A 922746-nucleotide genomic window follows, 5' to 3' on the forward strand; every position below is an offset into this window, starting at 1 on the left:
GGTGAGCGCGGCGGTCCGCATCCACGGTGGCCAGGTGCTGATGGCCCAGGCGAATCAGGAACTGCCCGAGGGCGTGCGTGAGGCGCTGGGAGACAGTCCCGAGGTGCGCGGCATGCGGGTGACGGACAGAGCGGGCGCGGGCATGGCCGAGCCGCCGAAGCACCATGTCCTACCGAGAGAGCACCGCAAGTGGTTCGAGCAGCGCGGCTTCAAGGGGGACATGGACATCGACCAGTTCTGCGTCCGGTTGGAACAGGCCCACCATGAGGCGATTCATGGTGGTGGTAACTGGAAGCTGGGACGCACGTGGCCCGACGAGTGGAATCGGATGATCATGCGGACTCTGCACCAAACCGAGGCCCTCACAGGCCGAGTGTTGACGCGGAATCAGGTCCTGGACATCGTCGCGGAGCGCATGAAGGCTTTCTACATCCCCATCCAGTTCACCAAGGGAGCAAGCCGATGACCGACGGGCATCCCTGGCAAGGAAACTGGAAGGCCCGTCTGTACGAGCGCGTTCGTGACCGAGGTTACGACTCGCTCACTGCCTTCGCCGAGGCCCGCCCCACGGCATCGTTGGTGGCGCTCGCTCAGGAATTGGGTGCGGACGATATTGCTGGGATACAGGTGTACAACGGATTGGTCGCCGAAGCGGAGCGAAGCCACCAGGTCACGCGCTTGATACGGGGACAGCTCGTGCGCGAGTTATGGGGTTCTCTTCCCGACGGATGGCCCGCGGTGATGAATGACGACAACCGATTCAAGGTCGCCAAGGCACTCGGGTTGTGGTTCGGCATCACTCCTGAAACGCACGAGCAGCGTGTACGCGAGGTGAGCGACGCTCTCTTCGCCAACCCGCCCCCCACGGGTTGGCGCCCACTCGGTCCCGACGACGAGCTTCTCCGTACGCTCCTGCCCGACGAAGAAGCCTGAGCTTCCTCAGTCGCGCAGCAGCCGCTGTCCCGACAGCACGTGCTCGACCCAGGACTGTGACGAGCTCAGCGTGGGAACCCGCTTCTCCTTGAGCGCATCCCCCTCGATGGGGTCCGGCATCGACTCCGGGAGATAGACGGCGCCACGCTGACTCGGGCGCAGCCACGCGCCGACCTGCACCTCGCCGTGGACGACCAGGTGCGCCGCATCCGTCACGTTCGTGACGAGGTTGCCCGTCAACTTGAGGTCCCCCTCGATGAACACCTGGGACTCGTCGCTCATCAACAGGTCTCTCGCAATCAGCGAGCCCTTGATCCACAGCGGCACGTAGACGCCCACGTCGCGAATCACCAGTGGACCGTCGACGATGAGATCTCCCTCGACGACACACACCAGCGGGTACTCATTGCCCACGTACGTCGGACCCCTCAGCGAGAGCGTGCCCTCGTGCACCACGAAGTTGACGTCCCCTCCGCCGAAGAGGTCCTCGTAGTTCACCGAATCATCGCTGACCTCGAGCAGGTCGTAGCGCTCGAGGCCCTCCTCCGTGGCCAGGGGTTCGAACCGCGCACCGGGGAGCGTCGTGTAGGGCTGGGGCTTTGTAGCCATGCGAAACCGAGGCTACAGCACCCGCCGCACGAGCTGGGGAAACACCTTCGACACCTTCCCCAACAGATAGTCCCCATACGTCCCGCTGAAGGCGTGGACACTCGCGCCGTCCCAGCGCTGCGCGCGGTCCTCATCCACCGCCACGTTCGGAAGCGGTGGCACCTCCGCGGCGAAGTCCGGGTCGAAGAACAACGGGAACGAGAGCCGGTCCCTCCCACTCACGTTCTTCACCCGGTGCGGCGTGGAGCGATACCAACCTCCCGTGAGCCGATCGAGCATGTCCCCGATGTTGCACACCAACGTCCCGGGAATCGGCGGAGCCTCGACCCAACCCCGTCGCGACTTCACCTGCAGCCCACCGTTCGCGTCCTGCGCGAGCAGCGTCAGCAACCCATAGTCCGTGTGCTCACCCACGCCCCAGCGCTCCTCACCGTCCACGGGCTCCGGCTCCGCCGGATAGTGGAAGATGCGGAACAGCACCGTCGGGTCCGCCGTGTACGCACGGTGGAAGTAGTCCCGCTCCAACCCCAGGCTCTCCGCCACACCCTCCATCAGCGCATGCGCCGCGCGCGTGACGCGGTCCATGTACTCGAGCACCACGCCGCGCAGCTCCGGCAAATCCACGGGCCACAGGTTCGCGCCGTGCAACGGCCAGCCCGCCTTCACGCGCGGATGCTCGGGCCCCAGCTCCGTGCCCAGGTAGAGCCCCTCCTTGCGGTCAGGCTTGCCCGACGTGAGCTCTCCACCCAACGGAAACCACCCTCGCCACGCGGCGCCACCCCGCGCCATGTCCATCGCCTCCTTCGCCTCACGCGGCAGCGCGAAGAAGCGGTGACTCAGCTCCTCCATGCGCGCGAGGAGCACGTCGGGCACACCGTGCCCCGAGACGTAGAAGAAGCCCGTGTCACGACACGCCTGCTCGATGTCACGCGCCACCTGCTTCCGAGCCTCGGAGCGGGACGCGTCGAACAGCGGGGACATCTCGATGACAGGCAGACTTCCAGACGAGGGGACTCCAGCCATTGGTAGATGGGTGGCGCGGTACCGGTCAGCGGCCCGTTTCCACCCGCCTCCTTTCAAACCGTACGTGCGGTTTTCCCGCATACGGCTTAACGAGAGTGTTGTCGTGCAGCATGCACGGTTTCGGGTAACGAATCGTCCCACGCAATCGGTGGAGCCCCTGTCCCCAGAACCATTCCCGATTCCACTCGTGAGCCTGTCCGGCTCGCAGGTTCCTTCCCCTGCGCTTCACCATGAACTGGTGCAGCCGCCTGCACACGTAGGAGTCGAGCTGATTGAACTTCCGGGCTGCATTCCCGCTGCGGAAGTAGTTGCCCCACCCTCGCAGCACCGGATTCAGGTCGGCGATGATGACTCGCACGTCCTTCACCCCGTACCGCTGACGACTCGTCAGCTCCTTCACCCGGGCCCTCACCCGCTTCATGCTCCGCGCTGACGGCCATCTGTGCAGGTAGTAGCGCTTGAGGCCACGCTCCTCCAGCAGCTTGCCCGACATGCGTTGATGCAGGTGACAGCCCAGGAAGTCGAAGCCTTCCTTGCCCTCGGTGAGTTCCACTCGCCGCGTCTTCTCCGGATGCAGTCGTAGCTTCAGCCTCTCGAAGATGATTCGCACTCTTCGTTCAGCCTCCTCGACAGCTTCGCGGCTTTTGCACAGCACCACGAAGTCATCCGCGTAGCGCACCAGCTCGCCTACCCGCGCGCACTGCCGCTGCCACACGCTGTCGAAGAAGTGCAGGTAGATGTTGGAGAGCAACGGAGAAACCACTCCGCCCTGCGGCGTCCCCGAGACCGTCTCGGAGTACCGGCCCTCTTCTACCACTCCCGCACTCAGCCACTGCCTCAGCAGCTTGAGCACCCTGCGGTCCGACACCCGTCGCTCCACCCGCTCCATCAGCAGCTCATGCTCGATGCTGCCGAAGTAATCGCGGATATCCGCGTCGAGCACGTGGCGACATCCGGCATTGACTACCTCCCGGATGCGCTCCAGGGCCTGCAACGCGCTTCGGCGAGGCCGGAAGCCATACGAGGACGGCAGGAAGTCCGCCTCGAATACCGGCTCCAGCACCAACTTCACCGCCATCTGCACGATGCGGTCCTTCACCGCCGGAATGCCCAGCGGCCTTCGCTTCCCGTCCGCCTTGGGGATGTACCGCCTCAGTACCGCGGGCGGCCTGTACGCTCCTGCTCGCAGCACCTCGCCCAGCTCCTCTACCAGCCGCTGCGCGCCGTACCGCTCCACCGCCGCCAGCGTGACTCCATCCACGCCAGCCGCGCCCTTGTTGCGTCGAACCCGCTCCCACGCTTCCCACAGGACGTCACTCCGGTGGACTCGGTCATACAGCGCATGGAAACGGCGCTCCTTGCACCGCTTGGCTGCCACGAAGAGCTTGCGCTGGAGTCGTCGAACTTTGTCGGTGGACTCTGGTCCACCGGGGAGATTGGAGCCGCCGTGGCGGCTCATGCCCTCGCGCTTACCTCCCACCCAAGCACCACTCAAGCAGGGGCCCTTCCCTCCGGGCGCGTTGTCCTGCACGCCCCTCATCGGTACTACGGCCCCCTCGGACTCCCGCTGCACTCCCCTCGCTTTCGCCTTCGGCTTATACGCGGGGCCCTGCCGCGACGACGGCTGCGCAGTCGGGTCTCTCCTGTTCCCCACCACTCCTTGAACACGTGCCGCGCCCCATACCCCGGGGAGTTCCGCTGCTTCACACCCGGACTCGTCCGCAGCGGACCTGGCCTTCACCGTGACATGCTCGGCTCGGCTCTCCCATTGTGTCTCTGTCGAGGCGGCAGGCTTCACTTCATGTTGCGGCCCGTGCTCTTGCTCCCTCCCTGTCGGAGGCTTTTGACGCCCCGCTGTGGCCTGCCGCCTCTCGGCGACCGGCTGGGGCCTGCTACCGGGCACTCCGGTGTCTACCCGGACGGGACTCTCACCCGCAGGTCTGGTGGAGCATGGACGTGCTCCTCTTTCTCGTCCTTCAGGACGCACCACGCGCGGGAGCCTATACCGGCCCGCACTCGGACCGTGTGTGGCACCTCCAGAGCAAGCGAGCATGACGTCACGCACGCGGCGCTGGACCCGACCTGCCCCCGGGTGGAGAGTGCGCCGCGTCCGCCATGTCCACGTCAGCACCTTCCGAATCGCCGCACGCCACGCTCAGCCCCGGACTCGTGTGGCTCATGGCCGCCGCCTCCGGCGCGACCGCCGCCAACCTCTATTACAACCAGCCCCTGCTCGGAGACATCGGCCGGGGCCTCGGGGCCTCGGGCGGGATGCTCGGCCTCGTGCCCACGCTCACCCAGGTCGGTTACGCGGCGGGCATGCTGCTCATCGTCCCGCTCGGCGACAGCCTGGAGCGACGCCGCGTCATCGTCACCATGTCCGCGCTCGTGAGCCTCGCGCTCGTCGGCGCCGCGCTCGCCCCCACCCTGCCCTGGCTCGTCATCGCCAGCTTCCTCGTGGGCGCCACCACCGTCGTCCCACAGCTCCTCGTCCCCTTCGCCGCGCACCTCGCCCCCGCGGCGCAGCGCGGCCGCGTGGTGGGCACCGTGATGAGCGGCCTGCTCATCGGCATCCTCCTGTCGCGCACCGCCGCCGGCTTCGTGGGCACCCACCTGGGCTGGCGCGCCATGTTCTGGCTCGCCGCGGGCTTCATGCTCCTGCTCGCCCTCGTGCTGCGCTTCACCCTGCCCTCGCAGCCGCCCGTGGCCGCCATGCCGTACCCGGAGCTGATGCGCTCGCTCGTGCACCTGGCGCGCACCGAGCCCGTGCTGCGCATCCACGCCGTGCTCGGCGCCCTCACCTTCGGCGCCTTCAGCGTCTTCTGGTCCACGCTCGCCCTGTATCTGGAGAGTCTCCCCGAGCACTACGGTCCCCAGGTCGCCGGGCTCTTCGGCGTCGTTGGCGTGGTGGGCGCGTTGATTGCCCCCGTCGTCGGCCGCTACGCGGACTCGCACGGAGGCCGGCGCATCAACATGTTCGCCATCGGCGTGCTGCTGCTGTCCTTCGTCGTGATGTGGCCGCTGGGGCGCTGGCTGTGGGGCATCGCCCTGGGCGTGGTGCTGCTCGACCTGGGCGCCCAGGGCAACCACATCTCCAACCAGACCCGCGTCTACGCCCTGCGCCCCGAGGCTCGCAGCCGCCTCAACACGCTCTACATGGTGACCTACTTCGCCGGCGGCGCTGCCGGCTCCTGGCTCGGCACCACCGCGTGGACCCACGCCGGCTGGACGGGCGTCTGCGCCGCGGGCGCCGCGCTCTGTGTCATCGGCCTCGCCATCCTCGCGCTGAGCCACCGGCGCGAGGCCTGAGCTTCCACCCAGGCCCCTCGTGACAGGCGACTACTTGCTCGCCACCGTCAGCACCACCTTGCCCCGCCCGTGCCCCGAGTCGAGCCGGCGGTGCGCGTCCCCCACCTTCTCCAACGGCAGCACCTGGTCCACCACGGGACGCAATTGCTTCCGCTCGATGAGCGCCGTCATCTCCTCCAGCCGACGTCGCTCGCGCGTGAGGAACACCCCGTGCAACGTCTGGTTGCGCGGGTACATCCCCGACACATCCCCCTTCACATCCAGGATGGTCGCAAGCCTCCCGAAGGCCCGCGTCGCGGGGATGCTCGGGACGATGTTGCTGCCCACCGTGTCGAACACCGCGTCCACGCCCTTCCCACCCGTCTCCCGCAGCGCCACCTGCGCCACATCCTCCTTGCGGTAGTCGATGGCCAGGTCCGCGCCGAGCTCGCGCAGCAGCTCCAGGTTCCCCGGGCCCGACGTCGCCAGCACCCGCGCGCCCGCCGCCTTCGCAATCTGCACCGCGAACGTGCCCACGCCCCCCGCGCCGCCGTGGATGAGCACCGTCTCACCCACCTGCACCTGGAGCCTTCGCACCAGCGCGTCCCACGCGGTGCCTCCCGCCAGCGGAATCGCCGCGGCCTCCTCATGCGAGATGCTCGCCGGCTTGCGCGCCACGATGCTCGCGCTCACCAGGTTCAGCTCCGCGTAGGAGCCATGCGGGTTGCCGAAAATCTCGGGCGTGTAGAAGACCTCGTCCCCCGACTTGAAGTCGGTGACGCCCGGGCCCACCTGCTCGACGACGCCCGACACGTCGTAGCCCAGGACCACGGGCGGCTTCAGCCCCGCCCAGGAGCCGTCGTGCCGCAGCTTCGCGTCCACGGGGTTGGTGCCCGACACCAGGACACGGACGACGAGCTGCCCGGGGCCCGGCGTCGGAGCGGGGACATCACGAACCTCGAACAGCTCAGGACCGCCGAAGCGGGGAAGCACCATTGCGCGCATGGACGGGCGGAGTAGCCGCCCACCCCACGCCCTCGCAACACGGACGCCCGGCGAGCGTCCATGTCTCGACGATGCGAGCCTCCGTTGCTCGCGACCTCACGCTTCCTTCGGCTTCGCCTCCGGGGTCAGCACCACCAACAACGCCTTGGCGCTCACCTGACCACCCACCGAGGCGTTCACCGCCTCGACCGTGCCCGGGATGTCCGCGACGAGTTGGAACTCCATCTTCATCGCCTCCAGGACGACGAGCACGTCCCCCGGCTTCACCGTGGCCCCGGGCTTCGTCTCCACGCGCAGGATGCGGCCGTCCATCGGCGCGAGCAGCCGTCCCGTCCCCGCGCCCTCCGCCGACTTCGGCGGACGGAACGTCACGTCCGTGAGGCACCGCGCCCCCGAGCCCAGGTCCAGCCACAGCGAGTCCCCGGCGCGCAGATACCGCCCACGCCCCCGAGCCCCCGCGACGGCGTAATCGAACACACCCTCCGCGAGGCCCAGCACGGAGACCTCCAGCCTCTCCTCACCCGCGACGACCTCGTACTGCTCCGACGTCACCGGGCGCACGGAGACCTTCGCCTCGCCGCTCCGGTCCTCGAGCGTCATCGTCACCGCGTGCGAATACGCCGTGTTCCAGTTCACCAGCGAGGCATCCACTCCGCTCGTCCTGGAGAGCCGCAGCGCCTCGTCATGGAACAGCGCCACCGCCGCCAGCGCCCGCTCGCGAGTGCTCGTGCGGTACAGCCGCTCCAGCGTCGCGCCGTCCGCGTGCTTGCCGATGAAGCCCGTATCGTATGCCCCCGAGCGGAACGCGCCATCCTCCAGCACATGCAGCAGCAGGTCCTTGTTCGTCGTGACACCGAACACGGTGAGTTCGTGCAGCGCCTCCACGAGCCGCCGCCGCGCCATCTCTCGGTCCGCGCCGTACGCAATCACCTTCGCCTGCATGGAGTCGTAGAAGGGCGGGATGTCCTGCCCCTCGCGCACGCCGTGGTCGATGCGCACGCCTTCACGAGAAGGCAGCCGCCACGTGAGCAGCCTCCCCGCCTGCGGCGCGTACTGGTTCGCCGGGTCCTCGGCGCACAGCCGCACCTCGATGGCGTGGCCCGTCCAGGTGATGTCCTCCTGCGCGCGCGGCAGCTTCTCACCGGAGGCGACCCGCAGCTGCCACTCCACCAAATCCAGCCCGGTAATCTGCTCGGTGACGGGGTGCTCCACCTGGAGACGCGTGTTCATCTCCATGAAGTAGAACTCGCCGTTCGGCGCCAGCAGGAACTCGATGGTGCCCGCGCCCTTGTAGGCAATCGCCCTGGCCGCCGTCACGGCCACCTGCCCCATCTTCTCGCGCAGCAGCGGGTGCACCGCGGGTGACGGGCTCTCCTCGACGACCTTCTGGTGACGCCGCTGCACCGAGCAGTCGCGCTCGCCCAGGTGCACCGCGTTGCCGTGCTCGTCCGCGAAGACTTGAATCTCCACGTGCCTCGCGTTGATGACCGCGCGCTCCAGGATGAGCTCACCGCTGCCGAACGCGTTCGTCGCCTCGGAGCGGGCGCCCTTCAGCGCGGCCTTCAGCTGCGACGCCTCGTGCACCAGTCGCATGCCGCGACCACCGCCGCCCGCGGCCGCCTTCACCATCAGCGGGAAGCCGATGCGCTCGCCCTCCTTCGCCAGTGCCTCGTCGTCCGCGTCCGAGGCCTCGTAGCCCGGGATGCACGGCACGCCCGCCGCAATCATCCGCAGCTTGGCCTGACGCTTGTTGCCCATCAGCGTGATGGCCTCCGCGTCCGGACCGATGAACACCAGCCCCGCGTCCTTGCACGCGCGCGCGAAGGCCGCGTTCTCGGAGAGGAAGCCGTAGCCCGGGTGGATGGCCTGTGCCCCCGACGCCTTCGCCGCGCCGATGAGCTTCTCGATGACCAGGTACGACTCCTTCGCGGGCGACGGGCCGATGGGCACCGCCTCGTCCGCGGCGAGCACGTGCGGCGCGCCCCGGTCCGCCTCCGAGAACACCGCCACCGTCCGGAAGCCGAGCCGCTTGCAGGTGCGAATCACCCGCACCGCGATTTCACCCCGGTTCGCGATGAGGACCTTGTTGAAACGCTCCATCCCGTCCGCTCCTCTCACAGGCGTGCGACGCCGAAGCTGTTGGGGTTCACCTGCCGCGCCTCCGCCTCACGGCAGATGGACAGCACGAACCCGAGCACCCGCCGCGTGTCGCGCGGGTCGATGATGCCGTCGTCGAACAGCCGCGCCGAGGCGTTGAAGGGATGCGACTCCTTGTCGAACTGGTCGACGATGGGCTGCGTGAAGGCGCGGATGGCCTCCTCGTCCACCACCTGGCCCTCGCGCGCCAGCTTCTCTCCGAAGACGATGGACATCACCTTCGCCGCCTGCTCGCCGCCCATCACCGCCGTGCGCGCGTTGGGCCACGCGAAGATGAAGCGCGGATGGAACGGACGTCCGCACATGCCATAGTTGCCCGCGCCGAACGAGCCGCCCACCAGCAGCGTCACCTGCGGCACCGTGGCGTTCGCCACCGCCTGAATCATCTTCGAGCCGTGCTTGACGATGCCGCCCTGCTCCGGCTGCGTCCCCACCAGGTACCCCGTGGTGTTCTGCAGGTACACGATGGGCGTGTTCGACTGGCAGCACAGCTGGATGAACTGCGCCGCCTTCGTCGCGCCCTTCGGGCTGATGGGCCCGTTGTTGCCGATGATGCCGATGGGCCCGCCGAACAGGCTCGCCCAGCCGCAGACGGTGTGCGCGTCGTACGCGTCCTTGAAGCCCGTGAACTCCGAGCCGTCCACGATGCGCGCGATGATTTCGCGGCAGTCATACGGCTTGCGGTAGTCCGCCGGAATCGCGCCGGCCAGCTCGTCCGGCGAGTACAGCGGCTCCGCGTAGGGCGCCTTCGCCTGCGCCGCCAGCCGCTCGTTCCAGCCGAGCTTGGACACGATTTCACGCGCCATGCGGATGGCGTCGGCGTCGTCCTCGGCCAGGTAGTCCGCGGTGCCCGCGACGGTGGCGTGCATCTCCGCGCCGCCCAGGTCCTCGTCCGTGGCCACCTCGCCCGTGGCCGCCTTGAGCAAGGGCGGGCCCGCGAGGAACACCTTCGCCTTCTTCTTCACCATCACCACGTAGTCGGACAGGCCCGGCAGGTACGCGCCGCCCGCCGTGCTGGAGCCGTGGACCACGGTGACCTGCGGGATGCCCGCCGCGGACATCCTCGCCTGGTTGTAGAAGGTCTCTCCGCCCGGGATGAAGATCTCCTGCTGGTACATCAGATTCGCGCCGCCGCTCTCCACCAGCGACACCATGGGCAGCTTGTTCTGCAGCGCGATGGCCTGCCCGCGCAGCGCCTTCTGCACACCCCACGGCGACGCGGTGCCGCCCTTGATGGCGGAGTTGTTCACGAAGACGAAGCACCGCACCCCGGACACGTAGCCGATGCCCGCGATGCTGTTGCCGCCCGCAAGCGAGCCGTCACTGTCGTCGTGGTAGCCGTAGCCACACAGCGTGGACAGCTCCAGGAACGGCGAGCCCCGGTCCAGCAGCATCATCAGCCGCTCTCGGGGCAGCAGCTGGCCGCGCTTGTGGAACTTCTCGCGCGCCTTCTCCTCGGTGGCGCGCACCTTGGCCTCGACGCCGCGCAGCTCGCCCAGCCTCGCGAGCATGTCCGCGCGCTGCGCCTGGAACGTCTCCGAGCCCGGGTTGACCTTGGAAGTGATTCTCGGCATCGGCCTCACCCCTCTCCTTCGCGCAGCAGCGACTCGGGAATGTCCACGTGACGCGAGCGCAGCCACTCGCCCAGCGCCTTGCCCTGCGGGTCGAAGCGCGTCGACGACGACACGCCCTCGCCCAGGATTCCATCGACCACGAAGTTCAACCCGCGCAGCTTCGGGAACACGTGCCGCTCCACCGGGAAGGCCGCGGCCTCCGGGAGCAGCTCCTTCAGCTTCTCCGCCGTGAGGAAGCGCGACAGCCAGCGCCACGCCTCATCCGAGCGCGCCCACACGCCGATGTTCGCCATGCCGCCCTTGTCACCGCTGCGAGTCGCCACCAGCCGACCCAGCGGCACCCGGCGCGTGGGCCCCGAGGACAGCGGCTCCGTCAACGGGAGCGGCTCCACCGGCGCCAGCGCCTGAGATTGCGCGGGCGGCGTGATGGCGGTGCGCGTGCCGTCGGGCAGCACCGCCACGTGCTCCACCTTGCTCGCGTCGACATAGGCCGGCGTGTAGACACCATACGGCGCGCCATCCGAGGGCGGCGCCGTCATGGTGAAGCCCGGGTAGGTGCCCAGCGCCAGCTCCACCGCGGCGCCGCTGAACGCTCGGCCCACCAGTCTCTGGTCCTGGTCCTTCACCACCACGCGCAGGAACGCGGCGGCCTGCTCCTCCGTGGCCGCGTCCTCGCGGTCCGTGCGCACCAGCGTCCAGTGCACCTCGCTCGGCTTGCGCGTGAGCGCCGCCTCCATCTGCTCGCGGATGAGCCGCGCCTTGTCCTCGATGTCCAGGCCCACGAGGACGAACGTCGCCTCGTTCTTGTAGCCCCCCAGGTGGTTGAGGCACACCTTCACCGTGGGCGGAGGCGGCTCGCCGCGCACGCCGCTGATGCGCACCCGGTCCTTGCCGTCCGCCGTCAGGGCAATCGAGTCGAAGCGGGCCGTGGCGTCCGGCCCCGCGTAGCGCGCACCCGTGACTTCATAGAGCAGCTGCGCGAGCACCGTGTCCACCGTCACCGCGCCGCCCGTGCCCGCGTGCTTGGAGATGACGGACGAGCCGTCCGCGAACACCTCCGCCAGCGGGAATCCCGGACGGCGCACGTCGATCTCCTTGAAGAAGGAGTAGTTGCCGCCCGTGGCCTGCGTGCCGCACTCCAGCACGTGGCCCGCGACCATCGCGCCCGCGAGCTTGTCCCAGTCATCCTTCTTCCAGCCGAAGTGCGCGGCCGCCGGCCCCACCACCAGGGACGCGTCCGTCACGCGGCCGGTGACGACGATGTCCGCGCCCGCGCGCAGGCACTCGGCGATGCCCCAGCCGCCCAGGTACGCGTTCGCGGTGATGGGCGAGCCCAGACCCAGCGCGTCCGCGCTGCCGGAGAGGTCGTCCCCCTCCACGTGCGCGATGCGGGCCTTGAGTCCCAGCTTGTCATTGAGCGCTCGCAGCGCCTCGGCGAGCCCGGCCGGATTCAGGCCTCCCGCGTTGGCGACGATGCGCACCTTCTTCTCCAGCGCCAATCCCAGACACTGCTCCATCTGCCGCAGGAAGGTCTTGGCGTAGCCGGTGGCCGGGTCCTTCATCCGGTCCCGACCGAGAATCAACATCGTCAGCTCCGCCAGGTAGTCGCCCGTGAGGACGTCCAGCTGGCCGCCCTCGAGCATCTCCCGGACGGCCGAGAACCGGTCACCGTAGAAACCCGACGCGTTGCCGATACGGAGGGGGGACTCGCTCATGCGCTCTCCACGTCCTGCCTGAATGCGGAGCAGTGTGGGAGGCCATGTCTAAAAAAGCAAGCGCGCTTGCTTTTTTCCAGGGCGGCTTCCAAGCTGACCTCGTGAGCGAGGCACCGGCCGCGACAGGAAGACAGGAGCAGGAGCGCAGCCGCGTCACCCGGCAGCGACTGATGGAGGCGGCCATCAGCGCCCTGTCGGAGCTGGGGTGGGCGGGCGCGACGATGACGGTCATCGCCGAGCGGGCCGGCGTGTCCCGCGGCGCCTGTCAGCACCACTTCCCCACGCGCGGTGATTTGGTGGCGGCCGCGGTCGAGTACGTGGGCCATCAGCAGATGGAGGAGCTCGGTCGGCGGGCGGCCCGGCTGCCAGCGGACCAGCGTCGCACGGAGAGCATCCTCCACATGCTGGCGGGCTTCTACACGCACCCGCTGTTCGTCGCGGCCGTGCAGCTGTGGGTGGCGGCGAGCACGGACGAGGAGCTGCGCTCGCAGCTGGTGCCGGTGGAGACGAAGGTGGGGCGGGAGGTGCACCGGCTGACGGTGTCGCTGCTCGGCGTGGACGAGCGCGAGCCGGGCGTGCGCGAGCTGGTGCAGGCGACGCTGGACCTGGTGCGCGGCCTGGGGCTGGCGAACCTGCTGCGCGACGACAGCGCGCGGCGAAAGAAGATTCTCCACCGCTGGGCGCTCACGCTGGAGGACGCGCTGCGTCCCCGGTCCGGGCGCAAGGCGGAGGACTGACGGGCCGCGACGTTCGCGACAACACGCCCCGACGACACTCGGGCGGGGCCACATCGGGAGAGCACATGGGCTACCGCTCCGTATTCGCGCCGGGGTTGTTCAAGGGACAGAACATCATCGTCACCGGAGGCGGCAGCGGCATCGGCCGCTGTACGGCGCACGAGCTGGCGGCGCTCGGCGCGCACGTCATCCTGGTGGGCCGCAAGCCGGACAAGCTGGAGAAGGTGGCGGCGGAGCTGCGCGAGGACGGCGGCGAGTGCTCGCTGGAGACGGTGGACATCCGCGACGAGGAGGGCGTGAAGGCCACGGTGGCGCGCATCGTCGCGGCGCGCGGGCGCATCCACGGGCTGGTGAACAACGCGGGCGGGCAGTTCCCCTCGCCGCTGTCGGCCATCTCGAAGAAGGGCTTCGAGGCGGTGGTGGCCACCAACCTCACGGGGGGCTTCCTGGTGGCGCGCGAGGTGTTCAACCAGTCGATGAGCCAGACGGGAGGCTCCATCGTCAACATGCTCGCGGATGCGTGGGGCGGAATGCCGGGCATGGGGCACTCGGGCGCGGCGCGCATGGGCATGCTCAACCTGACGCAGACGGCGGCGGTGGAGTGGGCCTTCGCCGGGGTGCGCGTCAACGCGGTGGCGCCCGGGTGGGTGGCCTCCAGCGGCATGGACAGCTACCAGGACGAGGGCGTCAAGGCGCTCATCCCCATGCTCAAGCAGGAGGTGCCCCTGCACCGGCTCGCCACCGAGGCCGAGGTGAGCGGCGCGATTGTGTTCCTGCTGTCGGACGTGGCCGCGTTCATCACCGGCGAGGTCATCAAGATTGACGGTGGCGCGTCCTGCAACACCAAGATTTTTCCGCTGGAGGAGACCAGCGCCTCCAAGCCCTACGAGGGCTTCCACCGCGCCGCCGCGCCGCGCATCCTGGGTGGCGACAAGCAAGGATAGCCTTACGAAACAGGCGTTGTTCCGTCCCTGGAGTGGAGGGAGAGAGAGAGCGTCGGGTCCTGAGCGGATTCGCTCCACCTGGCCGAGGTGAGGGTGGATGGCCCATGATAGAAGCGCGTCACAGGAGGTTTCGTGGGCACGCAGGTCACTCCATTCTCGGTCCGACAGGCTGTCACCCAGGTTCGACAGGCCTTGGATGACGGCGCGAACACGGTGGTGCTGTCGGGGCAGACCGGCGCGGGGAAATCATCGGCGCTGAGAGAACTCGCGTCGAGCCCACTCGGCGCATTCAAGGATGTCGTCTTGATTGCGCCGCCGAAGGGTGAGCAGAGCCTTGACTCCGGGCTCGTGGCGCTCGTGGAGCTCGCGGCCCAGCTCGACGACAACAAGCTCCTCCAGAAGGTGAAGCGCAACGACGTCCGCTGGAAGGGGAAGCTCGAGGACGTCACACATCAGCTCATCAGCCGCGCTCCCCGGACGCTGGTCCTCTTCGACGAGCCCCTCCTCGACACGAGCCCAGGCCCACTCTCCTCGGTCTTCGCGGACCGCGCCGCGGACCTCTCCCGGACCCTGCTCAACATCAAGGGACTCAGGAAGGTCGTCGCGACCTCCAGCACGCTTCCAGAAGCACATGTCGTCGAGGTCGCCCGGCGCTCAGCTCCCTCGGAGATTCTCTCTCCCGACAACTGGGACCCTGTCCTCGCGTCCGCCGCGGCGCAGTTGCTGGCAGCCGGAGGAGACCTCCTCACGGACCAGTCTCCGCTGGAACTGCGGTTGCGCGTGGGGCTCGTCGCCACCGGTACCAGCCCCATCAAGGCCGCCGGTCCGCGCCATGCCCTGCACAAGCTCATCGGCCAGCTGCTCGAACAGGTGGGAGCGGAAAGCACGGACCTCAAGCAGGTCCTCGGGCGTCTGGCGCTCCTCAGGGTGCCCTTCGACCTGGAAGCACTCGATGACATGGGCGCTGGTGAGCTCTCCTCACGCTGTCAGAGTCTCTTGCGTCAGACCTTCCTCTTCGGTCCTCCGGAAGGCCTGCTCCTGCATGAGTCCATCGCCCAGGAGGCTACCCGCTGGCAGTGGCTGACCTCCCACGGGCGCATCCAGGCGCATCGAAAAGCGGCCCGATACCACGACGCGCGCTACCGCCACTCCAACGAGAAGTTCAAGGTCCGGGCCGCGGTACGCCATGAGCTCGAGGTCATCCATCACCTGACCCACGCAGGTGACGCCACGAAGCTCCTGGAGCGCTCCCTCTTCTTCGTCGAGCAGTATGACGCCTTGGGGAAGGTCCTCAGCCAGCAGGGTCGTCATGACGAGGCGGTTCATGCCTACAAGCGTGCCCTCGCCCATGACTCGGACGATGCCTACGCCCACCATTATCTCGGCTACAACCTCGACATCCTCGCGCAGAGCCCTCAACAGGTCGAGGCGCACTTCAAGAGCGCCATCCGGGCAAACCCCTCGCATGTCTGGTACCACGGCCGGCACATCAATTTCCTCGTCACGCGAGGCAGGGTGCGAGAGGCGAGGAGCGCCTGGGAGGCTGCCCTCGATGCGCTGCTCCCCTCCGGCTCCTCGCTGAACGAACCTCTCTATCGGGAGCTTCACGGAGCGCTCTCACGACTCCTTCTTCATCGGGGCCAGCTCGAATTCGCCCGCGATGTACTGAATGACGTCCCCCTGCAGCTACGCCCAGGGCTCCCCTGGTATCGAGCGTTGAGACGATTGCATGACGCCCTCTGGGTCGCGGCCTCGGGTGACGAGGTGTTCCCCCCGCACATCTCGCCTGAGGAGCAGTGGAAGGGTCCGCATCTGCTGCACAGGGCCGCGGACAGCGCGCGGGTCGAGCACTGGGCTCCGGGGCGTATCGCGGAAGCCAGCTCGACCGAGGTCCATCTCCGGATGGCGCTCCCACCGTCCCCTCGCGAGGAGCCTTCGTTCGTCTGGAGGGACCTGAGCATCGAGGAGTACCAGGCGCTCGCGCTGGATACGAAGGACCGTGAGGAACTCCCCTCCGCTGGAACCTTCGTGGAGGTCATCAAGTTCCATGGGGAGACCGAGTTCCTCCGGTGCCATCCCGTCATCCCCTTCGAGGATGTAGACCTGCCATACCTCTTCCCTCCTCCTGACAGGTATCTGCGGCGTGGACCTCCCGGCGCTTGATACCGACGCCCTGCAACTCTTCGTCTTCGGACCAGGGATGGGGGAACTGGTGGCCATCCGGGCGCCCCCCAACCATTGGCTGGTGATGGACGGGTGCTCCGTGGGCGGGAGGCATTATGGGCAGCAGTTGATGGACCACTACGGCGCGGTCCCATCGCTCATCATCTTGACGCATCCGCATCTCGACCACGCCAAGGGCGTGTCCGAGGTCATTGACGCGGCGACAAGTGACACGGAGCCAAAGGATTGGCCACGGATTGGGCTCGTGTGGTCCACGCACGAGACACGCGACGACCTCACCTGCCTGACCCGGTACTACGACGGTGCGGTCTCGGAACAGGCCATCAGCGCTATCTTCGACCGCTGGGAACGCTTCCCCGCCTGTCGACTGGAGCTCCGGCAAGGGGAGGTCATTGCCCTGGGAGAAGCCCGGGTCAAGGTGCTGGCGCCTGCGCCCGGGGCACGGACTCAAGCCTTCCAACGATGGTCGGCGGGGAAGGCTTTCGATGCCAACTGCATCTCCACCGTGCTCCAGGTTGAATGGGAGGGGGTACGACTCGTGTTGGGTTCCGACATGGTGGAGAACCCGGGACAGGGATGGAGCAACGTTCTTGCGTTCGACAGCAATGTGCCAAGGCATGCAGCCCTCAAGGTCGCCCACCATGGCTCCACAGATGCGCAGCACCCTGAGCTGCTGAAGCGCTCCTCACCCACGGATGAGCCCTTCTGGCTCATCACCCCCTTCGCGAATCAAAAGCTCCCTCGCTTCCAACCAGGAGAAGGCGTGGCACTCCTGCTGGACCATGTTTCCAAGGTCCACCTCACGGGAATCCCCAGGTCGTTCGGGAAGCAGGGGCTCATGCCTCGCGGCTACCGCCTCGCGGAGCTGCAATCACCTGCTCACAGCATGGACCGCTCCCCCTCCCTCACCGGATTCCCGGACTGCATGGTTGCACTGAGCTGGAGTCGAAGCGGTGGCCCACCCACCGTTCACTCGGGTCGAGGGAGTATCACCGTCGAGCGCTGAGAAAGATGACGGGGCCTCACTCCGCGCCGCGCATCCTGGGTGGCCCCGCGAAGGAATGATTCGCGTCCCACCTCGCGGCCGTGACAAGAATCCGGGATGGCATTCCGGGTTCTCTGGGTGGGGTGGATGCTGGCGATGGTGTCGGGCTGCGCGAGCACGCGCGCGCCGTCTCCTCGCGAGGATGACGCGGTCTGGACCGAGGTCCGCAGCCGACACTTCCGCGTCCTGACGAACGTGGAGCCCCACGAGGCCACGCGAGCCGCGCTCGAGCTGGAGACGCTCCGCGGCGCCGTGTCGCGGCTGTGGGGCGGGGACGAGGACATCCCCGGCTCGATGGACGTCGTGCTCCTGCGCGACGCCGCCGAGCTGGAGGCGCTCGTCCCTGGGACTTCCGGTGGCTTCTCCGCGAGGTCCGCCGAAGGGGCGCTGCTCGTCATCACCCAGGAGGACTCGGAGCGAGGAGCAAGGACGCGGGCCCGCGCGCTGGGCTACGAGCTGAGCCGTCGCGTGTTGCAGAGCCGCCCCCGGTGGCTCGCGGAGGGGCTCGCCCGCTACTTGGAGACCGTGCGCGTCGAGCACGGCACCCGCGAGGCCGTGCTGGGGCGGGAGGATGCGCCCAGCCTGGAGCGGGTCCGCGAGAAGGGGTGGCTCGACATCGACGCGCTCTGGGAACAGGAGCATGTGCTGAAGCCGAGCCCCGAGGAGCAGCAGTGGCGCGATGCCTCCGCGTGGCTCTGGGTGCACTTCCTCGCGCAGGAGCAGCCGGCGCGCTTCGGCAAGTGGCTCGCGTTGCTGGCCCAGGGCGAGGACTCACGCGCCACGTGGGAGACGACCTTCGGAGACCTGGACGCGCTGCGGAGCGGTGTGCGCCAGCACGCCTCTCGCGAGCGGTATGTCCCTCGCGCGTCACCGCTCCCCGCCATCCCGGAGGAGGTCACCGCGCGCGCACTCGGCTCCGCCGATGTCCACGTCCTGCGCGCGCGGGTCCTGATGCATGCGCCTGGGAAGGACGCACGGACGGAGGCGCTCGCCGAGGTCCAGCGAGCCCTGGGCGAAGCACCGACCCATGTCGACGCGGCGACGCTCGCCGTGCGCTTGTCGGAGGACACGCCGGAGCAGCTCCAGCGAGCCCATGCGTTGGTGCGGGACCATCCCGACGATGCGCGCGCCTGGATGCTGCTGGCGGAGCTGCTGGACCCGTCCCTCGAGCCGGGCGCACAGGCGGATGCGCGACGACGCGCGACCAGCCTGGCCCGCGATGACGTCGCCACCCTCGTCCGCGTCGCCGACAGCTACAACGAGACGGGCAACCTGGAGGAAGGCCTGCCCACGGCCCGCCGCGCCCTGGAGCTGGACCCTCGCAGCCCCGCCGCGCTGACGTCCCTGGCCTTCCTGTCCTTCCGCTCCGATGGCTGCTCCAAGGCGAAGCGCCTGCAGTACCGGGTCCGGGACCTGCTCGATGGGTCCACCACCGCCGACTTCCGCGAGGCGATGGAAGAGCGGCTGCGCACCTTCGAGCGCAAGTGCAACGCCAACCGGCCTCCTCGCTGAGCCCGAAGCCTCCCATCCCCTGATGTCTCTGTATGGGCTCCAAGGACTCATCATGAGAGAGGGATGAACCCTCCCCGGGGTCCGTGGGAATCGTGGAGAGGATGTGCCAGAAGCCCCACATGCCAATGTCAAAGGTGTGGGTGGGATTGCTGGGGCTCCTGGTGTTCTCGGGCTGCGCGGGCTCGCGGGCGCTGTGTCCGCGCGAGGGGGGTCGGGCCTGGTCGGAGGTGAGGAGCGAGCACTTCCGCATGCACACGGACCTGTCGCCGGAGGTCGCGGCGAAGTCGGCCATCGAGTTGGAGAAGCTGCGCCGGGCGCTGCTGCTGGCGTGGGGCACGGACTTCAATCCCCCGGGCTCGCTCGACGTCATCCTGCTGCGCAACACGAGTGAGCTGGCGGAGTTCACCCAGGGCCGCTACGTCGGCTTCGTGTCCACCACGGAGCGTGGCCCGCTGCTCGTCATGTCGGGCGAGGGCTACCTGCTGGACAACGGCCCCGAGCTGCAACTGCAGACACATGAGCTGGCGCACTACCTGAGCCAGCATGTCCTGCTGCGGCAGCCGCGCTGGCTGGCCGAGGGACTGGCGCAGTACCTGGAGACCACGCACATCAAGCCCAGCACGGGCGAGGCGGTGCTCGGCCGGGTGAACGCGAACAGCCGCAACTATGTGACGCGCAACGGCTGGCTCGGCATCGACGAGCTGTGGGAGTGGGACCAGAAGGAGCTGCTCAGCGACGCGGAGAGCCAGCAGCACTACGCCTCCGCGTGGCTCTGGGTGCACTACCTCATCAACATGCACCCGGAGCGCTTCGACGCGTTCCAGACGCGGCTGGCCCGCGCGGAGGACCCGCAGCGCGCCTTCGCGCAGTCCTTCCAGGGCGTGAGTGATTTGGGCGGTGACTTGCGCACGTACCTGATGAGCGGGCGCTCGGCGTACCTCACGCTGCCGCTGCCGGCGGTGTCCACCCAGGTGGCGGTGCGGGAGCTGGGCAGCGCCGAGGTGCACGCCAACCGCGGGCTCATGTTCCTGCGCGCCCCGGGCGAGCTGACCCAGGCGCAGCGCAAGGAGAAGGCCGGCGCCGAGCTGGCACAGGCCCTGACGGAGGACCCGACCAACGTGAGCGCCGCAGTGCTCGCCACGCAGCTGTCCTCGAACCGCCAGGAGCACCTGGCGCGGGCTCGGGAGCTGGTGAAGGCGCACCCGGAGGACGGACGCGGGTGGGACCTGTTGGCGGAGATGCTGAGCGACCAGGACGAGCCCCAGGCGCTGGAGCAGGCGCGCGAGTCGGCCGCGCGGCTGCTGCCGCACGACGTGCGCATGCTCACGAGCCTCGCCCAGCACTACATGATGACGCTCCAGCCGCAGAAGGGGCTGCCCTCGGCGAAGCGCGCGGTGGAGCTCTCCCCGGGCAATCCGTTCGGGCTCGCGGTCCAGGCCGCGCTGTTCTTCCAGCTGGACCGGTGCGCGGAGGCCGTCGGCTTCCAGCGCCGCGCGGTGGACATGCTGCACGAGGCGTATTCGGCCGAGTTCCGCAAGGACTTGCGCGAGCGGCTCCAGCGCTACGAGGCGAAGTGCGGGGCGGCGGTGTCCAAGCCAGTGCCGTGATGGAGTGAGTGCGGGCCCGCACGACAAGCCCGCACCGGAGCGGGGCGCGCATCGCCCGTTGGACCTGGGTACACGTCCATTGCTCGACAGCCATCACGGTCGACGCACGGGGCGGCGGCGCGGCACCGGCCGTCACTACCGTGGTTCCACCTTCAACCCCGAGGTGGACATGCACACGCACATTCGTTGGCTGTGGTTCATGGCATTCATCGTGGTCTCCGGCGCGCTCTCCGCTTGCGGCACGGAGGGCAGCCCGGTGCTCGAAGAGGAGTCCGCGCTGGAGTCGAGTGAGGCGCCGCTGCTCGGCACCGTCACCTGTCTGCTCGGGACGACGACCATCTCCTTCTCGCCGCCCATCACCAACGAGCCCCGGGACACGACGGTGTCCGGCAGCGGGACGCTCACCAACTGCGTCGCGGTGCTGGCGGACCCGGTGATTTCGGGCACCACCGGCTTCGCTCCGGCGCTGCGCAGGAACTACACCTGCGACTCGCTGCTCGGCATCAGTGGAGGCTCGGTGACGGTGACGTGGAACACGGGCGAGACGTCGCAGCTCTCGCTCACCCAGGTCGTCGTTCAAGGTGGCACCACGACGCGGACCACGCAGCAGATTGGCACCGTGGTGTCCGGCAAGTACGCGGGGGCCACGGCGGTGCGGACGCTGGTGTTCGTGGTCGCGGACCTGGAGAACGCCTGCGCCTCTCCGGAGGGGCTCGCCCAGTACACCAGCACGCAGACGCTGGTGCTGACGCTCATCCCCTGACGTGAGGGACGGGCTCCGGAGGTTCGTTCCGGAGCCCGTCGTGGGTCATGCGCGCGAGAAGCCGTGCGCTAGAGGGCCAGCGCGGGCAGACACGTCGTGATGGCGGTGAGCTGCAGCCCACAGCTCCCCAGACAGGGGACGAGGCTCAACACGGGCGAGAACTCCACGCAGGTCACGATGCACGCGCGAGCCTGCTCCGTCGCCGGATTGAGACACGCGAGGAACTCAGGGAGACCGGCGGCCTCGACAGTCGGAGCGTCGGCGGAAGGTGAAGGCTCGGGAGCCGCCGTCTCCTCGGCAGGGTCCATGGGTCCGCAGCCCACGGCCATCATCAGCACGAACGTTCCCGCCAACCGCTTCATCAGATTCAGCATGGTGACGCCTCCTGTGTTGCAACCCGGAGCGTCCCAGTTCACGGCAGTGCATCCCAGTGAGCCCCGGTCCCGAGTCATGTCCACCGGGCTCCAGTCGTTCACCCTCGAGGAGGAATCCGGTGCGGGTCCACGCAGCTCCCGCACCGAGGCTCACCGTGACGCCACGCTTCACTCAGTCACACGAGTGCGTGTGCGTATGCGCGCTGGCCTTGGGACTCCAGCCCTCGTTGCCGTCCTTCTCGAAGAAGAACTTCGCGCGCTGGCGCTGCCGCGTGCCCACTTCGTTCAGCGTGGCCGCGTCGTACAGCCGCCCGTTCACCATCGTGTAGCGCACGGAGCGGCTGTTCATCAGGTCCTCCAGCGGGTTCCTGTCCAACACGATGAGGTCCGCCAGCTTCCCCTCCTCCAGCGAGCCAATCTCCCCATCCATGCCCAGATAACGCGCCCCACCGAGCGTCCCCGCGCGCAGCGCCTGCAACGGCTTCATCCCGCCCTGGCCGAACATCGACAGCTCCCAGTGCGCCGCCAGCCCCTCGCGCTGTCCATGCGCGCCGAGCTGCACGTTCACCCCCGCCTCATTCAGCTCCCTCGCCGTCCGCGCCGCGTCGAAATGATTCATCTCGTCGTCCGGCACCATCGTCCGCCGGCGGCTGCGTGAATCCACCACCCGCCGCGGCACGAAGGACAACAGCCGCTCGTCCTCCCAGACGTTCGTCTTCTGGTACCAGTAGTTCTCACCCCAGTTGCCGCCATACGCCACCCCCAACGTCGGCGTGTAGCCCGTCCCACTCTTCCCCCACAGCTGCTTCACGTCCGCGTAGATGCGCGCCACCGGAATCGCGTGCTCCACGCCCGTGTGCCCATCCACCACCATCGTCAGGTTGTGCTGCAGCAACGAGCCACCCTCGGGCACCACCAGCATCTCCAGCTCCCGCGCCGCCTGGAGCACCTTCTGCCGCTGGTCCCTCCTCGGCTGGTTGTAGCTCTTCACGCTGAAGGCCCCCATCGCCTTCATCCGCCGCAGGTGCGAGCGCGCATCGTCCAGCGTCTCAATCGGCGCGCGATACCCCACCCCCGCCGCGCCATACAGGATGGTCCCCGTCGAGAAGATGCGCGGCGACACCAACGCCCCCGCCCTCCCCAGCTCACTCGCCGCGAACACCTCCTCCGACGAGTTCGACGGGTCATGCAACGTCGTCACCCCATACGCCAGCGACGCCGCCTGCACCCAGCTCTGCTCCGGCATCAGCCCATCCACCCCCATGGCCCCATGCCAGTGCACGTCCACCAGGCCCGGCATCAACGTCTTGCCCTTCACATCCACGACCTTCGCCCCAGCCGGCACCTGCACCTTGCCCACCGGCCCCACCGCGACGATGCGGTTGCCCTTCACCACCACCACGCCCTGCTCGAACACCTCGTCACCCTTCATCGTGATGACGCGCCCACCCACCAGCGCCAGCGTCCCCTCCGGCACGTCCGCCTTCACCAGGAACGACAGGTCCACGCCCTTCTCCGGCACCGGCGGCAGCTTCTCCGGCGCCCCCTCCACGAAGGTGAACGCCTGCTTCAGCTCCCGCGTGAACAGCTCCGGCCCCAGCGCCCAGTGCAGCCCCTGGCTGTTGCCCGCCCAGTGCAGGTACTCGCCCGCGTCGCGGCTCACCTTCGCCACCGGCAACGCCTTCGCGTCCGGCCCCACCACCGCCGCCTTCGCCCCCTTGGGGAACGGCGTGATGAACGCGTTGAAGTTCTCCCGGAACGCCACCCACCGCTCGTCCGGAGACACCTTCAGCTCCGTCGCCTCCGCGCTCGTCACGTGCGTGCGCTCCTGGCTCCCGTCCAGACCCACGCTCTTCAGCGAGCGCACGTCCTCCTTCTCCTTCGACTCCACATGCAGGAAGTACACGCGGTCCGAGCGCACACCGAAGTGCGGCTGCTCGCCATCCCGAGCCAGCCTGCGCGGCGTGCCTCCCGCCACCGGCTGCACGAACAGCCCCGTCTCCCGGCTCCACTGCCCCGGCATCAGGTAGCCATCCCCCGACGCGCGATACACCAGCGACTTGCCATCCGGGCTCAGCGCCGGCTCCACGTAGTAGCCCGGCCGCGTCGACACCACCTTGCCCTCACCGCCCGTGGCCGACACCACGCGGATGGCGCCCAGCTTCTCGTCGTCCCACGTCGTGTAGACGATGGAGCGCCCGTCCCGTGAGAACGACGGGTAGAACTCCAGGTGGTCGTCCTGCTTCGTCAGCCGCTTCGGCGTGCCACCCGGCAGCTCCTTCACGTAGAGCTTGCCCAGCGTCTGGAACACCACCCGGTCCCCCTTCGGAGACACCTGCACCCAGCGCAGCATCTTCGTGTTGAAGCGCTCCGGCGCCACCGCCCGCGGCGAGCGCACCGCCTCGAAAATCGTGCGCGTGCCCTTCACCCGGAACGGGATGGGCGTCACCTGCTTCGTCGCCACGTCGATGCGCTGCAGCTTGCCGCCCGCCCAGAAGACAATCGCCTTGTTGTCACGCGTCCACGCCAGCGTCGGGTACACGCCGTGGATGGCCCACGTCTCCTGCATGTCCCGGTCGAGCCCGTCGTACAGCGGGCGCTCCGCCCCCGACGCCACGTCCGTGACGTAGAGCACCGTCTTCGTCCGCACCCGACGGATGAACGCCAGCTGCTTGCCGTCGCGCGACGGCGTCGGACGGATGGAGCCTCCCGGCCCGGTGACGAAGGGGTCGATCTCCTTCGTCTCCACGTCCAACCGCTGGATGGCGTAGATCTCGCCGTTGGGGTCCTTGTTGTATTCGAACGTCCGGCCCGGCGTGACGTCCTGGCTGAAATAGACGTAGCGGCCATCCGGGGAGAACGCCGGCTCGCCCAAATCCTTCTGCTCGTTGGCGCGCTCGGTGAGCTGCACGCCCTCGCCGCCGGAGCGGTGATACATCCACACCTCGCCCGCGCCCAGCGAGCGGCGCGCCGTGAAGTGCTTGCGCGCGACGATGAACTGTCCATCCGGGCTCCACGCGGGGCTGTTGAGCAGGCGGAACTTCTCCTGCGTCACCGCCTTCACGTCCGAGCCATCCCGCTTCATCACCCAGATGTTGTCGCCCCCGCCCCTGTCACTCGTGAAGGCGATGGACTTCCCATCCGGGCTGAAGCGCGGCTGCATGTCCCAGGACACGCCCGAGGTCAGCGCCCGCGCCTCGCCGCCCGCCAGCGGCAGCACGTAGATGTCCCCCAGCAAATCGAAGACGAGCTCGTCCCCGCTGGGGCTCACGTCCACGTTCATCCACGTCCCCTCGGAGACGTCGATGGACACCTGCTTCGCCGGGAACCCGGGAGCGTCCACCTTCCACGCGTCCTTGTCCTTGTCGGCCTTGGCGGACTCGGTGTCGGACGGGGCGTTGGGGTCCACCTCCACGGCGCGGCCGGCCTCACGGGCGGCGTCATCCTTCTTCACCGGGATGGGGGGCGTGGGGTCCTGCCGGGCGGCGGGAGGCGTCTGCGCGGGCTGCGCGGCGACGAGCGCGCCCGGGACGAGCAGCAGGGCGCAGAGAGCGGAGGTCAGTCGTTTCACCAGAGGTCCTCGTGTGGGGGGACTGTGCGAGACACGGCCTTGCGGGGCGCCACACTATCCGGCTCCCCGGGGACACGCCCGGCGCGACGTGAACAGGGGGACAGCCAGGCCTCTTCCTGAGCGGCCGCGGAGGGCTCGACGCGATTCGTCACGCGCCATCCCGGGACGTTTCTGTTATCCGCATCCCCATGTCGGACGACTTCAAGCTTCCCGAAGACAAGGCCGGGCGGATGGAGCGCTGCTCCCTGTTCTACTCGGACATCGTTCCCCACAACCACGCGCTGGGTCTGAAGCTCGTGGACGTGGCCCCCACCGAGGCCACCGTCGAGCTGCCCTACGCGGACTTCCTCGTCGGCAACCCGGAGACGGGCGTCATCGCCGGCGGCCCGGTGACGACGCTCATCGACGCGACGTGCGGCACCTCCGTCATGCTCCGGCTGGGACGCATGACCCCCATGGTGACGCTGGATTTGCGCATCGACTACCTGCGCCCCGCGCGCCCCGGGGTCACCCTCACCGCCGTGGCCGAGTGCTACCGCACCACGCGCCAGGTCGCCTTCGTCCGAGCGCTGGTGCATCAGGGCGACAAGAACCACCCGGTGGCCTCCGCGCAGGGCACCTTCATGCTGACGGAGGAATGACTTCCATGAATGACACCAAGCCCTCCTCCGCCATCGCCGAGTTGGTCCTCGAGGTGCGCAAGACGCGCGAGTACAGCCGCCTCACCGACGCCATCCCCTACACGCGATTCATGGGCATCGGCGTGGAGAACCTGGCCGGCGAGATGATGTGCCGCATGCGCTACCAGCCCATGCTCATCGGCAACAGCTTCCTGCCCGCGCTGCACGGCGGCACCCTGGGCGCGCTGCTGGAGTCCGCCTCCATCTTCGAGCTGCTCTTGAAGACGGAGACGCCGCGCGTGCCCAAGGTCATCTCGCTCACGGTGGACTTCCTGCGCTCGGGCAAGCCGCAGGACACCTTCGCGCGCGCCATCATCACCCGCCAGGGCCGCCGCGTGGCCAACGTGCGCGTCGACGCCTGGCAGGACGACCGCACCCGCCCCATCGCCAGCGCGCACGCCCTGTTCCTGCTCGCCGAGCCCTGACCCCAGCCTTCGTCCGTCCGGCCGTCGTGCCCTGGCCGCGCCTGCTTCGCCGTCGCCACCTTCGAGAGGTTCGGATTCACACTTCTCGGAGGCAGGCGATGAAGCGATGGAGCGGTTGGATGCTGGTCGGCTCGCTGGTGCTGGGCGGCGCCGCGGGCGCACAGGATGACGATGTCGCCACCCAGAATGGCACCGGTGACAGTCAGGGAATGATTCGCATGGGCGAATCGGAGGCCATCGACCACGGTGAGGACCTCCAGAAGCTGGGGGATGAACAGCCCGGCACGGGCGGCTCGGGGCAGGGCGACGCCCAGGCGGCGAAGTGGATGCAGCGGGGCCTGTTGCCCGTGCCCACCGAGGAGAAGGCGTTCCTGGCGGAGCTGCACCACGCGAACCAGATGGAGGTCCAGATGGGACGGCTCGCCCAGAAGAACGGCGCGTCCCAGGCGGTGAAGGACTTCGGCGCGCGCATGGAGCGCGAGCACGGCCAGGCGGACGAGAACCTGCTGGCGTATGCGAAGTCGAAGAACCTCACGCTCGAGGAGCCCAAGGCGGACTCCACGCTCGCCCAGGCGATGCAGGAGGCCGAGCACGCGACGATGAAGAAGCTGGAGGCGCTCCAGGGCACCCCGTTCGACCGCGCGTACCTGGCCGACATGGTCGGGGACCACGACATGGACATCGCCAAGGTGATGGCCGCGCAGCAGCAGTTCGCGAGCAACACGTCGCTGAAGGCGCTGCTCGACAACCTGCTGCCCCAGCTCCAGCAACATCGTCAGGCCGCGTACCGGCTGCTCGGACAGGAGACACCGCGTCAGGCGAGGCAGGCCCCTCGCGGCGCGCGCTGAGTGACACCGTGCTTCAGTCGCGGGTGACGGACACGGTGTAGAGCTTTCGCTCTCCGTCGCGGGTCCACACCAGCAGTTGGCCCGCGCCGACATCGAGCGGTGTGAGCAGCAACACGCCGGGCTCCGACTTGATGTCGACCAGGTCCGTGCGACCGATGGCGATGCGTGAGAGTCCCTCGATTCTCAGCTCGCGCGGCGTGCCCATCACCATGGGGAAGAACGTGTTGCCGCCCGTCCTCCTCGCCTCCTCGACCTGCGCCATGAAGGTCGCGTCCTGCACCGATGGTGGCGGCTTTGTACCCGGCTTCCACCAGAGGGCCCCGGCCCCGCCCAGCACCCCCACGCCCAGCACCGCGACCCAGCCCAACCACACCCTCTCGCGAGGTGTCTGTTTCGAGAGCGCCTGGAGCAGCGCCTCCATCGAGGGATGACGGGCCTCGGGCTCACTCGCGAGCCCCTTCGCCACGGCCGCGCGCACGTGGCCTGGCAGTCGGGGCGGCTTCTTCACCGATGCGCCGTGCTTCGTCGGTTGTCCGGGCCGCTCGCCATACAGCGCTTCGTGCAGCGCGACGCAGAAGCTGTACTGGTCGCTCCTCGCGTCCACGGGCTGCCCGCGCCGCTGCTCGGGTGACATGTACGCGGGGGTTCCCAGCGCGGTGCCCTCGCGGGTGAGCGCGGTCTCCTCCGCGTCCACGCCGAGCGGCGCGGTGGTGAGGTCGCCCGTCGTGGGGTTCGACGCCGCTGGCTCCCGCCACCTCCTCGCGAGCCCGAAGTCCGTGACGCGTGGACGTCCGTCCCGGCCCACCAGCACGTTGGCGGGCTTGAAGTCCCGGTGCACCAGCCCTCGCTGATGCGCGGCCGCGAGCCCCAGGCCCGCCGCGTGGAACATCTCCAGCACCTCGCGCCAGGGACGCTCCTGCTCGCGCAGCCAGCCCGCGAGCGTCGGGCCCTCCACCCACTCCATCGCAAGGAAGTCCCGCCCCTCCGCGGAGCCGAGCTCGAAGATGGGCAACACATTGGGATGGGACAGGCGCGCCATCGCCTGCGCCTCGCGCAGCAGTCGGGCGCGGCTCTCCGTCTCGACACCCTCGCGCATGGGACGCAAGAGCTTCACCGCCACCTTGCGCCCCAGCCTCGGGTCCTCCGCCGCGTACACCACGCCCATGCCGCCCTCGCCCAGCAGCTCGCGCAGCACGTAGCTCCCCAGCTTCGTGCCCTCCGGCAATCGCTCTGCTGGGGACGGGCGTGCTCCCCGGGTCGACATCCCCTCCGAGTCTGGACGCGTGAGCGAGCCCGCGCCCGGTGAGGAGGCCTCGGCCGCGACCACCGCGACCAGGGCCCGACAGTCCTCACACGAGTCCAGGTGCGCCGCCACCTCCGGCACCCGCGCGCCCGACAGCACACCGCTCACGAAGCCGGCGAGCACGTTCTCGTCCGGGCACACCTCGGGCATGGGAGAGGCCGGTGGGTTCATGGGCGCGTGTCACATCATCCCCGCTGCCCTCATTGGTGGGAAGGCAGCGGGTCCCTCGGGCTACTTCGCGGCCGCCTGCTCGGGGTCCGTCACCACCACGGCGTAGTCCCCCTGCTGCCCACCGCGCGTCCAGGTCAGCAGCCGCGTGGTGCCCGCCTCCAGCCCCGTGATTTCGAGCTTCCCGCCCCCCAGCGTCTTCACCTCCGCCGTCTCCCTGTTCCCCAGCGCCACGCGGGTCAGGTCCTTCACGGTGATGACGTGCTTGTCCCCCACCTTCAGCTCGATGCGCTCCTCCGCCAGCGCCGTCGTGCCCACCACCGTCAGCGCCACCAGGGCCAGCTTCTTCAGTGCGTTCCGCATGATTCGGGTCCTTTCAGGATGAGAGCGAGGCGTCCTCGCCTGCCTTCATCGGGGTGACACCGGCCACCAGGACGTGTTGCACGCGGGCCGCGAAAAAGTTCGCGGGGGGCTAACCGGGTTCCTTCAACAGCCCCAGGAGGCTCACGTCGAGCTGACTGTGCACCACCCGCATCAGGCTTCGCAGCTCGTCCGCGGACAGCTGGAGGCGCTCGGCCAGCCGCTCGCGCGCGCCCTCCAGCACCGTCCTCCGCGTCTGTGAAATCCAGCGCGACACCGTGGACTTGTGCGTCTGGTACATCGCGCCGATGCGCTCCAGGCTCACGCCCTCCACCACGTGCAGCCGCAGCACGGTGCGCTCGCGCGGGGACAGGCTCCCCAGCGCTCCCGCCAGGGCCTCGCGGAAGTCCTGCTGGTGGCGGCGGCGCAGGTAGTCGAGCTCGACGTCACCGCCCGCTCCGCCTCGCTCCACCCACGCGGAGCCCTCCGCCTCCGCGTCCTCCTCGGCCCTGGCGCGTCGGCCCTCCGCGCGCTGGAGGTTGAAGGCCGTGCGCACCACCGCCGCGCGCAGCCACGCGGCCAGCGGGCCCGTGCCCTGGTACTCGGCGATTCTCGGCTCGGCGTCACCCTGGGGGACGAGGAGCCGCTGACGCAATTGCTGGAGGACCTCCGCGGTGTCCAGGCCGCCACCTCGCACCCGCGTCAGCGCGCTGGCCGCACGAGGGAGCAGATGTCGCTCCAGCGCGGCGTGCGCGGTGGGCAGTCCTCGTGCACACGCGCAGGCCAGATAGAGGTCCGCCACGGGCAGCGCGGCGAGTGTCGCGGCGGGCTCGTCGCTGGGGCCCAGCCGGGTCGCGACGTGGCGCAGGAAGTCCTCTTCCGGAAGCATGACGTCCGGCCACGCCTGTCTCGCGATGGACAGCCAGGAGTCCAACAGCGCGTCGAGCCCGGGCACCTCCGCGTAGCACCGCGCCTGGGGCGGCAGGTGCTGGAGGAAGAGGTGGGAGCGACTCGGCTGCTTCGACATGCACGCCTCGGGATGAACACCCACCGGTGCGGTGGCTTTCCTTGTTACAGCGCGGGGCGCCTTTTCTACAGGCTCGCTCGGAGTCCTCGCGCGTCTCCAGGCCTGACGGGCCTGCCTGGAGTCCGGGGGTGATGCTCGCCCGAAGACGGGCTTTCGCGCCATGGGCCAGTGTCTCCGATGAGCAGTGGATTCAACGCGGCCGTGCGCGCGCCTCGGCATGGGCCCTGCTTTCCCCCGCAGGGCATCCGTTCCGGAGGACAGGACGATGAGCGAGCACGCGCGGGCCCAGTTGAGAGCGTTGAAGGAATCCGCGCGGTCGTTGTTCCTCCAGGAACGGTATGGCGAGTGTGCACAGGAGCTGGAGCGCATCCTCCGCCTGGTGCCCAAGGACCCGAATGCGCGCGTGCAACACGCGGAGACGTGTCGTCGCGCGGGGAACCTGCGCGCGGCCATCGCCTCCTATCGGACAGCGGCGTCGCTGCTGCTCGCGCAGGGATGTGAGGCCCGGGCCCGCGCGGCCCTGCGCGCCGCGCTGGAGCTAGACCCTCGGGATGCGGAGCTGACCTCGGACTTCGCGCGGTTGGGACAGGCGCCGGTGCCTCCCTCGACGGCGCTGGAGGATGAGCGGCTCTATCGGGATGTGGCCGGGCTCGCCGTGGAGAAGGAGGCGCCTCGGGTGGAGTCGAGGACGCGCACGCCGCCGCCTCCTCCTCCCGCGTTCGTGTTGCGCGCGGCGGAGGAGGCTCGGGTCCGGGGACCGCTGCCTTCGGTTCCTTCCATCGCTCCGGTGAGCGTGCGCGCCCTGGTGGCGCCCAGCGCTCCGCCGGTGCCCGATGACGATGAGTCGTCTGTTCTCGACCTGGTCGACGAGGTGTCCATCGACATCGACGTGGAGCCCGTGGCGACGCCCGCGCCCACCACCGTGATGGGGATTCTGCTCGATGAGGTGCCTACCGCGGACTTCCTCGCGGAGCTGCTGGCGTCGACGCCCATCCAGCTACCCGCGTCACGGTCGCCGAAGTCGTCTCCTCCTGTTCCGGAGACACGGGCTCCCGAGGTCTCCTCGCCGCGTGGATATGAGCTCGCCCTCGTGGGGGAGCGGTTGCCCGTGCCCGCGGCTCCCGCGCGGACGCTGACGTCGTTTCCTCCTCGGGGTGCCGTGGCGCCTCGGCAGGTGGAGGCTCCGCGGACTGTTCCCGCGCCTGTGACGCCTTCGCGCGGCGCGGCGCAGAACACGGGCGGCGCTGTTCGTGCTCCGTCCACGGAACGCAATCAGGCGCGGCCGATGGGCGCGGGTACCGCTTCACGGCAGGCCGGTGCGCCTTCGGCTCCCCAGGCTGCGTCTGCTCCGCGTCAGCCCGACGGTCACGAAAGCACGACGAAGGCCCCGCTCACGCTCGAGCCTCGGTGGACGCAGACGGGCACCGCGCCTCACACGGCCGGGGCTCCCGACCCTTCATGCGCTCGGGCGAAGTCGCCCCCGACCGCGTCACCCGCGCAGGCGCTTCAGGCCACGGCACGGGTCTCGCCTCCGGCGCAGGCGCTGAGCGCGCGGGATTCTCGCGAGCCACAGCGGGTCGAGGTGAGCGCGAGCCTGTGGACCACGGGGGGACCGGTGACGGTGAATCCCGTGACGGCGTATCGACCCGAGCTGCGCTGGCTCAGTCCCAACGCGGTGGCGCTGAGGGTCTCGCCTCAGTCCCGCTGGGTCATCATCCGCTCCGAGGGTCCGTTGTCCTTGAGCCGCGCGGAGACCCTCGCGACCGAGTCACTCGAAGACTCCCGTCTGACCGCGTCGGACCTGGCCGTGGCCTCCGTAGCGCCCACGCGCTGACGCGGCCCCACGCCTGGTCGGACCTGGCCGCGACCTCCGTGAACTCCGTGGCGCCCATGCGCCGACGCAGCCTCACGCATGCTCGGACCTGGCCTTGACCTCCGTGGCGCCCATGCGCTGACGCGGCCTCACGCCTGTCGTGGACGCGTGCATGCACAGCCTCGCGCGGGCTCTCGCATCACGCATGCGGATGCGCACGCTCGCGACATCGTGGCTTCAGGTCCGCTCGCGCTCCACAAGTTCTCCACATCGGGCGGACCTGGACCTCGGCGCACTCCGGAGCCCCTTCACGAGTCGGACTCACTGGAGCACTCCACCGCCCGAGCTCCCGTCCCACCCCGAGTACGCGCACAGCCGCGCCGGACCGCTCGAGCCCCACGGGCCCGAGCCTCCTGGCTCACCGTCACTGGACGCGGGGGAGGGCCTCACGTCCGGAGGCCCTGCCCGTCCCGCCTCACATCGGCACGGACTTCTTCGGGTCGAAGCGCTTCTTCTCGGGAGCCGGCTGCACCTGGGCAGGCGGGACCTGCTCCGTCGGCGTGGCTTCCGGCTCGCGGCTCTCCACCACCGCCTGCGCCTCCGCCTTCTCCTCCGACACCTGCGCCTTCACCGGCGCCTCGCAGTGCTCACCCTTCCGGTTCGGGTGGCAGTGCCGAATCCCATACACGTGGTGACAACCACACGCGTCCACCCGCTTCTTGGCGCAAATCGACGGATTGAACACCGGACCCGCCACCGTATCCGCCGGCACCGCCTGCAACGCCATCGCCAGGAAAACCCCGCCGAGGAAACCCATCACCCACCCCCTACCTGGATGGGAAATGGATGGGACTGGCGAGGGAATGCGGCAAGCCCCGAGCCGATCCAATCGCCACGCTTCGCACGCGAGCCGACTTTCGCTCGGACGTCCGCGTGTGCGCGCACCCGCCGCACCACCCCACCAGGATGCGTCCAGGGCGTCCGCACGGCAACAACACCACCCCCCTCACCTCGTCCCCAGGTCCGGGGCAGGCCCCTCCCACGCGCCGCGTCGCGTCCCGCTCCTCCCGAGGGAAACCCCCGGATTTCGCTCGCCTTCCCGCCCGCTCCACCCGCATCCTCGGTGGTCCCTGGCGTACCCGGTCCGGACAGTCAGCTTGTTCCGGACGTTTGCGTCGCTCGCGCGTGTTCACCCCTGTCCGGGGAGGAAAGCCATGAGTTGGAAGCAACGTCTGGAGAAGGCCGCAGAGGGCCATTACGTCCTGCCCAAGACCAAGAGCATGCGGGTCGACGCGGACCTGTTCCTCTCGGACAAGCTGCTGTGGGGCGAGGGCCCCGAGGTCCCCGGGCTGGAGGACACCGTCTTCGACCAGGTGGTCAACGCCGCGTCGTTCCCCGGCGTCACCCGCGTCGCCGTCACCCCCGACTGTCACGTGGGCTACGGCGTGCCCATCGGCACCGTCGTGGAGACCGACGGCGTCCTGCTCCCCACCGCCGCCGGCTATGACATCGGCTGCGGCATGGTGCAGCTGCAGACCTCCCTCATGGCCGAGGACGTCGCCGACCCCGTCAAGCGCCGTCAGTGGATCGACCAGGTCACCCGCCGCATCGCCGTGGGCGTGGGCGCCAGCCGCGCGCAGCACCAGCGCCGGGTGTCGGACCGCTCGTTCGCGGAGGTGGTGCGCCACGGCGCCAAGGCCCTGGGCCGAGGCTCCGCCGTCACCGAGCGCGACTTCATCCCCGTGGAAGACGACCGGGTGGACATCCCGGACCGGGCCTACGAGAAGCGCGGCCAGCTGGGCAGCCTGGGCGGCGGCAACCACTTCACCGAGATGCAGGTGGATGAGAGCGGCCGCGTCTGGGTGATGCTCCACACCGGCAGCCGCGGCTTCGGCTGGAACATCGCCAAGCACTTCTTCGTGCAGGGCGCCGCGCACCTGGGCCTCAAGAGCCGCAGCGAGGACTTCGTGTGGCTGGACGCCGACAGCGCGCTGGGCCGCGAGTACTGGAACCTGCACAACATGGCGGCCAACTTCGCCGTGGCCAACCGGCTCATCATCGGCGAGGCCGTGTGCGCCGCGCTCGAGGACGTGTTCGGCGGGACGGCGAGCGTCTACTACGAGATTTCGCACAACCTCATCCAGAAGGAGGCTGGCAGGTTCGTGGCCCGCAAGGGCGCCACGCGCGCGTTCCCCGCCGGCCACCCCGCGCTCAAGCGCACGGCCTGGGAGGGCACCGGCCACCCCATCCTGATTCCCGGCTCCATGGAGACCGGCAGCGCCATCCTCTTCGCCGAGGAGGGCGCGTCCAAGTCCATCTACTCGGTGAACCACGGCTCGGGGCGGCGGCTGTCCCGAGGCGAGGCGCGGCGGGTGCTGAAGCAGGACGCCACCGACGCGCGCATGGCCGAGGCCGGCATCATCCTCAACACCCGGCAGACACCGCTGGACGAGTCCGGCCCCTGCTACAAGAACCTGGATGACGTGCTGGAGACGGTGGAGATGGCGGGGCTCGCCCGGGTGGCGCACCGACTCAAGCCGGTCGCCTGCATCAAGGGCGCGGATTGACCCACACGCCGTGGCACGTGGACTTTCCGGGGGGCCTGCTACAGTGGCCCCCCTCCGGAGTCCCACGACATGACCTCGTCGTCCCCTGCCTCCCGCGCGCCCGCCTCGGGCCTCCGTGAGGCCGAGCTGGCTCGCGCCGAGAGCGAGCTGTCCACCCAGGAGTCCCGACTCGCCGAGCAGGTGACGCGCGCCCTGGCCGACGCGGCCCTGCTCTCCAGCCGTCTGGACGCCGTGCGCGCCGCGCTGGCCCGCGCCCACCAGGAGCCCGACGCCGACCCCCAGCTGGGCGAGCAGGCGTCCAGGCTCCAGGCATCCTCCGTGCCCTCACTCGACGTGGAGGCCGCGCGGGAGAAGGCGCTGGAGGCGCGGGAGAAGGCGCTGGAGGCGCGCAGGCGGATGGGCGTGGAGGTGCAGGCGGCGCTGCGCATCCAGCAGGAGCAGACGGCCCGGGTGGCGCGCGCGGTGACGGACGCGGAGGCCGCGCTGAAGCAGCAGGAGGCCACCCAGGCGCGGGAGAAGGCACGTCAGCAGGAGGCCGCGAAGGCCCGGCAGGCGGAGCTGGCGAAGGCGGCCCAGGCCGCGCGCGAGAAGGGACAGCCGCTGCCCTCGGCGCCCTCGCGGACCTCCGGCTCGGAGGGCGCGGACGCGCGGCGCAACGGTCGGGTGCGCATGCACACGTCCATCGACATGCGCAGCGACTCCAACTTCTTCACCGGCTTCTCGATGGACATCAGCGAGGGCGGCGTCTTCATCGCCACGGTGGACGCGGTGCCGCGCGGCACGCAGGTGGAGCTGGACTTCACGCTGCCTGGTGGACGCCCCATGAAGGTGACGGGCGTGGTGCGCTGGGTGCGCGAGGCCAACCCGAAGATGCCGGAGCTGATGCCGGGCGTGGGCGTGCAGTTCACCGGCCTGCCCGAGGAGGTCGCGTCCGTCATCTCCTCGTTCGTCACCACGCGCGACCCGATGTTCTATCCCGACTGAAGCGGGGGCCTCGCTTCGTCGGATACCCAACCCCAGCGGGCGCGGGGTGTCCGTGAGAGGCAATGCCCGGGGATGAAGACAGACATCCCATGGGGAGGATGCAAAGGTTTCGTCCTCATGAGCGCGCCCACCCGAAGCCCCACCGTCCCCGTTGCCCGCCCGCCCCGGTGGGACTCGCGCCGCCGCGTGGAGCCCACCAACGTGGCGGACGGTGAGCAGGTGGGCGACGCGCCCTCGATGCCGTCCGTCGGCAAGGTGAACCTGGCGCAGCAGCTGGCGCTGTTCTCCGAGCACGGGCCCATCGGTGAGCTCAACGGGCGGCACGTTCGGCTGGCGAAGCTGTCGGGCCCGTGTGCGTGGCGCCACCATGAGCACGAGGACGTGTTGTTCCTCGTGCTGCAGGGCCAGCTGCGCATGGAGCTGCGCGAGCGCACGGTGGAGGTGGCACCCGGCGAGCTCATCATCATCCCGCGCGGCGTGGAGCATCGGCCCGTGGCGGAGGAGGAGGTCCACGTGCTGCTCTTCGAGCCCGCCTCCACGCTCCACACGGGCAACGTGCGCGAGGAGCGCACGGCGGACCCACTGGAGCACCTGTAGGGGCCGGTCGCCCGTGAGGTGCGCCGGGCTCATGGCCGCAGGTCTCCCGGACGAGCGAGCGCTCCAGGCGGCGAGCAGCCCGGGCTCCTCGTCCGTGAAGCACGTCCCACCTTAGACACGGACTCGAGCGGCCTTGCGGCCTGGGACGTGTCGGCATGCGCATCCATCACCTGAACTGCACCACCCTGTGTCCACCCGGGGGCCGCCTCATGGACGGGCGCCGGGGCTTCCGAGGTCCCGCGGCGCTGACCTGCCATTGCCTGCTGGTGGAGGGAGCGAACGGGCTCATCCTCGTGGACACCGGCTTCGGCCTGCAGGACGTGCTCCATCCCCAGGTCCGTCAGAGCCCGCTCTTCCTGGACATGCTGTGTCGGCCCCAGCTGCACGAGGGCGCCACGGCCATCCGGCAAATCGAGCGGATGGGCTTCAAGGCGCAGGACGTGCGCGACATCGTCCTCACCCACCTCGACTTCGACCATGCGGGTGGGCTCGATGACTTCCCGCATGCGCGCGTGCACCTGCTCGCGGACGAGTACCTGGCGGCCACCGCGCGGACGTCACCGCTGGACCGGCAGCGCTACCGCCCCGAGCAGTGGATGCACGAGTCGCACTGGGTGACGTACCCCACGGGACAGGTGGGTGAGCGGTGGTTCGGGTTCGACTGCGTGCGCGACCTGAAGGGGCTGCCGCCCGAAATCCTGCTGGTGCCGCTGGTGGGGCACACGCTGGGGCACGCGGGTGTGGCGGTGCGCTCGGGGAGCGGGTGGCTGTTGCACGCGGGCGACGCGTACTTCTTCCACGGGGAGATGGACTCGGGGCGCTATCGCTGCACGCCGGGGCTGCGCGCGTATCAACGGCTCATGGAGAAGGACCGGCCCATGCGGCTGCACAACCAGCGACGGCTGCGTCAGCTCAAGCGCCTGCACGGGGACGAGGTGACGGTGTTCTGCGCGCACGACTCGCTGGAGTTCGAGCGGCTGGAGTCGCGCGAGAAGCACACGGAGACCTCCGCCTTCCGGTCATTCGTCACGCCGCCCGAGGAGCACGTGCACCCGTTCTGAAGGGGCTCAGGCGGGGCTGACTCCAACAATCGGTGGGGGATATTCCGGTTCACAGACTCATAGATGGAAGCCACGTAGTAGCAAGAGACAGGGGAGGGTCATACCTACCTCGCCCCCAAAACTCTGGACCCTCCCTAATGAACGGGACATAATCAGTAGGTTAAATTTCTTCTGTTTTCAGCTACTTACAGGGTCCTTGTGGTGAACTCGACAGGGAGGCACATTTTTAGCTAGGACACTGGGCGTCTGATGGCCACTGCAATTGACGAGCAAGCACCACGCTTTAACGTGGGGGTCTACTCCCTCAAGGAAGCGGCGCGCCTTGTCCGCATGAAATCAGACAGGGTGAAGCGCCTCGTCAAAGGCTACGAGTTCAGGGGTAGGCGTGGACAACGTAGCTCATCGCCTCCTCTTTTCCGGGGACAGTTTGAAGAGATCGACGGCACGATCAATCTCTCTTTCCCCGATCTTATTGAACTACTTTTTGTGCGCGACTTTCGCGAGCATGGCGTCAGCATGCCCGTCATCCGACGTGCTGCAGAAGTAGCCGCTGAGATGTACGGGGGAGTAGACCATCCTTTCTGCTTCAGAAAGTTCTCCACCGACGGAAAGCGGATCTTTACGACAGCCGCAGATGCAGAAGGTGATGAGCACATGGTTGATCTTGTGCGTCGTCAGCACGTCTTCGCTCAAGTGATGGATCCATTTCTTAAGCAGCTTGAGTATTCTGAAGCAGGGCAGTTGCTCAGGTGGTTTCCCCTAGGCAAAGACAAGCGAGTCGTGTTGGACCCTCGTCTGTCCTTCGGAGCACCCATAGTCGCAAAGTTCGGCGTACCAACCTCGGTACTTTATGCCGCACACAGAGCCGGAGAATCAGAGGAGAACATTGCCGCGTGGTACGATGTACCTGTCGCTGCCATTCAGGATGCAATCTCCTTCGAGTGCTCGCTTGAGCAACGAACTGCGTGACCTTCTTCTTTGACCACTGCATATCCCACCGACTGGTGGAGATACTGCGCGTCCTCAAAGAGGACGTACGGGCCCTAAAGGAAGAATTCCCAGTCGAGACTCCGGATCAAACATGGATTCCGACGGTCGGAAAGCAAGGTTGGATCCTAGTAACAGCCGATAGAAACATTAAATCCAAGCCGCACGAACGACTGGCATTGCAGCAGTCGAAGCTTACTGCCTTCTTTCTAGTGAAGGGCTTCGGCGACCAAAAGTTATGGGACTACGCAATCGCTCTTCTCAAAGTATGGCCTCAGATTAAAAAAGTGGCAGAAACAGCACAGCCAGGTGATTCCTACCGAGTGACTCTCACTGGCAACGTAGAGCCATTTCTATAATGGAGATGATTTCAACACTCTAGCCACTGAGAACCCTTCGAGTTGAACCGCGCATGGAAGCGCCTGCACGGGGATGAGGTGACGGTGTTCTGCGCGCACGACTCGCTGGAGTTCGAGCGGCTGGAGTCGCGCGAGAAGCACACGGAGACCTCCGCCTTCCGGTCATTCGTCACGCCGCCCGAGGAGCACGTCCACCCGTTCTGAAGGGACTCAGGCGGGGGCTGATTCCAGGGGCTGCTCGAGCAGCGGCAGCTCCACCGTGCAGGTGGCTCCGTCCCCGGAGGTGCCCTCCATGCGCAGGGTGCCTCCGTGGGAGTCCACCCACTGTTGGACCAGGTGGCGACCCAGCCCGGCGCCACCGTCGGGCAGGGGCATGCCCTCGACCACGATTCGCGCGCGGGTGCGTCCCACGCGCTCGACGCGAAGCCGCACGGGGTGCCCCGCTCCGAGTTCCAGCGCGTGGGCGATGAGGTGGGTCAGCACCTGCTCCAAGCCCAGTCGGTCCCAGCGACCCACGAGCCCCGGCTCCGCGTCGAAGAGGAGCGGGCTGCCTGCCTGCGCCGCGGACTCGGTGAAGCGCTCCATCACCTCGTGAGCCAGGTGTGACAGGTCCACCGGCTCCGCGACCTGGCGACCCGTGAGCTGGCTCGACACGTCCCACAGGTCCAGGAGCAACTGACCCAGGCGGCGTGACTGTTCGAGCGCGCGCCCCACTCCGTCCCTCACGCGGTCCGGCTCCGAGGAGGGGTCCACCCGCTCCAAGCCGCGCAGGAGCCACTGCAAGGTGTCGAACGGGATGCCCAGATCGTGCGCCCTCACGCCGATGCGCGCCATCATCTCGTGCGCGTCGGCTTCGTCCACCTTCAGCGCGGACCGGGGGTCCACCTCTGTGCTTTCGCGCGGTGTGGTCTTGGAGACATCGCCGGGTCTCGTGGCGTCACCGCGCGATGGACTGTCTTCGTCGAGCAATGAGTCGATGAGCGCCTCCGCGAAGAAGAAGGTGCCGGCCCTGGTGCGGGGACGCGCGGTCTCGTCGCCTCTCTCCGAGACGCCACTCGCGCCCTGCACGCTCTCGACGCGTGGCTCGATTCGCGGGGGGCTGGCCTCGACACGTGGCGGTGGCAGCCGGGACAGCAACAGTCCTCCCGAGGTCGCGACCAGCGTGAGGACCAGGCCCATCGTCACCAGGGAGAGCAGCAGGACCTGCTCCTCCGTCTCCACCACGGACTGGAGGCTCGTGCCCAGCCGCGACTCCATCCGGGTCGTGAGCTGATGGAGCGTCGCGTAGGTGCGCAGCCTCGTGTCCCTGGCCCGTTCCTCGAAGAGGGCCTCGCGTCGTGAGTGCAGCGCGCGTGTGGCGTGGATGGCGACCCACTCCCGCACGGCCTGCTCGTGCTCCTGCTCCGCTCGCAGCGCCGACGAGAGCAGCGTCGCCGCGGGCGGTGTCACCAGCCGAGACACGAGCCGCTCGTGCGTGACGATGAAGCGCTCGCGAGCGCGCACCCGGTCCTCGGCGAAGAACGCGTCGTCGGACAGGACGACGCTCCGCTCACTGGAGACCTTGTCGGTGAAGGCCCTGCGCAGGCGCTCCACCTCCAGCCGGTCCATCGACAGCTCCAGGAGGTTCGCCCTGCGACTGGAGCGCGCGGACACGAGCTCCACGGCCAACGTGCACGTCAGCACCAGCGCGACGAGCAGGGCCGCGATGAAACCAGCGCCCACGCGCTGGAAGAACGTCCACGGCCGCCCCACACCCGCCCCCCTCCGGGCAGGACACAGGCTCGCCCACGCCCCGCGCGCACAAGGTGAGGTCACGCGGGTCGCGCCTGCACCCCCACCCGAGGAGCGTCGACGCGCTCACGTGTGAACAGTCAGCGGCCCGCGGCTCAGGCCTCGCGCTCCAGCACGCGCCCCACCATCCCGAACGCGCGGAACAGCTCCGCCTTCACCTTCAGCCCCGCGCCCGAGAGCAACACGTCGAGCCGCTCCCGCGTGAGCAGATGGAATCCTCCCATCAGCCGTCCCCGCAGCGTCTCCGCGCGCTCCCTGGGCAGCCCCGCCTCCAGCGCGCAGCGCACGTGCGCCTCCCCGAGCATCGCCCCCAGCACCGCCGCCGGCATCGCGTGCAGCACGTCGTAGCCCGGCAACAGCTGGCGTATCTCCCGCTCGTACTGCCCCGCGTCGTCGAACCGCTTCACCGCCGCCGTCACGGCGCCACCGTCTTCACATGCACGATGGCCGGAGGCAGGTTCCGCAGCACCGGCACCTGGGAGAACCCTCGCAACACCGCGCCCCCGACGCCCCGCGCATACAGGCCATAGGACACCGACCTCACCTCCGTGACGTGCGGACTCCAGCCGCGCAGCAGCGGCTCCACCTCATCGCGATTCACCCCCCACGGCATCGGCGGCGCCCGGTAGTGCTTCGTCTTGTGGAACCCCTGGAGTGTCTTCCTCGAGAACCACCGCGGGATGACGTCGAACATCACCTCCACCCCGGGGAAGCGCTCGACGATGGCCAGCAGCAGCCGGCGAACCTCCGCCTCCTCGAAGTACATGAGCAGCCCCTGCGCGCTCACGAACACGCCCTGAGACGCGTCCACCGCGTCCAGCCACGCCAGGTCCAGCGCGCTCCTCGGCACGTGCCGACACCGCTCCGACGCCGGCAGGAACCGCTCCCGCACCGCCAGCGCCTCCGGCACGTCGACGCACACCCAGCGCACCCGCCCGTCGTCGCACCGCTGCAGCTGCGTCTCCAGCCCCACCCCCAGCTCCACCACCGTGCCGCCCGGATGCGCCGCCATCCACGGCCGCACCACGTCGTCGAACACCCGCGAGCGCATCGGATGCGAGCCGTCCGCCTTCCCGAAGCTGCGCTCGAAGTCGTAGGTGATGGACTCGTAGATGCGCACACACGCCGGGTCGTGAAGGAACGTGTCCGCGCGCCGGGCCTCCGTCGCGCGGTTGTGCAGCGTCCAGAGCATGGTCTCCGGGACACCCGTGAGATTGACGGTCGCGGTCATGGAACCCTCCGGCGGACGAGCGCATCGGCTGCGCTCGCACCGGCCTCATGGGGGCGTCACGGTGAACGGAGCGTCAGCATCGATGCTGGGGGCAATCTTGCGATTCAGTCGCATAGAAGCCCGGGGCCGTCCATCCGGGAGGCGCCGGCTCACGTCCTGGCGAGGGGCTCGCAAGCCGAGCACACCCCGAACAGCTCGTGGATGTGCCCGGTGAGCCGGAAGCCGAGGCTCTTCGCCACGTCGTTCTGGAGCAGCTCGATGGCCTCGAAGTGGAACTCCACCACCTTGCCGCACGAGGAGCAGATGATGTGGTCGTGGTGCTCGCGCTCGAAGGCGCGCTCGTAGCGCTGGCCCTCGCCGCCGGAGACCAGCGTCTGGTGGATGAGCTCCGCCTCCACCAGCAGCGGCAGCACCCGGTAGACGGTGGCCGGGTGCACGTCCTCCGCGCCCCGCTCCCGCACGGAGCGCACCAGCTCCTCCGCCGTGAAGTGCCCCACGTGCTCCAGCGCCGCGCGCGCCACCGACTCGCGCACCAGCGAGCTCTTGAGCCCCTTGCGCCGCACGAAGGCGCGAAGATGCTCCAGCGCACGGTTCAGCCCCTCGGGGCCCAGCATGGATGGATGAGACGCCCGACGCATGGCCGCATCATGCGACTGGGTCGCACTTCACGTCCAGTCAGGCGACACCCCGGGCGTGGGCGCTCAGCCCTGGGTCGTCCCCGGGGCGGCGGGCGCCTGCGCGGGGGAGGACGGGGCCTCGCCACCGGAGGGCGCCTCGAAGCTGCCCGTCTCCGGGTCCACGGACCAGGCGGAGAACTTCTGCTGCTTCACGTCCTTCAGCTTCCCGTCCTGGTAGCAGACGGAATAGACGAGGAAGAACTCCTTCTCCATCGACGGCGTGCCGTGGCGGTAGCAGTCCGCGCCCGTGGCGTCCTGCTCGCGCGTCATGGGCCGGCCCAGGAGCGCCACCACCTGGTCCGACGTCATGCCCCCATGCATGGACTTGAAGCCATGGGGCGTGACGACGCGGAAGGTGTTCTCCTGCTCGCGGGCCAGCCCCCAGAAGCCCACCGCCAGCGTGACGGGGATGAGGGCCGCGACGAGCGCCACGGCCCAGCGGCCCTTGGAGGCCTTGCCTTCCTTCTGGAAGGCCGTGAAGAGGTTGCTCGAATCCGTTGGCTCGGCAACCAGGGCGGCGTTCGGCGGGTTCTCTGTCGGGCTCACGTCGACTGACATGCCGTTCCAACAGCCCGGATGCAAGAAACTCCACGCGTCCTGTCCGGTAACGCCTGCCCGGCGCCTTCCCAGGCCTTACATCGGGGGCGGAGGGGCTGCCCTTCGTGACACGGAAGTTCACAATCCGGGGGTTGCCGTCCTGCTACATCCCCCGCCGAGGTAGGAACCCAGGAGCCGTGAGAGATGGCGAAGCGAGGGGCCGCCGGACGCAGCACCCAGAAGCCGTTGGAGCGAGACGTCCTGCCCGCGGGGACCGACCCGGAGGAGGGGCTCTTCTTCAACCGCGAGCTGTCCTGGTTGGCCTTCAACGACCGGGTGCTCCAGCTGGCCGAGTCGGCGGACGAGCCGCTGCTCGAGCGGCTGAAGTTCGTGGCCATCTACGCGCGCAACCTGGATGAGTTCTTCATGATTCGCGTCGCCCGCCTGCACGAGCAGGTGCGCGGCAACGTGGCCCGGCTGGTCCCCGACGGCGCGTCCCCGGGCCAGACGCTGGACAAGCTGCACGAGGGCATCTTCGAGCAGAGCAAGCGCCACAGCGCCATCTTCGAGAAGCTCCTGCGGCCCGCGCTCGCGGAGAAGGGCCTGCGCATCCTCTCCGCCAAGGACCTGGACGCCGAGCAGCGCGCGCAGGTGGACCAGCGCTTCAAGGAACAGATTTTTCCCGTGCTCACGCCGCTGGCCATCGGCCTGGGCCGACACTTCCCGTACATCTCCAACCTGTCGCTCAGCCTCGCGGTGCTCCTGAGGGACCCGGACGCGGGCGAGGAGAGCGTGGCGCGGGTGAAGGTGCCCAAGGAGCTGCTGCCGCGCTTCCTGCCCCTGAAGAACAACGTCTTCGTGCCGCTGGAGGAGGTCATCGCCCAGCACCTGGGAGATTTGTTCCCGGGCATGGAGGTGCTCAGCTGGAGCCTGTTCCGCGTCACCCGCGACGCGGACTTCACCGTGTCCGAGGACGCGGAGGACCTGCTCAAGGCGGTGGAGACGGAGCTGCGGCAGCGGCGCTTCGGGGACGTCATCCGGCTGGAGGTGCAGGCGGGGATGAGCCCCAAGCTGCTGGAGCCGCTGGTGGAGGCGCTGGGGCTGGAGTCGCGGCAGGTGTACGAGGAGCAGGGGCTGTTGGGCCTGGGGGACCTGCAGGCCATCGCCTTCGCGCCCGGCTTCCCGGAGCTGAAGGACCCGCCGTGGACGCCCGTCACCCAGCCCCGGCTGCGCCCGGACTCGGACGCGCCCGAGGGGACGACGGTGATGGCGGCGATGCGGCGGGGGGATTTGCTGGTGCACCACCCCTACGACTCGTTCGGCTCGTCGGTGGAGCGCTTCGTCACGGAGGCGGTGGCGGACCCGGACGTGCTCGCCATCAAGCAGACGGTGTACCGCACGTCGGACAGCTCCCCGCTGGTGCCCGCGCTGATTACCGCGACGGAGAACGGCAAGCAGGCCGTGTGCATGGTGGAGCTCAAGGCGCGCTTCGACGAGCGCACCAACATCAAGTGGGCCAACGCGCTGGAAGAGGCGGGCGTGCACGTGGTGTATGGGATTCCGTCGCTCAAGACGCACGCGAAGGCCATCCTCATCGTGCGGCGCGAGGGCGAGCGGGTGCGGCACTACGTGCACGTGGGCACGGGCAACTACAACCCGAAGACGGCCCGGCTCTACACGGACATGGGCCTGTTCACCACGGACCCGGACATCGGCGCGGACGTGGCGGACCTGTTCAACTACCTCACCGGCTTCGGCCGGCCCAAGAGCTTCCGCAAGCTCCTGGTGGCGCCGCTCACCATGCGCGAGGGGCTGCTCGAGCACATCAAGGCCACCGTCGTCGCGCACACGCTGGAGCGCCCCGCGCGCATCCAGATGAAGATGAACGCGCTGGTGGACCCCATCATCATCCGCGCGCTCTACGACGCGTCCCGCGCGGGCGTGAAGGTGGACCTCAACGTGCGCGGCATCTGCTGCCTGCGCCCGGGCGTGCCCGGCGTCTCCGAGAACATCCGCGTGGTGTCCACGCTGGGCCGCTTCCTGGAGCACGCGCGCCTGTACCTCTTCGAGCGGGGACAGGAATTGCGCTGCTACATCGGCTCCGCAGACCTGATGCCTCGAAACCTGGACCACCGGGTGGAGATTCTCGCGCCGGTGGAGGACCCCACGCTGGCCGCGCAGGTGCGCGACTCGCTGGAGCGCAGCCTCGCGGACAACACCCACGCGTGGGAGCTGCAAGCCGATGGCACCTGGAAGCGCCTGGTGCCACCGGCCGGCGGCGAGAAGCGCTGGGCCCAGGGCGAAATCATGGAGCGCGCCACGCGGGCCGCCCAGTTCCCCGGGGCCCGTCCCCTGCCCTGAGGCCCCGACTCAGCGCGCCGAGGTGGACCTCGCCGTCCACCAGGAGCACCGGGCCTTGCCGCGCGGAGGGCGCGCCGGAGGGCGTGGGCGCGCGCGCGGGGCGCAGGAGAGGAGCCTGGGGGGCTTCGGACTCCGGGCGATGGCGCGCACCCGGTACCAACGCGGGGAGCGTCCGGCGAAACGAATGGACCTGCTGGCCACGGGGGCCTCGCTTCCTTCAGGGGTGTGGAAACAGAGGAAAGACCGGAGAATCAGGCGCGCCTCTGCCACAGTTGCAGGTCCGAATTCAAGCCTTAACGATAATTTGCCGTCAGAGCTGAAATTGACTCACCCCGGGCCCCGCTCGGAGTCCTCGCGGCGGTGGGCCTCCACCTCGAGGACCTCCTTCCACTGAATCCACCCGGAGCGGGCGGCGTGACGCGCCGCGCTGGTGGTGTCGTCCACGGCGAGCAGCTGGCTGCCCGCGTCGCGGATGTCGGCGGCGATGGCCTCCAGCTCCCGGGCGCGGCGGGGGTGGCCGGGCACGTTGCGGATGTAGACGCCGAGGATGCGGCCGGGGAACTCGCGGACGATGGTGCGGTAGTGCTCGGCGTCCTCCTGGCCGCTGTCGCCGATGAGGATGAAGGGCAGGTGGTCCAGGTCCGTGAGCAGCCCGCGAATCTTCTCCAGCTTGTGGCCGTGGCCGCCGCCGGGGGCGAAGCCCGTGCTGGACAGGCCCCAGTCGCGCAGGAGCAGCGGCCCGGTGGGGATGTGGTGCAGGGCGAGGAACTCGTCCAGGTGCTCGTACAGGTTCCAGGGGCTGCTGGAGACGTAGAAGATGGGGTTGTCGCCCTGGCCGTCCGCGCCCGCCTGGAGCGCCGCGTAGAAGGCGTCCACGCCCGGGAAGGGCAGGCGCACGCGGTGCTCGGTGAGGAACAGGGCCCAGGCGCGCTTGAGCAGGTCCGTCACGCCGGTGACGATGACGGTGTCGTCGATGTCGCTGATGACGCCGTAGCGCGCGCTCGTCCCGGCCACGCGCACGGGGGCGGCCACGCGCGGCACGCCCTCCGGCTCGGGCGAGAGCAGCTCCAGCTCCACCATGTGCCAGCCCGAGCGCACGCCCTCGGGCGGGGGCACCCACAGCTCCAGGAAGCCCTCCTCGTCGGTGGTGCCCTCCCAGCGCTTGTCGCCCCAGCGCACCGCCACCTTCGCGCCGGCGATTTCGCGCGTCATGTAGCGCTTGTAGGAGGCCACCGCGCTGCTCCACACCGTGTGGCGTCGCTGCTGCGGCTGGATGTGGCGGTCCTCCAGCACGCGCGCCTTGATGACCGCGCGCTCGGGGGTGCCGTGGCCCCGGTACGGGAGGATGCGCAGCGGCGGGGCGATGCCCAGCGAGCGGCGGAGGCTCCGGCTCATTGCGTCATAGCGGGCGTCGACGCGGACGGCGAGTCGGTAGAAGGCGGGTCTGAAGTCGGCCATGGCGCGGAGCGTAAGGAGTGGGAGGGGGGACTGTAGAAGACTCCGGGGCCCGAGGCGGAGCAAAGCCGCGCGCCAGGTCGCGGGCGCGCTCCGTATCCCAGGTGCCGTCCCCCACTCGACAAGGAGTCACGCCTTGCTGCGTCGTCATGTCCGCTGGTTGCTGGCCGCCGCTTCCCTGCTCGTCGCCTCGGTGGCCTGGTCGCAGTCCACGCCGAGCATCACCTTCCAGTCACCCTCGCAGGGCTGGAACGTGTTCGCGTCATCCAACCCCCTGCCCTTCGGCGCCACGGCGAGCATCGTCTTCGACGTGTCGCGCCTGACGCAGTGCCGGGGCAACATCAACGCCACCACGCCGGGGTGGACCATTACGGGCCACTACCAGTTCAACAACGGGCCGGTGCAGAGCTTCTGGGTGGCGGGGTTCTCCTCCACGCCCAACCCGCCCGCGCCGTCCATCCCGCTCAACACGCGCGGAGACCTGGCCATCTGGTTCGAGAACACCAGCCGCTGGGGCTGCCAGGCGTGGGACTCCAACTTCGGCAACAACTACCACTTCAACGTGCAGTGATTCGGCAGGAGGCCCGGAGGCCGCGCGAGCTCCGGGCCCGCCTTGCCTGGCGGCTCACATGCCCGCGATGCCGCCGATGCCGGGCTTGAAGCGGTAGATGAAGTACGGCGCGTTCGCGGCGATGTGTGCCTTGGACTGGAGCATGTGGTGGGGGATGGCGCTGTCGGCCACGTAGAGCCAGCCGTCCGGCCCGTGGTTGAGCGCGTCCGCCCAGCGCAGGCGCGGGGACTTCACCAGCGTCTCCAGGCGTCCCTCCGGGCTCATGCGCAGCACCGCGCCGTGCTCCACGTCCGTCACCAGCGCGTTGCCCTCGGTGTCCGCGCTGAGCCCGTCGTTGAGCGGCTTTCTGCCCACGGCTTGGAGGCGCGTGCCGAGGGCCTCGTCATCGAGCGAGCGGTCCTTCAGGTCCGCGGTGCGCACGCGGTACATCGTGTCGTGGTTCATCGCGGCGAACCACAGCCACTCGTCGCTGGGGTCCAGCGCGATGCCGTCCACGCCGCACTTGAGCGCGGCGAGCCCCCCGAAGAACACCATGTCCTTGATGGGGTTTCGGATGATGAAGTCCTGGGGGAACACGGCGTCGTGCTTCTCCAGCACGCGGCGCGACTCCTTCGTCGCCACGTCGTGGACGATGAGCGCCGGGGAGCGCCGCCAGAAGCCCACGTCCGCGATGAACACCGTCTGGCCGCGCGCGTCCACGCGCAGGTCCTGGAGGAACGAGCCCGGCGGGGCGATTTGCGGCGGGACGTCGTACTCGTGCGCCAGGTGGCCGGTGGCCAGCTCGAAGGCGAGCAGCCGGGGGACACCGAGCCCGTGGTTGCCGTGGTCGATGGTCCACAGCCAGCCGCGCCGGTCGATGGTGATGCCGAGCACCGTGTCGAACAGCCGCGCCTGCACCGCCTCCGAGGGGAAAGGCACCGCCTTGCCGTCCACCCACTCGAACAGCTTCGCGCCCTGGGGCCGGCTCTCCGGATGCAGCGTGTAGAAGACGCGGCCCGTGGAGGAGACCGCCACGTTGCCGATGGGCTCGGGGCTGCGCACCACCTCTTCCAGCGCGCTGTCCGGGAGCAGGGGCATGCCCGTCACGTCCGGGTACGGCTCGCCTCCCCCGTAGCGCAGCCGCACCCCGACCAGCGCGAGCGCCACCAGGCCCACCACGGCGATGACGGCCTTGAGCCCCCGGGCGACGAGCGCGCGCGGTGCGGGGGACGACGAGGGAGCGGAGACGGTCGGTTCGGCCATGAGCGGGATTGGGGAGAGGGACACCCACCAGACGCGGTGGGGGGTCACTCTCCCTCAATACGGAGGCCGACGACGAGTGGTTCTCTTCGCCGTCCTCGAAGGCGAGCAAGCCCTCTCGTGGCGAACAGGGGTTCCGGGTCGATGCACATGGCCCGAGCGCGACCTCGTGCGTAGCATCGCTCCATGACGACCTGGACCGCCCAGACCTTCAACCGTGTCCTGGCCGACCTGAAGGCCGCGGCGCGAGCCGAGCCCAAGGAAGAGCAACGGGCGCGCGCGGACTTCCCCGCGGACTGGGACCCTGTGCGCTTCGCGTGGCTGGACGCGGCGCTGCTCGCCTGGCGGCTCCATGGGCTGGAGGATGACCAAGGGCAGACGCTCGCCGACCGACAGCTCGCCCGCGCGGGCTTGGGACTGTCTCGCGCCGAGCGCGTCATCCTGAAGGGACTGGCGTCCTCCTGGTGCTCGGTCTTCGAGGTCGTCGAGGTCTGGCGGGACCAGGGGCTGCGCCTGCGTGACCTGCTCCTCGATGAGACGCTCGACGTCCGGGAGAAGCTCCTCACCCACGCCGTGGCGCCCGGGGACCTCCTGGCGACCTGGGCCATGCCGGCGGACGACCACCTGGAGCTCACCGGTGGCGTGATGTCCGTCACCGAGGAGCAGCGCGCCCCGCTCTTGAAGAAGCTCCGCCCGGCGCTGAAGTCCTTGCCGCCCGAGGCGGACGCCGCCGTGCGTCGTCGGCAACTGCGACGACTCGCGCCACGGCTCTATGGTCAGTTGTTCGAGCTGTCACGCCCGGCCTTCGACCCCGAGGAGGCCCTGGACTTCTCGGAGGAGCTCTTCGGCGCCACCCACCACCGCGCGTTCCTGGACTTCGTGGGACGGAACAAGCGACGGGGCTCGGCGCGACAGAAGGAGCTGGAGCCAGGGTCCGCCTATGTCTTCAAGCTCGGCCCCATCGAGACGACCCAGGATGGCGCGGCGTCGTTCTATGTCGCGGTGCGCGCTGACGGCGAGGTGCTGCCCCCCATGATGGCGGTGCGAGACGCGGAGGGACTCGCGCAGCTCGCGCCTGTCTTGAAGGGCACGCGGTGCTACTGCGAGAGCCGACTGACCCGGAGCGCCAAGGGACTGGGGTTCACTTCGCGACCGACTCCTCCCTCCATCAGCAGGCTTCGCGCGCTGCTCGCGCTCCAACTCCTCCAGGGGCCTGCCCGTCGCGAGGAGAGGATTCCTCTCGGCAGCATGGCGGCCCTGGTGGAGTCCTCCGCGGACTTCATCCGGGCCGCGCCTTGGGAGTCCTGGAGCAACGAGGAGCTCTTCCTCGTCTCGCTCGGGGGCAGCCTCCAGGGGACCCACGAGGTGTCCGTCATGGGCAACGGCGGCTCCGAGTACGGCCTCTCCCTCTTCGACAAGCCGGGCTCCGCGGAGCGCATGGCGCGGACCGAGTTCAACCGGCCCGGTGTCCAGGCGCTCCTCCCGGAGGCGTTGGGACTGACGCTCGAGGACACTCCGGACTGGGCCTCGAAGGCCGTGCAGCACCACACGGGCATCCCCTTCATTCCGGAGCTGCTGCGCGTCGCGCGCAACAAGCCGCGGCTGGCCGACGCCAGGGAGGTGCTCCTCGCGGCGGCGGTGGCGCGCGCGGTGGCGCGGGCGAGGCCTGGGGACACGCGTGTGGAGGAGGAGCTGAGCGTGGGGGACTTCCACGTGAAGGTCCGGTTGGAAGTCCCGCTGCCCTTGTTCACGGGACACTACGTGGGCGAGCGCGACCTCGGTGAGTTCCTGGAACTGCCGGGTGCGCGGGTGAAGAAGGTCCGTGAGCCCGCGCGCGAGGTGCCTCGGCGCAAGGTGTCCGAGTCGCTGCTCGACTTCGCCCAGCCGCTGTTGGAGCGCACGAGCGGTGGGTTCCTGGACGAGTCCGCGGCGTTCACGCGCCTAGCGCTGGCGCTCACCACGTGGAACGCCGTGGTGCAGGACCGATGGGAGCCTCGCAAGGGCTGGGTGGAGCATGCCCGGGCCACGCTGCGGCGGCTGGCGCACCCGGACCGGAAGGAGTTCCTCGAGGGCTTCGAGGCGCTGGTGGAGCGCAAGCAGCGTCACTTCGCCGACGACCCGAGGTTGCTCACCGGGCTGGACCTGGCGGTGGGCCGCGCGGGGCAGCCCAGCATCAAGGTCATCGGCGTGCTGGCGCCCGGGGCCTGGCCGGAGTTCCTGGGGACGTAACCTCAGGCACTCACGGCCAGGGCCGCGCGACCATGCCAGCGACCCTGCACAGTCCCCTTCGAATCGAAAGCGATACACCAGAGAGGGTCCAACGGCTCCAGCGCACTCCCGGGATGGATGACCGTGCCTCCGTCCAGGAAGGAGCGGCCCTGCTTGAGCTTGGCCACGCGAGCGACCAAGTCCACCAGTCGAACCTGGTTCCCCGGCCCGGGAGCTGCCTGCAGTCGCTTGCTGACGGGAGGAGCCGTCAACAGCATCTCGGGCTGGTGTTCGAGCAAGGTCGGCAGCCCATCCATCCTCGCGAGGTGAGGCAGCCCCGCGCTGTTGTAGGGCGTCACCAGCCAGGAGCGGGCAGACGCCGTGCCCGGTTTCATCCAGCCGGGATGCATCGCCTCGGGAGAGCCGTGGTGCGGCACCTTGAATCCATGATGATCCCCGAGCTGGGGATGTCGCTGCATCACGGAGTCCCAGCCCGTGGGCACGGCTCTGCCCCCTTTCGACTCCAGATAAGGGAGGTCCCCCGTCAACACCAGCCGGAGCGAACCGAAGCACACCTCCAACACGATGCTGAGATGGTTGGCGGCGGACCGCAGCCTTCTCGCGAGGTTGGGGCTCTGGAAGAACTGGCCAACCCCGCCCGCGTCTGGAGAACGTGCATGAACCTGGACCTGCGTGCTCACTTGAAGACCCTGGCCATCCGACAGCCCCAGCAAGCCTCCAGGTCGGGTGCTCTCCCATCGCTCGATGGCCTCGAACGCGGCTATCACCTTCGCGGCCAGGAGTTGGTTGCGTGTGGTTCCTCCCGCGGCACCTCGGCGCAGGGCCTGCGTGGACGCCACCAACGTCGCTCCCGGCGTGCTCCCTGTCGCGACGGCGACCTGCTTGATGGACAGCGTCTCGAGAAGCTCCGCGATTCCCTCGACGTGGTCCTCATGGGGATGCGTGAGCACCAGGGCCTCGACCTCATCCCCGGCCCCCAGTGTCCATCGCTTCAGGACCTCTTCCAGGGGGAAGCGCCCCTCGGCCGTGGAACACCCATCCACCAGCAGCCACCCCTGCCCGGGAAGCGCCACCGCGATGCCTTCACCTTGGCCAGGCCCCACGACGAACACGTGGAGCCAATCCCGGTTCAACCGGGTCAGTGCCTCCACAGGAGCCGTCGAGCTCATCCCCACCGCCGGAGGTATCGGAGCGAGTCCTTGTCCATCCACGGGCGCTGCCGCAGGAGCGCTTCCTCCGCGGGGACCAACACGATACGCAGCGCCTCATCCTCGTAGGTGCCCACCTCGATGAAGGTGTCCTCCTTGGGGAGAGCCTGGGTCCGGGCCGCATGGGCCCACTGCTCCCGGGAGAGCGTCTTGCTCACCACCTGTCTTTCCAGAGGGTCGACCTCGGGAGTCGCCACCACCAGTTGGACCTCGTGTCGACTGGCATGGACGACCCTCCCAGGGAACCACTCTCGCAAGGTCGAGCCATTCTCGTTGCGGACATCCAGGAACAAGGGCTTCTTCCAACGCAGGGTCACCGGGACGCTCGCCGGATAGACGGACTCCCCCAGTTGAACCGCCTCCTCCGCGTCCGCGAGGCGCTGTCGCAGCCGCTTGAGTACCTCCTGACGCTCCACGACCTCCAGCGGGATGGTGTCGAAGGCCTTGCGAGCACGCGCGACCTCTCCACGCTGAAGCCAGCTGGTCACCACCCAGCGATGCATGTTCAAGGCGAGCGCGGCGCCTTCACGCACCACCGTGCCCGCCGGGTCCACGCGCTCCAGCGCTTGTTCCCACTCACCGTCAGCGGCCCGGAAGCGTGACTGTTCGATGAGGAAGGTCACGAGCCGTCCATTCCACCAGGGGTTGGTCGGGTCCAGTTCCACCGCTTTGCGAAAGGCCTCCTCCGCTCTCTCTCGCTTCTGCGCGGCCCGGTCCAGGTTGAAGCCCAGGTAGTGCCAGGAATAGGCATCCTCGGAATCGACCTGTTCGAGGCACCGCTCGTAGACGTCCGCGGCCCCCATGAAGTCACGCTGCTCGATGCTCAGCGCCCGCGCGCGGTCCCAGAAGAACTCACGGCTCGTGAGCTTCAACTTCGCCCATCGCTCGGCCCCGAGTCTCCCCGAGTGCCCCAGGTGGTGGACCTTCTCCAGCCAGTGGAGCACCTGCTGCCCCTGGGCCAGTTCGACGCTCAGGGCACCATCCCTTCGTTCGTGGAACTCGGCCAGGGCCAGATGCGCATCGGGCGGAGACCCGTGTTGCTCGGGTTCCGCCGTCACCGCCAACAACCACTCGCGGACACCATCATCCACCTGGAGTTCATCAGCGCTCGTCCCGAGACAAGAGCGCATCGATGACAGACGTTCTTCCGTGAACCCTGTCAGTCGTCGGGCTTCCTCCAGGGGAATCGGAAACCGGGCCTGGAGCACTCGGTGCCAACCTCGACGCAGGGCCTGGTTCTCGGGGCGATGCAAGACCTCTTCGAACCGGGGCCTCAGCACCTCCACCGCGGAATGAGGGCCTGCCTTCAACGAAGGCTCCACCTGTCGGAGGAGCGTTCTGGGGTCCTCGCCCATCTGGACCAGGCAGACCATCATGCGCAGTTGCGGCTCGGTGAGCTCGACCTGCGCGCCCATCACGCGCCCCAATCTGGAAGCCGCCGGCGCCGCGTCTCCCCACCGCGAATCATCGTCGAGCACGGAGCGCGAGACGTTTCGCGGAGACAGTCGAATCCGGCTGGAAGGGGACAGGGCCGAAAGGAAGAGTGGAATCCGGGGTGAGGGCAGCGAGGGTGTCATCACCACCCATCTCAAGTCCTTCGCGGAGGCGAGCCCTTCCAGCAACTCCAGCGCCCGCTGCACGAGCAGCAGCCCTGTCGCGTCCTTCACCCGAGCATGGAACGTCCAGGAGTCCGGCAGGTAGACCACCAAGGTCTTCTGCCGTTGGGCGAGCTGCTCGGCGACTCGCCTGGCACGCGCCTGGAGGGGCTCGTTGTCATGAGCCGCTTCGCTCAGGGCTTCCTGTCCCAACACCGCCGCCGCCTGGAGCAGCCCATGGACCGCGCCATCCGTCTCCATCATCGGAGGGAGCCGCAGGAGATGGGTGCGCTCCGGAAGCTGCTGCAGCGTCTGGGCGAGTTCCCAGCGCCCAGACCCGGGAGCGCCCATCACCCAGGCACGACCGCCGCGGTCGAGCGCTCCAAGAACGCGGTCGATGTGGTTCATCATGCGCTCGTCATGCTCGCACAGGACAAGCCGCCTCCCAACCCTCCTGGAGCCCCACCGTCAGTCCTTGCGCCCCAGCGTCCGGTCCAGGTTGTAGGCGGCGCTGATGAGCGACAGGTGGGTGAGCGCCTGGGGGAAGTTGCCGAGCGACTCGCCCCCCATGCCCGTCTGCTCCGCGTACAGCCCCACGTGGTTGGCGTAGCCGAGCATCCGCTCGAACATCAGCCGCGCCTCCTCCAGCAGGTCCGGCCGCGCCGAGTTCGCCCGCGTCATCGCCTCCACCAACCAGAAGCTGCACAGGTTGAACGTCCCCTCGCTGCCGGGGATGCCGTCCAGCGTCGCCTCCACGTCGTAGCGGTACACCAGCCCGTCCGACGCGAGGCCCCCCTGCGACGGCGGCTGACGCAGGTGGTCCAGCATGGACAACATCCGGGGGTCCACCGGCGACAGGAAGAAGACCAGCGGCATCAAGAGGTTCGCCGCGTCCAGCGTGTCCTTCCCATAGGCCTGGATGAAGGAGCCGCGCTTCTCGCTCCAGCCCTGGACCATGATCTCCTCGAAGATGGCGTCACGCGTCGCGAGCCACCGCGCCCGGTCCGCCGGGAAGCTGCGCTTGTCCGCCAGCCGGATGGCCCGGTCCAGCGCCACCCAGCACATCAGCTTCGAGTACACGAAGTGCCGCCGGCCTCCGCGTATCTCCCAGATGCCCTCGTCCGGCTGGTTCCAGTGCTCGCACACCCAATCCACCAACCGGCGCAGGTGCATCCAGAAGTCGTAGGAGATGGGCGCCGCGTACTTGTTGGACAGGTACACCGAGTCCATCAGCTCGCCGTAGATGTCCAGCTGGAGCTGGTCCGCCGCCGCGTTGCCGATGCGCACCGGCCTGGCGCCGCCGTAGCCCTCCAGGTGCGACAGCTCCTCTTCCTGGGGCACCGGGCTGCCGTCCAGCGAGAACATCAGCGGCAGGGGCCCGTCCCCGTGCTCCGCGCACCGCGCCTCCACCCACCGCATGAAGGCCGCCGCCTCCTTCTTGAAGCCGATGCGCAGGAACGCGTAGACGGTAAAGGCCGCGTCGCGCAGCCAGCAGAAACGGTAGTCCCAGTTGCGACTGCCACCGGGTGACTCGGGCAGGCTGCACGTGGGCGCCGCGACGATGGCCCCCGTCGGCTCGAAGGTCATCAGCTTGAGCGCCAGCGCCGAGCGCTGCACCGTCTCCCGCCAGCGGCCCGTGTACTGACAGCTCGACAGCCAGTGGCGCCAGTAGTCCACCGTGTCGCGGAACAGCGACTCCGAGGACGCGTGGTCGTGCACCAGGTCCTCGCACGACTTGCGCAGGCCCTCGCGCAACGAGAAGACCGCGGACTGGTTCTCCTTGAGCTTGAAGCGCGCGGTGACGCCCCGCTCCGCCCGCTCGAGCTTCACCGAGGACGACAGCGTCATCTGCAGCGAGCTCGACTCGAAGGCCGCCCCTCCGCCGATGAGGTGCGTCTGGTGCGAGTCCCGGGCGTAGTTGAAGGCCGGAAAGCACTCCATCTCGAACGACAGCTCACCGCGCACCACGCGCACGCGGCGGATGACCTCGCGCACCTGCTTGATGCCCTTGTGCTCCATGGGCATGAAGTCGACCAGCTCCCCCACGCCCTCCGCCGTGTAGAAGCGCGTCACCAGCACGTTGGTGTCCGGCCAGTAGAACTGCTTGCGCAGCACGCCGTCCCGCTCGGGGCGGATGCTCCAGTGGCCGCCCTTCTTCGGGTCCAGCAGCGACGCGAAGATGCTGGGACTGTCGAAGTGCGGGTAGCACAGCCAGTCGAGGGTGCCCTCGTTCCCAATCAACGCCACCGTGCGCAGGTCGCCGATGACGCCGTGGTCCTCGATGGGAACCGAATCCCCCGCCACCGCCTTTCTTCCCACCCCCATGCGCACCTCGCTTCAACGGAAGGAAATGACGTTCTTGATGCCACCCGACACCTTGCCGTTCACCACGTCGACGAAGGCCTCGGGAGGATGCCGTCCGGTGAGCAGCCGCTCCACCGCCCCGGGCCACGTCGCCCGGAAGTGGCTCAGGTCCTCGAGCGCCATGTCGAAGTCCAGCGCCGCCGCGTTCACCGTGCCGGACACCACCTGGTTGTGGAGCACCAGCTGCTTGAGCAGCGCGGCCCCATCCACCGTCAGCTCCTCGCCGTGCGACGGCACGCCCGTGAGGATGAGGACGCCGTTGGGCGCCAGCGCCCCGAGCACGTCCACGGTGGCCTTCGCCACGCCCGTCGCCTCGTAGATGACGTCCGCGGCGCCGACGCGGCGGACCAGCTCCTGGGCGGACACGTCCTGCGTGGACAGGTAGGGCGCGCCCACCTCGCCCGCGATGGCCTCCTTCGGGTTGGGCGGCCGCTTGTGCGAGTACACCGTGGTGGCGAAGCCCCGCCGTATCAGGGCCAGCATGCCCAAGAGGCCCACCGGTCCGCCGCCGAGCACCACCGCGCGCCCCGGCGCGGGCCTCCAGGGCAGGCGCTCCTGGATGTGGCCCAGCTGGCGCAGGCCCTTCTGGGCGATGGTGAGGGGCTCGGTGAGGACCGCGATTTGACGCAGCTCCGAGGGGACCCGGTGCACGTAGGCCACGTCCTCGACGAAGAACTCCGAGCAGAAGCCGTGCGCCTCCTTGATGCCGCGCTCGGTGAAGTCGCCGGTGATGCAGTAGTCGGGGTGGCCGCCACGGCAGGCGGTGCAGATGGCGTGGGGACAGGGCCTGCGCACGCGGGGCACCACCAGGTCGCCCTTCTGCACGCCCTTCACGGCGGAGCCGACCTCGATGACCTCGCCCAGGCACTCGTGGCCGAGGATGAGGTAGTCCAGGCCGGGCGGCGGCGAGCCGTAGGTGAAGGAGACGATGTCCTTGTCCGTGCCGCACACGCCCACCTCGTGGGTGCGCACCTTCACCTGTGTCGGCGATTGGAGCTGGGGCTCGGGCGCGTCGTTGATGACGCGCACCGCTCGCTTCCCGGGAAAGACGGCGACGGCCTTCATGCGCGGCTCCTGCGACAGGCGGGTGCGGAATCCTGTCTGAGGTGTTCACCCGGAGGCCGTGACACCAGGGGGCTCGGGGTGGAAGGCGCGGTGCGCCCGCTCGCTCGCCGCCTGGGGGCTTCTTTCCGACGCGAGGGGTGCACGAAACCGCTGCGGGCCGGGGCCCGCGGGTCTATGAGTGGAGCTTGTGAGCGAGCCCACCCCCGCCATCCCCATCGACGACGACAAGCCCCTGGCCAGCCGCTCCACGGCGATTGGGACGGTGGCGTTCCTCATCCTCGCGCTGCCGTTCCTGGTGCTCGGCCTGTGGCTGCTGGATGGGAAGTCGCGGATGGATTTGCACTGCGCGCCGGGCGGCCCCTGCACGCTCACGAAGTCAGGCTGGCTCACGCGCGAGCCGGTGGCCACGCTGCCGCTGGACGCGATTCAGTCCGTGAAGGTGGAGCGCACCAAGAGCGCCCGTCGCAAGTCCGTGCCCATCTACCGGCCGGAGCTGATGACGACGCAGGGCAAGCTGCCCCTGTTCGCCCAGTGGGCCACCGTCGAGAGCGAGGCCACCGCGGTGAAGGAGCAGGTGGAGCGCTACCTCGCCTCGCCCGCCACGCAGTCGCTGGAGGTGACGCGGGATGACCGGCGCTCCTCGCTGCGCGTGGGCGGCGCCTTCACCGGCGTGGGCGTGGGGTTGCTCGTGTTCAGCCTGTGGCTCGCGTGGCGCACGCGGATGCACCGGCGCCTGGAAGCGGCCCGCGTCTCGGAATGACGTGAGCACGGGTGGACATCGCCCCGGGGGCGGGCCGGTTCCTGTCCGGGGACTCCGTGTTAGCGTTGCCAGACATGGAAGCGTCTAGAAACCTGAGAAGCTGGGGGGCATGGGTGATGGTGCTGTGGGCCTGGTTCGCGCCAGGGCTGGCCCTGGCGGAGGACGTGAGCCCGTTCCGCCGCCGCATGGAGCGCGCGGGCGCGCAGTACGAGGCGCTGGAGTACGAGAAGGCCCTCCACTGGCTGACCCAGGCGAGGCAGGTGGCCTCCACCCCCGACGAGCAGGTCGAGGTGGCGCTCTACCGGGGTCTGGTCCTGTCGGACCTGGGACGCAGGAAGCAGGCGCTGGAGGAGTTCCGCGCGGGCCTGTCCCTGAAGCCCGATGCCGTGCTGCCCGCCGCCACGGGTCCCAAGGTGGAGCGGGACTTCGAGTCGGTGCGCAAGCAGGTGCGGCAACAGCGGGGCACGGCCTCCGCGGCCGCGCCTCCCGCGAAGGTGGAGGAGCCCGAGGCCCCTGCGAAAACCGAGGTGCCCCCAGCCGTCGCGGTCCAGGAGACGCCAGCCCCCGCCCCCGTCGCGCCCGAGCCGGAGCCGGAGGCGCCGCAGAAGAAGGACCTGCGCTCGAAGCTGGGCGCCGCCGGGTCCACGCTGGGGAAGAACGTCGGCAACGCGCTGGGCTCGGCGCTCGACTCGGTGATGGGCTCGAAGAAGAAGCCCGAGGAGCCTCCTCCCGCGTCCCCGGATGTGGCGAAGAAGGACGAGCCGTAGCGCGGGGTGGCGTGCGCTGGCGGGAGGGCGATGCGCGACTCCGGCGCGCGTCGAGACCTTCCACGGCGGGTCCGCGAGTGGGGACTTCGCCCGAGCACTCGACAGGCCTCGAAGTCGCTCACTCCTGCGTCAGGTTCAGCTTGAAGACGTTCGCGGTCCCCGCCTTCACCTCGAAGCTGCGCGTCACGCGCTTGCCCAGCCGTGAGTTCACGGCGGTGATGGTGTGGTTGCCCTCGGCCACGTCGATGATGCCGAGTGGCGTCTCGCCCAGCTTCTTGCCATCGAGATACACGACGGCATAGGGGCGGATGCGGAACTCCACCGTCCCTGTCACCGCTCGCGCGGAGCCGCCCTTGCGCTCCGTGCCCTCGGTGTTGCCTGTCACGGGTGCGAGGAGGCCATCGTCCGCCTCGGGCGCGGAGGGCTCTGTCGGCCGTGGCGCGGCCTCCTCGGCTTGGGAGAGCTCCACGCCGGAGGGCGCGGGCTGTTCTCCTTGCGTGGGCTTCACCTCGGAAGGCACGGGTCGCACTCCCTCCGTGGGCGTCGTCTCGGCGAGCCTCGCGTCGGAGGGAACGGGCAGTGCCTCCGTCGTGACACCCCTGTTCACCGACACCTCGGGCACCACGGGCCCGGACGGCGCTCTCCCGAGCAGCGCATAGCCACCACCGGCGACGAGCAGCACCGCGCCCGCGACAGCCGCCGGCACGCGCTTCTTCCCGCGCGTCGCACCCACGTCCTTGTGAGGCCGCCGCTGGGTCGTCTGCTCGAACACGGCCGCGTCTCTCGCCTCGGCCCGCTTCTCGCGCGCGGGGCCCGAGGGCGCGGTGCGCTCGGCCTCGCGGTTCGTGATGGGCGCGGGCGTCGCGGTGGCGCGCTCCTCCACCACCTGCTCCACGGACCGCGCAATCTGATACGCGCCCACGGGCTCGCCCGTCGACAACACGAAGCGCTCGAGGTCCGCCTGGAGCGCGCGACAGTCGGGATAGCGCTTCTCCCGGTCCTTCTCGAGCGCGGTGGAGATGATGGCCTGCAAGGCGCTCGGGACATCGGCGCGGTGGCGACTCACCGGCACCGGCGGACGCGAGACGATGGCCTGCATCATCGCCAGCTCCGTGGCCCCCTCGAAGGGCAGCCGCCCCGTGAGCAGCTCATACAGGACGACCCCCAGCGCATACACATCCACGCGCCGGTCCAGCGGGTCCGCCTGACATTGCTCGGGTGGCATGTACGCCACCTTGCCCTTCACGATGCCCGTCTGCGTGCGGTGCTTCTGCCCCGCCACCTTCGCGATGCCGAAGTCCACCACCTTCACCGCGCCCTGCCGCGACACCAGGATGTTGTCCGGGCTCACATCCCGGTGAATCAACCCGAGCGGCTGCCCCGTGCCCGGGTCCGCGAAGTCATGTGCGTACGCGAGCCCCTCCGCCGCGAGCGCCACCACCTTCGCGCAGATGTTGGGCGCCAGCGGGCGTCCTCTCGACGCGGCCTGTCGCTGCCAGCGGCGCAGGTTCGGCCCGTCGATGAGCTCCATCGCCAGGAAGTAGCTGCCCTCGGCCTCACCGAAGTCGAAGATCTGGACGATGTGGGGATGGTTGAGCTGCGCGACCAGCCGCGCCTCCTCCAGGAACATCTCCACGAAGGACGGGTCCTCCACCAGGTGCGGGAGGATGCGCTTGAGCACCAGCGTCTTCTCGAAGCCCCCGGGCCCGGCCACCTTCGCCAGGAACACCTCCGCCATGCCGCCCGTCGCCAGCTTGCGGACGAGCTGATATCTCCCCACGTGCATTGCGCGCAGGTTCCCCCAGCTTCCCCCGGGAAAGGAACCCCCCTCGTTCCGGACGCTAGGACACCAGCAACCCGATGACGCGCCCCAGCCCCACGCCCAGCGTCACGCCGAAGCCCAGGCCGAACCGCGCCCGGTCGAACGCATAGCGCCAATCCCAGACGCTCACGCCCCCAAAGCCCGCCACCAGCGCGCCCGCCAGGATGGGTGACGCCAACCCCAGCAGCAGCGCGCCCTCGAAGTCGTCGACGAGCGGCTCCGGCCAGAACATCGCGCTGAGGCCCCCCAGCCCCAACCCCAGGAGCAGGTAGAGCACCAGGGCCCATGCGCCGCCGCGCTTGTCCTTCGCGAAGACCGACAGCACCCCGACCACCAGGTCCCCCAGCACATCGGTCACGACACTCAGCATGCCCCCGGGTCTAAGGCGGTCGAGCAGGCGCGGAAAGCAAGCGGCGGAGGCATCCCTAGTTTTCGGACGTCCGGCGAAGAGGTCCGGAGGCCGATGACGGAGTGTGGAGGAGACGACACTCCCCTCCCGGCGAGCGAGGAAGCAGGGTGACGGGTGCCCCCGAGGCAGCCCACACCCCCTTCCGTCTTGCGTACATGTGCCTAGCTTGTGGCCGATGCTGCGTGCCCTCCTCGGCCGATGGCGAAGCTCGCTGCGCTTCTTGCGTCCGGCCGACGTCAGCGCCGCGCGCGCGAAGATTTCCGTCACCCAGCTGGGGCATCGCTACGGCAACAAGGTCGTGGCCTTGAAGAACGTGGACCTGAACGTCCGCTCGGGTGAGTTCGTCTGCCTCCTGGGCCCGTCCGGCTGCGGCAAGTCCACGCTGCTCTACGCGCTCGCGGGCCACGTGCGCCCCACTGGCGGCACGGTGTCCATTGATGGACAGAGCATCGGCGGGCCAGGGCCGGACCGGCTCCTGATGTTCCAGGAGGCGGCGCTGTTCCCGTGGCTCACGGTGCGGGGGAACATCACCTTCGCCCTGGCGGCCCGGGGGGTGCCTCGCGCCGAGCGCAAGGAGCGCGCGGACCAGTACATCCGCCGCGTGCAGCTCCAGGGGTTCGAGGACACGCTGCCCCACCAGCTCTCCGGCGGCATGAAGATGCGCGCGAGCCTGGCGCGGGCGCTCGCGGTGGACCCGACGGTGCTGCTGATGGACGAGCCGTTCGGCTCGCTGGACGCGCAGACGCGCATCCACATGCAGGAGCTGTTGCAGTCCATCTGGATGCGCACGCACAAGACGGTGGTGTTCGTGACGCACGACGTACACGAGGCCCTGATGCTGGGCTCGCGCGTGGTGCTCATGGCTCCGCGGCCCGGGCGCATCGTGAGGGATTTGGAGGTCCACCTGCCCATGCCGCGTCATCCGGACGACGCGGCCCTCACGGAGATGGTGCGCCACATCCAGGGGCTCTTGCGCGAGGTGGAGCGCGAGAGCGAGCCCGAGCCCGAGCCCCCGCGCGCCCAGGAGCCTTCCGCCGCGCTGCCCGTGGCGGGACTGCCTCGTCCGGTGAGGTGAGCCATGAAGCGTGATTCGGCGCTCAAGAACTACTCCCAGAAGCTGGGGCTGGTGTTGTTGCTGCTCGGCGTGTGGGAGGGCGTGGCCCGGATGGGCATCTGGTCCTCGTACCTGTTCCCCGGGCCGATGACGGTGGCCGAGAGCCTCTGGCGGCTGGCGTCCGGCGGGCAGCTGTGGGGCGCGACGCTGCGCTCATTGGGACGGTTGGGGCGCGCGTACGTGATGTCGGTGGGCATCGGCGTGCCGCTGGGCCTGCTGATGGCCAGGCTGGCGTTCTTCCGCAACGCGGTGAAGCCGGTGGTGATGGGGCTGCAGGCGCTGCCGTCCATCTGCTGGTTGCCCTTGGCGCTCCTGTGGTTCGGGCTGACGGACGGGGCCATCCTGTTCGTGGTGGTGATGGGCAGCGTGCTGGGCATCGCCATCGCGACGGAGGACAGCATCCAGGGAGTGGACCCGCAGCTGTTGCGTGTGGCGAGCACGTTGGGGGTGCGCGGGCTGCGCTTCCAGTTCGGGGTGCTGCTGCCGGCGGCGCTGCCGGGCATCGTGACGGGGTTGAAGCTGGGGTGGAGCTTCGCGTGGCGCGCGCTGCTCGCGGGGGAGCTGCTGTTCGTGTCCGGGGGATTGGGGCAGCTGCTCACGGTGGGGCGCGAGCTGATGGACGTGCCGCAGGTGATGGCGGTGATGGTGGCCATCGTGCTCATCGGCGTGACGGTGGACCGTGTCTTCTTCCAGACGGTGGAGGGGCGGCTGCGCCGGCGCTGGGGTTTGCAGCCGGCGATGTGAAGCGCCCGACGCTCGTGTCGTGACACGTGTTGCCAGTGCTGGCTTCGCGTCCTTCTGCTGGGTGCCTATGCGTCTTCTTCGTTTCCTGGCGGTCGTGGTGTTGATGGGCGTCGGGTGCAAGCGCGAGTCGGCGCGAGGGCCTGACGATGCGCTGCGGCTGGGGTTCTTCCCGAACATCACGCATGCGCAGGCGCTGGTGGGGAACGCGGAGGGGACGTTCGCGTCGGAGCCTGGGGTGGGGAAGCTGGAGGTGAAGCAGTTCAACGCGGGGCCCGCGGCGATGGAGGCGTTGGTGGCGGGCTCGTTGGATGTGTCCTACGTGGGCACGGGGCCGTCCATCAACACGTTCCTCAAGGCGGGGCGCGAGCTGCGGGTCATCGCGGGCGCGGTGAACGGGGGCGCGGTGTTGGTGACGCGCACGGCGAAGAGCGCGGCGGAGCTGAAGGGGAAGAAGCTGGCCACGCCGCAGTTGGGGAACACGCAGGACATCGCGCTGCGCTACTGGTTGAAGCAGCAGGGCATCGAGACGAACCTGGACGGCACGGGGGATTTGCAGATTGTGCCGCTGAGCAACTCGGACATCCTGGTGCAGTACCTGCGCGGGGGAATCGAGGGCGCGTGGGTGCCCGAACCGTGGGGCACGCGCATGCTGCTGGAGCCGGGGGGCGGCGGGCAGGTTCTGGTGGATGAGAAGTCGCTGTGGCCGGGTGGGCGGTATCCGACGACGGTGGTGGTGACGACGCGGAAGGCCATCGAGACGCAGCGGCCGCGCATCGTCGCGCTGTTGCGCGCGCACGTGAAGCTGACGGAGCGGTGGGAGCAGGAGCCGGAGGCGTTCGCCACGGCGGTGAACGCGGCGTTCGGGCAGTTGACGAAGAAGCCGTTGAAGCCGCCGATTCTGCAGGGGGCGTTCTCACGGCTGGAGCCGAGCCTGGACCCGGTGGGCTCCGCGCTGGCGGCGGCCGCGCGGCATGCGCAGGAGCTGCACTTCATCCCCGCGTCGGACATCAGCGGGCTGGTGGACTTGAGCCTGCTCGAGGAGGCTCGCAGGGCGAGGGATTGAGGCAGCGCGCTATGCGCTTCCATCCGGGTCGGAGTCGAGCAAGCGCAGATAGTCGCGCACGTCCTGAACAAAACCCGGGAGCGGCTTCGACAGCGCATTGAGGTGCTGCTCGAAGGTCTGCGGAGGTTTTTTCTTCTCCTCGGCGTGCTGTCGGAGAATCTGGAGCAGCGTCTCACTATCAAGGTCGAAGAGATTCCGCAGGAAGCCGTCAGCGGACTGCGCCTCCATGAAGTCGGGCAGGTCTTCCTTCTGGAAGTGCTTCAGATTGTTGGTCACCAGGACCTGCGCCTGCGCCTTGAAGGCCGCGGCGGCGACATGCCTGTCCCCCGGATGATTTCTCATGCTGGGCTCCAGGTGCTCGTAGCCTGTCACCCTCGAGTCGGGGAAATGCAGCTCCAACAGGGCGAGCGTCCTGTCGATCGACTCCGGGGTGCGGTTCCTCTTCGCTATCAGGCTCCGTCGGAACTCTTCGAGGACGCGGTCACTCCAATACGGTTGGATGAGACCGGCCGAAGCGACGCGCAACAGGGTGTCGCGCGTCACTCCCGAGAAGAACACGTTCGCGTCGATGAACACCCGAAAGACCGCTGGGAACACGCCCCCACCCCGCAGCGGGCCGGCGTGCTTCGACCGGCCCTAGCTGTAGTAATCCTCGTCGTCTTCACTGAGCTGCGTGAGCTCTCGAAGACCACTCGCCCTTGCCTCGTCCCGCTGCTGCTTATAGCGCAGGAGGTCCTCGAAAAGGATGCGTCGATGCTTGACGCTTCGGGTGTATTTGATTTTCCCGGACTCACACAGATTGACGAGTCCCTGGCGTGAGATGTTGAGAAAGTCCGCTGCTTGCTGCGTGGTCAGCGCTTTCCTCGAAGGCACGATGCTCACCGGCTCTCCCTTGGCAAGCGCGGCGAAGAGCGTGCGCAGCAACTCCGCGGCCTCTGGCGGCAGTTCGACCTGAGCGCCGTTCGGGAAGAGCAGGACCGGCGACTTCGGGCGAGCCCCTGACGCGGCCTTTCCCTGGGTGAGCTGCCGATGGATCTGCTCGGCGATAGGGCGCTTCTCGGGAGGAAGCGCGACGGGGTGGTCGAGGTTGGTCAGCATGCGGGCACTCCGCTACAGCAGCAAAGGAATCCCTGTTTATTCAGGGGTTTGAATCACTCGACTCGATTCAAAATCGCTAAATTCGCCAACCTGATTTAAACAGCCGTATAACATCTGTCAAACCCGTCAGTGCCCCAGGCTGTCCACGCCCCGCAGCGGGCGCATCAACGCGGAGACGAGTCGCTCGCGGCGCACCACGAACTCGGCTGTGCCCGTCATCCCTGGACGCAGCTTCACGGGCACTCCCGCCGTGGAACGCGGCGCCTCCGGCACCCTCACGTCCACTCGATAGGGCGAGGCCCCCAGCGTGTCGTCCTGCCTCCGCGTCGTGTCCCCCGCGACGCGTGACAGCTCCCCCAACAACACACCGAAATCCTGGAACGGATAGCCGTCCAGCTTGATGCGCACCGCCTGCCCCTCTCGCAGGAAGGTGATTCCCTCCGACGCCACCGCCGCGCGCACCACCAACGCATCCTCCGACGGCACCACCAACCCCAACACACTCCCCGCCTGCACCACGTCTCCCCGGTCGAACACCGTCAGCCCCTGCACCGTCCCCGCTCGCGGCGCCACCACCTCCCACCTCGCCACCTCCAGCCGCGTCTCTTCCAGCTCTCCCTCGTACCGCTCCAACTCCACCTTCGCCGCCGCCAACGCGGCCCCGTCCGCCAACGACGCCACCCTCGCGTCCCCCTCCAACCCCCGCTGCTCCAACTCCAGCCGCCCCAGGCTCGCCTCCAGCTCGCGCGCCGCCGCTCTCGCCGCTTCCACCTGGGAGCGCGCGACCTCCGCCTCCGTCGCCGCGTTCTCCGCCTCCACCGGCGCCACGAACTCCTTCGCTTTCAGCTGCTCGGCCTGCCGCGCATCCCTCGCTCGCGCCTCCGCCTCTCGCTCCTTCGCGCTCACCTGCGCTCGCGCCGCCTCCAGCCTCGCCACCGTCTCCACAGCCGTCGCCTTCCGCACGCGAACCTGCACCCCGTACGCGTCCGCTCGCGAGGCCACCAGCGCCTCCAACATCGACACCCGTCCTCGCGCCTCCGCCACCTGCTGCTCCAGCAGCTTCAAGCGCGTCCGCACCTGCGCGTCATCCAGGCGCAGCAGCACCGCTCCCTGCTCCACCGGCTGCCCCTCGCGCACCGAGATGTCCGCCACCACCCCCGAGCGCTGTGCCTGCACTCGCGCTGTCTCCCCCACCGGCGCCACCACCGCCTGCGCTCGCACCACCACGTCCAGCTCGATGAAGCACAACGCGCCGAAGCCCAGCAACGCCAGCCCCGCGCACACCAGGTACAGCGTCCGCAACACCTGCCGCGTCCTCGGGAAGTCGAGCACCGGCAGCAGCTCGCGATACGCGTCCTCACTCACCGCCATGCCCCACCTCCGTGCCATGGCGCTTCCAGTTCGGCGTCGCCTGCGCGAGCGCGCTGTACAGCTTGCCCTGCGCCGACATCAGCGACTCGTGCGTCCCCATCTGTGAGATGCGCCCCTCGTTCATCACCACGATGCGGTCCGCGTGCTGCAACGTCTGGAGCCGATGGCTGATGATGAGCGTCGTCCGCCCTCGCACGATGTCTCGCAGCCGGTCGTGAATCGCCTGCTCGGCCAGCGGGTCCAGCGCCGCCGTCGCCTCGTCGAAGATGAGGATGCGCGGGTCCGTCACCAACGCCCTCGCGATGATGACCCGTTGCCGCTGCCCTCCCGACAACGTCAACCCGCGCTCCCCCACCAACGTCTGGAACCCGTACGGCAGCTCCGTGACGAAGTCGTACGCCCCCGCGAGCTGCGCCGCCCTCACCACCGCCTGCTCCGTCACCGGACGTCCACAGGCGATGTTGTCGAACACCGTGCCGGAGAACAGCTGCGTCTCCTGCGTCACCATCCCTATCTGCCCACGCACCGACTCGGGCGTCACGTCCCGCAGGTTGTAGCCGTCAATCGAGACCGTCCCCTCGCTCGGGTCATGCAACCGCAACAGCAGCCGCACCAGCGTGCTCTTCCCACACCCCGACGGCCCCACCAACGCCACCACCTCGCCCGGCGCGAACTCCAAGTCCAACCGCTCCAACGTGTTGGACTCCCTGCCACTCCCATAGCGGAAGCTCACCCCGCGAAACCGCAGGTGCCCCTTCACCCTCGGCAGCTCCAACACCGCCGAGGCCCGCTTGTCCCCCTCCCCCGCCACGTCCTGCACCGCCCCCACCCGCTCCAGGTGCGCTCGCACCCGCTGGTAGTCCCGCCACTGCGTCGCCAGTCGCACCAACGGCCCGCTCATCTGCCGCGCGAACAGCGTCGCCGCGATGAGCGCTCCCACCGTCAGCTCTCCTCGCAGCACCGCCTTCGAGCCCACCCACAGCACCAGCGCGCTGCCCATCAGGTCCAACGTCTGCGACACACTCGCGCCAATCGCCCCGTGCATCGCCGCCTTGAAGCCGTGCTGCAGCGACGGCGCCAACAGGCGCTGCATCGTGCGCAGGAAGGGCAGCTCCAGCGCATGTGCCTTGAGCGACTCGAAGCCCTTGAACGAGTCCATCAGGTGCGTCTGGTACAGGTCATGCTGTGACAGATACGCCACCGTGTGGTTGCGCACCTGCCGCCCCACCACCGCCGACACCAACAGGTGCAACGGCATGAGCGCCAACGCCAGCACCGCCAGCACCGGCGAGTACAGCGTCAGCACCGCCGCCGTGCTCAACACCAACGCCACGTCAATGGTGATGGCGATGGCGTTGTCGACGATGAACCCGCGCACCAACCCCACCTCGAGGAACCGGTTGAGGATGTCGCTCGTCGTGAAGCGCTGGAACAGGCCCGAGGCCCCATCCAGGATGCGCCGGTACAGCGTCTCCACCACGTCGCGCTCGATGCGCGTGGACGCCTCCAGCACCAGGTAGCTGCGCGCATAGGACAACACCCCGGACACCACCGCCGTCCCCAGCAACCCCACGAGCAGCACGTCGAGCAACGCCGTGTCCGCGCGCATCAACACCCGGTCGATGACGACCTGACTCCCCAGCGGGAACGCCAGCGCCAGCACCTGCAACAGCAGCGACAGCCCCACCAGCTCCGCGATGGCCCAGCGATAGGGACGCAGCAGCACCGAGAAGCGCCCGAGCGCGGACTGCTCGCGCTGCTTCGGGGCCAGCGGCGCCACCGCCGTCGTCATCCGGTCCGACGGCTTGAGCAGCAGCAACATCCCCTTCCACGAACGCTCGAACGCCTCTCGCGGAATCGTGCGCGTCGCGAACGACGGGTCCCCCACCACGACACCCTTGCGCGTCACCCGCCACACCACGACGAAGTGGTGCCGGTCCTGCAGGTGCGCGATGGCCGGCAGGTCCACCGAGCGCAACAGCTCCCAATCCGCCTGGATGCCCGTGGTGATGAACCCGAGCTGCTCCCCCGTGCGCGACAGGTCCAACAGGCTGGTGCCGTAGCGGCTCACGCCCGCCAGCTTCATCAGCGAGGGGTAGTCCAGCTCGTGGCCGTGGTACCGCGCCACCATGCGCAGGCACGCGGCCCCACAGTCCATGTGCTCCTGCTGTCGGTAGAACGGCACGGGCTTCCAGCTCGGCGCGGAATTCGGTCGCTCGGGGAGTTCCAGGGAGGACTCCTCCTCCGCGGGCACCTCGGGTGGCGCGCTCACATCCGTGAGCACCACGTGCGGCCAGCGGTTGAACTGCGCGCTGCTGCGAGCCACCCGTCGCCCCAGCGCCCGGCGGACTCCCGGGAAGCGCAGCAGCACCTCGGCCGTGGCCCCTCGGGGCGCCGACAAGAGCGTGCTCGGCTCCAGCGCCGTCGCCGCGGCAAAGACGGGCGCATCCAGGAGCAGCGCATCCAGCGCGAAGTCCTCGCCCGGCCCGAGGGCCCGCTCGCCGTAGCGCACCGAGCCCTGGCGCAGCACCCACCACTCCGCCGCCGTGGCCCCCGCGGGCATGAGCACCGTGCCCTCCGCCACCGTGCTCTCCCTGAAGCACGCCGCGAGCCGCAGCGCGCCCTCCGGCTCCACGTCCTCCACGAACAGGTCCAGCAACGCCCGGCGCAGCGCGGGGCACAGCAGCGCCTTCAGTCCGCCCGTCTCGTCGAGGGCCAGCGCCTCCGTGAAGGCTGCGCCAGGGACCTCCAGCACCCTCGCACCACCGCTCGCCACCACATCGAACCCGTGCGTCGCCCCCGCGTCACGCGCGTGCGTGCCGTACAGCTCGCCCGCCGCCACGTGGGTCACCCGGAGGAACGCACCGTGGCTCGCGCCCAGGTGCCCCATCACGAGCATCCCCTCGAGCACCAGGTGCACCGAGTCACACGGCTGCCCTCGCGCCGCCACCAGCTCCTGCGGCGCGAAGACACGGATGCGCCCCGCGCGCTCCAGATGTCGACGGACCTCTTCCGGCAGGATGCGCAGCACCCCGGACACACGTCGTGCATCCAGGGAGAACGTCTCGACGCTGTCCGCGAGCACGCTCATGGCGCCGCCACTCAGTCCTCCACGGTGAAGACGAGCGGCCCCTCGTCCGGACCGTAGAAGTCGAGCAGCTCGCGGTGGTACGCCATCGTCAATCTGCAGAACGTGATGAGCCTGCGACGGATGCGCGCCTGGTCCGCCGCGGTCAACGGCCCCGAGTCCGCGAACGGCTCCCGCCCGAACTGGTCGTGGTCATCACTGCAGTCCCCCACGTCATGGTCCCGGAAGGGCCCGTACGCCTCCACCGGCAACACCCCGTGCTCGGTGAAGCGCTCCCAGAACTTCCCCACCGTGGCCAGCGCCGTCGGGTCTCCCTCCCCCACGCCGATACAGGCCGAGTACGACAGCGGATCCGCCATGCCCAACCACCGCAGGTGGTTGATGAGCGCCTGCATCGAGATGAGCGGAGACGCCCGCTCCAAATCCACCTCCGTCAACCCCGCCGCGAGCAACCCGCGCTTCAACCACGCGTGGTGCCAGTACTCGAACGACAGGTGCTCGCTCAGGATGGTCTTCAGCCGCTCCGTCGGCTGCGACGCCACCGCCGCGCTCTGGTGCGACGAGGCCGCCAGCGCGAAGTGGTAGTTCTCCAGCAGGTACCCCACCGCCAGGCGCCGCGACACCGGCCCCGTCCAGAACCGGTGCAACATCGCCGACGGCCCCCAGCGCTGCTGCGCGATGCCCGCCAGCGAGCGCAGGTGCTCGTAGTACGCCAGCGCGTCCACCTCGAACGCGCTCGTCTGCACCAGCACCGCGCGGTGATACAGGTCCTGCGCCACCGACGACACCAGCTCCAGCCCCAGCTTCGTCTCCCGCGCCAGCTCCGAGAGCGTGCGCTGCCCGTCGAACAGCGGAATCACGCGCCAGGCCTTCTCCGCGCTCTCGCTGTCGATGGTCATCACCTCCCAGGGCTCGCCCTGCGCCCCACCGAGCACCAGCTCGCGCCGCGCGAGCCCGTCGGGACGGACCCAGCTCGCCAGGGACAGCCGCATCGCGGGATGCAGCGGCCCGGGCTCACGCGTCGAGGGATGCCAGGCACGTCCGATGATGGGAAGGTGGCCGTTGCTGTCACTCATGGTTCTCACCGCCTGCTGAAGGGTTGGAAGAAGAAGGAGGAGCCACGAGCGAGACGAGCTCCTGCTGAACGAAGGCGCCCAACGTGTGGCGCGTGACGGCGAGCGCGAGCTCCAGGTCCCAGCCCCGCTCGCGATGCAGCACCTCGGCCACCTGGACCACCGTCCTCACGCCGTCACAGGCGCGCCAGACGGCATCGGTGCCCTCGTCCAGGTCGAAGTAGTAGTTGTCCAGGATGAGGTGCACCTGGCCCTCCGCGCGGCGCCGCCGCACGCGCAGATGGGTGACGGGAACGAGCAGGTCCATGGCGCTCATCCCTCGATGACATCCGTGAGCTGGTTGCACAGCCGGATGCACGTCTCCAGATAGGCCTTGAGCGCCTCCGGTTGCGCCCTCAGCCGCGCGCCGTCGGGGAACTGGAGCTCCCAGAAGCGCTGCTCGAACGTGCGTGCCTCCGCGTCACCGCTCGCGGCGAGCTGCCCCAGGATTCTGGTGCGCCACTTGCGACGGATGTTCGTGCTGCCCCGCGCGTGACAGAAGGCGTCGCAGGTGGAGTTGAGCAGCTCCCGCGCGCGCATCAGCGCCACGTCCGGCTGCTCCATCATCCCGTAGAGGTCCTCGAGCGCGTCGTCGACCTCGCGAATCTTCACCTCCTGCAACCACCGCGACAGCCGAGGGAAGTCGAAGCGGGCGCGGAGCCGCTCCAGGCGGCTGTCGTGCATCAGCGCGACGCCCGTGCGCACGCGGTGGAGGAAGACGATTTCGTCCTCCGTCATCCGCCGCTCCATCATCACGTTGTCCGGCCCCCCCTCCTTCAGGTCGAGCGAGGCCAGCTTCGCGGCGAGCCGCTCCACGGCCGCGTCACTCCAGTACTCGAAGTCCACGCGCCGCTTGCCGAGCATGTGCACGGAGAAGAGCGCCTCCCCCGCCTTGTGCAGGCTGGTGCCCTTCGGCTCCCCCCCGCCGACGATGAACACGTCGATGTCGGAGAAGGCGTTGCCCATGCCCTCCACCAGGGAGCCGGACAGGAACACCGCGGCCTCCAGCGCGGGCGTCAGGGACTCGAGCGCCAACAGCTGGCCCAGGTCCACACCCAGGAGGTCCACCAGGTCGTCACGCGAAGGCTGCGTCATGAGGGCCGCCACATCGGAAAAAAGAAGAGGAAGGACGACGCGGGCCCGTTTCCAGGCGGCCCGCGCCCCCCTGCATGAGCCTCAACGGCCCACGCGGTCAGCCTTCACCGGCGAAATCACAGCACCGGGAAGACGCGGCCCGGCCCCTCGAGGATGGGACCCGTCACCACCGGGCCCGTGACGATGGGACCCGGCAGGGTGACGACGGGGATGTTCGTGGTGGTGATGGCGCCACCGACGACGCACTTCATGGTGTCGGCGGACAGCTTGATGGCAACGCTGCGGGGCTTGTTCATGGTGATGCTCCTTGATGTGTCGGTTGTGACTGCGTGCTACGTGCTGCGTGCTGCACCTGTGGCGGCCACACCCCACCGCCTGAATCGAACGAGTCCCCGCGCGACGCCCGTGCGAGGATGGGTCCCCTGGAATCCGGAGGACCGTGGATGCGTGCCGCTGCCTCGACACCCGTGCTTCGCGTGGGACTCAACAAGGTCGCGCTGCTGCGCTCGTCGCGTGGGAGCGCCGTCCCCGACCTCGGCGAGGCCGCGCGGGCGCTCGTCGACGGCGGCTGCCGCGCGCTGCTCGTGCACCAGTGGCCGGACCATCGGCACGTGAAGCCCGAGGACGTCTCCGCGCTCGCGCGACTGGAGGTCATCCGCGACGAGCGCGCCTCGCTGCACGTGGGCGGAGACCTGCGCGAGGACCTGGGCGCGCTGCTCGAGCGGACGCCCGGCGTCGGCTGCTGGGTGGTGACACCGTTCGAGGCCCAGCACCTCACCACGCAGCGCGGCTGGCGCGCGGAGGATGACCAGGCACGGCTGGCGCACTGGGTGCGCTCGCTCCAGGGACGCACGCGCATCTCCGTGTTCGTGGACCCGGAGCCAGCGGCCGTGGACCTCGTCGCACGCGCGGGCGCCGCCGCGGTGGAGCTCAACTGCCGTGCGTATGTCGAGGGCTTCGAGACCCCCACGCGGGAGCGTGCGCTGGAGGCCCTCGCGCTCGCGGCGGACCGCGCGCGTCAGCTCGGGCTGGAGGTCAACGCCGCGCATGACCTGGACCGGCGTCACCTGCCGCCGCTCATCCGCGCGGTGCGCCCCACGCTCGTGTCCGTGGGACATGCCTTCGTGGCCGCGGCGGTCATCGCGGGGCTGCGTGAAGTGCTGCCCGGCTTCCTCCAGGCGGCCTCGGAGGAGTGATTCGCTCGCCGTCATGGCGACACCCCCAGGTCCCGGGTGCCGTGCAACTCCAGCGCCTCCGCGAGCAACCGCACGCCCGTGGCGTGCAGCACCAGCGCGATGTCCTCGGTCCGTGGATTCACGGGCGCGAGTTGGAACGGGGCGTTCGCCAGGAGCAGCAGCGGCATGAGCACGTCCAGGCGCACGCGCCAGTCCGCGTCCCCGCGCGTGCGGGCCTTCACGGACAGCTCGTCGACCAGCCATGCGTCCAGCGCGGCGAAGCGCTGCAACGCGGGCCCGGCCCACGCGGCCCACTCCCAGGAGATGCGTCCCTCGTCCTCGCTCACCCGCGCCGCGCCCGCGCGCACCAGGTCGTAGAGCCCCCGCGTGCACGTGCGCAGCTTGGCCAGGTCCTCCATGTAGTCGCTGTCGGAGTCCCCGGTGACGGTGGAGCCGCGCGGGTCCAGCAACAGGAAGCGTCCCGTGGCCGGCTCGAACAGCACGTTGTCGTACTTGAAGTCCCCGTGGAACCGACCGAGGCACGGTGGACGCAGTCGCGCGAGCAACACGGTGTCGCGTTGCAGCTCGCGCATCAGGGACGCCGCGCTCGGGTATACCCGGCCGTGGATGTCCAGTTGCTCCGCTGAGCACAGCCGGTCGAAGCGCTCGGACATGCCACGACCCGCGCTCGCCCTGCGCCAGAACTTGTCCACGTAGCTGACGTGGAAGAAGTCCTCCGGCGCCGGCCGGTGATGGTCCGCGTAGAGCACGTCGAAGACGAAGCCGAGGAGACTCCGCGTCCCCGAGATGGCCTCGTCCACCGTCAGCGTGCCGTCCACCAGCACGCGCGACATGTCCGGCCACGGGCAGAAGTCCATGTCGTACTCGGCCCAGCCCTCCCCCGTGCGCACCTCCAGCACCCGCGGGAAGTACCCGACGGCCCTGGGCGGCAGTGCCTTCAGCCACGCCACCTCGCGCAGGAGCTTGTCCCGGCCGTGCGTGGCGCGCTTGGTGACGCGGTGGCCGTTCACCCGCACGTCGCGCACGACGCCGCGCCAGTCTCCTTCCGACACGGGCCCCCTCATCGCGCCGCCTCCCGCTGGTGACGGAGGACGTCCAGTCCCTCCGTGAGCGTGAGCGGTGGCTCGAACCCGAGCGCGGACAGCCGCGTGGAGCCCAACCGGTTGTCGCGAGGACGCGCCGCGAGCGACGACTCCTTGCGCGCGTGCACCAGCGTCACGTCCAGGTTGAAGGCATGCGCCAGTCGGCGCGCCCACGAGTACTTCGTGGTGGCCTCGGCGCCGCTGAAGTGCAGCACGCCGTGCACGCCTCCCCCCGCGAGGCGCGCGAGAATCGCCGCCACCTCGTCCACCAGCACCGGGTAACGGACCTGTTCGCCGTCCGCGTACACGGGCTGGCCCGCCGCGAGTCGCTCCAGCGTGGACGTGACGAAGGTGGCCTTCTCGTCCGGCCCCGCGAGGCCGTAGAGCAGGGGCACGCGCAGCACCAGCGCGTCCTCGAGTGTCAGCGCGAGCAGTTCTCCTTCCCGCTTGGTGACGCCGTAGTGCTGCAAGGGTCGGGGTGCGTCCGTCTCCACGTACGCGCTCGTGGGTGCGCCGTCGAAGACGTGGTCCGTGGACACGTAGAGCAGACGGGTGCGCGTGCGTCGGCAGGCCTCCACCACGTGGCCCGTGCCGACCACGTTGGTGGTCGACGCGAGCGTCCGGTGCCGCTCGCAGTCATCGAGATTGCATCGCGCCGCCGCGTGGATGCACACGTCGAAGCGTCCCGCCGCGAAGGCCTCGTCCACGGCGCGTGCGTCGGTGATGTCCAGGCGCTCCAGGCCCTCGCGCGGCGTCGTGCTCCAGGTCCCCACGGCCTGGGCTCCGCTCGTGCGCAGAGCGCGCATCAGGCGACGGCCCAGGAATCCGCTCGCTCCCGTGACAATGACTTTCATGACCCTGCCTCGTGTCCGCCTCGCCGCTACAGCAGCGAAGAGGACGCGCCCCCGCTCGCGCCCAGTGCCGTGCCCAGCAGCGCCAGCCGGTCCGCTCCCGCGCGGGGTCCCGGCACACCGCACTTCACCGCCGCCACCTTCGTCGCGAAGCGCAGCGCCTCACCGAAGCCCTGCCCCGCGAGCGCCGCCGCGATGTAGCCCGCGTGGAACGCATCCCCCGCACCCGTCGTGTCCACCACCTCGCAGGACTCCGCCGACACGCGGTGGTGCTCTCCATCCGACGTCCACCCCTCGCACCCCTCCGCGCCCAGCGTGCCCACCACCACGCGCAGCCCTCCAGCCAGCAGCGCCCGCGCGGCCGAGGCCAGCTCCCGCTCCCCCGTCAGTTCGCGCAGCACCTTCCCAGGCGCCACCAGGCTCGTGAGGTGCGGCAACAGCGGCCGGGCCTCGTCGGCCACCTCCGCGTCCGCCAACACCGGCAGCCCCCGCGCCCGCGCATGCTTCGCCAGCGCCAGCGAGAAGGCGGGCTCGTGCCCGTCCAGGTACACCAGGCCACACGCATCCATCGGCGCGGCCTCCACCGGGACACCGTCCATCCGCAGCCGCGCGTCCTTATGCATCACCAGCGAGCGCGTGCCGTGCGTCGTGTCCACCACGATGGCCGCCGTGTGCTGCGGACAGTCCGCCACCGTGAGGCTGCCCTCCACCCGCACGCCCGCCTCCACCAGCGAGCCGCGCGCGAGCCTCCCGAAGTCCCCCCCACCGAAGACACCGAAGTAGCGCGTGGTGACCCCCAGCGCGCCCAGCATCGCCGCCACGTTGGCGCCCTGCCCGCCGCCGAAGAAGCGCAGGCCGTCCGCCTGCACCTTCCCGTCCGTCACCAGCGCCTCGCGCGTGGAGAAGACGATGTCCACCGTGTTGTTGCCGATGACGAGCACTTCCATGTCACCACCCCGTGTCCGCATTGCCTGCCCGCCCCTCGGGCCTCGTCGCTCCCCCGCCGTCGCCACCTAGCGCGCCACCACCGGACGCACCGGTGCCTCCGCATGCAGCCGCCGCAGCACGTCCGTCGCGATGCGCTCGGCCACCTGCTCCGGCCGCAGCTCGCTCGTGTCCACCACCACCCAGCGCTCCTCGGGCGGCAGCAGCGACACGAGGAACTCGTCGTAGGCCTGGTGACGCTCGGGGTTGTCGCGCAGGTACGTGTCCCGCACCGACTTGGAGGGACGCAGCAGCGAGCGCTCACGCTTCGCCTTCGGCGTGGACGTCAGGTAGTAGTTGAACGCGAACGGGAGGTGCTCATCCCAGATGAGCTGACTCGGCAGCCCCGCCGCCTCCGGATGGAAGAAGCGGTTGCGCCCCACCTGGCTGAGCCAGTGCCGGTCCTGCACCAGGAACCCCGACGGCAGCCCGCGATGACACCGCGCCAGGTCCAGCAGGATGTTCGCCGAGTAGAGCCAATCAATCCGCAGCAGGTCCGGCGTGAGCTTCGCCTCGGCCAGGAAGTGGTCGAGGATGGGCAGGTCGTGCACGTAGCAGTGCCCCAGCCGCGCGGGCAGCCCCGCCGCCGACAGGCTCGCGCCCAACAGCTTGCACACCGTCGTCTTGCCCGCGTAGTCCGTGCCTTCAATCAGCAGTCCGTGAATCATGTGCGTGGGCCTCGCTCGCATCAGGGTTGGAGGACGACCTTCAGCGCGCCCGCGGGAGCGCCCTGGCGCCGCGCGTCCACGTCGCAGCCCACCAGCGCCAATCCCTCCCGGAAGCGCGTCAGCGGAAGCTGGTGCGACACCAATCGGCGCGCGGGGATGACGCCCGAGCCGATGAGGTGCAGCGCGGTGGCGAAGCTGCCGTCCAACGAATCGATGGAGCCCTGCACGGACAGGCTCCGGTCCGCGATGGCGCCCACGTCCAGCGGCACCTCGTGACGCTTGAGCCCCACCAGCAACAGCTGTCCGCCGCGCGAGAGCCTGGGCAGCACGTCCCCCGCCATGCGGCCCGTGGTGTCCACCACCAGGTCGAGCGGCGCCGCGTCCCTCGCGTAGCGCGCGCACACCTCGTCCAGTGACTCGGCCACCGCCCAGCGTCGGTCCACCACCTCGCGGCACAGCTCCCGCCGCCCCGGCGCGCGCTCCACCAACGTGCCCGTCAGCCCCAGGCTCGACAGCACCCACGCGTACAGCACGCCCATGGGTCCGCCCCCCAGCACCACCGCGCGCAGTGAGGGCCGCAGGCGCAGCTGGTTCGCGCCCGTGACGGCGCAGCTCAAGGGCTCGGTGAGGCTCGCCTCCTCGAAGCCCACGTGCGCGGGCAGCGTGTAGAGGAAGCGCTCCGTAGTCCTGTGCAGGGGCGCCATCGTCCCGTCCGCGCTGACGCCCGTCTCCGTCTCGCCCTTGCGCTCGCAGTGGTTCTGCCGACCCGAGCGACACAGCCGACACTGGCCGCAGAAGAAGGTCGGGTCGATGACGACGCGGTCCCCCACCCGCACGTCGCGCACGGCGGGGCCCACGGCGACGACCTCACCCGAGGACTCGTGGCCCAGCACCACCCCGGGCTTCGCCGCGTACTCGCCGCCGATGATGCCCAGGTCCGTGCCGCAGATGCCGGTGGCGCGCACGCGCACCAGCACCTCGTCCCGCACCGGCGCCGCCGGCTCCGCGCGCTCCTGGAGCGACAGCTCCCAGGCCGCTGAATACACCAATGCCCGCATGTGACACGCCCCCTCGAGTCAGCCCACGTCCGCGAGCGCGCGGCCCAACCGCGCGACGATTTCTTCCAGGTCGTCCTGCGTCGCGATGAGCGGCGGACGCACCTTCACCACGTTGCCGAAGCTGTAGCGCGAGCCGCGCAGCACCAGCTGGTGGCGCTCCTGCGCCACGCGGATGAGCGCCAGCGTCTTCTCCACGTCCGGCGAGCCATCCTCGCGGATGAGCTCCAGCCCCCACATGTACCCGAGCCCCCGCACGTCCCCGACGCACGGATGACGCGTGGCCAGGGTGTGCAAGAGCTCGCCCAGGATGATTCCGTTGCGACGCACGTTCGCCAGCAGGTGACCGGACGTCATCGCCTTCAGCGTGGCGGACGCCGCGGTGAGCGCCACCGGATTGCACCCCGAGGTGAAGGAGTGCTCGTGGCTCTCCAGCACGTCCAGCGCGCCCTCGAAGAGCACCGCCGCCACCGGCACGCCGATGCCGCCCAGCCCCTTGGCCAGCGTGACGATGTTCGGCTTGAAGCCCAGCGCCTCCGAGGCGAACAGGTGCCCGGTGCGCCCCATGCCCGTCTGCACCTCGTCCGCGATGAGGAGGATGCCCTTCTCCTCACACAGCTTGTTGAGTGCCTGGAAGTAGCCCGGCGGCGGCACCACGTTGCCGCCGTTGCCCAGCACCGGCTCCACCAGCATGCACGCCACCGAGCCGCTGCTCGCGTACTCCACGAAGTCGCTGATGCGCTCCACGCACAGCATCCCGCAGCCGGGGTACTTCGCCTTGTAGAAGCACCGGTAGCAGTACGGCGCCGGCACCTTCACCGAGTGCGGTGACACCGCCTCCGGGAAGCCCTTGCGCCGGAAGGCGTTGCCCGAAATCGCCGTGGTGAACTGTGTCTGCCCATGATGCGACAGGAACAGACTCAGCACGTCTGTCTTTCCCGTGGCCTTCTGGGCCACCTGCACCGCGCACTCGTTGGCGGTGGAGCCGGTGATGTCGCGCATCCATCCGGCCGTGAGGTGACTCGGGGCATGCGCGAGGAGCTCCGAGAGCACCTGCTTCGCCTGCGCCGCCATCAGCGAGGAGCTGGCGTGCGCCATGCGGCGCAGCTGCTCGACGACGGCCTCCACCACCTCCGGGTGGTCATAGCCGAGCGGCACGTTGAAGGTGCCCGACGCCGCGTCGAGGAACGCCGTGCCGTCCTCGCGCACCAACCGGATGCCGCGTCCCCGGACGAAGTCCTCCGCCCTCGAGACGCCCTCCGTCGCGACTTCGGACGCACCCTCTCGTACATCCGGGCCTTCCCCTGGAAGGACCTTCAGATTGAGACCGGACATGCGCGCTCCCCCGAACGGCATGAAACGTCCCCCCTTGGACGTTTCGAATCCCCGCTGCTGGTGTCTCAACGGGGGTCCTGAAAATCCGTCGGTGAGTCATCATTTCCCCGGCGCTTTTCGCGCGGCGTCACGCAGGACGCGTCACCTCCGCGTGAAAACAAAGACAGGGGTTGGCCGCGCGCGCATGGGCGGCCAGGATGTCCGCCATGAAGACGGAGCACGTGGAGCAGACGCTGGAGCGCATCGCCCGCGAGCGGGAGGCCACGCCGGGCGGAGTGCTGGCCTTCGACGGAGACGGCACGCTGTGGAGCGGCGACGTCGGCGATGACCTGTTCATGAGCATGACGGGGCACGACGCCGTGCGAGAGGACGTGCGGCCCCGCCTCACGGCCGTCGCCACCCACTACGGCCTGGAGACCGAGGGCAGCCCCAGCACGCTGGCCCGCCGCATGTTCTCCGCCTTCCAGGCCGGCCGCATTCCGGAGAAGGACATCTGCGAGATGGCCACCTGGGTGGCCGCGGGCTGGACGCTCGAGGCGCTGTCCGCCTTCGCTCGCGGCGTGGTGGAGTCACACGGCGTGGCCGAGCGCGTCCACCCCGAGGTTCACCGTGTCCTGGAGTGGGCACGAGCGCACGACGTGCCCTGTTACGTGGTGAGCGCCTCGCCGCTGGCCGTGGTGCAGGCCGCCGCGCGCGTCGTCGGCATCCCCCCCGAGCAGGTGGTGGCGAGCACGCCCCAGTCCCGCGACGGCGTGGTGTGGACGGACGTGGTGTCGCCCATCCCTTATGGCCCCGGCAAGGTGACGTGCCTCAGGGCCCGCACCCAGCGCCCCCTGTACGCGGCCTTCGGCGACAACGTGTTCGACCTGGAAATGCTCGGTGCGTCCCGGGTGCCGGTGGCGGTGCGTCCCAAGCCCCGGCTGATGGAGCGCGCGGCGAGCCTCCCCTTGCTGGTCCAATTGCACCCGGTGGCCAGTCGCTGACAGCGTCCGCTGGGGAACGCGGCCGGCGAGCTTTTGGGGGCGTCCGCCGCCGCGTCCGTGCTAACTCAGGCGCCCTCACTCACTTCTTCCAATCCGCCACGGAGAGACACAGTCATGCCGCTCATCGCCCTGCGTCCCCTGCTCGACTACGCCGCCGCCAACAACTTCGGGGTCGCCGCGCTCAACGTCAACAACATGGAGCAGATCCAGGCCATCATGGAGGCCGCGCGCGCCACCCAGAGCCCGGCCATCATCCAGGCGTCGCGCGGTGCGCGGAAGTACACCAACGACTTGTTCCTGCGGAACCTGATGCAGGCCGCGGTGGAGCTGTATCCGGAGATTCCGGTGGTCATGCACCAGGACCACGGCAACTCGCCGGAGACGTGTATCAGCGCCATCCGCATGGGCTTCACCAGCGTGATGATGGACGGCTCGCTCGAGGACGACGGCAAGACGCCGTCCAGCTACGAGTACAACGTGGCCGTCACGCGCGAGGTGGTGAACGTGGCGCACCGCTTCGGCGTGTCCGTGGAGGGTGAGCTGGGCGTGCTGGGCTCGCTGGAGCACGGCATGGGCGAGAAGGAGGACGGCCACGGCGCCGAGGGCAAGCTGACGCTGGACCAGCTGCTCACCGACCCGGACCAGGCGGTGGACTTCGTCAACCGCACGGGCATCGACGCGCTCGCCGTCGCGATGGGGACCAGCCACGGCGCCTACAAGTTCTCGCGCAAGCCCAGCGGTGACGTGCTCGCGATGAGCCGCATCGAGGAGATCCACAAGAAGATCCCCAACTGCCACCTGGTGATGCACGGCTCCAGCTCCGTGCCCAAGGAGCTGTGCGACATCATCAACGCCAACGGCGGGCGCATCAAGGAGACCTACGGCGTGCCGGTGGAGGAGATCCAGCGCGGCATCCGCGCGGGCGTGCGGAAGATCAACGTCGACACGGACAACCGCCTGGCCATCACCGGCGCCATCCGCAAGGCGTTCACCGCGAAGCCGGAGGAGTTCGACCCGCGCTACTACCTGACGCCCGCGCGCGCGGCGATGCAGGCCGTGTGCGAGGAGCGCATGAAGCAGTTCGGTCAGGCGGGCCACGCGAAGAAGGTGCCGCACGTCACGCTGGAGCAGATGGCGCGCGACTACGCGGCGGGCAAGTACGGCGACAACGCGCGCCCGGACACCGTCGTCGGCAAGAAGGCGAAGTAGTCACACCGTTCCTTCCGGGGGAGGAGCGCGCTGGATGGCGGCTCCCCCGGAGTGGTGCCTGAAGCAGGCGGCGCTCACTTCTCTCCCTGGAGCGCCGTCGCCAGGTTCTGCGTCTCGTTCTCCACCTGGTAGTCGGCCACCACCTTCTGGCCCTCCCGGGGCGTCTGCGTCAGGCGCAGCGCCTGCAGGTCCAGCGGGATGACGGCGCCCTGCTGGTCCTCCTGGATGTAGAGGACGTCGTTGCCCAGCTCCACCACCTCGCCCGAGATCTGCTTCGTGCGCTTGGGGTCCGGCAGCGTGTCCACCTTGGGCCCCTGGACGATGGGCACCTGGCCCTGCGTGGGCGTGACGTCCACGCCAATCATGCCGCCCAGGTTGAGGGGCGGCAGGACGGAGGCCCGCGTGGTGGTGTTGTCCGTCTCAATCTGGCTCTGCTGGAACTCTCGCGAGTCATGGTTGGGTATCTCCGCGGCGCCCACGGCGGGCACCAGCAGCGCGCCCATGGCGGGTACCGCCAGGGCCCAACTCTTCCAGCGACTCCACCTCGTTCGTGTCATGACGCATGCTCCGGCTGGGGGGTCCTCGACCCGTTTGCCCGAAGCTAGGTCACGCCCCGGCGCTCACGCCTGGAGGGCGCCCCGGCCACCTCCCGGAAGGACAGGCCGACGCTGTGGCCCGAGTGTTCAGCCGGCGAACACCCGCGCCCCATGCCGGTGGGAACAGGCTAGGGTGCACCCGCAAGGCCCGGCGGGCGCCCTTCCGGACGGAAGACGCGCCGGGGCGCCATACCGCAGAGGCCTCACGTGAACGGTCGGACCAACGAGCACCGCATCGCCCTCTTTCTCGACTTCGAGAACCTCGTCACCAATACAGGCATCAGCGCCTCCAACTTCGACCTCCAGCCCTCGCTCGACCGACTGCTGGAGAAGGGCAAGGTGGTCTTCCGCCGCGCCTACTGTGACTGGTCGCGCTTCAGCGACGCGAAGATTGGGCTGCACCGGTTCGGCGTGGAGCTCATCGACGTGCCGCCCTCCACGCGCGCGGGGAAGAACGGCGCGGACATGCGCCTGGTCATCGACGCGCTGGAGCTGTGCTACGCGCGCGAGAGCATCGACACGTTCGTCATCGCCTCCGGCGACAGTGATTTCTGCCCGCTGGCGTACAAGCTGCGCGAGAACGGCCGCACCGTCATCGGGCTGGCGGTGAAGGAGTCCACCTCCCCCCTGTTCGTCAACGCGTGTGACGAGTTCATCTACCTGCGCACCCGTCAGCGCTCGGAGAAGGGTGAGAAGGGTCGTCACGGTGGAGCGTCCGAGGAGGCGGGGCACGGCAAGCGCGGCCGGCACGGGCGTGATGCCGGGGGCAAGGGTGGCAAGGCGGAGGCCGACAAGCAGGCGCCGTCGGGCAACAAGGGCCACGCCAAGTCGGACGTGCCGCAGATTGCCCGCGACGTGGTGCAGAACCTGCTGGCCCGCGCGACGGGCCCGGTGAACCCCTCGCTCATCAAGGAGACCATCGTCCGCAAGGAGCCGGACTTCGACGAGAGCGAGTACGGCTTCGCCACCTTCGCCAAGCTGCTCGCCGCGCTGGAGCAGGAGGGCGTGCTGCGCCGCATCCAGCAGGGCCGCCAGTGGTACGTGGTCGGCGCCGACGCGGACCTGGGCCACGGCGGCGACGCCAAGGAGTCCAAGGGCAAGAAGCACGGCAAGGGCCGCGTCGAGGAGGTCGAGGAGGAGCTGGAGTCCTACCCCGACCCGGACGAGGACGACGGGCTGTAACACCGTGGCGCAGTGGGGCCGCTCAGCGGCTCCACGCCCCCAGGTCGTCGCATGAATCGGGGGAGGGGGTTCGACCTGGACCCCAGGAATCTCCAGAAGTTACGGCGAAGTCACCGCCGTCATCCGTGACGCCTTCCGCTACGAATCCGCCGTTTTTGTGACGGCCCACGCTACAGCGCTTCCGGTGTTGGCCCGGAAGGCGTCGTTGGCACGTCCACTGCTCTGTGCGGGCTCGCCGGGTTTTCAAATCCCCCACCGGCCCTCACCGCGGAGCATTCCAACATGTCACAGGGTCATTTCCGCCGACGCCTCACCCAGGCGTTGGTGCTGCTGGGCGTCTGCAGCGCGCCCTCGGCGTTCGCCGTCGTCCAAGGCTCGGAGGGCGTGCGCAGCCACGACGCCCGCGTCGCCCACAACCAGGGCCTGCGCCAGGGCCTCAGCGCGAAGCAGCAGGACAAGGCGGCCCAGCTCCGCAAGAGCGTGCCCGAGCTGCGCGTGGAGCACGACGCCACCACGGGCCTGGTGCGCTCGCTGGTCAACCCCGTGGGCGCGCTCACCTCCCCCCTCAAGGGTGACGCGCTCGCCGTCGGCCTCACCTTCGTCCAGAACCAGTACGAGCTGCTCGGCCTGGAGCTCAAGGACCTGGCCAGCCTGGAGGTCACCGACCGCGTCTACTCGCGGCAGACGGGTATCACCCACCTCTACCTGCGCCAGACGCACGAGGGCCTGCCCCTCTACAACGGCCAGCTGCAGATCAACGTCGACAGCCAGGGCCGCGTGCTCAGCGTGCACAGCGACTTCCTGCCGTCGCTCGCCCGGAGCGTCGCCAGCATCCAGCCGCGCCTGGGCGCCGCCGCCGCCGTCACCGGCGCCGCGCGTCACCTCGGCCTGAAGCTGGCCACCGCGCCCCGCGCGCTGGAGAAGCAGGACGGCCCCCGTCAGCGCACCCGCGTGGAGCAGTCCGGCCTGTCCACCGAGCCCATCGACGCCGAGCTCGCGCTGCTGCCCATCCGCCCTGGTGACGCCCGCCTGGTGTGGAACTTCCAGGTCCACACGCCCGACAGCAAGCACGTCTACGACCTGACCGTGGACGCCAACACCGGCGAGGTGTGGACGCGCTTCGACTGGACGGCGTCGGACGCGTACTCCGTCTACCGGCGCCCGGTGGAGAGCCCCATCCACAACACGCCGCTGCCGCCCATGGACGGCCGGCTGAGCCTGCTCAACCCCGCCAACCTCATCGCGTCACCCTACGGCTGGCACGACACCAACGGCATCCCCGGGGCCGAGTACACCCTCCACCGCGGCAACAACGTCCACGCCTACGACGACTCGGCCAACGCCGACGTGCCGCCCCTCTTGCAGCCCGACTGCGGCACCGGCCTCACCTGCAGCTTCCTGCTGGACCTGACGCAGGACCCGTCGACGTACAAGCCGGCGGCCATCACCAACCTGTTCTACTGGAACAACATCATCCACGACATCCAGTACCAGTACGGGTTCGACGAGGCGGCCGGCAACTTCCAGCACAACACCTACGGCAACGGGGGCCTGGGCAACGACTCCGTGCGCGCCGAGGCGCAGGACGGCTACGGCCTCAACAACGCCTACTTCACGTCTCCGCCGGACGGGCAGCGCCCGCGCATGGAGATGTTCGTCTGGAACCAGACCTTCCCCCGCCGCGACGGTGATTTGGACAGCGGCATCATCGTGCACGAGTACGGGCACGGCATCTCCAACCGGCAGGTGGGTGGCCCCAGCAACGCCAACTGCCTGCAGAACAACCAGCAGCCGGGCGAGGGCATCAGCGACTTCCTGGCGCTGATGTACACCGCGCGCCCCACGGACACCGGGCCGCAGGGCCGCGGCATGGGCACCTACGCCATGGGCCAGCCCACCACGGGCCTGGGCATCCGCACCAAGCGCTACAGCACCAACCAGACGGTGAACAACTGGACCTACGCCAGCATCAACGGCATGGCCGTGCCGCATGGCGTGGGCTCCGTCTTCGCGCAGGCGATGTGGGAGGCCTACTGGTCGCTGGTGGACCGCTGGGGCTTCAGCACCAACCTGTACAACGCCGCGGGCGGCGCCGGTAACCAGCGCATGATGCTGTACTTCAACGAGGGCCTGAAGAACACGCCCTGCGGCCCCACCTTCACCCAGGTGCGCGACGGCATCATCACGGCCGCGACGGCGCTGAACAACGGCGAGGACGTGTGCCGGCTGTGGACGGCCTTCGCCGACTTCGGCCTGGGCGTGGACGCCAACTCGGTGGGCCCCGCCAGCACCGCGCCCGTCAACGGCTTCAACGTGCCGGCCGCGTGCAAGACGGACGTGTGGGGCAAGGACAAGCCGTGGGACACGGGCGCCGAGCCGGACGCCGCCACCGCGGCCAACGGCATGTGGGAGAGCGAGGACATCTGGGTGCGCACCACGGCGACGCCCGGTCCGCACGAGAACCCGGAGGCCGGCCAGCCGAACTTCGTGCACGTGAAGGTGCGCAACCGCAGCACGGTGGACGCGCACAACGTGATGGTGAAGGTGTACGGCACCGCCGCGGCCACCAGCACCTCGTGGCCCAACCTCTGGGTGGAGATTGGCGAGGCCAAGGTGGTGCACCTGCCGGCCGGCGCGGATGACGAGGTGGTGGTGCAGTGGAACCCGGCCGCCGCGGGCCACTACTGCCTGCTGGCGCGCCTGGTGACGCGGCAGGACCCGATGACGCACCCGGAGCTGGGCAACCCCGACCACAACACCCGCCAGAACAACAACATCATCTGGCGCAACACCAACGTGGTGAACCTCATCCCGTTCGGCTTCTCCGAGGCCACGTTCATCCTGCGCAACACGCTGACGGAAGGCCGCCTGTTCAACCTGCGCTTCCAGGACCGCACCGTACAGGCCAAGCGCCCGCTGCTCGAGCGCGGCGGAATCGTGGTGGACCTGGGCCGCGAGCTGATGGAGCACCTGAAGGCGCAGGGCGGCGAAATCGAGGGCCTGGAGCAGGTGGGCGAGACGCGCTTCGAAGTCACGGACCCGACCAAGGCCCGCATCGCCATCCGGCTGGAGCCCGAGCAGGAGTTCCCCGTGGGCCTCCAGTTCCGGGACCGCGAGTGGAAGGAAGGAAAGGAGACCGACGACTTCGTCCAGTACGAGTTCGCGGCCGTGCTCGAGGACCCGAAGCACGAGGAGGCCAAGACGCAGGACATCGGCGGCGTGACGTACTACGTGCGCATGTCCGTGCAGTAGGCCCTTGTCGGCCTCGTGTGAGGCCGACCTGAAGCACACACAGGGCCGGGTGGAGCCATCTCGGGCCACCCGGCCTTCGTCGTCTCAGGCGACGCGGGGCGTGGTGGCCTCGCACAGGTGCTCGAGGAACTCGGGCAGGAGCGCGGAGGAGATGATCCACAGCTTGCCCTCGCCCAAATCCGCCAGGGCGGCGCGCTCGACGTACTCCACGCACGCCGACTCCACGTAGTGCACGAAGACGCGGCGGCCGCGCGGGCGGTACCACTCCGCGGCGTGCGCCAGCAGCGCGAGCAGGGCCCGCTGCGTCTCCGGCTGCGCGTCGTCGGTGAGCGTCACCAGCCGCACGCCGTCCAGCACGTTGAAGAGGTTGAGGCCCGGCTGCGCGGACTCCATCACCGCGAAGGCCACGGCCTTGCCGTCCACGCGGGCCACGCGCAGCTCGCGCTCGCGGCCCAGGCCCGCCTCGCCCCACTTGGTGCGCGCGCGCGACAGCTCGAATCGCTCGGGCACCAGGTCCAGCGCCTCGCGGTACGCCACGGGGCGGGTGCGCTCGACCTCCTGGAAGAACCGGGCCTGCTCGGCCTCGGTGGGCACGGCGACGTCCACGTCCTCGGGGTGGTCCCAGTCGCGCTCCACCTCCGCCTCCATCAGGCGGAAGGGCGTGAGGCTGGCCTGCCCGGTGTGCTCGTACCAGCTGGCGAAGTCGAACTTGGTGAAGCGCACCCAGCGCACGTTCGCCTCGCAGTAGGCGATGAACCACTTCACGTCGGGGTCCACCTGGGTGGGCTCGTAGCCGCGCAGGTAGATGTCGCGCAGCGCCTCGCGCGCGGAGCTGCGCTGACCGGGCACCGCCTGACGCGCCAGCTGGTGCGCCATCCACGTGCCCTCGTACGGCTTCACCACGGACAGCGTGGCCTCCAGCGACTCACCCGCCGGACGCACCACGCGGTAGCCCAGGCGCGTGCGGCCCTCCAGCCGCTCCTGCGTGGCGTCGAACCAGGGGCGCTCCTCGGTGAAGTCCTCGGGCGACTTGCCCGGCAGCCCGAAGTAGCCCGAGCCCTGGAAGAGCTTCCACGTGGCGTCGCCCCAGTCACCCTCCACGCGGGTGGACGGATGCATCTGCGCCTCCACCAGCGCGCGCCACGCGCGGGCGCCCTCGGCGTCCAGCGGCCGCACGGACATGCCGCACCGACGGCCCGCCGCGGTGCCGGAGATGTTGCGCACCTCCGCGCGAAGCCGCACCGGCGCCATGCCCTCCATGGCCACCTCCAGCACCGGCTGGCGCAGCCCGGGATAGAGCAGGTCCTCGCCCGGCTCCGTCATGAAGGCCAGGCCCTCGTAGGACAAATCCAACACCGGCCGGCGCACGTGCACCTGGGGCCACAGCGGGTGGTCGAAGGACAGCGTGCACGGGCTGCTCGGCGGGGCGCGGCGCAGCCAGCGGTGGCGGTAGCGCACCACCTCCGTGGGCACGGACATCATCACCCAGCCGGCCTCCTCGCGCGCGTCGTGGATCTCCAGGTGGACGACGCTGCTGTAGCCGAAGGCCTCCAGCACGAAGGGCCCCTGCGGCAGCGGCCCCTCGAAGCGCCAGCCCATGCGGCCGTTGTGCGCGTCGAAGTGGACGGCGGTGACGGGGACCTTCTGGCCCTGCGGCGTGCGGGCGACTCCGCGCGCCTGGCGTCCCACCAGCGCCTCGCAGATGCGCAGCACGCGCTCCTTGCGGTCGATGCGCTCCTTCCACACGGGCCGCGTCTCGGGCGGCAACAGCAGGCCGTTGTCGCGCAGCGCCTCCAGCACCGTGACGATGCGCCGGCCCGCGTCGAGCGGCGGCGACACGAAGCGCAGGCTCACCTCCGGCTTGCCGCCGCGCACCTCCGTCACCTCCGCGGCCAGCGACGTGGCCCAGCGCTCACCCTGGCCCAGCACCACCGACGCGGCCTGTCCGGGGCTCGGCAAGGACCTGGAGTCCAGGTGCAAGGTCAGGTGCTCGAGCGAGAGCTGCACCAGGCGGCCCGGCGCGTCACCATCGCCGAACGAGGCGACCGCGGTCAGCTCCGTCCCCACCCGGTAGCCGAGCACCGACTCCCGGCCGCGCGTCCCGTCCCGTGTGTCCGCCTGCATGCCAGCTCCGTTGTGAGAAGGGAGTCGATTGTACGACTTCGCGCGAAAGGAAGCAGTCCCCCGGTACGGATACCACCTGGGTGAACCGGGGTTCATATAGCCTGCCCACTCCTGCGGGGCGGGGAACTTGTTCGACAGTACAGGCGTGGCGGAACCACATCCGGCGCGCCAACCCCCTGGGATTCAGGGACAAGTCGCCTCGCGGAAGCCAGACACACCCACCGCTTCGCCGTCGGGTCCGCTTTCACCCATCCCGGCACGTATCGAGTCTTGTCCGCCCACGAGGGCAGGCTCCCCGTCACCTCCTCGACATCGGCGCCGGGGTCGCGGATGCCCGAGGGGCTCGGATGAACCGTGCGGCACAGGGCGCTTCCCGGGCTCGATGGACACTGTTTCGTTGCCCGCCTGAACAGGTTCTCGACCCGGTCCGGTGTGGGCCCGGGTCCGCGCACGGCTCCCTCGGAGGAGGGGGACGTACCTGGCCACCCTGGAGGTAGCACCCCGACCCACGGGCAGGCGTGCGGGGGCACCTTCCGCGCCTCGTCGAGATGGAACGACGTGCCCGGACGCGTTAGGGGGAGACGATGCCCCTGTCCACCCTCTGCCTCCGTTGCGGCATGTGCTGTGACGGGAGCCTCTTCACCCACGTCTCGCTCCAGCCCGACGAGGCCACCGCGCTTGAGCGGCGCGGGGTCCCGCTCGCGCGCCGTGAGGACGGCACCCAGGCGCTCGCCCAGCACTGCGGCGCCCTGGAGGGCCGGACCTGCGCCGTGTACGCGGACCGGCCCTCCAGCTGCCGCCGGTACCACTGCCAGCTCTTCGCCGCGCTCGCCGAGAAGGAGGTCTCCCTGGAGGAGGCGCTCGGCGTGGTCGACCAGGCCCATGCGCTGAGGGCGACCCTGGAGCGCGAGCTGCCGGAGGGCACGACGCCGGACGCGCCCCGCTCGGTGATGCAGCGGGCGCGGCGCGCGGCCCAGGCCCACCCGGCGCGGCCCCTGTCCCAGCGAGCGCAGGATGCCTACGCGAGCACGGAGGCCTTCCTCGACAAGCACTTCCGGGGACGCTTCGGCCGGCGCGGGTGAGTCCGCTCCAGCGCGCGTGGGCGTGAGCTGGAATCCCTTCAACGCGGCCCGCTTCAACAAGCGCGGGTGAATCCGCTTTGGCGCGCGTGGGCGTGACACCGGCGCATGGAGCCCTTCGGGAAGGACGGGCGAGGCTACGATGCGCGCCGCGCGGCACCTTCACCCGACGCCCAGGTCCTCACGAGGTCATCTCCATCATGAAGACGTCGCTCCTCCCCACCATCGCCCTGTCGTCCTTCGCGCTGCTGCACGCCCCGCTCGCACTCGCGGGGGACGAGCCACTGGTGAAGGCCGCGTCCATCGACCTGAACGGCGACGGGAAGCCGGAGGACATCTCGCTGGAGACCCAGGAGGGCCCCAAGGGGTTCGGCTACCTGCTCAAGGTCGGCGCCGCCACCGTCAACGTCCGCTCGGACGCGGAGGTGCACGGCTTCGTCATCGTCGACATCGACAGCGGGGACAAGCACAAGGAGGTCGCCGTGCACACCGGCATGACGGACCACGACAGCGCCAGCACGCTCTACGCGTTCGATGGCAAGGCGCTCAAGTCGCTGGGCTCGGTGCGCTCGCCCATCGAGGCGAAGGGCAACAACATCATCCTCTCCAGCACGTGGCAGTCGTTCTGGACGCGCGTCGACAAGTACGTGCTCGACGCGAAGGCCGGCAAGCTCGACCACGTGCCCCAGGAGTTCTACTTCGTGGGGCAGGAGGCCAAGGTGCGCGAGTCCTTCCCCATCTTCCAGCAGCGCACGACGTCGAAGCCCGTCGCCCAGCTGGCCACGGGCTCCGCCATCCAGGTGCTGCTCGCCGTGCCCGTCACCGTGCCCAGCGGAGTGAAGGGCAACCAGAAGGTCAAGGCCCACGCCTTCCTGGTGAAGTCCTCCACGGGCCTCGTCGGCTGGGTGAGCGAGAGCGTCCTCTCGTCCAAGACAGAGGGGCTCCCGTTCGCCGGCTGAGGCGCCCCCCGTGTCTAACCGACGAGCGCCAGCTCCACGCGTCCGAGCTGCTCGTCGGTGGAGGCCACCTTCACCGTCACCGGCATGCCCACGGTGAAGGCGCGCTCCTTGCCCACCAGCGACAGCTCGCGCGCGTCCGGACGGAACGGGCCGCCGGGCAGTCCCTCCGCGGGGAGCGTCCCCTCCGCGAGCATGCCGTCGAGCTGCGCCACCAGGCCGAAGGGCTTCACGCGGACGATGCGCGCGGAGAACTCCTTGCCCACGTGGCCCGCCAGCCACCGCGCCTCCAGCACATGGTGCCGGTCCGTCTCCGCGCGGTTGGCCGAGCGCGCCCGCATGTTGATGTGCGCGGCGAGCGACTCCACCGTCGGGTCCTCGTCCAGGTAGTCGCGGCGCCCGTGCAGGTAGCCCTTCAGCGTGCGGTGCACCGCCAGGTCCGCGTACCGACGGATGGGCGAGGTGAAGTGCAGGTACAGGGGCGCCGCGAGGCCGAAGTGCGGCCCCGGCTTCACGGTGTAGCGCGACGGGCCCAGCGAGCGGCGCAGCACCGAGCGCAGCGCCGGCTCCGCGGCGGCGCCCACAATCTGCCGGTCGAACGCGGCCAGCGCGAGCGGCGTCAGCTCCCGTCCGAAGCCCGCGGCGAAGCCCGAGTGCTCCGCGAACGCGTTGAGGTCCGCGACCCGCTCCGGGTCCGGCTGCTCGTGCACGCGGAAGACACCGGGCAGGCCGCGCGCCAGCATCCACGTGGCGATGGCCTCGTTCGCCGCGACCATGAAGCGCTCAATCATCCCGTGCGCGGACGTGGGGCGCTCGGAGACGAGGCCGGAGACCGCGCCGGTGGACGCGTCGAAGGTGAACCGCGCCTCATCTCGCGCGAACTCCATGCCGCCGCGCGCGCCACGGGCCACGGCCAGTCGCGCCGAGGCCAGGCGGAACCACGGCATGACCTCGCGCACCGGCTCCATGGGCGGAGACACCTCGCCCCGGTCGAGGAAGGCGCCCACCTCGTCGTAGTTGAGCCGCGCCCAGGAGCGGATGACGCTCTCGTACACGTCCGCCGCCGTCACCCGGCCCTGCGGGTCGATGCGCAGCTCCACCGTGAGGCAGTGCCGCTCCTGTCCCGGCACCAGGCTCAGCCAGTCCGAAGACAGTGACTCGGGCAGCATCGGCAGCACGCGGCCCGCCATGTACACGCTGGTGGCGCGCTCGCGGGCCTCCGCGTCGAGCACGGTGCCCTCCTTCACGCGCTCGGCCACGTCGGCGATGGAGACCAGCAGGCGCAGCGCGCCGTCGGGTCCCGCGGGCAGCACGGAGATGGCGTCGTCGATGTCCCGCGTGGACGGCGCGTCCACCGTGACGGTGGGCACGTCGCGCAAGTCGCGTCGGGAGCCCACGGCGTGGGGCACCTCGCGCGCGAGCCGCGCGTCCTCCAGGGCCTGCGCGGAGAAGTCCTTGCTCAGGCCATGGCGCGCGATGATGCGCTCGAGCGAGCGGTCCTCGCCGGCCTCGACCTTGTAGAGCAGCACGACCTTGCCGTCGGCGATGGAGGCGACCACCGCGTCGCCGTGCTGCACGCGGGTGGCGCCGGCGTCGAGCACCCAGTCCGCGTTGCCCACCTCGCGGTCGATGCGCAGGAACAGGGCGCCCTTGCGCGAGACGACCTCGCCATAGACGCGGGTGCGGGGGCGCTCCACCAGCGACAGGTGGCTCGCCGTCCAGCGGCCGTCCGCGGCGGCCGTCACGGTGCCGGTGACGATATCGCCGGCGAAGAGCGGGTTGAGGTCCGGGGGCGGGATGAAGGCGGACAGCACCTCGTGCGAGCCCGGGGTCTGCACGGTGAGGAAGCCGAAGCCTCTCGGGTGGACATCGATGCGGCCGGTGACGGTGCGGGGAGAAACAGGAGTATCCATGGAACCTTGGAGCGCGTCTTAGCCCAGGTCCCAGCGGGGACGGGCGACACGGACGCGCGGAATGTGAAGTGGGAAGGGGGCGCTGTCCGGAGGCCGGCTCACGAGAGGAGCCTGGGCTCGCTGGGAACAGCGCGCGAAACACGATGAGAACGGTGGCCCGGACGCGGGGCGGCCCGTTCTCCTGACGCCCTAGTCCTCGGGCTCGTCGCGCATCGCCCGGCGCTGCTCGACCGAACCGAACAGCGTCTCCACGAACTGCTTCGTGGAGAGCCCCGGTGGCAGGCCGGGCACGGGAAGGTCGTTGGCGTCGACCTCCTTGCCTCCCTCCAGGACCCGGTACGTGGCCCCCGCCCAGGCGAACAGGGTGACGTGACCCTCCGCCTGACGCTTCACCTGGAGCTCTCCCTCCTCCGGCCCCTCACAGGCGATGTCGAGCCGGCCGCCAGGCTGCACGGTGTACGGCATCCCCCATGGCTCCATGACGAGCTCCACGGGTGTGTCCCGCGTGTTCTCGAAGTCGAACCACACCGTCTTCATCGCCATGCCCCACCCTCCTCAGCCAGCGCGAATCGCCCCTCGGTTTTCACACAGCCGCTCGCGCCAACACCACCCGCGCCGCATGGACACACATCACGGCACACCCTGGAAGTCTTCACGGTGGGTGCGTCCCGCGAGCGGCGCGGAGTAGGGTCGCCCCTTCGCGGTGGCGAGGGGGCCTCCGCGTCCTTCCTGACGACGGACGAAGAATGAAGACCGAGCTTGGAATCCATCTGGGCATGTCCGCGCGCACGGCCCGGAGGAACATGGGACTGACGCAGGCAGTGGTGGCCGAGCGGCTCGGCGTGGCCCGCGAGGTGTACGCGCGCCTGGAGCGCGGCCACATGCTCCCCAGCCTCCACACCCTCAAGGGCCTGTGCACCGTGCTGCGTGTGCCGCCCCATCAGCTGCTCGCCCTGGACGCGAGCATCGAGACACCCCCGGGTCGCAAGCGCCCTCCACCCACCCCGCGCGTCGAGTCCACCGCCCTGGTGGACCTCCGCAAGACGCTGCGCGGCCTGTCCCGCTCGGACCTGCGCCTGCTCAACGCCCTCGCCGCCACCCTTCCCGCAGCCGCTCCCCGCAGGCACGCCGCACCTGAACCCGACATCAAGAATTCGTTGAAGTCGGCGTGATGTCGATATTCGTGGACTTTTCTTCGACCGCGACTTTCGCGTCCGTCCGGGTGCCGGTGTAGATTCGGCGCCTTCCGATGAGTGGGACGACGCTGCCGCTCGCGCCGGATGCCTCCAGGGGCCGGTCGCTGGGCAAGTACGAGGTGCTCAGCCGCCTGTCCACGGGCGGGATGGCGGAGATCTTCCTCGCGTCGCAGCGTGGGCTCGCGGGCTTCCGCAAGCTGGTGGTGCTCAAGCAGATCCTGCCGGACATCCGGGGTGAGGAAGAGTTCATCCGGATGTTCCTGGACGAGGCCAAGGTCACGGCCGCGTTCAACCATCCGCACATCGCCCAGGTCTTCGACCTGGACATCGCCGAGGGCGAGCTGTTCCTGGCGATGGAGTTCGTGCCCGGGGCCACGCTGGTGGAGGTGGCGCGCGCGTGCCGGCAGGCCAACCACCCCATCCCCATGGGCTTCAGCCTGATGGCGGTGCGCGACACGGCCGTCGCGCTGCACTACGCGCACACCTTCACGGACCCGCTCGGCCACCCCTCGCCCGTCATCCACCGGGACGTGGCCGAGAAGAACATCATGGTGACGTACGAGGGCGTCACCAAGCTGTTGGACTTCGGCATCGCCAAGAGCCTGGCGCGCGCCAGCCGCACCGCGGTGGGCATGGTGAAGGGCACCAGCGGCTACATGTCGCCCGAGCAGATCATGGGCGACCCGCTGGACGCGCGCAGCGACCTGTTCAGCCTGGGCGTGGTGCTGCACGAGCTGCTCACCGGCATGCGGCTGTTCTACGCCAAGCAGGCCGAGGCGATGATGAACGCGGTGTTGAAGTGCGAGGTGACGCCGCCCTCTCGCGCCAACAAGCAGATACCGCCGGAGCTGGACGCCATCGTCCTGCGCGCGCTGTCGAGGCGGCGCGAGGACCGCTACGCCTCCACGCTGGAGTTCGCCCGCGCCCTGGAGCGCGCGGTGGGCCCGCTCATCTGGCACCCCGAGCAGAGCAGCGAGGTGATGCGCCGCCTCTTCGCCGACCGGCGCGAGCAGACCCGTCAGCTCCTCATCGCCGGCCCCGCCTCGGGCGACGTCACCGGCGAGACGAACGTCGCGCAGATGCTGGCCATGGGCGGCAGTCCCCCCACCGCGCCCGACGTCCCCGAGCCTCCCACCGTCAACACCACCTCCGGCCCCCCGGACTCGGCGCCGATGCCGCGTCGGGCCTCGGGGACGATTCCCACGGTGAAGTCGTCCGGCCCGCAGTCCAGCGCCCAGCCCACGCCGCGCCGGGCCACCACGACGGCGCTCCCCACGACGCCTCCACCGCCGCCGCCCCCGGACCCGGAGCCTCCTCGCAAGGCCGTGCTCCGGGCGCCGCCCCAGAAGAAGCTGGGCAGCCGGGGCGCCGGTCACGAGCCCTCGCGTCCGCCGCCTCCCTCGGAGACGCTGCCCTCGCGGCCTCCCGACGATGAGACGCACACGGCCCGCACCCAGCCGGGGCGCCCCGCGCTGACGTCTCCCGGGCCCGCGCGCACGCCGCCTCCGCCGGCCGCGCTGACGACCTCGGGCTCCACGCGCTCCGCCGCGCCGTCCCCCGGGCCCGCGCGCACGCCGCCTCCTCCGCCCTCGCGCCCCTCGGCAGGGGACGACACCACGCTGCGCAACGACTCGCGTCCCCGCTCGGGCCGGACGATGGAGGCCCCGCGCGCCCAGGTGCCCGCTCCGATGCCGCCCGCCCGGAACGAGGAGACCGCCATGGTCCGCGTGGCCTCGCTCTCCTCCTCCGACTCGGGCCCGTCCCGCCGCGCCCCGGCTCCTCGTCGCAGGACCCAGGCCCAGCTGCCCGCGTCCTTCCAGACGCCGGACCCGAACCTGGAGGCCACCACCAAGCCCGCGCGCTCCTTCCAGGAGAACCGGCGGCCCCCCCCACTCGCGGAGGCCGAGGACAACGACTCCCATGTCCACACGCTGAACGGCGTCTCCGCGGCGCGCTCCCGGGTCGGCCTCAAGGTCCTGGCCACCGTGCTGGTGCTGCTCGCGATGGGGACCGCCGTGGTGGGACTGGGGCTCGACGGTGGAGTCGTCTCCAACCGGGTACGGCCCCTCCTGGGGCTCGCGCCCCGCGTGACGCCGCTGCCTCCAGCGCAGGTGAAGACGCCCGGGCCCCTACCCCCACCCAAGGTGGAGAGCGCTCCCACCCAGGGTGCCCTCGCCGGCAGGCCCGTGGAGCCACCGCCCGAACCGGTGGGGCCCCCCGCTTCCGCGCCGGAAGAGGCCGCGCCGGAGGCTCCCGCCGAGACGGAGGTCGCGGACACCGCCACCCCTGTGAGTGAGGAGAAGTCCTCGCCGCGCGCCAAGGCGCCGCGCACCCCCAACAAGCGCACCCAGCCCCGGGACTCCGCTCCCCCGGCCACCAGCGAGCCGGGCTTCCTCACGCTGAGCACCGAGCCCCAGGCCCAGGTGTTCCTGGGCGGGCAGTTGCTGGGGGAGACGCCGCTGTTCAAGGTGAACGTGCCCTCGGGCAAGCACACCCTGAAGCTGGTGGACGAGGAAGGCAGGGCACTCAAGCTGACGGTCGAAATCAAGCCCGGCGACACCACCTCCATGAGGGTGCCGCTCGAGATGTTGTCCCGTCAGTAGCAATCGTTCCCGGCATGGTGCGTAGCCCGGCATGACGGAGCCCCTGCCGGGCTCCACGGCCCTTTGGGAGCACGCCATGAAGACCGCCCGGATGTCCCTGCTCGTCCCCCTGATGATGTTCGCCGGAGCCGCCTGGGCCGGGGACGCGCAGACGCGGGACGTCCCCGACTTCCACAGCATCGAGGTGGGCCACGGCATCAAGGCCGAGCTCAAGGTGGGCCCCAAGTCCGTGCGCGTCGAGGGCCCCGCGGACCTGCTGTCCCGCCTGGAGCTCGAGGTGGAGGACGGCGAGCTCGCCACGAAGGTGGAGCGCAAGGGCCTCCGCGACGCGTTCAACGGCGGCAAGGTTCGCCTCTTCATCACCGTGCCGCGGCTGGAGGAGGTCTCCGTCAGCGGCGGCGGCTCGGCGCAGGGTGAGGTGGCCACCTCGGAGGACTTCTCCATCGAGGCCAGCGGCGGCGCCACCATCGACCTGCGGGGCATCGACACGCGCAAGCTGGACCTGGAGGCCAGCGGCGGGGGCACCGTCCAGCTGGAGGGGCGCGCGAAGCAGCTGGACATCGAGGCCAGCGGCGGGGCGGTGGTCAAGGCGATGAAGCTCGCGGGCCTGAAGGATTTGGAGGTGGAGGCCAGCGGCGGCGCGCAGGTGGAGGCGGACCCGTCAGAGAGCCTTGAGGTCCAGGCCAGCGGCGGCACCACCGTGAAGTGCGTCTCCCGTCCCGACCGCACCCAGGTCCAGGCCAGCGGCGGCAGCCGCGTCCTCTACGCGAAGGACTGAGGCACGGCGGGCCTTGCGCCCGCGCGAAGCGCGGCGTCTTCCACCTGGGTAGGGAAGGACACTCCCACCTGGGAAGAGGGCCACCTTGCTCCGACGGGGCGGGGCCGATTGGAATGCGGCCTCCCCCACCCCCGGAGAAGCCGCGCCATGACGGACCCGATTCCTCCACCTTCCTCGCAGGGCACCTCGGGACGCAGAGCCGCGGTGTGGAGTGGCGTGGGGCTGGCGGTGGCGCTGGCCGCGGGAGGCGCGCTCTATGTCCGGAGCGCCCGCGCGCCGAGCCCCGCGCATGACGAGCACGGGCCGCATGACGGGCATGCGCACCCGGAGCTCCCCGCGCCCAAGGGCCCGCGCGCCGTGAAGTACACCGCGTCGCCGGAGGTCCTCCGCCACACGGACCGGGCCGCGCGCTTCGCCGCCAGTGGTGACTCGAAGAAGGCCCGCGAGTCGCTCGGCGAGGCGACGATGCTCGCCCCGAGCTTCGCGCCCGCGCTGCTGGTGCACGTGTGCCTGGCGCTGCAGGAGGGCAATGACCCGGAAGCCGCCGAGGTCCTGGAGCGCCTGAAGGCCGAGGCCCCTGGGAGCCCCGAGGTGGCGCTGCTGGAGGCGCTGCGTGAGCGACGGCGCGCGCCCGACGCCGGCACCTGGCAGCAGGCCTTCCGCGACGCGTGGGACAAGCTGGGCCGTCCCGACTTCCGGCAGAGCGAGCTGTTGCCGGGAGCCACGCCCCTGCCGCCGGACCCGGCCCTGGCGGACTGGGAGAAGGCCGCGTGGGCGCGCGCCACGTCCGACGACACCCGGCTGAGGCTGGCGCTGGCCATGCGCAAGCTGGAGCCGGAGCAGGCCCTGTTCCTCTTGAACCAGGTGCCCCGACTGGAGGACCCGGACCTCTACGTGGCGGTGCGGGACGCGCTGCGCGGCGAGGCGCTGCCGGAGTCCGAGTACGAGCGGGCGCGGACCGTCTTCCGCGAGAAGCTGGAGGCGCTGGTCCGGGCGCACCCGCGCTCGATGCAGCTCCAGCTGCTGCTGCTGCTGGGTGACACGGAGTCCGGCAGCGAGCTGACGGCGGCGGAGATCGACGCGCTGGAGAAGCTGTCCACGCTGCCGGCCTGGCGGGAGACGTCCTTCCACGACGGCTACGTGCGCTCGCGCGAGCTGCTGCGCGAGGTGGGGGTGCCGGACGCCAGCGCGGCGGCGATGGCGGTGTCCAAGCGCGTGCTGGGCGAGCGGGGCACGTGGATCCTACGCACGCGCAACGTGGGCACGCGGGGCTCGCTGTCACCCGAGGGACTCAAGCGCCTGGGTCGCATCACCCGGGACATCGGCGCCAGCCTGGTGCGGCAGCCCACGTTGGTGGAGCGGATGGCGGGCTTCCAACTGGTGCGCGGCGGGGCGCAGGACATGGGGGACGAGGCGGGCCGGGCGCTGACGCTGAAGCAAATCGAGGCGCTGGAGCAGACCCTGAAGACGTTCAACCAGACGGCGCTGGAGCGCTGGCCGGTGGCGGCGTTGACGGAGGAGCTGCTGATGGAAATCACCCGCGACGAGGTGACCTGGCTGGAGGCCTTCGTGGCGAAGGCGCCCGCGGGCACGGCGAAGGCGCGGCCGTAGGCAGGGACGAGGTGACTCGGGCCCCAGGGAAATCTCTTCCCCCCGGGGCCCGAGCAGACCCCCCACACTGCAACGGAGCCGCCGCACGCCGGACCTCCAAGGTCGTCCGGGCAACCGCACTCCTTCCACACCAGCGCCGGAACCCAGGGGGGCATTTCCGGTCAGGCCTCGCGTGGGCAAGGTGGAACACGTCCACGTCTTTCAACGCAACGATGGGGCGAAGAATATCGGGTACGCGCGGCATGTCCACCCGCAGGGTCGGTGACGCGGGGGGTGTCGTGTCAGGACGGGCGCTGAACGGGCCCTCGTTCACCATCCGTCCGGGAAAATCGCGCGGAGACCCCAGGTCGGTGATTGACAGCGGGCCCGGACCCTCTCTGGCGACGCGGGTCGCGGACCGCCGACACCTGAAGCGCCGTTCATGACGCGCCGGCACGGAGCCCGGGTGAAGGCCGCCCACACCCGGAAGCGTTGTGGAGAAGTTGGGGATGACAACGCCCGTTGTCGGCGCTGTCCACGCTGTTGACGGACCTTCGCTTTGAATCCTCTGAATCCCTGACGTTTCCGAGGTTTGCGAGGGCGGGTGGCCCTGGCCACGGCGTTGCACCGGGGCGTGGGCATGCACGTCGCCTTCTACCTGCTGCTCGTCATCGGATGGTTGGGAGCCTTCGACGTCGTCTACTTCCACCACTGGCGCGGCCGGCTGCACGAGCGCGCCGAGTGCCAGCGGGAGGTCTTCTGGCACACGGCGCGGCACCTCATCTACGCGCTGCAGTTCCTCTGGGTGCCGCACGTGCGCTTCCAGGGGTGGGCGCTGGGGGCGCTGGTCGTGCTGTACGCGGCGGACGTCGGGGTCGCCTTCGCGGACGTCTGGGAGGAGAAGGACAGCCGCGCGCCGCAGGGGGGCCTGCCCCGGGGGGAGTACTTCGCGCACGTGGTGTTGAGCGTGCTGGTGGGGCTGTACCTCATGGCCACGTTCCAGGCGGTGTGGGGGGACCGGCTGCTGCCCACGGGGGTGCGGTGGGAGCCTGCCGACGTGCCGGTGGCGCTGCGCGCGCTGATGACGGTGATGGGGGTGACGGCGCTCATCACCTTCACCCGGGACGCGGGCCGGTGGTGGGCGATGCGTCGAGCCACGGGGGTGCCAACGCGTCGACCCGCGCTCCAAAGGATTGTCGCGGAGGTGCTCATCCCCGCGCCGGTGGAGGTGGTGTGGGAGCGGACGCAGGAGCCGGCGCTGCATGTGGCCTGGGACGTGCGCTTCACCTCCATCCGGTATCTGCCGGAGCAGGACGCTCGGGGGTTCCACTGGATGGACTACGGGACGCACCTGGGCTTCGGGCTCGAAATCGTGGGGTGGGGGCGCTACCTGGCGAACACGCCGAACGTGCGCTCGACGTTCGAGTTCGGCTCGGAGGACTGGCGCAGCCCCATCCTGCGGGGGCGCGGGGTGTGGCTGTACGAGCGCCGTCCCGAGGGGACGTTCTTCAAGACGGTGTTCGACTACCAGACGCGGCATGGGGTGCTGGGCGAGGTGCTCGATGCGGTGCTCTTCCGTCCCATCATGCGGCTGGGGACGGAGTGGGGATTCGAGACGCTGCGGCGGTGGTGCGCGGGAGATGAACAGGCCACGAAGCGAGGGCGTTCGCGGTGGCGGTTCGCGCTGTTCGTGCTCGCGCGGACGCTGGGCAGGCAGCCTGCGCCGGACGCGGCGCGGAGCTGGCTGGGTGGGGGGGCGCGTGGCACGGCGCCGGCTCCGGGGGCGCGCCTGGTGGAGGTGTCGCCGTGAGCGTGGGAGCCAGGACGTTCGAGGCGCGGGTGGCGAGTCTGGCGCGTCACGCCGACGCCCATGAGCCGATGAGAGAGGGGGCGCTCCGGGCAGCGGCGGCTCTCGCGGAGGCACGCGAAGCCATGCCTCATGCCACGGAGGCCACGTCGCGAGAAGGCGCGCTCCAAGCGGCGGCGATTGCCGAGGCACGCGAAGCGCTGCCTCATGACCTGGGAGCAGCCTCGTGGAAGGACACGTTCCACGAGGAGGAGCTCGTCGAGGCGCGGGACGCCCTCCCCCACTCGTCGCTTGAGGCACTGCACGGCTTCGTCCTGCGTCAGCGCGCCTGTCGACTGTCGCTCGGGCTGCTCGCGGACTTCTACCGGGTGAATCCATGCCGCATGGCCCAGGTGCACCTGCTCGCGGCCAGCGCCGTGACGCTGGGCCGCTTCTGGGGCGTGTCCGAGCCCTTCGCCCGTCTGGGCGCCGCGGTCATGCCGGTGGATGAGACCGGGCTGCCTCGCACGCCGGAGTGGAGCGCCTATGCGAGCGCATGCGCCGAGGGCCTGCCGATGGAGGTGCGCGACGAGCGATGGATTGAAGCCCACATGGTCGATGTCGCGCGCGGACGCGAGCTCGGTCATGAGGCGGCGTTCCTCGAGGAGGCTCGAGCCCATGAGCGCGAGCCGCTGTGGCGCCTGCTCGTCCAGCACGTGGAGATGACGCTGGGCGCGCGCTTCTTCGACCAGCACGCGCTGGCGGGCGCGGTGCCCGGGGAGAGCGCCATCGCGCACGGGCTCGCGCTCTCGGTGGTGCGGCTGACGAGCGCGGGCTGGGTGCTCCTGCGTCACTACGCCTGGGCCACGCTGCGCGCGCTGTGCCTGCCGCGCTGGCATCGGGCCCCGGGCCTCGTCGGCGAGCGCCGCGCGGCGTGGCTGCTGCTCTCGAGCTTCCTCACCGCGTGGACGGCGGCGGGAGTGTACCGGCGGGGCGTGAAGGCGCTGCATCGGGGACAGCGCACGAGACCCTCGGATGCCTGGTCCCTGCTCGCGAGCGCGATGGGCCCGGAGGTGTCCCGCGTGGACGAGCGGGTCATCCGCTTCTACGCCAACCCGGGCGCCTGGAACGTGCGCGCCTCGGTGACGTTCTCCTCGCGCACCGCGCGGGTGTTGGCCTGGGTCGCGACGCGACTGTCGGGCCAGGGCCTCTTCGAGCACGGGGCACGCACGTTCCCCGGACGCTTCCGGACCTTCCGCCGCGCCGATGGCTCGATGCACTTCGTCCGCGAGCTGTACTGCGACGGAGCCCTGCGCAGCTTCGACTCGGACTTCGTCCTGCGTGGCAACCAGCTCCACGAGGTCTTCGTCGAGCACGGCCTCGACCTGGCGCTGGACGTGTCGGTGCTCGACGACGGCGGCATCCGGCTGCGAGGCGGCACGCTGAGGTGGCACGGGCTGGTGCTGCCCCCCGTGGGACGCGGCGTGGAGTTCCGCATCCTCCCCTCACGCGTGGACCCCACCCGCGTGGACATCATCGGCACCTTCCGCTGGAGCTCGTCGTCCCGCGCGCCCCTGGGCTGCATCCACTACGAGGCTCAGTGGGCCGCGCCCTCGTGATGGTCGTGTCCCGGCCCACCAAAGGTCCCGGGCCAGGGCTCGTTCGCGGGCAGCAATCCCGGCATCGGGAAGCGCTGGAAGCGCGCCTGGCTGGAGGCGAACGGCGGGTCGCACTCGCCGCACGTCTCGGCCCCATCCATCATCAGCAGCGCGCCCGGCGCCAGCTCCAGCAACTGGGGCATGGTGCGCGCCTGGTAGTCCAACCGGCACTGGAACGCTTCGCTGCCGTCGGAGACCCGCACGCCCACGAGCAGCTGCGCGTCGTCCGCATCCGTCGCCGTGGTGAGCACCAGCGTCCTCGGTGGCAGCCCCGGCGTCTCCGGCCACGTCGCCAGCCGCAGCTCCTTCGTGGTGAGCGACTGTCCCGAGCGAAGCGAGTACGTCCACACGGGGCTCAGTGACGGCAGCGCGAAGCCCCGCAGCTGCGTGGCCGCGGGCGCGTTGCCCTCGTCGCCGACATTCACCGTCGTGCCCGGCGCGCTCGGCACCAGTCGCTCGCGCGTGGCCACCCCGCGGCCGAAGACCTGCGGAATCGTCCCCGCCACCGAGCCATCCGCCGTGCGCAGCGCCTGCCCGCCCCGCTCCGCGAAGAGCAGCCCGTCGACCACCGCCAGCTCTCCGGCGCGCTGCCCCTGGGACTTGCGCCAGCGCGGCACCCCGTCCGACGAGAACGCCATCAACAACGAAGGCGCGCCCGCATGCAGCGGCGCCCCCACGTTCAGCGTCTGCGAGAAGGACACATACAAATCCCCCGCCGCGTCGGACACGACGCCGAAAGGGTGCGGGTGGTTGCACTCGGACAACAGCGGGTCCGTCAGCTCCTGCGCGGACACCATCTGTCCGAACGCGTCCAACACCACCAGGAAGTACATGCGGCACAACGTCTCGCGCCGCTCCCCCGCGGGATACGCCTCGAAGAGCGCCGCCAGCCGGTCCGGCGCCATCACCGCCAGCCGCGCCAGGAAGAGCGTCTCCGTGCGCTGACGGATGTCCGGCCGCGCGTCCCCCAGCGTGAAGGTCCACCGAGGCACCCCCGTGTACCGCTCCATCAGCGACACCGTGCCGTCCTCGGGCAAATCCATGCACAACAGCCGGTCATTCCACAGCATGCACCGCCGGGCCGCGTCCCGGCTCAGCATGGGCGTCGGCGCCGCCGCGTCGAGCAGCGCCGACTCGTAGAAGCCCGACAGCGTCACGTCCCCCTCGGGCCCCACCAGCAAATCATGCAGGTTGCGCGGGTACGCCGCCGCGTCGAGGCTCCAGTCCGGCGCCAGCGTCACCGCGGCGGGGCGCTCGCACACGGGCCCGCGACACCGGCCCTCCGCCTGACACGGACTGGCCGACGCGCAGACGAAGCCGTCCGGCAAGTCCCTCCGCGCGCACGCGCCCTCGATGCACACGTCCGCCGCGTCGCAGCCGCGCTCCGTCCCGCAGAAGGTGCCATCGAGCGCATCCGCCAGGCCGCACCCGAGCTTCGGGTCGCACGTGCCCACCTGGCACGGCCCACCCCCGGGACACGGCGGCGCCGGGACCGAGCGGCACCCATCCAGCGCATGGCACGCATCCGTGGTGCACGCGTTGCCGTCGTCACACGGCCGCTCCTGCCCTCGACACCGCCCCTGCTGACAGGTGGCCATGGTGAGACACGCGCTGCCCGGGTTGCACGCGGTGCCGTCCGGCGACACCGTCTCCACGCAGCGCTCGGTGACGGGGTCGAACGTCGAGGTCGCGCAGACCACCGGGACACAGTCGGGCGTCGGCCGCGCCTCGCCCGCGAGCACCAGCTCCACGCGTCCTCCATCCGACGCGGTGCCCACCAGCCGCGACTCGAACGTGCCGATGGCCCGGGGACCGAAGCGCACCCGCACGGGCACCTCCTCCATCCCCACGCGCGAGGGCAGCCCCTCCACCAGCGAGAACGGGGCCTCCACCGCGGTCCACGTCACGTCCAGCGGCGCGCGCCCCGCGTTGAGCACGCGCACCTCCGCCTCACGCGTGCCACCCGGATACGCGAAGGGAAAGTCGAGCCGGTCGACGGACAACCGCAGCCGACCCTGCGCGCCCACCAGCGACGGGTCCTCGCGGCACGCGACAAGCCCCGTGCCCAACACCACCGCCATCACGATGACGGCCCACCCCGCCCCGCCTGTGCTCGTCGCGCGCGCCATGGGTGCCTCCCGGACTCCAGCCCTCCGCGTATAGCCCCGGGCTCCCCGTGATGCGAGGGGTGAGCACCTCGCGCCTGTCCGCCATCGCCTCCCACGCGGCCCGCGCGTTTCGGCTGCTGAACGCTCGCGTCACGGCGCGCTCACGCCAGCACGTGGCGACACACGTTCCCTGCGTGACGACTTCCAGGACCTCCCCAGGGCCCTCACCGGACACCGCGGCGGACGCCGCGCCACCAGCACCCTGAAGTCGCAAGCTCGCCGCAGAGATGAACGTCGGACGGAATCCTCATCCACTCGGGTAATGGAAGCCGGTGGAGGCCCGGAAGGCGCGCCTTCCCGAAGACACTTCAGACCGCGGCCACGAACACCCTGTGATTTTTTCAGACGGTCGCGGCCGACCCACTCCAACCGCGCGGAATGGTTGGATCCAGGAAAGGTACGGTTCTCGCAATCGGCGCGGGCATGACCTCCGTCGCCGACACGGGCTCTACGTCCTCCCAGGCCTTCACCGTGCTCATCCCACGCAGCCTGCAAGGCACCGTGGACGGACTGACGCCCAAGACGCGGCAGGCGCTGCTGTCGGAGCTCTTCCGCATGGCCGCGCTGGCGCACCAGGAGCGCGGCCTTTTGCCCGCGTCGGAGCCGTATGCGCTGAACCTGGACTTCGACGAGTGCCACGTCACCGTGGAGATGGACCCGTCCCGTGCCCGGCTGACCCTGGCCGGGCTCTCCCGGGCTCGAGCGCTGGGCTGAGCCCGGCGATGCGTGGAAGCAATGTCTCGACGGGCCGGCTACGAAGAATCCTGGGACCTGACCTATCTGGTCGAGCAGCTGCGCGAGCTCATCAGCCGCGACCTGCAGCTGGATGACGCGCTCGGCGAGGAGCTGGAGGACACCCTCGCGCGCCTCGTGCTGCGCAACCAGCGGCTGCGCATGCTCCAGCGGATGGTGAACGCGGAGCGCTCGGCCGAGGACCTCGAAATCCTCCGCAATGCCCTGGAGCACACGGACCGTGAACTGCTCATGGCCCTGCCCGGCCTCCTCGAGCGTCTGCGCGCCGCGCTGACCTGAGCGTCCAAGGCCCAAGGCCCCCAGCGCCTGCTGGCGCCCTGTTCCGACCTGGGAAGCTCCCGGTGTGCCCGCGAAGGCCCGGCGCGCGCCCCAGGGCCCTCCACGGCCGCCTGGCGAGGCCTGCCGGCGTGGGCTCCTGATGGCTTCGCGCCTGGAGGCCCGCGTGCCGCCGTGGGCGCCGCCCGCGTGCCCGGATGCCAGGGTGTTACAGCCGTGTGGCGCTCATCCACAGGCGCAAGTCACAGGCACCGTCTGCTTCTTCAAAAGGGAGATGGGGTATTGATCAAGTGGTGGAAGAAGTAGAGGGCACGGAGTTGGGGACAAGTCAGCAAGCTCGCGGGATGACTGACGAATTCGCGCGATGCTACATGTGGGTAAATTGGCGGTTTCCCCCGGCCACCCACAGGGGTTGATCCACGCCGGGGTTTCTCCACAGCCATCCCCCCGCTGTCCACAGGCCATCCACAGGCTCGTGGTGGATGACGGGAAGACGGTGGGTGACGGCGTGTTCTCACCGCAGGTCCGCGCCATACAAGCCTGTTATCCTCGGCGGCGTTGCGGCTCCGGTGGCGGGGCGCTGGCGAGGAGGGTTGACCCATCGATTTCTATCGGGGCGAGCGCATCGGGAAGTACGAGGTCGTCACGCAGCTGTCCGTGGGCGGCATGGCCGAGCTGTTCCTCGGCTTCACCTCGGGTCCGGGTGGCTTCCGCAAGTACGTGGTGGTGAAGCGCATCCTGCCGGACGCTCGGGACAACGAGCAGTTCGAGCGGATGTTCCTGGACGAGGCGCGCATCACCGCGGCCTTCAACCACCCGAACATCGCGCAGGTGTTCGACCTGGGGCAGGAGGAGGACGGCCTCTTCCTGGCGATGGAGTTCATCGCCGGGCAGAACCTGAACCAGATTACGAGCGCGTGCCTGCGCCACCATCGCCCGGTGCCGCTGGGCTTCACGCTGTCGGTGGCGCGCGACGTCTGCATGGCGCTGCACTACGCGCACACCTTCACCGCGCCCTCGGGCGAGCCCAGCCCCGTCATCCACCGCGACGTCGCCCAGAAGAACATCATGGTGACGTACGACGGCATGGTGAAGCTGCTCGACTTCGGCATCGCCAAGGCGAAGAACAGCCTGGAGCGCACGCACGCGGGCACGGTGAAGGGCACCACCGGCTACATGTCCCCGGAGCAGGTGCGCGGCGAGAAGCTGGATGGGCGCAGCGACCTGTTCTCCGTGGGGGTGATGCTGCACGAGATGCTCACCGGCGCGCGCCTGTTCGCGGGCAGGACGGAGCGCGACGAGATGATGAAGATCCTCGAGGCGCCCATCCCCTGGCCCTCACACGTCACGCCGCACGTGTCGGAGCAGATCTCCAAGGTGGTGATGCAGGCGCTGGAGCGCAGCCGTGAGAAGCGCTTCGCCAACGGGCGGGACATGGCGCGGGCGCTGGAGGCGGCGGCGGGGACGCTGATGCAGGACGCGGAGCACCGCGCCACCCTGATGAAGGAGATGTTCGCGGAGCGGATGGCGGCCACGCGCGCGCTGCTGGAGAGCGTGGACGGCACGGCCAGCTCGCTCATGGTGGACTCCGCGAAGCGCGCCCTGCGCGGGGATGACGGGCCGTACCTGCCGGTGCGCGAGGAGATGGCCACGCCCCGGTCGGGCAACACGCCGATGAAGGGCGGCAAGAAGCCCTCGCGCAAGGTGTCGACGGTGAAGACCGAGGCGCCGCCGCCGCTGGACGGTGACGAGCTCACGCCCGCGCAGAAGCTCCGGTCCAATGTGCTCTGGGGGCTGGTGCTGCTGAGCATCCTCGGCGGAGGCATCTATGGCGCGGTGAAGCTGAGCCGCGCGCTGGATGACTCGGCGACGATGGTGCCCGTGCGGGAGGAGGAGCCGCAGGACGCCAGGCTGCGTCCCATCCAGCCCGGGGCCATGCTGGGGAACCTGGGGCCGGGCCCCGATGAACCTGTTCCAGGAGCGAAGCCGGAGCCCGCGCCGAGGAACGTCGGCGCGCAGGGGGAGCCGCCGGACGAGGGCTCGAAGCCGGAGCGCACCAGGCCCTCGCGAGCCACGGGCAAGCTGACCTTCAACATCACGGGGCAGTCGGCGCCCGTGTATCTGGGAGGCAAGAAGCTCGGCGTGACGCCGCTCTTGGGGGTCTCCGTGCCGGTGGGCAAGCACACGCTGAGAATCGTCGACCCCCAGGGCAAGTCGCGCTCCCTGCCCGTGGTCATCAGCGCCGGGGAGACGACGGTGAGCAAATTCGAGAGCTGGCAGGACCTGCCCTGAGGGGTGTGAATCCGCTGCGATGACGAGGGGGCCTGTTATCTTCGCGCCCCCTCATCCTTCCTTTCGAGACCCATGGCCCCGCTCACCCTTGGCTTCCTGATGGACCCCCTCGAGACGGTGAGGGTGGACCACGACTCCACCTTCGCGCTGATGCTGGAGGCGCAGAAGCGGGGCCACCGGGTGGTCTACTTCGAGCAAGGGTGGCTGCGCTTCAACGGTCGGGTGGCGGAGGCGCGCATGCGCCACGTCACGGTGCGCCGGGAGCTGGGACGGCACTTCGACGTGCTGGACGAGGCGCCGCGCGAGCTGTCGACGGTGGACGTGTTGTTCCTGCGCAAGGACCCGCCGGTGGACGCGGAGTTCCTGCACGCCACGCAGCTGGTGGAGCTGTGTGGGGACCGCCCGCCCGTCTACATCAACGACCCGGCGGGCATCCGCGACGCGAACGAGAAGCTCTTCAGTCTGCGCTACCCGGACCTGATGCCGGACACGCGAATCACGAGGGAGCTGCCGGTGCTCCTGGACTTCATCGCGAGGAACGCGCAGGGCACCATCCTCAAGCCGGTGGATGGCTTCGGCGGCAAGGGCATCCTCTTCCTCGCGCCGGGGGACCGCAACGCGCGCTCCGCCGTGGAGCTGCTCACCAGCGGAGGCCGCGAGGCCGTCGTCGCGCAGGCGTACATCCCGGAGAGCCGACAGGGCGACAAGCGCATCATCCTGGTGGACGGTGAGCCCGTGGGCGGCGTGCTGCGCGTGCCGTCCGGGGACGACCACCGCGGGAACATGGCCGCCGGGGGGACGCCCCACAAGGCGGTGCTGTCGGCGCGCGATTTGGAGATCTGCGAGCGGCTCAAGCCGGAGCTGCGCAAGCGCGGGCTCCTGCTCGTGGGCATCGACGTGCTTGGCGACTACCTCACCGAGGTGAACGTGACGAGCCCCACGGGCCTGGTGGAGGCGAACCACCTGGATGACGTGTGCATCGAGGCCCGCGTCCTCGACGTGGCCGAGCGACTGGCGGCACGGCGCCCGAAGGCCTGAGGTCCGGGCGCGGTGTGCTGGGCCGGGGCTCGTGGTGGATGCCCCGGCCCTGTCCGCGCCATCGTTCGGGAGGGCGGGGCGCGTGCCTCCGTGGGACGTGCGGAGAGCCTCATGCCGGGCGCGGGTTACGGGTGTGACGGGATGACAGCAGCCCACCGGGGCGGACTCCTGCGACCCCGCCCTGTCCATCGCGGATGGCCCCGGCCCTGAATCGATGTTGGCGAGGTCGTCTTCTTCGCGGGTGACCGCTGACGTCGGGAGAACAATCCGTCGACGGGCCTGTCCGGACCGGTTCTCCGAGTGAAGGTGAGCTGAAGGACGGTTCAGGTTCCAGGGCGCCCGACGCGGTGCGCTGAAATGAACCCTGGTTCAGGTTTCAGGGACCGGGCGACGCGGCGCGCCTTGAATCAGGGTTGTGCGGGGGAGTCACGTTGCCGCTCGCGGCCGTCATCCCCCTTCCCCTCGACGGCCCGGGAGGCACCATGTCGTCGTGGCGTTCTCGACTCTCCTCGACGTGCTTCACCTTCACCGTGGCGCTCGGCCTGGGCGCGCTCGGCTGTGGCGGAACCGAGGTCGGCCTCTCGGGTGACTCGGTGCTCGAAAGTTCCGAGCAGGCCCTCACCCAGGTGACGGGCTTCGGTAGCAACCCGGGCAACCTGCTGATGTTCCGGCACGTGCCCTCGGACATGCCGGCCAACGCGCCGCTGGTGGTGGTGCTCCACGGCTGTACGCAGAACGCGACGGGCATGGAGCTGGGCGGCTGGACGGCGGCGGCCAACGTCTACAAGTTCTACGCGGTGTATCCGCAGCAGCAGAGCGCCAACAGCGGGACCAGCTGCTTCAACTGGTACGAAATCGGAGACACCACGCGCGACGCGGGCGAGGCGCTGTCCATCAAGCAGATGGTGGACGCGATGAAGGCCACCTACTCCATCGACGCGTCGCGGGTGTACGTGACGGGCTTCTCCGCGGGCGGCTACATGGCGTCCTCGCTGCTCGCCGTCTACCCGGATGTCTTCAGCGCCGGCGCCATCAACGCGGGCGGACCCCACCGCTGCTCCACGTCGGTGAACGCGGCCTTCACGTGCATGAGCGGCCTGGACAAGACGCCCGCGGCCTGGGGGGACCTGGCGCGCGGTGGCTACCCGAGCTACGCGGGCCCGCGTCCTCCGGTGTCCATCTGGTACGGCACCAGTGACTTCACGGTGCGCCCGATGAACGGCACCGAGGCGATGGAGCAGTGGACGAACGTGCACGGCATCGACCAGACGCCGGACACCACGGAGACGGTGGGCGGCTTTCCGCACAAGGTCTATCGCGATGGCGCGGGTCGGGCGCTGGTGGAGACGTGGGAGCTCACCGGCATGGGACACGCGGTGGCGTTCGACGCGCAGTTCAACTTCCCGGGCAGCACCACGGCCTGCGGCTCGGTGGGCGCGTACGTGACGGATGTGAACCTGTGCTCCGTGTACCACCAGGCGAAGTTCTTCGGCCTCACGGGGGGCGGCGGCGAGCCGGGCGGTGACACCACGCCTCCCACGGTGGATGTGACGTCTCCGGCGAGCGGGGCCACGGTGAGCGGCACGGTGACGGTGACGGTGAGTGCCACGGACGCGGTGGGCGTGGCCCGCGTGGAGCTGCTGGTGGACGGCGCTCCGGTGGCGACGGACACGGTGGCGCCGTACGAGCTTGCGTGGGACAGCCGGACGGTGGCGAACGGCGCGCACACGCTGGGGGCCCGGGCCTATGACGCCGCGGGGAATGCGGCGACGGACAACGACACGAGCGTCACGGTGGACAATGCCGGCGTGCCTCCCACGCCCGTCACCGTGAGCTTCACGAGCATCGCGGCGGAGGACGGCTACCTGAAGGCGAACGCGGATGGCAGCGGCGCGGTGCTCGGGACGCTGACGAACCTGGCGCTCGGGCGTGGGACGGATGGGAAGTACAACCGCTCCTTCCTCTCGTTCGACACGTCGGCGCTTCCGGACGGGGCCACGGTGACGCGGGCGTTCCTCACGGTGAGCTACTCGTCGGGCTCGGGGGACCCCTGGTCCACGCCGGCGGGGAACACGTTGGTCATCGACGTGAAGTCCGGCACGTTCAACGCAGCGTCCACGGAAGGCGCGGACTGGGCGGCGGCGGCGGACGCGAGCGCGGTGGCGAGCATCGAGCGTTTCACCAGTGGAGCGCGGGCCTCGGCGGACTTCAGCGGGGCGGGCCTGGGGGCCATCAACGTGGCGGGCAGGACGCAGCTGCGGCTGCGCTTCAGCCAGGAGCAGACGGCGACGCAGTACCTGTTCGTGCGGGACTCGGCGAACGCGGTGCTGACCGTCGTGTACACACCGTGACGTGAGGCGGTCCCCGGGGTGGACGCCTGTTCGACGAGGATGCGAGCATGGCGTCCCCCCCGTGACTGACTCCGCCTCACAGCCCGGCCCGGACGAGACGCTCGACTCCATCGGCACCTCGGGCGTGCGCGTCTTCCAGCGACGGGATGGGTATCGGTTCACGCTGGACGCGGTGCTGCTCGCGGCCTTCGCGGCCACGGAGTCCCCGCAGGGCTCGGGGCGGATATTGGAGCTGGGTGCGGGCAGCGGCGTGGTGTCGCTGCTGCTCGTGAAGCAGTTCGGGCTGGGGCCCGTGGATGCGCTGGAGGTGCAGCCCGCGGTGCATGCGCGGCTGACGCGGGCCGTGGCGCTCAATGACTGTGAGTCCCGGGTGCGGCCTGTGCTCGGGGATTTGCGGCGCATCCGTGAGCAGGTGACGGGTGGAGGGTATGTGCAGGTCGTGTCGAACCCGCCGTTCCGGGTGGCGGATGCGGGGGTGCGCAGTCCGGATGACGAGCGCGCCATCTCCAAGTCGGAGGTGGCGTGTGATGCCCGGGACGTGGTCGCGGCGGCGCGGTATGCGTTGGCTCCTGGGGGACTGGTGAGCCTGGTGTATCCGGCGGCGCGAGCGGCGGAGGTGCTCGGGTTGCTGGCGCAGTCGAAGCTGCATCCGCGCGTGCTGCGCTTCGTGCACTCGAGGGTGGAGGCGCCGGCGACGCGCTTCCTGGTGCAGGCCGTGCGAGACAGGGACCGAGGCCTCACCGTGCGTCCGCCACTCGTGGTCCACGGAGAGGGACCTGGGGGTTACTCGGCGGAGGTGGCCGCGCTCATGGATCCGCCGCTCTCGGAGCAGGCGTAGCTCCACCTGGTGGCCGAGGCTGTGATTCCGAGACCGACGGTGCGATGGCACGTCGGACCGCCCTGCTATTGCGTCGCGAGTCTCGCGAGGTCATGTGCACGGGGGCTGGATGAGCGCGCATCGCTTCATCGTGTGGCTGTTGGCACTGACCCTGGTGGGTTGTTCGAGCACGCGGGTCGTCCGACTGGACTCAGGCGAGGGCGCGCCAGAGGTCCACGTGCCCTTCGAGGACGAGGACGCGGGGCCGGTGGAGTTGGACGACGATGAGTTCGAAGAGGCCCTGGTGGTGCTCGCTCGGGACGTGAGGCCCTTCGAGCATCCGTTGAGAGAGGCCCGCGAGCGCTTCGGCGTGCCGGAGCGAAGTGGCGTGTACGAGTACCAGCCGCAGAGCCTCAAGCTCATCCCGCGCGGGGACGGGGACGTCGGAGGACTCCGATTGCTGGAGACGTACGCCGATGACGCGCTGACACGGGACTACGGGCGCTGGTGCGAGCGCAAGTCGCAGCCTGGAGACTGTCTGCGCCTGCTGGAAGAGGGACCGTTGCTGGGGAGTGACGGCCGGTACTCGTTGGCGCTGGCCATCGCGATGGACGCGGTGTGGGAGGAGACCGCGGAGGCGCTGGAGGATGCGACGGACCCCCAGGCGTTGCTGGCGACAGTGACGGCGTCCGTGAGCATGTACTTGCTCTTGTGGGCGCTGCCCGAGCCCGTGTCCAAGGGTCTGGCGGCGCTGCTGACGGCGACAGCGATTGCGTACCTGGGCGTGGACACGGTGTGGCGGGTGCTGGATGGCTGGGTGGTGCTGGTGCGCGAGGCGGACCGGGCGCGGAGCTTCGAGGAGCTCAGCGCGGCGGGAGAGGCGTACGGCGAGGTGCTCGGAGAGAACTCGGCGCGAGTCTTCATGATGCTCGCGACGGCGGCGATTGGGAGCACGGCGGGGTTGGCGGCGAAGGCGTCAGGGCTGCCGGGCTCGGCGCAGGCGGCGGTCGCGGTGGAGTCGCAGGCGGGCTATCGGTACATGGCGGTGGGCAGCGTGCGCTCGGTGGCGATGTCGGCCGAGGGCTTCACGGTGGTGCTGGCGCCTCACGCGGTCGCCATGGCGTCCTCGGAGTCGAGGAGCGGGCGCACCGAGAAGCATCACCTCGCGACGAACAAGAACAGCAAGTCCGCTGCTCGTGGAGGCCCATGGACCCCGAGGTTCAGGGACATCTTCAAGAAGGCGGGGATGGAGTTGAAGGACCCCGAGAACATCGTGCGTGTCGAGGGGTACAAAGGGCCTCACCCGGAGGAGTACCACATGGCCGTCCACGAAAGACTTCGGGATGCGACGCGCAGGTGCCGCACCGTGGTGGCCTGTCGTGAGTCACTCACCGCTACACTCAAGGAACTGGCGAGCGAGGTCTCGACCCAGGGAACGAAACTCCACAGGCTCGTGACGGAGGGGAAGTGAGGTAGACAGCCTTCACCATGCCACGGGTGCGCTACTTCAGGCTGAACGAGGACGTCCGAGCTGGGTACTGGTACCTGGGAGATCCCCAGGACGCGCAGGGTCATGAGATCGAGGACCCTTATGTCTTCACGGCGGGACAGCCTGTCCGAGTCGAGGGTCGTCTCTCGATGCCAATCAACGAGCCAGGCAAGGCGTTGGATTTCTGCATCGCGGGCACAGGTGCGGTGCCCGTCGTCCATATCAAGATGGCTTCGCTCTTCGCGGAGTTGGCTCCGGACGACGTGCAACTCATCCCAGTCGACATCCAGGGGAAGCCGGACCAGTACCTCATCCTGGTTGTCACGAAGCGCTTTCGCTGTATCGACGACGAAGCGTCCGAAGAGGTGCGTTACTGGCTGCCCGAACATGGCCAGCCAGACCGTGTGGGTGACTACAAATCCGTGATGGGGCTTCGCATCGACCCCTCCAAGGTGGGCAATGCCAAGATCTTCCGCACGGAAGGTTGGGACATCGCCCTCATCGTCTCAGAGGACATCAAGGAGTCCCTGGAGCGGCTGAAGCCCACGGGCGCGAAGTTCATCCCTGTGTGACGGAGCGGTCGAAGGCCCGGTCGTCCACCGAGGGAGGTGCGCCGGCGCACGGGTGCCGGGGGCATGGAGCGTTCCCAACGTACTCAGGTTTCCCGGACGGGCCCGTGGCCCCCGAGCAAGGAGAACAGGGAATGAACTCCGTGACGCTGACCGAGCAACCGGACCTCCTCAAGGCGGCGGCCTTGCTGCCTCCTCGACTGTCATTGGGCTCGACCATGGTGGTGCATGGCATCGCCAAGCTGCGCAAGGAGGGCACCGAGCAGCACGCGGGCTTCTTCGAACAGCTCGGCCTCAAGCCGGCCAGGCCCCTGGTGCTGGCCACGGGCGTGACCGAAGTCCTCGCGGGCGTGGGCGCCATCCTGGGCATCGCGACCCGACCCGCGGCGGTGGCCGTACTCGTCACCCAGGCGTTCGCCATCGCGAAGGTCCATGGCTCCAAGGGCTTCGACAACACCAAGGGCGGCTTCGAGTTCAACCTCGCCCTGTGCGCCATCGCCCTCGGGTTGCTCCTGCGGGGCCCGGGTCGCTTGTCGGTGCACAGCGCCGTGGAGTCGAAGGTGAAGCGAAAGGAGCTCCGGCGATTCAAGCTGCTGCCACGTCAGCGCCGGGGCTCCAGGCTCCTGGACCTGCTGGGCTAGGCGTGGGCGGGGTGGGTCGGCGGGGCTGCCCGCCTGCCCGCTGAAGTCACAGGCACACGGGGGCTGTCCCTGGAGGGCCCCAAGGCTCGTAAGATGCCCGAGCCATGCTCCCGTCCGCTTTCGTCCTGCTCGCGCTCGCCACCTCATCGGGCCCCTCCTCGGAGCTCGTGCCCGACGCCGCCCACAAGTTCTCCACAACGCCCATGGGCCGGAGCGCCGAGCTGTTGTCCTCGGCCGGCTCCCGGTCCGTGCGCAGCGCGTGGGAGGTGGAGGCGCTCGCCAACGCCGCTCAGCGCGCCGGTGAGGAGTCAGCGCGCGCGGTGGTGAGGGGCATGGCCGTGGGCGCCAGGATGGCGAGCCCGGGACCGAGCGCGTCCTCCGCCGTGATGAGCGTGGGAGCGCATGCGGTGCGCTCCGGACTGAGCGCGTCGAGCGTGGCCGACGTGATGAGCGCGGGAGCACGCTCGGTCATGGTCTCGACGACCTCGCGAGCTCCGGTGGCCCTGGCTTCCTCGACCCCCTCGTCGACCGATTCCACGGTGCAGCCCGCTGCGGCGGGAGGTCTCTCGGACATCGGGAACGCGGCCGCGCGAGCCGGTGCCGGTGCGCTCCAGGCCGCGGTCCTGGCCTTGAGCTCGGGTGACTCGTTCGCCCCGAACCCCGAGGCCGCCGAGCTGCACTATGCCCGTGGCCTCGAGGCCCTCCAGCAGAAGAACACCCCCGTCGCCATCCAGGAGCTGTCCTCGTGCGTGAAGGCCCTGCCCACGCGCGTGGACTGTCGCTGGGAGCTGGGCTGGGCGTACTCGGTGGAAGGCCGCTGGGCGGACTCGCTCACGCAGTGGACCGAGGTCCAGAAGCTCGCGCCCGAGCACCCGGACCTCGAGACCGCGCTGGCCCAGGCCCGAGGGCAGGCCGCGCTCCAGGCGAAGCTCAACCAGTCACCCGTCGCCAGCAACCGCCCTCCCCCGCCGCTCGATGCCAAGGTCCGCATCCGCGCCGTGGGCGACATGATGCTCGGCACCACCGTCCCCGAGGGAAACCTGCCACCGGATGGCGCCAGCAGCGTGATTGCCGGTGTGCGCTCGCTGATGGAGGACGCGGACGTCACCTTCGCGAACGTCGAGGGCCCGCTGTGCGACAACGGCTCGACGAAGAAGTGCCGCTCGTCCAGGAACTGCTACGCGTTCCGTTCGCCCACGGCCTACGGCCAGGTGTTCAAGGACGCGGGCGTGGACCTCGCGTCCACGGCGAACAACCACTCGGGTGACTTCGGCGAGCTGTGCCGTCGTGAGACCGAGGCCACGCTCGATGCGCTCGGCATCGCGTGGAGCGGGCCGCCGGGCTCGGTGGCGACGGTGGAGCGCAACGGGCTGCGCATCGGCATGGTGGCGTTCCACACGTCGCCCTCGTGCAACCACCTCAACAACACGGAGACCGCCACGGCGCTGGTGCGCGCGGCGGCCGTCGAGCACGACATCGTCATCGTCTCCTTCCACGGTGGCGCGGAGGGTGGCAAGGCGCTGCATGTCCCGCAGGGCCGTGAGATGTTCTTCGGCGAGGACCGAGGTGACTTGAGGCTCTTCACGCACGCGATGGTGGACGCGGGTGCGCACGTGGTCATCGGCCACGGTCCCCACGTCGTGCGCGGCATGGAGTTCTACAAGGGCCGCCTCATCGCGTACTCGCTGGGGAACTTCGCGACCTATGGGCGGTTCAACCTGAAGGGTCCGCAGGGGCTCGGCATGGTGCTCGAGGTGGAGCTGGACCGCGAGGGTGCCTTCACCGGCGGCCGCGTGCTGGCCACGAAGCAGGTGGACAAGGGCATCGCGGTCCCCGACGAGAAGGGCGCCGTCATCAAGCTGCTGAGGGATTTGTCCGCCGAGGACTTCCCCGGCTCGGCGGCGCGCATCTCCGAGGACGGCACCATCCTCCCGAGCGGGAAGGGTCCCGTCTCCGCGCGCTCCGCTCCCGTGCGTCGCTGAGCGCGTTCCAGGTCGTGTCGCGAGGCCGAGCCCTTCGGAGGCTCGGCGCCGTCCTCCGCCGCGACGAGTCGCGCGTTGCTCCGCGTGCCGACCGCGGGTGGTGGAGGCACGGCACCGTGTCACGACGAACGTCCCGCTTTGCTCGATGAATGGAGCGCATGGGCGGTACGAGGCCTCGTCATCCTCGCAACGTGCAATCCGTGTGACTCGTTGCTCCTCATCGAAGCCACGGTGTCACTGCGCGCCCGTCTCCGCACGCGAGCCCCGCTGTCCCGACAGGCGCGCACTCTCGCGCACGCGGAAACTCACGGAGCTTCCTCGAAAAACACTGAGTGAACCCGTACACAGGCACTGTGCCGCCCGCGCCGCGCGCGAACTGTGTGTCACGAAGACGCGGCGAGCGTCGTCGGTGGTTTCGTCATCCACCGCACGCTGAAGCCTGGCTGCTGGCCCCTCTGCCACCCGCGTGATTGCGGCCCCAATGATGACGCGGCTCGCGAGCGCGCGTCGTCGGCGTGTGCGGTACAAGGAACTCGCCGTGCGCGCACTTCGACTGCCCCATCTCTCTTCGCTTCGCGCCTTCGAACACCCCGGCTATCTCGCGGTCTGGCTGGGCGCCCTCATCTCCAACATCGGCACCTGGATGGAGACGGTGGCGATGGGCGTGTACGTCACGCAGGAGACGGGCCGCGCCGAGTGGACCGGCGGCATCGTCGCCCTCGCCTTCCTGCCCTCCGTCATCCTGTCGCCGCTCGGCGGCGCGCTCGCGGACCGCTTCGACCGCCGCGTCTACGTGGCGCTGGGCATCGCCGTGCAGCTGGTGCTGGCCGCGGTGCTCACCGTGCTCGCCTTCATCGGCGAGCTCACCGTGCCCATCGTCGGTGTCGTCACGCTGCTCAACGGCTGCGCGAGCACGCTGACGAACCCGGCCTTCTCCGCGATGCTCGCGGAGCTCGTCCCGCCCCGTGATTTGCACAGCGCCATGAGCCTCAACTCGGCGCAGTACAACCTGGGGCGCATCGTGGGCCCGCTGCTCGCGGCGCTGGTGCTCCAGATGGGCGGCGCGTCGTGGGCGCTGCTCATCAACACGCTGTCCTTCGTCGCGAGCCTCATCGCCCTGTCCCGCGTGACGCTGCCCTCGCGCGACACGCCGCACACGAAGGAGAGCCTGTGGGCCGGCATCACCCGAGGCGTCTCCGTCGCCCGCGCGGACGAGGACATCTCCCGCGTGCTCTGGGGCACGCTGTTCGTGGCCGCGCTCGTGGCGCCGTTCATCGGCCTGGTGCCCGTCTTCGCCATCAACGTCTTCGGCCAGGGCGCCGCCGCGACGTCGCTGCTCGTCGCCTGCCAGGGCGCGGGCGCGGTGGTGGCCGCCGTCGTCGTGGGCACCCTCGCGGATGCGCTGGGCCACCGCAAGCTCCTGGGCTTCGCCGCCATGTCCATCGGCGTGGTGTCCGCGGTGTACTGGATGTCGCCCACGCTCACCGTGGCCGCGGCCGTCATCTTCCTGCTCGGCGCCAACTACCTCACGCTGATGAGCGGCCTGCACGCCTTCGCCACCTCGCGAGTGCCCCGCGACATGCAGGCGCGCGTCAGCAGCCTCTACAGCATGGTGCTCGGCGGAGGGTACGCCGCGGGCGTCTGGGCCCTGGGCGCGCTCGCGGACCGCGTGGGCGTGCGCTTCGTCACCGTCACCGCCAGCGTCATCTTCCTGGCCCTGGTGCTGACGCTGCGCCTGCTCAGCCCGCGCAGCTTCGACGACTCGCGCGCCTGAGCCCCCGCACCCCGGGTGCCCGCCCGCTCCACGATGAGGCCGTGCCCGGGGTCCACCTCCGGACATGAATGGCGGTTCAGGTGCCGAAGGGCCTGCGTCCCGGCGACGCGCGCGCTACACACGGACGCTGACGACCCCCTCCCGAGGAGCGCATGTCCATCCGTCCATCCGTCCTGGCCCTGTCCGCCCTTCTCCTGGCGGCTCCTCCCGCCCTCGCCCAGTCCAAGGCCCCCGTCGAGCCGCTCGGCACCGCGCTGGAGGGCCTGCCCTCCGCGTTCCCCGTGCAGTACCTGTCCACGAAGGTCGAGGGCCAGGACGTGCGCCTCGCCTACCTGGACGTGAAGCCCACCGCGCGCGCCAATGGCCGCACCGTGGTGCTCCTGCACGGCAAGAACTTCTTCGGCGCCTACTGGGAGCCGACGATTCGCGCGCTCACCGCCGCGGGCTTCCGCGTCGTCGCCCCGGACCAGCTCGGCTTCGGCCGCTCGTCCAAGCCCGACGTCCACTACAGCTTCCACACGCTCGCGTCGCTCACGAAGCAGGTGCTCGACTCGCTCGGCATCAAGCAGGCCGTCATCCTCGGCCACTCCATGGGCGGCATGCTCGCCACCCGCTTCGCCCTCATGTACCCGCAGGCCACCGAGCGCCTCATCCTCGAGAACCCCATCGGCCTCGAGGACTACCGTGAGAAGGCCCCCTGGCAGCCCACCGAGGCCTATTACAAGGAGCAGCTCGCGGTGACGGAGGAGTCCACCCGCAAGTACCACCACACGTACTACGTGAAGTGGAAGCCCGAGTACGACGTCTGGGTCCAGGTCCTCTACCGCCAGACGCTCGGCGGTGACTACCCGCGCCTGGCCCAGGTCGCCGCCCGGACGTCGCAGATGATCTACGAGCAGCCCGTCGTCCACGAGTTCCCGTGGGTCAAGCCGCGCGCCCTCGTCGTCATCGGCCAGGAGGACCGCACCTTCATCGGCCGAGGCAAGGTGCCCGCCGACGTCGCCGCGACGATGGGCCAGTACCCCCAGCTCGGGAAGAAGACCGCCCAGGCCATCCCCCAGGCCACCCTCGTGGAGCTGCCCGGCGTGGGCCACATCCCCCACCTCGAGGCCCCCGAGAAGTTCCACGCCGCCGTGCTCGACTTCCTCGCGAAGTAGCCCCTGTGGGCAACTTGGGGACGCGGGACACACTCCCGGCATGAGCGCACCCTCCTCGGGTTCACGGGTTAAAGTCCGTGAATCCGGGGCTCACGGCCCTGACGCATCTCGAGGGGGCGTGGATGAAGAAGCTGCTCGGGCCGATGCTGTACACGACCACCCAGCCGTCGCAGGACCGGTGGTCGTTCTTCGTGAACCTGTACCTGTCGGCGGACGCGGTGGACGCGGCAAAGCTCCCCAAGCTGCGCCTGCGCGCCTCGGACGGCACGGTGCTGCCGGACACCGTCGTGGCCCCTCCCCGGCGGGTGGCGGACTTCTCCGCGCTGGAGGGCCGGGCGGCGGGCCTGCTGTGGCGCTGGGAGGTGACGCTCGCGCGCGAGGACAAGGCCCGGCGGGTGACGTACCGCTTCGAGCCGGTGGACGCGGGCGAAGTGCTGGAGGAGGTGGACTTCTCCGCGCCGCACCAGCCGCCCCGGCCGTGGAACCAGGACTCGCTGGGGACGGTGGTGGTGCCCGCGAGGGGCGCGCTGCCCAAGGCGGCCTTCTTCTCCTGCAACGGCGCGAGCGACGCGAAGACGTGGAGCTCGGTGATGCGGATGAAGCGGCCCTTCGGCTGCTGGATGGACATGCTCGCCCAGCACGAGGAGCCCACGGAGGGCGGCTTCGAGCTGCTGCTGGGTGGCGGCGACCAGGTGTACGCGGACTCGCTGCTGGACCACGAGCCGCTGGTGGAGTTCCGCAAGCGCGAGCTGGAGCAGAAGCTCAACCGCGACTTCGGTCCGCCCAAGGGCTTCCACGAGCAGATGCTGGCGCGCTACGTGGAGCTGTACTGCGAGCGGTGGGGCGGCTCGGCGGGCATCGCCCCCATGCTGGCGCGGGTGCCGGGCCTCTTCACGTGGGATGACCACGACATCTTCGACGGCTGGGGCTCGCACGAGTCCTTGCAGGCCTGCGAGTGGTTCGAGTCCATCTACAGCGCCGCCGCGCTCGCGTTCGAGGCGTTCCAGCTGGGCGCGCTGCGAGGCTCCGAGAAGCCGACGCGTCGCAGGCCCTGCGAGGGGCACTATCTGCAGTCCGTGCGCTTCGCGGGCGCCGAGTGCGACGTGGACGTGCTCGCGTTGGACCTGCGCAGCGGGCGCACGTACCGGCGGCAGACGAACGGGAAGATGGCGCACGAGGTGATGAGCCCGGAGCAGTGGCACACGCTGGATGCGTGGCGCCAGGAGCACGCGAGGCGGGGCGCGAACAAGCCCCGGCACGTGCTGGTGTTGTCGTCGGTGCCGCTGGTGCACCTGCGCTTCGGGCCCTCGGTGGAGACGATGGGCGGGGACACCGAGATGCACGACGACATGCTGGACCAGTGGGAGTCGGTGGCGCACCGGGGCGAGCGCATCCGGTTGATGGTGGACCTGCTCCAGCTGGCGAAGGCGTCGTGCTGCGCGGTGACGGTGGTGTCCGGGGACGTGCACGTGGGGGCGCGAGGGCTCATCCGCTCGCGCAACCCGGAGCACGTGCCGGCGGGGCTCGCGGAGGCGGCCATCGAGCAGGTGACGTCGTCGGGCATCGTCCACCCGCCGCCGAGCATGCTCCAGTTCATGGGCATGCGGATGCTGGCCGAGGAGTCCGTGGATGATTTGCCCTCGTACATGCAGACGGAGATGCTGCCGGTGGGCAAGAGCCGCTACCTGCGCGAGCGCAACTGGCTGTCGTTGAGGGTGGAGCCCGCGCGCTCGAAGACGTCGCGGCCCAAGCTGTGGCTGCGCTGGGAGGCCGAGCACACCGCGCTGTCCATGCAGGTGGTGGTGGAGCCTCCGCCGCTCGCGCCGATGACGGGGGCGTGAGCCGGCCCGTCCACCGGGCATGCGGCCGGGCCCCGCTGTTGTCGCCCGGAGCTTGGTGTGCGCCCGCGTCGCTCCGACATTGAGCCCATGGGGAGTGGGCGCGGGGATGCACCTCGCGCCCTTCGCGCGAGGAGCGCCACATGGGCACCGACAACAAGAAGAACGACCCCTCGAAGGGTGGCAAGGCCTCGGGACATCGGCCCACCTTCGCGAAGGACCGCGTGGAGCGCGGTCTGGAGGCGGATGACACCCGGCCGCTCTACGCGGCGGACTCCATCCACAGCACCCAGGAGGCGAAGTTCGCGCTCGACAGTGACGCGCCCGTGGGCGGCGACGTGCCCGACATCCGCAGCCCCATCGACGAGGCGGATGAGCTGGAGCGCGAGCGGCGCGGTCGTGAGCGCTCGCTGGAGCGACAAATCGAGGAGGGCGACTGACGCGGCGTCAGCGCCTCTTCACCCGAGGTTCGCGGAGGCGTCGCGCGGCGCTGACGAGACAGGCTCGACCGTGAAGCGCGCCATGCGGGACGGTCGCTCACGCGAGCGAGGCTGCATCGCGTGGGCCGTGCTCCGCCCGGAGGACACGCGGGGTGGAGCGAAGCGGCTCTCGAGGACTACGTCCCCGCGAGCTTCACGCCGTGCGGGACGACCGCTCATGCGAGCGAGGCCGCGTCGGGTGAGCCGTGCTCCGCCCGCAAGACACACCGGGCGGAGCGAAGCGACTCTGGGAGACTACGGCCCCGCGCGCGTCACGCCGGGCTGGGTGTCCGGCTCCACGGGCACGAGCTTGCCCAGGTTGAGCGGCGACACCTGCTCCTGGATGAGGAGCGGGTCACCCACGAGCACGATTTGCAGCGTGGCCGGGTCCAGGTACTTCTCGGCCGCGCGCTGCACGTCCGCGGCGGTGGCGGTGCGCAGCCCCTCCACGGTGCGGTTGAACTCGTCCATGGGCCGGCGCTTGCGGAACAGCTGCGACGCGCTGGAGCCCAGGCCCTCCACCGACTCGAAGGCGCCGGGGAAGGCGCGGATGAGGCCCTCGCGCGCGGCCTCCAGCTCCTTCTCGGTGATGGGCCGCGACTTCAGCCCCGTCACCTCACCCATCGCCTCCTTCACCGCGGGCCCCGTCACGTCCGAGCGCACCGACGCATACGACGTGAGAGGCCCCACGCCCAGCCGCGGATCCAGGCTGGCACCCGCGCCGTAGCTGTAGCCCTTGTCCTCGCGCAGGTTCATGTTGAGCCGGCTGCCGAAGAAGCCACCGAACACGGTGGTGGCCAGCTCCAGCGAGAACTCGTCCGGGTTGCCCGCGGCGATGGCCGGCCGACCCATGATGACCACCGTCTGGTCCAGGCCCGGCTTGGGCACCACGTGCACCTGCTCGCGGTTCACGAGCTTCGGCGTGGGCGGCGCGGCCGGCAGCGTGGCCTGCGACTTCCAGGTGCCGAAGTGCTTCTTGGCGTAGGCCACCGCCTCGTCCAGCGTGACGTCGCCCGTCATCACCAGCGCCGCGGCGGCCGGGCCGACGTGCTTCTTGTAGAAGCCCTGCACGTCCTCCAGCGACAGCGCCTGCACGGTGTCCGGCATGCCCGCCGCGGAGTGCCCGTACGGGTGCGCGCTGCCGAAGGCGGACGACAGGAAGACAATCTGCCCCAGCGCGGTGGGCTGTCCCAGCCGGCGCACCAGGTCCGCCAGCTGCTGCTTCTTCCTGCGCTCGAAGGCCTTGGGCGCGAAGGTGGGCCGCAGCGTCACGTCCGACAAGAGCCCCAGCGCCGCGTCCACGTTGCGCGTCAGCACGCGCACGCCCACCTGGGCGCCGTCCGCGGCGACATCCTGGAAGGGGGACACGCCCAAATCACCAAAGGCGTTGTCCAGCGCCACGGTGTCGCGGGTGCCCGCGCCCTCCAGCAGCATGCGGTACGTCAGGTCCGCCAGGCCCTGCTTGCCCGCGGGGTCCTGCGCGCTGCCCGCCGCGAAGGTGATGCCCGCGAACACCAGCGGCAGCTCGCGCCGGGTGCTCACCAGCACGGTGAGCCCGTTGTCGAGCGTGGCCTTCTGGAAGCTGGGCAGCACCAGCTCCGGCGGCTTGCCCGGCTCGGGCTTCGTCGCGCGGAAGGCCTCGGCGTCCGCCGGTGCCGCGGGCTGCGTGGCCTGGGGAGGGGTGGCCGGGTTCTCGCTTGCGGCGGGCTTCTGCTGGCTGGCGCAGCCGGCGAGGGAGACGGTGACGAGGGTGGTGATGAGGCGGCGCATCAGCGGCGCTCCTTCGGTTCGACGGGTGCCTGCTTCCGGGCGGGCGGCACGGCGTGGAGGATGACGCGTGAATCAGGGCTCAGGGTCTCTTTGGCGAACTGCTTCACCGCCTCCGGCGTCACCGTCTCGTAGCGCGACAAATCCTGCGCCACGTAGCTGGGCTCGCCGACGAAGTGGTTGTAGCTCTGGAGCACGTCCGCCTTGCCGCCGAAGCCGCCGATGGACTGCAGCCCCGCGAGCGTGCGCGTGTCGAAGCGGGTGCGCGCGCGCTGAATCTCCTCGGCGGAGATGCCGTTCTTGCGCACGTCCTCCAGCACCGCGTCCACTTCCTTCTGGAGCGTGTCCGTGGACACGCCGGGCCGGGCCACCACGTTGAGCGTGAAGACCGACTGCGCGCCCTGGCTCTGCTGCGTCACGTCCACGCTCTGCGCCAGCTGCTTGTCCAGCACGAGGCGGCGGTACAGCCGGCTGGCCTTGCCCGTGCCCAGGGCCGTGGCGAGCACGTCCGCGGTGGCGTCGCCCTGCTCGAAGTACGCGGGCGTCAGCCACTGCATGGAGAGCAGCGGCAGCTGCGCGATGCGCTCCTCGTGGCGGATGACCACGGGCTTGGTGAGCTTCACCGGCGCGACGGTGGGCCGCGTGGGCTTGGGGTGGCTGGGCAGCGAGCCGAAGTACTTCTCGATGAGGGCCTTCGTCTTCGCCACGTCGAAGTCACCCACGACGGCGAGCGTGGCGTTGGAGGGCGCGTACCACTTGCGGAAGAAGTCCTTCACGTCGTCCAGCGTGGCGGCGTCCAGGTCCTTCATCGAGCCGATGACGTCCCCGTGGTACGGGTGCGGCAGCGGGAACAGCGCGTGCCACGCGGCCTCGCGGGCCAGACCGTACGGCGCGGCCTCGGTGCCCTGGCGGCGCTCGTTCTTCACGACCTCCTTCTGGGTGGCCAGCTTCTCGGGCGTCATCGCATCGAGCAGGAAGCCCATGCGGTCGCTCTCCAGCCAGAGGGCGGTCTCCAGGTGGTGGGTGGGCACCGTCTCGAAGTAGTTGGTGCGGTCGAAGCTGGTGGTGCCGTTGAGGTCGGTGGCGCCCAGCTGCTCCAGCATGGAGATGTGCACGTCGTCGGCCACGTTGCGCGAGCCCTGGAACATCATGTGCTCGAACAGGTGGGCGAAGCCGGTGCGGCCGGGCTGCTCGTGGTAGGCGCCCACGTGGTACCAGACGTTGACGGAGACGACGGGCAGCTTGCGGTCCACGGACAGGATGACCTCCAGTCCGTTGGGCAGGGTGTATTTCTCGTAGGGGATGGCGAGCGCTTCGCGCCCGGGCTCCAACGGCTTCGCCTCTTGAGGGGATTGGGCGAGCGCCGGGAGCCCGAACAGGACGAGGGCTGCGGCGACGAGGGCCTTCATTCGGGACAAGGTTCCTCCGGGGGCTTTTCGTGCCAGGAAATCACCTCTCGCGCTTAGCACGCGTGCCTCGGGGCGTGGGCAAGGAATGACCGGGGGAATGGGGGGAGGGCCGCAACTGTTGAGGGCCGCGCTCGGGCGGGGCGAGGTGCGGCGTGACTCGTGGCCGCGCTGTCCGGCCCGTCGTGTCACACTGGGGCCATGGTCTCCTCCGTCGGTGTCGTGCCCCGCTGCGCGGTCCATCCCGAGGAGGAAGCGGGGGCGACCTGTCAGCGCTGTGGCGCGTTCACCTGTGACACGTGCGCGACGTGGGTGATGGGCGTGCTGTATTGCGCCACCTGCGCGGCCCGGCCGGAGGTGAACTACCTGGAGGTCTTCCGCCAGGAGCGCTGGGGCCAGCGTGACGCGAATGCGTGGACGGTGGCGGGCGGCACGCTGCTGCTCGTCGGCCTGGCGGCGCTGGCCATGTACCTGGAGGAGTGGAGGCTGGTGCCGTTGCTGCTCGGCGCCGTGGGCGTGGGCGTGGCGTTCTTCCTGGGACAGTCGTGGGCGAGGCCGGGCCTGGTGCTCACGCCCGTCGTCGGAGGGCTCTGGGCCACGTCGCTGTATGGCCCGGGAGCGCTGGTGGCCGCGTTCCTGATGTTCATCTCCTCGCTGCAGATCTTCCTCGACACGCGCACCCGGCTCTTCTTCCGCGTGGAGGTGTCCGAGAAGGACCTGCGGCGGCTGTGGAACCTCCAGGTGAACAACCCGCTGGCGAGGCATGCCTTGTCCGCGGGGATTTCGTCGGTGTTCTTCCCGTTGATGGTGCCCATGGCGTTGGTGCTCGGCGTCCTCGGCCTGCGGGCGGTGGATGCCAATGCGAGGCCGCCCATCGGGCGCAGGGGGCAGGCGCTGGCGGGCATCGCGCTGGGGCTGGGCGCGATTGCGCTGTGGGGGCTGGTGCTGTGGCGGCCGGTGTTGCAGGTCGTGTTCGACCGGGTGTTCGTCGACTGGCCCTGAGGGAGCGGGCGCGCCATGCGTCCGGGCCCTGGCATGTCGCCCCGGCGAAGGGCGGAGGTCCCGTGTCGTCCTCTCCGCCGGTGGTCACGGTGAGGGAGAAGGGAGGGCCACGACATGGCGAATGAAACCGAGGGGCAACAGCAGCCGGCGGACGGGCGTGCGAGCGAGGAGCTGCGCGCGAAGCGGCACGAGTCGAGGACGTCGCGCACGTATGCGTTCTTCCTCCGCGACCTGGAGGCGAGGGCGGGCGTCGACCGGGCGCTCGCGGAGCGGGCAGCGGAGTCGGTGCTCTGTACGCTGGAGCAGCGGCTGATGGGCGGAGAGGTGAAGCACCTGGAGGCGCAGCTTCCCCAGAAGGTCCGGGACATGCTGCAGCGGTGCCCGCGTCACGAGGGCCTGCCTCCTCGCAAGTTCAAGATGCTGGAGTTCGTGCAGATGGTCGCGGACGACCTGGACACCACGCCGAACGAGGCGGAGCGGCTGTGCCGTGCCGTGTTCGTCACGGTGCGCGAGCACATCTCCGAGGGCGAGGCCGACGACGTGATGGGCCAGCTCCCCGCGGACCTGCGAGCGCTGTGGATTCCGGACGTCTGAGGGGCCAAGGGCTACGGCTTCGCGAGCAGTGACGAGGCCAGTCGACGGAGGTCCTCGGAGTCGTCGCGCGCGGCCACGTCGCGAAGCAGCTCGGGGGCCAGGGGCTCCACGGTGAGCACCTGGCCCAGCATCCGCACCAGCTCGGCGCGGACGCGGGGCTCGGGCTCCGTGCGCAGGCACTGCGCCACCGTGCGCAGATGCGGGCCCAAGACGCGCTGGGAAATCACGGCGGCGGCCTGCTCGCGGACAGCGGCGTCCTTGTCCGTCAGGAGGACCTCGTCCAGCAGGGCTTCCACGCTCGCGCCCTTCATGGCGCCCAGGGCCCGAGCCGCCGCGGCGCGCACCTCGGGCGAGGTGTTCGCGAGCGACTTGCGAGCGTAGCCTTCTCCTCGGGACGAGCCTGTCTGGGCCAGCACGTGCAGACACTCTCGTGCGTCCAGTCGACTGGCTTCACAGCGACGAAGCAATCCATCGACGAGCTCGGCGGCGCGGGCAGGCTCGGTGCGCTCGAGGCCTCGCGCCACGGCGCCGAACGCCTGTCCCACCGCGTCCTTCAACGCGGGCTCCGTCGTCATCCCCACGGCCTGGGCGAGTGCCCGAGCGAGCTCGCGGGAAGGCCGCTCCACCCTTCCCGCCGTCGCGGTCACGTCCCGCGCCAACGCGTGGGTCAGCTCCGGTGAGAGGGGCTCCCGCTTCGCCAGGGCGCGTGCCAGCATCTGAATCAGCTTCGACGAGGGTGGCTCCACGCCTCCACCATCTGGTGGAACAGGCCGGGAGGTCTCCGGCGCGGAGAGCACCTCGGCGCTCCACCGCGCGGCATGGAAGTCCTTCAGCGTGCTCGCCGCGCGCTGCTCCGAGCCCAGGCGTGTCATCGCCACCCGCGTCTCCAGGCGCACCAGCGGCAGCCCCGTCGCGCCACCTCCGGACTCCACCACGTCCGAGCCCGTCACCTCGCGCACGAGCCCGTCCGCGTCGAGCGTGAAGTCCCAGTGCCCTCGTGGCCTCGGAACGACGAGCCCCGGCCCACGAGGTCCCGAGGGCGCCCACACGGGCACCGTCGTGCGCAGGTAGCGCCGCTTCGTCTTCACGTACGTGTGGGCGCTGCCTCCCGCGCGGTACTCCGCCTCGAAGTCGCCCGTGGTGTCCTCCTCCTCCGCGGTCCACGCGCGCCCCTCCTCCGCCACGAACTGGGTCGCCGCCACCAGCCGCCGCATGAAGCCTCGGGCCCGCGCACCCACCGACGGGTCGAAGTGCACGGCCACCACCCGTCCGCGCGCGTCCTGCGTCACGTACACGGGTCGCTCGAAGCTGGCGCGGAAGTCGCGCAGCGCTCCCTCCACGAGCGGCTCCGCGTCCACCACCCACGTGGGCTTCACCCGCGCCACGAAGAAGTGCTGCCCACCCTCCGTGCCCGCGTAGGCCACGGCGACCTCTCCGCTCCAACCGGAGTGGCGCCAGGTGCGCCCCGCCTCCGCGCCGGGGAGCTGCTCCGCCGTCCGCGTGTCCAGGTCGAAGCGGTAGCGGTGCGTCAGCCCCGCCTTCAGCAACCGCCGCGCCCCCTTCACCCCGAACGGGATGACGGGCGGCGTCAGCACGGGCGGCGGTGGAAAGCGCGGTGCGGGCGGGACGGGCGCGAGCGAGGGCCGCGCACGGGGCGCGTCCCTGGCGGACTCGAGACTCCACAGCCCCACCACCGCCAGCACGGCGAGCAGGGTCAGCAGGCCTTTGAGTCGAGGGGTCACGGCACCTGGGATACGGGCGCGCGGCCCGTTCCTGGTCGTACCGTGTGTGGGACGCGGTGGCCGACGGTGGGTGGGCGCTCAGTGCCCGCCGAGCCGCAGCTCCAGCTCCGCCAGCTCGCGCTTCACGGTGGGGTCCGACTCACGCAGGCCCTCCACCTTGCGCACCGCGGAGATGACCGTCGAGTGGTCCTTGCTGAAGCGCGACGCGATTTCAGGGAAGGAGCTCTTGGTCAGCTTGCGGCTCAGGTACATGGCCACCTGCCGCGCGTGCGCCAGGGCCTTGTGACGGCGGTCCTCCTTCAGCGACTCCACGGTGACCTTGTAGAAGCGGGCCACCTCGCGCTGGATGGCCTCCACGTCCACCACGTGCTGGGCGGGGAGGATGTCGCGGAGGACCTCGGCGGCGAACTCCTCCGTCACCGGCTGGCGCGTCAGGCTGTGCACCGCGGACAGCTTCACCAGCGCGCCCTCGAGCTCGCGCACGTTCTTCTGGATGTGCTTGGCGATGAAGTGCGCCACGGAGTCCGGCAGGTCCAGGTTCTCCGCCACCGCCTTCTTCTGGAGGATGGCCACGCGCGTCTCGTACGTGGGCTCGCGGATGTCCGTCATCAGGCCCATGGTGAAGCGGCTGCGCAGCCGCTCCTCCAGGCCCGGAATCTCCGCGGGCACCGTGTCACTCGTGAGGACGATGGCCTTGCCCAGCTCGTAGAGCGTGTTGAAGGTGTAGAAGAACTCCTTCTGCGTCTCCTCGCGCTTGCCCAGGAACTGGATGTCGTCGATGAGCAGCACGTCGCACTCCTCCCGGAACTTGCGCCGGAAGTCGGTCATGCGGTGCTCGCGCACGCTCTCCACGTACTCGTTGGTGAACTGCTCGCTGGAGAGGAACACCACGCGCTGCGAGGGGTCCTTCTCCCAGATGTGGTTGCCCACCGCCTGCAGCAGGTGTGTCTTCCCCAGGCCCGTGCCGCCGTAGATGTAGAGCGGGTTGTAGTGGTGACCCGGCTTGTCCGACACCGCCTGCGCCGCGGCCGCCGGCAGCTGGTTGCTGTCCGCCACCACGAAGGTGCTGAACGTGAACCGGCCGTTGAGGCGCGAGGGCCGGCCCACATTGACCTTCACGGTGGGTATGGGCGGGAACTGGGGGTCGGGGACGAGTCCCTCGACGACTTCATAGGTCACGGAGGACAGGCCGTCGCCCATCCGGGCCAGGTGTCCCTCGAGCAATCCGCGGTAGTGGTCGTCCACCCAGTCGCGGAAGAAGCGGTCGGGGACACCCAGCACGAGGGCGTTGTCTCGGACCTCCAGCGCGCGCACCCGGTCCAACCACTGGAGCGCGTACTGACGGCCCTCCTGACGGATGGCCTCCAGCAACTTGTTCCAGAGAATTCCAGCGCTTGGAAGGGGGGCGGAGGCCTGGGCGAGGGCGTTCAAGTGTGTCTCAACCGTGCAAAGCGGGCGGGACTGCGAGCGTCCGGCGGTGCTAACAGAGGGGTCCAGGTGGATCAAGCTATCGACCCAAAGTGGCGCCGCTGAAGGATCTTTTCCGGACCTCACGAATCGGCAACGGACGTGCCGGGTCAGGGTCGTTGTGGGGATCCGCTTCCCTCCCCCCAACCGCTGGGGCTCCGCCCGCGGGGATTGACTGGGAGTACGGAACGCAAAACGCCCGGAGCCCTGTCACGGCTCCTTCAAGTGGTGCGCGCGGATCCGCTCCCGGGTTGATCGAACGGAGGCGTGCTCGGCCGCTCCAGATGGATCCACCCGGGCGGGCGGTCGCTCCCGGGAGGATTCGGAGGCCTGGAATCCGTTCCCTGGATCTGGAAAATGGGGGCGGTCCTGGTGGTCCTCCGTTGACTTACCCCGGAAATGGGGTTACGGACCCGGCCCTTTCCCTAGTTCAGGTCGCGCCGAAGCCGTAGGAGGCGCCACCCCTCATCAAGGAGTTCGAGCCGTGTCCAAGCGCACGTATCAGCCGTCGAAGCTGCGCCGCAACCGCACCCACGGGTTCCGCAAGCGCAATGGAACCAAGTCCGGCCGCGATGTCCTCAAGCGCCGCCGCGCGAAGGGCCGCAAGCGGCTGGTCGTGTCGGCCGCGAAGAAGTAAGCGAGTCCGCGTGTGAGGGCCGAGGGTGCGACGCCGGGCCGAGAGGGCCCGGCAGACCAGCGCTTCCCCAAGGCCCTTCGCCTGCTCAGCAGGCGTGAGTTCCTCGAGGTGCAGGACGGCGGGCAGAAGCTCCCTTCCGACTGCCTCCTCGCCCTCTACAAGCGCAATGGCCGGGCGTACTCCCGTGTTGGCCTCACCGTGTCGAGCAAGGTGGGAAACGCGGTGGTGCGAGCGCGCCTGAGGCGTGTGCTGCGGGAGCTGTTCCGCAAGCGGCGCACGCAATGGCCCCAGGGCCTGGACGTAGTGTTGGTGGCGCGCTCATCCGCGAAGGAAGCCTCTTTCGTGGCGCTGTCGCGCGCCTTCGACGGTGTCACCCGTAAGCTGCAGCGGCTCCCGCCGGCCGCCGAGCCGAAGCCGAAGGAGCCTCCCCGATGAGCCCGCTCGCCTTCGTCATCTCGCTGCCCATTCGGTTCTACCGGAGGTTCCTGGGGCCGCTGCTCCCGAAGGTGTGCCGCTTCCATCCCTCGTGCTCCACCTACGCCATGGAGGCGCTGGAAAAGCATGGAGGGTTCAAGGGTTCCTGGCTCACCGTGTGGCGCCTGATGCGCTGCCAGCCCTTCCACCCCGGTGGCATCGACCCGGTGCCCTGACGGGGTCTTCACCCCTTGCCGCACCCTCCCCCGCGGGGAGGGACACTTATGAACGATCCGCTCTCGCCCCAGTCGAACGACTCCCAGAAGCGGCTGCTGGTCGCCCTGCTGCTCTCCTTCGCGGTCACCGCCGGATGGATGTTCCTGTTCCCGCCCCCGCCGGCCGCCCCTGGCGCCGATGACGCGGGTGTGGCGGCCGCAGGCACGCAGGACGCTGGCACCCCCGCACAGGCCGCGCAGCCCTCCCCGGGTGATGGCACCCCGCCTTCCCCGGGCGGCACCGTCGCCGAGGCCACCCCGCCTCCGCCCGCCAAGCAGGTGGACTCGCACCGCAAGGAGTCCGTGTACCGGTTCTCCTCCGTGGGCGCGGGCCTGACGTCCGCCGAGCTGCAGGGCGTGAAGATGCGCGAGCAGCACTCGCTGACCCTGGCCCAGGGCTACCAGCAGTTGCTCGGCAAGGAGGTGCCTCCCGCGCCGCAGATGAACCTGGCGCAGCCGGTGCCCAACCAGCCCTTGCCCCTGTCCGTCACCATCGAGGGCCAGAGCCCCCTGGGCGCCGGCGTCCCCTACGCCGTCGACGAGAAGACGGGCGGCGACGTGGAGTCCCTCACCTTCACCGGCCGCCAGGGTCCGTGGGAGGTGGTGAAGGTGCTGCAGTGGCCGAAGGAGGGCTTCGAGCTCACGTACACCATCCAGGTGAAGAACACGTCGGGCCAGGCGCAGAACGGCGAGCTCTTGGTGCACTACGGCCGCGCCATCGACCCGAACTTCGAGCACGCGCCGTCGTTCTTCGGCGGCGTGGGCAACCTGAGCCGCTCCGCGTGCTGGGTGGATGACAAGCTCCACAACATGAACCCGGGCGACGACGCGCTCGACGCGGAGAAGAGCAAGGGTCAGATTCACTACTTCGGCATCAACCAGCAGTACTTCCTGTCGGCGCTCTATCCGCTGGAGGGCCCCCGCCCCGGCCGCTGCATCCTCGCCGCCACGCCCACCGCGCGTCAGGTCTCCGTGGCCTTCCCGCTGAGCGCGGCCGCGGGTGAGACGGTGACGCTGAAGCTCGGCGGCTACCTGGGCCCCAAGGACCCGGACCTGATGGCCGTGGTGCCCGGGCCGGAGCTGCGCAAGGCCGTGGGCCTGGGTGAGGCGACCTTCCACCCGAAGCTCGAGGACACCGTCGACTTCGGCATCTGGGCCGTCATCTGCAAGATCCTCCTGGGCATCATGAAGTTCTTCCACGGCCTCACCGGCAACTGGGGCGTGGCCATCATCCTGCTGACCGTGGTGGTGAAGCTGGTGCTGCTGCCGCTCACCTACCGCTCCATGGTCAGCATGGAAGAGGTGAAGAAGCTCCAGCCGCGCATGGACGAGATTCGCAAGAAGTTCGCGGACAACCGCGAGCAGCAGAACCTCGAAATCATGAAGCTGTACCAGGAGGCGAAGGTGAACCCGCTCGGCGGCTGCCTCCCGCTGCTCATCCAGATGCCAGTCTGGATCGCCCTCTTCACGGCGCTGCGCAACAGCTTCGACCTGTACGGCGAGCCCTTCTTCGGCCCCATCTGGCGGGACCTGACCTACAAGGACCCCACGTACCTGCTGCCCCTGGCGCTGGGCGTGTCGATGATCATCACCCAGAAGATGCAGCCGCAGATGATGGATGCGACCCAGGCGAAGATCATGACCTGGTTCGTGCCCGGCATCTTCACGCTGACGCTGCTGCAGTACCCGGCGGGTCTGTCGCTCTACATCTTCACCAACAACATCTTCTCCATCGCGCAGCAGTACGGGTTGAGGAAGTGGTTGGACCGCAACAAGCCGCAGGCGGGTGGCGGTACGCCGGCGGTGGCGACAGCGGGAGGAAAGCGCAAGTGAGCGAGCAGCCGGTTTCCCAGCAGGCTCCCGTTGCCGGGGGCGCGGATTTACGCCCCCGCGTGGAGAAGCTCCTCGGTGACATCCTGGGCCTGATGGGCTTCCCGGCCCGCCTGGACATGCAGGACGCGGCGGACGGCAGCCTGTCCGTCGCCCTGCACTTCGAAGCGGGGCCTCCGCCCGGCGTCGAGCAGGGCCGCCGCAGCCAGGTGCTGGATTCGCTCCAGTTCCTGCTCAACAAGATGCTGCACCGCCCGGGCGTCGACCGGCGCTGGGTGGTGCTGGGCTGTGGCGCGCACCCGGAGCCCCGGCAGCGTCGCGAGCCGCAGCAGGCTCAGGCCGCGGTGGAGAAGGCCCCCGCGCAGCAGGCGGCGGCTCCGGCGCCCAAGGCGCAGGCGGCGCAGCCTCCCCCTCCCGCCAAGCAGCAGGCGCAGCGTGGGGCGGACAAGCAGGCTCCGGCGCAGCGTGGGGCGGCGCCCAAGGCGCAGGCGGACGGGGACGAGCGGACGCTGGCGGTGGAGGAGGATGCCGCGCTGCGAGAGGCGGTCCGCAAGCTCGCGGAGAAGTCCGCCAGCCTGGGGCGCTTCTACGCGCTCGTCGCGATGAAGCAGGACGACCGCGCGCGGGTGCTGAAGGCGGTAGAAGGAGTGGTGGGGTTGAAGGTCGCGGCCGAGGGTGAGGGCCGCAACCGCCGAGTGGTGTTCACGCCGGAGAAGCCCGCGCCGCTGCCCAAGCGGAGCCTGCTGCCGGACGATGACGAGGACGACTTCGACGAGTGAGGGCGTGCATGGGCAAGGCGAAGGGTCTCAAGGACAAGCTGTACGGCGCGGCGGTGCTGAAGATGAGCTTCCGCCTGCGCGGCGATGAGGAGTCCCCCGCCTTCCGCTTCGTCTACCCGGGCGTGCTCCGGGACCTGGACATCGAGGACGCGGCCGTGGAGAAGTACATCGAGGAGAACCGCGAGGCCGTCGAGAAGGCCGCCCGTGGCTCCACGCCCCCGATGGGGCCTCGGTAGGTCTGGCTCGAGCGCTGCCGGGGATGCGAGTCCCCGTCAGCGTGCCGAACGGCCGCCGGTTTTCCGCTGACATGACGTCCGTCTCCCCCACCATCGTCGCCCTGGCCACCGCGCCCACCGCGGGGGCCGTGGGCATCCTCCGGCTGTCGGGTCCCGCCGCGCTGGAAGTGGGCCGTCGGCTGGCGCCGGGCATCCCCGCGGAGCCGACGCCGCGCCACGCGTACCTCGCGGCCTTCGTGGACGCGGCAGGGCGGGCGCTGGACGAGGGGCTCTTCCTGTACTTCCGGGCGCCGGCGTCGTTCACGGGCGAGGACGTGGTGGAGCTGCAGGCGCATGGGAGTCCGCGTCTGTTGCAGCTCCTGCTGGCGCGCGCGCTGGAGGACGGGCTCGCGCGGCTGGCGACGCCGGGGGAGTTCACGCGGCGGGCGTTCCTCAACGGGCGCATCGACCTGACGCGCGCGGAGGCGGTGGCGGACCTGGTGGCCGCGGACTCGGAGTCCGCCGTGCGCGCGGCCGCGGCCGGATTGTCCGGGGCGCTGAGTGAGCGGGTTCGTGCTTTGGAGGAGCCGCTGCGCGCGCTGCACGCGGACCTGGAGGGCGTGCTCAACTTCCCGGACGAGGCCGAGGGCGCGGACGAGGACGCGGGTTCGCGCGTCCAGGCGCTGCGCGCGCAGGCGGACGCGCTGATGGCCGAGGCGGGCCATGGCCGACTGGTGCGACGTGGCGCGCGCGTGGCGCTGTTCGGGCCGGTGAACGCGGGCAAGTCCACGCTGTTCAACCGGCTGGTGGGCGAGGCGCGTGCGCTCGTGGACGACGAGCCCGGGACGACGCGCGATGCGCTGGAGGCCCGTGTCGAGTGGAGCGGCCTGGGCGTGACGCTGTTCGACACTGCGGGCCTGCGCGAGACGCCGGGGCGCGTGGAAGCGCTCGGCATCGCGCGCACGCGGGAGCTGCTCTCGGGCGTGGACCTGGCCGTGCTCGTGCTGCCGCCGGGGACGGCCGAGGTGGACGCGGAGCGCTGGCTCGCCGAGGCTGGTGCCACGCCCGTGCTGCGCGTCGACGGCAAGTGCGATGTCGAGGCGCGGTCCTCGGTGATGCCCGAGGTGCGCGTCGCGGATGTGCACTCGGACGCTTCGAGGGCCAAGGCCCCACGTACCCGTGCCAGCACTGTCCTGGAGTCAGCGGGCACCGCGTCGTCCGAGTCGAGTTCGACTCCGGGAGCTCCTGCCACGAGCGCATCGATTGTCACGTCCGAAGCGGATGCGCCCTGGGGCACCCCACCCCGCCTCCGCGTCAGCGGACTCACGGGCGAGGGCGTGGACACCCTGCGTGAAGCGCTCCTCTCACGACTGTGGGGCGGCGGCACGCCCTCGGCGGTCGCCCTCGTGTCCGAGCGTCACGCCGATGCCCTGCGTCGCGCCTCCGAGGCGCTGTCCCGCGCGGAAGCCGCGTCGCGCCTGTCCACCCTGGAGGTCGTCTCCGGCGAGGTGGCCCTGTCCCTGGAAGCCCTCGGCGAGGTGTCCGGAACCTCCGCTTCCGAGGCGCTCATCGACGCAATCTTCCAGCGGTTCTGCATCGGAAAGTGACGCGCCGCCGCACGGCCCAGGCCGTGTCAGACCCCTCCCTAGAATGCCGCCCTCAACCGCCGCACTTTCGGAGGCGCTGTGACGGAAGGCATCATCCACCTGGCGAACCACTCCATGCTCCAGGCCCTGCCCGCGGGCTGGGTCGGAGAGATACTGGACGAGGAGCTCGTGGCTTCTCCCAGGCTGACGCCCGCTCAAACCCGCGCCGCCTTCATGCTGGGCGTGGAGCTGGGTGAGCAACTCGACCGGCGCCGAGGTGGCAGCGGACGCTGGTGCTTCCTGCGCGCCCCCGAGCTGCGCCTGGGGCCCGACGTGCTCGTGCCCGACGTGGCGGGTTGGCGTCGCGACCGGGTGTCGTCCCCCCTCGACCCGGACGTGCCCTTCCTCACCCTGGCGCCGGACTGGGTCTGCGAGGTGCTCGCCCCGTCCACCGTCGCCCTGGACCGCACGCGCAAGCTGCCCCTCTACGCGCGCCAGGGCGTCTCCCACGTCTGGCTGGTGGACCCGGCCGCGCGCACGCTGGAGACCTACCAGCGCGTCAAGCGAGGCTGGCTCCTCACCGGCTGCTACGACTCGGACGCGCTCGTGCGCGCCGAGCCCTTCACCTCCGCCCCCGTGGAGCTCGAGTCGCTGTGGCTCCCCGAGTCCTCCCTGGGCAACGTCTCCGCGATGCTCTCCGCGGTGCCGTGAGGTCCACGCGCCTCAGCTGGCGCGCCTGAGAAACGTGGCGTCGACGGGCGCACTGGCCAGTCGACGCACCGTCCTGAGCAGCAGCTCCGCGTCCACGGGCGCGGCCACGAAGCCCCGCGCTCCCACCGCCTGCGCCCGGGGCAGGTCCACCTCGGGCGTCTTGCCCGCGGCCACCACCTGCGCGCCCACCCTCCGGCCCAGCGCCTCCAGCGACGGCAGCGGCGCCACCACCACCTGCGCCTCGCTCGACGCCAGGAGCTCCTCGGTGCTCGCCACCCGCGCGGTGAAGCCCGCCCCCGTCAGCACCCGCACCAGCCCCGACGCCGCCTGAGCGCCCCAGCCGTACACCAGCACCTGCGCCAGCGCCTCGGCGGGCGCCGCCGTCACCGTGGGCAGCTTCGTCTGGGACGGCGTGCGAGGCCGGGGCACCGCCGCCACCACGGGCCGGGGCCGCGCCGTCTCCTCCTCCAGCGAGGACAACAAGGGCAGCTCACCCTCGGAGGGCACCACCGGCGGCGCCATGGTCGTCAGCTCCGCCATGCTGCCGCTGAGCACCATGGGCATCTGCTCGTCCGCCTCCGGCAGGGAGAAGCCCTCCATGCCAGGACGACGGGGCGCGTTCTCCGTCTCACCCCGGTACATCCGGCCGATGGCGCGGCGGATGGATGCGTCCGTGGCCAGCCTCGCCACCACCCGCGTCCGCCCCGTCACGCTCTTCACCGCGTCCACCGACGCCAGGCTCGCCGGCGCGGCGATGGCCACCACCAGCGTGTCCCGGGGAGCGTGTCCCTCCAGCCGCAGCGGCACCACGCGGTGTGTCTCCGCCACGCGCTCCGGAATCAGGCGCGCCAGGGCCGCCTCGGGAGGCTGCGCGTCCAGGTCCACCGTCTGCATCCCCACCTGCTCCGCCAGCGCCTCCAACACCTGCCGCGCCGTGCAGAAGCGCTGGTCCACCACCACCTGCCCGAGCGGAACCCCCCACTTGCGCTGGTACGCCAACGCGGAGTGGAGCTGCAGCGCATCCATCATCCCGCGCTCGAGCAGGATGTCCCCCAGTCGCTTCTTCATGATGCCTTGCTCCTCAGGCCCCCCACGGCGGCCCCCTGCCCCTGGGAACGCATGCGTCCCGGAAACTTGAGTGTTCTCTACGCCCGCACCACCCGCGCGGCTTGCTCCGCCGCGACAGATGGTTCCACGTCCGCGACACCTGCAAGGAAGGGGCCCGATGCCCCACCCGTCATGACGCGCCGTCACGTCTCGAATTGAAACGGAGCACGTCCACGAAAGGTCTGTCGCGGTGAGAGGCGAAGGCGCCGAGGCGGGAAGGACTCACGCACCTCGGGGCCAGGCGTCCAGGCATCACGCCCGCGCGTCCATGAGGCACGCGCGGACATGTCCTGACGTGTCGCGGACGACTACCAGCGCGTCTGGGGCATCGGCGCGTGGAGCGAGCCACGCTCGGGTGCGAAGACACCCATGCGCACGCCCACCTCGTGCACCACGCGCGTGGCCTCCACCAGCGGCGCCCACGGCGTCGAGAGTGACGTGGTGGCGGAGGCGTCGTCGTCGCTGTTGTCGCCCGTCTCCCCCAGCATGGAGGACAGCACCTCCGCGGGGCTCTTCTTGCGCGGGTACTCCTCGACCCGGACCTTGGCGTCCGCGGGGAGCTTCGCGGCCTCGCGCGCCAGCTCCAGCGCCTTGGGGTAGCCGCCGAGCGCGTCCACCAGCCCGTTCTCCAGCGCGTCCTCGCCCGTCCACACGCGGCCCTTGGCCAGGCCCTGCAGCTTCTCCACCGGCATCTTCCGGGCGCTCGCCGCGCGCGTGGTGAAGTCCGTGTAGATGCGGTCCAGCTCCGCGTCCACGCGCGCCTGCTGCTCCGGCGTGTAGTCGGCGTCCGAGCTGGCCAGCGTGGCGTTCTTGCCGAAGGCCACCGTGTCGAAGTTGACGCCCAGCTTCTCCCAGAAGCCGTCGGTGACGAACTTGCCCGTGTACACGCCGATGCTGCCCGTGAGCGTGCCGGGCTGGGCGACAATCTTGTCCGCGTCCATGGCGAAGTAGTAGCCGCCGCTGGCCGCGTACGTGCCCATGGTGGCGATGACGGGCTTGCCCGCCTCGCGAGCGCGCTGCACCTCGCGGCGCACCGTGTCGCTGGCCACGTAGCTGCCGCCCGGGCTGTCCACGCGGAAGATGATGGCCTTCACCTGCGAGTCCTGCGCCGCCTTGCGCAGCGCCGCCGCCACGCTGTCGCCGCCGAGCGCCTGCTCCCCGAACGGGCTGGAGTCGCTCCGGCCGCGCGAGATGGTGCCCACGCCGTAGACGAGCGCGATGGTGTCGCCCGTGGTGTTCGGCCGGCCCGCGCGCTCCAGGTACTTCTTCACGTACAGCAGCTCCGCGCCCTCGCCCGCGGCGGCCTTCTGCGCGGCGTAGACCTCGTCGCGGTAGAGCAGCCCGTTGAGCAGCTTGCCGTCCACCGCCTCCGGCGCGAGCAGCGGCGCCCGGTCGATGAGCGCGCGCACCTCCTCCTCCTTCAGCCCGCGCCCCTCGGCGATGCCGCGCACCATCTGCCCGTAGAGGCTGCCCGCGAAGCGCTCCGTGGCCAGCAGGTGCTCGGGCGTGTAGCCCTGCTCCGTGTAGCTGTTGACCGCGTTCTTGAACTCGTAGCGCTTGTCGAAGCGCGGCTTGACGCCCAGCTTCGCCAGCGCGTCGCGCGCAAAGGGCGTCTCGAACGCGAGGCCGATGACATTCACGCTGCCGGACGGCTGCATGTAGATTTCATCGAAGGCCGACGCGAAGTAGTACGCGCCCGTCGCGTTGCCCTCCTCGCCGAACGAGTCCGTGTAGGCGATGGCCTTCTTGCCCTTGGCGCGGAACGCCTTCACCGCGTCGCGCACCTCCTGCGTCGTCGCGGGGCTGCCGGGGCTGGTGCCCACGCGCACCACCAGCGACTTCACCCGCGAGTCCTCGCCCGCCTTCTCCAGCGCGTCCACCACGTCGCGCACGGTGAGCGGGTCCTCGCCGAAGGCCCCGGCCAGCGAGTCGGCGGAGACGTTCTCCGCGAGCGGCTGCGACAGGTCCAGCTCCAACACGAGGTTGGACGGCACGCTGGGGCGGCTCGAGGACGCGAGCACCACCAGGGCCACCAGGCCCACCACGAAGAGGACGGACATCGCGCCGATGAAGGCCAGCGCGCCGATGAGAAAGCGTTTCATCCGAGGAAGCTCCTGGTCCGCGCAAGGGACTCGAATCCTGCAGCGGTCCTTACTACTTAACGGGCCAGCGCGCCGATGCTTGCACGCCGCTTCGTGTCACCCCGCCGTCCGAGCGACATTCCAGGGGCCGGGCGACGGGGCGCTCGTCCCGGGCCCGCGTCCCGGACCTCGCATCCCCATTCTTCCAGGGGCCTCGAGGTGACAGGCTGCCCGAGCCCCGGGTGCGGGCCCGTACGAGACTTGGAGGAGCGCATGCGGACGCGGAAGCTGGGGTCATCCGACCTGGACATCACCCCCCTGGGCTTCGGGGCCTGGGCCATTGGGGGGGGCGGTTGGCAGTTCGGCTGGGGCTCGCAGGACGACGCGAAGTCCATCGAGGCCATCCGGCGCGCGCTGGACTCGGGCATCAACTGGATAGACACCGCCGCGGTGTATGGACTGGGGCACTCGGAAGAGGTGGTCGCGCGCGCCCTCGAGGGCCGGAGTCAGCGGCCGTATGTCTTCACCAAGTGCGGCATGGTCTGGGACGCGCAGGGGCGCATCTCCAAGGTGCTCAAGGCGGACTCGGTGCGCCGCGAGTGCGAGGCTTCGCTGCGCCGGCTGAAGGTGGACGCCATCGACCTGTACCAGTTCCACTGGCCGGTGGAGTCGCTGGAGGAGATTGAAGAGGGCTGGAAGGCGATGGAGGCCCTGAAGCGCGAGGGGAAGATTCGCTGGGCGGGCGTGAGCAACTTCGACCCGAAGCAGCTCGAGCGCATCCGGGGCATCGCGCCGCCGACGTCGCTCCAGCCGCCCTACTCCCTCATCCACCGCGACATCGAGAAGGACACCCTGCCCTTCTGTGAGCAGCACGGCATTGGCGTCATTGCCTATTCGCCCATGGCCTCCGGCCTGCTGACGGGCGCGATGACCCGCGAGCGCGTGGCGGCCTTCCCCCAGGACGACTGGCGCCGCAAGAGCTCCGACTTCCAGGAGCCGAAGCTGACGCGCAACCTGGAGCTGGTGGAGCTGCTCCGGAAGGTGGGCCAGCGACATGGACGCTCGCCCGCGGAGGTGGCCATCGCGTGGACGCTGCGAAACCCCGTCGTCACCGGCGCCATCGTCGGCGCGCGCAGCGCCGAGCAGGTGGATGGCTTCATCCAGGCCGGGGACTTCCGCCTCACGGCCGACGAGGTGCGCGAGGTGGAGGACTTCCTCCGGGGACAGCGCGCGTCCTAGGGCAGCGCGTCCAGCTCTACCTCGACCGGCGGACGGATGCCGAAGGGGTGCAGGTGGCAGTTGGACACGTTGAGGAAGCGTGTCGGCACGTCGGGCAGGGACTGCTCGCCCGGGGACTCGTGGATGTGTCCGTAGACGTGGAGGCGCGGACGGACCTGCTTCACGCGGGCGAGCAGGTCCTCGCAGCCCACGTGCGCGCCGAGGAACGTGCGGTCCCCCAGGCACTTGGGAGGACCGTGCGTGACGAGCACGTCGAGCCCCTCGGGGATGAGGTCCCAGTGCGTGCGGATGTCGGCGCCGCGCTCGCGGTTGAAGGCCATGCCGCCGAAGCGGGGCGTCACCGGTGAGCCCCAGACGCGCAGGCCTCGGACGAGCACCTCCTCGTCGTCGAGGTAGTGCACCCCTGCCTCGTGCGCGAGCCTCCGCGTCAGCTGCGGGTCGCGCTCGCAGATGAAGTCATGGTTGCCGGCGACGAACACCTTCTCTCGTGCCGGACAGCGGGAGAACCAGCCGAGGAAGGACTCCAGCTCCTCCTGCTTGCCTCGGCGGGAGAAGTCACCCGCGTGGATGAGCACGTCGCACACGGGGACCTCGAGCTCCTCGTGTCGTCGATGCGTATCGGAGATGAGCACCAGCTTCATGCGTCGCCCCTTGCGGACCTGAGGGGCGACGCTACACCGACGTGAGGGGAACCGCGTGGAGTTCCCCTCACGGTGTCATCGCGGGGTCAGTTCTTGAGCAGCTTCGTCAGGATGCTCTCGTGCGCCTGGAGGCGCTTGTTGGTGGTGTCCTGCTCCACCGAGAGCCGGGACACCTTCTCGTTGACGTGGAACAACCCCCGGCGCATCTCCGAGGCGTTGATGCCCATGGTCGCGGCGAGCTTCGCGAGCGTCTCCACGGACTCCTCGAAGCCCGCGCGCACGACGCGGAGGTCCCGGGAGAAGAGGTCCATGCGCTCGTTCATCTCCTCGAAGAGGCGGTCCGAGCGCTGGAGCTTGACCTCCATGGCCTGACACCCGGTCTCCAGGATGCCGAGTCGGGAGTCGATGGCATCGAGCCTTCTGTCGATGCCCTCCAGTCGTGCATGCACGACCTCCATCTTCCGCTCGAGGGCGTGGACCTTCACCTCCAAGGCCTCCACCCTCTGCTTGAGCAGAGCCACGTCTTGTTTCAGTTCATGGACGTCGACCCGGATCTCCTTGACGTCCTGCTGCAGCCCGCCGACGTCGCCCTTCAGTCCGCTGACTTCCTGTCGCGTCTCCCCGATGACCACGTGATGCTCGTGGACCATCTCCCTCAGCTCGCCGTACTCCCGTTGCACCGCCTGGAATGACTGCCTGAAGTCCGCGTGGCTCCGGTCCAGCGCGTCCAGGTTCACCCGCGTCCTGTCCATGTGCTGCGACAGCTTCGCGATGGCCGCGAGCGAGTCCTCGTGCGCCTTGCGCAGGCGCTCCTTCAACTCCTCCATCTCCCGTTGGTACATCGGCCCCAGTCCCCCACCGTCATTGCGCGCCATCTCGACGTCCTCCTTCGAGCGACCCCATGTCGCTTTCCAGGTGGAAGGCACCCTACCAAGCCAACCTGACATGGAGGAAAAGCGGTAGACAACCTCAAGGGTAGTCACCGGAAATCGCGACGAACCCGCCGCGAACCCCCGGAGCGCGCCCCCTCGCCTGTCACACCGAGGACGCCTTCCTGGAGGAAGTGCTGGCTTCCGGGATGGCGGAGGGGGTGTGCCGGGTTAGAAGCGCCGTGCACTTCCTGAAGACCCGCGAGGACCGCATGAAGCGTCGTACCCCGCTTTCCCTGTTGGCGCCCCTGATGCTGGTGGCCAGCCAGCCCGTCTGGGCCCAAGCCCCTGCCCCCTCCCCTTCCGCCGCCAAGGCCCCCGCCCCCGCCGCGAAGGCCGCTGCCCCCGCCCCCAAGGCCGGCTCGCTCTCTCCCGTGACGAGCGTGGAGGGCATCACCGAGTACCGCCTGCCCAACGGCCTGCGCGTGCTGCTCTTCCCCGACCCGACCAAGCCCAACGTCACCGTGAACGTGACGTACTTCGTGGGCAGCAAGCACGAGGGCTACGGCGAGACGGGCATGGCGCACCTGCTCGAGCACCTGCTGTTCAAGGGCACGCCCACCACGAAGAACGTGCCCCAGGCGCTCACCGAGCGCGGCGCCCGGCCCAACGGCACCACGTGGCTGGACCGCACCAACTACTTCGAGACCCTGCCCGCCACCGACGAGAACCTCCAGTGGGCGCTCTCGTTCGAAGCCGACCGCATGGTCAACAGCTTCATCGCGAAGAAGGACCTCGACAGCGAGATGACGGTCGTCCGCAACGAGTTCGAGTCCGGTGAGAACGACCCGGGCAGCATCCTCCAGGAGCGCGTGCTCAGCGCCGCGTACATCTGGCACAGCTACGGCAAGTCGACCATCGGCGCGCGCTCGGATTTGGAGAACGTCCCCATCGACCGGCTCCAGGCCTTCTACCGGAAGTACTACCGCCCGGATAACGCGCTGCTCGTCGTCGCCGGCCGCTTCGACGAGGCCAAGGCGCTGGGCTACATCCAGGACACCTTCGGCAAGCTGAAGAAGCCCGCCGAGCCCGTGCCCGCCACGTACACCGCCGAGCCCACCCAGGACGGCGAGCGCGAGGTGACGCTGCGCCGCGTGGGCGACAACCCCATGCTCGCCAGCGTGTACCACGTACCCGAGGGCGCCCACCCGGACTTCGCGGCCATCGACGTGCTGACGCTCGCCATGGGGCACAACCCCTCGGGCCGGCTCTACAAGTCGCTGGTGGAGGGCAAGAAGGTCGCGAAGGTGTCCGCGTACAACCTCCAGTTCCGCGACCCGGGCGTCATCGGCTTCAGCGCGGAGCTGCGCGAAGGCCAGCCGTTGGGCCCCGCGCGCGAGGCGCTCATCAAGAACGTGGAGGAGGCCGCTCGCAAGCCCTTCACCGAGGAGGAGGTCACCCGCGCGAAGACGACGCTCCTCAAAATCATGGAGCTGACGCTCAACAACTCCGAGCGCGCCGCCATCGGCCTGTCCGAGTGGGCCGCCACCGGCGACTGGCGCCTGATGTTCCTGCACCGCGACCGCATCGAGGCGGTGAAGCCCGAGGACGTCACCCGCGTCGCCACCACGTACCTCAAGTCCTCCAACCGGACGATGGGCTCGTTCGTGCCGACGGCGAAGCCGGATCGCTCGGAGATGCCGGCGCCGGTGGACCTGGCGAAGGTGCTGGAGGGCTACAAGGGCCGCGCCGCCGTGACGCAGGGCGAGGCGTTCGACCCCTCCCCCGCCAACGTGGAGGCGCGCGTGCAGCGCGGTGAATTGCCCGGCGGCATGAAGTACGCGCTGCTCTCCAAGAAGACGCGCGGCGAGATGGTGAACGCGTCGCTGTCCTTCCACTGGGGCACCGAGGCCAGCTTGCGCGGCAAGGCGGACGCGGCGGCGTACACGGGCCGCATGCTGATGCGCGGCACCCAGAAGCGCACGCGCTCGCAGCTGCAGGACGAACTCGACAAGCTCAAGGCCCGCGTGAGCGTGGACGGTGGCCTGTCCGGAGCCACGGCCAACATCGAGTGCCCGCGCGCCAGCCTCCCCAAGGTGCTGGAGCTGGTGGCGGAGGTGCTGCGCCAGCCCGCGTTCGACGCGAAGGAGTTCGCGCTGCTCAAGCAGGAGCGCCTGGCGGACCTGGAGGCCCAGCGCAGCGAGCCGGAGACCCAGGGCAGCATCGCCTTCTGGCGCACGCTGTCGGGCCATTACCCGAAGGGCCACCCGTACTACGTGCCCACGCTCGACGAGCGCATCGCGGGCGCGAAGAACACCACGCTCGAGCAGGCGCGCGCCTTCCACAAGCAGTTCTACGGCGGCTCCAACGCGGAGCTGGCCGTGGTGGGTGACTTCGACCCGAAGGAGCTGACGGGCGTCGCGAGCAAGCTCTTCGGCGGCTGGAAGAGCCCCACGCAGTACCAGCGCGTGCCGGAGGTGTTCAACGACGTGGGCGCCAAGGCCCTGGTCCTGGAGACGCCGGACAAGGCGAACGCGTACTACTACGCGGGACAGACGCTGCAACTGCGTGACCAGGACGAGGACTGGCCCGCGCTCATGCTCGGCAACTTCGTGCTGGGTGGCGGCTTCCTCAACTCGCGGCTGGCCACGCGCATCCGTCAGAAGGATGGCCTGTCCTACGGCGTCGCCAGCAGCCTGAACCCCGGTGACATCGACGCGGTGGGCACGTTCATCACGTATGCCATCTACGCGCCGGAGAACGCGTCGCGGCTGGAGCTGGCCATGCGTGAAGAGGTGACCAGCGCGCTGCAGAAGGGCTACTCCGCCGAGGAACTCGAGAAGGCCCGCGCGGGTCTGCTCGAGTACCGTCAGGCGGGACGCGCGCAGGACGGGGGCCTGGCACGCAGGCTCGCCAGCTACCTGTACCTGGGCCGCACGCTCGCGTTCGACGCGGAGCTGGAGCAGAAGCTCGCGAAGCTCAAGCCGGAGGACGTGCGCCAGGCCATGGCGCGACACGTGGACTGGACCAAGGTCACCCAGGTGAAGTCCGGTGACTTCGTCGGCGCGGAGAAGAAGGCCAAGGTCCCGGTAGCGCAGTGATGACCTGACGACTCGCTCTCTCGCGTCACCCGCCCCGAGGTGCCAGCACGGCGCCTCGGGGTTTTTCATGTCCGCGTGGCGTGAATCAGGAGCGGCGTGGAGGCGGACCTCGACACCGTCCTATTTCGAGGCGTCTTGCTTCTCCTTCTGGATGATGTCGTTGCACAGGCCCACGCACTCGTCGCAGATCTTCACGTTGATGCCCGCGATGAGATGCCTCACCTCGCGGAAGTACTTCTCGCAGAACGAGCATTGGAGGTTGATGCCGGGACGCGGTCCCTGCATTTCGCTGGCGATGGTGCGGAGCCACGGAACACCCCAGGCCGCCAGTGACTTCTCCTCGTCATAGGGAAGGCCCGGAGCGGAGCGGTCCCATTCGTGGACCGTGTTCCTCTCCACGCGGGCCCAGCTCCCATCCGGTGCCACATCCAGGGCCCAGGTCCCGGGCTTGCGTTGCCCGTCCTCGTAGATTCCCAGATGCACCACCCGGTCCTCCGGACCGAGCACCGCATAGAGCCCCTCCTTGCGGTCGAATGAGACGCCCTCCGGCAGACACGAGCGGTCGAGCCTGTCCTTCTTGTCCATGAACTGGCACCTCTTCCCGCGAGGCGGATGGAGGAGCGGACCCACGTCGGTGCGGGAACCCGGCGGTCCACACGCGACGTTAGCCTTTTCAGGTGAAGCTTTCTTGCGACGGGCCCGTGTCCCGTGCGGGCTACGGGCTCACGCCGCCACGGTGGGCTCCGGCTTCGCCGCGCCCGAGCGATGCCGCAGGAACGCGCACAGCCACGCGAGCGTCGCCGCCGCCGCCAGCACCCCGCCCATGGGACGCGCGGTGCCGTCATCGAGCGCGCTCACCGCCCACGACGCCGTGGCCGCCGCGGCGAACTGAAGCGCGCCCAGGAGCGCGGACGCGAGCCCCGCGTGCGCGGCATGCCGCTCCAGCGCGATGGCCACCGAGTTGGGTCCCACCAGGCCAATCGTCGGGACGAACAGGAACAGCGCGGCCGCCAGTCCCCACAGGCCTCCTGCCCCGCTCCACGTCACGGCGAGGACGACCAGCGCCGTGAGCCAGCACCACGTCAATGCCAGACGCAGCATCCGGTGCAACGGGATGACGCCGAGCAGCTTGCGATTGAGCTGCGCCATGGCCACCAGCCCCACCGCGTTGGCGCCGAAGAACCAACCAAAGTCCTGCTCCGGAACACCATGCAGCGTGATGAACACGAAGGGCGACCCGGCGATGTACGCGAACATCCCCGCGTACGCGAAGCCGCCCGCGAGCGCCGGGCCGACGAAGTCCGCGTCCTTCAAGAGTGCCCCCAACTGCGAGCGCACGCTGCGCGGCCCCGAGTGCGCGGGCGCCGTCTCAGGCAACACGCGTACCGTGGCCACCAGCGCCACCACGCCGATGCCCGCCAGCAACACGAAGATGGCGCGCCAGCTCGTGTACTGAAGCACCAGCCCTCCCAACAGCGGCGCGAGCACCGGCGCCACGCCCACCACCAACATCAACCGCGACATCGTCCGCGCCGCGTCCGCGCCGGACCACAGGTCGCGCACCACCGCGCGCGGCGCCACCAGCGCCACCGCCCCACCCAACGCCTGGAAGAAGCGCATCGCCACCAACGCCGTCGCCGAGGGCGCGAGCGCACAGCCCAGCGAGCCCAGCACGTACACCGCCAGTCCCACGTACAAGGGCCGCGTGCGTCCGAAGCGGTCGATGAGCGGCCCCGTGAAGAGCTGCCCCAGCGCCAGCCCCGCGAAGCACGAGGCGAGCGTGAGCTGGATGACCGAGGCCGACGAGTGCAGGTCCTCCGCGATGCGCGGCAGCGCCGGCAGGTACATGTCGATGGACAGCGGCGCGAACGCGGTGAGCGTCCCCAGCAGCAGCTCCATCGACAGCGTGCCCGAAGGGGGCGACTTCTTGGTGAGCGGGTTCATGCCAACTCGAGCGTGAGGCGCGCCCTCGTGGGGCGTGCGCGTCCATCGGGGCTCCGGGCCTCGCACGGTCGCTCGCGCGCGGCGCGGGGGACGACGTGTCGGGGAGGACTTCGGAGCGGCTTCATCGTGAGCGGTGTGGATAGCGGCGTGGACGTCGGCTGACCAGCACTCCCCACCGTCAACGGTGTGTTCCCCGCCGCGAACAATCCCAGCCTCCCAAGGGCCGGCTTCCGGGGAAGCGCCCGCCTCCCACCTCCATCCCCAGGAGCCCCGCCCGGCGGAAGCCGGCATGTCAGACCCTCCGGTTATTCATATCCCCGTCGCGCACACGGGGGAGCAGGGCCTCCCAAGAGACTCGAGCTCTCCGTAGCGCCCTCACCGCACGGCCAAGGCCCGCCCTCCGTGTGTGCGACGCCAGTAGGGGCGACGAACCACCGAGGGGGCATGGGCCCTCCTCGTGAAGAGGGGGACTTGGAGCGACCGCGCGGGGACGCGAGGCGCTTTGGCAGCAGGACCGGCGAGCCCGAGGAGGCCCGCCCGACATTCTTGGATTCGCCATCCAGGCCGAGGGGGGAAGCCCGTCGTACGGGACTGAACCTCACGGAGGATGGCCGGTGCGCGCGAGGCAGGCAGCTCCTCAACCCCTCCCACTGCCCGCCTCGCGCGCTCCCGTAAACCTTCCCTTTGCTTGCCAAGGGCGTCCGCCGGAGACATACGGACACGCACGGTCGCGGCGCGCCCGGAGCCAGGGTGCTCGGGGCGCCATGACGGAATGCTCGGGCCCGGTCAGGCCCGGTGGCCCTCCGGCGACCCTCGTGAGCGATGGGACTCCGGTACGACGTCATCGTGGTGGGCCTGGGCCATGCCGGCAGCGAGGCGGCGCTCGCGTGCGCGCGGCTGGGACTCTCGACGCTGGCCGTGACGCTGAAGCGCGAGCGCTCCGCGGTGATGAGCTGCAACCCCGCCGTGGGCGGCACCGCCAAGGGCCACCTGGTGCGCGAGCTGGACGCGCTCGGCGGACAGATGGGCCGCGTGGCGGACCTGGCCGGCACGCACTTCAAGATACTCAACGCCTCCAAGGGCCCCGCGGTCCAGGCCACGCGCATCCTCTGCGACCGCGAGCAGTACGCCGCGCTGATGCAGGACGTCCTCTTCCACACCCCGAACCTGACCGTGCGCGAGGGCGAAGTCTCCGCGCTGGTGACGGAGGGTGGCCGGGTGACGGGCGTGCGGATGGGCGACGGCACCGACGTGGCCGCGTCCGCGGTGGTGCTCACCACGGGCACGTTCCTCCAGGCGCTGATGCACGTGGGCGAGAAGAAGGAGGTCGGCGGACGGCTCGGGGATGACGCGGCCAAGGGCCTGTCGGATTCGCTGCGCGGCCTGGGCTTCACGCTGGGCCGCTTCAAGACGGGGACGCCGGCCAGGCTCGCTCGCGCGAGCATCGACTGGGACCGCGTGGAGCCGCAGCCCGGTGACTTCCCGCCGCGCCCGTTCTCCTGGCGCACGCGCGTGGAGCAGGCCTCCGGAGTGCCGTTCCCACGTCAGCGCGAGGTGACGTGCGGCATGACGCAGACGACGCTCGAGACGCATCGGGTGCTGCGCGACAACCTGCACCGCTCGCCGCTGTACCAGGGGGAGATTGTCGGCCGGGGCCCGCGCTACTGCCCGTCGCTGGAGGACAAGGTGGTGCGCTTCGCGGACCGCCAGCGGCACCAGGTGTTCCTCGAGCCCGAGGGGCCGGACTCCCCGCTCGTGTACCCGGCGGGGCTGTCCACCAGCCTGCCCGCGGACGTGCAGCTCGACTTCCTGCGCACCATCCCCGGGCTGGAGAAGGTGGAGGTCGTGCGCTTCGGCTACGCGGTGGAGTACGACTACTCGCCGCCCACGCAGCTGCACCCCACGCTGGAGACCAAGTCCGTCGCGGGCCTGTACTTCGCGGGGCAGCTCAACGGTACCTCCGGCTACGAGGAGGCCGCCTTCCAGGGCCTGTGGGCGGGGCTCAACGCGGCGCTGCGGGTGAAGGGCGAGCCGGCGCTCGTGCTCGGGCGCGACGAGGCGCACGGCGCGGTGCTGGTGGATGACCTGGTGACCAAGGGCGTGGACGAGCCGTTCCGCATGTTCACCAGCCGCTCCGAGCACCGGCTCAAGCTGCGCGAGGGCAACGCGGACCTGCGGCTGGCGCGTCACGGGCACCGCGTGGGGTTGTTGCCGCGCGAGGCGCTGGAGCGGGCCGAGGCACGGCAGCGCGCGGTGACGGAGGAGGTCACCCGGCTCAAGCGCACGGGCCTGGCGGCGAGGCTGAAGCGGCCCGAGGTGACGTACCTGGCGCTGGGGGAGGGGAGGGCGGACTGGCCCTCGGTGGGGGAGGACGTGGCCGAGGAGGTGGAGGTGGAGGTGAAGTACGAGGGCTACATCGCCCAGGCCGCGCGGGCGGCGGCGCGCGAGTCGGAGGCCACGGACCGGTGGCGGATTCCGGAGGGCTTCCGCTTCGGCGAGGTGCGGGGGCTGAGCAAGGAGGCGGCGGAGAAGCTGGCCTCGCACCGGCCCTCGACGGTAGGGCAGGCCCGGAGGATTCCAGGGCTGACACCCACCGCGGTGTCCCTGCTGCTGGTGGCGCTCAAGCGCGTCTCGGGGCCCTCGGGCGGCGGGGACGGACACCCCCTGGAGTGATCAGGACTGGGGGTGTGGATAACGTGTGGGAAACTTTGGGGATGAAAATCCCCTGAATGATTCCGGGGGGTTGAGACTCCGCCGGCTGTGGAGGGGCTGTGGATAACACGCGGTTCGACGATCTGCTGGCATCCGGTTGCCAGGCGCTGGGCGTGTCGGTGGGGCAGGACGTGGGGCCCCGGTTGCAGCAGCTGATGGCGGAGCTGCTCAAGTGGAACGCCAAGGTGAACCTGACGGCGATTACCGCGCCGGAGGAGGTGCTGGAGAAGCACTTCCTGGACTCGCTGGCGGTGCTGCCGGAGGTGACGGGCGCGGCGTCGCTGTTGGATTTGGGCGCGGGTGCGGGCTTCCCGGGACTGCCGTTGAAGATTGCGCTGCCGTCGCTCGGCGTGACGCTGGTGGACACGGTGGGCAAGAAGGTCGCGTTCATCAAGGCGGCGGCGGCGAGCCTGCGGTTGCAGGGCGTGCGCGGGCTGCATGCGCGCGCGGAGGGACAGCCGGAGACGGAGGGCATCCCCCGCGCGGAGCTGCTGATTGCGCGCGCGTTCATGGACCTGCCGGATTGGTTGGGATTGGCGCCCGCGTACGTGGCGGAGGGCGGGCGCGTGGTGGCGATGCTCGGCAAGGCGCAGACGGACGTGGAGCTGGCGGCGCGCGCCGAGGAGCGCGAGCTGCGCGTGGTGTCCGCCCGTGCGTACCGGCTGCCGTTCTCCGGCGCCGAGCGTCAGGTCGCGGTGTTCGCGCGGCGGTAGGGCAGGGGAGGGGAGAAGGCTCCCTCTTGAGTGAGCCGCTTCCCGCTCGTCCTCGACACGGTAGGGGGGCTCACGACGAACGTCACGTTGGCCGGTTGCATCGCGTGCCACGGAGATGTCGTCGACTCCGTCTGAGCGACGGTACTGATGGTTTTCCCATCCACCCGCGGAGCTCGGAATCGTTTCGGTGACGCAGGGTTGTCACCATGCGTCCCGGAAGATGCGGGCCGCGCTCCTCGACCCGCGACGTCCTGGAAGATGGATATCTCCCGGCGGATGAAGGTCTTCGAGCGCGCCATTCAACGGGCGCTCGAGGGCCCCGCGCTCGACACCGAGTCCGGGCCTCGTTGCTCGTGGAACCCACCAGGAAGTGGAAGGCGCTGAACCCCTGAGCACGGTGGGGGAGGGGAGGGGTTGTGAGGCCCTTCTCCTGAGTCGTGTGTGTGAGTGGGCGCCTCGGACAACGGTCATCGGGTTGCGATGGATTGGGGTGGACCGAGCGCTCATTCGAGCAACTGTTGTGAGGTTTCAGCGGTCGTCGCCGGAGTGAGGGGCCCCTACTGAAGACCGTGGATGTCGACGTTAGGTTCGAGGTGGAGGTGTCCTGGATGAAGCCGCTTCCGACGGACCGCCCCGTGGTGTGGGGCGATGACGAGCCCTCGAATCGTTTCATTGTCGCCGCCGCGGAAGTCCCGCTCGCGGACTTCGAGCGACGCTGGGGGCCCGCGCATCAGCGGGATGCGGATGGCGACGGATGGGGACCCACTCGTTATTGGGGTTGGCGCGCGGACTGTGGCTTCAAGTTCGTCGTCGCATACCTGGAAGTGAAGAGCTTCTTCCAAGTCATCGCGCGAGAGGACGAACTGGACCATGCGCTCGCGCACCTCGACTGGTGGCGGGGTGAGGTGGTGTGGCGATGGGATGCCGACGAGCCTCGCGCGAAGGACGGCTGGGCGGTGTACCGGCAGGACGACACGGGCAATCGCCATGATGTCTCTGTGATGGGCCAGCGAAGTCATGCCGAGTGCCTGGCGCGCAGGTTGGAAGCGCGGGCGCACAAGCAGTGGTACGCGGTGGAGGTGCGTGGAACACCGCCGGTTCCTCCGCCGCGTCCGCGTGAGGGTTGGGCCGTGGTCCGACAGGATGAGCACGGCAATCGCGCGGAGGTGGCCGTGTTCTCCAGTGAGACGCGCGCCCGGGAGCTCGCCACCGCGTACGACGCGGAGCCTCGACACAAGCAGGCCTACTTCGTGGAGCACGTGCCTCCGAAGTTCTGAGTCGTGGGTAGGACCTTCAGGGTCGAGTGCACGGCGAGCGTCTGGCGTCAGGCTCGCTCGCCGTTCTTCCGGGTGATGCGCTGACGATGGGGTGGATTCCTGCCATCGCATTGCCGTTCGGGAACCTGGAGATGCCGGACAGCGCCATGCTGACCGCACCTCGTCGAGCGCGTGGTGCGCGCATCACCGCTGTCACTCGGGTGGATGCCGTCCTCGACGAGAGGATGGAGCTGGCATGGACATGGGCAAGATGAGGGTGGCGCGCCCGACGCGGAGTCTCGCGCCCGTGGTGAGGTTCTATCGGGAGGGACTCGGCTTCGAGCTGCGAGGAGGCTTCGAGGACCACGCGGGCTTCGACGGCGTGATGCTCGGTTGTCCCGGCCTGCCCTACCATCTGGAGTTCACGGTGGAGCGAGGCCACGAGGCTCCGCGTGCGCCGTCGAAGGAACACCTGTTTGTCTTCTACGTGCCGCAGCGGGACGAGTGGAAGGCGAGGGTGAAGCGCATGGTGCAAGCGGGCTTCGAACCGGTGCGCTCACACAATCCCTATTGGGACGTGAATGGGATGACCTTCGAGGACCCGGATGGGTACCGCGTGGTGCTCTATCAAGGTGAGTGGACGCGGTAGTGCGGTGCATGCGTCGGCTCGGTGATGCGTCACTGCTCGCGTGGATGCGGCTCCAGCGCAGGTGTTCGCGAGCGTGCGTGAGTCGATGCCGCGTGAGGTGTTCGTGCGCTCCACGCACCCGGGTGAGCGCGGCTTGGACGCGCATCGTCTCCGTGAGGATGAGAACGCGTGTTGAAGCCGGGCAGCCGAGGTGACGAGCGCTCTCCGAAGTGAATCGGTGCACATGCGAGGAGCCCACGGTTCGCTGCATCGACGCACACGCCAGCCTGTGCTCCGAAGCGCCGGGCAGTGCCTTGCTCGGAGTCCAACACGGGATGCGTGCGTGCATCCGCTCCGTTGGATTCGGTGGGGTGCGGTGCGCCGGGTGCGACGTCGAACGGCACGCGTCGAGAGCATGCGAGCGTTGCCTGACTTCGCGTTGCCGAGAGGTCGACAGGGCCGCAAGAGCCTTATCGATGAGGTGGTCTGGGATGAAGCCTCGAAGGTGGCGGTGAAGACTTCGTCAGCCAGTGCTTGCTGTGCAGCCGCGGTGAGGTCCCGCCAATCCGCGCCCTTCGAGACAGTGGCTGGAACACCGCCGCGCGAGGTACTCGATGAGGTCCCCCAGAGGTGAGCGCGCTGGCCACTGACTCATGCATGAGTCGATGCTCCCCGACGGGGTGGAGCAGTCAGCAGCGGAGGGATGGAGGAACTGCGCGCAGCGAGCACGACGACTCGGTGGAGACGGCCCAGGGCTCGATTGCACCACTGCATCCGGAGCAGGGTTGAAGCCGACGGGTTGTGTGGCCAGGTGCAACGCGTGTGAGCGAGCTTCGGCTGCGCGGGATGCCTCAACCCTTCGAGCTGATGCGGCCGTGCCTTCAGCCAACCGATGAGGGATTCGGTCTGTCGCATGGGGGCCATGTCGCAGCGGAGAGTCGACGAGCAGCCGTGCGAGCCGGGCCCTGCTCCAACTGGCAGTACTGCGGGCCCGAACGACGGCACCCTTGCTTGCTCGCAGCGGTTCGAAGCGCCGTCTGATGACGGGTCGCCGAACATGAGGACCGAGTCGTTTCCGGACAGTGCCACCCACGCTTTCGTGCAGCGATTCGAAGAGCGGGTTGCCACGTGTGAGGAACGCGGATGCGGACCGAGTCGCTGACCTGGTGTGGAGACCGCCGGGTCCCATGCGTCGGGTCCGGGACTGCGGTCGGTGGATGCGAGGCCTCTCTGCACGTGGAGCGGGACCACGGTCCATGAAGCGGAGGCGCGCCGTCAGTGCCTTCGGTGACGATTCGAGAAGTGGGCCGATGCCAGTTCGCGTTCGACTCGGTCCGCGACCGCGGAACGGGCAGCAGCGACCTGTGGCCGGTGGTTGTCCCCACCATCACGATGCGCTCAACCGGAAGAGGGTGCGGCGAGTGGATGGCCGTCTTCGCGGGAGGCGTAGACACCGCAACGAAGACTCAGGCCTCCACCGGATGGATACGAAGCAGGTCGAGCAGTCCGCCGATGACCACAAGGCGTTCCACGTGGAACGCGATGCGGCCATGCAGGTGGGCCTCGGTTGAGGGAGGTCGACACCTTCGCGATGCCCACCGATTCGATGGGCGACAAGGTCGACGAACTTCCTCGTGAAAGGGGCCGGGCAGCAGAAGTCAGTCCTCGTGCCTTCACCACGCTGGAAGTGACGCAGGCCGATGGGCATCCGGGGACCGCGTGGCGTTCCACATGGAACGCGCATCCGCATGCGGCGTGTGCCGGCGCATCGCTGACCCCGAAGCCGCGAAGGGGAAGAGGTCCGCGCCGAGGCCGTGGTCCATGCGGAACGGCGCATCGCCTGTGGCGTGTGCCAGCGACCTCACCGCCACGAAGGTGGAGACGTCCGCACCGAGCCCATGTCCTGTTCCACGTGGAACCGTGCATCCACATGTGGCGTGTGCCGGCGCCTCGCGGGTCTCACCGCCACGAAGTTGAAGAACTCCGCCGCGGGGCTACGTCCTGTTCCACGTGGAACCGTGCATCCACATGTGGCGTGTGCCGGCGGCGTCACCGCCACGAAGGTGAAGAGCTCAGCCCCGAGGCCACGTCCTGTTCCACGTGGAATCGTGCATCCGCATGTGGCGTGTGACGGCGCCTCGTGGGCCTCACTGTCACGGAGGTGAAGAGTTCCGCCCAGGGCCATGGCCTGCTCCACGTGGAACCGTGCAGTTGCATGCGGCGTGTGCCGGCGCTTCGCGGGTCTCACCGCCACGAAGGTGGAGACGTCCGCATCGAGGCCACGCCGTGTTCCAGTTCGAACCGCACATCCACATGCGGCGCGTGCCGTCGTCGCGCTGGTCGCGCAGCCATGAGGTGAAGCGGTCCACACCAAGGCCATGCCGTGTTCCACGTGGAACGCACACCCGCATGCGGCGCGTGCCGTCGTCGCGCTGGTCGCGCAGCCATGAGGTGAAGCGGTCCGCACGAGGCGATGCCGTGTTCCACGTGGAACGCGCACCCGCATGCGGCGCGCGCGCGCACTCCTCTCGCCTTGTCGCCATGAGGTGGAGCTGTCCCGCGCCAGGCCATGTCGTGTTCCACGTGGAACGTGGATGAGCACCGCGAAGAAGCCCGATGAAGGAAGCCGACGAGTCGGTCGTTCCACGTGGAACGTGGAGGCAGGCCATGAAGGTGCGAGTCACTGCCGAGGCTCCAGCACGAACCAGGAAGAAGGGCAGGGGTTTCGTCCGGGCTCACGGTTGAGCGAGGCGCGGCCACGCGAGGAACGGCGAAAGGTGCACGTGGATGGAGACCTGTGAAGGCGATGGCAGTTCCACGTGGAACGTGGATGCGCCGGAGAAGGTGGCATCGCGTCCGAGGTCGCATCGCCACGAAGCTCGAAGACGGATGCGGCGACCCCACGTGTTCCACGTGGAACGTGGAGAGGCTCCGCAGGTGCTGCCCGTACCGATGTGAAGAGGTACTGGGAAGCAGGCCGATGCTGGTTCGTGTTCCACGTGGAACGAGGATGGGCTCAGCCAGCGGGACGCGCGGTCATCACGAGAAGCAGGCGGAGGCCTTGTTCGTGTTCCACGTGGAACGTGGAGAGGCTCCGCAGGTGCTGCCCGTATCGATGTGAAGAGGCGCGGGAAGCAGGTGGACGCTGGCTCGTGTTCCACGTGGAACGAGGGTGAGCTTCAGCCAGCGGGTGCGTGCACGCTCATCATGTGGAGCATCACGAGAGGCAGGTGGATGCCTGTTCGTGTTCCACGTGGAACGTGGATGAGTTCCCGCGAGCGGGTACGTGCGCGCTCATCACGAGAAGCAGGTGGGCGCCTGTTCATGTTCCACGTGGAACGAGGATGGGCTCAAGCCGGCGGGTGCGCGCCCATCACGAGAAGCAGGTGGACGCCTGTTCGTGTTCCACGTGGAACGTGGATGGCCAGTATGGGCGCGCTCAGGCACCCATCGATGTGGCGCGATGGGGACGGCAGGTGGGGACCTGTTCGTGTTCCACGTGGAACGTGGATGCGCATCGCGAGCGGGTGCTCGCTCAGGTGCCACCTGGGTTCGAGCCATGAAGGGTCGAACCACGTTCCACGTGGAACGCGGGATGGATGCCGTCCGGTCGGACCGAGCAAGCCACCCCGTTGATGAAGGCTTCGATGACGACTCCACCGTTCGACCTGGAACACGCATGGGCATCGAAAAGGCGTGCTCAGGCATGCGCCAGTTGGGCTCGCGCGTGGAGGGTCGTGCCGTGTTCCGCGTGGATGAGCGTCACACGGTGGTGCTCGCGCAGGTCGTCACCTGGGTTGAGCGTGGCGGACCATGTCGTGTTCCACGTGGAACGAGGCCCGGATGCCATCTCGTCGAACACTGTCCCTCACCACATCCATGAAGGCATCGATGGCGACTCCATCGTTCCACGTGGAACGCGGATGAGCGTCACGCGGTGGTGCTCGCGCAGGCCGTCACCTGGGTTGACCGTGGAGGACCGTGTCGTGGTCCACGCGGAGCGCGGAGCGGAGACCCCCAGGCATGTCCTGCTCGAACGCGGCGAAGAGGCTGACGAGAAGGCGCCGATGCGACTCCACCGTTCCACGTGGAACACGCAGGGACGTCGCGAAGCTGTCGCGGGCGTGGTGTGGCATCGGCGCGGAGTGGTTCGCGAAGCAGCGGAAGTCCGAACCACGTTCCACGTGGAACGCCACGGGATGAGTCCGCGCACGCCCCGACCAGCAGCACGCCAGAAGCTGGCGATGCTGGGACGTGTGCCTCGTGGAACCCGGATGCGCACCGCGAGGTGAGCGGATGACGACGTCGCAGCGGTGATGCGCGGCACGACACGCCAACAGGTGGTCTGGCCGTTCCACGTGGAACGTGGAGGCGGGACATGAAGGCGCGCGGTGACCGAACGGCATCGGCGCGAAGTGGTGATGGGGGCCGATGGATGGCCAGCCCGGTTCCAGGTGAAGCGTGGATGCGCGCGGCACAGGCCCAGATGTCTGGACGTTCAGATGTCTGGGCGCTCAGGGGCGCATCACCGCGAAGCAGTGAAAAGTCAGCGGAGGCCAGTCCCTGTTCCAGGTGGAGCACGGATGCTCGCGATGCAGGGCTCGGGTTCGGATGCCGCGTCCCCGCGAAGTCGTGAGACGTCGATAGAGGTCAGTCCCTGCTTCCCGTGGATGGGGCGCATGACGGTCCACGCCAGCGGTGACACGGCGTCGATGCGTGGCGGCGAGGAGGAGTCGATAGATGCGGGTCCCCGTTCCGCGTGAACGTGGATGAGGTGATGCAGGCCGGTGTTTCGGATGCGGCATCAGCGCGAACCAGGGGGAGGGCGATGGGCGGTCGGTCCTCGTAGAACCTGGATGAGGGACAGGAAGGTCCAGCCACACGCGACCGGGCCTCGGTGGGGTGCCGCGAGAAGTCGATACCCGTCGGCCTCGGGTCCAGGTGGAGCTCGGATGCGACACTGAGGTCCAGTCCAGGCGGGACGCGACCGCAACTCCAAGCCGCACGAAGTCGATGGAACCCAGCTCCTGCTCCATGTGGAACCCGGATGCGGAGCATCAAGGCTCAGCCGTCCATCGCGCGGCCTCGGTCCGAAGTGGCGTGAGCTCACGTCGACGCGCCGAACCGAGCTTCGCGGGGACGGGCCTCACCGAGGTCTGCGCGACCTGTCACGACATCGGTCTGAAACGCGGGTGGACGTCGCGAAGGCGGGTCCTCGTGGCGCCGCGTCGGTGAGACGCAGCTCGAGAAGCCGGCCGCGGGCTTCGTCGAACCTCACATGAACTCCCCTCAAGAGCCACGCTGCGCTGTTCACGTGATGAGGCCAGGCCCTCGTTCAGGAGGTGCTCGAGGTGCGCGCCGAAAGGTCATCGTGTTCCGCGTGGAACGCCCGCCCGGTTCGCGTGACGGAAACACCCACCCACGCTCCACGCGGAACCTCGTGTCCGGACTCCTCCCGTCCCCGCGTCCACGCGCGGCCACCCGCTCCGGAAGGAAGGAAGACCCCATGCCGCCCCACGACGACGCGACGCTGTCCGACATCTCCAAGCGATGGAAGTCCGCGCTGCTCATCGAGAGCTGGCGGTCACTCCCCGCCGCGTCGCGCGAAGAAGTCCTCGCCGACATGGAGGACTCAGCTCGCACGCTCCGCGACCACGACCCCAAGCTGTCCGAGTCCTACGTCGCCGCGATGGACGCACTCGATGTCGTCGGCCTCGATGGAACCCTGCACCTCTGGACCCAGGCCACGGACGACGTACGGCACCTGCTCGACGAAATCACGCGCCTGCGCGCCGAGCTCCAACGCGAACGCACCCGCCTCAGGTAGCCGCACGCGCCTCCTTATAAGGAGGGCATCCGAGCGAGCCCGTTGCGGCACCGTGGACCCAGGATGCCAGGGCACCGCTCGCCGGGTTCTCCAGCATGAAGACGGCTCTTCCAAGTCTTCGGAATCAGGCCGTTTGGAAGGCTGGCAGGCCCTCGGATGAAGCGTTCGCGCAACGTGCGCCGCGAATTTGATCCGACACCGAGGCGCATGTTAGCAGCGGGATCAGCGTGCAACCGTGCACCGCATCACGCACGGCGCCTGGCTCTCGCCAGGCATGAGAGAGGATGGGGCTCGTGGGTCGAATCATCTGCATCTCCAATCAGAAGGGCGGCGTGGGCAAGACGACCACCGCCATCAACCTGGCCGCGAGCCTGGCCTCCGCCGAGCGCCGCACGCTCCTGGTGGACATGGACCCGCAGGGCAACGCCGGCAGCGGCCTGGGCCTCAAGCAGGACAAGCTCCACGGCACCATCTACGACGCGCTCCTCAACGGTCGTCCCATGAAGGAGCTGTTCCACCCCACCGAGCTGCGCTACCTCCAGGTCGTCCCCGCCACGCCCGACCTCACCGGCGCCGAGGTGGAGCTCGTCGGCCAGGAGAACCGCGAGTTCCGCCTGCGCGACGCCCTGCGTCCGCTCGCCGCCGAGTTCGACTACATCATCATCGACTGCCCGCCCTCGCTCGGGCTGCTCACCCTCAACGCGCTGTCCGCCGCGGACTCCGTCCTCATCCCGCTGCAGTGCGAGTACTACGCGCTCGAGGGCCTCTCCCAGCTGACGCACACCATCGACCTGGTGAAGCAGGGCCTCAACCCGGACCTGAAGATGGAGGGCATCCTGCTCACCATGTTCGACGCGCGCGCCAACATCGCCCACCAGGTGGTGGAAGAGGTGCGCGGCTACTTCAAGGACCAGGTCTTCCAGGTCGTCGTCCCGCGCAACGTGCGCCTGTCCGAGTGCCCGTCCTTCGGCAAGCCCATCATTCTCTATGACATCAAGTCGAAGGGCTGCGAGAGCTACCTGGCGCTCGGCCGCGAGTTGATGAAGCGCGACACCCCCAAGTCCCCCCGTCAGGCGCCTCGTCGTCGGGTGGCCTGAAATCTTGCCGCGCGTCGTGCGCCACCGTCACGCCCGGTCCGCTCGCGCCGCCCATGCCCGCCGTGAGTCGACTCACGGCGCCGGAGTCATGTCTTGGTGAAAGCAGACACTCAGAAACGCGCTCTCGGTCGCGGCCTCTCCGCGCTCATCCCCCAGGCCGCTCCCGGTGGCGGCAAGGCCGCCGAGCAGGCCGCGCTCAAGGCCGGCGTCCTCAAGCTCCCGATTGAGTCCATCCACCGGGACAAGGACCAGCCCCGCCATCACTTCGACGAGGAGAAGCTCAAGGAGCTCACCGAGTCCATCCGCGTGCAGGGCGTCATCCAGCCCATCCTCGTGCGCAAGGACCAGGACGGCTACCGCATCATCGCGGGTGAGCGCCGCTGGCGCGCGTCCCAGGCCGCGGGCCTCAAGGAGGTCCCCGCCATCGTCAAGGAGGTGACGGAGGTCCAGGCCTTCGAGCTGGCCCTGGTCGAGAACCTCCAGCGCGCGGACCTCAACCCGATTGAAGAGGCGGAGGGCTACAAGCGCCTCACCGACGAGTTCAAGCTGACGCAGGAGCAGATCAGCCAGCGCGTGGGCAAGGAGCGCTCCACGGTGGCCAACGCCCTGCGCCTGTTGGCCCTGCCCGCGGACGTCAAGGGCATGGTGGCCGACGGCTCGCTGAGCATGGGACACGCGCGCGCGCTGCTGGGCGTGCCCCGGCTGCCGGAGCTGCAGAACCTGGCCAGGCAGGTGGCCGAGAAGAAGCTGTCCGTGCGTGACACGGAGCGGCTGGTCCAGCAGAGTCGCTCCAACGGCAAGAAGGATGCGGGCAAGACGCCGCCGAAGCAGAGCCCGCAGGTGAAGTCCCTGGTGGAGGAGCTCCAACGTCGATTGGGGACGAAGGTCCGGTTGACCGAACGAAGCCCGGGAAAGGGCACCATCGAGGTGGACTTCTTCTCCTACGATGACCTGGACCGGCTGTTGAAGCTGCTCAGGAAGGAGTAGCGCGTGGCGCTCCTTGGCGGGAAGAAAGACGAAGCACCCAGCAGGCCCTTGTTCAAGCGGGAGGAGGAATCCGTGTCGCAGCGCTCTGGTGAGGTCCATACGCTTCTGGGCAAGGGAAGCGAGTTCGAGGGGAAGCTCACCTTCGAGGGGCAGGTCCGTATCGACGGGAAGTTCCAGGGGCAGATCATCACCAAGGACGTGCTCGTCATCGGTGATGGCGCCAAGGTCCAGGCCGAAATCCAGGCCGGCACCGTCATCATCAACGGACAGGTCGAAGGCAACGTGAAGGCGACGCAGATCATCGAGCTCAAGACGCCCGGCCGCGTGAAGGGCAACCTGGAGACGCCGTCCCTGTCGATGGACCGGGGCGTCATCTTCGAGGGCTCGCTGAAGATGGAGAACCTGGGCGGCAACACCCGTCCTCCTCCTCCTGGCGGCGAGAAGAAGTAGCCGGTGCGGCGCGCCAGGCACATCGCGTCCGGCGTGGTGCTGGCGCTGCTGTCCGGGTGCAAGGGCTGCGACGGGGGGAAGGACTCCCCCGACGCGTCCTCCCCGGAGCAGACCTCGCGCTCGGGCGTGAAGGTGCCGCTGCCGGAGGGCTGGTCCGCGCAGGTCGCTCCCGATGACAGCTTCCAGGCGGGCCCTCCTGGCCGCCCGGTGCTCCGGGTGGACCTGCGACGCGGCAAGGGCGAGGAGATGCCCTCCGTGGAGGACCTGGCCGACCGGGTGCGCGCGGAGTCGAAGAACTTCGAGGTGTCCCTCGACCAGGAAGAGGAGAAGGACACCTACGCGCTGCTCCGCGTGACGCTGGCGCCCAAGCAGGGTGACGGTGGCGTCGGCGCCGCGGCGCCCGCGCTGTTCGGCGCGCGCCGCGTGGGCAATGACCTGTTCCTCTGCGCGACGCTGCCGGGGGCCACGCCGGAGGATGTGCGGCTGGCCACCGAGGCGTGCCGCGAAATCGAGGTCCAGGCGGCGCAGCCGCGCTGAGCCTCACGGCGCACCGGGCCCCCCGGGCGCGATGTCCCGCTCATCACCGCGAGTCTTCCGCCCACGCGGCGTCATGCCTCGGTGGGTGGGCGCGAGACGCTGGCTCCTCGGGACGCGCCCTTCGACGCACTGCCACTGCTCCTCGTGGAACATCTCCCTCGGTGCGAGCCGCACGACGCGGGCGGAGACTGCGCTCGCCCCTTCGAGCAAGCGGGCAGGAAGGCCCCGTTCCACTCGCACCCCCCACGAGCGCAACGCGGCGCGCGTGCGCGCGTCTGTCGCTGGCACTGGGACCTCGCGGGTGGGCTGTTGCCACCCGGAAGCGGCTCCGATGCACGGCGGCTCGTGGTGGAGGTGGTCATGGACTGGAGAGCGAATCTCATCGAGGACGACGCGGGCGTCCGGGACGTGCTCACGCGCTCCCGGCGGGTGGCGGTGCTGGGCATCCGCCCGGAGAGCCACGCGCACAAGCCCGCGCACTCGGTGCCCGCGTACCTGCAGAAGCACGGCTACGACATCGTGCCCGTGCCCGTGCACGGCGAGACGGAGCCCATCCTCGGGCGGCCCGTGTACCGCGCGGTCGCGGACATCCCCGGACAGGTGGACCTGGTGCAGGTGTTCCGTCGCCCGGAGGACATCGACGCGCACGTGGCGGACCTGCTCGCCAAGAAGCCGCACGCGGTGTGGTTCCAGCTGGGCATCCGCAATGACGCCGCGGCCGAAAAGCTCGCGCGCGCGGGCATCCGCGTGGTGCAGGACCGGTGCATGAAGGTGGAGCTGGCGCGGCTGTCCCAGGAGCGGGAGCTGTCCGGGGCGAGTCCGGCGTGACGCCCGGAAGCAAGCAGGCGTGGCGCGGTCCTGAACATTCCGCGAGCGCCAAGCGTCCCACGCATTATGGAAGGATGGAGTGGGGACTTCCCCATTCCGTCGCGAGTCCTTAACCTTGTCGTTACCCCGGCCCGTGGTGGGTGAACACCCCGACCCATCCCAGGACCTCCACGCAGCGCCCAGCAAGGAGTCCCCGCATGTCGTTCACCGGAATGCTCCCCCTCCACCTTGCCACCGTGGACCTCAGCCCCGTGGGTGAGCGGCTGTTCGCCGCGAGCGGGCTGGCCGTCACCGTGCTGGCCGCGCTCTGGTACGCGTGGACGCGCCCCGTGGCGCAGCCCGTGCCCGTGCGCGTCTCCTCGCGTCGCAACCCGCGCCGCTAGTCGCTCCGGTGTTTGAAGCCCTCGGGCCCGAGGGCCGGGTGACACCCGACCCCAGGCCCGAGTCCGAGTCCGGACGTCTCAGCCGCGCTTGAGCGCGAGCGACAGGGCGAAGTCGCCCGCCTCGTCCGTCCACCACGCGGCAAGCCCCAGCCCGGCCGCGTCCAGCTCCGCCTCCACGCGGTGCTGTTCGAACTTGCAGCTGACCTCCGTGCGCAGCACCTCGCCCGCGGCGAAGTCCACGCGGCGCTTGAGCGACTGCATCCACACGGTCTGCTCGCGCCGCGACACCAGGCGCATCTCCACCCAGCGGTTGTGCTCGTCGAAGGGCGCGAAGTGCTCGAACCCGTTCGGGTCGAAGTCCGCGCCCAGCTCGCGGTTGAGCACGCGCAGCACGTTGCGGTTGAACTCCGCCGTCACGCCCGCGCTGTCGTTGTACGCGGCGTACAGCCGCTCGCGGTCCTTGATGAGGTCGGTGCCCAGCAAGAGGCCGTCACCGGGGCGCAGGCCCGAGGACAGCTCCGCGAGGAAGCGCGCGCGCTGCGCGGGCTTCAGGTTGCCGATGGTGCCTCCGAGGAAGGCCACCAGCCGCCGTCCGCCCTGGGGCAGCCGGTTGAGGTGGTGCTCGAAGTCGCCCACCACCGCGTGCACGCTGATGCCCGGGTACTCGCGCGCCAGCGTCCCCGCCGCGCGGCGCAGGAAGGACTCGCTCACGTCGAAGGGCACGAAGCGCGACAGCTGCCCCGCCTCCTCCATCGCGTCCAGCAAGAGGCGCGTCTTCTCGCTGGTGCCGCTGCCCAGCTCGATGAGCGTCGTCGCGCCGCTCAGCCGCGCCACGTCCCCGGCGTGGGCGAGCAGGATTTCGCGCTCGCGCCGCGTGGGGTAGTACTCCGGCAGGCGGGTGATGTCGTCGAAGAGCTGGCTGCCGCGCTCGTCATAGAGCCACTTCGGCGACAGCTCCTTGGGCGTGTTGCACAGCCCCTCGAGCACCTCCTGCTTGAGCGCGCGCCGGGCGTCCCCCGGCCTCACGTAGACCTCCACCTTCACCCCGGGAAAGCCGTTCGGCTTCTCCTCGAGCGTCGTCGTCTCCACCGCCTCCACCATCGAGCTCATCGCCTCTCCTCACGCCTCTGACGCACAACGAAAGCCGGCGAAAATCTGCCGGCGGATGGGGTAGTCCCAGTTGCGGAATCCGTTGCGGACCGCCACCGGTGCGCTCGCCCACGCTCCTCCTCGCAGCACCTTGTAGTCCTCGCCGAAGAACACCTCCGAGTACTCGCGATACGGGAACGCGCCGAAGCCCGCGTAGGGCTGGAAGTCGCTCGCCGTCCATTCCCACACGTCGCCCAGCAGGCCCCAGACCCCCTCGGCGCTCACGCCCTGGGGGTGGCTGCCCACCGGCAACGGGCCCCACGTGTCTCCGCCCAGGTTGGCGTGCGCGGCCGTGGGAGGTGCGTCACCCCACGGGTGCTCGCGTGCCACGTCGCAGGCGCCGTGCGCGGCGCGCTCCCACTCGGACTCGGTGGGCAGGCGCTTGCCGGCCCAGCGCGCGTACGCATCCGCTTCGTACCAGCACACGTGCTGCACGGGCTCGTCCGAGGGCAGCGGCTCCACCTGACCGAAGCGCCTGCGCAGCCAGCGTCCCGCCTGTTGTGGCAGCCAGAACTGCGGATGGGCGAGCGCCTCCGCGCGCACGAAGTCCCAGCCCTTCGGGTGCCACCAGCGCGGCTCGGCGTAGCCACCGTCCTCGATGAAGGCCTGGTACTCGCCGTTGGTGACGGGGTGCGCGTCCAGCAAGAAGGGGCGCACCTCGCGGGTGTGCACGGGGCGCTCGTTGTCGAAGGCCCACGGGTGGGTGCTGCCCAGCCGCGCGACGCCGCCGGAGATGAGCACGGGGTGTCGCGAGACAGGCGCGGGCGCGGGGCGCGCGGGCACCGGCGGCAGGCGGTACTCCACCTCCGTCATCAACTGGAGCGTGGCCGCGAGCGTCTCCGCGTGCTGCTGTTCGTGCTGCGCCACCATGCCGAAGACGTAGCCCCCGGCGAGCAGCGGCGTGTCGCCGTCCTCGGGGACGTGCTCGGACAGGTGCTCGCGCACGGCCTCGCGCACGCGCGCGGCGTAGGCGAAGGCGGACTCGGGAGGGAGCAGCGGGAGCGTGGAGCGCGTGCTCCTGGGATGTCGGAAGGCGTCGTAGATGGTGTCGAAGGCCGGGTCCGTCAGGGCCGGGGCCCCGAGCGCGCGCAAGAGCCACTGCTCCTCGTAGTTGGCCACGTGCGCGACGTCCCAGATGAGCGGCGACATCAGCGGCGAGTGCTGGTTCATCAACACCCGCTCGGGCAGCCCGGCGAGCATGCGCAGCACCCGCGCGCGCGCGGCCTCCAGCTGTGCCCACGCGCGCGCCTTCCACGCCGGCCTCGTTCCATCCCCTGTCGGTGCTGTCGTCGAGCGGCCCATCGTGCGGGACATGGCGGACTCAACCTAGGGAGTGCCTGGGCGAGGAGGTAAGTCCCAGGCCCCCAGGGCCCGAGTCCCCCGTGCTGGAATGTACGTTTCTGGAGCACGCGGGGCGTCTGGCCTCCCCGCGGGCCGCGCGCAGTTCTGTCCACTATCCCCGCGTCGTACAGGACCCCCGGTCGCCGCGAGGGGGAGGGGGCCCCTATGCTGCGTGCCATGTCCAGTGCTGCGAAGCACCGCACCGTGCTCGTCGTGGAGGACGAGGACGACATCCGGGCCGCCATCGCGGAAATCCTCGAGGGCGAGGGCTACGACGTCACCGTGGCCTGCAACGGCCGCGAGGCGATGGAGGAGCTGACGGACGTGCGCTACGTGCCGAGCCTCATCCTGCTCGACCTGATGATGCCGGAGATGAACGGACACGAGTTCCTCGAGCGGCGCAAGGCCATCGCCAGGCTGCGCAACGTGCCGGTGATGGTGCTCACCGCGGTGACGACGGACATCCCCCCGGGGGCCAACAGCCTGTTGCGAAAGCCCTTCTCCGTGGAGGAGCTGCTGGACGCGGTGCGGAGCATGCTGCCCATCGCCGCGTGAGCCCGGCCGCGCTCACGGCTCACGCTCCAGCGACAAGAGCGTCAGCGTGCGCGAGCGGTCCTCCCACGCGTAGCCCAGCACCAGCCCGTGGCGTGAGAGCCGGTGGCGCCCCGCTCCGCCGCCCTCCGGCAACGGCCCCCTGACGGACGCGTCCCCCAGCCGCTCCAGCGCGCCCTGGAGCTCGCCGAAGGCCTCCGCGCTCATACGGCCCACCTCTCGCCACGCTTGGGGCGAGTAGTGGATCCGATGAGGTCCTTGCGGACGCTGGCGAAGCTGCGCGGGCATCGACCAGGGCCCTATGCCAATGCCGTGCCCACGCGATGTCGCCTGGGACTCGGAGCATGGGTGCGGGGGAGGTGGTTTGAGCCTGAAGGAGTTACCGAACAACGCCCTGGGAGACGGAAGAAACGACAGGTGGCGAGCGGGCGTGGGCTCGCGAGTCCAGGCGGGGGCGGGGCGAGCGCCAGGGCCGCCCTGGAGCGCCGTCCGCGTGCCCGAGGGGGAGGCGACATCCCGAGCCGTCGCCGTGCGCTGGCTGCCCGTGGATGGCGAACGTGCTCAGGTTGACACAAGGGGCGGACAGCGGCCCCGGACAAGGAGAAGCCAAATGGCGGCACGGAGGCGGTACACCCCCTGGTCTGCCACGAACGGGCTGCTGTTCGGAGTGGCCGCGGGCGTGGTGCTGGCGCTCGCGGAAGTGGTGATGGCCCTGGCCTCGGGTGACAGCCCATGGCGGCCGGTGCGCATGTCCGCGAGCGTGGTGTTGGGGCCACGGGCCTTCGGCGAGGACTACCCGCTGGGGACGTTGGTGATGCTGGGCGTGGGGATGCACCTGACGGTGTCCGCCATCGTCGGGCTGTTCTACTCGTTCCTGGACGCGATGCTGCCGCCGGATGGACGCGGGCGTTGGGAGTTCCAGGCCGCGGTGGGGATGCTGTTCGGCATCGGCGTGTGGCTGGTGGACTTCCAGTTCGTCGCGCGTGGCTACTACCCGTGGTTCCTCGACGTGCCGCAGTTCGCCCAAATCGTGTTGCACGCCGTCTTCCTGGGGCTGCCGTTGGCGATGCTCTTCACGGCGGCGGAGCGGCGTCGCGCGTTGATGGACATCGCGGAGAGCACACCGTCGTCGGCGCCGTGAGGCGGGTGCTCACCAGAGCGCGTGGCATGGGTGCCACCAGAGGCGCGGGCGGGTGCGACGCGAGGCGTCGCGCGTGTTTGAAAAAACGCTGAAGGTATGGTGAAAGTACCCGACCTTCAGGGTTATCCAGGGGCCTTCGGGGTGCCTGGAGCACGGCCCCTCCTTTCGTGGACGACTGACACAGGCATGGACACAGAACTGGCGAGCATGCTGGGCGCGGCGGCGAGGGCCGCCCGGGTGCGGATGGGACTGACGCAGGCGGATGTGGCGGAGCGCATCGGCATGGCGTCGGAGGTGTACGGGCGCCTGGAGCGGGGCCACATGCTCCCCAGCGTGCAGAACCTGCGGCGACTGTGCGTGGTGCTCAACGTGCCGCCGCACCAGCTGCTGGGGTTGGGGGATGACCTGGCGGCGCCGCCTCCCGCGAAGGACAAGTCGGGCGCGAAGGCCCGCGAGGACGACACGCCGGAGATGCGGCGGCTGATGCGCAACCTGCGCAAGCTGTCCCCGGTGCAGCTGAAGCTGATGAACCTGGTCGCCTCGGCGATGCAGCAGAAGAAGAAGTGACGCCTCGCGGCCCCGGTGCACGGGGCCGTGGGTGACGGCGCCCTCCTCGCGAGCCTCGTGGGTTCGCTGGAGGAGGGGCCGGGGGGGGATGCTCCCGACCTGGATCGCCGAGGAGGCCGTCACGGGCGCCGGTCGCGGATCCGCTCGGGGCGGGGTGACTGGAGGGTGGCGCCGGGGTGCGCGGCGCTCTCCAGGGTGGACTCCAGGGTGCAGCGCAGGGCGGCGAAGGTGCCCCCGAACAGGAACAACAGGCCCAGCCACGTGCCCGCCACCCAGAGCTTCCGCGCGCGGCTCCAGTGGGCCGGGTCCACCCGACGCAGCCACGCGAGGGCGAGCGCCTCTTCGGTCGGAGTGATGCGACGGAGGGGCGCGCGACTCCCTCGGGGCGGGGTGGAGCGCGGGTGGGCGCGCCTCCCCTCGGAGGAGGGGGACGGGTGCGAGTGAGCGCCCTCGGACGGCGTCCTCGCGCGACGACGCGCCGCCTCATGTGGATCCGCGGTGTGCCCGAGGGTCCCCTCGGAAGGGGGCCTCGCACGACGACGTGCCGCCCCATGGGGCTCCTCGCCGCGCTCGTGCGGGCGGGCGTTCTCCGAAGGGGGCCTCATGTGGGGCTGCACCGCCTCGTGGGAGTCCACGGAGTGCTCGTGCGGGTGGGCCACCGCGGAAGAGGCCCCCGCCTGGAGATGCGCACCCTCACGTGGATCCACGCTGTGCTCGTGCGGGTGGGCGTCCTCGGATCCGAGGCCCACACGGGAGCCTCCCGACGAGGTCGCATGTCGCAGGTGCCGTCGCGCCAGTCGCACGGGCCACGGACTCTCGGAGGCGTCGTCCGGTGACAGCTTCCTCCGTGTCGCCTCGGAGTCCGAGGGTGACGGAGTCCGTGGGAACAGCGGCCGGTCCCACTCGGGCGTCGCCGAGCGCAGCGCCGCCTCCAGCGCCGCGTGCAGCGAGCCTCCCTCCTGGAAGCGCTCCTCGGGCTTCTTGCGCAGCAGCCGCTGGGTGATGGCGTCCAGCTCCATCGGGACGCGCTCGTTCAGCGAGGACGCGGGCGCGGGCATGCGCGTCTCGATGTGCTCGGAGAGGACCTCGCGCGGCAGCGTGAGCGAGAACGCCGGCGCGCCCGTGAGCATCTCGTGCAGCGAGACGCCCAGCGCATAGAGGTCATCCGTGGCGCGGAAGGCATAGCGCGCGGCGCGCTGGGCGTGGTGCTCGCGGTGGAAGCGCAGGGCCTCCGGGCTCCGGTACTGGGGCGTGCCCGGAGGCAGCGGGCCTTCGGTGAGGGGCTGCGACTCCGCGTGGTTGGCGCTGCCGAAGTCCACCAGCACGGGCGACTCGTCCGAGGCGCGCACGAGGATGTTGGAGGGCTTGAGGTCCCGGTGGAAGACGTGGCGCGAGTGCAGCTCCCCCAGCGTCCACGCGAGCTGGGAGAACAGCCGGGCCACCCGCCGCGCGGAGGGGGCCTCGCGCTTCACCCACGTGGCCAGGGTGGCGCCCTCCACGTAGTCGAGCACCACGTAGTGGTACCCCGTCCTCACATCCGGCCAGCGCCCGTGCGCCCAGACGCGCACGACATGCGGATGCACCGCGTGCAGCAGACACGCGAGCTCCCGGACGGCGCGCGCGTCCGTGCGGTCCAGGTCCTCGCTGCCCGGTCCTCGCAGCGCGAACTTGAGCGCGTGCAGGCGCCCGCCCTGCTCCACCTGGAACACCGCGCCGAAGGCGCCCTGGCCCAGCCGGGCCCGGACGCGCCACGGGCCCACCTTCATCCCGGGACGCAGCGCGAGGGGATGGCCCGTCGTCATGGGGCGCCTCGGGGGCTGTGGGCCATGCGGGTGATGGGGGATGCAACGGGCCACGGAGCAAAGGGGGCAATCATCGACATGACCCGGGGGTAGGGTTGGAACACTGGCTGACGACCTCCTGGGTAACGAACCTAACAGGGAGGGACCACATTCAGTGATGGAACAGGTCGTGTCCTGTCACGCCGTGGATGAAACCCCCGGAAATCCCCGGGCTGTAACCCGCGGGCACGTCCCGGCGTAGCGAGGGTGTCCCCGCGCGGGCCGGCTCCGGTCCGCGCCTCTCCTCACGAGGCCCCACGTGCGTCCCTCCTCCCTGCCGTGCACCGTGCTCCTGGCGCTGGTCGCCTGTGGACCCTCGTCCTCCGTCGACGAGGGCCTGGGGGAGGTGGGAGGCCTGGACACGTCCGAGGCGGGCATCACCGCCTTCGTGCGGGAGGGGCGCTATCGGGAGTGGCTCGCGGAGCCGGCGCCCCGTCGCTCGGTGCGCTCCCATGGCGACCGGGTGCGGGTGTTCTTCAACGACGTGCTGGCCCGCTCCATGGCGGAGGGCAACCGCGTCCACCCCGTGGGCAGCATCACCGTGAAGGAGCTGTTCGAGTCGGATGGCCGCACGACGCGAGGCCACGCCCTCGACATCAAGGTGGCCGAGGGCACCGGCAAGGACACCTGGATTTTCTACGAGGGCTTCGGCCCGAACTACGACGACAACTACTACGGCCGGGGCCACGACACGTGCCACGGCTGCCACGCGGACCAGGGGACGGACTACGTGGCCACGCCCCTGCCGCGCTGACGTCGCGCTACGGCTGGTTGCGGGTGACGAAGGGGAAGGTCTGGATGATGAAGTTCCCCGCGGAGTCCTCCATCCACACCTCCACGGTGTGAGGGCCGTCCAGCAGCTCGCGCGTGTCCAGCTCCGCCGTCCACACGCCATCACCCTGGTCCGTCCCCGCGCGGATGCCCGAGCCGTCCCGCGTGAAGGCCACGCTCCTCACGCCGCTCACGTCGTCCGTCACCCGGGCCTCCAGCACCACGATGCCGGAGACGGCCTCGTCCGGTCCGGGTGAGAGCAGCTGGGCGCGCGGGGGCGTGTCGTCGTAGCGCACCGCGCGGGTGAGGGTGGTGCTCAGGCCCGTCTCGCTCGTCGCGACCATCGTGAAGACGTTGTCCCCAGGCACCAGGGGCAGCCGGGCCACGAAGACGCCTCCGCCGCGCGGCACCTCGTACGTGCCCCCGCCGGGCGTCACCTCCACCCGCGTGGCGGACTCCGAGTACACGGCCAGCTCGTAGTCCATCATGTCCCCGGGCTGCGGCCCCACGAGCCACCCGTCCGGAAGGCCCGCCACGAGCCACGGCGCCTCGGCGTCCACCCAGAAGGTGAGCACGTGCTCCGTGACGTGGCCCGCAGCGTCCGTGGCGCGAATCAGCACCTCGTTGGCCCCGGGGGTGAGCGCCAGCTCGTGCGCCACCAGTCCTCCGCCCGCGGGCACCTCCGTGACGTGCACCCAGTTGGTCTCCACGCGCACGGGGGAGGCATCGTCCACCCACACGCGGACCTCCGTCAGCAGCGAGCCCACCATCGAGCCCTCCGCGGGGTACAGCACGGTGATGCCAGGCGCCACCGCGTCCACGCGCACCGTGGCCTGCTGGCTGGAGCGTCCGCCGAACGTGTCGGTGGCCACCAGCTGGATGACGTTGAGGCCGTCGCGCAGCGGGAGCTCCGTCCACACGAAGCCGCCGCTTTCCTCGGGCACCACCGGGTACTGCTCACCGTGGAGGATGAACGCGGCGGACTCGATGGTGGCCCCGGGCGCCAGCGCCGTCACGAAGCCGCACACGCCCAGGCTCGTCTCGCCCATGAAGTCGGGCAGTCCGCACAGCGTCACCGAGGGCAGCGGGTCCGGCGATGGCAGAATCTCCACCGCGCGTGTCCCGCTGCTGCCCAGGCGGTTCGCCTCGCGAGGCTGGAGCGTCACGCCCGAGTACACCGCGCGCACCTCCGAGGCGCCCAGCACCTCCCAGCCCCCTCGCGGCCGCCACACCACCGAGTACACCCCATCCCCATCCGCGTCGTGGTCCGTCCCCACGGTGACGCCGGCCACCTGGAATGTGACCTGTCCCTGTCCCGGGCCCCGCGCGCGCCAGCCATCGGCGCTCGTCACGCGGGCCGACAGCGGGTTGTCCCGGCCCACCGTGAGCTGCGCACCCGCGAGCACCGTGGTGGTGGTCTCCAGGCCCTCGGTGGGAGGCGGAGGATTCGTGTACGCGGTGACCCACGTCGCGCCCGAAACGCCCGGCCTGCTCATCGACGTGGCCGTCACCTGGACCTCCGAGGTGAGGGACGGGGCGAGCTCGACGGGCGTTCCCACCGAGAGCGTCACGGAGGTCCGCTCACCCGGAGCGAGCGTCACGGTGGTGCGGTCCAGCGTCGCCGTCCAGCCCGGCAGCCCGCCCGAGGCCTCGAGCGTGAACGTGTCCGCGCGAGCGCCCTCGTGGAGGACCCAGAGCGTGTACGTGACGCGCTGGGGATGGGGCAGGGCCTGGGCCACGGGTTTGCTCGCGGCGTCGTCCACGGTGACGCTGACGCTGTCACCCTTGTCGGGGAAGCAGGACAGCGCGAGCGTGGCGAAGGTGGTGGGGATGTCCGGGTGGCGCGAGGTGCCCACGCCCCAGCCTCCGTCCTCGGCCTGCCGTGAGATGAGCCACTCGAGCGCCCGCGCGACGCGAGGCTCCTGCTCCGGCGTGCGGCCCGCGAGGCACAGCGCGTACAGGGCGAAGCTGGTGGAGGTCTCGTCCGGGGCCTCCTGGTCGAGGCTGCCCCAGCCCGGCGCATCGTCGAGCGTGCGCGTGGCGAGCAGCCGCGTGGCCACGGACTCCAGCGCGGCCGTGTTCTCACCCTGCTCACCGGGGCCCGCGGCCTTCAGGCCCACGGCCGTCCACGCCACCTGGTACGTGTAGCGCTGGGCGTCGTCGAAGGGCCCTTCCGACAGGTCGTTCAGGTGCTCGCGCAGGTACGCGGCGGCGCGGCGGAGCGCGTCCTGGTACCGGGCGGCGCGAGCGGGGTCGGCGTGCACGCGGGCCTGGGCGAGCGCCGTCATCAGCCGCGCGGTGACGCCCATGTTGGAGGCGCCCACGGGCCGGAGCGGATAGTCCTCCACCCAGCGCCCGCTCAGCTCCTGCGTGCTCACGGCCCAGTCCGCCGCGCGCGCGAGCGCCTCCGAGTGCCGGGTGCCCACCTTCGCGTCGTAGCCCGCGAGCCCGAAGGCCGCGTAGCTGGTGTACGCGTTGCGGTAGTGCACGCCCTCCAGCGACCACGAGCCGCTCGCGTCCTGGCCCACGAGCAAATCGCGCGCGAGCCGCTCCATGTTCTCGCGGTTGGTGCGCCCGTTGGTCGTGGCGGTGTCCAGGTCGAAGCCGTTGGCGCCGGCCTGGGTGAGGCCGAAGAGCGTGGCGCCGTGGCGGTGGCATGAGGTGCAGCCCTGGTCCTTCGTCCACGTGACGGCGTCCGCGCTGACGAAGTCGAGCGCGCGCTGGGCCGCCGCCACGCGCTCGTTCGCGCGAGAGGCCGTGGCCGACAGCAGCGTGACGAGCACGAGCCCCCAGAGCGAGGACGAGACGGAACGAAGCGAGCGCGCGCGGATGGACATCGGACGTGTTCCCATGGAGCCGGGCCCGCGCGCGGTGCACGCCCAGAGACTCGGCGCCCGGGACGAATCATGACCGGCACGCGCTCAATCACAAACAAAGGAGCCCGCACTTTCGCGCCTGCCCGCAGGGCAGGTGTAGAAGGTGTCATCAGACCCAGCACCGGGTCATGAGGAGGGTGTCCGCGAGAGCGGCATACTGGGTGAGCACGGGGGATTTGCTCGGGAATCCGCGAGTCGATTCCTCCTGTCCATGGAATCCCGAATGACAGTCATTGTGTAACGCGCCCGAGCCCCGCCTCGGTGGGCGAGCGAGGCGCCGGGCCCTGTGGCTCTCGCGGCTCGCGAGACGGGGCTCTCACAATGTCAGACTCCAGGGTGTGTCCGGACTCGTGAGGTCCGTGTGCACTGCTCGCGGTGATGGATGCGTCGTGTCATCGCGGTTGGCTGCTGACCGGGCGCGCTGAAACATGCGAGGAAGACAGCCTGTCTCGCGCCCCATCTCGTGGCCCATCCCGGTGCTCGTCGCTCTCGCGCGTGGGGACAGGAAGGACGACCCTCGAATGTCTCAAGCGCTGCTCGAAGCCATCTCCCAGGACGATGTCGCCGCCGTGAAGACGCAGGTCGCGACGGTGGATTGGAGTGTCCGCGACGGGTTCGGTCGGGCCCCGCTCGGCATGGCGGCCTCGCGCGCGGGCACGAAGGCGCGGGACATCCTGACGGTGCTGCTGGACGCGGGCGCGGACGTGAACGCGGCGCAGGGCGCGGGCAGTGACGAGGAGGAGGGGTGGACGGCGCTGCACCAGGCCTGTGTGCGCGGCACGTCGCCGGAGGCGCTGGGCGCGGTGGAGGTGCTGCTCGCGCGGGGGGCGAAGGCGGACGGGGTGAGCGCCAAGGCGTCGGTGACGCCGCTGGAGCTGGCGCTGCGCACGCACCACCTGGGCATCGCGGAGGCGCTGCTGAAGGCGGGGGCCAACCCGGACGCGGTGGGCCCGTCCGGCATGGCGCCGCTGCACCTGCTGGTGCAGCTGTACCGCGAGCGCGAGGGGGACCGGTACAAGAAGGGCGAGCGCGAGCACATGGCGGGGGCGGCGGTGAAGCTGCTGCTCGCGCACGGCGCGAAGCCGGGCACGAAGGACCAGAAGGGTGAGACGGCGCTGGCGAAGGCGCTCCTGCACCGGCTGCCCGAGGAGTTCGTCCTGGCGCTCGTCGCCGCGGGCGCGCCGCTGGACGAGTGGGTGGACCTGGGCACGCCGCCGGAGCAGGTGCTCGTCACGCCCGCGTCCATGGCGGTGGGGTTGGGGCAGCCGCCCTCGGTCATCAAGGCGATGCTGGAGACGGGGCTCGACACCACGAAGCCCGTGGCGCCGGACCAGCAGAACCTGCTGCACTACGCGGCGATGAAGCGCTTCGCGGCGCTGGCGCTGGTGCTCGAGCACCGGCCCACGCAGGACGTCGACGCGCGCGACGCGTCCGGCGCGACGCCCCTGTTCCTCGCGTCGTGGATGGGGCTCGTGAGCAGCGTGCAGGCGCTGCTGGCGCGCAAGGCCAACCCGGACATCCCGGACCTGGATGGGAACACGCCCCTGCACACGGCGGCGCGCAACGGGCTGCAGGACGTGGTGGAGGTGCTGCTCGCCGCGGGCGCGAACAAGTCGCTGCGCAACCTGGAGGGAGAGACGGCGGCCGACCGCGCCCGGCAGAAGGGCCACGAGAAGCTGGCCCTTCTGCTGGGCTGAGCGGTCCGGCGAGGGGCCACGAGGACTCGGGCCCACACGAAGCAACGGGGTGGCCTCCAGCGAAGAGGCCACCCCGGACCTACGGGTGCATCAGTTGTCGACGAAGAAGTTGAAGCGCTGGACCGTGGAGTTGCCCACGCCGTCGCTCATCCACACGTCGACGGTGTGCGAGCCGTCCAGCAGCTCGGTGGTGTCGAGCGTCGCCGTCCAGTCCCCATTGGACTGCTGCGTGCCCGGGCGGATGCCGGACATGTCGCGGCTGAAGCCCACGTTGGTGATGGGGCCGAAGTTGTCGGTGACGCGCGCGCGCAGGGTGATGGTGCCGCCCACCGTGGCGCCCGAGGCGGGCGACAGCAGCGTGGCGGTGGGGGCCTGCACGTCGTAGTTCACCCGACGCGTGGTGGTGGTGGACACGCCCGTCTCGCTCAGCGTGACGATGGAGAGGTTGTTGACGCCCGGGCTGAGCGTCAGCGTGCTCTGCACCGCGCCGCCGCCGCGCGCCACCGACAGCGCCGCGCCGCCGTTGATGCGCACCGTCGTGGCGGACAGCGACTGCACGTTGACCGTGTACGTCAGCTGGTGGTTGGGCTGCGCGCCGAAGAGCTGGTTGTCACCGGGGTTGGTGGAGACGACGGGCGTGCCCGGGTCCACCCAGATGAACACGAGCTTCTCCGTCACGTTGAAGGCGCTGTCCGTGGCGCGCACCAGGATGACCTGGTCGCCGTAGTTCATGGGCACCGTGTGCTCCACCGTGCCGTTGCCGAACTCCAGGATGGACGACGCCACCCACTGCGTCTCCACGCGCACCGGCGTCTGGTCCTGCACCGACGACGTCACCGTCACGTTGAGCTGGCCCAGCGCCGCGCCGTTCACCGGCGACTGCACCGTCAGGATGGGCGGCACGCGGTCCACCGTGAGGTTGACCTGCTTCGTCGTCACCCCGCCGAAGCTGTCGCGCGCGGTGAGCTGGATGATGTTGGGGCCTTCCTGCAGGGTGATGGTCGTGTAGATGAGGCCGCCGTTGCCCGGCGTGAGCGGGATGACGGTGGCGCCGTTGATGATGAAGGCCGCGTAGGTGACGACCGCGCCGGGCGCGCGCGGTGTGGCGTAGCCCCAGATGTCCAGCGTCGTCTCGCGGGTGAAGGCGGGCGGGTTGCCGATGGTGACCGACGGCGTCAGGTGCGGGAACGGGTCGATGATGACGGTGCGCGCGTCGGTGCTGCCCAGCAGGTTGGACAGCGGCGCCTGGCGCTCGATGCCCGAGTACACCGCGCGGAAGTCCTGCGCGCCCGTCACCGTCCACGCGTCCGAGGGCGGCACCCAGTCGAAGGTGAACAGGCCGTCCGCGTTGACGTCCGCGTCCGCGCCCACCGGGACGCCGGCCACGTAGAACGTGACGACGCCGTGGGTGGGGCCCACGACGGGGTTGTTGTTGGCGTCACGCACGCGCGCCGACAGCACGTTGCCCGTGCCGATGGTGATGTGCGCGTTGACCGCGGGCGCCTGGATGGTGGTCGTGGTGGCCAGGCCCGTGACGGGCGGCAGGGGCGGCGTGTACGCGTTGACGCGCGCGGAGCCGGACACCCCCGGGGCGCCGCCGGACGTGGCGGTGAGCGTGAACTCGCTCGTGAGCGCGGGCAGCAGGTTCGCCGGCGCGTTGACGGTGACGGTGACGGTGCCCTCGCCGCCCGCGGGCAGGAAGAGGCTGACGGGGTTGGGGAAGGAGGCCCAGCCGGGGAGCCCGCCCGACGTGCTCAGCGTGTACGTGTCCGCCTGGTAGCCGTGGTTCTTCACGTTGAAGGTGAACGTCGTCTGCTGGCCCTGCTGCGAGCCGATGACCAGCTCCTTGCGCGCCTCGCCCACCACCGTGACGTGCACGCTGAAGTCGCCGTAGCAGGACAGGCCCAGCGCCGCGAACGTCGTGGGGATGTCGAACGTGGCCGAGCCCGTGCGCCAGCTGCCGTCCGCGGACTGGCGCGTCTTGAGCCACTCGATGCTGCTGCGCACGCGCGGGTCCGTGGCGGGCTCGCGGCCGGCCAGGCACAGGGCGTAGATGGCGCTGCCGGTGGACATGTCGTTGGCGGCCGTGTTGGGCAGGTCACCCCAGCCCGGGTTGCCGGGCGAGGCGCGGGTGAGCAGCCGGTTGGCCAGCGTGTCGATGGCGGTGGTGTTCACGTTGGAGGGGCCAGGGCCCGCGGCCTTCAGGCCCACCACGGCCCAGGCCACCTGGAAGGTGTACGGCATGCCGTTGCCCGTGGCGGACTGGTCCGCGTTGTCCAGGTTGGCGCGCAGGTAGGCGGCGGCGCGGTCCAGGGCGGTCTGGTACTGCGCGGCCCGGGCCGGGTCCACGCGCTGCTTCGCCTGGGCGATGCCCACCATGATGCGCGCGGTGGTGGGCACGCTGCCGTGGTCCACCGGGAAGTTGGCGTGGTCCGACGGCCACCGGCCGCTGGCCTCCTGCGTGAGCAGCGCCCAGTTGGCCGCCGCCACCAGCCCCGCGCTGTACTGCGTGGACACGTACTGGTCGTACCCGGCCAGGCCGAACGTGGAGTAGGACGTCTTCTCGTTGCGGAACGACGTGCCCTCGTGAATCCACGAGCCGTTCGCCAGCTGCTCCGTCTTGATGCGCTGGCCGAGGAACTCCAGGTTGTACTGGTTGGTCCGCCCGTTCGAGACGACGACGCTCATGTCGTAGCCGTTGGCCCGCGCCGCGGCCAGGCCGAACGTCGATGCGCCCACGCGGTGGCATGCCGCGCAGCCGTTGGCCGACACCCACGTGGCCACATCCGAGCTGAGGAAGTTGATGGCCCGTTGGGTGGCCTGGGCGTTGGTCTGCGTCTGCGCGGAGGCAGGCGTGGACAGGAAGGCGAGCAGCAGCGTCACGAGGCCGACGAGGGCCGACGGACGCGCGACACGCCGCGACGAGGCGGGGTGGAACATGGGTCTCCGGACAGGCGAAGGGCCGGTGCCAGGCATTGGCACTGGGCGCGTCACCTCCGGGGCGCCTGGACGCAATCCGGCCTCTCCGGGCGGATGACTCGAGGTCATCCTCCCAGGTCAGCTCCTCCAGGATGTCGTTTGGCCCCCCCCACAGGCAGCGCGTATTCGTGGAATACTCCACAGTGGTTGAAATTGTCCAGTCGCCGAAAATCGGACAGTTTCAGTGATAACGGGGTTTTAAGTGACACCCACCGTTCGTGGGAGGGCGGCGTGCCCGGAGTGGTCTGAAAGGACCCGCAAGTGGGACTTCCGTGACGCCCCCGTCACGGGGCCGCGAGCACAGGGCGCGCTCGAGCGGAGACAGCGGCCTCGCGCGAGAGGGTCTGCTCGCGCGAGGGGGGACCGGAAGTGCCGGACCTCAGCCGCCGACGATGTCGAGCGTCTGGCCGACGCCCTGGGCCCGGGCGACGTCGTAGAGCGCGCGGGCGAGGGCCACGTCCTGCAGCGCGAGGCCGGTGGAGTCGAAGATGCTGAGCTCCTCCCCGGCGCGGCCGGGCTTCTTGCCGGCGACGACCTCGCCGAGGGTGCCGGCAATCTGCTCGGCGCGCAGGAGGCCGTCGTGCAGGGGGACGTTGACCTCGCCGGAGTGCAGGGCCTGCTCGGTGTCGTCGATGAAGACGCGGCCCTCGGTGAGGATGCGCGGGTCCAGCTCCTGCTTGCCGGGGGCGTCCGCGCCCATCGCGTTGATGTGGGCGCCGGGCTTGACCCACTCGCGCTTCACCACCGGGGTGCGCGAGGGCGTGGAGGTGCAGACGATGTCCGCGCCGGAGGCCTCCTGGAGGCTGACCACGCGGCCGCCCTTCTCGGCCTGGAGCGCCTTCGCGGCGGCGTCGGACGCATCGGCGAGCAGCAGCTCCAGCTCCCCGAAGAGGGCGCGGTGCGCGTCGATGAGGACGCGGGCCTGCACGCCGCAGCCGACGAGCCCGAGCGTGCGGGGCTGGGGCTTGGCCAGGTACTTGGACGCGACGCCGCCGGCGCAGCCGGTGCGCCACGCGGTGAGCCACGTGCCGTCGAGGATGGCGAGCGGGGACGCGGTGTCCGGGTCGCTGAGGATGTAGAGGGCGCGCACGGTGGGCAGGCCGTGCTTCTTGGGGTTCTGGGGATGGGCGTTGACCCACTTCACGCCGGCCGCGCCGTCGAGGAACGCGGGCATGGCGCGGAAGTCGCCGTCGTACTGCGGCAGGGAGAGGTACACCTTGGGCGGCATGAGCGACTCGCCACGGCCGTGGGCCCGGAAGGCCTTCTCGACGGCCTGGAGGCCGAGCTCGACGGTGTAGAGACCGCGCAGCTCTTTCGCGCTGAGGATGAGGGTGGACATGGCGGCGCTATATACCGGAGGTGTCGGTACGCCGCCCTGTGGGTGATGCTCCAGGGCCCGGTGAAGGGAGCTCCCGTCGTGGACTTGTGCACTTCTCCGCTGTTCGAGCGACTCGCCTCCGCCCGCCACGTGCTCATCGCCGGGGGCGGTGGAGGCTTCGACGTGTTCAGCGGGCTGCCGCTGTACTTCCGCCTGCGCGCGCAGGGGAAGACGGTGTCGCTGGCGAACATGAGCTTCACGCGGCTGGAGGCCGTCCAGGGGGAGTGGACGGCGCCAGGGGTGGTCCGCGTGGACGCCACCACGGCGGGGCCGGAGCACTACTTCCCGGAGGGGTGGCTGACGCGCTGGTTCGCGCGTCAGGGGGAGGAGGTGTCCATCCACTGCCTGGACCGGGGCGGCGTGGCGCCGGTGCGGGAGGCGTACGCGTCCCTGCACGCGCGGCTCGGGTTCGACGCGGTGGTGCTGGTGGATGGGGGCACGGACATCCTGATGCGCGGGGATGAGGTCGGACTGGGCACGCCGGTGGAGGACATCTCCAGCCTGGGCGCGGTGCAGGCGCTGCCGGAGATGACGAAGCTGGTGGTGTGTCTGGGCTTCGGCGTGGACCGGCACCACGGGGTCTGTCACGCGCACTTCCTGGAGTCGGTGGCCGCGCTCAGCAAGGACGGGGGCTACCTGGGCGTCACCGCGCTGCTGGAGTCGATGCCGGAGGTGGCGCGGTACAAGGACGCGGTGTCGTTCGTGTGTGAGCGGATGCCGAGGGCCCCGAGCATCGTCTCGCTCTCCGTGGTGTCCGCGCTGGAGGGGGAGTACGGCGACGTGCACCGCACGGTGCGGACGCAGGGCAGCACGCTGTGGATCAACCCGCTGATGAGCATGTACTGGGCGTTCGACTTGTCGGCGGTGGCGCGCAGGTGCCTGTACCTGGAGGCGCTCGCGGACACGCGGACGCCGTGGGAGATGAGCGAGGTCATCGAGAAGTTCCGCGAGGAGCGTCCCATCCGGCCGTGGATGGACATCCCGGTGTGACGCGCGAGGCGTGCGCGCATTTCGGTAGGCTCGCGGGGAGGGCCTCGGGCCCGAGGAGCGCGCGAGCGTGAGCGAGCAGGACGAAGCGCAGCTGCGGCAGGCGGTCGCCGAGGGACTCCTCGCTCGCGACGAGGTGGAGGTGCTGCGCGCCGAGGCCGCGCGGCTGGGACAGCGCCCCCTGGAGCTGCTCCGGGCGCGAGGCCGGCTCTCCGAGGACACGTATGCGTCGCTGGTGCGGCTGTGCGAGCCGGTGGAGTCGCGGGCGGGCGCGCTCGCGGCGCCGGGCGGGCGGGCCACGTCCGGGCTCGGGCGCGCCGGAGCGGACGGTGTGCCCTCGGCGATGAACGGGCGCGAGGCGGCGGTGACCCCAGGGGCCTCCCCGGTTGCGTCCGTGACTCCCGCGCTCGAGCGTCGCGAGCCGTTGACGCCAGGGGCTCCCGTGGCGGGCGCTGTCGCTGTCGCGGCGGAGGTCGTCCACGTACGCCCTGGAGGCGCGCCGGCCGCTGACGACACGCTCAGCCTCCCAGGCGGGAGCCCGCCGGGTGCCTCGGACAGGCTCGGCGCGGAGGTGCCACCCGGGCGGGTGCCCGCCGACGCCGACGCCGACGTCGACGTGCCCGCGTTCCCGGTGCCGGGCTGGGAGCGCTACTCCCCCGTGCGCTTCCTCGGCCAGGGCGGCATGGGCCGCGTGTTCCTCGCGTGGGACGCGCGGCTGCATCGTCACGTGGCGCTGAAGTTCGTGCGCGGGGACGAGCCGGAGCTCGCGCGTCGGTTCGTCGCGGAGGCCCGTGCGCAGGCGCGCGTCTCCCATCCCCGGGTCTGCGAGGTGTACGAGGTCGGCGAGGTCCAGGGGCGCGTCTACATCGCGATGCGCTACGTGGACGGGCTGCCGCTCCAGTCGCTGGTGGAGTCGCTCGGCGTCGAGCAGAAGGCCCGCGTCCTGCGCGACGCCGCCGAGGGGGTGCACGCCGCGCATCGCGCCGGGCTCATCCATCGCGACCTCAAGCCCTCCAACCTCCTGGTCGAGCGCTCCGCCGACGGCGAGCTGTCCGTGTACGTCATGGACTTCGGGCTCGCGCGCGACTGGAAGGAGAGCGCCACCGCGACGGGCACCGTGCTCGGCACGCCGCACTTCATGTCGCCCGAGCAGGCCCGAGGGGAGGTCACCCGACTGGACCGCCGCGCGGACGTGTACGGCCTGGGCGCCACGCTCTACGCGCTGTTGACGGGGCGCGCGCCCATCCCGGGTGAGAACGGGCTGGAGGTGCTCGGCAACATCGCCACCGTGGAGCCGCGTCCTCCGCGGGCCCTGGACGCGGACATCCCCGTGGACCTGGAGGCCATCACCCTCAAGTGCCTGGAGAAGGACCGCTCCGCGCGGTACGGCTCGGCGCGTGAGCTGGCGGAGGACCTGTCCCGCTTCCTCGATGGCGCGCCCGTGCTCGCGCGCACCGGTCCGGGCTACCGCGCGCGCAAGTGGCTGCGCAGGCACCGTCGCTCCGTGGCATTGGGGATGGGGGCGCTCGTCGTGGTGTCGCTCGCGCTGGGGCAGGGGGTGCTCGCCCGTCGCGAGGTCTCCCAGCGCGAGGCCCTGGCCCGCCGGTTCACGGAGCAGGTGGAGCGCATCGAGGCCCAGGTCCGTTACACGGGCATCGCTCCCGCGCACGACACGCGCGCGGACCGCGAGGCCCTGCGCCAGCGCATGCGTGAGCTGGAGGCCGCGATGCGCGAGGCGGGGCCCATGGCGGATGGCCCCGGACACTATGCGCTGGGGCGCGCACACCTCGCGCTCGGGGACGACCTGCTCGCGCACCATCACCTGGATGCGGCGTGGCGGGCGGGCAACACCGAGCCGCGCGTGGCGTACTCGCTGGCCCTGGTCCTGAGCCACCTGTACCAGCGCGCGCGACTGGACGCCGAGCGGACCCGGGACGAGACGACCCGCGCGAAGCGGCTCCACGACGCCACCCGTCGCTTCGGTGAGACGGCGCGCGACTTCCTGCGCCGGAGCGAAGGGGCCCAGGTCCCCTCTCCGGAGTACGTGGCCGCGCTGCTCGCGTTCCTGGAGAACCGCCTCGACGAGGCGCTGGCGAAGCTGGAGGCGCCGGGCTCGCGACCGCCCTGGTTCCACGAGGCCCCGTTGCTGCGCGGGGACATCCTGGTGACGCGGGCCGCGAGTCGCTGGAACACGGGACAGCGGGACGGCGCGCTCGCGGACCTGGAGGAGGCACGGCGCGCCTATGCGCACGCGGCGGACATCGGTCGCAGCGTGCCCGCCGTGGCGCTCGCGCGGGCGCGCCTGGAGGGCTGGGCGCTGTTGCTCGCGCTGTATGGCCAGGGCGAGGTGGCGCCTCACTACGAGCGGGGCATGGCGGCGGTGTCCCAGGCGCTGTTGCTCGCGCCGGACGATGCGGAGGCCCATGAGCTGGAGGCGGGCTTCCACCGGCGCCTCGCCGAGCATCACGCCCGGCGGGGCGGTGAGGTGGAGCCGCTGCTGGACAAGGCCCTGACCTCGGCGCGTCGGGCGATGGCGCTGTCGCCGCTGCGACTCCAGGGCTTGCATGAGCTGGCCCTGGTGCACTGGCAGCGGGCCCGGCTGCGGCAGGAGAGGGGGCTGGACCCTCGGGACTCCCTGCGCGAGGCCGTCGCCGCCTTCGACCGCGCGAGCCCCGAGACGTGGGACTACGACTTCCACGCCGACCACGGGCAGGTGTTCCGCGTGTGGGCGGACCACGAGGACGGCGTGGGGGGCGACTCGCTGCCCTATCGGCAGCGGGCCATCGACTCGCACGAGCGCGCGGTCGCGTTGGACGCGAAGCGGCCCGAGGCGTGGATCAACCTGGGGACCGAGTACCTCGCGCGCGCCACGAATCCCCGGGCGCCGAGCCCCGTGGAGGACCTGGACAGGGCCGCCTCCGCCCTGGAGCGCGCGCGCACCCTCAACCCCGCGCACGTGGTGCCCTGGTTCTACGAGGGCGAGGTGCACCTGGCGCGGGCCACGAGGCAGCGCGACTCGGGCGCGGACGTGAGGCCGACGTTGCTGCGGGCCCGTGAGGCGTATCTGCGCGGCGTGGCCATCAACCCGAGGCTGCCTCCGCTGCACAACGGCCTGGGCACGGTGGGGTTCGAGCAGGCCAAGGACACGTGGGAGCGCGGGGGAGACCCGGAGCCGTCGCTGCGCGAGGCCCTGAAGTCGTTCGAGCAGGCCATCGCGCTGGCGCCGGCCCAGGGCTACGGACAGAACAACGTGGGCGAGGTCCACGCGTGGCGCGCGCGGATGCGAGTGCTGGAGGGGCGCTCTCCCGAGGCCGAGGTGAAGGCGGCGCGCGTCGCGCTGAAGGACGCGCTGGAGAAGGTGCCGGACCTGGCCCCGCCGTGGATGAACCTGGGCACGGCGCTCCTGGCGGAGGCCGAGTGGAGGCGCGCGCGGCGACAGCCGGTGGAGCCGGTGCTGACGGAGGCCGTCCAGGCCCTGCGTCGCGCGCTGACGCTGAATCCGAAGCAGGCCCAGGCGTGGCGGGAGCTGGGCGAGGCGCTGGCCCTCGAGGCGCTCGCGAAGGGAGACGCGGAGTCGCTCACGCAGGTCGAGCATGCGTTCGAACAGGCCCTCGCGTTGGAGCCCACCCAGCCCGAGCACCGCCTGGCCTTCGCGCGCTTCTGTCTGTCATGGGGACAGCGGCCCGGTGCGAGTGACGCCAGGCGGCTGGAGCGTGGGCGGGTGCTCACGCAGGAGGTCCTCGCGGCGAGGCCCACGTGGCCACGAGCGCGGGCCTTGCGCGCCGGGTTGCTCCTGGCCTCGACGGAGACGGGGAGCACCCATTCCGAGGCGCGCGAGCTGTTGTCCCGCGCGCTCGGCGACAATCCGCACCTCACGCGCGCGTGGAGTCCGCTGCTCTCCGTGGCGGAGTCGCGGTGAGGGGGCGCTTCAGTCGGATTCCTCGGTGGGCTGGGGCACCTTGGTGACGACATCGAGGTTGCCGCGGATGGTCTGGTCATCCGTGACGCAGTCGGAGTCCTTGCAGCCCTGCGCGCAGTGGTCGTCCTTGTCGTCACAGATGCTCAGGCAGTACTCGCCCGAGGGCAGGTTGGGGTCGGACCATGCGCTCTTGCTCCGCAGCTTCGTCAGGGCGACGACGCCCCCATCCGCGGTCGAGCGCACGTCGCGCAGGTCGATGCACAGGTCCTTGTCCAGGTCGGAGGTGATTTCGAGTCCCTGACCGGAGCACAGCGTCCAGCCCTTCGCGCCGGGCCTCGGGTCGAACCGCTTCCCCACGCTCCCGGTCTCCACGGCGATGCCCAGACAGCCCGAGTCTCCCGCCAGACACGGGTCCACCGCGCAGCCTCCATCGGTCTGCTGCAAGCGGGGCAGGCCGTCCTCCTGTGCTTGCCGTGGGTTCGACTCCGGCGCGCCGACTGTCTCACGCGTCCGTGACGCGCACGCCGCCCAGCCCGCAACGAGCAACACTCCCAGGACCCAGCTTCCGTTCCTCACGTTCCCTCCCATCGACACATGTCGCGATGCACGCGGAGACAGCATGCACCGTGCCACGCGGGAGCGTGTGTCACTCCCCGCGCGGTGTCAGGCCCAGCTCCTTCATGCGCCGGCCCAGCGCCTTGCGAGACACCTCCAGCGCTCGGGCCATCGCGTCCAAATCACCGCCGTGTGCCTCGTGGGCCTGGGCAATCTCGTCCGAGCGCAGGTCGCCCGCGGTGCGCAGGTTCGGGCTCTTGTCGATGAGGTCGTAGAGCGACGGCCTGGGGATGCCCAGCGCCTCGGCGGTGGCCTTCAGGTCCCACGCATGCTCGCGCAGCGCGGCCAGCAGCTCCTGCTCCGTCACCTGTGAAGCCTTGCGACGTGGTGTCGCCGGGGCCCGAAGCTCCGCGACGGGCTCGGGCGAAGACACCGAGGCCCCAGGGGTCGAGGCCGCGGCCACCTCCAGCTCATGCTCCAGTCGAGGCTCGGCGTGGAGCGTCGGCTCACCCCGGCTGCCGATGACGAGCTGCCGCGCGAGGTTGCGCAGCTGCCGGATGTTGCCCGGCCACGGGAAGCGCACCAGCCGGGTCGCCAGCGGCGCGGGCAACCACGGCGCCGCATACGCGTCCTCGTTGTCCAGCCGGTGCGCCTCGCCCAGCGATGCCAGCTCCTCACGGGCGAAGTGGAAGAACAGCCGGCCCAAATCTTCACGCCGCTCGCGCAGCGGAGGCACATGCACCTCGTAGCCCGCGAGCCGGTGCAGCAACGGCGCCTTGAAGCGCCCATCACGGATGCGCTCGTCCAGGTCCGCATCCGTGGCGGCGAGCAGCCGCACGTCCACGGCCACCGGCGTGGTGCCGCCGACGGGATACAGCTCGCCCGTCTCCAGCACGCGCAGCAGCATCACCTGGACCTCGGGCGGCGCCTCGCCCACCTCGTCGAGGAAGAGGGTGCCCCCATGCGCCGCGCGGAAGAAGCCCTCACGGCTCTGCGCCGCGCCCGTGTACGCGCCCTTCTGCGTACCGAACAGCTCCGCCGCGGCCAGCTCCTTCGGGATGGCGCCCAGGTTGACGCTGAGGAAGCGGCCGTCGCGTCGACGGCTGCGCTGATGGATGGCCTGGGCCACGCGCTCCTTGCCCGTCCCCGTCTCGCCGCGGATGAGCACGGGCACATCCAGGTCCGCCACGCGCTCGATGTGTCGACGCAGCCGGCGCACCCCGGTGCTCTCGCCCACCATGCCGAGCGTGTCCACCGTGGCCGAGCCCTCCGCCGCGTCCATGAGGTGCAGCAGCACCACCACGCGCCCGCCCAGCTCGAGCGGCACACCCTGGAGGAGCTCCGCCTCCGACAGCTCCCAGGTGCCCTCCAGCGCCGAGCCGGCGATGACCACGCGCTCGCCACCGGCCGTGCACGTCAGCCGCACGCTCCCCGGCTTCGAGCCCGGGGCGAACGTCAACGGCTTGCGACTGATGAACGGGTCGTTCAGCGGCTGTCCCAGCGCGGACCCGGGACGCGTGAAGTCCGGCGCGTTGCGAGACAGCGCCACCTCGCGTCCCGCCACGAGCGCATCCAGTCGGAGCCGCTCTCCGACGCGCGCGGGCACGGGATGGGAGACGAGCGTCAGCGCGGGCACGAGGCGAGGCCCCTGCGGACCTCCACCGCGTTGGGGCATGGCGGCGGTGGACACATCGGCGAGCGTCGGAGACATGGTGGCCGGGGCCTCATGCTAGCCGAGTCGGGAGCATGAGGCCCTCGGGCCCGCCCGCGCGCCTCAGCCCGCGCTGACGAACCAGGACGCGGAGATGTTCCAGCCGCTCAGCGAGCCGCTCTCGTTCGCGACCAGCCCGGGCGTCGTCGGCCAGCTGAAGCTGTTGGGACCCACCGAGGGGATGTCCCAGTTGAGCGTGAAGGTGGCGTTGTTCACCGCGGACGCCTGGTACACCACATAGCCGGTGGAGGGGTTGCTGAAGTCACCGGGGCTGATGAAGCGGCCGGACTGTCCGGACGGGATGACGCTCGGGGGCGGCTGCGTCCACTGCTGGTTCGTGATGGACTTCACCAGCACCAGGTCGCCCGAGGTCTGGTTGACGATGGTGGCGGTGAGGCTCTCGGTGGACTCGGGGCCGGGCTTCGTCTGGGTCGGCTTCTCGACGCTCACTTCGGGCATGGCGCACTCCAATGGGAAGGGATGGGCCAGGGGCCTCGTGTGCCCCCGGTGCCTGCCCTCACTGCAGCGCGTGTGCCGCGCGCCCCGAGCCCGGTCCTCCGAGGGAGAACCCCGTCGACACGGCCTCCGACACATGGGTCGACACGGCTTCCGACACGTCGGAGCGCGAGCCCGACATGTCGACACCGGCGCGAGGGGCCTCAGCGCTTCGCGCGCGAGTCCAGCCAGGACACCAGCACGTCGGCGTGACAGGGGCCGGGCTTGCACCAGCACCCCAGGCGCTTGCCGCGCAGGGCGAGCACGTCCTCGCGCCAGGCGGCGTCATGGCGGGAGCGCAGCTCCAGGTACCAGCGGAAGGACTCGAAGGCATCCACGTTGGGCCCCATGCGGCGGAGGGCCTCCTCGTGGATGCGCTGTGGCTCCGCGCCCGGCAGCCCGGCGACCCAGGGGGCGAAGTACTTCTTCCACAGGGCGCCCGGGGTGCCGACGCCACCGGGCTTGAAGGGGTTGCCGAAGCGACCGGGCACGGGGTTGGTGGGGCCAGGCTTCGCCCACGCGCGGAAGGCCCGGCCCACGTACACGTCGCAGCCGTCGTGGACATGGACCGCCTGGGTGCGCGCCCCGGTCATCGGCGGGTCCCCCGACTACTTCTTGCGCTTCTTGCCGGCGGACTGGGCAGCGGCGGCGGCCTCGGCGGCGGCCTGCTCGACGGCGGCCTTCAGGTCATCGCGCTCCTTGGTGACGCTGGCCACCTCGCCCTCCAGCTCCGTCACCTTGGTCTTCAGCGCCTCGTTCTCCGAGCGCAGCTCCTCCGTGGTCTTCTTCAGCACGTTCGTCTCGGCGCGCGCGCGGTTCAGCTCACGCGAGCCACCGCATCCGACGAGGGGAACCACCGCCAGCATCGCCACGGCCATCCAAGCCTTCATCTGAGTCTGCTCCTGTGGGGCCCCGGAAGGGGGAGGTCCGGGGCCCGGGTCATCCGGCACGGAAAGAGGGACGCACCGCGCCCGGGTCCTGCCGGCCGGTATCGGACCGGCGAGACTAGACAGTAAGGCCCACGAGAGGAAGCCACTGGAGGGTCGGGTGCGCCCACTCCCTCGGACGGGCGGGGATTCTCAAGCGGTGGAAGTCGGGACCTGGGCGGTGGAGTCCGGGACTTCGTGAATCCACACGGGCTCGAGGCCCCAGGTGAAGAGGGCGCGGTGTCGGGAGCGCACGGTGAAGCCCGGGGCCTCGATGGGGCGCGTCATCGTGAGGACGCGGGTGCCGGGGCGGCAGGTGCGCAGGCGGGCGACGAGTCGGGTGCGCGTCTGGGGGGACAGGGCCGTCCAGTTGACGAGGACATGGGTGGCCTCGCCCAGGTCGGCCAGGGCCGCGTCGCCCTGGCGCAGCACGGCGCCGGCCCGGGACAGGGGGCCGGAGGCGAGGGTGACGTGCTCCTCGAGCAGCTCGATGCCCGTGGCCCTGGCGCCCAGCCAGCGCGCGGCGAGCAGGGCCCGGCCGCGTCCGGCGCCCAGGTCCACCAGGTGGCCGTGGGCGGTGAGCCCGGCCCGCTGGAAGAGCGACAGGGCGGTGTGCACGGGCGTCTCGCCGTACATCAGCTCGTCGAAGCCCTGGCCGCTGGACTGGAGGAGGCGGACCACCTCGAAGGAGCGACGCGGCCGGTAGGGCGACACGAGCAGCTCGCGCAGCCACAGGGACAGCGCGGGGCCGAGCAGTCGTGGGCGCCACACGAGGACGGCCAGGTCCGCCGCCCGGTTCACCGCGTCCAGCCACAGGCTCCAGAGGCGCACGAGCAGGAGCCGGGGGAAGGACAGCCGGGGAGATGTCGTCGGGGTGGAGGCGTCCTCGGCCATGGCGCGTGAGGCGGAGGTTAGCCGAATCCGCGCGAGGGGCCGTGGGCGTCGCGCGTCGAAGGCTCAGGGCGCGGGAGCCGGCGGCAGGTGCTCCGCACCGGGTTTAGAAATCGTTAGAGAAAGGGCTTTTGCCCAGGAAATCGTTAGAAACGGCGCCTCGGCTTCAAAAATCGTTACGCGGCCGCGAGGGCACCCCATGACGAAGGACACGAACGCAGCCCTGGTGCGGGAGCTCACGGCCGTGCTCCCCGCTGATGCCCTCGTCACCGACGCGGACGTGCTGGAGGCGCACCGGCGTGATCAAGCCGAGTGGGCCCCCGCGGGCACCCCTGGCGTCCTCGTGCGCGCCACCTGCACGGAGGACGTGCGCGCGGTGCTCAAGGTCGCCTCGGCGCACAAGGTCCCGGTGGTGCCTCGGGGCGCGGGCTCCGGACTGTCCGGCGGCGCCAACGCGCTGGAGGGCTGCATCGTGCTGTCGCTGATGCGGATGAACCGGGTGCTGGAGGTCGACGCGAAGGGGATGCTCGCCGTCGTGCAGCCGGGCGTGCTGAACGCGGAGGTGAAGGCGGCCGCGACGGCGCACGGGCTCTGGTACGCGCCGGACCCGGCGAGCTGGGAGTTCTCCAGCCTGGGTGGCAACCTGGCCACCAACGCCGGCGGCCTGTGCTGCGTGAAGTACGGCGTCACCGGGGATGCGGTGCTGGGGCTGGAGGTCGTGCTCGCGGACGGCTCGGTGGTGCGCACCGGCGGGCGCACCGTGAAGAACGTCGCGGGCTACGATTTGACGCGGCTGTTCGTCGGCTCGGAGGGCACGCTCGGCGTCATCACCGAGGCGACGCTGCGCCTTCGCCCCAAGCCCCCCAGGGCGACGACGCTGGTCGCCACCTTCCCCACGCTCGCGGGCGCGGGCTCGGCCGTCACGGACATCATGGCGCGCACGCGCCCGTCCATGCTGGAGCTGATGGACCAGGCCACCTGCCGCGCCGTGGAGGCGTACAAACCCCTGGGCCTGGACGTGGACGCGGCCGCGTTCCTGCTGGCGCGCTCGGACGCGGGCGGCGACCAGGGCGTGGCGGAAATCGAGACCATGGCGGCCGTCTGCGAGGCCGCGGGCGCGACCTTCGTCACCCACTCCACCGATGAAGCGGAGGGCGAGCTGCTGCTCACCGCGCGCCGCCTCGCCTATCCCGCGCTCGAGCGACAAGGCGCCACGCTGCTCGACGACGTGGGAGTGCCCCTGTCCCGAATCCCCGAGCTGCTCGCCGCCGTGGAGCGCATCGCCGCCGAGCGCGGGGTGCTCGTGGGGACCTTCGGCCACGCGGGCGATGGGAACATGCACCCCACCGTCGTCTTCGACCGCCAGGACCCCGCGGCGCTCATCCGGGCACGCGGCGCGTTCGATGACATCCTCGCGGCCGCGCTGGACCTGGGCGGCACCATCACCGGTGAGCACGGCGTGGGGGCGCTGAAGCAGCCCTTCCTGGGGCGGCAGCTCGGCGAGGAGGGCCTGCGCCTGCACCACCGCCTCAAGGCCGCGATGGACCCCCTCGGCATCCTCAATCCGGGCAAGGTGCTCTGAGCCTCATCCCTTCCAGGGGCACGGACTCCCCTGGAATGACGAGGGCTTGCGGAAATCGCCGGGTATTTTCGGAGGCATGTCGAGAAGTTCTCCGCAGCTTCGACATAGGGGTGAACGCACCCCGATTCCGGGGCGCGGCCGACACGGAAAGAGGGAGCCACCCATGAAGTACATGCTGATGATGAACCACGCCGGTCAGGGCCCGTACGCGATGATGAACTGGCCGAAGGAGGACATCCGGGCGCACATCGCGTTCATGGTGTCGTTCGCGAAGAAGCTCTCCTCCGCGGGAGAGCTGCTGGCGGCCGAGGGGCTGGCCGGGCCGGACCAGGCGAAGCGCGTGAAGGCGGGGGCGGACGGCAAGCCCATCACCGACGGCGTCTTCCCCGAGTCGAAGGAGTTCCTGGTGGGCTACTGGCTGGTGGAGGTGGACAGCCCCGAGCGCGCCTATGCCATCGCCGCCGAGGCGTCCGCCGCGCCGGGCCTCGCAGGCAAGCCGATGAACATGGACATCGAGGTCCGGCAGGTGATGAGCGGTCCTCCTCCCGAGTTCCTCTGACGTGAAGTCCCCAGCAGGCCACCCCATCGAGTCCCTGCTGCGCGAGCACGCGCCCAGGGTGCTGGGCGCCATCCTCCGACGGTTCCGTGACTTCGGAGCCTCGGAGGACGCGGTCCAGGAGGCGCTGCTCGCGGCCGCGATGCAATGGCCTCTCGATGGCGTGCCGGAGGACCCGCGCGCCTGGCTGATCCAGGTGGCCTCCCGGCGCATCACCGACCAGGTGCGCGCCGAGGCGGCCCGACGCCACCGGGAGGAGCTGGTGGTGAGCATGGTGCCGCCGGAGCTCCAACTCGTCCTGCCCGTGATGGGGGACGAGTCCATGGGGCGCGACGACACGCTGGCGCTGCTCTTCATGTGCTGTCACCCGGCGCTGACGACGACCTCGGCGATTGCCCTCACGCTGCGCGCGGTGGGCGGCCTGACGACGGCGGAGATCGCCAGGGCGTTCCTCGTCCCCGAGGCGACGATGGCGCAGCGAATCAGCCGCGCCAAGCAGGGCATCCACACCTCCGGGGTGCCGTTCCAGAAGCCCACGCCGGAGGAGACCGCGCAGCGGCTGGGCGCGGTGTTGCAAGTGCTCTACCTCATCTTCAACGAGGGGTATGCGGCGACCTCCGGGGCCCAGGTGCTGCGCACGGACCTGTCGGGCGAGGCCATCCGGCTGACACGGATGCTGCACACGCTGTTGCCGGAGGACGGCGAGGTGGCGGGGCTGCTCGCGCTGATGTTGCTGACGGACGCGCGGAGGGCCGCGAGGACGGGGACGTCGGGAGAGCTGATTCCGCTCGACGCACAGGACCGGAGTCTCTGGGACGCGGCGATGGTTGCCGAGGGCGTGGCGCTCATCTCGGCCACGCTGTCGAAGGGCTCGCTGGGGCTGTACCAGGTGCAGGCGGCCATCGCGGCGGTGCACGACGAGGCGACGCGCGCCGAGGACACGGACTGGCCGCAGATTCTCGCGCTCTACGGCGTGTTGATGGGACTGACGGACAACCCGATGGTGGCGCTCAACCACGCCATCGCGACGGCGATGGTGCACGGGCCTCGCACGGGGCTGACATTGCTGGACGTGCTGGACAAGGGCGGGCGGCTCGCCGGGAACCACCGGCTGGACGCGGTCCGCGCGCACCTGCTGGAGCGCGCCGGTGAGCCCGCGAAGGCGGTGGTGCATTACCGCAAGGCCGCCGAGCGCACCACGAGCCTGCCGGAGCGCGACTATCTGCTGCTGCAGGCCGCGCGGTTGAGCGAGTCCGCGGGCCTGTAGTCGGATATGGAGCGCATCGCTGGAGTGCGCGGTCGACGCGCTCCCGGGTCAGGCCTCGCGCCAACCCGTCGCATGGAGCGCAGGGTCGATGATGGAGGGCGACTCAGTGCGCGGGCGGTCCGGAGCGAGGTACCGCGAGTGCTTCATGGGTGACGAAGCTCGCCACTGACGAACGGGCCCTCCTCGGGGGCGAGTCGGCTCGGAGCGCGGCACCGCGAGAGCCTCGTTGGTGACGAAGCCGAACGTGCCCTCCACCCTCCGCGGCGCGTCGACTCCGAAGGTGACGCGCCTGAGGGGCCCTCGACGGGGTTCCTTCAGGACAGGAGCCTCCGTCTCTCGACGGCCTGCTCCGCGAGGGTCTCCCAGCGGCACGGTATTGCGCTCGTCGGCCGCCGCGCGACCTCACGTGCTCGCGCTGGATGCTGGCCGAGGAGGCCGCCGTCACCGTGTGCATCGTTGACGAGGGGAACAATACCGATGCATGCCAGGGCGAAGGACGGGCTCCAGGAAAGAGAGCACCGTCTTCGCCCCGGTAACACCCCGGGCGGACTACTTCGTCGTCGCGGCGCCGAGGGTCTCCAACACCTTGCGCGCGTTGTCGTTCTTCGGGTTGAGCTCCAGCGACTTGCGGTAGCTCGCGGCGCCCTCGGCCTTGCGACCCGCGGCGACGTAGCCCTCACCCAGGCTGTCGTGCGCGTTGGCGTCCTGGGGGAAGAGCGCGACATTGGCCTCGAACAGCTTCAGCGCGTCGGCCTGCTGCCCCTCTCGCAAGAGCGAGTACCCCAGCTCGTTGAGCACGTCCGCGGACAGCTTCTCGTCCTGGGGCGCTTCCGCCTTGCGCGCCTTGAACCACGCGATGGCGTCCTCGACGCTCTTCGTGCGCACCAGCAGGTCCACCGTCATCGAGGGGTGCTCGGGCTCGACGGTGTAGCCCTTCCAGCCGTACACGGAGATGGCGCTGGCCATGAGGCGCTCGAACAGTCGCGAGCCGTTGTCGGAGTTGGTCATGATGACGATGCCGCTGCCGGACTCGGCGAACGCCGCGAGCAGGGCGCGGTAGCCCTCGTTCGCGCCGCCGTGGCCGAACCAGTCCTGCCCCGGGTTCCGCAAGAAGCCGATGCCGAAGGACTGCGACTCGGGCTGACGGGTCAGCATCTGCTTCGCCATGGCCTGCGACACCACGCGCTTCGATTGGCCCTGGGTGGCCTTGGACATCTCCAGCGCGGCGCGCGCCAGGTCGGACGGCGTCGTCCACAGGCCCGCGGGCGCCATTTCCGGGTACACGTGCCAACCTCCCTGGACGCGCTTGCCGTCGGGGGTGGTGCCGGTGGCGGCGCGCGAGGCGAGCGACGCGGGCAGGGGCTGCTCGTAGGTGCTGTCCTTCATGCCCAGCGGCGCGAGCACCGTCTCCTTCATGATTTGGGGGAACGGCTTCTTCAGCTGGTCGACCAGCAACTGCTGGACGATGGTGGTGCCGCCGCCGCTGTAGCGGGTGAGCGTGCCGGGCACCACATTCACGCGCACGGCCGACGTGTTGGCCGGCTTCTCCCCGTCGAGGATCTGCCGCGTCGTGGGCAGGGGCGCGTCGACCGCGTAGCCCCCGAAGCCGTGCACGGTGGTACCCGCGGTGTGCGAGAGCAGGCGGCGCAGGGTGACCTTCTGTTCCTTCGTGAAGTCGTTGTCGGGCAGCTTCCACGACACCAGCTTGTCGTTCACGTTCTCATCGAGCGACCACTTGCGCTTCTCGGCGTGGTGCATGGCGGCCATCGCCGTGATGGGCTTGCTGATGGACGCGGCCTGGAAGAGCGTGTCGATGGTGACAGGCTCGGTGCCGCCAGCGTGCTTGACGCCGTAGGCCTTGGCCCAGACGAGCTTGCCCTGGTCGAACACGGCGATGCTCATGCCGGGGACCTTGTACAGCTCCATCCACTGCGGCAGCGACAGGTGCCGCGGTGTCTCACCGGACAGCGCGATGGCGGGCAGGCTCTCCTCCACGCGGGCCACGCGAGCGGCCTCCGCGGGACGCGACAGCCACTGCGTCTGGGGCTTGGAGGGAGCCGCGCCGGTGAGCAGACCGAGCGCGAGCGTGCCCGAGAGGGACACGGCGGCGAGGCGGAGAGACGGAAGTCGGGACATGGATGGGGATTCCTGGGGGACTCGCGCGATGACCGGGTGGGTACGCACGGGGCTCCACATGATTGCCTCGACGAGCGCCGTGAGGAACTCCCGAATCCTCCGGGGAGCGTCGACCCTGGGTCGATGGGTGACGCGCGTGGGGACACTCCCCGGGTTTTCTTCAAGACAGGGAACTTCAGTTGCGGGCGGCGGCGTGCTCGACGGCCCAGCTCAAGGCCTGGTCCGCGATGGCCTCCCAGCCGGGCTGGGCCACGGTGTAGTGCGAGCGGCCGGGCACCTCCACGTATTCCGTGACGGCGCTCGACTTCGCGTAGCGCTTCGCGTTCTCGCGCTGGATGCTGGCCGGGAGGATGACGTCCAGGTCACCCGAGAGGAACAGCAGCGGGGCGCGCGCGTCGTTGCGCAGATTCACCGTGACTTCCGAGCGCGGCGTCAGGTTCGCCAGCGCGCCCTGGAACAGCGCCCGGCCCGAGCCGGGGATGTACTGGGTGCGGTAGATTTCGTCCGACTCCTCCTGCGTCAGCGTGTTGGTGAAGGCGTAGTGGAACTGCTCGGGCGTCATGGGCGCGTGGCGCTTGACGTTGGCGGGGTTGAGGAGCGTCGACGCGGTCGACTTGATGGTGGTGAAGGGCAGTGTGTAGACGCCCTTCACGGGCGCCGAGTGGATGGCCACGCCCGCCGCGCCCACGCCCCGGTCCAACAGCAGCTGCACGAAGGCGCCGCCGAACGAGTGGCCCATGAGGATGGGCGGGGTGGGCAGCGCGCGGATGATGCGCTCGTAGTGGTCGACGATGTCCTTCACGCCCAGGTTGTTGAGCGGCGTCGGGTCCTTCTGCAGCGCCTCGACTCCGCCCTCCAGCCCCGGCCACGTCGGGGCGATGACGCGGTAGCCGGCCTTCTCGTAGCGCTGAATCCAGCCCTGCCAGCTGCGCGGCGTCATCCACATGCCGTGGATGAGGACGATGGTATCCGGCTGGCCCTGGGTCTGCTGAACGGTGGCGCTCATGACGTGTTCCCTCTCGGTTCACCGCGTCGGCGCGGTGTGCGGCGTTGACGAGGGGAACAGTACGGATTCGGGTCGGGGCGAAAAACGGGCTCCTGGGAAGAGCACTGTTTCCGTTCTGGAAACAATCCGGAGGGGCTGCTTCGTGGCGGTGCCGAGCGTCTTCAGCATCGCGCGCGGGGTCGTTCTTCGGTCTCGAGGCCCGCACGATGGCTGCGCGGGCTGCTGCGCCTCGTGGAAAGCCACGATACGCAACGACCGTTCGACGCGAGGTCCTGTCTCGCGGGCAACTAAATCGGGCTCGGCGAGCGTCCCTAGGAACTCCGGAATTCGTAGGAACGAGAATCGGTAGACGGTCTCGATTTCCGAAAAGGGGTGACTGATGGGCGGCACGACGTCGATTCGGGGTGGCTCTTCGACAGGTTCGTCCTCGGGGGCATCTGGAGCGGACGCGGCACGACGCGCCGAGGAAGCCCGGCAGCGGGCCGAGGCTGCGCGCAAGGCGGCGGAAGCTGCGCGCAAGGCGGCGGAGGCAGCCCGCAGGGCCGCGGAGGCGGCGCGGCTCGCGCAGGAGAAGGCTCGCGCGGAAGCGGCGAAGGCGAAGCAGCAGGCCCAGCAGCCTGGGCAGACGCCCGAGGAGCAGAAGGCTTCTCGCAAGGAGGCCGAGGCGGCGGCCAAGGCCCAGAAGGTGGCCGAGCAGCGCGCATCCAAGGCGGACGAGGCGCTGCGGGCCGCGGAGGAGAAGGCGGCGCGGACGGCCCGGCAGGCGCAGGGCGCCATGGGTCAGGCGAACGTGCTGGCGACGCAGCAGGGGCTGGCGCAGCCGTTCGACGACAAGAGCGTCAACGGCGTGAAGCCGAGGGCCGCCACGTCGGACGTGTCGTCGTTCGACGCCGCGCCGCGCAGAGAGGGCATGGACAAGCTGTTGGGCAACGTGCCCTCGCCGACGGGGAGCGCGGAGGGCTCCACGCTGCTGACGGAGGACGCGAAGGACGGGAAGGTCAACTGCCTGGATGTGGCGGCGGACTGGGTGGACAAGGCATCGCCGGAGCTGCGTGCGCGCTCGGAGATGGTGTTCCTGCAGGACCAGCGGCCGGGGGCCGAGGGGCAGACGGGACACGTGGTGGTGCGCCAGGGCGAGCAGGTGTTGGACCCGACGACGAACCAGTCGTACGAGTCCATGGAGGCGTACAAGAAGGCGCAGCCGCAGTACCAGGAGGTGGGCAGCGTGCCGGCGACGGACGCCCAGCGCATCTTCGACACGCCGCCCGGCTCGCCCGAGCGCGCCGCGGAGCTGGAGAAGGCGAAGCTGTCGCCCGAGCTGCGGAACATGATGGTGGCGGACGCGAGCCCGGCCGAGCAGCAGGCGTGGGACCGCTACGACGCGCACGTGAAGGCGGGGCCGCCCAAGGATTTGCCGCAGAACATGGGGCTGCGGCAGGAGATCCTCGAGGCCCATGCCGCCAAGACGAAGGAGCTGGCGGACGCGGCGAACAAGGCGTCCGTGGAGCGGCTGCGCACGGAGCTGGGCTCGACGCCCGAGGGCAAGAAGGCGCTGGAGGACCTGGACGCGCGCGGCGTCGGCATCCACGTGGTGGACGACGCGTCGTACGCGCGGCTGCCGGGCGCGGGGACGGACGGGCACGCGTTGCCGGGCAACGGCGACATCACGTTGAGCCGCAAGGGCGCGACGGTGGACGTGCTCCAGCGCGAGGCGCGGCGCTCGGCCGACACGCAGCAGCTGAAGCTGCCGACGACGCCCGAGGAGGGCGAGCGGTTGGCGGTGTCGGTGTCGGAGACGTTGAAGGCGAACCCGCGTCAGCCGGTGGAGTTCGAGGACGGGGGCCTCCACGTCGTCGCGATGAGGAACCCGAAGGCGTCGCTGGTGGAGAACGGGGGCAGTGTGGCGGACGTGCTCGGGCTCTCGCCGTCGTTCACCGAGGAGGCGCAGGCGGCGGGGAAGCAGCCGGGCAGTGACACCATCGTCAACACGAGCTTCTACGACTTCGCCGCGTGGGGGACGAACCCGGTGGGGCAGGTGGTGAAGAACGGCGAGGTGATTGCGGGAAATTCGGATCCGGACCGCTTCTACGCGGCGTGGACGGACTCGGGCATGAAGTTCGGGCAGGGGGATCCGCCGAAGGACGCGAACCTGGCGTTTGGTGGCGCGGTGCCGGTCATCATCGACGGCACGCCGTACGGCGTGGGCAATCAGTACAAGCCGGGCACGGACGCGGCGGCGCCGGACAAGGGAGACCCCGGGGCGTTCGCGGGGGACCTGACGCAGCGGAACAACGAGAGCTTCCGTGCGCAGGAGGAGCGGGGCAAGGAGGTTGGCAAGGTCATCGTCGGCTACGACCGGGACACGGGCACGACGTACGTGGTGGCGCAGGAGGACGGCTCCAAGCCGGGCAAGACGCTCTCGGAGATTCGCGACGCGCTGGTGAAGCTCGGCGTGGATGACGCGGTGTCGTTCGACGGCTCGGACTCGGCGACGCTCGTGCGCGACGACCAGGTGAAGGTGGAGCCGGGCTGGGCGAAGAACCAGACCATCCCCTACGGCCTGCGGCTCAGCCTGGGGGAGTGACGTGACGTGCTCGAGGCGGCGCGTGGGTGGCGCGCCGCTTCGGACAGGCGTCCATCGCCTACTCCGGCTTCCCGCCCGTGCGCTTCCACAGCTCGCGCGCCAGAATCGTGGCGAAGCGCGAGTCATTCAGGATGTACCGGCGCCACAGGCGCTTGGGCTCATTGGCCAGGCGGTACAGCCACTCGAAGCCCGCCTTGGCAATCCACTGAGGGGCGCGCTTCGCCGTGCCCGCGATGAAGTCGAACCCCGCCCCCACGCCAATCGCCACCGTGGGGCCCAGCTTCTGCGACACCTGCGAAATCCACACCTCCTGCTTCGGGCTGCCCAGCGCCACGAAGAGCAGGTGCGGGTCCTTCTCCCGGATGCTCGCGACAATCGGGTCGTTCTGCGCGTCCCCCGCGTCCGTGCGCACCATCGGCGAATCCCACCCCACCACCTCCACCCCGAACTTCTCCCCCACGATTCGCGCCACCTTCTCCGCCACCCCGGGGCCCGCGCCCAACAGGTACACCCGCCACTTGCGCTCCGCCCCCAGCTTCATCAGCGGCAGAATCAGGTCCGAGCCCGCGATGCGCTCGGGCAACGCCACGTCCAGCGCCTTCGACGCCCAGACGATGGGCATCCCATCCACCACCGAAATCGCCGCGCGCGAGTACGCCTCGCGGAACTGCGCGTTGTCCTCCGCCAGCACCACGTGGTCCACGTTGGCCGTGAACACGTAGCCACCCTGGCGTGAGTCCACCAGCCGTCCAATCTCCAGCACCGCCTCCTCGAAGGTGAGCTGGTCGATGGTCAGCTGGCCGATGCTCAGCCGAGGGTGGCCCGTGGTGAACGGCGTCGTCTGCTTCGTGTCCGGAGTCGCGGTACTCATGGCTTCTTCACCGTCAAATCAAGCACTGTCATCGAGTAGGGCGGCAGCCGCTGCGTCAGCCCCGCCGCCGTATGGTTTCCCGCCGGCTGCTGCAGGAACCCGCCCGGCGCGCCCGAGTACCCCAGCACGCGCACGTTCTCGAGCGTCCCACAGCCGTTCAGCTTCACCCGCGCCTGCGCCGCCTGGTCCGGGTCGAAGTTCAGCACCACCGCCACCACCTTGGTGCCGTCCTTGTTGCGCGAGGCGAACACGCTCGTGCCCTCCTCCGCCTTCGCCGGCACCCAGACGTCCTGGAAGCGGCCACCCCGCCCGTCGAAGTCCCTGAACGCGCGGAACGCCCAGAACACCGGGCTGCCGTTCGTCGGGTACTGCCAGAAGTAGGCGGAGTAGATGTTCTCCTGCGCGAAGCGGCCCAGCGCCTCGGCCTGCGCCAGGCCTCCGCTCATGTGGCCGAACGCGCCGAAGTTGTACTCACCAATCGAGATGCGCCGGCCCGGGTAGTTCTGCGCAATCCACTCCTTCATGCGCGGGAGCAGCCGCACCGGCTCGCCAATCCACGACTCGTCCTTGTACGTCGGGTCCCACAAGGCGCGCGTGGAGCGGATGCGCCGCGCGTTCGTCTCCGGGTCCGTGTTCCCCTCCAACCCCACGCCCACGTTCGTCTGCGGGTAGAAGTGCAGGTCCACCACGTCCAGGATGCGCACGCCCGTCTTCTTCTCGTGCTCGCGCAGCTGCCGCAGGTACCAGGGGAGCAGCGGCACGTCCCCATGCGCGCGGCGGTCCGAGTGCGGCGCCTTGCCCGGCGCGAAGTCCGCGGCGGACCAGAGGTAGTTCGTCCAGCCCCACTCGGCGGGGCCCGCGATGAGCGCGTCCGGGTCCGCCTTCCGCACCGCGGTGCCGTACGCAATCGTGCGCGACAACAGCCCGTCGTACGTCAACGGCTCCGGGAACACATCCCGGTGCGTCGAGTTCCAGAGCATGGGCTCGTTGTCGAGGATGTACATGTGCACGCTGCGCTCGCCGCGAGCCGCATCTCGCTCGCGGATGGCGCGCACCCACTCGGCGACGAACTCGGGCGAGGCCTCGGTGCTCGTCTGGGACGGAGGCCCGGGCTTGAGCGGCGTGCCGTCGCGCGTGACGCCGTTGCCGGAGCCGTTGTCCTCGCCGCGCTGCGGGCCGAAGGTCGCCACCGGGAAGCCCACCGAGCGCGTGTCCTTGGCCACCCACCCGAGCAGCGGCACGGTGAGCGCGGAGCTCATCCCGTTCTTCCGGTTGGACTCGAGGAAGTCCGTGTAGCTCAGGCCGATGTCCACGTTCTGGAAGAACCAGTCGTTGGCCGTGTTCCACGCGCCGCCCAGCTTCCAGTTGTAGCGGGAGGTGGGGTTGCCGCCCCAGCGGCGCGTCGTCGCGCCCAGCTTGTACTGGTGCTGGTCCTTCTTCTCGCGAAGGCCGTCCAGCGCGATGCCGTAGATGAGCGGGCTGATGTCATGCCCGGGCGCCGTGCAGTCGATGGTCATCGACGTGTCGCGCCCGCTGCCCTTGCCCGTGCGGCCTCCACCGGCGGCCAGCGCGGCGGCCACGTCCGGCGGCAGCGGCACCAGCGCCACCTTGTCGAGCAGCACCCAGTCCCGCCCCACGTCCTTCGACGCGCGCAGCACCACGCGGTCGAACGCCTCCCCCTTGGGGTTGAGCAGCTCCATGGGGATGACGATGTCGGCCCACTCGCCGTCCTTGCGCACCTGCAGGTCCGCCGTGATGGGCACGCGCGGGAAGGACACCGCGCCCGGCGTGTCCAGCCGCACCTCCAGGAACTCGCCGTAGGACTCCGGCGCGCTCAGGCGCAGGGACAGCGCCCCGAAGCTGCCCGACAGCTTGGGCTGATAGAGAATCCAGCCGCCGTAGTTGAACAGGCGCATGCGCGCCGGAGCGCCCTTGGGCAATTCGCGCGGCGCCCAGCCGATGTCCTTCCAGCCCTGGCCCAGGCCGCCGTCGTAGAGGACCACCGGGGCGGTGCTCGCCGCCTCGACGGCCGCGGGCTTCGTCTCGCCCGGCTTCGCGGCGTCACCCACCGCGGGCTTCACCTCACCCGCGGGCTCACTGCCGCGCGCCAGCGCCACCGAGCCACCGGCGACCGCCAGCGTGCAGACCACCACGGCGGCGCCCGCCTTGCTCCGCGCACCCTTCACACCTGCCTCCATGGATTCGACTCCCCCGGGCCTGGGGGCCCTCACAGCACCACGTCGTCCGTGTCCTTGCGCGGGAAGACGCGCGCGGGAATCCCCACGGCCACGCTGTCCGGCGGCACGTCCTGCAGCACCACGGCGTTGGCGCCGATGCGCGAGCGCGCGCCGATGCGCACCGGCCCGAGGATGCGAGCGCCAGCGCCAATCCACACGTCATCCTCGATGACGGGGTAGCCGTTGTCCTTCGCGGTGCCCACGGTGTTGTTGCCGTAGAAGCGCACGCGGTCGCCGATGCGCGCGTCCCCGCCGATGACGATGCCCAGGCTGTGCACGAAGTACACGCCCTTGCCCAGCGTCACGTCCTTGCCGATTTCGATGCCCAGCACCGCCGTCTGCGCCACGCGCAGCACGTGGTTGACCAGGGGGATGTGGTAGTCGAGCGCGGCCTCGCGGGCGCGGTTGAGCGCGGTGATGCGGTACGAGTCGCTGGTGAGCACCACCTTGGCGACGGACTTCGCGTCGGTGTGGCCATTAGCGGCGCGGGCCAGCTCCATCGCATCGGAGACCAGCGCGCCAATCATCGAGCGCTTCGACTTCAGGAAGTTCATCGGTTCCCCCCGCCCTGGAGGTAGCGGACCACCTCACGGGCGATACCCGTCCAGCCGCCGGCCTCGTTGCGAGCGCCGCGCAGATACTCCATGCCGTACACCACCGACGTGCCCGCGAACGCGGCCTTCTCCAGGCCCAGCCTGTCCGCGGCCTTCGCGGCGCTCATCACCGCGCCCGTCAGCACGCGCGTGGCCTCGGGCGCGACGACGGTGGCCGCGAGCAGCGGGCGCGCCAGCGGGTTCGTCTCGAAGAGCAGCCGCCACGGGTTGACGCCGCGCACGTCCGGGTGCTTGCGCGCCACGTGCGTGTCGAACATGCCGTAGCGGTTCGCGCGCTTGAGCCAGCGCTCGAAGGACACGTGGTCGCTGCCATGCAGCACGTGCGCGTCGCTGGCGAACACGAACGCGCAGCCCGCCTTCTCCAGCCGCACGCCCAATTCCACGTCCTCGGACTGGCCCAGCGACTTGTCGAAGCCGCCCACGCCCACGTAGTCCTCGCGGTGGAAGGACACGTTGCCCGTGTACAGGTGGTTGCCGTGCGCGCGCGCGCCGGGGGTGGACAGCTCCTCCGCCATGCGGTGGTTGAGGTACGCGTACCAGCGCTCGAACAGCGGCATGTCGCCGATGGACGGGTCCGGACGGATGCGGCCCAGCACCACGTGCCGCGAGCCCTCCGGGTGGTGCGCCAGGTGCCGCTCCAGGAAGTCCCGCTCCACCTGCATGTCGTCGTCGGTGACGAGGACGATGTCCCCCCGCGCCGCGAGCACGCCCCGGTGCCGCGCCGCCGCCGCGCCCGCGTTGGCCTGAACCTCCACGCGCAGGGCGTAGGGGAGGCTCTCGCCGAGCGCGTCGAGCGGAGCCTTCACCGGCTCCTTGGAGCCGTCATCGACGACGACGACCTCGTAGCGCTCGGGCGGGAGCGTCTGCTGGGCGAGCTGCCCGAGCAGCCGGGTGATGAGGGGCAGTCGGTTGTAGGTGGCGACGACGACGCTGAGGCGGGGCGTGGAGGCGTCCGAGGGCGTCATGGCTTCTTCTTCTGGCGGGAGAAAAGACCCCGGCCCTTCTTCTGCCGGGGGAAGGTGACGCTGCCCACGAAGCGCTCCGGGCCGATGAACTCCATCGTCTTGCGCGCCGAGCCGAAGTCCGTCTCCCCCAGGGTGACGCACAAGAGGACGCCGTCGGCGGCGAGCGCCACGGGGAGGCTGGCGGGGCGGGTGAGGACGGAGTCGATGACGGCGACCACGCGCTCGCCCCGGGCCACGCGCTCGCGCAGCTCCAGCACCCGGCGGGGGGCCTCGGCGGGGGACAGGCCGATGGCGTCATCCAGGTGGATCTTCTGCGTGGCCGCGTAGGGCGCGCCGGCCTCCAGGATGGCGGTGGCGGCCTCCAGCGCGGGGGCGCCCGGGTGCGCGGGGACCACGGTGAGGAAGCTCCAGCCGGTGCGCTCCAGGGCGAACCACAGCCGCTGCAGTGCCGGTGAGGGCACGGTGCTGTCGGGAACCTCGGCGTCCGAGGTGGAGGGCGGTGCGCTGGAATCGGCCATGGAGCGCCGCCCGGTATAGCCCAACGCACGGTGTCGACCCAATGACCTGGCGGGCGGGCGGGGGAGCGGGTGCCCTGCGACCTGCCCCAATGAGTCCGGGGGCTTCCGGGCCCTCCCCGTGGGGCCGTGGGAGCGGGCGTGTTATGGAAAGCAGGTGCCGAAGATTGGTTATCTCATCCCCGAGTTTCCCGGACAGACACACATCTTCTTCTGGCGAGAGTTGCAGGCCCTTCCCGGGAAGGGCGTGACGCCGGAGCTGGTCTCCACCCAGCCGCCGCCCGCGCGCATCATCTCCCACAGCTGGGCGCGCGAGGCCATGGCCCGCACCGAGTACCTGGCCCCGCCCGGGCCGCTCGGCGTGGTGAAGGCCGTGGCGGAGATTGCCCGCGCCATGCCCACGGGCTGGGCGCGGTGCCTGGCCTCCATCGCCCGCGCGGAGGGGCTGGACGCGAAGGGCCGCGCGCGGCTGCTGGCCTTCGCGGTGATGGGCGGACGGCTGGCGTCGCTGGCGCGTGAGCGCGGGTGGACGCACGTGCACGTGCACTCGTGCGCCAACGCCGCGCACGTGGCGCTGTTCGCGAACCTGCTGTCGGGGCTGCCGTACAGCATGACGCTGCACGGGCCGCTGGACGACTACGGGCCGAACCAGCGGGAGAAGTGGCGGCACGCCAGGTTCGCGTTCGTCATCACCAAGAAGCTGCTGGGCGAGGTGAACCAGGAGCTGGCGGGGAGCCTGCCCAAGGACATCGAGCTGGCGCCGATGGGCGTGGAGCTGGGCAAGTTCAACCGCTCGACGCCGTACGCGGCGTGGACGGGCGAGGGGCCGCTGCGCCTCTTCTCGTGCGGACGCCTCAACCCGTGCAAGGGGCACGCGGACCTCATCGACGCGGTGGGGATGCTGCGGGCCAAGGGCATCGACGCGCGGCTGTCCATCGCGGGTGAGGACGAGGCGGGTGGCACCACGTACCGCAAGGTGCTGGAGGCGAAGCTCGCGGAGTCCAAGCTGGGCGACGCGGTGACGCTGCTGGGCGCGGTGGGCGAGGACGTGGTGCGCGACGGCATCGAGCGCGCGCACATCTTCGCGCTGGCGAGCCTCCAGGAGCCCTTGGGCGTGGCCATCATGGAGGCCATGGCCATGCGCGCGCCGGTGGTGGTGACGGGCGCGGGCGGGGTGAAGGAGCTGGTGGACGACGGCGTGGACGGGATGCTCGTGCCGCCGCAGGCGCCCTCTGTCCTGGCCGAGAAGCTGGAGGCCGTGGCGCGAAATCCGCGCGAGGCCGAGCGGCTGGGTGAGGCGGGCCGGCGCAAGGTGGAGACGCAGTTCAGCAGCGAGCGCAGCGCGGACATGCTCGCGCTGATGCTCCAGCGCGCGGCGGGGTAGTCGAAAGCAGGGGGGCGGGCGGGCCCCTGTCCGCCGCTCCCTGTCCCTCATGGGCGGCCTGCGCCTGCGTCACGGAGGGACGGCGGAGCGTGCCACCGCGTCGTCGGCTCCATACCCTGGGAGGAGAAGCGGGCGGGCGCCTTCGGGGCAGGGCGTCCAGGCGTCCGAGCGCGGGGTTCCCCGGTGAGGGGCCGGACCGGGGAGTTACATGGGGGCTGACCGTTGGAGCCGCGCTGATTAAGCGATGGGGTCTGACGGAGGGAGGGAAGGGAGGAATGGCCTTGGAAGGCACCGAGCAACTCACCCCCCATGCTCCTGCCCGGGTGGAGCCACGGACGACGAGCATCCTCCTGGTGGATGACCACGCGTCGAACCTGCTGGCGCTGGAAGCCATCCTGGAGCCCATGGGCCAGAAGCTGGTGAAGGCGGCCTCGGGGCCGGAGGCGCTGCGGTGGCTCTTGCGCGAGGACTTCGCGCTCATCCTCCTGGATGTGCAGATGCCGGGGATGGACGGCTTCGAGACGGCGCGCATCATCCGGCAGCGTGAGCGCTCGCGGTACACGCCCATCATCTTCCTCACCGCGCACGGGCGCGATGAGGCGAACCTGGTGAGCGGCTATGCGTCCGGCGCGGCCGACTACGTGGTGAAGCCGTTCCACCCGGAGGTGCTGCGCTGGAAGGCGGAGGCGTTCGTCGCGCTGTATGTCCAGCAGCGGGCCCTGCAGCGACAGGAGGCGGCGCTGTGGGAGCGCGAGCGGCGGATGCTCGAGCGACAGGGCGAGCTGCGCTTCCGCCGGCTGGTGGACTCGATGCCGCAGTTCGTCTGGGCGCTCCTGGCGGACGGCACCATCAGCTACGCGAACCGGGGCTGGCTGGACTACGCGGGGCTGACGGCGGAGCAGGGGCGCCAGCGCGAGGAGAACCTGCGCTGCTTCCATCCCGATGACCTGGGGAAGGTCCAGGCGACGTGGGAGGTGCTGCGCCGCTCGGGGATGCCGGAGGAGCAGGAGTACCGGCTTCGGCGCGCGACGGATGGCGAGTTCCGCTGGTTCTTGTGCCGCACGCTGCCGGAGCGCGATGGCGCGGGGCGGCTGGTCGGGTGGATATCGACGGCGACGGACATCGACGACGCGCGACGCGCGGTGGAGACGCTGCGCGCGACGAACGAGGCGAAGGACATGTTCCTCACCCTGGCGGCGCACGAGCTGCGCACGCCCCTGCAGGCGGCGCGCAGCTACGCGGACCTGGCGAGGAAGAAGGCGGGGGAGGAGCAGACCCCGAACGTGGCGCGGGCCCTGGAGGGCATCCAGCGCAGCGTGGGTCGCATGGCGCGGCTGGTGGAGAACCTGCTCGACATGGGGCGGCTGCAGCGCGGGGAGCTGTTGTTGGAGGAGGGAGACGTGGACGTGCGCGCGCTCCTTCACGAGGTGGCGGAGCACTTCGAGCCCTTGCCGGAGGGGCGGGACATCCACGTGGAGGCCCCCGAGGGGCTGGTGCTGCGCGCCGATGGCGAGCGGCTGGACCAGGTGCTCTCCAACCTGGTGTCCAATGCGCTGCGCTACTCGCCGGACGGAGGGGACATCCGCCTGCGGGCGCGCGAGGAGGGCCGGTGGGTGCACGTGGAGGTGCTGGACCACGGGCTGGGCATTCCGGCGGACCGGCTGGAGAACATCTTCGAGCGCTTCGGACGCGCGCATGGCGTGTCGTACGGAGGTCTGGGATTGGGGCTGGCCATCGCGCGAGGCATCGTCGAGCGCCACGGCGGGCGCGTCTGGGCGGAGTCCTCGGGGCGGCCCGGCGGCGGCAGCACGTTCCATGTCGTGTTGCCCCGGCCCGTGAGCTGAGGCGCCCGGGCCGGGCGTGACGCGGGCGATGCGTGAGACACGTGTCGCATCGGCGTGGGATGTCGGAGTCGGTTGGTATGTGAAACCCATCAGGTGATTTCGGCGCCCATGCCGGAGGGCTGAGATGGGTCGTGGTCGGGCTGTGTCCTTGTGTCTGTGCTTGTTCATCGTGACGGGGTGCTCGACGACGCGGAGCGTTCGTCTGGAGCTGGGCTCGGGAGCGTCCGTCCGTCACCTCCCCGTCGAGGAGGACTCCGGGCCGGTGGAGCTGGGGGAGGACACGTTCCAGGAGGCGATGACGAAGCTCGCCCGGGACGTGAGGCCCTTCGCGCATCCGCTGCGGGAGGCGCGGCTGCGCTTCGGTGTCCCGGAGCGGGGCGGCGTGTATCTGTATGAAGGGCGCAGGCTCCACGCGGTGCAAGAGGGCGCGGATGAGACCTCACCGCACCTGCTGGAGTCGTATGCGGACGAGACGCTGACGCGCGGGTACGGCCGCTGGTGTGCCAGCGAGCTGCGCGCGGGGGACTGTCTGCGGTTGCTCGAGGAGGGGCCGCTGCTCGGCAGTGATGGCAAGTACGCGCTGGCGCTGGCCATCGCGATGGAGGACGTCTGGGAGGAGACGGCGGAGTCCCTGCGGGGGGTGGGGGACCCGGTGGCGCTCCGCGCGACGCTGACGTCCTCGGTGGCGATGTACCTGATGCTGTGGTCGCTGCCCGAGCCGGTGTCGAAGGGACTGGCGGCGCTGCTCACCGCGACGGCGATGGCCTACCTGGGCGTGGACACGCTGTGGCGCGTGCTGGATGCGTGGGTGGTGCTGGTGCGGCGCGTGGACCTGGCGCGCTCGTTCGAGGAGCTGGAGGCCGCGGGTGAGGCCTACGGCGAGGTGCTGGGCGACGACGCGGCGCGGGTCTTCGTGATGCTGGCGACGGCGGCGGTGGGGCGCTCTGGAGGGCTCGCGACGAAGGGGCCGGGGCTGCCCGGCGCGGCGCGAGCGGCGGTGTTCCTGAAGGCCCAGGCGGGCTTCTCGTATCCCGCGCTGGAGCGCGTGGAGTCGGTGGCGCTGACGGCGGAGGGCTTCACCGTGGGCCTGTCGGGCGGAGACTGAAGTGCCGTGCGCTCAGCCGTGCTTCGCGAGCGCGGGGGCCTGGGTGTCCTCGGGGTTGGTGTGGATGATGGCGCCCGGAGGCGGCACGGGCGCGGAGGGCGCGGGGGGGACCAGGGCGGTGTGCGGCATGGGCCATGCGCCGGTGGCGACGGCCAGCTTGCCGGACGTCACCACGCACAGCGACACGACGAACGTGCAGATGTACGAGATGATGCCCATGTCTCCGAACACCTGGTTGATGTAGCAGATGACGGAGCCCACGATGATGAGCCCGGCGGCGCGGTGCTCGGCGATGTGCGAGCGATGGTACGCGCGCACGGCCAGGAAGATGGTCACCACCAGGTACATCCACACGCCCGTGTAGCCGACCATCCCTCCGAAGGCGAACAAGCCGAGCAGCGAGTTGTGCGGGTGGTAGCGGTACTGGGGGAAGACGAAGGCGATGTTGGGCAGCGGGATGGGCTCGAGGAACTCGTGGCCATAGCCGGTGCCGAGCAGCGGGAACTGGGTCCACGTCGCGATGACGTCCAGGTTCTCGATGTCACGATAGTCCAGGTTGCCCTCGCCGCCCTCGCCGTCGATGAGGGAGCGCACCTTGTGCACGGGCGCGAAGGCGCCGCCGCGCGCGTTCCAGCCCACCGCGAAGTAGACGAGCATCAGCGGCGCCAGCAGCACGAGCCCTCGGGTGAAGGTGCGCTTGATGGCGGGCCAGGGCGTGATGAGGTAGCCGGCCAGCAGGCACCCCACGAAGCTGACGTAGGCGAGCCGGCGGTCGTTGTAGACCATGCCCATGAAGATGCAGAACATGAGCAAGAGCCCGCGCAGCGCGTGCGCCCCCTTGGGCTTCTCCAGGAAGCGCATGGTGGCGACGAGCAGGCAGAAGTTGAACGTCATCGAGTCCGAGTGACACGTGGTGTACTCGACGAAGACGCCCATGGACGGCACGACGATGGCGCCGAAGTAGACGCTGATGGCGGCCTTGGTGAGCCCCGCGGCGATGACGGTGCGCGCGAAGATGGGCCAGTCCTCCGGGCCGCGCATGGCGTAGTGAAACATGGCGACGATGAACGGCATCATCGCGGCCTGGTGCCACTGCCACAGCGAGTTCTTGAAGTCCCCGCCGCGCATCACCCCGCGCACCTCCATGAAGAGGATGGCGATGAGTGACAGCGCCACCACGGCGATGAGCGGCCGGGGCATGGGCAGCGCGGGCGGGTCGATCTTCGACTTCGTCACCCGCCGGTACATCGCCAGGCCCAACAGGCCGACGATGAGCACGTCCACCAGCGGGAAGCGCAGCGCTCCAATCTTGGTGATGTAGCTGAGCTGGGCGAAGAGCAGCTCCCCCAGGGGGTGCAGGGGGGACGGCCAGAACCCGGACTGGGGCCGCTCCGGGACGTAGTCCACCGCGAGCACCAGGTAGGTGACGATCATCACCGGGTAGCGGATGGGGACCTTGACCACCAGCCACAGCACGGCCACGAGCAGCACTGGGGCCAAAGCGACCACAGGGTGCAGGAGGGCCCCTCCCACGGTGGCGAGCACCAGGAAGCCAAGCAGCGCCACGAAGCGCAGGTAGGAGGGCCGGTCCGGGGCGTACGTCACGACGGAGGGGAGGCTACATCTGGCGGGCCGGTTGGGATAGATGAAGCCTCACGTATGCCTGCTCCCAGACCACGCGTCCTCCTGATTGCCGAGCTGTGCAACCCCGACTGGGTGAGTGTCCCGCTGGAAGGCTGGTCGCTCTACCGCGCGCTGACCGAGGTCGCCGACGTGCACCTGGTCACGCAGGTGCGCAACCGGGAGAACATCCTGAAGCAGGGGGTGCAGGAGGGCTCGCAGTTCACGGCGTTGGATTCGACGCCGGTGGAGAAGCCGCTCGACAAGGTGGGCGAGCTGCTGCGGGGCAAGGCGGGCGTGGGCTGGACGACGGCGACGGCGTTGAGCGTGCTGCCGTACTACTACTTCGAGGAGGTGCTGTGGCAGCGCTTCGGCGCGCGCATCAAGGCCCGGGAGTTCGACCTGGTGCATCGCTACACGCCCATCAGCCCGACGACGCCGAGCACGCTGGCGCGGCGCTGCAAGGCGGCGGGGGTGCCGTTCGTGATGGGGCCGCTCAACGGCGGGTTGCCGTGGCCCAAGGGGTTTGGTGGCGCGCGGCGGCGGGAGAAGGAGTGGCTGAGCTACGTGCGGGACGCGTACAAGCTGATGCCCTTCTACAAGTCCACGCGGGAGAACGCGTCGGCCATCATCACGGGCTCGCGGGCGACGCGGGGCCAGGTGGCGCCGGAGTGGCAGGGGAAGACGGTGTACGTGCCGGAGAACGCCATCGACACGCGGCGCTTCGGGACGGCGAAGTCGGAGGGGCCGGTGGAGCTGCCCTTGAGGGTGGCCTTCGTGGGGCGCTTCGTGCCGTACAAGGGCATGGCGATGTTGATGGAGGCGGCGGCGCCGCTCATCCGTGAGGGCAAGGTGGTGCTGGAGTACATCGGCGACGGGCAGGAGATGCCGAACCTCAAGGCGCAGGCGGCCAGGGAGGGCATCGAGTCCGGGGTGACGTTCGCCGGGTGGGTGAAGCACCAGGAGCTGCAGGGGCGGCTGGCGAAGAACCACGTGTTCGGGTTCCCGAGCGTGCGCGAGTTCGGCGGGGCGGTGGTGTGCGAGGCGATGGCGTTGGGGCTGGTGCCCATCGTCATGGACTACGGCGGTCCGGGGGAGATTGTCAGCCCGGCGACGGGGTTCGCGGTGCCCATCGGGACGCCGGAGGAGATTGTGGCGCGGGTGCGCGGGGTGCTGACGAAGCTGGTCGAGGACCCGTCGGTGATTCGACCCATGGGGGAGCGGGCGCGGGAGCGCATCTTCAAGCACTTCACGTGGAAGGCGAAGGCGGAGCAGGTGCTGGAGGTGTACCGATGGGTGCTGGGCGAGCGCGGGCAGCCCGACTGGGGCATGCCCCTGGCGGACTGAGCCGTGTTCCTCAGGGCCTGGACGTCCACGTCCAGGCCGTGGGGCTCCAGGCTGCATCGAGGTCCTCGTCGAGGAGGACAGGGTCCAGGAAGGCGCGGACTGCTTCCGTGAGCACGTCGAGCGTCTTCCACGGCAGGCCGTCCTGGGTGGCCATGGCCTGATAGGGCCGGTGCCACTCGGGGGGTGGCGAGGGCAGGAAGAACGGGAGGCCGTGCGTCCTCCGGAAGGAGAAGGTCCTCATGAGGGCCTGACGCAGGCGCCTCGATTCGAGCGGGCGGATGCTTCCCAGGAGCGCGAGGTCCGGGAGGTCCTTCACCCGGGTGTTGGGCCGCGTGCGAGGCAGCGTATAGGCGTGGAGCTTCTCCGCCAGATGCGTCTCGAGCGGATAGACGTGGAGCCTGGGCGGAGGGATGCCGGCGAAGCCGAGGGTGTCTTCCACCTCGATGAGTTCGGGTGCTCCGTGCATCGGGTCTCCGATGGCCACGTCGACACCAAAGGGTTGGCCGAAGAGGTCTCGCTCGATTCGGCACTCCGCGCGGAACCGACGTCCGTCGTAGCGCACTCCCTCGTTCTGGATGTCGGGGTGGTGGGGGTCGAGCCGGAGCTCGAAGCGCATGAAGTCTCCGAGGTCCAACTGGCCTGCCTGCTGGATGCGCGCGAGCAGGTCGCGTGGGTCCCCCGTCAGACGCAGGTCGACGTCCCGGGTCGTGCGTGCTCGCTGAAGCCTCAGCTCGAGCACCAGTCCTCCCTTGAGGGTGATGGCGTCCGCGAAGACCTGGGACGCACGCGCGAGGAAGCGGTGGAAGACGAGGAGCTGACGCCGTCGGTTGAAGTCGTCCCCGTGAGAGGCGTTCCTCCTCAACCGTTGCTCGAGAGCATTTCTGAAGGCGTCGCCGGTCAGGTAGCGGCGAACGCTCATCGTGTCCGCGGCGCCTTCGCCACGCTCGCCTTCTGGATGCGAGCGAGGTCGGACTTGCGGATGAGTCCGCGCTCGAGGGCCTGCGCGATGGCTTGTTGGAGCAGGTCTGGAGCGAGCTGGGCGGCCGCGCAGTCCGTCAGGGTGCGCAGGGGCGAAGTGACGGGCACCGCGGCGGGCCAGGTGCGCTCGGCATCGTCGAGCGCGGCGTGATGGATGACGACGCCGGGAGGAACGCGAAGCCTGCGTTGCTTCCACGTCGTGGGAAGGGTCAGGTGGAGTCGAGAGGGCAGCACGTCCGAGAGCTGATGCAGGGCGAGTGCCGTCTCGTGTGAGAAGACGCCCTGCTGCTCCGACCAGAGCCACACGGTGACGAGTGCTTCGTCCTGGCCCTGGGGGTAGTGCACCAATCGGTACACCCCTCTCCGGATCCGGACCACCTTGCCGATGTGCAGGTAGTGGACGAGGAGCTGAGGCGAATAACCCGCCTCCGCCGCCTGCTTCGTCGTGAACAGGCCCGCCTGTCCCAAGGCGAACTCGAAGAGCCGATTCCAGTCCGGCGCCTGCTCGCGCTTGCCCGTCATGCACGAAACTTAAGTTGGATTTTAGTTTCGTGCCAAATCGGGCCCGTCACCGCACGAAACTTAAACAGAATTTTAGTTTCATGCAGGGCTTCGGGCCTGGGAACCGCTGCTCGGGCGCAGTGCCACCCGTGAGCGGATGGCGCCGTTGGCTCGCAGCAGGATGTCCGTGCGGGACGAGGGTGCGTAGTCCGGGTGCTCGAACCGCAGCGTGTACGTCCCCGCGGGGAGCAAGGGCAGCCGATAGCGCCCCGCCGGGTCCGTCCAGGTCACATGGGCCCCCGTGTGGCCCGATGCGCTGGCGCTGACCTTCACCCTCACGAGCGGCTCGCCACTGTCTCCGTCGATGACGATGCCCAGCAGCACTCCCGGCGGTGGCGCGTACTCGCGGCTCTCCGCTCGGGTCAGGACAGGCACCGTGACGATGAGCACCAACATGCAGAGCAGATAGGGCACGTAGTGCGTCAGCACGGAGGCGGCCTCGGTGTGGCTCGGGGAGAGGAGCCATTCTCCCGGCTCGGGCTGACGCGAACCGCATGCTCGGCTCCGCGCTCCATCACCGTTCCGGCATGGGGCTCCCCATCGTGGTGACGTGGGCCGCCGACTCAGCTCCGGGGGCCTTCGGGTCGGGGGCCGCGGATCAGCGACTCACGACGCGTGCCTCGGGCTCCTGGGCGTGGCGTCCTTCCGAGGCTTCGAGGACGACCTGCTCGGGAGTCCCCGGGGCCAGCTCCGCGAGGGACCGGAAGCGCCGCAAGCGGAGCTCGGGCTCCGCGGTGTCACGCCGTGCAGAAGCTCCGCTCAGCGCGTCTTCCAGGGCCGACGTCTCCCGCGTGGCTCCGGACGCCTCGTGCGACTCCGTGACCGCGGGACGCACGGCGATGCGCTGGAGGAACTCCTGGTCCACCCGCACGCCCGTGGTCATCGAGCCCACGTCCACCGTCGGGCCGCCCGTCTCGAGGCGCAACGTCTCGACAGGCCAGGCGCTTCGCCCCGCGTCGAGCGTGACGACCGGCCGGCTGGGCTTGCGAATCACCTGCGACCGGGGCGGAGCCTCCTCCTCGACCGTGGCACACGGTGCCTCCGTTGCCTGGGTCGAAGCCGGGGCCTGTGCCTCGACGCTCGGGCCGGCCTCCTGTGCCCCGGCGGCCGGAGAGAGCATCCACACGAGTCCACACAGCACACCGCGAAGGAAGGGCGTCACGTGCTCGACTCCAAGGCCTCGGGAGAACGAACACCATCATCCGGGACCACGAGGGGAGAATCTCCCGCGCGGGTCCCCGGGTTCATCATGGCTCGGTCATGATGCGAGGCCCTGGACATGATGGAGATACGACCCAAGGCGTCATTTCGGGTCGACAGGGCGGGAAGCCCCACTCACCAGCCCGAGGGCGGACGGTCGAAGTCCATGGTCCGCAAGGGGGCGAAGGCCTCGAACGGGTCCACCCTCCGGTCCAGGCCCCCGGCCCGGCGGATGAGGTCACCCAGCTCTTGCACGTCCTCGCGCTCCTTCAGCTCCGGACCCACCCCGCTCCACAGCTCCAGGAGGGAGTCGTAGGTCAGCGGCCGCGTCCAGTACGAGCCTCGGAGCTTCTCGGCGAAGGCGGAGGCCACGTAGGCCAGTCGGGTGGACTCGCTGGCCTGGGCATAGCTCGGGCGCAGGGTGGCTCGGGGCAACGGGGTCGCCAGCTCCTTCGAGCTGCCGCCCTCGGACGACTTGTAGCGGATGCGCAGCGTGCCCAGCGTCCGGGCGTTCTCGCGCGGCTTCACCTCGTAGAGGGCGGTGACCGAGTGGCCCGCGCCCACCTCGCCCGCATCGACGCGGTCTTCGCGGAACTGCTCGGCCGTCAACGCGCGGTTCTCGTACCCGAGCAGCCGATAGAGGGAGACCTCCTTCGGGTCGAACTCCACCTGGAGCTTCACGTCCTTGGCCACCACCTGGAGCGTGCCCGTGAGGTTCTCCACGAAGACGCGGTGGGCCTCCTTCAGCTCGTCGACGTAGGCGTAGTTCCCCTCGCCGACATGGGACAGCCGCTCCATCAGCACGTCGTTGTAGTTGCCCATGCCAAAGCCCACGGTGGACAGGGTGATGCCCCGCGCCGCGAGCGACTTCACCTTCTCCCAGATGCCATCCGCGTCGGAGATGCCCACGTTGGCCACGCCGTCCGAGCAGAGGATGACGCGGTTGATGCCGCCCTCGCGCAGGTGTTCCACGGCGATGCGGTAGCCCAGCTCGAGTCCCGCCTGGGCGTTGGTGGAGCCTTCGGTGTGGAGCCCGTTGATGGTGTTGAACAGTCGCGACGTGTAAAGCGCGCTCGTGGGCGGGAGCACCTGCCGGGCCCGTGAGCCGTACACGACGAGCGACACGAGGTCGCGCTCGTCCAGCTCCGACACCAGCATGCGCAGGGACTGCTTTACCAGCTCCAGCCGGTTCTCCATGGCCATGGACCCGGACACGTCGACGACGAAGACGAGGTGGCTGGGCTTGCGCTCGGCGCGGGAGACCTCGCGAGCCTTCACGCCGATGCGCAGCACCTGGTAGCCCTTGCGCACGGGGGAGGGGAAGCCCTGCACGTGGACGGCGAAGGGCGCGCTCTTCGCGCTCGCGTAGCCGTAGTCGAAGCTGTTGACGAACTCCTCCACGCGCACGGCGCGCGCATCCGGCATGGCGCCGCGCTTCAGGTAGCTGCGCGTGAGTGCGTACGAGGCCGTGTCCGTGTCGACGGAGAACGTGGAGAAGCGCTCCTCCTCCGTGTTGACGGTGGGGTTCACCCCATACCCCTTGAAGTACATGTCGGAGTAGCGCGAGCGGGTCATCGGCTCGTCGCGGTGGGGCTGGGTGGGCGCCTGGCGCGAGGGAACTGGGTGGAGTCGCAGCGTCATCGACATGCCGGGCAGGGCGGGGGCGACGTCGTGCTGGGGTGGAGGGCTCGCGACGGCAACCTGCCCGTTGAGGGGGACGCCGTATGCGTCGTGCGCGGGGCCCGGGGCCAGTTCCGCCAGTGCTTCGAAGGAGCGCGACGGTTCAGGAGGCCGAGCCTTGTCGATGCGCTTGATGAACTCCTGGTCGACGTTGACGCCCGTGGTGGTGAAGCCCGGGCCGAGGGTCGGCGGAGTACTGATGATGGGCACGATGAGCGCGTCATCGGCGAGCATCTCGACCTTGATGCGGAGGGTGCTGTCGAGCCTCAGTTGCACGTCCCCGCGCTCGTAGCGCTTGTAGTGCTGCCGCTCGTACCGGACGGTGTAGACGCCCGGAGGGAGCTGAGGGATGCGGTACTCGCCCTTGGCGTCGGTGACGGCGCTACGTTCACCCACGAGGCTGGGCGACGTCGCGGTGATGACGACATCGGGAAGAGGCTGACGGCTCTTCACATCGATGACGGTGCCGATGATGTTGCTGTTCTGGGCGAGCGCCAGCGGGGCCAGCAGCACCAGCAGCCCGCATAGCAGTCGTGGAATGACAGCGTTCATGAGGTCCACCTCGGTGCATCGAGAGGTGGCCATCATCCAGACGGAGCGGGCCTCGCATCGCACGCGAGGCTCCAGGCCCCATCATGGTTTCAGCACGGGCAGGAGGTCATGGGCTCGCACGACGAGGTTGCGTGCCGCGCGCCATCTTTTGGAGCGGCGCTTCAGAGACACACCAGGCACTCGTAAGGTGGTCGCGTCGGCGCTTCAGGGCTTCGCCAGGTCATGACGAGCCCACCTCGAGTGATGCCGTAGTGTGTATCGGGGATGTTGGGGGAGAGGGGGCCGGCTTGAGTCGAGAGCTCGTTCGTGGCTCCTGGAGCCACCTCAGCCAGATACTCGATAGCGCGAGTCGCATCGACGCGTCCTCGCGGACGTGCAACGGCGATGCGCTTCAGGAACTCCAGGTTCTCGTCGACGCTCGCGGTCGTGTCGACGATGCGCGCATCACGAGCACTCTGGGAACACGCCGGAGCGGCGAGCAGCAACAACAGCACCCACGGCACTCCACCGATGAAAGCTTTCATGACGTCCACCTCGAAGCAGCGAGAGAGGCGGGCAGCGTCCAGAACCGACGGCTCCCGAGCCGCATGAGAGGCTCAAGGCTTCATCATCGTTTCCTCACGAACGTGGGAGTGACGCGCGTCACTCCCAGGAACACCACTTCATCGCCGCTCGGCCTCGCGCTCGGTGCGCACCCACTCGCCGCGCTTCTCCGCGCCAGGGCCGCGCAACATCAACCCCACCTTCCACACCACGTACACAGGCGCCCAAGCCAGGTCCAGCAGCCCTCGCGGTCCAACGCCGGACACCCACCACCCGCGCAGCACGTACGCCCCCAGGCTCATCAGCCCGAAGCCCGCCACCGCCGAGGCCCACACCGCCGTCCCACCCGACAGCCACACCAGCACCGACGCCGCCACCGCGCTGCCCACCGCGGCCAGCACCAACTGACTCAACGGCGGCACCAGCACGTCCATCGACAAGTCCAACAGCAATCCACTGCGCTGCTTCAACGCATCACTCAGCAGCGGCCACCCGTGCAGCTTGCGCATCTGCGCGCGCCCACCCTCCCAGCGCTGACGCTGCGAGCGGCTCTGCTTCTCCGCCGACACCATCTCGCCCTGCACCTCCGCCTCCCAGGCGTAGTGCACGCGGTGCCCCTTGCGGCCCAGCCGGATGCCGTACTCCAGGTCCTCCACCACGCTGAACGCGTCGTGAGGCACCTCGCGCAGCACCGCGTGCGTGAAGCACATCCCGTTGCCACGCAGGCCGCAGGACACCCCCAGCGCCTCGCGCCCCAGCGAGCGCACCTTGTGGAACATGCCCAGCGCAATCGTCATCAGCCGAGTGCGCCACGACGCCGTCGGGTTCATCACCCCGTAGTGCGCCTGCACCGCGTGCGCCCCGTCCTCCAACCTGCGCCCGTACGCGTGCAGCAGGTTCGGCGACACCACCGTGTCCGCGTCCACCACCACCACCGCGTCCGCGAAGCCGTCCTGCTGGCTGAACTCGAACGCGTGCGCCAGCGCGTACCCCTTGCCGCGCTTCTGCGTGTCCTGCCGCTCCAGCACCGTCGCGCCCGCCTCGCGCGCCTTCTGCGCCGTCGCATCCGAGCAGTTGTCCGCGATGACCAGGATGCGCCGCAGCGACGCCGGGTAGTCCACCGCGGACAGGTTCGCCACCGTCCGGGCGATGCCCAGCTCTTCATTGTGCGACGGAATCACCACGTCGAACTTGCGCGTGGGCGCGGGCGGCACCGGGGCGGCACGCCGCCACGACAGCACCGTCAGGAGCAGCAGATAGCCGCACGCCACCGCCACCGGCAGCAGCGCCACGCACAGCGCCAGGTCCACCCAGGTCCACACCGTCACGACTGTCTCCCCCGAGCACGCGCCCTAGCGCCGCTCCAGCTCCGCCAGCACCGGGAGCTTCAGGATTCGCTCCACCTGCCACTTCTCCAGGATGCGCCGACGGATGATGTCCAGCGCCACCGCCGCGAAGATGCCCATCGCGATGCCACCCACCACACCCGCCGCCAGGATGAGCTGCACCTTCGGCTTCGACGGCTTCTCCGGGAACGTCGGCGGCGACAGCACGCTGAAGCGGTGCTTCATCGACGCGCGCGAAATCTCCAGCTCCGTCTTCGCCTGGTCCAGCCGCCGCATCTTCTCCTGGTGCCGCATCACCAGCATCCGCACCCGGTCCGCCGCCACCGACACCTCCGGGTTGTCCGCCGTCGCGGGCCCACCAAACGCCGCCGCGCCCAACAGCGGCCCGCCCGTGGTCCCCTGCTCCAGCTCCCCCGGGTCCCCGCCGTTGCGGATGTACTCGTTGATGAGCTCGTTCAGCTCCGAGCGCAGCGCCACCAGCTGCGGCGAGTCCTCCTGGAGCGCGACGATGCGCTGCTCCAGGTCCGTGATGAGCGGGTGCTGCGGCGAGTAGATGACGCGCTGCTCGGCCAGCTGGTTGCGCAGCTCCGTCAGCCGCCGCGCGCGGAACTCCTCCACGTCCGAGATGGCCCGACGCTTGGTCTGCACCATGAACCGCATCTGCGCGAGCAGGTGGTTCGTGTTGATGCCCAAGGCGCCCGCCGCCTGCGCCGCCGCGCCGCCCCGGCCCTTGTTCTGCTTGGCCTCCTCGCGCTTGCGCTTGGCCTCCACGCGCTTCACCGTGGCGTCCAGCGACGCGATGGCCTGCTTGATGCCCTCGGCCTCGTCCACCACCTGCTTGTCCAGGATGGTGATGGCCTCCGCCACCGCGCCCATCTCCGCCTGCTGCCGCATCTCCAGGAAGTTCTTCTGCGCCGCCTCGACGATGTTGAGCGCCAGCTGCGGGTCGCTCCAGTCCACGCCGATGGTCACCGTGCCCGTGCCACCCTCCACCATCACCAGCATGGACTGCTCCAGCATGGCGCTGAGCGCGTCCGCCTTGTCCTCGTCGGACATGGGCGGCGGCGGCTTGCGCAAGAGCTTCTCCTTCAGCTTGCTCATGGGCGAGCGCTGCAGCTCCCAGTACTCCACCAGCTTCGCGTCCCGGACCACGGCCTTCAGGTTGTCGGCCTTCATCACCATCTCCCACGCCGCGCGCGTGGGCTGGTCCGCGTCCACCGGAATGGAGCGGCCCGGGTTCGCCAGCGAGGCGATGATGAAGTTGCGCTGCGTGAGCATCCGCGTCTCGACGTGGTACTTGCGCGGCATGATCTTGGTGACGCCCGCCGCCAGGCCGGACACCGCGGCCATCACCACCAACGCCAGGAACCAATGCCTGAGCACCGCGTTCTTCAAATAGAAGACCGCGTCGATGGCGAAGCCCCAGTCGATGAGGTCCGACGGTGCGTTCGTCTCCACGCGCTCGGGCGTGTACGCCGGAGCGGCGGGGGCGGCCCGGGGGCCCCGAGGCCCGAGGGCCGGCGCCGTCACGAGGTCCTCCTCACGGGCGCGTTCTTGAGCAGGTGCTTCACCCGCTTGGAGAACTCCTCCTGCGTGAAGGGCTTGCCCAGGTAGCTGTTGGCGCCCGCCTCCTCGGCGTGGGCCTTGTCCTCGGGCAAATCCCGCGCGCTCACCACCAGCACCGGCACGTCCGTCATGCCCGGGTTCTTGCGGATGTGCTCACACAAGTCGTAGCCGGAGATGTCCGGCAGCGTCAGGTCCAGGCACACCAGGTCCGGACGCTCCGCGCTCGCCAGGTGCTTGAGCGCCGCCTGCCCGTTGGGCAGCTCCACCACCTGCTTGAATCCCATGGCACGCAGGTAGTCGCCCAGCATCTTCCGGAAGAAGGGCGCGTCCTCCACCAGGAGGACCGTGTGCATTTGGGGCTCCATTGCGTCGTCAGCCTTTCTTCTCAGTCGCGCTCAGTGGAAGCCGAGCCGTGGCACCCAGACGATGACGCCGTAGGTGTATGCCGCGTTGAAGAGGATCACCCACAGGATGGCCTTCTTCAGTCCTCGCGACGGATTCGGGTCCCTCGCCGCCTTCGCGGGAAGGGCAATCGTGAGGATGAGGACGGACATCAGGATGAGCTTCGCCATGGCCTTCGCTTTGGCTCAGAGGATACCAGTTTGCCGCAGCGACAGGCCCAGCACCGCCGCCCATTGGAACCGGGCCGCCGGCAACTCGGGCGAGCGGCTCCACGTCCCCCGGGTATCCGCGTCCACCGACATCCAGGTGTTGAGAATCCAGGACGCCGTCACCCCGCCGGACACCAACCTGTCACCCGTGGCCCCGCCCACCGCGAAGGCCGTCCCCGCCGTGGTGCCCACGCGAACCCGGGGCCCCAGCGCCCACGTCCCCGTCGCGGTGAGGTCCGCGCGCGGATAGACGCGCGCCGTCAGTCGGTCCGTGAAGGGGGAGACGCGCACGCCCAGCCGCCCGTCGAAGTCCGCCGTGCGCGAGGGGATGCGGTGCCCCACCGCGAGCGTGAGGTTGGGCAGCACTTCCGTGCGAGGTGCCGGGTCCGGCTCGACTCCGCCGGCCGCTGTCACGGTGTGGACAATGCTCGCGCCCACGCCGGCCTCCAGGCCCGTGCGGCGAGTCATGCGGCCCGTCCAGCTCTCCGTCAGCGTCACCACGGTGTTGTTGGCCCCGGTGGAGAAGCGCGCGTAGGTGGCGGCGGCCGAGGTGGTGATGGCGCTGAGCGGGGACAGCGCGTGGCTCAGGGACACGTCCAGGCGCGGGCCGTACTGCAGGGGTACGGCTTCACGCGCGGGACCGTCCAGGCCGCCGCTCACGGTGAAGCCCGTGGTGCCGGACAGCTGCCAGCGCCGCCCCAGCCAGCCCGTCTCGCCGGTGAGCGACGTGGCGGAGGAGAGGAAGTGGACGGTGTCCGCCTCGGGCAGGGGCTGCAGCGGACCTCCGCCCTGCGGCGGCCGGATGGGGCCGTCCGGGTCGATGGGGTCCGGGTCCAGCGAGGGCAGCGCGTCGAGCGTGAGCAGGTTCACGCTGCCCAGCACCAGCTCCTCGCTCAGCCGGAACGACAGGCCCCGCTCGGGGCGCCAGAGCGCGGCGAAGCGGCCGATGTGCTGAATCTCGGTGCGCGCCCTGGCCGTCACCTCGCGCAGGCTGATGCGCGGCGCGTAGTCCAGCTGGAGCGACGTGTTCCCCTCGCGCCGCTCCAGGCCCAGAATCGGCGTGAAGTCCGTGTCAGCGGCGAGGGTGGGCGCGTCCTCGGCGGGGTCCTCGTTGGAGCGCACGCGCGAGTCCACCCGCACCGACGCGGTGTAGGAGACGGAGGCCCCACAGACCTCCAGCCACATCGCGGTGAGCGCCGCCCCCAGCACCGCTCACTCCACCACCACCACGTCACCGGGGCGCAGGCGGAACGACGGCGCGCGCCCCTCGGCGTGGATGAGGTCCTGGTAGCGGAAGCGGATGCGCACGGGCGCCTGCCCGTCGTCCTGGCGCATGACGAAGATGCGGTCCTTGTGCGCGTACTCGGTGAAGCCGCCCGCGCCGGCCAGGGCCTGCAGCAGGCTGGCCCCCACATCGATTTCCAGCGGACCGATGCGGTTGACCTCGCCCACCATGGTCACCTTGATGGGGCGCGGCATCTCCAGCGCCACCGTGACGACGGGGTGGTTGATGTAGTCCTTCAGCCGCGTCTGGATCTGCTGCGACAGCATGGCGGGGCTGTGGCCCGCGGCCTCCACGTCGTCCAGGAACAGCAGGCTGATGCGCCCGTCGTCGCGCACGCGCGCCTGCGTGGTGAGCGACTCCTGGTTCCACACGCGGATGTTGAGCAGATCGCCGGCGGCGATGCGGTAGCTGGCGTCCAGCGGGGGCGGCTTCTCCTGGTACTCGTCCACCCAGGTGTACTTGCCGAGCCCCGTGCAGCCGGAGGCCACGAGCACCAGCCCCGCGGTGGCGAGCACGCGCGAGGCCGGGCGGAGCAGGGAGCGGAGCGGGGAGGTCATGGGGCTCCTTCAGGGCGCGGGGGCGACGGCCACGACGGCCGGCTCCGGTTCGGGGTTGCCTCGGCGGCGCGCCAGCTTCACCACCGCGAGCACCTCGCCCGGCTTCACCGCGCCGAGCGCCAGCACCCCCACGACGTACAGCGAGGCCTCGACGATGAGCCGCGGCCAGTCGGACAGCGGCGCGAGCACCGTGCGGTCCAGCGCGACGATGGCCACGCACACCACCGCCGTCTTCGCCACGCGCACCAGCAGCCGCCGGTCCACCGCGGAGCGGCCCATGCGGCCGAGCATGATGATGGTGATGACCACCTCCATCAGCAGCAGCGAAATCGCCGTGCCCGCCGCGCCGCCGCCGTCGCCGTACTTCGCGTACAGCCAGGGCACGAGCAGCAGGTTGAGCAGCGGGTTGAGCAGCAGGCTGCCGAAGATGCTGGTGCCCGTCACCCACCACTCGCGGTTCGTCATGGTGAGCCACGCGCCGCACGTCATCGTCACGAACGCGAGCACGAACAGCGGCGACTGCAGGCGCAGCAGGTTGACCGCCAGCGAGTAGTCGCGGCCGAGCAGGCCAATCCACAAGGGCGCGCCCATCACGATGAGCATCATCATGGGCACCGTCACGGCGAGCGTCCCCTCGAGCGCGCGGCGGGCGATGATGCTGACCTCCTCCTCCGAGCGCGCGGCGGCGCGCGACATGAGCGGCAGGAGCACCCAGCCCATGACGGGGTTCAGCGCGAAGGTGACGTTGGAGATGCTCCACGCGGCGGAGTACCAGCCCACCTCCTCGTGGCTGCCGAGCATCCCCAGAATCATGATGTCCAGCCGTCCGTTGGTGGCGAGCGCCGCGGCGGTGAGGAAGTAGGGCAGGCCCGCCTTGCACACCTTCCACGTGGCGGGGAAGTCCACGCGGAACACCAGGCCCATGTGCACGCGCGCCAGGTACCAGCCGATGCCCAGCTTGATGGCCTCCGATGCGACGACGGGCACAGCGAGCCAGGGCAAGGGCAGCCCCAGCACGCCCACCGCCAGCAGGCCGCCGCCCCACACCACCTTGGTGACGACGTTGGAGATGGACAGGCCCGCGACCTTGCCCTTGGCGTGCAGCAGCGCCGCCATGGACGCGTTGCACATGACGAGCAACTGCGCGACGCCGAACACGTACACCAGCGCGCGCATCTCCGGCGGGTCCTCGCGCCACGCCATCACGAGCGACAGCGCGCCCATCAGCACGACGGTGAGGATGAGCCGCAGCAGCATGGAGGCGCCGAAGAAGTCGCTGGCGTGCTCCGGCCTGCGCGACACCTCCTTGCGGATGTACATCTCCAGGCCCAGGTTCGTGGCGATGAAGAAGATGGCGGAGAAGCTGTCCGCCCAGTTGAAGCGCCCGAAGGCCTCCGGCGACAGGTAGTGCGTCAGCAGCGGACGGATGCCGAAGGCGATGGCGTACGTCACCAGCAGCGAGCCGCCGAGCTGCAGGCCGTTGCGCACCGCGCCCATCGCCTCGTGGGAGCGCTCATGCTCCTGGGCGTTCTGCTGAGAGGATTCGCTGTGGGTAGTCACGGTGGGGAGTCGGGCGCTCCCGGCGTCGGCCGGACGGCCCGGGTGCATAGAAGACGAGCGGGGGCGGCACGTCAATGCCACCCCCGCGGGAAGTCAGGTCGCCTGGAGGCCTAGCTGGCCCCGCGACCCGTGATGACCACCGGCACCGTCTGCAGCAGCAGGCGCAGGTCGCTCGTCAGCGTCCAGTGGTCGATGTACTGCATGTCCAGGTACATCCACTCCTCGAAGGAAATCTGGTTGCGGCCGGAGACCTGCCAGATGCACGTCAGGCCCGGGCGCACCGACAGCCGGCGGCGCTGCCACGTCTCGTACTTGGCCACCTCGCTGGGCACCGGCGGCCGAGGGCCGACGATGCTCATCTCCCCGCGCAGCACGTTGATGAACTGGGGCAGCTCGTCGATGGAGAACTTGCGGATGAAGCGGCCGATGCCCGTGATTCGCGGGTCGTTCTTCATCTTGAAGACCGGCCCCGACTGCTCGTTGAGCGCGGCCAGCTTCTCCTTGAGCTCCTCCGCGTTCACCACCATGGAGCGGAACTTGAGCATGTAGAACGGCTTGCCGTTCTGCCCGACGCGGTACTGCTTGAAGAAGATGGGCCCCTTCGACGTGAGCTTCACCATCAGCGCCACGAAGCCCAGGAGCGGCAGCAGCATCCACAGCGCCACCGCGGACACGCAGATGTCGAACAGGCGCTTCATCGCCATCTGGTGCGGCTTGGGGCTCACCGCCGCGAAGTGCAGGAAGCCGTCCGCCACCGCGCGGCTGTCGACGGGGCGCGCGCGGTCCAGGCGGAAGGTGTGCGCCGGCAGCGCGAAGGGCACGCCGAAGCGCTCGGCCAGCTTGATGGCGGCCTGCATCGCCTCGCCCTGCTTGAGCGTGTTGCCCGCGATGTAGACCTCGTCCACCGCCGTGTTGCGCAGGATGTGCTCCAGGTCATCCACCGTGCCGAGCACCTTCGAGGGCAGCTCGCCGATGGAGCCCGTGTCGTCGTGGAAGCGCACGTAGCCCAGAATCTGCCGACGGCCGCGGCGCGTCAGGTCCTCGCCGGAGTAGCGGCCCATGGCCCCCGTGCCGACGATGAGCACCGCGTCCATGGGGCGCTCCTGCGCCGCCACCGGACGGAAGACGAACAGGCGCAGCAAGAGCGCCACGGGCCAGAACAGGATGAGCAGGGGCGCCAGGCCCGGGACCTTCAGCGTCTCCGGCAGGGCCAGGTTCGCCACCGCGAGCACCGTCACCACGGCGAGCGTCGTCACCGACACCAGCGCGACGTGGTCCAGCCGGCTGCGCTCGGCGAAGCGCGAGTCGTACAGGCACAGGGCCGTGCCGGTGATGATCCACACCACCAGCGACGCCAGCACGACGGCGGGCAAGAGCCACCCGGGCTCCGCCCGCAGCTGGCCGTCCATCCACGCGGAGGCCGTCAGGACCACCGTCATCAGGACCAGGTCCACCGTCAGGTTCAACTTCGCCGCGAAGCCAGGCGCCAGCTTCGGCCCCGGAACCTGCTCTTCCGCCGCGACGACCCCCACGTTGCCCTGAGCGGATGCCGACCCAGGAGCACCGACCGCCGCACCAGTACTTGCGCTGCTCATCGTGTCCACCCCCCTCTACCTGCTCGACCGAGTGTTCAGTCCAGATAGAGGCTGCCGTTGAGGCTGAAAATCTTCAAGTCGGAAAGAACTGCTTTTTGCCATGCTTGTGCGGTGCGTTGCAACCCCCCGCACCGTGAGTAAGACGTGACATGGTGTGAAATCTTTGGATCATCCGACTCTCGTCGCATCTCACGGGGTCCCAGCGAACACCGGGAGTGCTCCCTTCGCTTCCCCGCTGCGAAGGAGCCCGTGCGGGATACTGCATCTACGGTGCCGGTCTGACGTGAAGGGGTACGGGCGTGGAGGGGGGGCTGGATGCATGCGAGACGTGCGCCGGGATTTCATGGGTTTATGCGCCCGCCAGGCGTTCCGCGTGGGAGTGGACGTTGAAGCGGCCGTCCCGCACGAACGTGGCCAGCGTCACGCCGGAACGCAGGGCCAGGTCCACGGCCAGGGTGGTGGCCGCGGAAACGCCCGCGACGACGGGGATTCGGGCGCGGACGGCCTTCTGGATGATTTCGAAGCTGACGCGTCCGCTCACGGCGAGGAGCGCGGGCTGACGCGTCAAATCGGCGGGGCGCGCGAGATTTGCGCGGAGTGTGCCCGCCAGGACGAGCGCGCCGACGACCTTGTCCACGGCGTTGTGTCGGCCCACGTCCTCGAAGGCGGCGAGCAGGCGCCCCTCGGTGTCGAGCGCGGCGGCGGCGTGGACGCCTCCGGTGCGGGCGAAGTTGCGTTGCACGTCGCGCAGGCGCTCGGTGGCGCGGGCCACGGCGAAGGGGGAGAGCACGGGGCCTGGCGGCAGGGGCGTGCAGCCGGTGAGCAGGTCCTCGACGCTGCGCCTCCCGCACACTCCACATGCTGAGGTGGTGAGAGTTCCGCGACGGGTGGCGCGCAGGGGCTCCGGGTCGAGGAAGACGCCTGGGGCGGGCGTGACTTCGAGCACGTTTCCCCAGCCTTCCTCTCCGGGCCGTCCGCAGTGGGCGAGGGTGCCCAGGTCCTCGGCGCCCCGGATGAGGCCCTCGGCGAGGAGGAAGCCCACGGCGAGCTCCCGGTCGTGTCCGGGGGTGCGCATGGTGGTGACGAGTGATTCGCCATTCACGCGAAGCTCGAGCGGCTCTTCGACGGCGAGGGCGTCGTTCTCGGTGGGCTGGAAGGTGGCGCCGTTCCAGCGACGCACGGGCTTGGAGGCGACGCCGCGCGCGTCGGCGGGGGAGAGGGGCTCGGGGCGGGGCGGGCGCAGGTGCTCGAGCACCGCGTCCGCGATGGCGCCGAGGTCCTCGGGGGAGAGGACTCGTGGGCTGGTGGGACTCGGGGGGGGCGAGTCGGTGATGAGCGCGAAGACCTCGGGCCGTGACGGAGCCAGGGGTGGGCCGAGTCCCTCGCGCCAGACCTCGAGCTTGGGCAGGGGGCCGTCCTTCCAGCCCTCGACGAGGGCGAGGTCCAGGCGTCCGACGAGGCGGGAGAGGAGCGTGGGCAGGCTGTCCGCGGGGGCCGGGTCGTGGGTGAGCTGGACGCCCTCGGGGGTGGCGAAGCCGGTGAGCACGGCGCCAGCCCGCTGGAAGCGCGCGGTGTCACTGCCGGGGCGGTGGAGCGGGTGCGCGTCGGAGGAGTGCTTCACGGCGGCGACGCGCAGGCCGCGCGAGGCGAGCTCCGGGAGCAGGCGCGCGAGGAGCGTCGTCTTCCCGGCGCCGGACCAGCCGATGATGCTCACCGCGGGGACGCGGCTCATGGGTGGAGCCCCGCAGCCGTGGCGTCGACCTGGGTGGGGCGGATGCGGCGCGCGAGGTCGTCCTCGGCGACGTGGATGCGCATGGTGGGGACGCGGCTCATGTGGGCTGTCCCCCGGTGGGGGCGTCGACGGCGACATGTGTCGGACGGTCGAACAGCTCCACCTCGACCACGTCTCCCTCGGCGAAGTCGGCCTGGCCTGGAGGCAGGACGGCCCAACCATCCGCCTGGACGTTCTGGAGAATCTGTCCGGCGCCCTGGGGGCGCAGCACCGCGCGGGCGCCCGTGTCGTCGTGTTCGAGCAGGGCGGTGATGAGGTACGTGAGGCCCGCCTGCTTGTGGCGCGGCTCGGACAGGCGCGCGCGGACACGGCGGCGCAGCTCGAGGACTCCCTGGTGCCGGAGCAGCAGGGGCCGCGCGAGCTGGTCGAACGCGACGCTCGCCGCGCCCGGGTTGCCCGGCAGCACGACGACGGCGGTGGTGCCCAACCTCGCCACGGCCACGGGCTTGCCCGGCTTGAGCGCCACGCCGTCCACGAGAAAGCGCGCGCCCAGGCGCGTGAGCACCCGCTTGACGTGGTCCTTGTCTCCCACCGAGGCCCCACCGGTGGTGATGAGCACATCGACCTGTGGCGCGAGGTGCTCGATGGACTCGCGCAGCGCCTGCTCGTCATCACGGGCGCGGGAGAGGTGGCGCACGTCCGCGCCGGCCTCGCGAGCGAGCGCCGCTATCAGAATCAAGTTGCTCTCGTATACCTGATGCGAGAGCGCGGGCTGGCCCGGGCGGATGAGCTCGTCCCCCGTCGCGAGCACCGCCACACGAGGCGCGGACCTCACGCGCACGTGGGTCTCCCCCTGGGATGCGAGGACCCCGAGCACCGATGCGCTCAAGCGCTGACCCGCGCTGAACAGGAGCGAGCCCGCGAGCACCTCTTCGCCCGTGCGGCGGATGTCATGGCCCGGAGGGACGGTGATGAAGAGGTCCACGTGGCGATGGTCCTCCGTCGCGCGCGCGGCTTCTTGTCGGATGACGGCATCCGCGCCGGAGGGAACGGGCGCGCCGGTGAAGACGCGGGCCGCCTCTCCGGGCTGGAGTGCGCGTGAGGGCAGGGCGCCCGCGTAGACGGTGTCGACGACCCGGAGCCGAGCGGGGCGGTCCCGGTTGGCGCCGCGGGTCTCCTCGGCGCGCACGGCCCAGCCATCCATCGCGGAGTTGTCGCAGCCGGGGAGCGAGCGCACCGCGCGGACGTCCTCGGCGAGGAAGCGGCCGTGGGCGTCGAGCAGCAGCACGGACTCGGGAGCCGTCGGTGAGAGGGCTTCGAGCGCGGCCTGCCGGGCGGTGTGAAGGGACGTGAGCGGCATCGACGCGGCGCAGACTACGTCGAGGGAGCGGCGCCTTGTCCATCGTACCCCGTGACGGTTGCCCGCCTGCCGGACACGACGTGGGCCGGTGCGTCATCCGGAGGGCGTTGGCTGGCGGGTGACCGCCAGGGGACTGGCCGTGGCGTCCGGAGGGTGGTTCGGGCGATGCCTCGACGCGAGGCCAGGCGTGGAAGACCACGACACCGGCGGATGCGAAGTTCATCGGACGGAGTGCTGGGCAGGATGAGACTCACCAGGCACCTGACTCAAAAGAAGTAGCGAGGGTCGCCCGGTGCGCTTGTCGGGAGGCCCTGCGGACCACGATGGATGGACACCTCGCCGGGCGCGGGGGCCCGCGGTCGGGTTGCGGATCCTGTCTGGCGGGTGGCTCCACGGGGTGTTGGGTGAGGGATTTCCGAGGGACGCGCCCGGTGCGCTTGTCGGGAGGCCTTGCAGGCCACGATGGTCGGCCTCCCGACGGCACGATGAGCAGCGCAGACGTGCCCCGGAGATGGCCTGCGCCATGAGCCGAAGGTGGAAGCGCGGGACCTGTCCGCGACAGGCCCCCGGCGTATGTCATGCTCCAGCCGCGCGGGCCCCACGGTCCTCCGCCGGACACGCGCCCTTCTTCATGGCCCCCCGCCCTGGCACCGAGTTCCCGGACGTGACGCTCGCCATCATCGCGGGCGGTCAGGGGCGTCGCTTGTCGGGCGTGCCCAAGGGACTGCTGGAGGTCGAGGGGCGCACCGTGCTGTCACGGCAGCTCGCGCTGTCCCCCCACTTCGGCGACGTGCTCCTGGTGGCGAACGCCCCCGCTCCCTACGCGGCATATGCCCTGCGCACGGTGGCGGACCCGGTCCCGGACAAGGGCGCTCCAGGGGGTGTGCACGCGGCGCTGACGGCGTCGCGCACGCGCTGGGTCGTCACCGTGGCGTGCGACATGCCCTTCGTGTCGCTGGAGGCGCTGCGGGTGCTGCTCGCCGCGCGCGGCGAGGACGTGGACGCGGTGTGCTTCGAGGCCGAGGGACGGATGGAGCCGCTCCTCGCCGTGTATCGCGCCGAGCTGGCGCCCCACTGGAGGACCCTGCTCCCGGAGGACCCGTCCTTGCGACGGTTGCTCTCGCGCTTCCGCTCCCGGGTCCTGCCCGAGAGCGCACTGCGCGCGGTGGACCCCACGCTGCGCTCCCTGGTGAACGTCAACACCCCCGAGGACCTCGCGCGGCACGGTGTCTCGCTGCCGCCACGGTGAGCCACGGTTCACCTCGGCGTCGGCACGGACTGGAGCAGCGTGGGCAGCTCCGCCAGGTCGAGCACGAGGCTGGGGCGAATCTGTCCGAGCGCATCGGACATGTCCTCGCCTTGTCCCTGCACGCCCAGGCCCACCGTGAAGTTGTCGCCCAGGCGCACCCGCGTGCTCGCCACCACGCTGGCCCGCCTCGACTCCGTGCCCCCCAGCTTCAGCAGGGACTGGGTCGCCTCCAGCTTGAGCTGGAAGCGCGGCGACGCGACGCCGAACGACAGGCCGACGTCCACCCACTTCTCCATCGAGAGCTCCGGCCGCGCGCGCTCCTGCAGCACGCGGACCTGCAGGGCCACCTCCAGGTTCGCGTCCGCGTGGCTCAACAACTCCAACGTGGCCGCGCCGAACCCGCGCTGGATGGCGACGCCATCACCGTCCCGCGACTCGAGCCCCGGCGTCACCCAGCGTCCCCCCGCCGAGAGGAACAGCGCGCTGGACGACGCGCGCGACTCCTTCGTGCACGCGGGGAGCCCCTGTCGGATTCGCGCGATGCCCGCCTGCCGCGTGGCCTCCATCGCGACCCGGTACTCGGCGTCCGCCTTCTTGAAGTCGTCCTCGCTGTCGTAGTCCCCGGGCAGGGGCTTGTCGGGGAACTCGTACAGGGTCGGGTCCGCCAGCACGTTGGCGATGCACTGGCTGTAGCGCGCGCCGTAGATGCTGCGCTCTCCGAGCACGTCCATGGACACACCCGCCATCACCGTGGCGAAGCGGCCCTTCTGGGGCGCCGCGTCCGGAAACGGCGTGTCCTGTCCGATGCCCAGCGTGATGGCCGTGTCCTGGAGCAGCCGCGTGACGAGCGACGAATTGCGGGAGGCGACGGCCTCCGAGTAGAGCCGCTCGAAGCCCTCGGTGAGCAGGTAGGGATTGAACTGCAGCGCGAACGAGGCCTGGGTTCCATTCAGCACCGCGCCCACGCCGCGCAGGCTCGCCACCAGGGCCGTGGGGTTCGCCGGGTGCACCAGCTCTCCCGCCGTGGCGACATCCAACCCCGCGGCCGCCTCCGAGCCGCCGCGCAGGATGCTCGGGAAGTCCAGCTCCACCGTGTTCGGCTTCGGCGGTGTGGCCTGGGCACTCGCGACCCCCGCGCAGAGCGCCGTGAGCAGCGCGAGCGCCGCCCTCATTCCACCACCGTCCAGGTCAGCGTGATGAAGTCCGCCACCGAGCCCTTCTCCAGGGAGAAGTCATCCCAGAGGGCCTCCTTGCCGCCCTTCTCGAAGACGAGCGAGGCGCGCTGGAGGAACCGCGCCCCCACGCCCGCGGGGTCGGCCACGGAGAACACCACGCGCACGAAGCCCTGCGCCGCGCTGGTCAGGAAGTCATCCGGCAGGGGCAGCGTGGTCTCTCCCGCGAAGGTCGCCGAGTGCAGCTGCCGCCGCTCCTGGCCCTGCATCTTCCCGCTCACCACCAGCCGCATGGCCACGGTGTTGAGCGTGCCGGAGGGGCGCTCCAGCACCAGCTTCGCCCCCTTCCGGTCCGCGCGAGGCACCTGGATGGTGGACTCCAGCTTGTCGTTTCCCGACATGATGTTCCCCCCTCGTGGGTCTGGGTGGACGCCGACGTCCTGCCCGCCGTCCATTCTAGCGCCCGGCATGACACGGCTCGAAGGCGGCGGGGTATGCGCCGGGCACACCTGGCGGGCGAGCGTGCCACCGGGTGCGTCACACTGACGCATGGACGGACAGGCCTGGGGGTGGGAGAGAGGACGAGGAGACCCTCATGCTGAAGACCCCTCTTGGACGATTCCGCGCCGTGGCCCTGCTGGAGGGCCTGTCCTTCATCGCGCTGCTGTTCATCGCGATGCCCCTGAAGTACGCGGCGGGGATGCCCCTGGCGGTGCGCTTCGCGGGCATGGCCCACGGGCTGTTGTTCGTGCTGTACCTCTTCGCGCTGATGGAGGTGGCCATCGCCCTGCGCTGGTCCTTCTCGCGCGTGGTGTTCGCGTTCGGCGCGTCGCTGGTGCCGTTCGGCAACTTCCTGCTCGACGCGAAGCTCCGGAAAGAGGAAGCCTCCACCACCCCCCGTGCCGCCGGCCCCCTTGGTTCCTGAACCCAGAGCGCTGGAGGCTCCGCCGAGGGCGTCACCCGACCTCACACGTCGGCTCGTGCTCCACGCGGAGCGGGTGCGAGCCCTCCAAGGAGTTCGCGCGCGCGAGCAAGCTGTGCGAGCATTCCGCGCGGATTTTTTCACGGTGGAGGTCGGCTCTCATGGAACGCGGCATCTGGAACACGCCCGAGGACGTCCAGCGCGAGCTGGAGGCGCGGCTCGCGCTCGTGCAGCCCTCCGAGCACATCCGGGGCATGCACTTCGCCGCCGTGCTCGACACCGTGCGCTTCCTGGGCGGTGAGCAGGCGGTGAAGCGCATCGTCGACGCGGGCGACATGCCCGCGGACCTGGACCCCACCGAGCTGTACCCGGTGCCGCCCTTCATGCGGCTGTTCTTCGCCGCGGCCCACCTGCTCGCGCCCCAGCTGGGCGGCTTCGAGGAGGCCATGCGCCAGATTGGCGTCCAGGGCACGCTCGCCTTCGTGCACTCCATGTTCGGCTCGGAGGTGCGTCAGCAGGTGGGCGGCGACCCGAAGCAGTTGGTCAACATGCTGCCGGAGGCCTACCGCATGGCCATCGACTTCGGTGAGCTGGTGGTGGAGTGGACCAGCGCCCGCGCGGGCCGCATCCACATGCGCCGCATCTTCACCCCCGTCGCCTACAACGAGGGCATGCTCGAGGGCGCGCTCCAGGCCGTGGGCGCCCAGGACATCCAGGTGCGGGGCCGCCAGACGTCGCTGCTCGACAGCGAGTACACCCTCTCCTGGGACGACTGACTCACGGCGCGTCGAACACGAAGGCCCCGTAGCCCACCACGCCTTCGTGCGCGCCGAACGCATCCCCGGAGCTGCGCAGCGCCACCATCCGGGGCCGCAGCGCCCGCCGCTTCGCCACGCGCAAGAGCCCGTTGATGGCCTCCGCGCCACACGCGCTCCCCGCGTCCAGCGGCTCCTCCAACGACAGCACCCGCGCCGCCGTCACCCGGTCCGCCCGCGCGGCCTGCTCGTAGGGCAGGTGATGCGACAGGTCCGACGTGATGACGGGCAGCACGTCCTCGTCCCACAGCGCCTCCAGCACCTGCGCCGCCTGGTCCGACGCGCCCCGGCCCACCACCAGCGGCAGCACCGTGAAGTGCTCCAGCACCCGCTGCAGGAACGGGAGCTGTACCTCCAAGCCGTGCTCCGCCTCGTGCGCTCCCGTCGACGCCGTCACCTGGGGCAGCCGCATGGCCCGCTCGCGCAGCCCTTCGTCCAGCCGCACGTCCCCCAGGGGCGTGCACAGCAGGTCCACCTCCGGATACGCCACGCCCCGCAGGGGGACGAAGTGGCTGGGGCCCAGCAGCAACACCCGCGTGCGCGCGGCGCGGCGCGGCCACAGCGTGGCGTAGGCCGCCGCCGCCACCCCGCCGGAATAGACATACGCGGCATGGGGGACGATGAGCGCCGCGGGCGACGCGTCCCCCGGCACACGCGCCTGCTCCAGCCACGTGTCCAGCTGGGTGGACAGCGTGGAGGGCTGGGCCGGATAGAAGGAGCCCGCGACCGCGGGCGTGCGCACTCGAGGCATGGTCCCCTCCCACCGCGAACGGGGCACCTGCTGGAATCCTAAAGAAGCACGGCAACGTCAGTCATGCCAATCATTGCAAGACTGTTCGCTTCTGGGATGAGCGGGTCCCACCTCCGCGCGTCCGCCGAGGGCCCCGGGGTGACAAGGGATTGATTTCGCCCGGGCGCGCGGGTGGCTCGGTGATTGCTATCCAACGCTTCGTGCCGCGCACTCCTCCCGGGCGGTCAGGGCCGCCTGGTGCGCGGGACTTCGCGAATGGGGAGGCCGGCCGGGAACCATGACTCCTCCGCCCGGCCGTGCCTTCTCGTCCGCGGGCTCGCGGCGTGACGCGTGTGCTCCGCGCCGTGTCTCAGCGATGTCTCACGCCGGGCCCCACCGCGCGCGCCCACCGCGGGAGGCCTCCGCCAACTCCCCGTTCTCCGGGGCCACGGGACCCTGGTCGTACGCTCCTGCGCGAATTCTCAAGGAGTGGTGATGCGATAGCCGACACATGAAGAACGAAAAAAGGATGCACGCTTTCGCCCATTGACTAGAAGGGGCCGCCGAGCGCCCGGGAATGACCGCGGGCTAACGCAACGGAGGGACGCTTCATGAAGGCAAATCAGTGGCAGGCGATGGCCGTGGCGGCAGGGTTGATGGTGGCGTCGACGGCGAGCGCGCAGGAGACGGGTGGCGGTTCGGGCAGCTTCGGGAACGCCGGGCAGATTGTCGTCAGCTCGGATGCGTTCGGTAACCTGGGCTACACGACGGAGGGTGCGGGGTACGGCTACTTCCACATCGCGCCGAGCGCCGATTACTTCCTCAAGGAGAACCTCTCCGTCGGAGCCAACGTGCAGCTGCGCGTGCTCTTCGGTGAGGGAGACACGGTGGCCGCCTTCGGTATCGGCGGGCGCGTGGGTTACAACATCGCGCTGGCGGAGAAGATCTCCGTGTGGCCGAAGGCCGGCGTGACGCTGTTCGTCGGTGACGACATCATCGCCACGCAGGACGGGACGGGGGCTGCGTCCACCGTCATCCTGGATGGCTACGCGCCGTTCCTGTACCACGTCACCAGCCACTTCTTCATCGGCGCCGGCCCCCGTCTGGCCATCGGCCTGGGTGACGACGTGGACGTGACGTTCGGCGTGGCGACCACGCTCGGCGGCTACTTCTAGTCGGCAGTCGTCGGCAGGACCCACGAGCCCCGCGCACGGTTGGAAGTCTCCTCCGCGCGTCGGGGCTCGTGTCGTTTCATGGGGACGCCACCTCCACCCAGCCGCCCGCGGCCGCCGCGCCCGGCTCGTGCACCAGACGCAGCCCCAGCTGCAGCGAGCGCTCCCCCGTCGCCGGCGCATGGAGCAGCAGCACGGAGGCCGTCTCCTCCAGCACCCTTCGGGACACCGGTCGCGTCGCGTCGTCCCGGCCACCCCGCAGCTCGCGCCAGTCCTTCAGCCCCCAGCCCACCACGCGGCCGTCCCGCAGGCGCACCGTCACGTCCGCCCACGCGCTGCCTCCCGCCGGCACTCGCACCGGCGCGAGCAGCTTCTTCAGGCCCTCCACCACGGCGCCGGGCTCGGGCGTTCCGGCCTCGCGTCGGCCCGGGGCGCGGCGGGCTCCCAGGGGACGCTCGGCCGGGAGCAGGAGGGGCGGCTCCACCCGCCACGAGGAGGCCCCGCGCTCCAGCGTCAGCACCACCTCTCCCGGCGGCTGTCGCGTGGTGGACAGGAGCCGCGTGGCCACCTGCCGCTGGAGCTCCGCGGCGTCCACGGGACGGCCCGCGCGTCCGCCGCGCTCCTGGGCCTGGTAGCCCACCAGCGTCAGCGCGCCCTGCTCCGACCAGAACGTGAGCTCCAGCCTGGCGCCGACCTCGCGCACGGTGCCGGCCAGCGCCGCCACGCGCACGGCGACCTGCCGCGCCTCGTGGAGTCGGGCCGCGTCCTGCTCGACGAACACGTCGGGTCGACCCGAGCCGCCCGTGCCGCCTCCCGCGCACGCGAGCCCGAGGGCGAAGAGGAGCGCGCCGCACGCGCGAGCACGGCTCCGGAATCGGAGATGGATGATGGCCATGTGCTTCCCCCTGCCGGGTGCGGCGCACCCGGGTGTCCTGGCACGGCGTCGTGGTGGCGGGACGACAGGAATTCCCGTGGGAGGAGGACGCACGCGGCCCGCGAATCCTGAGCGCTCACGACTCGCGGACGGGACGTCTGTTCAATCGGCCACGAGGGGGGCGGTGTCCGCTTCAACCTCGCGCGAGGTTCTTCAGCACGAAGGCCAGGTTCGCCGGGCGCTCGGCCATGCGGCGCATGAGATAGGGATACCAGTGGCGGCCGTACGGGACATACACGCGCACCGGATGCCCCTGGTCCGCGAGCTGTCGTTGCAGGTCCGCGCGGATGCCGTGGAGCATCTGGAATTCGAACGCACCGCGAGGCAGCCCGCGCCGCGCGGCGTGCTCCAGCGTCGCGTCAATCATCCGCTCATCGTGCGTGGCGATGCCGTGATACACGCCGCTGTCGAGCAGCACCCTCATGCACCGCACGAAGCTCGCGTCCACGTCCGCCTTGTCTGGATAGGCGATGGCCTCGCTCTCCAGATAGGCGCCCTTGCACAGACGGATGCGCACCCGCTCATCGCACAGCGCGCGGGTGTCCGCCTCCGTGCGCCGCAGGCAGCTCTGCAGCACCGCGCCCACGTGTGGCTCTCCGAACTCCGCGTGGAGCTTTCGCACGATGTCCAGCGTGACCTGCGTCACCGCGCCGTGCTCCATGTCGATGCGCACGAACGAGCCGCGTGACGTGGCGTCCGCCACCACCTGTCGCGCGTTCTCCAGCGCCAGCGCTTCATCGAGCAGCAGCCCGCACTGCGTCAGCTTCAGCGACACGTTGGCCCGCACCCCCGTCTGGTCGATGCGCGCGAGCAGCCGGCGGTACTCGCGCACCTCCTCGCGGGTCTCCGCCGCGTCCTTCACCGCCTCGTTGAGGTGGTCGAAGGACGCCGACAGCCCTTGCGCGGTGAGCGCCTTCACCGCGTCCATCGCCTCGTCGAGCGTCTCGCCCGCGACGAAGCGCCGCGACAGCTTCTTGAGCGGAGGCAGCCGCGTGGCCCAGTCCTTCAGGCCCGTCCGCCGCGACAGGAACATCAGCGCTCCGCGAGACCACTGTTCGGCGATGGCGCTCATCCACGCAGCTCCCGGGGGGCGACCCCATACTCCTCGAGGAAGGCCCCCACGAGGGCGTTGAACGCCTCCGGGTGGCTCATGTACGGCAGGTGGCTCGCGTCGCGCAGCAGCTCCAGCCGCGCTCCGGGGATGTGCCGGGCCACGTCCACCGCGGCCTCGGGCGGCACCAGCAAATCCCGGCCGCCCTGGATGACGAGCGTGGGCACGCGCAGCTCGTGCAGCCGGGGATGGAAGTCCGCGGCCAGCACGTCCCTCAGTCGACGCAAGAGCTCCAGGGGCGTCAGCCTCCGCGCCTCGCGCACGATTTCCGCGCGCCCCTCGGGCGGCAGCCGCGCGCCCCCCAGCACCCGCGCCACCATGGGCGCCACCAGGTACGCCAGCGGCCGAGGCGCGCGCACCAGCGTCGACAGCGACACCGCCAGCCGCCTCACCCGACGCACGCTGGCCACGGGAGACACGAGCACCAGCGCCCGCACCCGCTCCGGATGCGCCAGCGCGAAGGCGATGGACAGCAGGCTCCCGTAGGACGAGCCCACCAACGCGAAGCGCTCCGGCAGCCGCGCCTCGACATGGTCCAGCACGGCCAGGTTCCACGCGAGCGGGGAGTGCGTGGCCGGGGTGTGCAGGGGCGGCGTCCACAACAGCAGACGGAACAGGCGGGACAAGGGCTCCATCGGCGCGAAGGAGCGGCCACTGGCGCCCAGGCCCGGCAGACACACCACGGTGCGCGATGGGGCCGTGTCGCCGTCGGGAAAGGTGAACAGCCGCACCGACGTCCCCTTCACCGGGCGCTCCTCGCACACCAGTCGCTCGTAGCCGGAGGGGATGTCCTCCACGTCCGGGACGAGCGGTGCCGCGCGACGGCGCTGCAGGGAAGAGGAGGGCGGCTCAAGCATGGCGGGCCTTCACCATCAATCGGTGCACGCTCGTGGCCACCCGGTCGCGAAACGCACGCAGGCGGGACTCGGACGCACCGGCCGGCGGCGGCATGTGCGGGCTTCCCAACGCGAAGGTCAGCCGCACCGGAAAGGGCAGCGGCCCCAACCCCACGAGCAGGGGCACGCGGTACTTCTCCTCGTCGGTGAGCCGCACGCCCAGCTTCGCCTCGCCCGGGGGGAACAGGAACGTGTCATCCACCCCGAAGCCCGCGAAGGGCACCACCGGCACCCCCGCGCGCGCCGCCACGTGCGCGAAGCCCAGGGCCTGCTCCCACCGGAGCTGATAGCGGCCCGGAGGACGCTTGAAGACCTCGCGCGCGCCGCCGGGGTAGCACACCACCAGCGCCCCCTCCTTCAGCGCCGCCAGCGCGTTGTCCTTCGTCCCCTCCACCCCGCCCAGCCACGGCAACACCGTGCGGATGACGGGGATGCGGAAGAAGCCGCGCTCGGCCAGCCCCAGCGCCCGGCGTCCCGTCGCCCGGTGCAGCAGGTGGAAGAAGGCCGGTGTCTCGTAACCCCAGACGCCATGGTTTCCCACCAACAGCACGGGGCCCCGGGTCGGCACGTGCTCGGCCCCCACCAGTCGCGCGCGATGGTAGAGCGCCGACAGCGCCGCCCCCCGCTCGGCGAGGCGGAACACGGCCCTGCGCACGGTGGCGAGCGAGGCTTCCACGGAGACTCATCATGGAGACGCCCGGGCGCCACGTCAGCCGGACCGGCCGGGCAGTCGTGCCCCTGGACTCCATGTCCCCAGACGCCCCAAACCCACGCACCGTCCCCGGGGGGATGCTCCCGGCCCACCCCCCAGGTTGCTTTGAGTAGGCAACGCTTGGCGTCGACCCCCATGGGCTTTCAGCCCCCGGATACGGCACGATTCCATGTGGTTGTTTCACCCCTGTCGAACGTTCGATCCACCCATCGTTTGAGTTTCGATAATGTGAGGATGAAGCCCGCCTTTGGTTGTCTGCCTGCCCCGTCGTGCAGATGGTTCAGGGATGGGAGGCCCTTTCGACATCCTCGTCGAGCAGCACCGGGAGCTCGAGGAGCGCTTCGAGGCCCTGGGCGCGGGTGACGATGAGTCTGGGTCATCCGGTGTCGTGCGGGAGCTGGTGGCGCTGTTGCGACACCACCTCTGGCTGGAGGAGCGCTGTCTTCAGCCCTGGGTGACCCGGGTGGAGGGGCGTGCCCGGGGTCGGCAGCAGGCCGGGGATCGGCAGGCCATGCATGAGCTGTTGGATGAGCTGGAGGAGCATCCCCTCCAGAGCGCGGAATGGCAGGCCCGCTTCCTCACGCTCGAGGACCTGTGGGTCGCGCATCTCCAAGAAGTGGAGTCCTCATTGCTGCCCCGGCTCACCGCGGTGATGGCTCCACGCGAGCAACAGGCGCTCGCCCAGGAGCTGTCCCGGTGCCGGCGGGACACGTGCTCCTCGGGCTCCGAGGCCGGTTTCTCGGGCTCCGGACCCTTCCTGGATGACCTGCGCTGGGAGGGTTGAGCGCCGTTCCCGCCTCACTGGAATGGGACCCGACCTGGGACGGCGGGGGGGGTGATACGTCCTTCAGTCACACCTTTTATCGCTTCCTTTAGACAAATCCTAAATTGGAAGGTATGGGTATGGACGGCTTCACAAATCAACTCCCCCTTCCAGACCTTCAACACCCAGACTAGCCAAGACGAGGATTGAACGAATGTCCGTGGATAAAGCGTTTCGGGACATGATCCGTAACGAAATCGAGGTCCAGCTCAAGCCGCTGCGCGACGTGGTCTCCCGCCTGGAGTCCGGGACGGCGGACCTGGATGCGCTGCGCAACGTGGCGGAGCGGCTGGCCCCCCTGGCCGAGGTGGTGGGTCCCCTGTTCGGCGCCCAGCTGCCCGCGGCGAAGCCCGGTCGCAAGGCCGTGGGTCGCCCGGCGGCGGCGGCGCGTGGCGCGGTGAGCGCGGCGGCCCCCGTGGGTGGCAAGCGCCGGGGTCGCAAGCCCGCGGCGGCGGCGGCGGATGGCTCGCGCGCGTGCGCCATCGTCGGCTGCGGCAAGCCCAGCCGGACCAAGGGCTACTGCGCGGCGCACTACCAGAAGCTGCGCATGCTGGAGAAGACCAACCGCCGGCCCTCCGCGTGGGTGGATTACGCCCCCGCTGACAGCGTCGAGGACATCAAGCTTCCGCGTGGCCGCGCCGCGTCGAAGGCCCTGGCAGCAGCAGCGCAAGCCGCGAACGGTTAAACAGCGGCACGCTGCCCCGGCCCGGGCAGAGAGTGACCGCGCACCTTCGTCAACCCAGGCTCCGTCGTCGGGAGAGGGTTCGAGGGACGCCCGTACGGGAAGTCTTGCCCGCGGGGGCTCGCAGGGGCATGAATGCCCGGGCCCATGAACAAACGAGATCTGGAGCCTGGCATCATCACCGACCTGGCCGGACGGACCACGTACGGTGAATACCTACAGCTCGACCGGGTGTTGTCGGCGCAGGTTCCGCGCTCGCAGCCACCGCACCACGACGAGCTGCTCTTCATCATCCAGCACCAGACGAGCGAGCTGTGGATGAAGTTGCTCATCCACGAGCTGAGCGCGTGTATCCGCTATGTCCAGGCGGACCGGCTGGAGCCTTCCTTCAAGATCTTCGCGCGGGTGGGGAACATCCAGCGGATGCTCTTCGAGCAGTGGAGCGTGCTGGAGACGCTCACGCCGAATGAGTACCTGGAGTTCCGTGACGCGCTGGGGCCCGCGTCGGGCTTCCAGAGCTGGCAGTACCGCGCGGTGGAGTTCCTGCTGGGCAACAAGGACGCCAACGCGCTGGGACCCTTCCGCCACCAGCCGGACGTGCACGGGGAGCTGGAGCGGCTGCTCGAGTCCCCCAGCCTCTACGACGAGTTCCTGCGCTACCTGGCTCGCAAGGGCCACGCGATTCCCGAGGACCACGCGAAGCGCGACTGGAAGAAGCCGTACGAGAAGAGCCCCGCGGTGGTGGAGGTGTTCCGTCGCATCTACGAGGACACCGAAGCGCACTGGGACGCGTACGAGATGTGCGAGAAGCTGGTGGACACCGAGGAGCGCTTCCAGCTCTGGCGCTACCGTCACATGATGACGGTGATGCGAATCATCGGGTTCAAGCAGGGCACCGGTGGCTCGACGGGCGTGTCCTTCCTACGCAAGGCGTTGGACCTGCGCTTCTTCCCGGAGCTGTGGGATGTGCGCACGGAGCTGCTCCCGCCCGGCGCCCGGCCCCCGTCTCCCGCGCGGTGAGTCTTCCCCCGGCCCCGGTCATGGCAGGCGTTGCGCGCCTGTCCTGACATCCAAGAGGGTGAGAGGAATGAGGCGAAGCCGGGGGTGACAGGCTTCGGCCGCTGAAACATCGACAATGTGACGTGGGAGGACGGGTGGGGTGGTCCCCCGGGGGCCCCGCGTGAAGTGGCCGTGGGTGGAATGACGCCTCCCGGACATGCGGGCGAGGAAGGGCACCTGGCGCGCGGAAGGGTGGGAGGCAGCGGCTAGGCTTCAGCGCACCATGGCCGCCGAGTCTCCCCTGCTCTTCGAGAAGGCGCACATCCTGTGCTACCGGACCTTCGATATCGCCGAGGAGATCAACCTCGAGCGGGCGCGCAGGGCCGTCTCGGAGGACACCCGCCGGCTGAAGCTGTCGCGCGAGAATGGCCAGTACCTGCAGCTGCCCAATCCGCCGCTGGCGTATGAGTTGGGGCGCCGGGCGCTGGCGCTTCGTGACGGTCCTGTCACGGTGGATGCCACCGCGCGGCTGTTCGACCATGGCGCGGCGTCCATCATCCTGCGGGTGCCGGTGGTGCCGGGCACGTCGCTGGAGCAGCTGACGCGGGTGGCGGACGAGCTCTACGACAGCCAGGCGCTGGAGGACCTGGCGCTGGATTGGGTGGAGGGCGTGCGGCGCACGATTGCGCCGGCGGTGCAGGGCGCGCACCTGTGGGACCAGAACGAGAGCTACACGGTCATCTTCGCGGAGAGCATCCGGGGCAACCCCACGGCGGAGGAGCTCCTGGAGAAGGCGGACCTGGCGCGGCTGTTGTTGGGGGAGAACGGGGAGACGCCGCTGTCGCGCCGGGAGAGCGAGGCCGTCACCCAGGTGCGCTTCAGCTACACGGTGAAGGACCTGGTCGTCATCGACTGGAACAGCGCGTTCGTCTACGAGCCGTCGGGCTCCGGGGACATCCCGGACCTGCTCGAAATCGCCAACGCGCAGCTGTTGGAGTTCCGCTACTTCGACGAGAAGCTGGACGAGCACATCGCGCGCATCCACGACGAGGTGCAGGCCAAGCGCCACGGGTGGACGCGGCTGTTCCGCAGTCCGTACCGCACGCTGACGCGGCAGACCTTGGGCACGCTGGTGGACCTGAACGAGTTCATCGAGCGGGTGGACAACAGCCTGAAAATCATCGGCGACTTCTACCTGGCCAAGGTCTACGAGGCCGCGGTGCGCCGCATGCGCATCCCCGCGTGGCAGGGCTCGGTGACGCGCAAGCAGCAACTGCTCGCCCAGACGTACGGCCTGCTCAAGGGCGACGTGGACATCGACCGCTCGCACACCCTGGAGGCGGTCATCGTGCTGCTCATCGTCCTGGAGATCTTCTTCGCCTTCTTCAACGTGTTCGCCCACTGAGGGCCGAGTGTTCGTCCACTGAACGCCCGGACGACTTGTTCCCGGGTACAAGGCGCGCGCGGGTTTCGCGAGCACAGCGGACATGGGACACTGGGGATTCGCGGTGGGGCCCGCCGGTGGGCCTTGGCTGGGGGGACGTGTGGGCATGAAGGTGCCCGAGAGCAACCGGGGAGCCGCCGAGGACCGCGTGACGCGGACGTTGGAGCGGCTGTCCCTCGCGCCGTCCGTGGAGGCGGTGCTGGAGGCGCTGCTGCGTGAGGCCGCGTCCGCCCTCGCCGTGTCCGACGTCTTCATGTGTTGGCGAGAGGACGGAAGCGAAGCGCACGTGCTCGTCACGCCGGGGCTGTCCGTCGACGCCGCGCGCGCGCGGGGCGAGCGGCTGCTGGATGGGCTGCGGGACATCGACGGGGGCCTGTTGCCGTACGTGGCGCTGGACGCGGAGCGGGAGGTGCTGGTGGCGCTGCCGCTGCTCGCGGGGGTGGAGCCGGGCAGCGGCGTGGGGGTGCTGTGCGCGGTGCTGCCCGAGGGCCGGGTGCCGACGGACGAGGAGCTGGCGCGGCTGGGATTGCAGGCGCGACTGGCGGGGCTGGCGCTGGAGCGCGAGTGGGCGGTGGTCGGCACGCGCGAGGCAGTGGCGCGGGCGCGCGCGGAGGTGGAGCAGGCGGAGGTGCTGCGGCTCAGCCGTCTCCAGGCGGTGACGGAGGCGTTCGGTCAGACGCTCACGCGCGAGGAGGTGGCCCATGTCGTGCTGGATTTGGGGCTGCCCGCGGTGGAGGCGACGGCGGGCATCGTGCACCTGACGGCGGAGGGGCGCGCGGCCTCGGAGCTCGTCGCGGCGGTGGGCGTCCCGGATGCGCTGGTGGAGCCCCTGCGCGAGCTGCCCCGAGGGGGCGAGGAGCTGCTGGCGCAGACGGCGAAGCGCGCGGAGGCGCCGGTGTGGTTGGAGACGGTGGCGGCGATACGCGAGCGCTACCCGACGCTGGCGGGGCCGTTGGGGGAGGGGCCGCCCCGCGCGCTGGCGCTGCTGCCGTTGTTCGTGGAGGGGCGGGTGTTCGGGACGCTGGCCTTCGGCTTCGAGCGGGAGAAGGCGTTCTCCGCGCTGGAGCGCGCGTCGCTCGTGGGGTTGTCGCGGCAGTGCGGGCAGGCGCTGGAGCGCGCGCGGCTGTACGAGCGCGAGCACACCGCGCGCCTGGAGGCGGAGGCGCTGGGGGCTCGGCTGAGCCTGCTGGCGGACGCGAGCGCGTTGGTGTCCGGCTCGTTGAGCTGGGAGGAGACGGTGGCGGGGGTGGCGCGGCTGGCGTTGGGGCACTTCGCGGACGGGTGCGCGGTGGACTCGTACGAGGACGGCGTGGTGCGCCGGCTGGCGGTGCTGCACGCGGACCCGGAGAAGGCGGAGCGGGTGTTGGAGCTGACCAGCTTCCCGCTGGACGCGGGGCAGCCGTCGCTCCTGTCGCGGGTGCTGACGAGCGGGCAGTCCCGGCTGGAGACCCGCGGGACGCGAGCGCCCGGGGACGCGAAGCCCGGCGCGTCCTGGCGCGCGAGCACGGTCATCCTCACGCCGCTGGTGGCGCGGCAGCGCACGCTGGGGGCGCTGACCTTCGTGCGGGACTCGGAGCGGGCGCCCTTCGACGTGACGGACGTGTCGCTGGCGGAGGAGCTGGCGCGGCGCGCGGCGCTGGCGATGGACAACGCGCGGCTGTTCCGGGACGCGCGCGCGGCGGAGGAGGAGAGCCGCCGGGGCGCGGCGCGGCTGCACGTGCTGGTGCAGGTCAGCCAGCTCATCGCCGAGGCGGGGTTGGACCTGCCCACGGTGCTGGACGTGCTGGCGAGCAAGGTGTCGGAGGCGCTGGGGGGTGGGTGCGTGCTGCAGCTGCTCGGGGAGGACCGGGAGCAGCTGGAGGTGGTGGCGGCGCACCATCCGGATCCGCGGGCGCGTGGCGTGCTGGAGGAGGCGTTGCGGAGGGACCCGGCGCGGGTGGGGGAGGGGCTGTCGGGCCGGGTGGTGGCGACGGGCAAGACGCTCTTCGTGCCGCGGCTGAGCGCGGAGGAGCTGCGGGGGGACCGCTCGCCGGAGGGGGTGGGATTCCTGGAGCGGTATGGGCCGCAGAGCCTCATCGTGGTGCCGCTGGGGGCGCGGGGGCGGGTGTTGGGGACGCTGGGGGTCATCCGCGAGGCGCGGGGGCGCGAGTACACGGCGGAGGAGCGGGCGTTGTTGGAGAGCCTGGCGGCGCGGGCGGCGTTGGCCATCGAGGACGCGCGGCTGTACGGCGCGGCGACGCAGGCGGTGAAGGCGCGCGACGAGCTGCTGTCGGTGGCGGGGCACGAGCTGAAGTCGCCGCTCAACGCCCTGCAGCTGCAGATCCACCTGCTGGCGCGGATGGCGAAGGACGCGATGGCGGCGAGCGGGCTGGCGGAGCGGGCGGAGAAGGCGGCGCGGGCGGGGCAGCGGCTGGGGTTGCTCATCGACGACCTGTTGGATGTGTCGCGCATCAGCGCGGGGCGGCTGAGCCTCAATCGCGAGGAGCTGGACCTGGCGGCGCTGACGCGCGAGCTGGTGTCGCGGATGTCCGAGGAGCTGGCGCGCGCGGGCAGCGAGGTGCGGCTGGTGGCGGACGTGGAGGTGCTGGGGCACTGGGACAAGCTGCGGTTGGAGCAGGTGTTGGTGAACCTGCTGTCGAACGCGGCGAAGTACGGCGCGGGGCGGCCGGTGACGGTGCAGGTGGAGGCGCGGGGGCTGGTGGCGGCGCTCGCGGTGCGCGACGAGGGCATCGGCGTGGCGCAGGAGGACCAGGAGCGCATCTTCGAGCGCTTCGAGCGCACCGAGTCCGCGCAGCACTTCAAGGGTCTGGGGCTGGGGCTCTGGATTACCAAGCGCATCGTCGAGGCCCACGGCGGCGGCATCCGCGTGGAGAGCCAGCCCGGCCGGGGCTCCACCTTCACCGTGGAGCTGCCGTTACCGGACGTGGCCCCGCGCTGAGCGTCGACGCGGGCGGGTCCTGGATGCCTCGCCCGCTCCGGACGTGAGGGGCCTGGTCACGGTGGTGGGAGTCCTCCCGGACCGGGGGCAGGTCGGATACGCTGCGGTCCTTGCGTCCCTGGCTTCCTGGACGCGGAAGGCCGCCCCCACATGAGCGCATCCAGCCCCCTTTTCGGTGACCTGTTGCTCAAGCTGGGCATCGTCACGCCCGTGCAGGTGCAGGAGGCCCTGGCCCTCCAGGCCCTCACCGGTCAGCGCGTGGGCGAGGCCCTCATCTCCCTCGGCTACGTCACCCGGGAGCAGATTCAGGACGCGCTCGGCGAGGCCCTGGGCCTGCACCACGACAAGGGCCCCTCCCAGCCCGCGCTGGGCGAGCTGCTCGTGGGCCTCAAGTACGTGACGCTCGCTCAACTCGAGGAGGCGCTCGCCCGCCAGCGCCGCGACGGCCGCAAGCTGGGCGAAATCCTCGTGGAGCTGGGCCACTGCACCTACAAGCAGATCTACGAGGCCCTGGGCCTGCAGAACCGCATCGCCGGCCGCCAGGAGAACCCCCGCCCCTTCATCGACGGGCGCCGCCGCGTCGTCGTCGTCGATGACAGCCCGCTCGCCTGCGCCTTCGTGCAGGAGGGCCTCGTCGCCCTGGGCTACGAGGTGCTCTGCTTCCAGGACCCGTTCGAGGCCCTCGAAGGCATGAGCCGCCTTCAGCCCGCCATCGTCCTGAGTGATTTGGAGATGCCCGGCCTGGACGGCGTGGAGCTGTGCCGCCGCCTCAAGGAGGGCCCCACCCGCGGGCTGCCCGTCATCATCCTCACCGCGAACGACCGCGAGGCGGAGAAGGTGCGCGGCCTGCGCGCCGGCGCGGACGACTACGTCAACAAGTCCGCGTCCATGGACGAGCTCGCCGCGCGCATCGAGAGCGTCGTGCGCCGCACCGGCGAGACGGAGCGCATGCGCAAGCTGTTCGCGCGCTACACGTCCGCGGCCGTGGTGGATGAAATCCTCAAGAGCGCCGACGGCGTGGTGCTCACCGGCGAGAAGCGCGAAGTCACGCTGCTGTTCGCGGACATCCGCAACTTCACGGGCCTGGCGGAGAGCCTGCCTCCCGAGCAGGTCGTCGGGGTCCTCAACCAGGTCCTGGGCCGGCTGTCCGACGCGGTGCTGACGTGCGGCGGCACGCTGGACAAGTTCCTCGGCGACGGGCTGATGGCCGTGTTCGGCGCCCCGGTGGCGCGCACGGACGACGCGCTGCGTGCCCTCCAGTGCTCGAAGATGATGATGGACGCGATGACGGACCTGCGCGTGGAGGCGGAGGCCGAGTGGGCCGCCAACGGGCGCGAGGGCCATCCGCTGGTGCTCGAGCTGGGCGTGGGCATCAACTCCGGCGTCGTCGTCGCGGGCAACATCGGCAGCACCGTGCGCTCGGAGTACACCTGCATCGGCGACGCGGTGAATGTCGCCGCGCGCCTGTGTGCCCTGGCCGGCCCCGGGGAAATCCTGGTGGGCGAGCGCACCCGGGACCTGGTGGACGCCCGGGAGACGGCCTTCGAGGACCTGCCTCCCGTGCGCCTGAAGGGCAAGCAGCAGCCCGTGCCGCTCTACCGCGCCCTCTAGCCGCCGGGCCCCACGCGAAGTCTTTCGCGCCCCAGGGCGTCTCAACGGGTAGGGTGGGGGCATGACAGCACCCGCCTCCGATGCCCACCCTCCGCCCTCTCGCCGCTCCCCCGTCCTCTGGGTGGGGCTGGTGTTCGCCGTCGCGCTCGTCGGGGCGGTGCTGGTGGGGGCGCTGACGCGCTCGAAGGCGGTGCACGCGGAGCGCATCCATCAGGACCTGGCGGTGCTGGAGGACGCCCTGAACCGCTACCACGCGGACGGCAACGTGCTGCCGGAGGAGGCGGACCTGGAGCCGCTGCTCGTCCCCAAGTACCTGCCCGCGCTGCCCCTGGACCCGTGGGGCCGGCACTACCGCTACACCAGCAACGGCAAGCAGGTGTTCCTCGCCACGTTCGGCAAGAGCGATGACCGGGGCGGCAACGGCGAGGAGCAGGACCACACCAACCACGACGGCCACCCTCGGCCGGAGGTGAAGTAGCCGTCCGGACAGGCGTCCGCGCGGTGTGAGGGGAGCAGGCGTGCGGTGGTCCCCGCGCTCCTCCCCGTCCGCCGAGGGGGCCCCGTCCGCGCGCGGCGTGCGCATCTGTCCTCCAGGGGTGGAGTCTCGGCCATCCCTTCCGAGGAGGGCGGCCATGGCCATCGTCTGTGCGAGCCCGCTGATGGCGCGGGAGTCCCGCGAAGTGGAGGTCGCCGCGGCGCTGGCGGCGCGGCTGGGGGAGCCGCTGTTGCTCGTGGGCGTGATGGACGGCGAGCCCCTCACCGACGCCGTGCGCCGGGAGGCCCAGCGTGACCTGGAGGCCCAGGCGGAGCGGCTGCACCTGCCTCCGGGCCGGGTGAGCTGCCGGGTGCGCTCGGATACCGAGGCGGTGCTCGCCGACGAGGAGTGCAGGCACTCGCGCTGGGTGGTGGCCGCGGCGGAGGGCTGGCGCACGTCGGCGTGGCGGCGCGCCTCGCTGCCCGAGCGGCTGGCCCGACACGGCTGCGGACCGGTGCTGTCGGTGCGCCGCGCGGACGCGCTGGTGGACTGGATGCGCGGACGCAGGCGGCTGCTCGTCGTGGTGGGCGTGGATCCGCTGTCCCCCACGGCCGACGCGGCGGTGGGCTTCCTGCGCGAGCTGCGCCGGGTGGGGCCGTGCGACGTGCTGGCCACGTACGTGTGCTCGCCCCTGGAGGCGCGCGAGCGGCTGGGCATCCACACGCCGGTGCACGTGGAGGTGCTGGAGCCCGGCCTGCGGGACATGGAGGCGCTGGACCCCGCCGTGCAGACGGTGCTGCTGCGCGAGGTGCGCGAGCAGGTGGGCGACCTGCTCGGCGAGGGGAGCGTGGAGGTGGTGCTGGAGCCGGGCTTCGGGCGGTCGGCGGACCACCTGCTGCATGTGGCGCTCTCGCGCGGCGCGGACCTGGTCGTCGTGGGCATGCGCGCGCAGGGGCCGGTGAAGCGCTGGTGGCACGGCTCGGTGTCCGCGGGCGTGCTGCGCAACGCGGAGCAGGCGGTGGTGTGCGTGCCGGACACGCTGCGCGAGCCCCGTCGCGCGCAGCCTCCCAGGAGCGTGCTGGTGCCGGTGGACTTCTCCGACGCGTGTCTGCGCGCCATCACCCAGGCGCGCTCGATGGTGGGGCCGGGAGGCCGGGTGCACCTGCTGCACGTGCACCGTCGACGCTTCGGCGAGACGGGCTTCATGGACCACTCCGGCGTGCTGCCCGAGCCCCCGCGCGAGCACGAGGCGACGCTCCAGCGGCTGTGGGACCTGGTGCCCCGGGACGAGGGCGCGCGGGCGCTGCGCTGGAGCGTGGAGGGCGTGTCCGGGGAGGACATCGCGCTGGCCATCTGCCAGGCCACGGAGCGCGAGGGCGTGGACCTGGTGTGCCTGGGCACGTCGGGCGTGCCCTCCCAGGCCCCGGACGCGCTGCCCGTGGTGGTGGCCCGGGAGCTGGTGGCGCGCTGCCGTCGCCCCGTCATGGTGGTCCCTGCTTCGTGACAGCCCCGAGACAGCTGTCACCCAGGTACACATGAAAGGGCTTTCAGGTGGGTCGCTCCGAGCCCCACCTGCCAGGATACCCGGGGCGTTGAATGGAGGACCCGGGGGGGCGTTAGAATCCGGCCTCCACGCTTCAGGCAGCAGGGGGTTTGCCGGTGACGCTCAGCGGTTACCGAGAAGAAGAGCTCGTCTGCAATCGTGCCTCGCTCATCATCCACGGAGGCACGGAGGAGGAGCGACGCAGCTGGGCCCAGGAGGCCGCGCGCAGCTTCGACGTGGAGCTGGTGGAGGTGCGGCAGGCCGCGGACCTGGCCAACGCGCTCCGCCAGCGCAACGGCGTGGTGTTCATCCCGGACGCGGTGAAGCTGGGGCGCGAGGCGCAGGGGCTCATCCTGCGCTGCCTGCAGATGCAGGAGGAGCGGCCCAAGGTGGTGGTGGGCGTGTCGGGCGCGGCGGACGCGGCGCTCGCGCGCGGCACCCTGCGCGAGGACCTGCACTACCGGCTGCATCAGGCGCAGGTGGACCTCCAGAAGGAGGGCCTGCGGGATTTGCTGCGTCGGCGCTGGGCGCTCCAGGCCGAGCAGCTCGCGGTGAAGGCCGCCGCCGCCCGCGCCGCCGAGGAGAAGGCCCGCGCCGCCGCCGAGGCCCGCCGCCCCGGCACGGTGACGCGCACCTTCCCCAAGGCGCGCAAGCCCGTGTCGAGCACGCGCAAGTCGGCGCCTCGCAACGCCTCGCCGCGCTGAGGACCCGTGCTCCCGGCCCGCCGCGCCTCGAGTCAGGCGCGGTCGCCGGAGGCGTCGTCCGTGGCCCACCCGTGGCAAGAGGAGAGGCCATGACCCTGGAGCTCATCCGAGGTGACATCACCCGCGTCGACGCGGACGCCATCGTCAACGCGGCGAACAGCGCGCTCTTGGGCGGAGGCGGCGTGGACGGCGCCATCCACCGCGCGGCCGGGCCGGAGCTGTTGGCCGAGTGCCGCCTGCTGCATGGCTGCCCCACGGGCCAGGCGAAGCTGACGAAGGGCTACCGGTTGCCCGCCCGCCACGTCATCCACACGGTGGGGCCCGTCTGGGGCGGGGGGGCTCGGGGCGAGGAGGCCACGCTCGCGCGGTGCTACAAGAGCGTCTTCGCCCTGGTGGAGCAGCACGGCCTGCGCTCGGTGGCGTTCCCGTCCATCTCCACGGGCGTGTATCGCTTCCCCATCGAGCGGGCGTCGCTCATCGCGCTCCGGGAAATCCGGGCGGCGCTCGGGCGGCTGCCCCAGCTGGAGAAGGTGACGGTGGTGCTCTTCTCCCAGGCGGACCTGGAGACCTACCAGCGAGCCCTCACGGCGCTGTCGTCAGGGGGAGGCGGGGGCGAGAATGTGTGAACGAGAAAAACTGGGCTAGAGTTTCGCCCACGTCCTTTCTTCGTCGGAGCATCACATGTCTCAGGATAACGCCCCCGCCAAGCCCAAGCGCGGGCTCAAGCGGCCCATCGAGGTCGTTCGCGCCGAGCTGCTGAACGACGCGGACACCAAGAAGATCGCCAAGGCTGTCGGCATGAAGCTGGAGGACTACGTCGAGCTGGTCCTCAAGTACGCGCAGGACAAGGACCTGGAGCCGGAGCTCAACATCGTCCCCGACGAGGAGCTCAAGAAGAACGGCATCACCCCGGTGACCTCCGATGAGGCCGCGGATCTGCTCATCCGGGGCATGAAGGGCGAGCTGCCCGGGTCGGCGCCGGACTTCGACAACTCCAAGTTCGAGAAGTCCACCCCGGGCACCGCGGGCAAGCCCTCCCTGAACGCGGACGCGCCTCCGTCGACGACGACCCAGGCTCCCTCCACGGGGGGGAACCAGGACGCCGCGGCCCGGCAGGCGATGTTGGATCAGATCAAGCGGGGCGGTGGTGGCAGGGCCTGAGGTCCTGCCCCGGGGGGCGGAAGTCCGGAGAAATTCTCACGGAAATTCTGGCGGAAACTATTCAGCCGCCCTGTCGAGAATCACTTCGAGTCTTCCTTCTCCCAAAAAACTTCCGCGTCCCCCGCGAACTTTGAGGTGTCACCATGGGCCTGTTCGACAAGCTGAACCCCGCGAAGCTGTTCCAGAACGTCATCAAGACCGTTGGCACCGCGGCGGAGAAGGTCGGCGGCATCGCCGGTGGCATCGCGAAGTTCGGTGAGAAGCTCCTGGGCTTCCTGAAGAAGCCGGCCTCGGAGATCATCGAGCCCATCACCAACAAGATCAGCGAGCAGATCAACAAGATCCCCTACGTGGGCAAGTTCCTGGCCCCGGTGGTGGACGGCCTGCTGAAGCAGGGCGTGACGTCGCTGGTCGGCGAGGGCCCCATCGGCGGCATCGGCGCGCTGGCGAAGGCCACCTCGAAGATCGAGGACGTGACCAAGGTCGCCGAGCAGGTTCGCGCTGGCGCCGAGAAGGTGGGCGCGTGGACGGACAACGTCCTCGGCCAGCAGAACGTGCAGAACATCATCGCGCAGCGCCACGCCGCCTTCATCGAGTAAGGCACCTCGCGCCCCTGGCGCGATGAGGTGGCAAGCCAGAGGGCCGGTCCTCCGCCAACGCGGGGCCGGCCCTTCGGCTTTGCGGGGCATGTGACGAGGGCCGGTCCTCCGAGAGAGGACTGGCCCTTCGGTTTGTGGGCATGCGACGAGGGCCGGTCCTCCGAGAGAGGTGACGGCCCTTCGGTTTGTGGACAGGTGACGAGGGTGGGTCCTCCGCCAACGCGGGGCCGGCCCGTCGGCTTTGTGGGCATGCGACGAGGGCCGCACCTCCGAGAGGGAGGCGCTGGCCCTTCGGCTTTGCTGTGCTTGCGAGAGGCTGGTCCTCCGAGCGAGAGGCGCCGCCCTTCGGTTCGTGGGCATGCGACGAGGGCCGCACCTCCGAGAGGGAGGCGCTGGCCCTTCGGCTTTGCTGTGCCTGCGAGAGGCTGGTCCTCCGAGCGAGAGGAGCCGGCCCTTCGGTTTGTGGGCATGCGACGAGGGCCGGTCCTCCGCCACGCGGGGCCGGCCCTTCGGCTTCACGGGGTGGAGACGGGAGCGGGTCCCGCGCAGGAGGCGGGGCCCGTCCTGGGTCCATGCGGAGCGCGGCCTGCGCTTCGGACGGGCCGATACCCGCGAGGGTCGAGCTGTCGCTCGGGCTCGGCTCACGCGGCAGGGCGGGCCGGATGATCCTCATTCCTCGAGAATCGGGAGCCCGAAGTCATACTGTGAGTGATTGAGTCCACCCGGCTCGCGAGGCCAGGTGATTCGTGGCGTGGCCGGAGGGGAGCGGCGAACTGGCGGCCTCACACGCGCGATGGGAGCGCCGCTCCGCGGATCAATCATCCCGGATCCACGGGCCCCGCTCGCCTCACGCCTCTTCGCGCATCAGCCGCTTCACGTCGACGAGGAGCCGGTCCGTCGAGTCGCTGTCGGCGCTGTCGTAGTACCCGCGAATCTCCCCCTTCGAGTCCACGAGGACGAAGTGGGAGCCGTGGAAGATGGAGGTCAGGTCATCCTCGGGGGCGCCGGCCTCGCGGCCCATGCTGACCTTGAAGCCCTGGACGATGACGTCCTGGAGGACGGCGTAGTCGCCAGTGAGGAAGCTCCAGCGGGCGAAGTTGGCGCCGTGCGTCTGGCCGTACTCGGCGAGGCGCTCGGGGGTGTCGTACTTCGGGTCGACGGAGAAGGAGACGAGCTGGAGGCCCGTGCCGTGGGCGTCGGTGCTCTTCTGCACGTGCGCCATCTTCCGGGTGAACGCGGGGCAGATGGTGGGGCAGCGGGTGAAGATGAAGTTGGCGATGTAGGGGTGCCCGCGGAGCTGGGCATTGCCGAAGGGCTGTCCGTCCTGCCGGGTGAACGAGAAGTCGGGGAGGGTGCCGAGCCGGGGCAGCGGCTCGCTGCTTCCGCGCACCAGGGACAGGCCCAGGGCGGCGGTGAGTCCCAGGGCGATGACGGCCAGGCCGGCCCAGAAGGCGGGGCGCTGGGTGAGACGGGCCTGGGGGAGCGCGAGGGGCGATTCGGCGGACATGGGCCTGGGACTAACGAAAGGCCTGGGAGCGCACAAGCGCCGAGGTGTCGCAGGGGCCAACCCGCCTACTCGCGAGGTGTAGCCGGTGGCAGGTCACCCCGGTGGGCAGCCGAGCCCAGGGGGCCTCGGCTTGAGACGGTCACTCCCGCGTGCTAGCCGGGAGGGCGGTGATGAACGGTGAGCGCTCCAACCAGGGTCGACGAGCCGCATCCCGCCTCCCGGGAGCGGGCAGAGGCATCTTCGTCCGGTCCGAGGCTCGACCGGCGTGCTGCCCCGAGGACGGCTGGGTCGACGAGTTCCCCCGAACAAACGCAACCGCGCCACGCTCAATCCCCAGAGGAGGCCGAGGCCACGAGCCTCCTCGAGGCGCCTCTGCGCGCCCGTCGCTCGCCCCAACCTGGGAGGACTGCCGGGACGATGAGTCCTTCCGAGATGCCACCGCGCCTCTGGCTTTCCACCCGACGCCCGAGGAAGGCCGAGGCGGCGAGTCCCCTCGAGGCGGCTGGCGCCGGTGGACCGCCCGGTCTTCGATGTCGGGCATGAAGCCCTCACGGAGCACCACGTCTCGTCGATGTGTCGCGAGCCAGGCGCACGCCGCCGCGGCCCTCGCGCTGGCACTCCTGGCCCTGCTGCCCGTGGAGGCCTGGGCCTGCGCGACGTGCTCGCTCAGGGAGCCGGAGTCCGCGGTGCGCTCGGTGCTGCTCGTGGTGGGCTTGATGCTCACGCCCTTCGTGGTCCTGGGCGTGGGCGTGTGGGCCGTGCGTCGCGCCAGCCGTGAGGACACCCGGAAGGACCCGACATGAGCACCCCCGTCGAAGGGTCCGCCCCTGTCTCGACGGACACGGAAGCGCCCTCCGGGCTGAAGACCCTCGCGTTGCCCGAGAACGCGAGCACCCACGGCCCTCGCATCGACGCGCTGCTCGGGTGGAGTCACCGCTTCGAGGCGGGCCTCGCGGCGATTGCGCTCGGATGGATGCTCATCGCGGTGTGGCGCTTCCGGGGCGCGAAGCGCGCGGCCTCGGACGGAGGCACCAAGCGCTCCATCGCCTTCGTCCTCGGCCTGGCGCTGACCACGTTCCTCATCGTGGACGGGACGCTGCTGGTGGGCTCGGAGGGCTACCTGCGGGACGTGCTGTGGAACCTCCAGGTCCCCGCCGAGGACCCGCGCACGGTGCGCATCGAAATCAACGCGCACCAGTGGTCCTGGGAGGCGCGCTACGCGGGCGAGGACGGCCGCTTCAACACGCCCGATGACGTGGTGACGTGGAACGACCTGCGGGTCCCCGCCGGCGTCCCCGTCTGGGTGCAGCTCGTCTCCACGGACGTGGTGCACGGCTTCTCGTTGCCGCACTTCCGCGTGAAGGTGGACGCGATTCCAGGCCGCGTGAACCAGACCTGGTTCCAGGCCGAGCGCGAGGGCACGTGGGAGGTGGCCTGCTACCAGCACTGCGGCACCAGCCACTACCGGATGCGCGGTGAGCTGCGCGCCCTGTCCTCGGAGGCGTACGCCGCGTGGCTGCGCGAAGCGGGGCGACAGGCGCTCCAGGCGTACGACGCGGACGACGTCGCGGCCCACTGGGGCTGGGACTGGAGGACGCCGTGAGCGTCGACCACAAGCAGGTGGCCCGGCGCTACCTGTGGAGCGGGCTGGGCTTCCTCCTCCTGGGCGGACTGCTGGCGCTGCTCATCCGCTGGCAGTGGGCGTGGCCGGGGCAGCCCGTGCCTGGGCTCGCGTGGGCGCTGCCCGAGTCCCGAGGCGCGCTGACGCCGCCCACGTACACCTCCGTCTTCACCATGCACGGCCTGGTGATGATCTTCTTCGCGGTGACGCCGCTGCTCTTCGGCGCGCTGGGGCACTTCGTGTTGCCCCTGGCCATCGGCGCGCGGAGGCTCGCGTTCCCCCGGCTGTCGACGCTGGGCTTCTGGGTCTACGCGCTGGGCGGAGCCCTCGTGCTCCTCTCGTTCGCGGTGCGGCTGGGGCCCGCGAGCGCGGGGTGGACGGCCTACCCTCCGCTGTCGACCACCGCGTTCACCCCGGGCCTGGGCCAGACGTTGGTGACGGTGGCGGTGTTGTGCGCGGGTGTCTCGGCCTTCACGTACGGGCTGAACTTCGTCGTCACGGTGGCGCGATGCCGAGCGCCCGGGATGACCTGGGGCCGACTGCCGCTCACCGTGTGGGGCCTGTTCTTCGCGTCGGTGTTGAACGTGCTCTTCGTGCCGGTGCTGGCGGCCGCCACCGTGTTGCTGTTGATGGACCGGTTGCTGGGGACACAGTTCTTCATCGCGGGCGCGGCGGCGGTGGGCGGCGGCGGGGACCCGGTGGTGTACCAGCACCTGTTCTGGCTGTTCGGCCACCCGGAGGTCTACATCCTCATCCTGCCCGCGTGGGGCATGGTGGGGGACCTGGTGTCCTTCTTCAGCCGCAAGCCCGCTCACGGCTATCGCCTGACGGCGGGGGCCATGGGCGTGGTGTCCGCGCTGAGCGGGCTGGTCTACGCGCACCACCTCTTCACCAGCGGGATGTCGCCCTTGTTGGGGCGCACGTTCATGGTGTTGACGCTGCTCATCTCGCTGCCGGCGGAGGTGATGTTCCTCAACTGGCTGATGACGCTGTGGCGCGGCAGCGTGCGGCTGACCTCGCCGATGCTCGCGGCGCTCTCGACGATGGGGGTGTTCGGACTGGGCGGAATCACCGGGCTCGCGCTGGGAGCGGTGGCCACGGACGTGCCCCTGCACGGGACGCTGTGGGTGGTGGGGCACTTCCACCTGACCATGGGCGCGGCCAGCTTCCTGGGGGTCTTCGCGGGGCTGTACTTCTGGTTCCCCAAGATGTTCGGGCGACAGCTTCACGAAGGGCTCGCGAAGGCGCACGTGGTGTCGAGCGCGGTGCTGTTCCTCGGGGTCTTCGGCGGACAGCTCGCGGCGGGCTACGCGGGACAGCTGCGCCGGCTCTATGACCCGTACCAGTACACGTACCTGAAGCACCTGCTGCCGCTGAACCAGTGGACCACGGCGTGCGCGTTCCTGCTCGGGGCCGCGCAGGTGTTGTTCGTCGTGAACCTGGTGTGGACGCTCTGGCGCGGGCGCGTGGCGGACGCGAACCCGTGGCAGGTGGGCACGCTCGAGTGGACGTGCGCGGCCAGCCCTCCGAGCGACGAGAACTTCGAGCAGCTCCCCGTCGTGCTGCGCGGGCCACATGCCCTGTCCCAGCCGGAGGTGCTGGAGCAGCTGGGCCGCGACTGGGTGGGACAGGCGGAGGCGCTGCCCGCGGAGTCTCCAGCCATCAGCAGCCCGCTGCCCCTCCTGGAGCGCACGTCATGAGCCCGCGGCCCGAAGCGGACACCCGGGCCGAGGCCACACAGTGGCTCGGCACGGTGCTGGGCCTGTCCGCGTGGGCGATGTTCTTCGCGGCGCTCGTGTTCGCGGTGGGCTGGTACCGGATGCGCGAGGCGTGGCCGTCGCCGCGGGTGCCCACGTGGGGTCTGGGCCTCACGGGGCTCCTGCTCGTCGCGGGGAGCGCGGCCCTGCACCTGGGCTCACGCCGCGAGGGCCCTCGTCCCCTGTGGGCAACTTGGGGAGTGTGGGCCGCGGGGCTCGGGTTCCTCGTGCTCCAGGCGATGTGGATGCACCGGGCCTGGTGGACCGAGCACCTGCGCATCCCCGAGAGCGGCGTGTCCGCGTCGGCCTTCCATGGCCTCACCGCGCTGCACGCGCTGCACGTGCTCGCGGTGGAGGTCGGGCTCTTCGCCTGCTGCTGGCGTCATCTGCGCGGAGCGGACGTGCGAGCCTCGTGGCGGACCTGGGCCCTGGGCTGGCACTTCGTGACGGTGACGTGGGTGTTCCTCTTCATCGCGGTGTACCTCCCATGACCTCTCGTGTGCTGTCGGCCCTGCTGCTCCTGGTGTCGCTCGCGGGGTGTCGCTCGAAGAGCTCGCCCACGTTCGAGCCCCTGAAGCTCGCCGACGGCCGCGTCCTCTCCGCGGAGACGCTGGTGCGTGGGCACTCGGTGTACGCGTACTACTGCGCCTCCTGTCACGGAGCGCAGGGCGACGGACAGGGCCCGGCGGGACGGGGCATGCGGCCCGTGCCTCGCAGCTTCCGTCAGGGACTGTTCAAGTTCGGCGGCGTCTCCGTCGGAGAGCTGCCCACGGACGAGGCGCTGAAGCGCACGCTGCGACGAGGGCTCCATGGCACGCCGATGTTCGCGTGGGACGTGCCCGACGCGGACCTCGACGCGGTGGTGCAATACCTCAAGACCTTCAGCCCTCGCTGGAAGGAAGAGGCTCCGGGCAAGCCGCTGGAGATGTCACCCGACCCATGGCGAGGCCGTGAAGCGGAGGCCATCGAGCGGGGCCGCGTCGCCTACCACGTGTCGGGCGCGGGCAACGCGGGCTGCGCCAGCTGTCACGTCGCGTACCTTCCGCGCGCGGAGCTCGCCGCGTTGATGAAGAAGGCCTCGGGTCGCGCCGTGGACCTGTCCAAGGTGGACCCCTACACCGCGCAGGTCCGTGAGTCCGACCACCCCGTGGAGGTGGACGCGAACGGCGAGCCCACGCGCACGCAGAAAGTGCTCCCGCCAGACTTCCTCTTCCAGCCCCTGCGCACTATCTGGCCCGTGGGAGAAACCATCGAAGGCGCGCCGTACACTCCCGAGCGTCAGCGCGAGGACCTCTACCGGGTCATCGCGGCGGGCGTGGGCGGCGCGGCCATGCCGACGTGGAAGGGAGCCATTCCCGAGGAGAACCTGTGGGCGCTCGCGTACTACGTGCAGACGCTGGTGGTGCTGCGCGACACGGACGAGGCCGCTGTGCTGAGGGCGCGGCTGCGCGGCTCCACGATGAACTGAAGAGGAGGCCACGCCCGCTCGGGCCCACGCGCGTGCTCCGCGCGCGGGAGGCTTCAGGTCCCCGCCACGTCGTCACCCCGCGCCAGGGCATGGCTGCCGCCGCCCTCGTTGGTCCAGACATCCTGGTCCAGCAGGTGGTTCCTCCAGGTGGAGGGCGCGGGGGCGGAGACACCCCGCGTCGTGCCCCCGAAATCCAGCAACCGCAAGAGGTTCTCCTGAGGGGTGATGCGATAGGAGAACCAGAGCCCGCCGAGCTCCACGAGGTGCTCGCCCGCGTCCAGGCCGGCGATGTCACTGCGGCTCGGCCCCCCGTCCACGGCGGAGTATCTCCGGGGCGCCAGCTCCGCCATCGCCAGCAGATGCAGCGCGACGGCCATGCGCATCTCATTGGGCAGTTGCCAGTATGCGTGGTGGAGATGGAGCGGGATGTCGACCGTGTACGAAGGCATGGCGGACCTCGGGCGGCCCGCCGCGCGACTCGCGAGAAGGACAGCTTGAAAGGGGAAGGTTGAGCTTCTTGAGGATGGACACGGAGGCGGCCGCGGACATGGAGCGGCGGGCCACTCGCCCGCCGAGGGGGCTCGGGGATGGGTCCTCGGTCCTCGGGGCGGGATGCCCTCCCCCACTCGGGCACCCGTCGCGACCTCCCCGGGGCGTGTATGCCAGCGAACGGTGGTCCGCGGGCCCGGCGCTCTCCCCGCTCACCTCCGGGAGGCCCAGGCCTTATCCCCTCTCCAGGAATGCACGGGATGGCGTCTCCGTGCGGCAGAACGATGGGGCCACACGATGAACCGCATCGCTGACATCATCCACCGGCACTACGACGCCATCGTCCGGCTGTGGACCGAGGAGGCGACCCGGGCCGCCTCCGCCCGAGACCTGGACGCCCCCGAGCTCAAGAACATCATGCCGACCTATCTGGCCTCGCTCGCGGAGGACGCGAAGGCGCCGGCCACCACCTTCGCTGAGCGGCGCAAGTACGTGGAGGGCCATGTGGCCGCGCGACTCCGCCAGGGGTTCCACGTCGCGGAGGTCGTCGAGGAGTTCGCGCTCCTGGGCAGGTGCATCTCCAGGATGTGGGCCGAGGCCCCGCCCCAGGCGCGGCCCGACGTCGAGGACGTCGAGCGGCTGCTCGGTGAGCTGCATGCGGCCTCGGCGAGCGTCATCGCGCTGTTCAGCGAGCACATGCGGGAGGATGAGCAGGCGGAGAAGCGCTACCTGCGGCTCATCCAGAAGGTGGCCAACGAGGCCCTGGAGGTGGACGCCGCCTCCCTCCAGGAGCGATTGAGGGAGGTCCTCGAGCTCATCATGGAGGCGCTGGGGGGACAGGGCGCGGCCCTGCTCTTGAAGGAGACCCCGCTCCCCGGTCTTGGCACGGTGGTCTCCACGGGCGTGGCGATGGAGGCCCTCGCGCGATACGCGACCACTCGAGGCGTCGTGGACGAGGACCCCGGCTCGGGCGAGGAGGCGGAGGCCACGCCGATGGCGGTGAGCGAGGACCTGCGGCGCGAGGGGCTCTCCTCGTTGCTGGGAATCCGGCTGGCCACGCACTACGCCCTGAGGGGCGTGCTGTACGTCGGCGCCGCCGCGTCGCGCGACTTCACGGCCCGGGAGCGGAGGCGGCTCGAGTCCCTGGGCGAGCGGCTCACCATCCACCTGGACAACGCGAAGCTGTACGCGGACCTGCAGACGAAGGTCGACACCCTGCAGGAGGAGCGGGTGCTCCGGGAGCGCTTCGTCTCCGTCCTGGCCCATGACCTGCGGGGGCCGCTGTCGGCGGCGAAGGTGGCGGCGCAGTTGCTCCTGCGCCGGCCGGAGATGATGGAGGAGCGGCGGGACCTGGCCCGGCGCATCGACCAGAACATCGAGCGCACGGACCGCATGGTGCGGGACCTGCTCGACGCCAACCGCCTGCGCGCCGGGGAGCAGCTCTCGCTCCAGTTCGCGCCGTGCGACCTGCGGGCCATCGCCCGGGAGGTCATCGAGGAGCTGAGCACCATCCACGGCGAGCGCTTCCTCCTCGTGGCCGAGGCGCCCGTCGAGGGCTTCTGGAGCGAGGACGAGCTGCGCCGGGCACTCTGGAACCTGACCAGCAACGCGGTGAAGTACGGCGCGAGCGACTCCCCCGTCACCCTCACCGTCGCGCGGACGGCTTCAGGCGCGAGGGTCTCCGTCCACAACGAGGGCCGGGTCCTCTCCCAGTCCGACCAGGACCTGCTCTTCAAGCCGTTCTCGAGGACGCGCTCCGCGCGCGAGGGGCCCTCGAAGGGCTGGGGCCTGGGGCTGACCCTGGTCTGGGGCTGTGCCCAGGCCCATGGTGGACGGGTGAGCATCGAGAGCGGGGATCGCACCGGGACGACCTTCACGCTGGAGCTGCCGCTCGACTCCCGGGCCGTCGCCGCCGTGGTCGCCTGACTCGCGCCGACCTCGCGCGCGAGGACGTCCGTGCCGGGAGATTTCACGTCCGGAACTGGCGATGGCGTGAGGCGCCGAGGGCCCGCGCGCCGCTCGGAGTGGACCCTGGTGTGCCCGGTGCAGTGCGGCCGGAGGTCCCCTTTGCGGAAGCGAGCGCATGTCCCGAATCGACACAGCAGGCAGCAACGCCCTGGCCCTCGACCTGGTCCCTGACGAGGTGCCCACGCCGGCGCGGCCCCCTCCTCATCCCCCCACCCCGGCCGCCCGTGAGCGCAACGCGGTGCAGCCGTTCAAGGAACCCACCTCGAAGTCCCCGTCCCCTCCGCAGCCAGGGAGCACGTCCCGGGACACCGGCCCCACCGTGTCGGCCGGAGAGCTGACGGCGCTGGGCGGCAGGCTCCGGGCCCGGAGCGCGGAGGTCCCCGCGGACGTCTACCCGGACCTCCAGGCGAGGCTGACGCGCAGCCTCGGCGACTGGACGGTCAGCGACGCGGACGTGCGCACGGTGCACACGCTCTTGGGACAGCTCCCGCCGGAGGGCTACCGCGCCACCCTGGAGCGGATGGAGCGCGAGGGCCTCTTGAAGACCCTCCTGGCCGAGCAGACCCCCGAGGCGCGTGCGTCCTTCCTGGAGCAGGCCCACGCCAAGGGCATGCTCCAGCGGCTCGCGGGGGAGCCCGCGTCGGGGCCGCTGGGCTACCCGGGCAGACCCGCCTTCTTCCGTCACGACGTGGCCCTGCCAGACTCGCTGCGGCAGGCCGTGAGCGAGCACGCCGTCACCGCGGGCAGGACGTACCTGGCCGACCACGCCGCCTACCTCGGCCGCTACGTCCAGGCCGTCGAGCAGGCCCAGGGCCTCCCCGAGCTGCGCAAGCTGGGCCCGCCCCGGGAGGCGCGGCTGTCGGACTCGATGCTGGGGCTGTCGCGCGAGGACCCCCGGCGGGAGGCGCTCGCGAAGGAGTGGCGCCTGGCGGTGGGCACCGCGGGGTCCACGGGCTGGGTCTACCAGGCCATCAATGCCCGTCAGCGCGAGCTGCTCGGCGAGCGCCCCGGCGGCACCTTCTCCCTGAATGGCAAGGCGGAGCTGCAGCACGACCACCTCCTCGTGGGCGGCGAGGCACGGCTCGACTCGCGGGGCCGCGTGGACCTGAAGTCCTCGGGCGGCGTGGCGCTCAAGGGCGGACCCGTGGGGCTGGAGGTGACACGCGACTCGAAGGGCCAGCTCCAGTCGGAGGTGAAGGTGGACCTGGGCCTGTTCTCGGTGAGCCACTCCTCGGACGGCGACCTCAAGCTGTCCGTCGGCGTGGGCAAGCACGCGGGCAGCTACAGCAAGCTGAACCTGAGGGAGGCGGAGTTCGGCGGGGGCGTCTTCGTCGACGTGAAGGGACAGGGCAACAAGGCCGAGCTGCGGCTGGGCTACGAGATGAAGGGCCTCACGGCGAAGCGCGCGACGCAGGCCGTGGACCGCCAGCACGTGGGCCTCTTCGACACGCCGCCGGAGCTGGCGCGGGGAGTGGCCTGGGAGGCGCTCCCCGAGTCGAGGCGTGAACGCTACCTGCGCAACGGCTGGAACCGCGAGGAGTGGTCCCGGGCCCGGGGCACCTGAGTGCCTGGACAGCGTGCTGACCGGAGCTCCCCCGTCGCACCGGAGGGCAGGCGGGAGGGGGAGGCACCCGGGATGGCGCATGCGCAGTCTCCTTCCATGGGCCCCCTTCCACCCAGGGGCGAGCGAGGACACGCGCATGGCGACGGAGCGAGCGCAGCGGTTCGTGGAGGCACTGTCGAGCCTGGAGGAGGACGGCGACCTGGAGGCGCTCGTCGCGCTCTTCAGCGACGATGCCCATGTGAGCAACCTGGCCTCTTCCCGGGTGTTCAAGGGGAAGCAGGGCGCGCGTCAGTTCTGGCGCGAGTACAAGGCCACGCTGCGCCAGGTGAAGTCGTCCTTCCGGAACATGATTGAGGCGGGGGACCGGGTGGCGCTCGAGTGGGAGTCCCATGGCACCGCGCAGAACGGCGCGGCCGTGGCCTACGAGGGCGTCTCCATCCTGGAGTGGGATGGCGAGCACATCCGCCGCTTCTACGCGTACTTCGACCCGCACGCGCTGGGGGAGGAGCTGGCGCACGGCACCGCGCAGCGCTCCCAGGTGCCCTCCACCGCTCCGGCGTGAGCGGGCCTGGGGCTCATGCCGTCTCCGGCGTCCTGGGCAGCTCCACGGTGACGGTGGTGCCCAGCCCCGGTGAGCTCTCCAGGTGGATGTGCCCGCCGTGGGCCTCCACCACCTGACGGGAGAACCACAGCCCCAGGCCGAAGCCGCCGTAGTGCCTCAGCGGCACCGCGCGGCCGAAGCGCTGGAACAGGTGGGCGAGCTGCTCGGCGGGGATGCCGATGCCGCGGTCCCTCACCACCAGTCGCGCCAGGTCTCCGGGGATGCAGGCCACCTCCACCTCCACCGGGCGGCCCAGGCCGTACTTGAGCGCGTTGGACAGCAGGTGCGTCACCATGCCGTCCACGCGCGAGGCGTCCCAGCGCCCGGACACGGCGCCGTCGGCGCGCAGGAAGATGGTGGCGCCCGCGCGCTCCTTCTCCTCGGTGAAGCGCGTGAGCACCTCCCGGCACACGTCCACCAGGTCCACGGGCTCGGGCGTCAGGTGCAGCCGGCCCTCGGACAGGTGGGCCACCTCCAGCAGCTCGTGCACCAGCCGGCCCAGCCGGTCCACCTGCTGCACGGCGGACGTGGTGCGCGCCCGCACCTCCCCGTCCGAGGACATGCGCCGCAGCCGGGACAGCTGGAGCTTCAGCGCCGTCAGCGGCGTGTTCAGCTCGTGGCTCGCGATGGCGAGGAACTCGTCGCGCAGCTGGAGCGCCTGCTGCGTCTGGTGGAACAGGTGGGCGTTCTGCACGGCGGCGCTGGCGCGGCGGGCCAGCTCCATCGCCAGCTCCAGGTCCTCGGCCGTGTGGTGCCGGCCGGAAAGGCAGTGGCCCAGCGTGAGCGCGCCGAGCACGCCCTCGGGCGTGTCCAGCGGGACGGACAGCCAGGACGTGGGGGCCAGGGTGCGCAGCAGGGCGAGCGTCTCCGGCCCGCACGCGGTGGACTCCACCCAGGCCGCGTCGACCTGGGGGGCGAAGACGGGCTGGCCGCTGGCGAGCGCGCAGATGGGCGTGCCGGGGCGCTCCGGGGGGCGCCAGTGGCTGGCGGCGAGCAGGCCGGCGCACTCGGGGGTGGCGGCGTGGAAGGTGCGGCGCACCTCGTGGTCCGGCCCCATCACGTCGATGATGCAGAAGTCGCCCAGGGTGGGGACCAGGCCCAGCGCGACGCCGCGCAGGGTGTGGCCCAGGTCCAGCGACGTGGCGAGCATGGCGGTGGCGTGCTGGAGCAGGCCCACGCGCTCCACCTGGCTGCGCTCGGCGGCGAGCAGCCGGGCCCGCTCCAGGGCCATGGTGGCCTGCTGGGCCAGCATGTCGATGAAGGCCCGCTCCTCCTCGTCGAAGTCGTGCGCGCGGCCCCAGATGAAGGCCAGGCAGCCCACCGTCCTGTCGCGGGCGATGAGGGGCAGGCACGCGATGGACAGGTCTCCGTGCTCGGGGCGGGCGGGGTCGGCCGCGATGGGGAAGCGCTCGGCCAGGGTGGCGAAGTCGGACAGCCACAGGGGCGCGCGGGTGCGCACGGCCTCGGCCACGGGGACGTTGGCGCCCAGGGGGACGTGGGTGAAGGCGGCCTCGATGGCCGGGGGGCAGCGCACGGTGTGGACCAGCTCCAGGGTGGAGCCCCGGGCCTCCAGCAGGTAGAGGCCGCCGGTCTGGGCCTCCAGGGTGCGCACGGCCTCCACGACGACGGCGCGGGCGACGTCCTCGGAGGTGAGGGCGCCGGAGAGGGCGAGCGTGAGCGACTGCAGACTTCGCATGCGCGCGCTGGCGAGCTCGGCGCTGGCGCGAGCGCGGCGGCTCTCCGCCAGCAGCTCCACGCTGGGACCCGGGCCCTCGTCGGGAGGAGGCAAGCGGAGGCTGACGGACGAATGCTTCTCCATGCGCGGCTGCCCGATGGCGCAGGTGACACCCCGGGCTGCCTCCACTGAAACGCATCCGGAGCCGGATTTCCGGCCCCGGGCGGATGATTGTCGGGCGCCCGTCAGTCCCCTGCGCGGGCAGTGAACACACCGGCCGGGGTCTTCCGACCCCGAGCCCGGAGGAAGGTGGCTGTCGGACAGAGTCCGCCGCCCGTCATGCGGCTTCCGCAACGCGGAGTGTGGCGCTACCGTCGCCCCTGGGCCTCGGAGTCATGCTTCCGGGGTCACCACCTGGTTGGGAGGTTTCGTTCGGGTCCCCTCATGCAGGCCGTCTCCGGCCGCCTCTCGTCTTCCACATCGCGTCCACGAAACCCCTGGCCGGTCCCCGTTGCGGCGACTTTGCAATCGGTTCCGGGTTCTTCGTGAGTCACGTCGGCATGATGGAAGCAGGCCCCCGGCACCCCTGCCGCACCTGTCCGCCCCTCCGCCACGAGCCCCTCACGGATACCCACTGATGAACCGCCTCGCCGCCGTCCTCGTCATCCTGTCGCTGCTGTCCACCACCACCGCCCAGGCCCAACAGAAGAAGTCCCCGCCCGCGAAGGACGCGCCCACGAAGCAGGCCCCCGCCGAGGAGCAGGCCGCTCCGGCGGAGGACCCCTCGCTGGACTTCGACCTGCTGGAGCCCGCCGAGGACGTCGCCGCCGCCCAGGTGGACCCGGAGCTGCAGAAGCGCCTGGACCGGCGCCGCACCATGCTCAAGCTGCACCAGGGCCTGGGCTTCGCGCTGGCCGCGGGCCTGGTCACCACCACGGTGATTGGCCAGCTCCAGTTCAACGACTCGTTCCGCGGCGGCGGCGATGACCGCAACCTGCTGGGGCTCCACCGCGGCTTCGCCGTGGGGACCTCGGTGGTCTTCGCCTCGGTGGGCCTCTTGGGCCTGCTCGCCCCGGAGCCCTTCGAGAAGCAGAACGCCGAGTGGGACACCATCTCCTTCCACAAGCTCTTCATGTCCCTGGCCACCGCGGGGATGATCGCGCAGATCATCCTCGGCATCATGGCCACGGACCGCTTCGGCCGGCTGTCGGAGACGGACCTGGCCACCGCGCACCAGGTGGTCGGCTACACCACGCTCGGGGCCGTCACGGCCGGCATCTTCACCCTCTTCTTCTGAATCTTTCCCCCCGGGCGCCGTTGGCCTCGGAGGGACGACCTCTGCATCTCCTGGAGACGGACATGACCGTTCGACGACTCGCGCTGCTCACCACCCTGCTGCTCTCCGTGCCCGCCCTGGCCCAGGGGGGGGCCAAGACGTACGCGCTCAAGAAGGACGCCAGCACGCTCACCTACAAGCTGCACCACCCCGCGCACGAGGTGGTCGGCACCGCGAAGCCCAGCGACGGCAAGGCCCTGCTGAAGGCGGACGGCACGCTGCAGGTGGCCGTGCGCGCCAACATCAAGGACTTCGACTCCGGCAACGCCAACCGCGACCAGCACATGTGGGAGGTGACGGAGGTGGCCAAGCACCCCATCGTCGACTTCAAGGGCGTGGCGACGGGGGTGAAGCTGCCCGCGACCTTCCCCTCGAAGGTGCAGGTGACGCTCAAGGGCCAGCTGCTCTTCCACGGGGAGAAGCAGGGCGTGGAGGTGCCGGTGACGGTGCTGTTCAAGTCCGCCACGGAGGTGACGACGGAGGGCTCGTTCACCGTCAGCCTGGAGCAGTTCAAGATCGAGCGCCCGTCGCTGCTCATGGTGAAGGTGGACGACAAGCTGGTGCTGGAGCCCAAGCTGGTCTTCGTGGTGGAGGGGACGTGAGCACGTCGCGACGTGGCTTCCTGAAGGGCATCCTCGGAACGAGCGCGGCGGGCGCGGCCGCGACGGCGCTGCCGGGCTGCGCGCCGGACATCGACCCGGCGCCGGTGACGGACGTGACGGCCAGCGACGCGGGCGTGGTGACGCTGCAGGTCTCGCGCTATCCGGACCTGGAGCGCGTGGGCGGCGCGATCACGCTGCGCGTGGCGGGCGAGGAGACGGACCTGCTGGTGACGCACTCCGGGCAGGACACCTTCTCCGTGCTGTCCAACCTGTGCACCCATGCCGCGTGCCCGCTCGGCTTCGACGGGCGTGAGGTGGTGTGCCCGTGCCACCTGTCCAAGTTCAACCCCATCGACGGCGCGGTGACGCAGCGGCCGGCCACGGTGGGCCTGCGCAAGTTCGCCTCCACGTACAACCCGGGCAACCGCGAGCTGACCATCGAGCTGCGCGCGGGTCAGGGCGGCTTCCCCTCGGCGGTGAACGGCGAGGTGCGGCTGCCCTTCTCGCAGTTCCCCACGCTCAAGGACAACGGCAGCTTCGTGGAGGGCGTCCCTGGCGGCTACGGGAAGAAGATCTTCATCGCCCGCGCCTCGGATGGCTCGCTGTCCGCGGTGGACGCGCTGTGCACGCACCAGGCCTGCGAGGTGTCCGCGCGTCAGGCCGAGCAGGACTACATCTGCTTCTGCCACAACTCGACCTTCACGCTGCAGGGTGCGGTGACGAGAGGGCCCGCGACGTTGCCCCTGAAGAAGTTCACCGTGACGGAGACGACGGACGCGGTGGTGGTGACGGGCGTGCGGTGACGTCCGGCGCGCGGTGACGCGCGCGCGAGTGACGGCTTCGGCTCGAGGGCCTCGCGGGTCTCCACTCGGTGGAGACTCTCGGGGCCCTTGACGTTTTCCCGGGGCGTGAGAGCCCATGGGGCCTCTTGTACCCCTCGGGGAAATCGAGCATGGATGTCCTGGAAATGGAATCCATCTCAATGAGCAGGATTTGCGTGGGTTGGGCTCGCAGGGTGGGGGTCGGGGTCCTGTTGCTGGGGTTGTGTCTGCTGCCGTTCGGGTCGAGGGCGGAGGTGTCCCCGGACGTGAAGCGCTACCTGCTGTCCATCCATCGGCTGGTGGAGGACCTGGAGCACGAGCGGGCGCTGGAGCAGATCTCCCGGGCGAAGAAGGTGTCGAAGGGGCCCGAGGACGACGTGGCGGTGTCGCTCTACGAGGGCGTGGTGCTGGCGGAGCTGAGCCGCGGGAAGGAGGAGGCGGACGCGGCGTTCCAGGCGGCGCTCTTCCTGGACCCGGAGGCGAAGCTGCCGCTGGCGGTGTCGCCGAAGCTGAGGACGCGCTTCGAGGCGGTGCGCCAGAAGGTGCTCGCGGAGCTGGCGGCGCGGGGTGAGCGGCCCGAGCCGTTGAGGAAGGAGGACGGGGAGGGCGTGGGTGCGCGCATGGACGACGAGTCCGCGACGGGGAACTCGGACCGGGTGCTGCCTGGCGGTGACGGCGCGCTGTCCGGGCGGGCCGTCTCCCTGCGCGAGCGGGCGTGGATTCCGGCGGCCGTGGGCGGGGCGCTGGCGGCGGGGGGCGGGGTGATGTGGTGGTTGGCGTCGCGGGAGGAGTCGAAGCTGGATGAGCCCTCACCGGACCTCCGCTCCCGGGACGATGCGCGGAAGGTGGCGTCGCGTGCGCGGTCGCTCCAGTCGGTGAGCGTGGGGATGCTGGTGGGTGGCGTGGTGGGGCTGGGGGTGGGGACGGGGATGTACCTGTTGGGGGCGCCGCGGGCACCGCTGGCGCTGACGGTGGGGACGGATGGGACGTCCGCCTTCGTGTCCGGGAGGTGGCCGTGAGGACGGGGATGCGGTTCGTGGTGGCGGTGGCGTGTGTGCTCGGCCTCCAGGCCGTCGTCTCGTGCGTCGACGTGGAGGAGCGGACCTCGCGCTTCTGCCGGGAGCACCCGGAGATTTGTGACGCGGACGCGGGCGCCCACGATGCAGGAGACGCCGGGGACGCGGGGCCCGACGGAGGTGTCGACGCGGGTGATGCGGGCCCTGACGGAGGCCCCGACGCGGGTGACGCGGGCCCTGACGGAGGTCCCGACGCGGGGCGTCCCCGATGGGACGCGGCGGGGACGCCGAACACGGCGCGGACGGGGCACACCGCGACGTTGCTGGCGGATGGGCGCGTGCTGGTGGTGGGCGGGTTCTCGAACGCGAGTGGGACGGGAGCGCTCACCTCGGTGGAGCTCTACGACCCCCGGAATGGCGGCTCGTGGACGAGCCTGCCGCCCCTGCAGGTGGCTCGGGGTGAGCACACCGCCACGTTGATCTCCGGAGGGAAGGTGCTGGTGGTGGGCGGCCGCGCGGGGGCCACTCCGACGAAGAGCGTGGAACTCTATGACCCGGCCTCGGGCACCTCACCCCGACCGGACCTGCCGATATCGGCTCGCGCGAGCCACGGGGCGGTGCTCCTGCCGGACGGGGACGAGGTCCTGGTGATGGGAGGCGGGGCGAACGGGGAGACGGGCCTCGGCGACTCGGCGCGCTACGCGGTGTTCGGAGGGACCTGGTCGACCGGGAGCGGCTCCATGCGCGCGGAGCGCAACGTCCTGTCCGTCACGATGGTGCTCAACCGGGTCTTCGCGGTCGGTGGCTACAACGCGAGTCGGACCGAGGGCAGCTACGACGTGTACACGCCAGGGGAGGGGTGGAGCGTCGCCGGTGGTCCCTTGCTGGAGCCTCGGCACGCTCATGCCGCGGCGGTGATAGGGCAGGGCGAGGCGGCCGCGCAGCTGCTCATCACGGGCGGCAAGCGAGGGGATGGCGCGGGCTCCGTCATCGCCCTCTCCTCGACCGAGTTGATTCCGACCGAGGAGGGCAGCGGCAACACCCCGATTCCCATGGACGCGATGTTCGACGCGCGCTTCGCGCACACGGCGACGACCCTGAAGTCGGGGGACGTGCTGGTGGTGGGGGGCTCGGAGGCGGACTATGACTCGCTGTCGACGGTGGAGCTCTTCGACTCGAACCAGCTCGAGTGGGTGCTCCGGCCCGCCCTGCCGACGGCGCGCGCGGGACACACGGCGACCCTGCTCGATGATGGCTCGGTGCTGGTGATTGGCGGGCACGGCTCCAATGGCGCCGCGCTGAAGTCCGCCGAGCGCTACTGGCCCTGACGCACGGAGGAGGCGCGCATGGTGACAGGATTCAAGCGGCGGCTGGCGGAGACCATCGCGTGGTGTCTGCCACGCGCCGAGGCCGCCAGGGCCGGGGTGACGACGCGCTCGGTGGAGCTGATGCCGCCGGTCTGCGGGCATGACGGCGACACGCTGGTGTTCCAGTTGTTGAGCGCGCCCGCCGTGCCCGCGGAGGCGGTGGACTTCATCGTCGAGCGACGTCGCCGGGCGCTCGAGCGGCTGAAGCTGCCGCTGCCGCCGCTCGGAGACTTGATGGGCGGGCGGGTGTTCGCGACACACTTCGACTCGGACCTGTGTGGCGCGGCGACGCAGCCGTCAAACGGCTATCTGGATGATTACGACATCCCCGGCTGGGACACCTGGTTCGCGCACGACAGCGAGTGGAAGGGCGACTACACAGAGGTCCACGGCGGCCTCGTCTACGGCTGGGTTCCGCCCGTCCTCCTCGAGCTCGCGGACCAGGGGTTCTATGTGATTCCCGTGTCCAGCGTGTGGTGGGTCGAGGACGCGGAGCTCCGCCGACTGATGGCGACGTGAGCTCCGCTTCCTCGAGGTGACTTCAGCGCAGCCGCGTCCAGAACGAGCGGCGCGCGGAGATTCGCTCCAGGGCGTGTTGCAGCTCCTCGTCCGCGTCGGCGCGCTGGGCGATGTCTCCCAGCGAGATGATGCCGACGAGCCGGTCATCGCGCTCGATGACGGGGAGCCGGCGAATCTGCCGGCGGGCCATGATGTCGATGAGACCATGCAGGCTCTCGTCGAGCGTCACCGCCTCCACGTCCTCGGTCATCACGTCCGCGGCACGCAGTTGCTCCGGTGAATTGCCACCGGCGAAGGCGCGCAGCGCGAGGTCCCGGTCCGTGACGAGCCCTACCAGGCGGTCCTGCTCGTCGACGATGGGGACGACGCCGCAGTCCTCGTCCTTCATGATGCGAGCCACCTCGCGCAGCGGGCTGTCACGCCGCACCGAGCGCACGTTGCGCGTCATCACGTCGCGAGCCGTCAGCGGCTCCCGCTGCCATCGCTTGGACATGCCGAGCGGCGGTGCGCGGTAGTCCTGGCTCCGGTCCTCGCGGATGTGGTCCGCGACGAAGGCGCGCTCCGAGCGCTCGACGCCAGACGTGCCACGCGAAGACGAGGACGTGCGCTCCGAACGAGAACCTCCTCGCGAGGACGAAGACACCTCACGGCCCTCGCGTGAGCCTTCCTCCGGACGCACCACACCGGAGCGCTCACGCGACCGCGCGGACATCTCTCGCTCCTCGCGCCAGCCCTCATCGGAGTGCTGCCGCGAAGGCGCGGAGAGGTCGCGACCGCCGCGCACGCCACCCTCCGAATCGGAGTGCTGACGTGAGGGCGAAGCGCCGCGCCATCCACCCTCTGCGCGCTCCGGGTCGGAGTGCCGACGCGACGGCGCGGCCAGGTCGCGACTGTCACGCCATCCGCTCCCAGCGCGCTCACCCGGGCGGCTCACGTGCGAGCGCGCCTCGAACTCGAGCGTCTCCTGCGCGAGCCCCAGCTCCGTGTCGACATCGCCCGTGTGGAACGCGCGTCCCTCGCTCCGGCGCGGCGGCTCATGGAGCGTGCTCGTCTCCAGCGGCAGCGGCGCCTCCTCGCGAGCCCGCCAACCCGAGACCGAGCGCGGCGCGTCCCCACGCATCCGCGACTCCTCGCCGCCGTACCCCTCCCGGTTCCACGACCGATAGTCCGCGGGCTGGGGCGAAAGCTCCTGGTCCTGCGTCCCCATGCGCGCCCGAGGCCCCACGCCCGTGGCGTAGCGGTCATCCCGGTCATCGCGTCCATAGGGTCCGCCCTGGACACCTCCGCTCGCCCACGCCTCGTCGGAGCGGTCCTCCACCGCCGTCCGGGGCTGCGCCATGCGCAGCGAAGCGGCGCGGTGATAGCGTCCCTCCCGCGACGAAGGCGCCTCATCCCGAGCGGGGTTCCAGCCCGACACATCGGACTCACTCCGCTCACGAGACCCAGGCGGCGCCGCATCCGCCGGCCGAGCCGTCTCCATCCCGGGCCGAGCGGCGGCCCCCCGCGCCTCATCCTTGCCGTTGTCCATGCCTCGATGCGCCATGCGGCGCACGCTGGTGACGGCCCCGCGCTCCACCAACCCGCCACACCCACGCGGACCCACCCGAGTGTCCGCTTCCCATCGGCCCCGCGCACCGACTTCCCACGAGCCAACACCCGCGCCGCCCTGCACCGGACACGCCCCCCGACCGGAGGGCCCGACACGGGCCCCCGCGAAACGAAACGCGCGTGCCCCCAAGCAAGGGAGACACGCGCGAGCTTCAGCGAACCGAAGGACGACCGCGCTCTAGCAGCAGGGGTCGTTCTTCTCCTCGCAACAGGCCTGCGTGGTGGAGACCTGGGGCGAGGTGCTCTGCGTCTCGGTGGAGGAGGTGGACGTGGCGCTGCCATCGCCTCCGTGGATGCGGGCGAGGTCCTTCACGAACAGCTCCTTCAAAGTCTTCACCTTGTGGCTCTTCATGATGCGTCTCCCGTAGGGGTGAGGCCGGTCGCCGAATCGACCGGCACGCCAGAGCGTAGGCCCCGCCCGGAAACCCGGGAAGCGTCATGTTTCACATGACTCACCGTGTCTCACGACTCACGCGAGCCCACTGAAATCCTCCACCACGCTCCCGAGCGCGGACGCCGTGCAGCGAATGCTCGTTCAGTGGACGGCCCAGCGCTCCGCGATTTCCTCACACGCGAGCACCACGTCACTGAGTCGGCGGATATGCGCGCGGGGCGCGGTGAAGAGGGTGCCCGCGAACACGTCCACCACCTGCACCATCCGGTGGTCCGACGGACCCAGCTGACACAGGTGCTGCTCGGCGAAGCGCTGCAGCATCGTCCCGATGTACTGCCCGGAGCGCTCATCCAGCGGATGGTGCTTGGAGAAGTAGAGCTTCATCAGGCCCACGCGTGGATTGCCATGTCGGTCCATGCGCTGCAGGACGACCTCCGGCCGCACGCTGATGGTGACCCCCGCCATCTCGAGCACGGGAGGCTCGGCGCCCACGGGGCTGATGATGGTGTCCTCCAGCCCCAGCCACGGCACCAGGTCCGCGAAGCGCTCCAGCGCCTCCGAGCACAGATGCAGCCGCTGCGCCTCGAACTCCGACTGAGGCACGCTGCACGCGAAGCGGCGCTGGTGCTCGCGGAGGATGGCCGGGTCCAGGTCACGACACAGGAAGTCCGTGATGGCGAGCGACGCCTCCGGGTAGCGCAGATACTGCTGCTCGGGCGGGTGCTTCTGGTCGTAGATGATGCGCTTGCGACGAGCCGGGGTGGCGGTGAGGTACTCACCCAGCTTGTTCACGGATACACGAGGCAGCTCACGGACTTCCGCCATGGAGTTTCCTCCCCCTGGATGTGCTGGCGAATGAGCACACAGTACAGGGAGGGGCTGACATTCCAGACGGGGCGTGAGGGATTGCGCGCGGGGTCGCCAGACACTCAATCGAGAAGAGGCCGTGGCCCGAGGGGACCTGGAGGGTTCGGGAAAGCCCCCTCGGGCCGGCCGTGAAGTCAGTCCTTCTCCTCCTCCAGGCTGCCCGGGAAGGCGGTCCAGTAGAGGTCGGGAAGAGGATTGGTGCCCGCGTCGCTGCGGGGACCGTCGCCGTCCGGGATGTCGTCCAGGATGGCCTCCGGCGTGCGCTCGGCGGGGTCGATGGGGTGGGCGCGTCCGTGACGCTCGGGCGCGTCGTCGTCGGGCGTGGAGGGCGGGACGCGGGGCGGCTCACGCTCCTCGCGGGGCGCGGGCTCGCCCCGGGGACCGGTGGGGCGCCCGTAGAAGTCCTCGGCGGGCTGGGTGGCGGGCTGTCGTCGCGGGTCCTTCGCCATGATGGAATCCTCCGTCTGGATACAGTCATGACGCGGAATGCCTCCGGCAACCCGGCTATCGTCGTGGCGCAGAAGTCCGCACGGCGAGCGGGCGGGCGAGCGCCTGTCCGCTTCGCCTCGACAAGGAGTGGGGTGATGGCATTGGGGCACGAGGAGCCGGCCGCGGCGCTGACGGAGCCGAGGCTCCGGCTGGGGTGTCAGTCGTGTGGCGCGATGCTGGTGTTGGAGCCCTCGCTGCGCACCACGCGCTGCCCGTATTGCGCCGCGCCCTCCGTGGTGGAGCGCCCGTCGACGCCCGGGGTGCCCGAGCCGCGCTTCGCGCTGGGCTTCTCGCTGAACCACGCGGCGGCGCGGGAGAAGGTGTCGCACTGGCTGCGCTCGCGCAGCCGCTTCTGTCGCTCGGGGATTCGCGACGCGAAGCCGGGGGACGTGCACGGCGTCTATGTGCCCGCCTACCTCTACAGCGCGCTGGCGACCTCCCGGTTCCAGGCCTCCATCGGTGAGAACTACCAGGAGCAGGAGCGCTACACGACGACGGAGAACGGCAAGACGGTGACGCGCACGCGCATGGTGACGCGCACCGAGTGGCGCCCGTTGAGCGGCCAGGTCTCCGGCTATGTGGCGGACGTGCTCGTCACCGCGTCCAATGGCTTGCACAACGACGAGCTGGAGGCGCTGGAGCCGTTCGATTTGCGAGGGCTCGCGCGCTACACGCCGGCGCTGGTGTCCGGCTGGGTGGCGGAGGAGCCGTCGTTGACGTTCGAGGCGTGCCTGGAGAAGGCGCGCGAGGAGGTGTCGGCGCGGCTGTTGGACAGGCTCGCGGCGCTGATGCCCGGGGACTCGCATCGCGAGTTGAGCCACGACAGCCACCTGGATTGGGAGTCGTTGGACGTGTGCCTGTTGCCGGTCTGGGTGCTGGCGGTGCGCTACGCGGACGACGCGGAGCCCCTGCGCGTGCTGGTGAATGGACAGACGGGCGAGGTGCACGGGAAGGCGCCCCTGTCCGTGTGGAAGGTGATGGCGGCGGTGGTGGTGGGCCTGCTGGGGGTGCTGGGCCTGTGGCTCTTCTTCCAGGGAGGTGGCCGATGAGCGCGGCCGTCAGCGTGTCGCCGTGCGAGCGGTGCGCGTGTGAGCTGGAGGTGGATGACCTGCGCTGTCCGGTGTGTGGCCTCGCGACGCCGGAGCCACCGAGGCAGGAGGCCGTCGTCGAGCGCGCGCGGGTGGTGCGCTGTGACAGCTGTGGCGCGTCGGTGGAGTACTCGGTGGAGGCGCGGGCGCCACGGTGTGACTACTGCGGCGCGGTGACGCATGTGGAGATGACGGTGGACCCGGTGGAGCAGGCGCAGGGGTGGCTGCCCTTCTCGGTGGAGCCGTCGGTGGCGGGCGAGGCGCTGTCGCGCTTCCTGGGGCGCAAGGCCTTCTTCCGGCCGTCGGGGCTGGCCGAGGAGGCGGCGCTGGAGTCCATGCGGCCCATGTGGTGGCCCGCGTGGGTGTTCAAGGCGGGCGTCGAGGTGAGCTGGACGGCGGACTCGGACGCGGGCTCGCGGCGCTCGGACTGGGCGCCCCACGCGGGGCAGACGCACCTGGACTTCTCCAACATCCTGGTCGCCGCGTCGCGCGGCTTGACGATGGACGAGTGCGACAAGCTCACGCCGCACTACCGCTTCGACGAGGCGGTGGGTGAGGCGCGAGGGCCGGAGGACGCCAGCGTCGAGCGCTTCGAGGCGACGCGCTCGGGGGCGAGGCGCCGGGTGTTCCAGTCGGTGGAGCGGCTCGCGAGCGATCACGTGCAGTCGAGCGGAGACATCCCCGGCCGTCGCTACCGGAACGTGCGCGTGGCCGTGGTCCTGTCGAGCCTGCGCACCACGCGGTGGGCCCTGCCGGTGTATGTGCTGGCGTATCGCTATCGCGGCAAGCCGTACCGCGTCCTGGTGCATGGCCAGGACGCGGAGGTGGTGTTCGGCGAGTCACCCATCTCCGCGTGGCGCGTGCTGGGCGTGGTGCTGGCGGTGCTCGCGGCGCTGGTGCTGACGATGCTCATCGCGGGGAGGATGTAGCCCCACGCGCTCAGGACGCGTCGGGCTCGTCGTCCGACTCGAGCGGCTTGCTCCCGCCCGGAGGCGTGACGTCCTCCTCCGGCCACGGCGCGTCCACGGCCCCGCTCCGAATGGACGTGGCCACCGACTCCGCTTCGACCCTGGACGTCCACCACGCCTCCTCTCCGTCGCGAGGCGCGGGCTCCTCCACCCGGGCGCGCGTCACCCCGCGCTTGCCCGGCACCCCGAACACCCGCGCGGCCTCCTCCGCCAGCGAGCCCTCGGCATCCACCTCCGCGCGCCCACCCGGCTCCAGCGGCACCGACGCCTCCTCCGCCGTCAGGTCCTCCGGATGCAGCCCGCCCTCCAGCAGCTCCGCCTGGTTGCGCCGGCTGGTCGCCTCCATCGCCACCCGCGAAATCTCCTCCGCCGTCGCGTGGCGCCCATACCCGGGTGCGTGCACGCTCAGCCATCCCCGCAGCACGCAGCCCATCTCCTCCGCCGTCTGGAACCGCTCCTCCGGCGCCCTGCGCAGCGCGCGCAGCACCACCGCCGCCAGCCCCTCCGGCACGTCCGCGACCAGCCGCGCCACCATCTCCGGCTCCAGGCTCGTCATCCGCGCGGCCACCTCGTCCACCGGCATCCAGGTGGGCCCCTGCGCCTCCAGCGTCAGCCCCTCCGGCAATGGCGGCGGCGGCGTGTCCTCCACCGCGAGCGGGTGGCGCCCCGTGAGCAGCTCCAGCAACACCAACCCCAGCGAGAACAGGTCCGAGCGCGCATCCACCCCCGGCGCGCGCAGGAGCAGCTCCGGTGACGCATAGGCCACGTCGCCCTTCACCAGCGGCCGGCTGGTCTCCTCCCGCCCCACCAGCCGCGACGAGGCCACGGTGAAGTTCGTCAGCTTCACGTCCCCATGCGTCCCCACCCGGATGTTCCGGGGGCTCACGTCCCGGTGCACGATGCCCAGCGGTCGGTTCCAGTCATCCACCGCCAGGTGCGCGTGGTGCAGCGCGTCCGCCACCTCCGCCACCACGAACGCCGCCAGCGCGGGGGACACGGGCCGCCGCCGCATCGCCGTCAGATTCAAGAGCGTGTCCAGCGACCGCCCCTCCACGTACTCCATCACCACGTGGGGCGCGCCCCGGTACACCTTCATCTGGTGCACCTGCGCGATGTTGGGGTGCTTGAAGCGGAACGTCAGGCTGACCTCCTCCACCAGCCTGCGCCGCTCCACGAAGGTGGCCGGGCTGCGCAGCCGCTTCACCACCACCAGGCCGCTCTGCCCGTCCCGGTAGCGTCGCCGCACCAGCATCAGCAGCTCTCCGGTGGAGCGCACCTCCAGCTTGCGCACGAACTCGAACACCGTGCCGCCCACGTTGAACAGCACCCGCGGCCGGCGCGGTCCTCCGGGAGAATCCTCCGTCGTCGTGTCGGGCGTCGTCATGGCCTGCCTCTCAACCTGGGAAGTGAGTTGGGCGCTACAGGATGCTCCAGGTAACACGAAGCCGGCCGTGATGGAATATCCGAGGTTGGACGACAACCATTGGACGTCAGGTGTTGAATGCCTAGTCCTGCCCGCGCCAGGGCTTGAGCGCGCCCTTGAGCACGTGCAGCCGCCGGCGCAGCCAGGAGCGCCAGGGAGCGACCGGCGGGGCCACCGGCTCGGTGGAGGGCGTGCGCGCGGACCCCGACGCGGAGCTGGCGCCCGGCCAGTCCGGCCAGCGCATCCACTGCCGCACCTCCCGGCCCTCCTCGTCCCCGTCGAACAGGGCCTCGTCCTCCTCCGTGACGGCCTCGTGCGGCGGCCGGGGCGGGAACAGCGGCGAATCCCACGTGTCGTCCGCCAGCTCCAGCGCCGCGCTCAGCGCGCCGAACAGCTCCGCGCCGCTCTGGAACCGTCCGCCCGCGTGCTTGTCGAGCAGCCGCAGCACGATGCCGTCCAGCACCCGGGGCACGCGCGGGTTGAGCACGGACGGCAGCTGCAGCCGCGCCGACTCGATGCTGGCCAGCAGCGCGGACGGCGGCAGGTGGGCCGGATAGGGGAAGGTGCCCGTGAGCACCTCGTGCAGCACCAGCCCCAGCGAGTACAGGTCATCGGTGGGCGCGAACCGGTAGCGCGCCCCCGGGATGCGCGGCCCCATCCAGAAGCGCAGCGACTCCGGGCTGCGGTAGCTGGGCGTGCCCGGGGGCAGCCGGTCCTCCGTCAGCGACGGGGCGCACGGATGGTCCCCCGAGCCGAAGTCCACCAGCACCGGCTCCCCGTCCGACGCGCGCACGATGATGTTGCTGCCCTTGAGGTCGCGGTGCACCACCCCCGCGCCGTGGATGGCGTCCAGCGTGAGCGCCAGCGACGCGAACACCTGCGCGGCCCGGCGCGGCGTGGCCTTCTCCGTGGTGGCCCACCTGGCCAGGGTGGGCCCCTCCACGTAGTCCATGATGAGGTACAGGTAGCCGCGGTGCGCGTCCGGCCAGCGCCGGTAGCCCAGGAGCTCCACCACGTTGGGGTGCGCCAGGTGCATCAGCAGCCGGGCCTCCCGCTTCGTGCGCGCGTCCACCCGCGCCTCGTCGTTCTCCGAGGGGCCCTCCAGCGCGAACTTCAGCGCCACCGTGCCCTTCGTCTCGCTCTCCGCCAGGAAGATGGCGCCGTAACCCCCGGTCGCCAGCCTCCGGATGATGCGCAGGGCCCCCAGCTGCTCCGACGGTTGGAGCAGCAGCGGGTGCATCGCCTCCAGGTCGCTCATCGTCCCATCCTCTCCGTCTGTCCCCACCCATGAGGGCATCACCAGACCCGAGACCTTCGAGGTCGAATCCCACTCGGGAATCCGAAACCCCGACAGCGAATCTGGATGACCTTGGTCAACCCCTGACGTCATTAGCATGGCGGCCTCCTTTTTGGGTAGTCTGTCCCTCTCATGAGGTAGGGTGTGACGCGGACGATGTGGTAGGGAAACTGCCCGAGAGGCGCGGGGACCATGAACGAGGAACTGGCCATCACCGTGGGGACGGCGGCGAAGGCGGCGCGGGCCCGGTTGGGATTGACCCAGGCGGACGTCGCGGAGCGCGTGGGAATCGCCATGGAGGTCTACAGCCGCATGGAGCGCGGCCGCGTGCTGCCCAGCGTGACCACGCTGCGCAGGCTGTGCCTGGTGCTGTGCATGGACGCGAACGCGCTGCTGGGGTTGTCGGAGGGCGCGCCCGTGGCGGTCCGTGGACCGGTGGGCCCGCGCGTGGAGGACCCGCCCGTGCTGCGGCGGCTGCTGCGCTCCTTGCGCGCGCTGGAGCCGGAGGCGCTCAGGGCCGTGGTGCAGGTGGTCCAGGGCGCGCTCGCGCTCCGGCGGCGCTGAGGGGACGGGAAACTTGCCTCCCCCGCGCGCCGTGCGACGCTGCCCCCATCATGCGTGAGCCCGTCGACCACAAGCTCGCGGCCATCCTGGGAGGGGCGGCGCGGACCGCTCGCCTGCGGCTGGGCCTCACCCAGAGCGACGTGGCCGAGCGCGTCGGCATGGCCATGGAGGTCTACAGCCGGCTGGAGCGTGGCCGGATGTTGCCTCGCACGCAGACGCTCAAGCGGCTGTGTGACGTGCTCCAGGTCTCCTCGGATACGCTGCTGGGGGTCGGCCGGGGTGGTGCTCCGCTGACGCCCGTGACGCGCAAGCCGGAGCGCGAGGACCCGCTGGAGCTGCGCCGCATGACGCGCAAGCTCCGGGAGCTGGAGCCCTCGCAGCTGCGCGCGGTGTCGCGCGTCGTCAACGCCGTCGTGTCGGTGATGCCGCCCCGGGCCGCCCCGGTGAAGCAGGCCCGTCCGGCGCGGCGGCGCAAGGCGACCGGCTAGGCGTCCGGCGCCGGGAGGCTGGGAATGCGCGGGCGTCGGGTGTTGAATCCCCGACGCGGAACCCTGGACAGACGTCCACTCCCCAGGTTCCCCGCACGTGGGTTAGCACACCCTTACCCCCCCAGAGGAGGTCCGCCCCCATGACGACCCTTCGCAAGGTGATGCTGGTGGATGACGAAGAGGACATCCGCGCCATCGGGAGGCTGAGCCTGAGCCGGGTGGGGAAGTGGGACACGGTGCTCGCCGCGTCGGGCGCCGAGGCCCTCGCCAAGGCCGCCGAGGAGCTGCCGGACCTCATCCTCCTGGACGTGATGATGCCGGGCATGGACGGGCCCACCACCTTCGGTGAGCTGCGCAAGCAGGCGGCCACGTCGAGCACGCCCATCATCTTCATGACCGCCAAGGTCCAGAAGCAGGAGGTGGAGCGCTACCTGGGGCTCGGCGCGGTGGGCGTCATCAGCAAGCCCTTCGACCCCATGACGCTGCCCAAGGAGATTCGCAAGCTGGTGCCGGAGTGAGCGGCACGCGCCTGTCGAAGCGCTCCGTCGCCCTCGCGGTGGGGGCCCTGCTGGTGCTGTGCGCCCTGTTCGTGGTGGGCCGCCCCTGGGGCACCGCCCGCATCGACGCGTACCGCACGGGCCTGCAGCAGCTGCGTCTGGCGAGCGCGGAGCTGGAGCAGGACGTGCTCCGTGAGCGGCTGGGGCTGCCCGAGCGCCATGGCTCCCACGCCCAGGCCTTCGCGGCGCTGAAGGCCCGCGCGGAGTCGCTGCGCGACGTGCCGCCCTTCCTGTCGGAGGAGGAGGCGCGGGTGATGGCCTCGTCGCTGGACGCGTACCTGGGCGCGCTGGAGGACAACCGGCTGCTCCTGGAGCGCTCGCGGGCGGCCCAGGCCCGGGGTGAGCAGCCAGGGGCGGACGCCGCGATGCAGGCCCTGTTGGAGCGCTCGGCCAGCGCGCAGGCGGAGCGGCTGGTAGGCACCTTCATCCAGTTGCACGAGCGGGCGCAGGTGGCCAACGAGCGCACGCGCGTCGTCTTCTTCGCGGCGTCGCTGCTCCTGGGAGCGTACGTGGTGGTGGTGCTGGTGCGGCTGTCGCGCGCGTCCGGGGAGCTGGCCACGCTCAACGCGGCGCTGGAGGAGCGCGTGGAGCAGCGCGGCCGGGAGCTCGTCGCCGCGAGCGAGGCGCAGCGCACCACCCAGGCGCGCAAGGCGGCCATCCTGGAGGCGGCGCCGGACGGCATCCTGCTCATCGACGAGGCGGGGCGGCTGCTGGAGCTCAACCCCACGGCGGAGAAGGTCTTCCGGCTCACGGCGGCCCAGGCGGTGGGGCGCGAGTTCCTGGGGCTCGCGCTGCCGGCCTCGCTGCCCGCGGGCAAGCGCGAGGAGGTCTCCGCCGCGCTGGGCGAGACGTCCGGCGTGGCCACGCGGCTGGAGTCGCCGTGCCTGCGCGCGGACGGGAGCATGTTCCCCGCGGAGCTGACGCTGGTGCGGGTGCCGGGCGAGGGGCCCGCGCGCTTCACCGCCTTCGTGCGCGACATCACCGAGCGCAAGGAGGTGGAGCGGATGAAGAACGAGTTCGTCTCCACGGTGAGCCACGAGCTGCGCACGCCGCTGACGTCCATCCGCGGCTCGCTGGGGTTGCTCGAGGGCGGCATCGTCGGCGAGGTGCCGGAGCCGGCGCTGGAGATGGTGCGCATCGCCCGCTCGAACACGGAGCGGCTCATCCGCCTCATCAACGACATCCTCGACCTGGAGAAGATGGAGGCGGGCATGCTGGAGCTGAAGCTCGCCTCGCTGGATGCGCGAGAGCTGGTGGAGGCGACGCTCAGCGGCCTGAGGGGCGTGGCGGACGCGGCGGGCGTGGTGCTGCGCGCGGACGTGGAGGAGTCGCCCCGCGTGCGCGGAGACCGGGACAGGCTCATCCAGGTGCTCACGAACCTGGTCTCCAACGCGGTGAAGTTCTCCACCGGCGGCGCGGAGGTGGTGGTGCGCGTGCTGCCGGAGGTGCCGGGGCGCGTGCGCTTCAGCGTGGTGGACTCCGGGCCCGGCATCCCCGAGGAGCAGAAGGACCGGCTGTTCGCGCGCTTCCAGCAGCTGGACGGCTCGGACACCCGCTCCAAGGGCGGCACGGGCCTGGGGCTGGCCATCTCGCAGGCCATCATGAACCAGCACGGCGGCGGCATCGAGGTGCTGAGCGCGCTGGGCAAGGGCTCCACCTTCACCTTCACGCTGGAGGCCGCCAGGCCCCTGTCGGGCTCGCACCCGGCGGTGGTGGCGGCGGCGACGGCGCGCGACACCAGCCGGCACGACGTGCTGGTGGCCACGGCGGATGGGGAGCTGTCCGCGTTGCTGCGCGGGTTGCTGTCGCAAGAGGGTTACCGCGTGGTGCGGGCGGTGAGCCTGGCGGAGGCGCAGAAGGTGCTGGAGGCGGATCTGCCGGACGCGGTGGTGCTGGACACGCGGATTCCGGATGGGCCGGCGCTGGACTGGGTGCGCTCGCTGCGGGAGCAGCCGCGCACGCGGGCGCTGCCGGTGGTGGCGCTGTCGGGGCGCTCGTCGGAGGGCGAGGGCGTGGGCACGCCGCTGGTGGTGGACTGGATGTCGCAGCCCTTGGAGGAGTCGGGGCTGCTCGGCGCGCTGCGCCACGCGATGCGGCGACCGGGGCAGGCGCGGGTGCTGGTGGTGGACGACGACGTGGCCACGCGGCGGGTCATCTGCGCCAGGCTGGAGCGGCTGGGGCGGGTGCAGGTGTTCGAGGCGGCGGATGGGGAGAGCGCGGTGGAGCTGGCGCGGCGCACGCCGCCGGACCTCATCGTGCTGGACGTGGGGCTGCCGGGGCTGGACGGGTTCGAGGTGGTGGACATCCTGCGCCGGGGACGGGGACGCACGACGCCGCTCATCGTCTTCACGGGGCGGGACCTGTCGCGCGCGGACCAGCGGCAGCTGACGTTGGGGATGACGCGGCACCTGAGCAAGGCGCGCTCGTCGGAGGAGGAGCTGGTGGCCTCGGTGCGCGAGCTGCTGCACGAGTTGCTGTCCGGCAAGGACGGCGAGCTGGAGACAAGGGCCGTTTCATGACCGACGCGAAGACGCTGCTGTTCCTCGAGGACGACAAGGACTTGCAGAGCCTGGTGTGCGCCTTCCTCCGGGAGAAGGGCTTCCGGGTGGAGACGGCGCGCACGGCGGCGGAGGCGCGCGCGGTGCTGGCGAAGGTGCCGGTGGACGCGGCCATCGTGGACGGCTTGCTGCCGGGGGTGACGGGGGCGGACTTCATCCGCGAGCTGCGCGGCCAGCAGCCGGACCTGCCGGTGTTGTTCGCGTCGGCGTTCTGGAAGGACCTGAAGAGCCACGAGCTGCTCACGCGTCAGCTCAAGGTGGCGCGCATCATCCACAAGCCCTACCGGCCGGACGAGCTGTACCTCTGGGTGAATCAGCTCTTCACCAAGGCGTTGCCGCCGGCGCCGGCGGGGCCTCGGGCCCTGGCGGACGTGGACCTGGTGCGCGACGAGCTGGCGGCGAGCCTGGTGGCGCTCAACCAGGAGTACGGCGCGCGGCTGAAGGACAAGGTGAGCGGGCTGGAGGCGCTCTTGTCGGCGGCGCGCGCGGGGGACGGGGCGGCGTTGGAGGAGGCGGGCGTCGTCGCGCACAAGCTGCATGGCACGGCGGGCAGCTATGGCTTCACGGAGGTGAGCCTGGCGGCGGGGCGGCTGGAGGATGCGCTCCGGGCGGGGAGGGACTGGGGCCTGGTGGACGTGACGTTCCGGGAGCTGGCGGCGACGGCGTCCGTGCAGGTGACGCCGCCGGCGCGCAAGGAGGGGCCCTCGGCGGTGTTGCCGACGGAGGGGGTGTTGTTGGTGGTGGACGAGGACCCGGCGGTCCTCGAGGAGGCGCAGCGGCTGGGGCGCGCGCACGTGGTGCGGGTGTTGTCGGCGCGCACGGCGGGCGAGGCGGTGGTGTTGGCGCGCAGGCAGTGGGTGGACGGCGTGCTCATCCACATGCACCTGGGTGGGGAGATGGGCGGCATCCAGGCGGCGCACGAGCTGCGCTCGACGGAGGGGCTGGGCTCGTTGCCGTTGGGGTTCACGGGGGTGTCGGGCGGGTTGGAGGACCGGGTGGCGGCGGCGCACGCGGGGGGCTCGTTGTTCCTGCCCAGGCCCTTCACGGCGACGGACTTCGCGGCGGCGGCGGAGCGGATGGTGGCGGCGCGGCGGCCGGAGCGCTCGCGGGTGCTGGTGGTGGACGACGACCCGGAGGCCATCGCCGCGCTGGTGCACGCGCTGGCGAGCGAACAGATTGAGGTGGTGGGGTTGGGGGACGCGCACCGGTTGATGGAGGCGCTGGCGGAGCATCGGCCGGACCTGTTGCTGTTGGACGTGCAGATGCCGGGGCCGAGCGGCTTCGACCTGTGTCGGATTTTGAGGTCGATGCCGGCGTGGCAGGAGCTGCCGGTGTTGCTGATTACCGCGCACCTGGGGTTGGAGTTCCGGCTGGCGGCGTTCCAGGCGGGGGCGGACGACTACATCTCCAAGCCGGTGTTGAAGGAGGAGCTGCGGGCGCGGGTGCAGGCGCGGCTGGAGCGGGCGCGGCTGTCGCGCGAGCGGGCGGAGCGGGACGCGCTGACGGGGCTGATGTTGCGGCGGCCGTTCATCGAGGGGGTGAGGAGCAGGCTGTCGGAGGCGCAGCGTCAGCAGCGGCCGTTGTCGTTGTGCTTCCTGGACGTGGACCACTTCAAGCGGGTGAACGACAAGTACGGGCACCTGGCGGGGGACCGGGTGCTGACGCGGCTGGGGCGCCTGTTGGGAGCGCGGTTCCGGCGCGAGGACGTGCGCGGGCGCTGGGGAGGGGAGGAGTTCGTGGTGGGGCTGCTCGGGGAGACGGCGGCGAGCGCGAAGGCGATTCTGTCGCGGACGATGGCGGAGGTGGCGGAGATGACCTTCGACGGCGACGGCGGCGAGTCGTTCCGCGTGACGATGAGCGCGGGCATCGCGGAGTCGCCAGGAGACGGCGCGACGATGGAGGCGCTGCTGCGCGTCGCGGACGCACGGCTCAATCGCGCGAAGACGAACGGGCGCAACCGCATCGAGGTGTGAGCGGCGTCACTCCCCCGGAGGCTCCGTCAGCACCAGCAGTCCGCGTGACGTATCCACGACATAGACATGGCCATCCCCGGGCACCTGGAGCCCGGTGGCGCCTTCCTCCATCGAGTCCCCGCGTCCCGGGTCCGTCTCGCGGAAGCTGTTGAAGTACGCCACCTCGCGCGGCTTCGTGGGGTTGCTCACGTCCAGCACGCGCAGCCCCTCCTGGTGGTACGTCACGTACAGCCGCGAGCCCCTCAGCTCCATCGCTCGCGGGGACACCACGGCGCGCAGGCCGTACTCCCCTATCTTCACGATGTGCCGCGGCTCGCTGACATCCAGCGCGCGCAGCCGCGCCCCCATGCCCAGGCTGCTCTCGAAGGCCACGATGCGCCCGCCGAACGTGCCCACCGCGCTCGCTCGGCTGTTGGCGTACGGATACGTGTAGTGCCCCAGCACCCGGACCCCCGAGGACGCGCGCGCGTCGACGACCTGCAGCCCCGCGCCCCGGTGATTCACATACAGCCGGCCCTGGTAGCTCACCGGGCCCCGGGAGGACGGCTGGTCCGGCATGCGCATGCCGGAGACGATGCGCTCCAGCAAGCGCGGCTCCGCGGGCTCGCTGATGTCGAACATCAAGGTGCCCACCGCCGCGTCCGTGGACACGGCATACAGCCGGTCCCGGTCCACGCTCACCATCGACACTCCCGGCGAGGCCCTCGCGGACACGCGGCGCACCAGCACCGGCGCCGAGGGCACGGAGACGTCGAGCACCACCACCCCCGAGCTGGCGCTCGCGACGTAGAGCATCCCGCCCTTGAACGTCGCGCCCCGCCAGTCCGTGTCCCCTGGCGTGCTCAGCTCCGCCACGCGCAGCGGCACCGCCGGGTCGCTCACGTCGAACACCGTGAGCCCCCCCGGCCGCCCACGCCGGTCCTGCGAGATGACATACGCATGGCGGTCGATGAGCTGCACGTCCACGGCCGGACCCAGGCCCACCGCGCGCTCGGACACCAGCCGCATCCCGCCGGAGATTTCATGCTCGCCCTGGAAGCGCGTGACGCGCTCGGCGCGGAACGTCCCCGACTCCACCAGCACCCCGTCCCGGCACCGCGTGAAGCACCCCGTGACGACGCGAGGGTTCACCGCGTTGCAGCCCGCGAAGGTGAACAGACCCCCATCCGGCGTCTGGCTGGCGATGAACAGCGTCCGCGCGTCCCAGACGCCCGCCACGGCGTTGGCGCCCTGCACCTGCTCGGGCGTCCCCGCCGCGTTCAGCTTGAAGCCCCCGCCCACGGGCACGAAGCGCGCGGGAGCCCCGTTGCGCGCATCGATGCGCAGCAGGCTGCGATACACCCCCATGCGCTCCAGCTGCTCCAGCGTGTGGCGTCGACAGCCGGACAGGTCGAAGGACTCCAGGCTGCCGCACGCGGCCCCGCTCTCGACGACGCCGCAGACGGACAGCGGCCCGTAGTCACTCCAGTCGCCGAGCTCCTCCAGCGGCGTGTAGCGCCCATCCCAAGGGGGCTCATCCGACGACGCGCAGCCCGTCGCCAGACAGGCGAGCAGTGCCATCGACGCTAGCAGCGCGGGCCGCATCGCGTACCTCCCGGGTGGAGAGCCACGCGCCGGCCAGCGAGCTCCCGCTCCAGGATTGTAGGAATGAGGTCGTCCGCTCGGGAAGCGCACGCCGCCGCGGAGTGGTGAACGCCATACGTCTTGGGGGATGTGCCCTGTGTTCGCCCCCACCCACCACGGCGGATGCGGGACGCCCGGTGTCCACGGGGACACATCCCGAACGCCCCCGACGCCAGCAGGCGCTGACCCGCACGCCTGGCCGGGGAGCCGGGCCGACCCGACGATGCGCCGATTCGCCCTGAATCGGCGCTCTCCCGCGAGCGAGGGCTCCCGTTTAGTTCTTCACCATGAACGACACACAGGTGAAGGACGTGGTGATTGTGGGGGGTGGCCCGGCGGGCCTGAGTGCCGCGCTGATCCTGGGACGGGGCCGCAAGCGGGTGCTGCTGTGCGACGCGGGCGCTCCTCGCAACGAGCGGGCGGAGCACATGCACGGCTTCGTCACCCGGGACGGCATCCCCCCCGCGGAGTTCCGCGCCATCGGCCGCGAGCAGCTGCGCCCCTACGACGTCGACGTGCGCGACGTGCGCGTCGAGCGCATCGAGCCCAAGGGGACACGCTTCCAGGTGACGCTGGGCGACGGCCAGGTCGTCGAGGCCCGCAAGGTGCTCCTGACGACGGGCCTGGTGGACCAGGTGCCGGACCAGCCCGGCTTCCGCGAGCTGTGGGCGCACAGCGTCTTCCAGTGTCCGTACTGCCACGGCTGGGAGATTCGGGACCGGGGCTGGGGCGTGCTCGTCCCCCAGGAGAACACCCATCACCCGTACGTCGACTTCGCCCTCTTCCTGAAGGGCTGGACCTCCAACCTCACGCTCTACACCCAGGGCCATCTGGCGCTGACCGCCGAGCAGCGTGAGTCCCTGCGCCGCGCCGAGGTGCGCGTCGTCGAGGGCAAGGTGCGCGGCCTCATCCCCACCCAGGATGGCCAGCGCCTGGAGGCGGTGGAGCTGGAGGACGGCACCCGCGTGCCGCAGGAGTACCTCTTCGCGCACCCGCCCCAGAAGCAGACGGCGCTGGTCCAGGGCCTGGGGCTCGCGCTCGACGAGCTGGGCTTCGTCAAGGTGGGCCCGACGCTGGAGACCTCCGTGCCCGGCATCTACGCGGCCGGAGACCTCACCACGCGCCTTCAAGGGGCCCTGGTGGCCGCGTCGGCGGGCGCGATGGCGGCCTACACGCTGAACCACCTGCTCAACATGGACGCCCTGGGCCTGGCGCACCCGGCCTGACGCCGGCTTGAGCCCGGCCCCGCCAACCGCTACGAGAACGACCCCATGGCGTCCACCGAGCAGTCCTGTGTGCATCCCCCCTCCACGCTGCGCCAGGACTTCGAGGAGAAGCGGCGGCTCACGTGGGTCGGCACGCTGGGGCCCGTGGCGCCCCTGCGAGTCACCCCCCGCGCCAGGGTCCACGCGTACGCCGCCATCGTCCTGGTGTTGAAGGGCGAGTCACACGTGCGGCACGCGGGGGACCTGGTGCTGCGCGCGGGCGACGTGCACCTCATCCCACCGGGAGATGCGCATGGCCATGAGCACTCGGACGCGCAGGGCCTGGGGCTGGGCTTCTATCCCGAGGCCCTCTCCGCGAACGCCGAGGAGCGCGAGGCGCGCCTGGGGCCGCTGCTGCGCGTGCGCGCGGGCTGCCACCCCGTCTTGCGTCCCACCAGCGTGCAGCGCCGCCGCCTGCTGCGCTGGATGCGGCTGATGGAGGAGGAGCAGACCCGGAACGAGCGCGGCAACGAAGAGGCGAGCCTGTCCCTGCTGCGCCTGGTGCTCATCGAGCTGGAGCGGATGGCCTCCCCCGAGGCCCTCACCGAGCCCGCCTCCGTGGGCCTCAGCCGCCGGGCGCTCACGTACATCGAGACCCACTGCCTGGAGCCCCTGTCCCTGGCGAAGGTGGCGAAGGAGCTGGGCCGCTCGGCGCCACACGTCGCGGGCGTGGTGCGCCAGGAGACGGGCCGCACCGTGGGCGAGTGGATTCTCGAGTGTCGGATGGCCGAGGCCCGCAGCCGGCTGCGCCACACCGACGAGCGCGTGGACATCGTCGCGGACCGGGTGGGTTACGCGGATGTGACGCACTTCATCCGACTCTTCCGTCGCGTGCATGGTGTGACACCCGCCGCATGGAGGCGACGCATGGCGCCAGGGGTGCGCTGAACGCACGTTCTCTATTTCGTGGGGCGAATGGATTGACAGGAAACTGTCATCTGGGTAGTTCCGGGGCATGCCGACGCCGATGAGGGACTCATCGGGAGCAAGCCTTTCGAGGGCTGCTCCCCGAGGGGCGGTTGCGTGCCCATGCTTCAGCGCAGCAGCGGGACAGCACGGGCGGTGTCGCTGATGGCGACGCGTGCGAGTCGAGGAGGCAGGGTCGCCGCGCGGCCCGTGTGTCTCAACCCCGAGGAGGGGTCTTCCGCTCCGGAGGGAGGCGGCGCGCCGCCGCTGTTGTGCCCGTTCTGGTTCAACCTGGGCCCGCAGGTGGCGGCCAACGACACGGAGTCCCCGTCCCGTAGGAAGGGTCGCCGCAAGGGTGGGCCCACCGCGTCCTGAGCCTTCAGTCCGACGTGTCGCGCCCCGAGCGGGCCACCGTCTCGTGGGCGAGGGCGCGGAAGTGCTGCGCGGCGGGTGACGGCCGCCGTCCAGGGAAGGCCACCACCAGCTCCGCGTGGCCGGGCGCGCCGCTCAGGGGGCGGAACACGACGCCCTTGGGGCACAGGGCCTGGGAGGACGCGGGCGCGATGGTCAGCCCCAGCCCCGCCTCCACCATGCCGACGACGGAGGGCCACGAGCGCGCCTCCTGTCGGATGTTGGGGGAGAAGCCCGCCGCCAGGCACATGCTCGTCACCAGGTCATGCAGGCCGGGCGCGGAGTGGCGGGGGAACAGGACGAAGGGCTCGTGCGCCAGCGAGGACAGCGCCACGACGCGCTGCCTCGCGCGAGGGTGACGGGCGGGCAGGGCGAGCACGAAGCGCTCGCGCAGGAGCCGCTCCACGGTGAGGCCCTCGTGGCGGAAGGGCGCGCGCAGGATGGCCAGGTCCAGCTCCCCCGAGGCCAGCGCCGCGCCGACGTTGAGCGTCTCGCTGTCATCCAGCTCCAGCTTCACCTTGGGGAAGCGCGTGCGGAAGCGCAGCACGATGTCCGGCAGCACGCCGAAGGCCGAGGACGCCGCGAAGCCGACGCGCAGCGTGCCCGACTCGCCGCTCGCGGCCTCGCGCACGGCGTGGGTGGCGTCCACGCGTCGGGCGAGCAGCGCGCGAGCCTCCTCCAACAGCCGCGCCCCGGCGGCGGTGAGGGCCACGTGGCGGCTGGTGCGCGTGAGCAGCTCCACGCCCAGCTCGGACTCCAGCCGGCGGATCTGCTGGCTGAACGGCGGCTGCGCCATGCCGATGCGCGCGGCGGCGCGTCCGAAGTGCAGCTCCTCCGCCACGGCGATGAAGAGCTGGAGCTGGCGGAATTCCATATCGAGACGATATCCGTCTGGATGGGTGCTGAAAGAGATATTGGTCGTGAAGGATGCGGCTCCCTAGCATCGGTGCATGCGACTCTCCTTCCTCGCCCTGATGCTCACGACGCTGACGGGTACGCCCGTCCTCGCGGACCCGCCCGGTCCGGTCTTCGCGCCCGTCCCGGACACGAGCACCCAGGCCAGGCTGGACCTGGCGGACCGGTACCTCCGGCGCGTGGAGCTCGTGCGGGACAGCCTGGTGCCGCCCCGGTGGCTGCGCGAGGGAGACCGCGTGGTCTTCTGGGCCCGCGAGGGCAAGGACGGCGGGACGTGGGTGCTGGCGCACGCGAGGACGGGCGAGCTCGAGCCGCTCGTGTCCGGGGAAGCGCTGCGCCGCCAGCTCTCCGCGCTCCTGGGCAAGCCCGTCACGGCGCCGCGCTTCCACGACGTCGCGCTGGCGCCGGATGAGCAGGGCATCGTGTTCCAGCTCGACGGGAAGACCTTCGGACTGGGCCTGTCGGGAGGCAAGGTCACGCGGCTGTCGCCCCAGGACCGGGCCGCGCTGACGCTGTCTCGCGAGCATGTCCTCGCGCCGCGGGGAGGGGCGCTCGCGGTGCGGAAGGAGGGCGGCTTCGCGGTGCTGGGCGCGGACGGGGCCACCGTGGTGGAGCGCAAGGGCGAGGAGCGGCTCGACTGGCGGATTCCCGAGCGAGCCTGGTCGCCGGATGGTCGCTACCTCGTGGTGTGGCGCGAGGACACGCGCGCGGTGCACCAGGTCCCCGTCGTGGACTACGCCACCGCGCTGGAGAAGGTGACGACGGTGCCGTACGCGAAGGTGGGGACGCCGCTGCCGCGCTCGGAGCTGCACCTGGTTGACGTGACGACGGGGAGCGTGACGCGCGTCGCCCCCGTCGAGGGTGAGACGTATGACTTCTTCGCCGGCTGGAACCCCGAGGGCACGGAGGCGCTGTGCCTCCACCTCTCGCGGGACGCGAAGCGGCTGGACCTCACCGCGGTGACGCCGGGGAGCGCCCAGCGTCGGCACGTGCTGCGCGAGGAGCGTCCGGAGACGTTCGTCGCGGGTCTCGACTTCGCGGTGGGCGGCTTCGAGCAGCAGGTGACGGCGCTGCCCTCGGGGCGCGGCTACCTGTGGATGTCCGAGCGCGACGGCTGGCGTCACGTGTACGCGTATGACCGCGCGGGGAAGCTCGTGCGGCAGGTGACGCGGGGCGCCTTCCCCGTGCATCAGGTCGTGTCCGTGGCGCCCACCGGTGACGCGCTCTACGTGCTGGCGTCCGCGGACAGCGGCGCGCCCTACGAGCAGCTCATCTACAGGGGCAGCCTGAAGGGCGGCGCGCTGACGCGGCTGTCCTCGGGCTCGGGGATGCACCGGATGACGCCGTCCCCCTCGGGCCAGTACTACGTCGACACCTGGTCCTCGCGCACGCAGCCCCGCGTCCGGGAGCTGGTCTCCGTGAAGGGAGGCCAGCGCGTGCGCCTCACCACGTCGGACGCGAGCGAGCTGGAGGCGCTCGGCGGCACGAAGCCGGAGCCGCTGCTCGTCAAGGCGGCCGACGGCGTCACGCCCCTGCACGGCGTGCTCTACAAGCCGCGCGACTTCGACCCGAAGAAGCGCTACCCCGTCATCGCGCACATCTACGCGGGGCCCTTCCTCTCGGTGGTGCCATGGAGCTACATCGGCAACTACGAGTCATTGACGGCCAGCGCACTCGCGCAGCTCGGCTTCGTGGTGGTGCTGCTGGACCCGCGCGGAGGGCCCGGACGGAGCAAGGCCTTCCAGGACGCGAACCACGGCCGCGTGGGGCAGACGGAGATTCCCGACTACGTCACGGGCCTGGAGCAGGCCGCGTCCACGCGTCCGTGGATGGACCTGGAGCGCGTGGGGCTCCATGGGGCTTCGTGGGGTGGCTACTTCACGCTGCGAGGCATGCTGACGGCGCCGGACTTCTTCAAGGCGGGCTATGCCGTGGCGCCGGGCGCGCTGGAGGAGGAGGCCATCATCAACGAGCCCTACCTCGGCCTGCGCGACCAGAATCCCCAGGGCTACGCGGCGGGCGACAACCTCGCGCTCGCGCACCAGCTGAAGGGACAGCTGAAGCTGATGCACGGCACCAGCGACGTGAACGCCACGCTCTCGGTGACGATGCGGATGGCGGACGCGCTCATCAAGGCGGGCAAGCGCTTCGAGCTGCTGCTCATGCCTGGCGAGCCCCACTCCCCGCGGGGCGCGGCCAGTCGCTACTCCCGGGACGACGTGGGCCTGTTCTTCCTGCGCACGCTGGGCGAGCCCCGGTGAACGGCGCCTGGGGCACGAACGCACCCTGGGGTAGACTTCGGCCGTGGCCAGAGTCCGTCTTCGGTGTGTGAACTGCGGTGCCCCCTTCCTCAAGTCCGTGGAGCGTGAGTCGACGTGCGGCCATTGCGGCGCGGACCGGCCCCGGCCCTCGAACAACCCCCTCCCCCTCGGGTGGAAGGAGGTCCCGGCGCCCAGGTCGTCGAACGACACGAAGGTCATCGTCGCCTGGGGGCTGCTGGGCATCGGCCTCACGGGCGGCCTGCTCGCCGCCACCCTGATGCTGGCGCTGTCGCCTCACGACGAGCCCCCTCCCCGGGTCGTCACGCCCAGGCCGGTCTCGCCGCCCCCGCCCCCCATCGTCACGCCTCCGCCGCCGCCTCCTCCCATTGTGGAGGCACCGCCGCCCGTGCCTGAAATCATCGTGGAGAAGCCCGTCAAGCGGCCGCCTCCGCCGATGCCCAGGACGAACGAGGCCTGGGGCGCCCTCCAACTCGCGAAGAAGCTGCGCCAGTACGACTACTGCGGCAAGGAGGCCATCCTCCGGGACGGCACCATCCCTCGCCGCTTCACGCTCCACGCGCGGTTCGACGCGAACGGCGAGGGCATGCGGGGCCACGTCCTCCCCAAGACGTCCGTGCGGATGCTCGATGCCTGCATCAAGAACAGGACGAAGTACGTCTACCTGGGCACGCCTCCCGAGAAGCGCGAGTTCGAGGTGGAGGTGACCCTGTCCTTCGCGCACCTGCGCCCCAAGGGCAAACCCGAGACGTACGATGACCAGTGGAGTGTCCTCTATGACGACTGAGTCCGCGCGTCGCCGGGGGCTTCCGCCAGGAAGTCGATAAGTCACGCGGGGGCGCATTGGAGGCCTCCGGGTGACGCGTGTCTCCTCCCGGTGCGCGACCGCCCCATGTCGGGGCTGTTCCGTCGCGACCCAGGAACACGACATGTCCTCACGTGATGTCCGACAGTCCCTCGTCTGCGCGGTGCTGGTCTCGGGAGTGCTCTGGCTTCCCTCCGCCCGCGCGATCACCCCGCGGGACCCGACGGAGCGGCACCACGACGCGCGCCTGTCGCATAACGCGGGCCCGCGCCGGCGCGTCTCCGCGGTCCAAGGTGAAGCGGAGGCCCGCCTGCGTCGCGCGGTGCCGGAGCTCCGCGTGGAGGTGGACCCCTCGACGGGGCGGGTGCGCTCGCTGGTGAACCTGGTGGGCGCGCTCTCCGAACCCGCGCCGGGAGACGCTCTGGCCGTGGGGCTGGCGTTCGTCCAGCGCAACCTGGACGTCCTGGGCCTGGAGCTCGCGGACCTGGCGGACCTGGAGGTGGCTGACCGGGTCTACTCCAGGCCCAGCGGCGCCACGCACCTGTATCTGCGACAAAGGTACAACGGTGTCGAGGTCTACAATGCGCGGCTGCAGCTCAACGTGGACCGCGAGGGGCGCGTGCTCGCGGTGCACAGCGACCTGCAGCCCTCGGTGGAGTCGACGCTCGTGGGCGCCACGCCTCGCCTGGGCGCCGCCGAGGCGGTCCGGAGCGCGGCGAAGCACCTGGGGGTGCCGCTGGCCCGAGCGCCGCGAGCGCTCGAGGCGGAGCCGGGCCCGGCGCGGCGCACCCGGGTCGAGGTGGCGGGCCTGTCGAGCGAGCCCATCGACGCGTCGCTCGCGGTGCTGCCCCTGCGTCGGGGGGAGTCCCGCTGGGTGTGGCGCTTCCTGGTGCACACGCTGGATGCACGGCACGCCTACGAGCTGACGGTGGACGCGGAGACGGGCGAGGTCTGGACGCGCTTCGACCAGGTCGCGAGCGATTCGTACAAGGTCTACCCGATGCCGGTGGAGGGCCCCCACCACACGGCCCCGCTGCCGCCCGCGGATGGACGCGCGACGGAGGCGTCACCCCACGGCTGGCACGACACGGACGGCGTCGCGGGCGCGGAGTACACCACGCCGCGCGGCAACAACGTCCATGCGTACGAGGACCGCGACGCGAACAACCTGCCGCCCACGTCGGGAGAGCCGGACTGTGGCGTGAGGCTCGACTGCGTCTTCCCGCTCGACCTCACGGGCGCGCCGTCCACGTACGTCTCGGCGTCCGTCGTGAACCTGTTCTATTGGAACAACCGCCTGCACGACGTGCTGTACCCGTACGGCTTCGACGAGGTGGCCGGCAACTTCCAGGTCAACAACCTGGGGCGGGGCGGCCTGGGCAACGACGACGTGCGCGCCGAGGCGCAGGACGGTGGTGGCATCAACAACGCCAACTTCCTCACGCCGCCGGACGGGGTGCGTCCGCGCATGCAGCTCTACCTGTGGACCGCGCCGGACCCGGACCGGGACGGCTCGCTCGACAGCGGCATCATCGCCCACGAGTACGGCCACGGCGTCTCCAACCGGCTCGTCGGTGGGCCCTCCATCGTCTCGTGCCTCACCAACCGCCAGCAGCCCGGCGAGGGGCTCAGCGACTTCCTGGCGCTCGTGTTCACCGCGCGCCCGGGCGACACCGCGAACACGCCGCGCGGCGTGGGCACCTATCTCCTGAACCAGGCCATCACGGGCGCGGGGCTCCGTCCGCAGCCCTACACGCTGGACCCCCTGCGCAACACCTGGACCTACGAGAGCAGCAACACGCTGCCCGTGCCCCACGGCGTGGGAGCGGTGTTCGCGCAGGCCCTGTGGGAGGTGTACTGGGCGCTCGTCACGCAGTGGGGCTTCGACGCGAACCTCCACGACGCCCAGGGCCGCGCGGGCAACCAGCGCATGCTGCTGTACTTCGTCGAGGGCCTGAAGCGCGCCCCCTGCAACCCCTCCTTCCTCCAGACGCGCGACGCCATCATCAGCGCGGCGCACACGCTGCACGGAGGCGAGGACGTCTGCCGCATGTGGCGCGCCTTCGCGGGCTTCGGCCTGGGCTCCAACGCCACCGCCTTCAACGCCGTCGCCGTCAACGGTTACGCGTTGCCGCCGTCGTGCGACTTCGTCAGGGGCCGCGACGACGCTCCCGCGCGCGTCCCTCGCTGAGCACCACCCGCCACGTTCTGGACGGTGGCCCTCTCGATTCGAGAGTTTGAGGCACCCCTGTGAGGGTTTCCATCGAGAGGAGCGAGACATGTTGGCACGGAGGCATCGGCTTCGGGGCGTGGTGGGCGCGCTGGTGGTGTCGTTGTTGGGAGCGTGTGGTGACGCGGGGCCCGCGGGCGCGCCCGAGGACGAGGGGCAGGCGGGGCGCGCCATCGACGACGACATCCGCGCGCGGCTGGAGGCGCTGCCGGGGGTGACGATTCTGGGGGATGAGCAGTTCGAGGACTTCCGCTTCTTCACGCTCGACTTCGAGCAGCCGGCGGACCATCGCCGTCCGCACGGAGAGAAGTTCCTGCAGCGCATGACGTTGTTCCACCGGTCGACGACGGCGCCGATGGTCATCGACACGGAGGGCGCGGAGCTCTTCACGGAGCCCATCGCCGCGGAGCCGGTGGACCTGCTCAAGGGCAACCAGGTGACGGTGGAGCACCGCTTCTACGGCACCTCGACGCCGGCCTCGCGGGACTGGCGCCTGTTGGACGTGTGGCAGTCCGCGGCGGACGCGCACCGGGTGGTGGAGGTGTTCAAGACGCTCTACACGGGGCGGTGGCTGTCCACGGGCGTGTTCCGGGGCGGCACGGCGGCGCTGCTGCACCGCTACTACTTCCCGAACGACGTGCAGGGGACGCTGGCGTACGCGGAGCGGCACAGCCTGGGCTTGCAGGACGCGCGGGCCGCGCACTTCCTGCGCAACGTGGGGGATGCGACGTGCCGCACGAAGCTGACGGCGGTGCAGCGCGCGGCGTTGGCGCGGCGTGAGGAGCTGGCGCCGTTGCTGGCGGCGCAGGTGGAGTGGGGCTTCACCTTCGACACGCTGGGCGTGGACAAGTCGCTGGAGTTCAGCGTGGTGCGGCTGTCGTTCAACTTCTGGGAGTACCTGGGGCTGGCGCCGTACGACTGCGACAGCATCCCGGAGCCCACGGTGTCGGCGGAGGAGCTGTTCGGCTTCGTGGACCTGGTGGCGGGCCCGGCGTACATCTTCTCCGACCAGGCGCTGGCGACGTTCGGTGAGCCGGAGAGCTACCAGAGCGCCACGGAGCTGGGCGCGCCGCTGTATCCGGAGGCGGAGCTGCGCGACCTGCTGCGCTACCCGGGCGGACAGGTGCCCACGTTCCTGCCGCCCCTGGGCGTGACGAAGTTCTACAACCCGGTGCCGCTGTTGTCGCTGGAGGTATGGGCGCGGCTGCACGCGAAGCAGGTGCTCATCCTGGATGGCGCGCTCAGCCCGTGGAGCGCCTCCGCGTTCCACGTGAGCCCGTGGAACGACGCGTACCGCATCGTGGACCCGGAGGGCATCGGCTTCTACGGGACGCTGACGGCGCTGCCCGAGCCGCAGCGCGCGTTCTTCTTCGAGCGGCTGTCCGACTGGGCCGGCGCGCCCGTGCAGGTGCCGGAGGTCTCCGAGCAGAAGCAGGGCGCGCGGTACCAGAAGCTGCTGCGTCACGTCCGCGGGCGCTGAGTCCGGAGGGGGCTCAGGGCTCGTCGAAGATGAGCAACCCGCGCGAGGAGTCGACCACGTAGACGTGCCCGTCCCCGGGCACGCGCACGCCGTAGGCGCCGGTGAAGGGGCTGTCGGTGCGCTCGGGGTCGGTCTCCCGATAGGTGTTGTGGTGCGCCACCTGTCGGGGGCTCGTGGGGGTGCTCACGTCGAACACGCGCAGGCCCTCCTGGTACCAGGCGACGTAGAGCGTCTGGCCGCGGAGGATGAGGTTGTGGATGGAGGTGACGTTGCGCTTGCGCACCTCGCCAATCTTCACGATGTGCGCCGGGTCGGTGACGTCGAGCACGCGCAGGTGGGCGCCGGGACCCTCACCGCCCTCGAAGGCGATGGTGCGGCCGGCGAAGGTGCCCACCGCGCTGTGGTGCGCGAAGGCCTTGTTGCCGTGGACGAACTGGCCCAGGTGCCGCACGTCCTCGAGGTCCGTGACGTCCATGATGGAGTAACCGCCATTGGCGTTGCTGATGTACAGGCGCCCCTGGTGGGCGAAGGCGTCGTGGGGCCCGGCGAGGGAGAGCGGCTCGGGCAGGGAGATGAGGGTGCGCAGCACCGGGTCGAGCGGGTTCGTCACGTCGTAGACGAAGGTGCCGCTCTCCGGAGCCATCGCGTACAGCCGCTGGCCATCGACGAGCAGGGTGTGCACGCCGTAGGTGCCGGAGGGCAGGTTGCGCACGAAGCCGGGCGCGGCGGGGTTGGAGATGTCGTAGACGACGGTGCCCGAGTCGGCGCTGGCGATGTAGAGCGCGTCCCCGTGGGCCCAGGCGGCGTTCCACAGGTTGTCCTGCGGGAGGCTGATGGAGGTCTTGAAGATGGGGTGCCGAGGGTCGCTGACGTCGTAGACGGACAGACCGCCGTTGCGGCTGTGGCGTCGCATGGAGACGACGTAGGCGTGGGATTTGGCGACGTACACGTCCACGGGCTCACCGGTGGCGACGTGGGTTTCGGAGAGGAGCGTCAATCCGCCGGAGGACTCGGGTTCACCGGACCACTTCGCGACGCGGTGGGCGGTGAAGGTCCCTTTCTGGATGGCGCCGGCGCCGAAGCAGCGGGCGAAGCAGCCGGTGATGCGGTCCGGCGCGAGCGTGTCGCAGCCCCTCAGCGTGGTGGTGGTGTTCGTCACGGTGCGCGAGACGAGGGAGAACCCGCCGTCCCGCGTGTCGCGGGTGAGGAGGGGCTGACCCATCATCGTGTCCTGGGTGCCGTCCTCGCTGAGTCGGAACGAGGTGAAGGCGCCCGTGGCCAGGGTACCGCCATCGCCGAGGGTGCGCTCGGTGCGCAGGTCGACCATGTAGATGCCGTGTTGCTCCAGGGCGGCGAGCGCGGTGGGGTCGCACGAGGACACGTCGAAGCGGGACGGCTCCTGGCACGGGGAGGTGGAGGCGTCGGCGGTGTCGAAGTCGCAGGCGGAGGAGCGGCCCGGGTCCACCCAGTTGCCGCGCTCCTCGAGTGGGGTGGCGGTGCCGTGCCAGGGCGTGCCCGCGTCGGGAGTCCCCGCGTCGTCCTGGGACGACTCGCTCGCGTCGGGAGGAGCCGCGCGGCGGGGCTTGTCGTCGTCGTCGCAGCCGGAGCACAGGGCGAGGGTGAGGACACAGAGGGACGTCAGGAGTCGGTGTGAGCGGGGAGGGTGAGTCATCCGTGGACCTCGGCCGGGGAGAGGTCGCGCGTGGCGACCTCCGCGGATACGTCGCGGTGCGAGGGGCATGGCGCATGGATGGGAAAGTGATTGCCGCGTGATGTGGACTCGGCGCCACGAGTGGCTCGTGGTGGTGGGTGGCGCGAGGATGTGCGCGGTGTGTCGCGACTTCGAAGTGCGAGCCGCCCCTGCGGACTGTTCGGGTTGCGGCGTGAGGCGGGCGCGGTAGGGTGGGCGCTCGATGCCCATCACGCGTTTGCAGATATCGGGTTACCGCTCGGTGCGCCGGCTCTCGATGGAACTCGGGCCGATGAATGTCATTGTCGGCGCCAATGGGAGCGGCAAGACGAACCTGTACCGCGCGCTGTATCTGCTGTCGGTGGCCGCGGAGGGAAGGCTGGCGCGGACGCTCGCGGAGGAGGGTGGGACGCCGAGCGTGCTGTGGGCCGGGCCGCGCATGGCGAAGAAGCCCGTGCGATTGTCGGTGCAGGTGGAACTGGGCGAGCTTGCGTACGAGCTGACCTGCGGAATCGTTCCTCCTGTCCCGAAGATGCCGGACCCCTTCCGCCTGGACCCTGAGGTGAAGACGGAGCACCTGTGGGCTCTCTCCGGAGGGCGCAAGGTGGTGCTGATGGAGCGCAAGGACCGCACGGCCTTCATGCGGGACGCCGATGGGAAGCGGGTGGTGTTTCCCACCCACCTCTGGAGCGCGGAGTCGGTGCTGGACCAACTGGGTGAGCCGCACCGCTTCCCTCGGTTGTCGGAGGTTCAGCGCACCTTCGCCTCGTGGCGCTTCTACCATCACTTCCGCACGGACCCGGACGCGCCCATGCGTCATCCTCGCGTGGGTGTGAGGACGCCGGTGCTGGCGCATGACGGCGCGGACCTGGCGGCGGCGCTGATGACCATCCTCGACATCGGGGACGACCGAGCCCTGGACCAAGGCATCGACGATGCGTTCCCGGGCGCCAGGCTCGATGTCCGCTCGGAGGAGGGCCGCTTCAGCCTGTTCCTGCACATGCCCGGACTGAGTCGCCCCATGGCGGCGGCCGAGCTGTCCGACGGCACGCTGCGCTACCTCTGCCTGCTGGCCGCGTTGCTCAGCCCGCGTCCTCCCGCGTTCCTCGCGCTCAACGAGCCCGAGACGAGCCTGCACCCGGACCTGCTGGAGCCACTGGGCCGACTGCTCGCGAAGGCGTCGAAGACCTCCCAGGTCTGGGTGACGACGCACGCGGAACTGCTGGCGCGCACCGTGGCGAGCGCCACTCGCTGCGAGCCCGTGTACCTGGTGAAGAAAGACGGCGCCACGCAGGTGGAGGGACGCTCGGAGGATGATGAGGACGAGCCCGACGATGATGCGTGAGCCCATCCTCATTCCACCCGCCGCGCTCGTGGACACTCCATCAGTCCGTGCGTGCGCCCGAGGCCATGACCAGCCGCGAGTCCCGCGCGGACATCCCACATCCGTGAGTGACACCGTCAATCAGCGCGCCTGATGTCCTGGCCAGCCACAAGTCCACGTGGGCGATAGAGTCGAGCCGCTTCGGAACCGTTCCTGAGAAGGAGGCATGTCGCTCGTGCCAGCGCGTGAAGTCATCATCGTGGGTGGCGGCGTGGGTGGGCTGTGCGCGGCCCTCGCGCTCCGTCGAGCAGGGCTCCGGGTGAAGGTGTACGAGCGCGCCGAGGACTGCCAGGCGCTCGGTGCGGGGCTCTCCCTCTGGCCGAACGCGATGTGGGCCTTCTCTCTCTTGGGGCTGTCCGACGAGGTGGCTCGGAGGGGAGCCCGGTGGCGACAGACGGTGATGCACCGGTGGGACGGCAAGGTGCTCTCGCGACTCGACGTGAACGCGCTCTGCGAGGAGTTGGGGCAGCCGACGGTGACGCTGCTCCGCGCGGACCTCCAGCAGGTGCTGTTGCGAGCGCTCGGACCGGAGAACGTCCGGATGGCGGCGGCATGCACGGGCTTCCACGTGGAGGGCGACGAGGTCCGTGTCGAGTTCGCGGACGGTCAGCAGGCGCGGGGTGACTGCCTCGTCGGAGCGGATGGCCTGCGCTCCGTCATCCGCCAACAACTGCGCCCGGAGTCGCGAGTCCGCTACAGCGGTCGGACCTCATGGCGCGGCATCGTGACTGTCCCGACGGAGATGATTCCCGAGGGCAGTCAGTTCGAGCTCTACGGCCAGGGGACCCGCTTCGGCATCTGTCATCTCGGCCGGGGTCCGGAGGGGACGTGGCGGATGTGCTGGTTCCTCATGGCCCGAGCCCCCGAGGGTGGACGTGACGAGGAGGGCGGTCATCGCGAAGCGGTGCTGCGCCACGTGCGTGGCTGGATGGCGCCCGTCGAGTCCCTGGTCCAGGCCACGCGCGAGTCGGACATCCTCCGCACGGACATCCATGACCTGGAGACGCTGTCGCGCTGGGGAGAAGGGCCCGTCACGCTGCTGGGAGACTCCGCGCACGCGATGGTGACCGACCTGGCGCAGGGGGCCTGTCAGGCCATCGAGGATGCGCTGGTCCTGGCGAAGCACCTGCGCGAAGGCGGCGACTTGCGCGGAGCCCTGCGGGCCTATGAGGCCACGCGCCGGCCCCGCACGAAGCACGTCGCCGACATGAGCCGGCGAGCCGGGTCACTCCGTTACCTCCGCAACCCCGTGGCACGATGGTCGAGAGACGTGTTGATGCAGGCCCTCCCGCACGCGGTGGCGCTCCAGCACCTGCGCTCCGTGGTCGCCCACGACTTCCTCGCATAGCCCCAGTCCACGGCGGCGCCGTTCTCCGGTGACACCCCCCACCGGCAGGCGCGATGCTGCCCACCTCCCCGGGTCTCCGAGCGTGTCAGCCCTCACTCCGCGCAAGCGCAATCCTCCGTGCAGGGTGGCTTCATGACGCCGGGCCTCTATCGCGTGCACAAGCCGGTGGGTCCCACGAGCTTCTCGGTGGTGCAGTCGTTCCTCGAGGAGACCCGGGCCGTCCCCGGCAAGCGCGTGCCCGTGTGTCACGGCGGCACGCTGGACCCGTTCGCGGCAGGGCTGCTGCTCATCCTCGTGGGACAGTCCACGCGCCTGTTCGAGCTGCTGCACGCCGTGCCCAAGACCTACGAAGCGGACGTCATCTGGGGCACGGAGATGGACACGGGGGACCTGCATGGCCGCCCCGTCTCCCAGGGGGACACATCATCCCTGACGCCCGAGAAGCTCGACGCCGCGCTCGCCCCGTTCCTCGGCTGGAGAGCGCAGGTCCCGCCCGCCACGAGCGCCAAGAAGGTCGGCGGCGAGCCCGCGTATCGCAAGGCACACCGGGGGGAAGTGGTCGAGCTGCCTCCATCGCGCGTGTACCTCCACTCCGCGAGCTGGCTCTCGCACGACCTGCCGCGCACCAGCCGCCTCACGCTGACCTGCCGGGGCGGCTACTACGTGCGCTCTCTCGCGAGAGACCTCGGTCGAGCACTCGGCTGTGGCGCGCACCTGTCCACGCTGCGCCGCACCCGAATCGGCCCCTGGTCCGACCCCGAGCCCGGAACGCGAGTGCTGAGCACGGGCCGCGAGCTGCTCCCCTGGGCGCGAGTGCGTCCGCTCACGGACCACGAGGTCGGCGAGCTGCGTCGCGAGCGCTCCATTCCGCTCATCGGCACGAACCCACCGGACTGGCGTCTCCCCACGGGGTTCCCGGACCCGGAGGCGCCGGTGCGGGGCTTCCACCAGGGCCGGCTCGTGTTCCTGCTGCGTGAGCGGGACGGCGCGCTGTGGAGCGAGTCGGAGCTGCGCGGCGGCCTGTGAGCAGGGCTCGCTGTCCGGCACATGAAACTGCTTTCGAGGGTCGTCCGTATGTCCTGTGCGTCCCGGGACACGGGGGCGGGGGCGGCTCTTTGACAGGCAGGGCGAGGATCCGGTGACTCCAGTCACCACCCAACGGGCCTCCAGCTGGTGACTGTTGTCACCGGTGGTGACAGGTGTCACCACCCCCCACCTCCACCGAGGTGCGCCGTAACTCCCTGAAAATAAAGAAGAAGTGAAGGTAGGCGTCTGTGGCACGGGACGCGCAATAGGGGTGCTCACCACGGCACACGACGGAGACCCCAAATGGCCATCGCTACCACGTTCAAGCCCGCGCTGCAGAAGCTCAACCGCACCGAGGCGAAGCTGGAGAAGCTCGAAGGCAAGCTCGAGCGCGTCCTCGAGCGCGAGCACAAGCTCCTCAAGGAGCTGCGCAACGCGATGAAGCAGCAGGGCCAGAACGGCCGCGCCGGTGGCGACAGCTTCGACGCGGGCTCCTCACGCGGTGGGGTCGCCAACCGCCCGCTGCCGAACGAGTGGAGCCCGCTGGACACGGGGGCGCTGCGCGAGACGAACAAGCTGGACAAGACCAAGGGCCCCATCACCGCGGACCAGCTCACCGAGGCCATCCGTCGCGGCACGGGAGACCGTGACGGCAACGCGGCGCGAGGCGAGTACCGCGCGTTCTCGGAGTGGGCGGAGAAGAACCAGGCCCGCCTCACGCCCGAGGCGAAGCAGGTGATGGACCGCTTCTCCAAGTTCGCCGCCGAGCGCCAGGCCAACGGCCACAAGGACGGCGACTGGCGCGACATGATGAAGGACATGAAGGGCATCGGCGACAAGGGCGCCGAGAAGCAGCTGGCGAAGCTGGACTCGCTGCCCAAGCCCATCTCCGGTGAGCAGATGTCGAGCGCCATCGAGCGCGGCGTGAAGGACCGCGACAACAACACCGGCGACGAGCTCAAGGCCTTCCAGGACTGGGCGAAGAAGAACCAGGACAAGCTGTCGCCCGAGGCCAAGGAGGTGCTGGGCAAGTTCGAGAAGCACGCCAAGAAGGCGATGGCCTCCGGGGACAAGGACCTGTCGCGCGGCGAGCTGGACAAGATGCTCAAGGACTTCAAGAGCGTCGGTGACGTGAGCGCGAAGAAGGCGATGGGGGAGCTGGACAAGGAGAGCGGCCCCATCTCCGGCGAGGACATGCTGGGCGCCATCCAGAAGGGTGTGTCCGACGGTGGCCGCGCCACGCCCAAGGAGCTGGCCGAGGTCCAGAAGTGGGCGGAGAAGAACAAGGACCGCATGACGCCCGAGGCGCAGAAGGTGCTGGAGACGTTCCAGCAGCACGCCATGAAGTCGGGCACCGGTGGCCTCGACAAGGCCGAGCTGGACGCGGCGGTGAAGGAGGCGTCCCAGCACAAGACCTTCCGCGACGACACCATGCGCACCGCGCTCGAGGGCCTGGACGGCAAGAGCGGGAAGATCTCCGGCAAGGACCTGACCGACGCCATCAACCAGGGCGCGGGTGACTTCGACGGGCAGGGCGCGGGCGTGGAGCACGCGGACTTCCAGAAGTGGGCGATGCAGAACTACGACCGCCTCTCGCCCGAGGCGAAGAAGGTCGTGGACCTCTACGGGAAGTACGCCTCGGACGCGCTGGCCAAGGGCGAGACGGGCATCGCGAACACGGAGTTCCAGAAGATGCTCAAGGAGATGGAGCGCGCCAGCACGCCCGTCCTCCCGCCGCGCATCATCGCCGCCTGATTCACGAACACCGCGCGGCCTGGCGCGGCGGAGGGAGCGCCGCCGCGCCACGGACGCGCGCGGCACCACGAGCCGGCACGCACGATGCAGTGAAGACCTCGCGTCGGCGGGACTGTGGCGCGAGGGCCGCACAGGGGGACGGGGGAGGCACTTGAGCTGGGACGCGGGAGCAACCGGAGCCGGGGGGCCCCCGCGGACTGGCGATGACTTTGAAACGGGCGGCTCCGACATAGGGGGAGCCAGCCCTCGGGCTCCCCGAATCGTTGGGGGATGGTTCGGGAGCCTTTTCTTGTGGGAGCGCCCCTCTTTAAGGGGGGCAGCGGGAGCTCGGACTGTTGGGGGATGGCCCGAGCCCCATTCTTGATGCGGTACCGAGGGACAGAAGCATGAAGGGCCCGGACCGTTGGGGGATGGTCCGGGCCCTTCGTTTCTTCAGAGGCGCGCGCGGGACGCGCGGTGGCTCACGCCTTGTTCTTGGCGAGCGTGTCCTTGGCCACCTTCACCACGTTGTCCACGGTGAAGCCGAACTTCTGCTGGAGCGCCTTGATGGGCGCGGACGCGCCGAAGCTGCGCATGGCGACGATACCGCCCTGGAAGCCCACCCAGCGCTCCCACCCGAAGGCGGCGCCCTTCTCCACGGCGACGCGGGCGCGCACGTTCGGCGGCAGCACGCTGTCGCGGTACTCCTGCGACTGCTGCTCGAACAGCTCCCACGAAGGCAGGCTCACCACGCGCGAGGCGACGCCCTCGGCGGTGAGCTTGTCGTGCGCGTCCAGGCACAGCTGCACCTCGCTGCCCGTGCCGATGAGCACCACCTCCGGCTTGCCGCCCGCCGCGTCCGCCAGCACGTAGCCGCCCTTGGCCACGCCCGACGCCGCGCCGTACTTGGTGCGGTCCAGCGTGGGCACCGGCTGGCGGGTGAGCACCAGCACCACGGGGTGGCTCTTCTGCTGGCCGATGACCCGCCACGCCTCGGTGACCTCGTTGGCGTCGCCGGGGCGCAGGACGATGAGGCCGGGAATCGCGCGCAGGCTGGCCAGCTGCTCCACGGGCTGGTGGGTGGGGCCATCCTCGCCCAGGCCGATGGAGTCATGGGTGAAGATGTGGAGCGCGGGCAGCTCCATCAGCGAGGACAGGCGGATGGCGGGGCGCTCGTACTCACTGAAGATGAGGAACGTGGCGCCGTAGCCGCGCACCTTGCTGAGGCACAGGCCGTTGACGATGGAGCCCATCGCGTGTTCGCGCACGCCGAAGTGGATGTTGCGGCCCTTGAACTCGCCGGGCTTCATGGACTCGGAGGTGGTGATGTACGTCTTCGTGGACGGGTTCAGGTCGGCCGAGCCGCCCACGAGCCACGGATGGTTCTTGGCCACGGCGTTGAGCACCTTGCCGCTGGACTCGCGGGTGGCCATGCCCTTGGCGTCGGCGGGGAAGGTGGGCAGCTCGGAGTCCCAGCCCTTGGGGGCCTCGCGGCGCTGCATGCGCGTCAGCTCATCGGCGAGCTCGGGGAACTGCTTCTGGTACTCGACGAAGCGCGCGTCCCACGCCTCGCGCAGCTGCTTGCCGCGGGCGCCCACGCGCTCCTGGAAGCGCTCGCGCACGCCGTCGGGGACCAGGAACTTCGCGTCCTCGGGCCAGCCGTAGTTGCGCTTGGTGCCCTTGATCTCCTCGTCGCCGAGCGGCTCGCCGTGGGCCTTGGAGGAGCCCTGGAGCTTGGGGGCGCCGAAGGCAATCTGGGTGGTGACGATGATGAGGGTGGGCTGGTTGTTGCGCAGCGTCTTGAAGGTGTGGAGCGCCTCGCCCAGCACCGTCAAATCGTTGGCGTCGGGGACGTGGAGGACGCGCCAGCCGTAGCCCTCGAAGCGCTTGCCGACGTCCTCGGTGAAGGCCAGGTCGGTGCTGCCGTCGATGGAGATGTGGTTGGAGTCGTAGAGCCAGCAGAGGTTGCCGAGCTTGAGGTGGCCGGCGATCGACGCGGCCTCGGAGGCGACACCTTCCATGAGGTCTCCGTCGCCGCAGATGGCGTAGACGTCATGGGTGAACATGTCGAAGCCGGGCTTGTTGAAGTGCTCGCCCATCCAACGGCTGGCGATGGCCATGCCCACGCTGTTGGCGACGCCCTGGCCCAGGGGGCCCGTCGTCGTCTCCACGCCGCTGGTCCACCGGTACTCGGGGTGGCCGGGGGTGGACGAGTCGAGCTGGCGGAACTTCTGGATGTCCTCGAGCGAGACGCTGAGGGCGTCCTCGACCTTGTAGTCGCGGGTGACGCGCTTGACGCCTGCCAGGTGGAGCAGGGCGTACAGGAGCATGGACGCGTGGCCGTTGGAGAGGATGAAGCGGTCGCGGTCCGGCCAGATGGGGTGGGACGGGTCGTACCGGAGCTCCTGTTGCCAGAGCTGGTAGGCGACGGGGGCCAGGGACATGGGGGCCCCCGGGTGACCCGAGTGGGCTTGCTGGACCGCATCCATGGCGAGGGTGCGGATGGTGTTGATGCTCAGCAGGTCCTGCGTATCGGTGGTCATAAGGTCCTCGAGCTTCCGGCGAATCGTGGGGCGCACCATGCCGGAACTCGCGCCGGTGCGCCGCACGAAAGGACCAGGCCCGCCCGCTCGCCGTCCGGCAGTCCACGAGCCCCTGGATTTTCTGGCCCTTGAGAGGGAGGCCCGACGGTTTGAGCCCCGCCCGTGTCACACGGAATGTGGCAGCGGGCGGGGGCTGGCTCCGAGGAGGTCGCGCACGAGGTTGTGTCGCGGTGCCGTGGCTCAGGGCTTGGGTGGGACTGGTGTGGGGGGCTCGAAGTCGACGCGCAGGGGAAGGAAGTACGCGGGATTCGAGCAGATGCCGTGGAGGCAGAGGTGCGCGTCCTGGTCCATCCCCTTGGCGTCAGGAGCGGCCTTGAAGACCAGCACGTCGTTGGACTGGACGTCGTTGGGCTCCGTCGCGAGTCGGAGCGCACCGGAGACGGTGAGTGGCCCCTTGTCCAACGAGACGAGAATGGGGCTGCAGTCGAGCTTCGTGGGGTCCACGGGTGAAGGCCTGCAGGTGATGTCGAGCGGGAGGTGAGCGGGGAGCGGCGCGGAGATGCGTCCGTACTTCTCGTAGAGGGCGAAGCGTGTCGCCGGGCAACTGATGCGCACATCGATGCGGCCCTTCCCCCGGACGCAGTCAGGGGAGCACTCGTACTTCTGGCGGATGCAGAGCATGCCCCATTCATGTGTGGCGCTCTCCAGCTTGCCGACACTCAACTCGAGGACGGAGTTCTCTTGAACCGGGAGCTGGCAGGGCACGGGCGGAACGCACTCGAGATAGGTAGGCAGGGATTTCTGTTCTTCTTTCGGGGATTTTCTTTCCGTCAGGATGACGCGTGCCTTGATGGGCCCGAACCACCGCACGCTGCCCTCCGCCGGGAGGAGGAGTCTCAGCGGAGGTGCATCACAAGCGAGCGTGAGTGTCGTCTCGGCAGGTTCCGCGGGCTGAGGAGGCGCAACACCTGGCGCGATGAAATAGGGCTTGGTGCAGGATGCACCCAGGACGACGAACAAGAGCAGGCATCGCGGTCCTGGACCTGGGCGAGGACGTGCTCGCATCACAGCGCCTTCTTGAAGAGAGGGAGGAGTTCGGGGACGGAAATCCCGACGAGCACATAACGTCCGCCGTCCGAGGGGGCCCATGTGTAGCCAAAGTAGAATGCGCGGAAGAGGTTGACGCCCACGCCGATGCCCACGCGTGAGTTGGGACCCTGGTCTTTCTCTTCGTCCTTCGTCGTGGGAGGTGGCTCGTTGGCCTCGTCCAACGGGGTGGTGCCTCCACCGATGACAGAGACAGAAGGGGCGAGAGCGACGTAGTCCGCGAGTTTCGGGTAGTCGCGCGTGTTGACGCTCAGTGTGAACGGGAAGGTGACCGCGACCGCGACGTTGCGGAGCTTCTTGTCGTTCACAGGAAAGGCGAAGGAGACGGGGATGCTGGAAGTCGCCTCGACGTCGGCGGCCGAGGCCTTCTGGGCGGCGGCGACGATTTCGGTGACGACCGGGAGCGTGGTGATGAGCCCCAGGTTGTAGACCCAGAAAGAGTCCTTGAAGACGACGAGGTCCTCGTTTCCGAGCACGCGATAGATGACGCGAAAGGTGACGCGCTGGTTGAGGAAGTCCTTCCAGGGGACCATGATCATCCGGTTGCAGCCATGGTGGAAGTCCAGGTCGGTCTTTGCCCTGCGCGTCTTGCCGTCCTTGCCATCGGGAACTTCCAGCTCGAACACCCAGGGGTTGTTCATGAGCGCGGCGGGCGGGAGTTGGAGGCAGGTTGGACGGTCGAGAGAGAGCGAGACATCGGAGTCTTGGTCGATGAGGTTCGCGAGACGCTCGACCGTTCCTCCGGACTCCTCGATGAGCATCAGGGAACCGGCGCTCTTGATGACCGAGAACTTGAAGGTGCTCGCAACCTGCACGAGCACGTTGTCATAGGAGGGCTCGTCAGTGTCCGTGACGACGGTCCGGCCGAAGCTGGAGAAGCGGTCGTTGAGTTGCTCGACGATGCGGTCGGACAGCGCGCGCTTGTGCGCCTCGCGCAGTCGGTCGGCGTTTTTCACCTTGTCGGGGTCGCCCATCAGGAAGGTGAGGGGCTCCGAAGAGGTCGCCGATGGCTCTTGATTGGAGGATGTGGTGGCTTTGGCTTCCTGCTTCGACATCTCGTAGGCCTTCCTCCAATCAATCAAGGTGTTCGTGTTGGTTCCCTTGGAGGTCTTGCAGTAGGAGAAGAGGATGGGAACACCTCCCTGTGTGAGGATCCACCGGCGGTTCTTCAGCTCATTCTTGTCGGGGTCTTCGTCGTTGGCCGTGTCGTCGCCTTCGGCTGTATCGTTGTTCTTGTCCGTGCCTGGGGTCTTGGCCGTGTCGTTGTTCTTGTCCGTGCCTGGGGTCTTGGCTGTGTCGTTGTTCTTGTCCGTGCCTGGGGGCTTGGCCGTGTTGCGCCGGACCGTGCTCGGGCGTGGGGGCGTCATGGGCCACCCGGAGCCCATCTCGGCTTGCCCAGGCTTGGCGTGATGGAAGAGCTCCATCTCCTGCATGCAGAGGAAGTCGCTCGAGTAGATGGCCTGCAGTGAAATCTTGACGGCGACGACCGCGTCCGGCTGGTCATCTCCGCGCCAGCGCACCAGGGTGTGCTCACGCTCGGGCAGCTTCGCGATGTCTTCGGTGCGGACGACCGTGGTCGTCTGCTGAGAGCCGAGGTCCACGGTGAATCGAAGCCGGTTGAAGATCGAGGTCGCGCTCATCGAGACGCCATCCGGTTCGAACTGGACGATGAGCCGGTCGAGCGCATAGCCCTCGCCGCCATCGGGAAGCAGGGCGTTCTCGTTCAGTTTGAGGCGGATGACCTTGGCCGAGCTGGAGCCCGCAGTCGGCTCATAGATGGCGAAGAAGTCAAAGGGGCGTGCGAACGCACCCGAGGAAAAGATGACGCACAACAGGAACAGCAATCGATTCGCGGTTCTCGCGTGGTGCTCCATGGTGTCCCCCTCTTCGACTCGATGACGAAGTCAGCGTGGAGGGCCGTGGAAAGCCCTCTCATTGCAAGTGTGACTGTCATTGGGAGTGTCGCGCAAGAGGCAGACACTACGACCGCGGTACGATGGACTGGCATTGCTGGAACGCCAGCCCGAGGCGAAAATGACCTGACCCGAATGGGTCTGTATCCACCTACCGCCGCGCCATCGCGCCCTTCACCGTGCGTCCCCGTGTCAGGTGGGCCACGGCCTCACCCAGGCCCTCCACGGTGAGGGAGAACATGGGGAACACGCGGGCGATGGTGGCGATGGAGCCCGTGCGCCACGCGCCCATGGGCTCGGGGTTGAGCCAGACATTTCGCTCGAAGTGCTGGGCCAGCTGCATCAGCCATGTCAGCCCCTCCAGCCCGTCCGCCTTGTAGCGCCCCTCCGCGTCGGTGCGGATGCCCAGCTCGTACGGGGCCATGGAGGCATCACCCACCATGATGAGCTTGTGATGTCTTCCCACCTGCGCCACCAGCTCCGGCACCGTCATGCCGCCGGTGAGCTGCGGCGTGGCGTAGAGCTTTCCGTAGACGCAGTTGTGGAAGTAATACGTTCGCAGTTCCTTGAAGTGCGTCGCCTGGCTCGCCACGGAGAACAGCCGGCTCATCGTGGCTGCGTACGGGTCCATGGAGCCGCCCACGTCCATCGCCAGCACCACGCGCGTGTTGGGCCTGCGCGGGGGACGCGTCACCACCTCCAGCTCGCCCGCGTTGCGCGCGGTGGCGGAGATGCTCTCGTCCACGTCCAGCTCCTCGGCTGCGCCCTCGCGAGCGAACGCGCGCAGCTTGCGCAGCGCCACGGCCAGCTGCCGCGTGTCGAGCACCAGGTCATCGCGGTAGCCCGCGTACTTGCGCGCCCCCGCCTGCATCAGCGCCATGCCCTGCTTGCCACCGGCCTTGCCACCCACGCGCATGCCGCCGCGCGAGAAGCCATTGTTCCCGAACGGTGAAGTCCCGCCGGTGCCGATCCACCGGTTGCCGCCGTCGTGGCGCTCCTTCTGTTCGCGCAAGCGCTCCTCGAACAGGCGGCGAATCTCCTCCGGGTCCAGCGCCTCCAGCAGCGCCTGCTCCTCGGGCGTGAGCTGGGGTCGCTCGCGCGCGTCCTCCAGCCACTGCATCAGCTCCAGGCCCGCGGTCTCCACGCCCTGGAAGTGCGCGAGGAACGCCTGGTCGAACGCATCCAGCTGCGTCTCCGAGTGGACGAGGAGCGCGCGGCCCACGTGGTAGAAGCCGTCGAGGCTGCTGTCGTGCAGCCCCGCCTTCAGCGCGCCGGCCAGGGCGAGCGCCTCCTGCGCGCCCACCTTCACGCCTCGTCGCCGCAGCTCGTAGAAGAATGGCAGGAACATGCCGTCTCCTGGCTCAGGCGCGCGTGCGCCGGCCGCGCCCGAAGGCCTCCGCCACGGAGACCAGGTCCTGCTCCTTCTTCAGGAGCGCCCCGAGGAACGGAAGCTGCTCGTCCAGCTTCAGGTCCGTCACGCCCTGCGCCTTGAGCACGGTGATCCAGTCGATGAGCTCGCTGGTGGAGGGCCGCTTGCGCAGGCGGGAGAGGGCGCGCAGCTCGTAGAACACCTTGAGGGCCTGCTCCGCGAGCGCGGCGTCGAGCCCCGGGTGGTGCACGTCGACGATGCGGCGCATGAGGTCCGCGTCCGGGAAGTCGATGAAGTGGAACACGCACCGGCGCAGGAACGCGTCGGGCAGCTCCTTCTCGTTGTTGGACGTAATCACCACGATGGGGCGGTGCTTCGCGGCCACCTCGTCGTTGGTTTCAGTGACGCGGAAACGCATCCGGTCCAGCTCGTGGAGCAAGTCATTGGGGAACTCCAGGTCCGCCTTGTCCACCTCGTCGATGAGCAGCACCACGCGCTCGGGGGACGCGAAGGCCTCGCCCAAAGGGCCCATGCGGATGTATCGCCGGATGTCCTTCACGTCCCCGTCGCCGAAGCGCGAGTCATACAGGCGCTGCACGGTGTCGTAGATGTACAGGCCGTCCTGGGCGCGCGTGGTGCTCTTGACGTGCCAGGTGAGCAGCTTCAGTCCCAGGGCCTCGGCGATGGCCTCCGCCAGGAGGGTCTTGCCGGTGCCCGGCTCGCCCTTGACCAACAGGGGGCGCTGGAGCGTGAGGGCACAATTGACGGCGGCCTGGAGGCCCTCGTGGGTGAGGTAGGAGTCGGTGCCTCGGAAGCGGACGGGAGGAGGGGCCAAGGTCATGTTGGGCCTCCTTTAACACCCGGAGTGGCCGCGCGGGGGACCCGGGCCGCTCGCTCCCCCTCCCTCCAGGGCGGGTCAGACCCTTGGGCTAGGCTCGTTCGTATCCCCAGGAGGCCAAGGAATACGGTCCGCCGCGTTCTGGGTGGGTATCCGAGCCTGAGGAGGCACGTGTCGTGGGTCACCCGGTGGTGCTGACGGTGTTGTTGGTGTGGGCGCTCGCGTCGTTGGCGGGGGGCTGCCCCAGGGCGGGGGCCTCGCTGTTCGAGCTCCCGACGTCGGTGCGCAAGGTGGACCCGGTGACGCCGCGGCCCGAGCCGTTGACCTGCGCCCAGGGTTGAAACTGTTTCAGGGAGACGTTTCACCAGGCCCTGGAGTCGGAGGGTTTCGCTCGGAGCAGGACCTCCTGGAGGGGCCGGAGGCGGAAATCCGCTCGGAGGCGACGCTTGGCGCGTGCCGTGCAGCGGATTTCCCGCCGGGAACCCAGGACGGCGTATATCCTCCCGTCACATGTCCATTGCGAATGAGCTTGGAGAGATGTTCCGGCGCGAGTTGCAGACGCAGCTCGTGCCCTTGCAGCAGGCGGTGAGCCGGTTGGAAGAGGGCCTCGAGGCCCTGGACATGCTGCGCTCGGTGACCTTCCGGTTGGCGCCGCTGACGAGCCGCCTGGGTGCGGTCGCCGGTGTGCGGCCGGTGGCGGCGCGGCAGTCGTCGGTGTTGCCGGCGCCCGCGGCGAAGCGGGGCCGCAAGCCGGGTCGTAAGCCGGCGGCGCAGGTGGAGCTGCCGCTGGTGGCGACGAAGGGCGCGGCGACGCGGGCCCGGGTGGCGGAGGGTTCCCGCTCGTGCGCCATCATCGGGTGCAAGCGCCCCAGCCGTTCCAAGGGCTACTGCTCGGCGCACTACCAGAAGCTGCGGCTCCTGATGCGCACGGACCGTCGGCCCACCGCGTGGGTGGATGACGCGAAGCCGCAGTCGGTGCAGGACGTGAAGCTGCCGCGCGGCCGTGCGGCGAGCAAGGCGCTGCGTGAGGCCCAGCCGGCGAAGGGCAAGCGCGGTCGCAAGAAGGGCGGCAGGGGCGCGCAGGCGTCGCTGGTCTGAAGTCCCGCCGCGGACGTCTCGCGGCTCCCACACAAGTTCCCGGTGACCGGGCTCCTCGAGAGGGGAGCCTTGTTTCACGGCATCGAGCGGCTCTTCGGATGAGCCGCCATGCGAGCCGTGTGTCCCGAGCGTGCCAGCGGCAGCGAGGGCGATGAGCCCGAGCCGGGCGCCCCATATCCCGAGCGCGGAATGCGCACACGCGCCGCGGCGGGACGAGCGTGGACCGCCCCGACCTCGTCACGGCCAAGGAGGCCGGGGCAGAAGGCCGAGCCCGGGTGCCCTGAATCCCGTGCGCGGAATGCTCGCACGCGCCGCGACGGGACGAGCGTGGCGCGCCCCGACATCGTCACGGCCCGGGACGCCAGGGTGAGAAGCCCGAGCCTCGAGAGCAGGGTGAAAGGCGCGCGTCGCCCTCGCCCCAGTGGCCCCAGGTCGGCGCGAGCACGGCTGCTTCCGGGCGCACGATGTGTCGAGGTTCTCGAATCCCGCGGAGGCGCTGACTCCGGGGGGACTCCCCTCCACGTGGGCACCCCCCCGAGCCTGTCTCCACGAAACCTGAGCAGGGGCGCGCTCGCGACGGCCGCGGGGACGGTGGCGACGTGAGACCGAGGTCCTCCGGAACGGCTGCGGTCCCCGGTCCGAGCATGGAGTCCGAGGTGCGCGCTGAGGGGGGTTCAGCCGGCGAGCAGGTGCCTGGGACGCGGAGGTGGGAGGGCGTTCACCAGGCGGGCATGTGGCTGGCGGACAGGGCGATTTCGCCGCCGTTGACAGGTTGGGGGGAGGGATGGGATTCGGGCGCCATGAGTGAGCAAGGCTATCCAGTCACGGTGGCGGTGCGGCGCCCCGATGGTCGCGTGGAGCAGGTGCGCGTGGGCACGGCGTTCAGGAGCGAGGAAGGCTTCACGCTGCGGATGGGAGAGTTGTCCATCGGCTCGACGCCGGACGCGGCCTCCGCGGCGCCCCGTCGGTCTGCGCCGAGCGCGGGTGGTGGCGGCGGTGGCGGGGACGGAATGGTGTTCCCGAACTACGGCCGCAGCAAGGGCGCGCCCGTCGCGGGAGCGAGCATGCAGGACCTGGAGTTCTACGCGAATGGCGCGCGTCGTTCGCTGAACGACCCGAGCAAGTCGCGCTGGCACGACAAGGAGCGCCAGCTGCTCTCCGCCATCGAGGCGGAGATGGCGCGTCAGCAGGGCGGCGGCGGTGGCAACGAGGGCGGCGGCTATGGTGGCGGTCGCGGTGGTGGCGACAGCTACGGCGGCCGCGGTGGTGGTGGCTACCAGGACGACGTCCCGCCGCCCAACGACGACGACAACATCCCGTTCTGAGCGTCGAGCGGTCCGCACGGGTACCGTCGAGCGCGGTGCCCGTGTGAAGCAACCCAGGAGGCGTGAGGTCGACCGCCCCGAGAGCCGCACCCTCAAGCCACGGCGCGAGTCTCCCCGGCATAGGGCAACCACACGGTGAAGGTGGTGCCCTGTCCGACGGTGCTGTGGACGATGACCTCGCCGTGGTGTCCGTCGACGATGCGTCGGACGATGGCGAGCCCCAGCCCGGTGCCGCTGGCGCGCGTGGTGAAGAACGGCTCGAAGATGCGCTGTTGCAGCTCGTCCGTCATCCCATGGCCGGTGTCGGAGATGGTGAGCCGGGCGTGCGGCGTGCCCGAGCGCACATCCGTCTCGATGCGGGTGACCAGGCTGCCACCGGCGGGCATGGCCTGCACGGCGTTGGTGAACAGGTTGGTGAGCGCCACGTGGAGCAGGTGCGCGTCGAGCGCGATGGGCGGCAGGGACTCGTCCAGCTCTCGCGACACGTTGATGCCCGAGGCCCCCGAGCGCAGCGACGCCACGAGCGCGCCCTCCACCACGGGGCCGAGTGACTGGCTGCGCAGCCGGGGCTCGACGGGGCGGGTGAAGTCGAGCAGGTCATTGACGAGCAGGGCCAGCCGTTCGACCTCCTCGTCCATGATGTCCATCAGGGAGCCGGTGGGGCCGGTGGCCATCTGGGGCGTCAGGCGTCGGATGGCGGCGAGCGCGTTGGAGATGGCGCCCAGCGGATTGCGGACCTCGTGGGCCACGGTGGCGCTCAGCTCGCCGAGCGCGGCCATGCGCTCGCGTTGCACCAGGGTGGCCTGGGTGGCGGCGAGCGTCTGCAGCGACTGACGCAGCTCCTGGTTGAGGTGGCTGACCTCCTCCTGGGCGCGGCGCCGCTCGCTGAGGGCGCTGGCGAGCAGCAGTCCGGACACGCTGGCCACGGCGAGGAAGGACTGGAGGAAGGTGAGGCTGTCGTTGTGCCACGCGAACTGGGCGAACGGGCCGTTGCCCAGGGCGGTGTGCAGCAGGGACACCGAGGACATCACCGCGGCGGCCATGGTGATGCCCCGGGCCTCGAAGCGCAGCGCGGCCCACAGCAGGAAGGGGAACGTCAGGTACGTCACTGGATGGAAGGTGGCCGGAGGCGCGGCTGACGGCGGCATGCGGAACACCCAGTGGGTGGCCACGCCGAGCAGCAGCAGGAGCGCCACCAGCTCCAGTCGTCGCTGCCGGTTCCAGCCGCTGGTCCCTCGCGCGGTCCAGGTGAGCAGCAGGGGCGCGACGAGCAGCACGCCCATGGCGTTGCCCACCCAGAACACGCGCCACGCGGGCCAGAAGTCCGCGGGGGCCAGGCGCTGCGCGGACAGCAGCATGCTCATGCCCAGGCTCGCGCTGAGCAGGGTGGCGCCCAGGGCGCCCAGCCCCACCAGCCCCAGCACGTCGCGCACGCGGTCCATCGACGGGTGGAAGCGGACCACCCGGCGCAGCAGCAGCGCCCCCACCATGGCCTCCAGCAGGTTGCCCGCGGCGATGACGAAGCCGGTGGAGGTGACGGGCCCGTGTGAGGCGCCCACGGCGAAGGGCTCGACCAGGATGGCGGCCAGCACGAGCGCGGGCCACTCGCGGTGCCGGGTGAGCAGCAGCCCCGCGAGCGCCACGCCGCTGGGGGGCCACATGGCGGAGACGTGCTCGGGAGGAAACGCCAGCACCGCGCCCAGCCGTGCCCCCAGTGCATACGCGGCCGTGAAGAGCACCAGCCGGAGGACGGGCTGCCAGCGGCGGGGGAGGGACTCGAGCGAGGGCACGACCCATTCGTCGACCGGGCCTCCGCTCTGGGAGTGCGCGGTCCCGCGACGCCTTTCGGAGGCGCACACTGGCATGCTCCCACGCGCCCCGGGAAGTATCCGGGAAATCCCCGGGCCTCCGCCGGGAACCCCAGGAGGCCCTGGCGTGTCCAGTGCCATGGGTCCAAGATGTCTCGGCACTCGGAGTGCGCAATCACTCGCAACCCTGGCGTTGCTGGTCTCCGGGATGCCGCGTCGAGTGGAGTGGCGCCGCACCTGAAGTCAATGTATCGCCGGCGCTGCTTCAATTCCGCAGCAAGACGCTTCATTTCTGAAGCATCACGGTCCTCCCTATAAATCCGGTGGGTTGAGCGCGCGTGGCTCCATGAAGCTCTTCAAGAGTGAAGCGGCTTCCGGGTTGAGAGGCCGTCATTTCAAGGGCTTCGTATCTGGCGTGAATCCTGCTCGATGCAGTGGGCCAGGGAATCCCTCCCATCCGGCGTGGCTGTGAAAAAACGAGGCCATGGAATGACACCCAATGTCTGTGTCGTCGGTGCCGGAGCATTTGTTCCTTCGCGGCGGGTGAGCAACGCGCGCATCGCGAAGGCCATCCCCGGGTGGCCGGCGGAGCGCATCGAGGAGAAGCTGGGCATCCGTGAGCGGCGGTTCTTGTGGGACTTCGACGAGGCGACGGGGCGCGCGGTGCCTCCGCCGGAGGACGACGGCCACTTCTACCCCGCGACGAACACGGACATGTGCGAGGTGGCGCTGCGCAAGGCGCTCGAGAGCTCGGGCGTGGACGCGAAGCAGCTCGACGCGTTGTTCGTGGTGACGTGCACGCCGGACGCGCCGCACTTCAACCACGACGCCATGGCGGTGCACCAGCGGCTGGGGCTGCGCGAGGACGCGTTCGCGCTGCTGGTGGACGATGGCTGCGGCGGCACGACGTACGTGTTGGACCTGGTGAAGAAGATGATGGACGGGGGCCGCTTCCGCACGGTGGCGGTGGTGGCGTCGGCCTTCACCTCGCCGCTGGTGAACCGGGAAGTGTACCAGGACGAGCTGCCACCGGGCCCCGGGCGGGCGAAGACGCTGCAGGGCTATCTGTCCATGTACGTGTTCGGAGACGGGGCGGGCGCGGTGGTGCTCCAGACGAAGGAGGACGCGCCGGGAGGTGCGGGCATCCTCGCCTCGTTCTCCGGCAACGCGCATGGGGACCTGGTCATCCGCAAGGGCGGCGGGACGCTGAAGCTGCCCTACCAGCCGGGGCGCTCGCGTCCGGCGGACATGGCCTTCGTGGTGGATGGCTTCCGCGTGGCGCGCAGCTATCCGGAGTACATGCAGAAGTGCCTGGACGCGGTGTTGAGTCCCCGACCCGACCTGAAGGGTGAGGTGAAGCGGTACTACTTTCATCAACCGAACAAGCGGGTGATGGACGCGTTCGTGGCGCGCGCGGGGCTACCCGCGGGGGCGGTGGCCTGCAATGTCGACTTGTATGGCAATACGTCGGCCGCGGGGATGCTCATCCTGTTGGCGGAGGACCTGGCGTGCGGGCGGGTTCGCCTCGGAGGAGGGGACATCGTTTTGGTGGCGGCCGTTGGCGCGAACATCCACTACGGCGCGCAGCTCATTCGGCTGTAGACTTCGGGTGCCTCCTTCCCCCCCATGGAGACACCGTTTGATGGCAGACATGGCTTTGAAGTTGGACGTGCTCGAACCCCAACTCGCACGAGAGCTGGAGGAGCGCGTCTCGTTGGCGACGCGCGACGACACCGCGCGAGGACTGTTTTTCAATGGCGTACTTGGCGCGGTCAGGGTGCTCGATGGCGAGGCCGCGGTGCAGCGTTGCCTCGCCGCTGCGGGAGAAAAGAAGTACGTCGATTTCTTCAACTACCCGGTGGAGGCGTACCTGAGGCTGGCCTTCACGGCGGCGCAGGTGATGGGGCCCAAGCTGGGTGGCTTCGACGCGGCGCTGCGGCGGATGGGCGTGCAGGCGACGACGGACTTCCTGTCCTCCGCGGCGGGCAAGACGTTGCTCCTGCTGGCGTCGAACAGCCCGAAGCGCATGTTGGGCAACCTGCACTCGGGCTACAAGGCGGCGGTGAGCTACGGTGAGCGTGGCGTGACGTGGACGGGAGACACCAGTGGTGTCTTCTCCATGAAGCGCGACTTCATGACGCCGGCCTATCACGAGGGCGTGCTCCAGGCGGTCATCGAGGCCGTCGGTGGCAAGCAGGTGCGGGTGAGCGGCAAGAAGACGGGGCCGCTCGACGCTGAGTACACGCTGTCCTGGCAGTAGCCGTCCTGGCGCGCCCGGACGGGAGGGCCGGGCGCCGTTAGGAGGGTGGACTCTCGACGGAGGTGCCGATGGCGCGGTGGCACGACGCAGTGGTGGCGTTGATGTTCGCGGGTGCGTTCGAGGCGCGGGCGGAGTCGGAGGTCTTCCAGTTCCGCACGCAGGAGGACGCGACGAAGCCCGCGGATGCGGCGGCCTGCGCGGCGGCGCCGTTCGAGGCGACGGTGAAGCTGGGGGCGGGCATCTACGTGCCGCGCGCTCGCGAGCAGGATGGCAAGTGGGTGGACCTGGGGCAGAAGAGCGTGGGCACGGCCACGGCCTGTCTGCGAATCACGCCGGGCACGCCGCTGGCGCCGGGCAACCAGGTGCCGGCCCACATGCGCTTCGTCCTCCCGGAGGGGACCTTCGCGGCCACGGGCACCTGCAACGTGGTGTCGAACGACGTCCCCGTCGCGGGCCTGGTGCTCGCCGGGTGTGCGCTGAAGCTGGTGGAGATGCCCGCGGGCTACGTGGGCGGCACGGTGTCGAGCACCAGCTCGTTCAACCCGAAGAAGCTGCCGGGGTATGCGACGGGCTCGTACTACACGCTCCTCGCCTACCGGGGCCCACCGCCCAAGGCGGCGGGAGCCAAGGCCCCCACGCCCTGAGTCCTGGAGCACGGAGGATCCTCCCGCGGTGATGGCTCCCCGCGCCCGGGAGCGCCGTCCCGGCTCGAGTGCCCCGTGTACCCTCTGCGGGCCCCGGCATGGACCGGGAGGCACATTCGTTCCGATTTCGGAAATTCCGAAACCGGAATGATTGTTGCGCGAGTATCATGAAGCGGCTCAGATTCGTTCTCGAGGTGCACCGGGCCACGCATCGCATCGGCCTGTTCCTGGAGGGGGCGGCGCCGCCGCTGGGGCTCTCGCAGGGGGAGGCCCACCTGCTGGCGTACCTGTTGGAGGCGGGGGACACGTCGTTGAGCGAGCTGCACGCGGCCTTCGGCCACAAGCGCTCCACGCTGACCAGCTACATGGACCGGTTGGAGGCGAAGCGGCTGGTGAAGCGGGAGGCGCGGCCGGAGGACCGGCGCTCGTTCCAGGTCTCCCTGACGGGGCCGGGGCGGACATTGGCGACGCGGGTGCACCGGCGCCTGGAGGCCCTGGAGGCGGTGGTGCTGGGGCAGCTGGGAGAAGAGGACGTGGAGAGCTTGCGAGCGGGGCTCGAGGCCATCGCCGAGGTCGACCGGGAGGAGCACCCGTCCGAGAGCCCGAGGCGAATGCGGACGAGGACCCGGTCGACATGAGCGAGGATTGGAATCAGCTGGAGGACGCGGCCTTCGTGGCGGCGGTGGCCTCGGCCACGTATCCGGGCGAGCGGTTCGGGCACCGCGAGCACCTGAGGTTGGCCTGGAGCTGCCTGCGCGAGGAGCAGGGGTTCGACCGTGGACTCCAACAGGTGCGAGCGCTCATCCAGCGCTATGCGGCCGCGCTTGGAGCCGCGGGCAAGTACCATGAGACGCTCACCCGGGCGTGGATGGAGCTGGTCCAGGTGGCGATGGAGCTCACCCCCGAGGCCCGGTCGCTCGAGCAGCTGCTGGAGGAGAATCCGCACCTGCTGGACGCGACGCTCCTGGCGAGGCACTACCGGAAGCAGACGCTCGACTCCGCCGAGGCGAGGACGGCGTGGGTGGCGCCCGACGTCACGCCCCTGAGGCCACCGGCGGTGTGAGGCGCGCCCTGGGTCGAGCGGCGCGCCGGAGCGGGGCCGGTGAGGTGGGCTGCTCAGGGAGCGGCGGTGCCCCGCTCGCGCATGTACTTGTCGAGCGTCTTCCGGGCCTGGGCGCGGACCTGGTTTCGCAGGAGGGGCGTCCATCCGAGCACCAGTCCCGCGGGGCCGAGCGCCTGTCGTGACCAGGCCCAGAAGTCGAAGCGGTCACGGTGGCGGACAATCTTGCCGTCGCGGAACTCGAACTCCGCGTCGATGCGGTTGAGGACCTTCCGGCCGGTGGTGGAGAAGGTGTAGTTCGCATCCCAGTGGGCGCGGCCGGAGCGGTCATCGGCCTGGATGTCGCGGAAGGTGAGCTCCAGGTCCTTGCCCCGCTCGCAGAGCATGCTCCACATGGAGGTGGTGCCCGCGTGGCGCAGTCCGACGAAGACCTCATCGGTGAACTCCACATCCGGGTGGTAGCAGGCGTTCATGGCCTGGGCGTCGCGGCGCTGGAACGCCGAGTAGAAGTCGTTGAGGAGCTGAGCGTGCGGGTGCATGGCGCCGAGGTCTAGCAGACCTGGGGACCTCCGCGCTGGGAGGCGGGCCTCCGACGGGGCGGGGGCCCCGACGGATGGGGCGCTGGGGTCTGGCCAGGGTCCATCATTCCAGGGACATGCGGAATGGCGCGGCGAAGGTGGGGCGCACATGGCAGATTGCGCCCATGGCTCGCGAAATCGTTATCTGGCCCAACAAGGTCCTGACCACTCCCACGAAGCCCGTGACGGACTTCGGCCCCGCCCTCCAGACGCTCCTGGAGCAGATGGCCGAGTCCATGAAGGAAGCCGAGGGCATCGGCATCGCCGCCAACCAGGTGGGCGAGCCTCTTCGGGTGGCGCTGGTGGGGCGGGAGGACGGGACGTCCTTCGAAATCGTCAATCCCCAGGTGCTGGAGAAGAAGGAGCCCGTGAAGCTGGAGGAGGGGTGCCTCTCGGTTCCCCGGGAGTGGGAGAAGTGCCCGCGCTTCCACAAGGTCAAGGTCCGCTACCAGGACCGGACGGGGGAGTGGCACGAGCTGGAGGCGGAGGGCCGCATCGCCCACATCCTCCAGCACGAAATCGACCACCTGGATGGCCACGTCTTCGTGGACCACCTGTCCTCGCTCAAGCGCACCCTCATCCTGGACAAGATGAAGAAGCTCCAAAAGTCGAAGGCCCGTCAGAAGGAGAGCTGACCCGTCGAGGGGCAGCCGGAGCGACGAGCCGGACGATTCGGGGATGGGGCGCAAGGGCCTCCCGGGTTCCCCCAATAGACCGGGCCGGAAAATCCGCCGGGTGGATCATCCGGTATTTGACGGACGGGATGTGACGAGGTAGTAACTGGACCCCTGCTCGTCGCCCTGGCGCTCCGGCCCCGGGGAAACGAACAACGGGGGAAGAAAAAGGTCGACGAAGGTTGTTGACCTGGAACGCGGTGGTGATAGAAGCCGCGCCCCTCGACGAACCGGTGAACGCAGCAGCCCACCGGGACGGACGAAAAGAATCAAACGGATCTGACCAAATAGGTTGATCCGGGACGCGGCGAAGAGGTAGAAGCCGCGCCCCTCCGGAAGAAAGCAGCGGAAGCCACTGGGCGGCGCTGAGGACTTCGGGAGAGCAGCAAAGAAGAAAGCTGAAACTGGGTGGTTGACAGCGGATGCGAAGATGAAATAGAAGGGGCGCCCCGCTGACGCCGGAAAGAAGTCGAAGGCGGACGCAGGGTAGCAAGAAGTCGCGGTGGAAACAAGCGACTCGGTCTTTGAAAACCAAATAGCAAGCCCAAGAAGAAGAGAAGGATTGCGGAAACCGCAGTCAATCTTTGAGAAGGCCCCAGTCAGGGAGTGCTGAGAAGCGCATACCGGCAGGGCCTCGTAGTGAATCAGCGAGTTGAGGTTCCTTAGCCGGGCCTCAGCTGACGCCGGTTCAACCTTCAAAATAAAATTGGAGAGTTTGATCCTGGCTCAGAACGAACGCTGGCGGCGTGCCTAACACATGCAAGTCGAGCGCGAATAGGGGCAACCCTTAGTAGAGCGGCGCACGGGTGCGTAACACGTGGATAATCTGCCTGGATGCTCGGGATAACCAGTCGAAAGATTGGCTAATACCGGATAAGCCCACGGTTTCTTCGGAGACTGAGGGAAAAGGTGGCCTCTGTATACAAGCTATCACAACCAGATGAGTCCGCGGCCCATCAGCTAGTTGGCGGGGTAATGGCCCACCAAGGCGACGACGGGTAGCTGGTCTGAGAGGACGATCAGCCACACTGGAACTGAGACACGGTCCAGACTCCTACGGGAGGCAGCAGTGGGGAATTTTGCGCAATGGGCGAAAGCCTGACGCAGCAACGCCGCGTGTGTGATGAAGGTCTTCGGATTGTAAAGCACTTTCGACCGGGACGAAAACCCGTAGCCCAACACGCTACGGCTTGACGGTACCGGGAGAAGAAGCACCGGCTAACTCTGTGCCAGCAGCCGCGGTAATACAGAGGGTGCAAGCGTTGTTCGGAATTATTGGGCGTAAAGCGCGTGTAGGCGGCGTGACAAGTCGGGTGTGAAAGCCCTCAGCTCAACTGAGGAAGTGCGCCCGAAACTGTCGTGCTTGAGTGCCGGAGAGGGTGGCGGAATTCCCCAAGTAGAGGTGAAATTCGTAGATATGGGGAGGAACACCGGTGGCGAAGGCGGCCACCTGGACGGTAACTGACGCTGAGACGCGAAAGCGTGGGGAGCAAACAGGATTAGATACCCTGGTAGTCCACGCCGTAAACGATGAGAACTAGGTGTCGTGGGAGTTGACCCCCGCGGTGCCGTAGCTAACGCATTAAGTTCTCCGCCTGGGAAGTACGGTCGCAAGACTAAAACTCAAAGGAATTGACGGGGGCCCGCACAAGCGGTGGAGCATGTGGTTTAATTCGACGCAACGCGCAGAACCTTACCTGGTCTTGACATCCTCGGAATCTCTCAGAGATGAGGGAGTGCCCGCAAGGGAACCGAGAGACAGGTGCTGCATGGCTGTCGTCAGCTCGTGTCGTGAGATGTTGGGTTAAGTCCCGCAACGAGCGCAACCCTCGCCTTTAGTTGCCACGCAAGTGGATCTCTAGAGGGACTGCCGGTGTTAAACCGGAGGAAGGTGGGGATGACGTCAAGTCCTCATGGCCTTTATGACCAGGGCTACACACGTGCTACAATGGCCGGTACAGAGCGTTGCCAACCCGCGAGGGGGAGCTAATCGCATAAAACCGGTCTCAGTTCAGATTGGAGTCTGCAACTCGACTCCATGAAGGCGGAATCGCTAGTAATCGCAGATCAGCACGCTGCGGTGAATACGTTCCCGGGCCTTGTACACACCGCCCGTCACACCATGGGAGTCGATTGCTCCAGAAGTCATCTCACCAAGAGATGCCCAAGGAGTGGTCGGTAACTGGGGTGAAGTCGTAACAAGGTAGCCGTAGGGGAACCTGCGGCTGGATCACCTCCTTTCTAAGGAGACCGGGCATCGGACACGCACTTCGGTGCGAGTAGGCGATGCCAGCAGCCTTCGGGCTGCGTCAGGTCGACCAGGTCAACGTTTCCGAGTCCAATCCGACTCGACTTCTTCGGGCTTGCTGTTTGGTTTTGAAGGACTGAGTGCGCGGGAAACCGCGGCACCAGCTCTTTGAGAATGAAGGACGCTGTAGGAAGAATCGACGCGGTAGCTCCCTGGGCCTATAGCTCAGCTGGCTAGAGCGCGCGCCTGATAAGCGCGAGGTCGGTGGTTCAAGTCCACCTAGGCCCACCACTTCCTCGAGACGTAAGTCGAGAGGGGCAAGTGGTGACGCACCCAGCATGGTAGGATGGCCTGGTTTAAGGGGCTGTAGCTCAGTTGGGAGAGCGCCAGCTTTGCAAGCTGGATGTCGTCGGTTCGATTCCGATCAGCTCCACTACGATTTTCCCTGCAGTTCGAGTGGGAAGCGTTCTTTGACAAGTGCATACGAAGGGTAAGTTGCAATTTCTGCTGAGTAACAAGTTCTCGCAGAAAGCACTGCCGAAGCCGTCGCCGGGAGGCGAGGTGAGAGGCGGTGTTTCTACAAGCGAATTAGAAGTGAATCTTCCGGGCCTGCTGCGAAGAGCAGGGGTCTGGGCCTTGGTTTCGAGTTTCGACAATCCGCCGGGAGGCGGGCGTTGGACAAGAGATTAGGGCAAGTAAGCTACTAAGGGCGTGCGGTGGATGCCTAGGTGCCAAGAGGCGATGAAGGACGCGGGTGGCTGCGAAAAGCTTCGGGGAGCTGTCAACCAAGCGTTGATCCGGAGATGTCCGAATGGGGAAACCCAGCACTGCGAATAGCGGTGTTACCTCCTACTGAATACATAGGTAGGAAGGAGCTAACCAGGGGAAGTGAAACATCTCAGTACCCTGAGGAAGAGAAAACAATGAGTGATTCCCAAAGTAGTGGCGAGCGAAATGGGAGAAGCCCAAACCGAAGTCACGAAAGTGGCGTCGGGGTAGCGGGTCCACGGTAGGACTTTGACTGGCTAGCGGAAGCCTCTGGAAAGGGGCACCAAAGAGCGTGATAGTCGCGTACGCGAAAGCTGGTTGGAGCTGAGTGGGTTACCCAAGTAAGGCGGGACACGTGCAATCCTGCCTGAATCAGCCGGGACCATCCGGTAAGGCTAAATACTCCTTGGCGACCGATAGTGAACAAGTACCGCGAGGGAAAGGTGAAAAGAACCCCGGCAAGGGGAGTCAAAAGAACCTGAAACCGCATGTCTACAAGCAGTTCGAGCTCTACGGCGCAAGCCAGAGCGAGAGCGTACCTTTTGCATCATGATTCGGCGACTTAATATACGTAGCGAGGCTAAGCCGATAGGTGGAGCCGGAGCGAAAGCGAGTCCTAAAAGGGCGAATTAGTTGCGTGTATTATAACCCGAAGCGGGGTGATCTACACATGGCCAGGTTGAAGTGCGGGTAACACCGCATGGAGGACCGAACTCATGAAAGTTGAAAATTTCTGGGATGAGCTGTGTGTAGGGGTGAAAGGCCAATCAAACTCCGTGATAGCTGGTTCTCCCCGAAAGATATTTAGGTATCGGCTCGGGCAATTCAATACTGGAGGTAGAGCACTGGAACGGCTAGGGGTCTCACCAGATTACCAAACCGTACCAAACTCCGAATGCCAGTAATTGTTAGCCCGGGACGCAGTCAGTGGGTGATAACGTCCATTGGCAAGAGGGGAATAACCCAGACCGACAGCTAAGGCCCCCAAATCTAGTCTAAGTGAACACTAGAAAGGATGTGGCAGGTCATTGACAACCAGGAGGTTGGCTTAGAAGCAGCCATCCTTTAAAGAAAGCGTAATAGCTCACTGGTCAAGACAGGCCGCGCCGAAAATGTAACGGGGCTCAAGACTAGTGCCGAAGCTTCGGGTCATACGTAAAGCGTATGGCGGTAGGGGAGCGTTCCAACTGCAGCGAAGGCCGACCGAAAGGGCGACTGGAGCGGTTGGGAGTGCTGATGCCGAAATGAGTAGCGATAAAGGGGGTGAGAAACCCCCTCGCCGTAAACCCAAGGTTTCCTGGGTCAAGTTAATCTTCCCAGGGTTAGCCGGAACCTAAGTCGAGGCCGAAAGGCGTAGATGATGGAAAGCGGGTTAATATTCCCGCGCCATCTTGCAAGCGTTGAACTAAGGGAGGACGGAGAAAGCTAGACGAGCTGACCGGCGGTTGTGTCAGTCTAAAGGCGTAGGGGTGTCGCGTACGAATAAAGGCGCGGCAGCTATCCTCGAGACCTTATGGCGCCCCGTAAGGGGTAAGTCGTCGATGCTCTGCTTCCAAGAAAAGTCCCGTAGGGAGCTTGCAGGGTGTCCGTACCGTAAACCGACACAGGTGGGTGAGGAGAAAATCCTAAGGCGCTTGAGAGAACTCTCCTCCAAGGAACTAGGCAAATTTCCACCGTAACTTCGGAAGAAGGTGGGCCTCTGGTAGGTGAAGGCGTACAGCTGGAGCCGAGAGAGGTTGCAGAGAAATGGCGGTAGCGACTGTTTACCAAAAACACAGGACTCTGCGAAGGCGACAAGCCGACGTATAGGGTCTGACTCCTGCCCGGTGCTGGAAGGTTAAGGGGATTCGTCAGCCGCAAGGCGAAGCGATGATCCGAAGCCCCAGTAAACGGCGGCCGTAACTATAACGGTCCTAAGGTAGCGAAATTCCTTGTCGGGTAAGTTCCGACCTGCACGAATGGAGTAACGACTTCCGCGCTGTCTCGGAGAGGGACTCAGCGAAATTGAAATAGCTGTGCCGATGCAGTTTACCCGCAGCAAGACGGAAAGACCCCGTGAACCTTTACTATAACTTGACAGTGACACTAGGGATTGACTGTGTAGGATAGGTGGGAGCCTTTGAAGCCGGGCCGCTAGGTTCGGTGGAGGCAACGGTGAAATACCACCCTGTTGATTTCTGGTGTCTAACCATGTCCCGTTAGCCGGGATTGGGACACTGTCTGGTGGGTAGTTTGACTGGGGCGGTCGCCTCCCAAAGAGTAACGGAGGCGCGCGATGGTTCCCTCAGCCCGATTGGAAACCGGGCGGCGAGTGCAATGGCATAAGGGAGCTTGACTGCGAGACGGACACGTCGAGCAGGTGCGAAAGCAGGTCATAGTGATCCGGTGGTCCTGAATGGAAGGGCCATCGCTCAACGGATAAAAGGTACTCCGGGGATAACAGGCTTATCTCCCCCAAGAGTTCACATCGACGGGGAGGTTTGGCACCTCGATGTCGGCTCATCGCATCCTGGGGCTGGAGCAGGTCCCAAGGGTTTGGCTGTTCGCCAATTAAAGCGGTACGCGAGCTGGGTTCAAAACGTCGTGAGACAGTTTGGTCCCTATCTGCTGTGGGCGTAGGATACTTGAGAGGCTCTGACCTTAGTACGAGAGGACCGGGTTGGAGGCACCGCTGGTGTACCAGTTGTCTCGCCAGAGGCATCGCTGGGTAGCCATGTGCCGATTGGATAACCGCTGAAAGCATCTAAGCGGGAAACCGACCTCAAGACCAGGTATCCCGGGCGCAAGCCCCTGAAGACCCGTCGAAGACTACGACGTTGATAGGCTGGGTGTGTAAGCGCGGTAACGCGTTGAGCTAACCAGTACTAATTGGTCGAGCGGCTTACTTCCCCCTATCTCTTGCGCGCCCCCTCGAGGGGAGTAAGGGACTCGGGGCCAAGGCCGAGGCTTGAATGCATTCGCATTCACCCGGAAGAAACTTCTTTAAAGCACAGCGAGGCTTGATACTCGCAGAATGCTGCAACTTACCCTTCGTATGCACTGTCTCTTGTTTTCCGGTGGCAATGTCGGAGGGGTCACACCCGTTCCCATCCCGAACACGGAAGTTAAGCCCTCCAGAGCCGATGGTACTCCGCGGGAAACCGCGTGGGAGAGTAGGTCGCTGCCGGATTCTTTTTGAGAAGCCCTCGTCGCCTCGTGCGACGGGGGCTTTTCTTTTTTCCAGCTCCCATCGCTGAACACATATCAAACCCCCAGCGAAGTTCGCGCTGAGGGTCCGAGGTATGGCTCAGGCAACTCGGAGCACGACCTTGCCCACGGTAGCGCGGGACTCCAGTTGCCGGTGGGCTTGGGTGGCGTCTTCCAGCCCGACCACCAACCCCAGCTTCACCCGAAGCCGTCGGGCCGCGAGGGCCTGACCCAATGCCTCTCGCGCCTGGCGCTGCAGGGCGGCCGGGTGCGGGGTGCGCAACCAGTACGCGCTGACCTTCAGCGACTTCGCGTAGAGCGCCTCCACCTCGAATGCCGGCGGAGGACCACTGGCGTTCCCGTACGCCACCAGGTGGCCGAAGGGCGCGAGCGACTCGAGGCTGCTCGCCCAGGTGCTGGCGCCCACCGAGTCCAGCACCAGCTCCACTCCGCTGCCTCCCGTCACCTGCTTCACCCAATCCGAGACTGACGCCGAGCCTCCGTACACGAAGACCTCGTCGGCGCCTGCCTCTCGCGCCAGTGCGGCTTTGTCCGTGTTCGACACGGTCCCCAGCACCACGGCTCCCAAGGTCTTGGCGAGCTGGATGGCGAGAAGACCCACGCCTCCCGCCGCGGCGTGGATGAGGACCCGGTGACCTTGCTGCACCTGCGCTGACGTGAAGAGGAGATGCCAGGCCGTGAGGCCCTGCACGAGGAGCCCCGCTGCCTCCTCGAAGGAGACGTGCTCGGGAAGCTCCAGGAGCTCATCCACCGAAGTCGTCGCCAACTCCGCATAGCTCTGCTGCGCGAGGGCCACCACTCGCTTGCCGACCCATCGTGAGTCGACACCCTCGCCGACCTGGTCCACGACCCCCGCGGCCTCGCTTCCGAGGATTCGTGGGAGCGGGGCCGTGGCGTCGTAGAGGCCTCGACGGCGTTCCGTGTCCGCGAAGTTCACGCCCGCAGCCCTCACCCGGATTCGCGCCTGGCCAGGACCCGCGGTCGGGTCTGATACCTCTTCCAGCCGCAACACGTCCGGACCGCCTATCTCGTGGTAGCGAATCGCTCTCATCCCCGCGTCGTAACGACGAGGTGACTTCGTCGCCGCTGCTCGCTCGCGAGGATTCGCGCGACGCCGAGGTGCTCCTGCTCTCGCACTGGTCCCTGACAGAGGGCCGACTGGGTCCGCTCCGGCTGTCGCTGTTCCGCTGTTGTTGACCCATGGACGTGAAAAAGTGGGGGAACGAAGCGGGAACGCCTCGTGTGACTGGCCTCGGTCCACCGGGCTTGCTTGAGTGGCGCTCCCCCCACGCAAGAGGAGCCTCCTGAATGAAGCTGCTTCGTCCCTCGCTTGGTGTCCTGCTCGCGGCCGGTTTCTTCGTCGCGCCCATGCGCTCCGATGCCGCCACGGTCCGCGTCGGGCTCGGGGCAGACTATTGGATTGATCAAAGCGCGGCCTTCAGCTTCCTGCTGGGCGTGGAAGGCCGGCTCGCGGGGCCTCTCTCGGTGGGCGCTCGCTTCGGCGCCTCGCTCATCACCGATGGCAACGACGTGGGAATCCCCCTGGATGTCGTCCTCCGCGCGAACATCGCCAGCGCGGGGGTCTACGTCGAAGGACTCGTGGGGCCCTGGATTGTCATGGGCCGTGGCGATGCGCTTCGCGCGCATGCCGCCTTCGGCTTCGGCCTGCAGGGCAAGGCCGCGAGCATCGGCGTGGAGGTGGGCTACCTGGACCCCGACCCCGTCATCGGTCTGCGCCTGGGCTACAAGTTCTGAGGCTCAGTAGTGCGGTGGACGCTCTTGCTGACGGGCGTCCACCAGCCCGGGCTCGGCCTCCAGCTTCTTCTTCAGGAGGTCCAGCTCCACGCGCAGCGCCTCGATGACCCGCTGCTGCTGATAGAGCACGTCGCTCAGCTCCTGCAGCGTCTCCTGCTGCTGCATGTAGCGAAGCTCCAGCTCGGTGATGCGCGACTCGTCCATGGGGCCTACCCTTACCTCGGAGTGGCCCCCGTCGTCCCTCCCTCGCAGCTCCCCGGCGTCCTGCCATGAACGTCCAGGAACACCTCCAACGTGCGCGCGAGCTCCTCGCCCGGGGCCAGCCCGAGCTGGCCGAGTCCGCGCTCAGTGACGCCATCGACGCCTCCGTCGCCCAGGAGGACCTGGTGCTCCTCACCCGGGCCCGCTTCGCCCTAGGAGAGCTGCTCTTCCAGCAGGAGCGCGATGACGAGGCCCTGCCCTACCTCCTCGCCGTCGTGCGGACCGAGCGTGTCGATGGCTCGGTGGACCACGAGGTCAAGGCCTCCGCGCGCATGCTCCGGCAGATTCGAGGCATCGAGCCTCGCTGAGCCCCGCGCCCTGTCAGGGGACGCTGCAGGACTGGCGGATGAGCTCCATCCGTCCGGAGAAGCGACGCTCGAGGTCCATCCGCGTCAGTCTCGCGTCGTCGATGCGCCGCGCCTCGAGTTGCATCGCGCACAGGGCCGCCAAGGCCTTGGGGCTTCCCAAGTCGAGTCGGTCCGCCTGTCTCAAAGCCTCCTGGGCACCGTCCACATCTCCCAGGCGGAACAAGGCCAGCCCCAGCTCGAAGTGAGCGAGCGAGAGCCTGGGGTCCTCCAGCGTCGCCTTGCGCAACACCGCCACGGCCTCCGCTCCCTGGCCGGCCGCGCGCAGTACCAGCGCCTGCTCCACCAGCAGCCGCGCGAGGGGGACCTTTCCCCGCAGCGCCATGAGCACCGCGAACGCTTCCGACGGCCGCTGGGCCGCGCTCAGCAGTCGCGCGTAACGAAGCCCGATGAGCGGCTCTCCCGGGGCCTTCTCGAACGCGGCCTTCATCGCCTCGGATGCGCCCACCGTGTCGCCACCCCGCTCCCGGAGCTCCGCTCGGAACACGTCGGGCCGGGCGTCCATGGGCGCCAGCTGGTTCGCCCGCTCCAACGCCGTGCGGACACAGCGCTCCATCCGCTCCACTTCACAGACGCGCGCGAGCAGCAGCTGCGTCTCCATTGCCTCGGGCTCCCGGCGCTCCGCCGCCAGGGCCAGCTCGTGTGCCTCGGCCGGGGCGCCGTCGAGCAGCAGCTCCGCGGCTTCACGCAGCTCCGCGGCCGTCGCCTTCGGATGCTCTCGCAAGGGGAGCAGCAGCCTGACGCGCTGCTCGGGCAGCGGGGTGGCTCGAGCGATGCTCAGCTCCTGCTCCGGCATGTTCCTGGGCAGGAACAGCGGGATGAGGTGAATCAGGAACGCCACGCCACACACCACCAGCATGCCGCGCAGGCCCTGATCGACCCGCCAGCGCCGTCGCTTCCCGGCTGGCACCTCCTCGGTGAGGGGTTGCTGTCGCTCTGCTTCCATCCGCCGCACGTCCCGTTCTCGCCCAGCCGCTGGCGCGGCTCACACTGCCCGAAGTCGCGGCCGGAGGCCTCGAGGCAATTCGACCCCGCAGCTCCAGCACAGCTCGAAGTTGCCCGGGTTCTCCTCCCGACAGCCCGGACACTCCACCGTGCGCGAGGCCTCCTCCTGGTTCTCCTTCAGCTCCGCGACCACGGCTCGCGCCTGCTCCACGTCCTCGGGATGAAGCCAGAGCTCCACCCACGTCTCGCCGCTCGGAATCTCTCCGGTCAGCGGGGCCAGCGACTCGCCGCGCACCTGGACGGACATTCCCTCGGCTTCCAGCGTCCCCGCCAGCAGCCGCGCCTCTCCCACCGTGCGGTGCACGGAGAACTGCACACGCTTCATGTCTCTCTCTTCACAGATGACGGGGCGGTCGGCAACCACACCCACCGCTGCCGTGCCGCCTTCTCTCACCGAAGCCTGCTCGTCTGCTTATTGTTCATGCTTTGTCACAACCCACATGGGGCGACTGTCGCCTGTCCCCCGGTGTTTGCCTTTCACCGCGCGTCCAGGTGAAGATCAACATCGGCGGGGCGCCGCCCGAGCGTCTCCCGGTGCGCCCTCCACCCACTGTGTGAAGCCTTTGTCCAGGATGCGAGACGCCGTCCCATGCGTGCGCAGGCTCTCCAATTCCGTTCGGCTCTTCCCACACACCTCGCGTGGGTTCGCTACGGCTTCGCCGTCCTCTGCGTGAGCCTCGCGGGGCTCGCCGCGTGGTGGTTCGTCTTGCCTGGGGCCACGGCGCTCCTGCTGTCGCTCGCGGCCGTGCTGCTCGCGGCGCTCACCGGAGGCGTGGGACCCGCCGGGTTGGCGACCCTGGTGGGGACGCTCCTCCTCATGCTCGGTCCCGCATCGCCAGCGAGCCCCTCGGCGCCGAGCACCGTCGCCCTCTTCCTCATCGTGGGGGCGCTTGCCTCCCTCCTGGCGGGACGACGTGTACAGGTACCAGAGCGCGTCACGGCGCCCTCGCTCGTGACACCCGCGCCGTCCTCCGGCCTGGAAGCCCACTTGCTGCGAAGCCTCAACGACGCGGTCCTGGCCACCGACAACCGAGGCGTCGTGCGCTACCTCAATCCCGCGGCCGCGCACCTGCTGCAGTGCTCGGAGGCGGAGGCCCTGGGTGTTCCCCTCTCACACGTGCTGCGCTCCCGCCCCGAGTCGGGCTCCTTCCCGCTGCGCCAGGCGGCGCCTCCCAAGACGTGGTCCCAGTGGCCCCGCGCGCTGAAGCGACGCGACGGCGGAGAGCTGCCCATCGAGGAGTGCACCGTGTCCCTTCGCGGGGCCGATGACGAAGAGCTCGGCGCCGTGTGGGTGTTCCGCGACGCGACGGCGCGTCGACAGCTGGAGCTCGAGCGGACGCGGTTGCTCGAACGCGAGCACGCGGCGCTCGCCGAGGCCCAGGTCCAGCGCGAGCGGATGGAGTCACTCTTCCTCCAGGCCCCCGTCGCCATCGCCGTCTTCCGTGGGCCGGACCATGTCTGTGAGCTGCTCAATCCCCAGGCGTGCGCGCTGCTGGAGGTGGATGCCCACGCCATCGGCAAGCCGCTGCGCGACCTGCAGCCCGCCATGGACCCCGGCATGTTGCGGCTCCTCGATGACGTCTACCGCGACGGCAAGCCCTTCTCCGGGCGCGAGGTGCCCCTGGCCTCCGCGTCTCCCTACGTCACCCCGGCGCTCTCCCGACAGCAGCGCTTCCACGACTTCAGCTGGCAGCCCTGGCGTGATGCCCGAGGCGTCGTCCAGGGCGTGATGGCCGTCGCCGTGGAGGTGACGGGACTGGTGGTGGCCCGGCGCGCCGCGGAGGACCTGGCGAGGGACTTGCGCGAGGTGGTCCAGTCCCGCGACGAGTTCCTCTCCATCGCGAGCCATGAGCTGCGCACCCCCATCACCTCCGTCCAGCTCCAGCTCCAGTTCCTGCTGCGCGGCGCGCCGGCGATGGGCTCCGAGGCCACGGCCTCGCTCGTGCGTCGCCGCGTCGAGTCCACGCTGCGCTCCGTCGCCCAGCTGCACCAGCTCGTCGCCACGTTGTTGGACGTGTCCCGCATCCGCGCGGGTCGACTCGACCTGCATCGTGAGCGGGTGGACCTGTCGTCACTCACTCAAGAGATGGTGTCCCGCGTCCAGGAGGACGCGGCGGGCGCGCGATGCCCCGTGCGGCTCGTGGTGTCCGAGCCCCTCGTCGGCCACTGGGACCGCGTGCGGCTGGAGCAGGTCATCACCAACCTGCTGTCCAATGCCTTCAAGTACGGCGCGCAGCAGCCCGTGGACGTCCTCGTCACGCGCGAGGACGGCTACGCGCGCTTGAGCGTGAAGGACCAAGGCATCGGCATCGCTCCCGAGGACCACGCCCGCATCTTCCAACGCTTCGAGCGCGCCGTGTCCCAACGCCACTACGGCGGCTTCGGGCTGGGTCTCTGGATCGTCCGGCAGATTGTCGAGGCGCTCCAGGGCGACATCCGCGTGGAGAGCGCGCCCCACGCGGGTTCCACCTTCATCGTCCGGTTGCCCTTGCAGGACTCGACCACCGCGGCCGACGCGGCCCTCTGACTACTCCTCCTGGCGGAGCTCGTGGGGCAACACCACGTGCGCATGGCGCGGCGCGCGGGTGTGCAGCTCCCGCGTCAGCAGGGCGTCCAGCTCCCAGAGCAGGAGGTCGTAGAGCGGGCCCGCGCCTTTCGCGGGAAGGCGCTCCGTGGCCAGTCGGACCCGAGGAGACTCCTCGTCCTCGAACGCGAGCGTCACGGCGAGCCCGTCGGGACCGCCCGCCTGGGGTACGAGCACCACGGGTGCCGGCTGGTGTTCCACCTGCTCGAGCAGGGGCATGAACGTGCGGACCTCATGGGCCGTCAGTTCCCGCTCGGATACCACCTCGCCCTGCTCCAGGACCGACAGGTGCTCGAGTCCCGTCAACCGCAAGGCCTGGGCCGCCGTGTTCGTCCGGCCGCTGCGCTCATAGGTCATCGTCCTCACGCCCATCACCTCCGTGCCAAGGAGGTAGGCACTCAGGCGCGTCCCGACATCCCCGCACGGACGAGGGACGGCCCGCAGCGCCGCCACACCGACACCCGGACGTACGCTTCAGGACAGCGTGGCGAGCCCTCCGCCCGAGTGTCCACCGCCGGGTCACTCTCTACGGTGCGGCCCTCTCGAGCACTCCCGCTCGGGAACGCCGGAGGTTCGCCCATGGGCAACAAGGGTAGCGGAAAGATGCCGAGCGCCAATGACCAGCGCTCCGACTCCAAGAATCCCAACAACCCCGCGCACAAGTCGTCGCAAGACAACCGCGCCAATCAGATGAACAAGGAGCACGCGCCGAGCAAGGGCCCGGGCAACACCATCCCGGGCGGCGCTCCGGGGAGCGGGCAGCCAGGCTCGAACACGCCGAAGCACTGAGGTCCCTTCTGGCGCGAGGCCCCCGCTCCCGGTGGACCAGCACCGGTGGAGGGGGAGCCGTAAGCCATCACGGCCGGCGCGGTGTGTCGCTTCCGCGACGGGTGCTCACCGCGCCGCCGTGTCGTGGGACGAAGTGCTTCAGCGCGCGCGGGGCTCGCACTCACCCTCGCCCCGGAAGTGGCCCGCGGTGCGGACCAGCGCCGTGACGAAGTCGCGCAGGTTGCGCACGTTGGCCGCGCCGCCCGTGCCGTACTGGTCGATGGGCAGCTCCGTGAGGTCCACCGCGGCCAGCTCCTCCAGCGTCACCTCGCCATCCGGTCCGGCGATGCCCAGCCTGTCCGCCTGGGCGATGGCGTCGAAGCGCATCTTCGCGTCCGGTGACTGGAGGTCGTCGAAGAAGAGGTGGTCCCCGTGGATGGTGAGCTGCACCGTCTCCTCGCCGTCCTTGGGCACCGTCACGCCCGCGCCCAGCTCGGGGCTCTCGCAGTGCTCGTAGACGGTGTTCGTGGTGAAGCCCCAGTTGAAGCGCTTCGTCTCGCGGTCCTTCGTCGCCTGGCCGGCGACGTACACGCTGTAGCCCTCCGTCTTCATCAGCGTCACGTCCGCCGCGTCCGCGTTGCCCGCCACCGCGTCCGCCACCGGCGCCATCGCGAAGCTGATGTGGTCCCACTTCTGCGCGGGGAGGTCCTTGAAGCTCTCCACCACGACGGGGCCGGGCTTGTGCACGTCGAACACGCGCGCCTGCGTCTGCTTCGCGGCCACCTCGTCGTGCGTCTCCACCGTCACTTCACTGAGCACCACGAGGAACTTGTCGAAGCGCACCGTCCACCCGTCGGTGAAGCCCGCCTCATCGCCCACCGCGGGAGGAATCTGCTTCTCGATGAAGTCCTCTCCGTACGTGGTGAACATCACGTTGCCCGTCCCATCACTGCAGGCGACGAGTCCCAGGCACGACAACCCCAGCATCCAGTTCTTCATTGCGCGGCTCCCTCTTCCCACGTCACCACGTAGGCGGTTGTGTCCTCCACGCCGCGCATCAGCGCATTGCGCGCCTGGCTGTCGGCGGGGAAGGTGTAGAGGCCATCCGCGTCCGTGTCGGTCGCGGTGGCGAAGTCGATGCGGTCAACCCACTTCCTCAGGTCCACGGTGATGCGTACCCGGCCCGCTTCCAGCCCGAGGGACTTCTCGAAGCGCACTCCGGCCACGGGCTTGGGCAGGTCCGCCTCCACGTCGAAGCGCACCTGACCTCCGTCCGCGTTCGTCGCCGTGCCCACCAGCCGCACGGCGTGGCCTCTCAGGACGCCTTGCGCGTCGGTGGTCGCCGTCGGGGTGGCGAGTGTCAGCTCCAGCGAGCCGTACTCTCCCGTCACCGCGCTCGCGGTGCCCAGTGGGGTGATTCCGCTCAGGAGGTCCACCGTGTGCGTCTCAAGCAACTCGCCCAGGGCGTCTCCCGGCGCGTAGTGGCCCGGGTGCGCGTGCGCCGTGCCTCCGAGGAGCGCGTACCAGTCGAAGGTGCGGGAGAGGAGCACTCGGCCTTCGAAGAAGCGCACCGGACCCAGGGAAACGTGCGCGGCGTCGAGGGTGATTCGCCAGCCTCGCTCGTTGGGTGTGTCGGACAGCGGGGCCGCGGTGGACTCCACGGTGAAGACGCGGCGCTCGGCCTCGCTGCCACAGCCGAGCAGCAGGGCCGCGACGGCCACCGTGCCCCTCAGGATGTGTCTGCGATTCATAGATGGACCTCCAGGGTGAGCGAGGCCATTCGAGGCGACCCCGCGGTGAAATGTCGGGCCGGGATGAGGCTCGCCGGGGCGCTCGGGTCGAAGCGGGAGCTGTAGACGAACTCGCCGTCACGCCAGCGCGCGTCCAGGAGGTTGCGCACCTCCAGCTTCAGTCCCAGTTCTCCTCGGCGCAGGCCCAGGTCCAGGTCCGTGAGGAAGACGGAGCGGCTCTTCTCGTCGAAGGGCAGCGGGCGCGGGCCGAGGAACGTCAGCCCCGTGCCCACCGTGAAGAGGGTGGGCTCGGCGCCCAACCAGGCCCACTCGAGGGGATGCTCCCAGCCCACGTCCGCCCTGGCGACGAAGGGCGCGAAGTAGGGGAGCAGCGTGTCGGTCCTCGTCACGTAGGCGTGCGCCACGGTGCCGCTCAGCGCCGCGACGAGGCCTCGCACGGGGCGCGCCTGGAGCGACGCCGTCACTCCCGAGCGGAGGGTCTCGCCCGTGTACACGGTGGTGCCCACGGTGTGGTCGAAGAAGAAGTCGTTCTCCACCTGCGAGCCGAAGACGCTGAGCTGCACGGCCCACGTCTCCCCGTCCTTGCGCGCGCCGACCTCCGCGCCGTGCACGGACACGAAGGGGGCTCGCTCTCCCTCGGAGAGGCTGCGTGCCTGGGGCGAGCGGAAGCCGTCGCCGTAGCTGGCGAACAGTCGCCACGGGGTCGCGTCGTCCGACAGCGCGTACTCGAGGCCCGCCTTCGCGCCCAGGTGCACGCCGAAGGCGCTGCGGGAGTAGCCCTGGCCGTCGTAGAAGCGCGGGTCGCGGAAGGCGAGCGCGTCGAAGACCTCGACACCGAGCGCGTCCGCGCGGCCACCGATTCGGAGCGCCCAGCGGCCGAGGACCATGCGCCCCTCGGCCCAACCCCAGACATCCGTCTGGGTGAAGTGGGCGTCGATTTCGTCGGAGAAGAAGGTGCCGTCCGATTCGCGGTAGCGCCGCTGTGTCTGTTCCACGCCGTCACGCCTGGCGCCCAGGCCGAGCTCCAGGGTTACGGGACGGCCGAACATCGTCACCGTGCGGCGGTGCTCGGCGCGGGCTCCGAGGATGATGGAGTCGTTCGTCTGCTCGAGTCCGTCACCTCGCTCGTCCACCCGGAAGCCGGTGAAGTTGTTGCGCAGCCGCAGGTCCGAGAGGATTCCGAAGAACTCCAGCTTCGTGCGGCCCTGACCCGAGCGGGGGAGGTCCACTCCGAGCAGGAGCTGGTGCCGGGAGACGGTGCCTCCCTGCCGTGGCGTGGAGGCGGAGAAGAAGTCTTGCTGACCTGTGAGGAGCGCGTCCTCGCGTACGACGCCGGGCGAGTCGAAGCGGGTGATGTAGCTGCCCGCGAGGGCTCGTAACGTGAGTCCGTCGGTGAGTCTCGTCGTTGCCTGCGCGAGCAGGGAGGCTCGGCCATAGCCGCGCTGCGCGCCGTAGTTCCTGGCCTCGCCGAGCTCCACCGCGGCGAACGTCTCCGGGTCCTCGCCCGGACGCACGGTGGCCACCAGTCGCCGCTGGCGGTACTGGCCCAGCGTGCCCGCGAGGTGCACGCCCTGCTCCTTGACGCCCAGGTCCATGCGCACCGTGCCGGCGACGGCGAAGTCACCTTGTGCCGCGCGATACGAGCCCTCCGTCACTTCGAGCGCCTGGACGACCTCGGGGATGACGAAGTTGAGGTCCGCGTAGCCAAGCGCGTGGATGTGGCTGACCTCGTTCACCGGGAGGCCCGCGACGGTCAGCTCCACGTCCTGTCCGTGCAGGGCGTCGAAGCCGCGCAGGAAGAGCTGGTGCGCCTTGCCCTCTCCGCTGTGCTGCGAGGCCACGAGACCCGGCACGGCGCGGAGCAGGTCCACGGCTCCGCTGCGCGGCGCCGCGTCCAGGATGTCCCGGCCGAGGGTGAGCTCCGAGGCGCTTTGTGGAGGCCGTGTGCCTCGGACCACCGTGTGGGTCTTCGGCTCCGTGCGTGGGGGCTTGTTTGCGTCCTGCTCGGACTGTGGGACCTGATGGGCTTGAGGCTCCGTGGGCGGTGTTGTTGCTTCGGCGCTCGGCGCTGCTTGCGCGGGCGTGCTGGAGACATGGGGCTGCGCGGACGGTGTGGTCGCTTCGGCGCTCGGTGCTGCTTGCGCGGGAGTGCTGGAGATATGGGGCTGCGCGGACGGTGTGGTCGCTTCGGCGCTCGGTTCTGCTTGTGGAGGAGGGCTGGCGATTGGGGGCTGCGAAGACGGTGTCGTGGCTGCAATGCCCGGTGCTGCTTGCGAGGCCTGGGTGGCGATGCGGAGCTGCTCGGACGATGTCGTCGCTTGAGTTGCGCCCGGTGCTGCTTGCAAGGCCTGGGGGGCGATGCGGAGCTGCTCGGACGATGTCATCGCTTGAGTCGTGCCTGGTGCTGCCCGCGGGGCTCGGGGGGCGGTGCGGAGCTGCTCGGACGATGTCGTTGCTTGAGTCGCGCCCGGTGCTGCTTGCGAGGGCTGGGGGGCGGTGCGGAGCTGCTCGGACGATGTCGTCGCTTGAGTCGTGCCCGGTGCTGCTTGCGAGGGCTGGGGGGCGGTGCGGAGCTGCTCGGACGATGTCGTCGCTTGAGTCGTGCCCGGTGTTGCTTGCGAGGCTCGGGTGGCGATGCGGAGCTGCTCGGACGATGTCGTCGCTTGAGTCATGCCCGGTGCTGCTTGCAAGGCCTGGGTGGCGATGCGGAGCTGCTCGGACGATGTCATCGCTTGCGTCGCGCCTGGTGCTGCTTGCGAGGGCTGGGTGGCGGTGCGGAGCCGCGCGGCCGGGGTTGCCGCTTCGGTGTTCAGCCCCGCGTGAAGAACTGGGGGCGTGGAGAGGGGCACTGTGGTGGGGGGAGCGGTCTTCGCTGTGTTCAGTGCGTGCGGCGTCGCCGTCGGAACAGGTGCTCCGGTGACGGCACGGCTCGCGTGTTGCTCCGTCGACGACTTGTCTGCTCCCGGTGCAAGCGCTTCGCGAGCAAAGCGACTCGCGGCAGACTCCGCAGACGGCGTCGTTGCCGCGACGGTCCGCCTGGCGAGTGCTGCGTGGCTCGTGGCCCTGGATGGTGCGCCGGAGGTTGGCGCGCCGCGTGTGACCACGGACAGGTTCGTGCTCGCTCGTGCGCTCGTCGCCGAGGGCATGGTTGCCTCGCCGAGCGTCAAACGTGGCTTCGCCACCGCGAGCAGCGGTGCACAGAGGACCCACAAACCTGTCGATAGCGCGACGGTCACGACACTCGTGGACATGAAGGACACTCACGGCAGGTCGCCTCGGTCCTCGTGCCCTCGTGCACGCGGCTCTCGCGTGACACTCCTGGCTCGAAGATGGAGACCCTCCACCGTCATGAATGGGGGGCGATGACACGCAAGACTCCGCCACCTCATCGCGCACACCCGGCGCGCGGAGGTCCGAAGCTCACGTTCGATGGATTCGCTTCAGCGCGAGCGCCGTGGACCTATGGCCCTTGCGGCATCGCCGTCGGCCGGAGTGCCACACCCGGCAACCGCGTCGGCGCATGCACGGACTCGTGCTTCCACGACACCCACCGCACCACCGGCACCAGGGCCACGACCCACGTCGCCGCCACCACGCTCAGGTGCTCCACCGAGCCGGTCAGGTGCTTGTGGCCATCCGGACCATGTCCCGTCTCAGGCGACTGACGCGTGGGCTTCGGCGCAAGGCCACTCTCGTCCGGAGCGTCATGGCTGTGCGCCTGACCCCCGTGACTGTGCACATGCGCCGCGCCACCATGGCCCACCACCGCGTGCAGCACCGGCGCCACCGCGAGCCCGTACACCAGGACCATCAGGCCCAGGCTCGCGAGGTCTCGTCGGTCGTGGGGATTCAGCAAGGCGCTGGTCGACAGGGCAGGGGGGTGGTCGCCTCCTACCCGGCTTCCCGGGCCCACGCAAGGCAGCACACCCGTGCCGCTCGCCCCAGTCCTCGTGCCCGCTCATGCGCCGACTCCATGCTCACGCAGCGCGACCTCGCGAACCGCGGGCCTCGTGCCGCGCGGTCACCTCGCGGGTGTCGGCGCGCCGAGCGAACACAAAGCCAATCGCAAACATCGGGCCCTCCACGCGCCTCCTTCGCCGCATGAGCAGGTGTTCCCAGCCCGTCGGGACGTGCCTCGTGCGCGGCCGCCCCGGCGCTTCGTGTCCCAGCGCATGTGGGTGACCCGGCTGCGCGCGAGACCCCCGCCGCACACCCGCGCCGAGTCCCCGATGCAGGCGTCGGACACCGCGCTCAACCGGTCCGCCGCCGAGGTCCCCCGGGAACGGGCCCTCTGCCTCCCACCTGTCACTCCCCCAGGGAGACTGTCCACCGCACCCGCCCCCGGGATGTGGGTGCTGTGTCCCTCTTGACGCGGCGCATTGATTCCCGTGTCACCCAGGGCGGACCGTCATTACAATATGCGTGTGCGTTCTGAATCCGTAGCGCTCCGCCAGTTGTCCGCAGAGGGGGACATTCCGCCGACGAAGCCTCGCTCCGAGCGGCTGAAGGCCCTCGCCACCGAGGAGTTCGACCTGCTCATCATCGGGGGCGGTGTCACCGGCGCGGGCTCCGCGCGCGACGCCGTCCTGCGCGGACTCAAGGTCGCCCTCGTGGAGCGAGAGGACTTCGCCAGCGGCACGTCCAGCCGCTCGTCCCGCCTCATCCACGGCGGCCTGCGCTACCTCGAACACGGTCACCTGGGCCTCGTCTTCGAGTCCAGCATCGAGCGCCGCCGCCTCCTCAAGCTCGCACCCCACCTGGTGCGCCCGCTCGCCTTCGTGTGGCCCGTCTACGCCGGCGCCCGCGTGCCCCGCTGGAAGCTCAACGCGGGCCTCATGCTCTACGACGCCCTCTCCCTCTTCCGGAACGTGAAGGGCTATCAGCGCCTCAACCGCGACCAGCTCCACCAGTCCGAGCCCGGCCTGCGCACCGACGGCCTCAAGGGCGGCGCCCGCTACTACGACGCCGCCACCGATGACGCCCGCCTCACCCTGGCCAACGCGCTCGGCGCCTCCGAGGCCGGCGCCGTCGTCCTCAACCACGCCTCCGTCCAACGCCTCGACGTCGTCGACGGCAAGGCCCGCGGCGCCATCGTCGTCGACCACCTCACCGGGCAGCAGCTCACCGTGCGCGCGCGCGCCATCGTCAACGCCACCGGGCCGTGGAGCGATGAGATCCGCAAGCTCGATGCCCCCGACGGCAACGCCCACGCCGTGCGCGGCAGCAAGGGCGTGCACGTCGCCGTGCCTCGCAAGCGCCTGGGCAACCACGACGCCCTCACGCTCCTGTCCCCCAAGGACGGCCGCGTGATGTTCGTCCTCCCCGCCGACGACTTCACCATCATCGGCACCACGGAGACCTCCACGCGCGCGCACCCCGCCGAGGTCCGCGCGAGCGAGACGGACGTCGCCTACCTCCTCGAGTCCGCCAACGCCTTCTTCCCCGAGGCGCACCTCACCCGCGAGGACGTGGTGAGCGCCTGGGCCGGCATCCGCCCCCTGTCCGCCAGCGGCTACCACGGCACCACCGACGCGGGCAGCGCCAGCCGCGAGCATCACATCGACCTCAGCCCCACCGGCGTGCTCGCCATCAGCGGCGGCAAGCTCACCACCTATCGCGTCATGGCGCGCGACGTGGTGGACGCCGTGGAGAAGCACCTGGGCCAGCCCCGCCGCAAGGCCCCCACCGAGTCCCTGCCCCTGCCCGGCGGCGACATCCCCGACCTGAACGCCGAGCTCGCCGCCGCGCGCGACGTCGTCGGGGACGCGGCCACCGCCACGCACCTGGTGCGCGCCTACGGCAGCCGCTGGCGCCGCGTCTGGGCGCTCACCCGCGAGGACGCCTCCCTCGCTCGCCCGCTCGCTCCCGGCCTGCCCTACCGCGCCGCGGAGGCCGTGTGGGGCGTCACCCACGAGCTGGTGCACACGCTCTCCGACCTGCTCATCCGTCGACTCAAGGTCGCCTTCGAGACCCGGGACCTCGGCCGCGGCGCCGCCCAGGTGGCCGCCGAGGTCATGGCCCCCCGACTCGGTTGGGACGAGGCCGAGACCCGCCGTCAACTCGACACGTACGCCTCCGACGCGCTGCGTATCTTCGGCATCGACAGCGCTGAATCCTGAGAAGGCGGGCGAAACAACGAGCGTCCGTCCAGCGCCGTACGCCCGCGTGTCTCATGCCCCGAGACAGTCGTCCTCCGCCTGACAGGCCCGCGAGCAGCCGGACGGCTGGCGTGCTTAACTTGCGCGTGGGGAACGGGAAGCGGTGTCCTCTCGTTCACCCCGGCCGTCGAATCCGGACCGGGGTGCCCTCCGTACCTACCCGTTCGCCGGGGCGTTCAAGGAGAATGACGATGAAGCGTTGGGTCTGGCTCGGGTTGCTCGGTGGGGCGGTGGCGTGCACCAAGGTCCCCGACAGGGATCCCCCGGTCTCCGAGGAGGTCTGCCCCGGGACGGAGGCGCTGTCGCTGCCGGGCACCGCGCGTCAGTCGCTCAACCCGCTCGCCGGCGAGGATGGCGCGGAGCCGGTGCTCATCACCTTCCGCCCCCGCGTGTCCGCCAGCGCCGTGTCCAACCTGGACACGCTCACCGAGTCGGCCCGGCGCGTGGGCGCCCAGGTCCACCGCCGCTTCCCCCACCTGAACACCATCGCCGCGAAGGTGTCTCCCGAGGCCCGCCGGGCGCTCGAGCAGGACCCCGACGTGCTGCGCGTGGAGCCCGACCGCGTGGTGCGCGCGTTCGGGATGCCGAGCCCGCTGTCCCCGTCCCTCTTGCAGGGCGTGCTGCCCAACACGAGCGGCTCCACGGGCGAGTACACCGCGGGGCTGCACCGCGTGCAGGCGCCCCAGGTCTGGGACGCGAACAACGACGGCGTGCTGGATGACGGCGCGCCCTCGGGCACGGGCATCAAGGTGTGCATCATCGACAGCGGCTGGGACAACCGGCACCCGGAGCTGGCGGCGGCGTACCTGGAGGGCAAGGACTTCCTCGACGGGGACGACGAGCCGCTGGACCAGGGGCGCGTGAGCGGCGTGCTGAAGTGGGGCGGCGGTCACGGCACGCACACGGCGGCGACCATCGCGGCGCAGCTGGGCGCGGGCGCGCACGTGCGGCCCGGTGAGGAGCCCAACGGCGTGGCGGGCGTGGCGCCCACCGTGTCGCTGCTGGTGGCGCGCGTGCTCGACGTCAACGGCGACGGCAACACGTCCAACGTCATCGCGGCCATGGACTGGTGCATCGAGCGCGGCGCGCACATCGCGTCGCTGTCGCTGGGCTCCATCGCGCCCTCGCAGACGGAGGAGGCGGCCTTCCAGCGCGCGTTCGACGCGGGCATGGTGGCCATCGCCGCGACGGGCAACCGGGGCACGGAGGAGAAGTCCTACCCCGCGGGCTACGAGAACGTCATCGCCGTGGGCGCCATCGACGCGAACAACGCGTGGGCGCCCTTCTCCCAGTACGGAAGGGACTTCGTGTCGCTGGTGGCGCCGGGCGTGGGCATCCTGAGCGCGACCATCGTCGGCGGCGCGCCGTACGGTGACGTGGACGTGGGCGGCACGCGCTTCGCCTCCGAGCCGCTGGAGTACACCGGCGTGGGCAAGTACGCGGGGCGGATGGTGTACTGCGGCCTGGGTGAGCGCGTCTCGTCGTGCGGCGAGGGCGCCACCTGTGACGGCTTCGTCGCGCTGGTGGACCGAGGCGGCGGCATCCTGTTCAAGGAGAAGGCGCTCAACGCCATCCGCGCCGGCGCGAAGGCCATCGTCGTCGGCAACAACACCAGCGAGGACGGGGCGGGCAACTTCACGCTCACCGACCCGGAGGACTTCTGGGTGCCGACGACGTCCGTCACCCTGGTCAACGCCAACACGCTCAAGGGCCTGGTGGGCCAGGACGTGACGGTGGACGTGTCGGGCCTGGACTACCTGCGCCAGTCGGGCACGTCCATGGCCACGCCGCACGTGGCGGGCGTCGCCGCGCTGGTGCTGGGCGCGTGCCCCAGGCTCACCCATGTCCAGGTGCGCGAGGTGCTGGAGAAGACGGCGCTGGACCTGGGCGAAGCGGGCAAGGACATCAAGTTCGGTCACGGCCTGGTGCAGGCCAAGGCCGCGGTGGACGAGGCCCGGCGCATCTGCCCGCCTCCCGCGCCGTGAAGCGGACCTAGTCCCGACGCAGGGCCAGCACGGGTGAGGCGATGAGGCACGCGCCCACCCGGGCCTCCAGCGCGGCGGCGGCGTCCTCGCATGCCTCCACGCCTCCGGTGACGAGCACCTCGCGGCTCCAGGGCTCGTCCACGCCAGCGCCGCTCACGCCGCCCCGGGGCAGCACCAGCCCCACGAAGGCCACGGCGGCCGTGGCGGCCATCAGCATCATCCCCCAGTGTCGCCACGCGCCCTCGCGCGGAGGCTCACGCACGACGGGCGCCGTCGCGCGGGCGTGGAGGCGCGCCTCGAGCGCCTCGAAGCTCAGGGCGGGGCGGCGCGGCTCGCGGCGCGCGCGCTGGGCCATCCACCCGCGCTCGGCGCGCTGCCACGCCAGCGCGTGCTTGCAGGCAGCGCAGGCGTCCGCGTGCGCGCGCACCCTCGCGGCGTCCTCGGGTGAAAGCTCTCCGGCCAGCAGCGCGTCCAGCTCGCTCTCGCGGCACGTGCTCATGGGTGTCCTCCTCCGAGGTGGGCGGCCAGCTGCTCGCGCAGGCGCAGGCGCGCGCGGTGGATTTCGTTCTTCACCTTCTGCAGCGACCAGCCCATCACCGAAGCAATCTCCTCGTAGGGAAGCCCATGGTCGATGCGCAAGAGCAGCGCCGCGCGCCGCTCCTCGTTGAGCGTTCCGAGCGCCTGGGCCAGGAGCCCCTCCAGCTCCCGGTCCAACAACAAGTCCTCCGGTGACGGCGTGGGCAGCACCGCCTCCAGGTGCGCGGCGTGCTCCTCGTCCTCCACGTCCACGTGGACCCCCCGGGTGCGGCGGGACTCCAGATAGACATGCCGGGCGATGCCGAGCAGCCACGCGCCCACCCTGTCCTCGTCGCGCAGCGCCCCGAGCCTCGCGTGCGCGCGGACGAAGGTCTCCTGGGTGGCCTCGTCGGCGGCGGCCTCGTCGCGGAGCACGTCGCGCAGGAAGCGCCAGACGGCGGGGGCGTGCCGCTCGAAGAGCGTGCGGAAGGCGGCGGGGTCCCCGGTGCGGGCCCGGCGCAACAGGCGGCGCTCACCCTCCGTGTCGGATGGGGGCGCACCCACCAGGACCATCTTCACCGCGGAAAGAAGAGCCACGCCACCACCGTGTCACGAGACGCGCGGGAGTTTCAGCCGACCCGTCGAATCCGGCGCGCGCGGGTGCCCGCCTGCCCCGCTCACGAGGGCCGGGAGCCAACCTTGTTGGGGAACTGACGTTGTTGGTATGAGAATCCCATGTCTTCCCATCTCGCCCGTCCTGACGCCGCGGCGTCGGCGGCGCCTGCTCCGCGCCTGCATGGGCACCTGCCCGTGCTCGACGGCGTGCGAGGGCTCGCGGTCCTCCTGGTCGTCTTCTTCCACACCACGCACCTGAGCGACCAGAGCGTCGCGGGCAAGGCGACGTGGTGGTTGGCCGGTGCGGGGTGGACGGGCGTGGACCTGTTCTTCGTCCTGTCCGGCTTCCTCATCACCGGCATCCTGTGGGAGGCGAAGGGGCAGACGTACTACTTCCGCAACTTCTACGCGCGGCGCGTGCTGCGCATCTTCCCGCTGTACTACGCGGCGCTGGCGGTGTCGTTCCTGGTGCTGCCGTCGCTGGCGGGGCGGCTGAACCTGGACGAGCGCATCACCACGGACGGCGCTGTCTGGTACCTGCTCTACCTGTCCAACTTCTACCAGCTGTGGGTGGACACGACGCACCCCATCCTCGGCGTGGTGTGGTCGCTGGCGATTGAAGAGCAGTTCTACATCGTCTGGCCGTTCCTCATCGCCGCCGTCTCGTACAAGGGGGCCATCCGCCTGTGCCTGGGCACCATCGCCCTGGCGGTGGCGGTGCGGGTGGGGCTCACGCTGGCGGGCGCCAGCGAGGAGAGCACGTACGTGGTGACGTTCTGCCGCGTGGACTCGCTCGCGCTGGGCGCGCTGTTGTCCCTGGCGTTGCGTCACCCGGAGGGCAAGGGGCTGGCGGCCTTCCCGTGGATGCGCTGGGCGCCGTGGCTGGCCCTGCCCGTGGTGGCGGCGATGATTGCCCTGCCGATGGGCCCGGCGTTCAAGACGGTGGTGCGCACGGGCGGCTACACGGCGGTGGGCATCCTCTACACGCTGCTGGTGTATCGGGTGGTGGCGGCGAAGCCGGGCAGCGTGCTCCACCGCGTCTTCTCCAACCGGGTGCTGCTGACGTACGGCAAGTACAGCTACGCCATCTACCTGGTGCACTCGCCGCTGGACGCCATCCTGCGGCGCACCGTGCTCAAGACGCCGCTGCAGCAGGTGGCGGGCTCCGACTTCCCGATGCAGCTGGTGTTCTACGTCGTGGCCGCGGTGCTGTCGTGGGGCATCGCGCTGGTGAGTTGGAACCTGTTCGAGAAGCACTTCCTGAAGCTCAAGGACTACTTCCCGTACAGCGAGCGTCCGGCCCCCGCGCCCGTCCCGGTGTCCACCGGCTCACCGGGCGCCGCGAGCTGAAGCGGCGCGCGCGGAAGAGGACTCCCCGCGCGCGCCGGCGTGGCTCACCCGGCCTGCAGCAGGGCCTTGGCCACCATCAGCGCGTAGGCCTCCGCGGAGTCGAGCTCCGCGCGGGCGCTGCAGTAGCGCTCCAGGCTCTCGTCGGAGCCGTCGCGCAGGAAGATGGCGTCGTGCAGCTCGCGCTGCGCGCGGCTCAGCCACAGGCTCGCCTGCAGCCGCAGCTTGGCGGCCGAGTGAGGATCTCTCAGCGACTGCGTGGGCGTCTGGAGCTCGTGTTCCTCGGGGTACAGCATCGTCATCTTGTTGTAACCGGCGTGCTCAAGTGTCGTAGTCATGAATTGAGAATGTGAACCCGAGACCAAGCAGGCACCTGTCCGCTCGGGCAGCCCAGTGTCTGCTTCCAGGCAGCGGAGCCCGCGCGAACGCCCGCAGCGGAGAATTCCGAACCCATCGCGCACCGCTGCGGCGCGTCAGGCTTTACTTCAGGCTCTTCATGTCGATGACGAACCGGTATTTCACGTCACCCCGGAGAATCCGGGTGTAGGCGTCATTCACCTGCTGGATGGGAATCACCTCCACGTCGGACACGACTTCGTGCTGGGCGCAGAAGTCGAGCATTTCCTGTGTTTCACGGATGCCGCCAATCATGGAGCCGGCGAGGTTGCGGCGGGCGCCGATGAGGGTGAAGGCGCCCAGCTCCAGGGGCTTCTCCGGGACGCCGACGAGCACCATCTGCCCGTCGCGACGCAGCAGGCGCAGGTATGCGTTGAGGTCGTGCTGGGCGGAGACGGTGTCGAGGATGAAGTCGAAGGAGTTCTCGCGGGCCTTCATCTGCGCGGCGTCGGAGGAGACGACGAACTCGTGGGCGCCCAGGCGCAAGGCGTCCTGACGCTTGTTCTCCGAGTGGCTGAGGACGACGACGTGGGCGCCGAGGGCGCGGGCGAACTTCACGCCCATGTGGCCCAGGCCGCCCAGGCCGACGACGCCCACGCGCTGGCCGGCGCGCACGTTCCAGTGGTGCAGCGGGGACCAGGTGGTGATGCCCGCGCAGAGCAGGGGCGCGGCGCGCGCGAGGTCCAGGGTGTCCGGCACGCGCAGCACGAAGGACTGGTCCACGACCATGGCGCTGGAGTAGCCGCCGAAGGTGGGCTGCTGGCTCCTCCGCTCGCGCCCGTTGTACGTGACGGTGGGGCCGCCCTGCTCGCAGTACTGCTCCAGGCCGTCCTTGCAGGACGTGCAGGCGCGGCACGAGTCCACCATGCAGCCGACGCCCACGGCGTCACCGGCCTTGAAGCGGGTGACGTTGGCGCCGACGCGGGTGACGCGGCCGATGATTTCGTGGCCGGGGACCATGGGGAAGATGGAGCCGCCCCACTCGTCGCGGGCCTGGTGGATGTCGGAGTGGCAGACGCCGCAGTAGAGGATGTCCAGCTCGACGTCGTCGACGCCGGGCTCACGGCGCTCGAACTGGAAGGGGGCGAGGGGGGAGCGGGCGTCCTGGGCCGCGTAGCCGCGTACGGTGGTCATGGGCTTTCGTTCCTTGGGAGAAGGGGAGACCTCTTGCTCCAGGACTATGCGCATGCGCGTGCCGGGGGGAAATCTGTGGAATCCACAGGGGCTGTGTAGGAAAACTTCCGAATGGCCTTCACCCCACTCAATGCCCTGAATGCCTTCCTCGCGGTGGCCCGCAAGCGCAGCTTCGCCGTGGCGGCGCGGGAGCTGGGCGTGTCCGCCTCCTCGCTCAGCCAGAGCGTGCGGCAGTTGGAGGCGCGGCTGGGCGTGGCGTTGCTCACGCGGACCACGCGCAGCGTGGCGCTCACCGAGGCGGGCCGGAGGCTGCTGGAGGGGGCGGGCCCGTCGGTGGACCAGGCGCTCGCCGCGCTGAAGGTCGCGGCGGCCGAGCCCGGCGAGGTGACGGGCTCGGTGAAGCTCACCGTGCCGAGCATCGCGGTGTCCCACGTGCTCACGCCCATGCTCGAGCGCTTCCTGAAGCGCCACCCCCGCATCGAGGTGGAGCTGCGGGTGGAGGACGCGATGGTGGACATCGTCGCGGAGGGGCTGGATGCGGGCATCCGCATGTCCGAGTCGCTGGAGCGCGACATGGTGCAGGTGCGGCTGTCGGAGGGTTACCGCTTCGTCGTGGTCGCCGCGCCCGCGTACCTGGAGCGCCGGGGCGTCCCGGAGAAGCCCAAGGACCTGCTGGCCCATGACTGTCTTGGCATCCGCTCCAACACCACGGGGGCGCTCTACCAGTGGGAGCTGGAGCGCGGCGCGAAGAGCTGGCGGGTGCCGGTGCGCGGGCCGCTCATCTCCACGAGCTTCCAGGGCCTGCTGCCGTTGGTCGAGCAGGGCCTGGGCTTGATGTATGCCTTCGAGCCGGACGTGGCGGAGCGGGTGCGGCGGGGCACGCTGCGGCTCGTCCTGGAGCCCTACTCGGCCCACGTGGACGGCTTCTATCTCTACTTCCCCAGCCGGGCGCGGGTGTCACCGGCGCTGCGCGCCTTCGTGGACGTGGCGCGCGAGGTGGCGGCCGAGCGGCGCACGGGCTTTCGGGAGGTGCCCCGCTCCCCGAAGCGCCGCGCGTGAGCGGGGCTTCAGGCGCTGGGGATGCCCCGGGCGCGGGCCCTGACGCGGGCGGCCTCGTCGAGCGCGCCCGCCTCCTCCAGCGCGGTGGCGGCGCGGTAGTAGAGCAGCGCGGCCTCCATGTGGCGGAAGGCGGAGGCCTCCGCGTTGGCGGCGGCGACGAGGAAGGGCGCGGCGCGCTGGGGCTCCTTGCCCTCCAGCCAGTGCTGCGCGACGACGACGGGCGCCGCCTTGCGCTGCTCCAGGGCGCTGGCCAGCCGGCGGTGCAGCAGCGGCACCAGCGAGGGGGGAATCGCCTCGCGCACCACGTCGAAGAGCAAATCGTGCGTGAAGCGCTCGCCGCGCAGCACGTGCGCGGCCTCCAGCTCGGAGAGGTGCGTGGCGAGCGACATGGGCGTCATCTCCAGCACCTCGCTGGCCAGCTCCACCGCGAAGGACGTCTTGGCGAGGGCGGCCAGCCGGGCCACCTGCAGCGCGGGCGCGGACAGCCGCTCCAGCCGCCGCTGAATCAGGTCCCTTCCCCGGCCGGAGGGGTGCACCTGCTCGGGCCAGCCGCGCTCCAGGCCCCCGGACTCCAGCAGGTGCCGCAGCGCCTCCATGATGAACAGGGGGTTGCCGCCCGTGTAGCGCATCACGTTGTCCGTGAGCCCCTCCGCGCCCGCCAGCTCCAGGCTGCCCAGGAGCGTGCCCACGGCTTCCGAGTGCAGGGGCTCCAGCTCGATGACCACCGCGAGCCCCGCCTCCACGAGCTGCTGGATGCAGGCGGCGGCGATGGGCGTCAGTTCGCCGCGGCGGTAGGTGTCGACGAAGCGGGGGAAGACGCCGTCCGACGGGATGTCGTGCCGGCGCGAGAGCATGAGCAGCGCGAACTCCGCGGTGGCCGCGTCCATGTACTGCAGGTCGTCGGCGACGATGGCGTCCATCCCCGCGCACAGCTGGTAGATGGCCAGGCAGTTGGCCTCCAGGAAGCGGCTGCGCTCGGCCTCGTCCACCATGGGCGGCGGCGGCCCCTCCGTGCCGACCATGTCCGGCATCAGCCGCGACAGCTCCCGGCGCACCCACGGCGCCAGCGTCGTGTCCGGACACCGGGCCATGATCTGCCGCAGCAGGCGCACGTGCGTGGAGTAGGCCACGTGCGTCTCGCCGGGCCGCGACTCCAGCACCATGTGCACGCCGCGCGAGGCGGCGAAGTCGTGCGCCAGCCGCGTCTTGCCCACCCCGGGCTCGCCGCTCAGGAAGATGGTCTTCCCCTCGGCCCAGGCCTCCTCCATCCGCGCCCACTCCCGCTCGCGCCCCACCAGGACGGGCGGGCGCAGCACGGACAGGGGCAGCTTCGCCGGGGCGCCGCGCGGGGGCTGGGGCGTGGCGGGGCCGCGCTCAATCTCCCGCGCCAGGGCCACCGTCTGGGGCAGGGGCTGGGTGTCCAGCTCCTCGCGCAGGAGGCGACGGCAGCGCTCGAAGGCGTTGAGCGCGGCCATCCGGTCGCCCGCGATGTAGTGCAGCCGCATCAGCCGGCGCCACGCCTCCTCCGAGTACGGGTCCATGGCGAGCAGCTTCTCCGCCAGCACCAGCGCGCCGGACAAGTCCCCCGCGCGCTCCTTGGCCTCGGACTCCGCGGAGGCGGCGCGGCGGCGCAGCTTGTCCAGCCGCTCCCGCGCGCTCTCCAGCCATGCCTGGAACTCCGGGCAGTCGTCGAACTCCAGCGCGCCCAGCAGCACGCCCTCCAGCGCGAGCGCCTGGGCGTGACGTCCGGCCAGCACGTGCGCCTGCAGCTCCGCGGCGTCGATGGTGACGCCCTCGACGAGCGACAGCACGTCCGAGCCCTGCACCAGCTCCGCGCCCACCGACAGCCGCAGCCGGCGCAGCAGCTGACGCATGTTGTTGCGGGCCGTGGCCTCGCTCGACTCGGCCCACAACAGGCCCGCGAGGCGGTACTTCGGATGGGGCCCTTCCAATGCCAGCCATGTCAGCACGGCCGCGGTGCGCCGCTCCAACGGCAGATGGGCGCCGCCATGCCGCAGGCGGGCCTCGCCGAGCAGCGCGAGATGAAAGACTTGCGTCTCTGCCGCGTCGTCGCCTGCCATGGCCTCCGAGGTTCCAAGAAGGGAAGGAGCGTCTGGTGTCTGGCCTAACGTAACACGTCGCACAGAAGGCTCCCTCGCGGGTAGGGATTAACCCAGGCGGGTGGCTTCCATCACGCGGTGCGGCTCGAATTCCCAATACACGGCAGCTCGCCGTCACGAGCGGACGGCATTGCGAATCGACCTGTGCGGTCACACCCTGGTCACACCTCGTTCGTTATGAATCAAGCCAGACTGGTGAACCACGGGGGTCGCAATGGTTTGTGACAAGCAGCAGGCCGACATGGAGGTCGATGTCATCATCAGCGGCTGCGGTCCCGTGGGAGCACTGACAAGCAATCTGCTGGGCTCCCTGGGGGTGCGCACGCTGGTGCTGGAGCAGGACCTGGCGCCGCATGGACAACCGCGGGCGTTCTCGTGTGACGACGAGGGGCTGCGCATCTACCAGTCCACGGGGCTGGGCGCCGAGCTGCAGAAGGACATGCGGCAGAACCATTTCGCTGAGTATGTGGGCGAGACGGGCAAGCGCTTCGCGGAGGTGCACACCAGCTCGGCGGACTTCGGCTTCGGGTACACGCCGCTGTGGTTCTTCCACCAGCCGCTGGTGGAGGGGGTGCTGCGCGGCGGGCTGGAGCGCTTCCCGCATGTGACGCTGCAGCTGGGCGCGAGCGTGGAGTCCCTGGAGCAGGACGGCGCCGGGGTGACGGTGCGCTACCGCCTGGTGGAGAAGGGTGAGACGCGCACGGTGCGGGGCCGCTTCCTGCTGGCGTGCGACGGGGCGCGCAGCCCGGTGCGCAAGGCGCTGAACATCAAGATGGCGGGCCGGGCGTACGGCGAGCCGTGGCTGGCGGTGTCCGGGCAGGTGGAGGGCGACGCGCCGGAGCTGTGCCGCTTCGTGTGCGACCCGAAGCGTCCGGCCTTCGTCGCCACGGGCGCGGTGGGGCAGTTCCGGTGGGAGTTCATGCTGATGCCGGGCGAGACGCGCGAGGAGATGGAGCGCCCGGAGACCATCAAGAAGCTGCTGGAGCCCTACATCGACCCGGCGCGGGTGCGCGTGGAGCGGGCGCAGGTGTACACGTTCCACTGCCTCAACGCGGCGCGCTGGCGCGACGGCAACGTGTTCCTGCTGGGGGACGCGGCGCACACCATGCCGCCCTTCATGGGCCAGGGCCTGGTGTCGGGCATGCGCGACGCGTCCAACCTGGCGTGGAAGATCCAGCGCGTGGTGCAGGGGCTGGCGCCGGCGTCGCTGCTGGACACCTACGAGGAGGAGCGTCGTCCGCACGTGGAGGCGGTGCAGAAGCTGTGCGTGCGCGTGGGGCACCTGTTCCTCGCGCGCAACCGCTGGGTGGCCAGCGCCCGGGACATGGTGATGCGCGCGCTGCAGCGCATCCCCCGGGTGCGGCGCTTCATCCAGGGCTTCGAGTTCAAGCAGCCGCCGATGCACGAGCAGGGCTACTACCTGGGCGGCAAGCGCGAGGGCGCGCAGTCCGCGGAGGGCACGTACTTCATCCAGCCCAAGGTGCGGCTGCCGTCCGGCCAGGAGGTGTTGCTGGATGACGCCATCGGCAACGACTTCGCGGTGCTGTGCCGCGCCAACGCTCCGTCGGCGCAGCTGGCCGCGGCGCGCGGGCTGGCGGAGGCCCTGGGTGGGCGGCTGCTCGCCGTCCAGTCGGCGGGCGAGCACGGCGGCGAGGTGCCCGCGGTGGAGGACATCACCGGCAAGCTGGGCGACTGGTTCTCGCGCCATGGCTCGGACGTGGTGGTGCTGCGGCCGGACCGCTTCGTGTTCGGCGCGGTGAAGGCGGAGCGGCTGCCGGAGCTGCGCGACGCGCTGGGCGTGTGACGCTGGAGTCGGGTGCACCCCGTGGGAGGCCGAGGGGTGCGCCAGACTCCCTCCTGACGGGCACGCGGCGTGGCGCCCCGTGTGTCCCCGGCCCCTCGTGCGAGCCCGTGTAACCCGGGCTCCGGAGCCCGGGCGGTGTCCCTACCTTGACGGCTGGAAAGCCCACGAGGGGGGACACCGATGAGGACGCGCGGAGCACGACGACACGTTCATTCCATCCACTGCATCCTGCCGCCGTATCTGCTGCGCTCCATCGCGGAGAACGGCACGCCCCAGCAGCGCGTGAAGGCGCTGCGCACGGTGGCGACGGACAGCACGTTCCGGGCGCTGCGCTTCGCCGGGGGACGGCTGGCCGCCGCGACGCCGTCGCTCCGACGGGTGCCGGCGATGATGGTGGAGTCCCAGCGGCAGCGGAGCATCCACGACCTGAAGGGCGAGGAGGCCTTCCCCGGGACGCTGGTGCGCTCGGAGGGGCAGGCGCCATGCGGGGACCTCGCGGCGGACGAGGCCTATGACGGCCTGGGCGCCACGTATGACTTCTTCTGGGAGGTGCTGGCGCGCAACTCCATCGACGGGGATGGGATGCCGTTGCAGGCGTATGTCCATTACGGGCGCGACTACGACAACGCCTTCTGGGACGGCCGGCGCATGGTGTTCGGCGACGGTGACGGCGAGCTGTTCAACCGGTTCACCGTCTGCCTGGACATCATCGCGCACGAGCTGTCGCACGGCGTGACGGAGGACGAGGGGCCGCTGTGGTACTTCCGGCAGGCGGGCGCGCTCAACGAGTCCATGTCGGATGTCTTCGGCTCGCTGGTGAAGCAGTGGAAGCTCGGCCAGACGGCGGACCAGGCCGACTGGCTCATCGGCGACGGGCTGCTCGGCGAGGCCGTGGAGGGCAGGGCGCTGCGCTCGATGAAGGAGCCGGGCACCGCCTTCGACGATGACGTGCTGGGCAAGGACCCGCAGCCCGGACACATGCGCGACTACGTCAACACGTGGGAGGACAACGGCGGGGTGCACATCAACTCCGGCATCCCCAACCGCGCCTTCGTGCTGGCGGCGCTGCGGCTGGGAGGCCAGGCGTGGGAGCGGGCGGGCCGCGTCTGGTACGAGGCGATGCGAGACCCTCGTATCCTGCCGGACACGAACTTCTCCGACTTCGCGCGCATCACCGTCATCGCCGCCACGCGGCTGTACGGCCCGGGCGAGGTGGAGGAGGCGGTGAAGGAAGCCTGGGAGGAGGTGGGCCTGCGCGTCACCCGCGACAGGGTGTCGGTGTCGCAGTGGAGCCAGGGCTCGCAGCCCGCTGGAGCCTGAGCCATGTCGACACGCATCACACTCTCGCAGGAGGGCGGGCTTGGGGCCTTCCCCGGGCTCGCCCGTCCGAGGAGCGTGGAGCTGGACGCGCTCCCCGCCGAGGAGGCCCGGGCGCTGGAGGAGGGGCTGCGCGACACGCGCTTCCAGGCGCTGCCCCGCGTGGTGGGCGGCGCGGGCGCACAAGGCGCGGACCGGCGTCGCTACACCCTCACCGTCGAGGAGGGGACACGGCGACACACCGTGGACCTGGTGGAGCCCGTGGAGGACCCGCGCCTGCGGGAGCTCCTGTCCCTGGTGAAGCGAGCCACCCGGAAGCGGCGCGGCGGTTCGAACTAAGGGCTTAGTTGACGAAGAACTAATGTCTTAGTAGTTTGCTGGCCACGGAGGACCTCCATGGCCAGACAACCCGAGCCCGAGGCGCCCCGGCCGTTGACGCCGGTGGAGCTCGAGCTGATGCACATCGTGTGGAAGCAGGGCGAGGTGAGCGTGGCGGACGTGCTGGCCGCGCTGCCGCCGGAGCGCGCGTTGGCGTACACGTCCGTGTCCACGGTGCTGCGCATCCTGGAGCAGAAGGGTGTCGTCGTGAGCCGCAAGCAGGGGCGGGGGCACCTGTACTCGGCCACGCTGCCGCGCGAGACGTACGAGGCGCAGAGCCTGCGCCACCTGGTGGACACCGTGTTCGACGGGACGCCCTCCGCGCTGGTGGCGCGGCTGGTGGAGGCGGTGCCGCTGGCGCCCGACGAGGTGGAGCAGATCCGCAAGCTGCTCAAGGCGAAGGGTGGCAAGCCATGAGCGCGCTGGTGTCGCTGTATCTCGCGGTGGCGCTGGTGCTGCCGGTGGCGCTGCTCCTGGCCTGGGGCGCGATGGCGGTGCTCGCGCGGCTGGGGTGGGCGCTGTCGGCGCGGCAGGCGCTGAAGGTGGGGCGAGGGGCGCTGCTGCTCGCGCTCGCGCTGCCGCTCCTGGTGATGGGCGCGCGGGCGCTGTCTCCCGCGGGGCCGCTGTTCGACTTCGAGCGCTCCGTGGCGCGGCAGGCGCAGCGGCTCCCGTCGGCGGTGTGGACGGCGAGCGCGGTGGGCAACGCGGCTCCCGCGGCGTCGCAGGCGACCGCCGTGCCCGTCGGGGTGTGGATGGGATTGTCCGGCGCGTGGCTCGTGGGCGTGGCGCTCTTCCTGGGGCGGGCGCTCTGGCGACACCAGGGATTGCTCCGACGGCTGGAGCGGCTTCCTCGGGTGCGCTCGGTGCGGCGGGTGGCGGTGGTGCTGGGCGAGGATGGGACGCCCGCGTTCTCGGCGTGGTTCCCCCGCTGGGGCTCGCGTCCGTCCGCGTGGGTGGTGGTGCCCGCGGCGCTGCTGGAGGACCCGGAGGCGCTCCGGCTCACCGTGCTGCACGAGCTGCAGCACCACCGTCAGCGCGACACGCACCTGGCGCTGGGGCGGCTGTGGTTGACGGGGTTGTTCTTCTGGCATCCGGCGGTGCACGTGTTGTCGCGCTGGCTCGCGTCACTCCAGGAATTGGCGTGTGACGAGGCGCTGGTCGCCAGTGGACGCGCACAGGCCCATGCGTATGCGCGCTGCCTGCTCCAGGCGGCGCTCCGACTCCCGGGCGCCCAGCCCGTTCCCGCCGGTGCCACCGGCATGTCCCATCCCACGCAGAGGAGAATCCACATGCTGTTCCAGCCGCGTCCCCGTCGCACCCACGCCGTCCCCGCGCTGCTCGCCGCGCTGGCCCTGTTGCTGCTCCCCGTGGCCGTGCTCGCGCAAGGCGCGGCGAAGGGGCGCACGGTGACTCGCGCCGAGGTGGAGGCGCTCGCCCGGACGAGTCAGCCCCAGGGGGATGTGTCCATCGTCGTGGACGACAAGGTGGTGGAGAACCTCAACAAGCTCATCGGCACCGAGAAGGGCCGCGCCTTCATGAAGCGCGCGCTGGAGAACCTGGGCACGCACCGCGCGGCGATGACGTCGACGCTGAAGGCGAAGGGGCTGCCCGAGGGACTGCTCGCGGTGGCGGTGGTGGAGTCCGCGGTGACGAACATGCCGCAGACGGATGGGCGGCCTTCACTCGCTCCGGGGATGCGTGGCGCGGGCGTGTGGATGTTCATCCCGGAGACGGCGCGTCGCTACGGGCTGGAGGTGAGCGCGACGAAGGACGAGCGGCTCGACGTGGCGCGGGAGACGCAGGCGGCGGCGACGCTGCTGTCGGACCTGCACGCGCGCTACCAGGACTGGCGGCTGGCGCTCGCCGCGTACAACCAGGGGGAGCGCAAGGTGGACCAGGCCCTGAGCGAGGGGGGCAGCCGCGACACGACGGTGCTCCACACCGCGGGGCACCTCAATGACTATCCCGCCACCGTGCAGGCGGGGCTGCTCGTCGTGCGCAACCCGCACCTGCTGGACTGAAGGGCCGCGGTCCGGCTTCGCTCGGTGCGTCGTGTCTGGGTGTGTCGACCGCCCCACCGTGCAGGCAGGGCTGCTGGGCCTGGCCGGCTTCGCTCGGTGCGTCGTGTCCGGGTGTGTCGATCGCCACCGTGCAGACAGGGCTGCCTGTTGTTGAAGGAAGCCGTCCGGTGTCCCTCGGTGTGAGTGATTCGCGGGTCGCGCCCGGGCTGTGTCGACTCCGTGGGTGGCTGTCCCGTGTGTCTGGGGCATCCGCGAGGGCTGTGCGGAGGCGACTGGACCGGCTCGACTTCGTGAGTGGCTCCGCGACGCGCGGAGGTGAAGCTTCTCATGACCGTCTGGCGGATGCGGACCCGGCGCTGTGCTCGCAAGGACAGCTCGTCCCGTGCCGTCCTCACCTGTGAGCCATGGGAGCGGCGAGTTCGACCGGGTCTGCTCGAGGCAAGCCAGGCCGCATCGGGTGGAGTGAAACCGTGTCCGCGCGAGAGGTGTGCTGTCACGCGCGTCGGAGTGAAGTCACGGCCCGCCTGGCTTCATTCAGGCGGGCTTCTTCGTGTGCGCGGTTCGTGCGGTCGATGCAGGCAGCGCGCTCACGGGTGGAGGCCGCGAACCACCCCGCGCTCAGCTCACGACGCCGCACTGCCTCCCAGCATGCGCAGCGCCAGCTCCGCGTGCAGGTCCGCGAGCGTGTCCACGTCGAGCGCGCTCCCGGGCTCGTACCAGTAGGGCAGCCGCACGCCCATCGCGGAGATGGCCGCCGCCGCGACGCGCGGATGCGGCGGAGAGAAGCTCCGCTGCGCCACGCCCCGCTCGATGACCTCCGCGAGCAGCGCGGCGGACTTGTCCCGCAGCAGCACCGCGGGCTCGGCCAGCTCCGGCGTCAACGCATACAGCTCCTCGTTGACCACCACCGCCAGCTGCGGGTGCAGGGCGTGGGTCCGGGTGTGGGCTCGCACCAGCGCCCGTACCTGCTCGGCCGGCTCCGGGCCGGAGCTCTTCAGCGCGGCCTGCAGCGCGTCGTGGTGGGCCTCGTGGCCGATGCGCACCAGCTCCGCGAGCACGTGCTCCTTGGAGGAGAAGTGCGCGTACAGCGCACTCGGCTGCAGCTCCAGCACCTTGGCCAGGTCTCGGATGGAAGTGTCGTGATAGCCGCGGCTGGCGAAGAGCTGGAGCGCGGTTTCCAGGATGCGACGACGGGTGCCGTCCGACGGAGCGGAAGGTGGAAGGCTCGCCGGATGGGCGCGAAGCCGCGAGCGGGTCGGTGGGCTCATGTCAGTGGTTGATGAACGAACGTTCATTCAGCTAGGGTGTGGGGAACTGCTGTTATTTCGCGCCAGGAGTTCTGGATGTCCACGCTTCAGCTCGCGGATTCGTCTCTTCACTACGAAGAGTCTGGGCACGGCATTCCGGTCTTGCTGCTTCACGGCCTTGGCTCCTCGGGCGCGGACTGGGAGCTGGTGACACCGAGGTTGTCAGGGAATTACCGACTGCTGGTGCCAGATGCACGGGGGCATGGGACGAGCGGGAAGCCCCCTGGGACGTACGGAGTGCCACTGTTCGCCCGCGACGTCGCGGCGCTGTGCGATGCGCTGGGGCTGAAGAAGGTCCATGTGGTGGGGCTGTCGATGGGCGGGATGATGGGCTTCCAGCTGGCGGTGGACCGGCCGGACCTGGTGCGCAGCCTGGTCATCGTGAACAGCGGGCCGGAGCTGGTGGCCCGCACGCTGCGTCGCAAGTTCGAGTTCGCGCTGCGGCTGACCTTGCTGCGGCTGCTCGGGCCCGCGGGGCTGGCCAGGGTGCTGGCGCCCAAGCTGTTCCCCAAGCCGGAGCAGGAGTCGCTGCGTCAGCGAGCCATCGCCGCGTTCTCCGCCAACGCGCCGGATGCCTACCTGCGCGCCACGCGCGGGCTCGTGGGGTGGAGTGTGATGTCTCGTTTGAAGGACATCACCTGCCCGGTGCTGGTGGTGCACTCCGAGCGCGACTACACGCCCCTGGCCTCGAAGCAGGCGTATGTCGAGCTGCTGCCGGACGCGCGCCTGACGGTGCTGGCGGACTCCGGGCATGCCGCGCCGCTGGACCAGCCCGAGGCGCTGTGTGACGCGGTGGAGGTCTTCCTCCGCGAGGTCGATGGCGCCGCCGCCGGTGCCACGCCTGGCGTTCGCGCCGGGCCTTGAGCGAGCTCCCCAAACAGGAGGCTGGACGATGTCGATGCTTCGACGTGGTGGCGCACTCTCGCGGTCGCTGTGGCTGCTCTCGGTGGTGGTGACGCTCGGCGTGGGGGCCCCCGCCCACGCCGGCTCGTGGGTGCATGGCATCCACGTGGGCTCCTCGGGCGCGCGGGGCTATCAGCTCTGGGTGCCCACCGGGTATCAACCCGGGACGCCCAGGCCGCTCCTGGTGGCGCTGCATGGCTGTCTCCAGAACCCGGACCAGTTCGCGGGCCTCACGCGCCTCAACGAGAAGGCGGACGCGGAGGGCTTCCTCGTCCTGTATCCGAACCAGGCGATGTTCGTGAACGCCACGCAGTGTTGGAACTTCATGCTCGGCACCAACATGGAGCGCGGCAAGGGCGAGCCGGCGCTCATCGTCGGCATGGTGGAGGCGATGAAGCAGCAGTACTCGGTCGACGCGCGCCGCGTGTACGTGGGCGGCGTCTCCGCGGGCGGCGTGCTGACGGGCACGCTGATGGCCTGCTACTCGGACGTGTTCGCCGCGGGCATGGTGGGCGCGGGCGCCATGTACAAGGCGGCCACCACGGTGTCCGGCACCGCCTTCGCCATGCTCTTCGGCAGCATCTACTCGCCGGATGACCGGGGCAAGGACGCGTGGACGTGCTCGGGCCGGCCGCGACGCACGGTGCCGGTGCTGGTCATGCACGGTACCGAGGACAGCGTCGTCAACCCCCTCAACGGCGAGCAGGCGATGAAGCAGTTCCTGCAGACCAGCGACTACGGCGACGACGGCGTGGCCAACGACAGCGTCCGCGGCACGCCCACGAGCACCGCCACCTTCCGCGCCGCCGGGGGCCGCGACTACACGGTGAAGAACTACGTCTACGGCGGTGAGCTCGTGGGACAGAAGCTGGAGGTCCGCGGCATGGACCACGCCTGGCCCGGAGGGGATTCACGCTATCCGTTCGCGGACCCCGCCGGTCCCGACGCCACGACGCTCATGTGGGACTTCTTCAAGCAGCACGCGCTCGACGTGCCGTAGGCGTCAGTGCTGGTGACCCAGGCGCACCGCCACCTCGGGGTGTGCCTGGGCGAAGGCGCGCAGCTTCTCGAAGCTCTGGCGGCCGCGCGCCGCGTCGGCGGTGAAGGTGCCCGGCTCCACGTCGTGCTCCCAGCCCCAGCGGGTGTGGCTGGCGTCGCCCACCAGCAGCACGGGGCCCTTCGTGGAGCGCACCAGGTACGCGGTGCTGCCCGGCGTGTGGCCCGGCACCCAGAGCGCCCACACGGAGCCGTCGCCGAAGATGTCTACCGCGCCGTCGAAGGGGCCTTCCGTGTCGGGCGTGTACGTCCACTCGGACACGGCGGCCTTGCCCGACAGCGCGCGGTCCGCGATGGACTGGGTCAGGACGTTGAGGAACGCGCGCGTCGTCGTCTCGCCCGGCCCTGCGTAGACGGGCGTGCCCGCGGGCACGTCGGCCATGCCGGTGAGGTGGTCCAGGTGCAGGTGCGTGAGGAACACGCCCGAGAGCGGCCCGGGCTGCTTCGCGAGCCACGCGCCCAGCGGCTGCTTCACCTGCATCTTCTCCTTCACCTTCATGGCGTCGGCGAGCAGGCCGCGCAGGGCCGCCTGCTCGGGCGCGTCACGCAGCGCGTTCTCCACGCCGGTGTCGACGATGTAGAGCCCCTTCGTCGGGTGGCGCAGCGCGTGGAAGAAGACCTGGATGGGCTCGTCGCCGTCGACCAGGCCCGCGGACTTCGCGGTGGGGTGGCCCAGGTTGACGAGGCCGCCGCGGTCCACGGCCCAGTCCGCCGAGGCGATGGACTCCAGCTCCACCGGGCCGGGCTCGCTCAGGAGCGCGAGCAGCTCCGCCGAGGGCCGCGCCGCGCCGAGCGTCGAGCGCTGGTGGGGATGCGAGGTGGTCGCGGCGCCCACGAGGACCAGGGTGGTTGCCGCGACGAACAGGACGGCGACGGCGACGAGGAGGATGCGCTTGGCGTTCTTCATGGGGGCCAAGGTAGCGATGCGCTCCTGCATGGAAAATGGCGATTCTGGTATGAAGCCATGCATTCATGGATATCTCCTGGGAGGACGCGCGGCTGTTCCTGGCCATCGCGGAGACGGGCAGCTTCAGCGCGGCGGCGAAGCGGCTGCGCGTGGGTCAGCCCACGGTGAGCCGGAGGCTGGCGGCGCTGGAGTACGCGGTGGGCGCCAAGCTGTTCCGGCGCGGCGTGGAGGGCGCGGCGCTGACGGCGGCGGGTGAGCGGCTGGTGATGCCGGCGCGGAAGATGGCGGAGTGGGCCGGGGAGCTGCAGCGCGCGGCGGAGTCGAGCGACTCGTCACCCAGGGGCCTGGTGCGCGTGACGGCGAGCCCCTTCCTCAGCTTCGACTTCCTGGCGCCCTTCGCGAGCCACGTGGCGGGCAAGCACCCGGGGCTGCGGCTGGAGGTGCAGTCCACCATCCAGTACGCGGACCTGGGACGCGGCGAGGCGGACCTGGCGCTGCGCACCCAGTGCACGCGCAACGCGGACCTCACGTGCCTGTTCACGCTGGAGGTGCACAACGCGGTGCTCGTCTCGCGCGCGCTCAAGGAGAAGCTGCCCAGGCGCCCCACGCTCCAGCAATTGCCGTGGGTGGCGTGGGCGCCGCCGTACGAGGCCGTGCCGCCCAATCCGCAACTGGAGTCCATCATCCCGAACTTCTCGCCCGCCTTCACCTCGGACAACTACCTGGTGCTGCTGTCGGCGGTGGAGGCGGGCGTGGGCGCCACGGTGTGCGGGCACGTCCCGCACCGGTTCAGCACGCGGCGCGAGCGCAACCTGGTGGAGCTGGACATCGACCTGGGGCCCTACGCGAAGAGCGAGCTGCATCTCATCTGCGCGAAGTCGGCGCTGGACATCCCCCGGGTGCGCCGCGTGTCGGAGCTGCTGGTGCAGGAGCTGGAGCGCGCGCGGAGGCGCTGACGCCTCGCGCGCTCGTCGAGGTGGTTACGGGGTGCCGCCGTCCAGGCCCGGTGGAGGTCCCATGCCGCCATCCCAGCCCGGGGGCGGACCCATGCCGCCGTCGCCGCCGGGAGGCGGCCCGCCTCCGCCGCCACCGTTGCCTCCGGGAATCTGGCACTGCGCGGTGTCGAGCGAGGAGCGGATGATGAGCGTCTTCCACGCGAGCAGGGCGCCGTCGTCCTGGCGCGCGGTCTGGAAGAGGTAGTCGTTCACGGACTCGGCGGACACCACGTTGTCGTTGGCGTTGGTCGTGTCGCGGGGGCCGCGCGTGTCGTAGAGCGGCTGGTGGTTGATGATGTCGTCGTTGAGCGCGTCGTCGAAGAAGAGCTGTGACGTCACGTACTCCGCCTCGCCGAGGCGCACGGTGAAGTGGATGTGGACGGTGCGGCTGCTGTACCAACCGGGGAAGCAGGTGTCGAAGTCGCAGCGGCCGTCCGCGTCCGTGACCTGCACGCCGCGGAACCAGCGGGCGCTGGTGGCGGACGGGTCATCGGAGGTGCAGAAGGTGCTGGCGTCCTCGCCGGAGTAGAGCCCTTCCGGGGCGGCGTGCCAGATGTCGACGGAGGCGCCCTGGATGGGGCGGCACTGGTCGTCGAGGATGCGGAAGGCGAGCCGCACGGGCAGGCCGTCGTGGCCCTCGCTGATGTCCTTGCGGACCAGGGTCTGTGCGTAGCAGGGGCCCAGGGTGGCCGCGCAGGTGAGGGCGCAGGGGGTGCCTGACTCGTCGGTGAAGGGGTCGGCGTAGGTGCCCGACATGGCGGCGGTGCCGCCGGTGGCCCAGGCGGTGGCGCCGGTGCCTCCGTCCGGGGTGGAGCCCGAGTCGGCGTCGCCTCCGGAGGAGGGTGAGTCCTCGGGGCCGCAGGCGAGCACCTGCACCAGCGGTATCGCCGCCAGCGTCAGGCCCATGCCGCGCAGCACCTTGCGGCGGCCCATGATGGCCGAGGTGAGGGTCTTGGTGTCCTGGTTGCTCATCGCGAGTCCTCTTTGGGGGTCGATGGGTCCGGCCCGAACAGCCCGTGTCCTCGGGCTCGAGAATCGCTATACCCAGGGAGTTCTTAAGCAGACCTTACGTGCCACCCACGGAGACGCGCGCATGACGACACTCAAGGGGAAGACGCTGTTCATCACCGGGGCCAGCCGGGGCATCGGCAAGGCGATTGCGCTGCGTGCGGCTCGGGACGGGGCGAACATCATCATCGCCGCGAAGACGACGGAGCCGCACCCCAAGCTGCCGGGCACCATCTTCACGGCGGCGGAGGAGATCGAGAAGGCGGGCGGTCGGGCGCTCCCCATCGCGGTGGACATCCGTGAGGAGGACCAGGTCGTGGCCGCGGTGGCGAAGGCGGTGGAGACGTTCGGCGGCATCGACGTGCTGGTGAACAACGCGAGCGCCATCCACCTGACGGGCACGGTGGACACGCCGATGAAGCGCTATGACCTGATGCACAGCATCAACACGCGTGGGACGTTCGTGTGCTCGAAGGCGTGCATCCCGCATCTGAAGCGCTCGAGCAATCCGCACATCCTGAACAACTCGCCGCCGTTGAACATGGAGGCGCGGTGGTTCGCGCCGCACGTGGCGTACACGATGGCGAAGTTCGGCATGAGCATGTGCGTGCTGGGCATGGCGGAGGAGCTGCGTGACGACGGCATCGCGGTCAACGCCCTCTGGCCGCGCACGGTCATCGCGACGGCGGCGGTGCAGAACCTGTTGGGCGGCGAGGACACCATCAAGGGCAGCCGCACGCCGGACATCATGGCGGACGCCGCGTACGCCATCCTCACCAAGCCCAGCCGCAGCTTCACGGGCAACTTCTGCATCGACGAGGACGTCCTGCGCGCCGACGGCGTGACGAACTTCGACAAGTATCAGTCCGTGCCCGGCGAGGACCTGTTCCCCGACTACTTCATCTGAGGCCGGGACGCGGAATCCAGGCTCGCCGAGAACACCACGCCGGCGAGCCCGTTCGCCTGGAGGGAAGACGACTTACCTGCGAAGTGTTGGGGAGCAGAGCATTCCAGCGTCACTGATTGCACGCTTGTGGACGTGACACTAGAAGCGCAGGCCACTTCCATTTTTCCTCCGAGCACTGATGTCCGAGCAGGACTCCCCCCCGAAGCGCGCCGCGGCATTCCTGGAAGGCCACCTTGGCGGAGGTGGCGAGATGGCGGACCTGGTCCGCTCCAAGGACTGGTCCCAGACCCCGCTGGGCCCTCTCGAGGGCTGGCCCACCAGCCTGCGCACCATGGTCGGCGTCGTGCTGGGCAACCGCTTCCCCATGCTCCTGTGGTGGGGCCCTCAGCTCCTTCAAATCTACAACGACGGCTACCGCCCCGTGCTGGGCATGAAACACCCCGCCTCGCTCGGCGCCCCGGCGTCCGTCATCTGGCAGGAGATCTGGGACGTCATCGGCCCCATGGCGGAGGGCGTGCGCCAGGGCGGCCCCGCCACCTGGAGCGAGCACCTCCAGCTCTTCATCAACAGCCGCGGCTTCGTCGAGGAGACGTTCCACACCTTCTCGTATAGCCCCGTCTACGACGAGGGCGGCGGCGTCGGCGGTGTGCTCGTCACCGTCCAGGAGACCACCGAGCAGGTCCAGGACAACCGCCAGCTCAAGCTGCTCGGCGAGCTGGCCACCAGCTCCGCCTCCGCGAAGACGGCCGAGGAGGCCTGCCAGACGGCCGCGCGCATCTTCTCCGCCTACGGCGAGGACCTGCCCTTCACCCTCCTGTACCTGCTCGACGACGACGCCACCCAGGTGCGCTGCGTGGGCTCCAGCGGGCTGGATGGCTACTCGGGCCCCGCGAAGCCGGAGTCCTGTCCCTTCCCTCCGATGCCCGACGCGCCCCAGACCTGGCCCTTCGCGCAGGCCGCGCACACCGGCCGCGAGGTGCTCGTGGAGGAGCTGGGCGCGCGCTTCGGTGTGCTGCCCCGTGGCCCTCGCGGGGTGGTGCTCTCGCGGGCCGTGGTGCTGCCGCTGGCGCGCTCGGGGCAGTCGCACCCGTATGGGTTCCTCGTCGCCGGCGTCAGTCCCACCCGCTTGCTGGACGAGCGCTACCTGGCCCTCTTCCGGCTGGTCGCGGACCCGGTGGTGACGGCCATCGCCAACGCGCGCGCATACGAAGAGGAGCGCCAGCGCGCCGAGGCCCTGGCCGCCATCGACCGCGCCAAGACGGCCTTCTTCAACAACGTCAGCCACGAGTTCCGCACCCCGCTGACGCTGATGCTCGGCCCCACCGAGGACGCGCTGGCGTCGTCGGCGCGCGCGCTGTCCGGCGAGGGACTGGAGACCGTCCACCGCAACGCGCAGCGCCTCTTGAAGCTGGTCAACTCGCTGCTCGACTTCTCCCGCCTGGAGGCCGGCCGCATCCAGGCCCGCTACGAGCCGGTGGACCTGGCCGCCCTCACCGCGGGCCTGGCCAGCGCGTTCCACTCCGCGCTGGAGCGCGCGGGGCTGGGCTTCGACATCGACTGCGCCCCGCTGCCCGAGGCCATCCACGTCGACCAGGACATGTGGGAGAAGATTGTCCTCAACCTGCTCTCCAACGCGCTGAAGTTCACCTTCGAGGGCCGCATCGCCATCTCCCAGCGGTGGGTGGACGGCCAGGTCCAGCTCCAGGTCTCCGACACGGGCATCGGCATCCCGGAGCAGGAGCTGCCGCGCATCTTCGACCGCTTCCACCGCGTGCAGGGCGCCCGCGCGCGCACGCACGAGGGCTCCGGCATCGGCCTGGCGCTGGTGCACGAGCTGGTCCGGCTGCACGGCGGCTCGCTGTCGGTGGCGAGCACCGAGGGCCAGGGCACCACCTTCACCCTGCGCATCCCCGCGGGCACCGCCCATCTGCCCCAGGAGCACCTGGGCGCTCGCGACACGCGGGCCTCCACCGCCCTGGGCGCCGCGCCCTTCGTGAACGAGGCGCTGCGCTGGCTGCCGGGGGGCCTGGAGGTGGAGTCGCTCGAGGTGGGCACCGAGGTGCCTCCGGAGGACAAGCGCCCCGGCTCCGCGCGCATCCTGCTGGCCGACGACAACGCGGACATGCGCGAGTACCTGAGGTCCCTCCTGTCCCGTTACTGGGAGGTGGAGACGGTGGCGGATGGTCTCGCGGCGCTCGAGTCCGCGCGCGCGCGTCCTCCCGACCTGGTGCTCACGGACGTGATGATGCCGGGGCTGGATGGCTTCGGGCTCCTGCGCGAGCTGCACGCCGATGAGCGCACGCGCCACGTGCCCGTCACCATCCTCTCCGCGCGCGCGGGCGAGGAGGCCCGCATCGAGGGACTGCGCGCCGGCGCCGACGACTACCTGGTGAAGCCCTTCTCCGCGCGCGAGCTGATGGCGCGCGTGGAGACGCAGCTGACCAAGGCGCGCCTGCAGGCCATCCAGGAGGCGCACGGGAGGATGCTCACGCGCGTCTTCCAGTTCGCCCCCGTGGGCATCGCCATCCTGCGCGGCCCCCAGCACGTCTACGAGTTCGTCAACGCGGGCTACCTGCGGCTCATCGCCAACCGGTCCGTGGTGGGCGTGCCCATCGCCCAGGCGCTCCCCGAGCTGGCCGGCCAGGGCATCTTCGAGCTGCTCGACAACGCCTACCGCACCGGCGAGCCGTACATCGGGCGCTCCCTGCGGGCGACCATCATCTCCGGCGAGGGCGGGCCTCCGCAGGAGCGGTTCTTCGACCTGGTCTACCAGCCCATGCTGGATGACGCCGGTCAGGTGGACTCCATCGTGGTGGTGGCCTTCGACGTGACGGACCTGTCCAACGCCCGGCGCGAGGCGGAGTCCGCCAGCCGCGCGAAGGACGAGTTCCTGGCGATGCTCGGCCACGAGTTGAGAAACCCGCTGGCCCCCATCCTCACCGCGCTCCAACTGCTCCGGCTGCGCGGCGGCGAGGCCGTGGAGCGCGAGCGCACCGTCATCGAGCGGCAGGTGCACCACCTGGTGCGGCTGGTGGATGACCTGCTCGACGTGTCCCGCGTCACGCGGGGCAAGGTCGTGCTGCGGCGCGAGCGCGTGGAGCTGGCGGAGGTGGTGGCGAAGTCCATCGAGCTGGCCAGTCCCTTGTTGGAGCAGCGCGGCCATCACCTGACGGTGGAGGTGGCGCGCCAGGGCCTGCCATTGGACGCGGACGCGACGCGGCTGGCGCAGGTGTTCTCCAACCTGCTCACGAACGCGGCGAAGTACACCGAGCCCGGGGGACGCATCACCGTCCAGGGCGCGCGCGAGGGGGACGCGCTGGTGGTGCGGGTGCGCGACAACGGCACGGGCATCAGCGCGGAGATGCTGCCGCGCATCTTCGACCTCTTCTTCCAGGAGCGTCAGGAGCTGGACCGCTCGCAGGGCGGCCTGGGCCTGGGGCTCGCCATCGCCCGGAGCCTGGCGGCCCAGCACGGCGGCACCCTCCACGCGGACAGCGAGGGGCGGGGCCAGGGCAGCACCTTCACGGTGCGGCTGCCCGCGCTCGAGGCGGGAGTGGAGGCCTCGGCGACGGTGGCCACGGATGAGGCGGCCTCGCCGCGGGAGGTGGTCCCGATGCCTCACCGGGTGCTGATTGTCGACGACAACCGCGACGCGGCGGACGTGCTGGCCGAGGCCCTGGACATGCTGGGCTGCGAGACGCGCGTCACCTACGACGGCCCCAGCGCGCTCCAGGTGGCGCCCACGTTCCGCCCGGAGCTGGCGCTGCTCGACATCGGCCTGCCCGTGATGGACGGCTACGAGCTGGCGAAGCACCTGCGCACCCAGCGGCCCGACGGCGGGCTCCAACTGGTGGCGGTGACGGGCTACGGCCAGGAGTCGGACCGGTTGCGCTCAAAGGAAGCGGGCTTCGACGCGCACCTGGTGAAGCCCATCGACTTCAACACCCTGGGCTCGCTGCTCAAGCGCCTGGGGCCCGTCTCCTGACGGACGGGGAATCCACGGCATGGCGGCTGCGCTATGCTGTGGGCCTCCGGATGGCTTTGGGGGGTGGGGCCCGGGGAGAACAGACGAGGCGTTCGGGATGAGCAGCGACGTGGCGGCAGCGAAGGACGCGGTGGTGGTACTCGATTACGCGAAGCTGGTGGAGGGCGCGGACCTGTCCGCGGACATCGCCCGCGCGTATGGCCCGGATGGCATCGGCCTGCTCATCGTCCGGGGGATTCCGGGGCTGGTGGAGCTGCGCCAGGGCCTGTTGCCGCTGGGCTTCCGCTTCGCCGCGCTCCCCAACGAGGTGAAGGACCGCTACGTCCACGAGCGCAGCAGCTACTCGTTCGGCTGGAGCCACGGCAAGGAGGTCCTCAAGCCCGGCCAGTTCGACGAGTTCAAGGGCTCCTACTACAACAATCCCCAGTACGACGCGCCCGCGGTGGCGCCGGCGCTGGTGGAGAAGTACCCGGAGAACTACCTGCCCAACGTGTGGCCGGACGCGGACTTCCCCGCGCTGCGCCCCGCCTTCCAGTCGCTGGGACGGAAGATGGTGGACGTGGGGCTGTTGGTGGCCGCGCAGTGCGACCGCTACGTGAAGGCGAAGCTGGGCGAGCGGCTGTCCCCGGACGCGAGCCTTACGCGCACCATCCGCGAGTCGCGCGCGTGCAAGGCGCGGCTGCTCTACTACTTCGCCATCAACGAGGACGCGACGCCGCGCACGCGCGACTCGTGGTGCGGCTGGCACAGCGACCACGGCTCGCTGACGGCGCTGTGCCCCGCCATGTACTTCGACGCGGAGCCCGGCGCCCCGGAGCCCACGCGCCAGGACATCCCGGTGCCGGACCCGGACGCGGGCCTCTATGTGCGCACGCGCTCCGGCGAGGAGCGCAAGGTCGTCATCCCCAAGGACTGTCTGGCGTTCCAGATTGGCGAGAGCGCGCAAATCGTGACGGGGGGACTGCTGCGCTCCACGCCGCACGCGGTGCAGGCGCTGGCCCACCCGGCGAGCCGCAACATCTCCCGCTCCACGTTCGCCGTCTTCATGCAGCCCGACAACGAGGAGCACCTGCGGCCGCCCGAGGGCACGGACCCCGCCGAGGTCCGCGTGGGCGCCTTCCAGCCGGGGATGACCTTCGGCGACTTCGCGCGCGCCACCTTCGCGCGGTTCTACAACCCCTACGCGTGAGCCCCGCTCGCGCGGGGTGTCGCTTCGGCTTCAGAAGACGGACACCTCGCGCAGCTGGGTGAAGTAGCCGCGGGACGGCGTGGGCAGCCCCGGGACGGTGCCGAGCGAGTACACCCGCACCTTGTCCACGAGCGGCGCGCCCCCGGCCAGGGGGATGTCCACGTCCCGCTCGAACGAGAACTGCGTGTTGACGTCATCCGTGTAGGGCGCGTCTCCCAGCTCCGGCGCCGGGGCGCTCTGGCCCAGCGCCACCCAGGCTCCGCCCTCCAGCGAGCCCTCCACGTGGAAGACCTCCTGGGGGCGCGTGCCGGTGTGGCCCCGAATCAGCACCCGTCGCGGGCGGGTGGGCTCGCGCAGCCGGAAGACGAGCTCATCCTCCAGTGAGCCGAAGCGCGAGATGGGCACCCGCTTCGATTCGAGCTTCCCGTCGGTGAAGGGGCACGGGTCCACCACGGCGTCCGTCTCACAGGGCTGTCCCCGGCTGACGGGGACGACGCCGGTGAAGGGCAGCGGCACCGGGGGCGCCTCGTGCACGTCCGTGTATTCGAGCGAGCTCTGGATCCACGAGCGCTGTCCCCGCGCGCGGGCCTGCACGTACGCGAAGGGCGGCGCGAAGTCCTCCAGCATCTCCGGTCCCAGGAAGGCCTCACCGGAGCGCGTGTCCTGGGTCCACACCACGCCCCACTCACCGCGGGCCTGCACCGCGTAGAGATGCGGGGGGATGTCCGCCAGCGCCGGCACGTCCACCCACGACAGCCTCACGCCTCCACCGTCTGGATGGGATTGGACGCGGCTGTCCCAACGGCGCAGCGGGGGCACGTCCACGTCCAGCATGAAGTGGAGGGCGAGGAAGTCCCGCGCGCCGTCCACGGGGGGCAGGTGGAGCTGGAAGGATTTGACGTCGGCCCAGGGGGAGGGGCGCTCCAGCAGGTCCGCGCCGGTGTCTCGCGCGGACAGCTCGTGCAGGAACAGGCCATCCGCGTCCGGCGTCACCTGGGCCCACGGCTCGTAGGCCAGCGTGGGTTGGCCGGTGGGAGGCTCGCCCGGGAGCGGCCTGGGGCTCGGGAGCTTGCGCGGGCGCATCAGCGTGAGCGGGCCGCCGCGCCAGGGCGTGCCGTCGGTCTCCAGCACGGTGCCGGAGAGGAAGACGGGGGTCTCCGGCTCCAGCGCGCAGCCGGAGGCGAGGAGGACGAGGGGCAGGGCGTGACGCAGGTGCATGTCAGAAGGTCCCCTTGGCGCCGAGCGTGGGCAGAATCACCGGGATGCCGAAGTCCTTGCGCTTCAGGCGCACGGGCTGGCCGTCCTCACCCTCGTAGCCGTAGTCCCGCGTGAGCACCTCGCTGCGCGCGGTGACGTTGAAGACATCCAGGTACACGTCGAGCAGGAACGAATCGAAGACGAGGGTGCGCGAGGCGCGGAAGTCGAGCCGGAAGAACGAGGGCAGCCGGTCCACCGCGCCCCGGCCCACGGGCTTCCACTCGGGCTCGCCGTCCGCGCCCACGCCCTCGCGCATGGTGCGGTAGCCGAACTGGCCCGTCTCCGGACGGCCGGTGTTGAAGTGCGCCACCGCGCCCAGGGTGACGAAGTCGAAGCGGTAGCTGAGCGCGGCGTTGATGGAGTGCGCCTGCTCGAAGGTGTAGGGCAGATAGCCCTCGGCCATGCCGAGCTCCTCGCCATTCGGGCCCACCTTCGCGTAGCGCTCGAAGCGCTTGCTCTGGTTGAAGCCATACGTGAGCCAGCCGAACCAGCGGCGACCCAGGGGACGACGCACCATCAGCTCCAGGCCGTAGCTGTGGCCGTGGCGCTCCACGTCCTCGGCCTCGAGGCCCCGGCGGCGCAGGTTGCTCAGCACGTCCTCGAAGTTGAACTCCAGCGTGCGCAGGAGCGGGTTGAAGTAGCCCTCGGCCGTCACCTCCCAGCCGTTGAGGGGGCGCCACTCCGCGCCGAGCGAGAACTGCGCCGCGCGCTGGAGGCCGCGTTCGAGCGCGAGCATCTCGCCCGCGGGCACCGGCAGCAGCACGGTGGCGGGCTGGTGATACAGGCCCGCGCCGGCCTTCAGCGTGAGGCTCTCCGTGAGCGCGTGCCGCACGGCGAGCCGGGGCTCCAGCGCCAGCCGCGTCCGGTCTCCGAAGCCGTGGTAGCTGTCGAGCCGCAGGCCCGGCACCAGCACCCAGCGCGCGGAGGGCGCGTACGTCAGCTGCGTGCCCACGCCCGCGAAGGTGCCCAGGATACCGGGGCGCGAGTACGCGTCCTTCCCGTCGAAGGGGCCCACGGGGCGGAACCGGCCGATGGCCAGCATGCTCGCCTCGCGGCGCTCCGCGTGGCTGAAGAGCTCCAGCTTCAGGTCCGCCGAGAGCTCCCGCGTGTAGCCCGCGCGCAGGGCCACGCTGCCCTGCGACAGTTCGTAGGAGCCCGGCTGACGGATGCCCTTGCTGTAGGCGAGGCCGAGCCGGTCATATCCGAGCGTCAGGCCCACCTCGGCCTCGCCTCCCGCGAGGGGGTGACGGCCCCGCAGGTCCAGGCGATGGAACAACAGGCCGACGCCGCCCGAGTCGCCCGTCTCCGGCTCGCGCGCGGTGAGGCCCACCGCGTCCGACGTGCCCAGCGCGAGGAGGCGGAGCTGCCCTTGGCCCACGCGCTGCTCCACGCGGGCCTGATAGTCCCAGTAGTCCGCGTAGACCTTGGGCTCGCCGGCGTCGCGGTACACGGTGCCGTCGCTGGCGGTGTACGAGGAGGGCGCGTTGACGGCGTTGACGATGCGGGTGATGACCAGGCCCGTGTAGCTGACGCGCGCGGCGGCGGCGACGGTGGTGCCCGTCTCGGAAATGGGCACCTCCAGGAAGGCGCCGGCCTGGATGAGGTCCGCGTACGCGCTGCCGTGGAGGCCCTCTTCGCGAGGCCGGCTCACGTGCGCGTCCACCGCGCCGCCCAGCAGGCTGCCGTAGCGCGCGGATGGGACACCGACCTGGAAGTCGAGGGACTCGACGAGGTCCGGGTACACCACCGCGTTGCCGAGCATGAGGTGGTAGAGGAAGGGCACGCGCACGCCGTCGACGAAGAAGGCGCTGGCGGCGGGCTGCACGCCGCGGACGACGGGATAGGAGAGCCCGGAGGCGAGCGTCGTCACGCCGGGCATCAGCATCACCACGCGGAACGGGTCGCCCATGGTGCCGGGGACCTCGCGCAGCTCCTGCTCGTGCAGCGTGACGCGGGAGACCTCGGTGCGCGGCCGGTCCGCACGCACCACCGTCTCGTAGGGGTTCACCGCGAGGGGCTCCAGCGTGTAGAGCACCTCCAGCCGCTGTCGGGCCTCGACCGTCTCGGTGAGGTACAGCAGGCGGTGGCCCGGCGAGGTGACTTTCAGCGCGTGCTCGCCGGGGGGGAGCTCCAGTCGGAACAGGCCCTGGGCGTCGGCTTCGACCGTCGCCGTGTGGGTGCGGATGATGGCGCCGGCGAGCGGCTTGCGGCTGCCCTTCGCGCGCACGCGGCCGGTGAGCACCGCGCGGGTGTCCTCCACGGGAGGGGGCTCGAAGCGGTAGGCGAAGGGGACGCGAACGGCGACGGGCTGGCCCTGCGAGGTGGCGGGGTGGAAGCGCAGGCGGGGCGCGGCGTGCAGCGCGGCGCGGGCGAGCGCAACCGGCGGCTCACCAACGACGCGGGCCTCGACGACCTCGCCGGCCTCGTCGAGGGTCAGCTCCAGCTCCACGGAGACAGGCGCGTCCAGGACCTGGCCCTCGGGCAAGCGCGCGGGGGCGTCCTGGGCGAGGGTGGGAGCCACGAGGGCCGAGGGCTCGTCGGCAGACGAGGCCCGTGCCGGGAGGGCACCCAGGAGCAGCAGGAAGAGGATGCCGAGGCGTGTCATCGCGGGGGAGGGGAGACAATCCTTCCATACGCGGGCACTTCGGGATTCAGGTCGTTGCCGGGTGTGAGGAGGTTCCGATTCACCCACCACGGCGCCGTGTCGGTGCGCCGCCCGAGCGCGATGCTGGGCCCGGGGGACAGCAGTGCCGTCGCTTCCCCGGGCAAGGAGCCGTTGTCTCCGGGGAGGGAGCCCCTGCCGGAAAGACGACGGTCGTCGGAGTCTCATCGCCCACCTGGGACGGCGACTCACGGCTCCGGTCCGCAAGAAGAGAGGTCGAGCCCGCGCATGAGGTTCGCAGGGCGCGAGGCGCTGCACGACGGCGGACCTCCGTGCTGGACCTCGACGCGGAGCTGCGTCGCGATGGCGCGGGACGCGGAGACGACACCGCCCCGGAGCGCGGCTCACGGGGCGGTGAGGCGTTCGAGTCAGACGTTCGAGGCGCTGAGTCGTCGGGCGCACCAGGCATCCACGGCGGTGGCGCCGAGGACGAAGGCGACGGCGCCCGCGACGTTCTCCTTGCGAGGGCTGTGCTTCACCGCCGGGCCGAGGCTCGCGAGGTCCAGCAGGTCTCCTCCCACGCGTGCCCAGACCCACGGCGTGGGATTGGCGCGGGTCAGGATGCCGACGCCCGCCGCGATTTCGCGCAGGCCATAGGCGCGCAGCAGTCCGGTGCCTCGTCGTACGCCGAGGAAGCGGGCCAGCGCGCCGGGCGCCACCAGCTCACTCAAACCCAGTCCGATGCTCACCCATCCGAGCACCCTCGCCACTTTCCTTGCGTTCACGATGAATCCTCCCGAGGGCATGGCCGGCATGGCCGCGCCCGACGTGTGCGGAAAGGATGGGGGCGATGCTCGCGCGGTGACGCCAGGGGCTGCTCGCCTGCGTGCCGGGGTGGACGGCTTGCGGGCCCGGTGCATGGCGCGGGTCCGGGCGCGAGGGCTCCCCCGTCGCTGAGGGCTGGGACGTGTCGTCGGCGGCCCGTGGCTTCCCGGCACGGCGCTGTCCGGAAGTGTCGCCCGTGCACGGGCTGGAGTAGGTACGAGGGGTGATGCCCACCCGGTCCTCTCGTCGCCTTGGGTTGCTGTGCCTGCTGCTCGTCTGCGCCGCGTGCGCGCGTGCGCCCCGTCCCCCTGTCACGCGTCCGCAAGATGCGCTGGTCGCCGAGCTCGCCTCCAACGTGGCGCTCATGGACGACGCGGACCCGGCGTCGCTGCGCGTGGCGTTGGACCAGAGCCTCAGCTGGCTGCGGACCCGACCCGTGGACCACCGCTTCGTCTACGGGCCTCGCGAGGTGACGGCCGGCGAGCTGGTCTCCGCGCTGGAGCGGCTGCGCGCGCGGCTGACCGACGGCATGTCCTCGCTCGACGTGTCCAAGGCGGTGATGGAGGACTTCGAGCTGCTGGAGTCCGCGGGCGGCGAGGACGGCACGGTGCTCTTCACCGGCTATTACGAGCCGGTCATCGAGGCGAGCCTCGCGCCCACGGCCGAGTACAGTATCCCCGTGCTCTCCGCGCCGGACGACCTCATCGAAGTCCCGCTGGAGCCCTTCGCGGAGCGCTTCGCCTCCGAGCGCGTCTTCGGCCGGCTCGAGGGCAGGCGCGTCGTCCCCTACTGGAACCGCGCCGAGATTCGCGGAGGGAAGCTGGGCGAGCGCAAGCTGGAGCTCGCGTGGGTGAAGGACCCGGTGTCGCTGTTCTTCATGGAGGTGCAGGGCAGCGGCACGCTGCGCCTCATCGACGGCACCGAGCGACGCGTGGGCTACGCCGCGTCGAACGGCCGCCCGTACCGCAGCATCGGCGCGCTGCTCATCCAGGAAGGCGCCATCCCTCGCGAGCAGATGTCCATGCAGGCCCTGCGCGCGTGGCTCGCGGCGAACCCGAGCGAGCGCGAGCGCGTGCTCGACTACAACGAGTCCTATGTCTTCTTCCGCTTCCTGCCGGGCGCGGCGGTGGGCTCACTGGGGCGCGAGGTGACGCCGGGGCGCTCCATCGCCACCGACGCGCGCCTGTTCCCGAAGGGGGGCCTCGCCTTCATCCACACGGACCATCCGGTGCGGATGGCGGACGGCTCGGTGCAGTGGCGGCCGTTGTCGCGCTTCGTCTTCAACCAGGACACGGGCGGCGCCATCCGGGGCGCGGGCCGCGTGGATGTCTTCTGGGGCCGAGGCTCCCAGGCGGAGCTCGCCGCCGGCATGATGAAGCAGAAGGGCCGGCTGCTCTTCCTGGTGCCCAAGCCCCGCGCCCCCGCCGTGACGGCGCGGTGACGCGGGGCACGCAGGCGCGCTAGCGCGTGGCCACGCCGGCCTTCTTCAGCTCCTCGTCGATGACGCGGCGGAACTGGTCCACCGGCACCGCGCCGAGGATGGGCCGGCCGTTGATGAAGAACGTGGGCGTCCCCCCGGCGCCCACGCGCGTGCCCTCGCGCGAGTCCTCGGCGATGACCGCGTCGAACTTCCCGGAGTCGAGCGCCTGGTTGAAGCGCGCCACATCCAACCCCAGCTGCTTCGCGTAGCCCTCCAGCGCGGGTCGCCCGAGCTGGCGCTGGTTGGCGAAGAGCAGGTCGTGGAACTCCCAGAACTTCCCCTGCTCATGTGCCGCCAGGGACGCCGCGGCCGCGAGCTTCGCGTTCGGGTGGTTGGGCAGCGGCTGGTGCTTGAAGGCCACGCGCAGCTTGCCCTCGTACTCCTTCTCCAGCGTCTTGAGCGTGGGCACGGCGCGCGAGCAGAACGGGCACTCGAAGTCCGACCACGCCACCAGCGTGACGGGCGCGTTGGCGGGGCCGCGCGACGGCGCCTTGCCCACCTCCACCTGCTGGCGAGCCCCCTCCGCGGGTGCGGGCGGCGCGGGCGGGCGGTCCACGCCGCGCTCGATGGTGCGCGCATAGACCTCCGCGCGCGGCACGCCGCCCTTCACCAGCGCCTCCGCCTTCGCCAGCTCCTCGTCGATGACGCCGGTGAAGACCTCCACCGGCTGCGCGCCGTTGATGAAGCGTCCGTTGACGAAGAAGGCCGGGGTGCCGGTGGCGCCGACCAGGCGGGCCAGGTTCTCGTCGCGGCGCACGCGCTCGGCGAGCTTCGGGTCCGCGCGGTCCTTCTTCCAGCGCTCCACATCCAACTTCAGCTCCTTCGCATAGCGCTCCAGGTCCTCCTCCTGCTGCGCGCGCGGATTGGAGAAGAGGACGTCGTGGAACTCCCAGAACCTGCCCTGCTCCCCGGCGGCCAGCGCGGCGAGGGCGGCGGGCCGGGCGCGCGGGTGGCGGTCCAGCGGGAGGTGCTTCATCACCAGGCGCAGCTTGTCGCCGTAGCGCTGCTGGAGCTGCTTCACGGTGCCGTGGCCGCGCGAGCAGAAGGGGCACTCGTAGTCGGAGAACTCCACCAGCGTGACGAGCGCGGACTCGGAGCCCTGGACGAGCGAGCCATCCACGGGGACCTTGTAGACGACGGGCGAGATGGGAGGCCGCTGCCGGGCGGAGGGCGGGGCCGCGGCCGCGGACGGCGCGCGCGGAGCTTCCGCGACCTTGGCGGGCACGGGCGCGAAAGTGCGTCCTCCCACGAACCCCAACACGAGCCCCACGACGAGGCTCACCCACACGGATGCTTTGTGCACGACGCGACTCCCGGAATGAAGACACACCCCGGGCGCGGTCGGCCCGAGCCACCGAGGGGCCGGGCGCGTGTGGCCCGGCGTCCCTTCAGTGCGGCGAGGGCGCGGGAAGTTTCAGCGCGCATTTCCGACGCGCGCCGGAGCGGGCCGCCGCCGCGTCAGCCGAGCCGACGGCGGACCTCGTCGTCCCCGGAGGTGAAGGGCGTGGGGAGCGTCCAGAGCGCCGAGGGGTGGCGGTAGCCCAGCTCGAAGGCGGTGAGGATGGCGGGCCAGCGGTCCGCGAGCAGGGCCCAGTTGTACTCGGTGGGCTTCGAGGTGAGCGGGTTGGAGTCGCGGTCTCGCTGCGTGGCCGCGTAGTCGGCGAAGTTCCACGCCACCGTGCCCAGCTCCAGGCGCAGCAGCGGTGTCATCGCCAGGGTGAGGTCCGCGCGGGAGATTTCACCGGGGAGCCGCTCGGGAGGCGTGAAGGCGGGCTGCACGGCGTCCGCCTGCTCGCGCCAGGCGAAGCAGTTGTTGGCGACCTGGATGAGCGCATCCCGCGCGGCGGGGCCGGGGCACTGTCGGGCGCGCTCCAGCAGCGCGAAGCCGGCCACCACGAGGCTCATGGCGGACATGCCCGGGAAGCGGCGCGCGAAGTCGGAGGGGGCGGGCTTCTCGTGGGTGAGGCCCTGCAGGACGGTGAAGGCGTGCTGGGACTCGTCGGGCTTCGCGCCCGCGAGGGTGAAGTCGCTCAGCACGCGCTCGGGGGTGACGCCGCCCGTGTCGGGTCTCCAGTCGAGGTAGCGCAGGGCCGCGCCGCCGATGTCGGTGAAGATGGCGACGTTGCCCTCGTTGAGCATGCGCTCCAGGGTGATGGCGAGCGACTCCGCCTTGTCGAGCGGCAGGATTCCCGGGGCCTGGAAGAACAGCCGCGCGAAGCGATGCGCGGTGGCCCAGAGCGTGCGCGGGTCCCCGAGCGGCTCCAGGTTCATGGCCCCCGCGAGCGCGCCGAGCGCGGTGGCCGCGTCCTGGGGCAGGCCATGTCCACCGAGCGCCTCGGAGAGCTGCTCCGCGCCCTTCCGCGCGGTGCCCGTGAGGCCCATGCGGTCATAGGTCCGGGCGGGGCTGGGGAGGGGCTCGCCCTGCGCGAGGTCGATGATGCGCCGGGCGATGGCCGCGCCGAGCATGCCCTTGCCGGCCTCGTGCGAGGCATGGATGGCGAAGGCGAACCAACCGGGTGTGGCCTGGCTGCCGTGCGTCGGATGGAACTCCGGGTCCACCAGCTCCTGGAGCGTGCGCGCCAGGCGCGTGTAGCCCTCGGTGATGAACCGGTTCTGCTGGAGCGGTGTGCCGGCGGGGACCCCCGTCACCGGCGCGAGCAGCTCCGGCGCGGGTGCGCTCAGGGCGTTGGCGGGCGGGGGCCAGTTCGGAACACGAAACCCGGGTTGGGTGGGCGTCTCCTCGGGGGATTTCGTCGTGATGGCCGTGCTCCGGAGCCGGGGTGGGGCCGCACTATCGCCCGATTCGCGGCGGCAGGCAGGTGTGTTGCCGTGCCTGGTGCCGAAGGGGCGCACTCCCGGCGGCTTGCTCCCCGTGCGCCGGCCTGCCCTGTCGCTGGTTGTCCATGGGTGGGCAGGCCCCATCTTCCAAGGACGAAGGGAGGCCGTGACCATGCGTCATAGAGCGGCTGGGATGGCGGTGGCGGTCGCGGGCTTCTGCGTCCTGTTGTGCGGCGGGGGTTGCACGGCGAACGCGCAGTCGAACGAGGCCCCGAAGACGACCTCGGCGGTGGCGGCGCCCTCGCGTCAGGCAGCGCCCTCGGCGGGCGAGGTGTCCGAGCTGTGGAACAGCATCTCGGGGCTGCGCGCGGAGGTGCGCCAGCTGCGCCAGGAGGTCTCCAGGCTGCGGGCCCAGGTGGACGCGGGAGCGCCGCGCGGCACGGACGCCCAGGCCCAAGGCACGGGCGCGCAAGCACCAGGCACGGATGCTCAAGCACAAGGCACGGGCGGCTCGGGCACCCAGCCGCGCCCCGAGGACGGCACGGGGACGGCGCGCGATGTCCCGCCCGCGGGGACGACCTTGCCGGCGCCGGTGGGGACCGCGGTGGTGAAGGCCACGTACTCGGGCGTGGTGCGCTCGGTGGCGCCGCCGGAGGTCGTCATCGGACAGGACTCCGGTGAGGCGCTGACGCTGGAGGTAGGCCCCAGGACGCGCGTGCTGCGGGAGGGTCGGAGCATCGGCGTGCGAGAGCTGGACCCGGGAGACCGCGTCTACGCGGTGGTGGACATGGTGGGCCGACACGAGACGATAGAAATCTCGGTGGTGCGGAAGGAGGACCCCGAGGACTGAGGGCGCGAGGTCCGCTCGCGTCAGTCGTCCGCTCCCAGCCTCGTCGTCGCACGAAGGGAGGTTCCCGTCATGACGGCCTTTGACCGATACCGCGCACTCCTGCGCAAAGTCTCGAATGTGCGAGCGCGACATCCGGAAGGTGGCTCGCCCGAGGAAGATGCCTTGCTGGACGACCTGGACGACGTCTGGTCGGAGATGAGCGAGGGTGAGCGCGCCGCGGTGGCTTCCGAGCGCGCCCAAATCCTGGGGCTCGCGGAGTCGGAGGACTCCGCCCCGCCGCCCCCGGGCTGATTACTTGCGAGCCGTGGGCATGGGCGTCCCCCGCGTCCCATGCCCGTCGCCCACGGGAGGCCGCGCGGCCTCACGAGGCTTCATCCGGGCTCGCAGCACCGCGCGCGTGTAGTCCACCACCGACGCCAGCGACAGCAGGGCGATGAGCGCCACCAGCGGGCGCACCGCCGGGGGGAACAGCAGCACGCACAACAGCGCGAGCAGCTGCAGCGAGGTGACCACCTTGCCGAGCATCCGCGCCTTGAGCTCCACGCGCCGCAGGGCGGGCACCCCTCGCGCGACGACGAAGCCCACCGCGGTGCCGATGTCGCGCACGAGCAGGAGCAGCACCTCCGGCAGGGACACCAGCCCGTCCAGGTAGCACACGAGGATGGCCGTCACCATGAAGGCGCGGTCGGCCACCGGGTCGATGAGCGCGCCCAGCCGTGTGGCCAGCCCCTTGTTGCGCGCAATCCATCCGTCCAGGAAGTCCGACAGCGCCGCCAGCACGACGAGCGTCGCCCGCACCATCGCGTCGGGCACGAGGATGAAGGCCACCGCCATGGGCAGCCGGGACAGCGACAGGATGTTGAGCAGCACGAGGCTCGCCTGGCGGCGCATCTTCTCGCAAAGGTAGTGCTCGCCCGTGGTCACGCACCTGCCGTGGAGGACGGGCTGTCGTCGTTCCACTGGTCGTCACCCGGACAGAGGGCAGGCGACCTCACCGCCCCGCATTCGAGGGCTGCGAGGGAACTTCCGGCCGGCGACAATCCTCCCAGCAAGAGCCCCGAAGCCTCCTGGAGTCCCACGCTCGTGATTGCCCCCGAACACCCGTCCGTCCTCCCTCGCCGCTCCTGGCTCCTGGTCGCCGCGCTCCTGGGCCCGGGCCTCGCCGGCGCCGCCCCGTCCCTGGACGTGCGAGGCGAAGTGCTCACGAGGACCGTCGCCCAGGCCCCTGTGTCCGACGCCGAGCCCCGGGCCCCCACGCGCGAGGAGCTCGCCCGCTACACGTGGCTGTCGGAGGACGCGCGCATCCGTCCGCTGGACCTCGCCGTGCCCCCACCGGAGGGCTACACGCGAGTGGGCGTGGAGGCGGGCACGTTCGCCGCGTGGCTGCGCGGCCTGCCCCTGCGCGCGCCGGGGACACCCGTGCTGCACTTCAAGGGGGGACAGGTGTTGCCCGCGGACGACGCGCGGCTGGCCGCGGTGGCGGAGCTGGACATCGGCACGGCCAACCTCCAGCAGTGCGCGGACTCCGTCATCCGGCTGCACGCCGAGTGGCTGTGGTCCGCGAACCAGAAGGAGCGCATCGCCTACCGCTTCACCAGCGGCCACCTGGCCTCGTGGACGAAGTACGCCTCCGGTGAGCGGGCGAGGATCTCCGGCTCCAAGGTGACGTGGGTGAAGAGCGCGGCGGCGGACAGCTCGCGCGGCGCGTTCCGCGCCTACCTGGACCTGGTCTTCATGTACGCGGGCACGCTGTCGCTGGAGGGCGCCAAGGGCCGGCCCACGAAGGACGACGTGCGTCCCGGGGACTTCTTCGTGCTGGGCGGCAGCCCGGGACACGCGGTGCTGGTGCTGGACGTGGCGGCCGACGCGGGGGGCCGCCGCGTGGCGCTGCTGGGCCAGGGGTTCATGCCCGCCCAGGACTTCCACATCCTGTCAGGGGGAGGGGACACCGGGCCCTGGTTCCCGCTGGAGACCGACGCGGTGGCCACGCCCTTCTGGAAGCCCTTCCCCTGGACGTCGCTGCGCCGCTTCCCCTGAAGGGAGGCCGCGAGCGCGCGCCCGGGCGCTACGAGTGCAGCGGCAGCCGGACGCCCGAGGTCTGCGGCGGCGGCGCGGCGGGCAGCGACTCCTCCAACCCGGAGCCCGGCGTGCGCGTCAGGTACTGCACCAGGCTGTTGTGCTTGCCCAGGTACGTGTCGAAGCGGTTCACCCCGTCCTCGAGCAGCCCCGCCTGGTCCAGCGCGTCGTGCATCACCGGCAGGTTGTAGAAGGGCACGGACGGGAACGCGTGGTGCGTCAGGTGGTAGTTGCAGTTGAGCGGCGCCACGAAGAAGTTCTCCAGCAGCGTGCCCTTCACGTCGCGCGTCTCGCGCGTCTCGTCGCCCTTGGGCTCGATGTCCAGCGGGTGCTCGCCCAGGGCGCGCATCCGGAAGAACGCCATCATCACCGTCGTCGTGGGCAGCACCCACAGGAGCAGCCAGTGCAGCCACGCGCCCGTCGTCACCAGCGTGGTGACCAGCAGCGCCACGTACGTCCAGTAGCGAGCGTGCTCGGCGGCGCTGATGCGGGGCCTGGCGCCACCCAACAGCCGCCCCCAGTACGTCCAGGGCAGCACCACCTTCAGGTGGTTGGGCGCGTACAGGCCCAGCGCGTCGCCCACGAACACCGCCGCGGCGCGCAGCGGCGTGCGCGGGAAGTGCCAGGACGCGTCGTCCTGCATGGAGGCCCAGTACGGGTCCTGCGGCGTGTTGACGTACCGGTGGTGCTCCATGTGCTGGTGCCGGTAGCCCGCCGTCGTCATGTTCAGCGGGAAGGCGCACAGGAAGTCCGCCACCACGTCGCCCACCTTCCGGTTGGACAGGAAGTGGTAGTGCGCCGCCTCGTGCATCAGCGCCAGCATCGCGTGCTGCCGCGTGGCGATGATGAGCGCCGCGATGGGCCACGCCCACCACCGGTCCACCCACACCACCCCGGCGAACGCCGCCACGATGACGAGCCACTGGGAGGCGAGCGCCCACACCGCCCGAGCATTGCTCACCCGCGACATCTCCCGGGTCAGCTTGGACAGCGCCTGGCGGTCGACGCGCCGCGCGATTTGGACATCCGCCTCGTCAACGACTTCGGCGTACATGAGGGGGCTCCTTCGTTTCACGAGCAAGCGGGGTATTCCAGGACTCTTTCTCGCAAGAACGGCCAGTATGGCAAGAAATTTCTCTCTGTAACGTACGCACGCCCTTTTCAAACAGCCAGAAGCAGTCCGCGAAAACCCCTTGGGGGTCAACAATGACTGCCTTTTGAAGCCCCAGGCGGGTGTGATTGGACTCTGGTGGGAGGGATTCGGTCACTGAAGTCAGACGCCAGACATGCGCGGGGCCCTGGAGACCGATGAAGGTCCACAGGGCCCCGGGCAACGACATGGGAGCTGTCACGCGCGAGGCGTGAGCGGGCTCAAGGCGTGGCGTCCCACTCCACCTTGAGGTGCCGCATCTGGCGCAGGACGATGCTCTGCCACGTGCCGTAGTCCTGGTTGGGCACCAGGCGCGGGTGGGCGACGGCCTCCACGAGGATGCGGGTGGTGATTTGGGTCTGGAGGCGGGCCAGCGGCGCGCCCAGGCAGAAGTGGATGCCGCGGCCGTAGGTGAGGTGCTGGGGCGGCTTCTCGCGGTCCACGTCCAGCTTGTTCGCGTGCGGGCAGAGTGACTCGTCGCGGCTGCCGGCCGCGTACAGCAGCAGCAGCCGGGAGCCCTTGGGCAGTTGGATGCCGCCCACCTCCACGTCCTCCAGGGCGGTGCGAATCATGGCGTGCTGGACGGAGTCGAAGCGGCTGCCCTCCTCGATGAACTTGGGGATGAGCTCCGGGTCCTCCCGGAGACGTCCCCACAGGCCGTGCTCGAGCGCCAGCTTCCAGGTGTTGGCCATCAGCGCCGTGGTGGACTCGTGGCCGGCGGACAGGAAGGACGCGCCGATGGCCATCACCAGCTCGTGCACGCTCAGCGCCTCGCCGTCCGCCTCCACCTCCACCAGGTAGCTGGTCAGGTCCTCACGGGGCGCCTTGCGCCGCTCCTCGATGAGGTTGACGCAGTAGCGCTGGAACTCCAGCACCCCCCGCGCCATCTCCGCCTGCTTCTCCGCGGGCACGTGCTCGAAGGTGAGCGACTGCCAGTCCGCGCTCCACTTCTTTATCTTCCACACGTCCTGCTGGGGCACGCCCATGACGCCGAGGATGACGTGGGCCGGCAGCGGATAGGCCAGCTGCTCCACCAGGTCCGCGTGCCCGTCCTTGGCGAAGCGGCCAATCAGCTCGCGCGCCATCTTCTCGATGAAGGGCTCCATCCCGGCGATGCGCTGCGCGGTGAAGCCCCGGTTCATCAGGCGCCTGAGGCGCGTGTGGTCCGGCGGGTCCATGCCCAAGAGCACGTGGGCGATGGGGAAGCCCTGCGACAGGATGTTCTTGGCCTCCTCCGTGAGCTGGGTGCCGCTCACCAGCATGTCCCGGTTGGAGAAGCGCGTCGTCTCCTTGAGGACCTGGAGGATGTCGTCGTGGCGGCTGACCAACCACATGCCGAGCATGGGGTTGAAGCTGACGGGCTCCTCCTTGCGCAGCCGCTCGAAGAACGGGTGGGGGTTGTCCACGTGCGGCCCCGCGAAGGGGTTGTACTGGGCGCCCAGGTGGGGGCAGCGCCCTGTCGGGGCGTGGGCCGGGACTCCGGTCTCTTCCTGCTTCTGAACCGTCACGGGCATGGTGTCACTCGCAGTTCGAGCGCGGGCCCCCCAGCTCACCGCTCGGACATGGGTTGATTGAGGCGTGGGGCACAGCCGGTCCGGAGCCAGGACGAGGGAATTACCGGGCGAGTTGGAGGCTCTGGAGTGACCGCCTATACAACGATTCCCGACTATTGAGCCAGTGGGGGAGGATTTTTATAGTCTGGCTGGCCTCTGTCCACGGCGGGAAGATGCGCTATTCCTGAAATGTGCCGGATTTCAGACGGTTGGCGGGCCCCGTCGGCCGCAAGTCGGCTCGGATTCTGAGGAAGAGGGAGGCAGGGGAGGGACGGCCGGGGAGCGCGAGCGGGCTCGACCGCGGTGTCACCAGGGGTGGCCTCGGGGGCCCCGGGGAGGGGGCCGCCACGAAAGCCAGACGGACGGCGGGTGCGGCGAGCTTCAGCCGCTCTTGCGGACGTTGGCGTGGCGCTGCTGCTCCACCCAGGCGTGGGCCTCGGCCATCGTCTTGACGAACTCCGTCTTGAACTCGGTCTTGCCGGTCAGGAACATGCCCAGGGAGATGACCTTGCCGAAGGTCTGCTGGACCATGTCCGCGCCCACGTAGACGCAGCCCTTGAACCACTCCGGCTTGCTGTTGTCGGACAGGTAGCGGCGCGCCTCCGCCTGGAGCTGCGAGTTGCCGATGTCCGCAATCATGAAGTAGGGGCCGGCCTTGGCGACCTGGCTGTAGATTTCAACGGCCCGCTTCATGTCCTCCAGGTTCAGCATGCCGCTGAACACCGCCACCAGCACGTCCTGCTGCTCGTGGCGAATCTGGTGCGCACCGAACTTCCATTCCTGTTGCTGCATGGGCACTCCCTCTGAGCTGGCCACACAAGCATACAACCCGTGGCCCACGGGAGCGAGAATCCAGTCTTCGCCTTCAAACCGCGACTTGAGGACGACCCTGGGTCTGGAATGGGACAGCGGGGGTGTCGCCCGGCACACAGCCGGGCCTCGCGTCTCAGCCCGCCTTGCGCTGCTGTCGGGCGCGGTGCTGGTCGACCCAGGTGCGCGCGTCCGCGAGGGTGTCGACGAAGGTGGTGTCGAAGCTCGTCTTGCCTGTGTAGAGCATGGCGAGCGAGATGGCCTTGCCGAAGGTCTTCTGGACGATGTCGGCGCCCACGTAGACGCAGCCCTTGAACCACTCGCTCTTGTTGTTCTCGGAGAGGTAGCGCCGGCCGGCGGCCTCGATTTGGGAGCGGCCGATTTCCGCGACGATGTAGTAGGGGCCCAGAATCGTGAACAGCTCCGCGTAGACCTCGGAGGTGCGCTTCACGTCGTCCAGGGTGATGGGGCCTTCGAAGGTCGCCACCGCCATGTCGGCTGATTCGATGCGAACGCGGTGCGCGCCGAACTTCCACTCCCGAGGCTTCTCCGCCATGTGCTCCCCCACCCAGAGGTCCTGTCTGTCCGAAGAATAACGCCCGCTCCCGGGCAGAAGGCAAACAGACGTCCCGAGTTGTGTGCCCGAAGTTCCAGGGAGACGTTTTTCTCCACATGCACACGAATTACGTGGTGCCGGGGTGTTCGGGTGAGAACGGGGGCGGTGCGGGTGTGTTGACGGTGGGGGGGCGGGAGGGGCTCATGCCGGGTTCCCATGGCTCGCCCGTTCTTCTTCTCGCTCGTGCTGGGGCTCGTCTTGGTGGCGCTGGGGTGTCGGCGCGGGGAGGGTGAGCGCGAGCGGGGGGCGCGGCTGGTGCTGAAGTACCAGCCGCTGTGGGGGCCTCCGGAGCCGTTCCGGGAGCTCTTGGCGGGCTTCGAGGAGGCGCACCCCGGGGTGACGTTGGTGACGGAGGCGTTGCCGAACTCGTCGGACCTGGCGCACCAGTTCTTCCTCACGTCGTTGGAGGGGGGGGCGGCGGACTTCGACGTGCTGGTGGCGGACGTGGTGTGGGTGCCGGAGTTCGCGCGGGCGGGGTGGATAGCGGACCTGTCCGAGGCCTTCCCGCCCGAGCGGCTGCGCGAGGAGTTCCTGCCGGGGCCGGTGGAGGCGGTGGTGGTGGATGGGAGGACGTACGCGGTGCCGTGGTACCTGGACGTGGGGGTGCTGTACTACCGGACGGATTTGGTGCCTCGGGCGCCGCGCACGTACGCGGAGCTGGAGCGGTTCGCGTTGGAGGCGAAGGCGAAGGCGCCGGGGGTGCAGGGCTTCGTGTGGCAGGGGCGGCAGTACGAGGGCCTGAGCTGCAACGTGTACGAGGCGCTGTGGGGGCACGGTGGGCAGGCGTTGGGGGAGGACGGGCGCGTGTTGTTGGACACGGAGGCGGGGCGCGAGGCGCTCGGGTATCTGCGCGGGCTGCTGACGCGCGGGGTGTCTCCGGAGACGGTGATGGGGTTCGGCGAGGAGGAGGCGCGGCGCGTGTTCCAGGAGGGGCGCGCGGTGTTCATGCGCAACTGGCCGTATGCGTGGAGCGAGGCGCAGAAGGAGGGCTCGCCCATTCGCGGGAAGGTGGGCATGGCGCCCCTGCCCACGGTGAGTGGGGAGCCTGGGTTCGGGACGCTGGGTGGGTATCAGCTCGCGGTGAACGCGCGGGTGTCACCGGAGCGCAGGAGGCTCGCGGAGAAGCTCATCGCGCACCTGACGTCGCCGGAGGCGAACCTGGTGCTGGCGGTGCACTACGCGCGCAACCCGCCGAGAGCGGCGGTGTATGACGATGCGAGGTTGAAACAGAGCTCACCGTTCATCGCGAGCCTGCGTGAGATGGTGGAGCGCGCGCGGCCCCGGCCGGTGACGCCGTACTACAACCTGATTTCGGATGTGTTGCAGAGCGAGTTCTCCGCGGCGGTGGCGGGGATTCGCACGCCCGAGGAGGCCTTGGGGCGGGCGCAGAAGCAGGTGGACCACCTGATGGGGGAGGGGCGATGAGCGGGCTCGCGGTGGGGTGGGCTCGGTGCGGCCGTGCCTCGGGTGGATGGATGCGGCTGCTGTGTGCGCACGAGCGGGAGGCGCGATGAGCGAGCCGGTGCGTGGCTCGCTGGAGCGGGAGCGCCGGCAGGCGTACTGGTTGGTGGCGCCGGCGGTGGTGGTGCTGGCGGGCGTGGCGCTGTACCCGATTCTCGCGGCGGTGTGGCTGAGCCTGCACCGCTTCATCCTCGTCTTCGGCGAGCGGAGGTTCGTGGGGCTGGGGAACTACGCGTACCTGTTGGGGGACGCGCGGTTCTGGGCCGCGCTGGGGAACACGGCGTACTTCACGGCGGTGGCGGTGGCGGTGGAGTTGCTGCTCGCGGTGCCGCTGGCGCTGCTGCTCCAGAGGTCCTTCCCGGGGCGAGGTTTGTTACGAGCCTCGGTGCTGGTGCCCTGGGCGATTCCCACCGTGGTGAGCGCGAGGCTGTGGGCGTGGATGTTCAATCCGGACTACGGGCTCATCAATCGCTTGCTGCTCGGACAGGACATCAACTGGCTGGGGGCGCCGGGGTACGCGCTGCACGCGGCGATACTGGTGGACGTGTGGAAGACGACGCCCTTCGTGGCGCTGTTGGTGTTGGCCGGGCTGCAAGGGATTCCGGAGGACCTGTACAAGGCGGCGCGGGTGGACGGGGCTTCACCGTGGAGAATCTTCCGGTCGATAACGCTGCCGTTGCTCAATCCGGCGCTGTTGCTGGCGGTGCTGTTCCGCTCGTTGGATGCGTTCCGGGTGTTCGACGCCATCTACGTGCTGACGGAGGGCGGGCCGGCGAACACGACGGAGACGTTGAGCATCTACGCGTACAAGACGCTGATGCGCTCGGGGGACTTCGGGTACGGGAGCACGTTGTCGGTGGCGACGTTCCTGTGCGTGGTGGTGCTGGCGGCGGTGTGGCTGCGGCTGTTGGGGCGCGAGGAGCGGGCGCGATGAGACAGCGCGTGGGGTTGGGGACGGCGCTGGCGGTGGTGGCGTTCCTGACGTTCTTCCTGGGGCCGTTCTTCTGGCAGGTGCTGACGAGCCTGTGGCCAGACGGAGAGCTGACCCGGCCGTGGCCGTCGCATCTGACGTGGGAGAGCTACGCGAGCGTGCTGTGGGGGCGGCCGTTCCTGCGGGTGGTGGTGAACTCGCTGGTGGTGGCGGCGCTGACGACGGCGTTCTGCCTGGTGGTGGGCTCGGCGGCGGCGTTCGCGCTGGCGAAGCTGGAGTTCCGGGGGAAGGGGCTGCTGTTGAGCGCGGCGCTGGCTGTGAGCATGTTCCCGCCGATTGCGACGGTGAGCCCGCTGTATCTCATCCTGCGCGCGGTGGGGTTGCGAGACAGCCTGGTGGGGCTGGCGTTGCCCTATGCGACGTTCGCGATGCCGTTGACCTTGTGGGTGCTGACGTCGTTCTTCAAGCAGCTGCCGGATGAGCTGTATCGGGCGGCGAGGGTGGACGGGTGCACGCCGTTCCAGGCGTTCCGGCGGGTGTTGTTACCCCTGGCGGCGCCGGGGCTCGCGACGACGGCGATATTGGTGTTCATCTTCGCGTGGAACGAGTTCCTGTTCGCGCTGACGTTCCTGACGACGCCGGAGAAGCGCACGGTGCCCGTGGCCATCAGCCTGTTCGCCAGCGAGTACCGTGAGCCGTGGGGAGAGATTGCCGCGGCCTCCGTGGTGGCGACGCTGCCCCTGGTGGTGCTGACCGTGTTGTTCCAGCGGAGGATTGTGTCCGGGCTCACGGCGGGGGCGGTGAAGGAGTAGGGCGCACGGGGTGGGAGAGACCCGCCCCCGCGCGGGGGATTCCTCGGGTGAGGCCTGGCGGAGTAAATCCTTTCGCATCCCATGCTCCGTGCTCCGTCGTCCCAGGTTGGTCCGTTCCGGTTGCTGCGGCAGTGTGGCTCCGGAGGCATGGGTGAGGTGTTCGAGGCCGTCAACGAGAACACCGGACAACTGGTGGCGCTGAAGCTGCTGTCCCGGGACGCGTCGAGGGAGCCGCAGGTCGTCGCGCGCTTCCTCCAGGAGGGGCGCGCGCTGGTGAAGCTCGACCTCCCGGATGTGGTGCGAGCCTTTCATTGTGAGAAGCAGGCGGACCAGGTGTTCCTGGTCATGGAGTTGCTCGACGGCCAGGACCTGCGCAAGTGGATGGGCAGGCACTCGGGACGCGTGCCGCGCGAGACGGCCTTGGCCCTGTGCGCGCAGGTCGCGCGAGTGATGGCGGAGATCCACGCGAAGGGCATCGTCCACCGGGACCTGAAGCCGGAGAACGTGTTCCTCTGCACTGACGCGAGCTCGGCCCTGGGATATCGGGTCAAGCTGCTGGACTTCGGCATCGCCAAGCTGCCGCCGTACCGTGATGACGGAGTCGCCGCGACCCAGGTCCATACGCATGAGAACGTGCTCATCGGGACCTATCACTACACGGCACCGGAGCAGCTCCGGAGTGCCTCCTCGGCGAAGGTCTCCGCGGACGTCTACTCCCTGGGGGTGATGTTGTTCGAGCTGCTCGCGGGGCAGCGGCCCTTCGAGTCGGAGGAGATGGTCGAGGTCATCTCCGCGCACGTGAACACGCCGCCGCCCTTCCTGGGGCAGTTGGCGCCGACGATTCCGGGGGCGCTCGCGACCTTCGTGGCGTCGATGCTCGCGAAGTCGCCCGAGGAGCGCCCGACGATGGCGCGGTGTCGCGACATGCTGCTCCGGCCCTGGGCGCAGGAGCAGGACGTCTGTCCCGTGCCGGGGCTGGCGTCCTTCAATGAGTCGCAGGCGGAGCTGTTCTTCGGGCGCGGGGCGGAGACGCGCAGGGTGCTCGAGTCTCTGGACGAAGCACGCTCGGGAGGGCGGCGCTGGGTCTCGCTGGAAGGGCCGAGTGGTGTGGGCAAGTCCTCGCTGCTGCACGCGGGCGTGCTGCCGAGGCTCCGTGAGCCACCGCCGCCAGGGCTGCCGCGCTGGGTGGTCGTCGTGGCGAGGCCGTCGTATGAGCCGGTGCGGAGCCTCGCGAAGGCGCTCGTGACGGCCTTCCCCACGCGGGATGTGGATGCGGTGGAGCGAGGGCTGCGAAGCGGGCCCGAGGGCCTGCGGACCTTCGTCCAGACGAACGTTCCTGAAGACAGCTTGATGCTGCTGGTCGTGGAACCGCTGGAGGAGCTCTTCACCTCGGGGAGCGCCGAGCAGTCGGTGCTGGATGGGCTGCTGGTCACTGCCTTGTCCGGGGAGGGGCGGCTGCGGCTGCTGACGTGCTTGCGCAGCGACTTCCTGCACCGGCTGGAGCAGTTGCCGAGGCTTCCCCACCAGCTTCAAGAAGCGATGCGCTTCCCGCTCTTGCCGATGGGTGAAGCGGCGCTGAAGGAGGTCGTCGAGGGGATGGCGCGCCAGGCGGGGATGCAGCTCAGTGAAGGCCTGGCGGAGCGGATGGTGCGCGACGCGAAGGGAGAGGGCGGCGGGCTGCCGTTGCTCGGGCATGCGCTGCGCTCACTGTGGACCTTGAGCGGTGGCGCGCCCCTGACGCACGAGCACTATGACCGGATGGGAGGCGTGGGCGGCGCGCTGTCCCAGCAGGCGGAGCAACTGCTGGCGAGCCTGGGCGAGCAGGGCCGGGAGCGTGCGAAGTGGATCCTGCTGTCCCTGGTCCAGGTGGGACGTGGCGTGCAGGACACGCGGCGGCCTCGTCCCAGGAGCGAGGTGTTGGCGGAGGCGGGAGGTGATGCACTCTCCGAAGAAGCGTTGCTTCGCCTGAGCGGGCTGTCCGGGGTGGCGGGCGGTGAGCCCGGACCACGACTGGTGCTCCTGTCCGGAGGGGCCGAGGTCGAGTCCCAACGTGTGGACCTGGTGCATGAGACGCTGTTGCAGCGGGTCCGCTCGCTCGTCGCGTGGCTGGAGGAGGAGCGGCGAGAGCTGGAGGTGCGCGCGGACGTCGAGGTCGCCGCACGGAACTGGGAAGAGGCCGCGCGGCCGAATGAGTGGCTCCCTCGGGGAACGATGCTGACGCATTACCGGGGCGGTGTCGGCACCCCTGGACGGGGTGTCCATCGGCTGAGTCTTCGCGCGAACGCATTTCTCCAGGCCGCGAGCCGGTTGGAGCGGCGTCGGGTGTGGACCGGCCGCGCATTGGTGGCCGCGGCTTCATTGGCCGTGGTCGTGATGCTTGGAGTGACGGTGCAGGCGTGGGAGCAGCGCGAGCGCGCCGACCAGAACCTCCACCGCATCATGAACTCCGCGGAAGGCATCGTCTCCGACGCGGACTGGGAGTTGAGCTGGATTGCGAACACGCTCGAGGTCCGACGGGCGTTGCTACGTGGCTTGTCGGACTCGCTGGAGGGGTTCTCCGAGGAGGAGCAGCAGCGGCGAGAGGTCCTCTGGCAACGCATCAAGCTTGCCCACCGGATGGCCGACCTGAGCTTCCTGAATGACACGCTGCAGGTCGCAGGTGCGCACCTCCTCCACGCAAGGAACCTCCTGACCCAAGGTGAGGCGCTCGGTTTTGGAGACGAGGGTTACCGCATGCAGTGGGCCTTCAATCAATCGAAGCAGGGCAAGGTCGACCTGGCGGCGGGGCGACTGTCCGAAGCGCGAGCCCTCTTCCTGCAATCCGTCGAGTATTTCGAAGCGCAGCGTGCCGCTGTGCCGCGCTCGGTCTCCGGAGACCGGGACTCCGCGGTGGGCTTGAGTGAGTTGGCGGACCTGGAGCTCGCCGAGGGACGCGCGGGCGAGGCCCTGCGTTGGCTCGAACGCGCCGTTCCGCTGTTCTCCACGCAGGACCCGGACTACGGCGCGTCCCTCTACGCGCAGGGCCTGGCGTATCAGGCGGAGGCGATGCGACGGGCGGGGCGCCTGGCGGACGCGCACCCTCGATTGGATGAGGCCATGATGCTCATGATCCAGGAGGCGAGCACGCATGCCGGGGACCATCACCGCAAGTGGATGCTGGAGTGGGTCCGACTCTGGAGCGCGAGATTGGCCTCTGACGAGGGCCGCTGGACGGACGCAGCGGTGGGCTACACGGCCGCGGTGACTTCCGGGCGCGAGCTGGTCAGGGGGGAGCCCACGAGCAAGCGATTCGCCCTGGCGCTCCTGGAGGCCCTGCGTGGGGCCGAGGCGTTGGCGCTTCGGCGAGGGGATTCCGACCAGGCGGAGGCGCTGCGAAGCGAGGGGTGTGCGCTGGTCCATGAGTTCGTCGCGCGCGACCCGGAGGACGTGCGCTTCAATGCCCTGGCGTGCGAGAGTTTCAAACCGTGACGTGGGGGATGCGCATGGCCGAGCCTTCTTTGTCGGAGTGGTCTTTCGAGGCGCTGTTGCAGCGGGTTCGAGAAGGGGAGAAGGCCGCGCGGGACGAATTGTGGAGCCGTTGTCTGCGACAGGTGTCCCAGTGGGCCGAGAAACAGCGTGCCCAGGTCGAGAAGGTCGGCGCGCGTCCTTCGGACGTCACCCAGGACTCCCTGCTGAAGGCGTTTCAACAGCTCGACCATTTCCAGGGGACCACGGAGGGGGAGTGGTGGGCCTGGCTCCGTCAGATCGTGAGGAACGAGGCCATCGGGACCTATCGACATGGCACCCGGAAGCGGCGCGACGCGACGGCGACGGTGTCGCTGGATGGAGAAGAACTCCTCGGCGTGAAGGCGCAGGAGCGCAGCCCGAGCCAGGTGACGGCACTCCAGGAAGAGTGGCGACGCCTCATCTCCGGCTTCCAGTGGTTGGAAGGTCATCAGCCGGACCAGCACCAGGCCCTGAAGATGTTCCATCTCGATGAGCACCCGGTGAAGGCCATCGCGGAGCACATGGGCAGGACGCCCAAGGCGGTCGAGAGCCTCATGGGGCGTGGGGTGCGCGCCTTGCGTGCCTGGATGGCCGATGAGCCGGTACTGGAGGACCCGCTCTCCACCGAGGCAGCCGCGGAGCGCAACGAGGTGGACGCGGCCTTCTCCAAGTACCTGCGGCTCCTGGAGGCAGGCGGGACGGTGGAGGTCGAAGCCTTCGTGAAGGGCTACCCGGACTGCGAAGAAGAGCTCCGGGGCATGCTCCACTGGATGGACCAACTGCGTGCCTTGGACCCATCCAGGAAGCGCTGATGCCGCTCCACGGGATGCAGTGGGGGCGCTACGTCATCGACAGCCTCGTCGCGGTGGGCGGGTCGAGTGATGTCTATCGGGCTCGTGCGCTCGATGGAGATGGCTGGGTGGCGGTGAAGACCCTGAGCCAGAGCGCGAGTCTTCAGGCGGAGCTGGTCGCGAGGTTCCAGAACGAAGCAGAGGCGCTCCTGTCGCTGCGCCATCCGTATCTGGTCGAGGCGCTCGAGATGGGCACGCCCACGGAAGACGGGCCCCCCTTTCTCGTCCTGGAGTGGCTCCCGGTGAGCTTGCATGAGCTCCTCGCGCGGCGAGGTGGCCGACTGTCGTTGGAGGAAGGTGTCCAGGTGCTGCGCCAGCTCGCGCAGGTGCTCCACTTCCTGCACGAGAAGGGCGTCATCCATCGAGACCTGAAGCCCGAGAACGTCCTCATGGCTTGTTCCGGACCTGCCGCACTGGAGGTCCGTCTCACCGACCTGGGCCTGGCGCGCCTCATCCCGGGAGAGGGGGCACAGGCTCCTTCGCTGTTCGTGTCCACGGCGAGGGATGCGCTGCTGGGGACGGGGGAATACATGGCCCCCGAGCAGTGGACCAGTCCCAAGGGCGTGGACGCGAAGGTGGATGTCTATGCGCTGGGGGTGCTGGGCTTCCGTCTGCTGGTGGGAGCGCCTCCTTTCAGTGCGAGTGAGCGTTCGGGGTTGTTCTTCCTTCACGCGTTCACGCCCCCGCCGCTCGCGCGCCTGGAGGGGCTGGCTCCCGAACCCCTTCGGGTCCTGCTCGGAGCCATGCTCGCGAAGAAGCCGGGGCAGCGGCCCGAGATGGTCGACGTGGCGAGGTCCTTGGACTCGCTCGCGAGGGACTGAGCCCGCCCTGGCGTCCTCTCTCCCTGCTGGGATTTCCCGAGTGGGAGAGGTGCGACATGTGGACCGTGGAGCAGGCGATGCAGAGGCTCGTCGAGGAGCAGGAACTGACTCCCGCCGAGGTCGACAACGTGGAGAGTCAGCACGGCGTGGTGCGTGGGGTCCTGCGCAGGCGACTGTTCTCGGTGGAAGAGTTTCTCTCGGGCTCTTTCAAGCGGGGGACGGCGCTTCGTCCGCTGCACGACGTGGATGTGTTCGTCGTCGTCCCACCACCTCGTGGGTCGCGCACCGCGGACGACCTGCTGCGGGAGGTGCGGCAGGTGTTCCAGGCGGAGTGGCCGAAGCGGACGCCGCCCGTCCTCCAGCGGCACTCCCTGCGCATCGACTTCTCCTCGGGAATCAGCGTCGATGTCGTGCCGGCCTTCGCGCATGAGCAAGGGGGCTACCTGATTCCCCAGCGGGATACGGGCGCGTGGATTCGGACCGATCCGAAGGTGCATCAGGAGGTCTGCGCCCAGGCGGACCGGCTCGCCCTGGGGCGACTCAATCCCCTCATCAAGCTGGTGAAGCAGTGGAATCGCGCTCGGGACAACAGTCCGCTGCGCTCCTTCCATCTGGAGGCGATGTGCTACTCGGCGTTCCCGAAGCCACCCGAGGGCTCGTTGCTGGAGCGGCTCGAACTCCTCTTCCGGCACCTGTCGGAGCGCGTCATGCAGACCTGCCGTGACCCGGCGAAGCTGGGCGTTGCGGTGGATGCTCGGATGGACGACGGGGACCGCGAGGCGGCTCGGAATCTGTTCCAGAACGCCATCCGGGAGGTGCACCTCGCCTCCCAGGAGCGCACGTCGAACCCGGAGCAGGCGCACCAGCGCCTCTCGAAGCTCTTCGGTCCCGTCTACCGCAAGCGGGGGTCCTGAGCCCTCGCAAGAGAAGTGAGCGGGCTCGCGAGGGGTCCACTTCGCGTTGGCGTCTTCCTCGATGGACGACGTCAACCGAGGTGCGCACATGTCGAACGTGGAGCTGTCCATCAACGCCAGGACCCAGGCGCTCATCCTTCGTTACGAGCACGACCGGCCCGTCATCGAGGACGCGGCACGCCAGACGCTGACGCGTGAGGGTCTGGAGGGTTATCGCGACGTGGCCAGCGCGGTGCTCCATCCGTACGACGAGAAGCTCAGCGTGCGCTCGCCGCGGGGGGAGGAGTGGGCGGGGGCCTTCCTCGAGAACGAGCGCTTCGCGAGCGCGCTCATCAGCAAGGAGAAGGAGCTGGGGCTGGACCACCTGTCGGTGCACCTCTTCGGCTGCGCGCCGCTGGAGCTGATGCTCCACCTGGCTTCGTGCCTGCCCCGACGTCGCCTCCGGGTGTACCAGCAGTCCGGGAGCGGCGAGTGGTCGCTCGGCTTCGACCGGACGATGGCCGCAGCGTCCGAGGACTTCCTCGAGGTGGAGGGGCTGCCGAAGGCGAAGCAGGGCGGCTCGGGCGTGGTGGCGCTCGTCGTGGAGGTGACTCGCGCCATCGGCGACCAGGCGCTGGAGGCGTTCCGCAGGAAGCATGGCGCGAACCTCCTGGCCGAGGTCCGCGTGCGCCCGGTGCGTGGGCCTGGGCCGGCGGCCATCCAGAGCCCCGCGGAGGTGTCGCGCGCGGCGGAGCAGCTCCGCGGTGTGCTCGGGGATTTGCACGAGCGGCTGGGCGGCGCGACGTCGGTGCTGCTGGCGATGGACTGCCCGGGGAGCTTCGCCGCCGCGCTGGGCACGGCGGTGAACGTGAACACGCAGCTCCCGCTGTGGCTCCACCACTACGACGCGGACCGGAGGCAGTACCTGCTCGTCCAGGAGATGAAGGCCGGACGCACCGCGCCCCTGGCGGTGGAGTACACGACCGCGCAGTTCGCGGTGGCGGCGAAGGTCCTCGGCGAGGTGCGGAAGGTCCACCAGGAGCTGGTGTCCTGGTTGTCCGAGCCCGCGCAGCAGGACCTCCTGTCGGAGCTGAGCGAGCAGGACCGGACGCACTTCGTGCGCGGCTCCGTCGAGGATGCGCCGTCGACCGGACCCATCGAGATCTACCGGCACTTCGAGGGCAAGTGGGGCTTCGACGTGGGGATGTTGCTGGCCCTCAAGGAGCTGAAGGACCGCGTGGGCAGTGAGGACTGGAAGGAGTGCGTCCGGCTGTACATGGTCCACGAGGTCTTCCACGTCCAGCAGGGCGGGCTGACCTCGTACACCTACAGCGGGAGCGGGCGCACGGGCTTCGTGCTGGAGGCGGCGGACTTCGACGCGGACGCCATCTCCATCGAGGTGGCGCTGGAGTGGCGCAAGTCGAAGCAGGAGGGGACGGTGGCGGGCGAGGGTGAGACCCGGACGATGGAGCGCATCATCTGGAACGCGATGGAGAGCCTGCGCATGTTCGAGCCGGAGACGCCCATCCGGACGCTCTCCGAGCGACGGCTGCGCCGCTACCTCATCTGGATGTTCCAGGTGTGCCGGCTCAGCGCGCTGAAGCTGACCTCCGCGCGAGGACCCGCGCCGAAGCTGGAGCGCGCGACGGTGGAGATCGCCGGCCTGAAGACGTCGCCGGACCCGTTCGAGACGTACTCGCAGCAGCGGGTGGACCTGCTCGACGTGGACCTGGATGACGAGCTCATCACGGGGGTCTACTTCCAGCGCAAGCTGGTGCGAGACCCGGATCGTCGCTGGGTGAAGCGCGTGCTCGAGGCGCTCAGCCGCTGGGGCGAGAAGCCGCGCGAGGACGCGCAGGACGAGATGCGGCGGCTCTTCGAGGAGTTCTTCAACCGTCATCGCGAGCTGGTTCAGTCCCGCTGAAGGAGCGCGGTCCGCCATGGGAGAGCAGAGCGCATCCCGGCTCGAGGGAGACCGGTATCAGTACCTGTACGCCTGGCACGAGCTGCTCCGACTGTTCGACGCGGAGTGTCCCTTCGAGCACGGCTATCTGGAGCATCCCGAGGCGGGCTCCGCGGACGACGTGACGCTGCACGCGCGCGAGGGCTCGGGCGTGGCGAGCCGCTTCGTGCAGGTGAAGTGGCACGTGGACCACCGTGAGGTGTACTCGCTGGACTCGCTCACGGAGGCGCAGCGCGGGAAGGGACGCCCGTTGCTGCACAAGCTCTTCACGAGCTGGCGTGCGCTGCGTGCCCGAGGGCCCGTGGAGGTGTGGCTCGTGAGCAACTGGGGGGCGGAGGAGCGGCTCGGGCGCTACCTGGTGGGCCGGGACCACTCGCTGGCGCCGGAGTTCTTCTCGGAGTCTCGGCCTGGTGCGTTCGGAGAGGGGGGCTCGCGGTGGGCCGAGCGGTGCGAGACGACGCCCGAGGAGATGGCGTCGTTCCTCGGGGACCTGCGCTTGCGGTTGGGGTTCGCGAGCATCCGGGACCTGGAGGAGCAGGTCGACTGGCGCATGGACGGGCTCGGGTTGCGGCAGGGCGTGAACCCGAGGGCCATCGTGCTCGATGCGATGCGCGAATGGGTGGAGCGCTCGGGGGAGGTGAAGCGGGTGACGCGCGAGTCGCTGGTGGCGTTCCTGCGGGCTCGGGAGCTGTTCGCGCCGTTGGAGGAGGGGCCCACGGTGAGCCTGTGGGTGCATGGGTGGGCGCGGCGCAGGTGGGAGGGGCCGCCGCCCACGGAGGAGCTGGATTGGACGGGATGCTTCGACCGGGACACGCGGCGTCATCCGGAGGAGGCGGTGTGGGGTGAGCGGCTGTGGCCGGAGCTTCGGGCGGCTCGGAAGCGGCTGATGGAGCGGGCGGAGGGGGCGCTGGTGGATGTCCGGGGGAAGGTGCCGCTGAGCGTGTCGCTGGCGGTGGGCTCGCAGTTCTCGGAGGCCGCGGGCTTCCGACTCCGGGCCGAGCAGTTCACGCGGGGGGAGACGTTCCTGTGGCGCTCGGACGTGGGGGCCTCGGAGCGGAGGCTGCGCGCCGTGGAGCGCGAGGGGGCGCCGGATGGTCAGGCGTTGCTCGTGGTGTTCCAGCTCACGGGGGACGCGGGGGCGGAGCGGGAGCGCTTCGAGGTCGAGCACCCGGGTGTCCACCGCGCGGTGTTGGTGCTGGAGCCGGAGGAGGGGACTGGGGACGGTGCGGTGCGCTCGGCGGGGGACGCGGTGTCGTTCGCTGTGCAGGCTCGGGAGTTCATTCGTCGCGCGCGGAGCCAGTACCGGGTGCGGACGACGCACCTGTTGCTCTACGCGCCCTCGACGTGTGCCTTGTTCCTGGGACAGCGGCTCAACGCCGTCGGGCCCGTGGTGGTGCATGAGCTCGCGCTGGATGGACGGTATGTGCCCGTGCTCACGGTGCAGACGGGGTGAGGGGCCTGCGGCTTGGGGAGGGGGTGATTGTTGTTGGAGGTGTCTGTCTTGAAGGGGTTGGCGTGGTCCTGTCTGTAGGACGCGGTGCTGTCATGGGTTTTCGGGGTGGGCGTGAGGAACTTCGCTGAGTGGAGGTGGTGATGGTGCGGGTGGGGCGAAGGAGTGTGCGGGCGACCGATGTGTGGGATTGGACATTCAAGCACCTCGGCGTGGCGAGGGCCGCGGAGCTTGAGGCGGGTGAAAAGTCGTGGGGTGACGCGGGGTTGGGGCTCTTTGACAGGTGAATAGGTGCTTAATGGGGGAATGGGTGAGGGATTTCAATGGGTTGGGTGATGTGGGATGTCGCGTTGGCGTTGGAGTTCGTGGACAGGGTGGGGGTGCTTGAAAACGGGGGTGGTAAGAGGGCGGAATCGTTTGGGATTCCAGGGCGGCTCCGCCGCTCGCCGTGATGCCGGAATGCGTTGAGCACCCTCCGAGTCGCCTCCCGTGTTCAGCTCCCAAGTCATCGCCGCTCGCCGTGATGCCGGAAGGCGTTGAGCACCTTGCGGAGCGCCTTGTAGACCAACAACTCCAGATCCGCCGCTCGCCGTGATGCCGGAAGGCGTTGAGCACCAACACGGCCAACACCGCCAGGAGGGCCAGCCACGGCCGCCGCTCGCCGTGATGCCGGAAGGCGTTGAGTACTCCTCCGCGCGCGGCACGCCGCCCGTCCAGCCGCTGGAGCCGCCGCTCACCGTGATGCCGGAAGGCGTTGAGCACTTCTTTCTTAGCCATATCCAATGCAAATTGGCCCACCACCGCTCGCCGTGATGCCGGAAGGCGTTGTGCACTCGTGCTTACCCTCCTGCATCTTCATCGCGGCCATAACCGCCGCTCGCCATGATGCAGGAAGGCGTTGAGCACCGGATGACTAGGCCGTGGTTCTCGGTGCAGGCCTCGAAGACCGCCGCTCGCCGTGATGCCGGAAGGCGTTGAGCACATGACGGCCCGGTTGCAGGTACACAGCTCGGGCCCGCCGCTCGCCGTGATGCCGGAAGGCGTTGAGCACAACCCGTCAACGCTGTGCGTGACGTTCGCCCCGATGGACCGCCGCTCGCCGTGATGCCGGAAGGCGTTGAGCACCTGAGAGTCTTAGCCATGTAGAAGTCAGTCGTTGCCACCGCCGCTCGCCGTGACGCTGGAAGGCGTTGAGCACTTGTAGAAGTTCGCCCCCACCACAGCCACGATGGGAGTTCCGCCGCTCGCCGTGATGCCGGAAGGCGTTGAGCACTACTTCGTCATGTTGGAGGAGCCAAGCAGGCAAGCCGCCGCTCGCCGTGATGCCGGAAGGCGTTGAGCACGAACCTTGTCAGCATCCTTCACAAAGGGGGTCTCGGACCGCCGCTCGCCGTGATGCCGGAAGGCGTTGAGCACCAGTGAGCCATCATAACCTCGGATAGGAGTCCCCTGCCGCCGCTCGCCGTGATGCCGGAAGGCGTTGAGCACGTGATTTCCTTCTGCTTCTTCCAGCTCTTCAACCACCCGCCGCTCGCCGTGATGCCGGAAGGCGTTGAGCACGGGGTGAGAATCTGCGATGTGAAGTGATCACATCCGTCCGCCGCTCGCCGTGATGCCGGAAGGCGTTGAGCACCGTTTGGCCAATAGGCCACCTCGCTGCCATGGAACCGCCGCTCGCCGTGATGCCGGAAGGCGTTGAGCACCGATGCGCTTGTCACCGTATGCCCTCAGCAGGCGCCCCGCCGCTCGCCGTGATGCCGGAAGGCGTTGAGCACCGGAGGTCGGCCATCGTGGCGCTGTCATCGAGTCGCGCCGCCGCTCGCCGTGATGCCGGAAGGCGTTGAGCACTCTCGCCACTCCCTGCTCAACTCCTCGTACTCCCTCGGTCCGCCGCTCGCCGTGATGCCGGAAGGCGTTGAGCACTAACTACAGCCCAAGCATATGGAATATTAGAAGCCGCCGCTCGCCGTGATGCCGGAAGGCGTTGAGCACCGATAGATGTTGCTACCATCCTTCAACTTAAAATCCTTCCGCCGCTCGCCGTGATGCCGGAAGGCGTTGAGCACGAGAAGGGCGAGCAGTTTCACCGCATCGAACCCCGCCGCCGCTCGCCGTGATGCCGGAAGGCGTTGATCACCGAACCGGCCCGTCACGAAGATGCGCGGCTCATCCCAGTCCGCCGCTCGCCGTGATGCCGGAAGGCGTTGAGCACAGTCGACCCGCGCCTTGACGTAAGTCAGTTATCCCGCCGCTCGCCGTGATGCCGGAAGGCGTTGAGCACAAGTTCGTTGACGATTTCAGCCGTGTCGTCATCGCCCCCGCCGCTCGCCGTGATGCCGGAAGGCGTTGAGCACACGTAGTGCTGCTCACGCACCGTCATCGACTCGCCGACCGCCGCTCGCCGTGATGCCGGAAGGCGTTGAGCACATAATCGAAAAGGTTACTGGTATTGTCGAAGATCACCACCGCCGCTCGCCGTGATGCCGGAAGGCGTTGAGCACCACGGCAGGTGGTGCAGCTCGGTGCGGGACTCGAAGTCCGCCGCTCGCCGTGATGCCGGAAGGCGTTGAGCACGGCAGACGTTGAACTTACCGTCCGCAACCTGGCCGCCGCTCGCCGTGATGCCGGAAGGCGTTGAGCACCCGGGGAGTCCGTGCACGCCAACCAGAGGATACCCAGCCGCCGCTCGCCGTGATGCCGGAAGGCGTTGAGCACGTGGCCCGAATCGCGGGATCCTTCGTGACGCTCAGCAGGCCGCCGCTCGCCGTGATGCCGGAAGGCGTTGAGCACTTGAACGGCGCGAGCTTCTCTTTTTTCTCCGCTTCCTCCGCCGCTCGCCGTGATGCCGGAAGGCGTTGAGCACCTGCGCATCGTCGCGATGACGTGATCCGGATAGCTGACCGCCGCTCGCCGTGATGCCGGAAGGCGTTGAGCACGTGGCGACGTCGTGATTCATGCCGATGCGGCTCCGTCGCGGCCTGTCGGGTCGCGCTCGAGAGGGAGCTTGCTCGGATTGCGCGGGATCTCGTAAGGGAAGGGTCCAAGCTACGGAAGCTCATCGTGAAGGGCGCCGAGGAGTGAGTCGTGGAGCGACGGTTCTTCGATTTGAACTCGGACGAGTACGTCAAGGGGCGCTGGTATCTCGGGGACCCGACCCATCTGGACGGCGGGGAAGTTGAAGACGTCTGGCGGTTCTCGGACGGTGTTCCCGTCGAACTCTCCGAGAGGCTGCGTCTGCCGGTGCGCACGCCCGGAACCGCGCTCGATATCGAGTTCGCGGGAGTGGGCCTCGTGCCGATTGTCTCCGCACGAGTCGCGTCCGTTTTCCGAGAGTTGGCGCCCGACGATGTTCAGCTCTTCCCCGTGGAGGTCGAGGGGACGAGCGAGGCCTGGTTCCTGCTCAACGTGGCCAGACAGCTCCGCTGCATCGACGACGAAGCCTCCGAAGAGGTCCAGCTCCGCACGGCGGAGGACTATGAGGACCGGATTGGAGAGTATGGCTCCGTCATCGGGTTGCGAATCGACAAGTCGAAGGTCGGCGCCGAGAAGGTGTTCCGATTGTGGGGTTGGCGCGTACCGCTCATCGTCGACGAAGAGGTGAAGGACGCCCTGGAGGCGAATGGCATCCAGGGAGGACGCTTCGACGAGGTGTGAGGCCCGGAGGTCACAGCCTCAGGGCAGCGTCACGGGGACGGACTGGAGCGCTCCACCCGGGATGTCCGTGGGGAGCATCAGCTCGGGGCGGCCTCCCGGCGTGCCTCCGTTCTTGTACGTGTTGAGCTGCCCCGAAATCATCCACTGGCCCGGCTGGCCCAAGGGGCCCTGCGCGTAGTGGATGAAGGGCGTGGAGCCCGTCGGGAGGTTGTGCTTGCCGGTGGGGTGCGAGTAGTCGCTGGGCGTGTAGCTCCCCGCGGGCTTGAGGTTCGGGTGCTGCGACAGGAAGCCGTCCAGCTCCGCCTTGCCGTTCTTCGAGTAGTCCGCGTGGTGCAGGAAGGACAGGTTGTTGTTCTTCGTGTCGTGCAGCGCATGCACGGCGCAGCCGTTGAGCGCGCCCGTCACCACCATGTTCGGCTCGCCGGGACGCGGATGCAGCGGCACCCCCTGGATGCCCGCGAACTTGCCCTCGCCCGTCGAGAGGTAATGCATGTAGTGCGCCGGGACGCCCGGGCTGCCCGCGGGCGAGAGCGACAGGTTCGTGTTGTTCTGGTACTTGTGGGCGTTGAGCGACACCAACGAGTCGCTGGCGTTGACGAAGGGCTTCTGCGCGGTCGGCAGCGCCACGCCCTGCGGCGCGCCGCTCGGGAACATGTTGTAGGAGTTCAGGACGTTCTGCCCCGCGTGGCCCAGCGGGTTGGCGCCGAACGACGAGGTGACGTCCTTGCCCGGCTGCTTCGTGGGCGGGGTGTTCACCTTGCTCGACGAGGGCTTGCTGCCCTGCGTGTCGAACCCGTCCTGCACGGAGTTCAGCTTGGTGGGCGCGGGCTTCGTCTCGACGGGCGGCGGGGCGCTCGGCTTGTTCGCGTCGCTCCCAGTGCCCGAAGGGCCCTTGGTGCTGAAGGGGTTCTTGAAACCGCCGAGCTTGATGCCTTTCACGGAGAGACTCCTGTCGTCGAGGGGATGGATGGCGCGTCGAGGGTGACTTGCAAGGCTCCATGGCAACTTCCACGCCAGCCGGGCCCCCCTCCCGCGCTCTCAGGACGCACTGGCACTTGTGGGGAAAGGGACCCCACCCCGGCGCACGCCAGCTGATGTCTCCTGTCCATCCCCTGATGTCTCCAGTCACCACCCCGAGGCCTGGACGCAGGGGTCGGACCGATGACCCGGGTGCCTGCTTCCGCTTCATTGTCCTGGTGCCCCAAGGACTCGGGCTTACATTCCAGCCCGATGCCCCTCGTCTTCCTGCCCGACGTCGAGTCGCTGTTCCTCTGGGGAACCGAGCCGCTCCCTCGCGTGCTCTCCGACCTGCGCGGCTCGGGCGACGCATCCTCCACCCTCCTCGTCACGCCCGACGGACCGCGCGAGTGTGCGGGACACACGTTGCCGCTCGCCGCCACCGTCGAGCGACTCGCCGTGGTGCCCGCCTCCGAGGTCGACACGTTCCCCGGCTCCCTCGCGCTCTGGACGCTCGCCAGCAAGCTCGCGCTGGAGCTCATCGCGCGGGAGCGAGTGGCGCCCACCCTCCTGCGCAGGAATGAGCGCATCGAGGCGCGCTGGGCCGCGGCCCTCTCCGCCGCAGAGGACTCCGGCCGCGTCGTCGCCCTTGCCCGGAGCATGCCCGCCGCCGCCCACGCCGTCCCCGTGGACGCCGGTCCCACTCCCTCCGTCTGGGCCCCCGAGGCCCTGCTGCGCGCCTTCCTCGACGCCACCGTGGATGCCTTCGTTCGCGCCGCGCGCGGCGGTGGGCCCTCGCTGCCTCCTCGCGCCACCTCGCGTCGCCCGGCCTCATGGGACGAGCGCTGGCGCGCGGCGCTCTCCGGGCCTCGCCGCGACTTCGCCCCCGAGGGCTTCGCCGAGCGCTCCGTCGTCGACGAGCTGACGCGCTGGAGCGAGCCCGCGCTCGGCGCGAGGGACCGGCTGCGCGCCTGCTTCCGGCTCGAGCCTCCGACGGCGGACCGCGAGCCCTTCGTGCTGAGCTTCCACCTCCAGGCCCCGGATGACCCGAGCCTGCTCGTGTCCGCCGCCGACGTCTGGGAGACCCGCGGACGCCACCTGGAGAAGCTCGGCCGCGCCTTCCGTGACCCGCAGGAGTCGCTGCTCGAGGCGCTCGGCCGCGCCGCCCGGCTCTTCTCCCCCATCGGCCTCGTGCTCGAGAGCCCGCGTCCCCAGGCCCTCCTGCTCGAACCCGACACCGCGTGGACGTTCCTCTCCGAGGGCGCTCGGTTGCTCGCCGACGCGGGCTTCGGTGTCATCGTCCCCGGTGAGCTCACCTCTTCGGGCCGACGCCGCCTGCGTCTGCGCATGCGCGTAGGCGCGAGCGTCCAGACCGCCGGCGTCGTCGAGGGCACCTCGGGCCTGGGGCTCGACTCGCTCCTGCGCGTGGACTGGGACGCCGTGCTGGGCGACACGCCGCTCTCCGCGCGCGAGCTCGCGCTGCTCGCCCAGCGCAAGGCCCCGCTCGTGCGCTTCCGTGGCGCGTGGGTCGCGGTGGATCCCCACGAACTCGACGCCATCCAGCGCCACCTCGCCGAGGGCCCCGGCCACCTGTCCGCGAGCGAGGCCGTGCGCGTGGCCCTGCTCGGAGAGACGCGACACGGACAGCTCCCCGTCACCGTCCTCGCCACCGGCGCGCTCGAGGAGCGCCTGGGCCGGCTGCGCTCGGGCGGCACCACCGCGCAGCCCGCCCCCGAGGCCCTGCGCGCCACGCTGCGGCCGTATCAAGCGCGTGGACTGCACTGGCTGGACACCCTGGCGTCGCTCGGGCTCGGCGCGTGCCTGGCCGACGACATGGGCCTGGGCAAGACGGTGCAGGTGCTGGCGTTCCTGCTCCGGAGGCTCGAGCGTGCTCCGCGCGAGGTGCGCCCCACGCTGCTGGTGGCGCCCACCTCCGTGGTGGGCAACTGGGAGCGAGAGGTCGCCCGCTTCGCCCCCTCGCTGCGCCTGACGCCCCACTACGGCGCCGAGCGCGCTCGCGCGGTGAAGGACCTCCCGCGCGGCCCGGGCTCGCTCGTGCTCACCTCCTACGGCCTGCTGCGCCGCGACGCCGAGCTGCTCGCGCGCGTGGACTGGGCCACGGTGGTGCTCGACGAGGCGCAGAACATCAAGAACGCCGCCTCGGCCACGGCGCGCGCGGCCCGGGCGCTCTGCGCCAGCGAGCGCTTCGCCCTCACGGGGACCCCGGTGGAGAACCGCCTCGCGGAGCTGTGGTCCATCCTCGAGTTCGCCAACCCTGGCCTGCTCGGGCCGCTGGAGACCTTCCGGCGCGAGCTGGCGCTGCCCATCGAGCGCTATGGCAGCCAGGACGCCGCGCAGCGCCTGCGCCGCATCACCGGCCCGTTCGTCCTGCGCCGCCTCAAGAGCGACCCGAACATCATCGCGGACCTGCCGGCGAAGAACGAGATGAAGGTCGTCTGCACGCTCACGCGAGAGCAGGCCTCGCTCTACAAGGCCGTGGTGGATGAGGAGTTGCGCCGCATCGAGGACGCCGACGGCATCGAGCGCCGGGGCCGCGTGCTCGCGCTGCTGCTGTTCACCAAGCAGATCGCCAACCACCCCGCGCAGTACCTTGGCGAGTCGGGGCCCTTGCCGGGGCGCTCGGGGAAGCTGGCGCGCGTGACGGAGATGCTCGAGGAGGCCCTGTCCGCGGGGGACAAGGCGCTCGTCTTCACCCAGTTCCGCGAGATGGGAGACCGGCTGGTGACGCACCTGTCGGAGCAGCTGGGGCAGGAGGTGCTGTTCCTGCACGGCGGCACGTCGCGCAAGTCGCGCGACGAACTGGTGCGACGCTTCCAGGAGGAGCCCCGCGGCCCGCGCGTCTTCGTGCTGTCCGTCAAGGCCGGCGGCACGGGCCTCAACCTGACGGCGGCGAGCCATGTCTTCCATTACGACCGCTGGTGGAACCCCGCCGTCGAGGACCAGGCCACGGACCGCGCGTACCGCATCGGCCAGACGCGCGCGGTGCAGGTCCACAAGCTGGTGTGCGCGGGCACCGTCGAGGAGAAGATAGACACGCTGCTCGAGCAGAAGCGCAGGCTCGCCGAGCGCGTCGTGGGCACGGGCGAGCACTGGGTGACCGAGCTGGACACGGCGGCGCTGCGCGAGCTGTTCTCGCTGTCCTCGGGCGCCGTCGCGGATGAGGCGGAGGAGCACGAGGCGCCCGGGCCGAGCGCACCCCGACGACGCGCGCCGCGCCGGAAGGGGGTGGCGTCATGAGCCGCTGGAATGACTGGGGTTGGACGTCCGCGCCGAAGCGGCCGCCTCCCGAGCACGGCATCAAGATGAAGAAGGCCGGCGTGACGTGGTGGGGCCAGCGCTGGTTGGAGGCGCTCGAGCGTGTGCTGGCGGGGGACTCGAGGCGATTGGCCCGGGGGCGCACGTACGCGCGGGCCGGGCGGACGCATGACCTGGTCATCCGCGGGGGCGAGGTCACCGCGAAGGTGACGGGCTCGCGGCCCCGGCCCTATGTCATCTCGCTGAAGCTGGGACAGCTCGACGAGGACGTGTGGACGAAGGCCATCGCCGGGATGGGCGGCAAGGCGCAGTACAGCGCGGAGCTGCTGGCGGGGTCGATGCCCCAGGACATCGACGTGGTGTTCCGCGCGGCGGGCGTGAGCCTGTTCCCGCAGCGGCGCGAGGACCTGGTGACGAGCTGCTCCTGCCCGGACTGGGGAGACCCGTGCAAGCACGTGGCCGCCACGCACTATGTGCTCGGCGAGGCGCTGGACCGCGACCCGTTCCTCCTGTTCGAGCTTCGCGGCAGGACGAAGGAGCAGGTGCTGGGGGCCCTGCGGGCCACGCGCGGGAGCGGGAAGGCGGGCGCGCGGCGTCCGGCTTCGCCTTCGACGAAGCAGCGGGGGAAGTCGGAGGCGCTGGGCGTCGTCCCCGAGGTGCCGGGGGTGAGGTTGGGGAAGCTGACCTCGGCGGACTATGACCAGCCGCGCGCGCCGCTGCCCGCGCTGAGTTTCTCGTTCGACGCGCCGGAGCTGGAGGGGGCGGTGCTGCGGCAGTTGGGGACGCCGTCATCCTGGGGCGGGCAGGAGGGGCCCGGGGAGGTGCTGGCGCCGCAGGTCCGCGCGGCGGCGGAGGTCGCGCGGCGCATCGCGCTCCAGGAGGGAGGCGAGGACGCGGCGCCGAAGCCACGCGCGAAGGGGGCGGCGCGGGCCTCGAAGCGGCGAGGGCGCTGAGCGGGGCCGGTGAAAAAAGCGAGGGGGCGCGAGGGGACGACGTGGCGTTGGCGTCTTCCTGGGTGGAGCTGCGTGATGACCCCTGCTTTCCGAGCATCGGACGTGCCTGGGCTGCCTTTCGAGAGGTATGGCCCGTGGCGTCGCGCCGGCGTTCCATGCGTGGGCGGGTGCCATCACCTGAGTACCCCTTCGTCCAGGGTGTCGGACGAGGACTTCCCCGCAGGCCGGTCCCGCCGTGGCGGGGCCATCGAGGATGAACATGTCAGTGATTGACCTCGTCTACCCCGCGCGAGGCGGTGGGGTTCCGTTGGACCATGGGTATGCGTTGTTCTCGGCGCTGTCCCACCGGCTGCCGGGGCTGCACGAGCGCAAGGACGTCGGCATCTTCAACCTGCGGGGGACGCGGGCGAGCGGGAAGAGCCTGCTGGTGGGGCATGGGACGCTGCGGGTGCGGTGCCCGACGGAGGCGTTGCCGGTGTGGATGCCCTTGGGCGGCTCGGCGATTGAAGTGGGCGGGGGCGAGGTGACGCTGGGGGCACCCCGGGTATTTCCGCTGGAGGCGCCGGTGTCCCTGTCCTCGCGGCTGGTGACGTTCAAGAACGCGGTGGATGACGCGAGCTTCCGGAGCGCGGTGCAGCGGACCCTGACGACGCTGGAGTGCGAGGCCACCGTGCACGTGGGGCGGCGGCGCGTGGTGCGCATCGCGGGGAAGAAGGTGATTGGGTACGGGCTGACGCTGAGCAACCTGTCCGCGTGCGCTTCAGTGACCTTGCAGGAGCAGGGGATGGGCGGACGGCGGCACATGGGGTGCGGGCTGTTCCTGCCCACGCGCCTGCGTGTCGGCGTGGGGAGCTGGCAGCGCGGCCCGAGGGAGCTGGCGAGCCCGGCGTAGGCGACGGCAGACTGGCCCTGCGCTGAAAGGAGTGGGTCGGTGAAGAAGGGCTATCGGTTGGATGCTGTCGCTCGCGGATTCGCGGAAGTCTTCTTGCAAGCCCCATCCTCGAACCGACGTGCGGCCTTGGTGGCGGCTTGTGAGATGGGGTTGAGTCACTCCAGGGTGATGGACCCTCTCGCCAGCCGTGCGCTGGGGACCATCCGGAGTGGTGGTTCAGCGACGCCCGCCCTGCGACGGGAGCTGGCTGAACGTGCCGCGCGGCTTGATGAGGCGTATCTCTCCCGGTGCGACGAGGACGGGAGAGCGGAGGCCGAGGCCCTGGAGCTGTTCTCGAAGGCCCGTGCCTTTGCCTCCCTGGCCTATGCGCTGGGCGAGGGAGAAGACTGGCTCGAGGCACTGTATGAGGCGGTTTCGACCGTGGACGAGCAGGGGCAATTGGTCGAGCGACTCAGCGCGCTGTTGAAGGCTTGATGTCCTCGCCACGGCTGCGCTCGGAAGTCATAGGGGCCGGGTCGCGTCGCGCAGGGTGCGCAGCGCCGCGTCCGGGTGGGAGAAGGCGAGGATGATGAGCTGGTCCAGCGCGGCTTCGCCCAGTGCCGCCAGTCGCTCCTGTGAATCCGGGGGCAACGTCAGCTCCCGGACGCGCGCGAAGTTGATGAGCGTCCGAGCTCGGTCCCGGGCGCGCTCCAGCGCGCGCTGTTCATCCCAGAAAGGCGAGTCCATCATGATGTTCCTCAACGATGAAGTGAGCTGCTCACTTCCGAAGCGGCGTGACGTCAGGGTACCCAGGACGACGAGCAAGTCCATCTGCTCCCGTGGAGAAAGGTCGGTGGCCTGTCGGATGCGTGTCTCCGCCCAGGTCGCTCGCTCGGGCCCTGCTCGGGCATCGAGGACGGAGAGTGGCAACAGCGGCGTGGCGGCTTGGAGGGCCGGCTGCGAGAAGTCCACCTCCCACAACCGGACCACCAGGAAATCCAAGGTGAGTCGCGGCTGTCCTTGGCAGCGGATGACGTAGGGTGGGCGGATACCTTCGGCCTCGGGGACCACGAGGATGACCACGGGCAACACCGGGAGGTTCTCGCGCAGGTGCACGCGCACGGTGTAGTCCAGGAGCCGCCGTGCGAAGTCCGGGTCTGCTTGTGCCTGGAGCTCGAGCTCCACCGCGAAGCGCTCCGAGTCCGACTCCACGACGAGCACCGCGTCCGCGCGTCGCTCGGATTGGGGGAGGCTGCTGTCCGCGGCGCGGACGAAGCGTGGTGCCTCATCGCCGAAGAGCAGGAACAGCAACTGCGCTGGATGGCGCTGGACGAGCCCCCGGAGCACCAGGTCGAAGATGGGTTTCATGTTGAACCTGAGAGGTAACATCCAGGTCTGACATCTTTCAGGTAGGGTTGGACGCACAGGAGAAAAGCGCACGAGGCCGCGAGGGGGGCGCGCGGCGTTGGCGTCTTCCTCGGTGGACATGTGCACCGACGCTCCAGCCCACGCTTCATCCACCACCTCCGGGAGCGCTCAGCCGTCCGCGGCCGCCCGAAGCCCCTCTGCGAGTCGTGAGCCCTTTCCCGTGGGCGAGGTCGCCCCATGTCTTCACCCCCATCACCGTCCTGCCCTGGCGGGTCGAGGAGGAGCCGAGGTGTGCCCTGATTCTTTGAACCTGCCCGAGCCATCCAAGGACCCGCGCCCCAGGCGCGGACTGCCCACGGGCCCTCGGCGAGAGACCTTCACCGTGGACCTGAAGACTGTCACGCCCATCCTCGGGGGCGCGCCTGTCCCGCGTCAGCTCTCCGAGGTGGACCCCATCCGAGTGCCCACGCTGCGCGGACACCTGCGCTTCTGGTGGCGCGCGCTGTATGGCCATGCCTACGGCGAGCATCAGCGGCTCGAGCTGGCCCGGCGTGAGCGCGAGCTGTGGGGCGGGATGACGCTGGGCGAAGAGAAGCCCTGTCGCTCCCAGGTGGACCTGTGCGTGCGCGCCGTCACCGTCTCCGCGCAGGACCCGGATGACGTCTCGTTGGGCGAGGAGCAGTCCTATGCGCTCTGGCCCGCTCGTGCTCCGAAGAATGGTGAGGCCGCGCCTCGGTGGAAGCCGGGGCTGCGCTTCACGCTGGAGGTCAGCGCTCCGGAGGGCGAGCTGTCTGACGAGGTCCGTCACGCCTTGCGCGCGTGGGTGCTCTTCGGTGGGTATGGCTCACGGCCCCGTCGTGGCTGCGGCACGGTGACGTTCGCCACGGAGGAGCAGTGTCGGCAATGGCTGCCGAAGAACGCCACCCGTGCCGAGCTGCGCCGGCTCTTCGGCGATGTGCCCCTCTTCCAGCCCGAGCTCGCGGGGGCTCCGCGCGACCTGCCCCTGCTGCGCGGCGCGTGGCTCCTTCGGGGGCCTCGGGACGAGTCCACGGTCGATGGCAGCAAGGCCTGGCTGGAGGCGCTGGGCTGGCTGCGCGCGTTCCGCCAGGGCACTGCGGGTATCCAGGGCGCGCGTGCCCGTAACCCGAGCCCCACGGGGGACAACCGCGCGAGCCGCTCCAACTGGCCGGAGGCGGACAAGATTCGTCACCACGCGCGCACCTATCCCGAGGAGCACGCGCCGCGCCCGGCGTACTCGAGGACTCCGGCGTGGCCACGCGCGGGCTTCGGGCTGCCCATCGTCGTCCACTTCCAGCAGGGGAAGCGGGACTCCAAAGACAACCACGTTCCCCCCGAGCCCAAGCACATGCAGCTCCAGTGGGTTCGAGACCGGGAGCGCGAGCCGAAGGACCGCCTGGCCTCGCCGCTTATCGTCAAGGCGATGCCGCTGGCCAACGGCCGCTTCGAGCCCATCGCGCTGTGGCTCGAGCGCGGCTACCCCGAGGGCGGCAAGGTCCTCCTGGTGCAGTCCAACCGTCCCCTCGACGCGACACGCGCGGGCTTCGACGTGCTGCGCGCGAAGGACGACCAACCGCTCTTCACGCCCCTGCGCGAGGCGACGTCGCTGCGCGAGGCGTTCTTCAACTGGCTGCGTGACACGAAGAAGGCTCGGGAGGCGTAAGCCGATGACGACTCAGTCCTATGTGCTCGTGCTCAAGGTCGGCCCGGTGCAGGGCTTCATCGCCCAGGCCCGACGCACGCGCGACCTGTGGTTCGGCAGCTATCTGCTCTCCTCCTTGAGCCGCGCCATGGCGTGCGCGCTCCGGGACGCGGGCGCCGAGCTCATCTTCCCGCATCCGGAGCAGCTCGACGCGGCGGCGCCGAAGCCCTCGGGGCGTGTCACCAGGACCGACCAGGCCCTGGCCGACGCCGAGGCCGTGAAGGGCTTCCCCAACAAGGTCCTCGCGGTGGTGAAGGGTGATGCGGCCGAGGTGGCCCGCGCGGCGCGCAAGGCGGCTCGGGCCACGCTGCGCGAACAGTGGGTGCGCGTGCGAGAGCGCGGCGGGCCGCTGCTCGCGGAGGGCGCGGACGCGTGGGCGGACGAGCAGCTCGACACCTTCCTGGAGTTCCACGCGGCCTGGGCGCCGATGGAGGACGGTGATTACCTGGCGGCCCTCGAGGAGGCCGAGGCCGCGCTGGAGGCTCGCCGGGGGCTGCGCGAGTTCAGGGCTTGGACCCAGGCGCCTCCGGCGGGCACGCACAAGTCGAGCCTCGACGGTGGACGCGCGTCGGTGCTGAAGCGCGAGCGTCCGCGGAGTGGCGAGTGGAAGCGGCTGCGCATCGGTGAGCGCGAGGAGTTGGACGCGCTGGGGCTGCTCAAGCGCGCGGGTGGCGAGCCGGACCAGTTCGTGCCGGTGCCGAGCATCGGGCTGGCGGCGTGGCTGGAGACGGCGAGCAAGAAGCACGGCCCGAAGCTCTCCGCGCTGCGAGGCGCGTGCGCGGACCATCGCGGGTTCACGTCGGTGTACCGGACGGACCTGGCGTGGGTGAACGCTTTCCCGTTCGATGGCCAGCTCCTGCTTCCCGACCGCTGGCGTCCGTACTTCACGGAGTGGAGTGAGGACCCCAAGGCGGCGAAGCAGGAGGCCGAGCGGTTCGCGGATGAGCACATCCGCCCGCTGCTCGCGGCGATGTCCGTGGCGCCGTACCCCTACGTGGCCTGCCTCGTCGCCGACGGGGACCGGATGGGGGAGCTGCTCCGACGGCTGGCGGAGCACGGGGGCATCGAGGCGCACCGCCGTGTCTCCCACGCGCTCGCGAGCTTCACGGCGGATGCGCGAGACATCGTCCAGTCGCGCTACCGCGGGATGCTCGTCTACGCGGGGGGCGATGACGTCCTGGCCTTCGTGTGTCCGGCGGACGCGCTCCAGTGTGCCCGGGCGCTGGCGGCCGCCTTCTCGAAGCACCTGGCCCCTGTCAGCGGAGCGTCCGTGCCCACGCTGTCGGTGGGGTTGGGCATCGGCCACGTGATGGAGAGCCTGGGGCAGCTGTTGGCTCTGGGGCGCCGAGCGGAGAAGGCCGCGAAGGACGCGGGGCGCGACGCGCTCGCGGTCCTCGTGGCGAAGCATGCGGGGCGCGAGCGGCTGTGGACCGCGAGCTGGACACCGAAGGGCGCCGCCGTGGAGCCGCTGACCCGGCTGTCCCAGGACATGGCGCTGCTGGGGGGAGACCGGCTGCCCCTGGGCAAGGTGCACGAGGTGGAGACGATGGTTCGCCGCTTCCCCGCGGAGACGTCGTCGGAGGAACAGGCGGCAGTGCTGGTGGCCGAGGTGTCGCGAATCCTGGCGCGCGCCGAGGGGCGGGCTCGCGACTCCGAGGACCGTGAGCGGGAGGACAAGGCCCTGTCCCTGACGGACGTGGGGCTGGCTGCGCTCGCGGAGGAGCCGCCGGAGTGTGTCGAGACGGTCCACGCGGAGCTGCTCGCGTGGGTGGACCGGATGTTGGTGGCGGGGACGCTCGAGCGTTCGCGTCGCGGACTGGAGCTCAGAGAGGGAGGTGGCGCATGAGTGAGGAGTGCTTCGCGTTGCTGCCGCGCGACGGGCTGTCCGTGAAGGATGGCCGCGGCTGGTACACGAGTGAAGTGGGGCGCGGGTACTCGCATCCGTGGCCGCTGCCGACGACGGTGCGAGGCGCGCTGCGCGCCGCGTGGGGACAGGACCTCATGTCGAATCAGCCAGGTGTCCGGCTGACGCCCGAGGCGTGGGAGCGGCGCTCCGCGAGCCTCGCGCTGACGGGGTTCGTCGCCTTGCGGCGCGACCTGGGGGAGACGTCCTTCACCCCGCGCCACCGGATGTGGCCCGCGCCCGCGGACGCGGTGGTGGTGGCGGGCAAGGACGGCGAGCCCGCGTGGGTCGAGCGACTGCGTCCATGGTGGCCCGACTCGGAGGGCGTCATCACCTCGCTCGGTCCAGATGAGGACCGGGCGCGCGAGGCGCTGTGGCACCCCCGGCCGGACCACGAGGGGCGGATGGGCAAGCCCTCGGGCGATGCGCCGGCGTTCTGGTCCGAGGCGGACATGGTCGCGTGGCTGATGAGCAAGGACATCGCGGCGCCGGCGACTCCGGGGCCCGGCCATCGCACCGACGTGCACGTGGCCATCGCGCCCGACAAGCAGACCGCGGAGGACACGATGCTGCACTCGCGCCAGGTCGTGGAGCTGCTGCGCCTGGAGAGGCGCGAGGGCGCGGCGCCGGTCGCGGTGGAGTGGGGGCTGGGCGTGCGCTGCAGGCAGCCCGAGGGCGAGGCGGTGACGGGTTCCCCGTCGGGCGTGCTGGGGCTGGGAGGCCGCAGGCGGTTGACGGAGGTGGAGCGCTCGACGGTGGACCTGTTCGCCTGCCCCGAGGACTTCCAGCCCGAGCCCTCGATGGGCTTGAAGCTGGTGCTGGCGACGCCCGCGAGCTTCGAGCGCGGGTGGCTGCCGGATGGCTTCGCGTGCGCGGAAGGTGGCGAGCCCGAGTACGTGGGCGCGTTGCCTGGCGTGGAGGGGCGGGTGGTGTTGCGCGCGGCGCTGGTGCCTCGAGCGCAGGACGTGTCCGCGTGGGACATGGTGAAGCGCCAGCCCCGGGCGACGCGGCGGTGGGTGCCGGCGGGGTCTGTCTATTTCTTCGAGAAGGTCGGTGGTGGCCAGTTCACCACCGAGGAGCTGCGCGCGTTGTGGCTGGCCTCGTGGGGCGGCGGCCGCGACGAGGCGCTCGGGCAGGTGTTGCCCGGCGTCTGGGAACTGCCCCCGGAGTGTGGAGCGTGAGCATGGAAAGCCGAGCCTATCTGCTGCAAGCCCTGTCCCCCCTGCACGTCGGCACGGGGCAGAGCGTGGGAGTCATCGACCTGCCGCTGATGCGGATGCGCTCCACGGGCATCCCCATCATCCCCGGCTCGTCGCTCAAGGGCGTACTGCGTGACGCGAGCGCGAGCGACACCGTCCGGACCGACGCGGTCTTCGGCCCCCGGCGCGCGAAGAACGGGCCCGAGGGGGACGAGCCCAGCGAGTACGCGGGGGCGCTGGTGGTGGGCGACGCGCGGCTGCTCGCGCTGCCGGTGCGCAGCTTCGTGGGGACGTTCGCGCTGGTGACGTCGCCGTTGCTGCTGACACTGGCGCGTCGGGACTGGGGTGGACGGAAGGGAGGCGGTGAGGCGCCTCCGCCGGTCCCCGCGCTGAAGAAGCACCGCGCGCGGGTGGCTTCGTTGAAGTCCTGTGTCTGTCTTCACGAGCAGGCGGGCGGGGCGCGTGTCTACCTCGAGGACCTGGACCTGGAGGTGGACGCCGAGGACGACGCGGTGCTCGGGGCCTGGGCGGAGGCGCTCCAGCGCGCGCTGCCCGGTGATGAGCGGGAGCTGCTCGCGCGGCGCCTGGTGCTCGTGGATGACGAGACCATGAGCTTCCTGTGGGAGACGGCGATGCAGGTGGACACCCGCGTGAGCATCGACCCGGACACGGGCACGGCCGCGAAGGGGCAGCTCTGGACGGAGGAGAGCCTGCCGGCGGAGACGCTGCTGATGGGGGTGATGGCGGCGTCCCCGTCCTGGAGTCCGAAGCAGGCGATGGCGGCGAGCGCGGTGCTGGACGCGGCGCTCGGCGGGCAGGGGACGATGCTCCAGTTGGGCGGCAAGGCGACGGTGGGGCGTGGGTGGTGCCGGCTGTTGTCGTGGACGGCGGGTGGCGCGGAGGCCCGGCGATGAGCGGCGTGACGCGAGAGCAGCAGCGGGCGACGGATGCGTATGCCCGGGTGACGGCGGTCCCCTCGGACCTCCGGCCTGACTACAAGCCACGCGTGCATGGCCTGGGGGCGTCGGTGCTGCGGGATGGGCTGGCCGCGGCGCTCACGTTCCTGGAGCGGGAGCGGGACCCGAAGGAGACGAACGCCGCGATGTTGCTGCTCGAGGACCTGGCGAAGGTGCTCGGCAAGGCGCGGCTGCCGGGACTGTCCTCGACGCTGACGGGGGAGACGCTGCCCGGCGCCGTGCGGAAGCTGGGGCTGGAGGAGTACATGCTGGCCACGCGCGAGACGCTGCGGCTGGTGGTGTGGTTCCGTCGCGCGGTCCAGGCCACGTTCAAGGAGGCTCCTCGTGCGTGAGGTCCTGGCCACACTCCCCCGTTTCGAGGCGACGGGCCCGAGTCACGCGGGGCTGGCCCACGAGCGCTACGCGCCCCAGAAGGACGACGAGAAGGAAGAGAGCGGCTCGCCATGGCGGAGGTGGTTGGGCTGGATGGACGGGGCGCGGGAGCCGGAACACTACGGGGTGGCGTACCGCCGGTGGCGCGGCTCGCTGACGCAGTGGCACACGGCCTCGGTGGAGATGCGGGCGACGGGGCGGCTCCTGGCGGGGCACGGGAATGCCTCGCCGACGGGGGTGGGGCTGACGCTGCATCACACCTGGGGCGTGCCGGTGATTCCGGGCTCCTCGCTCAAGGGCGTGCTCGCGGCCTATCTGCGCGCGAGCTTCGAGCCCGCCGAGGTGGCGGAGGCGAGTCGTCGGCTGTTCGGTGTGCCTGGGGATGAACGGCTCGGCCAGAAGGCGAGCGTGGGGCAGGTCCTCTTCCACGACGCGCCGTGGGTGTCGGCTTGGGACAAGGAGAAGAAGCAAGGGCCGCGGATGCTGGCGCGCGATGTGCTCACGGTGCACCAGCGGGGCTGGTACGGAAATGCGGAGTCGTGGCCCAACGACTACGAGTCGCCGAACCCGGTGGCGTTCCTGTCGGTGCGTCCTGGGGGACGTTTCCTCGTGGCGCTGAGCGTGGCCCCGGGGGCGGATGTGGAGACGCTCCGCTTGTTGCGCTGGGCCGCGGACCGGTTGTGCGAGGCGCTGCGTGACTTTGGCGTGGGGGGCAAGACGGCCTCGGGATACGGGCGGCTGGTGCCCGAGGGGAGCGTGGTGGTCAATCCACCGCGCGCGGTGTCTCGGCCGTCACCGGAGCGGGATGCGTTCAATGCGTGGGCTGTGGCGCAGCGGGTGGCGAAGACGGAGCAGCGCAAGGTGCTCGAGGACTTCGACGCTCAGTGGCGACCGAGGTTGCTTCCCCTGTCACATGAGGTGCGGATGGAGTGCGCCCAGACGCTTCGAGGGGTGGTGAAGAGCCCCAAGCTCCAGGATCGTCTTGAGGAACTGCTCCGACGCCTGGTGGATGGCTTCTGAGGGAGGACTTCGGGGGGCGAATGCGGCGTGACGCTCCTTGATGGACTCGATGCTGCGGACGCTCGTGATGGAAGAACAGCGTCTCTCGTGTTGTTATGGGTTCCTCTTTGTCAAATGAATAGATGTTTGAGTCTCAGAGTGATTTCGCCGCTCGCTGTGATGCCGAAGGCGTTGAGCACTCGACCTTCTGCGCGAAGACCTCGGTCATCACGTCGACCGCTGCTCGCGGTGATGCTGGAAGGCGTTGAGCACTTGGGGCAGAACTCCGGGGTGAAGTACGGCACGCTCCGTTGCTCGCCGTGATACCGGAAGGCGTTGAGCACCCTCTAGTCGGCACACGACATGATGACGAGGGTACCCGTTGCTCGCCGTGATGCCGCAAGGCGTTGAGTACTCCTTGCCGAAGTGCTTGGGCATCCCCTCCACCGGGACCACCGTCGATTGCCGTGATGCCGGAAGGCGTTGAGCACTTTGGGGGTTTCCGGTGGTCGGGTTCAGGCTTCAGGGACCGCCGCTCGCCGTGGTGCCGGAATGCGTTGAGCACCCGGTGATGCTCTCGATGTCCTCGCGAGCGTTGGTCCGCCGCTCGCCGAGATGCCGGAAGGCGTTGAGCACTATAACTCTGAGGCTGTGAGTCCCACCCTCCCCGCCGTTGCTCGCCGAGATGCCGGAAGGCGTTGAGCACTGAAAGAGGAACTCGCGGCGCCTGTCCTCGCGCAGCGCCGTTGATCGCCGTGATGACGGAAGGCGTTGAGCACTTCCAAGATGCGCCGAAAACCTCACCATCTGCTACACCCGTTGCTCGCCGTGATGACGGAAGGCGTTGAGCACAGGTAGGCGTTGATGAAGTCGACTCGCGCCTAGTCGTTGCTCGCCGTGATGCCGGAAGGCGTTGAGCACATTAGATGCGGATCGTTCTCATCCATGGAATGGAACCCGTTGCTCGCCGTGATGCCGGAAGGCATTGAGCACTTGTGGAAATTCCTTGACTGTTACGCACTCGCTCGGGGTGCCGTTGCTCGCCGTGATGCCGGAAGGCGTTGAGCACGGGCCCTTCAGCAACTTCCAACACTCGTCGTACAGCCGTTGCTCGCCGAGATGCCGGAAGGCGCTGAGCACTTGGCCAGGGCGTCGCCCATGAAAGTAACAATGCGTGCCGCCGCTCGCCGTGATGCCGGAAGGCGTTGAGCACAGGAATGGCTTGTGCCCCCTCCTGCACAGGCAGTCGACCGCCGCTCGCCGTGATGCCGGAAGGCGTTGAGCACGCGATGTAATCAATCGCCTGTTCGACGGGGGTGTCCAGCCGCCGCTCGCCGTGATGCCGGAAGGCGTTGAGCACTCGTAGATGCGGAACTGGACGACCTCGTGACCATCCTTGGCCGCCGCTCGCCGTGATGCCGGGAGGCGTTGAGCACATTTGTGTGGGCCAGTAAGCAGGGAAGTCGTTCTGGCCCCGCCGCTCGCCGTGATGCCGGAACGCGTTGAGCACAGCCGGATGAACCGGATCCGCATATAACCCTGTCAACCCGCTGCTCGCCGTGATGCCGGAAGGCGTTGAGCATGCGGGGGGAGGTGACGACACGCCGGGACTGAGCCGCACCTCCGCCGCTCGCCGTGATGCCGGAAGGCGTTGAGCACCTGCATATTCGATTTTCAAAGAGCTGGGGTGAACCGCCGCTCGCCGTGATGCCGGAAGGCGTTGAGCACAAGACCACGTCCTTCTCCTCGTCGATTTCGTACGTCGTTGCTCGCCGTGATGCCGGAAGGCGTTGAGCACTTGTGCTCGGCGATGGTCTGCTCGGCCTTGGCGAGCCGCCGCTCGCCGTGATGCCGGAAGGCGTTGAGCACACCTCGATCATGAGCAGACGCCCCGACGGTGCGATGACCGCCGCTCGCCGTGATGCCGGAAGGCGTTGAGCACCTCCTCGTTGTAGTTCCACACCTTCGGCCGGAACCGCTGCTCGCCGTGATGCCGGAAGGTGTTGAGCACTTTCTCTTCTGTTCTCTTGTGAGAGAGGCATTCCTCGGCCGCCGCTCGCCGTGATGCCGGAAGGCGTTGAGCACAGTCAAGTGTCTTGAATGACATTCGTCAGCTCTCCTCACCGCCGCTCGCCGTGATGCCGGAAGGCGTTGAGCACCTGGGCATATGGTGGACTCGGATTGCCGCGCGAGGGGCAACCGCCGCTCGCCGTGATGCCGGAAGGCGTTGAGCACCGGTGACGGGGCAAAGCATGCGGCCGGAACGTCTTCTTCCGCCGCTCGCCGTGATGCCGGAAGGCGTTGAGCACCGTGCCTTACGATATTTCTTATCATTCCACAGGGATTCCGCCGCTCGCCGTGATGCCGGAAGGCGTTGAGCACCTGCCCTGGTTGGGCACCCCTCGCGGCGGCGCCGTCCTGCCGCCGCTCGCCGTGATGCCGGAAGGCGCTGAGCACTCGTCGAAGCCGAGGAAAGTCAGCCTCTCCGAATGCCGCCGCTCGCCGTGATGCCGGAAGGCGTTGAGCACGTAGATCCCGACGTCCGTCGCGAGGCGGCCGGTCCGTTGCTCGCCGTGATGCCGGAAGGCGTTGAGCACCGGGAGCACTTCTCATAGGGCCATTTGCCCTTCTCCGTTGCTGGCCGTGATGCCGGAAGGCGTTGAGCACTCCAGCATCCGCTGCGCGTCGGTGATGAGGGTCACCTTTGCTCGCCGTGATGCCGGAAGGCGTTGAGCACCCGTCGCCGGAGCCGTCGCCGTCGCCGTCGCCGGAGCCGAACCGCCGCTCGCCGTGATGCCGGAAGGCGTTGAGCACCCATCAAGGAGGAGGGGCTCTCCGCGCCACTCTACCCGCCGCTCGCCGTGATGCCGGAAGGCGTTGAGCGATCCTCCACTCCCTCGTTCGGATTCTTGCCTCGCGGCGCCCTACGACGCCCATCCCGAGCGTTTTCCTCACGGTGTCAGGGACCGGGGTCATGGACCGCGAGGGGGTCGGCCAAACGGACCGCGAGCGATCCGATGGGGAGGTCCATCACACGGCCCTCCGAAACATCAGGCCCTCCCGAACGCCGTATGGATCAACAACCCCGCGCAGCTCCCCAACTCACAGGCGGCTGCGCACTCATCTCTCAGTTTCACTGTCTCATTCACGTTGACAGGTTCCGCAGCCGCATCAAGCCTGCGGGTCGCCGAGAGTGACGAGCAGATTCTCCTGTCCCACCATCCGCACCACCCCTCGTGCCGGCTGTGTTCAACAAGTCCACGACAGGGCTCTCACGCAGTTTGAACCAGACATTACTCAAGCACTTCAAGCCCTTCCCACTCGCCACTGTCATCTGCCTCCCAGCCACGTCGACTCCATTGCCCTTCACGCCATTCCACGGCCAGGCAGCACTTTCCTTCCTCTGCGACGCGTCGCCTGTCAACAAAGAAAAACACAAGAGCCCAGACCGACACATCGCCATCGTTCCGGGTCACCAAGAGCTTCACGACAAGCTCAACCACGACCCCAGAATGTCGTGCCCCAACCACTCCCTCTAGTGTCGCAGAGGCAGTATCAACCCCGATTGTTTCACTCCCCTGAACGGTCTGCAGGTGGCAACCGAGAAATGTCGATAACGACTCGACCCATCTGCCGTGTTCCGACCACAGGTCCACATCCATCATCATTCAACCTCCACTGCAATCAGAAGAACCTCAACGCAACTTCTCATAAGGACCACCACTGGGGAGAGGGTTCGCCGGCTTTCCCGTCCCGCGGCTGATTGGACGGCCTCGACTGTCCTTCGTCGCGAGAGTACCAAACGCAGTGATGACGCGTGTCGGCTCCCCCTGCTCGGTAACAACCGTCGTCCCATCGCGATGATAGTGGTCAACAGGGCGATTATTGGCATTGGTCCCGCGATAAAGCGTCGACTTCGGGTCGTTGATGATGTTCGCCTGATCTTGCCGGCTGACACCATGTGCGTCAGGATGCCCAGGACGACCATCTGGTCCATGCGGTCGGGCGCCCTTGATGTCCTTGGCATCTACCTTACTTCCTACCTCTACTCGGCCCTGCCGGGATGTCGCGGTCTCGCGACCAAACATCTTGTCGGCCGAGGCTCCACCACCTGGAGTATCACGACCCTGCGTGGAAGCAGGCCCAGCTCGGTCGGAGTTGGCGACGGCCAGCATCGCCTGCCGAGCCTTCGGCACGTTGCCCCGCGACTCGTATAGGGCCAGGGCTGCGGCATCCCCCCATTCCGCAGCCAGGAGTGCTGCCTCCCGGCTCTTCTGGAAGTAGCGAGCCAACTCCCCCACGGCGCTCTCTCCTATTCGCGCCTCCAACCGCTCCAGCACCGCCTTCAACGCCTCCATGCGAGGCACCACCGCCTGGAGCCGAGCCCCCTCCCGTCTGGAAAGGCCGCCTTCTCGGAATGCGCGCGCCCCCTTTCCTCCCGCGTACAAGCCCACCATGAGGGCCGCGGGTGCCAACTGCCGCGTGGCCTCCTCGTACTCCCCCTTGGAGAGGGAGGCCCCGCCCTGCGCCGTCCCCGTCGCCAGGTGGTAGAAGCCCAGCGGCACGCCGAAGGTGAGGGAATCAAAGGACGCCAGGGCCACGTTGCCCGGCGCGAAGGCCCCCAGGTACTGCGCCTTCTCCACCTCCTCGTATGCGACCCGGTAGGGCGGTGGAAGTTGCGCGGACAGCGCGGACGCATCCGCGCTCCGGCTTCCTCCGACGAGGGGAATGGAGACCGCGACGTCATCCGCGGCCCGTCCCAGTCCCCGGGCGATGTCGCCCGCGCGGAAGTCCCGCTCCGGGAAGTCGGTGAGGGCCATGCCCCGCTGATTCAGCTCCTCGCGCACCACCTCCATGGCCCCCAGGGCGCGCTTCAGCAACTTGTCCTCGGCCAGCAGGCGCAAGAACTGCCGCACCTCGTCGTCGTGAGAGGTGTGCAAGACGAAGAGGGCGAGGACTTCCGCCTTGGCCAGGCCGTGCTTCTCCACGGCGGTGGAGAGGAAGGCCGCGCGCTTCTTGAGGAGGACGCGGGCAGCCTCGGCCTCCAGGGGGCCCAGGGCGCCCAGCCGGACGGCGTTCCAGTCCGAGAGGGACGCCACCAGCCGGGGCATGTCCGCATGACGCTGCAAGGCCAGGAAGGCCGCTGGCGTGGTGCACCCGAGGAAGGGCGCCAGCACTTCGTCCTCCGAGTCCAGGTGCGGCCAACCCGAGGGGACGTCCCCGCACACACCTGTCAGGGCCCCCACCACTCGCAGGGACGCCGTCTCTCCTCCGCCGGGATTCGGGGAAGACGGCGTGGCCCGGCGGCGGTGCAGAAGCGGTCCGTCCGCGGACTCCGCGTCGAAGTCCTCGCGGGCGGCGTCCTCGGGAAGACTCGCGACGGCACCGCGCCCCAAGGCCACCAGGGGCGTCGCGCCCGAGGCGGCAGCCAGGGTGCCTCCAGGGCCCGCCCGTGAGGGCAGCGAGGCACACCCCGACGTCAGGAGGGCCAGGGCCAGCACCAGGCCCTCCGCGCCGCACCGCAGTCGCTCAGCGCGCATTGTCCACCCCCAGCCCCACCGCCGCGAAGGCTCCCGGCCGCAGCGTCCCTTCCGGCGTGGGAAACAGCAGCGTGCCGCCCTGCCCCAGCGCGTAGAGGTTGCCCCCCAGCAAGCGCCACCGGGCCTCTCCCGAGACGACGTAGCGCGCTCCGGTCTGCCCCATGGCCGTCGCCAGTCCGCCGACGCCCACCGTGAGGTCGCGGTGGAAGAGCTGCGCCTCCACTCGCCCGTCCACGTCCACCCGGCCCCACGAGAAGGCCTCCACGCCCAGGGAGAGGAAGAGGTGTCGCTGGCGCATGCCACTCAGCCGCACCGCGTCCCAACCGAGAATCACCTCCCCATGGGCTGAGGCCCCCTCCCGGAAGGACGCCTCCGCCAGCGGCACGGCGGCCGGCCCCGCTACCTGGAAGCGCGCCAGCTCGTAGTCCGGGCCGAAGGCGCCCTGACGGAAGCCTCCTCGCTGAAGGCGGGCCTCCAGGCGCGCGCGCATGTCCACCGTCGACGTCAGCGCATCCACGCCCACGCCCACCACCGCGCCCCAGGCCCCTCCATCGCCCGGGCGTCCGCCCCACCCGCCCAGCAGGTGCGCCTCCACCCTCTGCCCCTTGCGCCCGCGCCGCAGCACCACGGCGGTGGCGTCCAGGTGCGCCAGCGTCATGGGCCGCGAGGTGCCGCCCACCCGCCCCCAGTCATGCACCGCCGACAGCGCCAGTGTGTACCGCCCCGGGACAGCGGGCCGACCGAAGAGGACGTGCTGCACGTCCAGGGCGACTTCAGCCCCCGCCAGGCGAGCGCTCAGCACGTCCGAGGCGAAGGCCTCCGCGTACACCGGCCCCAGCGTCCCCGTCGCGATGACGCCGGCCGGGTGGTAGTCGGGGTTGCTGCGGTTGCCGTAGCGCCGCACCAGGTGCCCGGACAGCAGGGAGTAGCCCTCCATCATCCCCAGCCACACCGAATCGGGCGTGTCTCCGCCCACCATGAAGAGGCGAACCACCTGCCCCCAGTCGGACAGCGTGTCCCAGTCCTCCTTCCTCACGAGGCCCGCGCCCTCACCTCCGCCCCACAGTCTCAGCCGTACCGGCGCCCCGAGAATGAGACGGAACGACTCCCCTCTCCCCAAGGCCACCATGGGCTCCACCTGCACGAAGCCTTCTTCGGTGCCCGCGCCCCTCCGAGGCAGCAACGTCCACGTCGCCGCGTCCATGCGCAGCAGGTTCGTCATCGGATGTGCCGAGTCGGGCGCCGCGGGCGCAGAAGCCGCCTCCTCGGGCGGAGCCTCTCCCTCTTCCTCCTCGCCGGAGGACTTGTCGGAGATGGCCTCCTCCCGCCTGCGCACGGTGGCGTCGAAGTCCTCTGGGGTGACGGCCTCCTGCGCCCCTCCGGCACCGGGCAACAGCAGCAGCAAGACGACGGCCCAACTCCCATGCATGCCCATGGATGCCTCCGTGGCAGGCCCCAGCAGGGGCGCTCAGCACAGAGGGTCCCTGTTCAGTCTGACAGGCCTGCAAACCGGACAGGGAAGTTGACCACGAGAGTCACAGGCGTCCCGGCCCGTTGGGAGTATGGACAGACGTGCCACGCGCCGTCGGGGCGCTCAATGCCGAGGGCGAGAACTCGCGCGCCGCTTCAGTCAAGGACCGGGGGCATGGGCCCTCGATGCTTCGCGAGATAGGTGTTGCTGAGCAGAGTGGTTGATGGGAATTGCGGTCGCGACGAGCGGGCTGGTTGCCGGGAAGGGATGTTGCAGGCCGCGCGGAGTCCACCAGCGAGCCGGATTCTGGCGCGCCACGCTGCGTGAGGTAGTCCGTAGGGCTCTGAGAGGACGGGGCGCGGCGGTGTTCGCCAGCTCGCGTGAGAGAAAGGTGACCTGGAGCGTGCGCCAACACGCTCACAGGTCGGGTGCCCCGCTCAACATGTGAGAGAGAAGCGAGGCCCCCAAGGGGTCGTACGGACGCGCGTCGGAGTCAAGTCCTGGGCGGCGCGGATGCCGTCGGTGTCGGCGGTATGTCCGGCGAGCTGCGCCGCATGCTGCGCGGCGAGCCGCCCGGTGGGAGGGCCCCTGGGGCTTCATGGGCTCGCCGTGATGCCGGAAGGCGTTGAGCACTGCAGGAGCCCGTGCGCCGTCATGCGCGCCGCGTCGTGCTCCCGCCGCTCGCCGTGATGCCGGAAGGCGTTGAGCGCAATCCATACTGCTTGCTGCCGTACCCGAAGGTCATCGCCGCCGCTTGCCGTGATGACGGAAGGCGTTGAGCACTGTCTGGAGTTTTCCTGCGCGAGTCTCTTTCCCGACTCGCCGTTGCTCGCCGTGATGGTGGAAGGCGTTGAGCACTAGACCTTTTGCATTACTCAGCCGCCACACAGGTTAACCGTTACTCGCCGTGATGCCGGAAGGCGTTGATCACCTTCCGTGGTCGTGAGATTGTGCGTGCCGAATTCCTCCGTTGCTCGCCGTGATGCCGGAAGGCGTTGAGCACCTCCATGGGCCCCGCGCACTTCGGGCACGGCTCGCCGTGATGCCGGAAGGCGTTGAGCACACCGAGTGATTGGTGTAGCCGCCAGAGTTCGTGCCGTTGCTCGCCGTGATGCCGGAAGGCGTTGAGCACGTCAGCGCCGTCTGCTCGGTGTCGATGTGGGAGTAGGGCCGCCGCTCGCCGTGATGCCGGAAGGCGTTGAGCACCCCGAGCGATAGGCGAGGTCCACGTAACCCTTGTAGCCCCGCCGCTCGCCGTGATGCCGGAAGGCGTTGAGCACGCCCGTTCCTCGGGCGTCAGGTTCTGATGGGACTCCGCCGCTCGCCGTGACGCCGGAAGGCGTTGAGCGCTTCGATAGACCGGACACCGGACCCTCGACGGACAAGGCCGCCGCTCGCCGTGATGCTGGAAGGCGTTGAGCACCCAATCTCGCCCGCGTCCTTCGCGGCGGTGATGATGCCGTTGCTCGCCGTGATGCCGGAAGGCGTTGAGCACCCGTCGCCGGAGCCGAAGCCGTCGCCGGAGCCGAACCGTTGCTTGCCGTGATGCCGGAAGGCGGTGGTCCCCGGAGCCGTGGCTCCACTCTCGGCCCTGTCACACAGATGCATGTTTCACGCTGCGAACAGGTCCAACCCAATGGTTCTGGAAATTTTTCGCAGGGCCGTCCTTGCGGCTTATTGGCAATTTTCAGCTTTGACTTCCGAATCAATCCTGTGTGCGAATCGGACGTCATCCGGAAAGTCCGGAGGACGGAGCAATCACGGACGTATCCCCAAACGGCACGTCGGCGGGCGAGCCCTGCTGGCGGGAAGGCACCCTATGAAGGCGTTCCAAGTCTCTGGTCGCGCGCGTCTGCCCCGGTGGGCACAAGCCCTCGTCATCACGACGCCCATGCTGCTCGTCGGCTGCGGCCTCGGTCAGCTCATGAGCGCCCCGTGGATCACCAACGCGAACAACAACAACGTCGTGTTCCTGGGCGACTCCATCTTCGCGCTCTCGGGGGAGATTCAGACCGCCCTCCACGCCAAGGCGGGTGGGACGTTCCGCAACTACACGACCTCCGGCGCGGAGATCGAAGGTGGCGTCATCACCCCCTCCGTCCGCGGCCAGTTCGACCTCGCCGAGTCCGACAATCCGAACAGCCACATCGTGGTGATGGATGGCGGCGGCAACGACATCCTCATCCCCACCATCGCGCTCGCCGACCCGTACAACTGCAAGACGCAGTGGTATGAGTTCGGCCGCCTGTCGCAGAGCTGCAAGGACTACATCGACGACATCTACGTCGAGGTCGCGGACCTGCTGAACGACATGTCCACCAGCGGCGTCACCGACGTCGTCTACCTCGGCTACTACCGCACCAAGTTCGGGCTCCTCAACGCCAGCGACCTCGACCAGGCCGTCGACTACGGAGACCAGATTCTCGGCACGGCGTGCGCGAACGCCGTCGTCGACTGCGACTTCGTCGACCCCCGCGCGGCCATCACCAACGCCGACATCAAGGCCGACGGCGTCCACCCGACGACCTCGGGCTCGAACAAGATCGCCAACCTCATCTGGTCCAAGCTGGAGCCGCGGCTCTGATGCTCGGTCGGCGCGGGAACATCATCGTCCTTCTCGCGGCCGGCACCCTCCTGTCGGCTGGCGCGTTCTCCCTCGTCCGAGGTGGGGACGCGCCGGTCGCACAGGAAGATGTGTCGCGGCCCGTGCCTGCTCCGGTGTCGTCCCCTGGGGAAGCGCCTCGGCGGACCGTCAGGCAGGACTCCGGACCGACACCGAAGGACCCGACCGCCGAGGTATCCGCGCGCTGGATGCAGGAGGCGCAGGCCCTCAGCCAGGAGGAGGAGGCGAAGCGACGCGAGCTCCTCGACGTGGACCCGAGGCTCTCGCTCGAGGCTCAGCAGGCAGTGTTCCTCGACCGGCTGTCCACCATCGCTGGCGTGGACCCGCGAAAGACGGAGGCGCAGCTGGTGCGCTCTCAAGCGACGGAGCTGTTCCTCCGGCTCGAGCCGGTGCAGGCCCACCTCGTCGGGATGCCGGTCGAGGAACGACGGGCCGCCCTCGCGGACATCCGGCGACGCATGGGCTACTCCGAAGAGCAGGTTGCACGCAAAGCCGCGGAGGATGTGTACAAGGATGCCCGCTGGGAGAAAGGGCTCGCGTACATGAAGGCGCGAGAGGCGCTGCTCTCGCGGCTCGGGCAGACCGAGTCCCTGGACGCCGAACTGGGCTCCTTGCGCGAGCAGTACTTCGGCCACGAGGCACCGACGCTCGCGCGCGAGGAGGCCGCGGGGTTCTTCCGCTTCCAGCGGCGCCGCGTCTACGGGAGGAACTGAGCGGCTTGCATCGCACCACGCCGCCCACCATGACGCCGCTCGCGGACCGCGCCGCTAGTGCCCGCCCGAGGCGCCCGTCACCGCCGCGCCGACGGACGTGGGCGTCACCTCGCCCACGCTCATCAGGGCCTCGCGGTTCTTCACGAGGATGAACACGCCCATCACCACGAGCAGGCCGGAGAAGGCTGTCTTCAGCGTGGCCTGGGACACGAAGTGGGAGGCCCAGGTGCCGGTCAGGATGCCGGCCACGGCGATGGCCGTGAAGACACCCAGCGCGCCCCAGGGCACCTCGACATGGCCGAGGTAGCCCGCGAAGCCCACCAGCGAGTTGAGCGCGATGACGAGCAGGCTGGTCCCCACCGCCTGCTTCATCGGCAGCCCCACCAACAGCACCAGCGCCGGGACGATGAGGAACCCTCCCCCCACGCCCACCAGCCCCGTGAGCCCGCCCACCCCCAGGGCCGCCAGCACCATGACGGGCACGGGCGCCTTGTGGGGCGAGGGCGCGCTCGCGGCGTCGCGTCGGCCGTTGCGGAACATGAAGAACGCGGACACCAGCATCACCGCCGCGAACAGCAGCAACTGCGTCGCCCCGGACAGGAGCGCCGACAGCCTCGCCCCGCCATAGGTCCCCGCCATGGCCACCAGCGCGAACAGGAGCGCCGCCCGGAACCGGACGTTCCCCTTGCGCCAGTGGCTCGCCGCGCCCACCAGGCTCGTGACGCCCACCACCGCCAGGCCCATGGCGATGGACTCCTTGGCGCCGAAGCCCAGGACGTACACGAGGATGGGGACGGTGAGGATGGAGCCGCCGCCGCCAAGCAGGCCGAGCGACAGCCCCATCAACGCCGCCAATGAGAAGCCGAGCAGTTCCATGGTGTCCTTCCGTGACGCGCGCTCAGCCCGGGAGCGGCTCACGCACGGCGAGCATCCCGCCCGCCAGGTTGTAGAGGTGCTGGAAGCCGGCCCGGGCCAGCAGCCCCGCCGCCCGGGCGGAGCGCCCGCCCGAGCGGCAGATGAGCAGCAACGGCGCCTCGCGGGGCCACGTCACCGCCACGCGCTCGAGCGTGTCCAACGGGACGAGCTCGGCGCCGGGCAGATGCCCCAGCGGCCCCGTGAACTCGTCCGGCTCGCGCACGTCGATGCGCCGCGTGCCCGGGGCGAGCGTGTCGAGCTGCGCGGGTGTGATGTCTCGATAGGGAATCGGTGTCGTCATGTCATGGCTCCCGCCCGTGAGGGCGTCAGGCCCCCTGGGGCGCGGGCTCCGTGTGTCCACAGGCCCGGTTGGCGGGGACCGCGATGTCTATCTTTCGCGGCTTGGGCAGGTTCAGGTTCTCCATGATGTGGATGAACTCCGCCTCGCTCTTGCCCGCCACGCGGGGGTTGTGCCGCTTCTCCTCGGCGATGCTCGACACCGTGCGCCCCTGGTAGTCATGGCCGGGATACACGAGCGTCGAGTCGGGCAGGGTGAAGAGGACGCGCGTGAGGCTGTCGTACAGCTGCCGCGCGTTCCCGTTCTGGAAGTCCGTGCGGCCGTTGCCCCGGATGAGCAGCGCATCCCCCGTGAACACGCGGTCCCCGAGCAGGTAGCTGAGGCTGTCGTCCGTGTGCCCCGGCGTGGCGAGCACCCGGAAGACGAGCTCGCCCACGCGCACCTCGTCCCCGTGACGAACATGCAGGTTGGCGCAGCTGGCGCCCCCCACGCCGCCCACCACCGTGGCCTGCGTGCGCTCGCGCAGCACGCCCGACGCGGTGACGTGGTCGGCGTGGACGTGTGTGTCGAAGACGTGGGTGAGCGTCAGGTCCAGCTCCGCCACCAGCTTCAGGTCGCGCTCGACCTGCTCGAGCACCGGGTCGATGAGGACGGCGTGGCGCGTGGCCTCGTCGCCGAGGAGATAGGTGTACGTCGAGGATTCCGCATCGAAGAGTTGTCGGAAAATCATGTCGTTGCCTCCTGAGGGTGAGAGCCCGACGCGTTCCAAAAGGATTCTTCACGCCCGCGCGAATCCTTTCCGGCACGCACGGGCTCTCACGTGACATGGCTTCTTCCTTCCTGCTTCCTCTCCTCGGCGGTGCGCTCATCGGGTTGAGCGCATCCCTGCTCCTGTGGGCCAACGGCCGGGTCGCCGGTATCAGCGGCGTGGTGGGCTCGCTGCTGGCCCCCGTGCGCGGTGACGTCGCCTGGCGCGTGCTGTTCTTCCTGGGGCTGCTGTCGGGCGGGCTGCTGCTCGTCTGGCTGCGTCCCGAGACCTTCCCCGCGTCCGCCTCCCTGGGCGCCCACGGCACGCTGGTGCTGGTGGGCGCCGGGTTGCTCGTGGGCCTCGGCTCGCGGCTGGGCAACGGCTGCACCAGCGGTCACGGCGTCTGCGGTCTCAGCCGAGGCTCGCAGCGCTCCTTCTGGGCCACGCTCACCTTCATGACCACCGGCGCCCTCACCGTCTTCGTGGTCCGTCACGTCCTCTAACGGAAACTCCCGATGCGTCTTCTCATCAGTGCCTTCCTCAGCGGTCTCATCTTCGCCCTCGGACTGGGGCTCGCCGGCATGACGGACCCGGCCAACGTCCAGGGCTTCCTCGACGTCGCGGGCGACTGGGATTACCGGCTCGCCTTCGTCATGGGCGGCGCCATCGCGGTGCACGCGGCGCTGCGTCCCCTCATCCTCCGGCGCGGGCGGCCGCTGTTCGCCCCGCGCTTCCCCGACCTCCTCCGGGGCAGGCCGGACGCGAAGCTCCTGGCGGGCTCGGCCCTCTTCGGCGTGGGCTGGGGGCTCGGCGGTTACTGCCCTGGTCCCGCGCTCACCTCGGTGGCGAGCGGCGCGCCCCAGGTGCTCGTCTTCGTGGCCGCGATGTTCGGCGGCTTCCTCCTCGCGCGCCTGCCATGGGCGCGCGGGAGCGCGGGGGCGCGGAGCCCCGGCTCAACGACGGCGGAGCCGCTCTCCTCGCCTTGAGTCGGGAGCTCGACACGAACCACGGGGAGGGAGGGAATCCAAATCCCTCCCTCCCCACGACTTCACGGCCTACGGGCTGAACGTCCCCGTGAGCACGCTGGCGCGGGCGCGGGGCAGGGCGCGCTTGAACGGGCTCGTCGCCAGGTCGGAGCCGGGCTGGTACCAGCTCTGGATTTCAGCGAAGTACGTCTGGCCCGACTGGAGCACGCCCGGCGGCAGGTACACGCTCTGCAGGTCGGTGTGCAGCGACGTCACGCGAGTCGCGGTGGTGGCGCCGTTGCTCGTGCCCAGCCGGTAGATGTTCACCACATAGTTCGTGGCCGTGCCAATCAGCGGCTTCGACCAGCGCAGCGAGGCGTCCGTGCCCACGCCCGTGAGGGTCTGGAACGCGCCACGGGTGTTGACGAGCGGCGCCTGCACCGGCCCGATGAGGGGCTGCACCGGCGCTGCGGAGAACGCGCTCGCCTCCTGGTCCACGCGGATGTCCACGCTCATGGTGAAGGGCGTCGCCGTCCCCAGCGCGTACGTCTTCGTGAAGCCCGCGGCCGCCAACGCCACCTTCTGCCACGTCGCCGGCAACGGGTTGTTGTAGGTCATGCTCCCCGTGACGATATCGGTCTTCAGCGCGTCAGGATTGAGCTTCACCAGGAGCGGCGGCCCGCTGATGGACGCGAGCGCCTGGCCCACCGCGGCCGGCCGCGCGGACATCCAGATTTCGTTGTACGTGCTCACCGCGCTCGGGTTCACCTGGGTGCGCAGGGCGTCGAACGCCGAGCGCCTCCAGTCCACCGAGAACGTGCCCGTCGCGGCGGGCTGGGTGAAGGTCCCACTGACGGAGGTCGACTGGCCATCCGCATGGGTCAGGTTCGCTTCGAGCACCTTGTGCATCGAGCGGTAGGGCACGCCCATGGGGCTCGACTGCAGCCGCATCTGCGCCAGCGAGAACACATCCCCGAAGGCGAGGTGGTTGAGCAACACGGGGTTGGTCATGTTGGCGTAGTCGAAGCTCAGCGCGGAGAACGACGTCGCGCCCGCCTGGGGGAACCCCGTCTCGTTGCCGTAGAGGTAGCCGAACGCCCCCGGGTTCAACGAGTACATGTCCAGGTAGTCCCCCGACTGCCAGGGAGACAGGCCGGACGCGGACACCGTCACGGGGGTCGGCTGCCAGGGGAAGAGGCCATTGCGCCCCCACTCCGTGGAGCCCAGGTCGAACGTGCGGCCCGTGCTCACCAGGAAGCGCGAGCCCACCCTCAGGTAGATGCGGCCGGAAGGGACGTTGGGCACGGAGATGCTGCCGTCCGCAGCGCCCGAGCCCGGGTACGCCGTGAACGCTCCCGTCGTTGAATCCCGCGTGTAGGCCACCACCGTCGTGGCGGACTGGTTGTAGGAATTCGTCACATTGCCTGACGACGTGACGAACGTCACCGGGCTCGTCCCCGTGACCTGCGTGTTCAGTCCCTGGATGACCTGGGAGGCGGAGTCCTCCGCCACGGAGGTCTCCAGCGCCTCGCCTTCCTCGAGGCCCGCGCAGCCGGCCCCCGTCAGTCCGACCAGGAGACCCAGGGAAAACAATGAGCTTTTCATGTGGATGAATGATGTCCCGTTGAGACGGCGTCCGGAATGGCGCCGCTGGAGATGATTCATATCGCGCGGGTCTGACATTGATTGGCGTGTCTGGGTATTTGTATGGGAATGAAACTTCGGCATCGAACCGCGATGCACGCGGTGATACCGGAGTCGCTTCGCCCCCGCGCTTTGTCAGAGGGGGCTGGTAGGGTCCTTTTCGTCGCGGCATGGGCCCCATGCTCGTCGCGTCGGGGGGACACCGTTCCTGCTCGCGAGGGGCCGGTCTCGTCACGGCCGCACGTGGTGTGCTGCCGCTCGCATCGAGGTGTGCCGTTGCCAGGTCCTGGAGCCAGGCCTGGTCGTGCATGGCCGTCGCGGTGTCGCAGCCTCACCCCGCGGCGTCGTCGAGACCAGGCCCTTGCAATTGCAGGCTTTGAGTGGGACCGCGACGCGCCTGTCGGTGCCTCGCACCCTTGCGGCGCGGTCGCCTTGTCTCCACAGGTGCTGTTGGCGGGGAGCGCGATGTCTGTCTTTCGGAGCCTGGGCGGGTGGAGGTTCTCCAGGATGTGGAGGAACTCCTCCTCGCGCACGCCTGCTTCCTTCCTGGCCGGGTCCCTCGCCGGCATGCGGTGCTCGCACTCCAGGGCGTGAGCCCCTGATACGCCGGGCGTGAAAGCGATGCCTCGTTCCATCGTGGGAACTTCCCACCCGGGTCGCCGTGTCTTCCCTGCCGTGAGCGCCCGCGCCTTCATCGAACGAGCCCTGGAGCACCTGCCCGCCCTGCGGCGCGTGGGCCGACGGCTGACGGGCAGCGCGGTGGAGGCCGACGACCTGGTGCAGGAGACGCTGGCGCGCGCCCTGGAGCAGCGAGGCGCACTGAAGGAACCCGCGAGCCTCAAGGCCTGGCTGCTCGCCGTACAACGCACCGTGTTCCTCAACTCCCGGCGTGGACTGGGGCCCCGCCTGGAGGTGCTGGAGGGTGGGCGAGGTCAGCCGCTCCCGCCCGAGCCCTCCGCCGACCTCGAGGTGGAACTGCACGCGCACGCCTTGAGCGAGGGGATGCGCGCGGCGCTCGACGCTCTGGCGCCCGAGTGGCGCGACGCGCTGTGGCTCCGCGAGGTCGAGGAGCTGAGCTACGACGAGATTGCCCAGGTCCAGGGGTGCCCGGTGGGCACCGTGCGCTCACGGTTGGCACGGGCGCGACTGGCGGTGTTCGACTTCCTCGAGAAGGAGAAGTCCCATGGAAGCCTGTAGCCCCAGCTGGCAGGAGCGGCTCTCCGCGTGGTTCGACGGCGAGGCCTCGGCATCCGAGCGACGCGAGGTGGAGCAGCACCTGCCCCGGTGCGCGGGCTGTGCTCGGGAGGCGTCCCGTTACGCTTCGCTGCGGCGGACCCTGCAGGCGGAGCGCGCCATGGAGGCCCCGGTTCCATTGGCGCTGGCGGGACGAGTCACCGGACTGGCGCCGCGCCCGAGGTGGGCCTCTCCCTCGCGAAGGCTGGCGGCGGGCGTGGCCGTGGCGCTCGCGTCGGTGGGGCTCTTGTGGACGTCCTGGCCCGGCGGGATGAACGAGGCGCTGGCGATGGACCTGGAGCGGCATCACCTCAAGGCCTTCTCGCGCGTGACGCCCTGTGAGTTCGAGTCCTCGGACCCCGCGGCGGTGAAGGCGTGGGTGGAGCGGGAGGTGGGCTACCCCGTGGACGTGCCGGTGGTGCCCGGGGCGACGCTCCTGGGCGCGCGGCGCTGCAGACTGCACGGCAAGCTCTCCGCTTCGCTGCTGTACCGACATGAGGGAGGCAAGGCGATGACGCTCTTCCTGCCCCTGCCGGGCTCGCAGGCGGCGAAGGAGGCGGCGCGCTTCGCGGGCGATGGCCCCCGCTGCACCCGAGGGCCCGTGGGCGAGCGCATCTGCGTGGCGCCCGGTGGGGACGCGCGGGCCTCGCTCGCCGTCTCCGAGCTCGAGCCCGACGTGCTCCTGGCCGCGCTGGCCCGCCTGGCCCCCTGACCCGGGCCCTTCGCGCCCCCCGGGAATCAGGACGCATGCCAGGGCGCTGAATCCTTTTGCCGCCGTCCTGGCTCTGACCGGGCTGAACCCACACTCCCGGGGGCACTCCGCCTCCGGTGTCGGATGGAGCCGTCATGAAGGTCGCCCTCGCCGTCACCGCCGCCCTGCTCGTGGGGCTGGTCCTCACCGCCTGCTCACACCTGCGCGCGGGAGACCCCGCCGTGGCGGATGAGGCGCGCCGCCGGGTGGAGGCGGGGGCCACGCTGGTGGATGTCCGCTCGCCCGAGGAGTTCGCGGACGGTCACCTGCCGGGCGCGGTGAACATCCCGGTGGGGGAGCTGGCGCGGAGGCTCGGCGAGCTGGGGCCGCCGACCACCCCCGTGGTCGTCTACTGCCGCAGTGGCGCACGCAGCGGCCGCGCCGAGCGTCTGCTGAAGGAGCAGGGGTTCCAGGACGTCTTCAACCTGGGCCCCATGTCCGCGTGGCGGTGAGGCGCGTGGGGCGAAGGGGTCACGGCACTTCGGCCCGGGGCCTGGCGCGGCGTGAAGCTGCGAGGTGCTCCGCATGGCGCCCCGTCCGCGCACGAGCCTGGGCGCTCCTCCGAGGTGGAGGTTCGAGGAGGAGCGCTCCTGGTCGGGAGCGTCGCGACGCTTGCGGTGTGTCCGCCCGGTCGGCGCGCGCCGTTGAGGCGGTCCCGTTCCCCGGGCGCCTGGACGCCTCGTGGCGGAAGCCCGAGGGACGCACATTGGGCCCGGGAACTCCGCGACGCATGAGGCGTGTCCTCCCCGGCGTCACCCGCCATCCCTCACCAGGTGCTCGATGAAGTTCCGCCCCCTGCTCGCACTGCTCGCGCTGGTCTCCGGTTGCGCGGCGTCGCCGAAGTCCGCCGCGCCGCCCTCGAAGCGTCAACAGCTCACCGTCCTCTACGTGGCCGACCTGCACGCGCAGCTGCGCGCGCACCCGGAGCTGTTCTGGCGCGACGGCGAGGAGCGCATCGAGCTGGCGGGCGGCTTCGCGCGCCTGTCCGCCGCCATCCAGCGCATCCGCGCCGAGCGGGGTGGCGACGTGCTGGTGCTCGACGGCGGTGACACGATTCAAGGCTCGGGCGCGGCGGCGCTCACCGAGGGCCGCGCGCTCATCGCGCCGCTCAACGCCCTGGGCCTGGACGGCGCGGTGCCGGGGAACTGGGAGGTGGTGTACGGCCCCCAGGTGCTTCGCCAGCGCGCCCGTGAGCTGAAGCATCCGCTCTTCGCCGCGAACGTGCGCGACGCGGCGAGCGGCGAGCGGCTCTTCCCTCCCTCCCTGGTGAAGGACGTGGGGGGCGTGAAGGTCGCCGTGGTGGGCTTCACGGACCCGGACGTCCCGCGTCGACAGCCGCCGGGGTACAGCCAGGGGCTGCGCTACGACGGCCCGGAGGCGCTGCCCACGCTGGTGCGCGAGGCGCGCGAGCGCGACGGCGCGCAGGTGGTGCTGTTGTTGTCCCACGTGGGGCTCGCCAAGGCCGTGGGGCTCGCGGCCCGGGTGCCCGGCGTGGATGTCCACCTGTCCAGCGACACGCACGAGCGCACCTATGCCCCCATCGAGCAGGCGGGCACGTGGGTGGTGGAGCCCGGCGCGTTCGGCTCCTTCCTCGGCCGGCTGGACCTGTGGCTCGAGGAGGGGAAGGTGGTGGACCGCCGCTGGGAGCTCATCGAGCTGACCGCGTCGCGCTTCCCCGAGGACCCCGAGATGGCGCGGCAGGTGGAGGCCGCGCTCGCCACGCACGACGAGGCGCTCCTGGCGCAGGTGGGCCACACCGACGTGACGCTCGCGCGCTACGCGGTGGTGGAGAACCCGCTGGACAACATGCTGGCGGACGCCATCCGCGCCGCGGGCGGGACCGAGATTGGCCTGTCCAACGGCTTCCGCTTCGGCACGCCGCTGTTGCCCGGGCCCGTGCGCGAGGCGGACCTGTGGAACCTCTTCCCCGTCACCAACAAGTTGAAGACAGGCAAGGTGAGCGGCCGCCAGCTGCGCGCCTTCTGGGAGCAGGAGCTGGAGAACGTCTTCGCGAAAAACCCGGAGCACCGCTTCGGTGGATGGCTGCCGCGCCCCTCGGGGATGACGGTGCGCTTCCGCGCCGACGCACCCAAGGGCCAGCGTGTCCTCGCGCTCGAGGTCGCGGGGGAGCCGGTGGTGGACTCGCGCCTGTACACCGTGACGGCCTGCGAGCGCGACGGCGACGCGCCGGACATGCTGTGTCGAATCCCCGGCGCGCTGGAGCCCCACGTGCTCGACCTGGACGCGCACGAGGCGGTGCGCCGCTTCCTCGCCGGCGCGCCTCGACTGAGCGACGCGCTGGAGGGCCGCGCGGTGGGCGAGGACCTTCCGGCCGTGCTCCGCACCCAGCAGGTCTCGCGGTGAGCCCCGCGCTGGACCCACGACGTCACGAACCCGGGCATGAGATGACCGCACCTGTCGCCGCTCCCTCCTCGACCGTCGTCACCGAACCCCAGGCGATGTGGCGCCGACGCCTGCCGGGCCTGGGGCTCGCCGCCGCGCTGGCGGGCGTCAGCTACGCGCTGGCGCTCCTGCCCGGCCTGAAGGTGGTGGGGCCGCTCACGGTGGCCCTGCTGCTGGGCATCTCGCTGCGCACGTCGCTGGGGCTTTCGCCCGTGTGGAGGGAGGGCACGCGCTACGCGGCGCGCACGGTGCTGCGGCTGGGCATCGTGCTGATGGGGGCGCGGCTCGACTTCGGGCTGGTGGCGAAGGTGGGCCCGCGCGTGCTGATGCTGTCGGTGGCCGTCATCGTCGTCGGCATCCTCGGCATCCGGTGGGTGACGCGCCGCTTCGGCGTCCCGGAGAAGCTGGGGACGCTGCTGGCGGTGGGGACGTCCATCTGCGGCGCCAGCGCGGTGGTGGCCGCCAGCTCCGTCACGCGCGCGGAGGAGGAGGACACCACGCTGGCGGTGGGTCTGTGCGGCGTCCTGGGCACCGTGGGCGTCCTCTTCTACGTCTTCGTGGGGCCGCTCCTGGGGCTGAGTGACGCGCAGCTCGCCATCCTCTCCGGGGCCACGCTGCACGAGGTGGCGCAGGTGATGGCCGCGGCCTTCACGTTTGGCGCCGACGCCGGGGACCTGGGCACGCTGGTCAAGCTCACCCGCGTGGTGCTGCTGGCGCCGGCGCTCGTGGTGCTGGGGCTCGTCTCCGGGGTCGGCGGGAAGGTGCGCTACTCGCTGAAGGAGCCGCCCATCCCCTGGTTCGTCATCGGCTTCCTCGCGGTGGGCGTGCTGGGCACGGTGGGGGTGGTGCCCGCCTGGGCCCGGGCGTGGCTGTCCACCGCCAGCGTCTTCCTCATGGTCCTGGCCATGGCGGCCATGGGCCTGGGCACCCACCTGAGCATGGTCCGCCGCGCGGGCCTGCGCGTCGTCTACGCGGGGCTGGTCGGCTTCGCCGCGCTGGCCCTGTTCGCCTGGGGCCTCATCCACCTGCTGTCCATCCAGTAGTCCTCCCGCCGGAGTCCGTCCCGATGAATCGCCTCGTGTTGCTGCTCGTCACCTCGCTCGTCACCGTCCCCCTGGCCGCCTCCGGCTCGACGCCCTCCGAGGCGCGGCGGACGCCCGCGCCCCAGGGCAAGCTCGTCTTCGTGGCCACCACGGGCCTGGAGGACCTCGGCACGCTCTCCAGCGCCTTGCGCCACGCCAGGAGCGCGAAGGAGTCGGGGCACCTCTCGGACGTGGTGTGGCTCACCTACGGCCGCGCGGTGGTGGCGCTGGACCCGACGGTGAAGGCGGTGCCGGAGGAGGTCCGGCAGGCGGCCCAGGCCGCGAAGGCAGCGGGCGTGCGACTGGTGGCGTGCGGCACCGCGCTCCAGAAGTTCGGCATCGACCCGAAGAAGCTCCAGCCCCAGGCGGAGGTGGTGGACAATGGGGTGGCGGAGCTGGCGCGCCTGGTCGCCGAGGGGTATCAGCTCATCCGTTACTAGCGAGGCCGGGGCGAGCTGGCGCGCCCGGGGGGCCGCCCGAGCTCGCGGGCGGGCGCTCGGGCCCGTGGCCTCGGTTGCCGGGCGCTGCTCGCCGAGGCTGGCAGGGGAGGGCCCTCCAGGAAGGCGCGCAGGGGCTCCGACGTTCTTTCGAGGAGGAGGTGGGAGGCGGATGTCGACGCGAACCGACGAACAGTTGATGGAGGCCGCGCGCTCGGGAGATGGCGAGGCCCTGGACGAGGTCCTCACCCGTCACGAGAAGCAGGTGTATCGCTTCGGGCTGCGCATGTGCGGCTCGGAGGAGGACGCCAAGGAGGTCCTCCAGGAGACGCTGCTGTCGGCCTTCCGTGGCCTCCACGCGTTTCGCGGCGACGCGGCGCTGTCCACGTGGCTGTTCCAGGTGGCGCGCACGCACTGCCACCGCCTGCGCCGTCGTCGTGTGGGCGCGCCCGAGGACTTCCAGCCGCTCGACGCGCCCGAGGCCTCCAGGGTGGCCGCGGACGGGGCGACTCCGGACCAGGTGTCCCAGGTCCGGCAGCTGGGGGAGGTGTTGCAGGCGGCCATCCTCGCGCTGCCGGAGGCGCAGCGCGAGGTGCTCATCCTCCGGGACGTGGAGGGGCTGACGGCCGAGGAGGCCGCCGACGTGGTGGGCATCGAGGTGCGCGCCCTCAAGAGCCGGCTGCATCGCGCGCGGATGCAGCTGCGCGAGCACCTGGCCACCCTCCTGGGCCAGGAGGGCCCGGGGCAGCAAGCGGGGTGTCCGGAGCTGGCGCGGGAGCTGACGGAGGAGCTGGACCAGGCCGCCTGCATCCGCCTGGAGGACCACCTGTCACGCTGTCCTCGCTGCAACGAGGCCTGCGACGCGCTCAAGCGCACCGTCTCGTTGTGTCGGCGCATCCCCGGAGACGCCGTCCCCGCCCCGGTGCGCGCCGCGGTACGGCAGGCGCTGGCCCGCGCGGTGCCGGCGTGAGCCGCCGGGCCGCGCCCACCGCTCAAATCATGTTCCCCGCCGCCCACGAGCCCCACGCGGTGAGGCTGGTGTAGCTGACCTGCAGGTCCGCCAGCGTGAGCGGGACGATGTTCACCTTGCCGTCCGTCTTGCCCACGTTCTGCTCCGCCGCCGCGCGCCACTGGCTGACGTTCTTGGGCATGCCCCAGTGCTCGAAGATTTCCTCCCGCATCGCCTTCACGAACGCTCCGTCCTGGATGACGGCGCTCACCTCGGCGTCGAACTGCATGCTGCGGTAGGTCCAGTTGCTGCTCCCGATGAAGGCCAGCTTGTCGTCGACGATGGCCACCTTCGAGTGCACATACGGCGACTTCCCCTTCGCGCCGTTGAGCAGCGGTGAGTACATGCTGAACGACTCCGACTCGATGGCCGTGATGTTCTCCAGGTACTCCCACGTCCCCAGCCAGGCCGTCTTCAGCTTCCAGTGGACGCCCCGGTTCATGAACTGCGACGCCGGACGGAACGGCAGGTTGGGGTGCTTCCACGACTGCATCAGCGAGTCGTCCCCCGAATGCAGCCGCTTCTCCAAATCCGTGATGTACGTGTCGTTCTCCAGGCAGCCCAGTTTCTGGACCTGGGGTGACGGCGGCAGCAGCAGCGAGCGGCCGCTGAGAATCCACCCCTCGTAGCGCAGGCTGCAGTCCTTGAGGTCGCTGGCCTTCACCTTGCCGGCGCTCTTCGAGGTGAAGCTGGTCATCCCCGCCATCGCGATGGCGCGGAAGGCGAAGTTCATCACGTACGCGTACCCGCTGTAGTCCCCGAGCACCGTCTCCTTCGGGTGTGGGACCATCAGGATGATGCGCACCCCGCGCGCCGCGGCGGCGACCAGCGCGTCGATGATGCCCGGGTCCGTCAGGGCCTGGTTCTCCATGTAGACGAACTCCTTCGCCTTCTGGATGTGGCCCACCAGCTCCTTGCGGATGTCCCGCTCGGCCTTCTTGCCCTGGATGTCCGTCGTCACGAACGTCACGGCCTTGTCGCCGCCGCTCCTGTCCGGAGTGAGGGGCGCGGCGGGTGGCGTCTTGCCCGCCCACAGCTCCGACCAGTAGTGCCCCACGACGCGGTGGATGTCTCCCTTCAGGTGCACGGCCGCGTCGTGCCAGTGATTGGCCGCGTCATGCGTCGTGGCGGACTTGTAGTCCTCGCCCAGGTTCATCCCGCCCAGGAGCAGGTCCTCGCTGCCGGAGGTCTTGAACAGGGCAATCTTGATGTGGAGGCTGGTGAAGGGGTGCAGCGTGGTGCCCGCGTACGAGTGGTATTTGAACTCCAGGCTCCCGTCGGGGAACTTCCACTCCGTGAGCAGGTGCTTCCACTTGTCCAGCCACGCGGTCCAGTCCTCGCGCCAGAAGTGGTGATGCGGCACGAAGCACTCGGACTTCCAGCCGTTCCACAGGATGACCTGGACCTTCACCCCCGCCTTCGCGGCCGAGGAGAGCGCCTGCGCGAGCGTGCGCTGCGGCGCTCCGTCCACCGCGGGCAGCGTGAGTGACGGGTCCGCCTTCCAGTACGCCAGGCGGATGGTGGCGCCCTTGCCGTCCAGCTCCGCGCGGCGGATGTGCCGGTGCAGCTCGAGGAAGAACTTGTCACCGTCGAGGATGAAGTTCGCGGTGTCGCAGCTGGTGTCGACGCGCATCGTGGGGGCGTGCCGGTGCAACCCGGGGGCCACGCGCGGGGGCCGGGGGCGCGTCGTGAGTCGACACGCCTCCGGGGGCTCTCGCGTTCAAGCCCGACGCAGGTGCGTTCCCGCGTGACGCCGGGCTACTTCCCCTCGAGCTCCGCCGCCCAGATGTCCTTCACGCCGCCGATGTGGTCGAAGGCGCAGTGGGTCGCACCGGCCACGACCTTCTCCTCCAGCGGGAAGGCGTAGCCGCGGAACGCGGTGAGGCTGGCCTGGATGTCGGTGAGGTACTCGTCCTTGTCACCGTAGGCGTAGACCAGTCGCGTGGAGCCGCGCAGCTCGGGGCGCGTGCTGTCCCAGTTCATCTTGCCGCCCCAGGGCGCCTCGCCGCCGCAGCCCAGCGCGTACACGCCCCGGTAGCGGTCGCCGTACCTGGGCAGGAAGCTCGCGGTGAGGAACACCGAGCCACCCGAGGAGCCGCCGAAGAGGATGGGCTCGTTGATGATGTTCCAGCCCTTGCGCAGGGCATCGAGCACCTCCACCAGCGTGGCCGCGTTGTCACCCGCGAGGTCGCGGTCGGCCTCCGTCCCCTCGACGGCGCAGTTGGTCACCGAGGGCTTGGTCCACCACGCGCACTTGTTCGGCGCCAGCACGGAGACATAGAGCGTGTCGTTGTCGTAGGCCCACGGCGCCTGGAGGCGCGGCGCGGTGTCCCCCGTGTGCGCCCGGGCCCCATCGCCGTGCAGGTAGACGGCCAGACGCATCGGCGCGGGGACGATGCCCACCCGAGGCTCGATGATCTTCAGCTCCGCGCCCGCCACCTGCGTGACGCAGTACGGATACGTCTGGCTGTTGCTCGTCACCGAACCGGTGCGCTCACAGGGCAGCTTCCCCGAACCGCCAGAGGTCCCCGGGCCCGCGTCCGGCTGGGGCGTGGGGCCGCCGTCACCCGAGCCCGCGTCCGTCCCCGCGTCGGTTCCGGAGTCCGAGCCATCGGGTGTTCCCGCGTCCGAGCCGGCATCCGGCGTGGGTGTGGGGTCGGGGTCGTCCGAGCAGGCGGTGAGGGACAGCGCGAGGAGGGCGGAGACGAGGAGACGGAGCATGGTGTGTCTCGGCAGGGGAATGAGAACGGTCCCAGGCTACCGCGTCCCCACCCACACGCCGCCGCCATCCGCCACCGGGTGACCCTGGCTGTGTTCACCGGTGGCCCTTGGGGCGTCCGTGCTCGTGTCGGGCCGGCTTGCGTGGACGCGGTGCTCGCATCGACGAGGCTCCTGGCGCGGCCCTCCACGCGACAATCCCTCTCATGCCGCGCGCTGGCAGATGCCTTGTGTCATTCGCCACGTGCAAGGGGGGCGCGACGGCGTCGAGGGCTCGGTGCCGTGGGCGTGACGACCCGCTTCGGGCTCGGCTCGACCGCCGCGCCTCCGCGTCGTGGGGCGACGGCGGACCTCCCCGCGAAGGGCCGGGTGACGGGTCATCGGCGTGGCCCCGTGGGCTGGGCTTCGATGGGACGCCGTGGCTGACCGCACCGTGAGAGGGCGTCGATGCGCTGAGCGGCCGTTCATTCGTTCAGGACTTCACGCTCGTTCGCTCGTTCTGGCCTTGTTGGCAATGGTCATGGAGGGGCCCCAACGGTTCCGATGAGGCTGTCTTTCGACGGTGTCTACATATGCGGGGCCTCAATCAATCCCTTGCGGGCTGGAGGCGCGCACTGCCGGTCGCCGTGGCATGTCGCTGTAAGTCCTTGATGGGAGGCTGTCAGACCGAGGGCCAGGCGTGTGGGACGTCTGGCGCTGAAGCCTGATAGTCATCGCCCGGCAATGATCGGAACGCCGCGCATCCGGGGAGTGAACGTTTTTTCCCTCCTTCCGATAATGAGGTGTCGATTCAGAAGGAAAAGGGGAGCGCCATGAGTCTGGCACCTACGGGTGGAGCAGGGTCTTCGAGCGCGGCCGCGGCGGCCGAGGCACAACGCAGGGCGGCAGAGGCGGCACGCAGAGCGGCGGAAGAAGCCCGTAGGGCAGCAGAAGCGGCACGCAAGGCGGCGGAGGCGGCACGCAAGGCGGCGGAGGCGGCACGCAAGGCGGCGGAGGCCGCGCGCAAGCAGCAGGCGGAGGCGAAGAAGACGGCGGAGGCGGCGAAGAAGGCAGCGGAGAAGCCGGGCCAGAAGCCGGAGGACGCGAAGAAGACGCAGGCGGACGCCGCCGCGGCCGAGAAGGCGAAGAAGGCGGCGGATGAGAAGGCGGCCGCGGCGGCGAAGAAGCTGCAGGCGGCGGAGGAGCAGGTGGCCTTGTCGGCGAAGAAGGCCGAGGAGGCGATGGGGAAGGCGAATACGGAGGCGGTGAAGGAGAAGAAGCCGCAGCCGTACAGCCAGAAGGACATCGAGAGCGTCAAGCCGAAGAAGAACGAGCTGGTGTCGGCGTTCGACGGGACGGCGAGGAAGGGGGAGCTGGAGAAGCTGCTGGGGACGACGGCGCCACCGCCGGAGAACTCGGTGAAGCCGGTGGAGGGGGAGAAGCCGCCGGAGTCGCTGGATGCGCTGGACGCGAAGGATTTGCAGGACGCGACGAAGCTGAAGGACGGGGAGAAGTACAAGGACCCGTCGTCAGGCGCGACGTACGACGTGAAGAAGAACGCGCTGACGGGCGACACGACGCTGTCGGACGCGAAGAGCGGGAACACCGTCACGGTGAAGAAGGACGGCAGCTACACGTCCACGGTGACGGCGAAGGAGAAGGGGAAGGAAGGGGCCACCGGCGAGACGACGTGGACGAAGACGTCGGACGCGCAGGGGAAGACGACGGGGCTGGAGTCGAAGAAGAGCCAGACGCAGCAACACCCGGAGACCGGTGCCACCACCACGTCGTCGATGACGAAGTACGACGTGTCGAAGTCGTCGCCGAAGATTCAGAGCCGCACGGAAGAAATTCGGATGGAGAAGCCGCCGGCGTCGCTGGCGAACCGTCCCGGGACGCCGAAGGGCCCCGCGACGCAGACGACGCAGACGGACTACAACGAGTGGGGCATCCCGACCAAGCAGGTGAAGAAGACGGAGATCAAGACTCCGGGCTTCAACGCCGACGCGGTGAACGGCTTTGAGGCGGCGCAGAACAAGGCGCTGAACGACGCGTCGAAGGGTGAGGACCACCACAAGACGAACAACTCGCCGACGTCGCTGAAGCCGGGGGAGTCGAGCCTCACGGTGACGGAGGAGACGAAGTACAACGCCAAGGGCGAGCCGGCGGTCTCCACGCAGAAGACCGAGTCGGTGGCCACGCAGCCGCTGTCCTCCGACAAGAACGGCAATGGCGTGCAGGTGGTGCGCAATCAGCAGGAGGTGACGCGCGGCCCGAAGGACGCGGTGCTGACGGACTCGCTGCCGGCCGTGTCGCAGAAGACGCCGGGCAACGTCACCAGCAAGACCACCGTGACGGGGTATGACCCGGACGGCTCGCGCTTCGACGAGGGCCACGCCAATCGCACACAGACCGTCTCGCAGTCCTCGGGCACGGTGGATGCGAACGGGCAGTTGCAGATGAAGCACCAGCCGACGGAGGTGAAGAGCCTCCAGGAGGCGGGTGACAACCGCTGGAAGTACGACCACGTCGGCTTCGATGTCGATGCCAACGGCCAGGTGAAGAAGGACCAGGAGCCGAAGGAGCTGGACAAGGAGCGTCAGCTCCCCTGGTACGAGGACGCGAAGGACTTCGTCACCGAGGGACTCGGGGACCTGGCCGGGATGGCCGGAGACTTCGCCAAGGATGCGCTGGGCTTCGCGAAGGACGTCGTCCTCAAGCCCATCGACATGGCCATCGACCAGATCACCGCCCCCATCGAGGGCGCGGTGGCGGACGAGATCAAGAAGCTCAACAGCCCGGGCGATACCATCACGCTGAGCGGCAACCTCGACGTGAAGGTCGGCCTCAAGGCCGGCATCGACGGCGAGGTCGAGGTCGAGAAGACCGCCGACGGGAAGTACCAGCTGTCCGCGGAGGTGACGGGGGATGTCGGCGTGGGCCTGGTGGGCTCGGCGTCGGTGTCCGCGGGTGGCCGCGTGGAGATGAAGTTCGACACGCCGGAGGAGGCGGCGAAGGCGGCGGTCATCCTGGGCAAGGGACCCGCGGCGCTCGCGTCGGGCGGTGAAGACCACAAGTTCATGCTCGACCACCTGTCGGCGATGGAGGTGAACATCGGCGCCGAGGCGGAGGCGGGCCTGGGCGGCAAGTTCGGTCCCGCGAGCGCGGAGCTGTCGGCGAGCATCGGCGCGACGACGAGCTACCGGGTGGAGTTCGACAAGGGCAAGCCGACGAACCTGGTGCGCTCGATTGAAATCGAGGGCTCCGGCGCGGCGAGCATCGCGGGCGGCCTGAAGGGCAAGGCGGGCATCAACATCGGCGGCGAAGTGACGGGCTCCGTGAGCATGGAGACGTCGATTCCGCTGGATGCGAGCAAGGTGGACGCCAAGGACATGCTGGCGTTCATCGCGAGCCCGGCGACGGCGGCGTTCGCGGGGCCGGCGGAGACGAGCCTCTCCATCGAGGGCTCGGTGGACGCGGGCCCCGAGGGCCGCTTCTTCACCGCCGAGGTCAGCGGCCTGAGCGGCGAGGAGGTGCAGACCATCACCAAGAACCTGGTCAACGGCAACTTCGACAACGCGTTCGAGGGTGTGAAGGTCGACGCGCAGTTCACCACGGGCTCGTTCAAGGACCGCGAGCTGGGGGTGGGCGCGAAGCTGGGTGTCGTGGACTTCGAGGTCAACGCGCGCCACCGCGACGTCACGGCCGAGGGCGGCAGCGGCAACGGCGGCACCACGGTGAGCCTGGGCGGTCGTCGGCGCAATGGCACCAACGGCTCCGATGGGTCGAACGGCTCCAACGGGAGCAACGGCAGTGACGGCACCAACGGCTCGAACAAGCCGGGCTCGACGACGGGCACGGACTCCAAGCCGGGGACCACGACGGGGACGGACTCGCGCCCGGGGACGACGACGGACACGCGTCCGGGCACGACCACGAACCCGGAGCAGGCGGGCCGTCCTCCGCAGAACCGCGTGGAGAACCGGCCCACCGAGTTCCGCGTGAATCCCGCGACGGGCCAGCTCATCCCGGTGCCGCGCACGAACGGCCCGGAGAACACGCGCCCCACGCAGCCCGAGGTGGGCACGGACAACACGGGCCGTCCGCCCGTGCCCGTGGTGCGCAACCCCGAGCTCAACGGGCGCACGACGCAGGTCCGCTACGACAACGGCAAGGTGCACATCGAGGCGGGCCCGGACGCGACGAAGGAGGACATCCAGGCGCACATGGAGACCGCGCGCGTCCTCCAGCGCTACGAGGGCACTCTCGGCAAGGTGCGCCAGCTCGTCGACAAGGTGAAGCAGGCCATCACCGGCATGCCGGGGTACGGCACGCAGGGCTTCGAGTCGCGGCTGGAGGTGCAGAAGCTCAACGGCATCCTCAAGAGCCTGGAGGCCACGCAGGCGCAGCTCAATCAGGCGGTCAACGGCGCGACGGGGAAGTCCACGCCCGCGACGGCCGCGCAGCTCAAGGACCTGGAGCAGCGCATCGCCAGCGCCGAGCGTCAGCTCACCGAGCACGCGGCGCAGGTGGATTCGTTGACCTCGGGCCGTGGCTACGTGGCCATGAAGGACGACACCTCCAAGCCCCCCGAGGAGCGGATTCGCGCGGCCCTGGAGAACACGCCCCCCCGGCTCTATCCGCCGGAGCTGCGTGAGCAGTTCACCCAGGACCCGAAGTTCCGCGAGTTCTTCACGTCGATGACTCCGGGTGAGCAGCAGGTCGCGCTCGAGCGCCTGTCCACGCGGCGCTACACGCCCGACCAGCTCACCACGGAGATGACGCGGATGCGTGAGCGACTCTCCCAGGCCGCGGGCCCCATGAGCCAGGACGCGAACCCCGCGGACCGCACCCCCGAGCAGCGCGCCGAGGTCCTCCGGGACTTCCGCGAGGTGAACGGCAAGGCGGGCATCTACCAGACGTATGTCTCGGACTCGAACCTGGCCGCCAACCAGGCGCAGGTCACCGCCATCCGCGACAACCTGAACGCCTTCAACCCCGACTCGATGATTGTCGTGGAGCGCGGCGGCGCCTTCCTCGGCGACGTGCTGACGCACGGTGACCCGGGGCTGGCGGACAAGACGACGACCATCCAGAAGGCCAAGGGGACCCAGCCCTACGACAAGATCCGCGCGGAGCTGGAGCAGAAGATCGCCAACGGCGAGACGCGCTTCGCCTTCGTCGATGCCTACATGGGGGGGGGCTTCGCCAAGGGCCTGCAGAAGGTCCTGGAGGATGTCAGCAAGGCGCACCCCGACAAGGACCTGCAGTTCCGGGTCGCCTGGATGCGGGAGGAGCTTGGGTTCGAGGAGCAGGTCCCGTCCATCGGGAGTGATGACGGCCGTCCGACGCTGAGGCTGCCGAGCTCCGGGCTGCCGGACTCGGGGAACATCAGCCACCTGGAATTCAACGTGCCGCTCGTTATCGGGGATGACGCCCCCGCGCTTCAGGACACCCGCGTGCCCGGGCAATCGATTAAGATCTTCGACAGCGAAGGGCGGCTGAAGGTCGTGAATCCACGGGAAGGTGAGAGCACACGCGAGTTGATCATCCGCGTGCTCAACGGAGAGGACAGCTAAGTCATGGCGCTGGCATGTCGCGAGTATGTGACGCCCTATCGCGCGGGCACGAGGAAGGACGACTACGAGCGGCTCGTGGCGCTCAAGCAGGCGCTCGACCCCCTGCTGCAACAGCGCAAGAGCCTGCGCTTCAAGGCGAAGGCGTTCCACAAGGTGGAGGAGCTGGAGGATGAGCTGCTCGACCCGAAGGCCATCCTGAAGGTGTCCGGAGGCGAGCTGCCGGTCATCTGGTTGAACCTGACCTACACGCCCGGAGACGTGACGGCCGAGGCGCTGCAGCCGCTGGAGAAGCAGTTCAACCTGCGGCTGCTGGGCGAGTTCGTGGACGAGAAAGCGGTGTGAGCTTCACCGGAGTGCCCGGCTCCACCCGAGGCACTCCGCTGGACTCATCGTTCCTCATCGAGGCCCGGGCGGACTTCCTCCGCTCGGGCCTTCGTTCGTCGAGGGGCATATCTCGGCGAAGCGACCGCGCAGAATGAAGGCACGTCGCCTCGAGCAGGGCGTGAAGTGGCGCGGCCGGGCCTCACCGCCCGGTCGCCGCCACCTCGCTCCAAAGGCTGTCACCCTCGAGCACCGCGCCCAGCGGTGCTCGCCGCTCCGCTACACGCAGCAGCACGGCGGCGAGCTGGTCCAGGTGAATCGGGCGCAGCCCGCGCAGCGGCTTCAGCTTCGCCAGCGTGCGCAGGATGGCGGGCGGGTGGTGGTACTCGCCCTCGAACGCGGGCGGACGCACCACCGTCCACGGGATTCCACTCTCGCGCACCAGCCGCTCCGCCTCGGCCTTCGCCTTCAGATACGCGCCCACCGGCCGGCCCGCGCCCACCGAGCTCAGCAACACGATGTGGTCCACGCCCACGCGCCGGGCCGCCTCCACCAGGTGCCGCGTCGTGCCGATGTCGCTCGTCTCGTACGTGTCCCCGGACCCGAAGCGCTTGCGCATCGTCCCGATGAGCTGGAGCACCGTCGTGCTCCCCTTCATCGCCTCCGCCAGCTCGTCCCCGCGCGCCAGCTCCACCAGCGCCTTGCGCGGCCAGCTCTTCGCCGGCTCCGTCTGGGCGCTCTTCGGACGCACGTGAGCGATCAACGGCACGTCCCGCTCCAGCGCCTGCTTCACCACGTTGCGCCCCGTGGCCCCCGTGGCGCCAGCGACGAACAGAAGACGGGAGGGCTCGGTCATGGCGCGCGGACTCCGACAGACAAGAGGGGAAGAGGCCCGCTCTTTCAGCACACCGGCCCCCTCCTGCCCAGCCCCACGGCGCTCCACCGTGCTCAGCGAGACACCTGCCCCGTGTCCCCCACCTCCCGCGCGCGCGACAGGTCCTCCAGGAAGAACGCCTCCATCTGCCTCGCCGCGTCCAGGTCCTCCAACACCAGCGAGCCCTCCTCCAGGACGTTGAACGACAGCGGGTCGTAGTTGATGGACCCCACCAACACCAACCGGTCATCCACCAACATCGTCTTCGCGTGCATCATCGACGGCTGGTACTCCCAGACGCGCACCCCCGCCTTCAACAGCGCGTCGTACGTCGCCCGCTGCGCCACCGTGACGAACTTCTGGTCGTTGATGTCCCCCGGCGCCAGCACCCGCACGTCCACGCCCGCGCGCGCCCGCTCCTGCAACAGCTCCGACAGCGGCCCGTTCGGCGTGAAGTACGACTGCGCAATCCACAGCCGCTTCGTCGCCGCGCGCACCAGCAACTGCGTCAGCCGCTCCGCCCGCGTCACCTCCGGGTTCGCCGTGCTCCCCACGAACGCCGCCCAGCCCTCACCCGCGCCATCCAGCCCCGGCACCGGCAAGGCCAGCGTGGGGAAGTCCTCCGGCGGCAACAGCTCCCCTGTCGTCTCCTGCCAGTTCTCCGCGAACGCCTGCTGCAGCTGCTCCACCACCGGGCCCGTCACGCGCGCGTTCGTGTCGCGGTACTCGCGCTCACTCAGGCCGTTGCCCAGCCACTCGTCCTGGATGGCCAGTCCCCCGGTGACGCCCACCCGCCCGTCGACCACCAGCACCTTGCGGTGGTTGCGCGCCAGGTTCTCGTCCGCGGGCAGCGGGCGGAACAGGTGCGCCCGACATCCCGCCGCCTCCAGCCTCGGCTTCACCTCCGCCTCGAACCCCGCGCTGCCGAACGGGTCCACCATCACCCGACACGCCACGCCCGCGCGGGCGCGCTCGGCCATCGCCTCCACCATCCGGTCCGAGGCCCGCCCCGGCCGCCAGATGAACATCACCAGGTTCATGGAGACCTTCGCCCGGCGAACCTCCTCCACCATGACGTCGAACACGTCCCCGTTGTTCGTCCACGTCAGGTGGTTGCCCGGCGCCATGCGCACGCCCACCGTCTGGTAGAGCGCCACCGCGAAGTCCGGCCCGCGCGAGCCCACCTCGCCCTTGAGCTGGAACACCCGCGGCCGCTCCTTCGTGCACGCGATGGGACACCCCGTCACGGACACCGCCGCCACCACCACCCACGCCATCCACCACCGCATGCCCCTCCCAGCTAGGCACTCGCGGCCCGCGCTTCACCCCGGGGGACGAGACAAATGTTCACCAGAGGATGTCTCCACCCACCCAGGACCCCGGCAACCTGTCGGATGCGGCGCGCGCTGTCGGCTGGCTAGCATGCCGCCCGCCTTGGACACCCGCGAGCCGCTCGTCTTCCCCCAGAGCTTCGAAGGACTCATCCGCGCGCTGGGAGACCAGCTCGACGAGCGCTGCGTCGGACGGCTCAAGCAGGTGGGCGTCGACACCCAGGGCAAGCTCGCCCCCGCCTATCCCCTGGAGGTGTGGCTGGGCGCGCTCAAGGTCGCCGCTGACACGCTCGCCCCCCACCTGCCCCTGGAGGAGGGCGCCGCCGTCGTCGGCCGCCGCTTCGTGGAGGGCTTCAGCGGGACGCTCATCGGCGGGGCGCTGCTCACCACCGTGCGCCTGTTGGGCCCTGAACGCATGCTGGCGCGCATGACGCGCAACCTGCGCACGGGCACCAACTACCTGGAGGCCACGCTGGAGCCCCGAGGGCCCGGGCACTACGCGCTCACCTGCCGCCCCGTCGTGGTGGCGGGCTTCTACGTGGGCCTGTTCCTGGCGGGCCTGGAGGCCAGCGGCGCTCGCCACCCCTCCGTGCAGGTGGTCCGTCGGCAGGGCGAGGAAGCGGTGTACGACATCGCCTGGAGCTGAGCGTCCCCCGCCGGGGCGTGATAGGGGAGCGGCGTCCATGTCCACGATGCCCCCTTCGTCCTCCGCCCGGTTCTCCGACACCCAGGTCCAGCTCTCCACCACGCTGCGCGCCCTGGCGGCGCGACTGCCCGAGTCGCTCACGGTGCGCGAGCTGATGCAGGCGTGCGGCGAGCAGGGCCTGCTGCTCTTCTGCTGCATCCTGACCTTCCCCTTCCTGCTGCCCGTGTCCATCCCGGGCGTCTCCACCGTGTTCGGCGCGCTCATCGTGCTCATCGGCGTGGGCGTGACGCTCAACCGGGTGCCGTGGCTGCCGCGCAAGCTGCAGGAGAAGATGCTGTCGCGCGCGTCGCTGCAGCCCGCGCTGGAGAAGGGCGCGGACGTGTTCACCAGGGTGGACCGGCTGAGCAAGCCGCGCCTGCTCGCGCTCACCCACGGCGCCAGCACCAACCGCTTCAACGGGTTCATGCTCTTCGTCGCCGGCGTGCTGCTGATGATGCCCTTCGGCTTCGTGCCCTTCAGCAACACCCTGCCCGCGCTGGCCGCGCTGTTCTTCGCCATCGGCATCCTGCAGCGCGACGGCTACGCCATCCTGGCGGGCCACGGCATGACCCTGGGCACCATCATCTACTTCGGCGCCCTCATCTTCGGCGCCGTCCAGGGCGGCCGCAGCCTGGCCAGCCTCATGGGCGGCTGATACTCCCGGTGGGTGGGCCTCCTGCCCCAGGGGGCAACGGGAAGTCCGGAGGGTGCCGGGTGTGTAACAACCCGTGTATCACTGTAAGGAAACCAACCCCCCGGATTCCCTGAAACTTCGTTATCATCGCCGGCGGGCGGCCCCCCGCACATGCGTTACATCCCACTCGATGCGCCACAGCCTCGTTCCGAGGAACCCGCGCGCCTGTCCGGCGACGGCGAGGTCGTGGGCGGCCGCTACCGCATCATGGAGTTCCTGGGGCGGGGCGGCGCGGGCACGGTGTGGCGCGCGCAGGACCTGCTGACGGGCCCGGTCGCCATCAAGCGGCTGCACAAGACGGTGGAGGACCTGGTGCGGCTGCCGCCGGGTGAGAACACCCCGTCCTCGGCGGCCCGGCACGAGCTGGCGCTGTCCCTGGCGCACGAGTTCCAGACGCTCGCCTCGGTGCGCCACCCGCATGTCATCAGCGTGCTGGACTACGGCTTCGACGCCGAGAACCGGCCGTACCTGGCCATGGACCTGCTGGAGGACGCGCGGCACCTGGTGAAGGCCGGCGCCCACCAGCCGCTCGACGTGCAGGTGGAGCTCTTGGTGCAGACGCTCCAGGCGCTCGCGTACCTGCACCGCCGGGGCATCATCCACCGGGACCTGAAGCCCGCCAACGTGCTGGTGGCGCGCGGCCAGGTGAAGGTGCTCGACTTCGGGCTCGCGGTGGGGCGCGAGCAGGTGCACCGCGCGCAGCCGGGCGGCACGCCGGGCTACCTGGCGCCGGAGCTGTTCGAGGACGAGCCGCCCTCGGAGGTGACGGACCTCTTCAGCGTGGGCGCCATGGCGTGCCAGATGATTTTCGGGCGGCTGCCCTTCGACGGGAGGGCGCCGCCCGCGCCCGCGGACTTCCCCGAAGCGCTGCACGCGGTGCTCGAGCGCATGGTGTCGAAGGACGCGCGCCAGCGGCCCCGGAGCGCGGACGAGGTGATTGCCGCGCTGTGCGCCGCGACGCGCCGGCCGCTGCCCGCCGAGTCCGTCACCACGCGCGAGAGCTTCCTGCAGGCCGCGCGCTACGTGGGCCGCGCGCGCGAGCTGTCGCTCCTGTCGTCCGTGCTGGACCAGGCGCTGCTGGGGCGCGGGGGCGGGCTCCTGGTGGGCGGGGAGAGCGGCGTGGGCAAGTCGCGCCTGCTCGACGAGCTGCGGCCCCTGGCGCTGGTGCGCGGCGCGGTGGTGCTGCGCGGCCAGGCGGTGGCGGCGGGCGGCAGTCCGTACCAGGAGTGGCGGCCGGTGCTGCGGTGGCTGTCCATCCTCACGCCGCTGGATGACCGCGAGGCGAGCGTCCTCAAGCCGCTGGTGCCTGATTTGGATGCGGTGCTGGGGCGGCCGGTGCCGGACCCTGCGGACCTGGGCGCGGAGATGGCGCAGGCGCGCCTGCTGCAGGTCGTGGAGGACATCTTCGCCCGGCTGACGCAGCCCACGGTGGTGCTCCTGGAGGACCTGCACTGGGCCCACGGGGAATCGCTGCTGCTGTTGTCCCGGCTGGCGGCGCGCGCCACCGGGTTGCCATTGCTGCTGCTGGGCAGCTTCCGCGACGACGAGGCCCCGGGCCTGCCCGCCCAGCTGCCCGCGCTGGACGTGCTGCGCCTGCCCCGGCTGGACGCGGGGGAGATAGCGGTCCTCAGCGAGTCGATGATTGGCCCGGCCGGCGCGCGGCCCCACCTGGTGGAGCTCTTGCGCCGCGAGACGGAGGGCAACCCGTTCTTCCTGGTCGAGGTGGCGCGGGCGCTGGCGGAGGAGGCGGGCGGGCTGGACCGGCTGGGCGACATGCCGCTGCCCGAGCGTGTCTTCGCCGGTGGCGTGCGGCGGCTGGTGCGTCGTCGGCTGGAGAAGGTGTCGGCCAGCTCGAGGGACCTGCTGCGCGTGGCGGCCATCGTCGGACGGCAGGTGGACGTGACGCTGCTGCGGCACGCGGCGCCCGGCGTGGACGTGGAGCGGTGGCTGTCCTACTGCGCGGGGGCGGCGGTGCTGGACGTGGCGGACGGGCACTGGAGGTTCGCGCACGACAAGCTGCGCGAGGGCGTGCTGGAGGAGCTGGCCGCCGCGGAGCGTCCCCTGCTGCACCGCCGCGTCGCGGAGGCGATGGAGGCGGCGTACGGCGAGGGCTCCGCGCGCACGGCGGCGCTCTGCTACCACTGGGGCGAGGCGGGCGACTTCGCGCGCGAGGTGGAGTACGCGCAGAAGGCCGGCGAGGAGGCCCTGCGGGTGGGCGCGTGCCGGGAGGCGCTGCCGTTCCTCGCTCGCGCGCTGGAGCGGGTGTCCCCGAAGGACGCGCTGCGGCTGGGCCACCTGGAGGCGCTGCTCGCCGAGGCGCGCTTCCAGCTGGGCGAGCTGGAGGCGTTCCGCGGCCACGCGGAGCGGGCGCTCAGGCACTTCGGCTGGCCGGTGCCGACGACGCGCGTGGGCTGGGCGGTGGGCACGCTGATGCAGATGGGGGTGCGGCTGGTGCAGAGCGCCCGGCCGGACGCGCAGGGCGTGGAGTCCGAGGAGCGGCGGCGCGTGCGGCGCGTGGCGGGGCGGCTGCTCATGCGGCTCACCGATGCGTTCATCTACGGGCAGGAGGCGCTGCCGGTGCTCTGGTCGGGCCTGCGCATGCTGAACCTGTGCGAGCCCGCGGGCGCGTCCCCGGAGCTGGCGCGCGGCTACACCAACATGGCGGTGGTGGCGGGCGCGGTGCCGGTGCGGCCGGTGGCCGAGGCGTGGGTGGGCCGCGCGCGCGAGGTGGCCGAGCGCGTGGGCAGCCCCGCGGACCTGGCCTACGTGCTGTGCCGCAACGCCGTGTACGCGACGTACATGGCGCGCTGGGCGGAGGTGGAGGCGTGGCTGGAGCGCGCCACGGGCATCGTCGACTCGGTGGGGGACCTGCGGCTGGCGGAGGAGTGCCGCGCGCTCTACACCGTGGTGGGGTGCTACCAGGGCAAGTTCCAGCGGGGGCTGCCGCTGATGGACTGGCTGGAGAACTCGGCGCGTCGGCGCGGGGCGCTCCAGACGCAGCACTGGGCGCTGCACTACCAGGCCCACATCCACCTGCGGCTGGGGGACCACCTGAAGGCCCGCGCGGCGCTGGAGCAGACGGTGGTGTGGACGGAGGCGCAGGGCGGCCTCACGGACCGCATCATCCTGGACGGCACGCTGGCGCTGGTGCGGCTGCGCGAGGGCGACGTGGCGGGCGCGCGCGCGGCGGCGGAGAAGGCGCTCGCCAAGCTCACCGCGGGCAAGTCGGTGGCGCACTTCGTCTACTTCGGCGTCACCGCGGTGGCGGAGGTGCTGCTCACGCTGTGGGAGCGCGACGGCGGCAAGGACACGTCCCTGGTGCGGGGCGCTCGCGAGGCGTGCCGCGCGGTGGAGGGCTTCGCCCGGGTGTTCTCCTTCGCCGAGCCCGCGGCGAAGCTGTGGCGCGGCTGTGAGGCGTGGCTGTCCGGCGATGCGCCGCGCGCCCACGCGGCGTGGCGCGACTGTGTGGCCTTGGCCATGGCGAAGGGCACGGCGTACGAGGAGGCCCGGGCGCGACTGGAGCTGGCGCGACACCTCCCCTCGGAGGATCCGTCGCGTGGGCCCCACCTGACACGGGCACTGGAGCGCTTCGAACAGATGGGCACGCGGGACGACGTGGCGCGGGCGAAGGTGCTACGAGGCTCGGGTGTCTAGTGGATTGAAGGCAGGGGATGTCCCGCTGGTGACGTGTCCGGACTGCGGCGGGACGCTGGTGTTCCACGGCCAGGAGGAGGAAGGGCGCCTGGCGTGGGGCTGGCTTCGCTGCGGTGGCTGCGGCGAGCCGTGGCCGGTGAAGCGGGGCCTGGCGCGGCTGTATCGCGAGGACGCGGTGCGCGGCACGGACCGGCTGATGCGCGTCATCTACGACGGGCTGCCCGCGCTGCATGACCCGCTGACGACGGTGCTCACGCCGCTCTTCCAGTCCGTCTCCGAGTCGAAGATGCGCGCGGGCTACCTGCGGCGCTTGGAGCTGGGCGCGCTCCGGCCGCACGCGGACGGGACGCCGCTGCGCATCCTGGAGGTGGGCGTGGGCGCGGGGGCGAACCTGCCGCTCATCCGCCGCGAGCTCGTCACCGGCCAGGAGGTGGAGGTGTGGGGCGTGGACCTGAGCGAGGGGATGCTGGGCCGCTGCCAGCAGCGCCTGCGCAAGGGGCGCTACCCGGGCGTGCGGCTCTTGATGGCGGACGGACACACGCTGCCGTTCCGCGCGGGCCTGTTCGACCGCGTGCTGAGCGTGGGCGGCATCGGCAACTACCGCGACCCGGCCGCGGGCCTGCGGGAGCTTGGCCGCGTGGCGAAGCCGGGCACGCCCGTGGTGGTGGTGGACGAGCAGCTGGACGCGGGCCGCCGCCTCTCGCTCTTCCAGCGCGCCGCCTTCCGGGCCATCACGTTCTACACGCGCGACGCGCACTGCCCCCGGGAGCTGTTGCCCTCGCGCGCCGAGGACGTGCTCGAGGAGCAGGTGTCGCCGTTCTTCTACTGCCTGCGCTTCCGGATGCCCGAGCCCGTCGCCGCGCCCGTCACGGGTTGAGCACCAAATCGAGCAGCCGCAGCGTCATGCCGCCGCTGTAGTCGATGGTGGCGCCGTTGAACCAGCCCGCCTCGTCGCCCACGAGCACGCTGACGAAGTCCGCCACCTCCTCCACCGTGCACATGCGCCCCGCGGGGTTCATCCGCGCGTGGGCCTCCTCCAGCCGGGCCAGCGCCTCGGGTGAGTACACGTGCTTGAGCGCGGGCGTGAGCACCGTGCCGAACTTGAGCAGGTTCACCCGGTGGCCCTTCGCGCCCAGCTCCAGCGCCAGGTAGCGCACGTACATCTCCAGCGCCGCCTTCGACGCGCTGATGAGCCCCGTGTTCGACAGGTGTGTCTCGTCCAGGGAGTTCTGCAGGCCGAGCAGCCGCGCGCCCGGCGCCAGCATGTCCGCGGCCACCAGCGCCTGCGTCCAGTACACGAACGAGTGCGCCATGGTGTCGAACGTCCGGCGGATGCGCCGCGTGTGCAGCCGGTCCTCGCCCTCGGACAGGAAGCGCCCCACCGAGGCGCCCGCAATCGAGTGGACGAAGAGCTTCACCGAGCGCGGCCCCGCCACCTCCCGCAGGGCCAGGACGCCCGCCTCCGCCGCCTCGGGCGTGGACGCGTCCGCCTGCCACAGCCGCGCGCGCCGGCCCGCCTCCCGCACCTGCCGCTCCACCTGCGCCGCGTTGTCCGCGTAGCGCCCCCGGTGCACCCCGAAGACATCCAGCCCGGGCTTCTTCGCCACCGCGTGGGCAATCGCCGCGCCCGTGCCCGAGGAGACCCCCAGGATGAGCGCCCAGCGTCGCCCCTGCGTATCGGGGGGCTCCCCTTCCGAGTCCTTCATCTCACCACTGCCTTCCCTGCCACTCGCGCGGGGCTCCGGCCGCGTGCCCGGTCCAACAGCGCCTGCACGGCGCCCGCCACTTCCCCGTGCGCCTGCAACATCGACGCGCGGTCACCCGCGTCGAAGTCCGGCGCCAGGTGACGCGTGAGCGGCTCGCCCACCCACTGCGTCATCTTCACGGGGAAGGGCAGCGACAAGGGCCACACGCCCGTCGCCCCCACCCCCAGCCACAACGGCAGCCGCGCGGGCATCCCCACGCGCCGCCCCAGCGCATAGCCGTCGTTGAGCCCCAGGAATGCGTCATCCATGCCGCTGCCACCCACGGGGACGATGGGCAGCCGGTAGCGCACCGCCAACCGCAGATAGCCCAGCCGCTCGCCCCAGCTCACCCGGTAGCGGTGGCGGAAGCTGCGGCACCCCTCGCGTGTGCCACCCGGTTGCAGCAGCACATGCTCGCCCCGGGCCACCGCCTGGGCGAGCCGCGCGTCATCGCCGGTGACGAAGCCCAGCCCGTCCGCCACCGCGCGCATGCCGGGGATGCGGTCGAACGCACCGTGCGCCACGCCGTGCGGCAGGTAGCCCAGGCGCTCGTGCAGCGTCACCGTCAGCATGCACAGGTCCACCGCCAGGGGCCGCCCGTGGTAGCCGACGATGAGCTTCGCGCCGGGCCGGAGCAGCGGCTCCAGGTTCACCACCTCGTAGCGGTGGTAGCGCTGGAGGAGCTTGAAGAAGCCCAGCCACGTGGCGAGGGGCAGACCCCCGGCGCGTCTCATCCCCCCACCTGGTACAGCACCGCGCCGTGCGCGACGCCCGCGCCCACGCCCACCAGCAGCACGCGGTCCTTTGGCTTCACCCGCTTCGTGCGCCACAGCACGTCCAGGCACGTGGGCAGGGACGCCGAGCCCACGCTGCCCAGCGTGTCCACCACGCGCACGCTGCGCCGGGCCTCCACGCCCATCGCGTCCAGCACCGCGTCCAGCATCCGCCCGTTGGGCTGGTGCGTCAGCACCCACTCCACGTCGCGCAAGGCCACCTTCGCCCCGTCGAGCACCTCGCGCGTCGCGCGCACCAGCGCGTCCAGCGCCACCCGCGTCATCGCCTTGCTGGGTGTCAGGAAGCGCATCCGCTCCAGGCGGCCCGTCGCATGCGGGTTCTCCAGCACCACGTCCGTGGGCAGCGAGCCGTCGTTGCCCAGCGCCACGCCCAGCACGCCCTCGTCCGGGCGCCCCGTCCCCAGCACCGCCGCCGCCGCCGCGTCCCCCAGCACCAGGTAGGGCCGCGGGTCCTCCGGCGTCGTGGTGCGCGACAAGAGCTCCACTGACACGATGCCCACCGGCCCCAGCCCCGTCGCCACCGAGCGCGCCGCCAGGTCGAACGCGCTCAGGAAGCCCATGCACGCGTTGCTCAGGTCCATGGCGTCGCAGCTGCCCGACAGCCCCAGCGCCGCGGCCACCCGGTTCGCCGTGGCCGGCGTGGTGACGTCGCCGCCCATGGAGCTGACGCAGAAGATGCGCTTGAGCGCGCGCGCCGGAAGCCCCGCCGCGTCCAGTGCGCCTCGCAGCGCTTGCGCCGCCACGTCCGCGGCCTGGGTGCCCGGCGGCGCGAAGTGACGCGTGTGGATGCCCGTCTTGCGCATCACCTCGGCCACGTCCCGCCCCACGCGCGCGCACAGCTCCGCCGTCGTCACGGCGGGGCCCGGTCTCAGGCTCGCCGTGCCCAGGATTCTCACGGGAATCATGCGGCCTGCTGGCCTCCGCGGTGCCGGCCGTTCGGGCCACAGTGCGCGCGCATCTGCTCCCAGTGCGCCTTGAGCTCGGTGAGCCTCTCCGCCAGGGCTTCGTCCGTGGCGGCGCGCTCCAGGATGTCTCGCGCCTTGGTGAACTCCATCGCCGTCCTCAGCGGAGTGTCCGCTGACTGGATGTCGTAACTCACGTCCGCCATCAAGCTCTCCGCGTCGCCGCTGCGATGCAACAGCAACACACCGCTGGCGACCAGGTCCAGCGCCCTTGAGACAGGATTGAGATTCGCCAGGAAGCGGCCCGCGCGGGATTGCGGCATCCACGCCGGCTCGCGCACGCCGAAGGGGAAGATGTTGCTGGAGAACACGAGGTCCGCTCCCGCGCTCACCAGGACGTTCGCGGGCACCATGCTGGTGAAGGCCCCGTCCACGTAGCGTGCGGGAGGCACCACCGTGGGCGCCCACATCCCGGGCGCCGACCCGCTCGCGCGCACGGCCTGGGCCACGTGTCCGCGCTCCAGCGCCATGCACTCGCCGCGCGTCAGGTCCGTGGCCACGGGCAGGAAGTGGATGGGCAGCTCCTCCAGCCCCACGTCGCCCAGGTCCCCGGTCACCAGGTGCTCCAGCGAGTACGTGGTGACGACGGCCGCCATGGCCGCCAGCGACAGCCGACGGCGCATGGCCTGCTCCTCCAGGCGTCGCAGACCCGACAGGCCATTGTGTCCATCCAGCGCCGTGCCACAGAAGTACGCTCCCACCAGCGAGCCCATGCTCGAGCTGCTGATGAAGTCCACCGGCACGCGGTGCTCCACCAGCCAGCGCAAGATATGCACGTGGTAGAAGCCCCACACGCCGCCGCCGCTGAGCGCCAGCCCCACGCGCCGGTGGGTGATGGCCCGTGCCCAGCGCGACAGCGCGTCCCGCTCCGCGCAGCCCAGTCGCAGCGCCGCGAGCGGACGGTCGTCCACCTCCAGCCCCTCCAGTCGTCCCACGTCCAGCCTCAGCCGGCACGGCTGCAACACGTGCGTGCCCGCGCCGGGCCTGTCCTGGGGCCGCCCCTCCAGCGCGGCGCTCCGGGGCGGGCGCACCGGGTCGATGAGCACGGTGGGCAGCACCCGGCCTTTCGCCAGGCGGAACTCGCGCGTGGGCTCGTGGCGCGACACCAGGGCCACGTGCTTGTCCACCAGGAGCGCGCCCTCCGCCAGCTGGCACCCGTCGAGGAACACGTAGTGCAAGTCGCCCTCCCGGGCGAATTCGCGCAGGCGCTCCAGGCCCAGCCGTCCCGGGGCGCCGCGCTGGGGGGCGGGAACCCAGCCGCGCAGCACGCCGTCCGCGCCCTTCACCGGCGCCGGCTCGCACGTGCCCGGCTCCGCGGTGCGCACCAACAGCACCCGGTCCTTGAAGTCGTGGGTGATGACCTTGGCCACCAGCTCGATGAGCCGCGACAGCGGCGCGCCCGTCACCTCGCTGGAGAAGGTGACGACCTCCACGTGGGGCAGCGGGTCCCGCTGCGGGGGGGGCTCGGCGTGCGCCAACAAGCGCTTGAGGTCCTGTCTCAGGCCCGCGCGCGCGTGGACGAGCGCCCACACCGCGTCCCTGGGGAAGAACAGGCCCTTGCAGGCGGTGGCCGCGCGCGCGGTGACGGAGTAGTGGCCGCCCATCAACGCCTCGAACCCCAGCGGCGTGCCGGGGCCGAGCGTCAACAGGAGCTCACCGTCGCGGCGGGCCTCCAGCTCTCCCTCCAACAGCAGGAAGAAGCCGTGGGCCTCCTGGCCCTCCTCGCACAGCACCGTGTCCTGCGCCCAGGCGACGTCCCAGGCCAGGTCGAGCAGTTGGAGGAGGACGGTGTTGCTGGTGTGGCGCAGCGCGGGAGCGCGCTTGAGCGCATACAGCCGACGACGCTGGACGTCGAGGGGCATGGAGCGGGCCATGAATCGACGGAGGATAGCGAACCCTCCGGCGTGGGATATTGGGTCGTATCAGCCCCGCCATGGACATCAGGCGGGCTGCGGTCGGGGCGGCTCCGAGGGCGGCGGTGTGCCTCCGCCTGGAGGTCGTGCGTGCTCGTGCCGCTTGAGCAGCCGCGAGCGCGCGGACTCCACCACCGCGTACAGCACGGGGATGAAGATGAGGTTGACGAACGTGGACAGCAACATGCCGCCGAACACGGTGGTGCCCAGCGACTTGCGCGCCGCGGCGCCCGCGCCCGACGCGAGCACCAGCGGCACCACGCCCATCAGGAACGCGAAGGACGTCATCAGGATGGGGCGCAGGCGCGTGCGCGCCGACTCAATCGCGGAGTCCACCACGCTGCGGCCCTCGTGGCGCAGCTGCTCGGCGAACTCGACGATGAGGATGGCGTTCTTGCTCGCCAGGCCCACGAGCATGACCAGCCCCACCTGGCAGAACACGTCGTTCTGCAGGCCGCGCGCGTTCTGGAACGCGAGCGCCCCCAGCATGGCCACCGGCACGCCCAGCAGGATGACGAACGGTAGCGCGAAGCTCTCGTACTGCGCGGAGAGCACCAGGAACACGAAGACGATGCCCAGCCCGAAGATGAGCAGCACGCGCCCGCCCGCCTCCTTCTGCTCCAGCGAAAGCCCCGTCCACTCGAAGGTGTAGCCCTCCGGCAGCACGTCGCGCGCCGCGGCCTCCATGGCCTCCAGCGCCTGACCGCTGCTGGCGCCCGGCGCCGCCTGCCCGTTGATTTCCGCGGCGCGGTACAGGTTGTAGTGCTGGATGTTCTGCGCGCTGGTGATGGGCTTGATGCGCACCAACGCCTCCAGCGGAACCATGTTCCCGGTGGCCGAGCGGACGTACAGCGCGCCGATGTCCTTGGGCTCGTTGCGGAAGGGCATGGCCGCCTGCACGTACACCCGGTACACGCGGCTGGCGAAGGTGAAGTCGTTGACGTACTGGCTGCCCAGGTACACCTGCAGCGTGGCGAACAACGCGTCCAGCGGCACGCCCAGGGACAGCGCCTTCTCGCGGTCCACCTGGATGTCGAGCAGCGGCGTGTTGGCGGTGAACGACGAGAACACGCCGCGCAGGATGGAGGCCTGGTTGGCCTTGCCCACCAGCTTCTCCGTGGTGCTGGCCAGGTCCGGCAGCGAGCGGCCACCTTGCTGGTCCTCGAGCACGAACTCGAAGCCGCCCACGCTGCCCACGCCGCGGATGGCGGGCGGCTGGAAGGGCAGCACGCGCGCCCCGCCGATGCCGAGCAGCGGCCCGCGCAGCCGCTCCACGAGCCCCGCCACGCTCTCCTCCTGCTTCTTCCTCTCGTCCCACGGGCGCAGGTTGACGAAGAGGGTGCCGTAGTTGGCGCCGGTGCCCAGGAGCGAGAAGCCGCCCACGGTGAAGGTGCCCGTCACCTCCGGCTGCTTGCGGATGATGTCCTCCGTCTGCAGCAGCACCCGCCGCGTGTAGTCCAGCGAGGTGCCCTCCGGGCCCTGCACCGCGATGATGAGGTAGCCCTGGTCCTCGTCCGGGATGAAGCCCGAGGGCGTGGCGCGGTACACCCACGCGGTGCCCAAGAGGCACAGGGCGAAGACGATGATGACCGGCCACTTCCACGGGCCGATGAGCTTGTGGAGCAGCCGCCCGTAGCCGTCGCGGAAGCGGTCCAGGCCCTGGTCGAACTTGCGGAAGAACAGCCACTTCTGGCCCTCGTGCGGACGCAGCAGCCGGGCGCACAGCGCGGGCGACAGCGTGAGCGCCACCAGCGCGGAGAGGCTGATGGAGAAGGCGAGGGTGAGCGCGAACTGGCGGTAGATGGCGCCGGTGGTGCCGGGGAAGAACGACACCGGGACGAACACCGCGGAGAGCACCAGGGCGATGGCCACCACGGCGCCGGCCACCTGGCGCATGCCCCGCTCGGTGGCCTCGCGTGGGCTGAAGCCCTCCTCCATGGTGCGCTCCACGTTCTCGATGACGACGATGGCGTCGTCCACCACGAGTCCCGTCGCCAGCGTCAGGCCGAACAGGGTGAGCGTGTTGAGCGAGAAGCCGAAGGCGCTGACGAACATGAACGTGCCGATGAGCGACACCGGCAGCGTGGTGGCCACCACCAGCACGCTCCTCCAGCCGTGCAGGAAGATGAAGATGACCAGCACGACCAGGAGCACCGCCTCGCCCAGCGTGACGAGCACCTCTTCAATCGACGCCTCCACCGCCGCGGTGGTGTCGAACGCCGTCGCGTACTCCAGGCCCGGCGGGAAGTTGCGCTTGAGCCGCTCGAGCTCCTGGACCACGCCGTCGCGCACCTCCAGCGCGTTGGAGCCCGGCAGCTGGAAGATGCCCAGGCCCACGGCGTCGCGGCCGTTGAAGCGCAAGAGCTGCGCGTAGTTCTCCGCGCCCAGCTCCACCCGGCCCACGTCCCGCACGCGCACCAGCGAGCCGTCCTGGCCCCGCTGCACGACGATGGCGCCGAACTGCTCCGCGGTGGCGAGCTGCCCCTGCACGCGCAGGGTGAACTGGTAGTTCTGTCCCGGCGGCGCGGGCTCCTGGCCCACCTGCCCGGCGCCCACCTGCACGTTCTGCGCGCTCAGGGCCGCGACGACGTCGGAGGCGCCCAGCTTGCGCCTCGCCAGCTCCGAGGGGTCCAGCCACAGGCGCATGGCCAAGCGCCGCTCGCCGAAGATGCGCACGTCGCCCACGCCCTTCACGCGCAGGATGGCGTCGCGGATGTACACGTCCGCGTAGTTGCTCAGGAAGCCCGTGTCATAGCGGTCCTGCGCGTCGAACAGGCCGAAGGCCATGAGCAGCTGCGTCTGCGCCTTGTTGACGGTGATTCCCAGCGCGTTGACGGCCGCGGGCAATTGCGGCGACGCGGTGGAGACGCGGTTCTGCACGTCCACCGCGGCGATGTCCAAATCCCGGTCCTGCTCGAAGGTGACGGTGATGCTGCTCTGCCCGGTGTTGCTGCTGGTGGAGGAGATGTAGCGCATCCCCTGCACGCCGTTGAGCTGGCGCTCGAGCACCGTGGTGACGGCGCTCTCCACCGTCTCCGCGGACGCGCCGATGTAGTTGGCCGTCACCTGGACCTCGGGCAGCGACAGGTCCGGGTACTGCTCAATCGGCAGGCCGGGGATGGTGATGGCCCCGACGAGCGTGATGAGGATGGACAGCACGCTGGCGAAGATGGGCCTTCGGATGAAGAAGTCGGTGAACATGCCGTGCCCTCACTGCCCCGCGTCGGAGGCGCCGCCGACGCCCTGGCCCTCGGGCTTCGCGGGCATGGGCTTGATGGGCTGGCCATCCCTCAACAGCTGCAGGCCGCTCACGACCACCTGAGTGCCCCCGTCCAATCCCCCCGTCACCTCGTAGTCGTTGCCCGTCACGTCGCCCACCTCCAGCGGCGTGCGCTTCGCCACGGTGCCGCCGTCGGCGGACGCCACCACGTACACGAAGGACTGGCTGCTGATCTGCGTCACCGCCACCGTGGGCACGGTGAGCGCCTCGCGCGCCTGGTACACCAGCCGCGCGCGCACCAGCTCCCCGGCGCGCAGCCCCACGGTGTTGTCGAACGCGGCCTTCACCTCCACCAGCTGCGTCGTCGCGCTGGGCGTGGGCGCCACGAAGAACACGGGCGCGGACACCCGCACCTTCCCCTTCTCGTCCAGCACCTCCACCGGCGTCCTGCCCACCTGGACGACGCGCGCCCGGTCCACCGGCACCTGCACGGAGACCTCCAGCGCCTTGCTCTGGTCCAGCGACGTGAGCTGCGATTGGGGCGTGACGTAGTCGCCCACCTTCACCGGGATGTCGCCGACCACGCCGGCGAAGGGCGCGCTCACCTCGTAGAAGCCCAGCTGCACCTGCTGCGCCTGGATTTGCGCTTCAATCGCCCGCGCGCTCGCCTCCGCCTGCTGCGCCTGCGCCACCGCCTGCTCGTAGTCCTGACGGCTCTGCAGTCCTTCCTTGAGCAGCTGCGCGCTGCGCTCGCGGGTGCGCCGGGCGAACTCGCGCTGGGCCAGCGCGGAGGCCTTCTGCGCCTTCGTGGCGCGCAGCCCCGCCTCTTCGCGGCGCGGGTCGACGACGAGCAGCACCTCGCCCTTCTGCACGCGGGTGCCGGGCCGCACCGGTATCGCCTGCACGTAGCCGGCGACCTGGGGATACACGCTGATGCTGCTGCGCGAGATGAGCGCGCCCACGTACTCGGCGGCGTCCTGCACCTCGTTGGGGGAGAGCGCCTGCACCTGCACGGGCATCACCGTGCCCGCGGCGGCCTGTCCCGCCTGCGGTCCGTCTTCCTTGCCCGAGCCCTTGCACCCCGAGAGCGTCAGGAGCATCGCGCCCGCCGCGCCCCATGTCCTCACCAGTCGCATGCCGCCTCCGCCAGGAACGCCTCGACGCGCGCCTGCTCCAACTCGAACTCGCGCACCACCAGGGCCAGCTCGGCCTGCCGCAGCGCCGCGGCCGTCTGGATGAGCTCCAGGCTGGTGCCGGTGCCCACCTCGAAGCTGCGCCGGGTGAGCCGGTCGTTCTCCTCGGCCAGCCGCTGCTCCTGCGACGAGATGTCCCGCGACGCCTGGGTGACCTCCACGCCGCGCCGCGCCCTGGCCACCTCCACCGTGACGGAGCGCTCCAGCTCCACCACCTGCTGGCGCGCCACCTCCGCCTCCGCGCGGGACTGCCTCAGCCGCCCCTCGCGCGCGCCGCCGTCCCAGAAGGGCAGCAGCAGGCTGGCGCCGATGTTCCAGATGGGGACGTTCACCACGTCGTCCTCCACCGTGAGCGCAATCGTCGTGCTTGTCAGCGAGAGCGACGGCGCGTACTGCGCCTTCACCGCGCTGACCTGTCGCTCGGCCACGGTGTGCCGCGAGCGCGCCGCCGCCAGGTCCGAGCGCCCGTCCACCGCCTCCAGCTGGCGACAGTCCTTCCTCGCGCCTCGCAGCAGGTCCTCCACGCTCACGCCCTTGGCCAGCCCCACCGCCTGGGGCATGCCCAGCGCCAGGCCGAGCCCCTCTCTTGCCTGCCTCAGGTTCTCGTCCCCGGTGACGACCAGGGCCCGCGCCGCCTCGGCGTCCTGCTGCACGCGCACCACGTCCAGCCGCGTGCCGGCGCCCAGCTCCAACCGCCGCTCCGCCAGGGCCAGCCGCTCCAGCGCGGTGCGCAGGTTGACGCGGTTGACCTCGGCCAGCCGCTCCTGCGCGGCCACCTGCACCAGCGCGCGGGCCAGCGCTCCGCTGAGCTGACGCCGGGTCTCCGCCAGGGACAGCGTCGCGGCGCGCTGGGCCTCGCGGGCGACGCGGCGCGCGCCGATGGCTTGGAAGTCGAGCAACGGCATGGACGCGGAGAGGAAGCCCACGACGGGCGGCTGGGTGGGCCGGAGACCGTCTCCGTCGCCGGTGCCTCCGCCGACACCGCCGCCGATGCCACCGCCCACGCCGCCCCCCGCGCCGCCGCCGATGAACGTCGTCGCGTCCGGGTCCAGCACGTTGTACTGCACGCCCACGGTGCCGGTGATGGTGGGCAAGAGCCCCGCCAGCGCGATGCGCGCCTGTCCCGCGGCGGACTCCACCTGGGCCAGCGCTGTCCTCAAGTCCGTGGAGCGCTGCCGCACCAGCTCCAGCGCCTCGTCCCAGGACTTCATCTGGATGGGCGCGGGCGGTATCGGCGTCAGGAGCGGGTCCGACACCTCGGGCTGCGGAGGCTGGGGTGAGTCGTCACCCGAGGGGCCGGGCCCGGGCGTGCTCGGCGCCTGTGAGGGCGCGCCGGGATTCCGGGGCGGCGTCTGTTGTCCCTGGGCGGACGGCGGCTTCGCAGGGCCCTGGGCGGGCAGCACCCGGGGCACGCGCTGGCGCGGCTGCGTCCGCTGTCGCACGGCGGGGCGTGGCCGGGCCTGGGCGAGCAACACGCCCGGCTCGGAGCCAGGGTGCGAAAGCAGGAGGACGAGCAGCAGGGCGTTCATATCGGGTGCCCTGAGGTAGGGGAGGCACCCGATACCGGCCACGTACCGTGGGGCGAGGCCCCTCCTGCCGGACAGAACCGGCGAGTGCCTGCTCAACAGTGGATGGAGCGGCGGGAGGCTTCGTCCGCGAGCGGTCCCGCGCCTCAGCGTCCTTGTTGGAGCATGGACAGACGTTGCTTCGCCGCGCGGCTCTGCGGGTCGAAGCGCAGCGCCTCCTCCAGGCGCTCGCGGCCTTTCTCCACCTGTCCCTGCACGACATAGACATCGGCCAGACGGATGAGGGCGTCGGGGTTGTAGGGCTGCAGGTCCAGGGCCTTCTCGAACTCGCGCACCGCGGTGGTCAGGTCCTTGCGGCGCACCGCGAGCTGCGCGAGCAGCAGGTGCGGCTGCACCAGCCCGGACGTCTCCGGCTTCGAGGCCAGCGCCTCCACGGCGGACAGGCCGCGAGCGTCACCGAAGCTCGCGAGCGTCACCGCCGCCGCCTGACGGACCCAGAGAGACTCCGTCTGGAGCAGGGCGGCCAGGTCCTCGCTGGCCTCGCGTGCGTTCACCAGGCTCAGCGCCTCGATGACGTCCGTGCGCAGCTGGCTGTCCTGGGTGCTCTTGAGCGCGGCGCGCAGGGCGGGGATGGCCTCGCGCTTGTAGCGACGCACCAGCACCTTCGCCGCCGCGCCGCGCAGGGACGGGGCTTCGTTCGCATCCGCGAGCGTGGCCTCCAGCGCGGGGCGCCCCGTCTGGGCGGTCTTGTCGTCGAAGGCGTCCGCGAGCCGGAGGCGGCGCTCCTGTCGCTTCGCGGCGGCCGGCCACAGCTTCGTCATCGCCTGGGCCATGGCCTCCGGCGTCTGTTTCGTGTGGCAGGTGTTGCACGCGTTGGGGATGCCGTGGCGCGTGGTGTTCTGGGGCGCGGGGACGTCCAGCGCGTGGTCCGCGAACTTGTCGAGCACGCCGGAGACGACGGGCGGCATGTGACAGGCCAGGCAGTCCTGCGCCTCGCGCGAGGTGTGGCGCGCGTGCTGGGCGGCCCGGGCGAAGAGGTCCGCGTGGCACTGCTGACAGGTGGCCGAGCCGACGGAGACCTTCGTCTGGGACTTGTCCGGGAGGTTCAGCTCGTTGGGGGCGTTGGGCTCGTGCGGCGCGGTGTGGCAGGTGAGGCAGGTGGCGCCGCCCTTGAGATGACACGCGGACTGGATGAGGGCCTGGTACTCGAAGCTGGAGGTGCTGGGGCGGCCGTCGGTGAAGTAGTCGCCGGAGCGCTCGTTGCCGAGGAAGACGACGATGGGCTGGTAGAAGTCCTCGTAGCGCTGGCCGGGCTGGTAGCGGTGCGTGGTGTCGAGGATGGGGAAGAGCGGACGGCGCGGGCCGTGGCACTGCGCGCACACGGCGAAGCCCAACTCGTGGGACAGCTTGGACGGCTGGACGATGTCCTTGGGTTCCTGCGTGTCGGCGTGGCGCGCGCCCGGGCCGTGGCAGCTCTCGCACGCGACGCCCGCGTCGGTGAAGGCGGTGGTCCACGTGTGCTGGTCGCGGTCATAGCGCGCGTCCAGTCCGGTGACGTGACAGTCCAGGCACGCGTGCTGCGCGCTGCGGCGGAAGTTGGTCCAGAAGAACGGGTGCTCGGGCGTGAGCGCGCCCTGCTTGGTCTCCGAGTAGTCCACCCATTCGCCCTTGCCGGTGACGTGGTAGTAGACGGGCAGCACCTGCCAGCGTCCGTCGGGCATCACCGCGACGGGGTCCTGCATGCGCTTGCCGCCGATGACCCACTCCACGGGGAACTCGGCGAGCTGTCCGTCCGAGCCCTTGGTGCGCATGAAGTGGCGCTCGCCGTCGCGGCGCATCCACGCCTCGCTGGAGTCGCCCTTGAAGTGCGTGCGCTTCGCGTAGTCGCCCACCACGAACTGGCGCGTCCCGGGGGACAGCGCGCGCGAGTGCCAGTCCTTGCCCCACGCGGCGTGCTCGTCCTCGTGGCACTCGCCGCACGCCTCCGAGCCCGCGTAGACACCGCGCGCGGGATGCGCGTCCTTCACGGTGGGCGTCGCGCTCGCCTGGACCGCGGGGGCCGGCGTGGGGGTGGCGGTGGGCGTCGCGGCCCGGGGCACGGGAGCCGGGGCCGACGAGCCCGGTGAGCGCAGCGCGAGGGTGATGCCCGCGGCGGTGCCGAGCAGCGCGAGGAAGACGAGGACGAGCAGGACGGGACGGGCGGGGCGCATGGCGGGGCGGAGCCGTGAGCCTGCCCTTCGCGCCCTGTCATGACAAGCCGGGCTCCCGGGGATGGCGGGGCTTGGCCGCCCTCCTGGGTCGGGAGCTCCGGCGGTGGATGGGCCGGCGCACGGGTGCTGTCAGTGGATTGCTCCTGCAGCCTGGCTGCTGGGTTTGTCTTCACCAGGGACGATGTTTGACTTCTCTCGTGGGTGCCCGTTTCGTCCCGGGCAGGGTTGACCCTGGCTCACCGCGAGGAGAGGCTCGGGGGCGATGCTCAAGCTCCAGTGGCTCCAGGTCCACCGTTTCCGCGCCGTGAAGCCCGGCACGCGGCTGTCGTTCAGCCCGTCCTTCAACGTGCTGCTGGGACGCAACGGCACGGGGAAGACGCTGCTGCTGGACCTGGTCGCCGCCGTGGCCAGCTCGGACTTCACCACGCTCGCGGCGGAGCCGTTCGACCTGGAGTACGCGCTCGCCGCGGACACCGGCCACATCACCGTGCGGGTCCGCAACGAGCCGGTGCCTCCCCAGAGCGGGCCCGTGGCGGCCGGGCTCTTCATGGACATCGTCGTCTCGCCGCGCGACATGGCCTGGCCGCTGGTCATCCGCCGCGAGGGACTCCAGGTCACCGTCTCGCGCGAGGACGACGCGTCGCTCGTCGTGCAGGAGCGCCTGGCGCCGGAGGTCGCCGGCCGCCTGTGGCTGGTGCTCATGTCCGGAGGCATCGCCTGGGTGGAGAAGACCGGCGAGGGGTCCGCCACCGTGGAGCCGCTGCTCGCCATGGCGCGCGAGGTGTCCGCGCTCGCGGGGCTGAGCCGCTTCGACGAGGGGCTCGCGTACTTCGAGCAGCTCTACCAGGTCGAGCTGCGCCTCTCGCGGCGCGCGGAAGGTGTGCTGGCCACCGGCATGGGGCTCGCGTCCGAGGCGCTCCTGGACGGCCTGCGCCGGCTCGCGGCCGCCCAGTGGGGCTCCCCGCGCTATGTCGTCCCCTCGGACGCGGTGCCCTTCCTGCGCGACGCGGCCAGGCTGCTGGGCTTCACCTCCGCGGAGGCGGTGCTCGTGCCGGTGGAGGCGCCACCCGAGGGCAAGTACGAGTCGCTGACGCTCGGTGGGCTGGAGCTGGACTTCCTGGGCCCCGCGGGGACGCGCGTGTCGGCGCGGCACCTGGGCCATGGCCAGAAGCGCCTCCTGGCGCTCCAGCACTACCTGGCCCGGGCGCGCGCGGTGGTGGTCGCCGACGAGGTGGCCCACTCGCTCCACCCGCAGCTGGTGCGGGCCAGCGTGGAGCCCCTGAAGGGCCGGCAGAGCTTCTTCACCAGCCAGAGCCCGGGCCTGATGGACCTCTTGTCCTTCGACTCGGCGGACCAGGTGCGCTCGAGCCTGGTGCTGTGCCGCCGCGACGAGGCCACCGGCCTCTTGTCCTGGGAGAACCCCTCCCCGGAGGCCGCCGAGCGCCTGTTCACCGCCACCGCCGCCACGCCCGGCCAGCTGGGCACGCTGCTGCAGACGCAGGGGCTCTGGTAACCCCGGGACGCCCGCACGCACGCCGGGCGTCCGCGAGTCGACAGCCGGCGCAACGCGGCAAGACTGTTGCCATGTCGCGTCACGCCCTGGCCTATCCTGCTCGCAGGTGGGGAGGGAACCGCGATGCCGATGCTGTCCGTGAATGGAACCGAGTTGCATTACGAGGATACGGGGGGCTCGGGCGAGCCCATCCTCTTCAGCCATGGGCTCCTGTGGAGCACGCGGCTGTTCGACCCGCAGGTGGACGCGCTGCGAGGGCGCTACCGGTGCATCGCGTATGACCACCGGGGGCAGGGCCGCAGCGCCGTGCCGGACGTCAGCGCCATCGACATGGAGACGCTGTACCTGGACGCGGTGGGGCTGTTGGAGCAGCTCGACGTGGGGCCCTGTCACTTCGTGGGCCTGTCGATGGGCGGCTTCATCGGGATGCGCATCGCGGCGCGGCGGCCGGAGCTGTTGCGCTCGTTGACCTTGATGGAGACGTCCGCGGACCCGGAGCCGCTGGCCAACGTGCCGCGCTACACGCTGCTCAACCTCATCGCCCGGCTGGCCGGCCTGCGCCCGGTGGCGGACCCGGTGATGCGCATCATGTTCGGCCGCAACTTCCTGACGGACCCGAACCGCGCCGAGGAGCGGGCGCTGTGGCGGGCGCGCCTGTTGGAGAACCGCCGCGACATCTGGCGCGCGGTCAACGGGGTGATTCGTCGCAACGCGGTGTCGCACGAGGTGCCGAGCATCCGCGTGCCCACGCTCATCGTGGTGGGCGAGGAGGACGTGGCCACCGTCCCGGCGAAGGCCGAGCGGCTCCACCAGCTCATCCCCGGCTCGAAGCTGGCGCGGCTGCCGCGAGGCGGGCACTCGTCCACGGTGGAGGAGCCCGCGCTCGTCAACGCGGCGCTCGGCTCCTTCCTGGAGTCGCTGGAGCGCCCGCACGTGTCGCCTCGCGTGGGACTGGGCTGAGACGAGCCTCCGCTCGCCGCGACTGGCTCGCGGCGAGCGGGCCTGCCTCACCCCTTCGACCCGAGCAGCTTCTTCGCCGTGCGCGACAGGTCCTTGTCCATCGCGGCCTCGGGGATGTCGAGCAGGGCCGTCGCCACCACCTTCCCCGCGCCGTGCGTGTTCTCGCCGGCGAGCTTCAGGTACGTGCCGAAGCGGGCGAGCCGCTCGGGGTGCGAGCGCGCCACCTCCACCCGGGCGAGCAGCGCCTGGGACAGCGCCGCCTTCGGGAACTTCTCGAACAGGTTGCGCAGCGCCTGTCGCTCCATCGCCTCCGGCCGCGTCTCCGCCAGGCGCACGGCCGGCTCGAGCATCGCCAGCCCGAAGGTCTTCAGCGCGGTGGACACCACGTTGGGCTTCCAGCCGTCCACGAACGCGCAGAGCAGCGCCTCCGCCCCGCGCACGTCCCCGAGCACCCCCAGGGCATACACGGCCGCCTTCGCCCCCTCGTCATCCGTGTCGCGCTCCTCCACGGCGTGGACGAAGCGGTCCAGCACCTCGGTGTCCCCCAGCCACGCGAGCGCCATGGCCGCGCGACGTCGCACGTCCTGCGACGCGTCTCCGTAGAACACCTGCCGCAGCACCGGAAACGCCTGCGTCAGTCCCAGGCCCTCCAGTTGGTCCACCGCCGCTTGTCGGCCCTCGCGGGTCGACTCCGTCAGCGCGCGCTGCGCGAAGGGCCGCAGCCGCTCCTGCCGCTCGCGTGCGAGGCGCGCCACCGCCTCCGGCCCCTTCTCCCGCGCCTGCACGTCGTCGAGCACCTCGCGCACATAGAGCCCGAGCCCGCTGTCATGCCGCCTGCGCGACAGGCCTTCCAGTAACATCCGCGCCTCGGGTCCACCCAACTGCCCCAGCACCTGGACGGCCGTGCGATGCACCCGGTGGCTGTGATGCTCGGCCAGGGCGCGCTTCACCACCTCCAGCGCCCGCTCCCGGGGACAGGCCGTCACCGCGCGCACCACGAAGGTGCTCGCCGCGCCGTCGCTCCACGCGGGATACAGCGACTCCAGCAGCGTGTCCGTGCCCAGGCCCGCGTAGTGGTGCGCGGCGTGCGCCGCGGCCTCGTAGCGCGTCAGCTCCCCGCGAGCGCGCCTCCTCAAGGCCTCGCCCGGAAGCAGCGGCGTCTCGGGCTTGCGGATGCGGATGCTCGGGTGCGTGGGCACCGGCTCCAGCGCGCCCGCCTCCACCTGCACCGCGCCCGCCAGCCGCACCAGGGCGATGCCCAGCACCTGGTACACCTTGATGAAGTCCTCCAGCCGCTCCGCGGGGTCCCCACGCCGCGCCAGCGCCTCCAGGAGCGCCCCGGGCTTCTCCAACCCCAGCTCCCGCAGCCGCGCCACCAGGGGCTCCACCGCGCGAGGCGACACCGAGGGCAGCCCGTTCGAGAACCGCTCCGCCAGCTCGTCGCGCACCTCCGCCAACGCGATGGCCGCCGGGGACGCGCCCGCCGCGCGCGCCGCCTCCGCCCAACCTCCGCGTGGCACCGCGACTGGCGCCTCGACCCGCGCGCTCCGCCGTCCGCGCCGAGGCTCCTCGGGTGACTCCTGCTGTCCCAGGCCGCGCAGCTCCAGGCCCTCGGAGGTCTCCACCAGGACCGCGAGCGGGAACAGCGTGGGCAGCGCGGCCTCCAGCCCCACGTTGCCCAGCACCACCTTCAGCGTGGCCCCCTCCAGGGCCGCGGACAGGGGCTCGTCGAGCCGCGTGTCCGCCGGGAGGAACAGCCCCCGGTCTGCGGAGTCCACGAGCTGCGAGCGCTGCCCGCTCGCCAGCAGCGTCTGCACCCGCAGCGCCACCGGGAGCAGCTCCGGCGCGAACACGTCCTTGCGGTGCTCCTGGAAGGCCGCCAGCGCCGCGCCCACGTCCGGCAGCGCCACCTCGATGAGCCGCCGCAGCGCCGCGCCGCCCAGGTCCCGCGTCTTCTCCGCGCCCTCCAGGTCCAGCCGCACGGGCGCGAAGCCGGGATACCGACCGCCCTTCGCACCCTCCAGCACCGTGCCCGCGTGACTGCGCTTGGGCTCCACGCTGCGCAGGAACGCGGGGAGGATCTGCTTCTCCGCGTAGTGCGCACCCGTGCCCAGGTCGATGAAGCGGCTCTCGCGGATGACGAAGTTGTCGGGCGTGGAGCGAGTCGTGAACGCGTACTCCAACAGCCGCAGCCCCTCGACGGGCGCGCGGTCCTTCTTCGTCCACGTCTTGCCGATGAGCTCCTCGACGTAGCGGTCCTCCAGCGCCTCGCCGCCCAGGTGCTTCTCCACCTTGCGCGCGGTGAGCAGCATGTCCGCCATCAAGTCCGTGAAGACGGGAGGCTCGAACGCCCCGGTGCGCGCCGCCGCCTGCTCCAAGAGCCCCGCCACCTCCACCGCGCGCGCCGCGAGCCTGCGCAGTCCGTTCGCGCGCAGCGCCTCGCCCAGCGCGCGCACCTGCTCGGCCCGGTCCTCGGACAACGCGGCCACCCCGGACAGTCCCAGCTCGCGCACCAGCGTGGACACCTGCGCCACGCCGGACCTCATCAGCTCGGCCGTCTGCGTCTTGCCCTTCTTCACGCTCTTCTTCGCGGGGCCGCCCGCGCCCGTGGGCGCCGTGTCGGTGGTGACGAAGGCGTCGGGCGCGCGAGACCACGCCACCAGCAGCGCCGCCGCGTGCTTGCAGAACAGCCGCGAGCGCGCCGCCATGCACGAGCACTTCCCCTTCACCTCGCTCCCATCGCCGAACACCAGGGATACCTTGTACGGCGAGGCCCCGGAGCCCGACGCGTCCGCGAACAGCCGGTTCTCGAAGCGCGACAGGTGCGTGAGCTGCTTGTCGTCGAAGATGCGCGCGCCCTTCGACAGCTCGTCGCGGTCGGGGATGATGTCCGTCAGGGCCCCCATGCCCGGGGCCAGCCTTCGCACCTCAACCATGGCGAGTCTCCTTGTCGGCGTCGAGCAGGGACGTCAGGTCCTGGTTCCGCATCACCCGCTCCACCACGTCCACGAGCCTGCGAGGCGTGCACCCGAAGCACGGGATGCCCATCGCGGTGAGCTTCTCCGCCATCACCGGGTCGTACGAGGGCCTGCCCCCGTCCGACAGCGCCAGCAGGCACAGCACCTTCGCCCGCGAGTCCACCAGCTGCCGCAGCCGCGCCACCAGTTCCTGGGCGTCGCCGCCCTCGCACAAGTCGGTAATCAGGATGAAGAGCGTCTTCTCCGGGCGCTCCACGTAATGCGTCTGCGCATATGCCACCGCCCGGTTGATGTCCGTGCCTCCGCCGAGCTGCGCGCTGAAGAGCACCTCCACCGGGTCCGACAGCACGGGCGTCATGTCGACCACCTCGGTGTCGAACAGGATGAGCCGCGTGCGCAGCACCTCCAGCGACGCGAAGATGGCCGCCATCACCGAGCTGTACACCACGCTCTCCGCCATGGAGCCGGACTGGTCCACCACCAGCGTCACGTCCCACTCGTGGTGACGGCGCTGGTTGGGCCAGAAGTAGAAGCGCTCGGGGACGAGCCGCCGGTGCTCCGCGTCCCAGCCCTTCAGGTTCTGGCGAATCGTGCGCTTCCAGTCGATGTTGCGCGCAATCGGCAGCGGGCTCGTCCTGTCGCGCCTCAGCGCGCCGAACACCGCCGTGCGCACGGTGGACTCCAGCTTCTCGCGCAGTTGGTCCACCACCTCGCGGACGATCTGCCGCGCGAGCGCCTTGGCGTCCTCGGGGATGAGGCCGCGCGCGCTCACCAGCGTCGTCACCAGCTCCACGTTCTTCTCGAGGAAGGGCAGCGTCTCCGGCTCGAACAGGAGCTGGGTGAGGCCCTTCTTCTCGATGGCGTCCTTCTGGACGAGGGCAATCACGTCGTCGCGGAAGAAGCCGCGCAGCGCGCCCAGCCACTCGGGGATGTACGGCCGCGAGCCGGAGGACCCGGCGCTCTTCTCGCCGTAGACGAAGGACAGCGCGTCATCCAGCGCATCCAGCTCCGTCTCGCCCACGCCCACCGCGCTCGCGCCGGCGCCCAGCGCGTGCAGCGACGGACAGCTGCCCGTCTTCTCCGCGGCGGGGCCCAGCGCGAGCCGCCAGCGCAAGAGCGCCTCGCGGTCCTCCGGTGCCAGCTCCTTGGGGTCCACGCTCATAGCAGGTCATCCAGGTCGGCGAGCGCCTTGCCCAGCTCGGCGCTCATGTCCTTGAGCTTCTCGGTGTCCTTCTCCGCGAGAATCGTCTTCGCGGCCCGGCCCTTGTCTCCGAGCTGCCGCACCGCGACGACGTTCTCCAGGAGGTAGCGGCGCTCGGTGGGACCGAGCACGCCCAGTGCCCTCCTCAATACCGGGAGGGTCTGACGGAAGCGCTCGGGGTCCACGCTCGACAGGAACGCATCCAGCGCCCGCACCACCTCGCGGTTCTTCACCAGCACCAGCGCGTTGACGCGCAGGAAGCCCTCCAGCCACGACGCGCCCGCCTCGGGCTCCACCGCCAGCGACAAGCGCAGCCCCACCTCGCGAGCGACCTCCGACTCACTCAGCTCCTCGGCCAGGTACAACAGGCCGGTGGCCAGCCCCGACGTGGCCGGATGCACGACGGTGCTCGACATCAACCCGCGCGCTTCGGTGAGCCAGCCGGCCTTGTCCGCCAGGGGCTGCGCGAGCGCCACCTCGTGCAGCGTCCTCAGTGCCCCCATCACCGAGGGCACGGCGTCCTGGGCGCAGGCGCACGCATCGGACACGCGCAAGAGCGCGCGAGCGAAGGTCTTCTGGCACAGCGCCGCCACGGCCTCGTCGCCCAGCGCCGAATGGGTCCGCGAGGTGCCATAGGCCACGAGCCCCGACAGCGCCCGCGAGGCCGAGGCGAGCGAGGGCAGGTCCGCGTCCGTGGTCGCGTGGCCGTCACAGGCACGCAGGGCGGAGGCCATCGTCTGCGGGCAGCCGGTGATGACGGACTCCAGCAGCACCGCCGCCGCCGCGCCCGTGGACTTCGCGAGGGCCAGCTGGTCCTGGAGGACGCGCGTCGTCACCGCCTCGAGCGAGTCACCGAGGACGATCTTCTCCACCAGCGCCACATCGGTGGACGGCGTCCACTGTGCCTGCCAGGACTCGCGCACGCGCGTCAGCGCGGCCTGTCCCCCCGCCTCCTGCGCCGTGGCCTTCTGCTGACCCGTGGCGGCGAGGCCCGCGTAGGGGATGCCCACCACGCGCAGGCGATGCAGGAAGATGGAGGAGCCGACCTCCACGGGGTTGTTCAGCCGCAGGGTGAAGGTCTCCGCGCTGTCGGTGCTCGGCAGTCGGCGCGACTCGACCTCGCGCCAGAACTCCGCCTGCAGAGAGTTGCGGCCAATGCGGCTGGCCACCCGACCCACCTGATGTCCGACGACGCTCTTCCACAGGAAGTCGTCGACGTGGGTCGCGTCTCCCCGGCACAGCGTGGCCACGGTGGCCTCGCGCAGCTCGTCCAGGCCGGGCGCGCTCTTCTCGCGCAGGTCCGCGAGCGTCACCGCGAGCCGGTAGGCCTCCAGCACGTCGGACAGCGACGCGGTGAAGCCGCGCATGCGCAGGTGTCCCGCGAAGTCGATGAGCACCTCCAGCGTGGCGCGGCGGAAGTCGCACTGGGCCTCGTGGGCCTTCTGGTAGAAGTGCGGCGCGCGGTTGCCGGCGCCGTAGCCGAGCTGCTCGGACAGGCGCGGGAAGCTGTAGGGAATCACCGTCACCGCGCAGGGCACGGCGGTCGGGAGCTTCGCCTCCAGCGTCGGGTCCACGTCCCGGGCCAGGAAGGCCGCCACATGGGCCGCGCCCGCCACCACGGCGATGCGCTCCGGAGGCACGCCGCTCGCGATGACCTCCAACACCTGGCGCGCCATGAAGGCATCACGCCAGCGGTGGTAGTCCGGCCGGGACCCCGCGTTGAGCACGTCCGCCCACGCGAGCAGCACGGGGCGGAAGCCGTCGGGCGTCCAGTCAGGAGCCTCGAACATCGCCTCCCACAGCTCCTCGAACGAGCGATAGCCGCGCTCGCGGGCGAAGCGCTCGGTGAGCGGTTCCTCCATGCGCGCGCACGTGGACTCCGCGTCCTCCGAGGGCTCACCGTCGAGAGACACGGCTTCCACGTGACGGTCCACGCCCAGGCTGACGCCGACGGGGATGTCGATGAAGCGGGCGCGAGCGCCGTGGGCCTTCGCCCAGCGCAGGGCGGCGTATTCGGGCGAGTAGTCCGCGAAGGGCCACAGCGCGGAGCCCGGGGTGTCGTCGGTGCGGTAGCCGAGCAGGGCGATGGGCGGCTTCGTCTCCGCGTCGCACAGCACGTCCACCAGCTCCGAGGCATCGCAAGGGCCCTCGATGAGGACGACCTGGGGCTTCACGTGGTCGAGCCAGCGCGTGAGCACGGCGGTGGTGCGCGGCGAGTGGTGGCGCACGGGGAACAGGTGGGCGCCCAGGAGCAGGTCCAGGTCCATCAGCCCCTCAGGAGCTTCTTGCTGGCGGAGTACAGCTCCTTCCACGCGCCGGGGCGGCCCTTGGCCACGGTCTCCATGTACTCGCGCAGGGCCTTCACGTCGTCGGCCTGCTCCTTCACCACCGCGCCCACGAGCGAGGCGGCCAGCTCCTGCGCGGTGACCTTCCCGCCGCCGAACTGCTGCGCGAGGATGGAGCTGTTGAAGAGGACGCTGATGGCCTCCGCGGTGGAGAGCACGGCGCCCGGGGTGCGGACTTTCGTCTTGCCGTCCTTCGTCACGCCCTCGCGCAGCTCCTGGAAGAGCGTGAGCAGCATGCGTGACAGCTCCTCGGTGGGCGGCACGCCGACCTGATAGTCATTGCGCAGCTCGGCCTCGCGCTTCGTGACGATTTGAATCTCCTGCTCCAGGTCGTCGACGATGGGGACGGTGACGAAGTTGAAGCGGCGCTTGAGGGCGGCGCTCATCTCGTTGACGCCGCGGTCGCGGGTGTTGGCGGTGGCGATGAGGTTGAAGCCGCGCTGCGCGCTGACGACTTCACCCAGCTCCGGGATGGAGACCTGCTTCTCGGAGAGGAGGGAGATGAGGGCGTCCTGAATCTCCGGCGAGGTGCGCGTCACCTCCTCGAAGCGGGCGAACTTGCCGGTGCGCATGGCGCGCAGGACGGGGGAGGGGACCAGGGCCTCGGGGGTGGGACCCTGCGCGAGCAGCAGGGCGTAGTTCCACGAGTACTTGAGGTGGTCCTCGCTGGTGCCAGCGGTGCCCTGGACGATGAGGGCGGAGGTGCCGCTGATGGCGGCGGAGAGGTGTTCGGAGAGCCAGCTCTTCGCGGTGCCGGGCTCGCCGACGAGCATCAGCGCGCGGTCGGACGCGAGCGTGGCGATGCAGACCTGGATGAGGCCCCGGTCGCCCACGTACTTGGGCGTGATGGTGACGCCGCCCACGGGCTTGGGGCTCCCGAGGATGTAGGCCTCCACGGCGCGCGGCGACAGGGCCCACCCGGGAGGGCGAGGCTTGTCGTCGTGGGCGGCGAGGGCTTCCAGCTCACTGCTGAACTTCGCTTCGGCGGGCAGTCGGATGTCCGGCATGCGTGAAAGCTACCGGCCCGGTCTGACACGCCACGCTCCGTCAGGTTGTCTCGTCTGTGACTCGAAAACCCACCTCCCGGGGCGTCCGCCCGCTCACTCCGCGCAGGGGAACGCGGTGTCCAGCGTGCGAGTCCCCTGCACCCCGGGGCCCGTCAGCGTGGCCACCACCTTCACGGTGGACGCGCACTGATACGTCAGCAGGAACGGCACCACCGTGACGCCGCCCTCCGCGAGCACGTGAAGCTCGCGCGTCTGCGCCGTCTTCCACGCGCGGCGCGAACCGGCCTCCGACTCCTCCTTCGGCGCGCTCGCCGTGAGCTTCAGCCGCAGCGGCTTGTCGCCCTCGTACGTGCCCTTCACCTTCACCAGCAGCACCGCGTCCACGTTCATCCCATACGGGTCGGAGGCCTCGTCCACCGCGACGAGGGCCCCCTTCGCCCGGTCGAACACGCGCAGCTCCACGCCCTCCAGCGTCACCGCCGGCGCGCTCGCGCTCCCCGCCATGGACGGCACCCACAGGACTCCCCCCAGCAACAACGCGCGCAGCTTCGTTCGCGGCGACATCCTCGCCTCCCAGGCTCACGACAGCGTGTCCGGCCACTGTACGTCAGCCCGCCCCCTCTCGCGCCCGGTCGGCGGCCGTGTGGACATGCCCTGGCCCGTCGCTTCGTCGCTCGCTCTGCATTCCCACAAGGCCGTGCCCAGCCTGCGAAAGAAACCCCATCCCTGGAGACGCCCATGAACCCCTCCATCCCCTCCCAGATGAAGGCCGCCGCCATCGACCGTTTCGGCGGTCCCGAGGTGCTCGACACGCGCACCATCCCCGTTCCCCAGGTCGGTCCCGGTGAAGTGCTCATCCAGGTCGAGACCGCGGGCATCGGCCAGTGGGACCCCTCCGAGCGTGCGGGCGAGATGGAGGGCTACAAGCCGGGCAAGACGTCCTTCCCCCACGTCCTCGGCACGGATGGCTGCGGCACCGTCGCCGCCGTGGGGGACGGCGTGAAGAACCTGAAGGTCGGCGACAAGGTCTACGCCTTCGGCTTCCTCAACGACAAGGGCGGCTTCTACGCCGAATACACCGCGGTGAAGGCCAGCGACACCGCGCCCATCCCCAAGGGATTGAGCGCGGAGCAGGCGGGCGTCCTGGCGGCGGATGGCATCACCGCCCTGCAAGGCGTGGAGGACACGCTGAAGGTCGGCAAGGGCACCACGCTGCTCGTCTACGGCGCGAGCGGCGGCGTGGGACACCTCGCGGTGCAGCTGGCGAAGCGGCTCGGCGCGCGCGTGCTCGCGGTGGCCTCCGGCTCCGACGGCGTGGAGCTCTTGAAGAAGCTCGGCGCGGACAAGGTCGTGGACGGCCGCGCGGATGACGTCGTGAAGGCCGCGCGCGAGTTCGCGCCGGACGGCATCGACGCGGCGCTGGTGCTCGCGGGCGGCGACAAGACGAACCAGGCGCTCTCCTGCGTGAAGTCCGGAGGCCACATCGCCTACCCCAACGGCGTCGAGCCCGAGCCCAAGGGCAACGACGGCGTCAAGGTCTCCAGCTACAACGGCGAGGCCAACTCCCAGGTGCTCGCGCGGCTCAACAGCCTCATCGAGTCCGGCCCCTTCCACGTCGAGGTCTCCCAGGTCTTCCGCCTGGACGAGGCCCGCGACGCGCACGAGGCCGTGGGCAAGCACCACCTGGGCAAGCTCGCGCTGCGCATCCACTGACGCGCCACACCCCGGGCCCCGCTTCCACGCGCGGGAAGCGGGGCCCGATTTCGTCACACGGGATGCGACGTCAGCGCGTCAGCTTGTCCGTGATGTCGATGGACGTGGGGCTCGAGGGCACGGCGAAGGTCTTCCCGTTGGCGGCCTGGAAGTCGAGCGACTTCAAGTTCACCGAGTAGACGAGCGGGTCCTGGTAGAACCGCACGTTGAGCACGTTGTGGGTGAGGTCCTTCACCACGGTCCACTGGGTGTAGTCGTCCTCTTCCTTCTGGGTGTTCTCGTTGAGGGCGCGCACGGTGCCTCGCGGGATGTCCACCGTGTTGAGCAGGTGGAAGGCGAGCGTGGTGGCCTCGGCGGCGTTGGCGACGGGGCGCGCGAAGTTCTTGAGGTACGTGGTGCGCACGAAGCGGGACGGAGGCATCGGGTCTCCGGGCAGCCCGCGCAGGCCGCTGCCGTGGCCGGGCTGCGCGAAGCTCTGGCTGCCCAGCTCCACCTTCTTCGCGTCCCACGGGGACAGGCCCACGTACTCGCGCAGGTTCTTCAGCTGGAACGGGAAGGGCGGCGCGTTGGTGAGCACGGCGACGGGGTTGTCGTGCAGGTGCATCACGCCGTCGAGGAACTCCACCACCAGGCTGTTGCCCTGGGCGTCATGGATGGGGAAGTGCAGCGGCAGGTACTGCGCCAGCCAGTCCGACTCCCAGACCTGGGCCTCGCCCTTCTCGAGCGCCCCGCGCACCTCCGCGACGGTGGAGAAGTTCCCCAGCACCCAGCCGGCGAAGAACGCCAGCGACAGCGCCTTCGAGTTGTCGGTGACCTTCGGGTAGCGCGAGTCCGGCAGCCACAGGCACCCGGTGGAGAGCCCCTCCGTGTTCAGGCCATCGACGATGAAGGGCACGTCCCCCTTTCCGGTGAGGCCCACGTAGCCGTACCTGGACGTCCATGACAGGCCGTTGGTGAGTCCCGAGGGCGAGGGCGAGGCGAACCTCGAGCCCGCGGCCCTGACGAGCAGCTTGGAGTCGAGGTCGACGCCGAACTCCATGCTGCGTCCATTGACCACGCTCTTATCCGAGGCGACGACGAGGAAGTCGGTGCACATGCCAGGCTCCTTGCGTGAGGTGGGGGAAACAGGGGTGACGCGGGCGGCCCTTGTGCACCGCTCGCGCCACGCACGCTCCTGTCAGCGAATCCGCGCGGTTGAAATCGCGCCCCGGTCGCGTCCCGGCTCCACGTGTCGGCTACTGCACGCGAGCCGCGTTCATGCGGGAACCGTGCGCGTCCAGCGAGGACGCGAGGCACGTGAACGGGCGGTTTCGGACACCTGGACATTCGTGCTGTGGTGCCCGCCATGTCGACCTCCCGAGTCGTGGTCATCGACCAGCATGCTCCCTCGCTGCAGACCGCCTTCTGCGACTACGTGCCCCGGGTCTTCCGCACCGTGGACTTCAGGCGCTGGTGCGAATGGGGCGAGTGGACCGACGACTACCGCGCGTTCAGCATCCTCGAGGACGGGCGCGTGGTGGCGAACGCGTCGGTGATGCGCATGTGCCTGCGCGTGGAGGGCCGCGACGTCACCGGCTATCAACTGGGCGCGGTGGGCTGTGTCCCCGAGCGCCGGGGGCACGGCCTCGCGCGCGTGGCGATGGAGGCGGCGCTGGAGTCCTGCGGCGACGCGCCGGTGATTCTGTTCGCGAACAAGACGGTGCTCGATTTCTATCCACGCTTCGGCTTCGCGCCACGAGCACAAAGCCTGTTCGGCGTGGACCTCCAGGTGACACCGTCGGCCGAGCCCGCGCCGACGCTGGAGCTGGCGGACCCCACGGTCCGTCAGGGATTGAGGACGCTCGCGAGGGAGGGCACGCCGCTGACGGAGCGCTTCGGCGCGCGGCGCCACGCGCGCATCGCGAGCTGGTACGCGGCGGCGAACTTCGCGAGGCCGCTGCGCCAACTGCGCGAGGACGCGTGGGTCTTCGCGAGCGTGGAGGACGGCGTGCTCCACCTCGACGACGTCTTCGCGACCGAGGTGTTCGACCTGGGTCCCTACCTGGGCCGGCTGGTGGCGGAGCCCGTGAAGCAGGTCCGGTTCGGCTTCACGCCGGAGCGCTGGTGGCCGGACGCGCGCGTGCTCGGCGAGGACGACGACGCGGACCTGTTCGTGCGAGGGCTGTCCTTGCCCGAGGGACCGGACCGCTTCCCGGTGATGGCGCGGACCTGATGCGGGCTCGCGGTTCTCTTCCCTGAACACCCAGTCACTTGATTGGCTCAGGGGGCACCGAGCCTTGTCTCGTTCGGCATGTGCTTCTTGGGTGGTGCTTTTCGAAGCGGCAAGGGTCGGAGGGTTCGGTGGGTCGAGCAACTGCACCGCACTCGCACCGGGGCGCGGCACGGCGGGCATTCACATGTCGTCGAGTTGGCCTTGCGCTATTTCTCGGTAGAGCGGCACGACTTCGACGGCGAGCACGTCTCGCATTTCCTGGCGGGCGCTGTCGTAGTCGCCTGTCTCCTGGTGGCGGTACATCCGATGGAGCGCATCGCCCAGCCGGTTGGACCCTTCGGTAATGCGCCGTGAGCATTCGCGCAGGACCGCTAGCGCGCCTTCCTGGGTCTCCACCTCGGCTTCGGCGAGTGCGACTTCATGCGCCGTGCGTCGCAGCAGGTCGCGTACCTCCTCGGTGAGCGGAAGTATTTCGCCGTCGCGAAGAACGCGCCGTGCAAGCGCGCGAAAAGGGGTCCAGTCGAGCTGTGTTTCCATGGTCATCGCCCCTTCTTGGGGCGACAGAGGTCGAAGGGCCATTCGTGGTCCCCAGTGCAACGCTCGAAGCATGCAAAGCAGCTCCCCTTCTGGTCTGCCCAGTTTTGATTCTCACAGTCCCCATACAGCCGGATACACCGGTTCTTCCACTCGGGCAGGCGCGAGTCCTCGACGTAGTCGTTCACCTTGGTTCCGGAGCTGGTGGCAGTACCGGCTGCTTCCGCGGCGGCGGCCATGAGGGCGGCGGCTTCCGAGGCCGTGAATCCACAAGCTTCCGGGCCCCGGCGCTGGATGCAGCACGTCTCGGAGTCCATGCACGTTGCCTGGGCGTACAGGTCGCGAGGACTCGCAGAGGCGGCTCCCGTGTGGGCTCCAGTCGCGCACCCAGCGAGGGCTACGCCCGAGAACGAGAGGAGGAACCCTCCAGTCCACCTTGTCATGGCGGGGACTGTATTGGGGGGCTGCAGTGCAGTCCATGCCCGGAGGTGGCGCCGGGGCCGGGGCACCATTGGCACGCATCACGCAAACTGGCTCACGTCCCCGAGCGCGCGCCGAAGCGGCTGGGCGGCTGTCCCGTCCACCGACGGAAGGCGCGGGTGAACGTGCTCACGTCGGAGAAGCCGAGCAGGTACGCGATTTCGCTCACCGAGCGCCCGGGCTCGGAGAGATAGGACAGGGCCAGCGTGCGGCGCGTCTCCGCGAGCAGCTCGCGAAAGCCCGAGCCCGATTCCACCAGCTTGCGCTGCAGGCTGCGCGAGCTCATGTGCAGCCGCTCCGCCACCTTCTCCTGGGACGGCTCGCCCTGCGGCATCAGCTCCAGCAGCATCGCGCGCACCCGCGTCACCAGGTCCTGCCCCGCGTGCCTCGCCAGGTGCCGGGTGATGAGCTCGTCGTTGATGCGCGCCAGCTCCGGGTTCGCCCCCGGCAGCGTCACCTCGAACGGCGCCCGCTCGTACACCAGCACGTCCGCGTTGGCCCCGAACGTCACCTTGCACCGGAACAGCTTCTCGTACGGCCGCAGGTCCGAGGGCGCCTGCCGGCGCAGCAGCACCTCGCGCGGCGACAGCTCCCGCGTGTAGACGACCCGGCAGAAGCGCACCAGCAGGTACGCCACCGCGTCCGTCTCCTCCTCGCACAGGTGCGGCCCGTCGCCGCCGTCGAAGAGGATCACCTGATAGCAGTCCCCATCCCGCGTGAAGGCCGGCCGCAGCGCGTCCGACACCAGCGCCACCGCGTGCACCAGCCGCTCGAACGCCTCGCGCAGCGTGCTGGACGCGTTGAGCCGGTAGCCCACCGCGTGGAACGTCGTCGGGCTCACCTGCCGCGCCATCTCCAGCCCGATGGCCGGGTCCCCCGAGCTCTCCACCGCCAGCCGCCACAGCCGCGTCAGCCCCTCCTGCGGATAGCGCGCGTTGGCGTCACCGAGCAGCCCCGGATTCAACCCGGCCTTCACGAACAACCCGTGGGAGTCCAGGCCACGCAGCTCCAGCGTGCGATGGAGCGCGAGGGCCCAGCTCGTCAACATGGTCGCCGGAGAGCTCATGTTGTCGCCTTCGGCCAAGGGAATTGGCGCAATGGGGCAAGCGGTCCAGGGCCGCTCAGCGATACCTTGGCTTCCTCGGAATCCTGCCATGTCGGAGGTGAGGATGCTCAATCCCGCATCAGTGTGTCCTCTTGGTAACGCATTGCATCATGTCTGTCTGTAGACCAGTCCGAGCGTAGCCGTTCAAGGGCTCCACGCTTTTCCACCCCGCTCACATTCCGTCAGCCCTTTTTCCGTCGGCGGAGGTCCCCGCCGCGTCGGGTCGGCGTGTGCGTGGGGCCCCGCGGTTCGCGGCGTGGGATGGGCTCTCGCCGTGGTCGTCCCCCTGTCATCCCCCGAGGTCTGGCATCCCCATGACTCCCACGAGACTCAGAGGCATCCAGAAGTCCTTGCTGGCGGCGGCGGCGCTGCTCGCCGTCATGTCGCCCGGCTTCACCCCCGCGAGCGCGGCGCCGTCGTTCATCGCCTTCGAGAGCGGTCAGGTGCGCCCGCTGGCGTTGTCGCCGGACCGCACGCGGCTGTTCGCGGTGAACACGCCGGACAACAGCCTGTCCATCTTCACCGTGGGCGCCAATGGCCTGACGCTCCAGTCGCGCGTGCAGGTGGGCCTGGAGCCCATCGCCGTCGCCGCGCGCAACGACAATGAGGTCTGGGTGGTCAACCACCTGTCGGACAGCGTGAGCGTGGTGTCGCTCACGGGGACGCCGCGTGTGGTGCGCACGCTGCTGGTGGGGGACGAGCCGCGCGACATCGTCTTCGCGGGCACGGGGGGCCGGGCCTTCATCACCACGGCGCACCGCGGGCAGCACCGCACGCACGCGTCCATCGCGGCGGTGCCGGGCGCCGGAGACCCGAAGCTGACCACGCCGGGCGTGGGCCGCGCGGACGTCTGGGTGTTCGACCCGGCCAACCTGGGCACCTCGCTGGGCGGCACGCCGGTGCGCATCCTCAACTTCTTCGGAGACACGCCGCGCGCGCTGACGGTGAGCCCGGACAAGCAGACGGTGTACGCGGCCGTCTTCAAGTCGGGCAACCAGACGACGTCCATCCTGGAGGAGACCGTCTGTGAGGGCTTCAATCCCTACCTGCCCTGCCTGGTGAACGGCTCCATCTATCCGGGCGGCAGCCCCGGCCCCGCCACCAACCACGAGGGCATCCGCGCGCCCGAGGTGGCGCTCATCGTGAAGTACAACAACCAGGCCGGCAAGTGGCAGGACGAACTGGGGCGCAACTGGAACAACGCGGTGCGCTTCCGGCTGCCGGACCAGGACGTCTTCGCGGTGGACGCGAACTCGCTGGGGCAGAAGGCGGCGTACTCGCAGGTGGGCACCACGCTGTTCAACATGGTGACCAACCCGGTGACGGGCACGGTGTACGTGTCCAACACGGAGGCCTTCAACCACGTGCGCTTCGAGGGCCCCGGCAACTACGGCGGCACCACGGTGCAGGGCCACCTGGCGGAGACGCGCATCACCGCCATCCTCGGCGGCAGCGTGCTGCCCCGTCACCTCAACAAGCACCTGGACTACACGAAGCTGGCCACGGACCCCGCCTTCGACCGGACGGCGAAGAACCACAGCCTGGCCACGCCGGTGGACATGGCGGTGAGCTCGGACGGGCGCACGCTGTACGTGGCCGCGTACAGCTCCAGCAAGGTGGGCGTGTTCGACACGCAGGCGCTGGAGGCGGACAGCTTCAACCCCCGGCTCAACAGCGCGGCCTACATCCCCGTCAGCGGCGGTGGCCCCAGCGGCCTCATCCTGGACGAGGCGCGCAATCGTCTCTACGTGCTGACCCGCTTCGACAACGCGGTGAAGGTCATCGACCTGGCCACGCGCGCGGAGCTGGGCAAGCAGGTGCTGCCCAACCCGGAGCCCGCCTCCGTGGTGCAGGGCCGCCCCATCCTCTACGACGCGGCGACGTTCTCCGCGAACGGCGAGGCCTCGTGCGCCAGCTGCCACATCTTCGGCGACATGGACGACCTGGCGTGGGACCTGGGCAACCCGGATGACGACGTGACGCAGAACCCGATTCCAGGGCGCCTGTTGGGCGCGGCGGAGCTGCTCAAGCCGCACATCAACGGCTCGGGCAACGTGGAGGACTTCCACCCGATGAAGGGCCCCATGACGACGCAGACGTTGCGCGGCATGGTGGTGTCGGGCCCGATGCACTGGCGCGGTGACCGCTCCACGGGCTTCTTCGGCACGTCGGGCACGGACCCCAACCTGTCGTTCATGAACTTCATCGTCGCGTTCGAGGGGCTCCTGGGCCGCTCCACCGCGCCCACGCAGGCGGAGATGCAACGCTTCACCGACTTCCAGCTGCAGGTGCAGCTGCCGCCCAACCCGGTGCGCAACCTGGACAACTCGCTCACGGCGGCGCAGCAGCGGGGCCTGGACTTCTACGCGGGCTCACGCCGCTCGGATGGCATCCCGTTCGGAGAGGGGCTGGGCTTCACGTGTGAGGGGTGTCACCGGCTGAGCCCGGCGCAGGGCTTCTACGGCACGGATGGCATGGCGAGCTTCGAGAACATCCCGCAGATTGTGAAGATTCCGCACCTGCGCAACATGTATCAGAAGGTCGGCATGTTCGGTAACCCGACGACGCCCTTCTTCCTGGCGCCGGACAGCGGCTGGCAGGGGGACCAGGTGCGTGGGTTTGGCTTCGTGCACGACGGCGCGGTGGACACCATGGCGCGCTTCCTGTCGGCCATCGTGTTCATCCCGAGCATCGGTGTGGGCTTCCCGCTGAACAACCCGGACGCCACGCGGCGGGACGTGGAGCAGCTGTTGCTCGCGTTCGACACGGACCTGGCGCCCATCGTCGGGCAGCAGGTGACCTTGACGAGCACCAACGCCTCGGCGGTGGGGCCGCGCATCGACCTGCTGTTGCAGCGCGCGCGCACGCCGTTCGCCTCGAAGATATTGGGCACGGGCGTGACGGAGTGCGACCTCATCGCGAAGGTGGCGCTGGGGGGGCGGGTGAAGGGCTTCCTCTTCAGCCCGTCGGGCAACGGCTTCATCCCGGATGACGGCACCACGGCGAGCGTGTCCGACGCGGCGCTGCGCAACTACGCGAAGACGGCGGGCCAGGAGGTTACCTACACCTGCGTGCCGCCGGGCTCGGGTCCGCGCATCGGCCTCAATCGCTGAGGAGTCAACACTTCGGACGCCCGCGAGAGCCCCGTGCCCTCGCGGGCGTTCGTGTTTGTATCAGCCGGAGTTCATGTCTGCAGTCGGGGTGCACGGTGTTTCCGTGACAGTGGTTGGATTGTTGTGGCGTTGCATTCCGAGAATGCAATGTTTCGCGAGACTCGGGTTGTCGTGGCTTTCGAGGTGGGTCGCGTGCAACCTGGGTCGCATGCAAGCCAAGTGTATTCAGGTGGGGATGGGGTTGTTGTTGATGTGTGTGATGACGGCCTGTGGTTCGTCGGAGTCGAAGGGTGGGCCGGGCGCGGTGCAGCAGGAGGACGGGGGCGGGGTGGTGCCGGATGCGGGAGCGCCGGATGCGGGAGCGCCGGACTCGGGCACGCCGGATGCGGGCACGCCGGACGGGGGAGCGGACGGGGGCGTGGTGGAGGCGGGGCCGCCGTGTGAGAAGACGCACGGAGTCTGTGCCGGGGCGAAGCGCGCGAAGGTGGATGGCGTGTATGAGTCGGTGTGCACGGCGCTCTCCTATGGCGGGGATTACGAGGGGTCGGAGACGCGCTGTGACGGGTTGGACAATGACTGTGATGGGGTGACGGACCCGTCGAGCACGTCTCGGGTGGCGGCGCTGGGTGGGTCCGTGCACGGTGGGTTGGTGTCGAGCCTCCGGACGGAGACGGGGGTATGGGTGGCGGTGCTGGATTCGGCGAGCGAGGCGCGCATCCTGCGATTGGATTCGAACCTGGTGCTCCAGGGGAGCTCGGGGGTGCCGTATCCGTGGACGCGCACGGGTGGGGCGGCGGGGATGCCGCGCAGCGCGAGGCTGGTGCGTACGGAGGAGGGGCCCGCGCTGTACTACGCGACGACGGACGGGGTTTCACCGCCGCTGCGGGCGTTGCTGGTTCCGCTGGATGGGGAGGGTGCGCCGAGGACGGACGATGGGGGCGCGCTGGTGGAGTACCCGGTGTTGGACCGGGAGTTCGACAGCTCGGAGTCGTTCGTGGCGGCGTCGCCGACGGGGGAGCGGGTGGTGGTGTTGTGGCGAGCCGGTTCGGAGCAGGCGCCGCCGCTGCAGGTGATGGGGAAGGTGACGGATGCGCGGGGGCAGGTGCTGGTGGCGCCGAAGGTGCTGTTCGAGAGCACGTCGGGAGGGACGCCGTATCCGGCGAGTGTGCTGTGGCTGCGCAATGGGGAGGTATTGGTGGCGATGGGGGAGTCGCAGTCGGGGGTGACACAGGAGGTGGTGAGGGTGCGCCGGCTCGATGAGGCGTTGGAGCAGGTGGGGGAGGAGCGGGTGTTCACGGCCTCCGAGTCACCGATGCCGTTGTTGGTGGACCGGGGCGAGGCGGCGGGAGAGCCGCTGGTGTCGCCGGTGTTGGTGATGCGGGCGCGGGAGGCGCCGGACTTCCGTGCCCGGATTCAGGTGACGAGCAGCCTGTTCGATGGGGGGATGCCCGCGACGTGGACGGAGGAGCCCGAGGGGTTCGTGCCGTGGTACGGCGCGCACGGTGGCGACGGGGTGGTGCAGCTGTCCTGGTTGTCGAAGGTGTACGCCCAGGGCGAGGGCGGCGCGTCGAGATTCTGGGGTCGGTTGTGGGCGCAGGAGCCGGGAGTGGCGGCGGTGGAGCGGACGCCGGCGCTGGAGCCGATGCGGCTGACGGCGGAGGCGCAGTGGGTGTTGATGGAGAAGGTGGCGCCCCGGCGCATGGCGGCGATGTACATGGTGTCCACGGACGAGGGGCTGTTCCTGGACGCGGTTCGCTACTGCACGCAGTGAAGTCGTGAGACGCGGGCCCGTCCTGTCCTGACGGGCCCTACTCGTTGAGCCAGTAGATGCGGTCTCCTCCCGTGAGTGCGCGTTCCAGGAACTCACGGAACGAGGAGGCAATGCGCCGACAGCGCTGTGGATAGCCCTCGTGCCAGCCATCCAGGAGCGGATAGGGGGAGGGCACGGAAGCGACGTCCAGGAGGGCATAGTCGCTGTCCTGGACATCGACGAGTGTCCACCAGTCGGGAGGGCCGGCCGAGTCCTCGTCCCTGCCGCGAATCGCGACGCGTGCACGGCGGATTTCCGCGAGGGAGAGGATGCTGTAGCGCGCGTCGGGCAAGGGCTCGAAGAGCTCGGCGCCGTTGCTGTGCAGATAGAATGCGCGCAGCTCGTCGTCGAGCTTCCATCCGACGCGTGCTTCGAAGTCGGCAATCGCCGCGCGGGTGGCTGGTGGGTGTGGGTGATGGGCTCGAGAGATTTCGGCGAGGAGTTCATCCAGCGTCATCGTCAGTCCACGTAGGGTTTCTCGGGGCCGATGGAGAGCCACCGCGGGTCTCTGGAGTAGCAGGCAGGGTACGCGTCATTGAGGAGTTTGTGCACGTCCTCCGGAACAGGCAGGACGTTGGACCTCGCGACGGGAGCGCCCCCATGCAGCAGGTCGTGGATATGGTGGCCCGGCCAGTTCCTTCCGCCTGACTGAGGCCATGCCCCGAACTCCTCCGCCCAATCGCGCCGGAACGTCCTGCGCGCATTGTCCCAGAACCTGCGCAGCTCCTCTGCGCTGCTCACTTCGGGATAGCTGCAGCAACAGTGCTTCACGGCGTAGCGAGTGCCTGCCTTGGCGGGAAGACCGAGGAAGCGACCCGTCCAGTCTCCTTTGATGTCGGCAAGCCAGATGCAACCCAACAGCGCATGCCCCTCCCTGGCGCAGCGGCTCTCGCACTGAGCCATGTACGTGGCGTTGCATTGCCACGGGCCGTAGTAGATGACCGTCTGTACCATTCCCCCTTCCGGGGAGGGAACGGACGGGCCCACCCATTTCGCGGTGGCTGGGCCACTACCGACGCCGCCCACGGTGGCGGAGCCGCAAGCCGTCCCGAGCAGCAGGGCGAGGATTCCTGCCGCATTCATGGGGGCGTCATGTGCATTCATGGCACACCGAGATAGCGCCAGGCTGCTGGCGGTACGAGTCGATGGAACTCGACCCGTCTGGTTGCGATTCCTCCATGCGTGTGGGCTGGGCTGTACGGGCGCTTTGCCGAGGGCGTCGTGCCGCAACGATGATTGGCTTGTTCACACGATGCCGTGCGAGGCTTCGGTGAATGAATGCACGGCTCTGGTGGTCTGGCGTGGTCCTGTCGTGTCTGGCGATGGCGGGGTGCGAATCTTCGGGTGGGAAGGAGGACGCGGGCACGGTGGTGGAGGACGGCGGTGGCACGCGTGGAGACGGAGGTTCGGGAGACGCGGGGCCCGGTGATGCAGGCACGGACCCGCTGGCCTGCGAGAAGCAACACGGTGTCTGCGCGGGAGCCAGGCGCGCGCTGGTGGATGGGGCGTATGAGCCGGAGTGCACGGCGCTCTCCTATGGCGCGGACTACGAGAGCTCGGAGACGCGGTGTGATGGGTTGGACAATGACTGTGATGGGGTGACGGACCCGCCGAAGGAGTCACGCGTCACGGCCCTTCGTGGAGGGTACGAGAGAGGGAAGATCTCCAGCCTCCGGACGGAGGCGGGGGTGTTGGTGCCGGTATTCGATGGGGCTGAAGAGGCGCGCGTCCTCCGGCTGGACGACGACCTGGAGGTCCAGGAGACGTCGAGCGTGCCGATGGCCTGGGTGCGCACGGGGACGGCTCGACAGTACGTGCGCTCCTCGAAGCTGGTGCGGACCTCGGAAGGGCCCGCGCTGTTCTACTCCACCGAGAACTTCCTGGTGCCCCCGCTCAATGCCTACCTCGTCCCGCTCGAGGCGAATGGGGCACCCAAGCGAGGGCCGGACGGTGAGGTGCTGGAGTATCGGCTGCTCGACCGGCCCGCGGATGACGGGCCCACGGTGGTGGCCGCGTCAACCGAGCATGACCGATTGGTGGTGCTCTGGACGACGGGAGGGCCCCTGACTCCTCCCATCCAGGTGATGGGCACCATGGTGGATTCGAAGGGGCAGGTGCTCGTGGCGCCCAAGGCGCTCTTCGAGAGCCCGTCCGGATGGACGCCCGCTCCGGCGAATGCGCTGTGGTTGCGCAATGGTGAGCTCCTCGTGGCGCTGACGGAGGAGTCGGGGGCGGGTCAAGGCACCGTCCGGGTACGCCGACTCGACGCGGGGTTGGAGCAGGTGGGCGAGGAGCGAGCCTTTACGACGTCTGAGGAGCCAGTCCCGCAGTTGGTCGACCTGGGTGAGTCGGCGGGGGCTCCGCTCGCCTCGCCGGTGTTGGTGTGGCGCAGCCGTGAGGCGCCGGAGTCCCTCCGCTGGATTCGCGTGGCGGGCCACCTGTTCGAGGGCGGCCAGCCGGTGACCTGGCTGAAGGACACCCCCGGCTATATTCCCTGGTTCGGAGCCTTCGTCGACGACGGTGTGCTGCGGCTGTCCTGGCTGTCGAGATTCTTTGAGCCGGGGGAGAACAACACGCCGCTCTATTGGGGGCGGCTGTGGACGCAAGACCCGGGCGACGCACCGGTGGAGCGGACACCAGGATTGGCGCTGATGCCCCTGAATGAGCACGCGATGTGGGTGCTGATGGAGAAGGTGGCACCCCGTCGCATGGCGACGATGTACACGGCGACCACGGACGACGGGCAGTTCCTGGACGCGGTCCGCTACTGCACGCCGTGAGAGCTCGGGCCCGTCCTGTCCTGACGGGGCCCTACGTCGTCCGCCCCCGCTGTGCGCGTCGCCGCAGGTAGTTCTTGAGGAATGCCTGCACCGCGGGGTGCTGGGACTCACGGAAGGAGTCCGGCGGCCCGTGCTCGACAATTCTCCCCTCGTGCATCAGCGCCAGGTGGTCCGCCATGCCGAACGCCGACGCCACGTCCGGCGTAATCACCAATGACGTGGCGCCCAACTGCTGCTTGCCCGTGAAGATGATCTCATTCACCGACGCCGTCGTGAGCGGGTCCAGACCGGCGGTGGGGTCGTCGTAGAGCAGGATCTTCGGCTGCAGGATGGCCGCGCGCGCGAAGCCCACGCGCTTCTGCATGCCGCCCGACAGCTCCCCCGGGAACCGCGTGGTGGCATGCGACAGCCCCACCATCGCCAACGTCTTGTCCACCGTCTGCCGGATCTCCTCCTCCGACATCTTCGTGCGCTCCCGCAACGGGAACGCCACGTTGTCGTAGACGTTCAGCGAGTCGAACAGGGCATTCGCCTGGAAGAGGACCCCCTGCTGGCGACGCATCTGGTTCAGCGTCGCCTCGTCCATCTTCGCGACCTCGTCCCCGTACACCTTCACGAAGCCCCGGTCCGGCTTCATCAGCCCCATGATGTGCTTCATCAGCACCGACTTGCCGGAGCCCGACACCCCCATCAGCACGCACGTCGTGCCCTCGGGCACCTCCAGGTTCACGCCCCTCAGCGCGGCGTTGTCCCCGAAGGTCTTGTGCAGGTCCTTCACCTCGATGACCAGCTTCGCCGACGCCTGTCCGCCCGAGTCACTCATCGCACCCCACCTTAGTGCCCCACCGCCCCTCCGTCCCCCGGAACCACCCTTCGCTCGATAGTCGACGCCTCGGACAGTCAAGTCTGTTTAGTCGGTTAATTCCGAATATGAGGTCTGGAGGCCGCACAGGCCCAACCCCTCACCCTTCCGAGAGCCATGAAGACGAGAACGCTGGGAATCATCGCAGGTGCAGCGCTGGTGTCGTTCGCGCTGGTCGCCCACGCCGCGCCGCTGTTCCGCAACACGGGGACGTTGGCCGGGTGGAGCTCGGTGAACCGGGAGCACCAGGGCTCGGTCAACGAGGTGACGAACGTCACCTACGAAGGCGGCACCGCCCTCAAGATGACGCAGATTCACGACGCGTCGTACGGCGGGCGCTACCACTCGGAGGTGATGCGCACCAACGTGTACCGCCGGGGTGACACCGGCTTCTACGGCTTCGCCTTCCGGCTGCAGCAGGACTGGCAGTTCCAGCCGCAGTCCTACAACATCGCGCAATTCATCGCGGACTTCTCCGACACCGGCTGTGACGACTACATGCCGTCCAGCATGGTGTGGATTTCGGGCAACCAGCTCTTCACGCGGGTGAAGCAGGGCACCATCTGCAACCAGAAGACGGTGACCTTCGGCAACCTGGCCACGGTGTCGGCCGGGGTGTGGCACAAGATTGTCATCCAGGCGAAGTGGGCGAGCGACGGCACGGGCTTCTACAAGCTGTGGTTCGACGGCGTGAAGGTGCTCGAGCAGTACAACCTCAACACCACCATCGCCGACGACCGCTACTTCCAGTTCCGCGTCGGCCTGTATGCCAATGGCTGGTACGACGACGGCTACATGCAGGGCAGCCAGCCCAACCGCAGCATCTGGTTCGACGAGATTGGCGTAGGCACCACCTTCGCCGACGCCGACCCCGCCCAGTGGTAGTCCGTGACGAGGACCCGGCGGCGAACAGCCCCGCCGGGCCCGTCACCCGGGGCCAAGGCAGCGCTCGAGGGAAGCTCGACCGTGTACGTGTCCACGTCCGTGCGCTGCCCCAGTTGGAGTTCCAGACCCCGCGCGTGAAGTCACGGTTGACGCTGGCGAGCGGCTCCGTCCAGTTGCCGTTGGACGTGGTGCGGTGGTGTGCCAGCGTGGAGCTGTTCGGGTTCGCCTGGCGCGGTAGGCTTCTGGCCATGGCCTCGTGGCTCCTGCTGGTCGGCTTCGGCGTCCCCATCGGCGTGGTGGTGCTGCTCGACTTCCTCGCGCGACGAGGACGCTGATGTACCTGGGCCACGTGGGGCTCGCGCTCGCCGCGCGCCGTGTCCCCTCGGGGGTTCCTCTCGCCGCGTTATGCGGGGCCGCCGTGTTCCTCGATGTCGTGGATGTGCTCGTCGACGTCGCTGGCCTCGAAAACACCCACACCGCCTGGAGTCACACGCTCCTGTCGGCGAGCGGGTGGGCCGTGCTCGTGGGCCTGCTGGGGTGGCGCTGGCGAGGTGTCACCGCGGGCCTCGTCCTGGCCTCGCTGGTGCTCTCCCATCTGCTCACGGACTGGCTCACCAGCCACCTGTGGCTGTGGCCCGGAGGCCCTCGCGTGGGCCTGCGTCTCTATGACGACCGCGTGTTGGACTTCACCGTCGAGGCCGCCGTCATCCTCGCGGGCATCTGGCTGTACCGGGGCTCACTGCCGGACGGGGCCCGGAGGGGCCCCTATCCGTGGCTCATCGCCGGGGTGCTGCTCGTGCTGCAGGCGGTCTTCGACGGGCTCGGCCTCGCCCGGACGGACTGACGGCGTCTCAGGACGCGGTGGAGGCGCAGCGCTCGATGATGGAGCGCAACTGCGTCTGCACGCTGTGGAGCGTGTTGCGCAGGCGCGCGTGGCGCAGCGAGCCCGCCAGCGCGTTGGACAGGGCCTGGAGCACGTGGCTCTCCTCGCCCGGCCAGGTGCGCTCGGTGCGACAGTCATCGAAGCCCACGAAGCCCCACCACTCGCCGCCCAGCACGATGGGACAGACGAGCAGCGAGCGGATGTCCTGGCTCTCCAACAGCTCCCTCGCGGGCGAGGGGAAGTCGCGCGGCGCGCCCTTGAGCACCCGCCCCGAGGACAGGGGCTCCACCCACGACGGCATCACCGCGTCATAGGGCACGTTCTGCAACTCGGGGTTGTCCTGCTGCGCGGAGGCGCTCGCCGCGGTCCACTCGTAGCGCTGGCTGCACAACAGCTTCCCGTCGGGCGCGCTGCTGTTCTCGAAGATGTAGACCCGGTCCACATCCAACGCCGCGCCCACCTGGCCGAGCGCGGACGTGACGTTGCCGGGCTCGAAGCCCTTCTCCAACAGCAGCTGCGAGACATTCATGAGGGCTGAGAAAGCACTCGTGGCCATGAGGGGGACTCCAGGAGGGGGACGGGCCAGACGCGCGTGGGGGGACGACGCGAGCAACCCGAAGCGTCGCACGCCTCCGCGCCCTCGGGTCAAGCCACGCGCCCCGCGCGTCCGCCCCTCACACGCACGGAGTTGCTTTCGCCCGGGCCCGGGCCTCTTTGAGAGGCCTGACACCCCCCGCGTCCGCCCTTCGTTGTCCGGGCCACGTTCGCTGGCACGGACGGATTGAGCGGGTGCTGTTCATGCTCTAGGCACACACCATGCGTTCGCACCTCCCCCGCCTCCTCGTCCTCCTGCTCTGCGTCGTCGCTTCCCCGGCCGCCCTCGCCCGACCCATCAGCTCCGAGGCGCAGTTCTGGTACACCGTCAGCGCGCAGGGCCCCATCGCCGAGCCGTTCCTCTATTACCTGGAGGCCCAGCCCCGCTTCGGCGAGGACGACGCCCGCGCCATCCTCCGCGCCGCCAGCGGCACCCGTGTCACCCAGGACCTCTCCCTGTGGCTGGGCTACGGCTGGATTCCCGTCTGGGTCTGGGATGGAGACCCCGCCCTCCGCCAGAACGAGAGCCGCCTGTACCAGCAACTCCTGTTCACTCCGAGGCTGGGCGAGGTGCGGACGGTGGTGCGGGCGCGCCTGGAGCAGCGGTTCCTGCCGGGCACCACGGAGGTGTCCCATCGCGCCCGCGTGATGCTGCGCGGCGCGCTGCCCGTGGCCGCCGAGGGGCGGCTGTCGCTCATCGTCTGGGACGAGGCCTTCGTCCACCTCAACTCCGTGGACAGCGGCCCCCGCCGGGGCTTCGACATGAACCGCGCCTTCGTGGGCGTCGGCTGGAAGCTGGGCGACCACTCCGCCGTGGAGGTCGGCTACCTCAACGTCTTCACCCGCCGCCCCACCGCCGAGACGGACCAGCTCATCCACACACTCTCCGTCTCCACGCCCTTCAACTTCATGTGAGCTGAAGCGCGCCCGAGGCGGCTTCTCGAAAAGCAAGAAGGCTCGTGCGCACCGGCGGCTCCCGGTGCGTGCGGGCCTTCGTTTCGCGATGAGCGCAACTTCTTGATACATTCTCGCGATAACTCTTCAGCCACCTCGTATGGAGTCCTGAGACCCCCATGAGCATTCGCCGCACTGAAGGTTCGAAGCCGACGGTCCTCCCCACCATCTCCGCCGAGGCTCGGCCCAAGAGCGCGGCGAAGACCCCGACGGCCGCGAACGTCATCAAGGACGGGTTCGGCCCGGCCGCGAAGACGTCCGACCTGGCCCGCGCGGAGAGCACGCTCAAGCCGCTGCCGCCCCCCGTTGGCCGCCTGGCGCTGGACAGCAAGGAGGCGCAGAGCGCCATCCAGACCGCGCTGCAGCACCTGGACGTGGGCACCAAGCTCCCCTCGCAGGGCCTGCGCGGCGGCATCCAGTACCCCTCCTTCGTCCCCAAGAACGTGGAGCGGGACGAGCTGGGCATGACGCACGTGCGCCTGGACCGGCAGCACGAGGGCGTGAAGGTCTACGGCGAGCAGGTCGTCGCGCACCTGGCCAAGGACGGCAAGGTCGACAGCGTCACGGGTGACCAGTCCAAGATTCCCTCGGGCCTGGGCACGCAGAAGCCCGCGCTGTCCAACGCGCAGGTGCTGGACATCGCGCTCAAGGAGTTCAATGGCACGCCGGACCGCCAGCCGCACTCCGAGCGCATCATCTACAAGGACCCCTCGGGCGAGTACCGCTCCGCGTACCGCGTGGAGGTCGCCGACACCACGGCCACCGAGAACCCGCGCAAGATGAACTACTTCATCGACGCGAACAGCGGGAAGGTCTACGAGAAGTTCAACACCATCGACGGCTTCAAGAACTGCCCCTGCGCCACGCACGGCACGGGTGACGCGGCCGCCACCAAGGGCGCCGCCGGGACGAAGGGCGCTGCCGCGGCCCCCTCGGACGTGAAGGTCTCCACGACGCCCAACGCGCAGATCAAGGACAAGGGCTCGGTCACCTCCAAGGTGACGGTCGCCGACGACGTCACGGTGGACAAGCTCAAGCTGTCCCTGGACATCACCCACTCGTACAAGGGGGACCTGAAGGTCACGCTGACCAGCCCCTCGGGCAAGACGTTCGACGTGCACAACCGCACGGGCGGCAGCGCGGACAACATCAAGCAGGACTTCGACCTGAGCGCCTTCGCGGGCGAGTCCGCCAAGGGCGAGTGGACGCTGAAGGTGAGCGACCACGCCGCGGGCGACAAGGGCAAGCTGGTCAAGTGGGGCCTGTCCATCACCCCCAAGGCGACGCAGCAGCCGCCCACGGACCCGACCACCCCCACGACCCCTGGCGCCGCGGACGACACGTCCATCTACAGCGGCAAGGTGGCCCTGGAGACGAAGAAGCAGGCGGACGGCACGTACACGCTCGAGGACGGCACGCGCGGCAAGGGCGTGGCCACGTACGACGCGCGCAACCAGGAAGAGGCCAGCGGCCAGACGCAGATCAAGGACGACAACAACGTCTGGGGCGAGGCCACGGACCCGGAGCGCAACCGCGCCGCCGTCGACGCGCACTACGGCGCGGCGATGACGTACGACTTCCTGAAGAACATCCTCGGCCGCGACTCCATCGACGGCAAGGGTGAGAAGCTCGTCTCCTACGTCCACGTCAGCGAGAACTTCGTCAACGCGTACTGGGACGGCGAGAAGATGAGCTACGGCGACGGCGACGGCGTGGACTCCGGTCCGCTCACCGCGCTGGACATCGCGGGCCACGAAATCGCCCACGGCCTGACGGAGCGCACCGCCGGCCTCATCTACCGCGGCGAGTCGGGCGGCCTGAACGAGGCCTTCAGCGACATCATGGGCGCGGGCGTGGAGTGGTACGCGTCCACGCAGAACCCGGCCGTGAAGTTCAACTGGACCATCGGCGAGACGGCGTGGACGCCGACCAACGGCGATGACACGGACGGCCTGCGGTACATGGACGACCCGAAGAAGGACAACTACTCCATCGACAACTACAAGGACTACCCGAAGCAGACGGAGGTCCACGGCTCCAGCGGCATCGCGAACAACGCGTTCTACCTGCTGGCCAACGGTGGCACGAACCGCACGTCCAAGATCGAGGTCAAGGACGGCATCGGGATGGAGAAGGGCCTGAAGATCTACTACCGCGCCCTGGCCCACTACATGACGCCCAGCACCACGTTCGCCCAGGCGCGCACGGCCACCATCAAGGCGGCCACGGACCTGTACGGCGCGGACTCGGCCGAGGTGGCGAAGGTGAAGGAGAGCTGGACCGCCGTCGGCGTGAACTAGCTCGCGACTGTCGTTGCAGGACCCGGGCACGCTGGAAGGTGCCCGGGGCTCGACGTGACGGGGTGGCCTTCGCCCGTCGGGCCCTGTGATTCGGGACGCTCCGGGAGCCTCAGCGGGTTCCTGAGCGGGAAGGGGGGGCGTTCCGAGTCCTTCACCGCGCGGCGGCTGTCACTCCCGGGAGTCCTCCCGAGGTGACGGCTGACCGCGCGGTTGTTTTTTGGGGCGGTGCGCGCGTCGCTCAGGACTCGGGCGGCGGGCAGGTGATGGGGCAGGTCTGGCTGGTGGGCAGGCACAGGCCGCCGCAGCAGCCGGCGTTCCACGAGCACCCGGCCTCCATCCGGCACGCCGTCTGGGTGGTGCTGGTGCACGCGGCCAGGGCGGACTCGGAGGACGTCGCCTCGGAGGCGGGGTCAGCGCCGACGGAGGCCTCGTCGGGCCCGGAACAGCCCGTGAGCAGCGAGGCGATGGCGGCACATGCGAGGAACAGCGCTCGACCGGGGAGAGTCATTGCAGGCTCCGATGGGACGGCGAGGTGTGCCCGCAATCATGTCATCGACAGACGGCGCCCGGAATCTGGATTGTCTTCCAGGCCCATATGTCAGGCTTTGTTCCAGCGCCACGGCAGGAGTGTGTTGGCGCTGATGTGATTGGCCCCTGAGCGCCTACAGCCGGCTCGGGTCATCCACGCGGTAGTGGCCCAGCCAGTAGTCGTCGTCGAAGCCGGGCAGGTCGATGTTGATCTTCTGCATGTGTATCTGGCCGCGCGCGCCCATGCGCGGGTCCGCGTCCAAATCCCAGAGGTCCAGGCCCTCGAACTCGTCGGTGGAGCCGTAGGGGACGTAGTAGTAGCCCTGCACGTACCCGTTGACGACGTCCACCATGTAGATGCCGGACGTCTGGCCTCCGCCGCCCACGCTCACGTAGAGGTTGCCACGCGCGGAGATCTTGCCGCCTTGAATCCAGGTGCCCTGCGGGATGTTGCTGGAGAAGGACAGCGTGCGCTTGTGCGTGATGGACACCGTCGTGCCGGACAGCGTGATTTGATAGCCGCGCAGCACCGTGTAGCCCGGGTGGTTCGTCACCGCGTAGAACAGGCCGTCACGCGGGTTGTGCGCGATGAAGGCCACGCCGCCCTCCCACTGCGGCAGGGACGCATAGCCGATGTACTGCATGCTCGTGTTGAACACGCCCACCGCGCCGCTGCGCCCCGGACCGTCCATGGCGATGTAGAGGTAGCCGTTGACGTGCACCAGGTCGCCGTAGTGCCGGAAGCCCGCGTTGTACCAGGGCGAGGGCATGCGGTAGGTGCCGCCGGGGTTGTTGTTCAGCCCCGCCATCGGCCACCAGGCGATGAGTCCCTCGGTGGACTCGTCCTTCCAGAAGTTCGTCGCGTTGCGCGTCTGGTACCAGTAGTGGGCGTCGTGGGTGAGGCCCTGGAGGTTGTCGGAGAAGCCCGTGTAGCTGCGGTCGCTCGGGAAGTCCGACAGGTTGGCGACGATGTTGGGGATGGCATAGCGGTAGCGCTCCACGAAGAGCGCGTTCGCGGTGGCGTCGATGCCGGAGCGGTACTGCGCCGCGCCCACCGCCCACGTGCACGTCCACCACCACCTGGGCAGGCTGGCCGTCTGCAGGCGCTGCCACGCGCCGCTGCCCCAGCGCTCCAGCCACAGCGTGCCCGTGGCCTCACCCGTGGTGGCGCAGGCCTGGTAGTACTTCTGCACCGGGCCCCAGCCGGAGTGCGCCCAGCTGTACACGTTCGTCGGGCACCAGATGGCGTCGTACTCCTGGTTGAGCCCCTGGCAGAAGTTGGCTGACCACCACGCGGTGTCCGGCAGGGCCTGCTGGCTGACGCCGCCGGGCCCCACGTCGGCGGAGCTGCGGGCCGGCCCCTCGGGCGCCAGGGCCTCGCGGGTGGGCGTCAGGTGCAGCATGGACGGCGCGCGGCTGGCGGCCTCCACCAGCTTCGCGGGCGGCTCCTGCCCGCCGGACAGCTTGCGGTAGACCTCCGTGATGGGCATCCCGTCGAACGCCGCCGCGTCCGGCATGGGCGTGCCGCGCGGGCCCTTCACCACGGTGACGATGCCGTAGTCGGGCACCTCGTGGAACGAGATGGACTGGCCCTCGGGGAGCGTCACGCTCGCCAGCCGCGTGCCCGGGTCGTCGCCGGCCTCCAGCGCCTCGTCCGTCTCCGGACCGCCACACGCCACCAGCATCGCCGCACAGCCAGCCCACTTGAACAGACCTCGCACGCGCTCACGCCTCCTGAAGGATTTCAAGGTGAACGCAGCCGGTGTGTTTGCTTCGGTCCGCCTGGGGCTCGTCGCGCCGTGCGCGCTCCCGTCAGGCGTGTGGGGGACTTGTGGGCAAGCGCCGCGTGAGCGCGGCGGCGCTGGTCGTTCGGGCGCGGCGTGGCCCTCTTCGCCCGCTCGGGCGTGGAACCTCGGATGTCCGAGCGCCGTTGCTTGGCGTTCCCACGGACGCGGGTGGACCCCTCCCATGACGGAGGGCGTGCGCCACGGGGCTTCGGGAGGGCTCCTGGCGGCGATGCCAGCGGCGCCGTCGCGCGGAGCGTGACAGCCCGTTGTCTCCGGGCTGCCTCGCGCCACCGACTCCGGACGATGTCTGACATGAGGCCGGACGCCGCACCCGGCGCGTCCTTCCGAAGTCAGACGCGAACCGTCAATAGTTGCAAATCAAGTTAATCGTGCAAGTCACGATTATGAAAACTCTCCGTCATGAACACTGTCTGACGGGGGGCCGCGAGCCTTTTGGGGAGACCTCCGTGACGCGAAACCTGCAGCGATATGACGTGGTGTTGGTGGGGGGCGGGGTGACGGGATTGATGGCGAGCCACAAGCTGGCGCGGCTCGGCCTGCGGTTGTTGTTGTTGGAGAAGCAGCCGACGTTGGCGAGCGGGCCGTCCACGCGCAACGAGGGCTGGCTGCACCGGGGCAGCTATCACGCGGGCTCGGTGAAGGACCGGCAGGCGGCGGTGCAGGTGGCGCGGCGCTGCATCTACGGCCACGAGCAGATTCGCGCCTTCGCCCCGGAGGCGGTGGAGGACGCGGACCGTCCGCCGATGGTGCTGGTGCGGGACGCGGACCGGCTCCAGGAGCTGGTGTCGCGTTGGGACGAGGCGGGCGTGTCCTATCGGCCGCTGACGAAGACGCAGGCCTCCGCGCGCTTCCCGTCGGCGGACCTGACGCGGGCCTCGGAGGTGTTCGAGGTGGCGGACGTGAGCATCAACACGCGGATGCTGTACCGCAAGCTGCTCACCTCCGCGCAGCAGGGCGGCGCCGAGGTGCTCACCGGCGCCCGCCTGGAGCACGTGCGCGGCTCGGAGGCCACCGTCGTCATGGCGGACGGCTCGACGCTGCAGCTGGAGTCGCGGCTGTTCGTCTACTCGACGGGCTTCGGCGCGCGGGACTTGTTCCGCCAGTTCTTCGAGTTGGAGCTGCCCATCCGCTACTGGAAGAGCCACCTGGTGGTGGTGCCTCGGCTGGGCGGCCACGGGCTGTTCTACGTGGACCCGCACGAGGCGGCGATGATGCACCACGGGGACTACAGCGTCGTGGGGCTCAACGAGGACGCGCTCCTGTGCGCGAACCCCGACTACCTCGTCGTGCCCGAGCGCGCCGACAACCTGCACCGCGCGCTGGAGCGCCTGGTGCCGGGCTGGAAGAGCGCGGGCACGTACAGCGACGTCGCCTGCACCAAGGTGGACTTCGCGCCGGATGCCACGTCCGCGCGCTCGCTCAACATCGCCATCCACGAGCCGGTGCCGGGCCACATCTGCATCCTGCCGGGGAAGATGACCGAGGCGCCGTTCCTCACCGACGTGCTCACGGCGCGGCTCTACGAGCGGCTGGAGGACGGGCTCATCGCGAAGCGGCCGTGTGACGTGCTCCACGCCAGCCTCGCCTCCGTCGCGCGGGAGGCCCACCATGCGGCTTGAGCTGCTCGCGGCCCTGGACGCGCCCCGGCGCTCGGCGGGCTTGCTGACGGTGACGGAGGTGCTCGCGCTCGCGGACACCGGCAACGTCATCTACGACCCGTTCTCCGTCCTCATCTCGCGGCACCTGAAGCTGGGCGAGGGCAACGTCCTCTACCCGTGTGTCACGCTCACCTGCGCGCCCACGGCGGAGCTGCGGCTGGGGAATCGCAATGTGTTGCACACCGGCACGCTGCTGGCCGCGGAGACGGGCGCCATCCTCGTGGGCGATGGGAACCAGTTCGGCGAGGGCGGATTCACCGCGAAGGCCAACCGTCCCGGCGCGTGCATCCGCATCGGCGATGGGGGCCGCTATCTCGGCGGGGCGTCGGTGTTCGGCGAGTGCTCGCTCGGCTCTGGCACACAGCTGCTCGGGGCCATCACGGTGGACAGCTGCAAGCTGGCGGCGGGCGCGCCCTTCAGTGACGTGGACCCGGACGCGCGCGCGGCGGTACTGAAGGGCTCGGGGACGGCGCGGGGGCTCGTGCTCGAGGTGGGGCAGGTCATCCTGGGCAACGGCGTGTTCCGCGCCGAGGACGTGAAGCCGCAGGCCTTCTATCACCCGAAGGTGAAGTCATGAGCGCGGTGGGACTGGGGCTCGGGCTGCTCTCGCTCGGGCGCGCGTGGGGCTATCGCTCCGAGCCACCTCCGACCGAGGCGGATGGACAACACCTGCTCGACACCGCGTTCGAGCTGGGGGTGCGCTGCTACGACACCGCGCCCGCGTATGGGTCGAGCGAGCAGCGCTTCGGCGCCTTCCTGTCGCGGCTCGGCGCCGAGCGCAGCTCCGTCTTCGTCGCCACCAAGCTGGGGGAGCACTGGGACGCGGGGAAGCAGGCGTCGTTCACGGACCACTCGTACGACGCGCTTCGCAGGAGCCTGGACGAGAGCGTGCGGCTGCTCGGGCGCATCGACCTGCTCCAGGTGCACAAGGCCACGGCGGCCAACGTGAGCTCGCCCGAGGTGCTGCGCGTGCTCGAGTACGCGGGGACGCTCGGGGTGCGTCACGTGGGCGTCAGCGTGAGCGACGTGGCCGCGGCCGAGGCCGCGTGTGACGTGGGCGTGTATTCGTTCCTCCAGTTCCCGTTCAACGCGCTGAACACCACGCTCGCGCCCGCGTTCGAGCTGGCCGCGCGCCACGGGCTGCAGGTCCTGGTCAACCGTCCCTTCGCCATGGGGCAGCTCGTCCAGGAGGAGGGGCGGGAGCCCACGCGGTCCGCGAGGGAGTCGCTCCAGCACATCCTCCGGCAGCGCTTCTCCGGCTACGTGCTCACGGGCACCAAGTCCGCGAAGCACCTGCTCGAAACCCACGCCGTCTTCCGCTCACTCCAGGGCTGACGGCACGGCTCGAACCGCGCTGGCGGGGCGCTGGAAGGGCTCCCCGCTGGCGCACCCGACAGCGCGCGTCGCTCGCGAGCCCCACGCGGGCCTCCGCTCGCTCCAGGGCTGACGGCGCATCCCCTGTTCGCTGGCGGCCGGAAGGCCACGGCCAGCACCCCACCCGGGCGACGTGAGCGCCCGGGCGGCCCACCCTTGTCGCGGAAAGCCCCACCATGTGGATTGCGTATGGCCTGGGCGCGGGCGTGATGCTCGGCCTGTATGACGTCTGGACGAAGAAGGCGATGACGGGCAACAGCGTCATCCCCGTCGTCATGTGGTCCTCCCTCTTCGGCGCGCTGTGCTGGGTGCCCGCGCTGATTCCGGGCGCGCTGCCCGTGCCCATCGACCCCTTCGGCCTGACGTGGCGCGAGCAGGCGTGGCTGCTGCCCAAGGGCGTGGCGATGACAGCCTCTTGGATTCTCGCGTACTACGCGGTGCGCGAGCTGCCCATCTCCATCGCGGGCGCGGTGCGAGCGTCCGGCCCGCTGTGGACGCTCGCGGGCGGGTTCCTGATGTTCCGCGAGCTGCTCACGCCCCTCCAGTTCCTCGGGCTGATGCTCACCGTCTGCTCGTACTACGTGCTGTCCATCGTGGGCAGGAAGGAGGGCCTCGCGCTGTCGAAGAGCCGCTCCTTCTGGTGGATGCTCGCCGCCACCGCGCTGTCGGCGGCGACCACCGTCTACGACAAGTTCCTCGTCGCGCGGCTGGCGCTGCCGGTGCTGGAGCTGCAGGCCAGCTCCGCGTTCCAGCGCTGCCTGCTGTCCGCGCTCGTCTTCGTGCCGTACATGTGGCGACGGGGCGCGTGGGGGCTGGGGCTCACGTGGAGCTGGGGCATCCCCCTGGTGGGGTGCTCGTGGGTGGCGGCGGAGCTCATCTACTTCGTCGCCATCTCCGAGCCCCAGGCGCTCGTCACGCACCTGTCCGTGCTGCGCAGGACGAGCCTCATCGTCGGCTTCGTGCTGTCGGCGCTCTTCTTCCGCGAGGCCAACATCGCGCTGAAGTCCGGGATGATTGCCGTGCTCATCCTGGGCATGGCCATCCTCATCCTGGGAGGTTAGCGGCCTCCCCCAGGGACAGGTCCGCTTCCCACGGGAAGCGCGAGGCACCCAGCGCGGGCTTCAAGTCATGCAGCCACGTGGCGTGCTCGTCGTAGCGCGCGAAGAAGGGCTTGCCCACCAGCTCCGCGTCGCGCGCCTGGATGAAGTGCAGCAGGAACACCTTCTCACCGCCCAGCTCCATCACGCCGTCCACGCACACCTTGCCCGGCGTGGCGGACATGGAGGGCCCGCGCACGGTGCGCGCCAGCCCCGACACGCGGCGGTACGCCTGCTGGAAGATGTCGTACGCGGACGCGAGCGGCACGGCGAAGTAGTCCTGCGGCCCCGTGTCCCGCTCGACGAACATGTAATACGGCACCATGCCGTGGCGCAGGTGCGTGCGCCACATGCGCTCCCACGTGGCCGCGTCGTCATTGATGCCGCGAATGAGCGGCGCCTGGGTGCGGATGACCGCGCCGGTGGAGCGGATGCGGCGCACCGCCTCCTGGACGATGTCCGGCTCCATCTCCCGCGGATGGGAGAAGTGCGCCATGAAGGCCAGGCTCTTGCCGGAGGCCACCACCTTCTCGAACAGGCGCAGCGTGTCGTCCGCGTCCGGGTCCGTCACGAAGCGCTGCGGCCAGTACGCCAGCGACTTGGTGCCGATGCGGATGGCCTCCAGGTGCTCGATGCCCAGGAGCGGCTCGATGTAGCGCGACAGCACCGCCTCGCCCATCACCATGGGGTCGCCCCCGGTGAAGAGCACGTTGGTGACCTCCTCGTGCTCGCGCACGTAGTCCACCATGGGCGCGATGTCCTTCGACGCGAACTTCAGGTCCGCGTCCCCCACGAACTGCGCCCAGCGGAAGCAGTACGTGCAGTAGGCGTGACACGTCTGCCCTTGCTTCGGGAAGAACAGCACCGTCTCCTGGTACTTGTGCTGGAGCCCTGGTAGCGCCTCCTCGTTCGCCTGCCGGGGCACGTTCAGCTCCATCTGCCCGGCGGGATGCGGATTGAGCCGCGCGCGCACCTCACGCACGTACGCCGCCAGCTCCAGGCTGCCCGTGCCCTCGCGCATCAGGTCGACCAGTCGTGACACGTCCTCGGCCGGCAGCATGTCCGCCTGCGGGAACACCAGCCGGTAGAGGGGGTCGTCAGGCGCGGCCGACCAGTCGATGAGCTCCTCGACGACGTAGCTGTTGACCCGGAAGGGCAGCACCTGGGCCACCGCCTGCACGGCCAGCCGCTCTTCTGTGGAGAGCCCCGCCCGGGTGGTCAGCTCGTCCAGGTTCCTGTGGGTGAAGGCACGGTACCGCTGTCCCACGGACAGAGACCGCACCGCGTTGGATGAAGCGCTCACGCGGTTCCTCGCTTTGCATGACAGGGTCCTCCGCGAGGCTCCGCGGAATCGGCCCTGGGATGAGAGGTGAGTCGATGGTCAGACGTGCCTTTTGACCACCAACGAGGTGGAGGTTCCGGTTACCATGGGCTCCTGGATGTGTCACCCCTCCGAGGCGGAAAACCGCAGGGAAATTGACGGGGTGAGCGTGGACCCTCGGGCGGATTGATACTTCCCGTCCGTGCGGGCCGAGCGCCTGGCGTGTGACGCCGCGCGCAACGCGGTTGCACGTCTGTCATTGAATGCGGGCAGGGTGGAGAGGGGCCTGGGCGGGCGCGGAATTTCCGTGCGCCAGGGGAGGCGGCGCGGACCCTAGGATGGCGGCCCTGGTCTTCCGCTGGACTCCGAGACGCCATGACTGCTCCGCGCCGTTCCGATGATGCCCCGCCGTCCCCCGCACCTGCGCTCCACCTGGTGGTGCACCCTCGTCCCGAGGGCCTCGCCGATGGGCTCAAGAAGCTCCTGGGAGGGGTGGGGGTGGTGGTGGGGGCGCCGCTCGTCGTGTTCGGGCTGTTGATGGGCGTGGTGGGGGTATCGGGGATTTTTTCTCCGGGTGAGGGGAAGAAGGCCTTGGACGGCGTGTTGCTGCTGCTGGTGTCGGGCGTGTTCGTCGGGGTGGGGCGCTTCGCGTGGAAGAAGGGCATGGTGCCGTTCCGCGACGCACGGCGCAGGGAGCTGCTGTTTGGATTCGTCCGAGCACAGATGCGCATCCGCGAAAGCGACGTGGCCGGGCTCCTCAAGGTGTCGGAGCCCGAGGCGCGGGAGCTGCTCTCGAGGAGCATCGCCCGGCAGGAGGTGGATCTGGTCTACCTGTCGGAGTCGCGCGAGTACGTGCACCGGAGCGTCTTCGCCCACTCGCAGAGCGTGGCGCGCAGGTGCCCCGCGTGCGACGCGCCCGTGGGCGCCACGGGCGTGCTGCCGGGGGACAAGGTGGTGTGCTCCTACTGTCAGTCCCCGTTCGTGGTGGCCTGAGCGGGTCGTTTCACCTGCCGGGGCAATCACGTCCCGCGCAGGCTCGTAGTGGCCTCGTCGTTTCGACGCATGGCCAGGTTCCAGGGAGGGTCGATGAAGAGAGTCCTCGGAGCGGTTACCGCCGCCGCGTTCCTCGGGTGCGCGGCGTCACGAGAAGCAGCGCAGCCCACGCCCCCGCCGCCCACGCCCGAGGCGGCGAAGGTGGAGGCCGCCCCCCAGGCGCCGAAGCTCCAGGTGCCGGTGGAGTACTACAAGCTCGACAACGGCCTGCGGGTGGTGCTCTCGCGCGACACGACCGCGCCCAAGGCGGTGGTCGGCGTCTATTACAACATCGGCTTCCGCATCGAGCCGAGGAACCGCACGGGCTTCGCCCACCTGTTCGAGCACATGATGTTCCAGGGCTCGACGAACCTGGGGAAGATGGAGCTGGCGCGCCTCATCCAGAAGAACGGCGGCATGTTCAACGGCTCCACCCGGTTCGACTTCACGAACTACTTCGAAATCGTCCCGTCCAACACGCTGGAGACCATGCTGTGGGCCGAGGCCGACCGCATGCGCGGCCTGGAGGTGACGGAGGAGAATCTCAAGAACCAGCAGGGCGTGGTGGCCAACGAGGTGAAGGTCAACGTCCTCAACCGGCCGTACGGCGGCTTCCCGTGGCTGGACCTGCCGCAGGTGGCGAACACCAACTGGTACAACGCGCACAACTTCTACGGCGACCTGAAGGACCTGGAGGCCGCCACGCTCGAGGACGTGCGGGCGTTCTTCAAGACGTACTACGCGCCGAGCAACGCGGCGCTGGTGGTGGTGGGTGACTTCGAGCCCGAGCAGGTGAAGGGCTGGGTGCGGCAGTACTTCGGTCCCTTGCCCAAGGCGCCGGTGCCGCAGTTGCCGGACATCTCCGAGCCCCGCCAGGAGAAGGAGAAGCGGCACGACAAGAAGGACGCGCGCATCACCCGGCCGGCGTTCGCGGCGGGCTATCACATGCCGGCGGTGGGCACGCCGGAGTTCTACGCGATGGCGCTCATCGACGAAATCCTGCTGCAGGGCAGCGACAGCGCGCTCTACCAGCAGCTGGTGCAGAAGAAGGGCATCGCCGGCGAGCTGAGCGGCGGGGTGAACGAGCTGGGCAACCAGTGGAACTACAACGGGCCCATGCTGTGGACCGTGTACCTGTTCCACGACACGGTCATCTCGCCGGAGACGATTGCCGGGGAGATCGACGGGGTGGTGGCGAAGCTGGTGGAGAAGCCGGTGGACGCCGAGACGCTGGCGCGGGCGCGGGTGAAGGCGCGCTCCCGGTTGTACGCGCACGTGGAGGGCATGCTCGGCTTCGGGCGCGCGGACCTGCTGGCCTCGTCCGCGCTGTTCTTCGACGACCCGGCGCGCATCAACCGGCTCGAGGACGAGCTGATGAAGGTGACGCCCGAGGTGATTCAGCGCACGGCCCGCGAGTACCTGCGTCCGACGAACCGCACGGTGCTCACGGTGTCGGCTTCCCCCCAGACGCTCCTGGCTGACTGAGGAACGCGAACATGACCTTCCATTCCATTCGCAACCGTCTCGTCGCGTCCTCGCTGTTGGTGTTCGGGCTGGTGGCGGGGCCGGTGCTGGCCGCGCCCGCCGCGAAGGAGGCTCCGCCGGCGCCGGCGGCGCCCAAGCCCTTCGATGTGCCCCAGCGCACGTCCTTCAAGCTCGACAACGGGCTGGAGGTCTCGTTGTTGCCGTATGGCGACATGCCGAAGGTGGCCATCCAGCTGGTGGTGGACACGGGCAACATCCATGAGACGGCGGACGAGACCTGGCTGTTCGACCTGGCGGGCAAGCTGCTCAAGGAGGGCACGACGACGCGCTCCGCGGCGCAGGTGGCCCAGACGGCGGCCGAGCTGGGCGGGGAGCTGGACGTCGGCACGGAGCAGGACCAGTCCTACGTGGGCCTCGAGGTGCTCTCCGAGTTCGCGCCGAAGGCGGTGACGCTGGTGGCGGACGTGGTCCAGAACCCGGCCTTCCCCGAGTCGGAGGTGGAGCGGCTGAAGGGGGACCTGATTCGCGAGCTGGCGGTGTTCCGCACGATGCCGCAGGTGCTGGCCAACGAGGTGATGGCGAAGGCCCTCTACGGGGACCATCCGTACGGGCGCCGGCTGGCGACGGAGGCGCAGCTCAAGCGGTACACGCGGGAGCAGGTGGTCAAGCACTACGAGGCCAACGTGGGCGCGGCGCGCTCGCGGCTGTACGTGGTGGGGCGCTTCGAGCCCGCGGAGGTGGAGAAGGTGGTGCGCGAGGCGTTCAGCGGCTGGCGCGCGGGCCCGGCGCGGGTGAAGAACGTGCCGAAGCAGCAGGTGGCGAAGTCGGTGCAGTTCCTGGACCGGCCGGGCTCGGTGCAGTCCACGGTGCGGGTGGCGACGAGGGCGTTGCCGCCGACGAGCGAGGACGCCATCACGCAGGATGTGCTGAACACGATGCTGGGTGGGTACTTCAGCTCGCGCGTCACGTCGAACATCCGTGAGAAGAAGGGCTATGCGTACTCGCCGTACAGCGCGGTCTCCGAGCACGTGGAGGACGCGTACTGGGTGCAGAACGCGGACGTGACGACGGCGAACACGGGGGATTCGCTGAAGGAGATCCTCAAGGAGGTGGACACGCTGAGGAAGACGCCGCCGCCCGCAGAGGAGCTGCGCGACGTGCAGAACTACCTGGCGGGGGCGTTCCTGCTGGAGAACTCGTCGCGCACGGGGCTCATCTACAAGCTGCGCTACGTGGACCTGCACGGCCTGCCGGAGACGTACCTGAAGGACTACGTGAGCCGGGTGATGGCGGTGACGCCGGACCAGGTGCGCGCCGTGGCGGCGAAGGTGCTCGCGCAGGACGCGATGACCATCGTCATCGTCGGCGACATGAAGGTGGTCAAGCCGCAGCTGAAGGTGCTGCCGCCGAAGCTGCGCTGATTTGAAGCGCCCGGGGGCGGAAGGCCATCGTGGGTCTTCCGCTTCCGGAATTGCCGACCGGCGCGACTCACGCCGTGCGCCGACCTATCGCGGGAAGGCGCTCATAGGCTCGCTGAAGCGCGTCCAGGTGGGAGGGGTTGTCGTAGTCGAGCGGCGCGTCCGTGAGCTGCACAACCCACCCGCCCGAGGCCGTGCGCCGTGCTCGTGAGAGCAGTCCGGTGTCGTGGGTAGGGGCAGGGAAGCCGATGCGCTTGGCGGCGGCGCTGGACCAGTGGTTCAGCCACCCGAGGAAGCAGGGTGTCTCTGGCGCGGAGAGTTTCTCCGGGAGGTCGAGCATGGGAAGCCCGCGAGGAGAGCGCTCGGGGGCCTGGGGGGAGCGGCGAAACTGTCGCGCAACCTCTGCGCCGTAGCTGTCCGGGGACGCATGGCCCCAGAACGCGCGCGCGCCCTCTGCCATGCCCTCGAGCAGGGCCGACGCCGCGGTGATTCCGCCTTCATCCAGTGGCAGTCGCGCATGGACTTCGACCTGGTCCTGACCGCCTGGGCTGAAGAGCCCGGACCGGTCCCTCCCCGAAACCGTGATGGGGTAGCTCTCGTCGCCGTTGCACAGGAGGGGGAAGGCCCCGTCCAAGGTGTTCTCCGTGAGCCACGCATCACGGTCGGACAATGCGATGGGGCGGCCGCCCCCGGCGAGCTTCCATTGCAGGCGCAAGCCAGGGAGCGACTGTTCCATGCCATGGACGATGGCGAGCGCGCGCTCATCGTGCCTCGCGAGCGCTGGGGCGTAGGCGATGACGATGAGGGTTCTGCTCTTGTTCATCGTGAGCACCCCGTGACGAAGATATCGAGCGTGGGGTCCTGTGCTTCCAGCATGTCCCGATGGGCCGTGGTGCTCACTCCGATGACGAAGCCGTAGCCGCAGGCCGTGGCTGCTCTGCGCTCCCTGCCGAGTTGCTCCATCTCCTTCTCTATCTCCTGACTCTGGATGAAGCCGTTATAGGTATCGAAGCGGTGGGTCTTGATCTCCCAGAGCACTCGCGCGCCGACTTGCAGCGCATCGAAGCGAACCCCGTTCACGAGGACGTCCATGCCTGGATACCGGTTGGGTGGAAACCTGTCGGTGCACGCATTGTGCGGCGCGTCCTCTCCTGCGTGAGGAACCGGGATGGGTCTGCACTCAGGGCGGCGCTCGTGTTCGCGAGGCCCTGTTGGCACAGGAGGAAACGCGTCCTGTGCCGATGGGTCTGGAGTGGGCTTTCGATTCGCCGAGGTGTCTCGCGGAGCCGACTTCGTTCGGGGAGCGGCCTCGTCCTCGTTCGGACGATTCCCGCTCAGCGCATACGCATCCAACGCTTCCTTGATGGCGACACCCACCACCACTGCGCCCAGGACGATCACCGCGCCCACGACGATTTCGGGCGCAGCGAGGACGCAGAGGCCGACGCCCAGCGCCGCCGCAGCCGTAGAAGCGACAGCACATCGTCCCGTCCGGTCATTCAGCCGGACCCGGTCATGGTCGAGCACCGCGAAGCACCGCTCCGCGAGCACGGGCCAGGGGTGGGCGGCCTCGCGAACGACGCACCGTCCTCCGTCAGTCCACGGTAGTGTCGCGGCCCGTTGGAGGTTGGCCAGTTGCTGGCTCCGGGACGTACGCGCTCCTGGGTTTGGTGTCGACGTGGCACAGGCGGAGCTGAAGAGCAGGAGTGCGGCGCAAGCGCGGAGTCGCATGGTTTCGTTCTGGTCGATGTGGTGCGCCGTGGGGGAGAAGCTGGCTGCTCGTGGAGTATGCCAGCAGTCCCGACGGCTACAGGTGCTGGTGGAAGTAGCGCGCCGTCTCCTCCCACAGGCGTTCGGCGAGCACGGGGTCGAACACCATGTGCCCCATGCCACTCAGGGGCAGCAGCTCATGGGGCTGGCCCGCGCGGAACAGCGCGTCCGACAGCTTGAGCGCCTGGAAGAAGAGGACGTTGTCGTCCGCCGTGCCGTGGACTACCAGCAGCTTGCCCATGGGCTTGCCCGCCTTCACGTGCGTGAGCAGCGAGGCCTGCTCATACGCCTGGGGCTGCTCGTCGGGCAGGCCGAAGAAGCGCTCCGTCAAATGTGAGTCGTAGTCGCGCCAGTCCGTCACCGAGGACACGGCCACCGCGGCCTTGAAGACATCCGGGCGCGTGAGCACCGCCAGCGCGGACATGTAGCCGCCGTTGCTCGCGCCCGTGATTCCCACGCGACCCAGGTCCATCTCCGGCACCTCCGCCGCGAGCGCGCGCAGCGCGGCCACCTGCTCGTCGAGCACCAAGCGAGGCCAGTCGTACTTCGGCTTTCGCAGCTTCGCGTCCGCCGTGGGCGCCACGCCGCGCCCGTCGAGCTTCACCACGATGAACCCCTGGTCCGCCAGCCACTGGTCCGTGAGGTGCTGCATCATGCTCTGGTACACCATCGCCATGCCGGGCCCGCCGTAGATGTCCACGATGACCGGCAGCTTCACCCCGGGCTTCGCGTCGCGAGGCCGCACCAGCGACGTGGGATAGCGCTCCTTGCCCACGTGCCGCACCTCGATGCGCGGCTGCAGCGCCGGCACCTTCGCCAGCGAGGGCAGCTCTCCCACCCGCGTGCCATCCGCCTTCAGCACCGTGGTGTTCTTCATCCGCCGCGGCCCCTCGGCGCTCAATGCCAGGAACCCGCCCCGCTTGGAGAGCTTCGCCTGCTCCAGCGCGGGGCGCTCGCTCGTGACCCGCGTCGGCTTGCCTCCCGGGCTCAGCCGCCACACGTAGCGCTCCTCCGACGCGGTGCCGCCGGAGAAGTACACCGTGCCGTCCTGCTCCACGTAGCCCACCAGGTCGTAGAAGCCCGCGTCGGGCGGCACGAGCGAGCGCACGAGCTTGCCCGTGACATCGCGCAGCTCCAGCTCACCCGCCCCGTTGCGCTCGGTGTACCAGAGAAACCCGCTCCCATCCGCGAGCCAGTGGGGGAACGTCTGATGCAACGTGAGCCAGGCGTCGTCCTTCTCCACCAGCAGCGTGCGCGTGCTCCCCGTCCCCGGGTCCACCGCGAGCAGCAGCTCCTCCGTCTGCGCGCGGTTCTGCACCAGCACCGTCAGCGGCCCCTTCGCCGGCCAGCGCACCGTGGCGAGGTAGGGATACTTCTGTGCATCCCACTGCACCCACGTCGTCTTGCCACCCGTGACGGGGATGATGCCCAGGCGCACCCGCGCGTTGGGCTTGCCCGCGCGCGGATAGGCGAGCCGCTGTCCCTCCCGCTCGGGATTCAGCGCGTCCGGGACGACCAGCTTCTCCACGCCGCTCGAGTCGGACTCCGTGTAGGCCAAGGACTTGCCGTCCGGGCTCCACCAGTAGCCGGAGAAGCGCATCATCTCCGCGGTGGCGATGAACTCCGGCGTCCCGTGGCTCTTGTCCTCCGTGCCGCCCTTCGTCACCGCGCGCTCGGTGTTCGTCGCGAGGTCCAGGCGATACACGTCGTGGCCCCGCACGTAGGCCACCTGCGTCGCGTCCGGCGAGAAGCGCACGTCCATCGCGCCCGCGCCCAGCTTCAGCTCCGTCACCTTCCCGGAGGCGCGCGCGACGACGTACTGCTTGCCCGACATCCCCACGAGCAGCTTCTCGCCATCCTCGGACAACGCATAGGAGCCCAGGCCTCGCGGTGAGGCGCGCACGGGCTCCAGCTTCGCCTTCGCCTGGGCGGTGAGGCTCTCCTGTGCGCGCTGGAGGAGGCTCTCCGCGGTGAGGTACTCCCGCGTCTGTCCCGTGGCGGTGTCGAAGGCGTGGAGCGCGGTGGCTCGCGAGCCCTCCGCGGTGCGCAGGAAGAGGAGCGTCTGCTCGTCCGGCGTGAAGCTCGTGGCCGTGGGCCGGCCGCTGTTGAAGTAGCGCGTCTCCACGAGCTGACGGATGAAGCTCTCCGTCTTCGGCGCCGACACGCGGGGAGGCTGGGCGAGAACGGGCGTGCTCAGCAGGACCAGGGCGGTGAGGAGGATTCGCATGGGGGGTGTGGTCGGAGTCATCGGGATGATGGCTCACGAGGTGAAGAGACCATGTCATGGCGAGGTCGAGGCAGCCGGAAGTGCTCCTCGGTGCGACAGACAACGTGATGCATCGGGCGGCGCCCGTTGACCATGACCGTTCCATGGCAATGCGTGCGACGAGGCCTGTATGCTCATTCCATGCGTGAGCATCCAGACGTGCCCCGGGTCCTGGTCGCGCGGCCGCTGACCCCCGAGGGCTTCGCTCCCTACGGTGACGTGGTCAGCGCGGGGCTCGGACCCGGCGCGCTCGCGAACCAGGGCACCGCGGTGCGCTTCGACTGGTCCGCGAAGCTGGAGAACGCTCGCGAGTCCGCGAGGCCCAACCTCGCGGTGTTCCGCTCGGTGGCGCGCTCCCTGCCGTTCACCGTGAAGCTGCTGGAGCACCACCCGTACTCCAGCCAGGTGTTCCTGCCCATGCGCTGCGAGCGCTACCTGGTGTGCGTCGCGCCGACGGCGCCCTCGGGCGGTCCGGACCTGGAGCGCCTGGAGGCGTTCATCTGCGGTCCCGGTGAGGGTGTGAACTATCACCGGGGTGTGTGGCATCACCCCATCGTCGCGCTCGATGCGCCCGCGGAGCTGGCCATGCTGGCGTGGGAAGACGGGAGCGAGGGCGACTGTGTGGTGCTGCACTTCGAGCCGTCCGCGCACGTCCAGGTGCGATTCGACGGCTGAGTCCTGACGTCGACGCGGACGGACGCCCGCGCTTCCCCTATCATCCGGGGCCTTCCTCGTGGGTTGGAGGCTCCGGATGGGACAGCAAGCGGACGTCATCGTCGTGGGCGCGGGGCTGGCGGGGCTCGTCGCCGCGACGGAGCTCGCCGACGCGGGCAAGCGCGTCATCGTCGTGGACCAGGAGGGCGAGCAGAACCTGGGAGGACAGGCGTTCTGGTCCTTCGGCGGTCTGTTCCTGGTGGACTCGCCCGAGCAGCGGCGCATGGGCATCCATGACTCGCACGCGCTCGCGCTCGAGGACTGGCTGGGCACCGCGGGCTTCGACCGTGAGGAGGACCACTGGCCCCGCAAGTGGGCCGAGGCCTTCGTCGACTTCGCCGCCGGCGAGATGCGCCCGTGGCTCTACAACCAGGGTCTGCGCTGGTTCCCCGTCGTCGGCTGGGCCGAGCGCGGTGGCTACGGCGCCGTGGGCCACGGCAACTCCGTGCCGCGCTTCCATGTCACGTGGGGCACCGGGCCCGGCGTGCTCGCGCCCTTCGTGCGGCGCGCCGAGGAGGCGCGCAAGAAGGGGATGCTCACGTTCCTGTTCCGCCACCGCGTGGACGAGCTGCTCACCGAAGGCGGTGCCGTCGTCGGCGTGCGGGGCATGACGTTGGTGCCCTCGGACGTGGAGCGCGGCGTGAAGAGCTCGCGCGACACGGTGGGCGACTTCGAGGTGCGCGCGTCGGCCGTCGTCGTCACCTCGGGCGGCATCGGCGGCAACCACGAGCTGGTGCGCAAGAGCTGGCCGTCGCGCCTGGGCCCCGCGCCCGCGTTCATGGTGCAGGGCGTGCCCGACCATGTGGACGGACGGATGATTGCCATCACCGAGTCCGCGGGCGGACGGGTCATCAACCGCGACCGCATGTGGCACTACACGGAGGGCTTGCGAAACTGGAACCCCATCTGGCCGCGCCACGGCATCCGCATCCTGCCGGGGCCCAGCTCGCTGTGGCTGGACGCCACGGGCAAGCGCCTGCCGCCGCCGCTGTACCCGGGCTTCGACACGCTGGGGACGCTGGAGCACATCCTGAAGACGGGGCACGACTACTCGTGGTTCGTGCTGAACCAGTCCATCTTGAAGAAGGAGTTCGCGCTCTCCGGCTCCGAGCAGAACCCGGACCTCACGGGCAAGGACTGGAAGGGCGTGCTCAACCGCGCCGTGGGCAAGAAGGCCATGGGCCCGGTGGAGGCGTTCAAGGAGCACGGCGCGGACTTCGTCGTCGCCGAGGACCTGCGCACGCTGGTGGCGAAGATGAACGAGAAGACCGACACGAAGCTGCTCGACTTCGCCACGGTGGAGCGCGAGGTGCTCGCGAGGGACAGGCAGCTGGACAACCCGTTCGGCAAGGACCTGCAGATCGCCGCGATTCGCCAGGCACGCAACTACCGGGGAGACCAGCTGGTGCGCACCGCGAAGCTGCACCGGCTGCTGGACCCGAAGGCCGCGCCGCTCATCGGCGTGAAGCTGAACATCCTCACGCGCAAGACGCTGGGCGGCTTCGAGACGGACCTGTCCAGCCGCGTGTTCGGCGCCGAGGGCAAGCTGGTCCCCGGTCTCTACGCGGCGGGCGAGGTGGCCGGGTTCGGCGGCGGCGGCGTGCACGGCTACCGCGCGCTCGAGGGCACCTTCCTGGGCGGGTGCATCTTCTCGGGACGCGCGGCGGGCAGGGCGCTGGCGGCGACGGTGTAGCGCGAGGGTCTGCTACTTACCGTAGACCGTGCTGCGCACGTCGGTCAGCTTGCCGTCGGTGAAGGTCACCACCTGCATGAGGCGGTTGGGGCCGAAGTTGTAGGTCCACTCCTCGACCTCGACCGTGACGGTCTTCGAGGTCGAGGACTCCTCCTTGCCCTCGCGCACCCGCTCCTTGGTGGAGGTGGACTCGGTGCGGCGCTGCTTGGACAGGGGCTCGCCGCACTTGATGACGGCGTCGGTGGTGGTGGCCCCATCGGAGATGAGGTTGTTGCCACAGCGCAGCGTGGCGGCGTCCGCGTGCAGGGGCAGCAGCAGACCAGCGAGGGCGAGCGGGGCGAGGACCAGACGCATGAGGGCTCCACGGGGGAATGAAGGTGGGCGTCCGACGCGCGGGCCCCCGGGTTATTCACGCTGTCTCCGGAAGACTCAGGGCGCGCGGAGCTTGAGCCGCAGGCGCTGGTCGTCTCCCCGGTCGATGACCTCGGAGATTTCCAGCACCGAGCCCGCGGCCTCCACCGTCTGCCCCGCGCGCACGCGCACGTGCTGCTGCGAGGGGGGCTGGAGGTTCGCGTCGAAGATGAACAGCGCGGCGGTGGGCTCGCGGGTGCCCGCGTCGGTGTCCTCGGGCCAGAAGTTGCCCGTGGCCAGGCTCAGGCGGGGCGTGACCTGGAGGGGCCCGTGGTTCTTCGTCAGGGTGATGACGCCGGGCGCCGCCTCGGAGGACGGCGCCACGGCGGGCGTCTCGCGGGCGCACCCGGTCAGCACCAGCCCGAGGGCCAGCGCCAGACCGGTGTAGCCGCGCGACGCCCGGGGACTCACTTGGTGGGGTTGCTGTTGGCGTACTGGAAGGACTCCTGGAACTCCTTCTCGGTCAGCACGATGTCCGGCGTGCCGGCGCCCCAGGGGTTGCGCAGCGTGACGGTGCCGGCCTTGGTGTCCACGCCGGTGATGAAGTACTCGTGGTCCGCCACCAGCGTGCCGTCCTTGTAGCGCGCGCCGTCGGTGCCGTCCGGCAGGTCGATGCCGAGGAACTTGATGTCGTCGTGCGTGCCCGCGGTGAGGGCCTCGCCGGCCTTGAGGCGCGCGTCCAGGTCGGCCAGCGTGGTGCTGTCGACGTCCAGGCTGCTGCTCTTCTTGCCGGTGATGGCCTCCATCGCCTTGGCGCTGTTGCCGTGGACGATTTCGGGGTAGCCGCCCTTCCACTGGGCATAGGCCTTCTCGACCAGGGCCGGCCACAGCTCCGCCTTGCCGTTCTCCTGCGGGGTGCCGGCGTAGGCCGGGTCACCGCTGGCGTTGAGGGGCAGGTCGGGGGTGACGGTGATGTTCACCGGCTTGCCCTTGTCCTGGAAGGTGACGGTGTAGTTGCCGGACGCGTCCGGGCCCTTGACCATGTTCTCGATGAGGGCCGGGTTGGCGCGGGCGATGGCGCCCATGGAGGTCATCAGGTAGCAGTCGCCAATCTGGCCCTGCTGCACGTCGTTCCAGTGGGCCTTGGTGCCGTCGGTGCCCGCCTCGAAGAGGCTGCCGTTCTTCACCTGGCCGTAGGTGACGTTCGTGTCGAGCGCCTTGGGGTCCTTGGTCTTCGGCGTCTCGGCGCCGCTGGCCTGGAAGGTCTGTCCGAGCGCGGCGGCGAACTGCTCGCGGCGGCTGGGAGGCAGCATCCCGTCCTGGCTGCGTCCGCTGGCCCACTCGGGCTTCGTCTCGCGGACCTCCTGCTTCTTCACCTCCGGACGCACCGCCTCGGTTTCCTTGCGGGTGGTCTGGGTGACGCGGGACCCTTCATTCCCAATCTTGAAGCTCATGAACGTACTCCCCCTCGATGCGACTGACTTTGAACTTGGGACCGCCGTCCCCCAAGGACGGTGGTGGATGTCTGGATTATCTCAACGGCACTGCCCCGAGTTGCGTGGGGCCCACACTTGCGGTGCGGGGTGCTAGCGGACCTTGAGGTGGATGGCGGCTTCCTGGCCGTTCTCGCCCCGGACCTCGAGGATCTCCAGCTTCGCTCCGTCGACCTCGACGACCTGGGACGCGTGGACGCGCACGTGGTCCTGCTTGGAGGGGGAGGTGCGGGTGTCGATGATGAAGAGGCCCGCGGTGAGCTGCTTCTCGCGGCCGTCCACTTCCTCGGGCCAGAAGTTGCCGCTGGCCAGGCGCAGGTGCGGCTTCTGCGGGAGCACGAGGGGCCCCTGGCCCTTGATGAGTGTGATGGTGTCGGATGACATGCCTGTTTCCCCCAAGCGTCAGGACGTGCGGGCCCATGGAACGGGCCTCGCGTCAGATGTTCCCGGACGCTAGCACGGGGGCCTGTCCCTGGCGGGAGAGGCTTTGACTGGGAGTGTGGGATGGGGTGGGCGGGTGGAGGCGGGCTGTCAGCAGGTGCACGGCGCCGTGACATCGCGCTTGCCGTGCGGGGTGTCGTGGCGATGCTCCGGGGTCATGTACCCTCGGACGACAGCTTCGACTTGGACGACATGGGCCCGGGCGCCGGGCCTCGGGGAGGCCTAGCCGCGTGGCGACGGTGTCCCTGGAGGATGTGCGCAAGGTGTACCGGGGCGGCGTCGCCGCCGTGAAGGGCGTGACGCTCCACATCGCCGACGGCGAGTTCGTGTCACTCGTCGGCCCGTCCGGCTGCGGAAAGTCCACCACCCTCAACCTCATCGCCGGGCTGGAGGAGCTGTCCTCCGGAACGCTGCGCATCGATGGCACTGTCGTGAACGGCATGTCCCCCAAGGAGCGGGACATCGCCATGGTCTTCCAGAGCTACGCCCTCTATCCCCACCTGGATGTGGCCCGGAACCTCGCCTTCCCGCTGGAGGTCGCAGGCCTTCCTCGCTCGGACATCGATGCTCGCGTGCGCGAGGTCGCCTCGGTGCTCGGCCTGGAGGCCCTGCTCTCGCGTCGCCCGAAGGAGCTCTCCGGCGGACAGCGCCAACGCGTGGCCCTGGGGCGCGCCCTCGTGCGCCGCCCCAAGGTGTTCCTGTTCGACGAGCCCCTCTCCAACCTCGACGCCGCCCTGCGCACCCAGATGCGCGGCGAAATCAAGAAGCTGCACGAGCGACTCCAGGCCACCTTCATCTACGTCACCCATGACCAGGCCGAGGCCATGACGCTCTCCGACCGCGTCGTCGTGATGAGCCAGGGCGAGGTGCAGCAGGTGGCTCCACCGCGCGAGCTGTATGACGCCCCCGCGAACCTCTTCGTCGCGGGCTTCTTCGGCTCGCCTCGCATCAACCAGCTCAAGCCCCGGACCCTGGGACTCGCCGCAGAGGAGGAGGTGGTGCTGGGCCTGCGCCCGGAACACCTGGAAGTGATGGCGTCCCCATCGACGGACAGCGCGCTGACGGGCCGCGTGTACCTGGTGGAACCCATGGGCGCCGAGAGCTGGGTGACCGTGGACGTGGGCGGTGAGCACCTGGTGGCCCGTGCACCCGGTGACTTCCGCGCGGCGTCAGGCGCGGAGGTCGCGCTGCGCTTCGATGCGTCCAGGCTGCGCCGCTTCGATGCGCGCACGGGCCGCGCGCTCGCTCAATAGTCGGGCTGGAGCGCTTCTCTGTCGAACGGGAGCCTCCGAGCCTCTCCCGGGCGGTCATGGACGATGGCGCCGAGGTACGGCGCCTCCACGCCCACGAAGTCCGCGAAGCGCAGCTCCAGCGCTTCATCGTGCGAGCCCGCGCGGAACAGCAGCGTCTCCGCCTCGCCCAGGTGCCCGTCCACCACCACCGGCAACCCATACCGCCTGCCGAACGGTGGCTCCGCGCCCACCTCGCAGTCGGGGAAGAGGTGGGCGAACTCCGACTCGTCCGCGAGCCGCAAGCCCTTCGCGCCCGTCACCTCCGCGACGCGGTCCACGTCCACCGTGTCCGGCGCTCCCACGACACAAATCCAGAACGAGTCCTCCGAGCGGAGGATGACCGACTTGGCCACCTGGAAGCCGCTGACGTGCAGCGACTGTGCGAGCGCCTGCGCGGTGATGGCTCGCAGGTGCGGTCTTCGCTCGAAGGGAATCTGGTGACGCTCCAGGTACTGGAGGATGTTCTGCGGAATCATGGCGCGGCCTCCCTCGGTCCTTCCCAAGGAAGGTGCGCCCCTCCGCGCACGACGACCAATCGCTGTCACTCGCGCGCATGGCCCGCGAGCCGCCGCCCTGGCGCTCCACTCGCTCAGGCGTAGACGGGATTGCCCTCCAACGACATCTCCAACCGACGGTTCAACTGCTCCAGCCGGTCATGCCGCTCGCGCAGCATGTCGCGGTAGGCCCGCTGGTCCGTCCGGGAAATCTCGTCGAGCAGCTCACGCAACGCCGTGTCCAATGCCTGCTTCAGCTCGCGTCCCTCTACCTCGGAGAGCTCCAGTAACATGCCGCACCTCCCGTGACGGAAAGTAGGCACCTGCGCTTCATGCGGGCAGGGCCCGCCCGCCCGCCGCGGACCCCGGCGACCTCTCGGCCGCTGTCCTTCCTCCCGACATGACCCCGGACAGGGCAGACCGCGGGGAGGGGCTCCTGCGCTCCTGGCCGCCCCTTGAAATGTCCGAGGGGCGCGCTCGCCCTTCCGTGCTCGAAGCAGCCCGAGGCCCTGGGCTGACGTGGGGCGCCTCGCCGCTCCTCGGTCCGTGAGCCCTGGCGCGAGCGCCTCCTCGCCTGCTCCCTCGGACTGTCATCGGCCACCCGGTGCCCGCAGGTTCTCCCTGACGAGGGCACGGTGTGGCCGCGAGGAGGTCCGATGATTCAGTCCGGCGAAGTGCGTGAGGGAATGACGGTGAGGACCGCGGATGGGCGCAAGCTGGGGCGCGTCGCCGCGGTCGGTGACATCCACTTCGAGCTCGAGCAGGGCCTGGTGCCCGTGCCTCGCCGCGACTACCTCGTGGAGTTCCGCGACGTGGACTACGTCAGCGCCGACGACGTGTACCTCGCCAACGCGGACCATCCGCTGTTGAAGCTCGAGGTGGATGACGACGGCGGCGCGCTCCCACCCCGAAGCTCCCGCGGCATGGACGCCGAGCCGGTGAACACGCCAGCCCTCGGGGACGACGACTCCGTGCGCCACTGAGCGGCTCGCGGGACCTCCTCCGCGAGGGTCTGACGCCCGACCCTTCAGGCGGGTCAAGCGTCCGGAATCACTCAGGTTGGACATCCCTGGAATGTCAGACCGTCAGGCTACACGGGCTCTCTTCGACCTGCGAGGCGAGTGGGCTCCATGCGACGTGTTCCGACATCCTTCCTGGGCGTGGCACTGTGCGCGCTGGTGTTCTCGTGCGGCGCCGCTCCGCGTCCGGACGAGGGCGCTCGGGACGCCGTCGCCGTGCCGCTGCGTCTGCTGACGCCGCGCAAGCTGTTGCCGTTCGTCACGCTGGCGGATGGCCGCGTGCTGGCCGCGGGTGGGCATGATGGTCAGCGCACGCTCGCGAGCTGCGAGGTGTTCGAGCCGGAGACGGGGCTGTGGCGCGCGACGGGCGCGCTGAACAGGTCGCGTCGCAACCACGCGGCGGTGCGCCTGTTGGATGGTCGGGTGCTGGTGGTGGGCGGTGCCCAGGTCGCCGCGCCGAGCGCGCTGGCGGACGCGGAGGTGTACGAGCCGACCACGGGACAGTGGACGGTGGTGGCGCCGATGTCCGAGCCGCGCAATGACCCTGCCGTGGTGCTGCTGCCGGATGGCCGCGTGCTGGTCGCGGGCGGCACGGACGCGGACCGTCGGCCGCTGCGCTCGGCGGAGTTGTTCCAGCCGGAGACGGGCACGTGGGTGCCCGCGACGCCCCCGGGCTTCGTGCGAGGAGGCGCGGGGACGGCGGTGGTGCTCGGGCAGGGCAAGGTGCTCTTCGCGAGCGGGCTCCAGGCGGAGCTCTACGACGTGGCCACGGGGCGCTGGGAGAAGGCGGGCCTGACGGGAGGCGCGGCGGGCACTCATCGCGTGGGGCACTCCGTGACGGCGCTGCCGGATGGACGGGTGCTCGTGGTCGGCGGCGCCACGGCGCGCGCCTCGAGCACGGCGGAGCTGTATGACCCGATGACGGGCCTGTGGACGCTGGTGGCCGCGCCGTCCGTGCCTCGCGAGCACCACGCGGCGGTGGTGACGAAGGAGGGGATGGTGCTGGTGCTCGGCGGCGAGCACTTCACCACGGGCGCGCTCACGTCCGTGGAGCGCTTCAACCCGATGACGGGCCAGTGGTCCTCGGCGCCGGCGCTCGATGAGCCTCGGCGGTTCTCGCACGCGCTGCTGCTGTCGGACGGCGCGGTGTTGCTCGTGGGGGGCGCGAACGAGATGACGGGCATGCTCGGCTCGGGCGAGCGATATCTGCCCGGGGGCTGCGTGCCGGTGACGTGTGAGGCGCGCGTGGGCGCGTGTGGCGCGGTGCCGGATGGCTGCGGTGGGGAGCTGCAGTGCGCGCCTTGCTTCGTGGACCGCTGTGACGCGCCTCCGTGTCACGCGGAGGGCCTCACGCGGCGGTGACGGACGGTGGCACGGACGTGTCCCGCGTGCTCACGGGGCGAGCGCAGGTGACAGCCGTGGACGATTCCGGCTGGAATGCGCCGCATGCGCGGGTGGCTCGTCGGAATCGTCGTGGGACTGGGACTGCTCGGCTGCGGTGGTGACGGCGTCCCCACGCTCACCTACGACGAGTGGGCCGAACGTTCGGCCACCGCGCAGTGCTCCCACGCGCGCACCTGCGCGGGCTCCACGCTGGAGCAGGAGCCCTGTTTCGCCCAGGTCCTCGACAGCTACCAGCAAGTGGAGCCCACGCTGGAGGGCGCCGAGGGCGCCAGGTCCGGCTGCGTCCAGTGCATGCGCATCCGCACCGAGGAGCTCACCGCCGCGCTCGACAGCGACTGTCAGCGCCCGCCCGACGCCGCGCGCATCGACGCGGCCTGTGGCGCCGAGCGTCAAGCCTGCCTCGGTGCGCCATCGCTCACACCCTGAGCCGTGCCCACGTGCGACTGCGTGAGCACTCCCGCACGGAAAGCCTCGCAACCCACGAAGCCCCGGACGCACCGACGCGAGACGGCCCCTGCCGTGCGTGCCACACTGCGCGCCCATGCGAACCCGCCTCCGCCTCCTCGCACCGCTCATGCTCTCCACCGCATGCGCCTCCGTCTCCTCTCAGTCCCCGGATGCCCCCGCCGCGACGGTGAAGCCCTCCACGCCCGAGCGCCCCTTCGGCACGCTGCGCGAGCAGGCCGAGCGGCAACAGGCCTGGCTGCGCGAGCGCATGGACACGGCCCTGCCCCAGCTCATGCGCAAGTACGGCGTCGAGATGTGGGTCGTCCCCATGCGCGAGTACAACGAGGACCCCGTCTTCAAGGCGCTCGTGTCCCCCACGACGTTCGCCGCCCGCCGCCGCACCATCTACGTGTTCCATGACCGCGGCCCCGAGAAGGGCGTGGAGCGCCTGGCGCTCGGCGGTGGACCCCAGGGCGGTGTCTACGTGCCGCGCCGCGCGCAGCAGCAGGTCAGCCACGGCGGCCAGGGCCTGCGCCAGGCGGAGCTGTGGGGCCCCGACCAGTGGCTCGTCCTCAAGCAGGTGCTCGAGGAGCGGCAGCCCAAGAGCATCGCGCTCGACATCTCGCGCACCTTCGCCTTCGCGGACGGCCTCTCCCATGGCGAGTACGAGGGCATGGCCGAGGCGCTCGGCCCCGACTGGGTCCAGCGCTTCAAGCCCGCCGGCGGCCTGCCCGTGGACCTGCTCGCCTGGCGCATCCCCGACGAGGCGCGCTTCTACGAGGACCAGACGAAGCTCGCCTGGAACATCATCGAGACCGCCTTCTCCAACCAGGTCATCACCCCCGGCACCACCCGCGTGAAGGACGTGGAGTGGTGGATGCGCCAGCGCCTGGCCGACCTGGGCCTGGAGACCTGGTTCCAGCCCTCCGTGGACGTGCAGCGCCAGGGCGTCACCGACGAGCAGCTCGGCGACGACCCCGTCATCCAGCGCGGCGACGTGCTCCACTGTGACTACGGCGTCACCGCCCTGCGCCTCAACACCGACACCCAGCACATGGGCTACGTGCTGCGCGAGGGCGAGACGGACGTGCCCCAGGGCCTCAAGGCCGCGCTCAAGACGTCCAACCGCCTGCAGGACATCGTCTTCGAGGAGCTGGTCCCTGGCCGCACCGGCAACGAGGTCCTCCAGCGCGCCCGTCAGCGCATGACGAGCGAGGGCATCGACGGCACCATCTACTCGCACCCCATCGGCCTGCACGGCCACGGCGCCGGCGCGATGGTGGGCCTGTGGGACCGTCAGGAGGGCGTGCCCGGCAACGGTGACCACAAGGTCATGCCGAACATGTGGTACTCCATCGAGCTGCAGGCCACGAGCGCCGTCCCCGAGTGGAACGGCCAGCGCGTGCGCTCCGCCCAGGAAGAGGACATCACCATCGACGCCGAGGGCCGCGTGCACTGGGCCTGGAAGCGTCAGACGGAGTTCCACCTGGTGCGCTGAAGGCCCGCGTCACCCGCGGCGGGCTCTCGTGCGAACCGCGCGCGCGAGAGCCCTGGCTTCTTCAGCGCGGCGTGCCGGTCAGCGACTTGAGCAGCTCCACCAGCGCGCGCTTCTCCTCGTCCGTCAGGTCCAGCGCGACGATGGACACCGTGCGCTTGCCCGTGAAGGTGCCGTCCGGGTCGCCGCCCTCGTTGTAGAAGTCGACGACCTCCTCCAGCGTGGCCTGCGCGCCGGTGTGCATGTACGGCGCCGTCAGCGCCACGTTGCGCAGCGACGGCGTGCGGAACGCGCCCTCCAGCTCCTCCTGCTTCGCCTGCGTGCGCAGCGTGGCGAGCCGCCGCGCGTCCGCGCCGCCGCGGTCATCGCTGTAGCGCCCCGCCGCGTTGAACTCCCAGTCCAGCAGCGACTGCAGCACCGCCCACTGTCCCCCCGCGCCCGGCCCCTTGTCCTGAAGGCCCACGTTGTGGAACAGCTCGTCCGTCAGCGACGGGCCCTTGTGGCACACGATGCACTGGCCCTTGCGCACGAAGGTCTTCAGGCCCAGGTACGCCGGGTCGCTCTCGGCCGTGCCCGCGTCCACCGCCGCCAGGAAGCGCCGCACGTCCACGTCGAAGGGCGCCTCCACCCGCATCAGGTCCCGCTCGTACGCCGCCAGCACCTTGCCCACGTTGGCCATCAGCTCCGGGCCGGGCTCCGCGCCCGGGTCCGCGCCGAACAGCTCCACGTAGCGCGAGCGGTACGAGTCCTGGGCCTGCAGCCGGGCGCGCACCACCTCCGCGTCCGAGTCCATCTCCACCGGGTTCGTCAGCGGCAGAATCGCCTGCGACCAGAGCGAGTCCGCCCGGCCGTCCCACATGAACCAGCGGTTGTGCCGCACGTTCAGCACGGTGGGCGGGTTTCGCTCCGTGCGCTGGCCGCCGCAGCCCTCCGCCGTCGGTGTCTCCACCGTGCGGCCCTCGCCGGTGTGGCAGCTCTCACACGACACCGAGCCGCAGCGCGACAGCCCCGGGTCCCGGAACAGCTCGTTGCCCAGCGTGCGCGCCGCCTCCAGCCCGTCCACGCGGTTGGTGGCGTCCAGGCGCGGGTGGCTCGACAGCGAGTGCAGGCTGCGCAGCTGGTCCAGCTCGTCCAGCGTGGGGAAGGGTTCCTCGGACTCACACGCCAGCCCCATCCCACCCAGGCTCAGGGCGAGCAGGGCGGTGCGCCAGCTTCTCGAAATCATCACCGGGTCGTCCTTCTTCACCATCCGTCGCGGCCCGGCCTGGTCCGGTACCTCGCGCCGCTCCACGGGCGGTCTGCCGGAAGCTTCGCGCCCCTCGGTGCGCGAATCAATCCGGAATTCCTGGACGACCTGGAGCCTACCTGCCCGCTCCGCTCCCGACACCGGGGCGGAGAGGGCAGGGAACGGCGAACGACGGTGACTTCAGGAGCCGCAGCTCACGGCGAAGTCGCGCGTGCCGGTGGCGTAGTTCTTCAGCTCCAGCTCGAACGGCGCCGGGGAGATGGTGGGCGCGGCGCCGCCATCGCACTTCAGGCTGGACTCCGCCACCGCGCTGACCTGCAGCTTGGTGTTGCTGGGGATGCCGGACACCGTGAAGGAGCAGCGGTTGCCGCGGCTGGACTTCACCATGCTGTGACCCAGCGCGTCCGTGGGCGTGCTCGCGTGAGCGACCACCACGCGTAGCTGGTCACACGGGTTGCCCGCCTGGGACAGGCCGGTCTCCGGCAGCTTGATGACCCCGGCGACCGTGGCGTTGCCCTCGCGGCTCCCGCCGCCTCCCGTGGTGGCACAACCAGTGGCGGCGAGCATCAAGGCGGCAACGGCGATGCGATACATTTTTTCCTCAATTCATGGGGGAAGGAGAAGGCGGCTCGGTCGCCGCACAGACGACCTACGTCGCGCGCCCATTACAATTGCGACGACATTTCATTCCATCCATTTCGCTCGCACGCGAGGTGCCGGGTTTTCTCCAAATCGCGCGGAAGTCCGTGCGGTTCTGGACGCGGCGTCGACGGGCGGTGCGACCGGGCGTGCGGTTCGATGAGTCTTCTTCATCGCTCGAATCAAAGACAGACATGGTGCCCATCCCTGGGATGGTTGGACGTCCCAGGAGCGGACAGGATTCCCATGTTTGGGAATGCACGAACGCTCGTGCCCCGCGCGGAGCGTGCGGCCGGGACGCAGTCCCTTTGTCTGCTGCCGGACAGCGCTCGCGCCCCCACGGTTCAAGGCGCGAGAGAGGAGACGCGCATGTCGATGCAGAAGCAGGAGACGACGCAGTCGTGGTCGGGGCTGGGCGTGGGGACGGACCGGAAGTCCTTCCTGGCGGCGGTGTCCGCGCAGCTGCCGGACTTCGAGGCCGAGCGCGCGGCGGAGGCGGTGTTCTGTGGCCTGTCGGAGCTCTTGTCCGACGGGCTGATGCAGCAGCTGCGCGAGCAGCTCCCGGAGGACGTGCGGGGAATGCTGGATGCGTGCCCGCGTCATGCGCGGGAGGGCGGCAAGGTGGACCGGGATGACTTCTACCTGCAGGTGGCCAACCACCTGAACGCCGAGCCGGAGAACGTGAGGCTGGTGCTGCACGGCGTCTTCGCGGCGCTGCGGGCCCAGCTCACCGAGCAGGAGGCGGGCAAGGTCGAGGGCCAGCTCCCCCGGTGGCTCCAGGGCACGTGGGCCGCGGCGAAGCTGGGCATCGACCGGCCCTCGTGAGCGCGGCCGAGGGGCGGGGCTCGCGCTCCCCCGAGGCGTCCGGACCCTCGCGGCCCGGACGCCTCGCGCGCGTCCCCTAATAGGTGCCGCCAATCTGCAGCGTCCCCATGTAGCGGCCGTCCAGGGCGTTGGGCGTCGCGGAGGTGGGGGCGAAGCCCTGGTCGAAGAGGAAGTTGTAGCTGACGCGCGCGTCGGCGGTGATGAGCTTGTTGACCTGGTAGCGCAGGCCCAGGCCCGCGGGCACGTAGCCGCTGGTGTCGTCCTCGAAGCCGAAGAGGCGGCCCTGCGCGTCGTGGCGGATGTTGTAGTCGTCGATGCCCAGGCCCGTCACCGCGTAGGGCTGCAGCCGGGTGTCGGTGAAGTTGCCGACGACGAGCGCCTGGCCTCCGCTGCGCACCACGTCCGGGCCGCTGCCCAGGCTGCCGCCGCGGCCGTTGCCGTCGATGTCCACGTCATTGACGCTGCCGTTGTAGCCGAGCTCCACCGCCATGAACGGGATGGGCCGGTAGCCCACCGCGGCCCCGTAGGCGAACCCCGCCTCCATGCGGGGCGCCAGCTGCCCGGTGTAGCCCTCCGCGCCGCCGCCCAGCTGCGCGTACAGCCCGGTGTCGGCGCGCTGGGACTCCTTCTGCCGGCGCGGCTCGTCCTCCCGCGAAGGCTCCACATAGCCCTGGGCCCGCTCCGCGCTGGGGCGGAAGTCCTCCTGGGCCGCCACGGCGCATCCCCACAGCGCCCCCACACATCCCGCGATACGCACGAAGGTCTTCATGTCGGACTCCTTTCCAAGCGTCCGGAAGGCAACGTGACGTCCTCATTCCTCCCCGGCATGGTCCCGTGGGGAGGCGCGGGCGGAGGGCGGGCGCGTCGGCCGTCCCCGCGTCCCACCCGGGCGGGCGGGGCGGGCGGGCTCGTCGCCTCAGGGCATGGCGCCGATGAGCGCCTCCATCGCGCCGCGCGCCTGCACCAGGCCGTGACCGTGCTCCGTGTCGTAGCCCGCGGGGCCCAGGTCCTTCGCGCTGGACTGGAGCGCGGCGCGCACCTGGGCGGGCGTCGCGCCGGGGCGGGCGCTGAACAGCAGCGCGGCGATGCCGCTGACATACGGCGTGGCCATGGAGGTGCCGGACATGTACGCGTAGTCCACCGGGCGCAGCGTCAGCCGCGTGGTGGCGCCCAGCTGCCGGCCCATCACCGTGCTCGCCGCCTGGGTGATGGTGACGGCGGGCACCCACGCGCCGTGCTGCGGGACGGAGAGTATCTCCGCCCCGCCCTCCGCCAGCTCGCTGGCGAAGATGACCGCGCGCGCGCCCTGCTTCATCACGTTGACCATGGCCCGCTCCGGCCTCACGTAGGGGTGCGGGTGCAGATAGGCGATGAAGCCGTCACAGCTGCTGTCCTCGCCGCACGAGTCCAGCGTCCCGCCGTGCCCGCAGTCCACCAGCGCGCCCCAGGTGTTCCCGGTGGGTGCATACAAGAGGGAGCGCGACGCGGGCCGGGCCCGTCCCAGCTCCAGCTGCGCGAACGAGCCCAGGCCCCGGGGGAAGGTGGACAGCACGTCCACGCCCGGCGCCATCAGCGCCAGCCGCTCGCCATGGGAGGAGAAGTACACGCGCCGGTCCAGGTCATCCACCGCGCCCACCGCGAGCACGGACGGGTCCGACGCCGGATAGGACACCAGGAACTGGCCCTCGTTGCCCGCCGCCGCCACCACCAGCATCCCGCCGTCGAGCGCGGCCTTGAAGATGTCCTCGGACGTGAAGGTGGCCAGGCCTCCGGCCAGCGACAGCGAGGCGACCCGGGCGCCCTGGCTCATGCACCACTCGACGGCCTCGAGCACCACGCTCATGTTCGTGCGGCCGTTCAGGTCCAGCACCCGCGCCACGAGCAGCTGGGCCCCCGGCGCCACGCCCATCAGCCCGCTCTCGGTGAGCACCGGTCCACCCTGGCCCCCCATGCCCGCCCGGGCCGCGATGATGCCCGCCACGTGTGTGCCGTGGCCGGTGCCCCAGTGGCCCTCCTCGCCGTCCGTCGCGTCGTCGTCACCGTCCAGGAAGTCCCGCGCCGCCACCACCGCGTCGCGCAGCTCCGGGTGGTTCATGTCCATGCCGCTGTCGATGACGCACACGCGCACGCCCGCGCCCGTCACCGCGCCCGGGTCCGGTACCCCGTCCCCGTCCCGGTCCCACACCTCGAGCGCCTGCACCCGCTGCAGCTTCCCGGTGTAGTCGCCGGTGCCGCTCGCGCCGAGCCCGACGCGCGTCAACGCCCCCAGCGGCAGCGCGCCGAGCCCCGTCGCGCGCAGCTCCGCGTCCGGCTCGATGCTCTCCACCGACGGGTCCAACGCCAGCGCCAGCCGCTCCTCGGGCGTCACGCGCGCGGCCAGCGCGGGCGCGTGGCGGAAGCTCGCCGTCACCCGGCCTCCCAACTGGTGCACCCGCGCCGCCGTCACGCTCCGGGCCTGGCGGTAGCGGATGATGACCGGCTCCCGCCCGTCGTCCTCCGAAGCGACCTTCTGGGTCGTCCGGGGCTCCTGGGGCAGCGCTCCGGCATTGATGCCGGGGCAGACATTGCGCAGGGCGTCCCGCTGCTCCGAGTCGTCCGGCATGCACCCCGCCAGCACCATCAGCCCGATGAATCCCCAGCGCTTCATGAGCCACTTCCTTCCGTCGCCATCCCGGGCGACCTCGCGGGGCCCGGCCGGAGGGCTTCCAGCCGGACGACCCCACCAGCCCCCAGGGAGTGCATCCCTCCCCCGGGCGGCAACGGCGCTCGAAGCCCGCCGCCGACGGGAGGTGCGTGGGTTCACATCCGGACCGCGCCGCGTGTCTCAAACTGGCGTCCGACCCCGACCGCCCCTGGGAGCGGCTGTCCCGAAACCCGCCCTCCTTGCCCACCTCCACGCGGAGGGGAGGACCCCCGTGGCGCCGGGCGGACGCAAGCCCCGGGGCGGGGGCAGAGGGCGCCGTCACGCTCCTTTCTGCCCCACCGGTCTGACACCGGGAGGGGGAGCGGCCGGCTTTCTGTTTCGGGCCCGTGCGGTGTCCGACAGAGGCGAGGGAGCCCCCGGAGCTTGCTTCCGTGTGTGTCCGGGTGCTTCGCTGCCACGTGAAGCCATGAGCACCGAACCTACAGAGTCCTCCCGTTTCCTCGGGCGCTACGAGCTCGTCCACCCCCTGGGCCAGGGCGGCATGGGCGAGGTGTTCCTGGCGAAGATCAGCGGCGCGGCGGGCTTCGAGAAGCCGTGCATCGTGAAGACCATCCTCCCGGCGCTGCTGAAGGACCGGCAGTTCCTGGACCGCTTCCACCATGAGGCCAAGGTGCTGGTGCACCTGGTGCACTCGTCCATCGCCCAGGTCTACGACATGGGGGAGACGGACGGGACGTACTACATGGCGCTGGAGTACGTGGCCGGCGTGGACCTGGCGTACCTCCTGGAGCAGGCGCGGGTGCAGGGCGCGCAGGTGCCCGTGCCGGTGGCGCTGTTCCTGGGGCAGCGCATGGCGGAGGGCCTGGGCTACGCGCACCGCAAGGTGGGGCCGGACGGGGTGCCGCTGGGCATCGTCCACCGCGACGTGTCGCCCCACAACGTCATGGTGTCGTACGAGGGCGAGGTCAAGGTCATCGACTTCGGCCTGGCCAAGTCCGCCGCGCGCAGCAAGTACACGCTGCCCGCCACGGTGATGGGCAAGCTGGGCTACATGTCGCCGGAGCAGGTGCGCGCCGAGGCGCTGGACCACCGCAGCGACATCTACTCCTGCGGCGTGGTGCTCTGGGAGATGCTCGCCGGCCGCTCGCTCATCCCCCACGGGACGGTGGGGGAGATGATGGCGGCCATGTCCCATCCCACGGTGCCGCCGCTGACGGGGCTGCGCGGGGACGTGGACGAGGCGCTGGACGCGGTGGTGCGCCGCGCGCTGGCGACGAAGCCGGATGAGCGCTACTCGCGCTCGGACGAGCTGGCGCGCGCGCTCAACGGCGAGCTGGTGCGCTCCGGCGCGGCGGTGGGCGCGGAGGAGGTGGGCCACTTCGTCCGCGCGCTGTGCCCGGAGGCCTTCGCGGCGCAGCGGCAGCTCATCTCCAAGGTGACCTCGTCCTCCAGCCACCGCCGAACCCCCGCGCCCATCCCCCTGGTCGCCGGCGGCACGGGCGCGTACGGCACGGGGCCTCAGGAGGTGGAGCCCGCGGGCTTCGAGCCGACCCTGATGCGCAAGCAGGACACGCCGTCGGGGGAGAAGCAGGTGGCCGGCATGGCCCGCCCGGACGTGCCCGGTCACGGCGAGTCGATGGCCACCGACGCCACCACCCTGCGCTCCGGCTCGGACCCCGGCGCCGCCACGGCGAGGACGGCCGTCTTCGACGGGGCGACGGGGAGCACGCCGCGCCCTGCCGGCGCCGAGGTGTCGGCCTCCGGTCCCCGGGCCGCGAAGGCGTCCGGCTCCGGCCCTCGCTTCTCGGGCAACACCTCGGTGCTCCCGCCCCAGGCCGAGAGTGCCTCGGGCTCGGGGCCCCGCGCCGCCGCCCCGGAGGAGCAGGCCCCGGTGCGCCCGGTGTCTTCGTCACGGGAGCACGCGCCCGTGCCCGCGCGGAGCGACGAAGGGCGTGGTCGCAAGGGCCTGTTCGCGTTGGTCGCCGGCCTGGTCGTGCTGCTGATGGTGGGCACCGCGGTGACCACGGCGCACTTCATGCGGCCCCAGGGCCCGCCGCCCGTGGACGCCCCGCCGCCGCCTCCGCCGGGGGGCCTGGCCGGGAGGGACGCAAGGCCTCCGCCGCCGGGGCAGCCCCCTCCTCGGGAGCCGCCGCCCACCACGGCCCCGGTCATCGAGCAGACGCCACCGCCCGCCACCGCCCAGGGGCCGACCCAGCCCGAGCCGACGCCCGTCCCCAAGAAGCCGACGCCCAAGCCGGACAAGGTCGTCACGGCGCCGCCCAAGCGCCCCACCCCTGCGCCCAAGCCGGTTCCGGAGCCGGACAAGGCGCCGCCGGTGGAGCCCGTCGTGGCCGCCAACACCCCCGCCTTCGGCTACTTCGCGCAGGTGCTGCCGCTGACCGCCGATGACGGTACCTTCCTGGTGAGGGGGGCCCGCGCCAGGGCCTTCCAGACGGGCATGGACGTGAAGGTGGTGGGCGACGCGACGTCCGACGGACAGCGTCCGGTGCTCGGTACCGCCCGGGTCGTCGCCACCGACAGGCGGCAGGCCCGCCTGAAGCTGGCCAAGGACGTCAAGTCCGCCCCGAAGCTCTACGCCGCCGTCCCCGCGGAGGACCCCTACTTCGGAGAACCCACCGAGCGGGGCGTGGAGCCCGCGTCCGCCACCGCCCCGCCCCCGAAGTCCGGCGCGTTGACGGGACACATCTCGAAGCGCGACCCCCTGATTGGCGCCACCTCCTACACGGTGAACAACGCCGACGAGTTCGAGTGGACCGACTGCGTCCTCGTCATCGAGACGCGCCAGCGCGCGACCCTGGGAGAGGTGCCCGCCTACTCGAAGCGAGAGGTGAAGCGCTTCAGCAAGCCCCAGACGCAGCAGGTGCCCCCCGCGGGCAAGGCGGGCGTGTACTGCAAGGAGGGGACGCTCTTCTCGACGGTGAAGTGACGCCTTCCGGGCGCTACGGCCCGCCCGAGCGCTCCGCGGCCACCGGACAGTCCGCCACCACCTCGCGCACGTCCTCGCGCCCTCCGCGCGCCTCGCGCACGGCCCGGCTCAGCGACGTCTTGCACTCCCACGTCACGTCCCGCGTGCCGTGGCAGCAGTGCCAGCCCGTCAGCGTCCGCCCCAGGTACTTGAGCATCTCCGCCCGCGTGGGCGTGACGAGCAGCCACACCGCGCCCGCGATGAGCCCCAGCCAGGGCAGCTGCGCGCCCAGCCCCTTGAGCCGCGCCGAGGCGCCCGCCGTCACCGGCTCCGCGTGCACGCCGAGCCAGGTGTCCAGGGGACGGCGTTGCAGCACCGGGGTGATGAGCAGGTCCACCGGCGTGGTGAGCGCCCGGGCCAGGGCGCGCGGCACCCCGGGCGCGCGGCCCATGTGCACCAGCCGCACCCCGAGCAGCTGCCGCCACAGCGTCCTGCCCCAGATTCCGCCCACCGCCGACACCGCCAGCCAGGCCAGCAGGATGGCGACGAGCATCGCCACCGGGGTCCGCTCGTGCTCCAGCGCCCGCAGCGCGGCCCAGCCCACCAGGGCCGCCGTCGCCAGGTCCAGCACGTCCGCCACCCACAGGTGCCACTGGTACCGCGCCTCGGTGGTCACCTTGTCCGTCGAGAACAACGCCCCGTCGCTCATCCGCCCACGCTCCTCGGGGCGCCGAGCATAGACCTTCGCCCGGCCCCGCGGGGGACTGACGCGCCTGCCTTCCTCGCGCGGGTCCCCGTCCGGAAACAGTCGTCCGCGTGCGTGACGCCGGGCGGGAGAGCGGGCGCCCACGGGCCGCCCTGGGGCGACCGGGGGACGTGACTCCTGTCTGTTTCCCGCAGTGGCGCCCCGGGCCCCTGGCTCCCATCTTGGGTTCAGCGCGATGCGGCGAGGCCCCCGCCACCACCGGGGCCTCGATGCGCGGCGCGGACGCCACGTCCCCGGTCCTCCGGGGCGCGTGGCTCCTCAGGTGCCGACAGGTGGTGGCGTACGAGGCGACAGCGGCGGGGGGAAGTTTGGGAGTCGTGGGGGGGCAGGTGGTCCCCCGCCGCTGTCGCCGAGGCCGTTGGCGGCCAACGTTCCACTCCGGGTGAACGCCCGAGGTTTGGCCTCGGGGGCGATTCTGCCGGACACTGTGGCCCGTCATGGGCATTCCAGGGCATCGGCTCCGCGCGGCGTCGCGCGGGCTCGGGGGGTTCGTCTTGCTGGCTGGGCTCGTCCTGGCATGGCCGGGCCTTGCCTTGGACCCGCAGCGCTGGGTCTCCCAGTACAGCCAGGACTCGTGGCGCAGCGACGACGGGCTGCCGCAGAACAGCCTGCTGTCGATGGCGCAGACGCGGGACGGCTACGTGTGGCTGGGCACGTGGGAAGGCCTGGTGCGCTTCGACGGCTCGCGCTTCGTCGTCTTCGACAAGCGCAACACGCCGGAGCTGCGCAACCACACCATCAAGGCGCTCGCGGAGGACGCGTCCGGCGTGCTGTGGGTGGGCACGGACCAGGGCCTCGTCTCATACGTGGACGGCCGCTTCGAGCGGGCTCCGGGCGCCTCGGCCCCGCTGGAGGGCTTCCGCGTGGAGCACCTCATCGTGGGCGAGGGCTCCCTGTGGGCGGGCACCTCGGGCGGGCTGTGGCAGGTGCCGCTGGGCGAGGGCGTGGCGCGGCAGTACACGGAAGCCGATGGCATGCCGGGCATGTCCATCACCGCGCTGGCGCGGGGCGGCGGGGACAACCGGCTGTGGGTGGGCACCAAGACGGGCCTGGCGCTGCTGGAGGGCGGCCAGGTGCGGGGCCTGCCCTTCCCGATACCCGGCGGGGACGTGCGCTCGGAGGTGACGTCGCTCTTCCAGGACGTCACCGGCACGCTGTGGATGGGCACCGAGGCGGGGCTGGTGTCGTGGAACGGCACGCTGGCCCGGCGCTTCAGCACGTCGGACGGGCTGCCGGCCGTCGTCACCGCGCTGCTCGCGGACAGCCAGGGCAACCTCTGGGTGGGCACGCGGCGGGGCGGACTGCTGCGGCGCGAGGCCGCGGGCTTCAGCGCGCCGCTGCATGGCGCGGGGCTGGTGGACGCGGAGGTGCTGTCGCTGCTCGAGGACCGGGACGGCTCGCTGTGGGTGGGCACCTATTCGGGCCTGTTCCGCCTGCGCGACGGCCCGTTCGCGACGTTCGGCGCGCCGGAGGGCCTGAGCAACGAGACGGTGAGCACGGTGCTGGAGGACAAGCACGGCACGGTGTGGCTGGGCACGGTGGGCGGCGGCCTGTTCTTCCTGCGCGACGGGCGCATCCACCGCATGGACGACTTCGAGGGCGGCACGGACCCGGTCATCACCGCGCTGCACGAGGCGCCGGACGGGACGCTGTGGGCGGGCTCGAAGGCGGGCGCGTTCCGGTACGACGGGCACCGCTTCGCGAAGTCCTCGCGGGTGCAGGGGCTGCCGGACGACGTGGTGACGTCCATCCTGGTGGACTCGCGGGGCACGCAGTGGTTCGGCACGCGCAAGGGCCTGGCGCGGGTGCGCGGCGGCGACGTGACGGTGTTCGGTCCGAAGCAGGGGCTCTCCTCGCCCATCATCGTCATGGCCGAGGACGCGTCCGGGGCGCTGTGGCTGGGCGCGGACAGCGGGCTGTGGCGCTACGAGGAGGGCAAGGGCCTGCGGCGCTTCACGGCGAAGGACGGCGCGCCGGGCGAGGTGGTGCTGGCGCTCCTGGCGGACCCCGACGGCACGGTGTGGGTGGGGACGGAGACGGGGCTGGGCCGGTGGAGGGACGGGGCGTGGTTCCGCTACACGGTGTCGCAGCACGGCCTCTACGACGACGCGGTGTTCAGCATCGTCTCGGATGGGGACGAGCACCTGTGGATGAGCAGCAACAAGGGCGTGTCCCGGGTGTCGCGGCGCGAGCTGGAGGATGTGGCGGAGGGCAAGCGCACGCGGCTGGCGGTGATGGGGTTCGACCAGACGGACGGCATGCGCACCGCGGAGTGCAACGGGAACACGCAGCCGTCGGGGTGGCGGGGCCGGGACGGGCGGCTGTGGTTCACCACCATCCAGGGCGCCATCGTGGTGGACCCGGTGCGCGTGCGCGCGACGCGGCAGCCTCCCGAGGTGCGCATCGAGGAGGTGCGGGTCAACGGGAAGCTGGTGTCGGCGCCAGGCCCGGTGGAGCTGCGGCCGGACGACTCGCGGCTGGACATCCGCTTCACGGCCTTCACGCCGGGGGACGCGGTGCGCGTGCCCTTCCGCTACCGGCTGGTGGGCCATGACGACGGCTGGGTGCGCGCGGAGATTCGCCGGGCCACGTACACGGGCCTGCGCCCCGGGCGCTACCTGTTCCAGGTTCAGGCGGAGCTGCGCGACGGCGGGTGGACGGAGCCCGTGTCGCTGGACGTGGTGCTGGAGCCGAGCCTGTGGCAGCGCACGGAGTTCTGGGCGCTGTTCGTGCTGGGCATGGGGATGCTGGGCGTCAGCGTGTACCTCTTGCGCGTGGGGCAGCTGAAGGCGCGCGAGCGGTGGCTGGAGGCGCGCGTGCAGGAGCGCACGCGGGAGCTGGCGCGCGCGAACGAGGAGCTGGAGGCCAACGTGCGCACGCTGCGGCAGACGCAGGCGCAGCTGGTCCAGGCGGGGAGGATGGCGGCGGTGGGCCAGCTCGCGGCGGGCGTGGGGCACGAAATCAACAACCCGCTGGCGTACATCGTGTCCAACCTGGAGCACGCGAGCGAGGAGTCGGACATGCTCGCCCGCGAGCTCGGCGAGACGCGCGCGGCGGGGACGCGGCTGCGCGAGGTGGGGCAGGCCCTGCGCGAGGCACTGCACGGCGCGGACCGGGTGCGGCGCATCGTGCGTGACTTGAAGACCTTCTCCCGGCCGGACGACGAGAAGCAGGGGCCGGTGGAGCTGGGGGCGGTGCTCGACTCGGCGGTGAAGATCGCCATGGGCGAGCTGCGGCCGCGCGCGAAGCTGGTGCGCGACTACGGGGACGTCACGTGGGTGGAGGGGAACGAGGCGCGCCTGGCGCAGGTGTTCCTCAACCTGCTCATCAACGCGGCGCAGGCGCTGCCGGAGGGCCGCGCGGAGCAGAACGAGGTGCGCCTGGTGACGCGCGGGGGCGCGGACGGCTGGGTGGTGGCGGAGGTGCGCGACACGGGGAGCGGGATTTCGCCGGAGTCGCTCGGGCGCATCTTCGACCCGTTCTACACGACGAAGCCGGTGGGCGTGGGCACGGGGCTGGGGCTGTCGTTGTGCCACGCGTACGTGACGGCGATGGGCGGCACCATCTCCGTGGAGAGCGAGCTGGGCAAGGGCTCGGTGTTCCGCGTGTCCCTGCGGCGCGCGAGGGCCCCGGGCGCGGGCGTGGCCGTGGATGCGCGGCGGGGCGGCGGCTGGTCCGCGCGTGGGCCGGGTGAGCGCGCGTCATCGCCCACGGGCTATCCGACGGTGACCGAGTCGCGGCGGTCCACGACGGAGCCCACGGCCTCGACGGTGGCGCACGAGGTGTCGAAGCCCGCGGGGGACCCGCCGGCCAGCATGGCCAATCACACCTTCGTGGACGCGAGGGCCGTCTCCGAGCGTGCGTCCGCTCCGAGGTTCTCCGAGTCGTCTCCGGGCGACAGGGCCAGCACGGGGCACACGCCCGCGCCGAGGTTCTCCGAGTCGTCCCCGGACGACAGGGCCAGCACGGGGCACACGCCCGCGCCGAGGTTCTCCGAGTCGTCCCCGGGCGACAGGGCCAGCACGGGGCACACGCCGGCGCCGGTTCGCGAATCCTCCACGGAGGACCGTGTCGCCGTGTCGGGCCTCGCTCCGTCCTCGGCGCCAGGCCTCCGGCCATCGACGGAGCGCTCCTTCGCGCCGTCGGACGTCAGCGCCATCGCGCACCGTGCCTCGGAGGTCGCGGGCGCGACGACGGGACGCACGTTCGTGACGGGACACCTCCCGGCCGTCGAGCCCTCCTCGGGCATGCGGTCCGCGTCGGAGCCCGCGTCACCCTCGAGGTCCGTCTCGGGCTCGAGTCCGCTCGCGGAGGCGAGCTCGTCCCCAACCCGCGCGTCGGTGGAGCCCACGTCGCCCGCGAAGCCCTCCTCGGGTTCAGGTCCGCTCGTGGAGGCGAGCCCGTCTGCGGCGCGCACGTCGGCCGAGCCCGCGTCACCTGTCGTGAGCCCGTCCTCCACGCTGGCCTCCAGCGCGGTGGGCCCCGCGTCTCCACCCACCACACCGGTGGCCTCCGCCAGCGCCATGGACTCCTCCTCTTCACGCCCCGCCCCAGGCGGCACCGAGGTGTCCATGTCGAGCCCGCCTCCAGGCCCCACCCAGGACGCCCCTCCGGGCGCGCGTCCCGCCGAGTCCGAGCCCGTCGTACCCCAGGCCCGAGGCCGTGTGCTGGTCGTGGACGACGACGCGCTGGTGAGCGGCGCCATCCGGCGCACGCTCTCGCGCGAGAACGACGTGGACGTGGTGGTGAGTGCCCGGCAGGCGCTGGAGCGGCTCAGCGGACCGGAGCCCCGCCACTACGACGTGGTGCTGTGTGACCTGATGATGCCGGAGATGACGGGGATGGACCTCCACGAGGCGCTGGGGCGCGCGGCGCCGGCCGTCGCGGAGCGGATGGTGTTCATCACCGGCGGCGCCTTCACGCCCACCGCGCGCACCTTCCTGGAGCGGGTGGAGAACCCGCGCGTGGAGAAGCCGTTCGACCCGGAGTCCCTGCGCGCGCTGGTCCGCTCGGAGGTGGCCCGGGCGCGACGCGAGGCCGCGGGCCGGGCCGCCTGAGCCGTCCGTCTACAGGTCCAGCACCAGCCGCTTCGAGCGGGCCCGCGACACGCAGATGAGCATGCGCTGATTGCCCGCGGGCTCCTGCTGGAAGAAGGTGTCGCGGTGCTCGGGCTCTCCCTCGCAGACGCGGGTGACGCACGTCCCGCAGGAGCCCGCCTCGCAGTCGCTCGTCACGCGCAGCCCGTTGCGGCGCAGCACGTTGAGCACCGACTGCCCCTTGGGCACGCTGAGCACCTGCCCCGTGCTGCGGATGGTCACCTCGAAGTCGGTGTCCTCCCGGGTGGCGAGCGCGCCCACGCCGTCGGCGCCGAACGACTCGAAGTGGACCTTCTCCCACGGCCAGCGGTGCCTTACGGACGCGTCGCGCACCGCCTTCATCAGCCCCGCGGGGCCACAGCAGTACAGCCGCGTGCCCGGCGCGCGCGTGGACAACAGCCCGGACACATCCAGGCCCTTGTCCGGGTCACCCCCATCGAAGTGGAAGCGCACGTGGTCCGCGAAGGGCGGCATGGACAGCAGCTCACGGAACGCCGCGCGCTCCGGGGCGCGCGCGCAGTAGTACATCGTGTAGGGCAGCCCGGTCCGCTGGAGCTGCCGCGCCATGGACAGCAGCGGCGTGACGCCGATGCCGCCGGCCACCAGCACATAGCCGCGCGCGAACAGCAGCGGGAAGTCGTTGCGCGGAGGGCTCACCACCAGCACGTCCCCCTCGCGCACGCGCTCGTGCATGGCGCGCGAGCCGCCGCGGCCCCTCGCGTCCCGCTGCACGGCGATGACGTAGCGGTGCGTCTCCTCTGGGTCGTTGCAGAGCGAGTACGAGCGCAGCGTGGACTCCTTGCCGGGGATGCGCACGTCCAGGTGGGCTCCGGCCTCGAAGGCCGCGAGCGTGCCGCCGTCTTCCGCGACCAGCTCGTACGACAGGATGTCCTCGGCTTCGCGGGCGATGCGGGCGACGCGCACGCGCAGCGCTTCATTCATCACGGTGTTCACCAACTTCCCCTCTCCCTTCCCGCGAACGACGCGGGCCCAACCCTCCGTTCCGACGGACACGACATTGAGCAGAGGTGGTCCAGCGTGGGATTGCCCCCGGGGGCGGTCGGCGCGTCGCCTCCTCCACGCTCTTCGTGACGACGGGTGGACACCCCGGCGCCCGCGTTGCCCGACGTGGGAACGACGCTTCCCTCCCGGGGTGCCCGCTCCACGTGGATGAGCGCGGGGGTGCCGCGCTTGAGACCTGGGAGCGCCCGACATGGCAAGCGTGTCGCCCGGTCGCCGAGCACACGGGAGAGCAGGCCATCCGCGCGTCGCTCCGGCATCGCGCGCAGGTCATCCCCACCATCCAGGACATGCCGCGTCATGGACCGTGCACGCCACGGAGGGGATGCGCGGCCCCCGGAGCCCCAGGGAGGCAAACGACATGGATGCCATCGCGTTGCTGAAGGCGGACCACAAGACGGTGGAGCAGCTGTTCCGCCGGTTCGAGAAGGCGGGCCCCAATGCCCACAAGCTCAAGCGCAAGCTGGTGGAGCAGATGGTGCTCGAGCTGTCCGTGCACTCCTCCATCGAGGAGCAGGTCTTCTACCCGGCGGTGCGCCAGCGCTCGGCGTCCTTGCGCGACGAGGTGCTCCGCTCGCTGGAGGAGCACCACGTGGTGAAGTGGGTGCTGTCGGAGCTGGACGGGCTGCCCTCGGAGGCCGAGCGCTTCGACGCGAAGGTCTCCGTGCTGATGGAGAACGTGCGCGCGCACGTGCTCGAGGAGGAGACCACGCTCTTCCCCGAGGTGAAGAAGGCGTTTCGTCCGAACGAGCTGCGGGAGCTGGGCCAGGTGCTGGAGGCGGCGAAGCAGGCGGCCCCCACGCGGCCGCATCCGATGGCGCCGGACACGCCGCCGGGCAACCTGGTCGCGGGCGCCGTGTCGGCGGTGATGGACATCGGCCGGGACGCGCTCCGGGCCGCGCGTCGCAAGGCCACGACCAAGGTGCGCGAGGTGACGGGGCGCGGCCCGAAGTCGCGCGCTCCCTCCGCCCCCGAGTACGAGGCCGGCGAGTCCGCCAGTCCGTGAGCGCGTGCTCCCCGAGTGAGCGGGCCCGGCTCCCCGTATGGTGGGCCGGGCCCTTTCTCGTGGGCGTGAATGTCCTCGTGGAGGGGCCGTCCCAGGGAGTAAGGCAGCGGCAACACGACCCCGCCGTACCGCCCATCCGCCCCAAGGAGGCGCCATGCTTCACGCCCGTCCCGTTCGTTCCTGGCTGCTCACCGCTGTCCTGCTCGCCACGATGGGCGCTTCCGCCCAGCCCGTGTCCCAGGCCCGCCCCGCGGTGGACCCTTCCACGCGCACCCTGCGCGTCGAGGGCACCGGCGAGGTGAAGGCGCAGCCCGACGAGGCCTTCATCGACCTGGCCGTGGAGACGCTGGAGAAGACGGCGAAGGCCGCGGGCGAGCAGAACGCGAAGAAGATGGAGAAGGTCATCGCCGCGCTGACGTCCGCGGGCATCCCCCGCAAGGAAATCCAGACGCGCAACTACTCGGTGTACCCGGACTACGGGCCGCCGGCGCCCAACGAGACGGAGCCCAAGCTGCGCGGCTACCGCGTCAGCAACGTGGTGAGCGTGCACCTGACGGAGCTGTCGCGCGTGGGCAGCGTGCTGGACCAGGCGCTGGCGGCGGGCGCCAACCGGGTGGACCAGGTGCGCTTCGGCCTGGCGCGCCAGGACGCGGTGCAGGGTGAGGCGCTGCGGCAGGCGGTGGCGCGGGCCCGCAAGTCGGCCGAGGTGCTGGCCGCCGCCCTCAACGTGAAGCTGGGCGCGGTGGTGGACGCGAGCACCGTGACGGAGCCGCCGCAGCTCTACCCGGCCCGCTTCGCCATGGCGGAGATGGCGTCCGACGCGCGCGTCGCCACGCCCATCCAGCCGGAGGAGCAGACGGTGCAGGCCAAGGTGACGCTCATCTACGTCATCGAGTCCGCGAAGTAGTCAGCCGTCCAGCGATATCCAGGGCCTGCTGGGGTGTGCCATGCCGGTGATTCAGGCAGGTGCCCCCAGTGTGCCCCTTCGGTGAGGTGACCCGAAGCGGCTTGTCTCGAGGGGCTGGGACGGTCGAGCTGTTGGACCGCGTTCTCGCGGGTCTCCGGGGGGAGGTGGGCGTAGCGCATCGTCATCTCGATGGTGGCATGGCCCATCAGCTCCTGGAGGACCTTCAAGGGGACTCCGCGCATGGTGAGGTGACTGCCGTAGGTGTGGCGCAGGTCATGCCAGCCGATGCGTCCCTGTTCGCGCTGGATGTTCGCCAGCCTCAAGCAGCGCTCCAGCGGGCGCCGCATCAGTCTCGAGGTGAGGGGCTGGCCGTCCTCCTGGCAGAACACGTAGGGCCCGCGCAGGTGACGGTGTCTCTTGAGCGCGTCGAGGGCCGACAGTGGGATGTCCACCGTCCGCTCGCGTCCGCCCTTGGGCCGTCCTTCGGACTTGAAGCTTGCCATGGTGCAAGTCCAGGTCGCTCCACTGGAGCCCCATCAACTCTCCCTGTCGAAGCCCTGTCTTGAGGGCCACGAGGAGAATCGTTCTCCACTCGGGCTCGGCCAGGAAGACCAGCCGCTCGGCCTCCTCGAAGGTGAGGAAGTCGTAAGCGGTCTTCCCCAGCTTGAAGAGCTTCACGCGCGGGATGTGGGCGATGACGCCCTGCTCCTGCGCGAGCGCGAACACCTTGCGCAGTACGCTCAACGCGTTGTTGATGTACCGGAGGCTCATGGGCGGCGGGCCCGAGCCCTTGCGCATGCGGAGGGCCGCAGGTGAAGGGGCCTCCTTTCGTGCGCGTGCACCCGAGCGCTTCTTGCGCATGGCCGTCTTGAAGTTCTCGATCTGAGCCTGCGGAACCTGTCAACGCGAGTGAGACAGCGAGTTCGAGAGATTACTGCGCAGCCTCCTGTGAGTGAGCGAGCCGTGCGGGGTCGTTGATCCAGACGGCAGTCGGGAGGGCCTGCGGCTTGGGTGCGCCGCGCGGGAAGCGCTCGGGGTGGGTGGCGTAGGCGGCGGCGAGCACGGCGGCTCGGGCCGCGAGGCGCTGGGCAGCCAGGCCGTGGTGCACGTCGTGGGGCGTGAGCAGGCCAAGGCCGGAGTGATGATGCTCCTCGTTGTACCAGCCGAAGAAGTCGCCGCAGAAGCCCCGGGCGTCCTGGAGACAACCGAAGTGCTGGGGGAAGTCCGGCCGGTACTTCAGCGTCTTGAAGTGCGCCTCGCTGAAGGGGTTGTCGTTGGAGACGTGGGGTCTGGAATGCGTCTTCGTCACGCCCAGGTCCGCCATCAGCAATGCCACCGGCTTGGAGGTCATCGAGGTGCCGCGGTCGGCGTGAATGGTCAGCTGGCCAGGCTCAATGCCCTGACGTTCGCAGGTCTGAGCCAGCAGCCTCTGAGCCAGGACGGCCGACTCGCGGTGCGCCACCATCCAGCCGACGACGTACCGGCTGAAGACGTCTAAGACGACGTAGAGGTAGAAGTACGTCCACTTCGCCGGGCCGTGCAGCTTCGTTATATCCCAGCTCCAGAGCGCATTGGGCTTCGTCGCGTGCACCTGGGGCACTGGGTGGCTGGGGTGGCGCAGTTGATTGCGGCGCTCGCGCACCTCGTGGTTCTCGGCGAGCACCCGGTACATGGTGCGCTCCGAGCAGAGGTAGCGGCCCTCATCGAGCAGCTGCGCGTAGACTTCCGCGGGCGCGGCATCCTGGAATCTTGGCTCATGCAGCACCGTGAGCACCTCGGCCCGCTGCTCGGGTAGCAGGGCTCGCGGTGGGCTGCCTCGGCGCACCGGCTCCTGATTCGGCCGGGCTCGCCGGTAGAAGGTGGCTCTGGGCAGACCCAGCGCCTGGCACACCGGCGCCACGCCCAGCTCACCAACGGCCTCCAGTGCCACGCGCATCAAGGCTCCTCGTCGGGCTTGGGCAGTCCCACTCCCAGGATTTCCGAAACTTTTTTTGGAGGTCCAGCAGGGCCTCCGCGCGCTTGAGCCGCGCCTGGGCCCGAGCCAGCTCCTTCTCCAGTTCGGCGACGCGCCGGGCGCTCGCGTCGGGCAGCTTCGCCGGCGGGCCGCGCTTCTTTGGACTGCTGGCGGACAGCTCTCCCGCATCGTGCTGGCGTCGCCACGCGCTCAGCAGCGACGAGTACAGCCCCTCCCGACGCAGCAGCGCTCCCACTTCACCGGGCTTCGTGCAGCGGTCCGCTTCCGCCAGCACTCGCAGCTTGTACTCCGTCGTGAAGCCTCGCCGCCTGGCTTTCTCCACCACCTCGGTCTCCCGGACCCGAGCCTCTTCCACCACCGGATTCATCGTCCCTGCCTGGGTCGCCCTGCACACTAAACTGCTGGGTACGGACTGTCTCACTCACCTTGGCAGAGAGGGCTTTCCCCTCACCACCGCGGATTCACCACCGGCGCGGCGCGAGTCGCTCCAGCCGACCGGGAGACGTGTGTTCTTCGTGCCTCATTCCGGGGCACGCACAGGAGGCGTGTATGCACAGGAAGCGAAGCTGTCTGGCCGCGCTGCTGCTGTTGCTGTTACCGACGACGGGAGGTGCCTCGGAGCCCCCTGCCCCGGAGGCAGAATCATCCACCACCCCGGATGCACTACCCGCGCGCAAGTGGCACTACCTGACGCGCGTGGAAGCCACGACGCTGGCGTTCCTTCCTCGTGCTGGCGCGGGGGAAGACGAGGGCTTCATGCAGGTGGAGCCCACGTTCATCCTCGACGGTGGCCCCGAGTTCGGCGTCAACCTGGGGGCGCCCGTGCGCTTCCGTCTTTGGGGCGGGGAGGATGGCGGGTCCCTCGTGCGTCGCGAGGACTGGGACACGCTCTCGGACTGGGGGCAGCTCGTTCGCGGCCTCTTGTTGGGGTCGGACGACGCGCCCATGGGAGTCTGGTTCGGCCCGCTGGAGGAACACAGGCTCCTCTCGGGTCATCTGGTCCGTCGCTACTCCAACCGGACCAATCCCGACTACCACCCGGCCGGGGGCATCTTCACCGGCACGCTGGGGCCGCTCTACACCGAAGCCTTCGCATCGGACGTGCTGGGAGCGCGGTTGGTGGGTGCGGAGTTCTCCCTGGACGTAGAGCACATCTTCTTCGGCCAGCCCGAAAAGGGGGGGCGGTACACGCTAGCTCTGTCCGCTGTCCACGATTGGGGGCGAGCTGGAGGTGACGCGCCTTCGATGACGCTTGCGCACCTGGATGCGATGGCGGTGGTGGTGGCGCGCTCCGACATCGAGGCCCACTTGATTGCCGGGTGGGGAGGTCGTCCTGGCGAGGGCGGCGCGTGGGGAGCTGTCGTAGGGGGCGGGGTGGACTACCTCACCGACAGGTTCAACCTGCGCATGCGACTGGAGGCGAGGCGCCAGCATGGCGGCTTCCGACAAGGCTTCTTCGGCGCGGACTACGAACTGGCGCGCTTCCAGGCGGCGGGCCCTGACGGCGTGCCGCTCGCGGATGCTCGCTTTCCGGACGGCTACTCCGCATTCGCAGAGGCCATCGCGGAGTGGGATGCCGTCAGCTACGGGGGCCCCAACAGGCACCTGAACCTCTCGGTGGGCGCGGAAGTCTTCTCATGGGGCCGCGCTGATGTTGATGGGCGTGTGGCGGTGCAGCTCTTCGAGCGCAGCTTGGAAGTAGCGTTGAAGGGACTCGCGGTTGGAGCTGGGAAGCCCGGAGCGCGCTACCTCGGAGCGGCGGAAGTCCGGTGGAGGTTCCTGGGGGGCGCGCTCTACGCGATGGGGACGGGCGGCACGCTGTTGTTTCCCACGGCGGAAGGGACATTGCGACCTGGCGCCTTCGCGTCGGTGGGCCTCGGGGTGGACCATGCGCGCTAACATCCTGTGGCTCGCGCTGGTGCTGTTCACCTCGGGATGCGTTTCGGTGCCTCATGCTCCCGGACGTGGCCGCACGCTGAACTACACGCCGCGCGCGGTGACACCTCCCGAGAGGGCGGATGTGCCGAGCGACGAGAGCCCCGATGCCTTCGTTCCTCTCCCGTCCTCCATCGCGGGCTCCGGGAGGCAGCAGCGATTTGTGCGCCATGTGGGGCCACGAAGCGTTGCAACGAGGGCTGCATCCGGAGCCGTCGGGGGTGGAGCGCGGTCCGGCACCTCGCAGCGACAGGCTATCCTCGATGCCATCGACGAAGTGAAGGTCTCACTGGACGGGGTTGAGGGGGCATTCTCGAAGCTGGCGGACCGGCCTGCTGCACTCGGTGACCGGCGTCTCGATGGGGGAGTGTTCAGGCGCTATGTCGAGCACGGCTCCGCTCAAGTGACGTGGCTCCGTGGCGCGCTCGGGAGTGCAACCGGGCTGACGGAGGTGGCCTCGGAAGTGGGCGACTCGGACATGGAGCTGGGGGTACTTCGCATGACGGGGCCCAAGCTCCAGGCCGCGATGTTCGGGTCCTTGCTGCTGGCCGCCTGGGTGGACTTCCTCCAGCTCTCTGACGCTGTCCTCCGACATTGCTTCGTATGCAGCGACGAGAAGCTGTTCGTGGACCTGCACCGGGTGCAGGGCTTGATGGCGCCCACGTTGATGGACCTCGAATCGCTCGACCCGGAGCGAGTCGAAGCGGCGGCAACCGCGATGCCCGAGTTGATGGGGAAGCTGACCCGGGAGTTTGCCGCAATCCACGCGCATACCCGTGAGAGCATGAGAATTGGTGAGAAGGTTCTGACAGCGGCGCAGGTGTTGGAGATGCTGTCCATGATTTCCACGCTGAAGATGTCTCTGCCTCGACTGCCTCCGGCCGCACCGGTGACACTTGGCATGAGCCTCGCGATGGGGTCGGGGGGCGTCATGGCGGGCTCGCGGCTCGTCGTCTCCGCTGAGTGGGTGGAGATGATGCGAAGGCTGGTGCAGGCAGGCGTCATCTCCCTCCCCGCCGTCAGCGCGGCCGTTCGCATCCACGGCGGACAGGTGATGATGGCGCAAGCGCACCAGGACTTGCCCGAGGGCGTGCGAGAAGCGCTGGGGGCCAGTCCCGAGGTGCGGGGTATGAGGGTGACGGGCAGAGCCGGAGCGGGCATGTCCGAGGCCCCAAAACATCACGTCATGCCGAAAGAGCACCGCGAGTGGTTCGAGCAGCGCGGCTTCAAGGGTGACATGGACATCGACCAGTTCTGTGTCCGGCTGGAGCGGTCCCACCACGAGGCGATTCACGGCGGGGGGAACTGGAAGCTGGGGCGCCTGTGGCCCGGAGAGTGGAATCGGCTGGTCATGGAGGCCCTGCACGAAGCCGAGACCACGGCAGGTCGGATGTTGACGCGGAATCAGGTCCTGGACATCGTCGCGGGGCGCATGCGGAGCTACGACATCCCGATGAAGTTCTCCAAAGGGAGCAGCCGATGACCGATGGACGCTCGTGGCAGGGCAACTGGAAGGCCCGCTTGTATGAGCGCGTTCGCGAACGCGGCTACGACTCACTCACAGCCTTTGCCGAGTCCCGTCCCACCGCATCGTTGGAGGCACTGGCCGAGGAGCTTGGACCCGACGATGTTGCGGGAGTCCAGGTGTACGATGGGCTGGTAGTCGAGGCGGTGCGAAGCAAGCAGGTGACCCGCTTGGTTCGTGGACAACTCGTGCGCGAGCTATGGGAGAACCTCCCCAATGGGTGGCCGACAGTGCTCGACGACACGAGTCGATTCGCCGTCGCAAAGGCACTTGGCCCCTGGATTGCCTATGCCCCGGATACGCACAAGGGGCGCGCACGCGAATTGAGGACGTCGCTCCTCGCCAATCCGCCCCCCGCTGGCTGGCGTCCTCTCGGTCCTGACGACGAGCTTCTCCGGACCCTCCTTCCCGACAACGAAGCCTGAACGGAGCTGGTGGCCCCAGGAGCTCCAGCCGGATTCCCCCATGTGCCCCAGTGTGCCCCTCCAGGGTGGAGCGAGCGTGCACACGGGGGAACAGCCTGGGACGGGACGAGATGACGTCTCCGAGCGAAAACCGAGGCACCAGCGGGGAACAGCGCGTCCTGCTTGGGTTTTTCTGGTGCCGTGGCGACGGTGACGCTCATCTACGTCATCGAGTCCGCGAAGTAGTCAGCCGTTCAGCGGCGGCAAGGGCTTGCTGGGGTGCGCCATGTCGGTGTGATTCAGGCAGGTGACCCCAGTGTGCCCCTCGCGGAGGCCTACCCCCGGTCACCGGGTTCTTGCCGAATCGACCCCTTGCCCCCGGAGCGAGCCTCGCGACGGGGATTGTCGGGATGCGGACATGTGGATATGTTCATGTCGATATGTCTTCTGGCCCCTCTCTCGACGTGCGCCCGCTGACCCGGGTGCTCAAGGCCCTGGGCGACGAGACGCGCCTGCGCATCGTGTCCCTGCTTTCGCACTCGGAGTTGTGCGTCTGCCATCTGGAGAGCGCCCTCTCCATTCCGCAGTCCAACACCTCCCGGCACCTGTCCGTCCTCAAGGCGGCTGGGCTCGTGGAGGCACGTCGGGAGGGCAGCTGGGTCTACTACCGGCTGGCGCCGCAGACGGATGCGCTGTGCGCTTCCCAGGTGCAGGCCCTTGTCTCTGCCTTCGCGACGCGCGCGACGCTCCAACGCGAAGTGGCGCGCGTCCTGAAGTCCTGCGGCCCTGAGGCCTGCAAGTAGCGCCTCCCTCTTTCCTGGGTTGCTTCCGTCCATGTCCTCGCCGCGTGCCTCCGAAAACATCGTCAAGAAGCTCTCGCTCATCGACCGTTTCCTGCCGGTGTGGATCTTCGCCGCCATGGGCCTGGGCATCGGCCTGGGGCGCGCCTTCCCGGACCTCGGGAGCCGGTTGGACACGGTGAAGCTGGACACGGTCTCGCTGCCCATCGCGTTGGGCCTCTTGTGGATGATGTATCCGGTGCTCGCGAAGGTGCGTTACGGCGAGCTGGGGCGCCTGCGCACGCGAGGGAAGCTCTTCACCACGTCCCTGTTTCTCAACTGGGTGGTGGGGCCGCTGCTCATGTTCGCGCTGGCGTGGCTCTTCCTTCCGGACCTGCCGCACTACCGCAATGGCCTGGTGCTCATCGGCCTTGCCCGCTGCATCGCCATGGTCCTCATCTGGAACATGCTGGCGTGTGGCAGCACCGAGGTCGCCGCCGTGCTCGTGGCCCTCAACTCCCTCTTCCAGATCTTCTTCTATTCGGTGCTCGGCTGGCTCTTGCTCACCGTCGTTCCGGGGTGGCTCGGAGCGGAGGTCGCGGCGTTCGACGTGTCGATGTGGAGCATCGCCCGGAGCGTGCTCATCTTCCTGGGCGTGCCGCTGGTGGCGGGCGCGCTGACACGCGTGGGGCTGACCCGCCTCAAGGGAGAGGCCTGGTACGAGCAGCGCTTCTTGCCGCGGCTGGGGCCTACCGCGCTGCTGGGGCTGCTCTACACCATCGTGCTCATGTTCGCGATGCAGGGCGAGAAGATCACCCGCCTGCCGTTGGATGTGGTGCGCATCAGCATTCCGCTGCTGGTCTACTTCGTCGTCATGTTCGCCAGTGCCTTCTTCCTCTCGCGCAAGCTGGGCTTCGACTACGAGGAGACCGCGTCACTTTCCTTCACGGCGGCGGGCAACAACTTCGAATTGGCCATCGCCGTCGCCGTGGGGGTCTTCGGCGTGTCTTCTGGAGAAGCGCTGGCCGGAGTGGTGGGGCCGCTCATCGAGGTGCCCGCCCTCATCGCCCTGGTCTACCTCTCGTTGTGGCTGCGACGTCGGCTGTTCCCCAGGGCGACGAGCGCGGTCCTTCCTCGCCGTTTCAGTGAGAGCCCGTTCGAGGAGTCCCCCCGATGAAGAAGGTCATCTTCGCCTGTGTGCACAACGCGGGCCGCTCCCAGATGGCGGCTGCGTTCTTCAATGCCTTGGCTGACCCAGCGCGGGCGCGGGCCGTGTCCGCTGGCACGCAGCCGGGCACCCATGTCCATCCCGAGGTCCAGGCCGTGATGGCCGAAGTCGGGGTCGACCTGTCGGGAGCCAGGCCCCAGCACCTCACGGACGAGCTCGCCCAGGGCGCCCAGTGGCTCATCACCATGGGCTGCGGGGAGGCGTGCCCCTTCGTGCCTGGCTTGAAGCGGATGGACTGGCCCTTGGAGGACCCCAAGGGCCAGCCCATGGAGCGTGTGCGTGAGATTCGCGAGGAGGTGCGGACGCGCGTCGCGGAGTTGCTCTCTCAAGAGGGCTGGGCGCGCTCGCTGGACGGGCTCCAGGGGCCGGCAGGCGACGCGGTGTCCTGAATCACCGGGTGCGCGTGCTCTTGGATTCCCCTCGACCGACAGTGGTGCTCCCACCGGAAAAAATCGCCTCAATCGAGGAGCGCACGCGAGCGGCCACCTCCTGCCTTGTCCCCGTGCCGAGCTTCCCGTCGAGGTGAAGGAAGGCAAGCCCGTGGACAAGGGACCAGCCCGCCGTCGACAGCGCGCTCGCGTCGGCTCCCGGGAAGACGCTCGCCAAGGCCGTGGACACGAGGCCTCGGACCTCAGTCGCTGCTCGAACCCGCTCATCGTTCGAGTCGTCACACGCGTTGCCGAACATGAGACAGAAGAGGGCGGGCCGCTTCAGCGCGAACTCCACGTACCTGACGCCCAGCTCGGCGATATCGGACACCGTCCGCGGGGTGACGCCCCCCTGGGAGAGCTCGCGTCCCAACTCGCGGAAGCCCTCCGCGGCCAGCGCGGACTCCAGCGCACGCTTGTCGGCGAAGTGACGATAGGGCGCGGCGGACGACACTCCGGCACGCCGGGCGACCTCTCGCAGGGAAAGCTCGCTACCTGTCTCGAGCAGCTCCAGCGCGGCCTTCAGCAGCGCCGCGCGGAGATCTCCGTGATGGTAGCTGTCCTTCCCTGATGTTGACACCGTTAACACCCTCGCCTATGTATGCACCGTAAACTTCGGTCCGGCTCGCGACAAGGCCCCGAGGCAGAGCACCCCGCCGCCCAAGCCCCGGATCGTGCCCGGGTCCTCCGTGAAGGCAAGAGACCTCATGCGTGCATTCGTCATCACCCGATATGGCGGCCCCCAGGCCGCCGAGCTTCGCGACATGCCACCGCCCGAGCCGGGTCCTGGCGAGGTGCGCATCGACGTGAGGGCGGCAGGCCTGAATCCCGTCGACTTCAAGACACGCGAAGGCAAACTCCGGGTCATCGACTCCTACGCGCTTCCGGTCGTGTTCGGCTGCGAGTTGTCCGGCGTTGTCACGTCGGTCGGTGAAGGCGTGACGCGGTTTGGCCCAGGTGACGAGGTCTTCGCTCGCGTGGCCAGGCATCGGCTCGGCGCCTTCGCTGAGACAGCGTGCGTGGGCGAAGAGCTCGTCGCGAAGAAGCCGGCGTCACTCGATTTCGTTCAGGCCGCCGCGGTGCCGCTCGCGGCGCTCACCGCGCTTCAAGCGCTGCGTGACGAGCTCGCCGTCGCGCCGGGCATGCGCGTCTTCATTCCAGGTGGCGCAGGGGGTGTTGGGACCTTTGCCATCCAGCTCGCCAAGCACCTTGGCGCGAACGTCGCGACGACGGCGTCCGCGCGGGGCAGGAGACTCGTCGAGCGCCTCGGTGCGGATGTCGTCGTCGATTACACCACCCAGGACATCACCGCCGAGCTGCGCGAGTACGATGCCGCGCTGGACCTCGTCGGCGGCGACACCCTCACGCAGACCTTCTCGACCGTTCGCCGTGGCGCCAAGGTCGTCAGCATCGCGGGCATCCCCGAGCCCCTGACCGCGACCCAGGACCTCGGCCGCGGCCCTGGACTCGCGATGCTCTTCTGGCTCGCGAGCGCTGGGGTTCGATTTCGCGCCTGGCGCTCGGGCGTCACCTACCGCTACCTGTTCATGCATCCGAGCGGAAAGGACCTTGAAGCGCTCGCTGCCCTCATCGACGCGAAGAAGCTCGAAGTCGTCATCGACCAGGTCTTTGCCTTCTCCAACATCGCCGATGCGTTCGACCATCTCGAGAAGGGCCACGCCAAGGGCAAGGTCGTCGTCTCGATGGGCTGAACATCGTCCGTTCTGGAGTGACACCTCTTCCTGACGACGATGCCTGAACGGAGCGGGTAACCCCGCGAGTCGACCTGTGCCCCTCCAGAAAGGCGTCTCCTGGTGACTTGGCCAAGGTGACGCTCATCCACGTCATCGGGCCTTCCGCGCCCGCTAGCGCGGCAGGCTCACGGTGAAGGTGGTGCCATGCTCCGCCGTGGACTCCACCTCGACGTGCCCCTGGTGCGCGTCGACGATGGCCTTCACGATGAAGAGCCCCAGCCCCACGCTGCGGCTCGCCAGGTCCACCACGTCGGTGCCGCGCTGGAGGGGCTGGAAGAGGTCCGGGATTCGCGAGGCTGGGATGGGCGGGCCCTCGTTGTGGACCCGCAGCGTCACCTGCGAGTCCTCTCCCCGCGTCTCCACCTGGACGGGCGCTCCGGGGCGCCCGTGCTTCAGCGCGTTCATCAGCAGGTTCTGGACGACCTGCGCCAGCCGCTCCTCGTCCCACGCGCCGTGCCCGTCGCCGCTCGCCGCCACCCGCACGTCCGCGGTGGGGTGGGCCGCCTCCACCTCCTCCACGGCCGCCTGACAGACCTGGTGGAGGTCCGCGGGGGCGCGCTCCAGCCGGATGCCGCCGCCCAGCCGGGCCTGGGTGAAGTCGAGCAGCTCCTTCACCAGCTTCACCGCGCGGGTGGCCGACGCCTGGATGCGCTCCACCGGCCTGTGGGCCTCCGGCGGCAGGGTCTCCAGGCGCTTGAGCCGCTCGGCCCCCATGAGGATGGCGCCCAGGGGGTTGCGCAAGTCATGGCTCACGATGCCGATGAGCAGCTGCTCGAACTCCGCCTGCTGCTGGAGCTGTCGCGCGTGCTGCTCCCGCTCCTGCTCCAGCTTGCGCTGCGCCGTGATGTCCTGCAGGAGCGCGACATAGCCGTCCACGGAGCCGCCCGGCGAGTGGTGCGCGATGAAGGACACCCGCACGTCCCGCTTGCCCCCCAACCGGTAGGGCACGTCATGCTGCTCGAAGGAGAAGCTCTCGCCCGCCAGGCCCCGCCGCACGTACGGGCCCAGCACCGCGTAGGCCGCCTCCCCGATGACCTCCCGGACCTTGCGGTTGCGCATCTGGTCGCGCGAAATCCCGAACCACTCCTCGTACGCCTTGTTGACGCGGCCGTAGCGCTCGTCCGCGTTGACGTACGAGACCAGGACGGGAATCGCGTCGAGCAGCAGGGACTGCTCCGCCTCGCTCGCGCGCAGCTGCTCCGTGAGCGCCTCGTTGCGCTGGCTCACCTGCATCTTCTCGGTGACGTCGCGGAAGATGAGCACGGCCCCGGAGGGAGCGCTCGGTCCCGTGCGAATCGGCGCGGCGCTGTTTTCGATGGGGACGTGCGTCCCATCCTTGCGCAGCAGCAGCGCGGGCCCCGTGAGGCGCTGGACCGACTCGGAGCCGAGCGCCCGCTCGACGGGGTTCTCCAACGGCTCCCGGGTGACGGCGTCGACGACGCGGAAGACCTCCGCGACCGGAAGCTGCCACGCCTCGGACGTGCTCCAGCCGGTGAGCCGCTCGGCCACCGGGTTGAGGAAGAGGACGCGTCCGACCGGGTCCGTGGTGATGACCGCGTCGCTGATGGAGGCGAGCGTCGTGGACAGGTGGGCCTCGCGCTCCCTCAGCCGCTCCCCCTGGGCCCGCACGCGCAGGAGGCTGGCCACCCGGGCGAGCATCTCCGCGTCGTCGAAGGGCTTGGCGACGTAGTCGTTGGCGCCCGCCTGCAGGCCCTCCGTGAAGTCCTCGTGGGCTCCCCGCGCGGAGAGCATCAGGATGGGGAGGGTGACCTCATCGTAGCGCTCGCGGATGTAGCGGCACGCGTCCAGCCCCGACACGCCCGGCAACCGCCAGTCCAAGAGGAGCACGTCGGGAGGTGGCCCCGAGGAGAGCCGCTCGAGCGCCTGCTCGGCGTCCTCGAACGTCTCCACCGCGTGGTGCCTGGCCAGCAGCTCCCGGGCTCGCGCGCGCTGGAGCGGACTGTCCTCGACCAGCCACACGCGGGCGGATGGCGCCGTGCGCGAAGCGCGCTCCTTCGAGGCTGGAGGAAGACCCGGGGGCTTGTTCAAGGGCGGGGGACATCGGTGGTGCGCGGGGGCGCTTGTCCACCCAAGTTAGGCAGGACCCGGCGGGTCCGTCGAGGGCTTCACCCCAAGGCCAAGGTCCCCTCACTCTTCATCCCAGCGCCCGAGCGCACCCGTGCACGCGCTCGAAAGGCCCGGCCCGCCCGGCCGCCTGGCCCCGGCGGAAGCCACCGGTCGCCACCGGCTCAATCCGATGCATTCCACGACCAGGGGGATGGAATCCCATCCAACCAGGTTGGGATTGGGTCTGTGTGTTCGTCGGCTGACGATGCATGGCGTCATGGGGTTGCGGCTTGACTGACAGACTTTATCTCGTTTCAATGATTACTCCGGGTCCGCCAGTTCTTCTCGTGGCGTGAACCGGTTGTCCGTATCACTCACACAGGAGCAACCCATGAAGATCAAGACGCGCGTTCGTGCGGGCCCCATGTCGGCTGATGACGGTATCGGCGGCGGCGGAGGTCGCGGCTGTGGCGGCGGCATCATCATCGCCACGCCCCTCGACATCTGAGCGGCTTCCCGTCGTAGCGACTCGGCCGTCGGCGGACCGTGCACGGTCCGTCGGCGGTCGTTGTCTTTCCGGCCCCCAGGGCACGGCCCGTCTCGGACACCCAGGTCCCGAGGTGATTTCGGGACATCTGTTAATTCTTGATATTCAAGTATTGATGGCTTTGTGGCTGGAATTCCAGCACGCAGGACAGTGATTGCGGGGCATCGCGTCACGCGTGTCCGCAACCGGTGCCTGGATGGCTGGTGCAACTTGACCTCAAGATTCGGATTGGTTCTGATTGCGACTCCGGGTCCGCGAGGTTTGTGCTTCGCGTGAAGCGGGAATCACGGCTCACTCACACGAGGAGCAGTCCATGAAGATCAAGACGCGCGTTCGTGCTGGGCCGCAGTCCGGTGGTCGTGGCTGTGGTGGTGGCGTCATCATCGCCGCGCCCCTCGACACGTTCTGAGGTGGTGGCGTTGAGCTGAGCCAGTCGCCGGTGGCCCGTGCACGGGTCGCTGGCGGCTGTTTTTCTTCCAGGACCCGTCAGGAGCATTCGCGTGAGCCAGGACTCGGTGCCGGTGTCGGTGGACCCTCACGAGACGCTGTACGTGCCGCTGAGGCGTCGCTTCATCAAGGAGTACCTGACCTCGCCCGAGGGCGTGCGCGAGCTGCACATCTATTACGGCACCCGGGAGATCTCCATCGAGGAGCAGGACCTGCACTCCTTCGGAGAGCAGCTGTGCCTGGAGGACTCCTTCATGGCGGGCAACGCCACGAAGTGGACGACCGGTGAGCCGTATCCCTGGGAGCGGGTGAAGGAGCTGCTGGAGGCGCTGCTGGAGGAGGGCGTCGTCACGCGCGAGGCCCCGACGCTCGCCTTCGAGAGCGAGTCCCACCGCAAGTACCTGGCGATGGAGGCCAGGCGCGTCGCGCCCACCGAGCCCCTGTGGTGGAACCCGGACGCCCCGGAGGTGATGCGCAGGCTGACGGGCCGGCCCCTGGAGCTGGGGTTCCTGGAGGCGGTGCTGCCGGTGTACCGCATCGCGCACCCCGCGCTCGACACCGAGGGGCGGCACATCGGGGAGAGCAACACCTTCCCCGAGCAGATGCGCATGAAGATGGACACCGAGTTCAAGGCCTGCCACTTCGCCGGCAGCCGCTATCGCAACAACGCGCCCATGAACGTGACGGCGCTCAAGTCGATGATGCGGCACTGGAAGCCGATGATGCACGCGGTGCGCGCGGTGCGGCAGGCGTTCCTGCGCCCTGACACGGTGCTCCCGGACGGGCGCTGGCGGATGGGGGACCTGCACGCGGCGGCGTGCGCGGTGCTCGCGGTGCCCTCGTACATGCTGATGCGCGCCAACGACCCGGTGCCCAACGGGCAGCTGGACCCGGTGCTCTCCAACATCTACCGCGTGACGGACGGCGTGCGGATGGTGGCCGCGTACATGCTCTTCCTGCCGGAGGAGCCGCTCACCTACGACTCGCCCATCTCGTCCGCGGAGCTGTTGTACGTGACGGACCGCGACAACCACTACCTGTCCAACCGAGGCGTGTGCGCGGGGCCGCCGAACCTGGTGGACGAGTACTTCCAGACGCTGATGGACGGGCGGCCGGTGGCGAACGAGGAGCCCATGTCCTTCGCATGGGAGAAGGACATCGTCCCGGGCGTGGACTACGGGCAGCTGGGGCTGCAGCTCTACTCGCTCCAGTTCAACCTGTGGAGCTACATGTGCCGCGCGTACGAGCAGGTCCGCGCGGTGGCCGAGTCCGTCACGCCGACGGAGGGCGACTTCTGGAGCGGCCTGCGGGCGCGGCTGAAGAAGGACTTCGAGATGATGCGGCCCACGCGCCTGCACACGGCCACCCAGCGCGACTGGGCGGAGGCGCGCTACATCGAGATGTTCGACCGCGCGCAGCGGGGCATGAGCACCTTCAAGGAGGAGTCGCTGGTCCACCTCAAGGACATCTTCACGCCCGTGCACGACGCGGTGTTCGAGGCGACGCGCAAGCGGCTGTGCATGGTGGTGCGCGCGAAGGTGGGCGACGCGTTCGGGACGCAGGCGGACGCCATCGCGGACGCGGTGGCGGAGTACCTGACGCTGGAGCGCTCGGCGCTCCTGGCCCTGGAGAACGTGCAGCGGGAGACCAACGCGCTCCTGCGGCGGCCGCATCCGGAGCGGCGGTTCACCAACAAGGACCTGTCGCTCCACCACCGCATGCGCGCGGGCACCGTCGGCGTGCTGCCGTACCTGCTGGACGTGTTCCGTGACGAGTTCGGCGTGGACATCGACAACTCGCCGGAGGGGACGAAGCTGACGCCGGTGGGCGCCCCGCTGGCGGCCGAGGACGCGGTGTGTCCGTTCACCGGGCGGACGGCGTCCGTCGCGTAGCCGCCCTGCTCAGTCCAGGAAGGGCTGGATGCCCCGGCTGCGCTTCGCGAGGCCGGAGGCGAAGAGCCCGCCGCAGTCCTCCCGGCGGGTGCAGCGCTCGCAGTCCTCGGCGTAGAGGTTCTTCCAGTCGGAGATGCTCTTGCGCGCGAAGGGGTGCAGCTCGCCGGGCAGGGTGCAGAGCGGGTGGTTGTAGAGGGACGTCTCCAGCCCCGCGCGGCTCAGCGTGCGGACCGCGGCGGTGAGCTGGGGCCGGTAGTCGAGCGGGTCCATCCAGAGCAGGCCGAGGTTCGCCTTGGCGAACCCCATCAGCTCCAGGCCCATCAGCGCGACGTGGTCGACGAAGGCCAGGTTGCGCGCGATGAACTCCGCCAGCTGGGGCAGGCGCGCGTACGTCTGCGCGTGGACCACGCAGCGCAGCTCCACGCGCACCCGGGCGCGCTTGAGGTGGAGGATGCCTCGGACGGTTTCATCGAAGGCGCCCAGGGCCTGGACGACGTAGTCATGCTCCTCGGGCAGGTCCGAGTAGAGCGGGATGCCCAGCATCAGGTCGGGGTGCTGGACGTCCGCCACCGCGCGCGCCAGCTCGGGGTTCGCGAAGCCGCGCCCGTTGGTCAGGAGGTGGACGGCGGTTGTTGGCAGGTGGTGCTTCATCTGCGCGAGCAGCGCGATGAGGCGGCCCTTGAGCAGGCTCGGCTCGCCGCCGGTGATGCCGAGCTCGCGCGTCTCCGGGGAGATGAGCGGGAGCGCCTGCATCAGCTCGTCCAGCAGCCAGGAGTCATCCTGCTTGCGGGGTGGCTGGGAGCACATCAGGCAGTGGTTGTCGCAGCGCTCCGTCACCAGGAACGTGTTCGACGGCGAGGCGCGGCGGTACAGCGTCGACAAGGCGTCGCGCTCGGGGTGGATGCGCACCACGTCCCCGTCCGCGAGGTAGCGCAGGTTCGGAGGCAGGACGTAGGTGTCCCCCGGGGCCGGGCTGCTGCTCACGAGGCCCTCGTCCCACAGGAGGTACCCCCGGAAGCCCGGGGGCAGTGAATGCGCGGGCCGCCGGACGAGGAGCACTTCCCGCTCATGGGCGAGGGGCGCGTCGTCCAGGTGCTCACGGACGCGGGCGATGAACGGCTCAATGGAGCGCGTGGAGAGCGCCTTCAGTCCGGCCGAGGAGAGGTCCAGGGCGGGCATGGCTCAGCGCCACCCCATGAGGATGTCACGCGCGCGGGCGTCATCCTCGAGCAGGCCGATGAGGTGGCGCAGCACGCTCATCTGCTTCTGGCAGAAGGCGCTGAACGCCTTGTGTCCGACGGCGTCCTTCATCGTCGCCTGGTGGAAGACGGGGTCGGCGCCACAGTAGGGGAGGAAGGCGCAGTCGCCGCACATGGGCACGCCCTCCGGCATGGTGTCGCTCAGGTGGGCGAGGAGCGTGTCGGACGTCATGATGGACTCGTAGGAGTCGTGTGAGAGGTGTCCGAGCCGGAAGGAGAAGTCACCCATCTCCGCGAGCATCCGCCCCTCGTCGGAGGCGTACACCGCGCCGTCGTAGTTGTAGACGAGCGCGCCGATGCCGATGCCCGCGGGCGACTGGAGGTCGACGTACGTCGAGCCCCGGGGCGAGAAGAGCTTCTGCAACAGGATGGCGGTGTACTCCTCCTGGAGCGGATAGCCCTGCTCGTTGATGCGGAGGATGTGCGCGAGCCCGCGCCGGTAGAACTCCACCCACGCCCCGACGTCGTACTGGCGAGAGGCGCGCTGGCGGACGGCGAACCCGTAGGGGCTGATGTTCCTGAGGAAGATGCCGTGGAAGCCCTGGCGCACGTACTCGTCGATGATGTCCTCGACGCGCGTGAGGCTCGCCTGCGTCGTCGTCATCAACGCGGAGACGGAGTCCGGTCCGAGCGCCTGTCGCGCCCGGTGAATCGCCTGGAGCGTGCGTCGGTGGCTGTCCCCGCCGCGCACGGGGCGCTGGGTGTTGTGCAGGTCCTCGGGGCCGTCCAGGGAGGTCGAGAGCAGCACGCCGTGCTCGCGGCAGAAGTCGAGCACCTCGTCGGTGAGGCGGGAGAGGTTGCTCGCGATGACGAACTGGAGGTCGCGGCGGTGCACCTGGTTGAGGGCCTTGGCGCGCTCGACGATGTACCGGATGCGCTCGAAGTGGAGCAGCGGCTCTCCGCCCTGGAACTCGACCTTGAGCGTGGGCGAGGGGCTGCGGAACATGAAGTCGAGCGCCAGGTCCGCGTGCTCCTGTGACATGTCGAACTCGCGGGCACCCTCCGCCTGTCGGGACACCTGACAGTAGGCGCAGGAGTGGTCGCAGCGCAGGGTGACCACGAAGATGTGCAGCCCGGTGAAGTTCGCGAGCTGCTCGGCGCGGGTGCGGTACTTCAGCGCGAGCAGCTCCAGCGCCACGCGGGAGTGCTCGTCGAACAGGAGGTGCTTCGACTTGAGCGTCTTGTAGGCCTCGCGGTGCGGGGGCAGCGCGTGACGGACGAAGTCGACCAGCTCGTGTCGGGGGAGCACGACGTATTCGCCCACGTCGTTCGTCACGACGTAGCGGGCGTCGTCCAGCCGGCTGAAGCGCAGGGGCGCGAGCTGGTAGCCCTTCGTGGACTGGTACCTGGAGCGGTCATGGAACATGGCGTGCGTCGACCTCAGTCCTGGCGAATCAGGCCGGTGCGTGAGAAGGCCTGCGCGACAATCAACGCGCGCAGGGCCCGGGTCTCGTCGCCCACCTGCTCTCGCAGCTCCTGGTCCAACAGCTCCTGGAAGAACAGGCGCACCGTCTCCAGCGCGTCGCGCTCGGTGACGGTGGGGGCGAAGAGGAAGCGGATGGGAAGCCGGTCCGCGTCGGGCGAGCCGAGCACCGCGGTGCACCGGTCGGCGAAGCGGTACGCGGACTTCTGTATCGCCGCGAGTCGATAGACGCGCAGGTCGAGGACGGCCTGCACGGCGCCGTCGCGGAAGGTGAGGTTGGTGTCCATGGTCACGTGTCTGCTCCTCACCACTCGATGGTGACGTCGCCCGTCTGGCCGGCGACCAGGTCCACCTCGACGGTGGTGGTGCCGAGGAAGCGGTTCTCGATGCGGACGGTGTGCTTGCCCGCCGCCAGCCGCATGAGGGCCGTCACGTCCTGACCCGCGGGCTTGTCGTCGACGAAGATGCGTCCGCCGGGGAAGGCGACGAAGGACACCGTCGCGGGCCTGGGTGGCGGCTCGGGCGCTTCGTCGGGAGCGGAGTAGCCGCCGCCGTAGCTGCGGCTCCTGCTGCCGGAGTAGTGGCTGCGGTGCGAGGAGTGGGAGCGGTGCGAGCGATGACCCGCGAGCAGTATCTGCCCGTGGGTGGGAGGGACGACGAGGAGCAGCGCGTCGCGCGAGTCCTCTTCGTTGCGTCGCCGCCACGTGGGTTGGGCGACCTGGAGCTCGATGCCGGGCACGAGCAGCCCTGATGGGGCCGCGCCTCCGAGCAGTCCCATGAGCGCCGCGCTGACGGAGAGCAGCCGGGGAGGTTTCGGGTTCATGGCTTCACCTCACCGATGCGCAGCTCCATCAGGTAGATGCCGTTCCATCTCGCCACGAGCGTCACGCGGCCATCCTTCCAGGTCGTCTGCGTGGGGGGCTTGCCTCCACGAGGTTGGGGCGGCGCGGGCAGCTCGACCGGATGTCCCAGGACACGGGAGAGCAGCTCCTTCGTCACGGGCGTACGCTTCAGGTTGTTGAGCACGCGGGACTCCTTGTCCGCGCCGGCCAGGTACGCGCCCACGCAGCGGCCGTCCCGCAGCTCGCACGAGAGGGCGACGGACTCCGTGGTCTTCGACAGGATGTTCGGGTGGCTGCTGGCTGTCAGTTGGAGCAGGGAGATGGCCACCTCGCGCTCCGCGCCGATGAGCGGAATCCGCTCCCGTTCCTCCCGGGCCCACGTGCCGGCTTGTTTCGCGAGGACCGCCACCTGTGGGTCGTGCGGCGTATCCGCCAGCTCGGCGGCGAGCGCGGTCGTCTTGTGGAGGTGGAGGACCCAGTCCAGGGTGACGGCCTTGGGACGCGGCCTGGGCGTCAGTTGCTCCTGGAGCGCGGTGCTCAGTTGTCCGATGAGCCGCTCGCGGCTCGGCGTGGGCTGGGCGGTGTACGCGGCGAAGAGCGCCTTCCATCGGCAGGGGTCCGTGGTGCAGGCCGCGTGCGCCGCGTCATGGAGGCGCCCGCGCAGCTCTCCGAGGTCCCCCGGGAAGCTCCGCGCGAGCACGGGCTGGGCGGAGGCCAGCACCGTCGAGGCGGAGGACACGTCCTTGCGCTCGAGCGACGCGACGACCTGCTGACGGATGAGGGACAGGAGGTGTTGTTCGACCTTCGCCCGCTCGGGAGCGTTCGGCGCCATCGCGAGAGCATCCTTGACGACCTCGTCCACGTTCTGCTCACGGAGCGCATGGGCCAGGTGGAGGTCCGCCCAGGCCTGCTGGAGCTCATGTGATTCGGGCTCACCCAGTGCCTGCAGCTCCGTCTGTGCTTTGTCGAGGCGCCCCTCCGATAGGTGCCGCCGGGCATCCTGGAGGCTCGGCTCCGCGACCATCGCCAGGACGGTGACGGGGAGCGCGGACACCGCCGCGCCGATGCCCCAACTGCGTGCCCGACCCTTCCGGCCCAGGGTCCAGTCCTGGACGAGGCGATCGGCCAGAATCGCGGACGCGCCGAGGAACACGCTCATGAACACCAGCAGGCTGTTCCAGAAGTAGGCGCCGCGCAGGATGTAGAGCAGCGGAATGCCCAGGGCCAACGCGAGCAGGAGTCCGCGCATCGCTTGGACCTTCCGACCGCGCGCCGTGAACTGCCGGTCCACGGAAGGAGGCGGCGCGAGCATCCGCTGACCCTCGAACTCAATCGTCGTGGGAGGCGCGTCCGCGATGGAGTAGGAGACGCGCGCGGCGGGGACCTCGAACACCTGGAAGCTTTGGCTGGTGATGCGCTCCCGGGGCTTGTACCCGACCACCATCTTCCCCCAGTGCTCCTGGAGCCAATTCGCGGGGAGGTGCGGGGCGAGCTTCTCCCGGGACAGCAGTCCATTCGCGCTGATCTCCGCCACGAGCTTCGCGTCCTTCTCCATGTCCGCCTTGGTCCACACCAGGCGGCGAAGCTCTTGCTCCTCGGACATCACCAGGAAGTCGAAGCGGACCGTCTCGACGAACTCGAGCCAACGCTGCTCGCGGCCGCGCCCGTGACACGTCGAGCAGTTCACCTGCCCCGAGCGACAGGAGGGGCACGAGACCACCCCCCGCGCATTGCACGACCTGCAGTTCATCAACCGTCGCGAGCCGTTCGAGGCGTAGCCGTAGGCCTTCCGCGAGCCCCCGCAGTTGGAGCACCCGACGAACGCCCTGCCGCTGCAGTTGGGGCATGCGACAGTGCCTTTTCCTCCGCACGGAGAGCATGTGAGGATGGACAGGCTGCTCTCGCGAAGGCTCGCGTGGGTCTCGGCCCAGGGGTCGACGCTGTCCGCCCTCCGCCTCAAGCCCGTGACTTCGGGAGTGCCCTGCGTCATGCCTTCCTTCCACACCACCTGCCGCTCGGTGATGGTGGAGTAGAGCCGGGCCGCCCTGCGCGCCTTCGGCTCCACGGAGCGGATGAACTCTTGCGGATTCGGAGGCGGCACGGGCAGTCGCCGGGTCCACTCGACGAAGGCCTGGACGGCGGCCTTCTGGAGGGCCTCCGCGTCCGCGGGAGGCATCGGGTCGACAGCCTGGGGTTCCTGGGATGGAAGGCTCATGGGAGACAAGGCCTCGTCAGAAGACGCATCACTGCAACACCTGCCGGGCGACACGCCACGCACCCTCGACGTCCAGGTACCGGGCGGCGTAGTCGCGAGCGAGCAGGTCCTCCGGCACGAAGCCGTCATGTTTCTCGAGCGCCATGTTCTCCACGTGGCGCGTGAGGGACTCGGCTCGAGGCGGCCCCTCCGCCACGAGCGCGCGCAGGGCGCCCTCCACGTCGGCCTGCTGTCCCGCCACGCTCAACACGGGCCCCAGCGTCTGCACCGACAACCCACGGGCCTGGAGCGCGAGCGCCAGCGTGTGCACCACCGCGTCACCAGCCCACGGGAAGACATGGACCTCCATCCCCGAGGCCACGATGGAGCGCTCGCCGAGCCGCCATCGCTGGAACGTCGCCCGAGCCTCCGCGAGCAGCTCCAGCGCCCGCGCATCCAGATAGCGAGGCAGCCCCTCACCGGCATAGATGGCGCGCATCTGCTCCCGGACGCGGTCATGCACGCGGCCGACACCGGTGGGCTCGAACACGGGCACGCGTCCGGCGGGCGCGGGCTCCAGCTCCACGACCTTCTCGTCGCCCTGCACGGCGAGCACGCGCCACCGCCGTCCACCGAAGATGAGGTACGTGCCGACGAAGAGCGGCTGGTCGATGGGCATCGTGCCCAGCGTGCGACCCCCGGCCACCAGCCGGAACTCCTCCACCGAGGCGAAGGCCGCATAGAAGCTGTAGTGGTTGACGAGCCGCTCACCCACGCGGCCCAACAGCAGCGTCCCATCCGAGGACTGCGAGAGCAGCTCGCGCTGCCCCAGCCCACGCAGGAAGCGCACGAAGTCCTCGCGTGACACCCGCGCGAAGGGACCTTCGTGGCACAGCGCCAGGAAGGCCTCGCCCGCCTTGACGCCGCCGTGCTGCGCGATGAGCGAGAGCAACTGCTGCACCAGCGTGGAGAAGTGGAAGGCGCCCGAGGCGGGAGGCTCGAACCAGTTCGTCAGCAGCAGCTCCAGCATCGCCACCGACTGGACCAGCCGCACCCGGAGCTGGTCCGGCAGGGGACTGGTGCTCGTCAGCTCCGCTTCTTGAAGATACAGCCGGAGCACGGAGGGGCCGCCCTTGCGCCCGCTGCGTCCCAATCGCTGACGGAGGCTGGACACCGAGGGAGGCACGCCCACCTGCGCGATGCTCTGCACCGAGCCCACGTCGATGCCCATCTCCAGCGTCGTCGTGCACACGAGGCTCACGGGCCGCTGCTTCGCCTTGAGCGCGGCCTCCGCCTCCTCGCGCAGCTCCTTGGACAGGTTGCCGTGGTGCGGGAAGAACTCGTTGGGCAGCCGCGCCTCTTCGCACATGCGACGCAGGAGGTCCGCGTACAGCTCGACGTTCGCGCGGCTGTTGGCGAACACCAGGTTGTGCGTCCCGCGCAGCGTCTTGAAGAGGTGTGCTCCCACGTCGTGCTCGTCCTCGGGCAGGTCGTCCGTGGGCTCCTCGTCTTCTTCCGGAGTGCGCGCATCGGGAGCGCGCTTGCGATAGCCCCGGAGCTGGAGGAGCAGCTCGCCGCCGCCCGACTCGGAGTTGCACAGCCGCACCTTCGTGCCCGCGCCGGGGCGGAGGAACTCCGCGGCCAGCGACATGTCGCCCAGGGTGGCGCTGAGGCCCACGCGAGGCACGGTGCGACGCAGGCTCAGCTCGACCCGGTGCAGGAGTGACTGGAGCTGGCAGCCCCGCTCAGTGCCGATGAAGGCATGCAGCTCGTCGATGACGATGTGCTCCAGCCCGGAGAACAGCCCGGCGAGCGCGGAGCCCTGCCGGATGAAGAGCGCCTCGAGTGACTCCGGGGTGATGAGGAGGATGCCCGCGGGGGACTGGAGCAGCCGGGCCTTGTGGCCCTGGGACACATCGCCGTGCCATCGGTGCACGGGGATGTGGAGTCCGTCGCAGAGCCCGTCGAGCCGCTCGAACTGGTCGTTGATGAGCGCCTTGAGCGGGCCCACGTAGATGGCGCGCACGCTGCCGCCGGCGTCCTCCGCCAGTCGGCTGCAGATGGGCAGGAAGGCGGCCTCCGTCTTCCCGCTCGCGGTCGACGCGGAGAGGATGACGTCCTGGGTCCCCTCGAGGATGGGGACGATGGCGGCCTCCTGGATGCCGCGCAGCTCCTTCCACCCCTGGGTCCACACCCAGCGCCGCACCTGGGGGTGCAGCCGGTGGAAGGCGCTCGACGCGGCGCCGCCCGGGTCAGAGCTTGAAGGATGCGAGCTCATCATCCGCTCCGGCCGCGGGGGCTCCCGCCTCCGTCTCGCCCAGGGGCGCGAGGTCGGGATTGACGTCCGCGGCGAGCTCCACGCCGCCGAGCAGCTCCTTCCAATCCGCGCCCGGGTTCTGTTCGAGCACGGCCAGCAGGTTGATGAACGCCGTCACGGTGCTGCGGGGCGTGCGGAAGTACGCCTCTCCGATGCGCTCCGAGCAGTGGGTCATGAAGCCGTGGAGCCCCTCGTCGGGCAGGCGCTGCGCGGACGCATCTCCCGCGGAGTAGACGTGCCGCAGCTTGGTGAGCAGGACGTAGAGGTCCTCGGGCGTGAGGTTCGCCAGCCGGAGGACCGGGGAGTTGTAGTCGACCAGGGTGCCCACGGCGAAGGTGTTCTGGGCGAGGCGCGACTGGAGGGCCTCGTAGCTGTAGAGACCGCGCCGGGTGTCCATGAGGAACTCGGGCGTTCCTCCCAGGATGAAGCCCAGGCCCTCGGCGCTGCCCTGGAGACAGTCATTGAGGATGCGGAGGATCTGCTCGTAGTTGGACGCGCGGGCCTTGGTGTTGGCCATCTTGTAGAGGTTGACCAGCTCATCCAGACACACCATCAACCCGTCGTAGCCGGACAGGCGGACGAAGCGGGCGAGGAGCTTCAACTGGTCGTAGACCTCCGCGTCGTCGATGATGGTGCGCACGCCGAGCGCCCTGCGGGCATCGGTGCGCGTGGAGAACTCGCCGCGCAGCCACTTCACGGCGTCGGCCTTGAGCACCTCGTTGCCCGTGTCATGGCCGCGCCAGTAGGCGGCGATGACCTCCGCGAAGTCGTAGCCTCCCACCAGCTCCGACAGCGCGGCGAGCTTCTCGCGGATGACCACCTCGGGGTTCAGCTCACGGCTCTTGGCGTCGGTGAGGGCGCTGGAGACGAAGCGCTCCACGACGCTGGCGAGCGCGCCGCCCTCGGGACGGGCCCGGGTGGACAGGTTGCGCATCAGCTCCGCGTAGAGGCTGCGGGCCTTGCCGTCCGTCGCGTGCAGGCGCCGGTCGGGGTTGAGGTCCGCGTGCAGGGTGACCAGCCGCTTCTCCAGCGCGATGGAGCGGATGAGGTTGAGGAAGAACGTCTTGCCGGAGCCGTACTCGCCAATGACGAAGCGGATGGCGCTGCCGCCCTCGGCGATGCGCTCCACGTCGCGGACCAGGGCGCGGACCTCCTCGGCCCGGCCCACCTGGATGTGCTGCTGTCCCACGCGAGGCACGACGCCCGCGCGCAGCGACTGGACGATGGTGTCCCGGTCCTTCGGCCTGATGCGTCCCTGGGGCGTCGCGTCCGTCATGACATCATCTCCTTGACCGCTTGTTCATTGAGCTGAAGGGTTTCGTCGCCCTCGAGGATGGGCTCGCCGCACACCTCGAAGGCCGCGTCGTTGATGACATCCAGCGCGCCGTCCGGGAGCAGGCCGAGTCCGCTGGCCAGCTTCTCCACCTCCGCGCGAGGCCACTCGGGCTTCGCGACGAGCGCGCGCAGCAGCGACGTGTGAAGCGCATCGAGCCCCGCGACCCCTGGCTGCGCTGGCTGGGGCGCGGGAGGGACGGGGTCTTCGTCGGCGAAGATGCTCCCCAGGAGGCTGGAGACCGCGGCGGTCTCCGCGAGCTTCGCCTGGACGCTGCGCATGTCGAGCGCCACCCGCTCGCCCTTCCCTGGAGTTGGCGCGGGGATGGCGAAGCCCTGCTCGGGGGCGCCGGCCAGTCGCATGGAGACGGGCTCGGTCGCGGGTCGTGACGCGGTGGCGGCGTGGACGCGCGAGTAGACGGTGTCCTCGTCGAGCCCCAGCATGGCGTAGAGCTTCGACAGCGTCTTGAGCTCCTGGGGTGACACGTCGCCGTCGGCGACGGCGACCTCGACCAGGAGGTTGCCGAGCGACGTGCGGGCCTCGGGCGTCAGCGCCTCCACGCGCTTCTTGTGGCCCGCGCTGGAGGCGGGGCGCGCGAGCAGCCAGGACACGTGGGCGCGGAGCCGGACCTTCTCCGAGTCGAGCAGTCCCTGCGCGGCTTCGACGAGGGCCTCCATGCGGTGGACTTCATCCGTGGAGACGGTGCCATCGGCGGTGGCCACCGCGGCGGCGAGGTGCAGCATCGCGAGCGCGGACAGGTAGCTCGCGGAAGGGGCGCTGGGTGAATCGGGGGGCAGGGGGAAGAGCCACGCGGACTCGTCGGGGGAGAGCACGGCGCCGCCCATGCGAGGGTCGGGCTCCATGCCGTGGCCCAGCTTCTCGAGGGCCTGGGCGAGCCCCACGGCCTCCGCCTTGCTGAGCTTGCCGAGGGTCGCGGTGGGCCAGTGCCGCAGGAGTTCCGTCGCGGGCACGGGAGCGGAGGGGGTGTCCCCGAGGGATTGGCGCAAGAGGGCGCGGAGTGCCTGCACGTCCGAGCCTCCGTCGATGGACGCCGCGAGCTCGGGAGGAAGCAGGGCCAGGGCGCTCATGCTGTTGCGCGCGTCGGGGTTCTTGCCCACCCAGCGACTGTAGGACTCGAGCGACTCGCAGCACTCCTCGATGAGCGCGCGCACGGGCTTGAGGGAGGTCTCGGAGGCCTCGTTGATAGAGGCTGAAGACAGCCGCACCGAGCCACCGAAGGATGCGCTCGCGGGGTTGTAGCGGGCCTCCACCTTCGCCTTCAGGGCGCGAGGGATGATGCCCGCGCCGTGGTCTCGCAGATAGCGTGCACGAAAGAGGGCCTGGAACTCCTCGGGACAACGCGTGGCGGGAGTTCGCAGCCGGGTGACATGGGTCTCCACGGCCCAGACAAGGGCCCAGTCCGCGGGGAGCGGAAGCGCGCGAGTGGCGGCGGTGCCCGCGGCCATGCGCACGTCGAACGAGGCGGAGCCGGCATTGCGCAGCCAGAACTCGGGGGACTCCTTCAACAGTCCATCCTCGCCAGCGCGGTGCACGCGCAGGACGTCGAGGAAGGCCGAGGCATAGCTGGCGAAGGAGCTGTTCTCGCCGTGGACGTCGAGGAGACCTTGGACTTCGTCTTCGATGAGACGGGCCTCGGCGAGCGCGGCGGGCTCGGTGCCCAGGTCGTGGAGCACGCGCCGTTCCAGCCCGTAGAAGAACAGGAAGACGAAGCCGATATCGATTCCAGGCTGACGCCGTCCACCCGCGAGCCACGCGAGATAGCCCGCTCGGGAGGCGGGCGAGAGGTCCGAGTACGAGGGCCAGTATCGCAAGCCCTGTCCACCGCGATTGGGGCGAGCGGCGACCTCGAGCCTGGGGTTGATGAGGGCCGGCTCGGTATTGGGGGTCTTCACCGCGCGCAGCCGCGAGCCCACGTAGACCATTCCATCCTTGAGCGTGTAACCGGCGACCTCGATGGACTGACCCGGAGCAATCCAGGCCGTCTTCTGCGAAGCGGGAGTCGACGGCTCGGAATCAGGCGCGGACGCAGGCTCAACGGACCGCGCGGGTGCGATGCGCTGCACGGCCTCGGCGAGTGGCGCGGACTCAACGGGCTTCGGGGTTGGCGCGGGAGTCGACAGCACGCTGAGTTCGAGCGGCGTGGGCTCGACAGGCTTCGGGGTCGGAGCGGGAGAGGAAGGCGTGCGCGGTGCGGGCTCGACGGGCTTCTCGCTCGGGGTCGGCGGAGCGATGACGGCGCGCGCCGATTGCGCGGGCTCGACACGTGATGCGGTCGGCGTGGAGGCGGCCTGTGCGAGCGGCTCGGCGGCGCTCTTCGCAATGGCCCGTGGCTCATCCGCGATACGGACCCTGAGCCCTCGTGAGAGCCGGGGCGCGCTCACGTTCTCGAAGCGCAGGGCGATGGTGGACGAGTCGTGCGAGGTCGGGGACGTGACAGCCGCGAGTCCGACGCCAGCCCGCGCCTGCTGCGCGGCCTTCATCCGCGCATTGACCTTGTTGAGCCAGACGATGCCACCCCATGCACCCAGCCCGAGGACGACCACGCAGCACAGGGCGCCACTGGCTCCATCTGACTGAGCAGCGACCACGAGGGTCGGCAGCGCCCGAATCCATACCGCCATTGAGTTGCTCCCCGCCCGGCGCCAAAGGAAGGCGACCGCTCACGTCTGTCTCTACCCGTGAAGTGAATGGTAACGGGATACAGTCGCGAGCGTGAGGGAAAGGGCTCCCCGGAGTCTCACCCCGGAGTGGTATTTCCCTCGGGGCGGTCATGACCCAGCGTGGGTCTGAAGGGTGTCGCGGATTGCGACGCCTCGCTCATGGTTGGGTTTCATTGCCGAGATGTGTGATGCCACTGCCGCTCATTCCCGCCGCGTTCCTCCTCGCAGGTCTCATGGGTTACGGCGCCAAGAAGGCGTACGACGGAATCGACAGCATGAAGGACGCCAAGGACCTTGGCGAAGAGGCCGAGGCGCGACATCGGGACGCGGTTCAGCGGTTGGACGGTGCTCGCGAGGTGCTGCAACAGCAGCTCGACGCCCAGGTCGCGTCCATCGACGCGGCCATCGCGCTGCTGGCACGGGCTTGCACGCGCGTGGAGGAGCTGAGCGGGGTGCTCGGCGCGCAGTGGGCGCTGGGAGGCCGGTTCGACGCGGAGGACGATGTCCACCTGGCCCGGTTCGCCACCGCGATGCAGCTGGTGAATGCCCAGCGCGAGCTGATGCGGATGCCCCTCTTCGCCGACGGCGGAGACCTGAACACCCAACTGGAGACCTTGCTGGAGCAGTCGCGTGGCCTGCTCCAAAGGGAGACGCCATGACGCTGAAGACAGAGCTGTCCCTGAAGGACGTGCTGACGGGCATCCAGGTGGTGGCCGACTGCGTGCGCGACATCCAGAAGGAGCGCACGGAGCAGACCCGGCTGCGTGAGCAATCCCGGGTGGATGTCGAGCACCTCCACGCGATGCGCGACGTGCTCATGGACTACCTGGACCGCAGCTTCGACGAGCGACGGGAGAACTTCCGTCAGCTCTTCGAGCGTCTGGACGGCGCCATCGCCAGCGACAACGTGGGGATGGCGGCCGCGGTCCTGGAGTCGGTCGTGAAGCTGGCCGACGCCTCGCCCTTCAAGGCGCTGCGGGATGTGGCGGCGACGCGCGCGGCGCTCGGCAAGCAGACGGAGTGGAAGTTCTGAGGCGCGAAGTCCACGTGGGGGAGGCATGCGCGCGGGGGGACGCCTGCCTGCCCCTGGACCTGTGAGGCCGGGGCGTGGGGACTAGGGGTTCTCGGCTGCCTGGAGCGTTCACATGTTGACGCGGAAGCAGCGGATGCGTCGGGTGTGTGGTTCCGGCTCTGGAACGACACGCATGGGGAGGCCGGGACGATGAACCGCAAACGCCGGGTCAGGGGGTGGGCGCTGGGGCTCCTGCTGGGCGTCTGGGGCGTGAGCTGCGAGCCTCACGAGGACACGGGAGGAGGCGGCGGCGAGGGCCTCCCCTCCGCGAAGAACCGTGAGCTGCGCTCGGCGTTCTGGCGGGACCTCATGGCCTCGCGTGAGAAGGCGCCGGACCCCGAGGCCCTGAAGGGCCCGGATGCGCAGGGCGTGGGAGGCTCGGGGCACGCCGAGCCCTCGGGCATCCTGCACGGCCGGGTGACGTGGGTGGGGGACAACGAGCTGCTCGTGCGCGACGGCGCGGGCGTGGAGCAGGACATCGAGGTCGTCCCCGATACACGGTTGAGGCTGAACGGGAACGCCGTGGGCCTGGCGTCGATGCGTGAAGGCGACGCCGTCAAGGTGACCTACGACGACGGCCCTGGCGGCTGGGTCGCGCGCGAGGTGGACGTGGAGGTGAGCCCACCTCGGGACATCTCCACCGAGCGCGAGCGCGAGGGCCGCCGAGGACGAGCATCGGGTGAGCAGCGTGGAGGCGGCTCCTCCACGCCGTCTCGCTGAAGACGCTCACCCAGGGGCCGCAACGTCCGCTCAGAACGCCGAACCACTCGCGCGCCGTCCGGGGGACGCGCGGAGCGTGGGGTTGAGCTGGGGATGGCGGACGAAGGGCGCGCCGGCCTGGGCGTCGGGCGAGCGATTGATGGAGGTGTCGTCCTCGGTGGCCGTGTAGCTCAAGTCATCCACGAGGGCCGAGTCCAGCGCCCGCAGGAACACGGAGTCGCTGCTGTTGTTGAGCCCGAGCGCCCCGGACGAGGCGGACACGGTGTTCGGTGTACCGGGCGAGTAGCCACGATTCCCACCGAACACGACGTACGCCTTGCCCGCGGGGACGATGGTCCCGTTGGCGAAGACATGACGGACGCTGACGGAGTCCGACAAGGTCCACCCGGACACGTCGGCGGGGGCCGTTCCCAGGTTGACCAGCTCGATGAACTCGTAATCGGGGTCCGGCGTGGAGGTGCCGTCGCCGTTCGGGGTGGAGGGCTCGTTGGCGAGGACCTCGTTGATGATGACCCTCGGCGCAGCCGGCGGTGCTCCGCCAAAGGCATAACGGCTGACGACCGGGTAATGGTCGCTGACGACGCTGCCGTAGTTGGGAATCCCCGTGGGTCGGATGACCGTCAGCGAGCCCGGGATGAAGGTCCCGGCGACGCTCGCGTTGACGAGCGTGTGGTCGATGGTGTCGGAGTGGCTGGTGGTGGTGCTCTCCGGGCGACTCGACAGGGCCCCGGTGATGAAGGTGTAGTTCGAGTCGCTGGTGAAGTTCTCGAAGGGCGTGGCCAGCGGCACCCCGGCGACGGTGGTGATGGACACGTCCACGTCATCATTCCAGTCTCCGATGACGAACACGTTCTGGAGCGCCTGGTTGTCGAGATAGGACTTGAGCCCGAGGCTCGCTTCCCGTCGCCGCCCGTATGAGGACTCATCGGCGAACGCCTTCATGTGCAGGACGATGACGGTGAGGGGCGTGGTCGTCCCTCGCAGGGTGAAGTCGACACGCAGGGGAGGGCGTCCGGCGAAGAGGGATTCGCTCTCCACGAGGATGAGCTCGGCGCTCTGGAAGGTGACGCTGTCGTCGTAGAGGATGGCCGGCTTCTGCTCGTTCGTGGAGTAGTAGCCGCCGGTGTTGGGGACGCGGCTCCAGTCATTGGCGACGAAGCCCTGGTGGTTGGGGAGCTGCGCGAGCACGGTCTCGAAGTCCTGATTGTCCACGACCTCGACGAGCCCCCAGATGTTGGCGCCGGTGTCGCGGAGGATGTCGCGGGTGTGGGCGATCTGCAGGTCATCGGGTGCGCCACCCGGAGAGGTGGAGTTCGGAGGGCCCAGGGTGTCCGAGCCGAACCACTCGAGGTTCCAGTGGCCCACGGTGATTTCGACGCCCGCGGGGAGGATGTTGAGTGGCAGCTCGCGTGAGGCGAAGGAGTTCCGGTCGTCGGTCACCACGAACGTGATGCGCGGGGGGCCCGCCGTGGAGGGGGTGCCGGAGAGCGTCCCCGTCGTGGAGAGCGAGAGCCCCGCGGGCAGCGTGCTCGAGGTGCTCCACCGCAGGGGCGCCCTGCCACCGGACGCGGTGAGGGTGACGGAGTAGGGCTGGCCCACGGTGGCGTCGGGGAGGGTCGTGGTCGTCACCGCGGGAGGTGGCTCGATGATGGTGAACGAGAGGCTCTTGTCCGCGAAGCGGCCGTTGGCGTCGGTGGCGCGCGCGGTGAAGGTGGTGGCGCTCGCGTTCGTGGTGCCGCTGATGAGTCCGGACGTGGAGAGGCTCAGTCCCGAGGGCAGCGTGCCCGAGGCGATGCTCCAGGTGATGGGCGCCTTGCCACCGGAGGCGGCGAGCTGGGTCGAGTACGGCTGTCCGAGCGTGGCGGGCGGCAGCAGGTCCGTGGTGACGCTGGGGAGCGCGTAGACGGAGACCGTGACCTGAAGCGTGGCGGCGCGGCTGGCGACGTCGGTGACGCGAAGGGTGACGGTGGAGGAGGCGGCGGTGGGGCCGAGGGTACCTGACACGAGCCCGTTGTCTGGTGAGAGGCTGAGGCCCGAGGGCAGCGTGCCCGAGGCGATGCTCCAGGTGAAGGGCGCGCGCCCGCCCGCCGCGGTGATGGAGCTGGAGTACGAGGTGCCCGCGTAGCCATCCGCGAGGGTGCCGCTCAGGGAAAGCGGAGCCTCGACGATGAGCGCGAGTGCGCGGCTGTCGGTGCGGCCATTCGCGTCGGAGACGCGCAGGGTGACCGCGTGGGAGCCCGTGGTCGAGGGCGTGCCGCTCAGCGCGCCTTGGGTCGACAGGGAGATGCCCGGGGGGAGCGCACCGGAGGCGAGCGTCCAGGAAAGGGTGCCCTGGCCACCCGTGGCGCCGAGGATGTGTTGGTAGGCGATGCCGCGAGTCGCCTCGGGGAGGGTCTGCGTGGTGATGGTGGGCAGCGTGGAGACGGAGACGGAGACGGAGCGCGAGACGGTGCGGCTGTTGGCGTCACTGGCGACGACATTGAAGGTGAAGTCGCCGCTCTGGGTGGGCTGGCCGTGGAGGAGCCCCTCGCGAGCGAGGGTGATTCCGGGAGGGAGGGGCCCCGTCGTGGTGAACAGGTACGGGGGCTTGCCCTGGGAGGCCTCGAGGGGGCGGGTGACGTTGTCGCGGACGTAGAAGCTCAGCGCGGGAACGGCGGCGAACGCGGGAGGCAGATAGGTCGAGACAGAGACCTCACGCGAGTCCGTGGCGCCGGCGGAGTCCGTGACGCGGAGGACGAGGGTGAAGTCGCCCGACGTGGTGGGCGTCCCGTCGAGGTGGCCCGAGTCACGGAGGCTCAGTCCGGGAGGCAGCGTCCCGCTGACGAGCGCCCACGTGTACGGCGCCGTGCCGCCGAGCGCGGTGAGGACCTGGGCGTAGGTTCTGTCCGTATAGGCATCGGGGAGGTGGGTGGCGGTGATGGTGAGGCCGTCGCGGACGGTGAGCTGGAAGGCGGCGGAGGCCGAGCGGTTGTTGGCATCCCGGACCTCGAGGGTGAAGGTCGACGTGCCCGAGGTGGTGGGGGTACCGACGAGGGACAGGGCGTCGAGGCGGAGACCCGCGGGCAGGGTGCCCGAGGCGAGATGGAGGGAGAGGGGAGGGCGGCCGCCCGAGGCCGTGAAGTTGAATGTGTAGGGAGCGCCGACGACGCCGAGCGACAGGTTGGTGTTGGCGAGTGTCGGCGGGGTGAGGACGGTGAGCTCGAACGGCTTGGAGATGCGGGTGCCGGAGGCGTCCTCGACCTGGAGGGTGGCGGAGAAGGTGCCGACGGTGGTGGAGGTGCCGGACACGAGGCCCTGGGTGGAGATGCTCAAGCCCGAGGGCAGCTCACCGCTGGCGAGGCTCCAGACGAGGGGGGCGGTGCCGCCGGAGGCGACGAGGGGCGTGGCGTACGACTCACCGAGGTAGGCGTCGGGGAGCGCGGTGGATTGGATGGAGAGCGGATTGCCGCCGCCATCGGAAGGGCCGGGGCCCGAGTCGGGCGTGTCGGGCAGCTTCGGTGGGGGCGAGCTGGAGCAGGCTGCGAGAGAGACAATGAGCAGCAGCGAAAGGGCGCGGCTTGACCGCATGAGGACTCCGGTCCGTCGGAGCAGGATGCTCTGCTCCGTGGTGCAGTCGACACTGTAGTCACCGGGAATGACATGGATTCAAGGCTGCCGGGTCCCCGCCAATAAAAAGGCCGCGGCCCCCGAAGGGACCGCGGCCCGGTGTCTCAGGGAGACGGAATCAGACTACGGGTTCGCGACGCCCCACGAAGACGGACCCACGGCCCAGTCCGCCGCCATGTTGGTATCCGTCGCGCTGACGCGGCGGATGGTGACCGTATCCGGCGTCACCTGCGACGTCGGGATATCGGTCCAGTTGGCCGAGACCTCGATTGCCGTCGGCGACGAGGTCGTCGAGCAAAGCGCACCGCCACAGTCCGCAGGCAGCCATTGACCGGCGGCCTGGATGGCCTGCAGGTTACCTGGGAATGCATTAGGAGGAGTTCCGACTGTGCGCCCGAACGAGACCGCATCCTGCATCGTTCCTGCAGCATCCTTGACCAGGAGGATGCGGCTGGAGAAGGTGAGGCCCGTCGCGCCACCCTTGAAGTCCCATGCGGTGTCATAGTTCGCTGGCGTCCCGCTCTTGGGGAACTGGTCCTTGGCGGTGGTCTCGCTCGCGTACGCGGCGGCCTCGGCAATGTGGACGACGATGATGTCGTCCTGGGCCACTGTGACATCCGGGAACGTCAGGAGGATCGTGGGCGAGTTGACGTCCTGCTGGAGCACGATGCCATCAGTAGTACCTCCCTGGAGGACCTGCAGCTCGATCAGGTCCTTGCCGCTCGGCCCGTTCGGCTGAACCTCGGTGATGCGCAGCACCGCGCTGACGCGGAAGCCCGTGAACTCATCTGTGTTGTTCGGCGCGACCACGCCACGGCCCCTCGAATCTCTCACGGTGTCCGCGACGGTGACCGTGTATGCGGCACCCGCCGTCTGGGCGGTTGTGGTCAGAGAGACCTGGCGGCCCGTCACCTGGAACGCCGAGGCGGTGAGTCCATTGGAGAAGGTGAACTGACTGGCCACGTCGGTGATGCTGTCCTGGGCAATGCTGCGGTCGAACGTCAACGTGACCGCTGTAGACGAGGTCGCCACGGCAGTGACCAGCTTGGGGGCCGGGCACTCCGTGAGCGTGATGTCCGAGGCAGCGAAGGCTGAAGGCTGCGCGGTGGCACCGAACCGCCACATGGGGCCCACGGCGGTGAACTGACAGCCCGGGGCGAGTTCAAGCGACTGTGCGAAGCCCGTAGGCAAACGCAGCCGGAGGCCATCGGCCGCCGTGGTCATGCCAGTCGTGGTGAATCGATAACCCGTGAAGCCAGCTCCCTGACCATTCCCACTGTCAGTGAGGGTGCCCGTGAGCGAGATGAGCTCGTACGCGTAGGTGTCAAGCCCCGTGATGAGGTCTGTCGCGCTGGAGCGGTCGACGATGAGCGAGTTCACGCCGTGACCCTGGCTGATACGGGTGAAGTTCGTGACAGTGCTGGCCTCCTTGAGTTCGCTGGCGACCTCCTTCGCGGTGACGGTCAAGCTGACGCGGTCTCCCACGGAGACTTGGCTCAGTGCGGCGGCATCGGAGACGAACATCGCGGGACCGTTGGGCTCCGCCTGGAGGAAGAAGCCCACGGGATCGCTGTCGTTGTTCTGCCCCGGCACAGCGGGCTTGATGAACGTTACGTAGGCACCGTTGACCGCATGGTTGATTGTGCCCTCGGGGTCCGCGTTCAGGAACGCCGTAATCTGCTCGCTGGTCTCCGCCGCCGTCGGGCCCGGAGCCGTCTCGCACGCGTTGGTCGTCGTGTTGCAGACCTGTCCCGCCGAGCAGCTCGCGTTCGTCAGGCACTGCACGCACGCCGTGCGGTTGTTGCAGACGGGCTTCGTCGGGTCCACACCCGCGCACTGCGCATCGGTGACGCAGACCTCGCACTGGCCGCGGCCGTTGTTGCCCGTCGTGTCGCAGAAGTCACGGGCGCTGTCCGGCACGCCAGCGCACTGCTCGTTCGTCGTGCAGCCGCACAGATAGTTCGCGTTGCAGGCCGGCTTGGTCGCATCGCAGTGCGCGGTCTGGTCCGCGGTGCACTCGACGCACGCCGTCGGCGTGGTGTCCGTGCGGCAGACCGGGGTGGACGGGTCGCACGAGGCGTTGTCCGCGCAGCCCTCGCAGGCGGTGCCCGTGGCGTTGCACGTCTGCTCACCCTGGCAACCCTCGGTGGCGTTGCACACCTTGCACTCGCCCGCGCCGTTGTTGGCCGCCGTGTCGCAGATGTTGGTAGGAGAGGAGCAGCCCAGGTCGGGGCTCGTCCCCGAGTCCATGCAGACCTTGCACGCGCCCGCGCCATTGTTGGCCGCCGCGTCGCAGATGGGCGCCGTGGCCGAGCAGCCGTTGTCCTGGCCGTTGCCCGTCGCGGAGTCCGTGCACGCCTTGCAGACGCCCACGCCGTTGTTGCCGGCGGGGTCGCAAACCGGCGTCTCGGCGGAGCAGCCGTTGTCCTGGCCGCTGCCCGTGGCCGTGTCACGGCACGCCGTGCACACGCCCTTGCCGCTCGCGCCCGTCGGGTCGCAGATGGGCGTCGTGGCGGAGCAGCCCTCGTCGGTGCCCGCGGCCGTCGCCGTGTCACGGCAGGTCTTGCACACGCCCGTGCCCGAACTCACGTCGCAGATCTCACCCGTGGCGCAAGCCGGGCTGCACGTCACGCCCGCGTCCGGCGTACCGGAGTCCGGCGTACCGGAGTCCGGCGTACCGGAGTCCGGCGTGCCCGAGTCCGGCGTACCAGAATCCGGCGTGCCCGCATCCGGGTCCGGCGGACGGGTGACGGGCTCCTGCTTGCAGGTGCCGTCGTCACAGACCCACTCATTGCCAGCGCTCGGCTGGCCGTTGTCGGCGCGACAGTCAAACTGGTCGACGCACTCATCTCCACAGCCCGTGCCCAGCGTGACGAACACGGCGGTCATGAGAGCTGGAAGCCAATTTCGCTTCAGCATGCGGTCCCCTCCATTGGGATGCGGCAGGTAGTAGCCCCGCCCCCTTACACCCGAACCCGGAGAGGGTCCATTGCGGGGCCCGCGTGACACCGCCATGTCACGCGGGATTCCCTTGAAAAGTCAGGCTTTCACGGAGTCTTGCGGGGTGTCTGGCCGCGTTGACCCGCGTACAAGTCGATGACCTGTGAAATCGCGCTCTGACACACCGCGCAGAAGGGTACCCGGTCCCGCGTGAACATGACGCAGTCGAGCTGGGGTCGGTAATACCCACGCGCCTCGTAGTTCGCACCCTCGAAGGCGCCCACTTTTCCCGAGTACTTCTGGGAGGAGAGGAACTTCTCCTCCCAGTCGCGCTGGGCGATGAACAGCGAGTCCATCTCCGACTCCGGCTTGCGCTGGGCGCGGACCTGGCGGCGGCGCTTCTGGATGTCGTTGGAGTGGTTCTCGTAGGCCTCCTTGCCCCAAGGGGTGGGCAAGGGTGTCCCAGTCGTCACCAGATGCTTCCACTTGATCTGCTCGGGGTCCTTGAGCGCGGTGACGTTCTTCTCCCACGGCTCCAGGCGGTCCTCGCTGGGGACGTAGACGGACTCGGAGGTGTAGTACTCGTCCGCGAGCCCCGCGAAGTGGTGGCCGAACTCGTGGACGAAGACGTAGGGGGCCCACAGACTGTCGGATGCCACCGTGCCATAGAGGCCGAAGATGCCTCCGCCTCCGTAGGTGTTGCCGTTGGAGAGGATCTCCACGAACTCGTAGGGCGCGAAGGCGGACAGCTCGCGGAACGCCTTGTTGTCGAAGGTGAGCACGTAGCGCTCGCTGCCGAACGCGTCATACGTGGTGCCCACGGGCGAGCGTTTGTGGACGCCGGTGGAAGGCCGGGAGATGCCGGACTGCGTGGCGGCGGGGACGAGCCCCCAGACGTTGAAGTCCGCCTTGCGCTCCTTGAAGGGCGAGAAGGTGAAGAGGATGTCCACCATCCGCTTGGCGTCCTTCTCGAACTTGCCGCGCTCGGCCTGGGTGTAGCCGTCACCGAGGATGAGCAGGTCCACCTTCTGCTCCGGCGGCCCGTTCTCCAGGAGCTTCAGGAGCGGGCCCGGCGCGGGAGGCGAGGACGGGTCCACGAACATGCCCTTGGGGTCGACGACGAGCGACCACACCTCGCGGAAGGCGTTCTGTGCGTCGCGCTTCTTCACGAGCACCTGCACGGGCCGCTCGGGCGTGGGGAAGCGCAGGGACTCGTGGAAGGTGCGGTTCTCGCTCTTCGCGTCGGTGGTCAGCTCCCACTCGCCATAGATGGAGGCGAAGCCGCGGGAGAAGAGGAGCTGGTTCGTTTCGCGATCTCTCACCTCGTACAGATACTTGCCGAGGTTGGTGTCATCGATGGTGCGCTGGGGATGTCCCGGCCAGGGCAGCGGCTCGATGACGACCTTGTCGAGGCTGAAGCGCTCCTCGGTGGCGTTGCCGGTGTGGAAGTAGTCCACTCGGAGGGGGCGAGGGGCCGCGGCGGAAGCGCTCGTGACCAGCAGCAGGAGGGCAAGTAGGGCTCGCGTCATGCGCGGCACTCTACGCCGCGGATGCGAGGCTGGCGCGCCACGTGCGCGAAAGCGCGGCCTGTCTGACGCAGCGAGGCACGGCGGGCCCACTCCTCGTGGGAGTGGGCCGCCGCCAGGTCATGAAGGCGCGAAAGTCAGAAGGTTCCGGAGAGGCTCGCGGAGAAACCATCGCCGTCCGTGGCGACGCCCACGGAGACAGGCGGAGGCGCCTCGGGTGAGGGCGAGAGAAGGAAGAGCACTGCGCCCGTTGCGGCCGCGGCACCGCCTCCGACGAGCAGCCCCGTGAGGAGGTTGTTCTTCTGCACGAGGGAATCACGCAGGCGCAGGGACTCCTGGTCCGTGGAGCGGATGCGTCCGTTCTCGAGCCGCTTCTCCAAATCGTTCACGTCCTTCTGGGCCAGCAGTCGCACCACGCCCGCGCCACCCAGCGCAGCCACGCCCGTACCGAGCAGGACGTAGGACGCCACCCGCAGGCCTGGAGTGGACTGGGATGCAGTGCCCGTGACGCCCTCCGTCAGGCGGTCCGGCGCGCTGACATCCAGGCCGCTTCCCGGTGGAGGTCCGTTCTTGTCGGTGGTGCTGGGTTGTTCCCAGGGCGCGCGGCCATTGGAGTTCATCACCACGAGGTTGGAAGGGGAGCGCCCCGTGGTCACGAAGTCGACGAGCGCGGAGAGCGCTTCGGCGGGAGCGTCGAGGCCCTGGGTCTTGAAGCCGCCTTCACGCAGCTTCTGGCCGCCTTCGACATTGAGCACGGTGGCCGCGAACCACTTGGGGCCGCTGCTGGGGCGCTCCAGGCGCACGACGATGACCTCCTCGACCCCGAGCGTGCCTCCCAGACGGACCGCGTGGCTCAGGGTCCGCTCATTACTCCCATCGGTCGTGGTGAGACAGGGGAACGGCGTGGCGATGATGGAGCCCTCGTAGGCGAGGTCGACGAGCAGCGGCGTGTCCACGCCTTGCGCCTGGATCTGCCGGGGGAAGCTGATGGCGTCGCCCTTCACCACGGTCAGGTCATAGGTGCCTGCCGGAACATCGAGCGTCATCGGCGACTGGCCTAACTTGAGACCATCCAGATAGACGTCCGAGGTCGGCAGTGTGGAGCGTATCGAGAGCTTCACCTTGCGAGCCTGATTCATCTCCCGCCGCAGCTTCTCGAAGCCCTGCCTCACCGAGGGGGCGAAGTAGTCGGGGTCGAGCGCGTACGTGGGCTGAAGCCGCAGCACGTTGCGGAACGCGGTGTCGCTCTCCTTCTGTCGCGACATGGCCCGGTAGTTGATTCCATGCAGGAGTTGGGCGCTCACGAAGAGCTTCCGGCGCGTCTCACCAACGGGGAGCCGGTTGATCTGCTGGAGCGCCTCGTCGACGAGCTGCGCGGCCTTGGCGTTGCGGTTTTCGTAGAAGTGGTCCTGGGCAGAGTCGAGCTGGCGCTGGAGGTCCTCGTAGCTCTTGCTTGGCTGAGGGAAGAGGCGCTCGCTGAATCCCCCCGTGCTCAGGACGTCCTGTTCGGGGCGGGACACCAACGCGCCGAGGAACGCATTGGCCTGGCTGCCCAGCTCCGCGTCCTTGCAGTCGCCACTCGCGACGACCATGCGCCGAGGAGCCGCGAGTCCGAGTGCCGGAAGTGCCGCGATGAGAATGATGAAGAATCGGAGAGCTGACATCGGAAAGGTCCGTGGAGTTGTACAGAGCCGCTGCGAAGAGAGGTGCTGAACGTGATGCGGTGTTCGAGGACTAGCGGTTGAAACGACGCACTCGCATTCGGGAGAACTGGTTGACTTGTCTCCAGGACAAGATGAGCTCGCCCTCTCGCGTCAGATGAAGTGAATGAGGGCTGCTGTTGTTGAAAGAACCGATGTTGAGACCAGCGTCATCAAGCGATTCCCACTGACGACCCGTCCAGCGTGCTGCGTGTACTTCGGTCCTGTTTGCGTGGACGTAGTTTGACCAGACTGCGAAAGGAGTGCCCTCCTTGTTGGCCTGGACTACGTGGTTGAGAGCCGTGTAGTCCTCGAAAAATATTTGGGCACCTTCTGAAACCCAGTCTGTCTCAACCCATCTGGACACCGTTAGGGGACTGATCGGACCTTTGCTGCCATCGGACCATGCGATAAAGGGTGTGTTTCCTGCCCCTATTGTCAGTGAGACGCGCGGCCCCTGGTGTGAGATGTAATGCCCGCCGCTGGGGAGTTGATTCCATGTGCCGTTGATGAACTCGTTGACGAAAATTGAGTGGATTTCGCGTTCGTTGGCAATCCACGCGACGACTGGAGTGGCGTCGCTCTTGTATCGCAGTACAGGGCTTGTTGAGTCGTTCGTGACAGATAGGGCGCTGAAGCAGTCGCCGATGCGGCTCCACTCAGTTGAGTTCCATACCGCGGCACAAACAGTCGTCTCTTCCTGGCCTGTCGACTCGCTCCAAGCAATGGCTGGTTGACCAGATGGGGACCACTCAAGATGGGGATGCATTTTTTGTGGCATTGCTGCGTTGCTTTCAACGCTTGTTCCTAATTGCTCCCAGGAACTCCCGGTCCACCGGGCGACATGCACGCGCATAATGAAAGAACTGACGTCGTGCAGTTCTGTCCAAGCCACGATGGGGTTCCCCTCTGCTGTGAGAAGGAGTGAGTCCCCATAGAAACCATTGGGACTGGTGGCTACAATTCCGTAGTCAGTCCACTCGCCAGCTGCAAAGCGTTTGACACGAAGAATGCTATAAGAAGACCGCGTATCGCGCCATACGGCAATCAGGTTGCCGGAGGTGTCGAATGCGTAGCTTTCCATCGTTTCATAGCTGGAGAAAGACGTGCGCGCCCCATCTCCAGTCCCCCACGGAATCCAGAACGGAACCACCCAGTCCCAGCCACGTGACTCGGGAACCAAACTGTTCCCCGCCAGGTCCACGACGGACTCCGTGAGCACCAGTCGAACCGGGTTCGACGGCGCATAACCCTCGCCCGGGGACACCGTCAGCGTCTTCCCATCCCCCGACAGACCCACGGTCCGGGACACTTCCGAGTCACCCACCGTGAGCCGGACCGTGGTGCTCGTCACCGTGTCCACCCTCATCGGCTCCGAGAACTCCGCCTGGATGGGCGCCTTCACCCAGACCATCTGTGCGCCTGGCTCCGGTGTCCGCGTCACCAGCCTCGGCGGCGTCCGGTCCACCACCACTTCCCGCGACTCCCCCTCGAACACCGTCTCCCCGAACACCGTCCGGGTCCGCAGCGTGTGCTCCCCCTCCGCCTCCACCGTGGTGTCCCACGCATACACGTACGGGGGCTCCAGCACCGCGAGCACCTCTCCGTCCCGGAGCAGCTCCAGCCGGTCCGGGACATTCCCCGCGACCTCCAGCCGGACCTCCAGGACGCCATTCGTATGGGCCACTCCCGCGGGCGCGACGATGCGCACCTCGCTGTTCACGGGAGTGATTGCCGGCACCTCGATACAGGCCGGCGAGGACAGGAGGACAGCAGCCACCCAGGGCAGCAGGACAGGTCTTGGAGTGCGCATCACGAGGCGTCGGTGCAGGCCCCATTCCGTTGCCCACAGGACAGTCCTCCGCACATAGCAGCCCTGCCTCACCCCCTTCAAACCCCCTGCTTTCAACTGCTTACCCTCGACTCCCTCCCCCTGTGCCCCAGGTGGAATCCTCACGGACCCGTCCCGCGCCGGGACCCCCGGTCCGGACGAGGAAACCGCTCCGCCGCCCGCCCTCCTGGGGAGCCCCACGGGGCACGGGGCGCCGCCCGCCTCCATCCCCATCTTGGTCCAAGGGGTCCGTCGCCACGGCCGCGACCACTCACCCACGGGAGACTTCGCACCCATGAAGCGTGCCTGGAAGAACCGCGTCGTCGTCATCACCGGAGCGTCCAGTGGCATCGGCCGCGCCACCGCCCTCGCCCTCGCCAAGAAGGGCGCCCACCTGGTCCTCGCCGCCCGCCGCGAAGACCCGCTCGAGGACCTCGCCCATGAGTGCGAAGCCCGGGGCGTCCGCGCCGTCGCCGTCCCCACCGACGTCTCCGACGCCACCTCCGTCCAGGCCCTCGCCCAGGAGGCCGTGCGAGCCTTCGGCCGCTTCGACGCGTGGATCAACAACGCCGGCGTCTACCTCATGGGCAGCCTGGAGGAGACCCCCGACGACGCCTTCCGCCAGCTCATGGAGACCAACTTCTTCGGCACCGTCAGCGGCACCCGCGCCGCCGTCACCCAGTTCCGCCGCCAGGGCTACGGCACCCTCGTCAACGTCTCCTCGTCCTTCGGCGCCGTCACCGCCCCCTACGTCAGCGCCTACGTCGCCTCCAAGCACGCCGTGCGCGGCTTCACCGCCTCCGTCCGCCAGGAGCTGCTCGACACCGGCATCCACGTCTGCACCGTCATGCCCGCCGCCATCGACACGCCCCTGTGGCACCACACCGCCAACTACACCGGCTGGCGCGTGCGCCCCGTCGAGCCCGTCTACACCCCCGAGCGCGTCGCCCGGAGCATCCTCCTCGTCTTGCGAAAGCCTCGCGCCGAGGTCCTCGTCGGCCCCTCCGCCCGCGCCTTCGCCGCCATGCACGGCCTGATGCCTCGCACCTTCGAGCGCACCATGAACGGCGCCACCGAGGCGCATCACTTCGAGGACGAGCGCCAGGGCGCCACCGCCGGCAGCCTCTTCCGCCCCATGCCCGAGGGCACCGCGGCGTCCGGCGGCTACCACTCGAAGGGCAAGCAAGCCCTGCGCCGCCTCCTCTTCGCCGGGGGCGTGGTCGCCACGGCCGCCTGGCTGGGGAGGAGGGAAGCCCGAGGGCGGCTCGGCGCACGTGTCGCCCACGCACTGGGCGTGTGAGACACACATTGTCGTCACGGGGCGAGTCCCTCGCGTCCCGTGACCGGGCCATGACACGGCCCGGGGAAAGTCCGGCCGCCATGACCGACATCGCCGTCCTCGTCAACTTGCGCGCACGCCGTGGCTCCGAGGGAGTCGGCGGCCTGGTGCAGCGCTTCCTGCCCCGTGCCCGCGTGGCGCTCACCCGCTCGCTCGACGAGGCCCGTCACTGGATTTCCGACCAGCTCCGGCCCAACCCGCCCTCGCTCCTCCTGGCCGGCGGCGGCGATGGCACCATCACCGGGCTGCTCAACGAGCTGCGCGCGGCGGGCGTGGCGCTGCCCGCCATCGGCGTGCTGCCCATGGGCACCGGCAACGCCTGGGCCCGGGTCACCGGCGCCCCGAAGCCCTCCGTGGCGCTCAAGCAGATCGCCGCGATGAAGAACGACCTGCCGCCCTTGCGGCCCTTCTCGCTGGTCCGCGTGGACGGCAAGGTGGCTCCGTTCGCGGGCACCGGCTGGGACGCGGAGATGATTCAGGACTTCAAGGATCAGCTCGCGGCCTCCGGCCCCCTGCGCAGCCAGCAGGCGGGGCTGCGCGGCTACCTCACCGCGATGTTCACCCGGACGGTGCCCCGGCACATGTTCGGCGGCGGCAACCCCCGCGTGTCCGTCTACAACATGGGCGACGCGGCGCTCACCGTGGACGCGAAGGGCCACGTGGTCCCCGTGCCCAACAGCGAGAAGGGCGCGCTCCTCTATGAGGGCCCCGCGGGCGTGGCCGGCGCCGCCACGACGCCCGAGTGGGGCTTCGGCTTCAAGGCCTTCCCCTTCGCCCAGAAGGTGCCGCACCGGCTCTCCGTGCGCGTGTACGGCGCGGGCGTGCTGGAGGCCACGCGCAACATGTTCAAGCTGTGGCGCGGAGAGCACCCGCTGCCGCACATGAACGACTGGTTCGTGCAGCGGCTGCGCATGGACTTCGACCGCGAGGTGCCCTTCCAGATGGGCGGCGACGTCATCGGCCTGCGGCGCTCGGTGGAGTTCGACCTGGCCGAGGAGAGCGTGCAGCTGGTCGACTGGCACAAGCTGTCGCGCATGGTGAAGGCTTGAGCCTCCCGCTGGCGGCGCGTTGACTCGGGTGTGCTCCGGACACTATGCCCGGTGTCCGTGAGCCACACCTACGAGTACCCGAGACCGGCGTTGACGGTGGACTGTGTCGTCTTCGGCCTGGATGACGACGACCTGAAGGTGCTGCTCATCCAGCGCGGCGTGGAGCCCTTCCAGGGGCGGTGGGCCCTGCCCGGCGGCTTTGTGCGCATGGACGAGTCGCTGGACGAGGCGGCCCGGCGCGAGCTCGAGGAGGAGTCCGGCATCCGCCCCGGGCACCTGGAGCAGCTCTTCACGTTCGGCGCGCCGGAGCGGGACCCTCGGGGCCGCGTCGTCACGGTGGCGTACTTCGCCCTGGTGAAGCTCAGCGCACACACCCTGCGCGCGGCCACGGATGCGCGCGAGGCGGCCTGGTTCTCCGTCTGGGACACGCCCAAGCTGGCGTTCGACCACGCGGACATCCTCAACACCGCGCTCCAGCGCCTCAAGGGCAAGGTGCGCTACCAGCCCATCGGCTTCGAGCTGTTGCCGCCCAAGTTCACCCTCACCCAGCTCCAGCGCCTGTACGAAATCGTCCTGGAGCGCGAGCTCGACAAGCGCAACTTCCGCAAGAAGATACTCGCCATGGACCTGCTCGAGGAGCTGGACGAGGTGGAGCAGGACGTCTCCCACCGCGCCGCTCGCCTCTACCGGTTCGACCACAAGAAGTACCGGCAGCTGGAGAAGGCCGGCTTCAACTTCGAGCTCTGACTCGACTTTCGCCATTTTAGAGCGAGGGAGAGAGCGCGGCGGTCTACTCCGCGCTCTCCAGAGATGGCGGGGCGCGAGAGGCAGCACGTAAGTTGGCGCGAAGTCGACGCGGCGAATGCCAGCGGGCCCGGGCCAGGGAGGATTGAGCCAGGCGGAGGACATCCGCGAAGCTGACCGTGGTCTTGGTGGTGTACCAGGGGCGCAGAGGCCACCTCATCTGTTGCCAGCTGGCGGTGAGCTCCAGGTACCAGAGGACGAGCAGGGTGTAGCTCAAGCCAGCGAAGGGAGCGGTGCGAAGCACGGCCAGGCGACGGCGGGCCCGCGAGTCGGCGAAGCCAAGCAGTTGCTTCAAGTCCCGGAAGAGCACTTCGATGCTCCACCTGAAGGCATACCGTTCCACCACTTCGAGGGCAGACAGGGAGGGGGCGGTGCAGAAGAAGACTCGCAGGGGGCGGCTTCCACTTGTCATCCGCACGACGACCACCTTGAGCATCCGCTCGCCGGCAGCACTCCTCCACCGGGCCACTACCTCCTTGTAGTCCACCTGCTGCGAGCGGCCGTAGAGCTGGGCTGTCAGCCGCATCCAGGGGAGTGCTGAATCTCTGGCAAGGGCCTCGGGCTTGGGCACCGGCACGTCACGCGTCAGCCAGCGGCCCGTTTTCCGCGAGCGGCAGCGGTGCACGCGCGGGCGCGTCAGCACTGCATCTGGACGCATGGCTCCGACGAAGACGAGCCGCTGCGGCAACCCCTTGAGCAGGGTGCTGCATGAGTACGCTTCGTCCGCGGCCAGTTCCAAAGGGCCCGTTGGCAGCCAGCTGAGGACACGCTCAACCAACTCTCGGCCCAACTGCGTTTTCTTCCGGTGCCGGATGTCCCTCCTCTGGCACTCGGCTTGGGTGCGGTAGAGCCGGAAGAGAACGGGCAGTGCCCAGGGGCGCGCAGCAAAGGGCACGTGCACCAGCACCGCGAGCGTCACCCAGACGTGGCCGAAGCAGAAGACGCGCATGGCCCGGGTGGAGCGAACCGCATCCAGGTGACTGCCCAGGCCGAAAACCTTCGGCCCCTTGTGACTGCAAAGGGTGTCATCGAGTACCAACCGCACGGGTCCCAATGCCGCCAGCTTCAACAGGAGCAGTCGGCCTACCTCGTCCGTACTCCACCGCGTCCGGGAGAAGAAGCGATGGAAGGCCGCATGGTGCTGCACGCCCGACACTCCCGCTGCCACCAGCGCCTCGGTAACGGCGTGCGTGCCTCCACTGCACACCCAGCCGGCGAACAGCACCAGGAAGCGGAGGAACGAGGGCTCGGTGAACGCCGGCCGAACCAGCTGCAGGACTCGAAGCAGTGCATACAAATGGGAAGCGGCCATCGCAGACCTCGAAGGTGCTGGAAGAGGCGTGTCTTGCCGGACACCTCTCTCAGCTGGTCTCGATGGCCGCTCTTTACCTACCCTCAGCCCTCTCTCCTCTCGGCCCCCTGCTTGGGCATCCCACCCCAAAAGGGCGAAAGTCGAGTCTGAGCCCCCTGGAAGGCCCCTCCCCGGAGGGCGAGGCGCGCTCGCGTTGACATCGTGTAGTTTCGACACTATGTTGGTGTAATAGGTACACGAACAGGGGCCATGAGGCTCCGCGAGTCCACGTCCGTGTCTGCCATTGCCCGCGTCGCGGGCCAGGGGAGAGCCATGTCCTCGTTGCCCTTCGAAGTCGCCGCGGGCTCGGTGCTCGGCCGGGAGCATGCTCGGGCGGGCCGCAACAACCAGGATGCGTGGTGTGTGCGGACGAGCGAGCACGGGCTGGTGGCGGTGGTGGCGGACGGGTGTGGCAGTCAGCCGTGCAGCGAGCTGGGGGCGCAGCTGGGGGTGCGCCGGGTGGCACAGGCGGCGCTGACGCGGTTGGCGGAGGACGAGCGTGTGGATGAAGCCGGGTTCCTGCCCGGCCTGCGAGAGGACGTGTTGTGTCTGCTCAGCGAGCTTCGGGGGGAGCTCGGTCGCGACACACTGGGGGATTTCCTCTTCACGGTGGTGGGCGCGGTGATGACGCCCTCTCACACGCTCGTCTTCTCCGCGGGGGATGGGGTGTGGGCCCTCAACGGCGAGGTGCATGCGCTGGGGCCCTTCCCGAACAACGCGCCGCCGTATCTGGCGTATGCCCTGTCGCGCGGCGAGGAGGACACGCCGCTCGTGCGTCAGGCGCTGGTGCCCACGGAGGACGTGCACGCGCTCCTGCTCGGCACGGACGGCGTGGCGGACCTGGCGAAGCTCGCGGACGTGGTGATGCCGTCGGGGGATGAGCGGGTGGGGCCGCTGTCGCGCCTGTGGACGGAGGCGCGCTACTTCGAGAACCCGGATGCGCTCCGGCGCAGGCTCGCGATGCTCAACCGCGAGTCGGTCCGCGCCGACTTCGATGCGCGACGGCTCGTGCGCACGCCGGGATTGCTCCCGGATGACACGACGCTGGTGGTGCTGCGCCGTCGCATGGGGAGGGCGTGAGACCATGGACGTCTGGCTCGAGGGGAAGAAGGTGCGGTTGGACCCTGCGAAGGCGCTCGGCAAGGGCGGCGAGGCGGACGTGTTCGACCTGGGGGACGGCCGCGCGCTCAAGGTCTTCAAGCTGCCTGAGCACCCGGACTACACGGGGCTCGCCGTGGAGCAGGAGGCCGCGCGGGCCCGCATCGACGAGCACCAGCGCAAGCTGCGCGTGTTCCCCACGGGGCTGCCCGGGCGCGTGGTGGTGCCGCAGGCGCTGGCCACGGACAAGAAGGAGCGCACGGTGCTGGGGTACGCCATGCGCAAGCTGGATGGCGTGGAGTCGCTGCGGCGCTTCGGTGAGCCCTCGTTCCGTCGCGCGGGCGCCACCTCGGCGCGCGCGGTGGAGGTGCTGCGCTCGCTGCACCACACGCTCGCTGGAGTCCACGCGGCGGGCGTGGTGGTGGGGGACTTCAACGACCTCAACGTGCTCGTCACGGGCGCGGCGGACGCGCACCTCATCGACGCGGACAGCTTCCAGTTCGGAGGGTTCCTGTGCGCGCTGTTCACCGAGCGCTTCGTGGACCCGGTGCGGTTGAACGGGAAGAGCCTGGTGCCCACGCTCCCGGCGTCGAGTGAGAGTGATTGGTACGGCTTCACCGTGGCGGCGATGCAGTCACTCTTGTGCGTGGGGCCGCATGGCGGCGTGCACCGACCGAAGTCCCCGTCCGCGCGCACGACGACCGCGGGGCGGCTGCTCCAGCGCATCACCGTCTTCCATCCGGAGGTGCAGTACCCGAAGCCCGCGCTGCCGATGCGGACGCTCCCGGATGACGTGCTCCACCACCTCCACCGCGTCTTCGTGGAGGACCTGCGCGGCGCCTTCCCGCTGCCGCTGCTGGAGGGGCTGCGCTTCACGCAGTGCGCGTCGTGTGGTGTCGAGCACGCCCGGCGCGCCTGTCCCACGTGTCAGCCGAACGCGGTGGCGCAGACCACGTCCGTCACCTCGGCGCGAGGTCAGGTGACGGCCACGCGCCTGTTCGCCACGCGCGGAGTCCTGGTGCACGCGAGCGTGGAGGACGGTGTCCCGCGCTGGCTCTACCACGCGGATGGCGCCTATCGCCGAGGGGACGGCCGTGTGGTGATGCGAGGACCGCTGGACCCCTCGCTGCACTGGGCGCTCCAGGGGGACGTGACGCTGGTGGGGCGGGACGGCGTGGTGGCGGTGATGGGGCCGCTGGGCGAGCGGGAGCGGTTGGGGGTGGACGCTCCCGAGGGACGCCCGGCCTTCGCGGCCAACGCGAGACATCGCTACTGGGCGGTGGGGGGCGGACTGTGGCGGGACGGCGTGCACGGGCCGGAGCGCATCGGCGATGTGCTGGAAGGGCAGACGCGGTTGTTCGTGGGACCTCGCTTCGGGCTGGGGTTCCATCGCGCGGGTGGACTCCGAGGCGCGTTCGTCTTCGACGCCGAGCGTCTGGGACTGCGCGACGGGCTGACGCTGCCGTGGCCGTCGGGGCAGCTCGTGGACGCGGACTGTCTCTTCGACGGGTCGCTGGCGTGGCTGTTCCTCGCCGAGCAGACGCAGGGGCGCACGGTGCATCACTGCGTGGTGCTCGGCTCGGATGGCGCGGTGCGGGCGCAGGCGGTGGCCGAGGCGAATGATGGCTCGTGGCTGGGCGGCGCGCTCGGGACGGGACGGTGCGCGGTGGGCGAGGCGCTGTTCTGCGCCACGGACGCAGGGCTGACCCGTCTGGAGCTGCGACAGGGGCGCCTGGAGGCCGTGCGGGACTTTCCCGACGCGGAGCCCTTCGTGGACTCGGGAGCCCGGCTCCTGCTGACGCGTCAGGGATTGGTCGTGGTGGGGCGACAGGAGCTCACCGCGCTGCGGATGGCTTGAGCCGGGTGGATGTCTTTACATGACAGGGGGTCGTGCGATGAGGAAGCAAGTGAAGGAGCTGCCGGTACCTGGGTTCTATCGGGCGGAGCACGCGGGGAAGTACAGCTACGGGCCGGACGCGGGGAAGCTGCAGATGGAGGCGGGGACCTGGCGCAGCGCGAACGGTGTCACCGCGGCCGCGTCGGATGGATTCAACCTGCACCTGCTGCTCATCGACGTGCAGAAGGACTTCTGCTTCCCGGAGGGCTCGCTCTACGTCGCGGGGCGCAGCGGGCGCGGCGCCGTGGAGGACAGCCGCCGCATCGCCGAGTTCATCTACAAGAACCTGGGCACGCTCACGAACGTGACGGCGACGCTCGACACCCACTTCGCGTACCAGATCTTCTTCCCGTCCTTCTGGGTGGACCAGGATGACCAGCCGCTGACGCCGTACCGCGAGGTGACCCGCGAGCAGATTGAGCGAGGACAGGCGAAGCCGAACCCGGCGATGGCGAAGTGGCTGTGCGGTGGCAACTACCCGTGGCTGCTCAAGCAGGTGAAGTACTACTGCGAGGAGCTGGAGCGCGCGGGCAAGTACACGCTGTACCTGTGGCCGCCGCACTGCCTGCTTGGTGGGGACGGGCACGCGCTGGCGGGGGTGGTGCAGGAGGCGCGGCTGTTCCACTCGTACGTGCGCGGCATGCAGTCCTGGGCGGAGGTGAAGGGCGGCAATCCGCTGACGGAGAACTACTCGGTGCTGCGTCCGGAGGTGATGAGCCGGCATGACGGACAGCCGCTGGCGCAGCGCAACACCCAGTTCCTCAAGACGCTGCTGACGGCGGACGCGGTGGTGATTGGCGGACAGGCCGCGAGCCACTGCGTGAAGAGCTCCATCGACGACCTGCTCGGCGAAATCGTGGCGCAGGACGCGGCGCTGGCTCGCAAGGTGTACCTGCTGACGGACTGCATGTCGGCGGTGACGGTGCCGGACGGGAAGGGTGGTTTCGCGGCGGACTTCACGCCGCAGGCGGATGCGGCGCTCAAGCGCTTCGCGGACGCGGGCATGCACCTGGTGCGGTCCACGGACCCGCTGGCGAGCTGGCCGGACCTGCGCATCGGCTGAACCGAGTTCCCGCTGTACTGTCGAGAGTTCGATGACCGCGCCTGTCTCAGGTGGGGCGGGGCGGCGGAGCCATGCCCTCGCGATGAGGGAGAAAGAGAGAGCAGGACATGAGCAGGACGACGAGTGGAGGCCCCCGGACGGCCACGCAGCTCTTCGAGGATGCGCACGCCGAAGGGGTGCTGAGCCCCGCGGGACTGCAGGCGCTGACGGTGGTGGACCTGGGCGCGCAAATCCAGGCGGGCCTGGGCGTGCGGGTGGAGGACGTGCAGGCCAGCGAGGTGGTGCTGGTGACGGTGATGCCGGACGACTCGGGGAGCATCTCCACGTCGGGGCACACGAAGACGGTGTGTGACGGGCACAACCTGGTGCTCGACTCGCTCCTGGCGAGCAAGCAGAAGGACGGCGTGCTCTTCCACACGCGCTACCTGAACGGCCAGGTGCTCAATCCCTACCGGCCGCTGGAGGACGTGGTGCGGATGCACTCGGGCAACTACCGCGCGGACCAGGGGACGCCGCTGTATGACCAGGCGGTGGTGTTGCTGGGGACGGTGCTGGCGAAGTCCCAGGAGTTCAGCGCGAACGGCGTGCCGGTGCGCACGGTGACGCTGTTGATTACGGACGGCGCGGACATGCACTCGAGCCGCGCGCAGGCGAAGGACGTGGCGGCGGTGGTGAAGGACCTGCGGCGGGCGGAGAACCACATCGTCGCGGCGATGGGCATCGACGACGGGAGCACGAACTTCCGGCGCGTGTTCCAGCAGATGGGCATCGAGGACGCGTGGATTCTCACGCCGGGCCAGTCCGAGCGGGAGATTCGCTCGGCCTTCCAGGTGTTCAGCCAGTCCGCGGTGAAGGTGAGCCAGGGCGGCGCGAGCTTCAGCCGCACGGCCCTGGGTGGCTTCGGGCGGTGAGGCTTGGAGTGGAGGTGGGGCCTGCCAGCCCAGCGGGCTGGCGGGGCAAGACGGGCCGACGGCGACTGAACGCGCTATCTTCCGCGCGTGGACGATTACCTCAAGGTCCTCCTCCTGGTGGGGAGCAGGCTGGAGCAGGCAGGCATCCCGTACATGCTGAGTGGCTCCACGGCCATGAACTTCTACGCGCGTCCTCGCATGACTCGCGATGTGGACATCGTCGTCGAACTGGAGGCTCCGAAGGTTCCAGTCCTTCTCTCGCTGTTCCAGGCCGACTTCTCCATCGATGAAGAGGAGATTCGCGAGGCGCTGTCACACCAGTCGCTCTTCAACCTCATCCACTTCGAAACGGTCGTGAAGGTCGACTGTGTCATCCGTAAGAGGTCGGCGTATCGACAGGAGGAGTTTCGCAGGCGGCGAACAGTCGAGCTCCAGGGACAGCGCATCTGGATTGTCTCGCCTGAGGACCTGGTACTCTCGAAGCTTTACTGGGCGCGGGACAGTCTGTCCGAGATGCAGATGGGAGATGTGCGGAACATCGTGGATGCTACGTCCTCGATGGACTGGGCCTATCTGATGCACTGGGCTCGGGACCTGGGAATCGAGTCCTTGTTGGAGACGGTGAAGCCATGAAGGACACCCTGCCTCGTGCCGAGGCTCTCGTTCGCTCGCTGCTCCTGCGCAAGTCAGGGGAAGAGCGTCTCGTGATGGGGGCCGACATGTTCTCCGCCGCGCGTGCGCTGGTCTCAGCCTCGCTACGGGAGCAGGGGCTGACGATGGGTTCCGCCGAGTGGAAGCTCGGGCTCCTCGACCGGACCTACGGCGCGGAGATCTCGCCCGCCCATCGGCGTCGCTTGTTGGAGCGATGGCGTGCCGAGGCGACGCCTGGCTCCACCTCGACATGAGCCGCCCGGGGGCGAAGTCGCGCTCCGGACGGCTCGGGTCCTCGTGCTTCAGTGCACGCGGGCGCGCGGCAGGTTGGAGGGCGCCAGGCCCACCGACTTGAGGCCCGTGGTGGGCGCGCACACCAGCGCCTTCAGGTCCTCGGCGCGGCGCGTGAGGTCGTCGAACGTGCGAATCGACTTCGTCACCGGGTCCGTCACCGTGGTGCCTCGCAGATAAGGTGACAGCGTGGACGTCCTGCCCGAGGCCCGCGCGGACACGTGGACGAACTCCGTCTGCGTCTCACCCGCGTGACACCCGCTGCACGTGTTGAGCGAGAACTTGTGCCGCACCTCGTTCGACACGTTCGGCGCGCGCCAGAAGAAGTCCAGCGGCACCAGCGAGTGCGCCCCCAGGAACGGGATGCCACCCATGCTGTCGGGCACCGTGTGCCGCTCCTCCAGCACCGCCGCCGAGTTCTCCGTCAGGTAGCTGGCCAGCATCGGCGTGTTCTCGAAGTGGTTCGCCGGCGTGAGCTTCATCGTCGTCGGCATCAGCCCCAGGGGTGACAGCACGAACTCGCGCAGCTCCCACGGCTCCTCCAGCTCGATTTCGTTGGTGCGAATCTGGTTCAGCGCGCTGCCCTGGTGCCGACCCGTCATCACTCCCGCCTTCACGAAGCGGTCCGTGAGCGCCTGCAGCTTCGCGTTGTAGCCCGCGTTGCCCACCTTCACCGCGCCCAGCGCATGCCAGTCCGAGGCCCAGCGCTGGATGGCCTCGGGCGTGGTGCCCGGCAGCGCGTACTCCAGGATGACGGTGAACTCGAGCGGCTCGCCGTTGGGCGCCACCACGCCGTAGATGAAGCGCCCCTCGCCCGCCGTCACCCCCTGCTCGCGCAGGTCGATGCGGTTGACGATGGCCAGCAGCCGGAACGGCGCCGAGTTGAAGTCCAGCGGCTTCGACGGCCCGCCGCTGCGCGTCTCCCACGGCCCCAGCACCTTCGTCTGCATCTCCGGACGCGGCGGAATCGTCAGCCCGTTCACGTGCTGCTTCTCCAGCCACGTCTTCAGCCACGCGCGCACCAGCTCGGACGGGTCCTGTCCGCCGTTCAGCTCGCGCATCACCGTGCCGAAGTGCCACGCGCCTCCCGGCGCCGTGCGCACCGGGTCCTCCACCACGGACAGGTGGGTGATCATCAGCTCGCTCGGCTTGTCGATGGTGCACGTGTTGGTGGGCTGGCACACCGTGCGCGACTCGCAGCCGTTGGACGCCTTGCCGTCACAGTCGTAGTAGCCCGGCACGCAGGTCTGTCCGCACGTCGCCGCCACGCAGACGCCGTCCGCGTAGGGACCGTCCTGGCACGAGTTGCCGCACGTGCCGCAGTGATTGGGGTTCGCCGTGAGGTCCACCTCGCAGCCGTTGGACGAGCGGCCGTCACAGTCCGCCGTGCCGGGCGGGCAGCGCAGCTCGTACGCGGGACCCTCGGCGCACGTGGACACGTTGCCGCACGCGTCCTTCGCCGCCAGGAACACGCGGTGGCTGCCACCGGGACCGAACGGGGCCACCGTGCTGAAGCGCCCCTGCGCGTCCGCCTGCACCGTGCGCGTGGGCGTGCCCGTGCAGGCCACGTCGACGAAGATGCCCACCGTGGCGTGCGGCTCCGCGGTGCCCGTGATGACGAGCTGCTGGCCATCGTTCAGGTACTGCCACTTCACGTCCGTCACGCGCGGCGGCTCGGGCGGCTCGCCGTCATGCTGGTACTCGAGCGGGTTGGAGCAGGTGGACGCGGAGTCGTAGCCACCCGCGGCTGTCGCCCGGGCGGACACCGTCACCTTCGCGTTCTTCGCCACGCTCACCTGGGCGTAGAACAGGCCGATGTCGTCAGTCGTCACCGTCTTCTCCACCGGGCCCTGACAGTTGGCGGTGCGGAAGACCTCCACCGTGACGCGCGGCTCGGCGCGACCGTGGAAGACGGGCTGCAGGCTCCCGCCCGGGGACGTGGGCGAGGTGCTCAGCAGCACCGGCGCCATCCGGGGCGTGCCCGGGCCGTAGGGGTAGTCGACGGCGGGGCTGCACTGGGAGCCGTTGCCGACGGCGTCGTAGGCGCGCGCGGAGTAGCGGGCGCCCGGGCCGTTGGGGACGGAGACGGGGACCTCGCAGTAGTTGCCCGCGTTGGCCACGGTGGAGCCGACCTCGGTCCCGGTGCAGCCGGGGCCCTGGTACACGCGGACGGTGGCGCCGGCCTCGGTGTGGAGGGTGAGGGCGCGGGTGGTACCGGTGCCGGCCTGGGCCCAGGTGGGCGCGGGCGTGGGCGGCGGCGTGCGGTCCACGAACACCGCGTTGCCGAGGCGCACGTTGTTGCCCTCGCTTTCCTCGGTGACGAGCCCATCCGGGTCCACGCGGGCGCTGAGGAAGTAGTCGCCTTCGGGGATGGCGCGGGCGCTGACGGACGCGGAGACCTCGCGACATTCGCCGGCGCGCAGGGAGAAGCGGGGGCTTGCGCCCAGGTGGAACTCGGAGGCGCCGGGGGCGGAGGAGGCGGTGAGGAAGAAGGCCGCGTCCGTCATGCCGGAGCCCGCGCCGTCGTTGCACAGGCGCGCCTGGACGCGCTGCTCACCCGTCCCCAGGGCGGAGGGACCCGAGACGAGCTCCACCCGGAAGTCGGGGGCGCTCGGCTGGGGCCTGGGGGTGCTGGGGTCGGGCCTGGGCTCGCTGGGGTCGTCGTCCCAGTCGGGCGGGTCGTCCAGCCCGGACTCGACGATGCAGCCCGCGAGTGTCCCCGCGAGCGCGATTGCCCACCACGGGCGCGCGTGCATGTGTGGAATGCCTCCGGAGGAGCCTGTAGGGGTCCGGCCCTGGGGTAGGGGTGGATCCTCCGTGCCCCTGGACGGGGGCTCGCGGGAATTATTCACGCAACGGCGTCAGGAGGGTGCGTCCTCCTGACGCCGGGTCATGTGGTTGACCTACCTACGGCGTGTCCTCACCAGCTGTAGGGCGGGAGCTGAGGTGTTGGGGACGGGTAGCAGTCGATCCTCATGGACGTGACATCGTAGGACGCGAACGGCTCGATGTCGGGGCAGGGGTTCCGCGGACCACAACCTTCGTTCTGGGTCCCGGAGCAGTTGTTGTCGACTCCGTCCCAGCAGGTCTCCATCTCGCCTGGGTTGACCATGCCGTTGCTGTCGTTGCAGTCCGTGGCGTCCGAGACATAGCCGGCAGGCCGGCCGCAGCTCTGCGTGGACATGCTCGCGTTGCCGTGGCCGTCGCCGTCCGCGTCGCGGTACCAGGTGGACTGAACCCCTTCGTCGACGGAGCCGTCGCAGTCGTTGTCCAGGGAGTCGCAGGCTTCGGCCGCTCCGGAATAGACTGTCGCGTTGCCATCGTGGCAGTCCGAGGCGTTGCTCACATAGCCGGCGGGCTTTGCGCAAGCCTGGGTGGTGTTCGTCGGGTAGCCGTAGCCGTCGCCGTCCGCGTCCCGGTACCAGGTGGGCAGCACGCCCTCATCCACGGAGCCGTTGCAGTTGTTGTCCACACCGTCGCAGGACTCCGAGGCGCCCGGGCGGATGCCGGAGCTGCCGTCATTGCAGTCCGAGGTGTTGCTCACGTAGCCCGAGGGCTGCCGGCAGTTCTGCGTGGAGACGCTCGCATTGCCGTAGCTGTCGCCATCCGCGTCGCGGTACCAGGTGTACGTCGTGAGGCCCTCGTCCGCGCCACCCGCGCAGTTGTTGTCCACGCCGTCGCAGACCTCGGACGCGCCTGGGTGGATGGATGCGCTGCCGTCGTTGCAGTCGGTGGCGTTCGACACGTAGCCGGAGGGCTTCGAACAGGCCTGTGTCGTGCTCGATGCGTGGCCGTAGCCGTCGCCGTCCGCGTCGCGGTACCACGTGGACTGAACCCCTTCGTCGACGGAGCCGTTGCAGTTGTTGTCCACACCGTCGCAGGACTCCGAAGCACCCGGGCGGATGCTGGCGTTGCCATCATGGCAGTCCGAGGCGTTGCTCACGTACCCCGACGGCTGGCGGCAGTTCTGCGTGGAGACGCTCGCATTGCCATAGCTGTCGCCATCCGCGTCTCGGTACCAGGTTGAGGTGGTGAGGCCCTCGTCGGCGCCGCCCGCGCAGTTGTTGTCGATGCCGTCGCAGACCTCGGTGGCTCCGGGGTGGATGGCACCGCTGCCGTCGTTGCAGTCCCCAGCGTTGGAGACATAGCCCGCGGGCTTCGTGCAGGCCTGGGTGCTGGCCGAGGCGTTGCCGTAACCGTCGCCATCCGCGTCGCTGTAGTACGTGGAGGTGACGCCCTCGTCGGTGGAGCCATTGCAGTTGTTGTCCACGCCATCACACGTCTCGGAGGCGCCGGGACGGATGTTGGGGTTCGCGTCGTGGCAGTCCGAGGCGTTGCTCACGTACCCCGACGGCTGTCGGCAGTACTGCGTGGCGTTGTTCGCGTCGCCGTACCCATCACCGTCCACGTCCCGATACCAGGTCTGGGTCGTGAGGCCCTCGTCGACTCCTCCCGCGCAGTTGTTGTCCACGCCGTCGCAGACCTCGGTGGCGCCCGGGTGCGTCGTCGGGTTGGAGTCATCGCAGTCCGAAGCGCTCGCCACGTAGCCCGTGGGCTGACGGCAGCTCCGCGTCGACAGGGTCGACCGACCATATCCATCCCCGTCTCCGTCCAGGAACCACTCCTGCGTGGGGACTCCCTCATCGACGCCACCCGCGCAGTTGTTGTCGACACTGTCGCAGACTTCCGCGGCTCCCGGGTGGATGGACGCATCCGTGTCCAGGCAGTCCGAGGCGTTCGTGACGTAGCCCGTGGGCGCCGCGCACGCCTGCGTCGACTGGCTCGCGCTGCCGTAGCCATCGCCATCCGCGTCCCGATAGAACGTCCCCAGTACTCCCTCATCCGTCAGGGAGTCGCAGTCGTTGTCCGCGCCGTCGCAGACCTCCGCGGCTCCAGGCTTGATGGAGGCGTTGCCGTCGTTGCAGTCGCCCGCCACGGCCGCATAGCCCGCGGGCTGCCGGCAGTCGCTCACCGTGTCGCTCGCGATGCCGAAGCCGTCACCGTCCGCATCGCGGTACCACGTCTGCCGCGTCAGGCCCTCGTCCACCTGGCCATCACAGTTGTTGTCCACGCCGTCGCAGGACTCGGGCGCGCCGGGGTTGAAAGCAGCCCGCGTGTCGTCGCAGTCACCCGCCTGGGCCGCGTGGTTCACCGGGCGCGCACAGGCCTGCATCGACTGCGAGGCGACACCGTAGTCGTCGTGGTCCTGGTCCAGGTACCACGTCGCGAACGTCAGCCCGTCGTCCGTCTGACCGTTGCAGTCGTTGTCGCGGTTGTCGCAGGTCTCCGCGGACGGGGCGTACTTCTGCACGCACTCCAGGGCGCCGTGGGTGCAGTATCTGACGCCCTCGCCGCACACGCCGACGCCGCCCGTCTCGCACGCGACGAGTCCGCCCGGGTTGCCGTCGTCCACCTCTCCGTCACAGTCGTTGTCCAGGCCGTCGCACTGCTCGTCCGATGCGGCCTGGTTCTGCTCGCACACCACGAGGCCCTGCGTGCAGGCCGTGGTGCCCTTCGCGCAGACACCGAGCTGGCCCGTGGCGCACTCGTCGCCGCCACTCGGGTTGCCCTCGTCGACCTCACTGTCGCAGTTGTCGTCGATGCTGTTGCACGTCTCCGGCGCGCCTGGGTACGTGGTCGACGTGAAGTCGTCACAGTCGATGTCCTCCACGAAGCCATCCACCGGGGCACAGGCCTCCATGGACACATACTCGTCGCCGAAGCCGTCCATGTCGCTGTCGTAGTAGTAGGTGTTGAGGATGAGCGTCGTCACGGGCGCGGAGGTCGCCGTGGTCGTGTACGCACCCGTGCCGAGCTGCCCCTGGCTGTTGTTGCCCCACGTCCACACCGGACAGCCCGGACGCACCGCCAACGCATGGTGGTAGCCCGCGGCGATGGCCGTGACGTCCGTGAGTCCCACGGCATCCACGGGAGCTCCGCTCGTGCCTCCCGGAGCTCCGTGACCCAACTGGCCGGAGGCGTTGAGGCCCCACGCCTTCACCACGCCATTGCCCATGATGATCATCGAGAAGGCAAGACCCGCGCGCACGTGCGTCGCGGCGAACACGCCCGGGACGGCCGTGGGCGTGAGCACCGGTGTGGTGCTCGTCGTCCCGGTGCCGACCTGCCCGGAGGAGTTCTGCCCCCAGGCCCAGACGTTGCCGAACTGCTCATCGATGGCGAGCGAGTGCGCTGCTCCCGCCGCGATGGCCTTGGCCCGAGGCAGCGTCGTCACCACCGTGGGCACGAGCACCATGGCGGGCGTGGTGCTCCCCGTGCCGAGCTGCCCGAAGTCGTTCTTGCCCCACGCCCACACCTTGCCGTCCGCATCCAGCGCGAGCGCGTGGTTGTGACCCGCCGCGATGGCGCGGATGGTGGGAAGGCTGTTCACCTGGCGGGGCGTGGCCTCCGCGGTGCTGACCGCGCCCTTGCCCACCTGGCCAGAGGCGTTCTGCCCCCACCCCCAGACGCGTCCGTCCTGCCCCAGCGCGAGCGAGAAATTCCCGTTCGCCGAGATGGCTTGGATACCCGACAGTCCACTCACGCGAGTCGGGACCGTCACCAGTCCTCCCGTCGAGCCGAGACCCACCTGGCCGAAGTCGTTCTTGCCCCAGGCCCAGACAGTCCCATCCATATCGAGCGCGAGCGAGTGCGTCTGTCCCGCAACGATGGCCTTGATGGAAGGCAGACCCACGGGCTTCGTGGGGCTCGCCACCGGCGTGGTGCTTGTGTTGCCCGTCCCCAGCTGTCCGACGGAGTTCTGTCCCCAGGCGAAGACCTCGCCGTTCTTCTGGAGGAACAGTGAGTGGTAGGCACCGGCCGCCACGGTTCGGTCCACCTTCACCTGGGCGGACAGCTTCTTCTGGGTCGTGGTCGTCTCCGACCCGTTGTCAGACATGGACTCTGGCTCGCCGCAGGACAGCAAGACCAGGAGGAGGGGAACCACGTAGTGGATGCGAGGTATGAATGACCTCGGCTGACAGGGGTGTCTCAAGCTGCGCTCCAAGGATTTTCTCCGGCGACCGGCCTCGCGTGCGCGGAGCAGTGGGGACGAACTCCCGTCGAAGGGTGTGGGGCGGGGATGACACCCGGACGATGTGAGGTCGCAGGTCTCAATCCAATAGGAATGGAGCTGCGGACTCTGTGCCGGGGGGAGCGAGGGTGTGATGATGGTGTGAGTGATTTGGTGGGTGTGTCAAATCGGAACATCTGGCTCTGTGCGTCGTGAGGGCTCGATGTTGGATTGCGAGCCACGTCTTGGTCGGCGGGAAATGAGCGTTCGACCGGGTGGGTCGATTCTGAGTGGGTAGAATCAGCCCGTGGCGAACATTGGCCTGCTCAGCACAATTCCGTTCCTGAGGACCTACCCATCTACGTACTTGAGCGGGCGGCCCCATTGAACGCGCCTCTGATTCTTCCAGGGCGCCTCCAGGGTGACGGAGTCGCACCACGCCTTGAGAGTCTTCGTGAGTCGGCCAGACGCATCGGTGAGGCAACGGAGCTGAACTTGAGTCTACGCCAGGAGGAGTTGAGGCTCTTCCTGGCGTAGTCGTTCCCAAGAAATGCTCGCAGTGTCGAGTGGTTTTTCAGGTTGCTCGGAGAGCCTCAAGTGGGAGCCGAACGTTTCCTGGGTGGATCATTGGCAGACCACCACCTCTCCACCTTCAGTGGTTTCGCAGCCCGGCTGGGAGCAGTCATCGACTAGGCCGGAACAGTCGTTGTCGACTCCGTCGTAGACTCCGTTGTAGCAGGATTCGATGGTTCCTGGGTTAATCGAGCCGTCGTAGTCGTTGCAGTCATAGCCGTTGTTCGAGTACCCAATCGGCTGGCTGCATGCTTGTGTCGGGTAGTTGATGTCTCCATATCCATCCCCATCGCTGTCAGGGAAGTATGTGGGGCCCACGCCTTCGTCTGTCGAACCATTGCAGTTGTTGTCCAGACTGTCGCAGACCTCGGTGGCCCCCGGACGGATGTTCGCATTGGCGTCGTTGCAGTCGCTGGCGTTCGTCACGTATCCAGAGGGCTGTGAGCAGGCCTGGGTGGGATTCGACGCGTTCCCGTAGCCATCTCCATCCGTGTCCCGATACCACGTGGGCTTCACCCCTTCGTCGATGGAGCCGTTGCAGTTGTTGTCCACGCTGTCGCAGACCTCGGGCGCACCTGGGCGGATGCTCGCGTTGCCGTCATGGCAGTCAGAGGCGTTGCCGACATAGCCGGACGGCTGGCGGCAATTCTGCGTGGAGACGCTCGCGTTGCCGTGCCCATCTCCGTCTGCGTCCTGGTACCAGGTCTGGGTCGCGAGGCCCTCGTCCGTGCCGCCCGTGCAGTTGTTGTCCACACCGTCGCAGACCTCGTTGGCTCCAGGGTGGATGGATGCGTTGCCGTCGTGGCAGTCGCCCGCATTCGACACGTAGCCCATGGGCGCCGAGCACGCCTGCGTCGACTGGCTCGCGCTGCCGTACCCGTCGCCATCCGCGTCCCGATAGAACGTGCCCAGCACGCCTTCATCCGTCTGTGCATCGCAGTCGTTGTCCGCGCCGTCGCAGACCTCCATCGCACCGGGCTTGATGGCGCCGTTGCCATCGTTGCAGTCCCCTGCCGCGGCGACGTAGCCAGCCGGCTGCCGGCAGTCGCTCACCGTGTCGCTCGCGCTGCCGTACCCGTCACCGTCCGCGTCGCGGTACCACGCCTGCCGCGTCAGGCCCTCGTCCACCTGGCCATCGCAGTTGTTGTCCAGGCCGTCGCAAGACTCGGGGGCCGCGGGGTTGAAGGACGCTCGCGTGTCGTCGCAGTCGCCCGCCTGGGCCGCGTGGTTCGCGGGGCGCGCGCAGGCGAGCACCGACTGCGTCGCCACTCCGTAGTCGTCTCGGTCCAGGTCCTGGTACCAGGTCTGGAAGCTCAGCCCGTCATCCGTCTGCCCGTTGCAGTCGTTGTCCCGGTCGTCGCAGACCTCGGTGGATGGACCGTAGCGCTGGACGCACTCGACCACGCCGTGGGTGCAGTAGGTCACGCCTTCACCGCAGATGCCCACGCCTCCCGTGGCGCAGTCCTGGAGCCCACCTGGGTTTCCATCGTCCACCTCTCCGTCACAGTCGTTGTCCAGGCTGTCGCACTGCTCGGCGGAGGCGGTCTGGTTCTGCACGCACACCACGGTGCCTTGCGTGCAGGCGTTCGTTCCCTTCGCGCAGACACCGAGCAGTCCCGTGGCGCACTCGTCGCCGCCGCCCGGGTCACCCTCGTCGGCCACGGTGTCGCAGTTGTCGTCCACGCCATTGCACAGCTCGAGTGCGCCCGGATACGTCGTCGACGTGAAGTCGTCGCAGTCGATGTCCTCCACGTAGCCGTCCGGCGCCACACAGGCTTCGAGGGCGATGTACTCATCCCCGAAGCCATCCATGTCCCCGTCGAAGTAATAGGTGTTGAAGATCAACGTCGTCACGGGCGCGGACGTCGGCGTCGTCGTGTACGTCCCCGTGCCGAGCTGCCCCTGTCCGTTGTTGCCCCACGTCCACACCGGACAGCCCGGATGCACCGCCACCACATGGTGATAGCCCGCAGCGATGGCAGTCGTGGCCGTCAGCCCCGTCACGTCCGCTTGCGCCCCACTCGAACCTCCGGGCGTGCCTCGCCCCAATTGTCCGGAGGCATTGAGGCCCCACGCCTTCACGCTCCCGTTACTGATGACTGCCAGGGAGAAGGCATGGCCCGCGCTGATGTGCGTCGCCGCGAACACGCCCGGAGCCGCCGTGGGCGTCAGCACCGGTGAGGTGCTCGTCGTCCCGTTCCCGACCTGTCCCGAGGAGTTCTGTCCCCAGCCCCAGACGTTGCCGAACTGCTCGTCGATGGCGAGCGAGTGCGCCGCACCCGCCGCGATGGCCTTGGCTCGGGGCAGCGTCGTCACCACCGTGGGCACGAGCACCATGGCGGGAGTGGTGCTCCCCGTCCCGAGCTGGCCGAGGTCGTTCTTTCCCCACGCCCACACCTTTCCGTCGGCATCCAGCGCCAGCGTGTGGTTGTGGCCCGCGGCGACGGCGCGGATGGTGGGCAGGCTGTTCACCTGACGGGGCGTAGGCTCCGCGGTGCTGGCCGCGCCCGTGCCCACCTGTCCGGAAGCATTCTGCCCCCAGGCCCAGAGACGGCCATCCAGGGTCAGCGCAAAGGAGAAATTCCCATTCGCCGAGATGGTCTGGATACCTGTCAGTCCACTCACTCTCGTGGGCGCCGTCACGTTGCCGCCCACGGTGCCGAGGCCCACTTGTCCGAAGTCGTTCTTGCCCCAGGCCCAGACCTCTCCGTTCGTGTCGAGCGCGAGCGAGTGTGTCTGGCCCGCCGCGATGGCCTTGATGGGAGGCAAGCCCACGGGTTTCGTGGGGCTCGCGACTGGCATGCTGCTGGTGGTGCCCGTGCCGAGCTGGCCGGTGAGGTTCTGTCCCCAGGCGAAGACCTCGCCGTTCTCCTGGAGGAACAGCGAGTGATAGGCGCCAGCCGCCACGGCTCGCGTCACGGGCGCGGACAGCTTTTGTCGCGTGGTGGTCGTCTCCGACCCGTTGTCAGACATGGGCTCCGGCTCGCCGCAGGACAGCAGGGCCAGGAGGAGGGGAATCACGGAGTGGATGCGAGGTACGAATGACCTCGGCTGACAGGGGTGTCTCAAGCTGCGCTCCAAGGATTTTCTCCGGCGACCGGCCTCTCGTGCGCGGAGGAGTGGGGACGAACTCCCGTCGAAGGATGTGGGGCGGTGATGACACCCGGTTGCGGTGAGGGAGCGCGTCCCAACCCGGCTGGGATTGAGTCACGGACCGCGAGCCGGGGGGAGTGAGGGCGAAGTCATGGTGTGAGTGATTCGCCAGGGGTGTCCAATCAATTCGTCTGGCTTTGTGCGTCGTGATGACCGGTTGTTGTGTGGTGAGTGATGGCTCGACCGGGGCTCGTGAGATTCCACGAGGGTGAAGCAGCCCCAGCCGGGTAGATTCATCCCCATGGCTGGCTCACCTCGTGTCCTTCTCCTTGCTGAACGCTTCCCGCCTGATATCGGTGGTCTTGCTCGCAGCGGTGCCCGCACCGCGGGAGCCCTGGCTCGACTCGGGGCTCGGGTGGAGGTGCTCGCCTGGACCCGCACGGCGGCCCCCGGCGCGTTGAGCACACTGGACGATGCGGGCGAGGTGACGCCGTTTGCTCGCGGTGTCACGTTGCATCGGCTGGGGCTCTTCGGCAGCAGTGACCTGTCCATGCAACACACGCTGGACGTGCTCGGGTATCTGCACTCGCGTCGACGCTATGACCTGGTCTGGGGGCACTACCTGTCACCGCCCGGGTTCCTCGCCGTGGTGTTCGCCGCGTCTGTCGGCATCGCCTCCACCGTGAGCGCTCGCGGCAATGACGTGGACCAGCACATGTTCCCGCCCGGGGACTTCGCTCGCCTGCTGTGGACGCTCCAGCGCGCGGATGTGCTCACCGCGGCCTCCGCCGACCTGGGCCGGAAGATGAGCATGCTGCTGGGCAAGGACGGCCGCGTGGAGGTCATCCCCAACGCCGTCGACACCGAGATGTTCTCACCCGGCCCCGCGGAGGTCTCGCTGCGCGCGCGGCTTGGCATCGCTCCGGATGAAGCGGTGCTCGGTTTCTCCGGTGAGCTGCGTCACAAGAAGGGGCTGCCGTTCCTGCTCGCCGCGCTCTCGGAGGTGCGGCGCACCCGGCCCGCGTGTCTGCTCGTCATTGGTGAGGTGCGGCCTCGGGATGCCGAGCACCTGGTCGCCTTCCGCGCCGAGCACCCCGAGGACGGGGCTCGCATCCTCGTCTCGGGCGCGCTCGAGACGCCTGAGTCCATCGCCGCGCACCTGCGCCTGTGCGATGTGTATCTCCAGCCGTCACTTTGGGAAGGGATGCCGAACGCGCTGCTGGAGGCGATGTCCTGCGGCCTGCCTGTCATCGCCAGTGACGCGGGCGGCATCCCCGAGGCCGTGGACCATCAGCGCAACGGTTTCATCGTCTCCAAGGCCCTGCTCAATCACCTCGGGCAGGCGTGTCTCGACGTGCTGTCGCTGTCCCCCGAGCACCGCGCCGCCATCGGCGCCGCCGCGCGCCGTCGCATCCTGGAGCGCTTCCAGTCCGAGGCCGAGGCGGAGGTGCTGCGCCGGGTCCTCACGCGCGCCGTTCCTCGCGTGGGATGATTCGAAAGTCCTGGCGCCGACTCATCCGCGCGCGCTTCGCGTCAGCGCGGGATGGTGCGGAAGACCTCGCGCTCACTCATCCACGCGCACTTCGCGTCGGCTGCCACGTCAGGCGGGTCGGCGTTGGGCCTCGACTGCCCGATGCCTCATCGAGACGGTCTCGCCCGACTGCTTGCGCGGCTCAGCGACTCAGCTCGCCACGACGCCCGGGGCCTTGCGCTTCATCCCTAGCTCTGTCTCGTACGCACCCACCAGCGCCGCGCGCGCCTCCGCCCAGCTGAAGTCGCGCTCCACGCGGGCCCTCGCCCTGTGACTCAGTGACGGGCCCAGTTCCGCGTTCGCGCACAGGTCCTTCACCGCCTCCAGGATGGCCTTCGGCGAGCCCGGCCTCACGAGCAGCACCTCGTCCGGCCCCGCCAGCGTCCTCACCACCGGCAGGTTCGACGCGATGACCGGGGTCCCCGACGCCATCGCCTCCAGCAACTTCAGCGGACAACACCCCTGCACGCAGTTGCGGTCGTTCACCGGCAACGGCACCAGCACCGCGTCACAGGCATGATGCAACGCCGCCAGCTCCGCCTGGGGCAGGGGCTCCCGCAGCTCCACGGCCCCCTCCAGGAGCAGGTCCCCACACCGGTCCAGCATCACCTTGCGCTGGTGCTTGCGCAGCGGCCCCACCAACGTCAGCACCGCGGGCATCTGCTCCCTCAAGAGCCGCAGCGCCTCGATGGCGTGATGCACTCCCTGCCACGACGTCATCGTCCCGCTGTACAACAGCCGCACCGGCTGCCCCGGTGCTCGAATCCTCGGCGGCGCGTGGCGGAACACCTCCAGCTCGACACCATTCGGAATCACCTGCACCTTCGACGCCCGCGCGCCGCGCTTCACCAGGTACTCCGCCGTCACCTCGCTGGGCGTCACGAGCAGGTCCGCGCTCGCGATGCACGCGTCCTCCTGCGCGACGAGCTTCAGCATGAGCTCCGCGTCGTCCGCCACGTCCGGGTGGTGGTACTTCAGCTCGATGGACGGCAGCCCGTTCACCTCGAACACCAGCGCGTCCGTCAGCGCGGCCTTCCGCGTCGCCACCGGATAGCCCTCGAAGATGGAGCGCACGTGGACCACCCGCGCCCTCGGCCGGTTCCTCCACCACGCCGCCAGGTGCGTGCGGAACGACAGCGCCTGCGCCACCAGGTCCCGCCCTCTCGCCTCCAGGGGGTGGTACGTCACGCCCTCGACCAGGGGCCTCGGCTCCGAGCTGGCCGTGGGGCCGTCCCGGAGCGCCAGCAGGTCCACCCCTCCGAAAGCCGCCCCCAGCGCCTCCACGAAGGCCCGGATGTGCACGGCTGCCCCCTTGGGGGCCGGGAAACGGTCGAACGATGCGTAGACGATGCCGGACGCGGAGGCCACGTCATGCGTGCTATCGCGCCTGGCCATCCCCGGCCAACCTCCTCGTTTGCCCCGCCCCCTGCCGACCCATACACTCAGCGCCTCCGTACCGTGGCTCCGAGGGGGAGCTCCCATCGTGTCCTTCGACGTCGACCGCTTCCGCGTGGAGAAGTGCTACCGCAACACCGCGCCTGTGTCCGTGTTGATGGAGGACCTGAATCGACTCGGGCACCTCGACGAGCACATGGCCGAACAGGCCCGCCTCTGGCGTCGTCGCCGCGGATGGGCCCTGAGAGGCTTCGCGGGCCTCGTCGGCCTGTCCTTCATCCTTCGCGGCTTCACGGAGGTCTCCTGGCTCGGCGGGTGGGCGTGGTGGCTCGGCTGGCTGTCGCTCGTGGGGGCGGTCTTCCTGCACCTCAAGGCCTCCGGCTCCTCACGGTGTGACCTGGAGGACCGCCGCTACCAGCTCCCCGCCCGACTGCTGCGCCCGCTGCTGCGGGACATCGATCCCCAGGAGCGCGTCACACTGGAGCTGGACTTCCAGCCCATCGACCACTCCTCGAAGTTCGTCCGCCAGGGCAGGACGGCCACCGGCTGGGAGACCAACGAGTTCGAGGATGCGTGGATGTCGCTCCAGGCCCGCCTGCGCGATGGCACCCACCTGCGCCTCTCCCTCACCGAGTGGCTCCAGAAGCGTACGCGCAGCCGGCGAAACCCCCGCGGCAAGTTCAAGACGAAGCACAAGCGCAAGAGCGCCACCTTCCTCCAGGCCCAGCTGCGCGTGAAGCCCGAGCGCCACCCCGGCCTCGCCCAGATGCGCGCGCAGGCCCAGCAGGCCGTGAAGCTGCCGCCCAAGGTGAAGCTGTCCCGGCTCGACGTGACGGAGGACAAGCTCGCGATGCGCGCCCACATGGACTCCGAATGGAAGGTGGAGCCGGACGCGACGCGGGCCTGCCTGATGATGCTGTTGAGCCTCTTCCAGGTGCTCCACGCCTCCTCGGCGCGCGGCAAGCACCTCACCTCGAGGGCTTCATGAGCCGCCTCCCACTCCTCCTCTGTCTGTTGCTCGCGTGGGGCTGCTCGCGCCCCTCCGGCTCCGAGCCTCCCCAGGCCCCCACGACCACCGCCGCCTCCGCGGAGGACGTGCCCCTGCCGGGCAAGCTCAAGTTCAAGGACGGCGACGGCCGCGAGCGCTTCTCCCTCAAGCCCAAGGACGATGGCGCCAAGCTCGTCGACGGTGACGAGCGCGAGCTGGCGCGCCTCAAGTGGAAGGGCGCCTCCCTCAAGGTCTCCGGTCCCGATGACGTGGCGCTGGGGTACGTGCTCGGCTCGTCCGGTGGCGCCATCATCGTGCGCGACGGCGAGCAGCGCCAGGTGCTCTACACCCTCGCCATCCAGGGGCCAGGCTGGCGCCTCACCGACTCGAAGGGCGCGTTGCTCTACACCGTGCTCCCGGAGGATGACGGTGCCCGTGTCTATGACGCGCCGGGCGCGGAGATTGCGCGCGTGAAGGTGCGCGAGGGCAAGGTGTCCCTGCGCGATGCCCAGGGCAAGACGACGCTCTCCACGCATGCGCTCGTGCGCGCGGACGCGGCGGCGTGCCTCGCCTTCGAGGCGGTGTCCTTGCCCTTGCGCGTGGCGCTGCTCCACCAGCTCCAGCAGCCGCCTTCCGGACCCACGCCATGAGCCCCGCTTCCGCGAATCCTGGCTGTCAGGTGCGGCTGGGCTTCCTGCTGCCCCACGAGTGTGGGGCGCCCGCGAGCATCCCGTGCGAGCTGTGCGGCAAGCTTGCTTGTGAGCTGCACCTGACGTCGCAAGAGGACCAGACGGTCTGCACGGGGTGCGCGGGCGTGCTCTCCGGAGAGTCGGACGAGGCGAGCACCTACTACGACGACTACGGCTACTACGGCCGGGGCGCGTCGTGGGGGGGCGGCTCCTCGAGGGACCCGCATGACTTCACCGAGGCGGATGGCGAGAGCCTGCGCCACGAGGAAGATGCCTCCTTCGAGGAGGACCTGGGCGGAAGCTGATGACTCCCGCGCGCTGGCTCATCTACGCCCTGGGCGGCGGCATGGGGCACTTCACCCGTGCCTCGGGGCTCGCGCGCAACGCGGCTCGGAAGGGCCATCACGTCACGCTGGTGACGAACAGCCCCTTCGCGCCCGATGTCCCGCTGGAGGCGGTGCTCGGTCCGGAGGTGCATGTGCACCGCTTGAGCCCGGAGCTGGGCAAGGCCGCCATGCGCGAGACGGTGGACTGTCTGCTCGAGGGCGTGCGCCCGGACCTGCTCGTGGTGGACACGTTCCCTCGCGGGCTGGTGGGAGAGCTGGCGCCGCTGTTGCCCTCGCTGCGCATGGGCAAGGTGCTGGTGCATCGCGACTTGAACCCCACGTACGTCGCGCGCTTCGACATCGCCGCCGCGGTGGAGGACTTCCACCTGTTGCTCGTCCCGGGTGAGGACGCGCCCTTCGCGGGGCATCCGCGCGCGGTGCGCACGGAGCCTTGGTTGCTGCTCGGGCGCGAGGAGTGGCTCGGGCGTGAGGAGGCTCGTGAGCGGCTGGGCGTTGCGCCCGATGACACGCGTCCCCTGGTCGCGGTGATGGGGAGTGGCAACGCGCTGGAGGTGGAGGAGGCGGGGCTCATCGCCGCGCGGCTTCAGGAGCGGCTCGGTGCGAAGGCTCCGGTGCGGTGGCTCGCGCCTCCGGGGCCTTGGCTCTCCGAGAAGGCGCCCCGGAAGAAGAACGTGGTGCGAGACGGCGCGCCGCGTCCGTTGCGCGTGTGGCCCGCGCTGGCGGTGATGTCCGGTGTGGACGTGCTCGTCGGCGCGGGTGGCTACAACACCGTGCAGGAGGCCCGGGTGACGGGCACCCCGTTGGTGGCTCTCGCACGGGCGCGGCGCTACGACCGACAGGCGGTGCGGCTGCGCCCCGAGGAGCTGGCGCGCACGCCCGAGGAGCTGGTGGAGCGCGCGGTGGAGTTGGTGGACTCGCGCCCCAGGCGCGACCCTCCGAGCTACGCGAACGGTGCTCGGGACGCGGTGGCGCTCATCGAGCGCGTCCTGCTTGGTGCTCGGGGTGCCTGAGCCTCGGTGTCCGTGGCGAAACATCTCGAACCCCGGCGCCGTGCTCCGCGATGAACGGAGCACACGGCGCAACGGCGCTCAGTGCTTGAGGTCCTTGTGGCCCGGCGCGGGGTCGATGCCGTGCGCCATGATGAAGTGGTAGAGCACCTGCGGGTCCTCCTTCGGACCGCCCATCAGCTCCACCAGGAAGTGGCCCTGGGTGCCCGAGTCCGGGTCCGGCGCCACGTTCACCTCGGTGACCTCGCGGCCCGCCATCACCAGCTCGCCCACGAGCACCTTGCCCTTGAGCACCTGGATGATGTGCTGGCGGTCCTCCTCGAGCACCACCCAGTGGAAGTCGTCGTGGTCATACAGCATCGCGTCGACCGAGCCGCACCGGAGGATGCACTGCGTGTGTTCCTGGAGCCAGCGCCAGAAACCATCGAACTTCAGGGTACGACTCGGCTGGGGGAGCATGTCCATGGTGGTGACCTCACGCGCGGCCAGCAGGCTCTCGCCCGCCCGCCTCGCTGAAACCTCCCTAGCACGATTGCCGCCGCCAGCGCTGACACCGTGCGGGGAACCCACCCCCGCGCCGCGCCGTTGTCCACTCGGTGAATCCCCCACCTCCTGGGCTTGTTCCTCCAGTCAGGTAGGGGGCACCGCCGTCTCACCCGTCCCCAGTCCAGGAGGGCTTGAACCGTGACCCGTCCCGCCCTCGCCACTCTCCAGGAGACACCATGAGCCTGCGTGCCTGGCTGGCCGCCACCATGGGCGGACTGGCCCTCCTCACCCTCATCGCCGCCGTCGCGCTCATCGTCCTCACGAACGCGCAGACCCACTCGGCCAACACGCTCGGCAACTCCGTGGATGGGCTGCACATGGCGGAGGAGCTGGAGATCGACCTGCTCAACCACTTCCGCCTCAGCGGCGGCGCCGGGCCGCAGGACACCCGCTCCCAGCTCATCCGCGGGCGCTCCGTGGAGAGCATCGAGGCCTCGTTCCCCCTCCTGCTCGACGGGCTGGAGCGCAACGCCGTCAGCGACGCCGAGCGGACCCTCATCCAGGAGGTGGAGGAGGACTTCGAGCGCTACCTGCAGGCCCAGCGCGAGGCCGCACGCCTGCCCTCGCGCACGCGGCTGGCCCCCGTGGTGCCCGCGATGGACGCGGCGCTCGATTCGCTCGAGCGACTGGTGCAGCTCAACGTGGAGGAGGCCCGCGTGGCGCGGGAGGCCTCGGCGGACCTCAGCCGCCTGGGCAACACCGTGGGTCTGTCGCTGTGCGGCCTGCTCCTGATGGCCTTCGTCGTGGGCTCGCTCCTGTTGCAGCGCATCGCGCTCCAGCCGCTGAAGGACATCAGCCAGGCCATGCGCCGCTTCGGCGTGGGCCGCAAGCGCACGCGCGCCCCGGTGGCCGGGCCCACGGAGCTGCGGGACATGGCCAGCACCTTCAACGAGATGGCCAACGGCCTCACGCACCAGCAGGAGCAGCAGCTCGCCTTCCTCGCCGGCGTGGCCCACGAGCTGCGAAACCCCCTGTCCGCGCTGAAGCTGTCCACCGCGCTGTCCGAGCGCAGCCAGGCCCAGCTCACCCCGGAGCGCATGCAGCGCACCCTGGCGCTGGTGGGACGTCAGGTGGAGCGGCTGGACCGCATGGTGGGGGACCTGCTCGACGCCACGCGCATCGAGGCGGGCAAGCTGGAGCTGCGCCCGGAGGTGCGGGACGCGCGCGAGCTGGCGCGCGGCGTGGTGGAGCTGTACCGCTCGAGCGACAGCGGACACGTGCTCCAGCTGGACGTGCCGGACGCGCCGCTCTTCGTGCGCGCGGACCCGGACCGGCTGGAGCAGGTGATGGCCAACCTGGTGAGCAACGCGCTGAAGTACTCCCCGGCGGGAAGCCGCGTGGAGGTGGCGGTGCGAGGGGAGGCGGAGCACGTGCTCCTGGTGGTGAAGGACCAGGGCATCGGCATCTCCGAGGAGGACATGGCCATCCTCTTCGCGCCCTTCCAGCGGCTGGGCAGCCCGCGCGGCAAGCGCGCTCCAGGGGTGGGGCTGGGGCTGTCCGTGGCCCGGCGAATCGTGGAGGCGCACGGCGGCGACATCGAGGTGCAGAGCGCTCCCGGGGCGGGGTCCTCCTTCTGTGTCCGGCTGGCGCGGGTGAGCGGCGAGAAGGCGCACGGCGCCGAGGGGCCGGCCGCGGAGGCCCGGGGCGGGGGCCCGGACGCCCTGCACTAGACGCAAAGCGTTGCGCGCGACGCTCGTGTCGTGGAGGCTGGGTGCGCCGGACGCTCGTCGGACGTACCTTCCGGGCCACATGCCAGGAGTCGCAGGGATTATGAAGAATTCGCGCCGGGTCGCGTCGCTCGCCATCCTGCTGTCCGTGGGAGGACTGGGGGCGTGTGCCTCCCGCCAGACGGCGCCCGAGACCCCGGTGGCCCCGTCGGCCGCCGCCAGGGCTTCTGTCGTCCAGTCCACGGAGGGAGGCTTCTCCGTCGCGCTGCCGGGGCCGGTGAGCGAGGAGCGCCGCTCGCAGCTGACGGATGTGGGCGAGGTGACACTCCATACGTTCATCGCCGAGCGCAAGGAGTCATCCACGGCGTACTACGTCTCGTACACGGACTTCCCCGCGTCGGCCGTGTCGCAGGCGAAGCCGGGCGACGTGGTGTCGCGCGCGAGCATGGGCGCGCTGGAGGCGCTGGGGGCCACGGGCGTGTCCTCGCGGCCGCTGACGCTGGAGGGCTTCCCGGGCTGGGAGGTGGAGGGCATCTCCGGGCCGCGCCGGCTCAAGGGCCGCTTCTACCTGGTGGGGCCCCGGCTCTATCAGCAGCTCCTGCTCCACCCGGAGGGCCAGCCGCCCGCCGACGCGGAGGCGTTCTTCGAGTCCTTCCGCCTGGACCCCCAGGTGGCGGCGATGTTGTCGGGCGCACAGCGCTCCTGAGGGTGCCTTCAGGACGGTGCGTGCGCTATGCCCGTGCCGTCATGAACCTGTCCGCCATCGACCTGAACCTGTTCCTCGTCCTGCACGCGGTGCTGGAGACGGGGAGCGCCACGGACGCGGCCAAGCAGCTCCACGTCACGCAGTCCGCGGTGAGCAACGCGCTCGCCCGGCTGCGGGAGATGTTGGGGGACCCGCTCTTCGTGCGCAGCGGTCGAGGCCTGGTGCCCACGCCTCGCTGCGAGGAGCTGCGGCCGCTCGTGGTCAACGCGGTGGCGCAGCTGCAGGTGGCGGTGGATGGACAGCGCTTCGTGCCCGCGGAGAGCACGCGCACCTTCACGCTGTCGTGTGGCGACAACCAGGATGTCTGCGACGTGCCCCGGGTGGTGGAGGCCTTCGCCCGGAAGCTGCCCCGCGCGCGGCTGCGCGTGGTGAGCATCGACTTCCTGATGGCCTCGGACGGGCTGACCACGGGCGAGGTGGACGCGGCGCTGGCGCCCCAGATGGTGGCGACGCGGGATGGCTACTTCTGCGAGGACCTCTACCTGGAGGAGGTGGCCTTCCTGGTGCGCAAGGAGCATCCGCGCCTGCGCGGGTCGACGTTGACGAAGGAGGAGTTCAACGCCTCCCGGCACATCGGCATGGTCATCGCGCAGGGGCGTCCGGGCATCGGCCACCGCTACTTCCAGGAGTTCTGCAAGGAGCACGGCCTGGAGTTCAACCCCGCGCTGTCCGTCTCGCACTTCATCGCCGCGGGCATGGCCGTCACGCGCACGGACTACGTGGCAGGGATGCCGGGGCGCACCGCGGACGCGCTGTGCGCGATGCTGCCCGTCAAGCGGCTGCGCCTGGCCATCAGCACGCCGCCCATGCCCATGTCGCTGATATGGCATGAGCGCACGCACACGGACCCCGGCGCGCGCTACTTCCGGCAGTTGATGGTGGAGGTGCTGAAGGAGCCGTCGATGACGCGGGCGGCGGAGCCCCGCGTGAAGCCACAGGCCGCCGCGCGTCGGGCCCGGGGACGCTGAGCGCCCGTCGGAACACAAGGGTCCGACGGGCGTCGCGCTGAACCTACGGGGTGGCGCCGGGCGCATCCTCGGGGATGTCGCCGAAGCGGCCCATCTCGAAGTCATGAATCGCCTGGAACAGCTCGCGCTGGCTGTTCATGACGAACGGGCCCATGTGGAAGATGGGCTCGCGGATGGGCTCGCCCGCGAGGACCACCAGGTGCGTGTCCTCCTCGGCGAGGAGCGTCAGGTGCTCGCCGTCGTTGGCGAACACGGCCAGCTCCCCCTCGGTGGCCCGCTCACCGCCGGACGACACGCGGCCGGAGGCGACGAGCACCATGGCGTTGTAGCCACGGGGCAGGGGGACTTCGAGCTTCGTCCCCGCGCGCACGTTGACGTCGAGCAGGGTGATGGGTGTGAAGGTCCGCGCGGGGCCTCGGGTGTCGGCGAAGTCGCCCGCGATGACGCGCACCGTGCCGCCCTCGATGGGGACGGTCGGAATCTGGGCCGCGGTGATGGGCTGGTAGCCCGGGGCGGCCCGCTTGTCGGCGCGAGGGAGGTTCACCCAGATCTGCAGGAACTCGAGGATGCCGCCCCGCCGGGAGAAGGACTGCTCCTGGTACTCCTCGTGGAGGATGCCGGACGCGGCCGTCATCCACTGCACGTCGCCCGGGCCGATGACGCCCGAGTGGCCCGCGTTGTCACGGTGCGCGACGACGCCCTGGAAGGCGAGCGAGACGGTCTCGAAGCCCCGGTGCGGGTGCCAGCCGACGCCGCGCTGCCCCTTGGCGAGGGCCGGGTACTCGTACGGAGGATGGTGGTCCAAGAGCAGGAAGGGGCTGACGCGCTCCTGGGTGAGGCCGCCACTGGGGACGAGCGTCTTGACGCGGAAGCCGTCACCGACCCAGTGCAGGGGCCCGCCGCCGTGGACGCTCTCGAGCGTCCGCGCGCGGGGAGGCGCATGGGGAACGGTGGGGGGAGGAAGTGTCTGGGTCGTGGTGCTCATGACCCAAACAGTAAGGCTGGGAGTCGACGTGTAAATCGCCGCTGCCCATGATGCCTGGCATCACGTCGTGTGATGGTCCGCGGACAGCGCGAGCTGACACAGGTCCGTGAGCCGGTTCGAGGCCCACGTGGCCACCGGGCCCAGCGGCACGCCCTTGCGGCGCACCAGGGCGAGCGGGCGCCGGGGCGGAGGGCCTCCCTCCCACGCGGCGAGCCGCAGCTGCACGAGCCTGCCGGCACTCAGGTCCTCGCGCACCAGGTGCTCGGGCTCGTGGCCCCAGCCGAGTCCCCCGAGGATGAGGGCATGCTTCGTCATCAGGTCGGCGACGCGCCACTGCTTCGGCGACAGCACGCCCCGGTCCGTCGTGCCCGCCTTGCCCGTGGGCAGCCGCTCGCTCAGCACCAGCTGCGTGGCGGAGGCGAGGTGCTCCTCGGTGATGACACCCTTCACGCGGGCCAGCGGATGCGAGGGCGCGGCGACGGGCAACATGCTCAACAACGCGATGGGCCGCTGCTCCAGGCCGGTGAGGTCCAGGTCCGCGCCGGCGATGCCGAGCGTCGCCTTGCGCTCGCGCAGGCGCTCCGTCACCGCGGAGAGCAGCTCCACCTCCAGCGTCAGCTCCACGCCCGGATGTGTCTGGGCCAGCTCACGCACGAAGGAGAGCAGCGCGGGAGTGGGGAACATCGCGTCGACGACGAGCGCGAGCTTCGTCTCCTCGCCACTCTTGATGCGGCCCACCACCGACTGGAAGGTGGTTAGGTCTTCATGGAGACGGCGCGCCGCGGCGACCACGGCCTCGCCCTTGGCAGTGAGCCGGGGGACGCGGCTGCTGCGGTCGAAGAGGCGCAGGCCCAGCTGCTTCTCCAGCCGCTGGATGGCCTGACTGACGGCGGGCTGGCCCAGGCCCAGCTTGCGCGCCGCCGCGGAGAAGCTGCCCTCCTCGGCCACCGCGCGGAGCGTCCGGAGCTGGTCGATGGTGACGCTGTCGAGCACGGCGCGACTGCATCACATCGACGCGGGCGGTGCTACTTGCGCGAGGTCAGCCAGGAGACGATGAGCGACGCGAGCGTGTTGGCCGCGGTGCCCTCCGCCACGGCCCCGCGCAGCACGTCGCGCGACAGGGCCTCCGCCGCGCCGATGATGGCCACGCAGCGCTGGCGCAGGGCCTCCCGGGGCAAATCACAGAAGGGCGCGAGCGTGCGCTGGTAGAAGTCCACGTACTGGTCCAGCAGGCCCTGGTGGAAGGCCTCCATCTGCCCGTCCCCCTTGAGCGCGGCGGCGATGGCGAAGTGCTCGGGGCCGGACGTGGTGTAGCAGCTCATGTACGCGGCGCTCATCACCCGGGCCACGTCCTCCAGCTTGCGCCGCGTGCGCTCGAGCGCCTCCTGAAGCTGGGCCACCTGCCGCGCGTCGGTGCGCTCGTACAGCGCCATCAACAGCCCGGCGCGCGTCTGGAAGTGCTCGTAGGTGATGGGCTTGCTCACCCCCGCGCGCTCGGCCAGGTGCCCGAGCGTCAGCGCGTCCGTGCCCTCCTCACGCACCACCGCCACCGCCACGTCGAGCAGCTGCTCGCGTCGCTGGGCCTTGGGCAGCTTCTTGGAAGAGGTCTCACTCATGCGCGTCACCACGGCTCTTGAGGGCTTAGTCGCCTCGCCCCTGGCGCGCAACCGACGGGGTCCTGGTCGAAATGGTTGCGGACCTACTTTTGGTAACTTACTTCCTGTAGGGTCGTCGGAATTCCCGTCCGCGCCGGTCCTCCGGCCCTCTCGACCACTGCCTTCGCTGGCAGGGGAGCGCACCCGTCATGTCTTCACCCACGCAGAAGCCCGTCCTCATCATCGGAGGCTCGGGCGTCGTCGGCTCGATGGCCGCCCAGACGCTTCGTCGTTTCCATCCCGAGCTGCCCATCACGATTGGCGGGAGGGATGTGGCCCGCGCGGAGGCAGTGGCCCAGAAGCTGGGGCACGCGGACGCGGTGCGCGTGGACTTGTCGCGCGGGGATTTGGGATTGCCCGGGGGGCGCGGGTACAGCGCCGTGGTCCTGTTCGTGAAGGACCACACGCTCAACGCGCTGCGCTTCGCCCAGGCCCAGGGCATCCCGCACCTGGGCATCTCCACGGCCCTGTTCGAGGTGGCGCCCGAGGTGGCGTACTTCATGAACGCGCCCCAGCGCTCGGCGGTGCTGCTGGGCACCAGCTGGCTGGTGGGCGCGGCGACGCTGCCCGCGCTCCACTTCGCGCGGGAGTTCAAGACGCTGGACTCCATCGCGATGGGGGCCGTGCTGGACGAGCAGGACGTGGGTGGGCCCGCCGCCTCCGCGGACCTGGAGCGCGCCGCGAGCGCCGCGCCCAACGCGCTCATCCTCGAGGACGGCAAGTGGCGCTGGGTGGGCGGCGCGGCGGGGGAGCGTCGCTTCCGTGATGGCGACGGGAACGAGCACGTGGGGCAGGCGTACTCGCTGACGGACCCGGTGAGCCTGGCGGCCGAGACGAAGGCGCGCGCCATCCGGCTCGACGCGGTGGTGGGCCTGTCCGCCGGGCGTCGCAAGGGTGGGGCCTACTCCGTCGAGACGCTCTTCGAACTCGAGGGCACGCTGCAGGACGGCACGCGGGCACTCGTGCGCTACGAGATGAGCCACGCGCAGGGGCAGGCGCCTGTCACGGCGGTGGGCGTGGCCGTGAGCGTGGAGCGACTGCTGGGGCTCGCGGGCGGCGCTCCCGTCGCGCCGGGGCTCTACCTGCCGAACGTCCTCATCGAGCCCACCTACCTGATGCGCCGCCTCGAGGAAGCCGGCGTCCGCACGCGCCGCCTCTCCTGATTCGCATCCCCTTGCTCGAAAGGAATCCCGTCATGAACAACGCATCGAAGCTCAACCCCGTCCTCTTCATCGGTGGCTCCGGCGTCGTCGGACGTCGCGCCGTGAAGGCCCTCCGCGACCTCCAGCCGCACCTCCCCCTCCGCATCGGCGCGCGCGACGTGACGAAGGCGTCCGCGCTCGCGCGCGAAGTGGGCCACGCCGACGCCGTGCGCATCGACCTGGAGCGCGATGACCTGGGCCTGCCTCCGGGCTCCACGTCCAGCGCCATCGTCGTGCTGCTCAAGGACGACTCGCTCCGGACCCTGCGCTACGCGCAGGACCAGGGGGTGCCCTACGTGTCCTTCTCCGACTTCGTCTTCGACATCGGCCCGGAGGTCGCGCTCCACGTCCAGCGGCCCACCGCCGCGCCCACGCTGCTGCTCGGGCACTTCCTGGGCGGCACCGTCGCCCTGGCCACGCTCCACTTCGCGCGCGAGCTGGCGAAGGTCCACGCCATCCGCATCTGCGCCGTGTTCGACGAGGAAGACGTGGGCGGACCCGCCGCGCTCGGCGACATGGACCGCGTGGCGAAGGGCGTGCCCAGTCCGCTCATCCGCAAGGAGGGCCGGTTCCTCTGGGCCACCCGCGAGGCCGACCTCACGCGCACCTTCCAGGGCGTCGACGGCACGCAGTGGCAGGGCCGCGCGTATCCGCTGCTCGACGTGGCCTCGCTCGCGGCGGTCACGGACGCGAGCGACATCCGCCTGGACTTCGCGCTGCGCCCCGCTGCGCGCCGCGCGCCGGGACAGGGTCCGGGCCACGAGGTCATCATCGAGCTGGAGGGCGTGAAGGCGGACGGAACGCCGTCACTCGTGCGTCACGCGCTGGTCGACGCGGACGTCCATTCCGGTCTCAGCGGAAAGGGCGCCGCGCTCGCCGTGGAGCGGCTGCTGGGCCTCACGGGTGGGACGCCCGTGGAGCCCGGCTTGTACTCACCCGAGGGTGTGCTCGACGCGGCCTACGTCGTGAGCCGCCTCCAGGAGTGGGGAACACGGATTCACCGCGTATGACGCAATCGAGTGCCTGGAGAGGAGGCCGCCGTCCCCACCCGACTGGCGACTGTCAGTCCACGGGCGGATACTCGCGCCTCCCCCTCACTCCGTCCCCGCAGGAGTCCGCTTCATGTCGCGTCCGCTGACCGCAGCACTCCCTCGTCCTTCTTCGGTGAATCGGTCCTCCGTGAGTGTCGCGGTCTCGAACGTGAAGGTGGCGGACCCCGGTGACGCGGGCGCGCCGCGCGCCGTGCCCGTGGGTGAGCGCACGGAGCGGCTCGACGGCATCTCCCGCTTCATGCAGGAGCTGGAGCAGGGACAGCGCGCGCTCGTCGGCGTCATCCAGTCGGCGCCCTCGGGCGAGCGGCTGTCCAACGCGGAGCTGCTCGCGCTCCAGGCCTCGATGACGCGCTACACCCAGGCGCTGGAGCTGGTGAGCCAGCTGGTGGGAATCGGCGGCAGGCCGACGCGCACCGCGCCGGCGCGCTAGCCGGACTTCTTGCGCTGACCCCGGGGCGCCGTGGCGGAGGACTCCTCACCCAGCCGCGCGCCCAGCTGCTCCCGGATGGCGAGCACGCGGGCCTTCAAGTCCCGGAGCTCCTCCAACGTGCAGCCCGAGGCCTCCAGGATGGACGGCGGCACGCTCTCCGCCCTGGCGCGCAGCGCGCGACCGGACGCCGTCAGGCGGATGCGCACCTGGCGCTCGTCGAGCACGTCCCGCTCACGCTTGAGCAACCCCGCCGACTCCAGCCGCTTGAGCAGCGGCGTCAGCGTGCCCGAGTCGAGCAGCAGCCGCTCCCCCAGCGCCTTCACCGTGACGCCGTCCTCCTCCCACAGCACCATCATCGCCAGGTACTGGGGATACGTGAGGCCCAGCTTCTCCAGGAGCGGCCGGTACGTGCGGTTGAGCAGGTGCACCGTCGAGTACAGGGTGAAGCACAGCTGCTCGTCCAGGTGCAGCGCGTCGCCGCGCTTCTTGTTCGACGGGGACATGACGGCTCCTCTCCCCACCATGCCCCCGGACTGCATTGTGCGCAATGAAATCGCGCCTCAGGGCCGGGGCAGGTCGCGCGCCAGCCGCAGCCAGACGGGGAGCCGCTCCAGGAGCGTCTCCAGGTCGAAGGGCTTGAGCAGCGTGTCGAGCACGCCCGGGTGATGGATGGGCCGCGTCGTCATCGCCACGACGGCGAGGCCCGGCCAGTGCCGCGCCACGCGCCCGAGGAAGTCCTGGCCCGTCATGCGCGGCATTCCCATGTCGAGCAGCACCAGCCTGGGACGGCCGTGCACCTCCAACCAGGTGAGCGCCTCCAGGCCGTCCTTCGCCATGGACACGAGCTGTCCCGTGCTCGCGATGATTTCGACGACGGCGGCGCGCAGGTCCGCATCGTCCTCCACGACGAGGAGGATGCCTTCGGGGACTCCCGACATATGCGAGCGTGCGTAGGTCAGCGTGGCCGTGGGGAACAGGGAACATCTGCCGGTTTCCACCGGCAGATGTCCGAAGAAGACTACGAGTCCTCGAACATCGCCTGGAGCACCCTCCGGGCGAGCTTCACCTCCGGGTCGGAGCGACACGAGAGGAAGTCGCAGATTTCCGCCACGTCGCCGGTGCGCTCGTGCTCGAAGCCCTGGAAGAGCGTCTTGAGCGACACGTCCAGGCCCACCGACAGCTTGCCCAGCGTGTCGAGCGAGGGAGAGAAGGACCCGCGCTCGATCCGACGGATGGCATCCACGGAGAGGTCGCACCGCTCGGCCAGCACCTCCTGGGTGAGCTCGCGGCCATTACGGAGCTGGCGTACATGGCTGCCGAACTTGCGATGGAACCTCGTCCAGTTCGCTACCTTGTTTTTCGCTTTCTCCATATGAGTGACGGGTAATTTGGGGACGCGGCGCCCCAAGTGAAGTGAGTCTGTTGGCGTGTGGACCCTGGCATCGGCCTGTCCGCCAACTCGCAGGCCCTGTGTGTCGCAGGCGCGCGCGAAACCAGTGGGCAAGGTGCGAGCCCCCGAAAGCTTCGGGCTCCCTCGGAGAGCAGGGGGCCTGGCGGGCCGGGAAAATGCGCGAGCGGAAGCTTTCGTCTACGCTGGATGCCGCATGACGCATTCGGAAGTCGGGTGGGTGGGCGTCGGGCGCGTGCTCCGCGTCCTGGCCTGTGGCGGGCTGCTGACCGCTTGTGAAATCGGTTCCGAGGCACGTCCCCCCTCCGCGCCAGTCCCCGCGGCGGTGGCGACGCCGGCCGTGGCGTCACCGAGGACCCCGGTGCCGGTGACACCCGCCGTGGCGCCCCGCAGGGTCTTTCCGGAGCCGACCGAGCGGACCCGCTCGACGCAGGCGCTGGCGGTGAAGCTGGGTGCTCCGGGCGCGAAGGTGGAGGACCCGTGCGTGGCGTCGGTGGCGCAAGGGTGCGTGCGCACCGCGCTGGCGCCCTTCTTCGAGTCGCTGGACGCGCTGTCGTCGGGCACGGCGAGGCGGCCCACCGTCATCGAGGCGTTCGGCAACTCCCTCATCGCGGGAGATCGCATCGTGGACATCCTGCGGGATGACCTGGGCGCGAGCTTCGGCGGGGCGGGGCGGGGCGTGCTGCTGGTGGACCGGATGGCGCCCTACGGCGGGCGTGGCCGGGCGAGCCACAGCGCGAGCGGTTGGACGCCGCGCACGCTGGGCGAGCTGCGCGCGCCGCCGCTGCCGTTCGGAATCACCGGCGTGTACCACGTGGCCACCCAGGCGAAGGCGCGCGGCCGCTTCAAGCTGGAGGGCGAGGCGCGGGGCACGCTGTGGTGGCTGGACGTCCCGCGCGGGGGCGCGCTCAGCGTGGTGAGCGGCGACACGGTGCTGGCGCGGACGACGCCGGAGGGCACGGGCGCGTCGCGCTCCACGCGCTTCGAGCTGCCGCCCGGCGCGACGACGGTGGACGTGGTGGCGGAGGGCAAGGGCGCGGTGGTGCAGGGGGTGGTGCTCCAGCACGAGCGCCCTGGCATCGTCCTGGACATGTTGGGCGTCCCGTCCGCGGACGCGAGCCTGTACGCGCGGCTGGAGGACGGAGCGCTGCGCTCGCAGCTCACCGAGCGGGACCCGAAGCTGCTGGTGTTCTTCCTGGGCGGCAACGAGTCCAAGCGCCTGGAGTGGAAGCGCACGGACCTGGCGACGCTGCGCGAGGACCTGGGGGCGCTCTTGCGGCGGGCCCGCGTGGCGGCGCCGTCGAGCGCGTGCCTGGTGGTGGGGCCGATGGACGCGGTGCGCGACGCGAAGGACTCGGGCAAGGCCTTCACCCAGCGCCCGTTCCTGGAGGCGGTGGTAGAGGCGGAGCGCGAGGTGTCGCTCGCGGAGGGCTGCGCGTTCTTCAACCTGTACGAGGCGATGGGCGGCAAGGGCGCGCTGACGCGCTTCCACAAGTCCGGCTTCATGCATGACGACCTGGTGCACCCGCGTGGACGCGGGCTGGATGTGCTGGGGCACCTGGTGACGGACGCGCTCCTGCGCGCGTGGGTGGAGACGCCGCCGGCCCAGGGCCCCGTGGCCCAGGTGGCTCCGGCGGCCGAGCGGGTGGAGGCCGTGCCATGACGATGCGAAGCGCGGGGTGGCTGGCCGTCGTCCTCTGGGTCTCGACGCCGGTGGTCGCGGCGCCGAAGCTGCCGTCCGTCTGTGAGAGCGTGGAGGTGGACGAGGCCGGCGCCTCGCCGCGCGCGCTGCCCGAGGAGGTGACGAAGGCGCTGGACGCCATCGTCCGCTCGGAGCTGTCCCAGGGGCCCGTGGCGGGCTTGTCCGTCGCGGTGTCCCGCGGGGAGCAGCGGTGGGTGTGTGGCTATGGCTACCGCGACGTGGCGAAGCGGCTGCCCGCGACGCCGCGCACCACGTACCGCATGGCGTCCGTCACCAAGTCCTTCACCGCGGTGGCGGTGCTGCAGCTGGTGGAGCAGGGCAAGCTGTCGCTGGACGCGGACATCCACGCGGTGGTGCCGACGTACCCGGCGAAGCAGTGGACCGTCACGGTGAAGGATTTGCTGGGACACCTGAGCGGCGTGCCCACGTATGACGGCGTGGCGTCGACCCAGAACGTGAAGGCGGTGAGCACCGAGGAGGCGCTGGCGGTGTTCTCGCACAAGCCGCTCGCGTTCGAGCCGCGCTCCCGCTACCTGTACAGCACGTGGGGCTACAACCTGCTGGGCGCGGCGGTGGAGTCCGCGTCCGGGCAGTCGTATCGCGACTACCTGCGCGAGCATGTCTTCCAGCCCGCGGGCATGGCGCACGCGGACCTGGATGTCACCGCGACGCGCGATGAGCACCAGGCGGTGGGCTACCGGGTGAAGGAGGGGGTGCTCCAGCGCTCGCGCTTCCTGGATGTGTCCAGCCGCTTCGGCGGGGGTGGGACGCGGGGGACGGTGGGGGACATGCTCGGCTTCGGTCGGGCGGTGCTGTCGCACCGGCTGGTGTCTCGCGACTCGATGGGGAAGATGCAGGCGTCCATGGCCACGAGCGATGGGCGGCTGACGGACTACGGCATGGGCTTCGCGACCTATCCGCTGCGAGGCCACTACCTGGTGGCGCACGCGGGAGGGCAGCCGGAGACGACGACGCTGCTGGTGATGTTCCCCGCGGAGGACACGGTCATCTCGCTGGCCACGAACATCGAGGGCGAGGCGAAGCGCCTGCGCCGGCTGTCCATCCGGTTGATGGAGGGGGTGCTGGAGCAGGGCGTCACGCGGCGGGATGCGCACTTCACGGACCCGGTGGACTCGGTGGTGTACGAGGGGCTGGGGCGCATCGCGAGCTACGGGCTCGCGTACCATCTGTGGGCCACGCGCGGGCCGGGCTCGCTGCCGGCGGACGAGGACCTGCCGGGCGCGTTCGCGCGGGTGTCGGAGCTGCTGGACCGCAAGGCGATTGCGCGCGATGGCAAGGCGGCGCTGGAGCGCATCCGCGGTGGGCATGACCCGCGGCTGGGGTCGGTGTTCATCCGCGTGGGCGCGCACATGGCGCGCACGTTGGAGAAGGCGCGGGGCCCGGAGCGGCTGCTGGCGTATCCGGCCGAGGGGCCGCTGTCGTTCTTCGCGGACTACCTGGCGACCTGTGAGGCGCAGGGGGGGCCGGACACGGAGCGCTTCGGGGAGCCGCTGCGCACGGACCTGCTGCGGTTCGTGGCGGGGTGGAAGCGCGCGGAGGTGCCAGAGCTGCAACGCCAGCGGCTGGACGAGGAGTCGAACCCGGAGCCGCGCTGGGCGGTGGTGAAGAAGGCGGCGGGGCTGTCGCCGGACGTGCGGCCGGACTACTCGGACGAGATGCTGCGCATCGCGGAGCGCTTCGCGTGGCGCAAGCAGCAGGCGGGGCGGCTGCGCTGGCTGGAGCGCGCGGTGGAGCTGCACCCGAGGAGCGTGGACGCCCGGTTGGCGTTGGCGCAGGCGCTGCTGGTGGCGAAGCGGGACGAGGAGGTGCTGGGGCATCTTCGCGAGGCCCACGCGACGCCGCAGGGCATGCTGGCGCTGGCGCCGACGCCGCTGCTCAAGCGCGTGGCGGAGGCGGAGTCTCCGCGCGTGGGGCTGGGGCTCTTGCGTGCGGCGGTGGCGCTGCATCCGGAGTCGCCGGAGCTGTGGGAGGCGCTGGCGAAGCGGGAGAAGGCGCAGGGGCACAAGGCCGAGGCGAAGGCGGCGCTGCGTCAGGCGCGACGCGCGCGTGAGGCCCGGCCGGAGCCCTCGGTGGACCCCGCGAGCCGGAGCGGTGGAGACCGTGGCGCGGGCCCCGTGCCGGATGACCACGGACTGGTGCGGCCGCGTCCGTCGCCCTGAGCGGGGGCTCGCGTCGCGGGCCGGAGCGGTGGAGACGGTGGCGCGTGCATGGGCCTCTCGCCTCGCGCGGGCGCCTCGTTGCGAGCCCACGCGCCGGAGCGGCGCGAAGCTCGTGCGCCCATGCTCTTCTCTCGCGCGGGCGCCTCGTTGCGAGCCCACGCGCTGGAGTGGCGCGGGCGCCACGTGCCGGAGCGGCGCGGCGGATGCGCCCGCGTTCCTCGCATTGCGAGGATGCCTCGCTCCGAGTCATGACCCGGGCGGGTGCCGGAATGAGCACGGGTTGATGCGTCCGTGTCTCATGTTCTGAGCGGGTGGCATGCTCGTCGAGTCACCGAGGGCAGACGGGCAGGCGCTGCGCATGAGGCGCTCCCGCAGGCGTTCCGCTGGGGCCTTGCGAGCGTTGCGACTGTGCGAGGATGTGAAGCGTGTCCGAGTTCGTGTGTCCCTTCTGTCAGGCCCCCGTGGGCGCAGGTGCCCTTCGCTGCGGTGGCTGCGGCGCCTCCTTTGTCGTCTCGCCTCCGCCCGACTCGGGCGCTCCGGTGTGTGCCGTCCATCCTCAGTGGATGAGCCTTCATGCCTGTGAGCGCTGCGGCGCCTTCGCGTGCGCCCGGTGTCTGCGCCGAGGTCCTCGGCAGGAGCTGGTCTGCGAGTCGTGCCACGCCCGCGTGCCCCACGCCCTGCTTCCGTGGGACCAGCGCGCGGAGCTGGGCTGGGTCAAGGCGTTCTGGAGGACGTGCGTCGAGGTGATGCTCCGCCCCGTCACCACCTTCGAGCGGATGTCTCGCGAGGCGTCGGTGGGCGACTCGCTCCTCTTCGCCGGCCTCACCGCGTTCGTGGGCTACTTCTCCACCTGGCTCCTCTACACCCTCTTCCTGCTCGCCTTCCCCTACGAGAGCTTCCCCGCCGGCGGCTCCGACAACGAGACCCACCCCGCGCTCTTCCGCGGCGTCACCGTGGTCCTCTTCGTCATCTGCATGCTGTTCGTGCCGTTGCTGAGCATGGGCCTCACGCTCGCTGCCGCGGGGCTGGACCACCTGGTGCTCAAGGTCGCGGGCGCACAGGGCACGTTCAGGACGACGCTGCGCGGCCATGCCCTGGCCCAGGGCGTCTACCTCGCGGGCCTGGTGCCCTTCTGCAGCATGTACGTGCTGCCCTTCTGGAGCCTCGGCGTCCGCGTCTCCGCGTACCGCAGCCTGCACGGTGTCGGCTGGGGGCCCGCGGTGTTCGGCGCGCTGCTGATACCCGCGCTCACCTGCTGCATCGGCGTGGGCAGCTACGTGGCCCTGGTGATGGCCCTCCTCGCACCCGGGACCCTCAAGCTCTGACGACCGCGCTCAGTGCTTCGCGTCGCCATGCCGTGGAGGGGACCCTGCCTTCGCGTCGCGGCGACGCGAAGGCGCGCTCATGCACCTGAGGGGACTACTGCGTCGCCGACGCGCCCGCCGTCGGGATGGCGGCCGTCACCGTGCGCTGCTTGGGCCAGAAGCGCGCGTCGTGCACGTCGTCCAATGACGCGATGCGCTTCTTCGTGCGCGCGTCGTAGACGCGGGCGTGGGCCTCCGCGCTCACCAGCAGCAGGGCGCCCCTCACGCGCACGGCCACCACCTCCGTGGGGGACAGCGACAGGGACTCGGGCTCCGCCAGCCGGTCCTCCGACTCCCACCGCAGCGGCAGCATCAGCACCGGCAGCTCGGTCGCCGCGCGCCACGCGTACAGCGGCCCGCCATGCGTCTCCAGCGAGACCCAGGCGCCGTACTCCGTATGGCCCTTGTCCTTCACCACCGCGTCCAATCGCACGGCGTCCTCGCTGCCCTCGGAGAGCTCCGTCGCGACGGGGTCGTCCGGGTCCGTGCCGACGGTGGAGGACACCAGCTGGCTCGCGGTGGCCAGCGCGCTCGTGCCCGGCGCGTCCTCGGTCTCGTACACCGTGGCGACCGACTCGATGCGCTTCCACGTCTCACCCTCGCGGCGGTACGCGTGGGCCAGGCCCGGGCTGCTGCCCTCCATCTCCGGCACCATCAGCTTGCGGCCGTCGACGACGAAGAACTCCTCGCCGCGCTCCTCCTTGCGCGCCAGCCCCTCGAGCTGGGAGACGAGCGCCACCACCTGCCCTCGGGCGTCGAAGCCGACCGTGTCCGTGTGGCCCTCGGTGGGCAGCGGCAGCGGGACACCCTGGGCGGCGTCGAAGTCCACCCTCCAGGCGCGCGGCTGCACATTGCCGTTGCCCCGGTCCACCAGGACGCCCTGCTTGCCGTCCGGGCTCCACGCCAGGCGGACCCGCGCGCAGGGCGCCTCCACGGTGGCCAGGGCCTTGCGTATGCCCGTGGGGTCCTGACGCAGCCACGTACAGCTCGCTGGCGCCGCGTCCTGGAGGAGCGACAGCGAGAAGGCGGGCACGGGCTCCGGGGCGGGCTTGGGCGCCGCGGGCGTCTCGGGGACGGGGTCCTGTGACTTCTTGCAGGCGCCACCGAGAAGCATGGTGCCGAGGAAGAACGCGGGGCCGAGATGGCGGAGCATGGAGGCTCTCCGGTGCGGGGTTCCTTCACACCATCGCAGAACGGCCGGAGTGGGAGGAAGTCACCCTCGGAGTAGACGGCGAGGAAGTTTCCGATAGACCACTCGCGCGTGGGTGCCATTCACCCCGCTCCCCCCGTCACGACGCATCGCTTCCGTCGCATGTCTTTTCATTTTCTCGCGCGATGAAGGCAGGCGGGCTCAGACGAGCCAGCCGCTCTCGTCGAGGAACAGGGCCTCGCTGAACACGGTGTCGTCGTCTTCCTTCGCGGCGCGCGCGTTGTCGAAGTAGAGGCTCTCGCCGTCCTTGACGATGTGCAGCACGCGCAGGTCCTCGCGGGCGCGGGGCGTGATGGTGAGCGGGTTGTCGGAGAGCACGACGAAGTTGGCGCGCTGACCGGGCTCGAGCGTGCCCTGAGGTTCGGCGTCGCCGGAGGCCGCGGCGTCGGTGGTGGTCGGGTCATCGACGATGGCGGGAATCATGGTGCCGCCCCGCAGCGAGACGACCTCCGTGTCGGGGCCGCGCAGCGCGAGGATGTCGGCGCGGGTGCCCACGGCGAGGATGCGGCCGGCCTGGACTGCGATGGCCTCGGCGGTGGGCTGCTGGTCGTTCATGGTGAGGAGGGTGCCACCCTCGAAGATGCGGTCCGCGGGCTGGGTGGGGCTCATGGCGTGGGCTCGGGGGAGGGGGTTGCTTTCAGCAAAAGGTGTTGTCGCGCGCGGAGCCCGTCCACGGGGGCGTGAGGTGTCGCGCCGTCGCCCGAGAGGTTGCCCGCCGGGGTGGGAGCGCCGTGCGGACGGTCCCTGGGCCTGTCGGCGTGTGTTGCCCGCGGCGCGTGGCGTCCCCACGCTGCCAGTGGGGTGGTGGAGCGCTGACGGGCCGCCTCGCGCATGCCATGTCACTCGACCTGACGGAACCGAATGTCCAGGAGCAGGTCATCTCGCTGGGGACGCTGGTGGCGGACCTGCTGGGGGTGTTCTCCGGCTCGGTGCTGGGCGCCCTGTTGGCCGAGCGTCGGAAGATGGACCTGATGGGCTTCCTGGTCCTGGGCCTCGTGTCCGGCGTGGGCGGGGGCATCCTTCGCGACACGCTGTTGCAGGTGGGGCCTCCGCTGGTGTTGGTGAAGCCGGCGTATCTGGTCGCGGCCTTCACGGGGGCGTTCGCCGCGTTCCTCTTCGAGCTGCGGCACGGGCCGACGGTGAAGCTCTTGTCGATGCTGGACGCGCTGACGCTCGGCTCGTTCGCGGTGGCGGGCACGCAGCGCACGCTGGAGGTGGGGCTCAGTCCGGGGACGGCGGTGTTGATTGGCATCATCACCGCGTCGGGGGGCGGCATCATCCGCGACGTGCTCATCCGGCGCACGCCCACGGTGATGAGGCCGGAGCCCGGGTACTACGCCATCGCCGCGCTCGCGGCGAGCGTGGTGTGTCTGGCGTTCTCGCTCATGGGGCACAGGCGTCTGGCGTTGGCGGCGGGCATGGCGGTGGGCGCGCTGGTGCGGCTCATCTCCGTGCGGCGCGGGTGGAGGCTGCCGGTGAAGCGCTCGCGGCAGCCTCCCAGGAAGGGCGATGACTTCGGTGGGCCCCCGGACAGCGAGGAGTGGGTGAAGCCGTGAGGTGACGGCTCAGGGCTTCTTCTTCTCGCGGAGGACCTCGGCGGGAGGTTGCGTCGGAGCGGACGCAGCAGCGCCGAGACGGCGGGCTACTCGGTGAACAGCTCCGCGGAGGAGTACAGCTCGGGCTCCTCCTGGCTGGTGCCGCCCGCCACGAGCACCTTGCCGTTGATGAGGCGCGTGGCGGTGTGGCCCTGCGTGGGCTGGTCATTGCCCACCACGGACAGCTGCCAGAAGGCCTGCGGGTCGTAGACCTCCGTGACGCCGCCAATCTGGTTGCGCGTGCCGCGCGCGACAAGCACCTTGCCCGACGGCAGCAGCGTCAGCGAGTGGCCCATGCGGCGCTCCTCGGTGGCGTAGGACGTGTATTCCCACTCGTTGTCCTCCGGCCAGAACAGCCACGCGCCGCTCGCGTACTGGCCCTGCTCCTGTCCCACGGCCAGTACCGCGCCCTGGTTCAGCAGGATGGCCGCGTGCCCGTAGAACGCGGGCGCCGCCGCGGCGGTGCTCCACGTGCCCGTGCTCACGTTGTAGACCTCGGCCGCGCCGACGACGCCGTCGTCGTTGACCGCCAGCACGTTGCCGGACGGCAGCCGCGTGAGGCTGGCGCGGCCCGCCACCACGGACGTCGAACCCGTCGCCGTCCACGTGCCCGTCGCCGGGTCATACAACTCCGCGCTCTTCAGCGCCGTCGCCCCGAAGCCGCCGAACACCAGCACCTTGCCGGTCGACAGCACCACCGCCTTGTGGCCCCGCCGCGCCGTGGCCAGGCTGCCCGTGGCGCTCCACGTGTTCGTCGAGGGGTTGTACAGCTCCGCGCTCGCCAGCGTGCCGGCGCCCTGGCCGCCCACCACGAGCACCTTGCCCGAGGACAGGAGCGTCGCCGTGTGGTTCGAGCGCGTCTGGCTCATCGTCGCCGTCGCCGTCCAGGTGTTGGTGTTCGGGTTGTACGTCTCCGTCGACGCCGTCACGCTGCCCCAGCCGCTGCCGCCCGTGACGAGCACGTTGCCCGTCGGCAGCCGCGTCGCCGTGTGGTACGCGCGCACCTGGCTCATCGACGCCGCCGCGGACCAGGGAGAGGTGAAGGCCGCCCGCGCCTCGGTGCGCGGCGCCTCGGCCGCCGCCGTGGTGGCGCCCGCCATCGTCGCCAGCGCTCCGCACAGTCCCAGGCCCAGCCACGTCTTCGCTGTGGTTGCTCGTGTCATCCGTTCCTCGTGGTGAATGGTGAGGCCCGCATTGTGACAAGTGGGACCGACGCTCCGGGCGGTCTTCCACGTCAACTCCGCGTGACGGCGGCATAACAGTCACCTGGTTGCATTGGAAATACGGTGTAGATGTGTGTATCTGGTCCTTGAGGTATGGCCGTGGCAGCCTGCGCGCGTGACGGAGCCTCTGTTCGATGACCTGCTGGGCCTCGCGTGCTTCGCGCGCGTGGTGGAGCACCGCTCGTTCACCCGGGCCGCGGCGGTGCTCGGGGTGTCCAAGTCGGTGGTGAGCGCGCGTGTCTCCCGCCTGGAGTCCAGGGTGGGGGAGCGGCTGCTCATCCGCACCACCCGCAAGCTCTCCGTCACGGACGCGGGGATGGGGGTGTACGCGCATGCCGCGCGCCTGTTGGAGGAGGCGGGCTCCGCCACGCGAGGGGCCTCCGACGCGGGACGGGGGAGTCTGCGCGTCAACGCGCCCATCAGCTTCGCGCAGATGTACCTGGCCCGTCCCCTGGCGCGCTTCCTCGCGGCCCACCCGGGGGCTTCGGTGGAGGTGATGTTGAGCGACAGGCTGGTGGACCTGGTCGAGGAGCGGGTGGATGTCGCCTTGCGAATCACGCGCCTGCGCGATTCGAACCTCGTGGCGCGCAAGCTCGCGACCACCGCGCTGTGTGTCTGCGCGGCGCCCGCCTACCTGAAGCGCAGGGGGACACCCCGCAGGCCCGAGGACCTGTCGGACCATGCGTGCCTGCGCTACGCGCACCTGCGCGCCGAGGACGAGTGGCGCTTCCACGGCCCCCGGGGGCGCATCCCCGTGTCGGTGAGCGGTCCGCTGACAGTGGCCAACGGCACCCTGCTGCGCGAGGCGGTGGCGGAGGGAATCGGCCTCGCGGTGCTGCCGCGCTTCATGGTGGACGAGGACCTGCGCGCGGGGCGGCTCGTCACCGTCCTGGACGACTTCATGCCGAGGCCCGTGGGCATCCACGCGGTCCACGCGGCGGGGCGCTCCCCCGCGCCGCTGGTGCGCGCCCTGCTCGACGTGCTGGCCGCGGAGTTCCGTCCCGCGCGCTGGGGCTGAACGGACCGACGCACGGGATTGTCCTGCCAGCAGAACGATTCGTTCTCGACACAGACCTTCCGCCGGAGCCGCCAGGCGCGCATTCCATGTCGCGTCAGCTCACCCGTCTTCCGGAGGTCGTCGTCATGCTCGACAACGCATCCCATCCCGCTTCATCCGCCCTCGCCGCCACCGTGCTCCGCGTATCCCTGGGGGTCGTGTTCCTGGCCCACGCGGGCGCCAAGTGGTTCATCTTCACCCTCGAGGGCACCGCCCGGTTCTTCGTGGCCCATGGCTTCCCCGGGTGGACGGCCACGCCGGTGTTCGCCATGGAGCTGCTCGGCGGCCTCGCGCTCATCGCGGGCCTGCGGGTCCGCCTCGTGTCACTGGCGCTCCTGCCCGTGCTGCTCGGCGCCTTCGCGTCCCACGCCTCCCTGGGCTGGATGTTCACCAACCCGGGCGGAGGCTGGGAGTACGTCGCCTTCCTCATCATGGCGCTCGTCACCCAGGTCCTCCTCGGCAGCGGCGCCTTCGCCGTGGACGGCGCCCTCGCGCGAAACGTCTCGGTGAATCACGGCTCGGTCGCCCAGACCTCCACCTCGTGAGCCCGCGCCCGCGCCAGCCCGTCCCCGATGACGACCGAGTAGGGCGGCCTCGCTGGCTGCAGCGCCCGAACCTCCCTCGGCAAGCGCTCACGCTCCCGACGCGCGTACTCCCGCGCCTCGGCCAGTGACGCCACGGCCCCGGGCACGCGCTGTCCCGCGCGCATCACCGGCCGCAACAGCGGACGCCCCTGCGCCGCGTCTCCCCGCCGCACCAGCAGGTCGCGCCTCGCCACGCCGTCCTCCTCCTGCCGGTACACCTGCTTCGCCCCGGGGAGCAGCGCCTTGCCCGCGGACAGCTTCACCCGCGCCCGGCCCGCGTACTCCACCAGCTTGTAGGCCATGTCCAGCGAGGGTGCGTCCGCGGACACGCCCATCGCCGTGCCCACCCCGAAGCTGTCGATGGGCGCGCCCCGCGCGAGCAGCCCCGCCACCTGCTCCTCGTCCAACCCGCCACTGGCCACCAGCCGCACGCGCTGAAGCCCCGCCTCGTCGAGCAGCTCCCGCGCCGCCAGCGACAGCGCGAGCAGGTCCCCCGAGTCGAGCCGCAGCGCGCGCACGCGGAACTCCTCACCCCGCTCGCGCGCCAGCCGGATGACGTGCTGGATGCCCCGCAGCGTGTCGTACGTGTCCACCAGCAGCGTCGCGTCCGGATACACGCGCGTGAAGGCGCGGAACGCCTCCAGCTCATCGTCGTGCGACTGCACGTAGCTGTGCGCCATCGTCCCCGCGAGCGGAATCCCATACCGCTTCCCCGCGAGCACGTTCGACGTCGAGTCCACCCCCGCGAGGTACGCCGCGCGCGCCACCTTCAGCCCCGTGTCCGCGCCGTGGATGCGCCGCAGCCCGAACTCCATCACCGGCCGGCCCCGCGCCGCCTCCACCACCCGCGAGGCCTTGGACGCCGCCAGCGTCTGCAGATGCACCAGGTTGAGCAGGTACGTCTCCACCAGCTGCGCCTCCGGCAGCGGCGCCCGCACCTCCAGCAGCGGCTCCTGCGCGAAGACCGGCGTGCCCTCCGGCATCGCGTCCACGTCCCCGCTGAAGCGGAAGCGCTCCAACCACCGCAAGAGCCGGTCCGAGAAGCGGCCCGTCGACTCGAGCCACGCCAGGTCCTCGGACTCGAAGCGCAAGCCCTCCAGCGTCTGGAGCGCGTCCTCCAGGCCCGCCGCCACCAGGTAGTTGCGCTGGCGAGGCAGCCGGCGCGCGAAGAGGCTGAACACCCCCTCGTCCCACTGGCCCTCGGCCAGGTACGCCTCCGTCATCGTCAGCTGGTAGAGGTCCGTCAGCAGCGCGGCCTCGGACTCCATGTCGACTCCCCTCCTGCGCGGGCCCCGAGCCGAGGCGCGGGCCGCACTCGAATGCACGACTCAGGCCGTCACGCCCGCGCCTCCTTGCGCCGACGTCGCGCCCGCCACCCAGCGCTCCAGCTCCGGCTTCGGCATCACCCCGCTGCGCCGCGCCACCTCGCGCCCGCCCTGGAACACCACGAACGTGGGGATGCCCTGCACGCCGAGCGCGCTCGCGGAGCGCGGGTTCTGCTCCGTGTTGAGCTTGAGCACGAGCAGTCGCCCCGCCTGGGCCCGGCCCACCGCGTCCAGGATGGGGGCCGCCGCGCGACACGGTGCGCACCAGGGCGCCCACAGGTCCAACAGGATGGGCACCGGCGAGCCCAGCACCGCCCGGTCCAGCCCCTCGCCGTCCACCTCCTGCGGCGCGCCCGACAGGTCCAGCGCCCGGTGACACCGGCCACACTCGGGGTTTCCCGAGGGTCGGGGCTCTCTCACACGATTGAACGCACCACAGGCCGCGCAGCGGAACATGACGCCTCCTTCTCGACAGCCTCTCATTGCGAAAGGTAGGCCGCGCGGGGCCCCGGCGCGTCCCCCCGCGAGCACGTCACGCCGAGGGCACCGCCTGCCCGCCCGCCACGGTGCCCTGACTTTTTTGCGCCCTCTGTCGCGCATGCGCAGTTTTTTCGCGGTCCTCCATCGCGCCTGGGCCACGAGGAGGGCATGGTGTGGGCGTTGCAGGGAGCACCATCAGGACGGGCACCCGGTCCGTCGGCGGGAGGGCAGGCATGCGGCTGGCGGTATTCGACACCCATCGCTACGACCGGAGCGCGTTGGAGGAAGCCAACGCGGACTTCGGCCATGCGCTGACCTTCCTGGAGCCCCGCCTCACGGCGCAGACCGCGCGGCTGGCGGAGGGCTTCCACGCCGTGTGCTCGTTCGTGAACGACCGCGTGGACGCGGCCACGCTGGAGTTGCTGCGTGCGTGCGGCGTGCGGCTCGTGGCCACGCGCTCGGCGGGCTACAACCACATCGACCTGGAGGCCGCGCGGCGGCTGGACGTGCGGGTGACGCGCGTGCCGGAGTACTCACCGCACGCGGTGGCCGAGCACGCGGTGACGCTGGTGCTCTCGCTCAACCGCCACATCCCCCGCGCCTTCGCGCGCGTGCGCGACTGGAACTTCTCGCTCGACGGCCTGGTGGGCTTCGACCTGGCGGGCAAGACGGTGGGCATCGCCGGCACGGGCCGCATCGGCCGCGTCGCGGCGCGCATCTTCCGGGGCTTCGGCTGTGACGTCGTCTGCTTCGACGCTGTCGCCGACGCGGCCTTCGCGCGCGAGGTGGGCGCCCGCTACGTGACGCTGGAGGAGCTCTACGCCGTCAGCGACGTCATCTCGCTGCACGTGCCGCTGACGCCGGGCACCCACCACATGGTGGACGCGAAGGCGCTGGCACGGATGAAGCGCGGCGTGGTGCTGGTCAACACGGGCCGGGGCGCGCTCATCGACAGCCGCGCGCTCATCGACGCGCTCAAGTCCGGCCACATCGGCGCGGCGGGGCTGGACGTGTACGAGGAGGAGGAGGGCGTCTTCTTCCAGGACCTCTCCGGCCAGGTGCTCCAGGACGACGTGCTGGCGCGGCTGCTCACCTTCCCCAACGTGCTCGTCACCTCGCATCAAGCCTTCCTCACCCGCGAGGCGCTGGGCAGAATCGCCCACACCACGCTCGCGAGCGTCCGGGCCTTCGAGCGCGGCGAGCCCCTGGTCAACGAGGTGCGCGTGGAGCAGGTGCGGCCCGCGTGAACCCCATCCCGTAGCCGACTCGAGGAGTCCCCCATGTCCATCGTCTGCGCCACCAACTTCTCCGATGCCGCGCGCCGCGCGTGTGACGTCGCCGCCGAGCTTGCCCGGAAGGCGAACGTGCCGCTGTTCCTGGTGCACGTGCTCAACCCCAACTCCGCGCGGGCCTTCGGTCCCTCGCTGCTCCAGGCGGCCGAGGCCGCGCTGGGCGACGAGGCGAAGCGGCTGTCCCAGAAGGGCGCGCGCGTGGAGCAGGAGCTGCGCACCGGCGAGCCCTCCGCCGAGGTCGCAGACGTGGCCCGCCAGCGCCTGGCCACGCTCGTGGTGGCGGCCTCGCCCAGCAAGGAGGCCCCGTTCCTGGGCGTCGGCGGGACGGTGGACCGGCTGGCGCAGTCGCTGGAGGTGCCGCTGCTCGCCGTGCAGGACGCGAACGCCATGGAGGCGTGGGCGCGGGGCCAGCGGCCGCTCAAGGTGGTGCTGGGCGTGGACCGCTCGCTGCCGTACGAGGCCGCGCGTGAGTGGGTGCGCGCCCTGGGCGTGTGGGGCCCGCTGGACGTGGTGGGCGCGCGCGTGGTGTGGCCGGACGAGGAGTACCGGCGGCTGGGCCTGCCGCGGCCCATGGAGCTGGCGGAGGTGACGCCGGAGCTGCGCGCGGTGCTGGACAAGGAGACGCAAGCCCTGGTGACGCCGCTGGGCACGCAGGGCGTGAAGGTGCGCACGGTGCTGGAGCCGTCCCTGGGCCGCATCGCGGACCACCTGGTGGAGCTGGCCGCGCGCGAGCAGGCGGACCTGCTGGTGGTGGGCACGCACCACCGCCGGGCGCTGGGGCGCATGTGGAGCGTGTCCCACAACGCGCTGAGGCTGGCGCGGGTGTCGGTGGCCTGCATCCCGTCGCAGGCGATGGCGCCGGGCGTGGACGCGCCCCTGCCGTCGTTCCGCGAGGTCATGGTGGCCACGGACTTCTCCGAGACGGGCAACCACGCGGTGGCGCACGCCTTCGGCCTGGTGCCTCCCGGGGGCAAGGTCTACCTGGTGTCCGTGGCGGAGCTGGGCTCGCAGGTGGACACGGAGCGCGGCCGGCTGATGGCGCTGGTGCCGCGCGAGGCGGAGGCCACCGGACGCCGCGCGCAGGCGGAGGTCATCATGGATGCGCAGGACGTCGTCACCGCGCTGGTGCAGACGGCGGAGCGGCTGGGCGTGGACGCGGTGGTGATGGGGACCCACGGGCGCACGGGGCTCAAGCGCGCGCTGCTCGGCTCGACGACGCAGGCGGTGCTGTCGCGCACCTCGCGGCCCGTCCTGCTGGTGCGGCCTCCCACCGTGTGAAAGGCGACGCTCCACGCGCGGGCCCGCCCACCCGGAGGGCGGGCCCTCGTACGACGCGTCGAAGTGTTGACCCGAGGATGGCCGGGGGGCTCCAGCAGGTTGGCGGCACGCCAATGGATTGGAGTCAGGCCCTCTTCCCGGGTGGGATGGTGGTAGGTGTCCTCGTCCCTTTACCCTGGAAAGGACCTGACCATGGCCGTCACGCTGCCCCCTCTTCCCTACGCCCATGACGCCCTCGCTCCGCACATGAGCAAGGAGACGCTGGAGTACCACCACGACAAGCACCACGCGGCGTACGTGAACAACCTCAACAAGCTGCTGGACGGCAAGGCCGAGGCCAACAAGTCCCTGGAGGAGATCATCCTCAGCAGCGACGGCGGCGTGTTCAACAACGCGGCCCAGGTCTGGAACCACACCTTCTTCTGGAACTGCATGAAGCCCAAGGGCGGCGGGCTGCCCACGGGCGAGCTGCTGGCGGCCATCGAGCGCGACTTCGGCTCCTTCGACAAGTTCAAGGAGGAGTTCTCCAACGCGGCCGCCACGCAGTTCGGCTCCGGCTGGGCGTGGCTGGTGCTGGACAAGAACAAGCTGGCCGTCACCAAGACGAGCAACGCGGACCTGCCGATGAAGCACGGCCAGAAGGCGCTGCTGACCATCGACGTGTGGGAGCACGCGTACTACATCGACCACCGCAACCTGCGGCCCAAGTTCATCGAGACGTTCCTCACGCACCTGGTCAACTGGGACTTCGTGGCGGACAACCTCCTCAAGAAGGGCTGAGGTTTCCACCGGGGGGTGGCTTTCCAAGGCGGGCTGTCATTGGGTTGAATGACAGCCATGGCCCTCGCCGCCCCCCGTTGGTCGTCCCACCGCCGGAGCCGGGGCGTGACGAAAGCCCTGGTGCTCGTGGCGCTCTGTCTGGTGATGGGCGCCGCGGCCGGGCTGTTCGTCCTGAAGCAACGCGGGTTGTCCGGCGAGGGAGGCCCCACCGCGCGGGCCCCTGTCGTGTGGTGCGAGGGTTTGCCGGTGGAGCGCTGCGGGCAGCATCCGCGCGACTGCCGCGTCTTGGCCTACTGCGATGGCGTGAAGTTCTGCGCGGCGACGACGGCAGCGCCTGAGCCCTGTGGCGTGGCGGGCGAGCGACCCGAGGGCATCGAGGGAGGGGCTGACGGGGCGGCCTCGCTCGTGGAGGTGGCGGAGGACCCGGTGATGGAGGCCGTGCTCCGCTCGGACGGGTTCCGCCTGGGTGAGCTCATCGCCTCCGGGCGTGGCATCAACCTGCCGGGCAGGTCCAAGGCCACGCGGAACCTCTCGCCGCTGATGGCGGCGGCCGAGAAGGCGGATGTGGCCATCACCCGGCTGTTGCTCTCGTCGGGGGCGGACCCCTCCCTGCGGGTGCCCCGGCACGCGGAGGCCTGGCCGCCCCATGGGTGGACCGCGCGGTGCTTCGCCCGTTTCCAGGCGCTGTCCGCGGTGGAGGCGGGGCTCGTGGGCGCGAACACGGAGGAGGAGGGGTGTCTGCGGGAGGCGGACCTCCTGTCGGCGTTCCGGAGCCGGGACTCCACGCGCGCCCTCTCGCTGAGCCGCGAGCTGCGCGGAAAGGTGCAGGTCCGGGTGCTCGAGCGGGCCGCGGAGCTCTCCCTCAAGCACCGCAGCCCCTTGTTGATGCGCGCGGCGGTGGGCGCGGGCTGGGTTCCGCCGAAGGGCAACGAAGCCAGCTTCGAGCGCTGGCCCGCCTACCGGGCGTTGCTCCAGCGGGACCTGCAGACCGTGGAGGTCCTCGTGGAGGCGGGGGCGCGGTGGCCGCCGCTCGCGGAGCTGGCCCGGCTGGGACATGCGGACCTGGTGCGGCGCTCCCTCGAGGCGGGGGCGGACCCGAATGCCCAGCTGCCTCGGCTGCCCACGCCGCTCGTGGCGGGGGTGCAGTCGGGGAGCAGCTCGGTCGTCGACGTGCTGCTCGAGAAGGGCGCCGACCCGAACCTGCCGAGCCGGGGGGACGTGATGCCCCTGGGCGCCGCGGTGAACCGCCCGGGGGGCGCTCCCGCGGACGAGGAGATGGTGGGGCTGCTGCTGGAGGCGAAAGCGAATCCCAGCACGGCGGGGAAGGTGGGCGCCCTGTTGTACGCGGCGACGGGGGCCTGTCGTCCGAGCATGATTCCCCTGGTGCTGAGCCATGGGGCTCGCTGGGACAAGGCCACCCAGGGCGCGTTCCTGTATCTGTCGGCCCTGGACGCCCGCAGGTGCCCGGACGCCTCGAAGCTGGAGCTGCTCCAGGCCCTGCTCGCGGCGGGTGTCACGCTGAGCGCCGAGGACGCGGAGCGCCACGATGCGCGGTGGCGCGACGCCATCCTCCATCCCCCCTTCGCGCGGGTCCTGCGTCAGGCGGGGCTGGTGCTGGCGCCCGTGCCTCCCAAGCCGGTGCATGAGAAGCACCTGCTCCTGTTCGACTCCGCGGACAGGGGCAAGGACCCGCGTGGCGAGCCCCGGTGGAACAACGCCGCGTCCTCCGACGCGCCGTGAGGTCCGCTCAGAAGGCGATGCCCGTCTGGATTTGCGGCCCGAAGCTGAAGCCGCTGTCGCCCGGCGCGCCGGTGAAGAACAGCGGCAGGTCCAGCTCGAGGAACCACTTGAGGTGTTCGGTGATGGGGAAGGGCTTCACGACGATGGGCACGACGCCCAGGTTGAACGGCTGGCCCGCGCCCACCTGCATGGCCAGGCGCACGCCGGCGGTGAAGCCGCCGAAGTTGTAGAGCAGGCCCGGGTCCACCACGAAGCTGGTGCCCACCCGCTCCGGCTCGCCGTCCTTCTCGAAGTCCCAGCGGCTGAAGGCGATGAACTCGAAGTCGAGCGTCCACTGCTCGGTGAGCTTCAGCGAGATGCCGGGCGTCAGGCCCAGGGAGAAGAAGTCCCCGCCGATGACCGTGGTGTCATCGTCGGTGATGTTGAGCAGCGGCAGCGCGAAGCCCACGTGACCGCCCAGCCGTGGATACATGGCCGCCATGCCGGAGCCGCCCATGGCGGCCTCTTCGTGGTGACGGCGGTGCCGCTTGTCCTTCTTGAGTGAGTACCCGGAACTGGGGCGCCAGTCCTCGCCCGCGTGCTCGGTGGCCTGCGCGCTCCAGGGCGCGAACGTCGCGAGCAGCCCACCCAGCCCCACCATGCCTCGCCAACCCAGCCGACTCCCCATGCAGCCATCCCCCTCGTGACACTTCGCCCTACCTCGACACGACGGAGGGTGGGGAGCCCCTCAAGTCAGGACAAGCCGGCCGGGACTGGGGGACAAGGGGCGCGTCGGATTCTGGTGGGCCTCAGGGCAGCTCGCAGTCGAGGAAGTCCTTCTCGAAGACAGGGCCCAGCAGCATCCGCTTGCCGAAGACGGCGGCGGTGGCGGTGGCGGAGGTCTGCTGTCCGTCGTCGAGGAAGACCTCGGTGACCTTCATGTCCGCGTCGGTGCCGGACAGGCGCAGCACCTGGGCGGGCGCGCGGGCCTTGCCGGTGGTGTCGCCCGCATAGGCGGCGAAGTCGAGCAGCTTCGGATGGGCGGCGACCCAGAGGTTGCCCTCGGCGTCGAGCTCGATGTTGTCCGGGCCGGTGTCCAGCGCGAGCGAGTGGCGCAGGGTCAACGCGCCCGTCTCCACGTCGCGCGAGTAGCTGTCGAGCGTGCGACCCACGGCCTGCGCCAGGTACACCGTGGCCCCGTCGTGGGAGCGGTTGATGCCATTGGCGTACGTGGTGCCCTCGATGACCTTCTTGAAGCGCTGGCCGTCGAAGTAGAGGACGTTGCCCTGGCCCAGTTGGAGATAGTCCTCCAGGGTCTGCCAGAAGCCCGGCGGGTTGCCGTGGTCGTTCGTCACGTAGAAGCGCTCGGCGTCCACGGCGACCACGTCGTTGGGCGAGACGAGCTCGGGGCCCTCCCGGGTGGCGCGGTGGACGAGCAGGCCGTCGCTGCCCACCTCGAAGCGCTCGATGGTGTTGCGGTGCCCCGGGAGGTGGTTCACGACGAAGAGCGTCTGCGCGCCGGTGGGGTCCACGTACAGGCTGATGCCGTGGGGCTGGAAGGTGCCCTGGAAGCTCCCGGTCAGCAGCACCGGCGGCGTGTCGCCCTCGAGCGAGTAGCGGTAGATGTCGCCCCGGACGGGGGCGCCGGCCGCCATCGCCGCGCGGCGGTCATGCGAGGACACGTAGGCGTACTCGCCGCTCGGATGGAAGGTGAGGTCCTCCGCGCCGGGCATGCCCGACACCGGCTTGCACCTGCCGGGGGCGTGGGGGGCGATGGAACGGAACTGACCCGCGTCTCTCATTGTCTTGAGCGCGAAACCCGCGAGCAGCACGCACAGCATGCCCGCGACCATCAGGAATTTCTTCATGGGGATTGGGAGGCAGGGAGGAGGAATCCCGCAGGCTACCACGGCGGTGTGGAGGCGGCTGGGGCCCTGGCGCCAGGTCCTGGTGACGGGGGGCTTCTTGCTGTGGCTGAGCCAGTCGCGCGGGGCCCTCTGGGACGTCCGCCCGCCGGAGCCGACGACGGTGTACCTGCCGGTCTCGCGGGTCGAGGGGCCCTCCGGGCCGATGCGCACCTTCGAGGATGGGATTGACGTGAGGGGGCGCGTGCTCGACGCGCGCGGCAGGCCCGTGGCCCGGGGCTTCGTCTCCTTCACGCTGCCGGGCGGCCTGTGTGGCAACGAGCCTCGGATGAAGGGGCGGGTGGCGTTCACCGAGGGCGTCTTCCGGGTGGAGCTCCCCCACGCGAGGTTCGTGACGGTGGTCGCGGAGGACGGCCGCGCGAGCTCGGTCCGCGTCGAGCCAGGGCTGTTCCGGAGGGTGGAGGTGACGGCGGTGCTGCCGGACCACCCGACCGCGCCCTCGGGCGCGGACGCCGTGCTGCCCTGGGCACGGCCCGAGGGGCCCATCGACGAGAGGTCCGAGCGGCGCTCGCCGCATGAGGCGCGCCAGGCCGCGGCGCTGACAGGCCCCCCGCGCACCGCCTGTGAGTACCTGGCGGGCGCGCGCTTCGAGACCGTGGGGGTCCCCTCACAGGGGGCCCGGGAGGTCGAGTTCCCCGTGACGTCCGCAGGGGAGCTCACGTTGGACCTGGGGCGCTTCGTCGGGTCATCCCCGGTGGACTGCGACGGCTGGAGCCTGGTCAAGGTGGACCGGTCCTGGATGACGCGGCAGCGCGTGGGCCACGTGGAGCCGTCGACGGGGCGACTCGTGCTCGAGGGCGTCGAGTACCTGCGCGCGGGCCCGGTGCACGGGGGCCGCGTGTACTGAGCCGCGCGTGCCGGACGCTTCCGGGCGCGGAGGGCGGGCTCGCGCGAGCGGGCGGGCTTCAGGGAAGATGCGCGCGGTGGCCTCCACCGGAGCGAGGACGGCATGGACCTGGAAGAGTTGCGAGCCTTCGTGGGCGTGGCGGAGACGGGCTCGTACCTGGAGGCGGCGGAGGTGCTGGCGGTGTCGCGCACCACGCTGCGCAGGCGCGTGGAGGCGCTGGAGGCCCGCGCGGGCGTGCCGCTGCTCACGAGCACCCGGACGGGCATCATCCTGACGGAGGCGGGGGTCCTGCTCGCGCGCCGGGGCCGCTTGATGATGCAGGAGACGAGCGCGCTGGTGGCGTCGCTGCGCGAGGTGGGGCACACGCCCTCCGGCACCCTGCGGGTGGTGCTGCCGGTGGGGATGCCGCCGCACCTGCTGGCGCCGCTCTTCGGGCTCTTGAGGACCACCTATCCCCAGCTGCGCGTGCACGCGCGCTTCAGCGAGCACCCTTTGTCGGAGTCGCTGGAGGACGTGGACCTGGCGGCGCACTTCGGCGACGCGCTGCCCCGCGGGCCATGGCTGTCGCAGGTGGTGCTGCGCGTGCGCGAGGGGCTGTGGGCCAGCGAGACCTACCTGCGCCAGCGTGGCGTGCCCGCCTCCGTGGAGGACCTGAAGGCGCACGAGCTGTTCTGCTGGCAGGCGCCCGGTGACGACGCGAGCGTGTGGCCCACGCTCACGGGGGCCCCGTTCCCGGTGGCGCCCGCGCTCATCTCCACCGACATCCACTTCGTCCGCGTGTGTTGTCTGGCGGGGCAGGGCATCGGCCTGATTCCCAGCGTGGAGCTGCCGGACCCGGCGGGAGGGGACGCGCTGGTGGCGGTGCTCCCGGACGTGGTGGGCCGGGTGCGCCCCTTGAGGCTGAGCGTGCCGGAGGCCCTGAGCGAGATTCCCAAGGTGCGCCAGGTGCTCACGCACATCCGCCAGTTCCTCGAGCCGCTGTGATGGGGCGGGGCGGCCATCGGGTGGCCATCTTCGGCCATCCGCGGGCCCTCGCATCCACGCTACGCCAGGAGCGTCTCATCCCCGCCCTGGAGCCCGCCATGCGTCCGTTGCTGATGTCGCTCGTGTCGACCTGTGTCCTCGTGTCCTCGGCCCACGCCAAGGACCCCGCGCTCGGGGCGAGCACCTTCACCGTCTACGAGGCGTTCCTCAGCCCCGCGCAGGAGCCAGGTGAGGAGTCGGAGGTGCCCAAGCTGTTGGAGAAGAGCCTGGGCGCCACCGCGCCCTCGACGCCGCGCGAGGCGCGCAAGTCCCGCGGGTACGGCGTGCTGCGCTTCAGCAAGGATTTGACCCGGGCCTACGTGGAGGTGGAGATGACGGGCGTCAATCCCGCGGACATCCTCATGTTCCACATCCACTGCGGGCCGCCCGGGGTGCTCGGGCCGGTGGTGGTGGACTTCGGGGAGCTGGGCAACCTGTCGAAGACGCTCGCCAACGGGCGCTGGTCCGTGGAGCTCACCAACGCCAACGTCACCTTCGTCAAGGAGATGAAGGGCATCAAGCCCGGGCTGCCGGAGAGCTGCCCCGCGGAGCTGGGGTTCCTTGCCCAGACGCGGACGCTGGCCAGCCTGGAGTCCCTGGCGCGCAAGGGCGTGCTCTACTTCAACCTGCACACCAAGGCGCATACCTATTACGGGGAGATGCGCGGGCAGCTCTACGCCGCGCAGCCCTGAAGGTTCCGCGCCGCCGGCGCAATCGTCTGGCTTTTCGTTCGATATGCGGGAGGGACCCCGGACGTTTGGAGTCCAGGGGCCGGAACACATGAACGAGGAGCTTCATGACGAACCGGTGGAAAGGTGGCGTGCTCTGGGTCCTGCTCTGCGCGGGGATGGGGAGCGCGTGTTCCCGCGAGCTGGATGACGTGGTGAAGGTGCCCGTGGAGCAGGGGCCCTCCCACAGACTGGAGGACCACGGGGACTGGTCCACCGAGCCGCTCGCCGCCTGCCCGGTGCTCCCCGCCGGGAGTACGAGCGCCGCGTGCGGAACGCTGGAGTCCTTCGACCTGTCGGCCTGCTCGCGCGACAGCCTGGGGGCGGTGCGGGGCGCGGGCATCTTCACCCTGCATGTCATTGGCAATGACATCCTGACGAACGACAACAGCCAGGGCACCGGAGCGGTGCGCATCCTGGAGGACGGGCGCGTGTTCCAGGATGGCGTGCCCTTCCCGGAGTCGCGCCTGGATGAGAGCACCTTCTTCGCCTCGCGCGGCGGCACGCTTCCGGATGGGCGGGCGTACCGGACGTCGATGGTGGGGTGCAAGGCGGAGGGCTCGACGCGGCTGACGGGCTGCTTCGTGAACTGCCTGGGTGGCACGCCGGCGTTCCAGGGCACCTTCGAGCTGGAGAAGGTCCGCCGGCGCGAGGGCGAGGCGGAGGGCTCCAAGCTGGAGCTGGTGGGTGAGGGCGTGGTGCCCCAGGGCACGGTGGCCGACGTCTTCGTCACCAAGGGCCACGCCTACGTGGTGTCGCTGGAGGATGCGTTCAAGGGGCCCGGCGGGCTCTACGTGTTCGACCTGGCGGACCGCAAGGCGCCCCGGCTGGTGAAGAACGTGTTCTTCCCGGGGGACAGCTACTGGAACGGCGTGTGGGCCAAGGACGACGCGCTGTATGTCGCCAGCGCGGCGCGGGGGCTGCTGGTGTTCGACATCTCGGACCCGGCGGACCCGGTGCTGGTGAGCGCGCTGCCGGGCGGAGGTGCGGTCAACGTGCACACCGTTTTCGTGGCGATGGACCGGCTGTATGCGATGTCCATCTCGCCGGCGCCGGTGACGCTCATCTTCGACGTGAAGAACGCGCGGGAGCCGGTGCTGCTCGGTCGCTACGCGGACCCGAGCGTCAATCCCAGCGTGGCCTCCTTCCCGCATGACGCCACGGCGTGGGGCAACCGGCTGTTCGTGAATCACTGGCGCGCGGGCCTGCTGATTCTCGACGTGAGCGACCCGGCGAACGTGGTGAAGGTGGGGGAGTATGTCTATCCGCGCTCCACCAGCCACACGAACCGCTGGCACTACGTGAACAACCGCCTCAGCGTCTTCGAGGGCGGCGAGGACTGGGGAGGGCACGTGCGGGCCATCGACATGACGGACCCGAAGGACCCCATCCTCGTCGGCGAGTACCGGCTCACCCCGGGCGTCTCCGTGCACAACATGGAGCTGAAGGGGAATCGGCTCTACCTGAGCCATTACCAGCACGGCGTGCGGGTGCTGGACGTGTCGCGGCCCTCGGAGATGAAGGAGGTCGCCTACTACAACACCTGGCGGGCGACGGACCGGGCGCGGGGGTTGATGTTCTTCGACGGCGCCATCGGCGTGCGCATCCCGGATGACGGCCACGTGTATGTCATCGACACCTCGCGGGGCCTGCTCATCTTCGAGGAGGTGGAGTAGCGGACGTGACGCCGCGCCGGAGGTGGGCCTCGTGTCCGCCTCCGGCGGTGGGGTCCTCCTCCGGGATGACTGGCATGGTCTCGCGCGGGCCTCCTGGCCTACGCTCGCGCGGGGTGCCGGGTCATTCGAAGTCGGGAGCCGGAGAGATGGGCTCGATGAAGCGTTACGGGTGGATGGTGGTGTTGCTGCTCGCGGGCGGCTGTGGTTCGCGTCACCACGGGTCGACGGTGCACGAGCGCCGGGCGGCGATTCGGGCCGACCATGCGGGCAAGTATGGCGGCGAGGGCTTCCAGGCCACGCAGTGGGGCATGTCGCGCGCGCAGGTGCGGGCGCTGTACCCGGAGGCGCTGGTGACGGCGCGCGAGGACCTGGTGGTGTCGACGACGCTCGGGGAGCGTCCGGCCCGGGTGTTCTTCCTCTTCGCGGGAGACAAGCTGGGCTCGGTGTTCGTGCGCTTCGCGACCCCGGAGGTCCTGCGGGACGAGCACCAGCAGATGGTGGAGGTGCTGAACGCGAAGTACGGGCGGCCCCGGAAGCGAGGCTCGTCGCGACGTGTGTTGAAGTACCGCGAGTCCATCGACCTGGCGTGGCTGCTCACCAAGACGTCGCCGCCCGCGGCTGAGTGGGCGCCCGCGCGGCGAGATTCCGCGTTCGGGACGAGCGAAGCACCGGCGGAGGCGATGTCCTCGCCGCCGCTCGTGGAGGAGTCGGGGAGGGTGACCGTGGCGCCTCCCGTGGAGGCGCAGGCGATGGAAGGGCGGGCGGGGAGCGAGGCATCCGCTCAGGCGCAGTCGACGGGAGGACAGGCGGAGATCGCGACACCCGCGCAGGAGCAGTCGACGGGAGGACGCGCAGGGAGCGCGGCACCAGCGCGGGCGCAGGCGACGGGAGGACAGGCGGGGAGCGAGGCACCCGCGCGGGCCCAGGCGAGCGGAGTTCCTGCGGACGACGCGATGGCCTCATCGCGCGAAGGGGCTCGGGAGGGCGAGGCGCAGATGGACGTGCCGCCGCTCGTGGCGGTCGAGCAGGACGCGATGGACGAGGCGCCGCCGCCGCTCGTGGAGGCCCAGGTGGACGATGACGACCGGCCTGACGCGTACGACGACACCCAGGAGGAACCCTCTTCTCCGGAGCCGGAGATTCGCGCGTCCCGGAACGGGTACGTGGTCGTCGCCCGCTGGAAGGCCCCGGAGACGGCGGTCCGGCTCCTGGGCTACCAGGTGGCGCGAGACCGCCTGCTGACGCTGCTCTACGAGAGCGATGCCTACGGCGAGGAGATTCGCGAGGAGATGGAGGGGCGGCTCGCCGCCGAGCTGCGCAAGCAGGCCCGCGACTTCTAGCGGACAGTGACGGCGGACCCCGCGTCACTCCCTGCTTCCCGCCGAGCGAAAGACATGGTTCCTCCCGGCTTTCGTCACGGAAGTCCGGCCGGGAGGAATCACATGAGCATCCAGGGTTCGAAGGTCGCCCTCGTCACCGGGGCATCGCGAGGCATCGGCGCGGCGGTCGCGGAGCGGCTCGCGCGGGACGGCTTCAGCGTCATCGTGAACTACTCGAGCTCCGCGGGGCCCGCGGAGGCGCTCGTGCGTGACGTCGAGCAGGCCGGCGGCAAGGCCCTGGCCGTGAAGGCGGACATCAGCAAGAGCGCCCAGGTGCGCGGCATGTTCGACGCGGCCGAGAAGGCCTTCGGCGGCGTGGACGTGCTGGTCAACAACGCGGGCATCATGACGCTGTCGCCCGTGGCGGACATGGAGGACGCCGCCTTCGAGCGGCTCGTCGCCGTCAACCTCCAGGGCACCTTCAACACCCTGCGCGAGGCCGCGCGCCGGCTGCGCAAGGGCGGGCGCATCATCAACTTCTCCTCCAGCGTGGTGGGCCTGCTGCAGCCCACGTACGCCGTCTACGCGGCCACCAAGGCGGGCGTGGAGGCGATGACGAGCGTGCTGGCCAAGGAGCTGCGCGGCCGCGACATCACCGTCAACGCCGTGGCCCCCGGCCCCACCGCCACGGACCTGTTCCTCGACGGCAAGCCCCAGGAGGTCGTCGACCGGCTGGCGAAGCTGGCCCCGCTGGAGCGGCTGGGGCAGCCCGTGGACATCGCGTCGGTGGTCTCCTTCCTCGCGGGCCCCGACGGCGCGTGGGTCAACGGTCAGGTGCTGCGCGCCAACGGCGGCATCATCTGACGCGGAGTGCCTGCCTCACGGCGAGCCGTGCACATCGACATAGGCGCGCTGGGCCGGCACGGACACGAGCCGGCCCTCCGGCATCACGTACGCGGTGAGCCGCCCGCCGTACACGCAGCCCGAGTCGAGCCCCACGGCGTGCGGATGTTGCTGCACGCCGCGCATGGCGTCGTGGCCGAAGATGACCAGCTCCGGCCCCTTCCAGCAGCTGGCCCAGGGCACGCCGCCGTCCACCCGCTTCGACGGCGTCCCGTCCGGGGCGATGCTGCGCAGGTTGAGCAGCTCGTCCGCGCGCTGCGCCTCCAGGGGAACTCCCGGCACCAGCCCGCCGTGCACCGCGAGCACGTTCAGCTCCGGGAAGCGGCGATACAGCGGCTGCGCCTCCAGGTACGCCCAGTCCTCGGCGCACAGCGTGTCGAGCACCTGGCGGTGCTCCTTGCCCAGCTTCTTTCCCTCGGGCCCGCGGCCCGAGTGCCAGCGCAGCACGTGCGCGTCGTGGTTGCCGCGCACCGCGAGCATCCCCAGCTCGCGCGCCCGCCGCACCACACCCGCCGAGTCCGGCCCCTTCGCGACCAGGTCCCCCACCAGCACCACGCGGTCGTCGGGGCACCAGCCGCACGCGGTCAGCAGCGCGTCCAGCTCCCGCGCGCAGCCGTGCACGTCGCCGATGAAGAGCGTGCGCATCGCTCACTCCACCTTCGAGCGCAAGAGGCGGCTGAGGTTGACGTCGAGCTGGCTGGAGATGAGGCGCAGCACGCTGTCGAGCTGCGAGCCGGTCAGCCGCAGCTTCTCGGTGAGCAGGCGCCGCGTCTCCTGGAGGAGCGACTCCTGCGCGGCCACCACCCAGCGCGCCGCCGTGGAGCGGTGCACGCCGTACAGCGCGCCCAGCTGGTCGATGCTCAGCCCGTCCAGGTACTTCATGCGCAGGAAGTTGCGCTGACGCGCCTCCAGCGTGCCGAGCGCGGTGGTGAACGACGCGCTGAACTCCGCGCGGTACGTGTTCTTCAAGTAGACGAGCTCCGGGTCGTCCCCGGGCGCGACGAGCAGCGACAAATCCCCATCATCCGCCTGGGGGTGTCCGCCGCGCTGGCGCTGCCAGTCGAGCGCGAGCCACAGCGCCGCGGCGCGCACCCAGCCGCTCAAGGGACCCGTGCCGGGGTAGGCCGCCAGTCGGGCGGGGGCATCCTGGCTGCCCACCAGCATGCGCTGGCGCAAAAGCTGGCGGACCTCGTCGAGCCCCGAGGGCGGCAGCTTCAGCCGCGCCACGGCGGCGTTCACCTCGGGCATGAAGCTCGCCTCGAAGGCACTCAACGCGGAGGGGAGCTGGTCGGCCGCCGCGCGCGCCAGGTAGACGTCCGGGAGGTGGAACTTCTCCACGTCCTCGGAGGGGGCCTGCGCGGGGAGCAGCCGCGCCAGGTGGACGACGAAGCGCGCGCCGTCCAGCTCCACCCCGGGCCACGCCGCGCGCGCCGTACCCAACACGCGCGCGAGCAACGCCTGAAGCGGGGGCAGCGACTCCGGCGCGCAGGGGACACCTCGCGCCGCGATGAAGGCCTGGGCCAGGGAAACGTCCGGGGAGGACACGCCGTGGGACGATAGCACCCCCCTCCCGTAATCCAGATTCGACCATTTCCGAAGTGAACGCTTGTTTGCCCCGTCTCGTGACGGGAGTGGGACGCCTGGGTGCCTTGTGTGACAAGGGGCTCGCCTGTCCCGGAAACGGGCGCCCGCGGCCCCTGGACCGCGCGCTCCCTGGCCCGGCCATTGCTGGTATGGGACGGGAGTCGACGTCGCGGAGGTGCACGTGGAGTCCATTGGTGGCGGGCCTGGGGACGCGGCTCATACCTCGTGGTTGGAGCTGAGCGCGGGTGCGCTGAGGCACAACGTGGAGGTGTTCCGGGCGCTGGAGGGCGGCAAGGGGCCCTCGGGGGCACTGGGAGTGGTGCTCAAGGGCAACGCCTACGGACACGGGCTGTCGCAGGTGCTGCCGGTGGTCCATGGGCGGGTGGACATCCTGTACTTCATCGCGCCGCAGGACGCGCTGCGGGTGCGGGAGCACGAGCGGGCCCAGGGCCTTGCTCCCCGGCAGGTGGTGGTGCTGGGGGCGGTGGCGCCGGAGGAGGCGGTGGTGCTGGCGCGGGAGGGCGTGGAGGTGGTGGTGGCCGACCGTGGTTGGGAGGCCGCGGTGCCGGTGCTGCGCGCGGCCAGGCTGGCTCGGCCGCTGCGGGTCCATGTCCACATCGACACGGGCCTGGGGCGCGAGGGCTTCACGTTGGAGCAGCTGCCCGGGGAGACGCGGTTCCTCGTGGACGCGCGCGACGTGCTGGAGGTGGTGGGCGGGCTGAGCCACTTCGCCAACACGGAGGACGTGACGGAGCAGGGGTACGCGCTGGCGCAGGTGGACGCGTTCGAGACGGGGCTGGGGCTGCTGTCGGCGCAGCTGGGGACCGGGCGGGTGTTGCAGCGGCACATCGCCGCGAGCGCCGCGACGCTGGTGCTGCCCCGGGCGCGCTACGAGGCGCGGCGGGTGGGGATTTCGTTGTACGGGCTGTGGCCGTCGGCGGAGACGCGGCTGTCGGCGCGACTGGTGCTGGGCGAGGTGCCGTCCTTGCGGCCGGTGTTGTCGTGGCGGTGCGGGAGTCAGGTGGTGAAGTGGCTGCCGGCGGATGCGTACGTGGGCTATGGCTGCACGTACCGGACGTCGGAGCCCACGCGCATCGCTGTATTGCCGGTGGGGTACTACGACGGCTACCCGAGGCTGGCGTCGGGCAAGGCGCACGTGCTGGTGAACGGGCGGCGGTGCGCGGTGCTGGGGCGCGTGATGATGAACCACCTCATCGTGGACGTGACGCGGGCGACGCCGGACGAGCGCCCCGTGACGGCGACGCTGCTGGGGCGCGACGGCGAGGAGTCCATCACCGCCGAGGCGCTCGCGGGCTGGGCGCAGACCATCCACTACGAGGTCGTCACGCGCCTGGGCGCGCACCTGCGCCGCGTGGTGGCGGAGTAGGGCCCCGGTCAGCGCTTCGCGTCCATCCCAGCGGGTGCCGGACGCCGCCCGGGTGGTCGCGCGGCGGCATCACGCGGCCGCGCGATGGGGGCAGCCGGGCGCGCGCGCCTCAGCGCTTCGCGTCCGTCGCCGCGGGCGGCTGCACCTTCCAGCGGCGGTGCAGCCACATCCACTGGTCGGGGTACTTGCGGATGCAGCGCTCCAGCGCGGCGGTGATGCGCGCGGTGTGCTCCGTCACCGGGTCCGCGCACTCACCGGGCGCGGGCGCCGGGATGGGGCCCTCCACCTCCAGCCGGAAGCGCGCGCCCTTGCCGCTGCGCACGCCCATCACCACGAACACCGGCGCGCCCGTGCGCTGCGCCGCCACCGCGCACGCGGGCGTGGTGGACGCGAGCCGACCGAAGAACGGCACGAACACCGCGGCCTTCGCCGGCAGCGCCTGGTCCAGCAGCATGTAGGGCGACTCGCCGCGCTCCACCGCCTCCGAAATCTCCTGGATGGCGCCGCGCGGATAGATGAGCCCCGCGCCGCAGCCCAGCCGGTTCTCCGCGATGCGCGTGTTGAGCGCGCCCTTGAGCGGACGCACCAGCGCGTCGATGCCCACGCCCCAGCGAATCAGCATGTCGCCGAGCAGCTCCCAGTTGCCGAAGTGCGCCGTCACCAGCAGCGCGCCCTGGCCCGTGGCCACCCGGGCCCGCAGCGCGTCCCAGGCCTCCTGGCCCACGACCCCCTGCTCGCCCCAGTCGGCGGGCAGCCGGTCCCCACCGGGAATCGACTCCAACACCACGCGCGACATGTTGATGTACGCGCCCCGCGCGATGTCGCGCCGCTCCGCGTCGCTCTTCTCCGGCAGCCCGCGCGCCAGGTTGTCCATCACCACGCGGCGACGGATGCCCAGCGTGTACGCCAGATTGCCCACGAAGCGGGCGAGTGCGTCGCGCGACTGGGGCGACAGCCAGGTGATGAAGGCGAAGACGGGCCGCGTCAGGAGCTTCACCAGCGCGCCGGGCGGCGTGCCGATGATGCGGCGCAGATGCTCCGCGGGCTGCTTCTGGGCGTTCGTTACCGGGACGACCTGGTCGGAAATGGGAGCGGAGGCGGACACGCGGGCACTCCACCCCGAAGTGAAGTTTCCGGCAAGGACACACTCGCGCTCGGCGCTACCCTGGCTGCTCGGCATAAGACACACTGCGCGCCATGCCCAACCTGCTCCGTCCGGTGGCGCTGGCCACCGTTGCCCTGTTGTCCGCATGCGGTGCCCGGCAGACCCCGCCGGTCACCGAGCCCGTGGCGACCACCGCCGCGGCTCCCTCCACCGCGGCCCCCACGCCGCCCACGCTGCGCCTGCCCAAGGACGTGCGTCCCAAGGGCTACGCCGTGGAGCTCACCCTGGACCCGAAGGCCTCCGCCTTCCAGGGCGTCGCGGAAATCGGCCTCGACGTGTCGAAGCCCACCACCGTCGTGTGGCTGCACGGCAAGAACCTCACCGTGAAGCAGGCCACGCTGACGCAAGGAGGCACGCCGCGCGAGGCGACCGTGCACCGGAGCGAGGCGGGAGACTTCCTGGGCTTCTCCGTGAAGGAGCCGCTGACGCTGGGCACCGCGAAGCTGCGCGTCGTCTACGAGGGCATCGCCTCCGAGAAGGAGACGGATGGCGCCTTCCGCGTGAACGAGGGCGGTGACTGGTATGTCTTCACCCAGTTCGAGCCCATCGACGCGCGCCGCGTCTTCCCCTGCTTCGACGAGCCCGAGTTCAAGGTGCCCTGGCAGTTCACCTTCCACGTGCCCGCGGGCAACGTGGCCGTCACCAACACGCCGCAGCTGGCAGAGGAGGCCCGCCCCGACGGCGGCCGCACCTACCGCTTCGGCCGCACGCAGCCGTTGCCCAGCTACCTCATCGCCTTCGGCGTGGGCCCGTTCGACTTCCTGGAGGCGGCCGACTCCGGACAGAAGAAGGTGAAGACGCGCATCATCACCCCGCGCGGCCGCACCGTGGAGGGCACGTACGCCGCCAAGGTGACGCCCGAAATCCTCGCCGCGCTGGAGGCGTACTTCGGCATCCCCTACGCGTACGAGAAGCTGGACGTCATCGCGGTGCCGCTGCTCGGCGGCGCCATGGAGCACCCGGGCCTGGTGACGTTCAACTCGCAGCTCATGCTGTCCAAGCCGGAGGAGGACTCCATCGGCCGCCAGCGCGCCTTCTCGGAGACGCAGGTGCACGAGCTGGGGCACCAGTGGTTCGGCAACCTCGTCACCCTGGCGTGGTGGGACGACCTGTGGCTCAACGAGTCCTTCGCGTCCTGGGTGACGCCGCGCATCGTCGAGTCCTGGCAGCCGACGTGGGACGCGCCGGTGGAGCGCGTGCAGGACCGCAGCCGCTCGCTGGACGCCGACAGCCTCTTGTCCGCGCGCCGCATCCGCCAGCCCATCGACAGCGCCAATGACATCCACAACGCCTTCGACGGCATCACCTACGGCAAGGGCTCCGCGGTGCTGACCATGACGGAGGAGTGGCTGGGGCGCGAGGTGTTCCGCAAGGGCATCCAGCGCTACATGAAGAAGCACGCGCACGCCAACGCCACGGCGAAGGACTTCCTGGACGCGCTGTCGGCGGAGGCCGGGCAGGACGTGACGGGCGTCTTGAGCACGTTCCTGGACCAGGGCGGCGCGCCGCTGGTGACGGCGACGCTCGAGTGTGGCGCGGGCCAGCCCAAGGTGGTGCTCACCCAGCAGCGCTACCTGCGCCTGGGCTCGAAGGCGCCCCAGCCGCAGACGTGGAAGGTGCCCGTGTGCGTGAAGTACGCGGTGGGCAACAAGGACGCGAAGGCGTGCACGGTGCTGGAGGGCGAGCGCGCCGAGGTGGCCCTGACGGAGGCGAATACGTGCCCGGCCTGGGTGTTCCCCAACGCGGAGGGCGCGGGGTTCTTCCGCATCCAGCTGGCGGGCGAGGCGGCGAAGAAGCTGACGAAGGCGGGCATGGCGAGGCTGTCGCGCGCGGAGCGGGTGGCGCTCTTGGGCGACGTGCGGGCGCTGGCGCTGGCCGGGGCGCTGCCGGCCTCGGAGGCGCTGGCCCTGGCGGAGCGCTCGGCGCACGACCCGGACCGGGTCATCGTCGAGAGCACCATGGAGATGCTGGACCTGGTGAGCACGCGGCTGCTGCCGGAGAGCCGGCATGCGGACCGGGCGCGCTTCCTGCGCGAGACGTACGGCCCCCGGGCCCGGGAGTTGGGCTTCGTGCCGCGCAAGGGCGAGAGCGAGGACACGCGGCTGTTGCGTCCCCGCGTCATCCGGCTCGCGGGCCGCGACGGCGCGGACCCGAAGCTGGTGGCGGAGGCGAAGGGGCTCGCGGACAAGTGGCTCGTCAACCCCGCGGCGGTGGACCCGGAGATGGTGGACGCGGTGCTCTCCATCGCCTCGGCGCACGGGGACGCGGCCTTCCAGCAGAAGCTGCTGACGGCGGTGCGCTCGGAGAAGGACCGCTCGCGGCGCGGGGACATGATTCTGGCGCTGAGCGGCTTCGTCGACCCGGAGCTGGTGAAGCAGAACCTGGGGCTCGTCTTCGAGAAGGGGATGGACCCGCGCGAGACGGTGTGGATGGCGTTCGCGGCCTCGCAGCACGTGAAGACGCAGGGCGTGGCGTTCGACTTCGTGACGAAGAACTACGACAAGCTCGTGGGCGACTCGCCGGACGCGCTCCTGCCGCAGGACGCGGCGGGGCGGCTGTCCTTCGTGGGCCGCGCGTTCTGCGGTGAGGAGCAGCGCAAGGCGCTGGCGGAGTTCTTCACGCCGCGCGCCGAGAAGGCCCCGGGGGGGCCTCGCACGCTGGCGCAGGTGCTGGAGTCGGTGGACCAGTGCGTGGCGCTGAAGGCCGCGCAGGCCCAGAGCGTCGAGTCGTTCCTCGACGGCCGCGTCACCCACCCCCAGCCGAAGCTGCAGAAGACGCGCTGAAGCGGGTGTCGCGCAAAGCCCGGAGGGCCTTCGTGGCTCTCCGGGCGGTCCGCGGGCTACTTCCGGCCGCGCGACATGAACGCCATGAAGGCCTCCTGGGCCTCCGTGGAGCCCAGGCGCTCGATGAACTTCGCGCCCTCGCGCGCGAGCGTGGCGTGGGTCTGCTCGCGCAGCGGGCCGCGAATCAGCTCCTTCGTCACGCGCACGGCCTCGGCGGGGCGGGAGGCCAGGGTGCGGGCGCGCTCGGTGGCGACCTCGTGGAGGCTCGCGTCGGGGACGACCTTGTTGATGATGCCGGCGCGCAGCGCGGTGGCCGCGTCGAAGGGCTCGCCGAACAGGAGCAGCTCGCTGGCCAGCGCGTAGCCGGCCATGCGCGGCAACAGCAGGCTGCTGGCGCCCTCGGCGCACAGGCCCAGCTGCACGAAGGGCATGTGGAAGCGCGCGCGCTCGGTGGCGATGACGTAGTCACAGTGCAGCAGCATGGTGGTGCCGATGCCCACCGCCGGGCCGTCCACCGCCGCGAGCACGGGCTTGGGCGCGTCCACCAGCGCCTTGAGGAAGAGGAACACGGCGCTGTCCTCGCCCGCGGGCGGGTGCTCCATGAAGTCGCCGATGTCGTTGCCCGCGGTGAAGACGGTGCCGGCGCCGATGAGCAGCACCGCGCGGACCTCGTCGTCCGTCGCCGCCTGCTGGAGCGCGGCGGTGGCCGCCTCGTACATCGCATGCGTGAAGGCGTTCTTCTTCTCGGGTCGGTTGAAGGTGAGGGTGAGGACCCCCGCTTCCCGCTTCGTCAGCAACGTGTCGGACATGGCGCCGGAGCCTAGACCGACTCGCGCCGGGGCGCGGGCGGAACTTGCGGCCCACCCCGCGTGTGCTCCGTCTCCCTACGCGAAGCGGCTCAGGGCCGCAGCGCGCGGGCCACCAGCGGCGCGAGCGTCACCACCCTGTGCTCGATGGGCAGCCCCGAGCGCGGCTCCACGCTGTCGGTGGAGACCAGCTGCCCCAGGGGCATCGTGCGCAGGCGCTCCACCGCCGGGCCCACGAGCAGCGCGTGTGTCGTCACCACCGTGAGGTCGTCCGCGCAGCCCGCGTCGCGCAGCGTGCCCGCCGCCGCCACCAGCGTGCCGCCGGTGGACACCATGTCGTCGACCAGGATGGGGCGCTTGCCCCGCACCTCGCCCATGAGGCCGCTGGCGTGCACCTGGTCCCCGCTCAGCCGCACCTTGTGAATCACCGCCCAGGGACGCCCGAGCAGCCGCGCCAGCGCCTCCGCGCGCTTCACCGCGCCCAGGTCCGGCGCCACCACCACGGACGTGTCGCTCACCCTGGGCAAGAGCGCGTCCGCGAGCAGCGGCAGCGCGGTGAGGTGCTCCAGGGGCGAGTCGAAGCACCCCTCCAGGGCGGGGCTGTGCAGGTCCACCACCAGCACCCGCGCGAAGCGGCCCTGGGACAGCATGTCCGCCACCAGCCGGCCACCCAGGGGCTCGCCGGGCCGGGCGCGCCGGTCCTGTCGCGCGTAGCCCAGGTAGGGCACCACCGCCTCCAGCCGCGCCGCGCCGGCCCGCCAGCACGCGTCCGCCATCAGGAGCAGCTCCAGCAGGTGCTCTCCCGCGGGCGGCGTCAGCGACTGCACCAGCACCACCGTGCGGCCCCGCACCGAGGCGGGCACCTCCAGGTGCATCTCCCCATCCGGGAAGCGCTCGAAGTGACAGTCGGCGAGGGGCACGCCCAGGGCCAGGGCGAGCTCCCGTCCGAGGTGCGGACTGGCGGTGCCGGTGAGGAGGAGGGGGTCCATGGGCCGCACCCTAGCGCGCCCGGTGCCCCGGAGCGCGGGCCCCCGCCGTCCGCCCCGGGCACATGCCTCCAGGCGGGCCGTGGGTCGCCCCTCCGGCGCAAGCAGGCCGGGCCGTGCTTTTCCTTGGGAGCAAGGAGGATGACGCATGCGCTTTCGCGACAGGGCCGATGCCGGACGCAGGCTGGCGGCCACGCTCTTGCCCTACCGGGGCTCCAACGTGCGCGTGTTGGGGCTGGCCCGGGGCGGCGTCCGGGTGGCGTACGAGGTGGCCCGCGCGTTGGAGGTCCCCCTGGACATCTGGGTCTCGCGGCGACTGAGCATCCCCGGCCGGGTGATGACGCTGGGCGCGGTCTCCGAGAACGGCGCCCGGTTCCTGCTCTCGGATTCCCTGCGCCTTATGCCCATGCCCCGCGCGGAGGTCGACGCCCTGGTGTCCGACGAGGCGGCCGAGGTGGACGCGCAGGTGCGGCGCCTGCGCGGGCGGGCCCAACCGGAGCTGGGCGGCTGCACGGTCATCCTGGTGGATGACGGCGTGCTGACGGGCGCCACGGCCGCCGCCGCGCTCGTCGCCTTGCGTGAGTTGCACCCGGCGCGCCTGGTGATGGCCACGCCCGTGGCGTCGCCGCGAGGGCTGGAGGTGGTGCGCGCGGAGGCTGACCAGGTGTCGTGCGTGGAGACGGAGCCGGGCCTGCGCACCGTGGCCGAGGCGTACGACGACTTCCGCGCGTTCCCGGACGTGGAGCTGCAGAGCCTGGTGGAGCGCTCGCGCCAGCCGCCGTGGCGCTCGCGCTCGGTGCTGGAGTCCGCGGACCCGGGCGGCTCCTGGATGTGAGTCGTGAGCCGTGACGCGTTCTGGAGTCCCCCGCAATCCAAGAGGTCCGCCGCGATGACGACCGAGGTCAGCCTGGACGTGGACGTTCGCGAGGTGAGGGTCCGCTCCGGCCACGCGGAGCTGGGAGGCAGCCTGGGGGTTCCGCCCGGCGCGCGCGGGCTGGTGGTCTTCGCGCACGGCAGCGGCAGCAGCCGGTTCAGCCCGCGCAACGTCGCCGTCGCGCGCGGCCTGCGCGAGGCGGGGCTGGGCACGCTGCTGTTCGACCTGCTCACCGAGGACGAGGAGGCGATGGACCTGGGCACCGGCGAGCTGCGCTTCGACATCCCGTTCCTCGCGCGGCGGCTCATCGCGGTGACGCGCTGGGCGCGGGCGCGGCCGGAGCTGGCGGGGCTGAGCCTGGGCTACTTCGGCTCCAGCACGGGCGCGGCGGCGGCGCTGCTGGCGGCGGCGCTGCATCCCGGGGACGTCCAGGCGGTGGTGTCGCGCGGCGGCAGGCCCGAGCTGGCCGGACCCGCGCTCGGGCGGGTGCGCGCGCCCACGCTCCTTCTGGTGGGGAGCCTGGACGTGGACGTGCTCGAGCTGAACCAGGAGGCGTTCGACGAGCTGCTCTGCGCCAAGTCCCTGGTCGTCATCCCCGGCGCCACGCACCTGTTCGAGGAGCCCGGCGCGCTGGGGGACGTGGCGCGCCGCGCGGCCGACTGGTTCTCCCGCCACCTGGACGCCCCCGGGTTCGCCGCGCGCGAGTGAGGTCGTCCTGGGGACTCGCGGTGCGAAGGCGCGCGGACGGGCCGTGGACCGTCGGGGGCTCGCGCCGGAGCCAAGCTTTGGCGCACCGCCCGGACGCGCGGGCTGCTATAGGCAGGTGCATGCCCTCGCGTGAACCACGCTTCGTCTGGTTGGACCTGGAGATGACCGGGTTGGACCCCGAGTCCTGCGCCATCATCGAGATTGGCGTCATCATCACCGGCCCCGACCTGCGCCCGCTCGCGGAAATCGAGCGGGTCATCTGGCAGCCGGAGGAGGTGCTCCTGCGCATGGAGCCCGTCGTGCGCGAGATGCACACGCGCAACGGCCTCCTGGAGAATGTGCGCGCCTCCAGCACGTCGCTGCGCGTGGCCGAGCGCGAGGTGACGGCGCTGGTGGCCGAGCACTGCCCGCTGGGCGAGGGCGTGCTGGCCGGCAACTCCATCCACACCGACCGCCGCTTCCTGTTCCAGTACATGCCCCTGCTCGAGCGCTACCTGCACTACCGCATGGTGGACGTCACGAGCCTCAAGGTCCTCACGCGCGCCTGGTACCCGAACCTCGTCGAGCCGCGCAAGCCGCCCTCCGGGCACACCGCGCTCGCGGACCTGCGCTCGAGCATCAACGAGCTCCAGTACTACCGGGACACGCTCTTCCGCGCGACGCCGGGCTGAGCGGCGTCCCGCTCGAGGGCCTCAGCCCTGGGAGCCCTCGCCGCTCCCGGGCACGGGCCCGTTGGGGCCGCCCAAGAGCTCGCTGATGGTGTCCAGCAGCAGGTCCAGCTCGAAGGGCTTGGCCAGGAACCTCGCGCTGGAGCGCCGCTCCTCGTCGGAGATGCGCCCGGCGCTCATGACGACGACGGGGATGGACTTCAGGGCGGGGTCGTCGCGCATGCGGCGCAGCATCTCCCGCCCGTCCATCACCGGCATCATCAGGTCCAGCAGCACCAGGTCCGGCTTGATGTCCGCCATCCGCTGGAGCCCCTCCGCGCCGTTGAAGGCGGTGAGGATGCCGTAGCCCTCCACGGAGAGGATGTCCTGGAGCGCCTCGACGATGGCCAGCTCGTCATCGACGATGAGCAGCCGCTTCATCGAAGCCCTTCCTCCCTTCGCCAGGCGCCCTCGGCGCGCTCATGGGCCGCATCTCGCCAGACGTCATTCCACCCGCGCGCCCCTGGGCGCAAAGCTAGGGGAAAGTCCGGCGCAAGCCACGCATTTGCGTGAGGTGTGTTCGGAATATTGCGCTCGAGGTGGCTCACCGCAGGCGCGCTCGCAGCAGGTGTTTCTGCACCTTGCCCAGCGCGTTTCGCGGCAGGGAGTCCATGAAGACGACGCGGCGGGGCTTCTTGAAGCTGGCCAGCCGGTCCTTGCACCACTCCACCAGCGCCTGGGCCTCCGGGGCGTGCACGCCCGGCGGGGGCACCACCACGGCGACCACCTGCTCGCCGTAGTCCGCGTCCGGCAGGCCCAGCACCGCCACCTCGGCCACGCCCGGGTGGGTGGCGAGCACCTCCTCCACCTCGCGCGGGTACACGTTGAAGCCCCCGCAGATGATGAGCTCGCGCGCCCGCCCGGTGATGCGCAGGTAGCCGTCCGCGTCGAGCTCGCCCAAATCCCCGGTGTGGAACCACCCCTCCGAGTCGAACGACTCGCTCGTCGCGTCCGGACGCCGCCAGTAGCCGGCGAAGACGTGGGGGCCGCGGACCTCGATTTCCCCCGTCTCGCCCTGGGGCAGCGGGCGGCGGGTGCGCACGTCCACCACGCGGGCCTCCTGGCCGGGGAAGGGGAAGCCCACCGTGCCGGGGCGGCGCTCGCCGTCGTACGGGTTGGTGGTGTTCATGATGGTTTCCGTCATGCCGTAGCGCTCGAGGATGCGCGCGCCGAAGTCGTGCTCGATGTCATGGAACAGCTGGGGGCTCAGGGGCGCGGAGCCGGAGACCCACAGCCTCAGCTTCCGGGGCTTCACGCCCGTGCGTCGCGACTCCTCCAGCAATCGTCCATACATGGTGGGCACACCAAAGAACATCGTCAGCGACGTGTCATCGCGCAACGTCGCCAGCGCGTCGGTGGCCACGAAGCGCCGGTGCAGCTCCAGGCTCGCGCCCGTGTACAGCGTGCCGTGCAGGCCCACCATCAAGCCGTGCGTGTGGAACAACGGCAGGGTGTGCAGCAGCCGGTCCGCCGCCGTCCACCGCCACGCCTCGGTGACGGCCTTGACGTTGGCCAGCAGGTTCCTGTGCAGCAGCATGGCGCCCTTGGAGCGCCCCGTGGTGCCGGACGTGTAGCCCAGCACCGCCAGGTCCTCGGGCCGCGGCAGCGCCAGCGCCAGCGTGGACTGGCTGCCCTCGGTGACGAGCGTGTCGAAGTCGATGACCTCCAGCGACGCGGGCGGCGTCACCGTGGGCGCCTCCACCGTCACCAGCCACTGCAGCGTGGGCAGCTGCTCGCGCAGCGGCGCCAGCTCCGCCACGCCCGCCGCGCCGGTGACACACGTGTGCACCTCCGCGTCCGCCAGGATGTGGGCCAGCTCCACCTGGCGATACGCCGTGTTCACCAGCACCACCACGCCCCCCGCGTACTGCACGCCCAGGTAGGCGACGATGAAGCTCGGGCTGTTCTCCAGGAAGAGCGCCACGCGCTCGCCCGGTTGCAGGCCGCGCTGGCGAAGTCCCCGGGCGAGCGCCGCGACGCGCGCGGCCAGCGCTCCGTAGGAGGTCGACTCACGCTCGAACGTGAGCAGCGGCCGTGCTGGCGCGCCGTGGGCGTGGTCCAGGAAGGCCTCGAGCAGGGACGAAGTCATTCGCACCGCAGCCTACTGCCGTGGCTTCGTCTGGGAACAAGCTGTGAGTCAATTTTGACGCTCTAGAATGGTATTAACTGCATAGTCTGCAATTCTAGTCGACGCTGACCTCACCCGGGAGACGGGGAGTGTTTGCCGGGCCGGACCGCACGCGCATCCGGGTCGCGCGGTTGTTCGCTTCTGGGACATCACTTCGCGGAAGCGGGCACGGCCTGGGGCGAGGGAGGCCCTGCCTCCAACGATTCTGTGGGGTTGGTGCGCGAGGAGGTGTTGGCACGCGGCTCGCTCTAGGGCCTGGCGTGGACATTCCCAAAGCCAAGAAGCCTCGCCGCAAGCCCTGGGTCTTCGCCATCGGAGGCGCGCTCGCCCTCATCCTCGTCACGGTGGGGCTGGGCCGGCTGCGCCCCGCGGCGCCGTCGGTGGACCGGGCCTCGGTGTGGTTGGACACGGTGAAGCGCGGCCCCATGGTGCGCCAGGTGAAGGGCGCGGGCACGCTGGTGCCCGAGTACATCCGCTGGCTGACGGCGGACACGGCGGGGCGCGTGGAGCGCATCCACGTGCGGCCCGGCGCCGAGGTGAAGGCGGACACGCTCCTGATGGAGCTGTCCAACCCGGACGTGCAGCTGCAGATGCTGGAGGCCGAGCGGCAGCTGGCGAGCGCGGAGGCCGAGTACATCCAGATGCGGATGACGCTGGAGACGCAGCGGCTGGCGCAGGAGGCGACGGTGGAGACGCTCACCGCGGAGTCCTCGGACGCCGCGCGCCGGGCGTCGGCGAACACGGCGCTGGCCCAGAAGGACCTCATCCCCGCGCTCGAGGCGCGGCAGCAGGGGGAGAAGGCGGGCGAGCTGACGCGCCGGCTGGAGTTGGAGCGCAAGAAGCTGACCGTGGTCGCCGCGAGCATGAAGGACCAGCTGGCCGCGCATGCCGGACAGGTGGAGCGATTGAAAGCGGTCGCGCGCTTCCGTCGTACCCAGGTGGACTCGATGAAGGTGGTCGCCGGGGAGGATGGCGTGCTGCAGGAGCTGCCGTTGGAGCTGGGCCAGTGGGTGACGCCGGGCGTGCTGCTGGCGAAGGTGGTGAAGCCCGAGCGGCTCAAGGCGGAGCTGAGAATCGCCGAGACGCAGGCGCGCGACATCGTCCAGGGCCAGAAGGCGCTGGTGGACACGCGCAACGGCGTCGTCGAGGGCACGGTGGCGCGCGTGGCGCCGGCGGCCAGCCAGGGCACGGTGCGGGTGGAGGTGTCCCTGCCGGCCCAGCTGCCCCGGGGCGCGCGGCCGGACCTCACGGTGGAGGGCACGGTGGAGCTGGAGCGGCTGGCCAACGTGCTGTCGGTGGGGCGCCCGGCGGGCGCGCAGCCCAACGGGACGATGTCGCTCTTCCGTTTGATGCCGGGAAGCGACGAGGCCGTGCGGGTGCCGGTGCAGCTGGGCCGGGGCTCGGTGAATGCCGTGGAGGTGCTCCAGGGCCTCGCGGAAGGTGACCAGGTGGTGCTTTCGGACATGGCCGCGTGGGACGCGGTGGAGCGGGTGAGATTGCGATGACGACGACGACGAGCAGTGTGGAGACCCCCGCTTCCGAGGACGCGGCGGTGCTCTCCGGTGGACCCAAGGCGGACCCGAGCAAGGCCCTCATCACGCTGGAGGGGCTGACGAAGGTGTTCGAGACGGAGGAGGTGGAGACGCACGCGCTCTCCAACATCCACCTCAACATCCGCCAGGGTGAGTGGGTGGCCATCGTCGGCCCGTCGGGCTCGGGCAAGTCGACGCTGCTGGCGGTGCTGGGGTTGCTCGACACGACGACGCGCGGCACGTACCTGCTGGACGGCAAGAGCGTGCTGGACTTGTCCGCCACGGACCGCGCGCTGGTGCGCAACCGGCACATCGGCTTCATCTTCCAGAGCTTCAACCTCATCGGCGATTTGACGGTGTTCGAGAACGTGGAGCTGCCCCTGACGTACCGGGGCATGCCCGCCGCCGAGCGCAAGCAGCGGGTGGAGCGCGCGCTGGAGAAGGTGGGCATGGCGCACCGCGCGCGGCACATGCCAGGGCAGCTCTCCGGTGGTCAGCAGCAGCGCGTCGCCGTGGCGCGCGCGGTGGCGGGAGACCCGCTCATCCTGCTGGCCGACGAGCCCACGGGCAACCTCGACTCGAAGAACGGCGAGGCGGTGATGCAGCTGCTCTCCGAGCTGCACAAGGCGGGCGCCACCATCTGCATGGTGACGCACGACCCCGCGCACGCGCGCACCGCCACGCGCACGGTGAGCCTCTTCGACGGCCGCATCGTGCAGGACGAGCAGCGCCGCTGACCGTCCGTCGTCCCCTTCGACACGCGGACTCCCCCACGCATGGAAAACCTTCTACAGGATGTCCGCCTGGCGCTGCGCTCGCTGCGCAAGAGCCCCGGCTTCACGCTGGTGGCGGTGCTGGCGCTGGCGCTGGGCATCGGCGCGAACAGCGCGGTCTTCAGCGTGGTGAACGGCGTGCTGCTGGTGCCGCCGCCCTTCGCGGCGCCGGACCGGCTGATGGACGTGTCGAACGACTTCGCCCGCGCGGGGCGCAAGGGGCTGACGTCCTCGGTGGCGGAGTACCAGGACGCCGCGAGGCTGCCCGTCGTCTTCTCCTCGGTGGCGGCGTACACGGATGACAGCGTGACGCTGACGGGCGTGGACACGCCGCAATCGCTGGTGATGGTGGAGGCCACCGCCTCCTTCCTGCCCACGCTCGGCGTGGCGCCCATGCTGGGCCGCAACTTCACCGAGGCGGAACAGACGCAGGGCAATGACCGGGTGGTGGTGCTCACGCACCAGACGTGGCGCGCGCACTTCTCCGAGGACCCGAGCGTGCTGGGACGCACGCTCCAGCTGAACGGAGAGCCGTACACCGTCATCGGCGTGCTGCCGCACGGGGTGGCGTTCCCGGCGGGCTCGCAGCTGTACAAGCCCTTCGCGCCCTCGGCGGAGCTGGCGTCCGAGGACAAGCGCGACACGCGGTTCCTGGAGGTCATGGCCCGGCTGAAGCCCGGCGTGACGCTGGAGGCGGCGCGCGAGGACCTGGAGCGGGTGTCGCGGCAGCTCGCCCAGGAGCATCCGAAGTACGCGCAGGGCCAGCGCACCATCGCCCTGAAGTCGCTGGAGGACGAGGTGGTGGGCGAGGTGCGCGGGACGCTGTGGCTCTTGCTGGGCGCGGTGGGCTTCGTGCTGCTGGTGGCGTGCGGCAGCGTGGCGAACCTGCTGCTGGCCCGAGCCGCGGCGCGCGAGCGCGAGGTGTCCATCCGCGCGGCGCTGGGCGCGAACCGCGCGCGCCTGGTGGCGCAGTTCCTCACCGAGAGCCTGCTGCTGTCGCTCCTGGGCGGGGCGCTGGGGGTGCTCTTCGCGCTGTGGGGGACGGACGTGCTGCTCGCCTTCGTGGGTGACGCGTTGCCGCGCGCGGCCGAGGTGCGGCTGGAGGTGCGCTCGGTGCTGTTCACCGGTGGGGTGAGCCTGTTGTCGGGACTGGTGTTCGGGCTGGTGCCGGCGCTGCAGGCGAGCCGCGCGGACCTGAACGCGGCGATGCGCGAGGGCTCGCGCGGCACGGCGGGCGGGCGCTCCGGGAAGCTGCGCTCCGGGTTGGTGGTGGGGCAGGTGGCCTTCGCGCTGGTGCTGCTGGTGGGCGCGGGGTTGTTCGGCCGGAGCCTGCTGGCGCTGCTGTCGGTGGACCCCGGCTTCCGGCCCGAGGGCGTGCTCACCGCGCGGCTGACGCTGCCGGAGAACCGCTACGCGACGACGGAGCAGCAGGGCGCCTTCCAGCGCGAGCTCCTGACGCGCCTCCAGGCCCTGCCCGGCGTGGAGTCCGCGGGGCTCACCAACCTGCTGCCCCTGGGCCGCTCGGTGACGTTCGGCTTCGACATCGACGGGCGCACGAAGGGCCCCGACGAGGTGTGGCCCGCGGTTCAGCTGCGCACCGTGAGCCCGGACTACCTCTCCACGCTGGGCATGCGGCTGCGCGAGGGGCGGCTGCTCGAGGCGACGGACGTCCCGGGCACGGCGTGGGCGGTGGTCATCAACAAGACCTTCGCGGACGCGTACTGGCCCCAGGGCAACGCGCTGGGGCAGCGGCTGAAGTTGAGGTACCCGAAGGCCGAGTGGGCCACGGTGGTGGGCATCGTCGAGGACGCGCGCGAGTGGGCCTTGGACAAGCCGGTGGTGCCCATGGCGTATTACTCGCTGCCGCAGCTGGGCGGCTCGCACCTGGCGCTCGCCGTGCGGACGAAGGCCGGGGCCCCGGAGGCGCTGCGCGCGGGCATCGCCGCCGAGCTGCGCCAGGTGGACGCGGACGTGCCGCTGTTCGGCGTGGCGCCGCTGACGCGGCTGGTGGACGAGTCCATCGGCGCGCGGCGACTGTCGGCGCTGCTCATGGGCCTGTTCGGCGGCACCGCGCTGCTCTTGGCGGCGCTGGGCCTCGCGGGCGTCATCGGCTACTCGGTGGCGCAGCGCACGCGGGAGCTGGGCATCCGCATGGCGCTGGGCGCGGCGCGCTCGGACGTGCTGTGGCTGGTGCTGCGCCAGGGCCTGAGCCTCGCGGGGCTGGGGGTGGTGCTGGGCCTGGGGTTGTCGCTGGGCCTCGCGCACCTCTTGCGCTCGCTGCTGTACGGCGTGGCCGCGTACGACGCGTGGACCTTCGCGGGGGTCGCGGCGCTGCTGGGCGCGGTGGCGCTGGCGGCGACGTGGCTGCCGGCGCGCCGGGCCACGCGCGTGGACCCCATCATCTCCTTGCGCTCCGAGTGAGCACGAAAGAAGCACGCACCATGTCCTCTCCCCTCATCTCCCTGCGCCAGGTCGAGAAGTCCTATCCCCTGGCGGGCGGCCGCACCTGGGTGCTGCGCAACATCGATTTGGACATCCAGGCCGGCGAGTTCGTCACGCTGATGGGCCCCTCCGGCGCGGGCAAGTCCACGCTGTTGTCCGTGCTGGGCATGCTCGACGCCGAGTGGAAGGGCGAGTACGCCCTGGACGGTCAGGCCGTGCACGCGATGAAGCCCAAGGAGCGCGGGGAGCTGTCCCGCCGCACCATCGGCTTCGTGTTCCAGCAGTACCACCTGCTCGACAACCTCACGGTGGCCGAGAACCTGGAGGTGCCGCTGTCCTACCGCAACCTCAAGCGCGGCGAGCGCGAGGCGCTGGTGGGCGACATGCTCGACCGCTTCCAGCTGGTGGGGAAGAAGGACCTGTTCCCCTCGCAGCTCTCCGGCGGTCAGCAGCAGCTGGTGGGCATCGCCCGCGCGCTCATCGCCACGCCCAAGGTCCTGTTGGCGGACGAGCCCACGGGCAACCTCCACTCGGCGCAGGCGAAGCACATCATGGAGGTGTTCCAGACGCTCAACCAGCAGGGCACCACCATCATCCAGGTGACGCACTCGGAGGCCAACGCGGCCTACGGCCACCGCATCATCCAGCTCGCCGACGGCTGGCTCCAGAAGCCCTGAGAGTTTCGCGAGGAACGCCATGCTGAGCGACCTGTCGATGGACGTGAAGTACGCCCTGCGGACGATGCGCCAGTCGCCCGTCTTCACGGTGGCGGCGGTGCTGGTGTTGATGCTGGGCATCGGCGTGACGACGGCGCTGTTCAGCGTCGTGGACGCGGTGCTGCTGCGCCCCCTGTCGTTCCCGGAGCCGGAGCGACTGGTGGTGCTGTCCAACGCGCGGCCCGGGAAGTCCCTGGCGCGCTACAGTCTGCCCAACTACGAGGACGTCGCGCGGCGCTCCACGCAGCTGCGCTCGATGACCGCGTACGGCCAGCGGCTGATGAACCTCACCGGCCAGGGTGACGCCGAGCAGCTGCGCGGCGCGGTGGTGGTGGGGGACTTCTTCGGGGCCTTCGGTACGAAGCCGATGCTGGGCAGGACCTTCGCGCCCGAGGAGCGCGCCGCGCCGCTGACCGTCATCTCGTACGCGCGCTGGCTGAAGGAGGGCGGCGGCGCGGGCGTGCTGGGCCGCACGCTGACGCTGGGCGGTCAGCCCTATACGGTGATTGGGGTGATGCCGCCGTCCTTCGACGCGCCCTCCCTCACCACCGAGGTCTGGGTGCCCTTCGACAGCCTGCCGGGCGCGGCCACGTCGGATGAGCGCACGCAGCGGGGCTTCCGCTCCTTCGCCGTCGCGGCGAGGCTGGCCCAGGGCGCGACGCTCGAGTCGGCCCGGCACGAGCTGGAGGGCCTGCGCGAGGAGCTGCTCGCGCGGGACGACACCACCCTGGGGTTGCGGGTGGTCCGCTACGACGAGCACCTCACCCAGGGCGTCAGCCTGCTGCTGTGGGTGCTGCTGGGCGCGGTGTCCCTGGTGCTGCTGCTGGCGGCGGCCAACGTGGCGCACCTGCAGCTCGCGCGGGCGGCGGCGCGGCAGCGGGAGATGGGCATCCGCGTGGCGCTGGGCGCCGGGCGTGGCCGGCTGATGCGTCAGCTCCTCACGGAGAGCGTGCTGCTGGCGCTGATGGGCGGGGTGGGCGGCGTGCTGCTGGCGCTGTGGATCACCGATGTGTTGATGGCGCTGGGCGCCGACAAGCTGCCCCGCTCGGGCGAGGTGGTGGTGCATGGCCGCGTGCTCGTCTTCGCGCTGGCGGTGACGCTGACCACGGGCGTGGGCGTGGGGCTGGTGCCGGCGCTCCAGCGCACGCAGCTGTCGCCGGCGACGGTGCTGGGGCGCGGAGCGACGGAGACGTCCCGCGGGCGCGCGCACGCGGCGCTGGTGGTGGCGGAGGTGGCGCTCGCGCTGATGCTCGTCACCTCGGCGGGGTTGATGCTCAAGAGCTTCTGGCGGATGTACCAGTCCGACCCGGGCCTGGACCCGGCGGGCGTCTTCGTGGCCCGGCTGGCGCTGCCGCAGGGCCGCTATGACACGCCGGAGCGGACGGAGGCCTTCCATCGGGAGCTGACGGCGCGGCTCTCCGCGCGTCCGGAGGTCGCTGGCGTGGGCGTGGGCGAGAGCCTTCCGGCGGGGGGCTCCATCTCGCGCTCGGGTTACTGGAAGGAGGGCTCCGAGGATCCACCCGTGCGTCCCGACGCGCTCATCAACGCCGCCACGCCGGGCTTCCTGGAGGCGCTGCGCGTGCCGCTGCGGGCGGGGCGGCTCCTGACGGAGGCGGACGGAGCGAAGGCGCCCCGGGTCGCGGTGGTGAGCGAGCGCTTCGCGCGCGAGGTCTTCCCGGACCAGGACCCGATTGGCCGCCGCATCTCCTTCGGAGGTGACGACGAGCAGGGCAACCCGCTGTGGACGACGGTGGTGGGCGTGGTGGCGGACGTGGCGTACGCGGGGGTGGAGACGGGGCACGAGCCCACCGCGTACGTCCCCATGGCGCAGGAGCCGACGACGGACGGGCAGCTCGCGGTGCGGGCGGCGCCGGGCCTGGACCCGAGGACGCTGGAGTCGGTGGTGCGCGAGGAGCTGCGCGCGGTGGACTCCTCGGTGGCGCTGGCGCGCGCGAGCACGCTGGAGGAGCGGCTGGCGATGGACTTGGGACAGCCGCGCTTCCGGGCGGTGCTGCTGGGGGCCTTCGGCGTGCTGGCGCTGGTGCTCGCGGCGGTGGGCATCTACGGCGTGATGTCGTACTCGGTGGCGCAGCGCTCGCACGAGATGGGGGTGCGGCTGGCGCTGGGCGCGCGCGGCGTGGACGTGCTGTGGCTGGTGGTGGGGCAGGCGCTGCGGCGGGTGGGGCTGGGGTTGGGCCTGGGCCTGCTGGGCGCGCTGGCGGCCCATCGCATCATGGAAGGGCTGCTGTATGGCATGGGCGCGCTGGATGTTCCGGTGTTGGCGGGCGTGGCGCTGTTGCTCCTGGGTACCGCCTGGCTGGCGAGCTGGCTTCCGGCTCGCAGGGCGGCGAGCGTGGACCCCGCATCGGTGCTTCGTCGCGGCTGAGTCCCTTCCTTTCTGGCACTCTCTTTCTCCTGGATGACCTCCGTGTCCGAATCACTCTCCGTTTCCGTTCCCACCCCCGTCCCTGCGTCGCCGGCCCTGGTGGCCGCCGCGAGGCCCTCGCGCATCCTCATCGCGGACGACCAGGCCGACGTGCTGGAGGCCCTGCGCCTGCTGCTCAAGCGTGACGGACACACCGTCGTCACCGCGCAGTCGCCCGCGGGAGCGCTCGCCACGCTGGAGGCCGAGGACGTGGACCTGGTCCTGATGGACCTGAACTACGCGCGCGACACCACGTCCGGCAAGGAGGGCATGGACCTGCTCGGCCGCATCCGCGCGCAGGACGCGTCGCTGCCGGTGGTGGTGATGACGGCGTGGAGCAGCGTGGAGGGCGCGGTGGAGGCCATGCGCGGCGGCGCGCGCGACTACGTGCAGAAGCCGTGGGACAACACGCGGCTGCTCGCCACGCTGCGCACGCAGCTGGAGCTGAGCCGCGCGCTCAAGCGCAGCCGCCGGCTGGAGGAGGAGAACCAGCACCTGCGCCGGGGACAGGGCGGGCTGCCGAACCTGGTCTCCGAGTCGCGCGCGATGATGCCGGTGCGCCGCATGATTGAGCGCGTGGCCCCGTCGGCCGCCAACGTGCTGGTGACGGGTGAGCACGGCACGGGGAAGGAGGTGGTGGCCAGGCTGCTGCACGCGTCCTCCACGCGCGCGGACCGGGCCTTCGTGGCGGTGAACTCCGGCGGCCTGTCGGAGGGGGTCTTCGAGAGCGAGCTGTTCGGCCACGTGAAGGGCGCCTTCACGGACGCGAAGACGGACCGCATCGGCTGCTTCGAGCTGGCGGACGGCGGCACGCTGTTCCTGGACGAAATCGGGAACATGCCGCTGTCGCAGCAGGCGAAGCTGTTGCGCGTGCTGCAGACGGGGGAGCTGCACCCGGTGGGCTCGTCGAAGACGCGGCGGGTGGACGTGCGCGTGGTGAGCGCGACGAACGTGGACCTGCCCAAGGCGGTGGCCGAGGGCCGCTTCCGCGAGGACCTGCTGTACCGCCTCAACACGGTGGAGGTGCCGCTGCCGGCCCTGCGGGAGCGGCGCGAGGACATCCCGCTGCTGGCGGCGCACTTCCTGGCCGAGCACGGCAAGCGCTACGGGCGCCATGACGTGCGGATGTCGGCAGGGGCGCTGGAGGCGCTCTTGTCCTATCCGTGGCCGGGCAACGTGCGCGAGCTGGAGCACGCGGTGGAGCGCTCGCTGTTGATGGCGGTGGGCAACGAGGTGACGGCGGAGGATTTGCTGCTGCGCCGGGCGGGGCGTGAGGGGTTGTCGCGGCTGGAGGAGATGACGCTGGAGGAGGTGGAGCGCTACCTCATCGAGCGGGCGCTGGCGCGGCATGAGGGCAACGTGAGCGAGGCGGCGAAGGGGCTGGGCCTGTCACGCAGCGCGCTGTACCGTCGGCTCCAGTACTACGGCATCAAGGGAGCAAGGTGAGGCGCGAGCGCGGGCCCTGGCCACATGACCTGCAGGTGCTGGCCCTGACGTGGCTGGCGGGACTGCCGGGCGGGGTGGCGTCGCTCGCGCTGGTGTGGACGGGAGACTTCTCGTCGAAGGTCCGCTGGACGCTCACCACGCTGGTGGTGGGCATCTTCCTGGGCGTGGGGCTCCTGGTGCGCGAGCGGGTGATGCGGCCGCTGCACGCGGTGGCGAACCTGTTGGCCGCGCTGCGCGAGGGGGACTACTCGACGCGCGGGCGTGGGGCTCGGGCGGGCGACGCGCTGGGCGAGGTGCTGCTGGAGGTGAATGCGCTGGGCGACACCTTGCGCGAGCAGCGACTGGGTGCGCTGGAGGCGGGGGCGTTGCTCGAGCAGGTGATGGAGGAGATTGACGTCACGGTGCTGGCGTTCGACGTGGCGGGGACGCTGCGGCTGGTGAACCGGGCGGGTGAGAAGCTGTTGGGCCAGCCGCGCTCGCAGCTGATGGGGAAGGGCGCGGGCTCGGTGGGGCTGGCGGACCTGCTGGAGGGCCCGGCGCCGCGCAGGCTGTCGCGCACCTTCGCGGAGGAGGGCGGGCCGTACGAGCTGCGGCGCGGGGCGTTCCGTCAGGGCGGGTTGCCGCATCACCTGGTGGTGATTGCCGATTTGCGACTGGCGTTGCGCGAGCAGGAGCGCGAGGCGTGGCGCCGGCTGGTACGTGTGTTGAGCCATGAAATCAACAACTCGCTGGCGCCCATCCAGTCCATCGCGGAGGCGCTGCGGGACACGCTGGTGATGGAGCCCAGGCCGTCGGATTGGGAGGACGACGCGAAGAGCGGACTGGGAATCGTGGCGAGGCGCTCGGAGGCGCTGGCGCGGTTCATGTCCGCGTATGCGCGGCTGGCCAGGCTGCCGCCGCCGGTGTTGCGAGGCGTGGAGGTGGATGGGTGGGTGCGGCGCGTGGCGGCGCTGGAGCACCGCAAGCCCGTGGCGGTGCGGACGGGGCCGTCGTTGGTGGTGCGGGGGGACTCGGACCAGCTGGAGCAGTTGCTCATCAACCTGGTGCGCAACGCGGTGGACGCGGTGCTGGCGGAGCCGCGCGGTGGCGACGTCTGGGTGTCGTGGGCGGTGTTGTCGCCGGGGGCGGTGGAGGTCTGGGTGGAGGATGAGGGCCCGGGGCTGGCGGACACGGGGAACCTGTTCGTGCCGTTCTTCACGACGAAGCCGCAGGGCAGCGGCATCGGCCTGGCGCTGAGTCAGCAGATTGCCGAGGCGCACGGTGGCACGCTGCGCCTGGAGAACCGTCCGGAGGGACGTGGGTGCCGGGCGCGGCTGAGGCTCCCGCTGGAGGGGCGCGCGGCGATGGTGGGGTGAAGGTGCTTCAGCGGAGCTCCTCGGCCAGGGCGACGATGATGCCCGAGGGGCCTCGGAGGTAGCAGAGCAGGTAGCGGTCCTGGTAGCGGGCGACCTCGCCGACGAGCTCGGCGCCGTGTTTGCGCAGGCGGGTGACGACGTCGTGGATGTCGTCGACGGCGAACATGATGCGACGCAGGCCCATGATGTTGGCGGGAGCGTTCTTCGGCTCGCCGTGGGTCGCGGCCGGGTGGTGGAACTTCGTCAGCTCCAGGCGGGTGGGGCCATTCGGGGTCCGCATCATCGCGATGTCGACCTGGACGTTCTCGAGTCCGACGCAGCGGTCGACCCAGTCACCGGCGACGGGCATCTCGCCCTCGAGCTCCAGGCCCAGCTCGGTGAAGAAGGCGATGGCCGCCGGGAGGTCCTCGACGACGATGCCGATGTTGTCCAAGCGCTTGACGGTCATGTGTTCGTGCCTGGGGGTGAAGGGGGCCGGCGGACAGCATCGCTCAGTGGGGCCAGGTACACGGCATGAAGATGCGTGTGAGTCGTTGCCCGGTGGGGCGTTCGAGCAACTGCAAAGGCAAGCGCCGTGAGCGGGTGGGTCCCAGGGGACACGATTGTCAGGCTGGCACGCCTGCCCGAGGATGGGGGTGGCTCGAACATCCCTGGCTCGCACAGCTCCACGAAACGGGAGGGCTGCCATGAAGTGCTTCAAGTGGTGGGTTTTGGCCTGTGCTGTCGGTCTGGTGATGGGATGTGGAGGCGCGTCGACCGAGGTCGCTGTGGAGGGCGAGGTGCTGGAGTCGTCCTCGCAAGAGCTCGCGGTCTGTACCGCGCTCTGTTCCTCGGGCTCGGTCAGTTGTCCGACGGGGACCTCGACGTGCACGACGACGGACTACCAGGGCGTGACGTGCGACGGGGTCTTCATGCCGTGCCCCTCCTCGCCGCCTGGGTGTATTGACGATACGCCCTGCAAGTTCGTGCACCGGACGGAGTGCGGAGAGGAGACGAGGAGGCGGTGCTGCTATCCGGTCGATATTCCTGGAAGCTGCGTCTGCCTGGGGCGATGGCAGTGCGATCCGGATTGGCCGTAGCGGGTTGGCCTGTAAGTGATTGAGTCGGGCACCTCGAGTGAGCGATTCGAGTGTTCGCCCGGGGTGTCTTTCATGGGCGGGACTGTTCTTCCGGTCGCTGGCTCGCCGCGCGAGAAGCCACGCGGCGAGGAACGGGCGACGCTCAGAAACCGCAGCAGGTGATGTACTGGTCCTGGCACACAGCGCGGCACGCGGTGTCGCCGTTGCAGCCGGCGACACAGGCGACCCGGGCCGGGCCGCAGTACGAGGGGCACGCGGCCGTGGGGCCCGGAGGCACCAGCTCCTGCGCGGTGTGCGCGGCGACACAGACCTGCTCGCTGGCATCCAGGTTCGTCACCTCGGCACCGCTCGTGGCGACGACGCCCATCAGGCCCACCAGCATCACCACCGCGGACATGAACATCTTGTTCAGCATGGGGCTACCTCCAGGTTGTGTGGAACCGCGCCTGCGCTGCCTCACGTGAGCCCGAGGGACTCACGCGTGACTGGCGTTGCGTGCATTCCAGCACAGAGCCCTGCCCTGGAGGGACGGGTGTCCGGAGACTCAGGCCACCTGGGCGCCGGTGTCGGGCGGGGCGTCGTAGGTGGGGGTGAGGTCGACCACGTTCACGGTGACCAGGTGGTAGACGATGACGTTGCTCACCCAGAAGAACATGGCCGCGTAGTGCACGTAGATGAGCGGCGAGCCCGGCCACACCTGGAGGGGGTGGTCGAACATGTTGGCGGCCATGTAGCCACCGAACCACTCGCCCATGAAGCAGGCCACGGCGCCGATGCCCACGCGCGTCCAGACCTTCACGCGGCGCGGGTAGAACCAGAAGTAGTGCAGGGTCCACAAGAGGCCCACGCACCCGGCCCACAGAATCATGCTGCCGAAGGAGAACCAGTGGTACGGCGACTCCGGGTAGTGCCACCCCCAGTCGCCGTTCATCCATCGCCAGGCCACGTTCTGGGACAGCTCCATGAACCAGAACAGCGGTGCCACGTAGAGCACCTGCGTCATGAGGACCCTGAGGAAGCAGCTCAGCGTCTTCCAGAGTCTCACCGTGGACCCGTCGAGCGAAATCATGCCTTTGTCCCCCCCGTGTCTCGGCCTGGTTGACCGAGGGCCGTGCACTTCACAGAACGCAAGAAGTCGCATGTCTTGAGACGAACGTGGGCGACAACCCGTTGTCTCCTGACGCCAAGCCGGTGCGCGCGGATGCCGCGATGCACGGCGTGCCCTGTGTCACGCGCGCGTGAAACCCGAGGGGACGCGGGGGCTTACGGTGTCTCGATGGGAAAGGCGCCGTGCGTCAGAAGCCGCGGCTCAATGCCGTGAACGGCCACGGACCTGCAGTAAGCGCGGAGCAGGGCTGTAGCTCGTGATCGAGTGTCCGCGCCGTGGCGGTTCCGGGGATGGTTGCGCCAGCGCTGCCCGGCTGTCTGCGCGCACTGCCTTGTCGTCAGTGTGGATTGCCCGACAGTTCATCCACTGCTCATGGGCCACGAGTTGGAGAGCCCCAGGATTGGTAGCACCCCGAATGCACGGTCGGCATGGACCAGGAGCGCTGCCGAGCTCGCTGGCGGAGCAACTTGCCAGGAGCGCATAGAGTCTCATGGGTGACGGGTCCGAGTTGAGAGGTCTCTTCGTGCAGAGCGCTCAAGAGTAGGGACATGGCACAGCGCTACTTCGACCTGAGCATGGACGAATACGTCAAGGGGCGGTGGTACCTCGACGACCCGACGTCAGTGACAGGTCAGGCGTTGGAGGATGTCTGGATCTTCTCGGATGGGCGGCCCATCGCGCCACAGGCGCAGCTGAGAGTGCCCATCTCTCGTCCAGGAATACCGCTCGATATCGAGTTTGCCGGAACAGGGTTGGCACCTGTCGTGAGCGGGCGTGTGGCGTCCATCTTCCGCGAGATGGCACCAGACGATGTGCAGTTGTTCCCGGTGGAGGTCGAAGGAGAGTCGAGCCCCTATTTCATTTTGAATGTCGCTCGGACCATTCGCTGTATCGATGATGCAGCTTGCCGTGAGGTGCAGCTCTACACCGCGGACGACAAGCTGCATGCGGACCGGGTGGGCGAGTACCGGTCGGTCATCGGTCTGCGAATCGACCCAGCGAAGGTCGTGAATGCGCGCGTGTTCCGACCCTGGGGATGGCCCGCGGCCCTGATCGTCGACGAGGAGCTCAAGGACGCGCTGGAGGCGAACGGTATCTCGGGAGGACGGTTCGACGAGGTCTGAGCTGCCTGGCAACTCGTCGCCGGAGCGGACCACCGTCACGGGTCCACGGGCACCCGTGACACAGGGAAGCGACGTACCCGGTTGGCCTGGGGCGGGAAGCACTCCAGAATCGGCGGCATGAAGCGTCTCCCCCACCTGTGTCGCGCCCCCGCCCGGGCCTTGACCCTCCTCCTCGCTGCCCTGCTGTGTGGCCTCGCCCTGGAGGCTCGCGCCGAGGTCGCGGTCCGGCGCACCTTCACCAAGCTCGCCTCCTCCAACGGCCACGGCGCCGTGATGCTCGACCTGGAGCAGAAGAAGGTCTCCCACTTCCGTGAGCACCTCTTCGCCACCGAGGAGCCCGTCATCGACGGCGTGGGCAACGACGTCTTCGTCCGCGGCCAGCCCCAGGTCGTCCACGCGCGCGATGTCCTCTTCGACGCGTTCTTCGGCCTGCGCTCCGGCGGCTCCCAGCGCTGGCTGAGCGCCCAGGACGTGGACCTGGACGCGAGCGGCTACGCCCCCTGGGCCTCCGGTGAGAACGGCGGCACGGGCCTCGCGCGCATGGTCCAGCGCGTGGGCACCCTCGAGGTGACGACCTACGTCTTCGCCCCCCAGTCCGTCCCCCACGCCGCCTTCGTCATGGCCCTGCGCGTGCGCAACACCGGCACCGCGCCCTCCACCGGCGTCAGCGTCTTCTCCCTCCAGAACTTCCACCTGGGCTACGGCCGCCCCGGCGTCATGTCCGACATCGACGAGAACGGCGAGACGGTGGAACTGAGCGGCAACGACTTCGTCGAGAAGGGCTTCGCCGGCGTCGTCGTGGGCCGCCCCCTGGGCGCCGTGGCTCGCAAGGCCGCGTGGATCTCCACCGCCACGGGGGCCGCCAATGGCTACAACGTGGTGCAGAGCGGCGGCGGCCAGGACCTGCAGGACTTCACCGCGCAGCCCTCGGCCGCCAAGGGCTGGGCCACCGCCTACCAGTTCAACCTGGGTGACATCGCCGCCGGCGCGGAGAAGTGGGCCGGCGTCGCCTTCGTGCACTTCGGCAACCCCGAGGGCTCCGCCACCGCGCGCCAGTGGCTGTCCGACTACGTGGGCACCTCCGACGCCAAGGCCCTGGTCGACGCCGAGGTCGCCCGCTGGGCCTCCTTCCAGACCGACACCGTCAAGGTCCCCACCGGCTTGTCCGACAACGAGGAGACCCTGCTGCGCCACTCCGCCGTCGTGATGCACATGGCCCAGGTCCGCTCCAGCGAGGCCTGGCTGCGCGAGTTCCTCTCCCGCGACGGCGAGCCCCGCGCGACGCGCTTCAAGGCCCCCAATGGCTCACCGGCCACGCTGCCCGGCCTGGTGAAGCACGCGGGCAAGGGCGCGGTGCTCGCGAGCCTCCCGCCCGGACAGTGGACCTACGCATGGATTCGCGACGGCGCCTACGCGGCCGCCGCCATGGCCACGCTGGGCATGAACACCGACGCGCGCGAGGCGCTGTCCTACTACCTCAACGCGGACAGCGGCCGGTTCCAGAACTGGCGCGAACTGCAGCCGTACTCCATGCCGCCCTACATCATCACGCTCACGCGCTACCACGGCTTCGGCGTGGAGGAGACGGACTTCAACGAGGCGGGGCCGAACATCGAGTTCGACGGCTTCGGCCTGTTCCTCTGGGCGCTGCGCCACTACGAGCGCACCACCGGAGACGTCACCCTCGTCGACCAGACGTGGCCCACCGTGTCCACGAAGGTGGGTGACGCGCTGGTGGCGCTCATCGACCCGCAGACGGGGCTCATCCGCGCGGACTCGTCCATCTGGGAGACACACTGGAACGGACGGCAGCGCTCGTGGACGTACACGAGCCTCACCGCGGCGCGCGGCCTGTGTGACGCGGCCGCGCTCGCCGAGCGCGTCGGTGACACCGAGCGGGCCACGCGCTACCGCAACGCCGGCGAGTCCATCCGCCGCGCGATGGCGGAGAAGCTGACGGACCACAACTTCGCGCTCGGCTCCAACCTGGAGGAGGTGCGCTCGGGTCGCGGCTACTGGGACGCGGCGGTGCTGGACGCGTTCGCGTTCGAGCTGTTCGACCCGGCGGGGAAGATTGCTCGCGAGACGATTCGCGGACTGGACCTGCGCCTGTCCTCTCCCGCGGGCGCGGGCTGGTCGCGCAACGATGACCGCTATGACCACACGGGCGGCGCGGACCTGAGCCCCTGGGGCGGCGAGTACGACAGCGCGGAGTGGGTCATCGTGAGCCTGCGCGGCGCCATGGCGAAGCGGATGGCCGGAGACCCGGAGCGCGCGGAGCGGGTGCTCAAGTGGGTGACGGACCAGTCGCTGAAGAACTACCTCGCGGTGTCCGAGACGTATGACGAGCTCAATGGCACCTACAAGTACAACTCCCCCATGGTGGGCTTCGGCGCGGGGGCGTATGCGCTCGCGCTGGCGCACCGCGCGGAGGGCACGGCCGACCCGGCGTGCGGCGCGTACCTGGACGAGAGCACCATCACCAAGACGCCCGACGCGGGCCCTGGCATGCCCGACGCCGGCCCGGGGACGCCCGATGCGGGCAACCCCGGCCAGCCCGACTCGGGTTCGTCCGAGGAGCCCCAGGTGACGGGGGGCGGCTGCAGCGCCACGGGCCCCGGCGCGATGGCGCTGTGGCTGATGCTCTCGCTCGCCGGTGTCACCGCGCTCACGCGCCGTCGGCGGGCCTGAGGCTCGCGTCACTGCGCGCTCCATCCCACGCGGATGGAGCGCGGCGAACCCCCCATCAGGGAGCCGCCATGAAGCGCCTGAAGAACCACTACGCCTGTTGGGGTCTGTTCCACGATTGGGATGATGCGCGCGCCGACTTCCAGCGGCGAGCCGTGCTCGAGATTCGTGCAGGCAAGCCGTCGGTGCTCGCTCCGCTCCCGCCCGAGAAGCTCGCCGAGCAGCCTGAGGCGTTGGTGGTGATGATGAATCCGGGCTCATCGGCGCCGAAGCCAGGCTTCGGTTCGCGCGAGCATGCGGGGCTCCTGGTGCCCACCAAACCCGACGCGGTCCAGTACCGGATCATGCGTGTCATGGAGGCCGTCGGCATGACCCATGTGCGGGTCGTGAACCTGTCCGATGTTCGCGCGGCCAAGAGCGCCGACCTGTTCGCGCTCATCAGCAAGGGCGCGACCCACGCGGACCTGGGGTGCGTATTCGCAGAGGCGAATGCGGCGATTGGCACCGACGTGCTGGGCGCGCCGCTCGTCATCTGCGCATGGGGCTTGGACAAGCGGCTCGCGTCGCTCGCAGTCGAAGCGCAAGCCTGGGTCGACGCCCAAGGTGTCGCGACCGCGGGTTGTCGCAGCGACGAGGAGACGGACTTCCCCGCGTGGCGTTATCCGAAGCCGGTTCGCAACTGGGCACTGGCGCGGGCATGGCTGGAGAGCGTGACGGAGCAAGTCTCGGCGCTGTACGCGTCCACGCCGACTTCCGCTCAATCCTGACGACTTCCTCGCCGAGCCTCGTCGGGTTCGGCGAGGCGGTGCGGTGAGCCGAGAAGCTCAGCGGCGCGAGTCCTTGCGCGCCTGCGTGCGCCGGTTGCGACCCTGGACATGGGACGCGCGCCGCATCGAGCTGAAGCCCTGCTGCTTGCGAGCCCCACCCTTGCGGCGCTGGGCCTTCATCTCGCGCACCGAGCCCGTCGCGGTGCGACCCGCGGCGCTCATGCGGCGCACGGGCTTGCGCCCACCCACGGCTCGCGTCGCCGTGCCCGTGCGCGTCCTCCGCGCGCCGCCCGTGGTCCGCGTCGCCGTCCGAGTCCGTCGCGTGTTCCCACCCGCGGCCCTCGTCGTCCTCCTGGCCCCCGTGGCCTTCCTCGTGACACGGGCCCGCTTGGCCATCATCGCCTCCTGGCGGTCCAGCATCGCCAGGCGCTTCTCGAAGCGCATCAGCGCCTGACGGAAGTAGGTGGCCTTGCGCCGCGTGTTCGCGTTGCCCTCGGCGCGCTTGGAGCGCGTGGGCGTGCGCCTGCCCAGGGCCTCGCGCCGCTGACGCGTGGCCAGGCCGTCATACTTGTCCATCAGCCGCCGCGCGCGCTGGATGCGACCTCGCAGCTCGCGGCGGGACAGCTCCATCAGATTGCGGGGCGCGCTGGCGAGCACGAGCTGGGCTTCGTTCTCCGTCAGCAGGGACATCTTCTTCTCGGGCGTCGTACGCAAGGGCCTGCTCCTTCGAGGCAATGTGGACTACCTCGCGCAACGTCGACACGTGTCCCCCGGGCAGCAACCTGCTCTCCAGGGCGATGGCCCCTACTCGAACACCGAGAGCTCCGAGAGCGCGGAGATGGGAATCGTCCACGAGCCTCCTCCCGCGAACACCCGCAGGCGCACGAAGCGCACCGGCACCTCCCCCGTCAGCGCCACCTCGACGAAGCGCGCCGGACGCTTCATGTCCAGCGGCCCATCCCCATAGGGACTGTCCTCCTCCGTGTGGTCGAGCGCCGTGGAGAAGCTCGGCTCTCGTATCGCGTCGTCGTCGTAGTTCTCGTACGGCGCGCTCCCCAGCGTCGCCCAGCTCCCTCCATCCAGGCTGCCCTCCACCTGGAAGAGGAGCTGGGGCGTGGCGCTCAGATGCAGCTCCACCTCCCGGATGACGGCGTGCCGGGGACGGATGGGGGCCTCCCACTGGAGCACCACCTGGTCCACGCCGGACCCCACCTCGCCCTGCGTGGTGCGCACCTTGCGCAGCAGACCATCCGTGTACGGACACGGCTCGCCCACGGGAGCAGGCGTGCACGCGGCCCCTCGGCTCACGGGGTGCAACGTGCCCACGGGCACGGGGACACGCGGACCCCGCCACTCCACGCGGAACGACACCGAGCTGTCATTGGAGGCCAGCGGGCGGAAGATCCACGTGCCCAGGCTCACCGCGCGCACCTGCGCCTCCACCCCGGCGAAGTCCTCCAGTTGATAGGGATTGGGACGCCAGGGCGCCGCCGCGTCATGGACCTCCCAGAGCCTTCCTCCCGGGCCATGCAGCTGGACCACCGGGTAGGGCGTCCACGGCTCGATTGCCACCAGGTCCGGCGAATCGCCCGACTCCCATTGCATCAACCGCCCCGAGGGCGGCAGCGGCGGCACCGGCGGCGCCGCGTCGAACGACAGCGCGAGCCCTTCCGCGCCCCGCCCCACCGTCAGGTTCGGCGCCCACGGGCGCAGGGGAGGAATCTCCACGTCGTCCTCGAAGACGAAGGACGTGTAGACGCCATGCCCCGCCTCGAGCGGCGCGGCCAGCCGGAAGCGGTACTGCGTCCGCTCGTACTCCCCCTCCTCCAGGGCGTCTCCGTGGAGCACCTCCAGCGTGACCTGGCCCCCACCCTCGCTGCGAGCCTCCGTGTAGGGCTTGAAGCCCTCGTTCTCGGGGTGCTCGTAGCTCGGCTGGCGCGTGCGCTCCAACGTCAACGCGACGTCCGGGCGCGGCGAGCCATCCAGGTGTTGCAGGAGGCCGTAGACGAAGACGGGGTCCTCCGGCTTGCGGTCGCAGCCCGTGACGAGCAGCGCGACGAGGGGCAGGCAACGAAGCAGTCGCGGCATGTCAGTAGGTCCCCTTCGCGCCGAGCAGCGGCAGGATGATGGGAAAGCGCGTGGGCTTGCGCTCGGGGCGCAGGGCCTCGTCGAAGCCGTAGTCGTACGCGAACACCTCCTGCCGCGCGGACACGTTGAGGATGTCCAGGTACGCGTCGAGCGTGAAGTCCTCCATCGCCCAGGACTTCGCCACGCGCAGGTCCACGCGGAAGAACGCGTCCAGGCGCTCGGCCTTGTCGCGGTCCTGTCGCACCCAATCCTGCGTCCCGTCCGCGTCCGTCACCAGGCGCTGCGTCAGCGTGGTGATTTCGCCGGACTCGGGGCGGCCGGTGTTGAAGTGCACCACCGTGCCCACCGTCCAGTTGTTGCCGAGCTTGTAGCTGAGCGCCGCGTTGAGCACGTGCGCCTGCTCGAAGGCGAAGGGCAGCGTGCCCTCCACCGTCTCCACCACGCGGTCATCATCCCCGTACCGGTCGAAGCGCACGCGCCGCTTGCTCTGCAGGAAGCTGTAGGAGACCCAGCCGAACCAGTCCCTCCCCAAGGGGTGTCGCGCCATCAGGTCGATGCCGTACGCATACCCGCTCGCGGACGGGTCCGGCGTGTCGAGCCCCCGGCGACGGCGGTTCTCCACCACCTGCCGCAGGTCCAGCTCCACCGTGCGGGTGAGCGGGTTGTAGAAGACGTCGCCGCTCAGCTCCAGGCCCTCCATCGCCTTCCACTCGGCGCCCACGTCGAACTGCAGGCCCTCCTGGAGCCCGTGGCGCAGGCTGGACGTGTCCACCGCGGGCAGGTGCACCAGCACCGTGGGCGTCTGATGGAAGACGCCCGCGCCGCCCTTGAGCACCAGCGCGTCCGTGAGCTGGCGCCGCACCGTGAGCCTCGGCTCCGCCACCGTGTGGTTGATGCCGGGGGACAGGTGGTAGTTGTCCACGCGCACGCCGGGCTGCACCAGCCATCCGGGCGCGGGCAGCCACGTCGCGGAGAGATACGCGCCGGAGAACAGCGCCAGCGAGGACGGGCTCTTGAGCGGGTCCGTCGTCTCGCCGGGCCGGCTGCCGGGAGGAATGCCGGTGCCCCGGATGTCCGTGGCCGCGCGCCGGTGCTCGAGGTCGCCCCCGACGGCGACCTCCAGCGTGTCGCTCAAGCTCCGCTTCCAGCCCGCGCGCGCCGCGAAGGTGAGCTGTTCGAGCGCGTACTCACCGACGTCCTGGTAGTCGATGGCGCCGCTCGCCGTGCGGAAGGACTCCTGGCCGGTGAACCCCAGCGCATCCGTGCCGAAGGTGAAGCCCACCTCCGCGTCGCCGCCCGCGAGCGGGTGCGTGCCGCGCAAATCCACGCGGTGGAAGCGCGAGACGATGCGGCCGCCCGTCATGCCCACCCAGTCGAGCGAGGGCGAGGAGCCCACGTCGTCCGAGCTGCCCAGCGCGAACAGCCGCAGCCGCCCCTGGCCCATCTTCTGCTCGACGCGCGCCTGGTAGTCCCAGAAGTCGGCGTGGAGCTTCTCCGTCTCCGCCGAGCTGAGCAGCTTGGAGCCCAGCGTCATCAACAGCGCCGAATAGCTGAGGCGCCCCGCGACGCTGACGGAGGTGCCGGTGCTCTCGAACGGGTACTCGATGAAGCCGCCGGCGTTGATGGGGTCCACCGAGGCGGTGACGTGCAGCCGGTCCTCGCGCGGACGGCTCAGCCGGCCATCCACCGCGCCGCCCAGCAGCCGGCCGTACTGCACCGGCGGCGTGCCCTGGAAGAAGTCCACGGTGTCGATGAAGTCCGGGTGGAGCACCGCCGGCCCGAGCATCAGGTGGTACAGCATGGGGATGCGCACGCCGTCGAGGAAGAAGCCCGTGGCCGCGGGCTGGCTGCCGCGCACCACCGGGTAGCTGATGCCCGAGGCGAGGCTGCCCACGCCGGGCATCAACATCACCACGCGGAACGGGTCTCCCAACGTGCCGGGCACCTCGCGCAGCTCCTGCTCGTGCAGCGTGATTCGCGTCACCTCCGTGCGCGGGCGCTCGTCGCGCACCACCGTCTCGTACGGATTCACGCGGCCGGGCTGCAGCCGGTAGATGACCTGGAGCGCCTGCCCCTCCGACAGCGTCTCCTCGAACGTGCCCGGTTGATGTCCCGGCGCGCGCACCTCCACGCGGTGGACGCCGGGCGGCAGCGCCAGCGTGAAGCGCCCGTCCGCGCCCACCTCGCCCGAGGGCTCGGTGGCGCCGTCGACGAAGAGCGTGGCGTCCGCGAGGGGACGGCGCGTGCCCCGGGCCCGCACCTCTCCGGAGAGGCTCGCGATGGAGCGGGGCACGGGTGCGGGCGGCTCGAAGCGATAGACGAAGGGCAGCCTCACCGCCACCGGCGCGCCGGCGAGCACCGCGGGCGTGAAGCGCAGCCCGGCCGCGGCCTGGCGCGCGGCCTCGGTGAGCCGGGGCTCCTGAGGCGCGGCCACGACCTTCACCCCGGCCACCGCGCCCTCCACGTCCACCAGGAGCTCCAGCGTCACCTCGCCTGGCGTGCCCTCCAGCCCCTCGGGCCACGCGGCCGGGGAGGGCGTGACGAGCGTGGGCGGCTGGAGTCGGGCCTCGCGGCCATCCTCGGTGACACCCAAGCGCTCCGCGTCGTCGGCGGAGAGCACGGTGCCGCCGTCGCTGGCCTGGAGCTGGACCTCGATGGCGCGCGCGTCCGACGCGGGCGAGGGGACGCCCTGGGCGTGCGCGAGGACGGACAGCGTGGTGAGGACGAGCAGCGGGAGGAAGACACCGCGTCTGGAACGCATGAGGCCCCCTTCAACACCCGATGACCGCGGAACTGTCACTCCGGCGAGTCCTCAGGTGGGCGCAGCCTCGCCCCGTCCCTCCGGCGCGTCGAATGGTTTGTTCGATTACGCGGGAAGTCATGCATCCCGCGTGCGGTGGGTCCCTCACGACGAGTCCTGGTCGCCGGGTACGAGTCCGTCGTCGTCCCGAGGACGGCCGGGGCGCACGTTCGTGCGTCCGCGTGTGTGGCAACTCACGGAGGAAGGGCGCGGGCGTGGGGCGCGGGTGGAGGGCCCGGGAGGGCACCATTACCGTTGAGTCCACGCGGGGCTTCTCGTGGGGAAGGAGTCGGGGCGATGCGCGCGCAGAAGGAGCAGCTGCTCTTCCAGGCGATGGAGCAGGGCCTGTCGGGACGCGTCGACGAGGCCACGGCGTCGCTGGGGGCGCTGGAGTCGATGCTGGACGTGGACGCGGTGCCCGAGGACCTGGGCTACCAGCTCTTCGCCACCGCCGTGAGGCATCGCCTGGCGGGCGCGGGTGCGGGGAGCCGCAATCCCTATCTGCACCCCGACGCGAGCGAGCGGCAGATTGATTTGTTCCGCTCGCTGATGGCCCACATGCCGCTGGCGTCCACGGCCGACGCGCTGGCGAACGCGGTGCTGGAGTCGCTGCTGGGCGGGCAGGAGGAGGCCACGTTGGTGGACGTGGGCATCGGCCAGGGACGGCAGGCCGTGCGGCTGTTGCAATCCCTGTCACGACGCGGCGCCCTGCCAGGGCGGCTGACGCTGGTGGGCGTGGACCCGAGCGGGGCGAGCCTCGCGCAGGCGGAAGCCACGACCGCGCGCGTGGCCCGTGAGGTGGGCGCGAGCGTGTGCTTCATCGGCGTGGAGTCCCCGGTGGAGGCGCTGAGCGAGGCGACGTGGGCCCGGCTGCGCGCATTGTCGGGACCCCGGGTGGTGAACGCGGCGTTCGCCCTGCACCACGTGGCGGAGGCGCCGGACAGCCAGGGCCCGGCCCGGGACGCGGTGCTGCGGCAGCTGCGCGCGCTGGAGCCCGTGGCGCTGGTGATGTGCGAGCCGAACACGGACCACTTCCAGGCCGCGCCCCTGGAGCGCTTCGGCCACGCGTGGCGGCACTTCACGCACGTCTTCCAGTTGCTGGACTCCCTGGGCGTGCCGGGCGAGGAGCGCGCCGCCATCAAGCGCTTCTTCGGGCGCGAGGTGGAGGACGTGGTGGGCACCGTGGACGAGTCGGCCCGCTGCGAGCGCCACGAGACGGCGCGCATGTGGATGGCGCGGCTGTCGCGCGCGGGCTTCGAGCCCCTGGAGCTGCTCGAGCACCTGCGCCCCGACGGCGTGCACCCGGCGCTGACGCTGGAGCGCGAGCCGGGCGTGGTGGGCCTGCGCTGGAGGGACGAGGTGCTGGTGGCGGTGCTGGCCGTGAAACCCGCGCCTGCCCGGAGTTGAGGCCCGCGGCCCTCCGCGCGAGGATGGCGCGGTGACGCCGCGAAACGACGGACAGGAGCAGTCGCTGGAGGAGCGCGTGCTGGAGCGCTGCCGGAGCGCGGGCGTGCGGCTGGTGCTGGTGGAGGCGTGCGCCGGCGGGCTCTTGTGCGGGCGGCTGACGCAGGTGCCCGGTGCCTCGGCGGTGGTGGAGCGCGGCTTCGTGCCGTACTCCCACGAGTCCAAGGTCGAACAGCTCGGCGTCCCGCTCGAGCTGCTCCAGGCGCATGGCTCGGTGAGCGCCGAGGCGGCGGAGGCCCTGGCGCGCGGGGCGCTGGAGCGCTCGCGCGCGGACTGGGCCGTGGCGGAGACGGGCATCGCGGGCCCCGGAGGGGGCACGCCGCACAAGCCCGTGGGCCTGGCCTTCATCGCGGTGATGCGGCGGGGCGGAGCGGCGGCGGTGGAGCGCCACGTCTTCGCCGGGGGCCGGGCCCAGGTGCGCGACGCCGTGGCCCGCCGCGCCTTCGCGCTGTTGCTCGAGCGGCTGAGCGTCGAATCCTGAACCGGACATCCACCCCGCACTCCCGGGTGTCTGGGCTCTCCACCAGCGGGCTCCTACGCTGTGGGGGCGCGCGACGCGCGTGCTGGTGGCGAAGGAGCCCGGGTGTTCCGAATCGACGTCGACAATGCGCACGCCATCGTGGGCTTCGTCCTGGAGGGCTACATCCGGGTGCCGGAGATGGAGGCCTTCGTGACGGAGCTGGAGCGGGCCACCGACTCGCTCGCCGGTCAGGACATCAAAATCCTGGCGGACCTGCGCGCCTTCCGCCCCGCCTCGCCCGAGGCCGCCAACATGATTCGCCAGGTGCAGGAGTACGGCCTGCGCTCGGGCGTGGTGCGCGTGGCGGAGCTGGTGGAGAGCGAAATCATCGCCCTCCAGCTCAACCGCGTGGCCCAGAACAGCCGCACGGACCGCATCCTGCGCCGCTTCTGGGAGGAGCCTCCCGCGCGCCTCTGGCTCATCCAGGGGGATGCGACCGAGCCCCCCCAGCCGCGCCCTTGAGCCGCGCGAAGTCAATGCCTCTCAAACCCCGTTGAATCCCTGACGCTGACAGACGTGTTTTCAGGCGGGCTCGACTTCTACCGCCAGACACGCTCTTTCGAGCCATTGTCCTACCCTTGTGCTGGCCATTTCTCGTCGCGCGAGGATTCACACGTAAAGCAAATTGACGTGTCTGGGTTGGAAATATATCGAAACATGAATAATGGCTTTTACGTTTGAAATCGTGATTCCAGGTGTGTCACGAATAAATGGCCTTTTACCGGAGGTCTTGCGTTTGGCTCATCGAGTCCTGAAGACGATTGGCGTGGCCTGCTTGGGTGTTGCGCTCACCGCGTGTGGCACCACGGAGTCCGCGCCGGACGAGGCGAAGGCGCCCGAGGTGAAGGCGGGGGCGGACATCCAGCAGTCGCTCAAGAAGCTGCCGAGCGCGGGCGTGGCGGGGGCGCACACGGACGGCGTGCCCGACACGCTGGTGGGTGAGCTGGGCAAGGTGGAGCGCACGCTGTCGGCGCTGGGCGTGGGCCAGGCGGCGTTCGCGGCGGCCCCGGCGCTGACGGACATCGCCCCGGTGTTCCGCCTGCGCGCCGACGACCTGTTCCTGCAGCGCGCGCGCACGGACAACCAGGGCAACCAGCACCTGCGCTATCGCCAGACGAAGAACGGCCTGGAGGTGGTGGGCGGTGAGCTGATGCTGCACGTGCGCCCCGACGGCAACGTGTACGCGGCCAACAGCTCCGCCCGTGACGGCGTGGACCTGCCCGCCACGCCCCGCGTGGACGCCGCCGCGGCGGCGAGCGCGGCGGCCCGTGCCACCGCCGGCACCGGCATCGCCTCCGAGGGCCAGCCCCGGCTGGTCTACGTGCGTGACGACGCGGGCACGCTGTTCCTCGCCTGGCACGTGCGCGTGACGGGCACCCAGCCCTCCGGCATCCCCCTGGTGGACAACGTCTACGTCGACGCGCTCGGCAAGGCGGGCGTCGTGGCGCGCCACCCGCTCATCCACACCGCCCGCAACCGCGCGGTGTACACGGCCAACAACGGCACCACGCTGCCGGGCACCCTGCGCCGCGGCGAGCTGGGCGCGGTCACCAACGACGCGCACGTGGACCAGAACCACACGCAGCTGGGCTACACGTACGACTGCTACCAGACGCTGTTCGGCCGCGACTCGTTCGACAACGCGGGCGCGGAGCTGCGCAGCACCGTCCACTACAGCAGCAACTACGTGAACGCCTTCTGGAACGGCAGCCAGATGGTGTACGGCGACGGCGACGGCGTGAACTCCATCGAGCTGGGCAAGGACCCGGACGTCACGGTGCACGAGCTGACGCACGCGGTGACGGAGCGCGAGTCCAACCTCATCTACTCCGGCCAGTCCGGCGGTCTGAACGAGGCGCTGTCGGACACCTTCGCCGCCATCTGCCAGAGCTGGGCGTCCGGCACCTGGAGCACCGCGCCCGCCATCTGGATGATTGGCGAGCAGGTGTGGACGCCGAACACGCAGAACGACGCCCTGCGCTACATGGATGACCCGAGGAAGGACGGCGTCTCGCTGGACCACCTCGACAGCTACACGTCCAGCACCGACGTGCACTACAGCTCGGGCATCCCCAACCTGGCCTTCGCGCTGCTCGCCAAGGGCGGCACGCACCCGCGCGGCCGCACCACCATCAACGTGCCGGCCATCGGCGTCGAGACGGCCGCGCGCATCTGGTACAAGGCCAACACGGACATCTTCACGGAGGGCACCACGTTCCTCCAGGCGAAGACGTGGACCATCCAGGCCGCCGCGGACCTCAACTACAGCCAGGCCATCCAGGACGCGGTGAAGGCGGCCTGGGAGGCGGTGGGGGTCAACGGCGTGTGGACGCCGCCAGTCTCCATCCCGCTGACCAACGGCACGCCCGTGACGGGCATCTCCGGCACGCTGGGCAACGAGAAGTACTACTCGCTGGTGGTTCCGGCGGGGACCACCAAGGTGGTGTTCACCACCACGGGCAGCTCGGGTGACCTGGACCTGTACGTGGGGCGCGGCACCCAGCCGACCACGTCCAGCTACGTGTGCAGCTCCGCGGGCAGCAGCAGCACGGAGACGTGCACCCTCAACAATCCGACGGCGGGCACCTACCACGTCCTGCTCTACGCGTACTCGGCCTATTCCAACGTGACGCTGACGGGCACGGCGAGCGCCACCGTGGGCAACGTGCTGCAGAACAACGTGCCGGTGACGGGCCTGTCCGCCGCCACGAGCGCCAGCGTGAACTACACGATGGACGTGCCGGCCAACACCCGCGTGACGTTCGCCACCAGCGGCGGCACGGGTGACGCGGACCTGTACGTCCGCTTCGGCTCGGCCCCCGGCACGGGCTCCGGCACCTACGACTGCCGCCCGTACCTGGGTGGCAACGCGGAGACCTGCCAGCTGACGAACACCACGGCGGGCAAGTACTACGTGATGGTGCGCGCCTACTCGGCCTTCACGGGCGTGACGCTGAAGGGCTCCTACTAGCTCCAGGAGCTTCGAGGTTCGGGGTTGGACGGCGACACCCGGGGGGCCATCATGGGCCTCCCGGGTGTTGCTTTTTCCCGGGGCACGCAAGGGAGCATGCGGATGGCACGGGACAGCGCGGCGAAGCCGGGTGGCACCTCGTGGGGCCGGTACGGCTGCGGCGTGTCGCTGCTGGTGTTCGTGCTCGTGCCGGGACTGGTGCTGTTCTTCTCCTGGCTGAGCGCGAGCGTCCTGACGCCGCGCAGGGAGCGGCAGGTCCAGGCGCGCGTCGCGGGGTTCTGCGGCGAGGTGAAGGCGGGCGAGCTGCCGGAGGAGACGCTGGAGCGCTCGCGCTCGCTGGGCTACCCCGTCCGGCTGGAGGGCTCCGTCGCGAAGCGGCTGCGCATCCTCCGCTTCGACGCGCCGGTGAGCCAGATGCTGGGCTGCGAGCTGCACACGGACGCCGCGGGGCGGGTGAGCTCCACGAAGCCCTATGTCATCTCGATGGAGTACGAGGACTTCTGAGCCTCGGGGTCGGTCGGCAGCTCGACGGTGAAGGTGCTGCCCTCGCCGGGGGTGCTCTCCACGTGGATGGAGCCCCCGAGCGCGGTGAGGATTTCGCGCACCAGGTGCAGCCCCAGGCCCAGGCCGCCGTAGGCGCGCACGGAGACGGCGCGCTCGAAGCGCTCGAAGATGTCGGCGAGCCGGTCCTCCGCGATGCCGATGCCCCGGTCCGTCACGCTCACGCGCACCCGCCCGTCGTCCTCCCACGCGCGCAGGGTGATGGGCTTGCCCGGGCCGAACTTGAGCGCGTTGGACAGCAGGTGCACCAGCACCTGCCCCAGCCGCGCGCCGTCCCAGTTCCCCCACAGCGGACCGTCGATGTGCAGCTCCAGCGCGCAGCCGGCGTGCTCCAGCGGCTCGGCGAGCCTGCTGGCCGCGTGGCGGATGAGGTCCGCCAGGTCCACGCGCGACAGGCGCAGGTCCATGCGCCCGGCCTGGAGCCGTGAGATGTCGAGCATCTCCTCCACCAGCGTGGCCAGCTTCAGCGTCTGGCCGTCCAGCGTTCGCAGCGCGCGCACGGCGTGGGGCGGCAGCCCGGGCGGCGTGTGGCGCAGGAGCGTCTGCACCATGAGGCGCAGCGAGGTGAGCGGCGTGTTGAGCTCGTGGGAGGCCACGCTGAGGAACTCGTCGCGCAGGCGCACGGCGTCCTGGGCCTCGCGGTAGAGGCGGGCGTTGTCCAGGCAGACGGCCACGCGGCGCGACAGCTCCTGGGCGAGCCCCAGGTCCGCCTCCGTGTAGCGCCTTCCGGGCGCGCCGGAGACGAAGGTGGCGACGCCCAGCGTCTTGCCTCCGGCGATGAGCGGCACGTGCATGGCGGCGCGTGAGCCGATGTCGCGCAGGGTGTCGATGTACTCCTGGCCATGGCCATGCTCGCGCAGGATGAAGTCGGGGACGTCCTCGCGCAGGAAGGGCTGGCCGGTGCGCAGCGCGTGGACGAGGGCGGGCGGGGACGTCCAGTCCACCGGGTACCGCTCCAGCATCTGCTTCAGCCGCGCCTCCTTGCGCGCGTCCACGTGCGTCGCCGACAGCACCCTCAGGTGCTCGCCGCGCTCGACGACGGTGACGATGCACCAGTCCGCCAGGAAGGGCACCACGCGCCGCATGGCGTTGCCCAGCATCACCTCCACGTCCAGCGACTCGGCCAGGGCCAGCCCCGTGTCCGCCAGGAAGCGCACGGCCCGCTCCGCGCGGCGGCGCTCCTGCACCTCCACGTGGAGCTGCTCGAACAGGCGGCTGTTCTCCAGCGAGATGGCGATCTGCGACGACAGCGTGCGCAGCACGCCCACGCGCTCCGGGGTGAAGGCGCGCGTGGCCAGGTCGTTCTCCAGGTAGAGCACGCCCACCGTGTTGCCGTGGCGCTGGATGGGCACGACGAGCGCGGACTTCACCGCGCGGCGGACCACGTAGGCGTCCCCCACGAAGCGGCCCTGGTGCGCGGCGTCGGCCAGCACCAGCGTCTCACCGGTGTGGAAGGCGTGCTCCACCAACGTCACCGGCACCTGGGGGCTCGACTCCAGCGGGGTGCGCTCCAGGCTGACCGGCTCGGAGCTGGCGCCCACGGCGCAGACCTGGAGGCTGCCGCCCTCGTCCAGCACCAGCGCCCCGCGCGTGGCCCCCGCCGCCTCGAAGCACACCGCCATCAGCTTCTCGAGCAGCCGGTCCAGCACCACCTCGCTCACCAGCGTCTCGGAGGCCTTGAGCAGGGTGAGCAGGTCCAGCGAGGCCCCCGGCGGCGTGGGGCCCGTCGTGATGGCGCCGGGCTCCGTCCAGGGCCGGTCCAGCCGCGTCGCCAGCTCCGGGAACTCCTCTTCCAGCTGCGTGACCTTCGCCTGCGCGCCCCAGCGCACGTAGCAGTCCAGCGCCGCGCGCAGGTACAGCGGCACCAGGCGCCGGTGGCCCTGCTGCTGGTGGAACCGCCCCGCCAGCTCGTGGGCCAGGGCCTCGTCCTGGAGGAAGCCCTCGGTGTGCGCGCCGTCGATGGCGCTGTCGTACAGCCGCATCGCCTCCAGCGCCCGGTCCTCCAGCCGCGCCACCTCCGCCGCCACCAGCTGGTGCTTGTGGCGGAAGTTCTCCGGGCACGTCCGGGCCCACGCCTCCAGCCTGCGCTGGTTGGCCTCCACGTGGGACAGCAGGGCCTCCTTCTCCAGCGGTGTCCGCGACGCGCGCGCCAGGAGCGTCAGCGAGGTGAGCACGTTGAAGTCCACGTTGCGGAAGAAGCCCTGCGTGTAGTGCACGTAGGGCAGGGCCTCGCGCGACATGCGCAGCGCCTCGTCGAGGTCGCCCATCACGTAGGCGACGAACAGCTTCATCATCGCGAGCAGGTAGAGGTTGGTCTGCTCCACCCGGTCCGACGCGAGGTAGGCGCTCTCGTCGAAGTCGTCGTCGTCCAGCCGCGCCGGCGTGCGCGTGCGGCCCTGGAGCGCGCGGATGGCCTGACGGTAGAGCAGGGACACGTCCACCATGCCCTGCACGTTGGCGCGCCGGGAGTAGGAGAGCGCGGTGTCGATGGAGCCGAGGATGCGCACCAGCTCGGTGCCCATCGCCAGCTCCGTGGAGACGACGGTGGTGAGCGCGTAGCTGGTGAACTGCAGGTCACCGCTGGCCAGCCCCGTCGTCACCGCCCGGCGCAGCAGGGACAGGCTGGTGCGCAGGGGCGCGCGCCAGTGGTTGACGTTGAGCGTGAGGCTGATGAGCGCCCGGCACTCCTGCCTGGCGTCGCCCAGCTTGCGCGCGAGCGCCACGCCCAGGTGTCCGTAGGCCTGGGCCTCCTCCACCTCGCCCCGGCTCGCCAGCAGCATGCCCTGCACGGCGTACACGGCCGGGGCCCAGCGCGAGCTGCCATGCTCCAGCGTGAGCGCCAGCGCCAGCGTGTTGAGCCAGGCGAACAGGTCCGGGTCCACGAAGAAGGCGGGCGTGACGAGCTCCGACAGCAGCTGCACGCAGGCCAGGTGCGCGCTGTCCGTCATCATCGGCGCGTCCAGCAGCGCCTCCACCCGGCGCCCGTCCAGGTGCCGGCGCACGCGCGCCTGTCCCTCGGCGAGCGCCTCCGTGTAGCCGTGCTCGGGCAGCTCCACGCCGAACAGGCGCAGCCCCTCGCGGCCCGCGGCGAGCGCCTCCGGGTAGCTGCCCGTCATGAGGTTCGCGAGCACCTGGAGCACGTACAGGTCCGCCTTCTGCGTCGCGGACGCGGCGTGCGTGTGCGCGGTGTGCAGCAGCTCCTCCGCCAGCCTCCCGTTGCCGGAGAGGTACGCGCACTCTGCGGCCTCCCGGTGCACCTGGAAGAGCCGGGCCTGTCGCCGAAGTCCCCCGTCCGCGGGCAGCAGCGACAGGCCGCGGGTGAAGTACACCAGCGCCGCGCCGAAGGCGGAGGCCCCCTTGGCCTTGAAGCCCGCGCGGAAGAACAGCTCCGCCAGCTGCTCGCGCTCCTCTCCGTCGCTCAGCTGGCCGAGGCCCCGGTACAGGTGGTCCACCACCGCGAACAGGCGCTCCTCCAGCGCCTCGCCCCTCGCGCCGTGCCACAGCTTGCGTCCCACGGCCAGGTGCAGCGCCTGACGCTGGTCCTCGGTGAGCAGCGAGTACGCCGCCTGTCGGACGCGGTCGTGCGCGAAGCGGTAGGTGGCCTCGCGCCGCGCGCCGTCCGTCGTCGCCGGCGCGCGCGCGGGCTCGCTCTCGGGGACGAGCAGCCCTTCTCGCAGGAGGCTCCACAGCGCGGAGGCCGCGTCCTGCTCGTCCTCGTCGACGAGCGACGACAGGAGCCCCAGCTCCACCTGGTCCCCCAGGCACGCGGCCACCTCCAGCACGTACTGGGTGCGCTCGGGCAGGCGGCGGATGGCGGCGAGCAGCAGCTCCACCACGTTCTCCGTCACCTCCACCCGGGACAGCCGCTCCAGCTCCCAGGTCCACGTGCCGCGCTCCCAGTCGAAGCGCAGGAGCCCGGATGCGTGCAGCAGGCGCAACAGCCGCGTGAGGAAGAGCGGGTTGCCCGCAGTCTTGCCCGCGAGCAGCCGGGCCAGGGGCGCCACCCGCGCGGGCTCCAGCTGGAAGGTGTCCGCGCACAGCGCGGTGACGGCGCCGACCTCCAGCGGCGCCAGCTCCAGGTCCTGGACCGGCAGCGTGTCCTGCTCCGCGAGCACGTCGAGCAGGCGCGACAGCGGGTGTCCGGGGCCCACCTCCTGCGGTCGCCACGCGCCGATGAAGAGGACGTGTCGCGAGCCCGGGTCCGTGCACAGGCTCTCCAGCAGGTGGAGCGAGCCGGGGTCCGCCCACTGCAGGTCATCCAGGAACAGGATGAGCGCGTGCCGGGGCGTGGCCAGCGACTGCACGAAGGACTGGAAGAGCAGGTGGAAGCGCGCGGCGGCCTCCACCGGTCCCAGCGCGGGCGGCACCGGCTGCGGTCCGAGCAGCACCTCCAGCGCGGGCACCACGTCGGTGATGACGCGCGCGTGCGGCCCCAGCGCGCCCAACAGGCGCTCGCGCCAGAAGTCGCGCGACGGGGGCGACTCCTCCAGCAGCTCGCGCATCAGCCCCTGGAACGCCTGCACGAAGGCGGCATAGGGCACGGTGCCCTGCAGCTGGTTGAACTTGCCGGTGAGCAGCCGGTCTCCAGGGAGCGCGTCGCGCGCCAGCTCGTGCACCAGCGCGGACTTGCCGATGCCCGCCGCGCCCGACAGCAGCACCAGCTCGCTTCCGCCCCGGCGCACGCGCTCGCGGGCCGCGCGCAGCGCCTGCTGCTCGGGCTCACGGCCGTACAGGCGCTCCGGGAGCGACAGCTGGTGGGCCAGGTCCAGCCGCCCCAGCGTGAAGTCCCCGTCGTTCTGACGCCGGCTGGCCTCGAGCAGGTCCGACAGGAGCGAGTCGGCGCCCTGGTAGCGCTCCTCCGGCATCTTCGCGAGCAGCTTGAGGACGATGTCCGAGACGATGCGCGGCACGGCGGGGTTGACGAAGGCGGGCGGCACGGGCGCGCGGGCCAGGTGCGCGTGCACCAGCTCCACCGGGTCCGGGGAGGTGAACGGCGGCAGCCCCGTGAGCAGCTCGTAGAAGGTGGCGCCCAGCGAGTACAGGTCCGCGCGGTGGTCGATGGGCCGGTTCATCCGTCCCGTCTGCTCCGGGGCGACGTACGGCAGGGCCCACTGCAGCTCGCCGGGCAAATCACTGCTGGGGGCGATGCCCGAGACGCGCGTGGCCAGGTCCAGGTCGATGAGCGTCAGGTGCGTGCCGTCGGCGCTCATCACCAGGTTGGTGGGGTTGAGGTCGCGGTGGATGACGTGCTGCTCGTGCAGGCGGGTGAGGATGCCGGTGAGCTGGAGCGCCAGCGCCATGAAGCGCTCCAGGTCCACGGGCTTGCGGCGCAGCCACTCCTGCAGGTTGTGCGGCCCCGCGTCCTCCAGCACCAGCGCGGGCGGGTGCGAGGGCGCGTCCTCCAGCGACACGACCCGCGCGAGGTCGGGCACGGTGTCGCGCAGCCCGGTGAGCAGCGCGTGCTCGTGGCGCAGCATGGGCGCGCTGCCGGCGGCGAGCGGCCCCTGGCGGACCTGCTTGATGATGAGGGGCCGGCCATCGCGTGCCCAGGTGCGGAACACGACGTACCGGCGTCCCCGATGGATTTCCTGAAGGCCTTCGGTGCCCGGCGCCTGCCACATCGTTCGTCCCCGCCGCGAGGCGAGGTCCTCCGTCCGTCCCCCAGGCGCGCGGACGTTTCCACGCGCGGGCGGGCCCGTTCCCTCAGGATTTGGACGAAGGCGCCCCTCGGCACGCGGGAGCGCAGTCGACAGCGGGCAGCGGGGCGGGGCCTCGCGGCATGCCCGGGCGACGAGCGGCTTCAGCTGACGCGGCGCAGCTCCGGCAGGTCCTCCGGCTTGAGCGCCCAGGGCGGCGTCGCGGGCAGCGCGGACAAGAAGCCCGTCTGCACCGCGGGGAAGCCATCCACCTGGGCCGCGTCCGGGAAGAGCGAGCCGGGGCGCACCATGCTGCCCGCGCCGACCAGGCAGCCTCGCCCCAGCCGGCTGCGGTCGCAGAGGATGGCGCCCGCCTCCACCACGGTGCCCGCGCCCACGAAGCAGCCGTGCACCAGGCAGCCCGGCCCGATGATGGCCCCATCCTCCACCACCAGCGTGCCACCCGGTTGCAGCTGCACCACGGCGTTGGCGTGGATGCGCACGCCCGCGCCGATGCGCAGCGGCGCGTGGGACTCGCCGATGATGCGCACGCCGGGGCCGATGATGGCGCCGGGGCCGATGAGCACGTCGCCCGTCACCTCGGCGGAGGAGAACAGGGTGGCGGTGGGGTGGACGAGCGGGTGCTTGTCTCGGAGGGAGTAGAGCTGTCCCATGGGTGCATCCTCGGCGCGGTCTCTGGCGAAGAAAGGGGTGAGGGGTTGTTGGGGAAGGGTGAGCGAGCCGCCGCGCGAGGCGCGCAGCCGCTCCAGGTCGCCGGTGTCCACGCGCCGCACGACACGCGCGGGCCGGCCGACGACGACGGAATCCGAGGGCACCCACATGCCGGAGGGCACCAGCGCCCCATCCGCCACCAGGCAGCGGTCGCCCAGCCGGGCGTCCGGTTGGAGGATGGCCCCCGGGCCCACGTCGCACAGGTGGCCCACCGACGCGCCGAGCACCAGGCTGCGCGGGCCCAGCGTCGTCTTCTCGCCCACCACCACGGGATGACGCGCGGTGCCGACGACGGTGGTGTTCTCCCGCAGCGTGGAGCCCGCGCCCAGTTGAACCGCGCCCTCCGGAGAGCAGACCACCGCGCCCTGCGCGAGGTGGACTCCGGGTCCCAGGTGCACGCGCCCCAGCACGCGCGCACTGCTGGCCAGACGGAAGTGCGCGGTGCCCGGACTGGGGACTGACGGGAACAGCGAACGAGAGAAGCTCGGCATCATGAGTGGGCGCAAGCTACACCTCGCCTCGGCGATGAAGGACCGCCCGGAGGCGCTGGAGTGGTGTCGGAGGTGCAACGGCGAACAGCGCGTAACCCGGCCCCGGGTCTGGGGTGGGTGACGGCCATCCACGCCCGCCCGGGCGCGGAGGACAAGGCCGAGCGTGCGCACCCGCCCCGCCGCTCGGCGCCGTGCGGGTCAGCCGGCCGCGCGCCGCGGCGTCCTGGACGCCGTCGCCCCTTCCTGACAGAAGGGCCCGAGGCTCGGCGGGGCGGTCCAGGAGGCAGCACACATGTCGCAGGTGGAGGGGCGGGAGTCCGTGCCGCGAGAGGGGTTCTGGGCGTCGCTGAAGGAGGCCATGCACGGCACGGAGAAGGACCTCACGGGGCTGCCCGTGAAGCGCGCCATCTTCCTGCTCGCGGTCCCCATGGTGCTGGAGATGGTGATGGAGTCCATCTTCGCGGTGGTGGACGTCTTCTTCGTCGGGCGGCTGGGCGCGGATGCGGTGGCCACGGTGGGGCTGACGGAGTCGTTGCTCACCATCATCTACGCGGCGGCCGCGGGGCTGAGCATCGGCGCCACCGCGCTGGTGTCGCGGCGCATCGGTGAGAAGAACCCGGAGCAGGCCGCGCGCACGGCGGTGCAGGCGATTGGCCTGGGCGTGTTCCTGGCCATCCCCCTGGCGGTGGGCGGCGTGGTGTTCTCGCGCTCCCTGCTGGAGTTGATGGGCGGCGAGCCGTGGGTGCTGGAGCACGGCGTGCGCTACACGCAGGTGATGCTCGGCGGCATGGGCACGGTGCTCCTGCTGTTCCTCATCAACGCCATCTTCCGGGGCGCGGGGGACGCGGCCATCGCCATGCGGGTGCTGTGGCTGGCCAACGCCATCAACATCGTCCTGGCGCCGATGCTCATCTTCGGCGTGGGCCCCTTCCCGGAGCTGGGCGTCATGGGCGCGGCGGTGGCCACCACGTTCGGCCGGGGCTGCGGCGTGGTGTACCAAATCTACCGGCTGGCCCGGGGGAGCGGGCGGCTGCGCGTGCGCTGGGAGCACGTGCGGCTGGAAGTGGGCACCATGCTCTCCATGCTGCGGCTGTCGGGCGCGGGCACGGCGCAGTCGCTGGTGAACACCACGAGCTGGGTGGTGCTGGCGCGCATCGTCTCCACCTTCGGCAGCCAGGCGGTGGCGGGCTATACCATCGCGATGCGCATCGTGCTCTTCGCGCTGCTCCCCTCGTGGGGCCTGGCCAACGCGGCGGCGACGATGGTGGGCCAGAGCCTGGGCGCGCGTCAGCCGGAGCGCGGCGAGCAGGCCGTGTGGACGGCGGGGCGCATCAACGCCGTGTTCCTGGGCTCGTTGGGGGTGTTGTTCGTCGCCTTCGCCCAGCCGCTGGTGGGCGCCTTCTCCCCGGACCCGGTGGTGGTGGACCACGGCTCGCACGCGCTGCGCATCATCAGCGGGGGCTTCCTCTTCTACGCCTTCGGCATGGTGCTGACGCAGTCGTTCAACGGCGCGGGGGACACCACCACGCCCACGCTCATCAACGTGTTCTGCTTCTGGATTCTGGAGCTGCCCCTGGCGTGGGTGCTGTCGGGGCCCCTGAAGATGGGGCCCTCGGGGGTGTTCCTCTCGCTCACCGTGGCCTTCTCCGTGCTGGCGGTGCTCGCGGCCCTCCTCTTCCGCAGAGGGCGCTGGAAGCTGCGCCAGGTGTAGGCGCCACGTCAGACGCCGTGCGCGCCGCCCGCGGACTCGTCCCAGAAGGACGCCTCAATCTTGTGGCCGTCCAGGTCCTTCACGAAGCAGCCGTAGTAGGGCGCGCCGTACTGCGGACGGGGCCCGGGGGCGCCGTCGTCGGTGGCGCCCGCCGCGAGCGCGGCCTGGTGGAAGGCGTGCACGGCCTCCTTCGATGCGGCGATGAAGCCGAAGTGGGTGCCATTGCCGACGTTGGCGCGCTGCCCGTCGATGGGGGCCTGCACCCAGAACTCGGGGAACTGCTTGCCGTAGGCCACGGCGTTGGGGAAGTCGAGCACCCGCTTGCAGCCGAGGGTGCCGAGGACGGCGTCGTAGAAGGCCACGGCCTTCGCGAAGTCGTTCGTGCCGAGGGAGACGTGGGAGAGGATGCTCGGGTTCGAGTCGCTCATGGGTGCGGCTTTAACCCGGCCCGAGCCTCCTCGCGCGCCCAATCGCTCAGGGGCAGTAGGGGCAGGACGGCATGCCCGGGTTGTCCGCCTCGAACTGGGCGTACACGCGGCAGTTGTCGTCGCGCCGCGACGTCTGGCCCTGGCAGCCGTAGTGGTACGCGGCCTGGCAGAAGGAGGAGGACTGCGGGTCGGCCGAGGGGCCCGAGTACGGGCTGTTGCACGCGCTCGACGTACCGCCGCACTCGTCCGCGTCGTCCTTCAACTCCGAGTAGGAGCAGGAGCTGCCCTCGCCATACGCGGAGCAGGTGCTGTCGGACGGACACCACTTGCAGGCGTTGGCGACGTACTCACTGGCGCAGCCGCCACAGGTGGAGATCTCGGTACAGACGTCGTCCTCGAAGCAGGCGGTGAGTCCGAGGCACGACACGAGGAGCGCGAGCAGGGCGATGGGGCGAAACACGAGGACTCCGGGAGTCGGGGGTGACGCTGGGAGTCTCCCCGGAGCGGTTCGTCCCGGGCAATGAGTCCGAAAACATCCAGGTGCCCCCGAGCCCACGCCTCACCGTGGGGCGAAGAGGCGGACCTTGCGCAGGCGGACGTGGAGTGTCTGACCCGCGCGCACCTCGAGTGGAGGGGCCACCGCGCGCAGGAGGGTGCTGCCGACGGGGAAGCGGTACTCGGCGGCGTGGCCCAGGAACAGGCGCGCGGACAGGGGCAGGGGTGTGCCGTGCTCGCCGAGCTCCACGTCCTCGGGGCGAACCACCAGGGTGGTGGGGCCCGGCGGGGTGGCGGGAGTCCCGGGTGGCAGCGCGAACCCCGTGCCTCCAGGGGTGGTGTGGAAGTGGCCCTCGCGCACCTCGCCCGTGAGCACGTTGGCGCCGCCGACGAAGCCCGCGACGAACGGGGTGGCGGGCTCGCGGTAGAGCGTCTGGGGCGAGTCCACCTGCTCGAGCACGCCCTGGTTCATCACCGCGATGCGGTCCGACAGCGCGAGCGCCTCGCCCTGGTCATGGGTGACGAAGACGAGCGTGGTGCCCAGCCTCGCGCGCAGCGTGGCGAGCTCCGCGCGCAGCTCCTCGCGCAGCGCCGCGTCCAGGTTGGAGAGGGGCTCGTCGAGCAGCAGCACGCGGGGGCTCGCCACCAGGGCGCGCGCGAGCGCCACGCGCTGCAGTTGGCCGCCCGACAGCTCGTGGGGCCTGCGCGTGGCCAGGTGCTCCAGGCGGACCTGTCGCAGGGCCTCGCGCACGCGGGTGGCCAGCTCCGCCTTCGGCACGCGGCGCAGCACCAGCGGATAGGCCACGTTCTCCTCGACGGAGCGGTGGGGCCAGACGGCGTAGCCCTGGAACACCATGCCCAGCCCGCGCTGCTCGGGCGGCACGCGCACGCCGGGGCCCGCCACCGTCTCGTCGCCGATGCGGATGACGCCCGAGTCCGGGTGCTCCAGGCCCGCGAGCATGCGCAGCGTCGTCGTCTTCCCGCAGCCGGAGGGGCCCAGCAGCGACACCAGCTCGCCCTCGTGGACGTCCAGGCTCAGCCCGCGCACCACGGGCGTGGCGCCGTAGGCCTTGAACACGGACCGCAACGCAATCGCCGCCATCACCGCGTCTCCGTCGCGCGCCGGGATGCCAACGCGAGCACCGCTTGTCCCGCCACCACCAGCGCCACGAAGGCGCACGCGAGCACCGCCGCGGAGGCCGGGTCCGCGTAGCTCTGCAGGTCGAACAGCAGCTTGCCCAGCACCTCCGAGCCCGCGGGCACCAGCAGCACGGACATCGTTATCTCCGTCGCGCACGCCAGGAAGGTCAGGATGAAGGCCACCGTCAGCGCGGGCCGCAGCAGCGGCAGCGGCACGTCCAGGAACGCGCGCAGCGGGCCCGCGCCCGACACGCGCGCCGCCTCCGTCAGTGACGGGTCCAGCTGCGCGAGCGCCTCCGAGGCGTTGCGGGTGCCCAGCGCCAGGTACTTCGCCGCGTACGCGACGAGCAGCAGCCACGGCGTGTGCGCCAGCGCCAGCACGAAGGCCACGCGGTCCACGAGGATGAAGCGCCAGTCGCGCGAGAACGCGACGAGCAGCGCCAGCGCCAGCACCGTGCCCGGCACCGCGTAGGGCCAGACGGCGAGCGCCTCCACGCCCGCGCCCAGGCGACGCCACGCCCGCTGGAGCAGCGCCGCCGACAGCCCCAGGCCGCACACCAGCGCACCCGCGCCCGTCGCGAGCAGCAGGCTCAAGCCCGTGGCGCGCAGCGTGCGCGGCTCGAACAGCACGCCGGACCAGTGCGACAGCGTCAACTCCTCCCACGCCAGCCGGGCCCCGAAGCCCCGCTGCAGCGAGGTGAGCAGGATGGCGCCCAGGGGCAGCAGCACCAGCAGCACGCAGGCCGCCGCCACGCCACCGGTGGCCAGTCTCCGCGCGCGGCCCAGGGACAAGGGCCGTGGAGACAGCCCCTTGCCCGCGCTCAACCGCACGCGCCCCGCGCGCCCCAGCGTCCACGTGGCGAAGAGCGACAGCGGCGTGAGCAGCAGCAGCACGAGCGCGAGCGTGCTGGCGCGTCCCAGGCCCTCGTCGCCCAGCAGGACCAGCTCGTAGATGCGCGTGGTGAGCACCCGCGTGGGCGGCGTCGCGGACACGCCCAGGAGGTACGGCACGCCGAACGACGACGCGGCCATCAGGAACACCATCACCGCGCCGGAGAGCAGCGACGGCATCACCAGCGGCACCGTCGTCGTCAGCAGCGCGCGCAGGGGGGAGGCGCCGCACACGCGCGCGGCCTCCTCCAGCGCCGGGTCCACGCGCCGCAGCGCCGCGGCGCCCGCGAGCAGCACGAGCGGGAGGCCGGACACACCCTCGACGAAGGCGATGCCCACCGGGCCGTGGATGTCGAGCGTGCCAGCGCCCAGCAGGCGATTGAGATAGCCCGCGCGAGGGCTCGCCAATGACAACCACCCCATGCCCCAGATGAAGGCGGGGATGGCGGAGGGCAGGGTGAAGAGCACGGTGAAGGCGCCGCGCAGCGGCAGGTCCGTGCGGAACAGCAAGAGCGACAGCGGCGTGCCCAGGCAGAGCGCCAGCAGCGCCGCGCCGCCGGAGATGGCCAGCGTGTTGAGCAGCGCGCCCGTCTCCGCGCCCAGGCCGCTCATCCCCGCCTCACCCGTCTGCGCGCCGAGCCCGCGCGCCAGCAGCGCCACCACCGGCCCCACCGCGAAGACGAGCAGCGGCGTAAGCCACGCACCGAGCCCCAGCCACCGCGTGGGCACCCTCATCGCGCGAAGGCCCGGCTGAAGGCTTCCTTGATGGCGCTGCCCCGCGTGAGCCCCTGCTCCAGCAGGGGCGGCGTCCACGGCTGCGTGCGTCGCAGCAGCGCGTCCACGCCCGGCTCCTCGCGCGGGCCCGGCAGCCGGGGGTCCACCGCGTGCATGTCTCCCTTCTCGACGATGAGGCGCTGGCCCTCGGGAGACAGCATCACGTCCACCACGGCGCGGGCGGCCACGGGGTTCGGCGTCCCGGCGAGGATGGCCACGGGGCCGGGGATGGTGACCGCGCCGTCGGTGGGCCAGACGATGTGCAGCCTGCTGCCGCGCGCCCGGGCGGCCAGCGCGTTCTCGAGCAGCAGCACGCCCGCGTCGGCCTCGCCGCTCTCGACCTTCTGGAGCACCGCCGCGTTGCCGCCGGCCACGAGCGCGCCGTGCTCGCGCAGGCCGGTGAAGTACGCCTCGCCGTACCTGGACTGACAGAACACGGCCCACGTGAAGGCGGTCCCCGACGTGAGCGGGTCGCCGATGGCCACGCGTCCCTTCCAGCTCCCATCCACCAGCGCCGCGAACGAGGTAGGCGGAGGCGGAGAGCCCTCGCGATGCACCAGCACCATGGTGGACACGCGGATGGAGGCGTAGCGGGCATCCAGGTCCACCAACGCGCGCGGGGCCCGCAGCACGTGCACGGACGCATACGGCAGGAGGGCCCCCTCGCGCGCGAGCCGCTCGACGAGGAACGGGTCCGACGCGGAGAGGAGGTCCGCGCGCACGGCGCCCGCGGCGCGCTCGGCCTCCAGGCGACTGGCCACCTTCTCGCTGCCGGCCTGGTACCAGCGCACCGTGACGCCGGGGAGCTTCTCCTTCAGGAGCGGCTCCATCGCGTCCAGCACGTGCTGATACATGGACGTGTAGACCCAGACCTCGCCCGATGGCGCGCCCTCGTGCTTGTTGGCGGCGCCGGACGCGGGCGCCGCGGACTCGATGCGGCACGCGGCGAGCACCGCCAGCGCGACGGCGAGGCCCAAGGCCCGGGCGAGGAGGGGAAGGGACATGGGGGCGGGATTATGCGACACGCCTGCGGAAAGTCCTGGGGGGCGATGTCACGAAAGGACCCACGGGTCGACGACGACAAGGCCAGGTCCAGGGAGGACCCGCATTGCACAACCCGGGATGTGAATGCGACACAGTGGCGCATGTCACGCCGGATGGAAGACGTGGACGTGCGCCCCGAGTCGCTGGACCTGGGGTACCTGGCCCTCTTCGTGGGGCAGCGGATGAACGACCAGGTGCTGGAGGAGCTCCACGGCGCGGGCTTCACCGGGCTGCGCCACTCGCACGGCCATGTCTTCCAGCACCTGCTGGGCGGCGCGCGCTCCATCAGCGAGCTGGCGAAGCTGTTGGGGGTGACGCAGCAGGCGGCGTCCAAGTCCGTCGCGGAGCTGGAGTCGCTGGGCTACGTGGACAAGACGGAGACCGGGGACGCGCGCGTGCGCCAGGTGGCGCTGTCGCCCCGCGGGCTCGCGTCGGTGGAGAAGTCCCGGGCGCTGCGCTCCGCGCTCCAGCAGCGCTTCGAGCGCCAGCATGGCGAAGGCCCGCTGCAGGAGGCCCGCACGCTGCTGGCGGGCATGCTCGTGTCGCTGGGCGGTGAGGACGCGGCGCGCCGCCGCCGGGTGCGGCCGACTCGCTGAGGCCCGACAAGGCGAAGGCCCTCCGCCGTGCCTCGAAGGGGCAGCGGCGAAGGGCCTTCATCCACACCCAGGACTGTCGCGCCGCTACTTGCAGGACCGCGGCGGCATGGCGTCAATCCAATCGGCGATGAGCTGCGAGCCCACGTCATGGCGCAGGGCGCGGCCAATCTCCGGCATCATCTTCCCCGACTCCTCGGTGTGCAGCCGGTACCAGAGGATGGACGTGGAGTGGTCTCCGGGGACGATGTCGAACTCACCGCCCACGCCGCTGCCCGCGGAGCCCGGGCGCTTGCAGTAGCCCAGGCTGAACTCGTCCGTCGTCTTGATGTCCAGGAACAGCCGGCTGGTGATGCCCGGCTGCGCCTTCGGGTTGTGGCAATGCGCGCAGTTGATGTCCAGGTACGTGCGCGCCCGCTCGGCCACCGTGGCCTCCGTGGCGTCGAACGCGTTCGGCGCGCGGGGGATGTTGGCGGAAGGCAGGTTGCCCAGCTTCCCCAGCGCCGCCAGGTGCTGGAGCTGGTTCACCGGCTGCCCGTCGTAGACGTGCTCCCGGTTGAGGTAGCGCGCCTTCACGCCGATGGGCACCAGGTACTGGTTGTCCTGCGCGTCCACCTCGTGGTGGCACTTCTGGCACTGGTTGCGCTGGGGTACCAGGTAGTTGAACGTCTTCTTCACGCCCTCGGCGTCGATGAACTCGAAGTTCTCGAATACGTAGCCGCCGACGACCTTGGTCGCCTCTGTCAGCGCGTCGTTCCAGACGTAGGGATACGCCTCCCAGCCGCTCGGCTGTCGCACCAGGATGCGTGTCTCCAGCGGGCGCACATTCTTGTCCGGCTCCCGGAAGTCCGCCGGGTACGCGAACGTCTTGGTGATGATGGTCCCCACCGGCAGGTCCAACACGTCGTTCGCCGAATACAGCGCCTTCTTGCCGTCCGGCACGTACAGCGTGCGGGACTTCAGCGAGTAGTCGGAGAACAGCGGCGTGGTCAGCTCGTACGGGATGTTGCCCGCCACGGGCTGGAAGTCCCCCGTCGCCGGCGTGCCCGTGAAGAGCTTCAGGTCCGACAGCTTGTTCGGGATGACCACCGTGCCCGGAGGCCCGGCGTCGGGCGTGCCCGCGTCGGGGGGACCCGCGTCCGGCACCCCCGCGTCGGGGGGCCCCGCGTCCGGGCCCGAGTCCGGCGCACCCGCGTCCGGCGTGCCGGCATCCCCTTGCGAGGGATTGCCCGCGTCCGGCGTGGGCTCGTTGCCCGGTGGGTCCTCGTCACCGGAGCAGGCGGCCACCGCCGCGGCGAGCAGCACCGCGGCGAGGCCCAGATGTTTCGTGTACGGCGCGCGCATGGCGACGGGCGTCCTCGGTCCGCTCACTTCAGGGGAGGTCCAGCGCGGGCGCGAAGCCGCGGCAGTTGAACGGCTCGGCGCCCTGGTCGTAGCGCGCCGTCGCGGCCCACGCCGCCGCCGGGTTGGGCGTCTGCGCCGTCAGGTACGCCTGCACCGACTGCAGGTCCAGGTCCACCACCGCCTGCTTCGTCGTGGCCGGCACCGTGTTGTTGTAGAAGCACAGGTTCAGCGCGTTGGGCTCGCGGCCCTCGGCGCGCGGCGCCGGGTCGATGCCGTCCCACAGCACGTGCTCCACGCGCTCCACGCCGTGCACCGCCTTGCCGTACGCGTACAGGTTGAACATCAGCGCGCCCAGCGGGCGCTTCTGCAGGTCCGGCTGGCCGTTGTCCACGTTCGCGCCGCTGCCACCCAGGAACGTGTTGTCGTGGATGGACACATCGCCCGTGTTGAAGTTGAAGAAGCCCGCCGACCACAGGATGGGGTTGGGCTCGATGGCCAGGCCGCTGAGCACCGCGATGTCCACGGAGCCGTTGTCACCCCACGTGTTGCCCACGAACTCCACCCGGCGCGACGCCAGGATGAACGTGCCCGTGCCCGCCGGCACCTGCGACACCGTGCTGCTGCTGGCCGTCACCGACGCGAAGTTCGGCCGGTTGTTGCCCGTGATGGTGTTCTTGGTGATGAGGATGTCGGTGCCCTTGATGGGGTTGCCCGGCAGGTCGAACACCACCAGGCCCGTGGTGTTGTCGATGGCCGTGTTGCCCTCCACGTAGGCGAAGCGCGTGTTCTCGATTTCGATGCCCGCCACGTTCTTCTTCGCGATGTTGCGCCGGACGATGGTGTAGCGCGTCTGGCCCACGTAGATGCCCGCGTCCGCGGCGTTGTACGCCTCGCAGTCCTCGATGAGCACGTAGCGCGACTTCACCGGGTAGATGCCGTACTTGCCGTTGTTCTCGTCGTTCTCCACCGCCCACTCGGTGCGGATGCGCTGGATGAACACGTTGGACGAGTTCTCCACGCGCAGCGCGTCCTTCTTCGCGTTCCACAGCGCCACGTCCTTCACCGTGAACAGCTTGCCCACCACGTCCAGGCCGTTGGTGTTGGCCACTGCGTTGGAGAAGTCCAGCACGGTGCTGGCGGCGCCGCCGGTGCCCTCGCCCTGCGCGCCCCGACCCGCGCCGACGATGGTGATGCCGTCCTGGCGGATGGTCACCGCGTTGTTGAACTTGAACGTGCCCGCGCCCAGCTGCACCGTGGTGCACGGCTGCAAGTCATTGACGGCGTTCTGCAGGTCCTGCTCCTGACCCGGATTGAAGGTCAGCGTCTTGCGCTGCGCATCGGTACACGAGAACTCGGCGGGCCACACGTCACCTGAGTCCGGCGTGCCGGAGTCGGGCGTGCCGGCGTCCGTCGCGGGCTCTCCCGGGCTCGGGTTGGGGCTCGCGAACTGACGGTCCTCGTCGTCGTCCGAGCAGGCGGGAAGGGCCAGCAGACTCAGCGCGGCGACGAGCACGGCACGTGACAGACGGTTCATCAGGGTTCCTCCAGGAGTCGGCCATGCCCCCCTCGTGTCTCGACGGGGAGCGGAGCGGGGCGGGGCCAAGGGATGGCGCGAATCCTCATCCCGCCCGCGCCCGACCTCAAGGGTGAGGTGAGGATTTCCTTCGCGCCTGGGTTTCGTGACGCGCTGCGATGTGCAAGGAATGGCAGGCTGTATTTTTCTCGGGTCGGAGCTTCGTCCACGTGCTGCCCTACTTCCCCTTCGAGCAGGACGCCTACGCCATGGCACTTGGAGTGCGCGCCTTGCGTCCCGGTGAAACACTCATCGAAGTAGACGCAGCGCATTATCGCGCTGAGCTGGCGTTGAAAGCCTCGCTGCTCGGCGAGGACCCGCACGCGCGCTTCCAGGCGCAGCCGGGCACCGGGCCCCAGCAGTGGGAGGTGTTGCGGCTCTTGCTGTCGCGCATGGCCGAGCAGACACCGGAGTCGTTCACCCTGCGGGTCGACGACGACGGGCGCTGGCATTGGCACAACACGCTCACGGGCGACGCGGCCTCCTTCACGCCGGGCCAGGAGGACGGCCTGCCGTTCGCGCCGCTGGATTGGGTGGGGAGGCAGGTGCAGGAGGACCTGCTGGTGCTGGACGGCACGCGCGAGGGCTGCCCGCTCATCGCCGGACAGCTCTGCTTCCCCTCTGGCTGGAGCCTGGGGGAGAAGCTGGGCAAGTCCCTGCTCGCGGTGCACGCGCCGGTGCCGGGCTTCGCCGAGCAGATGGGCCGCGGCACGCTGAAGCTGCTGGAGGGCCTCAAGCCGGGCCGCCCCGTCACCCGCTGCAACTGGGCCGTCACCGTCACCGACAGGCTGTGCATGGAGCCGCGCTCCTTCCCCGAGTGGCGCCACCTCTTCGAGGGCCTCACGCCCGACAACGCCGGGGAGCGCTGCTTCCTGCGCCTGGAGCGGCAGACCTTGAGCCGCCTGCCCCAGACGGGCGCCATCCTCTTCACCATCCACACCTACGTGGCCCCGGTGGCCGGCGAGGTGCCCACGCCCGAGCGCCGCCAGCGCCTGGCCCGCGTGCTCGCCACCGTCCCGGACGACCTGAGCGGCTACAAGCGCCTGGGCCCCCTGCGCGAGCCGCTCCTCGCGTACCTGCGCCGCCCTGGCGCTTGTTGACGCTCGAGCCCGGAGCCCCTTCGCGTTCGTAGGGCCTCGGGATGGTGGGTGGAGAAATATCCTACCCGGATGAAACGAGGGCGGCGGATGGGCGTCGCGGTGCGGCGCCAAGAGGAAGGACGCGCGTTTCTGTAGTAAGTCGCCCCTCCGGAACGAGAGATTGGCGGCGCGCTTTCGCCGCCGCGGCCACAAGCGAAGGAAGGGCAAACACATGCGGAAGATGTGTCTGGTTGCGATGATGCTGAGCCTGACGGCGTGCCAGCCGCAGGGTGCGAAGGACGGGGGCGCCACCGCCACGGCGACGGCGGGCGCGGCGGCCAACCCGCAGACCGAGGACCAGAAGACGCTGTACGCGCTCGGTCTGTCCATCGGCAAGAGCATCAGCGTGTTCGACATGACTCCGGAGGAGCTGGAGTACGTCAAGGCGGGCCTCAACGCCCAGGTGAAGGGCGACAAGCCCGCGGTGGAGCTGGAGACGTACGGGCCGAAGCTCCAGGAGCTGGCGCGCGCGCGCACCACCGCCAAGGCGGAGAAGGAGAAGGAGAAGTCCAAGCAGTTCCTGGACGAGGCCGCCAAGGAGTCGGGCGCCACCAAGACGGAGTCCGGCCTGGTGTTCAAGGACATCACCCCCGGCACCGGTGAGTCCCCGAAGGCCACGGACATCGTGAAGGTGCACTACAAGGGCACGCTGCCCAACGGCACGGAGTTCGACAGCTCCTACAAGCGTGGCGAGCCCACGCAGTTCCCGCTCCAGGGCGTCATCAAGTGCTGGACGGAGGGCGTGCAGAAGATGAAGGTCGGCGGCAAGGCCAAGCTGGTGTGCCCGTCCGACATCGCCTACGGCGACCGCGGCGCGCCCCCGAACATCCCGGGCGGCTCGGCGCTGGTGTTCGAGGTGGAGCTGCTGGAGATCGTCAAGCCGCCCGAGGCCCCCCCCGCTGGCGCGCCGGCCGCTCCCGCGACGCCTCCGTCCGCCGAGCAGAAGAAGTAGTCCGGCCCGCTCCAGTCATTGGAGCGTGGGCACATGGAGGGCTGGCGGGGATGCTCCCTGCCGGCCCTCTTCGTTTGCAGTCATGCGAGCGCCTCAGGGCGCGAAGGAGCGTTCATGCACCGTCACCTGCTGTGGTTGGGTGTGTTGTTGCTGGTCTCAGGCTGCACGCGGGGCAAGCCGGTGGAGGTGCGGCGCGAGCCCTCTCCCACGGGCGCGGTCTCCGAGGCGGAGTTCAAGGCCATGCACACCCTGCGCGACGACGCGCCGCCCGAGCTGAAGGGGCAGGAGGTGGAGGTGGCCGGGACGAAGATGTACCTGAGCCTGCCCGAGGGCGCGAAGGGGCCCCTGCCCGCGGTGCTGGTCCTCCACGAGTGGTGGGGGCTCAACTCGCACATCAAGCACTGGGCGGACCGGCTGGCGGCCAACGGCTACGCGGCGCTGGCGGTGGACCTGTATGGCGGCAAGGTGGCCACCACGTCCGAGGAGGCGCTGGCTCTGGTGAAGGCGGTGGACCACGCGCGCGCGGGGCAGACGCTGGTGGCGGCGCACAAGTTCCTCCAGGAGGACGCGCGCGTGAAGGCCACGCGCACGGGCAGCCTGGGGTGGTGCTTCGGCGGGAGCATGTCCCTGCGCACGGCGATGCTGGTGCCGGAGCTGGACGCGGCGGTGATTTATTACGGCAGCCCGGTGACGGACGTGAACGAGCTGTCGACCATCCGCGCGGCGGTGCTGGGCATCTTCGGGACGCGGGACGCGTCCATTCCGCTGGAGAAGGTGGCGGAGTTCCGCGCGGCGCTGGACCAGCTGGGGATTGCCCACCGCATCGTCGAGCTGGATGGGGAGCATGCGTTCGCGAACCCCTCGGGGGCGCGCTACGACGAGCAGTCGGCCGCCAGGGCGTGGGCGGAGACGTCGATGTTCCTGGAGCACCACCTGAAGCGCTGAGTGGGAGTGTCCAGCGGTCCACACGAGCGAGCCCGGACGCGACACGGTGTTGCGTCCGGGGCCCCGGGTCGGCTTGAACGCGCGCGCGTCAAATCATCGGAGGCGTGGCGTGCCGAGGCTGGGTGTGAGCGTGGTGGTGGTCCTGGGGCTGGTGCTCGTCGGGAGCGGGGCCTGGGCGTCCCGGGCGACGGTCCCCGTCGAGGGGGTCTGGCGTCGGCCGGACGGAGGGCTGGTGCGGGTGGCGGGGGAGGGCACGGCCCCGTTCCTGATGGACTTCGCCTCGCGGCGGCGCTGGCGGTTGGAGCCGAGGGAGCCCGGGGTGTGGGCGCTCGCGGGAAGCCGTCCGGAGGCGCGCGTCACGTGGCGATCGCCGGAGCTGGTGCTCACGGGGGTGAGCGCGGAGCCGATGGTGCTCGCGCCGGCGCCGGTGCGCACCGAGGCGGTGACGGTGTCCGTGGAGGGCGCGGAGCTGCCGGCGACCCTGTGGCTGCCGGGGACGGGAGTGCCCAGGAACGCGGTGGTGCTGCTGCACGACGTGGGGCGGGGCTCTCGCGCGGCGCTGGAGCCCTATCCGGCGCTGCTGGTGGAGCATGGATTCGCGGTGCTCACCTACGACGCACGTGGGACGGGGCTGAGCGCGCAGGGTCGTGATGGCCGCGCCACCGATGACGCTCGCGTGAGCGCGAGTGCCACGGGAGTAGGGCCGGCTCGGGGGGATGTCGGCCGGGCCACCGATGCCACACGCACGAGCGCGAATGCCACGGGAGCGGGGACAGCTCGAGGTGATATCGGCCGCGCCACCGATGACGCTCGCGCGCCGGGGCTGAAGAAGCAGGGCGATGACAAGCGCACCACCGATGCCGCTCTCCAGCCGGGACTGAAGGGGCCGGGCGATGACGGCCGCACTGCCGAAGACGCTCTCCAGCCGGGGCTGAAGGCGCAGGGGGATGACGGCCTCGCGGCGGTGCGGCTGCTGCGGCAGCGGCTGGGCCCCGCGGTTCGCGTGGGGCTGATGGGCTTCGGGCAAGGCGCGTGGACCGCGGTGAACGCGTCGGCGCGCGCGCCGGAGGAGGTGGGCTTCCTCATCCTCATCTCGGGCGGAGCCGGCGCGGTGTGGAAGCAGGAGCAGCACCGCATGCGCAACGAGGGCCGCAAGCGCGGCCTCACCGGGCCGGAGCTGGTGGACCTGAACGAGTTCCTCGAGGTGCTCCACGACGCGCGCCTGTACGAGGACGGCGGCGAGGCCCGTGCACGCAAGACGCTCGACTTCCACTTCCAGCGCGCGAAGCGCAAGCGCTGGCTCGCGGTGACGCCGCTGTCGTCACTCGGAGACGTGACGGTGGAGCGCTTCCTGGAGCGCCAGCGTCCACTGTGGCGCGACGTGCTGTCCTACGACGCGGCCGAGGACCTGCCACGCGTGCGAGGCCCCGTGCTCGCGCTGCTGGGCGAGCGCGACGAGACGACCCCCGCCGCGCTCACGGCGCGAGCGCTCAACCAGGGGCTGTCGAAGCGCACCGGCGCGAACGACCGCGCACAAGTAAAGGTCATCGAAGGCGCGGACCACGCTCTCGCCGTGGTCACGCGTGAGTCGCCCGCCGTGGAGACGCTGTCCCGGCAGGCGCTGGACACCCTCTCCGCATGGCTGCGCGCCCTGGCATCTCAGTAGGGCTTCTGCCCCGTGTAGTTCCCCGGCGGCGCGTAGTTGCAGACCCAGTACTGCCACGTGGGGAACCTGCTGCCGAACGGCGAGTTCTCCGTGCAAGTCACGGTGGCGCAGCCCACGCGCTTCGTGTCGCGCCACACCACCTGCGTGTAGTGGCCGCACTGCTTGCCCGACGCGCACGAGTTGTTGGCGTAGTTGTAGTCGACGGCCTCATCGCTCCAGCCCTTCACCACCTCCAGCGTGGACATGGAGTTGGGCGTGGCCGCGGTGATGTTCTCACCGTAGGGGCCGCGGTTGGGGTTGTGCCCCCACTGGCACTTCGCCGCCCACGCCTTCGCCACGTCCTCCGCGCCCGTGTCCCAGCCGAGCGGCTCCAGCGCGGGGCTCGGCGTGGGCCTGGCGGAGGCCCGCGTGGCGTTGTGCCCCGTCAGCATGTCCTGCGCGAACTGCGACAGCGACCCGGAGCCCGAGTCGGGCGTACCGGAGTCCGGGCTGCCCGAGCCCCCTCCATCCGGGGTCCCCGCATCCCCCGAAGGCGTGTCGTCATCGTTGTCATCATCGGAGCCGCAGCCGGTGGCGAGGCAGGGCACGAGCAGACCGAGGGCCAGCAGACGTCGGACGGAGGAGCGGTTCATCCCGCGATTATCGACGGCGCCACGGGCCTCCGGAAGGTGTACGCACCCACGCACCCTCCCACGGCGACACCGCGTCTCAGTAGGGCCGCTGTCCCACGAAATTTCCGGGCGGTGCGTAGTTGCAGACCCACAGCTGCCACGTGGGGAAGTCGGCCCCGAAGGGCGAGTTCTTCTTGCACGTCACGGTGGCGCAGCCCACGGCCGTCGTCTTGCGCCACACCACCTGCGTGTAGTGCCCGCACACCTTGCCCTTCTTGCACGTGTTGCGAGCGTGGTCGTAATCGGAGACCTCGTCCGCCCAGCTCTTCACCACCTGCGGCGTGGTCCACGCATCCGGCGTGGCGGCGGCCAGGTTCTCGCCGTACTCACCCCGCTCCGGGTTGTGCTCGAACTTGCAGGCCCTGGCCCAGGAGGCGGCCTGGCGAGCGGCCTCGTCGGACCAGACGAGCGGCGGCAGCGCGGGCTTCGGCGTGGGCCGCGCCTGGGCGCGCGCCTGGTTGTGGGCCTCCACCATGTCGCGCGCGAAGTCCTTCGCCGTGGGCTGCGCGGGCCGGGTCTGCGGAGCGCTCCGGGCCTGCTGTCCCCGGGGCGCGCTGGCGGAGGCCCGCTGGGACGGCGCGGCCTTGCGCGCGCTGGACTTCGAGGCCGACGCGCAGCCGGGAGGAAACACGAGCAGGAGCAGGACGACTGCGCGGAGCACGGAAGACGGACGCATGCCGAGGATGATGCGTCAGGACGTCCGTCCATGCATGGTGACGTTTTGCGTCCATGCCGCGAGGTCGGGCGCTACCCCCCGAATCCCGGCAATTCCCCCGTACCGTCCGAGCCAAAAGTCGTGATTCCGGGGACGCCCATGGCCCGCATCATGGAGATGTAGAGGTTGGCGATGGGCAGGCCCGTCGCGCGCAGGTGTCGGTTGGTGCCCACCGCGCCGCCACACCGGCCGGCGATGAGCACGGGCAGGTTGCGATGGATGTGCCCGTTGCCGTCCTCCAGCTCGCTCGTGAAGTAGACCATCGAGCTGTCGAGCAGCGACGCGCCGCTGGCATCCCGGCTCTCCTTCAACCGGCGCACGAGGTAGGCGTACTGCTCCACCTCCCACCGGTCGATGCGTGAGAGCGCGTCGAAGTTGGCCGGGACGAACTGGTGGTGCGAGTACGCATGGTGTCCGCCGCTGAGCCCGAGGAAGCCGTACACCTTGTTGCTGCGCGCGTTGGCGAGCATGAAGGTCGCCACGCGGGTGAGGTCGCATTGGAAGGCGAGGACGATGAGGTCCATCATCGCCTTCGTCTTGGCGCGAGGGTCCTCGTTGTCGACGGGCGACACCTGGGCGCCGCACACGGGCACCTGTTGCCCCAGGACCTCCAGCTGCTTCTCCAAATCTCGCACGCTGGTGAAGTACTCCTCCAGCTTGCGCTGGTCCGTCACGCCGAGCTGCTTCTGGAGCGACGTGGCGTCCTCGCGCACGAAGTCGATGATGCTCAGGCCATAGGCCCGGCGCTTCTCCACCTGGGCCTGGGTGGAGCCGGGGTCCATGCCGCCGAAGAGCCGGTCGAAGACGGCCTTGGGGCGCACCTCCTTGGCCATGGGCGTGCGGGGCCCGGCCCAGGAGATGTTGTTGGCGTAGGGGCACGCGTAGCCGGAGTCACAGTTGCCGATGCCGCGCCCCGCGTCGTTGCCCAGCTCCAGCGAGGCGAAGCGCGTGGCCTTCTGCTGGGCCAGGTGTCGGGCGATGACCTGGTCCATGGAGATGCCCGCGCGGAAGTCGGTGCCCTCCGTCTTGACGGCCTTCATGCAGGACAAGAGCGCGGCGGTGCCCGCGGCGTGGTGGCCGTCGCCGTCGGGCCTGCCCGCGTCGTTGGTGAGCCCGCTGATGACGAGCACGTCGCTCTTCACCGCCGCCAGGGGTTGGAGCGTGGGCGTCAGCTCCCAGGCGGCGCCCGTGCCGGCGGGCAGCCACTTCTGCATGTGGATGCCATTGGGCACGTAGAAGACGGCCAGGCGGCGAGGGGCCAGGGGCGCCTCGGCGGCGTGGGCGGTGGAGACCATGCGCTCGAGCAACGGGAGCGCCATCAGCGCGCCCGTGCCGCGCAGGAAGGTTCGACGGGAGAGTGGCCGCTTGTGGCTCATGGCGTCTGGGCCTCCGTGTCGCCGCGCCGGGAGGTGAACGAGTCACTGAGGACGATGGCGAGGATGTAGTCGACGAGCCGCCCGCCGCTGGCCTCCGCGGAGGCGGAGATTTCGCGCACCACGCACGCGTCGGCCTCGGACATGCCCCGGCCGAGCGCGTACGTGAGCAGGTGCTCGGTGATGCACGCGGGCAGCTTCGGGTCCTCCTTGACGAAGCGCCGCATGTCCGCGCCACCGTTGAGCACGGCGCCGTCGGGCAGGTCCCCCGTGGCGTCCACCGGCGCGCCGCTGACCTCGTTGAGCCGCCAGCGGCCGATGGGGTCGTAGTTCTCCAGCGCGAGCCCCAGCGGGTCCATCATCCGGTGACAGCCCTGGCACTGCGGCAGGCTGCGGTGCAGCGCCATGCGCTCCTTCATCGTCATGAGCGGGTTGACCGGAGGCGGCAGGCCCTCGACGTTCGGCGGCGGCGGCGGCGGCGCGGAGCACAGCAGCTGCTCGAGCACCCACACCCCGCGCTGCACGGGCGAGGTGCGGTCCGGATTGGAGGTGACGGTGAGCAGCGAGCCGTGGCCGAAGATGCCCTGGCGCTCGGGGTGCGCGGACAGGTCCACGCGCTTGGGTGTGGCGCTGCCGGGCAGCGGCAGTCCGTAGTGCGCGGCGAGCGCGTCGTTGACGTAGGTGAACGGCGCGTCGAGCAGGTCGCGCAGCTTGTGCTCGCCGGTGAGGAACTCCTGGAAGACGAGCTCCGTCTCCTGGCGCATGGCCTGGCGCAGGTCCTCGTTGAAGGTGCCGTAGAGCATCGGGTCCGGCTCGGCGGAGGCGAGCGCGCGGGTGAAGAGCCACTGTCCGGCGAAGTTGCTCACCAGGGCCTGGGACTTGGGGTCCGCGAGCATGCGGCGCACCTGGGCCTCCAGCTGCGCGGGCGTGGAGAGCTGTCCCTGCTCCGCGGCCTGGAGGAGCGCCTCGTCGGGCATGCTGCTCCAGAGGAAGTAGGACAGGCGGCTCGCCAGCTCGAAGGCGTCCAGCCGATGGGGCGAGAGGGACGTGGCCTGCGGGTCCTTCTCCACGCGGAAGAGGAAGTGGGGCGAGATGAGCACCGTGCGCAGGGCGAGCTTCACGCCGGCCTCGGGTGGGTCTCCGTGTTGCTTCGCGAGCGTGAGCGCGCCGAGCAGCCGGTCCACCTCCTCGGGTGTCACGGGGCGGCGCCAGGCGCGGCGGGCGAAGCGCGAGAGGATGTCGCGTGCGCAGGGCTCTGGGTTCGTGGCGTCCAGGGTGCAGGTGCGCACGGTGCCCTGGGCCCAGGCGTTCTCCACGAGCTTCTCCGCCGCGGTGGCGTACTTCTCCAGCAGCAGGGGCGAGAGGCTGAGGACGTCGGCGTTGTTGTCGAAGCCGTAGCCGTGGTCATCGGCGGGGAAGTCGCGCGCGGGGCGGGTGGTGTCGCCGAGCAGGTCCCTCACGGTGGCGTCGTACTCGGCGCGGTTGAGGCGGTGCAGGGTGACGCGGCCCGGGTCCGCGGAGGTGTTCTCGCAGCCCTCGGCGTGGGTGGGCGGCGGCTCGGGGAGGACGCGGGCCTTGGGCAGCGAGTCTCCCTTGCAGGCGGCGAGCAGCAGGAGGAGGCCCGTGCTCGCGCGGGCGCGCCAGGGGCGTCGCCTCCGTTCGTGAAACCTGGAAGTCACTGCACCTTCCCCCTTTCACCGAGCCGCCCGAGGCGGAGTTCGGTGAGGGCCGAAGCAAATCCCTCTCCAGCGCGAGGCGGTGGGCGGTGAACGCGGGGGCCGTCCCGAGGGGAGGGTGAGGGGGTGGGCAGTGCCCTGCCATGGGTCGGAGGAGGGCGGTCGAGGGGAAGCGGGGTGCCGTTGGTGGGCGTGCGGGAGGGTGGTGGAGGGTGCAGGTTGCGGTGGAGGGGCATGGATGCCGCCCCGGGCGTTCCGGTAGAGGAGAGGCGCCATGACTTCACCGCGTGTCGATGCCGTCGCCGATGACTTCCTGTTGCTGGTGGAGGTGTTGCCGGAGGGGCTGCGGACGGCGGTGGGGGCGCTTGCTCCCTCGGAGGTGTTGGAGGTGGTGTTGGACCTGGGGCGGGTGCCGGAGGCGCGGCTGGTGGACCGGGTGGTGCGGCTGCGCGAGACGCCGGTGGGGGTGGAGGACCTGCGTCAGGTGATGGAGCGGGTGGGGGCGCCGGGGGAGGACAACCGCGCGGGCATCGAGCGGACGTTGCATCGGGTGTCGGCCATCCGGAACCGGCGGGGGCAGGTGGTGGGGCTGACGCTGCGGGTGGGGCGGGCGGTGTTCGGGACCATCGACATGTTGAAGGACCTCATCGGCTCGGGGCGCAACCTGCTGTTGTTGGGGCGGCCCGGGGTGGGAAAGACGACGAAGCTGCGCGAGGTGGCGCGCGTGCTCGCGGATGACCTGGGCAAGCGGGTGATGGTGGTGGACACGTCCAACGAGATTGGTGGGGATGGGGACGTGCCGCATCCGGGGATTGGTGGGGCGCGGCGGATGCAGGTGTCGCGGCCGGACCGGCAGCACGACGTGATGATCGAAGCGGTGGAGAACCACATGCCCGAGGTCATCATCGTGGATGAAATCGGGACCTCGGCGGAGGCGTCGGCGGCGCGGACGATTGCCGAGCGGGGCGTGCAGTTGGTGGCGACGGCGCACGGCAACACGCTGGAGAACCTGGTGTTGAACCCGACGCTGTCGGACCTGGTGGGCGGGGTGCAGACGGTGACGCTGAGCGACGACGAGGCCCGGCGCAGGCGCACGCAGAAGACGGTGAGCGAGCGCAAGTCGCCGCCCACGTTCGACATCGTGGTGGAGATGGTGGGCCGTGACGAGGTGCGTGTGCACGGCGACATGGCGGAGGCGGTGGACCGGCTGCTGGCCGGCAAGGACGTCGGCGGCGAGCGACGAAGGCAGGACGCGCAGTCGGGGCGCGTGGAGGTGGAGCCCGCGAGGCAGGTCACGGTGGCTCCGGAAGGAAGAGCCGCGTCGAGCACGGAAGAGGAACCCGAGGGACCGGCATCCGAGGGCGTCTCTGTGTCAGGTGAGACGCCCGAGCACGGGGGGCCCTTCACTCCGCCACCTGACGAACTGCCGGCACCGAGTCCGGAGCCGCGTGCGCCGGAGCCCGCGAGCCCCAGGCAGACGCGGTTCTCCTCGCGGTTCGTCGACGAGCCCCAGGAGGAAGGGGCCGCGCCGGCGGCCCGCCCCACGCGCATCTATCCGCACGGCGTGAGCCGGGAGCTGTTGCAGCGGGTGCTGCGCGAGATTCCGGTGGAGGTGCGACTGGTCAGCCGGCTGGAGTCGGCGGACCTCGTCGTCACGCTGCGCTCGAACGCGAACGACCCGAGGATGCGTCGGGTGGTGGCGAAGACCGGCGCGCGGGTGGAGTCCGTGAAGCGCAGCAGCTCCGCGGAGCTGCGCCGGATGTTGAAGGGCTTCTTCAACGTGCTGGAGGGCGTGGACGCGGAGGAGGTCCGCGAGGCGGTGGCCGAGGCCGAGGCCGCCGTCCAGCGCGCCCTGCGCGAGGGCGTCCTGGTGGAGCTCGCACCGCGTCAGCCCCGCGTGCGCAAGCTCCAGCATCGTCTGGTGAGCCGCTACCGCCTGGAGGCGGTGAGCCACGGCAGCGAGCCCTCCAGGCATCTGGTCATCTACCCGCTGGGCGCGGAGCTCGACGCCGCGCTCGCGGAGGAGACGGAAGGCGGCGCGTGAGCGCTCAGCGCCCGTCCCAGAAGACCCGGTCGCCGTACTCCCAATCGAACGGTACGCCCGTCTCACCCAGCACGAAGCGCACCAGCTGGGGGAAGGCGTTCTCGGCGCGCACGTCGTTGGCGAGAATCAGCACACAGCGGCGCGCGCCGGGCAGACACACGAGCGTGTTGCCGGTGCTGTCATTGTGCCCGCCCTTGTAGAAGCCGCGCCCCTGCGGCCCCTCGAACAGCACCACGCCGAGCCCCGCGGCCAGGTCCTTGCGGCGCTGCTCCACGGGCAGCTCGGCCTGGAGCGAGGGGAACTGGCTCTTGGTGGTGATGGCGAGCTGCGGCGAGGTCAGCTCGGCGAAGGACTGTGACGACAAGCCCTCACCGCGCACCAGCGCCGCGGCGAAGCGCGCCAGGTCATCGATGGTCGTGTCCATGGAGCCCGCGGCGCGCACGGTGCTGCGCTCGTCGTGCGGCTCCACCGCGCCCTCCATCGTCCACCCGTCCGCGAGGTTCTTCGCGAAGTCCGGTCTCCACACCATGCTGGTGTTGACCATGCCGAAGCGGTCGAACACGCGCTTCTGCATCTCCGCGCCCAGGTCCAGTCCGAGTCCCCGCTCCAGCACGAACTGCAACAGGATGAGCCCATCCCCCGAGTACGCATACCGGCTGCCCGGGTCGAAGTGGAAGCGCAGCCGCTGGTCGGGCTCGAGGAAGCCGAAGTTGGCGAAGCCCACGCTGTGGGTGAGCGGGTGGCGCGGCGTGATTCGCTTCCAGCGCTCGTCATCGGCCAGGTGCGACCACGTCGAGTAGCGCTGCTCGTCCGGGTACTCCGGGAGCGGCTTGTCGAGGTAGCGCGAGATGGGCGTGTCGAGCTGGAGCTTCTTCTCGTCCACCAGCTGCAACACCGTATAGGCGAAGACCGTCTTGGTGATGGAGGCGCCATACATCACGGTGTCCGTCTGGAGCGGCTCGCCCTGGGCGTTGCGAGCGCCGTAGGCCCGCGTCACCACCACGCGCCCGTCGTCAATCACCGCGATGGCCAGCCCCTTGGCGCCCGTCGCCGCCATGGCGCGAGCGACCTCGGCATCCAGCGCGGCCGTGTCAGGAAGGGAAGGAGGCGCCTGACGTGAAGCGGACGTCGTGGCACAGCCGCTGGTGACGAACAGACCCAGGACACACGCATGCAGCAGTTTCATCGAGATGAGCTCCGGACCGAGGCGTCTCCACCCTCGAAGTCGAGGCTCAATCTACCGGCGCCACCGGGCTCCTTCAATTGTTCCGAGGAGACTTTGGTAACCAGATTACCAAGACATGCGGTTCATCCCCGAGGGGCTGTCACCTGTCGGCATCCAAAGGTCTTGAGGTCTTCCGTCACCGTGTAGCACTCTTGTCCCTGTGGGCAGAGTTGCTCGCCGAAGTCGCAGGCTCGGTAGCAGACACTACGGCCTTGGCTGCCGGCACCACAGACGGACCCAGGGGGACAGCTGTGGGCCTTGAAGGGACTGCAGCTCTTGCGACACTCGAAGATGGCGACCTCGAGACGCGCGTCGACCTCACAGACATCACCCTCCGCGCACCCCGTATCCAGGCAGTTTCTTCCGATGCGGGTGAAGCATGCCGGCGCGGCGTCGAGTTCGAGGCACTCCTGGCCCTGCGGGCATTGCCCTTCACGACATGACGGCATGCAGCCAGGGCCACCCGGTGTTGCGACGCAGCGCTGCCCCGAGGGGCAGCTCCCCAAGGTGTTCAGTTCACAAGGGCGTCCGCACTTGCCCTGGACACAGCGCAGCCCCCTGTCGCACATCTGGGAGAGGTCACTCGACAGGTGGTGACACGCCTCGCCTTCCTTGCGCGTGCCGGAGGACATGCAGCGATGGATGGGCGCTCCAGAAGAGACGTTGCTGGCAAGCCGGCAGACCTCTTCCTGGGCACAATCCTCATCGCGCGCGCAGTTGGAGGACTGACAGCTCATGATGCTGTCGCGAGGTTCGAACACGCAGCCTTGCCCCGTGGGGCAGTCAGAGCTGTTGGCGCAGCGCCGGGATTCGGTGGCCGGCGCGGCGTCTTCCGCTTGCTGGTCGGGGCCGAGAAGGCTGTCCGCGCCTGGCGTGGAGGAGGGCTCGGACGGACGAGGGGCTGACACCTGCTGGGTCGCTGGAATCGCGCTGACGGTCGCCGAGGATGCTTGTCGCCGCGCGTCTCGCACCGCCCCTTTCTCGGCATGGAGAGGTGGCTTCGGGCCGAACGGCACAGACGGTGTTGGCTCTGAGGTTGAAGATGCAGCTGTGGCAGGGTTCTCGATGTGGGGAACACCGAATCGCCAGTTCGTGGCAAAGCCGGCAACGATGGTGATGCCAACCACGCACAATGTCAGGCGTACCATCGTTGCCTTCATGATTCAGTGGATTCCTTGCTTACGGCGTGCCGCCATCAGGAGTGACGATCTTGCGGCAGGTGCAGTGCAGGCCCGTGCCGTTCTGGTAATCCACGCAGTAGACTTGGTAACCAGCCGGGCACGTGAAGTGATAGGTGGGGTCACTGCCGCCGCCCCCTCCCGTGCCTGTCCCGCCGCCCCCGCTCCCTCCGCCGGAGCCACCCCCGCCAGGGTTGCCGTTGTTGGCGCACCCTTGCTCAAGGAACTCACAATGCATTGCATCCGCAGGTGCGCTCGTCAGCGAGACCGCGATGGGAAGCAGCCCCAACGCAGCCGCCATGAGCGACGCCGCGATGTGCGACTTGATTTGACGCATATGTCCCCCCCTTCATTGCCCCAGGATGGGCGGGCGAAGGGTACATCTGCGTTGATGATGTCTGCAATGGATTTGTTGTGAGGCTTCAGGGTGGGGAAGGTGTCAACCCATTGGATGGGGAGCCCATGGTGACACGGGCTCCCCGGGGGATGCGTGTTACTTCCCGGCGTCGACGTAGGCGCGGTACGCCTCGAAGCCGTAGTCACGGCCGAGGAAGTCCTTCACCAGCTCGGCGGCGGGCTTGGCTCCGCCCGGCTCCAGCACGGTGCGGCGGTACTTCATCGCCGTCTCGCGGTCCAGGTAGCCCTTCTTCTGGAACTCCGTCTCCAGGTCCTTCGCGATGACGGAGGACCACAGGTACGTGTAGTACGCGGCCGAGTACCCATCCAGGTGGCCGAACGCGAGCTCGAAGTGCGTGCCCGGGCGGTGCTCGTGCTTGAACGGGCTGAGCTTCGTCTGCTGTTCCACGAGCGCCGCCGTGGTGTCGAAGCCCGGCTTGCGCGAGTAGTAGTCCAGGCTCACCGCGGACAGGAAGAGCTGCCGCCGTGCCCACAGGCCCTTGCCGAACTCCTTCGACGCGCGCAGCTTCTCGACCATCTCCGCGGGAATCGCGGCCTCCGTCTCGTGGTGCTTGGCGAACTCCTTGAGCACCTCGGGGTTGCCCGCCCACTGCTGGAGCAGCATGGACGGCGTCTCGACGAAGTCCCACTCGGTGCGGATGCCGGAGATGCCGCTCCACTGCTGCTTGCCGGAGAACACCGCGTGCAGCAGGTGGCCGAACTCGTGGAAGAACGTCTCCACCTCGTCGTGCGTCATCAGCTCGCCGGGGCGCGCGAAGTTGCACACCAGGGTGCCCTCGGGGAGCCGCTTGCCGGCCTGGCCCTGCGCCAGGTCGAACTGGGCCGCGTGCTTGTACTTGTCGTCACGCGGGTGCATGTCCAGGTAGATGCGGCCCAGCAGCGTGCCGTTGTCGAGCACGTCGTAGGCCTCCACCTCCGGGTGCCACACCTTGGCGTCCGCCGCGCGCTGGTAGGTGATGCCCCAGATGCGCGAGGTGATGTCCATCACGCCCGCCTTCACCCGGCTGTACTCCAGATACGGGCGCACCTGCTGCGAGTCGAACCCGAAGCGCTCCGCGCGCAGCCGGTCCTCGTAGTAGTCCTGGTCCCAGGGCTCGAGCGTCTTGGCGCTCGGGACGTCCTTCTTCTTGCGCGCCAGCAGGTCCGCGAACTCCTGCTTCGCTCTCGCCTGGGTGGCGTCCGCCAGCCGGTCGATGAACTCCGACGCGGCCTTCTGCGTGCGGGTCATCTTGGTCTCGGTGGTGTACGCGGCCCAGGACTCGTAGCCCAGGAGCGTGGCCAGCTCGTGGCGCTTGGCGATGAGCTGCTGGAGCACCTCCTGGTTCGCCGGGAAGGCGCGCTGGCGGTAGGTGCGCCAGAGCTTCTCGCGCGCCTTGCCGTCCTTCGCGTACGTCATGAACGGGAAGTAGTCGGGGTAGTTGGTGGTGATGACCACCTTGCCGTCCTTCCCGGCCGGGTGGGACTTCACGTAGTCCTCGGGCAGCCCGGCCAGCTCCTTGGGCGTGAGGGACACCTGGCGCACGCCCTCGGCGATGTTCTTGCCGAACTGCTGGCCCAGCTTGAGCAGCTCCTCGTTGAGCGACTTCACCTTCGCGCGCGTGGCGTCATCGCGGTCCACGCCGGCGCGGCGGAAGTCGAGCAGCGTGCGCTCCATCCAGTACTTCGTCGGCCCGTCCGCCTGGGACAGGTCCACCGCGGACAGCGCGTCATAGACGCCGCGGTCCTGGGAGATCTCCACGTTGAGGGCGTCCACGCGCTGCTCGCACTCGCGGGCGGCGTCGCGGAAGGCGGGCAGCGGGTGGACCTCGCGCGCGAGGCTGGAGCGGTTCGCGGCGGCGATGAGCGAGCCCGTCGCCTCGTCATACGCGGCGAGCACGGCCTGGGCGTCCTTGCGCGCGTCCAGCTTCTTGAGCGCGGTGATTTGGGCCTGGGCGCGCTCGAGGTCGGCGGTGCAGGCGGCGGTGAAGGCCTCGGCGGTGCCGGCGAGCACGTCCGACGTCCGGGGCGCGGGCAGCGGCGCCGGGGTCTTCTCCGGAGCCGGCGTGGCGGGCGCGGTGGCCTGCTCAGGCGGGGTGGTCGGCTCGGTGGCCGCGGTGCCATGCGTGCAGCCGGCCGCCGCCAGGGCCGCCGACAGGGTGAGCGCAGTCAGTCTCTTCAAGGCAGATTCCTCCGGGATTCCAACACAAACGCCCGAGCGTCATGCCACATCCCGGCCTGCCGTGCTCGCCCGTCGCCCGGGCCTGCTGACATTCTCGGACGACCTTCCAACACAAGGAGGCCCGTGATGAGGGACGACGACGGCGTCGGGCTGATGCGCTGGGCGGGCCCGTGGCTTGAGGGTTTCCATCGGGTGCGAGGGCAGGTGTGCAGGAGGCCGCGGTGAGGGATGAGGACTGCGTCGAGTTGATGCGGCTTGCGGGCCCGCGGCTCGAGGGATTCCGTCGGGTGCGAGTGCAGGTGCGCAGGAGGCCGCGGTGAGAGATGAGGACTGCGTCGAGTTGATGCGGTTTGCGGGCCCGCGGCTCGAGGGATTCCGTCGGGTGCCAGGGCAGGTGTGCAGGAGGCCGCGGTGAGGGATGAGGACTGCATCGAGCTGATGCGCTGGGCGGGCCCGCGTCTTCGCCTGCGGCCCGAGGGTTTCCGCCGGGTGCGAGGGCAGGTGTGCAAGCGCATTGGCCGCAGGCTCGCGGCGTTGGGGCTCACGAGCGTGGCCGAGTACCGCGCCCGGCTGGAGTCCGACGCGGACGAGTGGGCCGTGCTGGACGCGCTCTGCCGCGTCACCGTCTCGCGTTTCTACCGCGACGCCGAGGTCTTCGATGTGCTGCGGGACACGCTGCTCCCCGCGCTGCTCGGGTCCACCTCCGTGCTGCGCGTGTGGAGCGCGGGCTGCGCTTCGGGGGAGGAGCCCTACACGGTGAGCCTGCTCTTGCGGCTCGGGCTGTCGCCGCGCTTTCCGGAGGCACGGTGGGAGGTGCTCGCCACGGAGGCCGACCAGGCGCTGCTCGCGCGTGCGAGTCGGGGTTGTTATCCGCGCGGCTCGCTCCGGGAGCTGCCGCGCGCGTGGGCCGCGGAGGCGTTCCCCGGCACCGAGGCGGAGGCCTGTCTCGCGCCCGCGTTCCGGGTGGGGCTCACCTTCGTCCAGCAGGACTTGCGAGCCCGCATGCCGGAGGGTCCCTTTCACCTCGTCCTGTGTCGCAACGTGGCCTTCACCTACTTCGCGCCGGCGCTTCAGCGAGAGGTGCTCGCGGGGCTCGTGGCGCGGCTCGCGCCGGGAGGGCTGCTCGTCACGGGCGTGGAGGAGTCGGTTCCCGAGGACGGTGTGGCGCTGGAGCGCGTTGCGGGCTCACTGCCCATCTTCCGTCGTGTTGAACAGTGAAGCCGGGTCGGTGCACACCCGTGAGACATGCGAGATGTTTCACGCGTGAGATGTGACGCACCCGGCCTTGAGTGAGTCGTGAGCGCCCGGTACCACCGCGAGACTTTCGGGGTCGAGTCAGTCCCCTGGCCGGAGGGATGCAACGGTATGCGCAAGGTGCTCTGTGCGGTCGCGACGTTGATGTTGTGGGCCTGTGGTGGTGCGAGCGGGAGCTCGCAGGTGAAGCAGGAGGGCCTGTCGCTGGCCGCCGAGACGGGAGACACGCGAGGCACCTTCGTGAAGGACGGTGGCGCGGTGTCGTTCCAGGCGCTCGAGGTGGAGCCGGGGGTCTACCGGTTGGAGGTGCGGCTGCGCGGGATGACGCTCGCGGGGTTGTTGGACCCGGCCAGCGGCGTGTCGACGATGGATGGCTTCGCGGACGAGGGCGCGGCGGACACGCAGCTGACGGACGCGGACCGGGAGCTGCTCAAGTCGCTCTACGACGCGCTGAGCGTCGAGCTGCCCGCGGGTGACGCGGCGGCGCCCGAGGCGATGTACCTGCGGCGCGCGGTGGGCCTGTGGGCGCAGCATCCCTCCACGGTGGAGCTCCAGCGCACGGTGATGGGCGAGCAGGGGCGCGGCTACACGATGTTGTGCAGCTATGCGCGCTGCAACGGCAAGTTCACGGGGAGCTGCGGGGGTGTGTACAACTGGTATTCGTACGCGAAGCACGACTGCAACAAGGGTGGCTTCAGCTTCGCGGGCAACCAGCAGATCGCGCAGCTGGGCGACCACATGTCGTGCAGCGGGGATGAGTTCTACCTGAGCGGGAGCACGTGGCTGTGCGGCGAGCCGGACCACTGGTCGCGCCCGAAGGTGATGGGCAACTGCTTCGGCCGGTGTGGTGGTGGCTGTGGGGGTGACACGCAGTACACGCTGGATGCGACGAACCACGACGGCTGCGTGCGCAACGGCCACATGCTGGCGAGCGCGTGGTGTGACGACCAGTTCGTGTCCGCGGCGGACGACGAGCTGTTCGCCTCGAACTGCTACTGAGCCATGCGTGCGGGTCGTGACGTGGGTGTGTGGGTGGGCGGGGCCGCGCTGGCCCTGCTCGCGTGTACGTCAGCCGCCTCGAAGACGGAGGCGGCGGAGGCGACGGTGACGCGCTTCTTCGAGGCGTTGCCCTCGGGGGACTGCGCGGTGCTGGGGCCGATGCTGGCCACGGGAGGGGGCATGCGTCCGTGCGAGGAGGCGGTGTCGGAGATGCATGCGCACGGATTGATGCTGGTGGGTATTGTGGAGTCGAAGTTGGACGGCCGGGATGCGGACGTGGTGCTGGTGCGGGCACGGGTGGCGAGGAATGGGAATGTGGGCAAGGAGCCGTGGCTGCTCCGGGTGGAGCGGCAGGGCGGCGGCTGGCGCGTGCGGTTCTGAAGAAGGCGGGCGATGAAGACTCGATACCGACTGATGCTGGCGGCGGCGGTGGTGCTCGTCGTGGCCGTGGGGGTGGGGCTGATGGGGCAGGGGACGGCCCCGGTGTCGCGGGGCGTCGAGCAGGCGGAGCTGGTGCCGGTGCCCCTCCCGTCGTCGCCCGAGGCGCGCACGGTGGAGGGGGCTCGTCCCGAGCCCGTGGTGCCGGCTGGGGAGGCGACGCCTCCGGCGACGGTGGTGGCGCTGGGGCCGGGGGATGTGGCGCCGGAGCCGGAGGTGGCGAACCCGCCGCCGCAGCAGAACGACGAGATTGTCCCGGAGCAGCCGCAGACGGCGCAGTGGAAGTTGGAGAAGACGCAGCACATCGCGGCGGTGTTGGGGCGTGACGTGGAGCGGCTGGAGCGCGAGCGGGAGCTGGCGGAGTCGCGGGGGGACCTGGAGCGGGTGCAGCAGACGGAGATGCTCATCCAGCGCCACCGAGGCCGGCTGGTGAGCCTGGGGGAGGAGATCCAGGCGCTGAGCAAGGAGGCCGCGGCGGAGGCCTCGAGGCAGTGACGCCCGTGGTGGCTCGAGGAGGGAGCGCATGACGCGCGGCGTGTGGCTCCTCCTGCTCGCGCTGGGACTTGCCTGTACTCCGGTCTCGGAGGATGCGGCGACGCGGGTCGGCGGGGTGTCACGCATCGTGGATGGGACGCCTGCCCCGGAGGATGTGGCCACGGTGGTGCTGCTCGCGCGTCGTACGCGGTGCAGTGAGCCGGCGCCGTTGTTGCTGTGCTCGGGTGTCCTCATCGCGCCGGACGTCGTGCTCACGGCGGCGCATTGCCTGGACCTCTTCGGGCCCGAGGGCGCGCACGAGGTCTTCCTCGGCCGGGAGTTGATGCCGAGGCCGAGTGAGGAGGGGCGCTTCGTGCGGGTGGCTCGCGCGATCATTCATCCGCGGTATGAGCCGAAGACCCATGCGTACGACGTGGCGCTGCTGCGGCTCGCGAGCCCGGTGAGCGTGTCGCCCGCGCCGCTGCCGTCGGGTGACGTGGTCCCGATGGCTGGCGAGCCGGTGCGCGCGGTGGGCTATGGCGACACGAAGGATGTGGACGAGCCCTCGGGGCAACGACGCCAGGGGACCCTGCGGGTGACGGACGTCGAGCCCGCGTCCTTCCGGGCGGGACCGGCACCAGGCATGAGCTGCGTGGGAGACAGTGGCGGGCCGGTGTTCGCCCGTGACGACACGGGGCGGGACGTGCTCGTGGGCATCACGGTGAGCGGTGACGTCGCCTGTCGGGAGGAGGCGGTCAACGTGCGAGTGGACGCGTTGATGGTCGACTTCATCGAGCCCTTCCTCGCGCTGCCAGCGCCTGCGCAAAGCACGACGCTCTCTCCGGAGGCCCTGTGCCTGGAGGACTGTGAGAACGACGCCCAGTGCCCTTCCGGGCTCACGTGCGTCGTCACGGAGGGGACTGGGGGCCGGTGCCTGCTGCCCGCGCTCCGAGAGGGCGACTTCGGAGCCACCTGCACGGAGGACACGGCCTGTGGGGTTGGTGGTCTCTGTGCGCGGCTGGAGCCGGAAGGAACGGACGCCTGCCGCTGCTTCACGCCCTGTGTTCCGCCACCGGACCCCGAACCCGAGTCACCGCGAGAGCCTTCCGGAGGCGGCTGTTCGACCACTTCCGGGCTCGCGATTTTCTGGGTCCTGCTGCTCGCGGGAGTCAAGCGGCGGCGCTGATTTTCTCTCGGGGTTCATTCGGCGGAAGCCCCACTTTTCGAGCGAAGAAGCTCGGTCCCGAGCCGCGTGTCTGATATTGTCTGGAGGTGCAAAACAGCGGAGAGGAATTGCGGCGGGCCATCCGCCGGCGGCCAGCAATGTACGTTGGCGACACCATGGAATTCGGCCTGGGGCAGCTCGTCGAAGTCCTGCTGTTGCTGGGGTTCCTCGGGGCGCGGAACGGGGGTGTGAGGGACATCTCCGTGGAGTTGCTGGCGGATGGCGCCTGTCGCGTCACCTTCGACCACTGGCCCTGGCCCGCCGGGTCCCGGGAGTCGGCGCTGTCGAGCCTCGAACGCTGGTTGTCTTTCGAGGGCATCGACTGGAGCACGCCACCTCCGCTGGGCTTGCCCCGAGGCGTCATCTCCCTGCCCCCCTACGTGGAACTGGGACTGGTCAATGCGCTCGCGTCCCGTCTGGACGTCATCGCGTGGGAGGGGGCCCACCATTGGCGGCGCTGCTACCGCGAAGGGCTCGCGGAGCCGGAGTCCTCCAGGAGCCTGATGGATGCGCCCTCTCCGCGCCACGCGGAGCAGGGGCTGTGCATCACGTTCACCCCGGATGCCTCCATCTTCGAGCCCGGTTCTCGCATGCGCTCCCAGCACATCCTGGAGCGGGTCCAGATCCTGTCGGCCATGCTCCCAGGCGTCACCTGGCGCCTGCGAGATGCCCTCGTGGGCCGTGAGAGCTGCTTCCGGCGGACGCGAGGGCTCGCGGACCTGTGCGACGAGCTCGTGGACTCCCGAGGGCTTCTATCTCCGCCGTGGAGCTTCGAGGGGCAGGTGGGGTCGACCCAGGTGGGCCTCGCTCTCCAGTGGGGGGCCTTCGAGGGGGCTGGAGTGCGGTCCTGGGCGAACATCCATCGCTGTTACGAGGGTGGAACCCACCACCAGGGATTCCATCAAGGTCTGCGCAAGGCGCTGCGCTCCAGGATGAAGGCACGAGGTTCCAGCCAGGAGGCCTGGGCGTTCCCCGAGGAGGCCCTGGTTGCCCACCTCACGGCGGTGCTCAGCCTCGGCTTGCCCGAGCCCGTCTGGAAGGGACCCACCCGGGCCCAGCTCGCCAATCCCGAATTGAAAGAGGGCGTGGCCCAACTGGTCGCGACCTGGGTGGAGGCTGCGCTTGCCCAGGACTCCCAGGTGGAGGCCCGGGTCCTGGCGCTGTCAGGAGCCCCCTCGAATGCACTCCGACCCTGACTCATTTGGCGGCTGGATTCGACGACGGCCGGGGATGTACGTCGGCGGCACCGGAATGCGTGGCCGGAGCTCGCTCGTCGATTCCCTCCTGACGCTGGGGTTCATCGCGGCCAGGGATGGCGGTGCACAGGAGCTCTCCGTCTCACTGCGCGCGGACGGCTCCTGCCGCTTCCACGTCGGCCTCTGGCCGTGGAAGCTCTCCTGTGGCACCTCGGTCGCCCAGCTCGAGACGTGGCTCACCCCACAGGACGTCCTCACGGACAAGGACGGAGAGCCTCCGCCGGGCACTCCCTCCGGGGGGCTCTGGCAGTCACCCTTCGTGGACCTGGGGATGCTCTGTGCGTTCTCCTCCCCGCTGGACGTCATCGTCTGGACCGAGGAGGACACCTGGTGTCGCCGTTACCGTGAAGGGCTCGTCGAGCAAGGGCACTCGGATGACACCGCTCCACGAACCTCGAAGTCCGGGCTGTGCATCACCTTCACGCCGGATGCTTCCCTGTTCGAACCGCCTCCTTGCTTCGATGTGCCTCGCCTGCGTGAGCGCATCGAGGCGCTGTCCGCGTTTCATTCCGGCGTCACCTGGACGCTGCGAGACGAGGCCACTGGCACCGAGGCCCGGTTCCTCCGGGAGGAGGGGCTCGCGGATCTGTGTCGGGACCTCGCTCCGTCTCCACTCGGCTCCCAGAACCCTCTGAGCTTCCAGGCGAAGGTGGGGAAGACCACCCTCCAGCTCGCGCTCGTCTGGACGGAGGGCCCGGGTCGGGGAGTGGTGGCGTGGGCGAACCTCTTCGCACGCAACGATGCCGGGCCTCATCGCGTCGGATTCCGTCAGGGGATGCGTGAGGCCATCTCCGCGCGTCTGGCGCGGCAAGGTGTCGCGGCGCGCGCCCGGTGCTTCGACGCCACGGCCTTGTTCGAACACCTCACCGCCGTGCTCCACATCCAGGTGGAGAAGACGGACTGGTACCTGATGACCCGAGAGCGACGCGCCAGCGCGGAGGTCCAGTCCACCGTCACCCAGCTCGTCGCTCAGCGGGTGGAGCAGGCGCTCGCCGAGGACCCGAAGCTGGAGGAGTTCGTACTGAAGGTCGCGGGCCTTCGCTCTCGCTGAACCCCACCTCTTCACGCATGACTCCGGGCTCCCACCTCCCTGGCTCACGGCCGGGTTGTGAAGAGCTTGGAGCGTATCGAGGACTCCTTCATGGACCACGAGTTCACACCGGATGACCTGCGCCGAATGATTCGTCGGCGGCCCGGGATGTATGTCGGAAACCGGGACGAGTTCGGGCTGAGCATGTTCCTGGAGCACCTCCTGGTGCTCGGGTTCAACGCGGGCAGGGCGGGGCGTGTGCGTGCCATCTGCGTGGACCTGCTCGCGGACGGTGCCTGTCGGGTCTCCTTCGACGGTTCGCCGTGGCCGCTGCTCCCCTGGACCGCGCCCCTCGAGAGCCTCGAGCCCTGGTTCACGGTCGACGCGTTCGCGTCCAGAACGAGGGCCGCTTCCCCCGTGCTCGGCACTCCCTCGGGCATCCACTGCCGGGACTCGGAGGTCTATCTCGGTGCCATCAACGTCCTCTCCTCGCGGCTCGACGTCGTCGCGTGGTCGAAGGGCCAGACGTGGCGGCGCCGCTATCGGGCAGGTGTCGCCGAGGAGGGCATCCTCCCGTTCGTGCCGAGCGAGGCCTCCGGCACGGACTCCGGAGTGCACATCACCTGCACCCCGGATGAATCGCTCTTCACCTCCACCGTTCGCTTCTCCTGGAGCGGGCTCCAGGAGCGCGTCCATGCGATGTCCGCCTTCCATGCCGGCGTGTCCTGGACGCTGAGGGACGAGGCCACGGGCACCGAGGCTCGCTTCTTTCGTGAGCGCGGACTCGCTGACCTGTGCGCTGAACTGGCGGACACTTCGTTCATCCAGGAGCCCTGGACCTTCGAGGGACAGGTGGAGGATGTGCGGCTCCGGGTCGCGCTCGGCTGGAGACATCGTCTGAGCCGAGGTCTGTCGTCCTGGGTGAACCTCCAGCGCTGTCTGGTGGGCGGACCGCACCACCGGGGCTTCCTCGTGGGGATGCGCAGGGCGTTCGTCGCACGCCTGCGGCGCCTCGGCCGTGAGCGCGATGCACAGACCTTCTCGGACGGGGCATTGCTCGAACACCTCACGGGGGTGCTCGACCTGCGCATCGCGCCGGACATCCTGGGCAACCCCAGCAAGCAGGTGTTCGCCCCGCCCGAGGTCGAGGCTCCCGTCGCACGTCTCGTCGAGGGCTGGGTGGCACGCGCGCTCACCGAGGACCCGGAGCTGGAGGCCACGTTGTTCAGGTTCGCGGGATGCGAACCCGCTGGAGAGAACGAACCCTGAAGAGCGATGGAGAGCTGTGTCTTCCGATGAAGCCAGTCGACCTCGAGTGAGCCCGCACCCGGTCCGAGCAGAACCGGGGAGCCACCATCACGAGGAAGAAGAATGAGCGCGCCCGAGTGAGGAAGCCGGAATCTCTGATTACGAGTCAGGTGCCGCACCCGCGGCGTCACCCCCATGGAAGTGGAGGTGGACGGAGTTGAACCGTCTTGAGGAGCGTGTAGGACCTTCTCGAACGGGCGCGCTCGAAGCAGAAGGACGGTGACGCGTCACCGTCCCTGACGGCCCACCCCTCACCCACAGGTGCCCGAGGGGCCACACGTCTCCGGCGGGATGCAGATGGCGGCGCAGATGTTGGGCGAGGGGCACGTGCCGCAGTACACCGAGCGATGTTGGCCGCATGAATCGACGGCCGTCACATGCCCGCAGGAGCCGAAGCTCTGCATGCACAGCGACGAGTCCGGCTCGCCCGTGCAGGTGGGCAGGGTGGACTCGTGCGAGCTCTCCGTGGACGACGAGAGCGCCGCGTTGGACATCCGCACGGCACCGCAGGCGCACAGCATCAACAGGGGCAACAGGAGGAGGCGCTTCATCGTAAGGACCTCGGGGACCCACGGGGACACTGCGACTTCCGCACGAGGACTGCGATTCCAGCAGAGACCCATCACCCGCCTCCCTCGCGCGCCGGAGCACGGGCCATCCCCACGCTCCATCAGTGCAACCCCGTGGCCACCCGACTTGCGAACCTCACCCGTGTGGACCCAGGACCACACACGGAGCTGGCCCACCCCTTGCTCTACACTCGGGGCTCCAACGCAGACCCCACCGTGGCGTGGTCCACGGGCCACACACCCATGTCCTCGGCCATGACCCTGTTCACCGTGTCGCGTCACCACGGCCTCGTCCCCGCCACGCTGTGCAGCGTCCTGGCGGTGGGCCTGCTGGCCTTCCGCCTCGACTGGAGCGAGCGCGCCAGCTTCGCCTTCCTCACCTGGAACCTGTTCCTCGCCTGGGTCCCCTATGTCCTGGCCCTGCTCGCGCGGGTGCTCATGGTGCGGGGTCACGGCAAGGGCTGGGTGCTGGCGCCGCTCGCCCTGGGGTGGCTCGCGCTGTTCCCCAACGCGCCCTACCTCCTCACCGACTTCATCCACCTGCACCAGCGGCCCGTCGTCCCGCTCTGGTTCGACGCGGCCCTGCTGGCCCTGTTCGCCGCCACTGGGTGGATGCTCGGCCTGCTGTCCCTGGAGGTCTGGAAGCAGTGGCTGGAGGAGCGCCACGGCCGCCGCACGGCGTGGGCCTTCGTCGGCGTCACCTCGCTCCTGTGCGGCTATGGCATCTACCTGGGCCGCGTGGAGCGGTGGAACAGCTGGGACGTGCTCGCGGACCCGTGGCGCCTGTTCGCCTCAATCGCCGCCCACCTGAAGGACCCCTGGGCCTTCCCGTACCTGCCCCACCTCACCGTCTTCTTCGCGCTGGTGCTGCCCGTGTCCTACGTCGCCTTCGAGGCGCTCGTCCTCCGGCTGCGCCGTCAGCGCGCCACCCCCTGAAACACGAACACCGCCCACGCTCCGGCCAGGGAGCGCGGACGGCGTGTCGATGAGAGGGCCTTCGGAAGCGGCGCCTCAGCCGCCGTGGATGCGCGAGCGTTTACGCGGACCTCCCCGGTGCTTCACGTTCATCTCGCTGGGGGCCTTCTTTCGCCCGTTGAGCGAGGTGCGTCGCCGGTTGCTCTTGGGCGCGTGGTCCTCGGCCGCCGGGCCCAAGGTCACGCGCGCCAGGTTCCGGGTTCGCCTGAGCGCCGCCGCCTCGTCCCGGGGCAACGTCTTGCGGCCCTTGGACGCCTGCACGCTGGCCTGCGCCTCGCCGGCCGAGGCCACCCGCCGCTTGTTCTTCACTCCCGCCATCTTGGTCCGGACCGCCATGTCGCCCTCCTTCCCTGGAGAGGTAAGGACGGCTCCACGGCTTGTCCAACCCGGAGGCCAGGGGCTCGAGGGCCCCACCCGTGACGCCCGCCTGGCCGCCCGCGAGGGCTCCCCCGAGGGAGAGGGCCCGGCCACGGGGTCGACCCGGAGCCGTGGGGCCCGCTGCCCTCGGCGGAAAGAGGATGCCGCGCTTTACGTCGACGAGCGCTTGCCGCGCCGGGGAGGCCGCGTGCTCGTGGTCGTCTCGGGCGGGAACAGCCAGCCCTCCTCGCTGTGCGAGGCGGTGTTCGTCTGGGTCGACTCGCTGGGCTCCAGGTGCTGGCCCCGGCAGCCGCGGCACCAGGACTGGGGCCGGCGCTCGCCGCGCATCACGCGGAAGCCGAAGTCCTGCTCCGTGGGGCCCACGTGGTCGCAGCGCGGGCAGCGGCTCAGCGACGTGACGCCAATCTCCTTGGCCTTCTGGCGGCCATGCTCCACCACCAGCGCCAGCGCCGCGGCGAAGCCCAACCGCTTCTCGGAGGCGACGTGGAAACGACGGGCGCGCTTGCGCCCACCCCGGCCGAGCACGGGCATGAGGTCCATCCCCCCGAGCAGGTTGCGCTGCTCGAGCACACGCGACGACGAAGAGCTGTCCTGGGTTGATCGGCTCACCCGACAACTCATAGCGGAGGGGTCTGACACGCCCTTTCAGAGGGGAGATGCCTGCCTGCCCTCACGCAAACCCTACTGAACGAAAATCCAGTGAGTCCGCGCACTTGGGCCTCCCCGAGAGCGGCCAGGCGAGCTCGGGGAGGCCTGGTGGGCCGTGGGGCTACTCGGCGTCGGCCATGCCCCCGCCGCTGTCGGTGGCGGGGAAGACGGGGGTGCCGCCGGGGAGGCTCGGGTCGTGCGGCAGGCTGCCTCGGGGGCTGCGCAGGTACACGAAGGGCGTGGCGAACAGGAAGTTGGAGACGCGCGACGTGTAGATGTCCGCGTAGCGCTCCACCTGGCGGGCCAGGTGGCTCTTGTCGTTGCCGGCGCGGGTGAGCAGGCCCCAGATGGGGTTGGACAGCTCCGTGGCGGCGCGGGCCATGGGGCCCAGCTCCGCGTCCAGCGCCTCCAGCTCCTCGCGCAGCGTGCCCAGCTTCGCCACCAGCTCCTGCTCGGTGGGCGAGTCCGTGCGCGGGCCGTAGTCACCGCGGCGGCGCTGCAGCTCCAGCCGCAGCTGGCAGCTGTCCCACTCCAGCCGCTCCTTGAGGACCATGCGCTCGGCGAGCCGGGCCTCGGTGGGGCGGAACGACGCAATCGCGCGCACCTCGTCCTCCAGCTCGCGGAGGATGAGCGCCGTGCGCCAGCGCAGCGCGCTCTTGGACACGTGCACGTCGCCGAACATGTGGTCGCCCACGTAGAGGACCTCGTCGCCGCTGATGCCCAGGTGGCGCTCGAGCTCCACGGCGCTGCCGCCGAAGTACGGCTTGCCCTCCTTGAACGGCCCCGAGTGCGGACGCAGGAGCGCCTCGCCGTTGGTCTCCACCACCTCGAACAGCGCCGAGCGCGTGGTGAAGAACTCCGGCTTGCGCGCGGAGACGATGACCACGTCGAACAGCTGCCGCCACGTCATGCCTTGGGGCAGGTGCTTGTCGAAGGCGAAGTGCATCATGGGCTCGGTGTAGGCCCACTCGCTGTTGGTGATGAGCAGCAGCTTCTTGCCCGCGTTGCGCTGGTCCAAGAGCGCCAGCGGCGTCTCCGGGTCGTCGATGACGTAGCGCTCCGGGTCCGCGATGATTTCGGCCTTGAGCCGGCCCTGCATGTGCGTGGCGTCCAGGTTCTTGCGCACGTGCTCGTAGAGGTCCGCGTAGCCCATGGGGCCGGGCAGCTGCCCCGCGTCCAGCCGGTCCACCAGCTGCGCGTAGAGGCACGCCTCCGACAGGGAGAAGAGCGTGTTGAGGAACACCCACCGCCGCTCGTGCAGGTCGATGACGACGTGCGAGTACTCGTCGCGCTGGGTGATGAAGTCCAGCGTGCGCGTGCCGTGCAGCGCCTTCTTCACGAACCCGAAGCGGTTGGCCTTGAGCAGGTTGCCCTTCTCGGTGTCGATGATGAGGCCGCGGATGGCGAGCGCCGGGTCGAACTGGAGGTCACCCACGGGCCAGCCCTGCGCGACGAGCCTGTCCCGGATGTGCTCGTACGCGCGGCGCTCCCACGCCTCCACCCGGTAGTGGATGAGCGTGTAGTCCATGTCGTAGCCCACGGCCTTGATGGCGCGCAGGTTGAGGGTGCGGTTGCAGAACAGGCCCCGCTCGGGCGGGGGACCAGCAGGTTGCGAGCGCATAGGAGGCTTGGATTGCCCCGTCTGGAGGCAAAAGTCGATGCCTCTGTGCGGGCCCGTCCGCTGCCTCGCACCGCCGGGTGGCGTTGGCCCCATTCCCAGGCGTGTCGGATGCACGGCACTCGCCCCCGGGGGCCAGGGAGGGAGCGTGACTTCCTTGACTAGTTTGGTCGACCTCTCAACCCCCTGAAGCGAGGTCCGTGCATGGCCTGGATGATTCGCGGTCTGTTGGTGAGCGCGCTGTTCGTGGTGGGGTGCAGGCACTCGGCGCCCGCCGTCACGCCGGAGCCGTCGACGCCGGTGGCGCTGAGCTGTGACGAGCGGCAGTCGGAGCTCTCCCGGGAGGCGGACCAGCGGGCGTCGCCGTATGGCATCGAGCAGCACCTGGCGAAGAACTTCCCGGAGGGCTCGGTGTCGTGGCTGATGAAGGATGCGCAGTATCAGCAGTACGTGGTGCAGACGGGGGCGACGAACTTCGGGCGCTGTGACGACAGCGGCTGCTACCTGTTCGCGGCGCCGTCGTCGGTCATCCGGGACGCGGTGAAGAAGGCGTCGTCGGGCGGGACGCATGACCCGGCGGTGCTGGGGCAGGCGCTGGGGCTGCCGGCGAAGAACTTCGAGGGGCCGCTGCGGATGATGACGTTGGATTTGCGCGCGGCGGCGCCGTGCGTGCGGCTGCCGGTGGACAGCGACCCGGGCGCCTGGAAGTGCCAGTCGGAGCAGGACACGGACTGCTTCAAGTTCGGCGGCTACACGTCGGGCGGGTTGCCGGAGGTCATGATCATCAACGCGCCGGTGTCCCAGGCCGTGGTGACCGAGGTGCCGTGAGCGTCGCCGAGCACGTCATCCACCAGAGCCCCCTGCTCTACCGCGTGCTGCGCGAGGAGGGCGGGGGCCTGGTCATCGAGGTCGTCGTGGGCGGCGTCGCGATGACGGCGGTGCGCGTGCGCCTGACGGCCGAGGAGGCCCAGGCCTTCGGCCGTGAGGGCCCCGCGTACAGTGACAGGCTGGCCCGGGACATCATGGCGCGGCCGTCCTTCGGAGGCAGGGCCTACGACGCGCCCGGGTGAACGGTCCCCTCGTGCGCGCGGGTGATGGACCCCTGTTGGGTGATGCGCAGGTTGGCGTGTGGCCATGGGGAGGGGACGGATGCGCGGGGTCGCCTGGATGTTGATGGGGTTTTCGCTCGTCCTCGCGAGCGGGTGTGCGTCCTCGCAGCGCGCGTCCACGGACGACACGGCGCGGGGGCACGCGGACGTCGCGGCGTCCTCGAAGGACCCGCTCCCCTCCTGGACGGAGGGCCCCACGAAGGCGGCGCTCCTGGACTTCGTGGAGCGGGTGACTCGCGAGGGCGGACCGGACTTCGTGCCCGCCTCCGAGCGTATCGCCGTGTTCGACAACGACGGCACGCTGTGGTCCGAGCAGCCCCTCGTGGCCGAGCTGGCCTTCGTCATCGACCGGGTGAAGGCGCTCGCGCCCCAGCACCCCGAGTGGCGCACGCGCCAGCCCTTCCAGGGCGTGCTCGAGGGTGATGTGGAGTCGGTGAAGGCGAGCGGCAAGCGCGGGCTGATGGAGCTGTTCGCGGCCACGCATGCGGGCATGACGACGGAGCAGTTCGAGCGGACGGTCTCGGACTGGCTCGTCACCGCGCGCCACCCCACGCTGCATCGCCCGTACACGGACCTCGTCTATCAGCCGATGTTGGAGCTGTTGTCATTCCTGCGGGCGCGGGGCTTCAAGACCTTCGTCGTCTCCGGTGGGGACGTGGGCTTCATGCGCCCCTGGATGGAGCGGGTGTACGGCGTGCCGCGCGAGCAGGTGGTGGGCAGCCGGGTGAAGCTGCGCTACCAGGCCACCGGAGGCGCGCCCTCGGTCCTTCGACTCGCGGAGCTGGACCTGCTCGATGACGGAGCAGGCAAGCCCGTGGGCATCGAGCAGGGGGTGGGACGCAGGCCCCTGGCGGCCTTCGGGAACTCCGATGGGGACTTCGAGATGCTCGAGTGGACCACCTCCGGTCCGGGGCCGCGCCTGGGGCTGCTCGTCCACCACACCGATGCCGAGCGCGAGTGGGCCTATGACCGGGAGGCCCGCGTGGGGAAGCTCGCCCGGGGGTTGGACGAGGCGCCTGGACGGGGCTGGCTCGTCGTGGACATGCGGCGTGACTGGAAGGTCATCCATCCGTTCGAGCGCGCGACGCCGCGGTGAGGGCGGGCCGCAAGGGCTGCGGAGCCTCGTCGGGGCGCGCGCAAGGCTTGCGGCGCGGCTGGGGGGAGGCATGAGGGCCCCACGTGGCATGGTTTCTGTACTGCTTGCTCCCCACACGCCTTCTTCTGGGAAGTGCGTCGCGATGAGCGCGGCGGCGGTGCCCGGCGAGGGTCGCGGGAGGCGAAGATGGACAGTCTGGCTCGTGAGGCGCGTGACGCCCTGGTGCAGCGCGGCGAACGGCTCCGGTCACGGACGCGTCTCGTGGCCGTCCGGGAAGCGGACGAGCTGCTGTCCGAGGCGGAGCGCCAGGAGCTGCTCGACATCGAGGCGGCGCTCACCCGCATCGCGGTGGGACAGTTCGGCCGCTGCGAGCGGTGCGGAGGCGCCATGGGACGCCACCGCCTGCGAGCCATTCCCGAGGCCCGCTTCTGCATGACGTGCTCGGCCCTGGGCCGGTGAGCCCGCCCCGTCAAAGTTCGGGGAAGCTCACCGGGCCCAGGTGCAACGGGGGCGAGGTCGCGTCCTCGCGCAGCTCGAGGAGGTAGCGGCCTCGGAGTTCCTTGGGTGTGGCCTCGATCTCCAGGACGAGCATCACGTCGGTGTCCTTGCTTTCGAGGGGCCGTGATTGCCAGACGAGGAGCTTCCGGACGTGACGTCCCGTCGCGGTGATGAGCGTCGCTTCTCGCGGGGTCCACGGTGAATGCCCTCCAGCGGAGGCGAGCTGCAGCACCACGGCGACCCGTGAGCTCGTCCGGTGTGCGTACGCGGATGTCGAGGTCGACAGGACCGGCGTGGCGGGTGCGACGATGGGGCCGAGCGGTCTGGTGACGAGGCCCCGGACATCCAGTGCTCCGGCGATGTACATCACGCTGAACGGCCCTCGTGAGAGCGTGTCGGGGGGCTGCGTGGAAGGGGCTTGAACAGTCGATGCTGGTGAAGAGGCATCGTCGAGCTCGATGGCGCGCTCCTGAAGAAGAGGAGCGCCTCCGGTGTCGGAGGCGTGGAGCAGGACGAGCCAGGTCACGAGGCGCAAGCGCCTGGCCTCGTCACCAATCCTGCCCACGAATCTCCCGGAAGCGGTCCACGACGCGGACATGCAGGAGGTTGAAGATGACCGCGTGTTCCTCATCTCCCCCCGGAAGCCTCTTCCGCCCTGGGTCGGCGACCTCGTAGAACATCATGCAGACGGGATACACGTCGTCGTCGATGCGCATCTCCCGGATGCGGCCGTAGACGCGCTCGTTGGTGAAGATGATTTCGGTGACGAGTTGCGCGCCCGCGGGGAGCTTCCTGAATTTGCGGTGCACGTTCGTCATCAGGTACCCCTCCTTCACCGTGATGTTCCGGAAGGGCGTGCCGAAGTTCTCTCCGATGGAGCCCTCGAACTGGTCCTCCTGGTCGAGTCCGAAGCGCTCGGCGGTCTCCACCGCGCCCGCGGGACACGGGGTCTCGGGAGGGATGGGCCGATGCTGCACGTAGGGCGTGCTGCTGGAGCAGGCGAGCCCGGTGCAGGCCAGGGCCACCTTGGACAGACGGGCGAGCGACGGCGCGCGAGACTTCGCGGGGGGAGCGGGAGGCTTCATCACGGGAGTGGGGTCCTGGAGTGGCGGCGCCACGGGGGCGACGGTCACGGGGATGGGATTCGCTCGGGGCGAATCGGTGACGGCCTCACTGTGATGCGACTTCGCATGTCTGGCTATTTTCTGACCTGCCAGGGGGTCGATTTGTTGGGTGACTCCTGGAGTTGTCTGTCTCCATCCGTGGAGGAACCACCCCACCGCCAGGAGCAGGAGCACGGCGGGCAGGGCGAGAACCCGGGGGCGTAAGAGACGGGTTCGCAGGTGCTGGACGCGGGCGTGCGCCAGGGACGGGGGTTTGCGCGGAGGCGCGGGTGTGTCCGTGCCGAAGAGCGGCGCGTCCCAGGGCTCGGAGGTGAAGCGGCTCGGCGCCAGGGCAGAGGCGAGTTCCGCGCCGCTCTGGAAGCGTTGCTCCGGGAGCTTCTCGAGGAGCCGCAGGATGATGGCGTCGAGTTCGGGAGGGATGCGCGGGTTCAGCTCCGACGGGACGGCGGGTGGCTGTGAGGTGATGGCGGCGCACAGCACGTCCGCGGGCCAGTCCGGAGGGAAGGGGTAGTGGCCGGTGGCCGCGCGGTAGAGACACACGCCCAGGGCGTAGAGGTCATCGGTGGCGACGGACTGGTAGCGCGCGTCCGGGTGGCGCCAGTGGCGCTGATGGAAGCGGATGGCCTCGGGGCTGCGCAGGTGGCGGGTTCCCGGAGGCAGCGGGCCGGTGGTCAGCGTGGGCGCGCCGGTGTACGCGCTCGCGCCCAGGTCGATGAGGACAGGGTCTCCTTCGGTGTCTCGCAGCAGGATGTGCTCCGGCTTGAGGTCCCGGTGCAGCACGTCCCCGGCGTGCAGGGTGTCCAGCGCCAGGGCGACTCGGCGGAAGGTCTCCGCCAGCTGTCGGAAGGAGGGGTTGTGTCGCTCCGCCCAGACGTGGAGCGGTGGCCCGGGCACCCAGTCCATGACGAAGTAGAAGTGGCCCGTGACGATGTCCGGCCAGCGGCCGCAGGCGTGGACCGCGACGACGTTGGGGTGGACGGCCCGGTCCAGCAGGAGCGTGAGCTCGCGCAGCGCCCGGCCCTCGGCGGTGTGGCGAGTGAGCTTGAGGGCGAAGTAGCGCCCCGGCGAGTCCACTGGCTCCACGCGGTAGACGACGCCGTAGCCGCCCACGCCCAGTCTCTCGAGGATGCGCCAGCCTCCCGTCAGGACGAAGCCCGGGGGCAGGGCTTCCGGGGGCATCGACGATGGATGCGGACTCATGGACGTCAGAGGTCTCCTGGATTCTGACGAATCTAGCAGGTTGAATACCCCTGGGGTGGCCCGCTGCCATGGCCATCCCACGAGTTACCCTGACGTCAGGGCGCGGGGCGCTCCTGGGAGACGTGTGTCAGCGGGGGCTCGAGGTGAGGTCGCGCATCATCACGGCCTTGGGGTAGGCGACGAAGAACCCCAGGCGCTCCATGTTCCGCTGTGAGGGACTGGCGGGCAGGGTGCTGCTCGACGCCAGGGTGCAGCCCTGACGGGTGGCCCAGTCGAGGCGGGTGGAGATGAGGGCCTGCTGGAGTCCTCGGCCACGGAAGCGCTCGCGCACGCCGGTGCCGGACAGGGTGGCCACGCCGTCGTGTATGGCCACGGTGCCGCCTCCCGCGGGCTCTCCGTCCACGAGCGCGAGGAAGCACGTGGTGCCGGGCATGGTCGCGGTGCCCAGCATGAGCGAGGCCTCCTTGTCGGAGACCTCGTCACGTCCCATGAAGCCCTGGGCCACGGTGCGCGAGAAGACCTGGGCCTCACCGGGGCGGAGCGGACGAAGCTCGATGCCGGGTGCGGTGGGAGGAGGCGGACTCGCGGGCAGGGCGCGCACGAAGACCTGCTGGAACTCACCGACGCGGTAGCCACGACGGGCCAGCTCCTGCGCGAGCGACGGGTCGGCGAAGGGGAGCAGGTCGAGCTGGAGGAGACCACCCTGTTGTCCCAGGTGGGCCTCCACGCGGTCGAGGGACTCGGCGCTGACGGGGCCTGAGAGTCCGAGCGCGAGCGCCTGGGTGAGCGGCGAGTTGGCGCCATTGAAGAGGGCGAGACCGCCTGCGATCTCGAGGATGCCGTGTGTCGGTGTGGCGGCGCGGTTCTGCGCGGCCTGGGCCAGCTCCACGCGGCGGACCAGCGCGGCGTCCACGGTGGGGCGAGAGGAGGGGAGTGACATGGGGCCACCCTCGTCCACGTCGTGTCGGGGCGTCTATCAGGTTCCTGCTTCGTCTATCGGGTTCGCGCCATTCGTCGAGTCCGTCACCTCGCGACGGAAGCGGGCGGGCGTGAGCGCGTGGCGCGCGCGGAACAAGGCGGTGAAGTGGCTCTGGCTGGAGAAGCCCGTGGCTTGCGCGATGTCGCTCAGCGGGAGCGCGGTGGTGGCGAGCAGCTCTCGTGCGCGTTCCAGGCGCCGGGTCAGGACGAACTGGTGTGGCGTGTTGCCGGTGGTTCGTTTGAAGCCTCGCGAGAAGTGGGACGGGCTCAGGTCGACCACGGCGGCGAGGGACTCCAGGCCGAGGGCCGTGTCCAGGTTCGCCTCGACGAAGTCTGTCACGCGCCGGAGCTGCCAGGGCGCGAGTCCCACGGGCTTCGCTCCGGACTTCGGGCGTTGGCCGTCGAGACGCAGCAGGCGCAGGCCCAGCACGGTGGCGAGCGCATCCACTTCGAGTCGCGAGGGTGGACGTCCCTCGCACAGCGCCTCGCCGCTGGCGCGCAGCAACTCACGGAGCACCGGGTCCGTCAGTCGTGATGGGCCCACCGAGCACAGGGCGTGCTCCAGATCGTGCTCTCCGGCGAGCGAAGACATCCGCTCGGGAGGAAGGAAGAAGGACACCACCTGCGCGCCCGCGTCCCAGGCGAAGGCATGCGGCAGGTCGGAGCCGACGACGCCCACTTCCTCTCGGACGAGCCGCACGTCCACCGCGCGGTCGACGGAGCGCCAGCGCCCGCGGACAGCAGGGCGGCCGAGGGGCATGAGCAGTTGCAGCGACCGGTGCTGATGCTCGCCCGTGTCCATCTGCTGGTGGCGATAGAGGGCCACACCTATTCCCTGCCACGTCACGGTGAGAGGCTTGTCAGCTCTGTGCTCCATGCGTCGGTCGACTCCTATCGAGCAAGCTCCGCTGGAAGCTCCCAGGCAAAAACAACCACACACCCAGCTTCGTGATTCACCACCACGCGATAATCACCGGCAGGAAACTCCGCGACATCTCCTGCGGCGAACTGGACAGCCTGCGTGCCGAATTCAATCTGGCAGCGCCCAGCCAGCACATAGACCGTACCGGCCCGCATCGATCCACCGAAATCCTCCACCGGCGAATACCGACTGACGCTCACCCGATACTTCTTCGCGGGCAAGTGCAGCGCACGCACACTCTCTTCCGTGAGGGGTTTGCTGGTGATTTCGGACCAGCGCCGCACCGTGACCTGTTTCGGTTCCATCATGCACCTCACTGCGGGAAGTCCATGCAGGGTGGCGCCCTCCATGGGGCCACCATTGTCAGCTGCTCGGGGAGACTGGTCAGCGGATGAGAAGCGCCCTCAAGTCTGCCCTGGTTTCGGTGGGGGCGTCTCACCAGACCTCCGCTGAAGTGCAGGAGGGCTCGCGCTTCGACCCCGTCGCGCACGGAGTCCTCATCCGCTGACGCGGCCGTGTCCCAGGCGAGCGACGGCCCCCCTGGTGGCACCCCGCACCCTGTCATCCACAGGTCGCCCGGCAGGCCACCCGCCGAGGGGGCGGAAAGAACCCGTGCGCCCGGGCGTGTCTACGGGTATAGACAACCCCCTCATGTGTCCCATGGTGAAGACGGAAGACCTCATCGACGCCCAGGGCGTGGCCGGCCTGCTGCAGCTTCGCCACACCAACAGCGTCAGCACCTATCTGCGCCGCTACCCGGACATGCCCCGCCCCATCCTGGACCTGGGCACCGGACGCCCACGCTTGTGGCTGCGTCCCCAGGTGATGCGCTGGCTTCGTGCCCGCAGGTCCGACACGGCTTCCATCGGAGTTGAGAGATGACCACCGCCATTCCCCGTACCCCTCCCGCCGTCCTGCCCGGCCCCAATGACACCTGCTGGTGCGGCAGCGGCACCAAGTACAAGAAGTGCCACCGCGGCGCCGACGCCGTCGAGGCGCGCAAGAAGGGCCCCGACGTCGCGCGCAAGGGCATCCGCCCGGGCATCATCAGCCCCCGCCGCGACGTGCCCCTGCACATCCCCCGCCCCGACTACGCCGTGTCCGGCCGCCCCCAGCGCCGCCCGAGCGACTCTGAGATCCGCTCGCCGGATGTCATCGCGCGCATGCGCAGGGCCTGCAAGGCCGCCGCCGAGGTGCTCCAGGAAGTCGCCTCCCACGTGCGCCCCGGCATCACCACCGACGAGCTGGACGCCATCACCCACGAGGCCTACATCCGCCGGGGCGGCTACCCGAGCACGCTCAACTACCACGGCTTCCCCAAGTCCCTGTGCACCTCGGTCAACGAGGTCATCTGCCACGGCATCCCCGACAACCGCGCGCTCGAGGACGGCGACATCGTCAACCTGGACATCACCATCTACCTGGATGGCGTCCACGGCGACTGCTCGGCCACCCACTTCGTGGGCAAGGTGGACCCGGAGAGCGAGCGGCTGGTGCGCGTCACCCGCGAGTGCATGGAGCTGGGCATCGCCGCGGTGAAGCCCGGCCGGCCCATCAGCGACATCGGCCGCGCGATTGAAGACCACGCCACCAAGAACGGCATGAGCGTGGTGCGCGCCTACTGCGGCCACGGCATCGGCGAGACGTTCCACACGTCCCTCCAGATTCCGCACTACTACGAGCCCGAGGCCGACACCATCATGCAACCGGGGATGATCTTCACCGTCGAGCCGATGATCAACCTGGGCGGCTGGGGCCACCGCACGTGGGACGACGGGTGGACCGCCGTCACCGCCGACGGCAGCCGCAGCGCCCAGTTCGAGCACACGCTGCTCGTCACCGAGCAGGGCCCCGAGATCCTCACCGTGGCCTGAAGTCCCGAGCGCCCCACGGTAGACCGTGGGGCGAAGCCACCGTGTGACGGGCGACAGTCCTCCACGGTGGCCGTCACCGGCCGGACGTCCCCTCGAAACCTCTCGGCGCTTCGCGCGCGCCCGGCGCTATCCACGCGCTCCAGGCCCGAGGTCCCGAGAGGTACACCATGTCCCTCGATATCGCCGTCGACGCCGACCGTCTCAAGAGCGTCCAGGACGTCCTCCAGGTGTTGGAGGACTCCTTCCAGGTCGACTTCATCCCAGGCATCTTCAAGAAGCTGGACGAGAAGCTGCTCGTCGAGCGCGCCGCGTTCCGGACGAACACAGTCGCTCAGCGCTACGAGCTGGACGTCTACTTCGGGCTGAAGGGCCCCGAGGCGAGCGCCCGCTCACCGTTCCTCAAGGTGGGCATGTGCATCACCATCCAGTCCGAGGTCGCCGTGCGCGGCCGCCGCCCGGCCCGCTACGACGGCACGCTGGAGGTCCCCCTCGCCGAAGACGCCATCACCCACGTGCCGTTCGCGCTCTACCTGCGCCGCGCCGCCCGGGGCGCGCTCACGACGCCTCCCTCGGAGTGAGCCCGGCTCACCCGGCGCAGGGCGCAAGCGACGTCCCCAGGCAGAAGCGCGCCGACCTCAGCGCTTGCACCACCACCTGGCCGCCGTGGTCCAGGGGCACGCTGCTCCCGCGCTCCAGCACGTAGTCCCGAGGGTCCGACTCGAAGGTGAGCCAGAGCCGGCCCTCGGTACACGTGAGCAGCAGGCCCTCGTCCCCCTGGATGCGCCGACTCCAGAGTGTCCCCTCGCGCAGCCCCTGGCCGCCCGTCTCCACTCCGGGGCGAGCCTGGGGCTTCAGGTGATTCCACAGCGAGCTCCAGAAGCCTCGCCGCGCCGACATGAGCTTGGACTCCATGGCACCACGACCTCCTCATGGCCCACCATGCGCCCCGCCGGGGAAACAGAACAGAGACAGCAATCCAGCATTGTGACCAGTACAGTTGAAGTCCAAGGAACTGTACTGGTCCGTCCAGTGGGCAGGTGTGTCTGGGCAGCGGAGGCCGGGCCCGTTACCGATACGGATTGGCGGGAGACGGACTTCGCATCGGGGACGGCATGGGCGCGCTGGCACACAAACCGAAGTTGTACGAGCAGGTGGCGGAGCGACTGGAGGACGCCATCAACGCGGGCACGCTGCGCGCGGGAGACAGGCTGCCCTCCGTGCGTCAGCTCAGCCTGCGTGAGCAGGTGAGCATCTCCACGGTGCTCCAGGCGTATCTGCACCTGGAGTCGGTGGGGCTCATCGAGACGCGGCCGCAGTCGGGCCACTACGTGCGCCGGCGCGAGCGTCCCCGCCTCGCGGAGCCGCAGGTGTCCCGCCCCGCGACGAGCGCCACGCCCGTCACGGTGAGCGCGCTGGTGTCGCGCGTGTACCAGTCGATGCGCGACCCGAACCTGGTGCAGATGGGCGGCGCGTGGCCGTCCACGGAGCTGCTCCCCACGCGCCGGCTGTACCGGGAGCTCAACGCGCTCACCCGCGAGAGGGGTGACGCGGGGATGCTGTACGACGTGCCTCCGGGGTGTCCGGAGCTGCGGCGGCAGCTGGCGCGGCGCTCGCTGGACTGGGGCGCGGCGCTGTCGCCCGAGGACTTCATCATCACCGTCGGCGCCGCGGAGGCCATCCACCTGTGCCTGCTCGCCGTGGCCCGGCAGGGGGACACCATCGCGATTGAGTCACCGGCGTACTACGGCACGCTCCAGGCCATCGAGTCGCTCGGGCTGCGCGCGCTGGAGATTCCGTGCTCACCGCGCCACGGCATGGAGCTGGATGCGCTCCAGGCGGCGCTGGAGCGGCGGCGCGTGGCGGCGGTGCTGGTGGTGCCCAGCTACAGCAACCCGGTGGGCAGCTGCATGCCGACGGCGAACCGCCAGCGACTGGTGGCCATGCTCGAGGAGCGCGGGGTGCCGCTCATCGAGGATGACCTGTACGGTGACCTGCACTTCGACGAGCGCAGGCCGCGCACGTGCAAGTCGTTCGACACGACGGGCAACGTGATGCTGTGTGGCTCGTTCTCGAAGACGCTCGCGCCGGGCTTCCGCGTGGGGTACGTGGCGCCGGGTCGGCTCCGGGAGCGGGTGGAACTCCTGAAGTTCTCGCACACGGTGGCCTCGCCCACGCTGCTGCCGCTGGCGATTGCGCGCTTCCTGGAGGAGGGCGGGTATGACCGGCACCTGCGCGCGCTGCGGCGCCGGCTGTCGGAGCAGGTGGCGCGCATGGCGGAGGGCGTGGCTGAGCACTTCCCGGAGGGCACGCGCGTGGCGCGGCCAGCGGGGGGCTCGCTGTTGTGGGTGGAGCTGCCGTCCACGGTGGACTCGCTGGTGCTGCACGGACGCGCGCTGGATGCGGGCGTGAGCATCGCGCCGGGGCCCATCTTCTCGCCCCGGCCAGACTCGTACCGGAACTTCATCCGCATGTCGTGTGGACAGCCGTGGACGCCGCGCATCGAGGGCGCGATGGCCACGGTGGGCCGGCTGGTGCGTACCCTGATGTGAGGTCAGCGTGCGAAGAGCAGGCCCGCGCCCTGGCGTGAGGCCTTGTCCAGCGCCTGCGTCACGGCGTCGAGCGCTCGCGCGGGGTCTCCGCGCCGGGTGATGCGGCGCAGGCGGGAGGTGAAGCGGGCCCAGCCGCTGACGGGCTGGTAGGTGGGGGCGCCGTGGAGGTGCTCGCGCAGGCCGTCGCGCAGTTGGCGCACCTCGGCGTTCGTCCAGTAGCCGAGGTTCGGGTTGATGCGCCGCAGGTCGTCGGTGGCGCCCTCCTGCTGGGGGACCCGGCCCCAGACGGTGTGGCGCCAGAGGTGGTGGAGCGTGTCCGGGCAGGCCGCGCGGACGACGGCCTCGGCGGCCTGGAGGTCGTCGGCGTCGGGGCGCTGCGAGGTGGCCTGCTCCAGGCGCTCGCTCCGGGGCTCCTTGTCGGTGTGGACCAGGTCCTCGGCGAGCACGTCGAGCAGCTCCAGCACCTCGTCACCGAGCGGCTCGGGCAGCCGCGTCAGCGCGGCGCCGCCGTGCTGGGAGAGGTGGTCCATGAGCGCGAGCAGCACCTCCTCGTCCTCCATCGCCTCGGGGTCCTCGCGCACCACCGCGGCGCGCAGGGACGCGAGCCGGGACGGCGTCAACACACCGGCGAGGCCCTCGGCGGGAATCAGGAAGAAGGTGACAGGGGTGCTCATGGCCCTTGTCTATACCGCCCGCGCTCAGAGCGACGAGAAGATGTCGCCGAGGGTGGCGATCATCGACTCCGAGTCGCGCACCTGGAACGTCGCGGCCTGGACGCTCGCGGCTTCGATGCGGTCGACGCGGAGCATGCGCACCGCTCCGCGCAGGTGGTCCCAGACGAGCAGGTACCACGCGGGCCAGCTGAGCAGGAGGTAGTGGGGCTCCACGACGCGCACCGTGCTCGTGTCGCTCGCGCGGTAGGTCAGCTCCAGCGCGCGCTGCTCGAAGAAGGCCTCCTGGAGGGGGCGCAGCACCGCGGCCCTGGGGGCCTTCCACGTCGCGCTGATGCTGCGCGCGGTGGGGCCCACGAGGATGCGCTGGCGCAGCTTGCCGACGCGGGCGCGCTCCTCGGGTGGGAACGACGCGGCGAGCTTCTGGCGCAGGCTCTTGAGCGTCGACAGCAGGAGCGGGGACTCGAGCCGCTCGGCGAGCGCCAGGGCGAGCAGCAGGTCGAGCAGCTCCTGGGCGTTGAGCTGCACGCGCCCGAGCCCCGTCCTCGGCGGGACGCGGATGCCGCCGCCCCGGCCCGCATCCGACTCGATGGGGACGCCGCGCGCGGAGAGCCGGGACAAGTCCCGCCGGATGGTGCGCACGCAGACGCCCAGCTCCTCCGCCAGCTCCGGGGCCGTCCAGGACGGGCGGGAGGCGAGGAGACCCAGGACCCGGTCCAGACGGTCGGTGACGGGCTCGCGCTTCAAAGGTGACTCATTCTGTCACGTTCTGGGGCCATGTTCATGGGGTCGCGAACGAGCGCGGCCAGGACACACGGAGACAAACGCCATGACCCACACCTTGCGCGGAATGTGCACCTTCAACCTCTGGGCGGATGACCTCCAGGCGGTGACGCGCTGGTACGCGGAGCTGCTCGGCATGCAGCCCTACTTCCGCAGCGAGGACGTGGGGCGCGGGCCCGGGTATGTGGAGTTCCGCATCGGCGACTACCAGCACGAGCTGGGCATCATCGACCGGAGGTTCGCGCCGCCGGGGCTCGCCACGGCTCAGGGCGGGACGGTGGTCTACTGGCACGTCGACGACATCGCGGGGACGCTCGCGCGGGTGCTCGCGATGGGGGCGCAGCTCCTGGATGGCGTCACCGAGCGCGGGCCGGGCTTCGTCACGGCGTCGGTCACCGACCCGTTCGGGAACGTGCTGGGCCTGATGTTCAACCGCCACTACCTGGACGTGCTGGGAGGCGCCCATGGCCAGCGCTGAAGGAGGGGCGCCGGTGATTGTGTTCCGGGGCGCGGCGGAGTTCGAGGCCTGGCTCCAGACGCACGTCGATGCGTCCGCGGGGGTCTGGTTGAAGCTCGCGAAGAAGGGGACGCAGATTGCCTCGCTCACCGATGACGAGGCGGTCGACGTGGGGCTGTGCTTCGGATGGATTTCGGGGCAGCGCAAGTCGCTCGACGCGCGCTTCTACCTGCAGAAGTACGTCCCGCGCCGGCCGCGCAGCCGCTGGTCCTGTGTGAACGTGCGCAAGGTGGAGGCACTCACGCGCGCGGGTCGGATGCGGCCCTCGGGGCTCGCGGAGGTCGAGGCCGCGAAGGCGGATGGGCGCTGGGACGCGGCCTACGAGTCGCAGAAGAACGCCACGGTGCCGGAGGTGCTCACTGCGGCGCTGGCGGCGAGCCCTCGGGCGGCGCGGGCGTTCGAGGCGCTCGGCAGGACGCGGCGGTACGGGCTGGTCCTCAAGGTGCTGACGGCGAGGACCCAGAAGGGGCGCGAAGGCCAGGTCCGCCGCGTCGTCGCGGAGCTCGACGCGGCGGGGTGAGACTTCAGTCCGCGGACATGGCCACGCCGGGCGACACCTTCGACGCGCGGCGGGCGGGCAGCCAGCTCGCCAGCGAGACGACGGTGAGCAGCAGCAGCGGCACGGCGAGGAAGGTCAGCGGGTCCGTGGCGCTCACGTCGTACAGCAGGCCCTCCAGCAGCCGCGACAGCCCGAGCGCCAGCGCGAGCCCGACGCCCAGGCCCAGCGCGCACATCCGCAGGGCCTGCTTCATCACCAGCCGCACCACGTCCGAGGGCAGCGCCCCCAGCGCCAGGCGGATGCCCAGCTCCCGTCGACGCTGCGCCACGCTGTACGCCATCAACCCGTAGATGCCGAGCGAGGCGAGCGCCACCGCCGACACCGCGAAGGCGAGCAGGAGCACCCGCTGGAAGCTCCGGTCCGCCACCGAGCGCTCCAGGCCCTGCGCCAGCGTCGTCGTCTTCGGCAGCGTCAACTGCGAGTCGAGCTGGCGCATCTCGCCCTTCACCAGCGCCGTCACGCGCTCCAGCGGGAGCTTGCTGCGCACCACCACGGACGTCATGGCCCAGGGCGTCTGGGCGAGCGGTGCGTACAGCTCCGGCTCCGCGGGCTCGTCCAGCGCGCGCGCGCGGACATCCCCCACCACGCCCACGATTTCACGCTCCTTGAGCGGGCGGCCGAAGGCGATGACGACCCGCTTGCCGATGGCGTCCTCGTTGGGGAAGTGGCGCCGCGCGAAGGACTCGTTCACCACGACCACCGGCGGCGCGTCCGCGGTGTCCTGCCGCGTGAAGTCCCGCCCCTGCTTGAGCGGAATCCCCAGCGTGGCGAAGACGCCATCGCTCATCGCCCGGTAGCCGGTGACGAGCTTCTCCCCCGAGGGCGAGGGCTTGCCCGGCAGCTCCATCGACAGGCCGATGGCGCCGCCCGTCACGATGCCCGGCGTCACCAGCGACGCGGCCTCCACGCCCGGCTGCGCGCGCACCTGCTCCAGCAGTCGCTCGTAGAAGGTCGCAATCGTGTCCCGCGGGTAGCGCGCGGCCGGGAGGTTGACGCCCATCAGCGACACGCCGTCGGGCCGGTAGCCCGGGTCCACGTCGGCCAGCCGCTGCGCGCTGCGCACCAGCAGCCCCGCGCCCACCAGCAACACCAGCGCGAGCGCCACCTGCGTGGACACGAGAATCGCGCGCCAGCGCAGCGCCGCCTTGTTCGCGCTCGTGCCGCGCGTGCTCTGGAGCAGGCCGCCGAGGTTGGCCTTGAGCGCGGTGCCCAGCGGCGCGAGGCCGCACATCAGCGACACCACGAGCACCAGCGCCGCCGTGTACACCAGCGCGCGTCCATCCACGCGCACCGCCTGCACCTGACGCACGGACTCCGGCAGCATCGCGCTCAGCATGTCCGTGCCCCACAGGCCCAGGAGCAACCCCAGCGCGCCTCCGGCCAGGGCCAGCAGCGAGCCCTCCGCCAGCAACTGTCGGGCGAGCGCGCCCTTGCCCGCGCCCAGCGCGGTGCGCACGGCGAACTCCTGCTGCCGGGTCATCGCGCGGGCGAGGAGCAGCTGCGCCACGTTGACGCAGGCGATGAGCAGCAGCAGCGCCACGGCGCCGAGCAGCAGGAGCGCGGGGCGACGTGTCTTCTGGGACAGGCGCTCCTGGAGGCCGCGCACGCTCACGCTCGCCTGGGTGTTGGTGTCCGGGTACGTCTGCGACAGGGCCCGCATCACGCCCTGGGCCTCCTGGTGGGCCTGCTCGGCGTTGAAGCCCGGGGCCAGCCGGGCCACGCCGGAGAGCAGGTGGGTGCCGCGGCTCTCCCAGTTGGAGCGGACGAAGTCGCGCGCGGACAGCGGGGCCCACAGGCCGACGGGCTCCTGCGAGTCCTCGCGAGGGAAGTCGAAGCCCTCGGGCATCACGCCGACGACCTCGTAGGGATTGCCGTCCAGCTCCATCGTGCGGCCGAGCACGCTCGGGTCCGCGCCGAAGCGTCGGGTCCAGAGGCCGTGCGAGAGCACCACGGCGCGCGGGCCGTTGAGCTGGAACTCGGGGTCCTCGAGCGTCCGGCCGAGCACGGGGCGCACGCCGGCGACGCGGAAGAAGTCCTCCGACACCGCCGCGCCCTCCACCCGCTCGGGTTCCTGGTGGGGGCCGGTGAGGGTGAAGCCGCCGGTGTCGTAGACGGCGAACGCGGCGAAGGCCTTCACCTTCTGCCGGAGGTCCTCGGAGTCCAGGCGGGACAGGGCGTTGTTGCCGTCGGGCTCGCGTGGGTCGAAGCCCCACACGGAGACGAGCTGCTCGGACTGGGGGAGGGGGAGCGGGCGCAAGAGCAGCGCGCTCACCACGCTGAAGAGCAGCGTGTTCGCGCCGATGCCGAAGGCCAGCGCGAGCACGGTGGCCAGGGTGAAGCCCGGGCTGCGGCGCAGGGAGCGGAAGCCGTGGCGCAGGTCCTGGAGGAAGGAAGGCATGGGCGACCTCAGAGCCAATCGCGTGCCAACGCCCCATCCGCCTCAAGGGCGCGATGTGACGGCCGGCCCGCCAACCCCAGGGTGTACCCGTTGTGCGCTTGTGGGACGAGCCCTGTCCGGAGGTGACACGTCCTGGGGACCTGGGCTCCCTCGGCTCCTTGCTGGAGGGCAGCCCAGGGTCCTGGATGGCGGGACTACTCCATCTTCTCGCGCAGGTAGCCCTCCAGCTCGGAGATGGCGACGCGCTCCTGGGCCATGGAGTCGCGGTGGCGCACGGTGACGGTGTCCTTCGTGGACGTGTCCTTCCCGTCCCCCAGCGTGTCGAAGTCCACCGTGACGCAGAAGGGCGTCCCGATTTCGTCCTGACGCCGGTACAGCTTCCCGATGGCGCCCGTGTCGTCGTACACGACACGCATCGAGCCCGAGGACTGGAGCCGACGGCGGATGCCCTTCGCCACGTCCACGATGCCCGCGTGGTTCTTCTTCAGCGGCAGCACCGCCACCTTGATGGGCGCCAGGCGCGGCTTGAAGTGCAGCACCGTCCGGTAGAACTCGTCGACCACCGGGTCCACCTGGCCGCGCAGCTTCTTCGCCACCTCGATGCTCTCCGCCCCCGGCATCGACAACAGCCCCGTTATCGACGCGAGCCGCTCGCCCAGCGCGCCGGAGATTCGCTCACCCTCTGCCAGCAGCGCGTTCTTCGCGTCCGCCGTGAGCTTCTCGTTGCGGCTCACGGACTTGAGGAACGTGCCCAGCGCCTCCTCCACCGGCTTGAGCCGGTCCGCCGGCGCGGGCTTCACCTGCTCCTCCGCGTACGCCTCGCTCAGCACCGCGAGCACCCCGCGGTCCACGCCCGCCGACGGCTCGATGACGAACGGCACCACGTGCTGCTTCGTCTCCGCGTCGAAGTACGTGAGCTTCTCCGTGCTGTGGCTGTTGGGCGCCACGCGCGCCTTCAACCCCAGCGAGCCCTGGTCCTTGCTGTGCGAACCCAAATCGTAGTCCGTCCGGTTCGCGATGCCCTCCAGCTCCTCCAACCCGTGCGGGAAGCGATAGAGCAGGTCCACCGTCGCCTTCGCGTAGTGCGCCAGTTCGTTCGCCTTCTGGTGGTACGGCACCAGGTTGTCCTTGGACAGTCCCACCGACAGCCACCAGTTGATGCGGTCCTCCACCCACTTCTGGTGCCACGCCTCGTCCTCGCCGGGCTTCACGAAGAACTCAATTTCCATCTGCTCGAACTCACGCACGCGGAAGATGAAGTTGCGCGGCGTGATTTCGTTGCGGAAGGACTTGCCCATCTGCGCGATGCCGAACGGCAGCTTGCGCGACGTCGAGTCGAGCACGTGCTTGAAGTTGAGGAAGATGCCCTGCGCCGTCTCGGGGCGCAGATAGGAGAAGGACTCCGGGTCCGGCACCGGCCCCACCTGCGTCTTGAACATCAGGTTGAAGGGGCGCGGCTCGGTCAGCTCCGCGGAGCCGCAGCTGGGACACTTGCCGGCAATCTGGTCCGCCCGCCAGCGCATCTTGCAGCCCTTGCAGTCCACCATCGGGTCCACGAAGGTCTCTTCGTGCCCCGAATAGCGCCACGTGAGCTTGTTCATGAGGATGGAGGCGTCGATGCCCTCCATGTCCTCGCGCTCCCAGACGTTGGCACGCCACCAGGCCAGCTTCAGGTTGTTCTTCAGCTCGACGCCGAGCGGACCGTAGTCGTACGTGCCCTGCAGGCCCCCGTAGATGGCGGAGCCCGGGAAGATGAAGCCCCGGCGCTTGGACAGGGAAACCAGCTGCTCCATCGTCTGTGCGGCCATCGGCGTACAGCTCCTTCGTGAGCGGTGAGCCCCAAAGGCTACACCGTTCCCGCGAGCGGCGGACCCTAGACGCGGATGGGCGGCTCGATGAGCGCGGGAGGCGTGGCCTTGGCGTCATCCGGCTCGTACGCCGGTGCATGAGGCCCCGCATGTGTGCGCTTCCAGCGGCGCGGCACCCGTTCGATACCCACCGGGTAGACGGTGAGCTGTCCCTTCTCGTCGATGTGCAGGCGCAGGAAGTTCTTCCAGTCCGGCAGCGCCAACGAGATGAACGCCTCGTTCGAGTGGGCCCCGAACAGGTTGACACTCAGCCACAGGTACAACCCCATGACGAAGGGCCCCACCAGGAAGCCACCCAGGAAGGTGAGCGCCGAGGACACCAGGAACTTGCCCGCCAGGTGCGCCCAGCCCGCCGTGCAGTTGAGGCCGTCCGGGGTCAGGTCGGGACAGATGCCCATCCCGCTCACCGCCAGGTACGTGCCTCCCCACGCGACGAAGAACGCCGCGAGGATGTGCGCCACACCGTGCAGCGTGCCCGCGAGCCACCGGAACTTCCCGAACGCGGAGTCGGCCAGGCCGATGAGCCCCCCGATGGTGCCCAGGCCCAGCACCATGGTCCACGGACGGCTCACCATGCTGTTGGCCACCGCCATGATGACGTCGCCCAGCTGGGAGAAGCCCAGCGAGCCCACCTCCGCGTACGCGGCCAGCGCGAGCAGCAGGTACAGCGCGCCCGTCAGCAGGCCGAACAGCGGGCTGTAGCGGATGAGGAACAGGTTCTTTCGCGCGAGCGCGCGTGAGGTGCGCTCGTCGGGGAAGCTCTTCTCCAGCCGGTAGCCATCGCGCAGCACGTGCGCCTTGGGCGCGTGCGTGGGGTGCATGAAGGCGCCGCCGCCGCCGGCCGTGATCTTCTGTCGGCCCGCGGGGTCCTCGTGCCGGCGGTAGTGGTGCAGGTCTCCGGCGAGGAAGATGCTGATGCGCCGACCGAGCACCTTCTCCTGGAGGTACTCCAGGTTGTTCTCCAGGTAGCTGCCCTTGCGCCGCTGCGTGGCGGCGAGAATCCACGCGGGCTCCGCGTTGCACAGGATGACGCGGTCGTCGGGGCCCATGCTGTCGGCCACCTGGCGGAAGTACTCCACCTGGGGCACGTCGATGTCGCTGTTGAGCTGCACGTCCGTGCCGATGAGCCACCAGCGATGCGGCAGCTTGAGCGCGAAGTAGCTGCGGCTCTGCCGCGTGCGTCGTCCGGCAATCCAGCGGTTGGCGCAGAACAGCCGCATGAAGGCGGACAGGCCGTCGTACCAGTCGTGGTTGCCCGGGATGACGAACAGGTCCGGATTGGGTGCGACGGAGCGCCGCATGGCGGCCTCGTACGGCTGGATGAGGCGCTCCTCGTAGGCCTCGCGGCTGGCGCCGGGGTACACGCCGTCGCCGCCGAAGACGAGGACCCGGCCGCGCTCGGTGTCGAACTCGCCGGCGCGGGGCTGGCCTCGCACGGGGAGCTTCAGCTCGGGCAGCGCGAGCAGCCGCGCCACCGTGTACGTGGAGTCCCAGCCGTCGCCGGTGTCGGAGACGTAGTCGAGCCAGAAGTCTCCCTGGGGGCGAGTCTCCTCGGAGTAGTCGAAGTAGGGGACCTGCGGACGGACCACGGCCTCGATGAGGCGGTGGTCCGCGCGGGCGCCGAAGACGGCGGCGACGACGGCGTCCAGGCCCGTGCGAATCAGCTGCGATGGGTGCAGCCAGCGCACCATGGGGGCGTGGTGCTGGGGGTGGGTGGCCGTGCCGCTGTCGGAGATGAGGGCGGTCTCGTTGCGGGACGGGACGAGGTGCGGGCGCTCGGCCGGTGTCGAGTCGGTGGGAGGCTGGGAGGGCTCGTTCCGCTGGCGCGCCGCCGAGGATTCGCGCTCAGCGGCCATGAGGGGCGCTCTCCCGGGGGCCCTGCGTGAAGCGCTGCTCGGGGCCCGGGCCCGCGTAGACCTGCACGGCCTTGAACGGCGCACCGGGCGACACCACGCGCGCGGAGTGCTTCGCGCCCGCGGGGATGTAGACGGCGTCACCCTTGCTCACGCGCAACGTCTGTCCGGACACCGTCATGTCGGCGGCGCCGTCTTCGATGTAGAGAATCTCCGCGCTCGACTCGTGCGTGTGCTCGGGGACCTCGCCGCCGGGCTGGAGCTCCAGCAGCGTCAGCGACGCGGCGGTGGCGCCGGTGGACTCGTTGAGGAAGAGCGTCGCGCGGCCCTTGCCGTTCGCGATGATGTGGCGCGGCGCCTCGGCGGCGGTGACGCGGTGGCGCACCGTGGGCTTCGCTTCCGCGGGGCGCGGGCTCGGCGCGGTGGTGCTCGGCGTCGTGGCTCCGGTGGAGGCGACGACCCAGCGTTGCGCGGTGATGCTCGGCGCGACGGTGCCCGGCGCGGCGGCCCAGGCGGGCGCGGTGACACCCGGCGTGGACGCTGCCCTGCCGACGGCGCTCGTCGTGGTGGCCGCGATGGACTCGACGGACTCCGGGCTCGCGACCCAGCGTCGCGCGGTGATGTTCGGTGAGACGGTCCACTCGGGCACGGAGCTGATGCGAGCCCCCGTCGCGGCCATGACCTCCGAGGAGGCCTCACTCGCCCAGGCGGGCGGGTTGATACCGAGGCCCGTGAGGGCCAGCGCGGACATCAGGAGTCGTGGACTCATCGTGTTGCTGGATTATCACGACACTGGCCCCTGGCTGGAGAGCAGGCAGGCGGTGTTCTTCGTTCCCTCATGGCCGCGAGTGGGGCACCCTGCCCGCCATGGCGGACCTCACCCCCAAGGACTTCCCCGTCGTCGTCCCCTTCACCCTGCACTGGAGTGAAATGGACGCGTTCGGCCACGCGAACAACGCGCGCACCTTCACGTGGTTCGAGACCGCGCGCATCGCCTACCTCGCCCGCATCGGCATGACGGGCCCCTCAGGCGCCGGCGAGACGCGCATCCAGGGTGGCGTCGGCCCCATCCTCAAGGCCACCCAGGCCGAGTACGTGCGCCCCGTCGTCTTCCCCGTGCGCCTGGCCGCCAGCGCCCGCGTCTCGCGCATCGGCAACACCTCCGTCACGCTGGAGCACGCGGTGTTCGGCGAGGAGGACGGCACGCTCTACACGAAGGGCACCGCCGTCATCGTCACCCTCGACTACGTCAAGAACGAGCCGGTGCCGCTGCCCGCCCCCGTGCGCGCCGCCATCGAGGCGCTGGAGGGGCGGACGTTCGGCCCATGAGTCCTCCGGCCGTCACCAGGACGCAAACCGCCGAGGAGCGCGCGCATGGCTGAGTCCGTGCTCGAGTTCTACCAGGGGCTCGCCGAGGAGTATCACCTGCTCTTCGCCAACTGGGCCCAGACGGTGGAGCGCCAGGGCGCCGCGCTGGACGCGCTGCTGCGTCGGTGTGGCGCGCCGCCGCCCCGTCGGGTGCTGGATTGCGCGTGCGGCATCGGCACGCAGGCGCTGGGGCTCGCGGGGCGCGGCTACGTGGTGCACGCCACGGACCTCAGCCCCGCCGCCGTGGCCCGCGCCGAGCGCGAGGCGCGCACCCTGGGCGTCACCCTCACCACCGGCGTCGCGGACATGCGGACGCTGGACACGCAGGTGTCGGGGATGTTCCAGGTGGTGCTCGCGTTCGACAACGCGGTGCCGCACCTGCTCACGGATGAGGACCTGGACGCCGCCGCGCATGCGATGGCCTCCAAGCTCGCGCCCGGGGGGCTGCTGGCCCTGAGCGTGCGCGACTACGACGCGCTGATGGCCGACCAGCCGCGCTTCACCTCGGAGCGGGTGCTCGACGCGCCCGAGGGCCGACGCATCCTCTTCCAGGTCTGGGATTGGGCCGCCGACGGCAGGACGTACACGGTCCACCAGTTCATCCTGCGCCCCGAGGGCAAGGGCTGGCAGGCCACGGAGCACACCGGCGTGTATCGCGCGCTCCAGCGGGTGGAGGTGGAGCGCGCGCTGACACGGGTGGGGCTCGTCGACACGCGTTGGTATTCGCCGGAGGAGACGGGCTTCTATCAGCCCATCCTCACCGCGCGCAGACCGTGAGGCCGTGTCTCAGTTCCAGGTCACCGTCGAGGAGTCGTTGCTCACCACGCCTCCCCGGCAATAGGCGAAGAAGGACCAGCGCGACTTGCGGCCGGGGTTCCACCAGTACTCCCAGCCCGAGCCCAGCGGGATGGAGAGCGAGCCTTCGACGGCGTAGACATCCACCGTGCCGCTGGCGACCGGGGTGCCCCAGCCATTGTAGAAGACGCCGACGTGGATGTTCGTCCCGTTGGCGACGGTGGCGCTCTGCGACCACGGCGTCGACGTGTTGGGCTGCACGCGCACCTGGATGGAGGTGTACGGACACGCGGCCTCGGCGGCCAGCGGAGCACTCACGGCCGCCATCAATCCCAGCGCGTACATCAGGCTCTTCGTCTTCATGCGGTCTCCCCCCTGCGAGTCGAATGACAGACGCCGCGCGCAGGTGGCTCATGTTGAACATGAAATACGGATTATCCACAATGACGATTGGGTAAACCCGGGACGGGTGGGGTTCAGCCGCTGCGGCGGGCCTCGGCGGGGGCGTTGGGGTGGCGGGTGAGCAGCATGCGCAGCTGCGGCTGCCTTCGCACGGCCTCCTGCTTGAGCAGGTGGGCGATGAGGGCCGGGGGCGCGGCGCTCCAGCGCGCGATGTTCTGGATGAGCATGGGCGAGCGGTAGGTGCGTCCGCACAGCAGTGACGCGGTCTTCCCGTCCACGGACATTCCGATGAGCGACGCGAGCGCGCGGCCCTCGGTGTTGAGGATGAGCTCCACCTTCTCCTCCGAGGGGCCGGTGGTGAAGCGCTGACGGAGCACCTCGCGCGACGAGCGCCGCGTGGACTCGGGCACGTCGCGGTCCACCGTCACCTTGTACAGCTCCATCAACCGGCGCGCGCTCCAGAGCCTGCGGAACAGGCTGGCGGGCAGCTGCGGGTTGCGCACGAGCCAGCGCCGCACGCCCGTGTCCGCCGCGAAGGCCGCGCGGGCGCAGAGCGACTCCAGGCCCACGGGGTTCCTGTGGTTGCGCGCGATGAGGCGCGCGTGGGCGAGGCCGACGCGGGGGTTCTCCATCACCGCCTTGATGACGGACGGCAGCGGGTCGAAGCACAGCGCGGACAGCTCCGGGTCCTGCGCGGTGTGCGCCAGGGCGACGCGCTGGTCCTCGGGTTGCGGATGCAACCGCGTCTCGAAGAGCTGGCGGAAGTTGCCCAGCGCGACCTCGGGCACGTCCTCGGCGTCGGCCTCGGAGTCTGGGGGCTCGGCGGGGACGACGTCGGACTCGGAGGTCTCCAGGACGTCGGAGTCAGCCGCGTCGGCCTCCTGCAGGAGCAGCTCCAGCGTGGGGAGCTCCTCGTCCGGTGGCGTGTGGGGCGCGGTGGGGGCGAGTGGCTCGTAGCCGGGGCTCACGGCGGGGGCCTGTGCCCGCGGCATGCCGGGAGGGTTGATCCCAGGGGCCGTGGCGACGGGCAGCAGGGCGCCCTGGGAGACGAGCCGGGTGAGGATGCCCTGGAGTCGCTCGGGGGGCAGCCCGGTGAGCGCGGGGAGGTTCCTGGCCGCCGTGGCGCCGTCGAGCCGCGAGAGCACGAAGCCCTCCTCCGGGCTGAGCACCAGCGTGCGCAGGTCCACCGTCGGGTTCGGCTTGGGAATCCAATCCGTCATTGCTCCCGAGTCTCCCACGACCCGCGCGTTCAGGGGAGTCGGGGTGCTTTCGCGATGCTCGGGTTGCTAGGCCAGCGCAAAACTGTGAGAAGACGGCAGTGGTCAGTTGTCGACACGAGTGACCAGACAATCCATTCAGTCAGGTCCGCCCGAACTAGCGATGGGGTCGGCCGCAGCGCCCTCCGCGAGGTCCTTGATGAGCTGCTGATGGGATTGGTTTGACATGGCGCCATCCACCAGGATGCGGACTTGAAGGAACAGCGAAGGCGGGCAGAGGCCCTCACGGGCTTGGAGATGACTGATGCGGACGCTCCTGACGTTGTCCGCATAGAAGTAGGTGTCCTTTTCGAGGCGCAGGGCCTTTCCGGCAGCGGACTGGTGCGGCACCTCGATGACGGCCAGCTCAGGTCGGTGCGTGCCGGTCCCACACAGGACAGTGGCGCGGCCTTCGTTCTTCGCGAACTGGACCAGAATGGCAGGACGTGGCTTGCCGTTGATTTCGACAAGCACGACCGCTCGCTCGCGGAGCGTGGGCTTAACGTGTAGCGGGGTATACCGGTTCACCCGAGCGCTCCGCGTCCGCGTGGAAATGTTCGTAGGCGTCACGCAGGGAATGGCCCTGTTGCACCATCTGACGGATGTCGAGCTGCTCTTCCGGGGGAAGGATACTGGCGGGAAGCTCGGTGCCTGTCAGCGCGGCGAGCAGTGCCAGGAAACACCTTGAATTCTCGGCGAGTGACTCCGCGATGGCGAGGCCCAGCCAGGGCTCGACGGACTTCCGGTGGAGGATCGCTGCTCCCAATGCGGTTTGGAGTGCATTGACGCGAGTACCCGCGAGGAGGGCTCTCGCTACTGGAACCGGGGTCCCAGCATCGCTCAGGAACGCCAGTGGATCTTTGCTTGGTTCAGAGGCTGAAGGGAGGTTCGTTGCGAGGGTGGCTCTTTGTCGGTGCTTGAGCACGCTCACGCACCGGGCCATCTCCATCGTGTACGTGCGAGTCCGGTACAGCGCCGAGGCAGCCGCTGGCCCTAGGGCTTGAATCCAGTCAGGCGCCGATTTCTTCGGCCCCTGTGCCAACAACGCTGCGTAGTCCTCAATCTCCGCCGCTGCCATGAGCTTCGCGAACAGCCGGAGGTCGTCATGGAAGCGTGGGTCCTCCAGCAGGGTATCAACCCTGGCCTGGAGATCCTCTCGATTCGTGGCTTCTAAGAGATACGGCCCATAAAGCTGGAAGCGGGCAAGGACCTTCTCCATCACCGCGCGCTGATTAGCGGAGAGGCGAGGCTCGTCGCTCGCGAAGATGGCCATGACCGTCTCGAAGAACGCGACGAGCCCAGGGCCTAGCGGGAGCGCCAACGGGGTTGGAAGGGTTGCGGAGTGCGACATGGTTGAGGACCAATCTACCTGGCTGCTTCAGGACGACAAGGATCTACGGGGTGTTGAGAAGTCTTTTTCCACTGCCGCAGATTGGCTGCGGATTCTAGCTGCCTGGCTGCCCCATCGGTTGCCAGACATGCGAACAACCCCTTGAGAAGGCGATCCGTTGAGGAGGGCCCGCGCCCGTGCGGATGTGGACACCTACAAAGACCGACCTGAAGCGGGTTGACGCCGAGCCCCTGCCTGGACACAACTTCACTTCATGTCCAAGCCCGCCGCCCTCCAGACCTATGCCGAGTTCTGGCCGTTCTACCTGCGCGAGCACTCGCTGCCCGTGACGCGCCGGTTCCACTTCGTGGGCACCAGCCTGGGCGTGGCCACGGGCATCGCGGCCATCGCCACGGGCCGTGGGGCGCTGGTTCCGGCGGCGCTGGTCGCGGCGTACGGCTTCGCGTGGTTCAGCCACTTCTTCATCGAGAAGAACAAGCCGGCGAGCTTCAAGTACCCGCTGTGGTCGTTCATCTCGGACTTCCGGATGGCGGGGCTGATGGCCGTGGGCCAGCTCGACGCGCACATGGAGCGCGCCTTCGCCAACGGTGAGCAGGGCACGGGCGCCAACAGCATGGCCCCCGCGTCCCGGCCGGCGCCCCAGGCGGCGCAGCAGGTCCGCTGAGGTCCTCGGGGCCCGTCGCCGGCGGGCCCTGGCTCCCGGGTGGATGACGGCGGGTGCGTGGGCCCTCGGGGGCCTGTGCCCGTGCGAGTCGTCCCCGGGTCGAACGTCGGGCAGGACGCCGCCCCGCACACGAAGCGCGGGCGCTCCAGCCGAGTTGCGCTAGATTGGCCGGGCCCTTTACAGCAACCACCTTTCTTCACCTGGGGCGCGCCTGGCGCCCCCTCTCTTCGCGAGTCGCTCGACCCATGGGACGCATTTTCGAGACACGCAAGGCCACGATGATGGCCCGCTGGAACAAGATGGCGAAGGTCTTCACGCGCATCAGCAAGGACATTGCGATCGCGGTGAAGTCCGGCGGGCCGAACCCGGACTCGAACTCCACGCTGCGGCGGGTGTTGCAGAACGCGCGCGCGGCGAACATGCCGAAGGACAAGGTCGAGGCGGCCATCAAGCGCGCCAGCGGTCAGACGGCGACGCAGTACGAAATCGTCCTCTACGAGGGCTACGGGCCGCACGGCATCGCGCTGTTGGTGGAGACGGCCACGGACAACGTGGTGCGCACGGTGGCGAACGTGCGGATGCACTTCAACCAGAACGGCGGGAACATGGGCACCACGGGCAGCGTGGGGTTCATGTTCAAGCGCATGGGGGTGTTCCGGTTGAACCCGGAGGGCCTCAACCAGGAGGAGCTGGAGCTGGAGCTCATCGACCACGGGTTGCAGGAGATGGGCGAGGGCACGGGCGAGAAGGGTGAGAAGCAGCTCATCATCCGGTGTGACTTCGCCGACTTCGGCAAGCTCCAGGCGGCCATCGAGGCGAAGGGGCTGGCGCCCATCTCCGCCGACTCCGAGTACATCGCGGAGAACCTCATCGAGCTGCCCGAGGACAAGGCCACCGAGGTGCTGGAGCTGGTCGACGCCATGGAGCAGGACGAGGACGTCCAGCGCGTGTTCCACAACCTGGGCTGAGCTGTCGTCACGGCCCGGGACGCGAGCGGACGCTCGTGAGGAGCGCCCCCGTCTCCGGGCCGTCTGCTGTCTTCACCGCGCCACGTCGTACGTCTTGCGGATGACCATGCCGCCGCGGTCGATGGACACCACCACGCGCTTCGCCGTGTCGAGCTGGGCGTAGGCCTCCAGCGCCTTCTCCGGCGTCTCCAGGGTGATGCCGTTGATGCTCTGCACCACGTCCCGCTCCTGGAACCCGAGCTTCGCGTAGATGGAACCGGGCCGCACGGCGAAGAGCTTGAACCCCACCGCCTTGCCGTCCTTGAACGAAGGCACGAACCGCGCATCGCCGCTCTGCGTGCACGTCTTCTCGTGCTCCACCTTCGGGTTGCGCCGCACCGAGTACGTGTTCTCCCCCGTCGCCTTCACCTCCAGGTCCTCGGGCCCATGGGAGAGCGCCTGGAGGAAGTTCGGCGCCGCCTGGGGAACATCCACCGGCGGACCCGCCAACGAGACGAACGGCGCGCTCGCCAGGATGATGGCACTGCCCCACTGACACATCTGCTTCCGGAATGAGCAACTCATCGTGTCCTGCCTCCTTCCCCATCGCGGGGGTGAACACGACAAGAGCAATCACGATGCCAGGGCACGTCTTCACTCTGAGGGCCGCGCCGCACGCGCGCCAACGCACCTCCACCCAAGCCTGTCCTGTCATCCCCCCACGCCCGCGCGATGACAGCCTGTCGTGACAGCTTGTCACTCGCGCCGCGGCGACCCTCAGTCCCGATGGGCCACGTTGCCCACAGACCCATCATCGTCGCGCTGGTCCTGCAGCCAGACCTCTGGACCGAGCGTCTCCAGCGCCTCCACGCTCGATTCGTCCAACAGGTTCTCCGTGAGGACCAGCATCTCCAGATGCGCGAACGCGCCCGCGTTTCCCAGGAGCGCCGCCGCGCCCGTTCGCGTCATCGTCCCCAGCGACAGGTCCAGCCGCGTGAGCCGCCGCAGCACTGGCGCCGAAGGCAGTGCCTGGCACACCGCATCCGTGAACCCCGCGTTGCACAGCCCCAGGTGCACGAGCCTGGGCATCCCCGCACCGTCGAGCAGCGGCCGCACGTCCTCGAACGAGACGTCGCCCCCGTGCTCCGGCGACCCGAACCAGAGCACCAGCTTCTCCAACTTCGGCCAGCTCGCCGAGAGGATGGACCGCAGGGACTCGCGCGACAGCCCCGAGGTCTCGAGGGTCAGCTCCCGCAGCTCCGGCAGGTGCATGGCCCCGAGCACCATCTCCCCCCGCAGCGTCAGCGTGTGCAGCCTCGGCAGCGCCGCGTACAGGGGCGACACGTCTCCAAGCTGTACGCGCGAGAGGCCGAACTCGTTCTCCAGCACGTCCGCGACCTTCAGCTCCCGCAGCGTCGCGGGCGCGTGTCGCGCGATGCGCTGGATGATGCCTTCGTAGTGATTCGAATCCGCGTCGTTGTCGAGCAGCCCCACCGTCAACGCACGCAAGAAGCGAGCGGAGGGATGTGTGAGCAGGCTCGTCAGCACCCGAGGCACGTCCAGCGAGTACGCGTGATTGCTCCCGAGCCATGCCCGCTGGATGAAGCCCAGGTGCCAGTGCCAGTACACGCGGCCGCTCGACAGCCCCGAGTAGCGTGAGGGATGGAGGCCGTCCCGGAAGTACAGCTCCCCGAGCAACCCCTGCGCATGGCGCTCCAGGAAGTCGCCGACCTGCTTCTCCAGTTCCTTCTTCTCGGGCCCCGTGGCGAGCAGCTCCGCATGCTGGAGCGCCACCAGCTCGCCGCGCGGGTCTCCGTGCGCCTGCAGCCAATCCCCATAGACGAGATAGCCGTCGTCGTTCTCCGGCTCACGGAGGATGGCGGCCTCCAGCTCCGGCTCACGAAGCTCTGGGGGCACCTCGGCCACTGGAGCAGGAGCCGGCGTGACCGGGTCGAATCCCGAGAAGAAGTCATCCAGCACCTGGATGACCCGTTCCAGCATCTTCCCGTCACCGAGTTTCGCCATGACTCCCCACACCTGCACGTCCGCTCCCCGAGGAGAACGGACGCGGGCCCCGGGAGTCGCGTTACGGGACGTACCAGAAGGCGCCGTAGCCGTGCACTCGCGACGCCATCGAAATCTGACGGTCGGTGATGACCGTGTCGCAGCCCTGGGTGGGGTTGCACTGGATGATCTCCGCGAGCACACCGGTGTACTCGACGACGTAGTCATCCGGATTGGTGGAGTATCCGATGGGCGGGCAGCTCACCCCGGGCGTCGGGCAGTTGCAGCTGTTCGCCAGCAGCTTCCCCGTCGCATCGCTGGCGCACTGCTGGTTGTTGATGCGCCGCACGAGGTTGATGAGGTTCTGCCGCGTGTAGTGGGCGCGGAAGAAGCGCAGGTCCGAGAAATGGGAGGTGGTCGTCGTCGCGCCCGTGTAGCGCACGGTGGACACATCCGTGGTGCACAGGGCGTTGCCGGTGAACCAGACGCCGCTCGGATAGTCATAGTTGATGTTCCCCCGCCCGTTCGTGGGACAGGCCGCGGGGCCGTTGTTCGCGTAGACCCCCGCGAGTATGGCGATGGGGCGCAGGTTCGAATGCGAGGTGTCGCGCAGGTACGCGAACATGCTGAGCTGGGCCACGCCCGAGTTGAAGATGTCCCCAGGTCCCGGGTTGCTCAAGACGTTCCACGTCGCCCCTCCATTGGACGTGTTCCACCCTGTCACCAGCGGCACCGCCATGTCCCCCTGGAGCACCAGCTCCGTGGGCCACGTGCCGACCACACCATCGCGCGAGGTGTAGAGGGAGAAGGGCCGTGGACGGCTCCCTGGACTCCAGGCGTAGCCGAACATGTCGTTGTAACCGCCGCCCTCCACATGAATCCTGGGGGTGGTCCAGGTGTTGAGCCCCATGGCCGCGTCGTAGCAGTGCACCTGCGTCGCGGGCGTTCCCGTCGCGGACTCGGGCTGCTGGCCTCGCTGCCACGTGGAGTAGGGCGCGGGGACGTTCAACCCCGTGAAGGCCCCGACGTTGTAGGACACCGGCGTCGAGGCGATGTTGCCCTGCCATCGCATCAGCATGGACCAGGCGTTCTGTCGTACCCCGTTGTTCGGGTCCAGGTACTGGCCTCCCGTGGTGAACAGGGGCGAGACCCGTGTGTGGCACACCAACGGCGTCATGACATGGAAGTCCGCCGCGCTCGCGCTGCCGGTGGTCACCAGCAGGAGGGCAGCGGGAAGGACTCTCTGGAGCTTCATGGTCGGTTCCCCCTGGGAGGGCCCTCCTCTGACTCGGAGGGCCCTCCCAGCTGGCTACGTACCAGAGCCTTGGTGACTTCAGGCTACTTGGTGAACGTGATGGGACCACTGGAGAACGTGGCGTTGTTCGCCCCGTCCACCGCCCGCACCCGCCAGGTGTGGCTGCCCGTGGACAGGCCCGTGAGCGTCGCCTGCTCCGTGCCCACGCCGTACACCTCGAGCTCCCACAGCGAGTACCCGTAGCCCGTGCCGCGCTCGATGCCGCGCATGCGGACGTATCTCCCCACGCCGCTCAGCCCCGTCAGGTCATCCTGCCCGCCGTTGCCGTTGGTCTCCGTGTACACCGTGCGCCACGTGGCCCCGTCCACCGACGCGTCGATGGCGTACTGCTTGCCGTACGCCGCCTCCCAGAGCAGGTTCACCCGCTTGAGCGAGTACACCGCGCCCAGGTCCACGGTGATGGACTCGGTGTTGGGAGCGGGCACGTCCGTGCGACTGGCCCAGCGCGTCGTCGTGGCGTTGCCGTCCACCGCGTCGTTGGGGCTGCCGAACTCCGACGACGTCGCGGAGACGTTCTTCCCGAGCGCCAGGTTCGTCGTCGTGCCCACGTACGCCTTGGGCGTCACGTCCGGCGTCCTGTCCACGCCGTCCACCACCAGCACGTACTTCGACACGCCCGCGCCCACGTCCGTCGTCTGCTCCCAGATGAACGTGGTGGAGGCTCCTGGCACCGACGCTCCCGCCGAGGGCACCAGCGCCGCGAAGGCCGCCGGGGGCGCCGTGTCGTTGAGCGTGAAGGTCGCCGTCGCCGACTGCGTGACGCCGCCCGCCCAGTTGTACGCGCGCACGAACCAGGTGTGCTGGCCGTTGCCCAGCGCCGCGTTGATGACCGGCGCGGAGTTCGTGCGCGTCGTGGCCACGGGGAACGGGCTGCCGTCGAGGAACACCTCGTAGCGGTGGATGCCCGTCTGCGGGTCGCTGCTCGCCGTCCACGTGAAGTTCGGCCGCGTGGTGAGGGTGGAGCCCGGCGCCGGCGTCAGCAGCGTGAAGGCCGTGGGCGGCGTCGAGTCCGACAGCCCGAAGCCCTCGATGCCCGCGCCGTACTGGAACAGCGGGTTGCCGTAGATGGGCAGCACCGGCAGGCCCTGCGCGATGCGCGAGCGAATCTCCGCGCGCTGCGCCGCCGTGGCCCCCAGGTCGAACGGGAGGTCCCACTGCTCCAGCTGGTTGTTCTCCACGTCGGTGCCAATCTGGTCCAGCGAGCGCGGCAGCTGCCAGGGCAGCTTGCCTCGCGGGAACACGTCACCGAAGAGCACGTCCGCCACCGCGGGCCCGCCCGAGTCTCCGGGCCGATACGCCACGAGCAGCGCGTTGGTCTGCGGCACCACGTTGGTGAGGATGTACGGACGCGGCAGGATGAGCACCGTCGTCGTGGGGATGTTGCGCGCGCGGAAGCCCGTGATGAGGCCGTACTGGTTGCCCCACTTGGCGTCGTGCGCGGGGCCGATGGGGTCGCCGGGCAGGTAGGGCTTCTCCTTGTCCCACTCGGTGCCGTGGGTGAAGTAGCTCTCGCCCACCACGACGATGGCGGCGCTCGGCGTCACGCCCGCGGGCGCGTTGTCCTTGTACACCGTGATTCCGGCCGCCTCGGCGCGCTGCTTGATGGCCTGGTAGATGGTCAGGTCCCCGAACTCCGTGCCGTGGAAGTCCGAGCGCCACGTCACCATGCATGGCCCCGCATCCGCGCACGGCCCCGCGATGACGATGCTCGAGCCCGCGCCGAGCCGGATCGGCAAGGCACCATCGTTCTTCAGCAGCGTCATCGCGTTCTGCGCCGCGCGGCGCACCAGCGCCTTGTGGTCCGCCGTGTGCCACTCGGACGTGCCGGCGGGCCCCCGGCGGTACGGGTCCTCGAAGATGCCCAGGCGGAACTTCAGGTCCAGGATCCTGCGCACCGACTCGTTGATGCGGGCAATCGGCACCGCCGTCTCGAAGTCGCCCATCTGCGCGGGGTTCGCGCCGCCCATGACGTCCGAGCCCGCCGTCGCCGAGCGCACCCACGCCCCCGACGGCAGCCAGTCCGAGCAGATGACGCCCTGGTAGCCGAGCTTCACGCGCAGGTAGTTGAGGATGCCCACGCTGTCGCCCGCGCCGTAGCCCTCCGGGCCGAGCAGCCAGCTTCCCGCGTAGCCGGGCATGATGCCGCTGGTGCCGGCCTCCAGCGCCGCGTGCCACGGACGCATGTGGTAGTGGATGGTGGTGCCGTCGTAGGTGATGCCGGCCTCACCGCCCGCGCCCTGGCCGGGCCAGTGCTTGGTGGTGACCCAGATGGAGTGCGGGTTCACCTCGGGGCCACCCTGCAGGCCCGCGATGAGCGCGCGGGTGATGCCCGCCGCCAGGTCCGCGTCCTCGCCGTTGCCCTCCTGGATGCGCGGATAGAGCACCTTGGTGCCCACCTCCGCCAGCGGCGACAGCGTGCCCCGGCTGCCCACCGCGAGCTGCTCGCGGCGCTGCATGTCACCCAACTCGTAGATGGTGTCCAGGTCCCGCGAGGCCGCGAGCGCCGGCTGTGTGGGCCAACTCGTCTTGAAGCCGTGGATGGAGTCGCCCGCGTCGATGTTCGGGATTCCCAGCCGCGTCGCCGCGGAGGCCTGCTGGAAGGCGACGATGTCCGTGGGGCTCAGCGGCCCCATGGTGAAGCCCGCCTCGGGGAAGGTCTTCGCCTCGTAGAACATCTGCAGCGCCTTCTCGCGAGTGGTCATCCGCGCCATCAGGTCGTTGACGCGCGTGGCGATGGGGTTGTGCCAGTCCTCGTACGGGTCGATGACGCCGTTCTTGTTCAAGTCGCGCATGCCGTTGATGAGCGCGACGCCGTCGTCCGCCGTCTCCACGACGGGCAGGTACAGGCTGAAGGTGCGCAGGTCCGAGCGGCTGGTGGCGCCGCTGCCCTGCGTGGCCACCACGTACCACTTGTACGTCCAGCGGTCGGGCAGGTCCCTGTCCAGCGTCCACGACGTCGCCGTGGTGGTGGTCATCAGCGTGTAGCGGTCCAGCAGGCTGCCCGCCGCCATCCAGTCGTAGTCGTCACGGCTGATGTTCAGGTAGACCTTGTAGTTCGCCGCGCCGGAGACGGCGGCCCACTGGAGCGTGGGACGGCGCGTGCTCGTCACCATGGCGGCGTTGGCCGGCGCGACGAGCGCGAATGCTCCCGACACGGGCGGCGGCGCGGGCGCGACATACGGGTCCGGGATGATGGTGCGGTCGCGGTCGGGGCCGGTGCCCGTCGAGTAGATCTCCACCTTCCACTCGGCGCCCTGCACCGCGAGCGCGGTGACGCTCTGTCCGCGCAGCACCGTGCCGTTGGCCGCGGTGACGACCAGCCGGATGTCCGTGTTGGGCGCGGTGGGGGAGAACTGGTTCTTCGACAGCGTCACCGTGGTGTTGGGCGCGAAGGTGATTTCATACGTGAAGGGCCCGGGAGGGTTGCGCACCGACGGCGTGGTGTTGCCCTCCTCGGGCGTCGGCGTGACGCTCACCGGCGCGGGCGAGACGTTGATCTTCGCGTACGCCAGCTCCGGGAACATCAGCTTGATGGTCTGGTTCGTCGTCTGCGGCTGCGGCTCCTGCGGGCCCTGGCCGGGCGCGTAGATTTCGAAGTCCCAGAGGGAGATGCCGTAGCCGGTGCCCTTGGTGAGCGCGCGCACGCGCACGTAGCGGGCCGAGCCCGACACCGTGACCTCCCGTCGCCCCGGCGCGCCGTCGGTGACGTTGGAGGCGAGGGGCGCCCAGGTGGAGTCGTTCGTCGAGCCCTCGAGGACGTACGTCGCCGCGTAGGCGCCCTCCCAGTTGAGCACCACCTTGCCCAGGGTCTGCGCGCTGCCCAGGTCCACGCGAATCCACGGCTGCGCCTCCACCTCCGACGAGGACCAGCGCGTCGTCGTGTTGCCGTCCACCGCGTAGCCGGGCGCGAGGTGCGCCGCGTTGGCCTCCACGCTGGACGCCGTGGCGGGGCGGTTCTTCGCCAGGTCTCCGGTGGTGGACGTGCCGCCGCCGTAGATGGCCAGCTCCCACAGCGAGTAGCCGTAGTCGATGGCGCCCCGCTGCGTGCAGAGGATGCGCACGTAGCGGCCCGTGCCCGTCACCGTCAGGTCATCCGTGCCGCCGTCGCCGTCCGTCACCGCGCGGATGTCCGTCCAGTTCGTCGCGTCCGTGGACGTCTGCACCGTGTACGCGCGCGCGTACGCGGTCTCCCACGTGAGCACGACGCGGTTGATGGAGGTGCTCGCGCCGAGGTCGACGTAGAGCCACTCGTTGTTGGTGAACGCGCTGCCCCAGCGCGTGCCGCCGTCTCCGTCCACGGCGTAGGTGCCCCCGAGCCCGGGCTCGGAGGACGACGTCACCGTGGGCCGGTTGAGGGCGAGGTTGCCCGCCTGGGCGCTCGCGTCCGAGGCGAACCCCGCCACACCCACCACCACCGCCACGGCGCATGCTCGCGTCAGCGCATTCCTGACACGGTGCAGTGCCTGCAAGAGAGGAGTTGGTAATCGCATGGAATGAAAAGCGGGCCGCTGGAGAAAGTGGGGGAGGGGATGAACAAACGCATACCGGGATGGGGCTGCGTCCGAGCGGTCCTTTCCTTTCGCGGCTGATTCTATTTCTTCGGACGAAAAAGAAAGTCAAACCGGGACCGGATAACGCGTTAAGTCGAGAAATGCCCGCGGCGCGCGCATGCAGGATTTCCATCAGGGTGTGTGGCCGCCGCGTCGCGTCGCGGACAGTGATCCCGAGGGTGCGCGGACGTGGCGCGTGCGGCTGGCGGGTACCGACGGCGTCGCGGCGCGAGGGAGCTCCTCGGCGCCCCGCGCTCATCGCTGTCCCGAGACGTGGAGTGGAGGGCTCGCCCCGGGGCGGGAGCGCGGCGAGGCGGGCCGCGCTCCCGGACCGGAGGGCGCTGCTCAGGGCGACTCGTGCTGCTTCGCCCACGCGGCGACGTCGGGCGTGCGCTGCTGCACCCAGGCGCGGAACTCGTCGCCCTGGGAGCGGTACTGCTCACCACCGCCCGCGCCGCCCGAGGGCGGGTGTCCGAAGAACAGCGTGTGCACCTCACGGCCGAGCGTCGCCATGTCGACGCCGTGGGCCTTGGCGAGCCGCTCGATGAACTCCTGGAAGTGCGCTCCCTTCATCTTCATCGCGCTGGCGGCCTGGGCGAGGCTGTCCAGGTGGAGGGCGTCCTGGGCCACGTCCGGGTGCGCGGTGAGGAAGGTCTGCACCTGCTCGGGTGACATGCCCGCGCCCTGCACCAGGCGGCTGTCGAGGAGGTCGGGGCCCAGGTGGATGAGGCCCTTCGCGAGTCCCGGCGCCATGCCGCTGGCGGTGAGCAGCCTCACCTGCTCTTCGCGCAGGCGCGCGTCCGCGGGGTCCAGGTACTTCAGCCCGAGCCCGCCGAGGAACAGCGCCGCCCCCAGGATCTGGAAGCCCGGCGCCATGCCGAACAGCGAGGCTCCCGCCATCAGCGCGCCGCCGAGCGCCTGTGCTCCCGAGGACGCGAACTTCCAGCCGTCGCCCTTCCGCAGGAACTGGAGGCTCTGCATCGCGTCGCCGGCCGCGCCCAGCACCGCGCCCAGGGCGGACACCTTGCCGAAGGCCGAGACGGCCGAGGACCAGCGCGCCGTGTTGCCGAGCACGCTGGTGATGACCGTGGCCCCGTCGCCCGTGACGCTCAGGCCGTCGCCGACGACCTTGAGCCTCGACGCGAGGTCCGCCTGGCTCCAGCCCGTCGCGTCTCCGACGAACGCGGTGGTGGTGACGAGCATGCCCAGGGTCCGCAGCGCCTGCCCGCGAGGGGAGTCCGGCGCGAACGGCAGGCCCGTCTCCTGGTCCGTGAGCAGCGCCTTGAGCGACTTCGTCGTCTCGAGCACCTGCGCGTCGGTGGAGCCGGGCTTGATGTCGCGCAGCAGCCGGAAGTACGACTTCATGTCGCTCGACTTCATCCCGAACACGTCGGCGTAGCGCGCGAGCCCGTCGAAGACCTTCCGCGCCTCAGCGGGCGACTTGTCGCCGGCGGAGATGAGGGCCACCGTGCCCGCGCTCTTCACCAGCGCGAGCGCGAGCTTCTCGTCGAAGTCCTTGCCGTCCTTCAGCGCGCCCACCACGTCGAGGAAGAGCGGCTTGTCCTCCGCCTTCGCGGTGAGCTGCGCGGCGAGGTACTCGGCGCCGCCCTTCGTCTCGGCCAGTCGGGGGAGCTCGCGCGCGAGCGCCTTGACGCGCGCATCGTCCGAGCCCACGGGCACGCCATCCGGCGCGGCGGTGGAGAGCAGCTTGCCCAGGCGCTCGTGCTCCGCGAGATCCTGCTGGACGCTGCCCTGGCGCAGGTACGTGTCGATGAAGGCCTTCTGCTGCTCGGGCGAGAGGACGGCGGCGGGGCCGCTGAGCAGCTCGGTGAGCCGCTGCTGGTGCAGCTGCGCCTTGTCCGCCGCGGTGGCGAACTGGCCGCGGATGCCGTCGAGGGTGCTCCACAGCGTCTGGTGCAGCGCCGCCTGGGCCGTGCCGTAGGAGGGCGCGGTGCTGCCCGGGGGGATGACCTCTTCGCGACTGAGGGAGCGTTCGATGTCGAACGCGAGCCGTGAGCCGAGACCGAAGTTGAGGGACGTGCGCACCGCGCTCGTCAGCGACAGGTTGACGAGCGTGGGCGGCGCGTCGCGCGTGAAGGCCTTGCCCACGCGTCCGGCCGTCGGGTCCTTGAGGTGCTCGGTGGCGCGCGCGAGGGCGTAGTACGTCTCGTGCTCGATGCGCGTCTCCTCGTTCGCGAGCTTCTCGAGCACCTTGCGGTCATTGAGGTCCGGCGGCTTCTGCGCGCCGGGCGGATGGAGCTTGCGGTTCGTCTCCGGGGACACGCCGGCGAAGAGCTGGCCCATCTTCGCGAGGGACGGCTCCGCCGCGCGGACGAAGGCCTCCTGGTAGACGGGGTCCGGGTTGCTGGCGATGAGCCGCTCGAACTGACGCGCGCCCTGCTCCAGGCTCGTCTGGAGGGTGGCCTCCAGCGCCTTCGCGTCCTGGGCCGCGCGGGTCTTCACGTCCGTGCCGGAGCCGCCGACGGTGCTCACGCCGGGGTTCGGGAGGAAGGGCTCGGGCTTCGGCGCGGGGACGTCGCGGGCGGCGTCCTCCAGGCGCTTCGCCACCGCCGCGCCCACGCTGCCTCCCGCGCGTGCACCCGCGTCCGCGGCCGGGTTCGTGGAGGCACCCTGGAGCGCGGTGAAGGACGGCTGTCCTCGCGTGGGCGAGAAGAAGACGCCCAGCTGCTCGCGCGTCATGGCCACCGGGCCGCCGGTGTGGAGCGGGTCCGCGACCAGGTACTTCCCATCCGAGGTCTTGCCGAGAATCGCGTTGAGGTGGCCGATGTCGCCGGAGCCCATGCGCTCGGGGAACTGCTCGCGCCAGGCCGCGTTCGTCCGACCGTTGGCGACCACGGGGTTGCCCGCGGCGAGCTGGCGGTCCAGCTCCTCCCAGCCCTGGCCGTAGCGCGCGTCGAGCCCCGCGCCCTTGACGCCGTCGCTCACCATGGTGCCGCCGGTGAGCTCGCGGTCACGGTCGAGCTGCGGCACGCGGGTGCCGTCGGAGGCCTTCACGTAGGTGAACTCGCTCTCGCGGCGCGGGCTCATCAACGCGCGCGCGTAGTCGACCTGTTGCTCCTTGGTGAGTCCCGCGGGCATGTGGCCCGTGTACGCGAGCGACATGGCGAGGCTCGCGGGGCCGCAGTTGGTGCTGCCGCGAGGACCGGTCGGGTTGTACTCGGAGGTGAACTGGGTGATGAACGCGTCCTCGGCGGACATGGCGGGGCGGCGCGCGCCGCCGGAGGACTTCGCTTCCGTGAGGGCCTTGCCGAGCGCCTCGCGCGTCCTGCCCGCATAGTCACCGGAGGCCGTGAGGCCGTGCTCGGCCTGGAAGCGCTCCAGCGCGGCCTCGGTCTTCGGGCCGAACTGTCCGGGGCCCGTGGCCACCTGCTCCTCGGTGAGGTAGCCCAGCTTCACCAGCGCGTCCTGCACCGCCTTCACGTCGGGGCCGGTGTCGCCGCGCTTCAGGTCCCGGAGCGGGAGGGGTGCGGGCTCCTCCTCCTTCTCTTCAGGAGGTGGCGGTGGAGGCGGCGGCGGTTGGAGCCGCTCGCGGTGGACCGCGCCGCCGTTGTCCTCCTCGAAGCTGGAGGTCGAATCGAAGCCCTCCGCGCGAGAGGACTCCTCCTTGACGACGTTGTTCTCGGTGCGGGTCTCAGTCCGGGCTGTTTCAGTTGCGCCTTCGGATGAGACGGATTGCGTCGGGCGTGATGAGCCGTCGACACGCATGTTGTGACTCCCCCTCTGATACATCACCGGGACGTGGTGTCCCTGGCTGGATTATCCGCTGGCGTGACGCGGTGTTGCGTCTCGTCACGCCGTCCCGGCGGAACATACCGGATGCGAAGCCGATACGGATGAATCACGAAGCCATTGCGGACACGTGTGTGGCTCCAATGAATCTCGGTTCGTGAGAGCGTGTGTATTCGTCACGGTGGGTCGACGGGACCCACCGGTCCCACGCTCGTTGACGGGTTCTGCCGCGGGTTCCAGAGTCCAGAGGGACGACACACGTGGAGGCGTCCCATGACCATCACCCTGAGAATCGTCGAGCCACCCGACTCGTTGCCGGATTGGTATCCGCCGCTCGACCCGGAGCATCCGGTCGACTACCGCCTGCGGTACGTCGAGCTGGACATGCTCATCGAGGCGATGATTTTGCTCGGGGTCGTGGCCGAGGAGCCTGCGGACGGGTCGGAGCTCCTGGCGATGGACCGGTTCGGTGAGGCGGGCAACCAGTTCGACCCCGATGAGTGCGTGCGCATCTCGCGGAGCATGCGCCGCTTCATGCAGGAGGAGGTGCCCTCGGAGTTCTTCGCCACGCTCCAGGAGCGCTGGAACGACACGCAAGCGGAGCTGCGTCAGGCGGTCGAGGCTCGCGGCGAGCTCGTGGTCTCCGGGTTCGAGTCGTTCCCGCACGATGGCAAGTCGCTGCGCAACGCCTTGCTGCACTGGGGCGCGTTCACCGCCATCGCCGCCGACAACGGCGGATTGGAAGTGGTGGAGTAGCTCGCGACGCACATGTTCCGGGGGGACGTTCATGTCGAGACGCTTGGTTGGGATGGTGCTGCTCCTGCTGTCTGGCTGTACGTCGGCGCCGCAGTTCGCGCGCGGTGACGAACTGTTCGACACGGGCGTGGAGGACTCGGCGGAGAGCTGCGCCAGCTCCGCTGGGCACGACGAGGACCACTGTCATGCCCCAGCCTGCGATGATGAGGGCTGCGGCCTCTATCGCTGTGAAGACCTCGCATCGCCTCCGTATGCGTTGCGTGTCGCGCCTGGCCAGGCTGCCTCGGGCGCCACCGCACGCATCCAGCGCTACTGGGGCGGAGCCATTCCTCTGCCGGGGCGAACGCCGGTGTTCATCATCCCGTGGTATCGGCGTGAAGAACTGCCGAGCGCCACGTCCGTCCGGAAGGCCATCGCGGAGTGGAAACGACGGCCGAAGGAGCGACACCACATCTTTCCCAGGGCCTTCCAGCCGTACTTCGCCACCATCGGCATCGAGATCCACAAGTACACCCTGCTGGTCGCCGTGGAAGAGCACCAGCGGGTTCATGCAGGCGCCAACGGAGGTCCCTGGAACCGCGACTGGAGAATCTGGATCGACGAGAACCGGGACACCGCATCGCGCGCAGACCACTTCCGTCAGGGAGGGAAGATGGTGGAACGTTATGGGTTGGTGGGCATGCCCACGACGTACTGGCAGCGACTCTCGTTGCTGACCGCATCCGGAGAGTGAATGCGCTACTACACGCTGCGAGAGGAGCTGAGCGCGGACTCCAGATGGACGGGGGGCTATGACCTGGGGCGTCCGTGGCAGCTGCCCGGCGTCGAGTGCTCCACCTGTGGCGCCACGTGGGGCGGAGGTGGCTACGATTATCCGACCGTCGACCTGTCAGCGCTCGCGGGCTCCAAGGACTACGCGCGTCCGAGGTGCGTGCCCTGGGCTGAATTCACGAGCCTTCGGGAACGGGTGCTACCCCTGCTGCCACCCGGTGCCTCGGTGGGCCCCGGCTCGGGATTCGGGCCGCTGACGGGACGGGCTCGGGGTCGCTTCGCGCCTGTCGTCGTCCACATGCCTTGGCTGCTGCTGATGCACCCAGACGTGATGGCGAAGCTCGAAGGGCTCACGGGGGCTGTCCCGGTCCCCACGCGCTTCAAGGCGGCGCGCGGCGTGGAGTTGGTGGAGCTCGAGGTCCTGCCCGGCGGGAGAATCGTCGGAGCGGAGGCTCACGAGCCTTGTGCTACTTGCGGCCGGACGACCTTCGCGCGGCCACCGCTCGGAAAGCTGCGCGTCACCGCGCTCCCCGATGTCGACTTCGCCCGGCCCAGCGCGAGCCTCGTGGTCTGCAGTGAGCGCGTCATCGAGAGACTCGCGCCGGAGTTGAGCGAGTCGGAGGTGGTCGCTGTCGACGTCGGGGCCTCGGAGAAAGGCACCACCGCGCGACCTGGATGAGGCTCCGTCGGGAGGCACGCGAGGTGCCTCCCGATGCGTCACGTCACGGGCTCAGGCGCTGACGCCCACGCCGATGGGGCAGCTCACGCCGGTGCCGCCCAGGCCGCAGTACCCGCCGGGGTTCTTCTCCAGGTACTGCTGGTGGTAGTCCTCGGCGTAGTAGTACGCGGGCGCGGGGACAATCTCCGTGGTGATGGTCCCCACACCCTTCGCCGCGAGCGCCTTCTGGTACGCGTCCCGGCTGGCCTCCGCGATGCGCTTCTGCGACTCGCTGGTGTAGTAGATGCCCGAGCGGTACTGCGTCCCCTCGTCGTTGCCCTGACGCATGCCCTGCGTGGGATTGTGGTTCTCCCAGAACACCCGCAGCAACTGCTCGTACGTGAGCTTCTTCGGGTCGAACACCACGCGGACGACCTCGTTGTGGCCCGTCTGCCCGCTGCACACTTCACGATAGGTGGGGTTGGGCGTCAGCCCGCCCGCATACCCCACGGACGTGCTGTACACGCCCGGCGTCTGCCAGAACTTCCGCTCCGCGCCCCAGAAGCACCCGAGCCCGAGGATGGCCACCTCGTACCCCTCCGGCACCGGCCCCTTCAGCGGCGTGCCCAGCACCTCGTGCTTGGGCGGAACAGGCATCTCGTCCGTCCGGCCCGGCAAAGCCTCCGCCGGGGACGGCATCCTCAGCTTCTTGGTCGTGTCGAAGAACATGCCCGGAGGAATAGCGCTCCCGCCCTCCAGTTTCACCCCCATGGGCAGCGAGCGGCCTGCCGGGCGTCACTTGGGGAAGCAACCCTTCCGCCGAGGTAGGACGACCTGCCCTCTTGAAATAGGGTCTCCCACCGCCATGCGCCTCCCCATCGCCGCCGCCCTCTGCTGTCTGGTCCCCTCCGCCGCACTCGCGGCTCCGGACCCCCGCTGCCAGGGCACCCCCAAGGCCCGCGCCGCCCGCTTCTCAGAGGACGCCATGAAGGGCGCAAGCCCCCAGGCCCGCCACGCCGCCTACGTGCAGGCCTGCGCCCTGGACGAGGTCGTCGCGCTCACCAAGGAGCTGGTGCGCTTCAAGACCGTCAGCAGCGAGGCCCCCGCGCCGAAGAACCCCGGCATCGCCGCCATGGGCCGCTTCCTCCAGAAGTGGGCCAAGGCCCACGACATGGCCTGGCGCGCCGTGGGCGCCAACGAGGTGTTCGAGATTGCCTGGGGCAAGGGCGCCCCCGCCCTGGGCCTGGTCTTCCACGGCGACGTGGTGCCCGCCCCCGCGCACGAGTGGAAGCGCCCGCCCTTCGAGCCCTACGTCCAGGACGGCCGCCTGTACGGCCGGGGCGTCGAGGACGACAAGGGGCCGCTGGCCTCCGCGCTGGTGGCGCTCGACTACGCGCGGCAGCTCGGCCTCGAGCCGCAGGGCAAGGTGCTCGTCATCATCGGCAACGGCGAGGAGAGCGACTGGACGGGGATGCTGAAGTACGCGGCCATGGAGCCCAAGGCCCCGCACGTCATCTCCGTCGACTCGAGCTTCCCCGTCGTCGCCGCGCAGTCCGGCTTCGTCGCGTGGAACCTGTCGGCGCCCGTGGGCCCCGCGCGCAAGTCCTCCAGGTTCGCGCTGCGCCCCGTGGACGCCAAGGGCGGCGAGTTCCTCACGCAGGTCCCCGGCACCGCCACGCTCAAGCTGCTCCCGGGCGAGGGCAGCTCGCTGCCCGTCGCGCTGGAGACCGTGCGCGCCGCCGTCGCCGACGAGCAGCGCACGCGCTCCTGGCTCAAGGCCGACGTGAAGGAGGAGGGCGGCGCGGTGCTGCTCACCGTGCACGGCAAGGCGGTGCACTCCTCCGTCGCCAACGAGGGCGTCAACGCGCTGTGGGGCCTGTCCGCCGTCTCCTCGCGCCTCATCCTGGAGGACAACGGCATCGCCGCCATGCTGCGCGTGCTGTTCCTGCGCTTCGAGGGCGACCACCACGGCCAGAAGCTGGCCGTCGAGTACTCCGACGCCGCGCTGATGGGGCCGCTGCTCGTCGCGCCCACGATGCTCCGCGTGGCCGACGGCAAGGTGAGCCTGGGCGTCAACATGCGCCGCCCCCGCGGCCAGGACGCCGCCCGGTTCAACGCCGCGCTGGACCAGGCCGCCCTGCTCGTGGGGCAGGACTCGGACGGCCGCGTGACGGAGGCCGGCGAGCGCTACGTGGGTGACCCGCACGTGGCCGACACCACCGGGCCGCTCGTCACCACGCTGATGGCCATCTACAAGCGTCACCGCGACGACCCGGACGCCGTCCCCACGTCCGTGCGCGGCGGCACCTACGCGCGCCTGTTCCCCAAGGCCGTGGACTTCGGCCCCGGCTTCCCCGGCGACGAGTACACCGGCCACGCGCCCGATGAGTCCATCTCGCTGGAGAACCTGGACCTGACCACGCGCATGCTCGCCGAGGCCGTGTACCTGCTGGCCGTGGCCCCCGAGCCCGTCTCCGCGCCGGGGAAGTGACGCCCGTCAGGCGGTGCGACGCGGCCAGTACACCCGGAACGTGGTGCCCTCCTCCCGCGAGGAGCGCACCTCCACGCGGCCTCCGTGCGCGCGCGCGATCTGGTGGACGATGTAGAGCCCCAGGCCCAGGCTGCGCTGCTTCTGGTACGACGATGAGGCGCCCACCGACGGCTTGAACGGGTCGAAGAGGCGCGGCTGCAGCTCCGCCGGAATCGGCTCGCCCTGGTTGTGGACCTCCATCAGCACGACGTCCGCGCCGCCTCGCACCGACGTGGCCACCGGTGAGTCGAGCCCGCCGTGTTGGAGCGCGTTGGCCACCAGGTTGCCCAGCACCTGCGCCACGCGGTCCGGGTCCCACTGGCCCGAGGTGTCGCCGGACGACTCGAACAGGAGCCTGCGCTCGGGGTGGCTCACCTGGAGCTCGTCCAGTGTCGCCTGGCAGATGTCCGCCAGGTTCATCGACTGACGCGAGACGGGGATGCCCGAGCCCAGCTTGCTGCGCGCGAAGTCGAGGATGTCCGTAATCATCCGCCCCATGCGCCCGGCGGACTTGCGGATGCGCTCCACGGCCCGACGCTCGGGCGCCTCCAGCTCCTCGGCGCGCGCGAGCTGGAACGCGGACGCGCTGATGGCGTTGAGCGGGTTGCGCAGGTCATGGCCCAGGATGGCGAGCAGCTGCTCGCGGAAGTCCACCGCCCGCTGGAGCGCGGCCTCCGTCTGCTTGTGCTGGGTGATGTCCACCACGGCGCAGCCCAGGCCCAACAGCCGCGAGCCCAGGGGCGCGAGCACCGGGTAGAACGTCGCCTGCCACACGCGCTTGCCGCGCTGGGGAATCAGGGACGGGGGCGTGGCGAACTCGAACCCGTTCAGCGGCTCACCCGTGCGCAGCACGCGCAGGAGCAGCGGCTCCAGCAGGTCCGCCAGCTCCGGGGGCTGCATCTGCCGGAAGGTCCTCCCCAGGTGCGCCTCGGGCGGCGCGCCGTTGATGTCCGCGAGCGTCTGGTTGATGCGCAGGTAGCGCAGGTCCAGGTCCAGGAACGCCATGCCCAGGGGCGCGGCCGCGAGGAGCGCGTCCAGCAGCGCCAGCGAGCGCTGGGCCTCCACCCTCGCCTCGCGCTCCAGGTCCTGGATGTCGCGCTGACGCTCCACCGCGAAGCGCCGCACCGTGCGCACCACGGCGTGGTCCAGGGCTTCTTCCATCCGCTCCAGCTCACCCACGTCGAGCGGCCGGGGCTGTCCTTCCAGGCGCCGCAGGATGCACTTGCGCAACAGCGCGTACTCGGCCGCCACCTCGCCCACGTCGAAGCCCTGCTCCAGTCGCACCGTGGCGTGCTCGTCCGACAGCGGGTCGGCGCGCTCGTGCTCCCCGTGCTCCAGCGCGTCCGCGAGCGAGGCGAGCAGCAGGGGCATGTGGTCCAGGAGCCACGAGGGGCGCTGGGGGTTCTCGGCGTGGAGCGCGCTCATGGCCTCCAGCCAGTCCGAGAGCACCCCGTGGTGGTGCGCGCGCAGGAACTCCGAGGCCCGGCGCGGCGACTCGCGCTCGGCTCCACCGTGCTCCGCGGCGCCTGTGTCCGGCCCCAGCATCACCGACCTCCCGAGTCCCCATCCGGTCATCCCGCCACGAATCTGGGCACGAGGGTCTTCATGGGTATGTCCGCCCTGGGGGGCTGGCGGGCGTCGGCTTCCCGAGCGCCGTGTTGGACTCCCGGGGACGCACCGGGCCGCGCTGCGCTCGCGGCCGACGCGCCCCGTGGGGCCAGGGCTTCGTCCGTCGTCCGCTCATCGCTTCGCCCCGGAGGATGAGGTCCGGGGCTGTGGCGCCGCGCGGGCTCGGTTAGGGTGGATGACAGATGCGCACCCTCCTGCTCACCCGCTCCGATGTGTCCCGAAACCTCCAGGCGCTCTCCCTGTTGGAGGACCTGCGAGAGGCCTTCCGCACCGATGCCCTGGCTCGAACGGTGGCCCCCCAGCGCATCCGCGCGCCCCTGCACGCCGAGGGCACGGTGATGGCGCTGTTGCCCGGCAGCCTGCCCGGCGTGCCCGCGTACACGGTGAAGGTGCACTCGAAGTTCCCGGCGAGGACGCCGGCCATCCAGGGTGTGCTGCACCTGCACGACCTGGTGACGGGCGAGCTGATGGCGGTGATGGACTCCGGGCACCTGACGGCGGTGCGCACGGGCGTGGTGGGCGCGCTCGCCGCGGACGTGCTGGCGCGGCCGGACGCGAGCCGGGTGGCCATCATCGGCGCGGGGGTGCAGGGCGGGATTCAGCTCAAGTCCCTGCGGCTGGTGCGCTCGCTGTCACACGTGCGCGTGTTCGACGTGGACGCTGGCCGGGCCAACGCGTTCGCCACCCGGATGTACAAGGACTTGAGCCTGCCGGTGCGGCCGGCGGAGTCGGTGGCGGAGGCGGTGGAGGACGCGGACATCGTGGTCGCCGCGACGTGGAGCCGCGAGCCCCTCTTGCGCTCCGGGATGGTGCGGCCGGGCACGCACATCACCACGCTGGGCGCGGACGAGCCGGGTAAGGCGGAGGTCTCCGCGGAGCTCTTGCGTGAGGCGCGCTTCTTCTGTGACCACCGGGGCCTGGCCGTCTCGCAGGGCGCGGTGGGCAACGTGGGGCTGGGCGAGGAGGTCATCCGCGCGGAGCTGGGCGAGGTGCTCGCGGGCTTGAAACCCGGGCGTGTGTCGGCGGAGGACGTGACGGTGTTCGGCGCGGTGGGGCTGCCGTTCCAGGACCTGGCCGCCGCGTGGCACGTGTACCAGGCGGCGACGGGGGATGACGCCATCGGCGGGGTGGACTTCAGCGCATGAGTGCCTGGGGCGCGCTGATGTCGCGGATGGGGCTCACGCGGCCGGAGCTGCGCGCGTGGGCCTGGTACGACTGGGCCAACTCCGCCTACGTCACCACGGTCGTCGCCGTCGTGTTCCCCATCTATTACAAGTCCGTGGCGGCCAAGGGCCTGCCGAGCGACGTGGCCTCCAGTCGCTTCGCGCTCGTCACCGCGCTGGCGCTGGGCACGGTGGCGGTGCTGTCGCCCGTGCTGGGCGCGCTGAGCGACAGGGCGGGGCGGCTCAAGACGCTCCTGGGGGTGTTCCTGACGTTGGGCGTGGTGTCCACGGTGGGGCTGGCCCTGGTGGGGCCCGGCGATTGGAAGTGGGCGCTGGGGTGCTTCGGCATCGGCAACGTGGGGCTGACGGGGTCCATCGTCTTCTCCGATGCGCTGCTGCGCCACGTGGCCCGGGACGAGGAGCTGGACCGGGTGTCCACCGCGGGCTACGCGCTGGGCTACCTGGGCGGCGGGGTGTTGCTGGCGGTGCAGCTGGTGATGCTGGTGAAGCCCGCGTGGTTCGGGCTCGCGGACGCGGCGTCGGCCTCGCGCGTGGCGTTCCTCACCGTCGCGGTGTGGTGGGCGGCGTTCTCGGTGCCGCTGTTCCTGCGCATCCCCGAGCCCCGGCCCACGGGGGACGCGCAGGTGCCGCGGCTGTCATTGGGTGGGGTGTTCGCTCAGCTGGCGGAGACCTTCCGCGCGCTGCGCCAGTACCGCGAGGCGTTGCTGTTGCTCGTGGCGTACCTGCTCTACAGCGACGGCATCGGCACCATCATCCGGTTGTCCACGCTGTACGGGACGGAGCTGGGCATCGGCCAGGGGGCGCTGATGGGAGCGCTCCTGATGACGCAGGCGGTGGGGGTGCCGTGCGCGGTGCTCTTCGGCCGCGCGGCGTCGCGGGTGGGGCCGAAGCCGGCGCTGATGTTCTCGCTGGCGGTGTACGTGGTGGTGACGTTCCTGGGTTACTTCATGCGCTCGCCGGTGCACTTCTTCGCGCTGGCGCTGCTGGTGGGCATGGTGCAGGGCGGCAGCCAGGCGCTGAGCCGTTCGATGTTCGCGCAGATGATTCCGCGCCACCGCGCGGCGGAGATGTTCGGGCTCTTCAGCGTGTTCGAGAAGGTGACGGCGGTGGCGGGGCCGCTGGTGTTCGCGGCGACGGTGGAGCTGACGGGCTCCAGCCGGCAGGCGGTGCTGTCGCTGCTGGTCTTCTTCGGCTCGGGCGCGCTGGTGCTGTGGCGCGTGGATGTCGCGGAGGGCAAGCGCGCGGCGCGCGAGTCCGAGGCTCGCGCGGGCTGGAGTCAGGCCCCGCTGACGGCGGAGGCGGCCGAGGCGGTGCGCGCGGAGTAGCGCTGGGTGCCATGGGAGTGGATGGAGATTCCTCACGCCTGGACCTGCCACGTCGTTCAAGTCGGGGAGCGCTGGCGGTACCTTGAAGTGAACCCCGCATTCCCTCACCACCACTGACCCTCCACCGGCGCGGCGCGAGTCGCCCGGTCGACGTGTGTTCTTCGTGGCTCATGCGGGGCACGCAGCGGAGGCGTGTATGCACGAGAGGCGAAGCTGTCTGGCGGCGCTGCTGTTGTTGCTGTCGGGGGCCTCTCGGGCAGACGAGGTCGAGGCACCGGCACTACCCGAAGAACTGGGGGAAGAGGCGCGATGGACGAACCTGCTGCGCGTCGAGGCCATGCCGTGGGCGCTGATGACTCGCGGTGGCGCGGGGACGGAGGAGGGATTTCTCCAGATAGAGCCCACCTTCGTCTTCGAGTACGGCGCGGAGTTTGGCGTCAACCTCGGGGCTCCCGTGCGGTTGCGCCTGTGGGGGCCAGATGGCGGCGGGGTGTTCCGGCGCGAGGACTGGGACTCCCTCTCCGATTGGGGACAGCTGGTGCGGAGTCTCAAGCTGGGCTCGGACAATGCGCCCTGGGCGCTGTGGTTCGGCGAACTGGAGAGCTACACCCTGCTGACGGGCCACCTCGTCCGGCGCTACGCCCACCGCGCGAACCCGGACTACCACCCCGTCGCAGGTGTCGTCACAGGGTCCCTGGGGCCTGTCTACGTGGAGGCGTTCTCCTCGGACATGCTGGGGGCGCGGCTGATGGGGGGCGAGGTTGAACTGGATGTCGAGCATGTGCTCTTCGGCAAGCCCGAGCAGCGGTCGCGCTACACGTTGAGCGTGTCCGCCGCGCACGACTGGGGGCGAGCTGGAGGGCGCGCGCCCCCGGTGACGTTGGCGCACCTGGATGCCGTGGCCGTGTTCTGGGTACGTCCGGCATTTGAGGCGCACGCTTTCGCGGGCTGGGGAGGCAAGCCGGGAGACTCTGACGCTTGGGGTGTGGTGGCCGGGTTGGGCATGGAGTCCATCACGCAGACGGTGGACCTGTGGTTGAGGCTGGAGGCAAGGCGCCAGCATGGCGGCTTCCGGCAAGGTTTCTTCGGCGTGGATTACGAGCTGGCGCGCTTCCAGGCGGCGGGGCCGGACGGGGGTCCACTCGCGGATGCGCCCTTCCCCCATGGCTACTCGGTCTTCGGCGAGGCGGAGGTCGGCTGGGATGCCGTCCAGTACGGAGGGCTTCGGAAACACCTGAAGCTGTCGCTGGGGGCGGAGGCGTTCTCCTGGGGGCGCGTCGACGTCGATGGGCGTGTGGCGGTGCAGCTCTTCGAACGTGCGCTGGACCTGTCGCTGAAGGGCCTCGTCGTCGGAGCTGGGAAGCCCGGGGCGCGCTATCTGGGAGCGGCGGAAGTCCGCTGGAGGTTTCTCGGCGGGAAGCTCTACGCGATGGGGACAGGCGGCACGCTGCTGTTTCCCACGTCAGCAGGAACGCTGCGACCAGGGGCATTCGCGTCGGTGGGCCTGGGGGTGGACAATGCGCGCTGACGCCCTGCTCGTGACAGTGGCGCTGCTTGCCACCGGCTGCGCCTCGCTGACGCAGGTGTCAGCGCACCCGGGGATGACGCGCGAGTCTCTTGGGGAGAGGCCTCGCGAGCCCCAGCTTCACACATCGGCTGGACCCTCGGGTGACGTCCGAACCCGGCACCGTCGAGGGTTTCGTGTCAGCACGTCGAACGATGTGAGCCCCACCGTGGGGAGCGCTGTGGTGCCCCCTGCGTCGCAGGTGGATGCGTGGGAAGCCTTGCTGACGAACGCGGGGATTGAGGAGCGGGACGAGCGGCCGATTCCAGGCGGCCCTCTCACCCCTGCCCAGGCGGTGCGACTGCTGAGTGCACTGCTCGGCAAGCCCGTGTCCCTGGGCCAGTTCCCCTCGCGACTCGCGGTGGGCCATGTCCTGCGCGGTGTGGTGGAGCGCGGGGAGATGTCGCGCGCCGAGTTGGTGCGACAGGTCGAGCGATTCAAGCATCTGGCGGTGCTGCGTCCTGACGGATGCATGGCGTGGGTCGTCACTGGGAGAACACAGCAGCGAGTCGCTCCCATCGAATGGAAGGACGGCGCGTTTCGCGCACATCAGTTCGAGCTGGGGCGCTTCTATGCGGGGCGCACCGGCGTCTATCGCCTGCTGGATGACGAGTTGCGGGAAGTGGATGGACGCCCGCTGGCGGAGGTCTACGACGACGCGGACTACGTGGGCCGCACGCTGGACGGGGCCGAATCGGCGCTCGTGAAGCTGGCGCTCTCCATCGGCCATTTCTTCACGTACCCGCTGGACAGCATCGCCGCGCTCAAGAGTCTGCCCGCCGGTGTGGCCGCGCTCATCGAGGCGTCCCCGGAGTACTTCGAGCGCTTCCGGCATCTGCCCCAGGGGGAGCAGATCGAGGCGGTGGCGGAGCTGGCTACGAACCTCCTCGTCGCGACAGGGATGGCCGGGGCGACGACGCGCACGGTGACCGGAGCAATGGCGGGAGCGGAAGCCACGGTGCCGGTGTTGTCGCTGTCCGTTCAGGGGGCGCTGACCCTCGAGCGCGTGGCAGTTCCTGTTGGGCGCGCGGTGGCAGTACTCGGAGGGGGGCCTGGGGCAGCCGTCATCCTTCAACGGGCAACCACGGCGGTAAATGACGGTACGCCAGCCCAGGAGCCAGGACACTGGGGGCCCGCGAAGGAGGCCATGAAGCCACCTGCCCGGCGCTACCAGGAGCAGATCACGGGTCACTCCGCCGACGATGCCTATTGGGTCGGAGGGATGAGTGCGCCGGCCGGAGGTGTGAAGTTCGATGGCTTCAAGAAGGGCGTGCTGTTGGAGGCCAAGGGCCCCGGGTATGCGAAATTCTTCGATGAGATGGAGCCCAAGGAATGGTTCCGATATTCCGGAGCACAGGGGCTCGTCGACCAGGCACAGCGGCAGACCAACAAGGTCCGCGGTCTGGGCATCCCGATTGAATGGCATGTCGCCGAAGCTCAGGCCGCCGCCGCGTTCCGACGGCTCTTGGAGGGTGCGGGTATCGAAGGCATAAAGGTCCTCCACACTCCCGCCCTCTGAGGAGAACACCATGGCCAGAACACCCGAGGCCGCTCCCCGTCCCGAGGCCTACTACGCCGGCGCCTACTGGGGGCCTCGGAAGGAGTCCCCAGAAGATTGTGCTTTGCACACGGCAACCCTGCTCAACCGCCTGGCGGAGTGCGACCCGCTTCTCGCGCACTGGTACAAGCCAACCAAGTCCCGCGCCTTGGCGGCCATGGTCTCGTTGATGCCGCCAGACATGCCGACTCTTGCCGAGCAGTTCCGGCGAGGCGTCAACCGCGAACGAGGAGGCCCGGTCATCGAGCAACTGGGCTTCAGCTTCTGGTTCGACAATGGAGGGTCAGCGGGAGATTGCGCAGCGCTGCGCATCACCTCGGGCGCCTATTCGGAGGCCGTCCCCAACTATTGCACGCTGACGCTCCCCAAGCGCGGGCCGAGCGCGGAGCGGATGCTCACGCTTCCTGTACTGCCCCGAGTGGTGGGCAGCATGGCCTCAGCCTGGGATGCGGACTGGGCGCTGGCTACGTCGTGGGAGCACCGCGAGACGCTCCCTGAAGGAACCAGGACAGGGACCTTCGTCGGTTGGGTCACATACCTGTCCCTGCGACGTGGGAGGGTGCCACCCCTGCCAGCTCCCGTGCGCATCGAGCCGATCGAAGGCAAAGGAACACTCGTCATCCTGACTCCAGAGCGCTTCACGGCGACGAACCCGGAGCATGTTGCGCTGGCGCAGCACGTGCGCGAGGTGCTGACCGCGGCTGGGCTCCTGCAGCCTGTCACTCCCTGAGTCTGGAAGAGTCAGGCTGCCATTGATGGCGCGGCGGGCGAACGGTCTCCGCGCTCAGTGCTGCACGTGGGCCACTTCGCGAGGCGCGGAGAAGAGGCTGTCGCGGCCGTGGTGGAGGACCACCTCGCCGTGGAGCACCTCGCTCACGTCGTCGAACGACACCGCGAAGTCGTGACGACGCAGCAGGCCCTTCTCGACGATGAGCTCCTTCTCCGTGATGTCGACGATGTGGCCGATGACGTGGCCGTCATTGCCTCGGACCTTCATGCCCTTGTGAATCTCTGCGCGGGTGAACATGGGAGCTCCCTGGGGGCGTGGGAAGTACCCCTCGACGTGAAGCTGGGGCGCCACCCCGCACCGTGCACCACCGGACGTCGTGACAGACCTCCCGGTCTCCTGGTGCCGCGCCGTGCGCCCGCCCGGCGGCCTGCTTCCCGGCTGGATACGCAGCATCACCCCGTGGTCGCTCGCCGGAGCGTGCCCATCTTGGCCCGGGGAGGTGTGCGCATGGTCGTCGGCTTCATGGCATCGCGGACGGGACGTTGGCTTCGAATCGTGACCGGGTCCTGTCTGGTGCTGGGGGGACTGCGCGCGGGGTCGGCGAAGGGCGCGGGGCTGGCCCTGCTGGGGCTCGGCCCCCTGGTCGCCGCCTCGCTGGACCTGGTGCTGATGGGGCCCCTGTTCGGCCTGCCCCTGCGCGGCGAGGACATCCGCCGCGAGCTGGGCGTGAACGAGGAGGCCTCGCTGCTCAACGGCCACCGCCGCGCGGCCTCGTCACGCGCGGCGATGCTGCTGCACTGAGCCTCAGCGCTTGCCCACCTGGAACGGGATGTCGAGCGTGCCCAGCGACTCACCGCTGTTCGCGTCGACGGGCCGCGCCTCCAGCACGACGCCGCTCTCGCGGCCCGTGACCACCTGGAAATAGATGAAGCCCTGCACCGTGCCGCCGTCGCCCAGCGTTCCCTCGGGCAGCGCCTGACGGAGCATGTCCTGCGTCGGCAGCGGCTCCTCGCACTGGTACGCGTAGGGGCCCGGGCCGTACGGCCCATAGAACGGATAGAACGGGCTGCCCCAGCGTGGACCGAAGCGCGAGCCCCACCGGAGCCCTCCGCCCATGTACACCCATGAGCGCCCCGAGCCCCCCGTGCCCTCGTCCATCGACGAGAGGGCCGACTGCCTGAGCGAGAAGGGCGCCAGCGCGGAGTAGCGGAAGCGCGACTCGGTGCCCACGAGCGAGAAGTCCTCGTAGCGGATGCGCAGCGTCCTGCCGCTCTGGTTCTCCAGCCGGATGTAGACGGGCGTGAGGGTGCGCTCCAGGTTCGCCGGCGAGCCCTTCCACGCGGAGGCGTCCGCCACCAACCTCACCCCCGCGCCCTCCGCGACGGCCGAGTCCTGGTCCGCGGGCAGCACCTGGGCCTGCGTGGTGGGCTTCAACGTGTTGGTATTCGAGGCACAGCCCGCCGCCACCAACAGGGCGACGAGCGGCACGAGCGCGCGCATGGGATGTCTCTCCTTTGCTGGAAAGGTAACCCTCGCGTGCCTCACGCCGCCCGAGGGAGCGGCGCCACCCCGGAACGCCGCCGAGCGCAGAGGGGCCTCACTGACTGGCGGGCGGCGTGGGCTCCGCGGCCGCGTGCGGCCACGCGGGGGACGTCAGGCTGCTCCAATCCTGCTGCCGCGCCCAGTCCTCGAACGTGTGCCAGCGCACGTCCGGATAGTCGTGCCGCAGCGTGAGGATGTCCGCGTGGTAGCCCACCCGGTCCAGCCACTCGTACATCGCCGCCAGGTCCTCGCTGCGCTCGCGGATGTACTCCAGCGGCAGTTGCTCGAAGTGGATGCGGTGCCCGCTCACCATGGAGAGCAGCCCGGCCGCCTGCTGTCCGGTCACCTCGTCCGAGGCCACGTCGATGCGCTGCTCCAGGTGTCGCTCGCCGTTCTCCAGCACCTTCACGGCGAAGGCGGCCAGGTCCTCGACGGTCACCATCTGCAGCCCGCGCGTGGGCGGCAGGCCGATGGCGAACACGCCGGCGCGCAGGCCTTCCTCGAACATGGGGCTGGTGAGGTTCTCCATGAAGAACGTGGGCCCCAGGATGGTGAAGGGCAGGCCGCTCTGGCGCAGGTGCAGCTCCACGCGGTGCTTGCTGTCGAAGTGGGGGATGCCCGTGAGCCGGTCGGCCCCGGCGACGGAGGTGTAGACGAAGTGCTTCACCTCGGCGAGCCGCGCGGCGTTCACCTGGTTCATGCCATGGCGTATCTCCATCGCCACGCCGGACTCGAACGGCGTGGCCATGGCGTAGAAGGCGTCCACGCCCTCGGCGACGCGGGCGAGCGTGTCCACGTCGTCGAAGGTGCCCACGGCCAGCTCGGCGCCCAGCGTCTCCAGCGCGCGCGCGCCGGGAGCGTCGGGGTTGCGGACATAGGCGACGACGCGGTGTCCGCGGTGGAGCAGGTGGCGCGCCACGGCACCGCCCTGCCGGCCGGTGGCGCCGGTGACGAGCACGGAGAAGGAGTGGGCCCTGGTCATGTGTGAACCTCGCGACAGACAGCACTACGGGATGTCGGGAAGGTGGGGACGATGAGGGCCTCTGGCGAGCGTGGAGGAGGCGGCGCTTGTGCCCTCGCCCGAGCCCGCCGGGCAGCAAGGCGTGCAGGCCCCACTCGTTTTCCCTCCCAAGTCCTCCCCCGGCCGGGCCGCGTGCGTGCGATGGTGCCGCCGCTCATGAGCAAGCGAGACAAACCGCAGGAATCCACGCTGGTCACGGCCGCCCGCTCCCTCGACGAGGGACTGGAGCGGTTCGAGGCCCTGGCCCAGCAGCTCCAGGACGCGCCCCTCCAGGCGGAGAAGCACCTGGAGAAGGCCTCCGCCACCCTCAAGGCGCTGGCGGACATGGACGAGGAGCTGCGCGCCCGCGTCGCCGGACTGGTGGGCGCCATCTCCCAGGTGCGTGACCGGCAGCAGACCCAGGCGGAGGCGGTGCAGGCGCGCGCGATGGAGCTGCAGCAGCGCACCGAAATCTTCAAGGACCTGCTCGTGCGCTACGGCTCGCTGGGGCAGAGCGCCGGTGAGCTCAACGTGCGGATGCAGGAGTTCGCCGCGCAGCGCCAGCAGGCGAAGACGCCCGAGGAGAACGCGGCGCTGGCCACGTCGTTCCAGTCGCTCCAGGACCGCATGGGCGAGGTGGCCGACGAGGCCCAGTCGCTGAGCCAGGCCGCGGAGGAGAAGGACTTCAACGACATCTCGCGGCAGGCGGAGTCGCTGCGTCAGCAGCTGATGTCCGCGCGCAACAAGCTGTCGCTCTTGCAGAAGAGCTTCGGCGGGTGAGGGCGCTCAGCTCAGGTAGGTGGGGGCGAACTCGTCCGGGCTGTTGATGGGGCGTCGTCCCGAGAAGCCGTCATACATGCCGTGCCAGTGCGAGACGGCGGGCTCGCCGATGCGCCAGCACAGGTAGACGGGCTCTTCACCGCGGTGGGCCCGGAAGTCGACGAGCCCCTGCGCGCCTTTGATTTCCAGGCCCATCTCGTGGAACTGGCGCAGCTCGACGCGGACCTTCTCGAGCAGCGCGTCGCGCTCCTCGCGCAGGGCCTCGTGGTTGGCCAGGGCCTTGCCCTCGGGCGTGCCGAGCGTCTCCACGAGCTGTTGCACCCGCTCCACCCAGGGGCGGATGTGCTCGAAGGTGCGGCTCAGGAGCGGCACCAGTCGATTGGCCTCGTCGACGCTGAAGTAGCGCATGGCCGGGGAGCATGCAGGGCGCTCGGGCGCATGACCATCCGTGGTGTGGCCGGAGCGCGCGCGTTTGCGCACGGCCTGACGCTCAGCCGCGCAAGAGGGAGGTGTGGTTGTCCTGAAGCCAGCGTTGCGCGGCGTCCTTCAGGGGGAAGGTGTCCTCCCGTTGAAGGAACGCGGGCGAGTGTCCCGGCGCGCAGCGGCCCTGGGCGTCCAGGCCGTCGCCGTCCTCCTCGTGGAGGTCGGCGTGGAGCATGGAGTGGAAGACGAGGTAGTCCACGACGAAGGCGGGGACGTGGGGCCGGTCCAGCGCGGGGTGGATGCGGATTTCCCTCAGGCGCGCGTCGTAGCCGCCCAGGTGGATGGAGCGCCTGCGGCCCTTCGACGGGCGACGCGCCCAGCCGATGTCCACCTGGACCCTGTCGTCGAACCAGTCCGCGTTGAGGCGCGACTGGACGGCGCGCAGGTCGAAGCAGCGGCCGCGTGAGCGCAGCGCCTTGCCGGGGCGGCGCTCGCGGCGCACGAGGTCCTGGTGCTCGCGTGCGTAGGATTCGAGGAGCGCGCCCGCGCTGGCGTCGGAGCGCGCGGCGTAGCGCGCGATGGCGCGCACGACGTCGTCAGGGGCTTCGAGGAAGAGGTGGTGCACGCGCAGCCGCAGGCCCTGGGGGACGCGGCGGAAGCTCACCAGCGTGGCTCGGTTGTCGGTGAGGCGCAGGTGCACGGGCGCGCCGAGGAGCTGCGAGAGCCGCCGCGCGAGGCTCGCGGCCTGCAGGAGGGCGTCCTCGCGCTCCGGGAGACGACGCCCGTCGTGTGGCTCCGCGCGGGGAGGTGATGCCGGCTCGACATCGAGGCCGTCTTGGAGCGGGGGAAGGCGGCGTCCGTCGTGCGGTCTCGCAGCGGGCGGCGACGCCGGCTCGACTTCATGACCTCGTTTCAGAGGCAGCGGGCTTTGCTGTTCGTCGACCACGCGGGCGGCACGGTGCGCGGCCCGGTCGGATGACGCGGTTGGCGTCAGCGGCTCGCTGTCCGTTCGTGGTGCTCGCGGCCCACGGGCGGGGCGGGTGCTGGCGCGTGGAAGGGACTCCTCGCGCGCGGGCCCGGCCGGGTCGAACAGTCCGAGCTGTGAGGGGGGCGGGGCTCCCATCGCCCTGAAAAGGTATGCCCGAGAGGGGGGAGGTTTCCAGCGGGATGCTCGTCCAGCTGGTCGCCATGCGACAGGCTATGCGGGACGCGTCCTGAACGGACCCGACACCTCGTACGTCACGCCGCGCCCATCCGTGCCGCGCTGCGAGCTGAGGTAGAGCCGCTTGCCATCGGGGCTGAAGGCCGCGCCCGCCAGCTCCGAACCGGGGTGCCCCACCACTTGGAGGAATGGCGTCACCTTCCGGTCCGGCGTGAGCAGGCACAGCTGCATGTCATCGCCGTCCTCGCAGACGAACACCTCGCGGGCCTTGGACAGGGTGAGGTTGTCCACGCCTCGCAGCGGCGCGCTCGGGTACGTCGCCGCGTCGTAGAGCACCTCGAGCCGGTGGGTCAGCGGCGTGTACGCCCAGACGCGGTTGTCGTGCTTCGTCGTGAAGTACACGATGCCGCCTTCACTCCAGCAGCCCTCGCCGCCGGCGAACACCGTCGTCTCCTTCGCGTTGGCCTGCTGCGCGGCGGACGTCAGCGGCGAGACGGGCACCCAGCGCACCCGCGCGCCCGAGCGTGCATCGCTGATGACCTGCGCGGCCTCCAGCGTGCCCTCCTCGAGCGATGGCCACTTCGCCGACGTGAAGCGATAGAAGCGCCCGGTGGGCGTGTCCTCCGTGAGGTACAGGCGCCGGCCCAGCTCATCCACGGCCGCGGCCTCGTGCACGAAGGCGCCCAGCATGGGCCTCGCCACACCCTGTCCCGGCTTCGTCGGGTCGCACTCCCAGACGAGCCCCTGGCGGTGCTCCTCGCACGACAGCCACGTCCCCCAGGGCGTGGGGCCGCCCGCGCAGTTGAGGTGGGTGCCCGAGAGGATGCGCCACGCGCCCGTGACCTGCCCCTTCGCGTCGAAGCGCACCGAGGACACGCCACCATCCGGGGACACCTCGCTGTTGCTCGCGTAGATCCACCCGCCATCCGGCTGGGCGAAGCAGGCCCCGCCGTCCGGTGCCATGTGCCACACGTAGTCCGTTCCCGGCACCATGTCGCCGCTGCGCGCGATGACTCGGGAGGTGAAGCCACGCGGCAGGCGAAGCCCGTTCGCGTCCGCGACGTCCGCCAGGGCGCCATATGGGCCGATGCCCGGCGTGGGCGGCGCGGCGTACACGTTGCGCCAGAAGCCCAGGCTGCCGAGGGCCAACGTGCCGCCCCCCAGGGCGCCGAATCGCAGGAAGTGACGACGGTGCATGCCCCTGTTGTCGCCCATGTCCTCCGCGAGGGGAAGCGTCACGGAGTGGCGGACGTCGGTGAGGCGACCGTGACGCTCCCGGCGTGCAGGCAGGCACCTCGTCGGCCTGCTGCCTTCGTGTGCGGACCCACGTTCCCGGGCGGCCTCAGCGCCCCGGCTGCAGGTAGCTCACGCGAGACGACTCCTCGACGGCGCTCTCGGTGACGCGGGCCTCGACGAGCTCATAGCCCATCAACGCGAAGACGCGGTCCCGGTAGAAGATGGGGCGCGCGTTGCCGTACCAGTCCGTGCACGACCTGGTGCACCCGTCATCACGAGCCTCCGTGGACGCCTCCAGCGCGCCCAGGCTCGACAATCGCAATCCCGCGCCCACCCGCAGGAAGGACACCTCCGCGGAGCCGTATCTCAAGTGACTCCACGAGCCCCCCTGCATCCGCACGGGCAAGCCCATGACGCCGCCCCCCGTCCCATCCGGCTTGAAGAAGAACCCGTGACTGCGTGTCTCGCCCTGGGTCGCTCCGGGGCGCGAGAGCGAGTCACTCCTCACGGGCCCACCTTCCGTGAGCGCCAGCGTGCTCAACCTCAACCCGAACAAGTCCTGCCCCACCACGAGCGCGCCCGTGCTCCCCAGCGGCTCCAGCCGCGTCACCGAGTGCTCCAGCGCCAACCGATGCACGTCCGAGGGCACGCGCACGTCCGTCACCCACACCGCGTGCTCACCTCGACTCGAACCCTGATTCGTCGCATCGCCCGAACCCCACAGCACATGGTCCCCCACGAAGCGATTGCGCAGCGTGCCCGTCACCGGTCCCGGCAGCACCGTGAGGTGCTCCGCGCGCAGCCCGTGCAGCTCCGCGTCGAACGCCGCCACCGGCGCACGCAGGAGCGCGAAGCGTCCATCGCCCCGCGTCAGCTCCGGCCCCCACATCGAATCGCCCTGGCCCGTGGCCACGAGCAACGCATCCAGGTGCCCGTCTTCATTCTGCCGGAACGAGAACTGGTCGATGGGTGCCCCTCGCGCGCGAAGCGCCCCGGGCTCCCCCCCGTCCAACGGCAACCGATACACCACCGAGTCCGGAGTCGTGCTCCGCGCTCCGCCCTCCACCGTCCACCACTCGAACCCCGGAGACACCCACAGGTACACGGCGTCCCGCGACACGTAGAAGGTCCGCGAGACGGGCGCCATCAACGCGCTGGCCGTGCACGTGAACTCCGCCGCGTCCAGGTCACAACGCACCACCGTGTGCAGCATCGGCTGCAACGTGGTCTGCACCGGCTTGAACACCTCCAGTCGCGAGAGGATGGGGCGCCAGGCCGTCGTCTCGTTGCCGCGCACCCACGCGCGCGTGGACGGCAGCGACACCGTGCCGCCCGACAGGGGATGATAGGGCAGGTAGAACACCAACGTGCCGCCCACCAACCGGCTCGTGTAGTTGCGGCTGGAGTAGTAGTCGCTCGAGCTGAGGAAGTGCGTGGCCTCGTGGGTCAACCCGCCCGCGTCGTCCAGGCGGAACAGGCCCAGCTCGGTCGCGTTCACCGATGCGCTGTAGCCCACGACGACGATGCGCCGTCCGTACACCAGCATCTCGTCGTACCAGGTGCCTCGGGTGAAGCCCGGCGCGTGCGCGTCCACCTGCGTCACCGGCTCCAGCACGCCCTCCCCCTGGCGCACCGTGAAGAGCCGTCCCCGCCGCAGCACCACGAACCAGTCCCCCACCGCCTTGACGATGTCGCCCTCGTCGACGCCGGCCTCCTGGTTGTGGGTGATGGAGGGCTCCGACTCGTCGGGTGTCTGCGGGGACGGCTCTCCGTCCGCGTGCTCACCGCCGCAGCCGATGACGGGGCCGCCCCCCGTGGCCAGACTCGAGCGGATCGCCTCCACCCGCGCCAGGTGCGCGTCGAGCTCCGCCTCCGAGCTGAAGCGCTCCAGCCGCGTGAAGGTGATGGACTCCACCTCCGCGCGCGTGAGGGCGCGAGGCTCCGGGGGACACGCCGAGATGACGAGGGCGAGGAGCAACCCCGTCACCAGATGATGACTCCGAGGACGACGCGATGGGCGCATGGGGCCGCCCATCCAGCAAGGCCCATACCAGGGGTGGGGCCCTCGGTCTCAGAGCGACAGTGACACGTGGGGGACACGGCGCGGGCGCAGGGGCGCGACGCGCGTGTCAGGGGCGCTCACGACTCGCGGCACAGCCGGTCCACGCGGCCCAGCAGGGTGGGTATGCGCGAGGCGCCGTGCATGCGCTGGATGGACTCGGCGGCGGCGGTGGTGCTCAGGCCCACCGCGCTGACGAACAGCGGGCGCTGGCTCTGGCCGCGCAGCACCGGCAGGGCGACGTCGCTGGAGTGGAAGGACGTCTTGGCCACGCCGATGACGGGGACGGCGCGCCCCAGCGCCTCATGCAGGTGGGCTCCCAGCCCCGGCTTGTCCTGGCCGAGCCAGACGTAGCCGTCGACGACGATGGCCTCCAGCGGCTGGGTCACCAGGGCGAGCACGCGCAAGAGGTGGGGCAGCTCCCGGCGGTAGAACTGGCCGGGCTCGTACTCCGCCGCGCGAGGCCCGCGGTCCACGTGGTGCCCGGCCTCCACACCGTCCACCCAATCGCGAAACAAGACGCACGCGGCCACGGTGAGGTCTTCGCGGTAGTCCACGTCCACGCAGGCGAGCATCTCGTCATCTCCTTGGTGTGAAACGGCGCGCCGCGGACGCACGGGCCGGAGGCCGGCTGACCTCGCTCGACTCAGGGGTCGACGATGCTGCCGGGGTCGACCTTCGCGGCGCGCAGCTTCTCGAGCACGGCGTCGTCCGGCCATGACAGCGTCCGGTGTCGCGGAGGCCACGCCCCGGGCACGGGCGTCAGGCAGTGGCCCGCCAACCGGAGCACCTCGGCGAAGGGCACCATGCACAGCTCGTCCGAGCCCTCCTGGGCCGCCTCGACGATGACCACGTCCGTCTCCGGCAGCATCGAGTCCACCTCGCGGGCCCAGCTGCACCAGGAGATGGGCCGGCTGTCCCGCTCGCGCACGATGACGCTGAAGCTGGGGACGAACACGTCCAGCTCGCTCGACTGGTGCTGGGCCTCGAGCAGCGCCTTCTGCTCGCCGTACTCGACCATGGCGAAGCGCACGTGGTTGCCGCGGATGCGCTGCGCGAGCGCGTCGTCACCCGGGCGCCGGTACGGCACCACGCGGCCCGCGTCATCCACCGTGTAGAGCGCGAAGGAGATGCCGCGCGAGCTCGCCTCGTGCTCCCGCTCGGCCACGTCGCACAATCGCTCCAGCATGACCGGGTCCTGGTCCCCGGTGATGAGCATCATGGAGCGCGTGGGGATGGCCGCCACGGGGCGCCCCTTCACCTTGCCCGCGAAGGACGCGAGGAAGCCCGGCAGGAGCAGCCGCGACGCTTCGTAGGTGTCGTTCGAGTCCACCGACCACAGCGGACTGGGGCGCTCCTCCTGCAGCTCCACGCCCACGTCGCGCAGGGTGTCCAGGTGCGCGTACGCGGCCTGGAAGGCCTCGTCCACGCTGACGCCCCACTGCTCCAGCAGGTCGGGCTGCACGTACATGCTCGTCTCCGGCAGGTCGACCACCAAGAGCTCGCGCAGGAAGGGGATGGTGCGCCGCTCCACCATGAAGCTGGAGGCGTGCGCGCCCGTCGGCATCTGGCCGCCGAACGAGGCCGCGCGCGGCACGGGCAGCAGCCGCTCGCGAGCCTCCTCCCAGGTGAGCGAGCTGCCACTCGGGCTGGAGATGGCGCTGATGAAGCGCTCGATGATGCGCGTGCGCTCCTCGGGAGAGACCTCGCGCGTCTCCGCGAAGAGGTTCTCCAGGTACGTGCGCATCTCCTTGCCGTGGTACAGGAAGCTCAACCCGTACTCGCCCGGCAGGCGCGTCACCTGCGACACGGCGGGGTCGGCGTTCAACACCGACTCCGTCTCGCGCAGCAGGTACTCCCGAGGGTCCACCGCCGCCTGCGTGTCCTCGACCTTCTTCCCGAACCCGAACAGCTTCTTGAAGAAACCCATGCGGGTTTCCTACTACAGCCCCAGGTACGTCAGCAGCGCTCCCATGTCCGCATCGGAGAGGGCCTCCAGGCTGTAGGCGGGCATGTTGCCGCCGATGTGGAAGAACTGGCCGTGTCTCACCTTCTCGATGACGACGAGCGAGTGGGGGATACCCGGGAAGAGCTCGTCGTAATCCCGCGTCACCTCCGGCAGGATGGAGGCCAGCTCCGTCAGGCGCCCCGCGCCTGTATGGAGTTCACCGTGGCATTCCTGGCAGGCCGCGCGATACACGGTTTGTCCGCGCTCCATGCTGCCGCGAGGCACCTCGACGATGTCCTTCACCACGGTGTAGGGCAGGGCGGGCGCCTGGGCATCCGGGCTGATGCTCACCAGGTACTCGTACAGCGCGCGGCTCTGGGGCGAGTCCACCGGCAGCGGCTGCACGCCGCGCATGAAGCTGACGTAGCAGAAGTTCACCGCGTCCAGCAGGTTCGTCTCGTAGCCGCCCCACCAGTCCGGACGCGACACCACGTTGTGCAGCGTGTAGCCGGAGTCCATGCGGCCATCGAGCGGCGTGGGCGTCGTCGCGTGACAGGTGGCGCAGGAGAAGGCGTTGAACTGGCTCTCCGACAGGCGCGCGTCGCGGAACAAGAGCTCGCCGTACTCCGCCGCGGTGGGCGGCTCGGCCTCGTCACCACACGCGGAGGCGAACAGCGCGAGCGCCACGCAGGGCCACAGCTTCCAGGACGCGCGGCTCATCGTCGACCTCCGAGGATGCTCACCGAGTCCGGGAAGATGCCCACGCGCACGGTATTCACCACCGCGCCATCGGCCAGGTTCACCGCGTGCAGCGTGCCGGGGCCCACGTGGTCGCCCTCGCAGACGACGAGCGCGTGGCTGCCATCCGGCGTCAGCGTCGCTTGATGCGCGTTGAGACAGCCCTCGGGCGCCAGGTCGATTTCGCGTTGGATGTTGCCTGTGGCCGCGTCGATGACGAGCAGCGCCTCCACGCCCTGGTACGGCACGTAGAGCGTCTTCCCGTCCTGGCTGAAGTCCCCGAACATGGGCGCGCCCGCGAGGCGAATCGTGCGCGCGGCGTTCATCGTGTTCGTCGCGGACTCCAGCACCTGCAGCTCGCGGCTCGCCATGGAGCTGACCCAGACGTCGCCCGTGGTGGGTGACATCGTCAGCGCGTAGGGCTGGTGCCGGGGGGCGATGGCGGTGCCCGCGCCGGGGGCCACCTTCACGCGCCGGGGCTTCTCGGTGAGCGCGGTGAGGTCGACGATGGCCACCTCGTCGGACCAGCAGGCGATGTACGCGGTGCGCTCGTCCGGGGACAGGCGGATGGCGTGCGGCGCCGGGCACACCTCAAGCATGGCCTTCCGGGTCATCGTCTCCGCGTCGATGATGGCCAGCCGCGCGTGCATCTCCTCCTCGGTGCCGCCGCGCCGCGCCACCTCGACAATCTTCAGCGTGTCGAAGTGCGACTGGTACAGCGTCTTGCCGTCCTTGCTGACGATGACGTCGCCGGGGTTGGGGTCCACGCGCACCGCGCCGACCCGCCGGTTGTCGCGCGCGTCCAGCTTCAGGCAGTAGCCGTCATCCGAGCCCGTGCCGTGCGCGCCGTGGGGACCCGAGCCGCCGCCCGGCACGTAGTTGGAGATGCCCACGTAATAGAAGGCGCCATCCGGTGACACCGCCGTGTGGTGGGGGCCCTCCAGCTCCACCGGGTTGAGCCCCACCGGCACGCGCGCCAGCTCCCGCCAGCCCGGCGTGGTGGCGCCATCCAGTTCCAACAGACTCACGGTGTCATCCAGGCTGTTGGTCACCAGGACGCGTCCGCCCGGACCGGGAGGGGGCACGGTGCTGCCCTCGGTCCACGGCGTCTCGTGCTCGTACTGAAGGCCGTCCGGGGGCTTCACGCCGTCGAAGGGACTCTTCTCCTCGGAGCAGGCGCCGAGCAGCAGTCCCAGCGCGGGCACCCACGCGCGCGCGAGTCGTCGCGTCATGGCGCCTCCGGCTCGATGCGGAAGGTGACGGGCTGGGCCAGGAGGTACGGCCCTTCCTGGATGCGGTTCTGGAGCAGGTACGCGCTCGTCACCTGCACGGACAGGTCCTTGCCGGCGTTGGCCTTGAGCGTGTCCCACGTCGCGGCGTCGAGCTGCCAGGACAGGTTCGAGGTGAGCATCTCCACCGGACACTCGCGCCCGGGCACCGTCACCTGCACCCAGTAGATGTCCCCGGTGAAGGGCGGCAGGTGCGCGTGCGCGGTGGGCAGCAGCCACTGTCCCACCGTCGCCAGCATCGTGCGCGCGGTGTCGAAGGCGCCCGCGGGCCTGGAGCGGGGCAGCGCCTGGGCGAGCGACGAGTCCCACGTCCACGTCGGCGCCGCCGCGTCGAAGGCATAGCGCGTGTTGCTCTGGGGCGAGGACAGCGCCGTGGCCTCCGCGTCCGCCTTCGCCAGACTCCGTGCGTCCACGAGCGCTCGCCAGGCCTCGTCCGTGGCGTCTCCTCCGTAGAGCGGCTCGCCACACTGGGAGCCGGTGGGCTCGTCGTCACCGCAGGCGGAGGTCAGGGCCAGCAGGGCGGCCGCGGAGGTGGTCCAGAGGAGGCTTCGCGAGAGGGGCTTCATGGGAGGGGACCTGTCGTGGAGTGCACACGCCGCCGACCACGGCGCAGCAGGGTGAAGAGGGACAGCAACATCAGCAGCGGCGCCATGTTCCCACCCATCGCCCCGCAGCCTCCCGACCCCTTGGGACCAGGCGGGGGTTCAGGAGTGGAGCCTGCATCGGGGGTTCCCGCGTCGGGCGCTCCCGCGTCGGGCGTGCCCGCGTCCTCGGGTGTCGGCTCCTCGACGCCGCCATCCGGATACAGCGGCGCGCCGAGCTGCTCGGCCAGCTGGGGCCAGCGGCTGGGGCAGAGGTCCCGCACCGGCGTGCCACGCGGACAGTGGTGCGTGCCCTGGATTTCGTAGAGGCCGAACAGGTGCTCCCACGTGCTGCCCTGGTCGGTGCTGCGCGCGAGCGCCCAGTCGTGCAGCCACGTGGAGCCGCAGCCGTAGAGCGTGTCGCCCTGGCGCAGCACGCACGCGTTGCCCGTGGGCAGCGTCAGCATGTCCAGCGGGCCCGTGGAGGGGCCGCGGAAGAAGTGGTTGAGCGTGCCGACCCACGTCGTCTTGCCGTCGGCGGACAGCTCCATGTTGATGAAGACGTCCTGGATTTCGGAGACGTTGACGAACGTCTCGCCGCCGTCGTCGCTGCGCAGCATGAAGGTGGAGCCCTGCGACGACACGCGCGCCCACACGATGTCCGCCGACACCGGGTCCGCCGCCTCCACCATCAAGTCGTAAGGCAACAAGAGCGGCGCCAGCGTGTGCACCACCTCGCGCCACGTCTCTCCCGCGTCGTCGCTGCGCAGCAGGAGCATCCGGCCCTCCTCCTTGCCCGTCGCGTACAGGCGCTGGGGGTTCGCCGGGGACACGCGCACCGCGTTGAGCACCAGGCCCTGGCGCAGCAGGGGAGACGGGGCCCACGTCTCGCCGCCGTCCTGGGAGCGGTACAGGCCATTGGGCCTGCCGTGCCGCGAGGTGACGACGTACAGCACGCGGTCATCGGTGGGGTGCGCCGCGAGGCCGGAGACCCAGGTGTCCTTGAAGTAGGGGTGCGTGTTCCACGAGCAGCCGCCGTCGGGGGAGCGCAGCAGCGCGCTGCCCGTGGCCGCCATGATGTCGCCGGCCTCACGCCACAGGTAGGCCGTGGGGTTCCAGCCGCCGTAGCCCATCGCGTCCGGGCATATCCACCGGAAGGTCTTGCCGGCGTCGCGCGAAATCACCGCGCCGAACGTCGCGCCCAGGAAGAAGTCCTCCGGGTGGCCTCGGCGGAGGGTGACGTTGGACGTCTCGGGCAGGCCCGCGTGGGCGCTCGCCGTCGTCCCGGCGCACACGGCCAGCAGGCAGAGGACCTGGCTCCAACGGTGGGGGTGCTGATGCGACATGACGGGGCTCCCGGGATGGTGACGGCCCATCCCGGACCTTAACGATTGGGCCTCCCACATATAGCGGAGGGTTTCGTGCGGACGGGTGCGGCGCTTTGCCACCCCACCCCACGTGGCGATGGTGTGGGCGGAAGGTTTTGCAGCCACCACTTCACGGGTGCGGGTGACCCGTGGGGGACTCGCCTCGTGGCGGCCGGTCTGGTACGCACGACGCAGACTTGTGGCAGGGGGGAGCACGACATGGCGGGGGCCGCGGAGAGGTCCGACCTCATTCCCGAGGAGGGCGCCCGGGGGCGACGTCTGCCCATGGGTGGCCCTGCACGTTCGGTGTGGGAGGCGGTGATGCAGGGAGCGGTGGACGTGGCGGTGCGGGCCTACGAGGACCTGTCCCCCGGGCAGCGCGAGCGCGTGCTGGTGGACTCCGCGAACGTGCCCGCACAGGCGCGCACGGCGCTGGTGGACGTGCTGCGGCGGGCCCGGGACTTCGCGGGCGCGGCGCGGCTCCTGGAGGCCCAGGGCGCGGACGCCGAGGCCGCGACGCTGCATGAGCAGGCGGGCTCGTTGCTGATGGCGGCGGAGGCGTGGCTTCGCGCGGGAGAGCCCGCGAGAGCGGCGGCGGCCTTCGAGCGCGGCGGCGCGCTGGAGCGGGCGCTGGAGCTGTACCGCTCCCTGGAGGCGCGCGAGTCCATGGCGCACTGCCTGACGCGGCTGCAGCGTCCCCTGGAGGCCGCGGAGGTGTACCACGCGCTGGGCTACGCGCACGCGGAGCTGGAGGCGCTGCGCGGCGTGCCGTCCGAGCACCCCCGCCGACGCGAGGCGGTGCTGCGCATGTGCGCGCTGCTCGACGAGCAGGGGGAGTCCATGCGCGCGCTGGTGCTGCTGGCGGATGCGCGGCAGGAGTCCGCGGCCGCGCGCGAGGACGAGGTGCTCAAGGCCGAGCACCTGCGGCTGCTCCGGCACCTGGGCTTGAGTGATGGCTCGCCCGCGTCCGGGGAGTCCTCGTCGCCGGTGGCCGAGCGGCCGGGCGCGACGCCCGACGGGTACGAGTACCTCAAGGCGATTCCCATCTTCGGGGAGCTGGCGCTGGAGGACCTCAAGGACCTCTACCGCGTGGCGCGGCAGGTGGTCATCCCCGAGGACACCACGGTGCTGGAGAAGGGCGCGCGGGGCACGGGGCTCCTGGTGCTGCTGGAGGGCACGGTGGAGGTGTCGAGCGGTCCGGGGCCGGAGGCCCGGCGGCTCAACACGCTGGGGCCCGGCGCGTGGCTGGGGGAAATCTCCCTCATCCTGGATGGGCCCACGTCCGCGCACGTGCGCTCCAGCTCCACGGTGAGGGCCCTGCGTGTGACGCGCGCGGACTTCCAGCACTACCTGGCCACCCACGAGGCGGCGGCCCTGCGCATCTACCGGCTGTTCACCCACAACCTGGCGGAGCGGGTGCGGGTGCTCAGCACGTAGGACGCGCGGGGACGGTAGGATGGCGGGATGGCGGACACGCGTGTCGAGGGGAGGGCGCGGGCGGTCCAGCTCGCCCGGCAGGGCCAGCTGGAGGCGGCGCTCGCCGAGTACCAGGCGCTCTTGAAGCACGCCCCCGACGACGCGGAGGTGCGCCAGCAGGTGGCGGAGCTGCTCGAGTGGCTCGGCCGTACGAGCGACGCCGCGGCCGCGCACGAGGCCGCCGCGCTGGCCTGGGCCAAGGCGTTGCAACCCCTGCGCGCGGTGGCCGCGTGCGTGGCCCTGGGGCGCCTGGGTGCGCCGGCCTCCGTGAGGGCGCGCACCCAGGCGGCGCTGGCCGAGCGCTTCGCGCTGTGCTCGGAGGCGTGTGAGGACGGCGTCTCGGGGCTCTTCTCCCGGCTGGGCCGCGAGGACTTCGTCGCGCTGGTGGACGTGCTCCAGGCGCGCGCCTTCTTCCCCGGCCAGCCGGTGGTGCAAGAGGGCGAGGCGGGCGCGTCCATGTTCGTGCTGGTGGAGGGCCGCGCGGACGTCGCGCGCGCGCTGGAGAACGGGGAGCGCGCCGTGGTGGGCGCGGTGGCGCCCGGGGACGTCTTCGGCGAGCTGGCGCTGGTGTCCGAGGGTCTGCGGCTGGCGAGCGTCGTCGTCACCGAGCGCGCGGTGCTGCTGGAGCTGACGCGGGAGGCGCTCTCGTCCGTGTCCGCGCGCCAGCCGCGCGTGGCGCGGGTGGTGGAGGACTTCTACCGGCGCAGGCTGGTGGACAACCTCTTGCGCAGCAACCCGCTGCTCAGCCGGCTGACGCCCGCGCAGAAGGCCGCGCTCAGCCTGGACTTCAGCCTGCGCCCCATCGCCGAGGGCGAGGTGCTGCTGACACAGGGGCAGCCGGGTGACGCCTTCTACGTGCTCCTGCGTGGACGGTGCACGCCGTGGCTGCTTCATCCGGATGGCCGACGGGTGGCGCTGGCGGAGCTGCACGAGGGGGACGTGTTCGGCGAAATCTCCCTGCTGCTCGACAAGCCGGTGTCCGCGACGGTGCGCGCGGAGGGCGTGGGCGTGGTGCTGCGGCTGCCTCGCGCCGCGTTCGAGAAGCACCTGCTCAGCCAGCCGGGCCTGAAGGGACAGCTGATGCGCATGGGCACCGAGCGGCTGCAGCGCTCCGCGCGCGTGCTGGCGTCGGGCCGCGTGCTGCACGACGGTGACCTGCGCGTCTGAGGCGCGAGCCCTGAAACGACGACGCCCGGGCTCCCCATGCGGGAGACCCGGGCGTGTCGCGACGCGGCCAGCCCGGCGGAGCGGACCGGCGCGGCGTCAGCCGACTACATGGAGTAGCCGAGCGTCAGGCCGAACACGTGCGCGGAGCCGTTGTAGACGCCGGACATGCCCGGGGCCGAGCTCTCCTTGTCGGAGAGGCTGACGAACTGGTACGCGAAGTCCGCGCGCAGCCCGTTCCAGTTGTAGCCGAGGCCACCGGACACGCCGAAGCGGTTCGCGTCCGGCAGGTCCGGCGTCAGCGTGCTGCCCGGGCTGGGGGCCGGGTCGTAGATGAGGCCGGCGCGGACCTGGAAGGCCTGCGTCACGCCGTACTCGGCGCCCAGGTGGTAGTTCCACTTCGCGCGCCACTGCTTGGGCAGCGGGTTGTTGATGGCCGGGTTGTCCGGGAACTCGATGGCGAGCTCCTGGAACGAGGACCAGTCCACCCAGTTCGCGTCGAAGGCGATCTTGAGATTTTCCAGCGGCGTGACGGCGATGCCCGCGGCGATGGTGGCCGGCAGCGTGACGTCACCCTGCACGCGCGTGTCCGGCAGGCGCGTCTGGAACTCCACCGGCACGTTCTGGAAGTCCGCCTGGCCCTTGAACGACAGGTCCGCGGCGCTGCGGTAGTGCAGGCCGAACGTCACCAGCTTGGGCCACAGCACGGCCTGGACGCCGATGTTGTAGCCCCAGCCCCAGTCGCTGCCGCCCAGGTGCACCTGGCCCTCGGACTCGACGAAGCCCAGGGCGCGCTTGAGCTCCAGGGTGGAGCGGTAGATGTTGATGCCGCCGCCCACGCGGAAGCGCTCGTGGAGCTGGTACGCCGCCGTCGGGTTGATGTTGTAGACGGACAGCGCGGACTCCTGGGCGCGGAAGCGGCCCACGAACCCATCCTCCCAGCGGCTGCGCGCGCCGAAGGGCGTGTAGATGCCCAGACCCACCGCGGCCCGGTCGAACGGCTTGTAGACCAGGAACAGGTGCGGCGGAGGCGACAGGGTCGTCTTCTGACCCTGCTCGGTGCCGTTGTCGGGCGTGAACTTGATGGCCGGCAGGATGCCGGTGTCACCAATCTGCACGTCCAGCTTGTTCACACCGAGGATGTTCGCGGCGTTCGAGTAGATGGCCGACGAGTCGTCCAGCCACGCGGCCGCCGCGTTGCCCATGCCCGAGGAGCGGGCGCTCTGGGTGTTGATCTGAAAGCCGGCCGCCTGGGAGCTACCCGCGGCCAGGAGCGCGACGAGGGACAGTGTCTTCTTCATGTGAGTCATTCCCCTATTTCCTGTCCGTCAGGACTACTCGTTCGCCGTGCCCGTGTTGAGGAACTGGATGACCTGGGCCTGGGCCGTGTCACGCACGCTCCGGAGGAACGCGTTGCCCGGGTCCTGCGCGTTGATGATGAGCAGGAACGCGTGGCGGGCGGACGTGGGCAGCGGGTCGATCTGCGCCATGTAGCTCTGCACCGTGCGCGTCGCGCCCGTGCGGTTGGCGGACGCGATGAGGCCCTGCGTCACCGGGTTCGGAATCACCTCGTCACCCTGGATGTACTGGATGAACGCCTCGCGGCCCTCGGGGGCCTTGTCGAAGTTCTCCAGGTACCAGCCGTAGTTGCGCGGCGCGGCCGGGTCCAGGATGGTGCGCGCCAGGACGATGAACTCGTCGAAGCCGGGGGTGCCGGAGACGCGGCCCACGGACTCGAGGAAGGACAGGAAGCCCTCGCGGCGCGCGGCGAACGTCGGGTTGGTGGACGTCAGCAGCGTGTCCACCAGGTCGCCGCCCGGGACGTTGAGGGCGACGCGGCGCATGCGCTCGTTGACGGACGCGGACAGGGTGCCCTGGAAGCCGCCCAGGCTCTGGCCCACGTAGTCCACCGTGGTGGCGTTGATGTAGTTGCCCTCGGACATCTGGTTGAGCATGCCGCGCAGGCCGTCGCTCGCCAGCACGCGCGTGAACTGGGAGATGTCCAGCACGTGGTGACGGAAGTTGTCGCGCGTGGCGAACAGGTTGGTGAGGTTGAGGAAGTTCCAGCTGGAGACGACCGGGGGGCTGCCCGCGGAGGCGCGGCGGAAGTCGCCACCCTCGCACTTGCCGGTGTTGAGGCACACTCCCTGGCCGGCCGCGGCGCACGTGGCGTCACCGCCACCCACCGGGTTGCAGGCGATGGCCGTGTCCGGCGCGACGCAGCGGCCGAAGGTGGCGCTGCCCGGCGTCACGTCGCAGGTGCCGGTGGAGCAGGCCATGTCGGGCGTGGTGATGGGGCCCGTGCCGGAGGCGGCGGTGATGCCCGCGCAGCTGGTGCGCTCGCCGTGGAACACGGTGTCGATGGCGGCGACCGCGTAGCCGGCCTCGTTGAGCTTGTTGGTGATGGCCAGCGCGTCGGTGCGGTTGCCGCCCAGGCCGTGGCCGAAGACCACCGTCTTGTAGCCGCCCGCGGGAGCGGGCGTGGCCGGCAGGATGAGCAGGAACGGGATGTGGTCCAGGTGCTGGGGACGCGCGGGGTTGAGCGCGCCGTTCACGTCATCCAGGAGGAAGGGCGACAGGAACGTGCCCGCGAGCGCGCGGCCCACGTGCTGGTGCTCCAGGCTGAGCGCCTCCATGGCGCCGATGATGTTGGCCGTCTGGTCCACCAGCGACACCGGGGAGTCCGGCAGCGGCGAGGCGGGCACCTTGTGCAGCGAGTCCAGCACGGTGTGCGTGCTCTGGGTGGTGAAGGCCCACGCCAGCAGGATGTCCTTGCGCGCGATGCCGTTGGCGGCCAGCGCGTCGAACAGGGGCTTCATGGCGGCGCGAGCGGGCTCCACCGCGGCGGCGGTGGCGTCCGGCACGGCCGAAATCTGGCTCTTGCCGTCCACGAACAGCGGCGAGGCGAGCTTCATCAGGGCCTGGGCCGCGGGGACCGCGACGGCGCGGGCCTTGGCGCCCTCGGCGGCCTGCTCCTTCACGCCGCGCAGCACCACCACGGCGTACTGGCTGGCGGGGTCGAGCGGAATCTCGGGGATGATCTGCAGCTGCTGGGGCGCGGGGTCCGCGGCCGAGCCGTCCCGCTTGGAGCTGGACGCGCAGTTGATGCAGACCTTGACCTTGGGCTGGCTGCCGCCCGGGGTCAGCTTGACGAACAGCACCTGCTTGCCCAGCGCGACGGTGGCCGGGTCGACCTTGAGGTCCGCCTCGATGATGCCGCGGGTGGGGCCGTTCTCGGAGATGATGGGGGCCGTGGTGGACCAGCCATCCAGGGTGTTCAGGCCCTTGATGAGGTCCTGCACCGTGCCCGTGCCCGGGGGGACCGGCAGGTTCAGGCGCGCGGGGGCGGTGGCCGTGCGCGGCACGCGCAGGAGGTCGTTGGGGAAGGGGATGATGCTGTTCGTGGGGTCGAACGTCATCTCCGGCTGGTTCATGATGCTGAACGTCCAGGCCAGCACCAGGTCGTTGCGGTCCAGGCCGTTCTGCGCGGACACCAGGTCCAGCAGGGGCGCGTAGCCGCGGCGCATCTGCTCCAGGCGCTTGGCGCTGTTGAGCTGGTCCGCCAGGCGCGCGGCGGGGTCACGCTCCGAGGACGGGATGAGCTCGGTGGCCAGCGTGCAGTTGTCGGAGGCCAGGTTGTTGTCGGGACAGTTGACCAGCGGCAGCGTGGAGCTGGCGAGCGACCAGGTGGCGGTGCCGATGATGGACTTGCCGTCCTTGGTCTTCACGCCCTTGTCGCCGCCCACGATGACGACGGCGTACTTGCCGCCCTTGGGCCAGCCCTGGGGCTGCGGCGGGATGACGGTGATCTGGTTCGTCGCCTCGCGGTAGCCGATGGTCGGCGTCACCGGGCCGGTGACGGCCGCGGACAGGTTGATGAACTTGACCGTCGACGCGTTCACCGTCTCCGGGTTCAGGTTCTTCACCACCGTGGTGGCGATGGCCGTCGTCGGGAAGCCGTTGAGCGTGTTGAGGTAGTCCCGCGTGAACTCCTGCTCCGCGGCGGGCGTGTTCGGGTTGGCCGGAGCGTTGACGATGGGGTCGCCATTGGCATCCACCCCCATGGCCAGGTCATTCGGAGAGGGGACGACGGCAGGCGACGCGGAGGGGTCGAACTCCGCGACCTGGACGTCGGCCGGGTCGACCGCCGGGTCCTGCGCGATCTCTGGATCACACGCTACCGTGCCCAGGGCCAGAGCCCCGAGGAACAACGCCTTTTTCATGGATACAACCCCCTCCGAGTCCAGGATTGGACTGCAGGACTAGGTGACAGTCGCGTGGCGTACCACGTAAGTGGGTTGGCCGAAAGCGATGGGACTTGACGCGTCGTGTCAGTCATGCACGACCGTATGCCCGGGTGGCACCGTCTGTCATTGACACACTGCGCCGGGCTCGAACACCGGTACGCTCAGCGGATGAACCGACTGCTGAGTGTGCTGGTGATGTGCGTGGCGATGGTGGCGTCGGCCCAGGAGGCCGGAGGGCTGACGTGGACGGCGCCGAAGGAGTGGGAAGCGCAGGGGGAGCGGCCGATGCGCGCGGCGACGTACAAGCTGCCGGCGGCGAAGGGCGACGCGGAGGGGGGCGAACTGGCGGTGTTCTACTTCGGCCAGGGCCAGGGCGGCGCGGTGGACGCCAACGTGAAGCGGTGGCTGGGCCAGTTCCAGACGGCGGACGGCAAGCCGGTGGACAAGGCGGCCAAGACGAAGACGGAGAAGCTCAACGGCATGCCGGTGACGACGGTGGACGTGAAGGGCACGTACGCGGGCGGCGGCCCGATGATGGGCCCGTCCACGCCCAAGCCCGGCTACCGGCTGTTGGGCGCCATCGTGGAGGGGCCCGAGGGCGCGCTGTTCTTCAAGCTCACCGGGCCGGAGAAGAGCGTGGCGGCGTCTGAGAAGGCCTTCCGCAAGCTGCTCGAGTCCGTGAAGAAGAAGTAGCGGGGCTGCCCGCGTGAGACATGTTTCAGGCCCAGGGGGCGTGTCACATGTCTCACGCGTGTCTTGGCTTCAGCGCGTGTCGCGCGCCGTCCTCACGCCGGCCTTCTTCGCCGCGAGGTCGGGGATGAGCAGGACCTCGATGCGGCGGTTGCGCGCGCGGCCCTGCGGGGTGGCGTTGGCGGAGATGGGGCGCATCTCGCCATAGCCCGCGGCGAGCATCCGGCGCGCCGGCACGTTGCCGTGCTCCTGGAGGAAGCGCACCACGTTGACGGCGCGCGCCACGGACAGCTCCCAGTTGGTGGGGAACGTCGTCTGCAGCTTCTGCGACGGCGGCGAGTCGTCCGTGTGGCCCGACACCTGGATGGCCTTGTCATCCACCTTGGCCAGCACGCCGCCCAGCCGCTTGAGGACCTCCTGGCCGCGCTTGCTGATGCTCGCGTCGCCGGAGTCGAAGAGCACCTTGTCCACCAGGTCCACCTGGATGCGGCCCTGGGCCTGCGACAGCTTGATGGCGCCCTCCGCGATTTCGGCCTTCATCTTGTCCTGCAGGTCGTCATAGGTGGCCTTGAGCTTGGCGAGCTCCGCCTCCTGCTCCTGCACCGTCTGGGTGAGCTGCTCCTTCTCCGTATTGAGCTGCTCCTTCTCCGTCGTCAGCTTCGTGTGCTCGGTCTGCAGCGCCGCGAGCTTCTCCTCGGCCTGCTGACGGGCGGCGTCCGCGTCACGGGCGCGCGCGGTGGCCTCGTCCGCCGCCTTGCGCGCCTCCTCCGCCTGCGCCTGGGCCTGCACCGAGCCCCGGTGCGCCAGGTACAGCACGCCACCCGCGAGCAGCACCACCAGCACCGTCACCAGCCAGGGCACCCAGGCCCGCCCTCGCTCCGCTTGCATTCAGGACCTCCAAGGGGATGTTCCTGAAACACCGTAATGACGACACCCGGGTGCGCAGCAAGGCGCCCCGGGTGGGTCCAGGTATCCGGAGGTGCAAGGTTGCAGCGGGGGCGCAAACCCCGCACCGCGTGTCAGAACGGGAGCCAGGAGGGCCGCACGCTGCGCACGTCGCTGAGGACGTGGGACAGCTGCGCGTCGAAGTCCTTGAACGTCTGTCCATCCAACCAGAGGGCTTCAATCTGTTTCTGACCGAGCCGGACCTCGTGACGTTTGCCATTGGCGGCGGTGGCGACGACGGTGTCCCCGCCGCTGTACGTCACCTGGAACTTCTCGCCCCAGATCTGGACGTCCTCGCTGAACTTCAGGTCCTTGGGGACCTGGGTGACGAGGTTGGTGCCGCGCGAGCCGGGGACCTTCATGTCGTCCATGAACTCGCGCAGGAAGTCGCGCGTCACCTGGCGCGTCTGCTGGTCCAGCGTGGGGTCCACCTTGGCGTCGTAGCCGAAGCCGAGCACGCTGTTGCCCTGCTTGGGGTCGTCCAGGTTCCACGTGGGCACGGCGAGCATGAACTGGTTGGCGCCGGGCTTCGCCTTGTCGCGCCAGTCCTGGGCCTCGGTGGCGTTGTCCTTGAGCATCGCGTAGCCGTTGAAGCCGTTCCAGACGGCGTCGTCGGTGTCGAGCTGGCCGGTGGGCAGCGGCTTGGGCTGCGCGGTGCCGTTGGACGGGTGCGTGCCGCCGCGCGACTGCAGCGACGCGCCGATCTGCGGCAGGTCGTTCTTCGCGTAGCCCATGGGCAGGTTGTCCAGCGTGCCGCCGTCCACCAGGTGCATCTGGCGGCCGGTGACGGGGTCCACCACCTGCACCGGGTCGAACACGCCGGGGATGGCCATGGAGGCGCGCATGGCGAGCGCCACGGGCGTGTCCGGCGTGGTCTCCTGGCTGAAGACGAAGATGCGGTCCTGCGCGCTCTTGAAGCCGCCGTCCGGCACCGCGCTGTCGTAGGCCTTGGCGGCGACCAGCTGCAGGGGAATCTTCAGGTCCGCGAAGGTGACGGGCCGGTCGGTGATGCCGGTCAGCTCGCGCAGCTTCTGGTCGAACAGGTCGAACGCGGCCTGGCCATCCAGGAGGCCACCGTCGTTCAGGTCCAGGTCGAAGTCATACAGCTGGCCGAGGCGCGGGTCCTTGGCCACGTCTTCAATCTGCTGCGGCGTGGCGCCCGTGGCGGCGAACGCGGCGGCGATGGAGCCCGCGGACGTGCCCGTCAGGCTCACCGGCACCACGCCCATGTCCCGCATCTCCGCGAACATGGCCGCGTAGCGCTTGCCCTTGCCACCACCGCCCTCCAGGCTCAGGTGCACGCCCATGGGCTCGCCGCCCTGCACCGGCATCCCCGCCTCGGCGCGGTTCTGGGCGACGGAGGCGGTGTACTCGGCGGCCTTCTTCGCGTCGCCACCGGCCACGATGTCCAGCGCGGAGGGCGGCTTCGTCACCGGCGTGCCCGTGGGGAAGCGGCTCGCGTGGACCTGGCCGCCGGGCAGCTCCTTGGCGAGGAACTGCGGGTCCAACCACAGCGAGCCGGGGCGCGGCGCGGTGGCGCGCGTGTAGCCCGTCGTCTGGGTGAGCTGCGCCTCCGCCTTCTCCAGCGCGGCCTTCACTTGCGGATAGCGCGGGTGCGTGGAGGGCAGCATGTCCAGCTGCGCCGCCAGCGAGCGCACCTGGCCCAGCGTGTCGCGGAAGTCCTTCGTCTGCGCGACGAGCTGCTTGCCCTGCTTGTCGTCGATCTTCGGCGGCAGGATGCGCTCGAGCACCTTGCGCAAATCCCCCAGGTCGACCTGCAGCAGCTTGTCGAGCGGAATCTGGAGCGGCTTGCCCGTCAGGGTGATGCCGGCCCACGGCGTGTTCCCCGCGCCCGGCAGCTTCGGCAGACCCAGGCGCGACAGGTCCGGCAGCTTCGCCTCGAAGCCGTCCACCAGCCGGTTGGCCTCGCGCGCGACGTTCTGCAGCCCCTGGCCCATCCGCTCGAGCAGGTTGGGCTTGGGCGCCTCCGCCGGGCGCGCGGCCACAGGCTCGGGAGTACGACGCGCCGCGGCAGACGACGTGGAGGAGGGCAGGGGCTTGATGCTCATCGCGGTGACTCCACGGACGCGTCGAGGGGTGGCTGCGGTCGCAAGGGGGATTATCGCGCATCCGGCGTCGCGGGTTGTGTGTCGACTGGCGAACCGTCATCCAGGCCCGGCAAGGCACTTGCTACGGGGGTGGATCAGAGGCGCCTGACGCCTGCTTTCTGGAGGCCTTCCGTGACGATGTGCCGCAGCCCTGAGTTCGAGATGCTCGTTTCCCGCGCCGTGACGCTCTTCCCGGAGGACACCGTCCTCTCGGCGCTCCAGGTGATGCACCACCACGCGGTGCACGCGCTGTCCGTCGTGGATGGCCGTGACGGCGCGTGGTTGGGGGAGGTGTCCGAGGACGAGCTGCGCCGGCTGTCCGCCTTCGCGCCGCTGGCGCGGCTGGCTGAAATTCTGACCGCCAAGGCGCTGGCGGGGACGGAAGAAAAGACGGTGGCCCCCGCGACGACGCTGCTGCTCCACGCGCCATCACCCCGGTGGCTGCATTGAAGCGCGCCAGGCCCTCCGGGCCCCGGGCAGGGGAAGCAAGCCTCCGGGGCGGTGCGGACGAGCAGGCGGGCCGTGCGTCTGCGGAGGGCGCACGCTCCAGCTCTCGCCACTCGGACGCGGCGCGGGAAGTGACTGGGGGCCGGCTGACGGCTCGCACCGAGGGGTGGGCTCAAAATCCCCCCGAAAGGTCACAGCCTGTTCCCGGTGGCCCCGGGCCAAGAGGCACTCGATTCCCCGGGGGACGGAGGAGGCTTGGTATGAAGGCAGTGGCGATCATCCTCGCAGCGGGCGAGGCCCGGCGGATGGCCCACCCCAAGGCGCTCATCCTGCACGAAGGCGACAAGAGCTTCCTTCAGTCGCTGGCGTCGACCTTCGTCAAGGCGGGCTGTCAGGTGCTGGGTGTGGTGGGGAAGGACGCGGAGGCCATTCGCAAGCAGCATCCAGGGATGGACCTCCGGGAGTCCGAGCAGTGGCGGGACAGCCAGATGGCCTCGGTGAAGACGGGGCTGGACGCGGCGCTGGCGGAGGGGGCGGACGTGGTGGTGCTGCACCCGGTGGACATGCCGGCGCTCAGGACCAACACGGTGAAGTCGATGCTCAAGCTGATGGGGGACTCCGACGAGATGCTGCGTCCGGAGTTCGAGGGCGCGCCGGGGTGGCCGGTGATGATGTCGCGCGGGATGGCGGAGCGGCTGCGCGCGGCGGACGGCGAGCAATTGGAGACGGTGCTCAAGGGCATGCGCGTGCGCCGGGTGCCCATGAAGGACCCGGGGGTGCTGGTGAACATCAACGCGCCGGAGACATACGAGCGGCTGTTCGGCTCGGCGCCGACGCTCGCGCCCCCGCCCGCGCCGCCCAAGCGCAAGGGCAGTGGCAAGCGCGGCTCGGGGCTCACCACGGTGTCGGACGTCGGCGAGGGCGCTTCGGCGCCCATGGCCGCGGCGTCGGACGAGTAGTCGGAGCAGGGGGTCGGAGCCTTCCTCGTGGAAGGTGGCTCCGGCCTGTCGTCGTCGTCGCGCGCTGGGCGGCGAGCGCTCGCCCATCGCGCGCGGGAGGTCAGAAGGTGAGGCCCAGGCCGAAGTAGGGTCCGCCGAAGCCCTCTTCATGCTCGACGCCGTCCAGGTGTCCGGCGTCGTTGAGGTACAGCGCGCGCCAGCCGCCGCGCACGTTGAAGCCGCCCAGGTGCGCCGCCAGGCCCGCCTGGATGTCCACCTGTCGATGCGGGAAGGGCGTGGCGTTGAGCCTTGCCTCCACGTCCAGGGGGGACGCGCCGATGCACGCCTCCACGGACGCGCCGAAGCTGGGCCCCACGAAGATGATGCCGGGCGCGTGCGCGCTCGACAGGCCCGCCTCCACGCGCATCCGGCCCCGGGCGCTGGCCCACAGCGCCGCCGTCAGTCGCGCGCTCAACAGGGTGATTCGGTCCTCGGTGTCGGAGCCGTCGTCGGCCTTCAGCGACAGGCCGGTGAGGCGCGTGTCCACGCCCAGCCGTCGCCCCTCCATGGCCATGAACACGCCCATGCCGCTGCCGTCCTTGAGCCACTCCGCCTGCGCGCCCATGCGCACCAGCAGGGGCACCGGCTCGTCGCGCCGGCGCGTGGTGCTCGCGCTGGAGCGCAGCGTGGACGTGCCCGTCGCCGCGGCGCCCGCGCCCACGAGCGCGCCCGTCGCCGGGGCCCTCACGCGCCGGCGTCTCCTCCGGGGCGCGTCGTCGTCGTCCGCGCGCGGGGGCTTCGTGTCGATGGCCGTCGCGGGGTGGGGCGCGGGCGCGCCGTCGCGAGGCTGTACCGCGGGGGAGGAGGGGTGCTCGCGGCGCGGCGACCCGCGCTCGGCACGGCCGGGGGACGACGAGGAGGAGCGCTTGCCGAAGCGGGCCTCGGCGAGCGCCGGCTCCAGCAGGACGGTGGCGGCGAGCACACAGCCCAGCACGGCCTTGGATGAGGGCAAGGTGCACTCCTCGGGGACGGGGACGACGGGGAGCGACATTCAAGGGCGCCGGGCCCTTGCCGGCCATGGCCCCCGAGGGTGGACGGCCGTTGGCCATCCGCTGCTGTACGGCCGTGGGCAGCGCACACGGCGCCGAGTGCGCACGACGTGACAGCCGGGCCGCGCGAGGCTCGCGTACCCGACGCTCGCGCGTGCGGAGCGCCCTCGCGCGGTGCATCTCCTCCCTCGGGCACCGGGCGTATCCGCCTGCTCGCGCCGTGCGGATGCTCACGGTTCGACAGTGAGGCGCCGTGGGGCGGAACGAGCCGTGTCAGCCCGGGAAGGAGGCACTAGGGTGGCAATCGTGACCCATGTGGTGATGCAGCCGACCGTGCTCCTGGTGGAGGACGACCCGGACCTCCGGGGCGTGATGGCGGAGGCGCTCCAGGCCGAAGGCTATGACGTGAACATGGCCATCAACGCCCGCGAGGCCGTGCGGGTGCTGGCGGCCACGGAGGTGCAGTGTCTGGTGTTGGTGGACCTGGAGGCGCCGTGTGTCCAGGGGCCGTCGCTCCTGGAGACGTTGAAGCAGGACGCGCGCTTCGCCAGCTCGCGGGTGGTGGGGATGCGCGCGGAGTCCGGCCCGTGTCCCCCAGGGGCGGTGGCGCTTCTGCGCAAGCCCGTGCGGCTCAAGGACCTGATGGCCGTGGTCCAGGCGCACTGCCCGGACCCCCGGCAGGAGACCGCTCAGCGCGTCAGTAGGTGAGGCCCAGGCCGAAGAAGGGGCCGTGGAAGCCGTCGCGGTGCACCACGCCGTCCACCTGGCCCGCGTCGTCGAGCACCATCCCCCGGTAGCCGCCGCGCAGCACGAGCGCTCCCAGGTGCAGCGCCAGCGCGGCGCTCGCGTCCACCTGCCGGTACGGGAAGGGCGTCATCTGGGCGCGGGCCTCGAAGTCCAGCGGGCCGGCCAGGCACGCCTCCAGGGACAGGCCCAGGCTGGGGCCCACGAAGGTGATGTCCGGCGCGTTGGCGGTGCTCACGCCGGCCTCCAGGCGCAGCCGCGCGCGCTCCAGGGAGACGAGCGCCCACGTCAGGTGCGCCTCCACCAGGGTGAGGTTGTCCGTCTCGTCGGTGCCGTCGTCGGCTTCCACGGCGATGCCGGTGACGCGCGCGTCGAAGCCGAAGCGCCGTCCCTCCAGGCCGATGAAGAAGTCCCCCGCGCCGCCGCTGTTGACGGGGCCGCCCTGCAGGCCCAGGCGGAAGGAGAGGGGCGCGGCGTGGCGCTCCTGGCGCAGCTCCCCGCGCTGCCGGGGCTCGTCCACGACGGTCAGCCGGTGGTTGCCGCTGGAGAGCACGAAGGCGAGGAAGCCCAGACCCTCCACCACGTCGCCCGCGCCGGAGGAGACGTGGCGGCGGTGGTTGCTCCGGCGGCGACGGGGCCGGTCATCGTCGTCGTCATCCCGCGAGCCCACCGGCGAGGCCTCGTGGGTGTCGTCGTTCTTGTCGTCGTCCTTCTTCGAGTCGCTCTGCGACGGCCGGGAGCGCTTGCCGAAGCGCGCCTCCGCCGACGTCGTGCCCAGCAGCAGGCCCAGCGCGAGGAAGGCACTCAAGGCGGAACGAAGAGAGAACACGGCGGGGCTCCTGGGGCGGTGGCCGTCGGGCGGCAACACGGCTCGGGACGACCGTCCGCCTGCTTTATTCATACACCCGGGGTGTACGGGCCGTCGCCCCACCCTCCGCCGGCCCGAGGATGGAGTCCGGGAGGTGGGTGACGACCCTCCCGGGCCCCTGGGGGGCTACTTCTTGCCGCAGAGCTTGGGGTTCTTCACGCAGGCCACCGCCAGGCACTGGGAGGCGGAGCGCTGCTCGCAGCCCTTCTTGCAGCGGGGCGGGGCGTAGCTGAAGTCGCACATCGCGGGGTCGCACGTGACGCGGTCGCTGGGGGGCAGCGCGTCACAGGGGCTGTTGAGGACGGTGGTGATGGACTCGAAGTGGTAGGCGCCCTCCGTGTCGGCGCAGACCTCGAAGTCACCGTCGGCGGTGACGACGGGGCCGTCGTTCACGTCGCAGGCCGCCTTGGGGGTGAAGGCGTCGGGCTCGCAGGGGCCCACGGTGCGCGCCAGGCAGCCGTACGCGTTGCGCCCGCCGACGATGGCGTTGGCGCAGACGCGCGAGGCCAGGTGCACGTCGCCCGCCACCCAGTCCCGCGAGTAGCACGCGTGGGCGTTCTGGTACGGGTAGCCGTCGAAGTCGGGCTTGGACAGGAAGGGTGCGTAGGTGTCCATGTTGATGTGCACCTCCACGTTGAGTCCCTTGGGGTCCAGGATGTTTCCGAAGAAGGCGCCCTCGCGGAAGGTGAACGCGCCGAAGGACTCGGTGGGGTAGCGGCCGTGGGTGACGGCGGGGCGCACCCAGGAGCCGGGCGGCGAGGAGCGGTCATACGGCGCGGACATGACGCTGTACCTGCCGCCGCGGGGGCAGGTGAAGGTGGCGCTGGGCTGCGCGCTGCCGCAGTCGTTGCCCTCGCCGAGCGCCAGGGAGCTGGCGGCCTCGCAGCCCCGGGGCTGGGCGCACACGCGCAGCACGCGGTCGCCGTCGCCGGAGCCCAGCGTCGTCGTGCACGACGTGTCCAGCCGGGGCGCGCCCGCGGCGATGGTGACCTGCTCGCCCGGCGTGCAGCTGCCCACGCCCTCGCCCACCCAGCCGCACTCCTCCCACGCGCCGCGGCCTCCGTGCGCGCAGGGCAGGAACATGGGGTGCCACTGCTGGGTGACGCCGGTGGGGTTGAAGAGCCGGGAGTCCTTCGGGTGCTCGCCGCGCATCGAAATCTCCACCGTGTGGCCGTAGGCGTTGTTGCGCGACAGCAGGCACGCGCTCACGTAGCCCAGGCACTGGGCGCTCGGCGCGCGCACGCCCCACTCCGGGCACAGGCCCACGCCGCCCGAGAAGGAGTGGACCTCCTTCTTGCGGTCCATCCACTCCACCGTGGCGGTGGCGGGCAGGGCGCACTCCACCAGGTAGTGCATGACGTTGCGCGCGGCCGGGTCCTCCAGCTGGTGGCGCAGGCGCGCGTCCGCCTCGAACGTGTACGTGGTCAGCGGCTGTGAGGTGAGGGCCTCCAGCGAGCGGGCGTTGGTGGTGAGGGCGTTGAAGGCCAGGTCCGCGGTGGACAGCGAGTTGAGGATGCGGATGCCCGGCTCGGCGCTGGCGCGCGAGAGCGGCAGGAGCGCGGTGAGACACAGCGCGGTCAACAGGAGCCTGGAGGGAGCTCGGAGCTTGATGGACGACATGGGGTGAGGACCTCGCGCGGAAGATGACGCGAAGCCCCAGGTAGCACGTGGCGGGCCGTGCACCGCGTCACAGTCCTTCCAGGGGGTTGCGCGCGCGGGAGGGGCAGGGGCTGTTGCCTCCAGGTCCACACGGGCCGGCGGGTGTGGACCTGGGGTCCACGCCCGAAGGGCCTCTCAGCGGCGGTGGGCCTTCTTGCCCTTGGTGGTCCGGCGGGGCTCGGCGCGGCCCTGGGCGGGGGGCGGCTCGGCGGGGGGCGCGGCGCAGGCGGCGGCCGCGCTGAGGGCCTCCTCGCGGGCCGTCTGGTGTTGCTGCTCCAGCACGCGCAGCCGCCGGGCCATGGCCTCGCGCAGGGCCTGGAGCTCCGCCACGCGGGCCTCGGACTCGGCCGCCTCGCGCTCCAACTGGACGCGGCGCTCGTGCAGCGCCGACACGGAGCGCGAGCCCGCCCAGGCGCCCGTCGCGCCCAGCACGCACGCTCCGGCCAGCAGCCCCCAGGGCAACCACGCCCGGCGCCACCGCGCCGCCTCGTTTCGCCGTGTCGCTTCCATGCCCCCCGAAGGCTAGCGAGTCCCCCGCTGTAGGCCTCAAGGTGGCGGCCCTGCCACCGATTTACAGGGGGGCCTCAAGTTTACAGGGCGGAAACCGGAGTCACGGGCTTGATTCGCGGGCCGTGGCGGGGCGTCATCCGGCCCCTTTCCTCCAACTTCGGGAGACGGTGGGCTGATGGCGATTGCTTGCGTGGTGCTGGACTTCGACGGGACCTTCACGGACGTGGCGACGGAGAGCGCGCCCTTCCTGACACACTTTCGTGACGGGCTGGCCCACGCGTTGGGGCAGGGCGTGGAGCAGGCGTGGGAGGAAGAAGTCGCGGCGCTGCGCGCGGGTGCGGACCTCCTCGGCTGGAACCTGGGCGGCAGGGTGGTGGCGCCCGCCACGGCGGACCCGTACCTGACGGCGACGACGGCCGCGCACCGCATCTTCCAGCGGCTGTCGGTGGGCACGGACGAGGCCACGCGCTCGGAGGCGGTGCAGAAGCTGTATCGCGACTCGTACGTGCACTCGGCCACGGCCTTCAAGCCGGAGGCGAAGGAGGTGCTGGAGGCGCTGCTCGCCACGGGGCTGCCCGTCACGGTGGTGACGAACGCGCACACGGAGCTGGTGGTGAAGAAGCTCGACACCTTGGCCCCCAAGGGCCGCGAGCGGCTCAAGGTGTCCGGCGACGCGCGCAAGTTCCTGTTGGACCCGCCGGACGTGGCGGACGCGCGCTTCGACGCGCTGCCGGAGACGCAGACGCTGGACGGGGTGCTGCGCCGGCCGGTGTACCTGCGCCGGGGCCGCTACTTCGAGGCGCTCAAGCGCATCTGGGACACCACCGGCACGCGGCCGGACCAGACGCTGGTGGCGGGTGACATCTACGAGCTGGACCTGGCGCTGCCGGCCGCCCTGGGCGCGCACGTGCAACTGGTCGCGCGCGACAACGTGCTGCCGTACGAGCTGAAGGCCATCGAGCAGCTCGGCGCCCGTGGCGGCGTGGACAAGAGCCTGCACGCGCTCTTGCCCCGGCTGCGCTGAGCGCGCGCGATATGGTGGGCCCGGAGGCCGCGTTGAGTCAGGAGGCGGGGCCTCGGATGCCCCGCGTCCTCGCGATTCGGCAACAGGGGTGTCCATGGGCCCGCGTCGTCCGCTGTCGATGTGCCTCTTCGCCGCGGTGCTCGGGGCCGCGTGCGCGTCCTCGCCGCAGACGGTGGTGAGCCGGCCGCAGGCCTCCGTCACGCGTCCCGCGAAGGCGCCCGGCTGCGCGTTCGAGGTCTTCGAGCAGGGCGAGCCATCCAGGCCCTACGCCGAGGTGGGCACGCTGTCGATGACGACCAACGAGTACCTGGGCGAGGAGGGCCGCAAGGAGCTTCTCCAGGAGACCGTGTGTCTGATGGGCGCGGACGCGGTGCTGCTGCCCCACCCGGCGGAGCGCAAGCTGGCGGGGGGCCAGCGTGTGCGCGAGTTCGAGGCGCGCTTCATCTCCTGGACGGACGTGCCCGCGCCCGAGGCCGGGGACCCTCCGCCGCTCGACGACCGCCCCGCGCCCAGGGCCGAGGACGGCTACCTCATCATCCCCGTGGACCCCGAGTGGACGGGCGAGTCCATCGGCACCGCGGTGCGCGAGGTGCCGGCCCGCGCGGAGGGGGCGAAGTAGCGGCTCAGCACATCGCGCGAGGCACTCCAGCGTCCGCGCTGTGGGCACCACGGACGCCAGGCACCAGCGCGCGAGGACAAGGCGAAGCAGCAGGTTACCGCGACCACGCCAGGCACCCCCCTGCCCGCGGCATCGGCACCACGGACGCGAGGCACCAGCGCGGCGAGGACGCGGCGAAGTCGCGGACCACGAGCCCCCGCCGCCCCCGGAAACACGAAGCCCCGCCTCCCGGTGAAGGGAGCGCGGGGCTCGGTGCGTCGGGCCTTGGCGGCCGGAGCTCTGCCTAGACCTTCGCGCCCGGGGTGGGCTGGAAGACGTCGTTGAACTCGGAGATGGCCTTGTTCAGCGCCGCCTTGATGTCGTTGGTCAGCTCGCGCTTGGAGGCGATGTCCTTCGCGACGTTCGGGTGCTTGCCGTCCGCGAACTCCAGGAACTCACGCATCCAGCGCACCACGTCGGAGACGGGGATGTCGCGCACCCAGCCGCGCTTCTTGGGGTCGTCGCGGTTGGTGGCGGCGTAGATCTGCATGACCTGACGCTCGACGGAGAGCGGCTCGTACTGGCCCTGCTTGAGCAGCTCCACCATGCGGGCGCCACGGGCCAGGGTCTCCTGGGTGGCCTTGTCGAGGTCCGAGCCGAACTGGGCGAAGGCGGCCAGCTCGCGGTACTGCGCGAGGTCCAGCTTCATGGTGCCGGCGACCTGCTTCATCGCCTTGATCTGCGCGGCGGAGCCGACGCGGGACACCGACAGACCGACGTTGATGGCCGGGCGGACGCCGGAGAAGAACAGGTCCGTCTCGAGGAAGATCTGCCCGTCGGTGATGGAGATGACGTTCGTCGGGATGTAGGCGGACACGTCGCCGGCCTGCGTCTCGATGATGGGCAGCGCGGTGAGCGAGCCCGCGCCCTCCTCGTCCGACAGCTTGGCGGCGCGCTCCAGCAGGCGGCTGTGCACGTAGAACACGTCGCCCGGGTACGCCTCGCGGCCCGGCGGGCGGCGCAAGAGCAGCGACAGCTGGCGGTACGCCACGGCCTGCTTGGACAGGTCGTCGTAGATGATGAGGGCGTGCATCTTGTTGTCGCGGAAGTACTCGCCCATGGCCACGCCGGCGTACGGCGCGAAGAACTGCATCGGGGCCGGGTCGGAGGCGTTCGCCGCCACCACCGTGGTGAACTCCATGGCGCCGAAGCGGTTGAGCTTCTCCACGACCTGGGCGACGGTCGACTGCTTCTGACCGATGGCCACGTAGATGCAGTAAACGTTCAGGCCCTTCTGGTTGATGATGGTGTCGATGGCGACGGCCGTCTTGCCCGTCTGGCGGTCACCGATGATGAGCTCGCGCTGACCACGACCCACCGGCACCAGCGCGTCCAGCGCCTTGATGCCCGTCTGCAGGGGCTCGTGCACGCTCTTGCGCTTCACGATGCCGGGCGCCTTCACCTCCAGGCGGCGCGTCTCGGTCCCCTCGATGGGGCCCTTGCCGTCCAGGGGCTGACCGAGCGGGTCCACCACGCGGCCGAGCAGGCCCTTGCCCACGGGCACGGAGGCGATCTGCTGGGTGCGCTTGACGGTGTCGCCCTCGCGGATGGTCTGGAAGTCACCCATGATGGCGACGCCGACGTTGTCCTCCTCGAGGTTGAGGACCAGGCCCTTCACGCCGTTGGTGAACTCCACCAGCTCACCGGCCAGCACGCCCTCCAGGCCGTAGATGCGCGCGATACCGTCGCCGACGGACAGCACGGTGCCCGTCTCCGCGACGGTGACCTTCTTGCCGTAGTCCTTGATCTGCTCCCGGATGATTCTGCTGATCTCGTCGGCGCGGATTTCCATGGGCGTTTTGCGTCCTCGAACAGGGGGCGGGCCGGGTCGGTTCGGGTCCGCCAAAGCTTAAGAAGTCGGGGCCCCTTACCACGCACCCCCGGCCCCTGCAATGCGCACGACATTCGGGGCTCTCGGGGCATTATCAACCCCTTAAGTCCCGGCGCTCCCACACCGGCCGAGCGAGGGCGGGCGGGCGCTCGCGGCGCCCTAGCGGACGGAGGATTCGCGGGGCAGCCAGACGACGAAGCGCGTTCCGCCCTGGGAGGACTCCACGGTGAGCCGGCCCCCGTGGGCCACGGCCACCTGCCGGGCGATGAACAGGCCCAGACCCAGGCCCTCGGCGCTGGCGGGGCGGCCCCGGCGGAAGGGCTCGAAGAGGGTGGCGTGCTCCTCCTGCGGCACCATCAGCGAGTCGTTGCGGATGGACAGCGTCACGCCCCCCACCGCGCCCACCAGCTTGAGCCACACCGGGGTGGGCTCCGGGCTGTGCTGGAGCACGCTGCCCAGCAGCGTGTCCGCCAGCTGGGTGATGCGCCCCGCGTCCCAGTGGCCCCGCAGGTCGCCCTGCGTCTCCATCAGCAGCGTGCGGCCCGGGTGCACCTGCCGCCGCTCCTCCAGGACCTTCTCCACCAGCCGGTCCAGCACCAGCGGCTCCGGGCGCACCGGCAGCCCGCCGGACAGCCGGGCCCGGGTGAAGTCGAGCAGCTCGTGGATCATCCGCTCCATGCGCCGCGCGGCCTGGGCCACGTGCCCCACCAGCCGCTGCTGGGGCTCCTCCAGGTTCTCCAGCCGCTGCAGGGCGCTCGTGCCGGACTGGATGCTCTCCAGCGGGGAGCGCAAATCGTGGCCCACCACGCCCAGCAGCTGCTCCCGGAAGTGCTCGGTGCGCTCGGCGCGCTCCTCCGCCGCCTTGCGCCCGCTGATGTCCCAGATGGCGGCCAGCCGCACCTGCCGGCCCTCCCACGTCACGAACTTCCCCAGCACTTCCAATGGGATGCGCTGGCCATCGCGCCGCACGCACATGACCTCGTAGGGCGTCTCCACCCCCCGGGCCACCGCGGACATGACGGCGGGCCGGTACTCCGGCGCCACCCATTCGACCAGGTGGTGGCCGATCAACTCCCGGGGCGAGTCGTGGCCCAGGAGGTGCGCCAGCGCACGGTTGGCGTCCAGCACCACGCCGTTCTCGTGCAGGAAGTGCCCGTCACAGGCCACGTCGGCCAGGCTGCGCATGTGCGCCTCGCGCTCGCGCAGCCGGGCCTCGTCGCGCACGCGCTCCGTCTCGTCGCGCACCCACAGCACCACGCCCGCCAGCACCCCGGCCTGGTGCGCCGGGGACAGCCCCACCCGCAGGTGCTTCTCACCCGAGCCCGCGGCCAGCACCCCCGTCAGCGGCGCCTCCACCACGTTCTCCCCCGAGAGGGCACGCGTCAGCAGCGGGGCCAGCGAGAAGGCCACCTTCGGCCAGACGTCCACCAGGGGACGCCCCAGATAGGCCCGGGTCTCAAGCCCCGACAGCGACGTCAGCGCGCCATTCACCCACACGGGCCTGAGCTCCCTGTCCAGCAGGGCGATGCCGCAACCCGTCGCGTTCAGCAGCGCGCCGAGGAAGGGCCAGGCCTCCTCGGGGGCCACGGCGAACATCGGGCCACCGGGAAGGGGGTGAAACAGGGACTGCGGCATGTTGAGGTCGTCCAGAAAACCCGGGGTTGCCCCGTGTTCCCCCGAGTATACCTCTGTCCCAGGGCTACGGGAAATGCCGGTTTGCCCCGGACTACCGGGTGCGTGGACGACCTGGGGCGTTGGCCGCGAGGATGCGGCCGCACGCCCCGGACGGCGGGTGCTACTTCAGCTCGCGGCGCATCTGGTCCAGCTGGGTGCGCAGGCTGCCGTCGTAGAGGATGCTGCCCACCTGGGCGGACACGCCACCGAGCAGGCTGGGGTCCACGCGGGTCTCCAGGATGACGTCGCGCTGGGTGAGCTGCTGCAGGGTCTGACGCAGCTGGGCCAGGGTGTCGGCCGGGAGGGCGGCGGCGCTGGTGACGTTGCCGCGGACGCGGCCGGCGCGGGCATCCGCCATGTCGCGGAACACGCGGGCGATGTCCGGCACGTAGACCAGCCGGTTGCGGTCCACCAGCAGGCGCAGGGTGTTGGCGAGCACCGGCTCCAGCCCGGGGATGAGCTTCATCACCCCTTCCACGACCTGGCCGCGCTGGGAGCGCGAGTAGGCGGGGTTGTTGAGCACGTCCGTGAGCTCGGGGTTCTTCGCGAGGATGTCCGCGAAGGTGGTGAGCTGCTCGGCGACGGCATCGATGCGGCCCGCCTCCGACGAGACGTCGAGGAGGGCACGGGCGTAGCGGCGGGCGATGGAGACGTTCACCATGACGGGTCGCGCCCTTAGCATGGTGCCCCATGGCCGTCCACCCCCGTGGACCGAGTGCCCGGGCGGGCAGGGAAGCGACGGGCGGAGGGCAGGTCCGACGCGAGGGGGCTTGGCGAGGAGGCGGGAAGACCCGTACCGTGGGGTCCCGACCGCCCCCCATGCACGACCCCGTCATCGGCATCGACCTGGGTACCACCAATAGCGCCGTGGCCACCGTGGAAGATGGCCGGCCGCGCCTCATCCCCTCGCGCGCGGGGGGCCGGCTCACGCCCTCCGTGCTCGGCGTCACCAAGAGCGGCGAGCGCGTCGTGGGCCAGGCGGCCCAGCTCTTGGCGGAGGAGCACCCGGACGCGGTGGTCTGGGCCACCAAGCGCTTCCTCGGGCGCCGCTACACGCCGGAGCTGGTGCAGCAGGCGAAGGCGCTGGTGCCCTATCCGCTCGTCGCGGGCCCCTCGGGTGACGTGCGCGTGAAGCTGGCCGGGCGGGTGATGCCCTGCACGCAGGTCTCCGCGATGATTCTGGGCGAGCTGGCGCTGGACGCGCAGGCGCACTTCGGCCGCCCCGTCAGCAAGTGTGTCATCACCGTCCCCGCCAACTTCGACGACAACCAGCGCCAGGCCACGCGCGAGGCGGCGTCCATTGCGGGCCTGGAGGTGGTGCGGCTGGTGAACGAGCCCACCGCGGCGGCGCTCGCGTACGGGCTGTCGCGCGGCTTCGAGGGCAACGCGCTGGTGTTCGACCTGGGCGGCGGCACCTTCGATGTGTCCATCCTCGACGTGAAGTCCGGCGTCTTCGAGGTGCGCGCCACCGGCGGCGACCCCCGGCTGGGCGGCGAGGACTTCGACCAGCGAATCGTCCAGTGGCTGCTGGCCCAGGTGGACGATGAGCTGCGCCACGTGGTGTCGCAGGACGCGCAGAGCCTCAGGCGCCTGAAGGTCGCCGCCGAGGCCGCCAAGCGCGAGCTCACCGAGCACGAGGAGTCCACCATCTCCGTGACGGGGCTGGGCGACCACTCGGGCAAGGGCGGGCGCACGACGGAGCTGGAGACGGTGCTCACGCGCTCGTTCTTCGAGACGCTGTCGGAGCCCTTGTCGCGCCGCTGCCTGGAGGTGTGCGAGGGCGTGATGCGCGAGGCGAAGATGGACCCGCGCTCGGTGGACGTGGTGCTGCTGGTGGGCGGCATGACGCGCGTGCCGCTGGTGCGCCGGCTGGTCGCGGACTTCTTCGGCCGGCAGCCCTCCACGGACGTGCACCCGGACGAGGCCGTGGCGCTGGGCGCCGCGGTGCAGGCGGATGAGCTGCTCCGCCAGTCCGGTCAGGCGCTGCTGCTGGACGTGGCCAGCCAGAGCCTGGGCGTGGGCGTGCTGGGCGGGCGCGTGAAGCGGCTCATCGCGAAGAACACGGGCGTGCCCGTCGTCGCGCGCGACATCTTCTTCCCCGGCACCTCCGGCCAGCACGAGGCGCGCATCCCCGTGTACCAGGGCGAGAGCGAGTTCCAGGACGAGAACCACAAGCTGGGCGAGGTGGTGCTCAAGAACCTGCACGTGGCCGCGCGCGGAGACGTGCCGCTGGAGGTCGTCTTCGAGCTGTCCGGTGAGGCCATCCTGTCCGTGAAGGCCACGGACCTGACGACCGGCAACATGGAGACGGTGCGCCTGGAGGCGCGCGCGGGCCTGCCGCACGGCGAGGCGGAGAAGCTGGGCGCGGAGCAGGCGAACTACGCGAAGTCGCAGGGCGTGGTGGACGCGAAGCGCGCGGAGGAGCTGTTCCGCAAGCTGCTGGAGCGCGGCGAGAAGCTGGCGCGGATGCTCCAGAAGAGCGCGCAGGAGAACCCCAGCCCGGAGGCCGAGGCCGCGGTGGGCACGGTCCAGAAGCTGCTCGACGGCGGGCGCACCGCGCTGGACAGCAAGGACGCGGCGAAGTGCGCCGCCATCGCCCGGCAGCTCACGCAGCTGTTGTCCGGCGGCAAGCAGGAGCCGCGGGCCTGATGAACGCGCCCGGCTCCACCACGCGGGAAGCCGTGTTCGTGGTGGACGACTCGCGCACCGCGCGCGAGGTGGTGCGGCTGCACCTGGCCCGGCTGGGCTGCGAGCCGGTGACGCTGGAGGGCGGCGAGGCGTGTCTGGCGGAGCTGGCCCGCCGCGCGCCCATGCTCATCCTGATGGACCTGCGCATGGAGCGCATGCAGGGCGACGAGGTGTGCCGCGCGGTGAAGTCACACCCCGCGGGCCGCAACGTGCCCGTCATCATGTTCACCTCCGCCGGCGAGCCGCACGAGGTGATGCACTGCTGGCGCGCGGGCGCGGATGACTTCCTGCCCAAGCCCGTCGCGCTCGAGGCGCTGCAGGCCAAGCTGGTGGCGGTGCGCAACGCCCGTGAGCGCGCGAAGGAGGGGCCTCCCAAGGGCCGCCGCGTGCTGCTCGTCGAGGGCGGCCGCTTCCTGCACACGTTCCTGGGCGGCTCGCTGGAGCAGGAGGGCCTGCACGTCCTCTACGCGCGCGACGCGCAGGACGCGGAGGCGCTCGCGGCGGAGCACGGCGCGCAGCTCGACGGCTTCCTCGTCGACGTGTCGCGGGCCCCGCGCGAGACGCTGGCCCTGGCCGCGCGGCTGCGCGACGCGAACCCGAAGAAGCCGCTGGTGCTCCTGTCGCGCGCGGAGGAGTCCGGTGAGGTGCTCGCCCGTGCGCAGGCCTTGTCGGGCGCGCCGCTGCTGGAGAAGCGCCACCTGGGCGCCGATGAGCTGCTCGGGCGCGTGCTGTCGCGGCTGACGCCCGACCGCGTCCCCCTGCGGGCCGCCGAGCGCGTGCCCTTCTTCACCGTGGTGGAGTTCGCCCCGCTGGCCGGGGGCGCCGCGCTGACGGGCTTCAGCCACGACGCCAGCCCCGAGGCCCTCTTCGTGCGCACGCTCACCCCGGCGCGCGAGGGCACCCGGTTGTCGTTGAAGGTGTCGCTCGCCGGACAGCGCTCACCGTGCTCGGCGGAGGCCACCGTCGTCTGGGCCAACCCGCCGCGCGCCCCTGGCGCCTTCCGTGCACCGGCGGGCATGGGCCTGCGCCTGGAGCGCATGGACCCGGCGCTGACGCAGCAGTTCGTTCGCTTCGTGCCGCGGACTCACGGATTTCCCCCCACGGGGAATCCGCGCGCCTCAGGTTTCTGAGAGGCCCTGGCGCCCGCAAGCCCCTGGAAATCCCGGTGTCCCGAGTCAGCGTGGTTGCTGGCATGGGGGTGGCAAGAGCGCGCCCGGGCCGTGCCGTCATCCGGGCATGGCGGGCTGGGGGATTCCAGCTCGCGCCGCGGATGGGGCCAACAGACACGAACCGGGAGGAATCTCATGCGGCGATGGAAGCGCTACGGATGGGTGGGGCTGGTGGCGGTGGCTGCGGTGGGTTGTGACGACGACAAGACGTATCCGCAGGTGGAGAACGAGCCGGTGGCGCAGGAGGCGCGGCTGGATGCCTTCGAGGGCTGCGAGGCGCTGGAGCGGCACATCGAGGACACGGCGACGAAGCGGATGCGCGCGTCGGTGGAGTCGATGCGGCCCCGCGGTCTGCAGTGGTGGTTCGGCGACGGCGCGGCGCCCCCCACGGGCGTGCCCATGCCCTCCGAGGACAACGGCGGTGCTGGCGCGCCGCGCGGCCCCGACGACTACACGGGCACCAACAACCAGGTGGCCGGCGTGCACGAGGCGGACTTCGTGCAGAACGACGGCAACCACATCTTCGTGCTGTCCGGGTCCAAGCTGTATGTGAATCGCTCCTGGCCCGCGGACCAGCTCACGCGCGTGTCGTCGCTGGCCATCGAAGGTCAGCCGCGCGAGATGCTCTACGACAAGGAGCGCCAGCGGCTGGTCATCGCGTCGCAGGTGTACGAGGAGCGTCCCGGTCGCCCCTCGGTGTGGGGCGACTCCCCGATGATGGGCGCGCCCCTGCCCGACTGCGCGGGTCTGCGCTGCGGCTACATGCAGGGCGGCACGCTGAAGGTGACGGTGGTGGACGTGTCGGACCTGGCGTCGCCCCAGGTGAAGCAGCAGGTGTTCCTGCCGGGCGGCTACCTCACCGCGCGCCGCGTGGACAGCGCCGTGCGGCTGGTGATGACGGACGAGTTCCGCTGGCCCTCGGACGTGCGCTTCTACCCCGAGTACTCCCGTGAGCTGGAGAACCGCGACAAGATGAACGCGGCGCTCGACGCGCTCATCGTCAAGAACGAGAAGCTCATCCGCGACCAGACGCTGGCGGACTGGGTGGAGCCCGGTCGCCGGGTGGCGGCGGACGGCACCACCACCGCGCTGCCCTTCTCCTGCTCGGACTTCTTCCACGCCAACGCGCCCACGGGCCTGGGCTTCGTGACGGTGCTGTCGCTGGACCTGGACACGGTGGAAGGCGCCGCGCCGCTGGGCCGCACCAGCGTGGTGTCCGCGCCGGGCGTGGTGTACGCGTCCACCGAATCCCTGTACCTGTCCGCCAACCACTGGTGGTGGCAGCAGGTGGCGGAGCAGTCCGACCACTCGTACATCCACAAGTTCGACATCCGTGAGCCGGCGCGCGCCACGTACGTGGGCAGCGGCTCGGTGGCCGGAGTGCTGGTCAACCAGTTCGCCATGGACGAGCACGAGGGCGTGCTGCGCGTGGCCACCACGGTGACGACGTGGCGCACGGCGGGCAATGGTGACGGCGTGTCGACGCCCACCACCAACGGCCCGGACACCGTGAGCCGGCTGGTGACGTTCGCCCCGAAGAACGGGCGGCTGGAGGAGCTGGGGCGCAGCGAGGACCTGGCGCCGACCGAGCGCATCTTCAGCGCGCGCTTCGTGGGCAAGAAGGGCTACATCGTGACCTTCCGCCAGACGGACCCGCTCTTCACCTTCGACCTGAGCGACCCGGCACACCCGCGCAAGGTGGGCGAGCTGAAGATTCCGGGCTTCTCCACGTACATCCACCCGCTGGGCGACACGCACCTGCTCACCTTCGGCGAGGACCGCGACGAGGACGGCGGCTGGCGCAACCGCGCGCTGAAGCTGTCGCTGTTCGACGTGACGGACCTGGCCAACCCCCGCGAGGCCTTCACCCACCGGATGGGGACGAGCGGCTCCAACAGTGAGGCCCTGCACGACCACAAGGCGTTCAACTACTTCGCGGCCAAGGGCCTGGTGGCGGTGCCCTTCGTGGACTGGGACTACAGCCGCCCCGACTACTGGTCCGGCTTCACCAGCGAGCTGCGCGTGTTCCGCGTGGACACGGCCACGGGCTTCACGCCGGTGGGCGCGGTGTCGGCGCGGGACATGTTCCAGCGCTTCGAGCACCCGCACTGGAGCTGGTACTGGGCGCCGGAGGTGCGCCGCAGTGTGATGGCGGATGACTTCGTGTACGCCATCACCGACGCGGGCATCCGCGTGGCCAACGTGGGGGCCCTCCAGACGCCCCTGGCCACCACGTACTTCGACGCGCCGGTGCCCTGAGGCACCGGTGTGACGGCTCGGGGCCTCGGGACATGATGTGGGTCCCGGGGCCCCTTCGTTTCGTGGGCACCCCAGGAGTCAGGAGAGGGAGCGCGGGGGCGTCGCTCTCGGCTGGCGCATTCCATGGCGGAAGGCGCTATAGGCCGAGGCCGCCATGTCCACCGCCGTCGCACCCTCCTCGTCGTCGCCCCGGCCCGGCTCCCGTCGCGCCGCCATCCTGGCGGAGCTGCGCGCGCTCTCTCGCCTGGCCATCCCCATCGCGATTGCCCAGGGCGGCCAGTCGCTCATGGGACTGGTGGACACGCTGGTGGTGGGGCGGGCGGGCACGTCGGCGCTGGCCTCCGTGGGGCTGGGCAACGGCCTGTTCTTCGCCGTCAGCGGCTTCGGCATGGGGCTGATGATGGGGTTCGACCCGCTCCTGTCCCAGGCGGTGGGCGGGCGCGCCATGGCGAGGGCGCGGGGGCTGCTGTGGCAAGGCGGCTGGATGTCGCTGTTCGCCGGGCTGCTGCTGTTCTGCCTGCTGATGTTGTCGCCCCTGCTCCTGCCGCTCGCGGGCATCGGCGAGACGGAAATCGCGGGGGCCTGGGACTACCTGCTGTGGCGCGGGCCGAGCCTGCCGCTGATGCTGGCCTTCCTGACGATGCGCTCCTATCTCCAGTCCACCGCGTACACGCGGCCGCTGGTGGTGGCGACGGTGCTGGCGAACGTGCTGAACCTGGGCGCGGACATCCTGCTGGTGTTCGGCGGCGCGAACCTGCCCGGGTACCTCGGCCCCCTGCGGGCCGTGCCGGCGATGGGCGTGGCCGGGTCGGCGCTGGCCTCGACGCTGTGCACGATGTTGCAGCTGGGCGTGGTGGTGCTGGCCATCGCGAAGCTGCCCGCGCCGGAGGGCGAGCGGCCCGTGCGTCGGCCCGTGTGGAGCGACCTGGCCCAGGCGATCCGGGTGGGCGTGCCCATCGGCCTGCACATCGCCGCGGAGATTGGCGTCTTCGCGCTGGCGGGCGTGCTGTCGGCGGGGCTGGGACCCGCGAGCGTGGGGGCGCATCAAATCGCCATCGCGTACTCGAGCGTCACCTTCACGGTGGCCATGGGCATCGGCAACGCGGGGAGCGTGCGGGTGGGCTGGGCGGTGGGCGCACACGACACGCCCCGGGCGCGGCTCAGCGGCTTCATCGCCTTCGCGGGCGGCGCGGGCTTCATGGCGCTGGGGGCGCTGGCGTTCGCGCTCTTCCCCGGGGCCCTGGCCCGGCTGGCGGGCGCCCCCGAGGACGTGCTCCCGCTGGTGGTGCCCCTGCTGATGGTGAGCGCCATCTTCCAGGTGTTCGACGGGGTGCAGGGCGTGGGCGCGGGCGTGCTGCGCGGCGCGGGCGACACGCGCTTCACGTTCCTGGCGAACATGGTGGGGCACTACGCCATCGGCCTGCCGCTCACGCTGCTGCTGGGCTTCAAGCTGGGGCTGGGCGTGGTGGGCATCTGGTGGGGCCTGTGCGCGGGGCTCATCGCGGTGGCGCTGTCGCTGCTCTGGCGCTTCAACCGCATCAGCGCCGGCACGCTGCGCCCGCTCGAGTCGTGAGCGGGCGCGGCGTCCTCGCCGGCTACCAGGGCAGGTACTGCTGAATCATCTCCCGCCAGACGGGCCAGTCGTGGTTGCCGCCCTGCCAGATGGCGAGCTGGTTGCCGATGTCCTTCTTCCACAACAGGCTGGAGAGGTGCTCGTTGGAGGGGCGGCAGAAGTCGTGCTCGCCCACCGCCAGCACCATCTCCACGCGCTGGAGCGCGGCGAGCTGGCTGTTGTCGTGGACGTTGGGCAGCCACTGCGTGGCGGAGTGGAAGTAGACGTCGTTGTCCTGGTGGCCGTCGAGGAACTCGTCCGTCTCGAACTTGCCGCCCATGGAGATGAGCCGGCGGAAGACGTGCGGGTGGCGCAGGCCCACGTTGTACGTGTGGAAGCCGCCGAAGCTGCACCCGGCCAGGGTGAGGCGCCCGCCGGTGCTGCGGCTCATCAGCAGCGGCACCACCTCGTTGAGCAGGTATTGCTCCCACTCCTGGTGCCGGGCGATGCGGTCATGCGGGTGCACGGACGTGTTGAACCAGGACTCTTCGTCCACGGAGTCCGGGCACACGATGACGTAGCGGCCGGACTGGACGCGGTCGGCGATGGCGCCGATGAGGCCGAAGTCCTCGGCCTGGAAGAAGCGGCCGCGACTGGTGGGCAGCAGCAGCACGGGTTCTCCCGAGTGGCCGTAGAGCAGGAGCTCCATGTCCCGATGCAGGCGCGCGCTATGCCAGCGGTGGTATTCGCGGTTCATGGGGCGCGAGCTTAACCGCGCCGCGTCAAGGACGGGCAACGTCAGGTGCGTGTGGTCCTGACGGACCTCGCTTTCGCCGCGGCGGGTGTCGGGTGCTGGAAGGATGCCCCCGGGGAGTTCAGTCCGGCCAGTTCCCCTCGAGGGCATGGGGGCCTTCGGTGAAGGCGTGCACCAGGTGGGTGCCACCGACGAAGGCGCCGGCCCAGGAGCCGCCCTTGCCGCCGAAGGGCTCCTCGCGGTCTCCGCGCGAGCGCAGCCTGTTGATGCCGACCTTGAAGGCCTGCAGCTGGGAGGCGAGGCGCTCGGCGAGCTGTGGGTCATCGGTGGCCACGGAGGCGACGAGCGCGCCTTGGGAGACATTGGCTTCGCGGATGAGCTCCTCCTCGGAGTCCACGGACATGAGGACGTCGACGGGGCCGAAGGGCTCGCGCAGGTAGAGCTCGCTGTCGCGAGGCACGCCGAAGAGCAGGGTGGGGGCGATGTAGCTCCCGCGCGACTGGCCCGGGGTGAAGGCGTCATCGGCGAGCGTGCCCTCGTGCAGCACCGCGGCGCCGCGCTCGCGGGCGTCGTCGATGAGCGCGCGCAGCTCCGCCACCTTGCTGGCGGAGATGAGCGGGCCGAAGTCCACGTCGCCGCCGAGCAGTGGGTGGCCCACGCGCAGCGAGGACGCGGCGTCCACGTAGGCGCGCACGAACCGGGGGACGAGGGACTTCTCGACGACCCAGCGGGTGTAGGCGGTGCAGCGCTGCTTGCCGAAGTCGAAGCCCGCGCGAATCTGGCGGGAGAGGCCGTCCCAGTCGGTGAACCGGGTGATGGCGTAGGCGTTCACGCCCTCCATCTCCAGGGCGTAGCGCTTGTTCGTGTCGCGCAGGCGGCGGTGGACCTCGGCGCCGTTGGCGCGGCCGCCGATGAAGGCGACCCCGGCGATGAGCGGGTGGCCCACGAGGGCCTCGGAGAGGTCCTTGCCGCGACCGCCCGCGAGCGACACGGGCAGGCCCGCGCGGCGCATCAGCGCGAAGGCGAGGGTGAGCGAGACGCCGCCCCCTTGCGTGGGAATCTTCGCGATGACCGAGTTCCCCGCGAGCGTCTGCACGAGCACGTTGAGCAGCAGGACGGAGAAGGGATAGTTCCAGGAGGCGATGTTCGACACGAGGCCGAGCGGCGCGCGGGACTCGAGCATCGGGCCGATGTTCTCCAGGTACCACTCGAGGCCGGTGAGGCAGCGGTCCACGTCGTTGCTGGCCGTGGGCAGCGTCTTGCCGATGTCCCAGGCGAGGACGCGGACGAGCAGGTCCCGGTGGTCCTCGAGCGAGTCCAGCGCGTCGAGGACGGCGTGCATGCGCGCGTTGAGCGAGCGGGCGGACCAGGGGAGGAACTCGCCGGCGGCCTTCTCCACGGCCTGGACGGCCTGGGCTTGAGAGAGCAGCGGCAGTGACGCGAGCACCTGGCCGTCGATGGGCGAGCGCGCGTCGAACCACGCGGGCGGGTGGACCCAGGAGCCCGCGATGGGGGAGAGCAGACGGCCTTGGGCGTCGAAGGCCTCGGGGACGACTCGCCGGGCTTCGGCCAGCAGGCGGGAGCTTTCGAGGTGAAGCAGGGGCTCGCCAACGAGTTCAATCTGCGACATGGGTCTACCTCCTCGCGCGTCGGGATTCGCTGCGAAGAATCGAGGCCGCGTTCATGACGGGTCGCGGCATGGGCGAATATCGTCACGCGCGCGCAGGATGTCTGGGCAAGCGGGCGAGGCCCTGGGTGGACGGCTCCGCCGGGTGGGCGGGGGATGTCAGGGATTGCGACGCCAGAGCTCCGCGTCGCGGGTGAAGTGCTCGCGGACCCATTGCTCGCTGGTGTCGGAGAGCTGCCACTCGCCACGGCCGAGGAGGAGCAGGACGTCGCAACGTGGGAGCAGCTGGAGCGCGGTGCGTTGCGAGTGCGCGTCCTGGAAGGCGGCCTCCGCGTTGGGGAAGCGCGTGGGCGCCAAGAGCGCGTCGTTCAACATGAGGCCGTACGGGTCGACGAACGCGGGATTGCCGAGGGGCAGGCCGGGGAGTCTGTCGGCGGCGATGGCCCACGCGGGCTCGAAGGCGCAGAGCGCTGCATCCGTGGGGACGGTGGACCTGAGCGTCTCACCGAGCGGGAGGAGGAAGCGGTCCTTCTGTTTCGCGGCGCGGAGGACGCCGGGGAGGGTGGTGAGGATGAGGAGGGCGGTGACGGCGAGGGCGATTCGCTGGGTGCGCGCGCCGTGGAGTTGGCGAACGATGAAGTCCGCGCCGAGGCCCGTGAGGACGGCGGTGGTGGGGGCGAGGTGCGCGTTGTACTGGGACCAGTAGCTCTTGGAGGCGAGGAAGGTGGCGACGGTGAGGAGCCACGCGGCGCTGAAGAGGCGCTCGGTGACGGCGTCCTGCTGACGCGTGCGCGCGAGGGCCACGGTGACGCCGATGACGGTGACGAGGGTGAGGCCCAGGCGTCCGTCGACGAGGATGGAGAGCAGGCGACTGGTGAGGCTCGAGTCTCCGTCGGGAGGGCGCAGGAGCTGGAAGCGCAGCAGGCCCTGGAGCATCGCGTCCGGGGCGAGGAGGAAGAAGGGGCCGAGCCACACCAGGCCCACGCCCGCGGCGACGAGGATGACGCGGGCGACGCGCGAGCCTTCGCGTGACATGCCGCGAGCCCAGGCGACGGCGAGGACCCAGGCGCCCGCGGTCAGCTTGATGGCGCAGGCGGTGGCGAGCAGGGCTCCGGCGAGGAGGTCTCTTCGCTGTGTCTGTCTTTGCGTGGTGGAGGGGCGGAGCCAGACCCACGCGAGGGTGAGACAGGTGAGGTTGAGCAGGGGTTCGAGGAAGGGGCCACGCTCGGTGGACACGGCCTCGGGGTAGACGGCGTAGGCGAGCGCGGCGACGAGGCCCGCGCGAGTGCCCCAGCGATGCTGGGCGATGCGGCCGCTGAGCAGGGCGCTGAGTGCACCCGCGAGCGGCATGAGCCAGCGGACGACGGAGAAGGCGAGGGCGGGGCCGAGGCCGTGTGAGAGCGCGGCCACGGGGGAGAGCAGCACGGTGATGCCGGGCGGGTGGACGAAGAAGTAGTCGCGATAGGGCAACAGGCCCTGGGAGAGGAGCGCGGCGGCGCTGAAGTAGACACCCTCGTCATAGTCGACGGGATGGCCGAGCGCGCCGCCCCGGTGGAAGAAGCCCGCGATGCGCAGGAGCCACGCGCCGGCCGCGACGAGCAGCAGGGGCCACCAGGGCTGACGATGCGCGGGCTCGCGGTGCACTGGACGGCGCGTACCAGATGCCCCTGGGTGTGTCGAGGTGAACCCCGGCTCCCGGGCGCGGTTGACTCAGGGGACGTCTGGGGCGGTGACTGTCTTTATCGCGGGACCGTCCATACCCCCGGGGAGGTAGGGACGACCCTTCATGAAGCTGTCATAGCTCCCGGCGTGCGATGGAAACGCGCGTGGGTTTGTGTCATGGCTATGGACAGTGACAAGGGATTGGACCTGCGATGGCAGGTGGTGGGGGGATGATGTCTGGTGATGTGTCTTCGCGCGGGGTGACGGCGGAGCCGCTGGCTCACGTCACGGCGGAGGGTCGTCCGCATCTGCTCCGCGAGCACTTGATGGAGGTGGGGCGCTTGGCCGCGCTGTTCGCGGCGCGCGAGGACATGCGCGTGTTCTGTGAGCTGGCGGGACGCTGGCATGACCTGGGCAAGTACCGGCCTCATTTCCAGTCGCGCATCCGCAAGGAGAACGGCTTCGAGGCCCACCTGGAGGTGGGGAGCTCCTCGGACAAGGACCATGCGACGGCGGGCGCGCTGTGGGCCTTGCGCATGGAGCGGCGGCTGGGGCCCCTGGCGATGGCCATCGCGGGACACCACGGTGGACTGCGTGACGCGGAGAAGTTCCGGAGTCGCGTAGGAGACCCCGAGAAGCTGAAGCTCCTGGAGGAAGCGCTGACGGCGGGCGTTCCGGAAGACCTGCGTTCGCTGACGCCAGGGCTGGACTTCAGCTGGCTCGAGAAGCTCTCCAAGCACCGGCTCGAGTTCTGGACGCGGATGCTGTTCTCGTCCCTGTGCGACGCGGACTTCCTGGATACGGAGGCCTTCTACGACGCGTCCCGGGTCGAAGCGCGGCGCGTCGGCGCGACGTTGGAGCAGCTCGCGCGAGCGCTGCGGGCCTTCATGGACCAGAAGCAGAGCGGTGCGCCGGACACGCCGGTGAACCGGGTCCGACGCGAGGTGCTCTCGGCGGTGCTCGCGCGCGCGCCGAGTCCGCCGGGTGTCTTCAGCCTCACCGTGCCCACGGGCGGCGGCAAGACGCTGACCTCCATGGCGTTCGCGCTGGAGCATGCTCGGGCACGAGGGCTTCGGCGGGTCATCGTCGCCATCCCCTACACGTCCATCATCGAGCAGAGCTCGGGGGTGTATCGGGAGGCCTTTGGCGAGCTGGGGAGCGCCGTCATCGAGCACCACTCGTCCGTGGACCCCAAGCGGGAGACGGCGCTCAACCGCGTGGCCAGCGAGAACTGGGACGCGCCGGTCATCGTCACCACCACGGTGCAGCTGTTGGAGAGCCTGTTCGCCTGTCGGACCTCGGCGTGCCGCAAGCTGCACAACATCGCCGGGAGCGTCATCGTATTGGACGAGGCGCAGACGCTGCCTCCCGCGCTGCTGACCACCATCCTGGACGGGTTGAAGACGCTGGTGGAGGACTACGGCTGCTCGGTGGTCATCTGCACCGCGACCCAGCCCGCGCTGGGCATGCGTCCTGGGTTTCCCGAGGGCTTTTTCTCGGTCCAGGAGCTGGTGCCGCCGGAGCTGAACGCCTTCGAGCGGCTGCGCCGCGTGACGGTGCGCTGGCCCGAGAGCCGCGAGCCCATGTCCTATGAGGCGCTGGCCGAGGCCGTGGCCGGCGAGCGCGATGTGCTCGCGGTGGTCCACCGTCGGGATGACGCGCGCGAGCTGTGCGCGTTGGTGGACGCGCGTGTCGGTGAGGGGACGACGCTGCACCTGTCCGCGCTGATGTGCCCGGAGCATCGCTCCAGGGTGCTGGCGGACATCCAGAAGCGGAAGCGGCGCGGGGAACCGGTGCGACTGGTGGCGACGCAGTTGGTCGAGGCCGGCGTGGACCTGGACTTCGCCGTCGTCTACCGGAGCCTGGCGGGGCTGGACTCGCTGGCTCAGGCGGCGGGGCGCTGCAATCGCGAGGGTCGGCTGGAGACGCTCGGCGAGCTCCGTGTGTACGAGGCGAAGACGCAGCCGCCCCCCGGCGTGCCGCAGGCGGCGCTGGCGGTGACCCGGACGCTGCTGGCGCAGGACCCCGCGCTGGACCTGTTCTCACCCGACAGCTTCCGGCGGTACTTCGAGCGGCTCTACGCGAACGCGGCTCGGGATGGGAAGGGCATCCAGGAGGCTCGGGCGGCGCTCAAGTACGAGGAGGTCTCCGCGAAGTTCCGGCTCGTGGAGGACGACTGGAGCGCGCCCGTGGTGGTGCCCTTCGAGGGCTGTGAGGCGGTGCTCGACGAGGTGCGGCGACTGGGGCCCTCGCGTGAGCGGCTGCGGGCCTTGCAGCGCTTCACGGTGACGGTGCCGCGCAAGCTCCGCGAGGTCTGGGTGGAGCGGGAGCTGGCGGGCGTCGCGGCGGAGACGGTGGTGTTCCTCGGGCCCCAGCATCGGTCCGCCTACGACGAGACCTTCGGGCTGCTGCGCGACCGGGTGGGCGTGCTCGACCCGGCCTTCCTCATTCCCGGCTGACGAACTTCAGGAGGTGTGTGGATGAAGACGAGCAAGCGGTTTCGCGTGCGGGCCCGAGGGCCCGTGGCCTGCTTCACCCGCCCGGAGATGAAGGCCGAGCGGGTGAGCTACGAGGTGATGACACCCTCGGCGGCGAGGGGTGTCTTGGAGGCCATCCTCTGGAAGCCGGCCATCCGCTGGCAGGTCCACGAGATCGCCGTCCTCGCGCCCGTGCGGTGGACGAGCTTCCGCCGCAACGAGGTGAACAGCCGCGCGGTGGTGGGGAAGCTCGACTACGCGGCGGACGAGGACCGCGCGCAGCGCAACACGGTGGCGCTGCGGGACGTGGACTACGCCATCACCGCGTCGTTCTCGCTCGTGGCGGGCAAGGCGGGTCCCGAGGACAACGTCCGCAAGTTCGAGGAGATGTTCGAGCGGCGGCTGGAGAAGGGACAGTTCTTCCACGCGCCGTACCTGGGCTGCCGCGAGTTCGCCGCGCGCGTGGAGCCGATGGTGGAGGACGTCCGGCCCGTGGACCTGGAGGTCGAGCGCAGACCACTGGGGCTCGTGTTCTACGACTTCGAGTTCGGTGAAGCGACGCGCCCGCTGTTCTTCGAGGCGTACCTGGACCGGGGCGTGCTCCACGTGCCGGGCCGGGACGAAGTGCTCAAGCAGAACGGAGGCCAGCCATGATGCTCACGGCGCTCAACGACTTCGCGCGCGAGCGCGGGCTGGTGGACGACCCGCTCTACGAGACGAAGCCCGTGGACTTCCTCATCCGCCTGAGCGCGAAGGGGAAGCTGCTGGGACTGGAGCCCACGCAGGACGAGAAGGGACGGGGCAAGCCCCTGTCGATTCCGAGACTGCCAACGCGCGCCGTGAACATCGCCGCGGGCTTCCTGGCGGACAACACCAAGTACGTCCTGGGCCATGACCCCGAGGCCCGGGAGGGCAAGGCCGACAAGGGGGCGCCACGGCTGGCTGCCTTCGTGAAGCTGGTGAAGGAGGCGGCGGCGGACACGAAGGTGCCCGAGCTGCGCGCCGTGGAGAAGTTCCTCGAGGACGACGCGGCGCGCGCGAAGGTCGTCGAGGAGCGCGCGGCGGATGAGTGGACGGGCTCGGAGTTGTTCGCCTTCGTCGTGGGCGATTCGCTCGACCCCGTGCACCAGCTCCCCGAGGTCCGTGCATGGTGGGAGAAGCGGAGCGCGCACGCCGCCGCCCAGGGCAAGGTCGGTCTGTGTCTGGTGACCGGTACCGTGGGCGTGGTGGCGCGGACCCATCCGAAGTTGAAGAACATCCCAGAGGCCCAGGGTGCGGGGGCGGCCCTGGTGTCGTTCAACGCGGACGCCTTCGAGTCGCATGGGATGGAGCAGGGAGACAACGCACCCGTCTCGCAGCAGGCCGCGCTCGGGTACGTGCTCGCGCTCAACGACCTGCTCCGCAAGTCGGAGACCCGCCGGTTCCGACAAGGCATCCAGCTGGGGGATGGCTCGGTGTTGGTGTTCTGGACCAACAGCACCGCCGAGCAGGAGAGCCAGCTGCTGGCCCTGCTCGACCCCACGGAGGAAGACCTGCGGCGCTTGCTGGAGGCGCCGCTCATCGGGCTGGAGCCTGGAGCGCTGGATGCGAGGCGCTTCTATGCCGTCACCCTCGCTGGCAACTCCGGCCGTGTCGCCGTGCGCGACTGGTTCCAGACCAGCGTCGGTGAGGTGAAGGAGAGCCTTCGCCGGTACTTCGCGGATCTGCGGCTGGGCGCGGTGGCACAGGACAAGCCCACGCCCATCTGGCGCCTGCTCAAGGCCGTCGAGGCCCCGTCTGGACGCGGGCTGAGTCCCGACGTCGCGACGCGGATGCTGGGCGCGGCGTTGAGGGGACAGCCCTTCCCGCGACAGCTGCTCTCAGCGGCGTTGGACCGTCTGCGGCTTCCCCCCTCGGACGACAAGCTCGAGCGCGAGCAGCTCCGCCTCCGCGTCGCGCTCATCAAGGCCACCCTCATCCGGCTTCCCCGCAGTGGACCCACTTCCCTGGAGGTCTCCGTGTCATTGGACAAAAGCAACACGTCCCAGTCGTATGTCCTCGGTCGGCTCTTCGCCGTGCTGGAGCGCCTGCAGGGCGCGGCGCTGGGCGACATCAACGCCAGCATTCGTGATCGATATTTCGGTGCGGCCTCGCGCAACCCCGTCACCGTCTTCCCCCGGTTGCTCCAGCTCTCCGTGCACCACGCCTCGAAGGCGGAGGCTGGCGGCTGGTTGGAGAAGAAGAAGGGCGAGGTGATGGCGCTGCTGCCCTCGGAGAATCCCTTCCCGCCCGTGCTCTCGCTCGAGAACCAGGGGCTCTTCGCGGTGGGCTATTACCACCAGCGCGAGGATTTCTTCACGAAGCGCCCGCAGGCCGAAGGCAAGGCCGCGAAGGACGCTTCCTCCAAGTCTGACGACTGACCACCGCTTCCACGATTCCCATACGAGAGAGAGAACGCCATGTCCGAGCTCAAGAACCGCCACGACTTCGTCCTGCTGTTCGACGTCCAGGATGGCAACCCCAACGGAGACCCCGACGCGGGGAACCTGCCGCGCATCGACCCGGAGACGGGAGACGGCCTGGTCACGGATGTCAGCCTCAAGCGCAAGGTGCGCAACTTCATCCTGCTCACTCAGGAGAAGAAGCCCGGGTTCGACATCTTCGTGAAGGAGAAGGCCGTCCTGAACTCCACCATCGCCCAGGCCTACAAGGACCTGGGCGTCGACCTGAACGAGAAGCCCAAGAGCGACAAGGATGGCAAGAAGCGCAACACCAAGGGCGAGGCCCAGGGCTCCGAGGTGGACCAGGGCCGTGCGTGGATGTGCAAGACGTTCTTCGACGTGCGGACGTTCGGCGCCGTCATGTCCACGGGCGCCAACGCGGGACAGGTCCGCGGGCCGGTGCAGCTCACGTTCGCCCGCTCCGTGACGCCCATCGTCTCGCTGGAGCACTCCATCACCCGCATGGCCGTGGCCACCGAGGCGGAGGCGGAGAAGCAGGGCGGCGACAACCGCACCATGGGGCGGAAGAACACGGTGCCGTATGGGCTCTACCGCGCGCATGGCTTCGTCTCGCCGCACCTGGCGAAGCAGACGGGCTTCAGCTCGGGCGACCTGGACCTGCTGTTCAAGGCCTTCCTGAACATGTTCGAGCTGGACCGCAGCGCGGCGCGCGGCCTGATGTCCATGCGCAAGGTCATCGTGTTCAAGCACGGCTCGGAGCTGGGCAATGCGCCCGCGCACGCGCTGTTCGACCGGGTGCAGGTGACGCCCGTGAACGGGGAGAAGCCCGCGCGCTCGTTCAAGGACTACACGGTGAAGGTGGACACCGCGAAGCTGCCGCAGGGCATCGAGGTGATGGAACTGGCGGGATGACCTCCGCTCGCGAGACGTGGGTGGCGCTGTCCGCCTTGCAGCACCTGTTGTTCTGTGAGCGGCAGGCGGCGCTCATCCACGTGGAGCAGCTCTGGCGGGAGGATGTGCGCACCGCGACGGGGCGGCTGCTCCATGAGCGGGTGGACCTGCCCGGGCATGATGCTCGGCCCGGGCGGCGCGTGGAGCGCGCGGTGCGGCTGGGGTGTGAGCGGCTGCGATTGGTGGGGCGCGCGGACCTGGTGGAGTACCACCCGGAGGCCTCGAGCCCCACCGGGTGGCGGCCGTATCCCGTGGAGGTGAAGCGGGCGAAGCGCAAGTCACTCGAGGCGGACTGTGTGCAGCTCTGTGCGCAGGCGCTGTGCCTGGAGGAGATGCACGGTGTCCCTGTTCCCGAGGGCGCGCTGTTCCATGGCGCGCAGCATCGGCGGCAGGTGATTGTGCTGGATGCGCGGCTGCGGGCCCGGACGGAGGAGGCGGTGGCTCGGATGCATGAGCTGCTGGCGCGGGGGAGCGTGCCCGTGGTGGCGAGGGCTCCGAAGTGTGAGTCGTGCTCGCTGGAGCCGCTGTGCCTGCCGCACGTCACGGCGGGACAGCGGCGTGCCTCCGAGCATCTGCGGCGCATGGTGGAGCTCGTGGACCTGGAGGAGGTGTCGTGACCACCGCGCTCAATACGCTGTTCATCACCGTGGAGGGCACCCGCCTGAACAAGGAGGGGGAGCGGGTGGTGGTGACGGTCCAGGGCGAGAAGAAGGCGGAGGTGCCGCTGCGGCACCTGCGCTCGGTGGTGTGCCTGGCGCGGGCGTGGATGACGCCGGAGCTGTTGGAGAGCTGTGTCGAGGCGGGCATCCACGTGTCCTTCTTCGGGATGACGGGGCGCTTCCTGGCGCGCGTCGAGGGGCTTCCGGGGGGAAATGTGCTGCTGCGCCGCGAGCAGTATCGCGCGGCGGATGATGGGGGGAGGACGTTGGCCATCGCTCGGGCGATGGTGGTGGGGAAGGTGAGCAACGCGCGGCAGTTTCTCCTGCATGCGAAGCGGGACGCGGCGGCGGAGCAGGCGCAGCCGTTGGAGGAGGCGGCGCGGAAGCTCGCCGAGCACTTGCGTGCGGTGGGGCGAGCGGAGGAACTGGCGCAGGTGCGCGGGCTGGAGGGCATCGCGGCCCGGGACTACTTCGAGGTGTTCCCGTGCCTGCTCAAGGGCGGGGCGCGACGGTTCGGGTTCGATGGGCGCAACCGGCGGCCTCCGAGGGACCCGCTGAATGCGCTGCTGTCGTTTGGTTATGCGCTGCTGGCGCAGGACTGCGCGGGGGCGCTGGCGGGAGTGGGGTTGGACCCGGCGGTGGGGTTTCTTCATGAGGACCGGCCCGGGCGGCTGTCGCTGGCGTTGGACTTGATGGAGGAGCTGCGTGCGCCCGTGGTGGACCGGCTGGTGTTCTCGCTGGTGAACCGTGGGCAGCTCAAGCCGGAGGACTTCAAGGAGGAGGCCGCGGGTGCGGTGATGCTGCGGGACGAGGCGCGCAAGGCGTTCCTCGTGGCGTACCAGGCGGCGAAGCAGGTGGAAGTGCAGCATGTCTTCCTGGGGCAGCAGACGAGCTGGGGGCTGGTGCCGCACCTGCAGGCGTTGTTGCTGGCGAGGACCCTTCGAGGGGAGCTGGACGGATATCCTCCGTTCGCGGTGCGCTGATGCGGAAGGTCACCGTGCTCGTCTGCTACGACGTTCAGGTGAGTGACCCGACGGGCCCCAAGCGGCTCCGGCGGATGGCTCGGATGTGCAAGGACCATGGGGTCCGGGTGCAGTACTCGGTGTTCGAGTGCGTGCTGGAGCCGAAGGACTGGGTCGTGCTGCGCGCACGGCTGCTCTCGGAGATGGATGCGGAGAGCGACAGTCTGCGGTTCTACTTCTTGAGCGAGGATGTCGCTCGGAAGACGGAGCACCATGGCACGCGGGTTCCATTGGATGTCGAGGGGCCGCTCATCCTGTAAGCGGCTTGCCTGCCCTGACTGGGGCGCGCGAACCTGTCCCGGTGCGTGCTTCGTCGGAGGTTCGCGCTCTTTGAAATCTCCAATAGTCGTAGGGAGTTACGCGGAGGTGACGAGGCACGCGGACTGGATGGACGGGCCTGTGGACCCAGGTTCGCGCGGACCGGCCGGATTCCCGAGTGATTGTGGTAGTTTGGACGGGCAGGGTCGCTCCTCGTGACCGCGAGGAGCGTGGGTTGAAACATGAGGGGACGGCCGAAGACGAGGTGCTGCACGTCCGTCGCTCCTCGTGACCGCGAGGAGCGTGGGTTGAAACAGGCTGGCGACGACGGAAGCGCTTCCCGACCCAAGTCGCTCCTCGTGACCGCGAGGAGCGTGGGTTGAAACGTGGTGCTCATGCCCACCCGGTCCGCGACGATGCGTCGCTCCTCGTGACCGGGAGGAGCGTGGGTTGAAACTCGAACTTGATGGCCATCACTTCGCTCCTTTCACTGTCGCTCCTCGTGACCGGGAGGAGCGTGGGTTGAAACGTGGGACTGGAGAATTCGCCGCGCACGTACCACGTCGCTCCTCGTGACCGGGAGGAGCGTGGGTTGAAACTTTTGGCCTCTACAGCGCCCTATTCCACGGAGTCGCAGTGTCGCTCCTCGTGACCGGGAGGAGCGTGGGTTGAAACCGCTGTCGCCTCAGAAGGCGTCCGGACTCCACAGTCGCTCCTCGTGACCGGGAGGAGCGTGGGTTGAAACACCGTTCCGGCCGCCGAGTAGAACTCAATCTCCGGTCGCTCCTCGTGACCGGGAGGAGCGTGGGTTGAAACCTGGCTGGCTCTGCCTTGTCGCGATGCGCCGGTTTGTCGCTCCTCGTGACCGGGAGGAGCGTGGGTTGAAACTACCTGGTGCAGTCCAACCCTTCACCGGAGTCAGTCGCTCCTCGTGACCGGGAGGAGCGTGGGTTGAAACACGTTCAAGGGCGAGGCGGACAGCGACATGGTGGGTCGCTCCTCGTGACCGGGAGGAGCGTGGGTTGAAACAAGGAGTACAGCGGCGGTGACGTGTACGCGGCGCGGTGTCGCTCCTCGTGACCGGGAGGAGCGTGGGTTGAAACGAGAGGAAACCGAGGCCCGCGCCGAACTCGCGGGTGTCGCTCCTCGTGACCGGGAGGAGCGTGGGTTGAAACCCCATCATCATCAACCTGACCGCCAGGGTCGGGGTGTCGCTCCTCGTGACCGGGAGGAGCGTGGGTTGAAACACGTCGTCACCTGCGCACGCGGCTGACGGCAGCGAGTCGCTCCTCGTGACCGGGAGGAGCGTGGGTTGAAACAAGACGAACGTGAACAGCAGCGGCGGTGTCATCGTGTCGCTCCTCGTGACCGGGAGGAGCGTGGGTTGAAACATCGCGCTGCGGCCACGAATCCCGGCGATGGCGTCGCTCCTCGTGACCGGGAGGAGCGTGGGTTGAAACGCATGGAGGAGCGCCTCAAGACGCTGGGCGAGTCGCTCCTCGTGACCGGGAGGAGCGTGGGTTGAAACCAGTCGTCCACCTCCTGCTGGGCGGCGTCGCGCTGTCGCTCCTCGTGACCGGGAGGAGCGTGGGTTGAAACGCAGTATCAACGCACATCCGCTCAAGCGCCTGCGTCGCTCCTCGTGACCGCGAGGAGCGTGGGTTGAAACCTTGAGGCGCAGGATGCCGAGCGCGAGATTGAAGTCGCTCCTCGTGACCGCGAGGAGCGTGGGTTGAAACTTTGAAGAGTGGTCGCGACGACTGTTCCCCGACAGTCGCTCCTCGTGACCGCGAGGAGCGTGGGTTGAAACTCAATCGACCTCGTTGACTTGCGCTCGAAGATGTGTCGCTCCTCGTGACCGCGAGGAGCGTGGGTTGAAACACCAGCGCTTCGCCCGAGTCCGAGGTGGATGGGTAGTCGCTCCTCGTGACCGCGAGGAGCGTGGGTTGAAACACCTTGCGCATGGGCACTCCGTGCGAGCACTTCGTCGCTCCTCGTGACCGCGAGGAGCGTGGGTTGAAACGCGCAGACGGGCGTCAAATCCGTCCTCTTCTCGCTGGTCGCTCCTCGTGACCGCGAGGAGCGTGGGTTGAAACCCTTCTTTCATCGCTGGCGGCATGTCGCGCGGCTGTCGCTCCTCGTGACCGCGAGGAGCGTGGGTTGAAACAACGCCGTAACTGGCGCGCTACCATGAGTGACGAGGTCGCTCCTCGTGACCGCGAGGAGCGTGGGTTGAAACCAGTACCAACCGCACGCGCACCGTGGCGCTCTGGTCGCTCCTCGTGACCGCGAGGAGCGTGGGTTGAAACCTTCGTTTGGCGGCGGTGGCATGGGCGGCGGACTCGCGCAGTCGCTCCTCGTGACCGCGAGGAGCGTGGGTTGAAACATGGTGGGGTGCCTCCGGTGATGCGGGGTGAGGTCGCTCCTCGTGACCGCGAGGAGCGTGGGTTGAAACCCACGGCCTGTCCACCTCGCTGGTCGCCACCAGGTCGCTCCTCGTGACCGCGAGGAGCGTGGGTTGAAACCTCTCCGCATTCCGACGCGCGCGGGCGCGCTCCAGTCGCTCCTCGTGACCGCGAGGAGCGTGGGTTGAAACCCCGTGGTGGACGTCTCGGGCCACGAGGCCGAGCGTCGCTCCTCGTGACCGCGAGGAGCGTGGGTTGAAACCATCCACATAGAGGCGCGGGTGGATTTGCGCCTTCGTCGCTCCTCGTGACCGCGAGGAGCGTGGGTTGAAACCTCCGCGCCCCTCAGTACGACGTGCCTATCAAAGTCGCTCCTCGTGACCGCGAGGAGCGTGGGTTGAAACAGAGCGGTGGCGAAGACTCGAACGAGCCTGAACAGGGTCGCTCCTCGTGACCGCGAGGAGCGTGGGTTGAAACGCTACCTCCAGCACCATCCCGCGCAGCTCTCGGGTCGCTCCTCGTGACCGCGAGGAGCGTGGGTTGAAACCGGACTGGGAGTTTCGAGGCCATGCGCCCAGACTAGGTCGCTCCTCGTGACCGCGAGGAGCGTGGGTTGAAACCATCAACGAGTCGCGAATCCGCAAGGAGTCAATGGTCGCTCCTCGTGACCGCGAGGAGCGTGGGTTGAAACTGCTGGGCGGGGGTGAGGCCACGACCCTCTGTCGTCGCTCCTCGTGACCGCGAGGAGCGTGGGTTGAAACTCAACGCGGACGGCACGCCGAACACGGACCTCATGTCGCTCCTCGTGACCGCGAGGATCGTGGGTTGAAACATCACCAGCAAGCGGCGTTACGGCGCCATGGAGAGTCGCTCCTCGTGACCGCGAGGAGCGTGGGTTGAAACGACATCGTCAGCGGGCCGCCAGCGTTGTCGAGGTCGCTCCTCGTGACCGCGAGGAGCGTGGGTTGAAACATGCCACACCCCACTTGCCGTGGTTGGCCTCAAGTCGCTCCTCGTGACCGCGAGGAGCGTGGGTTGAAACTCTACGTGAGCCGGAAGAACATCCGAGAAATCCGTCGCTCCTCGTGACCGCGAGGAGCGTGGGTTGAAACTCGGCGGGAGAGGGGCGGTCCATGCGAGCGGCAGTCGCTCCTCGTGACCGCGAGGAGCGTGGGTTGAAACGGGTCCTCGTCGGTGGCGGCGGCCTCGGGGCGGAAGTCGCTCCTCGTGACCGCGAGGAGCGTGGGTTGAAACCCCGGCAACGCCAAGGGTGCGCTGGCGCTCTCCATGTCGCTCCTCGTGACCGCGAGGAGCGTGGGTTGAAATTAGCACAAGCCCACCACCGGCCCGGTCTGGTCGACGGTCGCTCCTCGTGACCGCGAGGAGCGTGGGTTGAAATCACCCGGGACCTGAAGGTGGAACAGCGCCTCGCCACGGTCGCTCCTCGTGACCGCGAGGAGCGTGGGTTGAAATTCCTGGCGCAGGACGCCCTCTGCGAGAAGAAGTGGTCGCTCCTCGTGACCGCGAGGAGCGTGGGTTGAAATGAGATGTTCACCTCGCAGGTGTTGGGGTCCTTCCGGTCGCTCCTCGTGACCGCGAGGAGCGTGGGTTGAAATTCCAGTTCAGCGCCCATCAAGGCCACGCCAACCTGTCGCTCCTCGTGACCGCGAGGAGCGTGGGTTGAAATTCCGCGGTGGGGCCGGGGGACATGGGCGTCAGGTCGCTCCTCGTGACCGCGAGGAGCGTGGGTTGAAATGCCTCCGTCCACTCGGCGATGGCGAGCACCTCCGGGTCGCTCCTCGTGACCGCGAGGAGCGTGGGTTGAAATAGGAGGTGGAGGCATCGCAGCGGGCGCAGTCGTCGGTCGCTCCTCGTGACCGCGAGGAGCGTGGGTTGAAATACCTGAATGAACCAGTATTCTTCGCCGTCGATGGGTCGCTCCTCGTGACCACGAGGAGCGTGGGTTGAAATCAGTCGCCCTCCATCCCCGCGATCTTCCCGCACAGTCGCTCCTCGTGACCGCGAGGAGCGTGGGTTGAAATCCGCGAACCGGAGAGGTCTGTCCCGTGCGGCTGGTCGCTCCTCGTGACCGCGAGGAGCGTGGGTTGAAATTAAATGTCGATCTTAACGCGAGATTTTGGGGCGGTCGCTCCTCGTGACCGCGAGGAGCGTGGGTTGAAACAAGGCGCTGGACGCCCCGGAGCTGGAGGGGAAGGTCGCTCCTCGTGACCGCGAGGAGCGTGGGTTGAAACGGGCCAGTCGCGGGTGAGGTGCTCCGCCGTCGTGTCGCTCCTCGTGACCGCGAGGAGCGTGGGTTGAAACTTGTCCCAGGAGCCTTTGCACTCCGGGTACTGTCGCTCCTCGTGACCGCGAGGAGCGTGGGTTGAAACTGCATCCGCTACGCCCTGTCGGAGCTGCCCGACGTCGCTCCTCGTGACCGTGAGGAGCGTGGGTTGAAACGCGTAGGCCGTAATCGTCACAACTCCGAGCGTCGCAGTCGCTCCTCGTGACCGCGAGGAGCGTGGGTTGAAACTGCTTCGCAGTGACGGCGCCCGCGAAGTGGCGCGGTCGCTCCTCGTGACCGCGAGGAGCGTGGGTTGAAACTTGCACTCACGGCAGGTGACCTTGTCCATGTCGCGTCGCTCCTCGTGACCGCGAGGAGCGTGGGTTGAAACCGAAGTCGTACGTGATGCTCGCCGGGAAGGTGTCGCTCCTCGTGACCGCGAGGAGCGTGGGTTGAAACAGCTGAATCTCGCCCTTCGGGAAGGGCACCGTCGTCGTCGCTCCTCGTGACCGCGAGGAGCGTGGGTTGAAACGACCTCATCACCGGGAGGTTGCGCAAGGCGTTGGTCGCTCCTCGTGACCGCGAGGAGCGTGGGTTGAAACACGCGGAGGTTGGTGCCCGCGGTGGTTGTCCACAGTCGCTCCTCGTGACCGCGAGGAGCGTGGGTTGAAACCACCCAATGAGGCGCCGCATTCAACGTCTGGTAGGCGTCGCTCCTCGTGACCGCGAGGAGCGTGGGTTGAAACTTGCACTTCGTGCAGGGCTTGCGCCGCTCCACCGTCGCTCCTCGTGACCGCGAGGAGCGTGGGTTGAAACGACATCGCCGAGGTGCAGCGCAAGGCGCAGGAGTCGTCGCTCCTCGTGACCGCGAGGAGCGTGGGTTGAAACGCCGGTGTCGGCACGACGGCTGCGGTGGGTGGGGTCGCTCCTCGTGACCGCGAGGAGCGTGGGTTGAAACTTCTACGTGGCCAAGGCATCCCGCGCCGAGCGCGACGCGTCGCTCCTCGTGACCGCGAGGAGCGTGGGTTGAAACACGTGCTCCGGCCTGTCGAGGGCGCGGAACAGCAGTCGCTCCTCGTGACCGCGAGGAGCGTGGGTTGAAACATGCGCCGCGCGGCCACAGCCGTGGGCGACTCCGGTCGCTCCTCGTGACCGCGAGGAGCGTGGGTTGAAACCGTTGCCGTGCCGGGCGAGGACTCGACGGAGATGTCGCTCCTCGTGGCCGCGAGGAGCGTGGGTTGAAACGTCGTGCTGCCGCACTGCTCGTCGCGCTCGGCCTGGTCGCTCCTCGTGACCGCGAGGAGCGTGGGTTGAAACCGTGGTTTCATCATCGGGTATTCGGGGAGTGGAGTCGCTCCTCGTGACCGCGAGGAGCGTGGGTTGAAACTCCATCTCCTTGCGGAGATGCTCCACCGCCGCAGTCGCTCCTCGTGACCGCGAGGAGCGTGGGTTGAAACATGTGCGAGCACGTCATTGAGGAGACGCGCGTCATCGTCGCTCCTCGTGACCGCGAGGAGCGTGGGTGGAAACCTCGAGGCCAAGGACGACCCCGTCAAGCTCAAGGTCGCTCCTCGTGACCGCGAGGAGCGTGGGTTGAAACGAGGTGGAGATGCAGCGGCTCGACTCGGGGTCCACGCGTCGCTCCTCGTGACCGCGAGGAGCGTGGGTTGAAACCCCAGGGGCCTCCTGGCTCGACGAGAGCCCAACGTCGCTCCTCGTGACCGCGAGGAGCGTGGGTTGAAACCGCTGGTGGTGGCGGTGGACCTGGCGCTGGTGGGTCGCTCCTCGTGACCGCGAGGAGCGTGGGTTGAACACGTTTAGTGAAGAGGCGGGAAACGAGGGTTGGTAGTCGCTCCTCGTGACCGCGAGGAGCGTGGGTTGAAACCTGAGCTGGAGCCCAAGGCGGAGTAGCGCCCGGGTCGCTCCTCGTGACCGCGAGGAGCGTGGGTTGAAACGGCGGCTTCCTGCCCCTGGGCGGGATGGGGTAGTCGCTCCTCGTGACCGCGAGGAGCGTGGGTTGAAACTACATGCGCCGCATTCGCCACGCGGCGCTGGTGAGTCGCTCCTCGTGACCGCGAGGAGCGTGGGTTGAAACCACCCCAGCGTGGCCGCGTCCCAGCAGACGCGCGGTCGCTCCTCGTGACCGCGAGGAGCGTGGGTTGAAACATACGCGGGTGGACGAATGGCAGTGCGGACGTGTCGCTCCTCGTGACCGCGAAGAGCGTGGGTTGAAACGGGCAGGGGTTGGCCAGGTCCGCCGCGCGCCTAGCGCAGTCGCTCCTCGTGACCGCGAGGAGCGTGGGTTGAAACAGCGCGATGATCCACGCGCCGCATCCACTGCCGGTGTCGCTCCTCGTGACCGCGAGGAGCGTGGGTTGAAACGACACCGACGCCCTTGTCCGCGAGCAGCGCGAGGTCGCTCCTCGTGACCGCGAGGAGCGTGGGTTGAAACTCTACTGCCTCGGGCGCGTTGTTGATTCGGCGCGTCGCTCCTCGTGACCGCGAGGAGCGTGGGTTGAAACGCCGGTGGGAGCAGTGGCATCCCCTGCCGTGGCGTCGCTCCTCGTGACCGCGAGGAGCGTGGGTTGAAACGTATAGGCCCACGTTCCACGCGGCGACGCCTTGGGCGCTCCTCGTGACCGCGAGGAGCGTGGGTTGAAACGCCGGTGTCGAGAGCGCTCTCGCGCGCCATCAGTGTCGCTCCTCGTGACCGCGAGGAGCGTGGGTTGAAACTTGGGCTGCCCGTCGAAGCGCGTCTCGGCGAGCAGGTGTCGCTCCTCGTGACCGCGAGGAGCGTGGGTTGAAACGGTGACAAGGAGGTCGAGCTGTTCGGCGTCGACGGTCGCTCCTCGTGACCGCGAGGAGCGTGGGTTGAAACCGACCAGTGGCTTGTCGAGCACCAGAAGCCCTACCAGTCGCTCCTCGTGACCGCGAGGAGCGTGGGTTGAAACCACTTCGACGAGGGACCGTGTGGCACGGTCCACTGTCGCTCCTCGTGACCGCGAGGAGCGTGGGTTGAAACACCGTCATCCCGCGCCGGTCGTCCAACCAGATGTCGCTCCTCGTGACCGCGAGGAGCGTGGGTTGAAACGGGGAGATGATGTGGCTGGGGAAGACGATGAAGTCGCTCCTCGTGACCGCGAGGAGCGTGGGTTGAAGCCAAACCAAGCGACCGCGGATGTGGAGCTGCCGCGTCGCTCCTCGTGACCGCGAGGAGCGTGGGTTGAAACGTGATGAGGCGGCTCCCATCCACCTGGGGCTGCGTCGCTCCTCGTGACCGCGAGGAGCGTGCGTTGAAACCGCGCGAAGCCCAAGGCGAAGGCACGCAAGGCAGGTCGCTCCTCGTGACCGCGAGGAGCGTGGGTTGAAACACGGTGACGGTCGAGTTCATCACGGACGCGGGCGTCGCTCCTCGTGACCGCGAGGAGCGTGGGTTGAAACTTCTGCGCGGCGACGTACTCGGGACCGAAGCGCTGTCGCTCCTCGTGACTGCGTGGAGCGTGGGTTGAAACCAGCACGCTGGTGCAGATGCGTTGTGAAGAGGTTGCCGCTGATGACCATGGGACGCACGGTGTAGGAACGCTTCCGCACCAAGGCTGCTCCTGGTGACCTGAAGGAAGTCGTTTGACGATGAGGCCCTCCTTCTGTGGCCCTGAAGTCCTGCCGGACCTGCGAGGACTGGAGGGACACCGTAGAAGTCCAGCAGGTTGGAAACTCATGTGCCCCGCTGAGATTGTCAGCCTCTGCCGTCAGGATGCCCAACCCTGCCTCCCAACGAGGCGCTTCCGGGGGATGCCATGAGATGGGCTTTGGTCATTTCGTTGCTGCTTCTTGCCGCAGGGTGCTCGACCACCCGGGTTGTCCATATCGACGCCGGCAATGGACAGCGGGTTGTCCATGCGTCGGTGGAGGTCGCTCCAGTCGAGGTGGGCGAGGACGCGTTCATGTCGGCCCTCACCCGGCTCATTCTCGACATGCGCATGGACGTTGCCTTCCGGGACGCCGATGAACTGGACGCGCGAGGATGGGAGCGGTCCAGGACGCTGCTCGCCTCCGCGAAGGGCCTCGCGGACTCCCACTCGGGGACTTCACCCGAGGCCCTGTACTCGCGCATCTGCTCCGACGCGGATGGCTGTCTGACCCTCATCGAGGGAACGGGGCTGACGTTCTCACGAATGGACCGGACGCTCATGGCGCTGTCCTTCGCGCTCGATACCGTGTGGGAGAGTGTCGAGGCGGAAGTCGGCAAGATGCTGAACCCGGCCGCGCTCAAGGCCATGGTGACCTCGGCCGCGCTGACCGTGCTGCTCACCATGACCCTGCCCGAACCCGTCACCAAGGTCATCGCGGTGGCGCTGACGGCGGCGATGGTGGCCTATCTGGGCATCGTGCCGGTCTGGGAGATTGGACGCGGTTTCGTCCAGTTGTGGGATGATGCGGGCAAAGCGATGAGCGTCAGCGAGCTGCAGGACATTGGTCGTGGCTTCGGAAAGGTTCTCGGCGCGAACGGCACACGTGTCCTGGTGCTCGTCGTCATGGCCGCCCTTGGCGGAAAGAGCGCAATGGCGGCTCAGGGGCCGAAGCTCCCGGGGTTTCCGCAGGCCGCGCTCCGGGCGCGGAGTGAGGCTGGCTTCCAACTCAGTGCGGCGTTGACTGGTGGCGTGTCATCCATCGCGCTGCCTGCCGCTGGCGTGCTGAGCGTGACGTTGGCTCCCGGCGCTGCTGCTGCTCTCGCGATGTACTCGGACGGACGGTATCCGGGCGATGCGGAGGGCCCGGTCCACCACATCTGCACGAACAAGAATCTGGTCTCTCCGGCCTCTGGCGGTCCGTGGACGCCGTTGTGCGAAGAAGTCTTCGCCCGGGCAGGGATGTCCCTGGAGGATGTGGCCAACAAGGTGCGCCTGAGCGGGCATCAGGGGCCCCATCCGCGTGCCTACCATGAGGCCGTGTTACGGAGGCTGAACGATGCACTTGGAAAGTGCCGGAACAAGGATGCATGCCGGAGCCGGCTGCTCGAGGAACTCGCGAAGATCTCCGATGACCTCCTGAGGTCAGACTCGACTTTCGCCATTTTAGAGCGAGGGAGAGAGCGCGGCGGTCTACTCCGCGCTCTCCAGAGATGGCGGGGCGCGAGAGGCAGCACGTAAGTTGGCGCGAAGTCGACGCGGCGAATGCCAGCGGGCCCGGGCCAGGGAGGATTGAGCCAGGCGGAGGACATCCGCGAAGCTGACCGAGGTCTTGGTGGTGTACCAGGGGCGCAGAGGCACCCTCAGCTGTTGCCAGCTGGCGGTGAGCTCCAGGTACCAGAGGACGAGAAGGGTGTAGCTCAAGCCAGCGAAGGGAGCGGTGCGAAGCACGGCCAGGCGACGGCGGGCCCGCGAGTCGGCGAAGCCAAGCAGTTGCTTCAAGTCCCGGAAGAGCACTTCGATGCTCCACCTGAAGGCATACCGTTCCACCACTTCGAGGGCAGACAGGGAGGGGGCGGTGCAGAAGAAGACTCGCAGGGGGCGGCTTCCACTTGTCATCCGCACGACGACCACCTTGAGCATCCGCTCGCCGGCAGCACTCCTCCACCGGGCCACCACCTCCTTGTAGTCCACCTGCTGCGAGCGGCCGTAGAGCTGGGCTGTCAGCCGCATCCAGGGGAGTGCTGAATCTCTGGCAAGGGCCTCGGGCTTGGGCACCGGCACGTCACGCGTCAGCCAGCGGCCCGTTTTCCGCGAGCGGCAGCGGTGCACGCGCGGGCGCGTCAGCACTGCATCTGGACGCATGGCTCCGACGAAGACGAGCCGCTGCGGCAACCCCTTGAGCAGGGTGCTGCATGAGTACGCTTCGTCCGCGGCCAGTTCCAAAGGGCCCGTTGGCAGCCAGCTGAGGACACGCTCAACCAACTCTCGGCCCAACTGCGTTTTCTTCCGGTGCCGGATGTCCCTCCTCTGGCACTCGGCTTGGGTGCGGTAGAGCCGGAAGAGAACGGGCAGTGCCCAGGGGCGCGCAGCAAAGGGCACGTGCACCAGCACCGCGAGCGTCACCCAGACGTGGCCGAAGCAGAAGACGCGCATGGCCCGGGTGGAGCGAACCGCATCCAGGTGACTGCCCAGGCCGAAAACCTTCGGCCCCTTGTGACTGCAAAGGGTGTCATCGAGTACCAACCGCACGGGTCCCAATGCCGCCAGCTTCAACAGGAGCAGTCGGCCTACCTCGTCCGTACTCCACCGCGTCCGGGAGAAGAAGCGATGGAAGGCCGCATGGTGCTGCACGCCCGACACTCCTGCGGCCACCAGCGCCTCGGTAACGGCGTGCGTGCCTCCACTGCACACCCAGCCGGCGAACAGCACCAGGAAGCGGAGGAACGAGGGCTCGGTGAACGCCGGCCGAACCAGCTGCAGGACTCGAAGCAGTGCATACAAATGGGAAGCGGCCATCGCAGACCTCGAAGGTGCTGGAAGAGGCGTGTCTTGCCGGACACCTCTCTCAGCTGGTCTCGATGGCCGCTCTTTACCAACCCTCAGCCCTCTCTCCTCTCGGCCCCCTGCTTGGGCATCCCACCCCAAAAGGGCGAAAGTCGAGTCAGATTCCGAGCTTCGACGCCTGATAGTTCCCAGTGAGGGATAGTGGATGCCTGACGAGAACTTCTACGACATCGGGATTGCGGACCTCCCTCAGTGGGTCCTGGAGCTGCCTGTTCCGGCTGCAGGTGGCGAGCTGGAAGACCCCTGGATGTTCAGCGATGGAAGACCCTTGCCAGACCCAGGACCTTTGAGGAGCAGGCCGTTCCGTGATGGACCGCAGCGCTCCTTCTCGGTGGCGAACTCGGGGCGAACCCCTATCGCGGATGAACAGGTCGCGCGGGTCTTCCGCAAGCTGGCTCCTGATGACGTCCAGGTCTTCCCCATCGAGGTCGAGGGTGCGAAGACGCCGTTCTACATCATCAATGCAACCCGGTGCTTCCAGTGCGTCGATGAAGAGAACTCCTTGGAGGTGCAGCGCTACCCTCCAGAGGGCGTCGCGCCCGAAAGGGTGGGGACGTACCGTGCAATCCACGGGCTGCGTATCGACGCTTCCAGGACGGCAGGAGCCCGGGTCTTCCGCATACAGGGCTACTCCTCCGCGCTCATCATCTCCGAGGAGATCAAGAGCGCCCTGGAAGAAGTCGGGAACCTTGGCGTGACATTCGAGCGCGTCACCGGGCCGCGTTGACGTTGGAGGAGGGCGAGGACACGTGGGGCGATTCTTCTGGGTGGACGAGGACAATCGGGTCGCGGATGGGTATGGCGGGAGGGTCAATGCCTCGCACCGATGGGGACTGCCCGGCCTGAGAGACTGTCCCGGCTGTGGCGAGACCTGGAGTTCCTCCGGTCATGCCTATCCGAGTGTCGACCTGTCGCTCTTGGAACAGCATTGCGAGTTCGAGAGAGCCAGACCCGAGCCATATCCGGAGTTTGTGCGGCTGCGAGAGTTGGTTCGTCCCCTGGCACCCCCTGGGGACTCGCTGCCTCCCGGGACGGAGTTCGGTCCCCTCGAAGGAAAAGCGCTCGGGAAGTACCCTTCGTTCGCCTGGCTCGGCTCAAGCCTTCTTGTCCACCACCTGGACCTGGAGTCCCTTCAGGAAGCAGGACTCCAAGGACTGGTCGGTTACCCGACCGCACTGACTGCTCGTCAGAAACCGGTGACAGACCTGCTGGAACTGGAGGTGCTCCCGCGAGGCGCCCTCCATCCCGACTGCTTTCCTCCCGACGAGCCTCCTCCGTGCTCGACATGCGGTCGACTGGGACTCAGTCGCCCCGATGAGCCGCTCCTGGACGTGGCCTCCCTGCCTGCGGACCTGGACCTGTTTCGCGTGGGCAACTTCGCGACGATGGTCATCGGCACGGAGCGCTTCAAGGATGCCGTCGAGCAATTGGGGCTCGATGGCCTCACCTTCCGTGAGCTCCCGACCCGTTGAGGACTCACTCTCGATATTTCCTCCTCAAGGAGGACGTGAAGGCCGGGGCATGGTTTCTGGGTGACCCGGTGGACGCACTCGGCCAGAAGGTGGAGGACATCTGGGCCTTCACGGAGGGACGTCCGGTTCAGGTGCACGGACGCTTGAGGATTCCCATCATCGAGCCCGGTCGCCGGTTGGAGTTCAGCGCCGCGGGCGTCGGCGCGACTCCCATCGTCCACGTCCGGTTGGCCACGGTCCTCGCTGAGCTGGCCCCGGATGACGTGCAGCTCATCCCCGTGGAGGTCGAAGGCAGCCCCGACCAGTTCCTCATGCTCGTGGCCACGAAGCTGGTGCGCTGCATCGACGAGACCGCCTCGCGAGAAGTGCAGCGCTACGGGCCAGACGATGGGCGGCCGGAGAAGCTAGGCCAATACCAGTGCGTCGCAGGGATGCGGATCGACCCTATCCAGGTTGGCGACGCCAGGGTGTTTCGCACCTGGGGTTGGACCAGCGCCCTCGTCGTCTCGGAGGACATCAAGAACGCCCTGGAGCGTGCGAAGGTCGAGGGGGCCACGTTCGAGGAGGTCTGAGCCACATGGGGCGGTTCTTCTGCATCGGTGAAGACACGGAGGTCATCGAAGGGTACGGCGGGAACTTCGATGCCGAGCATCGGTGGTTCCTTCCCGCACTGAAGGATTGTCCTGGTTGCCGCGCGAGCTGGAGTGACTTTGGTTGCTCCTACCCCAGTGTCGACCTGTCCTCCCTCGCGGAACAGCTCTTGTTCGAGAACAGGCCCGAATCCTTCCAGGAACTCGTGCGGCTGCGTGAGCTCGTCCGCCCTCTGCTCCCTCCCGGTTCCCCACTTCCCCCGGGGGCGGAGCTCGGTCCCCTCACCGGCAAGGCGCTCGGGAAGTTCCCCTCATTCTCCTGGTTCATCGCTTCGCTCGTCGTGAACCTCGGGGACCTGGAATCACTCCAGGAACAGGGACTGACAGGACTCGTCGGTCACCCCACCGCGCTGACGGCTCGGCAGAAGCCCGTGACGGACCTGGTGGAACTCGAGGTCCTCTCTCGCAGCTCCCTGCATCCCGCTTGCTTCCCTCGGAACACACTCGCGCCTTGCTCGACCTGCGGTCGGCTCGCGCTCCGTCGTCCCGACAAGCCCATCCTCGACGCGGCCTCACTGCCCACCGACCTGGACCTGTTCCGCCTGACGAACTTCTCCGCGCTGCTCATCGTCACCGAGCGCTTCAAGGACGCTGTCGAAGCGCTGGGACTCGATGGCCTCACCTTCCTGGAAGTGGCTTCACGCTGAACCGCCCCAGGGCCGCAGGAACGCCTCCGTCTGCTCCAGGATGAAGGGCAGGGACGCGGTCAGCTCGTGGCCGTCGTCCACCTCCACCAGCTTCACGTTGCGACGGCCCTCTGCCCACCGGCGCGAGTTGGCGATGTCACACGTGTCGTCCGCTCGCCCGTGGATGAGCAGCGTGGGCACCCTCACGTCGGGCCAGTTCCCCAGACTCTCGTCCAACGCCAGCGCGTCCTCGACGAAGCCCCAGTGGACTTTCGACGTGCGCTTCTCCACGAAGTCCTCCGTCGGAATCCAGCCCGTCGTCCGCCAGTGCTCCCAGAGCGCCTCGCCCATCCGCTTTCGCAGCTGCGTCACGATGTGGAACGCCGGCGCCATCAACACCAGGCCACACACCCGCGCGTCCTCCGCCGCGACTCTCGCCGCCGTCAGCCCTCCCAGGCTCGAACCCAACAACACCACCCGGTCCTGCTTGCCACCCAGCGCCGCTCGCACCGTGTCCGTGATGGCGCTCAGCTTCAGCTCCTCGAACGAGGGCACCCGCAGGTTCAACCGCTCGATGTGGACGCCCAACGGCTCGAAGTGGCGGCTCAACGCCAGACCCTTCGTCGAGTTCGGGCCGGACGCGAAGCCATGCAGATACATGAAGCGAGGAGCCAGGGGCGCGGGCGCTGGAGGAAGGTCGCTCATGTCCTCCACTGTAACGTCGCCCCGGGCCCCCGGCTCAGGTGATTCCCCGGTCACTTCACCTCACGCGCGAGCCTCGAGTCCCACGGGCACCAATGGCCACCCGGCAGGAACGCGCCCCCCGCCTCGTCCAGGTGGTCCTCCACGTACGTCATGTTCGCGTCGCAGACCTCGATGGCCACCTCGAAGAAATTGATGGTCGACGGGTCCAGGTGGAACGAGAACCTCGGGTTGTACGGCTGGGTCCGCTTCATGATGCGCCCATGCACGTGGATTCGGTTCTTCTCCTCGCCGGAGAGAATCCTCCGGGCGTGGGCAATCGTGTTCTCGTCCGTCAGCTCGATGACGAACTCGACACCGGGGGAGCTCGGCTGCGTGAAGGCGAAGCGGGCGGCGTTGGCCATGGGGCGACTCCTGTGAGGGTGAGGAGCGCCGATGTAGAGGCCCTTCAACTCCCTCACCACGCGCCCGCAGGGCAGGTGTGGAGAACCGGTGCATTCCTCGCGCTCCCCCGCAGCCTTTTCGACAGCGGGCCACTCACCCTCGCGGCTTGCGTCGCCTCGCGAGACGAGCCGCGTGCTCCGGATTCAACATCTTCACGTACGCCAGCATCCCGTCGATGCGCGCGCGCTGCTTCGCGTCCCCGCCGTCCTCCTGGTGGATCATCGCCCGCAGCTTGCGCCGCTCCTCGCGAGACAGCCCGAGCCCCGCGTTCACCGTCACGCCCGTGACGCGCTGTCGTCCACCCCGACGCTGCACCCGCGTCTTCGCGGCGTTCACCTCGAAGCCCTCGTCCCTCACGTACCTCGCGGCGAGCGCTCGCACCTTCTCCATCGCCCCCACGTCATCCCCGGAGAACGTCAGGTCATCCGCGTAGCGCGTATAGGTATACCCATACCGCCGCGCCAGCCCCGCGAGCCGCCGGTCCAAGCGCATCACCACCGCGTTGCACAGCCCGGGGCTCGTCGGCGCGCCCTGCACGCACGAGCGCGGCCCCACCGGCACGTGGAACACCGTCCCCTCCACCTCCACCGGCTGCCGCTCCGCCTCCGTCATCAACACCGCCAGCGTCGCCGCCACCGGATAGCCATACCCCAACGCGAGCAGCAGCCCGCGCACCCGCCCCACCGTGACCGACGGGAAGAAGTCCTTCACGTCCAGCTTCAACACCACCCGACGCCCCACGTGCGGCGCCGCGCCCGTCTTGATGGAGCGCCCCGACACGAAGCCGTGCGCGTGCTCGCTGCAAGGCAGCTTCGCCACCAGCAACGTCAGGAGCCGACGCTGCACCGCCTTGAGCTTGCGCTTGGGCGCATGCAGCAGCCGCGTGCCCCCCGAGCGCTTCGGCACCGAGAACGTCACGTAGTGCGCCACCCGCTCCCGGACCCGGTGTGTCGCGTAGTGCCGGAGCTGGCCCACGGTGAGCTCCAGCGCCGCCGCCACGTCCTCCTCCGTCCGCCACACCGGCAGCCCGTAGCGCGTCAGCTGTGCCTCGTCCGTCAGCAGGTCGCGCACGTCGCGGTTGCGCGTGCGGAACGTCGTGGAGAAGAAGCGCCGCGCCTCACCCCGGGTCATCAGGGGCTTGCGGCCCGGGGTGTAGACGCGCCTGCCCTTGGGCAGGAGTCGCGCGTCCCGGATGATTTCGCGCCGGTGTCCGGGCTTCAGCGGGCCCGAGGTGGCCACCGTCTCCCGCACCACGTCCGCCGCGCGTCCGCTCGCGTCGCGCGTGGAGGCGTCGAGCCGCGAGACATCCCGCGTCACCGGCTTCGGGGTGAAGAGCCCCTTGAACCAACCCAGCGTCGAGTCGAACCAGCTCATGGTGCTCCGGGAGGGGCCAGGGGACGACCTGCGAGGCGCTGGACCCGGGGCTCCCTGCGTTCCGTACGCAGGGACCCTGGAGAAGAAGTGGGGACAAAACACCGCCGCGGCGAAACACCGCGGCACCGACGGCTCATCTGTGAGCCCCAGCCCTTCCCGTGAGCGTCACCGGTTATCGTCATCGCCGCCGTCCTCGTCAAGCGTCTCGCCCTCGCCGTCCTGGTCGCTCCGGGCCTCGGGCCTCTCCGCCTGTCGGAGCGCCTCCAGCGCGGCCTCCGAGGGCGCCGCCGAGCTCGCCCGCTCCTTGCGCCGTGCCTTCGCCACCCGCAGCAGCGCGAGCAGGTGCGCGCACGGCCCGTGGTTCATCAGGTTCTCGCGGAAGAACTCGCACTTGCACGTGCCGAACAGCAGCCGGTCCTCGTCGTTCAGCACCAGCTCCACGGCGGTCTGCGGACCCACGCTCCCGTGCACCACCCAGTCGCGATGCACGACCTCGCGCAGCACGTGGCCCTCGGGCGTCGGCAGCTTGCGCACCTTGCGCGTCTCGCGCACGTCCTCGCTGGTCACGACCACCTGGCCCACCGCCGTCAACCGCTCCGCCTCCTCGCGCCTCGGGTCCGGCGGATACATCCGTCCCAGGTCCACCGGCGTCGCGAACAGCTCACGGTGACGCCAGCGCCGCGCCTCGACGTCGAACATCACCCGTCCCGCCGCGCACTGCGCCGCCAGCGCTGTCGCCACTCGCGCCTTGTCCGCGCCCAGGGCCTGAACGACCTCGTCCGTGGACGCGTGGAAGCGCTCGCGCAAGAGCCCGAGCACGCGTGCCGCCAGCGCCTCGTCCCGCTCGGGCTCCAGGAGCAGGTCCATCCCCGCCGTGCCCGTCCACCGGTTCGCCGTCCACCCGGACAGCCCCAGCACGAAGCGCACGCGCGGCCCCAGGTGCACGCTGTAGAAGTGCGGCAGCGCGCGGCCCTTCAGGTACACGTCCACCGAGTCCGCGTACGGCAGCAGCGGCTCGAGCAAGCGCAGCCGACGCCGTCCCCACGTGCGCACCGTGCGCGGCTCCGTGTGGCCATGCACCGCGCCTCGCAGCGGCACCACCTGCTCCCAGGGCTCCAGCACCAGCCTCGCGTCCTGGTCCGGCGTGAACTCGTACCGCAGCGCTCGCGGTGACACCCGCGCCTTGGTGAACGTGAGGAAGCGCACCGCGGCGAGCAGGTCCACCGGACGCACCGTCAGCTTCGTGCCCGGCATCGCCATGCCGCCCTGGAGCTGGAGGAAGCCTCGCACCCAGTCGTCCGGCACCTCCACCTTCTGCTCGAAGCGTCCGCCCGCGCGCTCCGTGCGCACCTCGAAGCCCTCGGCGCCCACGCGCAGGTGCGTGTCCCGGCTGGTGCGCAGCTCCCCCAGCGCGGACCACAGCCACGCGGTGAAGTCCACGTTCGTCGTGCCGCAGGCCACCTTGCCCTCGGGCTCGAAGCACTCGCGGTCCACGATGACCATCCCGTACGCGCTCTGGTCCTGGCTGAACGCCTCGAAGAAGACCCGGTCCGGGTGCACGGTGATGATGGGGTCCAGCACTCCCCACCACGTCGAGGTCCACTCGTCCGAGTGCCAGATGAGCTGCCCCAGCGCCTGCAGCGCCAGTCGCAAGGGCAGCACGTCCTTCGCCACCTTCGCGTGGAAGCGCACCGGCCGGTGCTGGTCCACCGACAGGCCCAACAGTGAGCGCTCGCGCGTGGACTCGAAGACGGAGGGCGTCGCGTACGACAGGCCGAAGGTCGTCACGGCGAGGCCTCCTTCGTGGGCGCTGAGAAGACGCGGGGGGTCTCGGCGGGGCCGCGCAGCTCGGGCCAGCGCCGGAGCACCTTCGCCAGCAGCTCCACCAGCTCCTCCTTGGGATAGCGCTGGTCGGGCAGCGCGAAGGCGTCGCGCATCCGGGCGAGCAGCCTTCGCGCCGTGTCCACGTCATACAGCGCCGCGTTGGTCAGCGCGCCGAAGGCCATCAGCCGCGTGCGACGGTGCAGGGGCCGCAGGAGCGCGGCTTGGAGCACGTCCGTGTTGCTCGCGGCGAGCTCACGCGCGCGCGGGGCGTCGCGACCGAGCAGCCGGAACGCGAGCGCCTGCACGTGAATCTGCGGCGACTCCAGCAGGTCCCTCACCGCGCGCGGGTCCGCGAGGTAGAGCTCATCCGAGCGCATGAGTAACAGCCGCGCGAGCCGGTTCTGCGACAGGAGCGTCTTGTCCGCCCAGATGGCGTACGCCGGTATCGCCCCGAGCACGTTGGCGGCGCGGCGCGCGAAGACGCCGTCCTCCTTCGGCAGCTCCTCGTAGTGCGTGGCGAGCGCGTCCAGGACCCGAACCCACTCGCGCTGCCGCTTGTTGCCCGCGTGCGTGGGCTGGGCCTGCGTCGCCGCGCGGCTGGCGAGGAAGTCCAGCAGCTCCTCGTCCCGGCGCTCCAGCGCGCGCCCCACCAGCTCCGGGTACGACGAGTGCCAGCCGGAGGACACGTGCATGCGGAACGGGCCGCGGAGCAGCTCCGGGAAGCGCGCGTACAGCATCACCGCCGTGGGGTCCGTCAGCGGCAGCACGCGGGTGACGCCGAGGCCGGGCCGGTTCCACTCGCCGCCGGTGCCCGCGACCTGGAGCAGCCGCCCGCGCGTCACCGCCGGGTCCGCCTTCGCGTCGTGCACCAGCTTGAGCACCTCCTGGTCGAAGGTCTCCGCCGTCGCCGACGTGCGCAGCGCCGCGCCCCACACGTCCTCCCAGCCGCGCACCCGGCACAGCTCCAGCAGGTCCGGCAGGCCCTTGGCGTTCTTGGCTCTGGCGCGAAGGCCGGCCCAACGCGGGAAGACCGTGGACAGGTGCGCGAGCAGGTAGGGCACCACGTCGCGCCCGCGCTTCTCCGCCAGCTCCACGAAGACCTCCGCCGCTCCCGTCGGCGCGACGTCCGGGTGGTGCTCCTCCAGCGCGCGCACCAGCGCCTGGGAATCCTTCACCGACTGCGTGAGCGCGAACACGTCCGCGCGCCACGCGTCCTCGGTGACGAGCCGGCGATAGAGGGCCCAGGCGAGCTCGGTGTCGCCGCGCGCGAGCAGCCGCTCCCGCAGCGTGGTCCACATCGCGTGCTGCTTCTCCTGGGGAACCCCGGGACCCCACGCGAAGGGCAGGCGTTGACGGATGAAGGGCCGGGCCAGCTCCGCGTCCACGTCATCCAGCGCGAGCGCCGTCGCCTCGTCGAGGCGCCCCGTCTCCACGTCCAGCTTGGTCAGCACCAGCCGCCGGGCCGCCCGCGTCCTGGCGTCACGGAAGCGCTGGGTGAGGTCCTCGCGCCAGCGGGCCTCGGCCTTCTTCAGGCCCAGGCCCTGCTGCCGCCACTCGTACAGCCGACGGAAGACCTCCACGTCGTCGTGGCGGTCCGCGTCCGCGAGCCACGTCTCCAGCGCGGCGGCGTTCTCGCCCTGCCAGGGGTCCACCCACTTCCCGGCCGCGGTGAGGTTGCCCACCCTCAGCCACGACAGGATGAGCGGACGGAACAGCACGCGGTCCCGCACGTGCAGCGACGGGCCCCACAGCCAGGAGAACTCCCGGAACCAGGGCCGCTGCGCGAGCGCCTCCAGCTGTGCGCGCAGCTCCGCGTTGGACTGTCTGCGCGCGAAGGTGCTCCGGATGGCGGCGTCCATCTCCCGCGCCTCGCGTCGTCTGCGCTGCTCCCAGCTCTCGCTCACACGTGGAGGTCTACACCGTCCGGCCGAGGGTGCGCACGATGGAAGGTGAGGCTCAGAATCGGACCACCGGACCGACAATCACGGACTGGAGCAGCTTGGCGCACTCGTTCACCGACTCGCGCGTGAGCTTCACGTCGCAGAACTGGAACGCGGTGGCGGCGGAGATGCCCCAGCGCGAGCTGAACCAGCCATCCACGCCCACGCGGAAGGCCATGCTCGTGGTGTCCACGTTCTTGCGCAGGAAGGTGCCGAACTCGTCCGGCGCGAAGGTGCTGCCCCAGCTCTTCGACAGCCTGGCGCCCACCCACGGGTTGATGGGCTTGTCCCGGAAGAAGCGCAGCCGCGCCTCGATTCCCACCGCCTTGTAATCCAGTTGCGTCCGCTCCAGGCGGTCCTGCCGGGCCGCGTCCCGCAGCTCGTTGCCCCACGTCTCGGAGACCTCCGCGAGCAGGCCGATGGACAGCCCTGGCGGCGACTCCACGCCCAGGTAGCCGTGCAGCGCGGGGCCCTTCGCGCGCAGGTCGCTCAGGTGGTCCAGGGTGATGCCCGCTCCCAGCGACGCGTAGCCATGCCAGCCATCCGCCACCGCTTGCGTGCCCACGCCGAGCACGCCCACCAGCGCCACCCACTTCGACATCTTTTTCATGGAACGCAGTCTATGTCCGACCTGACGCCGGGGCATGAAGAGGTGTGTCGTGTCATGAAGGCCGGTGGCGTCCCGTCACGAAGGCGCCCCCGGTCGGCCTCGTGGCCATTCCTCTCGCGCTGGAATCCCGGCACCGCGAGGCAGGTGTGTGTCGACTGGAGGGTGTCCGGGGACTCTTCGCGCCGGCCAAGTCCGGCGGTTAGGCTTTCGTGCATGTCCGTCACCTTCGAAGCCGCGGCCAGCGCCGTCCGCGATGCCCTCTCCGACGCGGGTCGGGGGCTGGTCGAGCGCGAGGCCATGGTGGAGCTCATCGCGCTGTCCGCGGTCGCCGGTGAGCACCTGCTCGTCATCGGGCCGCCCGGCACCGCCAAGAGCGAGGCCGTCCGTCGCACCGCTCGCGCGCTGGGCGGCTCCTACTTCGAGTACCTGCTGGGCCGCTTCACCGAGCCGTCGGAGCTGTTCGGTCCGGTGGACCTGCGCAAGCTGCGCGAGGGCCTGGTGGAGACGCAGACCACGGGCATGTTGCCGGAGGCGGACGTCGCGTTCCTCGACGAGGTCTTCCTCGGCTCCACGGCCATCCTGAACACGCTGTTGGGGTTGCTCAACGAGCGGACGTTCCGGCGGGGGCACACGCGGATGAAGTGCCCGCTGCGCGTCTGCGTGGGCGCGGCGAACGCGCTGCCGGAGGACGAGTCGCTCGCGGCGTTCGCGGACCGGTTCCTGGCGCGCATCTTCGTCGAGCCCGTGCCGGACCCGCGACTGGAGGACCTGCTCACCGGCGGCGCGATGCCGTGGGACGCGGAGGGCGGGCGGTGGGTGTCGTTGGAGACGCTCGATGTGCTCTCGCGAGCGGCGCGGGAGGCGGACCTCGCGGGCGTCCGACCGCAGCTGGCGCATGCGCTGCGCTCGCTGCGCGCGGCGGGGCTGGGGTTGTCGGACCGGCGCGCGGTGAAGGCGCAGCGGCTGGTGGCGGCCGCGGGGGTGCTCGCGGGGCGCTTGGTGCCCACGGCCTCGGACTTGTGGCCGCTGGTGTACGTGGTGCCGACGAAGGAGGGACAGGCGCTCGCGCGCGACGTGCTGCGGGAGGTGCTGGCCTCGTCGGAGAACCCGGCGCTCGCGGCGGCGGCGCTGGAGGCGAGTGCCGGTCCCCGGGCTCGCGCGCAGCGGCTCGCGCAGGCGGGACAGGCGCTGCTCGCGGAGCGGCCCGCGTCGGACTCGGCGGAGGCGCTCGCGGTCTGGCGGCTGAAGCTGGAGGGCGTGGCGCGGGAGATGGACGCGAGCTTCGCTCCGGAGTCGCTGAGCGATGACCTGAAGGTGCTGCGCGCGGGGCTCACCGAGGCGCTCGCCGTGAATGGAGCGGCGACTTCCGAGACGGTGGCCCGGGTGCAAGGGGTCTGAGGCGCACCGAGGGGTCTTCTGGCCCCGGTGCTCGGACCCTGGCGAGGACAGGCTGTGGGGAGGCGTGTGTGTCGAAGCATGGACAGGCGCGGCGTGACGCGGGTGCTCGCCGGGAGCGGACGATGAGCGGGTGTGCGGCGGAGCACGGACAGGCGCCGTGGGGCGCACGATGCCGCGCTGATGCGGCAGGCTTTCGGCTCGGAGTGCCCGGTGCGAGGCGTGTGGTGGAACACCGGCAGGCGCGGTGGGAGACAGGGCACTTCGTGGGTGCGGCGGTCTGCTTGTCGGACGGCGCGCAGGGTGGAGCACGGGCATGAGCAGTGAGACTCAGGGTGCCCTGCCGGTGCGGTGGGGCCCGCGCGCGCAGCCGCTGGAGCCGCTGGCCGTGGTGGGCGTGGGGGACGTGGCCCGTGCGCTCGCCCGGCGCGTGCTCCTGGCGGATGACGCTCGGCTGTCCACGTGGAGTGGTGTCGCGGGACGGGGTGTGCTCGTGCTGCTGGGCGCCTCCGAGTCCCTGCCGTGGGTGGATGGCGTCACGTACCTGGGGCGAGACGTCTCCGCGCCGTCGCTGCTGCTGCCGTGCGCGGTGGCTCCCGAGGTGTTGGTGTCCGTGCTGGAGCGGGCGCTGCTCTCGCGCGTGGAGGTCGGTGGCACGCCGTGGGCCGTGTTGCCCTCGGGGCCGTGGTTGCTGTCCGTTGCGTCGGCCCGGCCGGTGCACCGCGCCACGCTCGCCGCGTGGCTCGCGGACGAGGAGGGCGGGGCTTCATGAGCGCGCTGCCTCCCTCCCTGAGTCCCTGGGCCGAGTCCCTGTCGCTGTTCCCCGAGCCCCTGTCGCTCCACGTGGGCGCGTATGTCGCGCGACTGGCGGCGGCCGTGGGTGGGATGCGCTCGCGCTCCAACATGGAGGGCGGTGAGCCCGAGGGATATGACGGGCTGTCCCGGCGCGGCTCGTTCGACCGACTGCTCGTCAGTGAGTGGCTCTGGGCGCTGGAGGCTCCCGAGGAGCTGGTGCGTCGCGCCGCCTTCGGAGAGCTGTCGTACCTGAAGCCCTCGTTCCGACAGCCGCAGGGCGCGCGTCGCACGGTGGTGCTGCTGGACGCGGGGCCGGACCAGCTCGGCAACCCGCGCATCGCGCACCTGGCGCTGCTCATCGTCATGGCCCGCCGCGCCGAGGCCGCGGGGGCGGCGTTCACGTGGGGCGTGCTCCAGGCGCCTCCTCCGAAGCAGCGCCCGTACTCCGAGGTGACGTGGTCGCTGGTGTTGTCCTGGCTCGGCGCGAGGGACCTCGCGCCGCCAACGGAGGAGCAGCTCGCCGCGTGGCGTGAGGCGCTCGCGCTGGAGGCCACTCCGGAAGATGCGTGGCTTGTCGGCGATGCCCGGCTGGCGCGGCTTCCGAGCGCACGCGGGTTGTCTCGCGTGGAGGTGGGCGAGGTGATGGAGCCTGGCGAGCGCAAGCTCCAGGTGGACGTGCGCCCCGCGTCGCGTGAGGCGCGCTCGGTGGTGTTGGACTTGCCGCCCGCGGACGACTGCGTCCGGCTCCTGAGAGACCCGTTCCAGGCGCGCGTCGCGAAGCCCGTGGTGCGCCTGTCCGAGGACCGGCCCACGTCGTTCCACTTCTCCGCGGAGGGCCGCCGGCTGGTGACGTTCCACGCGGATGGCAGTGTGTCCGCGATGGCCATCCCCGCCTCGCCGACGGCCACCCTCCCCAAGCCCCGGCGCATCAAGGTGAAGCCGAACCAGACGGTGCTGGCCGCGGGCTGGCGTCCGAATGGCGGGCTGCTCACGTTGATGGAGCGCGAGGACCGCTACGTGCTCCACGGCACGCTCTCCCAGCCGCGCATCCACCGGGGCGTGGGGTCGGCCGAAATCATCGGCGGGTGGTCGTCCGGCTATGCGCCCACGTTCCCCTCCGCGACCCCGGGACCGGGGCGCCTGTTCTCCTGGCGGGACCGGGGCCGTCACGAGATGGTGCTGCTGCTGACGCGCACCGGCGGGCTCTTCCTCGTGTATCGCGTCGAGGCCGAGCAGCGCATCGAGATGGTGGCGCTCGACTACCCGGTGACGGCGATGGTGGAGGTGGGCAACAAGCTCGTCTACATCCGTGGCGGCGCGAAGGTGCCCGTCAGCTCGCGGCTGGAGCGACTGAGGCGTGAGCCCTGGCAGACGGGGGACGCCGGCAAGCCGGTGTTCGTGCTCGCGCCGCAGGAGGATGCGCCCGCGCCTCCGCCCCGGACGTCGCTGCACGTCATGGGCACCTGGGACGCCGAGGACGTGGTGCTGAACGTGAAAATGGGCGAGGCCTGTTTCGGTTGGGCGAGTGATGTCCCGGTGGTCCAGGGCATGGGGCTGCTCGCGGCGCGACACGCATCGAATGTGTGGCGCATGTTCCTCGCGGACCACCAGGTGGACATCACCGTGCCGGAGGGGGCGCGGGTCGTGGGCGTGGGCGGCTGTCACGTCGCGGAGCACCAGGCGGGACTGTTCGTCCTGGCCGCGGACCAGCGCACGCTCCTGTGGCTGACCGAGAAGCGCGAGACCGTGCTGAGGAAGGCGTCGGATGTGGTGACACACGCCGAGGTCAGCCACTCCGCGCCGCTGCTCGCGTGGCTGACGCGAAGTGGAGAGCTGGTGGTGCTGGACCTGCTGATGGGGCGGGTGCTCTACCGCGCGACGACGGGAGGGAGGTGATGCGTCCTTCGCCTTCGCCACGTCAGCACCTGCATCGTGGCACGGTGAGCGCCGTGGCCTTCTGGTTCGACCCGGTGCTGCTCTCGGAGGACGAGGCGCGTCGGCGGGTGATGTCGCTGTGGGCGCCGGGGGCCTCCGTGCTGTGGGTGGCCAACGGTTACCTGCTGCGCCTGCCTGGCGCGCGTCGCTGTGACGCGGGGACGAGTCCGGGCCTCGCGCTCACGCTGGAGCGAGGGGTGCTCGTCTCGGCGCCGCTGTCGTCCGCGGAGTGGGAGCGGGTGGAGGCGCGGCCGGGTTCGCTCGTGCTCGTGCGAGGGGGCCGGGCCTGCGTGCATCCGGTGACGGGCGCGCTGCCGGTGGATGTGGCCTCGTGGCTGGACGTGTCGGCGTGGACGGCGGTGCCCACGCGGGGACTGGGTGCGCCACCGGCCCCCGTGGCGTCCGTGGTGGAGCCGAAGGCGCCGCTCACCCGGGCCTTCTTCGGCTCCGCGGTCCCCGAGCTGTCGACGGAGGCGAAGGAGGTGCTGGCGCGCATGCAGGGACGCGTGGCGGAGGCGCCCGCCACGGTGAAGCCCGTGGGGTGGAGGGAGCGACTGCGCGCGGCGTTCGGGCGGGGTGGTGCGATGGCGCGTGGTGGCTTGCTGTCGCGGTTGCGCGCGGCCCTCGGACCGGGGGATGAGGCGCGGCCTGGTGGGTTGTCGCGGCGCGGGAGCGATGGTTCAGGAACGCGTCCTGGGGTGTTGTCGCGACTGCGCGCGGCCTTCGGGCGAGGCGAGGGCGCTCGTCCAGGTTCGAGGTCGAGCTCGTCCGCCGCCAGGCGTGAAGGTTCGGCGGGGTGGTGGAGTCGGCTTCGCGCCGCGTTCGGCGGAGGTGCTGACGGCGCGCAGGCACGTGAGCCGGCGGCGCTGACCCGGGCCTCTGGTGGGAGCACGGACGGCTGGCTTGGCCGGTTCACCGCATGGCTCGGGAGCGGTGGCACCACGAGCGACGGCGCGCTCACCTCGGGAAAGCCGTCCTGGTTGGGTCGATGGTTGTCGTCCCTGTTCTCCACCGTGGAGGACGCGCAACCTTCGGGCACTCGCGCCCAGGCTCCGGGGCCGCGTCCCGCTCCGCCGAGCCCGGGTGTGTTCTCGCGCCTGTCCCAATGGCTCATCCACCAGTCTCCGCTGAGCCAACTGCTCCTGCGTCGCAAGGCGGAGTACCTGCGCCGCCTCTTCGAGATGTTCGAGGACGGGGACCTGCGAGAAGCCCTGCGCCACGCCGTGCCGCTGGGCGGAGGCGCCCCCGATGCGAACACCCGCGAGGCGCTCGGACTGCCGGGGCCTCGCGAGAAGCTCACGCTGCAGCTGGGGCCCCGGGGGCCCGCCACCACCTTCGCGGGCGGCGAGGACCTCTACGAGGCGCTGCGCCAACGCTACCGCGCGGCCTTCCAACGCTTCGAGCGCGAGGGCCGCATCGATGAGGCCGTGTTCGTGCTCTCCGAGCTGCTCGGCGCGCACCTGGAGGCCGTCGCCTTCCTGGAGAAGCACGGCCGCTTCCAGCTCGCCGCGGAGCTCGCCGAGGGCCGCGCCCTGGGCCCCGGGCTCGTCGTGCGCCAGTGGTTCCTCGCGAAGGACCCCCAACGCGCGGTGGCCATCGCCCGGCGCAGTGGCTGTTTCGCGGACGCGGTGCTCCGGCTGGAGCGCACGCACCCCGAGGAGGCCCGCGCGCTCAGGCTCCTCTGGGCCCAGGACCACGCCGACGCGGGCAACTGGTCTCAGGCCGTGCAGGTCATCTGGCCCGTGGTGGAGAAGCGGGAGCTGGCGCGCGGGTGGTTGGAGCGCGGCGTCGAAGTGGGGGGCCCCACCGGTTCGCGGCTGCTGGCCCGCTGGGCCTGCGCGTTCCCGGATGGCCTGTCCTCCACGCGCGCTCGCGTGTCGGCCCTGCTGGATGACGAGACGCCCCAGGGCGGCCTGGAGCGGCTCGCCTTCGCCGAGGCCCTGTCACAGGAGTCCGTCTCCGCCATGCGCGCGACGCTGCTCCAGCCCACGGTGCGCGCCCTGCTGAAGGACCGCGCCGCGGGCCGCGCGCACGTCACCGTCGACCTCCTCGAGCGACTGCTCAAGGAGCTGCTCGACGGCGCCCTGCGCGCGGACCTGCCCACGCTGCCCGCGCAGCGCCTCCCGGCCTGGGGCTCGGACCCGAAGCAGCCTCCCGTCGTCGCGTCCGCCTCGCTCGCCGACGCGGGGACCCACTTCGTCCACGACGCCGTGGCCCTGGCTGGCGGCCGCGTGCTGCTCGCGCTGGGGGAGGCGGGCGCGGTGCTGCTCAACGCCGAGGGCCGCAGGCTCGCGCACCTGGATGTCCCCGCCTTCTCGCTGGTGGCCTCGCTTCACGCGGACCGCGTGCTGGCCCTGGCGCCCCGGGGCGAGCTGTACCGCGTGTCCCGCGTCGACGTGATGGCGCGCACGGCCACGCACTGGTGCGACCTCGCCATGGAGAGCTGGGCGCCCACCTACGACGGCGGGAGCTGGTTCGTCGTGTCCGGCCACACGGTGATGATGCTGGACGCCCAGGCCCCCGACGCGCGGGCCCTGTGGCGCGTGGCGGAGGTGCCCGGCACCGTGCGCTCCCTGGCCGCGGACGACGCGTGGCTGAGCTTCGCCACCAGCCACCTGGAGCGCTGGACGTACGAGCTGCGCAACGGCCCCACGCTGCGCGCGCGTGGGCCGCTGGTGTCGGGACCGGCGGAGGAGGTGCTGGGGCTGCGCTCCTGCGCCCTCACCCCGGACGGCGAGGCCCGCGCGGCCGTGCTCATGGTCGACGAAGGGCCGCTGTTCCGCCGCGTCGACTGGCTGTGGCTGCCGCCCAACATCCCCCGACAAGCCACGCCGTGGGTCTCCGAGGCCGGGCTCGGTGAGCCCGTGCACCAGGTCCTCACCTCGACGTGGCGCGCGGAGGTGGTGCGCTGCGTGGAGGGCTGGGACGCGCGACTGCTCGATGCCCGGGGTGTCCTGCGCGCCCGGCTCACCCTCACCTTCGAGGGAGACACGCCGCCGCGCGTGCGGCTGGGAGGCTCGACGCTGCTCGTGTACGACGTGCACGGCCGCGTGCTGTGCCTGGACCTGGAGCACGGCGCCGTGCGCCACGTCGTCGCCGCGTGACGACAGGGACGCTCAGGAGCGGGTGAGCAGGTCCGGCGGCACATCGACGGAGGTGGCGCGCAGCACGCGGGCCTCGTCGTCCACGTCCAGCACCACGCGCACGCCCTCGACGGAGACGAGCAGCGCGGGAGGTGTGCCCGGCAGCGCCATCAGCCACGTGGACGCCATGGGCAGCTCGGAGCCCACCAGCTCCGCGGCGCGCAAGAGGTGCATGCGGACCGAGTGTCCCACCGGCGCGGGCAACAGGCGCAGCGGCAGGGACACGTCCTCGCGCAGCTCCAGCGAGTACGCGCCGGCCGGCTCGCGCGAGGGGAGCGCCGCCGCGAAGCGCAGGCGCGAGCGCACCGCGCCCATCATCGACTCGGGCGTGGGAGGCTTGTGCAGGTAGCCCACCACGCCGCCCAGCGGCACCTCCTGGCCGTGCAGCGCCTCGGAGAACATCAGCACGTTCAGGTGCCGCAACCGCGCATCCATGCGCAGCTGCCCGTACAGCTCCCAGCCATCCATGCGGGGCAGCATCAGGTCCAACAGGATGAGGTCGGGGTGCCCGGCGCGCGGGTGGGTGCGCAGCCAGTCCAGGGCCTCCACGCCGTCCGAGGCGTGGCTCACGGCGACGCCCTCCGCGTGGGCTGCATCGGCCAGCCGCTTCCGCCAGGAAGGGTCATCCTCGACGAGGAGGAGATGGCGTACGGAGTGAGACATGAGGGATGGGGGGGAGGAGACCCGTTCTCATTAGCGCGCGCCACCTTTTCGCGCTCGCGGCCACCGAAGCCCGTCGTTGGCTGGAGGACAGCCTGGCACATGACGCGCGGCGGCTCGCGGGGAATCCAGATTCGCGGAAGTTGGAAACGAACGAGTGCCTTGGACCCCAGGCACGTCTTGTTCCAGGGGGCCGAGGTGGTCAACCTGACATGGACCATGGCACTGCGACTCCAGCTCATGCCCGAGGCCTTGTGTACGCTCCGCGAGTGTTCCGCGCCGGTCCGGCAGCAGCTCCAGGGAGAGCTGGCGGCGCTGGCCGCGGGGCTGCCGCTGGAAGGTCCCCTGTCTCCGGGACAGGCGGGCCTGGTGGTCCTGGGTTCGGGCTTCCGGGTCCATTACCTGCTGGAGCAGGAGCACCGCCTGCTGCGGCTGACGGAGGTCACCGCGCCCACCTCCCCGTGGGGGTGAGAGACAGGGCGTGAAGTGTGGGCTGGATGGCGCAAGCCATCTCGGCGGTTGTCCGGGCTCTGTGAGTGACCTAGACCCGGGGCACCCCCTGTGCCCGGAACCCCACCCCGACACGCCCTTGCCCATCCCCCTGGCTGACTTCCTGCTGAAGAACCGCGACGCCATCATGTCGGCCTGGGAGGTGGAGGTGCGCTCCATCCCCGCCGCCCAGGCGCTGGCGGGCCCCGCGCTGCGCAACGGCCTGCCCCGGTTGCTGGAGACCATCGCGTTGATGATGCGCGAGCCCCGCCCGGAGCTGGCCTCGGGGCTGGGCGCCATCAGCGACCACCACGCCCTGGAGCGGCTGGGCGAGGGCTTCGACCTGCGTCAGGTGGTGGTGGAGTACCGGCTGTTGCGCTCGTGCGTGCTGCGCCTGTGGTCCTCGCGCGGGAGCGCCACGCCGCGGCCGGAGGAGGAGCGCATCTTCCACGAGGCCATGGACGAGGCGGTGGCCGCGTCCGTCAGCCGCTACACCCGCGCGCGCGAGCGCACGCTCCAGGCGCTGGACCGCATCAGCGCGGCGGCGCTGGGCAGCCCCGACGTGGCGGGCTTCCTGCCCCGGCTGCTCCAGGTGCTGCGCGAGACGGTGGTCGCGGTGGACGTGGCCGTGGTGCTGCTGCGCGAGGGCGATGACCTGCTGCGCGTGGAGAGCGCCGTGGGTGAGGGCGTGGACGTGGGGGGGCGCGTCCCGGTGGGCCAGGGCTTCGCCGGCACCATCGCCGCCACCCGCAAGCCCCTGCTGGTGCACGACGCGAGCCGTGACGTGCGCGTCCGCTCGGACGTGGTGCGCACCTCCGACGTGCGCGCGCTGTACGGCGTGCCGCTGGTGCTCGACGACGCGCTCATCGGCGTGGCGCTGATGGGCAGCCGCGCCACCAGCGAGCTGTCCGAGGAGGACTTGTTGTTGTTCCGCGCGATGGCGAACCGGGCCACCGCGCTGCTCGCGCAGGCGCAGGCGCACGCCCGCGAGCGCGAGGCCCACGAGGAGGCGGAGGTGTCGCTGGGGCGGCTTCGCGAGAGCGAGGCGGGCCTCAAGCGCTGGGAGGAGGTCTTCTTCCGCCTGGGCGTGGGCGTGGTGGTGGTGGCCGGCGAGCACGACGTGCTGCTGGACGTGAATCCCGCCTTCGCGCGCATGCACGGGGCCACGCCCGAGGAGCTGGTGGGCAAACCGTTGGAGACGGTCATCGCCCCGGAGGCGCGCGGCATGCTCCCGCGTCACGCGGCGGCGGCGCGCTCCAAGCCCTCGCACGAGTACGAGTCCCTGCACCTGCGCAAGGACGGCAGCCGCTTCCCCGCCTTCACCCACGTGACGGCCTTCCGCGACGAGACGGGCAAGGTGTCCCAGCGCGTGGCCACGGTGATGGACATCACCCAGCGGCGCGCGGTGGAGACGGACCGGCAGCGGCTCTTGTCCACCATCGAGTCGGAGCGCGCGCGGCTGGCGGCGGTGCTCGAGCAGCTCCCCGCGGGCGTGGTCATCGCGGACGCGGCCAGCGGCCGGCTGGCGCTCGCCAACCGGCAGGTCTCCACGCTCACCGGCCGCCCGTTCCAGCCCATGTCCAACGTGGACGCCTTCGCGGGGGACTACGGCGCCTGCCACCTGGACGGGCGCCCGTACGCGCCGGAGCAGTGGCCCTTGTCGCGCAGCCTGCGCACGGGCGAGGTGGTGCAGGGCGAGGAGGGGATGCTGCGGCACGAGGATGGCCGCTCGATGACGGTGCTCGTCTCCAGCGCGCCCATCCGCGACAGGGACGGGGACATCATTGCGGGCGTGGCCACGCTGACGGACGTCACCGAGCGCCGGCGCGCCCAGGAGGCCGCGCTGCAGGCGGCGCGCTTCGGCGAGCGGCTCATCGCCATCGTCAGCCACGACCTGCGCAACCCCCTCAACGCCATCCACCTGTCCACCACGCAGCTCTTGCACAGCGAGGCCCTGCCCGAGCGCGAGCGCCGGCTCGTCACGCGCATCGCCCGCTCCAGCGCGCGGATGACGCGGATGATTTCGGAGCTCCTGGACTTCACGCGCGGCCGGCTGGGTGGCGGCATCCCCGTGCATCGCACCGCGGGGGATTTGCGCGCCGTGGTGCGCCAGGGCGTGGAGGAGCTGGAGGCCGCGTGGCCGGAGCGTACCCTGCGCGTGGCGGGCGGCAGCGGGCGCTACGAGGGGCAGTGGGACGCGGACCGGCTGCTGCAGGTGGTGAGCAACCTGGGCGGCAACGCGCTCCAGTACAGCGCGGCGGATGTGCCCGTCACCCTCACGCTGACGGACCAGGGCGACACGGTGGTGCTGGAGGTGCACAACCCGGGCGAGCCCATCTCCCCGGACGCGCTGCCCCACCTGTTCGACCCGTTCCGCCGCGCGGGCCACAGCCATCAGGGAGGCGGCAACAGCGGGGGCCTGGGCCTGGGGCTCTACATCGTCGAGCAGGTGGTGAAGGGCCACGGGGGCCACATCGAGGTGACGTCCACGCAAGAGACCGGCACGGTGTTCCGGGTGACGCTGCCGCGCGCGCCGCCGGCCTGAGGCAGGGCGGGGGCTTCCTTCAGCCCTGCGTGCTCACCACGCGGGCCAGTGTGGCGCGCAGCTCGGAGAGGTCTACCGGCTTGGGCACGGTGCCCTGGATGCCCTCGGGCAGGGCCTGGTGGTTGCCCGCGCCGGAGACGACGACGACGGGCAGCTGCTTGAGCCGGTCATCCTCGCGCACGTGGCGCATCAGCTCCCAGCCGCTCATCACCGGCATCATCAGGTCCAGCAGCACCGCGTCCGGACAGGGCAGCCGCGACAGGCGCTCCAGCGCGGACTGGCCGTTGCCGGCCGTCTCCACGGTGAAGCCCTCCAGGGTCAGGAACTCCTCCAGGAGTTCCCGACTGTCGACGTGGTCTTCCACCAGGAGGACGAGGCTGGGCGTGCACATGGAGACTCAGCCTCGTACCGGCGTCCGACATCCGCCAGCCGCGGCGCGTCGAGACGTCCTCGCGTGGACGTCCCGGGTGTCCACCCGTGAACATCGGGCGATTCGGAGGTGAGCGAAGCTCAGCTCGCGGGGTCCTCCTCCGGCAGCAGCCTGTCCTCCAGCACCTCCTCCGGGGACTCGCCCGCCTGCACGCGCAGCGCCGCGTAGCGCAGGCCCGTCACCTCCGCGAGCGCCTCCGCCCGGCCGAAGACCAGCCCCGCGCGGCGCGCGTACAGCCGCAGGGCCCGCGCCAGCTCCGCGCCCGTGGAGAAGCGCTCCTCGCGCGCCGGCGCCAGCGTGCCCCTCAGCAGCGGCTGGAAGGCCGCCGGCACCGAGCGCAGCGCGTCCTCCAAATCATCATGGCCGTAGGCGCGGATGCGGCGGCGCAGCTCCCGGGCGGCGGCCAGGCCCACCGCGTTCTTCATGGCGTCCTCCAGCGCCTCGCCGGCGTCGGACGGCGGCTGGGTGAGCGCGCGCTCGTGGCGGTGGCGGCGCTCGGCCTCGAAGCGGTCCGCGCCCTCGAAGAGGTGGCGGCCGGTGAGCAATTGCAGCAGCACCAGCCCCAGGCCGAACAGGTCCGCGCGGCCGTCCAGCGGCTGGCGCGCGACGTGCTCGGGCGCGGCGTAGGCCAGGCTCACGGGGGGCGCGGCGCGCGCGGCGTCCCCGGAGAACACGCAGGTGGCGGCGCCGAAGTCGAGCAGCTTCACCGCGCCGTGCTCGGTGACGAGGATGTTGTGGGGTGCCACGTCGCGGTGGACCACGCGCAGCGGGTGGCCGTGCTCGTCGGTGAGGGTGTGGGCGTGGTGGAGCGCCTCGGCGATCTCGGCGGCGACGTAGAGCGCGAAGCCCTCCGAGAAGGGCAGGTGCGAGCGGGAAGACGCCTCCAGCAGCGCGTCCAGCCGGTGGCCGGGCGTGTGCTCGAAGACGAGCACCGGCGTGTCGTCCGGGCCCTTGAGGTGGTGCACGGAGACGACGTTGGGGTGGTGCAGCAGCGCGGTGAGCCGGCCCTCCTCCAGCAGCCGGTGGATGGCCGCGGCGTCCTCGCCCAGCGGGCGCTTGATGACCGCGTAGCCGCAGAAGTCCGCCTCGTAGCGACGACGGGCGAGCAGCAGCTCCCCATGGTGCGCGGCCCCCAAGGACCTCACGAACTCATACGACGCGCGGCCGGAGCGCAGCAGGACTTCCGGAGGCATGGAGGCGTCGGACGACGGGGGCGACATGGTCGGCTCTCCTTGCGACGGCGATGGGCCCGATGGGCCCGTGGGCGCACCGTGAAAAGTATGTTCGTCCTCCGGCTGGAAGTCACCCCATGGGTAGTGCGTGCCCCGTCCACCGCGGCCGGCTCCCAGCGCCCGTTCCTTTCGCGCGCCATCCGTCCGCTGACGGTGGAGCCCCTGCCCGGGGTGGTTCCTGTTTCCGACCTTGAACAGTTTGGGGCCGAAGTCTTGATTTTCAGTTTTGCGAATGGGAGGTGTGAGGTGGGCTCCGAGGGATGTCCAGGACCTGGGAGGGCGGTCCCGGATGGCCAGGGAAGTCCAGCGGTGGACGCTGGACGTCCCAGGTCGGATGGAGCGAGGCCCACCGAGGGGCGGCGGGGGGAGGGCGGTGGACGCGCGAGGCCGGGGTGGGAGGGGTGGCGGGAGGGCTGGACCCGGGTCCGAGGACTACCCGGCGTATCGGTATTTCGCCTGATGACGTGGTGGGTTATAAGCCGGTCCGGACACACGTCCGAGGGAGGCCTGAGGCGGTGCAGGCCGGGGCCTCGGTCCGAACTCACAAGGTTGACGCGGTGAAGACCCACCCTGCAGGTTCCTCCACCCCTCGCAAGTCGTCCCGCGCGTCCAGCAAGGGCCGACCGAGCGACCGTGCCCGTCAGTCGCGTCAGCAGCTGGAGCGGCGGCTGGCGGTGAGCGTGGGCGAGGAGGCCCGCTCGGCGCGGATGCGCGCGGGGCTGACCCAGGCGGACGTGGCCGAGCGCATCGGCATCGCCGCGGAGGTCTACGGGCGGATGGAGCGCGGGAAGATGATGCCCAGCGTGCCCACGCTGTTCCGGCTCTGCCTGGCGCTGCGGCTGTCGGCGGACGTGGGGCTGGGGCTCGTGACGGCGGCCTCGGTGGGGGCGGCGCTGTGGGAGGAGGACTCGCGGGACAAGGACCACCTGCCGGAGATGCGGCGCCTCTTGCGCACGCTGCGGCGCATGTCCCGCGGACAGCTCAAGCTCGTCAACCAGGTGGCCGCCGCCATCCTGCCGCAGCGCTGAGCGTCAGCGGCTCGGCAGGCAGAGCGTGTCGGCCGGGCAGCGCTCGGGGAGCGGTGCTCCGGGGCGCACGGACTCCCCCGGGTGCGTGGGCGTCTCACGGGGAGCCCGTGTCTGCTCCGCGGTGAGCGCGCCCCGCGCGGTGGACTCGGCCGAGGCGGCGGGCATGAAGCTCAGCGCCACCAGCACCAGCAACACGCCCAGCAGCAGCTGGAGCAGGCGACCTCGCAGGATGCGGAGGGAAGGCGGGGCGATCATCTCGCGAGCCTCCGCGCGGCGCGCGCTCGGGCGAGGACGACGCCCCGGCCCACCGGAGAGGCCGAGGACACGAGGGGAGACGGGGACGACGACGGGGCGATGACGGCCCGCCGGCACCAGGACAGGGACAGACGAAAACGCATGACGCGGGGCTCCGGAGTGCGGGGAAGTTGGTGAGCCCTCCCTCTGGTGTCCTCCCTCCCTCCAGGACAGGCCCGTTGTTCACCCCAGGACGTGCCACGTCCCCTCCGTCCGGCACCGGACGCGGGGCGCGCGCGACGATTGCCCGTGCTCTCCGGGTGACGCCTCGGCGGCCTGGGCGCTTGTCACCCCGCCGGGTCCCTGGCCTCATGGAGTCTCGAGGGGCCCACGAGAAGCGACGTGACGGATTCGATTCGGGGAAGGCGGCGGCGAGGACGCTGGCCGCGCGTGCTCATGGCGGTGTGGCTGCTGGCGCTGTGCGCGCCGGTGGGCCGCGCGAGCGCCCAGGCCCCGTCCACCCCCGACGCGGGCGTGCCCCCCGTGGCCGCCGAGGTGGACCTCTCGCGCACGGACGCGGGCTGGACGGTGGACACGGGGCCCTCCGACGCGGGGTCCGTCTTCCTGCCGCCCACGCTCGCCCAGGATGCCCCCGCGCCGTATCCGCCCCAGCTCGCCGCCGAGCGCGTCTCGGGTGTCGTCCGGCTGGAGCTGCTCATCGACGCGTCCGGCGAGGTGGAGTCCGCCACCCTGGTCCAGGGCATCCACCCGCTGTTGGACCGGGCCGCGCTGCACGCCGCGCCCGGCCTGCGCTTCACGCCCGCCACCGTGGACGGCCAGCCGGTGGCGGTGCGGCTGGGCTTCGAGTACCGCTTCGAGGCGCCCGTGCTCGCGCCCGACGCCGTGGCCCAGGCCCCCGTCACGCTGAGCGGGCGCGTGCGCACCAAGGGCAACCGGCGCCCCGTCGTCGGCGCCACGCTGGTGTCCGAGGCCGTCCCCGACGCGCCGGTGCAGACGGACGCGCAAGGGGTCTTCCAGGCGCGCTGGCCCGCGGGGGAGCACCGCGTGCGCGTGTCCGCGCCGGGCCACAAGGCGGGGACCTTCCGCGAGGTGTTGAAGGTGCAGGAGGCGCTGGAGGTGGTGTACGGGCTGGAGCCGCTGGTCATCAACCCGTACGAGACGGTGGTGCGCGCGGACCGCGAGCGCACCGAGGTCAGCCGCGTGACGCTGCACGACGCGGAGCTGCGCGAGGTGCCCGGCACCATGGGCGACCCGTTCCGCGTCGTCATGCTGCTGCCGGGCGTGGGCAGCATGCTGTCCGGCGTGGCCTACCCGGTGGTGCGCGGCAGCCAGCCCGCGGCCACGGGCTACTTCCTGGACGGCATCCGCGTCCCCATCCTGTTCCACCTGTTCCTCGGCCCCGCCGTCATCCACCCGGACTTCATCGACACCATCGACTTCTTCCCGGGCTCGCCGCCGCCGCGCTACGGGCGGCTGCTGGGCGGCGCCATCGAGGGCCGGCTGAGCCGTCCGCGCGATGACCGCGTCCACGGCAGCGCGTACGCGGACCTCATCAACGCGGGCTTCTTCCTGGAGACGCCGTTCCCGTCCACCGGCACCAACGTCAGCGTGGCGGGCCGCTACTCCTATACGCCGTGGCTCATCGCGCTGGCGGCCAACAAGCTGCAGGACCCGCCCGCGCCGGGGCGGCTCAACGAGAAGGTGGTGCTCGACTTCTGGGACTACCAGCTGCGCGTGGAGCAGGACGTGGGCCGGGGCAAGCTGCGGCTGTTCGCGTTCGGCTCGTCGGACACCTTCGGCACCGAGGCCCAGGATGCGTTCGGCGACACGGCGATGCAGTCCATCGTCTTCCACCGCATGGACCTGCGCCACCGCCACCCGCTGGGGGGCGGAGAGCTGGAGCTGGGCGTGACGTGGGGCCTGGACCGCTTCGCCATCGTCAGCAGCGACCCGCCGAGCGACGCCACCGCCATCCACATCGACCAGGGCACGTGGGCCGCGCGCGCGGGCTACACCGTGCCGTTGGACCCCGCCGTGACGCTGCGGCTGGGCGGGGACGTGGACCACAAGCGCGCCATCGTCGACTTCTACGAGCTGACGCCCGACGAGCAGACCGAGCAGCTGGCCCCCGTGGCGCTGGCCACGTTCATGGGCGCGTGGGCGGAGCTGGTGTACCAGCCCTCGCCCCGGTGGTCCTTCGTGCCGGGCCTGCGCGTGGACAACTACCACCTGTCGCCCGGCATCGACCACGCGGTGCTGGAGCCCCGGCTCACCGTGCGCCACCAGTTCAACGACGCGCTGGTGCTCAAGGGCTCCGCGGGCCTGTTCCACCAGCCGCCCACGTCCCTCATCAGCCTGCCCGTGGTGGACGTGGGCAGCCTGCTGTTGGGCCTGCAGCGCGGCGTGCAGCTGTCGCTGGGCGCCGAGTGGAAGGCGCTCAAGGGCCTGGAGCTGGGCGTGGACGCGTACGTCAACCCGCTGGTGCGCACGATTGAGCTGACGCCCTTCTCCGACGAGGGCCTGACGGACGAGGAGACGCCGCTGCCGGACCCGGAGCCCGGCATCCCCGACCGGGGCGACATCGACTTCCCGGACTTCCAGAGCAGCGGCGTGGCCTACGGCCTGGAGCTGCTCATCCGCCACCCGCTGGGGGACAACTGGTTCGGCTGGCTGTCGTACACGCTGCAGCGCAGCCTGCGCCGCACGCGCTTCTACCGGTACGACTTCGAGGGCAACGTCATGGGCGAGGCGACGGGGGATTTGCCCTTCGCGTTCGACCAGACGCACGTGCTCAACCTGGTGCTCAGCTACAAGTTCTCCAACAGCGTCACGCTGGGCGGGGTGCTGCACTTCAACACCGGCCGCCCCGAGTACGGGACGCTGGGCACCCAGACGCACCGTCCGGGACGCGACGCCACGGGCCGGCCGTCGTGGGTGAAGGCGGACCGGGACGCGGTGGACCGGCTGCCGCCGTTCTTCCGCTTCGACATGCGCCTGTCGAAGGCCTGGGTCTATGAGACGTTCAGCCTGGAGGCCTACCTGGACATGCTCAATGTCACCATCAGTCAGGAGACGGTGAGCTTCGAGTACGACGGGGGCGGCGGCCGGCCGCTGTCCAAGAAAGCCGTGGGGCTGCCCATCGTCCTGCCCATCCTGGGGATGAAGGGGCGATACTGAACCCCACGATTGATGGATAGCGCACGCTTGCCGGCCCTCCCCGCGAGCGGCTTGCCCCAGGAGGGGGAGGGCACGGTTTGATTCGGGCCTGGAGCGTGTTGAAGGGAGCCGACCTGCCCCCAGGACGGATGGACACTCCCAGGCTCGACGGTGGACCGCCCGACATCAGGTGAAGACGCCATGTTCCACGAAGGGATTGCGACGACGATGTCGGAACGGCCGCCGCGGCGGGAGACGTCTCCGCGCGGCGTGATGGGGCTGGCCAGCCTCCCCGCGCCGCAGGACAGTGCTTCCGACAACACCCTGCTGCAGGGCGCCGAGGCGCCCGGCGTGCTGGTGGTGGACGACAACCCCGCCAACCTGGTCTCGCTGGAGGCCATCCTCGAGCCGCTCGGCGTGCGCCTGACGAAGGCGAGCTCGGGGGAGCAGGCGCTGCGCTTCCTGTTGCGCGAGGACTACGCGGTCATCCTGCTGGACGTGCGGATGACGGGGATGAACGGCTTCGAGACCGCGTCGCTCATCAAGCAGCGCGAGCGCACGCGCAACGTGCCCATCATCTTCCTCACCGCGTACGGCCGCGACGACACGGAGCTCGTCACCGGCTACTCCACCGGCGCGGTGGACTTCCTGCAGAAGCCCTTCCCGCCGGAGGTGCTGCGCTCCAAGGTGTCCGTCTTCGTGGAGCTGTTCCGCGCGCAGCACCAGGTGCGGGCGCAGGCGGAGCTCTTGCGTCAGAAGGAAGCGGAGGCGCGGGAGCTGGCGCACCGGGCCGCGGGGCACATCGACCGGCTGCGCGACTTCACCGCGCGGCTGTCGGAGGCGAGCACCGTGGCGGAGGTGTGCCGGGCCCTGTTCGAGCAGGGGCTGGTGGCCGCGGGCGCCAAGGCGGGCGCGGTCAATCTCTTGAGCGATGACGGCGAGGCGCTCGAAATCGTGGACGCGGTGGGCTACCCGGAGCAGGTGCTGTCGCGCTGGCGGCGCATCCCCCTGTCCCAGCGCGTGCCCCTGACGGAGGCGGTGCGCGAGCAGAAGCCCATCTGGCTGGGCTCGCTGGAGGAGTGGACCGAGCGCTACCCGCACCTCAACGCGCACGGCATCCACGAGTCCGCCATCGCGCTGCCGCTGCTGGTGAAGGGGCGGGCGCTGGGCGTCATCGGCCTGTCGTTCGCGCGGGCGCGGCTGTTCACGGAGATGGACCGGGCGTTCTTCTCCGCGCTGGCGCACGCGTGCGCGCAGGCGCTGGAGCAGGTGCGCCTCGTCACCGAGGAGCGCCGCGTGCACGAGGAGCTGCGGCGGCGCTCGGAGTTCGAGCAGCAGCTGGTGGGAATCGTCAGCCACGATTTGCGCAACCCCCTGGCCGCCATCTCCATGTCGGTGGGGCTGCTGGAGAAGAAGAACGAGCTGTCCGACAGCCAGAAGCGCACGGTGCAGCGCATCGGCCAGGCCTCCGAGCGCGCGGCGCGGATGATTCGCGACCTGCTCGACTTCACCAAGGCGCGGCTGGGCGGCGGCATCGCCCTGCACCGCCAACCCACGGACCTGAAGGACGTGGTGACGCAGGTGCTGGACGAGGTGCAGGTGGCCCACCCCGGGCGGCATGTCGACGTGGAGGTGGCGTCGGACGTGCGCGGGGAGTGGGACCCGGACCGCATCGCCCAGGTGCTGACGAACCTGCTCTCCAACGCGCTGGCCTACAGCCCGCAGGGCGCGCCCGTGCGGCTGCGCACGTTCGCGGAAGGGGGCCACGCGCTCATCAGCGTCTACAACGGCGGGGACCCGATTCCGCACGAGCTGTTGTCGCGGCTGTTCGAGCCGATGACGCGCGGCTCGCTCAAGGAGGGCCAGTCCAGCCGCAGCATCGGCCTGGGGCTCTACATCGTCCGGGACATCGTCCGGGGGCATGGGGGCAGCGTGGACGTGGTGTCCTCCCAGTCCGACGGGACGACCTTCACGGTCCGCCTGCCCCGGCTGACCGGGTGAGTCAGGTCCTGGCCCCTGTGGGTGCGGCGCCTTCCTGCCCTGGGGGGCAGTGGCGGGTGTCACCCGGGGTGCATTTTGCTTCGGGGCGCGGGTCGGTAGGGGGCCGCGGCGCCCCGGGTGGGTTCGGGGCCGCGGGGCGGAGTGTCTCTCGCCAGCGCAATGCTTACGGGTGAGCACTGCGGGAAGGGCTGTACCCGAGGACAAGTTCGCGACACCTCGGACATGGCACTCTCTGCCAACGCGCGGTGCGCGCCCCGGTCCCCGCACGTGGGCTCCAGGGGTGCTGCTCGCCGGGGGGAAGTCGATGGTGAGCCTGTCGTCGCTGCCGGGGCCTGCCCTGGCACGGTCGCTCCATGCCGCAAGTCCCGCACCGTGCATCCGCCTGGAGGCCGTGCGGGGGAGCTCGGGAGAGGTGCTCGACTTCGAGTGCGCGTCGCTCAACGCGGCCGCGGAGCACCTGGTGCGCGACTGGGGCGTGCCCTCGTGTGTCTCGCGCTGGGCCCAGCAGGGGCTGGGCGGCGTGGACCTGGAGGCGTGCGTGCGCACGGCGTCGTCCGGTGTGCCCCTGGCCGCGACGCTGCGGCTGACGCGCGACGGGCTCCACGGGCGCTTCCAGGTGGTGGGCGTGAGGGAGGCGGAAGGGCTGGTGCTGTGGCTGCTGGAGCCGGAGGGGGGGGACCCGGCGGTGGTGGAGGGCGCGCTGGAGCGCGAGCGCGAGGCGCGGCGTCGGGCGGAGGCGGCGCTGGAGGCCGCGCGCGACGCGCTGGCTCGCGAGGAGCTGCTGCGACAGGCCTTGTCCAAGGCGCGCATGGTGGCGTGGGAGTGGACCGAGGCGCGGCGCGCGGTGACCTGGTCCCAGGACGCGGCGGGCTTCTTCGGCCAGTCGCCGGGCGCGCTGGGCGGCTCGCTGCCGTCCTTCCTGTCCTGCGTCGTGGTGGAGGACCGGCCCCGGGTGGCGCGGGGCATCGAGCAGGCGCTGGCGATGGACGGCGCGTACTCGCTCAAGTTCCGCTGCCGCCACCAGGACGGCTCCACGCACTGGTACGAGGCGGTGGGCCAGAGCTTCCACGAGGAGGAGCGGCCCCACCGCATGGTGGGGGTGGTGGCGGACTGCACCGAGCGCGAGGCGGCGGAGGCGGTGCTGCGCGAGGCGGAGGAGCGCTACCGGCTGGCGGCGCGCGCCACCCATGACGTGTTGTGGGATTGCGATTTGGAGACGGGCCGGGTGCGCTGGGACGGGGGCCAGGAGGAGCTGTTCGGCTACGGCCCGGAGGCGGCGGACCACGACTTCGCGTGGTGGACCCAGCGGCTGCACCCCGACGAGCGGGAGTCGGTGTCCCGGGGCCTGCACGACTTCATCGCGTCCGACGAGGACGCGTGGCAGGCGGAGTACCGCTTCCGCAAGGACGACGGCGGCTGGGTCCACGTCCTGGACCGGGGCGTGCTGTCGCGCGACGCGGCCGGGCGGCCGGTGCGGATGATTGGCTCCATGATGGACATCACCGAGCGCAAGCGCACTCTGGAGCGGCTGGCGGAGGAGGCGGAGTTCCGCGAGCGCTTCATCGGTATCCTCGGCCACGACTTGCGCAACCCCCTCAACGCGATAACGCTGTCCGCGCGCGCCCTGCGCCGGCGCGCGCCCCTGAGCTCCACCCAACAGCAGATGGCCCAGCGCATCGAGGCGAGCGCCGAGCGCATGGGCACCATGATTTCGGACATCCTCGATTTGACGCGCGCGCGGCTGTCCGGCGGCATCCCCTTGCAGGTGGCGCCGGCCAACCTGTCCAACGTGTGTCGACAGGTGGTGGAGGAGCTGTCGGCGGTGCATCCGGACCGCTACATCGCCTTCGACGTGGACGGCCGCTCCGACGGATTCTGGGACGCGGACCGGCTGGCGCAGGTGCTCAGCAACCTGGTGGGTAATGCCCTGGAGCACGGCGCCCAGGATGCCCCCGTGCTGCTGCGATGTCTGGATTTGGAGACCCGGCAGGTGGTGGAGGTCCACAACCCCGGGGCGCCCATCCCCGCGCCGCAGCTGGCGACGCTGTTCGACCCGTTCCGTCAGGCGGGCGCCGCGCGAGAGAAGGGCCGGCGCCGCGGCGGGCTGGGCCTGGGCCTCTTCATCGTCCGGGAAATCGTCCACGCGCATGGCGGCAGCGTGGACGTGCGCTCCTCCGAGCTGGACGGCACCACCTTCACCGTGACGCTCCCGCGCGACGCGCGACGCGCGAGCCGGTAGATGTTTCACGCACGGCTCGCGGTGTGTCACGGCCCGTGAATCACCGTCCACCGTGAGGCGATACACGGCGCAAGCGTCAGCCGTCTCACGCTGACGCTGTCTGGCGAAGGACTTCCTCCCAGGAATTGGACGTGAGGACACCTGTCACCTCCGGCGACAGGGACTACCCGTTGTCTCAGCCGCGGAGGTGCCGCGGTGACCCCCAACGCGGAGCCTGTCCCATGCGCTTGTCCTTCATCCGTTCCCAGTCTCGTGGTTTCTCGTCCCGTCTCGTCCGCGCGTGGGCCCTGCCCGCGCTCCTCGCCGGCGCCGTCGGCTGTGGCCCGGAGGGCGTGAGCCCGGTCGACCCGAGCGAGTCGGTGGATACCCACGAAGCCGGCCTGGTGTCGACGAACGGCTTGTCGACGAACGGGCTCTCCACCAACGGGCTGTCGACGAACGGCCTGTCCACCAATGGCTTGTCGACGAACGGGCTCTCCACCAACGGGCTGTCGACGAACGGGTTGTTCAATACATGGTTCAGCTCGAACCCGGCGGCGGGCGACCAGCTGATGCGCTACGTGGCCCGCTGCGCTCTGTCGTCCTCCCAGACCCTGACGTACACCCATAACGGAACGACGTACTCGTGGCCCGGCTCACTGGGGCTGGCGCCGACCTGGTCCACCACGAACCAGCCCGCGTCGGTGGCGGAGCAGCAGGTGGTGTCCGCGTGCCTGGCGGCGCACGCGAACAAGTTCGGTGTGCACGTGAACATCTCCGTGCAGGGGCGCGGCGCGACGAACGTGAGCATCCCCACCACGACGGAGGAGGTCCAGACGTACAGCCAGAAGGAGGCGTGCTTCTTTGGCAACCTGTTCAACAACGAGGGCCTCTTCGCGGCGAACGACGCCAACTACCTGGCCTATGACCAGAGCACGGTGCGCACCTGCGGCCTGTCGTCGTGGAGCGGCGACGCGGCGTGCGCGCCCACCATCCAGCACGTGGGCTCCTGCCTGGACCACTGCCAGCTGGACGCGACGCGCACGCACTACTCGCGCTGCACGTACAACGGCGTCGAGTACAAGCCGCTCGTCACGCGCATCCGTCCCCAGGACATCTACCGCTGCGGCGACGGCGTCTGCCAGGTCTCCGAGAAGTGCGGCACGGGCGTGACGCCGGACAGCTGCAAGGCGGACTGCGGCACCTGCCAGTGAGCTTCCTGGCGACCCGCCCATGACACGCGGCTCCCCGCGCCGCGCGGAAGCGTGAGGCCCAACCCCGGGTGTCCTCCCCCTTCCCGATGAAGCAGCACCCCGAGCGTCTGTCCCGGACGCGCGAGTCGAGCCTTCCCCCATTCAGCACGCCCAGGTCTTCGCGAGGGACTTCCCCCGAAGTCTCCGAAGCCCGGGTCCCCCTCCTCGGTGAGTCGACTGCCCCTGGTTCCTGACCAGGCGGGCGGACGTGTGCGCCGGGATGACGGGGGGGACCCGAGGGCACGTCTGGCGGGGGACTGGCGATATGTCCGGATTCCGGCGGCGTTAGCGACCCCGGGGCTCCCGCCCGACGGCGGGCATTCCCGCCGCGACAACATGCCACAGCCGGCGGGTCTCCCCTTGCTGGTACCCATGCCTCATCGCTGAGTCACCGTCCTGGAGGTCATCTCGATGAACGCCGTCTGGAAGCCCCTGTCGCGAGCCCTGCTGCCCGCCCTGCTGCTCGCCGCCCAGGGCTGCGGCGGAGACGATGACGTCGAGTCCAAGGCGTACACCGTGCGCTTCAGCCCGCAGGTCCGGCAGGAGGCGCTGTCGTGCACCACCAGCTTCACCGACATCGGCACGTCGCGCGGCGTCATCGAGCTGCTGGACTTCCGCATGTACGTGCGCGACGTCACCCTCATCCGCGCCAACGGCGAGCGCCACGCGCTGAAGCTCGCGCAGGACGGCGAGTGGCAGCGTGACGCCATCGCGCTCCTGGACTTCGAGGACGGTACCGGCACCTGCCGCACGGGCAGCCCCGGGACGCACCGCGAGGTGACGGGCACGGCGCCCGAGCACGACGACTACACGGGCCTGGAGTTCAAGGTGGGCCTGCCCCCCGACAGGAACCACCTGGACGTGGAGGTGGAGCCCGCGCCCCTGGACGTGCGTGACATGTGGTGGAGCTGGCAGGGCGGCTACAAGTTCGTGAAGCTGGACATCCGCTCGCAGCAGAACGCGGCCTACTACTTCCACCTGGGCGCGTCCGGCTGTCAGGGCTCCAACGCGGACGGCTACACGTGCGGCGCGGCCAACCAGGCCACCGTCGCGCTGGACGGCTTCGACCCGGAGACGAACCAGGTGGTGCTGGACGTCGCGGGCCTGCTGTCGGAGCTGGACGTGAATCGCACGCCGACGGGCTCGGACATGATGCCCGGCTGCATGTCCGGCCCCACGGACCCGGAGTGCCCGCCGCTGTTGTCGCAGTTCGGCCTGAACGCGGACGGCACCCCCAAGGCGCTGCCGAAGACGTTCTTCAAGGTGCGCTGAGAGAAGGAGCGGGCTGATGTCTTCGCGTGCGGGGAAGCTGAGCGTGGCCGTGGCCCTGCTGTCGGCCGCGGGCTGTGGGGGTGACGCGCCGGGACGTCCGGCGCCGCCGGCCTACGCGTGGAGCCTGCCCGCGGGCTTCCCCGAGCCCTTCGTGCCCGAGGACAACCCCATGTCCGTGGAGAAGGTGGAGCTGGGGCGCCACCTCTTCCACGACGCGCGGCTGTCGGGCAACGGCACCATGTCCTGCGCGAGCTGCCACGAGCAGGCCCGGGCCTTCTCCGACGGCAAGGCCACGCCCACGGGCTCCACGGGCGACCACGTCGCGCGCAACTCGCCGGGCCTGGCCAACGTGGCGTACCTGGGCACGTACACCTGGGCCAACCCGCTGCTGGAGACGCTGGAGTCGCAGGCGCTGGTGCCGCTGTTCAACGAGTTCCCCACCGAGCTGGGGCTGACGCCGAAGCTGGAGGAGGCGCTCGAGCGGCTGCGCGCTGACGCGAAGTACCCGGAGCTGTTCCGCGCGGCGTTCCCGGACGCACCGGAGCCGGTGAGCCAGGGCTCCATCGTGAAGGCGCTCGCGTCCTTCCAGCGCACGCTGCTGTCGGGGAACTCGCCGTATGACCGCTACCTGCAGGGCGACAACGCGGCGCTGTCGCGCTCGGCCCGGCGGGGCATGGAGCTGTTCTTCGGCGAGCGGGCGGAGTGCTACCACTGCCACAGCGGCCGGCACCTCTCGAACTCGTTCCGCGCCAAGGACACCAAGCCCCAGGTGGCGCAGTTCTTCAACACGGGCCTGTACGACTTGGACGGCAAGGGCGCGTACCCGCCGGACAACCCGGGCCTGTTCGAGTTCACCCACGACGCGCTGGACCACGGCCGCTTCCGCGTGCCGCAGCTGCGCAACGTGGAGCTGACGGCGCCGTACATGCACGACGGCAGCATCCCCACGCTGGAGGCCGTCATCGAGCACTACACGTCCGGTGGCCGCAACGTGACGGAGGGGCCGCTGGCGGGTGACGGGCGCAACAACCCGAACAAGGACCCGCTGGTGCGGCCCTTCGAGCTGTCCGACGAGGAGAAGCAGGACCTCATCGCCTTCCTGAAGAGCCTCACGGACACGGACTTCACCACGGACCCGCGCTTCTCCAATCCGTGGAAGTGAGCGCCCTGGCTCAGCGCGACTCCGTGGGCAGGCCCCACAGGCCCACGGTGCCGTCGTCCTCGCCCCACGCGATGACGGTGCCGTCCGGGCTGAAGGCCGCGTTGGCGGCGTAGAAGTCGTTGTCCACCTCGTGGCGGAACACGCGCGTGCTCGTCCGCGCGTCGAGCACGCTGAAGCCGTACCGGGTGACGGTGAGCAGTCCGCCGTCGGGGCTGAAGGTCGCCTGGCTCGAGCCCGCCACCGGGCCCCGGAGCGTCCCGGCGAGGCCCCCGTCGCTCAGGCGGAAGCGCTGGATGCGCGGGCCGGTCGTCGTGGCGACCAGCTCCGTGCCCCCGGGGTGGAAGGCGACCGAGACGAACTGCTCGTCGGCCTCCACGTGCACGAGGATGGGATTGCCGCTCGCCACGTCCCAGACGACGACGTGGCCGCGCAGGCAGGCGGCGGCCAGCAGCCGCCCGTCCGGCGAGAACGCGAGCCTGGCGACCTCCTGTTGGGGCCCCTGGAGCTGACCGAGCGACGTCCAGGTCCGCGTGTCCCACAACAGCACGCTGCCGGTGAGGTCGTGCATCGCGAGCCGGGTGCCGTCGGGGCTCACCTCCAGCCCGCGCACCTCGTAGTCGGGTACGCGGCTCAGCCGCAGCGGCCGGCCGTCCTCCAGCGAGTACAGCCCGACCTGGAAGCGCGCGTCCGTCACCGCGAGGCCGCCGAGCGAGGGCAGCGCCTGCACCGCCACGCCTTGCGAGACGGTGACCTCGCCCAGCTGCCGCTCCTCCCGCCAGCGCCACCAGCGCAGCCGCTCGCCGCCCTTCTGCTCCAGCGCCACCAGCAGCTCTCCGTCGGAGGAGAAGGCGACCTGCTGGAACTCGACGGGGCCGGGCGCGGGCGTGCCCAGCCGGGAGCGCTGGACCCAGCGCGGGCCATTGTCGGAACGGAGGACCTGCGTCATTCGGCGGACTCCCGATACAAGAGACACGAAGGCCCCGGGCCACCCGTGGTGTGTCACGGATGGCCCGGGGATTCATCATCGCACTACGGCAGCAGGTCGAAGTGCGTCTGCTTCATCCAGACCTTCTCCAGCTCGTTGATGGCGTCGGGGTACTTGCTCAGCACCTCGTCGGGGCGCACGTTCATCGTCGCGGCGAACCAGTTGCGGACCTGGAGCATGGCGCCCGCCGAGTCCGTCCACTCGGGCGGACTGAAGACGTCCTCGTCGATGGGATACCCGTCGTCGTCGAACTTCTTGGCGCCCGTCACCTTGGCCACGATGGCATCCCGGTTGATGTTGCCCGCGGGGTCGGCAATCTCCCGTCGGAAATAGGCGGGCCGGGAGGGGGTGGCCGCTTGGATGCGGACGACGGAGCCATCCACGTGGACCCAGTTTCCGGACCCCGCCGGAGCCAGCTCCGTGAAGTTCAATTGCTGCAGCCGCGTCTTGAGCTCCGCCACCGTCTTGCCGGGCATGGTGCCCAGCGCCTTGACCGCCTGGCCATGCGTCAGGGCGTACTGGCGCTTCAGCGCGGGGAGGCTGAGCATGCTCATCTCCTCCAGCTCCCGCAGACCCTTCTTCTTGAGGAGCTGGGCGAGCTTGCTGACGTGCTCCTCGCCCACGTTGACCATGATGCGTTTGACTTCCTTGCCGGTCAGCCCGCCCACGTGGGGGATGGCCTGGGGTCCCAGCGCCTGCACCATGTGCATGCGGGTGAAGTTGTCGGGGAGGTCGTTCCAGGCCCGGATGAGCGTCTCGCACTCGTTGGCGATGGCCTTGCCCAGGGGCGCCACGGCGTCGGCCACGCCGCGCCAGAACTTGCCGCTGCCGACGATGAGGCCCAGGCCGGAGAACATGCGCTCCCCCACCTCGAGCCGCCTGCCGCCGGGGATGCAGTGCTCCCAGCCGGTGACCACCTCGCACAGGTCGATGAAGTCGCCCACCGGCGTCAGCGCCAGGCCGAAGAACGCCACCTCCTTGATGATGACCTGGGCCTCCTCGCCGATGCCGAACAGCCGCGTGATGATGTTCGGGTCCTCGGCCATCGCGCCGTTCTCGACCGACTGCCAGCCGCCGCGCAGACCGTCGAGCGTCTCCAGGATGGCGTCCTGCTGCGCGGTGGGCGAAGCGCCCTGCCAGAGGTTGAGGTTGGCCTGCAGCCCGTCCGCCTGGTTGCGGGTGTCCGCGCGTCCACGCAGGTACTCGATGAGCGCCTTCGTGGACGGGCGCACCGGCGTGTCGAGGAACCAGCCCTCCTCGTCCATGTGCTGCCGCACCGTGTTCAGCACCAGGGTGCGGGCGTTGATGAACGCGCCCACCTCCTCCTGGGACACCGCCGAGCCGCGGCCCTGGATGGCCTTCTCGAAGATGTCCTGGTTCTGGCGCCAGGAGCGGGTGATGCTCATGAAGCCCGAGCGGTTGACCACCGCGCCGTTCTGCCGCGTCGTCTCCAGCTGCTGGAGCACCTGCTGCGCGTAGGCGAGGTACGGGTCGTTGTCCGGGTCGAAGTCGTCGGGCACGTTGAGGTCCGGCAGCTCCACGTCCGGGATGTCCTCGGCGTCCTTGCCCGGCTGGTAGGTGCCGGAGTCGCCCAGGTCCGGGCCGCTCGGCGGCGGCGTGCCCGCGAGCCAGTCATCCAGTCCGCCCAGCTGCCCGCGGAACTCGTCCATGATGCGCGTCAGCTCCGTGCGCAGCGCCTCCAGGTCCTTCTTCAAGTCGCGCAGCAGCTGCTGGAGCGCGCTCCGCACGCGCGGGTCGATGTCGCCGTAGCGCGAGAGGATGTCGTTGAGGTCCGCCTCGGTGATGGAGTCGAGCGGGCGCTTGGACAGCTCGTCGATCTCCGCCTTCAGCTCGGCGAGCCGGTCCAGCTCCGCCTGCGCGGCGGCGAGGTCGCCGCCGAGGCTGAGCAGCTGCGCCTTGCGGTCGTGCAGCGTCTGCTCCAGCCGCTCCAGGTTCGCCGACAGCCCGGGGTTGATCTCCTTCAGGTCGAGCATCACCGAGGACTCGCCCTCGAAGTGGGTGCCCCGGCGCTTGACCATGAAGAGGGGGCGGGCCGACAGGCCGCCCGTCTCCAGCGTGACGAAGTCATCCGCGATGACACACGTCTGCGTGGAACCGGTGACGGCGGCGCCGAAGTAGAAGTGGTTCGCGCCCCAGCGCAGCAGCGTGGCGTTGAAGCCCGCCGTGAAGATGTTGGAGTCGTCGCCGTTGCCGTAGAGCACGTAGCGGTTCGGCGCGGTGTACGTGGGCAGGGGGACGGCGTTGACGGAGAAGTTCGCCTGGCCCTCCTGCGCCAGCCCGGTCGTGACCTGGCAGCTCCCCTGGCTGCGGAAGGACGTGGACTTCCAGGCGATGGCGTAGTTGCGGTAGGTGGCGTCCGCGTCGTCGGGCGCCAGGGCCGTGCCCGCGAGCAGCAGGGCCAGGGCCCGTGACAGGAATGGTCTCATGGGTGGGGTCCTCACAGGTCCGAGGCGCGCAGCGCGACGTCGTGCGAGAGCACGGCCTGGCGCAGGTTGCCGTTGTTGAGGTGGGTCTCCACGTCCACCAGGAGCGCCTCGGTGACACCGGCGCGGCGCATCTGGGTGACGTTGAGCCGCACCATGTTGGGCAGCGTCGTGTTGAGGTAGTTGCGCGCGCTGGTGAACTGGCGCCGGAGCGCGATGCAGCCCGACTCCATCCAGCCCGTGGCGTTGGGGCCCACGTGGAGGCACAGGGGCTCCAGCTGGAGGATGCTCTCGAAGTCCACGTGCTTGGTGGCCAGGAAGAACAGGTTGAGCGTCTGGCTGCGGGGCGGCAGCTGCCACAGCGCGGTGGTGCGCGCGTTGGCGCTGGCGAGGAACTCCTGGGAGGCCTTCAGCGTGGCCGCGTTGGCCATCGTCTGGCGCGTGGCCAGGTCCGCCTGGGCCGCCACGAGCGCCGTCTGACGCGCCGTCAGGCCCTGCAAGAGCTTCTTCACCACCTCCGCGACGCGGGCGTAGCGCGCGTCCGAGTAGCCGGCGATGTTGTTGAGGATGACGCCGGAGCGCTCCGTGAGGTTCACCTGGGGGATGGCGTGCCGGGTGATGAAGTCCGCGTAGTGCGCGAGCCTCGCCTGGTGCAGCGTCTGGAGCTGCGACAGCGCGTTGCCCAGCCGGCGCGACTCCATCCAGAGCTCCTGGGGCCGCTGGCTCTCGGTGCGGGCGAGCGTCACCAGCTCCAACTGCAGGGGGCCCATCTGGGCGATGGTCGAGGTGGAGGCGCGCTGGGCGATGTCCTCGAGCTGCGCGAAGACGGCGGCCTCCGTGCCGCGGTAGGTGACGAAGTCCTCGTAGACGTCGGTGATGGCGGGCGCCAGGGCCTGCACGGCGGAGTGATAGGCGTTGAAGGTGGCCTCGTAGGCGGAGAGCAGCTCGCGCTGCTCGGCCAGGTCCGCCTTGGCGGTGCCCTGCTCGGCGGCCGCGCGCGCCTTGAGCTTCTCACCCAGCTGTCCCCGGCGCTCGGTGATGCGCTTGCGCCGCCGCTCCAGCTCCGCCTCGGATGGGCCGGTCATCTCCGCGGCGAGCTGCTCCATCTTCCACAGGCTCTCCTCGTAGATGGTCATGGAGGCGCCCAGCGAGAGCCGGAAGTAGGCCTGCACGCTCTCCACGTCGGCGATCCACGGGAGCGGCGCGGCGGGGTTGCCCTTCGGGACGAAGACGTAGGGCGACTTGTTGAGGCACTGCTGCCGCAGCTCGGCGTTCTGCTCCTGGTTGCACATGCCCTCCTGCAGGGGGCGGAACTCGGAGAGGAGGGCGTCGATGCTGGTGCCCAGGGGCTTGCACAGCTTGCGGTCCCTGCCCCAGAAGAACATCTGGACACAGACGTCGCTGGTCGACAGGGATTGCTCGGTGGGAGTGGCGGGTGTCTGGGTCTCGACGGCGGGCGGCGTGCTCGCGTCGGTGCCGCAGCCGGCGGCCCCCAGGCAAAGCAAGAGCGTTCCGAGGACGCGAGTCCTCGCGGGTCTTCTCGACATGGTGTGACTCCGATGTTCGGGAAAAGGAGAGGCGGACTAGAGGCAGGCGCCGCCGTTGGCGAAGTCCGGGTAGCACTGGGCGCCGAACATCCGGACCTTCCACAGCGTGTAATACATCTCGTGGTCCGCGCGGCCCTTGGCGCGCACCTCGAACCTCACCTCCTGGTTGTGCTGCACCAGCGCCTGGACCTCATGCATCTGCCGCAGGTTGGTGATGGAATTGCGGCTGGTCGCCTTGTCCACCCAGACGCCGTTCTCCTTCACCTGGACGGCGATGATGATTTCGCTGGTGAGAGGACCGGGCAGGGGCCACTGGTTGGGGACGATGAGCTCCACGGAGCCGCGCACCAGACCGGGCACGTTCTCCGGATGGGTGTAGTAGCCGAGCGCCTGCGCGATGGGGACGAAGCCATCCGTCAGGGGCAGCTTCGTCATGAGCCGGCTGTAATAGAAGGTCGAGTCGTCGTACCAGCTGTCGCTGCTGGCGTGGAAGACGGCGTTGCCACCGCGCCAGTCCATGGTGCCCTTGCCCGTGCCGTTGCACAGGGAGATGTGGCCGCCACCGCCGATGTCGTAGAAGCACCAGCCCGCGGGCAGCAGGGCCGGCTTGAACAACGGCAGGTCGATTTCGTAGCCGTGCACGATGATGGGCGGCGGCGGGTCCCCCTCTCCGCCTCCACCACCGCCCGGACACGTCTCGCAGCGCGCCTGCTGCTCGGTGGTGTCGAGCGACGCGCTCGGCTCGGTGGAGGCGGGGGCGCCGCACGCGGCGGCGCCGAGGAACAGCAGGGTGCACAGGCTCTGGATGAAGGTCTTCATGAGGGTGTTGTCCTGGGAAAAGAGGGGTCAGGGGTTGAGCCAGGGGGCCAGCTGCGCGGTGGCCAGGTCGACCTGGGCCTGGGCGGCGGCGGCCTCCTGGGCGGCGACCAGGTACTGCGCCTGGTACTGCTCCTTGGCGCCGGCCGCGGAGAGCTGGGAGAGCTTCTGGATGACGGGCAGCGCCGTGGGGCCGATGAGCTCCTCGAGCGTCTTGGGCGAGCCGTCCGGGTGGTGGTACTTCGTGGGGTCGCCCAGCGAGCCGAGCACGAAGTAGAAGTTGGTGAGGGTGATGCTCTCCTCGGCGGTGAGCACGCCGCCGCAGCCCATGGCCGCCTGGAAGATGATGGGGCCGGCCTCCAGCGCCTGGACGTGCAGCGCGTGCGCCGTCTCGTTGTTGAGGTCCACGAGGAAGCTGTTGGACAGCGTCTTCATGTAGTCGAAGGCGGCGCTGTACTCGACGAGGCTGGCCAGGTGCTCGCGCTGGGCCACCTTGGTGGCGAGCGTGCCCTGCAGGCCCTGGAGGATGGTCTGCGCCTGGGCGGCGGAGTCCACGTCCACCTCGTTCCAGGTGATGTGGAGCGACACGCGGCACGTCTCGTTGAACGCGGCCGCGTTCGTCCACGGCGAGGAGTCCTTCAGCTCCAGCGAGGCGATGAGCTCGCGGTCCAAGTCCCGCAGGATGAGCTCCGGGGTGCCCAGGAAGGTGTAGCGGGTGCCGGCGTTGCCCGGCGGCGTGAGCGTCACCTCCAGCGGGTACTGGGTGGAGCAGTTGCCGGTGAGCGTGCGCCGCACGGTGGTGCGCAGCGGCACCGCGCTGGTGAAGGGCGTGGCGTTCAAGGTCTGCGTGGGAATGGCGCAGCGGGTGAGCCGGCCGCCGCTGAGCGTGCAGCGCGACGGTGAGATGAGGTCCACGACGGACGTCTCCGCGAGCGCGGGCGCGCTCCAGGCGAACGTGGACAGGACTCCGACGGAGAGAGCGGTGGTGAGTTTCATGGCTGTCTTTGCGCGCGCTCCCGCTGACCGGATGGGTCAGGGAAAAGCCGCGTGGAATGGCCCCCGCCGCTATACGCGCCGATGTGGCCGGGTTGGTCGTGGAGGGGGGCGCCGGGAGAGTTCCGGGCGGTGGACAGTCGGCGTGGTGGGTGGCGCACACCGGGCCATGTCCGTGGGGTGGTGTGAGCGTCCGTCAGCGTCGCTTGCGCGCGGGGCCGGATGGGCTTGCCGGGGCGGGCTTCCTATCTGGGGGGAGCAACGCGAAGTCGGGAGTGGTGGCCATGCGCAGAAGTCTGTTGGCGGCGGTGATGGTGCTTCTGTCCGCGCTCGCCCTCACGTCGACCTTCGATGTGTCGGCGGGGAGCGGGGAGGAGGAGTGGGGGGCGACCCGGGAACAGGTGGCCGCCGTCGCCGAGCCGAGCGCGAAGAGCGAATTGGGGAGCGTGGTCGTCACGTGCCCGGTGGGGGTGAGCCAGGCGTCGTACCTGCCGGGGCTGTCGGAGGGGGCTAAGGACGTGACGGTGGCGGGCGCCACCACGTTGAGCAACTGCGTGACGATTCCGGCGTCGGGGGTGAAGTCCGCGAGCCTGCCGCTCGAGTCGAGCCTGCTGGCGGGCTACTCGTGCGCGGACCTGCTGACGCCCCGGACGGTGCGGCAGGTGGTGCGGTGGAACACGGGGGAGACGTCCACGTTGGTGTTCAGCCAATCGCGGGAGCTGGCGCAGGGGCCGCTGACGGTCTTCACGCTGACGGGCACGGTGGAGTCGGGGGCCTTCCTGGAGTCGATGGCCATCCTGACGGTGACGTACCTGAACGCGGACATCGAGAAGGGCTGTGACTCGCCGGGCGGGCTCATCTGGTTGAGCGGACCGGCGACGCTCGAGCTCATCCGCACCGTGACTTGAACCAGGGGGGGATGCACATGCGTGGGACGTCGGCGTGCGCGGTGTTGCTGCTCGGGGTGCTGGCCTGTGGAGGGGAGGGGCGTCAGGCGGCGGGGCCGCTGATGGAGGGCACGGGGGGGAGCGGGATGACGCTCGAGCGTCCGTTGGAGAAGGTGCTCATCACCTGTCCGCTCGGGCTGGGCGAGGCGAAGTACGGCACGGGGCTCAAGGGGGAGCCGGGGGACAGCGAGGTGTCGTTCCTGGCGAGCGTGAGCGGGTGTGTGACGGTGCTGGGCTCGGCGGTGACGTCGGCGACGCTGGGCTCGGAGACGCCCAGCCTGGTGCGGGGGCTGTCGTGCGCGGACCTGTCGCGCGCGGGGGCGGGCCGGCAGGTGGTGACGTGGAACACGGCGGAGACGTCCACGGTGTTGATGGGGCAGTCCCACGTGTCCGTGCAGGAGGCGACGACGCTGGTGACGCAGACGGGGAAGGTGCTGTCGGGCAAGTTCCAGGGCGCCACCGCGGTGCGGACCACCACGTACCTGACGGCGGACGTGGACAAGGGGTGCCGCTCTCAGGAAGGGCTGAAGTACCTGAAGGGGCCGGTGACGTTCAGCGTGACGTATCCGTGAGCTACCCGGTGGGCCGCGAAGCTTCACCGTCAGGTGTCGTGTCTTCGGGGCGAAGCCGATTCTGGCGACGCAACTCCCTGGCGAGGAAGGGGGCGTCTCGCTCCAGGGACCAGAGTGGAATGGGCCGCTTGGGGTCTGGCGGGCTCAAATAGCCTTCGAAGTAGCGGCGGCACATGTTCCGGTACTCACGGGAGTCGAGCCCCAGTCGGTCGATGGTCGCCTGGACGCGTGTCGCTGTCTCGGTGGAGAGCCCAGGGGCGGGCTCCACCTTGAAGGTGCCCAGGTTGAGGACGAACCAGCCATCCTCGATGAGGAAGGGGGCCAGGACGTCGGGAAACTCCCGCTTGCGTGAGTTCATCAACGAGCAGGCCAGCCGGTAGTTGCCCCACTCGTAGGCGTCCTGGAGCTGCGTGCTGATGATGGCCACGAAGTGGTCGACGGTCGGGCCGCAGAGTGGCTCGATGTAGAAGCAGGCGTACGCGCAGATACCGCCATAAGCCTTGTGCAAGGCCTCCAGCGCGCGCGTCCAGTAGGGGTAGTCTCGAAGGTCGTCGGAGGAGAGATCCTCGAGACGCGCGGCGCGCTGCTTGATTTTCCGCCCGCGTCTTCGCAACGTCTGGGGCTTGCCAGTCAACTCGGCGAGAGCGCTCAATCCGGGTTGACGGACCTGTCTGTCGAAATCGAACCCGGGCGAGGTCGGCTCTGGTTGCTTCGCGACGCGAATCACTTTTCGAGCCCTGCCTCTCGAGCCCAGAACCTCCATCGCATCCAGAAGGGGTCCACGTCTGGGAGGCTTGCGCGCAGCGCATCCCGGACCTGGATGAACGCCTCGAAGGAAACGCCCTTCGACGACTGTTCCATCAAGGTCTCCGCCCGTTGCATGGCCTGCTCGGCCTCGAGGGAGCGCGGCTCGCGGAGGTCGAAGATTTCCGAGACCAGCCAGGAGTTCGCGTCGCCTCGACGCTGCCAGGGCTCCCTACGGAGGACCACGGCACCGTCCTGGAGGTTGAGGTTCCAGAGCGAGTCCTGGTGGATATCGAAGAGTGGCTCCAGCGAGGCCAGTAGCAGCGGAGAGTGGGTGACCGCGAGGACCTGTACGTCGACGTTACCCGCCCCTGTCAGGGCTGACATGGTCTGGAGGATTGAACGGAGGATGGTTCGCTGCCAACGAGGGTGTAGGTGCGCTTCCACCTCGTCGATAAGGAAGGTGATGGACCGGGTTGGCTCTTGGTTCATCAACCGGCTGGCCTGCAAATGCTCCTGCCACGTCCAGACGAGCAGATAGGCCAGGGAGATGATGCGCCTGACGCCTGCCGACGCATAGACCACGGGAACTTCCTGGCCGTAGCTTGTGCGCAGCGTTGGTATGTCGCGCACGTCCTCCAGGCTGATTCGGGTGAGGTCCCCGGGAACGAGGCGCTCTGATTCAGAGGGGGAGAGTGCGATGAGGGCCTGGCAGAGCTGTTGATAGGCCTCGTTGCCGCGACCCTGCCATGAGGCCCAATCCGCGATGAGCCCGTTGCAGAGGAACTTGCCCTCGGGTTTGAGTCCGTTCCAGACGTCCTGGGGAGCGAAGAGATATGCAGCGGGGCGATCCGGTGCGTCCATCCCCAATGCGTGAGCGCTTGGCCAGTGGTTTCTCGTGGGGTCCCACACGGAGAACGAGCCGTCGATCCGTGCATAGAGAACCAATCCGGGATCAGGGGGGCGCCCTCCTTTCAATGCCCATGATTGGGCCTTGAAATCGAACTCACTGGAGTAGTTGACGGGCTTGCGCTTCCCCTCCAACTGGAAGGCGATACGCGGCTTGATGCCGTGTCCGCGATGCGGAGCCGCTGGATGTCCTGCCCACGAGCGGGTGAGTGCCCACCAAGCAACGTCCAGAATGAAGGTCTTCCCCACCCCGTTGTCGCCGGTGATGAGATTGAGCCTTCGCGTGAAATCGAAGACGATTTCAGGGGCTGGCCCGACGTGGTGGAGTTCCAGCCGCTCGAACATCGTCGCCTCCGAGAGTCTCTCGAGTCCTCCTGAAGTGCTCTATAGGGCAGGTTCCCGAAACGACCAAGTCTACGGTGGAGCCGTGGTAGGGGCCGGGGGCATCTTTCCGCTCGCGTCAGCGCGCGGGCGGGTACTTCTGGAGCTTTCGCTGGAGCGAGCGGCGGTGGATGCCGAGCTTGCGCGAGGCCTCGGAGATGTTGCCCGCGCAGTCCGCGAGCACGCGGTGGATGTGCTCCCACTCCGCGCGCGCGAGCGACGGTGCCTCGAAGGTCTCGGGCGCGGCGAGCGAGGGCTCACCGCTCGCGCGTGCGAAGGCGGCGAGGATGTCGTCCACGTCCGCGGGCTTGGGCAGGTAGTTCACCGCGCCCAGGCGGATGGCGTCCACCGTGGTGGCGATGCTCCCGTAGCCCGTGAGCACGATGGCCTTCGTGGACGCGTCCACGGCGAGCAGGTCCTTCACCACCTCCAGCCCGCTGCGTCCCGGCATGCGCAGGTCCACGACCGCGTATTCGGGGGACTCGCGCTTCGCCGCGGCCAGCGCCTCGTCGTAGTCGCCCGCCGTCGTCACCTCCCAGCCGCGCTCACGAAACGCCCGTGCGAGCCGCTCGCGCAGCGTCGCGTCGTCGTCCACGAGCAGGAGGCTTGGGTGGTGGCCATCACCCACCGTGGTGCTCATGACGCCACCTCCGTGACGACGGGCGCACCGAGCGGAAGCGCCAGGCTCGCCACCGTGCCTTGCCCCGGCGTGGAGCGCAGCTCCAGCGAACCTCCGAGCTGCTCCGCCAGCGTGCGCGCCAGGAACAACCCCAGGCCCATGCCCTCGCCCGGCGCCTTCGTGGTGAAGAACGGCTCCCCCGCGCGCGCCAACACATCCGCGGGCATCCCCGCGCCACCGTCGCGCACCTCCAGCCTCGCGCCGCCCTGGCCCTCCACCACCCGCAGCTCCACCGCCTTCGACGGAGGCGACGCCTGCAGCGCGTTCTTCACCAACCCGCGCACCACCCGCGCCAGCGCGCGCGGCGGCCCCTGCACCCACCGCCCGCTCAGCGCCGTCGGCAGCTCCACCTTCACCCGCTCCACCCCCGCCAGCTCCGCCAGCGAGTCCTCCACCAGCCTGCCCAGCGGCATCGGATGGAAGGCCTCGCCCGTCGTCTGTCCCGCGTCCGCGGACATCTGCACCAGCACGTCGCGGCAGCGGTCCACCTGCTGCCGGATGAGCCTCAGGTCCTCGCGCACCGCCTCGGATGTCCCCGCCGACGCCAGCGCCCGCTCCACTTCCTTCGACACCACCGCGATGGTCGACAACGGCGTCGACAGCTCGTGCGCCGCGCCCGCCGCCAGCGTCGCCAGCGAGGCCACCTTCTCCCGCCGCGCATGCTGCACGCGTGCCTGCGCCAGCTCCTCCTCGCGCTCCTCCAGCGCCCGCGTCACCCGCTGCACGAAGTACACGATGAAGCCCGCCGCCACCGCGAACGCCACCCACATGCCGCTCAGGTGCAGCCGCATCAGCGCCGCGTGGTCCGGACGCGACAGCCCCGGCACCAGCTCCACGTCCTGCAACACGAACAGCGAGCCGAACGCCGTCAACGTGAAGCCCAACAACCCCCACATCCACCGCGCCGGCAGCAGCACCGTGCCCAGCGCCACGTTCACCAGGTACAGCGTCGTGAAGGGGTTGTGCGTCCCACCACTGAGCGCCAGCAGGCCCGTGAGCACCAGCGTGTCCCACAGCATCAGCTTGCCGATGGTGGCCTCGCTCACCCGGGCCCGGCCGAGCCACGCGCGCACCGCCACGTTCGTCGCGGCCTCCAACCCCAACAGCCCCGCGAGCACCGGCACCGGCAACGCCAGCTCCAGCCCGTACGCCGCCAGCGCGATGACCAGCGCCTGCCCGAGCAGCAGCCCCCAGCGCAGCCGCAGCAGCCACTCCAGGTTGATGCGGGCGCGAGAGGCGGGCTCGTTGGCGACAGGAGGCGTCATGGCACGACAGGAGGTTGCAGCGAGGCGGACCGGGCCACGTTGCCCAGCATGTCCACGTTGCGCGGCGACTCGCCGGGGCCCACGCCATCCAGCCACGAATCCCACGCCAGTGTGAAGACCCGCTCCGCCCTCGGCGAGGCCTCCGACAGCTCCACCCCATCCAACACCACGTCCACCGACGAGCGCCCGCGCGTCTCGAACTCGAAGTCGCGCGCCTCACCGTCCTCGAGCGTCCCGCGGACATGCAGGCTCAACCCCAGCATGTCCACCGGCCGCGCGCCCTGGAGCGCCGCGCCCAGGCCCTCCGCGTCCGAGTCCGCCGGCTCGAAGGTCAGCCGCGCCCGGCAGTAGCGCCCCGGCGGAGGATGCAGCACCCCGAGCGCCACCACCGCGCCGTCCGACTCACCCAGGGACACCACGTGCGGCGTGCCCAGCCGCAGCGCGTTCGTCGTCGAGTGCGCCCACGCCGTGCCCACCGGCGACAGCGCCCGCAGCCATTGACGCAGGCCCGTCTCCTCGCACCTGAACAGCTCCACGCTGCCCAGCGTGACGAGTGCCCTGGCGAGCGTGGCGCGAGCCCCCTCGTCCGTGACGAGCGTGCGAGCCCCCGCCGCCTCCGGGACGCTCCGCGCGCGGCCCGTGGTGAGCCCCAGGCTCAACTGCATCCCCTCGATGCGCTCCCCGCCACCACAGCCGGTGAGACACACGAGCAGCACGAACGGCTTCACGACAGAGGCCATGGCGTCAGAGGTCGTACGCGACGGACAGCATCGCGATGGGAGTGGGCGCCACGCGACCGCGGAGCCGGTTGAAGAAGGGGACCCGCACACCCGCGGCCACCACCAGGTCCATCCGAGGACTGAAGAGGATGTCGGGAGACGCATATCCGATGACGCCCCCGCCGTTCTCCTCCTTCTCGCCGTCGATGTCCGCCGCCGCCTCGATGCGCCCGTCGAGCCCCAGCCGCAGGGCCCACCGCTCCGCCGGCTGGTACTGCGCCGCCATCGTCGTGCGCACCGACGCGCCCGCCCGGTAGCCCAGGATGCCGCGCGTGGGGAGGAAGCCCGTGGCGCTCGCCAGGAACGACCAGCTCCCCCGGAAGTGCTGGTACGCGAGCCCCGCCAGCGGGTCCACCGAGCCGCTGCCCAGCTGTGTGTCCAGGTCCATCAGCGTCCCGTCCTCCAGCCGCAGCTTCGGCGCGGTGGGCAGCTTCACGCCGGCGAGCACGCTGAAGAGGTGGTCCGCGGAGAACGCGCGGTCCTGGTACAGGAAGGCCTTCGCCGTCAGCTCCACGTCGCCCACGCCCCAGCCCCGCTCGCGCGCCAGGCTCACCGAGCGCACCTCGCGCGCCTGCAGGGGCAGCGTCGCCGACAGGAACAGCCACGGCAGGGGGGCGTACGCCACCGCCACGTCCATGCGCGCCTCGCGCAGCCGCAGCGCGTCCACGTGGTCCTGTCCCACCGTGTGCCCCCAGCCCCGCAGGGTGGAGGAGAAGCGCAGCCGGCCCGAGAACGGCTGCTCGGTGCCCATGGACATGAGCGTGGGGTCGCCACACGCACAGGTGGCACACGCCCAGGCGGACGACACGGGCGCGAGGGCCAGCACCGCGCCCAGCAGGGAGGACAGGAGGGAGAGTGGGGCTTTCACGACGAGGAGCACCCTACGCCCCCGGCCCGCCCCCCGCGTGTGGCGTGTTGTCGCAGCTGTCCGGGACACAAGGCGGCGGCCCCCAGGGCCCGAAGGAGGGCAGGCAGGAGGCCGGGCGCCGGCTGCCCCGCGGGAAGTCATGGGCAGGTTGAGAATGACTTCCACGCCCCGGCGTTGGTGGGACACAGGAGGCCATCCATGGGAGTGCTCGTGCCGCTTGCTCGATTGCTGTTCTCAGCCATCTTCATCACCAGCGGCTTGAACCACTTCATCCAGCTCGACGCGCTGACGACCGTGGCCCAGAACGCGGGCGTGCCCGAGCCCCGCTGGGCGGTGCTGGTGTCCGGCGCGGCGCTGGTGCTCGGGGGGCTGTCGGTGCTGCTCGGCGTGCTCGCGCGCCTGGGGGCCGCGGCCATCGCCATCTTCCTGGTGACGGCCGCCTTCATGGTCCACCGCTTCTGGCTCGTCGCGGACCCGGTGCAGGCGCAGGATCAGCTCATCCACTTCATGAAGAACCTCTCCATGGCGGGAGGCGCGCTCTTCATCGTCTACTTCGGCTCGGGCCCCTTCAGCCTCCGGCGCGGAGGACGACAGGAGAGCGGCCTGGGCGGTGGACGGCTGGGCTCCCCGTTGAGGCACTGAGCGCGCGAAGGCTCTCGGGCCCGCGCGCGCTCAAGAGACCCGCTCAGCTGGCCACGGCCACGTGCGCCTGGGCGCGCAGGGTGAAGAACGCGACCTCCGGCTCGCTGCCCCGGCGCAGGTACGGCCCGCCGAAGCCGAAGCCCAGGCCCCGGTTCACGTACAGCTGGTTGCCATTCACGTGGTAGTGGCCGCGGATGTAGGGCTGCCCCGCGCGGCGGAAGATGGCCTCCGTCAGCCCCTGCACGATGAACTGGCCGCCGTGCGTGTGCCCGGAGAACTGCACCAGGCCCGCGTGCGCCGGCAGCTTGTCCACCGTGGGGGGCGTGTGGGCCAGCACCAGCCGGGTGCCGGACTCCGGCGCGCCCCGGAAGGTGGCATCCACGTCGTCGCGGCCCGTGCGCCCGTCGTCCACGCCCAGCACCGTCACCGGCGCGCCCTTCACGTGCACCACGCGGTGCTCGTTCTGGAGGACGGTGTAGCCCAGCCGCTCGAAGCTCTCGCGCAGGTAGGGCGCGTTCACCTGGTGGTCATGGTTGCCCAGCACCACGAAGACCTGGCCCTTGAGGCCGCTGAGCACGTCGCGCACGCGGGGCAGGGGCTTGGGGCTGTGGGTGACGTAGTCGCCGGTGAGGAAGACCAGGTCCGGGGCCTCCGCGTTGACGGCCTCCACCGCGCGGCGGATGCGCACGTCGCTGGTGGCCTGACCCACGTGCACGTCGGACAGCTGCGCCACGCGCAGGCCGTCATGGTGGCCCGTCAGGTGCGGCAGGTGGAGCAGGTTCTCCGTGAGGGAGAAGTGGTCCCTCCAGCGCAGGCGTCGCTCGGGACGCAGTGGGTCCGCGCCGCTCCAGGCCACCACCTCGTTGCGTCCTCCGGCGACGGGCTCCAGGGGGGACTCACTGGACGGGGAGGCGGGGCGACGGCGGGCCAGACGTCTCAAGCGCATGCGGTGCGGTTCCTTTCCGGGCCGGGGAGGGACGGCGATTCTACGAAGCCAGGGGAGGTGGGTTGAAGCAGGTGTCCCGCGCACGCCTGCCCTCCTGTCGGCCGGCTCACGGGGTGAGGGAAAAACCCCAAGGATTCGAGGAAGATTCCGGACGAGCGTGGGAGCTTTCTTCCACCATTGGACACACGGCCAGGGGGCGAGCGGTGACGGCGTCCAGCGACGTTGGTACACAGCCGAGGACGATGAGCCCCCGGCTTGGAGTGGCCCCTGATCTCGGCCCGGATGTGACGATGCCAGCCGGTGAGAGACCGCGGACTGCATCGCTCGGTCCGGGCGCCGTCTGCCTCGCGGACCTGATGTCCACCATGCCCGTGGGCATGGCGGTGGTGGACCGGGAGCTGCGCTTCGTGGAGGTCAGCGAGACGCTCGCGGCCCTCAACGGCCGGCCGCGCGAGGCCCACCTCGGGCGCCACATGGACGAGGTGATGAACCCCCACTCCTCGCTCGGCGACACCTCGCGCCGCGTGCGCGGCGTGCTGGAGACGGGCGAGCCGCTGGACGGCGTCGAAATCATCCACCGCGAGCCGGGCGGCGGCGTGGAGCGCACGCGCGTCTTCCGCGCCAGCTACCACCCGGTGCGCCGCGACGGCGTGGTCATCGCCGCGTGCCTCTACGTGGAGGACCTCACCGAGCGCCGCCGCGTGGAGGCCCAGCGTGACGCGGGCGCGGCCCGGGAGCGCGCCGTGCGCGAGCAGGCCCTGCGCGAGACGCAGGAGGCGGTGCGCGCCCGCGACGAGTTCCTCAGCGTGGCCGCCCACGAGCTCAGGACGCCCCTGACCAGCATGCGGTTGCACCTGCAGCTCCTGCTGCGTCAGGTGGCGGGCGCGCAGCCCGCGCTGGGCCAGGAGCTGGCGCCCCGGGGCCAGGTGCTGGAGCGGCAGCTGTCGCGGCTGGGCAGCCTGGTGAACACGCTGCTGGACGTGTCGCGCGTGGCGGCGGGCAAGCTGAGCCTGGAGCCGCGCGAGCTGGACCTGGTGCAGGTGGTGCGGCAGATGGTGGACGCCTTCTCGGAGGAGTTCGCCCGCGCCGGCTGCGAATTGTCCGTGCACGTCTCCGGCACGCTGCCCGGGCAGTGGGATCCGCTGCGCGTGGAGCAGGTGCTGGTGAACCTGCTCTCCAACGCGGCCAAGTACGGCGCGGGCCGCCCGGTGGAGGTGTCGCTGGTGGGCGAGGGCACGATGGCGGTGCTGGCCGTGAAGGACCACGGCATCGGCATCTCCGAGGACGGCATGGCGCGGCTGTTCGGCAAGTTCGAGCGCGCCGTCTCCGAGCGCCACTACGGCGGCCTGGGCCTGGGGCTCTACATCACCCGTCAAATCGTGGAGGCCATGGGCGGCAGCATCACCGTGCGCTCCGCGCAGGGCCAGGGCTCCACCTTCATCCTGCGGCTGCCCACCCAGCCCCGCGCGGCCACCGCGCAGGGCGCCTCGGCGAGCCGGGCCCGCTGACTTGCGCGAAAGCGCCAGCGGGCGCCCCCGGAGTGTCCGGAAGGCGCCCGCCGTCACGGCCTCACGCTCCAGCGCGTCTTCAGTGCCCGCGCAGCACGTACACCTTGCCGTCGACCAGGACGTACAGCGCGCTGGGCGTCACGCGCGGGTCGTAGACCAGCTGCTGCACCTTGGAGCCGCCCACGCCCGGGACCTTCTCCAGCTGCTTCTGCGGCGTCAGGCGCCACAGGCCGCGTCCCTCGGTGCCCACGAAGAGCGAGCCGTCGTCGGTGGCCGCCAGCGCGGTGTAGCGGTCCGTGCCCGCGCCGTCGATGCGGACGTAGTCGGTGTCCGCGCTCTTGGTCGGGTCGTGCCGCGTGGGCTCGGCCTTGAACTGCCACAGGCCGCTGCCGAGCCCGGCCACGTAGTACAGGCCGTCCGTCGTCTGCTGGAAGCCGCGCCAGCGGTTCTGCGGGGCGACCTCCCAGCGCCTGTCCTCGGGGCCCGGGTTGACGGGGTCCACGAAGGTGTTGAGCCGGTAGATGGACAGCTCCGTGCCCTCGGGGATGCCCGCCTCGGGCTTCTCCCGGTCCCACCACTTGAGCTCCTTGTTGGGCGGGAGGATTCCAATCTTCCAGTCGTTGGCGATGAGCAGCTCGCCGGCCTGCGAGTAGCCCAGGCCGTAGGTGAAGCCCGCGCGCTGCGACTCCTTGACGACCTCCTGGGTCGGGTCCGTCGGGTGCGGCGTCCGGGTGAGCAGCCACCAGGCCGGGTGGCGGTGGCTGCTGTACTCGAGGTCGCGGATGCGCGTCACGCCGTGGTTGGTGCCGATATAGACCTCACCCTCGTACGGGCCCTTCATGACCCGCATGCACGAGAGGACGGAGCGGTCCTCGTCGTAGTGGAAGTCGTTGCTGTTGCGGATGCCGATGGCCTCGTTGCGGCTGGGACGGCTGGTGCCCACCGAGCGGTACAGGTGCTCGCGCAGCACGATGTCCGTGCCGTCGCCGTTGAGCTGCACCAGGTCCATGTCGCCCTTCTGGAACTCGAAGTAGCGCGCCTCGTCGAAGTCGGCCTCGCCCCGGCCGGCGATGCGCTGGCCTCCCGGCACGTTGTCGTACGTGAGGTAGCCCACGTACGCCTCGCCCGCCTTGCCGCCGCAGATGACGGTGGAGCCGGTGGCCAGCTGGTGCGGCTCCGAGCCGAAGCCCAGGCTGGCCTGGCCGACGGGCTGGCTCGTCCACACGAGCTTCTGCGTGTCCGCGCGCAGCACGCCGATGCGGTCCCCATCCAGCACCCAGATGTTGTGCGCGCCGTCCACGCCCACCGAGGCGACCTTGGGGATGCCGTACTTCGACGAGTAGTCCGTCAGCGCGTCCGTGGGCCACGGGCCCTCGGGCGTGGTGGGCACGCCGCCGTCCGGCACGGGGTCCGTGCCGCCATCGCCGCTGCCCGCGTCGGGCACCGGGTCCGTGCCGCCATCGCCGCTGCCCGCGTCGGGCACCGGGTCCGTGCCTCCATCCCCCGCGTCCGGAGTGCCCGCGTCATCCGGAGGAGCCTGGACGTCGCCATCCGTCGGCCCCTTGCCGGTGCCGTCCGAGCTGTCGCAGGCCACCGCCGTCATCATCACCGCCACACCGACACACGCGCCCAACAGTCGTCGAATCACCGCTTCCTCCCGTCCCCGGTGTGGAGCAAGCGGCGTACCGGCCCTTGCGCACATGCACCGTCATGGAAAGAGGGAAGCGGGCTTCCCACCGTGGGCACCCGGGCGGCGTGACGTGGCACTGGAAATGACCAGGCCCGCCCCCGGAAGGGAGCGGGCCCGTGAGACTGTCATTCGAGCGACGGTGCCCGGACTCAGTGCACGGCGTCGTCGACGTCCTGCTTCACGTCCTCGCCGGCCTCCTCCACCTTGTCGCCGGCCTTCTTGGCGTCCTTCTTCATGGTGTCCACGGCGCCGGAGCCGCCCGTGCCCTTGGGGCTGGTGGCGCGCAGCTCCACGGCGACGGCGTTGTCACCGTCCAGCTGGAAGCGCGCGCGCACCTCGGAGCCCTCCGGAATCTGGTCGGCCCGCACCTTCTTGCCGTCCAGCATCACCACCGTCTGGGCCTTCACGTCCAGCTCGGCGTCGGGCAAATCCTTGCGCGTCAGGTTCACGCTGTCGTCGTCGGCCTTCTTCAAGGTGCCCTTGAGGCTCAGCGAGTGCTCCTTCTTGAAGAGGTTGTCCTGCGCTTGCGCGTTGGAGGCCTCGCGGGTGGCGCCGCTGATGCCGCGGCCCACGTCGGTGGCGTTCACGCCCGTGTCCACGCGCGTGCTCGGGCTGGGAATCTGCGTCTGCGACGGCGCCGGTGCGCTCTGCGCGAAGGCGGCGGTTCCCAGACACATGGCGAACGTGGCGATGAGCTTCTTCATATGAGTGTCCCTCTCCCTTGGGTCCGTTGGATGACTTCTGGGAGCAAGGGTGAGGAGCCTGCCTCCCTCCGCCAACCCGCCCTGCATGGCGGGAGGAGGGGCCGTCCGTAGAGCAGCCGGGCGAAGCAGGGACGACTTCAGTCGCCCTGGCTCAGCCGCTTCACCGTGGACAACAGCTCGTGCAGGTCCAGGGGCTTGCGCAGGCATCCGGCCACGTCCAGCTCGCGGGCGGCGGACTCCAGGTGCAGGTCCGCGCTGGCCACGACGACGGGGATGTCCGCCAGCGCCGTGTCATGGCGCAAGGCCTCGCGGAAGGCGAAGCCGTCCATGCGCGGCATCATCAGGTCCAGCAGGATGAGGTGCGGCGGCGTGTCCTGCTGGCGCAGCTGCGCGAGCGCCTCCAGGCCGTCCGCGGCCAGCAGCACCGCGTAGCCCTCCAGCTCGAAGGCGTCCTGCAGCGCGTCCCGGATGTCCAGGTCGTCGTCCACGACGAGCAGTGTCTGAAGCGCTTGCACCGGTCTCCCCACCCTGGTCGGGGCCGACTCGCTCCCACACCGCCTCAACCATGGGGCCGCGGGTGTCAGGACGGAAGCTTCCGGCGGCCGGGCGGGGTGAATCACGGTTCACCAGCCGACGCCTGCCCCCTCCACCGCCCGCCCGGAGTGCGGAATTTGCAATGGAGTTGCTTTAATCGAGATACACGGAAGCAGTTTTTATATCGATTTGCTCGTATTCCCGGATGCCGTGAAGATGGCGGCGGCGACCCGTCTCCCAGGCGGGCGCTCATTTCCAGGGAGCAGTCCTCATGCGAACCATGTCTCGAGTTGCGGGCAGGAAGCTGTTGGGAACGATGCTGTGCGCGCTGACGATTTCGGCCTGCGGTCCGGCGCCGGAGCAGCAGGGCGAGCCGCAGCCGGAGCAGCCCCAGACGGACACCACGCAGCAGCCGGTGGTGTACGGCACCGACGACCGCCAGGACGTGTACGCGCACCCGGACGCGACGCTGCGCCAGCGCGCCGAGCAGTCCACCGTGGCGCTGATGACGACGTCCGACTACACGGTGGGGAGCAACGGCAACGTGACGTTCAACGCGTCCACGCTGCAGTCGGCGTACAACCTGTGCTCCAACCAGCGCTTCCTCACCGACCTGACGCCGGCGTTCTGCTCCGGCACGCTCATCGATGACGACCTGGTGCTGACGGCCGGACACTGCATCACCAGCGCCTCGGCCTGCACCAGCACGCGCGTGGTGTTCAACTTCTACAAGACGGCGGCGACCACGCTCAAGCAGGTGACGAGCGCGGACATCTTCTCCTGCCAGTCCATCGTGGTGCGCCAGGTGACCTCCGGCACGCCCAACCTGGACTACGCCATCATCAAGCTGGACCGCGCCGCCACGCCGCGCTTCGTGCCCGCGCCCATCCGCGCCGGCAACGCCGCGCTGCCGGTGGGCACGGGCGTGACGGTCATCGGCTCGGGCAGCGGCATCCCGTTCAAGATTGATTCGGGCGGCAAGGTGCGCGACGCGCGCGCGGGCTCGCTGGACTACTTCGTCGCGACCACGGACACCTTCGGTGGCAACTCCGGCTCGGGCGTGTACGAGAACACCGGCTACACGGTGGCGGGCATCCTGGTGCGCGGCGAGACGGACTACGTGTCGAGCGGCAGCTGCCGCATCGTCAACACGTGCACGGAGACGGGCTGCCGCGGCGAGGACATCACCTACGTGCGCCCCGCGGTGAACGCGTACTGCGCGGTGGCCGGCAGCCTGCGGCTGTGCGGCACCACCCAGCCCCCGCCGTCCACCACCTTCACCTTCACCGCGTCCAACACCAACAACGCGCAGCAGAACACCACCAACCGCGCGGTGACGCTGGCGGCGGGCCAGACGATTCGCGTGGGCACCTGCTCGGTGAGCGGCGCCTCCGGCACGGGTGACACCTACCTGCGGCTGAGCAACGCGGCGGGCACGTCGGTGGCGAGCAACGACGACTCCTGCGGCACGCTGTCGTTCTTCTCGTACACGGCCACCACGGCGGGCACGTACACCATCCGCGCGGGCTGCTACTCCAGCAACAGCTGCAGCGGCACGGTGGCGTACACCATCCAGTAGTCCGCCGTCTCATGGGCACGGGGCCAGCAAGCGCCCGTGCCGCGTGTCACACGCTCGGGCCGTCCCTCTTGCAGGAGTCGGGAGGGCCCGGGCGTTCGTGTTTCATCCCGGCCAGCGCGCGTGGCGGCGCGGGGGGACGTCCTTCAGGCGCAGCGGTCGCAGAGGCCGCGCAGCTGCACGTCCACGCTCTTCTGGGCCACCGCGCGCGGCACGCCCTTGGAGGACGCGATGCGGATGGACTCCTCCGGCAGACACGCGACGGTGCCGCAGTCGGTGCAGGTGAAGTGCGGGTGGTTGCCGCTGTGCTCGTCGCCCGAGCGTCGCAGCTCGAAGCGCCACACGTGGTCTCCCAGGTCCGCGCGCACCACCAGCCCGGCCTCCGTGAGGTCCGTGAGGTTGCGGTAGATGGTCACCCGGTCATAGCCCTCGTCACCCAGCGCATCCACCAGGTCGGCGTGGCTCATTGGCGCGGTGGCCGACTCCAGCTCCCGGAGCACCGCCACGCGGGGCGCGGTGCTGCGCAGACCCGACGCGCGGATCCTCTCCTGGAAATCAGCGAGCTTCGGCTGCACGGCGATTCGTTTTGCTCCCATGATGTCTTTTCGCATAACCCATCTGCGGGACACTTTCACCTCGCCCGGAGTACGACGTCCGGCCTCGAGGACTGGAGTGGCTTGCCCGCCGGGTCCCCCCAGACTCCTGGATACGAGAGTGAGCACCAGGAGTCCAGGATACTGGTGCAATCCTTGTGCGTAATGATTCACCGCGCTTCCCGACTTCCGGTCAGTCACGCCTGGACGTCGGTGGACCCCGGATGCCTTGGAGTGGCCACGCCAGCGTCGCGAACCGGCGCGGGGGTGTCCGGCGCACGACAGTGTCCGCCAGGTGTCCCAGGGCCTCCCCGCGCGCGGCGAGGTGTCCGGGAGTCGAGTGAATCCAGGGTGCAGTTGCAACTCATGAGTCACCGGTGACGCGGTGCCCCGAGCACGGCGGCGACCGGGTGGGTGCGGCCGGGCCCGGGCGCGTCGCGATGGCCCCGGCCGAGCGGAGCGGGGGGCCGGGGGGCGGGCGGTGGCACGGGGGCGGGGTGGCGGGCGGGGCTTCATATCGTATCTGAGTTGTAAAAGCATCTTATGTGTTCTTGTCGCAGGCGTCCGCTGGGAAGAGGAGGGGAGGGCCCCCTGGGGTCGCCTGGAGGGCGACGGCGGGTGTTGGACCGGCGAACAGTCCATCCCGCGCTCCTTGACTGGGAGCGATGAGTGCCCACACTTGCGCCTTTGTCGTTCCGTCGGGGCCTCGACAGGCCCTGTTGCTCGTGTCTCCGGGTCCCCCTCGCCGTGACGAAGCCCAGTCTCCTGCTCATCGAAGAAGCCAGTGTGGCCCGGGAGCTCCAGGTGCTCGCGCTGGAGAGCCAGGGATGGCAGGTCGTGGCCCTGGCGGACGTGGCGGCGGCCGCCTCGCTGATGCAGACGCAGCCGGTGTTGCTCGTGGTGGCGGCGGCGGGCGTGCTGGCGGCGGGCAGGGAGGCGCTGGAGGCGTTCCGCGGCGCGCTGGAGGCGGCGTCGGTGGGGCTGTACGTGCGCGCCTTCCCCGCCGAGGAGGAGGTGGTGCGCAGGCTGGCGCTGCCGCTCACCGGCTTCTTCTGGCGGCCCCTGTCCCTGGGCGGGCTGGTGGAGAAGGTCCGACGCGTGGTGCCGGAGGAGGGCCCCCCGGAGGCGCGGCCGCTGGTGCTGGTGGCGGACGACGACCCGGTGTCGCGCAAGCTGTTGCAGTTGATGATGGTGCCCTTCCGCTTCCGGGTGGTGTCCGCGGACGACGGGATGCAGGCGCTGGAGGTCGCGAGGAGGCGGCGGCCCGACGTGGTGCTGGCGGACGCGCTGATGCCGCGCATGGACGGCTACAAGCTGTGCATGGCGCTCAGGCAGGAGTCGCGCTTCGCGCGCGTGCCGGTCATCCTCACGCACGCGCTGACGCCGGACGAGCTGGATTTGCGCATGGCCCACAACGTGGGCGCCAACGGCTTCGTGCGCCGCGCGCAGGACGGGGACGAGCTGGTGGGCGTGCTGCTGCGCGCGCTGAAGGCCGGGCCGCCCACGCCGCTGGGGCCCGCGCCGCCGGTGGGGCCCGCGCTGGAGCTGAACACCGAGGACCACCTGTACCGGATGGTGCGCCAGCTGGAGCGGCGCGTGGGGCTGCTCGAGCAGGCGGAGCGCGGCACGCGCGAGAGCGAGGAGCGCTTCCGCCTGGTGGTGGAGGGCTCCTACGACGGCATCTGGGACTGGGACTTGCGGCGGGGCACGCTGTACTGGAGCCCGCGCCTCCTGGAGATGCTGGGGCTGACGCCCGGGACGTTCGCCGGCACGCACGAGGCCTTCGTGGAGCTGCTCCACCCGGAGGACCGCGCCGGCGTGCTCGCGGCCATGACGGAGCACCTGGAGCGCGGGGCGCCGTACGACGTGGCCTTCCGGCTCCGGCACGCCACGGGCGGCTATCGCTCGTGCGTGGGACGGGGGCGCGCGCTGCGCGACGAGCAGGGCCGGCCGGTGCGCATGGCGGGCATCATCGGCGACGTGACGGAGCAGCTGCGGCTCTACCGCGAGGCGAACGAGGCGGTGCGCGTGCGCGACGACTTCCTCAGCGTGGCGGCGCACGAGCTGAGAACGCCCCTGGCCGCGCTGCGCTTGCGGGTGCAGGGCGCGCAAGGGGCGCTGCGCATGCTGGGCGCGGCCCAGGCGGCGCCGCGGCTGGAGCGCGCGCTGGAGGCCGCGGACCGTCAGGTGCAGCGGATGTCGGACCTGGTGGAGTCGCTCTTGGACGTGTCCCAGGCGCAGGGCGGACCGCCCAGGCTGCAGCTGGAGGTGGTGGACCTGTCCAACGTCGTGCGCGACGCGGTGACGCGCTCGGAGCCGGCCGCGGCGAGAGCGGGGTGTGAGCTGGTGCTCGGGCCCATGCCGCCCACGCCGGGCCGGTGGGACGGCGCCCGGCTGGGGCAGGTGGTGCGCCACCTGTTGTCCAACGCGATGAAGTTCGGCCCGGGCCGCCCCGTGGAGGTGGCGCTGGAGCAGCAGGACGCCACGGCCACGTTGGTGGTGAAGGACCACGGCATCGGCATCTCCCCGGAGCGGGTGGACGGGCTGTTCCGCCGCTTCGAGCGCGCGGTGCCGGTGCGGCACTACGGCGGCCTGGGGCTGGGCCTGTACCGCCTGCGCCGCATCGTCGAGGCGCACGGCGGTCAGGTGTCCGTGGACAGCACGCCCGGCGAGGGCTCCACGTTCCGCGTGCGCCTGCCCCTGGGCGGCCCCCCCGTCGCCCGCGCCTGACTCAGAGCGAGTCGAGGAAGGCCACCAGCGCCTCGCGCTCCCCGCGCGACAGCGCCTTCACCTGCTCGCGCGAGGACTCGGCCTCGCCCCCGTGCCACAGCACGGCCTCCAGCGGCGTGCGCGCCCGTCCGTCATGCAGGAGGCGCGAGTGTCCGCTCACCGTCCGCGTCAGGCCCAGGCCCCACAAGGGCGGAGTGCGCCACTCGCGGCCGCTGGCGAGGAAGTCCGGACGTCCGTCCGCGAGCCCCTCTCCCAGGTCATGCAGCAAGAGGTCCGAGTACGGCCAGATGAGCTGCCCGGACAGCTCCGGGTAGCCCTCCAGCGTGCCGGTGGTGACCGACGGCTTGTGGCACCTGGCGCAGCCCACGCGGTGGAACACGGCCTTGCCCTGGAGCACCCGGGCGTCGTCGACGCCCGCGCGCGTGGGGAGCGCCACCGTGTGCGAGTAGAAGTCGAGCGCCATCAGCTGCCGGTCCGTCACCTCGGGCTCACCGCCGTGGGGCGCCGCGAGGCACACGGCCTGCGCCTGGGTGCACGTGTCCTTTGGAAACAGCGTGGTGGTGAGGCCGAGGTCGCCCAGCAGCGCGGACGCGTTCTGGTGCTCGATGTCCGGCTGGTTGGCCTTCCACCCGAAGCGGCCCAGCGCCACCCGGTTCGTGCGCCCGTTCCACACGCGGTTGACCCGGCCGGACACGCCGTCGCCGTCCGCGTCGTCCGGGTCCGCCCACGCCAGCAGCGTCTCGTTGGGGATGGCCGCCAGCAGGCCCAGGCCCACCATGTTCTGGGCCACGCGCGCGGACATCATCGTGTCCGCCGACAGGGGCCCGTGGGCCAGGTCCGTCAGCACCAGCGTGGGGGACTGGAGCGTGTAGGGCTCCCCGTCCGCGAAGGTGCCGGAGACTTCGGTCCACTCCACCCGCGCCTGTCCCTCCGCGGGCACGCCGGGGATGCCCCGGGGCTGGAGCTGGTCTCCATAGGTGGGCTCGGGCACGGGCTCGCCGTGGGGGCCGGTGCCCGGGATGGACAGGCGCACGAGCAGCGTGTCCGCCACCTCGTCGCCCTCGGGCGGACGGCCGCGGCCGTTGCCCAGGTGGCAGGCGAGGCACGAGACGGAGTGGAACAGCGGGCCCAGCCCGTCCCGGTCCTGCTGCGAGGTGCTGGGCGCGCGCACCCAGTCCGCCTCGAAGACGGACTCGCCCACGAAGAACTCCGCGCGCCGGGCCAGGCCGAGGTTGGCCGCCGGCTGGGTGAAGGCGCCCGCGCCCGTCACCGTCACGCTGGTGGCTCCACCGGGGCGGTCCTCGCCCGCTTCCACCACGTCGAAGCGGGGCGGAGGGGGCGGCTCGGGAGGAGGCGGCTCCGGGGGCGGCTCACCCGGAGGCGTGATGGAGGGCGGGGCCCCGGAGTCGCCGCACGCGGCGGCGGCCCCGAGGAGCGCCAACAACAGACCCAGACCGACGGCGTGCTTCACGGCAGGGGGACCGGGATGGGGTCGGTGTAGGACCAGCGGTCGATGACGCCGTCCGGGCCGAGCGAGCCGTTGAGGTTCCAGCCCCAGGCGAACACGGAGCCGTCCTCGCGCACGGCGATGACGTGGGTTGCGCCCATGCCCATGGCCGTCAGCGGCGTCAGCGTCCCGGAGGAGGCGCGCGCCTCCAACTCGTTCGTCTCCTTGATGCCGATGCCCAGCTGGCCGTTCCAGTTCGAGCCCCAGCCTAGCAGCGAGCCGTCCGCGCGGCGCGCGAAGCTGTAGTTGCCGTTGGCGAACACGGCCGTCGCGTCGGTGACGCCCTTCACCTTCACCGGGGTGGCGCTCTCGCCGCCCGCGCTGAGCGCACCCGTGCCCAGCTGGCCGGTGGCGTCCAGACCCCACGCGGACACGGTGCCGTCCTTGTGCACCGCGAGGATGTGGTCGCGGCCGTTGGCGATATCCACCACGTCGGTGATTCCGGGAACCTGGTGGGGAAGCGGGTGGCTGTCGCCGTCCACGACGCCCGTGCCCAGGTTGCCGTAGTCGTTGCGGCCCCACACCCAGACGGTGCCGTCGGCCTTGAGCGCCACCGAGTGCATGGAGCCGCCCAGCACCTTCACCACGTTCGTCAGGCCCTGCACCGGCATCGGGTAGCCGCGCGCCACGGTGGTGCCGTCGCCCAGCTGGCCGTTGGCGTTGTTGCCGAAGCTCTGCACCGTGCCGTCCTCCATCAAGATGAGCGCGTGGCGGAAGCCGTTCGCCACCGACACCGCGCCCGTCAGGTGGGGAATCCTCGTCGCCACGTAGCGCGGGGTGACGTCGGGGGTGCCCGGTGTCTCGCCCGAGGGCGGGGTGGACAGGCCCAGCTGGCTGTCGTTGTTCTCGCCCCAGGACCACACGCTGCCGTCGGCCGTCAGCGCCATGGCGAAGTTCTGGTTGAAGGCGATGGCCGTCGCGTTCTCCAGGCCCGGCACCGGCTGGGGCTGGGTCTGGTCCGTGCGCACGTCGTCCCCCAGGCCCAGCTGGCCCCGGTTGTTGCGGCCCCACGTGTACACGCGGCCGTTCTTGAGCGTGCCGCTGTGCAGGCCGCCGGCCGAGGCAAGCTGGCCGAAGTGGAACGACACCGCCTGCTCGGCCTCATTGCCCGCCGCGTCCCGGGCGTGCAGCACCACGGTGTTGCGGCCGGCGCGCGGCGTCACCTCGAAGGACACCGGCTCGCCCGCGGTGGCCGGCAGCGTGAGCGCCTGCTCGGTGCCGTCGTTGAGCGTGTACGCAAGCTGGGTCACCGCCACGTTGTCCGTGGCCGTGAACTCCACGTGCATCCGCCGCACCGTGGTGGCCACGCCCTCGCGGGGCGAGCGGACCTGGACCACCGGCGCCTCGTCGAAGCGCAGCACCAGCGTGCGCTCCGTGCGCGCGCCCGTCTGGTCCACCGCCGCCAGGGTGATGTCGTTGTCACCCTCCACCAGGGTCAGCTCCAGCGTGAAGCTCGCGCTCGTGGGCGTGCTCGTCTGGAACTCCACCGCGCGCGGCTCGCCGCCATTGAGCCGCGCCGTGAGCTCCGCGAGCCTGCCCGGCGCGCTCACCGAGCCTTGCAGCTTCACCTGCGCGCTCTCGGCGCTGGCGCCGGAGACGTGTGAGTGCAGCTGGACGTACGGCGCCACGGGCACGCCGGGCGTGGTCTCCACATCCGACCCACACGCCGCCAGCCACACGGCTGCCAGCGCGAGGACACAGGCTCGGGACTTCATCAGGACTCCTGGTTTGTTGGGTTTTGTTGAGATTGATTTGCAGAGTCAGAAAGAGCCCGGGCTCATACCCCCCGCACCTCGGGGCACGCAAGCGGCCGGCGGCTCAATTTGGCGTTTGCTCCCGGGGATTTCCCGAGGGAGAAGCACCTGCCGGAAAGCCGGTGAAGTGCTTCAGCTTCCACGGAGTGGGGCTGAAGTCGGGCTACGCGGGGCTTTGGGGGCAGGGTGCCCATCCACACGGGAAGCGTGGGGGCTTCCGAGGGCTCGCACTGCGGGTGCCTGTCCCAACGTACGATTGTCGGCCACTGGAAGGTGGCGGACGGGGGGGCCTCGCCGTTCTCTTTCCCGCCCGGGAAATCGCTCTAGGGTCGCGGCTCGTCTTCAGGGGAATCCATGGCAGAGGTGCTCGTCGTCGATGACAGCAAGGTGATGCGGGACATGGTGGTGGCCTGTCTGAGGCCCTACCCGGGGCTGAACTTCACCCATGCCTCGAGCGGGCTGGAGGCCATCGAGCGGTTGTCGCTGAGCCCGTACGACCTGCTGGTGCTGGACCTGAACATGCCGGACATCGGTGGCATCGAGGTGGTGGAGTTCGTGCGGGGGCAGGACAAGCTGTGCACGCTGCCCATCATCATCGTGACCACGCGGGGGGACGAGGCGTCGCGCGCGCGGGCGCTGGAGGCGGGCGCCAACCGCTTCATGACCAAGCCCTTCACCCCCGACGCCATCCTCGCGGAGGCGCGGGGGCTGCTGGAAGAGACGCGGGCTTGACCGCTTCCGTGGACCTCGCGGACTTCCTCCCCGCCTATCTGGCGGAGGTGGAGGAGCTGCTCGACTCGGCGCACCGCCACCTGCTCGCGGTGGAGGCCAGCGCGCGTCGGGGCGCGGCCCACCCCAAGGCCGTGCGGGAGCTGTTCCGGGCGCTGCACACCATCAAGGGCCTGTCCGCCATGGTGGACGTGGAGCCCATCGTCTCCATCTCTCACTGGATGGAGACGTCCTTGCGTCAGGCGGACCAGGCCGGCGGCCGGCTCCCGGAGTCCAGCGTGGAGCCGCTGATGGAGGGCCTACGCGCGGTGGAGCAGCGCATGCGCCAGCTCGCCTCCGGCAAGCCCGCGGCCCCGGTGCCCTCGGGGCTCCTGGAGCGGCTGGAGGCGCTGGAGGCCTCCGAGACGGCGCCGGCGGCCTCGCGGCCCGTCGCGGTGGTGCTCGACGAGACGCTGGCGCTCGGCGCCAAGCTGACGCCCACCGAGCGCGAGCAGCTCACCGCCACCGCGGGCGGCCGCCGCCCCGTGCGGGTGGACTTCATCCCCGGCGCCGAGCGCGCCGCCAAGGGCGTCACCATCAACAGCGTGCGCGAGCGGCTGGCGGCGCTGGGCGAGCTGGTGAAGGTCGTCCCGCTGTCGGGGCCCGTGCCCGGGGGCGGCTCGCTCACCTTCGTGCTGCTGCTCAGCACCGAGGCCGCGGACGGCGTGTTGATGGACGCCGCCGGGGGCGAGCCCGCCCTGGTGCGCCCGCTGGCCGTCGAGCAGGCCCTGTCGCCCGTGCCCGTGGTGAGCACGCCCGCGCGGCTGGACGGGGAACTGGACGAGGAGCCGGAGGAGCTGCGGCGCGGGGGCGGCACCCTGCGGGTGGAGGTGTCCCGGCTGGACGAGGCGCTGGAGCGGCTGGCGGCGCTCGTCGTCAACCGCTCGCGGCTGCAGCGCGCGGTGGCGGACCTGACGGCGGCGGGCGCGCCCACGCGGGAGCTGCGCGCCATCCTCCAGGAGAACGCGCGCCAGCTGCGCGACATGCGCGCGGCGATCCTCCGGCTGCGCATGGTGCGCGTGGGGGACGTGCTGGAGCGGCTGCCCCTCCTGGTGCGCGGGCTGCGCCGGGCCACGGGCAAGGCGGTGCGGCTGGAGCTGGACGTGGGCGACGCGGAGCTGGACAAGGCGGTGGCGGACCGGCTGATGCCCGCGCTGGTGCACCTGGTGCGCAACGCGGTGGACCATGCCCTGGAGTCGCCCGAGGAGCGCCGCATGCTGGGCAAGGCCCCGGAGGGGCTGGTGCGCCTGGCATGTCACGCCCAGGCCAACGGCTTCGTGGAGTTGCTCGTGCGCGACGACGGGCGCGGCGTGGACGGGGCGGCGGTGGCGAAGCGCGCGGGCGCGCCGGCCCCGCGCACGGACGATGATGTGCTGGAGCTCTTGTGCCGGCCGGGCTTCTCCACGCGGGAGTCGGTCACCTCCACCAGCGGGCGCGGGATGGGCATGGACATCGTCCGGCGCATCGTCGTGGACCAGCTGGGCGGGGAGCTGCGCATGGAGACGCGGCCCGGCGTGGGCACCACGTTCCGGCTGCGCGTGCCGCTGACGATTACCCTGCTGGACGCCATCGTCTTCGAGTGCGCCGGCGCGCGCTACGCGGTGGCGGTGTCGTGCGTGGAGGAGCTCTTCGAGGTGGACGCCTCCCGCGTGGTGCGTCCCCCGGGGGGCCGGGGCGTGGCCCTGGTGGAGCGGCGGGGACAGGCGGTGCCGCTCGTGTGGCTCGAGCGCCTGCTGGGGAAGGGGACGGCCAGCGCGGCCGACACCGTGCCCGCGCGGGCGCTGCTGGTGCGCCAGCGCGGGGAGCTGGTGGCCTTCGGCGTGGGGCGGCTGCTCGGGCAGCAGGAGATCGTCCTGCGCCCGCTGGAGGACCCGTTGGTGAAGGTGCCTGGCGTGGCGGGCGCCACGGACCTGGGCGATGGACAGCCCACGCTGGTGCTGGACCTGCCCACGCTGGGCGCGTCGCGCCGGCAGGGGGGCGGGGGACGAGAGGAGCGCGCGACATGAGCGTGCTGCATGTGGTGTTCAAGGTGGATGGCGCCGAGTACGTGCTGCCGGCGTCGAACGTCCTCCAGATGGAGTCCTTCAACGGCGCCACGCCCGTGCCGGGCGCGCCCGCGCACGTCGCGGGGCTGGTGCAGGTGCGCGGCCGGGTCATCCCGGTGGTGGACGCGCGGCGCCGCTTCGGCCTGCCGGCGGTGGAGCGCACGCTCGACTCGCGGGTGGTGGTGGGGCAGCTGGGCGCGCGCGTGGTGGGGCTGCTCGTCGACAGCGCGCGCGAGGTGCTGAAGCTGGACCCGGGCCAGTTCAAGCCGCCGCCGCCGCTGGTCACCGAGGGCGCGCAGGGTTTCGTGAAGGCCGTGGCGCAGGTGGGTCCGCGGCTGGTGATGCTCATCGATTTCCCCCGAGTCATCGGGGAGGAGACGCCGGATGGCGACGCAGGACACTGACGCCCCCAAGGGGCAGGACGACGCGCGCGGGCTGGCCGAGCGCCTGACCCGGAGCCTCCGTGAGAGCACCACGCTGCTCCAGGAGCTGGAGGCCATGGCCACGCGCGTGGCCGGCAGTGGCAACGAGCAGGCCGCCGGCACCGAGCAGGTGCGCGCCGCCATCGAATCGGTGGCGACGCACGTGGAGCAGACGGGGCTGGCGGTGCAGTCGCTGGTGCGCACGCAGCGCACGGTGAGCGACTCCTCGCGCCAGCTGCAGCAGGAGTCGGAGGCGACGGCGGGCTCGGTGGAGGAGGTGAGCGCGTCGGTGTCCAACGTGCGCAAGGACGCCGCCCACCTGGCGGCGGAGGCGGACACCACCGCGGCCACGCTGGAGGAGGTGTCCCGCTCGGTGAAGGGCGTCAGCTCCAACGCGGAGGACCTGGCCGCCTCCAGCGAGGAGCTGCTCGCGTCCATGACGGAGATGAACGCCACCGTCGCGGACCTGGTGACGCGCAACCAGTCCGGCGCGGCCTCCGCGGAGCAGGTGGGCGCCACCATCGAGGAGATGGCCAAGGGCATCGCCCGGCTGGCCTCGGACGCGCAGGGCGTGGGTGAACGCGCCACGCAGGTCGCCCACGCGGTGGGCCTCTTGGGCCGCTCGCTGGGGGACGTGGCGCGCGACTCCACCTCCATGGCCTCCAGCGTGGAGGAGGTGGCCGCCACCGCGGAGGAGCTGGCGCGCAGCGTGCGCGGCGTGGCGGAGAGCGCGCGCGTGCTGGAGACGCACGCGGCCTCCAACGCCTCCACCATGGAGGAGGTGGCCGCCAGCGTGGAGGAGGTCGCCGCCACCGCGGAGAAGAACGCCGCCGTGGTGGACGCCAACGCCTCCACCATTGAACAGCTCGCGCGCTCGGCGCAGGCGGTGGCCAAGGCCGCTGAGTCCATCAACGGCCAGGCCGCCTCCGGCGCCTCGGCCTCCACTCAGCTGGAGACCTCCACGCGCCGCGTGGCGCAGATGACGGAGGAGGCCCGCGCCACCGCGGACCGGGTGGGCACCATCGCCCGCGAGGGCGGCGCCACGGTGGGGCGCTCCATGGCGGGCTTCGGCCGCATCCGTCAGTCCATCGTCGAGTCGTCGGGCGTGATGAAGGAGATGGCCAAGCGCGCCGAGGAGATTGGCGACATCGTCCAGACCATCAACCTCATCGCCGACCGCACCAACCTCCTGTCCCTCAATGCGAGCATCGAGGCGGCGCGCGCCGGGGAGCACGGCCGGGGCTTCGCGGTGGTGGCGGAGGAGATTCGCGCGCTGGCGGACCGGGCGGCGGCGGCCAGCTCGGACGTGGCGAAAATCGTGCGCGGGCTCCAGACGACGGCGCGCGAGGCGGCGGCCGCCACGGGCGAGGGCATGCGCGCCGCGGACGAGGGCTCGGCGCTGGCCTCCGAGGCGGAGAAGGCGCTGACCACCATCCTCAAGGGCGTGGATGACCTGGGGCAGAACGTACGCGAGGTGAGCCGCGCCACCGGGGAGCAGGTGCAGGCGGCGCAGGCGCTGGCGCAGGGCAACGTGCGGATGAGCGAGCAGGGCCGCGTCATCGCCGCGTCCGCCGCGGAGCAGGCCCAGGCGGCGCAGTCCCTGTCGCAGGGCGGCTCGGAGATGCGGCGCATGGCCCGGCAGACGATGCAGGCCTCCGGGGAGCAGGCGCGCGCGCTGCGCGACGTGGTGCGCGCCAACGGGCAGCTCGCGGAGGTGTCCCAGAAGGTGGCGCGCGCGGTGCAGGAGCAGGCCGCGGCGTCGACGGACCTGTCCAAGGCCGCGGCGCAGATGCGCCAGCTGGTGCAGACCGTCAGCAACGTGGTGGGCACGCAGAGCAAGGAGGTCACGGGCGTGAGCGCGCTGGCGCAGGACATGGCCAGCACCACGCAGCGCACGCTGGCGGGCCTGGCCGAGCAGGCCAAGGCGGCGGCGGAGGTGACGCGGGCCATGGACGCCACGCGCAAGGAGGTGGCCCAGTCCGCGCGCGGCATGGCGGAGCAGGCGCGCGCGCTCAAGCAGGGCGAGGCGGCCAGCCGCCAGGTGGCGCAGCTGGCGGGCGCGGTGACGCGGGCCACCGACGAGCAGGCCCAGGCGCTCGTCGCGCTGGTGAAGGGCGCGGACGAGGTGCGCCGGGTGGCCAAGAGCACGGCGCGCGCGCTGGACGAGCAGTCGGAGGTGCTCGGTTCGCTGGCGGTGTCCGCGCAGCGGCAGGCCACCGGCATCGCCTCCGTGGCGCGCGCCAGCGCGGAGGCCACCCAGGTGACGGAGGGGCTGGCCCGGGGCGTGGAGGAGATGCGCACGCGGGCGCGGGAAATCACCGTCACCACCGCGCAGCAGGTCCGCGCCGTGGCGGGCAACGCGGCCGAGGTGCGCGAGGTGTCCAACCGCCTGGGGCAGCTGTCGCGACTGCAGGCGGAGCAATGGGAGAGCCTGTCCCGGATGGGGGGCGTGAAGCCCTCCGAACCGGCGGGCGTCGAGTCGACGAGGGAGCGGCAGGCATGACGGCGACGATGTCTTCGGCGGTGGGCGCCTCGCCCCTGTTCCTCTCCGCGGAGGACCGGGCGCAGGTGGACGCGGTGGAGCAGCTGGCGCGCGGCGGCGCGGACAGCCTGGCGCGGCTGGTGGCCGGGCTGGACACGCCGAGCTGGGCGGTGCGCCGCGCCGTCGTCGCGGCCCTGGCCCGGCTGGGCACCCAGGCGGTGCCGCCCCTGTGCGAGGTGCTCAGGAGCCGCCGCGACAGCGAGGCGCGGCTGGCCGCGGCGGTGGAGGCGCTGGTGGCCTCCACGGGCGCGGTGGAGGAGTCGCTCGAGGTGCTGGCGGACAGCCCCGTCGCCGCCATCGTCTGTGACGCGGCCCAGGTGCTGGGCCGCAGGCGCAGCCGGCGCTCGGTGCCGCTGCTCGCCCGGCTCACGGTGCATCCGGACGACAACGTCGCGGTGGCGGCGATTGAAGCGCTGGGCCGCATCGGCGGCGGCGCGGCGGTGGACGCGTTGCTGGCGGCCCTGGGCAGCGGCAACTTCTTCCGCATCTTCCCCGCCATCGACGTGCTGGGCCGCTGCGGCGACCCGACGGTGGTGCCCGCGCTGCTGGGCCTGCTCGCGGACCCCTTCTATTCGCTGGAGGCCGCCAGGGCGCTGGGCCGCACGGGCCAGGACGCGGCGGTGCCCGCGCTGGTGGGGCTCTTGCGCCGGGGCAACGACAGCCTGGTGCGCGTGGTGGCGGTGGCGCTGGTGGACATCCACGAGGCGCAGGTGCAGCGCTTCGGCGGCGCGCGCGCGGTGCAGGCGGCGCTGCGCTCCGGCGGGGATTTGTCCGTGCTGGGCCGCAAGCTGGCGCAGGCCATCAGCACCGCGGACTCCGCGGAGCGCGCCGCGCTGGCGCGGCTGCTCGGCTGGATTGGGGGCCAGGACGCGGCGGCGGGGCTCTTGCGCCTGCTCGACGCGCCGGACCCGACGGTGGCGCGCGCGGCGGCGGCGGCCCTGGCGGAGCTGGGCTCGGACGCGGACGAGCAGATCCTCCAGGCGCTGCGCGACGGGGACAGCGCCCGGCGCCGGGTGCTCCTGCCGCTGGTGGGGCGCCGCGTGGCGTCCGTGCCGGAGGTGCTGGTGTGCCTGGAGGACCGGGACGCGTCGGTGCGCGCCATGGCGGCGGACACGCTGTCGCGCATCGGCGACGCGTCCGCGGTGGGCGCGCTCTTCGAGCGCCTGGTGGACGACGACCCGCGCGTGGTGCAGGCGGCCACGGGCGCCATCCAGTCGCTGGGCAGCGACGACACGGAGGCGCTGGCGCTCCAGGCGGCGCGCTCCCCGGACGCGCGGCTGCGCCGGGCGGCGCTGCGCATCATCTCCTACTTCGGCTATCCGCGCGGGCTGGAGGTGCTGCTGTCGGCCATGCGCGACTCGGACGAGCGGCTGCGCGACGCGGCCATCTACGGCCTGCCCTTCATCGAGGACCCGCGCGCGGTGGACGCGCTGCTCACGGCGGCCACGCACGAGTCGGAGCGCACGCGCGCGGCGGCCATGCGCGCCCTGGGACAGACGCAGAAGGAGGCCCGCATCACCAGCATGCTGCTGGGGGGCCTCAATGATCGCGACCCGTGGGTGCGCTACTACGCGTGCCAGTCGCTGGGGAAGCTCAACGAGGAGGCCGCCGCGGACGCCATCGTCGCGCTGGCGGACGACGACGCGGGCCAGGTGCGCGTGGCCGTGGTGGACGCGCTGGCCCACATGCACACGGAGAGCGCCATGACGGCGCTGCGGCGCGCGGCGGCCAGCGCGGACGCGGACGTGCGGCGCGCGGCGCTCCTGGGCCTGGGCGTGGCGCGCCGGCAGGACGCGCTGCCGGTGCTCCTGGAGGCCGCCTCGTCCGAGGACGCGGCCACGCGCCTGGTCGCCCTGTCCGCGGTGGCCGAGTACGAGGCCCCGGAGACCCTGCCCGCGCTCCTGCGCGCCGCCAGCGACCGGGACGACAGCGTGCGCAGCGCGGCGGTGGGCTTCCTGGCCACGCGGCCGGGCATCCCCTCCACCCAGGCGCTGGTGTCGCTGCTGGGAGATTTGACGGTGCGCGAGCGGGTGGTGAGCGCGCTGGCCCTGCCCATGGAGGGACGGCTGCCGGGGCTGCTCGCCGCGCTGGACGCCGCGGACGAGGTGACGGCGCCGCTGCTGGTGGCGGCGCTGGCGCGCATGCGCCGGGCGGACGCGCGCGCGGGCCTGCTCCAGGCGCTGGAGACGGCCAGCCCCTCGGGGCGCCGCGCGGCGGTGCCCGCGGTGGGGGCGCTGGGCACGGTGGAGGCGCGCGACGCGCTGGAGCGCGCCTCGCTCCGGGACGAGGACGAGGAAGTGCGCCGCGCCTGTCTCGTGGCGCTGGGGCGGTGACAAGGACGCCATGCCCTCGTTGCCGATGTCGCCCCAGGTGTTCGCCATCCTCGCGTCGCTCATCGAGCAGCGCGCCGGGCTGCACTACTCGCCCGAGGACCGGGAGTTGATGGCGGACAAGGTGTCGGACCGCGCGCTGGAGGCGGGGTTCGACTCGCTGCTCGACTACTACTACTTCCTTCGCTACGACCCGGCGGGCGCCGAGGCGCTGGACGCGCTGGTGGACTCGCTGCTGGTCCACGAGACGTACTTCTTCCGCGAGGCCCAGCCCCTGCAGGTGCTGGTGGAGGACGTGCTGGTGCCCCTGGCGAAGCAGGGGCGCAAGCCGCGCGTCTGGTGCGCGGCGTGCTCCACCGGCGAGGAGCCCCTGACGCTGGCCATGATGCTGGCGGACCGCGGCGCGCTGGCCGGCGTGGAAATCGTCGCCAGCGACCTGAGCCCGCGGGTCCTGGAGCGCGCGCGCTCGGGGGACCACAACCTGCGCTCTCTGCGCGCGCTGCCTCCGGGCGTGGAGGGGCGCTGGCTGGAGCGCGGCGTGGAGGGGCGCGTGCGGGTGAAGCCGGAGCTGGTGGACAGGGTGCAGTGGATGCGCGTCAACCTGGTGGACGAGGCCGCGGTGGCGCGGCTGGGCGCCTTCGACGCCATCCTCTGCCGCAACGTGCTCATCTACTTCCAGGACGACACGGCGCGCCGGGTGGTGGAGTCGCTGGCGGGCGCGCTCAAGCCCCACGGCCAGCTGCTGGTGGGCACCTCCGAGTCGCTCATGCGCTTCGGCACCGCGCTCTGCTGCGAGGAGCGCCGGGGCGTCTTCTTCTACAACAAGGCGGACGCATCATGACCCCGGCCCCCATCCGCGTGCTGGTGGTTGACGACTCGGCCTTCGCGCGCAAGGTGCTCAAGCAGGTGCTGTCCAACGCGGCCGACCTCCAGGTGGTGGACACCGCCCGGGACGGCCTGGACGCGCTGGAGAAGGTGGCGGAGCTGTCGCCGGACGTGCTCACCCTGGACCTGGTGATGCCCAACCTGGACGGGCTGGGCGTGCTGCGCGCCCTGTCCTCCATGGAGCGCGCCCCCCGCGTCGTCGTGGTCAGCAGCGCGGGCGAGGAGAGCGAGCTGGCGGTGGCGGCCCTCCAGAACGGCGCGGTGGAGCTGGTGCACAAGCCCACCGCGCTGGCCACGGACCGGCTCTACGAGCTGGGCGCGGAGCTGGTGGAGAAGGTGCGCATCGCGGCCCGCGCCGCCCGGCGCCCCGTGTCCTCTCCCGTGGCCCCCTCGTCCTTCGCGTCCCCGGACGCGCTCCCGGCCGCCCGGCAGCTGGTGGTGGTGGGGACCTCCACCGGCGGCCCGCAGGCCCTGACGAAGCTGCTGTCGGAGCTGCCCGCGGACTTCCCCGCGCCCATGGCGCTCGCGCTGCACATCCCCCCCGGCTACACGGAGGCGGTGGCGCGGCGGCTGGACGCGCTGTGTCCGCTGGAGGTGCGCGAGGCGGAGGACGGCATGGAGCTGTTCCCCGGGCGCGTCGTGCTCGCCCGCGCCGGCCAGCACCTCAAGGTGGAGCGTCACGGCGCGCTCAGCCTGGTGCGCCTGGACCGTCACCCCCTGCGCATGCCCCACCACCCCTCCGTGGACGTGCTCTTCCAGAGCGCCGCCCGCGTCTGGGGCAAGGACACGGTGGGCGTGGTGCTCACCGGAATGGGAGACGACGGCCGCGACGGCGCGCGCGCCATCCGCGAGGCGGGCGGCGTGGTGCTCACCGAGTCGGAGAGCTCCTGCGTCGTCTACGGCATGCCCCGCGCCGTCGACGATGCGGGCCTGGCCACCGCGAGCGCGCCCCTGGGCGGCATGGTGGAGCTCCTGCGCTCGCACCTGCACTGAAATCCCTGGAAGCGAGGGTGGGGAGAGCGTCGCCCGCTCTCCTACACGGCGAGGGGGAGAGGGAGGCCCCGCTGGAGGGCGAGCGATAGATTTGGGCCTTCACTGTGGCGTAAGGCACACTGCGCGCCATGCTCCGTTACAGCGCCGACATCCGCACCCTCCTCTGGTGCCTGGCGATGCCCGTGGTGGCCCTCACGATGTTCTGGGACCCCGGGCTCATCCCCTACCTGTGCCCGCTGGCGTGCTACCTGGCGCTGTCGGCGGGTGTCATCGCCCACAACCACAATCACTGCCCCACCTTCCGCAACCGGAAGATGAACGAGGCGATGGGCATGTGGCTGTCGCTGTTCTACGGCTACCCGACCTTCGTGTGGATTCCGACGCACAACCTGAACCACCACAAGTTCGTGAACAAGGCGGGCGACGCCACCATCACCTGGCGCTACTCGAAGAAGCACAACTTCCTCGTCGCCTTCTTCTTCCCCTTCGTCTCCACCTACTGGCAGCAGGAGCCCACCAAGGCCTTCATCGACAAGGCCCGCGCGCGCAACCCCGCCCTGTTCCGCCAGATTGTCCTCCAGTACGTCGTCTGGGGCGGCACCCACGCGGCGCTCGTCGCGCTCGCCATCTCTCTGCACGGCATCGGTGGTGGCCTGCGCGTCTGGGCCTTCGCGTTCCTGATTCCGGCGGTCTTCTCGCTGTGGACCATCATGTTCTTCAACTACATCCAGCACGTCCACGCGGACCCCTGGAGCGAGCACGACCACAGCCGCAGCTTCACCGGCCGCCTCATCAACTTCTTCCTCTTCAACAACGGGCTGCACGCGGTGCACCACGAGACGCCGGGGTTGCACTGGAGCCTGTTGCCGGAGGCGCACGCGAAGATTGCCGCCTCCATCGACCCCCGGCTCAAGCCGGTGAGCTTCTTCGGCTGGTGCTTCCGCTCCTACGTGCTGGCGCCGCTGTTCCCCCGCTTCGGCACCACCCAGGTCGGCCGCGCGCCCTATGACCCGCCCCAGGGCGGCGCCGTGGACGTGTCCTTCGGCGACGAGCTGCAGGCGGTGGACTCCGGAGTGAACGTCGCCCGCGTCTGACGTCGCCCGCACCGAAAGGTCGGGCTGATTCTCTCTGTCCTGTATTCCTCACCTCTCCCTGGAATCCGACCAGGGGGAGTATTCACCGTGTGGCTGTTTCCCATATCTCGCCAACAACGCGAGTGGCGGGGCGGGGGGGAACCAGACACGGAGAATCCGCATGAGGATGGCCTCAGGCCCGGTCCGGCCCGTCATTGGCGAGACGCCCGGGGCGCCTCGTGTGCTGTGGGTGGGCGTGGTGGGCGAGGCGTGGCTGTGTCTGTCGCGCGCCGCCCGGGCGCTGGGGTGTGAGCCGGTGCAGGCGGCCGTCGCGGGTGGAGTGGCGGGTGAGCCCTCCTCGCGAGCCCGGCCCCGGCTGGTGCTGGTCCACTGGCGGCACGTGCGTGAGCGCGGCCCTGGAGGGCTGGGGGGGCTGAAGGCGCGCGTGGGCGCGTCCGGCGCGCCGCTGGTGCTGGTGGCCGAGCCGGAGACGCCCGCGGAGGTGCTGGAGGCGGCGGACGCCGAGGGCATCGAGGACTGCCTGGTGACGCCGGTGAGCGAGGCGGCCGTGCGCGCCCGGCTGTCCGCGCTGCTGGGCAAGAGCCCCGCAGCCCCCGCGAGCGAGCGCTACAGCCCGCGCGTGGTGCTGCTCGCGGGCGCGGGCGGCGCGCGCACGTGGACGGGGCTGGGCTCGCTGCTGGAGGCCTGTGGCCATCACCTGCTGTACAGCGCCACCGTGGAGGGCGCCGCCTCGCGCGTGGAGGAGCACGGCGCCCGGCCCCACCTGCTCGTCGTCGCGGGTGACGGCGCCTGGGGTGGGGTGTGGGCCCGCGCGAGCGCCACGGCGCGCGCGCTCCTGGACGGAGTGCCGACCTTGTCGGTGACGCCCGCGGAGTGCGCGCGGGCGGGGGCGCTCCTGCCGCGCGTGCACACGCTCCTGGGCCGCGACGGCGCGTCGCTCCGGGTGGAGGAGCGGGTGCCCTTCTGCTGTCCGGTGGAGTTCGCGGAGGGCGAGAGCAAGGCCGCTCCCTGGACGTCGGGCGTGTCCTTCGCGATGAGCCCCGCGGGCCTCTTCGTGCGCACGCTGGTGCCGGCGCGCCCCGGCGCGGCGGTGACGCTGCGGCTGCACCTGCCCACCACGGGTGAGCGGCTGGAGTCCCACGGCGTGGTGGCGTGGGCCAACCCCTGCGCGCAGCGCGAGAGCCTGTGCGCGCCCCACGGCATGGGGGTGCGCTTCCTGGGCATGGGCCCTCCGCGCCTGATGCACCTTCGTCAGCTCTGCCAGGCCACGTCCCCCGCGTGAGCCCTGGTCCCCTCGAGGAGACGTCATGCGGCGCAAGAAGGTCCTGCTCGTCGACGACTCGCACACGGTGTTGATGCTCCACCAGATGATGATGGTGGAGCGCGGCTACGAGACGCTCATCGCCCGCGACGGGCTGGAGGCGCTGGCGCGCGTGGAGGTGGAGGCGCCGGACCTCGTCGTGCTGGACATCCACATGCCGCACCTGGATGGCCTGCAGACCTGCCGCGCGCTGCGCGAGCGCGAGCCCACGCGCCACACGCCCATCATCCTGTGCAGCACGCGCATGGAGCCCGCGAGCGTGCAGGCGGGCTTCGACAGCGGCTGCACCGACTACCTCACCAAGCCCTTCGCGGGCTCGGAGCTGGCGGCGCTGCTCAACCGCTACCTGGGCTCGGAGCGCGGCACCCGCGGAGACTGAGCCTGGGGCCGGGCGGGCAGCGAGCGGCGCGGCAGCGTCACGGTGAAGGACGTGCCGTCCTCCTCGGTGGAGCTGACCTCGATGCCCCCGCCGTGCGCCTGGACGATCTCCCGCACGATGTAGAGCCCCAGCCCGTAGCTCATCTTCAGCGTGCGCGTCGTCTGCGGGCCGCTGCGGAAGGGCTCGAACAGGTGCGGCAGCAGGTGCGCGGGGATGGGCCGCCCGCCGTTGTGCACCTCCAGCACCACCTTGTTGCCGCGCGTGGCCCGGACCTCCAGCTTCACCGGCGTGTCCGAGGGGCCGAACTTCAGCGCGTTCTCCAGCAGGTTGCTGGCCACCTGCCCCAGCCGGTCCGGGTCCCACATGCCCTGCGTGTTGCCCTTGTGCTCCACCTCGATGACGCGCTCGGGGTAGGCCACGCGGAACTCGTGCGCCACGCGCAGCGCCAGGTCCTTCAAGTCCATGGGCCTGGGTTCAATCGCCACGCCGCCCATCAGCCGGGTGCGCGTGAAGTCGAGCAGCAGGCGCGTGAGCCGCTCGATTCGCACCGCCGCGGTGGCGATGCGCTGGCTGGTGCGCCGCGCGTCCTCGGCGGTGCCGGACTCGGCCATGACGCGCGACCAGTTCATGATGGCGCCCAGGGGGCTCCTGATGTCGTGGCTGACGATGCCCATCAGCTGCTCCTGGAACTCGGAGTGGCGGCGCGCCTCCTCCTCGGCCCACTTGCGCTGGGTGATGTCGCGGCTGATGCCGAACAGCCCCACCACCTTGCCGTCACCGTCGCGCAGCACGCCCTTGGTGCTCAGCCACACGCGCGGGCCCTCCACGCCCGGCTGCGCGTCCTCGTACGTGACGGTGCGGCCGAAGGCGAGCACCTCCCGGTCGTTGGCGGCGTTGACGCGGGCGACCTCGGGCGCGAACAGCTCGTGGTCCGTGCGGCCCACCATCTGCTCCACCTCGTAGCCCACCGCGCGCGCGCCCGAGGCGTTGATGAGCTGGTAGCGGCCCTCCAAATCCTTCGTGTAGACGGAGTCCGTCGTCCCCTCGTGGATGGCGCGGAACACCTCGCTGGCGCGGCGCAGCTCCTCCTTCGCGCGCTTCTCCCCGCTGATGTCCCGGCAGTGGACCAACAGCCCCCCGGGCACCACGCGCGCGCGCACGTCGAACGTCGAGTCCCGCTCCGGCCAGCCGTGCTCGAAGCGCGTGGCGGGCTGCTGGGT

At 70.2% G+C, this 922746-nt stretch carries 747 protein-coding genes, 2 tRNA genes, 3 rRNA genes, 3 pseudogenes and 2 CRISPR repeat arrays (2 of these 757 cut by a window edge); of the genes and pseudogenes, 408 read left to right on the forward strand and 347 right to left on the reverse strand.

Annotated elements, in window-relative coordinates; all coding sequences use genetic code 11:
- A protein-coding gene (locus VZQ01_RS19140) for a DUF2380 domain-containing protein (RefSeq protein WP_426748594.1) crosses the window boundary here: on the forward strand, positions 1-466 show its end. 896 nt of this gene lie to the left of the window's left edge; 466 of the gene's 1362 nt are visible here — the last part of the coding sequence; its start codon lies off the left edge, out of view; its stop codon occupies positions 464-466.
- Complete coding sequence (locus VZQ01_RS19145; RefSeq protein ID WP_426748595.1) at positions 463-933, forward strand: NUDIX hydrolase; 471 nt, start codon at positions 463-465, stop codon at positions 931-933. The genes VZQ01_RS19140 and VZQ01_RS19145 overlap by 4 nt, the downstream gene beginning before the upstream one ends.
- A gap of 6 nt (positions 934-939) precedes the next feature.
- Here VZQ01_RS19145 and VZQ01_RS19150 read toward each other — a convergent pair whose 3' ends face one another.
- The 3 genes from VZQ01_RS19150 to ltrA all read right to left on the reverse strand — a co-directional run bounded on the left by VZQ01_RS19150 (position 940) and on the right by ltrA (position 4024).
- A complete protein-coding gene (locus VZQ01_RS19150; RefSeq protein WP_426748596.1) occupies positions 940-1542 on the reverse strand; it encodes a hypothetical protein in 603 nt (200 codons plus the stop codon).
- 12 nt (positions 1543-1554) lie between these two features.
- On the reverse strand, positions 1555-2523 hold the full coding sequence (locus VZQ01_RS19155) for an isopenicillin N synthase family dioxygenase (RefSeq protein ID WP_426748597.1): 969 nt from the start codon (positions 2521-2523) through the stop codon (positions 1555-1557).
- A gap of 67 nt (positions 2524-2590) precedes the next feature.
- A complete protein-coding gene (gene ltrA / locus VZQ01_RS19160) occupies positions 2591-4024 on the reverse strand; it encodes a group II intron reverse transcriptase/maturase (protein ID WP_426745732.1) in 1434 nt (477 codons plus the stop codon).
- A 719-nt stretch (positions 4025-4743) separates the two neighbouring features.
- Between ltrA and VZQ01_RS19165 the strand changes: the two genes are divergently transcribed.
- Positions 4744-5874, forward strand: coding sequence for an MFS transporter (locus VZQ01_RS19165; RefSeq protein ID WP_426748598.1), 1131 nt, complete (start codon positions 4744-4746; stop codon positions 5872-5874).
- A gap of 30 nt (positions 5875-5904) precedes the next feature.
- On the opposite strand, the gene VZQ01_RS19170 is transcribed toward VZQ01_RS19165, so the two are convergent.
- The 4 genes from VZQ01_RS19170 to VZQ01_RS19185 all read right to left on the reverse strand — a co-directional run bounded on the left by VZQ01_RS19170 (position 5905) and on the right by VZQ01_RS19185 (position 12304).
- The gene (locus VZQ01_RS19170) at positions 5905-6849 is read right to left on the reverse strand and encodes a zinc-dependent alcohol dehydrogenase family protein (protein WP_426748599.1); all 945 of its coding nucleotides are present in this window, start codon (positions 6847-6849) and stop codon (positions 5905-5907) included.
- Between the two features lie 105 nt (positions 6850-6954).
- The gene (locus tag VZQ01_RS19175; protein WP_426748600.1) at positions 6955-8958 is read right to left on the reverse strand and encodes an acetyl/propionyl/methylcrotonyl-CoA carboxylase subunit alpha; all 2004 of its coding nucleotides are present in this window, start codon (positions 8956-8958) and stop codon (positions 6955-6957) included.
- A 14-nt stretch (positions 8959-8972) separates the two neighbouring features.
- Positions 8973-10589 (reverse strand): acyl-CoA carboxylase subunit beta, encoded by a 1617-nt coding sequence (locus VZQ01_RS19180; protein ID WP_426748601.1) that lies wholly within the window; start codon positions 10587-10589, stop codon positions 8973-8975.
- A gap of 5 nt (positions 10590-10594) precedes the next feature.
- Positions 10595-12304 (reverse strand): acyclic terpene utilization AtuA family protein, encoded by a 1710-nt coding sequence (locus VZQ01_RS19185; protein WP_426748602.1) that lies wholly within the window; start codon positions 12302-12304, stop codon positions 10595-10597.
- 101 nt (positions 12305-12405) lie between these two features.
- Between VZQ01_RS19185 and VZQ01_RS19190 the strand changes: the two genes are divergently transcribed.
- The 7 genes from VZQ01_RS19190 to VZQ01_RS19220 all read left to right on the forward strand — a co-directional run bounded on the left by VZQ01_RS19190 (position 12406) and on the right by VZQ01_RS19220 (position 21096).
- Positions 12406-13041, forward strand: coding sequence for a TetR/AcrR family transcriptional regulator (locus VZQ01_RS19190; protein ID WP_223749425.1), 636 nt, complete (start codon positions 12406-12408; stop codon positions 13039-13041).
- A gap of 65 nt (positions 13042-13106) precedes the next feature.
- Entirely contained in the window at positions 13107-13985 is an 879-nt protein-coding gene (locus tag VZQ01_RS19195; RefSeq protein ID WP_223749426.1) for an SDR family oxidoreductase, read from the forward strand.
- A 132-nt stretch (positions 13986-14117) separates the two neighbouring features.
- Positions 14118-16148, forward strand: a complete 2031-nt coding sequence (locus VZQ01_RS19200) for a tetratricopeptide repeat protein (RefSeq protein WP_223749427.1) — start codon at positions 14118-14120, stop codon at positions 16146-16148.
- On the forward strand, positions 16129-17175 hold the full coding sequence (locus tag VZQ01_RS19205) for a ComEC/Rec2 family competence protein (RefSeq protein ID WP_223749428.1): 1047 nt from the start codon (positions 16129-16131) through the stop codon (positions 17173-17175). Before VZQ01_RS19200 ends, VZQ01_RS19205 begins: the two co-directional genes overlap by 20 nt.
- A 96-nt stretch (positions 17176-17271) precedes the next feature.
- The gene (locus VZQ01_RS19210) at positions 17272-18726 is read left to right on the forward strand and encodes a tetratricopeptide repeat protein (RefSeq protein WP_426748603.1); all 1455 of its coding nucleotides are present in this window, start codon (positions 17272-17274) and stop codon (positions 18724-18726) included.
- Positions 18727-18845: 119 nt separating this feature from the next.
- Complete coding sequence (locus tag VZQ01_RS19215; RefSeq protein WP_267698686.1) at positions 18846-20333, forward strand: DUF1570 domain-containing protein; 1488 nt, start codon at positions 18846-18848, stop codon at positions 20331-20333.
- A 199-nt stretch (positions 20334-20532) separates the two neighbouring features.
- On the forward strand, positions 20533-21096 hold the full coding sequence (locus VZQ01_RS19220; RefSeq protein WP_223749433.1) for a hypothetical protein: 564 nt from the start codon (positions 20533-20535) through the stop codon (positions 21094-21096).
- 68 nt (positions 21097-21164) lie between these two features.
- Here VZQ01_RS19220 and VZQ01_RS19225 read toward each other — a convergent pair whose 3' ends face one another.
- The gene (locus tag VZQ01_RS19225; protein WP_223784247.1) at positions 21165-21470 is read right to left on the reverse strand and encodes a hypothetical protein; all 306 of its coding nucleotides are present in this window, start codon (positions 21468-21470) and stop codon (positions 21165-21167) included.
- Positions 21471-21642: 172 nt separating this feature from the next.
- Positions 21643-25041, reverse strand: coding sequence for an amidohydrolase family protein (locus tag VZQ01_RS19230; protein WP_426748604.1), 3399 nt, complete (start codon positions 25039-25041; stop codon positions 21643-21645).
- Positions 25042-25229: 188 nt separating this feature from the next.
- On the opposite strand from VZQ01_RS19230, the gene VZQ01_RS19235 reads away from it, so the two are divergent.
- The 3 genes from VZQ01_RS19235 to VZQ01_RS19245 all read left to right on the forward strand — a co-directional run bounded on the left by VZQ01_RS19235 (position 25230) and on the right by VZQ01_RS19245 (position 26994).
- Positions 25230-25682, forward strand: a complete 453-nt coding sequence (locus VZQ01_RS19235; RefSeq protein WP_046710288.1) for a PaaI family thioesterase — start codon at positions 25230-25232, stop codon at positions 25680-25682.
- 5 nt (positions 25683-25687) lie between these two features.
- A complete protein-coding gene (locus tag VZQ01_RS19240) occupies positions 25688-26146 on the forward strand; it encodes a PaaI family thioesterase (RefSeq protein WP_194869471.1) in 459 nt (152 codons plus the stop codon).
- Between the two features lie 98 nt (positions 26147-26244).
- A complete protein-coding gene (locus VZQ01_RS19245; protein WP_426748605.1) occupies positions 26245-26994 on the forward strand; it encodes a DUF4142 domain-containing protein in 750 nt (249 codons plus the stop codon).
- 13 nt (positions 26995-27007) lie between these two features.
- Here VZQ01_RS19245 and VZQ01_RS19250 read toward each other — a convergent pair whose 3' ends face one another.
- The 3 genes from VZQ01_RS19250 to VZQ01_RS19260 all read right to left on the reverse strand — a co-directional run bounded on the left by VZQ01_RS19250 (position 27008) and on the right by VZQ01_RS19260 (position 29852).
- The gene (locus VZQ01_RS19250) at positions 27008-28468 is read right to left on the reverse strand and encodes a protein kinase domain-containing protein (protein WP_426748607.1); all 1461 of its coding nucleotides are present in this window, start codon (positions 28466-28468) and stop codon (positions 27008-27010) included.
- Positions 28469-28528: 60 nt separating this feature from the next.
- Positions 28529-28828: a pilus assembly protein N-terminal domain-containing protein gene (locus tag VZQ01_RS19255; protein WP_141333045.1), complete on the reverse strand. Its 300-nt coding sequence runs from the start codon at positions 28826-28828 to the stop codon at positions 28529-28531.
- Between the two features lie 109 nt (positions 28829-28937).
- Positions 28938-29852: a sigma-70 family RNA polymerase sigma factor gene (locus VZQ01_RS19260; protein ID WP_141333044.1), complete on the reverse strand. Its 915-nt coding sequence runs from the start codon at positions 29850-29852 to the stop codon at positions 28938-28940.
- A 265-nt stretch (positions 29853-30117) separates the two neighbouring features.
- Here VZQ01_RS19260 and VZQ01_RS19265 point away from each other — a divergent pair, with 265 nt between their 5' ends.
- Complete coding sequence (locus VZQ01_RS19265) at positions 30118-31686, forward strand: tetratricopeptide repeat protein (protein ID WP_426748609.1); 1569 nt, start codon at positions 30118-30120, stop codon at positions 31684-31686.
- A gap of 454 nt (positions 31687-32140) precedes the next feature.
- On the opposite strand, the gene VZQ01_RS19270 is transcribed toward VZQ01_RS19265, so the two are convergent.
- Positions 32141-32482 carry a hypothetical protein gene (locus tag VZQ01_RS19270; RefSeq protein ID WP_426748610.1) on the reverse strand — a complete coding sequence of 114 codons (342 nt, stop codon included), beginning with the start codon at positions 32480-32482 and terminating at the stop codon, positions 32141-32143.
- A 397-nt stretch (positions 32483-32879) separates the two neighbouring features.
- Here VZQ01_RS19270 and VZQ01_RS19275 point away from each other — a divergent pair, with 397 nt between their 5' ends.
- The 7 genes from VZQ01_RS19275 (at position 32880) to VZQ01_RS19305 (ending at position 38424) form a co-directional block, all read left to right on the forward strand.
- Positions 32880-34232, forward strand: a complete 1353-nt coding sequence (locus VZQ01_RS19275; protein WP_426748612.1) for an RtcB family protein — start codon at positions 32880-32882, stop codon at positions 34230-34232.
- A 69-nt stretch (positions 34233-34301) separates the two neighbouring features.
- Entirely contained in the window at positions 34302-35216 is a 915-nt protein-coding gene (locus tag VZQ01_RS19280; RefSeq protein WP_426748613.1) for a TIGR02266 family protein, read from the forward strand.
- A 117-nt stretch (positions 35217-35333) separates the two neighbouring features.
- On the forward strand, positions 35334-35813 hold the full coding sequence (locus tag VZQ01_RS19285; RefSeq protein WP_426748614.1) for a cupin domain-containing protein: 480 nt from the start codon (positions 35334-35336) through the stop codon (positions 35811-35813).
- 155 nt (positions 35814-35968) lie between these two features.
- A complete protein-coding gene (locus VZQ01_RS19290; RefSeq protein ID WP_426748616.1) occupies positions 35969-36874 on the forward strand; it encodes an MBL fold metallo-hydrolase in 906 nt (301 codons plus the stop codon).
- Between the two features lie 249 nt (positions 36875-37123).
- A complete protein-coding gene (locus VZQ01_RS19295) occupies positions 37124-37843 on the forward strand; it encodes a DUF433 domain-containing protein (protein ID WP_426748617.1) in 720 nt (239 codons plus the stop codon).
- Between the two features lie 35 nt (positions 37844-37878).
- Positions 37879-38220, forward strand: coding sequence for a PIN-like domain-containing protein (locus VZQ01_RS19300; protein ID WP_426748980.1), 342 nt, complete (start codon positions 37879-37881; stop codon positions 38218-38220).
- A gap of 42 nt (positions 38221-38262) precedes the next feature.
- Positions 38263-38424 carry a hypothetical protein gene (locus VZQ01_RS19305; RefSeq protein ID WP_426748618.1) on the forward strand — a complete coding sequence of 54 codons (162 nt, stop codon included), beginning with the start codon at positions 38263-38265 and terminating at the stop codon, positions 38422-38424.
- Positions 38425-38430: 6 nt separating this feature from the next.
- On the opposite strand, the gene VZQ01_RS19310 is transcribed toward VZQ01_RS19305, so the two are convergent.
- The 5 genes from VZQ01_RS19310 to VZQ01_RS19330 all read right to left on the reverse strand — a co-directional run bounded on the left by VZQ01_RS19310 (position 38431) and on the right by VZQ01_RS19330 (position 42477).
- Complete coding sequence (locus VZQ01_RS19310; protein WP_426748619.1) at positions 38431-39972, reverse strand: sensor histidine kinase; 1542 nt, start codon at positions 39970-39972, stop codon at positions 38431-38433.
- Positions 39973-40106: 134 nt separating this feature from the next.
- Positions 40107-40430, reverse strand: a complete 324-nt coding sequence (locus VZQ01_RS19315) for a hypothetical protein (RefSeq protein ID WP_426748620.1) — start codon at positions 40428-40430, stop codon at positions 40107-40109.
- Positions 40427-41242 carry a class I SAM-dependent methyltransferase gene (locus tag VZQ01_RS19320; RefSeq protein ID WP_426748621.1) on the reverse strand — a complete coding sequence of 272 codons (816 nt, stop codon included), beginning with the start codon at positions 41240-41242 and terminating at the stop codon, positions 40427-40429. Before VZQ01_RS19320 ends, VZQ01_RS19315 begins: the two co-directional genes overlap by 4 nt.
- Positions 41243-41391: 149 nt before the next feature.
- Positions 41392-41880: a Fur family transcriptional regulator gene (locus tag VZQ01_RS19325; RefSeq protein ID WP_223749445.1), complete on the reverse strand. Its 489-nt coding sequence runs from the start codon at positions 41878-41880 to the stop codon at positions 41392-41394.
- Positions 41881-41943: 63 nt separating this feature from the next.
- The gene (locus VZQ01_RS19330) at positions 41944-42477 is read right to left on the reverse strand and encodes a hypothetical protein (protein WP_267698674.1); all 534 of its coding nucleotides are present in this window, start codon (positions 42475-42477) and stop codon (positions 41944-41946) included.
- A gap of 183 nt (positions 42478-42660) precedes the next feature.
- Between VZQ01_RS19330 and ppk1 the strand changes: the two genes are divergently transcribed.
- Positions 42661-44817, forward strand: coding sequence for a polyphosphate kinase 1 (gene ppk1, locus VZQ01_RS19335; RefSeq protein ID WP_223749447.1), 2157 nt, complete (start codon positions 42661-42663; stop codon positions 44815-44817).
- Positions 44818-45144: 327 nt separating this feature from the next.
- On the opposite strand, the gene VZQ01_RS19340 is transcribed toward ppk1, so the two are convergent.
- Entirely contained in the window at positions 45145-46275 is a 1131-nt protein-coding gene (locus VZQ01_RS19340; RefSeq protein ID WP_223749448.1) for an App1 family protein phosphatidate phosphatase, read from the reverse strand.
- A gap of 133 nt (positions 46276-46408) precedes the next feature.
- Here VZQ01_RS19340 and VZQ01_RS19345 point away from each other — a divergent pair, with 133 nt between their 5' ends.
- On the forward strand, positions 46409-46843 hold the full coding sequence (locus VZQ01_RS19345; RefSeq protein ID WP_141327666.1) for a DUF6209 family protein: 435 nt from the start codon (positions 46409-46411) through the stop codon (positions 46841-46843).
- 54 nt (positions 46844-46897) lie between these two features.
- Here the strand turns inward: VZQ01_RS19345 and VZQ01_RS19350 are convergent, their stop codons facing one another.
- Positions 46898-48085, reverse strand: coding sequence for an L-dopachrome tautomerase-related protein (locus VZQ01_RS19350; RefSeq protein ID WP_426748622.1), 1188 nt, complete (start codon positions 48083-48085; stop codon positions 46898-46900).
- A 183-nt stretch (positions 48086-48268) separates the two neighbouring features.
- On the opposite strand from VZQ01_RS19350, the gene VZQ01_RS19355 reads away from it, so the two are divergent.
- Positions 48269-50311, forward strand: a complete 2043-nt coding sequence (locus VZQ01_RS19355; protein ID WP_426748624.1) for a DUF7986 domain-containing protein — start codon at positions 48269-48271, stop codon at positions 50309-50311.
- Positions 50312-50313: 2 nt separating this feature from the next.
- Here VZQ01_RS19355 and VZQ01_RS19360 read toward each other — a convergent pair whose 3' ends face one another.
- The 4 genes from VZQ01_RS19360 to VZQ01_RS19375 are packed head-to-tail and all read right to left on the reverse strand — an operon-like array spanning position 50314 to position 56543.
- Positions 50314-51444: an MBL fold metallo-hydrolase gene (locus tag VZQ01_RS19360; protein WP_426748625.1), complete on the reverse strand. Its 1131-nt coding sequence runs from the start codon at positions 51442-51444 to the stop codon at positions 50314-50316.
- Between the two features lie 32 nt (positions 51445-51476).
- Positions 51477-53525: a tetratricopeptide repeat protein gene (locus VZQ01_RS19365; protein ID WP_426748626.1), complete on the reverse strand. Its 2049-nt coding sequence runs from the start codon at positions 53523-53525 to the stop codon at positions 51477-51479.
- A 57-nt stretch (positions 53526-53582) separates the two neighbouring features.
- On the reverse strand, positions 53583-55439 hold the full coding sequence (locus tag VZQ01_RS19370) for a glycoside hydrolase family 15 protein (RefSeq protein WP_426748627.1): 1857 nt from the start codon (positions 55437-55439) through the stop codon (positions 53583-53585).
- Between the two features lie 12 nt (positions 55440-55451).
- A complete protein-coding gene (locus VZQ01_RS19375) occupies positions 55452-56543 on the reverse strand; it encodes a glucose 1-dehydrogenase (protein WP_426748628.1) in 1092 nt (363 codons plus the stop codon).
- Positions 56544-56730: 187 nt separating this feature from the next.
- Between VZQ01_RS19375 and VZQ01_RS19380 the strand changes: the two genes are divergently transcribed.
- Both VZQ01_RS19380 and VZQ01_RS19385 read left to right on the forward strand, forming a co-directional pair.
- Positions 56731-57303, forward strand: coding sequence for a hypothetical protein (locus VZQ01_RS19380; protein ID WP_426748629.1), 573 nt, complete (start codon positions 56731-56733; stop codon positions 57301-57303).
- A gap of 74 nt (positions 57304-57377) precedes the next feature.
- Positions 57378-58070: a tetratricopeptide repeat protein gene (locus VZQ01_RS19385; protein ID WP_426748630.1), complete on the forward strand. Its 693-nt coding sequence runs from the start codon at positions 57378-57380 to the stop codon at positions 58068-58070.
- A gap of 118 nt (positions 58071-58188) precedes the next feature.
- On the opposite strand, the gene VZQ01_RS19390 is transcribed toward VZQ01_RS19385, so the two are convergent.
- A complete protein-coding gene (locus tag VZQ01_RS19390) occupies positions 58189-59856 on the reverse strand; it encodes a serine/threonine protein kinase (protein ID WP_426748631.1) in 1668 nt (555 codons plus the stop codon).
- A 55-nt stretch (positions 59857-59911) separates the two neighbouring features.
- Positions 59912-60262 carry a hypothetical protein gene (locus VZQ01_RS19395; protein ID WP_223749458.1) on the reverse strand — a complete coding sequence of 117 codons (351 nt, stop codon included), beginning with the start codon at positions 60260-60262 and terminating at the stop codon, positions 59912-59914.
- A gap of 214 nt (positions 60263-60476) precedes the next feature.
- Here VZQ01_RS19395 and VZQ01_RS19400 point away from each other — a divergent pair, with 214 nt between their 5' ends.
- The 3 genes from VZQ01_RS19400 (at position 60477) to VZQ01_RS19410 (ending at position 63222) form a co-directional block, all read left to right on the forward strand.
- A complete protein-coding gene (locus VZQ01_RS19400; RefSeq protein WP_426748632.1) occupies positions 60477-61376 on the forward strand; it encodes an ABC transporter ATP-binding protein in 900 nt (299 codons plus the stop codon).
- 3 nt (positions 61377-61379) lie between these two features.
- A complete protein-coding gene (locus tag VZQ01_RS19405; protein WP_223749460.1) occupies positions 61380-62159 on the forward strand; it encodes an ABC transporter permease in 780 nt (259 codons plus the stop codon).
- 67 nt (positions 62160-62226) lie between these two features.
- Entirely contained in the window at positions 62227-63222 is a 996-nt protein-coding gene (locus tag VZQ01_RS19410) for an ABC transporter substrate-binding protein (RefSeq protein ID WP_267698668.1), read from the forward strand.
- Positions 63223-63231: 9 nt separating this feature from the next.
- Here the strand turns inward: VZQ01_RS19410 and VZQ01_RS19415 are convergent, their stop codons facing one another.
- From VZQ01_RS19415 to VZQ01_RS19450, 8 genes are all read right to left on the reverse strand, one after another.
- Complete coding sequence (locus VZQ01_RS19415) at positions 63232-63819, reverse strand: VapC50 family PIN domain-containing toxin (protein WP_223749462.1); 588 nt, start codon at positions 63817-63819, stop codon at positions 63232-63234.
- 39 nt (positions 63820-63858) lie between these two features.
- Entirely contained in the window at positions 63859-64320 is a 462-nt protein-coding gene (locus tag VZQ01_RS19420) for a helix-turn-helix domain-containing protein (protein ID WP_426748633.1), read from the reverse strand.
- A 126-nt stretch (positions 64321-64446) separates the two neighbouring features.
- The gene (locus VZQ01_RS19425) at positions 64447-65691 is read right to left on the reverse strand and encodes a beta-barrel domain-containing protein (RefSeq protein ID WP_426748634.1); all 1245 of its coding nucleotides are present in this window, start codon (positions 65689-65691) and stop codon (positions 64447-64449) included.
- Positions 65678-68782 (reverse strand): ABC transporter transmembrane domain-containing protein, encoded by a 3105-nt coding sequence (locus VZQ01_RS19430; protein WP_426748635.1) that lies wholly within the window; start codon positions 68780-68782, stop codon positions 65678-65680. The genes VZQ01_RS19425 and VZQ01_RS19430 overlap by 14 nt, the downstream gene beginning before the upstream one ends.
- 11 nt (positions 68783-68793) lie before the next feature.
- Positions 68794-69855 (reverse strand): heme oxygenase-like domain-containing protein, encoded by a 1062-nt coding sequence (locus VZQ01_RS19435; protein WP_223749465.1) that lies wholly within the window; start codon positions 69853-69855, stop codon positions 68794-68796.
- Complete coding sequence (locus tag VZQ01_RS19440) at positions 69848-70159, reverse strand: hypothetical protein (protein WP_223749466.1); 312 nt, start codon at positions 70157-70159, stop codon at positions 69848-69850. The genes VZQ01_RS19435 and VZQ01_RS19440 overlap by 8 nt, the downstream gene beginning before the upstream one ends.
- 5 nt (positions 70160-70164) lie before the next feature.
- Entirely contained in the window at positions 70165-70986 is an 822-nt protein-coding gene (locus tag VZQ01_RS19445) for a hypothetical protein (protein WP_223749467.1), read from the reverse strand.
- 116 nt (positions 70987-71102) lie between these two features.
- Positions 71103-71282, reverse strand: coding sequence for a hypothetical protein (locus VZQ01_RS19450; RefSeq protein ID WP_141326135.1), 180 nt, complete (start codon positions 71280-71282; stop codon positions 71103-71105).
- Positions 71283-71429: 147 nt separating this feature from the next.
- On the opposite strand from VZQ01_RS19450, the gene VZQ01_RS19455 reads away from it, so the two are divergent.
- The gene (locus VZQ01_RS19455; protein WP_426748636.1) at positions 71430-72182 is read left to right on the forward strand and encodes a pyridoxine 5'-phosphate synthase; all 753 of its coding nucleotides are present in this window, start codon (positions 71430-71432) and stop codon (positions 72180-72182) included.
- A gap of 11 nt (positions 72183-72193) precedes the next feature.
- On the opposite strand, the gene VZQ01_RS19460 is transcribed toward VZQ01_RS19455, so the two are convergent.
- The 6 genes from VZQ01_RS19460 to VZQ01_RS19485 all read right to left on the reverse strand — a co-directional run bounded on the left by VZQ01_RS19460 (position 72194) and on the right by VZQ01_RS19485 (position 78157).
- Positions 72194-73234, reverse strand: coding sequence for a hypothetical protein (locus tag VZQ01_RS19460; protein WP_426748637.1), 1041 nt, complete (start codon positions 73232-73234; stop codon positions 72194-72196).
- A gap of 8 nt (positions 73235-73242) precedes the next feature.
- Positions 73243-74118 carry an SDR family oxidoreductase gene (locus VZQ01_RS19465; RefSeq protein ID WP_426748638.1) on the reverse strand — a complete coding sequence of 292 codons (876 nt, stop codon included), beginning with the start codon at positions 74116-74118 and terminating at the stop codon, positions 73243-73245.
- Between the two features lie 26 nt (positions 74119-74144).
- Complete coding sequence (locus VZQ01_RS19470; protein ID WP_223749471.1) at positions 74145-75062, reverse strand: carbohydrate kinase family protein; 918 nt, start codon at positions 75060-75062, stop codon at positions 74145-74147.
- A gap of 66 nt (positions 75063-75128) precedes the next feature.
- Positions 75129-75767, reverse strand: coding sequence for a hypothetical protein (locus VZQ01_RS19475; protein ID WP_223749472.1), 639 nt, complete (start codon positions 75765-75767; stop codon positions 75129-75131).
- A 20-nt stretch (positions 75768-75787) separates the two neighbouring features.
- Entirely contained in the window at positions 75788-76825 is a 1038-nt protein-coding gene (locus VZQ01_RS19480; RefSeq protein ID WP_223749473.1) for a zinc-dependent alcohol dehydrogenase, read from the reverse strand.
- Positions 76826-76843: 18 nt separating this feature from the next.
- Positions 76844-78157: an aspartate aminotransferase family protein gene (locus tag VZQ01_RS19485; RefSeq protein ID WP_426748640.1), complete on the reverse strand. Its 1314-nt coding sequence runs from the start codon at positions 78155-78157 to the stop codon at positions 76844-76846.
- A gap of 206 nt (positions 78158-78363) precedes the next feature.
- Between VZQ01_RS19485 and VZQ01_RS19490 the strand changes: the two genes are divergently transcribed.
- Together VZQ01_RS19490 and fba are read left to right on the forward strand one after the other, a co-directional pair.
- Complete coding sequence (locus VZQ01_RS19490) at positions 78364-79140, forward strand: HAD family hydrolase (protein WP_267698657.1); 777 nt, start codon at positions 78364-78366, stop codon at positions 79138-79140.
- 114 nt (positions 79141-79254) lie between these two features.
- Positions 79255-80349, forward strand: a complete 1095-nt coding sequence (gene fba / locus VZQ01_RS19495; protein WP_141326145.1) for a class II fructose-bisphosphate aldolase — start codon at positions 79255-79257, stop codon at positions 80347-80349.
- A gap of 74 nt (positions 80350-80423) precedes the next feature.
- Here fba and VZQ01_RS19500 read toward each other — a convergent pair whose 3' ends face one another.
- Complete coding sequence (locus VZQ01_RS19500) at positions 80424-80906, reverse strand: hypothetical protein (RefSeq protein WP_267698656.1); 483 nt, start codon at positions 80904-80906, stop codon at positions 80424-80426.
- A gap of 246 nt (positions 80907-81152) precedes the next feature.
- Here VZQ01_RS19500 and VZQ01_RS19505 point away from each other — a divergent pair, with 246 nt between their 5' ends.
- Together VZQ01_RS19505 and VZQ01_RS19510 are read left to right on the forward strand one after the other, a co-directional pair.
- Positions 81153-82127: an NYN domain-containing protein gene (locus VZQ01_RS19505; RefSeq protein WP_426748641.1), complete on the forward strand. Its 975-nt coding sequence runs from the start codon at positions 81153-81155 to the stop codon at positions 82125-82127.
- A gap of 282 nt (positions 82128-82409) precedes the next feature.
- A complete protein-coding gene (locus VZQ01_RS19510; RefSeq protein ID WP_426748642.1) occupies positions 82410-85379 on the forward strand; it encodes a M36 family metallopeptidase in 2970 nt (989 codons plus the stop codon).
- 84 nt (positions 85380-85463) lie between these two features.
- On the opposite strand, the gene VZQ01_RS19515 is transcribed toward VZQ01_RS19510, so the two are convergent.
- A complete protein-coding gene (locus tag VZQ01_RS19515) occupies positions 85464-87503 on the reverse strand; it encodes a PilZ domain-containing protein (RefSeq protein ID WP_248543839.1) in 2040 nt (679 codons plus the stop codon).
- A 584-nt stretch (positions 87504-88087) separates the two neighbouring features.
- Here VZQ01_RS19515 and VZQ01_RS19520 point away from each other — a divergent pair.
- The gene (locus VZQ01_RS19520) at positions 88088-88585 is read left to right on the forward strand and encodes a YkgJ family cysteine cluster protein (protein WP_223749481.1); all 498 of its coding nucleotides are present in this window, start codon (positions 88088-88090) and stop codon (positions 88583-88585) included.
- Between the two features lie 197 nt (positions 88586-88782).
- A complete protein-coding gene (locus VZQ01_RS19525; protein ID WP_426748643.1) occupies positions 88783-89541 on the forward strand; it encodes a hypothetical protein in 759 nt (252 codons plus the stop codon).
- A 14-nt stretch (positions 89542-89555) separates the two neighbouring features.
- On the opposite strand, the gene VZQ01_RS19530 is transcribed toward VZQ01_RS19525, so the two are convergent.
- Both VZQ01_RS19530 and VZQ01_RS19535 read right to left on the reverse strand, forming a co-directional pair.
- Positions 89556-91451: a ribonuclease R family protein gene (locus tag VZQ01_RS19530; RefSeq protein WP_426748644.1), complete on the reverse strand. Its 1896-nt coding sequence runs from the start codon at positions 91449-91451 to the stop codon at positions 89556-89558.
- A gap of 189 nt (positions 91452-91640) precedes the next feature.
- Positions 91641-91994, reverse strand: coding sequence for a hypothetical protein (locus VZQ01_RS19535; protein WP_426748645.1), 354 nt, complete (start codon positions 91992-91994; stop codon positions 91641-91643).
- A 203-nt stretch (positions 91995-92197) separates the two neighbouring features.
- On the opposite strand from VZQ01_RS19535, the gene VZQ01_RS19540 reads away from it, so the two are divergent.
- The 6 genes from VZQ01_RS19540 to VZQ01_RS19565 all read left to right on the forward strand — a co-directional run bounded on the left by VZQ01_RS19540 (position 92198) and on the right by VZQ01_RS19565 (position 101023).
- Positions 92198-92623: a helix-turn-helix domain-containing protein gene (locus VZQ01_RS19540; protein WP_267698651.1), complete on the forward strand. Its 426-nt coding sequence runs from the start codon at positions 92198-92200 to the stop codon at positions 92621-92623.
- 77 nt (positions 92624-92700) lie between these two features.
- Positions 92701-95250: a protein kinase domain-containing protein gene (locus VZQ01_RS19545; protein ID WP_426748646.1), complete on the forward strand. Its 2550-nt coding sequence runs from the start codon at positions 92701-92703 to the stop codon at positions 95248-95250.
- Positions 95251-95326: 76 nt separating this feature from the next.
- Positions 95327-96028 carry a head GIN domain-containing protein gene (locus VZQ01_RS19550; RefSeq protein ID WP_223749486.1) on the forward strand — a complete coding sequence of 234 codons (702 nt, stop codon included), beginning with the start codon at positions 95327-95329 and terminating at the stop codon, positions 96026-96028.
- A 147-nt stretch (positions 96029-96175) separates the two neighbouring features.
- The gene (locus VZQ01_RS19555; protein WP_426748647.1) at positions 96176-97639 is read left to right on the forward strand and encodes a tetratricopeptide repeat protein; all 1464 of its coding nucleotides are present in this window, start codon (positions 96176-96178) and stop codon (positions 97637-97639) included.
- Between the two features lie 583 nt (positions 97640-98222).
- A complete protein-coding gene (locus VZQ01_RS19560) occupies positions 98223-99428 on the forward strand; it encodes an SRPBCC family protein (protein ID WP_426748648.1) in 1206 nt (401 codons plus the stop codon).
- Between the two features lie 122 nt (positions 99429-99550).
- Positions 99551-101023 carry a DUF4166 domain-containing protein gene (locus tag VZQ01_RS19565; RefSeq protein ID WP_426748649.1) on the forward strand — a complete coding sequence of 491 codons (1473 nt, stop codon included), beginning with the start codon at positions 99551-99553 and terminating at the stop codon, positions 101021-101023.
- Here the strand turns inward: VZQ01_RS19565 and VZQ01_RS19570 are convergent.
- On the reverse strand, positions 101002-103191 hold the full coding sequence (locus tag VZQ01_RS19570) for a tenascin-X (protein WP_426748650.1): 2190 nt from the start codon (positions 103189-103191) through the stop codon (positions 101002-101004). The genes VZQ01_RS19565 and VZQ01_RS19570 overlap by 22 nt on opposite strands.
- Before the next feature lie 462 nt (positions 103192-103653).
- On the opposite strand from VZQ01_RS19570, the gene VZQ01_RS19575 reads away from it, so the two are divergent.
- The 14 genes from VZQ01_RS19575 (at position 103654) to VZQ01_RS19640 (ending at position 120647) form a co-directional block, all read left to right on the forward strand.
- Entirely contained in the window at positions 103654-103944 is a 291-nt protein-coding gene (locus VZQ01_RS19575; protein ID WP_141325272.1) for a hypothetical protein, read from the forward strand.
- 21 nt (positions 103945-103965) lie between these two features.
- On the forward strand, positions 103966-104262 hold the full coding sequence (locus tag VZQ01_RS19580) for a hypothetical protein (RefSeq protein WP_223749490.1): 297 nt from the start codon (positions 103966-103968) through the stop codon (positions 104260-104262).
- A gap of 663 nt (positions 104263-104925) precedes the next feature.
- On the forward strand, positions 104926-106551 hold the full coding sequence (locus VZQ01_RS19585) for a serine/threonine-protein kinase (protein ID WP_255665979.1): 1626 nt from the start codon (positions 104926-104928) through the stop codon (positions 106549-106551).
- A 72-nt stretch (positions 106552-106623) separates the two neighbouring features.
- Positions 106624-107589, forward strand: a complete 966-nt coding sequence (gene gshB / locus VZQ01_RS19590) for a glutathione synthase (RefSeq protein WP_223749491.1) — start codon at positions 106624-106626, stop codon at positions 107587-107589.
- A gap of 482 nt (positions 107590-108071) precedes the next feature.
- Positions 108072-109940, forward strand: coding sequence for an extracellular catalytic domain type 1 short-chain-length polyhydroxyalkanoate depolymerase (locus VZQ01_RS19595; RefSeq protein ID WP_426748651.1), 1869 nt, complete (start codon positions 108072-108074; stop codon positions 109938-109940).
- 61 nt (positions 109941-110001) lie between these two features.
- Entirely contained in the window at positions 110002-110778 is a 777-nt protein-coding gene (locus VZQ01_RS19600; protein ID WP_223749493.1) for a tRNA1(Val) (adenine(37)-N6)-methyltransferase, read from the forward strand.
- Positions 110779-110887: 109 nt separating this feature from the next.
- Positions 110888-112228 carry an AHH domain-containing protein gene (locus VZQ01_RS19605; RefSeq protein WP_426748653.1) on the forward strand — a complete coding sequence of 447 codons (1341 nt, stop codon included), beginning with the start codon at positions 110888-110890 and terminating at the stop codon, positions 112226-112228.
- Positions 112229-112245: 17 nt separating this feature from the next.
- On the forward strand, positions 112246-112818 hold the full coding sequence (locus tag VZQ01_RS19610) for an imm11 family protein (RefSeq protein ID WP_426748655.1): 573 nt from the start codon (positions 112246-112248) through the stop codon (positions 112816-112818).
- Positions 112819-112949: 131 nt separating this feature from the next.
- Positions 112950-113456, forward strand: coding sequence for a DoxX family protein (locus tag VZQ01_RS19615; protein WP_223749496.1), 507 nt, complete (start codon positions 112950-112952; stop codon positions 113454-113456).
- Positions 113457-113560: 104 nt separating this feature from the next.
- Positions 113561-115438: a CapA family protein gene (locus tag VZQ01_RS19620; RefSeq protein ID WP_426748657.1), complete on the forward strand. Its 1878-nt coding sequence runs from the start codon at positions 113561-113563 to the stop codon at positions 115436-115438.
- Positions 115439-115976: 538 nt separating this feature from the next.
- Positions 115977-117212 carry an MFS transporter gene (locus VZQ01_RS19625; protein WP_426748659.1) on the forward strand — a complete coding sequence of 412 codons (1236 nt, stop codon included), beginning with the start codon at positions 115977-115979 and terminating at the stop codon, positions 117210-117212.
- 152 nt (positions 117213-117364) lie between these two features.
- Entirely contained in the window at positions 117365-118369 is a 1005-nt protein-coding gene (locus VZQ01_RS19630) for an alpha/beta fold hydrolase (protein ID WP_426748660.1), read from the forward strand.
- 122 nt (positions 118370-118491) lie between these two features.
- Complete coding sequence (locus VZQ01_RS19635) at positions 118492-120210, forward strand: alkaline phosphatase D family protein (RefSeq protein WP_426748662.1); 1719 nt, start codon at positions 118492-118494, stop codon at positions 120208-120210.
- A gap of 140 nt (positions 120211-120350) precedes the next feature.
- Entirely contained in the window at positions 120351-120647 is a 297-nt protein-coding gene (locus tag VZQ01_RS19640) for a hypothetical protein (protein ID WP_046710224.1), read from the forward strand.
- Positions 120648-120941: 294 nt separating this feature from the next.
- Here VZQ01_RS19640 and VZQ01_RS19645 read toward each other — a convergent pair whose 3' ends face one another.
- Together VZQ01_RS19645 and VZQ01_RS19650 are read right to left on the reverse strand one after the other, a co-directional pair.
- Positions 120942-122456, reverse strand: coding sequence for an insulinase family protein (locus tag VZQ01_RS19645; RefSeq protein ID WP_426748664.1), 1515 nt, complete (start codon positions 122454-122456; stop codon positions 120942-120944).
- Positions 122456-123862, reverse strand: a complete 1407-nt coding sequence (locus tag VZQ01_RS19650) for a M16 family metallopeptidase (protein WP_223749501.1) — start codon at positions 123860-123862, stop codon at positions 122456-122458. The genes VZQ01_RS19645 and VZQ01_RS19650 overlap by 1 nt, the downstream gene beginning before the upstream one ends.
- 198 nt (positions 123863-124060) lie before the next feature.
- Here VZQ01_RS19650 and VZQ01_RS19655 point away from each other — a divergent pair, with 198 nt between their 5' ends.
- Both VZQ01_RS19655 and VZQ01_RS19660 read left to right on the forward strand, forming a co-directional pair.
- Positions 124061-124861, forward strand: a complete 801-nt coding sequence (locus VZQ01_RS19655; RefSeq protein ID WP_408888565.1) for a B-box zinc finger protein — start codon at positions 124061-124063, stop codon at positions 124859-124861.
- Positions 124862-124975: 114 nt separating this feature from the next.
- On the forward strand, positions 124976-125455 hold the full coding sequence (locus VZQ01_RS19660) for a DUF2267 domain-containing protein (protein WP_408888566.1): 480 nt from the start codon (positions 124976-124978) through the stop codon (positions 125453-125455).
- Between the two features lie 11 nt (positions 125456-125466).
- Here the strand turns inward: VZQ01_RS19660 and VZQ01_RS19665 are convergent, their stop codons facing one another.
- Both VZQ01_RS19665 and dnaA read right to left on the reverse strand, forming a co-directional pair.
- Positions 125467-127197, reverse strand: a complete 1731-nt coding sequence (locus VZQ01_RS19665) for a HEAT repeat domain-containing protein (RefSeq protein WP_426748667.1) — start codon at positions 127195-127197, stop codon at positions 125467-125469.
- A 78-nt stretch (positions 127198-127275) separates the two neighbouring features.
- Positions 127276-128628: a chromosomal replication initiator protein DnaA gene (dnaA, locus tag VZQ01_RS19670; RefSeq protein WP_426748669.1), complete on the reverse strand. Its 1353-nt coding sequence runs from the start codon at positions 128626-128628 to the stop codon at positions 127276-127278.
- A gap of 520 nt (positions 128629-129148) precedes the next feature.
- Between dnaA and rpmH the strand changes: the two genes are divergently transcribed.
- The 8 genes from rpmH (at position 129149) to VZQ01_RS19710 (ending at position 135111) form a co-directional block, all read left to right on the forward strand.
- Positions 129149-129301, forward strand: a complete 153-nt coding sequence (gene rpmH, locus VZQ01_RS19675) for a 50S ribosomal protein L34 (protein ID WP_015353655.1) — start codon at positions 129149-129151, stop codon at positions 129299-129301.
- Positions 129302-129313: 12 nt separating this feature from the next.
- Complete coding sequence (gene rnpA, locus VZQ01_RS19680) at positions 129314-129736, forward strand: ribonuclease P protein component (RefSeq protein WP_046717247.1); 423 nt, start codon at positions 129314-129316, stop codon at positions 129734-129736.
- On the forward strand, positions 129733-129951 hold the full coding sequence (gene yidD, locus VZQ01_RS19685; RefSeq protein WP_046717246.1) for a membrane protein insertion efficiency factor YidD: 219 nt from the start codon (positions 129733-129735) through the stop codon (positions 129949-129951). Before rnpA ends, yidD begins: the two co-directional genes overlap by 4 nt.
- Positions 129952-129999: 48 nt before the next feature.
- On the forward strand, positions 130000-131823 hold the full coding sequence (gene yidC, locus VZQ01_RS19690) for a membrane protein insertase YidC (protein ID WP_426748671.1): 1824 nt from the start codon (positions 130000-130002) through the stop codon (positions 131821-131823).
- Positions 131820-132599 carry a hypothetical protein gene (locus VZQ01_RS19695; RefSeq protein WP_426748673.1) on the forward strand — a complete coding sequence of 260 codons (780 nt, stop codon included), beginning with the start codon at positions 131820-131822 and terminating at the stop codon, positions 132597-132599. Before yidC ends, VZQ01_RS19695 begins: the two co-directional genes overlap by 4 nt.
- Before the next feature lie 8 nt (positions 132600-132607).
- Complete coding sequence (locus VZQ01_RS19700; protein WP_015353650.1) at positions 132608-132835, forward strand: hypothetical protein; 228 nt, start codon at positions 132608-132610, stop codon at positions 132833-132835.
- Positions 132836-132906: 71 nt separating this feature from the next.
- Positions 132907-134421, forward strand: a complete 1515-nt coding sequence (locus tag VZQ01_RS19705) for a tRNA modification GTPase (protein WP_426748674.1) — start codon at positions 132907-132909, stop codon at positions 134419-134421.
- Positions 134422-134499: 78 nt separating this feature from the next.
- Positions 134500-135111 (forward strand): Uma2 family endonuclease, encoded by a 612-nt coding sequence (locus VZQ01_RS19710; RefSeq protein ID WP_223749509.1) that lies wholly within the window; start codon positions 134500-134502, stop codon positions 135109-135111.
- A 12-nt stretch (positions 135112-135123) separates the two neighbouring features.
- On the opposite strand, the gene VZQ01_RS19715 is transcribed toward VZQ01_RS19710, so the two are convergent.
- Entirely contained in the window at positions 135124-136179 is a 1056-nt protein-coding gene (locus VZQ01_RS19715) for a GspE/PulE/PilB domain-containing protein (RefSeq protein ID WP_426748676.1), read from the reverse strand.
- Positions 136180-136526: 347 nt separating this feature from the next.
- Complete coding sequence (gene sppA / locus VZQ01_RS19720; RefSeq protein WP_426748678.1) at positions 136527-138320, reverse strand: signal peptide peptidase SppA; 1794 nt, start codon at positions 138318-138320, stop codon at positions 136527-136529.
- A 252-nt stretch (positions 138321-138572) separates the two neighbouring features.
- On the opposite strand from sppA, the gene VZQ01_RS19725 reads away from it, so the two are divergent.
- The gene (locus tag VZQ01_RS19725) at positions 138573-139538 is read left to right on the forward strand and encodes an aldo/keto reductase (RefSeq protein WP_426748679.1); all 966 of its coding nucleotides are present in this window, start codon (positions 138573-138575) and stop codon (positions 139536-139538) included.
- Here VZQ01_RS19725 and VZQ01_RS19730 read toward each other — a convergent pair.
- Entirely contained in the window at positions 139535-140179 is a 645-nt protein-coding gene (locus VZQ01_RS19730; RefSeq protein ID WP_426748680.1) for a metallophosphoesterase family protein, read from the reverse strand. The genes VZQ01_RS19725 and VZQ01_RS19730 overlap by 4 nt on opposite strands.
- 86 nt (positions 140180-140265) lie before the next feature.
- Positions 140266-141054 (reverse strand): hypothetical protein, encoded by a 789-nt coding sequence (locus VZQ01_RS19735; protein ID WP_426748681.1) that lies wholly within the window; start codon positions 141052-141054, stop codon positions 140266-140268.
- 266 nt (positions 141055-141320) lie between these two features.
- Between VZQ01_RS19735 and VZQ01_RS19740 the strand changes: the two genes are divergently transcribed.
- The gene (locus tag VZQ01_RS19740; RefSeq protein ID WP_426748682.1) at positions 141321-144149 is read left to right on the forward strand and encodes a M16 family metallopeptidase; all 2829 of its coding nucleotides are present in this window, start codon (positions 141321-141323) and stop codon (positions 144147-144149) included.
- Positions 144150-144269: 120 nt separating this feature from the next.
- Here VZQ01_RS19740 and VZQ01_RS19745 read toward each other — a convergent pair whose 3' ends face one another.
- Together VZQ01_RS19745 and VZQ01_RS19750 are read right to left on the reverse strand one after the other, a co-directional pair.
- Positions 144270-144734 (reverse strand): ClpX C4-type zinc finger protein, encoded by a 465-nt coding sequence (locus tag VZQ01_RS19745; protein ID WP_370640391.1) that lies wholly within the window; start codon positions 144732-144734, stop codon positions 144270-144272.
- A 138-nt stretch (positions 144735-144872) separates the two neighbouring features.
- Positions 144873-146093 (reverse strand): multidrug effflux MFS transporter, encoded by a 1221-nt coding sequence (locus VZQ01_RS19750; RefSeq protein WP_223784197.1) that lies wholly within the window; start codon positions 146091-146093, stop codon positions 144873-144875.
- A gap of 822 nt (positions 146094-146915) precedes the next feature.
- On the opposite strand from VZQ01_RS19750, the gene mnmG reads away from it, so the two are divergent.
- From mnmG to VZQ01_RS19805, 11 genes are all read left to right on the forward strand, one after another.
- On the forward strand, positions 146916-148766 hold the full coding sequence (mnmG, locus tag VZQ01_RS19755) for a tRNA uridine-5-carboxymethylaminomethyl(34) synthesis enzyme MnmG (RefSeq protein ID WP_267698625.1): 1851 nt from the start codon (positions 146916-146918) through the stop codon (positions 148764-148766).
- A gap of 98 nt (positions 148767-148864) precedes the next feature.
- The gene (rsmG, locus tag VZQ01_RS19760; protein ID WP_408888575.1) at positions 148865-149518 is read left to right on the forward strand and encodes a 16S rRNA (guanine(527)-N(7))-methyltransferase RsmG; all 654 of its coding nucleotides are present in this window, start codon (positions 148865-148867) and stop codon (positions 149516-149518) included.
- Between the two features lie 608 nt (positions 149519-150126).
- Complete coding sequence (locus VZQ01_RS19765; protein ID WP_426748683.1) at positions 150127-150795, forward strand: hypothetical protein; 669 nt, start codon at positions 150127-150129, stop codon at positions 150793-150795.
- Between the two features lie 241 nt (positions 150796-151036).
- Positions 151037-151423 carry a VOC family protein gene (locus tag VZQ01_RS19770; RefSeq protein WP_426748684.1) on the forward strand — a complete coding sequence of 129 codons (387 nt, stop codon included), beginning with the start codon at positions 151037-151039 and terminating at the stop codon, positions 151421-151423.
- Positions 151424-156908: 5485 nt separating this feature from the next.
- Positions 156909-157229, forward strand: coding sequence for a hypothetical protein (locus VZQ01_RS19775; RefSeq protein WP_223750915.1), 321 nt, complete (start codon positions 156909-156911; stop codon positions 157227-157229).
- A gap of 284 nt (positions 157230-157513) precedes the next feature.
- The gene (locus VZQ01_RS19780; RefSeq protein WP_255653697.1) at positions 157514-158326 is read left to right on the forward strand and encodes a ParA family protein; all 813 of its coding nucleotides are present in this window, start codon (positions 157514-157516) and stop codon (positions 158324-158326) included.
- A 93-nt stretch (positions 158327-158419) separates the two neighbouring features.
- Positions 158420-159313, forward strand: coding sequence for a ParB/RepB/Spo0J family partition protein (locus tag VZQ01_RS19785; protein WP_141325121.1), 894 nt, complete (start codon positions 158420-158422; stop codon positions 159311-159313).
- Between the two features lie 3 nt (positions 159314-159316).
- On the forward strand, positions 159317-159763 hold the full coding sequence (bacM, locus tag VZQ01_RS19790; protein WP_141325120.1) for a bactofilin BacM: 447 nt from the start codon (positions 159317-159319) through the stop codon (positions 159761-159763).
- Positions 159764-159766: 3 nt separating this feature from the next.
- Positions 159767-160300 carry a hypothetical protein gene (locus VZQ01_RS19795; protein ID WP_223784195.1) on the forward strand — a complete coding sequence of 178 codons (534 nt, stop codon included), beginning with the start codon at positions 159767-159769 and terminating at the stop codon, positions 160298-160300.
- Between the two features lie 360 nt (positions 160301-160660).
- On the forward strand, positions 160661-161128 hold the full coding sequence (locus VZQ01_RS19800; RefSeq protein ID WP_223750917.1) for a CoA-binding protein: 468 nt from the start codon (positions 160661-160663) through the stop codon (positions 161126-161128).
- Between the two features lie 197 nt (positions 161129-161325).
- Positions 161326-161511, forward strand: a complete 186-nt coding sequence (locus tag VZQ01_RS19805; protein ID WP_223750918.1) for a hypothetical protein — start codon at positions 161326-161328, stop codon at positions 161509-161511.
- A gap of 78 nt (positions 161512-161589) precedes the next feature.
- Here the strand turns inward: VZQ01_RS19805 and egtD are convergent, their stop codons facing one another.
- Together egtD and egtB are read right to left on the reverse strand one after the other, a co-directional pair.
- Positions 161590-162612 carry an L-histidine N(alpha)-methyltransferase gene (gene egtD / locus VZQ01_RS19810; RefSeq protein WP_223751026.1) on the reverse strand — a complete coding sequence of 341 codons (1023 nt, stop codon included), beginning with the start codon at positions 162610-162612 and terminating at the stop codon, positions 161590-161592.
- Positions 162613-162630: 18 nt separating this feature from the next.
- Entirely contained in the window at positions 162631-163974 is a 1344-nt protein-coding gene (egtB, locus tag VZQ01_RS19815) for an ergothioneine biosynthesis protein EgtB (RefSeq protein WP_426748685.1), read from the reverse strand.
- Between the two features lie 192 nt (positions 163975-164166).
- On the opposite strand from egtB, the gene VZQ01_RS19820 reads away from it, so the two are divergent.
- Entirely contained in the window at positions 164167-164556 is a 390-nt protein-coding gene (locus VZQ01_RS19820; RefSeq protein WP_223750920.1) for a response regulator, read from the forward strand.
- Positions 164557-164568: 12 nt separating this feature from the next.
- Here VZQ01_RS19820 and VZQ01_RS19825 read toward each other — a convergent pair whose 3' ends face one another.
- Positions 164569-164760: a hypothetical protein gene (locus VZQ01_RS19825; RefSeq protein ID WP_141325115.1), complete on the reverse strand. Its 192-nt coding sequence runs from the start codon at positions 164758-164760 to the stop codon at positions 164569-164571.
- A 403-nt stretch (positions 164761-165163) separates the two neighbouring features.
- Here VZQ01_RS19825 and VZQ01_RS19830 point away from each other — a divergent pair, with 403 nt between their 5' ends.
- Together VZQ01_RS19830 and VZQ01_RS19835 are read left to right on the forward strand one after the other, a co-directional pair.
- Positions 165164-165694 (forward strand): hypothetical protein, encoded by a 531-nt coding sequence (locus VZQ01_RS19830; protein ID WP_223750921.1) that lies wholly within the window; start codon positions 165164-165166, stop codon positions 165692-165694.
- A gap of 186 nt (positions 165695-165880) precedes the next feature.
- A complete protein-coding gene (locus tag VZQ01_RS19835) occupies positions 165881-166261 on the forward strand; it encodes a helix-turn-helix domain-containing protein (RefSeq protein WP_046717224.1) in 381 nt (126 codons plus the stop codon).
- 119 nt (positions 166262-166380) lie between these two features.
- Here VZQ01_RS19835 and VZQ01_RS19840 read toward each other — a convergent pair whose 3' ends face one another.
- Entirely contained in the window at positions 166381-168063 is a 1683-nt protein-coding gene (locus VZQ01_RS19840; RefSeq protein ID WP_223750922.1) for a serine/threonine protein kinase, read from the reverse strand.
- A gap of 298 nt (positions 168064-168361) precedes the next feature.
- On the opposite strand from VZQ01_RS19840, the gene VZQ01_RS19845 reads away from it, so the two are divergent.
- Complete coding sequence (locus VZQ01_RS19845) at positions 168362-168856, forward strand: hypothetical protein (RefSeq protein WP_046717223.1); 495 nt, start codon at positions 168362-168364, stop codon at positions 168854-168856.
- A gap of 7 nt (positions 168857-168863) precedes the next feature.
- Here VZQ01_RS19845 and VZQ01_RS19850 read toward each other — a convergent pair whose 3' ends face one another.
- Entirely contained in the window at positions 168864-171710 is a 2847-nt protein-coding gene (locus tag VZQ01_RS19850; protein WP_426748686.1) for an Ig-like domain-containing protein, read from the reverse strand.
- Between the two features lie 560 nt (positions 171711-172270).
- Between VZQ01_RS19850 and VZQ01_RS19855 the strand changes: the two genes are divergently transcribed.
- A complete protein-coding gene (locus tag VZQ01_RS19855) occupies positions 172271-173446 on the forward strand; it encodes an ankyrin repeat domain-containing protein (RefSeq protein WP_426748687.1) in 1176 nt (391 codons plus the stop codon).
- Positions 173447-173536: 90 nt separating this feature from the next.
- On the opposite strand, the gene VZQ01_RS19860 is transcribed toward VZQ01_RS19855, so the two are convergent.
- The gene (locus VZQ01_RS19860; protein WP_408888583.1) at positions 173537-176386 is read right to left on the reverse strand and encodes an Ig-like domain-containing protein; all 2850 of its coding nucleotides are present in this window, start codon (positions 176384-176386) and stop codon (positions 173537-173539) included.
- 418 nt (positions 176387-176804) lie between these two features.
- Positions 176805-177764, reverse strand: coding sequence for an ornithine cyclodeaminase family protein (locus tag VZQ01_RS19865; protein ID WP_426748688.1), 960 nt, complete (start codon positions 177762-177764; stop codon positions 176805-176807).
- Positions 177765-177842: 78 nt separating this feature from the next.
- On the opposite strand from VZQ01_RS19865, the gene VZQ01_RS19870 reads away from it, so the two are divergent.
- Together VZQ01_RS19870 and VZQ01_RS19875 are read left to right on the forward strand one after the other, a co-directional pair.
- A complete protein-coding gene (locus VZQ01_RS19870; RefSeq protein ID WP_426748689.1) occupies positions 177843-178793 on the forward strand; it encodes a DUF1152 domain-containing protein in 951 nt (316 codons plus the stop codon).
- A gap of 67 nt (positions 178794-178860) precedes the next feature.
- Complete coding sequence (locus tag VZQ01_RS19875; protein ID WP_426748690.1) at positions 178861-182709, forward strand: protein kinase domain-containing protein; 3849 nt, start codon at positions 178861-178863, stop codon at positions 182707-182709.
- Positions 182710-182718: 9 nt separating this feature from the next.
- Here VZQ01_RS19875 and VZQ01_RS19880 read toward each other — a convergent pair whose 3' ends face one another.
- From VZQ01_RS19880 to VZQ01_RS19905, 6 genes are all read right to left on the reverse strand, one after another.
- On the reverse strand, positions 182719-183153 hold the full coding sequence (locus VZQ01_RS19880; protein WP_426748691.1) for a hypothetical protein: 435 nt from the start codon (positions 183151-183153) through the stop codon (positions 182719-182721).
- 202 nt (positions 183154-183355) lie between these two features.
- Entirely contained in the window at positions 183356-184975 is a 1620-nt protein-coding gene (locus tag VZQ01_RS19885; protein WP_426748692.1) for a sigma 54-interacting transcriptional regulator, read from the reverse strand.
- 63 nt (positions 184976-185038) lie between these two features.
- Positions 185039-185434, reverse strand: coding sequence for a hypothetical protein (locus VZQ01_RS19890; RefSeq protein ID WP_223750932.1), 396 nt, complete (start codon positions 185432-185434; stop codon positions 185039-185041).
- A gap of 200 nt (positions 185435-185634) precedes the next feature.
- Positions 185635-186063 carry a DUF4326 domain-containing protein gene (locus tag VZQ01_RS19895; RefSeq protein WP_223750933.1) on the reverse strand — a complete coding sequence of 143 codons (429 nt, stop codon included), beginning with the start codon at positions 186061-186063 and terminating at the stop codon, positions 185635-185637.
- Between the two features lie 15 nt (positions 186064-186078).
- Positions 186079-186360, reverse strand: a complete 282-nt coding sequence (locus VZQ01_RS19900; RefSeq protein ID WP_141325103.1) for a hypothetical protein — start codon at positions 186358-186360, stop codon at positions 186079-186081.
- 189 nt (positions 186361-186549) lie between these two features.
- The gene (locus tag VZQ01_RS19905) at positions 186550-187290 is read right to left on the reverse strand and encodes an SAM-dependent methyltransferase (RefSeq protein WP_223784186.1); all 741 of its coding nucleotides are present in this window, start codon (positions 187288-187290) and stop codon (positions 186550-186552) included.
- A 196-nt stretch (positions 187291-187486) separates the two neighbouring features.
- Here VZQ01_RS19905 and VZQ01_RS19910 point away from each other — a divergent pair, with 196 nt between their 5' ends.
- The 3 genes from VZQ01_RS19910 to VZQ01_RS19920 all read left to right on the forward strand — a co-directional run bounded on the left by VZQ01_RS19910 (position 187487) and on the right by VZQ01_RS19920 (position 190692).
- Positions 187487-188869 carry an FAD-binding oxidoreductase gene (locus VZQ01_RS19910; protein ID WP_408888589.1) on the forward strand — a complete coding sequence of 461 codons (1383 nt, stop codon included), beginning with the start codon at positions 187487-187489 and terminating at the stop codon, positions 188867-188869.
- A 163-nt stretch (positions 188870-189032) separates the two neighbouring features.
- On the forward strand, positions 189033-189428 hold the full coding sequence (locus VZQ01_RS19915; RefSeq protein WP_223750936.1) for a YciI family protein: 396 nt from the start codon (positions 189033-189035) through the stop codon (positions 189426-189428).
- Position 189429: 1 nt separating this feature from the next.
- Entirely contained in the window at positions 189430-190692 is a 1263-nt protein-coding gene (locus tag VZQ01_RS19920; protein WP_426748693.1) for an RNA polymerase sigma factor, read from the forward strand.
- 549 nt (positions 190693-191241) lie between these two features.
- On the opposite strand, the gene VZQ01_RS19925 is transcribed toward VZQ01_RS19920, so the two are convergent.
- A complete protein-coding gene (locus tag VZQ01_RS19925) occupies positions 191242-192828 on the reverse strand; it encodes a serine hydrolase (RefSeq protein WP_426748694.1) in 1587 nt (528 codons plus the stop codon).
- Between the two features lie 175 nt (positions 192829-193003).
- On the reverse strand, positions 193004-193834 hold the full coding sequence (locus VZQ01_RS19930; RefSeq protein WP_426748695.1) for an alpha/beta hydrolase: 831 nt from the start codon (positions 193832-193834) through the stop codon (positions 193004-193006).
- 379 nt (positions 193835-194213) lie between these two features.
- Here VZQ01_RS19930 and VZQ01_RS19935 point away from each other — a divergent pair, with 379 nt between their 5' ends.
- A complete protein-coding gene (locus VZQ01_RS19935; protein ID WP_426748696.1) occupies positions 194214-196418 on the forward strand; it encodes a phosphodiester glycosidase family protein in 2205 nt (734 codons plus the stop codon).
- Between the two features lie 58 nt (positions 196419-196476).
- On the opposite strand, the gene epsA is transcribed toward VZQ01_RS19935, so the two are convergent.
- Genes epsA through VZQ01_RS19960 form a run of 5 tightly spaced genes read right to left on the reverse strand, consistent with a single transcriptional unit; the run spans position 196477 to position 201623 of the window.
- Entirely contained in the window at positions 196477-197289 is an 813-nt protein-coding gene (gene epsA, locus VZQ01_RS19940) for an exopolysaccharide biosynthesis glycosyltransferase EpsA (RefSeq protein WP_426748697.1), read from the reverse strand.
- On the reverse strand, positions 197286-199487 hold the full coding sequence (gene epsB / locus VZQ01_RS19945) for a GH44 family glycoside hydrolase EpsB (RefSeq protein WP_426748698.1): 2202 nt from the start codon (positions 199485-199487) through the stop codon (positions 197286-197288). Before epsB ends, epsA begins: the two co-directional genes overlap by 4 nt.
- A gap of 29 nt (positions 199488-199516) precedes the next feature.
- The gene (gene epsC, locus VZQ01_RS19950) at positions 199517-200053 is read right to left on the reverse strand and encodes a serine O-acetyltransferase EpsC (protein ID WP_426748981.1); all 537 of its coding nucleotides are present in this window, start codon (positions 200051-200053) and stop codon (positions 199517-199519) included.
- Between the two features lie 23 nt (positions 200054-200076).
- The gene (gene epsD, locus VZQ01_RS19955) at positions 200077-201105 is read right to left on the reverse strand and encodes an exopolysaccharide biosynthesis glycosyltransferase EpsD (protein ID WP_426748699.1); all 1029 of its coding nucleotides are present in this window, start codon (positions 201103-201105) and stop codon (positions 200077-200079) included.
- Positions 201102-201623, reverse strand: a complete 522-nt coding sequence (locus tag VZQ01_RS19960) for a hypothetical protein (RefSeq protein WP_426748700.1) — start codon at positions 201621-201623, stop codon at positions 201102-201104. Before VZQ01_RS19960 ends, epsD begins: the two co-directional genes overlap by 4 nt.
- Before the next feature lie 154 nt (positions 201624-201777).
- Here VZQ01_RS19960 and epsE point away from each other — a divergent pair, with 154 nt between their 5' ends.
- The 3 genes and pseudogenes from epsE to sitA5 form a co-directional block, all read left to right on the forward strand.
- Complete coding sequence (gene epsE / locus VZQ01_RS19965) at positions 201778-203004, forward strand: exopolysaccharide biosynthesis GT4 family glycosyltransferase EpsE (RefSeq protein ID WP_426748701.1); 1227 nt, start codon at positions 201778-201780, stop codon at positions 203002-203004.
- A 275-nt stretch (positions 203005-203279) separates the two neighbouring features.
- Positions 203280-204848, forward strand: coding sequence for a response regulator EpsF (gene epsF, locus VZQ01_RS19970; protein ID WP_223750950.1), 1569 nt, complete (start codon positions 203280-203282; stop codon positions 204846-204848).
- 124 nt (positions 204849-204972) lie between these two features.
- Positions 204973-205941: pseudogene (gene sitA5 / locus VZQ01_RS19975) on the forward strand (SitA5 family polymorphic toxin); the annotation flags it as partial.
- 24 nt (positions 205942-205965) lie between these two features.
- Here the strand turns inward: sitA5 and wzy are convergent.
- Positions 205966-207558 carry an exopolysaccharide repeat unit polymerase gene (gene wzy / locus VZQ01_RS19980; RefSeq protein ID WP_426748702.1) on the reverse strand — a complete coding sequence of 531 codons (1593 nt, stop codon included), beginning with the start codon at positions 207556-207558 and terminating at the stop codon, positions 205966-205968.
- Positions 207559-207612: 54 nt separating this feature from the next.
- Here wzy and epsH point away from each other — a divergent pair, with 54 nt between their 5' ends.
- Positions 207613-208920, forward strand: coding sequence for an exopolysaccharide biosynthesis glycosyltransferase EpsH (gene epsH, locus VZQ01_RS19985; protein WP_223750952.1), 1308 nt, complete (start codon positions 207613-207615; stop codon positions 208918-208920).
- Positions 208921-208930: 10 nt separating this feature from the next.
- Here the strand turns inward: epsH and VZQ01_RS19990 are convergent, their stop codons facing one another.
- The 16 genes from VZQ01_RS19990 to VZQ01_RS20065 all read right to left on the reverse strand — a co-directional run bounded on the left by VZQ01_RS19990 (position 208931) and on the right by VZQ01_RS20065 (position 226046).
- Complete coding sequence (locus VZQ01_RS19990; protein ID WP_426748703.1) at positions 208931-209782, reverse strand: nucleotidyl transferase AbiEii/AbiGii toxin family protein; 852 nt, start codon at positions 209780-209782, stop codon at positions 208931-208933.
- A gap of 53 nt (positions 209783-209835) precedes the next feature.
- The gene (locus VZQ01_RS19995; protein ID WP_426748704.1) at positions 209836-210420 is read right to left on the reverse strand and encodes a type IV toxin-antitoxin system AbiEi family antitoxin domain-containing protein; all 585 of its coding nucleotides are present in this window, start codon (positions 210418-210420) and stop codon (positions 209836-209838) included.
- A gap of 78 nt (positions 210421-210498) precedes the next feature.
- Positions 210499-210888: a carboxypeptidase-like regulatory domain-containing protein gene (locus VZQ01_RS20000; RefSeq protein ID WP_426748705.1), complete on the reverse strand. Its 390-nt coding sequence runs from the start codon at positions 210886-210888 to the stop codon at positions 210499-210501.
- A gap of 169 nt (positions 210889-211057) precedes the next feature.
- On the reverse strand, positions 211058-211621 hold the full coding sequence (locus VZQ01_RS20005) for a hypothetical protein (protein WP_248543713.1): 564 nt from the start codon (positions 211619-211621) through the stop codon (positions 211058-211060).
- 173 nt (positions 211622-211794) lie between these two features.
- Complete coding sequence (locus VZQ01_RS20010) at positions 211795-213891, reverse strand: YfbK domain-containing protein (RefSeq protein WP_426748706.1); 2097 nt, start codon at positions 213889-213891, stop codon at positions 211795-211797.
- A gap of 161 nt (positions 213892-214052) precedes the next feature.
- Positions 214053-214415 carry a hypothetical protein gene (locus VZQ01_RS20015; RefSeq protein ID WP_223784172.1) on the reverse strand — a complete coding sequence of 121 codons (363 nt, stop codon included), beginning with the start codon at positions 214413-214415 and terminating at the stop codon, positions 214053-214055.
- Between the two features lie 138 nt (positions 214416-214553).
- Positions 214554-215762, reverse strand: a complete 1209-nt coding sequence (gene epsU, locus VZQ01_RS20020; protein ID WP_223784171.1) for an exopolysaccharide biosynthesis GT2 family glycosyltransferase EpsU — start codon at positions 215760-215762, stop codon at positions 214554-214556.
- Positions 215763-215786: 24 nt separating this feature from the next.
- Entirely contained in the window at positions 215787-217310 is a 1524-nt protein-coding gene (gene epsV / locus VZQ01_RS20025) for a PCP family exopolysaccharide biosynthesis protein EpsV (protein WP_267698593.1), read from the reverse strand.
- Positions 217307-217711 (reverse strand): exopolysaccharide biosynthesis response regulator EpsW, encoded by a 405-nt coding sequence (gene epsW, locus VZQ01_RS20030; protein WP_141329058.1) that lies wholly within the window; start codon positions 217709-217711, stop codon positions 217307-217309. The genes epsV and epsW overlap by 4 nt, the downstream gene beginning before the upstream one ends.
- Before the next feature lie 30 nt (positions 217712-217741).
- On the reverse strand, positions 217742-217918 hold the full coding sequence (locus VZQ01_RS20035; RefSeq protein ID WP_170300513.1) for a hypothetical protein: 177 nt from the start codon (positions 217916-217918) through the stop codon (positions 217742-217744).
- 15 nt (positions 217919-217933) lie between these two features.
- Complete coding sequence (gene epsX, locus VZQ01_RS20040; RefSeq protein ID WP_141329057.1) at positions 217934-219166, reverse strand: exopolysaccharide export protein EpsX; 1233 nt, start codon at positions 219164-219166, stop codon at positions 217934-217936.
- 3 nt (positions 219167-219169) lie between these two features.
- The gene (gene epsY, locus VZQ01_RS20045) at positions 219170-219799 is read right to left on the reverse strand and encodes an exopolysaccharide export protein EpsY (RefSeq protein ID WP_223750958.1); all 630 of its coding nucleotides are present in this window, start codon (positions 219797-219799) and stop codon (positions 219170-219172) included.
- 9 nt (positions 219800-219808) lie between these two features.
- Complete coding sequence (gene wzx / locus VZQ01_RS20050) at positions 219809-221359, reverse strand: exopolysaccharide biosynthesis flippase (RefSeq protein WP_223750959.1); 1551 nt, start codon at positions 221357-221359, stop codon at positions 219809-219811.
- Positions 221360-221469: 110 nt separating this feature from the next.
- Entirely contained in the window at positions 221470-222963 is a 1494-nt protein-coding gene (gene epsZ, locus VZQ01_RS20055; protein WP_141329052.1) for an exopolysaccharide biosynthesis polyisoprenyl-phosphate hexose-1-phosphate transferase EpsZ, read from the reverse strand.
- Positions 222964-223303: 340 nt separating this feature from the next.
- Positions 223304-224686 carry a molybdopterin-guanine dinucleotide biosynthesis protein B gene (gene mobB / locus VZQ01_RS20060; protein ID WP_267698592.1) on the reverse strand — a complete coding sequence of 461 codons (1383 nt, stop codon included), beginning with the start codon at positions 224684-224686 and terminating at the stop codon, positions 223304-223306.
- 97 nt (positions 224687-224783) lie between these two features.
- Positions 224784-226046 carry a molybdopterin molybdotransferase MoeA gene (locus VZQ01_RS20065; RefSeq protein WP_426748707.1) on the reverse strand — a complete coding sequence of 421 codons (1263 nt, stop codon included), beginning with the start codon at positions 226044-226046 and terminating at the stop codon, positions 224784-224786.
- A 631-nt stretch (positions 226047-226677) separates the two neighbouring features.
- Between VZQ01_RS20065 and mobA the strand changes: the two genes are divergently transcribed.
- The gene (mobA, locus tag VZQ01_RS20070; RefSeq protein WP_267698591.1) at positions 226678-227295 is read left to right on the forward strand and encodes a molybdenum cofactor guanylyltransferase; all 618 of its coding nucleotides are present in this window, start codon (positions 226678-226680) and stop codon (positions 227293-227295) included.
- Positions 227296-227303: 8 nt separating this feature from the next.
- Here the strand turns inward: mobA and VZQ01_RS20075 are convergent, their stop codons facing one another.
- Both VZQ01_RS20075 and VZQ01_RS20080 read right to left on the reverse strand, forming a co-directional pair.
- Positions 227304-228467: a hypothetical protein gene (locus VZQ01_RS20075; RefSeq protein WP_426748708.1), complete on the reverse strand. Its 1164-nt coding sequence runs from the start codon at positions 228465-228467 to the stop codon at positions 227304-227306.
- Positions 228464-228868, reverse strand: coding sequence for a hypothetical protein (locus VZQ01_RS20080; protein ID WP_223750964.1), 405 nt, complete (start codon positions 228866-228868; stop codon positions 228464-228466). The genes VZQ01_RS20075 and VZQ01_RS20080 overlap by 4 nt, the downstream gene beginning before the upstream one ends.
- A 194-nt stretch (positions 228869-229062) precedes the next feature.
- On the opposite strand from VZQ01_RS20080, the gene VZQ01_RS20085 reads away from it, so the two are divergent.
- Both VZQ01_RS20085 and VZQ01_RS20090 read left to right on the forward strand, forming a co-directional pair.
- Positions 229063-229392, forward strand: a complete 330-nt coding sequence (locus VZQ01_RS20085; RefSeq protein WP_046717183.1) for a DUF3817 domain-containing protein — start codon at positions 229063-229065, stop codon at positions 229390-229392.
- A gap of 158 nt (positions 229393-229550) precedes the next feature.
- On the forward strand, positions 229551-230165 hold the full coding sequence (locus VZQ01_RS20090; RefSeq protein WP_046717182.1) for a TIGR02265 family protein: 615 nt from the start codon (positions 229551-229553) through the stop codon (positions 230163-230165).
- Position 230166: 1 nt separating this feature from the next.
- Here the strand turns inward: VZQ01_RS20090 and amrB are convergent, their stop codons facing one another.
- The gene (gene amrB / locus VZQ01_RS20095; protein ID WP_223750966.1) at positions 230167-230955 is read right to left on the reverse strand and encodes an AmmeMemoRadiSam system protein B; all 789 of its coding nucleotides are present in this window, start codon (positions 230953-230955) and stop codon (positions 230167-230169) included.
- Positions 230956-231545: 590 nt separating this feature from the next.
- Here amrB and VZQ01_RS20100 point away from each other — a divergent pair.
- Positions 231546-232109, forward strand: coding sequence for a hypothetical protein (locus tag VZQ01_RS20100; RefSeq protein ID WP_223750967.1), 564 nt, complete (start codon positions 231546-231548; stop codon positions 232107-232109).
- 76 nt (positions 232110-232185) lie between these two features.
- Here VZQ01_RS20100 and VZQ01_RS20105 read toward each other — a convergent pair whose 3' ends face one another.
- From VZQ01_RS20105 to VZQ01_RS20120, 4 genes are all read right to left on the reverse strand, one after another.
- Entirely contained in the window at positions 232186-233001 is an 816-nt protein-coding gene (locus tag VZQ01_RS20105; RefSeq protein ID WP_426748709.1) for a hypothetical protein, read from the reverse strand.
- 172 nt (positions 233002-233173) lie between these two features.
- Positions 233174-234112: a proline dehydrogenase family protein gene (locus VZQ01_RS20110; protein WP_223750969.1), complete on the reverse strand. Its 939-nt coding sequence runs from the start codon at positions 234110-234112 to the stop codon at positions 233174-233176.
- On the reverse strand, positions 234109-235008 hold the full coding sequence (locus tag VZQ01_RS20115; protein ID WP_426748710.1) for an alpha/beta fold hydrolase: 900 nt from the start codon (positions 235006-235008) through the stop codon (positions 234109-234111). The genes VZQ01_RS20110 and VZQ01_RS20115 overlap by 4 nt, the downstream gene beginning before the upstream one ends.
- Entirely contained in the window at positions 235001-235723 is a 723-nt protein-coding gene (locus VZQ01_RS20120; RefSeq protein WP_223750971.1) for a lysophospholipid acyltransferase family protein, read from the reverse strand. Before VZQ01_RS20120 ends, VZQ01_RS20115 begins: the two co-directional genes overlap by 8 nt.
- A 322-nt stretch (positions 235724-236045) precedes the next feature.
- Here VZQ01_RS20120 and VZQ01_RS20125 point away from each other — a divergent pair, with 322 nt between their 5' ends.
- The 12 genes from VZQ01_RS20125 to VZQ01_RS20180 all read left to right on the forward strand — a co-directional run bounded on the left by VZQ01_RS20125 (position 236046) and on the right by VZQ01_RS20180 (position 248738).
- Complete coding sequence (locus VZQ01_RS20125) at positions 236046-236543, forward strand: hemerythrin domain-containing protein (RefSeq protein ID WP_426748711.1); 498 nt, start codon at positions 236046-236048, stop codon at positions 236541-236543.
- 193 nt (positions 236544-236736) lie between these two features.
- Entirely contained in the window at positions 236737-237267 is a 531-nt protein-coding gene (locus VZQ01_RS20130; RefSeq protein WP_223750973.1) for a cell wall protein, read from the forward strand.
- A gap of 132 nt (positions 237268-237399) precedes the next feature.
- Positions 237400-238284: a tryptophan 2,3-dioxygenase gene (locus VZQ01_RS20135; RefSeq protein WP_426748712.1), complete on the forward strand. Its 885-nt coding sequence runs from the start codon at positions 237400-237402 to the stop codon at positions 238282-238284.
- Positions 238285-238546: 262 nt separating this feature from the next.
- Complete coding sequence (locus tag VZQ01_RS20140) at positions 238547-239668, forward strand: hypothetical protein (protein ID WP_267698582.1); 1122 nt, start codon at positions 238547-238549, stop codon at positions 239666-239668.
- 145 nt (positions 239669-239813) lie between these two features.
- Complete coding sequence (locus VZQ01_RS20145; RefSeq protein ID WP_408888603.1) at positions 239814-242645, forward strand: GAF domain-containing protein; 2832 nt, start codon at positions 239814-239816, stop codon at positions 242643-242645.
- A 150-nt stretch (positions 242646-242795) separates the two neighbouring features.
- Complete coding sequence (locus tag VZQ01_RS20150; protein WP_267698580.1) at positions 242796-244256, forward strand: adenylate/guanylate cyclase domain-containing protein; 1461 nt, start codon at positions 242796-242798, stop codon at positions 244254-244256.
- A 61-nt stretch (positions 244257-244317) separates the two neighbouring features.
- Positions 244318-244734 carry a type II secretion system protein GspG gene (locus tag VZQ01_RS20155; protein WP_426748713.1) on the forward strand — a complete coding sequence of 139 codons (417 nt, stop codon included), beginning with the start codon at positions 244318-244320 and terminating at the stop codon, positions 244732-244734.
- 154 nt (positions 244735-244888) lie between these two features.
- Positions 244889-246235, forward strand: a complete 1347-nt coding sequence (locus VZQ01_RS20160; protein ID WP_223784161.1) for a universal stress protein — start codon at positions 244889-244891, stop codon at positions 246233-246235.
- Positions 246236-246390: 155 nt separating this feature from the next.
- Positions 246391-246978 carry a Fis family transcriptional regulator gene (locus VZQ01_RS20165; protein ID WP_141333031.1) on the forward strand — a complete coding sequence of 196 codons (588 nt, stop codon included), beginning with the start codon at positions 246391-246393 and terminating at the stop codon, positions 246976-246978.
- Positions 246979-247067: 89 nt separating this feature from the next.
- Entirely contained in the window at positions 247068-247604 is a 537-nt protein-coding gene (locus tag VZQ01_RS20170; protein ID WP_267698579.1) for an O-acetyl-ADP-ribose deacetylase, read from the forward strand.
- A gap of 55 nt (positions 247605-247659) precedes the next feature.
- Positions 247660-248139: a hypothetical protein gene (locus VZQ01_RS20175; protein ID WP_141332586.1), complete on the forward strand. Its 480-nt coding sequence runs from the start codon at positions 247660-247662 to the stop codon at positions 248137-248139.
- 143 nt (positions 248140-248282) lie between these two features.
- The gene (locus VZQ01_RS20180) at positions 248283-248738 is read left to right on the forward strand and encodes a hypothetical protein (RefSeq protein ID WP_194869542.1); all 456 of its coding nucleotides are present in this window, start codon (positions 248283-248285) and stop codon (positions 248736-248738) included.
- An 847-nt stretch (positions 248739-249585) separates the two neighbouring features.
- Here the strand turns inward: VZQ01_RS20180 and VZQ01_RS20185 are convergent.
- Entirely contained in the window at positions 249586-250245 is a 660-nt protein-coding gene (locus VZQ01_RS20185; protein WP_223750979.1) for an SCO family protein, read from the reverse strand.
- Positions 250246-250784: 539 nt separating this feature from the next.
- On the opposite strand from VZQ01_RS20185, the gene VZQ01_RS20190 reads away from it, so the two are divergent.
- The 5 genes from VZQ01_RS20190 to VZQ01_RS20210 are packed head-to-tail and all read left to right on the forward strand — an operon-like array spanning position 250785 to position 255091.
- On the forward strand, positions 250785-251048 hold the full coding sequence (locus VZQ01_RS20190; RefSeq protein ID WP_267698577.1) for a hypothetical protein: 264 nt from the start codon (positions 250785-250787) through the stop codon (positions 251046-251048).
- Positions 251045-251848, forward strand: a complete 804-nt coding sequence (locus VZQ01_RS20195; protein WP_426748714.1) for a cytochrome c oxidase subunit II — start codon at positions 251045-251047, stop codon at positions 251846-251848. Before VZQ01_RS20190 ends, VZQ01_RS20195 begins: the two co-directional genes overlap by 4 nt.
- Positions 251845-253566, forward strand: a complete 1722-nt coding sequence (locus VZQ01_RS20200; RefSeq protein ID WP_426748715.1) for a cytochrome c oxidase subunit I — start codon at positions 251845-251847, stop codon at positions 253564-253566. Before VZQ01_RS20195 ends, VZQ01_RS20200 begins: the two co-directional genes overlap by 4 nt.
- Positions 253563-254114, forward strand: a complete 552-nt coding sequence (locus VZQ01_RS20205) for a cytochrome c oxidase subunit 3 (RefSeq protein ID WP_223784160.1) — start codon at positions 253563-253565, stop codon at positions 254112-254114. The genes VZQ01_RS20200 and VZQ01_RS20205 overlap by 4 nt, the downstream gene beginning before the upstream one ends.
- Complete coding sequence (locus VZQ01_RS20210) at positions 254111-255091, forward strand: c-type cytochrome (RefSeq protein ID WP_426748716.1); 981 nt, start codon at positions 254111-254113, stop codon at positions 255089-255091. The genes VZQ01_RS20205 and VZQ01_RS20210 overlap by 4 nt, the downstream gene beginning before the upstream one ends.
- Positions 255092-255144: 53 nt before the next feature.
- Here the strand turns inward: VZQ01_RS20210 and VZQ01_RS20215 are convergent, their stop codons facing one another.
- Positions 255145-255540, reverse strand: coding sequence for a hypothetical protein (locus VZQ01_RS20215; protein WP_426748717.1), 396 nt, complete (start codon positions 255538-255540; stop codon positions 255145-255147).
- A gap of 337 nt (positions 255541-255877) precedes the next feature.
- On the opposite strand from VZQ01_RS20215, the gene VZQ01_RS20220 reads away from it, so the two are divergent.
- The 3 genes from VZQ01_RS20220 (at position 255878) to VZQ01_RS20230 (ending at position 259674) form a co-directional block, all read left to right on the forward strand.
- Complete coding sequence (locus VZQ01_RS20220) at positions 255878-257506, forward strand: GAF domain-containing sensor histidine kinase (protein WP_426748718.1); 1629 nt, start codon at positions 255878-255880, stop codon at positions 257504-257506.
- 157 nt (positions 257507-257663) lie between these two features.
- Positions 257664-259112 carry a hypothetical protein gene (locus tag VZQ01_RS20225; protein ID WP_426748719.1) on the forward strand — a complete coding sequence of 483 codons (1449 nt, stop codon included), beginning with the start codon at positions 257664-257666 and terminating at the stop codon, positions 259110-259112.
- 136 nt (positions 259113-259248) lie between these two features.
- A complete protein-coding gene (locus VZQ01_RS20230; protein ID WP_141332492.1) occupies positions 259249-259674 on the forward strand; it encodes a nuclear transport factor 2 family protein in 426 nt (141 codons plus the stop codon).
- Positions 259675-259687: 13 nt separating this feature from the next.
- Here the strand turns inward: VZQ01_RS20230 and VZQ01_RS20235 are convergent, their stop codons facing one another.
- A complete protein-coding gene (locus VZQ01_RS20235) occupies positions 259688-261532 on the reverse strand; it encodes a sensor histidine kinase (protein WP_223750988.1) in 1845 nt (614 codons plus the stop codon).
- A gap of 493 nt (positions 261533-262025) precedes the next feature.
- Here VZQ01_RS20235 and VZQ01_RS20240 point away from each other — a divergent pair, with 493 nt between their 5' ends.
- The 6 genes from VZQ01_RS20240 to VZQ01_RS20265 all read left to right on the forward strand — a co-directional run bounded on the left by VZQ01_RS20240 (position 262026) and on the right by VZQ01_RS20265 (position 267049).
- The gene (locus VZQ01_RS20240) at positions 262026-262685 is read left to right on the forward strand and encodes a hypothetical protein (protein ID WP_223750989.1); all 660 of its coding nucleotides are present in this window, start codon (positions 262026-262028) and stop codon (positions 262683-262685) included.
- 62 nt (positions 262686-262747) lie between these two features.
- Positions 262748-263326: a YceI family protein gene (locus VZQ01_RS20245; RefSeq protein ID WP_223750990.1), complete on the forward strand. Its 579-nt coding sequence runs from the start codon at positions 262748-262750 to the stop codon at positions 263324-263326.
- Positions 263323-264129 carry a Rieske 2Fe-2S domain-containing protein gene (locus VZQ01_RS20250; RefSeq protein ID WP_223784157.1) on the forward strand — a complete coding sequence of 269 codons (807 nt, stop codon included), beginning with the start codon at positions 263323-263325 and terminating at the stop codon, positions 264127-264129. The genes VZQ01_RS20245 and VZQ01_RS20250 overlap by 4 nt, the downstream gene beginning before the upstream one ends.
- A 179-nt stretch (positions 264130-264308) precedes the next feature.
- The gene (locus tag VZQ01_RS20255) at positions 264309-265166 is read left to right on the forward strand and encodes a hypothetical protein (protein WP_223784156.1); all 858 of its coding nucleotides are present in this window, start codon (positions 264309-264311) and stop codon (positions 265164-265166) included.
- Positions 265163-266491, forward strand: a complete 1329-nt coding sequence (locus VZQ01_RS20260; RefSeq protein ID WP_223750993.1) for a Kelch repeat-containing protein — start codon at positions 265163-265165, stop codon at positions 266489-266491. Before VZQ01_RS20255 ends, VZQ01_RS20260 begins: the two co-directional genes overlap by 4 nt.
- Before the next feature lie 18 nt (positions 266492-266509).
- A complete protein-coding gene (locus VZQ01_RS20265) occupies positions 266510-267049 on the forward strand; it encodes a hypothetical protein (protein ID WP_223750994.1) in 540 nt (179 codons plus the stop codon).
- A gap of 22 nt (positions 267050-267071) precedes the next feature.
- On the opposite strand, the gene VZQ01_RS20270 is transcribed toward VZQ01_RS20265, so the two are convergent.
- From VZQ01_RS20270 to VZQ01_RS20285, 4 genes are all read right to left on the reverse strand, one after another.
- Positions 267072-268652: a CBS domain-containing protein gene (locus tag VZQ01_RS20270; RefSeq protein ID WP_426748720.1), complete on the reverse strand. Its 1581-nt coding sequence runs from the start codon at positions 268650-268652 to the stop codon at positions 267072-267074.
- A 183-nt stretch (positions 268653-268835) separates the two neighbouring features.
- Entirely contained in the window at positions 268836-269009 is a 174-nt protein-coding gene (locus tag VZQ01_RS20275) for a hypothetical protein (protein ID WP_170300510.1), read from the reverse strand.
- A gap of 183 nt (positions 269010-269192) precedes the next feature.
- Positions 269193-269876 carry a hypothetical protein gene (locus tag VZQ01_RS20280; RefSeq protein WP_141332498.1) on the reverse strand — a complete coding sequence of 228 codons (684 nt, stop codon included), beginning with the start codon at positions 269874-269876 and terminating at the stop codon, positions 269193-269195.
- Between the two features lie 176 nt (positions 269877-270052).
- Positions 270053-270367 carry a hypothetical protein gene (locus VZQ01_RS20285; RefSeq protein WP_223750996.1) on the reverse strand — a complete coding sequence of 105 codons (315 nt, stop codon included), beginning with the start codon at positions 270365-270367 and terminating at the stop codon, positions 270053-270055.
- A 135-nt stretch (positions 270368-270502) separates the two neighbouring features.
- Here VZQ01_RS20285 and VZQ01_RS20290 point away from each other — a divergent pair, with 135 nt between their 5' ends.
- Complete coding sequence (locus VZQ01_RS20290; protein WP_426748721.1) at positions 270503-271456, forward strand: TFIIB-type zinc ribbon-containing protein; 954 nt, start codon at positions 270503-270505, stop codon at positions 271454-271456.
- Entirely contained in the window at positions 271453-272424 is a 972-nt protein-coding gene (locus VZQ01_RS20295) for a zinc ribbon domain-containing protein (RefSeq protein WP_426748722.1), read from the forward strand. Before VZQ01_RS20290 ends, VZQ01_RS20295 begins: the two co-directional genes overlap by 4 nt.
- Before the next feature lie 10 nt (positions 272425-272434).
- Here the strand turns inward: VZQ01_RS20295 and VZQ01_RS20300 are convergent, their stop codons facing one another.
- Both VZQ01_RS20300 and VZQ01_RS20305 read right to left on the reverse strand, forming a co-directional pair.
- Entirely contained in the window at positions 272435-273847 is a 1413-nt protein-coding gene (locus VZQ01_RS20300) for a serine/threonine-protein kinase (protein ID WP_426748723.1), read from the reverse strand.
- Between the two features lie 121 nt (positions 273848-273968).
- Positions 273969-275144, reverse strand: a complete 1176-nt coding sequence (locus VZQ01_RS20305) for a serine/threonine-protein kinase (protein WP_426748724.1) — start codon at positions 275142-275144, stop codon at positions 273969-273971.
- Between the two features lie 231 nt (positions 275145-275375).
- Between VZQ01_RS20305 and VZQ01_RS20310 the strand changes: the two genes are divergently transcribed.
- From VZQ01_RS20310 to VZQ01_RS20330, 5 genes are all read left to right on the forward strand, one after another.
- Positions 275376-275747 (forward strand): helix-turn-helix transcriptional regulator, encoded by a 372-nt coding sequence (locus VZQ01_RS20310; protein WP_223751000.1) that lies wholly within the window; start codon positions 275376-275378, stop codon positions 275745-275747.
- 50 nt (positions 275748-275797) lie between these two features.
- A complete protein-coding gene (locus VZQ01_RS20315; protein WP_141332397.1) occupies positions 275798-276235 on the forward strand; it encodes a helix-turn-helix domain-containing protein in 438 nt (145 codons plus the stop codon).
- A 140-nt stretch (positions 276236-276375) separates the two neighbouring features.
- A complete protein-coding gene (locus VZQ01_RS20320) occupies positions 276376-276753 on the forward strand; it encodes a response regulator (RefSeq protein ID WP_426748725.1) in 378 nt (125 codons plus the stop codon).
- Entirely contained in the window at positions 276750-279311 is a 2562-nt protein-coding gene (locus VZQ01_RS20325) for an ATP-binding protein (RefSeq protein ID WP_426748726.1), read from the forward strand. Before VZQ01_RS20320 ends, VZQ01_RS20325 begins: the two co-directional genes overlap by 4 nt.
- The gene (locus tag VZQ01_RS20330; RefSeq protein ID WP_426748727.1) at positions 279308-281323 is read left to right on the forward strand and encodes a response regulator; all 2016 of its coding nucleotides are present in this window, start codon (positions 279308-279310) and stop codon (positions 281321-281323) included. Before VZQ01_RS20325 ends, VZQ01_RS20330 begins: the two co-directional genes overlap by 4 nt.
- Before the next feature lie 6 nt (positions 281324-281329).
- Here the strand turns inward: VZQ01_RS20330 and VZQ01_RS20335 are convergent, their stop codons facing one another.
- Positions 281330-282907, reverse strand: coding sequence for an LVIVD repeat-containing protein (locus VZQ01_RS20335; protein ID WP_426748728.1), 1578 nt, complete (start codon positions 282905-282907; stop codon positions 281330-281332).
- A gap of 326 nt (positions 282908-283233) precedes the next feature.
- On the opposite strand from VZQ01_RS20335, the gene VZQ01_RS20340 reads away from it, so the two are divergent.
- Together VZQ01_RS20340 and VZQ01_RS20345 are read left to right on the forward strand one after the other, a co-directional pair.
- Positions 283234-284172 carry an NAD(P)/FAD-dependent oxidoreductase gene (locus tag VZQ01_RS20340; protein WP_426748729.1) on the forward strand — a complete coding sequence of 313 codons (939 nt, stop codon included), beginning with the start codon at positions 283234-283236 and terminating at the stop codon, positions 284170-284172.
- Between the two features lie 45 nt (positions 284173-284217).
- Complete coding sequence (locus VZQ01_RS20345) at positions 284218-285099, forward strand: AraC family transcriptional regulator (protein ID WP_141332502.1); 882 nt, start codon at positions 284218-284220, stop codon at positions 285097-285099.
- Between the two features lie 397 nt (positions 285100-285496).
- Here VZQ01_RS20345 and VZQ01_RS20350 read toward each other — a convergent pair whose 3' ends face one another.
- Entirely contained in the window at positions 285497-286402 is a 906-nt protein-coding gene (locus VZQ01_RS20350) for a LysR family transcriptional regulator (RefSeq protein WP_426748730.1), read from the reverse strand.
- Positions 286403-286478: 76 nt separating this feature from the next.
- On the opposite strand from VZQ01_RS20350, the gene VZQ01_RS20355 reads away from it, so the two are divergent.
- The 4 genes from VZQ01_RS20355 to VZQ01_RS20370 all read left to right on the forward strand — a co-directional run bounded on the left by VZQ01_RS20355 (position 286479) and on the right by VZQ01_RS20370 (position 293237).
- Complete coding sequence (locus VZQ01_RS20355) at positions 286479-288704, forward strand: S9 family peptidase (protein ID WP_426748731.1); 2226 nt, start codon at positions 286479-286481, stop codon at positions 288702-288704.
- Between the two features lie 67 nt (positions 288705-288771).
- Complete coding sequence (locus tag VZQ01_RS20360) at positions 288772-289509, forward strand: hypothetical protein (protein WP_223784148.1); 738 nt, start codon at positions 288772-288774, stop codon at positions 289507-289509.
- 142 nt (positions 289510-289651) lie between these two features.
- Positions 289652-291718: a M36 family metallopeptidase gene (locus VZQ01_RS20365; protein WP_426748732.1), complete on the forward strand. Its 2067-nt coding sequence runs from the start codon at positions 289652-289654 to the stop codon at positions 291716-291718.
- A gap of 88 nt (positions 291719-291806) precedes the next feature.
- Positions 291807-293237, forward strand: coding sequence for a S28 family serine protease (locus tag VZQ01_RS20370; protein WP_426748733.1), 1431 nt, complete (start codon positions 291807-291809; stop codon positions 293235-293237).
- 13 nt (positions 293238-293250) lie between these two features.
- Here the strand turns inward: VZQ01_RS20370 and VZQ01_RS20375 are convergent, their stop codons facing one another.
- Entirely contained in the window at positions 293251-294909 is a 1659-nt protein-coding gene (locus tag VZQ01_RS20375; protein ID WP_426748734.1) for an LVIVD repeat-containing protein, read from the reverse strand.
- Between the two features lie 241 nt (positions 294910-295150).
- Between VZQ01_RS20375 and VZQ01_RS20380 the strand changes: the two genes are divergently transcribed.
- The 4 genes from VZQ01_RS20380 (at position 295151) to VZQ01_RS20395 (ending at position 300440) form a co-directional block, all read left to right on the forward strand.
- Positions 295151-296272, forward strand: coding sequence for an AAA family ATPase (locus VZQ01_RS20380; RefSeq protein ID WP_223784144.1), 1122 nt, complete (start codon positions 295151-295153; stop codon positions 296270-296272).
- Between the two features lie 205 nt (positions 296273-296477).
- Positions 296478-297659 carry an FAD-dependent monooxygenase gene (locus VZQ01_RS20385; protein WP_426748735.1) on the forward strand — a complete coding sequence of 394 codons (1182 nt, stop codon included), beginning with the start codon at positions 296478-296480 and terminating at the stop codon, positions 297657-297659.
- A gap of 132 nt (positions 297660-297791) precedes the next feature.
- Positions 297792-298685, forward strand: a complete 894-nt coding sequence (truB, locus tag VZQ01_RS20390) for a tRNA pseudouridine(55) synthase TruB (protein WP_426748736.1) — start codon at positions 297792-297794, stop codon at positions 298683-298685.
- A gap of 303 nt (positions 298686-298988) precedes the next feature.
- A complete protein-coding gene (locus VZQ01_RS20395) occupies positions 298989-300440 on the forward strand; it encodes a hypothetical protein (protein WP_223751015.1) in 1452 nt (483 codons plus the stop codon).
- A 461-nt stretch (positions 300441-300901) separates the two neighbouring features.
- Here the strand turns inward: VZQ01_RS20395 and tkt are convergent, their stop codons facing one another.
- The 5 genes from tkt to VZQ01_RS20420 all read right to left on the reverse strand — a co-directional run bounded on the left by tkt (position 300902) and on the right by VZQ01_RS20420 (position 308192).
- Positions 300902-302962, reverse strand: a complete 2061-nt coding sequence (tkt, locus tag VZQ01_RS20400; protein ID WP_248543609.1) for a transketolase — start codon at positions 302960-302962, stop codon at positions 300902-300904.
- Between the two features lie 240 nt (positions 302963-303202).
- Positions 303203-303643 carry a hypothetical protein gene (locus VZQ01_RS20405; protein ID WP_426748737.1) on the reverse strand — a complete coding sequence of 147 codons (441 nt, stop codon included), beginning with the start codon at positions 303641-303643 and terminating at the stop codon, positions 303203-303205.
- 383 nt (positions 303644-304026) lie between these two features.
- Positions 304027-305943 carry a hypothetical protein gene (locus VZQ01_RS20410; RefSeq protein ID WP_426748738.1) on the reverse strand — a complete coding sequence of 639 codons (1917 nt, stop codon included), beginning with the start codon at positions 305941-305943 and terminating at the stop codon, positions 304027-304029.
- A gap of 190 nt (positions 305944-306133) precedes the next feature.
- A complete protein-coding gene (locus VZQ01_RS20415) occupies positions 306134-307330 on the reverse strand; it encodes a vWA domain-containing protein (protein ID WP_426748739.1) in 1197 nt (398 codons plus the stop codon).
- Positions 307331-307343: 13 nt separating this feature from the next.
- The gene (locus tag VZQ01_RS20420; RefSeq protein WP_141331140.1) at positions 307344-308192 is read right to left on the reverse strand and encodes an AAA family ATPase; all 849 of its coding nucleotides are present in this window, start codon (positions 308190-308192) and stop codon (positions 307344-307346) included.
- A 173-nt stretch (positions 308193-308365) separates the two neighbouring features.
- On the opposite strand from VZQ01_RS20420, the gene VZQ01_RS20425 reads away from it, so the two are divergent.
- From VZQ01_RS20425 to VZQ01_RS20435, 3 genes are all read left to right on the forward strand, one after another.
- Positions 308366-308530: a hypothetical protein gene (locus VZQ01_RS20425; RefSeq protein WP_254042161.1), complete on the forward strand. Its 165-nt coding sequence runs from the start codon at positions 308366-308368 to the stop codon at positions 308528-308530.
- Between the two features lie 169 nt (positions 308531-308699).
- Positions 308700-309287, forward strand: coding sequence for a vegetative protein (locus VZQ01_RS20430; RefSeq protein ID WP_074958614.1), 588 nt, complete (start codon positions 308700-308702; stop codon positions 309285-309287).
- Between the two features lie 800 nt (positions 309288-310087).
- Positions 310088-310612 carry a hypothetical protein gene (locus VZQ01_RS20435; RefSeq protein ID WP_223751019.1) on the forward strand — a complete coding sequence of 175 codons (525 nt, stop codon included), beginning with the start codon at positions 310088-310090 and terminating at the stop codon, positions 310610-310612.
- Positions 310613-310704: 92 nt separating this feature from the next.
- On the opposite strand, the gene VZQ01_RS20440 is transcribed toward VZQ01_RS20435, so the two are convergent.
- Positions 310705-312402, reverse strand: a complete 1698-nt coding sequence (locus tag VZQ01_RS20440; RefSeq protein WP_426748740.1) for an MASE1 domain-containing protein — start codon at positions 312400-312402, stop codon at positions 310705-310707.
- Positions 312403-312909: 507 nt separating this feature from the next.
- Between VZQ01_RS20440 and VZQ01_RS20445 the strand changes: the two genes are divergently transcribed.
- The 5 genes from VZQ01_RS20445 to VZQ01_RS20465 all read left to right on the forward strand — a co-directional run bounded on the left by VZQ01_RS20445 (position 312910) and on the right by VZQ01_RS20465 (position 316387).
- Positions 312910-314022 carry a 3-oxoacyl-ACP synthase III family protein gene (locus VZQ01_RS20445; protein ID WP_426748741.1) on the forward strand — a complete coding sequence of 371 codons (1113 nt, stop codon included), beginning with the start codon at positions 312910-312912 and terminating at the stop codon, positions 314020-314022.
- Positions 314023-314062: 40 nt separating this feature from the next.
- On the forward strand, positions 314063-314680 hold the full coding sequence (locus VZQ01_RS20450; RefSeq protein ID WP_370640428.1) for a DUF2378 family protein: 618 nt from the start codon (positions 314063-314065) through the stop codon (positions 314678-314680).
- A gap of 68 nt (positions 314681-314748) precedes the next feature.
- A complete protein-coding gene (locus VZQ01_RS20455; protein ID WP_426748742.1) occupies positions 314749-315324 on the forward strand; it encodes a hypothetical protein in 576 nt (191 codons plus the stop codon).
- A 167-nt stretch (positions 315325-315491) separates the two neighbouring features.
- Positions 315492-315962, forward strand: coding sequence for a MarR family winged helix-turn-helix transcriptional regulator (locus VZQ01_RS20460; protein WP_223751023.1), 471 nt, complete (start codon positions 315492-315494; stop codon positions 315960-315962).
- Entirely contained in the window at positions 315959-316387 is a 429-nt protein-coding gene (locus VZQ01_RS20465) for a hypothetical protein (RefSeq protein WP_426748743.1), read from the forward strand. The genes VZQ01_RS20460 and VZQ01_RS20465 overlap by 4 nt, the downstream gene beginning before the upstream one ends.
- Before the next feature lie 53 nt (positions 316388-316440).
- On the opposite strand, the gene VZQ01_RS20470 is transcribed toward VZQ01_RS20465, so the two are convergent.
- On the reverse strand, positions 316441-316923 hold the full coding sequence (locus tag VZQ01_RS20470; RefSeq protein ID WP_141331158.1) for a nuclear transport factor 2 family protein: 483 nt from the start codon (positions 316921-316923) through the stop codon (positions 316441-316443).
- A gap of 164 nt (positions 316924-317087) precedes the next feature.
- On the opposite strand from VZQ01_RS20470, the gene def reads away from it, so the two are divergent.
- From def to rrf, 6 genes are all read left to right on the forward strand, one after another.
- Positions 317088-317597, forward strand: coding sequence for a peptide deformylase (gene def, locus VZQ01_RS20475; RefSeq protein WP_223751025.1), 510 nt, complete (start codon positions 317088-317090; stop codon positions 317595-317597).
- 742 nt (positions 317598-318339) lie between these two features.
- Positions 318340-319877, forward strand: a 16S ribosomal RNA gene (locus VZQ01_RS20480).
- A gap of 221 nt (positions 319878-320098) precedes the next feature.
- Positions 320099-320175, forward strand: a tRNA-Ile gene (locus tag VZQ01_RS20485).
- Between the two features lie 69 nt (positions 320176-320244).
- Positions 320245-320317, forward strand: a tRNA-Ala gene (locus VZQ01_RS20490).
- Between the two features lie 260 nt (positions 320318-320577).
- Positions 320578-323541: ribosomal RNA gene (locus tag VZQ01_RS20495) — 23S ribosomal RNA — on the forward strand.
- A gap of 163 nt (positions 323542-323704) precedes the next feature.
- Positions 323705-323821: ribosomal RNA gene (rrf, locus tag VZQ01_RS20500) — 5S ribosomal RNA — on the forward strand.
- The 16S, 23S and 5S rRNA genes sit together here with 2 tRNA genes alongside, the layout of an rRNA operon.
- Before the next feature lie 117 nt (positions 323822-323938).
- Here the strand turns inward: rrf and VZQ01_RS20505 are convergent.
- Complete coding sequence (locus VZQ01_RS20505) at positions 323939-324796, reverse strand: zinc-binding dehydrogenase (protein ID WP_426748744.1); 858 nt, start codon at positions 324794-324796, stop codon at positions 323939-323941.
- Positions 324797-325167: 371 nt separating this feature from the next.
- On the opposite strand from VZQ01_RS20505, the gene VZQ01_RS20510 reads away from it, so the two are divergent.
- Positions 325168-325614 carry a hypothetical protein gene (locus VZQ01_RS20510; RefSeq protein WP_223750791.1) on the forward strand — a complete coding sequence of 149 codons (447 nt, stop codon included), beginning with the start codon at positions 325168-325170 and terminating at the stop codon, positions 325612-325614.
- Between the two features lie 3 nt (positions 325615-325617).
- On the opposite strand, the gene VZQ01_RS20515 is transcribed toward VZQ01_RS20510, so the two are convergent.
- Positions 325618-325818, reverse strand: coding sequence for a SlyX family protein (locus tag VZQ01_RS20515; RefSeq protein ID WP_046717116.1), 201 nt, complete (start codon positions 325816-325818; stop codon positions 325618-325620).
- A 65-nt stretch (positions 325819-325883) separates the two neighbouring features.
- Here VZQ01_RS20515 and VZQ01_RS20520 point away from each other — a divergent pair, with 65 nt between their 5' ends.
- On the forward strand, positions 325884-326183 hold the full coding sequence (locus VZQ01_RS20520; RefSeq protein WP_223750792.1) for a hypothetical protein: 300 nt from the start codon (positions 325884-325886) through the stop codon (positions 326181-326183).
- Between the two features lie 13 nt (positions 326184-326196).
- Here VZQ01_RS20520 and VZQ01_RS20525 read toward each other — a convergent pair whose 3' ends face one another.
- Both VZQ01_RS20525 and VZQ01_RS20530 read right to left on the reverse strand, forming a co-directional pair.
- Positions 326197-327186: a tetratricopeptide repeat protein gene (locus VZQ01_RS20525; protein WP_223785785.1), complete on the reverse strand. Its 990-nt coding sequence runs from the start codon at positions 327184-327186 to the stop codon at positions 326197-326199.
- Positions 327187-327225: 39 nt separating this feature from the next.
- Positions 327226-327570, reverse strand: a complete 345-nt coding sequence (locus tag VZQ01_RS20530; protein WP_141331910.1) for a putative signal transducing protein — start codon at positions 327568-327570, stop codon at positions 327226-327228.
- A gap of 264 nt (positions 327571-327834) precedes the next feature.
- Between VZQ01_RS20530 and VZQ01_RS20535 the strand changes: the two genes are divergently transcribed.
- Complete coding sequence (locus VZQ01_RS20535) at positions 327835-329772, forward strand: sensor histidine kinase (protein WP_426748745.1); 1938 nt, start codon at positions 327835-327837, stop codon at positions 329770-329772.
- Here the strand turns inward: VZQ01_RS20535 and VZQ01_RS20540 are convergent, their stop codons facing one another.
- Entirely contained in the window at positions 329773-330195 is a 423-nt protein-coding gene (locus VZQ01_RS20540; RefSeq protein WP_324289136.1) for a hypothetical protein, read from the reverse strand.
- A gap of 213 nt (positions 330196-330408) precedes the next feature.
- Between VZQ01_RS20540 and VZQ01_RS20545 the strand changes: the two genes are divergently transcribed.
- Positions 330409-330618, forward strand: coding sequence for a hypothetical protein (locus tag VZQ01_RS20545; RefSeq protein ID WP_223750796.1), 210 nt, complete (start codon positions 330409-330411; stop codon positions 330616-330618).
- Between the two features lie 138 nt (positions 330619-330756).
- Here the strand turns inward: VZQ01_RS20545 and VZQ01_RS20550 are convergent, their stop codons facing one another.
- The 4 genes from VZQ01_RS20550 to VZQ01_RS20565 form a co-directional block, all read right to left on the reverse strand.
- On the reverse strand, positions 330757-331596 hold the full coding sequence (locus tag VZQ01_RS20550; protein WP_426748746.1) for a hypothetical protein: 840 nt from the start codon (positions 331594-331596) through the stop codon (positions 330757-330759).
- Positions 331593-332348, reverse strand: a complete 756-nt coding sequence (locus tag VZQ01_RS20555) for a hypothetical protein (protein WP_426748747.1) — start codon at positions 332346-332348, stop codon at positions 331593-331595. The genes VZQ01_RS20550 and VZQ01_RS20555 overlap by 4 nt, the downstream gene beginning before the upstream one ends.
- Positions 332345-334306 (reverse strand): TonB-dependent receptor, encoded by a 1962-nt coding sequence (locus VZQ01_RS20560; RefSeq protein ID WP_426748748.1) that lies wholly within the window; start codon positions 334304-334306, stop codon positions 332345-332347. The genes VZQ01_RS20555 and VZQ01_RS20560 overlap by 4 nt, the downstream gene beginning before the upstream one ends.
- 1502 nt (positions 334307-335808) lie before the next feature.
- Positions 335809-336204, reverse strand: a complete 396-nt coding sequence (locus tag VZQ01_RS20565; protein WP_223750800.1) for a hypothetical protein — start codon at positions 336202-336204, stop codon at positions 335809-335811.
- A 568-nt stretch (positions 336205-336772) separates the two neighbouring features.
- Here VZQ01_RS20565 and glpD point away from each other — a divergent pair.
- Positions 336773-338467: a glycerol-3-phosphate dehydrogenase gene (glpD, locus tag VZQ01_RS20570; protein ID WP_141332325.1), complete on the forward strand. Its 1695-nt coding sequence runs from the start codon at positions 336773-336775 to the stop codon at positions 338465-338467.
- Positions 338468-338697: 230 nt separating this feature from the next.
- Positions 338698-340491: a S8 family serine peptidase gene (locus VZQ01_RS20575; protein WP_223785792.1), complete on the forward strand. Its 1794-nt coding sequence runs from the start codon at positions 338698-338700 to the stop codon at positions 340489-340491.
- A gap of 7 nt (positions 340492-340498) precedes the next feature.
- On the opposite strand, the gene VZQ01_RS20580 is transcribed toward VZQ01_RS20575, so the two are convergent.
- Together VZQ01_RS20580 and VZQ01_RS20585 are read right to left on the reverse strand one after the other, a co-directional pair.
- On the reverse strand, positions 340499-340990 hold the full coding sequence (locus VZQ01_RS20580) for an anti-sigma factor family protein (protein WP_223750803.1): 492 nt from the start codon (positions 340988-340990) through the stop codon (positions 340499-340501).
- A complete protein-coding gene (locus VZQ01_RS20585) occupies positions 340987-341604 on the reverse strand; it encodes an RNA polymerase sigma factor (protein ID WP_223750804.1) in 618 nt (205 codons plus the stop codon). The genes VZQ01_RS20580 and VZQ01_RS20585 overlap by 4 nt, the downstream gene beginning before the upstream one ends.
- Positions 341605-341742: 138 nt before the next feature.
- Between VZQ01_RS20585 and VZQ01_RS20590 the strand changes: the two genes are divergently transcribed.
- The gene (locus tag VZQ01_RS20590) at positions 341743-342972 is read left to right on the forward strand and encodes an acyltransferase family protein (protein WP_426748749.1); all 1230 of its coding nucleotides are present in this window, start codon (positions 341743-341745) and stop codon (positions 342970-342972) included.
- A 44-nt stretch (positions 342973-343016) separates the two neighbouring features.
- Here the strand turns inward: VZQ01_RS20590 and VZQ01_RS20595 are convergent, their stop codons facing one another.
- Both VZQ01_RS20595 and VZQ01_RS20600 read right to left on the reverse strand, forming a co-directional pair.
- Positions 343017-343307: a FruA-associating protein, FapA gene (locus VZQ01_RS20595; RefSeq protein WP_426748750.1), complete on the reverse strand. Its 291-nt coding sequence runs from the start codon at positions 343305-343307 to the stop codon at positions 343017-343019.
- A gap of 142 nt (positions 343308-343449) precedes the next feature.
- Positions 343450-344499: an NAD(P)-dependent alcohol dehydrogenase gene (locus VZQ01_RS20600; RefSeq protein WP_426748751.1), complete on the reverse strand. Its 1050-nt coding sequence runs from the start codon at positions 344497-344499 to the stop codon at positions 343450-343452.
- Positions 344500-344610: 111 nt separating this feature from the next.
- Here VZQ01_RS20600 and VZQ01_RS20605 point away from each other — a divergent pair, with 111 nt between their 5' ends.
- The gene (locus tag VZQ01_RS20605; protein ID WP_426748752.1) at positions 344611-345558 is read left to right on the forward strand and encodes a LysR family transcriptional regulator; all 948 of its coding nucleotides are present in this window, start codon (positions 344611-344613) and stop codon (positions 345556-345558) included.
- 8 nt (positions 345559-345566) lie between these two features.
- Here the strand turns inward: VZQ01_RS20605 and VZQ01_RS20610 are convergent, their stop codons facing one another.
- Entirely contained in the window at positions 345567-347639 is a 2073-nt protein-coding gene (locus VZQ01_RS20610) for an ATP-binding protein (protein WP_426748753.1), read from the reverse strand.
- 253 nt (positions 347640-347892) lie between these two features.
- Between VZQ01_RS20610 and mhpA the strand changes: the two genes are divergently transcribed.
- The 5 genes from mhpA (at position 347893) to VZQ01_RS20635 (ending at position 353198) form a co-directional block, all read left to right on the forward strand.
- Positions 347893-349482: a bifunctional 3-(3-hydroxy-phenyl)propionate/3-hydroxycinnamic acid hydroxylase MhpA gene (gene mhpA / locus VZQ01_RS20615; RefSeq protein WP_426748754.1), complete on the forward strand. Its 1590-nt coding sequence runs from the start codon at positions 347893-347895 to the stop codon at positions 349480-349482.
- A gap of 180 nt (positions 349483-349662) precedes the next feature.
- Positions 349663-350802 (forward strand): M4 family metallopeptidase, encoded by a 1140-nt coding sequence (locus tag VZQ01_RS20620; protein ID WP_426748755.1) that lies wholly within the window; start codon positions 349663-349665, stop codon positions 350800-350802.
- Positions 350803-350805: 3 nt separating this feature from the next.
- Positions 350806-351138, forward strand: coding sequence for a protealysin inhibitor emfourin (locus VZQ01_RS20625; protein ID WP_141327369.1), 333 nt, complete (start codon positions 350806-350808; stop codon positions 351136-351138).
- A gap of 57 nt (positions 351139-351195) precedes the next feature.
- Positions 351196-351594 carry a BlaI/MecI/CopY family transcriptional regulator gene (locus VZQ01_RS20630; RefSeq protein WP_163865909.1) on the forward strand — a complete coding sequence of 133 codons (399 nt, stop codon included), beginning with the start codon at positions 351196-351198 and terminating at the stop codon, positions 351592-351594.
- Positions 351591-353198 carry a M56 family metallopeptidase gene (locus tag VZQ01_RS20635; protein WP_426748756.1) on the forward strand — a complete coding sequence of 536 codons (1608 nt, stop codon included), beginning with the start codon at positions 351591-351593 and terminating at the stop codon, positions 353196-353198. Before VZQ01_RS20630 ends, VZQ01_RS20635 begins: the two co-directional genes overlap by 4 nt.
- 623 nt (positions 353199-353821) lie before the next feature.
- On the opposite strand, the gene VZQ01_RS20640 is transcribed toward VZQ01_RS20635, so the two are convergent.
- Positions 353822-354466 carry a TetR/AcrR family transcriptional regulator gene (locus VZQ01_RS20640; RefSeq protein WP_223750813.1) on the reverse strand — a complete coding sequence of 215 codons (645 nt, stop codon included), beginning with the start codon at positions 354464-354466 and terminating at the stop codon, positions 353822-353824.
- Between the two features lie 75 nt (positions 354467-354541).
- On the opposite strand from VZQ01_RS20640, the gene VZQ01_RS20645 reads away from it, so the two are divergent.
- Entirely contained in the window at positions 354542-355369 is an 828-nt protein-coding gene (locus VZQ01_RS20645) for an alpha/beta fold hydrolase (RefSeq protein WP_426748757.1), read from the forward strand.
- A 28-nt stretch (positions 355370-355397) separates the two neighbouring features.
- A complete protein-coding gene (locus VZQ01_RS20650; protein ID WP_223785801.1) occupies positions 355398-356408 on the forward strand; it encodes an extracellular catalytic domain type 1 short-chain-length polyhydroxyalkanoate depolymerase in 1011 nt (336 codons plus the stop codon).
- A gap of 3 nt (positions 356409-356411) precedes the next feature.
- Here the strand turns inward: VZQ01_RS20650 and VZQ01_RS20655 are convergent, their stop codons facing one another.
- Positions 356412-357371: an MBL fold metallo-hydrolase gene (locus VZQ01_RS20655; RefSeq protein ID WP_408891796.1), complete on the reverse strand. Its 960-nt coding sequence runs from the start codon at positions 357369-357371 to the stop codon at positions 356412-356414.
- Positions 357372-357436: 65 nt separating this feature from the next.
- Here VZQ01_RS20655 and VZQ01_RS20660 point away from each other — a divergent pair, with 65 nt between their 5' ends.
- Complete coding sequence (locus VZQ01_RS20660) at positions 357437-358327, forward strand: LysR family transcriptional regulator (protein WP_426748758.1); 891 nt, start codon at positions 357437-357439, stop codon at positions 358325-358327.
- Positions 358328-358351: 24 nt separating this feature from the next.
- Here the strand turns inward: VZQ01_RS20660 and VZQ01_RS20665 are convergent, their stop codons facing one another.
- Complete coding sequence (locus VZQ01_RS20665) at positions 358352-359338, reverse strand: dioxygenase family protein (RefSeq protein ID WP_426748759.1); 987 nt, start codon at positions 359336-359338, stop codon at positions 358352-358354.
- A 121-nt stretch (positions 359339-359459) separates the two neighbouring features.
- On the opposite strand from VZQ01_RS20665, the gene VZQ01_RS20670 reads away from it, so the two are divergent.
- From VZQ01_RS20670 to VZQ01_RS20680, 3 genes are all read left to right on the forward strand, one after another.
- The gene (locus tag VZQ01_RS20670; RefSeq protein ID WP_141327381.1) at positions 359460-360281 is read left to right on the forward strand and encodes an SDR family oxidoreductase; all 822 of its coding nucleotides are present in this window, start codon (positions 359460-359462) and stop codon (positions 360279-360281) included.
- Between the two features lie 250 nt (positions 360282-360531).
- The gene (locus tag VZQ01_RS20675) at positions 360532-364266 is read left to right on the forward strand and encodes an ATP-binding protein (RefSeq protein ID WP_426748760.1); all 3735 of its coding nucleotides are present in this window, start codon (positions 360532-360534) and stop codon (positions 364264-364266) included.
- 97 nt (positions 364267-364363) lie between these two features.
- Positions 364364-365455, forward strand: coding sequence for an isopenicillin N synthase family oxygenase (locus tag VZQ01_RS20680; RefSeq protein WP_223750820.1), 1092 nt, complete (start codon positions 364364-364366; stop codon positions 365453-365455).
- Between the two features lie 30 nt (positions 365456-365485).
- Here the strand turns inward: VZQ01_RS20680 and VZQ01_RS20685 are convergent, their stop codons facing one another.
- From VZQ01_RS20685 to VZQ01_RS20695, 3 genes are all read right to left on the reverse strand, one after another.
- Entirely contained in the window at positions 365486-366673 is a 1188-nt protein-coding gene (locus VZQ01_RS20685) for a hypothetical protein (RefSeq protein ID WP_426748761.1), read from the reverse strand.
- 1 nt (position 366674) lies between these two features.
- Positions 366675-369233 (reverse strand): TonB-dependent receptor domain-containing protein, encoded by a 2559-nt coding sequence (locus VZQ01_RS20690; protein WP_426748762.1) that lies wholly within the window; start codon positions 369231-369233, stop codon positions 366675-366677.
- Positions 369234-369742: 509 nt separating this feature from the next.
- Positions 369743-370099: a hypothetical protein gene (locus VZQ01_RS20695; protein WP_267698761.1), complete on the reverse strand. Its 357-nt coding sequence runs from the start codon at positions 370097-370099 to the stop codon at positions 369743-369745.
- Between the two features lie 266 nt (positions 370100-370365).
- Here VZQ01_RS20695 and mltA point away from each other — a divergent pair, with 266 nt between their 5' ends.
- Positions 370366-371580: a murein transglycosylase A gene (gene mltA / locus VZQ01_RS20700; protein WP_426748763.1), complete on the forward strand. Its 1215-nt coding sequence runs from the start codon at positions 370366-370368 to the stop codon at positions 371578-371580.
- Positions 371581-371599: 19 nt separating this feature from the next.
- Here mltA and VZQ01_RS20705 read toward each other — a convergent pair whose 3' ends face one another.
- Together VZQ01_RS20705 and VZQ01_RS20710 are read right to left on the reverse strand one after the other, a co-directional pair.
- Complete coding sequence (locus tag VZQ01_RS20705; RefSeq protein WP_426748764.1) at positions 371600-372922, reverse strand: DsbA family protein; 1323 nt, start codon at positions 372920-372922, stop codon at positions 371600-371602.
- A 155-nt stretch (positions 372923-373077) separates the two neighbouring features.
- Positions 373078-374268, reverse strand: a complete 1191-nt coding sequence (locus tag VZQ01_RS20710; protein WP_408888634.1) for a hypothetical protein — start codon at positions 374266-374268, stop codon at positions 373078-373080.
- A 322-nt stretch (positions 374269-374590) separates the two neighbouring features.
- On the opposite strand from VZQ01_RS20710, the gene VZQ01_RS20715 reads away from it, so the two are divergent.
- A complete protein-coding gene (locus VZQ01_RS20715; protein ID WP_426748766.1) occupies positions 374591-375247 on the forward strand; it encodes a hypothetical protein in 657 nt (218 codons plus the stop codon).
- A 162-nt stretch (positions 375248-375409) separates the two neighbouring features.
- Positions 375410-375538: a hypothetical protein gene (locus VZQ01_RS20720; protein WP_255653685.1), complete on the forward strand. Its 129-nt coding sequence runs from the start codon at positions 375410-375412 to the stop codon at positions 375536-375538.
- On the opposite strand, the gene VZQ01_RS20725 is transcribed toward VZQ01_RS20720, so the two are convergent.
- Positions 375539-376138, reverse strand: coding sequence for a CDP-alcohol phosphatidyltransferase family protein (locus tag VZQ01_RS20725; RefSeq protein WP_223750913.1), 600 nt, complete (start codon positions 376136-376138; stop codon positions 375539-375541).
- 294 nt (positions 376139-376432) lie between these two features.
- Between VZQ01_RS20725 and VZQ01_RS20730 the strand changes: the two genes are divergently transcribed.
- Positions 376433-377284: a DUF4846 domain-containing protein gene (locus VZQ01_RS20730; protein ID WP_223750914.1), complete on the forward strand. Its 852-nt coding sequence runs from the start codon at positions 376433-376435 to the stop codon at positions 377282-377284.
- A 28-nt stretch (positions 377285-377312) separates the two neighbouring features.
- On the opposite strand, the gene VZQ01_RS20735 is transcribed toward VZQ01_RS20730, so the two are convergent.
- From VZQ01_RS20735 to VZQ01_RS20750, 4 genes are all read right to left on the reverse strand, one after another.
- Positions 377313-378377, reverse strand: coding sequence for a fatty acid desaturase family protein (locus VZQ01_RS20735; protein ID WP_426748767.1), 1065 nt, complete (start codon positions 378375-378377; stop codon positions 377313-377315).
- 317 nt (positions 378378-378694) lie between these two features.
- Positions 378695-379987, reverse strand: a complete 1293-nt coding sequence (locus VZQ01_RS20740; RefSeq protein ID WP_223785810.1) for a cytochrome P450 — start codon at positions 379985-379987, stop codon at positions 378695-378697.
- 420 nt (positions 379988-380407) lie between these two features.
- The gene (locus VZQ01_RS20745; protein WP_426748768.1) at positions 380408-380818 is read right to left on the reverse strand and encodes an STAS/SEC14 domain-containing protein; all 411 of its coding nucleotides are present in this window, start codon (positions 380816-380818) and stop codon (positions 380408-380410) included.
- A 154-nt stretch (positions 380819-380972) separates the two neighbouring features.
- A complete protein-coding gene (locus VZQ01_RS20750; RefSeq protein WP_141332792.1) occupies positions 380973-381392 on the reverse strand; it encodes an STAS/SEC14 domain-containing protein in 420 nt (139 codons plus the stop codon).
- A 216-nt stretch (positions 381393-381608) separates the two neighbouring features.
- Here VZQ01_RS20750 and VZQ01_RS20755 point away from each other — a divergent pair, with 216 nt between their 5' ends.
- From VZQ01_RS20755 to VZQ01_RS20800, 10 genes are all read left to right on the forward strand, one after another.
- The gene (locus VZQ01_RS20755) at positions 381609-382877 is read left to right on the forward strand and encodes an ABC transporter substrate-binding protein (protein ID WP_426748769.1); all 1269 of its coding nucleotides are present in this window, start codon (positions 381609-381611) and stop codon (positions 382875-382877) included.
- An 85-nt stretch (positions 382878-382962) separates the two neighbouring features.
- A complete protein-coding gene (locus VZQ01_RS20760; RefSeq protein ID WP_426748770.1) occupies positions 382963-383847 on the forward strand; it encodes a carbohydrate ABC transporter permease in 885 nt (294 codons plus the stop codon).
- Positions 383844-384656: a carbohydrate ABC transporter permease gene (locus VZQ01_RS20765; protein ID WP_426748771.1), complete on the forward strand. Its 813-nt coding sequence runs from the start codon at positions 383844-383846 to the stop codon at positions 384654-384656. Before VZQ01_RS20760 ends, VZQ01_RS20765 begins: the two co-directional genes overlap by 4 nt.
- A 147-nt stretch (positions 384657-384803) precedes the next feature.
- On the forward strand, positions 384804-388124 hold the full coding sequence (locus VZQ01_RS20770; RefSeq protein WP_426748772.1) for a serine/threonine-protein kinase: 3321 nt from the start codon (positions 384804-384806) through the stop codon (positions 388122-388124).
- Positions 388125-388138: 14 nt separating this feature from the next.
- Positions 388139-388954: a sigma-70 family RNA polymerase sigma factor gene (locus VZQ01_RS20775; RefSeq protein ID WP_223785815.1), complete on the forward strand. Its 816-nt coding sequence runs from the start codon at positions 388139-388141 to the stop codon at positions 388952-388954.
- Positions 388954-389814, forward strand: a complete 861-nt coding sequence (locus tag VZQ01_RS20780; RefSeq protein WP_426748773.1) for a serine/threonine-protein kinase — start codon at positions 388954-388956, stop codon at positions 389812-389814. The genes VZQ01_RS20775 and VZQ01_RS20780 overlap by 1 nt, the downstream gene beginning before the upstream one ends.
- 56 nt (positions 389815-389870) lie before the next feature.
- Positions 389871-390728: an SMODS domain-containing nucleotidyltransferase gene (locus VZQ01_RS20785; protein ID WP_426748774.1), complete on the forward strand. Its 858-nt coding sequence runs from the start codon at positions 389871-389873 to the stop codon at positions 390726-390728.
- Positions 390729-390816: 88 nt separating this feature from the next.
- Positions 390817-392631, forward strand: a complete 1815-nt coding sequence (locus VZQ01_RS20790) for an SAVED domain-containing protein (RefSeq protein WP_426748775.1) — start codon at positions 390817-390819, stop codon at positions 392629-392631.
- A 16-nt stretch (positions 392632-392647) separates the two neighbouring features.
- Positions 392648-394123, forward strand: a complete 1476-nt coding sequence (locus tag VZQ01_RS20795; protein ID WP_426748776.1) for an SAVED domain-containing protein — start codon at positions 392648-392650, stop codon at positions 394121-394123.
- A 433-nt stretch (positions 394124-394556) separates the two neighbouring features.
- A CRISPR array of direct repeats spans positions 394557-397056; the repeat unit is 36 nt; unit sequence CCGCCGCTCGCCGTGATGCCGGAAGGCGTTGAGCAC.
- A 148-nt stretch (positions 397057-397204) separates the two neighbouring features.
- On the forward strand, positions 397205-397774 hold the full coding sequence (locus VZQ01_RS20800; RefSeq protein WP_426748777.1) for an imm11 family protein: 570 nt from the start codon (positions 397205-397207) through the stop codon (positions 397772-397774).
- An 18-nt stretch (positions 397775-397792) separates the two neighbouring features.
- On the opposite strand, the gene VZQ01_RS20805 is transcribed toward VZQ01_RS20800, so the two are convergent.
- Positions 397793-398713, reverse strand: coding sequence for a hypothetical protein (locus VZQ01_RS20805; RefSeq protein ID WP_426748778.1), 921 nt, complete (start codon positions 398711-398713; stop codon positions 397793-397795).
- A 291-nt stretch (positions 398714-399004) separates the two neighbouring features.
- On the opposite strand from VZQ01_RS20805, the gene VZQ01_RS20810 reads away from it, so the two are divergent.
- From VZQ01_RS20810 to VZQ01_RS20825, 4 genes are all read left to right on the forward strand, one after another.
- Entirely contained in the window at positions 399005-401989 is a 2985-nt protein-coding gene (locus VZQ01_RS20810; protein WP_426748779.1) for a DEAD/DEAH box helicase, read from the forward strand.
- The gene (locus tag VZQ01_RS20815; protein WP_426748780.1) at positions 401986-402960 is read left to right on the forward strand and encodes an SWIM zinc finger family protein; all 975 of its coding nucleotides are present in this window, start codon (positions 401986-401988) and stop codon (positions 402958-402960) included. Before VZQ01_RS20810 ends, VZQ01_RS20815 begins: the two co-directional genes overlap by 4 nt.
- A 259-nt stretch (positions 402961-403219) precedes the next feature.
- Positions 403220-403852 (forward strand): type I-MYXAN CRISPR-associated protein Cas6/Cmx6, encoded by a 633-nt coding sequence (gene cas6 / locus VZQ01_RS20820; RefSeq protein ID WP_141330485.1) that lies wholly within the window; start codon positions 403220-403222, stop codon positions 403850-403852.
- Between the two features lie 39 nt (positions 403853-403891).
- Complete coding sequence (locus VZQ01_RS20825; protein ID WP_426748781.1) at positions 403892-404326, forward strand: hypothetical protein; 435 nt, start codon at positions 403892-403894, stop codon at positions 404324-404326.
- Between the two features lie 27 nt (positions 404327-404353).
- Here the strand turns inward: VZQ01_RS20825 and VZQ01_RS20830 are convergent, their stop codons facing one another.
- Positions 404354-405199 carry an RpnC/YadD family protein gene (locus VZQ01_RS20830; protein WP_141330481.1) on the reverse strand — a complete coding sequence of 282 codons (846 nt, stop codon included), beginning with the start codon at positions 405197-405199 and terminating at the stop codon, positions 404354-404356.
- A 382-nt stretch (positions 405200-405581) separates the two neighbouring features.
- On the opposite strand from VZQ01_RS20830, the gene VZQ01_RS20835 reads away from it, so the two are divergent.
- From VZQ01_RS20835 to cmr6, 6 genes are read left to right on the forward strand one after another with little or no spacing between them, the layout of a single operon-like run.
- Positions 405582-406880: an RAMP superfamily CRISPR-associated protein gene (locus VZQ01_RS20835; RefSeq protein WP_426748782.1), complete on the forward strand. Its 1299-nt coding sequence runs from the start codon at positions 405582-405584 to the stop codon at positions 406878-406880.
- Positions 406881-406884: 4 nt separating this feature from the next.
- The gene (gene cas10 / locus VZQ01_RS20840) at positions 406885-408765 is read left to right on the forward strand and encodes a type III-B CRISPR-associated protein Cas10/Cmr2 (protein ID WP_426748783.1); all 1881 of its coding nucleotides are present in this window, start codon (positions 406885-406887) and stop codon (positions 408763-408765) included.
- Entirely contained in the window at positions 408762-410003 is a 1242-nt protein-coding gene (locus tag VZQ01_RS20845) for a type III-B CRISPR module-associated Cmr3 family protein (RefSeq protein WP_426748784.1), read from the forward strand. Before cas10 ends, VZQ01_RS20845 begins: the two co-directional genes overlap by 4 nt.
- Positions 410004-410005: 2 nt before the next feature.
- Entirely contained in the window at positions 410006-410935 is a 930-nt protein-coding gene (gene cmr4 / locus VZQ01_RS20850; RefSeq protein WP_426748785.1) for a type III-B CRISPR module RAMP protein Cmr4, read from the forward strand.
- A complete protein-coding gene (locus VZQ01_RS20855) occupies positions 410932-411330 on the forward strand; it encodes a type III-B CRISPR module-associated protein Cmr5 (protein WP_426748786.1) in 399 nt (132 codons plus the stop codon). The genes cmr4 and VZQ01_RS20855 overlap by 4 nt, the downstream gene beginning before the upstream one ends.
- Complete coding sequence (cmr6, locus tag VZQ01_RS20860; protein ID WP_426748787.1) at positions 411323-412390, forward strand: type III-B CRISPR module RAMP protein Cmr6; 1068 nt, start codon at positions 411323-411325, stop codon at positions 412388-412390. The genes VZQ01_RS20855 and cmr6 overlap by 8 nt, the downstream gene beginning before the upstream one ends.
- A gap of 1653 nt (positions 412391-414043) precedes the next feature.
- Here cmr6 and VZQ01_RS20865 read toward each other — a convergent pair.
- The 5 genes from VZQ01_RS20865 to VZQ01_RS20885 all read right to left on the reverse strand — a co-directional run bounded on the left by VZQ01_RS20865 (position 414044) and on the right by VZQ01_RS20885 (position 419344).
- Positions 414044-414238: a hypothetical protein gene (locus tag VZQ01_RS20865; RefSeq protein WP_426748788.1), complete on the reverse strand. Its 195-nt coding sequence runs from the start codon at positions 414236-414238 to the stop codon at positions 414044-414046.
- 7 nt (positions 414239-414245) lie between these two features.
- Positions 414246-414476 (reverse strand): hypothetical protein, encoded by a 231-nt coding sequence (locus VZQ01_RS20870; protein WP_426748789.1) that lies wholly within the window; start codon positions 414474-414476, stop codon positions 414246-414248.
- Positions 414477-414699: 223 nt separating this feature from the next.
- Entirely contained in the window at positions 414700-414966 is a 267-nt protein-coding gene (locus tag VZQ01_RS20875; protein ID WP_426748790.1) for a hypothetical protein, read from the reverse strand.
- A gap of 1098 nt (positions 414967-416064) precedes the next feature.
- Positions 416065-417546, reverse strand: a complete 1482-nt coding sequence (locus VZQ01_RS20880) for an HNH endonuclease (protein ID WP_426748791.1) — start codon at positions 417544-417546, stop codon at positions 416065-416067.
- A gap of 352 nt (positions 417547-417898) precedes the next feature.
- Entirely contained in the window at positions 417899-419344 is a 1446-nt protein-coding gene (locus VZQ01_RS20885) for a hypothetical protein (protein WP_426748792.1), read from the reverse strand.
- 1435 nt (positions 419345-420779) lie between these two features.
- Between VZQ01_RS20885 and VZQ01_RS20890 the strand changes: the two genes are divergently transcribed.
- The 3 genes from VZQ01_RS20890 (at position 420780) to VZQ01_RS20900 (ending at position 422716) form a co-directional block, all read left to right on the forward strand.
- A complete protein-coding gene (locus VZQ01_RS20890) occupies positions 420780-420926 on the forward strand; it encodes a hypothetical protein (RefSeq protein WP_426748793.1) in 147 nt (48 codons plus the stop codon).
- A 273-nt stretch (positions 420927-421199) separates the two neighbouring features.
- Positions 421200-421964, forward strand: a complete 765-nt coding sequence (locus tag VZQ01_RS20895) for an SGNH/GDSL hydrolase family protein (RefSeq protein WP_223785872.1) — start codon at positions 421200-421202, stop codon at positions 421962-421964.
- Between the two features lie 227 nt (positions 421965-422191).
- Positions 422192-422716 (forward strand): hypothetical protein, encoded by a 525-nt coding sequence (locus VZQ01_RS20900; RefSeq protein ID WP_426748794.1) that lies wholly within the window; start codon positions 422192-422194, stop codon positions 422714-422716.
- A gap of 54 nt (positions 422717-422770) precedes the next feature.
- On the opposite strand, the gene VZQ01_RS20905 is transcribed toward VZQ01_RS20900, so the two are convergent.
- From VZQ01_RS20905 to VZQ01_RS20915, 3 genes are read right to left on the reverse strand one after another with little or no spacing between them, the layout of a single operon-like run.
- Positions 422771-423592, reverse strand: a complete 822-nt coding sequence (locus tag VZQ01_RS20905; RefSeq protein ID WP_223750851.1) for a sulfite exporter TauE/SafE family protein — start codon at positions 423590-423592, stop codon at positions 422771-422773.
- Between the two features lie 22 nt (positions 423593-423614).
- A complete protein-coding gene (locus VZQ01_RS20910) occupies positions 423615-423932 on the reverse strand; it encodes a rhodanese-like domain-containing protein (protein ID WP_141329155.1) in 318 nt (105 codons plus the stop codon).
- A gap of 25 nt (positions 423933-423957) precedes the next feature.
- Positions 423958-424659, reverse strand: coding sequence for an MBL fold metallo-hydrolase (locus tag VZQ01_RS20915; protein WP_426748795.1), 702 nt, complete (start codon positions 424657-424659; stop codon positions 423958-423960).
- A 95-nt stretch (positions 424660-424754) separates the two neighbouring features.
- Between VZQ01_RS20915 and VZQ01_RS20920 the strand changes: the two genes are divergently transcribed.
- Positions 424755-425180, forward strand: a complete 426-nt coding sequence (locus VZQ01_RS20920) for a YeeE/YedE family protein (protein ID WP_267698801.1) — start codon at positions 424755-424757, stop codon at positions 425178-425180.
- A 12-nt stretch (positions 425181-425192) separates the two neighbouring features.
- Positions 425193-425663: a DUF6691 family protein gene (locus VZQ01_RS20925; protein WP_426748796.1), complete on the forward strand. Its 471-nt coding sequence runs from the start codon at positions 425193-425195 to the stop codon at positions 425661-425663.
- Positions 425664-425732: 69 nt separating this feature from the next.
- Here the strand turns inward: VZQ01_RS20925 and VZQ01_RS20930 are convergent, their stop codons facing one another.
- On the reverse strand, positions 425733-427247 hold the full coding sequence (locus VZQ01_RS20930) for an ABC transporter substrate-binding protein (protein ID WP_426748797.1): 1515 nt from the start codon (positions 427245-427247) through the stop codon (positions 425733-425735).
- A gap of 714 nt (positions 427248-427961) precedes the next feature.
- On the opposite strand from VZQ01_RS20930, the gene VZQ01_RS20935 reads away from it, so the two are divergent.
- The 7 genes from VZQ01_RS20935 to VZQ01_RS20965 all read left to right on the forward strand — a co-directional run bounded on the left by VZQ01_RS20935 (position 427962) and on the right by VZQ01_RS20965 (position 434162).
- A complete protein-coding gene (locus VZQ01_RS20935) occupies positions 427962-428483 on the forward strand; it encodes an RNA polymerase sigma factor (protein ID WP_426748798.1) in 522 nt (173 codons plus the stop codon).
- Positions 428470-429231, forward strand: coding sequence for an anti-sigma factor family protein (locus tag VZQ01_RS20940; RefSeq protein ID WP_426748799.1), 762 nt, complete (start codon positions 428470-428472; stop codon positions 429229-429231). Before VZQ01_RS20935 ends, VZQ01_RS20940 begins: the two co-directional genes overlap by 14 nt.
- Positions 429232-429365: 134 nt before the next feature.
- Positions 429366-429722 (forward strand): rhodanese-like domain-containing protein, encoded by a 357-nt coding sequence (locus VZQ01_RS20945; protein ID WP_223750857.1) that lies wholly within the window; start codon positions 429366-429368, stop codon positions 429720-429722.
- A 328-nt stretch (positions 429723-430050) separates the two neighbouring features.
- On the forward strand, positions 430051-431634 hold the full coding sequence (locus tag VZQ01_RS20950) for a bifunctional metallophosphatase/5'-nucleotidase (protein WP_223750858.1): 1584 nt from the start codon (positions 430051-430053) through the stop codon (positions 431632-431634).
- 41 nt (positions 431635-431675) lie between these two features.
- Entirely contained in the window at positions 431676-432716 is a 1041-nt protein-coding gene (locus VZQ01_RS20955; protein WP_223750859.1) for a YeiH family protein, read from the forward strand.
- A gap of 23 nt (positions 432717-432739) precedes the next feature.
- Positions 432740-433195 carry a DsrE family protein gene (locus tag VZQ01_RS20960; protein WP_248545347.1) on the forward strand — a complete coding sequence of 152 codons (456 nt, stop codon included), beginning with the start codon at positions 432740-432742 and terminating at the stop codon, positions 433193-433195.
- Positions 433196-433364: 169 nt separating this feature from the next.
- Positions 433365-434162, forward strand: coding sequence for a sigma-70 family RNA polymerase sigma factor (locus tag VZQ01_RS20965; RefSeq protein ID WP_223750860.1), 798 nt, complete (start codon positions 433365-433367; stop codon positions 434160-434162).
- Between the two features lie 22 nt (positions 434163-434184).
- Here the strand turns inward: VZQ01_RS20965 and VZQ01_RS20970 are convergent, their stop codons facing one another.
- Both VZQ01_RS20970 and VZQ01_RS20975 read right to left on the reverse strand, forming a co-directional pair.
- Positions 434185-435834, reverse strand: coding sequence for a phospholipase D-like domain-containing protein (locus VZQ01_RS20970; RefSeq protein ID WP_141329133.1), 1650 nt, complete (start codon positions 435832-435834; stop codon positions 434185-434187).
- Between the two features lie 125 nt (positions 435835-435959).
- On the reverse strand, positions 435960-436922 hold the full coding sequence (locus tag VZQ01_RS20975) for an alpha/beta hydrolase (protein ID WP_408888659.1): 963 nt from the start codon (positions 436920-436922) through the stop codon (positions 435960-435962).
- 809 nt (positions 436923-437731) lie between these two features.
- Between VZQ01_RS20975 and VZQ01_RS20980 the strand changes: the two genes are divergently transcribed.
- Positions 437732-442477 (forward strand): YdeI/OmpD-associated family protein, encoded by a 4746-nt coding sequence (locus VZQ01_RS20980; RefSeq protein WP_426748800.1) that lies wholly within the window; start codon positions 437732-437734, stop codon positions 442475-442477.
- Positions 442478-442480: 3 nt separating this feature from the next.
- Positions 442481-442819 carry a hypothetical protein gene (locus VZQ01_RS20985; RefSeq protein WP_223785880.1) on the forward strand — a complete coding sequence of 113 codons (339 nt, stop codon included), beginning with the start codon at positions 442481-442483 and terminating at the stop codon, positions 442817-442819.
- A gap of 181 nt (positions 442820-443000) precedes the next feature.
- On the opposite strand, the gene VZQ01_RS20990 is transcribed toward VZQ01_RS20985, so the two are convergent.
- Positions 443001-443654 (reverse strand): SDR family oxidoreductase, encoded by a 654-nt coding sequence (locus VZQ01_RS20990; RefSeq protein ID WP_223785881.1) that lies wholly within the window; start codon positions 443652-443654, stop codon positions 443001-443003.
- A 92-nt stretch (positions 443655-443746) separates the two neighbouring features.
- Entirely contained in the window at positions 443747-444961 is a 1215-nt protein-coding gene (locus tag VZQ01_RS20995) for a phospholipase D-like domain-containing protein (protein ID WP_426748801.1), read from the reverse strand.
- A gap of 133 nt (positions 444962-445094) precedes the next feature.
- Between VZQ01_RS20995 and VZQ01_RS21000 the strand changes: the two genes are divergently transcribed.
- The 4 genes from VZQ01_RS21000 to VZQ01_RS21015 all read left to right on the forward strand — a co-directional run bounded on the left by VZQ01_RS21000 (position 445095) and on the right by VZQ01_RS21015 (position 450913).
- Positions 445095-445649: a DUF2378 family protein gene (locus tag VZQ01_RS21000; protein ID WP_223750867.1), complete on the forward strand. Its 555-nt coding sequence runs from the start codon at positions 445095-445097 to the stop codon at positions 445647-445649.
- A gap of 37 nt (positions 445650-445686) precedes the next feature.
- On the forward strand, positions 445687-446343 hold the full coding sequence (locus tag VZQ01_RS21005) for an exopolysaccharide biosynthesis protein (protein WP_223750868.1): 657 nt from the start codon (positions 445687-445689) through the stop codon (positions 446341-446343).
- 150 nt (positions 446344-446493) lie between these two features.
- Positions 446494-450036: a protein kinase domain-containing protein gene (locus VZQ01_RS21010; RefSeq protein WP_426748802.1), complete on the forward strand. Its 3543-nt coding sequence runs from the start codon at positions 446494-446496 to the stop codon at positions 450034-450036.
- The gene (locus VZQ01_RS21015) at positions 450029-450913 is read left to right on the forward strand and encodes a class I SAM-dependent methyltransferase (protein ID WP_426748803.1); all 885 of its coding nucleotides are present in this window, start codon (positions 450029-450031) and stop codon (positions 450911-450913) included. Before VZQ01_RS21010 ends, VZQ01_RS21015 begins: the two co-directional genes overlap by 8 nt.
- Here VZQ01_RS21015 and VZQ01_RS21020 read toward each other — a convergent pair.
- The 8 genes from VZQ01_RS21020 to VZQ01_RS21055 form a co-directional block, all read right to left on the reverse strand.
- A complete protein-coding gene (locus tag VZQ01_RS21020) occupies positions 450903-451742 on the reverse strand; it encodes an SDR family NAD(P)-dependent oxidoreductase (RefSeq protein WP_223750871.1) in 840 nt (279 codons plus the stop codon). The two genes, VZQ01_RS21015 and VZQ01_RS21020, sit on opposite strands and share 11 nt — an antisense overlap.
- Positions 451739-452515, reverse strand: a complete 777-nt coding sequence (locus tag VZQ01_RS21025; RefSeq protein ID WP_223750872.1) for a lysophospholipid acyltransferase family protein — start codon at positions 452513-452515, stop codon at positions 451739-451741. Before VZQ01_RS21025 ends, VZQ01_RS21020 begins: the two co-directional genes overlap by 4 nt.
- Positions 452512-453480 (reverse strand): 3-oxoacyl-ACP synthase III family protein, encoded by a 969-nt coding sequence (locus VZQ01_RS21030; RefSeq protein WP_426748804.1) that lies wholly within the window; start codon positions 453478-453480, stop codon positions 452512-452514. The genes VZQ01_RS21025 and VZQ01_RS21030 overlap by 4 nt, the downstream gene beginning before the upstream one ends.
- Positions 453477-455399 carry a patatin-like phospholipase family protein gene (locus VZQ01_RS21035; RefSeq protein ID WP_426748805.1) on the reverse strand — a complete coding sequence of 641 codons (1923 nt, stop codon included), beginning with the start codon at positions 455397-455399 and terminating at the stop codon, positions 453477-453479. Before VZQ01_RS21035 ends, VZQ01_RS21030 begins: the two co-directional genes overlap by 4 nt.
- A gap of 78 nt (positions 455400-455477) precedes the next feature.
- Positions 455478-458651 (reverse strand): efflux RND transporter permease subunit, encoded by a 3174-nt coding sequence (locus VZQ01_RS21040; RefSeq protein ID WP_223785888.1) that lies wholly within the window; start codon positions 458649-458651, stop codon positions 455478-455480.
- 9 nt (positions 458652-458660) lie between these two features.
- Positions 458661-459806 (reverse strand): efflux RND transporter periplasmic adaptor subunit, encoded by a 1146-nt coding sequence (locus tag VZQ01_RS21045; protein WP_426748806.1) that lies wholly within the window; start codon positions 459804-459806, stop codon positions 458661-458663.
- A complete protein-coding gene (locus tag VZQ01_RS21050; protein WP_426748807.1) occupies positions 459794-461392 on the reverse strand; it encodes a TolC family protein in 1599 nt (532 codons plus the stop codon). The genes VZQ01_RS21045 and VZQ01_RS21050 overlap by 13 nt, the downstream gene beginning before the upstream one ends.
- Positions 461393-461535: 143 nt before the next feature.
- Complete coding sequence (locus tag VZQ01_RS21055) at positions 461536-463599, reverse strand: HEAT repeat domain-containing protein (protein WP_426748808.1); 2064 nt, start codon at positions 463597-463599, stop codon at positions 461536-461538.
- Positions 463600-463861: 262 nt separating this feature from the next.
- On the opposite strand from VZQ01_RS21055, the gene VZQ01_RS21060 reads away from it, so the two are divergent.
- Positions 463862-465112 (forward strand): AAA family ATPase, encoded by a 1251-nt coding sequence (locus tag VZQ01_RS21060; protein WP_426748809.1) that lies wholly within the window; start codon positions 463862-463864, stop codon positions 465110-465112.
- A gap of 123 nt (positions 465113-465235) precedes the next feature.
- Entirely contained in the window at positions 465236-466072 is an 837-nt protein-coding gene (locus VZQ01_RS21065; protein WP_426748810.1) for an alpha/beta fold hydrolase, read from the forward strand.
- Between the two features lie 47 nt (positions 466073-466119).
- Here VZQ01_RS21065 and VZQ01_RS21070 read toward each other — a convergent pair whose 3' ends face one another.
- The 5 genes from VZQ01_RS21070 to VZQ01_RS21090 form a co-directional block, all read right to left on the reverse strand.
- Positions 466120-469008, reverse strand: a complete 2889-nt coding sequence (locus tag VZQ01_RS21070) for a HEAT repeat domain-containing protein (protein ID WP_426748811.1) — start codon at positions 469006-469008, stop codon at positions 466120-466122.
- Complete coding sequence (locus VZQ01_RS21075; protein ID WP_426748812.1) at positions 469001-470212, reverse strand: VWA domain-containing protein; 1212 nt, start codon at positions 470210-470212, stop codon at positions 469001-469003. The genes VZQ01_RS21070 and VZQ01_RS21075 overlap by 8 nt, the downstream gene beginning before the upstream one ends.
- Positions 470209-472518, reverse strand: a complete 2310-nt coding sequence (locus VZQ01_RS21080) for a DUF5682 family protein (RefSeq protein WP_426748813.1) — start codon at positions 472516-472518, stop codon at positions 470209-470211. The genes VZQ01_RS21075 and VZQ01_RS21080 overlap by 4 nt, the downstream gene beginning before the upstream one ends.
- Positions 472518-473603, reverse strand: coding sequence for an ATP-binding protein (locus VZQ01_RS21085; protein ID WP_141325968.1), 1086 nt, complete (start codon positions 473601-473603; stop codon positions 472518-472520). The genes VZQ01_RS21080 and VZQ01_RS21085 overlap by 1 nt, the downstream gene beginning before the upstream one ends.
- Positions 473604-473696: 93 nt before the next feature.
- On the reverse strand, positions 473697-474167 hold the full coding sequence (locus VZQ01_RS21090) for a hypothetical protein (RefSeq protein ID WP_223750885.1): 471 nt from the start codon (positions 474165-474167) through the stop codon (positions 473697-473699).
- A 174-nt stretch (positions 474168-474341) separates the two neighbouring features.
- Here VZQ01_RS21090 and VZQ01_RS21095 point away from each other — a divergent pair, with 174 nt between their 5' ends.
- The gene (locus VZQ01_RS21095) at positions 474342-475316 is read left to right on the forward strand and encodes an NADP-dependent oxidoreductase (RefSeq protein ID WP_223750886.1); all 975 of its coding nucleotides are present in this window, start codon (positions 474342-474344) and stop codon (positions 475314-475316) included.
- A 70-nt stretch (positions 475317-475386) separates the two neighbouring features.
- Here VZQ01_RS21095 and VZQ01_RS21100 read toward each other — a convergent pair whose 3' ends face one another.
- A complete protein-coding gene (locus tag VZQ01_RS21100; RefSeq protein WP_408888676.1) occupies positions 475387-476412 on the reverse strand; it encodes a linear amide C-N hydrolase in 1026 nt (341 codons plus the stop codon).
- 249 nt (positions 476413-476661) lie between these two features.
- On the opposite strand from VZQ01_RS21100, the gene VZQ01_RS21105 reads away from it, so the two are divergent.
- A complete protein-coding gene (locus VZQ01_RS21105; protein WP_426748814.1) occupies positions 476662-477528 on the forward strand; it encodes a GNAT family N-acetyltransferase in 867 nt (288 codons plus the stop codon).
- 180 nt (positions 477529-477708) lie between these two features.
- On the opposite strand, the gene VZQ01_RS21110 is transcribed toward VZQ01_RS21105, so the two are convergent.
- The gene (locus VZQ01_RS21110; protein ID WP_408888678.1) at positions 477709-478065 is read right to left on the reverse strand and encodes a DUSAM domain-containing protein; all 357 of its coding nucleotides are present in this window, start codon (positions 478063-478065) and stop codon (positions 477709-477711) included.
- A gap of 532 nt (positions 478066-478597) precedes the next feature.
- Complete coding sequence (locus tag VZQ01_RS21115; RefSeq protein ID WP_223750890.1) at positions 478598-479608, reverse strand: AraC family transcriptional regulator; 1011 nt, start codon at positions 479606-479608, stop codon at positions 478598-478600.
- Positions 479609-479961: 353 nt separating this feature from the next.
- Between VZQ01_RS21115 and VZQ01_RS21120 the strand changes: the two genes are divergently transcribed.
- On the forward strand, positions 479962-482760 hold the full coding sequence (locus tag VZQ01_RS21120) for a YncE family protein (protein ID WP_426748815.1): 2799 nt from the start codon (positions 479962-479964) through the stop codon (positions 482758-482760).
- Between the two features lie 208 nt (positions 482761-482968).
- The gene (locus VZQ01_RS21125) at positions 482969-484531 is read left to right on the forward strand and encodes a putative metal-binding motif-containing protein (protein WP_426748816.1); all 1563 of its coding nucleotides are present in this window, start codon (positions 482969-482971) and stop codon (positions 484529-484531) included.
- Positions 484532-484568: 37 nt separating this feature from the next.
- On the opposite strand, the gene VZQ01_RS21130 is transcribed toward VZQ01_RS21125, so the two are convergent.
- Complete coding sequence (locus VZQ01_RS21130) at positions 484569-485027, reverse strand: SMI1/KNR4 family protein (protein ID WP_426748817.1); 459 nt, start codon at positions 485025-485027, stop codon at positions 484569-484571.
- Positions 485028-485029: 2 nt separating this feature from the next.
- Entirely contained in the window at positions 485030-485524 is a 495-nt protein-coding gene (locus VZQ01_RS21135) for a hypothetical protein (RefSeq protein WP_426734736.1), read from the reverse strand.
- Positions 485525-486258: 734 nt separating this feature from the next.
- Between VZQ01_RS21135 and VZQ01_RS21140 the strand changes: the two genes are divergently transcribed.
- Positions 486259-487350, forward strand: coding sequence for a hypothetical protein (locus VZQ01_RS21140; protein ID WP_426748818.1), 1092 nt, complete (start codon positions 486259-486261; stop codon positions 487348-487350).
- Positions 487351-487381: 31 nt separating this feature from the next.
- Here the strand turns inward: VZQ01_RS21140 and VZQ01_RS21145 are convergent, their stop codons facing one another.
- On the reverse strand, positions 487382-488173 hold the full coding sequence (locus tag VZQ01_RS21145) for an ABC transporter ATP-binding protein (protein WP_141325976.1): 792 nt from the start codon (positions 488171-488173) through the stop codon (positions 487382-487384).
- A 156-nt stretch (positions 488174-488329) separates the two neighbouring features.
- Between VZQ01_RS21145 and VZQ01_RS21150 the strand changes: the two genes are divergently transcribed.
- The 3 genes from VZQ01_RS21150 to VZQ01_RS21160 all read left to right on the forward strand — a co-directional run bounded on the left by VZQ01_RS21150 (position 488330) and on the right by VZQ01_RS21160 (position 489941).
- The gene (locus tag VZQ01_RS21150) at positions 488330-489097 is read left to right on the forward strand and encodes a polysaccharide lyase family 20 protein (RefSeq protein ID WP_426748819.1); all 768 of its coding nucleotides are present in this window, start codon (positions 488330-488332) and stop codon (positions 489095-489097) included.
- Between the two features lie 134 nt (positions 489098-489231).
- Entirely contained in the window at positions 489232-489432 is a 201-nt protein-coding gene (locus tag VZQ01_RS21155) for a hypothetical protein (protein ID WP_426748820.1), read from the forward strand.
- Positions 489432-489941 carry a metal-dependent hydrolase gene (locus VZQ01_RS21160; protein WP_426748822.1) on the forward strand — a complete coding sequence of 170 codons (510 nt, stop codon included), beginning with the start codon at positions 489432-489434 and terminating at the stop codon, positions 489939-489941. The genes VZQ01_RS21155 and VZQ01_RS21160 overlap by 1 nt, the downstream gene beginning before the upstream one ends.
- A gap of 7 nt (positions 489942-489948) precedes the next feature.
- On the opposite strand, the gene VZQ01_RS21165 is transcribed toward VZQ01_RS21160, so the two are convergent.
- On the reverse strand, positions 489949-490536 hold the full coding sequence (locus tag VZQ01_RS21165; RefSeq protein ID WP_223783755.1) for a GAF domain-containing protein: 588 nt from the start codon (positions 490534-490536) through the stop codon (positions 489949-489951).
- A gap of 260 nt (positions 490537-490796) precedes the next feature.
- Between VZQ01_RS21165 and VZQ01_RS21170 the strand changes: the two genes are divergently transcribed.
- Together VZQ01_RS21170 and VZQ01_RS21175 are read left to right on the forward strand one after the other, a co-directional pair.
- Positions 490797-491489 (forward strand): DUF2490 domain-containing protein, encoded by a 693-nt coding sequence (locus VZQ01_RS21170; protein ID WP_223783756.1) that lies wholly within the window; start codon positions 490797-490799, stop codon positions 491487-491489.
- Positions 491490-491647: 158 nt separating this feature from the next.
- Complete coding sequence (locus VZQ01_RS21175; RefSeq protein WP_426748823.1) at positions 491648-493828, forward strand: M4 family metallopeptidase; 2181 nt, start codon at positions 491648-491650, stop codon at positions 493826-493828.
- 238 nt (positions 493829-494066) lie between these two features.
- On the opposite strand, the gene VZQ01_RS21180 is transcribed toward VZQ01_RS21175, so the two are convergent.
- Positions 494067-494336: a hypothetical protein gene (locus VZQ01_RS21180; protein ID WP_426748824.1), complete on the reverse strand. Its 270-nt coding sequence runs from the start codon at positions 494334-494336 to the stop codon at positions 494067-494069.
- A 154-nt stretch (positions 494337-494490) separates the two neighbouring features.
- Positions 494491-496077: a hypothetical protein gene (locus tag VZQ01_RS21185; protein ID WP_223750901.1), complete on the reverse strand. Its 1587-nt coding sequence runs from the start codon at positions 496075-496077 to the stop codon at positions 494491-494493.
- A 533-nt stretch (positions 496078-496610) separates the two neighbouring features.
- On the opposite strand from VZQ01_RS21185, the gene VZQ01_RS21190 reads away from it, so the two are divergent.
- From VZQ01_RS21190 to VZQ01_RS21205, 4 genes are all read left to right on the forward strand, one after another.
- Positions 496611-497783: an NAD(P)/FAD-dependent oxidoreductase gene (locus VZQ01_RS21190; protein ID WP_426748825.1), complete on the forward strand. Its 1173-nt coding sequence runs from the start codon at positions 496611-496613 to the stop codon at positions 497781-497783.
- Complete coding sequence (locus tag VZQ01_RS21195) at positions 497773-498399, forward strand: hypothetical protein (RefSeq protein WP_426748826.1); 627 nt, start codon at positions 497773-497775, stop codon at positions 498397-498399. The genes VZQ01_RS21190 and VZQ01_RS21195 overlap by 11 nt, the downstream gene beginning before the upstream one ends.
- Positions 498396-499157, forward strand: a complete 762-nt coding sequence (locus VZQ01_RS21200; protein ID WP_223750904.1) for an aldo/keto reductase — start codon at positions 498396-498398, stop codon at positions 499155-499157. The genes VZQ01_RS21195 and VZQ01_RS21200 overlap by 4 nt, the downstream gene beginning before the upstream one ends.
- Before the next feature lie 215 nt (positions 499158-499372).
- Positions 499373-500257 (forward strand): DMT family transporter, encoded by an 885-nt coding sequence (locus VZQ01_RS21205; protein WP_074959133.1) that lies wholly within the window; start codon positions 499373-499375, stop codon positions 500255-500257.
- Here VZQ01_RS21205 and VZQ01_RS21210 read toward each other — a convergent pair.
- Positions 500241-501596 (reverse strand): KamA family radical SAM protein, encoded by a 1356-nt coding sequence (locus VZQ01_RS21210; protein ID WP_426748827.1) that lies wholly within the window; start codon positions 501594-501596, stop codon positions 500241-500243. The genes VZQ01_RS21205 and VZQ01_RS21210 overlap by 17 nt on opposite strands.
- A gap of 393 nt (positions 501597-501989) precedes the next feature.
- On the opposite strand from VZQ01_RS21210, the gene VZQ01_RS21215 reads away from it, so the two are divergent.
- The 3 genes from VZQ01_RS21215 to VZQ01_RS21225 all read left to right on the forward strand — a co-directional run bounded on the left by VZQ01_RS21215 (position 501990) and on the right by VZQ01_RS21225 (position 505552).
- Positions 501990-502607: a hypothetical protein gene (locus VZQ01_RS21215; protein ID WP_223750906.1), complete on the forward strand. Its 618-nt coding sequence runs from the start codon at positions 501990-501992 to the stop codon at positions 502605-502607.
- A 93-nt stretch (positions 502608-502700) separates the two neighbouring features.
- Positions 502701-504131, forward strand: coding sequence for a M16 family metallopeptidase (locus VZQ01_RS21220; protein WP_426748828.1), 1431 nt, complete (start codon positions 502701-502703; stop codon positions 504129-504131).
- A gap of 11 nt (positions 504132-504142) precedes the next feature.
- Positions 504143-505552: a M16 family metallopeptidase gene (locus VZQ01_RS21225; protein WP_426748829.1), complete on the forward strand. Its 1410-nt coding sequence runs from the start codon at positions 504143-504145 to the stop codon at positions 505550-505552.
- Positions 505553-505619: 67 nt separating this feature from the next.
- Here the strand turns inward: VZQ01_RS21225 and VZQ01_RS21230 are convergent, their stop codons facing one another.
- The 3 genes from VZQ01_RS21230 to VZQ01_RS21240 all read right to left on the reverse strand — a co-directional run bounded on the left by VZQ01_RS21230 (position 505620) and on the right by VZQ01_RS21240 (position 509546).
- Entirely contained in the window at positions 505620-506372 is a 753-nt protein-coding gene (locus tag VZQ01_RS21230; protein WP_426748830.1) for a DUF5953 family protein, read from the reverse strand.
- A complete protein-coding gene (locus tag VZQ01_RS21235) occupies positions 506369-507280 on the reverse strand; it encodes a DUF6310 domain-containing protein (protein WP_426748831.1) in 912 nt (303 codons plus the stop codon). The genes VZQ01_RS21230 and VZQ01_RS21235 overlap by 4 nt, the downstream gene beginning before the upstream one ends.
- 76 nt (positions 507281-507356) lie before the next feature.
- On the reverse strand, positions 507357-509546 hold the full coding sequence (locus tag VZQ01_RS21240) for a DPP IV N-terminal domain-containing protein (RefSeq protein WP_426748832.1): 2190 nt from the start codon (positions 509544-509546) through the stop codon (positions 507357-507359).
- Between the two features lie 180 nt (positions 509547-509726).
- Here VZQ01_RS21240 and VZQ01_RS21245 point away from each other — a divergent pair, with 180 nt between their 5' ends.
- Complete coding sequence (locus tag VZQ01_RS21245; protein ID WP_408888689.1) at positions 509727-510260, forward strand: ureidoglycolate lyase; 534 nt, start codon at positions 509727-509729, stop codon at positions 510258-510260.
- Between the two features lie 76 nt (positions 510261-510336).
- The gene (locus tag VZQ01_RS21250) at positions 510337-511992 is read left to right on the forward strand and encodes an FAD-binding dehydrogenase (protein ID WP_426748833.1); all 1656 of its coding nucleotides are present in this window, start codon (positions 510337-510339) and stop codon (positions 511990-511992) included.
- Positions 511993-512004: 12 nt separating this feature from the next.
- On the opposite strand, the gene VZQ01_RS21255 is transcribed toward VZQ01_RS21250, so the two are convergent.
- The 4 genes from VZQ01_RS21255 to VZQ01_RS21270 all read right to left on the reverse strand — a co-directional run bounded on the left by VZQ01_RS21255 (position 512005) and on the right by VZQ01_RS21270 (position 514220).
- The gene (locus VZQ01_RS21255; RefSeq protein ID WP_223750504.1) at positions 512005-512346 is read right to left on the reverse strand and encodes a DUF2845 domain-containing protein; all 342 of its coding nucleotides are present in this window, start codon (positions 512344-512346) and stop codon (positions 512005-512007) included.
- A gap of 75 nt (positions 512347-512421) precedes the next feature.
- The gene (locus tag VZQ01_RS21260) at positions 512422-512814 is read right to left on the reverse strand and encodes a hypothetical protein (RefSeq protein ID WP_141331870.1); all 393 of its coding nucleotides are present in this window, start codon (positions 512812-512814) and stop codon (positions 512422-512424) included.
- On the reverse strand, positions 512811-513797 hold the full coding sequence (locus VZQ01_RS21265; RefSeq protein ID WP_426748834.1) for a C2 family cysteine protease: 987 nt from the start codon (positions 513795-513797) through the stop codon (positions 512811-512813). Before VZQ01_RS21265 ends, VZQ01_RS21260 begins: the two co-directional genes overlap by 4 nt.
- Positions 513798-513929: 132 nt before the next feature.
- Positions 513930-514220, reverse strand: a complete 291-nt coding sequence (locus tag VZQ01_RS21270) for a hypothetical protein (RefSeq protein WP_046717013.1) — start codon at positions 514218-514220, stop codon at positions 513930-513932.
- Between the two features lie 287 nt (positions 514221-514507).
- On the opposite strand from VZQ01_RS21270, the gene VZQ01_RS21275 reads away from it, so the two are divergent.
- Positions 514508-515530, forward strand: coding sequence for an ABC transporter ATP-binding protein (locus VZQ01_RS21275; protein WP_426748835.1), 1023 nt, complete (start codon positions 514508-514510; stop codon positions 515528-515530).
- Here VZQ01_RS21275 and VZQ01_RS21280 read toward each other — a convergent pair.
- Both VZQ01_RS21280 and VZQ01_RS21285 read right to left on the reverse strand, forming a co-directional pair.
- Entirely contained in the window at positions 515524-516045 is a 522-nt protein-coding gene (locus VZQ01_RS21280; protein WP_223750498.1) for an aminoacyl-tRNA deacylase, read from the reverse strand. The two genes, VZQ01_RS21275 and VZQ01_RS21280, sit on opposite strands and share 7 nt — an antisense overlap.
- A gap of 113 nt (positions 516046-516158) precedes the next feature.
- Positions 516159-516356 carry a hypothetical protein gene (locus VZQ01_RS21285; protein WP_223750497.1) on the reverse strand — a complete coding sequence of 66 codons (198 nt, stop codon included), beginning with the start codon at positions 516354-516356 and terminating at the stop codon, positions 516159-516161.
- Positions 516357-516719: 363 nt separating this feature from the next.
- Between VZQ01_RS21285 and VZQ01_RS21290 the strand changes: the two genes are divergently transcribed.
- The 4 genes from VZQ01_RS21290 to VZQ01_RS21305 all read left to right on the forward strand — a co-directional run bounded on the left by VZQ01_RS21290 (position 516720) and on the right by VZQ01_RS21305 (position 520431).
- Positions 516720-517046: a DUF2171 domain-containing protein gene (locus VZQ01_RS21290; protein WP_141332421.1), complete on the forward strand. Its 327-nt coding sequence runs from the start codon at positions 516720-516722 to the stop codon at positions 517044-517046.
- Between the two features lie 147 nt (positions 517047-517193).
- Complete coding sequence (locus tag VZQ01_RS21295; RefSeq protein ID WP_223750496.1) at positions 517194-518444, forward strand: Kelch repeat-containing protein; 1251 nt, start codon at positions 517194-517196, stop codon at positions 518442-518444.
- A gap of 84 nt (positions 518445-518528) precedes the next feature.
- Positions 518529-518912: a hypothetical protein gene (locus tag VZQ01_RS21300; protein WP_426748836.1), complete on the forward strand. Its 384-nt coding sequence runs from the start codon at positions 518529-518531 to the stop codon at positions 518910-518912.
- Between the two features lie 115 nt (positions 518913-519027).
- A complete protein-coding gene (locus tag VZQ01_RS21305) occupies positions 519028-520431 on the forward strand; it encodes a M24 family metallopeptidase (RefSeq protein WP_426748837.1) in 1404 nt (467 codons plus the stop codon).
- Positions 520432-520492: 61 nt separating this feature from the next.
- On the opposite strand, the gene VZQ01_RS21310 is transcribed toward VZQ01_RS21305, so the two are convergent.
- Both VZQ01_RS21310 and VZQ01_RS21315 read right to left on the reverse strand, forming a co-directional pair.
- A complete protein-coding gene (locus VZQ01_RS21310) occupies positions 520493-521677 on the reverse strand; it encodes a cytochrome-c peroxidase (protein ID WP_426748838.1) in 1185 nt (394 codons plus the stop codon).
- Between the two features lie 177 nt (positions 521678-521854).
- Complete coding sequence (locus tag VZQ01_RS21315; protein ID WP_426748839.1) at positions 521855-522268, reverse strand: hypothetical protein; 414 nt, start codon at positions 522266-522268, stop codon at positions 521855-521857.
- A 414-nt stretch (positions 522269-522682) separates the two neighbouring features.
- On the opposite strand from VZQ01_RS21315, the gene VZQ01_RS21320 reads away from it, so the two are divergent.
- Positions 522683-523138 (forward strand): DUF2267 domain-containing protein, encoded by a 456-nt coding sequence (locus VZQ01_RS21320; protein ID WP_426748840.1) that lies wholly within the window; start codon positions 522683-522685, stop codon positions 523136-523138.
- Between the two features lie 76 nt (positions 523139-523214).
- Here the strand turns inward: VZQ01_RS21320 and VZQ01_RS21325 are convergent, their stop codons facing one another.
- Together VZQ01_RS21325 and VZQ01_RS21330 are read right to left on the reverse strand one after the other, a co-directional pair.
- Entirely contained in the window at positions 523215-523907 is a 693-nt protein-coding gene (locus tag VZQ01_RS21325) for a hypothetical protein (RefSeq protein WP_426748841.1), read from the reverse strand.
- A gap of 147 nt (positions 523908-524054) precedes the next feature.
- On the reverse strand, positions 524055-525785 hold the full coding sequence (locus tag VZQ01_RS21330) for a S8 family serine peptidase (RefSeq protein ID WP_426748842.1): 1731 nt from the start codon (positions 525783-525785) through the stop codon (positions 524055-524057).
- A 463-nt stretch (positions 525786-526248) separates the two neighbouring features.
- Between VZQ01_RS21330 and VZQ01_RS21335 the strand changes: the two genes are divergently transcribed.
- Positions 526249-528729: a serine/threonine protein kinase gene (locus VZQ01_RS21335; RefSeq protein ID WP_426748843.1), complete on the forward strand. Its 2481-nt coding sequence runs from the start codon at positions 526249-526251 to the stop codon at positions 528727-528729.
- Positions 528730-528742: 13 nt separating this feature from the next.
- On the opposite strand, the gene VZQ01_RS21340 is transcribed toward VZQ01_RS21335, so the two are convergent.
- Complete coding sequence (locus VZQ01_RS21340) at positions 528743-529417, reverse strand: RDD family protein (RefSeq protein ID WP_223750489.1); 675 nt, start codon at positions 529415-529417, stop codon at positions 528743-528745.
- A gap of 494 nt (positions 529418-529911) precedes the next feature.
- On the opposite strand from VZQ01_RS21340, the gene VZQ01_RS21345 reads away from it, so the two are divergent.
- The gene (locus VZQ01_RS21345; protein WP_426748844.1) at positions 529912-534531 is read left to right on the forward strand and encodes a two-component regulator propeller domain-containing protein; all 4620 of its coding nucleotides are present in this window, start codon (positions 529912-529914) and stop codon (positions 534529-534531) included.
- 9 nt (positions 534532-534540) lie between these two features.
- On the opposite strand, the gene VZQ01_RS21350 is transcribed toward VZQ01_RS21345, so the two are convergent.
- A complete protein-coding gene (locus VZQ01_RS21350; protein ID WP_426748845.1) occupies positions 534541-535524 on the reverse strand; it encodes a PDR/VanB family oxidoreductase in 984 nt (327 codons plus the stop codon).
- 427 nt (positions 535525-535951) lie between these two features.
- On the opposite strand from VZQ01_RS21350, the gene VZQ01_RS21355 reads away from it, so the two are divergent.
- Both VZQ01_RS21355 and VZQ01_RS21360 read left to right on the forward strand, forming a co-directional pair.
- Complete coding sequence (locus VZQ01_RS21355) at positions 535952-536596, forward strand: hemerythrin domain-containing protein (protein ID WP_223750486.1); 645 nt, start codon at positions 535952-535954, stop codon at positions 536594-536596.
- Between the two features lie 154 nt (positions 536597-536750).
- Entirely contained in the window at positions 536751-537503 is a 753-nt protein-coding gene (locus tag VZQ01_RS21360; RefSeq protein ID WP_426748846.1) for an SIMPL domain-containing protein, read from the forward strand.
- Here the strand turns inward: VZQ01_RS21360 and VZQ01_RS21365 are convergent.
- Together VZQ01_RS21365 and VZQ01_RS21370 are read right to left on the reverse strand one after the other, a co-directional pair.
- Positions 537479-538364, reverse strand: a pseudogene (locus VZQ01_RS21365) (tyrosine-type recombinase/integrase). The gene VZQ01_RS21360 and the pseudogene VZQ01_RS21365 overlap by 25 nt on opposite strands.
- Before the next feature lie 70 nt (positions 538365-538434).
- Positions 538435-539845, reverse strand: a protein-coding gene (locus VZQ01_RS21370) for an IS3 family transposase (RefSeq protein ID WP_426748847.1) whose coding sequence is annotated in 2 segments (ribosomal slippage) — positions 538435-539488 and positions 539487-539845 — 1413 coding nt in all. Because the reading frame shifts where the segments join, the coding sequence is not laid out codon by codon here.
- A gap of 182 nt (positions 539846-540027) precedes the next feature.
- On the opposite strand from VZQ01_RS21370, the gene VZQ01_RS21375 reads away from it, so the two are divergent.
- The 6 genes from VZQ01_RS21375 (at position 540028) to VZQ01_RS21400 (ending at position 545738) form a co-directional block, all read left to right on the forward strand.
- A complete protein-coding gene (locus tag VZQ01_RS21375; protein WP_426748848.1) occupies positions 540028-541377 on the forward strand; it encodes a hypothetical protein in 1350 nt (449 codons plus the stop codon).
- Positions 541367-542896, forward strand: coding sequence for a DUF2380 domain-containing protein (locus VZQ01_RS21380; protein WP_426748849.1), 1530 nt, complete (start codon positions 541367-541369; stop codon positions 542894-542896). The genes VZQ01_RS21375 and VZQ01_RS21380 overlap by 11 nt, the downstream gene beginning before the upstream one ends.
- Entirely contained in the window at positions 542893-543363 is a 471-nt protein-coding gene (locus tag VZQ01_RS21385) for an NUDIX hydrolase (protein ID WP_223750481.1), read from the forward strand. Before VZQ01_RS21380 ends, VZQ01_RS21385 begins: the two co-directional genes overlap by 4 nt.
- A gap of 419 nt (positions 543364-543782) precedes the next feature.
- Entirely contained in the window at positions 543783-544145 is a 363-nt protein-coding gene (locus tag VZQ01_RS21390) for an ArsR/SmtB family transcription factor (RefSeq protein ID WP_141327471.1), read from the forward strand.
- A gap of 31 nt (positions 544146-544176) precedes the next feature.
- Complete coding sequence (gene arsB / locus VZQ01_RS21395; protein ID WP_223750480.1) at positions 544177-545298, forward strand: ACR3 family arsenite efflux transporter; 1122 nt, start codon at positions 544177-544179, stop codon at positions 545296-545298.
- A complete protein-coding gene (locus VZQ01_RS21400) occupies positions 545295-545738 on the forward strand; it encodes an arsenate reductase ArsC (protein WP_223750479.1) in 444 nt (147 codons plus the stop codon). Before arsB ends, VZQ01_RS21400 begins: the two co-directional genes overlap by 4 nt.
- A gap of 1 nt (position 545739) precedes the next feature.
- Here VZQ01_RS21400 and VZQ01_RS21405 read toward each other — a convergent pair whose 3' ends face one another.
- On the reverse strand, positions 545740-546357 hold the full coding sequence (locus VZQ01_RS21405; RefSeq protein WP_426748850.1) for a TetR/AcrR family transcriptional regulator: 618 nt from the start codon (positions 546355-546357) through the stop codon (positions 545740-545742).
- 127 nt (positions 546358-546484) lie between these two features.
- Here VZQ01_RS21405 and VZQ01_RS21410 point away from each other — a divergent pair, with 127 nt between their 5' ends.
- Positions 546485-547489 (forward strand): NADP-dependent oxidoreductase, encoded by a 1005-nt coding sequence (locus VZQ01_RS21410; RefSeq protein WP_426748851.1) that lies wholly within the window; start codon positions 546485-546487, stop codon positions 547487-547489.
- A 153-nt stretch (positions 547490-547642) separates the two neighbouring features.
- On the opposite strand, the gene VZQ01_RS21415 is transcribed toward VZQ01_RS21410, so the two are convergent.
- A complete protein-coding gene (locus VZQ01_RS21415; RefSeq protein WP_426748852.1) occupies positions 547643-549580 on the reverse strand; it encodes a hybrid sensor histidine kinase/response regulator in 1938 nt (645 codons plus the stop codon).
- A 1065-nt stretch (positions 549581-550645) separates the two neighbouring features.
- Between VZQ01_RS21415 and VZQ01_RS21420 the strand changes: the two genes are divergently transcribed.
- A complete protein-coding gene (locus VZQ01_RS21420) occupies positions 550646-552484 on the forward strand; it encodes a hypothetical protein (protein WP_248545409.1) in 1839 nt (612 codons plus the stop codon).
- Between the two features lie 9 nt (positions 552485-552493).
- Here VZQ01_RS21420 and hxsC read toward each other — a convergent pair whose 3' ends face one another.
- From hxsC to VZQ01_RS21460, 8 genes are read right to left on the reverse strand one after another with little or no spacing between them, the layout of a single operon-like run.
- Positions 552494-553663, reverse strand: coding sequence for a His-Xaa-Ser system radical SAM maturase HxsC (gene hxsC / locus VZQ01_RS21425; RefSeq protein ID WP_426748853.1), 1170 nt, complete (start codon positions 553661-553663; stop codon positions 552494-552496).
- 3 nt (positions 553664-553666) lie between these two features.
- Positions 553667-555109 carry a His-Xaa-Ser system radical SAM maturase HxsB gene (gene hxsB / locus VZQ01_RS21430; RefSeq protein ID WP_426748854.1) on the reverse strand — a complete coding sequence of 481 codons (1443 nt, stop codon included), beginning with the start codon at positions 555107-555109 and terminating at the stop codon, positions 553667-553669.
- Positions 555110-555123: 14 nt separating this feature from the next.
- Positions 555124-555453 (reverse strand): His-Xaa-Ser system protein HxsD, encoded by a 330-nt coding sequence (hxsD, locus tag VZQ01_RS21435; RefSeq protein WP_408891798.1) that lies wholly within the window; start codon positions 555451-555453, stop codon positions 555124-555126.
- 17 nt (positions 555454-555470) lie between these two features.
- A complete protein-coding gene (locus VZQ01_RS21440) occupies positions 555471-555989 on the reverse strand; it encodes a hypothetical protein (RefSeq protein WP_426748855.1) in 519 nt (172 codons plus the stop codon).
- On the reverse strand, positions 555986-558223 hold the full coding sequence (locus VZQ01_RS21445) for a hypothetical protein (protein ID WP_426748856.1): 2238 nt from the start codon (positions 558221-558223) through the stop codon (positions 555986-555988). The genes VZQ01_RS21440 and VZQ01_RS21445 overlap by 4 nt, the downstream gene beginning before the upstream one ends.
- A 28-nt stretch (positions 558224-558251) precedes the next feature.
- On the reverse strand, positions 558252-560480 hold the full coding sequence (locus VZQ01_RS21450; RefSeq protein ID WP_426748857.1) for a DEAD/DEAH box helicase: 2229 nt from the start codon (positions 560478-560480) through the stop codon (positions 558252-558254).
- Complete coding sequence (locus VZQ01_RS21455; RefSeq protein WP_426748858.1) at positions 560455-561795, reverse strand: ATP-binding protein; 1341 nt, start codon at positions 561793-561795, stop codon at positions 560455-560457. Before VZQ01_RS21455 ends, VZQ01_RS21450 begins: the two co-directional genes overlap by 26 nt.
- On the reverse strand, positions 561792-564494 hold the full coding sequence (locus VZQ01_RS21460; protein ID WP_426748859.1) for a tellurite resistance TerB family protein: 2703 nt from the start codon (positions 564492-564494) through the stop codon (positions 561792-561794). Before VZQ01_RS21460 ends, VZQ01_RS21455 begins: the two co-directional genes overlap by 4 nt.
- A 227-nt stretch (positions 564495-564721) precedes the next feature.
- Here VZQ01_RS21460 and VZQ01_RS21465 point away from each other — a divergent pair, with 227 nt between their 5' ends.
- The 3 genes from VZQ01_RS21465 to VZQ01_RS21475 all read left to right on the forward strand — a co-directional run bounded on the left by VZQ01_RS21465 (position 564722) and on the right by VZQ01_RS21475 (position 566325).
- Positions 564722-565192, forward strand: a complete 471-nt coding sequence (locus tag VZQ01_RS21465; RefSeq protein ID WP_426748860.1) for a hypothetical protein — start codon at positions 564722-564724, stop codon at positions 565190-565192.
- Positions 565189-565566 (forward strand): hypothetical protein, encoded by a 378-nt coding sequence (locus VZQ01_RS21470; protein ID WP_426748861.1) that lies wholly within the window; start codon positions 565189-565191, stop codon positions 565564-565566. The genes VZQ01_RS21465 and VZQ01_RS21470 overlap by 4 nt, the downstream gene beginning before the upstream one ends.
- 189 nt (positions 565567-565755) lie before the next feature.
- Positions 565756-566325: a hypothetical protein gene (locus VZQ01_RS21475; RefSeq protein ID WP_426748862.1), complete on the forward strand. Its 570-nt coding sequence runs from the start codon at positions 565756-565758 to the stop codon at positions 566323-566325.
- Between the two features lie 30 nt (positions 566326-566355).
- On the opposite strand, the gene VZQ01_RS21480 is transcribed toward VZQ01_RS21475, so the two are convergent.
- The 5 genes from VZQ01_RS21480 to VZQ01_RS21500 all read right to left on the reverse strand — a co-directional run bounded on the left by VZQ01_RS21480 (position 566356) and on the right by VZQ01_RS21500 (position 577820).
- Entirely contained in the window at positions 566356-569892 is a 3537-nt protein-coding gene (locus tag VZQ01_RS21480) for a putative Ig domain-containing protein (RefSeq protein WP_426748863.1), read from the reverse strand.
- 162 nt (positions 569893-570054) lie between these two features.
- Entirely contained in the window at positions 570055-572850 is a 2796-nt protein-coding gene (locus VZQ01_RS21485) for a lipoprotein TP_1001-related protein (RefSeq protein ID WP_426748864.1), read from the reverse strand.
- A 128-nt stretch (positions 572851-572978) separates the two neighbouring features.
- Positions 572979-574400 (reverse strand): IgA Peptidase M64, encoded by a 1422-nt coding sequence (locus VZQ01_RS21490; RefSeq protein ID WP_426748865.1) that lies wholly within the window; start codon positions 574398-574400, stop codon positions 572979-572981.
- Between the two features lie 134 nt (positions 574401-574534).
- On the reverse strand, positions 574535-575989 hold the full coding sequence (locus tag VZQ01_RS21495) for a PEGA domain-containing protein (protein WP_426748866.1): 1455 nt from the start codon (positions 575987-575989) through the stop codon (positions 574535-574537).
- 142 nt (positions 575990-576131) lie between these two features.
- Positions 576132-577820 carry an Ig-like domain-containing protein gene (locus tag VZQ01_RS21500; RefSeq protein ID WP_426748867.1) on the reverse strand — a complete coding sequence of 563 codons (1689 nt, stop codon included), beginning with the start codon at positions 577818-577820 and terminating at the stop codon, positions 576132-576134.
- Positions 577821-578223: 403 nt separating this feature from the next.
- Here VZQ01_RS21500 and VZQ01_RS21505 point away from each other — a divergent pair, with 403 nt between their 5' ends.
- The 3 genes from VZQ01_RS21505 to VZQ01_RS21515 all read left to right on the forward strand — a co-directional run bounded on the left by VZQ01_RS21505 (position 578224) and on the right by VZQ01_RS21515 (position 581063).
- Complete coding sequence (locus VZQ01_RS21505) at positions 578224-579228, forward strand: SDR family NAD(P)-dependent oxidoreductase (protein ID WP_426748868.1); 1005 nt, start codon at positions 578224-578226, stop codon at positions 579226-579228.
- An 80-nt stretch (positions 579229-579308) separates the two neighbouring features.
- Entirely contained in the window at positions 579309-580316 is a 1008-nt protein-coding gene (locus tag VZQ01_RS21510; protein ID WP_426748869.1) for a diacylglycerol/lipid kinase family protein, read from the forward strand.
- A gap of 57 nt (positions 580317-580373) precedes the next feature.
- Positions 580374-581063, forward strand: coding sequence for an NUDIX hydrolase (locus VZQ01_RS21515; protein WP_141332218.1), 690 nt, complete (start codon positions 580374-580376; stop codon positions 581061-581063).
- Positions 581064-581106: 43 nt separating this feature from the next.
- Here the strand turns inward: VZQ01_RS21515 and VZQ01_RS21520 are convergent, their stop codons facing one another.
- Entirely contained in the window at positions 581107-582432 is a 1326-nt protein-coding gene (locus tag VZQ01_RS21520) for an IS701 family transposase (RefSeq protein ID WP_223752272.1), read from the reverse strand.
- 312 nt (positions 582433-582744) lie between these two features.
- On the opposite strand from VZQ01_RS21520, the gene VZQ01_RS21525 reads away from it, so the two are divergent.
- The 6 genes from VZQ01_RS21525 to VZQ01_RS21550 all read left to right on the forward strand — a co-directional run bounded on the left by VZQ01_RS21525 (position 582745) and on the right by VZQ01_RS21550 (position 588345).
- Positions 582745-583551, forward strand: coding sequence for a protein phosphatase 2C domain-containing protein (locus VZQ01_RS21525; protein ID WP_223750458.1), 807 nt, complete (start codon positions 582745-582747; stop codon positions 583549-583551).
- Positions 583552-583555: 4 nt separating this feature from the next.
- On the forward strand, positions 583556-585427 hold the full coding sequence (locus VZQ01_RS21530; RefSeq protein WP_426748870.1) for a hypothetical protein: 1872 nt from the start codon (positions 583556-583558) through the stop codon (positions 585425-585427).
- 37 nt (positions 585428-585464) lie between these two features.
- Positions 585465-586529, forward strand: a complete 1065-nt coding sequence (locus VZQ01_RS21535; RefSeq protein WP_141332215.1) for a cysteine hydrolase family protein — start codon at positions 585465-585467, stop codon at positions 586527-586529.
- A gap of 107 nt (positions 586530-586636) precedes the next feature.
- Positions 586637-587440: a hypothetical protein gene (locus tag VZQ01_RS21540; RefSeq protein WP_046716976.1), complete on the forward strand. Its 804-nt coding sequence runs from the start codon at positions 586637-586639 to the stop codon at positions 587438-587440.
- 87 nt (positions 587441-587527) lie between these two features.
- Positions 587528-588073: a nucleotidyltransferase family protein gene (locus VZQ01_RS21545; RefSeq protein WP_141332214.1), complete on the forward strand. Its 546-nt coding sequence runs from the start codon at positions 587528-587530 to the stop codon at positions 588071-588073.
- Positions 588070-588345: a hypothetical protein gene (locus VZQ01_RS21550; protein WP_141332213.1), complete on the forward strand. Its 276-nt coding sequence runs from the start codon at positions 588070-588072 to the stop codon at positions 588343-588345. Before VZQ01_RS21545 ends, VZQ01_RS21550 begins: the two co-directional genes overlap by 4 nt.
- Before the next feature lie 48 nt (positions 588346-588393).
- Here the strand turns inward: VZQ01_RS21550 and VZQ01_RS21555 are convergent, their stop codons facing one another.
- The 3 genes from VZQ01_RS21555 to VZQ01_RS21565 all read right to left on the reverse strand — a co-directional run bounded on the left by VZQ01_RS21555 (position 588394) and on the right by VZQ01_RS21565 (position 598940).
- Complete coding sequence (locus VZQ01_RS21555; protein ID WP_426748871.1) at positions 588394-591138, reverse strand: CARDB domain-containing protein; 2745 nt, start codon at positions 591136-591138, stop codon at positions 588394-588396.
- Positions 591139-591302: 164 nt separating this feature from the next.
- Positions 591303-595280, reverse strand: coding sequence for a MopE-related protein (locus tag VZQ01_RS21560; protein ID WP_426748872.1), 3978 nt, complete (start codon positions 595278-595280; stop codon positions 591303-591305).
- A gap of 738 nt (positions 595281-596018) precedes the next feature.
- Positions 596019-598940, reverse strand: a complete 2922-nt coding sequence (locus VZQ01_RS21565) for an RCC1 domain-containing protein (protein WP_426748873.1) — start codon at positions 598938-598940, stop codon at positions 596019-596021.
- A gap of 421 nt (positions 598941-599361) precedes the next feature.
- On the opposite strand from VZQ01_RS21565, the gene VZQ01_RS21570 reads away from it, so the two are divergent.
- The gene (locus tag VZQ01_RS21570; protein WP_426748874.1) at positions 599362-600552 is read left to right on the forward strand and encodes a glycosyltransferase; all 1191 of its coding nucleotides are present in this window, start codon (positions 599362-599364) and stop codon (positions 600550-600552) included.
- 189 nt (positions 600553-600741) lie between these two features.
- On the opposite strand, the gene VZQ01_RS21575 is transcribed toward VZQ01_RS21570, so the two are convergent.
- Positions 600742-601986, reverse strand: coding sequence for a glycosyltransferase family 4 protein (locus VZQ01_RS21575; RefSeq protein ID WP_426748875.1), 1245 nt, complete (start codon positions 601984-601986; stop codon positions 600742-600744).
- Positions 601987-602074: 88 nt separating this feature from the next.
- Between VZQ01_RS21575 and VZQ01_RS21580 the strand changes: the two genes are divergently transcribed.
- Genes VZQ01_RS21580 through VZQ01_RS21595 form a run of 4 tightly spaced genes read left to right on the forward strand, consistent with a single transcriptional unit; the run spans position 602075 to position 605020 of the window.
- A complete protein-coding gene (locus tag VZQ01_RS21580; RefSeq protein WP_426748876.1) occupies positions 602075-602974 on the forward strand; it encodes a hypothetical protein in 900 nt (299 codons plus the stop codon).
- The gene (locus VZQ01_RS21585; protein ID WP_223750451.1) at positions 602971-603624 is read left to right on the forward strand and encodes a hypothetical protein; all 654 of its coding nucleotides are present in this window, start codon (positions 602971-602973) and stop codon (positions 603622-603624) included. The genes VZQ01_RS21580 and VZQ01_RS21585 overlap by 4 nt, the downstream gene beginning before the upstream one ends.
- Entirely contained in the window at positions 603621-603968 is a 348-nt protein-coding gene (locus tag VZQ01_RS21590; RefSeq protein WP_223750450.1) for a hypothetical protein, read from the forward strand. Before VZQ01_RS21585 ends, VZQ01_RS21590 begins: the two co-directional genes overlap by 4 nt.
- On the forward strand, positions 603968-605020 hold the full coding sequence (locus VZQ01_RS21595; protein ID WP_223750449.1) for a hypothetical protein: 1053 nt from the start codon (positions 603968-603970) through the stop codon (positions 605018-605020). Before VZQ01_RS21590 ends, VZQ01_RS21595 begins: the two co-directional genes overlap by 1 nt.
- Before the next feature lie 78 nt (positions 605021-605098).
- On the opposite strand, the gene VZQ01_RS21600 is transcribed toward VZQ01_RS21595, so the two are convergent.
- Positions 605099-605482 carry a hypothetical protein gene (locus VZQ01_RS21600; protein ID WP_046716969.1) on the reverse strand — a complete coding sequence of 128 codons (384 nt, stop codon included), beginning with the start codon at positions 605480-605482 and terminating at the stop codon, positions 605099-605101.
- A 257-nt stretch (positions 605483-605739) separates the two neighbouring features.
- Here VZQ01_RS21600 and VZQ01_RS21605 point away from each other — a divergent pair, with 257 nt between their 5' ends.
- The 3 genes from VZQ01_RS21605 to VZQ01_RS21615 all read left to right on the forward strand — a co-directional run bounded on the left by VZQ01_RS21605 (position 605740) and on the right by VZQ01_RS21615 (position 608964).
- On the forward strand, positions 605740-607233 hold the full coding sequence (locus VZQ01_RS21605; RefSeq protein ID WP_426748877.1) for a sensor histidine kinase: 1494 nt from the start codon (positions 605740-605742) through the stop codon (positions 607231-607233).
- 100 nt (positions 607234-607333) lie between these two features.
- Positions 607334-607936, forward strand: coding sequence for a hypothetical protein (locus VZQ01_RS21610; RefSeq protein ID WP_223783801.1), 603 nt, complete (start codon positions 607334-607336; stop codon positions 607934-607936).
- 20 nt (positions 607937-607956) lie between these two features.
- Positions 607957-608964, forward strand: coding sequence for a LysR family transcriptional regulator (locus tag VZQ01_RS21615; protein ID WP_426748878.1), 1008 nt, complete (start codon positions 607957-607959; stop codon positions 608962-608964).
- Between the two features lie 43 nt (positions 608965-609007).
- Here VZQ01_RS21615 and VZQ01_RS21620 read toward each other — a convergent pair whose 3' ends face one another.
- The 4 genes and pseudogenes from VZQ01_RS21620 to VZQ01_RS21635 form a co-directional block, all read right to left on the reverse strand.
- The gene (locus VZQ01_RS21620) at positions 609008-609949 is read right to left on the reverse strand and encodes a pirin family protein (RefSeq protein ID WP_426748879.1); all 942 of its coding nucleotides are present in this window, start codon (positions 609947-609949) and stop codon (positions 609008-609010) included.
- Between the two features lie 60 nt (positions 609950-610009).
- Positions 610010-610687: a substrate-binding domain-containing protein gene (locus tag VZQ01_RS21625; RefSeq protein WP_426748982.1), complete on the reverse strand. Its 678-nt coding sequence runs from the start codon at positions 610685-610687 to the stop codon at positions 610010-610012.
- Between the two features lie 117 nt (positions 610688-610804).
- Positions 610805-610942 (reverse strand): annotated as a pseudogene (locus VZQ01_RS21630) (LysR family transcriptional regulator); the annotation flags it as partial.
- Between the two features lie 32 nt (positions 610943-610974).
- Positions 610975-611565 carry a TetR/AcrR family transcriptional regulator gene (locus VZQ01_RS21635; RefSeq protein ID WP_223750442.1) on the reverse strand — a complete coding sequence of 197 codons (591 nt, stop codon included), beginning with the start codon at positions 611563-611565 and terminating at the stop codon, positions 610975-610977.
- A gap of 188 nt (positions 611566-611753) precedes the next feature.
- On the opposite strand from VZQ01_RS21635, the gene VZQ01_RS21640 reads away from it, so the two are divergent.
- The 3 genes from VZQ01_RS21640 to VZQ01_RS21650 all read left to right on the forward strand — a co-directional run bounded on the left by VZQ01_RS21640 (position 611754) and on the right by VZQ01_RS21650 (position 614288).
- Positions 611754-612767, forward strand: a complete 1014-nt coding sequence (locus VZQ01_RS21640; protein WP_426748880.1) for an NAD(P)-dependent oxidoreductase — start codon at positions 611754-611756, stop codon at positions 612765-612767.
- A gap of 32 nt (positions 612768-612799) precedes the next feature.
- The gene (locus VZQ01_RS21645) at positions 612800-613816 is read left to right on the forward strand and encodes an NAD(P)-dependent oxidoreductase (RefSeq protein ID WP_426748881.1); all 1017 of its coding nucleotides are present in this window, start codon (positions 612800-612802) and stop codon (positions 613814-613816) included.
- 169 nt (positions 613817-613985) lie between these two features.
- On the forward strand, positions 613986-614288 hold the full coding sequence (locus VZQ01_RS21650) for a hypothetical protein (RefSeq protein ID WP_223783806.1): 303 nt from the start codon (positions 613986-613988) through the stop codon (positions 614286-614288).
- Here VZQ01_RS21650 and VZQ01_RS21655 read toward each other — a convergent pair.
- The 3 genes from VZQ01_RS21655 to VZQ01_RS21665 are packed head-to-tail and all read right to left on the reverse strand — an operon-like array spanning position 614285 to position 615660.
- Complete coding sequence (locus VZQ01_RS21655; RefSeq protein ID WP_426748882.1) at positions 614285-614791, reverse strand: MarR family winged helix-turn-helix transcriptional regulator; 507 nt, start codon at positions 614789-614791, stop codon at positions 614285-614287. The two genes, VZQ01_RS21650 and VZQ01_RS21655, sit on opposite strands and share 4 nt — an antisense overlap.
- Positions 614792-614848: 57 nt before the next feature.
- A complete protein-coding gene (locus VZQ01_RS21660; RefSeq protein WP_267698888.1) occupies positions 614849-615286 on the reverse strand; it encodes a response regulator in 438 nt (145 codons plus the stop codon).
- Positions 615287-615306: 20 nt separating this feature from the next.
- A complete protein-coding gene (locus VZQ01_RS21665) occupies positions 615307-615660 on the reverse strand; it encodes a helix-turn-helix domain-containing protein (protein ID WP_141327495.1) in 354 nt (117 codons plus the stop codon).
- Between the two features lie 232 nt (positions 615661-615892).
- Between VZQ01_RS21665 and VZQ01_RS21670 the strand changes: the two genes are divergently transcribed.
- From VZQ01_RS21670 to VZQ01_RS21680, 3 genes are all read left to right on the forward strand, one after another.
- The gene (locus VZQ01_RS21670) at positions 615893-617359 is read left to right on the forward strand and encodes a GDSL-type esterase/lipase family protein (RefSeq protein WP_426748883.1); all 1467 of its coding nucleotides are present in this window, start codon (positions 615893-615895) and stop codon (positions 617357-617359) included.
- 2 nt (positions 617360-617361) lie between these two features.
- Complete coding sequence (locus VZQ01_RS21675; protein ID WP_426748983.1) at positions 617362-619578, forward strand: serine hydrolase domain-containing protein; 2217 nt, start codon at positions 617362-617364, stop codon at positions 619576-619578.
- Positions 619579-620141: 563 nt separating this feature from the next.
- A complete protein-coding gene (locus VZQ01_RS21680; protein ID WP_426748884.1) occupies positions 620142-620903 on the forward strand; it encodes a YIP1 family protein in 762 nt (253 codons plus the stop codon).
- 94 nt (positions 620904-620997) lie between these two features.
- On the opposite strand, the gene VZQ01_RS21685 is transcribed toward VZQ01_RS21680, so the two are convergent.
- Together VZQ01_RS21685 and VZQ01_RS21690 are read right to left on the reverse strand one after the other, a co-directional pair.
- Entirely contained in the window at positions 620998-622095 is a 1098-nt protein-coding gene (locus tag VZQ01_RS21685) for a hypothetical protein (RefSeq protein ID WP_426748885.1), read from the reverse strand.
- Between the two features lie 198 nt (positions 622096-622293).
- Positions 622294-622761, reverse strand: coding sequence for an amidohydrolase family protein (locus VZQ01_RS21690; protein WP_223750432.1), 468 nt, complete (start codon positions 622759-622761; stop codon positions 622294-622296).
- Positions 622762-622988: 227 nt separating this feature from the next.
- On the opposite strand from VZQ01_RS21690, the gene VZQ01_RS21695 reads away from it, so the two are divergent.
- Positions 622989-623708, forward strand: a complete 720-nt coding sequence (locus VZQ01_RS21695) for a trimeric intracellular cation channel family protein (RefSeq protein ID WP_267698893.1) — start codon at positions 622989-622991, stop codon at positions 623706-623708.
- An 86-nt stretch (positions 623709-623794) separates the two neighbouring features.
- Here VZQ01_RS21695 and VZQ01_RS21700 read toward each other — a convergent pair whose 3' ends face one another.
- Positions 623795-624910 carry a Kelch repeat-containing protein gene (locus tag VZQ01_RS21700; RefSeq protein ID WP_426748886.1) on the reverse strand — a complete coding sequence of 372 codons (1116 nt, stop codon included), beginning with the start codon at positions 624908-624910 and terminating at the stop codon, positions 623795-623797.
- 175 nt (positions 624911-625085) lie between these two features.
- Here VZQ01_RS21700 and VZQ01_RS21705 point away from each other — a divergent pair, with 175 nt between their 5' ends.
- Together VZQ01_RS21705 and VZQ01_RS21710 are read left to right on the forward strand one after the other, a co-directional pair.
- On the forward strand, positions 625086-625988 hold the full coding sequence (locus VZQ01_RS21705; protein ID WP_426748887.1) for a LysR family transcriptional regulator: 903 nt from the start codon (positions 625086-625088) through the stop codon (positions 625986-625988).
- Positions 625989-626074: 86 nt separating this feature from the next.
- Positions 626075-626572 (forward strand): DoxX family protein, encoded by a 498-nt coding sequence (locus tag VZQ01_RS21710; protein ID WP_223750428.1) that lies wholly within the window; start codon positions 626075-626077, stop codon positions 626570-626572.
- Here the strand turns inward: VZQ01_RS21710 and VZQ01_RS21715 are convergent.
- Positions 626539-627879 carry a nicotinate phosphoribosyltransferase gene (locus tag VZQ01_RS21715; protein WP_426748888.1) on the reverse strand — a complete coding sequence of 447 codons (1341 nt, stop codon included), beginning with the start codon at positions 627877-627879 and terminating at the stop codon, positions 626539-626541. The genes VZQ01_RS21710 and VZQ01_RS21715 overlap by 34 nt on opposite strands.
- A 60-nt stretch (positions 627880-627939) precedes the next feature.
- Complete coding sequence (locus VZQ01_RS21720) at positions 627940-628392, reverse strand: thioredoxin family protein (protein ID WP_223750426.1); 453 nt, start codon at positions 628390-628392, stop codon at positions 627940-627942.
- Positions 628393-628649: 257 nt separating this feature from the next.
- On the opposite strand from VZQ01_RS21720, the gene VZQ01_RS21725 reads away from it, so the two are divergent.
- From VZQ01_RS21725 to VZQ01_RS21740, 4 genes are all read left to right on the forward strand, one after another.
- Complete coding sequence (locus tag VZQ01_RS21725) at positions 628650-629663, forward strand: 2-hydroxyacid dehydrogenase (RefSeq protein ID WP_426748889.1); 1014 nt, start codon at positions 628650-628652, stop codon at positions 629661-629663.
- Between the two features lie 33 nt (positions 629664-629696).
- Complete coding sequence (locus VZQ01_RS21730; protein WP_267698897.1) at positions 629697-630986, forward strand: universal stress protein; 1290 nt, start codon at positions 629697-629699, stop codon at positions 630984-630986.
- A gap of 192 nt (positions 630987-631178) precedes the next feature.
- Positions 631179-631766, forward strand: coding sequence for a superoxide dismutase (locus tag VZQ01_RS21735; RefSeq protein WP_223750423.1), 588 nt, complete (start codon positions 631179-631181; stop codon positions 631764-631766).
- 105 nt (positions 631767-631871) lie between these two features.
- Positions 631872-633506 carry an ankyrin repeat domain-containing protein gene (locus VZQ01_RS21740; protein WP_408888736.1) on the forward strand — a complete coding sequence of 545 codons (1635 nt, stop codon included), beginning with the start codon at positions 631872-631874 and terminating at the stop codon, positions 633504-633506.
- 7 nt (positions 633507-633513) lie between these two features.
- Here the strand turns inward: VZQ01_RS21740 and VZQ01_RS21745 are convergent, their stop codons facing one another.
- Positions 633514-634173: a hypothetical protein gene (locus VZQ01_RS21745; protein WP_223750421.1), complete on the reverse strand. Its 660-nt coding sequence runs from the start codon at positions 634171-634173 to the stop codon at positions 633514-633516.
- A gap of 121 nt (positions 634174-634294) precedes the next feature.
- Complete coding sequence (locus VZQ01_RS21750) at positions 634295-635353, reverse strand: SMP-30/gluconolactonase/LRE family protein (RefSeq protein ID WP_223750420.1); 1059 nt, start codon at positions 635351-635353, stop codon at positions 634295-634297.
- On the opposite strand from VZQ01_RS21750, the gene VZQ01_RS21755 reads away from it, so the two are divergent.
- The 6 genes from VZQ01_RS21755 to VZQ01_RS21780 all read left to right on the forward strand — a co-directional run bounded on the left by VZQ01_RS21755 (position 635352) and on the right by VZQ01_RS21780 (position 641867).
- A complete protein-coding gene (locus tag VZQ01_RS21755; RefSeq protein ID WP_426748890.1) occupies positions 635352-636257 on the forward strand; it encodes a hypothetical protein in 906 nt (301 codons plus the stop codon). The genes VZQ01_RS21750 and VZQ01_RS21755 overlap by 2 nt on opposite strands.
- A 102-nt stretch (positions 636258-636359) precedes the next feature.
- The gene (locus VZQ01_RS21760) at positions 636360-637241 is read left to right on the forward strand and encodes a LysR family transcriptional regulator (protein WP_267698902.1); all 882 of its coding nucleotides are present in this window, start codon (positions 636360-636362) and stop codon (positions 637239-637241) included.
- 98 nt (positions 637242-637339) lie between these two features.
- A complete protein-coding gene (locus VZQ01_RS21765; protein WP_223750417.1) occupies positions 637340-637972 on the forward strand; it encodes a CHRD domain-containing protein in 633 nt (210 codons plus the stop codon).
- Positions 637973-638076: 104 nt separating this feature from the next.
- Positions 638077-639684 (forward strand): LVIVD repeat-containing protein, encoded by a 1608-nt coding sequence (locus tag VZQ01_RS21770; RefSeq protein WP_426748891.1) that lies wholly within the window; start codon positions 638077-638079, stop codon positions 639682-639684.
- 155 nt (positions 639685-639839) lie between these two features.
- On the forward strand, positions 639840-641024 hold the full coding sequence (locus VZQ01_RS21775; RefSeq protein ID WP_426748892.1) for a hypothetical protein: 1185 nt from the start codon (positions 639840-639842) through the stop codon (positions 641022-641024).
- A gap of 102 nt (positions 641025-641126) precedes the next feature.
- Positions 641127-641867, forward strand: a complete 741-nt coding sequence (locus VZQ01_RS21780; protein WP_267698905.1) for an SDR family oxidoreductase — start codon at positions 641127-641129, stop codon at positions 641865-641867.
- 15 nt (positions 641868-641882) lie between these two features.
- Here VZQ01_RS21780 and VZQ01_RS21785 read toward each other — a convergent pair whose 3' ends face one another.
- Together VZQ01_RS21785 and VZQ01_RS21790 are read right to left on the reverse strand one after the other, a co-directional pair.
- On the reverse strand, positions 641883-642551 hold the full coding sequence (locus VZQ01_RS21785; protein ID WP_141332676.1) for a metallophosphoesterase: 669 nt from the start codon (positions 642549-642551) through the stop codon (positions 641883-641885).
- A gap of 3 nt (positions 642552-642554) precedes the next feature.
- Positions 642555-643451 carry a transcriptional regulator gene (locus VZQ01_RS21790; RefSeq protein ID WP_228557365.1) on the reverse strand — a complete coding sequence of 299 codons (897 nt, stop codon included), beginning with the start codon at positions 643449-643451 and terminating at the stop codon, positions 642555-642557.
- Between the two features lie 214 nt (positions 643452-643665).
- On the opposite strand from VZQ01_RS21790, the gene alr reads away from it, so the two are divergent.
- The gene (gene alr, locus VZQ01_RS21795) at positions 643666-644877 is read left to right on the forward strand and encodes an alanine racemase (protein ID WP_426748893.1); all 1212 of its coding nucleotides are present in this window, start codon (positions 643666-643668) and stop codon (positions 644875-644877) included.
- Between the two features lie 109 nt (positions 644878-644986).
- Here alr and VZQ01_RS21800 read toward each other — a convergent pair whose 3' ends face one another.
- A complete protein-coding gene (locus VZQ01_RS21800; RefSeq protein WP_223750411.1) occupies positions 644987-645982 on the reverse strand; it encodes a lysophospholipid acyltransferase family protein in 996 nt (331 codons plus the stop codon).
- A gap of 92 nt (positions 645983-646074) precedes the next feature.
- On the opposite strand from VZQ01_RS21800, the gene VZQ01_RS21805 reads away from it, so the two are divergent.
- On the forward strand, positions 646075-648825 hold the full coding sequence (locus tag VZQ01_RS21805) for a M1 family metallopeptidase (protein ID WP_426748894.1): 2751 nt from the start codon (positions 646075-646077) through the stop codon (positions 648823-648825).
- Positions 648826-648881: 56 nt separating this feature from the next.
- On the opposite strand, the gene VZQ01_RS21810 is transcribed toward VZQ01_RS21805, so the two are convergent.
- The gene (locus VZQ01_RS21810; RefSeq protein WP_141330554.1) at positions 648882-649634 is read right to left on the reverse strand and encodes an enoyl-CoA hydratase; all 753 of its coding nucleotides are present in this window, start codon (positions 649632-649634) and stop codon (positions 648882-648884) included.
- A gap of 89 nt (positions 649635-649723) precedes the next feature.
- Positions 649724-650629 carry a ribose-phosphate diphosphokinase gene (locus tag VZQ01_RS21815; protein ID WP_408888740.1) on the reverse strand — a complete coding sequence of 302 codons (906 nt, stop codon included), beginning with the start codon at positions 650627-650629 and terminating at the stop codon, positions 649724-649726.
- A 136-nt stretch (positions 650630-650765) separates the two neighbouring features.
- Here VZQ01_RS21815 and VZQ01_RS21820 point away from each other — a divergent pair, with 136 nt between their 5' ends.
- From VZQ01_RS21820 to orn, 3 genes are all read left to right on the forward strand, one after another.
- Positions 650766-651452 (forward strand): phosphoribosyltransferase, encoded by a 687-nt coding sequence (locus tag VZQ01_RS21820; RefSeq protein WP_426748895.1) that lies wholly within the window; start codon positions 650766-650768, stop codon positions 651450-651452.
- A 54-nt stretch (positions 651453-651506) separates the two neighbouring features.
- Positions 651507-652199, forward strand: a complete 693-nt coding sequence (locus tag VZQ01_RS21825; RefSeq protein WP_426748896.1) for a dienelactone hydrolase family protein — start codon at positions 651507-651509, stop codon at positions 652197-652199.
- Between the two features lie 119 nt (positions 652200-652318).
- Positions 652319-652870: an oligoribonuclease gene (orn, locus tag VZQ01_RS21830; protein ID WP_426748897.1), complete on the forward strand. Its 552-nt coding sequence runs from the start codon at positions 652319-652321 to the stop codon at positions 652868-652870.
- Between the two features lie 21 nt (positions 652871-652891).
- On the opposite strand, the gene VZQ01_RS21835 is transcribed toward orn, so the two are convergent.
- Both VZQ01_RS21835 and VZQ01_RS21840 read right to left on the reverse strand, forming a co-directional pair.
- A complete protein-coding gene (locus VZQ01_RS21835; protein ID WP_141330562.1) occupies positions 652892-653287 on the reverse strand; it encodes a response regulator in 396 nt (131 codons plus the stop codon).
- Positions 653288-653450: 163 nt separating this feature from the next.
- Complete coding sequence (locus VZQ01_RS21840) at positions 653451-654995, reverse strand: AMP-binding protein (protein WP_426748898.1); 1545 nt, start codon at positions 654993-654995, stop codon at positions 653451-653453.
- Between the two features lie 299 nt (positions 654996-655294).
- On the opposite strand from VZQ01_RS21840, the gene VZQ01_RS21845 reads away from it, so the two are divergent.
- Genes VZQ01_RS21845 through VZQ01_RS21875 form a run of 7 tightly spaced genes read left to right on the forward strand, consistent with a single transcriptional unit; the run spans position 655295 to position 665723 of the window.
- Positions 655295-656539, forward strand: a complete 1245-nt coding sequence (locus tag VZQ01_RS21845; protein ID WP_426748899.1) for an efflux RND transporter periplasmic adaptor subunit — start codon at positions 655295-655297, stop codon at positions 656537-656539.
- Positions 656536-657303 (forward strand): ABC transporter ATP-binding protein, encoded by a 768-nt coding sequence (locus VZQ01_RS21850; RefSeq protein WP_223750403.1) that lies wholly within the window; start codon positions 656536-656538, stop codon positions 657301-657303. The genes VZQ01_RS21845 and VZQ01_RS21850 overlap by 4 nt, the downstream gene beginning before the upstream one ends.
- Positions 657304-657342: 39 nt before the next feature.
- Positions 657343-659760, forward strand: coding sequence for an ABC transporter permease (locus tag VZQ01_RS21855; RefSeq protein ID WP_426748900.1), 2418 nt, complete (start codon positions 657343-657345; stop codon positions 659758-659760).
- A 20-nt stretch (positions 659761-659780) separates the two neighbouring features.
- A complete protein-coding gene (locus VZQ01_RS21860; protein ID WP_426748901.1) occupies positions 659781-660458 on the forward strand; it encodes an ABC transporter ATP-binding protein in 678 nt (225 codons plus the stop codon).
- Between the two features lie 19 nt (positions 660459-660477).
- Positions 660478-662883 (forward strand): ABC transporter permease, encoded by a 2406-nt coding sequence (locus VZQ01_RS21865; RefSeq protein ID WP_223783827.1) that lies wholly within the window; start codon positions 660478-660480, stop codon positions 662881-662883.
- A gap of 33 nt (positions 662884-662916) precedes the next feature.
- Positions 662917-664368, forward strand: coding sequence for a sigma-54-dependent transcriptional regulator (locus tag VZQ01_RS21870; RefSeq protein WP_223750399.1), 1452 nt, complete (start codon positions 662917-662919; stop codon positions 664366-664368).
- Positions 664365-665723, forward strand: coding sequence for a sensor histidine kinase (locus tag VZQ01_RS21875; protein WP_426748902.1), 1359 nt, complete (start codon positions 664365-664367; stop codon positions 665721-665723). Before VZQ01_RS21870 ends, VZQ01_RS21875 begins: the two co-directional genes overlap by 4 nt.
- Positions 665724-665730: 7 nt before the next feature.
- Here the strand turns inward: VZQ01_RS21875 and VZQ01_RS21880 are convergent, their stop codons facing one another.
- The 3 genes from VZQ01_RS21880 to VZQ01_RS21890 all read right to left on the reverse strand — a co-directional run bounded on the left by VZQ01_RS21880 (position 665731) and on the right by VZQ01_RS21890 (position 667871).
- Entirely contained in the window at positions 665731-666171 is a 441-nt protein-coding gene (locus tag VZQ01_RS21880) for a VOC family protein (RefSeq protein ID WP_223783829.1), read from the reverse strand.
- A gap of 773 nt (positions 666172-666944) precedes the next feature.
- Positions 666945-667217 (reverse strand): hypothetical protein, encoded by a 273-nt coding sequence (locus tag VZQ01_RS21885; protein ID WP_426748903.1) that lies wholly within the window; start codon positions 667215-667217, stop codon positions 666945-666947.
- 129 nt (positions 667218-667346) lie between these two features.
- The gene (locus VZQ01_RS21890) at positions 667347-667871 is read right to left on the reverse strand and encodes a hypothetical protein (RefSeq protein ID WP_223783830.1); all 525 of its coding nucleotides are present in this window, start codon (positions 667869-667871) and stop codon (positions 667347-667349) included.
- Positions 667872-668458: 587 nt separating this feature from the next.
- Here VZQ01_RS21890 and VZQ01_RS21895 point away from each other — a divergent pair.
- The 3 genes from VZQ01_RS21895 (at position 668459) to VZQ01_RS21905 (ending at position 672489) form a co-directional block, all read left to right on the forward strand.
- A complete protein-coding gene (locus VZQ01_RS21895; RefSeq protein WP_426748904.1) occupies positions 668459-669034 on the forward strand; it encodes an imm11 family protein in 576 nt (191 codons plus the stop codon).
- Between the two features lie 117 nt (positions 669035-669151).
- On the forward strand, positions 669152-671725 hold the full coding sequence (locus tag VZQ01_RS21900) for a glycoside hydrolase family 15 protein (RefSeq protein WP_426748905.1): 2574 nt from the start codon (positions 669152-669154) through the stop codon (positions 671723-671725).
- 68 nt (positions 671726-671793) lie between these two features.
- Positions 671794-672489, forward strand: a complete 696-nt coding sequence (locus tag VZQ01_RS21905; protein ID WP_426748906.1) for a hypothetical protein — start codon at positions 671794-671796, stop codon at positions 672487-672489.
- A 57-nt stretch (positions 672490-672546) separates the two neighbouring features.
- Here the strand turns inward: VZQ01_RS21905 and VZQ01_RS21910 are convergent, their stop codons facing one another.
- The 3 genes from VZQ01_RS21910 to VZQ01_RS21920 all read right to left on the reverse strand — a co-directional run bounded on the left by VZQ01_RS21910 (position 672547) and on the right by VZQ01_RS21920 (position 677338).
- Entirely contained in the window at positions 672547-673203 is a 657-nt protein-coding gene (locus VZQ01_RS21910; RefSeq protein WP_426748907.1) for a hypothetical protein, read from the reverse strand.
- 90 nt (positions 673204-673293) lie between these two features.
- Positions 673294-674577, reverse strand: a complete 1284-nt coding sequence (locus tag VZQ01_RS21915; RefSeq protein ID WP_408888750.1) for a hypothetical protein — start codon at positions 674575-674577, stop codon at positions 673294-673296.
- 1 nt (position 674578) lies between these two features.
- On the reverse strand, positions 674579-677338 hold the full coding sequence (locus tag VZQ01_RS21920; RefSeq protein WP_426748908.1) for a TonB-dependent receptor: 2760 nt from the start codon (positions 677336-677338) through the stop codon (positions 674579-674581).
- 336 nt (positions 677339-677674) lie between these two features.
- Here VZQ01_RS21920 and VZQ01_RS21925 point away from each other — a divergent pair, with 336 nt between their 5' ends.
- The 5 genes from VZQ01_RS21925 (at position 677675) to VZQ01_RS21945 (ending at position 682836) form a co-directional block, all read left to right on the forward strand.
- Positions 677675-678784: a GRAS family protein gene (locus tag VZQ01_RS21925; protein WP_408888752.1), complete on the forward strand. Its 1110-nt coding sequence runs from the start codon at positions 677675-677677 to the stop codon at positions 678782-678784.
- 31 nt (positions 678785-678815) lie between these two features.
- Positions 678816-679322 carry a CinA family protein gene (locus tag VZQ01_RS21930; RefSeq protein WP_267698924.1) on the forward strand — a complete coding sequence of 169 codons (507 nt, stop codon included), beginning with the start codon at positions 678816-678818 and terminating at the stop codon, positions 679320-679322.
- A 102-nt stretch (positions 679323-679424) separates the two neighbouring features.
- Positions 679425-679823, forward strand: coding sequence for an STAS/SEC14 domain-containing protein (locus tag VZQ01_RS21935; RefSeq protein ID WP_267698925.1), 399 nt, complete (start codon positions 679425-679427; stop codon positions 679821-679823).
- Between the two features lie 274 nt (positions 679824-680097).
- Complete coding sequence (locus VZQ01_RS21940) at positions 680098-682332, forward strand: M4 family metallopeptidase (protein ID WP_426748909.1); 2235 nt, start codon at positions 680098-680100, stop codon at positions 682330-682332.
- A 102-nt stretch (positions 682333-682434) separates the two neighbouring features.
- Complete coding sequence (locus tag VZQ01_RS21945; protein WP_426748910.1) at positions 682435-682836, forward strand: hypothetical protein; 402 nt, start codon at positions 682435-682437, stop codon at positions 682834-682836.
- On the opposite strand, the gene VZQ01_RS21950 is transcribed toward VZQ01_RS21945, so the two are convergent.
- Together VZQ01_RS21950 and VZQ01_RS21955 are read right to left on the reverse strand one after the other, a co-directional pair.
- A complete protein-coding gene (locus tag VZQ01_RS21950; protein ID WP_426748911.1) occupies positions 682803-688454 on the reverse strand; it encodes an AAA family ATPase in 5652 nt (1883 codons plus the stop codon). The two genes, VZQ01_RS21945 and VZQ01_RS21950, sit on opposite strands and share 34 nt — an antisense overlap.
- A 239-nt stretch (positions 688455-688693) precedes the next feature.
- Positions 688694-689767 carry a gamma carbonic anhydrase family protein gene (locus VZQ01_RS21955; RefSeq protein ID WP_223750382.1) on the reverse strand — a complete coding sequence of 358 codons (1074 nt, stop codon included), beginning with the start codon at positions 689765-689767 and terminating at the stop codon, positions 688694-688696.
- A gap of 277 nt (positions 689768-690044) precedes the next feature.
- Between VZQ01_RS21955 and VZQ01_RS21960 the strand changes: the two genes are divergently transcribed.
- Complete coding sequence (locus VZQ01_RS21960) at positions 690045-691463, forward strand: MATE family efflux transporter (RefSeq protein ID WP_223750381.1); 1419 nt, start codon at positions 690045-690047, stop codon at positions 691461-691463.
- 8 nt (positions 691464-691471) lie between these two features.
- On the opposite strand, the gene VZQ01_RS21965 is transcribed toward VZQ01_RS21960, so the two are convergent.
- The 5 genes from VZQ01_RS21965 to VZQ01_RS21985 form a co-directional block, all read right to left on the reverse strand.
- Positions 691472-691891, reverse strand: a complete 420-nt coding sequence (locus tag VZQ01_RS21965; protein WP_141327056.1) for a VOC family protein — start codon at positions 691889-691891, stop codon at positions 691472-691474.
- A gap of 46 nt (positions 691892-691937) precedes the next feature.
- Positions 691938-692351: a hypothetical protein gene (locus VZQ01_RS21970; RefSeq protein WP_141327058.1), complete on the reverse strand. Its 414-nt coding sequence runs from the start codon at positions 692349-692351 to the stop codon at positions 691938-691940.
- Between the two features lie 99 nt (positions 692352-692450).
- Positions 692451-693488 carry an ABC transporter ATP-binding protein gene (locus VZQ01_RS21975; RefSeq protein WP_426748912.1) on the reverse strand — a complete coding sequence of 346 codons (1038 nt, stop codon included), beginning with the start codon at positions 693486-693488 and terminating at the stop codon, positions 692451-692453.
- Complete coding sequence (locus VZQ01_RS21980) at positions 693488-695152, reverse strand: ABC transporter permease (protein ID WP_426748913.1); 1665 nt, start codon at positions 695150-695152, stop codon at positions 693488-693490. The genes VZQ01_RS21975 and VZQ01_RS21980 overlap by 1 nt, the downstream gene beginning before the upstream one ends.
- A complete protein-coding gene (locus tag VZQ01_RS21985) occupies positions 695149-696195 on the reverse strand; it encodes an ABC transporter substrate-binding protein (RefSeq protein ID WP_426748914.1) in 1047 nt (348 codons plus the stop codon). The genes VZQ01_RS21980 and VZQ01_RS21985 overlap by 4 nt, the downstream gene beginning before the upstream one ends.
- A 141-nt stretch (positions 696196-696336) precedes the next feature.
- Between VZQ01_RS21985 and VZQ01_RS21990 the strand changes: the two genes are divergently transcribed.
- Complete coding sequence (locus VZQ01_RS21990; protein WP_426748915.1) at positions 696337-696831, forward strand: MarR family winged helix-turn-helix transcriptional regulator; 495 nt, start codon at positions 696337-696339, stop codon at positions 696829-696831.
- An 84-nt stretch (positions 696832-696915) separates the two neighbouring features.
- On the opposite strand, the gene VZQ01_RS21995 is transcribed toward VZQ01_RS21990, so the two are convergent.
- On the reverse strand, positions 696916-698172 hold the full coding sequence (locus VZQ01_RS21995; RefSeq protein WP_305070696.1) for an SO2930 family diheme c-type cytochrome: 1257 nt from the start codon (positions 698170-698172) through the stop codon (positions 696916-696918).
- 28 nt (positions 698173-698200) lie between these two features.
- The gene (locus VZQ01_RS22000; RefSeq protein ID WP_223750376.1) at positions 698201-699706 is read right to left on the reverse strand and encodes a parallel beta-helix domain-containing protein; all 1506 of its coding nucleotides are present in this window, start codon (positions 699704-699706) and stop codon (positions 698201-698203) included.
- Between the two features lie 209 nt (positions 699707-699915).
- Between VZQ01_RS22000 and VZQ01_RS22005 the strand changes: the two genes are divergently transcribed.
- The 4 genes from VZQ01_RS22005 to VZQ01_RS22020 all read left to right on the forward strand — a co-directional run bounded on the left by VZQ01_RS22005 (position 699916) and on the right by VZQ01_RS22020 (position 704447).
- On the forward strand, positions 699916-700845 hold the full coding sequence (locus VZQ01_RS22005; RefSeq protein ID WP_223750375.1) for a heme-dependent oxidative N-demethylase family protein: 930 nt from the start codon (positions 699916-699918) through the stop codon (positions 700843-700845).
- Between the two features lie 211 nt (positions 700846-701056).
- Positions 701057-701836 (forward strand): FKBP-type peptidyl-prolyl cis-trans isomerase, encoded by a 780-nt coding sequence (locus VZQ01_RS22010; RefSeq protein WP_223750374.1) that lies wholly within the window; start codon positions 701057-701059, stop codon positions 701834-701836.
- Positions 701837-701950: 114 nt separating this feature from the next.
- Positions 701951-702781: a dienelactone hydrolase family protein gene (locus VZQ01_RS22015; RefSeq protein ID WP_223783843.1), complete on the forward strand. Its 831-nt coding sequence runs from the start codon at positions 701951-701953 to the stop codon at positions 702779-702781.
- Between the two features lie 124 nt (positions 702782-702905).
- Positions 702906-704447 carry an alpha/beta hydrolase family protein gene (locus tag VZQ01_RS22020; RefSeq protein ID WP_426744308.1) on the forward strand — a complete coding sequence of 514 codons (1542 nt, stop codon included), beginning with the start codon at positions 702906-702908 and terminating at the stop codon, positions 704445-704447.
- Here the strand turns inward: VZQ01_RS22020 and VZQ01_RS22025 are convergent.
- From VZQ01_RS22025 to VZQ01_RS22040, 4 genes are all read right to left on the reverse strand, one after another.
- Positions 704441-705079: a CAP domain-containing protein gene (locus VZQ01_RS22025; protein ID WP_223750371.1), complete on the reverse strand. Its 639-nt coding sequence runs from the start codon at positions 705077-705079 to the stop codon at positions 704441-704443. The two genes, VZQ01_RS22020 and VZQ01_RS22025, sit on opposite strands and share 7 nt — an antisense overlap.
- Before the next feature lie 76 nt (positions 705080-705155).
- Entirely contained in the window at positions 705156-705794 is a 639-nt protein-coding gene (locus VZQ01_RS22030) for a CAP domain-containing protein (protein WP_248545507.1), read from the reverse strand.
- Between the two features lie 71 nt (positions 705795-705865).
- On the reverse strand, positions 705866-707209 hold the full coding sequence (locus VZQ01_RS22035; protein ID WP_426744309.1) for a DUF1552 domain-containing protein: 1344 nt from the start codon (positions 707207-707209) through the stop codon (positions 705866-705868).
- Positions 707206-708885 (reverse strand): DUF1592 domain-containing protein, encoded by a 1680-nt coding sequence (locus VZQ01_RS22040; RefSeq protein WP_426744310.1) that lies wholly within the window; start codon positions 708883-708885, stop codon positions 707206-707208. Before VZQ01_RS22040 ends, VZQ01_RS22035 begins: the two co-directional genes overlap by 4 nt.
- Positions 708886-709156: 271 nt before the next feature.
- Here VZQ01_RS22040 and VZQ01_RS22045 point away from each other — a divergent pair, with 271 nt between their 5' ends.
- Positions 709157-710926, forward strand: a complete 1770-nt coding sequence (locus tag VZQ01_RS22045; RefSeq protein ID WP_426744311.1) for an AAA ATPase domain-containing protein — start codon at positions 709157-709159, stop codon at positions 710924-710926.
- A 4-nt stretch (positions 710927-710930) separates the two neighbouring features.
- On the opposite strand, the gene VZQ01_RS22050 is transcribed toward VZQ01_RS22045, so the two are convergent.
- Positions 710931-712112, reverse strand: coding sequence for a serine hydrolase domain-containing protein (locus tag VZQ01_RS22050; protein ID WP_223783849.1), 1182 nt, complete (start codon positions 712110-712112; stop codon positions 710931-710933).
- Positions 712113-713822: 1710 nt separating this feature from the next.
- Positions 713823-715904 carry a M3 family metallopeptidase gene (locus VZQ01_RS22055; protein ID WP_223783850.1) on the reverse strand — a complete coding sequence of 694 codons (2082 nt, stop codon included), beginning with the start codon at positions 715902-715904 and terminating at the stop codon, positions 713823-713825.
- A 411-nt stretch (positions 715905-716315) separates the two neighbouring features.
- On the opposite strand from VZQ01_RS22055, the gene VZQ01_RS22060 reads away from it, so the two are divergent.
- From VZQ01_RS22060 to VZQ01_RS22095, 8 genes are all read left to right on the forward strand, one after another.
- Positions 716316-717122, forward strand: a complete 807-nt coding sequence (locus VZQ01_RS22060; RefSeq protein WP_426744312.1) for a CheR family methyltransferase — start codon at positions 716316-716318, stop codon at positions 717120-717122.
- A 147-nt stretch (positions 717123-717269) separates the two neighbouring features.
- Complete coding sequence (locus VZQ01_RS22065) at positions 717270-718157, forward strand: hypothetical protein (RefSeq protein ID WP_426744314.1); 888 nt, start codon at positions 717270-717272, stop codon at positions 718155-718157.
- A 3-nt stretch (positions 718158-718160) separates the two neighbouring features.
- On the forward strand, positions 718161-718538 hold the full coding sequence (locus VZQ01_RS22070; protein WP_426744315.1) for a hypothetical protein: 378 nt from the start codon (positions 718161-718163) through the stop codon (positions 718536-718538).
- Between the two features lie 12 nt (positions 718539-718550).
- Positions 718551-719090, forward strand: coding sequence for a hypothetical protein (locus VZQ01_RS22075; RefSeq protein WP_223783853.1), 540 nt, complete (start codon positions 718551-718553; stop codon positions 719088-719090).
- A 28-nt stretch (positions 719091-719118) separates the two neighbouring features.
- Positions 719119-720255, forward strand: coding sequence for a S1 family peptidase (locus tag VZQ01_RS22080; RefSeq protein ID WP_426744317.1), 1137 nt, complete (start codon positions 719119-719121; stop codon positions 720253-720255).
- A gap of 155 nt (positions 720256-720410) precedes the next feature.
- Entirely contained in the window at positions 720411-721490 is a 1080-nt protein-coding gene (locus VZQ01_RS22085) for a DNA topoisomerase subunit B (RefSeq protein WP_223751227.1), read from the forward strand.
- Positions 721491-721545: 55 nt separating this feature from the next.
- Positions 721546-722601 carry a DNA topoisomerase subunit B gene (locus tag VZQ01_RS22090; RefSeq protein WP_426744320.1) on the forward strand — a complete coding sequence of 352 codons (1056 nt, stop codon included), beginning with the start codon at positions 721546-721548 and terminating at the stop codon, positions 722599-722601.
- A gap of 90 nt (positions 722602-722691) precedes the next feature.
- Positions 722692-723849, forward strand: coding sequence for a DNA gyrase subunit B (locus tag VZQ01_RS22095; RefSeq protein ID WP_426744322.1), 1158 nt, complete (start codon positions 722692-722694; stop codon positions 723847-723849).
- A gap of 290 nt (positions 723850-724139) precedes the next feature.
- On the opposite strand, the gene VZQ01_RS22100 is transcribed toward VZQ01_RS22095, so the two are convergent.
- A complete protein-coding gene (locus VZQ01_RS22100) occupies positions 724140-724439 on the reverse strand; it encodes a hypothetical protein (protein ID WP_223751224.1) in 300 nt (99 codons plus the stop codon).
- Positions 724440-724700: 261 nt separating this feature from the next.
- Between VZQ01_RS22100 and VZQ01_RS22105 the strand changes: the two genes are divergently transcribed.
- Positions 724701-725393, forward strand: a complete 693-nt coding sequence (locus VZQ01_RS22105; RefSeq protein ID WP_426744323.1) for a DUF1361 domain-containing protein — start codon at positions 724701-724703, stop codon at positions 725391-725393.
- A 75-nt stretch (positions 725394-725468) separates the two neighbouring features.
- On the opposite strand, the gene VZQ01_RS22110 is transcribed toward VZQ01_RS22105, so the two are convergent.
- The 3 genes from VZQ01_RS22110 to VZQ01_RS22120 all read right to left on the reverse strand — a co-directional run bounded on the left by VZQ01_RS22110 (position 725469) and on the right by VZQ01_RS22120 (position 728079).
- Complete coding sequence (locus VZQ01_RS22110) at positions 725469-725768, reverse strand: hypothetical protein (RefSeq protein ID WP_223783858.1); 300 nt, start codon at positions 725766-725768, stop codon at positions 725469-725471.
- A 192-nt stretch (positions 725769-725960) separates the two neighbouring features.
- Positions 725961-726419: a hypothetical protein gene (locus VZQ01_RS22115; protein WP_223751222.1), complete on the reverse strand. Its 459-nt coding sequence runs from the start codon at positions 726417-726419 to the stop codon at positions 725961-725963.
- 160 nt (positions 726420-726579) lie between these two features.
- Positions 726580-728079, reverse strand: a complete 1500-nt coding sequence (locus VZQ01_RS22120; protein WP_426744326.1) for an HAD-IG family 5'-nucleotidase — start codon at positions 728077-728079, stop codon at positions 726580-726582.
- Between the two features lie 201 nt (positions 728080-728280).
- Here VZQ01_RS22120 and VZQ01_RS22125 point away from each other — a divergent pair, with 201 nt between their 5' ends.
- From VZQ01_RS22125 to VZQ01_RS22140, 4 genes are all read left to right on the forward strand, one after another.
- Positions 728281-728904: a hypothetical protein gene (locus VZQ01_RS22125; protein WP_248545491.1), complete on the forward strand. Its 624-nt coding sequence runs from the start codon at positions 728281-728283 to the stop codon at positions 728902-728904.
- Positions 728901-729146 carry a hypothetical protein gene (locus VZQ01_RS22130; protein WP_426744327.1) on the forward strand — a complete coding sequence of 82 codons (246 nt, stop codon included), beginning with the start codon at positions 728901-728903 and terminating at the stop codon, positions 729144-729146. Before VZQ01_RS22125 ends, VZQ01_RS22130 begins: the two co-directional genes overlap by 4 nt.
- 79 nt (positions 729147-729225) lie before the next feature.
- Positions 729226-730281: an HAD family hydrolase gene (locus VZQ01_RS22135; RefSeq protein ID WP_223751219.1), complete on the forward strand. Its 1056-nt coding sequence runs from the start codon at positions 729226-729228 to the stop codon at positions 730279-730281.
- A 261-nt stretch (positions 730282-730542) separates the two neighbouring features.
- Positions 730543-730740 carry a TraR/DksA family transcriptional regulator gene (locus tag VZQ01_RS22140; RefSeq protein WP_426734960.1) on the forward strand — a complete coding sequence of 66 codons (198 nt, stop codon included), beginning with the start codon at positions 730543-730545 and terminating at the stop codon, positions 730738-730740.
- A 10-nt stretch (positions 730741-730750) separates the two neighbouring features.
- On the opposite strand, the gene VZQ01_RS22145 is transcribed toward VZQ01_RS22140, so the two are convergent.
- The 5 genes from VZQ01_RS22145 to VZQ01_RS22165 form a co-directional block, all read right to left on the reverse strand.
- Positions 730751-731149 (reverse strand): hypothetical protein, encoded by a 399-nt coding sequence (locus VZQ01_RS22145; protein WP_408888780.1) that lies wholly within the window; start codon positions 731147-731149, stop codon positions 730751-730753.
- Between the two features lie 178 nt (positions 731150-731327).
- Positions 731328-733103: a serine/threonine protein kinase gene (locus VZQ01_RS22150; RefSeq protein ID WP_426744330.1), complete on the reverse strand. Its 1776-nt coding sequence runs from the start codon at positions 733101-733103 to the stop codon at positions 731328-731330.
- Between the two features lie 127 nt (positions 733104-733230).
- On the reverse strand, positions 733231-734043 hold the full coding sequence (locus VZQ01_RS22155; RefSeq protein WP_426744331.1) for a GNAT family N-acetyltransferase: 813 nt from the start codon (positions 734041-734043) through the stop codon (positions 733231-733233).
- 36 nt (positions 734044-734079) lie between these two features.
- Positions 734080-734907, reverse strand: coding sequence for an AraC family transcriptional regulator (locus VZQ01_RS22160; protein ID WP_408888783.1), 828 nt, complete (start codon positions 734905-734907; stop codon positions 734080-734082).
- A 65-nt stretch (positions 734908-734972) separates the two neighbouring features.
- Positions 734973-735353: a hypothetical protein gene (locus VZQ01_RS22165; RefSeq protein WP_223751214.1), complete on the reverse strand. Its 381-nt coding sequence runs from the start codon at positions 735351-735353 to the stop codon at positions 734973-734975.
- A gap of 310 nt (positions 735354-735663) precedes the next feature.
- Here VZQ01_RS22165 and VZQ01_RS22170 point away from each other — a divergent pair, with 310 nt between their 5' ends.
- From VZQ01_RS22170 to VZQ01_RS22180, 3 genes are all read left to right on the forward strand, one after another.
- Positions 735664-735885 (forward strand): hypothetical protein, encoded by a 222-nt coding sequence (locus VZQ01_RS22170; RefSeq protein ID WP_046718637.1) that lies wholly within the window; start codon positions 735664-735666, stop codon positions 735883-735885.
- Positions 735882-736877 carry a type I methionyl aminopeptidase gene (map, locus tag VZQ01_RS22175; RefSeq protein ID WP_426744334.1) on the forward strand — a complete coding sequence of 332 codons (996 nt, stop codon included), beginning with the start codon at positions 735882-735884 and terminating at the stop codon, positions 736875-736877. Before VZQ01_RS22170 ends, map begins: the two co-directional genes overlap by 4 nt.
- Positions 736878-737044: 167 nt before the next feature.
- A complete protein-coding gene (locus VZQ01_RS22180) occupies positions 737045-737455 on the forward strand; it encodes a hypothetical protein (protein ID WP_426744336.1) in 411 nt (136 codons plus the stop codon).
- A gap of 7 nt (positions 737456-737462) precedes the next feature.
- Here the strand turns inward: VZQ01_RS22180 and VZQ01_RS22185 are convergent, their stop codons facing one another.
- The gene (locus tag VZQ01_RS22185) at positions 737463-737789 is read right to left on the reverse strand and encodes a DUF2917 domain-containing protein (protein ID WP_267698956.1); all 327 of its coding nucleotides are present in this window, start codon (positions 737787-737789) and stop codon (positions 737463-737465) included.
- Between the two features lie 200 nt (positions 737790-737989).
- Between VZQ01_RS22185 and VZQ01_RS22190 the strand changes: the two genes are divergently transcribed.
- A complete protein-coding gene (locus tag VZQ01_RS22190) occupies positions 737990-739426 on the forward strand; it encodes an aminotransferase-like domain-containing protein (protein ID WP_223751209.1) in 1437 nt (478 codons plus the stop codon).
- Positions 739427-739428: 2 nt separating this feature from the next.
- On the opposite strand, the gene VZQ01_RS22195 is transcribed toward VZQ01_RS22190, so the two are convergent.
- Complete coding sequence (locus tag VZQ01_RS22195) at positions 739429-740100, reverse strand: hypothetical protein (protein ID WP_223751208.1); 672 nt, start codon at positions 740098-740100, stop codon at positions 739429-739431.
- Between the two features lie 24 nt (positions 740101-740124).
- Complete coding sequence (locus tag VZQ01_RS22200; protein WP_426744339.1) at positions 740125-740844, reverse strand: helix-turn-helix transcriptional regulator; 720 nt, start codon at positions 740842-740844, stop codon at positions 740125-740127.
- A gap of 82 nt (positions 740845-740926) precedes the next feature.
- Here VZQ01_RS22200 and VZQ01_RS22205 point away from each other — a divergent pair, with 82 nt between their 5' ends.
- Positions 740927-741358 (forward strand): VOC family protein, encoded by a 432-nt coding sequence (locus tag VZQ01_RS22205; RefSeq protein ID WP_426744341.1) that lies wholly within the window; start codon positions 740927-740929, stop codon positions 741356-741358.
- Complete coding sequence (locus VZQ01_RS22210; RefSeq protein WP_426744343.1) at positions 741345-741917, forward strand: YdeI/OmpD-associated family protein; 573 nt, start codon at positions 741345-741347, stop codon at positions 741915-741917. The genes VZQ01_RS22205 and VZQ01_RS22210 overlap by 14 nt, the downstream gene beginning before the upstream one ends.
- Positions 741918-741921: 4 nt before the next feature.
- Here the strand turns inward: VZQ01_RS22210 and VZQ01_RS22215 are convergent, their stop codons facing one another.
- The 4 genes from VZQ01_RS22215 to VZQ01_RS22230 form a co-directional block, all read right to left on the reverse strand.
- Positions 741922-744354, reverse strand: coding sequence for an ABC transporter permease (locus tag VZQ01_RS22215; RefSeq protein WP_426744345.1), 2433 nt, complete (start codon positions 744352-744354; stop codon positions 741922-741924).
- Positions 744355-744548: 194 nt separating this feature from the next.
- Positions 744549-746162: a glycine--tRNA ligase gene (locus VZQ01_RS22220; RefSeq protein ID WP_426744347.1), complete on the reverse strand. Its 1614-nt coding sequence runs from the start codon at positions 746160-746162 to the stop codon at positions 744549-744551.
- 65 nt (positions 746163-746227) lie between these two features.
- Positions 746228-748078, reverse strand: a complete 1851-nt coding sequence (locus tag VZQ01_RS22225) for a metallophosphoesterase (RefSeq protein ID WP_426744349.1) — start codon at positions 748076-748078, stop codon at positions 746228-746230.
- A complete protein-coding gene (locus VZQ01_RS22230; protein WP_426744351.1) occupies positions 748068-748844 on the reverse strand; it encodes a cupin domain-containing protein in 777 nt (258 codons plus the stop codon). Before VZQ01_RS22230 ends, VZQ01_RS22225 begins: the two co-directional genes overlap by 11 nt.
- A 98-nt stretch (positions 748845-748942) precedes the next feature.
- On the opposite strand from VZQ01_RS22230, the gene VZQ01_RS22235 reads away from it, so the two are divergent.
- On the forward strand, positions 748943-749404 hold the full coding sequence (locus VZQ01_RS22235) for an acyl-CoA thioesterase (protein WP_426744352.1): 462 nt from the start codon (positions 748943-748945) through the stop codon (positions 749402-749404).
- Positions 749405-749449: 45 nt separating this feature from the next.
- Positions 749450-750220 (forward strand): class I SAM-dependent methyltransferase, encoded by a 771-nt coding sequence (locus VZQ01_RS22240; protein ID WP_426744354.1) that lies wholly within the window; start codon positions 749450-749452, stop codon positions 750218-750220.
- A gap of 9 nt (positions 750221-750229) precedes the next feature.
- On the opposite strand, the gene VZQ01_RS22245 is transcribed toward VZQ01_RS22240, so the two are convergent.
- The 4 genes from VZQ01_RS22245 to VZQ01_RS22260 all read right to left on the reverse strand — a co-directional run bounded on the left by VZQ01_RS22245 (position 750230) and on the right by VZQ01_RS22260 (position 753169).
- On the reverse strand, positions 750230-750601 hold the full coding sequence (locus VZQ01_RS22245) for a hypothetical protein (protein ID WP_426744356.1): 372 nt from the start codon (positions 750599-750601) through the stop codon (positions 750230-750232).
- Positions 750602-750714: 113 nt separating this feature from the next.
- Positions 750715-751860 (reverse strand): hypothetical protein, encoded by a 1146-nt coding sequence (locus VZQ01_RS22250; protein WP_426744357.1) that lies wholly within the window; start codon positions 751858-751860, stop codon positions 750715-750717.
- 135 nt (positions 751861-751995) lie between these two features.
- Positions 751996-752370 carry a hypothetical protein gene (locus tag VZQ01_RS22255; RefSeq protein ID WP_426744359.1) on the reverse strand — a complete coding sequence of 125 codons (375 nt, stop codon included), beginning with the start codon at positions 752368-752370 and terminating at the stop codon, positions 751996-751998.
- A gap of 25 nt (positions 752371-752395) precedes the next feature.
- Positions 752396-753169 carry a hypothetical protein gene (locus tag VZQ01_RS22260; protein WP_426744361.1) on the reverse strand — a complete coding sequence of 258 codons (774 nt, stop codon included), beginning with the start codon at positions 753167-753169 and terminating at the stop codon, positions 752396-752398.
- 331 nt (positions 753170-753500) lie between these two features.
- Here VZQ01_RS22260 and VZQ01_RS22265 point away from each other — a divergent pair, with 331 nt between their 5' ends.
- Together VZQ01_RS22265 and VZQ01_RS22270 are read left to right on the forward strand one after the other, a co-directional pair.
- The gene (locus tag VZQ01_RS22265) at positions 753501-753911 is read left to right on the forward strand and encodes an Mpo1-like protein (protein ID WP_426744363.1); all 411 of its coding nucleotides are present in this window, start codon (positions 753501-753503) and stop codon (positions 753909-753911) included.
- A 245-nt stretch (positions 753912-754156) separates the two neighbouring features.
- A complete protein-coding gene (locus VZQ01_RS22270) occupies positions 754157-754879 on the forward strand; it encodes a YebC/PmpR family DNA-binding transcriptional regulator (protein WP_426744365.1) in 723 nt (240 codons plus the stop codon).
- A 72-nt stretch (positions 754880-754951) separates the two neighbouring features.
- Here the strand turns inward: VZQ01_RS22270 and VZQ01_RS22275 are convergent, their stop codons facing one another.
- The 5 genes from VZQ01_RS22275 to VZQ01_RS22295 all read right to left on the reverse strand — a co-directional run bounded on the left by VZQ01_RS22275 (position 754952) and on the right by VZQ01_RS22295 (position 766453).
- Positions 754952-755443: a hypothetical protein gene (locus tag VZQ01_RS22275; protein WP_426744367.1), complete on the reverse strand. Its 492-nt coding sequence runs from the start codon at positions 755441-755443 to the stop codon at positions 754952-754954.
- Between the two features lie 192 nt (positions 755444-755635).
- A complete protein-coding gene (locus VZQ01_RS22280; RefSeq protein ID WP_426744368.1) occupies positions 755636-756883 on the reverse strand; it encodes a TIGR02996 domain-containing protein in 1248 nt (415 codons plus the stop codon).
- 61 nt (positions 756884-756944) lie between these two features.
- Complete coding sequence (locus VZQ01_RS22285) at positions 756945-758117, reverse strand: hypothetical protein (protein WP_426744370.1); 1173 nt, start codon at positions 758115-758117, stop codon at positions 756945-756947.
- Between the two features lie 83 nt (positions 758118-758200).
- Positions 758201-762667 (reverse strand): discoidin domain-containing protein, encoded by a 4467-nt coding sequence (locus VZQ01_RS22290; RefSeq protein ID WP_426744372.1) that lies wholly within the window; start codon positions 762665-762667, stop codon positions 758201-758203.
- A 405-nt stretch (positions 762668-763072) separates the two neighbouring features.
- Positions 763073-766453, reverse strand: coding sequence for a peptidoglycan-binding protein (locus VZQ01_RS22295; RefSeq protein WP_426744374.1), 3381 nt, complete (start codon positions 766451-766453; stop codon positions 763073-763075).
- A gap of 297 nt (positions 766454-766750) precedes the next feature.
- On the opposite strand from VZQ01_RS22295, the gene VZQ01_RS22300 reads away from it, so the two are divergent.
- From VZQ01_RS22300 to sitI6 (VZQ01_RS22310), 3 genes are read left to right on the forward strand one after another with little or no spacing between them, the layout of a single operon-like run.
- The gene (locus VZQ01_RS22300) at positions 766751-767233 is read left to right on the forward strand and encodes a hypothetical protein (RefSeq protein WP_223783881.1); all 483 of its coding nucleotides are present in this window, start codon (positions 766751-766753) and stop codon (positions 767231-767233) included.
- 31 nt (positions 767234-767264) lie between these two features.
- Entirely contained in the window at positions 767265-767966 is a 702-nt protein-coding gene (sitA6, locus tag VZQ01_RS22305) for a SitA6 family polymorphic toxin lipoprotein (protein WP_434223582.1), read from the forward strand.
- On the forward strand, positions 767967-768683 hold the full coding sequence (gene sitI6 / locus VZQ01_RS22310; protein WP_426744378.1) for a SitI6 family double-CXXCG motif immunity protein: 717 nt from the start codon (positions 767967-767969) through the stop codon (positions 768681-768683).
- Between the two features lie 51 nt (positions 768684-768734).
- On the opposite strand, the gene msrA is transcribed toward sitI6 (VZQ01_RS22310), so the two are convergent.
- Positions 768735-769391 carry a peptide-methionine (S)-S-oxide reductase MsrA gene (gene msrA, locus VZQ01_RS22315; protein WP_426744380.1) on the reverse strand — a complete coding sequence of 219 codons (657 nt, stop codon included), beginning with the start codon at positions 769389-769391 and terminating at the stop codon, positions 768735-768737.
- Positions 769392-769647: 256 nt separating this feature from the next.
- Here msrA and VZQ01_RS22320 point away from each other — a divergent pair, with 256 nt between their 5' ends.
- On the forward strand, positions 769648-771153 hold the full coding sequence (locus VZQ01_RS22320; RefSeq protein WP_426744382.1) for a Sapep family Mn(2+)-dependent dipeptidase: 1506 nt from the start codon (positions 769648-769650) through the stop codon (positions 771151-771153).
- 6 nt (positions 771154-771159) lie between these two features.
- On the opposite strand, the gene VZQ01_RS22325 is transcribed toward VZQ01_RS22320, so the two are convergent.
- Positions 771160-772737, reverse strand: a complete 1578-nt coding sequence (locus VZQ01_RS22325; protein ID WP_305070709.1) for an ATP-binding protein — start codon at positions 772735-772737, stop codon at positions 771160-771162.
- Between the two features lie 266 nt (positions 772738-773003).
- On the opposite strand from VZQ01_RS22325, the gene VZQ01_RS22330 reads away from it, so the two are divergent.
- From VZQ01_RS22330 to VZQ01_RS22350, 5 genes are all read left to right on the forward strand, one after another.
- Positions 773004-773966, forward strand: a complete 963-nt coding sequence (locus VZQ01_RS22330; protein WP_046716845.1) for an ornithine cyclodeaminase family protein — start codon at positions 773004-773006, stop codon at positions 773964-773966.
- A complete protein-coding gene (locus VZQ01_RS22335; protein WP_267698991.1) occupies positions 773963-775330 on the forward strand; it encodes an MFS transporter in 1368 nt (455 codons plus the stop codon). The genes VZQ01_RS22330 and VZQ01_RS22335 overlap by 4 nt, the downstream gene beginning before the upstream one ends.
- A gap of 196 nt (positions 775331-775526) precedes the next feature.
- Positions 775527-776858: a hypothetical protein gene (locus VZQ01_RS22340; protein ID WP_426744386.1), complete on the forward strand. Its 1332-nt coding sequence runs from the start codon at positions 775527-775529 to the stop codon at positions 776856-776858.
- Positions 776859-777114: 256 nt separating this feature from the next.
- Positions 777115-778413 carry a Tox-REase-5 domain-containing protein gene (locus tag VZQ01_RS22345; protein WP_426744388.1) on the forward strand — a complete coding sequence of 433 codons (1299 nt, stop codon included), beginning with the start codon at positions 777115-777117 and terminating at the stop codon, positions 778411-778413.
- Positions 778414-778423: 10 nt separating this feature from the next.
- Complete coding sequence (locus tag VZQ01_RS22350) at positions 778424-779182, forward strand: immunity 52 family protein (RefSeq protein ID WP_223783888.1); 759 nt, start codon at positions 778424-778426, stop codon at positions 779180-779182.
- 54 nt (positions 779183-779236) lie between these two features.
- Here VZQ01_RS22350 and VZQ01_RS22355 read toward each other — a convergent pair whose 3' ends face one another.
- Entirely contained in the window at positions 779237-779479 is a 243-nt protein-coding gene (locus VZQ01_RS22355) for a hypothetical protein (protein ID WP_046716841.1), read from the reverse strand.
- A 258-nt stretch (positions 779480-779737) separates the two neighbouring features.
- Here VZQ01_RS22355 and VZQ01_RS22360 point away from each other — a divergent pair, with 258 nt between their 5' ends.
- Entirely contained in the window at positions 779738-779983 is a 246-nt protein-coding gene (locus VZQ01_RS22360) for a hypothetical protein (RefSeq protein WP_223751183.1), read from the forward strand.
- 3 nt (positions 779984-779986) lie between these two features.
- On the opposite strand, the gene VZQ01_RS22365 is transcribed toward VZQ01_RS22360, so the two are convergent.
- Together VZQ01_RS22365 and VZQ01_RS22370 are read right to left on the reverse strand one after the other, a co-directional pair.
- Positions 779987-780682 carry a hypothetical protein gene (locus VZQ01_RS22365; protein WP_223751182.1) on the reverse strand — a complete coding sequence of 232 codons (696 nt, stop codon included), beginning with the start codon at positions 780680-780682 and terminating at the stop codon, positions 779987-779989.
- 97 nt (positions 780683-780779) lie between these two features.
- Positions 780780-781706, reverse strand: coding sequence for an NmrA/HSCARG family protein (locus tag VZQ01_RS22370; protein ID WP_223751181.1), 927 nt, complete (start codon positions 781704-781706; stop codon positions 780780-780782).
- Positions 781707-781901: 195 nt separating this feature from the next.
- Between VZQ01_RS22370 and VZQ01_RS22375 the strand changes: the two genes are divergently transcribed.
- A complete protein-coding gene (locus VZQ01_RS22375) occupies positions 781902-782504 on the forward strand; it encodes a hypothetical protein (RefSeq protein ID WP_223751180.1) in 603 nt (200 codons plus the stop codon).
- Positions 782505-782510: 6 nt separating this feature from the next.
- Here the strand turns inward: VZQ01_RS22375 and VZQ01_RS22380 are convergent, their stop codons facing one another.
- The 10 genes from VZQ01_RS22380 to VZQ01_RS22425 all read right to left on the reverse strand — a co-directional run bounded on the left by VZQ01_RS22380 (position 782511) and on the right by VZQ01_RS22425 (position 793286).
- Entirely contained in the window at positions 782511-782912 is a 402-nt protein-coding gene (locus VZQ01_RS22380; protein WP_046716838.1) for a DUF2203 domain-containing protein, read from the reverse strand.
- An 82-nt stretch (positions 782913-782994) separates the two neighbouring features.
- Complete coding sequence (locus tag VZQ01_RS22385) at positions 782995-783627, reverse strand: hypothetical protein (protein ID WP_426744392.1); 633 nt, start codon at positions 783625-783627, stop codon at positions 782995-782997.
- 498 nt (positions 783628-784125) lie between these two features.
- Positions 784126-785304, reverse strand: coding sequence for an alkaline phosphatase PhoX (locus VZQ01_RS22390; RefSeq protein WP_426744393.1), 1179 nt, complete (start codon positions 785302-785304; stop codon positions 784126-784128).
- 127 nt (positions 785305-785431) lie between these two features.
- Entirely contained in the window at positions 785432-787348 is a 1917-nt protein-coding gene (locus VZQ01_RS22395) for a beta-propeller domain-containing protein (RefSeq protein ID WP_426744395.1), read from the reverse strand.
- Between the two features lie 116 nt (positions 787349-787464).
- Positions 787465-787959: an endonuclease V gene (locus VZQ01_RS22400; protein ID WP_426744397.1), complete on the reverse strand. Its 495-nt coding sequence runs from the start codon at positions 787957-787959 to the stop codon at positions 787465-787467.
- 71 nt (positions 787960-788030) lie between these two features.
- Positions 788031-789314, reverse strand: coding sequence for a DUF1444 family protein (locus tag VZQ01_RS22405; RefSeq protein ID WP_426744399.1), 1284 nt, complete (start codon positions 789312-789314; stop codon positions 788031-788033).
- Between the two features lie 12 nt (positions 789315-789326).
- A complete protein-coding gene (locus tag VZQ01_RS22410) occupies positions 789327-790052 on the reverse strand; it encodes a c-type cytochrome (protein WP_426744401.1) in 726 nt (241 codons plus the stop codon).
- Complete coding sequence (locus VZQ01_RS22415) at positions 790049-791302, reverse strand: YncE family protein (protein WP_223783896.1); 1254 nt, start codon at positions 791300-791302, stop codon at positions 790049-790051. The genes VZQ01_RS22410 and VZQ01_RS22415 overlap by 4 nt, the downstream gene beginning before the upstream one ends.
- Positions 791299-791925, reverse strand: a complete 627-nt coding sequence (locus tag VZQ01_RS22420; protein ID WP_408888802.1) for a hypothetical protein — start codon at positions 791923-791925, stop codon at positions 791299-791301. The genes VZQ01_RS22415 and VZQ01_RS22420 overlap by 4 nt, the downstream gene beginning before the upstream one ends.
- Positions 791922-793286, reverse strand: a complete 1365-nt coding sequence (locus tag VZQ01_RS22425) for a WD40/YVTN/BNR-like repeat-containing protein (protein WP_223783898.1) — start codon at positions 793284-793286, stop codon at positions 791922-791924. Before VZQ01_RS22425 ends, VZQ01_RS22420 begins: the two co-directional genes overlap by 4 nt.
- A gap of 240 nt (positions 793287-793526) precedes the next feature.
- On the opposite strand from VZQ01_RS22425, the gene VZQ01_RS22430 reads away from it, so the two are divergent.
- Positions 793527-794744 (forward strand): cyclic nucleotide-binding domain-containing protein, encoded by a 1218-nt coding sequence (locus VZQ01_RS22430; protein WP_408888803.1) that lies wholly within the window; start codon positions 793527-793529, stop codon positions 794742-794744.
- Positions 794745-794771: 27 nt separating this feature from the next.
- The gene (locus VZQ01_RS22435; RefSeq protein ID WP_426744404.1) at positions 794772-795950 is read left to right on the forward strand and encodes a cyclic nucleotide-binding domain-containing protein; all 1179 of its coding nucleotides are present in this window, start codon (positions 794772-794774) and stop codon (positions 795948-795950) included.
- Positions 795951-796054: 104 nt separating this feature from the next.
- Here VZQ01_RS22435 and VZQ01_RS22440 read toward each other — a convergent pair whose 3' ends face one another.
- Together VZQ01_RS22440 and VZQ01_RS22445 are read right to left on the reverse strand one after the other, a co-directional pair.
- Positions 796055-797248: an OmpP1/FadL family transporter gene (locus VZQ01_RS22440; RefSeq protein ID WP_248545451.1), complete on the reverse strand. Its 1194-nt coding sequence runs from the start codon at positions 797246-797248 to the stop codon at positions 796055-796057.
- Between the two features lie 33 nt (positions 797249-797281).
- Positions 797282-800170 (reverse strand): hypothetical protein, encoded by a 2889-nt coding sequence (locus VZQ01_RS22445; protein ID WP_408888805.1) that lies wholly within the window; start codon positions 800168-800170, stop codon positions 797282-797284.
- A 192-nt stretch (positions 800171-800362) separates the two neighbouring features.
- Between VZQ01_RS22445 and VZQ01_RS22450 the strand changes: the two genes are divergently transcribed.
- A complete protein-coding gene (locus VZQ01_RS22450) occupies positions 800363-800887 on the forward strand; it encodes a hypothetical protein (protein WP_426744406.1) in 525 nt (174 codons plus the stop codon).
- A gap of 69 nt (positions 800888-800956) precedes the next feature.
- Here the strand turns inward: VZQ01_RS22450 and VZQ01_RS22455 are convergent, their stop codons facing one another.
- Positions 800957-801772, reverse strand: a complete 816-nt coding sequence (locus tag VZQ01_RS22455) for an OmpA/MotB family protein (RefSeq protein WP_223751165.1) — start codon at positions 801770-801772, stop codon at positions 800957-800959.
- Positions 801773-801903: 131 nt separating this feature from the next.
- Positions 801904-803898, reverse strand: a complete 1995-nt coding sequence (locus VZQ01_RS22460) for a patatin-like phospholipase family protein (protein WP_426744408.1) — start codon at positions 803896-803898, stop codon at positions 801904-801906.
- 177 nt (positions 803899-804075) lie between these two features.
- Between VZQ01_RS22460 and VZQ01_RS22465 the strand changes: the two genes are divergently transcribed.
- Both VZQ01_RS22465 and VZQ01_RS22470 read left to right on the forward strand, forming a co-directional pair.
- Positions 804076-804387 (forward strand): hypothetical protein, encoded by a 312-nt coding sequence (locus VZQ01_RS22465; protein WP_141324287.1) that lies wholly within the window; start codon positions 804076-804078, stop codon positions 804385-804387.
- A 257-nt stretch (positions 804388-804644) separates the two neighbouring features.
- Positions 804645-805343: a nucleotidyltransferase family protein gene (locus tag VZQ01_RS22470; RefSeq protein WP_141324256.1), complete on the forward strand. Its 699-nt coding sequence runs from the start codon at positions 804645-804647 to the stop codon at positions 805341-805343.
- A 100-nt stretch (positions 805344-805443) separates the two neighbouring features.
- Here VZQ01_RS22470 and VZQ01_RS22475 read toward each other — a convergent pair whose 3' ends face one another.
- On the reverse strand, positions 805444-806334 hold the full coding sequence (locus tag VZQ01_RS22475) for a hypothetical protein (protein ID WP_426744409.1): 891 nt from the start codon (positions 806332-806334) through the stop codon (positions 805444-805446).
- 334 nt (positions 806335-806668) lie between these two features.
- On the opposite strand from VZQ01_RS22475, the gene VZQ01_RS22480 reads away from it, so the two are divergent.
- Positions 806669-807079, forward strand: a complete 411-nt coding sequence (locus VZQ01_RS22480; protein ID WP_426744411.1) for a response regulator — start codon at positions 806669-806671, stop codon at positions 807077-807079.
- Here the strand turns inward: VZQ01_RS22480 and VZQ01_RS22485 are convergent.
- From VZQ01_RS22485 to VZQ01_RS22495, 3 genes are all read right to left on the reverse strand, one after another.
- A complete protein-coding gene (locus VZQ01_RS22485) occupies positions 807069-807944 on the reverse strand; it encodes a hypothetical protein (RefSeq protein ID WP_426744413.1) in 876 nt (291 codons plus the stop codon). The two genes, VZQ01_RS22480 and VZQ01_RS22485, sit on opposite strands and share 11 nt — an antisense overlap.
- Before the next feature lie 165 nt (positions 807945-808109).
- Complete coding sequence (locus VZQ01_RS22490; RefSeq protein ID WP_426744415.1) at positions 808110-809603, reverse strand: hypothetical protein; 1494 nt, start codon at positions 809601-809603, stop codon at positions 808110-808112.
- A gap of 174 nt (positions 809604-809777) precedes the next feature.
- Positions 809778-810152, reverse strand: a complete 375-nt coding sequence (locus tag VZQ01_RS22495) for a hypothetical protein (protein ID WP_223751159.1) — start codon at positions 810150-810152, stop codon at positions 809778-809780.
- 175 nt (positions 810153-810327) lie between these two features.
- Here VZQ01_RS22495 and VZQ01_RS22500 point away from each other — a divergent pair, with 175 nt between their 5' ends.
- Both VZQ01_RS22500 and VZQ01_RS22505 read left to right on the forward strand, forming a co-directional pair.
- Positions 810328-811176 carry an HAD family hydrolase gene (locus tag VZQ01_RS22500; protein ID WP_141323466.1) on the forward strand — a complete coding sequence of 283 codons (849 nt, stop codon included), beginning with the start codon at positions 810328-810330 and terminating at the stop codon, positions 811174-811176.
- Positions 811177-811270: 94 nt separating this feature from the next.
- Entirely contained in the window at positions 811271-811795 is a 525-nt protein-coding gene (locus VZQ01_RS22505) for a YajG family lipoprotein (protein WP_426744417.1), read from the forward strand.
- Between the two features lie 283 nt (positions 811796-812078).
- On the opposite strand, the gene atpA is transcribed toward VZQ01_RS22505, so the two are convergent.
- The 3 genes from atpA to atpH form a co-directional block, all read right to left on the reverse strand.
- The gene (atpA, locus tag VZQ01_RS22510) at positions 812079-813626 is read right to left on the reverse strand and encodes a F0F1 ATP synthase subunit alpha (protein ID WP_223751157.1); all 1548 of its coding nucleotides are present in this window, start codon (positions 813624-813626) and stop codon (positions 812079-812081) included.
- Positions 813627-813824: 198 nt separating this feature from the next.
- Positions 813825-815261: a sensor histidine kinase gene (locus VZQ01_RS22515; RefSeq protein ID WP_267699010.1), complete on the reverse strand. Its 1437-nt coding sequence runs from the start codon at positions 815259-815261 to the stop codon at positions 813825-813827.
- Positions 815262-815460: 199 nt separating this feature from the next.
- Positions 815461-816000, reverse strand: a complete 540-nt coding sequence (gene atpH, locus VZQ01_RS22520) for an ATP synthase F1 subunit delta (protein WP_223751233.1) — start codon at positions 815998-816000, stop codon at positions 815461-815463.
- Positions 816001-816158: 158 nt separating this feature from the next.
- On the opposite strand from atpH, the gene VZQ01_RS22525 reads away from it, so the two are divergent.
- The 4 genes from VZQ01_RS22525 (at position 816159) to VZQ01_RS22540 (ending at position 823028) form a co-directional block, all read left to right on the forward strand.
- The gene (locus VZQ01_RS22525) at positions 816159-817988 is read left to right on the forward strand and encodes an Hsp70 family protein (protein WP_426744419.1); all 1830 of its coding nucleotides are present in this window, start codon (positions 816159-816161) and stop codon (positions 817986-817988) included.
- The gene (locus tag VZQ01_RS22530) at positions 817988-819157 is read left to right on the forward strand and encodes a TIGR02266 family protein (protein WP_223751155.1); all 1170 of its coding nucleotides are present in this window, start codon (positions 817988-817990) and stop codon (positions 819155-819157) included. Before VZQ01_RS22525 ends, VZQ01_RS22530 begins: the two co-directional genes overlap by 1 nt.
- Positions 819158-819331: 174 nt before the next feature.
- Complete coding sequence (locus VZQ01_RS22535; RefSeq protein ID WP_426744421.1) at positions 819332-821455, forward strand: beta-propeller domain-containing protein; 2124 nt, start codon at positions 819332-819334, stop codon at positions 821453-821455.
- A 154-nt stretch (positions 821456-821609) separates the two neighbouring features.
- Entirely contained in the window at positions 821610-823028 is a 1419-nt protein-coding gene (locus tag VZQ01_RS22540; protein ID WP_408888811.1) for an MATE family efflux transporter, read from the forward strand.
- A 22-nt stretch (positions 823029-823050) separates the two neighbouring features.
- Here VZQ01_RS22540 and VZQ01_RS22545 read toward each other — a convergent pair whose 3' ends face one another.
- The 3 genes from VZQ01_RS22545 to VZQ01_RS22555 form a co-directional block, all read right to left on the reverse strand.
- Positions 823051-823764 carry an esterase family protein gene (locus VZQ01_RS22545; protein WP_223751152.1) on the reverse strand — a complete coding sequence of 238 codons (714 nt, stop codon included), beginning with the start codon at positions 823762-823764 and terminating at the stop codon, positions 823051-823053.
- Positions 823765-823882: 118 nt separating this feature from the next.
- Positions 823883-825391: an aldehyde dehydrogenase family protein gene (locus VZQ01_RS22550; RefSeq protein ID WP_223783911.1), complete on the reverse strand. Its 1509-nt coding sequence runs from the start codon at positions 825389-825391 to the stop codon at positions 823883-823885.
- Positions 825392-825547: 156 nt separating this feature from the next.
- Entirely contained in the window at positions 825548-827032 is a 1485-nt protein-coding gene (locus tag VZQ01_RS22555) for a glycosyltransferase family protein (RefSeq protein ID WP_426744424.1), read from the reverse strand.
- Between the two features lie 248 nt (positions 827033-827280).
- Between VZQ01_RS22555 and cas3 the strand changes: the two genes are divergently transcribed.
- The 8 genes from cas3 (at position 827281) to VZQ01_RS22595 (ending at position 844697) form a co-directional block, all read left to right on the forward strand.
- Positions 827281-829509, forward strand: coding sequence for a CRISPR-associated helicase Cas3' (gene cas3, locus VZQ01_RS22560; protein WP_426744426.1), 2229 nt, complete (start codon positions 827281-827283; stop codon positions 829507-829509).
- 21 nt (positions 829510-829530) lie between these two features.
- Complete coding sequence (gene cas5c / locus VZQ01_RS22565; RefSeq protein ID WP_426744428.1) at positions 829531-830181, forward strand: type I-C CRISPR-associated protein Cas5c; 651 nt, start codon at positions 829531-829533, stop codon at positions 830179-830181.
- A complete protein-coding gene (gene cas8c / locus VZQ01_RS22570) occupies positions 830178-831926 on the forward strand; it encodes a type I-C CRISPR-associated protein Cas8c/Csd1 (RefSeq protein WP_223751147.1) in 1749 nt (582 codons plus the stop codon). Before cas5c ends, cas8c begins: the two co-directional genes overlap by 4 nt.
- A 39-nt stretch (positions 831927-831965) precedes the next feature.
- Complete coding sequence (gene cas7c / locus VZQ01_RS22575) at positions 831966-832880, forward strand: type I-C CRISPR-associated protein Cas7/Csd2 (RefSeq protein ID WP_223751146.1); 915 nt, start codon at positions 831966-831968, stop codon at positions 832878-832880.
- Entirely contained in the window at positions 832877-833536 is a 660-nt protein-coding gene (cas4, locus tag VZQ01_RS22580) for a CRISPR-associated protein Cas4 (protein ID WP_426744430.1), read from the forward strand. The genes cas7c and cas4 overlap by 4 nt, the downstream gene beginning before the upstream one ends.
- Complete coding sequence (cas1c, locus tag VZQ01_RS22585; RefSeq protein WP_426744432.1) at positions 833533-834561, forward strand: type I-C CRISPR-associated endonuclease Cas1c; 1029 nt, start codon at positions 833533-833535, stop codon at positions 834559-834561. The genes cas4 and cas1c overlap by 4 nt, the downstream gene beginning before the upstream one ends.
- Positions 834561-834860, forward strand: a complete 300-nt coding sequence (gene cas2, locus VZQ01_RS22590) for a CRISPR-associated endonuclease Cas2 (RefSeq protein WP_141323483.1) — start codon at positions 834561-834563, stop codon at positions 834858-834860. The genes cas1c and cas2 overlap by 1 nt, the downstream gene beginning before the upstream one ends.
- A gap of 203 nt (positions 834861-835063) precedes the next feature.
- A CRISPR array of direct repeats spans positions 835064-843059; the repeat unit is 37 nt; unit sequence GTCGCTCCTCGTGACCGCGAGGAGCGTGGGTTGAAAC.
- 285 nt (positions 843060-843344) lie between these two features.
- Positions 843345-844697 (forward strand): AHH domain-containing protein, encoded by a 1353-nt coding sequence (locus tag VZQ01_RS22595; protein WP_426744433.1) that lies wholly within the window; start codon positions 843345-843347, stop codon positions 844695-844697.
- Here VZQ01_RS22595 and VZQ01_RS22600 read toward each other — a convergent pair.
- The gene (locus tag VZQ01_RS22600) at positions 844650-845975 is read right to left on the reverse strand and encodes an IS701 family transposase (RefSeq protein ID WP_408890488.1); all 1326 of its coding nucleotides are present in this window, start codon (positions 845973-845975) and stop codon (positions 844650-844652) included. The genes VZQ01_RS22595 and VZQ01_RS22600 overlap by 48 nt on opposite strands.
- A gap of 193 nt (positions 845976-846168) precedes the next feature.
- On the opposite strand from VZQ01_RS22600, the gene VZQ01_RS22605 reads away from it, so the two are divergent.
- The 4 genes from VZQ01_RS22605 to sitI6 (VZQ01_RS22620) are packed head-to-tail and all read left to right on the forward strand — an operon-like array spanning position 846169 to position 848792.
- Positions 846169-846750, forward strand: a complete 582-nt coding sequence (locus VZQ01_RS22605) for an imm11 family protein (RefSeq protein ID WP_426744434.1) — start codon at positions 846169-846171, stop codon at positions 846748-846750.
- 22 nt (positions 846751-846772) lie between these two features.
- Positions 846773-847495, forward strand: coding sequence for a SitI6 family double-CXXCG motif immunity protein (sitI6, locus tag VZQ01_RS22610; protein ID WP_426744435.1), 723 nt, complete (start codon positions 846773-846775; stop codon positions 847493-847495).
- A gap of 35 nt (positions 847496-847530) precedes the next feature.
- Positions 847531-848067 carry an imm11 family protein gene (locus VZQ01_RS22615; RefSeq protein WP_426744437.1) on the forward strand — a complete coding sequence of 179 codons (537 nt, stop codon included), beginning with the start codon at positions 847531-847533 and terminating at the stop codon, positions 848065-848067.
- 5 nt (positions 848068-848072) lie between these two features.
- Entirely contained in the window at positions 848073-848792 is a 720-nt protein-coding gene (gene sitI6, locus VZQ01_RS22620) for a SitI6 family double-CXXCG motif immunity protein (protein WP_426744439.1), read from the forward strand.
- On the opposite strand, the gene VZQ01_RS22625 is transcribed toward sitI6 (VZQ01_RS22620), so the two are convergent.
- From VZQ01_RS22625 to VZQ01_RS22650, 6 genes are all read right to left on the reverse strand, one after another.
- Positions 848784-849476, reverse strand: a complete 693-nt coding sequence (locus tag VZQ01_RS22625; RefSeq protein ID WP_426744441.1) for a YqiA/YcfP family alpha/beta fold hydrolase — start codon at positions 849474-849476, stop codon at positions 848784-848786. The two genes, sitI6 (VZQ01_RS22620) and VZQ01_RS22625, sit on opposite strands and share 9 nt — an antisense overlap.
- A gap of 50 nt (positions 849477-849526) precedes the next feature.
- On the reverse strand, positions 849527-849877 hold the full coding sequence (locus VZQ01_RS22630) for a BP74-related protein (protein ID WP_223751138.1): 351 nt from the start codon (positions 849875-849877) through the stop codon (positions 849527-849529).
- A 133-nt stretch (positions 849878-850010) separates the two neighbouring features.
- Entirely contained in the window at positions 850011-851291 is a 1281-nt protein-coding gene (locus tag VZQ01_RS22635) for a reverse transcriptase family protein (RefSeq protein ID WP_426744443.1), read from the reverse strand.
- A 165-nt stretch (positions 851292-851456) separates the two neighbouring features.
- Entirely contained in the window at positions 851457-853079 is a 1623-nt protein-coding gene (locus VZQ01_RS22640) for a hypothetical protein (protein WP_426744445.1), read from the reverse strand.
- Positions 853076-855019, reverse strand: coding sequence for a gliding motility protein (locus VZQ01_RS22645; RefSeq protein WP_426744447.1), 1944 nt, complete (start codon positions 855017-855019; stop codon positions 853076-853078). The genes VZQ01_RS22640 and VZQ01_RS22645 overlap by 4 nt, the downstream gene beginning before the upstream one ends.
- 52 nt (positions 855020-855071) lie before the next feature.
- The gene (locus VZQ01_RS22650; protein WP_141323493.1) at positions 855072-855665 is read right to left on the reverse strand and encodes a hypothetical protein; all 594 of its coding nucleotides are present in this window, start codon (positions 855663-855665) and stop codon (positions 855072-855074) included.
- A 213-nt stretch (positions 855666-855878) separates the two neighbouring features.
- Here VZQ01_RS22650 and VZQ01_RS22655 point away from each other — a divergent pair, with 213 nt between their 5' ends.
- The 4 genes from VZQ01_RS22655 to VZQ01_RS22670 all read left to right on the forward strand — a co-directional run bounded on the left by VZQ01_RS22655 (position 855879) and on the right by VZQ01_RS22670 (position 862894).
- Positions 855879-857063 carry an AAA family ATPase gene (locus tag VZQ01_RS22655; protein ID WP_141323494.1) on the forward strand — a complete coding sequence of 395 codons (1185 nt, stop codon included), beginning with the start codon at positions 855879-855881 and terminating at the stop codon, positions 857061-857063.
- Between the two features lie 313 nt (positions 857064-857376).
- Positions 857377-857832, forward strand: coding sequence for a bpX5 domain-containing protein (locus tag VZQ01_RS22660; protein WP_426744449.1), 456 nt, complete (start codon positions 857377-857379; stop codon positions 857830-857832).
- Positions 857829-859751: a hypothetical protein gene (locus VZQ01_RS22665; RefSeq protein WP_426744451.1), complete on the forward strand. Its 1923-nt coding sequence runs from the start codon at positions 857829-857831 to the stop codon at positions 859749-859751. Before VZQ01_RS22660 ends, VZQ01_RS22665 begins: the two co-directional genes overlap by 4 nt.
- A complete protein-coding gene (locus VZQ01_RS22670) occupies positions 859751-862894 on the forward strand; it encodes a bpX6 domain-containing protein (protein WP_426744453.1) in 3144 nt (1047 codons plus the stop codon). The genes VZQ01_RS22665 and VZQ01_RS22670 overlap by 1 nt, the downstream gene beginning before the upstream one ends.
- Positions 862895-862906: 12 nt before the next feature.
- On the opposite strand, the gene VZQ01_RS22675 is transcribed toward VZQ01_RS22670, so the two are convergent.
- Positions 862907-863596, reverse strand: a complete 690-nt coding sequence (locus VZQ01_RS22675; RefSeq protein ID WP_426744454.1) for a response regulator — start codon at positions 863594-863596, stop codon at positions 862907-862909.
- Positions 863597-863812: 216 nt separating this feature from the next.
- On the opposite strand from VZQ01_RS22675, the gene VZQ01_RS22680 reads away from it, so the two are divergent.
- Positions 863813-864064 carry a hypothetical protein gene (locus VZQ01_RS22680; protein ID WP_141323499.1) on the forward strand — a complete coding sequence of 84 codons (252 nt, stop codon included), beginning with the start codon at positions 863813-863815 and terminating at the stop codon, positions 864062-864064.
- A gap of 166 nt (positions 864065-864230) precedes the next feature.
- The gene (locus VZQ01_RS22685; protein WP_426748984.1) at positions 864231-866627 is read left to right on the forward strand and encodes a sensor histidine kinase; all 2397 of its coding nucleotides are present in this window, start codon (positions 864231-864233) and stop codon (positions 866625-866627) included.
- A 19-nt stretch (positions 866628-866646) separates the two neighbouring features.
- On the opposite strand, the gene VZQ01_RS22690 is transcribed toward VZQ01_RS22685, so the two are convergent.
- Both VZQ01_RS22690 and VZQ01_RS22695 read right to left on the reverse strand, forming a co-directional pair.
- A complete protein-coding gene (locus tag VZQ01_RS22690; RefSeq protein WP_267699036.1) occupies positions 866647-867018 on the reverse strand; it encodes a response regulator in 372 nt (123 codons plus the stop codon).
- 119 nt (positions 867019-867137) lie between these two features.
- A complete protein-coding gene (locus VZQ01_RS22695) occupies positions 867138-868277 on the reverse strand; it encodes a protein kinase domain-containing protein (RefSeq protein WP_223751934.1) in 1140 nt (379 codons plus the stop codon).
- A gap of 569 nt (positions 868278-868846) precedes the next feature.
- Between VZQ01_RS22695 and VZQ01_RS22700 the strand changes: the two genes are divergently transcribed.
- On the forward strand, positions 868847-869317 hold the full coding sequence (locus VZQ01_RS22700) for a helix-turn-helix domain-containing protein (protein WP_324289143.1): 471 nt from the start codon (positions 868847-868849) through the stop codon (positions 869315-869317).
- A 3-nt stretch (positions 869318-869320) separates the two neighbouring features.
- Here VZQ01_RS22700 and VZQ01_RS22705 read toward each other — a convergent pair whose 3' ends face one another.
- Positions 869321-869572: a hypothetical protein gene (locus VZQ01_RS22705; RefSeq protein ID WP_223751933.1), complete on the reverse strand. Its 252-nt coding sequence runs from the start codon at positions 869570-869572 to the stop codon at positions 869321-869323.
- Between the two features lie 435 nt (positions 869573-870007).
- Here VZQ01_RS22705 and VZQ01_RS22710 point away from each other — a divergent pair, with 435 nt between their 5' ends.
- The 6 genes from VZQ01_RS22710 to VZQ01_RS22735 all read left to right on the forward strand — a co-directional run bounded on the left by VZQ01_RS22710 (position 870008) and on the right by VZQ01_RS22735 (position 880634).
- Positions 870008-872749, forward strand: coding sequence for a TonB-dependent receptor domain-containing protein (locus tag VZQ01_RS22710; RefSeq protein WP_426748985.1), 2742 nt, complete (start codon positions 870008-870010; stop codon positions 872747-872749).
- Between the two features lie 180 nt (positions 872750-872929).
- Entirely contained in the window at positions 872930-874729 is a 1800-nt protein-coding gene (locus tag VZQ01_RS22715; protein WP_426744457.1) for a hybrid sensor histidine kinase/response regulator, read from the forward strand.
- A gap of 391 nt (positions 874730-875120) precedes the next feature.
- Entirely contained in the window at positions 875121-876968 is a 1848-nt protein-coding gene (locus VZQ01_RS22720) for a sensor histidine kinase (protein WP_426744459.1), read from the forward strand.
- 221 nt (positions 876969-877189) lie between these two features.
- Complete coding sequence (locus tag VZQ01_RS22725; RefSeq protein ID WP_267699040.1) at positions 877190-878161, forward strand: hypothetical protein; 972 nt, start codon at positions 877190-877192, stop codon at positions 878159-878161.
- A 450-nt stretch (positions 878162-878611) separates the two neighbouring features.
- Positions 878612-879472, forward strand: coding sequence for an MbnP family copper-binding protein (locus VZQ01_RS22730; RefSeq protein WP_426744462.1), 861 nt, complete (start codon positions 878612-878614; stop codon positions 879470-879472).
- 16 nt (positions 879473-879488) lie between these two features.
- Complete coding sequence (locus tag VZQ01_RS22735) at positions 879489-880634, forward strand: MbnH family di-heme enzyme (protein WP_426744463.1); 1146 nt, start codon at positions 879489-879491, stop codon at positions 880632-880634.
- 10 nt (positions 880635-880644) lie between these two features.
- Here the strand turns inward: VZQ01_RS22735 and VZQ01_RS22740 are convergent, their stop codons facing one another.
- From VZQ01_RS22740 to VZQ01_RS22760, 5 genes are all read right to left on the reverse strand, one after another.
- Positions 880645-881580, reverse strand: a complete 936-nt coding sequence (locus VZQ01_RS22740; RefSeq protein WP_426744465.1) for a WD40 repeat domain-containing protein — start codon at positions 881578-881580, stop codon at positions 880645-880647.
- An 83-nt stretch (positions 881581-881663) separates the two neighbouring features.
- Complete coding sequence (locus VZQ01_RS22745) at positions 881664-884066, reverse strand: hypothetical protein (protein WP_426744467.1); 2403 nt, start codon at positions 884064-884066, stop codon at positions 881664-881666.
- 11 nt (positions 884067-884077) lie between these two features.
- Entirely contained in the window at positions 884078-885610 is a 1533-nt protein-coding gene (locus VZQ01_RS22750; RefSeq protein ID WP_426744468.1) for a hypothetical protein, read from the reverse strand.
- Positions 885611-885646: 36 nt separating this feature from the next.
- The gene (locus VZQ01_RS22755) at positions 885647-886429 is read right to left on the reverse strand and encodes a hypothetical protein (RefSeq protein WP_426744469.1); all 783 of its coding nucleotides are present in this window, start codon (positions 886427-886429) and stop codon (positions 885647-885649) included.
- 27 nt (positions 886430-886456) lie between these two features.
- Positions 886457-887422: a hypothetical protein gene (locus VZQ01_RS22760; RefSeq protein WP_426744471.1), complete on the reverse strand. Its 966-nt coding sequence runs from the start codon at positions 887420-887422 to the stop codon at positions 886457-886459.
- Positions 887423-887937: 515 nt separating this feature from the next.
- Here VZQ01_RS22760 and VZQ01_RS22765 point away from each other — a divergent pair.
- On the forward strand, positions 887938-888327 hold the full coding sequence (locus tag VZQ01_RS22765) for a hypothetical protein (RefSeq protein WP_426744473.1): 390 nt from the start codon (positions 887938-887940) through the stop codon (positions 888325-888327).
- 17 nt (positions 888328-888344) lie between these two features.
- The gene (locus tag VZQ01_RS22770; RefSeq protein WP_426744475.1) at positions 888345-888938 is read left to right on the forward strand and encodes a hypothetical protein; all 594 of its coding nucleotides are present in this window, start codon (positions 888345-888347) and stop codon (positions 888936-888938) included.
- A 1-nt stretch (position 888939) separates the two neighbouring features.
- Here the strand turns inward: VZQ01_RS22770 and VZQ01_RS22775 are convergent, their stop codons facing one another.
- The 6 genes from VZQ01_RS22775 to VZQ01_RS22800 form a co-directional block, all read right to left on the reverse strand.
- Complete coding sequence (locus tag VZQ01_RS22775; protein WP_426744476.1) at positions 888940-889665, reverse strand: hypothetical protein; 726 nt, start codon at positions 889663-889665, stop codon at positions 888940-888942.
- Positions 889662-890936, reverse strand: coding sequence for an AAA family ATPase (locus tag VZQ01_RS22780; RefSeq protein ID WP_426744478.1), 1275 nt, complete (start codon positions 890934-890936; stop codon positions 889662-889664). Before VZQ01_RS22780 ends, VZQ01_RS22775 begins: the two co-directional genes overlap by 4 nt.
- Positions 890937-891051: 115 nt before the next feature.
- Positions 891052-891612 carry a response regulator transcription factor gene (locus VZQ01_RS22785; protein ID WP_223751920.1) on the reverse strand — a complete coding sequence of 187 codons (561 nt, stop codon included), beginning with the start codon at positions 891610-891612 and terminating at the stop codon, positions 891052-891054.
- Positions 891609-892916: an ATP-binding protein gene (locus VZQ01_RS22790; RefSeq protein WP_426744480.1), complete on the reverse strand. Its 1308-nt coding sequence runs from the start codon at positions 892914-892916 to the stop codon at positions 891609-891611. Before VZQ01_RS22790 ends, VZQ01_RS22785 begins: the two co-directional genes overlap by 4 nt.
- Positions 892913-893656, reverse strand: a complete 744-nt coding sequence (locus tag VZQ01_RS22795) for a hypothetical protein (RefSeq protein WP_223751918.1) — start codon at positions 893654-893656, stop codon at positions 892913-892915. The genes VZQ01_RS22790 and VZQ01_RS22795 overlap by 4 nt, the downstream gene beginning before the upstream one ends.
- Positions 893657-893660: 4 nt before the next feature.
- The gene (locus VZQ01_RS22800) at positions 893661-894563 is read right to left on the reverse strand and encodes a transporter (RefSeq protein WP_426744482.1); all 903 of its coding nucleotides are present in this window, start codon (positions 894561-894563) and stop codon (positions 893661-893663) included.
- Positions 894564-894761: 198 nt separating this feature from the next.
- Between VZQ01_RS22800 and VZQ01_RS22805 the strand changes: the two genes are divergently transcribed.
- Positions 894762-895205: a DoxX family protein gene (locus tag VZQ01_RS22805; RefSeq protein WP_046716769.1), complete on the forward strand. Its 444-nt coding sequence runs from the start codon at positions 894762-894764 to the stop codon at positions 895203-895205.
- A gap of 43 nt (positions 895206-895248) precedes the next feature.
- Here VZQ01_RS22805 and VZQ01_RS22810 read toward each other — a convergent pair whose 3' ends face one another.
- The gene (locus VZQ01_RS22810; protein ID WP_426744484.1) at positions 895249-896151 is read right to left on the reverse strand and encodes a metallophosphoesterase; all 903 of its coding nucleotides are present in this window, start codon (positions 896149-896151) and stop codon (positions 895249-895251) included.
- A gap of 356 nt (positions 896152-896507) precedes the next feature.
- Here VZQ01_RS22810 and VZQ01_RS22815 point away from each other — a divergent pair, with 356 nt between their 5' ends.
- Positions 896508-897659 (forward strand): sensor histidine kinase, encoded by a 1152-nt coding sequence (locus VZQ01_RS22815; protein ID WP_255653859.1) that lies wholly within the window; start codon positions 896508-896510, stop codon positions 897657-897659.
- A 79-nt stretch (positions 897660-897738) separates the two neighbouring features.
- On the opposite strand, the gene VZQ01_RS22820 is transcribed toward VZQ01_RS22815, so the two are convergent.
- From VZQ01_RS22820 to VZQ01_RS22830, 3 genes are all read right to left on the reverse strand, one after another.
- Entirely contained in the window at positions 897739-899307 is a 1569-nt protein-coding gene (locus VZQ01_RS22820) for a hypothetical protein (RefSeq protein WP_426744486.1), read from the reverse strand.
- Between the two features lie 191 nt (positions 899308-899498).
- Positions 899499-900053 (reverse strand): hypothetical protein, encoded by a 555-nt coding sequence (locus VZQ01_RS22825; protein WP_267699050.1) that lies wholly within the window; start codon positions 900051-900053, stop codon positions 899499-899501.
- Between the two features lie 137 nt (positions 900054-900190).
- A complete protein-coding gene (locus tag VZQ01_RS22830; protein ID WP_046716766.1) occupies positions 900191-900568 on the reverse strand; it encodes a response regulator in 378 nt (125 codons plus the stop codon).
- Positions 900569-900858: 290 nt separating this feature from the next.
- Here VZQ01_RS22830 and VZQ01_RS22835 point away from each other — a divergent pair, with 290 nt between their 5' ends.
- Positions 900859-902166, forward strand: a complete 1308-nt coding sequence (locus VZQ01_RS22835; protein WP_426744488.1) for a trypsin-like serine peptidase — start codon at positions 900859-900861, stop codon at positions 902164-902166.
- Positions 902167-902309: 143 nt separating this feature from the next.
- Here VZQ01_RS22835 and VZQ01_RS22840 read toward each other — a convergent pair whose 3' ends face one another.
- Positions 902310-902759, reverse strand: coding sequence for a Fur family transcriptional regulator (locus VZQ01_RS22840; protein WP_141332778.1), 450 nt, complete (start codon positions 902757-902759; stop codon positions 902310-902312).
- Positions 902760-903503: 744 nt separating this feature from the next.
- Here VZQ01_RS22840 and VZQ01_RS22845 point away from each other — a divergent pair.
- A complete protein-coding gene (locus VZQ01_RS22845) occupies positions 903504-905486 on the forward strand; it encodes a hybrid sensor histidine kinase/response regulator (protein ID WP_426744490.1) in 1983 nt (660 codons plus the stop codon).
- A 1-nt stretch (position 905487) separates the two neighbouring features.
- Here the strand turns inward: VZQ01_RS22845 and VZQ01_RS22850 are convergent, their stop codons facing one another.
- Entirely contained in the window at positions 905488-906957 is a 1470-nt protein-coding gene (locus tag VZQ01_RS22850) for a di-heme oxidoreductase family protein (RefSeq protein ID WP_426744492.1), read from the reverse strand.
- A complete protein-coding gene (locus VZQ01_RS22855) occupies positions 906954-908708 on the reverse strand; it encodes an RCC1 domain-containing protein (RefSeq protein WP_426744493.1) in 1755 nt (584 codons plus the stop codon). Before VZQ01_RS22855 ends, VZQ01_RS22850 begins: the two co-directional genes overlap by 4 nt.
- A gap of 393 nt (positions 908709-909101) precedes the next feature.
- On the opposite strand from VZQ01_RS22855, the gene VZQ01_RS22860 reads away from it, so the two are divergent.
- The 10 genes from VZQ01_RS22860 to VZQ01_RS22905 all read left to right on the forward strand — a co-directional run bounded on the left by VZQ01_RS22860 (position 909102) and on the right by VZQ01_RS22905 (position 921526).
- Positions 909102-909479, forward strand: coding sequence for a response regulator (locus VZQ01_RS22860; protein WP_426744495.1), 378 nt, complete (start codon positions 909102-909104; stop codon positions 909477-909479).
- Positions 909476-911521 carry a chemotaxis protein CheA gene (locus VZQ01_RS22865; protein WP_426744497.1) on the forward strand — a complete coding sequence of 682 codons (2046 nt, stop codon included), beginning with the start codon at positions 909476-909478 and terminating at the stop codon, positions 911519-911521. The genes VZQ01_RS22860 and VZQ01_RS22865 overlap by 4 nt, the downstream gene beginning before the upstream one ends.
- Positions 911518-911964, forward strand: coding sequence for a chemotaxis protein CheW (locus VZQ01_RS22870; protein WP_141330659.1), 447 nt, complete (start codon positions 911518-911520; stop codon positions 911962-911964). The genes VZQ01_RS22865 and VZQ01_RS22870 overlap by 4 nt, the downstream gene beginning before the upstream one ends.
- The gene (locus tag VZQ01_RS22875; RefSeq protein WP_426744499.1) at positions 911945-914485 is read left to right on the forward strand and encodes a methyl-accepting chemotaxis protein; all 2541 of its coding nucleotides are present in this window, start codon (positions 911945-911947) and stop codon (positions 914483-914485) included. Before VZQ01_RS22870 ends, VZQ01_RS22875 begins: the two co-directional genes overlap by 20 nt.
- Positions 914482-916857: a HEAT repeat domain-containing protein gene (locus VZQ01_RS22880; protein ID WP_426744500.1), complete on the forward strand. Its 2376-nt coding sequence runs from the start codon at positions 914482-914484 to the stop codon at positions 916855-916857. The genes VZQ01_RS22875 and VZQ01_RS22880 overlap by 4 nt, the downstream gene beginning before the upstream one ends.
- 10 nt (positions 916858-916867) lie before the next feature.
- On the forward strand, positions 916868-917695 hold the full coding sequence (locus VZQ01_RS22885) for a CheR family methyltransferase (RefSeq protein WP_426744502.1): 828 nt from the start codon (positions 916868-916870) through the stop codon (positions 917693-917695).
- The gene (gene cheB, locus VZQ01_RS22890; RefSeq protein WP_426744504.1) at positions 917692-918732 is read left to right on the forward strand and encodes a chemotaxis-specific protein-glutamate methyltransferase CheB; all 1041 of its coding nucleotides are present in this window, start codon (positions 917692-917694) and stop codon (positions 918730-918732) included. Before VZQ01_RS22885 ends, cheB begins: the two co-directional genes overlap by 4 nt.
- A 128-nt stretch (positions 918733-918860) precedes the next feature.
- Positions 918861-919826: a fatty acid desaturase family protein gene (locus tag VZQ01_RS22895; RefSeq protein WP_426744506.1), complete on the forward strand. Its 966-nt coding sequence runs from the start codon at positions 918861-918863 to the stop codon at positions 919824-919826.
- A gap of 160 nt (positions 919827-919986) precedes the next feature.
- Positions 919987-921108, forward strand: a complete 1122-nt coding sequence (locus tag VZQ01_RS22900; RefSeq protein ID WP_223751902.1) for a PilZ domain-containing protein — start codon at positions 919987-919989, stop codon at positions 921106-921108.
- A gap of 25 nt (positions 921109-921133) precedes the next feature.
- Positions 921134-921526, forward strand: coding sequence for a response regulator (locus tag VZQ01_RS22905; RefSeq protein ID WP_141330647.1), 393 nt, complete (start codon positions 921134-921136; stop codon positions 921524-921526).
- Here the strand turns inward: VZQ01_RS22905 and VZQ01_RS22910 are convergent.
- Positions 921490-922746 carry the 3' portion of a PAS domain-containing sensor histidine kinase gene (locus VZQ01_RS22910; protein WP_267699061.1) on the reverse strand. It continues 264 nt past the right edge of the window, so only the last 1257 of its 1521 coding nucleotides appear in the window; its start codon lies beyond the right edge, outside the window — the gene reads right to left on this strand; the stop codon is at positions 921490-921492. The genes VZQ01_RS22905 and VZQ01_RS22910 overlap by 37 nt on opposite strands.

It is taken from the genome of Myxococcus faecalis, assembly GCF_050039385.1.
GTDB classification, from domain to species: domain Bacteria; phylum Myxococcota; class Myxococcia; order Myxococcales; family Myxococcaceae; genus Myxococcus; species Myxococcus fulvus.

Coding starts and splice junctions, on each gene's coding strand:
- VZQ01_RS19805 (WP_223750918.1), top strand. CDS start 161,326: ATGTCGTTCACCGGAATGCTCCCCCTCCACCTTGCCACCGTGGACCTC.
- VZQ01_RS19425 (WP_426748634.1), bottom strand. CDS start 65,691: ATGGCGGTGAGTGAGGACGCGTATCGCGAGCTGCTGCCGGTGCTCGAC.
- VZQ01_RS20760 (WP_426748770.1), top strand. CDS start 382,963: ATGAGCGAGCCGGTGCGTGGCTCGCTGGAGCGGGAGCGCCGGCAGGCG.
- VZQ01_RS22815 (WP_255653859.1), top strand. CDS start 896,508: ATGTCCACCATGCCCGTGGGCATGGCGGTGGTGGACCGGGAGCTGCGC.
- VZQ01_RS21530 (WP_426748870.1), top strand. CDS start 583,556: ATGGACGTCTGGCTCGAGGGGAAGAAGGTGCGGTTGGACCCTGCGAAG.
- VZQ01_RS21000 (WP_223750867.1), top strand. CDS start 445,095: ATGCCGCCCGCCTTGGACACCCGCGAGCCGCTCGTCTTCCCCCAGAGC.
- VZQ01_RS20185 (WP_223750979.1), bottom strand. CDS start 250,245: ATGTCCGCCGAATCGCCCCTCGCGCTCCCCCAGGCCCGTCTCACCCAG.
- VZQ01_RS19400 (WP_426748632.1), top strand. CDS start 60,477: ATGCTGCGTGCCCTCCTCGGCCGATGGCGAAGCTCGCTGCGCTTCTTG.
- VZQ01_RS21755 (WP_426748890.1), top strand. CDS start 635,352: ATGGGGATTGGGAGGCAGGGAGGAGGAATCCCGCAGGCTACCACGGCG.
- VZQ01_RS21240 (WP_426748832.1), bottom strand. CDS start 509,546: ATGCGAATCCTCCTCACCGCCCTGGTCCTGCTGAGCACGCCCGTTCTC.
- VZQ01_RS21725 (WP_426748889.1), top strand. CDS start 628,650: ATGCGGCTGGCGGTATTCGACACCCATCGCTACGACCGGAGCGCGTTG.
- VZQ01_RS19465 (WP_426748638.1), bottom strand. CDS start 74,118: ATGAAAGTCATTGTCACGGGAGCGAGCGGATTCCTGGGCCGTCGCCTG.
- VZQ01_RS21270 (WP_046717013.1), bottom strand. CDS start 514,220: ATGTCATCCGACACCATCACACTCATCAAGGGCCAGGGGCCCCTCGTG.
- VZQ01_RS22525 (WP_426744419.1), top strand. CDS start 816,159: ATGCACGACCCCGTCATCGGCATCGACCTGGGTACCACCAATAGCGCC.
- VZQ01_RS22285 (WP_426744370.1), bottom strand. CDS start 758,117: ATGAAGCTCCAGAGAGTCCTTCCCGCTGCCCTCCTGCTGGTGACCACC.
- VZQ01_RS21490 (WP_426748865.1), bottom strand. CDS start 574,400: ATGACGCGAGCCCTACTTGCCCTCCTGCTGCTGGTCACGAGCGCTTCC.
- VZQ01_RS20215 (WP_426748717.1), bottom strand. CDS start 255,540: ATGCCTTCGTACACGGTCGACATCCCGCTCCATCTCCACCACGCATAC.
- VZQ01_RS20180 (WP_194869542.1), top strand. CDS start 248,283: ATGGGCCTGTTCGACAAGCTGAACCCCGCGAAGCTGTTCCAGAACGTC.
- VZQ01_RS22665 (WP_426744451.1), top strand. CDS start 857,829: ATGAGCGCGCTGCCTCCCTCCCTGAGTCCCTGGGCCGAGTCCCTGTCG.
- VZQ01_RS20955 (WP_223750859.1), top strand. CDS start 431,676: ATGACCGCACCTGTCGCCGCTCCCTCCTCGACCGTCGTCACCGAACCC.
- VZQ01_RS21885 (WP_426748903.1), bottom strand. CDS start 667,217: ATGCTGAACAAGATGTTCATGTCCGCGGTGGTGATGCTGGTGGGCCTG.
- VZQ01_RS22070 (WP_426744315.1), top strand. CDS start 718,161: ATGCGTGCGGGTCGTGACGTGGGTGTGTGGGTGGGCGGGGCCGCGCTG.
- VZQ01_RS19865 (WP_426748688.1), bottom strand. CDS start 177,764: ATGTCCACCCTCATCCTCAGCGCGAAAGAGCTGCGCGGTCTCTACACC.
- VZQ01_RS20640 (WP_223750813.1), bottom strand. CDS start 354,466: ATGAGCCCACCGACCCGCTCGCGGCTTCGCGCCCATCCGGCGAGCCTT.
- VZQ01_RS21105 (WP_426748814.1), top strand. CDS start 476,662: ATGTCGACCTCCCGAGTCGTGGTCATCGACCAGCATGCTCCCTCGCTG.
- VZQ01_RS21475 (WP_426748862.1), top strand. CDS start 565,756: ATGAACCGCAAACGCCGGGTCAGGGGGTGGGCGCTGGGGCTCCTGCTG.
- VZQ01_RS20870 (WP_426748789.1), bottom strand. CDS start 414,476: ATGTCATTCAAGACACTTGACTGTGCTCAACGCCTTCCGGCATCACGG.
- VZQ01_RS19165 (WP_426748598.1), top strand. CDS start 4,744: ATGGCCGCCGCCTCCGGCGCGACCGCCGCCAACCTCTATTACAACCAG.
- VZQ01_RS22810 (WP_426744484.1), bottom strand. CDS start 896,151: ATGCGCTTGAGACGTCTGGCCCGCCGTCGCCCCGCCTCCCCGTCCAGT.
- VZQ01_RS22675 (WP_426744454.1), bottom strand. CDS start 863,596: ATGTCTCACTCCGTACGCCATCTCCTCCTCGTCGAGGATGACCCTTCC.
- VZQ01_RS21835 (WP_141330562.1), bottom strand. CDS start 653,287: ATGAAGCGGCTGCTCATCGTCGATGACGAGCTGGCCATCGTCGAGGCG.
- VZQ01_RS20130 (WP_223750973.1), top strand. CDS start 236,737: ATGTCCGTGGATAAAGCGTTTCGGGACATGATCCGTAACGAAATCGAG.
- VZQ01_RS20420 (WP_141331140.1), bottom strand. CDS start 308,192: ATGACCTTGGCCCCTCCTCCCGTCCGCTTCCGAGGCACCGACTCCTAC.
- VZQ01_RS21265 (WP_426748834.1), bottom strand. CDS start 513,797: ATGAGCTTCAAGATTGGGAATGAAGGGTCCCGCGTCACCCAGACCACC.
- VZQ01_RS19240 (WP_194869471.1), top strand. CDS start 25,688: ATGAATGACACCAAGCCCTCCTCCGCCATCGCCGAGTTGGTCCTCGAG.
- VZQ01_RS21960 (WP_223750381.1), top strand. CDS start 690,045: ATGTCGCAGGTGGAGGGGCGGGAGTCCGTGCCGCGAGAGGGGTTCTGG.
- cas2 (WP_141323483.1), top strand. CDS start 834,561: ATGCGGAAGGTCACCGTGCTCGTCTGCTACGACGTTCAGGTGAGTGAC.
- VZQ01_RS22430 (WP_408888803.1), top strand. CDS start 793,527: ATGGCGGGGGCCGCGGAGAGGTCCGACCTCATTCCCGAGGAGGGCGCC.
- VZQ01_RS22170 (WP_046718637.1), top strand. CDS start 735,664: ATGGTGAAGACGGAAGACCTCATCGACGCCCAGGGCGTGGCCGGCCTG.
- VZQ01_RS20085 (WP_046717183.1), top strand. CDS start 229,063: ATGCTGAAGACCCCTCTTGGACGATTCCGCGCCGTGGCCCTGCTGGAG.
- VZQ01_RS21735 (WP_223750423.1), top strand. CDS start 631,179: ATGGCCGTCACGCTGCCCCCTCTTCCCTACGCCCATGACGCCCTCGCT.
- VZQ01_RS21840 (WP_426748898.1), bottom strand. CDS start 654,995: ATGACTTCGTCCCTGCTCGAGGCCTTCCTGGACCACGCCCACGGCGCG.
- VZQ01_RS19295 (WP_426748617.1), top strand. CDS start 37,124: ATGGCCACTGCAATTGACGAGCAAGCACCACGCTTTAACGTGGGGGTC.
- amrB (WP_223750966.1), bottom strand. CDS start 230,955: ATGCCTCGAGTGCGCACGCCCGCGGTCGCGGGCTCCTTCTATCCGGCC.
- VZQ01_RS22220 (WP_426744347.1), bottom strand. CDS start 746,162: ATGGCCGCACAGACGATGGAGCAGCTGGTTTCCCTGTCCAAGCGCCGG.
- VZQ01_RS19490 (WP_267698657.1), top strand. CDS start 78,364: ATGAAGACGGAGCACGTGGAGCAGACGCTGGAGCGCATCGCCCGCGAG.
- VZQ01_RS19850 (WP_426748686.1), bottom strand. CDS start 171,710: ATGTCCATCCGCGCGCGCTCGCTTCGTTCCGTCTCGTCCTCGCTCTGG.
- VZQ01_RS21495 (WP_426748866.1), bottom strand. CDS start 575,989: ATGGTCGTCGCGAGTGGCGACTGCAAGGACGCGGAGCTGGGCAGCCAG.
- VZQ01_RS20385 (WP_426748735.1), top strand. CDS start 296,478: ATGTCGCTCGTGCCAGCGCGTGAAGTCATCATCGTGGGTGGCGGCGTG.
- VZQ01_RS21335 (WP_426748843.1), top strand. CDS start 526,249: ATGAGCACCGAACCTACAGAGTCCTCCCGTTTCCTCGGGCGCTACGAG.
- VZQ01_RS21785 (WP_141332676.1), bottom strand. CDS start 642,551: ATGCGCACGCTCTTCATCGGCGACGTGCACGGCTGCGCGCGGGAGCTG.
- VZQ01_RS20445 (WP_426748741.1), top strand. CDS start 312,910: ATGACACCCAATGTCTGTGTCGTCGGTGCCGGAGCATTTGTTCCTTCG.
- VZQ01_RS21675 (WP_426748983.1), top strand. CDS start 617,362: ATGCGAAGCGCGGGGTGGCTGGCCGTCGTCCTCTGGGTCTCGACGCCG.
- VZQ01_RS19320 (WP_426748621.1), bottom strand. CDS start 41,242: ATGACCGCGACCGTCAATCTCACGGGTGTCCCGGAGACCATGCTCTGG.
- VZQ01_RS20465 (WP_426748743.1), top strand. CDS start 315,959: ATGAGCGAGGATTGGAATCAGCTGGAGGACGCGGCCTTCGTGGCGGCG.
- VZQ01_RS20545 (WP_223750796.1), top strand. CDS start 330,409: ATGGGCAACAAGGGTAGCGGAAAGATGCCGAGCGCCAATGACCAGCGC.
- VZQ01_RS19605 (WP_426748653.1), top strand. CDS start 110,888: ATGAGCGCGCATCGCTTCATCGTGTGGCTGTTGGCACTGACCCTGGTG.
- VZQ01_RS20790 (WP_426748775.1), top strand. CDS start 390,817: ATGTCGAACGTGGAGCTGTCCATCAACGCCAGGACCCAGGCGCTCATC.
- VZQ01_RS21905 (WP_426748906.1), top strand. CDS start 671,794: ATGAAGCGCCTGAAGAACCACTACGCCTGTTGGGGTCTGTTCCACGAT.
- VZQ01_RS21670 (WP_426748883.1), top strand. CDS start 615,893: ATGACGCATTCGGAAGTCGGGTGGGTGGGCGTCGGGCGCGTGCTCCGC.
- VZQ01_RS20155 (WP_426748713.1), top strand. CDS start 244,318: ATGACAGCACCCGCCTCCGATGCCCACCCTCCGCCCTCTCGCCGCTCC.
- sitI6 (WP_426744378.1), top strand. CDS start 767,967: ATGCGCTACTACACGCTGCGAGAGGAGCTGAGCGCGGACTCCAGATGG.
- VZQ01_RS21510 (WP_426748869.1), top strand. CDS start 579,309: ATGACCGACATCGCCGTCCTCGTCAACTTGCGCGCACGCCGTGGCTCC.
- VZQ01_RS21020 (WP_223750871.1), bottom strand. CDS start 451,742: ATGAAGGACTCGGAAGGGGAGCCCCCCGATACGCAGGGGCGACGCTGG.
- VZQ01_RS20410 (WP_426748738.1), bottom strand. CDS start 305,943: ATGGAGCACCACGCGAGAACCGCGAATCGATTGCTGTTCCTGTTGTGC.
- VZQ01_RS21745 (WP_223750421.1), bottom strand. CDS start 634,173: ATGGGGAGTCGGCTGGGTTGGCGAGGCATGGTGGGGCTGGGTGGGCTG.
- VZQ01_RS20470 (WP_141331158.1), bottom strand. CDS start 316,923: ATGCACCCGCACGCTCAGCTCCTCAACGACTTCTACTCGGCGTTCCAG.
- map (WP_426744334.1), top strand. CDS start 735,882: ATGACCACCGCCATTCCCCGTACCCCTCCCGCCGTCCTGCCCGGCCCC.
- VZQ01_RS19855 (WP_426748687.1), top strand. CDS start 172,271: ATGTCTCAAGCGCTGCTCGAAGCCATCTCCCAGGACGATGTCGCCGCC.
- VZQ01_RS21555 (WP_426748871.1), bottom strand. CDS start 591,138: ATGCACGCGCGCCCGTGGTGGGCAATCGCGCTCGCGGGGACACTCGCG.
- VZQ01_RS22400 (WP_426744397.1), bottom strand. CDS start 787,959: ATGCTCGCCTGCGTGGACGTGGACTACCGCGAAGACCTCACCGTGGCC.
- VZQ01_RS20595 (WP_426748750.1), bottom strand. CDS start 343,307: ATGACTACGACACTTGAGCACGCCGGTTACAACAAGATGACGATGCTG.
- VZQ01_RS20265 (WP_223750994.1), top strand. CDS start 266,510: ATGGTGACAGGATTCAAGCGGCGGCTGGCGGAGACCATCGCGTGGTGT.
- VZQ01_RS20650 (WP_223785801.1), top strand. CDS start 355,398: ATGTCGATGCTTCGACGTGGTGGCGCACTCTCGCGGTCGCTGTGGCTG.
- gshB (WP_223749491.1), top strand. CDS start 106,624: ATGGCCCCGCTCACCCTTGGCTTCCTGATGGACCCCCTCGAGACGGTG.
- VZQ01_RS19355 (WP_426748624.1), top strand. CDS start 48,269: ATGACGACCTGGACCGCCCAGACCTTCAACCGTGTCCTGGCCGACCTG.
- VZQ01_RS21645 (WP_426748881.1), top strand. CDS start 612,800: ATGAACAACGCATCGAAGCTCAACCCCGTCCTCTTCATCGGTGGCTCC.
- VZQ01_RS22740 (WP_426744465.1), bottom strand. CDS start 881,580: ATGACGCAGGTCCTCCGTTCCGACAATGGCCCGCGCTGGGTCCAGCGC.
- VZQ01_RS21465 (WP_426748860.1), top strand. CDS start 564,722: ATGCCACTGCCGCTCATTCCCGCCGCGTTCCTCCTCGCAGGTCTCATG.
- VZQ01_RS22410 (WP_426744401.1), bottom strand. CDS start 790,052: ATGAGCCGCGCGTCCTGGAAGCTGTGGCCCTGCGTGGCGCTCGCGCTG.
- VZQ01_RS21590 (WP_223750450.1), top strand. CDS start 603,621: ATGAGCCCCGCTTCCGCGAATCCTGGCTGTCAGGTGCGGCTGGGCTTC.
- VZQ01_RS22375 (WP_223751180.1), top strand. CDS start 781,902: ATGAGCAAGCGAGACAAACCGCAGGAATCCACGCTGGTCACGGCCGCC.
- VZQ01_RS20990 (WP_223785881.1), bottom strand. CDS start 443,654: ATGACCGAGCCCTCCCGTCTTCTGTTCGTCGCTGGCGCCACGGGGGCC.
- epsA (WP_426748697.1), bottom strand. CDS start 197,289: ATGAGTACCGCGACTCCGGACACGAAGCAGACGACGCCGTTCACCACG.
- VZQ01_RS19365 (WP_426748626.1), bottom strand. CDS start 53,525: ATGATGAACCACATCGACCGCGTTCTTGGAGCGCTCGACCGCGGCGGT.
- VZQ01_RS22260 (WP_426744361.1), bottom strand. CDS start 753,169: ATGGCCATCTTCGCGAGCGACGAGCCTCGCCTCTCCGCTAATCAGCGC.
- VZQ01_RS21025 (WP_223750872.1), bottom strand. CDS start 452,515: ATGAGACGCGCCGGGGGTCTGCCCCTCGCCACGTGGCTGGGCTTCTTC.
- VZQ01_RS19530 (WP_426748644.1), bottom strand. CDS start 91,451: ATGGATACTCCTGTTTCTCCCCGCACCGTCACCGGCCGCATCGATGTC.
- VZQ01_RS22390 (WP_426744393.1), bottom strand. CDS start 785,304: ATGGGCGACAACAGGGGCATGCACCGTCGTCACTTCCTGCGATTCGGC.
- hxsD (WP_408891798.1), bottom strand. CDS start 555,453: ATGGACACCAACCTCACCTTCCGCGACGGCGCCGTGCAGGCCGTCCTC.
- VZQ01_RS21870 (WP_223750399.1), top strand. CDS start 662,917: ATGACCTCCGTGTCCGAATCACTCTCCGTTTCCGTTCCCACCCCCGTC.
- VZQ01_RS19645 (WP_426748664.1), bottom strand. CDS start 122,456: ATGCGCCGCCTCATCACCACCCTCGTCACCGTCTCCCTCGCCGGCTGC.
- VZQ01_RS19175 (WP_426748600.1), bottom strand. CDS start 8,958: ATGGAGCGTTTCAACAAGGTCCTCATCGCGAACCGGGGTGAAATCGCG.
- VZQ01_RS20580 (WP_223750803.1), bottom strand. CDS start 340,990: ATGAGCACGTGCCGCGAGAGCGAGCTGGACGCGCTGCTGGCCGGAGAG.
- VZQ01_RS21925 (WP_408888752.1), top strand. CDS start 677,675: ATGCGCGCGCAGAAGGAGCAGCTGCTCTTCCAGGCGATGGAGCAGGGC.
- VZQ01_RS20795 (WP_426748776.1), top strand. CDS start 392,648: ATGGGAGAGCAGAGCGCATCCCGGCTCGAGGGAGACCGGTATCAGTAC.
- VZQ01_RS21005 (WP_223750868.1), top strand. CDS start 445,687: ATGTCCACGATGCCCCCTTCGTCCTCCGCCCGGTTCTCCGACACCCAG.
- VZQ01_RS22235 (WP_426744352.1), top strand. CDS start 748,943: ATGGCGGACCTCACCCCCAAGGACTTCCCCGTCGTCGTCCCCTTCACC.
- epsH (WP_223750952.1), top strand. CDS start 207,613: ATGCCTGCTCCCAGACCACGCGTCCTCCTGATTGCCGAGCTGTGCAAC.
- yidC (WP_426748671.1), top strand. CDS start 130,000: ATGAACGATCCGCTCTCGCCCCAGTCGAACGACTCCCAGAAGCGGCTG.
- VZQ01_RS21360 (WP_426748846.1), top strand. CDS start 536,751: ATGCTTCACGCCCGTCCCGTTCGTTCCTGGCTGCTCACCGCTGTCCTG.
- VZQ01_RS22880 (WP_426744500.1), top strand. CDS start 914,482: ATGACGGCGACGATGTCTTCGGCGGTGGGCGCCTCGCCCCTGTTCCTC.
- VZQ01_RS20235 (WP_223750988.1), bottom strand. CDS start 261,532: ATGGAGAAGCATTCGTCCGTCAGCCTCCGCTTGCCTCCTCCCGACGAG.
- VZQ01_RS19635 (WP_426748662.1), top strand. CDS start 118,492: ATGAAGAAGCTGCTCGGGCCGATGCTGTACACGACCACCCAGCCGTCG.
- VZQ01_RS20150 (WP_267698580.1), top strand. CDS start 242,796: ATGAGCGCATCCAGCCCCCTTTTCGGTGACCTGTTGCTCAAGCTGGGC.
- VZQ01_RS19885 (WP_426748692.1), bottom strand. CDS start 184,975: ATGTCTCCGACGCTCGCCGATGTGTCCACCGCCGCCATGCCCCAACGC.
- VZQ01_RS19350 (WP_426748622.1), bottom strand. CDS start 48,085: ATGGCCGAACCGACCGTCTCCGCTCCCTCGTCGTCCCCCGCACCGCGC.
- VZQ01_RS19195 (WP_223749426.1), top strand. CDS start 13,107: ATGGGCTACCGCTCCGTATTCGCGCCGGGGTTGTTCAAGGGACAGAAC.
- VZQ01_RS19535 (WP_426748645.1), bottom strand. CDS start 91,994: ATGGCGATGAAGACGGTGTGGTTCGACTTCGAGAACACGCGGGACACA.
- VZQ01_RS20245 (WP_223750990.1), top strand. CDS start 262,748: ATGACCGTTCGACGACTCGCGCTGCTCACCACCCTGCTGCTCTCCGTG.
- VZQ01_RS20170 (WP_267698579.1), top strand. CDS start 247,068: ATGACCCTGGAGCTCATCCGAGGTGACATCACCCGCGTCGACGCGGAC.
- VZQ01_RS21575 (WP_426748875.1), bottom strand. CDS start 601,986: ATGGCCAGGCGCGATAGCACGCATGACGTGGCCTCCGCGTCCGGCATC.
- orn (WP_426748897.1), top strand. CDS start 652,319: ATGCCCTCGCGTGAACCACGCTTCGTCTGGTTGGACCTGGAGATGACC.
- VZQ01_RS21070 (WP_426748811.1), bottom strand. CDS start 469,008: ATGGTTGAGGTGCGAAGGCTGGCCCCGGGCATGGGGGCCCTGACGGAC.
- VZQ01_RS22860 (WP_426744495.1), top strand. CDS start 909,102: ATGGCAGAGGTGCTCGTCGTCGATGACAGCAAGGTGATGCGGGACATG.
- VZQ01_RS19285 (WP_426748614.1), top strand. CDS start 35,334: ATGAGCGCGCCCACCCGAAGCCCCACCGTCCCCGTTGCCCGCCCGCCC.
- VZQ01_RS19170 (WP_426748599.1), bottom strand. CDS start 6,849: ATGGTGCTTCCCCGCTTCGGCGGTCCTGAGCTGTTCGAGGTTCGTGAT.
- VZQ01_RS19715 (WP_426748676.1), bottom strand. CDS start 136,179: ATGAAGAAGCGACTGGGGGACATCCTGCTCGAGCGCGGGATGATGGAT.
- VZQ01_RS19265 (WP_426748609.1), top strand. CDS start 30,118: ATGAGCGAGCACGCGCGGGCCCAGTTGAGAGCGTTGAAGGAATCCGCG.
- VZQ01_RS21440 (WP_426748855.1), bottom strand. CDS start 555,989: ATGAACCCGAAACCTCCCCGGCTGCTCTCCGTCAGCGCGGCGCTCATG.
- VZQ01_RS22455 (WP_223751165.1), bottom strand. CDS start 801,772: ATGCAAGCGGAGCGAGGGCGGGCCTGGGTGCCCTGGCTGGTGACGGTG.
- VZQ01_RS20740 (WP_223785810.1), bottom strand. CDS start 379,987: ATGCCCGTGACGGTTCAGAAGCAGGAAGAGACCGGAGTCCCGGCCCAC.
- VZQ01_RS20735 (WP_426748767.1), bottom strand. CDS start 378,377: ATGTACGCCGAAGTCGTTGACGAGGCGGATGTCCAAATCGCGCGGCGC.
- VZQ01_RS19330 (WP_267698674.1), bottom strand. CDS start 42,477: ATGTCAGTCGACGTGAGCCCGACAGAGAACCCGCCGAACGCCGCCCTG.
- VZQ01_RS22075 (WP_223783853.1), top strand. CDS start 718,551: ATGAAGACTCGATACCGACTGATGCTGGCGGCGGCGGTGGTGCTCGTC.
- VZQ01_RS20660 (WP_426748758.1), top strand. CDS start 357,437: ATGGATATCTCCTGGGAGGACGCGCGGCTGTTCCTGGCCATCGCGGAG.
- VZQ01_RS21320 (WP_426748840.1), top strand. CDS start 522,683: ATGTCGATGCAGAAGCAGGAGACGACGCAGTCGTGGTCGGGGCTGGGC.
- VZQ01_RS19610 (WP_426748655.1), top strand. CDS start 112,246: ATGCCACGGGTGCGCTACTTCAGGCTGAACGAGGACGTCCGAGCTGGG.
- VZQ01_RS19290 (WP_426748616.1), top strand. CDS start 35,969: ATGCGCATCCATCACCTGAACTGCACCACCCTGTGTCCACCCGGGGGC.
- VZQ01_RS21225 (WP_426748829.1), top strand. CDS start 504,143: ATGACCTTCCATTCCATTCGCAACCGTCTCGTCGCGTCCTCGCTGTTG.
- VZQ01_RS20280 (WP_141332498.1), bottom strand. CDS start 269,876: ATGGCGGAAGTCCGTGAGCTGCCTCGTGTATCCGTGAACAAGCTGGGT.
- VZQ01_RS20220 (WP_426748718.1), top strand. CDS start 255,878: ATGAACCGCATCGCTGACATCATCCACCGGCACTACGACGCCATCGTC.
- VZQ01_RS22905 (WP_141330647.1), top strand. CDS start 921,134: ATGCGGCGCAAGAAGGTCCTGCTCGTCGACGACTCGCACACGGTGTTG.
- VZQ01_RS20940 (WP_426748799.1), top strand. CDS start 428,470: ATGGAAGCCTGTAGCCCCAGCTGGCAGGAGCGGCTCTCCGCGTGGTTC.
- VZQ01_RS19225 (WP_223784247.1), bottom strand. CDS start 21,470: ATGCTGAATCTGATGAAGCGGTTGGCGGGAACGTTCGTGCTGATGATG.
- VZQ01_RS20240 (WP_223750989.1), top strand. CDS start 262,026: ATGAACCGCCTCGCCGCCGTCCTCGTCATCCTGTCGCTGCTGTCCACC.
- VZQ01_RS19270 (WP_426748610.1), bottom strand. CDS start 32,482: ATGGGTTTCCTCGGCGGGGTTTTCCTGGCGATGGCGTTGCAGGCGGTG.
- VZQ01_RS20970 (WP_141329133.1), bottom strand. CDS start 435,834: ATGCGCGTCGACACCAGCTGCGACACCGCGAACTTCATCCTCGACGGT.
- VZQ01_RS21330 (WP_426748842.1), bottom strand. CDS start 525,785: ATGAAGCGCTGGGGATTCATCGGGCTGATGGTGCTGGCGGGGTGCATG.
- VZQ01_RS21205 (WP_074959133.1), top strand. CDS start 499,373: ATGTGGATTGCGTATGGCCTGGGCGCGGGCGTGATGCTCGGCCTGTAT.
- VZQ01_RS20965 (WP_223750860.1), top strand. CDS start 433,365: ATGTCGACGCGAACCGACGAACAGTTGATGGAGGCCGCGCGCTCGGGA.
- VZQ01_RS19630 (WP_426748660.1), top strand. CDS start 117,365: ATGTCCATCCGTCCATCCGTCCTGGCCCTGTCCGCCCTTCTCCTGGCG.
- VZQ01_RS22240 (WP_426744354.1), top strand. CDS start 749,450: ATGGCTGAGTCCGTGCTCGAGTTCTACCAGGGGCTCGCCGAGGAGTAT.
- VZQ01_RS22785 (WP_223751920.1), bottom strand. CDS start 891,612: ATGAGCACCACGGTGGGTGATGGCCACCACCCAAGCCTCCTGCTCGTG.
- VZQ01_RS22695 (WP_223751934.1), bottom strand. CDS start 868,277: ATGTCGCCCCCGTCGTCCGACGCCTCCATGCCTCCGGAAGTCCTGCTG.
- VZQ01_RS22275 (WP_426744367.1), bottom strand. CDS start 755,443: ATGAGTTGCTCATTCCGGAAGCAGATGTGTCAGTGGGGCAGTGCCATC.
- VZQ01_RS21965 (WP_141327056.1), bottom strand. CDS start 691,891: ATGAGCGACTCGAACCCGAGCATCCTCTCCCACGTCTCCCTCGGCACG.
- VZQ01_RS20715 (WP_426748766.1), top strand. CDS start 374,591: ATGGCGGTGGCGGTCGCGGGCTTCTGCGTCCTGTTGTGCGGCGGGGGT.
- VZQ01_RS20775 (WP_223785815.1), top strand. CDS start 388,139: ATGGCCGAGCCTTCTTTGTCGGAGTGGTCTTTCGAGGCGCTGTTGCAG.
- VZQ01_RS20625 (WP_141327369.1), top strand. CDS start 350,806: ATGTCGACACGCATCACACTCTCGCAGGAGGGCGGGCTTGGGGCCTTC.
- VZQ01_RS19520 (WP_223749481.1), top strand. CDS start 88,088: ATGCCCCTGTCCACCCTCTGCCTCCGTTGCGGCATGTGCTGTGACGGG.
- VZQ01_RS21110 (WP_408888678.1), bottom strand. CDS start 478,065: ATGGAAACACAGCTCGACTGGACCCCTTTTCGCGCGCTTGCACGGCGC.
- VZQ01_RS21150 (WP_426748819.1), top strand. CDS start 488,330: ATGAAGACGAGAACGCTGGGAATCATCGCAGGTGCAGCGCTGGTGTCG.
- VZQ01_RS19655 (WP_408888565.1), top strand. CDS start 124,061: ATGGTCTCCTCCGTCGGTGTCGTGCCCCGCTGCGCGGTCCATCCCGAG.
- VZQ01_RS22100 (WP_223751224.1), bottom strand. CDS start 724,439: ATGAAGCGCCTCCTCCTGTTGCCCCTGTTGATGCTGTGCGCCTGCGGT.
- VZQ01_RS20015 (WP_223784172.1), bottom strand. CDS start 214,415: ATGAAAGCTTTCATCGGTGGAGTGCCGTGGGTGCTGTTGTTGCTGCTC.
- VZQ01_RS20905 (WP_223750851.1), bottom strand. CDS start 423,592: ATGGAACTGCTCGGCTTCTCATTGGCGGCGTTGATGGGGCTGTCGCTC.
- VZQ01_RS22450 (WP_426744406.1), top strand. CDS start 800,363: ATGAACCGACTGCTGAGTGTGCTGGTGATGTGCGTGGCGATGGTGGCG.
- VZQ01_RS22825 (WP_267699050.1), bottom strand. CDS start 900,053: ATGAAGAAGCTCATCGCCACGTTCGCCATGTGTCTGGGAACCGCCGCC.
- VZQ01_RS22660 (WP_426744449.1), top strand. CDS start 857,377: ATGAGCAGTGAGACTCAGGGTGCCCTGCCGGTGCGGTGGGGCCCGCGC.
- VZQ01_RS20365 (WP_426748732.1), top strand. CDS start 289,652: ATGTCCTCACGTGATGTCCGACAGTCCCTCGTCTGCGCGGTGCTGGTC.
- VZQ01_RS22545 (WP_223751152.1), bottom strand. CDS start 823,764: ATGAACCGCGAATACCACCGCTGGCATAGCGCGCGCCTGCATCGGGAC.
- VZQ01_RS19780 (WP_255653697.1), top strand. CDS start 157,514: ATGGGGCTCGTGGGTCGAATCATCTGCATCTCCAATCAGAAGGGCGGC.
- VZQ01_RS21850 (WP_223750403.1), top strand. CDS start 656,536: ATGACGACGACGACGAGCAGTGTGGAGACCCCCGCTTCCGAGGACGCG.
- VZQ01_RS22690 (WP_267699036.1), bottom strand. CDS start 867,018: ATGTGCACGCCCAGCCTCGTCCTCCTGGTGGAAGACCACGTCGACAGT.
- VZQ01_RS22340 (WP_426744386.1), top strand. CDS start 775,527: ATGCACGAGAGGCGAAGCTGTCTGGCGGCGCTGCTGTTGTTGCTGTCG.
- VZQ01_RS19905 (WP_223784186.1), bottom strand. CDS start 187,290: ATGGCCGAGGACGCCTCCACCCCGACGACATCTCCCCGGCTGTCCTTC.
- epsY (WP_223750958.1), bottom strand. CDS start 219,799: ATGACCTCCCCGCTCCGCTCCCTGCTCCGCCCGGCCTCGCGCGTGCTC.
- VZQ01_RS21945 (WP_426748910.1), top strand. CDS start 682,435: ATGGCACGGGACAGCGCGGCGAAGCCGGGTGGCACCTCGTGGGGCCGG.
- VZQ01_RS19835 (WP_046717224.1), top strand. CDS start 165,881: ATGGACACAGAACTGGCGAGCATGCTGGGCGCGGCGGCGAGGGCCGCC.
- VZQ01_RS20075 (WP_426748708.1), bottom strand. CDS start 228,467: ATGAGGGCGGCGCTCGCGCTGCTCACGGCGCTCTGCGCGGGGGTCGCG.
- VZQ01_RS19445 (WP_223749467.1), bottom strand. CDS start 70,986: ATGACGCAGCCTTCGCGTGACGACCTGGTGGACCTCCTGGGTGTGGAC.
- VZQ01_RS20335 (WP_426748728.1), bottom strand. CDS start 282,907: ATGCGGCCCGCGCTGCTAGCGTCGATGGCACTGCTCGCCTGTCTGGCG.
- VZQ01_RS21535 (WP_141332215.1), top strand. CDS start 585,465: ATGAGGAAGCAAGTGAAGGAGCTGCCGGTACCTGGGTTCTATCGGGCG.
- VZQ01_RS22870 (WP_141330659.1), top strand. CDS start 911,518: ATGAGCGTGCTGCATGTGGTGTTCAAGGTGGATGGCGCCGAGTACGTG.
- VZQ01_RS22300 (WP_223783881.1), top strand. CDS start 766,751: ATGACCATCACCCTGAGAATCGTCGAGCCACCCGACTCGTTGCCGGAT.
- VZQ01_RS22265 (WP_426744363.1), top strand. CDS start 753,501: ATGTCCAAGCCCGCCGCCCTCCAGACCTATGCCGAGTTCTGGCCGTTC.
- VZQ01_RS19595 (WP_426748651.1), top strand. CDS start 108,072: ATGTCGTCGTGGCGTTCTCGACTCTCCTCGACGTGCTTCACCTTCACC.
- VZQ01_RS19180 (WP_426748601.1), bottom strand. CDS start 10,589: ATGCCGAGAATCACTTCCAAGGTCAACCCGGGCTCGGAGACGTTCCAG.
- VZQ01_RS19960 (WP_426748700.1), bottom strand. CDS start 201,623: ATGGCCGATTCCAGCGCACCGCCCTCCACCTCGGACGCCGAGGTTCCC.
- epsF (WP_223750950.1), top strand. CDS start 203,280: ATGGCCTTGGAAGGCACCGAGCAACTCACCCCCCATGCTCCTGCCCGG.
- VZQ01_RS22685 (WP_426748984.1), top strand. CDS start 864,231: ATGTCGGCCTGGGAGGTGGAGGTGCGCTCCATCCCCGCCGCCCAGGCG.
- egtB (WP_426748685.1), bottom strand. CDS start 163,974: ATGTCCCGCACGATGGGCCGCTCGACGACAGCACCGACAGGGGATGGA.
- VZQ01_RS20675 (WP_426748760.1), top strand. CDS start 360,532: ATGGCGGACCTGGTCCGCTCCAAGGACTGGTCCCAGACCCCGCTGGGC.
- VZQ01_RS21710 (WP_223750428.1), top strand. CDS start 626,075: ATGTCGCGTCAGCTCACCCGTCTTCCGGAGGTCGTCGTCATGCTCGAC.
- VZQ01_RS22650 (WP_141323493.1), bottom strand. CDS start 855,665: ATGAAAAAGATGTCGAAGTGGGTGGCGCTGGTGGGCGTGCTCGGCGTG.
- VZQ01_RS22730 (WP_426744462.1), top strand. CDS start 878,612: ATGAACGCCGTCTGGAAGCCCCTGTCGCGAGCCCTGCTGCCCGCCCTG.
- VZQ01_RS20225 (WP_426748719.1), top strand. CDS start 257,664: ATGTCCCGAATCGACACAGCAGGCAGCAACGCCCTGGCCCTCGACCTG.
- VZQ01_RS19915 (WP_223750936.1), top strand. CDS start 189,033: ATGAAGTACATGCTGATGATGAACCACGCCGGTCAGGGCCCGTACGCG.
- VZQ01_RS22680 (WP_141323499.1), top strand. CDS start 863,813: ATGGCACTGCGACTCCAGCTCATGCCCGAGGCCTTGTGTACGCTCCGC.
- VZQ01_RS21050 (WP_426748807.1), bottom strand. CDS start 461,392: ATGAACGCCCTGCTGCTCGTCCTCCTGCTTTCGCACCCTGGCTCCGAG.
- VZQ01_RS22015 (WP_223783843.1), top strand. CDS start 701,951: ATGCACCGTCACCTGCTGTGGTTGGGTGTGTTGTTGCTGGTCTCAGGC.
- VZQ01_RS20295 (WP_426748722.1), top strand. CDS start 271,453: ATGAGCGCGGCCGTCAGCGTGTCGCCGTGCGAGCGGTGCGCGTGTGAG.
- VZQ01_RS22420 (WP_408888802.1), bottom strand. CDS start 791,925: ATGAAGCCCCTCTCGCGAAGCCTCCTCTGGACCACCTCCGCGGCCGCC.
- VZQ01_RS19210 (WP_426748603.1), top strand. CDS start 17,272: ATGGCATTCCGGGTTCTCTGGGTGGGGTGGATGCTGGCGATGGTGTCG.
- VZQ01_RS19395 (WP_223749458.1), bottom strand. CDS start 60,262: ATGCTGAGTGTCGTGACCGATGTGCTGGGGGACCTGGTGGTCGGGGTG.
- VZQ01_RS22335 (WP_267698991.1), top strand. CDS start 773,963: ATGAGTGCCTGGGGCGCGCTGATGTCGCGGATGGGGCTCACGCGGCCG.
- VZQ01_RS20910 (WP_141329155.1), bottom strand. CDS start 423,932: ATGACGACACCGATTCCCTATCGAGACATCACACCCGCGCAGCTCGAC.
- VZQ01_RS19155 (WP_426748597.1), bottom strand. CDS start 2,523: ATGTCCCCGCTGTTCGACGCGTCCCGCTCCGAGGCTCGGAAGCAGGTG.
- VZQ01_RS21505 (WP_426748868.1), top strand. CDS start 578,224: ATGAAGCGTGCCTGGAAGAACCGCGTCGTCGTCATCACCGGAGCGTCC.
- VZQ01_RS19215 (WP_267698686.1), top strand. CDS start 18,846: ATGCCAATGTCAAAGGTGTGGGTGGGATTGCTGGGGCTCCTGGTGTTC.
- VZQ01_RS19150 (WP_426748596.1), bottom strand. CDS start 1,542: ATGGCTACAAAGCCCCAGCCCTACACGACGCTCCCCGGTGCGCGGTTC.
- VZQ01_RS21770 (WP_426748891.1), top strand. CDS start 638,077: ATGACGAACCGGTGGAAAGGTGGCGTGCTCTGGGTCCTGCTCTGCGCG.
- VZQ01_RS20785 (WP_426748774.1), top strand. CDS start 389,871: ATGTGGACCGTGGAGCAGGCGATGCAGAGGCTCGTCGAGGAGCAGGAA.
- VZQ01_RS20725 (WP_223750913.1), bottom strand. CDS start 376,138: ATGCGCCGCCAGGCGAGCCTCGTGCTGCTCAACATCCTGTCGCTGTCC.
- VZQ01_RS19745 (WP_370640391.1), bottom strand. CDS start 144,734: ATGGACAAGAAGGACAGGCTCGACCGCTCGTGTCTGCCGGAGGGCGTC.
- VZQ01_RS20665 (WP_426748759.1), bottom strand. CDS start 359,338: ATGAGCAACCAGGACACCAAGACCCTCACCTCGGCCATCATGGGCCGC.
- VZQ01_RS19660 (WP_408888566.1), top strand. CDS start 124,976: ATGGCGAATGAAACCGAGGGGCAACAGCAGCCGGCGGACGGGCGTGCG.
- VZQ01_RS20035 (WP_170300513.1), bottom strand. CDS start 217,918: ATGGCGAAGCTCATCCTGATGTCCGTCCTCATCCTCACGATTGCCCTT.
- VZQ01_RS19925 (WP_426748694.1), bottom strand. CDS start 192,828: ATGTCCCGACTTCCGTCTCTCCGCCTCGCCGCCGTGTCCCTCTCGGGC.
- cas5c (WP_426744428.1), top strand. CDS start 829,531: ATGAAGACGAGCAAGCGGTTTCGCGTGCGGGCCCGAGGGCCCGTGGCC.
- VZQ01_RS22120 (WP_426744326.1), bottom strand. CDS start 728,079: ATGCGCTCGCAACCTGCTGGTCCCCCGCCCGAGCGGGGCCTGTTCTGC.
- VZQ01_RS19500 (WP_267698656.1), bottom strand. CDS start 80,906: ATGACACGAACGAGGTGGAGTCGCTGGAAGAGTTGGGCCCTGGCGGTA.
- VZQ01_RS19470 (WP_223749471.1), bottom strand. CDS start 75,062: ATGGAAGTGCTCGTCATCGGCAACAACACGGTGGACATCGTCTTCTCC.
- VZQ01_RS21400 (WP_223750479.1), top strand. CDS start 545,295: ATGAAGAAGGTCATCTTCGCCTGTGTGCACAACGCGGGCCGCTCCCAG.
- VZQ01_RS21780 (WP_267698905.1), top strand. CDS start 641,127: ATGAGCATCCAGGGTTCGAAGGTCGCCCTCGTCACCGGGGCATCGCGA.
- VZQ01_RS21975 (WP_426748912.1), bottom strand. CDS start 693,488: ATGGCGGCGATTGCGTTGCGGTCCGTGTTCAAGGCCTACGGCGCCACG.
- VZQ01_RS21135 (WP_426734736.1), bottom strand. CDS start 485,524: ATGGTACAGACGGTCATCTACTACGGCCCGTGGCAATGCAACGCCACG.
- VZQ01_RS19930 (WP_426748695.1), bottom strand. CDS start 193,834: ATGAGCGCCACCGTTCAGCAGACCCAGGGCCAGCCGGATACCATCGTC.
- VZQ01_RS20195 (WP_426748714.1), top strand. CDS start 251,045: ATGAGCACCCCCGTCGAAGGGTCCGCCCCTGTCTCGACGGACACGGAA.
- VZQ01_RS20090 (WP_046717182.1), top strand. CDS start 229,551: ATGGAACGCGGCATCTGGAACACGCCCGAGGACGTCCAGCGCGAGCTG.
- VZQ01_RS21090 (WP_223750885.1), bottom strand. CDS start 474,167: ATGTCGCCGCGAACGAAGCTGCGCGCGTTGTTGCTGGGGGGAGTCCTG.
- VZQ01_RS21245 (WP_408888689.1), top strand. CDS start 509,727: ATGCGTGAGCATCCAGACGTGCCCCGGGTCCTGGTCGCGCGGCCGCTG.
- VZQ01_RS21680 (WP_426748884.1), top strand. CDS start 620,142: ATGAGCCTTCATGCCTGTGAGCGCTGCGGCGCCTTCGCGTGCGCCCGG.
- VZQ01_RS22540 (WP_408888811.1), top strand. CDS start 821,610: ATGTCCACCGCCGTCGCACCCTCCTCGTCGTCGCCCCGGCCCGGCTCC.
- VZQ01_RS22355 (WP_046716841.1), bottom strand. CDS start 779,479: ATGTTCACCCGCGCAGAGATTCACAAGGGCATGAAGGTCCGAGGCAAT.
- VZQ01_RS22230 (WP_426744351.1), bottom strand. CDS start 748,844: ATGAGTCCACGACTCCTGATGTCCGCGCTGGCCCTCACGGGCCTCGGT.
- VZQ01_RS20350 (WP_426748730.1), bottom strand. CDS start 286,402: ATGGAATTCCGCCAGCTCCAGCTCTTCATCGCCGTGGCGGAGGAGCTG.
- VZQ01_RS20135 (WP_426748712.1), top strand. CDS start 237,400: ATGCCCGGGCCCATGAACAAACGAGATCTGGAGCCTGGCATCATCACC.
- mhpA (WP_426748754.1), top strand. CDS start 347,893: ATGGTTTGTGACAAGCAGCAGGCCGACATGGAGGTCGATGTCATCATC.
- VZQ01_RS20345 (WP_141332502.1), top strand. CDS start 284,218: ATGGCGTCCACCGAGCAGTCCTGTGTGCATCCCCCCTCCACGCTGCGC.
- VZQ01_RS20680 (WP_223750820.1), top strand. CDS start 364,364: ATGAGCAGCGACGTGGCGGCAGCGAAGGACGCGGTGGTGGTACTCGAT.
- VZQ01_RS20105 (WP_426748709.1), bottom strand. CDS start 233,001: ATGGCCATCATCCATCTCCGATTCCGGAGCCGTGCTCGCGCGTGCGGC.
- ppk1 (WP_223749447.1), top strand. CDS start 42,661: ATGGCGAAGCGAGGGGCCGCCGGACGCAGCACCCAGAAGCCGTTGGAG.
- VZQ01_RS22715 (WP_426744457.1), top strand. CDS start 872,930: ATGTTCCACGAAGGGATTGCGACGACGATGTCGGAACGGCCGCCGCGG.
- VZQ01_RS22490 (WP_426744415.1), bottom strand. CDS start 809,603: ATGTCGTCCATCAAGCTCCGAGCTCCCTCCAGGCTCCTGTTGACCGCG.
- VZQ01_RS20745 (WP_426748768.1), bottom strand. CDS start 380,818: ATGCAGCAACAGGAATGGAAGTTCGGTGCGCACCAGATTCGCCACGAG.
- VZQ01_RS21200 (WP_223750904.1), top strand. CDS start 498,396: ATGAGCGCGGTGGGACTGGGGCTCGGGCTGCTCTCGCTCGGGCGCGCG.
- VZQ01_RS21195 (WP_426748826.1), top strand. CDS start 497,773: ATGCGGCTTGAGCTGCTCGCGGCCCTGGACGCGCCCCGGCGCTCGGCG.
- VZQ01_RS21480 (WP_426748863.1), bottom strand. CDS start 569,892: ATGCGGTCAAGCCGCGCCCTTTCGCTGCTGCTCATTGTCTCTCTCGCA.
- VZQ01_RS22270 (WP_426744365.1), top strand. CDS start 754,157: ATGGGACGCATTTTCGAGACACGCAAGGCCACGATGATGGCCCGCTGG.
- VZQ01_RS21665 (WP_141327495.1), bottom strand. CDS start 615,660: ATGGAGAAAGCGAAAAACAAGGTAGCGAACTGGACGAGGTTCCATCGC.
- VZQ01_RS21160 (WP_426748822.1), top strand. CDS start 489,432: ATGTACCTGGGCCACGTGGGGCTCGCGCTCGCCGCGCGCCGTGTCCCC.
- VZQ01_RS20100 (WP_223750967.1), top strand. CDS start 231,546: ATGAAGGCAAATCAGTGGCAGGCGATGGCCGTGGCGGCAGGGTTGATG.
- VZQ01_RS20230 (WP_141332492.1), top strand. CDS start 259,249: ATGGCGACGGAGCGAGCGCAGCGGTTCGTGGAGGCACTGTCGAGCCTG.
- VZQ01_RS22745 (WP_426744467.1), bottom strand. CDS start 884,066: ATGAGACCATTCCTGTCACGGGCCCTGGCCCTGCTGCTCGCGGGCACG.
- VZQ01_RS21095 (WP_223750886.1), top strand. CDS start 474,342: ATGAACCCCTCCATCCCCTCCCAGATGAAGGCCGCCGCCATCGACCGT.
- VZQ01_RS21220 (WP_426748828.1), top strand. CDS start 502,701: ATGAAGAGAGTCCTCGGAGCGGTTACCGCCGCCGCGTTCCTCGGGTGC.
- VZQ01_RS20765 (WP_426748771.1), top strand. CDS start 383,844: ATGAGACAGCGCGTGGGGTTGGGGACGGCGCTGGCGGTGGTGGCGTTC.
- VZQ01_RS20455 (WP_426748742.1), top strand. CDS start 314,749: ATGGCGCGGTGGCACGACGCAGTGGTGGCGTTGATGTTCGCGGGTGCG.
- VZQ01_RS19555 (WP_426748647.1), top strand. CDS start 96,176: ATGACGGACCCGATTCCTCCACCTTCCTCGCAGGGCACCTCGGGACGC.
- VZQ01_RS21655 (WP_426748882.1), bottom strand. CDS start 614,791: ATGTCCCCGTCGAACAAGAAGCGCGGCGACGCGCTGCACCTGGACGAG.
- VZQ01_RS21045 (WP_426748806.1), bottom strand. CDS start 459,806: ATGCGACTGGTGAGGACATGGGGCGCGGCGGGCGCGATGCTCCTGACG.
- VZQ01_RS20190 (WP_267698577.1), top strand. CDS start 250,785: ATGAAGCCCTCACGGAGCACCACGTCTCGTCGATGTGTCGCGAGCCAG.
- VZQ01_RS22495 (WP_223751159.1), bottom strand. CDS start 810,152: ATGGAAGCGACACGGCGAAACGAGGCGGCGCGGTGGCGCCGGGCGTGG.
- atpA (WP_223751157.1), bottom strand. CDS start 813,626: ATGGAAATCCGCGCCGACGAGATCAGCAGAATCATCCGGGAGCAGATC.
- VZQ01_RS22435 (WP_426744404.1), top strand. CDS start 794,772: ATGGCGGACACGCGTGTCGAGGGGAGGGCGCGGGCGGTCCAGCTCGCC.
- VZQ01_RS22250 (WP_426744357.1), bottom strand. CDS start 751,860: ATGACGGATTGGATTCCCAAGCCGAACCCGACGGTGGACCTGCGCACG.
- VZQ01_RS21805 (WP_426748894.1), top strand. CDS start 646,075: ATGCCCAACCTGCTCCGTCCGGTGGCGCTGGCCACCGTTGCCCTGTTG.
- VZQ01_RS22460 (WP_426744408.1), bottom strand. CDS start 803,898: ATGAGCATCAAGCCCCTGCCCTCCTCCACGTCGTCTGCCGCGGCGCGT.
- VZQ01_RS22325 (WP_305070709.1), bottom strand. CDS start 772,737: ATGCTGGGGCCGGACACAGGCGCCGCGGAGCACGGTGGAGCCGAGCGC.
- VZQ01_RS22155 (WP_426744331.1), bottom strand. CDS start 734,043: ATGTCACTCCCCTCCTCTCGCCCCACCGTGGACGCCGCGCTGGTCCGC.
- VZQ01_RS22135 (WP_223751219.1), top strand. CDS start 729,226: ATGCGCGGGGTCGCCTGGATGTTGATGGGGTTTTCGCTCGTCCTCGCG.
- VZQ01_RS20255 (WP_223784156.1), top strand. CDS start 264,309: ATGAGCAGGATTTGCGTGGGTTGGGCTCGCAGGGTGGGGGTCGGGGTC.
- VZQ01_RS22110 (WP_223783858.1), bottom strand. CDS start 725,768: ATGGCGGTCCGGACCAAGATGGCGGGAGTGAAGAACAAGCGGCGGGTG.
- VZQ01_RS22350 (WP_223783888.1), top strand. CDS start 778,424: ATGGCCAGAACACCCGAGGCCGCTCCCCGTCCCGAGGCCTACTACGCC.
- VZQ01_RS20175 (WP_141332586.1), top strand. CDS start 247,660: ATGTCTCAGGATAACGCCCCCGCCAAGCCCAAGCGCGGGCTCAAGCGG.
- VZQ01_RS21450 (WP_426748857.1), bottom strand. CDS start 560,480: ATGAGCTCGCATCCTTCAAGCTCTGACCCGGGCGGCGCCGCGTCGAGC.
- VZQ01_RS20515 (WP_046717116.1), bottom strand. CDS start 325,818: ATGGACGAGTCGCGCATCACCGAGCTGGAGCTTCGCTACATGCAGCAG.
- VZQ01_RS22735 (WP_426744463.1), top strand. CDS start 879,489: ATGTCTTCGCGTGCGGGGAAGCTGAGCGTGGCCGTGGCCCTGCTGTCG.
- VZQ01_RS21040 (WP_223785888.1), bottom strand. CDS start 458,651: ATGTTCACCGACTTCTTCATCCGAAGGCCCATCTTCGCCAGCGTGCTG.
- VZQ01_RS19825 (WP_141325115.1), bottom strand. CDS start 164,760: ATGAGCGCGGAGGCCTTCGGCGAGCTCCAGGGCGCGCTGGAGCGGCTG.
- def (WP_223751025.1), top strand. CDS start 317,088: ATGGCTCGCGAAATCGTTATCTGGCCCAACAAGGTCCTGACCACTCCC.
- VZQ01_RS19145 (WP_426748595.1), top strand. CDS start 463: ATGACCGACGGGCATCCCTGGCAAGGAAACTGGAAGGCCCGTCTGTAC.
- VZQ01_RS22440 (WP_248545451.1), bottom strand. CDS start 797,248: ATGAAGAAGACACTGTCCCTCGTCGCGCTCCTGGCCGCGGGTAGCTCC.
- sitI6 (WP_426744439.1), top strand. CDS start 848,073: ATGGGGCGGTTCTTCTGCATCGGTGAAGACACGGAGGTCATCGAAGGG.
- VZQ01_RS19800 (WP_223750917.1), top strand. CDS start 160,661: ATGGACTGGAGAGCGAATCTCATCGAGGACGACGCGGGCGTCCGGGAC.
- VZQ01_RS22600 (WP_408890488.1), bottom strand. CDS start 845,975: ATGGCCGCTTCCCATTTGTATGCACTGCTTCGAGTCCTGCAGCTGGTT.
- VZQ01_RS19255 (WP_141333045.1), bottom strand. CDS start 28,828: ATGCGGAACGCACTGAAGAAGCTGGCCCTGGTGGCGCTGACGGTGGTG.
- VZQ01_RS20145 (WP_408888603.1), top strand. CDS start 239,814: ATGAAGGTGCCCGAGAGCAACCGGGGAGCCGCCGAGGACCGCGTGACG.
- VZQ01_RS20285 (WP_223750996.1), bottom strand. CDS start 270,367: ATGGCGAAGGACCCGCGACGACAGCCCGCCACCCAGCCCGCCGAGGAC.
- VZQ01_RS22535 (WP_426744421.1), top strand. CDS start 819,332: ATGCGGCGATGGAAGCGCTACGGATGGGTGGGGCTGGTGGCGGTGGCT.
- VZQ01_RS19640 (WP_046710224.1), top strand. CDS start 120,351: ATGGGCACCGACAACAAGAAGAACGACCCCTCGAAGGGTGGCAAGGCC.
- VZQ01_RS22010 (WP_223750374.1), top strand. CDS start 701,057: ATGCGGAAGATGTGTCTGGTTGCGATGATGCTGAGCCTGACGGCGTGC.
- VZQ01_RS22165 (WP_223751214.1), bottom strand. CDS start 735,353: ATGGAGGGCGCCACCCTGCATGGACTTCCCGCAGTGAGGTGCATGATG.
- sitA6 (WP_434223582.1), top strand. CDS start 767,265: ATGTCGAGACGCTTGGTTGGGATGGTGCTGCTCCTGCTGTCTGGCTGT.
- VZQ01_RS21030 (WP_426748804.1), bottom strand. CDS start 453,480: ATGATTCCCGTGAGAATCCTGGGCACGGCGAGCCTGAGACCGGGCCCC.
- hxsB (WP_426748854.1), bottom strand. CDS start 555,109: ATGTTCCATGACCGCTCCAGGTACCAGTCCACGAAGGGCTACCAGCTC.
- VZQ01_RS21345 (WP_426748844.1), top strand. CDS start 529,912: ATGGGCATTCCAGGGCATCGGCTCCGCGCGGCGTCGCGCGGGCTCGGG.
- VZQ01_RS19570 (WP_426748650.1), bottom strand. CDS start 103,191: ATGGCGCGCGCGACGAGCACAGGCGGGGCGGGGTGGGCCGTCATCGTG.
- VZQ01_RS21825 (WP_426748896.1), top strand. CDS start 651,507: ATGACGACCGAGGTCAGCCTGGACGTGGACGTTCGCGAGGTGAGGGTC.
- VZQ01_RS22065 (WP_426744314.1), top strand. CDS start 717,270: ATGCGCAAGGTGCTCTGTGCGGTCGCGACGTTGATGTTGTGGGCCTGT.
- VZQ01_RS21380 (WP_426748849.1), top strand. CDS start 541,367: ATGCGCGCTAACATCCTGTGGCTCGCGCTGGTGCTGTTCACCTCGGGA.
- VZQ01_RS20985 (WP_223785880.1), top strand. CDS start 442,481: ATGGCGCTGGCATGTCGCGAGTATGTGACGCCCTATCGCGCGGGCACG.
- VZQ01_RS19775 (WP_223750915.1), top strand. CDS start 156,909: ATGCCGCCCCACGACGACGCGACGCTGTCCGACATCTCCAAGCGATGG.
- epsC (WP_426748981.1), bottom strand. CDS start 200,053: ATGATTGGCGCGCTGGTCTCCGATGCGATGGAGCTGGCCCGCGCCGCT.
- VZQ01_RS19245 (WP_426748605.1), top strand. CDS start 26,245: ATGAAGCGATGGAGCGGTTGGATGCTGGTCGGCTCGCTGGTGCTGGGC.
- VZQ01_RS22595 (WP_426744433.1), top strand. CDS start 843,345: ATGAGATGGGCTTTGGTCATTTCGTTGCTGCTTCTTGCCGCAGGGTGC.
- VZQ01_RS22035 (WP_426744309.1), bottom strand. CDS start 707,209: ATGAGCCACAAGCGGCCACTCTCCCGTCGAACCTTCCTGCGCGGCACG.
- VZQ01_RS22515 (WP_267699010.1), bottom strand. CDS start 815,261: ATGTTCGCCGTGGCCCCCGAGGAGGCCTGGCCCTTCCTCGGCGCGCTG.
- VZQ01_RS21305 (WP_426748837.1), top strand. CDS start 519,028: ATGCGAACCCGCCTCCGCCTCCTCGCACCGCTCATGCTCTCCACCGCA.
- VZQ01_RS20520 (WP_223750792.1), top strand. CDS start 325,884: ATGAACGTCCAGGAACACCTCCAACGTGCGCGCGAGCTCCTCGCCCGG.
- cas6 (WP_141330485.1), top strand. CDS start 403,220: ATGTCAGTGATTGACCTCGTCTACCCCGCGCGAGGCGGTGGGGTTCCG.
- VZQ01_RS21550 (WP_141332213.1), top strand. CDS start 588,070: ATGAAGGACACCCTGCCTCGTGCCGAGGCTCTCGTTCGCTCGCTGCTC.
- VZQ01_RS21285 (WP_223750497.1), bottom strand. CDS start 516,356: ATGTTACTGGAGCTCTCCGAGGTAGAGGGACGCGAGCTGAAGCAGGCA.
- VZQ01_RS22875 (WP_426744499.1), top strand. CDS start 911,945: ATGGCGACGCAGGACACTGACGCCCCCAAGGGGCAGGACGACGCGCGC.
- cas8c (WP_223751147.1), top strand. CDS start 830,178: ATGATGCTCACGGCGCTCAACGACTTCGCGCGCGAGCGCGGGCTGGTG.
- VZQ01_RS22500 (WP_141323466.1), top strand. CDS start 810,328: ATGGCGATTGCTTGCGTGGTGCTGGACTTCGACGGGACCTTCACGGAC.
- VZQ01_RS20080 (WP_223750964.1), bottom strand. CDS start 228,868: ATGTCGGGAAACGACAAGCTGGAGTCCACCATCCAGGTGCCTCGCGCG.
- hxsC (WP_426748853.1), bottom strand. CDS start 553,663: ATGCCCGCCCTGGACCTCTCCTCGGCCGGACTGAAGGCGCTCTCCACG.
- VZQ01_RS19390 (WP_426748631.1), bottom strand. CDS start 59,856: ATGCACGTGGGGAGATATCAGCTCGTCCGCAAGCTGGCGACGGGCGGC.
- VZQ01_RS21325 (WP_426748841.1), bottom strand. CDS start 523,907: ATGAAGACCTTCGTGCGTATCGCGGGATGTGTGGGGGCGCTGTGGGGA.
- VZQ01_RS21385 (WP_223750481.1), top strand. CDS start 542,893: ATGACCGATGGACGCTCGTGGCAGGGCAACTGGAAGGCCCGCTTGTAT.
- VZQ01_RS22655 (WP_141323494.1), top strand. CDS start 855,879: ATGTCCGTCACCTTCGAAGCCGCGGCCAGCGCCGTCCGCGATGCCCTC.
- VZQ01_RS19435 (WP_223749465.1), bottom strand. CDS start 69,855: ATGAGTGACAGCAACGGCCACCTTCCCATCATCGGACGTGCCTGGCAT.
- VZQ01_RS21035 (WP_426748805.1), bottom strand. CDS start 455,399: ATGCCCCTCGACGTCCAGCGTCGTCGGCTGTATGCGCTCAAGCGCGCT.
- VZQ01_RS19510 (WP_426748642.1), top strand. CDS start 82,410: ATGTCACAGGGTCATTTCCGCCGACGCCTCACCCAGGCGTTGGTGCTG.
- VZQ01_RS21605 (WP_426748877.1), top strand. CDS start 605,740: ATGAGCCTGCGTGCCTGGCTGGCCGCCACCATGGGCGGACTGGCCCTC.
- VZQ01_RS20620 (WP_426748755.1), top strand. CDS start 349,663: ATGAGGACGCGCGGAGCACGACGACACGTTCATTCCATCCACTGCATC.
- VZQ01_RS21570 (WP_426748874.1), top strand. CDS start 599,362: ATGGCTGGCTCACCTCGTGTCCTTCTCCTTGCTGAACGCTTCCCGCCT.
- VZQ01_RS22045 (WP_426744311.1), top strand. CDS start 709,157: ATGACTTCACCGCGTGTCGATGCCGTCGCCGATGACTTCCTGTTGCTG.
- VZQ01_RS21125 (WP_426748816.1), top strand. CDS start 482,969: ATGCAAGCCAAGTGTATTCAGGTGGGGATGGGGTTGTTGTTGATGTGT.
- VZQ01_RS21690 (WP_223750432.1), bottom strand. CDS start 622,761: ATGAGCCCCACCCAGCCCGCGGACCGCATCTTCGAGGGTGGCACCCTC.
- VZQ01_RS21980 (WP_426748913.1), bottom strand. CDS start 695,152: ATGAGGGTGCCCACGCGGTGGCTGGGGCTCGGTGCGTGGCTTACGCCG.
- VZQ01_RS22180 (WP_426744336.1), top strand. CDS start 737,045: ATGTCCCTCGATATCGCCGTCGACGCCGACCGTCTCAAGAGCGTCCAG.
- VZQ01_RS21120 (WP_426748815.1), top strand. CDS start 479,962: ATGACTCCCACGAGACTCAGAGGCATCCAGAAGTCCTTGCTGGCGGCG.
- VZQ01_RS20065 (WP_426748707.1), bottom strand. CDS start 226,046: ATGCCGCTCACGTCCCTTCACACCGCCCGGCAGGCCGCGCTCGAAGCC.
- VZQ01_RS20415 (WP_426748739.1), bottom strand. CDS start 307,330: ATGTTCCTGCCATTCTTCTACGAGCTGCGGCGACGAGGCGTGAAGGTG.
- VZQ01_RS22105 (WP_426744323.1), top strand. CDS start 724,701: ATGTCCTCGGCCATGACCCTGTTCACCGTGTCGCGTCACCACGGCCTC.
- VZQ01_RS20550 (WP_426748746.1), bottom strand. CDS start 331,596: ATGAAGAACTGGATGCTGGGGTTGTCGTGCCTGGGACTCGTCGCCTGC.
- VZQ01_RS21115 (WP_223750890.1), bottom strand. CDS start 479,608: ATGAGCTCTCCGGCGACCATGTTGACGAGCTGGGCCCTCGCGCTCCAT.
- VZQ01_RS19580 (WP_223749490.1), top strand. CDS start 103,966: ATGTCTCGACGGGCCGGCTACGAAGAATCCTGGGACCTGACCTATCTG.
- VZQ01_RS19430 (WP_426748635.1), bottom strand. CDS start 68,782: ATGAGCGTGCTCGCGGACAGCGTCGAGACGTTCTCCCTGGATGCACGA.
- VZQ01_RS20525 (WP_223785785.1), bottom strand. CDS start 327,186: ATGGAAGCAGAGCGACAGCAACCCCTCACCGAGGAGGTGCCAGCCGGG.
- VZQ01_RS19275 (WP_426748612.1), top strand. CDS start 32,880: ATGAGTTGGAAGCAACGTCTGGAGAAGGCCGCAGAGGGCCATTACGTC.
- VZQ01_RS20815 (WP_426748780.1), top strand. CDS start 401,986: ATGAGCCGCTGGAATGACTGGGGTTGGACGTCCGCGCCGAAGCGGCCG.
- msrA (WP_426744380.1), bottom strand. CDS start 769,391: ATGTTCTTCGACACGACCAAGAAGCTGAGGATGCCGTCCCCGGCGGAG.
- VZQ01_RS22550 (WP_223783911.1), bottom strand. CDS start 825,391: ATGTCGCAGATTGAACTCGTTGGCGAGCCCCTGCTTCACCTCGAAAGC.
- mnmG (WP_267698625.1), top strand. CDS start 146,916: ATGGGACTCCGGTACGACGTCATCGTGGTGGGCCTGGGCCATGCCGGC.
- VZQ01_RS22705 (WP_223751933.1), bottom strand. CDS start 869,572: ATGATCGCCCCGCCTTCCCTCCGCATCCTGCGAGGTCGCCTGCTCCAG.
- VZQ01_RS21055 (WP_426748808.1), bottom strand. CDS start 463,599: ATGCGCCCCGCCCGTCCCGTCCTGCTCGTCCTCGTCTTCCTCGCGCTG.
- VZQ01_RS19485 (WP_426748640.1), bottom strand. CDS start 78,157: ATGTCCGGTCTCAATCTGAAGGTCCTTCCAGGGGAAGGCCCGGATGTA.
- ltrA (WP_426745732.1), bottom strand. CDS start 4,024: ATGAGCCGCCACGGCGGCTCCAATCTCCCCGGTGGACCAGAGTCCACC.
- VZQ01_RS22755 (WP_426744469.1), bottom strand. CDS start 886,429: ATGAAGACCTTCATCCAGAGCCTGTGCACCCTGCTGTTCCTCGGCGCC.
- VZQ01_RS20655 (WP_408891796.1), bottom strand. CDS start 357,371: ATGAAGAACGCCAAGCGCATCCTCCTCGTCGCCGTCGCCGTCCTGTTC.
- VZQ01_RS22725 (WP_267699040.1), top strand. CDS start 877,190: ATGCGCTTGTCCTTCATCCGTTCCCAGTCTCGTGGTTTCTCGTCCCGT.
- VZQ01_RS21640 (WP_426748880.1), top strand. CDS start 611,754: ATGTCTTCACCCACGCAGAAGCCCGTCCTCATCATCGGAGGCTCGGGC.
- VZQ01_RS22425 (WP_223783898.1), bottom strand. CDS start 793,286: ATGTCGCATCAGCACCCCCACCGTTGGAGCCAGGTCCTCTGCCTGCTG.
- VZQ01_RS22750 (WP_426744468.1), bottom strand. CDS start 885,610: ATGTCGAGAAGACCCGCGAGGACTCGCGTCCTCGGAACGCTCTTGCTT.
- VZQ01_RS22470 (WP_141324256.1), top strand. CDS start 804,645: ATGAAGGCAGTGGCGATCATCCTCGCAGCGGGCGAGGCCCGGCGGATG.
- VZQ01_RS22630 (WP_223751138.1), bottom strand. CDS start 849,877: ATGGCCAACGCCGCCCGCTTCGCCTTCACGCAGCCGAGCTCCCCCGGT.
- VZQ01_RS19220 (WP_223749433.1), top strand. CDS start 20,533: ATGGCATTCATCGTGGTCTCCGGCGCGCTCTCCGCTTGCGGCACGGAG.
- VZQ01_RS20110 (WP_223750969.1), bottom strand. CDS start 234,112: ATGAGCGCCATCGCCGAACAGTGGTCTCGCGGAGCGCTGATGTTCCTG.
- VZQ01_RS19730 (WP_426748680.1), bottom strand. CDS start 140,179: ATGAAGCTGGTGCTCATCTCCGATACGCATCGACGACACGAGGAGCTC.
- VZQ01_RS19830 (WP_223750921.1), top strand. CDS start 165,164: ATGGCGGCACGGAGGCGGTACACCCCCTGGTCTGCCACGAACGGGCTG.
- VZQ01_RS21525 (WP_223750458.1), top strand. CDS start 582,745: ATGTCCTCGTTGCCCTTCGAAGTCGCCGCGGGCTCGGTGCTCGGCCGG.
- VZQ01_RS21900 (WP_426748905.1), top strand. CDS start 669,152: ATGAAGCGTCTCCCCCACCTGTGTCGCGCCCCCGCCCGGGCCTTGACC.
- VZQ01_RS21175 (WP_426748823.1), top strand. CDS start 491,648: ATGAGCATTCGCCGCACTGAAGGTTCGAAGCCGACGGTCCTCCCCACC.
- VZQ01_RS19440 (WP_223749466.1), bottom strand. CDS start 70,159: ATGGACCTGCTCGTTCCCGTCACCCATCTGCGCGTGCGGCGGCGCCGC.
- VZQ01_RS20530 (WP_141331910.1), bottom strand. CDS start 327,570: ATGAAGCGTGTGCAGTTCTCCGTGCACCGCACGGTGGGAGAGGCGCGG.
- VZQ01_RS20600 (WP_426748751.1), bottom strand. CDS start 344,499: ATGACCACCGTACGCGGCTACGCGGCCCAGGACGCCCGCTCCCCCCTC.
- VZQ01_RS19250 (WP_426748607.1), bottom strand. CDS start 28,468: ATGAACCCACCGGCCTCTCCCATGCCCGAGGTGTGCCCGGACGAGAAC.
- VZQ01_RS21750 (WP_223750420.1), bottom strand. CDS start 635,353: ATGAAGAAATTCCTGATGGTCGCGGGCATGCTGTGCGTGCTGCTCGCG.
- VZQ01_RS19540 (WP_267698651.1), top strand. CDS start 92,198: ATGAAGACCGAGCTTGGAATCCATCTGGGCATGTCCGCGCGCACGGCC.
- VZQ01_RS21375 (WP_426748848.1), top strand. CDS start 540,028: ATGCACAGGAAGCGAAGCTGTCTGGCCGCGCTGCTGCTGTTGCTGTTA.
- VZQ01_RS21010 (WP_426748802.1), top strand. CDS start 446,494: ATGCGTTACATCCCACTCGATGCGCCACAGCCTCGTTCCGAGGAACCC.
- VZQ01_RS20375 (WP_426748734.1), bottom strand. CDS start 294,909: ATGACTCACCCTCCCCGCTCACACCGACTCCTGACGTCCCTCTGTGTC.
- VZQ01_RS20610 (WP_426748753.1), bottom strand. CDS start 347,639: ATGGCAGGCGACGACGCGGCAGAGACGCAAGTCTTTCATCTCGCGCTG.
- VZQ01_RS21765 (WP_223750417.1), top strand. CDS start 637,340: ATGCGTCCGTTGCTGATGTCGCTCGTGTCGACCTGTGTCCTCGTGTCC.
- VZQ01_RS21820 (WP_426748895.1), top strand. CDS start 650,766: ATGCGCTTTCGCGACAGGGCCGATGCCGGACGCAGGCTGGCGGCCACG.
- VZQ01_RS20930 (WP_426748797.1), bottom strand. CDS start 427,247: ATGAAAAGCTCATTGTTTTCCCTGGGTCTCCTGGTCGGACTGACGGGG.
- VZQ01_RS19650 (WP_223749501.1), bottom strand. CDS start 123,862: ATGAAGGCCCTCGTCGCCGCAGCCCTCGTCCTGTTCGGGCTCCCGGCG.
- VZQ01_RS21410 (WP_426748851.1), top strand. CDS start 546,485: ATGCGTGCATTCGTCATCACCCGATATGGCGGCCCCCAGGCCGCCGAG.
- VZQ01_RS22290 (WP_426744372.1), bottom strand. CDS start 762,667: ATGCGATTACCAACTCCTCTCTTGCAGGCACTGCACCGTGTCAGGAAT.
- VZQ01_RS19740 (WP_426748682.1), top strand. CDS start 141,321: ATGAAGCGTCGTACCCCGCTTTCCCTGTTGGCGCCCCTGATGCTGGTG.
- VZQ01_RS21145 (WP_141325976.1), bottom strand. CDS start 488,173: ATGAGTGACTCGGGCGGACAGGCGTCGGCGAAGCTGGTCATCGAGGTG.
- VZQ01_RS19410 (WP_267698668.1), top strand. CDS start 62,227: ATGCGTCTTCTTCGTTTCCTGGCGGTCGTGGTGTTGATGGGCGTCGGG.
- VZQ01_RS22855 (WP_426744493.1), bottom strand. CDS start 908,708: ATGAAGTCCCGAGCCTGTGTCCTCGCGCTGGCAGCCGTGTGGCTGGCG.
- VZQ01_RS20140 (WP_267698582.1), top strand. CDS start 238,547: ATGGCCGCCGAGTCTCCCCTGCTCTTCGAGAAGGCGCACATCCTGTGC.
- VZQ01_RS21880 (WP_223783829.1), bottom strand. CDS start 666,171: ATGACCGTCAAGCGCTTGGACAACATCGGCATCGTCGTCGAGGACCTC.
- VZQ01_RS20010 (WP_426748706.1), bottom strand. CDS start 213,891: ATGAACGCTGTCATTCCACGACTGCTATGCGGGCTGCTGGTGCTGCTG.
- VZQ01_RS21315 (WP_426748839.1), bottom strand. CDS start 522,268: ATGTATCGCATCGCCGTTGCCGCCTTGATGCTCGCCGCCACTGGTTGT.
- VZQ01_RS20925 (WP_426748796.1), top strand. CDS start 425,193: ATGCGTCTTCTCATCAGTGCCTTCCTCAGCGGTCTCATCTTCGCCCTC.
- VZQ01_RS20920 (WP_267698801.1), top strand. CDS start 424,755: ATGGCTTCTTCCTTCCTGCTTCCTCTCCTCGGCGGTGCGCTCATCGGG.
- cas3 (WP_426744426.1), top strand. CDS start 827,281: ATGATGTCTGGTGATGTGTCTTCGCGCGGGGTGACGGCGGAGCCGCTG.
- VZQ01_RS19705 (WP_426748674.1), top strand. CDS start 132,907: ATGACGTCCGTCTCCCCCACCATCGTCGCCCTGGCCACCGCGCCCACC.
- VZQ01_RS21635 (WP_223750442.1), bottom strand. CDS start 611,565: ATGAGTGAGACCTCTTCCAAGAAGCTGCCCAAGGCCCAGCGACGCGAG.
- VZQ01_RS21890 (WP_223783830.1), bottom strand. CDS start 667,871: ATGATTTCGCTCGACGGGTCCACGGTGAGACTCTGGAAGACGCTGAGC.
- VZQ01_RS19615 (WP_223749496.1), top strand. CDS start 112,950: ATGAACTCCGTGACGCTGACCGAGCAACCGGACCTCCTCAAGGCGGCG.
- atpH (WP_223751233.1), bottom strand. CDS start 816,000: ATGGTGAACGTCTCCATCGCCCGCCGCTACGCCCGTGCCCTCCTCGAC.
- VZQ01_RS22085 (WP_223751227.1), top strand. CDS start 720,411: ATGGAATTCGGCCTGGGGCAGCTCGTCGAAGTCCTGCTGTTGCTGGGG.
- VZQ01_RS20300 (WP_426748723.1), bottom strand. CDS start 273,847: ATGACGACGCCCGACACGACGACGGAGGATTCTCCCGGAGGACCGCGC.
- VZQ01_RS22415 (WP_223783896.1), bottom strand. CDS start 791,302: ATGACGCGACGACTCGCGCGCGCGTGGGTGCCCGCGCTGGGACTGCTG.
- VZQ01_RS20355 (WP_426748731.1), top strand. CDS start 286,479: ATGCGACTCTCCTTCCTCGCCCTGATGCTCACGACGCTGACGGGTACG.
- VZQ01_RS22625 (WP_426744441.1), bottom strand. CDS start 849,476: ATGAGCGACCTTCCTCCAGCGCCCGCGCCCCTGGCTCCTCGCTTCATG.
- VZQ01_RS22190 (WP_223751209.1), top strand. CDS start 737,990: ATGGGCGCGCTGGCACACAAACCGAAGTTGTACGAGCAGGTGGCGGAG.
- VZQ01_RS22210 (WP_426744343.1), top strand. CDS start 741,345: ATGGCCAGCGCTGAAGGAGGGGCGCCGGTGATTGTGTTCCGGGGCGCG.
- VZQ01_RS20555 (WP_426748747.1), bottom strand. CDS start 332,348: ATGAATCGCAGACACATCCTGAGGGGCACGGTGGCCGTCGCGGCCCTG.
- VZQ01_RS20405 (WP_426748737.1), bottom strand. CDS start 303,643: ATGCTCTGCATCCGCCAGAAGTACGAGTGCTCCCCTGACTGCGTCCGG.
- VZQ01_RS20315 (WP_141332397.1), top strand. CDS start 275,798: ATGCGTGAGCCCGTCGACCACAAGCTCGCGGCCATCCTGGGAGGGGCG.
- VZQ01_RS19735 (WP_426748681.1), bottom strand. CDS start 141,054: ATGGCGCGCAATGACGGTGGGGGACTGGGGCCGATGTACCAACGGGAG.
- egtD (WP_223751026.1), bottom strand. CDS start 162,612: ATGGTGGAGGCGGTGGAGACGACGACGCTCGAGGAGAAGCCGAACGGC.
- VZQ01_RS21600 (WP_046716969.1), bottom strand. CDS start 605,482: ATGGACATGCTCCCCCAGCCGAGTCGTACCCTGAAGTTCGATGGTTTC.
- cheB (WP_426744504.1), top strand. CDS start 917,692: ATGACCCCGGCCCCCATCCGCGTGCTGGTGGTTGACGACTCGGCCTTC.
- VZQ01_RS19280 (WP_426748613.1), top strand. CDS start 34,302: ATGACCTCGTCGTCCCCTGCCTCCCGCGCGCCCGCCTCGGGCCTCCGT.
- VZQ01_RS22000 (WP_223750376.1), bottom strand. CDS start 699,706: ATGAACCGTCTGTCACGTGCCGTGCTCGTCGCCGCGCTGAGTCTGCTG.
- VZQ01_RS20435 (WP_223751019.1), top strand. CDS start 310,088: ATGAGTGAGCAAGGCTATCCAGTCACGGTGGCGGTGCGGCGCCCCGAT.
- VZQ01_RS20330 (WP_426748727.1), top strand. CDS start 279,308: ATGACCGACGCGAAGACGCTGCTGTTCCTCGAGGACGACAAGGACTTG.
- VZQ01_RS19700 (WP_015353650.1), top strand. CDS start 132,608: ATGGGCAAGGCGAAGGGTCTCAAGGACAAGCTGTACGGCGCGGCGGTG.
- VZQ01_RS20635 (WP_426748756.1), top strand. CDS start 351,591: ATGAGCGCGCTGGTGTCGCTGTATCTCGCGGTGGCGCTGGTGCTGCCG.
- VZQ01_RS21715 (WP_426748888.1), bottom strand. CDS start 627,879: ATGGAGTCCGAGGCCGCGCTGCTGACGGACCTCTACCAGCTGACGATG.
- VZQ01_RS22150 (WP_426744330.1), bottom strand. CDS start 733,103: ATGAGTCCGCATCCATCGTCGATGCCCCCGGAAGCCCTGCCCCCGGGC.
- VZQ01_RS20340 (WP_426748729.1), top strand. CDS start 283,234: ATGAACGACACACAGGTGAAGGACGTGGTGATTGTGGGGGGTGGCCCG.
- VZQ01_RS19995 (WP_426748704.1), bottom strand. CDS start 210,420: ATGACGGGCAAGCGCGAGCAGGCGCCGGACTGGAATCGGCTCTTCGAG.
- VZQ01_RS20310 (WP_223751000.1), top strand. CDS start 275,376: ATGAACGAGGAACTGGCCATCACCGTGGGGACGGCGGCGAAGGCGGCG.
- VZQ01_RS22080 (WP_426744317.1), top strand. CDS start 719,119: ATGACGCGCGGCGTGTGGCTCCTCCTGCTCGCGCTGGGACTTGCCTGT.
- VZQ01_RS19385 (WP_426748630.1), top strand. CDS start 57,378: ATGGAAGCGTCTAGAAACCTGAGAAGCTGGGGGGCATGGGTGATGGTG.
- VZQ01_RS21610 (WP_223783801.1), top strand. CDS start 607,334: ATGAAGAATTCGCGCCGGGTCGCGTCGCTCGCCATCCTGCTGTCCGTG.
- VZQ01_RS19840 (WP_223750922.1), bottom strand. CDS start 168,063: ATGACGACGGGCCATCCCCTCGCGCTGCGTCCCGGGATGAAGGTGGGC.
- VZQ01_RS21915 (WP_408888750.1), bottom strand. CDS start 674,577: ATGCCGCGACTGCTTCGTTGCCTGCCCCTCGTCGCGCTGCTCGTCACG.
- VZQ01_RS22505 (WP_426744417.1), top strand. CDS start 811,271: ATGGGCCCGCGTCGTCCGCTGTCGATGTGCCTCTTCGCCGCGGTGCTC.
- VZQ01_RS21255 (WP_223750504.1), bottom strand. CDS start 512,346: ATGCGTCTGGTCCTCGCCCCGCTCGCCCTCGCTGGTCTGCTGCTGCCC.
- epsD (WP_426748699.1), bottom strand. CDS start 201,105: ATGACGCCCTCGGACGCCTCCACGCCCCGCCTCAGCGTCGTCGTCGCC.
- VZQ01_RS22295 (WP_426744374.1), bottom strand. CDS start 766,453: ATGCGTGTCGACGGCTCATCACGCCCGACGCAATCCGTCTCATCCGAA.
- VZQ01_RS21595 (WP_223750449.1), top strand. CDS start 603,968: ATGACTCCCGCGCGCTGGCTCATCTACGCCCTGGGCGGCGGCATGGGG.
- VZQ01_RS20115 (WP_426748710.1), bottom strand. CDS start 235,008: ATGCTTGAGCCGCCCTCCTCTTCCCTGCAGCGCCGTCGCGCGGCACCG.
- VZQ01_RS21100 (WP_408888676.1), bottom strand. CDS start 476,412: ATGTGCACCGACTTCCTCGTCGTCGCCTCGGATAAGAGCGTGGTCAAT.
- VZQ01_RS22185 (WP_267698956.1), bottom strand. CDS start 737,789: ATGGAGTCCAAGCTCATGTCGGCGCGGCGAGGCTTCTGGAGCTCGCTG.
- VZQ01_RS20670 (WP_141327381.1), top strand. CDS start 359,460: ATGACGACACTCAAGGGGAAGACGCTGTTCATCACCGGGGCCAGCCGG.
- VZQ01_RS21585 (WP_223750451.1), top strand. CDS start 602,971: ATGAGCCGCCTCCCACTCCTCCTCTGTCTGTTGCTCGCGTGGGGCTGC.
- VZQ01_RS20160 (WP_223784161.1), top strand. CDS start 244,889: ATGGCCATCGTCTGTGCGAGCCCGCTGATGGCGCGGGAGTCCCGCGAA.
- VZQ01_RS22885 (WP_426744502.1), top strand. CDS start 916,868: ATGCCCTCGTTGCCGATGTCGCCCCAGGTGTTCGCCATCCTCGCGTCG.
- VZQ01_RS20450 (WP_370640428.1), top strand. CDS start 314,063: ATGGCAGACATGGCTTTGAAGTTGGACGTGCTCGAACCCCAACTCGCA.
- cas4 (WP_426744430.1), top strand. CDS start 832,877: ATGACCTCCGCTCGCGAGACGTGGGTGGCGCTGTCCGCCTTGCAGCAC.
- VZQ01_RS21065 (WP_426748810.1), top strand. CDS start 465,236: ATGCCGATGCTGTCCGTGAATGGAACCGAGTTGCATTACGAGGATACG.
- VZQ01_RS19620 (WP_426748657.1), top strand. CDS start 113,561: ATGCTCCCGTCCGCTTTCGTCCTGCTCGCGCTCGCCACCTCATCGGGC.
- VZQ01_RS22465 (WP_141324287.1), top strand. CDS start 804,076: ATGTGCCGCAGCCCTGAGTTCGAGATGCTCGTTTCCCGCGCCGTGACG.
- VZQ01_RS21775 (WP_426748892.1), top strand. CDS start 639,840: ATGAAGCGTTACGGGTGGATGGTGGTGTTGCTGCTCGCGGGCGGCTGT.
- VZQ01_RS20995 (WP_426748801.1), bottom strand. CDS start 444,961: ATGCGGTGGTGGATGGCGTGGGTGGTGGTGGCGGCGGTGTCCGTGACG.
- VZQ01_RS22195 (WP_223751208.1), bottom strand. CDS start 740,100: ATGAGCACCCCTGTCACCTTCTTCCTGATTCCCGCCGAGGGCCTCGCC.
- VZQ01_RS21810 (WP_141330554.1), bottom strand. CDS start 649,634: ATGTCCGACACGTTGCTGACGAAGCGGGAAGCGGGGGTCCTCACCCTC.
- VZQ01_RS19750 (WP_223784197.1), bottom strand. CDS start 146,093: ATGAACCCGCTCACCAAGAAGTCGCCCCCTTCGGGCACGCTGTCGATG.
- VZQ01_RS19260 (WP_141333044.1), bottom strand. CDS start 29,852: ATGTCGAAGCAGCCGAGTCGCTCCCACCTCTTCCTCCAGCACCTGCCG.
- VZQ01_RS21230 (WP_426748830.1), bottom strand. CDS start 506,372: ATGAACAAGAGCAGAACCCTCATCGTCATCGCCTACGCCCCAGCGCTC.
- VZQ01_RS20460 (WP_223751023.1), top strand. CDS start 315,492: ATGAAGCGGCTCAGATTCGTTCTCGAGGTGCACCGGGCCACGCATCGC.
- VZQ01_RS22320 (WP_426744382.1), top strand. CDS start 769,648: ATGAAGGGCGCAAGCCCCCAGGCCCGCCACGCCGCCTACGTGCAGGCC.
- VZQ01_RS20755 (WP_426748769.1), top strand. CDS start 381,609: ATGGCTCGCCCGTTCTTCTTCTCGCTCGTGCTGGGGCTCGTCTTGGTG.
- VZQ01_RS20320 (WP_426748725.1), top strand. CDS start 276,376: ATGACGACCCTTCGCAAGGTGATGCTGGTGGATGACGAAGAGGACATC.
- VZQ01_RS20950 (WP_223750858.1), top strand. CDS start 430,051: ATGAAGTTCCGCCCCCTGCTCGCACTGCTCGCGCTGGTCTCCGGTTGC.
- VZQ01_RS21560 (WP_426748872.1), bottom strand. CDS start 595,280: ATGTCTGACAACGGGTCGGAGACGACCACGACCCAGAAGAAGCTGTCC.
- VZQ01_RS22835 (WP_426744488.1), top strand. CDS start 900,859: ATGCGAACCATGTCTCGAGTTGCGGGCAGGAAGCTGTTGGGAACGATG.
- VZQ01_RS22840 (WP_141332778.1), bottom strand. CDS start 902,759: ATGGGAGCAAAACGAATCGCCGTGCAGCCGAAGCTCGCTGATTTCCAG.
- VZQ01_RS19405 (WP_223749460.1), top strand. CDS start 61,380: ATGAAGCGTGATTCGGCGCTCAAGAACTACTCCCAGAAGCTGGGGCTG.
- VZQ01_RS21060 (WP_426748809.1), top strand. CDS start 463,862: ATGCTCAAGCTCCAGTGGCTCCAGGTCCACCGTTTCCGCGCCGTGAAG.
- VZQ01_RS21080 (WP_426748813.1), bottom strand. CDS start 472,518: ATGGACCTGGACCTGCTCCTGGGCGCCCACCTGTTCCCCGTGCGCCAC.
- VZQ01_RS22225 (WP_426744349.1), bottom strand. CDS start 748,078: ATGGCCGCTGAGCGCGAATCCTCGGCGGCGCGCCAGCGGAACGAGCCC.
- VZQ01_RS22380 (WP_046716838.1), bottom strand. CDS start 782,912: ATGCGCTACTTCAGCGTCGACGAGGCCAATCGACTGGTGCCGCTCCTG.
- VZQ01_RS19725 (WP_426748679.1), top strand. CDS start 138,573: ATGCGGACGCGGAAGCTGGGGTCATCCGACCTGGACATCACCCCCCTG.
- VZQ01_RS19935 (WP_426748696.1), top strand. CDS start 194,214: ATGGGCGGCACGACGTCGATTCGGGGTGGCTCTTCGACAGGTTCGTCC.
- VZQ01_RS19450 (WP_141326135.1), bottom strand. CDS start 71,282: ATGAACAAGCCCCGCAGCGTTGCCATCAAGCTGTCCGCCGACACCATG.
- VZQ01_RS19820 (WP_223750920.1), top strand. CDS start 164,167: ATGCTGCGTGCCATGTCCAGTGCTGCGAAGCACCGCACCGTGCTCGTC.
- VZQ01_RS20980 (WP_426748800.1), top strand. CDS start 437,732: ATGAGTCTGGCACCTACGGGTGGAGCAGGGTCTTCGAGCGCGGCCGCG.
- mobA (WP_267698591.1), top strand. CDS start 226,678: ATGGCCCCCCGCCCTGGCACCGAGTTCCCGGACGTGACGCTCGCCATC.
- VZQ01_RS19475 (WP_223749472.1), bottom strand. CDS start 75,767: ATGATTCACGGACTGCTGATTGAAGGCACGGACTACGCGGGCAAGACG.
- VZQ01_RS21215 (WP_223750906.1), top strand. CDS start 501,990: ATGACTGCTCCGCGCCGTTCCGATGATGCCCCGCCGTCCCCCGCACCT.
- VZQ01_RS21085 (WP_141325968.1), bottom strand. CDS start 473,603: ATGCCGGACATCCGACTGCCCGCCGAAGCGAAGTTCAGCAGTGAGCTG.
- VZQ01_RS22760 (WP_426744471.1), bottom strand. CDS start 887,422: ATGAAACTCACCACCGCTCTCTCCGTCGGAGTCCTGTCCACGTTCGCC.
- VZQ01_RS21280 (WP_223750498.1), bottom strand. CDS start 516,045: ATGATTCCGCAGAACATCCTCCAGTACCTGGAGCGTCACCAGATTCCC.
- cmr4 (WP_426748785.1), top strand. CDS start 410,006: ATGGAAAGCCGAGCCTATCTGCTGCAAGCCCTGTCCCCCCTGCACGTC.
- VZQ01_RS21485 (WP_426748864.1), bottom strand. CDS start 572,850: ATGCTGAAGCGAAATTGGCTTCCAGCTCTCATGACCGCCGTGTTCGTC.
- VZQ01_RS22635 (WP_426744443.1), bottom strand. CDS start 851,291: ATGAGCTGGTTCGACTCGACGCTGGGTTGGTTCAAGGGGCTCTTCACC.
- VZQ01_RS22330 (WP_046716845.1), top strand. CDS start 773,004: ATGCGCACCCTCCTGCTCACCCGCTCCGATGTGTCCCGAAACCTCCAG.
- VZQ01_RS22805 (WP_046716769.1), top strand. CDS start 894,762: ATGGGAGTGCTCGTGCCGCTTGCTCGATTGCTGTTCTCAGCCATCTTC.
- VZQ01_RS20810 (WP_426748779.1), top strand. CDS start 399,005: ATGCCCCTCGTCTTCCTGCCCGACGTCGAGTCGCTGTTCCTCTGGGGA.
- VZQ01_RS22710 (WP_426748985.1), top strand. CDS start 870,008: ATGGCGGTGTGGCTGCTGGCGCTGTGCGCGCCGGTGGGCCGCGCGAGC.
- VZQ01_RS20855 (WP_426748786.1), top strand. CDS start 410,932: ATGAGCGGCGTGACGCGAGAGCAGCAGCGGGCGACGGATGCGTATGCC.
- VZQ01_RS20535 (WP_426748745.1), top strand. CDS start 327,835: ATGCGTGCGCAGGCTCTCCAATTCCGTTCGGCTCTTCCCACACACCTC.
- VZQ01_RS19575 (WP_141325272.1), top strand. CDS start 103,654: ATGACCTCCGTCGCCGACACGGGCTCTACGTCCTCCCAGGCCTTCACC.
- VZQ01_RS20945 (WP_223750857.1), top strand. CDS start 429,366: ATGAAGGTCGCCCTCGCCGTCACCGCCGCCCTGCTCGTGGGGCTGGTC.
- VZQ01_RS19340 (WP_223749448.1), bottom strand. CDS start 46,275: ATGGCCGACTTCAGACCCGCCTTCTACCGACTCGCCGTCCGCGTCGAC.
- VZQ01_RS22670 (WP_426744453.1), top strand. CDS start 859,751: ATGCGTCCTTCGCCTTCGCCACGTCAGCACCTGCATCGTGGCACGGTG.
- VZQ01_RS22125 (WP_248545491.1), top strand. CDS start 728,281: ATGGCCTGGATGATTCGCGGTCTGTTGGTGAGCGCGCTGTTCGTGGTG.
- VZQ01_RS21865 (WP_223783827.1), top strand. CDS start 660,478: ATGCTGAGCGACCTGTCGATGGACGTGAAGTACGCCCTGCGGACGATG.
- VZQ01_RS22530 (WP_223751155.1), top strand. CDS start 817,988: ATGAACGCGCCCGGCTCCACCACGCGGGAAGCCGTGTTCGTGGTGGAC.
- VZQ01_RS22090 (WP_426744320.1), top strand. CDS start 721,546: ATGCGTGGCCGGAGCTCGCTCGTCGATTCCCTCCTGACGCTGGGGTTC.
- VZQ01_RS19420 (WP_426748633.1), bottom strand. CDS start 64,320: ATGCTGACCAACCTCGACCACCCCGTCGCGCTTCCTCCCGAGAAGCGC.
- VZQ01_RS19895 (WP_223750933.1), bottom strand. CDS start 186,063: ATGACCGGGGCGCGCACCCAGGCGGTCCATGTCCACGACGGCTGCGAC.
- VZQ01_RS22900 (WP_223751902.1), top strand. CDS start 919,987: ATGAGGATGGCCTCAGGCCCGGTCCGGCCCGTCATTGGCGAGACGCCC.
- VZQ01_RS20645 (WP_426748757.1), top strand. CDS start 354,542: ATGTCCACGCTTCAGCTCGCGGATTCGTCTCTTCACTACGAAGAGTCT.
- yidD (WP_046717246.1), top strand. CDS start 129,733: ATGAGCCCGCTCGCCTTCGTCATCTCGCTGCCCATTCGGTTCTACCGG.
- VZQ01_RS19770 (WP_426748684.1), top strand. CDS start 151,037: ATGGGCAAGATGAGGGTGGCGCGCCCGACGCGGAGTCTCGCGCCCGTG.
- VZQ01_RS21700 (WP_426748886.1), bottom strand. CDS start 624,910: ATGACACGAGCAACCACAGCGAAGACGTGGCTGGGCCTGGGACTGTGC.
- VZQ01_RS20960 (WP_248545347.1), top strand. CDS start 432,740: ATGAATCGCCTCGTGTTGCTGCTCGTCACCTCGCTCGTCACCGTCCCC.
- VZQ01_RS21290 (WP_141332421.1), top strand. CDS start 516,720: ATGATTCAGTCCGGCGAAGTGCGTGAGGGAATGACGGTGAGGACCGCG.
- VZQ01_RS19455 (WP_426748636.1), top strand. CDS start 71,430: ATGCGTGCCGCTGCCTCGACACCCGTGCTTCGCGTGGGACTCAACAAG.
- VZQ01_RS20605 (WP_426748752.1), top strand. CDS start 344,611: ATGGCCTTCACCCCACTCAATGCCCTGAATGCCTTCCTCGCGGTGGCC.
- VZQ01_RS20370 (WP_426748733.1), top strand. CDS start 291,807: ATGTTGGCACGGAGGCATCGGCTTCGGGGCGTGGTGGGCGCGCTGGTG.
- VZQ01_RS20630 (WP_163865909.1), top strand. CDS start 351,196: ATGGCCAGACAACCCGAGCCCGAGGCGCCCCGGCCGTTGACGCCGGTG.
- VZQ01_RS20205 (WP_223784160.1), top strand. CDS start 253,563: ATGAGCCCGCGGCCCGAAGCGGACACCCGGGCCGAGGCCACACAGTGG.
- epsB (WP_426748698.1), bottom strand. CDS start 199,487: ATGGAGGCAGGTGTGAAGGGTGCGCGGAGCAAGGCGGGCGCCGCCGTG.
- VZQ01_RS20750 (WP_141332792.1), bottom strand. CDS start 381,392: ATGGCGGAGAAGCCTCGGGAGTGGAAGTTCGGCGCGCACCGCGTTCGC.
- VZQ01_RS21920 (WP_426748908.1), bottom strand. CDS start 677,338: ATGCGTTCCAGACGCGGTGTCTTCCTCCCGCTGCTCGTCCTCACCACG.
- VZQ01_RS20830 (WP_141330481.1), bottom strand. CDS start 405,199: ATGAAACCCATCTTCGACCTGGTGCTCCGGGGGCTCGTCCAGCGCCAT.
- VZQ01_RS20900 (WP_426748794.1), top strand. CDS start 422,192: ATGCAGGAGGCGCAGGCCCTCAGCCAGGAGGAGGAGGCGAAGCGACGC.
- VZQ01_RS20885 (WP_426748792.1), bottom strand. CDS start 419,344: ATGGGCATGCATGGGAGTTGGGCCGTCGTCTTGCTGCTGCTGTTGCCC.
- epsW (WP_141329058.1), bottom strand. CDS start 217,711: ATGGAGCCCCAAATGCACACGGTCCTCCTGGTGGAGGACGCGCCCTTC.
- VZQ01_RS19585 (WP_255665979.1), top strand. CDS start 104,926: ATGGCCGAGCTGTTCCTCGGCTTCACCTCGGGTCCGGGTGGCTTCCGC.
- VZQ01_RS22895 (WP_426744506.1), top strand. CDS start 918,861: ATGCTCCGTTACAGCGCCGACATCCGCACCCTCCTCTGGTGCCTGGCG.
- VZQ01_RS21460 (WP_426748859.1), bottom strand. CDS start 564,494: ATGGCGGTATGGATTCGGGCGCTGCCGACCCTCGTGGTCGCTGCTCAG.
- VZQ01_RS20430 (WP_074958614.1), top strand. CDS start 308,700: ATGTCCATTGCGAATGAGCTTGGAGAGATGTTCCGGCGCGAGTTGCAG.
- VZQ01_RS19525 (WP_426748643.1), top strand. CDS start 88,783: ATGAAGACGTCGCTCCTCCCCACCATCGCCCTGTCGTCCTTCGCGCTG.
- VZQ01_RS22795 (WP_223751918.1), bottom strand. CDS start 893,656: ATGGCCTCTGTCGTGAAGCCGTTCGTGCTGCTCGTGTGTCTCACCGGC.
- VZQ01_RS20575 (WP_223785792.1), top strand. CDS start 338,698: ATGAAGCGTTGGGTCTGGCTCGGGTTGCTCGGTGGGGCGGTGGCGTGC.
- VZQ01_RS21730 (WP_267698897.1), top strand. CDS start 629,697: ATGTCCATCGTCTGCGCCACCAACTTCTCCGATGCCGCGCGCCGCGCG.
- VZQ01_RS21985 (WP_426748914.1), bottom strand. CDS start 696,195: ATGTCCCTTCCCCTCCTCGCCCGGGCCTTGGGCCTCGCCGTCGCGCTG.
- VZQ01_RS19185 (WP_426748602.1), bottom strand. CDS start 12,304: ATGAGCGAGTCCCCCCTCCGTATCGGCAACGCGTCGGGTTTCTACGGT.
- VZQ01_RS19860 (WP_408888583.1), bottom strand. CDS start 176,386: ATGTTCCACCCCGCCTCGTCGCGGCGTGTCGCGCGTCCGTCGGCCCTC.
- VZQ01_RS20510 (WP_223750791.1), top strand. CDS start 325,168: ATGAAGCTGCTTCGTCCCTCGCTTGGTGTCCTGCTCGCGGCCGGTTTC.
- VZQ01_RS19370 (WP_426748627.1), bottom strand. CDS start 55,439: ATGGGGGTGGGAAGAAAGGCGGTGGCGGGGGATTCGGTTCCCATCGAG.
- VZQ01_RS21445 (WP_426748856.1), bottom strand. CDS start 558,223: ATGAGCCTTCCATCCCAGGAACCCCAGGCTGTCGACCCGATGCCTCCC.
- VZQ01_RS20915 (WP_426748795.1), bottom strand. CDS start 424,659: ATGATTTTCCGACAACTCTTCGATGCGGAATCCTCGACGTACACCTAT.
- cas10 (WP_426748783.1), top strand. CDS start 406,885: ATGACGACTCAGTCCTATGTGCTCGTGCTCAAGGTCGGCCCGGTGCAG.
- truB (WP_426748736.1), top strand. CDS start 297,792: ATGACGCCGGGCCTCTATCGCGTGCACAAGCCGGTGGGTCCCACGAGC.
- VZQ01_RS22030 (WP_248545507.1), bottom strand. CDS start 705,794: ATGCGTCCGTCTTCCGTGCTCCGCGCAGTCGTCCTGCTCCTGCTCGTG.
- VZQ01_RS22365 (WP_223751182.1), bottom strand. CDS start 780,682: ATGCGCGCGCTCGTGCCGCTCGTCGCCCTGTTGGTGGCGGCGGGCTGT.
- VZQ01_RS21565 (WP_426748873.1), bottom strand. CDS start 598,940: ATGTCTGACAACGGGTCGGAGACGACCACCACGCGACAAAAGCTGTCC.
- VZQ01_RS21990 (WP_426748915.1), top strand. CDS start 696,337: ATGTCACGCCGGATGGAAGACGTGGACGTGCGCCCCGAGTCGCTGGAC.
- VZQ01_RS22370 (WP_223751181.1), bottom strand. CDS start 781,706: ATGACCAGGGCCCACTCCTTCTCCGTGCTCGTCACCGGCGCCACCGGC.
- mobB (WP_267698592.1), bottom strand. CDS start 224,686: ATGAGCCGCGTCCCCGCGGTGAGCATCATCGGCTGGTCCGGCGCCGGG.
- VZQ01_RS21250 (WP_426748833.1), top strand. CDS start 510,337: ATGGGACAGCAAGCGGACGTCATCGTCGTGGGCGCGGGGCTGGCGGGG.
- VZQ01_RS20305 (WP_426748724.1), bottom strand. CDS start 275,144: ATGAGCGACCTGGAGGCGATGCACCCGCTGCTGCTCCAACCGTCGGAG.
- VZQ01_RS21720 (WP_223750426.1), bottom strand. CDS start 628,392: ATGTTCCGCTGCGCGGCCTGTGGTGCGTTCAATCGTGTGAGAGAGCCC.
- VZQ01_RS19235 (WP_046710288.1), top strand. CDS start 25,230: ATGTCGGACGACTTCAAGCTTCCCGAAGACAAGGCCGGGCGGATGGAG.
- VZQ01_RS19545 (WP_426748646.1), top strand. CDS start 92,701: ATGAGTGGGACGACGCTGCCGCTCGCGCCGGATGCCTCCAGGGGCCGG.
- VZQ01_RS22770 (WP_426744475.1), top strand. CDS start 888,345: ATGCGTGGGACGTCGGCGTGCGCGGTGTTGCTGCTCGGGGTGCTGGCC.
- VZQ01_RS21540 (WP_046716976.1), top strand. CDS start 586,637: ATGAGCAGGACGACGAGTGGAGGCCCCCGGACGGCCACGCAGCTCTTC.
- VZQ01_RS22405 (WP_426744399.1), bottom strand. CDS start 789,314: ATGGGTTTCTTCAAGAAGCTGTTCGGGTTCGGGAAGAAGGTCGAGGAC.
- VZQ01_RS21170 (WP_223783756.1), top strand. CDS start 490,797: ATGCGTTCGCACCTCCCCCGCCTCCTCGTCCTCCTGCTCTGCGTCGTC.
- VZQ01_RS19890 (WP_223750932.1), bottom strand. CDS start 185,434: ATGCCCGAAGTGAGCGTCGAGAAGCCGACCCAGACGAAGCCCGGCCCC.
- VZQ01_RS22790 (WP_426744480.1), bottom strand. CDS start 892,916: ATGACGCCTCCTGTCGCCAACGAGCCCGCCTCTCGCGCCCGCATCAAC.
- VZQ01_RS21165 (WP_223783755.1), bottom strand. CDS start 490,536: ATGGCCACGAGTGCTTTCTCAGCCCTCATGAATGTCTCGCAGCTGCTG.
- VZQ01_RS19550 (WP_223749486.1), top strand. CDS start 95,327: ATGAAGACCGCCCGGATGTCCCTGCTCGTCCCCCTGATGATGTTCGCC.
- VZQ01_RS19515 (WP_248543839.1), bottom strand. CDS start 87,503: ATGCAGGCGGACACACGGGACGGGACGCGCGGCCGGGAGTCGGTGCTC.
- VZQ01_RS21520 (WP_223752272.1), bottom strand. CDS start 582,432: ATGGCCGCTTCCCATTTGTATGCACTGCTTCGAGTCCTGCAGCTGGTT.
- VZQ01_RS20975 (WP_408888659.1), bottom strand. CDS start 436,922: ATGCTCCGTCTCCTCGTCTCCGCCCTCCTCGCGCTGTCCCTCACCGCC.
- VZQ01_RS21300 (WP_426748836.1), top strand. CDS start 518,529: ATGCGCGGGTGGCTCGTCGGAATCGTCGTGGGACTGGGACTGCTCGGC.
- VZQ01_RS22025 (WP_223750371.1), bottom strand. CDS start 705,079: ATGAACCGCTCCTCCGTCCGACGTCTGCTGGCCCTCGGTCTGCTCGTG.
- VZQ01_RS21895 (WP_426748904.1), top strand. CDS start 668,459: ATGGCACAGCGCTACTTCGACCTGAGCATGGACGAATACGTCAAGGGG.
- VZQ01_RS20770 (WP_426748772.1), top strand. CDS start 384,804: ATGGGTGAGGTGTTCGAGGCCGTCAACGAGAACACCGGACAACTGGTG.
- VZQ01_RS21355 (WP_223750486.1), top strand. CDS start 535,952: ATGGATGCCATCGCGTTGCTGAAGGCGGACCACAAGACGGTGGAGCAG.
- VZQ01_RS21995 (WP_305070696.1), bottom strand. CDS start 698,172: ATGCGCGCGCCGTACACGAAACATCTGGGCCTCGCCGCGGTGCTGCTC.
- VZQ01_RS20290 (WP_426748721.1), top strand. CDS start 270,503: ATGGCATTGGGGCACGAGGAGCCGGCCGCGGCGCTGACGGAGCCGAGG.
- VZQ01_RS22245 (WP_426744356.1), bottom strand. CDS start 750,601: ATGAAGACGAAGAGCCTGATGTACGCGCTGGGATTGATGGCGGCCGTG.
- VZQ01_RS22445 (WP_408888805.1), bottom strand. CDS start 800,170: ATGAAAAAGGCGTTGTTCCTCGGGGCTCTGGCCCTGGGCACGGTAGCG.
- VZQ01_RS19565 (WP_426748649.1), top strand. CDS start 99,551: ATGCCTCATGCCACGGAGGCCACGTCGCGAGAAGGCGCGCTCCAAGCG.
- fba (WP_141326145.1), top strand. CDS start 79,255: ATGCCGCTCATCGCCCTGCGTCCCCTGCTCGACTACGCCGCCGCCAAC.
- VZQ01_RS22205 (WP_426744341.1), top strand. CDS start 740,927: ATGACCCACACCTTGCGCGGAATGTGCACCTTCAACCTCTGGGCGGAT.
- VZQ01_RS20210 (WP_426748716.1), top strand. CDS start 254,111: ATGACCTCTCGTGTGCTGTCGGCCCTGCTGCTCCTGGTGTCGCTCGCG.
- VZQ01_RS21075 (WP_426748812.1), bottom strand. CDS start 470,212: ATGAGCGTGGACCCCAAGGAGCTGGCACCGGAGGACCGCGAGGCGCTC.
- VZQ01_RS22095 (WP_426744322.1), top strand. CDS start 722,692: ATGGACCACGAGTTCACACCGGATGACCTGCGCCGAATGATTCGTCGG.
- VZQ01_RS19765 (WP_426748683.1), top strand. CDS start 150,127: ATGAAGCCGCTTCCGACGGACCGCCCCGTGGTGTGGGGCGATGACGAG.
- VZQ01_RS21235 (WP_426748831.1), bottom strand. CDS start 507,280: ATGCGACTCCGCGCTTGCGCCGCACTCCTGCTCTTCAGCTCCGCCTGT.
- VZQ01_RS21130 (WP_426748817.1), bottom strand. CDS start 485,027: ATGACGCTGGATGAACTCCTCGCCGAAATCTCTCGAGCCCATCACCCA.
- VZQ01_RS19900 (WP_141325103.1), bottom strand. CDS start 186,360: ATGAAGGCTTGGATGGCCGTGGCGATGCTGGCGGTGGTTCCCCTCGTC.
- VZQ01_RS21340 (WP_223750489.1), bottom strand. CDS start 529,417: ATGAGCGACGGGGCGTTGTTCTCGACGGACAAGGTGACCACCGAGGCG.
- VZQ01_RS21295 (WP_223750496.1), top strand. CDS start 517,194: ATGCGACGTGTTCCGACATCCTTCCTGGGCGTGGCACTGTGCGCGCTG.
- VZQ01_RS19910 (WP_408888589.1), top strand. CDS start 187,487: ATGACGAAGGACACGAACGCAGCCCTGGTGCGGGAGCTCACGGCCGTG.
- sppA (WP_426748678.1), bottom strand. CDS start 138,320: ATGAAACGCTTTCTCATCGGCGCGCTGGCCTTCATCGGCGCGATGTCC.
- VZQ01_RS20380 (WP_223784144.1), top strand. CDS start 295,151: ATGCCCATCACGCGTTTGCAGATATCGGGTTACCGCTCGGTGCGCCGG.
- VZQ01_RS21855 (WP_426748900.1), top strand. CDS start 657,343: ATGGAAAACCTTCTACAGGATGTCCGCCTGGCGCTGCGCTCGCTGCGC.
- VZQ01_RS22395 (WP_426744395.1), bottom strand. CDS start 787,348: ATGCGCCCATCGCGTCGTCCTCGGAGTCATCATCTGGTGACGGGGTTG.
- VZQ01_RS22050 (WP_223783849.1), bottom strand. CDS start 712,112: ATGAAACTGCTGCATGCGTGTGTCCTGGGTCTGTTCGTCACCAGCGGC.
- VZQ01_RS21760 (WP_267698902.1), top strand. CDS start 636,360: ATGGACCTGGAAGAGTTGCGAGCCTTCGTGGGCGTGGCGGAGACGGGC.
- cas7c (WP_223751146.1), top strand. CDS start 831,966: ATGTCCGAGCTCAAGAACCGCCACGACTTCGTCCTGCTGTTCGACGTC.
- VZQ01_RS21310 (WP_426748838.1), bottom strand. CDS start 521,677: ATGGTGAAGAAGGACGACCCGGTGATGATTTCGAGAAGCTGGCGCACC.
- VZQ01_RS21455 (WP_426748858.1), bottom strand. CDS start 561,795: ATGACGGACGCGACGCCCCAGGGACGCATCAGGCCGAAGGACCGGGAC.
- VZQ01_RS20895 (WP_223785872.1), top strand. CDS start 421,200: ATGAAGGCGTTCCAAGTCTCTGGTCGCGCGCGTCTGCCCCGGTGGGCA.
- VZQ01_RS22605 (WP_426744434.1), top strand. CDS start 846,169: ATGCCTGACGAGAACTTCTACGACATCGGGATTGCGGACCTCCCTCAG.
- VZQ01_RS20125 (WP_426748711.1), top strand. CDS start 236,046: ATGGGAGGCCCTTTCGACATCCTCGTCGAGCAGCACCGGGAGCTCGAG.
- VZQ01_RS21180 (WP_426748824.1), bottom strand. CDS start 494,336: ATGACTCTCCCCGGTCGAGCGCTGTTCCTCGCATGTGCCGCCATCGCC.
- VZQ01_RS20275 (WP_170300510.1), bottom strand. CDS start 269,009: ATGAAGAGCCACAAGGTGAAGACTTTGAAGGAGCTGTTCGTGAAGGAC.
- tkt (WP_248543609.1), bottom strand. CDS start 302,962: ATGACCACCGATACGCAGGACCTGCTGAGCATCAACACCATCCGCACC.
- VZQ01_RS20845 (WP_426748784.1), top strand. CDS start 408,762: ATGAGTGAGGAGTGCTTCGCGTTGCTGCCGCGCGACGGGCTGTCCGTG.
- VZQ01_RS21470 (WP_426748861.1), top strand. CDS start 565,189: ATGACGCTGAAGACAGAGCTGTCCCTGAAGGACGTGCTGACGGGCATC.
- VZQ01_RS22280 (WP_426744368.1), bottom strand. CDS start 756,883: ATGGCGAAACTCGGTGACGGGAAGATGCTGGAACGGGTCATCCAGGTG.
- mltA (WP_426748763.1), top strand. CDS start 370,366: ATGCCCACCCGGTCCTCTCGTCGCCTTGGGTTGCTGTGCCTGCTGCTC.
- VZQ01_RS19480 (WP_223749473.1), bottom strand. CDS start 76,825: ATGCGGGCATTGGTGTATTCAGCGGCCTGGGAGCTGTCGCTCCAGGAG.
- VZQ01_RS22215 (WP_426744345.1), bottom strand. CDS start 744,354: ATGCCTTCCTTCCTCCAGGACCTGCGCCACGGCTTCCGCTCCCTGCGC.
- VZQ01_RS20395 (WP_223751015.1), top strand. CDS start 298,989: ATGGCCATCGCTACCACGTTCAAGCCCGCGCTGCAGAAGCTCAACCGC.
- VZQ01_RS21695 (WP_267698893.1), top strand. CDS start 622,989: ATGTCACTCGACCTGACGGAACCGAATGTCCAGGAGCAGGTCATCTCG.
- VZQ01_RS19375 (WP_426748628.1), bottom strand. CDS start 56,543: ATGAAGGCCGTCGCCGTCTTTCCCGGGAAGCGAGCGGTGCGCGTCATC.
- VZQ01_RS19325 (WP_223749445.1), bottom strand. CDS start 41,880: ATGCGTCGGGCGTCTCATCCATCCATGCTGGGCCCCGAGGGGCTGAAC.
- VZQ01_RS20685 (WP_426748761.1), bottom strand. CDS start 366,673: ATGCACCTGCGTCACGCCCTGCCCCTCGTCCTCCTCGCCTCCGGCTGC.
- VZQ01_RS20590 (WP_426748749.1), top strand. CDS start 341,743: ATGTCTTCCCATCTCGCCCGTCCTGACGCCGCGGCGTCGGCGGCGCCT.
- arsB (WP_223750480.1), top strand. CDS start 544,177: ATGTCCTCGCCGCGTGCCTCCGAAAACATCGTCAAGAAGCTCTCGCTC.
- VZQ01_RS22780 (WP_426744478.1), bottom strand. CDS start 890,936: ATGTTCGAGCGGCTGGAACTCCACCACGTCGGGCCAGCCCCTGAAATC.
- VZQ01_RS20780 (WP_426748773.1), top strand. CDS start 388,954: ATGCCGCTCCACGGGATGCAGTGGGGGCGCTACGTCATCGACAGCCTC.
- VZQ01_RS21390 (WP_141327471.1), top strand. CDS start 543,783: ATGTCTTCTGGCCCCTCTCTCGACGTGCGCCCGCTGACCCGGGTGCTC.
- VZQ01_RS21685 (WP_426748885.1), bottom strand. CDS start 622,095: ATGCTCCGCCATCTCGGCCCCGCGTTCTTCCTCGGCACCATGCTTCTC.
- VZQ01_RS21860 (WP_426748901.1), top strand. CDS start 659,781: ATGTCCTCTCCCCTCATCTCCCTGCGCCAGGTCGAGAAGTCCTATCCC.
- VZQ01_RS21620 (WP_426748879.1), bottom strand. CDS start 609,949: ATGAGCACCACGACCCAGACACTTCCTCCCCCCACCGTTCCCCATGCG.